Source organism: Flammeovirga yaeyamensis (assembly GCF_018736045.1).
In the GTDB taxonomy this organism is placed as follows: Bacteria; Bacteroidota; Bacteroidia; order Cytophagales; family Flammeovirgaceae; genus Flammeovirga; species Flammeovirga yaeyamensis.
The window spans coordinates 692,057-1,614,802 of sequence record NZ_CP076133.1 but is presented as its reverse complement, the minus strand read 5'-3'; the positions used below and the strand labels follow the sequence as shown (position 1 = coordinate 1,614,802).

The window sequence follows — 922,746 nt, the reverse complement described above, 5'->3', positions numbered from 1 at the left end:
TTTAAATTAGTTAAATAAATAATACTCAGAGTACTACAACTGTAACCGATTGAAAATTAAATAGAAATGAACTTGAGGAAATTCTACTCTTTTGTGGTTGCCTGCTTGTTTGCTTTTTCAGCACAAGCACAAGATTATACTAAATACGTAAACCCATTTATCGGAACGACGAATTACGGTGCAACAAATCCAGGAGCAATTGCTCCAAGAGGTATGGTGTCTGTGGTTCCATTCAATACTTCTGGAGGAGATACTAGCTTCGAAAAAGATAGCGGTTGGCTTTCTCAAGTATATGAATACACCAATACATTTTTCACCGGATTTTCTCACGTTAATTTAAGTGGTGTTGGGTGTCCGGATTTAGGAGCTGTAATTGTAATGCCTACAACAGGTGATGTAAATATTCATCCATTACAATACGGTTCTTCGCTTTCAGATCAGAAAGCACAAGCTGGATTGTACGAAGCACATATTGATAAATACAACGTAGACGCTAAGGTAACTGCTACTCAAAGAGCAGGTATTTCTAAATTTTCATTCCCTGCTGGTAAGGCAAATTTATTGTTAAACCTTGGTCAAGCGCTTTCCAACGAAAGCGGTGCGATGGTAAAAGTGGTAAACAATCAAGAGATTGAAGGAATGAGAATGGTTGGGTCGTTTTGTTATAACAATCCGAAAACGATCTATCCAGTTTACTTCGTGATGAAGGTAAATAAGAAAGCAGATAAAACAGCCGTATGGCAACAACATAAATACAACGATGGTCCTGAAGCTGCTTGGATGGAAGCATACAACGGTCAGCAAAGAATTATCGAAGATGCGTATTACCCTATTATAGGCGACTCTCTAGGAACAATATTCTCTTATGATTTTGCTGAACCAACAGAATTAGAGGTAAAAGTAGGTATCTCTTATGTGAGTATCGAAAACGCTAGAAAAAACTTGGAAGCTGAAATCTCTAATGTTCCATTTGATGAAGTGGCAAAAAGAGCAAAAGAAAGATGGAATGATGTGTTATCAACTATCGAGGTTGATGGTGGTACAGACGATGAAAAAACGGTTTTCTACACGGCATTATATCACACGATGATTCACCCTAACATTATGAGTGATATCAATGGTGAATATCCGGAAGCAAAAACAAGAAGAACAAAACATACCGATGGAGATAGATATACTGTATTCTCGTTATGGGATACTTATAGAAACCTTCATCAATTAATGACTTTAGCTTATCCTGAACAGCAGTTGAATATGGTGAATACCATGTTGGATATTTATGATGAAACAGGATGGTTACCTAAATGGGAATTAAATGGCACCGAAACATTTACTATGGTAGGTGATCCTGCAGCAATTGTTGTGGCAGATACTTATCTAAGAGGTTTGGATCAATTTGATGAAAATAAGGCATTTGAAGCCATCATGAAATCGGCTTATCCAGTAGAAGGTGGCAACCCAGTTCGTCCATGTATCGATTCTTACATCAAACATAATTATGTTCCAGTGGATGATGAATTGGAAGACAAGCTTTGGGCATCAGTATCTACCTCTCAAGAGTATTATGTAGCTGATTTTGGTATCGCACAATTCGCCAAAGCATTAGGTAAAGACGATAAATACAAAGAGTTTTCTGAAAGAGCAGACGGTTATAAAAAGCTTTTAGATCCAGATACAAAGTTCTTAAGACCAAGATATGCTGATGGTTCATGGTATGCTGATTTTGATCCAAATGCTGGAGCTAACTTCACTCACAACGTTGGGTATGCCGAAGGTAATGCTTACCAATATAATTTGATGGTAGCTCAAGACATGCCAGGTTTAATCAAGTCATTCGGTAGTAAGAAAGTGTTCATTAATCGTTTAGACGAAATCTTTGATACAGACCAATTTGATATGGCTAACGAACCGGATATGAACTATCCTTTTATTTATAACTATATCAAAGGTCAAGAACATAGAGCGACAGAAAGAGTACACGAATTAAGAAAGAAATATTTTACTACTAAACCAGATGGTATTGCAGGTAATGACGATACAGGTACTATGTCTGCATGGGTAGTATTCTCAATGATGGGTATTTACCCGGACGCTCCAGCAGTTCCTCATTATACTATCACCGTTCCAGAATTTGATGAAGTAACGATTCATTTAGATAAAAAATTCTGGGATAATGATCAATTAGTGATTAAGAAAACAGGAGGAAAAACGAACAAGATCAAATCAATTAAAGTGGATGGTAAAACACTCAAAGGGTATTTCATCTCTCACAAAGATCTTGTTGCAGCCAAAACCCTCGAAATCATCACCTACTAATCCTAGGTTATAATTAAAGGGACATGTAAGGTATTTTTTGTACGGACGTTGCACTGCAACGTCCCCAAAACCATCAGAGATAAAAATATGAAAAACATTAAATATATCGTTGGACTTTTATCCGTATTATTCATCGGATGCCAAGAAAAGCCAACACAAAAGTCAGCTGAAAAAGAAGCCATTGATTACGTTGATCCATTTATAGGAACAGGTGGCATCGTCCATACGTTCCCAGGAGCAACAACACCATTCTCTATGATTCAATTATCACCTGATGGGGATAATACTGGATGGAATTGGTGTTCAGGATATCATTATTCTGATACCAACTTGAAAGGATTTAGCCATACACACTTAAGTGGAACAGGTTGGTCTGGTTTAGGTGATATTGCCATCATGCCTACAACAGGAGAGATCAAACCTCAAGCGGGTAGCAAAGAAAATCCTGATGAAGGTTGGAGATCAAGATTTTCTCATGATGATGAAACGGCTACTCCGGGTTATTATCAAGTGAAATTAACCGACTACAATGTAAATGCAGAATTGACAACGGGTAAAAGAGTAGGTTTCCACAAATATACTTTCCCAGAATCAATGGAATCTCACATTGTATTTGATCCAACAAATAAGATTTTTGAGCAAGTATTAAATACATCCATCACGGTAGTATCACCAACTGAAATCGAAGGCTTTTGTCAGTCGAACGGATGGGGAGGTAATAGACACGTTTACTTTGTAGCTAAATTATCTAGACCTTTTGATTCTTTCAATATTTATAAAGATCAAGAAAGAACAAAAACTTCTTCAGAGGAAGGAAAGAATGTAGTTGGTTTTGCGAACTTCAAAACAGTTGAAGGTGAGCAAATCGAATTGAAAGTGGCTATTTCGGCTGTATCTGTAGAAGGTGCTAGAAAGAACTTAGCTTCAGAAGGTCAACAATCTTTTGATCAAGCTTTAGCGAATGCGAAAAACGAATGGACAGAAGTATTGGACAAGTTCGAAGTAAAAGGTGGAACTGAAGAGCAAAAGAAAATTTTCTATACTGGTGTATATCATAACTTCATTGCTCCAAACTTATCGATGGATGTTGATGGACAATATGTTGCTTTAGGTAAAACAATGAAAGCAGAAGGGTTTACCAACTATTCTTCTTTCTCTGTATGGGATACGTTTAGAGCCACAAAACCATTGATTAGTTTCTTGGCACCAAATTATTCTACTGATTTTGCTAATTCATTAATCAGTCGTTACTCAGATGCAAAAGATCATTTACCTCTTTGGGAGCTTTGTGGAGTGGATAATACATGTATGATTGGTTATCCTTCTGTACCGGTAATTTATGATGCGATTATCAAAAAAACAGGTAATATTGATGAAAAGATGGCGCTAGCCGCTATGGATGATATCGCACATACCAATAAAATCTCTAGTTCTGATGGAGACGGTGGTTTGGATGAGTATATCAAATTAGGTTATGTACCTGCTGAAATTCCAAAGAACGTATCTAAAACACTAGAATATGCTTATGAAGATTGGGTAATTGCTCAGTTGGCAAAAAAGCAAGGTGATGAAAAGAAATACAAAGAGTACATGAAACGCTCTGAAAATTATAAAAACCTTTTCAACCCAGAAAGAAATATGTTCTGGCCTAAGAAAGCCAATGGAGAATGGTTCGGTGATATTGCCATGGACGAATGGGAGCCGTTGCAAAAACACTGGATTTCTGGTAACCTTTGGGCATATGAGTATTTTGTACCTCATGCAATGAAAGATTTTATCGAGTTAAAAGGAGGGCAAGCAGCCTTCCAAAAAGATTTGGATAAACTATTCACAGAAGAATTAAACATGAAAGGTGAGGAACACGTTGACATCTCTGGTTTTGTGGGTGGATACGCTCATGGCGACGAGCCAGGTCATGCTAACCCATATTTATATAATTATGTTGGTCAACCTTGGAAGTCACAGGCAATGATTCGTCGTTTAATGGAAGAAATGTATTCTGATAAACCTGATGGAATGATCAATAACGAAGACTGTGGTCAGATGTCAGCTTGGTACATTTTCTCAGCAATGGGCTTCTATCCGGTATGTCCTGGAGACGAAAGATATGTTATTGGTTCTCCATTATTCGATGAAGTTTCTATGAAGCTAGCGAACGGGAATACTTTAAAAGTTATAGCAGAGAATCAATCTGAGAAAAATGTATATGTACAATCAGTCACCTTAAATGGTAAAGAAATAAAAGACGCATTTATTACACAATCACAAATAGAAGATGGTGGAACACTTCATTTTGTCATGGGCGATAAGCCAAACACAGAATGGGGAGCGAACCCTTCTAAACTACTTAACTAAACAACAATTTATATATATAAACCCTAGATTTTTTCTAGGGTTTTTTATTACCTATTTGAAATGATGAGAAATTTTATTGCTTTCATTTTGAGTACATTTATACTTATAAGTTGTACTCAAAAAGAGAATATCGATTATGTAAACCCTATGATCGGTACAGATGGTATTGGTCATACTTTTCCTGGGGCGACTACACCTTTTGGTATGGTTCAATTGAGTCCTAGTAACGATTTTAAAAATTGGAATTGGTGTTCAGGATATCACTACTCAGATACTGTAATTAAAGGTTTTGCACATACTCATTTTAGTGGTGCAGGCTTGGCTGGATTAGGAGATATCTTGGTCATGCCTACTGTAGGAAAACCCTCAACTTCAGCAGGAACAGAAGAACACCCGGAAAATGGATACCGCTCACGTTTTTCACATGATAAAGAAGTGGCTAAAGCAGGATATTACTCTGTAAATCTTTTGGATGATAATATTGATGTAGAATTGACAGCTACTCCAAGAGTAGGTTTTCATCAGTATACCTTTCATAAAGATGAAGAAGTCAATGTGGTGTTCGATCCTACACATCATTTGATGGAAACGATATTTGGTACTTCAGTGGAGATATTAGATGATCATAGCCTGAGAGGTTACAAAAAAGCCGATGGAGAAGCCGGTAAAAGAACTGTTTATTTTTATGCTGAATTTTCAAAACCATTCAAAGCATCTTTGCTTACCAACAATGATGCGCCTAAAAGCAATATCAAAAAGTTAGAAGACGAAAGAGCGAAAGCCGTAGTTACATTTGAAGTAAAAAGTGGTGAAAAGCTAGTTTTAAAAGTAGCCCTATCAAATGTCAGTTATGAAGGTGCTAAAAAGAACTTTGAAGCAGAAGCTGAAGACAAAACGTTTGATCAAGCACTTTTCCAAGCACAACAATTATGGAGAGAAAAATTGAATAAAATTGAAGTTGAAACACTGAGTGAAGACGATAAATTCGTATTCATGACAGGTATGTATCATTCTTTTATCTCACCCAATTTACTATCTGATGTAGATGGGAATTATGTTGTTGAAGGAAATGTATTTCACACAGATTACCCACAGTATTCTAATTATTCAACTTGGGATACCTTCCGTGCCTTGCATCCATTATTTACTATTATAGAAAAAGAAAAAACCGCCGAGTTTGTTAATTCACTAGTATCAAGAAAAACTGTTTCTGATGTAGAATTACCTATTTGGGAAGCCATCGGTCATGATAACATTTGTATGATTGGGTACAATACGGTTTCACCAATTGCGGATGCCATTCTAAAAGATATTCCAGGTATTGATGCTAATACAGCATATCAAACTATGTTATCAGCATCAAATTATCTGGGAAAGCATTCTCCAAATTACGATGTAAATGGGATGGATGATTATTTGAAATTCTATTATGTTCCTGGAGAAATTGGATCATCAGTATCAAAAACTACAGAGCAAAATTATTACGATTGGACGATTGCTCAAGTAGCCCATAAATTAGGTGATGTAGAAAACGAAAAATTATATCTAGATAGATCTAAAGGGTACAGAGCATTATTTGATAAAAATTCAGGCTATCTATTACCAAAAATGAGTGATGGTACTGTTCCTAATGTATCGACCAAAACTTGGGACGATTTGGTAAAGAATTATGTATCAGGTAATATTTGGGCATACAGTATGTATGTACCCCACGATGTAAAAGCCTACATGAGTATGTTTGGCGGACCTCAACAGTTTGCTGAAAAGATTGATTCTATTCTAGCTGATACTACTACACTAGGTGGCGCACAACATGTGGATATTTCTGGATTTGTTGGTAAATACGGTCATGGTGACGAACCCGGGCATCAAATACCTTACTTCTATGTTTATGCACAACAACCATGGAAAACTCAAAAGTTGGTGCATCAGGTAATGGATGAGTTTTACCACAATGATCCCGATGGTTTAGTGAATAATGAAGATCTAGGTCAAATGTCTGCTTGGTACCTTTTCTCATCATTAGGATTTTATCCTGTAACTCCTGGCGATTTAAATTACATTATTGGTTCTCCTAAAGTGAAATCTGCCACAGTACATTTAGAAGATGGAAAAACATTTAAAGTGAAAGTAAATAATGCTTCTAAAGAAAATGTATATATCAAATCGGTCAAACTGAATGGAAAGACATTGGAGAAAGCCTACATCACTCATAATCAAATAATGGAAGGCGGCGAATTGGTTTTTGATATGCAATCTACTCCAAATAAAGAATGGGGAATTACAGAGGAGGCTACTCCAGGAAAAAATGTAGCATCAATTCCCGAAGTGAAGCAAAGAGTGACGAATACTCCTTATTCATCAAATACTGAGAACTTCTTTGGTACCTCGTTAAATATCAAATTGTATTGTAACAATAAGGAAGCTGAGATTAGATATACTTTAGATGGGAGTGAGCCTACAGCTTCATCAAAGAAATATGTAAATGGAATTCGTATCAATAGAACATCAACTTTAAAAGCAAAAGCTTTCCAAAAAGGTTTGATTAATAGTAAAACGTTTGAACATCAATATATCAAAACATTATCTGCCCGTTTAGGTAATGGATTTCCTAAGATTAAATTGATGCACGAAACAGAAGATTATGGTGCGACTGATGGTAGTCAATTAATTGATCAGAAATTAGCATCAGATACTTTTGCTGACGGAAAATGGAATGGGTTCATTAAAAATAATCTTGAAGCTATTTTAGACCTTGGTCAAGTTACTGATGTAAAACAGTTAAAATACAATACGTTATCGAATACTTATGTATGGATTTTCCCACCAAAAGCCATTACTGTTTGGACAAGTACAGATCAAAAGAAATGGAAAAAGGTGGTAACAGAAACTTATGATATTGTAGATAATCATGAACATAAGATCATTACTAATAGTGTATCTCTAGGAAATCAAAAAGCAAGATACATTAAAGTAGAAATTCAAAACTATGGAGGAATGCCGAAGTGGCATGGAGGAGCAGGACAAACTCCTTTCTTAATGGTGGATGAAATTTATGTAAACTAATTATTTTATTGTTTTATAGCTTGAGGCCTATGGGAAACCATGGGCCTTTTTGTTTTGACTTTTTTGTGTAAAATCAAAAACAAATGATGTAAATAACTTTAAGGTGAAACAATGACATTTGTATTGTGAGATTAAGGAAAGGAAAAGGGATCTCACGAAAGTCAAATCTTTAATACTTAATACATTATGAAAAAAATCGTTTATTTATTCATTTGCTTTTTTGCAAGCTTTGGTCTTTTTGCTCAAGATGATATTCTAATTAAAAATATTGATGTTTTTGATGGAAAAAATGAAAAGCTATTAAAAGGAGTAGATGTATTAATACATGGAAATAAAGTCCACAAAATTGGAAAACATATCGATGTAGATTCTGCTCAAATCATCCAAGGAGAAGGAAAAACATTAATCCCCGGACTAATTGATGCACATTGGCATACTTCCTATGCCTATACACCTGCTGAGGTACTATTTATGAACCAAGGAGATATGCCAGAAGTGGCTATTCGAAGTATGAAAGGGGCAGAGGAAACATTGTTAAGAGGATTTACTACAGTTCGTGATCCAGGTGGGAATCCATTTGCAGTGAAGAAATTAATTGATGCAGGAGAGTATCCTGGCCATAGAATTTTACCATCAGGTCCTTTTATGAGTCAGACAACAGGTCATGCCGATCACTATTGTGTTTTGGATGAACCAAGAAAAACATCTGGAGAGATGAGTTATTGGGAGAAAAACATGATGGCTATTACCGCTGATGGTGTTCCTGAGGTCAGAAAAGTAACTCGAGAAATCTTAAAATATGGAGCAACTCAGATTAAAATTTGTACAGGCGGCGGTGTATCTTCTGAATATGATCCTTTAGAAGTGATGGAGTACTCAGTAGATGAAATCAAAGCAGTGGTTGAAGAAGCTGAAAATTACGGAACATATGTACTATCGCATGTAATGATTGATAAAGGAATCATTGCATCAGTAAATGCGGGTGTTAAGTCTATTGAACATGGTTTCTTTGCATCAGATTCTACATTACAATTAATGAAAGACAAAGGTGTTTGGTTAAGTCCACAACCATTCTTAGAAGGAGATAATTCATTTGCTGATCCTGGAAGCCAAGAGAAATGGTTACAAGTGGTAAAAGCAGTAGATAATGTATATCAAAAAGCGGCCAAAATTGGAGTAAAAGTTTCTTTTGGTACCGACATTTTATTCGATGCTGAGAATACTAAAAATCAAAGTTTATTATTAGCTAGATTAGGCAAATGGTATTCACCCTACGAAGTATTAAGAATTGCTACTTCAGGTAATGCCGAAATGTTAGAAATGGCTGGTTCACGTCACCCTTATCAAGAAGGACCGTTAGGAGTTGTTCAAGAAGGAGCCTATGCTGATATGATTATTGTTGATGGTAATCCTCTAGAAGATATTAATTTGGTGGCAGATCCAGAAAATAATTTCAAGATGATAATGAAAGATGGTGTGATTTATAAGAATACGCTTGAGGACTAAAGGTTAAAATAGAAACACGACTTATTATGTAAATAGTAAGCCGTGTTTCTATCTTTATTATTATTTATTCTACTGATATTTTATAAAAGTCAATGGTATTTGCACTAAAATCACATTAACACTTAATCTTTTTTGAGAATTTATAATACAGATTGTCAGTTATATAAATGAGTTGTACTCAATGTTTTTTGAATTTTTAGATATTGTTTAAATACAAACACTTAATTTTATATCCCTTATAAAGTGACTATTTGTAATAGAACTAAACCTAATTTTTTAATCTAAATCTAAAATCAATTGAAACATCTGACAACAATTCTTCTATTGTGTCTCATTTTTGGATGCCAAAATCTTCTAGACGATCAACTAGAAATGACCGATGGAGAAATCAAAACTAAAGAGCAAAGACCTCCTCAAGAAATAATGGATGATATCCAAGAAAACCTAAGAATAGCACAAACAGCAATGTATTCTAGTGGTCATGAAGCTTGGAGAGGTAATCTATTGACATCAGGTCAAATTTCTCAAAATATCGGAACAACTTTTTCTGCAAACCCAGGGTTTTCATATAATAGTTCATTTCATGGGGAAACTTTTTATTTAATTTTAAATCAAATTTTACCATCAATTGAAAAAGGTCTATATGAAACAGAAGGAATTGAAGAATTAGAATACATTCATTCAATTTTTAGGATAGTAAAAGTAGTCAACCTACTACGATTAACAGAGATTTATGGAGACATTCCCTATGTAAAGAATTGTAGAGATTACTATCATGATGGTCTTTATTTACTGGAGTATGACTCTCAAGAAAAAGTATTGGAATATATGGTAGAAGATTTGATTGAGTCGAGAAATAAAATTGGAATATTAGATAAGAGTACTCTAAAATATACTGATTATTATAATACTAATAGCTCGAGTCAGTTTAGATATACTAAATTAGCTAACTCACTACTTATAAAGATAGGTTTAATGTTATCAGAAGCAAACCCATCTCGTGGGGCTGAAGTATTCAAGCTAGGATATGAAAACTTTTACGGCTATATAAAATCTTGGGATGATGCACCTTATATTGAGCATTCTGATGATTATAACCCTTGGAGCGATAAGGTAAATGGTACGGGTGTAGCAATCCAAGGTAGAGTGGGTGGTTTTTCAGAAACTTTTATTTCTGATGTGGCTTTGAAATATATGCAAGGAAATTTTGATCCTAGATTGTTTAGAATTGTTGCACATTATGACCGTAGTTATGGAACCGCAGACGCAATATCAAATCCCTTTTCTTTATATCGAAATTTTGACCCATTTGCAAAAGCAGAAGATAGCGGAGATTTTAAAAAGGTACATTACAGAGGAGTTAGAATGGGTAATTCACAAGAAGTTCCTACTTTATTTCACAACGCAGAAACTAATGAAGATCAGCTAGCATTTAAATATTATTCTGTTTTTGGAGATAATTATTCAAATTATCATTTTATAGAACAAGGTCAGTTATTAACCTTAGCTGGAATTAATCCTGCAACTTTTAATGCTACAACACCAAGTTTAGTTATCGGTGCAGATGAAGTTTCTTATTTAGTTGCTGAAGCCAATGTTTTACCTGAATATGGAATTAATGATGTGGATGCTTTTAAAAATGCACTAACCCTATCTCAGACGAAATATAGGGAGATGAATTTTCCTGGTGATTTTTTCGAAATGAGTTATTCAAATTTGTATAAACATCAAACGAATAGTAATTACAACCTTGAATCTGCAAAAATAGAATATGTTGATCGCTTACTAAAAAAATATAATGAAGCAACAGATAAGAGAGATCTAATTGTCACCGAACATTGGATTTCATTAATCCCAAATGGTTATTCTTCATTTAGCTTAGTGAATAGAACAGGTGGACCTTCTTTTCTTAAATCATTTATATCAAACGATGAGAGAACGCATTCAGTAAAAATATTTGATAAAGATCCTATTATGTATTCAAGTGCTATTGGAATTGGTACAAAAGAAATTGAGTTATTTCATTCTTCAGAGGACAATTTTGAACGACCATATAGGTTTCCTTATTCATCTGACGAACTAGAAAAGAATACACAAAATGTAACAGAAGCGATTCAAAATCAAGGTGGTTATCTTCCATTAAATACTTTAATGAACTTAAAACAATATTACTCTAAAAAAGATGAATAAAACATTTAAATCAATACTATTATTAGGAATTCTTTTAGTCAGTTCATGCCAAAAAGATCTTCTAGATGAGTTATCGTGGATTGAAGGGAATATTGTTGATACAATGACATATTATGATGAAAAAGTATCAGAAAATGGTGATAAGAAAGGAACTTTACTTATTTATTATTTGCTAGAAGATAATACCTTCCAATCTGAAAAGCTTACATATGTTAAAGTCTATAATCAGGGTATACCTACTACTGATATCGTTACTAAAATAAGAAGTAAAGGAACTTATGAATTTGAAGGTGATCAAACTTACTTTTATTTTGAATTAGATCTTGTGTATAGAATGGAGAGAAATAGGGTGAATGGTGAAATGGAATTAGATTATTTCTCAGAACATAAAGTAGATTGTGTCACTAAATCTAATTATAACCAGCAGTCTAATATCAATGAAAGTGAGGTTAGAAATAGCATTATGGAAAAAGATCATCGCTATAAGTCATTTAATGAGAATACAAACCTAACCAATCATTCATATTCTGATGAACATATTATTAAAAAAACAAATATATGGTATACCTTTCAACCTAATGGTTCGTTTAATGTAACTAACGTTGATTTGATAGTTGAAAAGAATTTTTCTAATGAAATATCAATGATAAGAAAATCATCTAATGAAGAGAAAGGAAACTATTTTATTTATGATGACGAGTATTTAGTATTTTATAATATCGAAGGAATAAGTAAAAGCGAACATTTTTCAAAAGAATATAGCTTTTGTGAACCAATATATCAAAATGAACATGAATATATAAGTTCATATCATCAAGTATATGATATAAACGAGTATTTTACTTCAGAGAAAGAAAACGATCTCTCATTCGAATCATTAGGGATCAGTTGTGATTAATATAATAATATAAAAGACCTACTTATCAAAAGTAGGTCTTTTGTATTATTTAAAAGTAATTTAATTAATTAAATCATTGTTTTTTCTTATACCATTTTCTCCCATAATCTATATTAAATAAGAATTTCAATTTTAAATTGGTCATCTTCTGTAATTTATTATCTTTATTTCCTGATTCATCTACATATAAATTGTTAGTAGAGTAATACAATTCTCGTCCAGCAACTTTAAGATCACGATGGTATAAATTACTGTTCTTAATATTCACATAATCATATGCTATTGAAATTTGAAACCAATTTTTTATATCTACACCAATTTCAGGAGAAATACCAAAATTATTGGAGATCTCATTGAGGTGGTAGAAAATATCTAAAAACTTTTCAGTGTTCTTATTATAACTGTAAAAGCCAATACCTAAGGAAGTAAACAGTTGAAGCCTTCTGTCTTTACCAAAGAAATAACGGCCTCTTACCAAAGTGCTTCTAAAAAACTCACTATTCAATTCAAATCCCAATTGAAAATGAGGAGAAAAATGATAGTAGGTATGGAAGGTGAGGTAAAAATCGCCTGAATCTGATATTTTGTTATCAATGTTTATATTATTAAATGAAAAACCAATACCTGTAGTTAATAGTGGTTTTGATTTTACTTTTTGATTTTCAACATCAAATAATTGAGGTTTCTGGCCTTTTTGTTTTAAATAGTATAAGTCCTTTTCCTTATAATTAAAAGTTATCGATTTACCCGATTTATCCACTGTGATTGAGTAAGTTGAATCGGAATTGATAGAGGATTTTCCTTTAAGCTTTCTACCATCCTTTAATACAATGATGTCTTGTGCATAATTGTGATGGCTTATGAATAATAATGTAATGATAGATAGAAGAATAGATGTTTTCATGTTCATAAATAAGTTAGTTTAGTTTTTTACCAATCTGAAAATGATATGCTATCTTAAACTCATACATTGTTAAGGTAATCTCTCTATTTCCATTTAAATCATAATTATACTCCTTAGGAATGTCTTCAACTGCTATATAATGTTTAGGAAGATAAACATAAGTTAAACTAATTTGAAAATTATTGAAATTTATGCCCACCTCGGGTGATATGCCAAACTTAGTGAATGAGTAGCCAAAGTTTTCAGGACCAATATATTGATATTCTGGTTCATACTTCTGAATTCCATTCAGTACAACCGTAGGATTAAATATCCCAATACCAAACCCAAAATATATTCTCCGATCGTAATTACCCAAACTATACTTTGTTTTTATAACATGGTTAAAACTTGTTTGTTGATAAACATTTCTTTCTCTGTTAGAACCAATATTTTCTTGTAATAGCATAGTTAACTCGTAGCCTAACGACCAGTGTTTTGAGTAATTAGTGTAAAAAGTAGCATATAAATTTCTATGAAAAGACATAGTATTATGTTCCGAATTTGTTTTATAATCAAGATTCATTAATCCTGCTCCAATACCAATTGCAAACTTTTTCAAGCTAATTTGCCTCATGTTTTTATTGTAGCCTACAATATCAGTTGTACTATCTTGATATTGAATCAAATAAATATTACTCAAAGGATATTTCACCTTTTGATTTTCAGATATTCCTATAACAAATCTTTTATTTGTTTTTTGTATGGATATATCTATCTCATCACCATTTTTAAATGTAATGATGTCTTGTGCTTGACAATAAAATGTAAAACAAAGAAGGAGAAGTGTCTGAAGTTTAAAAAAATGTAGCATGATATTTTTTGCGAAAATTATAGTAGAATTAATTTTTGAGAGAAATATCTTTATATGGAGAATCGTCCATTTTTATACCTAAGAATTTTAGTAACCAATATGGGACAAACATTTTAAATAGATTTCTTTTTATCACTTTTAAGATCCCTCTTTGGTCACTTTTGATATATGAATTTAAATAAATCATACTAATACTCTGTTGGAAAACAGATTCTACATAGACAAAATAGACAAATAGGATGCCCAAGAGATAGATCGCAAATTCATTTGGACTTTTGAAATCAATATTAAAACTCATATCAAAAAATACTAACCATACAATGTTTGAAATAAATGCGATTTCAAAAAATCTTAAAGTGATACTTTTAAAACGTGAGGTGTATTTCTGTTCTTCAGGAAGTTGAGTAGAGTGTTTAATAAAATAAGCATTTCCTAGGATAGTGAATAAACCTGCATTACTAAATAAGAAAAGAAATTTAAGGTCGTCTGTAAGGAAGTAATATTTTTTTGTAATAATACCCACTACCAAACTTCCCACAAAAAACACACTATGAACAATAATATGAATTTTAAAGAAGATATTGAGTTCAAGTTTTTTTGATTTTATCAAATATATTAAAGCCAACAGTGCATTAGTAGAGAAAAAACATAAATAAACAAAGTAATGAATGTTTGTTTTAATGTGTCCAATTAGATCAATAACTGTCTGTCCTTCAAAGAACAATGTCAATAGTGCCATTAAAATAGAGTAGATAATAATTAGTTTCTTAAACATAAAAAATGGTTAGTTAATGAAGAGTATTAGTTTAAACAATGTTTAAATGTACATAAAAAAAGGAATACATTTCTGTATTCCTTTAATTTAGTTTATGTTAGAAAATTAAACCGAATCAGGTCTATCAATATCAAACCTATCTAAGTTCATCACTTTTGTCCATGCTTTAATAAAGTCTCTTACAAACTTTTCTTTTGACGTTTCACTTGCATATACTTCTGCAATTGCTCTTAACTCAGAGTTTGAGCCAAAGATTAAGTCCGCTCTCGTTGCTCTCCAAACTTCTTGAGTTGTATCTCTATTTGATCCAATAAATTCTAATTCATCATCATTTACAGCTTTCCATTCGTAGTCCATGCTTAATAGATTTACGAAAAAGTCATTTGATAATGTACCAGGTTTGTTTGTTAAAATACCTAATTTAGAATTATCAAAATTGGCATTTAAAGAACGCATACCTCCTAATAAAACGGTCATTTCTGGAGCAGTTAGCGTAAGTAGCTGTGCTTTGTCAATCAGTAATTCTTCAGTTGTAAGCGTAAATTTTTTCTTTTGGTAATTTCTAAAACCATCCGCCATAGGTTCAAGTACCGCAAAAGATTCTACATCAGTTTGTTCTTGAGTGGCATCTGTACGACCAGGAGTAAATGGAACCGTAATGTTATAACCACCTCTTTTAGCAGCTTCTTCAACAGCAGCAGTTCCACCAAGAACGATCAAATCAGCGATTGATACTTTTTTATTTCCCGAATTGAATTTCTTTTGAATTGCTTCATATTTAGCTAGTACTTTTTTCAACTGAGTAGGGTTGTTGCTTTCCCAATTTACTTGGGGAGCCAAGCGAATTCTAGCACCATTTGCGCCACCTCTACGGTCAGAACCTCTGTAAGATGAAGCAGAAGCCCATGCTGTTTCTATCAATTCATTATGAGGAATACCTGATTTTAATATCTCCGTTTTTAATTTATTGATATCAGCTTTAGAAATAACTTTATGATTTGAAATGGGTGTTGGATCTTGCCAAATAAATTCATCTTTTGGAATCTCCGGTCCAAGGTAAGTTGATTTTGGCCCCATATCTCTATGCGTTAATTTAAACCAAGCTTCTGCAAATGCTTTATCAAATGATAGGGGATCCTCCATAAATCCTTCCATCACTTTTCTGTAAGCAGGATCTTCTTTTAATGCTAAATCTGAAGTTAGCATTGTTGGACGATGTCTTTTCTTCTTATCGTAAGCATCAGGAATAATCTCTCCAACATCTTTTGCCACCCATTGATGAGCCCCCGCAGGACTTTTAGTTAATTCCCATTCGTTGGTCATCAATAAATTAATAAACGAGTGACTCCAACGTGTAGGAGTTGGTGTCCAAACTACTTCAAGACCAGAAGTAATAGCATCTTTTCCTTTACCAGATTTGTAAGAACTTTTCCAACCGAAACCTTGTTCCTCAATTTTTGCGCCTTCAGGTGCTGCTCCAACATGTTTTGCATCTCCAGCACCGTGTGTCTTACCGAAAGAGTGACCGCCTGCAATTAATGCTACCGTCTCTTTATCATTCATACCCATTCTCCCGAATGAGATTCTAATATTTTTTGCTGATGCTAATGGATCAGGGTTTCCATTTGGTCCTTCTGGATTTACATAAATCAAGCCCATTTGTACCGCAGCCAATGGATTTTCTACATCTAAATCTAATTCACCATCTTCATTAAGACGTTTTGATTCAAGCCATCCAGCTTCAGATCCCCAATAAATATCGTTCTGTGGTTCCCATACATCTTCTCTACCACCTGCAAAACCAATAGTTTTGAATCCCATTGATTCTAAAGCTACATTTCCTGTTAAGATCATTAAGTCAGCCCAAGAGATTTGATCTCCATATTTCTGTTTAATAGGCCAAAGTAAACGCCTAGCTTTATCAAGGTTACCGTTATCCGGCCAGCTGTTTTGTGGTGCAAATCGTTGAATACCCATTCTTGTACCTCCACGACCATCACCAGTTCTGTACGTACCAGCACTATGCCATGCCATACGGACAAATAGCGGACCATAGTTACCATAATCGGCCGGCCACCAATCTTGAGATGTAGTAAGTACTTTCTTTATATCTGCTTTTAAAGCAAAATAATCTAGTTTTTCAAATTCTTTTTCGTAATTAAATGCTTCACCCATTGGGTTGGTCTTCTCAGAATTTTGAGCAAGAATACCCACATTTAGTTGGTTAGGCCACCAATCTCTATTGGTTTTTGCAGTTTTAATCTGCTCTTTCTTATGGAGTTTATCAAATCCAAATGGACATCCTCCAGACGATTTTTCTTTACTTGTTGTTTCGTCGTTGCTGCTTGAACACGCTGATGCTATCACTATTAATGATAACATAGAAAGTCTGAGTAATTTTTTCATTCTATTTAAGTTTGGTTAATTATGATTTAGCTGACTGATATTTCGATGGTTTTTGATATGATTGACTAGCTAAACCGTAATACAAAAGTAGATAGAATAGAGGTGTAAGTAAAATTGATATTATTTATGAAACTATAATTATTTATTATATGATCTAAATTTTAGTGAGTTAAATGACAAAAAAGCGTATGACTTTATTACAATTGCCATACGCTTTTATTTTATTTTACTAGTATCTTATGTGTTTCAATAAAATCTGCTTGATTCACTTTTAGAATATATAATCCCTTTTGTAAATCATCTGTAGGAATTACTTGATGTTGAAGGTCTGATATATATTCCATTATAAGTTTTCCTTGTAAATCTAATAACCTAATTTGAGCCACACCGGGAGTATTAAATACTAAATTAATCTCCTTTTGGGCTGGGTTAGGGAAAACCTTAATATTCTCAGATCCATGATATTCTATAGAAGTAATATCATCTTCATCCTCAACAATATCTGCAGCTTTAGTAGAAGTATTTACAATCATCGCTACTGAAGATATATGACCTCCCTGATCGTTAAACATCACACTTATTTGATTCGATCCTGATTTCAACAAAACTTGATCAAAAGGAATTTCGAGGATACCAAAGAATCTACTACGATTCGCTTGGTCATAACCTTTAATTATATCGCCATCAATGATGACTTGTTGACCATTTACTTTAATTGTTGGCAATAAACTTTTACCAATATCTCTACCTACACCAATTCTAAGTTTACCATTCCCGGCCTCTTTCGTTACATTTTTGATGGTAAACTGTTGTTCTGTATTTGATATGATAGGTTTCAAGTAAGTTGAAGCATAGTATTTCTTTTCAAATAAAGTATTTGATAAATCAACAACATCAGTAAAATGGTAAGTCACAACAATAGTTTCACCATATTGAATAGGTAAACTTTCTGGAATTTCATTTAAAGTTTGATTTGAAAGTTCTGGTAATTGATCAACATATACTTTTAACTGTTTGATGTCAATTTTATCAATCCCAATGTTATCATTCAATTTTAAGTTGATGTTTTGAGTTTCATCGTTTAGATTATTCAAAATAACATACATTTTATTGTCATCCACAAAAGCCATTGACTGAACATCAACGTTGTCATTTTCGATTTTTACTCTTTCTCCTTTCACATCTTTCCATACTTCAAAGAAGTATTTTCTCGATGTCAATTCCCACTCTTGATCATCATTCAATGTCCATAATGCAGCTTTAGAATACTTTTCTTTAGGATTGATTTTTTGAGTAGAGAAAGGGATGGCCATTTCAATTTGTTCACCTCTTTCCATAAAACTCATGGCCATATGAATTTGAGATCTTACAGCTTGAGAATTTTCAATGGGATGATAATTCGATTGTCCATTATTCCAAGTCCAACCTTCTTGATCAGCAACTAATCTACCGTATTCAGTAATTGCTATAGGTTTTACCTTTCCAAACTTTAAGAAGCTGTAAGCCTCAATTAGGTCTAAAATTGCTTCCGAATTAGATCCTGATCTTCTACCTCCTGTATTATTTAGCCCTACACCATCGTATAAATGGATAGAGAATAAATCAATATCTTCACCGGCAATATCAATAAACTTTTTATATCTAGAATTCCACAAAGAGAAATCACCATTTTCGAATTCTGGCCATGCTGATGCATAACCTATCACTTTCATATTTTCTAATTCTGGAATATCACGTACTGCCTTTCCTAAGTGTTGATGAAATTGACAAATCTTAGTCACAATTTCATCTGTTTTTGCAGAATTATAACTTCCTGGATAATGATCTGCAGCATGAATCATGGGTTCGTTAAAAGGTTCAATATACTTAGGAACCGGATTCCATTCATCTCGATAATTTTTTGCTACAAATTCAGCTACTTCAATTGAAAAATCAGTAATGTCTACAGTAGAATAATCTACATTTTCATCGTACATTAAACTTCCAGATCTACCAGTATCAACGTGATTATTTACGCTTCTTACTCCAGAATAATTATTTCTAATATTAGGAATTACTCCATTTTTGACTAATCCTAATGGACTCCAAAATCTTCTTGAACCGATATAGTTTTCATCAATATTGTAAGTTGATTTGAATGATTTGAAGTCAACATCATTAGGTTCATTACCAAACCAAATATGTGCTTGTAAATACTTCGATCGATCAAAAGTAGATACATCACCTATAAAGCGCTGTGTATTTGGATACACGGTAATATTTGTTTGTGCTAACACTTCTATAGATAAAAGTGTAATATATAAGCCAATGAATAGTGATAAAAATCTAAATTTCATTTCAAAAGGAAAGTTGTTAGTTACAATTTTTAATTATTTATCAGCATATTACGGGCATTTGTGAAAAGTAATGTGGAATAATCTATACGAAAATAATTTTACCCCTCTTATATTCGCATTTATCTCTACTACTAATTATAATCGTGCGAAATAAATAATACGTATGGTAACAAACAATATACAGAAAGATCTTTTTGAAAGTATTCAATCAGAGAATAAAGAAAACCTATTTCAAGTATTATCTTCAATAATTGATAGGGAGGATGAAACTCCTTTTTGGGTAGAAAGTTTTCACAAAGTGCTTCTTGATTTTGAAAAAAGCACAAATCTAAAAACAGATGAGCAATATTGGCTTGATGTAAAAAGAACATTCATTGATGTTATTCCAAGATAAATATTCAATATTATTCGATAGTCATATAATTTAAAATTGTAGCATAATGCTTAATTTTGATGATCTTATCACATAACAAGTAAAATGCAAAATATTAAAGTAATCGCTTTTGATGCCGATGATACCTTATGGATTAACGAGCCTTTCTTTAGAGAGTTCGAAGAAAATTATTTTAAAGTGTTATCAAAATATCTTCCTGAAGAAGAATTAAAGAAACAACTTTTTGATTTAGTGATTCATAACATATCACTTTATGGCTATGGAACAAGAGGACTATCTCTTTCTATGATCGAAGGTGCGGTGACGTTTACCAATGGAAAAGTAACTTCTGATGAGATTTTGCAAATCATCGAATTAGGAAAAAAAATGCTTAAGAATCCTATCGAATTACTTGATGGTGTGATAGAGACTTTAGAATACCTAAAAGGAAAATACCGATTGGTAGTGGCTACTAAAGGTGATCTTTTGGAACAAGAGAGTAAGGTAAAAAAATCGAATTTAGAAAAATATTTTCACCATATTGAGATTGTATCAGAAAAAACACCCGAAGAGTATAGTAAGTTAATTAAACATTTAGATGTAGAACCGTCTGAATTTTTAATGATCGGCAACTCTTTAAAATCTGATATTGTCCCTGTGTTAGAATTAGGAGGAAATGCATATCATGTTCCTTTCCATACTACTTGGGCACACGAAATGATTGATCACGAAATTGAAACTTCAAATCAGTTTAAGGTCCTAAACAACATTGCTGATATCAAAAATATTCTTTAGACTATGAAGTCATTTTTCACTTCCATAATAAAGAAATTTCTGCTTTTATTTGTAGCAGCTTTTGAAACATTTTTCATGTTATTTTTCATGGCCTGTATGTTTGTGAGCAGTTCTTTTTATTATGTCATAAGAGTAATCACTTGGCCAGTAAGATTTTTAATGAATGTCTATCAGCGATATTTTGGTCAACCTAAAAAGTCAATTTACGAATACAAAGACCCAAAAAACACCAACAAATAATTAATGAAATCTTTTCTCTTTCTTCCTGATATTTCTGGCTTCACCGAATTCATTCAAAGTACAGAGGCAGAACATAGTCAGCATGTTATTCAAGAATTACTCACTATTCTTATTCAGTCGAATATACTCGATTTAGAGTTAGCTGAAGTAGAAGGAGATGCTTTGTTTTTTTATAAGGAAGAAGTGCCTACATTAGAAAAAATAATGGCACAAGTGGAACATATGTACACTGCATTTTATTCTCACTTGGAACTTCTTAAAAATAATAGAATTTGTCCATGTAACGCTTGCCTTACTGCTCCAAACTTGGAACTGAAAATAATAGTGCATTGTGGCGATATTCAGTTTATCAATTTACAAGGAAAAAGAAAGCCATTTGGAACGGAAGTAATACAGCTACACAGACTTTTAAAAAATTCAGTAGATAGCAATAATTATGTGTTGTTTACATCAAATATTCAGGAGGATGTTGGATTGGCCGATAATTATAAGAGTAAATTATTTCAGTTTGAATCAGGAAGTGATATTCATGATGGAGAGGAATTGAAATATGTATATTCAACTATCAATAAGGAAGAATTACAACTCAAACCTTATTCATTTGCCCATAAAGTTCAGCCTAAGGGGTCGCCAACATTTACTATCGATTTAGAATTTGATGTCCCAAAACTAAAAGTGATGGAATATGTGACCAATTACAAATACCGTCATGAATGGTCGATAGGAGTAGATGCTTATGAATTTAATGAAAATGAGGTCACTCGTGAAGGTTCAGAACATGTGTGTATTATCAATGGCAAGCATCTCAATTTTGTGACAATCACAAAAGATGCTCCTGCAGGGATTAATGTGTATGGAGAATCTACAGAAGCAGTTGGACCAGTAAAAGCGGTACAAAACTTCTATTTATTTAAAACTATCAACGACAATAGGACAAAAGTAACTATTGAAGTTTACATAACGCCTAAAAACTTTTTTAATAGTATATTCATTGCGTTAGTTTTGAAAAGAGTATTTAAAAAAACTACGCTAAAGAACTTTTTGAATTTGAAAAGGATATTAGAGCAATCATAATTATCATGATAATTACATTATTTTAATTTGTATTTCATTGTTATTTACTACTTTTCTCTTCATATTGAATTTTTATATTACTAAACTATATTCTCACTCCTCATTAATAATGACATCTTTAGTTATTTAATGTTTCTGTGAGATCCATTGAAAATTAAATACTATGCAAGCACACTCTGAAATCGTACAATCGGCGGAATTTAACCCTAAGATTAAAGCCTATATGTTTACCTATGGAGCAGTACTTCTGCTAATATCATTTATTGGTATTCCATTACTTCCTTTTTGGATTTTAGGTTTAGGACAATATATAAGTCACAGTTACTATAAGAATATCAAATGCAATCTAACTTCTAAGCATCTTGAATTTAAAAAAGGGATGATGTTCAAAGTTGAAAAAACCATTCCGCTTGAAAACATTCAAGATCTCACCTTCATAGAAAACCCATTACTAAGGATATTTGATCTTCGTATTCTAAAAATCGAAACAGCTGGACAAAGTAATCCTCAAGGGAGTGATATGAAATTGGTGGGTATTGTAAATACTCAAGATTTTAAAGATAAAGTTTTGGAACAAAGGGCTTTATTGAAAAATGAAAGTAAAGTAGAAAAAGTTACTGAAGTATCCAATGACTCTCAAGTTGTGGAGTTATTGACAGAGATAAAAGATCTTTTGAAAGAAATGAAAAATGAGAAATGAAAAGTTAAAAACGTATTTACTTCATATTTTACTATTGTTCATTATGGTTTTACCATCATGTAATCATAAAAAAGAAGAAGTTCATAATGTCATTATCGAACGCTATAGTATGAACAAATTTCAGAGTTCTGATACAAGTAGTTTGATAATAAGAGAAAAAGAAAATAGATTAGAACATTATTTTGGTCTGGAAATAATAGATGGTCAAGAATCATTCTTTAGTCAATCTTTTCAAATTGATACAAATAACATCTCAAAAATTTTTAGTTGGCAAACTCAGCTTCCTCTTGTAGATGAAAAGAATTATTTAGTAAATAATAAAAAGAAGATTGTAAGAAAGTATTATTATGACGATGAGAAAAGTATAGATGAAGAAGCATATTATTTTATAATGGATAATAGGTTAGTCTCTTATAATTCAGCTGCTTGGAACATTCAGTATTTTTATGAATATGAAGATTCTACAATAATTGGCTTATTGAAAAATGATACTACTAGCTTTTTTTGTAGAAATTGTGATGTTGATATGTCGAAACTATTAAAATAAAAGATGCTTAAAACACTAGCCTTACTACCATTTCTTTTCGTTTCAATCCAAACAATGGCGTGTAGCTGTTATTTACCTGAGAATTTTGATTTATATGAATATGATAATGCAAATGCTATTATAGAAGTAATGATTATAAACAAAATTGAAGATAAAATTATACAAGATGAATTAGAGGATGATTATACTACCTTTAAAATAAAGATTACTGATGTCTTTAAAGGTGATCTTTCTCAAGATATTAAATTCCTCGAAATAGATAAACTTGATAATTGTTATTGGGAACCAATTGAAAATGAGACTTATATATTTTATTTAAATTTTTATTCATTAAAAGACATTGCTGTTAGAATTAATAATGGATGTTTTAAACATCTGAAAAAAGATTCTACTGAAAATTTTAAATTTGAATTAAAAGCTCTTCATACATTACAAAAGAAACAGAATAGCAATTTCAGAATATATGTTGACATGAATCAAAATGATTTTTTAATAAGTGGAAAATTTAGAAATCAACAACGCTCGGGAAAATGGAAAATTTATGAACCAAATTATCAAAATATACAGGTAAGAAAAAGAAATAAAGTAATTGTGTTGAAATACAAGAAAGGTAATATCATAAAATTCGAATACATAAAACCTAAAGATGAATTTATAGCTAATGCATTTACCAATAGATGGAGACATTATTACAAAAATCAACTCAGAAAAAATATTTAAAAGTAAAAAAAAAATAATATTATAGGTCATAAGAATTTATTGTTATTTTTATAAAAAAAACACCCAACCTGTCTAGATTGGGTGTTTTATAATAAATATGTTCAAGCATTATACTTGAGCTTCTTCAAATCTTTTCTTAACGACTTCATTACCTAGGTTATCGACAAACGATAACATGTATTCCATCGATTTACCTTCTGATAACAAGCCCCATTCTTTATGAATCAACATCTCACGACGTTTACATTCAATTCTATAAGGTTGTTCTGCGATTAAAGAAATAATATCTGATGTGAAGAAAGTATCAATAAGTTCCTCATTATTGCCGTAAATATTGAAAGGCGTGAGATTAGATTTCTCCATCAAATCCATATCATATTTCGTCTTTAAGTTAGAAAAATTACTTTTATCCTGGGTATAGAAATCAGGAATACCACCTTTTGCAATATTAAAGACCAAAGCGATAGTTGCAGTAGTTGTTTCTGTAGAGAAATCATCTGCTTTAACATATGTGATATCGAATATCATGAAGCTATAATGTTCTCTTGTACCTAAGATGAAATTATTGGCTCTTCTTAATCTCGAAAGGATAGAAAATGCACTTAAGTAAGGTCGAACAAAAGAAGGGCTTAGGTTGGCCTCGAAATCAAGATTATGAGATTCAGCAAATTCCTTAATAGATTGTGCTCTTTTAGTTAATTCTTCAGGAGTATTCTCTTGTAAAGGATTAGTGACTAATCTTCTTGAAGATAGGTGATGCTGAGATTGGAAGTGATGCTTTTCAAATCCGACCTTTATTAACTCACCACCTTCTTTAGTAAACTTATTCTGAATATTGTTGATGTTATTCAAAAATGTATGGTCAATAAAGAAACAATCACTAAAATCTAATATTATTTTTTGATTCTTTGGTTGAGCATCAATAAGTGATTTGAATTTTAGATAATTGATAAAAGAGGCAATACCGTTAAATTTAATCACCAAACCATCTTTGCTTGCAGAAACCTGAGTATTCAACTGGAACATTTCATTCAGTTTAACACCCTGTACAAGTTCTATAACTATCTTTAATACTATACCAGAAGCTACACCAACAAGTAGATCCGTCCATAGAGTAACAATCAATGTAGTAAGGAACTGTAATAGTTGATCAAAACCAACATTCTTTATTTTTATAAACTCTTGTGGAGAAGCTAATTTTAAACCTGTAAATACTAGCATAGCCGCTAACGCTGCATTTGGTATAGTTTTAATAACTGCTGCAGCCAATAATACAAATAAGAAAAGGAACAAACCATGGTAGAAGTTACTCATTCTTCCTTTTGCTCCAGCATTAATATTGGCAGAACTTCTTACAATTTCAGAGATCATAGGTAAACCACCAATCATTCCGGCTATTGTATTACCAATACCTACAGCAACCAAATCTTTATTAAGGTTGGTCACTCTATCGTTAGGATCTAAAGCATCAATCGCCTTGGCACTTAGTACAGATTCTATACTACCCACCAAAGCAAACATAATGATATACTTGATAGATGTATAACTTAATAATTGAGAGAAATCTGGAAAAGTAATGCCACTAAAAAAGTTCTCAGGGAGAACTACTAAATATTGTGACGGTGAAATTTCGAAATCTAAAGATCCAAGTGTATAACTATGTTCATTTGATAAATTAAATACAAATCCTAATGGAATAGCTAATAACAATATTAATAGGGGGGCAGGTAGTTTATTTACTGTCTTATTTTTTATCAATGGATGTACAAATAATAAAGCTAAGCTTAGTACACCAATGACGGCAACTTTAGGATTTAAATTCAGAATACTATGTGGTATTTCTGCCAAAAGTCCCCAAGGTGATTTTGCTGAAGGAACCACACCTAAAATAACATGTATTTGCTTACTAATGATGATCACACCAATTGCAGCAAGCATGCCTCTAATCACTGATATGGGGAACATGTCACCCATTTTACCAAATTTTGCAAACCCCATGGCTATTTGAAGTAAGCCTGAGATAACGATAACTGCTAAAGTAAGTTTGTAACCTAAGATAGGATCATCTCCTCCCAATTCATCCACAGCTCCGATGGCAATAGCAATTAGTCCTGCTGCAGGACCTTTGATGGCTAGTGGTGCTTTAGATAAAAAAGTAACAACTAATCCTCCTATAACTGCAGTGTATATACCCGCGATGGGTGGAAACCCACTTGCTTTTGCAATTCCTAAACAAAGAGGTAGCGCAATTAGAAATACTAAAAAGCCTGAGATGAAGTTAGACTTTATGTTCTTGTTAATCATTTTCAATACTTGATGATTTAGTAACTGAAAGCAAAAATCTGAAATTAATTAACATTTATACCATAAAAACGATTAATTGATTTTATGTTAAGCATTAATATTTTTAATGTATTATTCTTGTAATTTGTTTAATTAATTTAACAATTGCTTTAACTATCGTAATATCAGTGATTTATAATAACGTACTGTTTACACTATATGTCTAAATGTAATACAAATATCACTTCAAAAAATTCAATTTATTTTTTATAATAAATATTCAAATGACATATTTATTGTCATATGATTTAATATTCATAAATTAGATCAGCAAACAAAAAGTAATAAACTAATTATCAATAGACTTCTCTATGTTTAAGAAAACCCTATTTGCCATACTCCCGAAAATGTATTGGGTTATACTACTGTTCTCGAGTTTAATATATCTTTTAGGTAAGGAAACAAGTGTCCTCTTTTATATAGGATTCAACATTGTATTATTTCAATTATCAATAAAGCTTGGCATCTTAATTCATGAAATTGGTCATTTATTATTTGCCTATATAGTAGGTGGAAGTCCAAGAAGATTAACTTTAGGTAAAGGATTCAAGATATTTGATTTTAAATGGAAGAATATAAGAATCACCTTTAATTCTAATTTCAATTCAGGGTATGCACATGCTGCTTTTAATAATACAGATAATATTAGAGTTAAGTTATGGTTTTATATCGCAGGTGGTCTTTTACTAAATCTAATAGTCGCAGGAATTCTATTTTTATTATTCAATTTCTCCACTGAATTTACGGAAGGTATTCATATTTCTTCTTTGATAGTTATTACAAATCTCCTTTTAGGAATTTCTGTATTAATACCCTATAGTTTTTATTATAAAGGACAAAAGGTTGATTCTGATGGATTGCAAATCGCAAAAATTCCATTCAAAAAAATGGAAGACCTAATTGAGTTCAGTAAAGTAAATGATTTATTAGATGCTTACGATCTAATGGAACAAAAGAAATATGAGGAAGCTGTTGTCATTTTAGAAGCAGTAAAAAGTGAATTAAATAAAGTCACTGTTATGTATACAGGTTTAAGTACTTGTTATTTAAAATTGGGAGAGACCGAAAAAGCTTTAGCAATTTTAGAAGAACTTTTACCTCATATTGAAGAGGAAAATTTAAAGAAGTTTCAGAATATTATATACAATAGTCTTGGCTGGACTTATTTGATAATGGACAAATTAGAAGAAGCCAATCACTATTCACAATTGGCTTATCAATTGGACTCGAAAACAGAGGATATAAGAGGAACTAGAGGGGCTTTATTAATCGAAAAAGGACATTATTTAAAGGGGATTAACCTCATAAAAAAGGATGTTGATTTTAATTACCCAAATAGCACTACTTTAACGAATGCTATCTATATCGCTCTAGGTTATTATCTATTAGGTAAAGATGATAAAGCATTAAAATACAGAATATTCATCCTTGAAAATTTATCATTATTAGATTTTGATGAGAAGTATTTATACGAACGAGCTAAAAATAAATGGGAAATGAAAATAATGAATTCTGAAACTGTTGAATAATCATTACATAAAGGCTTCTTATAAAACTCAAGTATAGGAAGCCTTTATTTTTAGAAATGTTCATGTATTTTATGCTTTTAATTCTTTGGATCATTGAAATAAAACATATAGATTTGCTATAGAAATAATTTGTATAACAAATATTTCATTTCCCCATAAATACGACTAGTACTAACTTAATTGACAGTTATTTTTTATCTAATGGTTAATATCGACTTATCTATTCTTTATTTTCTCTGTATTTTTGACTTATTATTATTTACTCTAGGGCTATACATAAATACTAAAATACAGTTAGAAAAAATTACCACATGGATTAGTATTCCTGTAATACTACTATTGTATGGTCTCGTAATTCCTTACATATCAATAAAACTTCAAATAGAATATCATATCTATTTTGATGGATTAGTAAGAGATGGCACTAATTTTCTTTGGCTCATGTTTAAAATCCCTTTATTTTGGGTGATTGGCTTAATGCAAATTGGGTACATTTATTATCAAAAATTTAAACCTAATGAAGATGAAATTCGAATGGAGAAAAAAAGAAAAAACTATTTATCAACCTAAAACTAAGCCCGAGATTATTGATGTTCCCGAATATCAATTCATTGTAATTAGTGGTGAAGGCAATCCCAATAGTGACTTTTTTCAAGAATGTATCGGAGCCTTATATAGTGTTGCGTATGCTATCAAAATGACCATGAAGAAATTGGACAACCCACCCTCAGATTATATAGATTGGACGGTTTATCCGCTAGAGGGGGTGTGGGATATTAATGATGAAGCAAAAAAGAATTTTAACGGACAATTAAACAAAGACGATTTAGTTTTCGACTTAATGATTCGTCAACCTGATTTCATAAGTAAAGAATTCTTTGATGAAATTTTAGAACTTACTAAAAAGAAAAAGCCAAATCCGTTACTAGAACAATTAAGGTTTGAAAAGATTACTGATGGTAAATGCATCCAATTGTTGCACATGGGTAGTTATGATGATGAACCTGCAAGTTTTGAATTGATGGAACAATACGCAGGGGAGATGAAAGTAAAAAGAAAATCAAAAATACATAGAGAAATTTATTTATCTGATTTTAGAAAAGTGCCTACAGAAAAGTTGAAGACTGTTTTGAGGTTTCAGTTAGAAGAGTAATATTTGATTATATCTCATAAATAAACTATTCAACTGAAATGAAACTTCTACAAAATTCGCTTTTACTTATTACAGTTTTACTAATTCTTTTTTTTCAATCACCGGAGGTTGTTCTTGAAGGAGTATTAGCTAAATTTTTACAGAGTTTATCAAGCGAAGAGTTATCCTTTTTCGATTTGTTATACAGTTTTATAGCTTATTTACCAACTCAGTTAGGATGGATATTAATTTCTTTGTGGGTTTACATTTATGCAAAAAAATCAAGTTACAACCCATTATATTTGGTTATTATTGTATTAACTAATTCATGGATAGGGTTAGTTTTTTTCCTTACTATTTCTATTAAAGAAAATTTCACCTTTAATAAAAGGGTTATTTTTAAGTTTTCTTTTTTCATACTAATCGCGTGGTCTTTTGTAACACTCAATCCTTTATTGTTGAATTTTTACATACATAAATCTGATTTTACACAAAGACTATTCGAAATAAACTTAACAATACACGAGCAAAGTTTTATATCCATGTCATCTCCTATTTTTAATATTTTAATCTCAATCATATTTATAATTCCAGTTTTTTATAAAACTTTAAAAAAGGATCAGTCAAATCCAATCTTTTGGTTGGTTTCAACCACTGTTTTAGGGATAATACCATGGACTATCTATAATTTATTATCCATAGTAAATAATAATCAGAAGATCACTTATACACCTGAGGAAGTTTTAGATTAAACTAAACTTGAGGTTAATAAATTTAAATTACGAATTAATACATGAACATTTATTCATATATTTCGTTTTTATTAGATTAATGAAAAAGAACTTATCACATATCGTAAAGATTTCTTTGGCTTTCAGCATGTCATTGATTGCCTTTTTGTTATTAAGCGAAAAGGAACAAGAGACTTGTTGTAAACTAAAAAAAGAAAATGATAAAGTGATTTTCTTTCAAGAAATCGCTCAGATAGCAAAACAAGGTAATCAGACACAATGTTGTTTACCAACTGAGAACAAGCCTTTGGCTGGATCTGTTCTTAGTATACATTCTTCTGTTGGGCCGTATTTCTTGACAAATTTAGAAAACGATCCTCAGGCATTTCTTAGTAATTTATTTGCAAGTAATAAGGCATATGGATTCATTACTTTAAAAGACTTTACCCTCGATATATTATCAAAAAGATATCATCAGTATATCTTTTGGCTCTGTCAGCTACGACTATAACGAATTCTTAATCATCTAAAAATGACTATTCTAAGTGAATCATTCAACATTTTTAGATCCATACTTATCACATTTATTTTATTTCCAATAGCCTTTATATCTATGTATATTGATGAATAGATTATATATATCTTGTAAATCATTATATAGAATAATATTGGGATAAAAGAGGCTACAAGTGATTTAATCGAACCTTGTATCAAGAGCAAAGGAATTCATTCCTGGGTTATTGATACGAAAAAGATTGAGTATATGATTTAGCCTCCTCAATTCATTATTTCAAAAAATTATTTGATGAAAAAAGATTTAACTAAGGGTAATGTATTTAGAAATATCATTACGCTTGCGTTACCTATCATTACCTCATCGTTTTTACAATTTGCCTACAATTTTACAGATATGATTTGGGTAGGTAAATTAGGTAGTGATGCAGTAGCAGCTGTAGGGACATCAGCCTTTTTCTTACAGTTATGCTGGGCCATTTCTTCCGTATTTATTTTAGGTACAGGAATTTCTGTTTCCCAAGAAATAGGGGCTAAAAACAATCCTTTGGCTGAAAAAATTAGTAGAGAAGCTTTTACAGGAATTGGTTTGATCGTAGCGATTATGCTAGTTCTTATTCAGATTTTCCCTGATTATTTAATTGGTTTTTTCAACTTAAACGATCCTATTGTAGAAGGATTTGCGATTTCATATTTGAGAGTTGCGGCCATAGGACTATTCTTTTCTCATGCAGTATTTCTTTTTACTTCAATAAGTAATAGCCGAGGCGATAGTAAGACACCAATGAAGGTCACTATGATAGGCGTCGTGGTAAATATTATCCTTGATCCGATTTTCATATTCGTATTCAAATTTAGTGTGATAGGTGCTGCAATCGCTACTGTTATTTCTCAAATATTATCCTTCGGGTTGTTTTATAGAAAGTCAGTTGTACATTTCTTTGGAGCATCAAAATTCAAGATATCTTTTGATGAAATTGGACGTATCACTCGATTAGGTATACCATCTTCTATTCAAAGAATTGTATTTACTGTAATCGGTATCATCATGGCAAGAATTGTGGCGCAATGGGGAAGTGATGCTATTGCTGCTCAGAAAATTGGTCTGCAAATCGAATCTATGACATTTATGATTACAGGTGGTTTAATGGGAGCATTGCTATCATTTACTGGACAGAATTATGGAGCAAAAGAATACAAAAGAGTCAATGAAGGATATCAGACGGCAATAAAAATTGCGATCACCTTTGGGATTTTAATGGGGACATTGTTTTACATTTTCCCCGAATTCTTTGTACGATGGTTTGTTACCGAAGAGGAAACAGTGGCTATTGGAGCAAGTTATTTGAGAGTCATTGGATTATCTCAGGTATTTATGACTGTAGAGATGGTGACAACAGGTATTATCAATGGATTAGGTAAGACAAAAATACCTGCTTCCATAAATATAACCATGACCGTCATCAGGGTGCCTATGGCACTTTATTTATCACAAGAACATCTTTTTGGTATCAACGGCGTTTGGATGGCAATAGCTATCAGTACCGTTTTAAGAGCAATATGCTTAAGCATCGCTTATCATACCGTTAAACGAAAAATGATCTTATCCACTTCCATTTAGACAACATTATGCATACAATACAACAAATATTAAAAGACAATAGAAACGTTCGCATCTTTGAAGGAAACTTCGGTTTAGAAAAAGAAAACGTTCGTATCACAAAAGATGGTAAAATGGCAACGACTTCCCATCCATCGATTTTTGGTAATAAATTAAATCATCCTTATATCACTACTGATTTTTCTGAAAGTCAGGTGGAGATGATTACACCGCCTTTACCATCTATTAAAGAAGCTTTAGGTTTCTTGGAAACGATTCATGATGTAGTGACAGAAAACCTCGGAGATGAGTTATTATGGCCTCAAAGTACTCCTCCGGAATTACCAGAAAATGATGACGATATCAAAGTAGCTGATTTTGGAGAAGAAGGTAAAGAAAATGAGGAATACCGTAATTTCTTGGCTTCAAAATATGGGAAGAAGAAACAGTTATTATCAGGAATTCATTACAATTTTTCATTAGAGGAAAAGAATATTGAATTCTTGTATCAACAATATGAAGGCAATATTTCTTATGATGATTTTAGAGAAGAGTTATATTTAAAATTAACTCGAAACTTTCTCCGTTACCGTTGGTATTTAATTGCATTGCTAGGAAATAGTCCAGCACTTCATAATACTTATTTGAAATGTTGCATCGATAAATTACCAAAAGCAACAAGAGATAGTCATCATTTTGATCATGCAATTTCGATGCGTTCTTCTGTTTGTGGATATAAAAACATCGAAGATTTAGTATTGGACTATAGTTCATTAAAGAACTATGAGTCAAGTATTGATAATGCCATAAAACAAGGCGTATTAAATAGTAATAAAGAGAATTATACACCAATTCGTCTCAAAGAAGTCGATGGTAAACTAAAATATGTTGAAGTAAGATTATTGGATTTAGATCCTCAAGAGAAAATTGGTATTTCTGAGGAAACAGCCAAGATAGTTCACCTCTTTTTATTGTTTTGTCTATTTAAAGAGTCTAAAGAGATTACCTCAGAAGAACAAAAAATTGCGACTGAAAATCAAGAAATCGTAGCAAGTGAGGGACTTTCTGATCATGCTAAAATTATTGTTGATGGAAAAGAGACACTTTTAAGTGAATCCATTCAAACCTTAACAGCTGAGCTATTAGATATGTTCATCACTTTTGCTCCTGATGATTATAAGTCAGCTTTTAAAACTTTGATGGATCTAAGTGAAAATAAAAAGGTTCGTCCCTCATGCGAAACATTAAAGGCAATTCAAGGTAAAGAATATATCGATTGGCATCTTGAAAAAGCTATTGAATATTCAGGTGCATCAAAAGGAACTCAATTTAAGTTTCATGGCTTAGAAGATATGGAATTATCCACTCAATTAGTGCTTCGTGAAGCTATTTTGAGAGGGATCAAATTTGATATTATGGATCGTACAGAAAACTTTATCAAATTAGAAAAAAATGGTAAAGTGGAACATGTCATGCAGGCCACAAGAACATCATTAGATAATTATGTTAGTGTCTTGATGATGGAGAATAAAGTCATGACCAAAAAAGTGATTGAAAATGTGGGCATCAGAACACCAAAAGGCGATCAGTATACTTCCGTAGACAAAGCCAAAAGTGATTTCGTTTTCTATCAGGGACAATCCATTGTCATCAAGCCTAAGTCGACTAACTTTGGTTTGGGTATCAGTATATTAAAAGACAATCAAGATAAAAAGCTATTCGATAGAGCTGTAGAAATTGCTTTTGAGCATGATAATTCTATTCTCATCGAGGAGTTTGTTACTGGTAAGGAATATCGAATTTTCATCATTAATGATGAGGTGGTTGGTATCCTTCATAGAGTTCCTGCGAATGTTAAGGGTGATGGAAAATCAACAGTAAGAGAGTTAGTCATCGAAAAGAATAAAGATCCACTACGTGGTAAAGGCTATAAGACACCTCTAGAAAAAATTGCTTTAGGTGAAGCAGAGGAAATGTTCTTAAAAACTCAAGGCTACGATTTTGATTACATTCCAAGTAAAGATCAAATAGTCTATTTAAGAGAGAATTCGAATATTTCTACAGGTGGTGATAGTATCGATTATACGGATGATATCCCAGATTCATATAAGCACATTGCCGTCGAAGCAGCGAAAGCCTTAGATGTTAAAATCACAGGTTTAGATATGATGATTGATGATATTCATGAAGAGGCAAGTGAAGATAATTATGCCATCATTGAAATGAATTTCAACCCCGCCATTCATATTCACTGCTATCCATATAAAGGAAAAAACCGAAGATTAAATGCCAAGGTTTTAGAAGCCTTAGGTTACTAAAAAGATCATTTGATAAAACCTCTGAGGATTCGTTCTTGGAGGTTTTTTGTTTTTAAAAATTAATTCTTTCATATTTGTAATACTTCAATTTTAAACTTTTTTAAGCTGGTTAATTCAACTTTTTATGAAAACTATTGTACAATTCTTCATTCTATTTTTCTTATCATTTAACTTATTAGCACAAGAAAAAAATTACATTATTCCAGAAGGTTACGAAGAGTATATTTCCCAAAAGGATTATAAATTTTTAGTGGATAAATCTGTAAAGATTATTTCTAAAAATTTCAAAGTAGAAAAGGTTAAAGAGGGTACTATTTATCTAGAAGATGGACAAGCTTATTCATTAGTTAATCTACACAACCTTATAATGAAGTGTCATCAAATGGATAAAAAAGAATGGACACCTCTTTTGAAAGCTCACTTTCAATCTATGACGACATCAATTGATGAACATAAAAATAATGATTTCACCGACTTTGTTACTGCAAAAAAATATCTCAGTATTAGAATTTATCCTAAAGAATTTGTTCAAAGCAATGGTGGAGTAGAAACTTTAATAACTAGGGAAGATTTAGAAGGCACCTACAGTGTGATTATGCTTGATTTACCATCTTCCTTTAGTCCACTTATGAAATCAGATACTGAAAATTGGAATATATCAAAGGAAGAAATTTTTAAGTATGCTCAAGAAAATGTAAACAAACAGGAAATCTTAAAAGAAACACATCCAATAGAAGTAAATAATTCCACTATCAATGTCTCATTTATTGGTAATGAAGATTATGCTGCAAGTATTGCATTAGACCTTGAAAAAAATGCTCCCGAATTTGTTGGTGAATGGGGGTGCGTATTGGCAATTCCGAATAAAGGAATCGCTTCATTATGTAAAATATCAAAGGACAATCCAGTTGATTTTGTACTATATATACAAAAGTTTAATCTTATCACAGATCAATTTTATAATGAACACCCACAACCCGTTAGTAAAGACTTCTATTGGTATTACAAGGGTAAATTTCAAAAAATTCAACTTGTTATAGAAGACAATACTATACAAGTAATCAACCCGCTTGGGTTAACTAAATTAATGGGGGAAATGTAATGATTTATACCCCCATCACAAATGCCGAAAATCACCATTAGAAGACAATTAAATAATAAAAAATAAACCATGAATAAATAATTTTCCCTACCTACCGATTAGAAATCAAAGAACTTAATTCAGAGGAAAAGTACCATTATGCGTCACTTTTATGTACCTTCAATAATTAATTATCTTACTCCATATACTTTTTCTAAAAATTGGATATAAAAAAAGAACATATCATTCTGTTGGAAGAAATAAAATCTTCTAAAACACAGTCAATTAATATCAATGAAATAAAATTTGAAAACTATCTTCAGAAAGAACGCCTATTCGAGTTAATAGAAGATCTTTTACGTTATGATCTAGTCGAAACAGAAGGTGATAATGATGTGTATTTTATCACTCCAAATGCATTTGACTTTTTAGATGATTATGGAGATTATTTTGATGATGATGTTGATTATGATGAAGATGAACCTAGAAAACTTACGGCTGAAGAATTAAATGAGAAGATCAATTTCTTTGGGAAGGATAAAACAAGATATTATGTCTTTACATGGATTGCTATTATCGGTATTATCATCGTCTTCTTTACCTATTATAAGATATCAGTTTCTACTAATGAAGACATAGAGAAGGTTTTTAAAAGTATCGATGTAGAGCAAATTAAAGAGATGATAGATAGTACATCTCATAATAATATAGATTCGACGTCGATAAATGATTAGAATAGATGATGATAAACTCTATCAATATATATTAGGGATATAAAAACATGGTAAGACTCGTCAAAAAAGAAGATATCAATAGTTTAAAGAAAGTATTAGATAGCATTGTTATTGGAAAAAATTGAATTAATTCAACTCAATTATATCCAAATACTTCGACCTAGAAACACCACCAGGATTCAACCCTGCTTCACCTTCTGGAATTTGAGCATTCAAGTTTTTAAAATAATCTACCCAAATAGGGAAGTATTCATTTGTATCCGGATCTTTATAGGTCATAGGAAATAATTTGAATACTTCTTTATTATCATTAGCTGATTTATAGGTCTCATAAACCAATTCAGAACAATAATATTTATCGTTTTGAATATCAAATACATCATCATATGATTTGCCTAAATAGTCAAAAGCAAACTTTGCTGCTTTTGGCGCTAAAGCTTTATATTCAGATTTCATTCTTCCTATTACTGTTCCTCCTTCTCCAGTGTGTTTTCCAAAAAAATCTCTCAAAGAAGTACGTTTCACGCCTGCACCAACTGCTTCAATAATAAGGAGAGAATCAGCTTCTTCGACAACAATAGCACAATGTGAAAAATCTCTTCCATTCCATCCTTCAGTCACTTTATTTATGGCTACACAAAAATCGCCACAATCGAGATCTTGGAAGACAATATCGCCTACCTTAACACCATAAGGATTATCAGTTTGTTTTTTTGTTTCATTACAACTGCCTAAGGCAAATAAAAGGAAAAATGGAAGTATGTATTTCATGCTACAAAACTACAAAAAAAGTAATAACTAATAGGTAATAGTTTTCATCTTTATCTGATCTTAAAAACCTATTACCTATTACTTATTACCTGATTATTTAATGTGGTAAACGTTCTTTAGTCAAGCCATAAACAAATGTACCAACTAATGCGAAGGCAAAAACAATCACCATGCTGTATTCACCGTAACCCATAAGGATGAAAAGGGGTGCAGTACATCCTCCAACTAAAGCCCAGCCTAAACCGAACATAATTCCTCCCAATAAATATCTCCAAATACTTTTTTGTTTATCGGCAATAATGATTTCATTACCGTCAAAATCTTTGATATTAAACCTTTTGATTACCTGTACGAGGATAGCACCAACAACTACAGCTGAACCGATAAATCCATACATGTGGAAGGATTCAAAGCGGAACATTTCCTGAATTCTAAACCATGAGATAGCTTCACCTTTAGAGAGTGCAATACCAAAGAAAATACCTAGAATTAAATATATTATTACTCTTTTTGGTTTCATTTCTTGTGTGTTTAAAGGATAAATGGAATAATTAACCAAGTCATGATTAAACCGCCAATGAAATATCCAATAACGGCAATAAGTGACGGTAACTGTAAATTTGATAATCCGCTAATTGCGTGTCCAGAAGTACACCCACCTGCGTATCTAGAACCAAAACCAATTAAAAAACCACCTATTGTAAGCATTAAAAGCCCTTTCACAGAGAAAATTGCTGATGCATTGAATAACTCTGAAGGAAGGACGTAATGGTTATCACTTGTAATACCAAGCGATTGTAAGTGATTTGCAGTAGCATCAGAAATACCAGCTAGGTGATCTCCACCTAAATATTTATAACTGATAAAACCACCGATTATACAACCAATAGCAAATACTAGGTTCCAAGATTCTCTTTTCCAATCAAAGTTGAAAAATGAGTTTTTCTTGCCTGCTCCACATGCGGAACAAATAATTCTGAAGTTCGAAGATAGTCCTAGACTTTTACCAAATAATAGTAATATAGCCATAGTCGCACCAACAATCGGCCCTGTAACATACCAAGGCCATGGTGCAATAATGTTTTCCATCATGGAAATTGTCGTTTAATGAAAGTTTAAAGATGAGTAGGGATGTTACGTCTATGTAGAGGTAACATCCCTACGGGTAATTAACAATTAGCCGTTGATTTTGTTCCAAGCGGTAAACCCACCAGCTATGTTATGAATATTTTTGAAGCCATTATGTGCTAATATTAAAGAAGCCAGATAACCTCTTAAACCTTTTGCACAAGTCACATAAATAGGCTTTTTAGTATCAATTTTATCTAAATTCTCTCTTAATGTATCAAGAGGTAAGTTTAATGCACGATCATCAATTCTACCAGCATTTTCTAGTTCCGTAGGATTACGAACATCAAGGATTGTAATGTCATCACCGCTTTCAAATGCTTCTTTAGCAACTGCAACATTTACTTCTTTGAACAATCCTTTTTGAGCATTCTGAGCAACAAACCCGGCAACAATAACAGGGTCCTTTGCTGGAGAGAATGGAGGAGCATAAGCTAAATCAAGATTTGGTAAATCTTCAATAGTTAGCTTAGCATAAATAGCAGTAGCTAATACATCAGCACGTTTATCCACTCCTTTTTGACCAAACAACTCAGCACCTAAAATCACATGAGTATCTGGAGTGTAATAAATTTCGATAAACATATCTTTACCCCCTGGATAGAAGCCTGGATGTGAATTGGCAATGATAAAAGTAGATTCATAAGCAATCCCATCACGTTCTAATACTTTTGGACCAGCACCAGTTCTAGCTATTGTATGATCAAACATCTCCATAATCGCAGTACCATAACCACCAGGGAAAGTTTCGTTACCTCCTACAGCATTAGCACCGGCTACACGACCACCTTTGTTGGAATGTGTCCCCATCGGGAACCAACCTTCTGCATTGGTGACTATATGAGGAATTGAAGCACAATCACCCGCTGCATAAATATCGGGTAAATTTGTTTCCATTCTTTCGTTTACAATCAAGGCACCATTTGGTAGATGATTGGCACCTTTCGAAGTCAACATTTCTGTGATAGGTTTTACACCAATCGACATAATCAAGAAATTTGATGAGATTGTTTTACCGTCACTTAACACTAAGCTACCATCAGTATTAATCTTTTGAATTGATTTGCCTAATTCAAGTGAAACACCATTATCTTCTAAAACTTTTTCACCCATTGTTGCAAATTTGTCATCCCATGGACCAAGAATGTGTTTTCCTAATTCTATGATGGTCACTTTTTTGCCAATTTGCATTAGGTTTTCAGCAGTTTCAAGACCGATAAGACCTGCACCAACGATAGTAATTTCATTTGCACTATTAAGTACATCTGATTTTATAATTCTATCAAAGTCTTCAATTGTTTTAGCGTGTGCCCACTCAGTGTAATCAGCTAAACCTTCAATAGGGGGAGTAATAGCAGTACCACCAGTAGCATATACCAGTTTGTCATATTTATATTCACCTTTTGGAGTGTACACCATATGATTATCAGGATCGATATTCGTTACGGGTTCTTCTAAATGAACATCTATGTTAAAACGTTGGCGTAATAGATCAGGCTTTACGACCAACAATTTATTTCTATCTTTAATTCTTCCGGAAAAGGCATACGGAATACCGCAAGTCGCATAACTTATGTTTGCAGTTTTCTCGAATAATATAATTTCAGCATTTTCGTCAGTTCTTCTTGCTTTTGCAGCTGCTGATGGTCCGGCAGATAAACCGCCAATAACGATGATTCTTTTTTTGTTATCCATTTCCAATTAAATCGCTTGTTTATTTTGATGATACAAACATAGATGAGGCGGTAAACTAAAAGTGTAACTTTTGTCACATAAACGAGAGGAAAAGGGTAGATCTTAAAGAAATTGGTTTTTGTTAACAATTGAAAGAAAGCAAAGTAAGGGATTTTAGAATTTATTAGATAAATCCATGTTTTGTTTATACTTTATTCATATTTCTGTTTTATATTTAGAAGCTATTATATTAATGCATAAATTTTACTGACTAATTGAGGCTATCTAAATCACATATACTTTTATTGATAATTCTCTTTTCTTCTTTTGTTGCTTTTGGAAGTGAGATTCCTGACTACACTCAAAAAAAATTAGAAAGTTACAAAAGCGTTTGTTCAAAATATTTGAGAACATCTTCTGATTCTACACTTATTTATGCGAATAGAATATTATCTATTAGTATAGAAATAAATAGTAAGGCTTGGGAAAGTATGGCTTATCAGTATATGGGTTCCTATCATATTCGTAAGGGACATATGGCTGTTGGTTTCGATTATTTGATGAAAGCCTTATCCATTTCCGAATCTTTAGAGGATTGGTCTGATGTTGCCAATATATCAAATAACTTAGGTGTATTTTATATTAGAGAACATGAACACGAACGTTCCATATATTATTACAATAAGGCTCTCATTGCTATGGAAACTCTAATAAGTGAGTCGGATAATATTACAAAAAGGCAAAGAAGTAATTTAATAGCAATGATATTTAATCTAGGCGAAGTTTATTCGATTATTCATGAAAATGACTCTGCAGAGAAATATCTTAATGAAGCATTCTTTGAATCAATAAAACATGGTTACAAAGAACAAGAAGAATATGTTATTGCTATTCGATCAAGAGTTTTCTTTAATCAGAATAAAGTAGAATTAGCGATCAAAGAAATTATAGAACCCATTCAATATTTTAAATTGAAAAATAACCTTGATGGGTATAATGAATATAGCTTGTGGCTTTCAGAATATTATTTACATGAAAAACAATATGGTAATGCTAAGAAAGTAGCACTTGATATTTACGGAGGTAAAACAATAGATAATACCAAATTTTGGAAAAAAGAAGCTTCAAACATGTTACATAAAATTGAAGCAGAAAAAGGAAATTGGAAAATTGCTTATAAATATAACAAAGAGTACCATCAGTTAGGCAGCGAATTAGATAATGCTGATATTCGAGAAAGGATCGAACGTATAAAGCAAAACTATTTATCTGAGAAGCGTTTGGACGAAATCAGCTCTTTGAAAGAAAAAAATACTTTATCTAATCAACTCGTACATCAACAAACAAGGTTTATCTATCTTATGGTTGCATTGTTTGTTATTATGATTGTAGGGATTTATTTCTTACTAAAGTTTTATCTTGGTCTTAAAAAAGCTTATGCGAACATTAGAGAAAAGAATAATGAAATTGAAGCACAACAAGAGGAAATTTTAGCTCAAAAAGACCACCTTCAAAATTATGTGCAACTGTTGGATAATAAGAATAAACAAGTAGAGGCAGGGATTACCTATGCGAAAAGGATTCAATCAGCTACCTTACCTGTGAAAAGTAAGATGGAATCCATCCTTGGTGATGTTACTCTTTTTTATCAGCCTTGTGGTCTAGTTTCAGGAGATTTTTATTATTGTTCTGGTAAACTATACAAGAATAACGAAAGAATTTGCATAGTTGCTACAGTTGATTGTACTGGACATGGTGTACCTGGAGCATTTATGTCATTAATCGGAAATGGTATTCTTAATGAAATTATTAAGGTGAAACATATTGTAAAACCTTCTGATATTTTAGAAGGATTACATCAGCGTTTACAAACCACTTTAAGTCAGTATGAGGAATATGGTGTTCAAGATGGTATGGATATTACCGTTGCATGCATTAATTATTCTCAGCAGAATGTAACTGTTTGTAGTGCTAAAAATTCATGGGTCTACTTTAAAGATGATCAATTAAATTACGTAAAGGGTGATAGACGTAATATTGGAGGTATGGATTTGAATACTTCTAATTTCAGAGACCATGAAATCAGTTTCGCAAATTCAAAAATTTCGTTTTATTTCTATTCTGATGGTTATCAAGATCAATTAGGAGGGGAGAAGAATAAAAAATATATGATAAAGAATTTTAGAAATTTATTATCACATATAGTTAACCTTTCTACTTGGGAACAGGAAAATATATTAAAAATCACCCATCAGAAATGGAAAGAAAAACAAGATGAACCCCAAACTGATGATATTTTAGTTTTAGGGTTCACCGTTGGAAAATAAATAAAGATCACGATTATATTTACTTTTAATTAAAAAATCATGACTTTTCTTTAAAAAAGTAAAAAATACCTATTTATGGTTATTGCAATTTTACGTTTACTTTTATTTATTTGTAATACAACAAAAATGATATAAAACTTAAGTCAAATAAGTAGTTATATAATCCTCTAGTCGTAGGAGGATTCTAAAAAATCCATGTTTTACGTGGATTTTTTTATTGTCTTAATATCAGTTAAATAGAAACATGCTTTAACAATTCAATTGTAACCTAGGCACATATGATTCGTTTTATTGTTTTAGTTCTAACAAATATATTGAATAAAAAATGTACAACCTTATTACGATTCTAGTATTATTACCCACGATTATCTTTTCCCAAAATATTGATGGTATTGAAATTGGTGTTCAAAAACAAAATGATCAATATCTAAAAATGAACGACTTAGATGTTCAAGTGATGCCTGTTGTTTCCGACGCAAATAACAAGTGCTATGGTTTGATGTACATGCCTGTAGATAAAGATTCAAAAATACCTAAAACAATTTCTTCTAGAGAAATGCATACTTTTGAAGAGTATCTGATCGAAAAATTCGATATTGAGTTTGATACCACTATTAATTATCATGATGAAGTTTTAAAATTTAGTGAAAGTGACGGTGTTGAGTACGAATTAAAATCAGAAGTAATAAATCAGGAAATTGATACCTTTTTTGTGGTATGGTTTACTGAATTAGCAAAGGATATTGAGGATCAAATCAAAGATGTTCGTTAATTTTGTAGCTCATTAAATATAATATTTATGGGAGCTATAATGAACTTCGCAATCTTCCCGATTGATAAAGGGGACCACATAGGTGAATATGTGAGTAAAGTAGTAAAACATATCAAAGATTCTGGTTTAACTTATCAGTTTAGTCCGATGGGTACTATCATTGAAGCAGAAACAGTTACAGAACTTTTAAAAGTAGTTGATGATGCTTATAAAATTATGGATCCAATATCAGACCGTATTTATTGTGTGATGAATATGGATTACAATAAAAACAAGTCTGGGTTGATAAAATCGAAAACAGAATCAGTTGAAAAAAGAATAGGAAAAGTTTAATGATAGAAAGAGTTCTCAAAAGGAACTCTTTTTTTTGAAAACAATTTTTTGTGGCACTTGTTTTTCATTTATCAACCTACAATAATAGAATGAAAAACATTTTGATCATAGGAGGAAGCTCAGGGATTGGAGCAGCTTTAGTAGAAATTATTTCCCAAAAAGAAGATCATCAACTAATTGCTACTTATAATTCGACTACACCCTCAAAATTTAATAGCACAATTTTTTATCATTACGATGTATTAGATAAGAATGCATCTTTGAATGAACTCCCCGATGTGATTCACGGTTTAGTATACTGCCCTGGATCTATTAATCTCAAACCTTTTCAAAGGATTACTGATGAAGAGTATATCAAAGATTTACAATTACATGTATTTGGAGCAGTAAAAGTAATAAGAGAAAATCTGAATGCACTAAGAAAAGGAAACGCATCGATTGTTCTTTATTCCACAATCGCAGTACAATCAGGTTTTAAATTTCATTCCTCAGTAGCCATATCTAAAGGTGCAATTGAAGGATTAACTAAATCCTTGGCAGCTGAATTTGCTCCAAAAATACGAGTGAATGCCATTGCTCCATCATTAACAGATACACCGTTAGCATCAAAGTTATTATCTGATGAAGCTAAAAAGGAAGCAAATGGGAAAAATCATCCATTGCAAAGAGTAGGTGAAGCTGTTGATATAGCAAACCTTACGGAGTTTTTATTATCAGAAAAATCAAGTTGGATGACCGGTCAGATTTTACATATCGACGGTGGTCTATCAACCCTAAAACTATAGCATTATGTTTGGACTATTTAAGAAGAAATCTCCCAAAGAAAAATTGGAAGCTAGATACAAGAAATTGTTAGAAGAAGCACACAAATTATCGCATACTAACAGAAAGGAAAGCGATTTAAAAATGTATGAAGCAGATCAATTACTAAAAGAAATAGAAAAATTATAATATGGCATTTTATCAATTTAAAAAAGATCAGCGCATAGCTGCTAGTATAGACGAGGTTTGGGATTTTATTTCATCACCTAAAAACCTTAAAGAAATAACACCAGATTACATGGGGTTTGATATCACAAATGGAGATTTACCTGATAAAATGTATGAAGGGATGATTATTACTTACAAGGTGAGTCCACTTCTAGGAATTAAAATGGATTGGATGACTGAGATTACTCATGTTAGAGATAAACAATATTTTGTCGATGAGCAACGTATTGGACCATATGATCTGTGGCATCATCAGCATATTATAAAAGAAATACATGACGGTGTCTTAATGGAAGATATTGTGACGTATGCTCCACCTTTTGGACCTTTGGGGGCAATTGCTAATGCTTTGGTAATTGAAAACAAATTGGAAGAAATTTTTAAATACAGAAGAAAAGTAATTAACAAGAAGTGGGGAGAATTACCTGATGTCCGATCAGTAGATGGGTTAGCAGGATAAATTATCAATTAAGAAAAAATAGGCATAAATACATTTTTAACGGTGTTATTTATGCCTTTTTTTAATTGGTTTTGCATCTTTTTTCTTAATTGAAATTAAAAATGTAAACGAAATTAAATGAATGTGTTTTCTATTCAAACATTGGATAAATTTGATTAACAAACAATCTGCTTACCACTGTTATTAATGAACTTTATCACAAGAAAACTACCTTATTTATTACTAACCTTATTACTGTTTAAACTTGGTTGTAAATCCATTGAGAATAAAAATGAAATTCCAACCGCGATAGTAAATTACGATAAGGTGAGTGAACAACCCCTTTCTCATAATTTGGAGAAAATTACAGGAATTGTAAGATCTTCTGATTATGGAAAAATATGGGTTCAAGAAAATACTGAAAACGATCCGTACATTTATTTGTATGATGTGACCACTGGAAAACAACTTAAAAAAGTGTTTGTTAGGGGTACTTCTTTGGCATGGGAAGATTTGGCCTATAGCGAGGAAGGTGGTGTAAATACAATACACATCGGAGATATAGGTGATCAAAATAAAGTAAGGAACAATATACAAGTTTACACTTTTAAGGAAAATTCTGTTTTAGATAATTTTGTAGCCCCAAGTATCAATGTTTATCAATTTCCAGATAAGCCGAAAGATGTGCGTGCTATGATGGTTCATCAAAAAAATAAAGAGTACTACTTTTTCACTTATTCCCAGAAAAATACTGAGATATTTAAAATATCAATGGATAAACAAGAGGGGACCTTGGAGAGAGTTGGCTGTGTGAACCTCAAATTAGTAGAATCGGTTGATTATTCTGAGAAATACAATAATATAGTATTCTTATCCAAAATGGGTGTTCATTTATTCAATTTAAATGAAAAAGATAATCTATCAGAAATTAAAAATAGGAAACCTAAATTCGAGTATCATTTCGAAAATTTTGATGGAAAAGGGGTTTGTTTTGCTAGTGACAACAGTTTGTATGTAGTCAGCAAAAATGTAAAAGAAACCAATCCAAAAGTAATTGTTTTTAATGAAGAACAATTTGCTAGTAAAGAAATATAAAAAACAACTCATCCCTTGAATATTTATCAACTAAATTGAAAGGGATGAGTTGTTATGTTTTAATTAGACCTTCGCTCTACAGGGTCTAGGTTTTGTTGAATCTTATCGTATAGCTTATCGTCTAATGGAATTTCATGCTTAAATGTATGAAAGCTAAAAGTATATCGATTAACTGTTTCTCTTACTTCTTTCTCTGTTCTCATTCCAATACTATTTCTTAAATAATTATAAGGGAAAAAGATATCTCCTGTCCTTTGTATTTCAATGATAAGCTCAATAGTTGGCTTAATTAAATCCAATGTTTTTTCGGCTTGTAAAGGATGGTTTACATAATATAAACCATATTCTACCCACGTTTCATTTTCCCTGTTTTCCACCTTAGTGATGTCTTTAATGTACTTCTGTAATTGAATAGTATCTTGGGAAGTAGTAGGTAATAGGTAATCAAATAATTCGCTGTAATATTCTGACTTTAGATTTGATTTAATGGTTTGGTAAAGTTGAACATCATGTAAACCTTCTAATCGTAGATGATGATATAAATGAACTTTCTCTCTCTCATTTAGGCTAATATCTTTTGATGTTCCTTTAAGGTATGGAGTAAAGAACGAAAACTCTGATCTTTTATGCTGAAATTGACTTAATACCTTAAAATAGAAAGTTTTCTGAGGCTTAGAATCCGCTATTTTCATCAATTGCTTAAAGTGATTTAAATGTTGAGCAGAAAGATTTAATCTCATTTCTTCATCAAGATTAAACCAATACACTTCTTTAAATTGACTGAGCAACATTTGTTGAAGAAGACTATTTTTCTCAGTACTTAAAAATTGGATTAGTGTAGAAATGTAATCCTTTGGAAAGTAAACATTCTTATTCAAAAAGTTTTCGAAAATACTACCATAAGCTATACCTCTTTCTGTTGGATTGAAGTTTTGCATGTTGCTCTCTAGAAAAGAACCAATTTCTTCATCTATTATAAAATATCCATATCCTTTTCCAGATTGATCTAATGGGAACTTATTTTTTGATAATTCAATAACGGTATCCCTCATATTTAAAAAAATCTCCCTTTGATCGATTTCAATCATTTGTGATTTATAGGGGCTGTTATAAGATATTTTTAGGGAATCCGTATTCAATCTAGAGTGAAAAATTTTGGGTTGACCTGCCTCTTTAACCCATGAATCTGCCCATTTACTTAAGTCTTTACCCGAACTAATCGAAATTTCTTGAATTAGATCATCAAAGGTAGCATTAGAATAGGCATATTTTTTAAGGTAATTTTGTAATCCTTTTTGAAGGACGTCTTCTCCAACATTTAATTCTAATTGAGCCATTACTACTGGGGCTTTAGAATAAATGATTGCACCATACAATGTTCCAGCCATATTTAAGTTCTCGAGATGCAGTTGTATAGGATGACTACCCGATGTTCTATCAACGACATAAGCACGATCTTGATGTGCTAAATAAAACTGCAGTTGATGGTCGATGTTTGGATATTCTGGAGCGACAGCCTTAGCAGCAATAAAATTAGCAAAGACTTCCTTGAGCCAAACATCATCAAACCACTTCATTGTCACTAGATTTCCAAACCACATATGAGCCACTTCATGGGCAATAAGTTTTGCTCGCCTCATTTTTTGAGAATCATCTGCATTTTCATCTAATATTAAAGACGATGCTCTATATTGAATTGCCCCCACATGTTCCATTCCTCCATACTGGAAAGGAGGAATTAAAGCAAAATCAAGTTTGTTAAAAGGAAGTGGGATACCTGTATAATTACTAATCCATTGAACAGACTTCACATGAAGATCAAATATTTTGTCTATGTTTTGAGCCATTTTATCTGCCTCTTCCATATGGAGCATGTGAAATTCAAATCCATCCTTGTTGTAAATTTCTTCTTTAAACTCACCTGCAACAAAAGAAAATAGATAAGTACTGATTTTTTTAGATTTTTTGAATTGAATCAGTTTTCTATTGTTCTGCAAGGTGGTTTTTCCATATTCGCCTGCAATAGCCTTCCAATTTTCTGGAATATCCAAACTCAATTCATACGTTGCTTTTAAATCAGGTTGATCAAAACAAGGGAATAATGTCCTGGCTCTATCAGGTACCAGTAATGTATATAAGTAATTTTCTTTTCTATTTAACGATTGATTTCCTGCGACAAATTGGAAAGATAATTTATTAGCACCTTCAGTAAGATACTCTTTAGGAACGACTAAATGTTCCTTTTCTACCGTAATATTAACTTGTTTGTTATTGATAATGATGTTTTTTACTATCGGTGTTTCTACTTTAAAATCCAATATTATTGGATTATCATTGTTCTCAAGAGAAAAAGTGATTAAAGCCGTTGCATCTATAGTTTTACTTTTGTCAGATGGCAAAATAAAATGAAGTTCATAATTCAAATTACTAATTTGTTGATAACGAAATTCTGCCAATTCTTTGGATACACCATTAACTATCATGCTCTCCATATCGATAGGCTTTTGACATGAAAAAATGCATAATGAAAGAAAAAAATAAACATACCTCATGAGGATTCTTTTAGATAAAAAATAATGAGTTGATTCTATTGATAAATATAAAGAATTGAAGTGTATTGTGTAGTAATGAATTGCTGAAAACTAAGTTTGTTAATTTAAGAATCTTCAATATTTATGGTTTTTTATTTATAAGATTTGGATGAAGGAATATTTATTATATCTAAATAATTGTATGAATATCAATATTGTAATCTAAAAAAATATTTCACTTGAACCATTACTAAATAGAGGATGTTTTTATAGAAACCAATGATAACTACTATATGAAAAAAAATATCCTTTTTTTGGAGAATAATGCTTTCATGAGAAAATTGGTCTATACAATATTTAAATTTCAGCATAAATTAACTTTATGTGAAACCATACATGAAGCAACAAAACATATTGATAAAGTAAAATATGACCTAATTATTACTGACTTAAATTTAGAAGGTGAAAACGGGATCGATTTTGTCAATGAAATAAAAAAATTAGATGATGAATTACCTGTAATTATTTTATCAGGTGAGATAGAACAAAAAATTCAATGTTACCTATTAGGGGTAGAAGATTTTATAGCAAAACCCTTTTTAATCAAGGAATTAGATCTTAGAGTAAATAATATTTTAAATCGGAGGGATTTACTCATCAATAAAGATTATAAAAATTAATAGTAAAAAGTCTAGATCATTTGATATCTTTAAAAGAAAAAATCATATGATCTGGGCCTTACTTTTTGCACTCATTTTTTCATCTTCATCCTCTACAGATTTTGCTATTCCCAATTATCAAAAAATTATTGATAAAAAGGTAGAGAATAAGAAATCAAAAAAAGCCATAAACAAAATCATTTCTGAAGGTAAATCTTATCGAAAAGAATATCAGAAAAAAGCTAAAAAACAGACTAACCTTCTTCATTTGTATTTTGTCACAAATAAATCAACCGAAGTCCAATTCGACAGTATCATTACTAATATACTCTTGCTTAAAGAAGAATATAGACTTACTAATTTGAATGTGCTTAGAAATTCTCAAGATCATATCAATATGGAAGAATGGAAACTTATTTCTGATGAGATAAAAGGAGAAATGGAAAAGTACCTTGAAGAAGAAGAAAAAAGCTTTGCGAAGAAAAAAGAAATCTTCGAAGAGTTAAAAGTTGAAATTGAAAAGTATATAGAGAGTGATCATCAATCCGTGATGCGTAAGAATAATATTAAAAAGGCAGTCGAAGAATTTTTAGAGATTTACCAAAGTAATTATGAAGCAATTAGTTCTCTTCTTATAAATGAGCAATGTATTATTTATCAATATCATTTTGATAAAAAGAACATATCAAAAACGTCTGAAGAAGTAAATAACAGATTATCAGATGTATTGTACGCCTATAAAAATTTACATTTCAAAATTGTAGATAATACTTCTATAAATGAATGGGAAAATTTACAAAAGAAGCTAGCAGTACCAAATTAATCTTTATCTGATACTTTAAAAGAATACTTACTTTGGGAGATATAACTATAGATAATTGAAACAATTACGGTGAGAATTTTAGAAGGAGTAGGATAAAAGCCTAGTAAATCCACAAATATTTTCATCAGAATATAATTAATAAATATAGCACCGAAACTGACCTGTATATATCTAAAAAATTGAACCTTTCCTTTTAAATCTGATTCTTGGAAAGTGATGTATTTCTGTAATAAAAACCCCGTTGTTAGTGTGATAGGATAAACTATAAATAAAGCCGCAATGTGGGAACTTAACGTAAATAGTATCAAATCTAAATTTTCTTGATGTAGTACAACATGAAAAACTAGATAATATAGACAGATATCTAAGACTAAATTTCCCCCGCCACAAGCTGCATATCTAAAAGTTTTTAAAGGCATTATAGATTGAAATGGCTTATAAAAAAAGTCTATAATACTTATTAGTAAGTTGCGCATAATTATATAAGTGAATCACAAATATACTTTTTTTAAGCGATATAATAATTTAAAAGAAAAGGAATAACATAATTTATAGAATTAAGATATTTTGATGAAATAGGAACATAATTTGAATAGAGTATATCACTTTTTGATAAACACTATAATTATGAAAACGTCTACTAAATTTTTAAATCAATGTGCTGTTTATTATCAATTTATTAAACAACTATTGATAACTCATGTATTCAATAAAGAAAATAAAACCTATTTAAAACATTTTCTACAAGATATAATGACTTGTTTCATCAATGTATTTAAAAATATTGCCAAAATCAATTTTTCAAAAAAGAGTTGGAGAGTTTTTATTATAGAAGAAATAATTGCTACAGGAACAGGTTGGTATGCAGGTATTTTCGCCGCCGATTTGATAAGTACTAACTATAAATTTAAAAGTGTAAACAACCTTTGGGGATTAACGGGTAGGAGAGATGGAAAGGAGATGATTTCTAAAGAAGACTATGAATTATATAATACATATTCAAGTTATATTATTGGTTTATTAATGATGGTGATTGTTCGTTACCTGATCATGCAAATACTGCATGAATTCGAAAAAGTTAGAGAAGAAAGAAAAAGCAATTATACCACGGATTAATTTTTTTTAAGAAAAAGCTCGAATTACTAGGTTATTTACAGAAATAAATAATAAATTTATATTGCCATACAAAAAAATAACTAACTCATATTTATCTAAGTCAGATGAATAATTATATTCGAAGCATAAGATTTTCTAAAGGTCTTACCCAAAAATCTTTATCACAACGATCTACATTACCCCTTTGGCACATTCAAATGATAGAAAATAATGTCATTATACCAACTGAAAACGACTTATTAAAAATATCAACTGTATTGGATGTCAACAAAGAGGAACTGATTACAAGTGAGGAATTAGATAGAAAGCAACTCTCAAAGATCTATCTATCTGTATTAAGTATGTTCATTATTCCATTTGGGAATATAATAGGACCGTCATATTTTATGTCTGTTCATTTAAACTTATCTTCTAAAGTTCGTTCAGAAGGGAATAAGTTTGTGAATTTTCAACTAATATGGTCTGTAATAACATCCTTTATTTTTATACTACTCATCATTTATAATTTTAAATATGGTGTAAATGTATATGAACCTTTATCGTTGTGGTTCTCATTAACAGTATTACTTATTTTTAACCTTGGTTATTCTAGTTTTAAATTTTTGAGTATCTATAAATAATTATCTCATTGTAATAAGATTCTTTTGTATATATCTAATTATCAAATGTGTATATTATTATTTTGCTCAAGTGTTTTTTAAATTTACTTACCTGAATTTATTAACATGAAGAACCATCTTTTAAAAACCTCAGATGATTACGGTACAGGATTGATACGTTTAATGGTCGGTATTGTTTTTACTTCTGAAGGCATTCAGAAATTTTTATTCCCTAATGAAAGAGGCACAGGAAGATTTGAAGAATTAGGATTCCCTTTTCCAGACCTTTTTGGGTACTTTATTGGAAGTATAGAAATCTTCTTTGGATTACTTTTACTTTTTGGGCTATTTACACGTATTTCATCAGTTACTACTTTATTATTAATTACTGCTGCTTTCTTTACAACAAAAGTATCTGTTTTCGATGAATTTGGCTTTTGGGCAATGATGCATGGATCTAGAACAGATCTTTGTATGTTTATGGGAAGCTTATTTTTAATCTATAAGGGTGGAGGATTTAAATCATTTGATCAATACTATTTTAAGAAATATTCAGAATAAATCTTAATAAGTATTAACGGAATGATGAATTTACAGACAATACGTGTTAAAATATCGTAAGATAATATGTAATTGATATTAAGCTAATCTATAGTAAAATGAAAAAAACATTCACATTCCTCGTTATATTGCTATTAACTATGGGTTTAGTTAACGCAAATGAAAGAAATAATGCTCATCTAAAATCGGAAGATTCAGTGACAAAAAATAACAATATTGGAAAAGAACTTACGAATCAATCTGAAATTCATCAGGAACTAAATACATATTTAAAAATCGAAGAAGAAGGTGCTATGGATTACATTTATAATCCACAGAACAATAATATTGTAATGTATTTTAAAGATGGTGTTAGATCTTTAACTTTAAAAGCAGTTAAAAGAACAAGACAATTAACTAATGTATATTACAATGTAAATGATGAGTTTACATTACATGTTGTTGTATACAATGATACTAAAAATATTGTAGATGTTAGGACAAGGAAATATTTCCCAGAATATGATAGAACTTTCTCAGTTATTACTGATGAAAAAAAATAGTATCAATAGATATTTAAAAGAAAAGCATTGAGAGATCAATGCTTTTTTTATATTCGCATAAATTTAAAATATATGCATCCTAAAAATATACATAAGACCGGTTATCAATTTGAACTTTTACAAAATGCTATACCCGAAATAACGTCTCATATCGTCATTACCAAAGGAGGAAAACAAAGTATTAATTTTCATGATCCAATAGCTGTCAAATTATTAAATAGAGCCCTTTTAAAAGCACATTATAAAATTAATCATTGGGATATTCCTGAAGGATATCTCTGTCCACCTGTACCAGGTAGGTTAGACTATTTATTAGGAATAAATGATCTATTAAATGAAACAACTAAACTCACTCCAAAAGATATCAAAGGATTAGATGTTGGTACCGGAGCCAATATGATATACCCTTTATTGGGAGTGAGTCAATTTAAATGGAAGTTCTTGGCTTCAGAAATTGATGAAAGAGCATTAGAAAACGGGGTAAAATTATTGAAAGATAACAAGATACCTATCAGTAAGATTCATCTTAAGAAACAAAATAACCCCACCAAAATATTTGATGATATCATTGGAGAACGAGACCGAATTGCATTTACAATGTGTAATCCTCCTTTCTATAAGAGCAAAGAAGAAGCTGAGTCTGCTACTACTCGAAAAAATAAAAATCTCAACCAAGAAAATTTGAAGGATAGAAACTTTGGTGGACTGAAGAATGAATTGTGGGTAAAGGGGGGAGAACTACAGTTTATAAAAAACATGATGAAGGAGAGTGTTAAATATAAAGATCAAGTAGTTTGGTTTACGACTTTAGTATCACAACAGGCTCATGTATCTGAATTAAATAAAACTATTCGGAAACTAAAAGCCAATATACGAATTGTAGATATGAACCAAGGTCAGAAGAAGAGTCGATTTATAGCATGGTCTTTCCTTCTAAAGTAATATAAAAAAGCAGGTCATATGACCTGCTTTTGTGTTTATTCTTCTTTTTGTACCATTGCTAATGGTGTTTTATATATTAATGAGATATCCTTGAATATACTTTTATTCTGTGCATATTGAACATCTAGTTTTATTCTTCTTTCTTCAGACATAAATGGTTCTTTAGACTTTGCTACTTGCCATACTCCAGTAATACCAGCAGCTCCAGCGAACCTACCAACTGAATAGTCTTTTGTAAGCTGCTCTGCTTCGTAAATTGGTAACGGACGATTGCCAACTAAAGACATATGACCTAACAATACATTGATTAACTGAGGTAATTCATCAATAGATGTCTTACGAATAATTGCACCTACTTTTGTTACTCTTGGATCGTTTTGTAATTTAAAGAAAGTGGATGTACTATTATCAAATTTGTGTTGATTCTCGCAAATTTTAAAGCCGTTATCTCCATGTAACAATTCTCCTTGAGGTATATTTTCTGGAGCAACTTCTTCCTCATCACCATAAGTATTCACTTCTTGTAAATCTTTCACCAAGTGGTCTGCATTTACCTTCATAGATCTAAATTTCAAGAATGGTATTTCATTGTAGTTTTTTCCAATCCGTCTTGAAATATAAAAAATGGGTCCTTTTGATTCTAATCTAATGGCTATAGCAACAATTAAAAATAAGGGTGATAATAAAGTAAGAAGGACAAATGACCCTATTATATCAATTGACCTTTTGGAAATAAGATAGAAGTTTTTTTTTATATCTAATTTCTTTTTGGGTATATCAACTATTTTGGTATCATCCTTACTTATCCATTTATCGTATTTACGAAGAATATTTTTTACTCTAAGTAATAATTCTTTTGGTAAGAAAGGTTTAACCACATAATCGTCAACTCCAAGTTCCAAAATCTCAAACTTTTTATCAGAAGAGTCTTCTCCTGATAAAGTGATTATAGGAAGATGAGCAAATTTTGGTTGCTTTTTAATTTGCTTTATAAAGTTTTCACCACTTTCATTAGTTAAATTCAAATCTGTTATAACTAAATGATAGTTGTTTTTTTCTAATTGATCATAAGCGTCAGCAATAGTACTGTAACAATTTACTTCATAGCTTGTAGATAGAAGAGTACTGACAAAATTCTGCATGAACTTATCATCATCTAATAGTAATATTCTTTTGGTCATACCGATTGATATTGGGTTTGAATCATGATGTTTCGCTTAGATAACAGATCATGAAAGGATTCAGTTCAGAATATTTTAATATTTTTTCACTCAAGTTCCGAGTGATAACAATTATTTACATTCAGTGGAGTTAGTAAAAATTATATGCTTTTATCGTTTCTTCCAATGAATTCTTTCTTGTGTACTGTTTTACCCACTCATAACCCAATTCTGCTTGTTGTTTTCTTTCTTTTTCATTCTCTATGTAATGGGTGATTTTTTCTATCATATCCATAACATTATACTCTACTAATGTTCCTCCTTTACCTACAATTTCTGTTAATGAACCTCCTTTCGTACTAATTACAGGAAGTTTCGCAGCCATAGCTTCTAAAGGTGTATATCCAAATCCCTCATATAAAGAGGTGAAAACAAATAAATCTGCTTCATTATAAAATTGATTTAATTTTTCATCGGGAATAAACCCACTGAATTCAATATTTTGTAACCCTAATTCTTTCGCAATTGCTGGATAATTAGTGTATTCCGGATGTGCACCTGCAATTTTTAAAAAGACATGAGGGTATTTTTTTTCAATTACTTTCATTGCATGTAAAAGTAAACCAACATTTTTTCGTCCCCCGAGGCCTCCTGTATATATTATCGTAAATTTATCTTTGTCCTTTATTACCGTATCATCATAAAAGAACTGATTGAAATTTAGAAAACCTTTACTCACATAAATTAATTCTTCAGGGTAATTCGCATATTTTATTGTATCCATCTTGGCATTATTAGAAACAACAATAATGGGAGTTCTTCTTTCTTTAAATCGATTGATAGCCCATTTGTAATACCCCGTAAACCATTTATCTGCTTCTGTTATATGTAACAATGAAACATCATGCATGGTAACTACAACAGGATTTGGAGTATACGATGCCGCTAATCCAGATAAAAACCAATGCCCATGTATTATTTGATCTTTGGGTGTGCTCTTAATTTTTTGATGTATAAAATAGGGTAAAATATAGGAGTGTAATCCTCTAAAGGATCGATATGGGATTTTTTTAATCCATTTATGTTTATGATAATCTACATCTGTATGGTTAGGTTTATATACTTTATAGAGTTTAACATTGCTTTTTAATTCCCTTAAAGATTCTCCTAACATATAACTATACCTTCCTATACCTGAATTAAAATGTTGGCAACAAGCTAAGGTGATATCACTAGGAATTTGCATTGAATTTTTCATTATATCGGGCAAGTTTTATTTTTCGTTTTTCATCAATTATTCTCAGACGTTCGTTTTCTTCGTTTTGTAATCGCTCATTTTTGTCTTTAAAATACTTTTGGATGTGTTCTATTGTGCGCATCAACATGGCAATCCATATCCACATCAGTATATTAAAGGGTAAAATACCGTTAACGTCTTGTGCTTGTTCTACTACTATAATTGATGCCAATGTTGCATAAAGAGATAGTAATAGAACTTTTAATTCTGTATTATCAAGACGCCAAAATTGGGTCTGAGTGAGGAAATAATAGATAAATGATATAAATATGGTAGAATAAACAATAAGGCCAAGCCAACCGGCTTCTACCATAACTCTTAAATGTCCAGAATCGGGAGCAAAGTTAGCCAACATTGTTCCTGGGGAAAATCGTACTCCCCAAACACCTGTACTTCCTAAACCACCACCTAAAGGATGGGCAAAAATCCAAGGATACATGGCATGTCTATTTTCTTCTCTTTCTTTGTATGATGTATCTTTCGACCCTGCGAAGGTGGATTGTATTCTTTGAATATGATAATTATCTGTTGGAGTATTGATTAGAATAATAAAAAATACAGCGAAAACAGCTCCAGCCATATAAACTTTCGTATTCCCCCAAAGTGCTACAACAATTGCAACAATTACGACAACTAATGCAATACCAGAACGGGTACCTGACCAAACTAAGGCAGGTAAACAGATAATGGTTCCAATAATAATAAAGATCTTTTTCCTCATGTTATATAATGGAAGCAGGAAAACTCCCATCACAATAATTATGGCCATCAACATACCAAAATGAGCTGGAGAAGCCAATGTACCAAAAACTCTCCATCGTCCTGAAATATATACGAGGTGCTTGGCATCGTTAGCAAACACCCATGCCATTTCGAAAGGGAAATAGCCATTAATGTTTTGAATTACTCCCCACAAGCCACTAAAGTAACAACAGCCAAACATAAAAAATATTAATGATTTCAGATCATCAATAGTCTTAAAATAGTAATAGACAATGAAGTACAATAAAGGATATAAAACGTAAGGCCTCATTACAAAGAACCAAGCCACTCTAGATGCAGCACTTGGATTAGCTACCTGTATAATGTTCCAACAGATCCATCCTGCAATTGGATACATCATAGGCACTTTAAATGTAGAAGCATAGTCTTTCATTTCTCCACATTTATAAAGATGTCCCAGAATGGTAAACATTATCGCAAAATCAAACCCTAAACCTATAGGAGCAGGGATATTCATTTTAAGAGGTATACCAATAAATATGCTTAGAAAGATATAGAAATAGATACTCATTCTAGCATAAAAGAACAATGATAATAGGAAAGGTATAGCAATACTCATTACAGCAATCGCCACACCTAAACCCCAATTCACATTATTGGCTAGGTGAGCAATACCTAATGATATAAGTAATGCGATGATTACACTGAATATTCCTATTAATGTTCCTTTACTCATCTGAATTTTTCCTTTCTGTATGAATAAAATTACCTTTTGCTTTACCTTGGAAAATGCTAAACAAACTCTTACAGTTACTCCATATTAGCATTGGGAATCTCCCCATTAATTGAAAAAATGAGGGTAGTAAACCATTCAATGATAAGAAGAAAGTTGCTCCAAGAATTAAACAACCAAATGCATACGTAAATAATAGATATTGATTGAAGAATATGATTTCGACAATAAAGAGTAAGGGAGTCAACAACATCAAGATACTTCTAGGTGGTCGAAGAATTGAGATGGTATAATCTAAGGCCTCAATGCTCAAACCGAAGAATATTTTTTTCAGCAATCTTGGTAAAAAAGCAAAAGCGGTCATGTATTGCTCTGCAAACCATCTTGATCGTTGTTGTTGTAAAACTTCTATATCATCTGTTTTCTCTTCGTAGACAATCGCGTCTGAAGCATAAATCCCATTTAATTTTTCTTTATCCAAAAGCCATTCAAGAAATAAGTTTTTGTCCATTCCTGGGTTTTTGAGACTTAATTTTTTTATTCCTTTTATAAACCAATCTATTTGAACGATAAATGCACTTCCAGTAAGTTCCGGATTCCATCCCATAGCTGATTTATAGTTTCTTAAAGATACATTGTTTAGATTTTCTGATATGAGATCATAACTAGCCACGGCATTTTGACTATTTAATGCAGATCTTTTCCCTTGAATGTAGTTGAAACCTTCTTTTCTGAATAATTCGATTTCATCAAAAAAAGTAGGGGAAACAACATTATCCTTATCTAACAATATCACGTGATTTGCTTTAAATTCTGCAATCACTTTTTCTTCAACAAATTCATCACATGTAAATTTTAACGCCTGAATGTATGTATTCCCTAAATTTGAATCGAAAGTCTTTTCCAAAGCAAAAATTTTCCTTTCATGCACTGCATTCATGATTTTTTGATCACAATGCTGAAATAAAACAACAGTCATATAGGGAACTTTAGGAGGATATTTTTCTATAGCATCTAAAGCATCAATTAATGTGTTATTGGCTTTATATGCAGGGATATAAATAATCCATCGATCATCCAATGAGATATTCTGTGGCTTTGCTTTTCTTTTATACAAAGAGCCTATGATGAGTGTAAACATTAAGTAAACACAATAGAAAAGGATAAAGCTACCAAGTATTAAGTATGTATAATGAAATAATAAACTCATCTTATTTTACTGTAGAGGTTAAAAGTCCACCAAAAATATTGCAATGCTGTTCTATCAAATAGTCCTGATTTTTAGCATCTTCTTCATCAAATGTTTCGTGTAACTCATAAACGTAAAAAACATCAGAGGTTAAGTTTAACCACTCATGCCATATTGTCGACTTATGTGTCGGGGGAGTAATAATCATAATATAATTGTATTGCTTCCTGAGTTTGACTAACAGCTTAAACCAATCATCAGGTAATAATAAATCGTAAGGAGATACTTCTTCTTGTGATAAATCTAAAATTCCACTTTCTGTAAACTGATCTCTATTTTTGAATTCCAACCTTTTAAAATCATTACCTGTTTTTGGTAAAGGAGTAAACCAATCATTATATATGATTAGTGATTTGAGATTTGTCCTATCAAACATCCTCTGAAGTTCAAGTAATGTATGTAGTGTTACGTGATTGGATCTAGCACCTACAAACGAAATAATATTTTTTCCGTTATCATCTAGATCAAGAATTAATCTCCTTAAATATTTTCTTGAATCTATGTTTTGAGAGTGAACTTGTTTTCTTTTATATTCTTGTCGCCAAACTTGTAGTTTACTGACAAATTTTGGTTTAAACCTTCTCAAATAATCAAGATGAGGTAATAAATAGATGGAAGCGATAATCGGAATTTTAGATTCCTTCTCAATTTGAAAAGGTAAATGATGTTTAGCATCAAATATGATTCTTAAAACCACAATGACAAGTATTAAAATCATACTACCCATAGAAGCTCCTACGATAATCAATCCTCTCTTTGAGCTTTTGGGCTTGATAGGGAAATTGGCATTTTCTACAACAAATAAATTATTACCCGATTCTTTCTCTAACAGTTCAGCAAAATGTTTTTTCTCTAAAAGGTTGAGATAATACTTTTCTTTTGTTTCAATTTGGCCTTCAAGTTTGACAATGTTTGCAATGATTTCAATGTTATTTCTTGATCTATTATTCAATTCATATAATTCATTTTCAAGCGTTTTTACAGATGCTTCTAGTTTTACATAGTTTATCTGATCTTGAATATATTTATTGACAATAGATTGTTTTGTCAAACTAGGATCATAAGTGGTACTGCTAATAGACTTTGATAACTGTGCATTAATTCTAATTTCTATGCGACTAATTTTCGCGTCAATTCTGTCTAAATAATCAGAAGGCAACTTTTCTAAGTTATATGCATTGTATTCTCTTTCTTGTTGTAGCTTTCTTAAAGAATCTTTTAGTTGCATAATACTCAAGTGTATTTCATCAGATTCTGATTTGAAACCGAAGTCTTTTTTATTTTCTAGTGTATTTCCTAAAAAATCAATACTCGATTTATCAGAGGCTAATTCCTTCTTCCCTTTAGATATTTCCTTTTTTAGTTCTGCACTTCTATCAATAATGAATTTCTTAGTTGCTTCAATATCAATTACATTCTGATCTCTCTGAAAGTCTCTTAATGAATCGTACAACATCAATAACTCATCATGAGCTCGATCACATGAAGCAGCAATGCTTTCTGATTTATCTTTATAGCGTTGCTTTACTTCATATCTATATTCTTTAATCCATGCTTTAGTTAAAATATCAATAATAAATTTAGCTGCATAAGGATCTTTATCTTCTACAGAAACATTAATGTATTTACTACTTCCGATTCTACTAATAGAAAACCGCTTACTTAAATCTTCAACACCCAGATTATTTTTAATCATTGTATTATTGATGACCACATCAATGGGTCTTTGCATGTTTAAAGTCTGGAAATTTTCTAATAAATATTCAGCTCTTGAAATCAGTTCTTCTTTTGTATATAAATCATTTATTAAATTGATTTTATATAGTTTATCTGTTTTAAATGAATGTATTAAAATATTTAATTGAAGGTTTTCCATCACTCTTTTGATACGAGCTATCTCTAAAAGATCTGTAAACATCAAACCTATTTCAAATAACTGCAGCGACTTTGATGTTAATGAAAGACTACCATCCGTATTTAATTCAAATTGAAGTTTAGCTTTTGATTCGTACATTTTGAAATCACTCATTGTATTAAACAGAATGACACACACAATCACTGGAATACCCATCCAAAGATGTATGTTCTTTACTGTTGTTTTTAATATGTAGATGAGATTTTGCAATGTTCTGGTATTACTCGCTAATAAGTAGTTCTATTTCGTGTTGTGCTAAAGCTGCACTAACTTCGGCCTCAATTTTTGCCACTCTTGTTTCGTGAAGACGTTGCTCTATAAGTAGGTATTCTTCTATTTTAGCTTCCCCCCTTAATAATTTATCCTTCACGATTTGTAATAGCTCTTTTTGACTTATTTCTTGTTCAGTGAAAATTTTTAATTGTTCGGTGGCTTTTAAATAGGCTGAGTAAATTTGGATATACTCTCTCTTTACAATTTTTAGCTGATTTTGATATTGCATTTCATTTTTTACCACTTCCAATTCTGCTTTTCGAATTCTATTATTAAGTGAGGTGATTGTAAACAAGTCAATAGAAAGCCCGACTCCTAAATCATTAAAGGCAGCCACTTGTGTGACAGTACCTGTATTTGAATATCGGAACGTACTTACTTGAAAACTGAATGTAGACATCCAACTTTTCCTAGCAGAAGCTAAATTTTGTTTCGCAATCCCCACTTCCATTTCTTTTGCTTTCAATAAGTAGTTGTTTTCAAGCCCTATATAAGTCAGAGAGTCGATTTGAGTGTCTTGATAAATAGGTCTATTCTGAGCTTGACAAAAAATATGGGTTATACTCAACAAAACAATTGATATAGCGAATGTTTTGATCATAAACGAGCAACGGTTTATATAAAAATACTAATAAATGTCGCTTATACAGACTCTTTATATATTTAATTTTAATAGTGATATGATATTGTTTAAATAGTACAAAAACACATATTTTCTACTGTAATGGAACTATTTTCACTATTCGAATAACTTATTTAATTATTGGGTTTAAATAAGGTGATATACAAAATTCTTCCCTAAATTTTAATTGAACTTTTTTTTAATGCTATGAAATCCATTGAGTGGTTGTCGTGTGTAGAAAGAGGATGTGGGATTGGTCAATACTCAGAATTAATCGCCCAAAAACTACTTTCTAAGGACATCAAGGTACAATTACATAGAAAAGGAAACCCTAATGAATATACATTAGCCTTTCCACATAGATCACTAAGAAACCTAAGAAATTATGTTGCTCCATTTTATCTGAAAAAACACTTAGACCATTTAGGAACGAAAAGCGATGTTTTCCATGCGGATAACATTGATGCCTTTACAGCTTTGATATATTCCAATAAAGCTAAGGGACACAAGAACTTTGTCACTATACATGATGTAATACCCATAGCTTGTGCTCATTTAAATTGGTTTCAAGACAAATATTATCGTTTCCAGTTGAAACAAAGTATCGAGAAATCAGATATCATATTTACTGTTTCACATTTCTCGAAGAAAGATATCATCAAGCACACAGGTGTAGCTGAGAAAAAAGTCAAGGTGGTTTATAATGGGATTAATCATAATGATTTATTCCCCAATAAAGAGAAAAAAGAAAACAAAATATTTACCATCAGATATATAGGTGGTTTAGGTGTTGCTCATAAAAATGCCACTGCTTTAATAGAAGTAGCGAGGATTCTTGAAAAAGAAAATATTCCCTTTTTAATGGAAATAGGATCTGGAAAAGCTGATTTAACACCTCTTCCTACTTTGGTAGAAAAGTATAATATTAAAAGCGTGAAGTTTTCAGGTTTTATTCCAGATGATGAAAAACGATCATTTTTAGCAGAAGCGGATTGTTTCCTTTTTCCATCATTATATGAAGGATTTGGATTTCCACCTTTAGAAGCTATGGCCTGTGGAACTGCAGTTGTCTCTAGTAACTGTGCTTCCTTACCAGAAGTTTTAGGAGATGCTGCTTTATTTTCAGACCCTAACCCAGAATTAATGGCTCAAAACGTCATCAAAATATATAAAAGTAAAACACTAAAAGAAGACCTAGAAAACCGAGGGATCGAACAAGCGAAGAAATTTACTTGGGAGAATACCGTAAACGAATTGTTAAACCATTATCAATCATAATATAATATGAAATTAAGAGTACCTAAAGACCGTTTCAGTTTGAATATTGACCCAAATTGGTCGGTGCTTGAAATAGGAGGAGGACACAATCCTCATCCAAGAGCAAACCTAATTGTAGATAAATACGACAACAATAATAATGGACACAGAGCCGGTGATATTGTAGTAAGAAAAGGTCAGAAATTTCTACTTGCGGATGGGGAGAATCTACCTTTTGAAGACAACGAATTTGATTATGTAATTTGTTGTCATGTTCTAGAACATGTGGACGATCCTGTCAAATTTATTAAAGAAATGACACGTGTTGCTAAAAGAGGATATTTAGAAATGCCCTCTTTAATGGGAGAATACCTTGTTCCCAAAGGCTCACACGAATGGGTATTTCTTGATATTGAAGATACTATAGTTGGAAAGAAAAAAGATGATGTAGGCCCTATAGGGCAACATTTAGACTTTGGTGATTTTTTTCTTTATTACTTATCAAGAGAAAGTATTGCCTTTAAATTATTAATGGCCACTTATCCGGATATTTTGACTGTGAGGTATGAGTGGGAAGATTCTTTACCAATAGTGATGAATCCTGAAGATGAATATCAAAATTCGTTTTTTGACGGTGCATTATCACAGGAACAAATGTTGAAATTATTTCCTCAGCGATCGTTAAAAGAAGAATTATCCTCTTTCTTTACTGCATTTTTCGCATTAAGTAGATCAATGTTTTCTAAAATATTAACTGGAAGTCGATTAAGAAAACTTGATAAAACAATTGGTTTAAATACTCAAAAAGTATCCTGATGATAGAGATTAGTGTGATTATACCCACTCATAATAGACAGGATCTTGTAGTTGAGCTAACTGAATCTATTTTGCATCAAGATTTCGATAATTCTAAATATGAGGTGATTATTGTTTGCGATGGATGTGTAGATAACACTGTGCAAATTCTAAGAGAAAAATACGAACACCTTGATCGTTGGACCATCATAGAGGTACAACAGGCAGGACCTGCAAAAGCAAGAAACTCCGGAGCTGAATTGGCAAAGGGGAAATACTTAGCTTTTACAGATGATGATTGTGTGGCTGATCCAGATTGGTTAACTACTATTTCGTCTACATTTGATAGAAGGGGGGATGTGTTAGGATTAGAAGGTTTAACCTACACTGATAAAAAAAATGTTACACCTTTAACTCATCAGATAGAAAATCTAAGTGGCAACCCTGCATTACCAACTTGTAATGCAGCATTTAGAAAAGATATATTTCAAGAGTTAAATGGTTTTGATGAATCATTTCCTTTTGCCCATAATGAAGACGCTGACTTTGCATGGAGGTTAAAAGAACGAGGTACTACTTTATTCCTAAAGGAGATGAAAATCTATCATCCACCTCGAAAAGAGAAATTATCAAAACTAAAAGGGAGGATGAGAATTCTTGAAAGTGAGTTCCCCCTTTATTACAAGAATAAAGCATTGTACAAGAAAAATAGAAATCCATCTCCATGGAGAACAATTTATGTAGAAGTATTTCTCTATCATCAAGTACACTTTTTAAAACATGTTCTTGGCTTTTTTAAACGACCAAAAGTATGTATTCAGGGTATCTCTTTGGTATTCTCCTGGTGGTTGAATTTAGTGACTTTGCTTCCATCATTTTTAAAAATGAATGATCATTATAAGAAAAGTATGTCGCCATGAAAAATTTTCCAATCGTCATGCAAGGGTTGACTCGTTTCGATGAAAAATACGGTGCAACATCACTTGCTTTGGCAAAAGAGTGGTCTAAAGATCGGTTAGTATTTTATATCGATCATCCTTTTACTTATAAAGATATCTATTCTAAAACTTTTGATTCCGAAGTGAAATTCAGAAATGCTTCATTTCAAAATGGATTACGAGTAATAAATCCTTATAGTGAATTACCCAATTTTATTAATATTACTCCAAAAATAGTTTTGCCCATTAATTTCTTGCCTAATGGGAAAATCTATGAACTACTTAAAAAAATTAATCATAAAATAATTAAAGAAACGCTTTTCAAAGTCCTTTCTTATTATGATGTGAATGACTACTATTATATTAATTCATTTAACCCCGTATACTATTTAAATTTAAAGAAGAAACCTCCATTATTAAATATCTATCACTGTGTTGATTTAATGTCTGGAGAAAGATATATAGCAAAACATGGAGTAAAGGCTGAAAATGATGTAAGTAAAAAAGCCGACAGAATTATTACGACATCAGATCAATTGAAACTTAATTTAATGAAATTGAACCCAAGTACAGAAGTGGTACATAATGGTGCTGATTTTTCTCAGTTTCAATTAGATCATTATACCGTTCCAAAAGAATATTTAAAGATTAATGGAAAGAAAGTCGTTTACGTAGGTAATTTAGGCCTAAGAATTAATTATCCGTTATTAAAGAAAATTGCTCAAAAAGATAGAAATCTGCAGTTTATTTTTATTGGTCCTATCAACGAAAGAGAATTTGCAGGTAAAGAATTAAGAGAAGAGCCTAATGTTCATTTCTTGGGTCCAAAGTTAGCTACTGAAGTTCCTCATTATCTTTATTATGCAGATATATGTATGATACCATTTGTCATTAATGAGTTAACACGTTGTATCTATCCTCTAAAGATAAATGAATACTTAAGTCTTGGGAAACCTGTATTAACTACCAATTTTACTGATTTATCAACATTTAAAGGAATGACAATTTCCTTTGAAAATGAAGACGATTTCTATGAAGGAATTAACCAATGTTCTGCTACAGAAGAAGAAATTGATCAAAGAAGACAATTTGCTTTATCCAACGATTGGACACACAGAGCGAAAGATTTCATATCTATTATTGAAGATGATGCAAAAAATAAAGCAAACGATAAAGAATAACCCAGCATTAAAAAAAATAATGCATTCCTGTATAGTTCGTAACTATAGACCGAGGTTATGGGTAAAACTTTTTTGGAATCCTTTTGTCCATAATGTTGCTTCTTCATCAGTTATTAGAAGATCTAGTAGAAGGGATGTTTTCCCTTTTAATGAATTTCAAGTGGGAAAAAAAACTATTATTGAATCTTTTGCAATCATCAACAATGCTGTTGGATCGGTTAAAATTGGAAATAACTGTGTAATTGGAATAGGAGATACAGTAATTGGTCCAGTAACAATAGAAGATAATGTGATTTTAGCCCAAAATATAGTGATGTCAGGTTTAAATCATACATATACTGATGTTACAAAACCTATTGTTGAACAAGGAGTCACCACTCATCCTATCACTATAAAAGCAAATAGTTGGATTGGTGCAAATTGCACCTTAGTAGGAGGTATTACTATTGGCAAACATTGCGTCATAGGAGGAGGCTCTGTAGTCACTAAATCAGTACCTGATTATCATATAGCTATTGGGAATCCAGCCAAACTTGTGAAGAGATATAATTTTGAAACAGAAGAATGGGAAAAGATTTAATATGGAAATACAAAAAGGCATCATATCAATCATAACTATCAATTTTTTCAATCTTGAGATCACTTTAGATATGCTACGTTCTATTGCTTCATTAAATAGAGATGACTTGGAAGTCATTGTTGTCGAATTAGGAAGTGAAAAATGTGATAAGTCTCCTTACATTGAAGTTATGAATGATGTTATCGTTATACACAATAAAGATAATATTGGATTTTCAGCGGGGAATAACCTCGGAATTGATCATGCTAAGGGAGAATTTTTGTATCTTGTAAATAACGATACAGAACTATCTAATAGTAGTATTGACCCATTAGTGATTGCTTTAAAAGATCAAAAAATAGGCATTGTCAGCCCAAAAATTAAATATTATGATCAAAAAAATATTATACAGTATGCTGGATATACCTTAGTAAATCCTTACACTGGAAGAAATGCAACTATTGGTAATTTAGAGGAAGACCATCATCAATATGATGATATTTATGAAACAGGGTACATACATGGTGCTGCCATGATGACCACCCGAGAACATTTAGAAAAAGTTGGAAAAATGCCTTTAGAGTTCTTTTTATATTATGAAGAGCTCGACTGGACCTCCTCGTTTCACAAACATAAATTAAAATCATTGTTTGTTGGGGAAGCTGAAATTCTTCATAAAGAATCAATGAGTGTAGGAAAGGACAGTCCATTAAAAGAATATTTTATTGCTAGAAACAGGATTATTTTCATGAGGAAATCATCAAATGTTGTTTCATTTTTCATATTCTTTGTTTTTTGTTTTCTTTTTTCTCTTCCTAAGCGTTTGTTTAATTTAATCATCGAACCTAATAAATACACTTTAATAAAACCACTTTTAACCGGTTATTACGACGCACTACATTATATCATTAATCCAAAAAAATTACAACCTAATAAGGGGTTAATGTTTAGATAAATTTATTATTCTTATTTCAACCCAGAACTACTAAAATGATTGACCTAATTGTATTAAAATATGTATTTTGGATAAGTCTCTTTATCATCATTTATTCTATTATTGGCTACCCAATTGTTCTTTACATTATCGTCCAAATCAAAAGATTGATAAAAGGTAAAAGGGAATTTGATGAAAAAACCTTATTAACGTCTAGAGTATCATTAGTAATTCCATGTTATAATGAAGCGAGTATCCTTCCGATGAAAATTGAGAATTCCCTTCAATTAGATTATCCAAAGGAGCTAATGGACATTGTTATTGTTGCTGATGGGAGTACGGATAATACTCCAGAAGTGGTAGAATTATATAAGAGAAAGGGACATAATATTACCCTGTTTCATAATAATATAAGAGCAGGTAAATCAGCTGCTATCAATAGAGTAATTAATGAAATTAATACTCCCATAACAATATGCACTGATGCTAATACAATTTTAAATGATCAATCTATAAAGGAAATTGTTAGGCAATTCCTTGATCCTAAAGTGGGTTGTGTTTGTGGAGAAAAGAGAGTGAAACAAGAGGAAGGAGATCTCGCATCATCAGGAGAAGGAGCTTATTGGAAATATGAATCATTTCTAAAAAAATTAGATTCAGAATTAACTTCTGTAATGGGTGGAGCGGGCGAATTAATTGCTTTTCGTACAGAATTATATCCTCAGATTCCACATAAAATGATTCTTGATGATTTCTTTATTTCAATGAAGATTTTAATGAAAGGTTTTAGAGTAGCCTACGAACCAAAAGCTTATGCATCAGAAGACTCTTCTGCAAGTGTTCGAGAAGAAATGAAAAGAAAAATTAGAATCTCAGCAGGAGGTTTTCAAATCATATTTACATTATTACCTTTATTAAACATCTTCAAATATGGGTGGGTAACATTTCAATATGTTTCCCATAGAGTATTAAGGTGGCTTTTTGTGCCATTTGCATTACCTGTTATATATATCATTTCATTGTACCTTTCACTTACAGATCATTTCTTGTATGCTATCCTTTTTGCAGGTCAGACTTTGATGTACTCTATTGCAGTTACAGTGCATTTAGTAAAGAAATATTGGACACCATCAAAATTGATGATGCTTCCTTACTACTATGCTATGATGAACTATTGTGCCATTTTAGGTTTCTGGAGATTTTTATTAGGGAACCAATCTTCTGTTTGGGAGAAAGCCATTAGAAAATAATTATTATGAAAAAGAAACAAAAAATAGTGATTCTTCTTTTGGTAACCTTAAGTTGTGTGGTCATGGGATTTGGTATAATGGCAGCTTACACATATAAAGTACTGGGTGATAATCCAAATGCATTAGAATCTTGGAATGATCAGGGTCGACCCGAAGGCACTTATGTTGTGGGTACAGCCACAACACCAATTGCAGAAACTATAGCGTTACAGACTTTAGTTATGGATACCATCGCAAGTGGAAGTACAACATTTTTACAAGAAAATAATAACAACTTTATCGTATTGGACGATGGAGATGTATATCTTACTCTATCATATGAAGATGCTGAATGGTTTAATACACTTGGATTTTATACTTATAATTACTTAAACCCACCAACAGTACCTGCTGATATAGAAAATACCAAAACCATTATTTTCCCAAAATTGGATACTGAAAACACTATCAATAATGGTTTTAGACTACATTTAGGATATTTCACAAAAGGTACAGTAATAGGATTCTTCATTGTCTCCCAAGGTTGGGATCCTTTTGCGGGTAATAAGATTGATGCAATCACATCAGGTCGTTATACTCTACATTCTAATGAAAATCTAAATGCTAATGTTGTTTCACCAGGAGGTTTACATATTAATTTCCTGCAACATTTTGTCATATTTGATTATAAGGAAACTCCTGAAAATGATTATATTCTTTGTGTGGAGGATAATATGGAAGAACCTGATTACGACTATAATGATGCTGTATTTTATGTGAGATCTAACCCAATTCCTAACATAACTACTTGGGATGGTATAATTAATACACCTATCGTTGCTAGAGATACTATTATTGGTGCATTATCAAATGTAACTTTACCTTTTAACCTACAAGATCTAATAACAGATGAAGACCCAAGCGGAGTGACTTACACTATTTTAGAAAAAACTAATAACAACTTTACTGTTGCTGAAGGTTTTCCTAATATAAATATTACAACACCAAGTCTTGTTTGGGTATCAGACACTGTTAAATACATTGCATGTGATCAGGGTTTTCCTTCAGCATGTGATACTGCAAATATTGTTATTCAATACTCAAATACTAATGTACCTCCCATAGCAGTAGATAATTATGCTATACCATTAACTCAAAATATAATTGACAATGGTGTTCCTATTACTACTTTAGGTGTAGATCCAGATAATAATTTGGATCCAAATAGTATAACCATCATTAGTAATTCGGATCTTACTTTACCGGTTACATCAGATGGTGCATCACTACAAATAAACCCATCTGATACATGGACGGGATCAGCTACAGTAGCATTTCAAATTTGTGATACTGAAGGAGCATGTGATAATGGCAGTGTTGTGATCACAAGAGCAGAAATAAATCAACAAATCGTTGCAAGAGATACTATAATAAACGTACAGCCCAATGTTGTATCAAATTTCCTGGTCACAAATTTAGTAGAAGACGACGGAGATATAGCTGATGTAACAATTAGAGTGGATTCATTATCAAACCCAAATATGTTTATCAATACTTTTAATGTACCGACCATTAAGGTAATGGGTATCTTGGGTTATATGGAATTGGATACAGTATATTACACAGCATGTGATAACGGTTCTCCTCAAACATGTGATAATGGTATTATTGTGGTAAGAACACAATCGGAAAATAATAACCCGCCAGTTGCACAAGATAATTTATTAATTCCATTGTCACCCGATATTTTATTAAATGGTATTCCAGTAACTACATTAGGAACTGATCCCGATGGTAATTTAAATATTCGATTAATAGAAGTTTTAAATACACCAGATGTAGGGTTAAACCTAGTGAATAATAATGGTATAATATCGTTAAGTCCTAACGGTGATTACCTTGGTAGTGATACAATTGAGTTTAGAATTTGTGATTCTGGTTCGCCTGCATTATGTGATGAAGGATCGTTTATTGTTCAAACATTAGAAACGCCACCAACAGCAAATCCAGATGTAATAAATACTTTCCCTAATGAAGGGGTAATCATTAACCCTTTAATAAATGATACTGAAGGTTCAGATCCAATATCACCAGCAACCTTAACAATAATACAACAACCTTTATCAGATACTGCAATAGTTCGTATTGTTGATGGAAAAGTTGAAAATATTACAGATCCTGATTTCATCGGTTCTTATCAAATAATCTATCAAATTTGCGATAATACTATTCCTGCTTTATGTGATACATCTACAATTACGGTTAATGTACAAGACCCAGCAGGACCGAATTTAATCACATCTACTAATACACCTCCGTTGGCACTAAATGATACAGTAGATGTACCATTCAACTCTACTGTAAATATTGTTGTGCTACCAAATGACAGTGATTCTGATGGAGAAATAGATAGTATAAGAACAAGTATTGTAGTGCCTCCAATTTCTGGTTCTGCATCACTAAATTATTTTAATAATACTCCAATAATAACTTATACACCTAATGATGGATTTACTGGGGTAGATGTTCTTACCTATAGAATTTATGATAAGGATAATCCTCAATTATCAGATGTGGCATTAGTCATAATTCATGTTGCAGATGAATCAGGAGTGATTACTTCAGTAAATACAGACTTTTGGATAGATACCGTAACAGTTAATCAAGGTGCAACTTATTGTATGCCTATACAAGATCGACTTGATGAAAACAGTTTGACTTGGAATCCTATCAATGCTGATCCATTAGTAAACGGTAAGGTAGAAAATTCATTAACTGCAATAGATAATAGTAATGTATGTTATACAGTACCTCAAGAGTTAATAGAAAATGATACAATTGACCATGTCTATTATACTGTTTGTAATAACGAAGGAGACTGTCGTAACGGCTTATTGGTCATTAATATAAATCAATGTGAAAATTGCGTTGATTCCGAAGAACCTAACCTCAGTTTTTATTCTGGTTTTTCACCAAATGGAGATAATATTAACGAAACATTTGTTATAGAAGGAGTGACTAATTACCAAGATACTGACCTTATTATTTACAATAGATGGGGACAGCCTGTTTATAACACAAGTCCCTATCAAAACCAATGGGAGGGAAATAATAACGATGGTCAACCCCTACCAGACGGCACTTACTATTACATATTAAAAGTAAGAGTACCTAAAGAATATAGTTATAACGGCTTTGTTGTCATAAAAAGATAATACCAATGAAAAAATATATATTTCTTGCATTTTTATGGGGCATCACTTCTTTTTGTTTCGGACAACAAATGCCCATGTTTTCCCAGTATGCTTACAATACATTAGCTATTAATCCGGCTTTTGCTGGCACTAAGGATGGTATAGATTGTATGATGCTTTTTAGAAAGCAATGGACAAATTATGAAGGAGCTCCAACTACATTAAACTTTGCTGCTCATTCTGCTGTAGCAAAAGGAAAAGTCGGTGTTGGTTTGAACTTTGTCAATGATAAAATTGGTATATCAACTAATAATACCGTACAGGGAGCATTCTCTTATCTTATGCCATTAAATGATAAAGATCTTACATTATCGTTTGGATTGTATTTATCTGTATTAAATTTTAAACACGATTGGGGTAATTTATTAATACAGAATACTAATGATCCTGTATTCAATCAGGGTAATGAAACATTATCCACCTTTAATACTGGTTTCGGGCTGTATTTATATAGTTCAAGATATTATGTCAGTTTCTCTATTCCTACCATATTAGAAACAGAAATGACGAAAACTTCAATGAATGAAAGTTTGTATAGAAGACATATGTTTTTAAAAGCTGGAGTACACTTTTTTCTATCTGAACATGTTGATTTTGTTCCATCAGTATTATTAAAAAAGGTAACCAATGCGAATTTACAAGCAGATATTACTGCCACTTTTATCTTTCAGAAAATGCTCTGGCTTGGAGCTTCTTATAGATCAGAAGATGGTATAGCATTGATGTCACAGGTAGTTTTGAAAGAGAGATTCAGAATTGGGTATGCATATGATTATCCTTTTACTGAAATCAGTAATCATACTTCTGGAACTCACGAAATTTTGTTAGGAATAAATATACCAACAAAACAAAAAGCAAATATTGTAACTAGTCCAAGATATTTTTAGTGATGAATAAAATCTATAAAAAAATATTGTTACTATTCTTGATTTTTAGTTGCTCATTTACATATGCCCAAAAAAGAAAAACTCTTTTACAGCGGGCTGAAAAGCATTATAAAAGTAAAGAATATCATTTAGCCATTGAAAATTTTGAAAAGGTTCAAGATTTGGATATAGTTTCAAAATTTAAGTTAGGTATGTGTTATCAAGAAAATGATAAATACAGAAAGGCTTTAAATATTTATCAAAGTATTTTAAATAGAAAATGGGAGGGAAGTGATTATGTATATCTCAACTATGGTCTTATGGCTAAATGCTTAGGATTATACGGTAAGGCAGGGAATGCATTTGAAAAATACTTGTTTAATCATGCAGAAGATAAAGACGTGAGAGATTTGTATTTATCCTGTCAAACTGAATATTTAACTAAGTTACAAGCCAATACTCATGTTTACTCTTTAGATAATATGTTTTTCAATTCTGAATACAAAGATTTAAACCCTTTGGTTTTCTTTGATGGTTTAATCTATTCCTCATCAAGAAACGATCATGTTAAGAGTAAAATACACCATAGGGATGGAGATCATTTCTTGGATTTGCATTATGTGGAAAAAAATGATTTAGGGGTTTATGAAGAAAGTGAAATACTTCATGCTCAAATTTTACATGATTATCATGTTGGACAGTCTATACTAGATACCTTGACGAACTATATGTACATGACAGTTAATATTACAAATCAAAGATTAGTTGATGATGATGAATTAGCTGTACATCATTTACAGATTGATAAAACTATTTATGATCCCGTAAATCACGATTTTACTAAACCAAAAGCCATCAATATAAATAGTCCAAAATATTCGATAGGACACCCTACATTAATGAATTATGGACAAACTATGATCTTTGCCTCTGATATGCCTGGAGGATATGGAGGTGTAGATTTATATAGATCTCATCTAGAAGATAATGGCGATTGGTCTGAACCTGAAAACCTTGGAAGCAAGATTAACACTTCCGGTAATGATATGTTCCCAAGTGCTTATGATGATAATACTTTATATTTTTCATCAGATAGACATATTGGATTAGGAGGTTTAGATATTTTTAAAGCCACTTTACGAAATGACTCTATAGTTTCCATAGAAAACGTTGGTGCACCAATTAATTCATCAACAGACGATTTTGGTATTACTTTTATTCCTAAGTCACAATCAAATGGTATAGAAGAAGGTTTCTTTACGTCAAACCGTTTTGGTGGGAGAGGATCCGATGATATTTACCATTTCAAAGCAAGACCATCTGACTTTATTGTTTTTGTTATTGATAGTATCACTAGAGAACCTATTGAAGGTGCGGTGGTCGAATGCTATGACAAACAGTATATGGCCATTCATCAGTTCGAGACCGACAAAACAGGTTATGTAAAGTTTAATAGTAGAGAAAAAGATGAAATGTTAAGTATTGCTGCAATGTCTCAAACTTATAGATACAAAGAAGTTTCTGTGGGTAAAGTGAAATCATCCAATAACATTATCATTATTGAACTGGCTAAAGGAAAAAATTTACAATTAGTAGGTGATGTCTTAGATGCTCACACCAAACAAAGAATACCTTCTGCAGAGGTCTTTCTTTTTGATAATGATAATACAAGAATACGATCGATAGGGAAAACAGAAGGTGGACATTACAGTATGATACTTACCTCATTACCTGATAAAAATTATCTTATTGGAAATGCAGAGGAATACGGTACGGCTAATGTGAAGATTACTAATCCCACCCCTGACCGTTACGGAATAATTTATCAAGATATATATCTTAGACCTAATTCTAAGAAAAATATAGTTGATATAGAGAATATCTATTACCCTTTTGATTCACCTCGCTTAACATCAGAAGCTAAAAAAACATTAAATGATGTTTTTGACTATTTAGATCAGAATGATCAATTAAGAGCCGAGTTACACGCACACTGTGACATTAGAGGAACAGAAGGCTATAATATGCAACTATCTCTGCGACGGGTAGAATCTGCCATGAATTACCTTGTCAGTAGAGGCATAGAAAAAAATCGTTTAGTGCTGGGGTATTTTGGGGAAGACGATACAGCAGTTGATTGTATTGAATGTACAGAATACCAACATCAAATGAACAGAAGAACCGAAATTCGGATATTGAAATAAGAATACCATTAGATTTAAAACCTACAATCAGTATTGCACTTAGATTGTAGGCTTTTTTATATCTAAAACTTTCTGAAAATGACTATTAAAAAGAACGATATCAGTTAAAAGATTACGTTTATAGGAATTATTTAGAATAATTCTAAAAAAGATCACTAAATACTTGGGTTTTATTTGTAATCATTCTAAATTAGCGTCATCGAGTTACAGTAAAACAGGATAAAATTACTGTACGTTCCATAGATTCTAATTTGTTACACAACAAATAAATCAGTAAGTGTATAAAATAATTCCGATAAACAGAGGCTCTATTCTATAGTGCCTCTGTTTTTTTATTCAAGAGGATAATCACTTGCTCCCCATTCTGTCCACGATCCATCATAGACTTTCATCTCGTTGTTTAGGATATCTGCTGCACCTAATAAATCTACACAGGCTGTAATGCCCGAACCACAGCTAAAAACAAGGGGGATATTTTCTGGTAATTCTAAATTATTGATGATTTCTTTTCTTGTTTCAAGCGATTTATAATTTCCATTTTCAAGTAGATCTTTAAAGGGAAGATTGTATGCACCAGGAATATGACCACTTCTCATTCCTTCTCTTGGCTCTTTTACGGTTCCATCAAATCGACCTTTACCTCTTGCATCAATCACTTGATATTGATTTTGACCTAACGATTCTTCAATCTTACTAGACGATATAATATTCTGATATTGTTTTATACCTTTAAAATCTCCCTTTTCAAAATCAGTAAATGGGGTGGAAGAAGTGGGTAAACCTTCTTTTATCCATTCATCAATACCGCCGTTAATAACTGCTACATCTTTATGACCCATTGTTTTAAACATCCACCAGGCTCTTGGAGCTGTGAAAATTCCCAAGTTGTCATAAATCAGAATTTTATGGTTTTTCTTAATACCTAGTTTTTGAGCATTATGATTAAACTGTTCCTCATTACAAAACATATTCGGAAGGGAAGATGTCGTATCACTGAAATCGTTTTTAATATCAAATACTCTGGCTCCATCTATATATTTACCTGGGTTATTGGGAGTCATTCCCACTTTATTACCGTCTTGACTAGCATCTAAAATAATCACATTATCATTTTTAGATAATTGATAAGCTTCTTTAACGCTTAGGATGTTTTTCATAAGTTATTAAAAAATAAAAGTTATATTGTTTAGTATTTAATATACAAGCTTTCATTTTTTCACCAAAACTTAGCGATATGAAAAAGAAAGATCTACCATTTATGCCTGAATATTATGATAGATACATTGATCTTTGTGAAGATAAAGACATAGTAGATATACTTTCAGAAACACTTGTCAATATTAATGAAGATAGTGTGGAGAAAATGCGTGCCTTAGGAACTAAGGTTTATGAAACAGGAAAGTGGACTATTCCAGACATTATTCAACATCTTATCGATACTGAACGAATATTAGCTTATAGGGCATTACGTTTTGCACGTGAAGATAAAACGGCATTAGATGGTTTCGAGGAAAATGATTATGCAGTTACAGCTCAAGGATATCAAAGAGATTTTGATGATTTGGTTGCTGAGTTTCAAGCTGTGAGAATGGGAACTATTTCAATGTTTAAAAGCTTTACAGACGAGATGCTTCAACAAGAAGGTACCGCTAGTAATGTAAAAATTAACGTACTCGCTTTAGGTTATACTATTGCAGGGCATCAACTTCATCATGCAAACGTGATTAGGGAACGTTATTTACCACTATTGGAAAAATAATTATTCACTAAGATAAAAGTCATCGTTGTCAGGTTTAGTATCTAGTTCATCAGTTTCTTGATTATCTGAAGCTTCGTTATCTAATTCTTGACTTTGTGTATCCATACTTAAAATCTGATCTGCTGTAATGTAATTCCCTTGTTTTTCCATTATAGCGTCCGTCATTAATTGATACATACCTAAGAACTCTGGAAAATCTTTTTGGAGTTCTTTTTCATGTTTAAGAATTGTTTTTTTATCTCCTCTAATGGCAGGGCCTGTTTGTCCATCTTTGGGACTATCAACTGCAAATGCTTTATCTACCGTCTCATAGATCAGGTGTTTTAAATCATTTAGTTCAAGACCTGCATTTTTTACTAATTGTGAAGATACTTCCAGTAAATGATTCGTAAAATTACAGGCAAAAACAGCTGATAAATGAAGCTTTTTTCTTTCTTCACTATTAATATGAAAAACCTTTGGTGTAATTCTCATAGCCAATGCAGCTAAATTATCCAATACACTTTGAGATGTACCGTCAATACATAAAGGTACCTTCTTAAAATCTACTTCTTTATCAAAAGAAAAAGTTTGTAATGGATAAAAAACACCTGTGAGAACATGAGCCTGTGCTAAAATTTCCATAGGTGTAGCCCCTGAAGTATGTGCCAAGATACATCGATGCTTGGGAAGTTCTATTTGTTTACATATTTCTTCAATAGCACCATCGCTAACAGCAATAATGAAAATTTCTGCTTCCGACTTTGTAAAATCTAATGAATCGGTAGGTATAGCATCGTAGAAGTTTTTTGAAAGCTTTTTAGCGTGTTTTAAATTACGACTATAAACCTCATGTATTATCGCACCTTTATCTTCTAATGCTAACCCTAGGTGGGTCGCTACTTTACCGGAACCAATTAGTGATATGTTCTTCATTAGATTATAAATTCATGACCTTTTGTTGGAACAACTACGTTAGGATATCCCAAATCCTCTATTGTTTTCTTGAATGCAAACATACTTTCTTCTTCTCCGTGATTTAAAAAGATTTGCTTTGTTTTACTTTTGTCTTGTTGCTTGACAAATTCAATCAAATCATTTTTATCTCCATGTCCACTAAAAGAGTCTGTTTGTTCAATTTTACAATGCACTTTATGTTCTTCATTTCCTAGACGTAAAGTACCTTCATTGTCTCTTAAACGAGCCCCCATGGTTCCTTCTGCAGAAAAACCTACCATTAAAATAGTGGCATATGGATTTTCCATATTGGCTTGAATATGATGTTGAATACGTCCACCTTCCATCATACCCGAAGAAGAAATTATAATGCACGGTTCATTATAATTTGAAATGGCTTTGGAATCGTTTGCCTTTAGTACATATTCCATATTTTCGAAATTAAATAAGCTATCATTTTCATCAATAAACTGTCTAGCTTCTTTATTTAAATGATTCGAAAACTGATCATATATTCTGTTACTTTGTATTCCCAACGGGCTATCAGAAAATATTTTAATAGGAGGTAATTTCCCTTCTACAAATAATTTATGAAGTTCAAAAAGAACGGCTTGTGTTCTACCAATACTAAATGCTGGAATAATTAGTCTTCCTGGAATATCAACGCATGTTTTAATGATCACATCTAAGATTTCTTGTGCGGAATCTTTAATTTGTTGATGTTCTCTATCTCCATATGTTGTTTCGCAAATAATATAGTCTGCTTGAGGAACTGGAGCAGGATCCTTTAAAAGTGGATATTCTTTTCTTCCGATATCACCAGAAAATAAAAGAGTTTTCATTTCTCCATTATCCTCTGCTTCAATGTATATATGTGCAGCACCAAGTAGGTGACCAGCTGGAATAAATGTCACCCATAAGCCAGGTTTTACATTAAACCTTCTTCCAAATTGAATAGGGACAACCTCTTGCATCGTATTCGATACATCACTTTCAGTATAAAGGTTTTCAGGAACAAAATTAAATTGTTCTAACGATTGTCCTTTAGATTTTTTCTTATTGTATGTCTTAAGTTTTCTTTGATTAATACGAGCAGAATCTTCTAATAAAATATTAGTAAGAGAAGCAGTAGGAGATGTACATAAAATCTGACCTTCATATCCCTCTTTATACAAATTAGGCAGCTTACCTGAATGATCTAAATGTGCATGGGTAAGTAATACTACATTAACTAAAGAAACATCAAATGGAAAGGCTGAATTGGGATATATAGGGTCTTCCTCGGTAAGATTACTCATATCTACACCACAATCAATCAATACCTGGTAACCATCTTCTAAAGTCAACAACGCCATACTACCGGTTACCTTTTCTGCCGCACCCCAAAACGTGAGTTTCATAAAAATACAATACAATTGATGAAAATATAACCTTAAAGTTAAATCATATTGAAAATAAAACACCTCTTTTTACGAAAAATTTACTGCATAAATTAAACTAAAAATTTTATGTATTCAGTTCCTGAAATTTCATAGGATTTGAGATCTCTAATAATTAGTTAGTTATATGTTTTATTAATTAAATAAATTCACTGTGGTATCTATAAACTTTTTTAGACACCAATTGTAAGATAGATGTTTTAGAATATAAAATGATTAATTTTTTTACATCTAGATTTATTTTTTTTCAAAAAAATGAAAGATTTATTATCAATAAATTTGATTGGGTTAAATCGAATACATAACTAATTTATAACATTTACTTATATTCTTAGGTTTCAATAGTATAAGACAAAATTTGATATGTCAAATTATATTAAATCTTTGTACTTAGATCATATATTTTGTTCAAATGAAAGCAATATGTTGTACTTTTTTTAGATGGGCAAAATATTATTTATTAATTTATAGTAAATTGAAATGAACATAAATGATATCTAAATGAGAAAAATTATTTTCATTGCCATTTCCCTTCTCATCATGTCATGTTCTGTTAAACCAATGCAAGAAGATAAATTCCCTTTAGGGGTACATAAAATATCTGGTGTTGACGAAATTAGAGTAGAGTTTACAGACATGGCCAAGTGTTATATTGAAAAATATAAAGATGGAAAAAAAGTAATGTATAAATGTGAATACGTTATTATCACCGACGGCGACAAAAATGTATATAAGGTCAATTTCCGTCAGTTAATTATGAATGGCTGTAATACTGGCAAAGTAACAAACATTATTGGAAATGATGGTTTACTATTTCATCATACCCAATTAAGTCGTGCTGATTGGCAATTAGATTGTACTCAAGCGGCTTTATCAATGATAAATAAAAAATAAGCACCTCATATCAAAAAGATAGAGGTGCTCCCATTAATCTAGACTTTTCTTAAAAATTCTTTCTCCTTCATTTTCACAAAAGATAAAAGACAATCCGAGAGTCCCTCATCGGATAATTCCTCTCTGTCAATCACCAAGTCAAATTTAATAGGAACTTGCTCAGAAATGTATGCATTGAATCTTCTTCGCTTTCTGTCTTTTTCTCTAACCCTTTCCTTAGCATACCTAAAGTCTAGCTGATTCGCATGGGCATATTTCTGGATTCTATACTCTTCCGAAGCTCTAACATTTACTTTCATCACATTAGGAACTCCAGAAGCAAAGTGAACTGCTCCTCGTCCTAGAAAAATTACATTACCTCTTTCAAAGTAAGATAAGATAACCGTTCTAAGTGCTTTTGTCAGATTCTCGTCGAGGGTGTTTCTATTAAAATCCAGCCCATACATTATTTGATCGATAATTCCTTTATATTCAATAGGTGTAAATTCGTTGATATCATTAATACCTACCTTAAGTTCTTTCGATAGGTTATGTAAAACCGTGTAATCAATTAATTTCCAAGGTCTTTTATGAATCTGGAAGCCAATTTCTTCTTTATTTAATTGGTCTATTAAAATTTCGGCAGCTTTTCTGGTTTGTGTCCCAAACTGTCTACTTATTGTTAGGATCAAACCGTTTGCTACAGGTGCTTTGACTTTCCTGATTTCTCTTTCGATTAGATAATTATAAATGTAGGCTTCCATAGTCATAGGGTTTTAGTTGATTTTTATTATTGTCAAATTAACACTTATTACCTATAATTAAAGTGATCATTATTACTGTTTTAAGGTGATATTTATTGAGTGCGATATCGAAATATTTGGAATCTATATGAAATAGGAAAAAATTATCTTTAATTAGATGCTAATTTTCAAATCAGTTTACTGATCTATTTTATTTTTAAATCATTTAAATCTGTTATCAATTAGCATAACAGGAGAGAGAGCATGGCAGAGATTTTAGCATTATCAATATTTATACTTCTTCTTTGGATTTTAAATCAATTATCAAAAAGAAAAATTAAGTTTCATTATAGAAATTTGACTGCCATATTTCTTGGGATATTAATGGGGTGGGCTCTTTATTCTTTTTTACCAAAAGAGTCCTATGCTGAGTTAAGACATTACATTAAGAGTATTTCCAATATTTACATACGATCTCTCAAATTCATGATCGTCCCTATTGTTTTTATTAGCATCACACATACGCTTATTCACCTAGATAACAATAGTAATGTTGGTCAAAAATTTGGGAGGATTATCTTATACTTTGTCATATCCGTAACATGTGCTGCCGGTATTGGTTTGTTTATGGCTAGTATGTTCAATTTTGATACTATTATAGATGTATCGAAAATATCTTCAGAGAATATTTCACAAGGTTATGCGAATAGAATAGAATCCCTCAGTGACGCTTCTTTAGGAAATGTTATTTATGGATTTACTCAAAATATACCGACTTCAATATTCGATGCATTTTCCAAAAACAACATTATAGGGACACTTATTATAGCTTTACTTATTGGTTCATCAATTAAAAGGATGAAGGTAAAGAAAGCACAAGAAATGAGTAGGGTGATTAGTGCGATTGATTCTGCAAAATTGATCGTCAATTCTATGACTATGACGATCATTAAACTTACTCCATATGGTGTTTTAGCTTTAATGACCATGGCTGTAGCAGAAAAAGGTCCTTCACTGTTTAGTGACCTAGCTAAGTTCGTTTCGGTCTCTTACTTAACAATGGCTGTAATTATTGGAATGCATTTATTAGTACAATTCCTGAATGGTGTCAATCCATTTAAACATTTCAATAATTTAATTCCTGCTTTGATAACTGGTTTCAGTACGCAATCAAGTGGAGCAACATTACCCGTTACCATTGATACTTTAGAAAATAGAAATGGTGTAGATACAGAAACGGCTAATATTGCTGCTTCATTAGGTACTACAATGGGTATGAACGCTTGTGGTGCAATGTGGCCCGTTTTCATGATTGTATTGTCGGTGGGTGTCACCAATGCAATGGGTGGACAAATGGACTTATATTCACCATCAGTATTGATAACTATGTTTATATCAGTGGTTATTTCTTCATTCGGTATTGCTGGTTTACCAGGTACAGCCTCATTTGCAGCAATTACCGCCATGACGATTATGGGTATTTCTGCAGAAGTGATGGGTATCGTATTGACCTTTGTACTCTCTGTTGATTCCTTGATTGATATGGGTAGAACAGCTACAAATATTTTTGGTGTTTCATCTGCAGCAACTTTTATTAGTAAAATTGATGGAGGAATGGACATGAAAATTTTTAATAAAGAGAATCAATAAGCTTACGTAAGTAAAGTGTGATTTTTTTAATTTAAAGATTAGAAAATTGCTTTTTTTGATGCATATGAGGACTTTTTATAGGTTTTGAAAACATTTATATGCAAAATTTAGTTGTAATGTATTTTTCTTTTATGAACTTAAAAAAATTATTGAGTGTTTAGATTAATGTAAACATTCACAAATACATGGAAAAAATTCACACAACATCAATAGCGATTTTTGATTTAACACAATTTCCTATTGTTATCATAACGTGTACAAAGGAACAACCTACAGCACAGGATATTATTGAATACAAATCGAAAAAGGAAGAAATTTTCGAAACTTTTACAACCCCATTTGTTGTAATTGGTGATATTTCTAAAGTGAAGTGGATGGATGCAGATGCTAGGATAGCTTATGGTAAAAACATGAAAGAAACTGCTGATAAATACAGTCATTTGATGATTAAAACATATGCAGTGGTACCTAATATTATTGCCAATGCTATTTTAAAAGGAGTGAATCTCATAGCAAAACCAAAATACGAACAAGTAATTTGTAAATCTTTTGAACAGGCATATTCTAAAGCATTACATGAAAAGGATCTTATCGAGAACTTGAAATCTGCATAAATTAGGAATTAATTCATGATTTAATATATAAGTATAAACATGTAAAGTTAAATACTAAACAAAATTAAGATCAGTCAAAGACTGATCTTTTTTTTTGTTCAAATTTTATTAGATAAAAAAATTAATACCATAAGATATTTTTTGGGAGAGGTGTGTTAGTCTTTTTCACGATTACTGATAATAATGCCTTATCAATTTCATATTATAGGCAATTTCTAACATTGTAATTTTTTGTAGAAAAATTCACTTTTTTGAACTAAAGATGATTAAGTAATGTTTTTTTATTGTACTAATTTATTACTTATGCAATTAATTTATAAATGTTCAGTGGCAACATTTGATATCTCAGAATTTCCTCTGGTAAAAATTGTTTGTCATAAAGAACAACCCAATCTTGAAGATGTAATTGAATACAAAAATTTAAAAAATAAAGTCTTCAAAGATTTCAATGAGCCCTTTATTGTAATCAGTGATGTGTCCAAAATAAAGTGGATGGATTCTGAAGCAAGAATAGAGTACGGCAAGAATCTTAAAGAAAGTGATGATAAATACCTTCACCTATTCAAAACAGCATATGTTGTCGTTCCGAATATTGTAGTGAATATCATGTTGAAAGGTATTAACCTTGTAGCTAAGCCAAGATTTAGACAAGTGATTTGTTCTAGCTATGATGAAGCATACAAAAAAGCAAAATCAGAATTAAAATTTATGATCGATTATCAGAAAGTATCTTAAAATAACCTTACCATTACACATCACAACCCAACTACTAATATTTTACAAGAAACCTAACTATTATGAATAAAATTTACACATGTAATGCCGCAGTAATAGATGTTACTGACTTTCCAATTGTGACAATGACATGTTTATCTGAAAACCCAACTCATCAAGATATTATTGAATTTAAAGCACTAAAAGAAAAAGTTTTTGATAAGTTTGATACACCTTTTGTAGTTATTGATGATTCAAGTAATATCAAATGGATTAGTTCCTCTGCCAGAGCAGAGTATGGACGTTTACTTAATGAACATGATAAAAGATATCAGAACTTATTGAGAGCTTATTTTATTGTAGCACCTAATAAGCTTATGAAAGTGATATTAAATACAATGAATAAGATATTTAAAAGAGAAATAAGACAATACGTTTACGATGATATTGATATGGCAAGAAGCTTTGCAGAATTAGATAGTGAAGTAATCAAATCAATATCAAATGTTTCTTGATTAAAATTAAATTCATTATCTATTTACTACCCAAACAAAAAATTGAATGTACCCTCTAGATTACCTTTGCAACAAATTAAGTGACGAAACATTTAAAATAGAATATCCATTTGATGATCATGTAATAATTACATTCAGGAAAGAAACATTGAATAAAAAAGATGTAGAACATTTTTTTAAAGTAGTTCATATCATTTTAGAAAACATTCAAAAACCTACAACTTTTATATATGATGTTTCTAAAGTAAAAATGATGCTAACAGATCTCCGTATGAGTTTTGCTAATAAAGTTAAAGTAATTTTGGACAACTATTCATATCTTGTAGCTTCTTATATAGTGATTATTAATAACCCTGTCACTAAGTTATTATTATATGGTATTAACCTTATTATTGGATCAGATACCAAACAAAAAGTAATGACAAATAGGGAGGAGGTTATCCGATATATAAAAAATAAAAGTGTCACCCAATTCATATAGGGTGACACCTGTTAATCAGATTGATCTAGCATTCCTTACATCATTTAAGGCATCTAACATCTTTTTGTTATGATGAGATACCTCTTTAGTTGATGTAGTCCTAATTAATTCCAATAATGATTGATCATTTAATGATGAAAAATGATCCACGAAATAGATATAAATGTCTTCTTGTAAATTCATGTTGATATAATTTTGAAATACTAAATAAAATTCAATTCTCCATTTAATAAATGGATAGGCTTTTTAAGAGATAGTTTACCACTTTTAAATACAGTGGATAAACCTTTAAAGTCTCTATTATGGAATTCTGTGTGCAAGGCATTTAAAAAAATACCTCGAGAACTATTCCACTGAAAGTTACCGACTTCAAGATTAAACTGTTGTATCAGTTCATCATCAGATAGCTGCCCTAAAAGGGTGGCGTCAACAAGTTCATTTTCATTGAATAATGTCATAAATGTAAATTTAGAGTGAAACAAAATTTTACAATGACATCAAGAATTTAATAAGAATAGGGGGGAATGTTTTTGTCGTTCCGACCTCATCTATTTTGCCACCGTGGTATTTACTCGGTTGGCATCCATCTAAGGATTCTTGATGATGATACAAAGTAAAAGACAAAAAATGTATAATTCAAATTTTTCTAAGAAGTTTTTTTGAATTTAAGGTGATAGAGTTGTTTTGCTCTTCTAAAATAGATCATATATAGCTTTGGTGTCCTTAACATCAATAATATAATATTGATCCTTTCGTATTTCTGGTAATAATTGTAGATAATAAAGAATCCTATTATTTCTGTAACTAATAATGGAAGTACTGTTCCTAATTCGCCAAAGAATTTGACAAAGAAGTAAGAACTAAAAATTAAAATACAGCTATTAATTACCACAACATTGGTTGAATATTGAGGTTTACCAATCGCATTAGTATAACTTCCGAAGAAAGCTCCTAATGGTGAAAACTGCGCTGACATTATCAAAATAACTAATAAATGGAAAGACTCTCCATAACCTTCTCCATGAAGAATACTTAAAAGTGGTTTAATGACTATTAGAAAAGCAATAGAGATAGGAACAATCAAAGTATATACTCTTTTGATCGTTTTTATAAATTCAAGTTTAAAATGCCTCAAGTTCCCTTGCTCAAATAGTAATACAATTTTGGGGTAAAATATGAGCTGAATCGCATTACTAAGTGATAAAATTAAGACCAAATATCGTTGAGCAACACCCAAAAGTGCTGTTACTTCCAAAGACAGAATACCAGCTGATATAAATAAAGTCATCCTAGAAGCAAGTGTACCAAATATCGCTTTTAACGTGCCCTGTTTGGCATAATGCATAATGTGTTTGAACGTTTTCTTATTAAATTTACTTATAACTATTTTGAAGGTTGGAATTGAACTTAAACCAATAAGAAAACTAACAAAATAAAGGCCACTCAAATAGATAATTAAATTACTTAATTCTACAGGGTAATTACTGAAATAGAAGAAAGCAGTGAAAAGCATTAAAAGAGTAGTGAAATTAATCATTACTGCTTTATATAATTCACCACGACTTTTATGAATATTTTCAATCCATTTTAAACAATTATTACTAATGGAATACAAAGGATAAAATAACAATAATGCGGAGACTTCAGGGAAGAAATCATAATACCCAATCGCAAAAATTACCGCTCCAATTAAAGATTCTATAAGTAATAGAGCGTATAAAACCGTTTTATAAGTAGAATGTGCTGTTTCATCTTCTTTTCCAGATGAAAATTTCACTAATGCAACATAAAGTACCCCTTCTCTAATATTGATCGACAAATTAAAGACAGCAAAAAATATGAACCAACGTCCTACATCTTCAGCCGAATAGACTTGTGTGACAAATAGGAGTAGTGAGTAATTATATAATAATTCACTAAAGGTTAATGATAATGAGGATATAAAAGGTTTTTCCTTAAAAAGGGCAATGAACCTTTTCATGAAGCAAAGTTAATGGGTTAATAAGTATTTCAATTTAATTGATTATGAATAATATATATAATTATTAGTTGCAACTTGCAACCATTAATCATATTATGTTTTTTTCTTTATAGAAATACTTAGAATAATGTTCTTGGATAGGGGAGATTTTCTAGATGGTAATTGCTTTCATAATTATAATTTCATTTATTATTTTAAAGATGAACTATAACAATTAAATTTACTCAACACATTTATCTTATATCAACTACATCTATAATGAGCTACCTCAAACTTTATCTATTATTCTTAATCACTTTCAGCTTTGGTGCAAAAGCCCAAAATAATTCAGCAATTGTAAATGATGTGCTTATATCTAAAAGTAATAATATCATTTGGATAAGTGATAATATACATTCTGATGTACGTGGTGTCTCAATGATTAATGGTAAAGAAGTAGTCTTTCTTCCACATAAGAATTATGTTGCGAAAATATATGAGACCGATAAACACCTAATTACCGTAAATGATTTTGTGCGTTTTTGGGATAAGGAAGATTATTCATTACAAGATTCTATAGCTCTAGATAATTTTTATCTAAATGCTCAAATACCCAAAGAAAATACACTAACAAATATTACACTCAGTAGTTTACAATTAGTTGACCTCAAGACTAAAAACATAAAGAATATCTCACTTCCTAATCATGAATTAACCAATGCAAAAGTAAAAATAAATTCGTCCGGGAGAATCTTTTTCATTAAACCAAATAGTGTATTAGAATTGATAAATGAAAAAGTAACGGAAATCTATAAGTCTAAAGAATTCATTAAGGGGAGTATCATAAATGATCAGGGAATACATTTATTATTATCACCTGAACTGTTTAGAACAGATATAAAAACATCCATAAAACATATCAATTTTGAGGGGAAGGAATTAAGCCATATTTATATAGATAACATTCCACACCTGAAAATTGGATTGGGTGAATTAAATTCTTATAACACGAGTGATCGTCCTTACTTTAATATATTCGGTTCGTCATACTTGCTTCAAACTACAAGTGGATTAGTAGCTTTATCAAATTCATGGAAACAGTATTTAATCTCAGGGTTTTATGATTTACCCTATTCCAATGTCAATTATAAAAACTTTAATGGACAATTTGTAAGAACAGATGGAGGTAAGGTTACTGTTTTTGACCTATGGGGAAGTATTTTATATCAAGAAAATATTGAAAGTTTATATTCCACATTCAACATAACTAATCAAGATAAAATGAGTTTACTCAACACCCTTTATTTAATAGGTGTTGATGGGGAGAGGACCAATAAACAAGAATTTACCTGGAATAATTATATACTTCCTGTCAATATCTCAAATAAGGATAACTTCCTTACTTTCCATAAAAACGGAGAAGTTAATGTTTGGAACTATTCTAATTTTAATAAAGAATATAAATGGGAAATTTCTGGAAACAAAAGACCTTTATTCGCCACATTTCAAATTGATAAAACCCACATTCTTACTCTATTTCCAGACTCTAAGAAAATTGTAGTTTATGATCTAAACGGAAAAATTATCAATCAACAAAACTATGATATTGAAGATTTTATTACTGCGATTAGCTCTACAAATGAGGGAGTTTTTATTGGGACATCGAGTGGGGATGTACATCAACTGGATGATAAATTAAAAATAATATCATCTCATAAAGATGTTTTTGGAGAAGCTGTTTCATCTATTACATTTCTAGAAAAATCAAAAGAGTTAATTCTAGGATCAAGAGGTCGTTTAATTCGTTGCCCTTTAAGTATTGGAAAAATCTCTCCAGAACAAGTTACAAAAGTACATAATGGATATATCACAGATTTAAGTACACAGCATTTTAGTGGACACGACTTTTTATTAACCAATTCTTTCTTTGATAATTCTTGCTTCTTATGGGATTTAAAAAATAAAAGCTTGGTAAAGTCTTATAAACAAGAAAAAAATATACAATATGCCCAATTAATTGATAGCTTGAATGTACCAATGACTGTCGATAGTATTGGTTTTACTTTTGATAGTAACCTTGACCTTGTTAAAAAATTAGAAAGTGATAAACCAGAAGTTTATTTACAAGCTTCGGTTACCTCCCCAATTCGTAAAATTTCATTTAGTAAGGACCAAAACTTAATCTTAGTACTTTCTCAGAATATTGTTTACATTCTTGATGTAAAAACCAGAAAGGTGATTACACAAATTGAAGTCACAGATGATAACATTAATGATGCTATTTTAGATGATAACTCTAGGGAAGTGATTATCACACAAGGCGATAATTTAAAATCCTACGACATTGCTTCAGGTAAAATAATAAGAGAAATAAAATATGATCATGTAGGTAATTTTAGTGTTCATCGTTTAAGAAAAGTTCCTGCTACTCCTTTTATCCTTGGTATAAATACACATGGGTGGACAAATCCTTTTGTCATTCATGAAAACTCTGGGAAGGTAATCACCCGTTACGGTATCCCACTAGATGGAAATCGTATATATGACATTCAGTTTTCAAAATCCGGTCAGTTTATGGCTGTATATACCAATAAAGAAGTGGTTGTCTATAAAGATTATCTTACGAATAAACCAATTAAAGTATTTAAATACGATCGTAAATCTGAGGTTTCATATACCACAATGAATATTGTCCATATAGATGAAGATCAAAATTTATTAATGTTCGTCGCAAAAGTAGAAGGGCGTACATGTACTTTGATATATGATTATATAGAACAAAAACTGATTAAAAATATTAAATACAACTACTTAGCAGATATCGTAGGAAATTCTATAGTCTATGGACATATGGATGGTATAAAACAGGTTAGTTTAGAAGATGATTCAAAATCTTTTTTTAACGCAAAAAAAGATTTTATGAGTGATTTAAGTGCAATAGCCTATAATGAAAAATATGATTTGGTAATAGGTGGAGATATTTGGGGTAACATCAAATTGTTTGATAATAAATCGAAGAATGAATTAGCTGCAATAGATCGTTTTCAAAATGACATTTATAATTTCAAGAAATACAAAAATCATTTCATCTATAATCATAAAGAAGGTCTTTTTATTATAGATAACAAAAAGTTTGAAAATAAATTAATTGAAAATGCTTCTAACTACCCGTTTTATGCAGATCTATCAGAGGATGAAACTCATATTATCTATTTAGAGTCATCTTCATCAAAAGATAAGCCATTTGTTTATGTGGAAAATTTGAAGACCGGAATTTCGACAAAGTTATTCCAACTTCCAGTCACCTCAAATAATTTAAGTGTTTTTACTCTAAGTGAAAATCATATTATCTATTCTTATAAAATAGATAATATGACTTATTTCGCATCATATGATATCGAGAACAATAGCAATGAAATCTTAATAGAAACAGAAAAGAATTTAGTACTCGATAATCAATCCACTACCAAGAATTTATATTATGTTGAAATATTGAATGATGACAACAAAAAAATACTTACTACTAAAACATATGATTATCAGTTAATCGATAAGAAAAAGAATTTATTACATACAGTTGAATATCATCTTGATGATCACAAAGACATAAATACTAGAAATTTACAAAAATACTTAAAGAATTTTCAACTCATTTCTGCTTCTGGATATCAGGTATATCAAACTGAAGATGGGATTAATATATTTGATTATAGATCTAAAAAATATCTATTGAAAGAGTTTGATCAAGTCAAAAATAAGCTCTTTAAATATCATGTTGCTTCAAATACACTCTACATAATTAGTGAAGAAAATGATGTAATAAGCTATAACTTAACTACTAAGACTTTAAATACACTTTTCACTATCAACAGTAATATAGAACAAATTGATTTAGTTGAGAATGAATTAATCATTTTAAGTTCGGATGAAAAAATTAAAGTCTATTCTACTGATGGTCAATCTATTGAATATCAAATTCAATCTTCTGGTGAAGACGGGATTAGTATAATAAATAATAATGGTTATTACATGACTAGCAAAAATGCGGTTGATAATATTGTATTTAAAAAAGGATTAAATGTCTATCCTTTTGATCAATTTGACGCATGGTTTAATCGACCTGATATAGTTTTAAAAGATATAGAAGGGACTGATAAAGAGTATATTAATCAGGCTTATTTAGCTTATAAGAAGAGGTTAAATAAATTAAGTTTAGATAATGATTTTCCAAAAATTGACGGACTTCCTAAAGTTATTATTAATAAAGAAAATATTCCTGTCACGATAAATCAGAAAGAATTTACTTTTTCTTTAGCGGCCCAAACATCTGATCAATCTAAGATTAGTAGCATTGATGTTTGGATTAATAATGTTCCTGTATTTGGGAAAAATGGTTACCGATTATCATCAAATACTTCTAAAATTGAAGAAGATATTACAGTAGCTTTAAATGACGGAATTAATAAAATTGAAGTAGGGGTGAGGACAGATTTAAATTCATCCTCTCTTAAAGAAGAATTCTTTATAACATGCGAGCAAAATACTTCTTCAAAGTTTTATGTAATTGGAATTGGTATTTCACATTATAAAGACAGTACCATGAATTTACAGTACGCTGACAAAGACGCCAAAGATATTGTGAATGATCTAAAGAAAAAGGGAAATCATATAGAAGCAATTCTTCTTACAAATGAACAGGTCACCAAAAAGAATATCCTAGCTTTAAAGGAACAGCTGCTTAAAACTAATGTAGATGATGAAATACTCCTATATTATGCAGGACATGGAATGTTAGATTACAATTATGATTACTACCTCACTACTCATGATATTAATTTTAGACAACCTAAAGAATTGGGTCTGAAGTACGATGACTTTATCAATCTACTAGATGGTATTCCTGCTAGAAAAAAATTAGTAATTATAGATGCCTGTCATTCTGGTGAGCTAGATGAAACTCCTACAAATACATTCAATACTAATAACAATGTAAAAGTTGTTTCCAGCTTTACTAGGGGATTGGTTCCTGAATTACCTATTCCGACAGCATCATCTTTTGAATTTATGCAAGATATTTTCACCGATTTAAGAAGGGATACTGGTGCTACAATTATCTCAAGTGCAGGTGGTAATGAGTTTGCATATGAAGGTGAAGGATATGACAATGGACTTTTTACTTATTTCTTAAGAAAAGCGATTTCCGAGGATCTAGCAGATAGTAACAGTGATGATAAAGTTAGTGTACAGGAACTTTTAGATTATCTAGAGCGTGAAGTGAAAGAGGCATCAAATGGACAACAGCAACCCAATGCTAGACGAATAAATAAAGAAGAAAATTTTAAGCTTTGGAATTTATTGGATCAATAGGCGATAAATCCTTATAAGTTGGATGTAAGTATATATGACCAGGACAGTATGCTTGTAGATTAATTTACAATCTCACATTATTTATATATTTATTGTTAAAGTCATAAATGAACATAATAAATAGAATCAGTAATTATTTGATAGCAACCATTTAATTATTCAGCTGCTCTAAGATGATTGTAAATCTAATTTTGAAGTTCATTTTTAACGATGAATGAACTATCTCAATGCTTAAAAATAAATAAATGAAATACTACCTAACATTATTAGTCCTGTTTATCTTTAGTTCTTGTGCTCCTGTAAATACAGTTGATGAATATTGTGATCCATTAGCTGAGAATCCACATTTTATATCTGAATGCAAAGAATATAATTGTACGAAATATTAAATGATCAAACCCAACAAATTTTTGTGTTGGGTTTTTTAATATCATTATTTTTTGATTCCAATATTGTATTATCTCTAGAATTAACATATCACGAAAAATACCAAATAGTATAATATAATTTATGTTATGTTAAATACAGAATTTTATAACTTATCTTATCTCCTTTAATATCAAATATTTACAGAAAATACCATTTTAATATTTTATCTGTTTGATTTACAGTTTTTTATCAATTTATTTTGTTATGTAACAATGTTACTTTATATTTGAAATATCAATATTAAACATGACTAATTCTTCAACTATGAAACACTTTGTATTAAAATTCATCACCACTTCCCTATTCTTTATAGCAACACAATCTTCTGTACTTTCTTCAGATGATAAAAACTTCTTGAAAGTACATACTGTTGAGGTTTCACAAATTCAAATGACTATTTTACATGGAGATGGATTCTTTTCTTTAACACGAAGATTATTCCAGGTGTTAGAAAAAAATCCGAATAATATTACCTGGGAAGATGTATTCTTATTGAAAACAATTTATCAAGAACAAACAGGTAGTGATGAGTTAGTAGTAGGAGAAAAATTTATAGTTCTAAAAAATGAGTTTCTTTAAAAGAAACTCATTTTTTTATTATATAACCCTGTATCAGGGTACTTGAATCTGTATAATACATTCATTTATATAGTATTATCACATAACATTTTGCAAAATCCCTAAAAAGGGGGATTTAAATCTCATAAAAGTTTAATAGTTTTAATCATTCCTTTACCCAACTAAATTAAAATGAGAAAACTATTATTATTGCTCTCTTTTCTATTCGTGCTATTGAATTCATATGGCCAAGATTATTCAAAGACCAATAAATTTGCTATTGGTGTAAGTGGCGGATCTAACGGATTAGGTATTGATGTTTCTAGAAATTTAAATGAACATTTTAATGGCAGTCTAAGCTTTAATTATCTCAAAATCGATAATTTTTCTCAAGTAGTTACCTATGATAGCCAAAGCTTGAAAGGTACGGCTAATGTTGATATGAGAAATATTGATTTACGTATCGAATACTTACCTTTTAAAGGAAGTGGTTTTAAAATTGTTGCTGGTTTAGCATATATGTTCAGCAATAGTGTTCAACTTATAAGTAGTTATACAGAACCTATTACTTTAGGCGTACGTACTTTAACACCTGATGATATTGGTGAGATTAGATTTGAATCGGAATGGAATCAACTTTCACCCTATCTAGGTATAGGTTTAGGTCGTGCAGTTCCAAAGAAAAGAATTGGATTTGGGCTTGATATGGGGACATACTATTTAGGAAATCCCAATATCAAATTCTATGGTACTGAATTATTCACTGATATGTCGAGTCAAGAACAAAAAATGGAATCCAATATGAAAGATTATACTTGGTTCCCTTTATTGCGATTAAGACTTTCAGTAAGGTTAAATTAATTATAATCATTACACAGTATTCAAAAAAGATATTTTTTGACGATTTGTTTTATACTACAATTACCTAAGTAAAGGCAAACACTTTTGTTTGCCTTTTTTAAAAAGTACTATCAATAATTGACATTATTTTCAAATATACCACACTTTATCAATTCACTTTCCTAATTTTGTCACGCTAACAAATTATCGACAATCTTATTCATTCAAACCAAGAAAATGAATTTATTATCCAAATGTGTAGGCTATTTAGCCTCAATTGTGACACTTATTATTATCTCTACGAACTTACTTCAAGCTCAGAATACTATCACAGGTAAAGTACTTGAAAATAGTAACAAGAATGCTATTGAATACGCAACTGTTGCGTTATACAATCAAGAGAACGAAAAACTGATCACTGGAGTAGTTACTCAAACGGAAGGTATTTTTAATATCAACAAGCTTAAAAAAGGCACTTACAAATTAACTGTGGCCTTTATGGGATTCGAAACTTTTGTGAAAGAAAACATTCAAATCGATGGTCAGCCTTTAAATCTTGGAACTATTTATCTAAAAGAAGATAATCAAATGCTTCAAGAAATTGAGATCAAAGGCGAACAGTTAACTGCAGTCACTAAAGTTGATCGACAAGTATATGATGCCACTAAATTTGAAGCAGCTGCGGGTGGTACTGCTACTGATGTTCTAAAAAATATGCCTTCTGTAAGTATTAATGCTGAAGGCGATTTATCTGTAAGAGGTACATCAGGATTTGTGGTTTTACTTAATGGTAAACCCATACAAACTAATGCCGCGACTATTTTGAATCAATTGCCTGCCAATTCTATCAAGAATGTAGAGGTAATTACTGCTCCTTCAGCTAAATACGATTCAGAAGGAAAAGCAGGAATTATCAATATTATCACTACTAAAGGTGCGACTGATAACCTTTTTGCTCAAGTAAATGTAAGAGTTGGTTTACCTAGCGTAGAACCTTATGACAATGCAAAAATGCCTCTAAGATATGGTGGTGACTTTACTATTGCTCAACAAAAAAATAAATTGAATTGGGCTATTGGAGGTTCTTATCAAAGAAATGATAAAACAGGTCGCCGTGAAGGTGATGTGTGGACTCAAATTGATGATTATCCAAAGTTCAGATTCCCTTCTGATGGAGAACGCTCTTATGTGGAAGAAAACTATTCAGCGAACTTATCATTAGGATATGATGCAACTAAAAATACCTCTCTACATTTTGCTGCTATGGGTGGTATTAGAGATAAAACAAGACTTGCAGATATTTATTATAATGATAATCGTTTTGAAGGTGACCCTACTCCTTTTCAGTATTACAACCATAACTCTAGAAATAGACAATCCGATTTCTTTGTTTCTAGTTTCGATTTTGATCACCGATTTAATAATGGTTCAAAAATCAAAGCATCAGTTTTGTATGAATATACTTTATTAGGTGGTCCAACATTTAACGACAACCAAAGAGATAATTTCTCAACTCCAGAAAATCAGAATTTCTTCTACTTAAGAGAAAGAAACACTAACGAGAATCCTTTAAATGGTTTCCGTGCTAATCTTGATTATAGTTTCAAACCATCAAAATTAGGTCAGTTCGAAGTGGGATATCAATTCAGAACATTAGATCATAAAGGTGATTTCTTATATGAAAGAGAAAATCTTACTGATGGTAAACCTACTGGTAATTGGGAAGTTGTAGACAACTATTCGTCTAACTTAAACCTAAAGAGAAATATTCACTCAGCCTATGGGCAATTGGCTGGAGAAAAGGGCGATTGGACGTATGGTGTAGGTGTTCGTACAGAGTATATGGATCGTCAAGTTGACTTCTTGGGCTATGAAAATGGTCAGTTACAACCTGAAAATCAAAGGGAAATAAAGAAATATGATTACTTCAAATTATTCCCATCAGCAAATTTACAATATAAAGTAAATGATGGATTTGCCTTAAAAACAGCCTACAGTAAAAGAGTGGAAAGAACGACTACTTTTAAAATGAATCCATTTAAAGAAAAAGAACATTCAGAAACACTAGAACAAGGTGATGCGGATCTTTTACCTGAATTTATTGATTTAGTTGAATTAGGTGCCACTCAAGAAATTGGTGACCATAGTATCTTTGCTACCGCTTACTTTAGAAATACAGAAAACTTGATTAATAGAACAAATACATTTGATAGTGATTCTGTTTTAAACCGTATCTATACTAATGTAGGGAATAGTAAAGTATTTGGTTTTGAGCTAGGGACTTCATTAAAATTAACAAAGTGGTGGGACTTTTATGCTGGAGGTAATGTTTATCATCAACATATTAAAGGTCAATTTAATTATAATGATACAGATAACGATTGGTTAATAAGTATTCCTGTGGATACAAAAGCTTGGCAGTATAGCTTTAATATTAACACAACCTTTGATATCACAAAGACATTAAGTACTAATTTCTCATTTAATTATTTATCGGAAAGAGTAACCGCCCAAGGTAGAGATTCTCGATTCTACTCTCCTAACCTTTCCATAAAAAAGACATTCTTAGACAAAAGATTGGCTGTAAATTTTCAATGGCTGAATATGGATATGGGTATGTTAAATACGAATGAGCAAAGAATTACTACAAGTGGAGATTATAATGCTCTATTGACCAACGGAACCTCTCAAAGACAACAATTTTATACTACAACAAATTATGTCTACGAAGTGGATCAATTGATCATCAATATCACTTATAACTTTAATAGTTCGAAAAATAAATCGAAGAAGGTGAAATCAGAATTTGGAGCTCAAGAGTTCTAATATAGATAAAGGCTACCTCAAAAAGGTAGCCTTTTTACCTAATCTATATTTATAACTAAAACTAATCTATTTACACATTAAAATATTCAGAGAATTGTAAAATCCCTTCAAGGATAAATTGAATTCCCATGGCAATAATGATTAACCCCATAAATGGTGTAGTAATCTGACTTGTCTTTGATGGTTTTGTATTATCACCTTTAGAAAGTAAAGCGATAATTATCCAAGAGACTATCAATACACATAAAATTGAAATAAGTGCTACACTAGGAAAATGATCTTCTGATTGAGAAATGGCTAAAGTAATCACACCTGTAATGGTTCCAGGGCTAGCAGCAAAAAGTATAAAAGGCATTAAGTTTTTTTCCTTTTCCTCTGTTGAATTTTCTGTTTTTTTATTCAACATTCTAAATCCAATACTCATTAACACTAATCCTCCAGCTACCTGAAAAGCGTTTAAACTAATACCTAAAAGGTGTAATAATTTTGATCCTAACAATGCTGAAATAGCTAATATAAAACCTATTGTGAGTATAGATTCTGTAAGATCTTTCAGTTTATGCTGATAAGATCTTCCTCTTTCGATACTTCCAAAAATTTGAGAACATATTACAGGATTAACTAATGAGAAAATGGTCAGAATTCCTTGAAAATAGATTTCCATAGTGTAGAATTTATATTTTGATTTTTTGTTTGTTGGTTGCCATAACCAATAATACAAATGTCCAAATATCCACACCCGATGAGTTACATAAAATAAAATAGTAGTTACACAAAAACATCAAAATTGACTTTAACCAAAAAGTCTTTTCATCTTATCTAAGTGTTCTTTAAATTCTCTTGCTTTCTTTTTTCTAGCTTCCTTTAGATCTTCTCTATCAAGAATATAATTTAGCTCCTCTTCAGGTGGGATGCCACAAGATAATTTTTGTTCACCATCCACTTCAATTAAACAAGAATTACATGTTCCATATTTTCTCATTGTCTTATAACAAGGATGTGTAATACTCAATTTATTCCTTTTTAATAAATCTAACAGGGTTTTATCCCTTTCATGTCGATCATATTCTTTATTGTCAACTTTAATAATCATTGAGGCTTTGATACATTCTGAATAAAAATTTTCGTGAAATTATGGATCTTTTTATAAGATTAAAATTCAATGATGTGTTTTCTAAGATCTACATCCATGGAACTTATATTAATAAATAAATGATTCGTTGAAATAGTATAAGTTCAATCCATAGAACAATATCATTATTTAGCTTATTAAATTGATTTACTATAAATTAACTATGACTTACTTATAATTAACTATTGGTGTATGCTAAAAACGATTACGTTAAACCTTACTTTTTGCTTTTTCTGTATTACTGTAAATGCTCAGAACTCTGAAGAAATAAAACCATTCAAAAATAAAGCATTGACTATTTCATGGGGATGGAATTGGTCCTCATACTCTGATTCGGATATCAGATTTAAAGGTAAAGGACACGATTTTACATTAAAAGATGTAATGGCTACACACCGCCCTACTGAATTTGATTTTAATGCTTACTTTGTTCATTTCACTACTCCTCAATATAATTTTAAAATATCGTATTTCTTTAATGAACATTGGAATGTTTCATTTGGAGTCGATCATATGAAATATGTTATGATTCAAAATCAAGACGTTTACATCAATGGTTTAATTAACGAAGGAACTCCTTATGATGATGTATATACCAATGAAGCCATTCAGCTTTCTCAAGACTTCCTCACCTTCGAACATACAGATGGTTTAAATTATCTTTATTTCGGTCTGAATAGATTTGATCAGCTCTTTAATTTCAAAAAAATTAATGGCCCCAACATTGGAGTTAATGTTACTGAAGGTTTTAGTGCTGGTATTCATTTACCCAAAACGAATTCAAAGCTTTTGGGTAAAGAAAGAAATGATACTTTTCATTTATCAGGATATGGGTTGGATGTAAATGTTGGGCTTAACCTCCTATTTTTTGATTATGTATTTATACAAGGTGATTTAAAACTTGGCTTTGTACATATGCCCGATATTCGATCAACTACAAATAAAAATGATAAAGCTGAACAACACTTTTTTTACAATCAACAAGCCATTCAGATTGGTGGTCGCTTTCCCATTTGATCTAAATCAATTAAATTGAAGCCATATTAAACATTGATAGAATAATTTTTATCAAAAATCATCTATCTACATTTTTTCGACTTACAATTAAACTTCTATTCCATGAAACTAATTCCCACAATTGTATTCTCTTTTATTTTTATCAATGCAATTTTTTCTCAAAATAAAGAGATTGATGAAGTAAAAGAGTTTCAAGCTAAACTTACAGCTGATTATAAAGACCCAGATCATTCTCCTTTAAAAGGGGAAAAGCTGAAAGAATTTCAAGGGCATGAATTTTTCCCAATTGACCTAAACTATAGAGTTATCGCCAAATTCAAGAAAGATAAAGGCAAAGTTTTTGGGATGAAAACATCCACATCAAGAATGGCACAATATAAAAAATATGGAACGCTGTCGTTTGAAATCAATGGAGAGACATTTAAACTAAATGTTTATCAGAGTGAAAGATTAAAGAAAAGCGATGAATATAAAGATTATTTGTTTTTACCATTCATGGATCAAACGAATGGTAATACGACTTATGGGGCTGGAAGATATATTGATCTAAGTATACCAAAAGGGAAAACCATTGTTGTAGATTTTAATAAAGCATATAATCCATACTGTGCATACACAGAAGGTTATTCATGCCCTATTCCTCCTCAAGATAATTTTTTAAATACTGAAATAAAGGCTGGGATTAAATCGCCAAAGAAAGCCAATTAGTTTTGAAATGAAAAAAGCAGACCTTAGAAATCTAAGATCTGCTTTTTTTGGTTACTGTCTAATAAACTTATTCTCCTACTGGAATGCTTACAGACGTAGTATCTAATTGAATATCATGTTCTACAAAAAACTCATTGATTTGTTTTTTTGGTAAATATGGAAGCGGATCTGCTTTTGGTGTACAAGAAGCAAATAAAATTGACGTTCCAACAATAATAGTTACAAGTAGCTTTTTCATAACAGTAGAAGTTTACAAAATGATAGTAAGGATTTTTGAGAGTTATACTTACAATGTAATTTTTACTTTGCTTTCATATAATTAAACGTAATTGGTGATTAAAAATTCAAGATATTAACACTTGTAAACATATGGTTGAATATATTACATACCTCTATTCTGAAAAGAAATCATTAATAATTACATGATATACTTGTTTGATTTAGTCAAAAAGGCCATTTATTGTATTATCTAAACAAAAATCTTAGCTTAAAATTCCATGTAAGATTATTAGGTAAAGTAAATTATTACAAAAAAACATTTTGATTAAAATTAAAAAGCTTCTCTACGAGTAATCCAAAATCCTTGTTGATCATAATTCCCTATGGCATAATCAAAACGGAAATTCACTTTCACACCATCAACTAATTGGAATCGAAAACCAGAACCAACACAGTATTTTACATTTTCAAAAGCAGAAGTCCCTTTACTTCCATACACATTACCCACTCCTCCATAAAGTACCATACCCAATCGCCAGAATAAATGACGTCGGTACTCTAACTGTGTCATATAATAGTTTTTGTCAATGAATCGTAGAGGATGAACGATATTCCTCATTCTTTTACTTCCTCCCAACTTATTTAAATAATAAAATGGGACATCCCCTTCTTGAGCATGAAATGCAGCAAAAAAACCTAGAATATTTTTATCAGATCGTATTTTAAAAAATTTACTATACTCAATAAAAAAATGAGAGAAATGATAATCATTCCCAAGAAATTTAGGATAGAAACTTAGTGCAACAGAAAGTAATTGTCCTTTTGATGGATAATTCACATCGTTTCTGTTATCTATTTTAAATGTAGGGCCAATTCCAAAATTAAAACCTCCATTTAAACCAATAATATTATTTTCATTTATTATCTGATCAAAATCTTCTAATTTATTGTATTGGATATCATACCTAAAACCTAAAAAATAAATATCATTCATCTCGTAAGTTGCTTCACCAAAACTTGCAAACTGACGATTAAAAAAAGAAACTGTATCTGCTGGTGTTAGTTCATTTACACCATAGTAATTAAAAGGTACATATTGATATATACCATCTATTTGAAGGTTCAAGTGCTCTTTACCATAAAAAATTAAACTTGCCTTTGTAGAAAATAAACCTTTTGAAGAAACTAAAATTGAAGGAATTAAAGTGGTAGGTCTTTTATATTTGTCATTATTGTTACTTTCACTTTTAGCAAAAGTAAATACAGGCATTGCACCTATCATAAAGCCAAATTGTTCACTATACCCCCCTAAAGGATAAGTAGTCATTGAAAAAGACTTAGAATCATAAGTGACAATATCAATTAGTTTATCGACAAAGTTTTTATCTTTTAATGAATCTTGCTGAACTTTTTCCTGAGCTAATAAATTTGCAATACAGTTTAGAAAGAGAATGGTAAACCAAAGTCTTGATTTCATGAATAGAGTTTGAAGAGTGATCAGGTTAATAACTAATTAAGTTTCTATTTGTTCTAAATATAACCATAAAATTAGTACTAATAATCATCTAGATCACTCATCAAACTAAAATATGTTTACTGAGGTATCATTTCTCCAACATTCACAACACTTATAGTACTTGGTTTTTGCGTTGTTGGATGTTGCTTTCCTTTTGTTAATTCCTCCACTTTCATTGCGATATATAAATCCAGTTCTCTTAAAGAGATAATCTGATCTCCTGAGTAATCCGCTTTTCCTTCTCCAAGTCCATCAATTATCGCTGCAGTAAATGCACCATGTTGCCACTCAGAACTTTCTAAAGAACTTTCTTTACCTGTCGAACCAGACATAATTATCACACCATTTTCGTCACTAGATAATGATCGGATAGATTCAGTATTATCAGAATGAGCAATATTCACCCCTAATTGACCACTGTTACATGCGTCCACATAAAGTAAAACTTGTGACGGTAATTGTGTCATCACATTCGCACAATCAGCCCATTTCACAGCACTTTTATCAACGTCTTTAAGATCTACATCATGAGGAATCACATAGAAATTATTTTCCCAATTCAATCCATGAGAAGCAATAAAAACAACTGCTAAATCATCAGAAGTTGCATTCTTTGACAACCATTGGAATCCGCTTAAAATGTTTTCTTTTTTCGCTTCTTCGTTTGTTAGTTCCTTGACAAAAACTTCATTAAACAATTTGCCATTGGCTTGTTTTCTATAAATATCAGATATTGCTAAAGCGTCCTTGTCAGCATAATTCAGGTTTAAAGTCTTATCGTTGTAATTGGAAATCCCAATAGATAATAAGTAAATATTTTGGGTACTTTTCTGGGTTTTAGTTATTGAACTCATTAAAGCTTCAATATCAAATCCTACATCTGATAAAGTATTCTCTGGATTAATTTTTGATATGCTTCTAGGTTTAGAAGTAATTTTAGCAAATTCATTTTCTGCAAAAATTTGAACTTTCATTTGGTCATGATGCGTCTTGAATTCTTCCTTTATCTGATAACTATACAGTCCAGAAACTTCAGAAACAGCATTTAAATCTATTGATTTCGGACGACCATCTACTAATATTTTTGCTGTTTTCAATTGTGATTTTGATGTTATCGTAGCATCTACTTTCACCAAATCTGTACCTCTTAATTGAGTATGTAAATTTGGAGAAACCCACTCAATTCTAGGCTGTTGTTTTACAAGTTCTTCAGGGTCAACTTTCTTCAAACCTAATGCATTGATTGCTTGATCGAAACTCCCCATTTCAATAATCTTTATAAGCACCTCCTTTTTATGATATCTTTTATCTGCAAAATTAACAGAGTAATAATTACTTAGTTCACCTATTCCCTTACTTTCTAACCAACCAATATATTTTTCGCCTCCTGCTGATGCATGATAATATCCTTTAGGCGACCAACACACCCATTCATTGTGTAAACTAACAAATAAGGACGCTAATAATTCTCCTGTCTCAATATTCCATAATTTAGTCGTTTGATCATCACTTGATGATATTAAGTACCGCCCATCTTTAGAAACATGAGCAGTTATAACCGAAGCACTATGACCATGAAACTCTTTTACTAATTGAGCACTCTGATTATATAATTTTAATGAGTTACCACTCGATACAATTACATTTCCTTTTGGTGTAAAACAATAAGCATTAATTGCTTTATCTCTGTTTTTATCATTTATTACTTTCGAAGACCCAATCTGCAAAGTGTACGCATTAATTTTTCTTAATGTTATACCTTGACCCTCAATCACAGGCATCTCATATTCCGATTGCTTCTCGACATTTAGTTCCATCACTAATTTCTCGAAATCAAATACCTTATTGTAAGGTTGTCTTTTCTTATGATTTACGGATAAAGCAAAACGTTTCCCTTCTGATCTTCCTATTCTTTTATTCGACATACCATCACTTTCGAATTGAAGGATATTCTTTTCTTTTTCAATATCATAAATGGATAACATTCCTTCCACACCTTTTGCATACACCACATATTTATTAGTGTTATTAGCAAATCGTGCAGCGGAGATAATTCCTTTTTCAGCAGGAATAAATTTATTCTTTAACCAATTGGATGTGTTGTATATAGTAAGGTTTCCTTTAGAATCCACTATCAAACATTCATCTTCACTTTCTGGAAGATCAATAGTCGTGATATAGCCTTTTGCACTTGGAATAACTGCTTCCTCCTCACCTTTTGGAGAATAAATAAATACTTTACCTTTTGATGTTCCTGCTATAATATGATTGGAAGAGAATTTGATTTTCGTTACAGGTTCAAACGTTTCCCATGTATTTAATAAAGTAGCCTTATCTTTTGTTGCATTTAATTGATATAACTTAATAGATCCGTCGAATGAGGCACAAACTATTTTTGTACCGTCTTTTGAAAAGTCTACTGAATAAACCAAGTCTTGGAACTCATCTATAGAAAGAGTAAAATTGGTTTTTGTTGATTTCAAATAAGGTACATACCATAATTTCACGGTTTTATCTGCACTAGCACTACATAACCATTGTCCATCAGGAGAGAAACTTAAATCCGTAATCACATTAGTGTGTCCAATAAATGAAGCCGTTTGTGATGAGTTGTTTAAATCAATAATTCTAATCTCATTATTGGGTAAATAGCCAGCTGCCGCTATCATATTCTTTTTAGGATGCATACTTAAGGTATTGTAACGTCCTTCTTTACCTTTAGCATAAGTACCCCATAGCGTTTCTTCTAATTCATTATTTCTTAAATCCCAAATACGTATGGTTTTGTCTTCAGAAACCGATACTAGTTTACTATTATCATTCGAAAAAGCTACTCCTCTTACTAGAGATGAATGACCTTGTGGGTCAATCATTAAGTGCTGACCAAAGCAATAGTTGGATAGTATAAATAATAGAAATAGTTGAATGCTAGATTTCATAGTTTATTGATAGTTTCTAAGTTGAAAAACAAATTCACCTCCCTCATGACCAACATCTTTTAGAGGTTTTCCTTCTGGCTCTTGTTCGGCATTACTCATTACAGATTCACGAACATACATAGCTAAATTACGAATTGTAATTTTCTCACTTGTATTGTTTCTTAAATAGTTTGTTAAATATTTATTAAAAGGGCTATGTCCACCTTCTTCTCCATCTGAAACTTCAGTTAATCCACCAGAAGCGAGTCCCCACCTTGAAGGTAAAGATTCTACTCGATCAGCATATTTCATTCCTCTTGTCCTCACACTAAACATAGAACCAGAGTAACACGCATCAGAAATTAGCAAGGTGTGCTTAGTTTTTAAAGCTTTGATATATTTTAAAATGGTTGTGTTAGGTAAATAAGTCGACATATCCTCTTCTGAGTGGTCCGCATCGACGGGTACCCAATAACCGTCTTGGGTGAAGTCATCATAATATCCATGACCCGAATAGTAAATCAATAATTTATCTTCATCACCTACTTTAGCAGCTAAATCTCTAACCAATTTTGATATTTCTGTTTTAGTCACTTTCTCATTGTATAACTCATAGACATTTTCAGGATCGTAATGATAATTGTTCAATAATACATTTTTGATGTTTTCAGCATCACTTACTGCATTTTTTAAAGGTGTCCAAGAAGTATAATTGTTTGCCGCAATCAGAACTAAATAGTTTTTACCTGCCTGAACAGTCTTCACCGCCATTGCAGGAGTTGTATCAACGTCTTTTTGATCAAGATTCAAAACAAATTCCTGAATTTCAGATCGGTTTCTAAGGGAATCAGAAACCATTACTCTAAATTTATTTTGAGTTGCTGTTATCGCTTTAAAGCCTCTTGATACTGCATTTGGCTTCTCATAAGTCACATTTATTTCCACATCAACGGCTCCATTAGGAGCAATATCCTTAAGCTTTACTGATCGGTCATAATTTAATCCAGTAATGGACATAGAAGCTAATAATTTCACAGTGGGTTTGTATGATGTACCCTCACCCCAATTTTCGATTCTAAGTTTAATTTTTCCTGATCCTCCCTTTGCAAGAGTCGATTGTCCATTGTCATATACAAACTGTAAATTGGACATCATTAACTCAGCTGGAAGAATTTTTGATGTCTCTTTTTTTTCTGTTTTAACAACTACTTCTTCATTAGTAGATTTCTCAATTACAGGAGATTTTACTGTAGGTACAACTGGAGCTTCATTTAGATTGCTAGAAGTATTCTCATCTTTAGAAAATGAAATAATACTTTTATCCTTTTCTCTTTCTTCTAATATTGTTTCATTGATGTGTTCTACATGATCAATTAATACCAATGTAGTTTGAAGAAATTCGAAAGCATCTGTTGATTTATTTTCATCAGAAGCGGCTCTATCGATATAAGGTTTGGCAGTTTTTAGTTTTTCTAAAGCCACCTTATTCATTTCTAAGCTTCTTGTTTCGAATTCCTCAACACTTAAATCATTTAATCTATTAATGCTTCGAACTGCCTGATTATAATAGATAGTACCTATATTGTAGTTGGTATTGATGTGTTTAGGATCAATTTTCAATGCTTTCTCATAAGTCTTTATGGCTTCATCAATCTTACCCTCATTTTGATAAATCACCCCTAATGTATAAGCAAACTCAGGGTTATCTACTTTATTCAATGAATTTTCTAACAATGATTTGGCCTCATCGATTTGATTATTTTCGAAATATATACCTAGTAAAGGACCTGCATACATCTCTGTATGATGTGGATATTTATCCAATCCAATTTTATACAGCTGTTCTAAATTACCCGTTTGATTTTGAATACGAGACTGTAGAAGAATTTCAGAGTAATCATAAAAACTAGGAGATGTGTATTTAAATACTGAAGAAAATTCCGATTTTAATTTTTCGAATATTTCTTCATTCATGGCATAAGCCGCCGTCATCGCTCCTTCTAAATAAGCAACAGAATCTGTGGGTAAAGTTTCTTTTGCTTTAACGTAATCCTTTAAGGCATTATCAAATTCATCTAACTCATACCAATCTCGGGCACTTTTCATGTGTTTTTCCCAGATCTCTTCAACTGTTTGAGCAGAAGAAAAATTAGAGATGAGAATGAGACAAACGATCGATACTATTATATTAATATTTTTCATTATTGAATATTTTTTTCTTCTACTTTTAGGTTATTTATCCTCATACTTACAAGCATGAGATCCTTATTAGTATAGTTTTTATCTCTTGAATAATCTCCTTTCACACCGATAAGATTTAATGTGTTATCATAGTCAGATAATGCAAATATCGATTCGTAAGGTTGTTCTGATTTAAGGACTGTGCCATCTTTTGCCTGACCAAAACTATCTATTTTCAGTATGGCAGTATTAAACTTACCAAACTCCATATTATTGGCCAATAAGACGTTGGTCTCATTTATATCACTTAGCTTATTGATATTTGCTACCAATAAAAATTGATTTTGTAGTGGAAGAATTTCAGTAATCATTCCTTTCATTAAGTAATTCGATGACCACAATTGTTCTCCATCAATTTTAATGTTTTGAATATTTAAGGTATCGTATTCTTGAATAGAATTTTTAGTCTTCCCTTTGTAAGCAATCAGATAACTTTTTGTTTCCTGTAAATATTCGAAAACTCTTGGGTATCGCTGACTCGAAACAGGAATTTCATTTAATTGATTGCCAGTTTTTGCATCAAAAATGACTACTTTATTATCAAGGCTTATTTCATTATCGCCCACTTTTATTCCTTCTGCAGAAAGCATTAAATGAACAACACCTCCTTTTACATTAATATTTGGAATATCTATGTTGGGAGCATCTTGATACTCTTTCTTATCAAATTCGTATTTTGAGAGCCAATTAACTTCATTCAACGTATCGATGTCAGCCACAAAAACCGCTAAACTTTTCTTGTCCTTTATAGTACCTATTACTAAAGTATGATCATCTTTATTCGGTCTTGTATGAATAGTCTTCATTCTTCTGACTATAAAATCGTTTGTTTCCTGAATAGATTCCAAACTAATTGAATCCTTTTGATAAGCTACAAACTGAGCAGAATCTGAAAGGGTTGATGAGAAGTAATTTTCTATAATAGTTTTTAATAGATCCTCTGATTTTTGCTGTGTCAATTTTATACTAGATTTTTCATTATTGACATAATTTGATAAATCATCTTGGTATTCTTGAGCAAAAAATGTTGCATGTTTTTTATAACCCATACTGTTTTGATCAGTAGGTATTTTCCTTAAACGATGAATCGCTTTTCGACATTCTGTCCAAATATCAGCTTGTGATCTAATGTATTTTAAATCCCCCTTTCTACCAGAATTCAATACTTCTGAATAAGTGATTTGGTTTAATAAATTTATCTTTTGCTCTTTGTATTCATAAATATTTACTGGAAATGCATTTGGATCGTACTTCTTGATCTTACCTATTTTTCGGACATCTAAATAGAATCGATCCTCACTCGGAACGTTTGATTTTTCCTTTTGATTAATTACATCATTCAAATAATGATCATACGCTGTTACCAAGCTTCTCATAGGCAAAATTTCAGCTTGATAAAATTGTGAGACATCATCAAACCATTTTGCATAATTCCACATTCGTATATCCTCATTTAAGAAGCTTGTTGTAGTTAAACCGTGAATTCTATAATTATCAATTCCAACTTCAATTATTTCAGTAGTATAACCTTCAATAGGATGAATTTCTAAAGCTTGCTTATATCTTTGGAAAGCTTCTAATGCCTTTAAATAATGATCTTTTATCGGTTGAATTTCCTCAAAGACATTATCATACTCTGCTAAAATGTAAAAGTCTTTTATGGTTGGATACTTTCCACACACCTCTCTAAATTGCTCATTTGCAATCAAATACTCATTGATACATTCTTTGAAATTGATATATATACTATCAACTTCTGATTTTTGTTTTGCAAGCACTTCCTTTCTTCTCGCTAGCTCACTTTGGATTTCAATTTGAGTTACCTTTTCTAAACCTTTTCCTTGATTTGCAGGAAATTGAAGAAACTCTAAATAATAGCGTTTCCATTTCTTTTTGATTTCTTTTTCTGTGAGGTTTTTCTCAAATAATTCAATATATCGAGTCGCTGAATCACATGTTGATTGAATTGCTTGATATTGTCTAAGTACATCAAATGAATTGATTCTTTGATAATAGTATTCACTTACTTGAAATAAAGGATTGACCTCTAAAGGTTGATATTTGATGATCTTCTTTAATTCTTGTAACTGTGCATCAGATATCTCAGTGTCATATTGAGGCTTTAACTCAGGGTAATACTTCTTATAATCAATATCTTCGTATTTCTTTCTTTCTAAAGTTGTGGCGATATCTTCTTCTTCTTTTTCTTTGTTTTGTGCGAATACAAAAACGTTACAAAGTAGAAGTAATAATGTAATGATATATTGAATGCTGTTTTTCATAGTTTCGTAAATTTTGGGTTAGTTATTAATTTCAAGAACCATTAATTCTACCCTTCTATTCATCGCTTTGTTTTCTTCAGTATCATTTAATACTGTGGGTTGGGACTCTCCATAACCTTTAGGAACTAATCGATTTTTAGGGATACCAAAATCCATGACATACATCGCCACATTTTTTGCTCTATGCTCAGATAATTTCATATTGTAACGATCAGAACCCACATCATCTGTATGTGCTGCTAATTCTACTACAATATTCGGATTATCCTTCATTAGTTTAACTAAACGCCTTAATTCTCTAAAACTACTTTCGATAATTTCAGATGAATTAGATTCAAATAGAATGTCTTTCAGCGGAAGCTTACTATTCGGTTTTAACTCTGTAAGGGCTACATCAAATTCTTTCTTATCAGAAGCTTTTAATTTTGATGAGAAAAATGAATATCCTCTAGGGCTTCTTACCTCGATTTCATAAGAGGCTCCATCTCTAACTTCAATCTTATATTTACCATCTTCACCCATTTCTGCCTCTACTTCTATCCTTTCATCGGTATCGGTATTTATTAGGACGATTTTGGCCATAATGCCTTCTTCAGTAGCTGCATCTGCAACGTTAAATTGCATTTCAACTTTGTTTGGCATTAGATCTATTGACTTTTCAAACTTTTGATAAAGTAACATGGTACTCAGGTCAAAAGTGAATGATTGAGTTTGAAAATTATCTTTACTCACCTGCACTTCATATAGATTTCCTATGGGCAGCTTTAATGAATAAGAAGTGAGTTTTTCATTATAAATAATTTCAATATCATCAAATGGTAAGTTTGTTTCTTTGTTATAAACTACAATATTACTTTCAATTTTTGACATTAAATCAGCATCAAATACTTCTAAGTTTAGTAATGCATGACTAAATAAGTTGATGTTCTTCTTTTCTCTTTCGTAGTGTTTCAAATCAGATAAATCTTCTTGAAAAATATAGGTTGAATACCCTTCTTTCGTCACGAGGATTTCGTAATCAATACCTTCTGTCAATACAAGTGCAAATTTTCCGTCTTCCGCCACTGGCAATTCAAATAACCTTTCTGTAGTAGATCTATCTCTTACATAAAATGTAGCTTGTACAGGCGATTGATCTTTAGAATCAATAATTTGACCCTGAATCGTTTTATTTTTATACTGTTTGAATTCCTCAGTAATTTGAATTGTATAAATATCTTCCTGCTGCATTTCACCAGGGTATTTCTTCAAAACTTTTGGATCTGGTTTGCCTCTATTCAAATAGTAAAGGGTTTCTCCTGAAGCAGAAATTGATGCAAATGTGTCTGTACCAGGCGTGTTGACGAAATGCATGTTTACAGGTTCAGACCACTCCCCGTTAAATCCTAATTTTGACATCCATAAGTCATAATCTCCTTTACCTCCGGCTCTAATTGATGAAAATATTAATGTTCTACCATCAGATAAAATTCTTGGTGCTTTTTCGCATTCCAAATTAATAGGTGCAGGAAGTGCTTCTGGTATTCCCCACTCTCCATTACTTTGTTTTTCCGACACATATATTTCGAAACATGTATTAGAATCTGATATACTATCTGCATCAAAACGCATGAAATACAAATGCGTACCATCCGCAGAAATAGAAGGGAAACTTTCATGGTATTTGGTATTGATAGGACTTCCTATATTTTTAGGTGAAGACCATTTATCGCCAATTCTTTCACTGTAATAAATATCTTCTGCACCTAAACCTTCATCGAGATTGGCGAAAAAATACAAAGTGTTACCATCATAGGAAATCACAGGTCCTCCAATTAAATCATCTTGATTTGCATAGTTATTTACGCTATCTATGCCAACAGGATCTGACCAAGTTAAGCCATTATCTTTTGTAATTGTTTCGTAAATCCCCCAATTATCACCGTCCTTTCTATTGGCTTGAAAAATCAGTATTGTTCCATCTGCATTTAAAGAAGGAGCATATTCCCTATATAATGGTGAACTTACATTATCTGGTAATTTCTGTGCCTTTATTTTCATTTGTCCAAAACCAATCATTGGAATTAGGATAAATGCAGTGAGTAAATGTAGAAATGCTTTTGAGAAAAATTCGTAGAAAAATCGCATAATCGTATTAAATAAATATCTATTCTAATTTGCTGGTAGAGTTGTGATTAACAATCGCTTTTCAGAAAAAGCCACCTCTTGTTCTAGATCTGAAAATTGCCTATTCACATTATTAATTGTTTCAATATCATCTTGTATAAAATAATAACCTTGATCTTCTGAAGTTGAAAGTGGTTTAAAATTACTTCCTGTTTTGGCAAATACTTGAAGCGTTTCTACTCCAAATGGCGGATAACATTCAAATTCTTGGCTCACTTTTACCATTTGATTCACCTGCTGAGCAGTTATTTCATAATTATCTAATAGGAGTACCTTTGTTCCATCTGCTAAATGATAAATAAACCTTACTTTACACGGTCTATTTACTTTAACATACAAGGACATAATCTCCCCCTTTTCATAAATAGGGCTTTTATTTCCTTTATTGGTAATCACATCTAAGGACAACCCTTGATTATTAGATTGATTAGAAGTAATCAGACCTTGAACCTTAAGTGCGTAATCAAGATTGTCGGGTTTAAAGGGAGTATCTCCTAATTTTTTCTTAAGTATTTTAGATTCACTTCCTCCTTGAATATTCCCACTCTCTTTATCTCTTAAAATGGAAAGTACTCGGAGAGATTCTCCTTCTTCCCAAATTGTCCCTTGCAATTCAAATTTCGTAGTAGCATTGGTGGCATCAAGCACTCTAAACTTAGATTGAGATGATAGCTTACTAGTTAATAAAGCATGTAATTTCATAGATAACTTACTTCCCATTTTGGTATCCTCGAAAGTAAAATTATCAACTCGTAGTGTTTGATTAGATAATTGAACCTGATCGTTAATTATCGATGCTATATCATTTGCTAATTCATCTACAGATGAAATATGGGTATTCAATAATTCTTTGTTTGTTTTTTCTATCTCTGTTTGATAATTAATAAACTCATTGTAATTCAAATCAATTTTGTCTCCTAAAGTGATTGATACAGCATAAAGCTCCTCTACTTCTCTAAAAATTGGAATCACCTTTCTGATTGTCTTTTTTGCTGCAATGATATTTTCGCTTGATATATAATTATCAATTTGATTCTTTAACGTCTTAATTTTTTGATTGGCTTCACTAACTCTTTTTCTATTGATTGATAGTAACTCCTTAATTTCAATATATATAAATGTATACAAAATGGCTCTTTTCTCATCATAATAATCCATCTGATGTAAACCACTTAAATTTACATTAGAAAATGAGGTACTATTTTGTTTAAAGTTTTCATAACTAGCTCCTGATGCATTCGCTATTTCTGTCTTGCTTACGCTCTCTATTTGTACTGATACGTTCTCAGCTAATTCTTTTTTTGCATCAAGTTTTAGCTGTGCCAAACGGTCTGATTTATTTTCAGAAGGGACGTTAACTGCTACTTGATAAGCTGTTAAGAACTTGTCTGTAGGATAATTGACTAATCTGTATTCTGCTTTTAACCAAACAGGGTCTCCTTTAGCAATAAGATTTAAAGGTATAAATAGAACACAAATAACAATAAGATGAAGATAGTTTCGTAAAAATTTTTGCATCAGTTCGAAGTAAGATAATTAATTAAGAGAATAGCAAGAATCAATGTAAATATAGCTATATATTTAAAATAATGTTGATATATGTTAAATAATTAAAGAAAATAATTGAAATAAATTCATTAAAAATTACAGGTCAAGTACTCTTCTAAACCACTTATTTTACCATGAATTCACATATAAGTGAATGATTTAAATTAAATCTTGGCTTTTTTCTACATTTTTAATCTATATTAGCTAGACTATATAACTCAAATGATTTCGAGATATTATCAAAATTTACTCTCTTTGAGTTTTCAAAAACTAAATTTATCTTTTTATATGAAACAAAAACTTTCATTTATTATTACTCTTTTATTTTGTTCTGTTTTACTGACAAATCAAGGTGCTTTTGCTCAAACTAAAAAACAAAAAAAGAAGACTTTAAAAGAGATGAAAGGCAGATCTATAAAGGATGCCAGAAAACAAGCAAAAGCTTTAGAAAAAGAAGGGTATCAAGTAATTCCTGGTGATCTACCAATGGAAAAGCAAATTGAAAATTCTTATGTAGCACGTTTAGCAAAAGATGAAGATGGTCATCCAAAATATTTTGTAGCCTACCAACAATCTAAAGGCGAAACATTTGCTGCTGCAAAACAAGCTGCTTATCAATTGTGCCTAACAGAACTTGCTACACAAATTGGATCTGAGATTTTAGGTAGAATTAAATCATCTGTAAGTAATTCAGAAGGAATGTCGGATGCTACATCTGCCACTCAAGTGATTGCTTCTTATCAGAATAATGTGACTGCTCGTTTAGGAAGAACGGATCAGATTGTAATGCTTAAGAAAGTAGATAAATTAACCTATATCACATTATCTATTAAATATCCTGTTGCTGAAGCAGAAAGAATCGTAAAAGAAGATTTACGTAAAAAACTGGAAACAGAAGCAAATTTAGGACAAGATGAAATCAATAGCTTATTAGATATTCGATAAAAAATATTCTCCATAAAAAAACCTCGGCAATTACTTGTCGAGGTTTTTTTTATGCATTTCAATTAACGAGAAGCAGCATACATTTCATCAATTTCTGCTTTGTAGTTTTCGTCAATTGTTTTTCTCTTCAACTTCAATGTTGGTGTCATTTCTCCTTTTTCTTGAGAGAACTCTTTTGGAAGTAAAGTGAATTTTTTCACTTTTTCGAAATTAGCCAAATCATGTTGTGCTTTTTCTATTCTTGATTCATACATTCTAATAATTTTAGAATCTTTAATCAATTCTTCCTTCGATGAGTAAGAGATATTATGCTCTTTGGCATACTCCTCTAATGACTCAAATGTAGGTACAATCAATGCCGACACAAAGTTTCTTGCATCTGCAATTGTAGCAATTTGCTCTACAAAATGATCTTTACCAATCTTACCTTCAACAAGTTGAGGTGCGATATATTTACCATTTGATGTTTTCATTAACTCTTTGATACGATCAGTAATCAATAAGTTACCTTTTTCATCAAACTCTCCTTTATCACCTGTTTTGAAGTAGCCATCTTCTGTAAATACTTTAGCAGTTTCTTCTGGTTTATTGTAATAACCTTTCATCACTACTTTAGATTTTACTAAGATTTCACCTGTAGCTTCATCAATTTTGATATCGCAACCAGGCATAGTAGTACCAATTGTATTTGTATAGAATTTTTCATTTAAATGCCATGCTGAAACTGTTGCAGTTGTTTCAGTAAGACCATATCCTAAAATAATTGGGATACCGATAGAATGGAAGAAAGTACCAATTTCTGGATCTAATTTCGCTCCACCTGCTGGCATAAAGCGAATATTACCTCCTAATAATTTTTGGAATTTACTTAGCACTAATTTAGTCGCTAAATTAAATTTCATTTTATCGAAAGTTCCTAAAGTCGTTCCTTCTTGTTTTGCATCAAACGCTTTTTTACCCATACCTACAGCCCAATGGAAAAGCTTTTGTGTGGTAGGTTTCGCTTTTGCTACTTTATCATGAATAGCAGAGAAGATTTTTTCATAGAAACGAGGTACAGCACACATTACATGTGGTTTCGCTTCAACTAAAGCTTCTTTTATTTGTTTTACATCTTCTAAGTAGCAGTTCGTACCACCGTTATAGAAAACATACATCGACCATGTTCTTTCAAAAACGTGAGAAAGTGGTAAGAAACTTAAGTTTACATCGCCTTCATTAAAATCAACTAATACTGTATGTGCATCAAATTGTGAAATGAAATTGTTGTAATCCAACATTACACCTTTTGGTTCTCCAGTAGTTCCTGATGTATAAATTAATGTAGCTAAATCATCAAAATTAGCATCGTTAATACGTTGATTAAACTCTTCTTCTACATCAGAAGATGCTGTTTCTAAGAAATCAACCCACTGAATACCAGCCTTGTGGTGGCGAAGGTGTGTTTCTTTTTTCATTGCAACTATATGAGTCAACGATTCACATCTATCGAAAACTTCAATAGCATTATCATATTGTTCCTGATCACCAACAAAAAGTACTTTAATTTGTGCATCATTAATGATGTAATCCGCTTGATGTGATGTACTAGTCGCATAAATTGATACAGCTACCCCCCTCATTTGTTGAGTAGCGAAATCTGCTACTGTCCAGAAAGGCATGTTCTGTGCATAAATACCCACTTTGTCTTGAACACCAATCCCATTTGAAATCAATGCTTTTGATACTGCATCGATTTCACTTCCGAAATCTGCCCATGAAATGCTTTCCCAAAGATTGTCGGCTACTCTAAAACGTGCCGCCTCTTTGGTATTCAATTTCTCTACCTGAGTTCTAATCTTATGTACTAAGTGTGATGTATGTGACATTAAAATTATATTAAGTTGTTTGTTCCAATGTAGTATTGAAGAATACTTTCAACCTCCTTACAACAAGTTGTAACAATTAAATGTGACAAATAATTCTTTAAATAATTTAAAATTTAATGAAAATATGTAAATAAATGAGAAATGACACAAAAAAGGGTGCTTATCACCTCCTTCTGTGTCACATATTATTCTAATCGTTATCTCATGTTTACTCTTCGTCTTCAAAATCTGATGCTGAAAAATTCATCATTCCAGATAATAAATCAGAGAACGTTGTTTTCGATAAAATTGCATGTTTACTCAACTGACTAAATTCAGCTAAACCATGCAATACAAACTCCATGTGATAGAATGTTTCTTCTTCAGTAAGGTTTTCATTCTGCTTTGTCACTAAAGCTCTTAAAGTGGGTACTTGATCAAGCAAATTTTGGTACATTTTTGTAGAAACATCATTTATGATATCTAATTTATGTCCATTGCCAAACCAGTCCAATACATATTGATATGGATTATCATCGTCTTTTCTCACTTTTTCAGGAGATGGATACATCTCTAAAAATTGTTTTCTAATAGCTTTACTAATCAAACTTTGAGCGACCTCTCCTGCTCCTTCTTGCTCACCTTCATACACCAATTCAATTTTACCGGTAATAGCGGGAATCGTACCCATCAAATCAGATACTCTAATGTAAGTACTCTCCTCTCCATTGATTAACAATCTTCTTTCTGCACTAGAATATAAATTTTCCATCGCAGAGATGGTCAAACGAGCTGAAACACCACTTTTTTCATCTACAAACTCACTTTCTCTTGCCTCAAATGCAATTTGTTCTATAAGGTTATTTGCCAATAGGTTTGAAGTAATCACTTCTTTTTGAGAAGTCTGTATTTGTGCTTCTTGCTCTGTGATTTTACGGGCAACTTCAATTTCTTTTGGATAATGAGTGATTATTTGAGATTCAATTCTATCCTTTAGAGGAGTCACAATACTACCTCTATTGGTATAATCTTCTGGGTTAGCTGTAAATACAAATTGTATATCTAATGGAAGACGTAATTTGAAACCTCTAATTTGAATATCACCTTCCTGAAGGATATTAAAAAGTGCCACTTGAATTCTCGGTTGTAAGTCGGGCAACTCATTAATCACAAAGATTGATCGATGGGATCTAGGAATTAATCCATAATGAATCACTCTTTCATCAGAATAACTTAATTTATTCGTAGCTGCTTTTATTGGGTCAATATCACCTACTAAATCCGCTACAGAAACGTCCGGTGTGGCTAATTTTTCAGTAAATCGCTCTTCTCTATTCCACCATATTATGGGTGTATCATCACCTTTCTCACTAATTTGAGCTTTCGCAAAATAGGATAATGGAGCTAAAGGATCATCATTCAATTCTGATCCTTTCACTACAGGTATTACTTCGTCTAACAAATGGATCATTAATCGAGCAATACGAGTTTTGGCCTGTCCTCTCAGACCTAATAAATTGATATTATGTTTCGACAAAATTGCTCTTTCCAATTCTGGGATAACAGTGTCTTCATATCCCCATATTTCTGGAAAAGGATTTTGTTTTTCTTTTAATTTAAGGATCAAATTATCTCTTAATTCGTCCTTTACACTTTTTGATTGATATCCGGCTGCTTTTAATTCGCCTAATGTTGTAATCTTTAATTTTTCTTCCGTAGAAAGTTTAGCGTACATATTATTTATTTTAAAGTCGTTTCTTTTTATTTCTTGAATAATCTTCGAAAATCATATCACCTAACCCTTGTAAACCACTGTAATATGCAGTTCCATTGTTTGTCTCGGTAAACTCTTTGATGAATTCTTGAAGATATGGATCTGACGCGATCATAAATGTGGTAATAGGAATCCTCAAACGTCTGCATTGAGCTGCAAGTGTAAGACATTTGTTGACAATTTTCCTATCTAAACCAAAGCTGTTTTTGTAGTAGCCTGCTCCTTCTTTAAGACATGAAGGTTTTCCATCGGTAATCATGAAAATTTGTTTATTGGCATTTTTTCTTCGTCTAAGAAGGTCCATTGCCAATTCCAAACCTGCAACGGTATTAGTATGATAAGGTCCCACTTGCAAATAGGGTAAATCTTTAATTTTTATTTGCCAAGCATCGTTACCAAAAACTATAATATCTAGAGTATCTTTCTTGTATTTTCGCTTTATCATCTCTGATAAAGCCATCGCTACCTTTTTTGCTGGAGTAATTCTATCCTCTCCATAAAGAATCATAGAATGTGATATATCAATCATCAAAACAGTAGAGGTTTGAGTTCGATGTTCTTTCTCAATCACCTCTAAATCACTTTCATGAATTGAAAAGGAATCTACTCCATGATTAATTTGGGCATTTCGTAAAGAATCAGTCATTGAGATTTGACCCAATGCATCTCCAAACTCAAAAGGTCGTTTGTCAGAGGTAAACTCATCCCCCTGTACTCCAGTAAAATTTGTTTTATGATTACCTTTTTGTCCTCTTTTCAGTTTTCCAAATATTTCCTCTAAAGCAGATTGTCTTATCTTCTGCTCACTTTTAGGCGTAATTTGGAAGTTACCTTCTTCATTATTTTCTTGGATGTAACCCTTATTTTTTAGGTCATTATAAAAATCACCCATTCCATAATCATCATTCGTAATATTGTATTTTTTATCAATATTACTCATCCATATCATGGTCTCTGAAACATTACCTCCTGTAATGTTAATGAGTTCCATGAATATTTTGAGGAGTTCGGAGAAGACATCTCCATCAGGATTTTCTGGGGGAATATAATCTGTAAAACGATAGCCGAGCATAGAAGCAATTTGAAATTTATGATATATTCAAATTAACATATTCTCGGTTAAATTGTTCTATTGAGGAGTAAAAATATTTAGTTGTTTTTTGAGTAAGTCGTTAGAATAATCGAATGATATAAAGGAAATAAATCTGATTTTTTTTCCAATTCGATTACAGGTCGCTTTAGTTTTGTGGGTATTTTTTTCTCAAAAATGCTTTCTAAGTCTTTTTGTAGGTCTGACTTATTTGAAATATTGGTGTAGTAATTAAATATCATATCAAAATTTCTAACATAAGAAGACGTACTTCCTACAAATAGAATAACAATACTAAACCCAAAGATGAACTTTAGAAATAAAGCATATTTGTGACTATGATACATAAATACCATGGAAATCAATAATAAAACTATAGCGAATATGATCAACCATTTCGATTGTACCATGTTCGAATACATTTTGTTTTTGATTTGTTCTGCCCTTACTTTTTGATCAATAATAAAACTTTGATCATTCGAATGAAAAGTTGTTAAAGGGATTTTGTGAATACTACCGTCAATTTTTTCTAAAAAAACACTGTTTTCAGATTCAGCTAAATATTTAGCTTTGAACATAGTTGAACCACTTACATTTGACCATATTCTATAGTCGTCGTATTCTGTAAGTTGATTAGTATTGTCAGTATTTGTTTGACCAGCATAAACGATAGTACTAACTAAAAAGAATAAAAGAAATAATAGTTGGTTCATTTGTATTTAATCTCAATTGATTTTGATGTTTCGCGACACCAATTTAAGTCATGCAAATTTAATAAAGTAGATAGTGAGATGAACACACAAAAATTGTACAACATTTAATTACAAAAATACAAATTGATTTATATTTTTAGTATTTATCAAAGTTGCGTAAATTTAATTTACAATTATTTAATGTTTTTATATAATTATAAGAAGACCGCCAATAATAAAAGAAAATATTGAAACGAGGTAATGATTATTAAAATGCTGAACAGCGTGTCCCGACAAGTTTAATATGCCTCTATGATTTTTTGGTAAATCGTTGGAGAAAAACTGACCCTTATCATTTAATATTTTCGATTGCTCTTTTGATTTAATGTGCCACTGTTTACGTAGCATGTTTTTAGCATTCCATTGATAAACTTTGTCATCAATAAAAATTTTAGCTTTAGTGCCCCAAAAATTGATCTTAATCTTACCTAATTCCTTGTATTCATCATTTAAGATTTTAATACTAGTATTAAGATTAATAGTGTACTTGAAGACATATTTTGAATTTCCCCAAGTTCCTATGAGTTTGTGTAACCACTTCTTTTCTATAAGATTAGAAACATAATAGTGGTCTTTGTAAATTGTTTGTGAGGTCGTATTGGTTTTGGGATGCCAAATTCTGGATCGTATCATATGTAATGTTGTTGTTCAAAACCAATGTAATAAAAAATATTATCAAATAAAAATGATATAATATACCCTTTTTGTCATACATTTTTTGATTCTAACTCTACAATTAACTCATTAATTCGCTGTGTTTGAACATCTTCGTTCCTATTATCAAATATTCTCTGAATGATATCCCGTTGTCGCGATCTATGTAAGTTTTTAAAATTTTTAGCAGCTTTATCTGATATATCTAAAAGAATGTTGTAAAGAATTTCTGGGTTGTTTACCTCTTCATTATCAAGATATAATTTGATATGCACCTCATCGCCTTGCTCTTTTTTTATCTTCTTTCTTATCTCCTTTTTAATAGGTAAAAATAAAAGACCATCACCTTTAGGCATCAGCTTTACTTTTTCTAAAGGATAGCCGTCTATACTTCCACTTACAGTCACCCAACCAAAATGAGTATTTCTATCAGAAGTAATCCCTGGAACATCTACATAGGACCACCCTCCTTTTCCTTCAAATTTCTGTATAGTTAACTTTAATTCGATCATAAAAAAAGCATGTTTGAAATATTATTCATCTCAAACATGCTTATTTATATTGAGTATATCAAATAATCTTATTCTTGATCTACTATTTGAACTCTATTTACTTCTCCTTCGATAATTACCGTAAATCGAGAATAATCAAATGACATATCTGCACAAGCTTCTTCTTCGATTTCCATTTTATCCTCCATAGTAACTTGATTTCCCTCTTTCAATTCTTGAGAAAGGACTACAGCACCCACCGTATTTTCCCAAAGTTCAATAATCGCAGAGATTATTGGTAGATTGGGAATGTCTTTCATTTTTTTGAACAACTCTTCTTCTTCATCGTCCGTTTCTGCTTCCGATAAATCCATCAAAAGTTCATAATGTTCTTCTTTTAAGAAATACTCTTGATCGAGTTCCTGCTCATTACTATTTAAAATTTGAATTTGTTCTAATGTATTCATTTTTGGTCAAATTTTAGTTTAAGACACAAGTTATTCAAAATTTTAAAAATGAAGGAATCTATGGTTGTTATCTTACTGTTAATTGTGCTTACTTCTTCAAATTACTCTTATTAAACACATGATCCGGAATAGGAACATTATTTTCCATTTCCATTACCACAAAGTCTGTCCCTTTTCCATCTTTCAGTACATCTTTGTAATTCATCTTAAATGGATAGTATCGATCGCCTACTTTTCGGATATCAGACATATTGATGGTTTTAAGCATTTGCCCACTTTTAGCAAAAAGATCTTGACGCATAGGGACTGAATGTTTTTTCTCTACCCACATTTTTATTTTCTGATAGGTAACATCCTCAGTTTTTGCCTCAAGTTCTAGAATGTAACACTCTTCACCATTCATCTCTTCTTCACCTACAATTTTTGGAGCATACATTTCAACCAATTTTCTTTCTTGCATCATGTCTTCATACGACATATCCGATCCATTCACTGACTGTCTTAACATATGACCTGAAATCTGTATGGTACGATCTGAAGAAGGTGAGTAAATCCATAGTTTATCATTTAATTTCAGCATTTTTGTTCCTTTCTCCCTTGCTGGTGATAGGTATTCAGAAAACGAATCTTCTGTACCTCGAGTAAACCCTTTAGTGACAATTTCTTTCGTCTTTCGCTTACCATAAACGATCATCTTAGTAGTGGATACCTTTGTTTTGGTGTACATATTCTGATCGATTTCATTAAGTATTTTGTTAGCATCTTGTGCTTGACTACCTATTGATAAAAAAAAAGCACACAGAATAAATATCTTTTTCATTTTAGTATTTGATTATACTCCTAATTCATTAAATAATTGTGAGGTCTGACGTTTAAAGATCCCCCTTCCGGATAAAAGTGCTCCTAATAAGGTAGCCGCGACACCCGGAATAAAACCAATCCACAATTGCTGAGGAACAACTTTCGCTCTAATCACATTGGAAACTAACATGCTTCCTTGTCCGACCATATCAGAAATGTCTATCCCAACTTCTTGTAAATAATAAGTAAGAATTACACCCAAAACAGTTCCTATTACTGAACCTATGACACCAATAATTAATGCCTCCACAAGCAAGGATTTGTATATCGCCTTTTTAGACTCTCCCATGGCAATTCGAATCCCGAACTCAGTATATCTTCTTAAACCACCTAATAAGCCTGTATTCCAAAGGACAATCGACATAGCTACCACAAATAATGTTGTAAAGAATCCTGCAATAACGCCAGCAAAATCTAAGATATAACTCATTCCTCCTTGATCTCTTAATGCCAACATCTCAGGAGCATATTCATCGGTATCAGATGACATTTTAGCATTAAAACTTTCTTTTATTTCGTTGATTTTATCATCATCATAAACATCATTGGGTAAGAAACCTAGAATCTCCTGAGCGGCATCGACCATATCTAAGATTTGTTCAGCGTCCTTTATATCAACAATAAACGTTCGATCATCCAACACTGAAGTACCAAATGAAACGGTGCCAACTAATGTGAAATTTTGAAAAGACATTGCTCCATCCATCGTCGATCCAAAATAAGTGATTTTATCTCCTAATTTCACTTTCATGCGATGGGCTAAACCATCTCCCAAAATCATTTGATAAGGTCCATTAGGCAAAGTTCCTTCCACTAAGTTCTCCCCTAATTTCATTCGTTTTTCATCCGAACTATTTGATGAAAGATCCAAGGCAATACCACCTGCCATACCTTGTGTTTTGGTTTGGCCTTCCTCGTCGGGCACATCCAAAATCCCACCGAAATTGATACGTTTCACCCAATCTACTTCAGGATAATCATTTTGTAAATCAGCGATTAAATCGTCTGCATCTAACAAGGCTAAATCAAGTGGTCTTTGAGCAATATTTTTCACGTATTCTCGACTCATCACTTTCATATGGCCAGTACTGAATCTAGCATTTTGATCGACCATATCGCCAATCATGCCTTGCATGTATCCCACAAAAAACACAGAAAGGGATACGCCAAGTGCCACAACAATCAAAGGAAGGACACTTCTACTTTTATCTCGGATTAATCCTTTAAATAAAAACTCAAACATTATTTTTTCCCTTTAAGTGCATCTACAGTATTCATTTTTGCAATTTTCCTTACAGGAAGGTAGCTGACGATAGTGGATAATAGAATTACCCAAAAGACTGAACTAAATAAAAGTCCTGATGTCAACATCGGATAGAGCTTCTCTCCAACAGTTACGCCCATTTGTCTGGATTGATCTTGATTCCCCAAATCAACCCCTTCAACACCCAACCAAGTAATTAATGGAACCGAGATCGCTGTTCCTATAATGGTAGCTATAAAAGCATACATTGTTCCTTCCAAGGTAAATAAGAACGTCACCCTCTTTTTTGTAAATCCTAGAGCGATATACGTACCAATTTCTTTCTGACGTTTAAAAACAGAAAATACCTGAGAATCAAAAATGGCAATCAAAGCTATGAACATCAAAATGATGTAAAGAAAAGCAGATGATCCCTTTTTCATATCGACCATTGCCACAAATTCTTTTAGTAGTTCTTGTTGAATTTCAAATCTCCATTGATCAGATAATTCATCCTCAAAAGTTCCTTTTACTAAATGATAGGTTACTTCATTTTGCATACCTGTCATTTCCCAAAGTGTATTGATATCTACCCAAATCTGACCACCATCCACAGTAGGCACATTGGTTTTAAATATATCTACAATTGTAATTTGCTTTGCATCAAAAGTGCCGTTTTTATCTTTCCATCTTAATAAGATTTTGTCTCCAATTTTTAAGTGATTATCTGTAGCCATCCCATCTCCAATAATTGCTGGAATATCATCTTTACTTTGTAAAAAAGAAGATGTAGGAAGCTTGACTACTTGTTGATCAGCTGGAATACCTTTAATTAAAATTGGAAGAAGTCTGCCTTGTGGATATAAATTTCCCTGTCTGATTAAAACAGGTGTCAATTGAGGTTGATCCAAAATTTGAGAATGCCCACTTTCAATACTAAAAGGATCTAACTTATCGTAATCCGTTTGAATAATTTGACCATCCGCATATTCCCAATCAATTTGATCTCGTATGCCTTGATATTCCCATCCCGTATACAAGCTATTGAAGAACAATATCAACAAAAATGCGAAGGCTAAAGTGGTAATTGTTAACCATGTTCTTAAACCTGCACTGATAATATTTCGGTAAGCCAAACGGAAATTGAGAAGAAAATTGTGTACTATTTCCATGACCTATTTCTTTTCGTCGTTAACCACTTTACCATCTTCAAGAGAAATGACTCTCTTTAAATATTTGATCACTTTACTATCATGGGAAGAAAAGATAAAAGTGATACCTAATTCTTCATTCAGTTTCTTTAGAATATCCATGACCTTATAAGCATTTGCTGAGTCCAAATTCGCCGTAGGTTCATCTGCCAATATAATTTGTGGTTTCTTGACAATAGAACGTGCAATAGCCACTCTTTGGGCTTGACCACCCGATATTTGAGATGTTTTTTTATCTGCTATATCTTCTAAACCTACCCATTTTAAAGCTTGCATGACCATTTCCTTTCTTTGTGCTTTTGGTAATTTTTGAAGCAACAATGGAAATTCTACATTTTCATAAATGCTGTAAACTGGTAAGAGATTATAGGATTGAAAAATAAATCCGATGTGTTCATTTCTTAGTAATGCCGAATCTTCATCTGAGTTATTGGCAATGTTTTTTCCATTAATTTCAATGCTTCCTTCTGAAGTATCGTCCAAGGCACCAATTAGGTTTAAAAGTGTAGTCTTACCTGATCCGCTTGGTCCGATTAAACCAGAAAATTCTCCTTTAGAAAACTGTAGATTAATATTACTCAGAGCAGTAAATTCACCATCTCCTACAAGAAATTTCTTAGTAACATTGTTCAGTTCAATTAAGTTGTTTGTCTCCATATCTTAGTGATTTATAATTGCCATAAAACGAACGCCAAACCCTGAGGTAAATTGGTTTAAATCGTTATTGACAACCGGTGATGTTATTTGAGTGGTTGGGTTATAATAGAGCATAAAATAGCCCGTCCACAAATTGAAATCGTGATTATAAGAAGCAAATGCTCCTGTCCCATTGTTGGTCCAATCCTGATAGACCATCAAAGAGACATTATCGAAAAATGATATCGGATAATTAAACGAAATGGCAGAGGTGTTTCCTCTGTAGTCTGCTTTGTTCCATTCCTCTCCATACCATAAGAATAAATGTTCAAAAACTATATTTAATCCATTTATGGTATAATCAGTTCCTAAATTCAGTAATGTCTGATTAGTGAAAATACTTATAGGGTCTTGCAATTTTGTGTAACTCCCTTCAAACCACAGCCCAACACCAACATCCCACTTTCCGTCTATCCCATATTTATTTTCTACTGTATTTATGTACTCAGGATAAACAGGGTCTTGATTATCATAAATAGCATTTCTATGATGATAAGAAAAAGCAATTTCACCTTTGGGTGTAGGTAGTTGCAATCTTCCACCATACTCAGGTTTTTTTTTATCAGAAGGTAATACATCAAAGCCTCTTCTTTCTTCATTACCATACAATACCCAAAACCATATGTTTGCATTGTTCTTGAAATAGTATTTACCCAAAGCTGAATACACCCCATTCGTTAAACCCAATGGATCTCTAGGGTCAATTTGATTAAACCATTGAAGTGGTCGCAACATGCTAGCAGATCCAAAATCTATTTTCTGCAAACCGACTCGTATTTCACTATTGGCATAGGCATACCGCACCCAAGCACGGTAGGGATTGATATAAGCATTGGTCAAGGGATCTCCCCCACCATATTGCACATCTGCATATAAGTTGGCTGATCCATATGCAGAAAATGACTGTAATGAATCGATTTTATATTCGTATTTGAGTTCTGGGATATATCGTCCTCCACTCCATAATTTCAAATCGCTATCATTAGTATAGGTCGTAAAACCTTGAAACATCCCATTAAATTCTAAAGAGGATTGTGCAAAAGTGTGAAGCGAAATCAATATCAATAGGTATGTTAGTTGCTTTTTCATCCTACTTTCTTTGTCCGTATATACCGAAAAAATAAAATTTTGTCGCCTGCTTTACAGCTTCTTCAGGAGTATCAAACATTTGAAGTAACATTGGATCACTTGCTACTTGTTGCGTTTTTTCCATCATGTACATCAAAAACTCAATACTAAAATCATCTCCGACTTCCCCGTTGGATTTTGCTTGCATCAATTGTTCTATAAATAAAGCAGTGCTTTTCTTTTGATGTTCCATTAAGAAATCAAGTATCTCATTTTTTTCATGAAACATTGACATGAGCTCCTCCATAAATGATTTACTCATTTTCTTGCTCACTTCAATTTTCATCAAAATGATCTCATTTAGAAAATCTAAAAAAGATAATTTTTTGTCTAATATCTTTTGATAATCATCCATAGAGGCCATAAAAAATTGCTTCAATACAGCCAATAGAATGTCCTCTTTGTTTTTAAACTGACGATAAAAGCTCATTTTAGATACACCTGCATCTTCGATTATATCGGTGATGTTTACCTTCTTAATTCCTTTATCTAAGAATAAAGTCGTTGCAGATTGTATGATTTTATCTTTTGCCTTCAAAATGTTACTATTTTATATTTATGATACTAATGTAGTAACATTTCGGTAGATATGTATCATTTGATAATTATTTATCAGAAATAATTATCTTCGAAGGAATAAACATTAGCAAAATCATACATTAACTATGACTGATACCAAAGACGTAACAAGCAAATACGAATTGCTAAAAAAAGAAATCTACGACATGTCTGAAAAAACTGCCAACTGGAGTGAAGGACATAAAAGCAAATCATTTTGGATATACATGGGTATTGCCTTCTCTTCCTCATGTATTACTTTTTTAGTTGCTATTGGAGACGATCTAGGAGAAGACTTACATTTCGCTGTAAAATGCTTGACACTTATTTTTAGTGCTTGTAGTGCTTTATTGGCTGCATGGGATGGCTTCTTTAACCATAAAGAATTATGGGTAAATTATAGCGAAACAAGAAATCATTTGAGAACTTTATTGTTCGAGCTTAAGATGTTGAAAGAAGAAGATAGAGATGACGATAAAGTTTTAAATAGATTTTATAGTCAATATAAAGATATAGTTCACGAAAGTAATAGCAAATGGAAAGAACTGAGGACGGATGATTAGTAAAATGGTTTTTTAACTGAATAAACCTTTTAACTTCTCAAGGCCACGGCCTATCAAGTTTCTAGCAGATTGTTCATTCATATCCATCATAGATCCAATTTCTTTATAAGAGAAATTAGAATAAAATTTTAGCATTACAGCCTCATACTGTCTTTTTGACAATGAGGCTAAATTTTTCTTAAGTAATACCGATTTTTCGGCTTTTTCCTCGGATTGTATTATTAAAGTATCGAAACTTTGGTCCTCGATTTCATAGACGTGGGTGACATCTTTATTAAAGATGCTTACTTTTTCATCAGATTTGATGTTTTTATGAATTTTCCTCCTCAGCGAACGAAATAGGTAAAATTTTACAGAAGTAGTTTCTGATAACTTATCATGGTATTTCCATATGTCTAGAAACATATCATGAATAGCATCTTCTACTTGGTCCGAATTTTTACATAGTTTGATACCATAAGCATATAGACTGTCGAAAAATAGATCATATAGTTGTTCAAAAGCTTCGTAGTCGCCTTCACGGACACGACTCCAAATATGTAGATCAATCATGTTAGTTTTCATTGGTATTTTGATCAATTTAAAGAATAATTATTAAAATTTAAAGTGATTTTCTTTTTTGTATTAAAATAATTGTCGATTCGACACCTATTTTTATTTTTTGATCTACTTTTTTAGGAACACCATCATTAAGCTGTTTAATATCAGCACCTTTTAAAGTGATGTCTATGGATGTTTTTGTTGGGTTATTGATAATATGAAGCCATTGATTTTTCGATTTTAACGTATGATGTATTAGGCCTTCTTTATCGCATTCCAAAATTTTATTTGATGCAAATTGTTGATCCATTTCTAGATCATCCCAAAGGTTTTTAAGGTTACCTTTGGAGTTTTTATTTTCCAAAGCTAAAGGTGATGGAATCCAAGTGACAGTACCTTTTCCAATTGAATTTTTAAGTCCTACTATTTTTGAATTATTCTTATAAATCTCATGTGCACTCTTGTTCTTTATTTCAGTCATAAAACCAGTAGAAACTATGTTCTCATGAATATCAAATTGTGTGTTGGATGGTAGGTGTTTAATTTCTAAAATTTCACCACCCGTAAGTAGTTGCAATTTGAAATCAGAGGTAGGTTCAAAATTTAATTGAGCATCATAAATACCAGTCAAACCATCTATCAAAACCTGTCCCCCTTTTTCAATAAAGCCCCTCAAATTTTTAATCATCTGATCTGTCATCACTACCTGATGAGATAGAATAATCAGTTGTCCGTCATAGTTATTTTTAGAAAAATCAAACTCTCTAAGTTCTTTTAAATTAGGTTGATAACCTTCATTTTGAAGAAACTTATAAAACTCAATGGAAGAAAGCATTGTGCTTCCATAATCTCTTCCTGTGGTTGGACCTTGCCACGTTTGCAACGCTTTTTCCGCCCACATGGACTCTCGATTATAAAGTATTGAAATATTACTTTCTACTACCTTTTTATCCCTGAAAAACTTTTCATTTGATTTTAAAAACTGATTGATTTTCTGTACTTCTTCCAATCGATCAGTCATTCCATTTTCATAATTTACTAACCCCCATTCTCCGGCCTCAATTCCGGATTTTCTAGAATTAAATGACCAAAATATAATTCCTTCTGCGCCTGTTCCAATACCCGTCCATAACCATAAGCTTATTTCTTCTTTAGTGGGACATAACGGGAAATAGCCACTATAAATATTTGTTCCTCCTTGTAATTCGGTAATCCAGAAATTATTTTTAATGGCTCCGGATTGAATTAATTTACAATTAGCTGAAAACGCCATCGTATAATCTTCACGAGAAAACCAACCATAATGCCAACTCGGGTGAGCCGATGCGCCCAAAGAATTTAAAAATTCACTCCATTTAGGGAAATCGTATTCTCTTACCAATTGGAAAGCCATATGATTATTGACATGCAACGCTGTTTTCTGATCAATACTTCTCACTTTTGAAGCAATCCAGTTTAAAAACCATGTATTGTAATCCGTTAGAAAAGCTTGAGGCGACATGAATTTTTCTTCAAAAGCAGTAATACTTCTTTTTGATTTCCACTCTTGATATCTTTTTTGTGTAAAATCATCTTTTGGCAAATCACCGACTCCAGGCTCATTGATCAACACCCAAGCAAAAAGTTGAGAGTGTGACTTATAATGAGCCACAACATGTTTCATATACTCCTCAATTTGTAACAACTGTTCTTCAGAAGAAGGTAATTTCACACCACCAATATCATCTACACTTGTGGACGGAAATAAAGTGGCAAATATTTTTACATTATGTTTTTGAGCACTATCGAAAGCTTTATCAAATAAAGTAAAGTCCCAATCATCTTTCTCATTTTTCAGATAAGATTCGAACATCCTTATTCTACAGACCGTCATTCCCGTACTTTCCATTAGGGCAAAAAGTTGATCGATTTCCTCATCTGACTGACCAGGTTCAATAATCATTTGGGCACCAATCATAGGCAGTCCATTATTGGACTGAGCGTTTAGAGTAAATTGAAAAAAGAGTAATAGTAAAGTAGTGTAAAGTGTATTATTCATCATGCTAAAATGGTCTACAGAGGTTGTATTCTTAATGTAAATTGATAGTTGTTCGGTGTAATTTGATAAGGGGTCAATGGTTGATATCCCCAACTGTTATCACCACCTACTCCCATTTGTTTATGGTCGATGATAATATGCGTAAGAGGGCGTTTTTTTATATCGCTAGTGTGTCGTTGCATTTTTTTATTGCCAGCATCAAAGTCTGAGGGCATTTGATGATGTGCAGTGAATATGAATTCTTCGTTAGAGGTCAATTTAAAACCTACTCCTTCTTCATTATTCACTTCCAACCATCGAACATTTGATCTTGCTCCATTTTCTTGGGGACGGATATAATCAAACCCAAGATCAGTAACATTGGAATTATATATCCCTAAAAAAGCAGCTGTTTTTCGATCTGAATAATTCTCGTAAGGTCCCCTGCCGTACCATTTTGCTTGATCAAACCCTTTATTTAAAGTCAAAGACAAACCTACTCTAGGTAACATAGGAAGATCTTTTTCTTTTATGTCAAGCTGATAATGAATATCAATTGCTCCGGTGGAATAAATACTGTAGGTAAGGCTTACGGTAGAATTTGATTGCCCAAGACTAAATACTGATTTAATTTTCACCTCTGAATGTGCATCATCTTCAGCAATTTGTTCAGATAAAACTTCACAACTAATGAGCTTTTGATGTAAGGTAGCGTCTTTCCAAAATTTTAAAGTTTTTGGTGTATTAATACCAAAATCATTATCCGTTGGTGCTCGCCAAAAAGTAGGTTGTATAGGGTTCAACAATAGATTATTACCGTTCTTTTCATAAGTGAATAATTGACCTGATTGGGTATCAAATTGTATCTTAAAACCCTGCCCTTCAATATTTAGAACAGGAATCTTATTTTCAATTTTTAAACCTCCTGTGTTTTTAGTTGCAAGTATAGATTCATAAGGTTTTTCATTTAAAATAAATTCTTCTTTTGCTACCACCGCTCCTTTTTCTAATAACGGTGTATTCCTCTTAGTTTTGGCGTAAAACTGCAATACAACTTCTTTAGAAGTATCAATTTCTAAGGGAAAATAAAATGATTTATTGGATTGAGGAGCTAGATTTCCTATTTGCACTTCTCCTTCTTTTTCAACTTTACCATCTTTAAGCAATTGATAAGTAAAATCAAATTCATCAAGAGAAGTAAAGAAAAATTCGTTGAATACATTTAGTTTTTCATTCTGATAATCGAAATGTATATTTTGATAGACCTTTTTTACTTCATAAAGAGCCGGATGAGGTGTGCGATCTGCATTGACCAAACCATTGGCACAGAAGTTTTCATCGTTATGGTATTTCTGACTTCCTAAATCACCTCCATAGGCAAAATAAGGTGTTCCATCCAAAGTATGGGTCAGCAAACCTTGATCCACCCAATCCCAAATAAAACCACCTTGTAGAATAGCATAATTTCTAATAACATCCCAATATTCTTTAAGGTTACCCGTGCTATTTCCCATGGCATGTGCATATTCGCACTGAATTAATGGACGTGTAGCATCACTTTTTGCATAGGCTTCCATAGAATCGTATTTGATATACATTGGTGCTTGTATATCTGTATTTGTATCTTTTGTGGCCCCTTCATATTGTACAGGTCGTGATGTATCCACAGATTTCAACCAAGTATAAGTTGATTTAAAATTAATTCCGTTTCCCGCTTCATTACCTAAAGACCAAGTAATGATAGAAGCATGATTCTTACTTCTATGATACATTCGTTGGGTACGGTCCATATGCGCCAATTCCCAGGATTTAGTGTATGCAGGATGTCCTTCGGTAGTAATCGGGCCTTGATTCGTCGCCCCCATCCCATGCGTTTCAATGTTCGCTTCATCTATCACATAAAATCCATATTGATCACATAAATCGTAGAACCAAATGGGTTTGGGATAATGACTACAACGTATCGCATTGATATTATTTGATTTCATCAACTTCAGGTCTTGCATCACTAATTCTTTCGTTATATGATGTCCTTTTTCGGGATCGTGATCATGATAATTCACTCCTTTCAATAAAATCGGTTGACCATTGACTAAAAACTGATTATTCTTAATTTCAACTGTCCTAAACCCTACATTTTGTTTGATACTCTGAACTTCTTTTTCTCCTTGCATCAAAGTAATGTACAAGTCATATAAACGAGGTTGTTCAGCAGACCACGCTTCTATATTTTTAGCAGTGAATTCTAGTCTTTCTTGTTGCTTTTTAAGCTTTTTGTGGGATGTATAAATTAATTTATCATCATCAAATAATTGAACTTTATAGGATAAATTTTTAGCTGATTCATTTCGTTGAAAATCAAGATTCAACTTCACATTTCCACTACTATTTTTTGAAGAATAATCAGCAATTAAATTATAATCTTTGATGTGATCTTGAGGCAATGCATACAAAAAAACATCTCTTTCTAAACCGCTTAAACGCCAAAAATCTTGATCCTCTAGATAACTACCACTGCACCAACGGTAAACTACTAGACTTAATTTGTTTGGTTTATCTTTATATAAATAGGAAGTGATATTAAATCGGGCTTCTGTTTTACTTCCTTCGTTATATCCAACAAACTGATCGTTAAGCCATATATACATGCCTCCACTAACGCCATCAAATTGAAGTATTACTTCTTTATTATTCCAATGAGTAGGAACTTCAAACTTCTTTATATAATGTCCGATTTCATTTTCATCACTTGCTATAATTGGAGGTTGCTTTGTAAAAGGATACACTATATTGGTATAAATGGGTGTTCCAAATCCTTCCAATTCCCAGTTTGCAGGTACATTTATTGTATTCCAAGAAGAAACATCTATGGTTTTCTTGTAAAAGTTGGATAGAAAAGATTGTTCGCCTCTCACATGTAGAAACTTCCACTCCCCATTTAATGATAAATAATTGTCTAATTCCAGCCATGACTTATTCTCTTTAGCATCAGAAAAAGACTCATATTTTGTAAAATAGGCTTGAGGTGTTAATCTGTTGATCTCTACTACCTTCTCATCTTGATGTGGCTCTTGACCATAGATAGTACACATTGGCCAAAGTGTAGAAAATAAGAATAAAGTAATAGTAAAGTAAAATTTCATTTCATTAAAGATTAGTAAGTAATCCTGCTTGTTCCTTTCATGTATAAAGAGGTGAAATTTAGATTTAACTCACTTTTCAATAGATTTTTTCAATAAAAAATGAAGAATGATTTTTTGATGAATTTTTAAGCATTGCAATATGAATTAAGAAGGTAGTTTGAATGATATTTTAATCAACATCAAAAAATATTTTGAAAATAAATAGAACAAACTGAGTTAATTAATTCTATAACTATCTTTTCTTCAATGATATATCTATAAATTTTTATGCGCGGCCAAGCTATATAAACATCATTCAAATTAAAAATTAAATGAAAGTATGTTTTACAGAAATGAAATAACAAAGAACTACAACTTCTTTGACCAGCTCACTATGCTCAATTTTTTAAAAATCCCTCTACTACTATTTGCACTTCTTCCACTTCAACTTTTAGGTCAGACTGACTTTCATGAAGCAGAGAACACTAACAAAGGCAATGTAAATGTAAGTAGTACCTATAGCGGGTACTCAGGTTCAGGGTATGTCACAGGTATCACTTCCGAGTGGTCTTATTTAGGTTTTGATAAAAGTAACTCAGAAACTCAAGCAGCACAGATTGTTATTCGATATGCAAATGGACATTCCGGAAACGTCACTCATTTATCTTTAAATGTTGGTTCTGGAAAAGTGGCTGATCTTGTCTTTCCTACTACCGGAGATTGGTCTACATGGGCCGATTTAGTAGTGGACTTTTCTCTTCCTGTTGGTTATCAAAACGTAAAAATCGATGCGATGACTAATGCAAGTAATTCAGTGAATATTGATTACTTGGAACTTCGTTTAGGCGATGATATTCAAGGTGGTGGCGGCACTCCTACTCCAACCCCTCCGGGAAGTTTTAATCAAATAGCACCTTCTGCGAATGCTATTGATATTGCTTTGTCTCCTAACCTTTCTTGGGGTTCATCAAGTGATGCTGACGATTATACTTTGGTAGTTTCAGCCAATAGTAACTTGTCGTCACCTATTGTCAATACAACAGTAAACGGTACGTCGTATCAGATTTCTGGATTGAATTATCAAACGCAATATTATTGGGAAGTAACAGCCAATAATGCGGATGGTAATACAGTAGCTAATAATGCTGTTTTATCATTTACAACAGTAGATGAGCCAACTTCACCAACACCTCCGGGTAGCTTTTCGTTAACGGCGCCTTCCAATGGAGCTGCTGATCAAAATACATCATTGACTTTACAATGGTCAGCTTCAAGTGATGCTACTTCTTACCAAGTTAAAGTATCTACCAACAGTAATTTAAGTGGTAGTATAGTGGATCAAACAACAAGTTCTACCTCTTTGGCAATTTCGGGTTTAGTTAACAGTACAACCTATTATTGGGGCGTAACAGCTTCTAATTCGGATGGTTCTGTAGATGCTTCTAATCAAGTATATTCATTTACGACTGAAGATGCAGTGGTCGTAAATCCTCCTCCATCAAGCGGAGAGATTTTCGAAGCAGAAAACATGAACAAAGGAAATTGTAATGTAGCAAGTTCTGAATCGGGTTATTCGGGTACAGGTTATATCAAAGACTTTGTAAGTGAGTGGTCATCTGCAAAATTTGAGCAATCATACAATGATGATACTCCAGCTGTATTGAACATCCGTTATTCCAACGGATCAGGTCAAACGATCAATAATATTGATTTAAAGGTAGGTTCGGCAAAAGTGCAAGATTTATCTTTCCCTCCAACAAATGGATGGGGCGATTGGCAAATACTAACTACTGATGCGTTTACGATTCCTGCGGGATATCAAGGAGTTGAATTGGATGGAACTTCAAATGTATCCGTCTCCGTTTATATTGATTATGTTGAATTATTGGATGGTTCATCCGTTCCTCCTTCAAGTTTCTCCTTGATTAGTCCTGCTAATAACGCTATCGATGTTTTACCTTCGGTACAATTATCATGGAATGCAGCATCAGGAGCTGATTCATATACCGTATTGGTCGATAACAATAGTGATTTTTCAAGTCCTGTTTACAACCAACAATTAACGGTCACAAACTGTCAGCCAACTGGTTTGGATTACAGCACAACCTATTATTGGAAAGTAAGTGCGACTAATTCGAATGGTACAACAGAAGGTGGTTCAAGAAGTTTCACTACCTCTGACCCACTTCCATTACCAGGAGCATTTTCACATACTTCTCCTTCGGATGATGAAGTGGATGTAGCGACAAATGTTTCATTCACTTGGGGAAGTTCATCTGATGCAAGCAGCTATGCGATAAAGGTATCTACCAACAGTAACCTTTCTAATCCTCTTGTGGATGTGTCAGGTATTACGGCCACTTCTTATTCGGCCAATCTATCTGATGCCACCACTTATTATTGGCAAGTAACGGCTACTAACCCTACAGGATCAACTTCATCGACAAAAACTCAATTTACTACTTTAGTTCCTCCTCCTCCAGGAAGCTTTAGTTTAAGTGCACCGAGTGCAAACGCTCAAGATGTAAGTCGATTCCCTCAATTTAATTGGTCAGCCGCTTCTGCAGCGACCTCCTATCATATTACTGTGGACGATAACGCTAACTTTAGCAGTCCGGTGATTGATCAATCTGGAATTACTTCGACGAGTTATTCAAGCGGTAATGCTTTGGATGCCTCAAAAGATTATTACTGGAAAGTAGTTGCAAACAACAGTGTTGGTTCAACAAATGCTTCAAATAATGGCATCAAGTTTACGACTGGAGATGTGGTGACAGGTTCCTTCTATGTTTCTACGAGCGGTAGCGATGCGAATGGTAATGGATCTGCAGGTAATCCTTGGAAAACATTGGCGTATGCTGTTTCTCAAATTCCAGCCGGACAGAATAACACCCTTCATATTGCTGCAGGTACTTATGTGGAAACTCAGCCTGTAAAAGTACCTCTTGGTGTTAACTTAGAAGGTGCGGGTGTAGATCAAGTAACGATTACTTCTGCCGGATCAGTTCCAGTAGATGCTGGAGTAGATGTTACTTCTGGTGATTGGAAATTATGGTACCATGGTAGTTTAATTCAATTGTACTCTGGTGGATATCAAGGTGGAGATGCGGTACTGTATGGTTCTCCTGATGAAATGATTCCATCATCAAATGGTAATCAATATCTAACAGGTTTTACAGTTGACGGTGCCAACAAACAAGTGAAGGCTGGTATCTGGGTTCAAAACAGAAATAACGTGACAATGCATCATGTAAAAGTTCAGAATTGTGAACAAAGAGGTGCAGTATTTACGCGTAGTGATTTATGGTGGTACGAGCCAATGCCGGAAGGAATGTGGATGCATAATTCTACGATCCACGATGTAGAGTTTATCAATAACGGTGCACAACTGGGAAGCGAAACATTGGGTAACCTTTGTCTTGCAGGTTTAGATGGTGCAGATATTTACAATATAACTATCAATGACAATGTAGGTTACGGTATCAAATTCATCATGGTGGGACACTATAGAAATGTGAAAATCCACGATTGTGACATCACAGTAAACGAACAAGATGCGGCTTGGGGTGAGAAAATCTCTATTGAGCTTTGGAACCTTGATCAAGGAAATGAGGTGTACAATATCAATTGTAACACTTGGCATTCTTATGTAAATCACGGTCAGATCACAGAATACGAACCAACAGGTGATGAAGTCAACAACCTAAAGATTCGTAATGTTGTGATGATCGATGAAGATGGTTCTTCTGGAAAAGAAGCGATCGAAGCGGCATTATCTGGTGTGGAGATCTCAGATTGTTATTTCCAAGACAAAGGTTTCGGGATTGCGATATGGAATGGTCAGGGACAAACATTAAAGAAGAACTTCTTGATTAAGAATAACATCATCAATAATGTAGCAAGACAGCCAAACTTTGGTTTTGGTAATAGTGCTGCGGTATTTATTCCAGACCCTGCTACTAACGTGATGATCTACAATAATGTATTTGATAAAATGGGTGTAGCATTGGATTTAGGTCCTGCAACTAACGTGGACATCAAAAACAATATTTTCTACATGACGGAAGGTGATGATGTGAAAGGTGGATCTGGTAGTGCTTCTCATAACTTGAAGTACCATTCAAATTCTCAAAAAGCCGCCTTTAATTCCTCTTTATCTGGTTCTAATAATGTCTCTGGAAATCCTGGATTGGTGGAATCGGGTAATCGTGTAACTACATTCTATGAGCCAGCATCAAATAGTAGTTTGGTAGTAGATGCAGGTACTGATATTGGCGATGCATTCAGCGGTTCTGCTCCAGATATTGGTCGTTGGGAATACAATTCAGTGCCAACACAAGTACCGGGTAGTTTCTCATTAAACTCACCAAGTAACAATGCAAACGATGTATCAGTTACTCCTGCTTTGACTTGGGGAGCTGCATTGTATGCACAATCGTATCAAGTAGATGTAGCTACAAATTCTAGTTTCGGTAATATTGTATATACACAATCGGGAATTACGGATAATTCTCATGTGGTTACTGCTATTTTGGATAACAATAAAGCCTATTATTGGAGAGTAAGAGCGATTAATGTTGTAGGAAATACCAATGCTTCAAACAATGGTCAGAAATTTACTACAGAAGACGTCACTCCTGCTCCTGGTGGATTTACGTTGAACTCACCTAGCGGAAATGGGGTATCAAAAACACCTCAATTCTCATGGAATGCTTCTTCGGATGCTGCTAGTTACACAGTTGTTGTTTCTACTCAAAGTAATTTCTCGAATCCAACGATTAATCAATCAGGTATTGCGACAACAAGCTTTACGCCAACGGTGCCATTAAATGATGAAACGACGTATTATTGGAAAGTCAGTGCAGTAAATGTAATGGGTACTGCTGATGCCTCAAATAATGGTTTATCGTTTACAACAGTTTCAGGTCCATTGGTAGGCGATGGTTTAGTGAACTTAGAAAAGTGGGACGGTATTGAAGGTGATGACATTGTTAACTTGACATCGCATGTGAATTACCCTAACTATCCTGATGCAGTTTCTAAAGTGAATTCTACACAAACGCCTTCTGAACAAGGTTCTGATTTTGGTCAGCGTCTTTGGGGTTATTTATTACCTACCGTAACAGGTAGCTATGAGTTCGCCGTATCAGGTGATGATGATGTGGAGTTATGGTTAAGTACTGATGCTTACAAAGCCAATAAGGTAAGAGTGGCTTATTTTGATGGTTGGACGTATGCAGGGAACTATGATAAATATCCTACTCAGAAATCGGGCGGTATTACTTTAGAAGCAGGTAAGGAATATTATTTCGAGGTGCTTCATAAGGAGAAAGATGGTGGTGACCATGCTCAAATGGCTTGGAAAAAACCAGGTGATAGCGTTTGGAGTATCGTAAGTGGTAATGTTTTATCAAGTTACTTATTATCGAATTTACCGGCTCCGGAAGCCTTTACATTAAGTGCTCCAACGAATGCATCAAACGGTGTTTCAAGAGTGCCTACATTTACTTGGACAGCTTCGAATTTAGCGACATCTTATGATTTAGTAGTGTCTACCAATTCGAACTTAAGTAATCCAATTGTAGATGCTAGAGGTTTAGAAACGAATTCTTACACTGTTCCAACTACTGATGCTTTCCCAACAAGTACAACGTATTACTGGGCCGTGACAGCAGTAAACGAAGGTGGTACATTAGAAGCTGGTAATAATACATTCAGTTTCACAACTGAAGCTCAACCTTTACCGGGAGATTTCTCTATTATTCAGCCGACTGATGGTGTAACGGGTACTTCATGGAATCCTTTCTTCACTTGGAGTAGTTCATTTGAAGCAGATAGCTATACGATCGTTGTTTCTGAAAATAGTAATCTATCTAGTCCGGTAATTAATGAGTCTGGAATAACTTCAACGGGTTATACAGACACTAATTCATTAAGTGCAACGACAAAATACTATTGGAAAGTGACTGCTGTGAATTCTTCTGGTTCTACAGATGTGACAGGCGGCGTGGCCGATTTTACCACTGGAAATCAAGATGGTTTAGTTCATGTAAAACTTTCGGGTAATGATGGAAGTGGAAACGGTACAGCGAGTAATCCATACCGTACTGTTGCTTATGCGGCTTCTCAAGTAGTCGCTGATCAAGGCAAAACCATCTTTGTTCACCCTGGTGAGTTTATAGAAACAAGTGAGATACAAATTCCGACAGGTGTCAACTTGTTAGGTTCTGGTGAAGGAGTAACTATTCTTAAAGCAGGGAACTTAGGTTCTGGCGGTGGAAAAGAGGATTATGTAGGTTCTCTTATTCAGTTGATCTCCCCTTCTTATGTGGTCGATCAATACAGTCCGGCTGTCGCTCCCGCAAACGGAAATCAAACAATCTCTGGATTTACAATTGATGGTTCTAACCGTAGTTTGAAAGCAGGTCTTTGGTTACAAGCTAGAGATAATGTGACGATACATCATGTCACTATTCAAAATACAGCACAACGTGGTGCAGTAGCTTGTTTTGGTCAGAAACAAGGACGTGAAGAACCTCCATATTACATCAAAAATTTAGTGATGCACGATATGTCGTTTATCGATGCAGCCGCTGACTTAAGTGATGAATCTTTGGGTAACTTGAACATCGCTCATACAGATGGAGCAGAGATTTATAATATTGATATTGATTGTCAGTATGGTTATGGTATCAAGTTTATCTTCGAAGGGTATTACAAAAACACCAAGATTCACGATTGTACGATCTCTGTCAACGAGGACGACCCATTATGGACAGAAGACATTGCTATTGAGCTTTGGAACTTAGGTCCAGGAAATGAAGTGTATCGTTTGGATGCCAATACTTGGTTCTCTTTTGTGAACTGGGCCAATACATTCAATAACCCAGCTTCTGCAGGTGCCCATCTTAAAGTATATGATTGTAAAATCATCGATAACGATGGCACTTCATTAAAAGAAGCGATCGAGGTAGCCTGTTCAGGAACTGAAGTGTATGGTAACTATATCGAGAATAAAGGTTGGGGTATTGCACAATGGTTACAAGCAGAAAGAAAAGTGACCATCAGAAACAATATCTTTAGAAATACGCAACCTCAAGCCGTTTGGGCAGATGCAGGTGCGATCTTTATTGTGGCGGATGAAGTTCCGAAAATGGAAGACATCAAAATTCACAACAATGTATTTGATAATCTTGTGACAGGTGGTGGTTCACCATTGAAAGTGATTTCCGTTTGGAAAGGTACTGTAGATGGATTGGATATCGCCAATAACGTCTCTACCAATATGTTAGCAGAAAATTACGATTTCTATCTGTATGGTGCTGCATCGGTAAGTAACGCTACTTACAGAAATAACATGAGAGATGTTACCCATAATGTAACAGGCATCACTTCACAATCGGGCAATTTAGTGGCTAACCCTCAGTTTAAAGCAACAGGACAACGTTGGGAAGATTATTATGCTCCAGCAACATCAAATAGTAATTTGGTAGATGCAGGTGTAGATATTGGTCATCCTTACAATGGTTCTTCTCCAGATATAGGAGCATATGAATATGGTTCATCTGGATCAAGAACGACTAACATTGGTCTTCAGGAAGAGTTAGAAGTATTACTAATTCCTAACCCTGCCAATGATTATACAGTTGTTTCTGCTCCTCAAGATGTGGTCATAGAGAACATACAATTGCTTTCATCAGAAGGTAAGGTGATGCGAGTGTTATCGCCTTCAAATGAGGATGTAAGAATCACTACAGGGAATTTACCATCTGGTTTATACTTTGTGATGTTACACACGAATGAAGGTGCTATCACTAAGAAATTAATAGTTAGATAGAAAGTTTTAAAATCAGTAATAATGTGAAACGAGTCTATAGATTATAGGCTCGTTTTTTTTATTCCTTGTTTAATTAGATTTTATGATTGATACTTTTGAAAAGTAAATCCTTGTGAATTTTCGTATTTTGATTTGAATAATTAGAAACTTACACAACTAACAAGTTAATTATGATGCTGACTCTTCACTTATGAATATTGTTGAAAGTACTAAGTAGGAAGAATGTTCGCAGTGACTCTAATGTCTAACACTACGAACAATGGGAGGTTCATTCAATGAATTTTAGGAATTAATCAATGATAAATTTACCGTCCTTAATTATAACATTTGGTTTTTTATCTAATTTAGAAATAGATAATTCTAAATTAGATAAAAAATAATTTAAAGATTCAGCAACAAATTCTAATTTTTTTTCTCTTTTATATCCTGTATTATGATCCCAGAAATATATTTTTTTATTTATTAGATTAAGTAAAAATAAATTACCTCCGTGATCATCTCCTATCGGTAAATAGATCGATGGCTTTGGGATCCTTTCTTTAAAAATTTCAATCTTATTTTCAAGGTTAAAAATACTTTTCATTGTATCTAAACCATATAGAACAAATAAATAGTATTCTTCAGTACTTTCGTTATTTTTAAATATGTTTTTCTTTAAAAATCCACCATTTGAATTTAAAAGCATATTTGTGTAAGCTTCTGGAAGATGAAAATTATATTTAGCTTCAAACTCTTTGATTCTATCTGAGGACAATACCCCAAACTCATTCTTCTTCTTAAAAATCATTCTTTTTTCTTTAAATACATTAATTATTTCTACCAGTATATTTAACAGCATCATGTATATCTATTGGTTCAAGATTTACTGCATTTGTTTATTCAATATGATTGTTTGCTTTTTTTATTCTATATCATTTTATAGATTTCTTATATTACCATATTGTATTCCAATTGGTCTCGAATATACAGATATTTCGTAATACCTATAGAATTTCCCATCACTTTAGACAGCTGTTCCAATTTTCATCTTAATCGTTATCACTTAATATTGAAAAAAATAGAATGATAACTTTAAACTATAAAACACACAAAACCACAGCAATACCAACAAAATATAAATTTTTAATATTTTTATTTCCCAAAAGTGAGTTAAGCAAAGGAAAAGCATCTTTATATATATGAAAATGCAGTTTCTTTTTTCTAATTAGATAATGAATAAGTACAAAGATTATAAAGCGGCGGACTTCCTACAAGAGGAAGGATTTGTAAGTTGGTTGAAGGAGCCCTTAGGTGAAGATAAGGACGCTCAGTTCTGGAACGATTGGGTGAGTCATCATCCTGAATATTATGATGAGATACAGAAAGCGAAAAAAATGTACCTCAAAATAGTAGAGCCGGAATTCGAAGACTTCGAAGTGGTGAGAGCGAAAGATAGAGTAAAAGATCGATTAAAATCATCGATTATTCAACATCAAGTAGGTCATACAAATGAAATGAATGAAAAAGCTTCTTTAGGAGTTTGGAAAAACGTGACAAGATATGCCGCCGCTGTCGCAGTAATTATTGGTACTATAGGATGGTTTAATTCATCCGAAATTTCGCAATTCTTTGATACTAATTTAGTAAGTATCGAAAACAATAGGAGTCATTCCACAACTGTGTTACTATCAGATGGCAGTTCAGTAGTATTATCGCCAAATAGTACGCTGAAGTACCCTAAAACCTTCGATAATGACCTTCGAAAGGTGTATTTAGAAGGTGAGGGATTTTTTGAAATTGCCAAAAATAAAAAGAAACCATTCATCGTATCTTCAGAAAATGTAACTACTCGAGTAGTAGGAACAAGTTTTAGTATCAAGGACTTTTCTGATGGTGAAAACTCTATGGTGTCAGTCGTGACAGGTAAAGTAGCCGTTTTCACAGAAGAAGCTTCGGATAAAGATATCTTATCTGGAGTGACTAAAGGAGAAATCTTAATCGAAAATCAAGCACTTCGATTGAACAATGCCTCTAAACAAGTAACGATGATGGACAATGCCGATCACATCTCATCAACATTTACTTTTGTAGATGCACCTGTGACTTACGTGGTCGATGTACTTGAAAAATTTTATGGTGTAGAAATCATCATGGATAGATCGAAATTGGGATCATGTCAGCTAAATGCGACCTTACTTGACATGTCTTTCCAAGATAAAATTAAAGTGATCTGCCAAGCCATGGGATATTCTTACAGAATGGAGAAAAATACAGTAATACTCTCTGGGCAAGGTTGTCCATAAAGTGTGAAGCTCTCCAAAAAACATGAAATTTGAACTGCATTTTCATTAAAAAAAGGTCAGTAGTGAAGTACCGACCTTTTCAATAATACAAAATCCTAATGCGACAAAGGACTGAGTATTAATAAGATGTTTAATAAAATCATTTCAAAGTTATGAAAAAAATTCCAAAACCTGATATGAAACGGTACTCATTTATCAGGCTAGCTTTTCATTGCTTGTGTTTTTTAAGCTTTATAAGCCTTTTCGGTCTCTCTAATCACTTAAATGCACAAACTGTAGCAGCTAATAAAATTACTCTTACTATTAAGAATCAAAGCCTGAAACAAGTTATTACAGATCTTAAAGAAAAAACTAATTATGATTTTATCTATGTGAGTCATTTGTTTGACAACTACAACAATATTAATTTCTCTTGTTCTGAAGCTTCAATTGAAGAGGTACTTACACAATTGTTATCCAACAAACCCATAAAGTTTGCCATTGAGAACAATAAAGTGATTTTCTCTAGAGATGATACAAAAGTGATTTCAGAAGAAGAACCAGAGCAAGAAAGTAAAAAAGTAAAGGTGTTTGGGGTCGTTACTGACGACACTGGAATGACGGTCCCTGGAGCCAACGTAATCATTAAAGGAACAACAATTGGTGCATCTACTGATTTTGAAGGTAAATTCACCATGCTTGTAGATAAATTTAATTACTTAATGATATCGGCTATTGGTTACAAAACTCAAGAGTTTAGAGTAGGCAATAGAACATCATTTAATGTTCAATTAGTAAGGGAAGTAACCGCTTTAGAAGAAGTTCTTGTTGTGGGTTATGGTACACAAAAGAAAGCAGATATTATTGGTTCTGTTTCTTCCGTAAAAGGTGATGCCTTAGAAGTAACTCAAAATCCAAGTTTTGAAGCGAGTTTACAAGGTATGGCCGCAGGTGTATCAGTACAAACTTCTGGTGGTGCTCCAGGTGCTAGAACGGTCATTAAAATTAGAGGTACAGGTTCTATTAACTCTAGTACAGATCCTTTATGGGTAATTGATGGTATGCCGGTGTATAGTAATCCATATGGTTTAGGTAGTTCCGGACAAAGCCCAATGTCTTTGATTAACCCTAATGATATTGAAAGTATAGAAGTATTAAAAGATGCTGCTGCTACATCAATTTATGGATCAAGAGGTTCGAATGGTGTTATCTTAGTGACTACCAAAAGTGGTAAAAAAGGAACAGGTTATACTTCTTTCTCTCATTCAACAGGTTTTTCTCAACTTACTCGAACGCCACAAGATTTAGGTTATTCCAATACCAACGATTGGTTTGGTATTATGGACGAAGCGTATCAGAATACTTATTCAAGGAATTTTAAAACAAGTGACCACTACCGCTTCTCTCCTTTTGCTACCACTAAAATTGATAGAGAAGATGCCGAAAAAATCAATACCGATTGGTTCAATGAACTCTTTAGACCAGGTGTGTATCACGATTACAATTTGTCAAGTTCAAGAGGTTTTGATGACCTAGCACTTTATATTTCAGCAAACTATAGAAACGATAAAGGGGTACAAAATCACAATAATTTTGAGCGCTTTGGTCTTTTATCCAACCTTGATTTTAAACCTGGTGGAGATCGTTTAAAATTCGGAGCGAAAATCAATATTGCTTATACAAATAACGAAAGAAGAGAAAGTGGTACAACAAGTGTGATCACTTATGCATTGCCTTGGTTCCCTGTTCAGGATCCTAACAATCCTACGAACTACTACAACCCCTACACGGGATCCAATCCTGTTGCCATGAATGATCCAAGAAACACATTAAACAATGTGAAGCAATACCGTGGATTGGCAGGTCTTTACTTGGATTATAAAATCCCTGGTGTGGATGGATTATCGTTCCGCTCAGAATTATCTACTGATATCTTACAGAGTAATGTGGTAGAATGGCAGAGTAAAGACATTTATTTAAATGGTGGCCAAGAACCTACTTCTAGGGCTCGTGAAGAAGCAGTCACCTACTCTAGTATTAATGTTAATGGTTTCCTTACTTATCAGAAAACATTTGAAAAACATGATTTTAATATTGTTGGTGGTTTAGAAACTCAACAAATGAGTCAGTATTCTAGAGTGTTACAAGGAGAAGGATTGACCGGTATTTATCAAGAATTAGGTAACCCTAATGTAATGACTGATATGTATGCCGGTTTAAATGGAGAACGTTACTTAATGGGTTTCTTTGGTCGTTTTAATTATAAATTCAACAATAAATATTTATTTGGTATCAGTTTAAGAAGGGATGGAACTTCTGCTTTTACAGCTGACCACCGTTGGGGTACTTTTATAGCTGCTTCTGCAGGATGGTTCTTATCCGACGAACCTTTTATGGACTTTTTAGGTGATGATGTCACTTTAAAACTAAGAGGTAGTTATGGAGAGACGGGTAACCAAAATGTTCAATCGGGATTAGATGTAATTAACTATAACGGAAACGTTTCTTACGGTGGCCAGAGTATTATGGGTGTGAATGGTACATTGCCTATCAACCTCGCCGTGAACAACCTGACTTGGGAAACCACAAGAAGTGCCGACGTTGGTTTGGACTTTGGATTCTTAGGAAATAAAATCAATGGTTCTATTGCTTACTATTCCAGATATGTAGATGGTATGTTACTTCCTGTTCCTGTACCCTGGTCAGCAGGTGTATCGTCGGATAATTTAGATTTTGGACAAGGCACTTACGATTACGATAAAAACTCCATTTTTAGTAATGTGGGTGATATGATCAACTCTGGTTTAGAATTAGAATTCTATACTGTCAATATCAAAAAAGGAAGTTTCGAGTGGAGAACTAGTTTTAATATCGCTTTGAACAAAAACGAAATTATTAGTCTAACTCCAGAATTGGATGATACTGGTAAAGGGTTAATCCACAGTAATACTCCTTCTGTATCTAGATCTAGTAGAAAAAGAAAAGAGTGGTATATTTCTGATTGGGCAGGTGTTGATCCATCAAATGGTGTCCCGATGATCTATGTCGTCGATCAAAATCATTATAATCAAACTGGGGAAACAAGAAGGGCTCAGAACTCAGCTGGTCAAGATAGTTTAACCTATGCCACTACCACTAATATGGAACAAAACAGGTTCTATCAAGAAGGTAAATCTGCAGACCCTACCTATTATGGTGGTATCACCAACTCATTCAATTTTAAAGGTTTTGACTTCAGCTTTATGTTTACGTTCTCAGGTGGTAATTATATTATGGATTATGACCGTCAGATTTCTACAGTGCCTAATGAGACCAGAATGTTATTATCCGAAGTGAGAACGGATTCTTGGAAAAAAGAAGGAGATGTAACAAAATACCCTCAATTAAGAGCAAGAGGTACTTACATTGTTGATGGAAAACCAATGACAGGATTCGATAACTCAGATGTATATCATAATAGAGAACTTTATAAAGGCGATTTTATTCGTTTAAGAAATGTTTCTCTTGGTTATAATTTCTCTGATCAGTTATGCAGTAAACTGAGAATGAAATCATTTAGAATTTATGTACAAGGTACCAACTTATGGACATTTACTGAATATCCAGGCTTTGACCCTGAAGGTGCTGAATTTGTAAAATTCTCTTCATCAATACCTCAAACTAAATCTGTTGTAATTGGACTAAATGCCAACTTCTAAAGAAGTATGAACTATGAAATATATTAGACTATTACTTATCATCATTACTCTATCTTTAAGCAGTTGCGAAAACTACTTTGATTTAGAACGACCACCACAAAATCCTTGGACCACCATTGATGAGTTCGAAAGAGTTCCTATTGGATTGTATGCCAGTGTATACAGTGGACATCATTGGAATATCCCTTACGTGAATTATGCCATTTTCAAAAATAGTATGGGCGATGACGTGAATTGGGTTAGTGACCCAAGTTGGGGCTATTGGAGAAACACAAAAGAACACAATACATGGTCAAAAAGAAACTTCAATTTGTTGTATAGAACCATAAGTTCGGCAAATAATGCTTTAGAATTTATTGCTGACAACAATGGAGACCCTTTCCCTGGAGCAAGCGATGAAAATAAAAGAAATAACTTCGACAGAATTGTCGGTGAAATTTATTTCATGAGAGGTATGGCCTATTATTATCTTCAGACTTTCTACGGTCATGCCTACTCTCCTTCTGGTAATAACAACACACCCGACTTGCCTTTGCGATTGACATATCCAAATTCATTGGAAGAAGCTAAAAGTCCAGAAACTGGTACTACACAGCAAATTTTCGACCTGATTTTAAGTGATTTCAAAAAGGCAACTGAATTGTTACCTGATAAATATTTAGAAGGGGTACATCATCAAAGTTATTCGGTAAGAGCCAATAAATTTGCTGCTAAAGCGATGTTGATGAAGGTACATTTTTCTAGAGGAGAATATACCGATGCTTTATCACTTTGTAATGAGATAATTGATCAAAATGGCGGTGAATATGATTTATCAGAAGATCCAATTGAGGCGTTTAATAAAGTAGGGCTAGAAAGAGGAAGAGAAACAATTTTCTATATTCCTTTCTATGATATCACTTTAGCTACTCCTCATCACTTTAGTGTAATTAACCACACGTACGAAAATAATTTGATGTGTAGCTGGACAGAGAATAGAATGTCGAATACACTGATCAATAAATTAAATTGGTTGAAGACCCCTAACTCTATTTTATTCAATATCGAAGCACGTAGAGATAAACGATTCCAACAGTTAATGGCGGTTCGTTATCCTGCAGATAAAGCGAGTGGAAATATGGATGTCGACTCTAGAGTTGAAATCCAAGATGTTACCACAGTTTGGCCATTTAAATATTATAAGAGTGCAGAACTATTCTTTACAAACGTACCCTTAATTCGTTTAGGAGAAATTCAGCTAACTAGAAGTATTCTACGATTTAAAAATGGTGATTTAACTGGTTCTGCAAGTGATCTAAATAAAGTAAGACAACGTTCTTGGGATGAAACAGTGGGTGGTGCATTTGTCGAAATATCTACTGGAGATTTGACAGAAGATTTGATTCATACAGAGCGAATGGTCGAAATGTTTGGTGAGCCTGATCGTGTGGATTATTTAAGATCTTTAAAAATGAATATTCCTCCTGGAGATAGAGAAGGATTTGCCACAGAACCTTACGATAGTGAAAGTTTTGTTTGGGCTATTCCTACAGAAGAAAGTATCTATAACGAGAATTTATAAAAAGTTGAATTCAATATTGATCCTCTTCGGAGGACTGTAGTACTCTAATTTTCATTTGGACAAGTGTACGGACGTTGCTCTGCAGCGTCCCTACTTCCCAAATTCATATTATTCCACTCCCATGAAAATGCTAACATACATTTTGTCTCTTTTTCTAATGATCGGTTGTAAAGAACAACTGGATACTACAGAAAAAGAACCTGAAATCATTTACTCAACATTTGATTTAGTATCTCCTGCACATCAAGTAATTGATGTTGAGGTATTGCCTTCTTTTGAGTGGGATACCGTCGGGAATGCCTCCTATTATCAATTACAAATAGCTTATGATTCTTTATTCAATGACATTGTTTTAGAACGAGAAACTACAGAACATCAGATTACTTTAGAAGAGGAATTACCCTTCGGTGCCTATTTATTCTGGAGAGTTTTAATTTTTGATGAAAATGACACTCAAGTTGGAATCTCGTTATCCAATTATCAGTTAAGAACAATATTTGGCGAAGCCTCTCCTTCTCCATCTCAAATTATATATTATGTTTCCCCAAATGGTATTGATCATCCTTTATCTGGAACAATCGATCAGCCTTTTAAATCAATTTCATATGCCGCTCATTTTATACCTGAAAATGAAAACGATACGCTTTATATTTTTAATGGAGAGTATCAGGAAGTGGAGCCGATTATGATAAAGCCTGGAATTCATTTAAAAGGGGAAAATAAAGAGAATGTGATTATCCGTTCTAGTGGTGTGAGTGTACCCGACAATATCAATACATTATCGAAAGATTACAGCAATTGGTATGAAGGAAGTTTAATTCAATTGATTTCTCCAGATCGTGAAGTTAAACGGTATTTGGGTTCCAAAGCACTTGCTCCGGTTGATGGAAATCAATCAGTGAGTCATTTAACGATTGATGGAGAAAATAAACAACTGAAAGCGGGACTTTGGGTAGAGAATCGTAATAATATTCATCTTCATGATTTAACTATCAAAAACTGTGAGATGAGAGGGGCGATAATTGCTGCAGGAAACAAAGAATGGTACAAAGAACCGGAGTATTATTTAGAAGGTATTCGAGTAAATGATTGTTCGTTTATCAATAGCAGTAAAGATTTTGATAATGGATCTTCTGGAAACTTGAATTTGGGACAGTTAAAAGGTGCTGAGATTTACAACATACAAATTGATGATGACGAAGGTTATGGTATCAAATTTATGTTTGATGGTTATTTTAGAGATTGCGAATTCTATAATATCACCACAAATTTAAGCGAAGAAGATGAGTTATGGGGTGAAGATATTGCCATAGAATTATGGAATTTAGGGCCAGGAAATAAGGTGCATGATGTCGTATCAAATACTTGGTTGTCTTTGGTAAATCACCCTAGGATATTTAATGCGAAAGCTTCATCATTAAACATTGAAGTTTATAATATTCATATATCAGATCAAAATAAAGTCAGTTCAAAAGAAGGATTGGAAATTGGAACACCCCATGTTTTGATACGAGATTGTTTGATTGAAAACAAGGGAATGGGCATTGCTTTATGGAATATGGGAAGGGAAAACATCCACATCAGAAATAATATTTTTCGAAATGATCGCTACCAATACAATTGGGCAGGTGGTTCTGGAATTTATATTGATAACAGCCAAGATTGGACATTTGATGATATCCACATTTATAATAATGTTTTTGATAAAAATGTTTATGGAATCTTGATAAAGGGTCAGAATTTAGGCGAGTTCAACATTCACAATAACTTATTTATTGAAAGCAAAACATTCGATGTTTACTCTGTTGGTGGTCAGGTGATGTTTACCCATAATTTTCTAGATGGTTCTGAATGGAAACTCTCTGATCAAATCACTGAAAGTCAAAACCTTTTTGGTGATGCCTTGATTTGGAAAACTGGAGATATGAGTAATCAATATTATGTACCGAAAGTGGGCAGTCCACTTATTGATGCGGGTAAAAATATGGATCTACCTTTTGAGGGAAGCGCTCCTGATATTGGATATTTTGAAACCTCTACAACAAACTAAACCATGAAAAAGTATTTCTTTTACCTCTTAGGAAGCTTACTCTTTTTAGCTTGTCAAGAAAAACAACAAGCAAATGATAGTAGTCCTAAAGATCTAAATTTAGTAAAAGCTGATTCTGTTCTTTCTTTAATGACTTTAGAAGAAAAATTAGGTCAATTGCAACAGCATTATGTTCCTCAAATTGATTCTTTGGTTGAGCTTGAAGTGAAAAAAGGAAATGTGGGATCTATATTAAATGGGAGAACATCATTTTACTCTGTACAAGAAAGAAATAAGCTTCAAAAAATAGCTGTAGAAAACAGTCGATTAGGCATTCCAATTTTATTTGCTCACGATGTTATTCATGGTTACGAAACAACTTTCCCAATCAATTTAGCACAATCTTGTTCTTGGAATAAAGAGCTAGTATTTAAAGCGTCACAAGTAGCAGCAAAAGAAGCGGCTCATGCTGGAATTGATTGGGCATTTGCTCCTATGGTAGATGTATCTAGAGACGCTCGATGGGGTCGAATATCAGAATGTTATGGTGAAGATCCCTACTTAAATGCACTTTTCGGAGAGGCTGTAATTTCTGGTTATCAAGGTGATTTACAGCATAAAGATCAACAAGTGATTGCCTGTTTAAAGCATTATGTAGGTTATGGAGCTGCGGAAGGTGGACGAGATTATCAGTACACAGAAATCTCAAAACAGACTTTGCATGATACTTACCTTCCTCCTTTTGAGTATGGAATTACAGCCGGAGCTTTATCGGTGATGAGTGCCTTTAATGATATTAGTGGAACTCCGGCTAGTGCAAATCCTTATACTTTAAATAAGGTTTTGAAAGATGATTACAATTTTGAAGGTGTTGTGGTAAGCGATTGGGATGCCGTCACAGAATTGATTTTACACGGTTCTGCTGAGGACTCTATTTCAGCTGCATTATTAGCCTTAAATTCTGGGGTAGATATGGAAATGAAAAGCAGAAGCTATGAACAAATTGCTCAACTAAAATTATCAGAAAATCTCCATAGAAAAATTGATCAAGCCGTCAAGCGTGTGTTGTATATCAAATTTAAATCAGGTTTGTTTGATCAGCCATATGTCGATGAACATCAAATAATAACTAAGGAAGAAAAGCAACAATTTAGAGCATTGGTAAGACAATCAGCTCGTGAAAGTATGGTGCTTTTAAAAAATTCACATCACCTACTTCCTATCAAAAAAGATAAATATAAATCCATCGCTATTTTGGGGCCTTTTGCTGAAGAAAAAGAATTGATGGGTTGGTGGAAATCTGTTGGTGATGCAAAAAATGTAATTTCTCCCTTGGAAGGTATTCAAAATGTTGGAATTAATGTAACTACTAAGCTTCAGCCACAAACGGATTTAATCATTCTATGTTTAGGAGAACAAGCTGATGAATTCGGAGAGAATAATTCTAAAATTAATATCGAATTGGCTGTAGATCAACAAAAAATTTTAGAGAAACTAAGTAAAACAGGTGTTGAAATCGTTACTGTTATTTTTAACGGAAGACCATTGGCACTTCAAAAAGAATTAGATAATTCTGACGCCCTTTTATTGGCTTGGCATCCTGGTGCAGAAGCCGGTAATGCATTGGCCGATCTATTGTTTGGAGATTATAATCCATCGGGTAGACTAACTACTACTTTCCCCAAATCTACTAATCAAATTCCGATGTATTATAATCACCGCAATAGTGGTCGCCCACAACATGACAATTATAAAACTCAACATGGTAAACCTTTGTTTCCGTTTGGATTTGGGATGAGTTACAGTGAAATAAAATACGGAAATCCCAAAAGTGTAAAAACCGAATATCAGAAAGATGATAGTATTGAAATTACATGTCAGATAGAAAATGTAAGTGATTTGTCATCCAAAGAAACGGTACAACTTTATGTTCAAGATCCTGTGGCAAGCATCACTCAACCTATTCGAAGATTAATTGATTTTAAACAAGTTGATTTGAAAGCAAAAAGTGCTGAAGAAGTCAGGTTTAGTATAAAAAAGGATCAGCTTTCTTTTTGGAATCAGAATAGTCGAAACAAGGTATTCGAACCTGGGGAATTTATCTTTCATATCGGGCCTAATTCTAGGGATACCCAATCCATATCATTGCTGATCACATCAGCGAATCCATCTCAGTAATCATCAAGGCTGTTTCAAATTAAAATTGGGATGGCCTTTTTTTAAATCTTATCATGAAAAAACTAATTAAAACTATAGCGATCTGTTGTGTTGGTGTTCCCTCTTTGGTGTACGGACAATCGGATAAAAATATTACAGAACAGACGCCTTCTAAATCTGAATACTTCTCTTGGATCAACCACACCAATGAGGGACCAACAGAAGAACAGACTGTCGCAAACTTAAAATTTTTCCAATGGCTTCACGATACCTATGGGATGAATCTAGACATCTATGCCTTTGATGCAGGTACATTAGATGGTAGAAATTACTATGGATCAATGGAGGACGAAAGGTTCAAAAAACGTTTCCCTCATGGGTTTGACTTAGTGTATTCAGAAGCGAAAAAGATGAATACTCAACTTGGAATTTGGGGAGGTCCGGATGGTTTTGGAACTACAGACAGTTCCATTTCTTCTCGAAAAAATATGATCGTGAGTTTATGCAAAGATTATGAATTTGGTCTTTTCAAATTTGATGCGGTGTGTGGAGTGCTACGAAAGGACAAACAAGATCTTTTTGCAGATATGATGAAAGAATGTCAAACCTATTCTCCTGAGCTTGTGGTTTTGAATCATCGAATTGATTTAGGAGAAAAAGGCAAGCAATATGCTACCACTTTTCTTATTGATGGTGCAGAAACGTATATCGATGTACATATGGCAAATAGCAGTACGGCTTCACATCATCGAGTAGAAACCATGAAACAAACTCCTCCAGAAAATCTAACTCGATTAGCGGAGGATCATGGCGTTTGTATATCCTCTTGTATCGATTATTGGGAAGACGATTTAGTGCTTCAAGCTTTTAATAGAAACTTGATTTTGGCTCCTCAGATTTATGGCAACCCTTGGTTAATGAAAGATGAAGAATTTCCAAAATTAGCTCAACTATTTAATCTACATCAAAAGTATAGGGAGATTATGGTGAATGCTAAATTCTTGCCAGAATCTTATGGTGAAGGAGTGGTCAGTCGAGGAAATTCATCCACAAGACTTATCACTTTAAAAAACTTATCTTGGGAAAAGAAGATAGTTGAAATCGATATCAAAGACTTAGGGCTGGAGGATAATGGACAAAATGTGAGTTTCCGTTCTTATCATCCTACTCAGAGAGAACTAGGTGATTATGACTATCAAGATAAAATACAAATTGAAGTCCTTCCTTTTAGAGCTTGTCTTATAGAAGCATCCACAGTAAAAAATGAAGAACTGATACTAACAGGCATCGATTATTTTAAACATCCTTCTGCGAGTCAGGATAGTGTCATTATTGATCTTCTAGGTTTTCAAGGTGAAGAAATGAAAATAGAAGTAAGGGGTGATTTAGCTAAATATGATAGAGCAGTTTTAGAGAATAAATCCATTTCAAAGCTATTAAAAAACAGACAACTTAAAGTGAAGTTTGAGGGTGAACCTTTTGTATATGATTATCATCGTAAGATTGGTGAGATGCAAAAAGTTGATGTACCTGAAGATGTTGTATCGCTTTATGAAGCCACTCAATTTGAAGTCGATAATAATTCATTGGAAGCTCGATCTTTGAAGCGTTCAGGAGATACTAAATTTCCAGCAGTACAAGCAGCTAGGGACGCTTTCTTTGAGCAAAAACAGTTTTTAAATAGAGAAACGTGAGACCGATATTTATTTGATAACGACCCTACTACTCTATTTTCTGTTTCAACTAAATATGATTCTTTTCATCCTTATAAAGCAGCCTTGAGATTAGATTTAGGAGAATTAACCTCCTTAGATTCACTTATAATTGATGTTCCCGATGAATACGCTTTGCAACCTTATAAAGATTATGAATGGGAATATTTTAAGGTCTCTAAAAATCTTACTCATTGGAAAAGTGCAATGTTTATGACAGGTACGCATATTAATATTTCTTTAAAGGAATTAGGCGAGATTCGTTACCTCAGTTTTCCATACACTTTTATGAGAATCCAGGATATAAAAGGATATAAAGAAGGACATCAACTAGATATGAATCAATGGAAGGCTTCTAATTTACAACCTCCTTATGTGCAATGGCATTGGGATGAATCTCAGTTATATCAAGCAGTAGCGGCATGGAAAAACGAGTTCACTTTATCAGAAATTCCAAAAGGAAGTTACCTGTGTGTGGCTATTAATGGAGAACATGGAGAAGAGATGGCATTGGCTTCATTAAAAATAGATGGAGAATATGTTGGTGCTCCTGATAGAAGTCCGTCGTACCCGAGTAACACATGGGAATATAGAGTTAAAAAAACGGATAAAAACTATACCTATTATTTCCCTTTGGATGACAACATGCTTGGAAAGAAAATAGAAGCTTTTGTATTGGCTTTCGATAAAGAAAAACTCGATTTAAAACCCGAAGTTTGGATAAGTGCTTACCCCATTCCTTTTGAGAAAAAGAGGTTGGTATTGTATAAGAAGAAAGATTTATAAAAATAAATCAAAAGTGCTACCTCCCAAAGGGAAGCAGCACTAACAGTGATGTTTAAATTAACATAATTGGTTGAAGAATCATTGATTAGCTGTCCATTTCTATCGAATATCCTTTCAACCTTGATACACTTTACTTATGTATGATAGATAACTACTTAGAGAATTTTTGCCAGGTTGATTGTCTTCGTTTTATAATGAGTAAATATTTTGTTCGCTTTCTCTTTTTGAGGTAGTGGTGCATGAAAGCCTAGATGAACTTTTGCTTTCCCTTGATGATACACCCATTGTCCATCTTCATCATAATAACTAAAGTCGTTTGCAGATAATAAAAATGAAATCCTTTTGGTTTGATGTGATTCCAGATGTACTCTTTTAAATGATTTCAGAGATGCTAAGGGCACCTTTTCATCCACACCATCTAATGTGATATACACTTGAAGTACTTCCTCTGTAGAAAAATCACATTCGTTATCCAAGATTCCTACCACATGAATTTGATCATTCCCATTCTTCTCCACTTCAATATCTTCAATATTTACTTTCCCATAATTCAAACCAAAGCCAAAAGGAAACATAGGATTTTCTTCCATGTATTTGTATGTTCTTCCAGCCATAGAATAATCATTAAAATCTGGTAATTGATCTATGGATTTCGGAAAAGTAATGGGTAGTTTCCCTGAGGGTGACGTCTCTCCAAAAATGATATTAGCCACTGCTTTTCCACCTGCTTCACCAGAGTACCAAGCATATAAAACAGCATCCGCTACATCAAGAACTTCGGTTAAATCGATTGGACTTCCTGCACAGATGACAGCTATTATTGGTTTATCATCATTCTTTAGTTTTCTAAGTAATGATAGCTGACTTTCCGGTAATTGCATTTTAGGGTTATCTCCATGTCTATCTGACGCAATCGCTTCTCCTTCTTCACCTTCCAGCATAGATGTAAATCCTAACATCACAATAGTGGCATCAGCCTCTTTGGCTTGCACACTATACCAATCAATGGGATTTTGATTTGGTGAATTTAATAAAGCACCTGGGCGATATTCTACTCTTGTTTCGGGTGAAACTACTTCTGTAACTCCTTCCACAATAGTGGTCATATTACTAGATAAACCATTATAATTCCCCACCAATGATAAGATGTTTCCTCCCATCGGACCGACCATATATAAGAAATCCAATTCCTTTTTTAAAGGCAATACATTGTTCCTATTTTGAAGTAATACAATCGATTTCTCTGCTGCTTCTAAAGCAAGATTTTGATGATGATCGATATCTAATGTTTTTATACTCAAATCGTCATAAGGATTGGTTCCAATCGGATCGAATAACCCTAATTTGAACTTGGTCAATAATAATGGGCGAAGACGTTCATCAATTAGTTTTTCATCAATTAGTCCTTGTTTTATGGCTAAAGCGATTTCTTGATAGGCTTGTCCACAATTTAAATTTACACCCGATTTAAGTGCTAAAGCGACAGATGAAGTGGTAGAATCAGTATAATGATGTCCCCACTTAAAATCTGATATTGCCCCACAATCACTTACAATATGACCTTTAAATCCCCATTCTTGTTTGAGTATTTGATCTAACAAATAAGGGCTCCCACAACAAGGTTCATCATTCGTTCTGTTGTAAGCACACATAACGGCTTCCACACCTGCATCCACACATTGTTGAAATGCTGGAAGATAAGTTTCTCTTAAATCTTGTTGTGACGATAAGGCATTAAACCCATGTCTTTCCCCCTCAGGGCCAGAATGAACGGCGAAATGCTTGGCACACGTCGCTACTTTTAATCGTGTGTGAGGTGAGTCGCCTTGCATACCTTTAATGAATGCACTTCCCATTAAGCCCGACAAATACGGATCTTCTCCATAGGTCTCCTGACCACGTCCCCAACGAGGATCTCTAAATATATTTACATTAGGACTCCAAAAAGTAAGTCCCATATATTGCTCTCCTCCTTTCCCTTTTTTTCTTCTATCATTAAAAATAGCTCGTCCTTCATCTGAGATCACTCCAGCCACATTTTTTATTAAAGCCGTATCAAAAGTGGCTGCTAATCCAATGGTTTGAGGAAAAACCGTTGCCGGAGCAGAACGTGCTACTCCATGTAACGCTTCATTCCACCAATTGTAAGCCGGTATACCTAATCTTGGAATACCTGGACTATCGTACAATAACTGAGATGATTTCTCTTCTAATGTCATCTCTTGCATGAGAAGATCCACTCTTTTTTGTATAGTCAATGATGTATCCTCCCAAACTTTATCGGGAGGTAAGTTTTTAATTGCAGTATCAGAAGATATCTTCTTTGAACTGCATCCGCACACAATGAGAAGAAGTACTAAGAGGTAACCCTTCTCCACTAAATAATTCGTTTTCATCAATTTACTTTCTTAGTATTTATATAGTTAATATTTTCTTTCCCAATCCCGATGAGTTTAAGTGAAGTCCATTGAGAAGGTATCGCTATTTCATCCTGAACCAATCCATCATCTGTAATTCTTAACCCGCCATATCCCATCATTACCGTCTGTAAGATTCCTCCTGCAGCAGTCATGAAATATGGGTTGTAAGAACCTGGAGTTTCCATAATTACTCTGAAAGGTCCCCATAGATTTGGGCGATACGCATCAAGAAATACTTCATAGGATTTTTCCGTTTTTCCAATTCTCGCATAGGATGTTGCAAAAATGGATTTAGTCATAGCTGGAGTTGATTTTTCAGGTACCCTTTTTTGATAATACTCCACATCTTTTAGTATGGACGCTTCTTCCGTAATTTCATATAATGGATAAGTCAATAAATTGGCATCTGCTTGTTTAATATTCTCCCCTTCATAAGTAGCATGTTCTTTCGTTACTCCATTTTTCATTTTAAGAATAGGAATGCCATCCGCTACAATATTCCATTGAGGATCAATATGCTTATTTAAAACTTTTGAAGCTTTTGTAGCGGCCCTCAAATTAGCTTTCACCACTCCATTTGTCCATGCGTCGTTATCGACATTTTCTGCCCACTCATCTGCTCCCACCACGTTTTTGATATGGTATTCATCACCTTCTTTTTCCACTCTGCTCAGCCAAAAATCTGCTGTTTCTTTTATGATTGGATATCCTTTCTCTTGTAACCAAGCTGTATCCTGTGTGACACAAAAGTATTCCCAAGCTGCCCTGCCAATACAACCCGATATATGATGTTCGAAAGGTCCAGATAACGCCCAAACAGGGGTCGCTTCTTCTCCCGTATGATCCGATTCCCAAGGGAATTTTGCTCCTTTATAGCCATGTAAATACGCATTTTCTCTTGCTGCCTGAAGTCGATCGTATCTATAATTGATCATGTTTTTAGCCAACTCAGGCTGTAAGACCAACAAGGCAGGAAACATCCAAACCTCGGTATCCCAGAAAACATGACCATTGTATCCTAATCCACTCAAACCCATTGGAGATAAGGAATAATTTGTTCCTTTTCGAGTGAAGGAATACAAATGATAAATCATGTTACGAATATCTTGCTGCGATTGAGGATCGCCTTCTATTTGAATATCACCTGTTGCCCACAATTCCTCCCATGCCTTTTGATGAAAATCAATTAATCTTTCTTTTCCTTGAAGTGCAGCATAGATAGTTAATCGCTCCGCTTGATTTAAGGGATCTTCTTGATGAGCTGAACTGATCAAAGTACCTACAATAGCAAATTTATATGTCTGATTCTTCTTCAACGATTTTTCGAATCTCATCAGATGCTTATTATCATCCCAAGATTCATGAATTAATTGGGGTTGGTCTTCTTCAAATAAAAAAGCATTTGATGCTGCCACTGTCAATTCACCCGATGGGCTTTTCGCTACTGAGGTGAGTAAGGGCAAACCACCTTCGGGTGTAGTAATCGTTGTATGAAGATTTTTTATTTCCTTTAAATTCTCAGGAGCCTGCATTATCGAGGCAGTATTTAATTGAAAATCTTCTTTGGCGTGGATTTCAATTTCCAACATTACATTAAACGGTAAATGTCTTAGCGATCTGTACGTTGTTACAACGCTAGCTTTATCTTCAAAATCAAATGAGGAAGTAAAAGTACCATGCTTCATATCTAATTTTTGAGACATGTTTCTTACATTCGCCGCACTAATTCTATGTCGATTGACTTCTATAAAAGCATTCATCAACTGAAAGCCTTTTAAAAAATTGCTTACTCTTCCTCTTCCATGAATATCGTATGCTCCGGCCAACACAATTTCTTTTGTTTGCAGAGGATTGGGGGATGAAACTACACCTATCATTCCATTCCCCACAGACACCCCTGCGTAGTTGGTCGGATCGATCTTTTTGGCTTCAATGACCCACGGGTCTTGTGCAAAAAGACAACTACTAATAAGTAAGCAAAAGTATATTTGAAATGTCTTCATTTTTAACTGGTGGGTCTGTTATAACATGGATTTCTTTACTTCAACCTTTTTGGTAATAAACTCTGCTTGGTTGTTATCACTGACTTTGATGTGTACCTCGAAAGTACCCAGCTGAATTTCTTTCTTCAGTTCTTTATTGATCAACTCAAAACGTTCAGCATCAATAGTTAATTTCACATCTTTCTTTTCATTAGGTTCAAGGCTCACTTTCTTAAATGATGCTAGAGATTGTAAAGGAACAGTCACATCGGCTTTTACATCTTTAAGATACACTTGCACTACCTCTTTGATTGCTTTGTTTGATTTATTCTCAATACTTAATTCGATATCAAGAGATTGACCGACATTCATTTCTTCTTTCATGGATAGTAATTGCATATCTACCTCATGATAACTCAAACCATACCCAAAAGGATAAAGAGGTGTACCTTCAAAATAACGATACGTTCTTCCCTTCATGGCGTAATCAGTAAAGTCAGGTAAGTCATCTACAGATTGATAAAAAGTGATAGGTAATCTACCGGAAGGTGACGTTTTACCTGATATTATATTTGCTAAACCAATACCCGTTTTTTCACCGGGATAAAACCCTTGAAGAATAGCATCTGCATTTTTCTTGTTCCAATTTAAAGCCAGTGCACTCCCAGAGAAATTGACATACACTATAGGTTTACCCAATGTATAGAGCTTTTGTAAAAGATCTTTCTGTAATTGTGGCAATTGTAGATGAGTACGGTCGCCATGAGCAAATCCGTCAATATCAATCTTCATTTCTTCTCCCTCTAAACGAGGCGAAATACCTCCACAGAAAACGATAACATCACTTTGTTTGGCGACCTCAATAGCTTCAGTTGTATAATCTTTAGACAATTCTACCCAATTCATTTTCACATGAGGTGTGATGGTATTTCCCCACCAAAATGGATGAATGACATAATCTGCTTCAATATCATAATACTGATCTTTAACCATGTCAATAGATGCTCCATTAATTATCTCTCCATTCATTTTAATGGTGAGATTACCACTAAAACGATAGGTGGCTGTTTTTGGAGCTTTCACTTTACCCGTCCATCTCACGGCAAAAGATTCTTCTAGCTTTCCACTAATCGGTGTTGTTTCCCAAAGAAAATCAATGGATGGATCCACTCGAGTCATAAACGCCTTATCATCTCTCTCGATATCTGAAAACTCAAGTCTTTCTTTCACAAGATTACCAATCATTTTCACGTCTTTATAGTATTCGGCTTTTAGTCCTTTCTCTATCTTTCCATTTGCATCATGATATAAAAATTCTGATGGAACTGGTTTTACATTTCCGTATAATGTAGGGACTAACGGACTACCTGCAGCGTACATCACATTCTCTTTACCGAAGACTGATTCTAATCCTTTTTTTGGAGTGATAGGAGCAATTGGCAATCCATTATAATTACCTAAAAGTATATCTTCATTATCAGCATTTGGACCAATCAAAGCTATTTTTGTTGATTTAGCCAATGGTAGAATATCATTATTTTTCAAAAGAACAAAAGACTCTTCTGCCGCTTTTGTGGCAAGAATTTGATGTTCAGGGCTACCGACAACTGACATAGGAATTTGTGCATAGGCCACTTTCTCTTTCGGATCAAACATGCCTAATTTGAATCGAGCAGTAAACAACCTTTTCACCGCTCGGTTGATGTTTGCTTCATTAATCACTCCATTCGCTACTGCTTCTTGAAGATTATCTTGAATGAACTCTATATCCATTTCACAATTTAAATCTGTACCAGAAGCCAACGCCCAACCCATGGCCTGAGAAGGTGTCTCTACAACCTCGTGATGTCCCTTTTTATAAAAATCAGTTATGGCACCACAGTCAGTTACCACATATCCTTCAAACCCAAATTCTTTACGTAAAATATCATCCAATAAGAGGTCAGATCCACAACATGGTCGATCTCTAAATCGGTTATAGGCACACATAATTGAATACACATTCGCGTCTTCGACCGCCATCTTAAAAGCAGGCAAATAGGTCTGATATAGATCTCTATCATTCACATAAAAATTATCCGAATGACGTGAGTATTCTGGTCCACTATGCACAGCATAATGTTTTGCAGTAGCAATCGATTTAAAATATTTCGGATCGTCTCCCTGTAAACCTTTGATAAAATTAACCGCCATACGACCCGTTAGATAAGGATCTTCCCCATACGTTTCCTGACCACGACCCCAACGAGGGTCTCTAAAAATATTAATGTTTGGCGACCAAAAAGTAAGGCCACTATAAATACTTCTCACACCATTATCTTCAAAATGATGATGCTTGGCACGCCCTTCGTCTGAGATGGCTGTGGAGATATCCAACATCAACTCTTCGTTAAAAGTGGAAGCCATACCAATCGCTTGAGGGAAGACTGTGGCTTTTCCTGCTCTAGCCACACCATGCAAAGCTTCGTTCCACCAATTGTATGATGGAATTCCTAAGCGATCTATGGCAGGTGCATCATTAAATAATTGAAGAATCTTCTCCTCTAAAGTGAGACGTCCCACCAAATCATCCACACGTTCTTCTATGCTTAATTCATGATTCCTGAATGGATATTCATAATTTTCGGATACAATATCAGTTTCTTGATGGGTGGTTGTAGCTGACTGACATCCCCAAAAAATTAATCCGGTCAATACAATAATGCTAAATCTTTTCATTTTCTGATGTTTTTTTATCAACTACAATTTGATCTACATATTCAAGAAGAGATTTATCTGCTTTCCCTTCATCAATTAGTTTTCTCCAAAAGGCATAGATGGCCACATTCCAACCCATGTTAGGCTTCCAAGGTTCGCCTGTTTTAGTATTCAAACATTCGTATGTGGTCGATCCAATTTTAAAGTCCAAACCAATTCTCCACTTCAACATATCTTCTGCTCCTTCGACCCCGTGTAAATAAGCATCCATAAGGAAAAGGTTATCATAGAGGAAATAAGAACCACCCCGAAAATACCTACCATCAGGCATGTTTTCTCTATTCACTTGAGAAATGTATCCTGGTATATCATACATTTCTGCAGGTAAATATTCCCCAGTTGGAGTGGCCACAATTTTAAATCCGAAGTTTGTTTTACTGTATGTTACCATTCGATCATAATGTTGTTTCACATGATCGCTCTTCAATAATTTCTTTTGATGATAAATTTGAGATAAAAGGTCTGGTACCAAAGGATCAGGACCTAAAACAGCCTTCTTTTCACTTAATGGAAAATAGCCCAATTCTTCATCAAATAGTTGTTGATAATGAATGGTGGCCTTTGCAGGGTTGGAGGATATTTCTAAATTAAGTTCTTCGGCAAGCGTAATCGCCAATGCAAAAAGTCCTTGATTATAGGTAATGATATCATCTTTTTCAAAGGCCATCACATCTCCCCAATATTGAAAATCCAATCGGCCATCTCCCTCATAATAACTATAGTATTTACTGTCTTTTGCACGTTCTTCTATGGCATCGACATAGGCCTGTACTTGATTTAGATCGACCTTATTTCCTTCTTGGATAGAACGGTAAGCCCAAATGATAGCGAATAAAGGATATTCAGCAAAGTGATTTACTTCTTTCAGTTCGCTTTTTAAACATTCGGCTGCATATTTTGAAGGAAGCATAGATGCTATCCAAAATGCATCTCTACCGTATTGCGTATTGGCATATTCTACGGCAGGGATCACCCAATAATCACTTTTTTGGGAATCGTTGGCTCTTAGGTTCATCATGGCTGTGGCCAAACCTAAACTACCGAAGAAATCGGTTTGCTTTCCACTTAAAAACTGACCCGCTCTTGTGATAATACTTTTTCTTAAATCATTTCGATCGGTCGCCTCACAAGTAAAATAAAAGCCTTCGAAATCATGAGGTTTGTTTTTACCTATTTCATGGTAATGCGATTGCACTTTACCAGGGGTGAATATTTGTGTTTTTTCAGCATTGTAATCCATATCCAATACATCCGATCGATCGGGTTGCATACCGGGCGATCGTCCATCGTCTCCTCCTTTAAGAGATAAAACTCCTTCTTCTAAATCAAACTCCTGACTAGTATAATTTTCGAAAAACGCCGGAGTATTTGATATTGCCACAGTAAATTGATTATCCACTCGATACCCCACCATTGGTACGGCTTGCATTGGAATAGTCTTCACGATCCAAGCATTGACATCGTGTGGACTTTGACGATACATTTCTGAACTATCAACAACTCCATTAAAATTGTAAGGTATAGCATCAGTAGGTAATTTGGTTTGAAGCATAAAGAACCCCTTTTGTGCAGTAGCTGATTCCGCTTTTGCTTTTATCGTATTGAAATCTGTTTCATTATTCACTTCAATAGAAAAATCAATATCACCTCTTTTCACCTTAAAATGCTGATTTTTATCTATTGACTGAGGTAGAGAAAGCACAGAGATAATTTCTCCATTTTCCTTCTGCCAATTCAGTTGCCATGAATCATCAAATTGTTCTTTTTGTTGACAGGATGTAAAAAGTATGACGATAAATAATAATCGATATATCATAGTTGTTTCTTTTTATATTGTCCCTCTTCCATAAATTTCATCAATCCCATCAATGCTCCCCAATGATAATAAGGATCGCAATCCAATTGGTCTTTAGGGTCTTGCACTCCTTTTTCTGAATGAATATTTTCGAAGACATATTTGTGGTTCATCCAAGCATCCATAAACAGTTGATAGGATTTATCGGCCATATCTTTTGATGCCTCCTGATCGTAGTTTCTTAAGCCTAAGTAGACCAAGAAATTCATTGGTCCCCAGATGGCACCTCTCCAATATTTATTGTCATAACTCTTGTCGTTTCTCGCACAAGATGGAATGATATACTCACCATAAAACTCCTCTTCATTATAGTAATGCTCTTCTAATAATCGTTTTGCCTGTTTCTTAGAAGGAATATTGGCAATCATCGGATAAAATGATGTTGGGGTAAGTCGATTGCAGAAAGTATCATCACTTAAATATTTGTTTTGATAGATGCCTTTTTCTTCGTCCCAAAGTGATTGAACTTGTTTCGTGAATTGTTTTTCTCTTTCTTTTAGTGATTTTAAGTCATCCGTCTTACCTAAAACCTCTGCAATTTTAGAGAGGTACTGACAATCCATCACATACATACTATTCAACCCTACATCGGCAATATTCAATAGAGAGTTTTCTCCCACGGTTTCTATAGCCACATCTTCGTACATAGGACTGTTATCTAGACCAGATTCCCATGCCGCATCTTGAACTCTTGCTCCTTTCCAAGAGGCTCCCCAAGTGAGGTAACCTTTGTTATTTCTATTCTTTACCCACCATTTATTCCAGCTCAATAAACCGTCATATACTTCTTCTAAAAACCATTTTTCTTGATATTTCTCATACAATAACCAGCAAACCATACTACCAACTGGCGGTTGAGAATTGTCGGCCAATTGTCCTCTTGGCTGTTGTGTAAAGGCAATGGCTCCATAACGATTGACGGCATTAGACATGGTCAAAGCGTTAGAATAGGCATATTCCTTATTCCCTAGGCCTTGAAGAAGTGCTGCAAAGTAGGTATCCCATTCGAAAAGTACGAAACCCTGCCATGCTTCATTCCAACCTCTTGAAACAGGTGAAATGACTCTATCTTTATCGGCATCATATAATGTATTCCATCCTAAAACAGATTGAGTGGCTAAATATCCCTCCGCTAAATCACCATAGGATTTTGATGATGAGAGGTAATTATTTTCTGTATTAGAAATGATGTTTTTGATTTTAGCTAACGATAATACACTACCTGTATATATTGCAAAATCACTATCTGATGAAATTGAATAATATGGTGCTTTATAAGGTCTTGCAATTTTTTGATCTGACTTAGTCGATCGAATTTCTTTTGTTGTTTGTTCAGTCTTCGCTTCAATTTGATCTTGAAGATAACTTAGATGTCCTCTCTTATTCCACAAGAAACCAGTTTCGATTTCACAAAAATAAGGAGTTGATGTTTTTATAGGTTCAACTAAAATATATATATTGTCATCTACAACGGCTGACTTTATTGATAATTTATTTCCTTTCCAATCGTCTACGTTTACATGGGTATAACTACCATCGAAAGTATGTGCAACTGGACGAATCTTTCCTTCTTTATCTACTTGGATATTGTCAAAAAAGTAATCGGGATCATAAGGTGTACCTTGTACAGAAGGTCGTAAATTAATATTGATTGAAAGTCCTGAGGGCAGCTCAACATAACTTAACATGCTGTAGTAATTCCATGTATTCCATCCCTTAGAAATCTTTGATTGAAACTCCGTAGTCCTATCCTGTGCCCATAAATTCTGAGCAATAAGTATCCAGCATAGGAAGAAAACAAATTGTTTCATTTTCCTATTAAAAAGTGGTTGATGTATTAGAAAGATGAACTAGAGCGAGTGCCCTAGTTCATTATTATTGGTTTTGGTTATTGAACTACTTTCGTAATTTTCAAATCGTCAATTGAGATACCTTCTCCCAACGATCCTTCCCAAGTACCAAACTTAAACACAAAGTAATATTCTCCGTCTTCTGCAATTGTAAACTGACCGCTGTTATTCGCTTGGTCATAAGGGTTATGTCCCCATTGCATTTGTCCGTCGTGAGCAGTAGTAGCTACACCCACTCCAATATCAGGACGAGGTCCCCATCCAGCATGTGTATAACCACCAATTGGAGCAACTTTAAATGCATCGTCTGCATCAGATTCTTTTGGTTGGTACTCTTCACCGGCAACAGGTTCTTCAGTCCAAACATACATTTCCCACCAGAATTGAGAGTTACCACCTTCAACACCACCTTGTTTTACAAGTGCTGAAATTTCGTAAGTACCTGCTTCCAAAATACCCATGTATTGGTACACCGTACCTGCAGTTCCTCCAACACCATCGTTTGCTTCTGGAGTTGAGAAATATAAAGCTCCATCTGTACCATTTGCAGGAGCGTAATCTGTATAACCAAACATTGGAGGTACTTCATCTAAATTAGCTGCAATTACAGTCCAATAGTTTGCATCACATGTTTCCATGCCACCACCTTTAATGTAGTTGCCTTCAATTGGAGTTTCTTCGTAACCATAACATTCTGGAATATCACCCACTCTAGCTAAATGCATTTTATCTAATGCAATACCTTCACCGAATGATGCTCCATCAGCATCATTACCTTTACCAAACTTGATCGCTACATAATAAGTACCATCTTCTTCAACAACAAAGTTCCCATCATCATCAGCTTGATTAGCTGCCATTAAAGTATGTGGAAGGAAACCATCCATTGCTGGGATTTCAAAAGCCCAACCAGTCCATCCACCATAGATCCAACCTGAAACTGCTGTATTATTATAACCATCACCTTCAACTGGCTCTTCGTTATGTACATAGAATTCGAACCAATAAGAATTCATTGCAGAAGTCGGATCAGCTTCGTTCTCTCCATCCAATTTTACTTGTGCGTTAAATTGGTATAAACCTTTAGTAAGCGATACTTCTTGATAAAGAATTGTACCTTCTTCTCCACCTGCTTCGTCATTATCTGGATGAATATATAAAGCTCCACCTTCACCATTTGTTGGTTTATAGTCAGTATAGCCAAACTCGAATTTAGCATGTTCTTCCGTTCCACCATCATTTTTCTGACCTGTTGTTAAAGCAGTCCAATATTGAGCGTCGCATGACTCAAATTGTCCACCAACAATAAGGTTACCAGATTCAGATCCATCATGTGTTAAACAAGGATCAACAGATGTTACAGTTACTGTTGTCGTTTCTTCAGCCATATCTGATTCATCTTCACCATAAGCTGTTAGTGTGACAGTATAATCTCCACCCGCTTCGTAAGTGTTTGAAGGATTTTTTTCTGTAGAAGTATTACCATCACCGAAGTCCCACTCATATGAAGTCGCATTTTCAGAAGTGTTAGTGAATGTAGCTTTTAAACCTTCTACTTCAGAAGTAAATGAAGCAGATACTTCAACTTTTGTGATATCTTGGTCCTCTTCACAAGACCAAAATACTAACATAAGAGCAAATAGTACGCTTACGCTTTTTAAATTAAACATCTTAGTTCTCATAATATTGAGTTACTTAATTAATAAAAAATATTACAATGTGCTTTTATTAGTGTAAAGACGACATATATTATTTTCAACTCACTTGTTTTAAAAATTTTCTAAAAAAAATGATAAAACCTTATATGACTCTTGTATTTATGTGTTGATATCAAGTAATAATTTGGACATAAAAAAAAGCTCAAATCATTATGACCTGAGCTTTAATTCCAATAATTGAATTGGCGATATATATATTAAATTCTAAGATTTCAGTGATAAATTATCCGGCAATTAAGTTAAGTACCGATAATGCTCCAATTACATACATAGTAACTGGTAATTCTTTTGCTTTTCCTCCTAAGACCATCAATAACACATAAGAGATAAAACCGAATGTGATACCCATTGAGATAGAGTAAGTCAATGGCATTAAAATGATGGTTAAGAAAGCAGGAACTGCAGTGATCATGCTATCAAATTTTACTTCTTTGATGTTCATGAACATGTACACACCTACCATTAATAATGCTGGTGCTGTTGCATATTTAGGTACGATACCTGCAACTGGTGCAAAGAATAAACAGGCGAACATCAGCAAGGCTGTAAATACAGAAGCTAAACCTGTTCTTGCTCCTGAAGCGATACCTGATGCAGATTCGATATATATTGTTGTAGTAGAAGTACCCAATACTGAACCTACCACAGTAGAGGCTGCATCTGCTTCTAATATTTTATCTAAACGTGGAACTGAACCGTCTTTCTTTGTTAAGCCTGCTTGGTTTGAACAAGCGATAATCGTAGATAACGAATCGAATAAATCAACAAACATGAAAGAGAAAATTGGTCCGATAAACGTCCATTTTAAAGCACTCATAATATCCAATTTCATGAAAATGGGTGCTATTGATGGAGGTGTATCTACAAGTGTTTTTGGTAAAATGATTTTGTAAGCATCACTTTCCCCTAAAATATTTGAAAACCAAGTGTAATTTTCTCCTAGGTAGGTAACAATAATACCTGAGATCGTAATAAATAAAATACCTATCAAAATACCTCCAGTTACTTTTCTATATTCTAAAATGACTATAATAAAGAAACCAATTAATGAGATAATTACAGCAGGATTAAATTTACCTAAAGTCACTAATGTAGCTGGACTTGCCACAATTAGCCCCATGTTTTGCATACCGATAAAAGTGATAAACAAACCAATACCGGCAGTAACACTAATCCTAAGGAATAAAGGAATGGCATTGGCAATTTTTTCCCTAACTCCCATAAAAGTTAAGATAACAAAGGCCACACCAGAAATAAATACAATACCTAAAGCGGTTTCCCAAGGCACACCTGCACCTAGTACCAAAGTATAGGTAAAGAAAGCATTCAAGCCCATTCCTGGAGCCATGGCAAATGGCATTTTACCCCAGAATGCTGCTAGTAAAGTACCAATAATTGCTGCTATTAACGTTACCGAAAATAAAGCTGGCTTATCCATACCTGCTTCTCCTAAAATATCGGGGTTAACGAATATAATATAGGCCATTGTAAGGAAAGTGGTTAAGCCACCAATAAACTCCTTACTTACCGTAGTATTGTTTTCTTTTAGTTTGAAAATCTTGTCTAGTAATTCCATTTTCTTATATATTGATAGGATATAAACCCTAAAGATACACTTCTTTTTATATTATAAATCAGCAACTTAGAAAGTTAAACGAACACAAGGCTGAGGTACGAAAGCATTAGAGTTATTCGCTGCTAAGTCTTTGTTAAAGTGCATATAGATATCACAACCGATCTCCAATTTAGAGTTTTCGTCATTTTTGAAGATAGTGTTTCTACCCACATCAAATAAGAAACGAGTTTGCGATAAGAAGTCTGTACCCATATCAGTACGACCAAATTCTACTTTGTTAGTAGCGTTAGGAATTAAATCGAAGAAACCTTGGATTCTGAAACCTGCTTTTTTCCAAACTGGCACATCAAATACACCAGTAAACTGAACAGCATCTTCACGAATGTTGTCTCTTCTCCAATATGTAGAAAGTTTTAGGAATCCTCCTTTTGGAGCCTTGAATGTCAAACCTGCACCGGCTAAAGTTGCAAAGAAACCGTTACCTATGTTTAATTGACCATCCAAAGAAACATCTGCAACAGGACCGAACGAAAAGTCTTTACCAGTAACGCCAGATAAACTTACCCAAGGAGATACCTCTGAGTATAATCTGTATTTACCAGCTGATTGATCTAAATCTTGATTGTAATAACCTGTTGTGTAAAAACCATCAGGGGCTGTCATGAAGTTAACGAAACCATATACACCACCCCACTTTGTTACTGTAGTGTGATCTAGTGTAAATAAATTCATTCCTTCATTTTTAGGATTAGCACCAGTTACATAATCTGTGTTATTCCAACCGTAAGCGTATTCAATAAAAGTACTTGAGAAATTCTGTGCCTGTAAAGTAGTAGAGAACAAACCAAGGACACACAATAGTAACAAATTAAGTTTCTTAGAAACCATGAGGATTAATAAATTAAGACGTTTTTTAATACATTCAGATACTTTCTGAATGGGTGTTTTGATGGTAATCGCCAATACATCAAAATCACGGTGCAAATATGCACAATGAAGCACCTCAATATCAATGTCTAATTTACACTTAATTAACAATCAAGTGAAATATCCTGTTAATTATTCCTAATTAATGAATACTGATTCATTCTTACGTAACATTTTACTGGCATTAACCAACATTACTTGATATAGATGAGTTTATCAGCCTCCCATTTTTTTCCAGTAATGTACATGGTATGGTCTGCTTGGTATTGCTTATCGACTAATATCCAGTCAGCTGTAGCGTCCCAACTTTTGGATGACACAATAATATCTGCTTTGTAACTTTGATCTACTGTACTCACAATGTAATCTGCTTTCCATCTTTCCGTAACAATAAACACTCTAGGTTTAGCATCTACATCTGATGCTAAAACACCATCACAATTTGTGTTAAATAATAGACCAAAAAGTAAAAGTAAATTGATAAAATATAATTTCATTTTTTTGATTGTATAAAAGGTAAAGTATGTCTGTTGTTACAATTTACTGATTTTTAATGTGTTTCTTTTATCTGTTTGGATGTATTAAAAAAATGGCTCACAGGACGTTGCAGTGCAACGTCCGTACATGGTTTGACATATCTCAGAAAGTGCTTAGTTATAATCTACAAAACCCACTTCCGCTCCTATTAAGGTAAATGATTTTGGCGCTTTTACTTTTAGAATTTCTAATTCTGGTTTCTTCATGAGTAATTCCATTCGGTACATATCCCTCAATCTACCTAATAATTTACCCATCATATTTACTCCTCTAATAGTCGCATTCTGTTCTACTTTTGCACCCCAAAATAGATCTGCGTTACGGTTGTTTTTCTCCACTTGAACAATTGGAGATTGATGTACGGCTCCATTTTTTAAAAGTACTCTAGCAAACTCTTTTCGATTGCTGCCTAACTTATGTAGCAAAACAAACCACATACAATTAATGATCTCTGTTTTTGCCTTCCAATGTTTTTCTTGATAATTATTGAATGGTAAATCTCTCATCTCCCAATCATTCATCAGCCACTCAGGGTGCCAAAAAGAACGCATTTCTTCTTTTCTATCTCCCATCAGCTTTGCTCCTTCTCCTGATGTTTGATCAATAATCATCAATTGTTTCTCAAATACTTCTTGTCCTTTAGAAATATCCAATCGTAGACACTGATATAAATGTTCTGCTGTTCTAAAATGAGGGAATTTAGGAATCTTTATGGGAAAACCTTCCGCCAAATTCCCTAATTGATTCACTTCTTTACATATAGTAAATTTCTTATTCTGATTTAATCGAAAAAAGGATTGAATATCTTGATTTCGAATAGTACCTCTTTCAGCTTCATCAAATAAATTTTCTAGTTGATAAGGAAAAAGAGTTTTCTGATCTGAAACGAAATTTTTTAAGCTATATGTAGACGTCTGACAAAGTTCCTTTACTTCATCAACTGATAAATAATGCATATTTTTTATTTTACTGTAGAAGAACGTGAGATTACTTTCGTGGGAAGTACTTTATTTACAAAGCCCAATGTTTCTTTGTCTTCCGTTTCCACTTCCATAATTAATCGTTTGGCAGCTTGCACACCAATATCAAAAGCAGGTTGTTCTACTGTAGATATTTGGGGTTCCATCAATTCTGTTATTGGATCTCCAGCAAACCCGGCTACAGCAATATCCTGAGGGACTTTCAATCCACTATCCTTAAGATGTTTTAAAACTTGAATCGCCATGTAATCACTCATGCAAAAAACAGCATCAGGTTGTTTCTTCATAGACAATAATCGATCTACTGCTTCTTTGGCATCTAAGCTTAAGTTATCACATTGATACACCACCGCTTCAGCTGAATTCAAACCATTATTCTTTAGTGCATCAATAAAACCATTATATCTTTTCTGACTAATTGACAAACTCATTGGACCTGATAGATGGGCCAAATTAGAATACCCTTGGTCGATTAGATGTTGTGTGATATCAAAAGCACCCTTATAATCGTCTACTGTAATTTGAGAAACCTCCAATTGATCTGTTCCTCTATCGAATAACACTACAGGTATATTTCTATCTAAAGCCTCTTGAAGATGTCCAAAACTATTGGTCTCTTTGGATAAAGATATTAATATTCCTGCCACTCGACTATTAACTAAAGCACGTACCTGATTAATCTCTTCTTGAAGTTCTTCGTTGGATTGACAAACCATGACGATGTACCCATTTTCCTTAGCTACTTTTTGAATACCACTTAATGCTTGAGCAAAAAAATGTTGTCTAGCGATTTCAGGAATTACTACACCTATCAAATTTGTACTTTTTGATGCTAAATTAGATGCTAGAATGTTTTTTTGATAATTTAATTTCTCTGCCATATCAAAAACAGCCTGCTTAGTTTCTTTACTCACATCAGGATGATTTCTTAATGCTCTAGAAACCGTTGATTTAGAAATGTTTAGTCGTATTGCGATATCGTGTATGGTATATACCTTAGCCATTTGCTTTGTTTGTCCGTTTAATTACTTGATAAATATACCATTTTTTTAAATGAAAAATGAAAAGCAATATTTAAATTAAAAATGAAAAGTTAAAAATGAAAAACGTGAAATGTAGGGGAAAGGTGTGAAGAGTGAAGAGCGATGAGTGAAAAGCGGCGGTAAACTATCCTACACTAGCGCGAGTCTCCAGACTCGTGCTCGCGTTATGAGGAGCGTAGATTCAGCACCTACTCTCTACTACTACCTAAAATAGCATTTTTTAATAAAAAAAACGAAACTACATAAAGAGAATAAACGTTCAAATAACCCATAAAAAGGCCCATTTCATTCAATAACTTTTACTAATAATATCGGGTAATTGTAAATATTGAATAATCATTCACTTTACCGTAACATTAGACTCCTACTACTTTTATTTAATCAATGTAAACACTCATTGTTTGAGGTCTTACATGTTAATTTTTTTATCTTATAAATTTAAATTGGGTCTTATAAAATCTTTAAAACGTTAAGTGGGATTAATTAAATTCAACAAGGCTAAATAGAAACATTAAGTTCACATTGATGTAGTTGTTTTGCACTCAGAAATCAGTTAAAAAAACAACCTAATCAATTAATTTCTAAAATGTTTAAAAAACTACTATCAATTATTGCTATGCTTGTATGTCTTACAAGCGTATCCTTAGCACAAACTGTCATTAGTGGACAAGTAATCGACGAGTCTTCTAGTGAACCTGTTATAGGAGCAAATGTATCTATCGAAGGTACAACAACTGGCGCAATAACGGATTTTGACGGTAACTTTTCCTTTCAAGCAAAAGGTAATGGCCAAAAAAATGTAATCATTTCATTTGTCGGAATGACTACCGTAAAACAAAACGTACAACTTGATGGTACTCCTATTGATTTAGGTACTGTAAAAATGGCATCTGATGCTATTGGTTTACAAGAGGTTGAAGTTTTAGCTTCTATTGCTGTAGATAGAAAAACGCCAGTGGCGGTTTCTACAGTTTCTGCGGACAAAATTGATATGAAATTGGGTAACGCAGAATTCCCGCAAGTTTTAAAATCATCTCCTGGTGTTTATGTTTCTGATGCTGGTGGTGGATACGGTGATTCACGTATTTCACTTCGTGGTTTCGATTCTGAGAACGTTGCTGTTATGATTAACGGTGTTCCAGTAAACGACATGGAGAATGGTAAAGTATATTGGTCAAACTGGGCTGGTTTGGGCGATGTTACTAAAACAATGCAAGTGCAAAGAGGTTTAGGAGCCTCTAAGTTAGCAGTACCTTCTGTTGGTGGTACTATTAACATCCTAACAAAAACTACTGACGCTGAAAAAGGTGGTAATGTATTTATGGGAATGGGTAATGACGGTTACTTAAAAACTGGAGTTACACTTTCTACTGGTCTTATGGATAATGGTTGGGCAGTATCTACTGCTTTATCTAAGACTTCAGGTAATGGTTATGTGGACGGAACACAGTTCGAGGGTTATTCTTACTTTGTAAACATTTCGAAGAAAATCAACGACAACCACACACTAGCCTTCACTACATTCGGAGCACCTCAAACGCACGGTCAGAGAAGATCTTACGTATCTGAAGAAGAGTATGATCGTTACGGTAAGCGTTACAATAAAGACTGGGGTTACAGAAATGGTCAAGAGTTCAATACTAACGAGAACTTCTACCACAAACCTCAAATGTCGTTGAACCACTACTGGACAATCAACGAAAAAACTGACTTGTCAACTTCAGCTTATGTATCAGTTGGTCGCGGTGGCGGTACTGGTATTGTATCAGAAGATAGACACTTCGAAAGTGCTTACAGAGACAATTCAACTGGTGGTATCATCGATTGGGATGCTTATGTAGCAAACAACAGAAACGAAGATGGTTCATCAAAAGGTGCCTACAGAGCAGGTTATAACAACCACTTATGGACAGGTGCTTTATCAACTTTGACTCACCAATTGAACGACAACTGGACGTTAACAGGTGGTTTAGACCTTCGTTACTACTTAGGTGAGCATTACCAACAAGTAGAAGACTTGATGGGTGGTGACTTTTATGTAGACACGCAAATGGCTTCTCAACCTCACCGTCAAACGCAAGTAGGTGATAAAGTGGGTTACCATAACGATGGTAGAGTACAATGGCAAGGTTTATTCGGTCAAGCTGAATACTCTAAAGATCAATTATCAGCATTTATTTCAGGTGCTGTATCTCACCAAGCTTACCAAAGAATTGACTACTTTAGTTATGAATCTGGTACTGAAACAACTGACTGGCAAAGCTTCTTAGGTGGTTCAGTAAAAGCTGGTGCTAACTACAACATCGATGCACACCACAATGTATTCATCAACGGTGGTTATATCTCGAGACAGCCTTTCTTTAATGCTGTATTCTTGAACTACCAAAACGATGTTAACCCAGACGCAGTAAACGAGAAAATTCTTTCTGGTGAAGTTGGATATGGTTACCGTAACAAAGGTTTCAGAGCTAACGTGAACGGTTACTACACATTATGGCAAGATAAATCGTTTGTAAAAACGGTTTGGGAAGATGGAAACCCTTACACTGCTAACCTTCTTGGTGTAAATGCATTGCACAAAGGTATCGAAATCGACATGTCGTACCGTGTGAACCATAAATTAACAATTACAGCAATGGCTTCATTAGGTGATTGGAGATGGATGAACGACTTAGAAGACGTTCAAATCTTCGATGATCAACAGAATCCTATCGATACTGTAAACGTTTATATCGCAGGTGCTGAAGTAGGTAACTCTGCTCAAACAACTGCCGCTTTAGGTGTTGAGTATGAAGTATTCCCTAAGTTGAAATTAACCGCTGACTGGAACTACTTTGGTAACTTATTCGCTGATTACGATCCTACAAGAAGAGATTCTGAGGAATTCAGTGGTAAGAGTGCTTACGAAATGCCTTCATATAACTTAGTTGACCTTGGTTTTAACTATGCCTTCCAAATGGGCGGATTTGATGGTATTTTCAATTTCAGAGTAAACAACGTCTTTGATACTGATTATGCTGTACAAGGACTTCAAGGTGGTGTTGACGAATTGGGCAACATGACAATGAGTGGTTACTATATGGGACTCGGAAGAACCTATTCAGTAGGTTTGAAAATGAGCTTCTAATTATATAGATAAATATTTAGGCTATCGGAAATTCAATTTTCCGATAGCCTATTTTTTTTAGTTAAGTTGCTTTATTTTAAGATTTTATTGTAATTTAGTTGACGTTATCCAAAAGCTAATTACAAATGAAATTCAAACTGCTGTTTACTCTCTTGCTAATTTTACCTTCTTCAATCATTTTTGCCCAAAATGATGATATACTTTGTGTATTTGAAATTGATACATTAACCAATTTACAAGTTTACACAGAAGTAGAACACCCTCCTATCTCCGATATACATATCTCACATAGAATGAAAAATGTGGGAAAAGCCATTAAGTATAATGTCGATTTTAAAAAAATGGGAGTTGAAGGACCTAAATATTATTTTGCTTTTATTGTGACTAAAAATGGTGAAGTGACAGGCGAAAGAATGTTAAAGTATAATGAAACAATAGCTAATTTAGACGAAGTCTTTGATGAAGTAACTAAAGGAAATTGGACAGCTGCACAGTGTAATGGTAAAAGTGTGAACTCCTATCACATCATTCCAATTCATATTGATATGCATTAATCTGAAGATTACTGAAACTTATTAGGTGTGTTCTTTGTTATATTATTTGTGACCTCAAAGGAAAAACATCTAGCTTGAGCTTTTCGATTATTGAAATAATGATAAATAAAACATCCACTACAAGTTAAATAAATGTTAATCGCTATGATAAATCCTATTTAACTATTGTAATTATCTAAGAAGACTCTTAATAAGTGTAATCCCAACAGTACTTCCTTTGAAATATCACGTCAATGAAGTAAAATGCATCAAAGCAACGTCAACTAAATAAACCATTACCCAGCAATGAAAAGATTAACACCATTGATTCTGTTTGTTTGTCTATCTATCTTATCGATGAGTTTTCACATCATTAAGGAAAACACAAACGATCCAGTCAAAGAAAATGAAACTAATGCCCATCCCGCATTAGAAGTGGTTGCGAAAATCAACCAAAGATTATCTGATAATAATCAGTCAGATCTAAAATGTGTATATAAGGGAGGTGACATTAGAATAGAAAGCAAAACTGAAGTGCTTTACACTATACCATTCCATACAGAAAACAAGTATGTAACAGGTTTCGATAAGCACAGACAGCTAAAATATTTATATGTCTTAAAGGACGATGGATCACAAAAAATTGTGGACTATCACAAATTCATATAATCACAAGATTAGATTATAAGGAGATAAAGTCATCTCCTTTTTTTATGCCTAAACTTTACTAAAATCTTTTTATGCTTATATTGTACTGACTTTTTAATTAAAACTTTTTAATCAATGCTGACTGAACTAGACATTAATGCTGAGTGTAGAGAACTATTGCTCCAAGGAAAAGATGAAAAATCAATTAAACAAAGAATAAAAGAGGTCAAGAAAAGTGCCTTAGCTGCTGATTCTTTGTATGTCAAAACCAGAAAAGAAATTCGTAATGAGATCAAAAAAGAAATTGATCAAAAAGTAAAGGAAGATAAAAGCCTTCAAGAGATTAAAGATGAATTAAAAAACTACCCTACTGATATCTATAATGATGCAGTTGAGTTTTTTATCAAACAACACTCCATCAAAATTAAAGGTGATGTAAGAAAAACAGCTCTGAATGGAGGGAACCTTAATTTTGTAATTAAGCAACATTCTTCTAAGTTATTTTCGAATTATGAGATTGCAGAATGGGCAATTTTCGGAATTCAAATGGAAAGAGAGAGACTTGCAAAACAAAAAAGAAATGATATCCTTGCGGGATCTGCAACTTTAGTTATTGTCTCTATTTTTGCCTTCTTCAAAATTGCATCAATGAGAGACTCAGGGAGTTTCAGATTAAAGGGAATTTGGTGGTTAATTGCGTCAGCAGGTTTTGGATTTTATAAAATCACAAACGCTCTAAATGCTAAGATCCCTGAGATTCCAGTTAATGGATTCGAAAAAAGAGAACCAATTTATCACGATTTAAAAAGATAAAATGAAGACACTATCATCGAAACGAATGAGCTTAGGAAGACCTATCTTTTTTATCTGTTTCTTATTATGTAACTATTATGCTTATCAATTTTATTTTATGGGTAAAGGGCATCCATTGGTGAGTTATTTCATACCTATTTCACTATTTCTGATATCACTTCTGCTATTAGGTATTTTATTAAAAGTAAATAATGTAAGTACTGATGGAAAAAACGTGATCATCAGTAATCCCCTTTTTGGTAAAACAATTGAGGTACCAATTGATAATGTGGATACGTTGGCTTCACAAAGAACTCAGTTTGCATTAAATGACCCTTATGAATTGGCTCAGTTAGTCAACTTATGTTATACTGATGAAAATGGTGATAAAAAAACTACTTGGTCGCTTGATAAATCGGGATATTCTAAGGATAACGATATGATTTTTAGGATCTCTCAATTGAAAAAAGGAGTTGGCTTTGAGGAAGAAAATCCAAATGCTTATTTGGGATAAGAATTAATAAGGTTCGTATGGATGAATAAAGAAACCTCCATACGGACCTTTTATATTTATATACTTCTTTTCGATTCAAAAAACTCCTTCACTTTAGGATGAAAAGTCAACCCAAACGAATAAACAGCCATTACAAACCCTATGACTGCTTTTGCTGGTATCGAAATAATAAAATCAAAAATGATGATTGCCCTAAACAGTTGCAATTTACCATTAAGTGCGGATACAATCATCCCTATTAAATTGATGATATACAACCCTGCTGTATATAAAATATAGTCAGGTTTAGCATTAGGAATATCAAGTTTTCCATTTGAAATGGCATAGTATAAACCAAAAGCAATGAATACTTTTAGTAAGAACGATACCATGATGATACGTAATGCGATCGGCTTTTTTACTTGATTTTGAAGAGTAACTGTTTCCATAATAATTAAAAGTGTTTTTGTTTTTGATATGATACAAATGTCACACTTCTACTATGGAAACAGTTGGAGTATTGGGCCAATGATTATGATTTTTGGTTCATCAAAAAACTAGATCTTGATTTCCATTAAACCCACATAATAATTCGGGTCAATTTCAAAAGATTCAACGTCAGAAGCTTCTATCATTTGCCATTTTGTTGATCCTTTTAATCTTTTTGATTTTCCATTGATCGTCACATCAATTGGCATATCAAAACCTGCTACAGTATTAATGTATCGGTAAGAAATACCTCCTTTTATAATTCTATATTCTAATGTTGGGATGGATGTATTTCTTAAATATTGATCAAATACTTTGGACAAATCGATGCCTACCTTTTCCGACATATAGTCTTCAATCTGTTTTGTATCTACTGTTTGATGATAAAACTCTTTATTCATTCCTCTCAGCAATCCTCTCCATTTTTCATCATCATTTTGTATTCTTCTGATCATGTTAATCATATTACTCCCTTTGTAATACATATCCCCTGACCCTTCTGAATTCACATCATAATCACCAATAATCGGTCGATCGTTTTGAATAGCTGATCGTGTTCCTCTAACATATTGTAACCCTGCCTCTTTTCCGTAATGGTACTCTACAAACAAACATTCTGAGTAGGCAGTAAAGCTTTCATGAATCCACATATCTGCGATATCTTTATCGGTAATGTTATTGGCAAACCATTCGTGACCTGCTTCATGAATAATGATAAAATCAAATTTTAAACCCCATCCAGTATTGCTTAGATCACTTCCTAAATAGCCATTTTGATATTTATTGCCATAAGTCACCGAACTCTGATGTTCCATACCTAAATAAGGGACTTCCACCAATTTAAAACCATCTTCATAAAATGGATAAGGACCAAACCAATGTTCAAAAGCTTCCATCATGTCCTTTGCTTGGGTAAACTGCTTTTTGGCCTTCTCTAAATTATGTTCCAAGACATAATAATTCATATCTAAAGTTCCCTTCTCCCCTTCGTAATGCTCACCAAAATGTACATAGTTACCAATGTTGATGTTCACACCATAATTATTAATTGGGTTGACGACTTTCCAATGATATGTTTTGGTTTTCTTCTTTCTATTCTTTTTTACTTTTACCAAACGACCATTTGATACATCCATTAAGTTTGCAGGCACTTCTATAGATATATCCATACCAAGATCAGGCTCATCGTACATATGATCTTTATTCGGCCACCAAACAGATGCTCCTAATCCTTGACAAGAAGTAGCAATGAAATCGTTTCCATTTTCATCCTTGGCCCAAGTGAATCCTCCATCCCAAGGTGCTTTGACTGCTTCTCTTGGAGTGCCTTCAAAGAAAATTTCAATACTATCTATATCATTATTGTTATAACTTTTAGCAAGCTCAATAAAAAAGGCATTTCCTTTTCTTCTATAATTCAATATCTCTTTGCCTTGTATCACTTTCGTGATCCTCATCGGTTCTTGTAGGTCAATCTGTAAATCTTCTTGATCATCAACTACTTTGAAAACAACGATATTACTTCCTTGAATAAACTTTTCATTGGGTTTTACTTCTACGGATAAATTATAGCGTTGAAGATCCCACCATGCACGTTGAGGTGTAATTGATCCACGTAAAGTATCTTGTTCCGTGTAATCGTGATGATGCGGTTGTAATAATTGAGCATTTGACAAAAACGGGATGAAAAGTAAAAATAAAAGTAATTGTTTGTTCATTTTCTGACTATTCGAATTAATGATAACTGAATTGATAAATTAAAAACTAAGGTAGAAAGAATATTTTTTTTATATAATTTTAATTCGGATTCTTTACCATTTTCAAAAACAACATAAAGAGCTCTTAAGTATTTTATGGCCTTTTCCATATAATTAAAGATTGATAAAAAAAGGAGTGATCGCTGAATTTTTTAAAATTTAAACTAATTTTGTCGAAACTTTTATTTAAACGATTTATTATGAAAAAGGTATTACTTTCTGTAATAGCTATTACAACAATTCTATTTTCTTCTTGTAACAACGATGATTCCCCAACATCCAACGCAAGAACTGATGTATCTCTTAAATCAGGAGGTATTTCCCCTTTATCAGGAGCGAGAACTACTGCTACTGACATCCCAGGTATTGATTCTGTAGTAGTTTCTGTAGAGTCTTTAACGGTTGAAGTGAACGATCAAACAGTTACTTTCTATAAGCAAGAAGGTGAAGGAATGATTGATTTATTACACTTCCAATCTCAAGACACAATTATGTGGACGGAAGAAACGTTGCCACTTGGCGAAGTACACGGTGCTGTGTTAGGTCTTGATAAAAAAGGTTTAAGCTATGTTATCGAAACGGATAACGACGAGCCAGTAGATTTGCATATCGCTCACAAAGCATTAGATTTTAGAGTAGAAAGTGATTCAGCAATTGCGGCGAACACAAAATATATCTTGAAATTAGATATGGACGGTAGCCTTAGATTAGTTGAAACAGGTGCTGGTAAGTACAACTTACAACAAGGTACTGCTGGTACAAATCCTGAAGGTATTATTGTAATTGAAAAAGTGAACTAGAGATAGTTTCTTATACCATATTTTTAACCTACGATATCGTGATATATACAAAAATATATCTCAGATATCTTGGAGAGACCCACGATTGAAATCGTGGGTTTTTTATTGTTTTTTTTCTCACACTAAAGTGAAAGAAAAAATAGGTTGGATTTAAATTGTTACTTTTCTTGCTGCATATCATAAATTTGTTTGAGCAAGATTTTCTTTGGTGTGAGTGGTGCAGCTTTCAACATTAGTGTTTGTGCGAAAGTTAAACCAGTAATAACATCTAACTTCCCTGCCATCATACCATTGTAACCATCCAAAGCTACTGTATGCGGTGAAGCAGTATCTTTAAAAAGATCTGTTTTATCCATACCTGAAGTACTACCAAAACCTGTTTCTGTTGCTCCAGGCATTAATGCGGTTACTGTAATATTCGTATCGTGTAACTCTTGAGCAATGGCATTACTAAAAAAGGTCACATAGGCTTTCGTTGCATAATATACGGCTTGCATTGGTCCTGGTAAGAAACTAGCTGTTGAAGAAACATTTAGAATTTTACCTTTATTTCTCTTCACCATATCATCCAAAAAGAATCGTGTAAGTGCTGTAAGCGCTGTGATATTCAGGTTGATCATGGCTAAATCTTTCTCCCACTCTCTTTCATGAAATTTTCCAAGTCCACCAAATCCAGCATTATTAATCAAAATATCTACGGCAACGTTGGCATTCTTCACTTCTTGATACACCTTCTCCACTTCAGATAAGTTCGAAAGGTCTTTTGTAATTATCATCACTTCAGTTTTATATTTTTCCTGAAGTTCATTTTTCAATTCAATCAGTTTATTCTCTGATCTTGCAACAACAATCAGATCACCTCCTTTTTCCGCATGGATTCTTGCAAATTCTTTTCCGATTCCTGATGATGCTCCTGTGATTAATGCTACGTTTTTCATGATAGTTTTTGTTTTGATGTTTCTTAAACTTACTACACAAATATCTTGATTATCAAATTAGTAAAAGAACACAAATTACTTGATGAAAAACACAAATCATTTAACTAATAAAATAACGATACATCATAAACTTCTTTCACTTTGATCATGAATTGTGAAAAAAATCAAACATATCCGTTTCGAATAAAAATAGAAATGAAGAAGTTTGGTTGTCAATTTGATTATCGACAACTTACGCCGTTTTTGTGATGAATAATTAAAAGATATATACTTTGCGAGTTGATATAGAAAATCCGAGAAATAAATGTTACAAATGTATGCGACCTGAAAGTTCATGTATTTGTAAGCATACTAACCCTATACTTACTAATACTCGTTTTGTATTTCTTATGCATCCCAAAGAACACCATAAAGAGAAAAATGGTACAGGGCATATGGCACATTTACAATTGAAAAACTCGGAAATTATTGTGGATGTAGATTTTACTGAAAATAGAAGAGTAAATGAAATTCTGAATGATGAATCGAATGCTTCTTTCTTACTCTACCCAGGAAAAGAAAATTTCAACCTGTCTATAAAAAGTCAGTCTGAAATGAATTCTTTTTTAGGAAAAACTCCTTACATTTTTATTTTGGATGGAACGTGGCCTCTTGCCCGTAAAATGCTTCGTTTAAGTACCAATCTTCAAAAGATTCCTCGAGTGAGTTTTGACAATGAAATCCAATCTAAATTCATTATCAAACAACAGCCAGAATCTTTATGCCTAAGTACCATTGAGTCCGTATATACGGTCATCAATTTATTAGTTGATAATAAATTAGAAAACTGCTCCACTTCAGACTTCCTTTTACCTTTTGAAAAAATGTTGGAATATCAAGTAGAGTGTATTCTAAAACCTGACAATTATAACTACCGTCCTCAAAAAGTCAAGAAGTTGAATAAAATGGACAAGTATAAAAAAGAGACGGAGAGAAATATCATTTTTGAACCTGTCACCAACTCAAAATAGTATTAATTTCTATCTCTAAATTGGTTAGGCGTCATTCCGGTTTTATTCTTGAATAAACGGCTGAAATAGTGTGGATAATTAAATCCGAGATTATAGGCCACTTCACTTATGGATGAATCCGTTCCTAATAAAATGTGTTTGGCTTTATCAATGACAAAATCATTGATGTGATCTTTGGCCGATCGTCCTGTTTCTTTTTTCAATAAATCGCTTAGATAGTTAGAAGACAGATTGACTTCATCGGCAAAATATTGAACGTTAGGCATACCTGTGAGTGTAAAATTACCTTCGTCATAATACTTCTTCAATAGTTTATCAACTTGGGTGACTACACTTGAATGGTGATTTTTTCTTGTATTAAACTGTCTTTCATAATACCTAGAACTGTAAGTGAGTAATAATTCTAGGTTTGAGATCATCACATTCTGACTATGATTATCGATTCTATTATTCATTTCTGCCTTAAGATTATCAATAACCAACATCAGCATTTGACGTTCCTGATCTGATAAATGAAGTGCTTCATTCGCATCGTAACTAAAAAATGAATATTGATCTATTTTATCGCCTAATTCGGTTCCAATAAATAAATCGGGATGAAAGAATAACAACCACCCATCAGTATCTCCTTTTTTAATTTCCTCTGTCGCCGAGATCACTTGATGTGGAGCCACAAAAATCAAAACCCCTTCCTCAAAATCGTAGGTATTACGGCCATATTGCATCCCACAGCTTTTATCTTTCAATGCGATATAAAAGAGATCTGAACTCCATTTCATACCTATCATTTTCTGAGTAACTTCTATATCCTTACCATCAATAATGGTCATCAAAGGGTGAGTGGGTGCAGGTAGCCCCATACATTGGTGCAACTCGTGGATTGATTTTATATGTGTGATCTGATCTTTCATCTTCATCTAAATTTTAATTCATGATACAAAGATTCTACTATTTGATCAAATCATCTTACATAAATTACAGTTAGTATAACACAAATTTCAGATGAGAGGTGTGGATACAAAAAAACTGTATCATTAGCCCTGAAATTCATTCAAGGTTAATGATACAGCCTTTTAAATATATCCGATTACTTATTGTAGTAAGCCGATACTGGAGGGATAAAATCGTTTTTACGAGAGATCTTACCTTCTAAAGCAACGCCTAGATCACCTTTAGATACACCGTAAGCTTCTTCTAATACTGCGAAATCAGCATCGTCTGCACCGATAACTACAGAGTTGTTGGTTGTAAGATCAACATAGGCAAAGAAAATTGCGTTGTAATCGTTTTTCTTATTCTCAACCATTGCTGCAGTAATTTCGTCGTGTTTCGCTTTAACCTTATCAATCAATAAGCTTTCGCAAACACCGAAACCAATCTTGATATCACCGAAAATGAAATCTTTGTAATCTAAGTTTAAGATTTCAGCGGCAGTATATTTAGAAAGGTCAGACTTGGCAATCAACATTTGTTGACCGAAATCTGCTACATCTTCGATACCTGCAATCTTAGCTAACTTAGCTGCGATTTCTTTATCGATTTCTGTTGTATGAGGAACTGTCAAAGCTAAAGTATCTGAAAGGATACCTCCCAACATTACTCCTGCCATTTCTTTTGTGATTTCTACGTTCATTTCTTCGTAGTAATCTGCAATAATTGTACAGCATGAAGCTACTGTACGCATGTCAATATGGATAGGTCCTTTTTGGAAAAAGAAGTTATCCTGAACAGCATGGTGATCAATTATAGAAAGGATGTTTGCTTCTGTTACAGAAGCTGCAGATTGAGTAGTTTGGTTATGATCTACGATCACTACATCTTTTCCTGCAAAGTTATCTTCGAAAGCAGGTGCTTTGACACCAAATTGCTCTAATACAAAAGTGGTTTCAGGGTTTAATTCTCCTTGAACGATTGGAGTACCGCCCCATAAGTTTGCTGCTGCGATTGCTGAACATGTACAATCAGTATCAGGGTTTTTATGCCCTACAAATAATGCATTACTTGGAAAAGATAGTTGAAAACTCATTGTTTCTCTTTCTTATAATTTGATTTATTTTTAAAACATGCAAAAATATATATTTTTTGTAAAAAACGAACCTTCCAGTTCTATTTATTCAATCATTAGATGTTTCTATTAAAATTATTATCAATTTGATTTTAATTTGTTCTATGACATGGTTCACTCAAAGGTGATTTCTTTTAGACCGATTTAGATAAAGTTTAAGAAAAAAATAACCACCACTCAATTAAGAATGATGGTTACATTAATACTGTCGAAACTAACTACCAAAAGGGAGTTTAAAATTAATCACTCTGCCGTATTTTTTGAATTGTCTAAGCGTTCCGTCTTTTCTTCGTGTTTTGTAAAAAGTAATTCTACTTTTTGCTTCCAAATTGTGGTTTAAACGATACTGACGAATATAATTTGCTATTCCAGAGGAACTTGTTCCAAACACATCACCTAGATCTTTATAACTCAAACAAATAGCACCATCAATCATAAAATATGGGGCATAGTGATTTACCTTCTCGTAGAGAAATCTAGTACTGTTAGTCATATACAAAAGTTAAATACATTTATACAAATGTAATGAATAACAATATACAATTAAGAAAAACCATCAATTTGATTGTATTATGAGCGATTTCATCTGTTAACTTTGAAAGATAAAAACCAACTTTTTTGGTATAGAATATAAAAAAAGACCCCCGGATTTCCGAAAGTCTTTAGTGCTGTACGAATACTAAATCTGTTCTGTATTTATCTATCAATTTTAATTTTTTAGTCTATCAAAACTTTATAACAACTTAATTAGTTTTTAGACTTTAATATTTTTTGGTTTTGTTTTTAGCTAAGTCGAGATTCAATTGGTTCTAATTTTATGTTTTAGTTTTTAGCTAAGTTTATCTCTCTCTATTCATCTATCTAAATCTTTTATCAAACATTACCCTCTAAAGTAATGGTCGATGTTAATTTCTTCTGGTTTTATTTTTTAGCTAAGTTGTTAATTACTGTCTCATTTTTAATTGGTTTAGTTTTCAGCTAAGCATATAACTCTCTATTCATCTATCTAAACTCTAAATCTTTTAATCGAGCATTGCCCTCTAAAGCAATGGTCAATGTTAATGTCTTATGGTTTTAGTATTAGCTAAGCCTCTTATTCACTGTCTTATTTTTAATGGTTTAGTTTCAGCTAAGCATATAACTCTCTATTCATCTATCTAAACTCTAAATCTTTTTCGTTTTTTGTTACATTATATCTAACGCCAATCAACATTGTACAGCTCATTATTATTACTGAAACTGCAATTTTTCAAACCCAAACAGAAAATGTAAAGATTGAAAAGACTATATAAATACTGAATCGTCTTTTATTCTTACCGAATCATTTGTTATAAACTTGATGATTATACACATTTTTGTATACATATATACTTTTATGTATATTTGAAAATGAGAATTATAAGCGAACAAACTATTAAAGATTTTGCTGAAAAACATAAAAACGATCTTTCGATTTTTAAAGTGTTTGTCAGTGACCTATGACGATTTAAGGGAAAGAATGCAAACGATCTAAAAAAAGCATTTGATAGCGTAGATAATGTCGGGAATAAAAGGTACGTATTCAATATTAAAAGAAATGAATATAGAATGGTTGCATTAATCCTTTTTGGTCAAAATATTCTTTTTGTTCGTTTTATAGGAAAACATTCTGAATATGATAAAATAAAAGATATTAAAAATATATGATGATGATGACAATAGAAGATAAAACTCAATACGAAACTGCTTTAAAGAAACTAGAAAAATTGATGATTGAAGCAGACGATTCTATAGAGAATAATACCGAAAATAATACTATCAGTAGTCTTGCTGAAGCTATTGATGTGTATGAATATAAAAATGGGATGAAAATGGAGGAACCTTCTACTTTAGACTACATTAAGTATAAGATGTCTAATAATAATATTACGATTAAAGAGTTATCTCAATTAATTGGTATAAGTCCTTCAAGAATGGGTGATTTTCTAAATGGCAAAAAGAAACTCACCATAAATATTGCTGTGGGAATCCATAATCATTTAGGAATTTCATATGATACAATTATGAGTTTGGCGAATAAATAACAATAAGTATTTTTAATTGTACTTCCTGATGCGTAATTTATAACCATTAAATATTTACATATCCTAAAAAATAACTATGACTATTCAAGAGATTGCTAATCGACTAGTTGAACTATGTCGTCAAGGAGATTTTGCTACTGCCCATGAAGAATTATACTCAGACGAGTGTGTGAGTATCGAGCCTGATGGAGCTCCTGTAAAAGAAGTAAAAGGGAAAGAAGGTTTGGCCATGAAAGGAAAGCAATTCGAAGAAATGATGGAAGTTCATGGATTTGAAGTATCCGAACCTATTGTCGCAGATGAATTCTTTTCTATTGTATTAGGAATGGATGCCACGTTTAAACCTACTGGACAAAGAAGCAATAGTTCTGAGATTGCTGTTTACGAAGTAAAAGATGGTAAAATTGTAAAAGAAGAGTTCTTCTTTAGACCACAAGGTCCAGGGATGTAATTAATCCTTAGACTAAGGAATAAACAAAAAAGGAATCAAATATATTTATCTGATTCCTTTTTTGATATTGATAAGTTTAAATTATTGCACCTTCACCCAAATCTTCAAAGAAGTCGCAGGCATTTCGATACTCTGCTTTCCTCCCTTCAACTTGTTCAACTTCTTATCAGTATCCTTTACTCCTTTAAGGATATTTACGGATTTGTTATTGGCTACTAATTTCCAATTCCCTTCAGGAAGCTCTACATTATCAAAGCTATTGGCTTTCTCATCAACGTTTAATAAAACAAATACTTTCTCATCGATGATATACCCCAACTGATCTTCGTTTTCAGGAGCGATAAATTGATAATATCCTTCTGGAACTTCAGTTCCTAAACGAAATACTTTACCGTAGTCTGATAATCTAAACTCGTTCATTCCTTGCCAGAAAGCCAACATATTTTTGTAATCGTTGGTATTTCCTGATATTGGTTGCTGACCGACAGTTTCCCATGCATATTGGTTCGCTGTTCTATGGTTATAGGTATCTCTGTAACCGTGCATATATACTTTATATCCTTTATTCGTCGTTTTCACCACTTCTTTTAAAGGAGCATCTGCTTTCGAACGCATGATCTCAGAACCACCGTTAGTAACGATTGGCCCTAAAGAAGTATACATCAAAGTGACTGCAATTTTATAATTGTCTTGATCTACACTTGTACGACCATCAAACTTTTCTCCACCATATTGATCTGATAAAGCAAAGTTATCATGGATATCAAGGTAAGTGATACCAGAATTTGGCGTTACGTCTTCTTTGTTAGAGTTCTCCAAACCTTTCATCACTCCTGCTCTTTCTGATGATTTTCCACCAGCCCAACCACGATCGGCTTTAGGGTCTGATAATTTGAATACAGGTCCTTTGAAGGCTGTTCTTGAATCATCTTGGAAGAAAGTGATTGGTGAATCTTCCTTGTACCAATCCCATGATGGATTTGCTTCAAATTCAGGATCATTTGATCCAATCCATGGCTCACCATAAACAATTTTATCTTGTCCAATCGCTTCTTTTAAAGCAATAAGTGTTTGTTGATCTACTTGTCCTGCCAAGTCAATTCTAAATCCATCAATACCAAACTCTTTAATGTAGTACTGACATTGATCGATTAACCAACGTTGTGTCATTGGACGGTTTTCGGTTTTCACTTCGTTACCATAATCACCGATATGCTCTAAATCTTTTGTTCTATAGTAATACTGCTTGTCAATACCATTAAAGTTAAAGATCCATGCGTTTCCATCCATATTTTCTGCTGTATGGTTGGGCACAATATCAATAATAACTGCGATATCTTTGTCGTGGAATGCCTGAACTAAATCTCTGAATTCGTTTCTTTCCTCACCTGATTCTTTACCAACAGTTCTATATCTAGTTTCTACAGCCATTGCGTGAGAAGTACGGTATCCCCATTGGTAATTTTCTTCGCTCACTCCTTGAGATTTCATGTACTCATCATTCTCAAAAGAAGCTTTCCAATCGTCTGTTGGATAGTGTAAGTATTCTTGAATTGGCATCAAGTGTACCACGTTAATTCCTAAGTCGACTAAATAATCGAAACCAATTTTCTGACCTTTGCTATTTTTCAAACCAGATTTATGCATTGCTGCTAATCTACCTTTAATAGATTCATCAACTGGTAACCGATCCGTAAAATCTTGAACGTGTACTTCATAAGAAATCACATCTTCCATAGCAGGAATACCATTTTTTAATGGAGTTGCAGGAACAGTTCTTCTCCACATTCTACATTTACCCCAAGTGTCATCACTTACTCTTGTGTAAGGATCTGAAACGTGTGCTTTAGTAGTTTCATAGAATAAGTTACCCGGATCATCAAAACCATGAATAGTGAAATCGTACCAAGTACCATGAAGGTCTTCATCAAAAAATGCTTCCCAAACACCATCTTGATCTTCTTTCATATCAATTACTTTTTCGGCTTTTGTATCGTCTTTTCCTTTATAAAGGTAAAGTTTCACTCCTGTGGCTCTTGGAGCAAATAAACGTACAGTGGTTTTTCCATCATCGATATTGGCACCTAACTCTTTTGTAGAGAAAGTATCTCTAAACCATCCATCAAAAGAACATAAGGCAGACAATTCTTGATCTGGCATATGTAAATAATAAACTCTCTTTTTATTTAATGGCTCAGCAGGTACAATTAATGTTGTTGTTGCTTCATTTGGTAATACACCTTTTACCTTGATAGTATCACCTTGTGCGTTTGTAATAAGATATTTTGTTGGGTCAAGTGGTCTTTCTCCCACAATTGTTGCCCAAATTAGGTTTTCGTTTTTTAGCTCTGCTTTTAAACCAGGGAGAACTGTATCCATCATAAATACTAGGTTTCCTCCTTTTTCATTAGGAGCTACCGATGCAGGTCCTAACCATTCACCTTCATTAATTCTGAACTTAAATTCCATTGTTGGACCAATCACTTTAAAATCGGTATTATCAAATGTAAGAATCCATTGACCACCCGTTTTTTTCAGATCCCATTCTTTGGTCTCCATGTCACTATCCCAACCTCTAAAAGTACCCGTCACTACAACACGATTGGGTTGTTTGTCATAAATAGTCTCATCAAAAATAAATGATACTTGATTACTAAAAATCGCATATCCTTGATTCACTTGTTGTCCTGTAAAGGATTGCGCTGCTAGTTGTATTGACAAGAAAGAAAATACAATAAATAGTATTTTTTTAAGGTTCATTTCGATATCTAATTTTAAAGTAATGATTTGCACTTTTAAAGATACCCTTAATTTTGAGAAAATAAAGGGAAGTAATGTCATTAAAAAATAGGCACGATTAGCTAAAAATTGGACATTGTTTATATATTTGTTAATGTACTTTCTATATTAATATAGGAATATGATGTTTGCAATCGGTTGATAAATGAATCAATTTATATGAATATTTTAACATCTTTAATAAATATTCCAACATCAAAAAAAGATGTTTTTTTTCCATTTTAAAGATAATTAACTTCGGAAATCACGTTTTAATAAACACTAATGATAAAATTCAGTCTACTCAAACATAAAACTATTGGTAAATCGCCCGATGAACTTGTTTTCGTTGGTGAACAAAAAACAGAAGATGTAGAAGTCAGTTTAATTGATTTCGGACCAGAACATTATCATGAGCAAAAATTAGAAACGATTGAGGATGCAAGAAAATATGTAGACTCTGAATCGATTACTTGGATTAATTTTAATGGTATACATGATGTACCACTAATTGAACAGCTAAAAGACAATAAAATTAATGCTCATATACTATCTGAAGTAATTGATACTACTGCACGTCCAAAATTCGAAGAGTATGAAAATGCCTTTTTAGTTACTATGAAGATACTTTCGTATGATAAAAAAGAGCGAAAATTAACCAACGAACATTTTAGCTTAGTACTCCATAAAAATTGTGTGCTTACTTTCAAAGAAACAGGACACCCAATATTTAAACCACTAATTCAAAGAATTCAGAAACGAAGAAAGAAGATAAGCAACAACAAAGTTGATTATCTTATTTTTAATATTCTAGATATCATTGTCGATCATTATATCTATGTTATTCAAGAAATTAGTGAAGAAATTGATGCATTTGAAAATGAAGTTTTAGGTAATCAGAAAATTGAAATATTAGATGAAATCATCTCTTATAAAAAAGTAGTCAATAACTTCAGAAAGAATATAAAACCTGTCTTAGAACTCTTTCTTCAATTGATTAAATATCAACCTCTATTTATTGAAAAGAAGAATAAAGCTTATTTCAATGAATTACTAAATAATACCAAGCAAGCCAGTGAAATAGCCGATAGTTATAGAGAGATTTTATCTGATCAATTAAATATTTACCACACCACCATTAGTTCTAAACTAAACAGTGTGATGATGACCCTTACCATCTTCTCTGTAATTTTTATTCCACTCACTTTTATTGCGGGTATATATGGTACAAACTTCGATAATATACCAGAATTGCATTATCAATATGGATATTATTCAATGTGGGCGGTAATGATATTAATTACGCTTGGGATGTTATATTACTTCAAAAGAAAAAAATGGATTGCATAAAAAATCACCCCTCAGATAATATCCAAGGGGTGACATCTAACTTAACTCTTTAATTTTTTTCTACTAAGCGCATTCTTTTAACTTGTTTATATTAACGCTGATCAAAAGATACAGTTGTCCTTTTTTTAGCCTAATATGTTATTAAATTTTAATGTGGAAACGAAACCGAATTTATTAATATCATTTATTTAAGAATATGATATGAACTAATGACTAATTTTTAATCTGTTATTGATTAATGATTTGATCAATGATAAATTAGTAAATAGATATAGATTCTTTTACAATGATGCTACTTGACAAAAAAATTACGGAAAATATAAATACGTTTAGCGATTGGAGATTATACCCCACTCTTGTTCAAAAAACAACCACGATTTACCCACCTTCGCATAATAAGATTTATAAGGTTGAAATTTATTCTGTGAAAGAGAATATGCTTTTCTACAAGTCAGTTCACAATGCAAATGCTAAAATTTCTTGTGAAGATTGGCCAGAGGGTATTTATAAAATTTTTATAACACAGGGTAAAGTCTGTTTTTCATTGAGGTTTCTAATTCACGACACTCAATCTTAAACCCTTAATGATGCACTCTATTTAACGCTCTTACGTCAAGTGATGATTCTTCTTCGGCATCTTGTAATTTTGTATGCATGGCTTGTTTTATTTTTGGCTTTGCCACCAAATTAATTCCTTCTAAAATGAATTGAATTGCCAAGCTGGGTGTTACATAATGATATTTGTAAATTAGATAAGAATATTCCTCCTCAAATTGTTTCAAAACTTTACCCAACTGTATTCTCGTTACAGCGTCCATCCACTTTAGAGAAGAAGCATCATCCACAACAACACATCTTTGATTAATGTGGGAGAATGATTCGAATAATATTTTTTTGTATTCAGCCACATCTTCAATGTTAGGCTCTTCTTTGGTTACTTTTATATATACCAACGGTAATTTTCTTGTATCTATATAAGCAACTTTTGAGGTATATAGCTTTCTCATAAATTCTTTTGTTTTTGTTATACAATACTCTCAATTACTTCCTTATCTAACTCAGCATACTCTAGTGCTGTTGTTAGATCATTACACACCATTTGTCTTATTTTTGGTTTAAATACTCTGTTGATTGTATTCAAGACAATCTTTAAAAATTTGCTTGGTAAGACAAAATAATGAGCCCTTACATTTAAGTCATAAATAGACTCTTGCTCCTTTATCAATTTGATATATTCTAATCGAGCATCAGCAGTTACCCATTCTACTTCAGATGCTTCATATATAATTACACTGGCTGTTTTTATATTATTAATAGCATTGAGTTCTTCTTGTTTAACTAATTTCACATCTTCTAATTCAATTGTTTTTTTCTTGAATTTTATAATTATCAAGGGTGATTTTGATGTATCAATAAAAATTACATCATTGAAATTTATGTCTTTCATAATACGTGTTACTTATTAAATGACTTATTTATTTTAAGCACAACTATTAGATTATTCAATAAAGGGTAAAGCGGGTAAAGATTATTGATTCTTGTCTCAGTATATTTTGTTTGATTAAGGTGGATCAGATTTATGAATAAATGACCTTGTAACTAATTAACAGTCATTTTAATAATTAGGTTCATTTTCTTTAAGATATTGACAAAATTATACCTTGTAAGATTACTGATCATCCTCGATAATATATCTTTCAATACATAAATAATTGCTCTTTTTGGTACTATTCAAGGTTATTTAAGTGATTATTAGAAGTAAATATGTTTTATATTGTTACGTTTTAGCTTATTTCTTACATAAGTAAATTTTGAGAACCATTTGAGCTTCTAAAAATTCGTTTATAAATATTAAAGAATAGTTAAGGTTAATCTCAACTTTTACTAGTTGGATATTTTTTTATAATATTGTTTAACTTTAAATTAAACTAAACTAAATCAACTAGACTATGAAACACCTATTTATCATCGCATTCATGTTTACTTCTTATTTTGTTTCTGCACAAGGATTAAATATCAGAGCAGTAAAGGCTGAACAGAACAAGGAAACAAAAAAGACAGAAAAGAAGCAGAAGAAATCTAAAAAAGTAAAAACCGATAAGGAAGAGAAAAATCCTGCGGTACGTTTTGAAGATTTGTATTAATATAATTATTCAGCATAAACAAATGCCTCAATATCATAAGTTTGAATATTGAGGCATTTTTATTTGTCCATCAGACTTAAAGTTCTTTTACCACCTATTGCAAAGTTCTTTGGTTAGATATCAGAAAGATTAATTCGAAAACAGATCCTTTAATTATACAAGAATTACAAAAGATTTTACAACATATACCCTATTGTTTTGAATTACCTTTGTATCATCAATAAAAATAAAATTATTATACAATGAGTAATCAGAAATTGACCATCGTAGCAAGAATACTAGCTAAAGAAGAATTTAGAGATGATGTAAAAGCAGAATTGCTTAAATTAATTGATGTGACCCGTGCTGAAGAAGGTTGCATCAACTATGATCTTCATCAGGATAATGAGAATCCTAATCAATTTTTATTTTTCGAGAATTGGGAGAATAGAGATTTATGGCAAGTGCATATGAACAATCCTCATTTAGCTGAATATCTGAAAGCTACAGATGGGAAGGTTGAAGAGTTTATTGTAAATGAAATGACTCATATTGCATAGAACAGATAAAGTCAATTCAAAAAAGGTATCAAAAAGCCAGTAATTTATTCATGGCTTTTTGATACCTTTTTTTCTTATTTATATTTTACTTTTTCGATATATAACGCTTCCACTTGCTCTCTAGCCCAAGGTGTTTTTCTCAAAAACTTTAAACTAGATTTTACAGAAGGGTTACTATTAAAACAGTTTATTCTGATCCTTTGTCCTAATTCTTCCCAACCATAATAATCAACAAGGAACTCTACAATTTCTTGCAATTTCACTCCATGTAAAGGATCTTTTTCTCCGTTCATTTTAATCTTTCTTTAAGTCTACATTTAAATTGTCAAAACTGACAATGTCAATAATTTCTGTCGCATTCTCATCAAATTTCACCATCACACTGTCACCTTTCTGTGTAATTGGCAATTCTCCAGAAACTAAAGACGAACCTACGAATAATTTATGAGGATGCCCCTCTAACATCATATAATAATTGGTATTACCGTTTCTAATATCGTTGGAAATACGTTCAACCAAGGCATTTATAGTTTGTGCTTCATTAAATGAACCCGTACTGATAGAATTTCCTTTACTATTCAGACTATTTTTATACGCTCTTAATGCTTCTTTGATATTGTTCCCTACGCCAACAATCGTATAATCTTCTACCGAGACCATAGCAATCATTTTTATTAGACCTGCATTGTCTTTTAAGGACATCACATAAGTTGGAATTCCTGTAATGTTGTAAGTAATTGGGAAAGAAGCTACATATCTTTTTTCTTGTACTTTACCCATAGCAGATAACCTTGCCGCTTGTTCTGTCGCACCCACTTGTTTGTACCATACCGTCTCTTTTGTTCTAGTATCGACCAATACAAAACCTACTGTTCCTTCGTCGCTACCTACAGAAGTTAAACCTGTGTACCAATAAGAGCGATCGTCCGATCCATACACTAAAGAAATTCCTCTAGTAGTTGTCAACTTATTTTCATTTGAAAAGTTGAAATATCCATGAACGAATTCACCCCAATCATCCAATTGTTTGGTGATAAATTTCTCTGGCTGAATTCTATCAATCCATTTTGGGGCATCGGTAATACCATATTCTTTGATATCACCCGTCTCAACATCTACGACAATAACACCTGTGGCATCTTCTCCTGCAAAACCTATGCTTCTATCAAATAAAGTGATGATCCAATAGGGTTTTCCCTCATCATCAATTTCGAAAGAATAGTCCGTGTAACCTTTGGTCATGTATCCATTAAAATAGATATGACGACTCAAATCAGAATTAAAAAATGCTCCCGGCTGATATTTAATTCTTACGGGTTTTCCGTTGACATCTTGTACCAATCGGACATCTCTTTCGTTGGATGCCGATACCATTACATAACCTGGCGTTCCTTCTTTATTATTGTTCCATTTAAAAAATCCAGAGTGCAATAAAGGGGCTACCCAAAACAGTTCACCTTTCACATTCTGAATACTGAATTCACCTAAAAAGGCTTGAGAACCCAAAGAAGGAATCGATCCCAATACTTTATCACCTAATCGGTTGGCAGTAAGCTGATCGACAATTCTAATTTCTTCTGTAGATATTGGAGCAACTTGTTCCGTAAAATCGTCACCCATTTTGACTTCACCAATTAAATCTCTGTAAGCACCACTTCTTAATACTGCTGTTGAAGTAATTAATGGTAATACGAAAGTGTAAAGCAATAATAGTAATACGGCTACGCTTCCTGCTATATTAAATTTTGATATTTGTTTGTTGGCCAGTTTATTTCTTGAAAAACCTGATTCAAAGATCATCAATACAATTATTATACACGTTAAGCCCATCGACCATGCATTAAAGCCATAGGCAATAGTGGGGTGCATAAAGTATAAAATGATAAAGGTAAGTAAGATTGTTGTTCCGCCTAAAAGAGTTATTTTTTTCATTTTGAATTTCGTTACACCTGAATCCATTCATCAGGATTTGATAGATAATGAAAGATACGACAATATTATTACAGCTAATAATGGTTGACTATATTTGCCAAAAAATAACTTATGGATCAGATCAATCAATATATATTATCTACTGTAGAAGCAGATCAAGTGATAAAAACGGAGGAAATCCAATCTCTTTGGAGCGGTTACGGTAGTATCAAAAGATATTATTTAGAGGGAAGTACCCTATCTAAAGTCATTGTTAAACACGTTCAGTTATCTAAAGTAAAACATCACCCTAGGGGTTGGAATACCGATTTATCGCATCAACGGAAGGTGAAATCGTATGAGGTGGAAACCAATTTCTACGAAAATTATGCACAGCTTACAGATAATGAATGTCGCTTACCCCAATGCATTGGAGTCGGTCATTTTGGAGAAGATGTGGTGATCATTATGGAAGACTTGGACGAAAGTGGTTTCCCAGCTCGTTTAGGAAGTATTTCTTTTAATGAAATGAAAGGCTGTATCCGTTGGTTGGCTTATTTCCATGCGAGATATTTAAATCATTCATCAGAGGGTCTGTGGGATATCGGCACCTATTGGCACCTTGATACCCGACCGGATGAACTGCAAGTAATGGACGACAAAGCTTTGAAAAATGCAGCATCAAAAATCGATCAAAAGCTAAATAATGCCAAGTACAAAACGCTTGTTCATGGAGATGCAAAGGTCGCCAATTTCTGTTTCTCAAACGATCACAATAAAGTAGCTGCTGTTGACTTCCAATACATTGGAGGTGGTGTTGGGATGAAAGATTTGGCCTATTTTGTGGGAAGCTGCTTGTACGAAGAAGATTGTGAAAACTATGAGTCAGACATCCTCAACTATTACTTCTCAGAATTTGAAAATGCTATCTGTCATTATCAAATAGAAGTAGATTTTGATGAGTTAAAGAAAGAATGGACAGAATTATATCCTGTTGCTTGGAGCGATTTCCATCGTTTCTTAAAAGGATGGAGTCCTGGACATTGGAAGATCAATAGTTATAGTGAGAGAATCGCCCGTCAGGTAGTTGCAAGTCTAAAGTAAAGTTTATGATTTCTATCGATTTACATCAAATAGCCAAAAAAGCGAAAGAAGCTGCTTTGAAAGCTGGGGAAATAGTTATGCATTATTTCCAAAAGGATCTTGAGGTCATGAAGAAACAAGGGGTAGAAAATCCAGCTTTCGAAGCTTTTACTATTGCCGATCGAAAATCTCAAGACGCTATTCTAGATCACCTTCAACCTTGTACAGAAAAATATGATTTTGGTATTTTAGCTGAAGAAGATTTAGATGATCAGTCACGTTTTAAAAAAGACTATTTCTGGTGTATTGATCCTTTAGATGGTACCCTGCCATTTACAGAAAAGAAAGAGGGATTTTCGGTAAGTATTGCTTTGGTGACAAAAGAGGGAGAAACTGTTATAGGTGTTATTTATAATCCGATCAATAAAGAGCTCTATCATGCCATAAAAGGTCATGGTGCTTATAAAAACAACAAAGTATTTGATGTTCAACCGAACAACTTTAATACATTGGTTTATGATCGAAGTTTCTTAAAAACCACCTATTATGACCAAGTGTTAAGTTTACTTCAACCTGAGAAAGAATATAAGTTTGGAGGAGCTTGTATGAATGCTATTTGGGTGTTAGAAAACGCTCCGGCACTTTATATAAAGCCCCCTAAAAAGAAATTAGGAAATGGAAGCATATGGGATTATGCCTCCACTTCCTTATTGTTTTCTGAATTGGGATATCAAGCTTCTTCCTTTAATGGATTGGCACTCCCTTTAAATCAGAAAAATACATTTATGAACGAATGTGGAATTCTCTATTCTACATTACCAAATACCAAAGAAATTGTGGATGGTATAGAGCTGTAAAAACCTATATACCATCAAACGTTTCAATAGGTATTTGCACATTGAAAGAATGTAAAACACCATTTTCGTCTTCAACATCTGCCGCACAGGCCAATACTTTTGGCTTTCCATCTTCTAAGTACAATTGTGGTCTTTCTAAATGTGCTACTTTCTGTGTTGCTCCATTATCCCATTTTATTTCTAAAGAACTCACCAATGGATTTTTAGAAAGCTGCCAATCAATTCCATCTTTAGAATTAAAAAGTACCAATGATCTGCCATGTTTAGTAAACGCTCCATGCATGTCTTTAACAATGGCAAAATAATGATCGTCTTGATACCAGATAAAAGGATCCTCAGCTGGAAAATCATGATTCTTTGCTTGGAAAATTGGGTTAGGATGTTTTGTAAACGGGCCCAACGGACTATCTGATGTCGCCACACAATGCACAACAGGTCCACCCCAAATTCCTTTTCTTTGCTTCCCAACTGCCTTATACACCATCAAGAATTTCCCATTTTTATCCTGAGTGATACTTGGATTGCTAACCATTAAAGCATCCATGGCATTTTCGTTTGGACTCACATCAATTAACGGAACATCTAAACGTTCCCATGGTCCATTCGGATGATCGGCTACCGCCACACCAATTCTTTGATTATTACGGTGAATAGGATTTAACTTGATTTTTCCTGGTGTTCCCATCACTTGCCCATCACCTGTATTCCCCATGTAATACAAATAATATTTTCCATTGAACTGATGAACCGTCGGATTATGTGTACAAAGTCCATCCCAATACTCTTCACTTCTTACAGGTAAAGTCACATCTTTAAATGTAAAAGGCCCTTGAGGTGAAGTGGCAATAGCATGTGCTATTTCTGAATGTGTGACCCATGCCCAACCTAAATCTTTTTTCCATCTTGAATAAAAAAGGTGATAAATACCTTCATTATCTTTTACGATAGAGCCACCCCAATGACTCCATTCTTTATCTTCGAACTTTGAATTTACCGATGCTTCTCCTAGTTTTAAACTATATTCTCCGGGTTCTTTTTTCTTTTTCAATTGTGTAAAAACAATAAAGAATAAAGAAGCCAAGACCATCTTTAAAGCCAATTTTGATATGTGATGCATAACTAAGAACGTTTGATTGAAGGTTGTTTCATCAGTTTCTTTAATTCATCTAAATGCTCTTGATAAACACCTCTAGGAGTTGATTTCTCTTTGACACAAATGGAAGCTGCTAAACCTACAATCTCGCCCATCATCCCACAAGTTTTCATCACTCTTACAGGTCCTAAACCGTCTCTACTGACACTAATATTACGACCGGCCATGAATAAATTCTCAATATTCTTACTGTACAAGGTTCTATATGGAGCCCAATAAGGGCCTTTATAATCATATCCTTTCCCTGTTGTAGCAAAAGAAATAAACTCCTCTCCTTTTAAACCTTCATCAAATTCTTTGTGGGCACTGTGAATGTCAATTCCCCAAGAACAAGGGAAGGCCCCGTCTTCAAATTCAACATTATCTCTAAAATTATCAGCCGTCAGTTTAACATCACCCATTAAACGTCTAGATTCTCTTTTACCTGAAATATAAGCTGACCAACCCAAACGATGATTTGGATACAGTTTGTCGACATTCTTTAGAGCATCCCAAGCACCGTACATGGCTCTAAAATTTAGATCTCTAATTTTTTCGACATCTGTAATTGGATCTTTATCAAAACCGCTTTCCCAGAACCAACCACCTAAATTTCCTAAAGGATCTTTCATTCCCCATTGTCCTTTAAAAGATGCACGCCCAGGAAACGGTTTATCCGTTAGATCAATTGCCCAAGGACATCGAGGGAAAGGTTGTTCTACTTTACCAATTTCACAAGAAATGGTTAAAGCCGCTTTGTCCTTGCACTCGCATTTCAGCACTTCCTCTTTATTGGCTGCATCAAGTACACTCCACATATTGGATGATCCCATAAAAGTGGATGCCGAGATTTCATAATCAGCTCCTGCTAAATAACCAACAGTAGCATCACCTGTACAATCTGCAAATAGTTTACCTTTAATTTTTTGTTGAACGCCAGAACGTGTGTGTTGTGTTATGACCGCCGTAATTTTTGATTTCTTATACTCTACATCTATGACTCTTTCTTCTATAAATAAAGTGATGTTTTCTTCTTTATTGACAACATCAGTTTTTCTTTGGTCGAAATAATTTTCTCCCATGCGGGCATTTCTTGTTCCGTATCTCCCTCTATCCAAAGGATCAGGTGATATTTCTTCGACTATTTCTCCCACATGAGGATAAGGTTTTTGCAAGGTATGTCCTTCTGGCCAAACTCTTACTTCGGAACTACCATTACCTCCCAATACTGGTCGATCTTGAATTAAGGCCACTTTTAAACCTTTTCGAGCAGCAGAGATCGCGGCACTTGTTCCTGCAAAACCTCCTCCTGAAACCACTAAATCGAAGTCGCCTCCATTTACAGGTTTATCTGGAAAACCTAAAAGTTTTCTTCGAAATTTGGTCAGTGCCTTTACATCGTCAACAGGTTTGAAATCGTGATCTTTACAAAACAAAATCGAATCGCATCTTCCTTCAAAACCAGTTAAGTCGTGAAGCTTAAGAGTTGTATTTTTTTCTACATCTACAATACCTCCATCATGCCAATGCCATTCTGCACCTTTAGTACCGAAAGTTTCTGCCACTGCTTTGTTATTGATGATAAGCTGAAATTTCCCAGGTGCACCGGGAACATTCCAAGGGGCCACCCAATCTCTTGTCCTTACCCAAACTCTGTATTTGCCTTTATCTGGAAAGTTAACTTTTGTGGTGGCATCTTTTACTGCTTGCCCTAATCCATGTGCCAAAAGGTAAGGCGATCCCATTTGATCCATAGATTGTTGGTCTACATCCCAACCTCCAAGGTCATCGAACTGTTCTGCTTCAACAAAAAGGAATTCTCCTGATATTTTCTTAAGGTCTCTAGAGTTAGCTAGAAGTTCATTGGTAGCTAATAATAGTAGTGCGGCTTTACTGCCGACATTTAAAAATTTTCGTCTGTTCATTATAATTCATTCATTTTATGAATGCATTATATATAAATCTATGCTCTGTTATAGGTAATAATTTATGGATTTGAGAGGGTTAGATTTTACAACAGACTTAAGTTAATAGGGTTAGAAATACACAACCCCTATTATAAAGAATTTATCATAGGAAAGTAAATTTCTCCAAATCAGATTTTGTCATGGGACCTGCATGTCTTTTTACTTCAGAGCCATTTTGAATTAGAACGAATTGTGGTAAACCCCGGATATTATACTTTTTGACTATATCACCGTTGAAGTCAGCGTTAACTTTCCCAACAAGTATTCCTTCTGATTCATCTGAAAATTCTTGAATTGTACTATCCATCATCACACACGGACCACACCACTCTGCCCAAAAATCAAGAATCACTGTTGGGTGATCAGAAAGCACTTGATCAATATTTTGCTTATCAATTTTTATCAGCTTATCAGTTACTGCCTTTTTAAAAAGCATATTGTACAATAATCTAAAGGGCATGGTTAAACCTGCATAAAGAGTAGATCCCATAAAGATGATTAGGGCTAAAATAAAGTGGAAAAAATTCGAAAGATTTTTTTCATTTTCGAAGTTTTGTTCTGCTTTATTTTGATAGTCGATAAGCTGTTCGAAGAAGTTCATTTGAAGATAGAAAATCAGTTATTTTTTGGTTTGTTTATACTAAAGGAAAGCTATCAAATGTTTATCTGAAATTTGATGTTTTCCCTTGATGAAGTAGCAAATATAAAGCATTAATAATCATTTGGCAGTATTAACACCATAATTGCATTTTTGATAACGAAGATCACCATATGTTAGTGACTTCATTACGAATTAATTAGAAACATCACTATTTAAGCATTGAATAATGATATCCAAAGAAACAATAACAATCTACAAAATGTCTTTTGATAGTTGGCAATTTGACTTTACATTTGATCAACGAAAAATTATAACTAAATACAATCTACCCAAGCTATGGATGTAGAAATACTATCAAGAATACAGTTCGCCTTTACTGTATCGTTTCATTACATCTACCCTCCGTTAAGTATAGGCATTGGCCTTATGCTTGTTATTTCGGAAGGTATGTTTCTAAAAACAGGCATTAAAGATTACGAAGTTCTCACACGTTTCTGGACCAAAATTTTTGCCCTCACCTTTGGTATTGGTGTGGCTACCGGAATTGTGATGGAATTTGAATTTGGCACCAACTGGGCTACTTACTCTAGGTACGTTGGTGACATATTTGGTTCGGCGTTAGCCGCTGAAGGTATATTTGCCTTTGCCTTAGAGAGTAGTTTCCTAGGTATCTTATTATTTGGTTGGAATAAAGTAAGTCCAAGAGTCCATTTTATTTCCACTTTAGGTGTCTTCTTAGGTTCTATGTTTTCTGCCATATGGATTGTGGTGGCAAACAGTTGGCAACAAACGCCAGCAGGCTATCATATTGTGGGTGAAGGATTAGAAGCAAGAGCCGAAATAACTGATTTCTGGGAAATGGTCTTTAACCCTTCAAGTGTAGAAAGAATTTTACATGTTTGGGTAGGTGCCTTTTTAGCTGGTGCATTTTTATTTATTAGTGTCCATGCTTACTACTTAGTAAGGGATCGACATCAAGAAGTCTCTAAATTGGGAATTAAAATGGGGTTGATTGCAGCCACTATATTTTCTTTTGTACAGTTATTCTTAGGCCATTTATCAGCTGATGGAGTAGCTAAAAATCAACCTGCAAAATTAGCAGCATTCGAAGGTCATTATCATACAGAAAACCCAGCAGATCTTTATTTATTTGGATGGGTGGATCAACAAAGTAAGGAAGTCTACGGAATTAAAGTTCCTGGAGGATTATCTTTTCTATTGCATCAAAATTTTGATACTAAAGTAAAGGGATTAGATGCCTTTGATGAAAATAATCAACCCACACAAGTCAATGCCATTTTTCAATTTTACCATCTGATGGTCGGAATTGGAATGCTATTGATTGGGTTATCTGTTATCGGTTCATTTTTACTTTGGAGGAAACAACTATTTGATAAAAAATGGTTGCTATGGATTTTTGTTTTTGCTGTTATCCTTCCTCAGTTGGCCAATCAATTTGGATGGTTTGCAGCAGAAATGGGACGTCAGCCTTGGGTAGTTTACGGTTTATTGAGAACATCAGATGCATTATCAAAAGCTGTAAGAGCCGAGCAAGTATTGTTCTCCTTAATCATGTTCACATTTATCTATTCTTTACTGTTTGCCTTGTTTATTTATTTATTAAATAAAAAGATCAAACATGGACCAAACGATATGGAATTAATCGACCATAGAACGCATCAAAAAGATATTAATAACTTCTACTCAAAAGATTAATCATGGAAACATTTTTAGGTTTAGATTATCCTACGTTATGGTATCTTGTTGTAGGAGCATTATTTTCAGGTTATGGTATCTTAGATGGTTTCGACTTAGGAGCTGGAGCCATGCACTTGTTTATTAAAAGTGATAAGAACAGACGAATAGCATTGAATGCAGTAGGACCTGTATGGGATGGTAACGAAGTTTGGTTAGTCATCGGTGGAGGTACTTTATTTGCTGGATTCCCCGTATTCTATGCCACACTTTTCTCGGCAATGTATATTCCGTTTATGCTCTTTATTTGGTTCATTATTTTAAGAGCCATTTCTATTGAATTTAGAAGTAAAGAAGAAATGAAGTGGTGGAGAAGTATGTGGGATGTTGCCTACACTATTTCCAGTGCCATGATCGCTTTTTTACTTGGAGTGGTTTTAGGAAATATACTTCAAGGAATTCCATTGGATGAAAACTACGAAGCTATAGATCCCAACTTAATGATGTTCCTTAACCCATATTCCATTATTGTTGGGTTAACCACATTAGCCATGATGATGATGCATGGAGCCATTTATTTGACGTTAAAAACCGAAGGGAAGTTATTCGATCATGTGGTGTACATGCTGGAAAAATGTATGATTGGATTTATCATCATGTATATCATTATGAGTTTGTTTACGTTGATCTTCCTTCCTCATTTAGCAGAAAGATTTAAAGAATATCCAGAATTGTTCGTCCTTCCTGTAATGGCCGTTTTAAGTATCGCAAACATTCCGAGATTAGCTAAAAAGAAAAAATACTTGCAAGCGTTTGTATTCTCATCGCTTACATTTAGTCTTCTTTTGATAATGGTGGCCATTCAATTATATCCGGCATTATTAATTGCAACAAACGATCCCGCAAATAGTATTACAATATACAATGCAGCAGCTTCTGAAAAAGGTTTAGAATTGATGCTGACCATTGCCGCTATTGGTACTCCTTTAGTACTTACCTATACTTTTATAGTCTATAAGGTATTCTGGGGTAAAGTAAAATTGGATGAACATTCCTATTAATAGCTAATGTTGTCTCATAAATTATCGTTGATCATCAAATTGTAATAGGTTTGAAGATATGATGTTTATGAGACAACTTTTTTATTATACATTATTTCATATTTATAAAAGAATAAATTTTTTCATCAAAATCAAAAATCTTTAACTCTTGTTCAAAATCGATGGATTGATGTTTTTCCCATTGGTTTACTATATACTTAATAGCAATCTCTAACCTATTTGGACTAACAGATGATACATAATATCCTGTTTGCCATTGAAAATGATTAATACCTAATTCTTCATTGATTCTTCTAGAAGAGATCCCTTTCAAAAGTTTTACTAGTGAAGACAAACTTTGATTGGGCTTTACCTTTATGAGAGCATGAACATGATTTTTATAACCGTTTACAAAATGTAAATCAATTTTCTTTTCATGTGCAATTTTAAAGAATAGTGGATTTAGATAATTCGTCCAAAATGGTAATGAAAAATAGTTCTCAGAGTTTTTAGTGTTCCAAACTACATGAGTCCAGATTTGATGATTTGTTCTTGACATAGTTAGTGTTGAATCGTTTAATATATATTCTAAGATAGAGTAACAAATTATTGAATACAAATATTTTTTATTCAATAGGGTGAAACCCTTCAATAGATCGTAACTCAATAAACTGAAATCCTATCGTTAGTAACCCGATAGATCCTAACCTGTAATTCGATAGATAATAGATAGCCCGTAGTAGACTAATAGCTCGTAACTCGATACCCTGTAACCAGTAGCTCGTAACCCAATGGGTTGAAACCCATCGTTAAGTATACAAGTCGAATGTAGAACTTAAATAAAGATAGCTCTCCAACTAAGATACTCCTTGGTCGAAATACTAACAGATTGATTTAAATCCATCTGTTGAAACCATCGAAGACATAATTTCATAAATGAATACTATCTGATAATATAAAGCTCGGACATATACTTTACTCAACGAGGGGTTTCAACCCCTCGAACCACACACCCACAATACTCCACCTCCAAATAATTATTAAGTTTTTTTAATTTTAACATTTATGCGAATTCAAAATATGTTTTGTAGATTTCAATTTCAATTCAAGTCAAATTAATAAACTTCCAAAATGAAAAGAATCTTTTCACTATTCTCTATGCTATTGATTAGCATTGCCTCTTTCGCACAAGGTGTTGAATTTTTTGAAGGCACATTCGCTGAAGCCAAAGCTGAAGCAAAAAAACAAAACAAGTACATCTTCTTAGATGCTTATACAACATGGTGTGGACCATGTAAAATGCTAAAAAAGAAAGTCTTTCCAGAAAAAATCGTAGGTGATGTGATGAATGAACACTTCATCAACATTGCGATTGACATGGAAAAAGGTGAAGGCATTGAATTGGCAAAAACATACCAAGTAAAAGCTTATCCTACTTTGTTATTTTTTGATGCTGACGGAAATGAAATCGATCGTTTAGTAGGTGCTTTACCGGCTGAAGAGTTTGTTGAAGCTATTAAAGAAACCCTCAAGCCAGAAAATCAATTAGTGACTTTAAAAGCGAATGTTTATGATGTTAAAACACCTTCTAAGGAGGATTTATCAAAATATCTAAACAAGGTTTATGGTGCTTATAAGACAGATGATGTAATGTTAGGTAAATTCCTTGCTTTAGTTACTGATGGGGACTTAAAAGTAAAAGAAAATACTGATCTTTTAATTAAAGCATCTTACGTATCTGGTATAGAGAGTGGGTTATTACCTTATTTCGATAAAATTGATGCTGAAGAAAAGGCTATTGAAGGGGCTAAAAATAATCTAGCATACAATACTCTAAGAAATGCTGTAAGAGCAAACGTTTCTGAAGAAGAGTTTAATACAAAAGTTGAATTAGTGAAAAAAGAAATTCCTGAATCAACTTCAATTATTGCTCAATCTGAAGCTCAATTCTACATGAAGAAAAAGGATTATGCTAAAGCGAATATGGCAGTAGATCAATTAGCGGCTAGCATGTCAGATGAGAAAAGAGTTAGTTCTGTTTTAAATTCTTTTGCTTGGAAATATTATGAAGCTAATGTTGAAGCTAAGCATATGAAAAAAGCGTTAACTTGGATCAATAGATCAGTAATGATTGATGCTAACTATGCAAATGTTGATACACAAGCACATGTTTATAAAGCACTTGGTAAAACTGAAAAAGCTATAGAGGCTGCTCAGAAATCAATTGAACTTGGTAAAGCTGCTGGTCAAGATGTTTCTAGCACTGAAGAGTTATTGAAAGAGTTATCGAAAAATAACTAAGGGTATAAAGTTTAAAATCTATAAAAAACCACTTTCTCTGAATGAGAAAGTGGTTTTTTTATTAGTGAGTCTGTATGGTAAAATCACATCAAAGCTATATCATAAAATTATCTAGCTTTAAACCCTCTACCTCCTCTTTTCTGCTGATTATTTTTTTGTTGAATTCTCTGCTGAACCATCAAAGAACTTTTCGAAAGTTTCACTTTATGTCCACTGCTTGATTTGACAACAGCAGGAGAACAAGAGAAAAATAAAGTAATCACTGCTGAAACAGCTACTACTTTTACAGTTTTATTTATAAGGTTTTTCATTTTGTTTGTAGTCTAAATTGAGAAAATTTATTCTCTATTACTTCACATCAAATTTTCTGATTTCAAACTCACCACCCTTCTGTGTAGAGTCACCACTTCTCCAAATGAAATTACCTGTATCCCCAAATGACCATTCAAAATAGTCATCACGAACAATCCAATCTCCATACTTTTGAAGCATCTCCTCTGTACTTACTGGGTTTGCTTCTCCGATACTCCACTTTCCTTTGTAAGTCGTTTTCCCCCCAACATGATAAGAGATACGCTTATCTTCTCCATCTTTAGTCAGATATACATTGACAAAAGATTTACCATGACTTGATGTAGCATCAATTTCCATGGTGTATTCTGATAGCTTCTTTTGTGTATCAATCTTTTTCCAAGCTGATATTGTTTCATTCGATTTAATAATACCTACAACAACACCATCTTTCGCCACCTTTAATGTATCATAGCCTTCAATTTGTTTCACTGGATGAACAGAAATTGGTGTTGATGGTCCAATTGGAATACCGGGAGTGATAATCACTGTATCTCTGACCACAACAGTGTCTCCTGGAATTACAATTACAGTTGTATCACCTGGTACAGGGACAAATTCTGTTTTAGGTTCAGGTGTTTTGTTATTACAAGCAACTACTATAATTGCTCCTACAATTAATAGGATTAATTTTTTCATATTTAACTATTCGCACTATTTAAAATTGTTTAATCAAAAACATAAGTGAATAGTAATAACTAAAACCCTATATAAATTATGTTTATTTATACAGAATTTACTAAACCATTCATAAATCATTCATAATAAGGAGCTTTAAAAATAATTTTCATTGATTAATCTTAAACATAAACATTTAATAAAATTTGTGTTTCTTTTTAATGCTATAATGTTTGATAATATGTAATATTACCAGTGAATTTTGATTTACGAAAACCCTTATTACAAACTTAAATGAGATTATATTTTACTATTTTATTAACGTTGCTGACACTAAATCTATTTAGTCAAACATTTACCAACCCTATCATTCAAGGCGGTTATCCCGATCCTTCTATTACCTACGATGGCGAATACTATTATATCGTCAATTCCTCTTTTGAATACTTCCCCGGATTACCTATTCATAAAAGTAAAGATTTGGTCAATTGGGAATGGGCAGGATATGGATTGCATAGAATTGACCAATGTAATGGAGCAATGAACCTTGTCGATGTTCAACAGAATGGAGGAATTCACGCCCCTACTATTCGATATCATGAAGGCACATTTTATATTATTACTACCAATGTATATCTCCCAAAAGAAAAAGGAGCCGATGCACAATTAATTAATTTTATAATTACGGCAAAAGATGCGGCCGGACCATGGTCAGAACCACATATTATTGATGGTGCTCCAGGTATTGATCCGGATATTTTTTTCGATGATGATGGTACCGTTTGGTTCACAGGAACTCATTCACCTGATAATCCAACCTACGAAGGAGAAGGTGAAATATGGACCCAACAATTGGATATTGTCAATTGGAAGTTGAAAGGAGAAAGACATTATTTATATCGTGGTGCTTGTGGAGGTGTTTGGGTAGAAGGTCCACACGTCTATAAACACGACGGCAGATACTATTTGATGGTCGCCGAAGGTGGCACAAGTTACAATCATGCTATGATGATTGCTGTGAGTGACAAAATCACAGGACCATATGTATCTAACGAACGAAACCCCATTCTTACTACTAGAAACCTATCATACGATAATTGGGTAAATAGCACAGGTCATGCAGATATTATCCAACTAGAAGATGGTCGTTGGTACATGGTCGCATTGGGTATTCGTGGAGATGTTGACCGTGCAAGTAATATGGGTAGGGAAACATTCTTAACTCCGGTTTCTTGGGAAAGAGAGCCATTCTGGTGGAAAGATCCTAAATACGATTGGCCAGTGGTTTCCCCTGAAAATGGTAGGATAATGAAAGAAGAAAAACTTCCATTTGAAGAACAACCACAATTAAGAAACGATGCTTTTGTGGATCATTTCGATAGTGAAATTTTAAATCATGAATGGAACTTTAGAAGAGTCCCTTTAGATTTTTATTCCATTGATACTCGTAATAATCAATTAGTAATGAATGCGATAAATCAAAAAATTGGATTAAGAGAACAATATGCATTTATGGGGATTCGTCAGAAAGAAAGTTTATTTGATTTTGAAGCAAAAATGCAATTCAATCCTAAAAAAGAAAAAGAGCAAGCAGGCATCATGATCAATCAGAAAGACGATAATTATATCTCTATTTTAGTAGAGAAGAACGATGGTAATTTTGAAGTTTCAGTACGCTCAAAAGAAAAAAAGAAAGAAGAAGAAATAGTAGCAAAGAAAAGATTAAGTAACTATAAAGGAGATATCATATTCAAAGTAAAATCAACTCCAACAAAATATGAATATTACTATTCTATTGATGCTGGAAAAACCTATCAGTCAATTGGGGAGACGAAAAATGATATTTTACTAAGCTATGGTTGGAACAGTGGTTATACTGGTGCTTACCTAGGTGTTTATTGTACTTCGGTCTATCCAAAATCAAAGACCAAAGCATATTTTGATTGGGTGAAATACCAAGGATATCCACAATAAAAAAAGTACCTGTTTTAGAACAAGTACTTTGGGGTAAGGGTATAGAATCATAGATCGTCACACAGTAGTATTATTTTTCTCAACATTTCAAAAGTACAAAATTACTAAGATTCATCGCATCCCCCTTTTTAGGGATTTTTCGATAAAACATAAAAAAAAACTCGGTAAATACTTACCGAGTTTAGGGATACTTTACTGTCTAGCTGATAATGTAGCATTTGTCTGAAACTGCTTGATTAGTTTCACTTTTCTTGATTTACATCTTGAAGAGTCTTTTCCGTAAGCAATAAATAAACAACAAACTAGTAAAAGTAAATACAGTACAAAAACTTTAATACTCATAATGAATCGAGATTTTGTGTTAGTTGAAATCGTCACAAAGGTCTTTATTATTACTAAAATAACTTAGCCTTTTTACTTATTTAATGATCGCTTTAACATCGATGTTTTTGTTTCTGTATTATTATAAAACTTTCTTAGGTTGTGTTAATACAAATGTTAAATTTTATTTTTCAAATACAAGAAATTCTAACGTTTAACAACCTGTACATTTAAAGATATTGTTATGGTTTTTATTTCTAATAGTTCGTAGGGGCGTTGCAGTGCAACGCCCGTACCGACTAGAATATCTACCCATTAATAGAATACTTCAAACTAATTTTTCATCCAAATTTCCAAAGTCGATCCAGGTTGAATTTGAGAAAATTGAAAGGTATTATCTTCTAACTTTTTATTATCCAACATCGCTTTAGCGACTTTCTTATTTGATTTTTTATTGTTGTGAATGTTGATTTTAAAATCACCACCATTAATTTTTATGATTGCACTATTTATCATCGGTCGACCAATCGTAAATGTAGGATCTCCAGGGGCTAACTGATAAAAACCTAGAGCATTTAAAATATACCATGCAGATAATTGTCCGACATCTTCGTTTCCACAAATTCCTTCGGGCGTAGGTGCATAATAATGATTCATGATGGAATCTAAAATCACCCTCCCTTTATCCATCTCTCCAATCTCATTATACAAATATGTAATATGATGACTAGGTTCATTACCATGTGCATATTGACCAATCAAACCCGTAATATCTGCTGAGGCGTGTTCTCCTGTAATCTCACTATCCATTGAAAATAGAGCATCTAATTTACACTCAAATACTTCTTTACCTCCCATTAATTGGATCAGGCCTTGTGGATCATGTGGAACAAACCAAGACCATTGCCATGCATTTCCTTCTGTATATGCCCCATTTTCATGCTGAGAATGTTTAGGATCAAAATTACTTCTCCAAGATCCATCTAAATTCTTAGGACGCATAAATTTGGTTTGGGGATCGAAATAATGGGCATACCTTTTTGATCGGTTGTAAAATTCATCAGCGATTGCTTTTTCACCTAACAAATCGGCCATTTGAGCTATACACCAGTCGTAATAAGCTACTTCTAAACCATAAGACACAGAACCTTTACAAATATCTGCTGGAGAATACCCAATTGAATCTATATAATATTGATCCAACGCCATTAACCTATTTTTTCTAGATTCAATATGATGTTCTATTAATTCAGGATTGTAATTCGCTGACATAAGTGATAGCGCCAATGCTCTCCTCAGTTGCTCTTTACTTCCATACCCCTTTGCAAAAGCATCAGATAATATGGCCGTGGCTGGATAGCCAATCATAGTCCCCGTAATATTTGATGCCAATGGCCACTTTGGTAAAACATTTATTTCTTCACCTTTGGTGATGATATTTTCAATAAACTCTTCTGTAAGTTCAGGATCGATGATGGTTAATAATGGATGCACCGCACGATACGTATCCCACATGGAATAAATTGTATAATTCTGATGATTAGAATGCTTTAGTTGCTTATCCATAGCCACATATTGCCCATCTACATCCTGATTAATTGAGGGGTGAATATAGGTGTGATATAAAGAAGTATAAAAGTTTTTCAATACATCAATATCATCCGTCTCAATCTGTATTTTATCAAAAATCGTATCCCAACGAGCAATTGATTTCTGCTTGTAATTTTGATAGTCAAACCCAGTAAATTCAGCATTAAAGTTCTTCTTTGCCCCTTCAGTACTTGTGGGTGATAATGCGAAGGCAATATCTAATTGGTCGATATCACCAAAATTTAATTCGAGATGCAAGTCTTCTTTCTTACCCTTTGCTTGCTCAAATTCTAAATTTTGAAGATCAAATGGAGATGAAAACTTAGCATAAAAATACACTTTGTTACTGAAGGCCCAACCTAAGGAATGGTGGTAGCCCTCAATTGTACTATCATTTATTATTTTATACTCGCTCTCAATGCTCCAACCACCTTGAAGCAAAGAAGATACTTCTAAATGAATACCTAAATTTCCCGATGTATTTTTAGTGTAATGGTGGATGCCCACTCTTTCTGTTGTCGACAAATGTGCATGAATTCCATTATCCAATGGAACCTCGTAATACCCTGCCATAGCATTTTGAGATGATTTCTTAAAACCTATAGGAAGGGATAATGTATCTATAAATGGGGTAATCAAGAAATCTCCTTGATCTCCAATACCCGTTCCACTTAGATGTCTATGACTAAATCCCAATAGTGTGCTGTCGCTGTCATGAAAACCACTGCAGGCGTCCCAGCCATATTTTCTTGTATCTGGACTTAATTGTACCATTCCATTAGGCATAGTGGCACCGGGAAAAGTATGACCGTGTTCACCCGTTCCAACGAAAACATCAACATAATCGGCTCCATTTATCCTTGATGTCGGTTGATCACAAACCCAAAGTATTATCAAAGAGAAAATTAATAAGTATTGTTTCATTTGATAATCATTTCATTTCCGTTGTACATAAAATTACCCTCCAGCTTTTTGATCTCAGAACTAGAACCTATGAAAAACTTAAATTCACCAGGTTCAAATGCTTTCTTAAAGTCTTTATTTAAGACGTAAAGATCTTTAGGATAAAGCTGGAAACTCACCTTTTTAGATTCACCTGCTTTGAGACTAATTTTTTCAAATCCCCTTAATTGCCATTCGTATTGAATTACTGATGATAACACATCATTGTAATACAACTGTACTACTTCCTTACCGTCTACTTTACTTGTGTTTTTTACCTGACAAGTAATGGTCACAGCTCCGTTATTATCTAATTGATTATCGATGGTTAAATTGCTATACTCAAAAGTAGAGTAAGACAATCCGTAACCGAAATGATACAAAGGAGGAACCACTCTACTCTCTCCTACACCATTTGGTCCAGAAGTCGCTTGTCCACCTTGAGAATACGGTTTATAAGGAAAATTTAGTTGCACCTGACCAACTGCTTTAGGCCATGTGGTTGCGAGTTTACCCGATGGGTTATTCTTTCCAAAAATGGTTTCTGCCACGACATCACCTTGGAATTCATTTAAAAATCCAGCCATTAGAATAGCATCGGCATCTTGATCTAAATCATTTATAGAAATCGGTCTTCCATTTACTGTAATTGCGACTAAAGGTTTACCAGTATCAATCATAGCATAGGCTAAATGTTGTTGTGTCGAAGGCAAGTCTAAAGAGCTACGTGATAGATTTTCACCAATCATCTTTTCATTTTCACCTACACAAAGAATAATTACATCCGCTTTCTCCGCTTTCTTTTTGGCTTCGTTTAATAACCTCAAGTCTTTTTCAGATGCTCTGTATCTTAATACTTCAGAAGATGGCCAATTATCGTCGTATAATTCTGATCCTTTACAATAATCAATAGTGATGTTTGAACCTTTAAGATAATCTTTAAAGCCATCAAGAATACTTTTGATGTTCGTATCCAATGCTCCATATCTAGAATTTGAACTACTAATTTGAGTAGCGGTTGGTCCTACAATAAGAATGCGTTTTGATTCACTTTTTGATATAGGTAAAATACCCTCATTTTTTAATAGTACAACAGCACCACTAGCTGCATTTTTAGCAATTTCTAGATGCTGTTTATTTCTTACTTTCGATCCATCTGCTTCATTCTTGTAAGGCTGATCAAATAATCCTTCCCAAAATTTGGTATACAAAACAGTTCGTACTCTTTCGTTTAAAACTTCTTGAGAAATAGCTCCTTCAGCCACCAATTCCCTTAAAGGATTTAGAAAGTTCTTAGGATGGTTAAATGTGGTTCTAATATTCAACCCAGCTTGAACAACTTGTCTTACCGATTCTTTATAATCTTTTGCTACACGGTGTTTGTTCCAAGGGTTAGCCGCCGCATCAGAATCAGAAACAATTGTGCCTTTCATTCCATACTCTTTTCTTAATAAAGAATCCATAAAAAAGGGATTAGCAATAATCGGAATACCATCATAGTCATTGTAAGAAGCCATAACACCCATCGCACCTCCTTCTTTTATTGTGCGTTCAAAAGGATATAAATGAATGTTGAACATTTCCCTCGGTGCAACATGGGGATCGGTTCTAGAATAACCATCTCTAGCTCCTTTCGGCATAGCATATACAGCAAAATGCTTTAACGTAGCTGCTACTTGATGCGATTGCATATTCTTCACAAATGGAATAGCATATTCGGTGACTAAAAAAGGATCTTCTCCTAAAGATTCTACAGCTCTGCCCCAACGCTGATCTCTTACTACATCAATCACAGGAGAATACACATTATGGTAACCCAGCCATTTCGCTTCTTTACCAACCATATCTCCTGCTTGCACAAAAAGGTCTTTGTCCCAAGTATTACCAAATGTACTTTGTGCAGGAAGAGAGGTCGCCATTTTATGATTCAAACCACGAATTCCTTCATTTGAAAACTCTACAGGAATACCCAAACGAGTTTCTTCTACAAAGAACTTTTGGATTTCATTTGTCGCCCAAACGTGCTTTTCGTAAGGCAAAATATATTTCGCGTCTTTATAAACACCGTTCGATGGCTCATCGATGTTACCCAATCCGTTAACCCAAACTTCGTTTTTCCATTCTTCTGTTGGTAGCTCATCTTTTGCCACACGACCGTATCCATAAAGCGTCACCATCTGACAAATTTTTTCTTCATCTGTCATTTGAGAAAGTAAATCTTCTATTCTTTTTTCAATAGGCTGAGTGGGGTCTTCATAAATGTCTTTCTTTCCATTTTTATTGAAATCTATCCAATCGGATTGATACATCGTTTTAATGGAATCTTCTTTTGAATATTGAATTAGGTTTAAAGTGCTATTGCTTGCTTGTATTTGATGTACAAGAAAACACATGAGCAACAAGGGAATGTATTTGTTCATGTGAAATATTTATTTAGTGGTTTTAGTTTAGTTCATTTAGGTAAGGTGCTTAGGGCGTTGCAATGCAACGCCCGTTCAGAACCTATTTAATTTCTATTGAAAATTGATAATTTTGAGGAGTAATCAAATACTTTGGTATAGGCCAGCCACCCCAAGAGTAGTCACCGCCAACACCCATCTGTAAATGATCAATTGTTATGTCTGTCAAAGGACGCTTGATGATATCAGTAGAATGCCTCTGCAATTTCTTTGGACCTTCTTGATAATCACCCAGTGTGCTATGATGTGTCGTAAATAAGAAAGGTTGATCACCATAGATTTCCAATCCTTTTGTATACTTTACATAACGCACATCTGCTCTCGCTCCATTTTCTTGTGGACGAATATAGTCGAAATCAAAATCGCTTACTTTCAATTTATAGATACCCATCATGGCCGATGTTTTCCTATCCCAATAGTTTTCATGTGGACCTTTTCCATAGAACTCAACTTCATCATAAGTTCCATCAACAGCATAGTTAATACCTACTCTTGGGATTTTCATTTCAGTGGTTACATCAAATAGTTCCATTGAAATGCGAATAAGACCATTTTCGTCCATTTCATAGATCATCTTGGCTTTAGCACAGCCAACGTCATAAGTCGATGTGATTTTTCCTTCTTTATCAATTGAACAATCCATTAGTTTTTGAAAATCGTTTGCTGTTTTCCAATCACCTAATGCTTTATAAATCTGAAAGCCCATATCGTTATCCAAAGGTGCTCTCCAAAAAGTGGGTTTAAAAGGACTTTGCAAAATGTTCTTTCCATTCTTCATCCAAGCCAATGCTTGACCAGTTGTTTTAGAAAAAATCAATTTAGAATTTTTGGCTGATAAGATAATCTCATCTCCAGTGGATTCAACTTTTGCCTTAGTATTACTTAACTGAGAAACATAGGCTTTCTCTTTAATAAGAAACTCTTCTTCACCTACCAATTCTTGCTTTTTGTTGAACACAGATACATATAAGAATTGCTCGGTGCCTTCTGTCGTCTTTGAGAAAGCTTCCAGCACTACTGCTTTCTCAGACATTGGTTTTATCGATGGCAACTTCAAAGACTTTTCTTCTACTATTTTGCCATTTTCTTTCAAAGCATATTTTAATTGATACCCCTCTGTAGATAAGAATGAATACTCATTATTGATCATCAAACGGCCACCTTCTAAAGTAAAGTTGATGTTTTGATACACCTTTTTCACTTCTAATAAAGAAGGTTTCACTTTACGATCAGCATTCACCAAACCATTGGCACAGAAGTTCTCATCGTTAGGATATCTTGATGCTCTCAAATCGCCACCATAAGCAAAAAATGCTTCCCCGTGTTCATTTTTAGTGAGGATACCTTGGTCGACCCAATCCCAAATAAAACCTCCCTGGAGAATCTTGTGAGCACGGTAAATGTCCCAATACTCTTTCAAATCGCCCACAGAATTTCCCATTGCATGAGCATATTCGCATTGAATATATGGACGCTGAAAACGTGGAGCCTTATCGAAATCCCTCACATAATCCAAGCCGGTCTGACCCGTATTATACATAGGAGCAGAAATATCTGTATTGGTAAAATAGTTGGCACTTTCCGATTGCACCGGTCGTGTTTTATCATTCGCTTTTAACCAATCGTAGGTTTTGTAAAAGTTTGGACCGTTTCCGTTTTCATTTCCTAAAGACCAAATAATTACGGATGGATGGTTTTTATCACGTTCGTACATTCTAATAGTACGCTCCATATGTTGTTTTTCCCAAAGTGGTAAATAGCCCAAAGAAACCTTTTCATCTGGGTGATAATCCTGAGAATCATTACCAAAACCGTGGGCTTCAATATTGGCTTCATCCACTACATAGAATCCTAATTCATCACACAAATCGTAGAAAAAAGAGGGCTTTGGATAATGAGAACAACGAATAGCATTGATGTTATGCGCTTTCATGATTTTAAAATCCTCCAAATAATCTTCTTTAGTCACCGCATGACCTCTTTCCATATGATGATCATGAAGGTTCACGCCTTTCACCAATAGATACTGACCATTCACTTGCAATGTATGATCTTTGACTTCTACAGTTCTAAATCCAACTTTTTTAGTGATGGCCTCATCTCCATTATAAATGACTAAATCATATAAATATGGGGTTTCTGCAGACCATTTCTTAACTGATTTGATGGTCTCTTTTATTTGAAGTTGAGTAGCTTTAACTGTAGAGATTGTTTTCTTCTTAATCACTTTTCCATTCTCTAACAACTCCCAACTTAGAGGTGTTGTATTTGGTTGAGATAAAGTGATTTCAACATTAAGATCACCATCTCTATAACGATTTTTCAAACCAGAAATGATGGTTAAATCTTGAATATGATCAGGCTTTGCTGCCCATAAATACACATCTCTTTCAATCCCTGCCAATCTCCAAAAATCTTGATCTTCCAAATAAGAACCTGATGTATATTTTAAGACTTTAAAAGTCAGAATATTCTTTTCTCCTACTTTAATGTAATCATTCAGCTTAAATTCTGCAGCTGTTTTACTCCCTTCTGAATAACCTACTTCTTTGCCATTCACATACACATAGATACCTCCAGCAACTCCTTCGAAACGTAAATAAATATCCTTTCCGTCCCAATCTTTGCTTACCGTTACCTCTCTATGATAAACAGCTGATGGGTTATATTCTGGATCAGGCATTTTACCATTTCCTTTGAATGCAAAACCCACATTTTTATAGATCGGAATACCATAACCTTGCATCTCCCAATTAGAAGGCACAGTGATGTTATCCCATGCAGAAAAATCGTAATAAGTCGAAGTCACATTGGATGGAATATCCAGTTCACTATTGAAATATTGGAATTTCCATGCTCCATTTAAATCGAGGTAATGCTCACTGCTTTCAGCTTCTTTTCCGCTCTTTAATTCATCTAAAGTTTGAATATAAAAAGAGCTTCTAGGTGCCATTGTATTTACACTCACTACTTCTGGCTTTTGATGAGGGTAATCCTGAGCAATTGCTAAAGACAAACTCACCATAAAAGCAGTGATACTAAGTAATAATTTTTTCATTTTATTTCGTTTGATTTATTGTTAGTTACTCCTCTAAAAATTATATGGTTAAAATTAAAAGAATCATCAGTTTAACAGGGTTAAAAATTACGTCATATTAAGGTACAATTTGATGATTAAACCCCACCTTACATTTCTCTTCCTGTTTTTCTAGATTTAATTTTTCGTTTTCAACTCCAAAAGGCAACTCAATCAAAAATTGATTGAGATGCCTCAATAAAGGAAATATAAATCTAATAAATTAAATCTCGGTTTCTTTAAATGTATTTTGTATTATAAATTTCTATTTTCTGCATCAATGGCTGCTTGATCTTTACCTACATTCTTACCTGCCATTTTCTCAACTTTAGAGATTTCGAAGGCAATAGCATATTGTGCTACGCCTGACTTTTTAGGCATATCGATAAGTGTAGAATTACCTTGACGAGAATATTTTACATACTTGCCTGTGGCGATATCTTTAATTTTAGCACCTTTTGCTACTAAACAACCTGGTAGCATTGCCTTATTCATGTTTTCTCCTTCCTGAAGTAAAACATAAGCATATACTTTATCACCTTCTTTTTCTTTTGCATAGCGTATATTCGCTTCAGCAAAAGGAGCAATTGCTCTAGTACCGTAAATTGCTTTTTCATTGGCATGAATCCACTCACCTAATTGCTTCACAGATTTAATTTCTTCTGCATTAAACCATCCCTCAGGAGAAGCTCCTAAGTTTAGCAATAGGTTACCGCCTTTGGATACAATATCAATAAATTTGTGGGTTAACTCTCTACCACTTTTCACGTTTGTTTCTACACTTTCTTCAAAACGATAAGAGAAACAGCAGTTCACTGTCAAGTTAGTTTCCCAAGGAATAGGATTCGATTCTGAAGGAATATGTTGTTCAGGAGTTCTATAGTTCTCCCAACGACCACCTACCCAACGGTCAACCACAAGGATACCCGGTTGGTGTTCACGACACATCGCTCCTACATCGTCCATTTTCATGTCTTGTTGTAGATTGTTTTTATCTGCCCAAGCACCATCTAACCAAAGGATGTCGATATCACCATAACCGGTCATCAATTCCTCTACCTGATTGAAGTAGAAATCTGTAAAATTCTTCCACCAATCTGGGTGTCTATCGATTTTATAGTTCACATTTCTACCTGGAGATTGGAAAGATTTAGACCAGTAGTACGGGTGATGCCAATCAGGTTTTGATAAATAGGCACCAATCATCATCCCTTTATCACGCATGGCATCAAATAATGATTTAGTAATGTCAGCATGTTCAGCATTGGCATATGGGTACTCTGGATTTGTGATTTTATAATCCGTTTGTTTTGTATCCCACATGGTAAATCCATCGTGGTGCTTTGTCGTAAAAACAAAATACTTTGCACCCATATCTTCTGCCAATTCTGCCCATTGTGTTGGGTCGAACTTCGTTGGATTAAATCGTTTTGGTAAATCGAAATAATACTTTCTATAAGCATTTAAATCTTCATGGGGAGTTAACCAATCTACATCCTCGGATACGATAGGCCAAGATTCGCAAAGTCCATCTACAGAATAGGCTCCCCAGTGCACGAAGAATCCTAATTTAAGATCTTGCCAGTCTTCTAGTTTTTGTTGAACTTTTGGGTCTTTTTCAACCACATATTCTTTCCCTTTCCATTGTGCCAAAGACCAATTGGAAAGTAAAAGTGATGCTATTAAGATTAGTGATTTTTTCACAGCTTGTATGATTTATTTAGTTCGAATTTGATTGTTTGTAATTGAGAGGATGATGGGCCGACCATAGCATTAAACTGACCGGCTTCTACTGCCCATTCTTTGTCTTGGTTCCAAAGTTTTAGATCTTCTTTTCCTAGTTCAAAAGAGTAAGTGATAGTTTCCCCTGCTTTTATTAATTTCTTATCAAATGCTTTTAGCGAAAGAGGTGGTACAGTAACAGAAGAGATCATGTCTCTCACATAAAGTTGTACCGTTTCTTTACCATCTACTTTTGATGTATTTTTCACATCAACAGAAACTGTCACCTTAAAATCTCCGTTGTTTTCATTTACTGATACTTTTGGTTCACCATATTCAAATGATGAATAACTTAGACCATAACCAAAGTTGTACAAACGCTTATCGTCTTCATCTACATATCTATAGATAGTTGTAGGCTTTTGGTTATAATATACTGGTAATTGTCCCACTGATTTTGCCACAGAAATTGGCATTTTACCCGATGGATTCACTTCACCAAATAACATATCAGCAATAGCATAACCTCCTTGCTCGCCTGCAAACCAACCTTCTACCAAAGCATTCGCATTTTTTGATACCCAATTGGTAGATAACGGACGACCATTTTGCAATACTACCACATAAGGTTTACCCACTTTGGCTACAGCCTGAATCATTTCTAATTGATTACCAGAAAGACCCAAGTGTGCTACATCTCTGTTTTCGTTAACTGTTTTGGTATTTTCTCCCACAACAATAATCGATAACTCCGCTTCTTTTGCTAAACGTACTGCATTCTGAATACCATTGTCTTTTTTTGACCATCTCAGAGAGGCTGTTGCATGCCATTGGTTATCGTAATATTCGTACTTTAGTTTATATTTTTTTCCTTTTTTGAACTCATATGGAGCTTTTTTAATAGGCGTGCTTCCTGCCCACGCGTCCAATACTAATTCATCATTTATATAAATTCTAGCTCCATCATCACTAGTCGTTCCTACCCAACCTTTCACATCAACATCAGTTTTGATATATCCTTCCCAACGCACTGAGAAGAAATCGTCTTCTACACCAGGATAAGGATTCCAAGGCCATTCAAAATCAATATTATCATGAATCATTTCCAATACCGGCTCACCTTTCAATTCCATATTGTTATAGAAAGAAGCTTTTAGTCCTTTCTTTCCGTTATCATGGAATAAATATTTAGGCTGAATAGCTGTACCTCTTTCTACAATATTGGCTGCTTTTTCATACGTAAACGTAGTGTTAGGAGAAGCCTTCTTTAATCCTTCTAGAATAGATACCCCTTCTGCTGATGCGTGAGTGTAACCACCTAGTTCTGCCTCTGCAGCTAACGGACCTAATACTGCTATTTTTTTATGCTTGTTCTTCTCTAAAGGAAGGATACCGTCATTCTCTAATAGAACGATAGATTCCGAAGCGATATCGTAAGCTACTTTTTGGTTTTCTTTACTGTGATAGTATTTGTCAATTCTATCTTGGGTGATATAAGGATTTTCGAATAGTCCCAAAACAAACTTAGTGTAAAGAATGCCTTTTACAGCTCTATCGATATACTTCTCCTCCATTTCTCCCGATTCTACTAAATCGACCAAAGTGGCTTGATACATACTATCAGGAAAATCATAGAACTGCATATCTAACCCTGCCTCAGTTGCTTTTTTAATGGCATCTCTTGGGTTTTCAGCATAGTGATGAACATTCCATAAGAAACGCATCGCCCCTAAATCAGATACTGTGAAACCTTTAAAATCCCATTCACCTCTGATCACATCAGTTAATAACCATTTGTTACCAGTACATGGTACACCGTCCAATTCAGAATAACTCGACATCAAGTTTAAAGCACCGCCTTCTTTTACGGCTTTTTCAAAAACTGGTAAAAAGTCAGTTCTCGATGTTCTTTCTCCTAACAAAACCGGAGAAGCATTTGATCCTGTTATGGGTGCCGAGTGCACTGCGAAGTGTTTTGGTCCGGCAATCATAGAAAATGGAGATGATGGATCTTGACCACCCATTCCTACTATAAGGTTATAACCCATTTCTGTTGCCAAGTGCGTATCTTCTGAATACAACTCTGCAACACGTCCCCATCTTGGTTCTCTTGCGATACCTAATGTTGGTCCTAAGGCAACATGTGCACCGTTTACTCTGGCTTCAGTACCAATAACTTTACCTACGGAGTGCATTAATTCTTTATTCCAAGAAGCACCCATTGCTAAAGGCATCGGAAATACTGTTGCACCATCAGTATGGTAGCCGTGCAACATTTCTTCCATCAACATTACAGGAATATGTAATCTTGAATTCTCTATGGTATGTCTTTGTACTACATTATATTCTTCGGCTGTCTTAGGGTAAAAATCATGAATCGAACCCAGTCCAATGGTACCAATTTGTTGTTTGATTTTTTCTTCATCCATTTTGTCGTCCGTCTTTAAATAATCCCCTCTGGTCATATTCATCTGACGAACTTTTTCCTGAAGTGTCATTTCTTTGATGAGTGCCTCCGCTCTTTCTTCTGCTGGTAGGCTACTGTCTTTCCATTTCTCATTTTGATTACAAGCCATAAAGGCAAGTACAAAAAATACAATCGTTAATTTTTTCATTTCTATTTAGAGCTTATTTTTTAGATTTAGTTCGTCGCTTAAAACGTAAATTTTACCGTTAAGATAAACATGTTTGTTAGATTCATATCTCATCACCTTTTTTTAATTTCCCCTAACTATTGAAGTGATTCATAATCAAGGCTAAAAGAATCTTAATAAACCTTACTCTCTAAATCATAAAATATTAGTACCTATTTAATCATACTTATTAATTGATATTTATGTAGTTCATTTCAATGGTTTAAAACATGGTTATGGATATTGCTATCCATAACCATATTCATTATTTCTAGTAACCTGGGTTCTGAATTAGGTTTGTATTGATCTGTACCTCACTTTGTGGAATTGGCCACTTGTGATTTCTTGGGTTCCAGATTTTACCTACTGCGTTATTAGAATTTCTATTAAAGATTTGAACAACTCTGTTGTGTCCTTCAGCAATCTTTTCTGCTTCAATGGCAATACTTGGATCTAAATCTCTTGAAGTATATCCTTCAGGGAAGTTCGTCGATGCACCCGGTGCATAGTCTCTTCTTGTTGTTTCTTCCCAGAAGTTTTTCGATGTACCATCCAAAGCATCCCATCTTAAGTAATCGAAGTAAAGTACGCTTTCGTGACAGAACTCGATTTGTCTTTCTCTACGAATTAACTCTCTAGTCGCTTCCACACTAGAAGTTGGAGCATGTACCATTCCAACACGGTCTCTGATCATGTTTACATACTGAACAGCTTCTCCTGGTCTACCTTGTTCGTTTAATGCTTCTGCCAATGAAAGGTAGATTTCAGCTAAACGAATCACGTGCATTTGGTTATTGTTATAGTAATTGATCTCGTTTTCATCATCATAACCTTTAATAAAGATTGTTCTCATGAAGTTCGAAGAGTATCTATTTCCTGAGCTCCAGAATGCACCATCCCATCCGTTAAACGGAGCGAACGTTTGTCCATAACGAGGATCTCTGTTGGCTTCTAACACTTCAAACTGACCAATATGCTCATCTACATCATCTGGATAAGTATAAATTACACCGTCTTGAATCACACGTACTTCCTCACCATAAGCTGCAGATAAGATCTCGTCTTCTTTAAATCTTGGCGTTAAAACATTATTGTCTTGGTCTACCCACTTAATCACCTGTCCTTTATCATTCCAGTAAAGATCAGTTAAACGTAATGAAGGTACCGCTAACTCCCACATTGAAGTTACTTCGAAAGTATTATGCGAGTAATCCCAAGTGTTATTTGTGAAGTTGTGTGCTACAATTGCTTCTGTATTGTTATTCGCTTTTGGAGTGAAAAGATCCCAATAATCTAAAGATGGATTTCCTGTTGTATATAAAGCGTGTTTACCAGAATCAAAGATCTTTCTTGCCATTGTCTCCACTTTAGACCATTCCTTTTGCATCATATACAAACGAACTAGGTAAGCATAAGCGGCAGTTGATTGATAAGCGTTTACTGTACTTGAGAAACCTTCTAACTCTTCTGCGGCAGTTAATAATTCTGATTCTACAAATTCGAAAATTTCCGATTGAGAAGTTTGAAGAATTGTATTCGCCTCATCTCTTGATAACGTTTTTAATGGCATTGGTACATCTCCCCAGAAACTTGCCAATTTAAAGTATTGAGCTGCTCTGATAATTCTCACTTGACCATTCATGTGCTTAATGTTATCAGACATTTCAACTTTACCAGTTTCTATAGCCTCTTGCGTTTTTTCGTAATAGTTATTACAACGACGTAAGCCTTTATAAATGTTTCCCCAAACAATACTCACATAAGAATTACCGGCATTCGCAGTTCCGAAGCAAATACCTTCCGAACCACTCATACCTCCATTTACAAGATCCAACTGATGATCTAGATTTCTATCTTGTTGAGCTACCCAGAAAATATCTGCTTGTCTACCATCACTAAATTGATAGCATCCGTTTACTGCCATTTGTAAATCTTCTTCTGACTGCCAGAAAGAATCATCTACAAGATCATCGTGTGGGAGTAGATCCAAATTAGAACATCCCGAATTTATTCCAATAAATGCGATTAACGCGATTAATATCTTTTTCATATTTGTGCTTAATTTAGAAAGTTACTTGTAGACCTGCTGATACGACTCTAACTGTAGGCATAAACGATGGTCTCACATCACCTACTTCAAATGAACCATCTTGATTCATTGGAGCTACTACTTCAGGATCGAATCCTTCATCAAAGTTTGTGAATGTCAACAAGTTTTGACCTGATAAGTAAACACGGGCTTTGCCGATTTTCAATTGATCAGTAACTTTTTGAGGTAAAGAGTAACCAATCTGTAAGTTTTTCAAACGTAAGTAAGATGCACTTTGTACCCAAAAATCATTCACCTCATGGTTTTGTGAGTTTTCATCTGGAGAGAATCTTGGATACGCTCCGTTTGGATTTAAGTCCGGGTGGTAAGCATCAGTATAGAAATCACGTAAGTTGGAATCTTTGTTTCCTGCAAATACATTGTAACCTACATAACCATCAATATCTGCTGCACCTTGCCAGAACATTGATAAATCGAAGTTCTTATAAGCAAAATCGAATGTAATACCGAACTGATATTTAGGAAGTGTGTTACCAATTGCTACCATATCCTCGTGATTGATAATACCGTCACCATTGATATCTTCATAAATCAAATCACCTAACATCACGTTTCTTGTTTGAGCGACACCGTTTTTCAAGCTTGCATCTGCTAACTTGGCATTATCAGCATCAACATGTGCTTGATCTCTGTAGATACCTTTTGTTCTATAACCGTAGATGGTACCAATCGGATCACCTTCACGGAATTGATTAGAGTACTCACTAAATCCTCCTGCTAAATCAGTTAACACGTTGGTGAAGTGAGAAATATTGGCACCAATACCATAAGTAAATCCACTTTTAGTAGTGTTGCTATAGCGAATATCAAATTCCCATCCTGTATTCTCTAATGTCGCTGCATTTTCCCAAGGGTTACCTAAACCACCAACTGCTGACATAGGAAGTGGCAATAACATATCACTTGTAATTTTCTTAAAGTAATCGAAGCTAGTACCTAACTTACCATCAAGGAAGTCAATATCAATACCTGCGTTATAAGTAACTGTTGTCTCCCATTTCAAACCAGGAACAGGCATTTCGTTCTGTGCTTTACCCATTACCAATTCGTTGTTGTAAGGATAATCTGCTGCCGAAATTACACCCATATATGGGTAGTATAAGTTAGTAACTGCTGAGTTATTAATGTTTTGATTACCCAAACTACCTACTGAACCTCTAAATTTGATATCTGAAATAAAGTTTTCTGATACATTATCCTTGAAGAAATCTTCTTCAGCGATTCTCCAACCTACAGAAACCGAAGGGAATACGCCTGCTCTATTATCCTTATGGAATCTTGATGAAACATCTCGTCTAACGTTTACTTCTAATAAGTATCTCTTATCGTAGTCGTAATTGATACGAGCAAACTGTGACTGTAATGCCCAATCATAAGCATTTGATTCAGCAATTTGTCCTGCTTGACCACCTGCAATAATTTTTCTCAATTGATTGTTTGCAAAGTTTACACGACGACCATACAATCTATCGTTTCTAAAGAATTCCTCTGCAATACCTACCAATGCACCAATGTGGTGTTTACCGAAATCAACATGGTAATTCATTACTAGATCGTTTACAACACGCATTGAGTTGTTCCAATCTTCAGCTGCTGCACTTTGTAAGTTAAGACCTACTGCGTTGTTGTGCGAGTGAACAAATTGATATCCTTGTTGGAAATGGTTTTGCTCAAAAGATCTGAAGTTCATTGAGGTACGACCAGTAATTGTTAAGTTCTTTGCAATTTCATAATCTAATGATAAGAAGGATTGCAATTGGTTTACTTTACGGATATAATCCGAAAGTTTCATGTGAGCCAATGTATTTTCGAAACGAGTATTATCTACTGGACGAGTAATGTTATAAGTACCGTCTTGATTATAAATCGGGTTCAATGGAACCATTGCTAAGGCTTGTGTTGCTCTCCATGCATCACCAGTATCTTGTTGTTCTTGGCGAGTGAAGTTCATCTGAGCAGTTGCTTTTAAACGTTTACTCAACTCCGTTGTAATATTTAAACGTGTGTTGTAACGCTTAAAGTAGTTTTCCGTTTGGTAGAAACCTTGTTGGTCCATGTACCCTACAGAGGCCAAATACTTTGTTTTCTCTGTACCACCTGTTACGTTCACATAATGCGATTGTTGAGGAGCATTATCTCTATATACTGCATCCCACCAATCGAATTGACCCATCAAATGGTCACCTCCGTTTCTTACTGTTTCGAAGTGTTGTTCTGTATAGAATTCGTTACCACCTTGTGCTGTAAAACCTCTGTTTACTGCTTCCATATACTGAAGTGAATTCATGTAATTAGGAGTGGTCGTCATAGATTGCATCGCAACATAACCATCATAAGTTACCGTTGGCTCACCCGTTTTACCTCTCTTAGTAGTTACTAATATTACACCTGCTGCTGCACGAGCACCATAAATAGAAGCAGATGCTGCATCCTTCAATACTGATATAGTTTCAATATCTGAATTCGCTAAAGTGGCAAAGTTCTCTACTGTTGATGGAATACCATCGATTACGATTAGAGGATCGTTAGAACCTGACATTGAGGTAACACCACGAACTCTAATTGTTGGTGTTGCTCCTGGACCCTGACCTGGATTTACTGTTACACCTGCTATACGTCCTTGTAAAGCGCCAATTGCATCTGGTGTAGGTACTGCACTTAGAACTTCTGAATCTACTTGTGCAACCGATCCTGTTACGTTTACTTTTTCTTGAGTTCCATAACCAACAACTATTACTTCCTCTAGTTGTTCTGCATCTGCTTCAAGAACTACATCGATGACAGATCTTGTTCCTATCGCAATTGTCTGAGATAAATATCCTACAAAACTAACAACGATATTATTTGTCCCTTCAGGAATTTCTAAATGATATTTACCGTCGAAATCGGCAATTGTACCATTTGTTGTTCCTTCTATTAGGATGTTTGCGCCAATCAAAGGTTCGTTGTTCTCATCATGAATAGTACCAGTAATGGTTCTAGACTGCGCAAAAGCGTCTATTGCACCGAATGTGAATACTGTTAGAAACAGTATTCGAATAAAAAGTAATTCACGTTTTCTCATACTTTATTTGGTTTATTGAATAGTTGATGAGACAAAAGTATATGTTACACTTAAAATAATCCATGCAAACGTTTGCACGTTTTTGCACGCATCAAACAAATAGGCACAAAAAAGCACCGTATTTCTTTGGAAATAGGTGCTTTCTAGTTTTTAATTATGCAATTATCGGCAATACAAGATTAAACCGACAAACAACTTTGCCTTAACTGAAGCTGTGTTTTGATCTTATAGATATCAAAATCTATGGCTTTATTATTTTGAAGTTGTTGTATTTCGTGAAGGATAAGTTCTACGGCTTTTTTACCAAATAATGAAGTCGGTTGGATTACTGAACTCATCTGAGGAGTGGTATATTGACAAATAGGCTCATCTGAAAAACCAATAAGACATACATCATCAGGAACTCTGATATTTTTTGACTTTAAAAATTGCAGTGCTTCAAAAGCATAGTAATCGTTAAAACAAGTAATAGCATCAAATTCTACATCAACAGATTGTAATTTCTGTATCACTTCTTCTTTAGATTGACAAGGTATTATTAATCTTTTATCAATCTCGATTTGTTTGGAACGTAATGCTTCTTTGTATCCTTGAAGCCTAAAAAAACTAGTAGATAATTCATCAGGTCCTTCCAGATGAATAATTTTTCTCCTTCCCTTATCAATTAAATAGTCGACCGCCTCAAACATGCCATTGAAATCATCTGTGACCACAAAATTGGCATCTAGTGAGTCGATAATTCGGTCAATAAATAAAATGGGAATACCTTCATCAATAATGTTGTTTAAAAATGTAGGATCTTCGTGATCGTTATTAGGAATGGCAATTATTCCATCGACATGCGCTTTGGCCATTTCCCAAAAAGCTTCTTTCTCTTCTTTTAAACTAGGTCCAAAAGAAGATACAATTAGTTTGTAACCTTTTAGTTTTAGTTCCTGCTGAAGACATTCAATAATTGATACGAAAAAAGACATTTTAAAAGAAGGGAGTAAAACACCTATAGTTTTAGTTTTCTTTTGTAATAGCCCTTTGGCAAAGGGGTTTGGATGGTATGACAAATCATTCGCTAGTTGTTTAACTCTTCGTTTTGTTTCATGAGGAATTTTAGGATGATCGTTTAGCGCTCTCGAAACCGTTGAAGTACTTAAACCTAGTTGTTTTGCCAAATCAGATAATTTAACTCGTCTGTTTGGTTTCATATTTAGTAATAATTGATAATAGAAATTGTTAAGTTGTTCTTATTTAGCCCTATATCGAATGAAAAAGTTTTCATTTTATACAGAGAGAATAGTTATTTAAAGCAATTACAATTCATTTCATTATTGACATTACTTTTAGTAGCAGCAATATAAATTGTTTTTTAACGGTTTGAAATTAGTTTATCGATATTTAAATTAGTTTACTAAATTTTGTATTGATTTTACAAATATTAAAAACTTCTTCACCTTAATAAGATGAAGAAGTTCAATAATCTAATTTCTATTTATCAAGAATACTATTTTACACCTTTGATCTAAAAGTGTACTCAAAGCTACTCATGTGATACTCATTCAACAATGCAAAGGATTGCATGATCATTTTATTTTATACTTATTTTACCAGTCCCTATTTATAAATCGAAATGAGACTATCTAAAAAGTAAGCAAGGTGATTTAGATACTTTTTTATGGTACAATACAACATACATTATTCTTAAATTAGTTCAGTAAGATTGTTATATTGACTGTTTTGTACCATTACATTTCCTTTTTTGTGCTACCAAAAAACAAGTATTTGATTAGACATTTGTAGAGTATTATTTACGAAATTGTTATCAAATGAACTTACGAAAGAAAATTAGGATTGCATTGCTATCAGCACTTTTGCCTGTAGCAGTACAAGCTCAAACTGTAAAAGGACTTACTGTTCATGAGTCGGAAGACTCTCCTACCAAACAACTAAATTTCAGAGCAAATAAATTAGACGAGGCTCCCAATATCGTCTTAGTATTATTAGATGACGTTGGATATGCTCAAATGGGACATATGGGTGGTCAGATAGAAACACCTGCTTTCGACCAGATTGCAGATAAAGGATTAACGTATTCTAGATTCCATACTACAGCTTTATGTTCTCCTACAAGAGCTGCATTGCTTACTGGTAGAAATCACCATACTGCCGAAACAGGTATTATTATGGAATTAGGTACTGGTAACTCTGGTTACACTACAGAAATTCCTGGTGAAGTGGGATCGTTCGCAAAAGTACTTCAGGAGAAAGGATACTCTACTTCTTGGTACGGCAAGAACCATAACGTACCTAACTGGGAAGCTTCATTTACAGGACCATTTAACCGCTGGCCTAATGAATTAGGTTTTGATTATTTCTATGGATTTATTGGAGGGGACACGGATCAATACCACCCTGCCTTAGTAGAAGATAGAAAAAGAATAGTTGCTCCAGAAACGAATGCAGATGGATCACCCTACCACTTAACAACTGATATGGCAGACCAGGCCATTAACTATGTTCAATCAGTGAATGCTGTGGCTCCAGATAAGCCTTTCTTTGTATATTTTGCACCTGGTGCTGCTCATGCTCCTCACCAAGCTCCAGCAGAATATGTAGAAAAATATAAAGGAAAATTCGATTCTGGATGGGATGTATATAGAGAGCAAGCCTTTAATAATATGAAATCAAAAGGTTTGATTCCTGCTGATTCTGAATTAACACCACGTCCAGAATCATTACCTGCGTGGGATAGCCTAAACGAAGAGCAAAAAATGGTGTATGCTCGTATGATGGAAGTTTTTGCTGGATTTACAGAGCATACAGACGTTCAAATCAAAAGATTATACGATGCCATTGGCGAGATGGGTAAATTAGACAATACGATCTTTATTTACATTGCTGGTGATAATGGTGGTTCTGCAGAAGGTGGCCAAGAGGGTATGCTAAATGAAATGACATTCTTTAATGGAATGCCAGAAAAATGGGAAGATAAAGTAGCGGCAGTAAAATCAAACCGTTTAGGTACTGAAGATTACTTTAACCACATGCCTGCAGCTTGGGCATGGGCGGTTAACTCTCCTTACCAATGGACAAAACAAATTGCTTCTCACTTAGGAGGCGTAAGAAATGCAATGACAATCTCATATCCTAACGGAATTGAATCAAGAGGAGAAGTAAGAAGTCAGTTTACTCATATTACTGATATCGCACCAACCATTCTTGAAGTAGCTGGTTTAGAAATGCCAAAAGAAATTGATGGATACACACAAACTCCAATTGACGGTACTTCTATGGTGTATTCATTCGATAACGAAGAAGCTCCAGAAACACATACCACTCAATATTTTGAAATCGGTGGTAATATGGGTATCTACCACGATGGATGGTGGGCAGGTGCAATGAGAAACATCCCTTGGGTGTCAGGATCTACAGCACATGTTGAAATTACTGACATGAAATGGGAACTGTATAACTTAAGTGAAGATTTCTCTCAGTCGAGAGACCTTGCTGAGGAGATGCCAGAAAAATTAGAATATATGAAATATTTATTCTTTGCTGAAGCTTCTAAAGCCAATGCCCTTCCTATTGATGATCGTAGAACAGAGCGTTTCAGAAGTTCTTACCGTCCATCTTTAACTGCAGGTCAAACTGTATTCAACTACCCAAACGGATTAAGATTGCCAGAAGGTGCAACACCTTTCCTTAAGTTCATCTCTCATACAATGGACGCACAGTTAGAAGGTTACAAAAAAGGTGATCAAGGGGTACTTATTACTCAAGGTGGTCGTTTTGGTGGTTTCGTTGTAAGAGTAGATAAAGCAGGTTATGTTTATTATGAATACAGCAATACTTCTGATGTTTATAGCATTAAAACAACTGCTAAGATTCCTGCTGGAACTAAAAATGTAACTACTAAAGTAGTTATGGACGATAAGAAGCCATATACAGCATCAACAATTAAAATCTATGCTGACGGCAAGAAAATTGGTGAAGGACGTGTTGAAAAAACCATCCCTAACTTATTCTCATTGGACGAAACTATGGATATCGGACAAGATACAGGTACTCCTGTAACAAATAATTATTCTGTAAAAGGCTCAGATTATTCTGGTCTTCTTAAAATGGTAAAAGTATCTTTTATCAATGAATATGGAAATGAGGCAAACGCAAAATAATTGTGTTTCTATCAGATAAATGAACTACGAAGTCAGGAGGTTTTCTCCTGACTTTTTTCGTGTTATAGAAGGTCTTTCTCCAAAATATTGATGATAACGTTTACTGAAGTGTGTCAAATCAGTATACCCAAAATCAAGTGCTATTTCTAATAAATCTATTTGAGTAGAAACCACCAATTTCCTTGTTTCATCTAGTCTTTGATGATTGAAAAATTTCAAGATAGGCTTCTTAAAAACCTTTTTGAATGTTCTCTGCAATTTAGACTCACTCATTCCATATTTTTTGGTAAGCTGTTGTAGGTCTGGAATCAATTTGTAATCATCTAGTATCTCGTCTCTAATCTTAAACATTAAGTTTAAATCGTCATTATGTACTCCATAGACAACATTATCAAGGCCATTATTAGAAGATTGCTTCTGAAGAATGGTCAATACTTCTATCATTTTAGAAAACAGTATTCCTCTTTTAACTACAGGATCTTGAATTTGATCATCCAATTCTGCAATTATTTTATCAAATTCTGAGGTGATTTCAGAGAAATAAAACCATGCCTCTTCTTTTTTTACTAATTGTAATAAATCTTCGTTGGTGGTATCAATAAAATTATAAATAAGATGTACAGGTATTCTGATATAATACCACCTTATTGTTTGATTCACAGGATAATCAATATAAAATTCCTGATTACTATTGTAAACATATAAAGCAGTAATGTTCTTGGAGCTTTTTTTTGATTCTGATGTAAAGTCTCCAGATTTTCCTATTCTGATACTTACATACTTATCTTTTTTATTCGTTCGATTAACTATACGAACAGGTACATTAGCTTTCATTGTTGTTGTACCACAGATTAGGCCTGGAAAATATTCGCAATAAAAGGATTTCAACATACCATATTGATTATTATCTAAATAGATATTATTGCCATCTATTACTGCCCCAAAATTCTCTTCTAAAGTTGCATAATAGGATTTAGGATTAACTTCATCCGTATCAATTATTATTATTTTCTCTTCCATTATTTATTAGGATAAAAATCCTTTACTGAATGTTATTATCATCAAATGATTGTATAGATTAATGTAAAATCATTCTGATTTTAAATGAAATAACACGAATACCATTTGTACATAACAATACAATAAAAACGGATAAAATGGATAAACTTCTATATTTTGCCCGTTTCATACAAATATTATCCTTTTTTATTCAAACAAATCATATGGTAAACTATCCACCTTTGTAAGGTATTACAAACAAAAACAGTTTACAAAATGAATTTACGAAAAAAGATAAGTATTGCTTTACTATCTGTTGCCATGCCTTTTATGGCACAAGCACAAGAAGTAAAAGGACTAACTGTTCACGAATCGAAAGATTCGGCGCCAAAACAACTTAATTTTAGAGAAAATAACCTAGAGGATGCTCCAAACATTGTCTTAATTTTATTAGATGATGTGGGATATGCTCAAATGGGTCACATGGGTGGTCAGATCGAAACTCCTGCTTTCGATGAAATTGCGGATAAAGGTCTAACGTATTCAAGATTCCATACTACTGCATTATGTTCGCCAACAAGAGCAGCCTTGCTTACTGGTAGAAATCACCATAAAGCAGAAACAGGTGCTATCATGGAATTGGGTACTGGTAATGATGGTTATACTATGGCACTCCCTCAAGAAGTGGGTTCAGTGGCTAAAGTATTACAACAAAAAGGTTATTCTACTTCTTGGTATGGTAAGAACCATAATGTCCCTGACTGGGAAGCATCATTTACAGGTCCATTCGATCGTTGGCCAAACGATTTAGGTTTTGACTATTTCTATGGTTTCTTAGGTGGTGATACGGATCAATTCCACCCTGCCTTGGTAGAAGATAGAAAGAGAATTTCTGCTCCTGAAACAAATGCAGATGGTTCGGAATATCACTTAACTACAGACATGGCGGATAAGGCGATTAACTACATTCAATCGGTGAATGCTGTTGCTCCAGACAAACCATTCTTTGTTTATTTCTCACCAGGTGCTGTACATGCTCCTCACCAAGCACCTGCTGAATATATCGAAAAATATAAAGGTCAGTTTGATGAAGGTTGGGATGTATATAGAGAAAAGGCTTTCAATAATATGAAAGCGAAAGGAATTATTCCTGCAGATACAAAGTTGACTCCACGTCCTGAATCTTTACCGGCTTGGGATAGTTTAACGGATGAGCAAAGAATGGTCTATGCTCGAATGATGGAAGTATTCGCTGGTTTTACTGAGCATACAGACGTTCAAATCAAAAGAATTTATGATGCTGTAGAAGAAATGGGTAAAATGGACAATACTATTTTTATCTACATTGCTGGTGATAATGGTGCCTCTGCTGAAGGCGGCCAAGAAGGTTTATTAAACGAAATGGCATTCTTTAATGGTATTCCTGAAAAGTGGGAAGACAAAGTTGCCGCAGTTAAAACTAACCGTTTAGGAACTGAAGACTACTTTAACCATATGCCTGCAGCTTGGGCTTGGGCAGTGAACTCGCCTTATCAATGGACAAAGCAAATTGCTTCACACTTAGGTGGTGTTAGAAATGCAATGGCTATCTCTTATCCAAATGGAATTGATGCAAGAGGTGAAGTGAGATCACAATTCTCTCATGTTACTGATATCGCACCAACAATTTTAGAAGTGGCAGGTCTAGAAATGCCAGAGGCAATAGATGGACACACTCAGGTTCCTTTAGACGGTGAATCTTTAGTGTACTCTTTTGATGATGCTGAAGCTTCAGAACTACACACTACTCAATACTTTGAGATCTTTGGCAACCTTGGTATCTATCACGATGGTTGGTGGGCAGGTGCCATAAAGACGATCCCTTGGCAAATTGCTCCTGACGAAAGAGCAATCACTGAAATGGATTGGGAACTGTATGATCTACGATCTGATTTCTCACAATCACGTAACATGGCTGAAGAAATGCCAGAGAAATTAGAATACATGAAGTATTTATTCTTTGCTGAGGCAGCAAAAGCCAATGCATTACCAATTGATGATCGTAGGGCTGAACGTTTTAGAAGTACTTTCCGTCCATCTTTAACTGCAGGTCAGACTACATTTAAATATCCAAATGGTTTAAGACTTCCAGAAGGTGCTACCCCTTTTACAAAGTTTGTATCTCACACATTAGAAGCCAAATTGGAAGGTTATAAAAAAGGTGATCAAGGGGTGCTTATCACTCAAGGAGGTCGATTTGCAGGTTTTGTACTAAGAGTGGATAAATCAGGTTATGCGTACTATGAGTACTGTAATGCGGTTGATAAAACATCCATCAAATCTTCTGTAAAAGTGCCAGCAGGAACTAAAAATATTACAGCGAAAGTGATTATGGACGAGAAAAAACCATACACTGGTTCTACAGTAACACTTTATGCTGACGGAAAGAAAATTGGTATGGGTATAGTAGAAAAAACAGTTCCTAACTTATATTCTTTAGATGAAACATTAGATGTTGGTAAAGATTCTGGTACTTCAGTAACGGATAAGTACTCTGTGAAAACATCAAAATATACGGGAATACTAAAGTCTGTTACTTTAGAATTAATTGACGAATATAAGAATAAGGTAATGAGTAAGTAATAAAGAGATCATTTATTAGTTATCAAAAAGTCAGTGGATTTTCTGCTGACTTTTTCCTTGTTACAGAAGGTTGTTCTCCATGGTATTTGGTATATCGCTTACTAAAATGTGATAGATCAGTAAATCCTAATTCAAAACTTATCTGACCTAAATCTTTTTCCGAATACATTACAAGCTTCTTGGCCTCAATTTGTCTTTGATCATTATAATATTTAAGAAGTGGCATTTTAAACACCTTTTTAAAGGTTCGTTGCAATTTAGACTCACTCATTCCATACTCTTTAGCGATTTTTTGAACATCGGGTATTCTCTTAAAATCATTCAAAATATCATCTTTAATCTTTAGCATTACATTCAAGTCCTCCGCTTGTACGCCATATACAATGTTCTTATAATTATTAGCAATGGTTTCATTTTTAAGGACCACAAAAATCTCAATCACTTTCGATAAAAGCATTCCTCTTCTAGAATGTTCATCTTCCATGCATTGATCCAAGGCTTGTAAAATTTCATCCAAAGCAGGCGAAAGAGGTGCATAGTAAAACCATGCGTTATCTTGGTTGATCAATTCCTTTAGTTTACTATCGTGTTCATCAGCAAAAAGATAATAAACCTCTACAGGGAAGCGAACAAAGTACCATCGGATATTTTGATCTTCTGGGTAATCAATAGAGAAATTCTGTTGACTGTTGTAGAGGTACATTGCATTTTTAAAAGTGGCTTTCTCTTTATTTTCAGAAGTAAAGTCACCACTTTTACCTATTCTTAAGCTAATAAATTTGTTCTTACTCTGAGTTGTATTCTGAAAAGTAAATCGTTTTTTTAAATGCAATGTAGTTACCCCACAATACATATCCGGAAGGTATTGATAAAAGATACTTTTCACCAACCCTACTTCTGGATGATCTAATGTATATTCATCATCTTTTAGGGACCCACCAAATTTTTCTTTTAGCACTTCAAAATAGCTAAAAGGGTTTATTTCGTCCCCACTTAAGATGTTATTAGAATTTGATTTTGATTTCATTTAATATGGTAACATTACTTCTGTGAAGTTATGCAATACAGACTAAGGTTTCAAAATTGTTATTATAATTCACAAAAATAAAGGCTATCTCAATACATTTTGAAATAGCCTTTTCAGTTATAAAAAAGTGGATGTTACCATAACTTTTTTGTTGTCTTCTTTGTAGTGGTTTTAAATTTTTTCATAGTGATTTAAATTTAATTAGTGATAAATTGAGTTGTGAAATTTACCAAAGAATCTTCTTTAGTTTGTTGGATTTTGATCTAAAAGTTTTCATTAGCACTCTAAATTTTACCAAACAATCTTTTTGTTTTTGGCAGCAGTTGTTTTAAACTTTTTCATAGTGATTGACTTATGGTTTTACCAAAATTTTTTATTTTTCATTTTACTTTTTGATTTGAACTTTTTCATCATTGTTAAAATTTAGATTTAAAAATTAACTCCTAAGAGGAGAAGGATTTTCCTTCTTTTTTATTCTTTAAACATTGCCTCCTGATAGGGTAATGTTTTTTCTTCTTTTTCTTCTTCAACCTCTAAAGCTTTCAAAGCTTCTTCTGCCCAATGTTCTAGAGCCGAATCCTCTATTTCTTTGGACAATTCTATTAAACATTCATAGTTCGCATATCCTTCTGGATCAAAAGTTAAAGAAGTAGTATAATAGGTAATCGCTTCTTCGTATTCATTGAGCTGTTGGGCACATTGCCCTGCCATAAAATAGGCTATTTCAGCAGTTAAAGGTGATAATCGAGCAGATTTTAAATAAGCATTTTTAGATAATGTATATTGCTCCTTTTCAGCATACAGTTGGCCTAATAACATGTGTCCAACTCCAGAATTGGGTTGGAGATCAATTAGTTTTTCTGCAAAAACAATACTTCTGTCTAAGTCATTTCGAATTAAATATTCTTTAACTCTGCTTTCAAAAATTGGAAATAAAATAGATCTTTTGAGGACTTCTTCTGTAGAATTATTACATCGAATTTTTAAGGCCAAGTTTTCACACAAATTCATTTGAACTGACATACCTTCCATGTCTTCATTCAATTGAGGAACAAAAGCATTCATTCTATGAAAACGACTATTCAACTCCAAGGATTTATTTTTACTTAGTGTGCCTTCTAGTTCAACAACAGAAATTTCATACAACTTGATATAATGTTGTAATTTTTCTAATTGATGATCCATTTTTACATAATACTGACAGACCAAATACCATAGTTTTACTTTAATTTCTGAGGGGCCTTTAATGTTTAAGGCATATTCAATTAGTTCTTTTATACTGAATGAATGTTCTTCTTCCATATTCAGCATATACTTCGCTAAAAGTATTTCATAATTAAAGTTATCATCAGTACAATTTTTATCTGAGTTCGAAAGTTCAAGAATAAGGGAATAAAAACATAGCCTTATTAATACTTTAAATAATCTAGTTTTTTCCTCTGTTTTTAATTGAGAATAAGAATCTAATTTGTCAATTAAATACTCCCACTGCGTAGTTTTTAATTCGGCTTTTAGTAATCGAGGATCATTCACTATATATTCATTCCGTTCTATGCTGACTAAAAAGTCATTTCGAAAACTTGAAGTAAGAAAAACATGTATATCCGGTAGGTCATCATTATTATTTACTAAATTTTGAAAGTCAAAATATAATGCCCAAATATGTAGCTCAGCATCTGTATGAATTTCAGATAGATTTATAAATGTCTTCGATTGTTGAAAGATTATAGAATTTGTAAGCATGAGAATAATTAGTTTCCCTTAAATAAGCGATTAATGTGATCCAAATCAATGTTTTTACATTTTATAACACTCATAACTAATTAGTTACACAAAATATTAAATAAACATTAGTAACAATTACAGAAAGAATCCCTATACCTAAAAAGGGTGATTTTTTGATGATATTACAAATAAAAAGTAGATAGACTTTGGAATTTCATTTGTAGCCGTTTTAATTGTATAGTATTTTTTTTCTCAAAGACCACTATGCTCCGATTATTTAAAGTACTATTCTTTATTTTACTAACTTCTAAAGTCTTTGCTCAACATCAACTAGTATACAAGGAAATCCAACCTTCTAAAATTTTTGTTAGCGAAATTGATGTTACAATAGATGAAGTTTCTGATCATTTAAAACCTTTTGATCCTTCTTTTGTAATTACACCAAGAGTAGGAGCAGTTTATTACATTCAATTTCTCATAGAAAATAGTTTCAATGAGGAAGAACTCCTGATTAATTTTGACAATTGGCAATATGTTGAAGGAAGAATAGTCGATCAAAAAAATATATTACTAACTGGAACTTTAATTGACTACGAAAAAAAATCCTTCCCATTCTATCAACAACAATATTTACCTCTAAAAATTCCTCCAAAAACTAAGATAAAGATTATTGTAAAATCATACATAACTGATAACAGTCTAATATTTCCAGAAAATTTTCACGTAAAAATCTCTACAAAAAAAAATATTGAAAAAAGGAGACAAGCAACTAATGTTCTTGTTGCCTTCTTTTTTGGTCTAATCCTCATAATGCTTTTGTTTAACCTTTCTCTTTCTTTCATAATTACAGAAAGGTTCTACAAATGGTATTTATTTTATTTGTTAAGCAATCTAATTGCTTTAATGGGCAATTTTGGTTTTTATGATATCATTTTTGCCGGTATCCAATTTCCTCATTTTAAAGTAACTTTAGAAGTCATTGCTTCTAGTTGTTTTGGATGGAGTATAGTCTTATTTTCAAAAAATTTTTTAAACATTCAATACACATCAAAACTATTAAATAAGCTAATTAATGTATTAATTATTTTCCTGTTTGTTCCAATCCTTGTGAATGTAGTATCTCCTGTATTTAGTAATGTTATTTCTCATCTATTAGGAATTTATACCTTTATTCTTATTCTAATATGTGGTTTATATTCTGTATACAAAAAACAACCTTCAAGTTGGATATTTTTGGTAGGCTTCGGATGTTTTCTAACTGGTTTAATTATACATTTAATTACAACTCTAAATGCAACCATTGAAAATAATTTATTCTACAAATTTAGTATTCAAATAGGTAATTCATTTGAATTATTGATCTTTAGTATAGCTATTGCCCACCGATTTAAACTGATTAAAAATCAGAATGAAGCCCAACAAGCATTGATCATAAAACAGTTGCAAGAGAATGAAGAATTGCAACAAAAAATTAATTCTGATTTAGAGCGTTTAGTAGAGGTAAGAACCCACGATCTTGAAGTGGAAAAAGAAGCATTATTTGTTGCTAATCAACAAATCACTAATTCTATTGAGTATGCTAAACAACTTCAGGAGGCTGTTTTACCCAAACCTGTTGAATTACAACAACTATTTAAAGATATCTACATTTACTATCAACCGAAGGATATAGTATCGGGCGATTTCTATTGGGCAAAATCAAATGAACGTTACACTTATTTTGCTATTTGTGACTGTACAGGACATGGAGTTCCAGGGGCATTAATGTCCATGTTAAGCTCTACTATTCTAGATCATATAGTATTAAAGAATAATCAATATCAACCTCATAAAGTATTAAATGAGTTGTCTCTCAAAATAGATCAGTCTTTAAATCATGGAGGGAAAACCTTTGATTCTCGAAATGATGGTTTAGACATTGGTTTTTGTTGTATAGATCATAGCACAAACGAATTACATTTCTCAGGTGCATTTATTTCTTTATGGATCCTCCGAGATAAAAATGTAATTGAAATTAAAGGTGATCGACATCCAATTGGCTTTAGTCATGTCAAAAAAGATTTCTTTAATGAAACTTCAATCAAACTAGAAGAAAACGATCGTTTATTCTGTTTTACTGATGGTATTATAGATCAGTTTGGAGGGAAATACAATAAAAAATATACGAAAAAGAAATTACGAAATCTTATCTGTAATCTATCAGACGCTTCTTTAGAAGTGCAATGCAAAGTAATTAAATCTGAAATTAATATTTGGAAGGGCGACAAAGAACAAACAGACGATATTTTGTTTGCTGGATTCCAATACATTTAAACTAAAATACCATGAACATAACTACTTCTCCGCGTTTAAACTTTGATGGAAACGCCACATTGAATATTGCTACAGGCAATAATAACAAATACAAATATTTAAAACTCTTCGATGAAGATGTTCACCAAGTATATACACATCCAAGAATATACATTGAAGAAGAAGAAGTAGAAGAAGAAGAAGTAGAAAATTATCACATTCAAACCGATAAGAAAGGTCAATTTGTCGAGATTAAAAGTATTAAAGTCTTAACAGAAGACTACCGCAAATGGATGTGTACTCCTTTGGGAAAATCTGATTTGGACCAAGAATATCATGATTTATATTCCTTGTTTATTGGTTCTGATATTATTCACCCTGGGTATATGAATTATTATGGTGATTTATCATTTAATTTATTGGATGCCAAAATTGTGTCGGTGACTAACGATCCTCAACAAGAATATAGTGCGATGATCGGTGAAAATATAGCATTTAAAAACACCTATCTATGCGATGTCAGCCCTGAGTTACAATTAATCACTCAGATTTTTTATAAATCCATTCAAATAGGAAATGATACATCTGATACTCCCCATAAATCCACTACTAGGTATTTGAACCTATTCAAAGTGTATAATGCTCAAGGTATTCAAGGAGGTGCAGGTACTTTTCATACCCAATTTTCTTTCAAGGACGATGTTGATAATGAATTATTGAGAGGTAAAACATTTCATTTAAGATTCACTTTTCATCAATTATTCGAAATTCAATATCCTGATTATAATAAACTGAATGGAGCTGACAATCCGGCTCAGATTAGAGTTACAGGAACAATTTTCGAAGTAAATGATGATTTAAAAACTGATTATTTCAAACGGGTTTTAACCTACAAACACAATAACACATTTAATTCTATCAATGAATTATATCAAAAACCAGGAGCAAGTAATATTCCATTTGATATATCAAACAATCAGGTAGTTATTGATCTTTTAAATTTTCTTCCTTCAAAAGGAATTCCTCATAAACCTAAAGAAGAGCCTAAAGAACCTATGTCTCTTAAGGGAGAATATAAGTTTAATGGTTTTATCAACTTAAATCTTGGGAAACTATTTATTCGATTTAAGACTGATAATGGTGAGGTTTTAGAACTTGGTACTCTTGATTATGAGAATGATTATAATCAAGAAAAAATGATTCAGTGTTCAGGTCTTTATCAATTCGATTTTCCTACTTCTATTCACCCTCAAGATGGAAAATTACAGATCTATATTGAAAAAGATTTAGTATTCGAAGAGCAAGATTTATACATCACAACAGATCAAGCAGGTAACTATACTGATTATTCAGAATTTGGAGATAAATTCTTAAATAATAGTAATTCAAAAGAATCCATTCAGTTACATGTTTATGAAAGAGGAATACCCGTACAGAAAGAAAATGCTATTGCAGGATGTGCTTTATCATTGGTAGGTGATTTTCATAGACAAGTAGAAAAAGTAACTTCTCTACAAATTGACCTATATGACAACGTTACGTTTTTCCCAAAGAAAAAAGCTGGAGTATTGGCTTATATTTTTGAACCTCACATTTCAATTGATGAAGTCCAAAACGAACAAGTTTATACCTTATTTGATTTAGTCCATAAATATCAAATTGTATTTATTAAAGTATTTAAAGAAGACCCTGAGATTACTCAACTACTTGAATCTGTTGATCAAATTACATTAGAGGATGTAAAAAGAAAAGTACTTCTTCCTAACTTCACAATTGTTCCAGCTATGCTAAAAAGGTATAACGGCATCTTTTTAAAAGATGAAACTTGGTTAAATCCATCACAAGTAAACAATTTATTAGAAAATTATATGTCCCCATCTAATTTTGCTAACTACAATTACATGCCCATCACCAGAGACCTTAGTCATCAGCAATACCAACTTTTAAAGAAATACGCAGACCAACTTTCTCAACAATCATGAAAAAACTAATTACACTAACTTTCTCTTTAATTACCTTTTTCTTGGTAAGTTTTGGGATTGTTGTTGCCTTTAAAATTCCAATTTTAGAAGATCCGACACCTTTGTTTGAATTGGATGTAGTTCAGATGAAAATAGCATCGATTACTTTATTAAGCTTAGATATTATCTTACCTATTCCAGGTAGTTTAATTATGATTGGTAATGGTAATTATTTTGGGTGGTTTGAAGGGACAATACTGTCTGTAATTGGAGGAATGATTTCCACCTTTATTGGTTTTTATTTAGGTAAACAGCCACAATTAATTCAACGTTTTTTATCTGATAAAGAAAAAAACAAAGCTTCTGAACTAATACAAAAATGGGGAATATTAATTGTGGCCGTTTCAAGGCCAATTCCTTTATTATCTGAGAGTATTTGTATTATGGCTGGTTGTTCGAATATCTCATATAGTAAAATGTTTTTCTATAGTTTTCTGGGGTATTTACCTGGTGCTTTTATTTACGCCTATTCTGGTGAGCTACTACAATACGATGATCAATTGGGGTCTATTAGTTTTATTATTGTATTGGGCATTTCGGTTATTTTTTGGGGAATTGGTAAACTATTTAAATCAAGCAAATGGGGAAAAGAAAATACGTCAATTTCTTAATTGGATTATTGTTCTGTGGTACTGTTTATGCTCAAACGCCAACCGATTCTAGTCAGGTAAACACTTCATTTAAAAGATGGAAAGTACTTCCTCTACCTACGATTGGTTATGCACCTGAAACTAAAGGCTATTTAGGAGCAGTAGCATTATTCACTTTACATTTAGGAGATACTTCTTTGAACAGGAGGTCTACTATGGATGTGGAATTTAATTATACTCAGAATAATCAGATGATCTCAGATATTAACTGGGAGTTGAATTTTGGAAAAGGAAATTGGTTAACCCAAGGAACGGTGATGTATAAAAAATTCCCTGATTTATTCTGGGGAATAGGAAATAATACTCAAGAAGAGGAAAAAGAATCTTTCGAGAGTGAAATCTTTACAGTTGATATTCAGCTTCAGAGAAAAATTTATAAAAGTATCTATTTAGGGGCTTATTTCTCTCATGTCAATGAATTTAACATGACCTCTAATGAAGAAAATGGCTTGATAAAAAATCAAGAAATTTTAGGTACAAAGGATTATCAAATTACACATTGGGGAATGGCTTTATCATCTGATAATCGCAAAAATATCTTGAACCCTCAACAGGGTCATTTTCTTCAAGTCATTGCTGCTTCAGGTCATTACTCTGAAGAAAACCTTCAGAAATCAAATGTTAGATTAAGTTTGGATTTTCGTAAATACCTACATCTTTTTCACTCTAAAAATGTGTTAGCTTTTCAGCTTAATAGTATAAATAATTTTGGAGTAAATCCATTCAATACATTGGCTAAAATAGGCTCTAACAGTTATATGAGAGGATATTATAAAGGACGTTACAGAGATAATTACATGTTGAGTGTACAGGCAGAATACCGATTTACCATCTATAAAAGATGGGGGGCTACCCTATTTGCTGGTCAGGGTGATGTTTTTGATGACTGGAATAACGTTAGCTTTGAGAAAAGTAGTTTAGGGGGAGGACTTCGTTTCCTTATAGACAGAGAGAATAATACTAATCTACGTATTGACTATGCTGTTGGTGTTGATGGAAATAATGGCTTTTATATCGGCTTTGGTGAAGCGTTTTAAAATTGTGATTAGAATAAAAAAAGAAAAAAACTAAATTAGATTCTTCTTAACTTTGTACAAACAAATTTCATTATGGATCAATTAGAAGGAAAATTACTATTTACTGTTTGTGCCATAGTATTGGCATTTCTTGTACAAGCCATCACAAAAAAATATTTAACCAAAATAACTGAAAGAAAGGGATTCTCGTTTCACAGAAAAATGTACATCAGTAACTTTTTTGGAGTGATCTATACCATATTGGTATTTATTGGGATGATCTTTATATGGGATGTTTCCCTTCAAGGTTTCTCTGTATTTGTCACTTCCTTCTTTACCTTAACTGCTGTAGCCTTTGTTGCCCAATGGTCGATGCTTTCCAACATCACAGGCTCTTTGATTTTGTTTTTTGCCTATCCATTTAAAATTGGCGATAAAATTCGTATCCAAGATGGAGGTGAAAATTCGGTAGAAGGAATTATTACTAATATCACCTTATTTAATATTCGAATTCTTACTGATGATGGTGTCGATATCTCCTATCCAAATAACTTGGCTTTACAAAAGCCAATTAAAAAAATTAATCCAAATACAAATAACAATGTACATATGGATGAAGAAGATACTTTGAGCTAATTCGTTATCATATTTATAAAAATGTATTTCGATTTATATTGATTAACATAATTTAATATACGATCACATTATCCGTTATATTATTTTACTAACTTCCCCAAATAAAGTACTGCAAACTACTTTTTTTAACAAACTATTTACTGGCTTTTAAAGCAAACACAAAAAGCCTCGAAGATTAATTTATTACGAAATGAAACTCTTTTTAAAGCAACTGATTGTTCTATTGCTATTCTTTTCTCATGCTTATGCACAGAAAACCACAGAACTTAAGACTATCGATGCGTCTAAGCTTCTCTTAGAAGGACATCAAGAAATCTATTCATTTAACAAAAAAGGTGTCGCTTCCCCTTATCGTGTAAATGATAAAAATGTGGAAATCAGTTTACCCTCTTTAAGTGAACAGGAAGAAAATCAATTACCCAAATTGTATCAAAATGATTATCTATCGAAATTTATTATTGATGCTAAAGATAGCCTTTATTTCGATGAGAAACGTAAATCATTTTTGAAACTTAAAAATCAATTTCCTGAAAATAAAGTATCTGATTTAAATTTAGAAAAACACAAAATACCTACCATAGATATTTTAGATCTAAAAGGATTAAAAACGAAATATTCGTCCCAAGGAAATTTTGTAAAGTATTCATCAATGAGACAATTGAATGAAGTAGAAATAAAAATTGATTCATTGGTTTGGTTCCATAAAATATCGGATGGTGATTCGGTACATTCGCGTTCAGATGTTTACTCATATGATGCTGAACAGAGGTTATTGAAAGAAGAAACCTATTTTTATAAAAATGGGATTTCGACCTTAAAAGAATACACCCAGCATGTTTATGATGAAAATTATCATGGCACATTTTTCTACATACACAGCAATGGGAAAGATTTCCCTGAACATGGTAGGGAATACTATTTCTTAGAGAATTTTAGTATTGAAGAAGTATATGTTTTGTATGATTACTCAAGAGATGAATTTGTTCCTCAATCAAGAGAAATTAAACAATTTACTTCCGATGAATATCTAGAAATCACCTCCATTCAAGAAGATAAGTATTCGGATTACTTACAAGATTTTATTCCATTAAGGAAAGAAGAATTTGACTACACTCCTACTTATTATCAATGGACTGAATTTGATTATAATTATGCTAGAAATAATTGGCAGTTAAAACAATCTACAAAGGTTGATTTGATTGAAATTGATGGGAAAATAGTTGAAAAACGTATCGAAAGGAATAACATTGATATATATACAAAAAATAATTCCTTTGTAATTTCTGAATACGAGTTCGATCAAAAAGGCAATAAAATAAGTATTCAATCCTTCCTTAAGATGAGCAATCATGGTCCTCTTCAGTTAATTTTTAAAGAGGAATACGAGTACAATGATCTTGATTTAATGTCAGTTAAAAGAAAATATTTAATAAATGATACTAAGGATGCAGAATTAATAAATACTTCTCGGTTTGAATACGACGATCAAAATAATCTGATCCGTATCTATAACAATAAGATAAATGATCTTAGAAATTATAAATCAGAAATTCGATATAGTGGTGACTCTACTATTACTACTGTTTTTTCTAGTACAACGGATGATTGGCAACCACAAACTCGAACAACAGAAGTGGGTGATTCTGAAATTATACAAGAACGCTACATAGTTGATGCATGGGAGAATTCATCGAAAGATAAGTTCTATTATGATGAGGTTTTAGAAGCATTTATAATGGAAGGTTACACTGGAGAAAATGATCAATGGATTAAAGTTATTAAAACTGGTAGTGGAGAAAATATTAGAGTTTCATACAGAGGTAATATTTCAACGAACGAATGGGAAGGAACCTACCTTAATCGCTGGGGATATAAGGATAAGGAAAGTTACAATTATCTATATGAGTGGGATTCTGTTACAAAAGATTGGAGGTTCACTCAAAAAAAATCAAGTAAAACGATTGAAGGATTTAGGGAATCTCTAACTTATAATTATAGAAATGGTGAAATAAGTAGTCGACATAAAAGTAAATTTAAAAACGACAAAGAAAATAAAGTACAGACTAGTATTAGTTACCTTTTTGTAAATAATGAATTTGTCCTATATCAAAAATATGTAGTAAAATATGATTTTCTTTTTAAAGATTTATTCCACGTTGTTGAAGAAACTACATTTAACGCAAATGATCAACGAACTGATTTTCTAGAAATTCCTTATAATAAAATCAACTATTTTTATGATAGTTTTGGGAATCTTATTAAGATAATCACCTTTTCAAAAGGAAATAAAATAAACGAAAAAAACTTTACTTATGATAGTTCTGGAAGGATAATATCCGATAATTATTTTAATTATAATGCTGATGAAGAAATAGCAAGTGGTCAAAAATACAACTACGAATATCATGAGGATTCAGATCAATTATTTACTTCATTAAGTATGTATACATGGAATAATAATGATTGGAAACACATCAAATCAACAAAGAAACGCTTTAATGAAAACCAACAAGAAACCTATCATTTAGATAGTATTTATAACGAGAACATTGATGATTATTACTTGGTTAAAATAGAAAGATCTTATGGAGATGATAATCAACTAATAGCTTATAAAGAATCTGAAAAACATCAAGGGATTTGGTATGATAAAGAAATTGAAAGTACAACATACGAGGACTTAAAAGTAACGCATCAACAAACTCATTATACTTTTGATCAAGTCAATCAAATTCCATCTACTGTATCAAGCAGTTCGATAAAAACGACCAATTTCTATCCAAGTGGTGAAAAGCAAAACGAAATTATCGAAAATTGGAATAGTATATCGGAACAATTTGAGGTTGCATCTCGTGTTGAATGGGTCATTCTTGATAATTCAATTGTGCAATCAAATTATAATGGGAATGATGAAGTGGAACAAACAGTGACGACTACTTATCAAACCTCAAATAAGGTATTTATCCATTCTATTTTAAAGGAAATTGGACTTGATAAAGAACTAACTACTTATGAACGATTTGGCAACGAATTGATATTCCTAATAATATTTTTTTGGAATGATGCTACTCAAGAATGGATTTCTTCTAATGGTCTCTATAAGGTGGAAGAGATCTATATGAACAATAAACTTTCTGAAAGAATTTATTATCAATTGAACGTTGATGTATGGGAAGAAACAGAAACCTATACTTATAGCTATGTTGATAATATGCTACATTCTATCATCAAAAGCTCAACTGCTTTAAAAACAAAAGAAGTTTACCAATTATTAGGAGAAAGAGATCATGAAAATATTAGATATCGTTCTAATGTGGAATTGGATGGAACAATATCATATCATTTATCTACTAAAAAACGATTTTATTATGACGACAATGGTAATGAAAATGCCAATGCTAATTTCGAATATGTTAATGATGAATGGGTGATGATGGATTCTACTGTAAATATCACTCAAAACGACAATGACAATAAATTCCTTAAAAGTCGAGGCGAATTCTATAAACGTTCTTTGGTTCATGATAAAATGGTTGGTCAAACTAGATATGATCATTCTAGTAAAGAGGATGGCAGCATAAAGGAAGAAATTTACCACTGGGATTTTGACAGCGAAGATTGGGTTAAAATATCAGATATTGATAGAAATGATAAAGTATTAATACAATATGTTTTTGATGGAGCTAAATGGACTCCAAATTATAAACATGAATATGGAGAATTTAATAGTACTGATGATTCTAAGAGTTGGTATTATACAAATGATACATGGGTAAACAATCATTTAAACCAAGTCGTGTTTGATGATAACTCCAAATCTAGAGGTTCCGAAGAATATGTTTGGTATAATGAACAATGGATTGGAACAAGTAAAAAAGGTTATTCGCGTGAATATGATGCTGATGAATACCTTTATTATCAGACAGGAGATTTGACTTGGACGCCTTATGTCCGACACAAAAATTCAGTAGATAATTACCACTTACACGAAGGAAAAGAACAACGCTTTAATACTACTATAATTCAGTATTTATTGTCTGATAATTGGAAGGATATCAAAAAATTAGGGAGAATGAATTATGATAGACTCAAGAGTCATTATTACCTAATTGATGAAAAGGGTACTTATTCTACCGAATATCTAATTGATGGTGAACATAAAATTTATTGGGATGAAGATACTCAGGAATTTTACGGGGGTAATTATGTTGAAAATGAGCTTTCATCTATTATATGGGATAGCTCACAGAATAAATGGATAGATTATGAAAATGCTTACGCAAGCTATTCTCCTTACCTCCATCACAACTTACCGGAATCGATTAATATATTAGAAAATCCTACTTGGGATGTTGAAGTAAAAACCACTGGACAAAACCTGAAAATAGAAGTTCTATCAGGTCCAGGAAAATTAGATGGATCAAAGTTAAGCTTTTCTGATTTAGGTGAATTAAGAGTGCTTCTAACTACTGATGGTGGTAGTCATTATTCTGGAAATTATGAGGAAGTAGTAGTAAACCTTACTGACGTTAACGGTATTCATTCAAATGGAACATCAAATGATATTGTGGTTTTTCCAAACCCTACCTCATCTACTCTCTCTTTTAATAAAAAAGATAATTTGATGATAAATCAAACATCAATTTATGATATTGAGGGACGTTTAGTGCTTAATAGCCATCAAGAGATAGTTGATGTAAGTGAATTAAATACAGGAGTATACATTATAAAAATTCAGACCTCCAAAGGGATTATCCATAAAAGGTTTATCAAAAAATAATTAATAGTTGATCCTATATTAAAGGGCTTTTCAGAGAACTTCTGAAAAGCCCTTTTTTTAATCTCTAGTAAATAGTATTTAGTGTTATTAGCATTTTTAAGATTCTTTATTTGTAATCAGTCTAAATAAAATAAATACATTGCGACATCATTGTAAACCTGTATTTATCAAAAAATGATTGCTAAGAGATATTTCACTATAATAACTTTCTTATTCCCCACTTTACTATTTGCACAACAAACGATTCAAGGTAAGGTTGTCGATCAAAATGGGAATAAACTTCTATCCGTAAGTGTGGGTATTCTTAATTCGAAATTAAGTGCTACAACCAACGAAAACGGAGAATATAGAATAAATAATGTGCCTAAGGGTGAACATCAATTAGTAGCCTATTTTGTGGGCTATAAGAAACAAACACTGACCGTTACTATTCAAAAAGATCAAAATATACAACAGAATTTCACTTTAGAAGAGAATACTAGAGAGCTTCAACAAGTGGAAATTATTGGTGTAGAAAACGAATCGTACAATAATGCTTATACTTTTAGTGCGACAAGGACAGGAACGATGATAAAAGACGCTCCTTTATCGATTTCTACCGTCACTAAAGAATTAATATTGGATCAGCAAGCTTATTATTTAGGTGATGTGGTTCGAAATGTATCGGGTGTAAACCAATATACGATTTATAACGATTTTACGGTACGTGGATACAGAAATCAGGATGGACAATTGGTCAACGGATTAAAAACCGCATTTAACTTCTGGACACAACCTATTATTGGTTTATATGAAAGAGTGGAGGTAATTAAAGGTCCTGCTTCTGCCCTATTTGCCAATACAAACCCTGGTGGTACCATAAACTTTGTGACCAAAAAACCACTGACTGTTCAACAAGGTTCTGCTACCGTTTCTGCCGGAAGTTTTAATACTTACAAGGCCAATGTCGATGTAACAGGTCCGTTAACCAAAAATGAAAAAGTCTTATACCGATTGAATGCGGGATACCAAACTACAGATGGTTTTAGAGATAATATGGGCGGAGAGTCATTCTATATTGCTCCGTCAGTATCTTATATTCAAAACGAAAATACCCGTTTTAATGTGGATGTGGTCTATATGCAAAACAACACAAAACTAGACAGAGGTAAACCCAATTATGAAGGCAGTACTGATTTAAATCAGACACCAATTACTTTGTCTACGTCACAACCTGGAGACTACTTGAAACTAAATAACTTGTATACTACTTTCTCTTGGAACCAAAAGATCACGGATTGGTTATCGTTTAACTCCTCTTATATGATGTTCCGTTCTACAGGCGAATTGGCCGAACATAGAACAAACGGTAAATACATTACACCAAGTGTTTTAGAAATGCGCTATGTTGAGCGTGATGAATATGAAAATGCGGACAATATCACAAACTATTTTGTATCCAAGTTCAATACTGGTAAAGTAGGACATACTGTGATGGTTGGCTTCGATTATTCAAGCAAAACCTATGATAAAAACGAAAGACAAGCAAGAGGTGAGGCAGATGGAGTACCTGATTTTGATTTAGACAATCCTCAGTACGGAAATAGTAATCCTAATGACTATTATTATGATCCCAACCGATCGATTCAAATGGGTGCTGGATCGTATACTCAAAATCATACGATGGGCTTCTATATTCAGGAACAATTGGATTACAAAAAATGGCATTTATTAATGGGGGTGCGCCAAGAATATTATAAAGATGTGCGTATTGAAAATGGTGAGAAAGTATCGAAAGATCAAAATGCATTACTGCCTCGATTTGGTCTAACTTATGAACTGACAAACACTATCAATTTATACGGAACATATACTGAAGGATTCCAACCTCAGGATTACAAAATGAATGCATCTCAGAATGGTGGACCATTTGATCCAAGAAAATCAAATATGTGGGAAACAGGTGCTAAAGGAGAGTTCTTCGATGGTAAACTATCTGCTACTGCATCGGTGTATATGATCACTGTAAACAATATCTTAGTTCAAGATCCAAACGATGTAGACAAACTGATTCAGAGAGGTGAAGAACAATCGAAAGGTTTCGAATTGGAATTGAACGGTCAGATTACACCTGCCCTATCTATCTCAACCAATTATGCATTTAACAATGCTACTATTACCGCATCGGATAATCCAGAAGAAGTAGGAAGACAAAAAGAAAATGCACCTAAGCATCAAGCAGGTTTCTGGACAAAATATGATTTCCAAAGAGGTACTTTAAGAGGTTTAGGAATTGGTTTTGGTGGACAATATGTCGGCGACCGTTTCACGAATAACCCAGAGTTAGTGCTTCCTGATTATATGCTATGGGATATGGCAGTTTATTACAACATTGGAGCATTTAGAGTCTCTGCCAATATCAAAAACTTAACCAACGAAACGTATTATGTAGGTGGTTACAATTACGATAGAGTATTCCCTGGAATGCCAAGAAACTTCACTTTAGGGTTAACTGTAAAATTCTAGGTCATGAGAAAAAAGCTTTGGGCATTACATAGTTGGATCGGGTTATATACTGGACTGTTTATTGGCATCGTCAGTATTACAGGTGCATTGGCCGTTTTCAAATTTGAAATCGATGAAATGCTTCGTCCCGATTTATTCTTTGTAACTCCCAAAGAACTTCCCAAAAACATTAATAAGGGAATTAATAAAGTACTTGATAAATACCCGGAGAATAATGGTTATCGAATAAATGTTCCTAAAAGTGAAGATAGAACATGGAAAGTGACTGTATTTTTAGACGATCCCAACTCTCCAGCTAAAATCACACAGGAAGTCTATCTTAACCCTTATACAAATACAATCATAGGTGAAAGAAATATGTATCGCTCATTCAGTTTCTTTATTAGAAACATTCATGTTCGATTATTTGAAGGACTTTATGGTCGACAATGGGTGGGATTTTTTGGCATACTGCTTACCATATCATTAATCATTAGTATTTTTCTCTATTTTGATTTCACCAAAAAACAGCGTTTTGGTCAGGTGAGGAGTAAAAATAATAGAGTAAAGTATGCCGACCTTCACAAATTTATAGGACTAGCTACCATCGTCATACAATTGATCATTGCGATAACAGGCACTTGGTTAGGTTTTCAACCTAAATTGGAGAAACCTATGTTGGGTCATCGTCCAGGTAAATTTATACCTCAAGAATTCCCTATTGATAAAACTATTGATCAGACAAAAACTATAGACTATTTGAGTGTTCTACAAGCAACAAAACAGAATTTCCCTGATATGATTCCAGATATGATTTCTCCTTCCAAAGACGGAAGTAACTCTGTGATCGTATTTGGAGACATTCCTAATATGCCTTTTGAAAGACACACCAATTTTGTTGTATTAGATAAAGACGACTATCATCTGCTTAAGAAATTTGATATTCGTGAAAGTGGTATCGGTGGACATTTATATTATATGCAAGAGGCGCTTCATTTTGGAGATTTTGGTGGGATAGTTTTAAAAGTAGTCTATTGCTTGATGGGGTTAATTTGTGGATTTTTATGTATTAGTGGTTTCTTTATTTATTTCAAAAGGACCGAAAAAAAACGCATAAAAAGATATCCTTTACTTACTACAAGTAATATCATTTGGGGTTTTACGATCACATCTCTACTATGGTTTGTGAGTATTGGAGTGAGTAGTGTTACTTTAGGAGCGATATACCCGACTACCTACTTTACTACTCCTCTTTTTTATGGGTTGATCATTGTATATTTCATCTACATACTGATTCGAAGAATAAAAAATAAATCTAAGGGCACACCATCTAATAAGGTGAAACATCAAATAAAAGTGACTCATTGATAGACTATTTGTAAAAAAAGTTCAAAATAAACATTGAACCAATATTCCTATTCATTGAGCTTTTTCACCAATAGTATCCTTCCTTCAACTATGATATTTGTAATAGATCAAAAACATAAACTCTTAATCAAATATCATTATGAAAATCTCAAAAGAAATTATTATTCAAAAAGACCGTCTTGCAGTATGGAATATTGTCGCAGAAGAATTCCATAATGCCTATGAGTGGATGTCAATTGTGCCTAGATCAGTTGAAAAACAAGGAGAAATAAAAGATGGTGCTGCAGTGCACGGTAGAGTATGCGATTTATCGAATAAAAAAGAAGACGGACCACAAGCCAACGAAATCATTACTTATTACAATAAGGATAATTTCCATTTCGAATTTGATGTGACACCCATCAATACGTCTTCCGTATTACCCATAAAAAGAAATCATGTTTCTGTTCGCTTAGAGTCCATTAATAATGATAAGACCCTTTTACATTGGGATGCCGATGCAAAAATAATAACGTTTGGAAATCTTCTTTCTCCTATATTAAAAGTCGGTCTTGGCAAATCATTTGAAGAAGTATTAGAAGAGTTAAAATATTATGCAGAAACGGGAATGCCACACCCTAGAAAAGCTGCTAAAATTGCAAAAAGTGCCTAAATATGATTATCAACAGAGAAAGTTTCGATTTACATGGTAAAGCCGTGATGGAGAAAGTAAAATTTACTCCTCCATTTAAGGCCAATACCAAAATGGAAAATGAAGCTTGTTTTTTACATATTCTAAAAGGAGAAGCTGAATTATACGTTCCTCAAGAAAAGTTATCGGTGCAATCTTCTGATAGTCTCTTTATGAAATGTGGTGCTTATATGAACTTCTGGAAGGAAAATAAAGACGAAACACAAAACGAGGCCATTCTTGTTCATCTTTATCCAGAAACTTTACAATCTATATATGCAAATCAGCTCCCTTCATTTTTATCAGAGAATAAGGGGAAGAAACATAGTACAGCTGAAAAGCTTAAGATTTCTTCGATGATTGAAAATTATATCAGTAGCCTTAATTTTTATTTTGAAAATCCTTCCATTGTCACAGACGAATTGATTCAATTAAAAGTAAAGGAATTGTTATTACTCTTAGTCAACTCTCATTTTTCAGAAAATCTGAGTCATATGTTCAGTGATTTATTTAGTCCTGTAAACTTAGATTTCAAAAATATGATTGAAACTCACCTATACGAAGACATTAGCGTACAGGATTATGCGAGTATTGCAGGGATGAGTTTATCGACATTTAAGAGGAAATTTCAAAGCATCTATGATTGTTCTCCAAAACGTTATATCAATCAGAAAAGATTAGAAAAAGCAAAAGATCTTTTGATGAATACCGACTTAAGGGTGTCAAATATAGCTTACGATTGTGGCTTCAATGATATCAGTTATTTCTCTAAAAGCTTTCATGCACAATTTAATAGTAGTCCTTCCGATTATAGAAAAAAAAACCACTAACCTTTTGATCTATATTACTAATAATCATAAAGTTAACGGTTTTTCGGTACGAGAAAAATGGGTTATTTCCCGGGTATATATTTCATCGATATTCTTTAAAATTAGAAAAAATATTAGAAAGAATTTGTTAATAAATCAACTTGAAAAATAAGCATTTCTAAAATGTGGCTTTACAGATCGTAAAGCCACATTTTTTATAAAAAATTTTTTTTGAGGTAAAAATTATTAATTATATAAATTAAATTTCTATATTTGACCAATCAGTCAATTATAACTAATTTTTATACTCAAACATGAAAAACTTTCAATCGATCGTAATGATCATTTTATTCTCTATAACAAGTGTTTTTTCACAAGAAAAAGAGATCCTAGAAAAGTACGGTATTACTGTAAACACACTTCAAGAAGGTTTAAAAGAAGGCGAACAAGCGTATACTTTTAAAGCAAAAGACCAAAACGGTGAAACATTTGATTTAAAGAAAGCACTTAAAAAAGGTCCTGTAGTTCTAAATTTCTACAGAGGTAGTTGGTGCCCGTATTGCACTAAACACCTTAAGAATGTGCAAGACTCTTTGTCGTTAATTGAAGCAACAGGTGCCACTTTTATTGCCGTTACTCCAGAACTTGCTGATGGTAATTTAGAATTGGCCAAAAAGAAAGGTTTCACTTTTGATATCGTTGAAGATTCAAAATTAGAAATAATGAACGGCTACAAAGTCACATTTGATGTGAATGAGGGCTACCAAGAAATGCTTAAAAAATATGAGCGTGACCTTACAAAGATCAATGCAATTAAAAGAGCAACTCTCCCAATTCCAGCTACTTACATTATCAGTCAGGATGGCACAATCTTAAAAAGACACTATGATCCGAACTATAAAGTAAGAATGTCTGTGAAAGAAACTTTGTCTGTTCTAGAAAATATTTAATTTTTTTTCATCAGTCACTAGGGGTTTCCATTACTTTTTACACATGTATTAGTGAACCTGAAGAGATACATAGTAGTAGTAATTAATTAGTAATGAGAAATTCGTGGAACACCTTGGTTATCATATAGCCAAGGTGTTTTTGTATTATCTCAAATGAATCAAATAGTGATTGATTCAATTATTGTATCTACTGTTCATCTTATGATTATATCGAATGAAGTATTTAATGATAAAAAATATCGTTACTGGAATTCCAATGAATATCAGAATTAAAATTACGTATGGAAAAATTAGAGTAAGATGTTCTGAAAAAGACAATGTTCTTTCATGAGTATCTACCAAGTTTCCTGAACTGTCAGTTAGACTCCATTTTTCAGTACAACTACTTAAAAAGATGGTGATTAATAGGATTAAGTTTCTCATTATTTAATTAGATTGAATTGATAAGAGGTTTAGATTTAGAATCGTACTTATTTATAGAGCTCAAATCTAATTACTTCATCTAGTTACAACAATGTTATTTGACAACGTTAGGAATAATCTGAACTGCTATCTAAACAAGTTATTATTCCATTTTTAAATTAAATCATCACTAGTTCAATTTAATTCCTAGTGAACTAAATAGAGAAAGCCCTAAATGTAATTCAAACTACATTTAGGGCTCTTCCACTTTTTTATTTTTGAGAATGATTATTTCATCACTGCTTTATCTTTTTCGAAAGTTTTTTTCTTCACTAGAAAATACATTTTGTATTCCTTCTCACCTACTTCATGCTTTTCTTGTACATCGTACTTATTCACGGTGCCATTATTTCTTAAATGGTATTGTATTACTTTACTTACCGTTTCTTGATCATGATGTGGTTCGGTAACTAGCGTATATCTAGGTATTGATTTATTTAGATCTACCTCTAAATGATATTTTACACTTCCTTTTATCAAGGAATTCGACCAATATAAATTATCGGTCACCTTTGTAAAGGTAATGGCTAAATCATCCGAATGCCATGAAGGTCTACTTTGTGCATGAATAGTGTTCAGTGTTACAAAGCTTAAGATTACAAGTAGTTGTTTGAAAATAGTTTTCATGATTTTTCTTATTTAGTCAGTTAATTGATTGAAAAGTTAAAAGTTCTTTGTCTGAAGAAATATAACGGTGATCATCAAAAAAGGTTTACATTGATCATGCTATTTAGAAATAATAAAGGACTTTTGTATTACTTATTATGATTAAATAATTACAAAAGTCCATTTCAAGTTTTATAATGCTCCAAGTTTTGGATTATGTATCAACATTTCGATGTAATAATATAATCCATTTCTAAATTGTTTGTGTGTGTAATTCACTACAAACTGACAACCACTCTCTGATCCTTTAAAAACACCATCTTTTCCTTGGGATACTCTTTTTAAATCCACATGAAAGTAATGGTTTAAAGAAGACACAAACTTTTGTACCTCAGCTTGTGTCATCAGCTTTGGTGTCCCTCCTTTTTCAGGGTTAAATGTTAGTCCATAAACGACTCCGGAATTGGTCCTCGAAGTTACTAGATTACCATAAACTCCTCCAAATGAGATCTTTGTAGAAGCGTGTTGATCCGAACTTAAAGGTTTACCAATAACATACCCTTTTAAATTAATTTGTGCAAAAGAAGTACTTGTTACGAGTAACAGTAAAAAAAATAATGATCGTTTCATTGTACATTTAGTTGAAGTTGAGTTGGGGATTTAGAGTAAATTTACTCTTTCTTTGAAGTATCAATTACTCCAATTTGTTTTATGTCTCCATTTGTGTTAATCACAGAAAGACGATAAAATTTCTTTGGTCTTCTTAAATCAAAAGTGTAACGGTGCTTATATCTAATTTTTTCATAAGCATCTACCTCGTTTACAAGTTTCCATTTTTCAGAATTTTCTGAAGATTCAATTAAGAAAAATTTCACATCGACACCTGCATATGTTTCCCATTGAAGCATACCGTTACGGTAATCGAAGTTTTCTACTTCAGAAGTTTTTTCTGGATTTTCATTTTCCGGAATATTTGAGGCTTGTGTAACAGAAGTATATACTAATAAAAGAATAAGCCCTAAATAGAATGTTAAGTGTTTCATTTTGGTAAGCGTTAATTAGAAGAAAATTTAAAAAGTCATTACTATTGATGTCGTAAGCTTTAAATGTAATGACGCAGTACATGGGTGAAAGTTGCAAAATTGATTCCAAGGTTTACTTTTTGAAATCAATTTTGATGTAATATTTTGATAAATACCTGAATAATAATACAATATAATCTTGATATTGTTTAATTGAAACACCTGATAATTTAACTTTATTTCTTTTTTAGAGGAACAATATCTGCGATCCAATTAAAGTGTTGAGCTACAATTTCTCTTTTATGCTCCTTGATATAATCCAAAAATGCTTGTGCTGTTGGAGAGAATTGTTTTTGTTTTAACCACACCAATCTCCACGTAGAAGAAAGAGGTAAATCCTTTCTAGGAATTATATGTAGTTCTTTGTTTGCCAATTCGTTTCTAATACCTATTAATGGAATAATAGAATAGCCTAAACCTGCGATTAATGCTTGTTTTACTGCTTCATTTGACTTTAACTCCATTTTCTTTTGGACTTTTCTTGTAGAAAGATAATTGTCCATAGCCGCCCTAGTAGCAGAACCTTTTTCTCTAAAAATGAAAGGCCTATCCTTTCGTAAATCGGGTGTATTACCCACTAAAAATAGATTATTTTGCAATAAGGGTTCCTCCTCTAAGTTCAAATCTGAAGGGCTAACAGATACTAAAGCAAAATCAATTTCATTGTTTCTAAGGCTTTCAATTACTAATGATTTATTCGTCACATCTAGTTCTAATTCAACAGAAGTATGATTTTGCATAAAATCTTTTAAGAAATATGGGATCACATATTTACCTGTAGAAACACATGAAACTTTTAATTTTCCGGCGATCTCAGCCCCATATTCTTTGGTTTTATATTTCAGTTTATCAGATTCAGATACGATGCTTTCTGCAATTTCGGCAATGTTGTTTCCAAAGTCAGTGATATATAACTTCCTACCAATCACCTCGGTAAGTTGATAATCAAATTGTTGTTGAAAGTTTTTAAGTTGAATAGATAATGCGGGCTGTGTCATGTGCATGTTCTCAGCAGCCTTAGTGATACTTTTTTGTTTGACCACCTCTAAAAATACCTGTAGTTGATGTAGCGTGAAGTTCATAAAAATTATTTATAGTTTGCATTAAATATATAAATAAAAATAAATGAAAAAAAATAATTTACTTTGTGTCAAGGAAAAAGAAAAACAGTTTTCTCATAACGTTCACTCAAAATTTTTGGTTTACTATAACCGGCACTTTTAACTATGAAAGAACTAAAGTTACAACTCATCGACAATGCATACAATGCAGAAGAGTCTAAAGAACTTTTGATTTCAATCTTGGATCATAAGATCCAATTTCTAAACAAGAAAATCTTCGAGCGCTTCTTGAAAGGTAATACAGGAGGAGAAGATTTAGAAGGAAGAGTTGAAGAATTAAAAGCTGAAAAACAGCAGTTAATTCAATCACTAAATCAATATAAAGATAGCGATGCTATCTTTGAAGTTGATTGTCATGTAACCGTTGCTAGAAGAGAGCTAGCAGAAGTTTAAAGAAATCTCATGTGAGTAGATTAAAAAGACTGTCATAAAACCATTTAGTTACATCTAAATGTGTTTTATGGCAGCACCAAACTAATTCAACTATACCATTATGAATGTAGATCTATTTCTAGAGAACATTACCAATCCAGCCCTATTATTCTTTCTATTGGGCATTGTCGCAGCACAAATAAAAAGCGATTTAAGTATTCCAGAAAATTCATCAAAATTTATATCACTTTATCTATTGTTTGCCATAGGCTTTAAAGGCGGTCAGGAATTATCACACAGTGAATTCACTTTTGATATCCTATCCATGGTATTCTTAGGTATCATCGTATCGGTAATCATACCTATATATAGTTTTTTTCTTTTAAAAAGAAAATTAGGAATTGATAATGCAGGAGCTATCGCCTCCGCTTATGGATCCATTAGTGCAGTAACATTTATTACTTGCGTCTCATTTCTAGAATTAAACAATATAAGTTTTGGAGGGCATATGATAGCAATAATGGCCATCATGGAAGCTCCAGCAATTATTGTTGGAGTTTTTTTAATGTCGATGTTTTCTAAAACCAGAGAAAATAAGATCAATACATGGGAAATTGTCAAGCACTCCCTCACAAATGGCAGTGTTTTATTACTTGTCGGTAGTTTGGTTATCGGCTTAATAGTAAGTGATGATCAAGCGAAAGGCATCGCCCCATTCACCACCGATATTTTCAAAGGATTTTTAGTCATCTTCCTTTTGGATATGGGAATTAGTAGCGGTAAAAAACTCTCCGCTTTTTGTAAAAATGGAATTTTCCCCTTTGCTTTTGGGATCGTTATCCCATTATTAAATGGTGTAATCGTCGCCCTTATCAGTGGATGGATCACCCAAGAAGTCGGAGATCGATTACTCATCTCCATACTTGCAGCCGGTGCCTCCTACATAGCAGTCCCTGCCGCAATGAAAATTGCAGCCCCCAATGCCAACCCCGGATTATATATCCCAATGGCCCTAGCAGTTACATTTCCTTTCAATATCACTATTGGAATGCCAATATACTATCAGATCATTTCAGGCGTATAATATTTTACTAGTCAAGATCCACTAAGGAAGTTTCAAATTGAGACTTCCTTTTTATGTTAGAAAAAATCATCTGTGCTCATATCAAATTAAAAACATTCTACTAATCAATTAGTTCTCAATAAAAAACAGAACATATGATTATAGAAACTACCCACGGAAAACACCTATCAACTGCAGCAGAAGAAAAATTGGTCGGAAAAAACCATCCACTACTCAGAGTCTTATTTTCAAGAATGAGGTCAAATCCTTATCAAATCATAGCCACCAACCTACCCATCTCTTTCGATGCTGAAATCAGGTCCCAATTAGATTTTGCCAGAGTCATTCTCAAAACAAAAGGCATCATTGTCAGAATCAAAATTAAAGTAAAAACTTACGATTGGTTTATTCCATTTTATCATTTAGCACTATATCAAACGGAAAATAATCTTACGGTACATGCGCAGGGATTCTTTTTGAGATTCTATGAGTTAAATGATGACCATTATCGGTTCTGGCAAAAAATATTAAATGAGAAAAATGAGGTATTAAATTAAAAATGAAAAGTTAAAAATGAAAAACGTAGTTAGTTATACTTTTCGCGTACACAGTATATACTTAGCTCATTTTAGTGAAGAGCATTTTTCTTTTGCTACAATGGTGCTTGTTGTGAAATGAAGGAATAAATATAAGTAACCTACTTTTCAATTGATTTTTAATAAGATACACTAATACTTTCTTTCAAAAAGAATCCGTCTTCTTCTATGATTTGATATTTTCGGATATCAAATTTTTAACTCTTAAAATACAACCCATGAACTTAAAAGAAGTAATGAATTGGCGTTACTCTACAAAGGAGTTTGACCCAACAAAAAAAATCTCTGATGAAGATTTTGAACAAATCAAAAACTTACTTCGAATGTGTGCTTCAAGTACCAATATTCAACCATGGCACTTCATTATTGCAGGCTCTGAAGAAGGTAAAAAACGAATCGCAAAAGGTACACAAGGATTCTTTGCCTTTAATGAACCAAAAGTTTTAAATGCCTCACATGTAGTTTTATTTTGCTCAAGAACAACTGCAGATGAAGACTATATGTTACATATATTGGATAAAGAAGACAAAGACGGTCGCTTCGCACAACAAGAATTTAAAGATCAAATGCATGGTGGTCGTAACGTATTTGCAGATATCCATAAATACGACCTTAAAGATCTCCAGCATTGGATGGACAAACAAGTCTACCTAAACATAGGTAACCTACTACTCGGTGCCGCAGTCATGGGAATTGACGCTGTACCAATGGAAGGCCTCGACATGAAAGCAATGGATGAAGAATTTGGACTCAGAGAAAAAGGTTTTACTTCTTTATGTCTCGTATCTCTTGGATATAGAGCTGAGGGAGATTTTAATGCGAAATTGCCGAAGTCGAGACTATCTAGTGACGAGATTTTTAAATTGATATAAACTTTTTGAAATTAAAAATGAAAAGTTAAAAATGAAAAACGTAGTTAGTTAAGCTGTAAGTGTACATAGAATTAACTAACTACGTTTTTTGTTATTGGTATTAGTAAGACTTTTAATTATGTTTGAATAATTAACGCTTAACATTCATTTTAATTATAAACACCATGAGTCTTGTTGCTGAAAAATCTTTCCAACTCTCTATTCGCATTGTCAACTCCTATAAATATCTTTCTGATCAGAAAAATGAATTTATAATGTCAAAACAATTATTGAGATCAGGTACGTCTATAGGAGCAAATATTTCAGAAGCAGAATTTGCACAAAGTAAATCAGACTTTATTCATAAACTGTCAATATCATTAAAAGAGACCAATGAAAGTATATATTGGATTCGCTTATTACATGCCACATCATATTTAACGAATATAATGTATTCGAGCCTTCTAAATGATCTCAAAGATATCAAACACATCTTGATGAAAATTATCAATACTTCAAAATCAAAAACGTAGTTAGTAAATACCGTTTACACGAACTATTTAACTAACTACGTTTTTCATTTTTAACTTTTCATTTTTAATTTATCAACTCCATCCCCCACCTAAAGCTCTATACAACCTAATCAACTCCGTAATCTTATCCAGCTTGTTATTTACTAGGATAAGTTCGGAAGCCAAAAGGTTTTGGCGAGCGGTGACTACTTCTAAGTAGTTGGCAGAACCAGAGACCAAGAGATCCTGAGAATATTGTACTGCAAGGCGGTAGGCTTCACATTCTGCTTCTTGGTTGATGATTTTTTGCTCTTGTTTATCGATGATTAAAACGGAGTTGGATACTTCTTGACCGGCAAGAAGGATTTGTTTTTCGAAATTGTGGAGTGCTATTTTTTCTTGACTCTGTGTGATTTCGTAATTTGTTTTAATCTGACGTTGATTCCAGATCGGTTGTGTGACTTGTCCTAATACATTGAAAAGGAAAGATTGAGGATTGAACCAATCTTGGACTTGAATACTTTGGAGACCACCTGATGCCGTAATTCTAAATGATGGATAGAAATTGGCTTTGGCGATATTTACATTTTCGAAAGCGGTGATAAGGTTGTACTCCGCTGCTTTTACGTCTGGGCGATTTTCTAAAAGTTGAATAGGTAAACCTACGTCTAATTGAAAATCAAATTGATCGTTGAAAATGGAATCTCTTTCTATGGATTGACCTGCTTCTCCCATTAAAAATGAGATGGCGTTTTCAGAGATTTCGATGTTCTTTTCTGCTTCAACTAAAAGTACTTTAGAATTATAAAGTAGTGCTTCTGTTTGTTTTACAGCGACTAAAGTCAATTCACCTGATTCGTATAGGGCTTGTGTTACCTCTAAACTTTCTTCTCTCGATTTGATCGTTTTTAATAAGATTTCTTTTTGCTTATCATACCCTATCAATCGGTAATAGTTATAAGCCACCTGACTTACCAAATCAGATACTATGGCTTTTTTAACTTCCTCTTGGGTGAGTAAATTCATTCTTGAGGCTTCGGTAGTGGCTTTTAGTTTACCCCAAATATCAGCTTCCCAAGAAACATCAACACCTACATTGTATTGTTGCTGATTTCCAAAAACACTACCTACAGGTGTGTTGGCTGAGTTTTGTGTATAACCTGCTCCTACATTTCCATTGATTGAAGGAAGGTTGACACTCTTACCTTGCAAAAACAACGACTTGGCAATCTCTACATTTTCGAGAGCTATACGTACGTCGTAATTATTTGATATTGATTTCTGGATATAGTTATTCAGCAGGCTGTCTTTAAAGAAGTCTGACCACTGTATTTGTCCGAAGTTTTCAGATTTATCTACATTCTCATTACTAATTCTGTAGAGATGATCGTTGTCGACTTCAACTGTTCGATTATATTCTTTACGAATTAAACAAGAAGAGAAGAGTGTGCTGATCAACACACCCATCCATATATATTTAATTTTATGCATGTTCTAATTTCTCTTTTTTACGTTTTTGATGAGATCTTTTCGGTACAATCTTCTCATGAAGACCTTGGAATACCACAAACAATACTGGGATAAAAATTAAACCTAGTAAGGTCCCCACCAACATACCTGCCATTGCACCTGTACCAATTGATTTGTTACCTGCTGCACCAACTCCTTCGGCCATTACTAATGGGGTTAAACCTAAAATGAAGGCAAAAGAGGTCATTAAGATTGGACGAATACGTTCTTTTGCTCCTTCGATGGCGGCATCGTATAAGGAGTAGCCTTCGTTCCTTCGCTGGAGGGCGAACTCAATAATCAGAATGGCATTCTTCGCAAGTAGACCTACCAACATAATCATGGCAATTTGGAAATAAATGTTGTTTTCCAAACCTCTCCAATACGTAAAACTATAAGCACCTAATACCCCAAAAGGTAAGGAGAACAATACAGCAAACGGCAATACATAACTTTCATATTGTGCCGCCAAGAACAGATAAGTAAACAAGATACTTAACATGAAAATATAAACTGATTGTCCTGATGAACTGATCTCTTCTCTCGTTAAACCAGAGTAAGCAATTTCATAATTCATCGGTAAGGTTTCGGCTGCAATTCTATCAATCTCTTTGATGGCCTCACCAGAACTGTGTCCTGGCATCACACCACCGTTCACTGATACTGCATTGTATAAGTTGAAACGTTTGATCGATTGAGGACCATAAGAACGTTTCAATTTCACAAATTCCGAAATCTGCACCATGGTACCTTCACTGTTTCTCACAAACATATTGTCCAAGCTTCCTGCATTCTTACGATCTTCAGGTTTTACTTGCATATTCACTCTCAGCTGTTTACCAAACCTTGTGAAGTCGGCGACATAATAACCACCAATAAACCCTTGCATTGACTTAAAAATATCTCCAATAAGTACTTTGGATTCTTTGGCTTTTGCTACATCAATTTCCATCTCCAACTGAGGGAAGTTCACGTTAAATGAATTAGAGGCAAAGGCAATCACATCAGATTTCATGATCTCATTTGTGAATTTTGTCGCCACTTCATCCAACCCAGATAACTGACCTGATGCTTTGTCTAGAATCTGTAATTCGAAACCATCCGAACTACCGAAACCTGGAATACTAGGAGGAACAAAGAAGATGGTTTTGGCTGTTTTAATATGTGCCGTTCTCTTCTTTAATTCTGCCAAAATTCCTTCAATACTTGTTTCTGGAGTCGTTCTTTCGTCGTATCCCTTAAGAAGTACGAAACCTAAGGCATACGAACTACCTGCACCCGAGAAGAAGTTCGATCCCGATCTCATAGATGCCGAGTGAATACCCGGAATATCTTTTATTGCCGCTAACATTTCTTCCGTCATGGAAAATGTACGGTCCAATGATGAACCAATTGGAAGTTCCATATTGATAAACACCACTCCTCTATCTTCTGAAGGCACAAAACCTGATGGTGTTTTTTCATTGAAATATAAAATCCCTGCGAACGATAAAATGATGGCTACCAATGTCAGCCATTTTACTTTTAAGAATAGCTCCAAAGTACGAGCATATTTCTTGACAGCTACATCAAAAGCTATGTTGAATACTTCGTAAAATCTATCGAAGAAAGATTTCTTTTCATGTCCATCGTGTTTTCTTAAGAACATCACACAAAGTGCAGGACTCAACGTCAAGGCATTTACTGCGGATATCAAAATCGATATAATCAGTGTTACCCCAAATTGCTCATAGAATACACCTGATGGCCCTTTAATGAAGGTAATTGGTACGAAAACGGCAGCCATTACTAATGTTACTGAGATAATCGCACCTGAGATTTCGCTCATTGCTGTACTTGTGGCTCTATGAGAATCCTCTTCTCCATTGTCCATTTTGGCATGGACGGCTTCGACGACTACAATGGCGTCATCTACCACAATACCAATGGCGAGGACTAAAGCAAATAAGGTTAATAAATTGACGGAATAGCCTAATACTCCTAAGAAAAAGAATGTACCAATAATGGCTACTGGAACTGCAATTGCAGGAATTAATGTCGATTTAAAATCTTGTAAGAAGATCCACACTACAAGGAATACAAGAATGAAAGCTTCAATTAAAGTCACTTGTACTTTTTTCATTGATGCCGTTAAGAATCTGTTTGTATCGTAGTTGATCACATATTTTACGCCATCAGGAAACGTTTTTTCCAAGCGTTTCAACTCTAAGTGAAGGTTTTCAATTACTTCCTGAGCATTTGATCCAGGCGTTTGGAACACACCAAAACTCACACTTGGGTGACCCAAAGTAATTGATTTTGTATCGTAAGAAAAGGCATCCAATTCTACTTCCGCCACATCTTTTAGACGAAGAAAACGACCATTTCCTTCAGAGCGAATAATAATGTCTTTGTATTCTTGTGGTGTCTTATAACGACCTTTATACTTGATCACAAATTCGAAAGGCGAACCAGAGTTCTGACCTAATGCTCCAGCAGCTGCTTCCAAACTTTGCTCATTAATAGCATTCTGAATATCTGCAGTTGTTAAAGAGTACGTCGACATTTTTGCTGGGTCCAACCATATTCTCATGGAGTAATCTCTTGAACCAAAAACGTTTACGGCTGCCACCCCTTTTACCCTTTGCAATTCAGGCTTCAATTGGATGTTTAAATAGTTGGTCACGAATGTTTCTCCGTAATCCTTATTTTCTGAATAAATCGCTGCGTATAATAAGGCAGAGTTTTCTTTCTTTTCTGTAATTACACCACCACGAATCACCTCTGATGGTAATTTAGAATTGGCTCTTGCTACCCTGTTTTGTACGTTTACCGCCGCCACATCGGGATCAATACCTTGTTCGAAGAAAACTGTAATCGATGCAGCTCCATCGTTTGAAGCACTAGAAGTCATGTAAGTCATGCCTTCTACACCATTAATTTGTTCCTCAATAGGTACAATCACACTTTCAAGAATAGTTTGTGCACTCGCTCCAGGGTAACTTGCTGTTACTGCAACAGTTGGAGGGGCAATATTTGGATACTGTGATACAGGTAGATCCATATAACCTAGTATACCCAGCAAAGTAATTACAATAGAAATTACAGTGGATAGTACCGGTCTATCTATAAATTTTTGTAACATGAAGTTGATTTTTTCTTATTTGAATGCCGTTTGATAAGTATCTAAAACTTCATCCACAGTGGTTAGTTTTGATTTAATTTTTTGTCCTGATCGAACAACGTTTACACCTTCAGCAAGAATTTTATCTCCCTTCTCAATACCGTGGTCGATCACTAACAAACGATCTGTTTTGATAGAAGTCGTAATTTTTTTAGTATACAAAGAATCAGTTTCTGAAACTTTATAAACGATCGTCTGACCTTGTTGCTCAAAAGTAGATTGATAAGGAATGACCAAAGCATCTTTCACTTCGTTCTTCACAATAACTCTTGCACTACTACCGTCTCTCAGAATACCTTCTTGGTTAGGGAATTTTGCTCTAAATGATACTGATCCCGTTTCCTGATTGATACTACCAGAAATCGTTACAATATTTCCTTCGTTAGCATACAAAGATCCATCGGCCAATAGCAATTGTACACTTGGCAAGTTTTTGATTTTTTCTTCCATATCTTTACCTTTTACATCTTTCGTAAAAGAAAGGAAGTCTTTCTCGTTCATCGAGAAGTAAGCATAGACATTTTGAATATCTGACACCTCTGTTAAAGAAGCAGTATTCGGTCCCACCAAAGTACCTTGTCTAAAGTTAATTGAACCTACTACACCATTCACCGGACTAGTAATTGTGGCGTAACTAATATTCGCATAGATGGTATTTAGATTACTCTTCATCTCTGCCAATTTCGCCTCTGCCGTCTTCAATTGGATTTCTGATATTACTTTCTTTTCTACCAAAGGACGAAGACGAGCCACTTCAACTTCGGCTACTTCTACTTGTGCCTTCGCAGTTTGTACTTGCTCGCTTAAAGAAGCTGTTTCTATATGAAAAAGTTTCTGTCCTTTTCGAACTTTCTGACCTTCATCTACATATACGGCATCGATATAGCCACTAATTTTTGCACGTACTTCACTACTCACCTCACCCTTTACACTTGCGGGGTAAGCCTTTTCGTAAGATACATCTCTAATTTCAGCTTGAACAACTTTATATGGATAAATAGGTTTGTTATTAGCTACTTTCTTTTCCTTAGCACACGAAAGTATAAGAAGTGAAAATAGGAGAATTAATAAATTCCTGAACATGTTAATGCTTAGTCAAAAGGGTTGTTGATAATTTAGCATTGGCAAGTTCTTATTTTATTATTAATTGTTTAAACAAATTTACAAACATTACCTATTTTTAAATTCGTTTAAATTTAAACTGTAAAGATCTAGAGACTTATATTATCAATAAAAATTAAAGATAAGCTATAATCCCATAAAAAATATTAGTTTTAGTTACATAATTTACATTTCTATTAATCTATTCTTCAATGCATATTTCACTAAATCAGCAGTAGTATATAACTCTAGTTTCCTCTGTAAATTAGACTTATGAGTTTCTACAGTTTTAACACTCACACACATAACATCAGCAATTTCTTTATGTTTTAAACCTTCTGCAATATGGGTTAATACTTCACACTCACGCTCACTTAATGGAATTTCATTTTTAGATTTCACATTTTGTATAAAACCATCAAAAACTAATTTGGATACTTTCTTACCAAAATATTTCCTACCATTAAAAACTTCATGAATTGACAAAACCAATTCATCTTTTTCGGCATCTTTAGTTATATAGGCATCAACACCTACAAGAATTGCATCTTCAACATTTGTATCATCATCAAAAGCAGTGAGCATAATGATTTTCAAATCGTTAAATTTTTTTTTAAGCTTTTTAGCAAACAAGATTCCTGATTCATTACCTAGGTTGATATCAAGCAATAAAATATCAATCTGTTGTATGGTTTCTGAAATTAAAAAATCCTTTGTTGTTTGATATAAACCTAAAATCTTAATAGCATCTTCTGCAATCATCATTGACTTTAAACCTTGAAGAATAATTTTATGATCATCAATGATAGCTATATTTATTTTCTTTTCCATAACATTAGTATTTAGGTAAGTATATATCAATTGTAGTTCCTTTAGAAAGTTGACTATGAACTTCTATTCTACCATTATTTCTACTAACAAATTCTTTAACTAATAGTAAACCTAATCCACTTCCTTTATTTGGAGAATTTCCAATCGTATTCATATTGTAATTCAATTGAAAAAGTTTTTCAACATCATTTTCTGACATTCCAATTCCATGATCTTTTATACTCACTTTTAAAAAATCAGTATGCTCATTTGTTTCAATGATTACTTCGCTATCTGATGGTGAAAATTTAATGGAATTGATAATAAGGTTTCTAAAAACAAACTCCATAGTTTGAATATCCATTTTGATCATACTATTGTTTACTTTCTCATTATTTATTTTGATTCCTCTTTGTTGAGCAAAACTATTTGAGTGTTGAATCACATTATCTAAAACTACTTTCACATCTGAATCTATTGGCTGAATTATCATTCTATCTGTTTGAGATAAAGACCATTGTAATAAGTTTTGTAATAATTCACTTAAACTATTTGCTGACAACCTAAGTTCATTCAGCTGATCTTCAATCTCTTCTTTAGAGTAATAGTTTAAGTTCGATTTCAATCCATTTGTTAACATCTTAAATGCAGACAAAGGATTTCTTAATTCATGAGCAATGATAGAAAAGAATTGATCTTTTACATGGTTAGCCTCGTCTAATGCTTGATTTTTTAAAGATAAAATACGTTCCGTTTTTCGTTTTGCATTGTATTTACTGAACAGTACAAATGCTACAATGAACGTCATAAAAATCAATAGGATCAATCCTTTTCTAACAAGATTTTGTTGTGTAATTTTTAACTCTGCAAGTTCATTTTCCTTATCCAACAAAGCTATTTTATTGTCTCTATCTTTTATTTCATAGTCTTTTTCGAGACTTGCAATTTTTTCAAGTTGACTTTCATTCAGAACGCTATCAGCATATTGTTTGTAGAGTTCACTATGTTTAAGTGCTTCTTTATAATTACCTTGATCCTTGTATATGTAATAATAATTCTGATGAATATTTTCTTTTAGACTAAATGAGTTTAGATCTTTAGAAAGCACCTCTGCCTTGATTAAATAATACTCAGCTTTTTTTAAATTTCCTGCACTCCTATAAGATGCTGATAAACTATTTAATGTAGATGCTGCATATGATTTCATATTACCTTTCTCATAAATGGGATAGGCCTTTTTATAGTATTTGATGGCTTCATGAAAATCTTTTTTTGAAAAATTGGATGACCCTAAATTATAAAAAGCGAATGCAAACCCTATTGTGTCATTAATTGACTCACTTAAACGGAGCGCTTCTTTATTATAATATATTGAACTATCATACTGCCCCATATGTCTATAGGTGTTCCCCAAGTTTAAATAACTTATACTTTGTCCGAAAACATTTTTTTGAGCCACCTGAACCTGTATTGCTTTTTGATTATAAAGAATTGATTTTTCATAATCTCCAATTCTTTTATAAATCTGAGAAATGTTATTGTACGTTCGATTTAGATTCTTAAGATCTCCTTTTTCCCTCAAGGTCAAGCTTTGGAGATAGTATTTTATCGCTTCTTCATTCCTACTCGTCTTATTCGCTATATTTCCTAGATTGTTGTATATCACACCTTGCCTGCTTGTGTCTTTTAGAGTAATTGCATAATCCAAAGCAGCCAAGTAAGTCTTCTTTGCATCGCTCATTAAGTCCATTTGTTCAAGCTCATTTCCTTTAATGACCAAGGCCCTCTGAATTAAAGCAAGATTATTATAGTCTTTCAATTCCGAAATCATATCATCCATTTCTAAAATTTTCGTACTATCATTCTCGAGAATGGATTGAGCTCCTAATTTTTCAATTCTAAATCGATAATAAGAGTCTTTATCATTCATTTTTTCTGATAGCTCAATGGCTTCATCAAGAAAAAACAAGGCATTTTTAGCTTTCTGTGGAGAAGCTGAATAGTCTGTACAATGTTCATAATAAAAAGATATTTTCTCTTTATCAGACATTTTTAGGACTTCAATTTTTAAGCTATCAAGTGGTTCTTTATTCGTAGCATTTAGAGAAAAAGAAATTGATAGAGCAGTGAGTAATAGTAATTTGTTGTATAACATTTTAGTTTGAGTCAAGTTAGTTGTAGGGGTTTTTCCTGACGCAATTTCAGTAATTTCCCCAATTGATGCAAGGAATAATCAGTGGTAATTTTGTCAAAACATAATTTCTAAATTTTTTACCATTAATTATTCTCTTATGAAATTTTTAAAACTAAATCTCTTTGCTGCTTTCAATCTATTGGCTTTTCTTTTTTTACAAAGTTGTAGCAATGAAAAAGCAATTGAAGAGCTAATCGGTGTGGTGACTGTAGATGCTGGTGAAGATCAAACGGTATTTTTAGGTGATAAAGTTACATTAAACGGATCAGCTACTGATAGTCAAAATGAAAGTATAAACTATTTATGGGAATTCACTCAAATTCCCTCAGGTGTTAGTTCAATTGAAGTAGAAAATCCAACTTCATCAACGACTTCATTTATCCCAACAGCAACTGGCACATACATTTTAAGATTAAATGCCATAAACTCAAGTGGAGCAAATGATTCTGATGAAATATCTATAGTCGTTGAAAGTGGGACGAACTCACCCGAAGAAATTGGAGGTGTTTTAAATTCGGACCGAACTTTAACTAATCGAATTGAAGACCCAACTTTACCTGATTATATAGCTTCATCTGATGTCATACTTCAAGCGAATCTTACCATAGAAGCTGGAGTAAAGATTGTCTTTGTCAGTGAATCAGGAATTGATGTAACATCATCTGCGTATCTAAAAGCAATAGGTACTGCACAAGAACCAATTATTTTAACTGGTGTAAATCAATTAGTAGGTGCATGGAAAGGGCTTAATATTCAATCAAATAACAGCAATAATATCTTAGATTATGTCGAAATAGATTATGCAGGTCAAAAAGGATTTGATGGAGCAAATCATAAAACTAATATTATGATAAACGATCAATCAAGTATCAGTATTAGTAACTCTAAACTAACTAACGGAGGTGGATATGGTCTATATTTAAGAGAAAAAACATCAAACCTTACAATATTTAGTAATAACATCATCACTTTAAATGCAACTGCTGTATCCGCTCAATTTCATCACTTTCATTTCTTTGATGAAACATCTGATTATACAGGAAATACAAATGATTATATCGAAGGTATGTGGAGTGCAACTCATAGTGATGAGGATATGACTTGGAATGCAATCAATGTTCCTTACAAGCTGGCAGAGAATATTGAAGTGATAGAATCTGATATTATAATTGCAGCAGGTACAACAATAATTGGTAGTAATGAAAGTGGTCTACAAATCTTAGCTGGAGGGTCGTTGAATGCCGTAGGAACAGCCTCTGACATAATTATTTTTAGAGGGGAGGAAAGTCTATCCGGTAAATGGAGAGGATTATCATTCCATTCAAATAGTACAAATAACGAACTCACTTATGTTGAAATATCTGATGCAGGTCAGAAAGGTTTTGATGGAGGAAATGAAAAAGCCAATATTATGGTGGATGGAGATGGTCGATTAAAAATGACACATACAAAATCATATAATAGTGCAGGATATGGCCTTTTTACAAGAACACTTACTTCTGTATTAGTTGACTTTGCTGATAATACTCTTACAGAAAATTTTGCTCCCGTTATGACACAAGTAAATCATTACCATTATTTTGATAATGGCAGTGATTACACTGGTAATACTAAAGACTATATCGATTCGTATTGGAGTGGGGATGAAACCACTATAAATGCTACTTGGCAAGCACTTAATGTTCCTTATTTATTATGTGATAATATCGAATACCTAGCTTCCGATATTAATGTAGATGCAGGAGCTGTATTCCATGGCCGTCAAGAAAGTGGAATCCAAGTACAAGAAGATGGATCTTTGAAAACAAACGGAACTTCTACAGATGAAATCATTTTTCAAGGAGATCAGGATGTAAATGGTTATTGGAGGGGACTTCGTTATTTATCCAATTCATCAAATAATGTAATTATGCATACCATTATTAAAAATGGCGGACAAAAAGGATTTGATGGAGGAAACCGAAAAGCAAATATAGAAGTAGGAACATCTGCTTCATTAACTATAGAAAACAGTTCAATTTCCAAAAGTGGAGATGCTGGAATACGTGTGCAAAACGGTGGTCAGCTTAGCTCTACTAGGAATAGTTTTAGCGGAAATACGGGCGTAGATATCGACCAGTAAATATATCCATTAATTAAGTTAAAAGGCTATCCTCAAATTGAAGATAGCCTTTTTGCTATATGGAATTTATCAAAATTATTCTATTTATTCAGGATGATTAGCTATTGATAACGTTTTCTGAAAAATAGGAATGTACTCCACCATCGGCATCAATTACCCTTAGGTAAACCGATAATTCTTCTTTTAAAAGTGGTAGTTGATTTAAATCTTGCCCCCAGACATTTTTGTAGGCGAGCACTTTTTCAACTAATTGATCAATACTGAAATATTCGGATCTGTATTCTTCCCAAACAGTACTCAGTAATTCAACCACATCTTGATTATCCTGAGGTTTAAAACCAACAGGGTTCTTAGGATCATACAATTTGATTAATGCCGCAAATGACATTAATAAATGAGATGGGACTTTACCTTCTTTCTCAATAAATGAAGTAATTGATGGTAAAACCCTTGTGTTGAACTTTGGAAAAGAGTTTAGTGCTATACTTTTTAAGTAATGCTGAATAAATGGATTTCTAAAACGATCCATTACATCTTCTTTAAACTCAACCAAACCCTCTGCTGAAGGCAATGATGGTATAACTTCAAGGGTTACAGCATCATCTACAAATTTACCTACTTGCTCATTTTCTACATTCTCTCTTACTGTTTCAATCCCAGCCAATAAACCTACCGGTACCATCAAAGTATGTGCTCCGTTTAGGATTCTCACTTTTCTAGTTCTGTAAGGTGCTTGATTATCCGTTACGATAATATTCAAACCAGCTTTTTCAAAAGGTAATACTTCCTTAATGGATTGATCACCTTCCATGACCATCAAATGGAATTGCTCTCCTTCTACTACCAACTGATCTTCAAATCCTAACTCTTCGTGAATCTCTTTGATTCGGTCTTTAGGATAACCTGGAACGATTCTATCCACTAATGTATTATAGAATGTACAAGCCGAATCTAACCAAGTTTTAAAATCATCTGATAAGCCCCAATCAGCAGCATATTTTAGAATGATTTCTTTTAGTTTGACACCGTTTTTATCAATTAATTCGCATGGAAGAATAATTAAACCTTTTGATGCATCTCCTTTGAAATGTTCAAAACGGTGGTTCAAGAAAGCTGTCAATTTTGCTGGGAAACTATCTTGAACTTTATCTTTTGCATCACCTGCTTTATAAGTGATACCTGCTTCTGTTGTATTAGAGAAAACGAATTTTAGTTCTTCCTCTTCTGCTAATTGCAAGTAAGCGTTATAATCTTCGTAAGGATTGACCACCGATTGGATACAATCCACTAACATTTTCTTATTGATTAGCTGACCTTTTTCAATACCATTTAAATACAAATGATATAAACCGTCTTGTGAAGAAAGTAGCTCGCCTAAACCTTGTGGAATAGGTTGTACTACGGCTACACCTGCGTTAAAGTCTGCTTTTACGTTCATTTCGTGGATCATCCAGTCGATGAATGCTCTCAAGAAATTACCTTCACCAAATTGAAGGACTTTTATAGGACGCTTTTCTACGTTTGCTGTTGTTCTATTTAATTGCATAGTTCTAATTGTTTTTGATGTTGATTTAGCAGTTATACAATCAAAATCGGAAGTTTTAGATCTTCTTTTTTGACTACTCTACGTTAGAATTTCATCACGTAGCTAAGGCTATGCTCTTCAATTCTGCCTTGATTAGTCAAAAAAATAATAATCCAACTTTTCCCAATTTTAAATGTTTAACTGCTTAAAGTGAAATTCCTCTTTTCCATGGAATGAAGTCGTCCTGACGCATACGCATGGCGTTTGTTTCAGCTTCACCACTTGCTACTTCTAATAAGTAGTCTAACATCTTTGCTGCCCTAGTTGGAATGCTATCTTCTCCAGTGATTACTGTACCTGTATTGAAATCGATAATGTCTTTCATTCTCTCTGCAAGTACTGTATTTGATGACACTTTAATTACTGGTGTAATTGGGTTACCTGTTGGTGTTCCCAAACCTGTACTAAATGTAATTAAAGTAGCACCTGATCCTGCCAAAGCGGTGGTTGATTCTACATCGTTACCCGGTGTACAAAGAAGGTTCAAACCTGGTTTTGTTACCTGCTCTGTATAATCCAATACTTCTACAATTGGTGATGAACCGCCTTTTTTGGCTGCACCTGCAGATTTCATGGCATCGGTAATTAAACCATCTTTGATGTTACCCGGAGATGGGTTTGCATCAAAACCTGAACCTACTGCTTCGGCTCTATGTTTATAAATCGCCATTAGATCAACAAATCTTTTGGCATCTTTTTCTGTCTGACAACGATCGGTTAAACTTTGCTCTACACCGTTTAACTCAGGGAATTCCGCTAAAATTGGTATGGCACCTAAAGCAACTAGCATATCAGAAACATAACCGATTACTGGGTTGGCTGAGATACCAGAAAATCCATCAGATCCACCACATTCTAAACCTAATCTTAATGCAGAAATTGGTGCCTCCTTACGTTCTACCTTGTTGGCTTCGACCAATCCAGCCATGGTGTATTTTACAATATCACCTACAAAAGTTGCCTCTGAAGCACTCTTTTGTTGTTCCACATAATAGACGGGTTTATCAAATTTTGGATTAACGGCTTTGATGGCCTCTTGCATAATTTCTACTTGTGCATTCTGACAACCCAAGCTTAAGAATGTCGCTCCGGCAACGTTTGGATTGTTCAAATATCCAGCTAATAGACCACAAAGTGTTTCTGCATCCTGACGGATACCTCCGCATCCACCATCGTGAAGCAAAAATTTAATACCGTCTACATTTTTGAAAACTCTTTGGTTCTTTTGTTCTTCCAAAGACAACATAAAGTCTTTAGATGAAAGGTCCTCAGCGGTTTTTCCTTCGTTTAACTGACCTAAGAGATCATCTAAATTTAATTCGTAGTCTCTGCCTTTTGCGTATCCTAGTTTTTCTTCTAGAATATCTTTCGCAGCTAAAACGTTTCTATTTTCACAAAATACTAAAGGAACGACCAACCAAACATTTTGGGTACCAATCTGTCCGTCTGTTCTATGATAACCTTTAAATGTTCTACCTTCAAAAGCAGAAACATCTGGCTTGATCCAATCTGTTTTACGATCTCCAACAGCCACATCACTTGCTGCGTGTTTTACATTTTCTGTGGTAATCGCCTCTCCTTTTTTAATGGCCTGAGTAGCTTTACCTACCAATACGCCATACATATATATCTTATCACCTACTGCAAAATCTTCTAAGGCAAACTTATGTTTTCCTTTTACTGCAGTTGATGTTGTGTAATCTTGTCCTTCGTAAGCGACCGTCTCTCCTTCCTGAAGATCTGATAATGCGACCATTACATTATCCGTCGGATGCACCATTAGTACCTTGTTCATTGTTTTTATTATTTGTAAGTCAATTTTTAATTAACTGATCGTCACTTCTAATTTATCGGTCGTTTTTACCTGACCTTCCTCTTTCGCACATTCTACTTGTTGTTCCATTTCGTAGATACGTTCCATCAATACCCACTTGCCATCTGCTGTAGCATTGGCATCTGTTTCCTGGAACTGAGAAACATATGCTTCCCATTCTGATTGTCTTGGTTTTGTTGCTAAAATCGCCATTTGAGTCTCATGGTCGAAGTCAGCTACCGTATCCATAATCATAAACAACTGAGTTCCGGCGATGTAGATTTCCATATCTAGAATCCCTACTTCTTTCATACCGTTGGTAATTTCTGGCCAAGCCTGACCTTTACCATGCACTCTTTTATAGTCTTCAATTAACTGAGGATTATCAGTTAATTGAAGTACTTTACAATATCTCTTGAATTTCATTAATTATATTTTTTGGAATCGTCTAAATCCGAATACACTGATCACTACGAAACATACTAATGGAAGAAGGAATGAGAAGTTCACTGCATTCATACCAAAAACTGTTTCCATGTCAATAATATAACCTTGTAAAGGAGGCATTAAACAGCCACCAACAATGGCCATTACTAAACCTGCAGCTCCAAACTCTCTTTCTTGAGGTACTTCTTCTAAAGTGATACCGTAGATTGTCGGGAACATCATCGACATAAAGATGGATGTGGCTACCAAAGCGTACAGTCCGATATCTCCGCCAACAAAAATTACTATTGATGTTGTGATAATAGCACCAATTGCATAGACTGCCAATAATAACGCTGTATTTACAAATCGCATTAAGTATGTGGCTAAGAATCTATTGCCAAGGAAAAGGAACATGGCAATGATATTTAAATTCTGTCCTTCAGCTTTAGAGTAACCTAGCGATTCTCCATATTTAATGATGAAGGTCCAACACATAATTTGAGCACCCACATAGAATACTTGAGTAATCACACCCTCTCTATACGTTTTGTTACTTAATAACTTGCTGATAGTTCCCCCTAATTGAATCGGAGCTGTTCTGTCCTTTTTCTTTTCTGGAATTTTTGTAATTGCTATTAATACTAGCATACATAATACTACTAAACCTAAGAATACGTAAGGATCACGAATGATCATCAAATCTTGGGTTCTAATCAATAATTGTTGTGCTTCAGGTAATGTGGGAAAGATAAGTTCGCCATCTGCATCTATTGTAGCAGATTCTAATTTTGATAGTACAAATTGAGACGCCACAAACATACCTGTTAAAGATCCGATAGGATTAAACGCTTGTGCCAAGTTTAGTCGTTGAGTTGCCGTTTTCTCTGATCCTAAAGATAAGATTAACGGATTGGCTGTAGTTTCTAAAAATGCTAGACCGAATGTTAGGATATATAGTGATCCTAAAAAGAATCCGAACATTTCGAAATTGGCTGCTGGAATAAATAATAATGCTCCAGTGGCATATAAGCCTAAACCAATTAAAATAACCGATTTATAAGAATATTTTTTGATTAAAATTGCTGCAGGAAGTGCCATGGTGAAATAACCTCCATAAAAGGCAAATTGTACCAATGATGCTTTTGCTGTTTCTAAATTCATTACTGTTTCAAAAGCAGATACCATTGGGTTGGTAATGTCGTTGGCAAACCCCCATAAGGCAAATAAACTTGTGATCAGTATGAATGGAATTAAATACTTTTTCTCAACCACTTTACCCTGCTTTTCTTCTTGTACATCGGCAGGTTGGTTGTCTACAGTAATGTCATTTGTAATAGCGTTATTCATTTCATTATATGTTGATTGTGAGATAATTCGAAGTTTTCATCTTTGAGTAAGGTCATTATTGTGCCTTAGATAGGACGTTGCAATGCAACGTCCCTACAAATGATGTCATCAAATTCGTTAGTCTAAAGTTCTAACATCGCTTTGATCACTCCTGTTTCTGGTTTTAACCAGCTATCAAAATGATCGGCGATATCAGTAAATAATATTTTGTGAGTGATCCATGGATCTGTATCAATCTGACCGTTTTCAATCATTTCAATAATCTGATCGAAATCAGCTGGCAATGAGTTTCTTGAGGCCATGATCGTTAATTCTTTCTTGTGGAAATAAGGATCGTGGAAAGAAAAATCACCAGGGAAAAGACCGACAAATACGATACGTCCTGCTGATGCAGTATACTGTAAAGTGTTGGCCATAGAGAATTTATTACCTGTTGCATCGATTACTACGGTTGGAAGGTTACCATCAAATTGCTCTCTAATACGCTTTTCTGTCACATCTGCTTCTTGGTCCACTTGTACTGTACCATCTACTTTGATGTGCTTCAAACAGAAATCCAAACGACTTTCGTTGATATCCAACATGACTGTTTTCGCGCCTGCTGCCATTGCAAACTGACAAGCACCCATTCCGATAGGACCTGCACCAATCACTAAAACTGTATCTTCAGCACCTACTTTAGCTCTGTTTACCGCATGGCATCCAATACTTAATGTCTCTACCAAAGCCAACTGATCGTAACCCAGTGATTTTGAAGCGTGAAGGTATTGTGCTGGAATCTTAAAGAATTCTCTCATACCACCGTCTTCGTGTACACCGAATACAGAAATATTTTCACCGCAGTTGGTAAAACCTCTTTGCACTGCGTGGTCTTCCGTTTTATTGAAGTAAGGTTCTACAGAACATTTGTCGCCCACTTTTACATTGCTCACGCCCTCAGCCACAGCCAATACTTCTACTCCCAACTCATGACCCAAAATTCTTGGATACGTAAAGAAAGGTTGTTTACCAGTGTAAGCGTGTAAATCGGTACCACAAATACCAATTCTGTGTACTTTTACTAAAGCCTCTCCTGCTTGTAATTCTTCTGTAGGTTGAACAGTTTCTGTTACCTCAAATTCTCCTGGTTTATTTAAAACGATTGTTTTCATTGTTGTTGTTTAGTTATAGATACAGTTGGTGATTTGATTAAATAGATCTTCTGAAAGTGATCCTTTGTTCCAGCAATCGACAGTCGATTCGATTTGAGAAATCTTTCTTGAACCGATAACCACACGAGTTGCTTCTTTCACAGACATCAGATAACGTAAAGAAAGCTCCGCTATATCCATATTGTTCTCGTCTGCAATCTTTTTGATGTTAATCGCTATATCCACATCTTTATTAGAGATCCATTCGTTGTTTGGACGCTCTTCGCATAGTTTGTCAAAACGTGCTCCCAACAAGCCCATATGCAATGCAGATGCAGCATAGTAAGCAATGTTGTTTTCTTGGAAATAAGGAATGTCTCTTTCGAAAGCTGACATGTTACAAGCATCCATTTTCATGAAGCCTGATACAACATCAAAAATTCCTGATTCGAAGAACGGATAGAAATCATCAACCGGGTTACCACCTACACCGATTTTTTTTGCCATACCTTGCGCTTTGATATACGATAATGTTTCAATAATATCATCTTGCTTATCGTAAGGCAACATATGTGGCTCATGTAAGAACAATACGTCTACATAATCTGTATTCAATTTGTTCAAACTGTTTTCCATACTACGAAGCATGGTATCACGAGTGTAATCTAGTTTAAACTCGTCTGCTTTTTCGGCGAATAATCTACCAATTTTTGTACTGATAAATGGACGTTCGCCATTCCATTGTTTTAATGCTTTTCCAACAAATTCTTCCGATCTGTTGTACGATGGTGCAGTATCTAAAGTACTGATACCATTTTCTAGTGCACTTAGTATAACTTTTACAGATTCTTCTTCTTCTACAGCACCCCAAACTCCACCAAGTCCAGAGCAACCTAAGACCAATCTAGATCCGTGAGAAAAACCATAATTATCTTTATTAGCGTCTGCTTGATAAGTAGGTTTTGTTAGTGTATTGATCATCTTATTATTCATTTATTTCATGCTACATTCAAACAGCTACTTGGTATTACCTACAAGTCATTTACTGTTCGATATGTATGCTATTTCCTAATTTTTTTATGGATGATTATCAAAAAAAGGTAGTGAATAAAATTTTCCCCCTAGATTTGACTAAATGTTCACCTCTTGGTTCTTTAAAGTGAGATTATAGAACGACATTGCATTCTCACCCATCACTTTTTTCCTATCATTTGCATCAGTAAAAAAGTCTTCTACCACTTGCATCACTTCAGAATACTCCCCTGCCAATTTGCATACCGGCCAATCCGAACCAATCATCAAACGATCTACTCCGAAAGCGTCGACCACCACTTGAATGTATTGGTGCAACTCTTCCTTTGTCCACTGTTTCCAATCGGCCTCAGTAACCATTCCAGAAAGTTTACACATCACGTTTGGATAGTGTGCAATTTTCTTTAAATCGGATGCCCAAGGTTCGAACTTTCCTTCTTTAATTTCTGGCTTCGCTATATGATCGATAACGAAAGGTTGTTCCGGAAATTTCTCTACCAATTCCTTTGCAAACGGAAGGTGTTTTGGGAAGATCAAAATGTCGTAAGTAAGGTCGAATTCTTTTAAAGCTGCAATGCCTCTTAAGAACTCTTCTCTTAACATAAACTGATCGTCTTCCTCGTCTTGCAATACGTGACGAACTCCTTTAAAATCGGAGAATTTCGAAAAGTATTGTAATCTATCTTTAATGCTGCTGTTCGATAAATTTACCCAACCCACAACACCTAAAATGAACGGATTTACACTCGCTTCTTGTAATAAAAATTGAGTCTCTTGTTCTGTCTGACTTGCCTGTACTGCCACGCACCCTTCGTATCCACTCTTCGACATTTCTTCCCACAATTGCTTTGGAAGATAATCTTGTTTTAGTACCGACATTTCATCGTTTATCCAAGCATGTTCCACTGGAGAATACTTCCATAAATGATGATGTGCATCTATCTTTTTCATTTCATTTATACTTAAAATAAGAGTATATATTTATAAGCTAATTGGATTGTTTTGTGACTTGTTATTGATCACGAAACAAATGTATATAGGGCATCAAAAAGAAGAAAGTTTAACGTTTGCACAATAGTAAAAACAAAGGTTTTAAGATTTTGCTTTTTGATGTTTTTTTTGAGAAATTACCCTCCGAAAACAGAAAGGGAAAATGAAAAAAGATAGAGTCACCATAAAAGACATTGCCAAAGCATTAAATGTATCGGTTACCACCGTATCAAGAGCCTTGAATGGAGGGGAAAGAATCTCTGAATCGACAAGGAAAAAAGTTGAAGAATTGGCGAAGAAATGGAAGTACAGACCGAACCAATTGGCAAAAAACTTACAACAAAACTCAACCAAAACAGTGGGTGTGGTGATTCCAGAATACAACCATAATTTCTTCTCAATGATGTTGCACGGTATAGAAGATCGGGCAAGGGAATTAAACTATCAGTTGATCATCAAAAGTTCTGGACGAAGTTATGAACAGGAAAAAGAAAATTGCTTCAATTTATCCGATCTTAAAGTTGATGGATTACTGATTGCCCTATCACAAGATAGAGAGGATTACTCCTATTTAAATGATATATATGATGAAGGCATTCCCATCATCTTATTGGATAGAATTTGTGAGGACATTGATACTTCTGTAGTGATTACAGACGATTTCGATGGGGCCTTTAAAGCCGTCGATTATCTGATAAAAAATGGACATCAGCATATTGTGCACTTAAAAGGTGAAGAAGGAATTTCGACTACTTTTAATCGATATATGGGGTATGTTGAGGCTCTTAAAGACAGTCAGCTTCCCTTCCATTCGGATATGGTGATTTCTACTGAGGTGCAAAACGATTGGGAAAAAGCATTAAGAAAAATGCTTAATGATGAACACCGACCTACTGCCTTATTTGCGGTGACTGATTACATTGCGTTCCAAGCCATGGAGATTTGTAAACAAGAAGGTTTAGAGATTCCTAAAGATATATCCATTATTGGGTATGCTGATGAACCCGTTTCCATCTATACTTCCCCGAAATTGACGACCGTAAAACAGCCTTCTTACGATATGGGCAAGAAGGCGATTGAGATTTTGTTTAATACTTCAGACGATTTAAAATCGGAACATATTGTATTGGAAACGGAGTTGATGGTGAGGGATAGTACCGCTACCACCTAACCTTATGTTTCTTATTTTTTATAAAATTGATATTAAAGTTTGCTCTTAATGTATAGCTAGAGTAGAACATATTGTTATCAAAAGAATAAATTGAATATCAAGTAAATAGTAATGCAAAAAAAATACGCCAGAAAACTGACGTTTTTTTTGAGGTAATTAAGTATGCTTTTTAGTCACACATCATTCTAAAATTATATTCGAGGTCAGGAGACCTCTTACGTTATTTTGGTCCGAGTGTCGCTGTCGCTTAACACTCGAACCATTAGATCAATATTATTTTGATTGCTGATTTTGTTCAGCTATATGTTTCTTATAGAGTTTCGAATATTTTTTATGTCCGATCTCCTCACCTGCTAACATTCTTGCGTAGGCTTCTGGATGATACTCTTTTACGTATTCTATAGGTTTCAATCCAGGAACTGGTTTAGGATCATAAACTGTAGAGACTGGTGTCATTTGTTTATCTAACAAATACGTTTCTTCTCTCAACTTCTTTAATATATCTTGATATTCCGGATGATTTGCCAAATTCTGAGTTTCATAAGGATCGTTTTTGAAATCGTACAATTCTTCTTTTGGTTTTGTTGGAGAGAACCACCTTTCTTGCTTTTCATTCAGTTTCCCTTCTTTGTTTAGGGTTCTCATTACATGCAATGCCGGACGGTACCACTCCAAATACCCTTGATGTGTATCGTATGGGATTTCTGGTTTATCGTTACGAATATATCTAAACTGTTCTGTGGAAATAGAGCTCATTTGTTCAGGAATTTCATCCCATAATCCCCTGTAAGAGTACACATTTTTACGGTCGAAGTGCTCATCGATAAAAGATTGCCCCGTTAAATATTCTGGAAGATCAACTCCTGCGATATCTAAGATAGTCGCCGTAATATCTGTACTTGCAATAATTTGTTGAGATTCTTGATCATGCTCATATCCTTTTGGCCATTTCACAATCAAAGGAATTCTTGATCCTGAATCAAACAAATAGCCTTTACCCTTAACATTACATCTACCGTTGTCGCCTATAACGATAATTACGGTGTTGTCGTACATTCCTTTGTCCTTCAACTCATCGATCAGCATTTGCATTTCGTTATCGGCATATTCTACCTGATCCAAGTATTTTGCCCAATCCAAACGAATGGCAGGATGGTCGGCATAATCTTCTGGCAACACTACTTCGGCAGGATCGACCGGGTGTTCCGATTGTTCTCTTACCTCATTCCACCAATCACCACGATGCGTTACCGCCAATTGTATCTGAGCAAAAAACGGTTGATCCTCTGCTGTGAAAGTATCGTATTTATCAAATAAGCCGAAGTCTTCTTCCCAGTTACCAATTGGTTTGTGTTTGAAGTTGACATCAATCTTTCTCCCTCTATTTCTTACTTTATCATGACCTAAAATAGTGGTGTAACCCTCTTGTTTCAATTGATAAGTGAAAGGCTTGAAAGGAGCTGATAAAGGTTCGTCTCGATTACTTCTATGATGGTGGGTATTCGTTAACCTTTGGTGCGCGCCCACCATCATGGCCGATCTATTGGTCGAACAAATTGATGCTGTCCCATAACAATTGTAATACAATGTACCTTCTTCTGCCAAGGCATTAAACGTTGGAGTTTTTACTGCTGGCATACCATAACACTCGAAGTCATGACTGATGTCTTCCAACATGACCCATACAATGTTTGGCTTATCAAATTTCTTTGGTTCGTTTTTATGGCAAGACGCAAAAAATAAAAGAAGTGCGCCTATGAATGTTGTTTGTAATAATCTCATCTCACTTAAATATAAATTGTGGTGCTTACAAATGTAGAGGAAACCTTTAGGCATCAAAGGTGGGTGTAAAGAAATAAAAAAACTCCCCTCTTTTTGTACACAATTATTACTTCTTTTAACACAAAAAAGGCAGAAGTCCATACTATTCACCTTGAAACATTTACTGTCCTTTTAGATTTTATGTTTGACTTCTTTCCATCATCAAATGATCTGTTCTGGTTAATATGAAGACTCAAACACACCAATTTTAGTTATTTAGAAAGGGGGTGATTTTTTAAAATCGAAATGACAACGGTACCTCATCACCCAATAAAATATAATTGTATATGCTTTTTAAATCGAGAGTATGATTTGATTTTTCAAACTAATAAGACCAACAAAAGATAATGAAGAATTACTTAAAGATTCTAATCTGTTTCCTCTTGATGTCGTCCCCTTCTTGGGCACAGTCGGATGGACAAACAGATTTTAATAAAGATTGGAAATTTTATAAAGGTGAGGTAAAAGATGGGGAATCCATCGGACTAAATGATGAAGATTGGAGAACGGTACGCATCCCACACGATTGGGCAATTGAAGGTCCGTTTTCGAATGAATATAACGCTAGATGTGGTGGTTTACCTTTCCATGGTGAAGGTTGGTACAGAAAGCATTTTACGTTAACCAATACCCAAAAAGATAAACATGTGACCATCGAATTTGAAGGGGTAATGAACAACTCCGAAGTGTGGATTAACGGACATTATTTAGGTAAAAGGCCGTTTGGTTACTTGGGGTTTGAATACGATTTAACGCCTTATCTAAAACAAGAGGAAGAAAATATTATTGCCGTAAAAGTGAAACCGGAAGATCTTTCTTCGAGATGGTATCCTGGAGCAGGTATGTACCGTAAGGTGTGGTTAAATATTAATAATGATGTTAGAGTGAATCATTGGGGCACATTTGTAAAAGCCCATAATGTTACTTCTAGAGTGGCTACTATCGATATACAGGTGGAAGTGCAAAACTTTAAGCTAAGTGATGAGATAGTGAGCATCAAGAATAAAGTGGTTGATGCAAATGGTAATACTGTGAAAGAGCTTCATCAAAAGACCATTGCTGAGGGGAAAAAGACCATTATAGCACAACAATCGTTTAACATTATTCAGCCTCTATTGTGGTCGATTGATGATCCCAATTTATATCAATTAGTTACTGAGATTATCAGTAAAGAGGGTGAGGTGATGGATACTTACCGTACACGTTTTGGTGTGAGAGACATCAAGTTTACAGCCAAAGAAGGTTTTTTCTTAAATGGTGAATTAACGAAATTCAATGGTGTTTGTTTGCACCATGACTTAGGTCCTTTGGGAGCGGCCGTTAACCGAAGAGCAACTCAAAGACAATTAGAAATTATGAAGGAAATGGGTGTGAATGCCATTCGTACTTCACATAACCCTCCGAGTAGAGAGCAATTGGAAATTTGCGACGAAATAGGACTTTTGGTCTTAGACGAAGCGTTTGATGAATGGGGAATTCAGAAAATTGAAAACGGATATCATAAAGTATTTGATGAGTGGCATGAGCGTGATTTAAGAGATATGATTCGTCGTGATCGTAACCATCCTTCGATTATTATGTGGAGTATCGGTAACGAAATCAAAGAACAAAAAGTGAAAGACGGATGGAAAGTGGCTCAGAAATTGGCCAAGATTTGTCATGAAGAAGATCCTTCTCGTCCGAATACTGCTGGTTTCAATCAGTACGAAAACTCTATTAAAAACAAACTGGCTCACCAAGTAGATATTGTTGGCTTTAACTATAAAGCTGCAAAATATGAGGAAGTGAGAAAGAACCATCCGGATTGGATTATTTACGGATCGGAAACGGAATCGATTACAAGTTCGAGAGGTGTTTACCATGCACCATTCTTAGAAAAATATAAAAAGAATACAGACCATCAGGTAACGAGTTATGATATTATTGGCCCCTCTTGGTCTTACCCTCCAGATATGGAATTCTACTATTTAGAGCAGAACCCAAGTATCCTAGGAGAGTTTATGTGGACAGGTTTCGATTACTTCGGGGAGCCAACGCCTTATGGTGGTCGCGATAATTCTACCAACGGGTATTGGAACAGCGATTGGCCGAATAAATCGTCTTTCTTTGGTCCGGTTGACCTATGTGGTTTCAAGAAAGATCGATTCTATCTTTATCAAAGTCAGTGGACAGATACACCGATGCTTCACTTGTTACCTCATTGGAATTGGAAAGGATACGAAGGAGAAGAAATCCCAGTTTTTGCCTATACTAACGCCGAAGAAGTGGAGTTGTTCTTGAACGGAAAAAGTCTAGGAAAGAAAGTAAAAGGTGTCGACAAAGGCATCGTTCCTATTCAGTTCCAATACTACGAGGGGCCATACGATTTCCCATCACCTTACCGATTAAGATGGGATGTTCCCTACCAAGAAGGAGAATTGAAAGCAGTATCCTATATCGATGGTAAAGTCGTGGGTGAAGAAATCATCAATACACACTTAAAAGCGAAAACCATCGAACTTACTGCCGACAGAATAATTATCTCTTCGGATGATGGTGAAGACTTGGTTTTCGTTACCGCCAGAGCCATCGATGCCAAAGGAAACTTCTGTGCAACATTTAATGGAGATATTCAATTTACCGTATCGGGTGATGGTACTTTTGAGGCAACAGGAAATGGAGATCCTAGTTCTCTAGTACTCCCCAATAGTAAAAAACTAAAATTCTTTAACGGCATGGCATTGGTCATCGCTAGAGCCAATGAAGGCAAAGGTGGAACAATCAATATCACCGCTAAAGGAAAAGGGCTAAAAACTAAAACCATAACGGTTAAAACAGAGGCTCAGAATAAGGAAATACAATAAATTCCAAATAGTATTAGATTTATTTATGATAAAACCTGAGTGTGGATATGCTCAGGTTTTTTGGTAATACTTTTTATATTCCGGTATAATAAATTCAACTTTTACATTGGGTAAATATTTTTTTAGTTTATCTAATTCTTCCTCACTTATATCTGTAAATCTTAGAGTTATAACTTCTAATGATTTCAACCTTTTAATTTTTCTATTAACCTTAATGACTGTACATTCATCAAGACTAAGTCTCTTAAGATTTTTCATTTTAGGAATATTCTTCAATGAAATAATGCCATAGTTTTTATAAAAGTATAAATTTTCTAATGACTTAATCTCATCTAAAACTGTTGGAATAGATTCAAACTGAGTACGATAAAAACCAATAGTATTTAACTTATCCAGTGAGATTACTTTCTCTGATAAATCTTTAAAATAGCAATCTTTTTCAACATACCCTTTTAACGGATCTATATATGGCTCTGGACTTCTAATAAATAATTTTGTTATATTTTTCATTTGAAAAACCGAATCCGGTAATTCTAACTTACAACCATAGTCTACATAACGATAGACATTATCTTGGGCATTAAGTGGTTGATAATTTAATATAACAATTATACTAATTAATAACGTCACCTTTATCATTAAATATTTTATCATTTGTTTTACCTAAAGATTGATGTTTTTTTGTTGGACTTATTTTTTTTGATCTGAAAATATTAAATATATCAGAATTATCCTTTTTTACTTTTCTTGAATCAACTTTACTTTCAATTAGTAAATATGATTTATTAATATATTCTATAGCGTGACCTTGAGTCATAATTGTTGGGACTCCATTTAATGGAATATTATTGTGACTACCATCATAACTTTGAAGTATTTCAAAATATTTTTTCATTTTTTCCTTATCACCTTTTGGAGTAAGAGTAAATTTAGTTGAATTTTTTACCTCTGACAGATAAGGTATATTAAAATTAGATTGTGATTTATTTAAATATCCCAAACCATGCAAAAATTCATGTGATGTTATAGTCTTACCATCTAATAAATCATCAATATTAAATATGAATGAATTTGACCCCGCTGCTAATTGAATGAATCTATCTGATTTTTCAATATATTGATTACCGGTTACTTTATTTACATATAAGTCTACAGGTTGAGGTTGAGTAAATGATTTTATACCTTTTGAGAATCTAACATAATTATTGATAGGGTTACCTGGATCATTATTAATTCTTTCTAAAGCTTGCTCCATAGTGCCAAATTCACTATTAATTTCAAATCTAACTGGATATTCTCCATCCTGTCCTTGATATCTGAAAAGAAGACCTTTAGAAGCTTCATTTAATACACTCATCATATTATTAGATACTGCTGTAGAAAGAGCTGCATCACCTTCACCATAAAAGAAAATATTTGAACTTACCACAATTTCGCCTTTCCCTCCATTCCCATTTTTATCAAATGAAACTATCCCAGATTTACCATCTGGATCTATTATTGAAATTGGACTATTACAAAATGATTGGTAGGTACTATAATATGGTGTAGATAATTCTAATGGATCAGGACTCAACCACCTTCCAATTATTGGATTATAAATTCTAGCCCCGAAATCATAATTTGATTTAGCTAAATCATTATCTTTTTCTTTCCCATTAAACCCATACCTATACCCATCATCACTCCAAGAACGGCCTTCCATACTTAAACCAAATGGATAATAATCAGAATACGAAAATACGTTTCCGAGGTCATCGGTGGTGGCTAATACATTGCCTAAATGATTACTGTACTCAAATTTATGGTGTGCTGTTCCGATGGAAGAAGAAGAGTGTGTGTTACTAGGTTCAAACTGTCCGATTCGGCTACTGCCATAAATTGGTATTTCTGTGATGGTATTGTTTTTAACTATAGCCATGCTGTTGCCAGAGGCGTCTTTGATGTATAGATAGATTAGTTTTTTGCTTTATAGTTGAATAAATGAGGATAATAAATTAGGATTATGATTTTAAGAGAATAAGTTTCAATTTATTATAATTCTCTTTTGACTTTTTCGATCTCTTCTATAGTTAACCCAGTCAGTAAAGAGATTTGTTCTACGGGTAATCCTAGCTTCAATGCTTTTTGAACTGTCTCTAAAGCTTTCTTTTTTACACCTTCTTTTAATCCTTCTTCTTTCCCCTCTTTTAATCCTTCTTCCTTGCCTTCTTTTCTCCCTTTAGCTACAGCTGTATCTAACGTATTTAGATAGTCCCTAAAAATTTTTAGATCTTCTTCGTACCTTAATTGATCCTCTTTATCTAGAGCAGTATATTCAGTTATTTCAAATACTTTTTTAAAAATATACTCCTTCTCTTCTTGTGGTAAAATTGTATCCAAAAGATCAATAAGAATATCTTTATTCTTCTCTCCTTCTAAGAGTTTATTGAATTCTAAGTTGGTAAAAGGTCTGATATTTTCGATGTCGACATGAGTTTAAATATAATTAATACCAAAAATAACAAGGAGATAGAGAAAACTCTACTTTTGGGAGGAAAAACTGTAATAATTACTTAAAACAGAACCTCAGAATAAGGAAATACAATAAATTCCAAATAGTATTAGATTTATTTATGATAAAACCTGTGTGTGGATATGCTCAGGTTTTTTATATGTAATTATGTTAACTGACAATTTTTGATAAAAAGATTTAGAAATTGGGCATTCTAATCTAAAAGATAATACAAAACTAAAATAAGTTTATAATATCAAATTAAACGAAAAGTGCTATTGCTTCCAAGGCTTTTTACCATATCTACCTTCAATATCAAGTGTATCTCCAAGTAATTCATGCAACCATGAAGTTGGATAATAATAGATAATTTCATTAGATATCATTTTCCCATCCATAGTTTTGTGGTATAAACTATCCTCTCCTTTAGAATGTAATAAAGAATCACCTTCAGAAATTATTTGATAACTTTTTCTATCTAGATGGAGAAAAAAATATAAATTATTCTTCGTTTTTATTTTAACCCATGACCTGTCTTTATTTATAATATAACTTACCAATTCTTTATAATCTTCATCAATTTTAAATTGATTATATAGTCTTAAATATTGATTATAGATTGGTTCTAAGAAAATTATCAACATAAAACCAATTATTATTTTTTTATTTTTCATCAGAATCAATAAGTTTTGTTGTACCTCCATTTAAAGATGCCTTACCCTCTTTACCTTTTATAAGATTTCTTCCTGCTCTATCCGGTCTAATACAATACTGCTTTTAAGCTACATTTTGAAATTCTTAAAGTTTGATTTCTCCTATTCAAACGATATTTAATGTCACTATTATTGACCAGTGATTTAAACTTACCTTTTCTAAATTTAATAGTTAAAACTAATTTTTCATTTATTGAATAAAATTTGTAAATCCCATGTAATCTCCCATCTTCATATGGAATAATTTCTTTTTTCAATCCATTATTATAAGTTGTTTTTACAACACCATTTTCGATATTATGAAACTGTTCAGTTAAACCAAAGATATATATGTCTTCAATATATAATGTATCTGATTTCCCTTCATTTATTAAATGATCAATCATTACTTCGACATCATAATAACCAGGATATGAAATAGATATTTCTTCTATTTCTTTCCTTGTTTCAAAAGAGTAAATTCCATCTAAGTTAGTATAATAGATACTTTCATTATTAACTTTCACCTCTACTCCAACTAAATTTTTTTTATCTTTAAAATCTTTAATATTGCCTATAATCACTTTACTATAAAGGCTTGTTGATGCTAGAATATAACTCAAGAAAATTAGAAAGTATGTTTTCATAATATTGTTATTAAGATGTTTCTAATGAATGTAATAGTTTAAAAGAAAGTATCATTTGTGTTGAAAAAAATAATTAGACTACGGTACTTAATTAATATCACCAAAATTTTAGATTATCTATTATTCGGATCAAATCACTTCAACATATCCAATAACATGATATTTTTTGTAATTGTCATCATACCTTAAACGTATTGCAATTTTTCTCATATTGCTTATTATAATTAAATGATAATCTGCTTTATTGTTCATATCATAAAAAACATCTCCTTTTTTAATGATAGATTTTTCAACAAAACCTTCCTCACTCATCTCTAATAATTCTTCGTATAAACTACCACCTAAATGTACTATGCCTTCTAGAGCATAGTTTGGATTATTTGGAGTATATTCTATTTTTTCAATACTATAAATACTTTTAGCAATGAGGGATATCTTTTCTTTGTCCTTTGTTTCGTTGTTACAGCTTATTAATAATGGAATTATCAATAAGAGAGTAATAATTCGATTTTTCATTATTTGAAATTGCTTGTTTTGTGATAAAACATAAAATTACCTGCTTACAGTTTTACATAACATTTTTATTCAATTTTCTTTTTTATGTTTTTCATTCAATTCAGTAATTATTTTATAATAATTTCCTGAATTAAAAAGATGACAAAAAGCTATTCCATAATCAGGAGTTTTTCTATTCTTAATATCAATATATGATAAATCAAATATTCCAAACTTCATGGGCACTCTTAATATTCATACATCTGGATATAAATGTGAGTTATAGGTATCTTTCTTGGGGTATAATACTCCTTAAATTCAATTGTATACAAAGTATCTTCTTTCTGTACAATTTTTGCAATTGGAGTCTGTACTGTATAAAAATCTCTAGAATATTCTCGCCCATAATATTCTCCAAATTTATTCTTCTCATTTATTTCATATACTTCTTGAGAAACTATCAGTATTGGAAATTTATAAAATAAATCATTATATTTATTAACTGTCTCATAAAATAAAGTATCATTATTTAGTGTCCATCTACCTAACAAAAATTTGTCATATCCCTGCTGAAAATAATTTTGATCTTTATCTAATCTTACAAACAAAGTATCTGTATCTTCGAAAGTAATGTCATAGATATATGGTACCTTACTAAATAGTCCTTCAATCTTTTCATTTTCTTTTTCAAATGGATACTGTTCTTTCAGTAAATCCATATTTTTAGTATTACTGCTGCAATTGAAGAATAAAAAACATATTAATATGTGAAGAGGTAATAGTTTCATTGTTTAGCTTTTTTACATTTCTTTTTTACGAACCCATTCATCACTCCAAGGAAGAATTGTATAATCTATTTTTGGATTATAATTAAACCAAATTGGACCTTTAACAAGTGAATAAATTAATTTCCCATATGTTGCAAATTTCAAATGCTTTTCCCATGTTGTATTTACACCTTCTATAGGTTCAACCAAAAAGGTTACTAAATAAACATTACTATTATCAATACATTTAGCTTCTGAGTCATAACAATAGGTTTTCGAATATAAAGGTCCACAATAAGCCACTTTCTTGTTTAATTTGTGGTCATTAAATGAGAAAATTGAATATAAATTATCTGGATCATTTATCTTTTGGAAATAAACAGTTTTTGATAGTTTTGAATACCCCCAATATCCATTTAATACCCTATTCTGAATACTATCTTCAATTTTAAAATAGTTCATTGTTAATGTATCTCCCAAAACCTTTTGAGAAATAATAGTATCGTGCTTTATACCTCCACATGAGAATAAGGATATTATACTAATTAGGAGGATTTTGCTAATGGTGTTTTTAGAGTTCATTTGTATTGTTATGCTTTAGTTGATCGCTCGAATGTTATGTTGACTCTTTTACAAAAAATAAATACTACTTCTTTTAAAAGACATATGTATTGCCATGTATTGACTTTGAATAGAATTTAATTCAGTTTTAGGTCTATTATTAAGTTCATTAACCTTTTTTCTTCTTGTGCTTATAAAACCAAAAACAATCTGATATTCTTCTTATATGTAATGCTTTTTTTAATCCCATCCTTCATACATTGATTTATTTCTATCTTATTAAAAGTTTCAAGGTCATATGCATTGCATATATAATATTTTTCATAATTCATTATTTTTTTCTCAATTATTAAATTTGATTTTAAATCATTATTTGTTGAATCTATTCTAGCTGAGGTATAGGTTACTAAAGAATCTTTACCATATGCTTGTAATTCTAATTCAATTAATTGAATGCTAGTATCTTTTAAAATGATATGATCAATTTGTAGTAAATCAGAACTATCATAGTTCACATTAAATAATTCCGTTGTACTATTATTTAAATATGAATAGACGATTTCATCTAACTCTATTGAGTTCTTCTTGAAAAATGTCCCAGAAAATACTCTTGCGCTATTTTGAAAAATAAATGAAAATTGTTCTTATCTGATTTAAAAGTTGGACCACTTCTTAGCTAAAAAAAGCGAAAGAAAATGGTAGAAGAAATCCTTAAAAATGCTAGATTGTCTGCTGGAGGCAGAAGATTATTTACTTCAGAACAAAAAGCTGTAATTGTAGAGTCCTGGGAAAGCTCAGGTTTATCATGTCCAGAGTTTTGTAGACGATATGGAATGATCACAAGCCAATTATATAAATGGCGTTCAGATGCCAAATCAGGAGCAATTATGGGTATTAAAAACGAAGGTGAATTACACTCTAAAACTGAATTAGAGATTTTACGAAAGGAAAACGAGGAACTGAAAAAAGCACTTGGTGAATCAACGTTGGACATTAAGATTCTAAAAAAAAAGTTAGAAATGGATCAACAAAAAAAGAAGAAGTGGAACAGTTATCCTCGGAATTCAAAGTAAGCCTAAATCGGGTAATTAGATCTCTGGGTATTTCTAAATCTTCAGTTTATTATAAGCCTGTTGAAGTTAAAAAGAAACGTAAGAGATCTTCTCAAACTTTACCAAAAAGAGTTCAAGAAGCAATTAGTGAAATTACAGGAAATAAAGCTACCTATGGTATTCTTCGAATCAAAGCAATTTTGAAAAGGGACTACAAAATTACAATAACTAAATATCTGTTACATAGATATATGAAACAGAATGACTTATTGGTCAAGAGAGGGAGAAAGCGAGGTAGTTCACGTCCACATACTGGTAAAATATCCGTAGAAAAGTCAAACAAAAGATGGGCAAGTGATATTACAAGTATTAAATGTTGGAATGGTCAAAAGATTAGATTTTCATTTATTTTAGACTGTTGCGATAGAACAATAATTTCATGGTATGCATCAAAATATATTCAAGGTTGTGATATAGAATTACTTTTTCAAAATGCTTTATATAAGCGTTTCTCAGAAAATGAGATAGAAGAAATGCAACAATCTTCTGAAGAAGAAAGGTTACAATTTTTACATGATAATGGTCCTGAATATATAGAAAAGAAATTAGTGAAGTCATCAAATGAGTGGGGAGTTCAGAACTGTAATACTCCAACATATTCACCTCAATCCAATGGTATGTGTGAATCTTTTATTGGGACATTTAAGAGAGACTACGTATATGAAAGTTGCTTAGAAAATCCTGAAAGTGTTATAGATCAAATTCAAGGATGGGTTGACGAATATAATGGATATGCACCACATTCAGCTCTGATGATGATGACACCAAATGAATATTATAAATTACAAAATGTAGCTTAAAAGCGGTCCAGTTTTAGACCGGATAGAGCAAAATAAGATAGTTACAAGTACATATATATTGATCTTCATATTTTGTTTTGGTATTAATTTCAAATATCAATTTACAAATTATTAAACTTTATATAAGCTGAAATTATTTACTAAAAAGAGTTCTACAACACTTCCAAATACCTACTACTCATCCACCCACACTTTCTACTTAGATCTCCTTTATCATCCATAATTACAAACCACCAAATTCTATCTTTGCTTTTAAAAGTTGACAATACAACTCCTCTATCTTCTTTTTTATATACATCAATAATATTATCATCTTGAATAAATGGAGCACTTCTTAAATTATAGTTATTTTGTGAAATTTTGAAATATTGTTCTTGATCATTTTTGCTTTCAGGGAAATACAATGATTCGAAATCATATTCTATGGGAGTTGAATTTGTAAAAGTCAATTCATCATTTTTCTCAATCATCCATAAAAAGTTAAGGTAAAAAGTGGTGCTCAAACAACAGCCTTCATCTAAGAAAAGAAACAAAGTTGACCCTGAAATTTTGTTCTTTTTTATTTCCAATAAATTTCCAAATGAGCTTCCAATAATTTCATAGTTTCCCCTTTTCTTATTCTCAAAAAATAAGACCTGATTTCCATCTAAATCTGGGTTAGTAATTATTGGACCATCATAAATAAAGTCTATAAGAGAATCATTATTTAGATAGATAGGATGAAATAAATCAAGGCTGCTTGAAGAATATGTTTTTAATACTTTGCTTAAGTATTCTTTTTTTGATGTTTCACTAAGTTTAAGTTCATTATACTTATATGAAAATGTATTTTCCTTAACGAAAAGGCTTATATCTTGAGAATAAATATGACTTACACTAAATAATATCAATAAGAGAGTAATAATTCGCTTTTTTATCATTTTAGATTGCTTGCTTTAAGTTTAGAAATTCAAGTTAAAATAGCTATTAAAATGATAATAGTATTTTAAAGTTATAATATACAATATACTTGAATTTTTGATTAATGTTTATTTCGAAGCAAACTCCTCATCCGTTATCACTTTAATTCCATTCTTATCTAATGCATCTGCAACCACTCCATTTCCATCAATTAAATTACCAGTGAATGTACCATCATAGATTTTCCCAAAACCACAAGACGGACTTCTAGATTGAAGAATTGCATGAGTAATATTATTTTCCTTACAAATACTTAATACTTCTTCTGCTGATTTTAAAAATTGATTTGTATAATTATTTCCCGTTTTACTTGTAACTTGAATTCCGTCCTCTGTCTGTTGAATTTCTACGGGTTCTCGTGGGGTCGGTAAACCTCCAATTACTTCTGGACAGACGTCAATGGCTTCGCCCTTTTCAATCATATCATTTAGATTGATTGTAGAGGAACAAGTGCCGTTATAGCGACATTTTACTCCAACTAGGCATGAACTGATGATGTATTTTGGTTTCATTTTCTAATAAACGAAGGTGATTTGGACTTGGATTTTAGGTTTTCAAAGTTACTAACGAGTTATTTATATATCAACTTCGGCTACTACTTTAATAATTAGGTAAAAAGTTCTTCAAATTAAAATAATGTACCCATGATTTTTTAAGAGATTGTGAAGTGGTTTAAAACAACGAGTACAAATGAGTATATAAGGAGGGTAAAGGAAATGAATTGTAGGATATTTAATAAGCAATTATGGTATCGACATTATTAGAAATAATAGAGAATACTCTCGTATAGTAAAATATTTCATCGATAATCCTGCCAAATGGAAGAAGGAAAAGTTAAATAATGAGGGTGGTAATAATGTGTAAGAGCCTTTAACCTAATAGAAAAATGGATGACTTGAAAAAAATCAAATCATCCATAATATTTATTCTCCTATCTCAAAAGTCACCTTTTTCAACTGACCCGCTGTAAACTTAAACTTACCTTTATCCTCATAATGATGTGACACCGGCATACCTTCATCACGACCGATATCAAATGTTTCGTGGCCACCGTACATTACACTTACTGTATGTCCAACTTTTACAGTCTCAACCAATTGATCATTAATATAAAGTTCTACATCTGCAGGGCCTGTAATCTTACGTTCAGTAACAGTATGTTTTAAAGTCACCTTAATATCTCCATAAGGAATTTGTGTGCCTTTTGACTCATATGTATAATAACCTAATGTCTGATAAGTAAACATCAGTTGACCATCGACGATATAAAGTGCTTGTCCACCCATATGTTCACCAAGAGCATAGATTACTCCTTCAGTAGTTTCATCCGCTGTAATATATGCGTTTACTTCAAAATCATTGGTCTTAATTTCGGGACCTGCCATTTCAGGAACTCTGTAGGTATTGGTTGTGAACTCCCAATATTTTTTTGCTCCTTTTGCAGTACTTGACTCCGGTTGAAGAAGTGTACCTAAACCTGCTCCAACAGGAAATACATTGTATTTTTCAGCCTCTACCCAAAAAAGTTTCTCTAGTTCTTTTACTTTTTCAGGATGTTGATCTGCGATATTCTTTGATTGTATTGGATCTTCGTCGATGTAATAAAGCTCCCAACCAATATTATCAGGGTCTAGATTACCAAGGTTTGCCAGTGCTTGAGCATCGAACAACCATGGTACACGATAAGGTTCTGCTGCTAAACTCCATCCATCATGATATATACCAATAAAACCGAGTGTTTCGAAATATTGTGTTTTATGATTTGTTTTAGCATCTGTATCATTCCATGCATAACGCATCGAAACACCAGGGTACTCCATGCGTTTCTGTCCATTTACATAATCAGGAGCAGGTACACCTGTTACATCAAGAATAGTAGGAACAATATCTGTTACGTTTTGAAATTGACGTCTCCACTCTCCTCTAGCATTAATTTCTTTTGGGTAGCGAATAGCAGTACTTGTCATGACACCACCAAAATGAGAGGCCATTTGCTTTGTCCATTGAAAAGGAGTTGATGAAGCATAAGACCAACCTACCGCATAGTGATTTGCTAGATTTGGACCTCCCCATTCTTCTAAACCACCCAATTTATCAAGCATTTCCAATTGCTCTTCCATAGAAAATTCGGGAAAACCATTTACAGTCAATAATTCGGAGCATGAGCCTGTAGGTGTTCCTTCGGCAGAACATCCATTGTCGGCTGTAAGATACATGACAAATGTATTATCCAACTCTCCCATTTCTTCTAAGTGTGTTATTACACGACCGATATGAAAATCTGTATACTCAAGAAAAGCTGCATTTACCTCCATCTGACGACGAAGATATACTTTTCCCTCTTCACTAAATGAATCCCAAGCAGGGATTGAAGTTGGCCAGTCAACAAGTTCAGCATCTTGAGGTACTAGACCAATCTCCTTTTGCTTTTGGAATTGCTCTAGACGTAATGTCTCGTATCCTTCTTCATAACGACCTTTGTATTTATCTCTCCAATCGTCGGGTACATGAATTGGTGCATGTACAGCTCCTGGAGCATAGTAAATAAAGAATGGATCGTCACGTAAACCTTTCCAGTTATCTAACCATTTAATGGTTTGGTCAGCCATATCTGCAGAAATATGATATTGTGATCCATCTGCATTTTCGGTGGGTGTGTCGATTGGTGTTGTACCTTGATAAAGTAATGGGAAAAATTGATTCGTTTCTCCACCCATAAAACCATAGAAAAATTCAAATCCCCACATACCCGTCGGCCAACCTTCGAATGGTCCAGCAGGTGAGGCATCCTCCAATTTAGTATTGTGCCACTTACCAAAAGCGGCTGTAGCATAACCATTATCTTTCAAGATCTTAGCTACTGAAGGTGTTGTATAGTCAATATCAGAGCTATAGCCAGGGTAACCTGTTGCTGCTTCGTTAATAACACCAGTACCAATTTGATGCATATTATACCCAGTGAGTAAAGAACCACGTGTAGGTGAACAGATTGCATTTACTGACATATGTGTGTAACGAACTCCTTCATCACCTATACGATCAAAAGCAGGGGTATTCATAGAACCTCCAAAAGAGGATGCACTAGAATATCCAGTATCATCCAACATAATGACTAATACATTAGGTGAGCCTTCGGGAGCCTTCTTTGGAGATATAAAATCAGGTTTGGAGTCTTTTAATGTTTTTTTCTGAACACCATTCCATTTCTCTAAAGGGTAAGGAATTGCATTTATTTCTTCCTTATTGATCTCCTGTCCGAAAACAGAAAAGCTAAATAAAATGGCAACCACCATTAATCTTAAATTCTTCATGATTGATTATTTATATTTTATGGGTGATAAAGTCTTCTCCTTCGTATCTATTGGTTAATACTTTATCTTTTTTCTCTCAATCACAAAACTATTTGATCTATTTATGCTATAAAGACACAAAAAAGAGTTTTTTTTGCATAAAACGATATAAATACATGGATCATTATCAATTAAATTATTCCGATACAACAAAAGAAATAATAGAGGCTACCACAAAGTTTGATGGTGGTGTATGGGATGATGCTCATTACTTCATCGATAATCACCATGGTAAAGCAACGATTTGGTTGCATGATTTATTTAATCATCAAGTAAATATTATGGTTGGAGAATTTGATCTTAATAAAGACTTCATACTCAAAGAAAAACCTCAGGAAAAAGATGTACTCACTTTTAGATTTGTACTTGATTCAGAAGTAATTCAAGAAGGATATACTTTTGGGAAAAATCATCAAGAAGGTGCTGTGTTGTATAACTCTACCCATCCATCTCAACTAATTTTAAAATCAAATTCACCCTATAAAGGGGTGACGATTAGAATAGAAAAACAGTTTATTCAGCATCTTGAAGATGATAAATGGAATTCTTTTGAGAAGTACATCAGTCAAAAAGATTATTGGCTCTTCTTCGAAAGATTGACTCCAGAAATGGAATACTGTATCAAAGAACTTTTTGATATTCAAAAGAGTGAAATAGGAAATAAAGGATTAACCTTTGCGGTATCGTTTAAGTTAGTGGCCCTTTATCTTGCTCAATTTTATAAACATCGAATTCTAAATCAAAAAGTCTCTTTATCGAAAGATTTAGTAAATATGGTATATCAAATTAAAAATAAACTATCTGATCAGCTCGATCATCCTCAAACCATAGAAGAATTGAGTAAGGAATATGGAATGAATGTCCAAAAAATTAGAAAAAGCTTTCAGCTTGTATTTGGGCATTCGCCTCATCAGTATGTTATGAAAGAGCGACTTTTCAGAGCACAGAAATTGGTACTCAACACCGATATGCCTATGTCGGAGATAGCTGCAGAATTAGGATTTTCTCATTCATCTCATTTAACACGATTATATATCAAGGAATATGGGATATCTCCACTTAAAGAAAGAAAATCAAGTCTACCAAAAATATAATTACCCCTACGTACAGGCAAACCCAAGTGTCTGTCCTCATTAAAAAGCCACATATTAAAAAAAGAACCATCCCAATTCTTGGAATGGCTCAAATGATAAATCATAAAAAAAGTTATCGCCATAGGCATCGATAGAATAGATTTCCCTTTTGAAAAAAAAGTCTATTCTAATGAATACACCACTATCGCAATTTAATATCAAACCTAAAAGTTGGTTTTTCTTATTCTTACTAATACCAATTGAGCATTCTTTATTTGCACAGAATAATCGGAAAGACCTGATGCTAAAATCGTCCCTTTACGATTTATCTTATATTGATTTCAACATCGATGTGTATCAATTTGATGCTGAACAATATTTGGTAAGTCAGACTGGAAATACTTTACTCCAGTTGAATCAAAGTAGTTTCTTAAACTTAGAATATAACATTTCAAATGCTTGGGATCATGGAATTAGTACTACTACTATGGGTGATTTTAGTGTAAGCTATTCGAAGAATCATTATTCAAAGAATTATCAAAAAGCTGGATTCCAAGGCGTAGCTACCTCCGTAAAAATGATACTCCCGACTGGTAATCTGAAATACTTAAGTGGCTTCGATAATTGGATCATAGAGCCATCAGTTTACTTTGGATGGAAATTTAAGAACAAGAAGAATTACTTTGCATCAAAGATAAGAACCAATATCCCATTTGCTCCATTACCCGAGGCTCCATTATCATTTTCCTACGGCCGATATGAAGCAATTATTGGATATGAAGATTATAATTTTTGGCTAGCAACTACTTTGGATAACAGAATCACTTTCGATCATTATCACTATACTTTATTATGCAAATTGGAGCTAGGAATAAAGCTTGATACTACCAATGGCCTATTCGCTTCCACCACCAATAGATTAATTGGAAAATTCTATTATCAAAATTACATCAACTTTGGCTATTATAAATGCCTCTAATATTATTGGATGAAATATAAAGAAATCAAAAATTGAAATAGATGCTTCTCCCCGTACGGGCAGACCCACGTGTCTGCCCTCCTTATTATAATTGAGATCGCTGCCCTCCTTTTTCCATAGATATTTCTGCCCTCCTTATTATTTCTCCCCCCCTATTATTATTCCCAATTCTCAAAAAACCATTCGGAAATCAATCACACAATCCCTACCTTCACCACTAGCTATTACTCATAAAAACAACGATTCATGAAAAAGCAACTACCTAACAGGCAATCCATTCGCCTAAAAGGATACGATTATTCTAAAGCTGGATTATACTTCATCACTATTTGTGTAAGAAACCGTTTGCATTTATTTGGCAGGGTTGAAAATCAGAAAATGATTTTGAATGATGCTGGAAAAATGGTTGAGAAATGGTATTGGAAATTGGAGGAGAAATTTGATGTGGTGAAATGTAGGGAGATGGTGGTGATGCCGAATCATTTTCATTGTATGGTGGAGATTATGGAGGGTGAAAGTGGAGATGATAATTTTAAGAAGGAGGGCGGAGATCTCAATATTAATAAGGTGGGGAGGGATTTAAATTATAAAAATCATAGCAGGGATCTTAATCATAATAAAGAGGGCAGCGATCTCAATTATTATAAGGAGGGCAGCGATCTCAATTATTATAAGGAGGGCAGACACGTGGGTCTGCCCGTACGGGATCAATATGAGAGGGATATTTTTATTGGGAGGATTGTGCAGTGGTTTAAAACTATGTCCACGAATGAGTATATAAAGGGGGTGAAGGAGAAAAATTGGAGGAGATTTAATAAGCGATTGTGGCATCGCAATTATTGGGAATATATAATAAGAAATGATGAGGAATACACTAGAATCGCAAAATATATCATCGATAATCCAGCCAAATGGGAAAAGGATAAATTAAATAATGGTGAAGGTAATACAGTATTAGAGCCAGCTGCTGATTATGCTATAGAAGATTGGATGATTTGAAAATCAATTTTTGATGAAAGAATATACATTACATAAAATCACCTTATAATGTTGAAGTCTTCAACATTATAAGGTTAGCGTCTTTCACCTTAATAAGTGAAACATTCTCACCTTATCCATAAAAATTTCAGATAATCGATTAGACTAAAATTGTTTTTGAAATACATAATATTATTTTTTTTCATAATTTCGTATTTCGAACTAAAACTTAAAAAATGAGTAGTCAACTAATTACATATACTATTCTCTTAGTATATATATTCCTATCATCATGTGCAGTAAACAAGACCACAACTGCTGAAAATGAACCGAAATCTAATCTTTTGTCTGATTATAAAATTGATGAGGATTTATTAATTCCTTATCAAAAAGATGAAAAATGGGGATTTATGAATATCCATAAACAAATTATTATCCCTGCCAATTACGATCATATAAAAGTTCCTTTTGACCATGGAGTTGCCGTATTAAAAAAATATAACGAAGAGGATGATAATTATTATTATGGTTTGATTGATCGTGAAGGAAATGAAATCCACCCTTTTAAATATTTCGATATTGAAAAATTTAATAAAAATGGGTTTGCAAAAATTATGGCTTTTGAAGAAAAATATACTTTAAGTGGTTTAACCGATAGAAAAGGAAATCTTGTATTCCCAACAAAATATGTAAACATAGTTTATGATGAAACACATGATCTTTACATTACATCAATTTTTAAAAACAAAACAGGAATTTATACCATAGCTGGTCTTATGAATATAGATCAAGAATGGATACTAGAACCTAAGTATCGTGATATTAAACCGATTAAAAACACCGATTTATTTATCGCATACAATAATGGGAAATATGGAATTATTGATATTAAGGGAAATGTACTGCTTGATATAATTCACGAGAAAATAAAATTATGCAAAAATGAAAATTACTTATTTGCTGTAAAAGAAGGAAAAAAAGCATTTTTTGACCTTCAATTAAATCAAATTACCCCTTTTAAGTACAAAGATAAAAACGATCTTAATTCATTTCATGGACAATATGCTATAGTAGAGACTTTGGATGATGATAGGACCATAATAATTAATACTAAAGGTGAGTTTGTTTATGATTTAACTAAATATAATTATATTGGTTTATCCATTCAAGATGGTGATTATTTGGTAATTTCCACAAAAGAACTTCCAAAAGAATACGAACATTATTATATCAGAGATTCTAAAGGCCTTTTAAAAATTTCCACTAAAGAATTAATCATTGACCCTTTTGATTATAAGTATGAATATCTTACAATTCATAATCAAACCCCTTTATTATATTCAGCTGCTCCACTATTTAATGAAAAAAAATCAAAATTATTTGATAGAGAATTAATTGATGAAAGTGGAAATATTTTGGTCTCTGGTAATTATAAAAAATTCAGAAAAATTTATGGTCTTCCGGATTATATTGAAATGACTCTTATAGAAAATGATATTGAAAAAGTAGAACTCTTCAACTTTCGCACTAAGAAAATTCTTATGGAATTTGAACAAAAGGAATTAGGTAGATTCTTAAATAATGGTTACAATAACCTTGAATTTTTAACTCTAATCAATTTAATTGAAAATGGAACAAAATGGAAAGATAGATTATATGGCATTGTTTCATCAGATGGTCAGATAATAATAGAACCTAAATATAAAAGTATGGATACAAACTTTTTCCCTCTGTATAATTTCTGGGAAAAAGGCCTTTTTGGTGCAAGATATGATAATGAATATTTTATGGTTGATTTGAATGGCAATGAATATAAGTTAGATGAAAATTAATATAAAAAGCGGCCAAATAAAATATTTGGCCACTTTTACATACTTCAAACTTTCTAATATTTACCAATTACATCAATTCTTAATTGAGTAGGTTTTCTTTTTTTATAGATGACCTAACATGTAGCAAATGCTACATATTGCTGGGTAGATCATTACTATAAATAAGATCTTGAATTTTTTGATCATTTTTTGTATTTGGTCATTATGGGAATAAATAGTCACACATCGCCATAGGTTTACAATTGTCTATTTAATACAAGAATAGAATTACTCTACTCTAGAAGAAATACTTTTTTGAAACGGAAGAGCAACAAAGTCACCCTCCCGTACAATCATCAATCGCCAATTCCAAAGAATTGGTTTTGCAATGAACACTTCGTTAGTATTATATAGGTTTATAAACTGAGTTTGTCCTCTCTCAGTGCTAAAAGAATTCACTAATACCGAAGTAGAACATATGTCCATCTTTACCACATGCATAATCCACATTTATATTCATGCGTTCATATGGTAATAATCTATATCTGGCTCCTACAGATACTGCAGGAAGCCACTCTGCGTTTCTAAAACTTTGAGACATTCCTGACTCATCATCGCTACCAAAAACTTTACCTATACCTACTGAACCAACAAAACCTAATTTGTGGTTTAACCAAGGTGTTTCTTTACGGTATTCTGCCTGGAAATTGACTAAGTTTCTATCCATTCTTCTACCGGCTTCGTATCCTCTTTGTAGAATTTCTGAAGCTCTACCATAGGTTGACCAGAAATCTCTGGTGCCATCTTTGGAGATAAATCGACCAAAACCTTGGAAGGCGATAACATTACTCACATGTCCAACTGTAAAGAACTGTCTATAGTCAGCAGTGAAAATATTTTGACTGTTCTCCCCTAGCATTTGATCCATTCGAACGTTCACAAACTTTCCTTTGTAAGGGTAGTTTACATTGTCTCTTGAATCATAGGTTAATGAATAACGAAGACCATGGGTATTGATAAAATCATCTCCGAAACCATTTGCTTCTAACAATCGGTCCGATTCTTCATTACGCCCTACTGTTTGACGACCTGAATAAATATATCCTAAACCTGCATACACTCTTGAGAAGATTTTTCTCTCTACCATCATGTTAAACATGGTGACATTTAATGCTACATCAGCTTGTTCCAATGGAAGATCTGCATTCGTTGGATCTGGAGATAATTTATAGATTTGGTTTGCTCGACCGAACATTCCAAAATTATTAATTCTCCAAAGGTCTTCTTTTAGATATAGGTCGTTAAAGAAGCCAGCAAAATAACTTCCGTTAGATGTATAATTACCACCTATACCTGACATTGAGGGTGGTGAAACCAAATCTCCTTTACTCGGGTAATAAGTAATTGACCCTAATAAAGTTACTCCCCACTTAGTGGCAGGATCGTAAGAAGGAAGAGGAACAATGTTAAATTTTACTCCTTTTCTTTCTTCTTCATCATCGAATTCTGGTCTATCTTGATGTTTTTTATTTACAACTTTCTCCTCTTGTTTTGTTTCTTGTGCAAATGATTTTATGCTAATGAGAGTAGAATAAAACAGCAATCCAATTAGTATCTTTTTTTTCATATCTATATTTTTTTGTTAGTCTAAGCTTAGAATTACTCCCCGTAAGTTTCCCAAGCTTTCTTTTCTACAATGATAAATTCTTTGTAATCTGAGTCCATTTCCCAAGTACCTGAGTATCCTTTAGGGACAAAGAAAAGATCTCCTGGTCGATATACTTTCTTTTCTCCATTGGTAGGGTTTAAAGTAACATCCCCTTCCAATACTAAAACCATTTGATCATATGGATAACTTTCTACTTGTAACTTCCCTGGTTTGGACATCCAAATAGCTCCTACCATTTCCTCACCTCTATAGATTACTTTTTCCCATTGTCTAAGATCACCACTTATCTGATATTCTTTGGGCCAATCTGGTAGTTTAGTTAAAGTCTTTTCATGGTACATTGTATGTGTTTCCAGCAAGCCTGTAACACTTGGAATAGTACCGCCTAATGATTCTGCAAATCTAATTTCTGTTTCCTGCTTTTGCATTGTTTTACAAGAAAAGCAGGTCAACAACATTAAGATGGGTAGTATTAATTTTTTCATATCTGTATTTACCAATGGAACTTTCAGTAGATTTTTGAGGTCCCAATTAGTTTTCATTTATTGGGTTGTGTTCACCCGGTTTGTTAGAACAAATATCTTGATTAAGTCAAACACTCTATTGTAAAAAACAATGTACTTTTGGTAAAAAAAGAAAGCGGAAAATAAGAGAAAAAAAACACGCATCGTTCATAAAACAATGCGTGAATACTCATCCAAATTTACGTTTCTTGATCTAATGATCTAACTACTATCTGTATCTAACTATCTAACTAATTAAATTCTTCAAGCTTCAGCAAAACGAACTATTAAGATCAAGTGGCAAACAACATTTGGATAAGACTACTTTCCATTCTTAATGTTTGATTTATTTTATCTTAAAATGTAGCTCCGAACAATAAGTGGAATACACTGGTATCTGGATTATATGTTCCTCCAAAAAACAAGGATGATGAATACTTTTCTGAATACTCAATATCAAACGTTTTCATCAAACTAATATTGACGAATGTGAAATTATTATCCACCGTATATTCGTTATTTCCGGCTCCTACTACTAGTTCAAAACCTTTATAATTATACCCTGCCTCAACATAGATATCATTATCTTCACTTAGATTAATGTAACCTGCTAAATGAAAATTTTTGATTCTTTGGATTGCCCCTAACTCAAATGAGTGACCAAAATGAATATCCTCTTGATCTACACCAAATGATGTCTTAGGGCTATCGAATGTTGCTGTGGAATATAAATAGTCGATCACCTGAATACTTAAACCTAACTTTTCGAAAGTATAACCAAAGCGGTATTCAAATTCATAAACCCCATTCCAAGGCAACCAAGCATAGGTACCCCATCCTCCTAAGTAAAACCCCTTATACTGTAATTCTATATCGGGTTGTATAGCAGGACTGTATCCATAATCAATACCTCTCCACACATAATGACTCACAATATCTGCACTACCAGTTAATTTTAATTTATCCTGAGCATTCACTCCTAAGGAGAAAACTAATAACACAGGTAGCAAATAAATCTTATATCTTATTAGGTAGTTCATTTTGTAAATTTGTGAGATGATTATTGTGTTTACTTTGACAAATCCAAAAGTTGTTTTATACCTTTACACTTATCATCGTAACTCATAGTATCGATTAAGAACATTACAAATGTGTAGGAAAATATCTTAGTAATGTTGTATAAAAAAACCTAGTTTTGGTAAAAAAAGAAATCGTTGATGAATAGACATAATTTAGACGGACATTATACGGATGAGGCTTTTAGAGAGTACTTTAACCTTTTTGATGAAACGGAAATTAAGGGTAATCATTACTGGGGAAAATCTGATGATGGCGTATTTAATTATTGGCTATTCGACGAATTTGATCATTACATTAGCTCTGTTCTTTATGATATTGAAATTGAGAAACCCATCGTTTTTGAGGATATTCAGAATGATGATAACGGCTATTTACTCGTATTTCTTTTGGATTCTAGCGTGAATTATAAAGATAAAAAAATTGGTAGCGGATATGTTGAAGGTGCTGCTATTTTTAATGCACATAGAAGAACCATTGTTAAATGTGATCCTGGTCAGAAAATAAAAGGAATTACAGTGCATCTATCTGAGAAACTATTACAAAATACAGGTAGAGAAAATTACGATGAGCTAAATGATTTATTAAAGAACAATAGTAATTGGGTGTTCTTTGAGCATATCACTTACGAAATGGAACAATGCATTCGTGAGCTTTTTGCCCTACAATCTGAAAGAATTGGAAAGTATGGCTTTTCATCGGCTAAAATTTTGGAGCTGATTACCCACTTTTTCACTCAATTCTATACACATAGAACAGGTCAAAAGAAATTTGATTTAACTCAAAAAGAAACTGAAGATATCTTTAACATTAAAACAATTTTAGTAAGTGACTTGATGTATCCTCCTACCATCGAATCGTTAAGTCAGGAACTTGGTGTAAGCATTCCTAAACTCAGAAAAGATTTCAAAAATGTTTTTGGATTATCACCACATCAATTTATTATAAGAGAAAGATTGCATGAAGCGAGAAGAAAGGTGATTCAAACCAAAGAGAGTATGACGGAAATATCTGACCTTTTGGGTTTTACAGATTCATCACATTTTACTAAGCTCTATAAAAAAGAATTTGGTATCACTCCTTTAACTGAAAGAAAACAAAAACATAGCTAATTGAAGAAAATCACTTTTATACAAAAATGAAGCTCTTTTATTCAAAGAGCTTTTTTAATACCTCTTTATATTTGTATCACAATCAATATAGAGGTTGATAATTTATTCTTTACCCAAAAAAAAAGAGAACAAGTTGAGAAAATGAATGTGACTAAAACCGACTATCATTACGAATAGATACGAACGCTTGCTAGTTCGGCATTCAATTAATTAAAATTGAAATGGTTATAAAGGCTGTTAGATTACTAACAGTCTTTTTCTGCTGATCACAATTTCATATTTACCTTTAAAAACTTTACAAATGGAAAAAACTAAAATTGATTTCACTATGACTGAAGGAAAATGTCAAAATTATTTTGAAGCATTCAAAGAAAATTTAGGGGGAAAAATCACAGATAATAATTATCGTTTAGATAATCATTTAGGTACAATGGATTGGACAGCCTATGATATCATGGATGGAGTTCATTTTGTTATCGCAGATACTAATTTAAAAGAACCACTTCACATAAGAAGAAAGGTAAGTAAGGTGAAAGATAGTATACATATTAATGTTGTTAAAAAGGGATATGTTTCTCATTATTTTAAAGATTTTGACCCATGTTGTTATGAAGGTAAATGAACTAATTACCAATGATACTTTAAATGGAATACACATAGATGATTATCAGCGTCTTTTAAAAATTAAAGAACGATTAGATAGTAGCGTAAGAGAAAAAATTAATTTAGAAAATTTATCCTTAGAGTTTGGTATAAGTAAATCAAAATTAAAAAGAGACTTTAAAACTGTGTTTAATAATTCTGTCTATCAATATTTTATGATATCTAAAATGAATAAAGCACATAAGATGCTACAATCAAAGCAAAAAAATATTAGTCAGATTGCCTATGAATTAGGGTATGATTATCCTTCCACTTTTTCTCAGATGTTTAAAAAAATAAAAGGATTTAGCCCTTCTGAAGTTACAACTATAATTAAAACACCTAAATAGGTTCAAAATGTGTGTAAAGGATCAAACCCTATTGATAAAGGCCCAAAATGTCTTCTAACAATTTACATCAATTGATAATTCGAGTTTTTAGATGAAGTTTTGAATGATGTTCAAGCATTTACTCAAAAATAACTAAGATATGAATGTACTGTAAATTAAATAACAATCACTGAAGGTTTATCTCTTACCTTTAAAATTTCTTCGATCAATTATATCTAAATATTTATTAAATAGTTTAGAATTTTTAAATCAAAATTAGATATCCTTCTTAGATGAACCTATCCACTGATATTTACTTTTTTGTAATTATATGGTAAATATCAGAATGCTTCCCTACACTCTATTTTACAACAATTTTGAGAAATGGTGAACCTAATTATTCATCAATTTTTTTTCTAAATGAACAAGCATAACTTTATTAGCCTTAAAAAAGCTTCTGAATTAGAAGCTTACTTCAATCAGTTCACTAAAATCGTACAAAGAGAAAACTTCTACTCCGGGTATAGTGATCATGGCACTTGTAACTATTGGTTATTTAATGAAATGGAAACTATTCTAAATACAGTACTTTTCGAATTTCACGTTTCTCAAAATACTGTAATAGAAGATGAGATCAAATCAGACAATCAATATTTAGCCTTATTCATATGGGAATCCAATGTGTATTTTAAAGGTCATTGTATCGGAGAAGGGGAAAACGTAAAAAGCATCCTATTTAAGAAAGGAGATGAAATAAAGCTTGATCTTAAAGAAAATGAGCATATAAAAGGAATTGCCTGTAGTTTTTCCGACCGTTTACTACATCATGTTTTAAAAGAAGATGCTTTATATTTTTCCAATTTATTTGATGATAAACCCTACTTGTTTCATACAATGAATCAAGAAATGGAGCACTGCATACGTGAAATCTTTTCTTTACAAATTGATATACCTGGGAAATTTGGGTTTAAATCATCTAAGATTATTGAATTGATTACTCATTTTTTGGTGAATATCAACCAAAGAAGAAAAGAGTCTAAAGAAAAGTACCTGACTATAGATGTAAGAGAGGAAATGCTTGAAGTAAAAAAAATGATCATTTCTAACCTCATGGAACCTCCTACATTAAAAGAATTAAGTAGAGAATTTGGTATTAGTATCCCTAAACTTAGAAAAACATTTCGGTCGGTATATGGACTTACACCTCATCAATTTTTAATAAGGGAACGTTTGTTTAAAACAAGAAGAAAAGTATTTACTACTTCCTTAAGTATGTCAGAAATTTCAGACTTACTAGGTTTTGCCGATTCTTCTCATTTTACAAAACTATATAAAAAGGAATTTGGCAATGCTCCTTTAAGGGAAAGGAAGATTCAACATTGTAAAATTGCATAGCTACAATTGTTAAATAATTCTTCTTTTTAGTAGTAAGTTCAACCTTTTTAGAAAAGAGTGTTTCTATATAGTTGAAGTTTCAAAAAGTAGAGCAAACACACAGTATTTTCAAGTGATTTTAATTAATATTTACAGATAATATTAAATATAAATTAACACCTAAAGTAATCGTAATGAATACTTTAGGTGTGTTTCTTTTTTTACCAAAACTACGCTCTTTTTTCCAAAAGTTTCCTTTTTCAACCCTCTACATTTGTATTATCAAATAGAACGAAAATCACGAAAAAAATGAAACTTCTTAAAAAATTACTACCTTCAAAAGCTTTGGCTTTTATTGCTTTATCTGTGTTTGGAATTACAGCTGTTAATGCTCAAGATGCTGCTGATGACATTGCAAACAAATTGCAAAACCCATTATCAAGTATTATTGCATTACCAATCCAACACAATTTGGGTATGGGAATCCCTGGTATGGACGGTACCACTTACACGATGTCATTACAACCTATCGTGGCTCAAGAATTTGAAAAATTCAGTATCGTACACCGTGGTGTAATGGGGTTGTCTTATTTACCTGCAACAACTGGATTAGAAAATAATTTAAATCCTCAATTTGGAATTACAGATTTGAACTACTCGTTCTTCTTTGCTCCTAAAAATGTAGGTAAATTAGCTTGGGGTATTGGTCCATCGATCGATATGCCTACTGCAACAAGCGACATGTTAGGGACAGGTAAATGGAGTGCAGGTGCTTCATTGGCTTTAGTATACCAAACTAACGGTTGGACATTCGATATGATCTTCCGTCAAACAGTATCTTTTGCTGGCGACCAAAATAGAAACGATGTAAACACATTCGTTGGTCAGACATTAATCGCAAAAAGTTTAGGTAAAGGTTGGATGATCAACACATTCCCTACAATTGTAGCCAACTGGAATGCTGAAAAAGGTCAGCAATGGACAGTGCCAGTAGGTGGTGGTATCAGTAAGCTTGTATTTATGGGTAAACTACCTGTAAACCTTGGTGTACAATACTACAACAACGTTGTTAAGCCGGACCACGTTGGTCAGCATGAGTTAAGGTTCATGACTACCTTCGTTTTCAAAAAGTAATTTAGTGCTAGAATACTAATCGTTCGTAATAGAACCCCTATCATATCTTAAGTGACTCCCTAGTTTTAGGGAGTCCTTTTACAAACTAACAACTTTTTAACTATGCTTATTATCTCTTTAACAATAATATTTATCCGTACACTACTTAAAGTTAGGTCTAAAAAAGTTAATCTATTTTTAAACCTAAGTTTAAAAAGATAACAACAGCGGAATTATATACTTTTGTATTTATCCAATATCAATCCTACAGTGAATTTTGTTCAAGGTAGGATTTTGTTTTTCTCTATATATACCCTCAAAATCTAGATGAATTATATACAAATATTTAAAGTATCTTAGATTTATCTTTCCTATCCTTTAATGGAGCTATAGCATACTTCTTTCGATATTCTTTAGAGAAATGGGAAGAGTCTGTAAAACCAGTTAAATCAGAGATTTCGGACATACTCATTTTTGTGTTTTTTACTAGTCTTCTCGCTTCAATTAATCTTTCATTAATAATAAATTGATGGGGGGAACTACCAAATACCTTTTTAAAATTGTTCCTCAGCTTTCCTATATTCATCCCGTATTCCTGACTCAATTCAGTAATTGGAGGGGGATCCATCAAATTATCTAATAACTGATCTTTAATTTTAAATAGTTCAACCATTAAGTCGTCATCAATTCGAAAAGCTTTCTGATTTGAACGGTGGTGTACAATCTGAATCAGTAAATAAGTGATTAACTCGATTGATTTGGACAAAGTGAGTCCATATTTACCTTCTATCCCACTTTGTAAAATGATAATGTCCTTTAGTATTCTATCCATCTCTAGACTTAAAGTTTCATGTATCATCCAGTTTTCAGAATTTCCTATGATATCAGATATTTGATCCCATCGTTCTTTCGTTAACTTCTTTATAAAGGATTTGGTAATTCTAAAAGTTACTCCTGTCATCTTTTGGTTTTTGGGTACCGTTGTATGAACACTCCTTTTTGAATTATAGACCACTACATTCGAATGATTTTCTTTTCCAATTTTAAGTTGATCATACACCACTTCTAGATTTAGGAAAAAACGAAACGTGATACTATCAAAGTCTTTTTGATCATCTAAAAAATGAAAGTCCTCCTTCAAACTCATGTTAAAAACAATAATCTGAAATTCACTTTCGAAATCATCATACCACCAAATATCAATTTCTCCTTGCTTCCCTTTTCCCCAAAAATGATTATTCACATGTTGATATTCATCAAAATGCTTTAGGTTTTTCATGATACTCTCTGAGTTGATCTCCTTTTCGAAAGAAAATAAATACTGCTTCATCATTTTGATCGTTTTATACCGAAAATCGATGTTTTTATAACAAATAATCGTAATTAAAAATACGAAGTTTGTAACATGATACGAAAGAAAAACAATTAAATTTTTAAATCATGAAACATTTTAACCTTATCAATGCGATACTCATCCTATTTTCACTCAATAGTGTTATTGCACAATCAAAAATAGATATATCAGAAAAAGAGGCTCGATTGTTATCAAAAGAAGCATTTGAATTTGGGTTTCCAGCCGTTTTTATAGAGAACCAATTTTATGTAAATAGCTATGTCACCAAACCAGAAGGTTTAAAAGCGCCAATCAATCAATTTGCACATAGTAGAGAGTTCGTTGATGCTAGTAACAGACAATATGTGGGTAATAATGTGGATGTATTGGCTTCATTAGCAAGCATAGACCTTTCGGAAGAAGCTTTAGTCATTACAATTCCTGAAATGGGTGATAGATTCTGGTTAATGCAACTTATCAATACATGGAATGAAGTCCCGGCAGTTCCAAGTTCAAGAACACATGGTGGCGAACCAAGAACGTTTTTAGTCGCTGGTCCAAAATGGGAAGGAAATGTTCCTGATAACATGGAACTCTTACGTGCAAATACGGAAACTACATTGATTGTTTTGAGATTGTACTGTAGTGGTAAAGAAGAATATAAGGAGGTAAATGCTATTCAAGATCAAATTAAAATTACTCCTTTAAATCAGTGGGGGAAAAATTATGAAGCACCATCTCATGTTGCATTAAAAGAAAATTTTGATGGGAATCGTGATGTAGATGAAATTGTCATGTCTTTAACTCCTGAAGAGTTCTTTAATGCTTTAAATAAAATTTTGGTAAATAATCCTCCCTATGAAGAAGATCAACCTTTTATGGAGAAGATCTCTAAATTAGGAATCATTCCTGGAGAAGAATTCAACTACAATAATTATAGCGAGGAAGTAAAAGAAGCAATTACCTTTGGTGTGGCTGATGCTAAACATGCTATTGCTCAAAGAGTGAAAAATCTTGGACAATTAAAGAATAATTGGATTTTAACGTATGATATGGGCCGTTTTGGTACTGACTATAATTACAGAGCTGCATGGTCGTTAATTGGTGTTGGAGGAAATTTGTTAGAAGATGCCTTTTATCCTACCACAATCATTGATGAAGACGGTGAAATGTTTGATACAAATAAGTACGCTTACAAAATCACATTTACAAAAGAAGAACTTCCTCCAGTAGCCTCTTTTTGGTCTTTAACAATGTATGATATCCAAAGCTATTTAGTCGATAATGAACTGAACAAATATACAGTCGGAGATCGAAGTAACCTTACTTACAACGAAGACGGTTCACTAACCATTTATATGCAAAAAGACAGACCAACTGAAGATAAAGTAACCAATTGGTTACCTGCTCCAATAGGGCCATTTAGAATTGCTCTTAGATTATATACTCCAAAAGAGCAAGTAGTGAATGGTAGTTGGATACCTCCAGTAGTTCAAAAAATTAAATAATTATACCTAATACATCAATCAAATAGATCATGAAAATACTTAATAGAATAATTCTTAGTTTTTTATCTTTTGTAATTTTGTTATCAGCAACTTCTTGTACTGGGAATACAAAAGATAACAATGAAGTTTCACCTGAAGAAGCAAAGCGATTAGCAAAAGAAGCCTATATTTTTGGATTACCTGCTTTATTATGGGAAAAGCAGTTCCAAAGAATCACATATACAACCGCTCCAAATGGACTAATGGCACCCATGGGACAATTTGGTCACAGTAGACAATTTGTTGATGCAAGTAACAAAATGGTGGTAGGTTTTAATGTAGATTGTTTATACTCTTTTGCTGGATTAGACCTTGAGCAGGAACCATATATTTTATCTGTACCTGAAATAAAAGATAGATATTGGATTATGCAGATATTAAATGCATGGAACGATGTTGTTGCAGGCCCTGGTGTTAGAACATATGGAGAAAAAGGTGGAAACTTTATGATTGCCGGTCCAAATTGGAAGGGTACGATCCCAGACGGTGTTGAATTAATTCGTTCGAACACAAACATCACTTGTATTGGTGGAAGGTTATACTCAAGCGGTAAAGAAGATTATCCAATGGTAAATGCTATTCAGGATGAGATTAAACTTACTCCATTATCTGCTTGGGGAAGTGATTATACACCTCCAACAGAAGTTGCTTTAACTGATATCGAATTCCCTATGGATGTAAATGAAAGTGTTCAAAAAATGTCTGCTGAAGAGTTTTTCTCTAATCTTAATCGATTATTAGTTGGTAATTTAACTTATGAAGCAGATAAAGATGTCATTCATCATTTTAAGAAAATCAATATTGAAGCGGGTCAAGATTTCAACCTGAACGAATTCAGTGATGATGTTCAAAAAGCTATAAAAGAAGGATTTCAAGAAGGACATGAAAAGCTAGAAGAGATTATTGCTCATCTTGGGGAAATCAAAAATGGTTGGACCTTAACCTATGATATGGGACGTTATGGTACGGAATACGAATTACGTGCAGGTTGGTCGTATATCGGACTTGGTGGTAACATTATTGAAGATGCTTTTTATCCAGTAACAAGGGTTGATGAAAATGGAGATGATTTAACAGGCGATAATAAATATGAGCTTACTTTTGCTCATGATGATCTTCCTCCTGCCTATGCTTTTTGGTCAGTAACCATGTACGACAAAGATCAATATTTAGTGGACAATGAATTAGATCGTTATGCATTAAGTGATATAAATGACTTAAAATACAACGAAGATGGATCTTTGACTATTTATATCCAAAATGAAAGACCTTCTGATGATAAAATGTCAAATTGGTTACCCGCACCAAAAGATGACATTAGAGTAACATTACGACTTTATTCTCCGCACGAAAAAGTAAGTGATAGAACATGGATACCTCCAACAATTAAAAAAGTAAATTAATTCTCTGAAATAAAGAGTTAGTTTCAAGAATACAAAAACACCATCAAGCACAAACTTGATGGTGTTTTTGTATATAAGATTCTCAATTTCTTAATCATGATTATCAATTGGCAACTCAATCATGTTACCAAAAGTACCGATATCAGAAATCTTATTGTTTGTTTCGATTGGTGTATATGGAATCATGTTCTTAGCACCATATACATTAATGTAAGTATTATTTCCAGTATGTACGTAAGCAAATTTTTCACTTACTGCTACTCTTACATTTTCAGAAAGATCTTCATTCACTGTTGTAGAATTGACCGGAATAAATGTTCCTAAATCATAAGCTACAAACTTCTGATCTTCTGACAATACATACAACATGCTCATCATGTAATTGATTTCAAAAGCTTTGATATTTTCAACATCTACCACTTTTTTGATCTTTCCTTCTTCTACATCAATTTTATAGATACCTTTCTCATTATCGATACCTAAGGCAATCTTGATAGTTGCAGAACCGTTATAATATTTTCTGTAGATTAACTGATCAAACTTCACATTATCTTCAGGGTAATCAAGCATTTTCTCATACATCACGATTTCTGGATTACTCCAATCACCTTCGTTTTTAAATACAAAAGTAAAGACACCTTGATCAGTAGATACTAAACCATAATTTTCATCCCAATTAACTGCATAAGTATTGGCTGAGTAAATCTCATTAAATTCTTTATATGATTTATCGATTTCTTCAGTCCCAACATTATAAAGATCCAATTGATTCTGATCGTTGATTAACAAGTAGTAATTATCGCCAAAACCAGAAGATAAATAAGGTGTATTCACACCCGCTTTTTGATGATGATTCAATTCAATTTCTTTCGCCTGTCCACCATTCAAAATATCTTCGGCTCCTAAGTTAAAGAGATTTCCACTCTCTTTTGATCTCCAAATAGCTTGAAAATCACTCCAATCTGGATTATCCAATTGTGGTGTAGAAGTTGTTACTTTTATTGCTGGCGGATACGTATGGTAGTGGTTCATGTGAAGATCAAGTCCTGTAAAAATACCATAAACCGTATTCTCACTGTAAACCATTGCGTTTGCAATCTTTGGCCCTAATTCATGAATCACTTTAGTACCTTCTTCTTCAGTAAATAACGTATCGATACGATCACTGTGTGGCTCTCTTAATTCCACAATGTTGTTATCAGTATACGTTACCACAAGTTTTAAACCTTCATATTCAATGTAAGGTGCATCTTCAGGTACTTCGACTTCATCTTCTAATAGACTATCGTCTTTTTGACATGCAAAAAAAGTACTGCTAAAAAGTAGTAGTAAAATTAAGTAGTTTTTCATTTAAGTAAATTTGGATTTAGAATTGAAATATTTCTTCAACTGTATTCTGTCGAGCATCCGATGCAATTGCTTTTACAACATACTCCCCTTCAGGTAAATCTGAAGGAATTGAAATACGGTCGCTGAAATCGATTTGATGGGTGTTTGCAGCAGTAAAGTCATAGTAATTTGATAATACTTCTTGATTATTACTATCTACTAACACTATATAAAGATCTTTTAGAATGTTATATCCTTCTAATTGAAAGGCAATACTTATTTGTTCGCCAGGAAGAATTTCTCCTGATATTTCCACGTTATTGAACACGATTAAAGGGACGATTTGTAAAGGTCCACCTTCAACCACTTTTTCTCCTGCTTCATCTGTCACAGATAGCTCAAGATAATACTCTCCTGTATCAAATTCTGCTGGAATGATTGGATGTTCATGAATATTTGGATTCAGTATCCCTCCATGATGCTCGGAATAATCATATTCCTCTGATTGATCACCATTCAATGATTCAATGGTCAGAATAACTTCTGACACTCGATAATTACCTTCAACTTGCGCTTCAAGATGTAGATCAACACCAGCATAACCTATTTGATTATCTCCATGTCCAGTGCTTCCTTTTCCATACTCAAGATGAGCTATACGTAAATTTGATGATAATTCTTCCTCTTGATTACAAGCAAAAAGACTCATAACCAAAGCAATGCTAATTAGTTGTAGTTTTTTCATTTAGCTATTTAATGCAATAATGTCGCAAATATAGGATTTGATTTATTGAGGTAAAGGAAAAGTGCAAATTAAATGTTTAACAAAGTTGAATAGTAAACAGATTTAAAATTAAGTTAACATTAAAGGGTTTGTATAATGTTACAGGCAGATATTTTAATAAAATATCTGCCTGTAACATTTATTTTGAAGAACCTTCCAACTGCTGCTGTAGTTCTTTCATCATTTTGGGCTGAATAACATCGACCAATTCACCCGTTTTATAAATATATTTCTTTATTACATTGGGTTCTTGACGGCTATCATAAATACCACTCTTATTGGCATCTATACCAAAATTGATGATTAAATCTTTTTCTCCTTCAATAAAATTATAGTTCTTCACATCTGCATTAGGAAGGGTTATTTCATTTAATTTATCGTTGGTTATCGAATAAAGATAAATCGATTTTAAATCCAATTGATCTATTACTCCGTCTTTATTTGTATCTTTTGTAGCGGCTTTAAAATTAACTATGATATCGCCATCTGCTTTAAAATAATCAACATCAATACGATTAAAATTAAGTCTGCCATTAAAAAGTTTTTTTGATGTTAGCGTTTTATTATCAAATACTATTAGATTATGATAATATCTTTCTCTATAAGATTTATAACTTTTACTGTCACTAAATTCAAATCTTTCATAAGCATCTCTTTCCTCGAATTCATACTCTGCAATATTTTCAGCCTTTTTTAAATTAATATGAGTGATAGGAATAATGTACACCTGATTTAGTATATCAGCTAATCTTGGATATTCATAAGCTACCAATTGTTTTCTTTTGTTTTCGGATTGTAGTTCTTCTACTTTCTCTTCAGCAAGAATCCCAGTAGAACCATTATCTTTTTTGGATTTAAACACTTCATTTGTAAGTATAAATGCGGCTGAAAAGAAACCAAGAAGTAAAAAACAAATAAGTATTACACCTACTACGGATAATAGAATTTGATTGAAGTTTTTTATTTTTTCGATATTCATAGTTTAGTCTTTAGTTGTAAATAGTTTTCTAATTTAAAACTATATTACAAATTAAAAAAGGGGAATTACTTCCCCGCCATTTTAGTATCCATAAACTCCACCAAAGGAAGTTTATATACAGAGTTCGAGAACCATTTATCTCCAAATTCTTTTTCGTAGCCTCCGTATACATATAAGGTGTCCTCATAAATAGTGATAGACGCATCCCTTAGATTTAGGTTTGTACGGTACTCACTCATCACTTTTGATTTTATGTTATAGATAAATATACTATCGTCGTCCAAAATGTATAACAAATTATCTACATAGGCTAGAGACGGATTTTCGATGCCATAGAGTAAATCGGCTTCACTTTCCCATTGTTCAGTAGCAATGTTATACGATTCTATTTCTTTTAGAGGTTGCCCATTAAATCCACCTACAACATATATTTTATTACCGATAAGTATACCGGTCGTCTCTTTCGGTTGTCTCATCTTTGGGAGTTCATACCAATAGCCAGTTTTGGTATCTAAAACATGTCCCTGATCTGTAAAGATTTTTTTCCCATTGTTTTTTCGATGGACAGAACCACCCATCACATATATTTTTTGATGGTGTGCTACTGCGGAAAAATTAACCGCTTGATGTGGATTGGTATAATCTATCTGTAATTCACCTGTCTTGAGGTTATAGACTTCTATGGTATTTTCTAAATACTCAAGCTTTTTACTCGTTGATAAAGACTTCCCTCCTAACAAGTATAATTTATCATTGATGTCCACTGCTTCATGATAGGCTTTCTTTCGAAATTTATCATCTATCAATTCCCAAGTGTTATTTTCGATATCATAAATTTGTAAGACATCTTGATACCCCTCCCAGCTGTAAGCTTTCGATGCATATCTTGCCACTTCTGTAATCGTCTGATAATTCTGTAGACCAGTGTTGACAAAAATAGATTCATCACCTCCTGAGATATAGATCTTTGAGCCCACTAGTACTGAGCCAAAATTATACACCCCTTTGGGTAATTTACTTACTTTAGAAAACTTCAATTCGCTCTGTAAATTTCGTTTCCTTTCAATCACCACTTCTTCTAACTCATGCACCACTTCATTTAAATACATTCTGTGGCCACTTTTAATTAATGTAAAAAGCGGAATTGATTCTGTTTGATACCCCACATGAGAGAAGCAAATAGTATCCGATAGAGAAATGTTCTTTTCAGTAAAAAGCTTAAAAACTCCTTTTTTAGAAGTGACTGTCGCTTTAATCAAGTCATTTTTTAAATAGACATTTACATTTTGGATAGGTTTATTGTTTGATGCATTATAAACTACTCCTTTTAGATTTTGAGAGAAAATTGAAGTAGAAATAAATAGTAAGATGAATATTAGTCTCATTTTTAAATAGTTTGGTAGTTTTTTATTAGGTATTCAAAAGTAGTTCATCGACCTATACAGAACAATTATTTAGATGGAAATATTCAGGTTCAACATCAAAAAAAGTATTTGATGATGGAACAAAAAAAAAGACGAAGAAAGATTCCTCGCCTTTTACTATTAAAAGTCTTTATTTCAAATTATAACTATTTTACAATATCAATTGTTTATAATTCTTGTTCTAGTTCTCCACCGATATCAGTTTCTCTGTAACCTTCACATTGAATTTTAAACGCGTGAGCATAATCTGTAGGGAATGACTTCGGCTTTTTGATCACTAAACCTTTTTCATTTCTCTCCCACTTCAATGGCTCATTACTACCAAGTAAAGTAATCTTCTCGATATCATTGTTCAAGATGCCAAACTTAGTGCTCAATGTTTCAATTTGAATATCACCTTTAGGAGTATCCATTACTAAAGCATAAAACTCATTATCGTTCTTTTTAGTAAAACGAATATCGTTTTCTGTATAAACAATTTTTTGTCTTTCGATCTTGTGTCCACCTGAAGGAATTCTAGTTGGTCCTTCACCAAAAATTGTCCAAGGTCTTGTTCCGTAAATCGCTTCTCCATTTACGTCTAACCAACCACCAATGTTGGTTAAAAGGTTAACCATTGGTTCAGGAATAGTACCGTCAGGATCTGGTGGAACGTTCAATAACATGTTACCGTTTTTCGATACAATATCAATTAAGATATCAACTAATTCATTTGTTGATACAAACTTCGCATTCGATCTGTAGAACCATGTACCTGGAGAAGTATCCGTTACCCAAGCATCTGCTTTTGGTTGGTTCGGACGACCTCTTTCGTAATCTCTAACAGCTGTAGACTCTGGGAAAGTAGTTTCTTTAAACATCACCACTACTTCTTTATCCCATTCTTTTGCTTTGTTGTAATAGTAAGCCAAGAATTTTTGTCTGTATTTCTCGTCCATGTTCTCTAACCACCAGTCGAACCAAATTACGTCTGGCTGATACACATCGATATATTCTTTTAGCTTCGCCCACCAATCTTTATGGTAAGCTTCAGTAGGAACATTACTGTCCCATCCGTGTGGTTCTGTATATAAATCGTAATCTTCTGGATCAACTCCTCCATACTCGTGAGCAGGAACATAATATTTCCAAGTAAAAGCGTGATGGAAAGAACCAATAAACTTCATTCCTCTTTTCTCTACAGACTCTTTTAACTCCGCAGAAATATCAATTCCTCCATAGTTTACAGAATTCCATCTTGTAGTTTTGGCATCCCACATCGCAAAGTTATCGTGGTGCATGGCTACAGGTCCAGCAAACTTAGCTCCTGATTTTTTGAATAACTCCGCCCATTGTTCAGCATTAAATCCTGTTGGTTTAAAGTTTTCAATTAGATATTTATAACCAAACTCTTTAGGGTCACCAAACTGCTCAACATGGTGTAAGTAATTAGAAGTTGGTTTATGAACTTCGTTTCCATTTTCGTCTTTTGGATATTCTCCTGTTTTCCAATTCGGCAGGCCTTTTTTCCCGTACATTAACATGCCGTGCCAACCTCCTAGGTATTCGTTTTTATCCATATTTACGAACGCACCAGAAACGGGGCCCCAGTGAGTGTAAATACCAAACTTTGCGTCTTTGTACCAATCAGGTTCTTTGTTTACCTGAGAAATCGATTCCCAATCTTCTTTTATTACATCATCTTGTGACAACTCCGTATTTGACGGCGGTTGTTGACAAGACATTGCAATACCTAAAAATAGAACCGGTATTGATTTAAATAACTTCATACTTTATACGTTTAATATCAGTTTAGTTCTGATGATGTCTTGTAATTCATTTGCTTAATTCGAAAGTAGATAAAACCATACTTTCGATCGGTGATTTTTTATTCAGATTAGGGGGTATAAAATTAAAAAACGTTGTTTATCGTGTAAAGAAAGCGAATTTTATCTCCAAAAAACACCCATTTCACTCATCATTTTCTGAACAAATGTAGAATAAAATTCTTTTTCTTTAGTTTCATACCTGCTATCAACATCACATAAATTGATTTATTTTTATAGCTTTGTCGATACAAACTTTAATGTTACTCTAATGAAAAAACTACTAGTACTCCCGCTAATCATCTTCCTTTTCAACTGCGAAAGTCACATCAAAAACTCTGATAAAAAGGTGGTCATAGAAGAGGGAACTCAAGTTGAGGAAATTCCTAATCAAGATGTAAAAGAAACAACAGTAACTGAAATCCATTACTCTACCGATTCTTTAATTGGCTTCTGGGTGGGTTATTTCCTAAAAGACGATGATTTTGATAGAAGCGTTAGAATGGGAGAATATGATTCTTGGAACAAGGAAAACAAAATCAATATTTCAATTGATAAAATTGATGGAGATAAAGTGATTGGACATAGTGTGGTTGCTGGTAATGATCGTCCATTTAAAGGTACCATGAAAAAAGAATCAAATGGTGTCTATGCTTTTGATGTTAAAGAACCGGGTGACCATAAATATGATGGGGCTTTTCAGTTTAAAATTCACCTAGAAAACAATCAAATGATTGGTAAATGGAGAGCTTATAAAGAGATTAATATTAGAAAGAGAACTTATAACTTAGATAAAAAAGTCTTTAAATATAACCCAAATCATCAACTCAATTGGATGACATACAAAGATTGGAATAAAACTAAAAATGTAGAAAAATCTGCAGAATATGAAGACGGGATTATAGAAACTTGGATGGAAGAGGCTATGGTTCAATCCACTCATGCTTCTCAAGAGATCAATGCATCTACTACGCTTCTGAAGAAAGAAGACGTAGAAAATCTCTCAAAAACCGACTTGATGATCATCAGAAATACGATTTATGCTCGACACGGATATTCCTATAAAAATCAGCCTTTAAGAGTGTTCTTTGATAGACAACCTTGGTACATTCCAGTACATACTGATATTCGAGCTCACCTGACGGATATCGAAAAACAGAATATCAAGCTTTTATTGAAGTATGAGAAAAATGCTTCTGAGTATTATGATACTTTTGGTCGAGGATAGTCTATGATGAAATCGATTTCCATTCCGGTTTTCAAAGTGATATACTATGCAGCATTCATTTACTTTAGCTATCTAATGCTGCTCATTACACTTCAGTATATCCCCATACAATTTGATGTCGCCTTTCTGAATCTCAAAGAGGAGGAAATTCAACTGCCCTATTATCAAATAGCCTTTTTTGGACATGTATATAGCAGCATTTTTGTACTTGTATTGGGTGGATTTCAATTTTCTAAATCCATAAGAATTAAATTTCCATCCATTCATAAACATATCGGAAAAATATATGTCTTCCTCATATTATTGGTGAGTTGTCCTTCCGGATTTATTATGGCATTACATGCTAATGGAGATACCTTTACAAAAACTTCTTTTGTTCTTCAAGCTGTTTTGTGGTTTTGGTTTACTTATAAAGCTTTTGACTATGTCCGATTAAAAAATTGGGATTTGCACCAAAAGTTTATGTTGAGGAGCTTTGCACTAACCCTTTCGGCAATTAGCCTTCGACTATTTAAATGGATTATAGTAAATACTTTAGCTACTCCTCCAATGGATACTTATAAGTTTGTAGCTTGGTTGGGGTGGGTGTTTAATATTGCAGTAATCGAACTATATTTCTATATCAAAGAATACCGAAAGGTTCAAATTAACACACTATAGAGTACTCAATTAGATATTTAAGGGTTTGACATTACTAATTTTTCATTTAACTTTAGTCAAAACTAAACCTAATTTCAAATGAAAACTTCAAAACTAATCCGACTTCTCAGCTTAAGCATTTTCCTTATTTTCTTTAATTCTTGTTATCAAGAAGTAGAAATGACTGGTGAACTAAAAGTAACCACTTCAGTAGAACCAAGAGATTTTGCCATTTTCGATAATGCTATCGTTTCTAATCCAAATGGATATAGCGAGTATGATGCACTCATCCTTGAAGAAAATGCTCAAGGAACGTATACTTATCAACTAAACCCTGGTAATTATGTTGTACAATACGCAGGTACTTATAAGTATCAGACAATACAAATACAAGTGGGAAAAACAGTTGAAATTACTTTAACGGAAGCTCCTTAAAGGATTGATTATATTGGTAAAACAACTCAAAAAGGCTAAGAAAAGAATATGAATTTTCTCTCTTAGCCTTTTTTCTATATCAATATTTATTTTGAACTATAACGAAACAAAGAATATCCCAAGGTTTTTCTCAAATACGATTTGAGCAAAAGATTGAAAAGTTAAAATAAAAAGAATAAAGCTGAATGTTGCTTTCATTAGTATTATAGATTAATAGAGTTAAAAATCACAGCATCAAGGAAATACTATTTCTTGATCAATTGATGATTATAAAAAAAATGTTTATATCTAAGATTGTCTAAAAATGAAGATAACGGGTATTTTGTAAATATCACACTTAATTAAAGTTAATAATATACCCCCTTAAAAATGGTAATTTTATCCCTCTTTATTGCTTTTTATCCTTTTAAGTTTGCAACGTAATAGATTTTAACAAAACATTATTCAAGCTCTCGGAGAAGTAAAAACAATACTTCTTTTATTATACAGCTCTCGAAAATAGAAGATAACTAATTATTTGATAATAGATTTGGCTTGTCCGTTAAAGCCAAATTCCAAAAACTTTATATTAAACTATTTATTTGATTTAGGTAGAAACATTGAAGGCACCTTTCATAGTCCTTAGGTGTCTGTCGCTTTCTACATTTTTTAGTGGTTCATCCACGTTTATTACGACAAAAATTACTAATAAAAATGTTCAACTATTTATTTAGACTTCAATCTATTTTAACGATTGTATGTTTTATGTTCTTGGCAAAGAATTCAAACGCCGCTACGCCAGAACAAACCACTTTCACATTCAAAGTACCTAGCTGCGTAGGTACAAAAAGTGCGACCGCTTGGGTCGGAAATCGTGTAGTAATTATGATAGAAGGAGAATCTCCTTCGAGTAGATCAGCTACAACCATGAATAAAGTGCTCGACATTTTAGATGCAATGGATGCTAAATTTGTTGAGTTCTCTGGCCTTTCGAACTTACCTAAACAATCAAGTTACAAAGGTCTTCCAGTGATAGAGATTGTTACTGACAACTGTGGTTATGGTGGTCTCGCCTATCATGGTACTAGAGGTATGTCGACAGGAAAAGTGTTATTTAACGAGGTGTATGATGCTGCAAATAGTGGCAGAAACGCCATTCATCAGGTTTTTCTTTATGAAACTGCCAGAAATTTTTACCTCACTCGATTCAACAATAAATTCGATTGGATTATGAACGATAACGCTTCCAATTGGGGATGGTGGACAGTTGGATTTAATAACGCTCAAGCTGTAATGATTCCTACTTCATTAAATTATGAATTACTTTATTACGGTCAGAGTCTAGCTCAATTTAGAGAAGGGATGGTAAGCAAATTTGAATATTACCTAAACAATACTCAATACAACTTTGATAATACCTGGAGAAAAGATCGATTACCATGGAGACAGCAATCTAGTGTAAACGATTTAATGACGGGGATGATCATTTATTCTTACGAAAACTTTGGTGGTGATGCCTGGATAAAAAAAGTATACCGCTACTTAGAAAGTAATGTTGTAAGTGACCGTTCAAGTAGAACTTCTTACCAAGAGTGTAGAGATAATGTTTATAAAATCTGGAGTTTGTCAGCTAATCGAAATTTAGAAGACTTCTTTGAAAGAGACATGAGATGGGTAATTAGTTCTTCTGCAAAATCATGGGTCATAAATCGTTTAGGAAATAACGGTGGCGATAATGGAGGTGAAGAAATAACAGGTATAGCTCCAAAAGAAGGTAGCGTACTTAAAAGCAACTCTGTTGAATTTAAATGGGATTTAGAAGGAGATTCCCATTGGTTATATGTAGGCACTTCGGTAGGAGAAACAGATATTCTTAATACTGGTGGAGAATTTACTGAGAAAAAATATATAGTAAATAATCTTCCAAATACAGGCACAGTTTACCTACGTCTATGGAGTAAAATCAATAATAACTGGTCTTACAATGATTACACCTATACAATGAGTGTTGATGGTAACGGAGGAGATAATGGAAGTGACAATGGAGAAGGAACTTGTGATTGGGTTCTTCAAGATGGAAATGCTCTTGATATTGGTGCTTATGAAAACGATACATATGTTGTCGGAACAGATAACTATTTATATAAATCAAATGGTTATAATGGTTTCTCTCTAGTAGATAACAGTATGAGAATCAAAAAAGTTGATGTCGGACAATCAGGATTATGGGCTATTAATACGGACAATAGAATTTATCAATACACCAATAATACTTGGGTTTATAGAAGAGGTATAGGTACCGACATTGCTGTAGGAAATAATGTTTATACTATTGGAACTGATGGTAAAGTGTACAAATATTTAGGTGATGGTTGGTCAAGTCCTTACGGTACTACACTTGGAACAGATATAGCTGCTGCTAGTGATGACCGACCTTGGATAAGAGGAACAGATGGATACGTATATCAATGGCTTGGGAGTAGATGGGATAAAAAAGGAAATCTTAAAATTAAAGATATTGCCATCAATCCTACAAAAGATGAATTTGTGTTTGTGGATACTAATAATTCTGTTCAAAAGTATGTCGGGAGTGGTACCTATGAGGTTTTATCAGGCATTGGATCTAGAATTTCTATCACTTCCGATTCTAAGTTATGGACAGTCACTTCAACAAATAAAATCTATCATTATACATGTGATTTCGCAACTATGAGTAGTTCAGCAAGATCAATTAATTCATTCGAGAATGAGGTATTAAATGATGACTTTAACCAAGTGATTTTTTATCCAAATCCTATTTCAAATCAGAAGTTAAATATTAAAGGACTTCCTTTAGATAAAGAAGTTACAATTAGTATATCAAATATTCAGGGACAAGTAATTTATAATTTATCTACTACTACTAAAGAAATAATTACGCTTTCACTGAAAGAAAGCAGAGTTCCCCATGGTATTTATATTCTTAAAATCGAAATGATTGACGATGTAATTACCACAAAAATTAAGGTGAATTAACCTTAGAATACACAGAAGTATATTATTAGGGAGGTATCGCTTTTGGCGGTGCTTCCCTTCTTTATGATTTTAACTTTTTAGCGATCAAACGTATAGAATCTCCTTCTTCAAACTCCATATATTTCTCGACTACTAAAACTTCAAAATAAGGTTCAAATAATTGAATTAAAGATTTTTCATCCTGATAGTTAACTAACATCCCCTTGAAGATTTCATCTCCTTCACCATACCACATCGAATGACAAACAACACCTCCTTCGTTCAGGACTTCAAACTGTCTATAAATAGATGATTTTATTTGATCATCCGTAAGGTGTTGAAAGACTTTGTTGGAATAAATACCATCAAATTTTTCATCAGTTTCTATGGTGGACGCATCTAAATTTAAGAATATCCCCTCTGCAAAACGTTTCTTTAGTCTTTTGAGAAATTCTCCCGAAAAATCAGACCCAATTACTTCATAATCTTTTTCTAAAATATGAAAATCAGTACCTGGTCCTGTACCTAATTCGAGTACCTTCAATCCCTTTGGTAGATGATGTTTCAAGACATCAATAAGTTCTTGTCCGTCTACCTCTGCAGCCATTTTGATGTACTCACTGACTGTTTCTTTATTTTTATAATATTCCATCTATTTCGTATCAAATGTAATATCAATTAAATCTTTAGCCATCTGTGCCGGGCTCTCTTCATCAAGGTTTCTAAGTTGAAGTTCTCCTATGAAATAATCGCCACCGTCTTCAAGAAACCCTTGCCCTTTTGGAGTAAAAACAGGAAAATTATCTGGAGTAGATACTTCGTAACGTCCATCTTTTGCTACCGTAAATGTGGTAGTTACCTGAAAATAAAATGCTTGAGTACGACTGAACATATTCTTTAAAGCATTCGATATATTTACGAGTTGTTCTTTAAGCAAATATGCTTTTAATTCTTCCTTGTTCATGGGTTAAATTTCGATGTTTTTTGTATGAAAGGCAAGGGAAATTTGGGGGATGAAAAAGGTTTTTGTATTTGATTTTAATGATGAACCAAATATAAAAGAGTGATATGCAGTGTATGTACACAACAAAATCTCTGGTAAATATAAAGTGGTTCGTAAGGACGTTGCAGTGCAACGTCCGTACAGGAGGAAATCCATAATTGTATGGAAATAGATTTCAGTAATGATTATATTTTAATCATAAAAAAAAGAGCGTACATCATACGCCCATTCATCGAATTTAAAGAAAAGGTGTTTACTCCCCTCCTTTCAACTCCTCAATCTTCTCTTCTAACTCCTTCGCTCTCTTCACAAACTTCTGTTGCTTCTTTAAAGAAGGTAAAGTCTCATTATCTAAAGATTTTAAATGCTTTTCGTATTCCTTTTCTAGTTCCTCTAGTTGTTCTTTTTTTGATTTCATGATTTTTAAAAAAGTTTATGATTCTTCGATAATGACATGAAGTTAAAAAGATATTTCATTGTCCAAACTATGATAAGGATTTAATTATGACTTGTTATTATTATCATCCTTTGAAAATAAAAAAGCTGCTCCATATTTCTATGTAACAGCTTTTTCTTATCTATTCTGAGATGACCTCAGATCATATGATTATGCCAATTTAGGGTTTTCTCCATATTGGTTGTTTCCGTATTCTCCATCTGTACAGAAAAGAACAATTAACCAAATTGGTCCAATTAGTGGGATGAAAGAAATAAAATAGAACCATCCGCTTTTACCTACATCGTGTAATCTTCTTACAATTAATGCAATTGAAGGAACGATTGATACTAAAAAGTATAACAAGTAAAAAGGACTAAATCCTACTTCTAGTACATTCATTATAAAAGCATCTAAAGCAAATAATGCAAATATTGTAATTAGATGGAACAGAAGGAAGAACCAATATTCTGATCTTCTTGCTCGACCAGAAAAATTAGCGTAGTTTTTGAAAGCTTTAATAAAATATTCCATGTGAATAAAAAATAATAGTTATTATAAAAAATTAGTTAGTCAATGTATAACTTTATACACTCCGATAACAATTTTAATATTACAAATAAAATTGCTATTCTTAAAACTAAAAGACTAATTTTATTCAATATGCTCTACAATTTTACCTACCTCACTAAAAAACACATTCTTAGATGATAGGGTTTTCTTTTCTCCGTTCACTTTTATGGTCTTTCTGAATTTAATATCAGTCGATGATGCACCTATTAGAAATTCATACTCTCCAGGTTCGATAATTAAATCCATGTTGTTATCATAGAAGCTTAACTGCTCTAAAGATACTTTAAAGTTGATTTTTGCTTTTTCACCTGTCTTTAATTCTGTTCTAGAAAATCCTTGTAAGGATAAGGCAGGACGTTTAATCGAAGGATTTTTTGGAGTGATATACAATTGTGAAATCTCAGCTCCATCCATATCACCCACATTACTTACTTCGAAAGATAAATCTATCCACTCATCTTTTGTAGTCACCGCATTATCTGATGCAAAATTTTGATAATCGAATTTTGTATAACTTAAACCATGCCCGAAAGAATACATTGGCGATTTGTTCTTGTATGCACCTCCATAATAAATTGGACACTGTTCGTTGGTTCTTGGAACTGTCACCGTCATTTTTCCCGATGGATTTACGTTACCTAATAAGATATCTGCCATGGCATTTCCGCCTTCTTCACCAGGATACCAACCTTGAATAATTGCTGCACAATCGTCTGCAATTTCGTTTAATACGTGTGGGCGACCTCCGAATATAATTAACACTACCGGCTTGCCAGTGGTAATTAGATCTTTCACAAATTGTTCTTGCTCCCCTGCCAAACGAATATCTTTTCTACTTCTACTCTCCCCACATAAATACCTGTTCTCTCCCATTGCTGCAATAATCACATCACTTTCTTGGGCGATAGACAATGCTTTTAAATAGTCGGCTCTAGTCGTAGGAATAGAAGATAATTCGACCACTTTTTTCTCCCTCTCATCACCTAAATTATTTTTCACTTTAGCAATCGAATTCTTCGATGAAGTTGTCCAATCACATCCTCTTTCAAACATCAACTGAACATCTTTATCTAATCTATTTTCCAATCCACCTTTTAAAGTGATCAACTGCGGATCGGTAGGATCGATAGGTTGTTTTTTCCAATAAAGCGATAAAGATTGATAAGTATAATCGCCTAATAAGGATTCTGCTGAAGCCGCATTTGGACCAACCAATGCAATCTTTTTCACTCCTTGATGAATAGGAAGGATACCATCATTTTTTAATAATACAATAGATTGAGTGGCCGATATATAAGCTCTTTCTCTAAATTCCTTGCTATCTAACTCTACGTTTTCATCAATGGATAATGGACCGTCTAATAATCCTAGTTTTCCTTTTAATGTAAGGATGCGTTTTACTGAGCGGTCTACCTCCTCCATTGTAATCAAACCTTCTGATAATGCTTCAGGAATTAATTTATAGCAATCGCCTGCTGGCAATTCTAAATCGACACCATTTTTTAGTGCCGTCACCAAGGCGCCTTTTTTATCTTTTGCGTAATTGTACGAAGTAAAGATTTGTTTCACGGCAAAATAATCCGAAACAATTACTCCTTTAAATCCCCACTTCTTTCTTAACGTCTCCTGAAGTAAGAACTCCGAAGCATGTGCAGGAACATCTTTATACGAATGATACCCCGGCATTAACGACTGTGTGTTTCCAATTTTCACCGCTACCTCATGAGGCATCAAGATTTCCTCTATAAACTGACGATCATCTTTGTTATTCGCACCGTAACCTGCAAAGTGTTTGGTTGTCGTCGCCACACCTTTCGATAAGTCGTTAGTCTGCATTCCATCTATAAAAGCCAATCCCATTCTTGCCGTTAAGTACTCCGACTCTCCAAAAGATTCTTCCATTCTTCCCCACTTCGCATTTCTTGCCACATCTAACATGGGCGAAAGTGCCAAAGTAGTTCCCAACGAACGCATCATTCTAGAAGTGTACCCAGTATTTGTTTTCACCAATTCGGGATTCCAAGAACAAGAAATTCCAATTTGCTGTGGCAATGTTGTTGCTCCTTTAATATTATATCCGGAAATTGCCTCCCCATGTTTTAATAATGGATCACTCGATTCTCCCATCAACGTTTTTACCTTCACTTCCAACGACATGCTATCCATTATCGCCACTACCTTCTTCTCAATTGCCGCTGATCTCTCGGCTGTAATTCCTAATGTTCTCTTCTTATTGATAGTTGAAATAGTCTGATCATTCACTTGATACTGACAACTCATCATCAAGAGGATTCCTATTGAGTAGATAATTGATTTTTTCATCATTCGTTATTTGAAGTTTGTCTTGGAGACTGATCTATTCACTTATCAAATTCAAGTTTCACATCCTATTCATCTACTTGATGTTCACCCGTATTTCAAGTGGTTTTCTGATGATCATTTCCATTTATTTCATTTCAAGGAACAAGATATTTGATGATAATTTGTCGCTTGGGAAAAAATCAAAGATCTATAGGGGGTATATTATTTTTTTAAAATCTTTCGATTCCCCCATGTTTAAACTTAAAAAATTTCCCCCACCTATTTACTATTTTTTTTTCACCGCCTAACGATAATCCCCAACTACATTGGAAACCGAATTATTACTTAACCAACTAACTTTAAATTACTTATGAATAGAACAACGTACTACTGTTCATTACGACACGCAGTAAAACTACTAATTCTATCGTGGCTGTTCACCTCAGCTACTGTCTACGCTCAAAATGTCTTTATTGAGCATCAAGTACAACGATACGTAGGAGGAGTTTCCCTTCTCGATCGTTCCAAATTCTTCAATCTCCACTCTAATAATCGTGATACAGAACTGAATCAGTTTTACAACGATTACAACGTCTCTCCTAGTCGTGGTTTTTGGGGTCCTTTTTCTTATTCCAAAGGACAAGGAAACGCCATCGGTACTTATCCTTCTGGTAAAAACGGAACGGATGAGGTAAAAGCAGTCTCTCGTTTTGTGGGTACAGAACACCCTTACAATGTCTTTAAAGATGGGTTAGATCCTATCGCTGCCGGTAATTGGGCGGCAGAGTATTATAAAGACTATGTAGATGCGAGTGGTCGACCTGAATTCTTCGAACCGATGAATGAGCCATTTGTTCATGCAAAAGATTACTATTCTGGTGGATGGAATTTAGCGGAAGAAAACCGTATCAAGCTTCAGATGGCCGAAGTGTATGCGGCTATTGGAAACAAGATCCATGCAACGCCTGCCTTAGCCAATATGAAAGTGATTGGTTATTCTGCCGCTTGGCCTTCATTAGAAATAGGCGACTTTGGCCATTGGGAGGAAAATATGAAGATGTTCATGGATGTGGCAGGTGCCGATATGGATGGTTTCTCAACTCACCTTTATGATGGGGTGAATGTAACGGGACAAGACAACCGCAGATCGGGTAGTAACTCGGAGGCTATTCTTGATTTAATTGAGACATATAGTTATACCAAATGGGGAAAAGTGAAACCTCACTCTATTACGGAGTATGGTGCCATTGCTTCTGGTTATGGGGATAATTATACCGACATCGAGAGTATTCAGACGGTAAAAGGTATCAATCAAATGCTGTTTAATCTTTTGGATAGAGAGAACAACATTGATATTTCTATTCCTTTTATTACTGATAAATCCACTTGGCATTTAACTCCAGGAAACAACTATCAACCGTATGGTGCTGCATTACTAATTCCAACCAATATTGGTCAACCGAATGTGGCAGGTTGGAAGTATTCACCAAAGATTCATTTCTATGAGCAATGGAAAAATGTAAGCGGAAGAAGAGTGCATGTATATTCGGACAATCCGGATATTCAGATCCAAGGATTCGCCAACAACAATATGTTGTATGTGGCTTTAAATAACTTGGATGATCAATCTCAAAATGTCAACTTAAACTTTTTGAGTGGATTGAGTGGATTGCAAAATGTGACTACTAAATCTTTGAAGATCTATCCCAACTCTGACCCGGTCATGAACATCAGTTCGTCTGCTTCAGCGCCGAGTAGCATCAATTTGATAGGTGGAGAGACAGTAGTGCTCGAATTACGATTTGCGAATTCTATTCCATTCAATAATGCGATTCGTGATCGTAAATATTATACGAGTAAGCATCTTCAAGCCATCAATGCTAATTCTGCCATCACTTTTAACTTTAATGGAATCACCACAGGTACAGGTCAAGCAGTTTTATTGATGGGTATTGGTAGAAAACATAACAAGTCGAAGCAACCTACGATTAAAGTGAATGGTACAACTGTAACAGTTCCAAATAATTGGAAGGGTTACGACCAAGCCAATAGAGATGATTTCTTTGGGGTGATCGAGATTCCATTTGATCATTCTTTAGTACAAACAAACAATACAGTAACTGTTACTTTCACTGATGGTGGTGGACATGTAAGTTCGATGATTTTGAAAACGAAAACATTCGATCAAGCTGTGGCTCCAACAGAATCAGTGGCTATTGTTTCTCCAACTTCAACAATTGGAAGTGATACCACTATTCCGATTACACTGAGTTATTCTGCAGGACAACAAAGAGATATTGTTGCAGAATTTTGGTCGTCTACTGGATGGTTAGGACAGGCTACTAAAACAGTTAATGCAGGAAGTGGTAGCGAAACTTTATCAATTTCAGTAGGAACTGCTCCAGCTATTGGAAGCGGTTATATTGTAAAAGCAAGTATTCGTCCTGTAGGTACAAATTGGCAACAAAATATTGCTACCGATCAGAAGAATAACATATCTGTTACCGTTCCTCAAACGGCCTATGGAGGAACACCTCATTCCATTCCAGGAAAAGTAGAAGCGGAAGATTATGATAACGGCGGACAAGGGATCGCTTTCTCAGATACAGACACCAATAACCAAGGAGGTATGTACAGAACGGATGGTGTAGATATAGAAATCTGTTCGGATACCGATGGCGGTTACAATGTCGGTTGGATGAATACCGGAGAGTGGTTAGAATATACCGTAAATGTAAACATAACTGATGATTATGATTTCTTCCCTCGAGTAGCTAGTAATAACGATGGTGGAGTATTAAAAATCTCTGTCGACGGTGTGGCTGTAACGGGTAATCTGACGGTACCAAATACAGGTGGATGGCAAGCGTATCAGACCATGCATATTAGAAATGTACCACTAACGCAAGGTCAACATGTGATAAGAGTTGATGTAGTTAACTCTGGCTTTAACCTTAATTTATGGGCCGCATGGCAATCTGCGACTTCAAATGCACGACAAATAGAAACGCAGTTAGAAGAGCAAAAAGAAGTGAGTGTCTACCCTATTCCATCAGCAAATGATAAATTGTACATCGTAGTTCCTAATAGCGAATTAACGACTATTGAGGTCTTTAACTTAGAAGGAAAGCGTTTGGTACAAGATCAATTTGAAGGTGACAAGTACACACTTCCTGTAGAGAATTTACCGGAAGGTATGTATATCATTAATATTAGTAATGCACATGTGCAAACGACTAAAAAAGTGATCATCAAATAGACAAATGGATAGATAATTTAAGGCTCGGGAATTCTCTCGGGCCTTTTTTTTGGTGACATTTTTCAGGTTCTGATATAAGTCTTGGACAAACTACAAAATCTGAAAATGAAACATCTATCAATACTTACAATATTAACATTACTGTTTTCGTCTTTAATTCCCCAAGTTTTTGCTCAGGAAGAAATGGAAACTGTAATTCTAGAGGGGGAAGTGAATAATGAAAATTATGAACATAAAAAGATCATTATTACAGGTGAGACTTTCTCTGTAAAGACCAAACTTGACTTAGACGAATGTATTGTTATTATACAATCGTCTCATTTAACAGGTACAGGTGATATTAATATCAATAATGAAGAAGGTTATAACCCAGTTATTCTAACTGCCGATCTTTTAAATATTGATATGAAAAAGTTTGAGGTAAAAAATTCTTTTACAACGATAAAGGCATCATCAGTAATTACTGCAGCCGGATCGCATGTTCGTTTCGAAAATGGATCTTTGACCAATAATAATAGTGTTTGGGAATTGGACGGTCATGTCGATTTTCAAGCACATAATGATGAGGTAACAGGTTATTTACAAGTCAACATGGAGAACGTGATCATCCACGAATTAAGCGATCAAATTCATTATAAAAAAGATGTGGATTGGGAGTTTGTTGGTGGTTGTATTTCATTGCCTGGGTCTGGAGAATTTGTTGAGGATCAAAGTACAGACGAAAGACCAGAATTTATCCCTTGTGATGAATTAACGGATCAAGTCAATTATTTTGAAGGAGACCTAGACAGACAAGGCACGACCACTCTAACATGGGGAATGTTTTCTGAAAGTGAAATAACTTCATATGAAATATATACATCAGAAGATCAAAATACATGGAGTCCTTTAACCGAACAGCAAGCTTCGGGATCAGAAGGTCCAATATCCTATGTTTATACTGATAATGATGATCGTTTTGATAGAGTTTATTTCCGTTTAGATGGTATTAACGGTCAAGGATCAGATCATTTAGATACCGTAAGTATCTATTATGGTGATGACGATCTACCTGTAGAATTGATCTATTTTGACGCGGAAGTATTAGACCAAAGTGTTTTACTGGAATGGGCTACTGCGAGTGAGCAAAACAGTGATTACTTTGAGGTGCAATATTCTCTTGATGAAGAAAATTGGCATTTATTGGATCAAGTGAAAGCCGCTGGTAATAGTTCAACAAGAATTGAATATCAATATGAAGATAAGTTGAGAAACGGCATCGTTTATTACCGTTTAAAACAAGTTGATTTCGATGGTCAGTTTGAATATTTTGGACCTTTAGAGGTTACATTAGAATCCCCCGAAGAATTTGATGTAGTCGCATACCCTGTCCCTCAATATTCTGGACAGGAAATTACCATTACACCCAATAATAACGAACCTTATCAATTATTGATATTCAATCAGATGGGGCAAAATGTATTCTTTAAAGAGGATTTACAAAACGAAACAAGATTGGCGACCACTTGGGGTAGAGGTATGTTTGTGGTGCATATTATTCAAGGTTCACAGAAAGAAATCCTGAAACTACAAATACATTAAACAGACACCGAACATTTGTTCGGTGCCTGAGCATTAGACTCAAGGTGCTAAACACCATATATTCACCTTAAGCCTCTACCAATTCAAAATTCAACACAGTATCTTCAATGATATCCATACATTTTTCGAGTTGACTTTCGGTAATAACCAATGGAGGTGCGAATCGTATTATATTTCCATGAGTGGGTTTTGCTAGAAGTCCTTTATGCATCAATTCGTGACAAATTAAAGTGGCAGTGGCACTGTCTTCGGAATCGTTGACCAACAGTGCATTCAGCAATCCTTTACCACGAACGCCTAATAATAAATCAGTTTGCTTACATAATTTTCGCATTCTCTTTCTAAAGATTTTGCCTAATCTGTAAGCATTTTCTGTTAGTTTTTCATCAATAAGTACGTCCAAAGCTTCCATCATCACAGCACAACCTAATGGGTTTCCACCGTAAGTAGATCCGTGCTGTCCAGGTTTAAAGACATCCATCACTTCAGAAGAGGTTAACACTGCTGAGACGGGATAAAAACCTCCAGAAATCGCTTTTCCTAAGATGATCATATCCGGCTTTATTTCCTCATACTCAGAGGCGAGCAATTTACCTGTTCTACCAACACCTGTCTGCACTTCATCGACCATAAACAACACATTGTAACGGTGACAAAGCTCTTGTGCTTTTCTCAAATAACCTTCATCTGGAAGATATACACCTGCTTCTCCTTGGATAGGTTCCATCCATAAACCAGCTACATTTGGGTTTTGAAGTACCTCTTCCAAAGCCTCTAAATTGTTGTAGGGTACAATCTCAAAACCTGGCATAAACGGACCAAAGTTAGTCGTAGCTACCGGATCTGTAGATGCTGAAATAATCGTAGTTGTTCGACCATGGAAGTTCTTCTCTACACCCACAATGATCGCTTCATTCTTTGGAATTCCTTTTTTCTCATAACCCCACTTTCTTGCTAATTTGATGGCTGTTTCGTTTCCTTCAGCCCCTGTGTTCATCAAAATAGCACGCTCGTAACCAAATAGATTGCATAACTTCTTTTCCGCTAATCCTAACTGATCAGAATAAAAAGCTCTTGAGGTCAAAGTCAATTTCGACGCCTGCTTGATCATCACATTCAAAATTCTAGGATGCACGTGCCCTTGATTCACCGCACTGTAAGCAGATAGAAAATCGTAATATCTTCTGCCTTCCACATCCCAAACATAAACCCCATTTCCTCTTTCGAGCACTACAGGTAGTGGAGCATAATTGTTGGCTCCATATTTTTTCTCTAGGTTGATCGCTTCTTGCGTATAAAATTTCATCATGTTATTCTATTGATTAGATGTGAGAATAAATTGACATTATGAAAAAAACTCTTCAAACCTGTTTAGCCTAGTAAATTAAAACTGTGTAGCGATTGGATTCACTAAACAGATAAGAAGAGTTATATCTTAATTAATTTTTGATGATCTTTTGCACTGATTCCTCTCCATCTTCGATGATTCTGAGGTAATACAATCCATTATTAAGATCTGAAATATCAATAGTGTTTTTAGTCACTTTTCGGAGTTCTCTCCCCAAAGCATCCACCACAACCAAAGTAATATTTGATGCCGTCGAAGGGTAGGTCAATCGCCCATTTGTTGGGTTTGGATACGCCATACTTCCTTCTACTTCTACAGTTGCACCTGCCAATCTTTGAGAGGAACTGTTAGAAATAACTACCGTATAATCTTCTACTTCACCATAGTCCAAAACATCGCAAGGATAAGGGTAGCCATCCGAAGCATATTGCATAGAAACGCGCATTCTTGTAGCTCCCGATAATGCTGTAGAAGGTACCGTAAAACTAGAACTAAACGAACGTCTTGTCTGCTTATATAGTACTTCCTCTGTATTAGCATCAAATACTCCGTCTTGGTTATAATCTATCCAAACCACCACTCTTTCTCTAGAAGATGTATTCGGATCTAAGAAGAAAGTATGACTTCCACCTTTCGTCAAATTAAAACTTACAGAAGTATAATCTCCATATCCATTGTCATTACCAGAGAAGTGATAGTTGCCATCAATTCCAACTTCATCAATAAATTCATAAGAAGTGGAATTACCATAAGACGCACAATATTGAACTCCTCCTGTAGGCGGTGGTGTTCCACCTCCACAACTTGGTGCAGAAGCACCTGTAGAAGCACCACTTCCGTTTAGATAATTAAAACTCGAATAACCATTAGTGGTATACAGATTCATCCATCCACCACCAGAAGCAGTTTCCCAATCGTTAAGACTAAAAGAGTTTCCATTTCCATTTACTGAACCTTGGATGACGTAGGCTTTCACTGCCTCACCGTTCTTATTCCAAACTAAAGGTTGACCCGCCGAAATAGTTTCAGGAGTCGAACAATTCCCCACCATAAAATAGGCTTTCGTAGGATATTGAGTTTGTCCACCATCACCAAAAACCTTGGCATTACCAGAGGCATCAATACATACAAAGGCTGCTTCATCGCAAGCAATTGCATAACGTTGTTGATCGTTCTGATCGCTAATTGTTCGTGCTAAAATACCAAAAGCACGACCGTATCTATTTTCATTTCCAGTACCATGCGTTCTGTCCAAATGCGTATCTGTAATCACATTTGTCAAGTACGGGTTTTGGAGAAAGTCATTATAAAAGAAAGAGTTATTAGTATACTGATGAAAAGGATCATTTAGAATTTCTGATGATAACACCCCCGATGTCGCCGGTGCATAATACGCACCACCCATAATCGCCATACCAGCTGATGTTCCGCCCACAGGCGCCTTTTTGTCGTTTATCAAGTAATTGATAGCATCAGCCACAGCCGTTCCTTTCCAAAGATCCATGTACTCTCTTTGGTCGCCCCCTGCAATAAATAATGCCTCAGCATCTCGAATATACTGTGCTACTGTAGCATTATTTGCTCCGTTGGCTGTTGTAATCGACAACTCTGCTGCAGAACTGATCGAACTACTAAAATTACTCCACACCCAGGAGGCTTGTCCACCTACGGCATCTGTTCTTAGAACGAGGTAATCCCCTCCTCCCGATTGGTTCACAAACCATTGTGTCGCATTCACCTCACCATCTCCTCCTACTTCCGCTCCACCTACCAGCATTGTCGCCTGCTGTGTAGTTACATTTCCGTGTCCATTCCAAGTACCACCTTCCAAAGAAAAGTTGTATCCTTGTCCTAAAGTAAGCGTTGAGATGAGAGAGAGTAAGACTACATAGATAGTCTTGTCAAGAAAGTAATTGTTAATTTTCATAATTGTAATAATTAATAGTGGAGACAATCCTTGGGGCATCGTTCTCTAGTAACATGTCCCATTGTGCCCTAGAGAACTTCGCCCCAGAACTGTCTAATTTTTCAGATAACAACTTCCTCGAATCGCATGAAGTAGACTTCATGTATTCGTAAAAATCATTAGCTTTAATCGAAAGATTTATTTTTTAACCTGAGTTTGTTGAAAAATATTACTCACAGAAAGTGATGTTTATATTTGTCTGATTTTGATATAAATTTCACCAAATCCTTTTGTAAGACAACCAGTATTACTGCAAGAATTTGTCAAAATTTCTATTCAAAATCAGATCAAACTGTGAAAATATTTTTCATCAAACTCAGGTTCACTTTTATAGTTAGTATGTATATGTGTGTGTTGTGATGAGAAATATCTTACTGATTACAATAGATTAAAATAAAGAGGTCCAATTAATAAAATGCCTGCCGCAAACATGAGTAGTAGTAATAAAGGTGCCATCCACTTTACCCAAACATTGTAAGGGATTTTTGCAATGGACAAAACACCCATGGTCACCCCACTTGTTGGTATAATCAGATTGGTTAATCCGTCTCCAAACTGAAATGCCAATACTGCAACTTGTCGTGAAATACCCAATAAATCACTTAATGGAGCCATAATCGGCATGGTTAAGGCCGCCTGACCAGAACCCGATGGAAGTACTGTATTCAGAATACTTTGGAAGACAAACATCGCTTCAGCTGCTGCAAACTTTGGTAATCCGTCCAATAAGCCCGTGATGGAAAACAATATCGTATCAATAATTTTCCCTTCTGTGGCTACAATCAAAATTCCTTTACAAGAAGCAATCACCAAAGCGGCCGTCATCATTTCCTTGGATCCTTTGATGAAGCTTTCACTCATTTTATTTGCTGGAGTGCGACAAATCAATGACGCAATAAAGCCGATGACGAAGAACAAAGCACCAATCTCAGTCATGTACCAATCGAACTTAGTCACTCCAACCACCAACACTCCAATTCCTATGAATAAAAGTGCAACAACAATGGCTTTTTTGTAATTAAAATCGATAGACTTCTCTTGAACATCAAGTGGTTTTTCTTGATTTGGAAGCAAGCTTTTCTCTTTGTTGTTCTCGATTTTTGATACGTAATACATAACATATATCATCCCTATCAAAGTAAAAACAGACCAAACAAATACTCTGTATTCCCAACCTGAGAATAGAGGTATTTCGGCAATCCCTTGTGCAATTCCGATCGTAAACGGATTACTGATCGCACCTGCAAAACCTACCCCTGCACCTACAAAAGGGATAGCAACTCCAACTATGGTATCCAATTTCATGGCCTTGGCCATTGGAATGGTAATCAGGATAAAAATCAAGACCTCCTCTGACATTCCGAAGGTCGCCCCTGCCACAGAGAAACAAACAAAGATAAACGGAATAAGGATCTTCTTATAAGATTTCTTCTTGTTACTCCAAAGAACCAATCTTTGTAAGCCGGCTTCTATAGCATTGGTTTGTGTAAGCATCCCGAATGCACCTCCTACAATAAAAATGAAGGCGATAATTTCGGCAGCACTTACAAAACCATTGATAGGTGCTGTAAAGAAAGAAGCGATACTTTGCGGTTGTGCCTCCACCTTATGATAGGTATTGGGGATGAGCAAATTTCTTCCGTCCACCATTTCTCTTTGATATTCCCCAGCAGAAATGATCCATGTTAGACCAATAAAAAAAGCGAGAATAGTAGAAGATATCACTAAAGTATCTGGTAGCTTCTTCATAATATTTTATTACTTGAAAATGGCAATATTCAATTGTTCATCATCAGATGATGTCCAACCTCTATACATCCCTTCCGAGTTGAAAGATAATTCAATATTTCCTTGATGATCGATGGCAATTACTCCACCTTCGCCTTGCATTTTGACCAACTTATCATGTACAACAATATCTGTTGCTTCTTTCAGTTTACGCTGACCAAACTCCATGTGCGCGGCAATATCACGTGCTACGGTAGCTTTCAAAAAGAACTCTCCATAACCCGTACAAGACACTGCACAACTATCGTTGCTTGCATAGGTACCCGATCCGATCACAGAACTATCACCTAAACGACCAAACCTTTTGTTGACCAATCCTCCTGTTGAAGTGGCTGCTGCTAAGTTGCCGTCCAAATCCAACGCCACGGCACCTACTGTTCCGAACTTGCGTTCACCGTCGTGATCCACCAACATTTGATTCGTTTCTCTAGCCAATAACCATTGCTTATGACGAGATTCTGTAAAGAAGTAATCGTCTTCTACTTCTTCCAAATCATAATCTCTTGCATAATCCAATGCCCCTTTTCCATGTAAATAGACAAAGTCTTCATCGTCGTGAATCTTTCTTGCCAATTGAATCGGGTTCTTGATATGGCGAATACCTGCCACTGCACCTGCTTCCAATGTTTCTCCAGACATAATCGATGCTTCCATTTCGTAAGAACCATCGTGGGCCATTACCGCCCCTTTTCCAGCATTAAACAATGGACAATCTTCTAGTGCAGTTACCGCAATTTCCACTGCTTCTAAAGCAGATCCTCCTTCTGACAAGCACTTTTTAGCTGCATAAAGTACACCTTGTAAAGCAGTGTTGATCTCTGCTTCTTTTTGAGGCGTAATTTCTGAAGGCAATAGTGTTCCAGCTCCTCCATGAATTGCGAGGGCAAATTTATTTTTCATAAATAGAGTCTTCTTATAATTTTATCTTATCGCCGCTTTTCAAAATGCTTACGCTGATTTTTCGAGCTCCGATTTTAGTATCTTTAGTATCAATCTGTTGAGGCTTCTCGATCAATATCACCTGACTTACTCCGACTACCTCAAATTCATTTTGATGTACCAGAATAGCGGTCGACTCGTCGATACCAATACCACGTAATTTTGGGTGATCAATTACGGCCGTCATCAAACGATTGTACCTGCTTCTTTGAATAAAATGTTGGTCGATAATCACTTTATTGATCATGCCCAAGCCTTTCCCATAAATCAAATTATTGCTTTCGATGGAACGGCCTGTATCGTCATAATCAGGATAATTTTTCTCATCACCTGTGATCATCACTTCACTCATCACCGCAGCTCCGGCACTTGTTCCTGCAATCATACCACCGTTCTTATAACAATCGTGAATTGCTTCGTAAATACCCGTTTTTTCGATGCGTTTCATAAATCGGTTTTGATCTCCACCTGTGATGTAGATCAAAGATGCTTTTCTGATGGAATCTAATGCTAATGAAGTCGGTGGCTGTTCAGTAGTATAAAACATGAATGATACGTTATCAAAACCTTGCTTTTTAAACTGTAATACGCCATAATAAGCTGATGTATCTGGCTCGCTACTCGACATAGAAAGCACGATACCATAGCCTTCTTTTAACTTCGCTTCCTCAGTTAATCTCTTGATCAATTCCGGTGGTCGTTTTCCTCCCCCGATGATAAAGAGCTTTCCTTGGGCGAATGTCGAGAAGGACATTAAGCCGATGATGAAAAGTGATAATATGCGCTTTTTATTCATTTTGTTACTTGGTTTATGGTGTTTTTTTAATGGTTCGCAGGGACGTTGCAGTGCAACGTCCGTACATATGTATCGTCCATTCACATACTACCTGTTTTCTAATGCAACGCCCCTGCTAATTAAACCACCTAAGTTAATTTTAAACTTATCTATTTCACCATAAATAGTGAATTAATATAAACCTAACCCTAAAGCATAAGGTCTTAATATTTTAGTATCAGAACCTTCTGGAGTTGGAGCGTTTGTAATGTCTAACAACACTTCGATTTCTGTACCATCAAGGTTTGCTGAAAAGATTTTACCATCCGTTCCATCATCATTATCACCTCTATCAGTCCAATAGATTTTCTCTGTGATTGGATCTACAATTGTACCCCAAACGAAGTTTGAAGGATAATCAACAAATTCGTTCTTAGCTTCAGAGGCAATATCATAGATTGTACCTTTTGATGTGGCATAATCAAAGTAATATAATTTACCGTCTAGGTAAGAAATGTCTCCAGCATCTACACCTTCAACGATTTCTTCTAAACCAGTACCATCAAGGTTTACTTTGTAGATACCTCCACTATAATCGTAAGCATCATTTGCGAAATAGATCACTTCGTTTTCTGCATCATAAGTAATACCCAATGGAAGACTACCTTCTAAGAAACCTGTATTTGTAGAAAACTCAACAAATGCTTTTAGGTCAGAACCATCTAATGCAGAAGTATAAATTCCGCCTTCAGCACCCCAGTATAATCTTCCGTCAATAATTTTTACACCTGCAGGTGCATACATCATATGTTCTTTATCACCTAAATCTGCTACATTTAAAAGAACTGATTTTTCACCGTTTACTAATGCATCATATTTATACATTAATTCATCACCTTGATCAACTACATAAAGGTCTTCATTGTCCAAATCGGCAACAATACCATATGGCTTAAAGTGGCTATCGCCGAATGATTGAATTGTAGGCGTTTCAGCACCATCCAATACGATCATGTGAATCATACCTGTTGCTCTATCTGTGTAATAAAGGGTTGGCAACTTACCTCCTAGCGGATCTTTGATGATGATCGTTTGAGATGAAGTATTTTCTCTACCATCCTCAGCTTTAGCTGTTAATGTTACTTCGTAAGTACCGAAATCTTCGTAGGTATATTCAGGATTTTCGTCTGTAGAAGTTGCACCTTCCATACCGAAATCCCACTCGTAAGTGGCAGCTGCAATAGATGTGTTGTTAAAAGTTACTGTTGCAGGAGCAACGCCTTCATTAGAAATTTCATAATCGAATTTAGCGACTACACTTGCCAAAGGAGGTGTTTCATCTTCTTCAGAACAAGATGTAACGAATAGAAATGACAGTGGCAATATCGCCAATAAATACCTAAAAATTAAGTTAGAGTACGTTTTCATGGTTGTAATTAATTTTTTTGAAAAAATGATAACTGTGGAGAACATCCATAGATGAGAGATATTTAATTTTAATACCCTGGATTTTGATCCTCTTGATTGATTCTTGTATTGGTCTGAATCTCCTTTAGAGGAATGGGATATAAAGTGGCATTTTTAGAAATGCCCAGTGTGGAAGTGGCTCGATCTGTTCTTACCAAATCAGTCCAACGATGACCTTCGAAACAGAATTCCCATCTTCTTTCGTCGAGAATAGTTCGAAGTGGATCGCTACCCAAACTTGTCAGAGGATCATTTGATCTTGATCTTACCTCATTAATCGCCGCTAAGATTTTATCTTGAGCAGCATTTCCTTCCAGCATATAATGTACTTCGGCTTGTATCAAATACATATCTGCTAATCTGACGATAATGATAGCATCTGCCCCATTAGCTGTGTCCTGATATTTAGCCACTCTTTTACTTGTTGCTGTTCCATCTAAAGTAGGGAAATCTTGAAAGATGAAATCCGCTCTTAAATCGTTGCCTTTATATGAATTTTGTAATGAATTAGAGAACGTCACCTCTCCTCTACCACCTAAAGAAATAGGTGATAAATAGTATGACATTCTGTTTCTATCCTGAGCAGAGAAGTTCAATTGGAAGATGACTTCTTTGTTTTCTTTGGTAATGAAAACATTCCCAAACTCAGGCTCCAATTCATAATTCCCTGTTGAAATTACTGCTGTTGCATAATCTAAAGCTTTTTGATAATGTGCATCACTATCTCCTCCATTTTGAAGTAAGTAACTTGCATAGTACAACTCCACTCTTGCCAATAAAGCATCAACCGCTGAAGGACTTACAAAGAAGTTTCCTTTTTCGATAGTCACTTTCTCCTTGGCTGTCATCAAGTCGTCTAACATCAAATTGTATACTTCTTCTACAGTGTTTCTAGGCACATTTATATCCTCTGAAACACCTTGAGTAGAAGTTGATTTATAAGGTACTCCACCATACAACTTCAACACATCAAAATGTGCTAAAGCACGAAGGAAATAAGCCTCACCAATAATGTTGTCTTTTATCGCCTCATCCATAGAGATAGGCACCGCTCTTTCGATAATATTATTAGCAGTATTGATTGCTCCATAGGCGGTTGCCCAAAGGCTTTCAATAGCAGCATTATCACTTAAGATAGAATGATTTTCGAACTGTTGATAGTCCAAAGACGTACCCGTTCTTCTTCCATCATTAGCAGATAATTCGTTCAGAATAAATAAATCTCTTCCGTAATAACTATCTGATTGAAACTCGTTATACAAGCCATTCAAGGCAGAGTTTAAGCCGTTAGCATCTTTGATGGCTTCGTTGGCATCGATCGAAGCTACCGGCTGCACATCTAGATTACTTTCACATCCGAATAGAAAGAAAACCAGGGCAATTTTTGTTATGTAAACTAATTTTTTCATGATTTCTTTTAGATTAGAAGGATACATTTAGACCTGCTGTATAAACTCTAGCATTTGGGTAAGTAAAGAAGTCAGTTCCCATTCTTACTCCATCGTCACCAGCGTAATTTACTTCTGGATCCATACCGGAATAATTGGTTAAAGTGAACAAGTTCTGACCTGAAACATAGACTCTAAGTTTATCAATAAACACCTTTTTGGTGAATGCTTTAGGTAATGTATAACCTAGAGTTACGTTCTTTAATCTCAGATAAGATCCATCTTCAACAAATCGATTCGAAGCTCGGTTATTATTATTAGGATCATTGGCTGTAGCTCTTGGAATGTCTGTCACATCACCCGGCTCTCTCCAACGATTCAGAATAGCTGTAGTTTGATTGTCCTCTCCTTTCATCGACTCCAAATACACTCGAGTACCGTTGTAAATATCGTTACCTACAGAGAAGGTCAATAGAACGTTCATATCAAAGTTTTTCCAGTTGATAGTATTGGTAAATCCACCAAAAAAGTCTGGATGAGGATTACCAATCTCTGTTCTATCCTCTGATGTAATTTCACCATCACCATTGATATCGGCAAAGACAATATCACCTGTAGAAGAATCCACGCCTAATGATTTATATCCATAGAAAATACTGATTGGACTTCCTTCTTCAATTCTGTTATTACCACGACCAATGTTATCGATTGGCTGACCATTATACAGTTTCACCACCTCATTTTTATAAGTGGAAACGTTTAATGATGCTTTCCAATTGAAATCACTTTTTCTAAAGATTTCATAGCCCAATAACACTTCTACCCCTTGGTTTCTCATCTCTCCAATATTTGATATCACAGAAGAGAATCCCGATGTTGGAGGCAAAGGTCTAGATAATAACATGTCGGTAGTTGACTTTTGATACACCTCAGTGGTCAATGTTAGGCGATCGTTCCAGAAACCTAAATCAATACCAATATTGGCTTGTTTTACTGTTTCCCACTTTAAGTTTTCGTTAGGAAGTTGGGATGGTGCAATACCCGGCTGTCCGTTATAATCAGCTCCCGAACCGTACAATGCTTGGTATCTGAAATCGCCAATTGCATCGTTACCTGTTAGACCGTAACTACCTCTCAGTTTAAAATCAGAGAAGAAATCCGAAGTACTCATAAAACCTTCTTCAATCACTCTCCATGCGACCGATGCTGAAGGGAAAGTACCGTAACGGTTGTTTGTTCCAAACTTAGAAGATCCATCTCGTCTTACTGAAAAGGCAAAGATGTATTTATTGGCATAGCTATAGTTCGCTTTAGCAAAGAAGGAATTTAACCCTCTATCCAATCCATAACTATCTGCATCGATAATCTCTGATGCCGATGTGATGTACTTGAATTCTGGTCGAGAGAAATTCTGACCACGGATATAATTACTTCTGTTGTTATAGCTTTCTGAACTAAAGCCAGCCAATACATCTAATTTGTGATTTCCAAAGGACTTCACATATTGTAAAGTGGCATTAACCGTTGTGTTAATTGAAGTATTGTTCGCACTAAAACCAAGACCATTGTAAGAGGCTCCCTGACGTGTTGTTACAGGATCATAACTGTGTTCTCTTAAATGGTAATAGTCAAATCCTACTTGAGTTCTAAAGGTTAACTCTTCTAGTAGGGCAATATCTAAATAAGCATTACCTAAACCTCTGTAAGTATATGCTTTGTTCAAAGCTTCGTTGGCAATCGCTACTGGATTAGCATAGGGTCCATCCTCATTATAGGAACCATCTTCGTTGTACACAGGATAAATCGCTGGCAACGATAACGCATTTGGAAGTGGTGCATTCAACGATTGATCGCCTTCGATACGATCATTTTCAGACATACCAAATTGTAAACTCGTCCCCAATTTCACTTTTTCTGAGAAGTGATGATCGATGTTTGCTCTTAAGTTGGTTCTATCGTACCCACTTCCTTTGATCACACCATCTTGCTTAAAGTAGCTACCCGACAAATAGAAATTAGTTTTCTCATTACCACCTTGAAGTGATAAATCGTATGACGCCATTGGTGCATCTCTAAATACTTCGTTTTGCCAATCCGTATCATAAGGGTAATTATCAATATATTCTTGTGTATATTTTTCTACTCCCAACTGATCGTTCTTATACTCAAACCATTGTTGTTTGTTCAATAGATCTAATCGTTTATACACCTGCTGAACTCCACCAAAAGCATTGAAAGAAATCTTTGTTTTACCAGAAGCACCACGTTTTGTCGTAATCAAAACAACACCATTGGCTGCTCTTGATCCATAAATTGCAGCACCCGCACCATCTTTCAATACTGTAAAAGATTCGATATCTGAAGGCGATAAATCGGATAAGGCACTAATGGTTTGTCCACTAAAACTTACTTGTGAACTGTTTTCAGTAATTACTGGAATACCATCAATAACATATAGTGGCTGATTGGCTGCATTTACAGAACCTACACCTCTTACTCTTACGGATAATGCTCCACCTGGAGTACCAGAGTTGGAGTTGATTTGCACACCTGCTGCCTGACCTGCTAATGCGGCATCTAGCGTACCCACAGGTAAATCTTTCAAAGATTCGCTATCCACTGTTTGAACAGAAGAACTCAAAAGTCTTTTACTTTCTGATGAATAACCGACAACTGTCACCTCTTCCAATTCCTCCATATCCGGAATCATGGAAACGTTTAGTGTCGTCTGATCACCAATCGTAAATTCTTGATTAATCATTCCAATATGATTAAATACCAATAATTTCCCTTTGTCCTCTTCTTTTAATAAAATGGCATATTTACCCTCAATATTGGTCACGGTACCATTTGTGGTTCCTTTAATAAAGACGGTAACACCCGGAATTGGACCTCCGTCGGCATCAGATTTAACTGTGCCACTTAGCGTGAAATCTTGTGCTTGTACTATTCCTATACTAAAGAATAGTAACACAGAAGTGATAAATAGACTAGATAGTTTCATAATAATTAAGCTTGGGTACCCCTTACTTAGTTGATTGTATTTTTAATGTTGTTTGTCCTCGAGATGAGAGATTTGTCACCCTAATAATCATGGGTGATACAGATTGAATTGGAAAATCAACAATTTCTTGATCTGTCGTAATATTTAGATGAACCATTCCCTGCAAATCAATTAGCTGAATATTTCTATTTGCTCTATGCTGAAAAAATAATTGATTGTGCTTCCACAGAATACTTGATGTATCCGAAGACGGAAGTGAACTGATGATATCATCAAAAGTAGGTTCGTAATTCTGGAAGTTTACCTCTTGAAGTGATATGGTATTATTGTACATCACATGAGTTCGGACATCCTGAAAACCCGCTATGGCTCTTTTACTATCCGCAGTGGTATAAGCATCAGAATAATTCTCCGTAATAATCGACGATTTCTCCCCTGTATAAGTCAAATTCCATTGATTATCGATGACCTCAAATTGTAATTCACTCTTATCGGTTAGACCTACACACCAATTGATATCCTGAGAGAATAATGCTTCCTGAAATACGGCAGTGGTATTCTCGTTGTAATCACTATTCGAAAAGAGATCAGTCATGATCATTGCTTTTTCCAATAAACCAAGTCCCTCTCTGTAGGAAAGCGTTCCAGTGTAAGCTGCATTGTCTTTAGAATACACGTTAGAAGCATACTTTTCTCCAACAAAAGGAATGGCCTCGTCGAAAACATGTACTTTTGTCTCACTACTTTTCATCGCATTCCATACTAAATGAAGTACCGAATTTTCTTCTTTAAAATCATCTAGTAAAGATGAATCAATCGGAAGTAAAACCACCTCTTTGGTAGCCATCAACTGTGTTCTAAAATCCTCTAAATTTGATGATGGAAAATTGCGAATGTCCAAAACCAATAGTTGATCATCGGAAGTTTTATCCACTGTTGTCTTAATTCCATCATACACCAAAAGCGTTTTTGATGTTAAACCTTCTAAAATTGAAAGGTAATTAGCACCATTATACAGTGTAACGTTACTGGATGATATATTAGAATTATACAATTTATCAATCGAATCCGTAGAGGTTTTTTCCTTCTTATTGATATCAAATTGTTGTCCATTTACACAGCTAATCAAACTTGTATTTGATAACTGTAACGGGTGGCTTTTATCAATGTTATGAGAAGAATTTAACTCGATAAATGTAACTGCTCCTGTTCCATGAACAGTACCAATTCTATTTTCATCAATACATAAAGCGGTACGATCGTCCACCCCTATTCCCAAAACATTTTGGTTGGGTTGGTGAATATTCCAATAGGCTAACATACTGACTAATCGAGGCATTCTACCACGTTCAGCAAAGTGTGTGTCGACCATTGTATTTGGTAATACATTTAGAAAATCATCTGCAAACGTAAAATAACGAGCATCCATAGACGACAAACCGTCTTCTGGATAAAGACTACCGTTATCCGCTGTATATACTATTGAAGATAAGATCGCCATTCCTGCAGAAGTACCTCCAAGTACTGCTCCCTTATCAATTTTCTCAAGTAATAGTGACTTAAAAGCCGTGTTGTTGTAAAAGTTATAATATCTGTTTTGATCACCACCTTTAAAGAAAAACCCATCATACGCCTCCAATTCGGCTATTAATTGAGTATCTTCCGCCCCAGTACGATCAATCTTAAAGTCCTTTGCTTCTTCTGCCCCGAGTGATATAAAATAATTGCTTAACCAATCACTTTCCACTTCAGCGTATGAGATAATTGCTATTTTTTTGTTCATGGACTGATCCACAAACCATTGATAAGGTTCGTCTGACCAACCACCGTTTTCTTCGCTTCCACCACCTACTAAAAGTAAGGGTGAATTTTGAGCGAACAAACATGAACTAAACAAAGAAGATACAAGGACAGCTAATAATAAATAGTAGTTCTGTCTCATGAATCAAAAATGAATGTTGATTTGAAAGAGAAAAAGAAAAAATATGTGATTATAAAAAAGAGGTATGAATCCTTAATCAGCAGTTGAAGATAGGCTGTAATCCTTGTAATCCTAGATCCTTACAAGGTAAAATGAAGGGCGATATGTTTCTTAAATTGAAAGCCATTTGTTTAATTATCTAACGCAATAAAGTAAATAAATTATAACAACGCAAGTGCTTTGTTACTTTTTATTCACATCTTGTTAAAATTCAATTTTTATTCTGCATAAAAGCAGGTTTTTGCCAAATATTCTTTTCACTAACTTTAACGAACTTAGTTACAACGATTCATCAAAAAGTCCTTTCTTTATAGTACGATCTACTTAAAACTAATTAATGTTACTCTTATGAAATACTTCATTCTAATACTATCTATCCTTCAATGTTCTATTGCTTTTGCTCAAAGTGATGAATTCAAAATTTATCAAAACGGTTTGATTTATAATGACACCACTATGCATCAATTGCAAGTAATTGTCGATTCAATTAATCTGGATTTTAATCGATGTGATTTGGATCGGGAGTATTTAAGTGTTGCTACTGCTAAAGGGATATCGTTTAATGTGGCAAAAGAGGATGTCAATGCCGCTTATGAGGATTTAAAAAATGGTATAGGGTTTCAACAATTAGTTAAGAAATACCCCAATACTAAAATTAATGAAGAACGCATATTTAGGAGGTCACATCATAAAATTTGGAGAAAGGATAAGGTAGGAACAAAGTTTACAGATATTTTAAATGACAAACGCCTTATGGGATTTGATTCAGCCTATATTGATTCACAAGTAAAAGGAGAAACACTTTTTGCTTTTGAAGAAAAATCAAAATACTCAGATGCATCATTAAAAGGCATTTATTTTATCACAGAATTTGAATCTTTATCACTCCCAAAGAAATATGCTCGTATGGTACAGTATTCTGAATGTATGATTGATACTACTGCTAGAATTCTTTTGAGTGATGCAGAAAACAATAAATACAACGAGTGGGAAAGAGGTCCTAAGATAGAGGCATTTTATCAGTTTATCGATACTGGTTTACCTGATTACCCAAAAAAAAGCAAAAAGGAAACGTATAAAGAATTTGGTATTAGGCGAAATGAATACCTTGAAGAACAAAAAATAGTAAGGGAACAAAATAGTCAGCGATCAGAGTTCCAAAAATATTTACTGGAGGCTATTAATGAAGGACTAACAGAGGGTGGTTCAACTGAAAGTTTTGAAGCATTGGTTGGTCAATACTACTCCAAAGAAACAGAGCTTCAACTAAAAAGAAGCAGAGAAGTTTGGGGACAATGTTCTATGGATTCTCGCCCAAGGGATCATGCCTTCGAGATTGCACAACTATCTGCAGAAACAATCAACTGGGAAATTTTCTTGAGAGCACATATGGATATCATGAACGATAATTTTTCAAGAATGTCGGATGGTAGTTATGCACAAGGAGCTAGAAATACCTATATCAAAGAGTTAGAGGAGCTCAATTTTAATGTTAAGGATTTGCTATTGGGCATCACTCTAAGAGTAGAAAACTGTGGACCCAAACATTATTATGGGAGTATTCGTCGATTAGGGCGTGCTTTGGCAGAGACGAAATATCAAGAAGATATTGAACAGGAAATGTTGAGTATGATTAAAGACGAGTCACTGGATACTTACAATCGTATTCTGATCTATTATTTACACCTCAATTATATCTATTATTTGGATGAAACTGTCAATAAAGATGAAAAAGTGAAGGAGTTGTATTTGGCGAAGAAGACTTTTCCTAAGAATATCAGAGATGAATTGCAGGAGTTTAATGAGTGATTTTTTAGGTGATTTCTCTAAGAAAATTGATACTCTTTTGGATGCTTTCTAGAGGTGCTTCTGCATGATCTTGCTCTACAAAACAACTTTTGATTTTCTGTCTTGAGGCTTCTTTTAATATGGATTGGAACTCAATTATCCCTTCTCCTAAAGCCACGAATTGTTCGTGTGGCATCGTCTGATCATCAAATTGTATATAATTGGTGTTCTTTAATTCCTTTAGGTGAAGGTGGCTTATTCTTCCATCAAGTTGTTGCATCATTTTTAAAGGATCCAACCCTGCCGCTTTCACCCAGAAAACGTCTAATTCAAATTTCACTAATTCGGGATCTAATCGGTCGACAAGTACTTGAAATGGAGTTATTCCTTGTTCGTCTTTGAACTCAAACGCATGGTTATGATAGGATAATGTAATATCAGCTTGCTGACACAACTCTCCCATTTTATGAAGTGCATCCACCCATTTTTTATAATCTTCTACTGATCGTTCTTCTGGGAAGAGATATCCAAAAGTGAGGTTCTTCAGTCCAAGTTTATGGGATAGTTCTACTAAGGATTCCACATCGCTTACTCCTTTTATTTTCTGAATTCCTCTGGAGTTGGCCAATTCCCAATTATTGGTGAGATAAGTCCATTGGAAAAAAGTACTTCTAATTTCTAAGTCAACATCATTTGCTTGATCTTTTATGGACATCACTTGAGGAAGATTCATTCCTTCCAACTGTTGGTAACCAAAATCAGAAATGCTTTGTAATGTTTTTGTTAAATCTCTTGAAAGCTCATTCCTTACCGTCCAAAGCTGAAGACCAATGTTGTCGATATACTTTTTTGTAAAATCATCCATAGAAAAAATAGATTGTGGAATTAATGTGGATCCGATAAAAGAGGTAAAAAGTTGTTTGATTATTTGTCGTCTTGAATACTGCATTTTTGTTAGGTTTATTGGTATTACAAAGTTAATCATCAGAATTGAGGTAAACTATTGATATTGTTGCATGAAGTAGAAAAGATGTAGCAAAATTTAATTTGTATGCTTGTGATAATGACAGATACTGAATAAATTTTAATTGATCTTTATTTTCCCTAAATTAAAATGTATTTAAAATAGTAATACCAAAAACACGGCATTTCACCAAAATCAACATTTTGATATGAACATCAAAAACTTAACAATTACTTTACTCTTTTTTATTTTTAGCACAACTATTTGCAACGGTCAAGCCGCCATACTTGTACTCATCTTCGGAGATAAAGTAGCTTCAGAAAACTTCCATTTAAGTTTAGATGTTGGGGCAAATACTTCTTTTTATCAGAATGCCCCTGGAGATGTACAGATTGGATGGAACTTTGGATTGGGTACACATACCAAGATATCTGATAAGTTTCAATTGGTAGCTGAATTTAAAATGATCAGTGATCGTAGTCGAAGAAATACTCCTAAGATATTACCTGTTCCCAATTTCGCCGATTCACTAATTTCAGAAATCAATACTTCTTGGTCGGTCAGATATTTTGATGTCCCTATCTTAGTGCGATATTCGGTATCGGATAGTTGGCATTTTGGTACTGGCCCACAATTTTCGTTTTTAAATCAGGCAACGGAAATAACAGAATTAGATCTAAAAAATGGGAATGAAGCGACCATAAATCAGGATATCAAAAACTCTTTTCGAAGTGTGAATTATAATTGGGCTTTTGAGGTGGTCAAAAGTTTTGGAAAAGTTCGGGAAGGAAAAGGTCTCGATTTAAGATTGAGATATGTCATGGGGTTATCAAATAGTTTTAGCGATAATGTCTCTTTAAGTTCTAATATTAATGTATTACAATTTATTGTGACAATTCCTTTTATTGAGGTGCCTGTCCCAAAGAGTAACTAATTCAAATATTACTTATTGCTATGAATTTCAATATTATACTAACATTATAACTTATTGTAATTAAACTCATCCAAAGATTAAATCGTATATTTGTGTATAAAAGAAAATAATTATGAAAGTTATATTAGATATTGATGATAAAAGAGTTCCTTTTTTTATGGAGCTTTTAAAGAGCTTAGACTATATAGATATCATAAAAGAGGTAGAGGATAAGGAAAAAGGTAAAGCCATTCAAAATTTAACCGAAGCATTTAATGATGTGAAGTTATATGAAGAGGGTAAGAAATCACTCAAATCAGCGAAAGATCTATTCTATAATGAATAAACCCCACAAAAAACATTGCGGGGTTTTATATTTTTCATCATTCTCTAGAAACTCAACTCTTCTAAAAACTGATTATATTTTTCTAATTCTTTTGGAACGTCTGCATTCTTTTCCATATCGTAAAAATGATGTGTATCTACCAATTCCATTCCTGTAAAAGCATTCATTCTATGGAAACCAAACATTACTCCTTCATCGACACTTTTTTGTTGGAAGAACTCATTTTCCATGGTAAAGGCTGTATGAGGAGCATTCCAACTAGTAGTCAACACATATTTTGTCCCTTGTAACATCCCTCCTGTCCCATAATTAATATCCGGATTTTTACGGCTTCTTCCATCGTGTTTATAAATACCGTTTTGATGTCCGGCTGTAAATACTTGATCAATATATTCTTTAAACCCGTTAGGTACTTGGAACCACCAAATTGGAACGTGATAAATGACAACATCGGCCCATTTAAAGTTTTCAACTTCTTTCATTGGATCATATTCGTCCCCTATTTGAGTTGTTCTAACTTCTATATCTTCCTTTGATGAATAATAATTACTGGTAAACTCTAGCAATGTTTTATTAAATCTTCCTCCTGAATGAGCGAATGGGTGTGCGGCGTTAATTATAAATATATTTTTCATGTCTTTGATTATTTTAATATGACACAAAAGTACAGCACTCTTTACTATCATAAAAATAATACATTTCATACCTTTGTATTAATATTTTAATAGATAATATTATGGTCAATTTAGAATGGTATAGAACTTTCAAAGAAGTCTATGAAAATGGAACACTAACAAAGGCTGCCAACGCACTTTATTCTTCTCAACCTGGGGTAAGTGTCCACTTAAATGCTTTAGAAGCCTATATTGGTAAAAAGCTTTTCGAACGAACTACTCGTAAAATGATTCCTACTGAGGAAGGGAAGTTTTTGTATGAATACATCATCAATTCAATTCTTAAATTGGAGAAGGCTGAACAGCATTTTCGCCGATCTTCCAAGGAACGAAAACCATCGGTACATATTGGCATGTGTTCTGAAATGTTTCAATTGGTTTTGGAAAACAAAGTGCCCGATTTAGAATTTGATTTAATTGCCAAGTTCGGAAGTCATATCGACCTCATTAAAGATTTGAGTAATGGTTTGCTGGATTTAGTCATTACACCCAAAACTCCTGATACCAAAAAGGCTTTGGTGACTTATACATCCTTTGCCAAGGAAAGAATTGTTTTAGTCGCTGGAAACAATGTCGATACCACTGAGATCGATCGACTAATTGAAGAAGGCAATTGGAAAGAATTGGATGGAGTGCTTCAATCCAAAACTTGGTACAGTGCCTCTAATGAAATGGAGCATTTTAGACGCTTTTGGTTCGAAAATTTAGGAAAAAAACCAGTATTTAAACCCAATTATATCCTTCCTAATATTAGCTCAATTATTCGATGTTTATATCAAGCAGAAGGGATGGCATTGGTACCAGATTTTCTATGCAAAAAAGATATCGTAGAAGGTAAAATCAAATTGGTTTGGGAAGGTAAAGTAGCCACAGAAAACACCTTACATTTTGCGACAAGATCAGATTTAAAATACAAAAAAGAACTGAATTATATCGAAGATATTTTCATTCATAAGTTTGAAGAAATAAGACATATGTAAAATTGGTTTGTACTCAGATTATCATCAATATAAGTACAAACCAATGGCTAAATATTAGATCACAAATTCCTTTTTTCTTCTATTTCTTTTCTTCTTCTTTTTGATATTGATATACATCCAAAATCCTAAAAGAGCAACTAAGAAATTCCCTAATGCAAAAGTGGACATAATCGTATCTCTAGCTCCTTTTCCCAGAAAATCAAATAGATGATACTTATGAAAATAGGCAAAAATAAATCCCGATAAGGCCGCTTTATCTTCGATAATAGCACCTACAAAACTTGTCTTTGTATCGATATACCAACGTGGATTTCCTTCACCAACAAATTGTACTTTTTGAACAGGCAACAACTTATTGATAAAGCCATATTCGTTTTCAAATTTATAGTAAGAAGTGATTGATTTCACCTCTGAAAGTCCACTGTACTGTTTTGCCAATTGAACCGCATACACACTATCTCCTTGCATCAACTCTTCTCCGGTATTAGCATCAAAATATCTTTTAGAAACGGCTCTCCCTTTCTTGTAATGTACTTGATAATAAGGATGGTCATTCACCTTAACCGGCTGATAGTTCAACCATCCTTTAGGAAAATCAACCTCTTTTTTCAACTCCTCTTTAGAAAAAGAAATATCACTTTTATACGACGTCTTATCTAATGCATTGTATTTTGGAAGCATGTGCATAAAGGCGCTTAAAGCAAACAACAGAAGAGTGAAGGATAAAGCGATACCTAACGATCGATGCAATCTTCTTTGCCAAGGAATTCGAGAAGTATCTTGTTTTTGATACATTTTCCTAAACTTAGTGTACACCAAAATTCCGGTCACCCCTGCCACAAAAGTAATACTGATAAATAAACCTAACACCATCAAACGGAAGGTAGTATTAAAATCTAAAAACGTCCAACTGTGTGCCCACAAGAAAAATTGTTGGAAAACACTTCGAATATGATTGGTTGCATAGGTCATCTGATCGGTATTGACATCAATAAATACCCTTAACCCATCCATTCTTTGATAGGATACTTTATATACCGGAAGTATTCTCGCAATTTTTACATATTCGTTAGAGAACTCCTTTTGCTCTTCTATAGAAGTGATTTTTGAGGCATCATCTTCTGAATATAAACCTGCTAAATAAGTGGCATAGGTAAGGTCTCCATTTTGAAGAACCTCTCCAGAAAGTAGGTTTACATAGATATTTTTGTTCTCCCTTTTTACTTGATAAAAAAGAGTAGAATCGAGAAGTACCAACCGGAAAGACTGAATGTCTTCCCAGTGGTGTAGCGTCATGATTGAATCGATCGAAAGTGCTTGATCATCCAATTCCTTCACATCTGTATTGATTGCCAAACGTTGTTTTACATTTGGTTTAAAATTCGACATCAAAGGGTGCATTACTCCGCTCAACGTCCAAGCTAAAACAGGTAATAAAGCGATTAAGCTTAACTTTCTATGCAGTTGATATAAATTCATTGGTTATTTGTTTTTGCTAATTGTATATCCGATACCAATTTGAAAAGTACGAGGTGCACCTAAGTTGTAATTTTCTCCCCAAGCAGATTTTGATACTCTTGTGGCATACAACTCGTCTGTTACATTCATGATATTTACCCAAGTATCGAATCCTTTAAACTGATACCCGAAACGTAAATTAAACAAATGGTAGCCCTCATATTTTTTGGTATTTTGATTATCCATGTAATACTCACTCACTTTTTGGAATTCCAATGCAGCTCTAAATCCTTTTAAGAATTTAGGTTTGTAGGTCAATTCCATATTTGCTACCCAATTTGGTGCATTGGCCATCGTATTCCCTGAAAGGTCTTCAGTTCCAGTATCAAACTGCTCAAAAGTATGTTCTGCATAACTTCCTCCTACTCTTAAGAAAAGCTGTGCAATTGGTTTGAAATGCAAGGCCGCTTCAACTCCTTCATGATTAGTAGATCCTGCATTTTCGTTCTCATAAGAACCGTCGTCTTGCAACACAGAAACGATTTCGTTTTCCCCATTCATGTTGTAATATGCTAATTCTAGGTAACCCAAACCTTTTGGTAATTCATACCAAGACCCTACTTCTGCATTGTTATAATATGATGGTTCTAAAGTAGGTACTTTCACTCCCCTATATAATTCTGATACTTGAGGAGGCATGAAACCAACACTATAGTTCGCATAAAATCCTAACCCGTTTAACAAGGTATAGGTCGCTCCAATTCTTGGAGTCACTGCATTAAAATAGTTGATGGAATTAGGCGCTCCTGAAAAAGCGTTCTCGTCTAAATTGTTCTTATAATCGTACTTAAAGTGATCCGAACGAACTCCAGCAGTAATAAATAAACGATCTACAGGGTTCACCTCAACTTGAGCATACAAACCCGTATTTAATAAGTTGGTTTGATAATCTGATAATACCGAATCTGTTTCAGTATAACCCACATAACGACCTGTTTCATCTCGATCAACATCAATATAATTGGCCCAGAATGCCGTTGGACTATAATCGATACTTGCCCCAATTCTAATGGTTGTTTTCAAAGAAGGAATTTTCTGATTATGTTGAATCACTCCGCCATAACTTTGGAAAGAACTCTCATTTACTTCACCTTTTGCCACTGCAGGATTTCCCCAATCATTCTTGATTCTATAACTCGGAATCTGTCCTAAAGTATTGGTTCTAAAGAAGGCTTTTGCTACAGTTTTACTATTTTCACTCCACACCTTATCTACTGTAAATGTTGACCTCCAAAGTTCGATTTCTCTTTTAGTGAAGTTATGAAGTGACGTAAAGTCTCTATCATAAAATGAGGTACTATCCAAAGAAGAACCCATATCAGAATAATACTTCATGTAAGTAGTATTTGATGTTAATTTTAAGCTTTCATTCACTTGATATTGAAGCACAGCTGAAAGAATTGTTTTATCAAAATCACTATGATCTAAATACCCATTTTCTCTTTTTGCAGAATATCCACCTACACTAACACCTAACTTTCCATCGTTAGTTGATCCTTCTACTACGGCATCAATTCTTTGATATCCATAAGAATCTCCTCTTAACTGCACCTTAGCTGTCGGGACTAAAGAAGGTGTTTTTGTAATAATATTGATTGCTCCACCAATGGCTTCAGACCCATACAAAGCGGAAGCTGGACCTCGAATCACTTCAATATTTTGAGCAACTGCCATGTTCATCTCATTCAAAGCATTGTGGTTAAAAATACCTGTTGGACGAATCGGAAGTCCATCTTCCATATACAAGAACAAACTCTTGGTCGACATCGGTTGTCGAATAGCCATCATGTGTTGTTCGCTACCAAGGTCAGCCATCACAACACCTGCCACTTTATTGATGACTTGTTCTAAGGATTGTACTTTTGATTCTTCCAACATTGTTGCTCCAATAGAAGTGATGGCCATGGGTGCTTCCTCCCTCTTTTGGGCATCTCTACTTGCAGAAACAATCACTTGATTCAATACATAATCATCTTGCTGCATTGAAATCGTTTCACCCACCTCTTTTGCTTTGATTGAAAGGGTGGTATAGCCAAGCATTTTAATAAGAATGATATCCTCATAATCTACTTCCAAAGTATAATTTCCTTTGGCATCAGTGACTGTATAATTATTGTTTTTCTGATTAACCACTACCGCACCTATCAAAGGATCTTTTGATAAATCATCTTGTACTAAACCTTTGATGACTAAATTTTGGGCATGAAGAGAAGTGATGCTCAAAATCAAAAGAAGAGCACCTAAAAATTGCGTTTTCATTGCTATTTTATTTGGACATAACGATCTACTATCACTTTTGAATACGCTTTAAAACGTACGAATTCAATAGCCCAGAAAGATGGTTATGAAATGATGTAAAAAATAAAGGGTGTAACGACCTGGAGATAAAAAACGATTATCTCAAAAAATATAAGGTCTGACTATTGGACATAGTCGTCCCTACCATAAAAATGATGTTTAAAAAGTCGTATAGGGAGTTGAATTAGACGATGGGAGGATGGAAAATCGAAGCAATAAAGTCCCCATCCACTGTTTCGTCCACTAAAAGAGGCAATTGGTGGATATTATCCATTGTACCCTTATCAGAAAACATAAAAATGGAAAGTAAAAGAGGTTCAGATACCACTTCTTTCAGAGAGTTTTCCTTTTCGCTACTACTTGTCTCTGTAGTAGCTTCTGCTAACTTAGATTTTAGCTGACATCGCCCCCCACAAACCTGTGGAAGGTCTGTTCGGTTTTTGTTCAAGCACAAAACGTTCGCATAAAAATCCTGACGCATTTTAAAGTCCATATAAACCAATGGGCCATAAATCGTCTGAAGAAATACGATCGATGCTAGAAAAAAAGTAACTGATATGTTCAGTTTGTTCATCATTAGGGTGTGCTTAAATTAAGAGCAATGCAAATATACAAAGTGAATTGAAAAGGGATAAGTAATTTAGAAAAAATCTAAAGGCATTTTTCAGATGAAATGATAAGTCGCTTAACTGTCGATAAATAAAAATGAGTCTAAGAAATTCGTACTCCTTAGACTCATTAAATGATGATGACTTTATACTATCCGATAAAATATTTACTCTTTGGTAAGTAAGAAAGAATTTTCACCAATACATTACTAGCCACCCATGTCAATATTGTTACCAATAAAATAGATATTGGAGTAGAGTAACCTAAAGGCTGAACAATGTACGTCCAAGATAATCCCACAAAGAATAAGTGAGAAAGATAGACCCCATAACTTAATCGTGATAATTCTTTTACTACACTATATACTTTTTCATTCTTTATGTTGATAGTTCTAATCAGCATAAATAAGCCGATCGTCATCAAAATAACGTTTGGTGTACAGAATCTCCAAGCCATCTCGACTAAATAAATCTCTTTGGTCTGAGAAACAAAGTGACCAAATAAAATAGCTGTAATCGCATAGCCAATCCCAAAAATGATCAAGCCTATAATTCTACTTTGCTTATGATTTAAATGCACAAACTTTCGGAAATAAAAGGCCAAGACCACAAAGCCTAAGTGACCCGAAAAATACCAAAGTGAATGGAATTCGTTCCAGAAAACTTCACCAAAGACACCATCAGGAAATGCCAATTTTAAATAATGATGGAAACTTGATAGGAACCATAATACTAAATAAAATTCTATAAAACGTTTTGAGGCACTCTTTAACCAAGGGGAAATAATTGGCAAGAATAAATAAACGCCCACAAGCATATAAATAAACCAAAGGTGTCCTGATTCTAAGTTGAAATTATGTAATAGGGTCGTCAACTTTGTTTGCATCACTGCAAAAGTATCGGCTCCAAAGAAATAAGGAACTACAGCATATAACACCGACCACACAGCAAAAGGCACAAGAATTCTAGTAAAACGTTTGGTATAAAATTCTTTTGATGATGCTTTTACAGGAACCAATAAATACCCTGAAGCCATCACAAATAAAGGAACACATGCTCGTAGAGGGCTACTCATATAAGTCACCCAAAATTCGTCTCCAGGTTTTATGGAAACATGGTCTACTGCTAAATAGAATAATTCAATGGCATGCACCATTAATACCATTGTAATTGAAATCACCCTAAGATAATCAAGAAATTCTATTCGTTGAACGGGTTTAGCTTGATCAATAGTAGGCGAAGTTTTAAGATCGTTCATTTTCATATTTTATAAGTAATGTATTCAACTTTAGAGATTGAATATGTTGTAGTATAGTAACTTTTCAATAAGTATTGAAAGCAATTGTTATGTTTTAGAATACTAATTAAATCGATTTTTAGTTACAGAAATTAACTTAATTAAATGTTTATTTAAAATTTTAACCAAATGGTTAAACAATAGTAATAACAAAGAGCCACTCCATATGGGGTGGCTCTTTTTTTTGTAAATTTTGAACTAACTATCTCCTCGATCGTGAGGGTGAAGCTGTTCGAGTCGCCGGACGAGTCGTAGTCGATCTCGAAGGCGATGTCGTTGTGGAGCGGTTATACGATTTGTTCGTATTACTACTCGATCTATTCATGTTAGAAGGTCTCGTGGTTGAACTTCTATTTGTTGTCGACGATTTCTTCATCGAACTATTTGACTTATTGTTCGTGCTTGGCCTTGTCGACTTGTTCTTGTTCACGTTCGAAGAACTTCGGTTGTTGTTCGAAGGTGATTGCTGTTTTGTATAACTACTATTTTTGTTATTTGTTTTGTTCCGGTAGTTATAACTCGGTACACTCACCTTATTATTCTGAACATTCGATTTATTACCTGATTTCTGAGAAGACGTTTTCCAATCCTTCTGTACTTGTCGACCCGTAGACGTTTTTCCTGTTCTCTTATCATTAGTACTCGGAGAAGCCGGTCTTGTCGCCTTATCTTTTGATACACTTCGATCATTCGTACTCGGCCTAGTCGATTTCTCTTGATACGTATTATAATTCGAAGAATTCGCCTTTCTATCATTTGTTGATGGCTGAGCAGGCTTCTCAGATTTATCTTTACTCACCTTGTCGTTTGTTACCGGCTTGTTTGATTTATCTGAAGTAGTCGGCTGACTCGGTTTTACAGACTTGTCCTTTGCCTTGTTATCAGCAGTAGAAGGTCGGTTAGCTTTATCCATTCCTTTATTATCTGATGTAGCCGGACGAGTAGATTTGTCCTTTGCTTTGTTATCAGAAGTAGTAGGTCGATTCGCTTTATCTTTCACCTTGTTATCTGATGTTACCGGCTTTAACTGACTCGCATTAGAAATATCTTTATGACGTTTATCAAACGACTTGTTTGGATATTGCTTCGCATAGTCCATTCTTCTCGCCTTCTTCTGCATATTCGCCGCTCTATGAGACCTTCTTACAGTGGTGTGTCTGTAGGTATGTCTATGATGAATATTGATATTCACCCTTACATTATTTCTATAATAAGGTACCGGATAAGGTCTCCAAGGTCTATAAAATGGAGGATAATAACCCCAGTAATAAGGCGATCTCCATGGGTGGTAATAAGGTCCCCAAAACCATACATAAATAGTTGGACGGTGAACATATACTGGTTCAACAATGTAATTCGAACCGTACATATACACATCTCCTACCACCTGAACTTGAGTTTCCCCTTTTTCGTCTTTCACAACATCAATAACAGCAACGTCTTGGTATTGATCCTGACCAATTACTGCTTGAATAGTGACAACGTGTGTATCTTTTTTGGAAGTATCGACTACTCTAAGGTAATCCACCTCCCCATCATTATTTAAATCTAGATTTGAGATTTGTTTCTCGGGATCGTTCAATCTATTTTCGAAGTCTTCTAGATCCTTAGATTCACCAAACACAGCCGCTACAACTTCTAAGTCTAAATTCTGACTAATTTCGTCGTCTGTAGCAGTAACTGTTGTGACATCTTGAGCATTAGCAAAACTAAAAATACTCAATAGAAACAATGTTAATCGGATTGATTTGGTATAGATCGTCTTCATAATGTAGTTTCTTTAATGATAATTTGATAATCGGTTTTAGTTAAATGTTCGCTGCAGAAATATCCTCATAGAAGAGTTTAGTTCTTATCTATTTGTCACTTTTGAACATAGTTTAAATTAGTATACGGGCGACAGTTGTTAAATCGGTTTAATTATTGAAATTAAATAGTTAAGCTTTTGTAAAAACGTATTTTTTACTATTATATTGGCATGCAAAACCTTGCTTAGTTTAATATTAACCAAAAACAAAACACGAAAAAACACTCTTCATTTCAAACTAAATAAAAAAGCACTCTACCGAAACATATCAAATGATTTTAATGAAAATAGTGACATTTTTAATAGTAAGATATTAGAAAATGAACACTCAATCATGTTTAACATTAAACATCTATCAAAATGAAAAAATCATCCTTACTCTTTTTACTTGCTTTTATTTTTATTCTTCAAAATAGCTTTGCACAAAGTCAGGAATTTGAAGATGAATTATTCGAATATAGAGCCATTGAAACGGCTGTTTGGGCAATGCCTTTTATGAATTTCAAAACCTATCGTGATGCATTACATGATAATGGTGTGGATTATAATGATGTTGCTTATAATTCTAAAATCCAGAATTGGAAGTTTCAGACCGCTACACCAAACAATACCACTCCATACATTCATTTTTATTGGAATATACAAGACGGACCTATTGTAATCGAACTTCCTAAGTCCGAAGATGGTGTAGGTGTTTTCGGGACCATCATGGATGCATGGCAAAGACCTATCGACGATGTTGGAGCAAAAGGCAGAGACAAAGGGAATGGAGGTAAATATGTCTTGATACCTGAGGGATACAATGGACCTCTTATTCCAGGAGCTTATACTTATACACAAAGAACAAACAATGGTTTTTGTGTATTAAGACCAATCATCGCAAATGCTTCAGAAGAAAATTTAGCCAAAGCAACTGCTATCACTAAGAAAATCAAAGTGTATCCACTATCTGAAGCGGCCAATCCTCCAAAGATGAATTATGTGGATGTCTATGACAAAATGTTAGAATGTACTCCAAAAATGGATGAGTCACTTTATGAGGAAATCCATGCATTCATTCAAGAAGAACCTGTAGAAGACATGAATTTAGCTTTTATGGGGATACTTAAGCAATTGGGGATTGAGAAAAACAAACCTTTCCAACCTACGGAAAAAGAAAAGAAATTATTTGCTGAAGCAGCACCAAAGGCATTAGAGTATATGATCAACCAATACCACAGGGAATTGAATCCTTGGATGTATGAAGGTAAAAAATGGAGTGTTTTAGTTCCTCCAGGTGCTTTCGAGACCGATTGGACGTATGAATACCCATCCGTTTTTGATTATAACGCAAAAGGATCTTTGTACTATGCGATTATTACAAGTATCAAAAATTATGGCTCGGCTACTTTCTACTTAGACCTTGCCGAAACGACGGATGGACAATGGTTGGATGGAAGCAGCAATTATAAATTAGTAGTCCCTGCAAATGTGCCTGTTGATAATTTCTGGGCAGTAACTACCTACGATTTAGAAACAGCATCGTATCAAAGAGAAATTGATAAAGCGACGATCGATTCTAATATGAGCAAAGTGAAGAAAAATAAAGATGGAAGTACAACTATCTATTTTGGACCAAAAGCACCAAAAGGAAAAGAAGCGAATTGGTTACCTACAGTAGAAGGAAGAAGATTCTTCTTACTATTTAGATTCTATGGTCCCCAAAAAGGAGTATTCGATGGTAGCTTTGAGTTGAATGATATTGAAAAGATCAAGTAAGGTTTATATCAGATAATTTGTAAGATTTAAAAACTATGTTTGGTATAAATCTAAATTAATAGCTGAAATTTAATTTCGTATGCTAAAAATAGATTATATTCACTATCAAACAATTAACATATACCGAAAATGTTTAACTACAAACACCTGTTATCCATCTTATTGATGGGAACTATTTTCTCAAGTTGCGAACAGTCTACAAACGATCAATCAAATGATAAAGCTGTTCAAACTCCCAAAATGAAAATGACGACTCAGATTCCATCAGGAATTGAAAGTCCGAATACAATTATAACTGAAACTCTAGGAGAATTATCGTTCTTCGATGGAGTACCTAAACCAAAAACAGCAGACAAAGTCTATGATTACCTAGATTTAGTCAACGCAGTCGATGCCTACACAAAAGGCATTCACATTGCTTCTATGGAAGCCATGAAACGTGGTATTCTAGAGTATGGTCCAGCCAACCAAACCGTCCTTATTTTTGAGGAATTAATGGATTCTAAATCTTTTTTCCTTACTGCAAATACCACTTCAGTATACATGTGTTCTTGGTTGGAACTAGGAGATGAACCTATGGTGATTGAAACTCCTCCAGATGTTTTGGGTATTATTGATGATCACTATTTTAAATATGTAGCCGACTTCGGCCGTCTTGGTCCAGATAAATCTAAGGGTGGCAAGTTCTTGATTTTACCTCCGGGTTATAAAGGTGATGTACCTAAAGGATATTTTGTAAAACAAGCAGAAACATATGGTCATTGGGTCATTTGGAGAGGATTCCAAAAAAATGGAGACCCACAACCTGCTGTACAAGCGACTAAAAAGACTTTTAAAGTATATCCATTATCTCAAAAGGATAATCAACCAAAAATGAATTTTGTGAATGTTTCTGGCAAAGAAATCAATACAATTCACAGAATGGATGAAAGAATCTATGAAGAGATTAATGCAGTAGTTCAATCTGAACCAACAGCTGCTGAAAATCCTGAACTATTAGGTACTCTTGCTGCAATAGGAATTGAAAAGGGCAAACCTTTCAATCCTGATCCAAGAATGCAAGCGATCTTAAAAGAAGCCTCAAAATTAGGTAGTGCCATTGTTAGAACACAAATGGCAAAACCTAGAAGCGAATATTTATACAAGTTTAAAGGAACACAATGGTTAAATCCATTGGCTTATAAGAGTTACTTATTCGAACATAATGGAGTTCGATTATTAGATGCAAGAAGTGCTTTCCACTTTTATGCAACGGGTATTACTCCTGCCATGTCGATGAAAATTATTGGTAAAGGGTCGCAATATGCTATTGCTTATTCAGATAAAGATGGAAATACTTTTGATGGAAGCAAAACGTATAAATTCCACATCCCTGCCAATCCTCCAATGAAAGACTTCTGGTCGTTTACCATCTACGATAATCAAACACGTTCGATGTTGCAAACCGATCAAAGATTCCCTGGCATTGACAATAATAAAAAGGGGTTGGTTCAAAATGAAGATGGTAGCTGGGACATTTACATTGGTCCAAAAGCACCAAAAGGTATGGAAAACAACTGGATACAAACTGTTCCAGGTAAAGGTTGGAATACCATCTTTAGATTATATGGTCCTTTAGAACCTTGGTTTGATGGAGAGTGGTATCCTTCGGATGCTGTTTTGGTAGAGTAGATAACTACAAACAATATATATTTACTAATAAAAAAAAATACAAGTCCTTGGCTGAAGTCAGGGGCTTGTATTTTTTACACAACAATAATGTATTGTTTATTTCTACCCAGAATTCAGTCGTGAAAGATATAATTATTTCAAACCTAGGAAAATATCAACAAAATTTTAAACTTTGAGCTTAAAGCAAAAACAACTAATATGAAAGCGCTATTACTAATACTCTTCTCTCTTTTATTCATACAAACAACATACTCTCAAGTACAACTAGAAATCTCTAACCCTCAAAAAGGTAAAGTAAAATACATTCAGGAGTTCAAGAAAGTAAAGGTAAAACTGATTGATGGAAGAGTAATAAAAGGTCCAATAAGCTTCTATTCTGAAAATGATATTTATATAAAAGATGAAATCATTCTTCTTAGTGATATTCGAAAAATCAAACGCAATCCAAGAGGTTGGATGTTTCTTCAAAATGCTCCTTTAATAGCATTTGGCGGAACGTTGTCACTTGTAGCTTTGTCTATGAATTCATATAATGGTGAAAGTACTACAGAAATGGTGAGCAACACCATCCCCTTTGCTGTTATTTTTGTTGCTGGGATAATATCCCCCAATTTTTTCAAAGGATACAATAGGAAAAAAGGGTGGAACTACAAGATTATTAGAAATTAGATAGTGATATCATGAAAAAGCAAATCATCCAAAATGTTTTGAGTTTTGGACGGAAGTAGGTCAAAAGTCTCAGATTTTTAAAGATGCAGATACATATTAAAAAGATTGGATTTAAGTAATTTGGAGAGATCACCTCTAATATAATTAATCATTTAGAGACAGATATAATTAAATACCCCAATACCCCAGACTAAAGTCTGAGGCTGGTAATATTTTTTTAAACAACACTAAAGTATTGTCTAAATCTTTCCTGACTTAAGTCGGGACAGATATAATTATTCCAAGCCTAGGGTTTCAACCCTAGGAAAAAGCAAGGTCATCAAGCAATCTGTTTGTTGTCTTTTTGAAGATGATCAAAATCACTTACCGACTGATAAATCACATCATATACCTCATTCGATAAAGCTTTGTGATCATCATTTTGTACAGGAGGCTGTACTTTGATGGTGGCAAAGCTTTTCTTTTTGCCCATTTGCTGATAAAAATGTCTAACAAAACTAATACTTCCCATCCAGGCATCATTTTGATCTTCGTACCAAAGTGTAATCGGTGTTATGGGAGCGTTTAGTTGAGAGGCAATAAGGAAACTCCCTCCTTTAAACTTTTGAGGGTAATAACTATCGCCTATCCCTCCTTCCGGGAATAATACCACACGCTTCTCATTTTCTACTCTTGCCTTGATTTCCTTCATGGTATTCAGTCGAGAGTTATGGTTACCTCTATCGACCAGAATCATATCGGCCAATTTTACCGCAGAACGCAGGCCAGGCCATTTTCCTACTGCACTCTTTGCCACAATACTTGATGGATACAAAGAAAAAAGTATAAAAATATCGACATAACTTCTATGGTTCGACATGATTATGCCTCTTGGCTGAAGCTTGCCTTGGTTAATTACTTTTACCTCGTAGTTTAGAATGTATAGGCATTTCTTCGCCCAATTTCTAAGCATTTTTTTGGTCACCTTAGCGGGATCTTCACTTCTAGCAGAATGTAATTTTCCCCAAATAATATAATAAATCGTACAGGTTGAAATACGAAAAAGTCTATAAGTTGCTCGTAAAAATTTCATGATTGTTTAATTTATAACAAACAACGCAATTTTCTTATTTTGGATTATTAATAAATGTCAAATTGACCTTAAAAAAGTATATAATCTTAATTTCAATGAATTAAACCCATCTGAATCATTTAACCACAGTAAGGGGGATCATTTATTATAAACACTCATCTCACCTCTACTTAATTCATAATGAATATTTAGAAACTCTTTTTCATCGGCATTTTTTAGTAAATTCATGTATGCATATATACGAAGGAAATGATATTTCTCCACAAACTGTTTATAAACATCTAAGTGATATTTATGGTGGAAATTGGGATGGTGAATCTATGATTATCAAGAATGATAAAATAGATTGCAAGGCCGACTATTTTAATTACCCCAATGATATCATAGTAGGCTTAATTAAACTGAAATGTACGGAAAAGCTTGCTTTTCAAAGTACAGGAAGTGATAAGGAAAACTATCTAACTATACGTATTGGATATCAAGCAAAATTTGACGAAGACAGTAGTTTGAAAGCAGCTGTAAATAAGGGAATCTTTATTTATGATGTGAATTTCTTGTACGATAATCAATTACAACCCAATGTGTGGTACGAGTGGTTCGCCGTAAAGTGTCCTATTGATTTTCTGAAAACATGGTTCATAGAGGACGTCTACTTTGAGACTTTCAAAAAAAGAGTACTTAATAGCTATATATATTTTTCTTCTATCCCAGAAATTGATACCATCGTTCGTGAACTCACTTTTTTTAATGATGATCAGAAATTAAAGAAGACCATATTCTTATCCAGGTTATTTGAAATTTTGGGCCGATTATTTACTGCTTTATCGGATCAAAAAGTTGATGAGATTGACGATATTAAACTTCACCCTGAAGATTATAAAAACATGTTGGATGTAAGAGAATATATTCTCGAAGACTTCAGTAAAAAGCCTAAATTAGAAGAAATTGCAAAGCATTTTCACTTGAGTGTATCAAAATTGAGAAGAGATTTTTCTACTGTATATTCTACCACAGTGATGAAATTTTTCGATCAACATCGTTTACTGGAAGCCTATCAACAAATTAAATATTCTGATAAAAGTATCACAGAAATAAGTATGGATTTGGGTTTTGTATCAGTGGCTCATTTTGGCACTGCTTTCAAAAAAGAATATCAGATTACTCCAAATCAGTTGAGAAATAAAGAGGTTGCCCCATAAGAATATGAGACAACCTTAAATTGTTATCAGATTACTTTAGAGTTACTTCTACTAGCTGTAGATCACCCGTATAAGTAAAGCGTCCATGATATAATTGCGATGGACTAGAACCTGTGTTCGTACCTACATCAAAAGTAGATGTTGCACTGTATTGTACTGGAACTGTGTTTGGTATATCACCTGATCCAATTTCTTTATCTCCGATCATTAATGTCACTTTCGCAGCTCCACCTCTCACGCCTGATACTTGATCATAAATTACCTTGATCTCTAAATTGCCTTCAGGTAGTTTATTCTCAGAAATGATGTTCGTGTACTTTCTATCAAAGTAATTATATGTGTAATACAATTTATTGTCCTTGATATAAAGTGAATACCCACACTCGAAGCCTCCATCAGTTACTAAAACTCCTTCGTCTGTTTTCTTATGAGTTAATTTTACATCGATATCATGCGTTCTACTTGGTGTTCTTGGGGAAGCATTATTTGTTACCCTTTCCGTTTGACCATAATAAGTAAATTTAGTTCGCTTATTATTAATCGACGGACGGTCGGGAGTGACAATTCTTTCGACAAAACGGTCATCCATAGGGTAAACATCTTTTGATGCTGCTTCCGACTCAAAAATTGCAATCAATTCTTCTAATTTCTCAGGGTATTGATCTGCCAAATCTACTGCCTGAGAGAAGTCTTCTTCTATGTTATATAACTCCCATTTAGTATCATCAAAACCTTTTGACCCTGTCAACATCCATGGTACACCATGGAAAGCACAGGCTACCCAACCATCATGATAAATAGCTCTAGAACCTTCAATTTCAAAATATTGAGTCAATCTTTGTCCTTTAGCGTGCTCTTCTTTGAATGTGTAAGCCATACTCACACCCGACATTTCTGATTGCTCAAAACCATTTACTCTTTTTGGTTGCTCAATACCTGTAATATCTAAAATTGTAGGTGTAATATCAGCTACATGGTGGAATTGAGTTCTTTTCTCTCCTGCTCCATCGATACCTTTAGGCCAAGAAATAACTAAACCGTTTCTTGTACCACCAAAGTGAGAAGGTACTCGTTTCATCCATTTAAATGGAGATGAACCTGCCCAAGCCCACGGCACTGCGTAATGAGGTTCCGTGCTTGGAGTACCCCACTCATCAATTTCTTCCAATTGATCCTCTAATGATTCACCTCCAACACCATTGTAAGCTAAGTATACATTACTAGTACCTGTCATACTTCCTTCTGCTGATGGTCCGTTATCACCTACAATGTAAATCACTACTGTGTTATCTCCCCCTGGAAGTTCATGAGCAGCCTTTAATACTTCTCCAATATAATAGTCCGTATGATCTAAGAAACCAGCATACACTTCCATTTGGCGAGCATACACTTTTTTCTCCTCATCCGTATAAGAATCCCATGCTTCCAATACATCTGGTCTGCTTGTTAATTTTGTGTTTTCTGGAATAATTCCCATTTCCTTCTGACGTTGGAATGTTTCCTCTCGCATGCTATCCCAACCATTATCGAATTTGCCTTTATATTTTTCGATAAACTCTGCTGGCGCTTGTAAAGGTGAGTGAGCTGCACCTGTCGAAAAGTATAAGAAGAACGGTTGATCCGGGTTGTTCGACTTCTGATTTTTCATCCAACGGATGGCATCATCAGCTAAATCTTCTGTTAAGTGATATCCCTCTTCTGGGCTGTAAGGCTGATCTACAGGAGTTGTATTTCTGTATAAATCTGGCTCAAACTGACTTGTTTCTCCCCCATTAAATCCATAGAAGTAATCGAAACCTAAACCTGTAGGCCAACGATCGAATGGTCCGTTGGCAGTCACCTCCCAAGTTGGCGTATTGTGCCACTTACCAAATACCGAAGTGCTGTAACCATTTCCTTGTAAGATCTGAGCGATAGAAGCCGCATCGTCTGGCCAAATACTATTGTATCCTGGGAAACCAGTCGACAATTCTGAGATGACACCAAAACCTGCTTCGTGGTGGTTTTTACCAGTTAAAAGTGCCGCACGTGTCGGGCTACACATACCTGTAGTATGGAATCTTGTATACGTTAAACCTTCATCGGCTAACTTGTCTAAATTATCCATTTCTACTGGTCCACCGAATGTAGAACTTTGTCCGAATCCAACATCATCAAGCATAATCAAAATAATGTTTGGAGCTCCTTTCGCTGCTTTTACTGGCTGAGGATAATCTGCTTTAGAATCGGCAAATGTTCTACCGATTTTACCTTTAAATTCTTGAGTTGGTCTAGGTAATTGTTCCTGTGCAAAAACATTTACCGACAACAAAGTGAGTAGACTGATCAACCCACAAATTAGTTTTGTAGTCCTTTTTTTCATATCGATTTTAGTCATTTAGTATATCACAAAGGAAAAGAAACCGATGCATAAGGGACTTCAAAAAATGCTCAACCAACATCAAAAAATGTTCAAAGTATATGAAATGGATTTAATATTAGGTGAAAATCTAATGTTGATTTCTAATTAAAGTGTAAAATGAAGATTAGTTACTAAGAATGAGATGGAATTAGCAAATGATCGACATATAATTTGTACAACTATTTTTTTAAAGCTATCAAATTATTATTTTTGACATGAGGAAAGGCGTATCAACACCTCATTTTTTAAAGATTTATATTTAATCTATTATTAAAGCAAACAACTTGTCATACCCTAAATTTGACTAATTTACTCTTAATACAATGAAAAAAAGTCTCTTATTAAGCCTTTTGAGTTTAATATTAATGAGTTCTTTTTGTATTGCAAACACTCCTTCTGGTGATGTGATATATAAAAAGAAAAATACTCATTTAACTATTGGATTTCTTAATGGTTTTATTCACATTCTAGAAAAGAACGAAGAAGAAAAACAGTTTTTTGATAACTTCGAACAAAACTCTTTAGAATCGATATTCCATTCCAAATTCGAAAAAATCACTCAATTAGAAGCCTCTTCTATTGTTCCCAATAATGGTAAGACAAAATCGGTTAAAGTAAAAAATTATTCGACAAGAGATATCCTCCAAAGAGGCATCTTTTACAATGATTATAAAGCTACTGAATTTACTTATCCGCAGCTATCGAAATCAGTTATTGGTAAAATGAAGTACACAAAACAAATTTATGATGCTCATTTTATAAAACCTTTTTATTTCCAAGATAGATATTTCGTTGAAAATGCTGAATACTCTGTTACATTCGATAAAAATGTAAAGATAAAACCTGTATTACTTGGTGTAGAAGATCATAATGTCGCTTTTTCCGAAACTAAAAAAGGGAATAAAACTACGTATACATGGACGCTTAGCAATGTTGAAGAATATAAATTTGAAAAAAATAGTCCCTCTAGATCATACAGTTCTCCTCATATTTTAATCTTGATAGAATCTTACACACATCAGGGAAAAACTCACCAAATTTCTTCGGGTGTGGATGATTTATATAGATGGTATTCAAAATTAGTCAGTCTAATTGATAAAGAAGATGAGAAATTATTACAAGATCAATTAGACAAAATTATTAGTGGTACATCTTCTAAAGAAGAGGCTAAAAAAGCGGTCTTCTATTGGGTCCAAAAAAACATAAAATATATCGCTTTTGAAGATGGTATGGAAGGGTTTATTCCAAGAAGTGCTAGCGAGGTACTCACAAAAAGATATGGAGATTGTAAAGATATGGCCAACCTGCTTTATAATTTTTATAGATTGATGGATGTCAATGCTCATCTCACTTGGATTGGGACAAGAGCTAAACCTTATACCTATGAGGAAATGCCATGTACCATGACGGATAATCACATGATTTGTAGTATTACAGAAAATGACACTACTTTATTCCTAGATGCGACCAATCCGTTTTCAGATTATGGTATGCCTACAAGCATGATCCAAGGTAAAGAAGCCCTTATTGGAAAAGGAGCTACTTACGAAATTAAGGTAGTACCAGAAATATCAGCAGAAAAAAATGTTCGAATAGATTCGGCACACATCACTTTGGATGGTACTGACTTGAAAGGAAACTACACCACTCAACTTACTGGCTATGCCAAAGAGGAATACTATGCGAGTACATTTAAATCCGAATTAAAAAATGAAACTAAAGGGTTTAGAGATTTTATTGATATTGGAAAAAACAATGTGAGTTTCTCTTCTGAAAATGTAGATGGTTTTTCTAAAGGTGAAAAAGTGGGTAGAATTAATTTTGAGTTTCAACTACCCAACTATTGTAGAAATGTAAGCAATCGATTCTACATCAATTTAAACTTACATAAGCTTAAAATTGGAGAAAAATTAGATGTAGAAAAAAGAATACACTCTTATGAAGAGGAATACAAACGTCAATTCTCTTCCATTGTCACCTTCGACATCCCTGAAGGTTATGAACTTTCTTACCTTCCAAAGGGAACATCAAAATCTTGTTCTTTTGGTAGTATAACAACTGAGTATCAAATAAAAGATCAAACTATTGTCTATTCTCGAAACTTTACTTCCGATTACCTTTTGCTATCACCATCTGACTTTGCAGAATGGAATAGCTTTGTAAAAGAAGTATCCGAAATAAACCAAGAGAATATCATTATTAAACAAACAAAAACTCAATAAAATGAAAGCCTTAAAAAGTATCTTGCTCATACTGACTGTCTTTACGCTTAACGCTGTTGGACAAAACGACCCAAAAATGTATAAAGATTACGATTGGGAAAAAGAGCCTAAATTAGCTACTATTTCAGAAGAAAATAAAGAATATGAAGCTGTTGTTTTAAAAGATCATCGCATCATACAGCATCGTATTACTAATAATCAAGCGAATACCTACAAAACCATTCATAGCTTAGTGCATGTAAACTCTGATGCTGGCATTGAAAAACACAACAGAGTGTATATTCCTATTCGATCTTCATCAGAAATTATTCAGTTAAAAGTGAGGTCAATCAACACAGATGGCAAAATCACTATGTTGAAAAAAGAGAATATTAAAGAGCTTAAGAATGTGAAGGGCATTCAAAATGTAAAAATATTTGCCATAGAAGGACTTGAAGTGGGGGGTGAAGCTGAATATATTTACACGATTAAAATGCCTATTGTTCCTTATGGGAGCGAAAAAGTGCAAAGAGAAATTCCAGTTTTAGATTGTAGTATCAAATTGTACTACCCTAAAACGTGGACAATAAAAACGAAGTCTTACAATGGTTTATCCAGTAGTATTGAAAAGAAATACGACTTACCTAGAGTAATTAAACTTAATCAAAAAAATATCCCTGCCTTTGTTAAAGAAGAGTATGCCTATGAGGATCCTTTATATATGAAGTTTAAACATAAACTGAGCAGTAATGGAAATTCTAGAACTAAATTTTTTACATGGAACTACTACATCGATGGAATGTTGAACAGTTTTAACGCTCCAAAATCAGAAAAAGTAGCGATGAAATATGTAAAAGATATTGCTGCAATGAATATTTCTGAAGAAGAAAAAATTAAAGCATTAGAAAATAAGGTAAAATCAACTATTCGAGTTGCAAAAGGTGGAGGGGAACTTTTAGAAAACCCGAAATCAGTTGTAGCCAACGGTAATGGTAACTATAGAGGAATAATCAAATTATATATGTATTGCTTTGATCAATTAGGAATTGATAATCAGTTGGTCATGGGGAGTAATCGATATGAAGGTCGTGTAGATCAAAGATATGCTTCTATGGATGATATTACAGATCTCTTTTTCTACTTCCCAAAATATGAGAAATTCTTATTACCCGATGCTTATCATATGCGCTATGGTCCTGTTCATTCTGGTTTAATGGACTCTGAGGCATTGTTTATTGATTATAGAAATGCAGAAAGAAAACTGACTAAAAACTTCAGTAAGTTTGACAACTTAGGTTTTTTAAGTGATTCTGTGAATCATATTGGAGTGAAAGCAAGCCTTGATTTTTCTGATGATCTTTCACTTCCAAATGTAAAAATGCAAAACTATTCTCAAGGGTATAGATCATTTGCCTTCCGTTCTGCTTTTTCAAATAATGAAAAGTCATCTGAGGAAAAATTTATTAAGGAAGTCATCCTTTCTGCTTATGAAAATTATGAAGTAAAAAACTGGGATATCGAAGGAAGGGATATCGAACTTTCTAGTGATCCCGAAAGTTACATCAAAATAAATGTGGAGTATACTACTCCAGAATTAGTAGAGAGAGCTGGAAATGAATATTTGATCTCCATAGGTAAGTTGATTGGTAAACAATCAGAATTATATCAGGAAAAAGAAAGAGTACATGATATCGTTATGTCTACAATTTCAAACTATCACCATGAGATCTCTCTTGATATTCCAGCAGGTTATCAGTTAGAAGGATTAGAAAGTATCAAAATTGATAATAAGATAGTGGTAGAAGGAAAAGAAGTAGCCTATTTCAAATCAGATTATACCTTAGAAGGAAATAAGTTATTTATCACTGTAGATGAAGTGTACAAAACGTATAAATTCCCTCATGAAGTCTACGATCAGTTTAGAAAATTCATCAATTCAGCCGCTAACTTTAATAAAGTTACTTTAGTGATGACCAATAAAGAAACAGACTTATAAAATTTGAGTTATATTGTATGGATGTTGTGATATACATCCATACAATATAATTTCAAACACTAAATGAACAACAAACTTATTCTCCCTCTCATTGTCATTTCTCAATTCTGCTGCACTTCCTTATGGTTTGCAGGTAATGCCGTGATGAGTGATCTCGTGGCCACTTTACAATTGAATGAAAACGCTATTGGAGCACTTACCTCTGTCGTTCAATTTGGGTTTATCATAGGCACATTGGTATTCGCTATTTTTACCATCACCGATCGTTTCTCTCCTTCTAAAGTATTTTTTATTTGTGCACTGCTTGGAAGTCTGTTCAATCTAGGAATTGTCTACCATGGTAATACCTACACTACTCTTCTTCTTTTTCGATTTCTGACCGGTTTTTTCTTAGCGGGAATATATCCTGTAGGAATGAAAATAGCTGCCGATTATTTCGAACACGGCTTAGGTAAATCATTGTCTTTTTTGGTGGGAGCATTGGTATTAGGAACTGCTTTCCCACATGCGTTAAAAGTATTTACAAGTGGTCTCCCATGGGATTATGTGATAGTATCAACATCAGTTTTAGCTTTGATTGGTGGATTAAGTATTTTCTTTTTCGTACCTGATGGGCCATTTCGGAAGTCTTCAAGTTCTTTTCAGTTCAGTGCTATATTTGATATTTTCAAAAAAGAGAAATTTCGAAGTGCCGCCTTTGGATATTTCGGTCATATGTGGGAACTCTATACGTTCTGGGCATTTGTTCCTTTGATGATCATCGCTTACAATACTATACATCAAGTGGAAGCCAACACTTCTTTGTATGCTTTCTTGGTGATAGGAATTGGTAGTATCGCTTGCATCATTGGAGGTTATATTTCTGAAAAAATTGGTGTAAAAAAAACAGCCCAATTAGTGTTACTTTTGTCTTGCACTTGCTGTTTTATATCCCCACTTCTCTTTTATCAATCTTCACAATTTCTTTTTACTGTATTCTTAATGCTGTGGGGTATGTTTGTCATTGCCGACTCTCCACTTTTCTCTACTCTAGTCGCTCAGAATGCACCGATCGAATTAAAGGGATCTGCTTTAACCATTGTAAACTGTATCGGCTTTGCTATTACCATTGTGAGTATTCAATTGATTAGTCTGATGCAAGAAATTATATCTATTGAGTATGTTTTTGTTTTGTTGAGTGTTGGGCCTTTGGTTGGGCTTTATTTTTTGAAAGAAAAATAAATATATATCATTCATTTGAATACGCCCTTGTACGGACATTGCAGTGCAACGTCCGTACGGATGATATTATAATTTCTCTAAATCATGTTTTCCGATAATTGTCATTATCTCTACAGATTCATTTATTACTCTAAAATATATACTGTCAACACCAGATACACATTTTCTATATCCTGATTTAATATAATCTACTGATTCATAAGAAAAAGGTCTTTGTGCAATCCTTTCAAATGAGTTGAAATATTTATCTGCTTGCTTCTCTCCAAATTGCTCCACTCCATAGCGATATATTCTTATTAAATCTTCTTTTGCAACATTGCTAAGCTTGTAATTAGCCATTTAAAGATGTCTTCGCTTGTGATAATATTTCTTCTTTGGAATCTTGAGTAAAACCACTTTTTTCAGCTTTCTCAATTTTAGATTTAATCCAATCAATTTGAGATTGTTGCTTTCTCGCTTGACGAATTAAATCATTTACCAACTCACTTTTACTTGAATATTCTTTACTGTCAACTTGCTCCTTTAACCATTTATCGTTTGGTTCAGTCAGTGATATACTTTGTCAATAGAACAAAATATTTTAGACAAGGATTTACAAACGTGTTTTTTTTAACGTTGAAATTTTACAGTATTCGTGTTGATTGACTATTCTTCTAAATTAAATCCACGAAGAAACTGCTTTTCCATACTCTTCAATATCATTAATTAATTTACAAGTATGATAGCCATCTGCCACTGCGTGATTAACAAAAACAGAGATGGGTAAAAGCACTTTAGCATCTTTTTCATAAAACTTACCCATTCTAATAATGGGGTAAAGAAGTGTACTTTCGCAATATGTTTCCTGACTAAAACTTTCAAAACTTAACCAAGGAATTGAAGATACTGGACAGAAGTTAACCGGTTGGGAACCTCTGGCTTTCACTTCTCTAACTTCTTTATACGTTTCAATATCATTAATTATTTCATTATAAAAACCTTGGAAGTCAGGTTTGTATTCACTCCACATATCCGAAAATGTTTTATCGTCTTCATGAAAGATTGTATAAACAGGATTAACATAATTCCAACATCCTAATTTTCCCTTCTCATTAAACCCCATTCTAAACTCATCAGATTGATTTATAATTTTGAGTATGACATACAACATTGATGGAAAAAACTTAAGTCCTCTTTCTTTTATTTCATTTTTGAAATCTGTGATATCAATGTGATGATTGATATTATACTTCGTCTTAATGTTATAATAGTAATAATCAAAATACGGTTTTCTCTTCCAGTCTTCTGAGACTGTTGTAAAAATTGGTTTCATTTTTTTCAGATTTAGTTTAGTTTTTCTCAATATACATTTTTATTAATTATTGATGTTCTTTTAAAGTAGTATTCATATATATGCCCTTTTACGGACCTTGCAGTGCAAGGTCCGTAAAAGGGAGTAAAAAATTAATGATACCTATTTTCCTAGCTTTAAAATTCTTAGAGCACCTCTAACAACAATTAAAAATACTATCCCTCCAATAATTAAATCTGGGTATTTTGATTTTGTAAATATAACAAGCACTCCTGCTATAATTACTCCTAAATTAATAATCACATCATTTGATGTGAAAACCATACTTGCTTTCATATGAGCTTCATTACTTTTTGATTTAAGTAATAAAAACAAGCATACCCCATTGGCTATTAAAGCTAAAATGGAAATACCAATCATTAAACGAAAATCTGGCATTGATTCGAAACCCAAAAACCTTCGTATGACCTCTATAATCCCCATAACTGCTAAAGTGATTTGGAAATAACCACTTAATCGAGCAACCTTCTTTTTTCTTATCACTGTTGAACCTACTGCCCAAAGACTTAATCCATAAACAAGCGAATCTGCTAACATATCAAGTGAATCAGCAACTAAGCCCATTGATTTAGAGATAACTCCAGATGTTATTTCGATGATAAAAAACACAAAATTTATAATTAAGACAGACCAAAGCAGTTTTTGTTGATTTTTAGTATCAGCGACTTTTAATTCGGATTCATCTATGTTTTCTTTATTCAAAAACTTTACTCCTAAATTCAATACTTCCAATCGTTTTATAATCTCTTTGTTATCTTCTAAATGAAAAACAATAAGATTTCGTTTTTCAAGGTCGAATTCAAGTTTTTTAATAAACTCTAAACCGTCTAATTGCATTCGGATCATATTTTCTTCCGAAGGACAATCCATTTGTGAGATATGAAAATTTGATTTTATCATTAAAGCCAACGTCTAACTTTACTCCTATATACTTTGTATTCAACCCCTAAAACGTTTTCTAAAAACTCTTCTTCAAGGCGTACCTGTGTTTGTATAACAACCATCCCTGTTATTAAAATTATAGCTGTTATTATATTCGGCATAATCAAAAAAAGGCCTAAGAAAACTACTAATACTCCGAGAAAAATGGGATTTCTAGAAATACTAAACATTCCTTTTGTAACTAAATGAACTCTATTTGTATCATCAATACCAATTCGCCATTCATTAGACATATTTCGCTGAGCAATAAAAATTAGGACGAATGCCAAGTGTATCATGAATAGACCAAACCATGAAATTAATTCAGATTCAAGGTATTCAATCGGAATGAGAAATTGCATTAAACCAGGTATCAATGCATTAATTAATAGTGTAACAAAAGAGATCGCTGAGATAATTTTATATACTTTTCCTACATAGTTTATTGTCGTATCTTCTTCTGTAAATCTGAAAGGATGAATCCCTGTTTGTTTGAAAGTTAAATAACTTGGGGCTATAAATAGTATAATAAAAAACAAACAGTAAAAAATGAATAAATATATTGCCATGATTACTTCTATTTAAATGATAACTCAAATCTATAGAAGAAACAAGTGCACTAGTATTGCAAAGTTTTACTTACACTTTGCACAAATACCTTTTACTACAAAATTTGCATTTTGAAATGAAAAATTCTTTGGTAATTCAATTTTAGGAATGGGCATTTCCCTTAAGCAATAGGTAGCCCCACATGTATTACACAAAAAATGTACATGTAGATCATCTGGCAGACATTTACAATCTTCATCACAAAGAGCATATTTTACAGCTCCAGTACCGTCATCTACACTATGAATAAGTAATTTTTCTTGAAAAGTCTTTAAAGTTCTAAATATAGTAGAGCGTTCAACATTATCAAATTGTTGTTCTATTTCATAAAGACTTAATGCTTTATTGTTTTTTAATAAAATATCATAAACTAACTGACGCATAGCCGTTGGTTTTATATTTTTTGCTAATAGCTTTTTATCTATTTCATTTTCCATATCATAAAGTTAGGATATAATGAATTTTTATCAATTGTATCAAAATGAAATGTACTTATCGATTTTCAAAGATATCCCCCCGATAACCTAAAAAATATTTCCCCTTACGTATCTCATCATCAAAAAAACACGTCAAAACCACATCACTTTATTTCCAATTATCATAATCTTTTCTTTTTTCTAAACACTGATATTGAAATTTCAAGTTCAGATAATAATTCACCCCCGTTTTACGAATTAGTTTAATCAGAGATTGAATATCATTTCGGCTATGTTTACAATAATCACTTTTTGATAAGTGCATTTTTTGAAGCTATGAAATGAAAAATCAACATTAAACCGCTATAGAAGTATGAGATTTATTACTCTTCAAATTTTAATTTTATGGTCCTTTAGTGCTATTGGACAAACAAACTTACTACCTGATGAAAGTTTTGAAAACGGATCAATTTCGGGTTCTTATGAGAGTTATTACAATTATGAAGCAAAAACTCTTTGGAGAGCCTGGCCATTCATTGGTTTCGAAGTAGATACCGAAGTGAAAAGAACGGGATCAAGATCACTTAAAATCGCCTATCGTGATTATGGAAACGGAACGCCCACATTTCGTAATGAAAATTATCCAGATTTGGATGCAGGGAAATACCAATTCTCATTTTATTATAAAACAGATGTAGAACGAACAGGTGAAACTATTACTGTTGATGTGCACGACGGAAGACAGGGTAGTTCTAGTAGTATTGGCGAGCATATCGTGACGATTACTAGTGGTGCCAAAGATGATTTTGTACAACTGCTCATTGAATTTGAGGTAGACGATAGTTACAGCACTTTCCTTCCTTACATCAGAATTCCTTATTTAGAAAATGGTGCTTATCTAAATATTGATGATGTACAATTGGTAAAGTTAGCAACGGAAGCGAAGCCCACTACTCCATCACCAAAAAATGAGGCGACAGCGATTACCTCTTTCGATGTGCAATTGCAATGGTTAAAAGGTATCACTGCTGTAAAAAGTAATGTCTATTTAGGAACCTCATCAGATGATTTAGAGCAGATTGCTACAGATATTACGGATAGTCAAATAATTATTGATGATTTAGAAAATGATACAAAGTATTTCTGGCGTGTTGACGAAATCGAAGCCAACGACAATGTAATCACTGGAGATGTATGGTGTTTCACCACCAAATCATTTTATGATGAATACATGAGTCAGGTACAATCGGGAAAAGTGAAGTCGGAAACCAAAGTAAAATGGACTCAATTTGGTCCTGGTAATGCTGGTTTCTCTAATTTCTTGAGATATCACCCTCTTCTTCCTGATTTTTGTGTGGAGTCGCCGGATATGGGAAATACCTATCAAACTGAAGATAATGGTAAGAGCTGGAAGACCATTAAAGATGTAGATGGGGAAGGGAATTTCTTCCGTTTATACGATTTACAATACTCTACCAAAACTGAAAAATATGCTGTAGCTATTGAGTCTTCTCGACTTTATTTTAGTCAAGATACCGCTCGCAGTTGGACAGAAATTAAAAAATGTCCTTGGTATTCTTTCGAGTTTGATGGCGGTAGAGACGGTCGATCTTGGTACAGAAAAGTATCAGCGGTAGCTATGGATCCAAGTAACGATTTCACTTGGTATGTTGGCGCTGGAAATTTCTGTAGAGGTCAGCAACAACTATGGAGTACGGTGAATAACCCGACGGCTGCCAATCCAAGAGGAAACGAGAATATATATGACAATATCAAATACCAAGGGAAGATTTGGAAAACGACAGACGCGGGTAATACCTGGACGGAACTAACACAAGGATTAGACGAAAAAGCACAATTCTCACGTATCATCGTTCATCCAACCAACAGTAATATTGTGTTTGCTGGTTCTCAATATGGTTTATTCAGATCAACTGATGCTGGAGCAACATGGACTAACATTGGAGAAGGTAAATTAGATAATAATACCGTTATGGATATGGATTATTATTTCGATAAAACTTCTGGTCGTTTTGTCTTATATGTAGCTGATCAGGTAAGATACCATGGCAACGGACAAACAACAAGATCGGATGGTGGTATTTTTAAATCGGACGATAATGGAGCGACTTGGCAAAATATAAATGGAAACTTAGGTCTTGATATTAATCGTCTTACTGGCGGTGTATCGGACAACTATTATCAATATATAGCGAAATGGTTTGATATCACCACAGCGGAAGCAAGAAGTAAGTATCCAACCTTACCTACTGCTGCTTTGCAATATTTCAATTCCTTAAATGTAGATCCTAGCGAAGAAAATGGTTTGTATGTTGGTTTTTATGATGCTCAAATACAAAAATCAATTATTCCTGGTCGTTTATGGAAAACAACCGATGGAGGTACTTCTTGGATCAATATTGCACGTGATTTCGGACCTGCTTGGGAAAATGATAAAGACTATTGGATAGAAAGAAACAACCCTTACAACGATAATATGGAAGAAGGGCATCAACTATCCAATCAACAATGGGGACAAAATTACCCGCTTCGATCGTTACGCTATTGTGCTGTAAATACTAGAGGTGACGTGATGTTGATTTATGCACACAACACTTTTGTAAGTACAGATAAAGGAGAAACGTTCAAGCAAGTAAACGAAACCTACACAAGCAATGGCAATATTATGGGAACGGGTGATAGTAACTTGCCTGGACAGTGTATTTTCCAAGACAGACGCTTGGGAGAAGGTATTCTTTATTTAGGTTCGGGCGAGCATCACTTATGGCGTAGTACAAACGATGGTGTAGATGGAAAACAAGCTGTTAAATACATTCCTCAAACACAGGAAAGTGTCTTTGCAATTTCTACTCACCCATGGGACGTGAACACGGTATACACTACTTCTATGCGTCAGAAACACTTGGATAGAATCTATAAATCAACCGATGGAGCCGAGACGTTTGAGGACTGGGGTAAAGCCACTGAAGCCGAAGAATGGATGTGGACAAATAACATCATTATCGATCCGATCCAACCCAATTATATGTACTTTGGGGTAACTCAAGTAGCTGGTTCTGGTGGAGGAAGCGGAAACGACGGTCCTGATAAAGACAAGGAAGGTGGTTTCCATAAATCGACTGATTCGGGGAAAATATTCACACCAAGTAACAATGGAATGCCTACTAAAATGTGGATTCAAGACTTAGCGTTTGATCCTAGAGATAGTACCTATCAGTCTATTTTTGCCGCTGCTCCATGGAATGAAGAAGTGCGTAAAAATGGTGGATTATTCCACACCTCCGACAGAGGGAATAACTGGACAGAAATAAAAGTGGCAGATTATATTGAGGGAATCAACAGCGTCACTTTCGATCATACAGGAAGACTTTACGTGACGGCAGGACGAAGAGCAGGAGATGTAAAAAGTGGCGGATTGTACTATTCTGATGATTATGGACAATCATGGACAAAAGTGTTCGAGTCTCAGTTTATCGAATTCTTTGATGTTTCCCCATTCGATCGTAATCTCTTAGTCATATCTCAAGGAGTTATTACGGCCAACCCTGGCTTCTATTTAAGTAAAGATGGTGGCGAAACGTGGATCAAAAGTAATCATACGGTTGGTCAGCCTGACAATATAAATCAAGTAGAATTTGATGTAAATGATCCTACTGTTCTTTGGGCAGCAGTTATGGGTAGCGGTTTTTATAAAGGTAAAATTGAAGGTGGTGAAGCATCAAGACAAATCATTTTAACTCCAGGTACTGCCACTCTAGAAAAGCAGGAGTCATTAGAATTGGAAGTTGAAACATTTGATATTTTAGGAGAAATCAAATATAAATCGGCTAACAACAGCATTGCTTCTGTCTCTAAAGACGGAATTGTTACGGCACATAAAAGAGGTGCGGTAAAAATTTGGGCAACATCAGAAGACGATCGTTACTCCGATTTCGTCTACCTAGTTGTTTTAGGAGATGACACAGATCCTCCATTAAGTATCGAAGACACGAAGACTTCAGATTTCCTTGTTTACCCTAACCCGGTAAGAGATATTTTATATCTAAAAGGAAATAGCATCAATGAACCAATGCTATTTAATGTTTACACCATTACAGGTACTTTGGTATCAAGTCAGACTATCCAAGGCTCAGGTAAAATTGATGTATCCAAACTGAGAAAAGGTTTATACATCTACAAAGCCAAAGGCAATACTACTGAAGCTGCCGGTAAGTTTATTAAAAGATAAGCTTTAGATCAATCATATTTTTTGATGAAACACTCTGTTGATTTTGATATTGGCAGAGTGTTTTTTTTACCTATTTCTCCCTCTCATAGTTCCTTGTGATTTTCATAATAGTTGGTGAGTATAAATACTGAATTTATAAAATGGAGTATTTATACTCTAATAAAACACTATGATGTTTGTGACATTTGTAATGTAATCAATAACGAAATTATCGATTGAGTAGCTACGATTGGTTTTGATTGCTAAGGCGGAACTGAAAAGCCGATTAAAAATAGAGTAAGAAAATTTTTAATGTTTATTATTATGGCTAGTACTGATTTAATAACTTATTTAAATTATATGTCCACATGGGACACTGAAAGTGATGACAATATTGATGAAATAATAAAGGAACAAAAACTATTTCTTCAAGTTGGTGATTTTGATTCTGATTCAGCAGTTGATTCTGAATTCTCAGAAATTGAAGGTTTGGCAATGGAAGTCAGGAATTTAACAATTGCAGAGGATGCCATAAAAATTGCAGCGGATGCAGCTGCAGTTGCTTCTATTTGGTCTTTTGGGCTAGGAATGGCTGCTTTTGCAGCACTTGAAGCATCAGCCATTATCGATCAGAAAATTATTTCAAACAAATCAAAAAAGCTTAATGAAAAGCTTCAAAGTGCAGATACAGATATATCAAAGAAAATTAATCCTAACGTAGAGAATTACGTTGCTCAATACAAACAAAATAATAATTTAATTGTATCTAAAGCTCCGAAAGGTCTAGATACAAAAGCATGTAGAGCAAATCTAATGCAATTTATGGCTAGCGTTCAAAGAAAGGCTGGTAAACTAGATGCAGCTACATTTAAGACTTATGCAGAATCTGCCAGAATTATTTATAACAGTGAAGGAATAGATAAAGTGTATGATGCTTTAGATGAATTAAATTTAAGTGGAAAAACAGAAGCCGATGTTCAAAAATTCATGAATACTTTGGTTGGGTGGACACCACCTCCAAGTGCAATTGTAGCTACTGAGTTAGTAAGAGGTATGTCTCTTCTAATTTTAAAAAACAGACTCAATGTAGCTACAAAAACTATTGAAACTACAGCTAGAGAAGCCGGTATACCTGTTGAAGAAGTAGGTGTAAGTGCATTTGAGGCAATGGACGCGGTAGGTAAATTTGCAGCAGCTGTTGTTGTTGTTATGTCAGTAGTTGATGTTGTTTTTAATATCCTGGACATTGTACATGTTGTAGAACAATGTAAAAAAATGTGTAGTGAACTTGAAAATACGATAAAACCTAAATATAAAGAATACTTTAATGGTATTAAATCTGCCTCTATTGCTTATAAAGCTGCAATTACTCCATCCACAACATCATGGAAAAAAGTCGACAATGTTGCTGAATATGGAGGAGCTTCATGGAATAATCATGTTAAAACTATAACTGGAACAACAGTAGAAGCAGCTAAACAATATGCAGAGTCTAATTCCGATATCACATTCTTTTTCTTTTGCAAAAAAGGTATGTATTTAGATAAAGACAAGAATTTTAATGCTAATACTGCTGTATTCTTTAGTGGAACTCCATGGTATGGAAGTGCACCTCAATGTGATTCTTATGAAAAGACTTCTGTCGTAAAAGCAGAACCTGTATAACAATAATTAGAGAGTATTGTTGAATAGTTAACTAACTAATAGCAAGATTTCTATATATTGAAAATCAAATAAAATACCCCGAAAATGTCTAATATAGCTATTTCGGGGTTTTAGCTTGCTTAGATTTGAGTATGACACAAAAATCTAACACAGACTAAACTAGTTTTAGAAGGCAATTTGAAATATTCAAACCTGAAGAAACTCAATCTCATAAATATTACATATTCAATAAGACTGAATAATGGATAGTTTACTATTGTATCCCTTGCGATAAATTAGAGAACCTTATACTATCGAATACATAACAAAGGTAAATTAGCACTAATATTTTTGGAATCTTATTCTGGTTTGAACGATGAAAAATTAGTAAAAAGATTAAATACAGATTGGGCTTATCAGATGTTTATTAAAACCTTTAGGAGACCACAAAGTTATCCAAGATATCACTTTCAACAGTAGAATTCACACTTACCTTTCCTCTAGAGTTGATTTGAAAGAACTCCAATTTATCTACCCTATTAAAACATTAGAAAATAGATATTGAAATTTCAAATTTATTACTAATGATACTTCTAATATTGAATGTGATAATAGACATTCTAAAGATGTAAAACTCTTGTATGAAAGTTGTTATTTTCGAAAAAATCCTATTTAAGTTTTGAAAAAAGCTTAAAATAAAACACCAAAGAGTAAATATAGAAAGCAGAAAGAAAAGTACTTAAATTATTCAAATCGTCATAGAAAAGGATATAAACTCACAAGAAAAAGAAAGTGTTCAATGCTTTATCTTTTGAATAAAGGGGTTAAATCGGCTCATGAATTTTTGGACTCAGGATATATGAAGAGAGTAATTACTAATTTTATAAATCTTAGAGCTTGTATTTTCATGCTTATATATAGGTCAACCAACGAAATTAAACTGGTGAAGTGAATTATGGATTTTAAAGTGCGTCATGTATTTCAATATTTTATTTTTATCTTTTTATTTATTCTTTTATCTGCTTTGTAAAGTATTCTATCTGATTTTTCAAACGGAATATTTAAATCTTGGCTAATCTTTTTTAAATCATTTAAATATCTCAGATACATATCAATTTGGGTTTCAATATTTTTATCACTTTCGCTATTACTTAATTTAAGTACCTCACCTTCATATATAATTCTGAAAACTCGTTGGTCAATTATCTGATAAATTTTATCATTTCTAAACCTTAAAATAGCTGAAGCCATTGCCAATTGAACACCTTTAGTCCTAAGCAATAGTTTTAGTATTTGGTTAGTTTTCTGAACATCTAATTCTGTATCAAAAGGACTGATTGAGTTAAGCAATTTGATAAGTTCACTTTCAAATTTTGCGTAACGGTTAACTTTCCATAAGACTATTTCATTAAGCTTATTTTGATCGAATTCAGAATTATCTGAATCTAAAAAGTCAGTAAGTTCTTTTTGATAAGTAAAATCATGATCGCTTTCTAGGATTTCGAAGTCTTTATGATATATTGTTTTGTGTGTCATTTTTATATTATCACTAACATTTAGTATTAGTTTCATAGCCAAATGCATTTCACTTTCTACTAAATTTGTTACTATTTCAATGTGGACTACAAGCCTTATATTTACTCTTTAACAGCCGTGAAATTTATTTATTGTTGGGTTTAGTACTTATTTCTTCCTTTTGCTTAATTCACTATACTTTACCTTTAAAAATCTATCATTCTTTGTAAATTTTGCACGAGCATAGTCACTTATGTTAAATTCAATAAGATTTCTTTCTTCCATAATTTCAACCATATCTCTATTTAAAGTCAAAATATACTGAAATTCTTCAGGATGATTTTCTGATTGCTTGTGTAGAAAATTCAAGCTTTTTTCTAATGAATCATTATCAACATTAAATAAATTATCATGAACTAGCAGCTTGGGGTGATTCTTTTTAGTACTATCACTTAATAATAGCGCTAAATCATATATAAACACTTTCATCCTATTTGTACTCCAACTGCCATCATCATTTATTCTAAAGTCAAAGGATAAGAATTCTTTTGCTTTGGCAGAATTTATTGTTTCAATTCCAAAATGAGCATTCCTATTACCCATTATATTTTCATGGATATACAAGATAGTTTCTTCAAATTCTTTAATTTCAACCTGCTTATCTGAAAGATGGTCGTCAAAATCTATGATTTTATTATCCTTTGTATTTTTTAATGACTTTTTTTCTTTTTCAGCTTTGTTGTAACGATCAATAACTGAACGTAGATTATTTAATTCTTGATTTTTTTTATTAAATATATTGATTGAGGTTTTTAAATCCTTTAATAATTCTCCATTATCCAAAAGAGATATTTTTTCGGAATACTCATCATCAAGCCTTTGAATTTTAGTATTTAAACTAATTAACTCAGATTGAAGCATCTTAAGCTTATTGTTAATAAGTGAGTTTTTAAAAGAATCAATTCGAGTTTTAAATTCCTTGACTTCTTGTAAGGATTTTTCAACCATATCACCTAAACCATCTTTAAACTGATTGAAAAGGATTGTAATCTCATTTTCACTAATATTTTCAGGTTCTGGTAAACTATTTATTTGCTTAATTTCTAACTTTAATGTTTTCTGGCGAATCCGTAATTTAGAAAGTCTTGATTCTAATTTTACCAAATCATCTTGAATACTTTCAAAGGACTCATTGGTTTTTAATTTTTCTATAGATGTATTTATTTTCGAAACTTCACCTTCAAGTTCATTAAGTCTCGCCTTAGCTTCACTAACTTTATTATAATCTGAAGTGATTAACTTTTTTGTTTCAGTAACAAATGTAGTTTTTTTTGTTAACTCATCTATTACTTTCTTTATTTCAGAATACAATTCGATATTGAGATTTAAGAAGAATAAATGCGGTTTATAATCGCTAGGTATTCTTTTAGCAGTATCAAAACACTGTATGATGTCCTTAAATTCAGAACGCTCGTCTCTAATAATGGGATTTAAAAGATTGCGAAAGCTTATACGTGTTATATGCAATGGGAATTCTCTAAAATATAAATTCCCCAAATATTCAGAGGCTATTTCAATAGATTCATTAGAAATTATTTCAACACCGTTTTTAAAAATAGTAACTACATCTGGTTTTTTTATAGATCTTGCAATAGTTAAGAAATCAGTATATATATTGATGTCTAAATAAACTACAGTATCTATATCAAGAATATGATCGGGAATTAATGTTACTCTACTATCTGATGATTTTTTTAGTAAACAAAAATTTAAAAACTCAATAGCCATGGTCTTCCCAACACCATTTGTTTTATTATTGCCTTCAGATTTCTCTCCAAGGATAATATTTAATCCTGACTCAAACTTAATTGGTTCAAAGAACTTTGGAATACTATATAATTTTTTAAATCTTATCATTTTATTATATAAATATAAGGCTCTTTAAAGTCAACAACTCCAGTTGAATAAAGGAATGACAACCCAAAAATAACTTGTCTATAATGTACAATATCATACTTCTTTAATTCTTCAGCAACTTCAAAAATTGTGAGTTTCTTTAATCTAGTTTTCCGAAACATCTTCAAAATTATAGACGCTACATACACTGAAGAGGTTTTTATATTTTCATCTTTTGATAAAAGCATAGTTACTCAACTTTAATTGAAAAAATATTACAACCAATTAATTCATCCATTAAATAATATCTTATTGCTCCTATATCAGCATGAATTCCATTCGAACTCAATTTAGCCTCAAAATAATCTGTTAATTTATCAAGTGCATCAAAAGCATTACCATTTGCCTCTTTTAAATAACGATTGCTGATATAATTCAAGAAATAAGAAATTTTTTTGGCTCTTACTCCATCTAATCCAAATGCTTTTTTTACTTCTGGAATTGTATTACAATAAATTGTAAATAGATCAGTAAACTCTTCATTAAAATCATTAGCATAATCCTTGAATCTGCTGTTTATTTTTTGTTCAGGGTCGCAGTTGTAATTTCCATCAAATTCTTTATAATTTTTATCATCACTGAGATATTCAAGTAATGACATTATAGTTTCTACTTCATTAGACTCTGTCTTTGGACGTGGTAAGTAAATTTCATTATCAAGAAATTTACTTATCTCAATGATTTTTTCTCTGCCATTATCTTTAATTATAGCAATCAAACGCTCAATATCAATTACATCTTTTTTATGATTGAACTTATACTTACCATGAAAAGTAAAATCTGTAGAATAATCCTTTGCACGTTTGGATATTAACAATACTTTTAACGAATAATCTTTGTATTCTGGATGTTCTGAATTTTCAAAAAATCCAATAATAGTTTCAGTTATTTTCTTATTATCATCTCTAGAGGTTACCTGCATTGCATGCTTATTAGTTTCATCAATCAGATCAATATATGGGCAATTCTGATTTTCGGCATTTCCATTTTTATATGAATTCCCTAAGTGATTAAATAAAGTTTGATAAAAGTCTTCGGCATAAATATGAATATCAGTCAAATTTAAAGAACCTGCTATTTCAACCCTGCTTTTTAGATAAGCAAGTCGTTTCTGAATATTGTTAATATGTTTTTGTCTTACATCCATTGTTTAATTGCAAAATTACATTTTCCAAATACCTTTTCCGAATTTATTCATCTTAATATTGCATAACTTGAGAAGCTTCTTTAGCATGACACCCAACGCCTACTATATATGTCTGTTGCCGATATCCAACAGAACACTTTTAAATTACTAGATAGCCAAAAGGTTAACTTATCTGTGATTGTTTATTTTTCAATTCACATTAAGATTTTTTTGTGGTGATAGAAGATAGCACTTCCTTTCATGTGAACTACTACACGGTAATAGCAGCATTTAGGTTGTTAACAATTCTTTTGTAAATTAATCAGGGATAAGATTTCGGATAAAAAAAATATTATTCTTTTGATCAGTCTTAAATTGATAAATTATATCCTGTGATTGCTTTAACGAATCTTTGAAAAAAGCTGTTTCTATAAATATTTCTGTAGAGTCAATATTATTAACATTTACAATTATGTCATTAATATCATACTCAGTTTTCGCTCTTGGATATTTTAATTGGAACTCTTCACTTATTTCTTTTAATTCAATTCTTGAAATTTTTTCTTTAAGATAATATCTTGCAACTGTATCTGAAAAGAAAATCGAAATTTCTTTATTACTATTTAAGCTTTCAAAAAAATCCACTATTAGTCTTTTAGAAACATCAACCTTCTTTTCTTTTTTATCAATAATTTCCACTATATCAGCTAATTGGGTTATTTTTATTTTTTTTTGCTCAATTTCCTTTTCATTAGTCTCTACTTTGTCACTAACTCTCACCAAGTTAAATGTAGTAAATGCCACTCCAATAGATAAAGCAATCAATCCAATTATACTAGAAATTCTACTAGTTTTATTGTTATTTTTAATGATGTCATTTAACTTATTTAATTCTTCTTGATCAGGATTGTTAGAATTATTATTATCCATTGAAATTAATTTTATTTTTTTGTGATATCAGTTTTTATTAAATCAATACAATCAGTCCACATTTTTAAAACACGTGAAAAAGTAAAGGTAATTAAGCCTGAAGGACCTAACATTGCTAATATATTAGATATATCTTGTCTTAAAATCATCGTATATATTAAATACCCTAACAACATTATTGATAAAATTGTAACACTTAAATAAATGTACCTCTCTGGTTTAAAGCTTTTAAGTAAAAATTCAATTGAGTCTTTTATGTTGTACCCTTTATTTTTTCCTCCCATATTATTTGAAAAATTTATTTCGTAAACAAAGAATAAACACCATAGGGTTTATCCCTCAAATTTCACAGATATAATCACTGTATACCCACTAGCTTTTAACTCACCACAATGTAGTCAACAACCTTAAATATTCAAAGCTATTTATACACTATTCTAATACAGATTACAAATAACATTGCAGATATTAAAATCACTCAAAATAAGCCAATTACATTTCAAATTATAACATCATCACCCTTCTACAGCACATTAACCATTCTTTTAGTTATCTCTTTAACCGCTCAGGATAAAACATCACCTGAATCAAATTATATTCTAGCTGACTAAAATTAAATGCTTTTCCATCTACTTTAAAATTGGCATAGGGATGCCATCTTAAATTGGTTCTAAGTACAATGGCTTCATTGGTTTTTCCGGGTACGATGTCCCATCCAAAAGTGATTCCGGGTTCGAAAGATGATACATTTGTTTCCCGTTTTGATCCATTCACGTCTTCTTTGTATTGAATGTTATCGTAAGCGATATTGAGACCAATATAAGGGGCAAATCCTGAAAAGTCGATCAAATATTTATTCAATTCTATTGCCAATGATTTCTTTTTGATGGTTTGCTTAACCCCAAACCCTTCTGTGGTATAAGTTGGGTTTCTGAATGATAAAGCGGTAAAAAAATTGAATTGATTAAAGTGATATCCTACTGCTAGATCAAAATAAGCAGAGGAACTTAATCTTTGTTGTAAATAAGGAAATTCCTGAGCATTGTATTCTGAATTAGAGAGTGAAAACGATTGGGAAGGACCTGCACCAATAAAGAAGTCGCCAAATGACTTTGCATCATAAGAAAGCTTTGAAACATTCGGATAGCTGTTCCATTTTTCTAGGTTTTTCTGGGTATTTTTTTTTGTAGCATCAAAAGCATAAAGTAAACCTAATTGAATGGAATAGGAAGGGGTGCTTATTTCGGCCATTTCAGTTTTATTTAGCGGGTATTGCCATTTATTATTTGGATAATAATTTACCGCCAATCTGAATCCAATTTTTCTATAATTGTATATCATCCCAGTATCAAAATTTAGTAGAAAATCTTTAGACAACATCGTATACTTTTCACCTGTTTGGGGGATATGTTCAAAGGCTAATGTCCCCCAGTTACAACCAAAATAAGGTCGGATTTTTCCTTGTTTCAAGGCCCAAGGATATATCCTTGCTCCGGTTGCTACTGAATTTTGGAGTTTATGTCTGACTTTATTCCCATCAAGATTTATTTGACCTATTGGGAAGGTGACGTAAAATTCTGCATGTCCCCAAAAGTGAAATCCTCCCCAAGTGATATAGGGGTTTAAGGTAGCCGAATAATCTATGGAAGTAACTTCAGCATTAATCATTTGTTTTCCGGCAAAGGAAGGGAAAAAGTTGCCACCTATTTCAAGATACATTCGGGCAAAATCCAACCTCTGCTTTTGGGGTTTCAAGTCTTGTGCTTGTAGATGTAAACCACAGAAGTACCCAATAAGAATTGCTATTATCTTCCTCATTTTATTAAAACTCAAAGCCGATGAAAAACCAAATACTATTATCCAATTGATTGCTCTTGATGATGGCATCTCCAAGTTGAGATTCTTTTATCGGATCGAAATGAAATCTGATAGGAATAGAAACTCTATAGTAAAGACCTTTTATCTTTAGAACATCTGTCTCGGTAAAACTGATAGCAGTTCCTACTATAAAAGAAGATTGTTTAAGCTGTTCACCTGAGATCGTATGTGTGTATTCATGATCATAATATCCAACAGAAGGTGCAATATAGAGGCCTTTGATAAAAACTGGAAAATCATAGAACAGTTCAAAACCAACTTGTTTTCCTTTGACGTTTTCACCATCGACAGCTTTTGCAAAATCAGATGAGAGATGTTTTTCTGTTAAATAAAGATGGGTGTAAGCGAGCCTTATGAGATGATCATTTTTAAACCTAACTCCTACTTCACCGCCCAATGACCTGAATTGGTTAAAAACAGCTTCTCCAAAATCATAGGCAATAAAAAGTTTCAGTCTTTTAGTATTTGTGGAATTCATTTTTAAATGACTCACCTCATAAGAACTATCTGTGGTAAAAAATTGTGTTCTGAATTGCTCTGCTACATCCTGTGCGTTAATCCCAATAGTGTAAAAGCTTAAAATTGCAATGAGTAATAATTTGTGTTTCATGATCTATATTTTTGAAGCAAATCTATAGATCATGAGAGAGGAGCACAATCGGGTAAATGTATGAATTAGACTGAAAAAAAGGATATCATACAAAAGTATGAGAATTGATAATCAACAAATTAACCTTTCAACGAAGCAAGTTGGATAATTCGTTTCTAGTTTTCACTCCACACTTTTTGTAAATATTACTGGCGTGGGTTTTAACTGTAGGTAAAGAAATAAAAAGCTGATCAGCTATGTTCTGATAAGTAACGCCCTTGTGAAGTAGTGTAGCAATTTCTTTTTCCCGTTCTGTAAGTGCATAATTCTTAAACTGTTGTGTGTTGGGTTCGACATCATTTTTAATCAAAGATAAACGTTGTAAATCGTCATAAATTTTACGAATGGCCAAAGCTGAAAAAGCAATGTACATCAAAAATCCAATTTGAAATTGTTGGTACTGTTCTTCAAAAGCATAATGAAAAATTAGATATATGGGCGTCAATGTTAAGAATACTAGAGCGAAAATCTTGTTCGACTTTTCTAAATGCTGAAACTGTTGAATAGGCTTTGATTGTCGTTGGATCAACATTGAAACTACAATTGAAACAATTAAAAATATGACTACAGGCCATTGTGCAAATAGCATATTCCCTAAAACTTTGGAAACGATCACAAAAACAGATAATAAGATGGATATCCCAACGTGCATTTTTAGGTATTTGACAGGTAGTGTATGTTTTTGTTGACTTAGGGTATCTAAAAAGGTGGTACATGCCACCAAAACCATACAAAGCAAAGTGGTAAATGTTGTTGTTTCTTTCTCTGGAAACATTGGTGAAATGCTTATAGAAATTAATAGTAATAATAGCGAAATAGTCAGTCCTATTGTTTCCTGATTCTCCATTTTCTTTTTGTAACACAATATTTGTAGAAACAAAGAAATGATTAATGTAGTATACGCGAGTAGAAGGATGAGATATTCAAATTGTAGCATTTTTTTATTAATAAATTTAGTAGCAATTTCTGTTAGTTTTTTTAAAATTAACTGAGTCGTAGAAATGAATATTATTATACTCTTTTGTTCCTAGAACTAATTATCATTTGGTTTCAAAAGAAAAGTTTTGCCCCAGCATATAAATATTTTTGGCGTAAATATCTCTTTAATTTACACCAAAATAATTTAATGAGTAATTATCAGTGGTTAACACATTCATTTTTTGGCTTTAGATTCTCTTTGGAGTGTATTATTAATGCCCTTACATGGACGTTGTGGTACAACGTCCGTACGGATGGATCTATAAAAATTAACTCTATATCCAACTTTCCAAATGATGTTTTTCCTTAATCATTTGAATCTCTTCATACATCAAATCATTCTTTAAAAAATAAGACCGTTTGCTATCAGTGTATTCTTTAAAATTGATTTGGTTGACATAAACCCAACTTATAAGTGACTGAAGTTTTGCTAATTTATCTTTGCTATCAATATAAAAACCAAATTGATGTATTCCTCCTGTGTTTAACTTCAACGAAAGAGTACTATAAATTTTCTCTAATCTACAGCCCCCTCTACCTGCATATAATGAGACATTATCTTTATTTTCTACGACCAATTCTGATACTATTCTTGGGAAAGCATTTAAAACATTATAGTTTCGATAATCTAGTCTTATTTCTTTAATTTCGTTTATATTGAAATGATTATTTCCAACAACAATTTCACCATTTAACCATTCAATCGCTCCTATCACTTTATGCTCTTGAAGAAACGTTTCTTGGTCAAAATAAGAATAGATGTAGACCAATAATGGAAGCACACTACAACAAAATAATGTAATAATGAATGCCTTATATTTAGGTTCTGTAAAGAAGAAACTGAGTAAAAGACTAATTGCAAAAAATAATAACGATATATATAAAAGTATTTGATTATCGTTCTTTCTTTCAAGTTTTTGAAATATGGTTTTGTTTAATTCTAAGGAGTTTATTTTAAATATTTTTCTGTTTTTTACATCAAGAAATAGCTAGTTTTGATAATGTATAACAACCTAAAATAATCACTATTTTAAAAATGACATAACACCATTAATTACAAATTCTTTTTCTCAATGTCCCTATAGTCAAAGGCAAAAAAATGAAACTTTTAAAATCAGTTTTCATTTCTGAAAATGAAGGTTGACGTTTTAATTCAGCACTTTTAAATGATCTTAATACTATAGTTATCGGTAAGAGGAATGTCAATAAAATAATGAAAAACACAATTGAAATGATTAAAAATAAGGATGATTCACTGAGGAGAGAAATCATGGGGAATGCTATACTAATACTTATCAGTAAGAAATCAATTACAAACATTATGATCATACCTGATAATTTTGATAAATAGATTAAATTATTTTTCCTATTAGTTCTTGACAATAACCAAAGATCAAAAAGCCAATAATAATATGACATCATTATTGATAAAATTATCTTACTCAAAATACCCATTTCAATAAAGAAATAGGAAAAAAACCTTAATATACTTTCTGATGATTTATCGATAAGAGATAATAAACCAATAAAGACTGAAATAAGGAAAAACATTAATGGCATAATTAACCACTCTTGTTTGTTGATGCTTTGTTTGATTGCTTTGTTCATAAATAATTGATTGGTAAAAAATAAAAAGTATTTGATGTTTATTTATTGAAAAAATCCCTCTTCAAATATACCTCAATTTTACTCTTATCATAAAACTCCTGACTATCTTTAATATCAAGAATTTCTTTTAGCGCTAAGGATTTATCTTCCCTTTGTTCGTAATACGATTTACAAATCAGATAGCCTGTCCAATATCCAGCATTTCTTGGACGCTCATCACTTTCTCTCACCCAAGACGACCATAATCCCCACAACTGTTCATCTTTCACTTTTTGAAAATCCTCCCAAATACGTTGTTCTTTTCCAGAAAAGTTAGTGTAATCACCGTCTGTTTCACCACATATTAATTCAGCAATAAATTCTGCAGCCCCCTCTCTTAAACTTTTGGAGAGTAAAGTAGTCTCTCCAGTTTTACCTTGGTTGAAATGCACCAATTCATGTGCCACTGTTACAGGAATATGATCTCTTTTCATGATAATTTTAAGCATTCCTTGATGCCATTTTTCTGTATCACTTTCTTCTGTAAGACTTAATATTTCAATCCCTATCAATAAGCCTCTTTTTGAAATTGTTCCGTTAGAACTAAATCTACCCACTACAAAATAAATATCAGGGAAAACCGCATCAGGATATATATCTTTAAATGCTTTATTATTAGCATAAATCTTCTTTTTAAGATCATCAATATTAGTGATGTCCTTCCGTATTGATTTATAAAACTCTTGATGCTTAATAATAAATCTTGAGAACTTATCTAGGTCATTAATTTTAAGCTTATAAAAGTCCTTTAAACCTTTCGTCCCCACAGAAAAGTATTTCTCCTTAAAAATCTGATTCGCATTGGCTGTATCCTTTAATACTAAGTCAAAGGCAGTATAAAAGTTCTCTATATCTGAGGTGTATAGTTTTGGTGCTGCTGGATCTGGTGATGTTTTAGAGAAAGCAGATAAAGAGATTAAAAGTAAGAGAAGTAGTGTATTAGTTTTCATGTTTTGGTGTTTTTATATTCGAATGTACAAAAAATTACATTCTTAATATTCATAACTTTTCTTATCTGATTTTATTTTTTATTTCAGCTTCAAATAATTTAGATAATTGTTTTTTGGATAATTTATAATTAGACTTAAAAGAACCTATGATAATTCCGTAACTAATTAACAAAATTGCAAAAGGTTGCCATACTGTTGAATCAAAAAAATCTTTTAACAAGTTTGATATAAAAAATGGGTAAAAACCAAAAGCAAATAACCCACACCATAATAAAGTAATAATTAATTCCATAGGGTCAGGACTTATTTTTATCTTGATCTCGGTTACCCCAAAATTTTCTTCAACAGTTCCATCTATTCTAGGTGAAGAAGAATTATTATTTTTCATCATTCTAATAATACTAAATTCGTTTCCAATAACACTCCCTTCATATATTATATTATTACGCCTGTCTGATAATTTAGACCTTCTAATACCATATTCTGGAACAGTAATTTTATTAATTCTATAAATTACTTCCTCAGGGTCTAGTTTTGTTTGGTACGTTATTTTTTCAAATGGTATGAAGTACTTTCTTAGTATCATTATGTGCTATTGTGTATTGATAAATATCTAGTTTAAAGATACATTCATGATTGGAATTTCATTTTTTATTTCATGAATTGTTCCTGAAAATGAGTATACTTGATGTAGTTGTAATGGTTCTCGAATTTCTTCCTCCTCCATTTTAATAAATACAATGGTGATGGGTGATTTAATATGTTCTTTAAGTTCATCAGGATATTTGATGTCACCTGAAAGTAACTCTATATATTTCCCATTCCATTTACCAGTAAAATCTGAGGAGTATGCACAGGGACAAATACTCATCCTTTCTATTTCATAGTAATTATTATTCGAGATGTTAAAGTCTCCTAGACACCTTTCATAAAAAAGACAACCGTTCCATCTATACTCATCACTTCTCAAATAAGTTGCTTTGAGTACAACCAAAAAAGTAAAAATAAAATAAAAGTTAAGCATTAAGATTTGTGGAGCAATTCCTTCCTTATAATATTTTTGAAACAAATATACATATAGTATCGTCCCAGATATTAAAACGAAATATCCTATTATATCCCCAAGCCCCATTCCAAAAGATATATGTTTATAGAATAATCCTAGTAAACAGATGATGATTAAAAAAGCTAGAAGAATTAGGTTTAGTAATCTTAAAAATTTCATGGTTTGGTTCTGAATAGGTTAAAATTAAATGATTTAAGATTGTCTTGGAAGTTCTTCATGAAAGATATCTATTCACACTCAATACACAATTACTTGATTCTTAATTTCAAAATGTTTTATGCAAATAGTCTTTATAAGATGATCAGCAAATTATTGATCTTTAAACTTAGAAAATTGAAGTAATAAAGCATCAAAAAATATAATCTCTTCTAATACCTTTAGCTTGATTCCTTTTAAAATAATTTTATGATATGATAATAATAGAGAATCAGATTTAAAGAAATAAATTGTAGGATAATGCTTAAAGCTTGCCATAGATTTGCATACCGAGATTTTGAATTATCTGACTTCACATACTCAGGGAAATCTTTATTTAAATAAAGGTCTACCTCATCACCTACTTCATGGTCTTCATTTCTTTTATCGGTATCAGAATAAAATGTAAAAAAATTATATGGTTGATAAAGAATGTCTTTAAAAGAATATGACACCTTAAATTTATATCCAAAAATTTCCCCACTTTCATACTCTTTTAAGGTAATAGTCCCGCGTATCTTTTCCATATTACTTTCAAAATTCTGCTTTTTTAGGTTTTTATACTTTCGGTGTATGAAAACTAATAACATCAGAATAAAATTCATCGAAGTATTAATAACTAATGAATCTAATGGCCTTAGGATGAAACAAAATAGATATAAAAGAAAAATAAATGGATACCTGTAAATAAATACCTCTAGAATATTCAGTAGACTATAATTTCTATGATCTTTTAATAAAAATGGCGTGTCAAAAGTAAAATGATAGTTTTTAAAACAGTATTTATACTTATAAGAAAAACTTGTATCGATTTTTTTGATTTCTTTTAAGGTCATGATAAGACTATGAAACTCTTTTAGTTAGTTTATTATTAAAATAGTAAAAGCAAAGTTTATTTTTGTGGAATAAAAAATTCGTATAAGCAAAAGCGGTTTTGATTGAACAAACTTGGTTTCATTGATAAAGTTTGAATGGGCGACTATACGTAAAATTAGTAATTTCCCACTATTGCTTATACAAAATATTAGGCTAATTTTTGCTTAAAAATCTATAGCCTACTGAAAATTTCAAAACTCGATTTTTTACTGACATTCCATTATCTTGGTTTGTAGAAATATTTGATAATCCTAAATCATAAGATAATCCAAGTAATATTGAATTTATTTCAACACCTGCTCCAAATGTCAAACCCATATCTAGTCTTTTAAAAGTATCTTCATCTTGATTGCTTCCCCATTTTATTTCCTCTTCCTCAGTTTGTTCATCACCTTGAAATTCTAGAGTTGCTTTAATTTTCCCACTCAAACCCATACCAACGTAAGGCCCTATAGTACCATACAATTTTACCCCACTACCAAATTCATGAGTTGCTTTTAAATTTAATGGTACATCAATATAATAAAGGTTTGCATGACCGGATAAATTTAAACCTATTAATTCATCTTCATACTTCATTCCTTTTGTTGTTAAAAGAAGTCCAGGTTCAAAAGATAAAAATTCATTCAATGGAACATCTACAGTCAATCCGAAATGAAACCCTGGGTTCATGTCATAATTATCACTATAAGTACCATCATTGTCTTTTTCATTTAGGGTTGCTAAGTTTAATCCACCCTTTATCCCGATTGTTTGAGCATTGGTTTGATAACATAAGAGAGCTACAAAAATAATAGTTAGTAATTTAGTCAATCTTTTCATTGTAAGATTTATTTGTTTATGTCTACTCTATTGGCTTTTCGACTTCCGCCATATTTATTATCGTAATATTAAATAGATATTTATTTACAACACCCCTCTCGCCTTCAACTCCAAATACTTATTAATCGTATCCACAGTCAGATTCTCAGGTGTAGTCAAGATTGTTTGAATACCATTTTGTTGTAACTGTCTAGCGATCATCTTCTTTTCTAAAATATTCTCCTCTTGAAGAGCTTTTAGATAGATTTCTTCCATGGTGGTAGATTTCTTTTTGATCTCTTCTTTGAGCTCATTGTCTTCGAAGAAAATAACGACTAATAAGTGTTTTTTGGCAAGTCTTTTAAGGTAAGGTAATTTTCGTTCTAGACTTTCTTTGTGAAGGATATTGGTAAAGAACAACAACATACTTCTATGCTTAATCTGATTCTTTAATAATACACTCACCTTGGCAAAATCTGTTTCCATAAAACTAGGACTCAGATTATACAGTTTTTCCATAACGTTCTGCATCTGACCTGAATTTCTTCTTGCTTTAAGGAAATTCTGACTCTGATAATCAAATGCTGTTAAACCAATAAGGTCTTGCTTTTTCTGAGCAATATGAAGTAATACCAAACTAGCGTTGATAGAATAATCAAGCAAGGTCATACCATTAAATGGCATTTTCATACTTCGTCCCATATCCAAAACGGTGTACACTTGCTGTGCTTTTTCATCTTGGTAATGATTCACCATTAATTGCTGAGAACGTGCTGTTGCTGTCCAGTTGATACTCCTAAAATCATCTCCAGGAACATATTCTTTTATCTGATCAAATTCTTTTTGCTGACCAACCTTTCTAACTTTTTTGATCCCCCCTTCAATATGACCTGTATGCAAGGCCATCAATTCAAACTTTTTCAGTTTTTGAAAAGATGGATATACTTTTACTGAAGTGATCTCGCAGTGTTGTTTTACTTTTCTGCGTACTAAACCAATTTTTGATTTTGCAAAAACAATCAAGTCACCAAAAAAGTATTCCCCTCTTTCTGTTGGACGAATGGTGTAGGTAAACTTATCATCTTCCCCTTCTTTTAGCCTAGTTTTGAATCTTAAGTTTCTAAGCTGAAACTCTATTGGAGCCTCATCGATTACCTCAAGAAAAAGATGTTGTGCGCTTCTGTTTTCAATATATACCTCTATGGGGTTATCCTCTCCGTTAGATAATCTTTCCGGAGTAGATCGGGTGGCATATACCTTCTTTTTAGTCGAAAATAACAGGTAAGTATCCATTATAAACAATAAAAAGAAGAGGATACCTATCAGGTTTACCACATTAAAAATGATGGGAAACAGATAGGACAATATATAGGCAAATACCAGTGCTACTCCAATAAAAAAGAAGCGATCTGAAAAGAATAATTGCTTGTAAAACTTCATAGTAATTATCTTGGAACAGCTACAGAATGCACCACTTTATCAATCAATCGGTCCATATTTTCTCCTTCCATTTCTTTTTCTGCGGTCATAATCAAACGGTGTCTTAATACAGGTTTGATGACATAAGCGATATCGTCTGGAGTAACGAAATCTCTTCCTTGCAGGCATGCCCAAGCTTTAGAAGCGTTCAATAAAGCTACCCCCGCTCTAGGTGATGCTCCCAAATAGAAATCTGCTGTAGCACGAGTAGTACGAATCAGTTTAAGAATGTAATCGATGATCTCATCTTTAACAATCACTTTCTTTGCTAGATCTCTAAACTCTTTCAGCTTAGCTGGATTCAATTTATACTCTTCGGTAATTAAATTGGTTGGTTTTTCATGTTGATGATGCATCATTAATACATCATATTCGTCTTGCTCGTCTGGATAGCCTAAATCAATCTTAAATAGAAATCTATCTAGTTGCGCTTCTGGTAATGGGTACGTTCCTTCTTGTTCAACTGGGTTTTGTGTACCAATAACTAAGAAAGGCTCGTCCATATCATATTTCTGACCATCGTAGGTGATTTGTCTCTCTTCCATTACCTCGAAAAGAGAGGCTTGAGTTTTTGCAGGCGCCCTGTTGATTTCGTCCGTAAGGATAACATTACCGAAAACAGGACCTTTTCTAAATTCAAAAGAATTGGTGGCTGCATTAAATACATTCGTACCCAATACATCCGATGGCATTAAATCTGGTGTAAACTGAATTCTAGAATAATGACCTTCGATCATATGTGCCAACGTTTTTGCCGTTAATGTTTTGGCTACACCCGGTACACCTTCCAATAAAACATGGCCGTCGGCTAATATAGCAGTAAGTAATAGGTCGATGGTCTTGTGCTGACCTTTTACTACTTTATTGATCCCTTCTCTAAGTAAATTTAATTCTTGGATTAACGTTGATGTATCAATTCTGTTTTCGAAGTTGTTGATAATATTATCTTCCATGTTTATTGTTCTTTTGAGTAAAATTCATCGATTAATTGATTGGCCCTTGTAAAGCCTGAAGCGGTCATAGGGTAATTAATTTCCCTATCAACACAGACGAAGAGTGAACGTAATTCTTCTTCGTCAATACCTGTTCTAATGGCTAAAAGTTGGATATTTTGAGTATTATCCTCTTCATTAAAATCAAGGTAATGTTTGTTTCTAATATGATTAAACAAGAATCTTTTTCTTTTGATTAAGATTTTCTTGTTGTCGTTTGCGTTTAAGTAAAGCTGACTTATCGTTTTCACAAAAGCCATACTATCGTTCTTAGGAGGTTCGATAGTAGGTATTGCTCTTTGCTCTCTTTTGGATTGGAAAATTAAATAAACAAAGATCAAAAGCAATAATGTAAAAATACTTTCTTTTAATCCTTGTTGAGCGAGAATTACTCTCAATGGAGTACTTTGCCCTTCTCTACCTAAAGTATAATATTCTGTTCTTACATATTCCCCTTCAGGTAATGCTTTCAGAATTTCGTTTACAAAAAGATAGTTTTCTTCATGAAGTAACGGAAAGTTACTAAGTACATTAGGAGTTGATAATAAAAAGAGGTTACCCTCTCCAATTTTCGCTTTTACAAATACATTTTGATCATCAGTACCTGCTAAACGTTCTACTGTCGATGAATCATCAATAGAGAGGTAATAGTGATAATCTACAGTCGAAAACTTTCCAATTACCCCATTCATTTCCATGTCTACAGAATCAATCTTAGCTTCTGCATCTTCCTGATTATCGATATATCTAAGATTAGGGATGTTGTATGTACCTTCTGCAGAAATTCGAAGTGTATCTAAAATATTATAATCAAAATGTTCAGCGGCAATAAATACATCTTTCCCTTTTTCTATTGCTTTATATAACTGATCATAATCGGTTTTATCAAGAGAAAACGAGGGTTGTATCAATAGTATTCCCTTGTCCATAAATTCAGGAGAATCTAATAATTCATAGATGGTTAATCTTGAATTTTCGACTTTCAAATTTAAATCTTCAGATTCATCTAGAAGTGTGGTTAATGCTTTCGTTCCATAAGGACTCTTAGCGTTAGATTTATAGTGTTTTGTCCAATCAGTCTGGCTCTGATCTTTAAAGGTTAATGCTAAATACAACAGTACAACAACACCTAAAAAGATATGATGTTTTTTAAGCTTTTTCATGTTGTTTTACGGCATGTTCAAAGTTTTGGTACATTCCTTCTAATTGATCGCATATGGTTTGGTTTGCTTCAAATTCTCCATACCAACAATACTGAAAATATACCCCAATGTCTTGAAAGGGTTTTGAAATAAGGTTCGATTTTAGTTGAAAGATGATATCATTATGGTGATCAACTTTTTTAAGATTTATCAAATGCTTACGATCCAAAGTATCTATGGCCATCAAGTAATATAATCGAACCACTTCATGATATTGATATTGGTTGATGGCATCCTCCAATTGTTGTTTTAAAGGAATAGTGTTTTCGCTTTTGGAATAAATATTTGTATCGTAGTTGTTGATTTTTTGTTCACTCTTAAAGACAATAACTCCTTGTTTCTTTAAAAATAGATATAATGCAAATAGCAATACCGAAATAGCGATACCCCATATTGTATAATCAATAATAGTACTTATGGTACTTCTTTCAATATCAGTATCTCTGAAAAAATCAGTTAAAATATCTACAATATACTGGATGAATTCATCCCACATATTGAAAATCTTATAGGGTGGGATATACTGGTAATCCGAATCATTTTTTAAACGATCTACTGTTTCTTTAGAAAATGCTCGTTCATTTGCTTTAAGTACTGTAGTCGTTAAAAAGAAGAGTAATATGGAATAATACTTACGCATTCGTTTGTTTTTTCGCTTGCTAAGCTTGTATAGCATCTAAAGTGGTTTTGTAGTGACGTTACAGTGCAACGTCACTACAAAATCAATATATTTTATAAAAATGACAGCTTTTTAGCTATCTAATTATCTTAGTCTAAAGCATTAAGATCCCTCATGATACTAGAAGCTTCTTTTTTCTCTTTTAATGAGAAATATTGTGTTGAAGTACCAATGTGATACGCTGATTTTACAATCGGTGAAATGATACCTACACCCATTGAGATAAGTACAGCCACTAATTTAAATGCAACATTTAAAGATCCTTCATCAGAAAATTGGAAAAATGCTCCAACACCAACTAATCCAGCAGGAATAATCGTAAATACATAGTTGATACCAAATACAATTATACCTAAAATAAAGAAATAGAAAAATGTAGCCCACCAGTTACCGCTTACCAAGTTATTACTTCTTGACATCGCTTCGGTTATTGATTTTTCTTCAAAAACAATCAAAGGTAATAGTACGGCCCAAGCTATTGCTAAAAAGAAGCCAGGAATAACAAAGAAAATCATACCGATAACAACACAGATACCGTATAATATTGATCCAAAAAATATTTTTGTTGTATATTCTTTCGCTTCATTATTAATTTCTACAGGAGAAAGATCTTTTCCATTAATATGTCCTCTAATTAAGACAAAAATATTTGCTGCTAACATAGCTGTGGCAATACTTTGTAAAATCCCACCAAACATTGCAAAAGTGGTAGATAAACCTGCTTCACCAGCAAAAAATAATTGTCCTCCAGTTGAAATTCCAGAACCAATAACAGTCAAAGGAATAATCATTGTCAAACAAGATTTAAAGATTTTTTTAAAGTTTTCTTTGAAGAAGGAAAAGGTAAAATCAATTTTGTCACCCAGGTCTCTCACCTGATTAAATTCGTATGTACGTTTCATGATAAATATTATAAATTATAAAAGTAAAGTGTTAGCTAAAAAAAGAGTTAGTTTTCTTTCATTTTCGATTGGTACACTTTGAAAGCATACCAAAAATAATAAAAAATTATGAAGGCCAAAGAGGAAAGGATAAAGAATAACCTTAATACTAAAGGCCATTCCACCTGACGAGTAACAAATCCTTCTAAAAACCCTGCAATTATAAAAATAGGGACAAGACCAATTACGATCTTTAATCCACTTTTAGCACCATCTCTAAGACTTTGACTACGTTTTTTGTGTTTAGGAAAAAGAAGAGAATTTCCTAAAACAAACCCTGCCCCTCCTGCGAATACTATGGCAGTAATCTCTAATGTACCATGGGTCCAAATACTTAAAAGTGATTCTTTAAGTACCCCATGTTCATAAAAAAAGTATTGGAAGGAACCGAGCATAATACCGTTACGGAATAATAAAAAACCTGTACCTAAACTGGTTAAAATCCCTAAGACAAAAGCATAAAAAGCCACTTGAATGTTGTTGAGTGTTATTCGGTAAAACATCTCAAAAGCACCTCCTGAGGCATATACATCCATAGGTTTGCCATTAGCGATGTTTTCTAAAGTCATATTTACATAACCATCTCCTAGAATAAGTCTCACAAATTCTTGATCGTGGTAAGCGGAAAACACTCCGATTATTGTACTCACTAAAAACACCACAAAAGCCCAGAAAATTTGCCTATGATTTTTGGCCATTTCAAATGGCACTTCATATAACCAAAAGTCTTTAAATCTCGATTTCTTTTCCTTTTTAATCACATAAATCATTTTGTGATATCTTACCGCTAAATCATTTAGATAATAGGTAGTATCACTAGAAGGATAAAAAGTCTGTGCATAAGATAGATCTTCTGTCAGAGATTTGTAATTAGAGGCTAGTATTTCGGGTGAGGCATTTGCATTAATAGTCTCAGCTTCAATCTTTTTCCATTTATCCTGATTTCTAAGAATAAATATTGGTTCTTTCATAAAAAATAAGTTTGTTACTGCAATATAAGTATCCTATCAAAAAAATCTATATTTTTGATGTAGACTAATTTATTTTTTTAATTCTTTCAACATGTCATCAATATCATTTCAAAATAGTCAGAATGTAAATTTACGACTTCAAAAAGCAAATGTGACTAGCCGAATTTTAGCTTATCTATTGGACTTAATCATTTTATTATCGGCATATCTTATTCCTTTAAGTTTATTAGCCGTAATGGATGCTGCCATAGGTATTATGATTTGGAGTGGGTTAATGGGTTTTGCATTTCTAGTCTATCAATATCTTATGGAAATATTTTTTGATGGACAATCCTTAGGAAAAAGTGCCCTAAAAATTAAGGTGGTTTCAAAAGATGGAACTCCATTAACAGTTTCTCAATTAACGCTACGTTGGTTATTTCGTTTTGTAGATATTGCTATATCTAATGGTATGGTGGCTATTCTAACTATTATTTTGGGAGAAAAAGGACAAAGAGTAGGTGATATTGTAGCAGGTACAATGGTCATCTCTGAAAAGAAAAAAGTACGTTCTTCTGACTTAGAGATCCCAACCTTCCCAGAAGATTATGTTCCGGTTTTCTCACAAGCAGCCAATCTAACTGAAAAGCATGTAAAAGTGATTAAAAACTGCTTGAAACTTGATCTCTCTTATGAACATCGAATGGTCATTAAAAAAGTAGAAACAAAAATGATTGAAGATCTTGGTCTTGAGACCGAATTGCGAGATAAAAAACTATTAAAGCAATTGTTAAACGATTATTACTTCCATACAATATCAGTACAGAATCAAAATCATTTGATATAAATATAGAAAGAGGCATCCTAAATATTAAGATGCCTCTAGTTTCTAATACTACCTAATTAATTTGCTTAATTATCCTATATAAAATACATATACATCATTTTTATTGGTTCTCTTTTTTAGTCTTAGTCGTTAAAGGTTAATACTTTAATTCAAATCCTTTCACACGAAGTTCACTTCCCACTCCTCCTTTAAAATTCGCTCCATCGAAGCTCGAAGAATACACAACAATAATGTGTGTTGGTTCGCTATCTGTTGGTGCAAAACCGTGTTCCGGCATTCTTTCGTTAGCTGTCGATGGCATCATGAAAGGGGCTAAGTCGTTGTGGTTTCCATATAATAATGGCATGTTGATGGTTTCAAAATTCATCATCGTTTCGTCCGATCTGTACCATGCAGTAGCTAATCGATATCTTTTCTCGTTATCGCCACTCCCTTCTCTTACCTGAAGCAAAACATACACATCGCATTGATCGGGGCTTCCATCGTACAACTCTGGTATATATTGAATAGTCGTTTCAAAACTTTTGGGTTGATCAGTAAACGGAATACCAAAATCAGTTTGCACATTGGTTAATCCACTACCCTGTATATCTCCTACAAACAAAGACCCTGCGGCAACTACACCTAATGCCGATGTTGTTTTTAGAGTGGTGTATTCGTATTCTTCTTCTGAAGGAGAAGGATACACTGTTCTCACTCCAGTAGGAATGATTAAATCAGCCGCTCCAACATCTCCCGTTCTCCAAGGAGTACCATCAAAATCTTCTCCTGGAATATTAAACTTTCTACTGTTGTTGGATTCATTGGCTTTTCTTCCTCCGTAGTACCATGTTTTAAAATCAGAATACATAATCTGCTCTCCAATATTTTCAATTTCTCCATCATCGTACGTTACTTCTACTCTCCATTCTATGTCATCAAAAAGGAAAGTTACTTCTGATGAAAAATCATGTACATCAAATGGGTATGGGAGAACGGGTACTTGTTCTGGTGAATAACTAAATTGTACCACATTTAAATTTTCAATATCCAAAGTATCTGATATCACCACTCGAATAATTCTATTGGACTGATCAATTTCTGATGAAACCTGTCCTTCAATTTCGAATTCATGCATGATGATATCAAAATCGTCTTCGATAACAGTCACTGTCCAATCGTAATCTTGATAAGTGGAAACGGTAAAAGTAACCGGTGAAGAAAAGTCCATTAACTCTTCTATTTTTGGATAGATAGTCGCCTCTTCCGTCATCACTAAGTCAGTGATTTTTAATTGGGTTCTATCCATTCCAAAAGGCACTCTAATTTCTACCGTTTGGTTTTCTTGTGAAATGATGGCATTTCCATTCTGTCCTTCAATTTGCAATGAGATAATTTCTCCGAAGATGTACGGATAAGGCACATCGTTTTTAATACATCCGCTTAAAGCGAGTACAGCGATAACAATAGTAATAAGTTTTTTCATGAGTTTAGATAAATAAGGTTAATCCGATGTTTAATGAGAAAATGTCTAAGTTGAAATCAGCATTACTGGTTCTTCTTGAACCCGTACTCACTTGATTTTCGATTTGTTCAGTCGATTTCATATTGAAACCAATTACGTCCATCTTTACTTCTAATGCCAAGTTGTTATTGACAAACGCCACCATTCCTGGAGAAAGACCAATATTAAATTCGTGTGTATTAGAATATAATCCTCTGATGTCGTGTGGTCCATCTTCCATATGCATACTTTTCGATTGACCGTAACCATAAGATAAACTCACTTCATTGAAAATACCGAATCGATTTCCTTTTCCTAAACTGATGTAATTTCTCATGAAGAATGTAGAGTAGACCATCTGTGCTTGTTCCGTCATTCCCTGCACGGATAAATTGATATCGTCCCCTAAATCCAATTGTAAGTTATCGATTCTCAATTCTTGTCTTTGATAAGTCACACGACCACCAATCGCTAAATTGTCTTTTAGAAAGTAACCGAAAAACGGACTTACTTTTAAGGTATAACCAGCTCCATCCCATTTGTTCAGGATTAAAAACTGATAGTTGTCGTTTACATGTTCCGAGTAATTAAACGTGGCTCCAACCATCCATTGTCCTTTTGGAATAAATGTTCTGTTGGTAATTCCTCTATCATAATGGGGTTCTTTGTCGTCGCCACCGGCAAAAACACAAGTAAGACTAAAGGCTAATAATAAGGTGAGATAGATTGATAATGTTTTCATGATTGATAGATTTATGCAGTAGCTTTTAATTTGTAATTTTTAATTTTTTTCTTTCTGGCATTTTTGAGAGACTTCCATTCTTTTCCTTTTACACAATATTGATATTCCACTTTCCGCATTCGAGAAACAGCTTGAATTAAAGGAATAGGAGCAACAACTAATACCAAAGGGGAGACCAAAACGCCCATACAAGTGGCTCCTACTGCCAGCACTTGTGAGGTTCTGGCTTTCTTGTGTTTTACAGTATGGAAATACTTAAGAACTTCTTCGTCCAACTCTTGAACTTTGGCGTATTCTTCCATAAAATCTGCCGTTTTTTCAAAAGTCCTTAACGATTCGTATCTGATGTATTCGATATCACTTTTCTCGATAAAAATCACTTGCTTGTTTCTTACAAAAGCAAACCGATCTTCAGAGCAAAATCGCTTCCCTTTTTTCCATTCCTTTTTCGATACAGAAACCATTTGATCATCCTTTAGATGAATATTAATATTATCCGCTTCTGTTGGAATAGAGATGGCAGAAGCGATTGCTTGTATAACAATAATTGACATGAGGTAATTAAATTAGAGAGAATATATTTTATTTTTGATAACCACAATATATACACGTATCGTGCTTTGTATATAACTCTGGTTCTTTCACTTCTTTTTTAAGTGGTGTATTTTGTTTTAAAACTATGTTTGTAAAGCTTTCTAAAAGATTAAGTTCTTTCACCTTAGAATCAACGGATGTAGATTCTATTCTTAACCTATAGGTTTTCCAGTTTTCTATTTGTTTATGGAAACCTTTTTGAAACTTTTCCTGTCCCAGTAGAATATTACTGTAGATGAGAATAAAACAGATTAGTAATAAATTTTTCATGATTAATAGCACAATGGTTTCCTTTAATGGAAACATAATTAGTATAAGAATTCTGTTTATAATGAAATAAACATATAGTGAATGATGGTAGATATTAAGATTTGATGAGCAATGATGAATAATAGAGTATTTTCTTGGTCATAAGTATTTCTGAATGACCTCTTATGTAAATTACTTTACATCAATTACTTTATTTCTTTTCAATACTAAATTCCTGATTTTTCATTTGATAGCGATTGAGATTCTTTGTTTTTATTACTTTGTAAAAATACTATTTAGTTTCTATTTTCGGAAACTTCGTTCATCCTCATTAACAACAAATTTAAGCTTCATTTTAAACGCTTTTTTATTAATAAGAATAGCTTTTTTACTGGCCTTAAAACCAACGATACAAATATACAATTGGTTTCCTTAATTAGAAACTATAATAATTTTCATTAACAATATCTTTTACTTAAAAAAGTCCCCACAACCTTTTTAATATAAAATCACTTAATAAAGCCTTAAAAAGGCTATTAATTAGAATAATAACATTTTATTTAATACTCTAAAAGGCTTCCATAATTGCTTATTTTCATACTATATAACAGTCTAATTAATTGTTTCTATATATAGAAACTAATAGACTATTTATTATAAGCTCTAATTCTTAATAATGAAGATTTAAATATCAAAAAAAAGCGGTTGACTTTAATAGTAAAAGTCAACCGCTCTATACAACAAGAAATAGTATTCTGCTTACTTCACCTTAAATAAGATGCTGTACAATGCTGGAATAAAGATCAAAGTGATGATGGTTCCGAACATTAATCCAACCATGATTGTTACCGCCATTGGCTCCCAAATAGCGCCGCCACCTAAGTACAATGGAATTAAACCAAGTACGGTTGTGAAAGTAGCCAAGATGATGGGTCTAAACCTTTGCAAACATGCATCAATCACTGCTTGTAGAGGAGCTTTTTTCAACTCTTTTTCCTCCACTTCTATTCGTTCGATCAAAACGATGGCATTGTTAATCACGATCCCTGCCAGAGAGATAATTCCTAAGAAAGCCATGAATCCGAAAGGCACTTGGAAGATCAATAAACCGATCACCATTCCGATCACACCTAATGGAATCGTTAATAAAATGATGGTCATTTTTCTGAAAGAGTTGAACTGCATTACTAACAGCATCACGATGATGAAAGCCGATAACGGAAGGTAAGTAAATACCGCTCCCATGTTCTCTGCACTTTCCTCGGCATCTCCTCCTAAAGAGTAAGTGTAACCTGCTCCCCAGTTTTCTTGATCTTGATCCAACCAAGGCTGAATTGTTGCCATAATGTTGTTGGCATTTCCTTCTTCAGTTAACTCACATTCTACAGTGATTGTACGTTTTAAATTCTCTCGCTTGATCTGAGTATATTGCCACACAGGAACAATCTCTGCTACCTGATTTAGCGGTACACTTTTCCCAGAATTCTGACTGTACACATTGGCCGTTTTTAAAGCTGATAACGATAGATCAGAACTTTCTATGCTTTGTAATAAAATCGGAATCGATTTCTCCTCTTCTCTAAATTCTCCCGTTCTAAATCCATCTAAGATAGTTTGAAGGGACACCGCAATATCTTGGTTGGTCATACCCGCCGCTTGTGCTTTACTTTGATCAATTTCAATCACAAACTTCTTTCCCTTTGGACCCCAATCGTCCTTCACGTTTTTCGTTCCTTCTACAGACGACAACTCTTTTCTGATATTCGCTGCGATATTTTGCAACTGATCTGGGTTATTTCCTGATACTTTAATTTCGATCGGTGCTCCACCGCTACCTGCACCCAATAAACCTACTTTTACATCTGCATCTGGGAAAGTCAAGAAACTGTACTCATCAATCTTTTTGATTAACTCGTTGTTGATCAATTGATCCGAAGTATTGATTAAGATGTGTGCATAGTTGGCATTTGGCTCATCTGGAGTATACCCTAAATCGTACGACGATGGTCCTTCACCGATAAACGATGTCCAAGAAGTGATGCCGTCTTGCTTATCTTCACCGACCATCAATTCCTCATTGAAGAACGTTTCTAACTCTCCTACTACTTTTTGAGTGGCCTCAATTCTAGAACCTTGAGGCAAATTGATGTCGATCGTGATCATGTTTCTATCGCTATCTGGGAAGAATAATACTTCTAATAATCCAAATCCTAGCAATGAAGCAATAAACATCATAGCCACACTAACGACTACCGATTTTTTGTATTTCAATGAGATCATGATCACTTTATGGTAACCTGATTTCAAGGCATCAATCATACGATCTAAGAACTTCTTTTTAGCTTCACCTTTAGGTTGCACTTTTAAGAAGTACACACATAAAAGTGAGATGATACTCAAAGAAATCAACCATGATGAGATCAACGCAATAGTGATCACTGAGAAGATCGGTCCCATAATATCACCCATAATCGACTCGGCCATGTAGAACGATAAGAATGCCGCTGATGTTGTTAAAGTCGATATCAATAATGGATAGAATAATTCCTGAACGGAGTCGATGGCTGCCTTTTTCACATCAATGCCCTCTTCCATTTTTACCATAATGGATTCCGCCACTACAATGCCGTTATCCACCATCATTCCTAATGCCATAATCAAAGCGGCTAGAGAGATTTGGTTGATGCCTAAATCAAATAATCCCATCACCATAAAAGTGGCGATTGTTACCATTGGAATTAAGCTGGCAATGACTAAACCTGTTCTCATACCTAAGAAGATCAACATCACGGCTAAAACAATCACTACCGATTGGATTAAATTCCCTTCGAAATCAGTTACTTTGTGTTCGATGTAATGATCTAAAGACGACAATCTCATCACTTCCAAACCGATCGGTAATTCCTCTTGATATTGAGCTAAAACTTGATCAACTTCCTGACCCAAATTCAAAATGTTTCTACCTTCTTTTAAAGAGATATGCAAGGATACTCCCTTCTTTCCATTGATCTTCACGATTTGCTTTTGAGGATAGATATACCCCTTTTCAATCGTTGCCACATCAGATAGTGAGATGACGTTTCCGTTGTTTCCCACCGGAATCAACATATTTCTAATGTCTTTGATATTGTTGAAGTTACCTGATGGCTCCAAGACAATTCTTTCATTCTGAAGATTGATTTCTCCACCTGTATTCAAAATGTTTGTCGAGCTAATCATTTGCTCCAAACTACTTGATGTTAACCCGTAGTTTTTCAACTTCGCATTATCAAATTTGATAAATACACGCTCTTCTTGTTCCCCGTTGATTTCTACTTTAGCAGCATCTTCCAAGCTAATCAAATCGTTTCTTAAACGATCAGCATATTTCTTTACATCTGCATAAGAAAAACCATCACTTGTAATACCTACTGCAATACCGAAAACTTCACCGATTCCATCGTCTTGCAACTGAGGGTAAACGTTAGAAGGTAAATCAGACATTTGATCCAACTTTCTTCTCAAACGATCCCATACCGGCTGAAGATCTTCTGGAGCCACGTCCATTTTCAACTCCACCGTTACTACCGAAAGTCCAGTTCTAGAATCACTTGTCACCTTCTTTAATTCAGGTAATTCTTGAGCAATTTTTTCGATTTTATCCGTCACTAATTCCTCTACTCTATCTGGGCTTGCCCCAGGAAAAGAAGCTACAATCGTTGCGACTCTTACCGTAAATGGAGGCATACTATCTCTTGATAAAGATTGGTAGAAAACCATTCCCATGATCATAACCACGGCTAAAACACTAAGAACAATACGGTTCTTTTCGATGGAGAATTTGGCGAAATTTATCATTGTATTAAAATATGTAGGTAGTAATAAGAATTAGAGAGATTAAAGTTTTACAGTTTGACCTTGAATAAGGGTCTGCAATCCGGCTGTGATAATCAGCTGACCTTGCTCGATTCCATCTGTGATTAGAATACCTTCGTCGGTTAACTCACCCACTTGAACATATTCTTTTCCAACAAGACCCAAGTCGTTTTTACGATCTTTAATGAAGTAGACAAAATTTCCTTTTTCGTCTTCACCTACCGCACTCAAAGGAAGCACGATATTATAATCTGAAGCCAAATCGCCCAAGTTGAATTTTACTTCTGCTGCCATTCCTGGGTGGATAGAATTAGTTGGATTTTGAATTCTAATTTTCACAGGGAAAGTAGCGTTTTCTTTGTTGACGATGGGTGATACTTCAATCACTTCACCTTTCAATTTTTCATCAATTGATCTGAAATTTAAGTAGGCTGTTAAACCGTTAGTAATTTCATTTATGCTGCTTTCTGATACCCCAACCACAACATTCATTTCGTTACCGGCATTCAGTACCATCACTTTCTGACCAGAACTTACTGTTTCGTTTAAATTGGCTTCCACTTCTGCTACCACCGCATCTTTTGGAGCATAGATATACCCGTTTAAGATTTGCTCTTTATCGATGGCTAACTTTCTTTCTGCCGATGTTAACTGATTGGCAGCGTTCTCGTAAGCATTCTTTACTGTTTCGTACTTACTTAAAGTGTAGTTGCCTTGTTCGTATAATTTGCGACCTCTTTCGTATTCCGATTTAGCCGTGAACATTTCTGATTTTGCTGCATTTAATGCCGCTAAAGATTGCTCGTAAGAAAGCTGGGCTTGGATGTTGTCCAATTGCATCAATAACTGACCTTTCTTAACTTTTTGTCCGACCTTCACTAATTTTTTCGTGATAATACCGTTATTTCTAAAGCTTAACTCCATTTCCTGGTCAGCAGTCGCTTTTCCACTATAAATTGTATTGTTGCTTAATGTGGTATTTTTTACTTCAGTGTATCTTACCGATCTAATGGTTTCAACAGTTTCTTGTTGTTCTTCTTGACAAGCAGTATTGAAAATAAACGCAGTAAGGAATAGAGATATCATGGTAATATTTTTCATAATTTCTTAAGATCTAGGATGATTAATTATTTGAGATGAATTGTTCTGCACGAGTGAAAAAGGCTTGATTGTTTTCTTCTGAGTTCAATAAGAAGTAGTAACCGATCGCACGTTGAATTTGAAGTGATACGATAAAGTAATTGTACTGAGCAGTTGTAAAAGCTAGCTCATTTTCTAACAAATTATTCTGTGCATCAATCAGTTGGATGACTGGAATAATACCGTTAGCGTATTCACTTTGAGAGATTTTCAAGTTCTCTTCTGCCACTACTTTATTGGCTTTAGAGATTTCGATGTTGGTCATTTCATTGATCAAAGCAATGATGTATTCATGTACCAACTTCTCGATATTTTGCTCATAGTCATTCTTCTGAACCGCTAACTGATCCATCTGAATTTTCGACTTCTGTTGTTTGATGTTTCTCGTATTTTGTTGGAAAATCGGAATCGAAACATTCAAACCAACATTGTAATTATTTAGCGGAACACTTGGGAAGCCTGCCGGCATATTTACCCCTGCTCCTTCTCTTAACAAAAACTGATTGTATTGTCCTTGTAAAGCGACAGTTGGAATAAAACGTCCATTTTTATTTAACTTATAATTACGTTCAACCGATTCTTTGTTGTACTGTAAACTAGAAAGTTCAGGTGAGTTTACAATGGCTTCTTCGATAAAGAATTCTGTAAGTAGAAAACGATCTTTGGGTTGATCTAAAAGCAACATCAAATCCTCGTATTCTTTATTGTTATTTTGAGCTCCTAAGAGTAAGCTATCTTCCAAAATTAAACGCTCCTCCATGGGTAAGTTCAGTAATTTATTCAACATCAAATGTGATTGGGCAACTGTATTTTTTGCTTCAATCATTCCTTGAGTGTTTTGGGCTAACTGACTTTGGAATCTCAATACATCTGATTTTCCTCCTACACCCAATGCTAAATTTTCTTCCGACAGTTTTAAGTTTTCCTTCGTTAACTGAAGGTTTTTAAGTTGAATGCTTTTGTTGGCTTCGTAGATCAACGTATTGTAATAAGCCATACCAACTTCCAGTACTTGATCCAACTCCAAAGCATTAAAGTCTTCTTTTTGTGCTTCTAAAGTCAACTTCGATATTTTGATGTTGGCCGATGCATCTGCCGAATAAATTGTTTGTTTTAATTGCACATTACCAATAGCGTTATACTCTGGATTTTGTCCGAAAGACAACTCTGCCATTTCTGCATTTACATAGTTACCGGCAGCATTCACACCCACTTCAGGAAGATAATTTGATTTAGATAACCTCACCTCTTGGTCTTTAATATCGATCGATTTTCTTTCCGATTCCAATCTTAAGTTCTGATGTAACATCATGCTCATCAAACTTTTTAAAGAGTAACTGTGATCGTCGTTTTTAAAATTCGACTGCATGAAATTGTATTTCACTAACTCGCTGTTCTTAAAAGTAATACCTACATATTCAGCCACTTCTAGATTGACAGTCAACCCATTTTCATAATTGATTTCTACTGGAAGGTCAGCTAAATTTTGACCCAATGTTATTGCTTCTATAGTTAAAGCAATTCTTCTAAAGATCTGATCGAAATTGATGTTTGGTTGATTTGTGGCCATCACTCCTAATTCAAGATCGCTAATACCGTAACCAGATAAAGAAGGTAACTTCAAACGGTTCGTCTCTTTGATGACATTTTCGAAATCTTCTTCCGATAATTGAGATGTGCTGTTGAAATAAACTGCATCTACATCAGTAGGAATTTCTAAAGTTTTTGTGTCTTTCTGTATTGTGATTAACGAATAATCCTTATCTGTTAAGATTTCATCCAACTTTTCCTTCACAGGGAAGGCTTCTAAAAGATAATCATCTACCACAACACCTAATTTTTGATAATCATATAACGAGGAGAATGATTCGACATCGTTAGTAATTGAAAAGGGAGTAACGAAATAAGTAAAGTTATCTACACCAGAAGTTTTCGCTTGGTTTGGAATTTCAACGAAGTCCTGATTCACAAAACCTGCTAAAATTGTTGGAACTGTAAAATCGATGTATTCTTCGTAGAACATTAATGCGTTTGTTGGTCCAAATGCAACAATTACATCACATTTTTGATCTACTAGACTATCATACTGTGACTTCGCTAAGTCTGTATTATATGTATTAAAAAGCACATTTGCGAATTCCACTTCGTATTTATGATCTAATAAAGATAGAATCTCAGATCTTAGTTTAACACCCAAAGAATCTGATTTTAACGATTTTACTTCGGCTAAAATACCAACTTTGAACCTCTCCTGTCCTAAAAGGATAGAGCTATAAAAGAGAATAAAACCAATTAGTAAGATATTTTTCATGATAGAGATTAATTTAGTTTCCTTTTCAGGAAACTTAAAGGCAATATTGTTCCGCTTCATGTCTGAGATGACAAAAAGGAGATTGAAATTAGATAGATTTAATTAATAATGGATCACTCAATTAGTAAGTGATGATAATAGCAAAGATGGCTATAACAACCATGGGCAAATAGAGTTTCACCCAGAACTTTATTTTTTCGTACATAATTCACCAAGGGAGGTTTCTTAACAAGGAAACCAACTAGATTTAGTAATTGATAGAAATGATGGTATTACTTTTTGTAATACTTTTTGTTGTTTTTCTGTAAAGCTGTAACGATTTGCTGATTAAACGCTAACGTTCTTTCAATAAGATCGTCGATTTCTTTATCACTTTCAGAAGTTCTGTACGCACTCAATTGTAGCATAAGGGATCTTTGTTCCATTAGTCCCTCTACAACAAGGTTTACATATTCTTCTGCACCTTTTGAATCCAAATAGAATAATCTTTTTCGTTTGGAGGTTGGATCCTGGATAAAATTAACTCGTCTGACTGCAATCAATATTTTCAACATTTTACTTACCGCCCCTTTTGATGAATCTAAGAATTCTGTCAACGTCTCAAAAGAAAGGTATTTTTCATCAGACAAATAAAATACACCTAATATTTTATTTGCTAGTGGTGGCAAACCGTCGAATTTATGAGCTTTCGCAAATTGATCAAGTAATTTTTTCTTACGTTCCATAGGTGGTTAATCCAGATAAGTTATTTAATGAGCTAATAAGTTTTCATAATTGGAAACAAAGATAGCAGGATAAAATAACAATCTGAACTTTTATACACATTTATTTAAATGGACTTTGTAAGATGTACTGAGATAGATGTAATTCATTATTATAGCGATTGAGATTAATAATTTTTTTTCTTGAAGTAACTTAACAATACAAAGATGAAAATTAGTTTCCATATTAAGAAACTTAAGAAAACTTCATTAACAATTTTATTTTCTGGCCTTGTATCATTTCAATTAGAGTAAAATTAATGGTTTCTACTTTTAGAAACTATACATATTTTAACGTTTAGAAATAAGCCGAGTTACACTAATTACCTTTATTAACAGCAAATTATGATCATCATAAAAGAGTGACACAAATCACGGTCTCATTTTTTATAATCAGTAAACTTTTTATGTTTCCTCATTTGGAAACTGATGATACAAATATGGATTTTAGTTTCCAATAATGGAAACATTATTGTGATGCGTTAACAAAATGAGTTTATTTTGGGTAATATTTCTATGATATTTATCGATAATTAGGGTCGATTAACTGACTTTTTACATTTTAGTTTTTATCTAAGTAATAATAATAGTATTTTTAAGTCATTGATATTCAACTCAAAAAACTAATACATGAAAAACTTAACTATTTTTCTCTTCACTATCTTCGCTCTTTCATCATGTGGAACGGGCAGTTCAAACGCCTCTAAAGAACAAATGACCGGGAACGACAAAGATGCTCACGGCTGTATTGGTTCAGCTGGCTTTACGTGGAGTGAAACCTATCAAGAATGTGTAAGAGCTTGGGAAGTGGGTACCACTTTAAAACCTTTGGACTCTAAATCAACATCAAATGCGTATGTGATTTTAAGTCAAGATCATTCTAAAGTAGAATTGTTTTTACCAGATTCTAGATCATCTGTGATGTTAGAATCTGAAGATCATGAGGTATTCGTTTCTTCAAAGTATGAATACCATGTAGATAATCATCACCTAAAGATTGATGGGAAATTGACCTATCAGTAAAAAAATAATATAATGATTTCGGCACCTTAATCGGTTTATAGATTAAGGTGCCGTTTTATATTATGTATAGTCACTCCTAATAATTAAATGGTATATTTTATAAAGAAGCTCTCCTTTTCATCACAAATGGCACTTTTACACTCTCCAATTTTTTGTTGATGATCTGAGAAGCAGCAATTTTCCCCATATCTTTAAACGAAGAGGTGATGATGGTAATTCCTCCTTCCAAAATTTCTTTTAATGGAGAATCGTTATAAGAAATCAACCCAATATCTTTTCCTAATTGCCAATTATTCGTTCGACAATCTTTGATGATATTAGCGAGATCTTCATCAATAGTTACGATATATAAAGTATTGTTTTCAATATCTCCTTCATTAAAATTTGAGCTCACTTTATAACTCAAATTAAAATGCAAACAGAATCTTACAAAACCTGACCAAATATCTTGTAGCGATCGTGAACTATCTTTTGCAATTACTAAATGCAATTGATCAAATTGTACAATAGGTTTTATATTTTGTTGAAGTGTATTGAATATATCTTCAGAAAAATCTTCGTAAACACTCGGAATTTCTTCACTTAAATTACTTTCTGCCCTACCCAATAAAAGTAACTGATTGGATGGTATTAATTTTAATACTTTTTGTACTTCCTGATCGGAGACTTTTTTGAAAATAGGAATGATCACGAAGTAGTGGTAATTGTTCTTCTGTTCTTGAATGATCTTTTCTAAATGCGATAAATTCCCGTCGTGTAAAAGGAGATTGGTTTCAATATGATCTTCTGATGTTTTTGTGAAAGATTCGTACAACTTCTTTTTTGAAACACTCATCTTATTAAAAATCAAAAGCACTTTTATTTTCCCTAATTCTGGGCTGTTCATCACAAAAGTACCTTTGCCTCTGACACTTACGATATAATGTTCTTCTTTTAAAATCTTATATGCTTTTTCAATCGTGTCTTTGGAAACATCAAGATCAACGATCAATTCATTAAAAGAAGGCATTCGATCTTCAGCCTTTAACACTCCTAAGCGAATTAGGGCCTTAAAAGTATTACTGAGTTGAATGTATTTGGGAGCATTGTGTTTACCTTCTTCTTTAAAAATCGTCGATAATTGTTCGATCATTTTATTTTCGTTAGAGTAGATCTGTTGTGTTATTTAATTCTATTACAAAATTAACGATAAAACTGATAATAATAGGTATTGAAAACATATTATCTTAACTATTCTGACGCTCATTCCCAATTGAAAAACTCTGGATTTTCTTTCTTAAGAATTTCTCCTATTTAGATTTTGTGAAATTCCATCTTGAATAGCACCACTTTTCAGGTTTTCACTTATAAAAAACTATACTTTTAATAAGAAATTCCTATAATTATCACCCATTTGAATAAATTATGTAAACGAACCTCTCATATTTTTTTAACCTTAAAAGTATAGGTATAACTTTGTAGCATCATTTTTAGTAAAAAGATATTTCATTGGAAAAAATAGCAAAATACTTAAAAGAAGATAATGAATCTGTAGAAGGTATAAAGACCCTTTTAGGTAGCATTATTACAAATTGGGCTGCTCTTCAAAAGGAGTTATTGGTTGAAACTACAGAGACAATTAATGATCAGGTGATCAACTTTATCAATAAAGTTGATGAAAAGGTAAATATGGAGGAGGCCGAAGGTATTGATGATCAGGTATATGTATCATTACAAAAGCTTTCGGATCGTATCAACAAACAATACGATGTCATTTTGAATCCTTATTTCAAAAAGAAGGGTATCACAGATGAGATGGATAAACCTTTAGAGATCAGAGATTTTACCAATCTTCTTATTCTTATTGACTCTTTATTGATGCACTATGATATTGAAGTGTATGATGAAGACAAAGATCTAAATGTCAAAGTTTTTGTTGAAGGGAAAATTGCTCAAAAACAGTTTGGTATTAAAAACTTCCTTGCAAAAACAGTAGGTAAATTCTTGGTAATTGCTAATAACAATAACATTAAGTCGTATGATGATCAGGCACTTAATAATAAATTAGTCAACTACAAGAAACAAATTTTTGCTAAAGCTATGTTCCTGATATTCAATGTGAGCTGGCTACCTAAGGAAAGAACATATAAAAACACATTGGTGTTGAATATGCTTCATTCTATGGAATTAGGAAATGAGGCGGAAGATTATGGCGATATCATGGCGGTAATTCTTTCTTACACTCAGAAAATCAAGAATTTAAATCCTGACGTTGTCAGAGAATGTACCAATTTCTACGAGTACTACTTACCAAAGTATTTGGATTGGAAAAAATTAGAAATAAAAGAAAGAACTTTCTTACCTCTTAGTCAAATTGAAGAATATAATATTCTTTTTGCTAAGAAATTAGGTTTCTACACTGTTGATATCGTACAAAGTAATGGTAATAGTGATATTATTAGAGCTGGGTACCCTCTTGTGAAGGATCATTTTGTTTGGGAAAATGTCCCAATGGGTGATAAATCGAAGAAGGTAGTTATCTATCAATAGAATGAAAGTTTTCCTACTACTCAAGTTTTGAGAAAAAAATAGGTCGTTACATTGTAACGACCTATTTTTTTGGAGTTCGCAGCTCCTTTTTATTTAGACGACTTCTAATTCATTAGAAGGAATAAATTCTGTGAAATTATATGCATACTTACTTCTAATCTCTTCTGATGATTCATCAAACAAGAAGAAGGATGCTCCTAAAACTGTTGTTTCCTTTTCTTGGATTGTTTTTACTTTTAGATCTGTTGCATTGGCTTTATGTTGATTCCAATGTGCATTTCTTGCTCCACCACCCACAACGGTAATTTGATCTATCTTGAAATTACTTACTTCTTCCAGAATATCAATTGCTTTTTTGAGTTGTTGAGATAGACTTCTCATACAAGAATTGAAAATATCACCTCTATTATTTAATAGATCAAGATTAGTAAGGTGAATCTTCTGATTTGGTTGAAGTTTCGGTACATAAAAATCTTCTTCCACTTCCGATTTTAATGCTTCCTTGATCATCACTTCATAGACCTCATCTAATGGAATATCTTTAAAGAAAGTATTTTTTACCCATTCAATATTTGCTGAAGCCATCCATTGTAAACCGATATTGTATTTTCCTTTTGCAGGATCAAATTCTACGGTTATACCGTGTTGTGCAAGATCTGCCTTTAAATTAACTTCTGATGCTTGAACCATCAAAATCTCCCAAGTACCAGAACTTAATACTGCATTTTTAAGATCTACACCTGCTCCGAATAAAGCAAATTGAGTATCATGACCTATACTTTTTACAGGAATATTTACTGGTAAACCTAACATTGCTGCGGCTTTACCATTTAGTTTCCCTACTTCCTCTCCCGCATATTTCATTGTAGGGAAAAGAGATCTATCCAATTCAAGCTTTTCTAAAATCTCAACATCAAAATCTTGGGTTTGAAGATTACAAAGCTGGGAAGTCCCTGCCATAGTATGATCAGTATAGAACTCATTGGTTAATTTATAGCCGATTAATGAAGAAATAAATAGCCAATGTTTCGCCTGATCAATGGTTTCTTTTTGATTTTCTTTATACCATATCAATTTATTGATGGTATTGAAGCTGAATGCACCTACTCCTGTTTTTATCAATAACTCTTCAGAAGAAAAGTACTTATCGATATTTTCAAGAATTGGAATTGTTCTTTGGCATTTCCAAGAGATGACAGGACTAAGCAACTCGCCAGTCTCATTCACAAAAGCTCCATCCACCCCAAACGTACTGATACCAATACTTGCTATTCTATTTGGATCAATACTTTCTACGACTTTCTTTGAACAAAAACTCAATTTGTCCATCATTTCATCGATATCCCAAATAGTATATTCCTCATTTAAAGGATCAGGTCTTGAAGTACTATTGATGGCAAACTTTGCGACTACTTCACCCTGTTTGTTTAATACAATTGTTCTGATGTTGGTTGCACCACAGTCAAGAACTAATGCCAAGTCTTTTTCCATTTTGCTTTCTTTTTAGTAAGATTCAGAAACCTCAGTCTCACTTAGATGTTCCCCACGGTTGAAACCGTGGGTTGGTTGTAGTTGGTTTTGAGCACACTAAAGTGTGGCCAAAACTAGGTAACCGATAGTCAATTACTTATATAAAGGTCCGTAGTTCGAACATGCACGGTAGTCTGCTCCTTCTGCATCCATGCCATGACCTGCCCATGAACTAGGTCTGAAAATCTTATCTGTATCTACGTTGTGCATACACACTGGAATTCTTAGCATTGAAGCCAAAGTAATTAATTCCTCTCCGTAGTGACCGAATGAGAATGCACCATGATTTGCTCCCCAATTGGCCATCACAGAATACACATCTTTAAACGCTCCTTCACCTGTTAATCTTGGAACGAACCAAGTGGTAGGCCATGTTTCGTTAGTTCTTTGGTCTAATGCTTTATGTACATGACTTGGTAAATCAACACTCCATCCTTCAGCTAACTGAAGTACTGGGCCAACCCCTTTGATGTTGTTGATTCTAGCCATAGTTACAGGCATACCACCTTTTGTCAAGAACTGAGACGAGTATCCACCACCTCTAAAGTATTCGTGAATTGCCGCAGGCCATTGCGTATTTTGAAGACACTTTTCTTTTTCTTCTTCAGTGATATCCCAGAATGGTTTCATAACAGGATTGCCGTCTGCATCAGATTGTTGACCTGTACCGTCTAAGGTAGCCGATCCAGAGTTGATTAAGTGAATAATACCGTTTTCAGCTAAACCTTCTAAACGCTCACCAGTTACTCTTTCTACTGAATCCGCTGACCAGAATGTTCTTACATCACAGAATACTTGTGCTTGATTTGTCAATAGGTAACCAAACAACATAGATACCGCATTTAAAGCGTCATTCTCTGTCGCCATCATGTATGGATTACGGATTCCGTTCCAATCAAATGATGAGTTCAAAATCGCTTCCATGAAATCGCCATTAGGCTTAAAATCGGTCCATTGTCTTTGACCTTGGAAACCAGCAGCAATGGCATTATGACCCAGTGCTTCTTCACCAAAACCAGCTTTTGCTAATTCTGGGTTACCGCACATTAAATCTTTACAGATCAATGTCATTTTTACTACTTGTTCCCAAATTTTATCTTTTTCTTGAGGAGTTCTTTGCACATCTTCAGTGTTCAAATCCACTCCCTCCACACAATTTTCTTTTGTCCAAGCTAAAGCTTTTTCATACTCAGCTTGATCAAAGATATTTTCTTCGATACGTCTAGATACTTCAGACATATCTACATATTCGTTTCTCATGCCCAAGAACTCTTGGAAAAAGTTCTCGTCTACGATGGATCCAGCTATACCCATTGACACCGAACCAATAGATAAGTACGACTTACCTTTCATTGTTGCCACGGCTAAACCTGACTTAGAAAATTTCAATAATTTCTCTTGGACATCTTGAGGGATGGACTTATCTCCTGCTTCTTGTACCTCATGAGAGTAGATACTAAATGCCGGAACTCCTTTTTGAGAATGCCCTGCCAAAGCTGCTGCTAAATATACAGCACCTGGTCTTTCCGTTCCGTTAAAACCCCAAATCGCTTTAGGAATATGAGGAGTCATGTCGATCGTCTCGCTACCATAACACCAACAAGGAGTTACCGTAATTGACAATCCAACATTTTCTTTTACAAATTTCTCAGCACAGTCTGCTGCTTCTTTTACACGTCCAATAGTAGAGTCAGCAATTACACATTCTACTGCCTCCCCTGTTGGGTATTTTAAGTTTTCTTCCAAGAACGTTTTTACCGTTCTTGCCATTTCCATCGTTTGCTCTTCAAGGCTTTCTCTTACGCCTCCTAGTCTTCCGTCAATAGTTGGTCTAATACCAATTTTAGGCAAGTTTGATTTATTCAATATCATCTCAGTGTATGGTTAATTTGTTTATTAATTTAATTCATTTATTTCGTTGCGAATCTTCTGTAACCGAAGATAGCGATCACTATAAAGCAGATGAGTGGTAAAATAAAGGAGAAGTTCACTCCCGGTAGACCAAAAATGAAGTCCTGATCAATCATTTTACCTTGTAGTGGAGGCATTAACGCCCCTCCTACAATCGCCATGACCAAACCTGCTGCACCAAACTCACTATCCTCACCCACTTTATCTAAGGCGATACCGTAGATGGTAGGGAACATAAGCGACATGAATGCAGAGGTAGCTACTAATGCATACAAACCTATATCTCCACCGACCAAAATTGTAATTGAAATGGTAGAAATACCACCGCAAGCAAAAATGGTTAATAATAAGGATGGCTTGATATATTTCATCATAAATGTTGCGACCCAACGACAACATAAGAATGTTATCATCGCCACAATATTTAAGGCCTGAGCATCTGCTTTAGAATAACCAATATTTTCAGCGTATTGGATAATAAATGTCCAACACATTATTTGTGCACCTACATAAAATACCTGTGCAATTACACCTTCTCTATACTCTTTGTTTTGGCTTAATCTAGAAAAAATTGCACCAAAATCCACTTTTTGACCAATTTTAGTATTCTGGGGTATTTTAGTCACAGCAATGATAATAAACATTAAAATGACCACTATTCCCAGCATTGCATATGGGTCACGGATCACCATTAAATCATGCAATCTAATGCCCTCTTTATCAACTGCAGATAAGGTTTCATAAATTAATGATCCATCCGCAGCTTTCTCGGCAGAATGCAGGCTCGACAAGATAAATTGTTGTGCTACAAACATCCCTGTAATAGATCCAATTGGATTGAATGATTGTGCAAAATTTAATCTTCTTGTAGCTGTTTCTTTAGAACCCAAAGACATAATCAAAGGGTTTGCTGTCGTTTCTAAAAATGCTAATCCAAAAGTGATGATATAAAGAGATACTAAGAAGAAAGCAAAAACTTGATATTGGGCTGCTGGAATAAATAATAGACAACCGACAGCATACAAGCCTAACCCTATCATAATCACTTTCTTATAAGAGTACTTTTTGATTAAGACAGCAGCCGGTAAAGCCATTGTAAAATATCCACTATAAAAAGCCATTTGTACAAAGGCCGCCTTAAAAGTTGAAATCTCCATTACCGTTTCAAAGGCCGAAACCATAGGGTTGGTAATATCATTGGCAAAACCCCACAATGCAAAAAGGCTGGAGATCAGGATGAAAGGCAATAAATACCTCTTCTCCACCACAGTATCTTTCTTTTTATCTTCTATTTCGGTCGTAACCGAATTATTATGTTCTATTGCTGGATTGTTCATGTTTCTTTTTATTGTTATCATTAAAAAAAGGGGGCAGATATTTTTTCAATACTTTGTGCTTTGTGTTTGTCGATCGTCCCAAAAAATCTCTATTAAAAAATTCATTTCACCCCCATATCTTAAATGCTGATATCACTTAGTTGTACTTTGAATAGTTGTTGACATAAGGAGTTTAAATCTGCTTCATCACCTTCAAAATGATACGTGATATGGGAATGTTTTACCGATTCGTTTATCCCCAATTCCTTAGCAGGTGATGATGATTCCAACTCATAAAAAGGACCTAACTGACCACCATCTTCCAATGGCCCATCGTTATAGACATTTACTACATCTCCTTGATAAGGCGTTTCTTGATGTTCCCAAAGTGAATTGACATACTCCTTATCTTCTCCAAAAGTGAATTGGCAAACCGTCAGAATTTTCTTCTCTGTATCGTAACTACCAATCAATGGATTTGTATTTTCAGGAGCCAAACCAATCTTCGTTCTGTGTTTCCCATCGGCTTTCAGTAAGATCATGTCGTTCTTTACTGCAATATTGTCTGATGGAATATCACCGAAATAGCTTTTATATTCCGGAGCTCCTTTGTAGGTCACCATCATTTTTGTTTGATCAGAAGGCTTCAACATTCCTAAAATCCAAATGGATAAAAGACCCGTATCTTTCGACCAAGGTTGATTTCCGATATTCTTAATTTCATTTACCGATTCTATCCCTACATAATCTAATTGTAATTGATGTAAATCGATACCTAAGTTTCCTTCTACTGTTTTCTGATCAAATACATTTACTGCTCTGTTTACTTGAATATGAAATGGAAAACCATGGTAGTTTTCTAATTTCATCTCTTTCTGAAAAGAAGCACTTGATTCGGATTGGCTAACAATATCAAACCCCTCTATATCTATTTGTTTAGGCGTTTGCCATTTATCGAAAGTGAAGTCATCTCCATTCTTAAAAAAAATAGAATACTGTCCGCCTTCTGGACCCATCCAAAAGCGGTCTTCACCTCCGTAAACATTAATTTTTTCTTCTAATTTATCTGATGCGATGGCCTCATAATTTAACCATCCATAGCTGTTCCCTTTTTCACCTGAAGAACTACTTGTCATAATTCTTCCTTGGTAAGCAGGTACAACAGCTACTCTACTTTTTCCATCATTATTCGTCAGTACAATGGTTTCTTGATGTTGCTTCAAAAAATCGATATCGTACTCAAAAGTTCCTTCTTTTATTTGATGTTTTTCATCACATCCTGTTATTAATGAAAATGCCATGATAAGTGTAAAAAAATAATATTTCATTTCATTTAGGTTAGTGTTCTGAGAAGCCCTGTAAAAATCATTTTACCAAGACATTTACTTCATAATTCTTCTCAGATGGTAAGTCAAAAGTACTTACTTCAATGGATAATTTAGGTTCCAAATCTTTCAAATAGTTACTCATTTCATCACTTTGAAAGGTTTGACCTCTTTTCTACCTTTTATGAATAAAAAGAGAAAAAAGGTCTCATTTAAATCACTTTTCTTGCATTTTCTTTACTATTTTCTTTCAAATAGTATCGTATTAGGCTTATTTCTGTATAAAAACAGTCAATGACTTCGCTCCGTGAGCTCCTTTTACCAAAGACTGTTCGATGTCTGCTGTTTTTGATGGACCTGAGATAAAAACTCCGTATCCATTTTCTTGAGGTCGCACGTAAGTATAAGCTTCGTGCATGTTCCATACTACTTTTTTGAATGGCATGACGATCACTAAATTTGTGGCGATTGCGGTAAGCGAACGATGCTGCAATTGATCGCCTTCTACCCAAATCGCTCCATTTTCTGCCACCCCCAAATCTCCTTGGATAATGGCACATTCGAGTGATGATTTTTTGACTCCCTCTGTTAAGTCAGATGGAATAGCATCGATTGCGGAATAAACTGGTCCATTTGTTCTAAACTCATCGGCAATTTGATGCAATTGTGAAATATCATCGCTCACAATTACCTGTACACCTAACGAGTGTAACATCTCAATAAAAAAAGCATGTTTGTCTTTTCCTAGGCCGTCGTAAATTGGAATGACTGGCATAGGTTTAGAGTCCAAGTTGATGTTTTCAATTGCTCCTAATATCTTTTCTCTACTGCTCATTTTTTTTACCGTTTTGTTTGTACCAATCATCAAATGTTTCGGTGGGAACTGGAAGTTCTCTATCAATACCCCAAGCGTTTAATCCGTTATAGATTAATGCTCTTGGACCTTTCAGAAAGATATTTCCCATTTTCCCTATCAAATTAAAAAGCGTAGGACTTCCCATGGCTTTTCCTGCGAACTTCATCCCAATTTGTTTGGACTTATCATAATTGGTTTCTTTCATCACCAACTGTCTCCATTTATACAATTGCGTATGGATATCAATCTTCACTGGACAAACATCACTACAAGAGCCACATAAAGTAGATGCAAACGGCAGTGAACTATGTTTCTTTAAGTCTTTTCCTGGGGAAAGGATGGCTCCGATAGGACCCGGGATAGTATAAGTATAACTGTGTCCTCCACTTCTTCGGTAAATTGGACACGTATTCATACATGCCCCACAACGAATGCAGTTTAAGGATTTTCTAAAATCTTCTCTTCCTAATTGTTCTGTTCTTCCATTATCCACCAAGACGATATGCAACTCCTTGCCATCCGCTGGCTTGTGGAAATGAGAACTGTAAGTTGTAATGGCTTGTCCGGTGGCAGACCTTGCCAATAATCTTAAGAATACGCCTAAATGCTCTACTTTTGGAATCAGTTTTTCGATACCCATACAAGCAATATGTACTGGAGCTAAATTGGCACCCATGTCTACATTTCCTTCATTGGTACAAACCACAAACCCTCCAGTTTCTGCAATGGCAAAGTTGATTCCCGTGATGGCCGCATCGGCATTTAAAAATTTCTCTCTTAAATGCTCACGTGCTGCTCCGGTTAGGTAAGTAGGATCCGAAGCCCCTTTTTCTGTGTTAAGGTGCTTATGAAAAAGCTCTCCTACTTCTTCTTTTTTCTTATGAATGGCTGGAAGTACAATATGACTTGGGTGTTCATTGGCCAATTGCACAATGCGTTCTCCCAAATCAGTATCTACTACTTCTATGCCTTTATCGTTAAGGTAAGGATTCAATCCACATTCTTCTGTCAGCATGGATTTACTCTTTACCACATTTTTCACTTCATGTTTTGACAATATGGAATGCACAATTTCGTTATGCTCCTGAGCATCTTTGGCCCAATGCACATGCACTCCATTGGCTTTCGCTTTCTCCTCGAATTGCATCAAATACCCATTTAAATTGGATAATGAATGTGCTTTAATTTGAGAAGCGATCTCTCTTAACTCTTCCCATTCTGGAATTGAATGCGCCGATTTATCCCTTTTTTCACGAACAAACCAAAGTGCCTTATCATGCCAAGTAACACGATCAGGGTTTTTATTAAATTGCTTTGCTCCCTCTTGATGTGTTTTATACTGCGTTGACATGTTCTTCCGTCTGTTTTGGTGTTTCTGATAATTGAGCAGCTAAGATTTCAGCTAAATGAATCACTTTTATATTTAGTTTCTTTCTTTGGATGATACCGTCTAAGTGCATCAAACAAGACATATCTCCGGAAGTGATATACTCTGCACCCGATTGGATGTAATCATTTATTCTGTCGTTGCCCATTCTAACTGATACATCTGGCTGGGAAACACTAAAAGTTCCGCCAAATCCACAACATTCGTCGGCTCTTTGAGGTTGAATCAAGGTAATGCCTTCTACCTGTTTTATCAATTCATCTTGCTTGGATACATCACAAGTAACTCTTTCGGAACATTGTCCCAAACGCATTCCTCTTAAACCATGACACGATTTATGTATGGCTACTTTATGTGGAAAAGAAGCTTGTAATTGATCTTCCTTGACCACATCAAATAAGAATTCCGTAAGATCTAACACCTTATGAAGAATAGGCTTCATTTCTTTATATAACTTCCCTCCGTGTTCTCGGATATGCAGAATACAACTTGCCGATGGAGCTACGATATAATCAAAGTCTTTAAACTGTTGATAAAAAACTTTTAGTGCATCCACTCCTTCGTTTTCACAGCCGGCATTGGCCATAGGCTGACCACAGCATGTTTGTCCTGATGGATAACCTACTTCACCATATTTTTGTAAAAGTTGTAAAGTTGCCTTACCCACTTCCGGGTAGAATTGATTTACATAGCAGGGTATAAATAGTCCTATTTTCATAAGATTTTCATTTCATTTAGTTAGGGAATTCGATAAAAGTATTTTGCTATTTGATCATGTGTTGTAGTAAAAAGTATTGCCTGTAACATTGAACAAGCAATACTTTTTGAAAAAATGAATTAGTTGGAAATCTTAATTCATAAAAAAATAGTGATCACACATTTGACTCAATAATTATCTTCTGTTGACGACTTTTGCTTTTTTGTAATAGTCGTTTTGAAGTAGCTCATCGTCCGACCAGTTTGCACGCTTGTCGTACATACCTAGTTTCTGACGAATGGCAATCATATCTTTTGCTTTCTCAATACCTACACAAGAAATTTCTGGAGAAACTGTTGTGGCTACCATCACTGTTTGACAAATAGCTTCTACATTTTCCATTTTCCAGTAAGCATCTTCCAAGTGACTACCCCAAACAATTACACCATGGTTTTCCATCAAAACTGCTTGGTGGTCGATAGCTGTTTCTCCGATTACCTCTGCGTTTTCTGGTGAACCTGGAGTTTCATATTTCGCTAATCCCATTTGACCTAAGAAGATATCTGCTTCAGGAATAACCCCTGTTGGAGGAACAATAGAAGCAATAGCGAAGGCTGTACCATGAGGAGGATGGGCGTGTACACATGCTTTAGCCGCTGGCATTCTTCTCATGATTGCTAAGTGAGTTAAAGCTTCTGAAGTTCTTGGTCTATGCCCTGCCTTTTGATTTCCGTCTAAGTCAATTAAACAAATATCTTTTGGCTTCATCAAACCTTTAGAGATTAAAGTAGGTGTACATAAAACAAGATTATCGCCTACACGAACAGTGATATTACCACCGTTTCCGTCTACATAACCTCTTTCCCATAGCCTTCTACCAGCCGTACAAATATCTTTTCTAAGCTTTTTAATTGCTTTCGATTTGTAGAATAATTCTACTTCAGTTCGTGTAACAGGATCAGATCCTTTCTCCCATTCGAACTCTAATTTTGGTAATTCAGGAGTGATTTTCCAATTTGAATCGGAAGTACTCTTTTTATCAATTTTTTTCGCTTTAATTGGTGATACCGCGTTCATAATTTATTTGTGATTTTATTTTTTGATCCATTGTTGTTTTGTCACATTACAAACATACTACCCACTCCAAAAGAAAGTATCCTTGAGTTTCCTGCATACCTAGCAGGAAACCGCAGGAAATTAAAAAAAAACATTAATCGTAGATTGCACACATAATCCGATTGGAACTTCAAAAAATTATAAATACACAAACACTATGTCAGATCTATCAACTATTACTGGTAATCAAGTAAAGACTTACCAACAGTTCATCGCAGGCTCTTTTTCGAGTTCAGCGGACCATATCGAGGTACTAAATCCTTGTACAGAAGAAGTCATCGCTTTAGCCCCAAGAGGTACTAAAGACGATGCAGATAGAGCAGTTGCAGCTGCAAAAGCAGCACAAACTGAATGGGGATTACGTCCATCTGTAGAAAGAGCAGAATACCTAAAAAAGATGGCACAAGTTATCCGTGAAAACAGAGTATTTTTAGCGGAAACATTATCTACCGAACAAGCAAAAGTAATGGGCTTGGCACAAGTAGAAATTGATGTAACTGCTGTTTATTTTGATTATTACGCAGGTTTGGCTCGTTCTTACGAAGGAGAAATTATCCAAAGTGATCGTCCAAACGAACAAATGATGTTACACAAATTACCTATCGGTATTGCTGTAGGTATTACGCCTTGGAACTTCCCATTCTTTGTAATGGCACGTAAGATTGCACCTTCTTTATTAACAGGTAATGCTTGTATCGTAAAGATCAGTGAGGAAACTCCTATGGTTTGTATGGAATTCGCTAGATTAATCGAAAACATCGGTTTACCTGCAGGGATTTTAAGTATCGTTACAGGTTACGGTCATGAAATCGGACAAGCTTTAACAGAAAATCCTGATGTAGGAATTATCAGCTTAACCGGTTCTGTAGTAGCAGGTCAGAAAGTAATGGAAGCTGCAGCTAAAAACATTACAAAAGTATCTTTAGAATTAGGTGGTAAGGCTCCTGCAATTGTTTGTAAAGATGCTGATTTAGATTTAGCAGTGAAAGCCATTGTAGCTTCAAGAGTAATCTTCAGCGGTCAGGTATGTAACTGTGCGGAAAGAGTATATGTAGAAGAAGAAGTATACGATGAATTCATGACTAAACTTCTCCCTGCTATGAAAGCGGTTCGCGTGGGCGATGCTCGTACGGATGATAAAGCTGACATGAGTGCTCAGATCAACTCTACTCAACTTATGAAAGTAGATCAGATGGTAAAACGTGCTGTAGAAGAAGGTGGTGAAGTATTACTTGGTGGTAGAGTATCTAACCGTTTCAACAAAGGTTACTATTATGAGCCAACAGTAATTGCCAATGTAGAGCAACATCATGAAGTGATGCAGAACGAAACATTCGGTCCTGTACTTCCAGTAATGAAAGTAGCATCATTCGATGAAGCTTTAGACTTTGCTAACGATAGCGAGTATGGTCTGACTTCTTCAATCTATACTAATGATATCAATAAAGTATTAAGAGCAACAAAAGAGCTTCGTTTCGGTGAAACGTACGTGAACCGTGAAAACTTCGAAGCAATCCAAGGTTTCCATGCTGGATTTAGAAAATCGGGTATTGGTGGTGCTGACGGAAAACATGGTCTTGAGGAGTACTTACAAACTAAAGTGATGTACATCCAACAGAACTAAAACTCACAATACAGTATAAACGAATATATTTTTAAAAGGCCAAGTTTTTCACTTGGCCTTTTTTAGTTTCTATCAAGCATGCTTGATAATGCTATTGAACTATTTATTTTTAATTTTTTCCAGTTCTTCTTCGATTCTCCTATTGATATCAATTTTAGCATTCTCAAAAATAAATATTGATGTGCCATATTCTCTTGCATAAATATTCGTTACCGAATCTTGTAATGCTGAATACTCGAAATAAGGACTTGTTTCTTTCAGTTCATTATCTCTTTCTCTTCCGTACTTTACTCGAATTAAGTTGGTGTACTTTGTATCTAGATCATACCAATTGACATAATCAGCATCAAATGAAACTGCTTTAATTCCTTTTTTAGAGTAATAATTTATCGCTCCAGCTTGACCATAATTGTCGCATAACACCAAAGTTTTATCAGGTTCTTTAATCAGATTATACGCCACATCTACTTTCTCTGCCAATTCACTCCAACCTAACATGTCCGCATAATCTTGCGGAATCTGATGATCTTTCCCATCCTCCCATCTCAACAAACCAAGTGCTTTATATTCTTCTTGATTTTGGATAATATATTCAGGCGTTTGATTAGGGAATGCGATATCATAACTGAGTATCATGACCAATAAAGGCAAAGCGATTAATATTGGCTTTATTACTTTTCCAATATTGTTTTCGAGTTTATTGATTAGATACACTGCCCCAATAGCAATATAAATTGGATATAATCCGATGGCATAATAATCTTTGGCTTTTAAATAGGTATATATGATTAATGTGAAGAGAAATGACCAAAATAAAAATCTAAATTTACCCAAATCCTTTGATGTCGATAAACCTGTAAGTGCTGCGAGAATGACAAAAATAGAACCTGTAAAAAAGAAGAGTTGATTTTTGAGAAATGATAATCTTTGTACATTCACTAATTGTGTATTGGCCAACTCTTCCATATGTTTAAAGACAGGAAAGTCATTACTGTATTGCCAAAAAAGGTTGGGTGATATTAGCACGATCGCTAATAATATCGCTCCATATACTTCTTTTCTTAGTAATAGCTTTCTAGTTTTTGTCATCAAAATGCCTGGGATAAGTCCGAGTACCAAAAAGGCAATGTTGTATTTATTAAGAAAGCCGAGAGCAAAAAATACAGCCGTCCAATACATCCACTTTGGTTTATCAGTATTTATGTATTTTATGATGAAGTAAAAAACGACAGTCCAACTTAGTACATCAAATGAATTGGGTTGAAAAAGGGTATTTAACCTTAGTAAGGCCGAAAATAAAATGCAGGATGCACCAAGTATTTTTGCATATAGATTTCCTTTCAGCTCATCAATTGTGAACCAAACTACGACCAATGTTAAGACGCCAAATAAAGCTGGAAAAAACTTCACCCAAAAAACTGTATTCCCTAAAAGTTTAATAAGAAAAGAGATCCATGATGTAAATGGCGGAATTGATGTAAATCCTAAAGCCAAATGATTCGCTTGATCTAAATGAAGAAATTCATCTCTCTGTAAATCATAACCTGAGTCTATTAGAATAGATTGTAAGAAAAATTTTAATAGAATGAATAAGAGTAATAATAGGGATTCCTTAGTTTTCATTTGTTAGTTTTTTGAAAGATTATTCAATAAAGATAGTCTATTATAAATTAAGCATTGGTATGATAAATTCCTTTATTAATTCTATTCTGTCTTTTGCTCTTGGGAAAAATGTAGAAGTGATAGATATTACTAATTCCTTCTCGGGAGATATAAAAATAATATTCCCTCCATCTCCGATAGCTGCATAGGCATTTATCGTTTCGTCTTTTATTATCCACCATAAATAACCATAAGGCAGTTCGTTAAACAAACTATGTACTTTGGTACTTTCCGCAATCCATTGAGAAGAGACGATCTGTGTTCCTTTCCATTTACCTAGATTCAAGTATAATTGACCAATTTTTGATACATCATTTAAAGTTAAAGCTAGTCCCCATCCTGCGGTATTCATCCCTTTTGGATCTACTACCCAACCGCTCACTCCTTTATTTTTCAGAAAAGCAAAGTACTCTTCTTTATTTTTTATGGGTGCATGATGAGTTGATTTAATATTGAGTGGTTGGAATAAATTTTCGTTTGCAAATTCAACGATAGACTTACCGACTGCACTAACAAGAATTCCTGATAAGACATGTAATCCAATAGTGGTGTATTTAAACTGACCAATTTTGCCCTTACCACCCAAAAAATCTAATACACTTTTCGTCCAATCGTCACTTGAATACACTTTTGTGTAGGGTTCATATTTAAATTTATAAGGTGCAGTCATTGTAATAAGATCGCGGATTGTGATCTCTTGTATAGTCGTCTCTCTCCTTTTGATCATATAATCTGGAAAAAACTCTAAGATTTTCTGATCGATACTTTTTATAAATCCTTTATCTATAGCAATACCAAGGAGTAGCGATACTATACTTTTCGTTACAGATGCTACATGCACAAGATCATGGTTTGAGTAGCCGTTAAAATAATCTTCAAAGACAACCTTATTATCTTTAACAACCTCAATACCAATAATATTACTGTATTTAGTTTGAATCAGTTTCCTTAATTCTAATGTTTCTGTGGTTCTCATTTTCATTCTAAGTTTCCACAAATCTATATTAGTTTAAAAAGTTATTCGCCATCAAGGTCAAACAATTTTAAAAGAAAAATAAATTCATTTATGATCATAAACTTCATTTCCCTTTTATGAAGTTGACTATTCGATTACCCTTGTTCTTGATTTTCTTAGTACAATGTTTAAATTTTCATCAACCCTTCAATCTTATTAATGGATTTATGTCGAATCTTCTCTTTGTATGTTAACCATCCTCCAATTGCTCCAAGTATACTCCCTATTACGATTTCTTCAAATCGAAGCACAATTAATGTATTGGTACTATGAAAAAGTGGATTTGCTACTTCATTTAATAAGATGGTAAACGGTGTAATGAACACAACTGCTAATGCATATTGTCTCACCACCAACATTTCAATAACTAATTGAAGGATAATTATTGAAATGCAAATTGTTATGGGAGAGTAATCGATAAAATGAAATAAGCACCAAGTGAATCCTATTCCCACAAATGTTCCTAAGATTCTTTGTATCATTCTTTGCCTTACGTGATGTAATGAAACTCCTTGCATTACCGCTGCACATGAAATAGGAATCCAATAAGGATTATCTAACTGTAAGTAATAACCAATCCCTAAAGATGTAGACATTAATCCACCAAAAATGATAGTTTCCCAAACATCTGCATACGGATTAGGTTTAAAAATAGGAACTATTTTATCTTGATTAGCTTTTGGATCTTTAATCGAGAGATAAAGTAAATAAAGTAATGCGAACATACAGGTTAACATAGTTCCTAAAGTCATCAATCCCACCTTTAAAGGAATAGATGCGATATCAAAGGGCTGACAAATAGACATTGCTGCTATTAATATAAAGAAAAAGCTCTTAGGTGGTGAAGTTTTATAAAATAGATTAACCCAATGAACAACCACTGTAAATAGTCCAAATGCTATGATCGAAACAACTGGATGAAAACTAAAAAAATAACCAAATGCAGATGAGGCAATAAAGCCAAATGAACAAACCAAAAGAGTTAAAATTCTATTGGTATATGATCCTGTTTCAGGAAGATAAATTATTACCAACCCACTTAAACATGCTGTTAGTCCGAATTGAAGATTCCCATAATATAAACCTAATAAAAGGGGCAATCCTATACTTATGGTGGTTAATAAAGGTTTTTGCCATTTATTATTTGATGATTTAAAGGCAAAAAGGAGTCGAAACTCCTCCAATAATTTTTCTATCATATAAAATTAAGTTGTAGTTTTTATGAATGGATTAGTTAGTATCAAATTGTATAGTGAAGAAAAACCGGTTTAGCATTGGGAGTTTACTTTCTTATAATTGGTTTATAGTCAAAAATTGAAGGCATAAATGCCTTATGATTATAAAAACTCAGTCAAACAACTCACCTCTTTTCCGTCAAAAGCAACTCCCACAAGCATGATGTCTGTTTTGTTGTTTTCTTTTAGAGTGGTTATATATTTCGAATCGTGGATTTGTTTAATCGCATCCTTTGCTAATTCAGGCAATGGTGGAGAACTAGGTCTTAATTTCTTGAACTCCAGAATCCAACCTCTTGGGTCTTTACTATCTTTAGGGTAGATCAGTAAATCTGCCCTCCCAAGTCCTGTTTCGGGATTAGATTTTACTATAAACTTGGAAGAAAGGTGAGCCATTAAACCTAAAATAAATGCATGATAAACTTTTTCGGGTAGAGACCCACTATGTTGTACATCATGAAAACTAAAAGAGTGAAGTAAATATTCTGATAAAGCTATTTCAAAATCTTTGGTATTTTGATCTAGTAAAGCAGTAAGAATTGTACTTTCACTTACCACTGTAGATTTTGATAATAACCTTTGAAGCATCTGTCTGTAAACCGTTTTCACTTCTATATTCGGTATTCTCAAACCATGATAAGCTATACCATCAATATTTTTTGAGAAAGTTGTTGTTAAATATCCATTAAATAAAAGTAACCCTAAGACTGTCTTCTCATTTCCTGCATCAAGATCTTGAAAAATAGTAGTTTCTTCAACCTCACATTCCATCACCTGACCATCTATAAAACCCGTCAGTTTTTTTTCTAAATCAGCATTCGCATTCGTCAATAATTCTTCAATCAATTCATTAGCAGAAGTATTTACCCAATAGGGTCTAAAACCTTGGTTGGGCTTATTCGCAAAGCTTAATATAGACCAAGGGTTATATATATCAGAATGTATCCCAATTTTATAACCATTGTACCAAGATTTCACATCCTCAAAAGGAACATCAATCTGACCATCCTCTAAAAGTTGTTTCACTTCCTGTTCTGTTAATCCAAATTTATCAGCATAATCATGATCAAGAACAGAATTGACTTCAAGATTATTCAAACCTGAAAATATACTTTCTTTAGCAACTCTGAGGATGCCAGTGATAATTCCTTTGTATAGATAATCATTATCCTTAAATCCACCAGATAAAAAACCACGCATGAAGGTGATCATATTATCAAAGTAACCGGCTTCCCAAGATTTAATAATGCAAGAATCGTATTCATCGATCAAAATGACGACTCTTTGATTATAAACTTTATGAAGAATGGATGATATCGTTTTTAAAAAACTGCTTAAGGTGACACTATTACAATCACTTTTTATAAGGTCATTTAAAAATTGTAAATCAAAACGTCCAAGATTATCAGAATCATACAAGAACTCATTTTCCTTTAACCAATTTAAAATAAGCTGATGAATATTTTTAATCGCATCTTCAAATGTTTTTTCTTTTACATCTTTAAATGATAGGTATAAAACAGGATACTTTCCTTGATGCTTCCATACTTCCGATTTTCTAATCTTAAGGTGATTAAAAAGTGATTTGTTTTCCTCTCCTTTTTTAATATCAAAAAATGCATGAAGCATAGACATGTTTAATGTCTTTCCAAATCTTCTTGGTCGTAGAACAGAGATAGAAATTGCACTACTTTTAATAAATTCTTCTATTAATAACGTCTTATCAATATAATGATAATTCTCTCTTATAATTTCTTTAAAATTTGATAGCCCAATTGGATATTTTTTCATGCAATTTTATTCTTTGGTTAAAGATAAGAAATAATCAATTTCGATGGTATAAGCATTTAAGTTTTGTAATACTTATAAAAGCATAAAAAAGGGTAAAACTTTCGCTTCACCCTGATATCAGAGATTTAATAAACAAATTATTCTAAAACACCACCTTCCTCACATCACTTGAGTGTTGATCGATGATCTTAATGATAAATATTCCTTTTGATGAAAACGGCAATTGAATACGCGTTCCATCCAATTCTTTTTGTAAAAGTTTTTGCCCACTTAAGTGATAAATCAAAAGTATATTTCCTTTCAAATCACTATCTGATTTTATCTCCAAAGTATTTTCATTGGATTTATATACTTTAATATTTTCTTTTTGATGATGAGAACTTGTAGGATCATCTCCCTCTTTTAAATAGAGGTAATAACTTTTTGTTGATCCATTTTGTGCCGTCACCACAATGACATGTAAAGTCCCTCCAGATTGAGGATAATTCACATTATAACTTGCGTTTTTCTCTTCTAAAGTGACTTTAAAAGTAGGTTGTTCTCTCCAACGACCATAGAGATCATAAGTAAGTTTATCTTTCTCAAATTCTTCTACTTTCTGATTATCAATGGATATTTCAAGGATATTAGCGTTGGCATATCCTCCCTCAACATCATAATTTATGATATACTCCTTAGAAAATCTTCTATCCTCTGCAGTCACTTTGATGATCGTTGGATAAATCACATCCTCTTCTGATAGAATTTCAACTGTGGCATTCGCATCATTTGCAACAGCGGTAATGTCAGGAGTTTGTGTTGTTCCCCAAGGTAAATGATGAGTAAACTGATCCAAGTTATTATCCAAATCTTCGAAGTTCACTCCATCAAATTTCAATTCTTTTAAAGAGGTATCCTTACTTCCTTTGGCCACAGCAAAAGGCTCTCCTTCCGTAAATAACAAGAGTTCTACTTCAGCAGTGGATGAATTACTAGACGATAAGGTAATTTCATTTTCACCATTGATGGCAATAAAATCACCTGAAATAGTCACTTCTACTTCTTCAATAAGATTCCAGTTTTTATCATACACTCCTGCTTTATCTCCTCCTCTATACTCAATATATGAGGTTGATGAAGTCGATAACTCCACAGATGTATTTACCCTTAATATCTGATTACCGATTTGAATACTCGGATCAACCACTACTCCTTCTCCAAACATAAACCTCATTTGGAATTGAGGTACTTGATCTTTGTAAGGATTGATTAACGTCTTCGATTCATCAAACGACATTTCTACTTTTGGCACATACATTCCATCTTCCTGCAACATATGGAACAAACCATAGGATAAATCGTCGGATATATCTGCTGGGTTCTCTCCCATCATTTTGATAGGATAAATTAGAAAATCGTCCTCGTTCTCAAAGTCTCTTAATTCAAATGCTGTATTGGATGCCAATCGATTTTTATACATCGTATGCGTTTCCAACATCGATTGTCTCTGAGCATCAGTCAAGTTTTTATTTATTGTTTTCCACTTTGGAAGCAGTGACAACATTTCGCTCGTTTTTCCATATTGTTGAAACTCTTCCAACGTAATTCCAAACATTGGATCAGGTCTTAAAACCGAGAAATTACTACCATTATAAGCCGCCTGACTACTCAACATAAATTGAGCGGCCAACATATTTGATGATGGCTTTATAACTCCTTTATCTGTTGTACTCAAACGCTCCAATCGAATCGATGTTCGCCCGATATTATGGTCTCCCACTGGAGATTGTAAAAATTTCTTTGTGCGGTTGATTTTATACTCCATATATCCAGCATTGGGAGGTGCTCCATTCGATGTTCGTACCAATACAGGATGATCTACATTTTCATACACTGTCTGTGCAAACTTCTCAAAGCCCCATCTACCGTTATATACATGAATTTCTGCACCATCAAAAAGAGTATTTGATACTTGACATTCATTGACTAACCTTGCATAATTTTTTGCTACGGTATCGAATAAATCAGAGTAATTATCGGGAACAAAAACAGTATTGTAAGGACTTACGATCCCTTTTACAATTTCCCCTTCTTCATGTGCTGACCTTAATGTTCCATTTATACTTCTATTGGATAAAGTAATTTGCCATAAGTCAGTAGTATTATCCTTTTGAATTTCACTAATCCTCATCAATTCGCTACCTATTTGCAAATACTCATATCTAAAAAATGTAGGTAATGATTCAGTAAGCTGACCAAAAATTTCTGTTTCTTGTGATAAAGTTGAAGGTGGTTTATACCATGCTTCTTTGGGCTTAAATGTTAAAATGATATCATTTTCAGAGATGGATTGATCTAGCGTTCCCTCAACCCAAGTCGCCAACTCGTCCGATAAATTTTCCTGAGCATACAAAGGATCTCTTTTCCCAATTCCTCCACTTACATAATGCAAATTGATACTCCTCCCATGTTCTCTTTGCTGTAAAGCATACGATTCTAATTCCGCTTGATTTTGAAACACACCATTCACTTCCCAATTGAGCGTATTATCGGGCCAAAACCCTCCATGCCAAACATCGGTAAAGAAGTTAATTGTGGTCACAGCAGATTGTTTGATATACGGCTCAAATAATGGTAACTCTTCTACACTTTGAGGTCGGATATACATCACACTTTGATCCGAAAACATCTCTTCCCACTCTTCTACCCATTGTTTTGCTCGATCATAATTCCACACACCACTCACTTTTGGATGAGGTATGGCTTCATTCCCCCAAGCCTGAAGAATACTTTCGTCCTCCTCTACCTCATTAGCGAAAGCGTACATGACAAAACCACCCAATAAGTTATCTCTTTTATAGCGATCCCAAACATGCTCAAAAGTTAAAGTGCTTGAGTTACCACTTTTTCTTAAGGTCGATATGTAATCAAAAGCCATCAACTTCATGGAAGGACGGGCATTTAGTTCAAATTCTAGCTTTGCTCCTGCAGGAAAATTGCCATAAAAATCAACCATATCAAAAGATATATAAGTCGGCGTAATATTGATATTGAAGCTCGCCATTAATTTTTCATCAGCAGTCGAAAATATCAGTTGATCTCCCGAACGAAATATTTTATTAAGTTCGATTCTTTCCCCACTCATCAAAATTATATACATCGATGATCGGTTCGTCGAAAGTAAAACTTCATTCCCATCCTTCAATTTTAAGGAAGTGATTTTACCATCAGGTTGAAAAGTGATCGTAAACCTTTCTGAAGAAAAGACCACATCTGAAGTTACTTCAGTTAGAGGTGATGGCTTTGTTTGATTCTCTAAACTTTGAGCAATTATTGAAAAAGACAACGTCTGAAAAAGTACAACAAATAAAAAATATTTTTTGATGTAGGATGCTAGTATTAATTCTTTCATTCCAAGTAATTATTATTATTGGATTAAAGTAACAACAATAGAATTTGATGTACTTGTTCTTTACTTTCTTTGATGTGCGTTTAAATATCAACTCCATTTTTTTCAATATTTTAAATCGCACTAACTAACTGATATAGATGATTGTAAACTCTCAGCTTCAAGGGAAAGAAAATCATCTTAAAATGTAATAAACGTGATAAGTAATAAATGTTAGGATGGATATATTTATTAGGAGATTTTTCCAGTTTAATATATTCGTCATCAATAAAATTGGTAGTCTTAAAATGTTTCGTAGGGACGTTGCAGTGCAACGTCCGTACACATTTATACTGCTTTATTAGAGAATAAGTATTAGACTAATCATCTTCATTATTAATTAATTTTTTTGAAATGAAATGTAACTACACAATCTTCTTTTATTTCATCAGTTCGTTTCTCTTTTTCCAATCTTGTGTGAAAATAATAGAGAAGGATGATTTAAAAAGACCCAACATTATCGTGGTCATTACCGATGACCAAGGGTATGGTGATATGGGGCATACAGGCAATTCGATTATTAAAACACCTGCAATCGACTCCTTTTCCAAACAAAGTATCAACCTCACTAATTATCACGTTTCGACAACATGTGCACCGACTAGATCGGCCATGATGACTGGAAGAAACCCTAACCGTGTGGGTGTTTGGCACACCATAATGGGGGCGTCTATGTTAAACGGTGATGAACAAACTTTACCAGAGGTATTGAAAGACGCAGGATACAAAACGGGAATGTTTGGTAAATGGCATTTAGGTGATAATCATCCGTTTCGACCTCATGATAAAGGTTTTGATAGGGCACTTTACCATGGTGGTGGCGGAATCGGACAAACGCCAGATTATTGGAACAATAATTACTTCGACGACACTTACTTCAGAAATGAAGAACCAGAAAAACACGAGGGCTATTGCACTGATGTTTGGTTTGAGGAAGCCATCAAATTTATTGAAAACTCTAAAGATGAACCATTCTTTACCTACATCAGTTTAAATGCACCTCACGGTCCCTATAATGTACCAAAGGAATATTACGATCTATATGCTGATGAAACTGAATTGCTAGAAAGTCAAAAACGATTTTATGGTATGATTACCAATATCGACGATAACTTTAAGACATTATTGGATAAACTAGACGAGCTAAAAATCTCAGACAATACTATTGTTTTATTTACTACGGATAATGGTACTGCCAATGGATTTAAAAAAGATCCAAAAACCAAGAAAGTATACGGTTATAATGCTGGGATGAGAGGAACAAAAGCAAGTCATTATGATGGTGGACATAGAGTTCCAATGATTATTCGTTGGCCTAACGGAGCACTTGATGGTGGAAAAACATTGTCTGAATTAACATCACATGTTGATTTACTACCCACATTAACGAGCTTGGCCAAGGTTCCTTTCACTCCTAAAAAAGAGTTGGATGGAGTGGATATCAGCCAATACCTTCAAAACGAAAACAAGCCAGAAGAACGTATGATTATAGTGGACACTCAACGCTTATCCTGGCCAAAAAAAGGAAAACAAAGCTGTGTGATGCAAGGCGATTGGCGTTTGATTGATGGTAAAGATCTCTATAACTTAAAAACAGATCCTGGTCAAGAAAATAATATAGCCGATCAACATCAAGAAAGAGTGGAGAAAATGAATGCTTTCTACACTACTTGGTGGGACAAGATGATTCAGGAAACAAAATATTCAGTCATTGATTTGGGTATCGATAAAGTAGATGTCATCACTTGTCACGATGCTCATACAGATGATGATAATTACCCGCCTTGGAATCAAAAACTTATCCGAGATGGTAAACTGATGAAACCTGCTAAATTCCTTGTAAACTTCACCAAAAAAGGAAAATATAAGATTGGTTTAAGTCGTTGGCCTGAAGAAAGTGGACTTCTACTAAATGCCGAATTAAATGATGATTATCCGAAAACAAAGTATGTGGATGCTAGAGTAAAAGGAAAGTCATTGGAGTTCGAAAAAGCGTTTATCAAAATTGGAAACAAGGTATCCGAAGCATCGGTTGACAATACTTTAACCTCCACAGACATTACTGTTGATGTTGAGGAAGGACAGACAGATTTAACAGCTTGGTTTACCACAAAAGATGGTGAAGAAACCAATGCGTTTTATTTGTATGTGTCAAAGGTTGAGGAGGAGAGTTTGATGTAACTGAAAATATTTCACAGTTCGTAGAATTTTGCCGTTAGGCGTTTCTATGAACTGTGATAGAACATAAGTTTGTAACTTATAACGACATTCTGAATTCTCTAATTATGATGATTGATACAATCTAACTACATCATTTTTTCTTTTAGTTACGTATATTTGTATAAATCAATAAGGATACAGGATTCAAAACACTTAAATATCATGACAACTCAATTTATAACCGATAATCAAGGAAATAAGCTCGCAGTAATTCTTCCCATAAATGAGTACAATAAAATATTGGAAGAACTAGAAGAATTAGAAGAAATTAAACTTTATGATGAAGCTAAAAGAAAAGATACAGGAGAACGAATTCCAATGGAGGATGCATTTAATATGATTGAAGAAAAACGTAATAAAAAATAATGAGTTATTCAATCAATTTCACCAAACAAGCTATCAAAAACCTAGGGAAAATTAAAGAACCTTATTATTCAAAACTGAAAACTGCTATTATCAACCTTTCTGAAAATCCTCGTCCTAATGCTTGTAAAAAATTGAAAGGTAGAGATGCTTACCGAATCGAAGTTGTTAATTACAGAATTATCTATGAGATAATTGATAAAGAATTAATTATTGATGTTATAGATGTTGGACATCGTAAAGATATTTATGAATAAAGAAAGTAGTTACTTTGGGTTTTGGGTGATAAGTCAAAGACTTTTACAACAACAAAATTCGTAGTGACGCATACGCTTAACACTACGAATAGAAAAGAGGTCGATTCATAAATAATATGAATCGACCTCTCTCATTTAATAAGTCATATATCTATCAATATCACTTCGAACCTTTATCCTTATCCTCCAACTCAACAGATTTGTCAATAGCCTGTTGGAATTCGTTATCGAAGCTAATTACTTTTTGCACATCGGCATCGTCTCTCTTTTCATGAGGGTAAATTCTTCTCCATTTGGTAAAATCACCCCCAATCCATTTCATGGATTTCATCGTTGGTGTATCCCCTTTCCAGCGTTCATCTGCCTTCATTTTATTATGAAGATTAAATGCTGGTGATAATGTTAATTCTGTTACCTCGTCCCAATCTTTTAAAGGTTTGCCATTATTCGTTACAAAGTCCTCTGGAGAAAGTTCTAATGTATTGATCCCTTTGTCCTTTAAAGTAACTACTGCATAATAATTCTCTTTTCTTCTGCCAGTATAATTTTGCCAGGTGTTCGTTTCAATGCCTACAGCAAGTTGATTATCCTCTGCATTTGTTTCCAATTGAATTTTAAGCTTTCCACCTTTTGGTCCCATAAAACATGGATCGAAAAGCTTACGAGTTCCAAAGAACCAATGGTGATGGTTATTTCTAAATAGCGTATACCAGTCTTGCATACCGTTAGAAAAATCGTCGATAATAGCATATCTTCTGGCTGTTGCTTTTACTTTAGCCGATTGAAGTTCATCCGGATAGGCCATTTGATATTCCGATGAAACCGTGAATAAATTGGTCTCGTCTTTTCCTGGATGGGCAGGTATCATGTGGTCTATTTTGTAAGTGATGTTGGCAAAGGCATACAACGGCTCTTTATCATCAAATACTGGGCACTCTGCATAATACTTGTTTTTCTTTTGTTTCACTTCAGCAGAATGCCAAAAACGATTTCTTGGATCTCTACTGTATCCATAGAAAATCTCCACTTTTTCAATAGGTAATCCTGATGATTGATCAGGTACTACTGTAAATACTGGGATATTATTTTTGGTCTTCAGCTTTAATTCTGAAGCTGATTTTTTAGGAAAAGTAAAAGTACCTTTCACATGAGCGTCCATCCAAAGGAAACGAGCAGCATGTGCTTCTTTGGTAAATCTATGATTTAAATGAGGTGCCAAAACCAAAATATTTTCTGTGGATTTTGGTAATAACGACATTCCTTTCACGACCAATTCTGTAGGCGAATTAAAATCGTTAGTTGAGCCTAGAAACAAAATTGGTGTTTTGATCAAGGGCCAAGATGACTGAGAAGCAATTGTTTTTTGAAATAACTCTAAATCTGTCCTCATGTGTCGTTTACTTTTAGGCAAACCCCACATATCTTGATGTAAATAACCCGATCCACCAACCGATGGAGCTGCGGCTTTAATACGAGGATCATTGGCTGTCATTACCGTTGCAAAACCGCCCATAGAATGGCCTTCTAATCCTATACGGTTTGGATCTACTTCTGCTCTTTCTTCCAAGAATGTAATAGCTCTTCTTGCACTTATTGAAATTTCTACCCAACTGCTGTTATAGGCATTCGGTTCTTTATATAATGTTTTTTCTGTTGGTGTGACCGTATTATGGAAACCTAACCCTTTATCTTTTCCTAAAAAGCCAACAGGTAAATCGTCCCAATCCGTATTCTGAAGACCATCTTCTAACGGTTTTTCACCCCAATTAATACTAATACATGCGTAACCTAATTTCACCCAAGTTTCTACACGAGATAATTCAGCTCTCTGACCACCACCATGAATATGTACAATGGCTGGAACATTTTTAGCATCTTTTGGGTAACCATAATATGCGGCCACTTTAGGTGAAGCCGATTTATTATCGCCTTCTAATTTACCAATATCATAGACCACATATTCAAATTTTCCTTTATCGTTTTCCCAAGTTTTTAAAACCTGAGCATTAATAGGTTCGGCTTTTGGATCGTAGTTTTCCCAGATACTTTGTGCAGATTGTTGTGCGTAGGAAGTGAATTGAAATCCTACAATAGTGAATAGCAATACCCAACACTTTGAAAGATACGTTTTCATGCTTTAATGTAATTTGTCGAAAGATGATCCTAAGGATGTGATCACCATAGATAAACATATAGAAGAGGATAAAAAAAGGTTGTCGCATCCGATGATGTGACAACCTTTTTCAACATCAATTAGAAGTTGATTTATATTACAGATAACGATTACTTAGAATCTGCTTTTGTAGTAAAGCGAGCATCGCCCCAGCTACCATGATCACCACCTTGGTTATCATCAGCATCTTCACAGATAAGTGTAATAGTTTTCTTACCCTTAACGTTAAAGCTCTGCTCTTCAACAGTTTGCTTTCTACTATTGATCGTTCCACTGTTGTAAACTTCCTCACCATCAATTTTAATGATCATTCTAATTTTACCACCATTAGAATCGTTAGCACCTGGCGTAACCACAAAGTTTACATAATTGTCTTTCACAGGGAAAACCATTGTTGAAGTGGAATGAACACCCAAACCTTTTCTAAATTGATTTCCACTAATGCTGATGAAACCACCGTCTACACCTTCGTTGTTCATTACTCTCCAGTAAGAATCGTTAGTCGTAGCCATTTCTTTTGTAAGATATACCAAAGACTCGTCTTCTGTATATGCACCATAGTTAGGGTTTTTCAATTTAAATTCTTTCTTACCCTCGACGAAAAATGCCTCTACCCAATCGGCGTGATCACCACCATTATCAGCACCTTCCTCAACAATTAGTTCAATTTGTTTAGCTCCCGCTACATCAATTTGTTGTAATGTTGGTGTATATTTTTTAGTCTTACTAGAAATTTGTCCAGTAGTAAATACTTCTTCTCCGTCTACTTTTATAGACATTGTAATTTTTCCATTGTGTGCGTCATCAGGACCAGGAACAACATAGAAATATTGTGCTTTTCTAGGTACATCAAATACTAATTTTGATGGAGCGTGCACGCCTAAACCTTTCTCATATTTTTCACCTTTCATAGATAATGCTTCTCCACCGACAGCTTTATCCATGTTAATTCTCCAATAAGATTTACTTCCAAATGCTTGATCATTTTTAGTAACATACACTCTATTACCTTCCATGATTTTTACTTCTTCTGCTTGTTCAGTTTGTGCTATTGCAGCAGTTGACAACATCATCATTGAAGCTGCTGCGAAAATTTTCAAATTCTTTTTCATTTCTAATAAAATTTCGATGAAGATTTGAATAGATATTTATTATTAAAAAATAAGTAGACGTAATAATAAATATCAAATTCTATACCTTATACCATCTGTGTTATTAATTATGTAAGTTTAATACAGTTTTAAGTAAAATTATCTTCTCCTGAAGAAGACTCTAAATTGTTCGAGTTGTTATCTTCAAGGAATTCGATTGAAAGAATAATTCTTATTGACAAATATGACTGAAAAATCGATGTTCAAATGACTTATATTTTACAATCTTTTGTCCAATTCTTCATTTCTTGATAATAGAACTCTAATTTTAAAAAGCACGGGCCTAACAAAGCCCATGCTTTAGATCTATGAAATTGATTATCTATAATGCTACTTGTTTCAAAGAGAAAGATTGTTTTTCGTTCCACTTTCTATTTGATAATGACACTCTCCAAAGATTGTTACCCAAGCTTTCCACCTTCTCGATCTCACAATTCTTAGAGTTGTTGGCCTGAATCCCTTTTTCTGAGTAGAAAATGATATCGCCATTTTGTGCACCATGATCGCTTAGTTCCACTTTAATACTAGACCCTTTCACGACCATGTTTTTGATTTCGTTTGCCCCCATTGAAAGGTGTAAGTTCGAACCTAATACTTGTGTCTTCCCCTCAACAAGTGGTGTAAATCTCACCATCTGAGAAGAGTTGGTCTGAAGATCTTTTGCCGTATATGTGTTCGTTGCATAACCTACTACTTCGTTTTTCCAGAAGTCGTACACGGCACATTTTGTATCTTTTGGTAAACCTGCTTCTACCAAATCGATAGATACATCGTTTCTATTTTCTTTATCCACATTGTATAGATTATATACTCCGAAGTTACCAAATGTTCTTTCTGCATGAAAACCAAACACAGTGTTATCAGCAGACTTTCCTAGTGTTAAAAGTTTTGTTTCTTCGATCACACCTGGTCGCATGATTTCGTAGTTTCTCCACACTTCTTTTACATCTTCCGCGTCGATTGGTTCAGAAATCATAGCCGTACCACCTGTTAGTGCTACAGAGTTGTGCCATGTTTGCCACATTCCTTCTTGGTGAGTATGACCTACTCTTCGCGAAGGAAGTTTTGATTCTAAGTAAGAAACATCGGCATCGTTATTCCACCATACTTTATGATAGATTTGGAATCTCAATACAGATTCTAAACAGTGATCGAAATGTGCTGGGTGAGAGTCAGGACCAACACGTGCTGCATCGATAAAACCAATTACACCTCTTGTTGGTTGACCAAGACAAGAAAGGATATACATATCGTCTCCAGCTGCTTCTCTATACAAAGTATACAGTTGTCTGAATGTTTGTAATCTCGTTAACTTTGGATCTACATAATTTTGACCAATACCGTTGAAGTCAATTTTAATATAACCAAAACCTCTCTCTCTAGCATCTTTAATGATGTTGAATAAAAATTCTTTCGATTTTGGATGCGTTGGGTTAATCCACTTTGCACCATCTGGGTGGAAAGAGTTAGGGTTCATAAACGTCTCAATACCTTTTGCATTTGTCTGTAATGCTTCAGGATTTTCTTTTGCCCAAGGATGTTCTGGGTTGATCATCAAAGGAGCGAACCACACGCCTGGAGTAGCACCAATTGCTCTAATTTCTTCAGCCACTTTTGCCATACCTGAAGGGAATTTTTCGTTTGCTGACCAATCGCCATCCATTTTTTGATAACCATCGTCGATTTGCACAATTCCTCTTCCGAATGTATTTGGATTCTCTTTAATTGTTTTCGTCACGTTCATTACGTGTGCTTCATCAATTTTAGTGGTTCTATCGTACCAGCTACACCATCCGTAAACAGGATCTCTGTCTAATTTAGCATTGTGTGTAATCGCTACCCACTTTGTCCAAATATCAATACTTGTATCTTTATCATCTTCGTATAAGAAGATCATTTCTTCACTATTTCTAACCTCACCTGGCTCTACCAATACTTCATCCATACGAACTGTATTGAACAAGTTTCCTTTTCTAATGTTCACATTACAATGTGCGTCTGCTGGTCCAACTGGGCCTACTAAAAATGACTTCCCATTTTCTGTATTGTAAGCCAAAGCCACCTCTTTATAACGCGTGTTTAACTTGTCTAAAGTCTCCGCATGCTTATGCTCCATTAATGGAGTGATTAACCATTGTTCTGGCTTAGATAAATCTACTGTTCCGGCAAAACCTCTTTCAGTATCGAATAAATCGAATACTCTAAGGTCTACATTTTTATTACTCTTGTTATGGAAGTAACCTTGAATAGTATAAGCTTTAATATCTTGAAGCTTTCTGATATGTAACTCCAATCCAAAGCCATCCTTTTCGAAATAAGCTTTTGATTGTTCTGCTTTACCAAAAGGAGTATCCACAATAGATTTTTCTACTGCTCCTTTTACAGGAGTATGACCCATACCGATTCTTCTACTCTGACCGTCTATATCATAAACAACGGTAGAAGTACGGAAGAATTTTTGCATTTCTTCTTGTGCAAAAATAGAAACTATAGGCAGCATACTAAGTAGTACGACAAAAAGTATTTTGTTTCTCTTCATTTCATTAAAATTAAAAAATAAACTTCTTTTGATTGAATCTGATACAATATTAGTGCGTTTATATCATTTCAATTTGCTCATATATTACATTTCTTACTTTTGATCTGATAGTGTCAAAAAAGAGAAAAAAGGGCTTTTCTGATACGTATTCATCGATATTTATGGCTCTAAACTTTCATCCATAGGAACAGAGTAGGTCACTTCCCATGTCTTGGTCTCTGCATTATAGTCGGTCTGCCAATAATCATTTCCAAACTTTTCTTGTTCCTTTAAATTTACCGGAGTTCCATTTTTTGTAATCACAATATTGAAGTCTCTATAATTGGAAATATTCGATATAGTGATGGGTACATACCCTAACCCATTCGTAATATCCAAGATCACTTCATCATTTTCTGCTTCTACTTTTATTGGATTTCTACGAAGTAGTTTTCCCTTTTTTAAAAAGATCAACTGAGTGTTTTTATGCGCCTCTCTATACATAGGTTCCCAAGTATTGGCTTCTTCTGATATGAAATTTTTGAAAGCCTCATTGTCTCCATAATAACTATTTGATTCGTTCGGCAGAATACATAACTCAATAGTCATATCAATTCGATCTCCTTCGTTCAATTCTTTGATGTGTAAAGGTAGATTCAATTCCATTAAAGTGACTGGCTTTTGAATTCTTTTGCTGTAATGCACAAACGTAGAAAACTGTGGCTTTACCACTTTTCCATTAATAATAATAACTGTCTCTCTTAAAATTAAACCTCTATTGGCCCACGTTCCATAATTCTGAAGATCGTAATTTACTGCATCGTGCATACTAACCCATGGGGCTGCCCCAGGGGTATTGATCTCCTGAACCACATAACCCAATTTATCTTTTCGGTTTTCAATTTCTTTTAGCAATCCATTTTCGTTACCAAAAGCAAATTTATTCTCGTAGGAGTACGCGTAGGTTTCCGATCCAAACTGAGCAATTGCCAATCGACTAAATTCTAATTTAGATTTTACATCTAATTCTATATGATAATATGCTTTTACAAAATCGTTGGTACGCATTAGATGAGTCGTTAATTTATAATCGGCTTCATCATTTGCTGTGACTCCTTTATAACTTACTTCCGTTAAGTTAGGGCAGTTACGTATGTAATCAACTTTTACCTGCTTTATGTTTTTTCTATTTCCTTTATCATCATAAAAACGCAAGAAATCTCCTCCGCCAACATTGGGTGTCCAATTGTATTCTTCAGGTTCTTTGATATTTGGTTGGGTACTTTTCACAAACAAAGGTCGAACATCTGTAATCATAGATTCTGCAATACCACCATAGGGTTCGTAACAAATGTTCTCTCCAAAAGCGCCAATGGCCGATTCTTCCCATAACTGATGACTCGCTTGGTTTTCTTTTCCCCAAGAAGTAAGGGATAATTGACTATGGGATGCGGCAGGTAAAGTTCCCCAAAAACCCGTCACTCTACTCAGTTCTAATTCCACTTTTTCGTTTGAAGGAATGGCCACAATAGTAAATCCTCTTAACCAAGGACCTTTAAACTTATGCTTATAATCGTTGTGCCAGTTTTTTGATATTTGAATGGGAATACCCGTCGGAAATCCTTGCTTATCTCTCAAAATCAAAGAGGCACCAGTAATATCTTTTACCACCCCTTTTTTCTCAAATATCACTCGCTCAAACTGTATTTCATCAGTCGGATTCTCAAAGACTACTTTGGTGCGTTCCATTCCAAATTTTGATTCCATATTTCCACTCATAGAAATGACAGTAGCTTGTCTTTGTGGATCTCTGTAGCTTTCTAATGTTTGATATGGAGCATTCTTATCATTAGCATACACCAATAACTTCCCTGTATAGTAATTCTGAATTCTTCTCTGGAACAATGCAGAAATAGACTTATTTGATAATGGAGAAGTAATCGAAACCACTCCTTTTTTATAAGAAATACTGTTATTTTCCTTGTTCGATGTTAAATCCCAAGTCACATGATTATCACTTTGAATCTTTATTTGAGAACTATTATCTGCATTTACTTCGTATTGATCTTCAGGCAACCTTAACTCAATTATTAAGGTCATCTCATCTTCTGGAAGTAAATATTCATCATAATCTAAAGTAAAAGAAAAGGCATCGTTCCATGAGGCGATTTCCAATCCAAACTTAAACAAAGGACCACCATCCTCTAGTTTAAGATCAGATATATAACGTCTTTGATAGAATTTGCCACCTTCCACCCAATCGCCAATAAAGTCTTTGGATGCCTCGTTTCTTATCACCTTATATTTCTCTCCGTTATATTCCAAATACATCGAAAGGATATCATCATCTTCCTTTCCCACTAGGTCAGATAATTGATATAACTTCTCATAAGAGGCGATACTTCTGAACCTCGTTAATTTTAATTCACTTGAATTAAATCGAAGAAAATGATGATTGGTTTGAATATAGAACTCTTCCGATTTCTCTAACACCTCTGGGAAATACATGTACGTATTCGTATGTGCAAAATCCCATAAGGAAAGTGGCAATTGCCCCCAGCCTTTGATAGATAATAATAGAAATAATAATGTAAAGTAGATGTTTCGTTTCATTTCAAATAAGAGTAGTTTACCCATTCTGTAAGTAGACGGACAGAAAAGGCGAGTAGTTATCAAAATTATTTTTTGTAAAACTACCCGCTTTTAATGATTCTCTTTAAACGATATATATCTAATCGTTGCTTTTTACTATCAATTAAACCATTTGTGTTCTTTCTTCTTTTTTCTTCTTTTTGAATTCAGCCGGCGTTAAACCATACTCCTTCTTAAACGCTTTAGTGAAGTAACTCTGACTGTTAAATCCAACGTTATACATTACCTCTCTTACGGTAATATTCTCGTCGTTACTTAATAAGTGAGACGCTTTTTCTAAACGATACATTCTTAAATATTCGTTGGCAGTGATGCCCGTTACTGCCTTAAATTTTCTATAAAATTGGATGTACGACATATTTACTTTTACCGATAGTTCCTCTACAGTAAACTCGTCGTTATCATAATCCTCTTCTAAAATCTTTTTGATGTCCTGAAGGAATTTTTCATCTTTTGTGAGTACTTTTTCTTTGTCAGCACTCATAATAATGTTCTTCTTAAGAATCTCTCTCTCCTTATCTTTCTGAGAGATGATATTGTTAATCTGTAGTTCCAATAAATACGGAGAAAACGGCTTACCAATATGTAACTGACCACCTTTTTCTAAAGCTTTCTGTCTACTACCCAAATCGCTCATTGCGGTTAAGAAAATGATAGGTACATGACTCGTCTGTACATTTTCTTTTAACTTCTCTGCCAATTCGTAACCATTCATTTTTGGCATGTTTACATCAAGAATAATCACATCAGGAGTAGCTTTTAAGGCGACTTCTAAGCCATCAATACCGTTTTCTGCGGTGTGAACTTCGTATTCTTCATGGAAAAGATTTTTAACCATTTTGAGGATCTCCACATTATCATCAACTATCAATAATTTATGTTTATCTCCTTTAATTTGTGCTTTATTTTGATCATCAGTAATCACATTTTCTACTTCTTCAATAATACCTTCTGATTTATCAAATTCTGGATGCAGAAGAGGAATACAGACCGTAAACTTGCTTCCTTTTCCTTTTTCACTATCCACTTTTATAGTACCATGATGCAGCTTAAGAAGTTGTTGTACCAAGTTTAGACCAATACCACTGCTTCCAAATAAAGTTTCCTCATTATCACCTCTATAGAATCTATCAAAGATTTTTTCGGTTTCATCTTTGTCCATTCCAAGACCTGTATCCGAAACTATCAACTGAAGTTCATCTTCTACTTTATCAATTGAGAAAGATACTTTTCCACCTTTTGGCGTATACTTAAATGCGTTAGAAAGTAAATTAAACAAAATTCTTTCCATGGTACCTTTGTCAATCCAACCATTAATCGGCACATGTTTTACATCGATGTTATAATCAATTTCTTTGTCCTTGGCATAGTCATGGAAAGCTTCTGCTGTTTTAGTCACAAAAGGAGTGACATCATGGAAAACCGGATAGATCTTCATTTCACCCTCACCTATCTTTCTGAAATCAATCAGTGAATTGGTAAGGTTCAATAAACGTTGACCGTTGGTATTGATATTCTCCACATATTCCTTTAAATCTTCTGGCAACTTCTTATCGTAAGTCAGCTTTTCTAATGGACTTAAAATTAGCGTAAGTGGTGTTCTTAGTTCATGACTGATGTTCGTAAAGAACTTCAACTTCGCCTCGTTGATTTCTTTGATATGTTCCTTGTCTTTCTTTTCTAATAAGATCGATTGCTTTAATCTAAATAAATATCTAAGATAGAAGACTACCCCTACCACAACTACTGCTAACAACAATGTATAAACAAGGTAAGCGAAAGTTGTTTTATACCATGGCTTTAAAACTGTAATCTTTAGTCTTTTGATTTCAGTGCTTTCTACTCCATCACTGTTTGAGGCTTTAAGTTCGAATGTATACTCTCCACTTGGCAATTTCACAAAATTGGCACTTTGCTGATTCTGCCCTGCCTGAATCCACTTTTTATCCACCCCTAGCATTCTGTAAGAGTATTGGATACCATTTTTAGCATTGTATTGCATGGCTCCAAACTCTAAGTTAATTTGATTCAGATCGTAAGGAATAACAATTTCATCTGTCTTATAAATAGGTTTCTGAAGTAATGTTACTCCCTCGTACTCCATCAAAGGATTAATTTCTTCATTTCTGATCTTCAATTTCAAAATCTGAGGGCGTGGTACGATTTCATCATCTTTAATATCCAATGGATTGAAAGCGGTAATCCCTCTAAGATTACCCATGAGGATAGTACCATCATCCATTTTAAAATAAGCACTTCTTCTGAAGTTATCAGCAAGCAAGCCGTCGCTTACATCGTATACTTTAATTTGTTTTGACTTAGGGTAGATTTTTGCGATTCCGCCATCTGTAGAGATCCATAAAGATTCGTCGGTACCATCTACAATACTGTAAACTACATTGTCTGGCAGACCATCTTTTTGTGAGAATAGCTCGTATTCTACCACTTTTCCGTTTTTGAATTTGCACTTATAAAGACCGTCGCCAAAGGTTCCTACCCAAAGCACATCTTTCTCGGACTTAGAACGGTGCATTACAAAAATTCTACTCATATAGAATTCTGCCTCTTCATTATCCGTTACTTTGTTTACCTCGAATGTATCAGAAAATGACAGATAGAACAATCCCTTGTTGGTACCTAAATAAAGTCCTTTATCATTATCATTTAATATTTGAATGACCATGATGTTCTTCAACAAATCTATATTCTTAATTAAGCTATTGGCCTTTGTTACTTTTTTTGTTTGTTCATCCATAAGGAAAAACTGACCATAAGCGTAAATAATTAGCGTATTATTGATCTTCTCTACAATATCAACATGATAGATAGAATGTTTAGTCTGTGGAAAAATACGATCGAAGTTACGGTGATCCTCATCTGTTACATACAATCCTGTAGATGAAGAGATGTAGACTTTATCATCAATTTTCTTGATGGAAGAAATAGATGTATTATCAAAATAGGATTCAAAATCTATCTGTTCTGCATTCTCAAGTTTAAATCTCTCATTGCTGATATTCAGACCTTTTCCATAATGCCCCACCCATAGTTTCTGATTTTTATCGATAAAAATAGAATTGATAAGGTTAGAAGAAAGGCTTTTAGGCCTGTAGTAGTTATTCGAGATATTATGGAAAGGCTTCTTCATTGGGTTTAGAATACTAATAGATCCGTGCCCTGTAGCGAACCAATATGTTCCAGAATCATCCAATAGAATATCGTTAATAATATTACTTGATATAGATGAGTTTTCTACCGTGTTGTAGTAATGATTAAATTTCTTTGTGTGTGTATCGTAAGAGAAAACACCATCTGCATGTGTAATTACCCAAACAATACCATTTTGATCGATCTTAACTTGCTTAATTGAAGCATTTTTAAAAGCAGCTTCCTCTGCCTTAATTTCTAAGGTATTGACCAATTTGATTTTTTCCCAATTCAGTTCAAATTCAAAAATCTTTTTCTTAGAGGTGATGTACAATTTATCATTCACCAAATCAACAGTACTAGACCAAAAACCATTCTGATGAAGATCAGTCGCCTTTAAAGCATACTGTTTAACATATTCTTCTCCATTATACTGAAAAACTTCTATTTCATTATAATTTAAGAGATAAAGCTTTCCATTATTTACATTTACCGAATGATAATGTACTCCAGATTTTTCGGTCTCTTTAATGACTTCCGAACTCAATTGGTAATGTTCGCCAATAGTCACCTTATGGAGTTTGTGAGTCGTTAATATCAATAATTGCTTGTCGTCTATTGATTGAATTTTTTTAATCCTCTCATCAGGAGCAATCAGTTTATTAAAATTCTTTGGAGTGATAAACTTCTCGGTGTTCAAATCGTACAATGACAACCCAGTAGAAGTCACCAACCATAAGTGCTCGTTAGCGTCTTCGAATATCGATTGAATCGAACTATTTATTAAAGTATTTTCTTCTCCCGGCTGATGGATAAATGACTTGAACTCATTTCCATTATATCGGAATAATCCATTAGGGGTGCCCAACCAAATAAATCCAGATTTATCTTGATGTATAGAAGATACTGTATTTTGATTCAGACCATGGATATCATATATCCTATCAAAACGGTTGTTTTTTAACTCTGCATTTACTGATATATTAAAGCAAAGCAGTAGTAAAAGTAGATTTAATTTATTCATTTCTTTCAGTTCGTCGTCAAAAAAATAGGTCAAAGGATGGTTAAACCCTTGATAGTACCTCAAAATTGCAGTATTTATAATTACCGTACTAGTTTGCTTATATCTTTCATTAGCTCAAATCTTACATAAGCAGCGTTTTTTTGTTAATGAAGACGTTGTGAACTGTATTAGAGATAAGGTGAAGAAAATTTACAGGGCTATTTCGCTTTTTTGATTATTCTGACGATAAGAAGAAATGATAAAAGTGCAATTATTAGAATGCTTTTTAAGTTTTGTGATATTTAAGAAATTTCCTGATACTCATCAGGTGTATAAAGCATCTTGCCATAATTCTCATATAATAACTCATTATCTAATAATTTCCCGCTTTGGAATTTAGCAATTTTCTTTCTCCAAATTTTGTTTGTTCGATAAAACTCACTCCCTTTTTTTAAAAACTGATGATCTGTTTCGTAAACGTGGTAGGCAAAATCTAATTCTTCATTTACTCTAATTTCTCCGTCTATTGTCTTTTCAGTCATCCATAAATTAATTTGAAAGGTCCACTCTGTATTATTCGTCAATTGGAAATCTAAATAATTATAGAAAATGGCAGAACCACTAGCCCAAGGCAATACTCTACCTTGGTCAGGAAATGGGTCAATACTATGATGATGCCTTTCTGATACAGTCAATGGACTATGCAATGCTAACCAATGCAATAAATTGGTACTTTGACAAATCCCTCCACCTATACCTGATTGAGCCTTTCCAAAAGATAACTCCATCCCTTCTTTAAAACCTCTTGATTTTGTTGGTCGACCTACTAAATGGTAAAAAGAGAATGTTTCCCCGGGCTTAATTATTAAACCATTTAAACAACCGATGACAATTTTCAGGTTTTCTACCTTATTGTATTGTAAAGTTAAATCTGTTTCGCCGAGTTTTCTTATCAATTTAGATTGATGTTTTTTAACCCGATAAGGTAATTTATCTACTTGTCGATTTTGAGCATAAGTTCTTCCATCAAATTGCATGGACACTAAACGAATTATTCTTCGTATCCATATCGAAATAAAATAAAAAATGGGATGTCTTTGCGATAGAAGTTTTTTGCTCATACTTTGATTGTCTGATTAATAGGTACTCAAATCCGTTAACTTAGATTGAAGCTCTAAAATCCCCTTCCTTTCACTCTCTTTTTGAGAAGAAGTCAATTTTTCTTCTAACAATAAATATTCTTTTTTATAATGAAGAAATTTCTCAGTTGTGGTAAAATCTAATAACCAAGTTTTAAAATCAGACAAATCGTTTTTCTGTTGCAATTCTGTATAAAATTCTTGGATAGCATCAAGATTAAAATGGGTGCTCGTTACATATTCAATTGGAGTATCTATGAAGATATTAAAAACCACTGGATCATTAAAAAATGTGGTTAACACCATTTTCTCTGCTTCCTTTTTCTTTTTATTTTTAAAATAGATAATTGAAGACATTATCCAAAGGGTAGGAAAACCATAATCATCCGGAAAGTTTTTTAGAAACCATCTTAAATAAGTAGCTCCGCCTTTATAATCTTGAATTTTTAAATAGAGTTCGAAAGGTGCGTATCGAAGTCCTCGTCCATCATGATATCCGCCAAAACGTCTTCTTTCATCTGAAAGTGCTTTACGGATTTTCTTAATTTTATTCTGAACTCTTTCTATTTGTTTTGGTGTCATAGGATCTTTACTTAGAAACTCATAAAATATTCTATTTCAAAACTAATAATTAAAAAATCTGATACCCAACTTGTAATCGATAAGTAAAGTTTCTATTAGAGTAAGTCGTATTAAATTCCGAGAATTCATCAGAGTATTCAGTACTAATATCTCTGTATAAACCATAATCCATTGATGCATTTACAATAAATCTTTTCTTTTGATACCCAACTCCAAAATTAAAGCCATAATCTAAATTTCTAGAGAAAGACATTTTTCCTAGGTCAAAAGGTTCTGGAATATTATTTATCACTAATTCAGATTTAGAATTATCAGATATAAGTATATTAAGGTATGGACCAAAAAGTATAAAAACAGATGAAGATTTTAAATCAAATTTATATTTAAAATTTAATGGTATCTCCAAGTGATACTCTTTAGTATTTGTATTAAATCCATAACGACTATTAAGACCAAGGTCATTAGGCAGATAAAAATATTCCTCAAAATATTCTCGTTTATAGGCAAACATTAATTTTGGGAAAAAAGAGAAATTATTTTTAATTGGGATATCCTTTGAGGCCCCGATTTGATACCCTAATTGGTATTTTGTAGGAGCAATATGATTCTCTTTTGGTTGATTCAAATCTGAAAGATTCGTTCCCGCTTCGATATAAAAACCTTGTGCGGTTGCTAGATTTGAAAAAAGAGTAACTGTAAATAATAAAAGAAGAAATTTGTAATTCATAGTTAGATTTTGATTAGTTATTCTGATTCTGCTCATTTTAAATAGTTGTAATAAGTTGCAAACTTATACGATTTATAAGTTCGTAGTGACTTTATATATTTTATTAAAGCAACTTATTAACGTCAGTGCTTTTTAATCCTAGACTCAACAATATCTTTAGATTTTCATTATGTTTATTTTTTCCAATACCAAGTGGTTCTGTTAAAATAATATTATAATACTTACTATTATAATTAAACAAGTACGTAGTTTGAATTACCTTTGTCAACTTACCTTCTTTTTCAACCGAAAATCTTTTACATTTTGTCTTATTTAGATAGATATCTTTAAGGTTCTCAGTCAATAAATTATTACTATCTAATAATACATTATTGTAAAGTGCATCTACATATTCTTCAAAAGTTTTGATTCCATAAAAACTGGATTGTACGGAATCTGTATTTTGTAGAAGTATACTCGAACCACCTCCTTCTAAAAGTGAAATATCTGCAATACCAAAAACAATTGAATTATCATTAATTTCAGTCCAATTAGAAGGGTAATCTAATGAAACACCAACGCTTTCAAAAGTTAAAGTCGTTATTTCATTATCACAACTAAAAAAATAAAATGACAGAAGTAGGATTAAATAGTTTTTCATTCTGTTTAGTTTTATATATCAAAAAATTGTTTGCTACGTTAAAACTCTACTAATATAAGTTTAAACGATAATGTATTAGTAATAAGTATACAAACTTATACTATGCTTTTGTTCGTAATGACAACTACGTCTTAATACTACGAACAGTGAAGTTAATCAACCGTCTCAAAACTTAGAACATCCATCTTATCATCATTCCGATATTTCAATTTTATTCTTGTTGAGTCTTCATCATATGATACTGAGACTTCTTCAATATTATATTTCTAGAAAGCATTATGGTCTGTTATTCTTTTCTCGAAAATGAATTCCTTTTGGTAAACTTCTAATTGAGGAGGTCCTAATACCCCAACAAAACGAGTTTGAACTTTAAGCTGATCATCTTCATAATATATTTTGTCTACAGGTATAAAAAGTTGACCTAGTATAGAAAATACGATAACAGGTCCTAAAAAGGGTATAAACGTAAATAATGATATTCCTATTGGTAAAAAGGAAAAGCCTTTAAAATACCAAAACCCCCACTTTTTCATAGCTTCTTTTTCTGCAATTAAATGAAATAAAATCCCACTTAAAAAAAAGATAAGTATGATCATTCTAGAAGTCCATTTCCCTCTTAAACCTATATTAAAATTGATGAATATTATAGCAATAATTCCAGTTAATGAAAAAGAAAAATAATGAGCTAACTTTAAATGAATAGATACCTTATGTGATAAATTCAAAGGCTTATTTGTGCTCCAATAATACAGAAATAAACTATAGAGCACTGTAAATAGCATAGTAAGAAAGATGTGCATCTTATTTATTCTTTTTCATTATCACCCGTATCACCAAATCACTTATCCAAATATTCATCGATGGAAAAATGCCCTGAGTTATTGCTACTAACTTTGCTTTAAAGCCAGGTATGATCATATAACTCTTTTTTGATAAACCTTTCAACATCATCTTACAAGCATAGTCTAGTTCAAGATTCCCTGCAAATTGCTTGAGTACCTTCGCTACTTTAGGAGATTCCAATCTTTCCTTTTCTACAAGTGGAGTGTCAATTTCTGGCGGACAAGCTACCGAAACATTTACACCTTCCGGCTTCCATTCACTTCTCAAAACACCTGCAAATCCCAATGTGGCAAACTTTGAAGCCGAATAGGCAGAGTATCCGTAATTGGTGACAATACCTGCTAAAGAGGCAATAAAAAGTAATTGTCCATTTGTCTTTTTTAAATAAGGAAAAGCCACTTCTGCTACATTACGACTCCCAAAAATATTGACGTTGATGGTTTCTTTGAAATCGTCTTCAGAAAATTGATTAAAGGCGACACTTCTACCAATGCCCGCCGAATGAATGACTACATGAGGATCTCCAACTATTGATTGTGCTTTAGAAAATCCTTCAATTACACTATCAACTGATGTCGTATCTAAAGAGATTGCTGCAACACTATTTTCATTTGTACTTTCAGATAGTTTGCTTTCTATTTCTGATAAGTTTTTTCTTCCAAACACCACCACATTAGCTCCTGACTTCAGCAATTGTTTGCTCATTTCAAGCCCAATACCACTTGTTCCACCAGTAATATAAATGTTTTTGTTCTTGTAGTATTTCATGAGAAAGAGTCTTTCAGATTAAAGAAAAGGTCAAACAATATGATGAAGGAAGAAAGAAATTGTTCGCTGTAAATGTGAAGAATATAATTTGCAAAAAAATAGTATAATGAGATAATAATGATCCCATTATACTATTTGATGGTTTAGATTGTTTCTGATTTTGGATCAGCTCCATACTCGTTATCACCATGATCTCCTTCTTGTATAGCAAGAATAAGATTGTAAATAGGAATAAGGATGTACCACCCGCTTTTGCTAACATCATGCATTCTTCTTACCGCAACACCAATTGCAGGTAATAATATCAACAATGAATAAAGGTTAGCCAATTCTGGATAGCCCAACATACCACAGATAAATCCGCAGACAAAAGAAATGATGGCATTGATTAGAACAAACATCCAATACTCTTCTCTTCTTGCACGTCCGCTAAATGTGGCATAGTTCTGTAATACTTTAAAATAATAGTGCATTTTTGGCTTTTAGTTTAAAAAATAATAGAGTTAAAAAAATTGTATTTATTATGTTGTGAATTTAACAATTTAGACCTGCTTCTCAAAGTTAATTTTTCGTTAATCACTCATAAGAACGTTAGGTGACTAACGCTGAACTTCTTTCTTTAATTCAGAAGTATATTTAGTGATTGATGTATGAGAAAATCCTTCGATAAATAGTATTCCCAAGAATAAAATAGCGACTGCATAAGATATACCTTTTAATAAAGGCATATTGATAAATAATATGATAATCAATACCGCCACTATAAATGCTGTGAAGGTAAGCTGATAGAGTAAAAAATCTTTATCCACCTTCTCCATACGTTCGTACTCAAATTGGACAAATTCTGTTACATCTTTCTCGTAAATAGCTTGTGAGCTTAATTGTGTTTTATTGCAAAAACTATAATAAGATACTCCCCCTACAATAATAAATATTCCAGAAACCAATGCTCCCCATTTCATACCGCTTGACATTGGAGTTTTAGCGACAAAAAATGTAAAGATTCCAGCCAATATCACCAAAATAGAACCTAGTATAATAAAGTTAATTCCCACCCACTTTTGTGCTGTTGTATAGGCTTCCAAAGATTGTAAAATGTTCATATCAAATTAATTATATTTCAGATTGTTTCTACTACAAATTTATGGCTATAAAGAGATGTATGCTAAATACAATTTACTGATATTCTTACACAATTCATCGTTTATCTATAGTGTTATCCAAAGAGTTGTTTTTCAATTATTGTTCATCAACTCCCATTCATCAACGATTTTTTGATTTTTAATGATAACCAACTTACCAAATTGTAAAAACACAAACTCACTTTGATGAGGGCGTAGAAAGACAAAATCATCCACTTCTAAATTTGTGTTTTTGGGAGCATTGACCATCGTTTGGTTCGTCGATACACCATAGAGTTTATTTTCTTCCAACTGTTCTGGATAAATATAGTCGGCTTTCCAATATCCACCGTAAATGAAAAAAGATTGCGCATTCTTCTTATTGATGAAAGGCATAAACTTTTTCAATTTTTCTAATCCAGGAATTGCTGTTCCTTTCATTTTTTTTAGAACAGGTGCTGCTATAAAACAGGCCGGCTGATAATTATGCAAAGTAGGTATGTCGAAGGTAGTTGGTTTAACAAAACAGGAACCTGCTGCAATATCATTTAATGGTGAAGAAGCTGAATTGTGTAGACTTGCCGTTGGGCTACCTGCTCCGTTAAAAGTGAGATGATCCTTCCATAGTTGAGGGAATTTTTCGCATACCAAAGTCTTACATTCCTCATAGAATTCGTTACTCCTTTTTAAAGAGGTTTTTTGAGATCGTATGACCGAAGGAATTTTAACCACATGCGGATCGTACCCCATAAAACCACTAAATTCTATTTTATCGGAATGCTCACTTATAAGAGTTAGCGTTTCATTCAATGCATCAAATGAGTGGAATCCTCCACGATGTAATCCAATATCGATTTCTAAATTTAAGCGAAGCGACTGACCTAATTTCTCTGCTAACTGTAAATACTGTAAAGCCCTTTCTTTGGTATCAATAAGCCATTGTATTTGAGTAAATGGATTGAAATCAGGATTGTTTTTTGAAATATATTTATAGAAATAAGCCGCTGTTTTTACAGGCATTGGTTTGCCTATCAAAATGTCTGCTTGATGATCTAACTTGCTGGCCAAATCACTTAAAAAGGGTTGATGAAAAACCATATAGCGATTGGTTTGCAACTTATTCGCTATGTAAGCAATCAAAGGATAAGAAGGTAAAGACTTCACCACTATCCGAAGGTGTGCTTCTGTCTTCAATTCTTTTTGTAATAATTGAATATTTTCATCAATACGATCAAGATCAAGCATTAAAAAAGGTATGGCTCGATTCCCTTCTTTCAATATAGAATTAAGTAATTCGAAATAGTTATTCTCTAAACCCATTATCCAATAATTTTCTTTAAATACGAATTCGTGAACATCCCGTCTGGATCTTCATTTTTTCTAACAGCATCAAATTCCATGAATTTAGGATAGAGTTCTGTCACATCTTTCTGAGTAATGGTATTTAGTTTACCCCAATGTGGACGACCGCCATAGGCTCTTAAAATTGATTCTAAAGCCTTGAAATATTCTTTGTAGCTCTTCTTATTATAAACATGACAAGCAATGTATACTGAATCACGTTGATATGCTGGACTCATAAAAATATCATCTTGTTTTACCCAGCGATTTTCGATTGGAAAATGAATAGGATACTTCCCTGAGTTCACCAACTTTATCACTTCCTTCATTACCTCTTGATAGGCTTCTGCTGGTACACTGTATTCCATTTCAGTAAATTTTACTAACCGCATGGTGGCATATACTTTATGACTATGGTTTAATTTTTCCATCGTTGGGACAGATTGAGCAATGATTTTCGAGACCAATTTATTTTGGGAGGGAAATAATCTAGCAAATTCACATAATCCCTTAAATGTATAGTTTTCTAATAATAATTCGGAGAGGTAATTCAATAGATTGTCTTTATCGGGCTCTCCGCTTTCGACAATGTTAGAAGATTTAGTCCATACTGTTTCGGTATAAGGGAACCAATAATATTCAAAGTTTCGGTTAAGCGTATTCCTCTCCTCAATACTGGATAAAATTGTATTGAGGCCTTCTTTTCTATTTTTGATGAGCAGTTTATAAGTTGGAACACATTGTAGGGTCACCTCAGTGATGATCCCTAATGCACCTAAAGAAACTTGAGCAGCTTTAAATAACTGAACATCTTTTTCAAGCGAACAGGTTTTAATTTCACCTTTTCCATTAATCAGTTTAAGTGATATAACCTGTGAGCTGATGGTTCCAAAAGAGGTTCCTGTTCCGTGAGTTCCTGTGCTAATTGTGCCTGCAATAGACTGAGAATCGATATCACCAAGATTTTCCATAGCGAGTCCTTCTTTCCAAAGAAGCTCTCCCAATAGTTTTAATTTGGTACCTCCTTTTACAGTCACTTGTTGTTTATTTTTATCAACATGTACTAGACCCTGATAATTATCTAGACTCATCAAAATCTGGTTTGTCTGACATAAAGCACTAAAAGAATGCCCTGTTCCTATTACTCGAATAGTACTTCTTTGGTTGGCTGCTTTTAAGACTAATTTTTGGATTTCAGTTTCTGTTGATGGAAAATCAACTTGTTTGGGATTAAATTCAACATTCCCTGCCCAATTTCTTTTTAGTTCTAGTGTATTTAACTGGTTTTCATTTTGATCGAGCCTAAACATTGAAAATTTGTTTTAGTGTTTATCAATTCATTTGCTCAACCAAAATACTTAACAAGTTTAAATGATCAAAGTTAAAAGTAGACTATTCTAATTTAGAATACGATAAGAAATAATTAATTCAAACAACGGGGGTGAAACAATTTTCTCCTCATTTCTTGTATCGTAATCTTAATTGACAGACAAAAACATTATATATTGATTTAGGTTAGAAATTTATTCTCCTTTTCATCATTTATTCAACACAACTTCTATTGAACTTTGGTATTAAGTCGCGAACTATTTGAATATATTTTAGCCCCTTTGGTATCTGCACAGCTTTTTCTAACAATCCTTTTGTACTTCATTGTTGTGAGAAAAAGAATTTCTGCTGATTATAGATTATACCTTCTTTTTTTGTGCTCTTTTGTTCTGTTTTTAATCGGGAGAATCTCTTGGGTATATTCCTCTGAAGTGGAAGCCATACTTGTACTTTATGCAAGAATGCTGCTTTTATTAGGTATTGGTATTCCCTCCTTACTCATAGCCACTTCGAAACAAAGTGGACTCCCTGCCACACGAACGTTGTATGTTCTGCCCTATGGAATTGGTGGAATATTAGCCGTTGCATACATCCTATTTTACGACTACGGTTCTTTAAGGTGGTTCTTTAATGAGTCAGCAGAAGAAGTTTTTAATGGTATTAATGCAGCCCATCAAATTCAGATAATTGGAGCGATAGTTCAATTAATCATTCCGTGCTCTTTATTGATCATCAAAGAGATGATAGGAAAACGACAATTGAAATTATTATTGTTCCTTTCTGGTGGACTTATATTTGGTTTGAGCTTAGTTATTGGTGTAGGAACGAAACCTCAGAATATTGGTTTGTATTATATCGCTTCTATTCCTGTGGGGATGATGTGGATTTGGGCCGTATTCCTTGATATCAAAGATATGAAAGGTAAAGTGGGCTTGCTCAAAGAAGAATTGCAGTTGGTGATTAAGTCGAATACAAGTGAGAAAACCAAAGATATACGAGTATTGCTAGAAAACTTAGAAGGTGTATCACATGGCAACTTAGATGTCTACAAAATGCGTATTCGGGAAATTTTAAATATGCTTACCGATACCACTATTGAGGCTGGCGGTGATACCGATTCTTTACTTCAAAGAAATGTAGATAAAACCAAAGCTATCCAACACAGTAAGGATGCGACCCAGGTGAAAGAGATTATTTACAATGAAGCGGTGGAACTTTCTGAAATGATATCTGATATTCCTCAACAGAAAAATGCTTTGGCCGTGAATAAAGTGGTCGACTATCTTAAAGGGAATTTCTCAGAAGATATTAGCGTAGACGAAATAGCTAGAATGGCCGGTTTGAGCAAGGCACATTTAATGAGGGAGTTTAAAAAGAACATTGGTCAGACGATCCTTCAATATCAGACAAAACTTAGAATAGAGGCTTCACAGAACTTATTAATTCATCAAACTGTAACAGAAACAGCCTATCAAGTAGGGTATAATAATCCGAACTATTTTAGTACAGTTTTTCGAAAAGTAACGGGGTTTAGTCCTATTGAATTTCAGGAAAAAAATAGAAACACTACTTTATAATTTACTGAATATCAATCAAAGCATTTATTTTAAGATGCTTTAAGCATAATTTTGAAGATCTTTAAATGAATGAAATTCTAGATTTAGGTATCAATTAAATATCTAATGAAATGAAATTACTCAATATTCTGATGAGTTTATGTTTGCTTGGCTGTTACACATCGGTTTTAGCACAACAAACAACTCCAAAAAGTTACGATTTCGTTGTCGCAGAAGATGGTGCATGGACCTGGTACAACGATGAACGTGCAGCATATAAAAACGGCAAACTATATACTTCTTATGTTAAAAGTGATGGTAAGACTGCTTTGTCTGTCAACGATATTTCAACGGGTTATGCTGTGGGCAGTGTAGTACTATTAAGCACTTGGGCACAAAAAGATGATCATAATAATGCTTCTGTTTTAATGAGGGAAGATGGGAAAATTATGGCCTTTTACAGTAAGCATATTGGTCCGAAGAAGAATTATTTTAGAACTTCTTTAGTCGAAGAACCTAAAAAACAATCGGATTGGGGTGATGAAATTATGCAACTAACTACCAATGATTCCGACCATAAAGGAGCCACTTACAATAACGCTTATCAACTAAGTGCAGAACAAGGGAAGATCTATAATTTCATGCGTACGAACAACTTTAATCCGAATGTAAAAACGTACGATAAAGATGGTCAGCCACTCCGTGATGGAAAAGATTTTATCCTATTTAAAAATGGGGATGGTAGTGTGCGACCTTATGTAAAATACACTTCTAATAATGTTGATAGAATTGATTTCTTCTTTACGGATGGTCATCCTAGAAAAGCCGACAACAACTTATATCACTGCTATTATCAAACAAATAAGGATGGAACACAAGGTAAAATATATCAGACAGATGGTAGCGTTATAACAGATTTAGCAAGTGTATTTGCAGGTAAGCCTATTGATGTTCAATCGGTTCATAAGCTTTATCATTTTGGATCTGATGGAACAAAAGCAAGACCTTGGACGCATAACATCAATTATGATAAAAAAGGGAATCCTGTGGTGAGTTACTCTAAACAAATTGATATCAATACTATTACGTATCACTATGCTAAATGGAACGGTAATTTATGGACCAACCACTTAGTTTGTGATGCAGGAAAAGGATTATACAATGGTGAAGACGATTATACTGGGATTATTACTATAAACCCCTACAATACAAATCAGATTTTTATGTCGTCGAATAAAAACCCAATGACTGGTGTAGAAGGTGAACGCTATGAAATCTACTCGGCTGTTACAAAAAATGATGGCGAAACTTGGACTTGGACGGCGATAACAGAGAACTCTGAAAAGGATAATTTAAGACCTTATGTTCCTAAAGGTATTAAGTCAAAAAAGAATCAGGTGGCCTTGTGGTTTTATGGTGAATACACGACGTATATGAACTATAAAGCAAAGATTGTGGGGGAATTTATTCATAGAAATGAACATCAAAAAGTTGGGAAGATGAATACCAAAAAGGAGGTAAAAAAAATTATCCTTAAGGTAAACGACTATTGGCAGGCAAACAATAAAGCAGAGCTACGATCTTTCTGGGATCATGCAGCATATCATACCGGAAATATGGCGGCTTATGAAATCACTAAAAAAGAAGCTTATCGTCATTATTCCATAGATTGGGCAAAACATAATGAGTGGAAAGGTGCTAAATCGGATATAAAATCGAATTGGAAATATAAGTATGGAGAAACAGATGATTTTGTATTATTCGGTGATTGGCAAATCTGTTTTCAAACGTATATCGACTTATATAACTTATCGGATGACAAGGAGGAGGCAATGGTCGCACGAGCAAAAGAGGTGATGAAATACGAAATGTCTACCTCAAGAAACGATTATTGGTGGTGGGCCGATGGCCTTTACATGGTGATGCCTGTAATGACAAAATTATATCATCTAACAGGCGACAAACAATACTTGGATAAGTTGTACGAATACTTCGCTTATTCTAAAAGTATTATGTACGACGGGGAAACAGGACTATTCTTTAGAGACGCGAGATATGTGTTCCCTAAACACAAATCGGTCAATGGTTTAAAAGACTTTTGGGCTAGAGGCGATGGCTGGGTGTTTGCTGGTTTAGCAAAGGTGCTTCAAGATGTTCCTGAAGATTGGGAACACAGAACTTACTTCGAGGGCATTTATAAAAAAATGGCGGTTGCCTTAAAACAGGCTCAGCAACAAGAAGGATATTGGACAAGAAGTATTTTAGATCCAAAGCATGCACCAGGACCGGAAACAAGTGGTACTGCTTTCTTTACCTATGGCTACTTATGCGGTATGAACAATGGAATTCTTTCGGTGGATGAATATGCTCCTGTTGTAAAGAAATCTTGGAATTATTTAAGCTCCACGGCATTAAATGAAAACGGAAAAGTTGGTTATGTACAACCTATCGGTGAACGTGCAATTCCTGGTCAGCAGGTAGACGAAAACTCAACAGCCGATTTTGGGGTTGGAGCTTATCTTTTAGCTGCATCAGAAATGTATAAATTTCTAGGAAAACACAAGGTGAACTAAGAAATACAAAACTTCAAAGCTAGAGTTAGTGATGATAGAGAAAACTTTAAATATTTATTTGTTCATTTAATACTTTCTGATTTTCGACTTGTTACTAATTTCTGGTTTTGATTTATATTTAAAAAGGCATAACAACTAAGTATTAAACTCTTTTGCTATGCCTTCATTTATTTTAAATCAAATTGATTGCTTTTTCAAGTACCTCATCCCTTTCTTCACTTATTCCTTCAATTGTTGGCTCAACATAGACATCAATTTTCACCCCAGTTCTTTGTGTTTTTTCTCCGTTTGGATAGAAAACACCAATACCAGACATTAATGCGGTAATTCCTCCAGGAAGTGGTATCTCAGAAACATCACCATCGGCTCCAGCCGTTTGACTTCCAACTGTAATTGTATTTGGTAAAGCCTGAAAAAACATGGTCATAAATTCTGATGCACTTTGCGTAGATTCGTTACATAATACGATCTTTTTCCCTTTATAATAATCAGGGTTATCCATTCCAATCTTAACGCTTTCAGAGATTTTAAAGGTACCTGGATATTTCATGTTAGGAACGGAGAACTTTGCAAATTCTACCTCTTTCTCGGATAAATGAAAACAAAGTGAATCATGATAGTCGTTCATTGGATAGTTTCTTAAATCAAAAACGATGGCTTTTGTGTTTTTAAACTTTTTGAATATACTTCCAATTTGATCCTCGCTCAAAATTTCCATATTAATGTATCCTACATCATCAGATAGAAACTTCGAGACTGTTTTTTCATTATTAAATGAAAATTCCATGGAATCTAAAGGATACAAAGCTATTCGCTTATTCAATATTTCTCCTTTTCTATCGATTTTTATATCAATTGAATCCTTATTTCTTGTAGTTAAGAATGGCTCCATTTCTCTAAATAGAGTTGCATTATTAGAGAAAGAGAAATACTTTGAAATGTAATTACTCCTTTCGGCAATTGTCTGATTTTCAACTCCTAAAATGACATCTCCAAATAAAATATCATTTTCATTACTTAATTTTTTATCGAAGAAACCTTTTACAATAGCCTTATTGTCAAATACTTTATATCGAAATGGAACATATTTTTTTCCAAAGAATTGACCTAACAAACGATTATCATAAATTACATATCCATGACTATCATTAATTTTTGACACCATCTGATTGACTGCCAATTGATAATCTAAAGCCTCTTGAGCAGATTGGAACAATGGTATTAATTCTGTTAAAACATCTCCCCAATTATCATCAGTTTGATATTTATATGGAAAATAATAATTGATGATATTCCAATAACGAGCTAAAGCTAGCAACCTAATTCCTTCAGAAGGTTGATCTTCAAATTCGTATTTCTTTTCATTCGAAAAAATGGTATTTCCAACCTCGGAAGACTGAGATATATAATAGTTTTCTCCTTGGTTTCTATTGTCTTTAATGAAATTCAATTGATTCATTACTTCCGTTGAAAAAACATTACTGTCGTTGATCCAACTCAAATCAAGGTTTACTTTGAGGCTATCAGGTAGATCATCAGCACAATTTTCACATTTCTCGATGTTACCCAAACTTTTGATCCATTGACTGTAGTAATTATTTAGTTGATCTTTAGTTTGAATGTTTTTGACGGAGTCCAGCCTTGCTATAAAAACACTATCCCAATCTTGAGTTCCTTTGGCGACCTCTGGATGATAGTATTTTAAAAATCCCCACAATTTGATGTAGGTTTGAAGACTTTGATTTTTGTTGATGCTTTGGTTACCGCATCCAATTAAAAAAAGAGTAATTAACAGGACAGAGAGCTGCGTAAGCTTCTTCATAGTATTAGTTTTTAAGTAAAGGTCTAATAATACCAGCTATGTAAATTATTAGACAAAATTTAGTAATAAAAGTCGTTTCAAATTATAAGAAAACTCTCTTATTATCAAATTCTTCTCTACTTATCTTATACTCGTTTAAGATTTATATATCCAAAAAATCAACTCAATTTTTATTAATCAATTCAATCCCTTTTTCAAGTGTTTCATCTTTTAAAATTGTTGTTTGCTTCACATAATTGGTTGGCACATATTTTTCCCTTGGTGTTCCATTCAAATGGAACAGTTTAGCTGTAGAAAGTCGATAACCGAAATTGTGATTTTTAAAGGAAAAACCGTTCATCTCTCCTGCTAGCCTTTCCATTTCAGAACCTACTATTTCTGCTCTTTCCATTCCTTCAAAACCTATAGAAAGTCCTTCTCCCATACTTCCAGTCCATCGTCCAACCAAAATCACAACTTTATTTTTGTATTGTTCCTTTCTTGGGGTGACATATTCTATCCAACTTCTTTCTACAATTGGATTTCCGTCATACTGCTCAATTTTAAAGTGTTTTTGATATGGTTTGGGCTCATTAATGAATCTTCCCATTATTCCACGAGCTACATATGAATTTCCTCCATCTACAGTATTTCTCAAATCTATTATCAGTCCCTTGGTATCCATTAGTTTGTCGAGAGCCTTATCAAAATCATTAATAAGAGCATTATTTCCCAATGAATTATTTAAAGTAATTATTCCAATATCATTTTCTGTTGTAGCTGATAGAAGTTCAGTAGTTTGTTTGGTTTTTAGTTTATCTAAATCAAACTCGACAATTTCATTACTCTCCAGTTTTAAGGTTAAAACTCTTGGTTGATTATAGCGACCTGCGACAACTTTATTGGCGATCCACTCTCTTACATTTTGCGATTGTTTGTCATTACAATGTGTTGGAAATTGATCGATTGCTTTGTCAATATCAATTCCATTTATTTTTAATAACTCTGCTCCGATTATATCCTGTTCGAGATGCTCAACAATAGGGTGCCAAACATTTGATATTAATGTTTTTTCATTTTCAATCGACACATATATTGGTGAATATAATCTAAAGGAAGAGTTTCTATTGGTGTTTAGAATTAGATGACTATCATAAAATTCGTCTAACAAATACTCAAAAAAAAGAACTGTTTGTTCTTCTGTTTTGATGTTTGGAATTTGTTTCTCGTAATATTCTCGAATGCAGTTTAAATCAACATTTTTTTCTTGCAGATAAATATAATTCTCAGAAATATCCGTTAAGATTTCGTTTAAATCTTCCTTAATTTTAGTTTGATCTATTTTATTGCTTTCTGAATTATCACAAGAAAAATTTAGTGAGATGATAAATATAAAAATTAGTTTTTTCATTTAATTGTAAGGATTGTTGGTTTTAATTTAATTGTAAAAAAATTACTATTCAGTAAGTATGGTGCTTCAGCTAATTCTTTGTATATAACTGATACTTTTGAATGTTTATATTTCTATTTCTTTAATATATTCTATGAGGTATAACTCATAATTTTCAAGGTATTCTGCAAAAGTATTGTATTCAACAAAACCTGGTATTGCAGCATTATATCTATAATATGATAATGTCCCTTCATATTCAGAAAGAAGTAACAAAGTATCTTCATAAATCCCTCCAATAATTAAACTACTATTGAGCCAATCATAATAACCTTCATCATCATTTTCTTGATAGATTTCTATTAATGAAGGGTCTGCTTCATATGTATATCTATATTCATCCAATTTTGAAAAGGAAGAATAGTCAAGACCAGTACAAAAACTTGATAAGCCATTTACTTTTAATAAAAATCCCCTTAATTCATCGGAGAATTCTATATCAAGTTCTCTTTCTGCTTTCTTGATTTGTTTGATACTTGCTGGAGTTATTTTTAATTCAGTTTTATTCTCTAATTGGTAGATTTCTTTAGAAAGAGATATAATATTGTCAATTGTGTTTGGCATGATCATAATGTTTAAAATTCTTTTTTATCAATAATAAAGTCATGATTGACTTGGACTTTTTGTCCTTCAACCGTTTCTGATAAATGTTTTATGTAATTTGTCAATTCGGCTAAATTGTAATCGTAACAAAAGCCTTCATTAATGTAAATTGATAATTCGTTTTTTCTTAACCTTAAACGTCTTAGCATATAATCATACTTTCCTTGTAATGCATGATTTTCTTCCAATTGAATATTCATTTTAATATTGGAATTCCAACATTCGCCTAAACCTATTCTGAGGTTTGTCTTAAAAAACACCCTATCTACTTTTGATATATAACACGCTACAAGTAATTTCTTTTTTAATAGAGATAATTCATTTTCATTTAGTTGTCCTTTATAATTGACTCCCTTTTTACTTAGATAAAATTTACCTTTTGGAGTTATATCTACTTTAATGTCATCCAATTCAAAATAGAATGACATCACTTTAAATTGTGGAGAATAGTTTTCCAAAGAAAAGAAATCTATATTCTTATAACTTGAAGTGAACCTCAAAGTATCTATTTTAAAAGGAAGGTAACTTCCATTATAAAGATGAAGATTTAAAGGTGTTCTCATTGCTATTATCAATGTATCTTCAGTTAAGGAAGTAATATGACCTACGTTTTCATTGTCATCATAATATTCTTGTAATGCGCTTAAAGAATCTAAAAAAATATTTGTATTGGCATTGATAAAACTTACTGATTTCGAAGAATCAAAAGAATCATAGGATAGTTTTAATATCCCACCTTCAAGATAATCGTATTTCATCTCTTCACACTCTTCATTTGTTCTACAAAAATACCAATTCTTATTCTCTATTAATTTATAGTCTATTTGTTGAGCTTTTTCACAAGAGATAAGTGTAATAGTTAATACTATGATGAGTTTAAAGTTTATTGAAAGTTTCATTGGTTATAATTATGTACATAATACCTAAACTACGAATAGAGGGTATGTTTAAATTTGCATTAAATCTCACTATTGAGGATAAATTTTGTATTTCCTATTAAATATATTAATTAGATAAAAAATTCTAAAAAGGCATACCTTGTTTCAACTTATAATTAAGACTAGGGTCAAAATCCATAATTTTTAAACCATTGGGCTCCCATTGATAATTGATATATTGACCAGGTGTCTTCATTATATCATTCCATTCACAATTGTCAAAGATAAATAAATCCCAATGATCGCTGTCCCATGTACCATATTTTTGTTCATTTGGTAACCAAAGTAAAATAAATTCAGGATCATAATATTCATTTTCTCCAGTTAAACTAACAGCAGGTATCTCATAATAAGATTGTGTTTCTGCTGATCCTTCTAAATATATATGACTTTCCTTGAGATCTTCATGTTTATGTAAACCTACAAATCCAGGTTCAACTTTAGATAAATCATATTCTAATTTTTGACCTGATTTTAAAAAATCCAATAGCTCTTTTTCTAAGTTCATTTATTATAATAGGTTTATAAATCCTTGTTGATTGGGTCCAATTGCCCCAACGTAAATACTAAACTTGTTCGTAGTTGTGTCAACCATGATTGGAGTTTTGTTAATGTTGTAATACGTTTATAATTTATTTTTTTTCTCTTCCAAAAGTAAAATATATCCGTCGTCTAAAACATTTCCTTCAACATAAGTAACATACTTATCTTTTTTATTTGAAACTTCTTCACCATCATCATTACAATCATAAACTGTTAGTGAATCTGCAAAATAAATATCTAAATTTGAAGAAATCTCCGTTACTTCTATACAACTCACACACATCCCAGCACCACAAGTACCCATCGATATTTGTTCAGAAGAAACTAATTCACCATTTAATGAAAATGTATGTAGAAACGGAAGTAATGTGTTCGCTACTCCTAAAGTAATTACTCCGACAAATTTATCATTTGAAGGTATTTTACCATAAACATAATGATATTGAGACCCTTTAATAAAATTTTCACTAATTTTCGGGTCTAACTTCACTGATGTTTCACTTTCAATAATTTGACCATGAAATTGAATGGGTAAACTAACCTCAGGAAACTGATTTATAAAAATATTAAATCCTTCGTTTTCTGCTTTATCAAAACTCGGAATTATAGAAAGTAATAAAAGAGAAACTAGTTTTAAGTTTAATGTAATACTCATAATAGAAATACTTAATTGGTTAACGTGATGACTAAACTACGACCAGCAGGTGCATCAACTGATGGATGGAGATTGACTATTGTAACCCACTGAAATAATTTTAATACTTTAAAAGTTTTGATTTTAGTATTTTTCCAATTTCAAAACAGTCTAATTCTAAACCACTAATATTTATTTCTATTATATGCATATTAGGATCTTTATATATAAAAGTTAGGTAAAAGTATGATCTTTTGGTTCTGTTACCTCTTACTATTTTCTTTGCATAAATAGTTAACAAATTTGAAAATTTTATCTTTTCATTTTCCAAATAATGAAAAATTATAAAATTCTCGTTAATAGTTATTTTCGTAGATTTATCTGAAAATTGTTTCCAATTCATAGCTAAATCAATAATTATTAAAAGAATTGAAACTAAAAAAAAGAATATAAATTCATCATTAAATAGAACAATAACTCCTGAAAACAAAGCTAAGATTAAGAGTTTTACATCTATTAGTTGACCTATAATTTTTCGATAATTCTTAATGATAATGTTAGACTCATTTTCATTTGATGAAATTAAATCGTCAACTTCTATAAGGTCTCGTGAAATATATTTTTTTTTCAATAATTGTTTCGCTTCTTCAAACTTCTGATCCTTTATAAGACTTTTTATTTCTGATGGAAGCTTTAATTCTTCTATAATTTTCTTTTGCATAAAAAAGATTAATGAAAGTAGAAAATATTATGACATAATGAAATTGCTAATTAGCGTGTAAGAGTACGTCCCCAAAACCTTGTTGTTTTTGCTGGTGGTTGAACATATTTATTTCTTGATTTTATACTTTTCTATTGTTAAATCTGTATTGTTAGGATCACTTCTACTTCTTAAGATAATTATATAAAACTCCTGAAGCCTTGTATTTATTATATGATTCTCAGTCACAAAAGATATAGGCATTCTTCCTCCGCCTCTTACATATGAATAAGTTTTCATTATGATATCTTCATTATCGTAACTTTTTTTGAATGCTTCTATTAATTTAGTTGCTTTTCTATTTGGAATATAAAATTCACTTACTACTACTTTAGGTTCAGAGTTTAATGTTTTGTTATTCACTTCCTCATCGTAAATATTAATTAGAATTGTTTTTTGAGGTTCTAAAAAATAAAAAAAGTTTATAGTAACATATATCGATGTTAATAAAATGATTACAAGAAGTATTCTCGATATTTTTTTTCTTGTCATTGATGATTTTCTATTTACGGTTCTATTGTCTTAATATTTCTACTCTTAAATAGAACTAAGATATTTTGATATTCTTTTTCAACGATTCGAAATGAATAATATACATATGATTTCTCATCTGATACGTATATGTTAATGTTTATGAGATAATCATCAATGTTCTTCATTTTCTGACTATCATAACTAGATGTTTTTATAAATTCTGCTTCTTTTATCGATTCAATAGAATAGATAGAAATATCATTAAATAAAACACTTTCTTGAATTTCTATTGAATTTTCTTTCATTCTAAAATTAGAAGGTTGACTTTTTATATTAATCATTACTAATATAAAGAATGATGGTAAAATTAATATATAGATTAAAATAAATGGTGATATCAAAAAGCTAATTCCATATGAAATTAGAACATAAATAAAAATGTATAAATATAAATTTCTAGTTGATTTTTCTACAAATGGTTTATGCCATTCATTAATCTCCATATATAATTAAGTTTAAATAATATGATCTAACGTATATGCTTAACTACAATCAACAATCGGGGCAACCGATGGATAAAGATAAGCTGATGTTCTGTATTTTTTATCTTAATCCGATTCTATTTCCGATTACTTCATCTAGCGGATACACTCTTTCTTTTGGTAAAAAACGTTTCACTTCTTTATATTTTCCAGCTTTACGGAGTAAGCTCATTTTTTTTACCAATGGAGTTAAATCTACAATTTCATTAATCCAATCACTATTATACTCTTCAATTAAAAATCTACTAATGCCAACTTGAATAGTTCTTTCTTGTAGTTTTCCTCCTTTTAATGTTCTTTCGGGGTCCCACTGTATATGAACTTTCGCTTCTCTAAATTGCTTTTCCCATTCATAACCACTACTATACACTTCTTTATCAGGATCTGTCAAAACTCCTAAAGAAAGTGCTTTTTCCCAACACTCTCTCTTAATTTTAATTGCTAGAATATATTCTTGATTTGATTTATTTCCCCAATTACTACGTTCCATTAACCAAAGAAAAGACGGTTTAATCCATGTCATGCGATTAAATGAGAAAGGCTTTTCAAATTTTTGATATTTTATAGCTGATAATGCTATGTTTTTATTGTAAGCTTGGTATACTGTAATAGTTTTAGAATCAAATTCTGCTCTTATCTCTTGATATCTCATATCTATCCTTTGTAGTCAATAAAGTGATCACTAAACTCATGGGCACTTGTATCAACCGTAATTGGAGTTTAGTTGATGTTCTAATTATTGTAGGGCGTTTTTATTCATTTTCCAATATCGAAGCTTCCCAACCAATTATAGCTTTCTTTCTTGTCGGATTCCAATGATATCCACCAATATTTCCCGATTTTTGAATTACTCTATGACATGGAATCAGGTAGGCTATCGGATTGTTTCCTATTGCAGTTCCCACAGCTCTCGATGCTTTTGGATGCTGAATTGCTTCTGCTATTTCTCCATAACTATAGAGATTTCCATAAGGAATGGATAACAATGCTTCCCAAACTTTCAATTGAAATTTTGTTCCTTTTAAATGTAATTTTATTTCATTTAAATTAGTCCAGTCGTTACGGAAAATAAACAAAGCGTCTTGTTGAAATTTATCTACTTTTTGATTGAATATTGCCTTCGGGAAAATAGCTTTTAACTCCTCGAATGCTAATACATTGTTCTCACTAAATGCCATATGGCAGATCCCTTTGTTGGTGGTTGCTACTATGATTTCGCCAAAAGGAGTTTCTGCAAAATTATAATTGATTATCAGGTTTGAACCACCGTTTTTATATTCTCCAGGAGTCATTCCCTCAATCGTTACAAACATGTCGTGAAGTCTTCCTGTTCCAGATAAACCCATTTCATAAGCAGTGTCAAATAGATTGCTTTCTTTTTTCCTTAGCAAACTCTTTGCATAATTTGAGCTGATAAATTTCAAGTATTTTTTTGGACTAATACCTACCCATTCCTTGAATAGACGCTGAAAATGAAAAGGACTTAAGTTAACATGCTCAGCTATTGCGTCTAAAGATGGCTGTCCTTTATGGTTATCATCTATAAATGCAATAGCCTCTGCAATTTTATAATATTGATATGTTTTATTGTCCAACATAGGCTGTTACTTCATCATTTAGTTCATCAACCAATTCATCGATTTCCTTTTCAGTAGTGTTATAGTTTGTAATACAAGCTCTAAAAGTAGGTATTCCATTTATAGGATAAACAGATAACCATGATTTACCTTTTGCTAAAACCTTATCTAATATTTCTTTCGGGAAATTTGGATCTGTTTCAAATTCAGATTTTGCAAAGCATACAACTGGCAAATCTGTATTATTTTTGATTTTCCAACCATTTTCTATCAGCTGATTTTTTAAATATTGCCCCATCTTTGCCTGATGGTTTATAGTTTGTTCATATCCTTGCCAACCATAGAATAGTAGTGAAAGATATACTTTTAAACCAATAAATCTTCTTGACCATTGAATAGAATGTGTAAAGGGTTCAGTAATCGTGAGTTTATCAGCTTCCTTTGGCATATATTCCGTTGTAATTCTGAACGTTTTTCCGAGAATATCATTTCTCGATGTCAAAAATATACTTGTTCCCATTGGTACCGACATCCATTTATGAGCATCAAAAGTAATAGAATCAGACTTTTCAATGCCTGTTAACTGGTGTTTCAAATCCTGACTTAAAATTGCTCCACCACCATAAGCTGCATCAACATGAAACCAAATGTTGTTCTTTTTGCAAATGGAACTTAGTTGATTCAGTTCGTCAATTGTACCTGTACCAGTAGTTCCAGCAGTTCCAATTATCATTAATGGCGAATAAATTGATGAGTCAAGTTCATTTAGTTTTTGCTGTAAAATCTCTGTGTCCAGCTTTAATTCATCTGTAACTGGTATTGATTCTACAAGACTGTACCCAATTCCAACAACTCTTGCTGCTTTTTGAATTGAGTGGTGAGCCTCTGCTGAACAAAATACAACAGGCTTTTTGTCCAAACCAAATGCTCCATCTTTAGCAAAGTTTGGGTATTTATGGTTCAAAGCACAGAGCATAGCTGTAAGATTGGCTTCAGCTCCTCCTGTAGTAAAAACACCATCTACATTTCCATCGTATCCAAATTTATTTGCAAATTCCCTAATTAATAACTCCTCTACTTCAACGGCAAAAGGGGCATGGCTCCAAGCAGCTAATTGAGGGTTATAAGTAGCTGTGATTAAGTCAGCGATAATTCCTGCATAATTAGAACGTGGATTGAACAGTCCAAAATACTTAGGATGCGGTGTATGAACTGAAAAAGTCTCAAGTCCTTTTATCACATGCTCAATTGCTTTATCTGGGCCAATGCCATTAGCTAATTCTTTAGTAAGTATAGATTCTCTGATTTCTTTTATGTTCAAATCAGGATTGGTTTTAAAATCTTTTGTTGAGCTATAATAGTTCTCTAACTTTTCAGATACTGTTTCGAGTATTTCTTTTCTCTGTTTATTGTCAAAATCAAATTGCATATTAATTCCTTTTAAATGTTTTGACAAAATTCTCAATTCTCAAAACGTAATGAAACCCGATTCTTGCGGTTTTTCGAATGTCCTACAACGGTCTGAAAATGTCGAGTGCGGGATTTCAAAGCTCCAATTTTATCAAACCGATATAAGTTTTATTAATTGATTTAATCTTTCAAATTTAGCATCACCCCGCATTACTTATATTTATTGTTGGTATGTCGTTGTTTATTTAATATAGTCCTTAAAATACTTATCTATTATCTCATGATTGAATTTGTCTTCACCTCTCCAATATTCTACAAATGCCCAATCATGTCGTCCTGTTGTCGGTCTGTCATAACTTTGTGGTAAAAGAATCTCGCAACATCCGAGAATTTCCATTAATGTATGCCTCTCGTTTTTACTTCCTTTCATCACTTCTTTCAACCTATCTCTCAGTTTACTTGGATAATCCCCTTCAATGGAAGTGTCTATGCAAGTCAAGATGTTTTTAAAGATATCAAGATCGGTCTGCGTTGGGTTAGAAATATCCTCATTCTTAAACAAATTCAAGTCGAGGTAATTATAGAGCAAGTCATGATGTCTTACTCCACTCCATTTAATACGCTCAAAATTTAAAACATTCAAATCAGAGTCTTGATATATTGAATCATTTGCAATATAAAAATCCCTTTTGTCTCCAAGCACCAAACTTGCATTAAAATAACTTGCAATTGCAGACCTCCAATCCAAACGTTTATTAGTCAAACTAGATAGAAATCCTTTAATGATTTTTTCAATCGGAATTTCTGCAATCAGGTCAACCAAAAAATCTTTTACCTCAGGAATTGAATAAGATACTTTGTCAAACATAAGTCCCTTTGATTTTGCATATTCAAAATCTTCAGAACTAGTCTCAGGTACACTTTTCCATCCATTCGATGTCCAGTAAGTTTTAAATAATATTGTTTTCGCTTTCTTATCCATCTATCATGTTAGTTCTCGGTTTTGCAATGCACGTCAACGTGATTACTAAACTCGTGAGCGGTTGTGTTAACCGTAATTTGAGTTTAGTTGATGTTGTAGATCGTATTAGTTATAATGTATTGTTTTGCCTGAGTAAACTTCTTTTATTATACCTTTCTCGTCAAATACAAAAAAGAAGAAAGTAGAACTTCCTTGCCAAGTACTTGAATCATAAGGGGTACAAAAACTTTTTAGCTCAGCAGACAATGTATTTTTAAAAATATCAGAAAAGAAAACCTGATACCCATCCTTTCTATCTGATGGCAACTCAGATAATAAAGATCTAATTTCTTTTTCTGATTTCATTGAATAATCTTCCCAAAAAATAAAGAGTGAATCTTTTATATTGTTTACCTCAGAACAAGTCCTTGTTCCAAGTCTGAGTGCTTTAATACATTCATCTGACAAGTTATACTTTTTCCTTACATAATCTTCTAAAGGAAAGCCTTTCTTATGATTATTGTACTTTTCAGCTACTTGAAGATTATTATTGAATTTCAATTTCACTTTTTTTGACTTACCATTGGCTTTCAACTTATAAACAAGCCCTTCGCATCCAATAACTAAATTTTTTATATCATCTGTTTTTATAATAGAATCATTTAGATAATTATATGCTTTAACATAAAAGTCAGAATTCTTCACTTGTCCTTTTGCCTTATTCATGTGGAATAACCCAAGCAGTATGAATAATATAATTCTAGGTTTCATGATAAATTTATTTTTATGCTCTACGAAATGGCTAAACTCAAGAGCGGTTGCGTCAACCGTGATTGGAGTTTAGTTGATTATTTTCTAATTGGAGGAGAACACATACATTCAACAACAATTTCAGTTGTTCCTTCTACTAATACCGTATCACCAAAACTATTTATTATTGGTTGAAATTTAGGTAACTCAAATTTTCTTGGGAAAAATTCATTAGGAGCATATCCACTAGGTATTATTCCAATTAATCTTAAGTTAGAAACTTCTCCATTCTTTTCAATTAAAAATGACATTTCAAAAGTAAATCTACTGTCAAAATCTTCAATTGGGGTATTACGTACATACCTACTAGGGACTTTTATATTTCTACCAACCAATTTTGACATTTTTGACATTACTCTAAGTTCTTCTGTAGGGATATTTTCAATATTAACAATTTCTCTTTTGAATCCGTTTTGATCAAAATAATAAACACTATCAGAACTTGAATCATATACTTTATATACTAAGCTATCAATATCATATACTATTGAATCTGTATGACTTTGAGAATACCCTATACTGTATATTAAACAATTAAATAAAGTGAATAAAAAGAAATATCTCATTAGTTTTTTATGTAGATAGTTTGATAATGCTTTAGTAGAGTAGAGCCTGATAGCTCTCTCTGTTTAAATAATTATAAATGTAATCATTTTGAGAAAACTATCAGAACCCCCTTCATCAAACCGTACGTGAAGTTTTCCCTCATACGGCTTACCGATAGAATTCTTCATTGAGCTTTCGCAAGTGTTTTCAAGCGAGCATACTTTTCTAAGTCTATCAGACCTTTGCTTTTGACAAAGATACGATAGGGACGCTGGCGAAGCATCTTATGCGCTTTCCGCCCTTTACTTTTGAGCCACTTGAAAAGTTTATAGTCAAGTTGTTTGATAATAATCTTAGCCGTCTCCCAAATATGGGTGACTTTGCTGATAGAAAAGTAGTTCAACCAGCCATATTTACTGAGTTCAGTTTGTAAATCAAGGGTTCAATTTTCCAATGACGTCGTATACATAATAGCTCACGAATATTGGCAAATAGTTTACTTCTTGATTTAATACTAGGACGAATGTTCGTGTATTTCTTGGTATTCCATGAAAAAACTTGGAACGAACATAACGAAATTCAAAACCCAGAAAGAATAGACTCTTCTTGTGTACATGAAGAATTGAGGTCTTATTCTTGTTGATCGTTAGACCCATCCTACGCATTATTGTAAATATATTCAAGGATTTCTCTACTGTAATAGTAGTCACCCATCAATACAAAATCATCTGCGTAGCGTACTATTCGGATGTTGGCTTTGGCAAACTTACCTCGTGGATTATTAACAATACGGTCAAAAGCATGTAAATAAATATTAGAAAGCAAACTAATCACTCCTCCTTGGGGGGTACCCATTTTGGACTGTATTCGTTTCCCATTCTTTAACTGTTTGGGAGCACAGAGCCATTGCTTAATAATTGAGTATTCCTTTATCGCTAATTCGCTCTTTTAACAACACAAACAACTTATCATGAGGGATTGTATCAAAGTATTTCGATAAATCCGCATCATAGACAAAGTGGTATCCTTCGTATAGGTTTTGTTTGATTTGTTTCACTGCGTCTTGAGCTCCTCGTTTCGGGCGAAATCCATTGAGGTATCAATAAAGTCCGCTTCCCATAAAGGTTCTATTAGCATCTTTACTGCCATTTGAGCGACTCTATCTTTTATGGTCGGGATGCCTAAAATTTTCTCTTCTTCTCTTTAGGTATTTCAACTTGACGAACGGCTTGGCAACGATACGTTTTTGTTTGGAGTTCGTATTGTAGTTCTTTCAGAAACTTCGATACTCCATACTTTTCTATGTCATCAAATGACATATTATCGACACCTCTACCATGGGAAATAGTTTTGTTTTACACGACGGTAAGATTCGACTAACACGTAGCCTAAGCTCATTTTATCACTTAGGCTATAGGCTTTAAAACCTTTATCTTGCTTGGCTCGAATGTATAGCTTTCGAAAGACACGAACTTGTTCATCTGTCTTTGTAGAAGATGGACTTTAATAGAGCGGTGTCATATATAGGTCTTTCTGTCTTTCATAAAGCGTTTCTAAAGTAGAGCCCCTTCCCTAATCCAAGGTTATGTTGTCCTTAGAGTCAGACAGTACTATGGGCTCCTCCGACTTCTGTTATTACCAGGCTGAATTTCGCTATACTTATATCAGCTTGTTTAAGGTGGCCAACCTTTGAAATAACAGATCTCCCACGTTCATAACTTTCCATCTATAACCACGCCATCCCTATGACTCCGGTAGATCATTGTATTTCATGTTACTGTTAATTCATACAATGTAACAGGGTTCGAGACCGTCAAAACTCTCCCCATCTACGCCTGCCTTTTCGAAGCTACTTTTGAGTTCACACTTCCGTATTACGGTGATCGTAAACCTTTCTACTTAGGTAGAACCTAGACCACATCTGGCACACTAACGTAATGGCTAAACTACGACCAGAGGGTGCGTCACCCGATGGATGGAGATTAGCTGTTGTTGTGTGTTCGTTATTTTAATATTTCTTTGGTTTTTAATCCTTCAACTAAACTATCACATTTACTTCTTTCCCTTCCATAAACATGAAAATATGCTTCAGGTCTATCCAACCAAACTCCTTTAACAGCGATCAAATTTTCATTTTTCCACCAAATTGAATATTGATCTGAACACTCTGAAATTATATGAAATTCACTATTCATCATATTGGTCAATTCTTCTAAGTTTTTTACCTCAAAATAGTATGGGTTAGAATCCCAATTATAAATCTCATTTCTTAGTGCATATTCTTCCAGCATTTTATCGAATGAGTCGTGTAGAATATTAGGTAGATCATCTTCATCCAAAGTGCATATTTCTCCTCTTTCAGTAATGAAAAATGTAAATTGTGCTGTCTTATGTTCTCCACAAACCTCTATCAATCGATTTCCAACTTTTTCAAGTTCTAAGGTTTCATTTTTAATAATTTGCTTTTGTGAAAACAAAGAAGCTGAAAACGATTGTCCGGGATCATCTTTTATTGTCAACTCATATCCTGAATAAAGCGTTTGATATCTCAAAAAACTATCACAATAACTGATGTTCTGACTTTCTAGATATGCTTTTGTCTGCTCTTCATCAGATGACCATTTTAAGTCCCTCGTTAAAGTGTTAAGATATTTGGAAGCTCTTCCTGAAAGATTCATTTTGTAATTCATTCAATAACACACAACGTAAATGCTAAACTACGACCAGCGGGTGTGTCACCCGATGGATGGAGGTTAGCTACTGTTGAACAAAAAACCTTTATACCTTAATTGATTTTGTAATTAATAGTTTACTAAGATGAAAAAAAAGAGACAATAGTCGAAAAAGCGAAATTTTTTTCAATGTTTGATGTATCAAAACATGACGCTAAGTGGAAAGTCTTCTTCTACTTTTAAAAACTATCGCTAGTATCTCATTGTACTTTAAAAAGATCCCACTTGAACTTTCCGATGATCAAATTAAATGATTATCTGATTCTACCATCTTCAAGCATTATGTCTATGCCTTGAGGTATGTCTTCAGATTAAGTGATAGAGACGATCGAGCTTACCTTCATTGAAAAAAATGCTACCATCCCAGATATTTTGTCTGTGGAAGAATGCAAAATCATTTTTAAAAAACACCCAAACACCTAAAACACCGTGTGTTATTTGCTTTAACCTATTCTGCAGGAACGCCCGACTTAAAGTATCTGATATTGATTTTGATCGTATGACAATTTACATACGTGACACTAAATACAGTAAAAATAGAATTGTTCCGCTCTCTAAAACTATGAAAGTTGGATTGGAAAAGTATCTAAAACATGTAAGACCGAAATTATGGCTATTTGAAGGATACGATACCAGTAAACACATGGCGACAAATTCCATCGGGTCATTATTCCGAGAAACATTAAAGAAAACGAACATCAAGAAGAGAGTTACAATACATACTTTGAGACATACCTATGCCACTCACTGCATTGAGATGGGAATGGACCCTTTCACTTTAAAAGAGCTTTTAGGACACGAGGCTTTACAAACAACAATGCTTTACCTTAACCTCGCTACAGTAAAAAAATCCAATTCATTTTCTCCATTCGATAAGATCTATGCAACCAAAAATTGAGATCGCACAGATTCTAAATCAACAGCAATTTTGGAGGGAATCCACTCAATTCTTAGCAAGGCAAAAGTATGATTTACACGCAATGACTTTATGCAGAACAGCAAAGCTTGGACGACATATCGATCATTGCGAAAAATGTAAAGAGGTTCGTGTGTCTTATAACAGTTGTAGAAATAGAAACTGCCCTAAATGTCAGGCTACATACAGAGAAAAATGGATTTTAAAAAGAGAAGAGGAAGTCCTTGATGTTCCCTATTTTCATACTGTTTTTACAGTTCCGCATCATCTTAACTTCTTGTTTCTAAAATATCCTAAGGAGATGTATGATTTACTTTTCTTAGCCGCTTGGGAAACCATTAAAACTTTTGGAAGAGTGTCTCTACAAGGGGAAATGGGAATGATAGCTGTGCTTCATACGTGGGGACAAAATCTCACTCTACATCCTCACTTGCATTGCATTATTCCTGGTGGTGCCCTATGCAACGGTAAACATTGGAAATGCTCTGACAAAACAGGTAAATACTTATTCCCTGCTAAAGGTTTAGCCAAAATGTTCCGGGCGAAACTCATTCATGGGATAAGAAAAAATGAGCTTCTGAGAACTATTCTTGAAGGATGATAGCTAGAAACTGTTTTGAAAAAGAAAGGTGGTGTATGCTAAAAGACCTTTTGGAGGAGCAAAACAAATCATACAATATCTGGGTAGATATACACATAAAACAGCTATCTCAAACCACGATTATGGACAAGGTAAAGTCACTTATGGATTATAGATATGTAAGAAAAAAGAAATACGGCATGTAGAGTTTTACAGAGATATGTCAGGCATCTTCTACCAAAAGGTTTTAGAAGAATACGTCATTTTGGGTTTTACAATGGAGCTATTAAGAAGAAGAAAGTAGCTCAAATTAGAATATCCATTGGTCAATCTAAAATTAAGGAATGGGATTGGGTTAAAATATCTACAGAAAAACTAGGGTATTGCCCTTGCTGTAAGGAAAGAAAGCCACGTTTTGCTTAGAGCTCCAAAAAAAGGAAAATCTCAGCTTCAATAAATTAAATCCAAATTTTAACTTATGAAAGTAAGCCTAGGTTTCTACACCCTTTACTTTCCAAAATCAAGTACTTTTGAGTGAAAATCTTTGCTCAGAAATACTCAGGACAACATAAGTCACAAAAAAGACCTTTCATATGCTACCCTAAGTTCCATACAGATCGATGAATAACCCACCACCTTTGTTCAACTAGGGCTTAATTTTAGGGCCAGACCAAATGCCCTAATTATTAGCCTTTGTTTGGGTTTGACTTTTGGATTAGAAACCCTACTCTTTTGAATAACTTTAATTGATTTTTCTGCCTCTGATGTTGGTTTTTTTTCTACAACCAATGTTACACCTTTAGGTTCTTTAATATATTTGTTATTTAACCGTAATATTTATTTAACAATTTAACAGCATCTTCAGGTTCAATAACCATCTGATTTGATTGTCCAATAATGGGGGCGTAAAAGCAACATAAACCATAATTGATTAAATTCGGTGATGAAATTAAACTTTACCTTTCAAGAGGAAACCATCATGGTAACTTAAAGAAATTAGACCTTGGATGAATTTACATTGTTTTCTATGACGCAGGATACAAAACGGGAAATTCCAACCTTTTGGTAAATGGGGTATTAAAACTATCACCTGTTATAACATTCTCTTTAGGTTAATTTATCTATTTCTACTTCTATGTACCTTTTTTCCATATAGATAATCATCCGTTTGAGCGGTTGACCATGTTTTTTAAAATTTGAATATACTTTTGATAAAGGTTTTTTGATTAGGGCACTTTTTACCATGGTGGTGGCGGAATCGGACATCATGACTTAGGTGATATGCAATTATTACATCTATTTGTTCATTTTGATGTTGTACATTTAAGAAAGATTTAAATAAGCTACCACCATTTGAATCTTCAGAAACAAACTCAAATTTTTTTTTGTGAATTCTATTTTTTTTAACTCATTAAACTTACTTAATATAAAATCAGATGTTTCAGAGTTAATTTTCTTAGTATAAAGTTTTAAGAACCTATACTCAATATCTTTACTTTCAGCGTTTATTGTACCTTCTTTATCAAGAAAATGAGTTAGTTCAACTAATTAAAGTATTCATTTTTATATATAGTCTGCTTAATGCATGCCAACGTGATGACTAAACGCCAGATTATTGGTTACATGTTTTTTAAACATTATAAGTCTGCTGACAACTCATCTAAAATTTTACTCATCGACGACACTTATAAGAAATTAATTCTTCTCTAAACTCTATACTATCTCTTTCTTCTTCAGAAATGAAGTATGGGATATACCAGAAAAATTAAAAACCAATTTTCTCCATTTAATTCAATAACGAGGGCTATTGCACATAAATTTCTTGTTTGGTTTGAGGAAGCCAGCGGTTGCGTCAACCGTGATTGGATTTATGTTAGCAACTTATTACTAGTAATTTGTGATATTTTTACTTTCTAAATTTATGGTAAAATTATTTTTGAATTAAAATATCTCTAATATATTAGATGAATTCCAAAAAATGTAAATATTTCTCCATTAAAAATTAACTAAACAAATGGGTAACTTAAGAGACAAACTATAATAATAAGAGTCAAAACAGACATTATTCCTAAAAACCAAAGAATTTCAAATGAAGTTATACCTTCCCTAAATCAATATTTGGATCAAAAAGGAATTGAAATGCTAAAAATAAATGGCTTGACACAAAGAAAAATAATCCAAAATACCTTAATAATAAATTGATTGTCATGTTTTTGAAATTAATTACGACTAAACTACGTATATGCGTGATTGGATGAAAAAATTTGAATATACTTTTTAATTTTTTAAACCAAAGATTTTTTTCAATTTTAAAATTTCTGTTATCTATTTCTTGATTATGATATGCTTCTAAATTTCTTAAATCAATAGGTAAAAAGTAACCAAATTCTCTATCAGATTTTTTAAGTTGATCCCAAAAGTTATTTAGTTGTTCACTTTTGCCTAAATATATTTTCTCATTTGCATGTTTTGAACCTAAAAATATATTACATCTATCATGACTTAGGTGATATGCAATTATTACATCTATTTGTTCATTTTGATGTTGTACATTTAAGAAAGATTTAAATAAGCTACCACCATTTGAATCTTCAGAAACAAACTCAAATTTATTTTTTGTGAATTCTATTTTTAACTCATTAAACTTACTTAATATAAAATCAGATGTTTCAGAGTTAATTTTCTTAGTATAAAGTTTTAAGAACCTATACTCAATATCTTTACTTTCAGCGTTTATTGTACCTTCTTTATCAAGAAAATGAGTTAGTTCACTAATTAAAGTATTCATATTTTATATAGTCTGCTTAATGCATGCCAACATTTACTAAACACCACTATGTCACATTATATTTTGCTAAACACCATGGCGTTTATCCATTAGTAAAAAAGTTTACTACCATTAAGGTAAGAAACGACTTTAAATATTCAAACTTAAAGCATTACAATTCTAATATATATTACAAATTATCTAGTGGACTTTTTATTTCACGTACAATTTTGGTACTCACATGAGTATAAATCTGTGTGGTCATTGCAGAGTTATGTCCTAAAAGAGATTGTATATATCTCAAATCTACTCCATTTTCTAATAAGTGAGTGGCAAATGTATGACGTAAAGTATGTACTGTAACCCTTTTTTGAATTTTCGATTTTAAAACTGCTCTCTTTAATATTTTAGCTATTGATGTTCTACTGTATTTATTCCCTTCTTTTTCACCTTCAAAAAGGTACTTTTTCGGTTTGTACTCTTTAAAATACGTTCTTAAAATTTGAAGGTTCTTTTCTGAAAGCAGGGTATTTCTATCTTTATTACCCTTTCCTTCCACAACTCTGATCAACATTCTTTTGGAGTCAATATCTTTTATTTCTAGATCTATTAATTCTCCAATTCTTAATCCTGCTGAATAAATAGTCATCAAAATAGCTTTATGCTTCAAGTTATTAATGTTGGAAAAAATCGACTTTATTTCTTCTATGCTTAGTACTACTGGAAGTTTATCTTTCTTTCTTGGACGTTGAACATTATAATAACAATAATCTCTTTCCAATACTTTTTCTAAATAAAACTTTACTGCATTCAATGCTTGATTCTGGTAAGAATCTGACTTCTTCTCTACTGATACTAAATGAAAAAGGAACTGCTCTAAAAGGGATTTAGACTGCTGTCCTTCCTCAATATTTCTTAAATCTTTATATCCTTTTTGCTCAAGATAATCCAAATACCTGTACAACATACTTGTATAGGTATTTGCCGTATTTATAGAATATCTAAAAAGCTCTAGTTTTTTAACCAATCCATTTAAATGTATTACCTTATGTTTCGGATATTGTTGCTGAATTTTCATATACAACAATTCATAACTCATTTCTTCACCTTGAGTCAGTGCCTCTTTATTATTACTTTGAAACACAGCTTTAGTATCTACCCATGCAATTCCTTTAAAAGTAGCAAATACAGCTTGAATACTCTTATACCCATCAGGGATATAAATACATTCTAACTCTTTATTCCATTTTACATCCGGAAGTGTTTTGATAAGTTTCTTTATTCCTTCGGTCATTGGAAAACTTACTTTAATAAATTTTTGATTGTGAATCTTTATTGGATTCAGTCGAATTGTCAGATTTACCTTTGTCATACGATTGGCTTTGATCATTAATTTTTTGACAAATTCATAAATCACACTCTAATTATCCGAGTATTAATCGTTTATACTCGTTTATATTTGGTTATTTATTAAATTGAGGTTTTATATTACGTATACTATAATTCTCTGATAAGAATTAGAATTCATTGCTTAACAAACTTAGATTCATGAAAGACAAAAAATGCCTGTATTGTCAAAAAACAATTTTGATGGGTCGGACGGATAAAAAATTCTGCTCAAACACCTGTCGATATGCATATAATAACGAAATACTTAGTCAACGCTATTTCAATAAAATTCATCACGAAAAAATCATTAACGAGAACTATAAGATCTTACGGAAATTGTGTCCTCATGGAAAAGGTACAGTAAGAAGAAGTACTGTTGAAGAAATGGGATATAACTTTAAGTTCTTCACTTCTTTTTACAGAACCAATAAGAATAAAACCTACTTTTTTTGTTACGACCTAGGGTATACACCTATTATTGATAATGGTAAAGAAAAACTTTTGATTGTCACTTGGCAAGATTATATGAATGATTATCAATTTAATCCATGGAAAGGTGTTAGTAAACAATAAAATAATCAACACATATTCTCCTTATGATTTACATCATTCTGAAATGTAATATATTCCTTTAGTTTACTTGTAAATGTCATTTTCCACCATTGTATCAAGATCAGCAAAAGCAGTAGCTCATCTTCAGGTTTGATATAAAAAATAGCCGTGTTTTACTCTTATAAAACACGGCCATTTAAAGTTAAAGTATATCATTTTTAAAAATGATTCTCTAATGATTATTGATTCCTTTCAGTTTGTATTATTTTACTTTTATCGATCCGTTGGTCCTGATATAAATCACAGATTCATTTTTAGTAGATAGTGTATGTTTAGCTCTATCCGTAGATGTAAAATAACTACCTGCATCTAAGTGTTTTAATTCTTGATTTTGAGGTAAAGTATAATCCACTCCTCCACTAATTACTACTGCATGGAAAATCGATCCTTCGCTTAATAACTCCCCTTTAAAATTCTTGGGTAATTTGATAAATAATCCTTGAAGACCGTCTTTTTCCCAAAGGAAATTTATTTTGGCTAGCTGACTTACCCAGTTCGAGCGATCACTACCTAACCATACAATATTCGATACATCAATATTAATTGGACGCTCACCATTGTCAATAGCTTGATCGGTCGGTCTCACCAAATAAGGTCCTTTATCAATTTCTACATAGGCAATATTTTCTTCCCCTTTGGCTGATGTAATGTGTGCCTCACCTTGTGGCTGTGTCCAAAAACTGCCCGGCTTCATCCACATGTTCTCCGCTTTAGGATCGTCGTTGTGAATCGTTCCTTTAATCACCACCGCTCGGTAAGTAACATTATGTATATGAGGTGGAGATGAAAATCCATCAACGAACTTGGCCAAGAAACCTGTAGGCACTTCTCCTTTTCGATCGCCAAATATAGTCCCTGCCTGTGGGCTTTTGTCTCCTCTTGCTGGGTTAAGTTTTTCCCAAACAATTTCTGAACTTAGCTTTACTTTGTTTGTTGGATTATTGATAACTACCTCTTCATCAGATTTCTGATTTTGAGTAGTGCATGAAATAAATAGTCCAATGATTAATAGTGAATTTAGTATTCTGTAGTACATTATTTAATTTGATTGATATGATTTATTTAGTATTCATTAGGAATCAATCTGTTCTTCCTTCGATTACAAAAATAGATTTATCATATCATTCTACAAGAATATAGAATGTAAATGGCAGCAATTGTTGTTCATTTGATGGTTTTAGTTAAAGATATTTTAAAAGTATAAAGGAATTTTATTATCAATTTCTACCATAATGTGATAAAGTTTCTGACCTAGAATATCTTTCTGAATTTGTTTGGATTGATATTCAAACTCATTGTACTTGTTGGTATGACCCGAGTATTTAAAACTCATTGGTCGAGTATTCACTTGATAAAGAAAAAGAAGAGTACCCATGAGAAAAGTAGTAGTTGTTAATTTTATTCTAATAGTACGTTTTGAATTTTTAATGAGATTAAAACATATATTGAATAATATCACAACGAAAATGATTAATGTTAAATCGTAGTTGTTCCACCACCATATTTTACCAAATCCCCCAATGTAATTTGGACTTGGAAAGAAAAAATTAACACCTCCCCATACACTTGCCGGTGTGGGCATGTCTTCAAATAGATGGAAAATGAAACCAAGGCAAAAAGCGAAGTATTTAAGATATTCAGTTTTAAGATGGTTCTTAATTTCAGCTATTGAAGAATAGCGTTTGATAATACTAATAATGACAATAAACAAAAGAGATAATACAATGGGCATCATCAAAGAGTGAAAAACTGCATGATGTGAATACCAAAATTTTTCACCATAAATCTCTTTACCGGTATTTTCTAGACGAAAGACTTTACCAAAAGTAGCATCAAATTTTGACCATAGGGATATGGCGTCTATATCTGGTAATGCTCCACCAAAGCCGCCTGCCAATAGAATCATTAATTTGTCCGTCCACTTCTTTTTAGAAAATGAAGCGGCTACCGTTCCTACAGCTACTCCTGTTAATGTGTGAGAGATGATATCCATAGTATGTTGAATTTCTTAACGTCTTCTTTTATGATATTTACACGCTTTTATTAGCCACTCCTCGAAGTCGAATCAATTATACTTGCACTACATACATAGATAAATAAATAGGTTTGGTATCCAATGAGGAATACGCCAATACAATTGTACAATTAGTGGTATAATTAAAAAGTCAGCTTCCGCTTTAGTAAAAATTTGCTTTAAGTACTAAAGTACACCATCACATTTTATTCAGCAATACAATATACATCTTTACTTACAAACATCAACTCTCTCTGTTTATTTTGTCCAAAATTTATTTTTCCCTTATTAGTTCATATTGATATATTCTTTAGGACTCATCCCCACTTTCTTCTTAAAATAACCTCGAGAAATATTGAGGGTATTCATTCTAATCCCAGTTTGAAGGAAGTATAATTTTAATTGATAAAGGAGCTGTGAAAAGGTTAGTAAAAACCTTTTCGAAACAGCTCCCTGTACTCTTAACCCAAGATTTATTCAATAATTATTCTTTCTGAATAGAATTGTGATGGTCCTTGTAAGGTTAAAACAAATAAACCTTTTAAGTTACCCGTATTAATGGTAATTTTGTCAGCAATAATTTGCTGTTTAAATACCACCTGACCTTGCAGTCCGAATATCATTACTTCATTCACTCCTTCCATTCCGTTCAAATTAACATTTATAGTTCCTGTTGAAGGGTTTGGATAAACGCTAATATTGGAATTTGTTTTATCAGTTATTGTTCGTGCCGAAGAAGTGTTATTTGTGCTCACTTCTTTCCAACCACTGCAAGAACTAGGAACGCAATTTCCAGTTTTAACGCCACTGCTCCATACTACTTCATATAATACACCGTTGTACATCACCTGTGCTCCTTGTGGATATGCTTTTGGTTCCCATTCGGCAACAGTTGCTTCAGTAAGTACATTTATTTCTGCTGTTGCTGTATAGTTCCCATCTAAAGTTGTTGCTGTAATAAGTACCGTTCCTTCACTAACTGCAGTTACCACACCATTGTTAACCGTTGCAACAGCTAAATTACTTGAACTCCAAGTTACAGCTTTGTTGCTTGCATTAGAAGGGAGTATATAAGCTGATAATGTTACTTCTCCATCACTATCTATAGATGCGGCATTTGTATTTAGTGTAACTCCAGTTACTGGAATGTCATCATTTTCTTCAATCAACTTAAAGTCATCCACATAATATGATCCACCGTCATCATTCCAGCTCCATACTCTGTATTGTAAGTTATCACTACCGGTAGTGAAAGTAATGGAATGAGATTGATAGCTAGTAGTGGTATATAAGCGGTTTTCGATGAAATTTCCTGTAGATTCATTGGTTAAACCCAAATAGAACGATTGACCTACTTGCCCAACTTTACCATAAGCACTTAATACATAAGTCGTATTAGCATTCAAGTTTATAATTTGAAAAATACCGCCACTTCCGTCAATATAACCGGCATTACTACCTGAACGTTGGTTGTTAGAAATAACACTAGATGAACCATTAAACGTCCATGAAACACTGCCCGACTCAAAACCTGGATTCAATAACAAATTAGTTTCAATAGGTTCTGATCTTACAGTAACATCTACTGTTGAAGAGAAATTACCATCCATTGTATTTACGGTGATAGTAGCTGTGCCTGTTCCAATTGCCATTACACGCCCCGAATTGGATATTGTTGCAACATTAGTATTACTAGAGGTCCAGCTTACTTCTTTTGTACAAGCATTTGCAGGAAGAACAGTTGCTGTAAGCTGATAACTGTCATTTACAGTTAAATCAAGAGTGCTTGACACAAGACTAACACTAGACACAGGAATATTTACAGTCACTCGGCTAGTTGCTGTAAAGCCTCCGTCTAATGTTGTAGCTGTAATGTTTGCTGTACCGCAAGCTATTGCTGTTACTACACCATAATCGTCAACTGTAGCTACCGACTCATTACTTGATGTCCAGCTTACTCGTTTGTTTGAAGCATTTTCAGGTGCAACAGTTTCATCCAAATCAACTGTTTGTCCATCATTAATCGTCACTTGGCTTGGGGTTACAGTAATTCCACTCACAGGTTCACCCCCACTATCACCTACTCCGTTATAAGCACCGATGCTAATATTTCCTGAAGCATAGTCAACAGGATTCCCATAATAATCTTGAGTTGGGTAAGGTGGTAGGTCTACAAATATACCCGTACCTGCTCCAGGAATAGCAGGGCCTGGGTTCGTAATTCCACTATATAGGGCGGGGCTGTTACTGTTTAATTTATACTTATCCGCTCCGCTTCCAATATTTGTAAACGAAGGATCCGCATTTACTTGGTTGTTGTCATAGTCTGTAAACCTTGAGTCGATATTACCAAAATATAGGTTATTATCTACCACAAAAGGAGCATCATTTGTTTTAATTACAGTATGCTTTGTACCTATGCCTCCACCGTTAATCGTATAGAAGATATTATTAAAAATGTGGGTATCTTTGGCATCAATCTCAATACACGTCTCGAAATTCCTGTCAAGCACCATTGTATTGTTGTAGATGTAATTCACCTCACAACGAACTGGTTTTTTATTCATGATATCAGGGCTAATCCAAATGGTATGATTACTGTTCCACCATGCTCCAGATACACCACCATCTTCACGCCAACCGTCGTTCACACTCACGTTAAATCGATAAACTGAATTGTTGCTTCCTCCAAGAATTTCAACAAAACCACCCTCACAATCAATCATGTAGTTGTACTGAATAAATGTGTAGTCGTTTTCGTTGTCTACGTGTGCACCGTGAGAATCTAAATAGCCTCTAGAACTAATACAAGAGTTGTATTGAACTACTGTATTAATCGAGTGCCAATTCCATACAGCACTACCTCTTCCAGGCATTCTTGGGTCAGTACTTGCTCCAGGATGGTCAAACATATTATGCTCAATCAAACAGTTGTAGGTGCGCTGTGGCAATACGGATGAGCCACCTAAGTGGTCGAATGTACAATTGCGCACAACCACATCTTGAATGCGGTTCATCTTATCAGTACCATTTCCAATTGCATTTGCACCATCGTGTTTAAAGTGTACTCCCAATCGTTGAATATCCGTAAAGTAGGAATCTTCAACCAATACATTTTGGATATTCCTCACCTTATCCAATGTGTTTTGGATATTGTAAACACGAATGGCTGAAACCTCCAGTTTATCAAAGTCTGGTTTGTAGAGAATCGGCTCAACCGCATAGACACTTTTAAACGTCATGTTTCGGAACACAAAATTCTTAAGGGATGTGTTGTCTGTAAAGTTACGAATATGGATGCCAAAAGCTTTCTTGCTGTCAACATCATAGCGGTCTACCGTCCTGTTGTTTTGAATTTCAAGTCCGTCAAATACAATGTTATCATTGTTTTCGACAAGAATAGCCTGCATATAGTCTCCGCCACCAGCTTCTCCAACTTGTCCTGTCACAATCGGTTTACTTCCAGTACCATAAGAAGTAATTATAATTGGATTACCTTCTGTACCAGATCCATTTACAATAAATTCTCCTCTGAATGTTTCATTCGATTTAAATAAAACTCTATCGCCAGGACCTAGTTGGATACTATTCATTTTCGATAAAGTTTTCCAAGGGGAATTGGCACTAGTTCCTGCGTTTGTATCGCTTCCGGATACACTGCTGAGGTAATAATCCTCGGCATAAATAGCTGAGCATAAAATACTTGCTAAAATAAGAAATAACGTTCTTTTCATTTCAGTACGTGTTAAAATTTAGTAAATAAGTAAGTATTACATTTCACTCAATATTATGAACATCGATTCTAACACATATAACTGTAAGTAAAAAGCTTATCACTCCACGTATATTTATCTATAAATCACTATTTTTGCGGCATTTACACACTTTCAATATAGAAGTTTGTATGACAAGGTTGATTTTGGATTAATATTCTGAATTCGGTTTATGAGTGTTTGGGAGAGTTATTCGACCGAATCTTAAGTGAGTACTAGATGTATGATCTTGTGATCACTTTTTTATTTGATTTCTTGAAAACTTCTTAGTTTTAAAGAATTAGGAGCTGTAAAAAAATAAGCAAATACTTTTTCACAGCTCCATGTAATTTTCTTTAAGCAGGTTATTCAATAATTATTCTTTCTGAATAGAATTGTGATAGCCCTTGTACAGTTAAAACAAATAACCCTTTTAAGTTACCAGTATTTATGGTGATTTTATCTGTAGTAACCTGTTGTTTAAACACCAACTCACCTTGTAGTCCGAATATTTTCACTTCACGCACCCCCTCCATTTCGTTCAAATTAATGTTTATAGTTCCTGTTGAAGGGTTTGGATAAACTTGAATATTTGAATTCGTTTGATTAGTTATATTTCGTGCAGAAGATGTGTTATTTGTACTAACTTCTTTCCAACCACTACAAGAACTAGGAACGCAACTTCCCGTCTTAATGCCACTGCTCCAAACTACTTCGTATAAAATACCATTGTACATCACCTGTGCTCCATGGGGGTATGCTTTAGGTTCCCATTCTGGAACGGTAGTATCAGAAAGTATGGTTAATGTGAAATCATCAATATAGTATGCTCCACCCTCATCATTCCAACTCCATATTCTATATTGTAGGTTACTGTTTCCGGTTGTGAAAGTGATAGACTGAGCTTGATAGCTAGTAGTCGTAAATAAACGGTTTTCGATGAAATTTCCAGTTGATTCATTTGTTAAGCCCAAATAAAACGATTGACCTGCTTGTCCTACTTTCCCATAGGCACTTAATTCGTAAGTCGTGTTAGCCATCAAATTTACAATCTGAACAATGCCCCCACTTCCGTTTATATAACCAGCATTACTTCCCGAACGTTGGTTGTTAGAAACAACACTAGATGAGCCATTAAACGTCCATGAAGTGCTACCAGATTCGAAACCAGGGTTCAATATCATATCAGATCCAACTGATTCTGACTGTACAGTAATATTTGCTGTTGCAGTATAATTACCATCTAAGGTATTTACTGTTATGGTAGCAGAGCCTACTCCAACTGCTGTTACAAGTCCCGAATTAGATACCGTTGCAACATTTGAATTACTAGATGTCCAGCTAACTTGTTTGTTTACTGCGTTTGCTGGTTCAACAGTTTCATCTAAATCAACTGTCTGCCCTACATTAATAGTCACTTGGCTTGGTGTTACAGAAACTCCACTCACAGATTCACCCGCACTATTTCCTGCTCCGTTATATGCACCGATACTAATATTTCCTGAAGCATAATCAACTGGGTTGCCATAATAATCCTGAGTTGGGTAAGGTGTTAGACCTGCAAATATACCTGTTCCTGCTCCAGGAATAGCCGGACCAGGATTTTTAATTCCCTTTTGCAGGGCAGGGCTGTCGCTATTCAGTTGGTATTTATCGGCTCCGGTTCCTGTATTTGTAAATGAAGGATTCGCATTTACTTGGTTGTTGTCATAACCAGAAAATCTTGAGTCAATATTACCAAAGTAAAGATTGTTGTCTACAACAAAAGGAGCATTGTTGGTTTTTATTACAGTATGTTTTGTTCCTATTCCACCACCATTGGTTGTATAAAAGATATTATTGAAAATGTGGGTGTCTTTAGCATCAATTTCAATACACGTCTCGAAATTCTTGTCAAGCACCATTGTGTTGTTATATATGTAATTCACCTCACAAAGGTCTGGTGCTTTGTTCATAATATCAGGAGTAATCCAAATAGTGTGGTTGCTGTTCCACCATGATCCAGTTACACCACCACCATCTCTCCAACCGTCGTTCACACTCACATTAAATCGGTAAACTGAATGGTTACTACCTCCTAGAATTTCTACAAAACCACCTTCACAATCAATCATATAATTGTACTGAATAAATGTGTAGTCATTTTCGTTGTCAACGTGTGCTCCATGAGAATCTAAATAACCTCTAGAGCTAATGCATGAATTGTATTGTACTACTGTATTGATGGAATGCCAATTCCACACAGCACTTCCCCTTCCTGGCATTCTTGGATCAGTACTCGCTCCCGGATGGTCAAACATGTTATGCTCAATTAAGCAATTGTAAGTTTGCTGTGGCAATACAGATGAACCTCCTAAATGGTCGAAAGTACAATTACGCACTACCACATCCTGGATTCTGTTCATCTTATCGGTACCAACTCCATCTGCATTTGCTCCATCGTGCTTAAAGTGTACACCCAATCGCTGAATATCTGTAAAGTACGAATCTTCAACTAATACATTTTGAATATTCCTCACCTTATCCTGGGTGTTTGGGAGATTGTAAACCCTGATTGCTGAAACCTCTAGGTTATCAAAATCTTCTCTGTGAAGAATCGGCTGAACAGCATAAACACTTCTTAAAGTCATATTTCGTAACACAAAATTCTTTAGAGATTTATTTGAAGTAAAGTTACGAATGTGGATGCCAAAGGCTTTTTTACTGTCTACCCCACTACGGTTTACTGTTCTGTTGTTTTGTACTTCAAGGCCATCAAATACGATATTGTCATTATTTTCGACAAGAATAGCCTGCATATAATCTCCTCCTCCGGCTGCCCCGACTTGTCCTGTAATAATCGGTTTACTACCTGTACCATAAGAAGTAATTACAATTGGGCTACCTTGAGTACCAGATCCATTTACAATAAATTCTCCTTTAAATGTTTCGTTTGCTTTAAATAAAACTCTATCTCCGGGGCTTAGTTGTACACTACTAATTTTCGATAAAGTTTTCCATGGGGAATTGGTACTTGTTCCTACGTTTGTATCACTACCAGATACACTGCTAAGATAATAGTCCTTAGCATAAATACCTGTCCATAATATACTTGCTAGTATAAGTAAAATAATTCTTTTCATTGTGTAGCTGTTAAAATTTAGTAAATCACTATTAAGTCACCTTCAATATTATGAACATCGATTCTAACACATATAACTGTAAGTAAAAAGCTTAGAACTCTACGTATACTCACACTCTACTTACTGTACTACAGGTATTTATATTTTTATAAAATAATCAATTAACTTTTCTAAAGTTCAAATGTATAATAGCTTATTTGGTCTTTTTTCTTTATATGTTGGTTGGTTGCATTGAGTAATTAGTCGATCAAAAAAGAAGGCTTCAGGTCTTCTTGTTCTTGAAATCTTCAACATACTGTGATGGAGTCATTTTTAGATGCTCTTTAAATACACGGTTAAAATGAGGCCGATTCTTAAAACCGGCAGATACAAAAGCATCAGCAATAGACATATTTTCTGTTGTTAGAAATTCAGCCGCTTTTTTTACTCTGTATGCTTTTAATACATCGTAAGGAGTTTGATTGGTCAATGCTTTTACTTTTTTAAAGAAATAGGACCTGTTGAGGTAAAGGTGTCTTGCGAAATAATCCATATCAATTTCAGGATTACTTAAATTTTTCTCCATTAAATCATAAAGTTTTTCAATAAATGCAACATCAGCACCTGAGAATTCTTCTGCTTTAAGTGTTAGAGGTATGTTAACATTGAACCGTTCCCGCAATTGTTTTCTAGTTACTAATATCGATTCAATATTCGATACCAAATATTGGATATCAAAAGGTTTGGTTATATAACTATCGGCACCTTCTCTCAAACCTTGCACTTTATCTGGTAGCTCAGCACAAGCTGTTAGTAAAATAACGGGTATATGGCTTGTTTTTATATCTGATTTTATTTTACGACACAGTTCAAAACCATTTATTTCAGGCATTAATACATCACTAACAATAAGGTCGGGCCACTCATTTTCTAACGCATCAATACATAACTGTCCGTTGTTAAAGGCTGTTACTTCGAAAGTATCTTTCAGGCTATTTGAAATAAAGTCTCTCAACTCAACGTTATCTTCCACCAAATAAACGGAAGCTTTTTGAATAGCTACATTTACTGATAGTTTTTTCTCGTTTGCATTTATCGTGATATTTTCGGTTGGTGTACTTCTTTCAACTTTTAATGTCGCTTTTTCCTCTTGATATATTTCTTCAGATACACTTTTTGTCACTATTGGTAGAACAACTGTAAATATTGTTTCCACATTTGGTACACTTTCAACTGTCACTTCCCCATTATGCATTTCAATCAAACGTTTTGAAAAGGCAAGACCAATTCCAGCTCCTTCTACATTTATTGTATTTCTTGCTTTGGATCTGTAAAATCGCTCAAATATGTGTGGGATATCTTCTTCGGTAATGCCAATGCCAGTATCTTTTATGTCTATACATAATTTAACATCGTCTATTCGATATGATATTTCAATACGGTCATTCGGTTGAGTGTATTTAAAAGCGTTATTCAACAAATTATTGAAAACCCTTTCCAATTTATCCTTATCCGCATACACAAAAATAGTATCGTCTTGATGAAGGAGGAGCAAATGCTTTTCGTGCATATTGGCCATGAATTCGAAATTTGCTATAATTTCATCAAGAAAAATATTTAGGCAAAAATGAGAATTATTTAATTTTGGATGTACAGCATCAGATTGCTGGAATTCATGCACTTGATTAATCAACTGTACTACCTTTTGGGATTGTTGCTGAATAATCCTTAGGTTTTTCAATAGCTTCGGTTGGTTGCTATACTCATTCAAAAGAAGTTCCGCAGGACCAGCAATTAATGTAATCGGTGTCTTAATCTCGTGCGATATATTCGAAAAATATTGAAGTTTAGCCTTATTTATTTCATCTACTCTTTCTTTTTCTATTTGCTTGAGTTGCATGCTATGTTGCAACCTTAATATTTTCATTCGATATTTAATTATTCCGTATATAAATACAATGGCTAAAATTATGTAAACCATACGCATTATTAGCGTATTCCACCAAGGTGGATTAATTGTAATTTCTATTTCGCGAACATCTGTCCATTCTCCATTCGAATTTGAGGCCATAGCCTCAAACACATATTTACCGGTTTGTAAAGCATTAAATTGAATGTATTTGTTGTTGCTTGTAACCTTTACCCATTCTGTATTAATGGGGTGCAAACGATATTTAAGATAATAACTATTAGGGTTAGAATAATGAGGAGAAATCAGTTCTATCGAAAAACTATTTTCATTATGATTTAATTGTAAATTCTGTGTATTGTTCAGGTTCTTCTGTAAAAGTACTCTATTATCAACAGTGTCACCAGGGGAAATGGTGGTACCAAACACCTTCAACTTACCAAAGTGCAATATAGGATGTTCCTTTGCTACCTTTTTACCAATATTTGTATTGAAATAAAAGTACCCGTAATCTGAACTCAATAAAACGATGTCATTATCAAGTATTGCAGACCCAGGTCTAAATTCATCAAAGGGTAAACCCTGTTCTTTATAAAACTTTCGAATACTTTGTTGAGAAGGATCTAGGTAGTTCAAACCAAAATTGGTTGGTATCCACAAACAGCTGTTTTTATCAATTAGAATATTTTTAATAATATTCGATGTTAATCCATCTTGTTCTGTATAGCGTTTGAATTGTAAAGTTCTTTCTCCTTCAATTGCTTTACATAGCCCACCCTGTGTACCGACCCATAAATCTTTATTTGGTGCTCTTTTTATGGTAGTAACAAAATTATCAATTAATGTGCTTTTATCATTTTCGCAAGTGTAAAACTGCTCTATTGGAAGAGAGTTTAAAGCTTTTTCTTTTTCCAGTTTAATTCGGTACAATCCGTTCTGATTGCTTCCAAGCCAGATATACGGCAAAAGGGGGTCTGGATAAATTTTAGAAACTTTTGGAAAGTTATTATCAATAAAAAACGGGTGCATTTTAAGTACTTCGCAATTTGCCAGCTTTCCTTTACCATCCAATGAAAGTTTATACACGTAATCACGGCAGTGAATCCATATATTCCCATAAAAATCTTCCACAAATTCTCTAAAATTAAATTGTTTTTGGAGGTTTTCATGCTGAATAATATCGAATTTTTTATTATTGTTCTCTAATTTGATAATTGTATTATTCGCATATCGAATCCATGTATTCTTTTTAGAATCAATAAATATATTACTGAGTTTAGCAGATGAAAAACTTGAAAAGTCGGCATATTTTTCCTCATTTTTTTTAGTTGTGGTATTTAACAGTTCTAATTCTTTCGAGTTTGGGTTGACAAATACCCGTTGACTGTCTAACACCGAAAATGTAATTATTTTGTTCGGATAAACACCCGGATTAGTTTTGAAATGGTCGTCGACATAATGAAACGGCTTATCTTCGGAGTCAAATTTATACACCCCATTTTCCCTTGTAGATACCCAACATGTATTGGTTTGGGTTGGTAGTATATGACGTACTTTGCAAAGTTCGTTTTCTAGTTCGAATTTTGAAATTGTTGTTGGCTTGGCGGCTAGTACTTTGTTTAAATTATTTACACGAATCAAGCCATTATTGAATGTCCCGAACCATAGATTATTCAGGTTATCTATGGTTGCAGAAATAAAACGATAGGATTGAAGATCTTTAGATAATAGAGTATACGAAAACGTATTGTGTTCTATTTTGTAAGATAATATTGCGAAACCTAAATGGGGTGTTACTAAGATTTTGTTCTTATCAAAGCCGAGAATCGAATTGGAGTACTGAATTTGCGGATCAATTATTCTAACAAATTTTTGAGTGTTTTTATTGAAATGAACAAGCCCTTTCATGGCACTTAATAAGAAATTAGATTCATCTAATATAATAGCATCATTAATAGACACCTCTTTGTAAAATGCTTTATCTGGAAAGTGATATTCACGAACGAATTGAAACGCTGAATCAAAAACAATAATGCCATTCTGTTCTGTAAAGCAATACATGTTTTTACTTTTCGGCTCTTCGATTAATTTACTAACAAAAAGACCTTTGGTTGGAGCAAAGTCATCGGAGGAAGATAACACTGTTGTAAATGTATCCGAGGAATATTTATAAACAGAGATTCCCATATCAGTTCCAATCCATATACGACCTTTGGAATCTTCGGTTATGCATCGGATGTTGTTGCTTATTAATGACGTATTTTTTGAAGAGTTTTTATATACCGTAAAATCATATCCATCGTACCTATTTAATCCATAAAATGTACCAACCCACAAGTATTTTTTAGAATCTTCGAACGTAAAAGTGACATCATTATAAGAAAGTCCATCTGAGGCAGTGAGCTGTTGTGTATAATTTAAAGGTGTTTGAGCAACAACCAATTCCATTGAGCAAATGAGGATACAGAGATAGAAACACTTTAACATAATAGCTTGGTATTTATTGTTTTCATGTTTTTAAAAAAGCTGTACGATTATTAAGGGATTGTGTTCGAAAATAAGTGGTTGATCTTTTTCCATTTATTGAACAAGACTCCAAATTCTCAAATTTGACATAACTATTAAACCTATCTTACCCTATTCACCCTGTTCCATTTATCAAAATCCCTTCAGGAATTATCTAGGTCCTCAATCAGTTTCTTTATTCTAGAAGCAATTGGAACATCATGAGAACCTAGATTATAAACTTGACTCTTAGTTATAAATTATTCGAGTCATTACATGTTCATCTAAACTAATTTACTTATGGACAAACAACTAACTTTCTTGAAATATGAAAGTTGTCACTTCTTAAGTTAATTATATACAGACCATTCATAAGCTTTAACTTAGAATCACTAATATGGATACTTTTCATTAAGCCAGAATAGTACTTATAAAAAACACGTTCCCCATTAATATTGTGAATTGACATAGAAACATTATTCATGGGGTTGTTGAAGTCTATGTATAAATCCTTGTGATTATAAGGGTTTGGATAGATATGTAAGCTATTATTCACTTCCTTTTCAATATTCAGAATAGCATCCCCCACATAAATAGGTACAGTTGCTATAAAATTCCCATCAGTCGTATTGATAGTTATTATTGTTTTACCATTATTAATACCCGTTACGGCTCCCCATTGATCGACATAAGCAATAGATTCATCTGCAGAGGTCCAACTAACACCTTGATTAGTCGCTGTTGTCGGGCTTATTGTTTGAATTAAATTATCAGTTTCTCCTATACCAATTTTTAATATTGATGGATTTATTTCTAGGTTGCTAACAGAGATAATGTCAGTATTTGAAGTACAGTTCTGATTTGTATTACTCCATCTTGAAACAATTAATGAATTCTCTGGAAAATTAAATGATTTTGAAGCGAGTTCATTTTCTGATGGTATATGGACTTTGTAATATCTAGGATCCTCATCCGCCACACTGCTAGCAGTATATAATATTGGAGCAATTGTAGGTCCTTCAAAGAAACGTCCTCCTGTTCCTTCAACAGGTGTATCATTCATCATATCACGCATATGACAAGGCACTGATTTAAAATTTCCATCTTTAATATGGGCTTTCAAGCCATATGTACTTGTCACATCAGTAATTCTAGAGTCTATATCAAAACTACCAATATCATCTGCATCTCTATCTACAAAAGCTCTATCAATTCTGACAGTAGCCATACAACTTGTCGCCTCTATTTTTTCTACATCAAACCATCCATTAGTTATCCCCCAAGGTTGGATCATTACTGCCGAATTTCCTTCATTACATTTGATATTGTATCCAGAGATCTCCGAAATTCTAGTAATTTCTCTTGGTGCATTGTAACCTGATGTTTCATGAGCATCAGTTTCAATTCTTAACGTTGCTCCTCCACTTAATGAAATGATGTTCTTGAAATGTAAACGATCGCCCACTCTCACTTGAACTGCCCCGTATCCATCATGGGCATTTTCAACGGTAATATCTTTCACCAATCCTAATCTTGCTCCTGCCCAAACGCCATTGTTGGCACTTACCCCACAATTTACTGTAGAATGTACTGTGCGTTTATCGATTACATGACAGCCCGCAATCATAAAATTCTCAAGGTCTTTAACATTAAAAGGCAAAACTCTCAAATCGTAGGAGATTTCTGACATATCAATAGTAAATTGTCCGCTAAGAGATCTAATACTAATATTAGAAATACTTGCACCTGCAAAACCCATAATAAAAATTGACTTGTCAGTTTTGTTTGATAAGACCGGTTTAACAATAGCATTTTCATCAAACATAAGGTGAACATCAGAAAGTAGAACTATTTCTCCTAATTCCCATGTACCTTCTGGAATCGTAATAACTCCACCACCTGATTTAGAAAGAGCATTTATATGCCCTTGCAAAGTGGGAGAATCATCTCCAGGATTATTACTTAAAGTAATTCTTTGTGCTTCTGAATATGAATCTGTGTTATCTGTAAAAAATTCGCTTTCTAATCTTTCTGAAGGTAATTTGGATGGTGCTTCTACCTGTGCAAAAGCTGTTATTGATCCAAATAATAAAGTGATAATAATAAAATAAAATTTGCTCATGGAACAAAAATAATTCTAAAAATCAATTTGAGATGATCCTTATTATTCCAAAACTAAGACATTTTTAACTAAAAAATTAAAGATTTTACTGGGTTTAATTCTATTTGAAGAAGACCTAATTATTTGATCTCTTTGATTTATCTATGTCTTATTAACCTCAAAGCCTCTTCTAATTCTTGATCTTTCATTTCCAAAAACTCATCTATATTTAGTTTAATAGGATAATCAGGCAATGTCCCACGACCAATAAAACGTTTCTCTTTGCTATTCATCACATAATTCGTGAGAGGTAGATGAATCAGAATTTCTGAATTAGGTAATTTCAATTTAGCAAAGTCACCTCCATTTCCACCATGATAATCTCCTCCAGATTCTTCCCCAATAAATGTGGCTAATTGATTATAATGAGTGGCAGCCAAAAATTCTGATGTAGTTGATGCACTTCTCCCGTTCATCAGAATGTAAACTTTTCCTTTGAAATTGTTTTTACTAGGTTGTTGAATCTTGAGGCCTTCATTCACAGAAGGTTTTGTGGCAAAACGTCCATCATTCATTTTATCGACTAACGGAAGTGTGTAATTATACCATTCTACATTTTTATCGGTATGTGTAAAAAGAAAAGTAGTATCAGATATTCCTGAACTTGAATAAAGAGAATCAAAGTATGGGGTAGGTTCTTGAATTAAATATGAAAAAAGTTTTCTGCCTAATATATCATTTCCTCCTCCATTGTATTTCACATCAATTATTAAATGCTTGACCTGATTTCTTTCAAAGCTTTCAAAAGCTTCAGGAATTATGGTGTTGAATTTATCATAATCGTCAAAATTAAAGACTTTTAGCAGTGCAATACTGTCTGATAAATAACTATATCTGATTGGCGCTTTTCTGTCCAACTTTTCGTTATCAGAATAATAATCCGTGTACTTTCTAACGGTTGGATCTTTTTGAGATAAGTACTTCTTGTAATTCTTCGTCCATTCTTTAAAAGTAACTGCCTCATAATTTTTAGTAAAAATTCCATCCCCCTCATTCGATAGCTCTACAAGAAAATTATCAGGTCGTTCCATCAAAAGATAATACCAAAATTGAAAGTCCACTCCTACTTGAAATCGACTATGTTTATTACTTAGAATATGACCATCACTTGGAAAATAAGGCAACATTTCATCATAAATGGATTGAATACTTTTTCCATTAATGCTTAGTAATTCTGCTCCAGGAGGTAGGTTTGCTTCATTTGAAAAATCAAAAATGACATAAGCTCGAACAGGATCGAATTCCCAGAAAATTCTCAGCGGAAAAAACTTCCCTTTCTTTTGCATCTTGTATATCAAATGATCTGATGGTGTAGCAATAGTATGCTGACACTTCACTGACGCAGCAATAAAGCTGATTGTTTTATAAAAATCCTGAAGTTGAACTTTGTCACCATCAAATTTCGAAGCTTCTTCAAATAACGCATCAAGTTCGCTTTTAGAGATATATTGATAAAGGCTTGAATGTATTTTCTCAAGTCCTTTTCTTAAAATAATTAAGTCTTCTTCTACCTGATTTTTGGAAAGTGTTTTATTGAAAAAATTATCAAAAGGGTGTTTTTGAGCTTGTGTGACTAAACAGTTGGCTAATAATACTAAAAAGAAGAATGTGAATTTATTCATTTTGGATAATGTTATTTTACAAATTATTAGGGTCTAATATGAACAAACTTGAATCGATCGAGAATTAGGGTTATCACTTTTTCAAATTAGACTTCACCAAACCCAAACCCTTCCAAAATTCATCAGGATAGCTAAGGTTGTTTGGCTTTCCTACCCATCCATTGACTAAATCCAATTGATACCCTTCTTCAAGCTTCTTATATTTTACCGATTGGTAAATCATAACGTCCCAATCTCCGGTATACTTTAAACTTTTCAGTGATTCAGGGTACTCACCTTCACGAATGTGATGTAACTCTATTAGTGAAATAGCTGTTTTAAAATGCTGATCTCCAAATTTTTGATTGGCTTGTTCTGTAAAGCCTTCGGGAAAACAGCTTGATAATGTCAAGATGATGGAGATGAAGATGGTCAGTTGAATTGATTTTTTCATGATTTTCTGTTTGATTAGCTATATGATTCCACTCATCTGGGAGCTTGTCACATGAAGTTTAAGTTTGCTTTAACTAAGGTAAATATAATTAGATTTCCACAAAGGAGGAATTTAGAAATCTATAAATTATCAAGCCTCATTTTCTGATGTATTATCCCTGTTTTCTTAGAAGGATATCTATTTCCAATAGGCTGAAATCCGTTTTTAATATAAAACTGAAGGGCGGTTTCTCTTGCACTTAACTCAATACAATCCATACCGAGAGATTTACATTTATCTATTAATTCGGTCAATAGAATTCTTCCCACCCCCACTTTTTGATGTTCCTTTTGAACAGCCATCTGAGAAATTATTCCAATCGAACCCTCCGTATGTATTCTTCCGGTCCCTATCACTTTCCCCAAATTGTCGAGGAGCACGAGGTGAATCCCCTCTTTTTCATAAGGGTCATTAATTAAAGCTTCAGCATTCTGCATTCCTTCAAAAAAACACTCAATACGTATTCTTTTGGCTTGGGTGTAGAGGTCGCTTTGTGGTTTGATGTATTTTAGGTTGGGGTTCATAACAATCATATTTAACTCACATCAAACCGTCTTAACGATTTCCAATATTTATCTTTAAAGATATCATATTCTATTTCTTCTGAATCCTTATATTTTTGCTGTAAACTATAAGCTACTGTAGACGGTTTTCTGAAATCATTACACGCAAAGTAAATCTCTCTCAGGTTGTCTGCAGTTTGTCTTCCGATATATAAATAGCCTTCTTTGTCTTTTAGCTCTTCTAGTAATTCTTCCTCTAAATTATTTAGCTTTTCATATGTACTATCATCAGGCATTCCATTATTTGATTCTCCATCATATTTTATTTCGATATTCAACATCCAAGGGTGAGATGCTTTTCTGTCCCAAGTAATCAAATCAGTATTTATAGTGGCGATCAGTTTTCTACCATTTTTAAGAGTAGCTTGAAGGATTGAGCACAAATCTTTATCCGAATTTGTTCTTATACCATCGTATTTTTCTATAAATTCCTTCTGTCTCCAAGTGATGTAATCTTTGAGTTTACCGATGGGAATTAAATCTTGTTCCGCATCCTTACTCTCTTGAAAATCTAAGTTGTCAATGATTTCTAGAAAATTTAATTCACCAAGATAATTATCCAAGAAGATATAAACGCCATTTATTATTGCTGATCTATTTTCACTATTTTGATCAGAATGAATAATCGTGATGTCAATTTCATCTGGAAATTCAGGGTTATTATTAGCATAAAAGCTCAACTTTTCTTCATTGAATTTTAATCCTGACATATTAATGCTAACATCTTTAATATCAAGAGTTGGTTTTAATGCCGTAAATTTCCAGTTATCAATTTTAGGAGCGGATGCTATAAGTACTTCGACAAAAACAACATTCTTAACATCACCATCAGGTGTGATAATTAGTTCTACGGTATTCTTATCAAACATTCCTGACAGGAAGAAATACCCCTCTTTTAATTCATCTAATTTGGGAGAAAGTTTATCAAAGAATCCTTTTTCAATGTTGGTATCTTGCTTTACAATCTTATAAAAGTCTTTTTCGTTTTTGATGAACCAATTCCAAAAATCAGCATTAGTATTTATCGGTTCATCTTTTTTCTTTCCGAATATTTTTTCGATGAAGTTCATTTTATGTTTTGTTGTTTAATTGAAGTTAGATCGAGTAATATTTTACTAAAATAAGGATCGACTATTGATGAACAAAACAAAAAGGCTATATCATAGTAGTATTGTCTAAGGATTTACTTTATCCTTTCTAATAAAATAAAGAATTCTAATTCCAAAAATTAAAAGGAAAATACCAAGAAAAATTACTACCGCAAATAGTTTTAAAATTAAAGCAAAATCAATTGTAAATGCTTGCAATATTAAATTTGATGTACTTTCATTTTTAATGTTGTACATTTTACTTTCCTCTATTTTTACACCTGAAGCTGAATTATAGCAATCACTATCAATGTTTTGGGATATGATAGTACCTATTTTAAATTTTTTATTCTGATCAACGATAATGTTTATTTGATTATCATCCTTTTCAATGAAATAACTTAAACTATCATCACAAGATTTATAGACAATATAAAAGTTATTATTTAAAAGAACATTTGTAGTCGATTCTCTGACTAAAGGAGTAGTAGTTAACTGATCTTTATACATTAAATATCCAATTGATACTGACAATGATATTGTCAATATGAACAATACAAAGAATATTAATCTTGATACCTTTAAGCTCATTATTTTTTATGATCTAGAATTAAAGTATGAATTCTTCAGTCTAACGTTAACGAGTTTGGTTATTATTATCAACTCTATTTGTTTGAGTAATTTTTAAGCTGTTTTACATTCATAATCTTCTTTTAATATTGCTTATCATTTATGATAAAAAATGTGTGAGCATTTTGGTAACTTAAGTTTAGCTATTGCTTTAGTTTATTTCCAAATGTTGCGATTTTACATCTACACCAAAATGCGATCCCAATATTCAACATTTAATACATTCGTCAAAATATAATGCTGCATTTTTAATTTATCTTCTCCCTCCCAATTCATTAAGAAATTAGTCAGTCTATCGATAATTTTACTTTCTAAATTTTCATTCTGATTTTCTTCTAGTCCTAATCCAATTCTATTAGAAAATACTGCTTCATAATTTATTACAAACTGTCCTATTTTTAAACTTTCTATTCTTAAAGTCTTGTCTTTTAGCGAGTCTTCAATACTTGCTTCATAATCTAAACCAGCAAGTTCCAATGCAGATAATTTTTGAAAGCTCAAGGATTTGATATCTCTGTATTTAAGTAAGGCAGTCATCACTTTCTCTGGATTACCCCCTGCCAAATGTAACGTCTCTAAATCACTTAAACTGATATTAAAATTGTTTTCTTGAACAATAGCTAAACCTTTAAAAAGTTTTTCTGATGCAGACTTCGAAGCTCTTAATTTAAATGCTTCACTTATTGTTATTTTCGCATTTAATCGTTTGGCTTGTAATTGAACTAAAATTACAGGGAGTGAAAAAATTGAGATAAAAGCTATTAAAAGTAATATAAAAAATGTCATTTGATTAGTATTGATTTTGTCTATTGTATGTGATATTAATGTTTGTGTTGTTAAAAACAAAAGCATGATTTAATTAGCGGATTACATAACAAAAAAAACTTTGAAATATGTTACTTATTGAGCGTAATACTGCTCTCATTATTATTTAAGTCGACCACTATTTCCAAAATCTGTCCAGGGAAAAATTCTATTGAATCATAGGACTGAGTAAATCCACCTATTTCAATGTTTAGTTCATATTTAGCAGGAGAGATATATTCAAAACTAAATTCTCCATTTTTGTTACAAAATTCAGAATATGTATTCTTAGTACTAGTTAATGTAATCTTAGTAGCTTCAATTGTTTTATTATTTTTAATTTTCCCACTAATTAATACATTTTGTGTTCTCATCATTCCCAATTTTTCAATTACTATAGAATTTTGATGTATTCTTCTTTTGGAAGTTGAACAACTAATAAACAAAAGGGCTGAAATAAAAACTATAAGTAAGTATTTCAATTGATGTGAGTTGATATAAATTAATCGTCTTGATAAAATCATATGTAAACTCTTTTTTTATTGTATCTAAAGTACCTCTATATCAGGATGATCTTTACAAGCGTCATTAATAGTTTTTTGGATTTTCATAATTATATCAACCGTAGAAATTTTCCTAAACCATTTTCTTATATATTCTTTTTTGGGTTCGATTGATATCAGAAATTCATTATCTGTACCATCAATATTTCCCGTTAAGATATATACTTTGAATTCATATTGATCGATTCTCAACTCATAGCAATAATCTGTAGGATATAAGTCTGCAGTTTCAATATTATTTTCTTTGAGGGCATTACTCACAAATTCACCTAGCTTCTTTCCAAATCTTCCTGGGTTAATATCTAATTCTTCATTTGGATAGGCTGAGAATAGTTTTGACTTTATCAGTATGTCTGTGTTCATTTTTTAGATTCTAGAACAATGAAATTATTAAACTTTTTAATGGTTGAACCAACTTTAATCGGAGTTTATTTGATTTAATAGGCATTTATTTAATCTGGGATATAATAACAAATCAACCCTTTTTTATTTTTTACCGCAACCAAACCTAACCCTTTTTTGTAATACCTTATATCCTTTGCACCATTTGGATAGTTCATCTCAATTTTAAGTAATTCTTTTAATGTTCCAGAAGGTGTTTTCAACTTTGCTTCTCTATTTAAAACTACTCCATTTCCTATTTTTTCTCCAACATTAGGAGCAATACCAAAATAAGGTATTTCTAACTTCTTTTTTGTGTTGTAAAAATAAACAGTATCATTTGATACCCTCATAAACAAATCTATCACCTTATTTTTTGAGAAAATTTGTGAAATTATAGTATATCTTTTCCCGCTAATATTTACAGTATCTTTTATTACTTCTTGATATTTATTATTGTACCAAGTTAGTGTTTTTTTTTGCCCAATAGACAGCGGATAATAACTATCAGAGTCAATATCTTGAGCACTTAATGCGATTGTTGTAGCTAAAAATGCTATCAAAAAAGTAAGTTTTCTCATCAGTTTGTTATAATGTTGAATTAATATTAAATGTATTACTTAAAATATGAAATTTGATTAGTAATTACCTAATTATTCTTTCTGTCCTAACACTATCTAATAATGTGACATTAATGTTTGATGATAATATCTCATACTTATAGGTTAATGAATCTTTTCTTTCTGTATAAGAGTCATCTACATTATCATAATCATTAATAACTAATTTATTTAAAGTTAATATTGATTCAGATTCCCAATTTTCAGTTGAAGATGTCTCCCAACCACCATCTCCGCCATATATACCAAATTGAGACAAACCTGTAACTTGGGATTTTAATTTGTCATAAAACACTAAATAGATGATTCGACAGCAATATTCATTTTCTTCTATGATTCTAAAATAGAATGTCTTATCATTTTCAAAATGATCTAACAATGAGTATCTATTTGATTCTGTTTCTAAAGTTCTATTTGAATTATCAATAGTGGTATATTTTATTAAACCTAAAACATCTGATGACATTTCTTTTAAAGACAATTTGAAAGGAAAAGCTTTTTTGTAATCTAAATACTTCTTTCTTATAGGTGTTGTTTGTCTAATATGAGAAATTAAAGAATCCGATTCTGAATCAAGAAATCTTGAATTATTGTAATTATTAAACGGATCTGCAATTGAGATACTTAAACTTGTAATAAGTAATATTGGTAGTAAAGGTAATAGTTGAAGTTTCATTTATTAACAAGTAGTTTGTTGATAGATTAAGATTAACATTAAATAAACACCATGGCGTTTATTAATTAATAATAATTATTTCCTCAATTTACCAATCGGCTATTAATATTCAAAGCAGATTTGAAGCAATTCTAATATAGAATACAAATAATTTGTCTCCGAGATAACTTACTCATATTGTTTCACATAAATAGAATACGTCTTGATAACCCTATACTATTTATGTATACGATAATAAAAAAGACTCAACCATTATTGAGTCTTTTTTATGATTTTGAAAAATCGAATGTATTAAAATTATATTTATCTATTATGCACTAAATCTTGAGGGACGTTGCAGAGCAACGTCCGTACATGTAATAATGTAAATTGTTTTTTTATGGATGATCTACTATTTCATCGTTTGTTTATCTGATGTATCAAAGATGACTTCAGTAGTTAAGGACATACCTTTTACATCTCTAATAATTAGATAAGCTGCTGTGGCTTCCTCTGGAATAGGGGCATTCACTTTTGTGCCTTTTATATTACCTGGTGTGGAGTTCCATCTTCTCTTTTGCCATTTGCCTTTATCAAAGGTGTAATAGGCTGTTACTTTTCTAGGTCTTACTCCTTTTACAACGGCTGAAAAATCCATTTTTGAGTGATCCCAAGTGGTTTTCTGAATATCCATTAAAGGTAAATTATGGATGATGGCATTGGCGAATCTATACGATTCTTCTACATCCCAAGCGGGTGGGTGACCGTGACCTAAACCATCTTCCACATATAAATATGTTTTTGATTTTGGTGCCTTAGCTGATGACATCATGGCTGGAATTGGGAAATGTGCATCGTTCGAGCCATTGATAAATAAGATAGGCATTGTGGCCTTTGGTAAAAAGGCTTCGGCTTCAAAGTTGGTTAACAAGTTATCTCTGTACGCTTGATTTCCATTTTTGAAATGCTGTCCCATTAATCCATCTGTACCATTCAAGAATCCACATCCGTAAATTGGAATGGCAAATTTAAAGCGATCATCAATACCAGCGATTGAACTTGTCAGCATTCCGCCCCAGCTTACACCGGTAATACCAATGTTATTGGTGTCTACTTCAGGTAAACCTCTTAAGAAAGAGTGGGCTAGGATAACTTGTGCGACAGCTTGATAATACCACTGGTCTTGTAATGCTTCGTTGTTATCATGAAAAACACCATGTCGAGATGGTCCTGAACCTTCGAAATTCTTTCTGTCTTGGTGATTTTTAGACGGTAAATGTCCTTCTAAATCCATTGAGATGGCTACATATCCTCTCTTATTCCAAATTTTTACCCAATCTTCAAAAGCTGTTCCTCCACCTCCATGTACTAACACTATTGCAGGGTAGCCATTTTCTGGTCTTTCAGTCGTTGGAATATTATAGTAGGCATACACTTTTGTGGGTTTACCTTTGTAATCGATGCTTTCGTAGAAGATACTTTTAACTCCTTTCTTGTTGACAAGATCGGTTTCTTCGTACTTCGGTGTTTTGTATAGTTCCTCTAAATCCCAAATGGACTCTTTTTGTGCTAAAGCGAAGATGGGGAGGAAGAGGAATAGGGTGAATATTTTTTCCATTTGATTTTTTTTTGTGGTTTGTGGGGTGAGAAGATACTCAGTTCATAAGGTGTTAGCCCTTGAAGCAGAATATCAACATACACTATCAGCCGGAGGGGTTGCACCCCTCCTTGGCGATGAGTAGTTGACTTAGAGATCGACTAAGGAACTACTCTCTAATTCTTCTCTTGATATATCGAGAGACTAGCGGTTTGGTCACTTATACCCTACTTCACCTTAGTAGATTCATTATTAGATAAGGTCACTTCTAAAGTAAAACCAACTTGTTGGGTCTTATTCTTTGGAAGCGTTACTTTTAAGCCTTCAGACGTATGTTCCCACTTCAGTTTTTTCTCATAACCTAACAATTTTACTTCTTTGATCTCTTCGTCGGCGAAGCTTTTAATTAAGGCTGTTTTGTCTCTTTCTAGAGCGATTGCGTAGACTTTGTTTCCTTTGGATGTGAACCAAAAATCTGATGTAGTAAAGTTGGAAGTAAATCCATGTGCGGCTCTATGGCCTGTGCCTAACATCTTCTGAGCATCCTCTCCTTCTCTACTCACTTTCCACATTTTTGTTCCATAGATGGCTTTACCATTTACGCTCATCCACTTACCAATTTCTTTCAGGTTATCCACGCTTTCTTGTGGTATAGTTCCGTCTCCTTTTGGACCGATGTTAAGCATATAATTTCCACCTCTACTGGCAATGGCTGTAATCCAATAAATCAACTCATAAGGCGATTTAAAATCTTTATCGTATTCTTTGTACCCCCATGAATTATTGAATGTACCTACTGTTTCCCAATGCTTTCCTCCCATGTCTTCAGGATTAGGAATTTTGTTATCTCCGGGAATATTGAAGTCGCCTAAATCGTGACCTACTCTATCAGTAACAATCACATTTGGATTCAATTGATACACCATTTGATAAAATTTAAAGCTTTGTTCTTTGGATAAGAAGTGGGCGAAGTCGTACCACATGAACTTCATATTCGGGAACATCTCTAATAATTCTCTTACTTGAGGATAGGCTTTATTGACTAAATATTGATCGAAGGTATTCTCACTTGGATCCCATAAGTTGGCTCCCATTGGTCTACGCTTTTTCCCTTTGAAATCGGCAGGCTCTGGCCAAACCTCATCTGTTGCGTCACAGAAGAATTTGATGTTGCAATCATGTGCATCATTCCAGTCGATATTGTGAGAATAGTACACCCCAAAGTCAATTCCTTGACGTTCACAAGCATTGTACAGCTCCTTCACCAAATTTCTTTTACTTGGTGTAGATCCCATATCAAAATCACTTACTTTGGAATCCCAAAGGGCAAAACCGTCGTGGTGTTTTGAGGTAATCACGATGTATTTCATTCCTGCTTCTTTCACTAAAGAAACATATTCGTCTGCATTAAAATTAACCGGATCAAACTGTCCCATTAGCTCTCTATATTCAACTCTAGGAATTCTTGCTCTCGCTTGAATCCAGCAGGCATCATTAGGTTCTGGACTTTCGATATCGTCCATCCTTTCTCCTTTGTACATGCCGCCTAATACCGAGTGAATCCCCCAGTGAATAAACAAGCCAAACTTATCTTCATTGAAATGAGTGATTGCATCACCCTTAGTAGCATGCATTTGTTCCCAAGTTTGTGCTTGGGCATTCATCATAAATAAAGAACAAAATATAAGTAGTATAATTTTCTTAATACATTTCATCATCACAAAAAATTGTTGTTCAAATCGTCTAATTCATTGTGGCAATATCTTGATAATAACACTTAAAGTTTGGTCTGAAACTTTCAAAAATTGGTTATTTGCTTTAAAAATGGGGATTGGTGAACAAATTGCATCACTCAGGACAAACAGAATGTAAATATGTGGATGCTTTGTAATGGAGAAATCCGTATCAAAAACTAAGGTGATAAGCCTAGTTTTCGATACGGAAAATAAAATTTATAAATAGAATATCACTTTGATAGTGTGAATGATTCTAGTGTTTTTATAACATCACTTTTTGAACATATACCTGACCGTCAATTTCTAATTGAACGATATAGATACTAGATCTCAAGTTTTTGATTTGAACTTTAGTACCATCAATTTTTTGTTGATGCACTAGCTGTCCGTTTGTATTAAAGATTCTTACAGCATTGTTTCTAAATCCATCTTTTGATGATAACGTCAACACTTGGTTAAAACCATATACTTTGATATCCGCAAATAGATCGTTAATAGAAGTTGGTGCTAGCTGCTTAAACAATACAGTATATTCTTTTACTGTAACACCATCCTCTGCAGTTACTTTAATTATTGCTTTCTCTCCAAAGACTGTTGCTTGTACCACCTCAACAGAAGCTGTTTCATCTTCTAAAGTATAAGTAACTGTTTGCAATGCTGATACCGTTACTTCGTAATCAAAAACATCTGCATTGAATCCTTCCAAGGCTACATCATCTAATAAAATGGCAGTTAAGTTGGCATTATCAGATAATACTTCTAAAGAGAAATTGATAGAATAAGTTGATGTCGTTGTTCCGTCTTGTGCAGTAATTGTAATCGTTACTTCACCTTCCAAACCTTCAAGAGTAGACACCTCATAAGTAGCATTCTCATCTGATGTTGTCACCGTAATCACTGGTAAAGTCTCTGTACTTGCAGGTAACATCACTTCGTAATTATTAGTAGCTACTTCGAATTCTTCCATGGCTACACCATCCAATAAAATTGCTGTGATAGATGCATCTGTTGAAGGATCACCCCAATTGTAATTTACTGTATATGTTAACATTGTTACACCATCTTGCGCAGTAACAACAATACTTGCTGAACCAGGCATAGCAGTGGCTTGGTTTGTTTCTACATTCGCTACATCTACAAAAGAAGTTTCTCCTGATAATTCTGGGATAGTAGTTGTTCCGTACGGATATTCTACATTGTATTCGAATACATCTGCAGAGAAATTATCAAGTGGCTGACCGTCTATGCTTAAACTAGCTAAAGTGGCATCTGTGGAAGGTGCTCCTAATAAGAATTTGACAGTATATGTATTTACCGATCCATCTTGAGCAGTTACTTCAATAGTTGCATCACCCGGCATCATTGGTACTTGTGTAATATCTATAGATGCGAACTCATCTGTTGTAGAAGATGTCACCGTAGGAATAGCTGTCGTTCCATAAGGGTAAGTTACTTCATACATTAAAGTATTCTGATCGAATTCTGCAATCGCCACATCATTTACTTTTATGTATTCTACCGTATTGATATCTGAGGCTGTTGTCCATTCGAAATGTAAAGTATATACTTTTTCATCTCCATTCTGAGCAGTTACAGTAATAACCGTCTCACCAGGAATTTCCATTGGTGCATCTATTGAATAAGTAGCCGTTTCATCAGCCACCATAGCATCGACCTCAGGAACTGTTGTTTCTCCACGTAAATAGGTAATTGTATACTCTGTTTGAGCAGGATCGAAGTTACTTATTGCAAAACCGTTTAATGAAATCTCCTTTAAATCTGCATTCATAGATGGAGCAGCTTCGTTGTAAGTGATGGTGTAAATTTCAGTTGTGTTACCATCTTTTGAAGTCACCGTCACCACTGTATTTTCGCTTAGTGAATTTGCTTGAGCAATATCAATTACTGCTTCTTTATTATTAGCAACAGCTGAAATTTGAGGTACTTCAGCACCATAAGTCACATCGATTGTAAAGTTTTTCGTTCCTTCAGATAATCCGTCCAAATACATATCATCTGACATTAATGAATACAATGAAGCATCTCCATCCGATTGTACATGTGGTCCAAAGAAGTTGGTGGCATAATAAATTGTGCTCTCGATAGTCGCGTCTGAACCACCATCTCCAATATCTTCACCAAAAGTCAACTCAAAAGTATCGTATACAGATTCTTTTACTAATGAACCGTCGGTGTTATTGGTTACGAAATCTGTAAAATCAAAAGTATATTTCACCCATCCGTCTTGTTTCACTACATCTAATCTTTCTACGATGTTACCCGCTCTACCAGGAGTGAATATTCTGAATTGCAATACATTTTGTCTGATCATTTCAGCTTGACCTTCCTGATATACATAGATAGAGAATTTCAGGTTTCTGTCTCCATAAATCGTCGCACCATCCAATAGATTCATGTACTGAATAGCTCTATGTCCTTTTTTACGATCAATCTTAGAGACTTTTGCATCAGCCACCTCAGCGGTAGGGAATGGATTATCCACTACTTCAACCACTTGGTTTACTGGGTTTACGTTGAACAATGGATTCGTTGTTGACCCATCATAGAAATAGAAAACACCATTTTCCATTTCTTTTTCTACTACTACTTTTTGTTCGTTCAGGTTCTGAGTGAAAGAAGCCAACACAAAACCATTTTCGTCCTGAACTTTACCATTATCCGCATTATAGCTCACTACAATTTCGGCATCCATGTCCAATGTTCTTTCCAATTCTAATACTAATTGTCTTTCAGTATTAGACACCATAGTCACAGCTACAGGCTGACCATTTTCTGTTACCGTAAAATCTGGAGTAGTTACTGTTGTCAACTCGCCAAAAGATACAATGTCTACTAAAACTTTATTGTTCATTGGACTTAATGATGCAGAAGCCACTAACTCATCAGAAATGATTTTAGGTCCACGAACATTGTTGATATACCCCGTCAAACCTGTACCTTTCAAATTGTCATCTGACGGAGCGATATAGAATAACACATCGGTAATGCCGTTTAAATCGTCCATCGTATACTCTGAGAGATCAAAAGTATATGTTGCCCAATTTCCGTAACAAGTAATGCTTTGGTGATTTGGTAGATTTAAATCAGGTAAACGATTCCCCTCAGCATCATATCTTCTAAAACCAATATTTACCTTTTTATTTAAATCTAACTTATTGATATCCTCTAAATAAACATCAAATGAGAATGTTTTTGATGAAGTAAAATCAAATTCGTGATTTTTTGATAATGTCCAAACAATATTTACCCATTGAGATTCACCTCTGACAAATTTACCGGCAATTTCAGACGGGTTAACAGGATCTTTAGCAGTTTCCTCTAAAGTAAATTGATATGGATTTCCTAAGTTCAATAAAGAAGGTTGACCAAATTTATAAAGTAGTGAATTAGTCTCATCTATCTTAGAATTGTTCATTACTTCTTTTCCTGCAAAAGGAGATAAAACTAATCCATCTATATCTGAAACAGTTCCACCAACAAAGCTGTAAGTCAATTTCTCGTTGATTTGAACTTCTTCATTCAATAGCAATTCAATAAAAGCAGATTGAATAGATGTTTGACGAACAGATAGTTCTGATCCTGCTTCGTTGAATACTTTGAAAGTTGGATTAAAAAATTGAGCAAACTCCGTATGATTTAAGAAGTTGATTTGAACACGACGGCCGTCCTCTAAAACTGAAGCCGTTGTATTGATCATGTCTTGTTTTACCAAAGGTCCTGTGATATGATCCAACACATAGATCATATTATTTGACTCTCCCGATTTGTCGTCGAAGTTAAAATAAACACGTACTGTAGAGAATGCTATTTCAGTGTTTACATCGTCAAAATTAAAAGTGTATTCCACCCACTCATCAAAATTTTCTACCGTAGCATAAGCTAACTTTTCTGCAGAAAGTTCTTTATCATATAAACCAATAGCAAGGGTTGTATTTGTTACTGGTTTATCGGGAGAAAACGTAAACATCTTTAATTTAATCTCCTTGGAATCCGAGAAATCAATCACTCCATCCAAATCAAAATTAAGATAAGGTCTTTGTGCATCAGAACGGATAACTGTGTATTGTTTATAACAGCTTTCGCCTGTAGGATCGCTACTTTCTGATCCTGTAACACGATTCAAGGAAGTTAATTCACCAACGTTTTTACCGTTGACATTCCAATAAGTATATTGGTTTTGTGCGTTTGCATTAAATGATAGTGCAATGCATAGCATTACAGCCATCATTTTAATAAAAGGTAATAATCGTTTCATTTCGATTCTGTTATTTTAGTTAATTGTTTTTATGGGACCTTGTAGTTCCTTTAAGTAAAAAGAGAGTTGTTTTTTGTATTCCGACATAGGGTCGGGGTTAAAAGAAATACAGATTGAATTGTATATTTTTTGCTCGGGCTGTTCCCCATTGAAATCATAAACAAGTTCTACCCATTTGTCGAACGTGCTTATCACTTCTTGTTTGACCAACTGATTATCGGCCTTTTGATCTTGACGAAAACAAAGGTCTAGTTTTACTTTTTCTACACCTTCTTTAGGCGATGGAACAAACACTTTCACCTTAAATATTTTCTCTTTAGTGATGTCTATCTGCTCTGTAAGATGAAATAAAACGGCACAACTCTTTAATTCCGTACTCTTTACCTGTAATACTTTTCCATTTTTATACTTTGGATCGGTGACTGTCAGCAAATCTGCACGGTAACCACTGTAGCGACCGTTCAGATATTTGTTGGCTAAACCAAAATCAGTGTAAACGTCATATGTTACAGGAACTTTATTCTTTACATCTTGATATTTAAAGTACTTTAGGGTATGTCCTGCTTCATCATAAATACTCCCTTTTTCAAAAGACAATTTGATATCATCATTAGGACCAATCGTCAATTCTAATTGAATCACTACTTGATCATCATCTGCTTTAACAGAGGCAATCTCCAATACTTTGTATCCATTTTTAATCACCTTAAAAACAGGCTTTTTTAGTTTAGACACAATGTTAGGCGACGTATACTTCTGAAGTAAAATCTGATTTCCTTCCATATTTGTGGTGATATTCACTTTGATATCATCCGCTGAAATACCGGGTATTTCCACATTCGTTAAATACATTTCTAAACCATCGCCTTCCCCATTCTTACTTCCAGGCTGCATAATTAGAGCTACCGATTGATAATCGATTCCATCATCAGGGTCTATGGTGAACGTATATTTCTCCCATTGATCAAATGATTTGACTGCAAACTTATGTAACACTTGATGTTCCCCCTGATCACCTTTCACTCTTACACCGAACATTAATGTATACTCATCCAATTTTTTTGATGGTGTCGGGTAATAGGCTTCAAAGCTTACCGTATTCGATTTAGAGAAATCAAATGTTAAGTAAGTATCAAACAATACGCCTCCATAGGCTATTTGATTTCGTTTTAAATGCACCACTTTTTCTTTGCCTTTGAATGATTTTAAGACATCAGAAGAAGCACCCCAAGTAGTGGGTCGATCCATTAATCCATCAGTACCAAAAACTTGTATTTGAGCTTGAACCTCAAAACCAAAAATGGATAGTAGAATTAAAATAAAGAGTGTAAGCGTTCTTTTCATTTAGATAAAATTTGATTTTAAAAAAATGATTGATCAATGGTTTTATACTTAAAAAATCTTGTACGAAAATTTGCAAGAGGTTTTATCAAAGGGTTTGTAAGGACGTTACAGTGTAACGTCCCTACATACCCAATGGAATTTCTAGTCTTGGTCTAAACCAGGTCCTTTGAATTCATCGACATAATATACTTTGCCAATTCCTTCGTCTCTTTGATCACCGTATTGGAAGATCAATTCTATTCGGCCAAAATCTTGAGGATCAAAAAGAACATCGTCGAAATTGAAAGTATATTGCACCCATTTCTCATATACCGAATTGTCTACAGGAATCACTTTATCATATCTGATGTTCTCCGCATTGTTTGTGATTCTTAGTGCAATATCATATTTCTCCAATTCGATTTCTGGTGTTTCTAATTTTACCCAAACAGAATATTCTAATTGGTAGTCTTTATGAATATTGCCATTTAAGAATAGGATCTGCTTCGATTCGTGAGCACCATTCTTCACTACTTTCAACATCTCCTTATCGTTACCATTTCGATCAGAAGTAATAGCAATGGATGTTGATGTTCTGAAATTCTGCATTTCTGTAATAATTTCAGGATTAATATTTCCATCTATGATATAATCTAATCTAGTCTTCACTTCAACATCAATATCTGATTCAAAGCCTCCATCATTCGATACAAAGTGAACATTTGCTACGCCATCACTTACTGATGTTACATTTCCTTCTTGATCAACCATAAGAATTGATTGATCTGAAGACGTCCAAGCTCCTGTTTTATCAAAAGTATCTTCTGGTCTAAATTCAGGGACTAACTTAACAGTCTGACCAATAAATTGAATTGGTCCATGAGGGTTGGTTAATGTCACTCCTTCTGCCAAAATTGGTTCTTCTACAATTACTTTGATAGGATCAGAGTGCATTTGACCGTTGGATACAAAAACATAAGTCGACCCTAATTTTTTACCCACCAATTGTCCTGTTTCAGGATGTATACCTATAACTGTCGTGTCTGCTACATGGTACGTAAAGATGGTATCATTGGCGTTTTCAGGAAGTACAGAAAAATCAAGATCGAATACTTCTGTAACAGTTTTCTCAAATTGTTCTTCTGCAAAAACAATCTCTTCTACCGCTATGGTTGGCTGAACATCAAATCGAATGGCTGTTGAGATTCTTTCTCTATCCTCAGTTCTTATAGTATGAGCCAAAACATAAGTTAAGCCTGGAACTTTTGGAGTTACTTTACCATCTCGAGTGACAGTGATTTTTTCTGGTTCATCGGCTTCATACCAAATTAATCCCATATCAGAGACATTGTACGGAGTGGTAAAAGCATACACTTGTTTTGTTTGTCCAATAACTCCTTCAACCTCCACTTCAACAGGTTCAATAAAATCTACAGAAGCCAGTTTATTACTTACGACTACATAGGAAGTATCTGAAATAGGACTTGTTGCCGATCTAGCCACAAGCATTGCCCAACCATCGTTTTGTGTATGTACGAGACCAGTTGATTCGTCGACTGTAATGGCATCATTTGGAGATTCCACTGTCCAAATCATGTCTGTTGCTTCCTCAAAATCGGGTTTATGATAGGCCATGAATTGTAGTGTATCTTGGGATTTTAAAGATACAGGAACTTCCCAAGGACTTATACTAATTCCGTTTGGTTCTTGTTTTATAGCTTCCTCTTCGGTTTGAGTACATCCAAAGAAAAAGAGCACCAATAGAATATTTACACTGATAATATTTTTCATTTTTTGTCTCATATTAGTAACCGTAATTTTGTTTCCAATTAGGGTGTAAGGTCATTTCTGGTCTTGGAATAGGCCATAAATATTCGTGCTGAGGATAAGGCAAACACACAAAGTTAATGAGAATATTTTCTCTTTCGCCGTTTCCTTTCCACTCTGGGTTGTCAGATGAATGATAATATAAATCTCTTCCATCAGCCAATTGCTTTAAGCGATTCGTTCTAATGAGATCGAATTTTCTTTTCCCTTCTCCATTAAGTTCAACTCTTCTTTCTTGCCAAATAGCATCGCGGAAAGAATCTTGATCCAAGTCGCTTGCCACTAAGGCTGTAAGTCCAGCACGAGTTCTTAATCTATTGATCTGAAAAATTGCTTCAGCAGTTGGTCCATTGATTTCGTTAGAAGCTTCTGCATAATTTAAAATAGCATCGGCAATTCTATAGAGCACTATGTTGTTATCACCATCACTATGTTGAAAACCACTTTCTCCTTTATAAATTTTAGGATCCAATAGTTTATGATACAATGGAATGCTATAAGCAGAATCACCATTAGCTTTCAGCGTTTTTATCAACATAGTATGTGTTTTGCGTTGATCTCCTTCCTCAAATGCTCTCCATAAATCAGGAGTTGGAATGTAAAGACCACGAGCTGCTCCTTCGTATTGTGGAACATTTATTCCCCAAAAATCAGTTCCACCTAAAAACATTGCATCTGTAACTACAGTTAGACCTTCACCTTGTTGTCCAGTTCCAAAACCAGACATGTTACCGAATTCAACCACTGATTCTTTAGAGAAAGGGTTTCTCCAGGGTAACCAAGCAGCATCACCTTGGTTGGTATCATCTACAGTGTAAAGATCAAATCCACCTTTATTATTTAAAGCTTTTAATGCCCATTCCTCTGCTAATTTTAAATAGGCATTATCTCCTTTTAATAAATTTCCTTGAGAAGTATATCTCCAACCTGCCATAGTCAAACATACATCAGATAATAAGACCGCCGCAGATGTTTTTGTCATTCTGCCTGCAAAAGAAGAAGGATAAAAATCTGGACAATATTCGTAACCATATTCTAAATCAGGTATAATAAGATCTTCGTAAATTTTTAATGCACTTACTCTTTCTATCTTATCATTCTCTAACTCATTCATTTGGTTAAGAGGTCGATCAACAAACGGTAAATCGCCCCACATTCTTACCAAATGATAGTAGTATAAAGCACGTTGTACTCTTATTTCACCAATTACTTCTGTCTTTTGTTCAGGGGTAATATCACCTACTTCCATGCGAGAGATAATATCAATGGCTCTATTACAATCGGCAACACCTTTCCAAAGTGGAGTCCAAACCGCAGTATAAGAAAACTGCTCATCAGAAGTTAAGTTGTGTAATACAAACGGTCTAATAATAGGATCATTCGCTCTACCGATTGGGCTCATATCATCTGTCCCTGAGTCCCATAGTAAAAAGAATCTTCCATAGATAAACCCACCATTCACCCAGTTCTCATACGGAGCTAATGCTAAGCTTACTGCTCCTTCATACGTATGAGGGAAATCTTGCTCTGTGAGGTACCCTTTAGGGTCTTCTTTTAAAAAGACTGAACAACCCGATAAGCAACTCAATAGAGTGATTAAAGCTATATAAATATATTTTTGATAATTCATTTCTTAATTAAAAGTAAGGTTCAAACCAATAGTATATGAAGTCGGCAACGGATATACACCATAATCGTGTCCCATCTTTAAAGCATTGTGACCTGTTAATGAAACATCCGGATTGTATCCACTGTAATTGGTCCATGTATACAGATCTGTTACAGCAAATGATACGTTACCGGTAATCGATTTCAAGTTGAAGCGGTACATCAAATCAATTCTTTTTAATCGAATAAATGAGGCATCTTCAATAACTATGTCACTAAAAGGAAGATTGGTTGCGCTATTATCCAACAAAGCTACATGCGTATGATTATTCGGATTTTCTGGAGTCCACCTTCTATCGTAGATTTCTTGAGTCACGTTTCCAATTCCGTTCATAAACCCAAGTCGCCACATGGTTAAGTTCGCCATACTTCTCCCGTGTTCACCCATAAAGAAGATGCTAAGAGATAAGTTTTTATATTCAAACCTATTTTCTAGTGACCAAACAAAATCTGGTTGGGCGGTGCCTATGACCATTTTATCGTTGGCATCGATTTTCCCATCTCCATTTTGGTCCACATATTTTTGTTGACCTGGATAAAGGGCTTGTCCCACCTCATTTTCTTTCCATGGAGTGTATCCTAATCTAGCATATTGATAACCTGCATTCTTTAAATCATTTCTGAATTTCACAGCGGCTTCTTCTGTAGATAACCCTCTGAATTCTCTAAAATCTTCGTATTGATAAATTCTATCTGCTTTGTATCCCCAGAATGTACCTAATTCTCTGCCTGCAATTAGTTGCTGTGTAGCATCACCACCGTTCCAAGGATTCATATAACCCGCATTTAATGTATCAGTTCTCAAAGATGTAATCCAAGTTTTTGCTCTTGTAAATACACCTCTTGTAATCCAAGTGAAATCATTTTTTTCAATATTGGTGGTTGTCAATGCTACTTCGAAACCTTTGTTTTGAAGGGAGCCAATATTCACCAATCCAGTATTAAAACCTGTGTAAGCAGGAACGTTAGTTTCTAACAAAAGATCATTTGTATTTTTCACATAATAATCAGCTGTCACCTCTATTCTGTTATTAAATGCACTTGCATCAAAACCTAAGTTTAGCTCTTTTGTCAGCTCCCACTTCAGCTGATCATTTCTAAAGAATGCTTCTCTAAATACACTGTATCTACTTTTATCATGACCTAATACAGCATTTTGATTGGAGAAAATAGAAAGTGATCGTCCTACTCTGTTGGCAGGGTTACCATTGGCACCATAACTCAATCTAAACTTTAATAGATTAAGTTGCTGTACATCTTTAAGGAATTGTTCGTTGTTCAATTTCCAAGATAAAGCTGCAGCCGGGAAAGTCGCCCATTTGTTTCCTTCAGAGAACTGTGAAGCACCATCATGTCGAACTGATGCGGTTAAGAAATAACGATTATCATAACTCATAATAGATCTCGCAGTTAAACTCAACATTGTTCTTTGTTCGTAACCACTTGAACTTGGTAATTGTAATAATCCGGCGCCCATATTATGCCAAAGCATTTCATCCGATGGAAAGTTCGATGCTTCCATTTGCATCCACTCATTTCCACTAAATCTAGCTGAAGCCATCACCATTGTTCTTGCATCAAATTTTCCCCACTTTTTATAATGGGTCATATCTGTATCTACATTCCAGTTGTTATAGGCTGAAAATCTTCTTCTTGCCCAACCTTTTGTATCATCTACAGTATTTAAAACACTAGATCTGTAAAAATTATTTTCTCTTGTACCCGAGTTAAAACCTCCTCTTGCTTGATATGTGAAGTTGTTATTGATTTTATATTGCATCGTTAAACTACTTGTCATCATATCATTTGCATTACGCATAATATTTTCTTCAGCCAATTGGGTTGGAGAGTTTCTTAACTCTAAATTATTTGAATTGTCAATGATAGAAGTACCGTCTGGGTTCATGGTTGGTTGTGCTCGGATAGCTTGCATTACTACACTACCTTGACCTTTTGCTGCATCAAATCCGGTACCTGTGTTTACTTGTCCAGATGATGATTGTGATACATATACATTCGCCCAAATTCTCACTTTTTTACTTAATTCAGCAGAAAAGTTCGTTCTAAACGACATACGGTCGAAGCCTGAGTTTTCAATGATACCATCTGAGGTATAATAGTTCGTGGATGCCATAAAGTTAAACTTCTGATTACCTCCAGACACGGAAGCATTTAAATCGAAGATAGATCCATCTTTGTATAAGATATCTTGCCAATTTGTAGAAGTTAAGGAGTCTGGATTGTAATCTTCTCTTCCTCGTCCGATCTCCTTACGCATATCAAGAAACGTTTTTGAATCTAGAACAGGAATAAATAAATTCCTATTTAACCTTTGCACACCATACTTAGAACTTACTTGGGTTTTCACCTTTCCAAGATCACCTTTCTTTGTCGTGATCAAGATAACTCCATTAGAACCCATTGCACCGTAGATCGCGGTAGAAGAAGCATCTTTTAATACTTCAATCGATGCAATGTCTGCTGGGTTAATGTCTGCAAGAGCGGATTGTCCAGCTCCTCCTTCCTGAGCAAACCCCATGTTGTCGTCTGTCATCATTGGTACACCATCGATCACATACAAAGGTTGGTTGTTACCACCAATTGAGTTAACACCACGAATACTAATCGAAGAAGATGCTCCGGGCTGACCACTATTGGTTACCACACGCACACCCGCCATACGACCTTGTAATTCGTTTTCGAAAGAGGCATTTACCGATCTCTCGACTTCTTTACCAGATACTCGACCTACAGAACCTGTCAGGTCTTCTTTACGTTGCTCACCAAAACCGATGACAACAATTTCATCCAGTTTTTGGATTTTTTCTTTGAGGTAAATTTTCACCTCTTCTTTCATTCCATCCTTAATCCTCATTTGGTAACTTTCGTAACCAATAAAAGTGACTTTAATAACATCTCCGGGTTTTACATTTTCTAATGTAAACTTACCGTCGATATCAGAAATCGAACCTCTATTTTCTTCGAGTATAACTACAGATGCACCAGGAACAGTAATCCCTTTTGTATCGTATATTATACCACGAATAGTTCTTTCTTCCTGAGCGATAGTTTCGTTTGAACAGACTATGAATAGAATAAAAAGAAGTAATTTAAAAAGTAGTTTATTCCCTTTCACCATACTTAGTATTAGTTGATAATTGCTTTTTGCTTAGTTCAAAATTAGGTAACAATTACACTTAATTACTTGTCTATTTATTTCATTTGTTAGCAAAATTAGTATTTACGTCCATTTAAACACTATTCGTGCTGTTAATAGTCTATTTCTTTCCATTGTTATTAACAAAATAGCAAATTATCGTCATTTCAATTTCTTTGACTACAAAACAAAAAAACAACACAAACTTATTTATGCTGTTTTCTATCAAATTCTTTATTAAAAAATTCTAAGTGCTTAAACCTCTTAAGTTATACACTAAAAAAAGTAAATTATTACAACTGATGCTCATATTTTACTTCCCAATGGATTTGTTTATTTTCATCAGATTGTATCACTAATTTTGATATATCCTGATCTAAATTAACAATCTTCACAACTCCTCTATTAACATTTACTCTTTTTATTTGATATCCATTATTGGCGATGAGTATTTCATAGGGATCATGCTGTATTACTTCAGAAATTCCCACCAAACTATTATTTGATGCCACCCATTGGCACATTTTCAAATCTAACATTCCTTGCATAATGTGTCTATTAGTGGATATAAATTGAGGGTGGTCGTTGTACCTAGATAAATGATACCAATCCTCATTCACTTTATAGTCATACACCTAAGGGCAATATTTATTTAAATCGAAGGCATCTAATGGTCTTGCCGATTTAGGTAAAGCATGATAAGGTAGTGTTCTAGACAAATCATGTGCAACGTGTTGGGGCATTTTATATAAAAAAACCCAAAACAACTTGTCTTGGGTTTAATAATTGAATTGCTTGACATTACTTCACGATTTTCAGAACTCCTAAGTGTCCTACTCTAATCACATAAAATCCTTTGTTTAAATGAGACACATTTAAACGTATATCTTGATCTGTTTGATTTATTATTTGTAGTGGGATAGCTTCCCCGTTAATAGAATACATCTGAATTAACTGATGATAATCTTTATCTAAAAGAATGGTCAATTCGTTAATTACTGGATTAGGATAAGCATAGAGTTCAATGTTAGGAGCATTTTCCAAATTAAATATTCTGATATCAGAATAGGTAAACTGACCATCGAAATCGACTTGTTTTAATCGATAATATGACGTTCCTCTTGATGTTGATGGATCGGTTGTAGAATACTCTAATCTATTATTTGAATTCCCTGCTCCTTCTATTTGAGTTACTATCTCCCAATTTCTTCTATCTACCGATTTTTCGATGACAAAGTAATCGTTGTTTATTTCAGTAAGCGTTGTCCAACGAATAAAAGCTTTACCTTGAACATTCCTTACTTCAAATACACCTAATTCGATAGGAAGATCGTAATCTTCGTCGACCATTACCGTGTTTTTAGCATATCCTTTCGCTTCCCCTCCTGTAAATATATTATGAGATACTGAACCAAAAACATCTAAATCATTACCCAAAGCATATCCGTTAGATACACCACCTTTAAATATATTGTAACTCGTTGAGTTCTGAGTTTCTAATATCGTTTGTGAGGCATACCCATTTCCTTCCCCTCCCATAAAAAAATTATGAGAAGTAGAATTTACCGATTGCATTAAACTGTTAGAATTATCTCCACCACCATTTCCGCCCATAAAAATATCTTGGGCACAAACATTTACTGATAATGAACTAACGAATAGCATTATCCATAACAATGCACTTATCTGTTTATATTTTTTCATAAGTGCCTATGATTAATTTTTTGGTGCAGTACGAACTCCTCTTCCTCCAACAAAATCTCTACCCGAATTAGTTGGGTAACATATAGCTGCTAAGCCTCTTGTCGACACATATGCCTGATCATTGGTATTTACATAACTTCCTCCGCGAATACCTGCACCTTCATTAGCTTCAATTAATTGTGGCCATCCATCGATGGTATAGTTACCGATATTACTTAACAATCCATTACCATGAGAACCATCAAATTTTCTTCCTTCTTCTGAAGAAACGATGACCACTGCTTCAAAAGCACTTCCAGATAAATCCATAATGCCATAGTAGGAAGCTCCCGATTGAATTCTATCAGATGTACTCGTTGCAGTGATACCAACTCTTATTGGTCCACCCACATTCCCTAATGTTTCACTAAACGCAGCATTGCCTAACGTAGCACTGTAATTTGCAGTAATTTCTTCATTAAACGCTCCAAGGTTAGCTAAAGTAAAGTCATCTGGGTTATATGTACTTTCTCCCCATGCAAATTCTCTATGTACCGGTGTTTTTGTTCCTCTACATGCTTTTTCGAATTCAAACTCTGACATTGGTCTCAAACAAGACCAATCTAAATAATTAAAGATTGCTAAGTGACTACCATGAACATATGGAAGATAGGGTGCATCTGCCACGTATTGATCCGTTACATATTGAATAGAATTTCTATTGGTTCCATATTTATTCTTGACAAAATCATTTTGTCCCGTTTGTAATGAGGTTAAAGTATTCAAGAAATCCACAAATTGTCCTTGAGTGATTTCATATTTCATACAATAAAATGATTGATATCCTTTAGGAAAATCTTCAGCAATAACTCCATCTCTAAACTCACCTGAATTCACATTGGTCACATAACAAAGATTCCCTGCCGTTTCACCAACATCTATTGCTTCCTCTGATGAAACATAATACGGGTTTGCTCTATTTGAAGTGTTATTGATGAAAGTATAAAAAGAGGAAGCTTCGTTACCACCTGTCCCTAAAGCAAAACGACCTTGAGGCACATACACCATTTCAATACCATAGACATTGATTTCGAAAGTATCGTCATCCCCTTGGTGATCCTCTCCGTACGCCCAGCTTAAAGAAACATTATAATTTACTGTTTGCTGAGATATATTAGATGCACTGTATACAAATGCACCTTTAGAATATCCGTTTCCAGTATCGTCTTCATTATCAATAGTTGCTCCAGTAGCATTGTGTCCACTTAAAGATAAAGTAGCATGTTGCCAGTAATCGGTATTTAAATTTCTGTATTTCACAAAAACCCAAACGGCATCCCAGTTGCTTTGTGCACTACTCACTCTCCATGAGTTATCCCATGATAAATCGAAATTCACCTCAACGGTTTTTGTATTTGTATTCTTATTCGAAAGTGCAACGTTTTCTATGGTAATGTTATTTGCTTCTCCGAAAAATGGACAGATCAAAAGAAGCAAGAAGAAGTAAAGTGTAGTTTTATTATTAATCATAAAATAAGTAATAATTTTTTGTTGTTGTGTGTTGATAAAACATTCAAATCAGTCACAATATCAACAAACAAACTATAAACGTATTTATTACATCTTTCAAATCTTTGCTCATTTTCAACATCTTCGTTTTTAGCTCAAAAAGGTCGATTTTAATAAAAAAATGCACTAATCGTTTAGACAATTAGTGCATTTCTTTCTTTAAGTGATAGGTTATTTTTGATCTAAAACCTCCGCATCCATTGGTATGGAGAAGGTCACTTCCCAAGTTTGAGTTATTGGATCAAAGTCTACTTGATAATAATCCTTACCATGGTTCTCTTGATTAAATTCCACGGCTTTATCATCTACTGTAAATGACACTTTAAAGTCTTTGTAATTGCTCAGATTAGAAATAGTCACCGGAACATAAGCCAAACCATTTGATAAATCTGCCAATACTTCGTTATCAACAGCTTTTATTTTTAAAGGATAGTTTCTGACCACTTCTCCCTTAGAAACATTTACGGAAACATCGTTTTTCTTGGCTTCTCTCCACATAAGTTTCCAAGTATCTTGCCCCAAGTTTAAAGCTTTTGCAAAAGCCTCGTTAGATCCATAATAACTCTTTGCTTCTTGAGGGAAAACACATAATTCCATTACTAATCGTACCTTGTCTCCTTTCTTTAATTGCTTGATATCAGAAGGCAAGTTCACTTCTACTAGCGTAACAGGTTCACCAGCTCTTGTTTTACTTGAGGAATAAGTCGAAAAACGAGGTTGTATTTCTTTTCCATCCACGGTCGCCGACCATTCTTTTAAGACAATACCTTTATTTCCTGTAACAGCATATTTATGACTTTCCATGTTTTTCGCTTCATGCATACTAAACCATGGTTGTTTTCCATCTATAATAATATCCTGATTAGTGTATTGCTTTTCTTTATGAACATTAGGAACCTCTTTGATCAAACCATCTGCATTACCCCAAGCAATTTTATTTTCTACCTGATAAGAATAGGTTTCTGAACCAAACTGAGCTAAGGCCAAACGATGAAAATCAAAGGTATCGTTTACTTCAATTTCTAAAGTATAAATTCCTCTAAAGTAATCGTCGTTTCTGATAATGCTCGCTGTTAATGAATAATCGACTTCATCTTTACTTGTTACTCCAGTATAAGTGACTTCTGTAAGGTTTGGACAATTACGTTTATAATGCGATTTAATACGTTTGATCTTTAATTTCTGACCATTTTCATCATATACTCTCATAAAATCTCCACCACCCACATTCGGTGTCCAATTGTATTTTTTTGGACCGATAGGGTTGTCATCTTCAGCTTTGATCATGAATGGTCTTACATCCGTAATTAAAGTATTGGCTTGACCACAATCGGGTTCGTAACAAACGCTTTCACCCCAAGCACCCATAGCCGTTTGATCCCATAACTGATGATTTCCTCTAAATTTCTTTCCCCAACCTGTCAATGAAAGTTGATTGTGCGATACAGCCGGTAATGTTCCCCAATACCCCGAAACTTTCGATAATTCCAATTCTACTTTTGAGTTTGGAGGAAGACAAACCACCGTATAAGAACGCATCCAAGGTCCACGGTATTTAAACTCTTTCCCATTGTGCCAGTTTTTTGAGATCTGAATTGGAATACCTGTAGGGTTTCCATCTTTGTCTCTTAACATCACACTAATTCCTGTAATGTCTCTTACACCATCTACTCTCTCGAAGATAAGGCGTTGTAATTGAGGTTGATTCGTTAAGTTTTCTAACGTTAAAGCGACTCTTTCCATTCCCTTTAAACCATCAAAAGAATCGTTTAAAGATATCTTTTTTGCTTGCTGTTGTTCCGCTTCAGTAATCACCACTTCCCTATTCGGTCGATGGAGGTCTTTAGCAATAATGTTCAGTCCTTCTTGATGCAGATTTTCGTATTTAAATCTCATCAGCAGATTCACTTCTTTATTTTTTATTGATGTAGTTGCTTGGATTTTATTTTCTGGAGTAATCATCAATTGGTCGTTCTCTCTTTTGATGATCTCCCATACTTTTCCATTTTTGGCTTTAGCATGAATCACTTCACCCTTCTTACTTAATGCTACCTGATCAGAAGGTAAGTCTAATTCTATCATTAACTGATAATCATCTGATAAAATGGTATCGTTTTCGAATACCAATCGAAAATCTAGGGCATCCGTCCATGAAGAAATTTCTACAGAAAATTTAAGATTTGGATCGTCTTCTAATTTAAGATCTGGAAAATTTCTTCTTTGAAAAAATTTACCGCTTTCAATGACTTCTCCTGCATAGTGGGCATCCTCATCTAAACGTACCACTTTATGCTTTTGTCCATTCTTGACAACATATAACGATAATATATCTAATGTTTCGTCTTGTGCTTTTTCTAAATATTTTCCATTCACTTCATTATCATCAATCAAACGAAGTTGCTCCAATTTAAAATCTTGGTAGTTGAATCTAAGGAAATGATGATTGGTTTGAATTTGAAAATGAGTATTGTTTTGTACATCATTTTCTAAAAACATATAGGTGTTTGTATTTGCATATTGCCATAATTCTTTTGGCAATTGTGCAAAGGTTGAGGTAATGACCCCAAAATAAACGATTAGGAAGGGTAATAACTTTCTCATTTCAGTTCGTTTGATCACAACGTGTGATAAAAAATTGAGATCGTCAGCTTCAAAATGAAACTGACGATTCAAATATACTCAATAATTAATTAGAAACTTTGATTCGCTTCTACAGAAATAATAGGTTCGAATGATATCGATGCAAGATTGATCCATCCTGAAGCGTCATCAGAATTTAAGGTAATAGAGATTTTCTGCTTACCCGGTTGATTGAAATTCACCACACCGATTTTTCTATCTTTAAATACTCTTATCGTTCTGTTTTCAAACTTATTTTTGATCACATTTTTATCCCCGCTATAAGTAGGTACAAAATAATACTGATCATCGTTAATTTTTAAAAGACCTTCTTGCATGTCCGCATCTTCGTTACATGCGTAATTGATTCTTACAATGTACATTCCTTTTTTTGGAACGTTCACCTCCCATTCTGCTTTCGCTCCTTTTTCAGACCATTTTTCGATCACTGGAGTAGCATGCCAATCGCCAAAGATCTCCATCCATCGAATCTTGTCTGTTGAACAAGCCGTTAAGTTGGCTTCATGAGGTAATAGTTTTGTCACCAAACCTGTATTAAATACTTTATCTGTATTTAATTTTGGTTTGTCTTCGAATTCAACAACAATCACAGAGGCTACTGGATCTGGCATTCTCAAAGGTAATTTTAATAATGTAGAACCTTCTAACATATTGATATTTACCGCTGCCTGATCGTCTAAGAAATACGCCTTTTTTGCTTTTGTAATAAATTTAGGCAAATAGATCTGATTGTCTCTTGGCCATTCTTTTACAAAAACATACATTTTGTTATCCTTTTGAGTGGCTGCAAATTGTGTTTGACCTCCCAAATACATGGCATCTGTTCCATAGATCGCTTCTTTGTATTTTGCAATCCACTTACCTGTTTCTCTAAGAATCATAGCAGAAACTTCTGGTACAGAACCATCTCCTTTTGGACCAATATTGAACAAGTAGTTACCACCTTTTGTAATTACATCGATCAAACGATGAGAGATTTCTTTTGGTGTTTTCCAGTTGAAATCCAACTTGCTATACGCCCATGTATTGTTGTGTGTATCACAAGTTTCCCAAAGACCATCCACTGGCTCAGAAGGAATCTCATTATCACCTAACGTTTCGAAGTCACCTAGACCTCTACCAATTCTACTGTTAATCAAACAGTCGGGTTGATATTTATCGACAATTGCTTTTAACTCTAACACTTGTTCGTGTTTAATTGGTCCTGGAGTATCGAAGAAAATACATCCGATATCACCATAATTAGTCACCAATTCTTTCACTTGAGGTAATGCTTTTTCTGTCATGTACTTTTGTACATCTGCTTCGTCAGGATTAAACTCCCAAGTATTACCAAAACCGTCTTTCTCGTTCCAGTCTTGCATTTGAGAATAATAGAAACCAAAACGAATCCCTTTTTTCTTACAAGCTTTAGCTAATTGCTTAATTAAATCTTTCTTGTAAGGAGTGTTTGTGATATCATAATCACTTACTTTGGAGTCGAACAAAGCAAAACCATCGTGGTGTTTTGCAGTAATGACTACATATTTCATTCCTGCATCCACCGCCAGTTGAGCGATTTCATCTGCATCAAATTTTTCAGGGTTAAACGTTTCAGCTAATTTACGATAGTCTTTGGTTTGGATACTTGCTCTACGCATAATCCATTCGTTAATACCATAATAATGTTTGCCTTCATATTCACCAGCTAGTTCCGAATATAATCCCCAATGTATAAACATCGCAAACTTTGCTTCTTTATACCATTGATGCTCTTTTTCTGTTACCTGGGTATTCGTTCCATTTTCACCCCACAGTTCATCCATCCCTTTTTCCTTTTTCTGACCGAATAAGGAAAGGGAGAACAACATACATAAACTTATTAAAAAATAATTCTTCATACTTCTAATTGACTATAAGCCTTAAAAAATAATCACATTACAATTTTAGCTTATATCTAACAGAAAACTTGGCCTAAATCTTACAATACTTGTATCGTTCTTATTTGAGATAAACAAATACGTTTTTGGATATATCAGTAAAGAATTTTGGTTTTATTTGTCATTTTTAAGCAAAGAAAAAAGAGTACCTAAATTAGGTACTCTTTAATGTACTAAGATGTTTCTAACTATGTTAATTTCTTATTAGACTATTAAAAACTCTTTTTATAATCACTTGAAGGTAGATATTTAGAATAATTTAAATATCAAAGCCTCTTTATTATCTATGATATGAATAATCATTAACCCATTGTTAGTGATGTTAAAGTCTTGACGCTTATCTTTCAGTGATTGCTTTAATATTATCCTACCACTTAGGTCAAAAGCCAATAAAGTTTTTCCATTCAATAACTCATCAGAAGTTACCGTTATAGTATTTGATGTAGATTTGAACACTTTAATATTCGTAGGGTTATCGCCAATAGATAGTGGGGCATCTTCTTTAGAGAAGGCCACCATATATACTAATTCAGTAACTCCATCTTCTGCCATTATTTCAACCAATGCTACTGCTGGTAGTGTCGTTACATCTGTAATTTTTACAACTGCTTTTTCGTCTGATGCTACTGCTTCTAATAGGGGTAATCCTTCATATTCCAAAGGTAAGGCAACTGTATATGAAAATTGATCAGAAGTAAAATTCTCTATGGAAGTTCCGTTATATTTTAGAGAACTTAAAGACGCATCATCGCTAATGGGTATATCACCTAAACTAAATTGTACCGAATAGGTCAATGTAGTTTTTGCATCTTCTGCAACAACTTTTACAGTAGCTGTTCCTGGGATTTCTGTGATATTTGTAATCGTCATCATGGCATTTTCATCAGAAAGTGCGGCTTCAATAGTTGGAACCCCTTCAAAATCATAGGGGAATTCCACTGAATAAGTATAATTAGAAGGATTAAAGTTTTCAATCTGCATACTATTGTAGCCCAATGATTTAAGTGTAGCATCCGTATTCTTACTCACTGTAAAGCTGATCTTGTACACTTTGGTTACATTGGTATCTTGTGCCGTAACAGTTATTGTCGCTTCCCCTGGAAGAGTTGTTGCATTTTGAATGTCGACAGTGGCATATTCATCTTGAGTTAATGCAATAATTTCTGGTAAATCAGAAATGTTTGACCCATAAGGCAATTCTATAGCATAATCTTCTTTATTAGGATCGAATCCATCTATTGTAGCACCATCGACGATTAAATCAGATAATAGTGCATTGGTGCTTAACGCTGTCTCGACATAATTTATCGAATATACTTTTTGAGTACCATTTTCTGCAGTTACAGTAATAGTTTGTTCCTCAGTATAATCTGCAATGGTTGATACTTCTACAGTAGATAACATACTGTTTGCTGTTCCCTCTATGGTCGGAAGTTGACCTGTTGTTCCATAAGGAAGTTCGATGGTATAACTTAATTCATCCGGATGGAAAGTCGTTAATAATTCACCATCGACATGAATTGATTTTAAGTTTGCATCATAATTATAACTTATTGACGGACCTTCGACAAGTGCTAAATAATATTCTGTTCCTGGCAAAGTACTTCCATTACCAAAATAAACGAGCACCTTCCTAAAGTCATTACCCACTTCTACGTTATTATCGTTGAGATCGAAAGTATATTCTATCCATTGATCTTGTACTTCGATATTCTGGAATGTACCTCGATCAAAACCGTCTGTCTTTTCCCATCCTGCATAGAATCCAATTCTATTTCCAGCAGGGTAGTCTTCCTGACCAGATTTCTGAAGTACTTGAATTCTGAACAACTTATCTTCACCAGCTAACCAAGAACCATCTTTAAAAATGAATTCTACTGTAGCATCTGCATTTTGGTTACGTGTCACTTTCAATACCTTCACTCCTTCACCTACAACATGATCAGGAACAGGATTCTCTACTGTGGCAGTATCTGATCTCACCAAACGCCACTGAAAATCTACGGCATGTTTATTATTGGCATCAAATATTTTACGTCCAGGTGCATTAAAACGAATTCTATAATCTCTTTGTGTATAGCCATTTTTAGCCGTTACTCTTACCACAGTTTCCTTGTAAACATTCCCTGCCTCCATAATTTCATAAGTAGCTTCAGGATCTTCTACGGCTGCAGTTATCGTAGGTACTTCCAAAGAACCATATGGTAAATCGATGGTATATCGAAGAATTGAAGGATCAAAATCGGCCAGCTTAATATTATTTACTCTTAGTTCTTTTAATCGAGTATTTGTTCCTTCAAAGCTTACTTCTGGACCATAAATATTTGATACATAATAGACAACACCTTCAATATTCTCCGAGTTAGTACCAAATGATAAGGTCATTTCAGAATAAATTCTATTATAAACTGCAGACCCATCGCTATTCAACTCACCATCAAAATCAAATACATATTCCCCCCATTGTCCATGAGTAGAAATAGGTAAAGTTTGAGAAATATGAACTCCGGTAGTGTTGTTTCTTAAAGTCAATGTCAAGTCGTTTGATGTTGGCACTGCACCTTCTTCTTGATAAAGATATAGACTTACCTCATTATTGCTACCTATTTGTATTTCACCTCCCAATGGTAAAATAATAGATGCTTCTTCCGTATTTTGTCTTGTCACTTTTGTAACCTGATCTTGATCAGGCATCCCTTCAGAAGAAGGATTAGCTATCACTTCTGTTGTGATATTATGATTTTGGGCAAGTATTCTATCTTCGGTTCCATCAAATTGGTACACTACTTGATTCGGCATCACATCTTCCTCTCCCCACTCTAATGCTACAAAAGCCACTTTAGTAATTTCTTGTCCATCTTCTGGACCCACTTCAATTAAATCAGCTACAGACCATTCTCCCATGATATCGTTGGCATCATTACTATTTCTTAAAGCAGATGCTGGAATATTGATCTCTTGAACATCAGTGTTATGCGCACCTGTTTCGAAGTTGAAAACATATTTTTCGTTTACTCTCACAAATAGCTTTTGTGGTTGAGTACCGTAATATCTGATTTTAAATGATGCACCTTGAGGTGCTTTATAAAATGGCTCTTTAAAGATATCGTTCGAAATAGGTTTATTTTCTACTGGATAGAAAGCTTCAACTCCACCTGGCACTTCGATAGCTCCACCTGCATTTTCCCAATCCGTTGGGTCTGGAGCTTCTGGCTCTAATGTCGCTTTAGCATCACCTAAATTTGATGGGATTTCAGCTTCAAAATCACCTGAAATAACGGTATTGTTATCATAATCAATTTTTGAAAAACCGAAAACATAATCATCAATATTGCTTACAGGAAGTGAGGCCGTCCAATTATTACCATCTTTAGTTGAAGGAGCTTCAATCCAAGTTCTTGTGTTGTTGTTTGGATTTTTTAATGCATACCAAACTTCTACAGCAGTTACATTTTCCGGTTGAGCTGGCGATACTGAATAGAAAGGAACTCCTTCCGCATCTAAAGTAATCGATGAAGTAGGTCTTGCTGGAAAATAATGATCTACACCTAAAACATGTTTCTCTAACCATATTTTGGCATCATCACCTAATTTATCTGTGGCATGAAATGCTTTTGGTTGAATTGCAAAGTTCCAAGGCACATCTGCTTGAAAATTATCAAACATAGTTTCTCCTCTTTCGTGGCCTCCATGATGATCGTTAGAACCGTTTAGCCATAAAGAAGCTGCCTTTATGTATGGGGCGTGCGCCTGAGGAGCAATACTTTCTAAATACATCTCTTCACCAGATGTTTTTGCTGGTTCATTATATGGATTATTATACATCCACACTTGTTTGGTTCTGTAATATTCTAAGAAACCTACACCAAAATAAGCCACCATTGCATCGATTCTCTCGTCCATTGCAAGGTTCCACATAATGGTTCCTCCATAAGAATATCCTTGTGCACCCACTCTAGTATTATCAACTCCATCTTGTGCCAATAAATAACTTAACGCTCTTCTTTGTAACACATACCATAGATAATCATCAGTTTCTGTAGGGTCAGAAATTTGTTCGCCAGAGTCCTTGTATTTCGATTTGCGATTTTCATATCCATAATCCGGATTCATATTTCCATATTCTAATCCTTCTGGATATTTAGTATAGTTTGCTCTTAGGTCTGAGGAATTATTTTCTTCTGTTTTCCCACAATAATCATGTGCTAATACTGCCCAACCATCTTCTACAAATTCCTGATTAGGTCTTGGTCTAGCCATCCAACCATGAACATCTAAAAGTGCAGGAGCATTGGTAGCATCTGCCTTCTTTTTAAACTCACAATAGACACGGATTTCTTTCCCTTTAAAGTAAGCACTAATATATGTATGCTTCTCATAGATCCCGTTGGCATCTGTGTGTTCATATATAATTTCTTCATTAAAATCTCCGGCATCCGGATCAAAATTGCCCCATAGCTCTTGTGGATTTTGAGCATAGGATAACGGTAAAAATACTGTAGTTAACAGTAGAAAAAATGTAATAAAATATTTCATACTTTTATAAGTAGGTTTCTTTTATAAGTAATTATTCGTTATCAATTAGTTGAATCAAATTCATCATTATAAAAGTATTTCTTATTGTTAAGTTTGTTTGATTGTGATATAACTTTTGTTAGAACAATTCTTACATATAGACGTTTAACGTCTAGTTTTGTGATTTAAAAGCAAATAAATGAAAAGGTGATAGAAAAGGGCAATTTATTTTTTTCAATTGTAAACAACAAAAAAACCTAGAGTAATACCCCAGGTTTTTGCAACTTTTCTTTTCTAATAAATTGCTAAGTAGTCTTGTTACTCGCTATAATACATAACTGAAATAATTCTTTTACATTACCTTTTCATTGGCATTTACTACTAACAGTTTTGCTGAATGCGCAGGCAATTGTTTGATTGAATATTTTCCCTCAACCGTTTCTAATTTTTCTTCTGTCCAGTAATCTGATAATGAACCATTTTTTACTAATTCTACATCAAAATCTTTTGGCTGATCCGACCAGTTGAAGATGTAATAGAATTGTTTGTCACCTAAATCGGTCACACCAATTTCTAACTTTGTATTTTTAAATTTTGCTCCTTTGCCTGTTGGTTGAAGCAACTTCTTTAAGTCTTTTAAGTTGTTATCTGTAAGTAACTTTGCTTTATCACCACTTAAAGCCAATCCACCAGTTGCATGTATAGATGTAAGATGGAACATCCACTCATCTTCTGATAATACAGATGGATCTTTACCGAATGGACTATCTGGAGCCTGAACGATACAATCAGGATCTACATCCCAAATCATTTCGTTTTGCCATGCTCTACTTAAATTTTCTTGTGCAAGGCTACTAAATGCTTTCCAACTTCTATTTATATCACCACTGGTACGTTGTGCTGAAACCAGACCAAAAGAAGGCCAAATTGGTGCATTACAACCCAAAATTACTGTGTTTTCATCACATGCATCTACAATAGCTTGCATTCCTCTTCTGTAAGCTTCGATACGAGTAGCGGATTTATCGTGGAACTGTCCGCCATGAATAGCTCCCCAAAAGTTTGCATCCAATTTGAAGTAATTAATTCCCCATTCTTCACGCATCGTCTTGAAGATATTCTTTAAATGTTCTTGAACTTCAGGGTGTGTACCGTCCATACAATACCAAGGTCCTTCTCTCCAACCTCCAAAAGTAACAGTGTTAGAAGTCAATGGCTTACCTTCCTCATTTTTCACAAACCACTCAGGATGTTCTTGGAAAACTCTCGATTCCTTTTGTGCAATAAAAGGAGCCACCCAAATCGCAGGCATATACCCTTTGTCTGCAATACCATCGATTGTTTTTCTCACATCACCATATTTTGGATTTGGATCTAACCAATCACCCATAAACGGTTGGTAACCATCGTCTAACTGAATGTATTTTAATTCTGGAACTTTCTTAGAGAAAATATCCAGGTTCTTTGTCATAATATCGTCTGTAATGTCCTCTCTATAACAGTACCATGAACACCATCCGATAGGCATTTTTTTGCTCTTTAATGATGGGTGATTTTTAGTAATTTCAACTGACATTCTATCGTAAAGATCGCCTTGGTTTTCCCCATCAATAAAAATAAAGTCTTCGAATGTCCAGCTTTCTCCCGGTGCAAGTGATAACCCTTCAGTATCAAACCCAACAATCAGTTGATCTTTATCGTAGGCCAACTCCCCAATAAATTTATTACATGAGGTAAAACCCAACATAAAGTTCTCCGTACCATCTACATTTATGTTTAATAAACCGTAGGCCGTCTGAAGTCCTTTTAATTGTTTAATTCTATAATGTTTCACATCAGAATGAGAACCAATATTTTGAGGTTGACCTAATGTCCCTCCGTTTTGATGCAACATTTGGAAACCTTCTCCATAGATGGGAGAATCTGAATTAATTCCATGCTTTTCAACATAAAAAAGCATTACATCTTTTGGGTGAATATCTTCTTTACTAGTATTGGTTAAAACTGTTTTACAGATATTCCCCTCCCAATTTTTCTCTAAACTATACTTATCAGAAGAGATAACTGTACCCTCTTTGTCTTCTATTATGGAAGGAGATTTTTCTAATAACTGTCTAAATTTAATTGCTTTAGCCGAATTATTGACAACAACACTTTGGTCGTTAACTTTAGAAGTATTACCACAACTTGCTATAAGCAAGGCGGTGAAGGCAATACTTAATAATTTCAAGACTTTCATACTTTCTCGATTGATGTTTGTTTATCAGAAGCACTAAAACTATAACTCACATTAATCTAATGTTTGCTATACCTTTCGACTTCTTTAAAAAATTATGATTTATGTAAATCAATAAAAGTTTCACTATTAATGATGATGCAATTTAGCTAGAGAATTAATTTTGTACGTTCCCTAATCTTTCAATTCTTTTCTCTTTTTTGATGATCAATAGACTTCAGGTACGTAATAGCCTAAAATTTAAAGAAATATACAAATTGATTTCACCTTTGGTTACTTATAAATAACTAATTCAACAAAAACGCTCCAAAATAAGTGACCAGCCTTTCGTTGTATTCGTAATCCATATTACACTCTTTGGCCAATAAAGACACATTAATACTGTAGGCTTCTAAAGAAGCTCTTTTTTTCTCGGGGTGTTTACATGCCTCATTTATTACCGCTGTACATTCTTTACATACTGTACATGGACCAGCTCTTAAGTCTAGATGTTTATCAAAGTGTTGTTCTATTTCTTTATTTATTTTATTCGCTACCTTGTCGTGGTACCTCATGCCATTCAGCATACCCTTTCTATCCAAAGAGTGTTCCAAGTCACTAATCGTTTGATACACCAATGCTTTTTTATAGCTTTTTGCCTCTGCAATCACTTCATTTACATTACCCACTAAAGGTGGACAAGCATAGTTTTTCCCGAAATGTCCACATTTATCTACTTCGCAATAAGCTCTTAGTTTTTCGTCGAATGTGATCTTATCCACAGAAACTATAGCTGCTTTGGTTGCACCGTATTGAAGACATTTGTTCAGTATTTCTTTTTCCATCAGAGTATAATTAGGTTTTATAATGACTAGTAAATATCCAACTTCTTATCAAAGTATAAAATACTCTAGATCATCATAACCTAAGAAGCCTCATTAGATTTATCACAATTTTTAAACAATGTAATATGCTAAAGAGGTATTGGGTATAAAAGAAATTACAGAGTGTTAGAGGCAAATATTTATTGGTTGATCATTCTATATTATCATCGATATTTAAATCTTCAATTTGTAAAACAACCGCCTCCTCACGAATCAATATTTCAATTGTTTTTTGACGTGCGATTTCTATGTATTTCTTCTCACCTTCAAGATAACTTACTTCCAAAGTTTCGGTTCCTTTTACTAACATTTTGAACTCACCTTTCTGATTGGTGATAATAGGGAAATCGTTATCCCCTTTAATGTTGATTTTAGCGCCTAATAAACCTACTTCATTTTTATCAATGACTGTACCTGATAGGATGTATTCGTCTTGGGCATAAGTGAGAACATTCGTACACAGCACGAGTAGTAGCATAATTATATAAACTCTCATTTTTTAAATAGTTTGGGTATGTATGGGTATAGAGAATATTTCGCAATGATATCTTTTTATTTCGTTTTTTGGGTAATTGCTTATTATAAATATACGAATAAAAGATTGATAAACCCTTATCAATCTTTTATTTAAAAATTATTTTCCTGTCGATAAGTAAGAAACCAATCACCATCAATCTTATCGAATTGCATTTCGAAAGAAAAACCACAATCCAAACAATATAAGCCATAAAAGAATTTTTCATGATTCTGAATGATAGAAACACTATCCTGAGAATTTCCTTGATGATCTTCAAGGTTCCATGTCATCTGTGGCCACTCTTTTCTTGTCCAAGTTTTTTCACCATCATAACTATTATAACTTCCTTCTAAAGGAAATTGAGTTCTAGATAGTTGAAAGCTTGGTGAGGATATAAATTTCTGATAAAACTGACCAAAAGACTTATCTGCAAAGACAAATGAAGACGATTGATTTAAATTACTATTTGTTCTTTGACCTTCTGAGTTTGTGGTGTTTTCTTTTGACTTTGAACAGCTGATGAAAGAGAATAATAAGCAAATTAATAAATACCGCATATTTTACTTTTGATCAGACGATTTACGAATAGTAAAACCAACAGGTGCTTCCAACTCTCCACCATCATACATATTTAGATAAAGTGATAAAGTATCGGTAGTTCCTTTCCAAGTTACTCTATAATGATCAAGCATTCCCATGCCCATAAAACCATTTTCACTTTCGAATGCACAGCAGCTGCCCGCTCTGTAATAACTAACTGTTTCGCCTCTTGGGCCTGCTAAAGCATCAAGGTACAATCGTTCGTTCGATGGTCCTTCTTTCACATCAACTCCTCCTACTTTAATCGGATTTTTTTCTGTTCTTCCATATGTTGGATCGGTAGAAACAGTTCTAAGATGAAAACCATTCTGCTCGACATATTGTGATTTCGTTAGTGTCTTTGAAGAGGTACATGACATCAGTAGAAAAAGTAAAGTATAGTAAGTCAGTTTTTTCATTGTCTCTTATAGAAAATCAGTTTTTAAAATTGAAGATCTCAAATTTAATAAATAGATACTGTTTTGTATATTGTTATCCCAGAAATTTAAAAAGAGTGACAAATAGATTTTGAGAGAGGAGGCTGATTCAATTTTTATTTTTTAGCATAATATTAGATATCTACATCACTTTTATGTTAGGTCTTTTTTAATCTCCCACTCGAACTTTTTTTATTTGATGATCATTTTTCAAAAACTGTTTGAAACTCATTAAATCATCAGTGGAATCAAAATCACTTTTTAATATAAGAAACAACAATTTTTTATCTTTAAATAAAATGAACCAACCTTAAAATTCTTCTACAGAATCAATTTTCTCCCATTTTATCTTTCTTGAAACTTCCTGACCTGTTACAATCAAGAAATCTTTATTTATAGTTATGGTCGATTTTTCACCATAAAGGTCATCATTATTATAATCCTTTGTCCATGAAAATGAATTATCAATGAAATATTTAATTAAATAAGAAGTGAAGAAGAGTATGATTACGAACTCAAAATTAAAAAACAAACTTCTGTAAAACTTAAGATCATTTAATGAGATGAATAGGTTTTGAAGTACGTTCCATTTATAGGTAAAAACATAAAGCAAAAAGATTATAAAAGGGATTATAATCATATATGAAGCCTGTTTTAAGCTTTTTATCACATAGCTTTTTCTAAATCCTTTATAGTCATTTAGGGAGATTTGTTGATTGAATGAGATGTTCATAATTTATCTTTCTAAAAGTTTTGATGCTTCTTCTAATTGTTTTAACTCGTTTTTTAATCTTTCTTCAGATTGCTTTTCCATTAAAAGGTGAAGTAATTCATTATCAACATTTTGCCTTTCCCCTCTGTATATATTAAATATTGAATCTTCTTCTTTTGATAAGTCCTTCTTAAGGATTTTATAAATAGAGGAATCTAATTCTTTGAGATGTTCTAAATCTTGATTTATGATCGCTATTTTAGTTTCCTCAATTTTATCATCAACACAACTAAAATGTATAATGATGAGAATTGAGATTAATAGATACCTAGGTTTCATTTTTGCTGAATGAGGTCATGTTTATAGGAGCTTTTTGATTCTTAAATCTAAGAAAAAAGATAAAAAAACACTCGTAAATTGACCTATATATTCATAAAAATACTATACAACTTTTTCTTGATTATCTCTTTTCATTTGATACACCCCCATACTAAGATATAACAAATACATAAATGTCAGTGCTCCATAGGTAAATTCAAAATTCCCTCCTATCATTGGGTCTAGGAAACCGATGAAATAACCTATTGTTGCTGAAAACCCAAGAAAAATCATTGATGCTGAAATAAATCTGTTCCACTTAATCCTATATAGTACAAAGCCAAAAATACCAGTTGATAAAAGGAGAGTAAAGAATCCTATTCCAGCAAATCCCATAGCTATTTGATGTACGCCCATAATCACAGCTTTCATACTGTCATTTTCCTTGTTTTGAACAAAATCATTTATAAAAGTAGGCAATGTAAAACCATCTATAATTAATCCTAAAGAGTAAAATAATTGACCAATAGTTAATCCTATTAGAGCAAACAAACCTATATATTTAGTAGTATCTCTTTTAATATTGAGGTTATTTTTATTAAATAAAGTGATTCCAAAAATAAATAACGGTGTTGCTAACAATGCCATTATATGCGAAACTAAATATGCATTCGTCTGAGCTATAAATATGGTATCTTCTAGTGTATGAGGTGGTATTTGATCTAAAGTAACACCTTCCGTAAATAAAATTGGAAATATTCTAAATATGTTAAGTAGACCAACAACAATAAGTACTAGACCTCCTAGTTTTGAGCTTAAATTCATAATTTTAGAGTTTACCTACTCCATTACGGAGTAGGATTAGTAAAAACTTATTTAATAATTACTCAGAAAAAGCTTCTAATTCATCTTCGTGAGTTACATAAAAATCTAAAATTGGTATTAAAGCTGAAAAAGAAAGTAGATCTGTATCTTTCAAAAGATTTATAGTTTTAGAAATCAAAGGAATAATCTCTCTAAAACGATTTAAAAGATTATCTGTCAGCTTATTCAAATTATTAGGATCATTGATATTTTCTAATTCTATTGTTATTAGCTTCTCTAACCCTGATGGTGTATTTGGAAGTTTCCCTCCAAGAACTATAATTCTTTTCAACAAAATATCTGAATGAGACTGACTTACTTTAATCAAACCTTCAATTCTGTCACCGATTAATAACTCGGTTTTTCCTCCCATCAGTTGAAGTGCATGTTTATAAGCATAAATATTTTGTTGTTCTATTGCATAGAGTTTCATCAGCTCTTTTGCAATGTTAGTGTGTCCAAACTATTTACCAGTGAATTTCCTATAAGTGCCATAATTTTAATATTTAATTTTTTGATGAAACAAATGTCGGCACTTATTTAGAAGAAGAAATGGACAATTAGCTCAAGAATATGGATAGTAGGTTTTCATATAAAGAAAAGATCATCTTTTTATTTATTCTATCACCACCACCTTTGCAGTATCATAATTATATGCCGAAAAATACCCCAATGCATTATTCGACCAATTCGATAATGGGTTTCCAGGTGCTGCAGATCCTCCACTTGGACCAGGACCTCCTCCACCAATAATATCACCAAGGGTGCTAAAGTAATCGTATGAAGGTTCATCGAAATGAATAAAAGTAAGATCTAGGGTATCTCCTACTTCGAAAGATTTTGTGAGTAATCCTAATTCAACTTCAAGGCCATCGTTTCTGGTATCGTTGTACACTCTTAAGTCACCCGGTTCATTTTGAAATTGTCCATTAAGGTCGTACATCAAACGATAGTAATTAGGAACATTGGCTGGATCTTGGTATTTCAAATACACTTTATATCCGGCTTCAATAGGGCCAAATCCTTCTTCATATACAGAATAAGCACTATCTATGGCTATCTTATCTAACATAGAAGTTGAGGCAGTATAGGTCTCACCTTCTACCATTACTTCTAAATTATAGGTTGTTCCTGCTTTAGCATTTATAGCAAAACGATACTCTCCTTCCCCTGTATTGGGGACATCTTGTGTGGTATCATCATACTTTAATTTGATGCTTGCATTACTTATCTTTTCGGAGGGTGAATTATCAAAATATGGGGCGGTTTTGGAAACTTTTACTACCATATCGTGTTCACCTTCCCAAATCACAGCTTCTATTACTATTCGAGGTTCAGCATCATTTAAATCAACATCAATTACTTTCTCACAGGCAGTAACGATGAATGCTAAAACAATTAATGTGAATACTATTTTTATCGCTTTCATGGTATTGATTCTAGAATTTAAAGTTATATGTTACCGAGGGTACCCACTTAAATAATGAGGTTTGCACCGCTTCCGTTTTTGATGGATCTTCTTCGCTTGGTCGGAAGTCGATGGTATAGGCGTTTTCCCTTCCGTAAGCATTGTATAGAGAGAAGTTCCAACTCGATTCGAATTTATCGGTCTTCTTTCTGATCCATGTTACTGCTAAATCCAATCGATGGTAATCCGGCATTCGGTAACCATTTCTTTCTGTGTAATAAGGCACTACTTTTCCATCCACTTCGTATCTTCCAGAAGGGAAAGTGATGGCATCGCCAGTGTAATAAATGAAGTTACCTGATAAAGTCACTTTTGGCGACAATTGATAAATAGCCACTAAATTGATGTCGTGAATTCGGTCCTGTCTTGCTGCAAACCACTGTCCTTGATTAATCTCGTCAAATTTTTGTTCGGAACGAGAAAGTGTATAACCTAGCCAACCGGTAAAGCGACCTTTATTCTTTTTAATCATGAACTCTGCACCATAAGCCCTGCCGACTCCATACACCAAATCGCCTTCTACATATTCGTTTAAGAATACATTTGCTCCTGTTTTATAGTCAATCACATTGTTCATATCCTTATAGTATACTTCTACTGAGGTCTCGAACATGTTGTCTTTTAGATTTCTGAAGTATCCCAATGAAATCTGTTCAGCTTCCTGAGGTTTTACGTTATTCGAACTCATAATCCAAGTATCGGTAGGTGATGATGAAGTGGAGTTCGTCAACATATGCAGGTATTGATAATTCTTATTATACCCCAATTTTACTGAGCTTACCGAGTTGATCAAATAATTGGCCGACAACCTCGGTTCCCAACCACCATAGTACTGCATCAACTCTCCATCGCTGTATTCTTTGGCACCAATCACTTCTCCCTTATCGTTAAACTCATACTCTGTTCCATTGCCTAAACCTTGGAATAAAGAGTATCGGATACCGTAATTCACACTAAATCGATCCGTAATTTTAAACTCATCTTGGATATAGATCGCCCCTTCGATTCCATATTTATCGGGAGCATTACTTGAGTTCACTCCAGAATTAGCCCCACCAGTTAAATTTCCCGGCTCTATTTTATGATGAATAGCATTTACACCAAACTTCAGTGTATGTTTCGATGAAGCAAAAAAAGTGAAATCTTGTTTGAAGTTAAAGTCTTCGATGACTGATTCTAACGCTCTTTTTTCGTCTCCGCTACCAAAAGCAAACTCATAATTGTAGTTACTATAAATCAAAGAGGTATTAGAGAATAGTTTGCTATTAAATACGTGATTCCAACGTACAGTACCTGTTCGGTTACCGTAATTGATACCCATCGTATTGTCGAAGCCAAATTTATCATCACCAAAATAACCGGAAATGAATATTCTGTCTTTCTCCGATATTTTGTAATTGGCTTTTAAGTTGAGATCGTAAAAGTAGAGGTTAGACTTACTCAGGCTCTCATCACTTGATAAGCCTAAGAATAAATCGGCGTAAGTTCTACGTCCGGAAATCATGAAAGAACCTTTGTCTTTTACGATTGGTCCTTCTACCGTAAGTCGTGAAGCGATGGTACCTATTCCACCTTGCACATTGTATCCTTTTGTGTTTCCTTCCTTCATTCTGATGTCTAAAACAGAGGAAGTTCTCCCTCCATATTCCGGCATCATTCCACCTTTATATAAACTTGCTCCTTTGATAACGTCCCCATTGAAAACAGAGAAAAAACCAAGTAAGTGAGAAGGATTGTAGACAGGTGCTTCATCAAGTAGTACCAAGTTTTGATCGAGGCCACCTCCTCTTACATAGAAACCCGAGTTACCTTCTCCAGAGGTTTTCACACCGGGTTGTGTTTGCATCACTTTTATGATATCCACTTCCCCTCCAAATGTAGGCAAGGCTTTAATTTCTTGTGCATCTAATTTTGTGACACTACCTACATTACTCGTTACATTTTGATCGTCGGGTTCTGCAGTAATTACCACTTCATCTAAGTTTTTAGCAGTAGGCTGAAGTTCTAAAGAGATCGTAATGTTTTTATTGAGTGTAATGGGTTTTTCGATTTTGTCATAACCGATATACTGATAAATAATGGTGTAATCTCCTTCGGGCAAGCTTAAAGAATAATACCCATAAGTATTGGCTGTTGCCCCAGTAGAAGCCTGTTCTTTTACCGTAACAGTAGCAAAAGGAAGGTCCTCTCCATTACTGCCATCGGTAATTTGGCCACTAATTGTAAATTTATTTTGCCCGTGTACTTGATATGAAAAAATAATCCCAAAAAGGAATACTACTAATTTATTGTGCATTGAAGTCGATAGATGATTTCCTCAAATATCTTCGTTATTCCCTTTTACTTTGATGAAAATTTAGATGAAACGGGCCAATCGAACTCCGAAACGGGCAAGAGGATTCTACTCTTGTAACCACCTTAAAAAATCGCTCGCTTTTGCTTTACTCACAACGATCTGATCGGGCACATTTTTCAACTTCATTTCTACTAATAATTTCCTTGCAAAATATTTAGAGACATGGTCAATGGCTTCTCTATTGACCAAAAACTGTCGATTGACTCTATAAAATGTATTTCCAAGATTAGATTCTAAAGTATCTAAGGACTGATCGGTTACGTACTTCTGATTGTCGAAAGTATAGATATAAGTTACGCCTGCTTCTAGATAAGAATAGGCTATTTCTGTGGTATTGATTGGAATGATCTTCTCTCCTTTGAATATCAGAATATTCTTTTTTACTGTATTTTTTGATGCCCCTCTTAATTCTGCTATTATACTCGAAAAGTCTTCTCTTATAGGTTGCTTTTGAGACATCATTCGGTTGACCTTTTCTAAGGTATTCCCTATCGTATTATTATCAAATGGCTTTAAAATGTAATCAATGCCATTCACCTTAAAGGCTTCCAAAGCATATTCATCGTAAGCGGTACAAAAAACGACGGGCACTTTGCAATTGATCTCATCAAAGATTTCAAAACTTAAACCGTCGGGCAGTTGAATATCCGAAAAGAACAGATCGGGCATTGGGTGTTCATTTAAATAGCTGATGGATTCTTCCACCGTAGTCAGCTTCGCCACCACCTCGTTATCTGTATTATAATTGATGATTAAAGACTCCAATTCTTCTGCCATCAAATATTCGTCTTCAATAATTACAATTTTCATTTTTTGATTGTGTTAAAAGTCACTTCAAATTGTTTGTCTTCTTGATGATGAACGATGCTTAATGAGTCGTTCCCCAAGAGTTCAAAACGTCTTCTCAAATTATCTAAACCAGTTCCTGTAGTTTCTTCGTTGGTCCGTTTTGGTATCACATTATTACTAAAAGCAATGTTGCCATCTTCTTTTAATCTTAATTCTAAAACCAATGGATTTCGCTTTGTAAATGCGTTATGCTTGATCGCATTTTCGGCCAATGACTGAAGTGTAACCACAGGTAAGTACTCATTATTGATTACCTCTTGAGGCAAAAGGTTGTGAAAGGTGATGGAATTCGCAAACCTCACTTTCTGCAATTCTATGTAATTCTGACAAAATTCCAATTCATCTTTAATCAGCGATATGTCTTTGGCTGTTTCCGTAATGGAAAAGCGTAGATAAGAAGAAAGTCGAACCAAGTAATCCTCGGCGGCGCCTTGTTCTCTTTTTATTAAAAGTTTTAGGGTATTGAGGGCATTGAATATAAAATGAGGATGAATTTTGTTCTTTAGTTGTTCCTGCTGAGTTACATACTGTGCTAATTCCAGTTTGGTTTTATCGAGTTCCAACTGTGCTTTTTCGTGTCGACCCGTAATTAAGCGATATAAAATGAGGATAAATGTATTGTTAGCAGTTGCAGCTACAAAAGGATAATAACTGAACATTTTAAAATCGATGGGGTTCATTTCCATCCGTCTTATTTGTGAGAATAACACCGCCACAAACATAAATGCATAAGAAAAAATGTATTTATACTTCTTGTTTATTTCCCTCCCCAATTGATTATCTGCATAGCTAAATAACCAAATATTGAGCATCCATTCTATAAATACAAAGAATGAAATACCCACTAATGCCTTTATAACATTGAATTCGTTGATATAGAAATTCTCCAATTGAACATCTTTTACCGAGGTGACAAAAAGAATCATTGGTGTTATAGTGTAAACACCAATAATTGGAGAGGTAATTAACGCCAATCGGATTAATGCTTTTTTTTGTCCGTTTTTAAAGGTTTGGTTTTGCATGGAAGTAAAGAAGAAAATATCAATTGGTATTTCAAAAAGCAAAAGTAATAAATATGAATAGTTTTTATTTTACCACAATACTTATACAATATTTATGATTTTAATAACCAATCGATTAATTTAATTCATCATTGCTAACGATTTGAAATAAGTAAACTAATTAGTTAACTTTACATGTACAGAGAAATAAAATTCTATAAAGATTATTTTATCAATTTTTATAGTAAACAAAACGATTCAGTTCAGAAAAAATATGAAAGAAATCACATCATTTGAAGAACTTCTTGAAAATAAATATGGAAAAAAAGGAGAGAAAGTAAGAGATCAATATGAAGAAGAATCCCTTTCCTTTCGTATTGGTGTTATGCTAAAGGAAGAACGTTTAAAAGCTAAGCTTACTCAAGAAGATCTAGCTATTAAATCAGGTACCAAAAAAAGCTACATTTCAAGAATTGAGAGAGGAAAAAGTGATATTCAGATTTCTACTCTTCAAAAAATTATTGAACAAGGCCTAGACAAAAAAATGGATATCTCAATTTTATAAAATCGATTCCAATCTAACCTTGTAAAGGAAGTTTTTATATCACTTCCCCACAAGGTACATCAAGATTTTAAATTTTAGTAACCAACCAAGTTTTAAATTCCTCAATGGTTTTAAAGACTTTATCGGCTCTTAGAGCTTCCAATTTTCCAACTTCAGTAGCTTCTGCCCATCCGGCTCCAACGACTGCAATTCCAACTTGTCGGCTTGCAGTAATATCACTTGGGGCATCACCAACATAGATCATCTCTTCTTTTGGAATTTCTTTAAAATAGTCGACTACTTTTTCCATACCTTCTGGCTTGCTCGGGCCAGTAGGAATACCCGTTTCTATGATTTCAAAATAGTCAGTCAATCCAAATTTATCTAAGGAAATCTCTGTACTGTATTTCCCTTTCCCTGTGACCATGGCAATTCGGATCTGTTTCTCTTGAAGCAAGTTGAGTACTTCTAGCATCCCATCGAAAGGGGATGGACAAATATCATGATGCTCTTCATAGTAGGCTAGATAATCTGCCACCCCTTTGTCGTAGTGATTTGGGGCTAAGGCCATGATAGTTCCTTCTTCTGAAGGGCCAAAAGTAGCCATAATTTCGGCATCAGAAACTTGTTGGTCAATAAGTGGTTCGATGGATTGTCTGAAAGCTTGGATACATAAAGGAACTGTATCTCCGATAGTTCCGTCTAAATCAAAAATTACTGCTTTGATCTTTCTCATTTTATTAGGTTTTAGGTCAGATTTGTTTGTCTACTAAAAATAACCAATTGAGAAAGTTATAGCAATTGTTTTGTATTAATGTATTATGAATTTCTTACTATTTTATTTAAAGTAAAAATCTAAGAATTACATCTTCTCTAATAGTTTTTTATTCCGATTTAAAAGCTGCTTGTACTCTCCAATTTTTAACTGAAGATTATAATTAAACACCAACATAACATTCTTAAAGCCAATGGTCTTTATCACTTTCTGAGGTAATTCATTTGAGCCTAAAAGATATTCATCAAATAGCATAGTATTGAATTCGTTTAGCCTCTCTATTTCATTTTTCTCATAAAATTCACTTTCCTTTTCTGAGTTATAATACTCTATGATGTCCTTCATTAAATCTTTATCATGAATTAAATAAAGATCTCCTGTGCTTAAAACGACATTGTAGTTGGTCTTTTTCAGGGTCAATGAGGAAGTTGAATTCATTACTTGATGCATCTCGAAAAACTGTTGTCCAGTCATCTTTTTATCATTCAGTAATTGGAGATAGTTTTCCATCACTTTTACTTTCTTCTCATGTCCTTTAATGAGTTGCTGAATTCGATCACCATCCGATTGAATATCCGATTTTAATTGAGAAAGTATATTCTCTGTTTTTTTGTTCTGCTGTGACCTTTCTTTCCAAGAGTTTAATTGAAAAGCAATCGTGATACTAAATATCACTATGATAACATCAGAAAGTTTGTCGATCACCCAGTCTCTCTTAAAAAATTTCATGTTGAAGTAGTCTAAAAAGTGTAAATAATATGGTGGAATAAATTTAGTATATTATCTCAATATCAATGGATAATCACCTCATTTTTTTGATAAAAACTTGATCTTCATTTCTCCAATTAAGCTGTAATCAATTTCTTTATCAACACTATTTGTCCCAAATGATAATAGTTGTGCTCTATTAGCACATCGATATTTCTTTCTAAAGTACCGTATTTTGGATCAACGAAAGGCCCATGAATTTCGTCATCGGATAATGAGGAAACCAAAGAGATAAGTGCTTCTGCGTTTTCACAAAATGTAGCTATTCTTTCCTTCCAAGTTTCTTCGTTGATGATTTGGGGTGCATCAAAACTATATTTATCCTTAATGTTTAACTGATTGGTTTTGAATGCTTCCATAATTCCAGCATTATAATAGTTTAAATGATACACCAAGTCGCAGATACTATTTAATCCGTTCACTTTTCGAGAAGCTTGCTCCAAAGTTAGATCAAGTATCTGAGATTTAACGTTGGTTCCTGTTACCCATTTTCCTTCTGTAAGTATCTCTTTTAATTTTTCTGATAGATAGTTTCCTTTACTCATTTTAAGTCTTTAGTTAAATAGTGAGAAGCATGACCTTTCGGTCGGTCATTAATTGTGGCTATATGATGATAGCCCATTTTTTCATAAAAAGGCTTTGCTTGCCAACTTGTAGTTTCAACAAATGCTTTTTCGCATCCATGTTCGACAGCAAATTTTTCGGCAGAATCAATTAGTTCTTTGCCCACTCCTTTACCTCTACATTCTTCTGAAAGCCACAATAATTCAATATGTAAAGTATTCCAAAAACAAATCGCTCGAATTCCTCCGATCACTTCTTGGTCATCATTTCTAACAAACACAAAAAACTTAACCTCTTTTTCGATAGGTTCCAGATCAGGTACTTTGTCGTTATTAAAGTTGATGATCCCTTGGCTTATTGTTTTAGCATCTTGCTAGTTTGGTTGAGTGGTTATTTCTAAGTTCATTTATTTTTATATTAAACATCAAAGAATTACCCTTGATGAAATACTTTATACAAAAACCATTTTCCTTCCACTCCCTTGAAATAGAATTTTAAATCTCCACAAGATTCTATTCCATACCAATTCATTATTCTATAATTAGTGGGTAGATATTCCATTTCTTCATTTTGAAAAAGGTGATACCCTGGAGGGTAAAATTTAAACTGATTAGTATCCCACGTTTCTTTTGTCAATTCATAATCGCTTGCCTCTACTCCGTATTCCTCATGAATTGGAATAGGATATAGAATACGCGATTTTTGAAACTCTTTATCTTCTGCAAATTTTGAGATGAACATCAAAAAGTCTTCGTTATAATAGCTATTCTTTTTTTCAAATGCACTTACTTCTGATTTTAGTGTATCATGCTCTAATTTCAGTAGAATCAATTCTCTATTTAGCTTAATAAGAGAATCTTGTAAAGAGGCTATTCGCTTTACATGAGTCGCATTTTCTTCTGAAATATCATTATAATCACAAGAAAAGAGGAATACCGTAAGAATGGAAAATAAGTATTTCATATCAAGAGCTAGTTTAGTTGATATGAAACTAAGAAAAAAAGTGATATGATGAAAATGAAATAGGTTATCCCATACTTAAATGAAACAACCTATTTCTAAACCTTTTATCAATAGAGAAGATATTAAAACATCTCTACAATTGTAATTCATCTTTATTCTTCATCATTCATCACTGAAGATATCCAATCGTAAGAGGTGGATACTCTTGTGTAGATACTAATGTCTCCATAACTACCATCTACATGACCTTCGAAGACGTTACTTGCCCCTCCACCTAATATACCAGATACTTTCCAAGCACCATCAGTATCCTTAAGGAATAAGGGACCTCCACTATCGCCTGATACTGTTGTTGCTTCGTACTCCATTGGTTCAGGATCTGAAGTGCCTTCACCTAGAATTTTTTCGTCAGCATTCACAATATCATCACCAAGCGAATTGATAGTCTTCCCTGGATTATCAAAATCAAAAGCCACTAATCCACCAGAATAAGTTACGCCATTCACAGAAGTCTCCAAACCTTCCTGAAGCCTATCCAAAACATTTTCCATAGCGTGTTTTTTTGAATCCATGGTTTTATCTTGACCCTCTAATTTTGAGTAATCTCCAAAACCGCAAATCCATACTTTATTTCCTAATGTTTCGGTTTTGTCTGTAAATAATTGTGCTGGAGTGATATCAGCAATTGCACTCGAAACTTTTACTAAACACAGGTCGTTGGCATCGCTATAATTTTGATCCCCATTTAACCATGTAGGATGAATGTAAATCGATTCTACGGTATACGTTGTATCCGGATTATTGGGATCGTTCCCTACGCGAATTGTAATGCCCGATACAGGTGCCGGATTACTTTGTTCTGACTTATCATAAAAGTTATGACCTGCGGTGAGAATCCATTCCTCGTCAATCACCACTCCGGATGCGGTGTAATCGTATTCATCCGTCCCATCTAAACTATATTTAAATTGAACTACGGTTCTGAAGTCAGGATTTTCGGGACTAACAGTAGCGGCAATACTTTCGTATTCGGATAATTCTTTATCGTGACGAATGCCAAAGGTACTTTCTACTACTGGATCAGGATCATTGGTTTCGTTGTCATCACAGGAGATGAATACAAAAAAGGATAAACCAAAAAATAATAGATGCTTAAGTTTCATAGTGTGGGTTATTATCAAATAATTAGGTGAACTATTCTATTAAAATAATTGATTCCCTACTTTTTCTGAAACTTAAATAAGTAAAGTGATATGTTTTATCCGCAATGGATAAAACATATCACTTATTCATTAATTAATCTGTCTCTAACTTTCATTAATGCAAATCCTAAAAGGTTTGGGATTTTATCGACCAACGATTGTCTTAGCAAAATCATCAATAGATAATTCTGGCTCACCTAATATTTCCCATGTCTTTTGGGAAACTTGTTCCTCTTTCAACTGCTCAACATAAGTAAGCATATGTTCCATAAATTGTTCATCTTCTTTTGTAGGCAAACCCAAGTGTGGAATGATATCCAATGGGTACTCCATCACTTTGATGTCTGAATTATAGATACCAACAAACTTTTTGGCTGCTTCAGGGAAACTTACCCCTTCTTTGCCTTGAATGGTAAATGCTTTATTGTGAGCTTCCTCATTATCAATGGCATTAAAAATATTCCCTGCCAATTGAGTGGTATTGGTAAAATATACTGGGTAAGAATGGTTACCGATGATCGCGAACTCTTGTTCCTGAATAAAGCTCGGGAAGGAATCTAGGAAAACAGAGCAATGGAAAAAAGTATAGTTTATGCCTGAATTTTTAAGGTATTCCATTGCCGGTTTTCTGATGAGATTGGTTTTGTATTCCATTCCCGTAGTTGCAAATTCTGGGTGAGAAGAATCGATGCCCACTATTTGCATAATATGCTGAATGCCTAACTCTTTGCTCACATCTATCACATTGATAATACCCTCTCGCTCTACATGAAAAGGAGCATCGACATTCCAAGTGGTGGTATTTAAATTGAGATAAACGGTTTTTGATCCAATTAAAGCTACTTTTAAACTCTCTTTATTGGCTACATCTCCATAAACCACTTCGACACTGTCTGGAAGAATTTCTTTTGCTTTTTGAATATCTCTAACTACTGCTTTGACTTGAACGCCTAAACTGTTTAATTTCTTTGTAATCGGTAAACCAAGTGTACCCGTAGCGCCAATAATTGTGATGTTTTTCATAGTGTTTTTTGTGTTAAGAACTTAATTTGATTCCAATAATTCCGATGATGATGAATGACAAAAACATAAGTTTGTAAGCATTAAAAGCATCATTGAAATAGAATAACCCCATTAAGATGGTTCCACTTGCACCAATCCCAGCCCAAACGGCATAGGCTGTTCCCGTTTCTATAGTTTGCATAGATTTGAGAAGCAATCCAAAACTTAAAGCTCCAAATACTAAAAAGCCCACCACTCCTTTCCAATTGGTAAAGCCATCCGAAAGCTTCATGGAAGTAGTAAATCCCACTTCGAATAGTCCTGAAAGTATTAAGTAAATCCAACTCATATTCTTTTTTTAAAGGTTATGACACAAAACTAGAGTTGGAAAAGGTGATTTCTTTTTACATATGTTAAAAAGTTATTTTTCTGCTCGAATTCTACTTAGGGTGACTTGTGTAATCCCTAAATACGAAGCAATGTGTCCTAGTTTGACTCTCTGAAGAATCCCAGGAAACTTATCGATAAGAGAATGATACCTCGTTTTGGCATCAGAAGTTTGCGTTAAGAATATTTGTTGTTCCATTTCCAAAAGTGCTTGTTCAGCAAGTCTTCTTCCGAAATTGGCTAAATCGATATGGGTAGTATACAATTCTAGCAATGTCGAATTACTGATTTTTAAAAGTGTGGTATTTTCTAGCAACTCAATATTTTCCAATGAGGGATGTGCATGAATAAAGTTCCCTAATGAAACCGCAATATCCCCTTCAAATCCAAACCATACAGAAACATCCTTCCCTTCTTTATTGAAATAATAACTCCTTACGGCCCCTTTTTCAATAAAATATACACTATGATCCACCTGTCCTTCTTTCAAAATCAATTCGCCTTTTTGTTTCTCAATAAGTGACATGTGAGATCGAAGAATTTCGAAATTCTCTTCTGAAAGAGCATAGCGACTAGTGAAGGTTTCTTTTATGGAGTGCATGTAGATGAAAGTTTAACAAGATTGTATTAAATGATCCGAAACTTAAGAAAAGTTATTGATAATGCTAAGATCAAGATTAAAAAAATGAGCTCCGTAATGAATGTTGTTTTTGTAGATGCATTTGAGTTGTTGTACAACAAGGATTCAATTCCTAAAATGAATAGAGAAAAAATAGATGTTGCGATAGTTAGAATAAACATACCTCCTCCTTCACCTCCACTTAGTCCCATGTAATAGATGGTCATTAATAAGGAACATGTGAGGGATAGAATTGATGCTAGTCTTAGGGGGCGGTGGTGTGTGTTCATAGATTTGAATGTTTAGATTTTACCTTATTCATATTACTTTTACTGTATCCAACTAACACTACACCAATCAACAACATTTTGTTCCTTTGTCAATTTTATAAAAAACCAATTTCCATATTCAAAATCGTTTTTATCAATCAGGATACAAACGAAATAATAATTTTTAAAATGTACCACTGGCTGAATACTTAAATTAAACTTAATTGGTCTTTCAGATCTCCACAACCTATAAATTCTAATACCTCCAATATACTTTTTCCACTTTAATTTTTTTTTCATTATAATTGGTTCAGGAACTTTCACTTCATTATTAGTAGTAAAAGGTTTAAAGTTATAATTTTTTACCATATTAAGAGCGTCCTCAAATTCTTCTTTATTTAAAGAAATTGATTCATTATTCTCGCCCCTAGGATCATATTTACAACCATAAAAATAATTTATTAATTCTTCTGCCATTTGTTGATAATTAGAATCAATTGGTATTATTTTCCCGTCATAAAATATATTATCATCGCCATTTTTTGATAGTATATTTTCAGCATAAAATTTTAAAGCAACTTCTTCATAACTTAAAGATTGTCCAAAAGAATTTATTGAAGAAAAAAAGATTAAAAATAGAAAAAGAAGTTTATTCATAATAGTAATTAAAATTTGACGTAATCAAGGGGATGAATCCCCTCGTTAAGGATATTATACCTCCAAGAAATATCAAAAATTCTAAATCATAATCGATAAAAGTATTTATTAGAATCTCCCAAATGGGTTTAAACCCATTTGGGAATTTATTACGCGAGTCTTTTTATTTTGTGATGTTTAGATAGATATCAATAGTAAGGTTGACTAGTTTACTTAACGAGGGGTTTCAACCCCTCGGGCTTGCGTTGATATCTTTAAAAAATTCATTTTCTCTGATCACGTAAAAAAGTAAGACCCAATCAAAAACAAAGTCGCCACCACAGAAAACCCAATTGTTTTCAAGCTTGTCTTACTCTCAATGTTATAACTATTTTTTACTTCCGCTTTAATTAGAATCGAAATAAATCCACCATAAAATAATAACATAACGATGTATGTAATGAGCGATGTTTGAGGAAATAAACTTTCCAAGGCTGGAATTCCGCTTGGTTCGGAGTTCCAATTCAAAAAGAGGAGTCCTAAAGTGCTTACGGCAGAATAAGTTAGATAAGAAGTCAACAAAATCCATCCTATCTTTTTTCTTAAGCCAAATAATAATGTTGCAGAAGGAAATAATATAAAAGGTAGTAAAACCTCGAGTACACTTAGATCCCAACTACCGAAGTCTCCTGATAACAAATACAGCACAAACCCCATTTCCTTAAATAGTTTTGCAATAGTAATGACTCCAAAAACTATTGTTGTCAAACGTATCAATTTTTCAGTAGAAGGAGATGATTCTTGAATTGGATGGATTGTTTCAAATACACCCATAAAAACTTCTTTCACATTTCTTCCAATAGCAGCTTTCTTTTCGAATTTTAATTTTTTCTCTTCTTTCTCTTTATCAAAAATTAATTTTGCTTCTTGTTGTTCTTGGACTGAAATATTTCTTTCATCAATTTCAGTTTCTGCAGCTTCAATAGCAATAGGCTGATATTCTGATTTGTTCTCGATTATTCTTAATAAATCTATGTTTGAAAAAGATTTATAGCGTTCCTTAAATTCGTTCATGTAATTTTAGTTATTATGTTTTAGTTTGCTTTTAGATCTAGTTTTCTAAGTAATCCTCCAATCGTTCATCAAATCTTGGGTCTTCCCCAAAAGCATTTGTTGGAGGTAAACCAAATTTAATTTTAAAATTAATATTTGGATAAGTGTACACTCTATCGCAACCAAAAGAAGAATATTTATTCCAAAACCAGAATCCATAGATTATTTCACCATCCAGTACCATTGCCATAGGAAGACCGACAAGTGAAATTTCCATTTCTTCTAATTTTTGTTTTGCCTTTTCAGTCAGAATAATTTGCTGATTGTTATAATTAAATTCTATGATATCTTTTTCCGTTAGAAGTGGTTTATCAAATAAATCTGTTACTTCTAGATCTAAACAGAAACGACAATCTGGATGTTCATCCTTTGTAAAGTCCGGTAGCGGTTTTTTCACTTGATAGATTTCAATTCCTGTATCGACGGAATGAGATTGACATGATACAAATAATATGACAAATAGGATGTTGAATATATTTCTAAGCATGGATCATAGATAAAGTACTTCCTTTTTTCGGAAGAGGTTGGATAATATTAGAAGCATAACCTACCATTTGATAGCTTTTTCATTGTTTTACAGTTTGCCAATAGATTAAAAAATTTAAATAAATATATAAAAGATAAAGGTAATCAATAGATGAAAGTTAGTTTTAAAATATACACATATTTTTTGGTATACATAATATTTTTCTTTTCTCTTTAATGAATAAACATAATAAAAGATTTTCTACATTCTAAATCCCTGTTTTTCGAGAATACTTTACTTGAATTGATTTAATTCTGTTGTTGATTAGTAAATTTAATCATCCACACTTTATGTTTATTTTAAGCAAATAGTAATCGGAATTATCACAAGACTATTTACCATTTTACCAGAGCAAACTGCAGGACTCCATTCTGTATTTTTTAATAAATCTAGCACCATTTCTTTATTAGATATCATACTCATACTTCCATATAAAACCCTTATATCTGATACCTCCGAATTTTCATTAATTATTAAACCAATAAAGATTTTTGGATCAAGTGTTATTTTCTTAATGTCACTTGAAAAGTTAATTGTCTTACCAATTGATTTATAAAAATTATTGAAACCTAACTTAGGTGTTGCACCTACTTCACAATTCTCATAAATAGTTAAACCGGTTAAAGAGTCCAACTTTGATATACAACTAGAAACTTGACCTTTAAGACTATATGAAAAATAAAAGAAAAACAAGAGTAATAGTGTTCTTATTATCATAGTTAAATGTTTCTCATGTTACAATATAAAATTAAATCTATTTTTGTTTTACAATTTTTCATTCAACTATTTATAACACAATTGCATTGTAAACATCATAGTTGATGTCACTTTTTCATTATTACAAATAGCTGGTTTCCATTTCTTACTTTCTATTATAGATTTTATCTCCTCTTTGTTTGCTAATTGATCCTCTCCTCTTATAAATCTTACACCTGTTACATCTCCATCTTCAGTAATTAAATAAAAAGCTAAGAGTTTTACTCCATCAAGTCCCATTCTTTTAGCCTCTTGAGAAACTCTTACTTTTTGAGAGATTTCTTTAAATAATGAATTTCTATTATCTATATGTCTAGCAGATACATCTACATTTGAATAATATAAAGTATTAGTGAGCGTATCCACTTTAGTTTCACAAGCTGAATTCTTATCCTGTGAAAAAACCAAAGAGGGAATTATGAATAATAGTAAGGCAATTAGTTTCATCTTAAAGAGTCTTTATCATATTAGTTGTTAGTAAATTAATGCTATGGATTAAATATACATAGCTAAAGTTAAAATGAATAACACCTAATTCCAGTTTAATGATAAATCAATTAATTCACTTCCGATATAAATAGTAAGAAAAAATCACCTGTTAAATCCATTTTTATAATACTAACGTCTAATGTTTTAGTTTAACATTTTCAAGTATAATTCTTTTTCTTTCAATTTTGAAGACTTGTTCATCCACATCAATAAAGGGTAATCCTTTTGTGTTTTCAAACTCAACGTACATATTTTGTTCGTCAATTATTTCCAATACTGTTCCTCTCATTCCTTTTGGTATTTGTTCGTTAAAATCCGATCTCAGTTTGAACTTTTTGTAGAGGTAACGTTTTTCAATTCTTTCTAATTCTGATATTTCTCTTTCCTTTCCTGTAATCAATTTTCGAACCCCGTAATAAATTGATCTAATCAATTTTCCAATTCCTTCGCTAAATAAGAGGAATAATATATAGGCAATGAACTCACCTATGGCTGCAACTATTATTTCTACTAGTTTCATTTCAACATTTTGCTTTAATTCTGCTTATATAATTGACTTGAAACTATCTACCATACCTGAATAATCCAAATAGTCAGTATGATGAATAACTGATCCATCGACAACTTGTATTACAGAAAATCCTTTAAAATTATAGGATATTTTCCCACCTTCAAGTCCAAGGTTTTCGGCAGCAGTTGTCCCGCTTATTTCTACATATAGTACAACTTGTCCGTTTGAAACAAAGCTATCTGTAATTTTCAATTTTGCATTGAGGGCTGCACTGCTTTGATAAACATCTAAGGTAGCATCAATACCATTTTTTCTAGCAACATCGTATTCAGGTGGTGCTGTAGGGTCTTCAAATAGTATATCGGGCGATGCAATTTCTCTAACTGTTTTGAAATCTAATGCATATAATGCTTGATAATATCTTTTTGCAATTTCCTCGTTATTTTCAACCTTGTTCATTTGAGTACTGTTTTTATAGTTATACAACCATAATTTACCCATCTACTTTTAACTTTCAAAGTTGATTAATGACATTTAGCATTCATAGATTGAATATATCACCCACATTATCAATTAATTGATTGAATTTATAAAAACAGAAATAGCCATGCATTAAAGAAGTAATACAAGGCTATTTTAGTAATATTCAATATCTATAGGTACAAACTCAATAGATCTTTTTTATTATGATGGATTGAAAATTAATTACGTATTATATATTTTGATCAAAGTCTTTTTAAAGAATATCATACCTATTATCAGAATAATATTAATAACTATAATTATCTCAAACATTTTAACTGATGAACATAAGTTTATACCACTTATTATAGAAACACAATCGTTCAGATTTTCTGTTTCGTATTTTAAACTTACCATTGTATTTACTAATCCAAATATTTCGATCAAAATACTAATTGATAAAAAGCCAATTAAAAAATTAAATACGCTCTTGTTCATAATAACTCTGAGATTCTTTTATTTAAATTTACTGTATGCTTTTAATCTATTCCTAAATCATAAGTTATAGAATGTTCCAGTTCTATTTCATTTATTCGAACACCCATTCTATCATAAATAATTCCACAGATTATTCTTTCTACTTCATATTTACTCGTTATTTCTTTAATGTTTATAAGCTTATTATAATTTAAAGAAATTACCCAATCAATTAATTGTTGCACGTTCCCATTTAATACTGGTTTTGAACGTTTTTTGATCTTAACACCTAAAACACTTACATGAGAGCTTAATTTTGGACTAAAGTCAAGAGAAGATAATTCGGGTAATTGAAGCCCGATATCGGTCTCTAACAATTTCCAATTTCTGTGTAAATTTTCATTAGGAAACAACTCCGATAACTTTGTCTCAGGCATAACAACAATATCACTAAGTTTCAATCTTTGAATAGATTCTTTAAACCTCTTAAATATTTTATGAGATACACATTCCTTATTTGGTTTAGTGACAATTTTATCATAAACAGAGTTTGAAAAGTCTTGTACAGTATTAATCTGCTCTGCTTCTGAAGCATTAAATCGAATACTAAATGTATCCTCAACAAAAAACAATAATTCTATAGAGTCTAATCCCATATTTAGTTTTTGGTTAAATGTTTTTTAAAGAATAATAGAGTAAAAGTTGAGGTCCATGACATTTGAAATGTTGTTTAGGTTTCAAATAGCACTTCGTTATGATTGTTCTTAGTTATTCTTGCTTTATAAAATTAGCCAAATAATCTTTAGAGCAATTGACAAGCATTTCAACTTCCTCTTCCGATGAATCAAAACCTAATAAATTATTCTTTTTCTTTATAAGATGGATCAATGTATCTGCATGGAAATAATATCTATTCTCGGCATTACTTACTAGCTCAAATGCTTCATCTTTTGTTATTTCTACAGTATCTGATAAATGCTTTATATGATTGAATATTTTTTCTACTTGATAAATAAAAAAGAGTTTTTCATTCCAATAATAATATTCAGTTTCTCTAACCCCATAAGATAAATAGATCTTCTCGTATATTTTAGAAATCAAATTATCTCTAAAATACATAGTTAACTCACCTCCTCCATCTGTCATTTGATCCATAAACTCTTCATTATTCAGAGTTATTATTTCATAATCAGTATACTCATTTACTTCATTATACTTAGACCGAATCTCTTTCATTTTTGAATCAATACTCTGACTAAAACAAAAAGAGGTCAGTGCTAAACTTGAGATAAATGTGATGATGAGATTTTTCATATTTTAATAATTTGCTTCAATTGGAAGTAGTTGGTAGATGTACATGATTTCCAACTACTCAAGTTAAGTACAACAAGAGGATTACTATGAAGTATCTCCCCTTATAATCGAGCTCTATATTTCTCCCGTTCTTGAGGTGTCAAAACCCATGCATTCTTAGGATTCTTAATTCCTGCATTTAAATATTTAGTCCAATAATCCTCTTCATACATTGCATTCCATGGAATTACCCCATGAAAGGCCTCAATGAACTTTGCAATCAATCCTATGTCAGAAAACTTAGCACCTATATACCCTTTTTCTGCAAACTTTTCATTTGGGAATGCTCTTTTCGATGTTACAATATCATAGACATCAATGAAAGCCAAACTTCCATTATTTAAGTGAGACCTTAATGTTGCATACAAAGAGATTATAGGGACTTTTCTTAAATCAATTAACTTTTTAGGGGGTTCATCTAGTAGAATTTCGAATACCACAATGTACACAACATTCTTCATCATTAGATCAACTGTCTGGATGAGACCAAACTGTCCATTGGACAAAGGAATGGCATAAACACTTCCTGGGGTCCATCTCTTAATTTTAAACTTCTTTTTCAACTGTTTACTTTTAATGCTAGATGTATGCTCTGAGTAGAGGGAGGGATAGAACATACATAGTATTATACCCTATTATTAATGTTCCGTAGAAAATCCCCATTTTTAGCTACAGATTGCTTATTAGATTCTAAATATTCAAAAATATCCTTATTTCTATTCTTGCCTTTTTTATCAAGAGGTATTTTTCCTTGTGCTATAGGAGGTGCACCAAATTGTTGTATATGCCAATATATCATTTCTCGCTCAATTAACTTACGGCTTTGATTGGATTCAAAAACAACCAATCCAATTTTCCAATTATTATGAAAGAAATGAGAAAGTATCAAATTATTACCAGAGTCCGATCCTGTTTCTTTTTTAGGAGTAATATGCTGAACAAACCTAACCCCAGTGTTTTCAGACTTTCTCATAGCTTCACCAATATATAGGATGGCACTTTGACCACTTGGGTAAGTGATAAATTCTTCAGTTAGAAAGTAGATATAATTAACAGATATACTGCATCCAAGTTTTTCACTTCTTCTCAAATCCAATAATTCTTGTCGATCCTCTATTGGGTTTATTTCAATTAGCTTTTTCATATCATTAAATAAGGTCTAATGATTTAATTATAATCATTAATAAAGAGTCTACATTAAACTTATACAACTTCTACATTGCCTTTGTTGAACAAAAGCTTCGATAGCTAACACCCACAAACTCTTACCTTTATATCTTAATTGATTTTGTAATTAATAGTTTACTAAGATGAAAAAAAAAGAGACAATAGTCGAAAAAGTGTAACGTGTTATTCCATTTTTAAAAAACATGTTTTATCAAGTGTATCTAAACATAACACCAGTGGAAAGTCTTTTAATCCTTTTCAAAAATTCATCGATACTATCGTTAGTATTTCATTGTATTTTAAATAGATCCTACTTGAACTTTCCATCTTTTAAATTAATGATTATCTGCTTCTTCTCAAAGAAAATTAAATACATGTTACACCATCTTCAAACATTATGTATATACTTTGAGGTCTGTCTTTAGATTAAGTGATAGAGACGATGGAGCCATAAAATTTCAAGTGAAAAACTTGGGTATGATCCAAAAGTGTGTCCTTGCCTTAAGTAAAGAAGTATGGTGATCATGCCACGTTTTGCATCACAAAGAGCTCCTCCAAAAAAGGGAAATCTAAATGCAGGCAGAATAAATTAACTCCATCTTTCTACATTTTTGCTTATGAAAACAAGCCTGAATAAATACACCTAATACACTCAAATTCAAGTGCTTTTTAGTGTAATTCTTTATCTTAAAATACTCAGGAGAGGGAAATTTTGAGAATAATTAAAAAATAAGCCACAAAAAAGACCCTCCATGCCATTGAAAAGTCTATTCTAAGTTTCATACAGATTTCAATGTGTAACCCACCGATTTTGTTCAACTAAGGGCTTAATTTTTGGTCTTTCAGGCCTCACTAAGCCTTAATTATTGCCTACAGTTTTATTTTAATAGTAACCACATCTCTTTGCTTTTGTGTTTTATTATAGTTGTTCTTGGTCCAAATTTATCCCAATCAAAACCCTGTCCTACCTTCATATTTGAAGAAAGGTCCACTAATACTTTTTCTTTTAATTTACTTTTATCATCTAAAGAAAACTCATTTAATAAGTTAGTGTCTATTTCCTTTATGGGTATCACTAATTCTTCTTCAATTAGAAAAAGTTCATCTTCTATAATTTGTTGAAAAAATTCAATCAATGAATTTGATTGTTTTAATAATATGGCTGGGTCATGGCAACAGAAATATACAGCTTTACATTCTTGATTTGGACTAACTTCAATGACCCAAGAATTACCTGCTCCATCATTTGAAATTTCAATTCCTCTGTTAATTAACCCACCAAAATCATTGTATCCTAGGTCTATGTCAATTTCTTGACCATTAAGCATAAAATTATTTCCATATTTTTTTATAATATCCATAATTTCATTTGGATAAACCTTATTATCATTTTTTTGGGGTTCAGAGAAAGGAATAAATTCAATTTCTGACTTAATCACTTTATATAAATAATCAATTACTTTCATTATTAAATTTTTATGTCAATTGTTGGCAACGTAAACGCTAAACTACAACCAGCGTGTGTCTCACCCGATGTATGAGGTTAGCTATTGTTGTACAGACGTTATTTATTGTATACAAATTTTAAATCCTCGTCTATTTCTGTACCACTCCACAAATAAGGCGTATCATGTCCATTGAAAAGAATTATTCCCCAAGCATCTTCCATTTTATGTAAATCTATAGTAGAAACAATAGAATCTTCTTCCATAAACATCATATATCGTTTCTCCCTAGATACACCTTTGATAAATTCAATATTATTTTTGATTAACACTTGCCTTCCTTGGTCTAGGTAATAAGAATTATCTTCCACAACTGTCATCCAACCATCCTCACCCATTTTTTCTTGTTCCGCACTTATCCACTTAGAAGAAGGAATGATACTGATTGCACATTTTTTATTAAATGTAATCGAGTTTGATTTTATAACTGAATCTGGTTTAGAAATCTCTGAATATGATAATAATTTGATATTACTATGTTTCGTTTCATCAATTTTTACCACGCCCTCAGGTTCTCCAATATTATTTTCCTCTGGAATATTGCTTGTACTTTTAACTGCTGTACCGTTGGTAATAATCTCATTTGCTTTATCAATTACTACTACTTCTTTTATTTCTGTAGTGTTTGATTCATTTACTTTACTCTTGCATGAACAAATAAAGATGACAAGAATGGAAATAGAAAAATATTTCATTTGTTGGTATGTTTTGTTTAATGTAATTTGCTTTCTAATGCTGTATATGATGGCTAAACTCGTGAGCTTTTGTGTCAACCGTGATTGGAGTTTAGTTGATGTTATTTACTTTTACAATAGTTTTCTTCTTTCTATTATCTCTTTCGCTTCTATTAATGCTTCATGTAATTTTGCTTCTAGAAGCTCTTTTGGTGGTAAAATAGTCCAATACTCCGCTACCATAATTCCATCTCTATCCATTTCAAGAAGTTCAATTTGTTCTTTACTTGTTTCAGCACATAATATTAGACCAATTGGTTCATTTTCTCCTTCTTGTTTCTCATATCTATTTAACCATTTTAGATAAAGCTCCATTTGACCTTTATATTTAGCCTTGAATTTGTCTATTTTTAATTCTATTGCTACTAGTCTTTTTAGTTTTCTGTGATAGAACAATAAGTCTAGATAATAATCATCACCATCTATAATCATTCGTTTTTGTCTTTCAACAAACGTAAAACCATTACCAAGTTCTAAGATGAAGTTTTCTATTTGTTTAAGAATTGCTTCTTCTAAATCATTTTCTAAAAAACCTTTCTTTAAATCTAGAAATTCCAATAAATATGGATCTTTAAAAATCCCCTTTGAAAGCTTATTCTTTGAAATAATTTGTGAATTTGCATTCTCCGTTCTCTCAAATGTTTTACGTGAAATTTCAGTTCTCAGACCTCTTACTCCCAAATTATTGTTCATTGAAAGATTACTGTAGAATTCTCTTTCTTGCTTCTCTTTTATTGGAATTAACACTAAAAAGTGTGACCACGATAAATGTCGTGACAGTGTAACGACTTTTTCTAATTCTGGAAACTTTTCAGCAAATTGAACCATTCTTCTTAAGTTCTTCTCCTCGTAGCTTTTACCAAATTTTAAACACAAAGATGTAGAAAGCTTAGAAATAGTTTCCTTACCATATTTAGCTCTTTTGTTCTCTAATGTTTCAAAGAGAATCTTTTTCCCTATTTGCCAAAATAATATTGTCAATGAACTATTTATATTACTGACCAATTGACTTTTGCTCGATTCAATTAAATCTGTAATATCTAAAAGAAGTGATGTATTTTCTGAATTACGTAGTTCCATATAAATACTATTGATAAAGTAGCAATATGGTAAAAATTTTTGATTTGATTATTGTAGAGGTATAATAGTAAAGTAGAGTAGAGCCTGATAGCTCTCTCAAATTTATAATTATAAATGTAATCATTTTGAAAAACTATCAGAACCCCTTCATCAAACCGTATGTGAAGTTTTCCATCTTATGGCTTACCTATAGATTTCTTTGTTTGATATTCATAGGAAGCTACTATTGATTCACACTTGCGTATTAAGGATTGGTTATTTGAGATAACCAAGCTTCAGTTATCTACCTCAAGGCGATTCTTCAAAGTGAATAGTAAATTATTTAGGAAGGATTTTCACAAACTGGAAAGTAACAAGCCTTTTTATTTTTTTCAATCTGTTGTGGGGGCTTGCTAAAACGCAACAACGTACCAATTTTCCAATAACGCTATGTTTTATTTTGGAATTCCATATTTTCTCATACTGGCACAAGAATTAAGACGTAGTACTCACTCATACCATATTTTTTTGAAGAAGTATGTAGTTTCAAACCCTAAAGTTCATTGAGCTTATTAATTAATTTCTCCTTCTCCTTACTTTCATTTGTACCAAAACGTAGAATAGGGAAATTATATTTTTCTAAGATTCTATCTTTCATTCTATCCCTTTCCTCTTGTCTTGTTCCCTGCTTATGAAATTCAAAACCATCAACTTCTATTCCAAGTACAGGTGTTTTACCAAGTTTGTTGTAAATAAGAAAATCTAAATGTGTCATTGAATTCGACACATACTTTATTTCTTGATCGTCTAATTTGGAATAATCTCTAATTAGCTGTCTGATTGGGTAATGCAAAAGCACATTATATTTCAAAAATTTCTCTTCTGCCAATACTTGTTTGATTAATCCATACATTAAGTTTTCACTATCAAACTCAGATACCTTCCCAGATTTTTCAATAATCTTTGATCGTTTATCCTCATAACCTTGGTATAGCAAATCGAAAATTGAATTTAACTCACTTTGAATAATAGAAAAGTTGTTGTATTCAATATATTTGATCAGGTCGGAGATGTTATTTTCTTTTTCCATTTCATTTCCACTAACCACTACTATTAATTGATCTATTGCTCTTGAAACGGCCACATTTAAACGATTAGGATTGTCAGTAAAATCAGAAATCTCATTATCAACGGTGGATAGTATAATCACCTCATTTTCTCTTCCTTGAAATTTATCTACAGTGTCTGCTTTTATTGACGTTTCTTTAAATGTTTTTTGTAAAGCATAGGTCTGATTACGATAAGGTGTTACAATACCTAAGTCTACATTTTCAAGATTTTGACTTGGGATAATTTCATGTTTGATAATATCAATTTGTCGTTGATTCATACGTTCTCTAGCATGATTACCTTGTGTTGTTTTATAAACAATAAGAGGTTGTCGATTAGTGGTATGTTCTGTATGAACTATTAATTGATCATCATAAAATTTCTTGTTACAGAACTCTATAATCTTCGGATTACAACGATAATGTTCTTTTAATAGAGTTTTGGGTGCTGTGGGAAGTAATTCAAGAATAGACGATAGCAAACTATGATTCGAATAACGATAAGGTTCTTTCAGTTTATAAGCATCAAAAATCCTATCTGTTTTTATTTGCGTACCTGAATTCACCACATTGGGCAACTGATTGACATCACCGACAATGACCGCTCTTTTTGCACAAGAAAGAGCAAGTGCTCCCGTCGCCAGATCAACTTGAGAAGCTTCATCTATAATTACATAGTCATAGTAAAGATTATCTGATAAACTCTGTCTTAATGAATAGGTTGTACTCATAATGACAGGGTAATCCTTGATAAATTCACCTGATTTTTGACGAAGTTCTGAGATCGTATAAGGAACTCTTTTTTGGTGATTGTATCTTTTACATAATTCTGCCTTGAATAGTTGCATTGACATATCAGTGTACTCCTTCATTTTATGGTCAAATGCAAAATCTTTCAGAGATTGTTCTAGACTACTTATCCTAACTGAAATTTCATGTATTCTTAATGGATAAAACATAGATTGGCAACTAAGAATCATTTCATCAAATGAATTCATATAAAATGCCTTATCCTTAATACCGTATTTAAACCAATACATGATTCTTCTAAAGAAGTTGATTTTTCTACGTTTTTCGCTAAGGCTTTTAAGGGTAATCCAGAACTCAAGTATTTTATTTGCTGTAATATTTTTCTTGAAGCCTACATTCTTTTCTGTATTCTCTTCGTAAGCTTCTTTGAAGTGTTCATACTCTAACCTTGTGTTTTCTAATTCTAACTTAAGTGTTGCTAACTCGTTTTTCTTGCTAAGGTTTTCAGTGAGTTGATCGGCAAGCGTTATACATTTTTCTTTTATTTCAGCTTTTTGAACGTCAGTTAAATTAAACTGAGATAATTCATTTATTTCTTTTTGAGATGCAATAAACTCCTTTTTGTTTTGGGAATTACCAAGAAGTGCAGCTATAAATTCAACACCATTCTTCTCCAATTTTTCATAAACATTTTTTGTTGCTGAGTTATTACTTGAAACAACCGCAACACTTTGTCCATTTAAAACCGCATTAGCAATAATGTTGAGAATCGTTTGAGTCTTGCCTGTTCCAGGAGGTCCTTCAATGATACTTAAATTGTTAGAAAATGCAGTATTAACTGCCTTTTGCTGACTTATATTAAAACCAAATGGAAATAGAATAGGGTTTTTATTTTTACTTAGACTATATGGTAAAGAACCATTTAACAAACTTGACAAAATGCAGTACTCGGGAATGACAGAAATACTTTTGTAACTTCTTGAAAGTATATTGCTCCCTTCATCCGTTTTAAGTCCTACTGTATCAGCAATTTCATGTAAGTAATTGAAAACGTTAAATGCCTTTTCTTCACTTACAGATGTCCTGACTATCTTTGCTCTATTTTTTCCATAATGAAATTCCCTATCGCTGTTTTTAAAGACAATAACACACTTATTACCCTGATTTGAATATTTTTCAATTCTATCCGTCTGATCTTTCCCGTCAATATAAATCAGTTCTCTTTTAAGTGACATTGTTAGATTATATTATTTGTTGTTGTCTTTTTAAAAACGTGTTCTCTCTCTTATTTATAAACACTACTCACACTGTATAAATCTTATCTGTTTTAATATCAGATAAATTTTAGAATACCACCGAGAGTTTATTTTTAAGATGGGTTGCTAATTTGGTTGTTCTTGCTATACGAAACAATGAGAATTATTATCCTTGGTCTATTGTAAAAATTAATGTGAGTTCAAAAAATATGTTTGATGATAATGAGCCTTTAAAGTTGAAGATAAGTAGTGAGAGTAGGATATATATTCTGAATTTTTAGTTTAGCAATATCCTTCCCATACCTCAATAGTGCATATTAAACAAAAGCTTCGCTAGCTAAAGCCCACAATAACTTACCTTTATACCTTAATTGATTTTGTAATTAATAGTTTACTAAGATGAAAAAAAAGAGACAATATTCGAAAAAGTGAAACGTGTTGTTCCAAGTTTAAAAACATATTTGATCAAGTGTATCAAAACATGACACCAGTGGAAAGTCTTTTTATCCTTTTCAAAAATTCATCCATACTATCGCTAGTATTTCATTGTATTTTAAAAAGATCCAACTTGAACTTTCCGACGGCCAAAGTAATGATTAACTGCTACTTATCAAAAAAACAAAACACTTTTCACACCATCTCCATACATTATATATATGCTTTGAGGTCTGTCTTTAAATTAAGTGATAGAGACGATGGAGCCATAAAATTTCAACTGAAAAACTTCGTATGATCCAAAAGTCTGCCCTTGCTGTAAGGAAAGATGTATGGTGATTATGCCACGTTTTGCTTTACAAAGAGCTCCTCCAAAAAAGAAAAATCTAAATGCAGCTAGAATAAATAAACTCCATTTTTCTCCAATTTTTAGCTTATGAAAGTAAGCTTAGGTTTCTACACTCAAAATTACTTTCTAAAATAAAGTAATTTTGAGTAAAAATCTTTGCTTAAAAATACTCAGGAGAAGACTGTTTTAAGAATGGTTGAAAAATAAATCATAAAAAAGACCTTTCATATCAATGAAAAGTCTACCCTAAATTCCATACAGACATCGGATGTGTAACCCACCGCCTTTGTTCAACTAGGGCTTAATTTTAGGTCTTTCAGACCAAACTAAGCCCTAATTATTGGGCATCGTTTTCTATTTTAAATTACTCCAAATTATTTCATCATTCTTCAAAGTGAATCTTGGCAAGAAGTTGAAAATAGAAGTAACATCAAATTCTGGTTCCATTACAATCCACCATTCTGAGTTATCTCTTTTTAAATCAATAGCTGACAAGAAATACATATTCTGTAGTTCATTTTTATCTTTCTCCCATTTCGAATCGCGAAAACATTCTTCCATATGTTCGAACAACTTGTGACTCGTGGTTTGCCATTTTTTTTCAAAGTCTTGAATCAGCTCAATTTGTTCATTAGAAGGATCATTTTGATTTTCCACTTCAATAGTTAATTCAATCGAGGCTTTTGAAATTGCCATATTGACACGTCCAAACCATTCAAATCCGTTTCGATTCTTATCGAGCTTTAGCTTGCCATATTCAGCCAAGTCAAATTGTGGTTTTTCTATTTTCCTTTTAAGCCAATTCACTTTTTTACTTGATGATGCCCAATGTATCGGGCATGGTGTCGCAGGCAGGTTGCGTCGCAACCGACCTGTGCAATATGCCCCTTGTTAGCGAGATTTACATTTTGAAAAGTCAACCTCATAATAGCCATTGGATCTAACTTTTATACCTTTTATTGTTGCAGGTTTCCAAGGTTTTAAAGTTTTCACAAATTGAATTGCTATTTCTTGACAGTGTTTATTTGTATTCCTATTAGGAAACACAAAAAAGTTAGATGTTTCTCCAAATTGATTTACTTCGAAGCCTACTATTATTTTATTTTTCCGATTAATCCACTTAAGTGAATCAATTTTATTTTGTAGAAATGTCGAATCTGGTTCACAATATGTAAGACTAGACTCAATTAGATCTAACTCTTCTGAATTTGATAGTAAGAGCTCACTATATTCGTCTGTCCATATAAATTTTTCATCTTTCCAAATTTCATTATACAGTATATGAGTATCAATTAAGTTAATCGAATTAATTTCATTACCAAGCTTTTTCAATTTTCGAATTAAATCGGTACTTCTTGATATATGTCCAGTTCTCGTACATAAGTTAGTTCTAATTTTGTATTCCCCAAGACTATTAAATCTTCCAAAAACAATATACAATGAATCAATATCAAAAGAATAACCACATGAACTACTGTAAGATTCTGAGACGACTGTCATCTCGTTTTTAAACTCCCCTTTTAAGGTTTCTAATACTTCAAAAGTCGTTCGGTTTTCATATCCATCTTCCGTTGAAACTGTTATAGCTTTTCCTATAAAGATTACTGAGGTTTCATTTATTTCTTTTTCTAAAGTTTCAGTAGAACATTCACAACCAAGTACCTTAAAATAAAACGTATTCGAAATTAAGAACAATAAAACTATTCTGTTCATACTTTTCATGATTCTCGCTAACGCGATTACTAAACTCGAGAGCGGTTGCGTCAACCGTGATTGGAGTTTAGTTGATGTTAGCCACTTTTAAAAGTTTAATAGTAAGTATATTTTCTATGCACTTGAGTGAGATTACCCTTTAATTTATTACCATCATAATATCCTTCTTTCCATGAAACAGGATTTCTTAAGTGATCAAACTCATAATCCGAAAATACCTTATGAATACCAGTATTACATTCTTTTTTTACTAGAATATTACTTTTATAAATATAGTTGAAAATTCTCTCTGTAGAATCCTTTAGAGTAAAATCTTCTTTTCCTAAGATTTTATTATTTCCATAATTGAATTTTGTTCGTGCGATCTTCTTACCATGATAATATGAATCATAAATCTCAGGTAGATTATTAATATTTCTCTTAACGATTGTATAACCATCAAATAAACTGTCTCTATCTAGGGTACCAAAATAGATTGAATTTTTATTTGGGTCTAGCCAATGTTTACAATAAGTTGTAATAACTTTTCTATTACTAAAAATTAATATTTTTTCAAGCTCATGATTTTTACTGTAATAGTAATTTGTACTGTCTGTATGCCAACTTTTTGATGAAAAGGAAATTACTCTAATATTCCCATTTAAAAATTCTATTTCATTAATATGGTAAGGTATATTATTCGAATCATTACAACTTGAAAAAATGAAGGATAAAAAAATAATCCAAAAAATATTACTTTTTCTCATTTGCTTTATGAAGTGGTTATTGTGGCTAACGGCTCGTATAAGAAACGTAAGTAGTTTCGAAGCACTTACCTGTCAATTTACACTGAGCCAAATTTGCGATTAGACACAAATTTAAAGTTTTAAAACAAACCGTCAAATCGCAGATTTGGCGGAGCTGATTAAATGAACAAATGTTCCATAAGCCACTGAACCACTTATGTTTTTTATACATTGTTGGCATGTCGTGCTTTATCATTTCACTTCTTCCAATGTTTCAATTCTAATTCCGTAATCGTAGAATCTGATGTAAACTCAATGAAAAGAGTCTTAGTCTCAACAGGGTCAATGTCCCAACCATAATCAACGAAAACTTCATATCCGATTGTATTTGAATCCAAGTTTGCAAAATTTGCTGGTCTACCCAAAAGGTCAATAACTGATTTGTACGCCATTCCCTTATTCAGCTCATTTTCCATCAAGTCTTTTATCATATTTTCTCGATGCTCATAGAATCCATCAACATTCTTGCTCCATAATTCTTTATCAAATGTTATTTCAGTCTGCTTGCATGAATAAAGTCCAATCAACAAAGCTGCAATAAAAATCAAATCTTTTATTTTCATGGCTTATAAATCTTTCCCTTTATTTCGATTCTCAAAATCCCCAATCATTTGACTTAATTCAGTCGTTTGTTCCTTATTAATCCGACCAATTTGTTCAGCTACAACAATATTATCGACAATGTTGTCATATTCGTAGATGTCTTTTATCTTTCCTCTTTTCAGAACTGTTTTAATTGTATCTTTTCTCTCAAAGTCAATCCCATTTTTATACAATTCAGTCCAAAACTTATCCACTTCCTTATCTGCCGATTCATTCCAATAAGTCAAGAAATCATTTTCTAGATATTTAATACTTGCAACTTTTTTAAACTGTGGTTCTGGGTTCAGTGCCATTTGCTTAATCTGATTGCACAAATTAATCATCGGTGTTTTGGAGTCATTATGAAATCGGTCTGATTCATTTAAAATCTTAACTGCAATATCAACCGCTTTTGCTAATCTTTCAGCTCTTTCTTGATATGTAACTCTTTTCTTGTTCATTTACAGTTCTATGGTAGTTCGGTTCTCCTGCATGCATGCCAACGTGATGACTAAACTACGTGAGCGGTTGCGTCAACCGTGATTGGAGTTTAGTTGATGTTAGGCACTTTTATCTTTAGTTCATATTCAGTTTCAAGAAGAGCAACTTCATAGCCATACCCCATGCCGTGAATGAATTCACTAGGAATTCCTTCATTTTTAAATTGCTCAACAGCTTTTTTATAATCTTCTAGAATCTTCTCCGGCTTACGAGTCAAAAACGTTGATAGGTATTTTTCAGCTATACTTTGCTTGTTTAGCATTAGAAGATATTGAACTGTAGTCATTGGATTATTTAATTCAAAATTATCCCTTTCAATTTCCTTCGCTATGATTTCTGAATCTTGGAAGTCTTCAAAAACACTAATCAAGTTTTCTTTTGTCGTTTGGGGAATTATTAAAACCGCATTTTCAAAATCATTTTTATCGGCAAGATTCCAAATAATATTTCCTTCTCCACCTTTGACTAATGAACCTATGTCTCTTCCAATCATTGTTTCATTCCAATAATTCAAAAGAGGATGGTTTTTAGAATATTTTTTTAAGTCTTTAGATTCAATGTAGAATACGGCTGATAGTTCGACATATTGTCCAGCAACGTTATCTCGATTCGATGAAAAATTTATAAACAAGATGTATTTTTTGTCAGCGCTTTCAAGTTTCAATTTGTGTTGACTAGGATAATAGGTGAATCCTATATCTTTCAATTCGTCAGCAATTAATTGGCAAGTGCGTTCAAATACTTCACGAGGTTTTTCAGCATTCTTACTATTTAAATGCCGTTTTGCTGCTCTTTCTTTTGTGCTAAAAATATGCTCTGTAAAGTCTTCTATGTTTTTAATCCACTTCATTCGATCTACTTGTGCCTAACATTGGATAAACACAATGGCGTTTATCCGTCCAAATTTTCCGGATATACACCATATGGCATATATCCATTAGTAATAAATATTCCCCAATTTACCAAACAACTTTAAATATTCAAAGTTGATAAATAATAAAACTAATATAGAATACAAATACCATAACCTACCTAAAACCAGCAAAATACACTCATATAGCCCTATTTAACCACAACAAGGCATAAATGAACATATAATCTGATATACAAAAATAAAATAATCAATTTTATTAGCCGAGTATTAAACGAGTAATACACGGCTATTCTGCTAAAATTTAAAATAATTTTTCTATACAATAAAACCCCAACAAGAATAATCTCATTGGGGTTTTAGTCTCATTTTTTTAAGTATTATATCTTAATGCCCTGAATAATATCCCGACATCTGATACAAAAACAAGAAAACTCCGGCAATGATCAAATACCAATTGACTGCTTTGTAGAAGGCGGGAAATTGTTTGTGTTTTCTTGCCAATGTGAAAAGGGCAACGATTGGAATTAATGCCAATACTTGACCCAATTCAACACCTAAGTTAAAACATAGGATTTTTGCCAATAGATCTTCGGTTCCGTTTTCGAAAGATTGCAATCTTGTGGATAAACCGAAACCGTGGATGAGTCCAAAGACCACGACCATTAAGAGGAGGTTAGGCGATTTTATTTTCAGCTTTTCGAAACCACCCAAGTTTTCGAATCCTTTGTATAGAATACTCAATGCGATGACTGCATCTATTAAATGTTCGTTGGCGGTGATGCCAGCGTAGGTAGCACCTATCAACGTGATACAATGACCAATCGTAAAAGCAGTGATAAACTTTAATATATCTTTGATGCCCGTTAAATAGAAAACAACACCTGCAAGAAACAATAAGTGATCGTAACCTGTAAGCATATGCGTTGCTCCTACGTGTATGTAGGCAAAAAGACCTCCGTTTCTAAGAATTTCCTGATCGGCACTTGTTACATCATGCGCTACACTTACAAAAGGTAGAAGTAAGAACAAAAGTGATAATGCCTTCTTAATATTTGCGTTCATACTTAGTCCTTTTTTCTGAAAAACATAAATAATATACCAATGATGATCACACTTGCCAATACGAAAATCCAAGTAGAGATTTCGTCTTCATTATCATGAGTATGTGTATGTGCTCCATGTTGGTGGGTCACCTCAAATGTTAATGTAGACCACTTCGACTGATGAGTGTACCCTTTATTCGCATCCACTTTTACCATATGAATGGTACGAAGGTAATAAATACCGTCTTCCGTAAGGTGGAGTGTCAAAACACCATTGTTATTTGTACGGAACCTTTGTCCGTTGGTATGCGAATGCTCTTCATCGTCGTGGTCGTGAGTGTGTCCATGTTCTCCATGATGATGCCCATGACTATGGGAATGTGCATTCGCTACATGGTCTGCATACACCAATTGATTGGCCAAAGGTTGACCATCCAATAACAACTGAATATCTAACGTTTCTCCTGTATGTTTGTCGTATGGATTTTCTAATGGAACAAACTCAATAGGATATCCCAAAACCGTCTTCCAATCTTCTGTTTTTGTATCACCTACCTGATAGATCGCCTTTACGTGTTTCTGATAACTTTCTTCAACATCCTCATTCAGTGTATTATTTTCTTCACGTTGATGAAGCATATCTAATACACCATCATGTTTTAGGTATCCGTTAAATGACTCCGCCGTTTGTTTCAAGATTCTGGCCTTCGTCGAAACGCCGACTATGTATGTCCCCTCCTCTCCTGCTTTAAAAGTGAATTGAGTAATGGTACTGTCCTGATCCTTCCATTGGTCATCAGCAATTGATGATCTTTTACCATGTGCTGTTATCGAAGCATCTAATAAACGGTCAGTGGCTATTGTGTTATCGCTTTTCTCGAAAGTACCATTGTATAAACTCAAAGTAGCTTCTTGATTAGGCTTTAGGAAATAGGTTTCCATTTTGATGTATAGATCATGACTACACAACAAAACAAAAGCACCGATTAATAAGAATGGTCGAGTAATTTTATTAAAAAGAATATTCGACGAGTTTGTCGTATTAAATTTCATATTTTGTTACCGAAGTTTAGTTTGTCTCGAATTGATATGATTCGTTAATTTGGCAAAAATAGGAAGTTTTATGATAGAAAGTCATCATCTTGGAAAGAAAAACTACTGCACCTCCTTTCCTTTCAAATTAACATAATACAATCCATCTAATAGAGAGCGTAATCCATTTGTCGCATGACTTTCCTGGGGGTTGACCTGAAACTTAAAATTCTTGTTTGTTTTCGATAGTTTCTCGCATATCACTTTATACGATTCTAAAGAATAGTCCCAACCATTGGTGCCTAAAGTAAGGTAAATTGATTCTGTCCTTTTCTGATCATCAATTTGTTTTTGCAAATAGTAATCATCCCATAAAAGAGCAGGACTTGCAACAATAAATTTATCAAATACTTTTTCCTTGGAGGTATAAAATGATAATGCGCCTATTCCTCCGTTGGAGTGACCAAATATCGTTTTAGCATTAAATTTCACATTGTACAGTTTTTCCAAAGCCGGAATAAGTTCCTTCTTTAAAGCTTGCTCATAATCAGAAAAATGACCTGTCTGCGCATATAAAAGGCTATCCTGCACACTCTTATTACTTTTCACGTTTGTTGGTGTATAGTATTTATATCTGCTCTCTCCTGTACTAGGTAAACCAACAATTATAGTCAGTGGCATCTTTTTCGACCACTCATAGAGCTCTGCAATATCAGATGACATCCTAAAATATTCATCTCCATCCAAAAGCATTAAAAGTGCAATAGAGTCAATCTTTGTTTGAGCATTCGTGAATTGATCAGGTACTCGAATCCAGCATTCAATAGTGTCTGATAAAATCTCAGATGGAAACTTTAACTTTTCCCCTAAAACCAAGTCAGTAGTTTTTGTTTGAGAAAAAGTCTGGTACGATAGAAGTAAAAATAGAAGAAGCTTGCATGTTCTCATTTTAGTCATTGATTTTTGAAAGTAGTAAATAATTAGTTTTGGCGAAGTTAGTATAATACATGAAACATAAAAAAGACTAGTCAACTTTAATATCAAAATGAATATACTAAAGCTAAGTAGTCTTCTTTTTATTATTAATTAAACATCCGTTTGATGTTTTAATTGCTTATTTAATTCCCAATACATTTCCATATCTTGCACCTCTAAGTTTTCCAACTCATCTTCTCCCCCTAGAAATAATAGCTTTTTAAAACCTAGGCAATCTGAACTTCTTAATATTTCACCGTATAAGTTACTTAAAGATTTAAAATCCGAATACCCACATGGTTCTTCTCTATTTTCGACCACAAACTCATTAAAGAATTCTGATATGGGCATATTATCTAAAAAGTACTTTTCTCCATCAGAAGGATCAAACATGGTAATGGTGTCATCATTTACATTTGATGCATACTGACGACCATAAAAATCGTAGGCAAATGGAATAAATGTAACCGTTTCGATTTTAAAAAAACTGACTATTTCCTTTAACCAAAATATGGAACTTCCAAAAGTATGAATTCTAAAAAAACCATTTTCAATAATGCTTCCACCATATTTTTCTAATACCTGATTAATATGCGCAAGTGGTTTAATTCCTTCTTGACCTTGTTTTGTGTATTCATGTTTATAATCGGTATCAATATGTGTAAGTTCGAAATTAGCTAAAAAGTTATTCATAGGTCAATATTCAATAAGTTTAAAATTAGCTATTCAAAACTTAGTAATATTTTCATGGAATACAAAAAATATATAGCCAATAATTTAATTAGTTTAGCTCAATAACTCCAATATACCAGATTCATTAAATAATCTTTCTCCCAATTTTAATCTCGAAATTCCTTCTTTTAATTGATAGGTAAAATCTACCTTTCCATCTTTCAAAATAGTATTGAGGTAATAGAAATTGATGTTTTTATTATTTGTTAATTCATCAACGTTAAGGTGTGTACTTACAATCAAAAAAGATTGTTCGTACAAACGGATATCTTGATAAAGTCTTTTTAATAGTTTGTACGATTCTTCGGCATTAGTTGTATTGAATAACTCATCAAAAACTCCGAAAACTTGTTGCCCTTGATTATTTTTCTCTAAATACTCCTTGATGCTTAAAACCTCATGCATAAAATGACTGGAGGCCAATCGATAATCATCTTTGGTATTAAAATGTACTCCAAAGTAATCGAAAAAAGGAATAATTGCCGCCTCAGAAGGTATGGAGAATCCTTGATTCCCTAAATATGTACAAATCGAGATTGTTTTCAGAAAAGTTGATTTCCCGCCCATGTTCGCTCCCGTTAGAATATTAAGTCCTTTATCGAAATGAATACTGTATTTTTTTGCATTAGGAATACATGGGTGGTAGCTGTTTGTCAATTGATATTGAGCCCCAATTTTTGGTATAGAAAATCCATTTTTAATCGTCATTTTAGCAATAGAAATAAAACTCTCCAACTCAAATAATTGAGATAAAAAAGGCTTAAAATCTAAAGTGCTTATATAGTCTATTCCTTTCTTTAAGTCTTTACTTTTCTTTGATGAAAAATCAAAAGTCAGCACCTGTTCTATAAAACTAAGAATAGGTCGAACATAAGACTGTAGTTCTTCAACATCAATAGTGCTTACGCGAAGAAGAAGTTTTTTTAAATGATTTAAGAATAAGTAATTGCCTACCAAACAAGGTACGATATCTGGGTGTACATTTCTTCTTTCAAAACCAAAAAAAGTCGTTTGAATAAAGACGTTCGTTTTTAGTTTTTGAGATAGATTTAAGGTTTCCGAAAAATAGATAGGATTATATTTATAGCCTGTAAGAAAGTCCTTTTGACACAATAATGTTTGTATTACTTTTTGTCTTCGCTTTATTTCATTTAAGCTGCATTTTTCAGAAAGTAATTTGGTCACATATTCTTTAGTATGACTATTAATATTGGCATTAAAAAGAGGTACTAGTTCGTTTTTGATATTCAGTTCTTCTACTATCATGGTAATTGTTATGTATGGATAGAAAAAAGACAAACTAGAATACCGTTTTGTCAAAATGTTCCGATTAAATATTGCAAAAGGGTCTGGGTAACTTTTGTAGAGACATTTTAATAATGTCTCTACAAATAAATATTATTGTGCCTGCTCGGCCATTTCCCAATCATCAGTTCTAAACGATGCTACTGGAATCATGTTCACTCCGTAAAGTTTTGCCTTGATCCAGTTCTTCCAGCAATAACGCACTGCCACCACTTCATCCACTTGATCACAAGTAACAATCACTTTTGATTTTTTATGTACTTTAGCTTGTGCTGGGTAAAATACTTTGTCCTTCCCTGCCACTTCAAAACCTGGAATATCACCTTCACAATAAAGACCTAAACCAAGTTGTTTGAAACACAGTAAAACACCTGCTTTTGTTTGTTCCATCGACTCAAAAATTGGAGCATCAGCATTTACATATTCATAATTATAGGTATGCTGTAATGCACTCATCACAAAACGATGGGCTGTTTCTTTTTTAAAAGGGGGATGAATCGACTTTTCTTGTCCCAAATCCATATTATTAATCATATACGAATTCGGAATAAGGTCTACACATTTACTTTGTGCTTCTCTTAAAAAAGCTGCATTTCTTGGTGAGTTGTAATAATCGCCTTCATCTTTACCTTGGTAAGGAGCTATTTGAGCAAAGAAAAATGGAAAGTCTCCTTGGTTCCATCTCGTTCTCCAATCTTTAACCATCGCAGGGAAAAGTGTTTGATATTCCTTTGGAAATTCTCGATTACTTTCTCCTTGATACCAAATCGCTCCTTTAATAGTGTAAGGAATAATTGGGTGAACCATGGCATTAAATAAGGCTGTTTGTGTTTTGTTTGGACGCAAGCCTTCTGTATTCTCCTTCACTTTTTGATATTGTTCCAATACATCTTTACTTATCCAAGCTTCTACAAAACTTGCCCCGAAAGAGGTCTTTATTAATCCGACGGGTACATCCAAAACCTCATTTAATTCTCTTCCAAAGAAATAGGCCAACGCACTAAAATCGGCTACCGTTTCTGGAGAGGCTTCTACCCATTTACTTGGTTTTCCCACATCCGCCAAAGGTGTTGAAGCTCCGTTTTTCTGTATTCCAAATAAACGAATCTGTGGATTTCTCGAATGAGCAATTGCCTTTACCGAACCAAAAATGGGCTGACCGGGATTCCCTTTTAAGGCCATTTCCATATTCGATTGTCCAGAACACAACCACACTTCTCCAAATAGGATATTCTCTAAATGTATATCAGATGATTTGCTTGAAAGGTGGATGCTTTGCTCCTCTTTTGATAATGTTGTCTTTATTGAGGTCTTCCAATTTCCTTCTTTATCGGCTGTGATATCAATAGATTGATCCAACCATGAGGCTTTTATTTTGATGGCTTCTTTTGGTGATGCCCAACCCCAAATCATCACTTCTGTATCTCTTTGTAAAACCATATTTGAAGAGACAATTGCAGGTAGTTTCACCTCAGCATTTGATACAAAATAAGAGAGGAGTAATACTAAAAATATATAGGATTTTTTCATTGTTTTGTTTGTTGTAGAGTGCCATACAGGAATAATGTATTTCCAATTTGGCAGAATAAACCTTTCATTTCGATATAAAGTTACGTTCTACCACAAACAAAACTGTACTTGATTGTCTATCTTTTGTGCGTTTTGGTATCAGCACATCAATTGAATTTAACTCGAAGAAGCTGTCATTGTTGGTATTATGACTACTAAAGCCAAGGAAGCAATAATTAAATCATGAATCTCTTTTATCACTTGACTTGTTTCGTTGGCAAACTTAAATTCTTTGATCAATTTTTGGATGGTTTTCTTTTTCTCCTTTGCTACCTCTTTACCGTACACCTCTTTATTTAATCCACAAGAATTGACCAAACTGATGATCATGATATCGTTCGACATAGGTTGTTGTTCGCCATGAATAATGGCATTCAGACGTTTTCTAATCAACACTTCGGGAACCTCATTTTTAGTTGGATACTTGTTGTAAGTAAACAACCAAAGTATTTTATCTTCTCTTTTTTCTAGAATTTGTAAATCAAGAAGCTTCTTTAGTGTGCTTCCTTTCAAATCACTTTCTTTATAACCCAGCTTATCAATCCAATAATTGATCTTACGAGCTTTTTTGGATTTTGAAATTAGTTTTAGGCACTCATCCAAAGCTTCATCTCCTGTTTCCTCTTGATGAATTACATTAATTCTTCCCTCTGAAATATTAATTCTTTCTTTCAAAGTAAGGTCGTATAAAGCGGCTCCGGCCAAACAATAACCAAATACGCTGTATTCATGAACGAAAGTACCTTTGTCATCATCAAGGGATAGAAGTATAAGTTGGTCTAAAGTGTTTAGGTTAATTTTTTTCATGGTGTGTTTTTCAATAGTTAAATTTTAGTTTCTTTCTTTAATATTTTGGAGATCAATTTGAAGTCATCAAAACAAACTCTTTTAGAATACGAGCAAATCCCAACTATACACCCCTCCATAAACACCTGCCACTATGCTTTTACCATCAGGAGAAAACTTGACAAATGTGGGTGTTTCGTTCTTGAGTCTTGTCGGGTAATCCTTAAACGTTTGATCTTCTAATTTCCATACCCTCACCGCACCAAATACTCCAGTGGCAATGTATTTTCCGTCGGGTGAATAACATAGAAATTCAGGTGTTTCATTTTTCACCTTTGTTTTAAGATCAATAAATTCTTCTGAACCTAAAGTGTATACTCTTACCGAACCAAAAGTCCCAAAAGCTATTTGTTTTTGATCTGGTGAAAACACCACAAACGTGGGTGTCTGATTAAACGCATTGGTCTTGTAATCTTTAAAAATTTCAGTCCCTACTTCGTATACCCGAACAGCACCATAAACGCCTGCCGCCATAAGACGCCCATCTGGAGAAAACTCCAAATAATCTATTGTTTCGTTTTTTAGTTTAGAGTAATACACTTTACTTCTTTCCTGTCCAAAAAGTGGAAGAGAGCAAAATATAAAGCTGATCAAAAAAAGAGAAATTATAGTTTTCATTAATTAGTGTATATCAGTTGATGTTATTTAATGGGCAGAAGTTACAAAAAAATATGTCTATTTATTGCTATTTCCCTCTTTGGATGAATTCTGTTACTACGTTTTTCAATCAATTCTTTATCATATTCTATACTTAAGGCAGAATTAAAATTTCATAACCTATTGGAATAGTGCTATATATAAACGGATATCAAAAAGAGATATTCTTTGAAAGATACGCACAACATTACGCACTAAGAAAGCGGTAATATTGCAGTAGACAAAGTGATAAAAGCAGAGATACTATATCATTTTTTTACCCATGGACAGTTTTATTCATACTAGGTTATTAACTATTAAAGCAAACTATTTTAAAAAATAAGTTAGTAATAGTTTATAAAAAAATCATTTCATAGAAGTAGAAAGCATAAGCAATTTTTGTTTATGCTTTTTTGGTCTACACATAAAAAAGGACGTTGCAGTGCAACGTCCGTACACAGATAAATTATATTATTTAAATGACTTCATCTCTATTATCTAGGTTAGGATAATAGGTACTATACGCCACCAACATCCCTACGACTATGGCACAAAACATGAGTAAGCCGGAAGTTCCTATACTAGGATTATCAATAATTGGATCGTTATTAAACTGATTCGATAAGCCCATAAATAATCTACTACCAGGTACGAGAATCACGATACCTTGTAATAGATATACGGATGGCGGAACGTTTTTCCATTTACTTAATAGAATACTCAAAAATGTAATCAAAAAAGCACTGATAAATGTACCGAAAATCCAGCCGATATTTTCTTGGAAAATCATAGGTCCCCAAAAAGCAATGACGGCTAAAAATAAACCAATCAGTAAATCTTTGAACTTTGTATTGAATACCACACCTAGACCTGCAGATAAAGCGGGAAGGGCAATAAAGTGCATCCATTTAGGAATCTCATTGATGTACACATCAGGCGATAAATTAAAGAAGAAAGTCCCTAAGGACATTCCTAGATAAACCCCAATAAATAACTTCAAGAAGATCATGATGGAGTTGAAAAAGAAACCGGATCCTGAATTAAACTGATTAAAAGAAATCTCTTCTAACGCAATGGATATGGTTAAACCGGGAACGTATAAAATGACCGATGCCAAACTCAGTTCGATGAGATCTAATTCTGGTACAAAATACTTACAAACGCTTCCTATAAATGCACAGATAAAAGCCGTATAAAACTCTACAGTATATTTAGAGGTATTGAATCTTCTTACCCCTTTAATGATAAGGTAACTGATAAAACCCATCAGAAAACTAAACAAAAACGTGACCCAACTGCCTCCAATTAATCCTAAAAAAGAAGGTGGAATAACCGTATAGGCCAAGGCAATACAAAACTCGTTGTAAATCTTCTTTTTTTCGATGACCTGATCTATATTCTTGGTGATGGTCTCATAATCATGACCATCCTTAAAAGCCTTACGGATTTGCTTATGCAGATCGGCCAGCTTCCCTAAATTATTACTTCCCAATGGTATGTATTGCAAGATCACCTGACGCTCTTTTGTAACAGGATCTTCTATCTGATAGTTTAGGGTGTTTGTTGTTACCTGACAGGCTACATCCACTCCAATATGCTTGGCTACATCTTGAATATACGTCTCTACTCTTAAAGACGAACAGCCAAATTTATGCAGTGCATTTCCTATTTTTACAACTAATTTATATTTCTCTTCGAAGTTTTTCAAGGGCGTAACAGAATTATATTTTGTTATTTAGTCCGCGAAAATAGTTAATTATTTTGGATCTGTACTAAAAATATCAAAAAGTAATCGTTCTTTAACTTTAAACTAAAAAAGGCGTAATCAAAGATCAATTTAATTAAATGTTACTAGGTTGCTCTCCTCCATTACTCCAACAACTTCCCCGAAAATCTTATCAGTTCATCTCTTAATTTGTAAACCGCTTTTTGATGTTCCTCTGTAGCTGAATTAGCCATCACAATTATGGCACTACCCTTACTTGGTACTAATACCGTATGACAAAAATAGGTGCCCGCACTGCCATCATGAAAGCTAATTTTTGACGTTTTGGTTTTCATGTTCCCCCAACCATAGGCATAATTCTCTAAGCCATAGTGCATTTTTTGATAACTATCTGAAGTTATGTAATTGTTTTCTCCCATTAAACCAGTTAGATGAAATTGAACTAATCGGGCATAGTTTTCAATATTCATCGAGACATCTCCAGCAGCCAGGGTATAATCTTCTAACTTATAAAAATGAGTGGGCGATAAAGAAATCAACTGCTGATTTTCCTCCCAATGTCCCCAAGGGTAATTTAGGTTTTGCTTGTTTGGAAACCCAATAAAATAGTCCAAGTCGAGTGCTTTCATATGCTTATCCACCAACTTTTCGAAGGAAAGATGAGCGGCTTTTTCTAACATTAAGGAAGTTAGAATATATCCTGCATTAGAATAGGTTCCCTTAGCTACCGATTCTTCATTTAATACAAACTCCGAAAATTGTTTTCTTTTATCTGATATGGAACCATTTAACGCTGGAAGTTTTTCATATTCCAAACCACTCGTATAAGGCTGTATTCCAGCTTGGTGAGAAAGTAAATCTCCTAATGTGATCTCTTGATATTCAGTCGAAATTTCACCTTTCAAATCCGAACAAATATCAAAAAATTTAGTGTTTAGTGATATCTCATCAGATTCTATCATTTTGAAAGCAATGAATGATGTGATGGCTTTGGTATTCGACCCCAAATGAAATTTGTCGTTGAGTCTCACCTTTTGATTTTTTTCTATCCTAACTACTCCTTCAATACCCAAATAACAGGTATCAGATTGAACAACTCCCACTGTCAAGGCTGGTATTTGATATTCTTTTTGATACTTCGAAACCAAAGAATCAATAGTTAAAGAAATATCTTGTGCCCAAAGCTGAATGGGAAAAAGAAGAAGTAAAAGAAAAAATTGGTTGGTGTTTTTAGTTGGGTGCATTATTATTTAGTTGGTATAAAAATCAATATTTAGTTCTTCTTGTGTTCCGTTTTCGGTATAAATAATATCTAAATCCACTTTATGATATGGGAACTTCTCTTTCATAATAGGTTCCACTAAACCTCTCACTTCGTTAATAGAGTTTAGATAAACATTGGGTGATGCATATACTTTTAACTGAATGTATTGATCATCCATGTTCATCTCTAATGAATCAAAATAATAGCTTAATTCATCATAAACGACTTTTTCATTCACTACTGTATCTACATAAACTTCCTTATCATTAACGATTGAACCGAGATATTCCAACCAAAGGACTAAAGGTGACATACATATTCCCATTACTAAAACTGATAGAACGTATGAAATCCCAATTTTAGGAAAATCAACTTTTGCATTTGCTTTCTTATCATAAATGTCAACATAGGTCCCTGAGATATAATCACCAATTCTTCTGTTGGGATTAATCATCACCATAATCACTTCAATAGGCCATATAATAATTGAGATATTTCGCACAAAACATTTAATTGGAGAGGCTATTTCATCGGTTTTATTATCATACACCTGAAGATTTGTAGCCAATTTCCCTAAACTTCTTCCTTTAAAAGCATCCTTACAGAAATACAAAGCATATATGAAACAATAAGGAATCATCAAGGTTTTTATAGATCCAAAAAGTTGATCAGGATCGGAATTAATACCTGGAGAAGTAAAAAATTCAGACATAACCGACATTTGAATGGGAACTGCGATCATTCCCAATAAGAAAGTCATAGAAATATGGTCTATAATCATAGATACGAATCTTTCCCCAAAGCCTACTTTTCTGTTATAATCCATCTTCGTTGGTTTTTAAGTTTTTGATTTTCAAGTTTAAAAAATAATATCATGTTAAGATAAATAGTTACTGTTTGTTCAAATTCAGCTATTTCTTTTGATATAAATTGTTTGCGATTGTAAAAGTAATTAATTCTTTTTTTCTCCTCATAAATATTAAGACACAAATCTGCCTTTAATATCAAATTGCTTTTTTAATAGAAGGATGAACACAAAGAGAAACGTCAAGAAAAATATAGATAGAAAGTATTCCATGAAATAGATCATAGTGAAATCATTTACTTTACCTGATACAATATCATTCATTTGATAAAAATGAAGGGCTTCTCTATGAAATTGAATGACATAATAGAGTAAGAATGAACACGTTGTGATGACCAAAAGAGATAATCCTTCCATAAAATAAATTCGATGATTATACATCCTACTCGAATAACACATTCTGATGATACTGTAAAGAAACAAATGCGATAAAAATTGAATGATAAACAAGAAGTTTAATGGGAAAATAATAAAGAGATCGTGCAATTGAAATTCTATTGTCTTATTGTTCAAAAACGTATTTCCAAACAATAATTGATTGATCAAAATGGTAAAAAGAAAGACGACAAACAGTCTGAGAAAAGTCTTGAAGAGTGTTTTTATTGGCATTTCAGGGAAGTCAGATAAGTTAATAATCAGCTAAGTTAATTGATTAATCAATATTTCCTAACATTCGTTTTTTTCTCTACCTTAAACCTATTAAATTGAACGTTTTAAAGATTACGACCCATTTTTTTAATATGACAGACACAAAAAATTGCATCCTAATTGTTGACGATGCTGCTGAAAATATAGACATGTTGCGCGGACTACTAGGAAATGAATACAAAATCAAAGTAGCCCTAAACGGAAAAAAAGCCTTAGAGTTGGCCAAAAAAGCTCCTCAACCCGACTTGGTTTTATTGGATATTGTAATGCCTGAAATGGATGGATATGAAGTACTTAAGACCATGAAATCCGATCCAGAGTTGGAACATCTTAGCGTGATTTTCTTAACCTCTAAAGTCGATCCTGAAGATGAGAAAAAAGGATTTGCTTTGGGTGCCATCGATTACATCACTAAGCCTTTTGATCCTGACATTGTTATTTCGAGAATTCGACCTAAAATCGAAATGTCTGTCAACCAAAAGAAGTTGAGGGAACAACTCAGTCAACTTCAAAATCAAACCATTGAATCAGGAGATACCGAAAGCGAATGGTTGGATTTGATTGCCAAAGGAGAAAGCGAAACATGTGAATTTAAATCCACATTACGCTTCAATTTATATACTAAGAAACACGAATCACGCATCGAGAACCAATGTTTAAAAAGTGTGGCTGCTTTCCTTAATGGAAATGGAGGAACGCTTTTCGTGGGTGTCAACGATGATGGTGAACCTATCGGTATGAAACCTGATGCCTTCAAAAACGAAGACAAATTGATGTTGCATTGGCATAATTTAGTAAGAGAATATATTGGTGCAGATATGGCACAATTTATTCATACTAAAGTCGTTGATTTGAAAGAAGAACAGGTATTAATTATCCAATGCGACCCTTCTTCTCGTCCGGTGTTTATGACACGCGACGGCGATGAAGCTTTTTATGTTCGTATGGGGAATTCCTCACAATCTCTAAAACCTAGTGAAATGCTGGCTTATGTTGATAGCCGCTACGGAACTGCTCGTTAATTCTATACTATGGAACAACAAATAAACAACAGAAGGGAGACCAGATTCTTCCTTTTAGCTTCTACCCTAACGATTATCGCTTTTGCATTTTTCGGTTGGGAACTGAATAAAGCTTATAAAGATTTCCAAAGAGAAAGTGATATCATATGGAAGGTCGCTCAATTGCAAAAGGACATTATCTTCTGCGATGAGGTATTGACTACTTCCACTAAAATTGCCGCTTTGACTTCTGAAAAAAAGTGGGAAGAGAAATACAAACGTTACGAAGCTGTTCTTGATAATGCCATAGTGAAAGCATTAGAAATGGACAGTAAAGGTGAATTTGAAGCCCTCTTGAAAGGAACGGAGGCTGCCAATAAAAAACTAATTGATATTGAATCTCAAGTTTTCCAACTTATTCGAGAAGGTAAGGGAGAAGAGGCAAGTAAACTTTTAAATTCAAGAGAATATCTTGATAATAAAGTGAGGTATGCCGATACAATGGAAGATTTTTCTGAAAAATTGGGAGGTCGTATCGATGATGTTTTTGAAGAAAAATCACAAAGAATCAAAATCGATTTAATCGGTGTCGCATTGTCTATTATTGCCGCTATTTTCGCATGGTACTTGGTATTTATCAATAATAGAAGATTACATTCTCGCCTTTCTGAACAAAATAAAAAGCTGAACGAGAAACTTGAAGAAGTAGAGGAACTAAATGCCAACTTAGATCAGAAAGTAGAAGATAGAACTAGAGAGTTAGGGATCTTCAGACGTTTTGCCGACTCATCGAGTAACGGTCTAGGCATGGCAGATATGAGAGATCAGACGATTGTTTATGTCAACGAGGCCCTTCAGAATTTGTTAGACGAGGATGAAATCGATGCTGTTTACAAGAAAACTGTTCAAGGTTATTACACTCCTGAATCTCAGAAGAAATTAGAGGCAGAAATGCTGCCTGCAGTAATGTCTACAGGGGCTTGGTCGGGAGAACTAGAAATGCTTACGGCCAAAAATAGAAGACTTTCTACTTACGAAAATTACTTCTTGGTTAAGAATGAAAAAGGAGAGCCTATCTACCTAGCAGACATCATTATCGACATCACTCAGAGAAGGAAAGCAGAGGAGCAATTAAAATCGGCCAAAGAAATTGCCGAGGAAGCGGCCAATGCTAAATCTATGTTCTTAGCCAATATGTCGCACGAGATTCGTACCCCTATGAACGCCATTATGGGCTTAACGAATTTAGTGTTAGACACTCCATTGGACGAACGTCAGAAAAGCTTCTTGAAAAAGATTCAGCTATCGTCTCAATCACTTTTATCTATTGTGAATGATGTACTTGACTTCTCAAAAATAGAAGCGGGTAAAGTAGATATTGAGAATGTGTATTTCAATTTACAAGATGATGTACTCGAAAACATCATGAATGTAATTGGATTTAGAGCAAAAGAAAAAGGGATTACCGTTAAGTTTGACATCTCTTCTCAGATTCCAAAATTATTGAAAGGAGATCCTCTTCGTATATCTCAAATTATCTTGAACTTGATGAACAATGCCGTAAAGTTCACGCCAAAAGGTCAAGTCACTTTAAAGATTGGATTAGACGAAACAAAAGGACATACCAAACTTCATATTGAAGTAATTGATACCGGAATTGGTTTAACTGAAGATCAGCGATCAAGATTATTCCAAGAGTTTAATCAGGCAGATACATCTACTACACGTAAATTCGGAGGAACAGGCCTAGGGTTAGCGATTTCTAAAAAATTAGCTACGCTGATGAACGGTGAAATTGGTGTAGAGTCACAAATCGATGAAGGATCTAATTTCTGGTTCACTGCCGAAGTAGAAAAGGTAGCAGAAGATTCAATTGCAGGCAAGCAACCTTATAAAGTAAGAAGCTTAATCGGTTCTACCGTGCTAGTTGTTGATGATAACGAAGAATCTTTAGTGATTCTACAGAACTACTTACACAACTTCGGTTGTAAGGTACATGTAGTGAAAAGCGGAGAAGAAGCGATTGCCAACATCACCCAATCCGACATCACATACGATTTCATTTTAATGGATTGGAAAATGCCGGGTATGGATGGTATTGAAACGACTCGTAAGATTCGTGAATTATCAAAAATTCATGCAACCACCGATATTCTTATGGTAACGGCCCACGATAAAGAAGAACTTTCGGATCAAATTGATGAAGAAAGTATTTCTGGAATTATCGTAAAACCTGTCGATGAACAAGAGTTATTAGATACCTTGTTATCCCGTTTCGGCTTTGCGGCCAATAACGAATACAAGAAATCTCAGAACTTCCCAGAACATGTAAAAGGCGCTAAGATCCTATTGGTGGAAGACAATGAAATCAACCAATTGATTGCCTCTGAACTACTCGCTAAATTCGGTGTCTATGTAGATATCGCTGAAAACGGTCAGGCAGGCATCGAGAAAGTCAACAAAGCATTTGATGATAACGAACCGTATGAAGGCGTCTTGATGGATATACAAATGCCTGTGATGGATGGTTACACAGCTACAGAAGAATTACGTAAAGATGCTCGATACACTGAGTTACCAATCATTGCTATGACCGCCAACGCGTTATCTCAAGATAAAGACCGTGCTAGAGAAGCAGGTATGACAGATCATATCGCCAAGCCAATTGACAATGCACAGTTGTTCTCTATCTTAGGAAGATGGATTGAAGCCAAAGGCAATTATAAATCCAACGATCCTAAACTGTTGGAAAAATTAAAAGAAGCAGGTAAAGATATTGATGCAAAATCAGACATACAGATCGAAGGAATTGATACCGAAATCGCCATCAAACGATGTGGTGGAAATGAAGACCTTTTCTTAAGTGTGTTGGATAAGTTCTTCAACAAGCAACAAGATACTTTAGTCCGCTTAATGGAACTATCAACTGATAAAGATTATACTGAATTAGAAAAAGAAGCCCACACGGTGAAAGGTGTTTCTGCTAACTTGGGTATGACGGAAGTATCAAAAGCTGCGGAGCGTTTGGAAAGTTCCCTTAAATATTACGAAACCTATGATGAAGTAGCGTACAACGATTTATTAGTACAGTTATCCATCATGTTAGAAAATATCAGACAGTTTAAATGGGAGGAAGAACCTCAAGAATCCACTCAAGAAACTGATACTCCTACCGAAATTGTATCCATCAATAACTTCCCTGAGGAAAAAGCTCAGCTGCTTCAATTATTAGATGAAGGAGACCCTGAGGCAGGAGAAATTATTAAATCATTACTCGAAAAAGTGACGGTAGAGGATGAGAAAAATGGGTTGAAAGTAGCTCTAGGGTTTGTGCAGGAATATGATTTTGAAGAAGCGGGTAAAGCTTTGGAGCTTTACAAGTGAAGAGTGAATAGGGAAGAGTGAAGAGCGGTCTTAACTAGAGCATAGTTCTGTCTAAAATTAAAGGATTTTTTTCATAACTAGCGCGGGTCTCCGGACTCGTGCTCGTGTTATGAGGAGCGTAAATTCAGCACCTACTACCTTCTACTTACTACCTAAAAACGAGGTCGGGAGACCTCTAACGTTTATGGGCACCGATGACGCTTCGCTTAACATCGGCGCCAGTTTTACCTGCTACCTGCTACCTAAAAAAAATGCGTTAGCCTAACATTTCACGTTTTTCACTCTTCGCTCTTCACTCTTCACTCAATCTCCCCATATCTTTCCTCCAAATCCACATACCTCCTTATCTGCCCAAGATATCCTCCCAACGTTTCCGGCGGTTTGTGCCAATTGGGATCTGGAATAAAAGGGTATACCTCAGTTTTATAGTCTTTTCCGGAAAAATAGGAGGCGTCTATCGTACAGCCTGTAAGTTCATTTAAGGGAGCTATAAAAATATATCCATCGCAGATATCTCCGAGTTTTAGGTGAGGTTGACATTCACTTAATGCACTATTATCTGTAAGGTTGGCGATGTTTCTGCTTACATCAAATCCTATCTTCCCGATGTGTTTCTTTTCGATCATTTCTATCAAACGGCCATTAGCTGGAGATACGGATTTATAATTATTTTCTTTAGTGCCTAAAAAGCCTTGATGAAACAGAATTGTGAATACTTTGTCTCCAATTTCATCATATAATCTGTGACCTAAATAGGTATCTACAAAAGGGCAGTTTTTATTTTCAATTGGTTTTGATGCATCATGTAAAAACTTGGAAAAAGCATGTGGTGTCCCTACTAGTAGTAGGGCTTTCTCCTTTTTATTAATCACCTGATCTTTTACTATTTCACATCGAAAAGAATCGATTTCACCTAAATGGAAAACTTCTTTTAATGATTCTTCTTGATCATTCATATCAAATTTATCCCAATGAAATTGATAGCTTAAATTGATAATTCTAAACTTTTTTTCTTGAGCGGTCAGGGTCTGATTAAACTCCCAAACTTTGTGATAAATTTCATGATATTCTAAAAAGGCCCAACCAACATTGTAAAAGAAGAACAGGTCTTTCGTTTTCTGGGGATCATATTCATCTGCAATAAGGAGTTCATCCAATTGTTCTTGCATTTCGTAAGCACCAAACTCCATCCCTATTTGGTATATACCGTTCCTGTATAGATGAGGAATGATATCTTGAATAAACTCTATATGTTCTTTTACTCCATGATCCTCTCCGAGCAACACAATATCATGATTCTGAAACTTCTTAATGATATAATCTTTAGGTAATAATGGGTTTCTAAAATTCTCTTTGGGCGTAGAATTACAAGAAATAAGAAGGGTGGTAATAAAGAATAAAAGTGAAAACCTCATGGTATGTTATTTATGTCGTATTACTTAAATAACGTTTTTAAGGGAAAATAATTTCATCTGACAAAATTTTTAGGAGATTATTACTCTTTGTACAGACGTTGCAGTGCAACGTCCCTACGATATATTTTATAACTGATTATTCAATTATTCTGATACCAAATCTTTCCTTTAAGATTCTTTCTGCTTCTTGATAACCTTCATCAGCTGAATACAACAAATACTTTTTTTCGTTTTCTATGTCATCTAGTTTTTGATAAGTAACAGAAATAAAATAATACGTTACCCCTTTAGGATAACCATATTTAACACTCTCTTTTAAATGACCTATAGCTTCTTGATAATCACCATAATAAAGTGACATATTGGCTCTTACAAAATAGTATTTATCAATAGAAAATTCTCTTGCCTTAATCATTTTAAAGACCTTTTCTACATTCACATCATCATTTTTTTGCATCTGAGCATCAAGAAGATAAAATAAATTCAAATACGATGAATCTCCATAGAATAAAGCTTTTTCAAAATATTCAATTCCCTTATCAAACTCTTCTAGTTTTACATAAGTCTTACCTAAACCTCTATAGGCCGTTATATTTCCTTTTTTTAATACTGCAGCTTCATTAAAATCATATATCGCTTTTTGATACTCATTTAATTTAAAATAACTTTCACCTCTTGCTTGATATGCCGTTACTGTATTGTATTTCCTTTCAATCGGATCTTTTAAATCTTGAATAGCAGCCTCATAATTTTTCATATTATGATGAACAATCCCTCTGTAATATAATGCTTCTGTATTGTTTGTATCTAATTCAATGGCTTTATCATAATTGACTATTGCAGAATCGAAATCATATATATCTTGCTGTAAACGACCTTTCAAAACATAAGCATCAGAAAAGGTGTCGTCATTTTCTATTATTTGATTGATATATTCTAATGATTTTTCATTGTTATCATTCTCGTAATAACCTAATGCAAAATTATATTTATCCTTATTTGTATTTGGTAAAAAGTAGATAATGATAAGAAGTAAAGTGCCTATTATTAAGCTTACTTTTTTATTGACTTTTATCTTAAATGAATAATAAAAATCGAATAATTTAATCTTATCAACCCAAGAAAATATATAAAGGAAAATGAATAATAATAAAGTATTTTGAAAAAAACGATGGTATTCTAGATCAAATTCAATAGGTAAATTATTTAGAAAATGGAAAACTACTATTAATATAAAATTCCTACGCTTGATATAGATAAATGACGTTATAAATGAAAACAGAAAAGTAAAAATACAGCCTCTTAAAACATAAGAAGTATCTCCTTCATCAACAAATCTAGGAATGTGTAAAAATGAAAAATATAATGAAGTGATTATAATTGCCCATTTTTGATCCCTATTTTTTAACTTAACGAGTAATTGGCTTAACACAAACCATTTAATAATAATTTCTTCAGTAAAGGAATTAAAGAATAATTGAATCATTAAACCAGTAAATTCTTTTATTGAACCGTGATAAAAAATTTGAATAATAGTAAGCTTATTTAAAAAAAGTAGTTCAAGTAATGAAATTATTATAATGGTAATTAACGTAACGAATATCGCTGTAAAAACTCTTTTATTATTCACATTCAAAAGTTGCTTCCATTTGGTTTTGGTGTTGACTTCTAAAATGGAGAATAGAATTAATAAAAATATGAAGAAAAAAGTAGTTTGAGTAAATAGAAAATGAAAGTTATACTTTACTGAAGGTGGTATAATCAAACCCCAATATGGTGAGTTACCAAAAATGACAAAAAGATAAACTAATAATAAGGTGAATATTAATTTTATGTTAGAAACAGGTTTAATCAGAAAATTAAACCATTGATGTTGTTTTCTTTCTTTCAAAAAAGAACTAGGAAATAATGACTCTGCTTTTACATGTTCACGATGAGGATAAGGAATTGGTAATGAATATCCTCTTCTGATAAGAATATCAAAAACAGCCATTATGGAGTCTTCATGATGGTATTCTTTATTATTTAATCTTCTAAATAAATTTTCGTCGGATAAATTTTTAAAAAGTTCATAATACGATGGCATAATTAGTTTAGTTAGTTGATCTAAAAATATTGCAAGACAAATTAGTTAATTTATTTCATTTCCAAACATCTGCAAACTCATAACACTAAACACAACCATCTCTTGTTATTGCCGTATCCATACAATTCGAACTTTAAATAATAACACTCTCTATTCATCTATTTTAAATAACGCTATGAAAAAAATTAAATTAGCATTACTATCTCTTGTTGTATTTTTATCATGTAACAAAGAAACTGTCGAAATAATTGAACCTATCACGACAACAAACAATCTAAAGGCTTCTTATATTTCTAATTATGTAAATGGCACTTCTGTGCTTCACTTGTATGAAGACAATACGTTTGATTACACTTCTCACACTGAAAATGTGGATACAGTTTTTCAGGACACTGAAGGGCTTAAATCGATCTATTTTACTGTCTACCAATACAGCAAAATCACATTAAGCGGAACTGTAGAATCTATGGAAGAACTTGAAGATTCAAATGTGGCTGTCACACAATTTAAGTTTAATGTAGATCACTTTAGTAAAAGAGGTTATCAAGGTACTTGGCGTCCAAAAGATGGAGTTCCTAATTCTATTCCTCGGGTCCTTTTTGAGGAAGAAGATGTGACTTCTAAATTTAATTTGATGATTCTAAGCAAGGATAAATTAGCAACTCCAAGCAAGGAATTTGAATACCAAACGAAGTTCGCTCTAGAAAAATAAAAATAGGCGAGCATCAAGTTATTAGAGAGTACTTGATGTTCGCCTTTACTTGTTTATTTTAAATCACTGATTATAAATCTATCTTTTTCCCCTTTGGGTACTTCACACTATATCTTAAAATCAATTCTTTTGTTTCTTTAGGTTGAAGGGTGACATTCCACTTCACTTCACCTGTAACTTTATCGTGTTGACCACCAGATAACTCTAGAATTTCCACCTGAATTTCTTTATTTTGAGATATAGGAATCTGATCATATATATGACAGTTCACTACTTCATCTTTGGTATTACGAATCGTGATTTTGTAGGCTTCACTCAATTTCTGTGACGATCCAAAGGTATTTTTTTCGTTGTATTTTGGAAGACGAGTTCTGTCAACGGTAATAAAATTGTCCACTCCCATCGATAATTTTAAAGTATCCGACAGTTGATCGATATTTAAGTTGGATTTCCCAACAAAGGCATTATCCAAAAATATATTGGCTCTACCATTCGCTAATTGAAGATCTTCCCAATTGGTTAACTGTGCTGTAAGATATACATGCTTTGATAGTTTAGGAATACTATTGTATTCAAAATTAGCATCAATTGTATTCTCTTTATAGATCACGGTTTTCTCAGAGAAATTTGATAATATCGTTTGCTTGTCCAATAACTCAAACTCTACAGAGGTCAGGTTCTTATTTGAAAGGGTGTTGTATTTACTTGAATATCCGCCTTTTTTTGTGGTAATGACAATTACACCATTGCTCCCTCTAGATCCATAAATCGCAGTAGAACTTGCATCTTTTAATACATCAATAGACTCTATTTCGCTAGGGTTGATGTTTGGATTTTTTTTATACGGAACACCATCTACAACATACATAGGTTGATTTTTTGATGATGTTGAATTTATACCTCGGATTGTAATATTCTTTTTATGATAAGCAGGTAAATCTACACCAAGTTCGTCTGCAGCCACTTCTTCTTCAAAAGCTGGAGTTGTTTCCACGCCGGGCACAATACCTTGTAAAGCATCTGATGAAGAAGGTAGATAATATGAAATATAGTTAGGATTCAAAGAGGGCATATCACCTGATATATGCTGTTTAGAAGTAGACAGTTTGATCTTAGTATCTTTCCAATCAATCCCTGTTGTTTGTGTAATGTTCCCTTTAAAAGTAATACTTACCTGTCCTTTTTTACCAACAGCGCGAATATCGTAAGTTGGGTACCAACTTGCTCTTCTTACTTGATAAGTCAACTTAAGTGGAACCGTTTTAACGATATCACTTTCGTAATTGACAATAATTTTTCCGCTTGGTTTCTGTAAATTTCTACCAGAAACTCTTAACTGATTTTTTGCAGCTGTAAGTTCCTTGTTTACTGTATTAATTTCTTTATCAAGCTGATAGTTCTCTTTACTTAACTTCTTTAACTGTGCACCATAAAGTTGTATATATTGTTGAAAATCAGTGGAACTTGTTGCTGAACCACTCACCTTTTTATTCTCCTTTAGGAAGGAAAGTTCTTCCTGCACAATAGTTTTCTGCAATTTTAGTTCTCCAAGCTGAGCAGTTAATTTTTCAACTTTATCTTTAAGTTCTATATTTCTTTCATTTTCATCTTGAACCTGAATATAATCTTCTTCAAAACGAACATTCAGAATAGTCAACTGATCGTTTCCTTCTATTCGAATAGATTCTTCTTTTATGTATTGAGATAAATTTTTGATTTCCAATTCATGACTTCCCTTTTTCATTTGGAAAGAAGTACCCCTCTTAATTTGGGCGGCATTGGTAAAAACGGTCACCTCTTCGATCTTAGCATCATAGATGGTTTGACCAATTAGGGTAACGGGTAATAAAGCAATTATTAGGATAAATAGAGTCTTCATTTTCTTCATATTAGAGAGAATTTGAGGTTTAATTAGTTTACAGTTTTTGAGCATCAAATACTGTCTTGATGTAAAATGTCACCACACCATACATATATTCAGCAGACAGATAATTAGACGTTTCTATTATTAATAGACACATCAAATATAGCGTTTGTCGTTCAAAAAGGCATAAAAAGAGTTAAAAGTAAATTCTCAATAGTAACGCTACGCATTCTCTTTCTATTCGTTACGAATAAAAAAATTATAGTACTCATTTTCTTACATAACTCAATAAGGGTTGGTATATTAATTGATTTACACTGTGTGTACTGTAAAAAAAACAACGATGAGAAGAATTTATTTCACAATGATCCTCTTGATAGGTATAATCGCTTGTCAGGAAGAATCATTACAAACACCAATTAACGAAGCAGAAACTATTAGTCAGGTCGGAGATGCCAAAACTTTTGATGTCGTCATGGACGAAAGAGACTTATTAGACCACGGAATTACCTCCATTAGAAATGGAAGCATTAGTTATTATATCGGTTACCAGCAAGTAAGTAGCAATAACCAAAATCCAATTCTATCACGATACGACGATGGCATTTTAACATGGTCTAGAACCGATTACGAAACTAGTGGTGACGATAGCAAAGGATATGGTTTGGTATGGGATAGCCAGAATAATTTGTACGCAGTATTTAGCTGTACAGGTACACAAGGTGAGGAATCTACCGATTTTAGACGTTTTGCCAAAGATGGATGGCTAACAAGTTATGGCCAAGGTGGAGGTAAAAAAATTGCTATCATCGCTAAAATTAATGTCAATTCTGGTGATGTAGAATATGCCACTTACTTACATGGAGAATTAAGCAATGGAAATAGCAACAGCATCAGTGTCACCTCATTAGATTTTGATGCTGAAAATAACATTATTGTTGGAGCCAATGCATGGTTTTCTCCAAGAAGAATAGATAGAGTAAAAATGGAATGTAGTGGAGATTCTCCTTTCGATTATTCGATTACTTTTACAGAGAATTTGTCGACTGCTTTATCAGCTACGGCTAGTGGCTGTCAATAGATCAGATCAGCAAGGACGAATTTAACGTCCTTGCTGATTCGTTTAATACGTTAAAGAAATCACACTTTCTTTGAACAATAATATCAATGGATTCTTTTCCTGACCAGACAAGAAAAAACCGCTTAAATATAGTAGTACAAGGTTCAATACAACCATTATCGATAAAAAAGTAAATACTCTTTTTAGGGTGCGTTGTAAAATAAAGTCTTTCATTGTAAGAGAATATAAATTTTGTTTTTCTCTTATATCAGTAGACATAAAATATCACCCCTAATAAATCTAAATAAGATAATCGTTCAGCAAAATTTGATTAGAACCACCCCTTCACCGTTAATTTAAAATTCCTCCCCGGTGCATTAATTCCTGAACTATATGTTCGATAATTTAAATCGAAAAGGTTATCCACTCCTCCTATCACTTGCAAATAGTTATTGATTCTATAGCTTGAATTTACACCAAGGGTCCACCAAGATAAACTACCATTTTTTGAATATAAATATGGCTTTCCTTGTTCTGAAGGAGCCAAATCTTCAAAAGCTATTCCACCGCTAAAATCAAACACGGCATTGGCTACCCAACGTTTCTTTTTAAACGCCAATTTAGTTTGTCCAAAAACAGGTGGAACATGTCTTAGTGAAGTGTTATTCTGAAGATCTTTTCCATAAGTGTAAGTGACGTTACCTCCTAGTTCAAAGTATTGCATAAATTGATATTTCACAAATGAACTAATCCCAGCAATATCCGCTGTTCCCGTATTCTGAAGCATGAGTACAGCATATTGCTCTCCATCGATTATCAAAGAATCTTTGCCATTGAAAGTCCCTTCCTGACGTACCATTGCATTGTGTAATCTAGAATAGAAGGTGGTCATCCCAAATTGGAGATTTCTATAGCTTTTTTGGATCGTTATATCCACAGAATATACATCGGTGGGTTTCAAGTTTGAATTGGGAACAACAAGATCATCTTTTGCTGGATTGTATACTTTTGCTACATCATCTATGTTAGGGGCTTTGAACCCTTTAGAGATTTGCGTATTTAACTGCCATCCATTATTCGAATGATAGGCCAAACCTAAACTTCCGGTTAAACTACCTACATTTTGTGATACATCTTGATAAGGTAGTTGCAAGCTTTGCGATACTGCATCTGAATAATCCGCATTTAAGAGGGTTTGACTATAACGTAACCCTGCCGTCATTGTTAAATGCTCCGTCCATCTTTTCTTTGTCGTAAAATAGGCGGCATAAGTATGCATTTCACTACCTCCACCTGCATATCTAGGAATTGCGGCCTTTTGTTCTCCCGTCTCAATGTTTGTAGTATGTGCATTAGAAGCTACAAAGTTCATGGTTCCTTCTACACCATAAAAGATCTCCCATTCGTTGTTTAATTGTTTGTTTGCATCAATATTTAAATGAAATAGATCTAATCCTACTTGATCGCTCAACTTGTCTTTATCATCAAATTTTCTCTGGTACCTACTTTCCTCAATCTTTTGGTGTCCCGCAATAATTGATAGTCCATTGGCTATTCCATCTAACTCTTTCCACTTCATTCGAAAATTATTCATCATCCATAATTGTGGACCATAATACCATTCTGCAAACTTTGGTGTGGTCAAGCCAGAAGAGGTGATCAGTTGATTATTCTGAATGTCAATAATCTCTTCCATTGTCACCCCTACTTTGCTTCCATCCTCTTGGATCACATCATTTAATTCGGTCAAACGATCATACCTAGGAATGTTTGAGGAGTTAGAAAAGGAAAAGGTATACATCATTTCGAGATGTTTATTGGGACGAAATGCCAACTTTTGAAGCGTATTCCATTGTTGATAACCTGATGGAGTTTGTGAATAAATATCCGAATTGGCCTTAACAAAATCTTGATGATCATTCTGATAAGTAGTAAACGTTTTCCATCCGAAAGTATAAGCATCGGTTGGTGCATTTTTTCCAGAACTCAAGTCATCAAACACAGTATTTGATACCGCCCCAAAGTAGGCCCATTTATTTTTAGATAGATTGATTTGAAGGTGACCACTTCTTTCTTTTGCAGCTGTATTTCCACTTAATTTAGCTTCTCCAAAAAATAGAAGCTCGTCATTTTCCGAAAATTGAGGTTGAATTGTATGAAAATCCATGACTCCTCCCAAGGCATCACTTCCATACATTACTGAAGCTGGTCCAAATAACACTTCTGCTTTCTCTATTGTATTGGGATCTATAGTGATAATACTTTGAAGATTACCATTCCTATAAATTGCGTTATTCATACGTACACCATCCACTACTAAGAGAACTTGGTTGGCTGCAAAGCCTCTAATCATAGGAGAACCACCACCTAGCTGACTTTTCTGAACGAATATTTCTCCTGATTGAGAGAGTATGTCCGCACTTGTCATTGGTTGATTTAATTCTATTGATTTTTTATCAAATTCTACGATTTGTTGAGGAACTTCCTTCTTTTCTTCTTCCCATTTATTGGCTCCAATGACTACTTCATTTAGGGCATTTACTTTTTCTTTTAATACAACAGTAGGAGTCAACTCAGTAGTTGATAAAATCAGTTTATCATAATTAATATGAGTAATAACATATTGGTTAGCATTATCATTTAAATGTACTACACCTAAAGGATTCGTTAAATAGTTTTGACCTTGATCTGTAGTGATTAAGACACCCCGAATGCCCTCACCATTTTCATTTACAAAAGTTACTTTCTGAGCGTAGGTGGATAAAACCGGGAATAGTAAAAGAGCAAAAAATAGGTTTATATAAGCTTTGAACATAATGGATAGTAGTAAAAAAAGAGGTTGACATCATTTATATGATGTATCAACCTCTTAAAGATACGTTTTTTTTTACGGGTTTAAAAAGAGTATCCAACTCCTATGTTTAATCCCGAAAGATATACCGTTTCATTCTCTCCACCATATAATGCTGATACGCCGGCTTGGAATGTTATACCTGTTCTATCGATATACATAAAATCTACAGCGGCACCGTATTCATTACTAACAGGACCCTTGAATTTTTTTGTAGTGTTTTCGTAAATATCAAATTTTCTGGCGTAAGCACCTTGAGGAGCGATATAAATTCCATAGGTATAATCAATTTTTAAAGGAAGCATTGCACCCAAATTATATTGTGTAATACCAAAACTACCTTTGTTTTGTAAACCAGCAGAAGCTACTTCTTCAGATTTATAACCTTCTGTTGTTCCATCAGTACTCTTAAAATTAGAACTGAAAGAAAAATACACATAGTGAGAATATGCACTCACTTTAAATTGTGCTTCTTCTAATACATCAGCACCAAAAGTAATACCTGTAGGTTGATTTGCATAAAAATACCTTCTAGCCTTTTGAGCTGAAGAGGTCGAAATCATCGCCATTATGAAAAGTAATGACAGTACTATTTTTTTCATCTTACAAAGTTTGCCGAAGAGATTTATTTGTTTCCTTATTATTTGCAGTTATATAATTTATCAAAACAGTCGTAAACGCTAATTCATCAAAGAAACATCACTTCGATTTTATCAATTAAAAAGTAACAGTAAGAATTCAACTTTCATTCCAAAATTAGAGTATCCGAAGGAAAAATAAGATTTGTCTTATAAAAATAGAGACTTCATTATCGTTTTTATAAAAAAGAAAGAGGTTGACCTCATCCATTGTGAGACAACCTCTTGTAAAGTAGTAAGGAAAGAAATTATTCTCCTTCCTCAGGGGATAAATATTTATAAACAAACCCTGCACTCACGGCACCTAAGATTGGAGCGGCCCAAAATAACCAAAGCTGACTTACTGCCCATCCTCCAACAAACAGTGCTTGCGAAGTAGATCTTGCGGGGTTAACTGATGTATTTGTAATAGGAATACTGATAAGGTGTATTAATGTTAGACCTAAACCTATTGCCACTCCTGCCAAATATTTAGGGGCTTGTGAATGAGTGGCTCCTAAAATGATGATCAAAAACATGAAGGTTAATACATACTCTGCAATAAAACCTGCCATCATACTAAATCCTTCCGGAGAATGTTCTCCATAACCATTGGCTGCAAAGCTTCCTATTCCATCTCCTTTACCTGATAGAATAGCATAAAGGATACCTGCACCAAATAAGGCTCCTAAAACTTGTGAGATAATGTAAGGCCCCAATTCTTTAGCTGAGAATCGACCTCCAGCCCACAAACCAAAAGATACAGCAGGGTTCAAATGACATCCTGATATATGTCCAATAGCATACGCCATAGACAATACTGTTAAACCAAATGCTAAAGAAACGCCTAGGAAACCAATGCCTACATCGGGTACTCCGGCTGCAAAAACAGCGGAACCACATCCTCCGATAACCAACCATGATGTACCGAGGAATTCAGCAATTAATTTTTTTTGCATAGTGTGTTGTATTTAATGATAATTAGTTTTTGGTACTTTAATTTATCTATTTTAATTAAGACTGCAAAATAATTGGTAATACAAAGTGTGTATATTACAATTATAATCAGTGGATTAACTCAAAAAAATCAGTCACCGTCTTTTTATTACGTAAGAAAAAAAGTAAATGTGTGTAGAGTGTTATCAAAAAAGTTGCGCTTATTGGACTTTATTAACAGACAGAATAATATTTTAACTTAATTCTAAAGGTTCTAAAATTCCCATCAATTAGCTTCACTCTATAATATATTTTCAATAAAAACAACATTATATTTTCATGAACTAGAATTGAACGAAATAAAATTTTATGATGAACAGAATATTAATTTCCTAAATGACTTTAAATCTATTTTTTTTTCACACGATTCCCTCTCACATTTGTGATGTCCTCTACGAATAAGTAGCTAAAACTTATATACTAAACTGAATTAAAGAATTATTAAACTTCTAAATAAAATATTTACCACTCTTTCTGTGGGTACACTCTTTTTGGGCTGTACATCTGACATAAGTTACCCTACGACTCCTGCTGAATATGATGATGTTCTAGTAGATTGTCTGCCTGTTCCTGCTTCAGAAAATACACTCGAAGTGCTTACTTGGAATATTGAACATTTTCCTAAGCATTTAGAGACTTCTGGAATTGTGAATGCAACAATTGCTGAAAGTGATTATGACGTTTGGGGTATTCAGGAAATTGAGAATATTGGTACTATTAAACTAATATCTCAGGTAAACCCTTCTTATTCTGTTATTGTAGATAATGATATTGCAAGAGGTGTGAATAATAACTACCACTTAGCATTTATCTATAACAACCAACGATTGGAAATCAAAGAAGAACGCGTTTTAACTACTGGCGACTTCGATAGATATTACTTCCCTCGAAATCCTCTATTTATCAAATTTCTTAATAAAGTTAATAATCAAACATTTATCCTCATCAACTTGCATCTAAAATGCTGTGGAGACGCAACAAGTAAACACAGGAGAGAAGAAGCAAGTAGAAGGCTAAAAACATTTATTGATGAAAATTATCCAAACGACAGAGTACTTGTTGTGGGTGATTATAACGGTGAGTTATACCCTACGTACTCTTCTCAGTTTAGTAATTTTATTGATGATGCCAACAATTATGCTTTCGCTGATATGGATCAAGCAAAAAGTTCGGAATGGCTCGATAAATCGTATCCTAGTTGGAGACCGAACGGAAGCCATATCGACCACATTTTGATGACAAATGAATGGTTTAATCAATTTCAAAAATCATATACAGTAACCTTAGATCAATGTTCTAATGATTACGATCCAAAAGTGAGTGATCATAGGCCAGTGATGACCGTTTTTAGGAATTGATTTCGCTAAGACTTATACAATTATGAAACAACTTTCCATCCTCTTATTATTCATTATCACTTTCCCTCTGGCTGTAAAAGCACAAACCAACAACTACAAAGTGTATGGTGTGGCTTTTTATAACATGGAAAACTTATTTGACACTTTACACGATGCTGGTAAAAATGATTACGACTTTTTACCTGAAGGTTCTTATAAATGGACCGGAAAAAGATATTGGGAGAAGCAAGAAAATATGTCGACCATCATCGCTAAACTGGGTAAAGAGGTTACCAAGCAAGCACCTGTTGTTGTTGGATTAGCTGAGATCGAAAACAGAAATGTTTTAGAAGACCTCGTTGAAATGCCAGCATTAAAAGATTTCAATTATGGTATATGCCATATTGAAGGTCCAGATAAACGTGGAGTAGATGTTGCCCTTCTATACAGAAAGGATCTAATTGATATCAAAAAGGTATCTGCAAGAGACTTAAGAATTCAGAAAACGTATGCCGGTGATAATTGGGAATTTAAATCGAGAAACCAATTGATCGTTGAAGCAGAATTAGATGGGGAACCAATTACATTCTTAGTAAACCACTGGCCATCGAGAAGAGCAGAATCGAGATATCGTGAAGAAGCAGGCAAACTAAATCGCTCGATTATGGACTCTTTAAGAAACGAACATCCTGGTATGAAATGTATTACCATGGGTGACTTAAACGATGACCCTACTAACAAATCGTTGACTAAAGGTCTTGGGGCTGTTGGAGATGCAGCCAAACTTTCTGAGAAAAACTATCTCTACAATCCATTTTACAAAATGTATAAAAAAGGCTTAGGTACATTAGCCTACAGAGACAGCTGGAACTTATTTGATCAGATTATTGTGAGCAAAGAGTTAAAAAAGAAAGACAATGGTCTTTTCTATTGGAAAGCTGAGATCTGTAACTACCCTGAGCTTAAAAATAAAGAAGGTCGATATAAAGGATATCCGTTTAGAACCTATGCAGGTGGGAACTATGCTGCGGGATATTCTGATCACTTCCCTGTAGTCATCTATTTATTGAAACAAGACAAATCCAACTCCTCTAAATAATAATGAAACGTTTTTACACACTACTTTTAATGTTCCTTTCTGTAGTTGCTTTTGCACAAGAGGGATTCATTACGGGAACTGTACTTTCTGGAGAAAGCCAAGCACCTTTGGTTGGTATCCAAGTGGAAGTAAATGGTAATAAATTTCTAACCAACGATAAAGGTATATTCTCTGTACCTACAGAATTAGCCCCTCAAGGAGCACAAATTCATATCTTATTGGATGGTTACATACAATTAGATGCTCCATTGAGTGATGGAATGATCGTTAGGCTCTATTCGGAAACTGACGAGGCATCTACCATTGCATTATCATTAACTGATTTAGACATGGAAGATGGAGATACACAATCTACTCCTGGTCTTCTTTTCTCATCGGGTGATGCGTATAGCTCTATTGCTGGTTTTGCATGGGGACCTTATTGGTTTAGACAAAGAGGTTACAATTCTAATTACATGAACATCTACTTCGATGGTATCAACATGGCTTCTCCAGAAAGAGGTTATGCTTCTTGGTCACTTTGGGGTGGTTTAAATGATGTAACTAGAAACAAGGAAGTAATTACTTCTTTACAACCTGTTGACTTCAACTTTGGTAACATAGGTGGTTCGACGAATATCATTTCTGACCCATCCAATCAAAGACCTGGTTTTAAAGGTTCTTACTCTTTAGGTAACTCAAGTTATACGAACCGTGTTATGCTTACTTATAGCACTGGTTTAATGGAAAACGGTTGGGCTATTACTGCTTCAGGTTCTAGAAGATGGGCACAAGAAGGTTTTGTAGAAGGTACTACATACGATGCTTGGGCTGGTTTCTTCAGTGCTGAAAAGAGATTTAACCCTAACCACAAAATGGTGTTTACTGCATTTGTTGCTCCATCAACTAGAGGTCAGCAAATGGCGACTGTAAAAGAAGCTTACGAATTAAAAGGTACCAACTACTACAACCCGAACTGGGGATGGCAAGATGGTAAGAAAAGAAACTCAAGAGAGAAAACAACAGTCACTCCACAGTTTATTGTAAAAGATACTTGGGAAATCAACGATAAGTTGACGTTAAAGACGTCTGTTGGTTATGCTTTGGGTAGAGAGAAAAGAACAGCTTTAAACTGGTATGATGCTCCAGATCCTCGTCCAGATTATTATAGATACATGCCTTCGTTCCAATACGATCAAGGTAATATTGCCGCAGGTGACTATGTGACTGAGCAATGGCAAAACGGAACGTTTGGTCAGGTGAACTGGGATCAGATTTACAATGTAAACAGAACGAATCCAGAGACAGTACCAGTACATTGGAACAATCCAAATGGAGAGCAATTCTCAGGAAACAGATCACATTATATCGTAGAAGGCAGACACTTAGATTACCACAGAATTGATGTAAATCCAACGTTGATCTATAACTTAGACGATTCTTGGAACTTGGTAACAGGTGTTCAATATCAATATTACCAAGGGAACAACTACAATACAGTTGACGACCTATTGGGTGGTGATTACTGGTTAGATATCGACAACTTTGCTGATAGAGACTTTGTGGAGACAGAGAAATCAATTAATAACTTAAATGACTCTACTTGGATAAGAGGTCAAGGCGATAGAATTGGTCACGATTACACCGCACATATTCAAACAGCAGTTTGGTGGGGTCAAGTGAAAAAATCGTTTACTAAAGGTTCCGTTTATTTAGGTGGTAACATCACAAGCACTTCGATGTTTAGAGATAGTGATCGTAGAAAAGGTTTATTCCCTGATACTTCATATGGAAAATCTGAAGTACTAGATTTCTTGGATTACGGTATCAAATTCGGTGGTGAGTATTTCTTAAATGGTAGAAATGTATTTACAGCCAACTCAACGTATTATACAATGGCTCCTTACTTCCAGGATTCATTCAAATCGTTAAGAACAAGAAATGAAACAGTAGATGGTTTAAGTTCTTCATCGGTATTATCAGGTGATATCAACTACTACTACAGAGGTGAAAAACTAAAAGTTAGAGCAACTGGTTTCTACACTCAAATTTCTGATTTAACGAAAGTAATTTCTTATTGGGATGATGGTGAAAATGCCTTCATGAACTACGCACTTACAGGTATGGGACAAGAACATACAGGTGTTGAATTGGGATTATCTTACAACATTACTTCTGAACTTCGTTTTAGAGCTGCTGGTACGTATGCTTCTTACTTATACAACACTAATCCTTTGGCATCGGCTACTGTCGATAACCGTGCTGAGGTATTGTTAGAGAATGAAAAAGTATATTTCAATGGTCGCCACGTTGGTGGGTCTCCTGAAATTGCAGGTACTGTTGGTTTAGAATACTGGTCTAGAAACTACTGGAATGTAGGTTTCCAAATCAATTACTTAGGAGATCGTTATGTAACACTTAACCCTGTGAGATACACAGATAGAGCAGTAGACGGTATCGCAAAAGGTTCTGAACAATACAACGAGATTCTTCATCAAGAAAAAGTAGATGATGCTTACACATTAGATGTATTTGCTGGCAAGAGCTGGAAAATCAACGACATGTTCCTTCGTCTAAACTTGAACGTGAACAACGTATTGAACAATCAGAATATCGTAACGACAGGATACCAACAATACCGTTTCGATTTCACTGATCAGAACGCGGAGAAGTTCCCGAACAGATATTATTACGCACAAGGTTTAAGAGTCTTTATGAACTTGAGCTTGAGCTTCTAATATAAACGTATTAATGAGACACCTTAAGATGTCTCATTAATACAAATCTTTTCTATTTACCATTTAAAAAAGAGCATTTCATTAAACTTCTACAACAATGAAAACGCAAACATTCAACAAATTCATTCAACTCCTTCTTATTGGAGGATTGTTATCAGCTTCATTTTTTGGCTGTAAAAAAGACAATGAGCCAGATGGCCCAGGAACTGACCCAGAGAATCCAGACGACATCGAAATCACTCATACAATCAAAGAATTGATTGACTTGTATGATGATTCTGATATGATGTTAATCTCTGAAGAAGTAATGATCAAAGGTACTGTGATTTCATCTGATGAGACAGGTAACGTATACAAGTCCATCACCATTCAAGATGAAGAAGGAACAGGTATCCAAATCAAACTAAACAAAACCAACTTATATTTAGACTATGCTCAAGGGCAAACAGTTGTTGTTAAAGCTGAAGACCTTTATCTAGGTCATTATGGTGGATTAATGCAATTGGGAGGTGAATATGAAGGTAAACTAGGAAATATTGAAGCTGACGTAATCACAAAACATATTATTGCTGGTGAACAAGGTGAGATGCCACAACCATCCATCATTGATTTAAATAACCTTCCAGATAATCTTTCCAATTTATACAATACTTGGGTTACTATCAAAGATGTACAATTTGTAGATGAAGATTCTACTTATGCAGATGTTTCTGAAGGGGCATTTTCAGCAACTAATCGTGATTTGACAAATGAGGAAGGTAAAATCATCATTCTTAGAAACTCAAAATATGCTACATGGGCAGGTGAAAAAATGCCTAACGAATCGGGTGAAATCTCGGCCATCTTAACTGTTTTTAATGGTACTAACCAATTAACTCTGAACAGCCCTGAAGACGTTAAATTTACTAATGCTCGTTTTGAAATTAAAGATGGAGATATTGCTGATGCTTTAACAGTTGCAGAAGCTCAAAAAGCTCAAGGCCAAAAATCAACATGGATTAAAGGTTATATTATTGGTACTATCAATGGTATGTCACTAGATGATTTTAATTTAGGTTTAACAGATGTTACTCATACAAACTTTGTAATTGCTGACTCAAAAGATGAGACAGACCCTCAAAACGGTATGCCGATTCAATTACCTGCAGGATTTATTAGAGATGCTATTAACGTAAAAGATCATGGTGATTTGATGGGTACGATGATTTGGTTAAAAGGTGACCTTGAACCTTATTTCTCTGCTCCTGGCTTAAAGCAAACAGATGCATACTCTTTTGATGGAGAAAAAATTGAAGAAGAAGAAACACCTGATCTTCCAGATTTTGTAGAAGGCAAAGGTTTAGATATTTTAGGTACTGAGTTAACTAACACAAGTATCGACTTCACAACATGGAATGAAGCTAGATCGTCTGCATTCTGGTATGCTGCTAATGGTAATGCTTATGTAAATGCTTACAACAAAGAAGCGGTTACTTCTTGGATGATTTCTAAAGAAAAAGTAGACTTTACTCAGTATTCTCCTGCTTACTTAAACGTAAAAGAAAAATTAAGTTTCTTTACTTCTACTGATGATGTTAAAGTAATGATTTCTGCAGATTACTCAGGTACAGGAGATCCAAAAGCTGCAACTTGGTCAGTATTAAATTCTACTAATGAAAGAGCTCAAGGTGATTTAACTTCCCAGTTCGAAGCTTCTGGTGAAGCTTACATTGCTTTTGTTTACAATGGCACAGGTGATAATGTAATGTCATGGAACATTTATACTGTCGAAGTTTCTGGAGATGAGATTACTCCTCCTGAAAAACCAGAAGCAGAAGGTGACGGTGAGAGCTTGGCTACAGCTTATAATGTTACTGCCGCTCAAGAAAACCAAGATGAAAATGATGTTTGGGTAAAAGGTAAAATTGTAGGTACTCTAAGTAATAATAACCTGAATTTAGGTTTATCAGGGGCTGTTGCGTCAAACATTGCCATTGCTGTAAATGAAGATGAAACTTTAATGGCGAATGTAGTACCTGTTCAATTACCTAATAACTCATTCATTAGAGAACAAGTTAATATTGTAGATAACCCTGATAATTTAGGAAAACAGGTTTGGATTAAAGGTAATACGATAGCTTATTTTGGTATTCCAGGTTTAAAATCACCTACATCTTTCTCATGGGATGGTTTAACTGAAGAAGAGGAAGAAGAAATTCCTGAAGAAGAAATTGAAGGTGCAGGAGACCCAATTAGTGGTTCTTCATTGACAAACACTAGCATTAATTTCACCACATTTAATGCCATTTCAAGTACTGAAATTTGGACAGCAGCAAATGGAAAGGCTTCTATCAATGCTTATCAAAAAGGTGAAGTTGAATCTTGGTTGATTTCTGAAAATACTATTGACTTCTCAACTTTTACAACTCCTCGTTTATATGTATCTGAAAAAATCACTTATTCTCAAGGTATAGAAACTGTTAAGGTTTTATACTCAACAGATTATAGTGGAGACCCTACAACTGCTTCTTGGACGGAGTTCACTGTAGATGGTGATAGAAATAATGGAGGAGAACAAAGAGTTGCATTTAATGCTGAAGGATTAAATGCAGTAACTATTGCATTCAAATATACAGCAGATGATTCTGATTATGCTACAGGATGGGATATTGAAACTGTTGAAGCGAAAGAAAAAGAAAGTGCTCCAGTTGATCCTGAGTATGGCGATAACATTATTCTAAATGGAGGGTTTGAAACTTGGACAAATAATTCTCCTGATAATTGGTCTATACCTAGTGAAACTGAAATTGAAACATCTGATGTTCAAGAAGGTAGTTCTGCTCTAAAAATAACAGCTACAGCAAGAAGAGATTTAAAACAATCATTTGATATTGAAGGCGGTGAAGAGTATAAAATCACTGTTTGGTATAAACCATTAAGTACAAAAACAAATGCCAATACTACATTCAGAATGTGGTCTTCGATTGATGATGCTGATGGAACTGAAGTAGGTACTGTACAAGGCTATTTCAAAGATGATGAGATTACTGATTGGGAAAAGTATGAAACAACTTTCACAACTGATCCAACTGCTACTACTTTCAACTTTGAAATTAGAACTTATTCTGAGGGTACTGTTATTTATGACAATATTCAAGTACAAAAAAGAACAAACTAAACCCTACATCCCCACAAAAGCTCGCAACTTTTGTGGGGAGCTATTCTGAGTCTATCATCTTGAGCGTTACAAAAAGATGACACTCAAAAAGTCCTCTTAAATAATAAACTTCTAATGAAACAGTTTTTTACAAACAGAATTTTAATTTCGCTTCTTTTTAGCGTTGTTCTTTTCGGATGTGTTGATACGAAGTATAACGATCCTGAAAATAAAGAAATTTCTCCAATCCCTGAAGGCACAGCAACCATCTCGATTGCAGAATTAAAAGCATTACACTCCGGAAGAGATAATGATACCACATCTATTCCAGATAACTCAATTATTGTTGGACAAGTGATATCTGATGACGAACCTGGCAACATTTATAAAGAGTTATACCTTCAAGATGAAACAGGGGGTATTTTAATTCGTTTGGATAAAGCTCCTCTATATACAAGTTATAAATTAGGTCAGGAAGTTGGTGTAATTTGTGATCAACTTGTTTTAGGTTCTTACGGTGGTAACGTACAATTAGGTATTCCTAGTTTATATAACGGTACTCCTGCAGCTGGTCGTGTACCAGGTCCATTAATGGATCAATATCTTTTTACAGGGACTATTGATGATTCTGTGAGAACAATTACAGCAACAATAAATGAAATACAGACTAACTTAAATAATTATATTGGTCGTAGAGTAAAAATAAACTATGTTGCTTCTACTGATAGACCTGGAACTACTTATGCAGATGCTGTAAATGAAACAACACAAAATAGATATTTCAACGACGGTACCTCATCAAGTGATATCGTGATGAGAAATAGTGGATATTCTGATTTTGCTGGAGAAGAAATTCCTGAGGGTTACGGAACAATGTATGCCATTGTAAGTACATTCAATGGATCTGCTCAATTGTATATCAACAACCCAGTGACTGATATGGTCGACTTTGGTGATGTTGAAACGCCACCAATAGAGGGTGTTGTGTTCCAAGAAAATTTTGATGATAGAGATGAAGGTGAAATCGACTTCGAAAATTGGGGTAACTCTCCTGAACAAGGAACTGTGAAATGGAAGGTAGAAGGAACTGGTAACAAATATGCAATGGCAAATGCTTATCAATCTGGTGATGCAACTTCTGAATCTTGGATGATATTACCAACAATTCCTGAAAGTAATCTCACTTTGCAATTCCGTGCTGCTGCTGGTTTCTTTGTAGAAGGACATACTGATGTTATTAGAATTAAGGTTTCTAAAAACTACAACGGAAATATATCTGGTGCTACTTGGGAAGATTTAACAGATCAAGCTACTTTACCAGTATTTGGTGATTTAGATGAGAAATGGTGGCAATGGACAGAATCTAATATCAACCTAGCTTCTTTTGGTAGTGATGTAACTATCGCTTTCGTTTATTTAGGAAGTAATACTAATTCTACAAAAGTAGAAATTGATAATATTGTTGTTACGAACAACGGAGAAAATTCAGGTTACTATGGAAGAGCCTTCAATAAATCTGGTTACGAATTAAAATCAACATTAAGCGAAATTATTTCTGAAGATTATAAAGATATTGGATACGCTGCTTTATGGACTCTTTATCAAACTTCTGATGATAAATACCAAAAGAAAGAAATTATTTGGGATATGTATTCTGATATTCCTGATCCAGAAAATCCAACTATTCCTGATGGCGTTCAACCTGGTGAATATGAATATCGAATTATTTATGATCAATGTGGTAATTCTGGAAGTGGAGAGGGTTACTGTTACAATAGAGAACACGTAGTACCACAAAGTTGGTTCGACAAAAGAGCACCAATGGTATCCGATGCCCACCATATTATTCCAACTGATGCCTACGTAAACACTATGCGTTCTAACCACCCTCATGGTATGGTCGCTAACGCTAGCTGGACTTCAGTAAATAATAGTAAGCTTGGTAGTGGTACAGCAGCATCTGGTTATACAGGAACTGTATTTGAGCCAAACGATGAGTACAAAGGCGACTTTGCTCGTATGTATTTGTATATGGCTACTAGATATGAAGATCAAATTGGAACTTGGGTAAATTATGGTCAAGCAGGAACTGTTTTAGATGGATCATCTGATAAAGTATATAAAGATTGGTTCTTAAATCTAATGATAGAATGGCACAATAATGACCCCGTTTCTTTTAAAGAATTGGACCGTAATGAGCAGATATTCTTACAACAAAAGAATAGAAACCCATTTATTGATCATCCTGAATTTGTGAACATGATTTGGAGGGACAATGCTCAATAAAATACTTATCAATCGAAAAAAGATTAAAATTATATAGAGGACTGGATTTAGAGGCTTACCCGGATTGGGTAGGTCTCTTTTTTTTAGAAATTAAAAATGAAAAGTTAAAAATGAAAAACGTGAAATGTTAAGTGGTTCGTGGGGGATATGTGCATAATATTTAGCAAGGGTTTCCTAACCCGTGCCCGAGTAATGAGGAGCGTAAATTCAGCTCCTATTAGTTGTTAGTTATTACCTATTACTTAAAACGAAGTCAATAGATTTATTAAGTTAAAAGGATGACTTTCAATCTAAGGTTGAAAAACGCATTAAAGTTCATTTTTATAATTTATTGTATATTACAGATTATAACATCAAACTTTTTATTATTCATTATGATTGGCAAATTATTGAAAAGCATTTTTGGTACGGGTGACGATACTAAAATTGAAGAGCGTCCGAAACGAACTAATTATCACAGAAATGAACCTCCTTCTACTATCATTATGCCCAGAATATCTGATGATATTACCTCATGTAAAATCGTGGAGTGGAAAATTAAAGTAGGTGATAAAATTGATGTGGGTAGTATTGTAGCTGAAGTCGATACCAATAAAGCTACCTTCGAAATCGAATCCTATGAATTCGGTACCGTCTTGCATATCACCAACAAAAAAGAAATTGATATTGATGAAATGATGTGCATAATTGGTAATCCCGATGATGATATCAGTCCACTTCTAAATGATTAACGAAATATCTTTCCATTCCATTTAGTTTTTTAGTTACTTCGCCTAAGTCCTAAGTTACTCGGTTTTTAAGTTTCTTAGTTCCTTAGTTCTTAAGTTCCTTAGTTTTACATTTATGGCAGAAAGAAGACAAGTTAGACAAGAAGAAATCACTTTAGCAAAACACTTAATCTCTCTAGGTGGACTAAACCCGGAAGAGTATCAGTTAGCTGAAATGGTGGATGATTATGAAAATGCAGTAATGGGCAGCATCAACTTTACTCCTCCTGAAAAAGCGGAGTACGGAGGTGATATCGTTCGCGTCGTTTACAAAGACAGTGATGATATCCCAGTGGTCATCACCCTAACAAAAAATGTGAATAACGAGATCTTGGATATGGACTTTTGGAAGAAGGATTTTTCGAAACTTCAGACCTACCCTACTCCAGATAAAATCGCGATTTTTGATCAAGATATGATATAAACAATTATATATTTAAAATTGCTAAAAAAAACGTTTCCCCTTCAAAAGGAAACGTTTTTTTGTATTTGTCTGTACCATAAAATTTGATTAGACAACTGTATAAACTTTGTTTTTTGATCCCTCTAGTACATATTCGATACTTTTTATCCTAAGATACATTCTTAAGATTCTGAAGCACAGTTTAAAATAAGATAGCCCATAAATTGTGATAAGTTTTTAATGAAATATTACTTGAATGAAATATCTATTACTAAGCATCTTCTCTTTGCTTATAGGTTTTGCCAAATGCAACTCGGCCTTCGCACAGAAGAAAAACAAGCCCAACCTTATTCTAATAATTACAGATGAGCATAATTTTAGAACTATTGGTGCGTACAAAGACATCATAAAGAAAAAAGGATTAGAAGAAATGGCGAACCCTTGGGGCGAAATTCCTAACTTTTCTACTCCTCATATTAATAGAATCGGAAATGAAGGTGCTGTTTTAACCAGCATGTATTCTACTACTCCATCTTGTGCTCCGTCTCGATCTTCTATGTTTACAGGTAATTATCCACAAACAACGGGGGTAACAAAAAATGGAAAAGGTATTAAAAAAGAAGCGAATACTATTGCCAAAGTATTGAATAAAGAAGGGTACTCAACAGGGTATATTGGAAAATGGCACTTGGATCATGAAGACCAAAAGCCAGGTTGGCAGCCCAACCCGGAATACCATGGTTTCACGGATTACAAATACATGTTCAATAGAGGTCATTGGAAGATTTTAGGCATGGATGGTGACACTCCTGTCGTCCCAATTGAAAGTGGTTCGAAAGGAGCAAAAGAAGCCGATGAAAAATCATATACTACCGATTGGCTAACTGATAGAACCATAGAATTTATTGATAAGAATCAGAAAGAACCTTTCATGTGTGTTCTGAGTTTACCCGATCCACATACTCCCAATGTAGTACGAAAGCCTTACAGCAAAATGTATAAAGTGGAAGATGTAAAACTTCCAGAGACTTATTCTACAACTGCATTAAGAAACGAAGATTATCCGGGTTGGGTCACAAAAAAACAACGTTTTAAAGTGGGTTACGACTCTACAAAACTTTTAAAACACATCACTCAATACCATGGTATGGTAAAATGTATTGATGATAACATGGGGAAAATTCTTCAGAAATTAGAAAACCTAAATCTTCTTGATAATACCATTGTTGTTTTCACATCAGACCATGGCGATATGTTGGGTGAACTAGGACACGAAAATAAAGGTACACCTTACGAAAGCTCTGCTAAAATTCCTTTCCTTATTCGTTATCCAAAAGAAATTAAAGAAAAAACTATCGTAGATAACGCTTTCAATACGGCCGATTGGATGGACACCTTCTTAGCATTGATGAATGTGGATAAAAAGAATTTCGATCCTAACAGTACTGAAGGTATAGATTTTAGTGATCTACTTAAAAACGGTGATCGTTCAAAGTACGACAATGTCACTTTTGTAAGAATGGACAGTTGGATTGCGGCAATTACAGATCGCTATAAATTAGTGTATGATGGACAAGGGACTAAACCTTGGTTCTTTGATTTAGAAAAAGATCCTACGGAAAGCATCAACTTCTTTGATGAAAAAGAATACAAAACAATAATATCAGAATTATCATCCAAGTTACTTGATTATGGTACCCGCACTAACGACGATTTAGTGAATGGTAAGAAAATCAATCCTCAAATTCAAAGTAACATTCAGTAACCAATTACTTAACAAAAAATCATTAGGCTTGAGATGAAAAGAAGAGATTTTTTTAAGAAAACAACGGCTGCAGGTATCGCCACAGGCATGCTCGGATTTAGCAGTACAACCGAAGCTAAATACAAAAAAGGAAAGAGCATTAGCACGGATCGAAAAAAGGACAATTGGCAGCAAATGGGAACGGGTCAAAAAGGACTTCCCAATCGTCAGAAAGAAATTTCTTATGATGTTGTCGTTGTTGGAGCAGGTATGGCAGGTATTTGTGCCGCTGTATCTTCGGCTAGAAATGGTGCAAAAACGTTACTAGTCAACGATCGCCCTGTATTGGGTGGTAATGCTTCTTCGGAAATTCGTGTGACTGTAAACGGTGTAAATCACCTAAAAAACAAGCACAAATGTGAGAGAGAAACTGGGGTGATTGAAGAAATGCTTATCGAGAATTGGTATTACAATCCTCAGGAATCTTACCCTATGTGGGATCATGTGTTGTTCGACTATGTAACAAGACAAGATAATCTTGATGTAATGTTGAATACACAAGCCTTAGATGCCTCTACAAAAGGAGATAAAATTCAGAGTATTCTTTGTTTTCAATCGACTACAGAAACTTATTACACCATAAATGCAGGTATGTTCTGCGATTGTTCTGGAGATGGCTTAATGGCGGCACAAGCTGGAGCTGAATACAGAACAGGTAGAGAAGGTAAGGCGGAGTTTAACGAGTCTTTCGCTCCCGATAAAGCCGATGGTTGGCAAATGGGTGCTTCTATCATGATGATTACCAAAGACATGGGTCGACCTGTAAAATACAACCCTCCTACTTGTGCAATCCCTTACGAAGCAGAGAAAATGCACGACCGTAAAATCAAGAACTTTAAAGAAGGTTATTGGTGGGTTGAGCTAGGAAGCGAATACGATATTATTGCCGATCAAGAAGAAAACAGAGATAAACTTATTGGGTATCTTCATGGTGTTTGGGACTATGTCAAAAACTCTGGTAAATACCCTGAGGCTGACAATATTGCTTTGGATTGGGTAGGATCAGTGCCTGGTCGCAGAGAATCGAGACGTTTTATGGGTGATCATATCCTTACTCAGGTCGACTTAGAAACGTACAGACATTTTGATGATGCCGTAGCTTATGGTGGTTGGTCGCTAGACGAACACTGCCCTGGTGGTATCGAAAATCCAAGCGAGCCTCCTTCATATTTTCACTCAAGATTTAAGCAGTTGTACGAAATACCTTTCAGAAGTTTATACTCTAAAAACATCTCCAATTTGATGTTCGCGGGTAGAAATGCTTCATGTTCTCATATTGCGTTGTCGTCTACTAGAATTCAGGCCACTTGTGCGATGATGGGACAAGCAATCGGTACTGCTGCAGCTATCTGTATGGATAAAAAATGGACGCCTAGACAATTGGGCCAAAAGGATATTAAAGGCTTACAGCAGCAACTTTTAAGAGACGATCAGTATATCCCTAATGTAAAAACAGACGATCCTAAAAACTTAGCAACATCAGCTTCTAAATGGATCGCCTCTTCTACATCAAGTGGAAATGTGGATCTCCTTAAAGATGGTATTTCTAGAGATGAAATTGGTATTCCACATCACTGGATGTCGAGTGGTAAAAATGCCGAATTACAATTAGAATGGGATAAAGCGATTGATATTTCTAAAGTGGAAATTAAGGCAGACACCAATCTTCAACGCTTTATCATGATGCATAAGAACCCTGCTAAGAATAAAAAACAAGTACTTGATGTACCTCCAGAATTGGTCAAATCATTTGATGTCGAAGCAAGAGTAAACGGTCGTTGGAAAACCGTTGCAAAAGTTGAAAACAACATCACAAGGTTAGTAAAAACGAATTTCGATAGAGTGAAAACCACATCCATTCGATTAAAACTAAAAGACACTTGGGGTGATGATAACATTAAGCTTTTTGAAGTGAGATGTTATTCATAATATGAAAAAAGGATCGGGTGTGAAGCTCGATCCTTTTTTGTTCTTTTAGTGAATTACCAAACCACCTTCCCTAATATCTGTTCTCCATATATAGGTCCAATAAACCTAGAATCAGCACTATTGTCTCTATGATCGCCAAGAATAAAATACTCGTTTTCGTTTAAAGTGATGCTTGTAAAATTTCTTTTATCACTCTTACCTTTAGTGTAGGTGATCAAATGATCTTGACCGAAAATATTTTCTTTGGCTATGATATCACCTAAACCATTCTCTTGAGGAATCTGATTATAATTTTCTCTTGGTTGAAAAGTCTGTTTTTGCTCTATATCATTAATATAAACTACATTTTCTTTTACCTCAATTTTATCACCTGGGATACCAATCAATCGTTTCACTGCTACAGAATTTTTAATAGAATCGAAATATAATATCATATCCCCTCTTTCTGCTTGACCAAATTTGTAAGCATTATGATTAACAATGGCCAACTCGTTGAGTAATAATGTAGGCGACATCGATGGCCCTGCAATGGTATAAGCACGAAGTGATAGTAGGCATAGAATAAAAAATACAACTGCTGGTAGTAGGAGGATGAATTTGAGCTTTTTCATAGAGAAATAAAGGTTGAAAGCTAAGATAATTCTAACTAGAACACATCAAAATACATTGATGCAAAGAAAATTGTAAATGAAATTAATAAAGCAACATTAATAAGAAAATAATGTTGTTGACTATTTTTCTTCACATGAAATCTTTTGAAGATTAATTCTGTATTTGACATCATCAAAAGTATAGAACTATAAATCATATGGTCCAAAATAAATGCATAATCACTTTTATGAAAGCCAATGTAAGTTGAAGTAATAATGGTAAAAAGTGGGAAGATATGAATTATCAACAAACTAAAATTTTGCCTCACGAATAAAAAAATGATGCCAAATAATAATAGAAACTGTTCTATAAACATCAATTTTAAATAACCAAAATCTGGATCATCAATAGAAAGATTGGAGTATGAACCACCAAATAACGCATCAATAAGTTCATATTGGCTATTTGTAACGCCTAATAGTTTAAATAAAAATAAGATGAACAGAAAAGGCAAATAGCTCTTTTGATATATTTTTCTTTTGAATGTAATCACTCCGATAAATTTTTAAAATTTAAAATTCCAACTCCATCTCAAATTGGTCAATTGTATTTTCCAATCCCAGTAAATTGATGAACTCCATTTTATCTGTTAAACGAGTATCTACATTGATAATTTTCACTTCCGCTTCAACTTGCCCAATAGCTTTGAATAATCGTTCCCAAGCTTCTTTTGAAGTATTGAATACATCGAATTGTGCCAATAATTTTTTCTCTGGATGAATGATGAAATAAGCATCAGCAACATTATTATGCATTACTTCATAAAGATCAAAAGAATCTCTTAGGATGGTTTCTTTCTGAAAATCCCATGAATAATATTCTTGATGAGGTAATTTACTCCAATCGTACTTGTCTGTTCGAATTTTCTTTATATCCACCTCCGACTTACTATCTGATGATAAATTAGCAGCATAACATTTGTACTCTTTTCGAATCTTGAAACCAACACCTTTGTAGGCTAACACAGCTTTATCGTTATTCGTGATTACTTCGAGAATACTTTTTTGGATGCCGTTCTTTTTTAGATCTGATAAAGCATAATCGTAAATCGATTTTACAATTCTTTGTCCTCTATATGCTGGAATTACACCTGTACCTGTATTGAATGCAGTCGGTATTCCGAACCTTTCATCTATAGCATGTATGATAAATCCTACCAGCTCTTCATCATCGAACATGCCATAAGAGAGATTGAAATCTACTCCGGCAGCTTCCCATCTTTTTTGATAGTATCCTTTGTCGGTTGGCATTTTCACAAAGTAATCATCGAATGCTTTTAAGAAGCAGTCAATCAGTTCATCAAAGAGAATTTGGTTTAGTTTTTTTACTTGCATTTTTTCAGATTCTATAAGAGAATTAAAGTTAGAAATTGAAGTAAGTAATTTTATTCCTATTTTTAATCATCTAACAACATTTATTCAAACTATTACAATGGCAAACATTTCATCGTGGAACTTCACCAAAATCTCTTTCTACTTTCTAGGCATAATGACCATCATTCAGATATTATTAGCGCTTATACTTATTGTGGAAATATTCAATACTTTAGAACAGGCAGGAGATATTAGTCCAACAATAATAGGTGGAGCAACACAAATATTTTTTTCCATCTTTAGTATTCCTGTTATTATCAATTTGATATTCTCCCTTATTGGTGTTTACCAAAAGAACAATAAAAGAATTCTTAACCTAATATGTAGTTTTTTATATCCTATTCTTATCACAATTCCATTTTCACTTTTAGTTAGTTTCGCTCCATTATTATTGAAAATGTAAAAAGGCTGAACCTAATAAAGATTCAACCTTTTATAATCTATAATTAACTACTAATTACTGACTCACATCACTCTGTTCCAAAACAAATCCCTCTTCTTGAGTTTCCTCAATCGGCTCAAAAAGGTTAACATCTCCATGTTTATTCTGGTTTGTGATATACATTCTCAGCCATATGTTATACTCCATGTCGTCCATAAAACTTTTTACGGATTTGAGGTATTTGGTTTCTATGGCATTGTTTAGACTAGAGAATTTTTTATTGTTGTAACCGTATTGAAGGAAGTTAGCATACGTCTTTTCGAATTTCGCTTTATCTAATTCTTCCCACTTTTTCATACTATTCTCGCTAACTATAAATCGATTAAGAATATCTTTTTTCTTGTAATCTGAGACTTTCTGAAGAAGGGAATTAGAACATTCGACATCCAAATTAGAATAGAGGTAAGTTATTCCATCAACGTTTTGGGGAGAAAAAGTAATCGCTTTGGTAGTGGTGTAGGATATCACCTCTCTACCATATCTTTTCAAGGCTACATTAATAGTCCCTTCTGTCATAGGAATTCTAAAAGTATTTAGTCCTTTTTCTGCTTTTCCTAATCGTTTTCCATTTAGAAATATATCTCCTGACTCATTCAAAACACTTACTACTTCTATGCTATCTCTCGTTTCCTCTGGATAATAAGCATCATCGAAACGAACTTCTACCCCTAAATTCTTATTATATTTTGAGGGATAATGTTTATATGCCGTAAGGAGTAATTCTTTTTCTATGAAGCCTCCTTTACCTAACCAAATATTTTTGTAATACTTTAATAGTAACCCATAACCGAAACCATGATGAACCTCTGGAGCAATATGAGTAGCATTATTGTAATGATTCCATGAATCGATTCGAATTAAATCTGCATCATTATCTATCGCTAATTCTAAGAGTTTTCTATACCCTTCTGTAAGGTTTAAATTCTGATTGATCAGATAAATATCAGATAGTTTAAGCGTTTTTGATAACTCACTCTTCCCTTTTACTTTTTGATCGGTCGATTTCACTATCATCTGAGAATTGAACTTATCTGGAGTGGTAGTACAGACTAAACCTTTCTTTTTTTCCTTACAAATGGATTTTAAAATATCTGCTCCTTTCTTATTTAGAATTTGATGTTTGGTAATACTGATGGCATCAAAATAATCAAGTACTTCTTTATTAAAATCCTCATGATAAGGAAGTTTGGTTTCGTAGACAAAAGAAACAGGGTGATTAATATGTTTACTCAATTCTTGATATTGATGGTAAATTTTCTCTACCAAACCTTCGGCTCTTGGTAACTCTTTGGTTTTTACATTTATGGATTCATCCAAGATACCCTCAGAAATTGTGGTGAAAATTATGATCTGATTATTTGAATTCCTCAACCACTTATCTGAAAAACTTGTTTTAGAATAAATGTTTAAAAGAGTACGCCCCAATTTAAGCATCATTTGCTCTTCTGATAGCTGTTTTGGGTTACGTCTTAAATTGATCTTTAAAGCAAAAGAAAAATCTATTTTATTCTTATCTGCTAGATTTACATATTGGATAATAGTTTGAGAAAGTCGATCCAAGTAATAAGGGTCTGCACTCATCAAAAGGGGAAACTCGAATCCATCTATCCCCATAGATTGGGCCATTTTCATATCCAATTCTAACGCTTGTTCAGTCTCCAACGGTGGCGACATCAATGGCAACAGAGGTTGGTAGGTTCTATACTTTCCGTTCAGTTCATTTTCCTTTGCTCCAAGTAAAAAATCATATTTTAAACCTTTCAAATAGCCTATATCCTTACTCATATTTAGAATAGGATTGCTAACCGCCATGACCTTTTTCTCTTTAAAATAATTTGGATTTTGCGAATACAAAGAAGCGCTCATCATCAAGATAATGAGTAAAAAAGAAGTAGTTATTTTCATTTCAAATAAAGTTTTTTGGTTCTGATAATTATGAAGTTGTTCAATCAATTCAGTACTACTTTTCTCACCTGAATACTGTTGTCTTTCATCAATAATTTGATGATGTAGATCCCTTTCTGATTGTCCTTAAAATTTAATTGTTTAACGGCTGTGTCGTAATGTTTTTTTTGAATACCCATCGCATCAAAAACATACACCGATTGAATATTTTCTCCCTGTATATTTACTATTCCTTGCGTAGGGTTAGGGTAAATGATCACCCTATTTTTCTTTTCCTCAATGTTAGTGATATCCCCTGTTTTTAGAATATTGATATCTCCTATATAAAAGTCGGATTTAGTCTCTTTATCACGATCAAAAGGAAGAAAGAAACCCATGGAAGCCTGATCAATACCATCATCAAATGTGACTTCTTTAGTGAGTGTTACCCAACGTCCGCCATCCACATCAGATATATCAAAAGGAATGGAATGCCATGGATTAGATAGCTGAAAGAAGAACTCTTTTTGAGTGTTCTTACTGGCGATAAACACATCAATACTGATCCTATATTCTCCTTCATCCAAATGATCTATCAATAAATCATCACTCTGAATTGCTGTCGAACTTAACACCTCCGAAAGTGTATCTGATAATGCCACATATTGATGTGCAAGAGCTAAATTTGATAGACAGACCAATAGTGTTGTTATGTATAATTGCACCCTTTTCATCTTATAATTCATTTTGAAGTTCCACATCTAAAAATCTGAATGTACCACAAGGTATGTCTACTTCTGTGGCCTCTTCGCTAATCGAAATTGATTGTCCAGACAATACATCTGTAATTCTCACAGGTGTTACTGAACCAAATCGAAGCACAGCTACTTTGTCGCTTGGGTTAATGTATCCTCCATCAATTAGTGTCAAACGGATGTGTTTAGGTGCCGATTGAGCGGCCACCCATGCTACTTCTCCTTCGACAGTCACGGGAATAAGTTTGGCCATTTCTTCCAATTCTTCCTTCATCAGCTCAGAATAACTCGACGCTTTATAGGCATTATTTCCATCGGCGGAAAAGAAGTATTCTCCATCAGAAATGTATTCCGTTAGAATATCTTTATACAATGGATGAAGATGATTTTTTAGATATCCCCTTGGTAATTCATTAGGAACAAAATGTTCGTTTTGGGGAGGTGTTATCATCACAATGCCATTTTGATAATTGGGCAAGAAATGAAGTCTTCTGTCTTTTACTCCTGCTGCAAAATTAGAGAAGTCCCAAGGGTTAGTTGGTGATGCCGGCCAAGAACCATTTAATCGATCAAACAGTTTGTCTGAGTTTTCGTCGTAGGTCTCGTCAAACCATGTGAGCCACTTTACCTTATTACCATCTTTAATGTAATTATCTGTGGGGTTGACAATGCTTAAATGCACTGGGGAAAAACTAACGATTTCTTCTCTTTTGGGCACGAAGATCACTCCTCTTTCTACCATTTCCCAAAGCACACTCATGTATTCTTGGTCTACAGCAAAGTTGTTTAAATATCTTGCTCCACATGAGATATTGTACACCATTTGTCGTAAGAAATGATTGGGTAACATCTGATGCGACTTCTGTCTTAATCTTAAAAAACTAGGATTATCTCGGGCACTTCTTGCTCCCCAATTATCAAATACTCCGGACGCCCACAAGCCCATTCTAGAAGCTACCGAAAGCTCCATGGTCTTATCTGTGGTTTCCTCCATAGAAGGAACAAATACCTCGGCATATTCTCCATTCAGTACTCTTTCCCAAATGGGTTTATGTACAATTCCCGACCAGAATAAATGCTTGTTTCTTAAGTATATCGTTAGGTTTTTATCTCTTCCATAGTCCGCCATCGGAAGCAACAAATCAGTTAATACAAAAGAGAACTCGTCGGTGGTGCTTTCCAATTCGGGATAGATTAAATTCATCCTTTTACCATTACTCGCATCGAGCAACTTCTTTTTGGTTTCTACACTATAATAGTACGGGTCGTTACCGTGTCCACCCCAAGAATTTATCCCTACTCCTTCACTGTAATAAGGCGTCAGCTTATCTAAGACTTCCTGTTGAGTCAGCGAATAGTTTTTACGACCATCTCTCTTGTTTTTATAAGTCTCGTTTTCCATCTCGCTTCTATCCCAATTTTCCACTTTTGGCATGTGGATGTTGGCATAAAACTGTGCACCATAAGAATTACTATTCATCGCTTCGATATAGGGTGCAGTGATGTCGTCTTTAGTATCCGACATAAAGAAAGTTTCTAAAGGAACACGCTCATAATTTGGTCGTTGAAAAGCCAATACTTGTTCTCTTACCTTACTTGTATTGTTGATCAGTTTTTTGATGTTTCCTGATGGTACAAATTCTTCAAATTCATCGGCCCACTCATCATTACTTAAGTCGATAACATGTATACAAGAACCTCCACTTTGGGCACTCGCCAAGATCAATTTATTTGATGTCCGATCCTGATAAAAGTCGTTGAACGCATAACTGTTGGCTAAGATTTCCTTTTCTCCATTCTCCCAAAAATCTTTAGAGAATAAGAAAATTCTAGACCCAAATAACGTCATGTATTTCTTTTCTCCTTTATAATCTAACACATCAGGAGCTACGATACGATAACCAAAACGATCGAACTCCTTTCCATAATCAGGGAAATAAATTTGGTTGTAAGTCTTATCAGAAAGATCATAGACCATCAATTGAGAATCTGTTACAGAGGTCGACGTTCCCATCATCACTTGTATCTTACCGTCCATGTTGACCACTTGTAAACCACCAACGGGTTTTCTCATTTCGGGATCAATAATTTCGTAAGGCTGATCAGCGAAGGGTTCAAATAAATAAATCGTACCATCTGCGGCGTTCCCATTGAAAGCACTTTGCACCAACAATTTCTCATCATTGTATTGGTCGTAAAACTTTTTGATGTGATTGTTGACATGCTTATTCCCTTGTGGGATATCTCCAGACCCCCATGCCTTATCAATAGAATAAGACGCATTTTTAATTTCTTTGATAAGATTACCTTCTTTGTCGATATATAATAGACTTAGCTCGAAACCGCCAGTAACGGCATATTTCTTTCCTTGGTAATTCACTACTGATACAGAAAACAAAGGCACTTCTGTTTTCTTGAACGTCCATAACGTTTTTCCATCTGTATCTACACAGAAAAGAGAACCGTCGGCATTGGCACAAAGGATTTCGTCGTTCCCGTTTCCAGTCATGTCCTCACACCAAATATCATTGTTCATAAAACCAGAAAGCGGGTTCTTCCAAAGGATATTTCCATTGTAATCCATTCCCATTAACTGACCATCATAGTCGCTACCAATAATGATGTTATGATCCCCTTTCTTTGCCGTTCTAACCAGCAAAATTGTACTTGCCGTTTCTATGCTGTAGATGTACTTGTACTTTGGCTTGGAGAAAGCCGTTATTTTAAGTGCATCCTTAGTGTTGGCTGGATCGGATTGAACAGCCCAAATGTTCTCCTGATCGGAGGTCCACTGTGATGTATTTCTATCAAATTGATAATCAAAAGTTGATTGTGCATGTATGCAACACGTATTTGATAGGAGTAGATAGAGAAAGAATAATGTAAAGTTTAATTTCATTCCTTAATAGTCAATTTCAAATCATTTCTTGAGATAAAGATCACTTTAAGGATAGAATTATATGTATTAACGAATACTTCTTTTGTACCTCTATGTTTATGCATAAAAAAAGGGGTAGATCAACGACCTACCCCTTTCTTATAACCTCGAATTTAGTTAAAATTAAATCTAATATCTTTAATTACTTTTGTGAGAATTTAGTTGAGTTTTTGATTCCACTGTTATTTTTAATTTTCAATGTCTTTTTCGATTTCTCATCTGCTTTAAACCCTAATCTTTCTTCGCCCTCGTAGGTATTGTTCGATACCTCTACTCTACTACAATTATCGAATTCGAACTGTGCTCTATCTGGGAATAATGGTGTTAATTCCGTTGTTTGATAGATTTTATTTCCTTTGATTAGAAGATCGGCAGCTCTATCTGCTCTCACAATTCTAGCATCGAATGTTCTAATCGTATTATTAATAAACTTGATACCGTGATCGAAATCCTCTGTTGTAGAATAGTCCTTTCCTAAACGTGGAGTAACCCACATTACTGCGTGTTCCTTACCTGAAATAGCACAGTTGGTAAATTCGTTATTTTGAATCAACACATCTTCTACCGCACCCGACTCGTACCAGTAATACGACTCACCTCTGAAGAGGATAGACGACATCATTGAAGATAATTTATTGTTCTCGATCACTGTCTTTAATGGACTTTTCAATACAATGTTTCTAGCTCTGTGATTTTGAATCACACAACCTCTCATGGTAAATACTGGGTTGTATGTTTTGTTTTCCAACAAGTCCCCTTTTTTCAATTCTGCTGGCAATTTTTCATCAAATGTGATGTTTGAAAAAGTAGAGTTAATGTATTCTACCTTCGCTACTGTATTCACCTCTTTTCTTGATGGTGATGGTGCATGGATAAACCAAATTTCATCTCCTTTTTCAGTAAACTCAAAACCTGTTTGTTGGAAGTGTGCCAATTTCACACGTACTGTATGATTATCCACTACTTCATCTACAACAACATAAGTACCGTGAACATTCGTACCGTCGTCTAACATGTTTTCGAAACGGCAATTTTCTACTAAGATATCGCCTTTTACGTTACAGAAGTGTGTTGCATCAGCAAGAGAAGAAACGACTCTGTTTGTTCCTTCTTTTAAGTACACCCCACTATTGATAATGGTTACATTCTCACATTTTTCTGCTAAATAACCCATTCCGATAGCATGATGAACCACTGTATTATCGAAGTGAAGATCTTTAGAGTTGATCATTTGGAAAGCAGGTGCGTATCTGTTCTCTCCTTTCTTACCTTTTGAGTGAAGAATTGAACCTACAGGTGCAAAGTACTTTTGTTTCTCATAGATTTTTAAATTACCGTTGCTCAAACGTTCTACTTTAGTTGGGATAGATGTTTGATCGTGAGCACCGTGAACTACATTCTTCGTTTCAGGATCAAAAGGTAATGACGATCCCAAACATGAGAAACTAAACTCATCGATTTCAGGGAAGACAATTCTTTGTCCTTTCATTTTCCAAGAGAATCCATCTGTAAATGGTTTTACGATTCTCCATCCTTCTTTTTCGTTTACTTCGATAATCTCTGCTTGGAATGAGAAAGGAATGTCCCAATCGATTTGGAAACCTTCCACTTTGACGTTTTCACAGTTATCAAAGCGGAAAGGCATCATCTGACCGTGGAAAATGAAGTCCGAACTATTTCCTTTGATCGTTAAATTTTTAAATCCATTAAAATGGAAAGCAATTCTTTTTACTCCATTTTCGTGGTTGGTGACAAAACATTCTTGTTCGTACGCCAAATCAGGTTTGAAAAGGTATTCTCCTTTTTCAAAAACTACAGTTAAGTCGTTTTTAGAAGCTTTTTCTAATGCTTGTCTAATTTCGTAAGTCCTGTCTCCCGCTTTAGGAGTGAATGTAATTACCTCACCTGCATAACCGCTAAAAGTGATAAAAAGTAATCCGATTAAGGACCAAAGTTGATTAATATTTTTCATAGGAATACTGTTTTATTTGTACTACTTCAATAACTGAAGCGTACCTTCCAATCCATTTTTTGATGTTGCTTTAATGTCGATGTTTTTGTCAAGAGAATTTACTCTAATAACAGCAGTACCGATACCTGCTTCTGCTTTGATTTCTTGGTTGTTCATCAACTCGATATCTCCAGTCAATTGAACATCCATTTTCTCGTTGAATTTCTCTACAACTGTACCGTTCGCATCCACTACTTTTAGATACACAAATACAATATCATTCTGATTTTCAGAAACCTCTACACCACTTTTATCCAATGCTACCTCGATCTTAACCGCTTTACCTGGAGTTCTCACGATGTCTTCAATCACCACTTTGCCATTAATTTTACCTACTGCTTTTAAAGTACCCGAAGTAAATTGTTTTAAGTTAAAAGTGATTGGAGGAAATTCTAAATGCTCAGAAATTTTATCTTTCGTTGGTTTCTTCGTTTCTATCAATTGATCGTTGAGATACAACGCTACCTCCTCACAATTGCTGTAGACTTTAATGTCCAAAGGAGAATCTTCTTGCCAGTAAGTAGCCAACTTCACCATCGCAGGGTATTGTTCTGATACTGGACGCTGAGATTGGTAGAAGTAATAAGCGAACTTAGGAATTCTATAAATGTCCATCAGACCCGACAATTCTAAATCTTTATGGTAACCACGAGTGTAATCGTACATTACCCAATAGCTATCCGCAAATGCAGAAGTTGTTTTGTTATCGTTAAATGCTTCTTGCACGTTGTAAGCCTGATTTAAAAGTCGTGCTTCACCAAATGCTCTTGCTTGTCTACTACTTGTTTCGTATCGCTCACTTTTCGGCATTTTATCCTGATTCAGACCAGCATTATTCGAGTAATATTCCCAATCGCCGTACTCAGAAACCGCATACGGTTTTTCTGTAATACCTGTATCCTTATGCATAATTTTATGCTGACGTGCTTGTAGGAAAATGTCCCAACCTTCGGCCATCCAACCTGCAGTGAAACATTGGTCGCCAGGATATTCTTCGTGTGCTATTGCTGATAGTTTTTCTCTAAACTCCAAAGGCATATTTTTTGTCTCATTCAGCGAAACTTCCCATGCCGTAACACAAGCATGATTTCTATCTCTTCTTACCAAATCTCTTGATGCATTGAACATCTGATTTCTAAACGCCTCTGTCTCGTTATAGTATTGCCATCCTAAAATCGCATCCAAAACTACTAGACCTAAAGAGTCACAAGCGTGCATAAAAGATGGAGAGTGCGGATAGTGTGATAACCTTACAAAATCGAAACCAGCATTCTTAATTTTAATAGCATCTCTTACCTGAGCATTGTCCGACAAAGCGTAACCAACATAAGGATACTCCTGATGTCTGTTGACTCCTCTCATGAACTGCTCCTCTCCATTCATATAGAATTTCGTTCCTTTGAACTCCATTCTACGAATACCAATAGTTGTTTCTTCTTGATCAACTAATTGATTCTTATAGTAAATCTTAGTGACTAACTTGTATAAGTTGGGTGCATCTACCGACCATAATAAAGGCTTCTTAATTTCTAAGTTGACCTCATTGGTTTGATCTTGTCCCTTAGATAATGTCAACTTACTCGCCTTCGACTTCTTGATCACTTTGTTGTTTCTTACCAACTCGTGCACCACTTTCACATCAGAAGAACGATTGTTTGCATTTCTAATGTGTGTTTTGATATTGACTACTGCTTTCTCTTTTGAAGCTTCCGGGTAAGTCACAAAGATGCCACCACCTGCTACTTTGTTTTCCAAAATAGGATGAGTGATGTGTACTTTATTTTTAGAGATCAACCATGCATTTCTATACAAGCCACCGTACATATTAAAGTCCAAACGCTTTAATGGTTTTGGGCCTGTCACCTCGTTGTCTGTATTGTCTAAACGAACAACAATAGTGTTAGGGGCATCGAATTTAGCGACCGATGTAATATCAAATACTACGGGCAAGTAACCACCTTGATGTTCCTTGATTAATTGACCATTCACCCAAACTTGCGAATAGTTCATGGCTGCTTCCAGCTCAATAATAATCTTCTTATCAGTTAATTTTTTATCTAATTGGAATTGTTTTCTATACCAAGCGATCCCCTGCCATTGATCGTTTACTGGAAGAGGTTCGATGTTCGTGGTATGCGGAAGTTTAACCGACTCCCATTTAGAGTCGTCGAAGTTTGCTTTAAGTACTTCAGTTTCATTTATAGAAACGGGGCTAATTTCTCTCTGGAATTTCCAGTTATCATTAAAGTTTACTTTGTCGGCAGCAAATGTCTGTTGCAACGTCAGCATGAAAATAAACTGAATGATAAAATTTATTTTAAAGATTCTCATAAATAATGTTTTCATTTCGATACCTCAAAATTAGAGCATAGGTGTTGTAGGGGTGTGCTTTTGCATAAAATAGATGTCTTTTTTTATAAAGTTTATTAATGCAGACATTTAGAAATCAATTGATGATGAACTGATTAAGAGATTACAAAAAAGGTTGTCCTATTTTTATAAGACAACCTTTCTATATATCAAGTACTTCCGTTAAGGTCTTGCCTCGTAAAGCGTCATACTGATATCATCCAAATAGAATGTGATCGGATCCGTATCAGATACTCCGGCTAGGTCACCTTTTTGGATCATAATCGTCAATTGCTGATTAGTAACTAAATCACCTGCAGAAATCATATCAATTGTGATATCTTCCCACTGATCTCTAGTCACCCCTGCAGTCGATACCTGAGTAACATTTGCTGTTGGCGATTGGAACCTCACTACCAATCCATCTGTAAATGGACTTCCTGTTGGAATATATATTTTAAAGCTGATGCGGATTGGATCGTTCTCCTTAAATGTATTTCCAAAGTCAAATACATTAATTTGAGTAGTTAAACGGTCTCTTGTATTATTTAAGAAATCTTTGTTAGGAGCATTAAAACTCATAGAGTAATTCCCTGTAAAAGCTTTATCTGTTGTTCTTATATAATAATTTGTTCCTTGATAGAACCATCCGTCTGCTTCTTCCGGCTTGCCATCTTTATCGATTTCAAATCCTGCACGATCAGCATCCAAGATACTTTCCTTACCATATAAGATGATCGATTCTTGAGCGAAGTCTTCTAAACTTGCACCTGCTTCAGAAATAATGGCATTGTTGGCCTGACCAGTATAAGCAACAGTAATTTGATCTGAATTGTAGATTTCATCCACCAAACGGATCTCTACTTTCTTACTGTTGATATCGCTTACAGAAACAGAAGCAATATCAAATACTGTTTCTGCTAATCCAGATGCTGAGTTGCTAACTTTTACTTCAAAGCTTTGCTTCGCTAGATCTTGATCCGCAATTGCCTGTAAGTTTTCTGATACATTAAATGTGATCAGTTTATCGTAAACACCTACCGCTGGTGTTGCATTTCTTTCTGAAGTAATAGCTCCCTCTTTAAATGTAGGACGTTGCTCAATTTCCACTTTAACTTTTAGAGGAATCACTTTAGCATCTGTACTTGCTTCAATGCCAGATGCATTGTCTTTTTCTCTATCGATTTGGAAAGTACCAACTTTAAAGTATTCATCTCCTGATGTTAAATCGTTATAAGCTACATAAGAAACAGAGTCGGTAGCAGTAGTACCATCATATAAATTCCATGTTCTAGAAACTTTAGAATAATCTACGATACCTCGGTAAGAAACATCGACTAACTTTAATTGATCTCCTTTTTCTACCACTATTTCAGCCCAAGTGCTTTCGTCTTCTGAAGGCTGATCTGTACTACCTACTTTTAAGATTAACTCATCGCCTTTGTATACTTCATAGGCTGCACGGATATCTGATACTTCGGGAGTTAATAATAATGGTAATTTTAATGTCTCCGAAGCAGCTATTTGATCAGGCTTTAATCGCTCTGATGACATAGCTCCAGCATTAGTGGACTTCGTTGACAACATCTGTAATTCAACAACTGATGAATTTTCAGCATCAGTATATACCTCATCTTCATAAAAATCGATGATTTCTGAGTTTTGAGGGAAAGTCCAAGTTCTAGTTTCTGGTCTACCTATTGTCGTCAAATCTCTGTAAATGATACTCTCTCCAACTGGAACGGTCAATGATGGCCAAGTAGAATTGTCTGAAGGGTCATAAGTGATTCCTTCTTCGTCATCACCTAAAAAGATAAGATCTTGAGTGACTCTTGCCAATACTTCTCCATCGTATTCGATTTGCATTTCTGGTTCCAATGGAGCGAATACATTTACATAGAAAGTGGTATCAATTACCCACATTCCATCATCACCTAGGTGCGCTTCTAACGTATCAGGAATTTCGTTTCCAGCTTCATCTACTCTATTCCCTTTACCAATGTACGTTACAGGGTAGTAGTAGGTATTATGAAGTCTTACACCTTGAAAACCTGATTCTGTAAACAATACATTAATACTGTGAGAAGTAGAAACTCTATCTAGATCTGGTAAAATATGGTTTCTTAAATCATCTCCTTTAAGGTATTCCGATCCGATAAAGTAATTACCACTATCTAGCACCCACTCATGAGAATTTACTCCTTGAGATAAATCAATAAATGACATAGCCTCACCGGTATTTCTTACCAAATTAGAATGAGCGAATCCACCTGCTTCTGTATACCACGATACGTCTGACCATGATGGAATTTCTTCTTCTTCTTTATTACATCCAATAACAGTGATTAGAAGTAAAAAGATAAACGATATATTTTTAGTAAACTTCATTGTTATTGTCCAAGATTAGGGTTAGATATAATTTCCTCAAGTGGTAACGGTAAATAATCGTGTAATTGAGGGATGTAGTTCATAGAAGCATCCAAACAATCGACTATTCGAATACTTGTTGTTACCTCTCCATTTACATATGGGAACAATTCTGCTCTATTCCTTTTTACTGTATTTCCTTCAGAATCTTCAAAAGTGAAGCGTTCTGTTTTATATGCATCGTCTTTTAAGAAATCGAATCTTGATGCAATGATTCCCCATCGTCTCATATCAATCCAACGGATCGAGTGACCTTCTGCTGATAATTCCAATGGTTTTTCGATGTACATCAAATGATTCCAAACGTCTTCAGATGTATATGTTTTCTCATCGTAATCGTGGGCTGTATCACCATTCGATAGACCGATTAACTGTAAGCCCCAGCGCGTACGAATAGTATTGATCAATTCAATTGCTCTTGCAGTATTTCCGGTTGCTAAATAACATTCAGCAAGGTTCAAATAAGCTTCAGACAATCTGTTCACACATACATTTTTACCAGAATAGTAAGCACCTTTTGGTAAGTTATTTTCTGATGTAATGATGTCGTGGTTGGTGTACTTTTTAAAGTAAGCGAACTCATATTTACCGAAAGTCACCGCTTCTGGCGTCATTAACGATCTGTAGTAAGGAGTATTGATATCGTTTACTAAACTAATCATTGCCGATGATCTTAAAGAAACTTGTCTTTCTACTAAAATATCATTGCCTTCTTCATCTACATCAAACACAAAGTTTCTCACATCTTTTGTGTCTTTCACTTCCGTTTTATAAGCATACGCCAACCAAGCATTTGGTGTTAAGATTCTTTGTCCACCTTGAGAACCCGGTGCAGTAAATCTTGCCCAACGGTTACTAGGTGATTGCTCGTCCCAACGGTCCATTTCTGGTTTTAAGTTATCGTCGTAGACAATTTCGAAGATAGATTCCTTGTTAAACTGACCTGCTCTTGTAAAGAAAATACTTGCGTCCTGTTCTAATTGGTAAGGGTACTCACCTGAGAAAATTAATTCTTCGTAGTATTTCTTCGCCATATCATAATCTGGATTAAATTCGTCTCCATCAATATGTGCTGGCGACTCCAATAAATACAAATTACCCAAGAACATGGCTGCAATACCTTTGTTCATTCTACCTGCTGCCAATTCTTGCTCAGCTTCATTGGCTAATCTTCCTGGAAGGTTTTCGTAAGCATACTCAAAATCCTCTAAAATGAATGCTCTTACTTCTGCTTTTGAAGAAACTGGAATATTGAAATCTTCCAATGTAACCGGTACTTTATCTCTAATGATTACTCGACCATTATTAAATGACTGATACAAGTAAAAGTGGAAAATACCTCTTAGCATTCTTGCTTGTGCCATTTGAGAAATCCAGTTTGGATCTTCATTTTGATCGGCAAGAGGACCATTTAATCCTTCGATTAATTGATTCGCTCTGAATACGCCTTTATATAAAGCATCCCATTTCTTATTGATCTCCACTTGAGAGTTGGTAAACGTTTTAAAGTACCAAGGTTCTCCTTGCTTATAAAACTGTGGTCTACCTTGTGAATGTGAAGGGTACCCTTCGTCTGTTCTCCAAGCCTCTTGTACAATATTTAAATTGTAATGATTTAATAAAGAAGAATAAGCCGCTGTTAATACCTTATCCGATTCCGTTAGATTCTTAAAATAATCTTCTACCGGCTTAGCGTTCGGGTTGGTTTCGTTCAATTGATCTGCACACCCTACAGATAAGAAGGATACTATCAAAAACCAACCTATATTTCTATATGTTCTTTTAAATAAATTCATTTCAGTGGTTTTTAGAAGTTTAATTTAAATCCAGTTAAGTACAATGCTGAGATAGGGTAGTTACCTTTATCCAAACCTCTAGAAGACACTCCATTACCTGCTGCTTCAGGATCGTAACCTGTGTAATTCGTAATCGTTAATGGGTTCTGAGCAGAGACAAATAGTCTACAATTCGCCATACCCAATTTTTTCAATACTGTTTGAGGTAGGGTATATCCAATTTGAATATTCTTTAATCTCAAATACGATCCGTCTTCTAACCATAAATCTGTATAACCTCTAAAGTTATCGTGCTCTTTTGTTGTTCCTCTATACGCTGGTACATCAGAATTAGGATTAGCTCTGTTCCAAGTATTTACTTGATCTGCATGTCTGCCTTCTGAATAAGCCATGGCCATTGAACCGTTCATTACACTGTGTCCAATTGCAGCATACCAATGCATCATAAAATCGAAGTTTTTCCAGGTAAGGTTCAGGATTAAGCCTGTTTCAAAATCAGAGAAACCTGATCCCATATACACTCTATCAGCATCTGTAATCTGACCATCACCATCGGTGTCTAAGTAGATCAAATCGCCCAATCTAGCATCTGGCTTAATCTTTTGATACTCTCTTAATTGTTCATCAGATTTAACTACTCCATCCGTTTTGTACAAGAAGAAAGCACCCGCTTCGTATCCTTGTGAAAAGGCTGTAATTTTAGAAGTAGAAGAGGCTCCAGAAATTAAACCATTGTCTGTTGTATAAATAAACTCTTCTGTATTTAAGCTTGTGATCTCGTTGATGTTCTTTGTGAATGTACCTGTAACCGTCCAATTCACTCCTCCTGTTTTCCCTTTAAATGTACCAGCTAATTCTAAACCTTTATTGACCATGTTACCAATGTTCATCGTCATTTTAGAATCCGCTCCTGTTCCTGCACCACCCGATGGAGGTAATTGAACAGGGAATAACATATCGGATTTTTGCGTATGGTATAAATCGGCATTCAAGATGAACTTGTTACCCATGAAACCTAAATCGATACCAATGTTATTTTGGATAGATGTTTCCCACTGTACGTTTCCGTTAGCAAAGCTTTGTTGTGCTGCACCAAAGTAAAGTGTTGGGAAACCACCCGAACCGAATGGGTAGTCCATTCCGTTTTGAATCGTTGCTTTATCTGTGTAAGGCAAGAAACTTTGTCCACCTACCTGACCATGAGAAGCACGGATCTTAAAGTTGTTATTTACACGTGAGAAGCTTTCCCAGAATTCTTCTTCGGCAATGTTCCATGCTGCCGATGCTGACGGGAAGAATTTCCATTTTTTCCCTTCTGCGAATTTTGAGTTACCGTTGTAGTTACCCGAAACGGAGAACATGTAACGGCTATCGTAATCGTAAGTTATACGACCTAAAGTACCGATAATATTGTAAGTATAGTTATAACCTGATGTTGCCGATGCTGCTAAAGCTGCACCATTCAGCACACGAATGGAGTTATCTACAATACCTGTTCTTTCAGCAAAGAAACTTTCTCTTGAATGTGATTCGTTCGAAACACCCAAGATACCTGAGATCTTGTGCTTACCAAATTTTTTCACATAAGACAAACGACCATCGATAGAGAAACTTGTACGACGAATAGATTCGTTGTTGATATATGAATTGGCAGGATCAGATTGTAAGATTCCGTTTTCATCATAATTTTCGATAAATGGCTTAAACCTTACTCTAAATTCATTGACCGAGTTCAAACCAATATTCGATTGGATTTTCAACCCTTCAATAATTTCGTAACCTAAACTTAAGTTGGCTTGTGCTCTTTCTCTTTTGGTCTCATCTAATTGACGCATTGCCTCTAACACGTTATTGGTTGTATTCCAACCACTCTCATCTACGATGATATCTGATGTTAAATCTAATACCGGTTTATACGGCGCATAACGGATTGTTTGCGTCAGTAAGTTACTAGATGTTCTTGCCAAGTTTTCTGACGTAATACCGATAGATGAACTAATATGCCATTTATCTTTTTTATAGTTCATACCCGCACGACCGTTAAATCTTGAGAATCCTGAATTGATCAGAGAACCTTGATCGTCGTAGTAACCTGCAGTTACATTATAAGTTAAACCTTTAGATCCACCATTTACACCTAAGTTGTAGCTCTGTGTTGGTTGATTATCTAAAATCACAACATCAGAAAGGTTGGTATCATTACTAAAGAAAGCTGGATTTCTAGGGATAGGTAAGTTAGTGGAGTTATCCCAATCGTTTGCACCTCTATTTCTTTCTTTCACTTGATCAAAGTACACTTGCTGTTGAGTGTTCATTAAATCAATTCCAGAAACAATATTTTTCACACCAAAAGAACCATCAATACTTACACTTAGTTTTCCTTCTTGTCCTTTTTTGGTGGTAATTAAAATTACACCGTTTGCACCTCTAGTACCATAAATTGCACATGATGCCAAATCTTTTAAGATGTCCATCGATTGAATTTCCGATGGTGCTAATCTTGGGTTTTCATTTTGTGGAATACCATCTACAACATATAAAGGCTCTGTTGCCCCCGCCATATCCGAAACGGTACTTACACCACGAATTTGTATTACAGCGTCCGCACCCGGCGAACCACTCGTAGATACATTTACACCAGCAATTTGACCCTGAAGTGCATTAGATACATCTCCAGTTACAAAGTTTGAGAAGGACTCATTAGAAACGTGAGCCACTGCTCCTGATACTTCTTTTTTCTTTTGTTCACCATAACCAATGGCAACTACCTCGTCTAATAATTGAACATCAGTTTTTAATACTACATCAATAACGGTTTGAGTAGAAAGCTTTACAGTTTGGGTTTCCATACCAATGAAACTGAATTCCAATGTCTCTCCTGATTCAGCCATTAATTCATAATTACCACGAAAGTCTGTAATCGTACCTTGGTTAGTACCAAGAATCCTTACGTTTACACCCGGTAATTCCATCTTATCATCTTCACTAATAACTTTACCCTTAATTTTTAGAGTTTGTCCAAAAGAGTTAAATGATAGTATAAGAAGCGAAAATAATAGTACAGATGATTTACAATATTTAATCACTTTGAAAACAGTATTCGTCTGTTCCATACGTTTTAGATAAATTAAGTGTTAATCCATTTCATAAATTTTTGCAGATTTCTCTGCGACCCCGCCTAGCTATACTTTTTCTATTTCATTCCAATAAGTTTAATTTTTAAAAAGTGTATTTGATGTCATCGCATACAAGCGAATTGAACAGTTGTTTTTGTTTTGATAAATCAAATGTATCTCACTTTCAAAAAATCAGTGTATTTGACAATATAAAGTGTGTATCTATGAGGATAAATGTGCCTAGCGGTATAAAAAATGAAGTTATTTAGTCACTTATCATTAAAAAAAATGCTTTGCTATTTACGCTTCAAAGGTAATAAAATTGATGGGCGTTTGCAGATTTAAAGCGTTAAATAAATGTATTTGATAGTTATTTGGGTGTCTGTTTTGGGGATGGGTATAAAAAATTAATGCTAAAGTTCTTCTGTGTAAACTTTAGCATTACTTCTAATATATACTCCTTTTATATCACTTAATTGTTTTATTGCTATTTGATTTTTCTTTAAAATATTCATTGAAATTATATTTTGAATATTTAGATAATGGAGCCCATTCTTTGGGTATCCATTGTTGGAGTTGTTTCTTTACCTTAGCATACTTTTTATTGTTGGAGAGGTTCGTCCATTCATCAGGATCTTTTTTCATATCATACAACTCTGAGGAACCATCTTCATATTGGACCAATCGAAAATCATTATTCCTTATTGCTATATTCCCTACACCATAAGACGAAAGTGCTGGAAACTTCCATTCCATTTTATTGTTTTCTATTAAAGGTATAAGAGAATGACCTTCGGCTAAACTGTAAGCAGGCAACTGACATAAGTCTAATAAGGTGGGGTAGATATCTAATAGTTGCACCGGCTGATCACAACGTCCTTTTTTAGAATTTAATGGTTTAAATAAAAGTATAGTACGGGTACTTCTCTCCCAAAGCGATTGCTTGGCAAACCTATTTTTTTCCCCTAAATGATAACCGTGGTCTGACCATAATACAATAATGGTATTATCAGCATAGGATGATTTTTCGAGTGCATCCAATAGTTTACCCACTTGGGCGTCCATAAAAGCGACACATGCTAGGTAAGATTGTATGATGTTTTTCCACTGTCCTTGCCTGATCATCTCTTCTGTTGTAGGCATCATTGGAGCATCATTTACCTTTTTGGCCATTTCAGAAATATCATCATTATCCTCTTTTAGGTATGGAGGCAACTCAATTTTATCTATTGGAAACTTATCCATCCATTCTTGTGGGGCATGCCATGGAACATGAGGACTTAAAAATCCAGCAGCTAAAAAGAATGGTTTTTGATGTTCTTCGTTTAGTTTATCAATTATCCATTCCGCTACTTGGTAATCAGTCATTAAGCTATCATGAGTTGGAAAAGCACCCCAATCGGTTAACGTATTCCCTATTTTATGTGGTATTTTTTTGGGATCATAATTCATACGCTCTTTAGGTTTTGGTCCAAACCAAGAAAAACGCCCTCCATATTCATCAAAAGAATTTAACTGATCTCCTCCATGGTAAATTTTTCCTGCAGCCATCGTCTTGTAGCCATATTTTTTAAAATAATCGGGCATTAAGATACTATTGGCTACTTTTTCATTTCCTTTTTGTATATCCCTATCCTTTAATTGCAAGTAATTTCCTGAAGTAAATGGTTGCAACCCTGTCATAATACTTGCCCTTGAAGGTCCGCAAATGGGTGCCTGACAATGTGCATTCGTAAATAAAACAGCCTGATCTGCTAGTCTATCGATATTTGGTGTATAGGCTTTTATTGAGGCATTCATGCAACCCACAAAATCGTTTAGATCATCTATGGCAATGAATAAAACATTGGGCTTGTCTTGGGCGAATACATTACTCCTGATTTGAAAAAACAAAAAGAAGAGTAGACTGATATAAAATTTCATAATGTCTTTTTTTACAATTCCTCTTCATAAATTGCCTTAACTATATACTCCCCTCCTGTAAGCTTAAACTTTAAAAAGTTGTCCACGTCTTTCTCAAAAGAGAGACCATGAAGTTTATTTATAAAACTCCCATCTTTCCATACTTCACGACCATTCACCAGTACTTTTTGGATCTTCTTATTACCCTTAGGAATACCAATAATGGCTTTCGTTTCTTTTGGAGAATGTAAGTCTATTTCATATTGTTGACTTGTTACATTAATCGTAAAATCAATAGTTCCCTTTACTGTCGGAATCTTTTCTGATAGCTTTTTGATGTGTAATAATGTGGGCGAAATTTCAAATTCGCTCCAAGCTACAGCCGTCGGCTGAACACCTGCGATATATTTTGATAAAATAGTGTTAGGAGCATTCCAAGCATGATTATAACTTCCTCCTTTTGGGAATTTCTCGTATAAAGTCGTCATTCCTTTTCGGTTTACCTGACTTTGATACTGCTCTTTCATTCTTTTTAATGAGGCTTCATGTCTTCCGGCAATACACATGGCTTCTTCTACAATCCATTCGAAATGAGGACTCGAAAAACGATTAGGGATCAACACATTATCTACAATTTGATTATAATATTTTGGCTTAGCGATTCCCGAAACGATAGCAATGGCGTTTGCTCTATCGTCTTTAAACTTCTTGATATCAGTACTATAAAAACCATCTTTCCAATAAGCTTTATCATAAGCAATTTCCATTGATTCAATACGTGATTGATACCACTGTATGTGTTCTTTGTTTCCTACTACATTTGCCATTTTATGGGCTTCTTTCAAAGCTAAATAGTAAAATGCCATTTGAATGGGTTCTTTATCAATCGTGTTCTCAACTCCCCAATCTAGCCAATCCCATGTGTCTGCGCTTTTTCCTCTTCTATATTCAGGCAAACCATTCTCTTGCATTGGAAATAAATCCAAGTAGCTAAAAACGTAAGGATATACTTTTTCTAAAGTTGCTTTGTCACCTGTATTCAGATAGTAAGGCCAGATTGCTCCAGATATAAATTGTAAACTTTGAGAAACTAATTCTCTTACTCTCAATGGACCCAAAGCTCCGATTACTCCATCTTCACTGAACATCATGGTCTGTAAAATTGCTTTTTTCAACAACTGACGACCAGCATTATCCATGGAATAGAAAAGGTAACTTGCCTGATCAGCTACATCACCTATCCATAATGCTCTTTCTCTATCCGGACAGTCCATAAAGTTATCACGAGCACAAACAAATAAAGTGTTGTTACCCATCTCCCAAAGACGAGTATAAAAAGGGTCGTCCACTTCAAAAGACCCTGCCATCTTTCCTACACTCATCCAACGGTATTTTAGAACATTGACTTTGATTCCTTTTGGAAAAGTATATTTGATATCATGTCCATTCATCCATGAAAAACACTCAAAAGACTGTTTTCCTTTTTTTGTTACATAGGTAGCTGTAATTTGATTTAGATGATTATCGGTAGTGATAAAAATGGTATCTCCTGCAGTTTTCGACTCAATCTCAAAATAAGGATTAATCTGTTTATTGAAAGGAAGTTTACATTTTAAGACCTTCCCATTACTTTCAAAAGGTAAATTAAGTTCTTCATGATTTTCATAATTTGCTAAGCCATGATTAATTAAATGAGGAACAATGTTGGGTTCTACATTATACCATGGAGCTATCCCTAACTTCCCTTTTTCAGTCGCCTTCTTCCATTTTTTATCATTATAATCGGGCATATACCAAGCCTTTGATGTCCAATCATTCAAAGCGTTTTGAGCATCAAATTGTACTCCATATTGAGTTAAGTTTTTACTTGGTGGTTCAATGGAGTTATCATAAGCAGTATGTTGTAATACGTTCCAAGATTTATCAGAAACAACAGTTTGATTTCCTATTTGAGAATGGAAAAGTAAACCTCCTTTTTTACTATCGATATGTGTTCCTTTATGCGTTTCCCTACCCCAATACCAAACTAAAATGGCAATGGTATTTTTTCCTTCTTTTAAATGCGATTGGATATTTACAGTTTCATACCATGAATTAGCGGGTGTAATTTTTTCCTTTCTATTCCATTCTCCTGCCTGACTTGGACCTCTCGATAACCCACCTTCAAACATGACCATTTCTCCGTTAACCCATAACCAAAATTTGCTATCAACAGAGATATGGGCTTCTATGATTTCTGGTACTTTTTCTAATTCAACCGTTTTTCTAAAACACATCCATGTATTGGAAGGACTGTCCTTTTCTTGCCATATCCATTGGGCATTTCCCCAATCAATGGGGTTTGAAAAAATAGCTGTAGACACTAATAGTAATAGGCTACTAAGAATTATTTTTTTGAGTAATAATTTCATTTTGTTAGTTCATTTAATTTCATACAATTCAATAATTGTTAAGTCTATACAGACTAATATTTGATTACTATTGAGTAAGATTGAATATTTTGAAAGCTTTATTTTGACTACCGGAATTAAGCTTTAATCCTTTGAAGGATAAACTTTGTCCCTCTCCTATATAGAGTGCTGTTTCTTGTTCTCCACTTGTAGTCGTTGTCTCCCTAACAATTCCGAAACGACCAATGAATTGAAGATATAAGTCTGAATTCGTATAGTGTACATCCGAACTCTCTGCACATATGATATAATCTACAATATGAGTTCCCTCCACTTCAGAAGTTACTTTTGCACCAATGATCGCCTCTCCATCTTTCAATGGAGTTACATTACGAATACTTGATGTTTTAGAAGCACTAGGCTCATAAATCGAAATAAACGGTCTGTCCCATGCTTCTCCCTTTTGCCTAACCACTAATACTTTTGTTTTCTTATCAAGATAAGCTTCATTAATATCACGACTAGGAGGAGCTAAAGCTGTGGTGTATTCTCGAGCAATTCCTGAAGGCAAAAACTGATGCATATACTTCTTATCCTCATTTAAATCATATCTAACGGAAATAGATTGATCAGTTGATGTAGACGACTTCGTGTCCTCGAAATAACGCCAACCCGGTGATTGCACTTGGTCACCAATATCATTTTGATACTTATCCGTTGATTTCGTTTTGAGCTTCTTTCCTTCTTCATCCAAAACCGTCATTTTATCTCCAATATTATGATAGATGTAATCATGGAATTTATTTTCTCCTAATGATTTAGATCGGAACATATCAAAATAATAGCCTGTTGTTGGACTGGTTCGGATGGTACTCAACGTACGCTCTTGTACTGCATTATTGACATTATCATCAAGATGTTGAGTAGCAAAATTGAAGTTTTGTGCAATTGGTTTTTCTAAATGAAGTGGTTCTGACGCTACATTTACAGTAGTATTTTGCCAAACATTTGCTCTACCTTTCCAAGATCCTTCATCCAATCCATGAGAAGACCCATTAACTACAACGGTATTGTTTCCTGCATATAATCTAAAGTAATGTTCGTGTAGTGGTATTCTCCTTTGTGCTACACTTGTAGGTAAACCTGCTTGAGGAGACATCACATAGCCTGCACCATAGAGTTCCATGGAAATACCAGTAGCATGAGAGTGAACATAATGGGCTCCTCCAATTACACCACACAATCCATATTCTTCATTATTTTTATCGACATAATTTCTTTGTAAAACCACTCCTGCATGTTTAATTACTACTGTTGGTTTTTGGAAATCAATTTCTCCTTCAATGACATCAGGAATATTACTACCCCATAACAAATTTGTAAATGTACCGTAATTCCCAAAGGTATTTACACTCACTTTAGGTTTATACCCTCCCTGAGCATCATATCTTTGTTTTAAAGCTACTTGTGCTTTATGTTCAAAGTCTTTCAATCCTCTTCTTTGAGCAAGGTTCAGCGTATATCGATACAATTTTTCAGTCCCATCATTTTTGCGATGTGTATCTCCATAAGAGACAAATCTTCTATCAGGATATCGGAGGTTATCAAATAAAAAATTACCTTCTAGAATATTTTTATAATCCTTATAGACATTCATTTCTGGTTTAATCCGATCTATGATATTAAGAATCATAGTGATGTTCCCCATAAAACTGTAGCTTGTTGACTCAGGCCATATGCCTTGCTCCCCAAACATGGGTAAAATCGTATTTTTAAATGAATTCTGATGGTATGTGCCTTCCTCCCAAAAGACATCAAACAGATGTTCTCTTTCTTTATCATTTTCTAAACATAATATCAGGAATAACGCTCCGGGAGCTGTTAGAACAGGGTGATTAGAAATAAATTTCCCATGTACATCCGGTCGACCATATTCTTGCAGAATGTTATCGGTCATATTCAATACCGCCTTTTGCATCACTGCATTATCATAATCTATATAGTTCTTTTGAGAAAGGGAATATACTTTTCTATTCGGCTCTTTCAGCCAATTATATATAAAATCATAAGCGATGGCAATTTGTCCATAAGAGGTTCTTGCATCATAAAATGGGTAGCCGCAAATAGAGGTATTGTGTCCTTCTCTGGTAGATAATTCGGATCCATAATGCCAAATGATGTCTGCCGCATATTGTGCATATTCATCTTTCCCTGTGAGGTAATAAATCAATGCAGCGTGGGCTGCTTGTCCTGTGAATGCCCCATGCTGATGCACCGTTTTTACTTTTAACTCTGGAATATTATCATCTTTGGCAAGAGGTGGTATTTTACTAATCCACCAACTTGGAGCAGCCTTATGTAAATCTACTTTTTTATCTACAGTGGCATAGGTTTGATCTAATAACTCTTGTGCCCAACCATATTCTCCGATCTTATTATATATTTCTTCCTTTTCGTCTTCTGTAATCCAAATGATGGGATGTTTTAAGGACTGTGCCTGACTTTTAAAAATAAAATTGATGGATAGAAGTATCAGTAAAAAAGCTCTCCTTAAAAAGTTGTTTCGGTATTTACTAGTTATATAATTCATTTGCTCATTCTATTTCTAAAGTTTTAGCTGTTTAATTGATTTAAAACCATAGACAAGTATTCTTACTGCCTATGATTTAAAATCAAAATGTAAAACGGTTTGAACAACAACCTATTTTACAAACACTTTTTTAGTATGTCCCGATACATTCACAATGTACAAGCCTGAACGTAAAGGAATAGTAAGGTGCGTTGTATTTACCACTTGATGATAAACTAAAGATCCAAAAAGGTTATAAACCACCACTTCGTTTCTTGATGACATTTCAGAAAGTTTTATAGCCCCTGTAGCACCAAAACATTTAAATGGAGCGTTATCCAAAGAAGTTGAGCTGATAATCTCGTCCTCAGGATCTGTTTCTGGGTCAGTTTCATGATCGGGATCCGGGTTTGGTTCTTCTTCTACAGGCTCAATACCTAAATCATATCCTTGTATATAAATTGGACGAGCATCTCCACTCACATTTCTTTCCATGGCATACACAAATAATTGCCCATCTTGAATCAAAATATTAGAATGAAGCATATTGATGCCATCTGTTGCCGTGTACAATTCTTCCCAATTGTTTGTGCCACCTTCCGCTTTTAAGATATAAGGTTTATTGTTTTTCATACTGATCAAATAAACCATATCTCCATCTACGGCATAAAGGTCACCCCCAGGAAAGTCAGTTGTAATCGTGAAATCATCATCACCTGCTTTTTTATAGGCGTGGACATTCTTTTTCTGATTATCAACTTCACTCTTAATACTATTTGTAATGAAATGAACGGATTCATTATCAGTTACTGTAAAGTTTACTCCAGTAGATATACGAACAGAATTTGCTCCGCCTTGAGTCACCACATCACCTGGTTCGTAGAAAAATAATTTCTCTGGACTTACCAACGGAATTGAGAATGATTCACCTTTATAGTTATACCATTCAGTCTCTCCCGATGGATCGTTTGTATATCCATAATGAAATCCATTATTGTAGACATACTTATCATCATTGTAACTCATTCGTTTTAGGAATCCCACTCTAAGTTTACCATTGATATATTTTAAATCGCCATATAAACCCCAATTGTAAAGGTTGCCTTTTGATTTTGCATTGAGTGTACTGAAGTTTGTGAATGGTCCCCAAACGCCATCGGTATATTTTGCAAACTTATACATACCGTTATTGTTCCCTCCTTCTCTAAACCAAACAAATAACTCATCGTCATCATTTAGGAAAAAGTTAGGGTAAGTGATGTCTGAATAATTATATGATGCATTTAAATACGTTTGTTTCGATCTAAATAAATCTCGATTAAAAGATCCTACTGGGGCGAGTGCTGCTCCTTCTAAAGATACTTGATAATTGAAATAAGTATCGGGGAAGTCGGCTTTACTGTAAGAGTGCATATCATACAACAAGTGAACAGTGTTATCTAACGGACAAACACCTACCGCAATGGTATTATGTGAATCGCCTATGTGTGTGTAAGTATTTCTAAAACCCACATGTGTATGTTCAAACTTCACGGTTTCTAAAGTTTGGGTAGGGATATGCAAACGAGATAACATCACATTTTTATTTTCTTCTCCTCCCATGTACCACGTCAAGAATAAAAAATCCCCATACTTCTTGATACAATCCCCATGTGGTGTTATTCGTCTACCAAAATAATACTCAAATCCAGGATTATCTACTTCCAAATTTGATTTTCTTTCTTCACCATCAAAATATAAACCGGAGTCTGTCACTTTTACTTCAAATATTCTTTCTACTTGTGCTGAAGTTTGCACAGTCATAAAAAGAAAAGAAATCAATGAGGTTATATAGTAAAATGTCGCTTTCATACTTTAGTTTGTTATTGTCATTATCATTTCTAAATCAAAAAAGTCAACTCTCTTGAAGTTTGATTTAAAACTAAAGTGAAGTCATAAAAAAATAGTCTAATAGATGGGTGATATCGTATATTCTATCATTCTATTAGACTATTTTACTGCTTTTTATATACTTATTTACTCTTTTGTAGATAGTTTTTACAGAAACTGATCTCCCCATTTTTGTCTTAATTCTATAGATAGTTTCTCTACCACTTCTGCATACTCTTTTTTCTCAGCAAGGTTATCCAATTCCAATGGATCTGTTTTGTGATCGAAAAGCATTCTTTCATAAGCCACCCCTTCAACGTCGGTCCATTCGGTATAAAATAAATCTCCTTTAATTAAGGTGACAGCATCTTTAAATTTGCACACCGCCCAATCTTTCTCACTCGTATCACCATTAAGAATTGGAACCATACTTTGTCCCACTGCTGTTTTCGGAACATTCAGACCTGCTAATTCAGCCAATGTAGGATAAACATCAATGTATTCTGTGATCGCATCTGTTCGTTGACCACTGGTTTTACCGGGTACTTTTAAAATCAGAGGTGTTCTCAAAGCCTTTTCGAAAGTGACATGTTTACACCAAAGCTTGTGATCTCCGAGATTCCATCCATGGTCACCCCAAAGAATTACAATGGTATTATCAGCTAATCCTTGATTTTCTAGTTCTTCTAGAACAAGTCCAATTTGAGCATCGATATAACTTACGCATGCATAGTAACCGTGAATCAACTCTTTTGCCATTTCATCAGAAATATCTCCCTTTTTGGGAACACTTTCGTATTGTCTAAGTTCTCCAAATTTATGAAAAGCCACTTTGGGTGTACTTTCCGGTTGGACATAACTTTCTGGTAATTTAATGGATTCCCTATCGTATAGATCCCAATACTTTTTGGGGGCTGTAAAAGGGAGATGGGGTTTTGCTACACCCATTGTCAGGAAGAAAGATTGATTTTGTTTTTTGAGTTTCTTTAAATCATTGATCACTTTAAGTGCTAATTTCCCATCCCTGTATACCGAATCTGCCACATCTGCTTTCTCAAAGGGCAAACCTCTTTTTGTTCTTTCTCTTAATTCTTGATTTTCTTTCAAAGCAAAATCCCATAATCGATCGGGGTGCCAAATTTCATCCCATGCTAATGCGTCGTCCTTTTTGTGATGATAAATCTTTCCATTAGAAATAGTAGTGTAACCATTTTGTTTGAAAAGCATAGGAAGAGATACAACATCAGGAAGATCGATATCTTTTTGCGTTCTTGCATCAAGCATTTGAGTTCTTGTAGGTCGAACACCCGTTAATAAACTCGTTCTTGATGCTCCACAAACGGGAATATTACAATAAGCTTGATCAAAGACTAAGCTTTCGCTCGCTAATTTGTCAAGGCTAGGAGAGTAGATATGTTTTGCTCCATAAAAATTCAACTCAGGCCTTAAATCATCAACAGCTATAAAGAGTATATTAGGTGGTTTGGTTTGTGTTTCAGTATTCTGTTTTTGTATCGAACAAGAAGTGATTACAACTAAGGCAATCAAGGTTAAAAAGATATATTTTTTCATTTATTTGATGGTTATAATTCAACATTTCGAATGAATAGAACATTTGACTTAGTTTTCCACTTTTAATAGTTTTATGGGACCATTATCACCAATGAGAAAAACTTTAGAATAATTTGTTCCATCTATTTTTTGGGTAGCTATTATTCTAGCATCAGGGTGTGCATTTCTGATGAAATTAGATAGTTTGAATTTCGCTCCCTTTTCTTTCATTAATACCTTCCCTCTTTGGAAGTTTTGCCCCACATCTTTACTACTCCACCAAGCTACTTCAGATGAAGTACCTTCTTTATAACCTATGAGGTATTGAAGAGATTCTTTAGAATTCATAAGTACGTCCCCTCTACCTTCCACAGGCAAATTGGTATCATTTCCAATCCATTCAGAGCCTGTCCAATAATAATTGACCAACTTTTTTGGACCTCCATGCTTTGATTGATCATATTCTCCTTCATACCAGTATACATGTGGTTGCCCTTGATTATTCATAAATGCTCGGCCAATTTGTCCCCAACGATCTCCGGTATTGACCACCATTGTTTTCTTATCGGCATATTCTTTTGTTATTGGCAATTTCAAAACCTCTCCTTTTACATTATACCACTCTTCGTTTTCAGTATTCAATTTCATGTAATAACAGTTATGACGTTCACTATCATGTGGTCTCATATTTTTACACACATGATAATTATAAGCCACCAAAATCTCATTATTACTTCCCTTATGAAAGTCTAAATACCAAGAGTCATACACATCATTACATACTTTTGTTGGTGATGTAGGCTTAGCTTTTACGATGGATTTTACTGAAGAAAACGTTTTACAATTGTCTTTAGAGACTTGATACACCCAATTACTTCGATGTGCACCATGCCTAAAGAATAAATAAATATCTCCGTTATCCATTTTGATAAACTGACTATATGTAGCAAAAGGTGTTAGATTATCTACGACCTCCCAACTTGATATGTCCATTGGCCGTTTGGTAACCACATGTATTTGTTTACCGCTATTGTAATTCCCTAATGGATTAACACCCATCTTTTTTGAACCTCCATGTCCACCAAAAACAACATGTATATATCCGGCTCCATCCACAATTAAAGAAGGCTTTCCGTGGTTATCAATTTTCCCAGCTTTCTTACCTAGTAAACTTGTTCCTGCCTTGAATGGGCCTATCCATTTTTTTGTTTTATGGTTATAAGCCGCTACAAAAGCATCTTCTTTTTCACCTTGATAGGCAACATAAGTCACTCCATTATAGTATTCGCCTGAATGCCCTGTCACCGGGTTTCCAAAAGCATTATTGGAGAAATAATCGACTTCTTGTGCTTGTGTAAAAAGGGAGATAATAAGGCATGGAAGAAATAGGATCTTCTTTAACCAATAAGTATATTTTTCATTCATGGTTTATCCGTTAATAGCTTAGTTATTCAATTCGATTATACTGATGGATAGAGGTGGAAGCTCAAGGTTTTTAGCCTCTTCATTTATCAAAACCTTAGGATCTTCGTCGATTCCAATATTAGCTACTGGACCTAACTCTTCAAATACAAGTGCTTGATGTTTATAGGATTGCACTCTCTCTTGATTATCAAATAGTACTTTGAAAAGTGCTGTTTTATAGGATAGATTGACTGCAATAATTTTTTGTTTCCCTTCCTTATCCACCATCACCGCATTTACAGCATTCATAGTCTCATTCAATTTAGTAGAGGTGATACTCGATGCAATTATATCAGCATCCATAAATACCTCATTAAAAATTTCAAGAACCGACAAATATCCTCTTTTTTGAAGTGGATAGACTGGCTTTCGTCTATCATCGACTACTACCATTGGATTGAGTGCTTTATTAAAAATAAACCAATTGGCTCTATCAAATACATTTTGATTTTCTGCCATATAAAGGTAAACGTCTGCCATTCCTAAGCAGGCTCCAGAATTCACTTCTACATCCGAATTAGCACTTACTCCCCATTCTGTCATCCAAATTGGTTTATCTCCTGCAAGGCTTCTTATCCATAGAACATCCTCCTCTAACACTTCTCTGGAAGTCAATAATGCACTATAAGCTGAATTACTTTCTCCTGGAACATCGGGATCTGCTCCCATATATTTATGTAAAGAAATAGCATCGAAATATTGTTGATCGCCAATAATGACCTTATTGTATTCCTCATGAGTCCTTCTCCAACTCAATGGAATAGAAACTCTTACTTCTGGAAAACGTTGATGCAATCCATTTGCTACAGAGGATGCCCTATTTAGATAATCGTATTCCGTTTTGGTTTGATTAGAACGCTGTGATTTCCAAAAGTGCTCATTGCCTAATTCAATATCTTTGATTTCAAAACCCAATGCTTCATCTTTTTCTGCCCTAGCCACACAACTTTCGGCATCATCAAAGTTCATGGAATAGGTCCACATCATATGAAAACCTTTTCCATAGTTAGTTAGTTTTTCTTGGTTAAGTGAAGCTATATCATTTATGTTTCCTTTAATTTTTTCAGCATAAATATCCAATGAGGCTTCATGACTTTTATTGTCCCAACTATCATTTTGATAACCATCCGTTTGCCATTGATAAAAGTTAGACCATAAACCACTTGGAAAGCGAATACTTACCGGATTAAACTTCCTGATAAAATCCTTTTCTGTTGATGATTTAAAGCCTTCAATATTATATCCTAGTAATTGGTTTTTAAATTTCTCTTTGGTTGATGTATCTACATTTAAAGTTGCAGAAACTCTTTCTTCAATACTAAACGGATAGTTTTCAGGGCGCTCTACATCAATTTCATCTTCTGGTGTTTTTTCTACTATTTCCTCCTTTTCTTTATTATCTATAACTGGAGTAACATCCTCTACCTTCATACTTTTACAACCGAGCAATAGACTGAAAAAAATGAGAATTGGTATTATACTTTTTATCATTGGAAGTGGTTTTTGATGAGCAATTGAAAATGGAGGAAGCTAGAAATAAAAAATTCACGATAGCCACTTTAAGCGTAATAACTAAAAGCGGCCAACGTGATTTTATATTCCTGTATTACCTATTTGATTAAAACTTTCTTCGTTACAAATCCATCTTTTGTTTGTAACTCAATTAAGTATAAACCTGGAGTTTGATCCGATAAATCGATGCTTACTTTATTGGTGAAAACACCTTCTTTAAGTAAAGCTCCATTTAAACTCACCACTTTATAAGTTACTTGATCTGAAGACGCAAATTCAACATTTACCACTCCATTCGAAGGGTTTGGATATACCTTCGATACCATATCAAGTTGATTTACCGAAGCAACAGTACTTGTAATAAAATTAGCAGTGATATTCATGTTTTGTCTGATAGTCATCGTTAAAGGATTTTCTGTTCCTTCATAATCACCAGACCATGATGTAAACTCGTACCCACTAGAAGCCGTAGCTGTCAAAGTAATTTCAGAACCGCTTTCGTGCACAATAAATTCAGGAGAGATATTTACTGATCCATTTTCTGCAACAACAGTTACTGTAAATTTCTTCACTTCCCAAACTGCATTTACTTCAATATTTTCAGTAACAACTGTCGTCTCGTCAAAGATGTCTCCATTACTCATTTCCCAATGTTGGAAGATTTTGTCTTGATGTACAGGAGTATCTGGCAATTTACATGTACCATCAGCATAGGTAGTTACAACTACAGTATTTTCTCCATCATTAAATGTGACATCATATAGTTGTACCGAAGTCTCATAATGTGCAGTAATATTTAATTCTCCAGTTACTGTAATAGTAATTGGATTCTCAGTTCCTGTAGCATCACCAGACCATGAACTAAACTCGTAAAGATCATCAGCAGTGGCTGTTAATGTAATCTCAGTATTCAGTTCATATCCATCTTGTTCAGGTGATATCGTTACTGTTCCTGTTTCAGAAATAATATTTACAGCATACGTTTTTGCAGTGTAAACAGCTATCACTTCCATGTTTGAAGTTACGACAGAGTTCTCATCAAAGACTTCACCATCACTTGTTGCCCAATACTGAAAAACTTTCTCTTCTTGAGTTGGATCTTCTGGTAATACTACATTTAGGTTTTCATCTGTTGTAGCAGTAGAAGTACCCACACCATCGTTAAATGTGACTGTATAAGATGCTCCTGCTTTATTTAATACAAAATAATCAAGATCATAACCATAACTTAAAGAGTGGAAACGTAACACATGTACACCTGCCTCCATATTTACGGTACCGATTTTTTCAGTCATATAAGCACTTGAACCTGTATTTGTCAACATCTTTTTCGAAATGAATTCAATACCTTCATCAAAGAATGACACCGTAAGTTGTTCATAAGCAGGGCTTCTTCTTGTTTGGTGATTTACCAATACATCATAGTCTCCTGTTTCCGGAATTTCAATAGTATATTCTAACCATTCATTTTCCTTAATATCACGCACCTTAGTTCCATCTGTAGAGATATCTACTGTTTCGTCTGATCTAAATTCTGATGCATTTACATCCGTCTTATCCCAATAAGCAATGTTTTTTCCTCCATTATCATAATGTTCAAAATCAATTCTTCCCGGTACTGCATGAGGAAGGTTTTCATCAGTGTATGGAAGTTGTTCCACATCTGTTGCTTCTATTACGGTAATGACAATTTCTTCGGAAGTTTTTCTAAACGATTCGTTATCTACTGCTACTGCTGTAATTCTGTAAGTACCCACTTCTGTTGGTGTCCAAGTAGTAGCATAAGGTTGAGTTGGATCTGATTTGATTTGCTGATCATTCACCTTGAAGTTCACTCTTTCGATACCCGGATCTGCACTGGCATTAGCAGAAATTGTTATCTCATACCCTTTATATTGAGTTGATGCTTGTTCTGGAGATGTGATTTCTACGACAATACTCTCTTGTGCAGAAACGCTTTGAATAGAACATACTCCAATAAGTAAGAGAGCGAAAGTTAAAACATAGTTTTTTACGAAGGAGTGTACTCCTGATGTTGATAATTTTTGTTTCATATTGCTTAAAGATTTCAATTGTTTATAGATAGAAAAGCGGTGTGATACACCTGAATGTTGTTTTCTATTCGTACTACTTTATGATTATTTTTTTGGTGGCTACACCGTGTTCAGTGATAATTTCTAAGAAATAAATACCTCGTTTTTTACTCGGTATTTCTAAAGTGATTTTGTTTATAAATTTGCCCTGAGTGATTAATCGACCATCAGTATCAAATACTTTATAGGCCGCTTGTTCTACCTCAGGTAATTCGATATTGATGATTCCGTTGGATGGATTAGGATAGACATTCACTCCTTTTTCAAAAAGATCAATTGATGTAACAGCGTTGTCGACTTCTTTGAAAACCACAGTGATTGTATAATCTTTCCCTGATGGAATTACTGCTGGATTTTCAGTTCCATCATGATCACCTGACCATCCTTCAAAAGTGTACCCTTCATTCGGTTCAGCTGTCAATACAATGTTTCCATTTGTATCCCAACTCACATCCACTGTTCCATGATCCCTGTTGTAGATCAGATCCAATTTATTTGCTCTAGACCAAACTGCATGCACTTCAATATCTTCCGTCACTACCGTATTTTCATCAAATACTTCCCCATCCACAGTAACCCATCGATTAAACTCATAGCCTTCACGAGTAGGGTTTTCAGGTAGATCACACGTTCCGTCTTCTTTGGAGTAAGTCGTTACTGTATTTGTACCATCATTGAAAGTCACCAAATACCCACCCCCTATTTTATTCAATTCGAAAAAATCGACATCAAAGCCAAATTGCAAAAAAGTAAAACGTAATACATGATCTCCTTTTTCTAAATAAAACGAGCCGGCTTTTTCAGTAATAAAAGGTCCGTTTCCTGTATACGTCAGTTGCTTATTGCTAATAAAAGTGATGTTCTCATCTGGAAAAGATACCGTAAGTTGTTCCACTTCAGGAGACCTTCTACTTTGATGATTCACGAGTAATTCGTATTCCCCTGGTTCCGTCACATTGATGGTATATTCTAACCATTCATCTGTTTTAATATCACGTACTTTGGTCCCATCAGAACTGATATCTACCATTTCATTTGGTCTAAATGATGAAGAATTTTGATTCACTTTATCCCAATAGGCAATATCAAATCCACCGTGATCGTAATGTTCAAATTCTATTTTACCTGGAATAGTATGGGGCTGATTATCGTCTGTATAAGCCCATTGAATCAGTTGAGGAGTGGTTATTTTGATACTATGTTCTACTGAGTTATCCTGATCATCTAATGCGACGAGCTTAAGAATATATTCTGCTTCTGTTAGATTTCTTAATGCTTCAATTAAAGAGGATAACCAAATAAAGGGAGCTTCTGATAACGTCCCGACATTTACATCATTAACAAAAAGTGTCACCTCTTTATAGCCATTACCTACCTCAGCTTCTACATCTAAATCACTTCCTAAGGGAATTTCTTGATTGTCGATAAGTTCTTTAAAAGATAAAACATACTTAGGGTCAGAAACAGTAATACCAACGCTTGGGGAAAGCACTTCTTCACCTTGTTTATCAAATGCTACAGCTTCAATTGTATAATCCCCTTGTTGTGTCGGTGTCCATTCTGTAGTATAAGGTGAGGTAGTAACGGATTTCAGTAAGGTGCCATTTGCTTTAAAATCAACCTTTTCAATGTCTGCTGTACCCGAAATCTCCGCTGATAGCGTTACTGACTGCCCTAAAATATGTGTTGTTTTATCGAGTGGATAAGTTAGACCAACGTTAAATGGCTTGATGTCTAAATCAAATACTTGCAAGTAAGTAGTACGTTGATCACCTGAGCCTCCATTTTCTTTTAGGTAATAGTATAATTTACCATCGCTTACATGAACTATTCCTTTATCAAAAGTTGGTCCTGTAGTATGTTGGTACACTTCCTGAAAATTGCTTGTGCCTCCTTGTGTTTTTACAATGTTTACTCTACCGTTTTTAAGGCCAATAACATAAATATCATTTCCTGAGGTATATAATTCGCTTCCTGCATTGTACTCTACAGTTGTAAACTCACTATCGCCTGCTTTCCTATATGTATGCAGCTTTTTAGTGACATTAAATTGTTTGTCTTTTACTTGAGATACAATATGTTCATCTCCTCTATCTGTGACCTCAAAATCGAATCCACCCACAATGTGAACCATATTTTGCTGAGTAGTTTCTACATAATCTCCTGGTTCAAAGATTAAGACTTCCTCTGCTTTCACTAAAGGAAGTGTCATTGGTTCACCTTTATAGTTTTTCCAAAGTGAAGCACCCGTTGGATCATCCGAATAAGCATAATATACGCCGTTTTGATACTGAAATTTATCAGATCCATTGCGTAATCTACGTTGAAAACCCAATCTCATTTTACCGCCTGCGAATTTCATGTTACCATAAATACTCCAATCGTGGGTCTCCCCTTTACTTTGAGCACCAAGAGCAGTGACCCCTTCAAAAAGTCCCCATTTATTTTCAGAATCGTCGTACTTAATATACATCATCGCACCATCATGAGAGGTCCCTTTACGCATACATAAAAACAACTCTCCCTCGGTATTTAAGAAGAATTTTGGATAAGTCATTTTAGAAAAGTTCGATGCATTACGAACACCACTCATGGTACAATGTCTGTAATCACCGTCAATAGGATCTTTCACAAATTTATCTAGGGTAAATTCGTCGTCGGTCAACTCTGCAACGTTTTCTTCGGAATAAGAATAACGGAAATAATCATTCACGAAATTACCGCTATTAGAGTAGGCATGCATATCGTAAGCGAGGTGTATTGTCCCGTTAATTGGACTAATACCAATAGCAATAGTGTTGTGTGTTTCTCCAATCCACCACTTTCCACTTAGTCCTGTGTGTCTGTGTGGAAACTCTATGGTTTTTATGCTTCCTGTTGAAGTATTGTAACGTGTCAACATCACATGACGGTTGTCTTTACCTCCTTGATACCAAGTCATAAATACATATTCCTTGTAGGTCTTGATGCAATCGCCATGAGGGTTGATCGAGTTCCCATAAGCATAATCATATGCTGAATTGGGATCATCATTGGTGCTATTCTGATTTTTGACACCATCAAAGTATAGTGCCTTATCAGTAATTTTCACTTCTTTTTCTAAGGTCACTTGTGCATACACACTTTGAGTGATATTAAACCATAGAACGCAAAGAGAAAGCATTAAAACACGATGTTTTAATAAAATAGTTAATCGTTCTTTCATACTGTCTGTTAAGTAATAATTCAAATTGTTCAGTGAGGAAAAACAGATCTATCACATGTTCTTTGTTAGATCAGATTTCCTTTTATATCATTCATTTCTTCGTGGACTAATCCACGAATAGTTCGTCTAAATAAGGACCACTTTTTCCAGTGGTTTCTAGTTTGATCTCGTTCGCCCCCGCTTGGAAATTGACAATGGTATTAACAAACTTCCACTCCTTTTCCCAACCGCCAGTTGGCTTAAAATCGAATGTTTTTACATACGTTCCATTCACGTATAATTTCATAGGATGCAGTTCATTTTGGTTATTGTGCATGTAGCGAAAACGTATGCTAAAATCTCCTGCCTCACCATCGTTTTCTTTAAACCAAGTAACCGATCCCTCGCCTTTATCAAATTGTACAAAACCTGTCCCTTTATAACGGTAAGCATCATTTGATACTTTGGCATTACCATTTAAAATGGCCTCTTCTGCTGCAATGTTTACTCCTCGACCAATCCACATATCTGCGGAGTGTTCATCTCCCCAAAATAGACCTTCATTTTTACCAAAATTTTCGCTCATGGAGAGTAACTCTACATTATTCGAAAGCACTACAGCTTTCACCGTAGTTCCATCTTTAACTGTAAAACCAGCTTTATATTCTTTCCCGCTTTTTAATGGATCTGATGCATCTGTAGTGTAAAGTACTTCTAAATCCATCCTATCATTTTGTCCTATAATCGATAGTTGTTCCACATCGATGAAAATACTATCTGACAAGTACAAGGCTTTATCTCCCAAAATAGAAGCGGTCACTAAAGTAGCTGAATGAGCATTATTTGATGCCTTAGCGAATAATCTATTTTTACCAAAGAATAAGCTTCTGTAATCCAATTTTGTTCGACTAGTTGGATCGATTGGATTACCATTTTCCATGGATACTTTTTGAAGATCGCCCATCAACTTATAATACACTTTATTCTCCCCGTACGGATATAAGTTTCCCTCTTTATCCAAACTCTGAGATGTAATGATATAACTATCAGAAAAGCCATCTTCTGCTTTTAGTTTGGTGATTTCCGTACTCAAAACTTCTGGAGCTCCACTAGTGCTTACTGAAGTTCTTTTAACTACTTTTCCATCTATATAAGCAACTGCTTCTAAAGTACCTTTTTGATAAGGAACCATCCATTCACATTGCATTTCGTTCCATACTGTCCCAGGCTTGTCCTTACCCAATGATGTACCATTAAAGAATAGTTCCACTTCCTCTGCATTAGAATATACCCATACTGGAATTTCAGTTCCCACCTTCATTCTAGGATGTGTCCAATGAGGTAAAATGTGAACCATTGTTTTCTCTGTCCACTGACTTTGATAGAAATAGAACAAGTCTTTTTTGAAACCTGCTACATCCAAGGCTCCTCCCATAAATAAGTTGAAAGGTAAACCTCCATGTACAAGTCCTGCTTCTCCGTAATAATCAAATCCTGTCCAACGAAAATGACCACTGATCCAAGGATTATCACGTACCTGTTCCCAACTCTTTCTAGCTGATATTCTTACTGTTGCATTATCATAAGATGAGTTGAAACGTTGTTTTCTATTTTTCCACTTTTTGGGATCCAATCCTTCATAAAAGAAAATTTCTTTATCTGTCAAGTTTGGTAATTCATACGTCCCAGGAAGCTCATTGTCTCTCCACCAAGTTTGAGTTCTGTAATACCCTCTTGTTTGCCATGTATGTGGTGCTTCTGTAGAAATAAATGGTTTTTCGAAACGTTTGTTCTCTATAAAAGTTTGGGTTTCTGATCCTCCATTTACTCCAATAATATCCATGTCTTCGCTATTGCCTGCACCCGAAGTGTACAATCTTGTCGGGTCGATATTTCTACTGAATGCTACCAATTCTGGAGCAATATCACTATGTGTTTCGTTCCCTAAACTATAGACAAAAATACTTGGATGATTACGATCTCTTTTGATCCATTCTTCGATATCTTTCTGCCACCACTCATCAAAAGCTTGTTTACCATAATCTTCAGGTGCTTTTTTGTGCCATCCATCAAAGATTTCATCCATCACTAACAAACCAATCTCATCACATATATCGTAAAACATAGGTGGCGTTGGGTTATGAGATGGACGTATAGCGTTAATGCCCATATCTTTTAGTAATTGTAGTTTCCATCGAAGCATAGGCTTTGTCCACGCTCCTCCGACGGGACCGCCTTCCCAATGTTCGCAAACCCCTTTTAGTTTTACATTATTTCCATTCAACCAGAAACCTGTACCATTATCCCATTTGATTGTACGGAAACCAAAAGTGGTATTTACTTCATCAATTACTTTTTTACCAACAACCACCTGTGTTTTTAAGACATACAAATTTGGTGATTCGGGACTCCATAATTTGGGTTCCTCCACCTCCATTTTCAATTGATAAGGTGAAGACAACTCTCCTATTTTTTTTTCAGATGAAGATATCAATTCTCCATTTTGTGTCAGAATAGATGTCTTTACCCTGGACTTCTTAGCTACTTTTCCTTGTGTAGCAATGGACACTTCAGCATTTACCATCCCTTTTTTATCGGTGATTTTCGGAGTCGTTACAAAAACTCCATTTGGTAAAATATGTGTGGAATTAACCTCAATTAAATTAACTGAAGCATAGATTCCACAAGGGTGATACCATCGAGCTGAAGGTTCCAAGCTATTATCCACACGAACCGCAATCGTATTTTGTCCTTCTTTTAAATATTTTGATATTAAATAACGAAAACTAATATACCCATAAGGTCTTGTCCCTAATCGATGACCATTTATCCAAACTTCACTGTTCATATACACCCCATCAAAATTGATATAGAAGATGTTTGATAAACTCGACTTAGTAACATTAAACGATTTTCGATACCAACCAATTCCTCCATCGTGATAACCACCACCTTGCATTTGATCTCCTCCATTTCTTACGCCCTTATTGAAAGACCAATCGTGAGGTAGATTCAATACCGTCCACTGTGTATCATCAAATTCTTTTTCGGAGAAATTAGCCTCGTCTTCATCCAATACAAATTTCCATTGTTCATCTAATCGAGTTTCGATTCTTTGTCCATGAACTTGGAACATCAGTACTGATAAAAACAGTATCATCCAATATTTTAACTGACTAAGCTTCCACATAACATTTTAGATGTTTGTTCATTCAATTACTGGGTGCAATCGCTTTTGTGAAAAGGCTGATTATCCTGCCTATCATAAAGACATTGCCAAAACAAATTTTATAGTTTACCCGATTTCAATTTGAAATTGGTTGCTTTAAACTCTGCACTAGAACTTCCAATGCGTAATTCAAAATCTCCATAACCAGGAATCTTTTTCATTTCTAATCCTGTGTATTCCAACATGTCTGGAGTGATTTTAAAAGAAACTACTTTGCTCTCTCCAGCAGCTAATTCAATCTTTTCAAATCCTTTTAATTCTTGCATAGGTCTAACTACTTGGCCAATCAAATCTTTAAGGTATAACTGAACTGTTTCTTTGCCTGCCCTATCTCCTTTGTTGGTAATGGTAATACGTGCAGTCAATTCTGAATCATCAGTCATTTCACTTGATGAAAGTGATATATCAGAATACTCAAACTGAGTGTAACTTAAACCGAAACCAAAGTCGAACAATGGGGTGTTTTCAGCAAAAAGATATCCTTTTTTATAGTTAATTTCTTTTTGGCTGTAGTGGAAAGGAATCTGACCTATTGATCTTGGAACTGTGACTGGCAATTTTCCTGACGGATTTACTTTACCAAATAACACTTCAGCGATCGCATAATTTCCTTCTTCGCTCAAGTCCCAACAATCGAGCATAGCATCTGCTTCTTTTGCAAATGTGTTTACTGATAGCGTTCTTCTATGTTTAAGTACGATAACTACTGGCTTTCCTAACTTCTTTAGTTCTACAATCAATTCATCTTGTAAGCCTACTGGATCGATGCTATCTCTATCTCCAAAAGCATGAGTAAAAAATCCTTCTTTTGATGTAAAATCATCTCCTCCAACTACGGCAACAATCACATCTGCTGACTTTGCTGTATTTATAATTTTTTCAATTCCTTCTTTTTGAATGTTCTCCTTAGTTAACTCAGGAATACCACCTCTACCATTGGTTAAATCAAATCCTTTTTCTGTTACTAAAGTGATGTTTTCACCTACAATAGAAGCAAATTGTTCTTTTACCGTTTCATCTAAAACAGGTCCAACTAAAGCCAACTTCATTGCTTTGTTCGAGTCCAATGGTAAAACACCATCGTTCTTTAATAAGATAATTGATTCACGATCTGATGCTCTTGCCAACTCCAAATTTTCAGGAGTTCTAACGTTATCGTTTACCTTTTTTACTTTAATATATGGATCCTCAAAAAGACCTAAAATGAATTTTGTACGCAATACTCTAGCTGCAGATCGATCGATGTATTGCATCAACTCAGGCTTTTCTTTTACCATTTTTGGCAATAAAGCATAAGCATCCTCCGCATAAAGGTCTACATCAACTCCTGCTAGAAGACCAAGTAAAGCCGCTTCTTCTGGTGTTTCTGCTACTTTCATAAAATAGTGTAAACGACCAATATCATTTGCGTCAGAAACCACATAGCCTTCAAAGTTCCACTGATCACGAAGTACTTCAGTTAATAACCAAGGGTTTGCATGACTTGCAATACCGTTCAAGTCACCATGAGATGCCATAATTCCTAGAGTGTTAGCTTCTTTTACAGCAGCTTCAAAAGGCGGGAAAATTTCATCAATTAAAGTGCGAGGAGAAATTTCAATGGATGCGAAATTGGTACCGCCAGCTAATTGAGCATAGCCTGCAAAGTGTTTTGTTACAGCGCCAATATGTGTTTTGCTTAACCCTTCATAATCACCTTGTAATCCATTTACAGCGTTAATAATCATTTGAGTAGTCAAATAAGTATCTTCACTGAATGCCTCACTCATACGACCAAATCTAGGGTCTCTTACAATATCTGCTTCTGGTGAATGGGTCAAGTGTAAACCTCTCATTCTTGCTTCTCTACCAACTGCATCGTACACCTTTTTGATCAACGCTCTATTAAAAGTTGATGCCATGTTGATCGGACGTCCAAAACTTGTACATCCTGCTGCATCCACTCCATTATATGATTCTGTCACAAAAAAGCCTGGTATACCCAAACGACTATTTTTGATAATGTATTTTTGTAATTGATTGTTTAACTCTGCCGCTTCCTCTGGCGTATTGTGTTCTCCTGGATTCTTAATTCCACCAATACCTAAAGTTAGTTTTTGTTGTACCACATCGGAAAGCACTAATTTACCATCTTCACTAAACTCCACTCCTTTATTGGCATGGAACATTCTCATTTGAGCCACCTTCTCCTCAAGCGTCATTCTTTTTAATAAATCTTGAACTCTGCTTTCTATGTCTGCTTTTGGTTGTTTGTATAAGGCTACCTTATTTTCTTCGTTTGTTTTAAAACTAGATATTAGTCCAACACAAAAAATTGTTATCGTTATTTTTTTAAAAAAATTCATCCTTTCAATCACTTTAAAAAGTTATCCTTTATTTCTCTTCGTTTATTTTGGATGCTTCAAATCACTGATTTTATTTATTAGTCTTACTTACTAAAAAAGGTGATCGATTATCCAATAAACTATTCAATGTCGTTCTACAAATCAATTTCATTTCGGCTAAAAATCATTGGGACTTTCGTCCACTAATGACTTTCGCTCATTACAATAATAGCTGAAAAACAGGGCTCTATTGATGTAAAATAATCCATACTAAAGGTAAAATCGTATTCTCATCAACTTATAACACAATAGTATCAGTATTCAATACTATTGTGTTGTTGATCATGAAAATTGATTAAGATTTTATGAAATCTCCCCAAAAAAAAATTAAAGAAGGGTGTCTGTTTGCTTTTTATATTTTATCAAATACTGACCTGAACCCAATATCAAATTGTTATAGTCTAAGGTGAGATTCTTTACCTGAGAGCCATCTTGTTTATAAATCAATAAGCTTTGTTTCTCTTCTTCAGAAAGTACAATTTTAGCTTTTGTATTAAAAGGAATTTTCAAGTCCATAGTTAAAATACCTCCCTTCATTTCCCATTTGTTTTCCACCTTTCCATAACGGGTTGAAACGGTCACGTCCGCATGTGTTATTGAAGTTGGAAAAGTAGGATCTACAATAAACTCTTTGTAACCTGCTTGTTCAAAAGTTGGTTTCAATCCACCAATCGATTCGAAGAAATAGGCAGAAAATCCGCTATGCATAGGGTGGTTTAATGAATTAGATAAACCAGGCATTTTTTCCCATTCGAATTGTCTTTCTGGCCAAGTAGTAAAACCGTAATTCATCACATAGGTTTGACTTGGGAAAGTAGGAACAGTTAGAATATCATAAGCTAAATCTGATTTACCATGCTTACTTAAAACAGAATAAATGTATCGGTTACCATGAATGCCTGTAGAATGATGTCCGGATTTTTCGACAACAATATTGTGTTCTAAACCATCGATTACAGCTTTGATTTTTTCTTTGGGCACCATATCAAATTGTAGGGCCATTACCGTGGCAGTCTGACTTCCGTACCAAAGATATTTATCGTTTTCCTTTAAGTATTCAAGGTTAAAAGCTTCGCCTAATTGTTGATATTCATTGGCCATCAAAGTGGCATATTGTTTATCATCTACTAGAATGGCCATCTTTTGCATAATATGCAGGATATCATAAAAATAAGCATTGGCTGATATTACTGGATCGCATTCCATTGCAGTCGGATTTCTTTTTCTATCCCAAAGTGGAGGACACCAATCTCCCATTCCATTATCAATTATGCCTATATCATTTTTAAATGAGAGGTAATAATTGGTGAGCTCTTTCATGTCCTCATAGTATTCTATTACGATGGCCGAATCCCCATAATAAAGATAATTATACCATGGTAAATAGATGCCTGCAATACCCCAATCTAATTTTGCAATAGTCGATGTACGTTTCCCTGGAGCAATCATAGTAGGTACTAAATACTCTTTTTCTTTGTGGTGACCTTTTGTTTTCTTTCTTTGCGTTCGGATATCGATCATGTACTTTTTATAGAAATAATCCATCTCATAATTGTAGAGTGCATACTCACAAAAAGCGTGTGCATCGCCTAACCAACCACATTTTTCTCTATGCGGACAGTCTTCTGGAATACCGTGAATATTATCAACGATTGTCCATTTACTAATTTCATGCATCTTGTTCAGTAAAGAATCTGAACATGAAAAACTTCCTTTTTCCTTTATATCTGTCGCAACTAATTCAGCCTTGATAGAATTTAATGAAGGCTTATTTTTTAATCCACTTATTTTTGCATAGCGAAAACCGTGGTAGGTGAATTTTGGTGACCATTGCTGATTTTTTTCGCCATTTGAAATGTAAATCAAATGCTGCTTTAAACCATTTGCTCCTCCGCCGGTACTTCCTAAATAAATATCTTTTCCATCTTGAGTTAATGCTTCTGTAAGAACAATATCAATTCGTTTTCCTTTATCCTCAGATAATTTGATGTTGACCCATCCAGCTACATTTTGCCCAAAGTCTACGATCCAATTTCCATCGGGTGCTTTAAAAATTCTTTGTGCCGCTAAATCTTTTAAAGATCTAATTGGAGGCATCAATTGCGCATTTATTTTCTTAATCTTCGGTTGCTCAATATTTACTGAAGACCATTCTTCATCATTATACTGAATTGTATTCCAATTGGTTAATTCGAATCTGGCATCATACGTTTCTCCTCCATAGATATTATCAAATACAATGGGACCTGTTGTGGCTTTCCAACTTTCATCGGAGTAAAAAGAACTTTGAGTGTTGTTATTATACTTAACATCAATAAGTAAACGAAAACAAGGTTTACCATACGATAAATCTCTTTCTGATTCTGGGTCTCTTTTCCATGAAATATTCTGACCATAGAAACCATTCCCGACAATCGTCCCTAAGGTATTTTGTCCTTCTTTTAAATTCTTGGTAATATCATAAGAAACATAATATGCTTGCTGATCATAATTTGAAGGAGCAGGATCTAATACATGATCACCTATTTTATCTCCATTGATATACAATTCATAATACCCTAAGCCACACACATATGCTCTAGCACTTTTGATCTCTTTTTCAGTATCAATTACTTTTCTGAAATAACCTGCTGCCTGACTTTTCACCATTATTGGCGATTTCATTTTACCCGTTTTATACGCTCTTGGTTGATATTCTGATGTTCTATTATCCACCACAGAAAGCCATTTCGACTCTCCCCAATCTTCTTGATTCATTAACCCCATCTCGAAAGTTCCGATAGGCGACCATTCTGAAGCTTTTCCTTTTTCATCCCAAATTTTCACCTTCCACCAATATTTTTGAAAAGCTTGCAATGGTACTCCATCGTATTTGATATAACTCGATCGATCTGTCATTTTCTTCCCTTCATTCCATACATCAGCATCATCAATATTAAGGTTTTCGGGTGAGCTTGCTACGATTATTTGATAAGCAGATTGACTTTTATTTTCGCCCAAAGCCTCTACTTCCCAGGAAAAAGTGGGTTGTGCTACATCTAAACCCAAAGGATTATTTAACTCATTACACTTTATTTCTTTAAAGGTAATTATCTGATTTTGTTCTTTGATTTTTGGGCTACACCCAAAGAAAAATAGGGCAATAAATATGAAGTAATGGTTGTTCATTAATCTAAAGTTTTAGTTATCGATAATTTTAAAAAAAGGCAGACAATAATGTCTGCCTTTTCGCAATATTGAAATAGCCTCTTTCGAATTATAGTAGAAACTAGCTATTTATCATAAATTATCCGTTCATTTGACTTAGAATGCAGTATACCTAACGTAACCGTTTATTTGATGTCCTATACCATTATTAAAAATATAGTTGTGTAAATCTACACCTCTACCTTTTGATGTACTTGGCATATTTGTAGGGGTATCTCCCGATCCCACTCTATCAATCTTAGTATTGATTCTCATTTGCTGATTGAAAAGCCTTTTATGAATTTCAATCTCACCTTCTTCACCCTCTACAAGTGTTTGATAGTAGAAGAAAAAGTCATTCTTCGGGATTGTTTCTTGACTTAACTCCTCAGACACAATATGGTATTTCAATGCCTTTGTTAAACGTTCTACTTCTATTTCTGCTATTGGAGTTGATGGTGAACCGGTCATATCCGATATCAATTGATTACTCCCAACAAATGCAGAGTTTCTTAATATAAAGAACGTTCTATTATTGCTTTCATCACTATATAGCTCAGATAATCCAGTATGGTTAATTGCTTCCAATAAATACTTAAACTCCGGATCTCCATTAGCATCATTGTAGGTAGTGTCAGCATTTATCATAGTAATCCATTCCATAGCTGTCATACCTGTTGGCTTATTACCTGCAGGTTCTGGAACGTATTTCCACTCTTTTTGTAATTGTAAATCACAACTTACCGATACTGCAACTAAACCAATAAGCAAGAATATATTCGATATTTTTTTGATTATTCCTTTCATTTCATTCAAATTTTAGTAGCCAGAATTTTGTGTAATGTTCGGATTGTCCACCATATGTTGGAACCAAATTGGGAATAATAATCTATCCGCTTCTTGTCCGTTGATAGGGTTCATCACTTCCACTACTTTGTTCGTTCTTCTTAAGTCGTGCCATCTCTTACCCTCACCAATTAATTCGAATTGACGTTCATCCAAAACTGCGTTTAATAAATCGTTTTTTGTTGGATAATCTAAGATGGATATTTGTGGTAAATCTCTATTCGAACGAATACGGTTTACTAAATCTACAGCTACTTGATAATTACCTAATTGTACTTCTGCCTCTGCTAGTAATAATAACATACCTGCATATCTATAAACTACAATATCGGTATCATCGTCTGCTGCTGGATAGTTCACAAGATTGTACTTTCCGTATCTCTTTTCACCGATTTCTTTATCACCCTCAATCATTTGAACGTAACGGAAATAGTCACCATAAATTGTTCTACCGTTATCATCTACTGCCGATGGAGTGAAATCAGGATATTTCGTTACCCATTCAATAGAATCTGTTGGAAAAGTGGCATTCCATTTTTCTTCTAGAGATTTAGAAACTGCATATGCTGGTACACCAGGCCAGAAGATTTTGTATACATCACTTTGCTTAAGATCTTGCTCCAAGTTATACACAATAGAGAAAATTAACTCAGGACCTGTTTCCATTTGATTAGAAGAAAGACCTGCTCTTTCTGGCTCATTTCTAAATAGCGCGTGGAACTCTTCTGCAGTATTTACTAAAGAAAATTCGCCCATTGCTACTAATTTATCTAAAACTTCTTTCGCTTTACCATGTTCTCCAATGTGCATATACACCTCTGCTTGTAAGCAGTAAATACTTGATTTCGAAAATGTAAAACGATCTTTTGGAGTAGTAAGTAATTCTTCCGCCTTTAACATATCTGGAATAACAATCTCATTCATGATTACATCAGCAGATGTTTTTTCACGGAAAATGTCATCATCAAGACCAGAAGGAATTGATGTATATAAAGGTACATCACCGTAGGCTCTTACCAAGTCGAAATAAGCAAAAGATCTCAATGCATATGCCTGACCTAATTGACTATTTATATCACCTGTAATATTCGGGATATTCTCAATAGCTAAATTTGCCTTTAAGATCATATTATACATTTCGCCCCAACCACCATAATTTTCGTTTTGGTCGGTAAGATCATTCCCTGTTAATTGTATCGCTTCTACTTTTTCTGCATTTGGATGTGCACCAAAGTTATCAGACCTTAATTCACCCCAAATAAAGTATTTGTATCCATAAGCATCTTGAGCAGCATCATATATTGCGGCAACACCTGATCTAGCATCATTTTCTGTTTTCCAAAACTGATTTACACCAATTTGACTATCAGGTTCCACACTTAGAAGATGATCACATCCAGTCAGTAGATACATTGGGACCAATAATGAAATCGCCCAACGAATATTTCTAAATCCTTTCATTATATATATGTCTTTAAAAAATTTTTAATCATTAAAATTGAACTTGAATACCTGCTAAATATTCTCTTGAAAGTGGATATCTTAGGTTATCTAGACCAGGTTTAAGTGCGTTACCATTTGATCCAAGTTCTGGGTTATATCCATCAAAGTTGGTCCACGTAAGTAAATTAAGACCTGATACATAGAAAGATACATTCGACATAAAGCTTACTTTATCCATTAATGTTTTTGGTAATGAATAATCGATACGTACTGAACGAAGTTTAATAAAGTCTGCTTTGCTAATCCAGAATGTGTTAGGTCCTAAGTTGTTTTTAGAAGCCGACTTAGAATATAAAGTTGGATATCTTGCTACATCACCTTGTTCATACCAAGCACCATCGATTCTTTCTGGTCCAGGAACTACTGTTGTGACTAAACGTTGGTTTCTTGTCTCATCGTATTTCTTATAAATATCGTTACCGAAATTGAAGTCGAATAAGACAGAAAGCTTAATTCCCTTGTAAGAGAACTCGTTGTATAAACCACCAAATAATTCAGGTAAACCATTACCAATTACTGAACGGTCATTATCTGCATCAATGTTAAAGTCACCATCGTGGTCTTGCCAATGAACATCACCACCTTCTAATACACGGTTTTGAACTTTCAACTGATTAATTTCTCCTGAATACTCTCTACCATTCAATTCATATCTAGTGAAATTACCTTCATCATCAAATATTGGCGTTAATTGATTACCATCGTTATCAAATGCATTCGACTCATCATAAGGGAAGACGCCCAAGGCAGTATAACCATAAATATCACCAATCGATCCACCTTCTTCAATAATGTATTCACCTTGAATAATTCTACCGTCTTTCTCAGCAAGTTTAACAATCTCGTTTACGTTTGTGGCGATATTGAAACTAGAATACCATTGGAAGTTTTCTTTGTTGATAATATTCGCACTAATGTTAAACTCTAGACCGCTGTTTTTAATCTCACCAATATTACTTCTTACACTAGAAAAACCTGTTTCTTGCGGTAATGGAACACTATAAAGAAGGTCTGATGTTAACTTCTCATAGTAATCTACATTAATATTGATTTTGTCTTCGAATAAACCTAAGTCTACCCCAACATAAGCTTGTTGTGTCGTTTCCCAAACTAGATCTGGGTTACCCAACTGACTTACACCAATACCATTTACACCATCGTAGAAATAACCTGGTTGGTATAATGTTCTACTTTCGAAGTTCGGGATTCTTTCGTTACCATTTTGAGATACACCTGCACGGAATTTCATATCTGAAAGTACTGGTTTTAATGGCTTCATAAAGAATTCATCACTAATTCTCCAACCTACAGATGCCCCTGGGAAAATACCATATTTGTTGTTTTCACCGAATCTAGAAGATCCATCTCTTCTAATAGTTGCAGCCACTAAATACTTCCCTTTAAAGTCGTAAGTAAAACGACCATATTGAGATACAATTGAGTGTTTTTCTGTCTCTGTTCTTGAATTACCAGCAGTTAATTCTGCTACGTTGTTGAACGTTCTGTTGATATCGTTATTGAATGAGTTCGATTCGAATCTTGCATACTCATCCGTCCAAGTTTGCGTTTGCATACCTACCATTGCTGATATATTATGATCCTTGAACTTCTTCTTCCAACTTAAATAGTTTTCTTGTTGTATACTAAAATCATGTTCTGTTGTTTGACTACCTGAAGCATCACGACCCATTGGTTGTACAATAGTAGGGTTAAAATCGTTGTTACGCTTAAAGTGAACATCAATACCAATAGTTGATTTAAACTTTAAAGAAGGTAAGATTTGAAATTCAGCAAAACCGAAAGCTTGTCCTCTATATTTTCTTCTTCTTCTCTCTGTAAATAATGTTTCCGCAAGAATATTTTGTTGACTTGATGTTTGAGGAATAAATGTTCCATCTGCATCTTGTACTGGCAAGTAAGGGAAGTGAGTTGAAATCTGACCAAATACAGCACCTGTATTTAAACCGTTTTGCTCAGAATAAGATCCCATGATTCTTGTACCTGCCTTTAACCAACTTGTTGCCTTAAAGTTTACATTTAATGTAGTATTATATCTTAAATAATCTGAATTATTTACAACACCATCTTGACCAATGTAACCTGTATTCCAATAGAAATTAGCTGCTTCTGTTCCTCCACTTAAAGACAATCCAAATTGTTGTCTTTGAGAAACTCTCGTGATCATATCTTGATAATCAAAATCTTGATTATAGATAGTAGATAAAGAATCTAGTGGAGTTGCATCTTTATCATTACCTTTTCTAGCGTCTGCATAAATCTTGGCTTGTCTAGTGTTAGAAACAGGTATTTTCGAGGCTAAAGTGTTCCAACCTTGTACAAAGCTTGCATTAATTTTAGTCTTACCTGCTTTACCAGATTTTGTAGTAATAATTATTACACCGTTAGCCGATTTCGAACCATAGATTGCTGCAGAAGCTCCATCTTTTAATACCTCGATAGATTCAATATCTTCTGGGTTTAAGTTATTGATGTCTTCCATTTGTTGTCCATCTACAACATATAATGGACCAGTACCACTGTTTAAAGTTGATGTACCTCTAATAGAGATTTCAGAACCTGCACCAGGACCACCATTCGATGTAATCGATACACCAGATAATCTACCCTGCATACCTTCTAAAGCAGAAGAAGGCGTCGCCTGAGTTAATTCGTCAGACTTTACAGATACAATACCACCTGTTACATCTCTACGATTTTGCTCACCATAACCAATAACGACCACTTCATCGAGTTGTTCCAAGTCTGGTTTGATGGTAAAATCGATTTTTGTTCTTCCTCCTACATTTACTGATTCAGTTACATAACCAATAAATGAGAAAGTAATTACATCGTTTGGAGAAACATTTAATTTATACTTACCATCTATTGTAGTAATTGTTCCAATATCTGTTCCTTGAATAACTACATTCACCCCTGGCATCGGGATACCATCATCACTTGATGTTACAATACCAGAAACAGTTAATTTGTCTTGTGCTAGCAATTTCATATTGCATAACATTAGTAGAGCAGACAATAACAGAAGTCTTCGTAAAATTTTATCCTTCATAGTTATACATTTTGTATTAGTTCGGTAAACTAATCTCTGAATTTTGAGATTTTTTAGATCGTCTAAATTGAAGATTGTATATAAAATAATTAGTTAGCATACTCACTCATGATGCTTCCATAAGCGTATGACTCGGCGATTCAAAAGAATGCCTAACAACGAAGTGTTATAACAATGCTGTTGTAGTTTTGATGTTCCATTTCATACTGTTTTAAATACATTAAAAAGTGAGCAATAAAAGTTCTTATTCACTTCCTTATTTTTTGTTACCGGTAATTGGGACTTCCATTGATTATCTTATTAAAATCTAAAGGTTCATCTGGTGTGTCCACGAATTGAAAAAATAAGTCCTTTTGACGATTTGAAGTACGAAAAAATCTATTGTAAAATAATCTCTAAAAGAAGTAAAATTGTCCTATAAGTAGTATTTGACTATCTATTTAGACTATTTTATTGTCAAATCGACACTTTTTAAAGGGTACGAAAACTAAATCATTTTATTTCTTATGTTGTAGTCAAATCTGTTTAAATAATTGATATATACCCCAATGTATATATATCCTAAATCAAAAAATTCATTGTAATTAACAAGATAAGAATAATCTTATTTACATTCATTAAAACAGTTGAAAACTATTAATGATGACCAGTAAAATAATGATTGAGAATTCGATAAATAGACTATTCAAAAAAGAAATAGAAAGGGCTATCACATGTTAAATGCAATAGCCCTTTCTTATAACTTTATATATAAATTTACTAGTCTTCGATACCTAAACTCTCTTTAAATTTTGCTTGGTATTCTTTTGGACTCATGTTAAAGTGTTTCTTAAATGATTTAGAAAAATAGTTGGCACTCTTAAACCCAACTTTATACCCAACTTCTGAAATATTCACTTTCCCTTGCTCAATTAAAGTTCCAGCTTTTTTCATTCTGATATTGAGAATATATTCATTTGGCGTTTGATTGGTCCAAGCCTTAAACTTCGTAAATAACAGTGATCTACTTATTCCCAACTCCTCACAAAGGAAGTTGATATTCAAGAACTGATTATCCACATTGTCTTTGATAATCTTAAAGGCATTATTCATCAACACCTCATCCACAGAGTTTACCTTTTCTTCCACTTCTACTGTGGCCCCATTATCAGCATATTTCTTTCGAAGTGACTGTTGCGTATTGATCATATTTTTACATTTTAGAATCAATTCTTTCACTTCAAAAGGTTTACTTAAGTAATCTTCTGCTCCTGATTCTAATGCATTTATTTTATAGATCAATGAGGTTCTTGCCGTTAACAGCATTACCGGAATATGGCTTGTTCTATCATCAGATTTTATCTTAGAACACATTTCAATACCGTCCATTACTGGCATCATTACATCACTAATAATTAAATCGGGTTGTAATGATAATGCCTGTTGGAAGCCTACCGCTCCATTTTCCGCGATGTGAACTTTATAATAAGTACTTAAAATGTTGTGTATAAATTTACTGATATCAGGATTGTCTTCTACCACCAAAACAGTAGCATTATTTTCTTCAGATTCTACTTCTTCATCAATTAAATCGATGGACGCATTTTTGACCTCTTCCAAGTAATCTTCTGACTCATGGTATTGAGAAATGTCCTCACTGTCTTTAAAGTCTTCAATTATTTCATCATCAGCTAGGTGTTCTCTACCTAAGTGTAATTGAATGATAAAGTGACTTCCTTTTCCTTTCTCACTTTCCACCCTAACTTCTCCTTTATGTAAATCAATTACATCTTTTACAATAGCTAAGCCGATTCCAGATCCATTTTTCTTCTTTAATCTACTTCCATCATGTGAGGCCATGTAGAATCTATCAAATATTTTATCAAGGTGTTTTGATGGAATACCAATGCCACTATCCTTAATTCCAATAGTCAACATCTCGTCTTCTACACCTACATGAATTGAAATTGATCCTTTAGGTTGAGTGTACTTAAATGCATTAGAAATAAGATTATACATTACTTTTTCTAATTGGTCTCTATCGTAATAAAGATCAATTTCTTCCTCTTTTGCATCAAAGGTATACTCAATAGAACGAAGGTTGGCTTGCTGAGAAAATGACAAATAAATTTCTTGAATGAATTTGACAATATTCCCTTTGGCTGCCTTCAACTGAACTTGGTTATTCTCCAGTTTTCTAAAGTCCATTAACTCATTAATCAGTTTAAACAACTGATCTGTATTCTGCTTAATCACAAGCAGTTGCTTATAAACATTACTTGGTCCTTTATACTCTGATATTAACTTTTCTAATGGTCCAGAAATTAATGTAAGTGGTGTCCTGAATTCGTGTGAAATATTAGTAAAGAATCTCAGTTTTTGCTGATGGATTTCTTGTTGATGTACCAACTCCTGAGATTCCATTTCTAATTTATGCTCTAAATAAATTCTCGATCTAAAGAAGTAAGTGATCAATCCAACAATACCAATAAGGACAATTGAATAGAGGATATATGCCCATGTTGTTAACCAAGGAGCACTTTTTAAATGTACTTTTAGTCGAGTAACATTATCTGATTCTACCCCATGACTGTTGTATCCTTTTACTTCAAATATGTAGTCTCCTCCTTTCTGAATAGCATATGATACATTATTGTTTGTTGTTTTTATCCAAGCATCATCCAATCCCAACATACGATAAGAGTATGCCTTGTTATCGGGGAATGTATAATTAGGCATTGAAAAGGAAATCGTAAATATATGTTGATCATAATCTAAGGTGATTTCATCAGTGAATTCAATAGATTGATCTAGTATTCCATATTCATCTCCCGTTTTTATGTCATTACCAAACAAGCTGATGCCGCTTAAAACAACATCAGGAGCATATTCGTTTTGTTTTCCTAATAAAGAAGGATGAAAAGAGGTTACGCCAGATGCACCTCCAAAATAGATTTTTCCATCAGTATCAATAAAACGAGAACCTCTATTGAACTCATTAGGTGAAACTCCATTATCACTGTTAAATATTTTTTGTTCACCTGATTTGAAATCATAGGATACAATACCTTTCTCTGTACTCATCCATAACCTGTGATCATTTTTTCCCTCAACAATGGAATACACAGAAGTAATATTTTTTAGATGAACGGGTGTTAATTTATTACCGATAATTGAGTATAAACCCGAACTAAGCGTACCTACCCATATATTTCCATCATTGGTTTCTATAATGTCATTAATGTAAGGATTCTTATTCACTCCTTCTTCCATTGCAATAAATTGGAAGTCCATCTTTCTATTTAGGTAGCTCTTTTTTGTTAACATCGAGATACCTAAACCTGTGCCAACATATAGATCTCCTTTGCTACTCAACATTAATGAACGGACATTATTATGTGCAATTTTTGGAATGGAATCGTTTGCTTTAAATTGCGTGAAGGTATTCTTTTTGATATCCAATAGATTCAATCCTCCATTAATGGTACCCACCCATAAGTTTCCATCTTCAGCTTTCTGTAATGAAATCAATTTATCTGATGAAATTGATGTTGGATTATCAATATCGTATCTGTATTCTTTATGTTGTTTCGTTTTTAAGTTTAGATGTACTAAACCCCTATCAAACGTACCTAACCAAACTTTTCCGTTGCCTTCACTCAATAAAGTTTTCACTCCACCGATCGGATGTCTGTAAGAAAGCTCATCGATTTTTGAGAAAGTTCGATTTTTAGAATCGTAAATTGTAATTCCACCACCTTCAGTACCAAAATAAATTGTATTGTTATCTCCGTTAACTATAGAGTTCACTACATTGTAACCTAATTGAGTACCATTTCTTTCATCAAATTTCTCAAAGCTCATCAGTTTATCTGACCAATAATTAACGCCTCCAAAATAAGTGGCAATCCATATTCCTCCGTTTACATCAGTAAATAAAGATCGAATATTATTTCCAGTAAGACCGTTACTGTTTTGTGGATCGTGGTTTACTTTGGCAATTAGATTGAACTCTTTATCAATAATATTCAATCCATCATAAGTTCCTACCCATAACCTATCTTGATGATCTAGAGTTAAGCAACGAATAATGTTACTCGTCAAAGATTGAGAAGTGATTTTATCAAATCGTTTAAACACTTTTGCTTCCTTTCTCAATACAAACAGTCCTTTGGAAGTTCCCGCCCAAATATTCCCTTTTCTATCTTTTAATACCGCATTTACCAAGATATTAGAAGACCTGTAGGCCATATATCTCTTAAAACTTAATACTCCATTTTTGTTACTAATTAATTTGTTTAGACCATTGTGGGTACCCACCCAGATAGTACTATCTGGAGCACGATAAATAGTGGTTATTTTGTTAGAACTTAATGTTTCTTTATTATTTTCTTTATGCTTATTGGATACCAATTTATTCTCCTTTGCAAGGTACACATCTACACCTGCCTCGGTACCTAAAAGCGATTGATTTTCATCAATATTTAGTACATCAAAAATTCTTCTAGTAAAATAAGAGTCAGGTTTATTTAGCTTCAAAGGTTCAATTGCTTCTGCACTTGGAGAATATTTCTTAAATCCTCTTCTAGAGCCAATCAATATATCTCCTTTAGAGTCAATATCAATATCAAAAATATCGTTGACTCCTTGCCATTTTAAGTCTTCCTCTTCCCTTAACATCACTTTTAAATCGACTCCATCGTATCGCATCAAGCCATTACGGGTACCAAACCAAATAAACCCCATTTCGTCTTGATCAATGGCGTTCACAGAGTTAAGAGAAAACCCTTCAGAGGTGGAAATGTGTCTGAAGTAGTTGAATTGATGTTGACCATAGACATTTTTAGAATGAAAAGTAATGCACATCAATGTTAGTAGACAGTATAAATAAAAAAATCGGTAATTAAACATTCAGTTGAATAGTTTACTGGTCACAAATAATAAATGTTAATTAAATATAATTTAAATAAGGTGAATAACCCAAAATGATGATAAGAAATATTAGAATAATGTAGTTAAAATCAGAGAATAAATCATGCAATGAGTTGAAATGCATTAGAATAATCTCATATTAGTTGAACTACATTATTTTATTTAACCGTCATTTTTTAGTGCGTTTTCAACACAATCTATCTGATTCTGCTATTTATTTTCTAGTTGAAAATATCAATTACTTTTTTGCGTGTACTTACTAAACACTAAGTATAATACTCCGCAAAGTAACCATGCTGGTAATGTGACAAAAGATAAGAAAACATCGAATTGAACCGAGATAAAGTAAAACAAGCCAAAACTAATAAGCCATGCTAAAAACACTGACATATTAAATTTTATTCCTGCCACTTCAGCATAATTTTTTGTAATACCCATCTTCTTAGCAAAAAAGTGTTCAAACACGATGATTGCTCCAAATGGCGAAAGTATAAATCCATATAAGGCCACGAAACCTAACAATTTCATTGCAAAAGCTGGGAATAAACCTGCAATTGTTGCTACTGTTCCCGCTATAATTGTTACCCAAAAAGTAGATAGTTTCGGCATTATGCCTTGGAAAGCTAATCCGGCTCTATAAATCGTAGGGTTGGCTGTTGTCCATCCTGCCAATACTACTGCAACAATACCTAATACTCCGATAGCATTATAAGCTAATGGACCTGGTGCTACTGGAGGTGCTTCTCCATTATTTAAATAACCCATGGCTTCGGGAGATTTTAAATAAACTGCATACAATAGAGCTGCTGCAATCCATGCCATATAATGCCCAACATACATACCTGCTGCAGTAGCCCAACCACTTTTAGCTGACTTTGCAAAGCGGAAAACAGAAAGGTCTGACATACCGATGTGCATTGCTCCATTTGCAAACCAAGACCAGATCACTACATGCCAAAAAGTAAATTTGGTTTGTCCTTTAAATGGTTCTCCTCCATCTCCCCAAATTGCCCAAAATTTATCCACACTATCTACGCCTAACTGATTTAATGCTACGATACCTGAAACAAAAAAGGCCAATACAATAATAGGTGACATCCAATTAGCTGCTTTAGATACCGTTTCATAACCTTTAGAAGCAATTAATGATATTACAATACCGATGACCAACACTATCGCTACCCACATTCCACTGTTCGGCATGGTATCCGTAAGTTTTGGCATCTCTAAATTAAATGGTATTCCGACCGCTGTTGCAGATACTGTGATCATTGAGCCAGCAAGAAAACAGAATAAAATTCCATTGGCTAGATTATAGCCAATCACTAATTTTCTTCCTGCAATTTTTTCTAATTGATAATATAAAGTCAACCTATTTTTCACAGCCACTTCTGAAGTTAAATATCGCCAAGAAAGTACTGCTAAAAGGTTACCTAATAGTAAACCCACTATCAAATCGAAGGCACTTACCCCTGCTGTTAGAAATAGAGGACCAATCATAAACTCAGTACCTGCTGCGTGTTCTCCGGCATACATACCGACAAAACTTTTCCATCCTTTTAATTTTGATGATGGTACAGGTTCTCTTTCAAATTCACCTCCATTATTATCTTCTAAGCCTTGTTTGATCACCTCGACTTTTTCATCCATTACATATTGACTCATACTATTCTAATTCTGTCGTTATTTATTAAAAAATCAGTTGCTTCTCCTTATACAAATAAAATAAACGTACAATTGACTATAAATGCACAATATGGGAATTATTTGCACAAAATGATATTATAAATTTTAGTCGTTTGGTAAATAAAAAAGTGTGATAGAAAAATAAGCATAAAACAACTGTTTTATGCCTATTTCAAAACTATTAAATTGATATCTTATTTTAAAAGATCAAGTAGCCACATTATCACTTGCTATTAACTACTAATATTAAATCAAAAATTTCTTTTATCTATCTACTATATTTTCTCATTTTCAAACTAGATGGACTATTCAATCCTTTTACCTCACTTACCTTTAACAACTGTCCATTTATATTATTTCTTCTAAATACAATAAGATTATTGGATTCTTTGTTCGCTACTATCAAAAAATTTCCAGTGGGATCAATCACAAAACTTCTTGGTATTTTTCCTAAAGTAGATTGATGCCCTTTAATGAGCAGTTCACCATTTTCTTGATCAATTTCAAAAATTGATAATGAATTTTCTGCTATTCGATTTGATGCGTATAAAAATCTTCCATCAGGAGAAATATGAATATCTGCTGATGCATACTCTTTATGATTCTTTTTATACGATTTGTACTTTTTGATATTTTTCAATTCACCTTCTTTGTAAGCATATTGTGAAACTTCCCCACTTAACTCGTCAATACAATAAGCCAACTTTAAATAGGGGTGAAAAACAAAGTGTCTTGGACCTGCACCTTGTTCTGTATTTACAGTAAACTTGTCGATTTCAATCAATGAATTTTCATATTTCATGACACGGATTTTATCACTCCCTAAATCGGGTGAAAATACAAACAATCCATCGGGACTAAATGTACTGGAATGTAAGTGTGCTTCATCTTGTCTTCCTTTGATTTTACTACTTCCTTCAAACTCCAAAAATTGAGAAATGGGTTGTAAGCTTCCATCTTCATTACACTCAAAAAAACTGATACTTGCATCTGTATAATTAGACACAATGACATGTTTATTGTTCTTACTTACGGTAACATGAACGGGATTTCTTGCTTTGGTGGTTTGTTTATTTAGTAAAGTAAGTTTTCCAGACAAACTATCGATCTCAAATGAAGTAACAGAACCATGTGTTTTTAATCGAGTATCTGTACAAGCATAAAGATATTTTCCATTTGGTGAAAGCGTTAAGAATGAGGAATTTACTAAACCACCTACTCTTTCTACTTCTGTTAATTTTCCCGATAAAGTATCAAATTGATAAACTAAAATACCATTCCCAATTTCACCATCAGTATAAGATCCGAGGAATAAATAAGTATTGCTTTGTTGTCCAAAGATGGTACTTACTGATATCAAAAAATAGAGTAAAACTGTATTATAAATCTTCATCATCAATGGATTACATATTAAACACTTCTTCTAATGGTTGAGATATTGGCGATAAATCTTCGTTTGTTTCCATAATATCCGACATATATTTCCACCACTTTTTTACAATCTGATAATGCCCCAATTCTTGGGAGTTCATGTCACCCACTACTTTCTGAAAGGCAAATAAAGTATCTGTCTCTTCATCCAAATAAATAAAATATTCGCAAACGCCGTATTGCTCTAAAAGATTCTTTAATTCTGGCCAAATTTTGTTGTGTCGTTCAGTGTACTCTTCCTTCATTCCAGGCTTGAGCTTCATTTTAAAAGCGAGTGTTTTTTTCATGTGTTGTTATTAGTTAAGCGTTAATCTGAAATTATAAATTTTTCGTTTTCGTTTGGTAAGTATATTCAAAGTAATAATCTCCCGATCCTAAATCACTTAAATCGTTTAATCGTATTACTTTGCCTTTTTTATTTTTAATGATAATCTCTTTATCTGAAGCATTCGGAAGGTTCACTGTTGCTGTAGTATTTACAGGTACACGAATATGATATTGCATCGTATTCTCAACAATTGTCCATTCTGATGCCGCTTTCCCATAGAAAGTATCCAACTCGGCTTTGCTACTTGTCAAACCTCCCCCTACATGTGGAGAAAATACAATATGTTTGTAACCAGGTTGATTTTCATCGATTTGAATTCCGGCAACATGACTGTACAACCATTCTCCAATAGCACCATAAGCATAATGGTTAAAACTGTTCATACCATCGATAATTGTCCCATCCGGTTTTTGCGTGTCCCAACGTTCCCAAATTGTTGTCGTACCTTGAGTGACCGGATACAACCAACTTGGGTATTCCTGTCTATTAAGTAGCATGAAAGCCAAATCGTCTCGATTTATTTTTGAAAGTGATGGGTTTAAAATAGGCGTTCCCACAAAACCCGTTGTTAAATGCTTAAACTTCTTGATGTCCTCAGCAAAATATTTTGCTGCTGCTTCTTTGAGATCTTCTGGTATCAAATCAAATGATATGGCCAAAGCATAGGCCGTTTGTGTGTTGGATACTAGTCTGCCATTAGGAGTAATGTATTCGTTGACAAATGCCCCTTTTATCAGTTTTGCTAACTCTTCAAATTCTTTTTGATCGGCTTCTTTATTTAAAACTGATGCAACTTTACTCAAAATTGAAGTGCTATGATAGAAGTAAGCTGTAGCTATAAAATCTTTTTCGGTCACGGCTCCTGCATAAGAAGGATTATTTGATTGATACGCTAACCAATCTCCCCAATGATGTTTCCTTTTTTCATTCCACAAATAATCGTCTCCGGCTCTTTGTTTCATGTACATCACCCATTTTTTCATACTCTCGTATTGGGTTTCAAGAATACGTCGATCTCCATATACTTTGTAGACCGTCCAAGGCACTATAACAGCCGCATCTCCCCACGCCGTCGATCCTCCTAATTTATTGTTCCACATATCAGGAATAATATTCGGTACTTCCCCGTCCTCTTGCTGGTCTAAAGCCAAATCTATCAGCCATTTCGTATAGAAAGGAGCCACGTTAAAATTGAAAGCACCCGTCATGCTAAACACCTGCGTATCCCCAGTCCAACCCACTCTTTCATCTCGTTGTGGACAATCTGTTGGAATATCTAAAAAGTTATCTTTTTGTGACCATCTGATATTACTTTGTAACTGATTGATCAAAGGGTTTGAACATTCAAAAGAACCTGTCGATTTCATATCAGAATGTATGACCACTCCTGTAACATCTTCCAAATTCATTTCTTGATTACCCTCAACAGAGATGTATCGGAAACCATGAAAAGTGAAATGAGGTTCGAAAATTTCCTCTCCATCACCTTTCAAAATATAAGTATCTGTTGCTTCTGCAGATCGTAAATTCGTTGTAAAAAAGTTTCCTTCTTTGTCTAAAACTTCAGCAAATTTGAGGGTCACTTTATCTCCTCTTTGACCTTTTAATTTAATTCTAGCCCAACCCACAATGTTCTGACCTAAATCAAATACCATTTCGCCTTTTGGCGTTATTATTTTTTGGATAGGAGTAATCTCCTGAATAGCTTTTACAGGAAGTCCATTAGATGCCACTAAAATAGATTTTGAATGATTCAGTACTTCAACTTTGCTCCATGCTTGATCATCAAAATTGATCTGACTCCAACCCTTCATTTCCTTTCTAGCATCGTATCGTTCACCATTATAAATATCTGAAGATGTGATCGGTCCGTAGGATGTTTTCCAATTTTTATTTGTTCCCAAAATCTCCTCCGTTCCATCAGAGTATTTGATATGAATTTGAGCTAACAACCCCAATTGATCTCCATAATACGCTTTTGTTCCTTCCCAGCCGATATTTCCTCTGTACCAACCATCACCAACAACACCTCCTATGGCGTTATTTTCTTTCAACTGCTTAGTGATATCATATACCTGATATTGGATGCGTTTCTTGTAACTCGTAAAACCAGGAGTGAACAATTCGTCCCCCACTTTTTCTCCATTGATGAAGAGTTGATACAATCCTAAAGATGTGACATATACTCTAGCGGATTGCACTTTTTTTGATACCTTAAACTCGTTTCTATAATATTGGCAAGGCAAGGAATTATCTGATTTTTCCTCTGACATGCTAATCCAATCTTGTTTCCAATCCGACGTTTTTATCAAGCCCATTTCCCAAAAAGACGGAGCGCTCCACCCTGTCGCTTTACCTTGATTATCCCAAATACGAACTTGCCAATATACCCTATCCGAAGAGTTCAGTTGCTCTCCTTTATAGACCACATTCACCGAACGTTCTGAAGTTACTTTTCCAGAGTTCCACAAAAGGTTTTTATTCTCTTTTAAATTCGATAAAGATGCTGCTGCTTTTATCTCGTAAGCAGTTTGTTTCACATTGTATTTCTCCGAATTTATTTTCCACGTCAAACGAGGTTGTTCCACATCAATACCTACCGGATCGGTACGATATTCGGTGTAGCATGCACCGATTTCCACATCTTTCGAAAAGGAATTCGATGCACACATTAAAAAAAAGATAGTATATACAGTGAATATTATCGTTTTCATCCTATAGAATTTAAAAGTCCAATCGCCGAAAAAAATACTTCTATGAGTGATAACACAACGGATCATACTTCGTGAAAATCTAAAAGTAAATTCTCCGACGACTTTATCGTTAGTTAGGAACTTTTGTAGTTTGATTTTCCATCGATAGAATTTCTTTACCAGCCAATAAGAATGCACCTGCAGCATATACATGTGATTCGTTAGCTTTAAATGGATAGGGATCTCCAGCCACTTGCTGTACATACCCCAACTGACCGTCTCGGTTAACGTTATTACATAACGCAATCCAAGCTTTTTCTACATTTGGTTGATATTTTTTATCTACTAAACCGTTGTTTACCCCCCAAGCCAAAGCGTATGTGAAGAATGCACTACCACTTGTTTCGCCTAAATCCAAATACTCTGGATCATGAAGGCTCACTCTCCACATACCATCTTCGTCTTGAAGTTTCAACAGCATAGCTGCCATTTCTTTATATTGCTTTACAAATTTGTCCCTAGTTGGATAATCTTTAGGTAAATCAGTTAATATTCTTGCTAAAGCGGATGCTACCCAGCCATTGCCTCTTGACCAGAAGATCTTCTTTCCATTATCACTTCTCTTTTCGAAAAAGCGATCATCTCTAAAGAACAACGAATCTTCTGGAGAATATAAATAATCTGATGTCTTCCACCATTGTTCATTCATATAGTCCAAATACTTTGTTTCTCCCGTTACCTTCCACATTTGAACGAATGATGGAGGAGCCATAAATAAGGCATCACACCAAGTCCACCAATGATGTTTGTAAGCACTTTTCTTAAATCGAACATCAGTTAGTTTTTTATAATTTTGAGCCAGATGAATGTCTAATGCCCACTGTGATTTATCAATCATATAAGGGTCATTATCTAAGCTATACAACCAAGCCCAGTTATCCACAACAGCCAATCGGTCTGCATGGAAAATATCGTTCATCAATTGCCAATTATAAGCCTGACCAATGTTGACTAATTCGTCTTTGTATCTTTCGCCTCCAAACTGTTCGTACATGGCTCTAACACCAACATACATTGCTCCATAGTGCCAGTTGGTAGCCGTTAGCATTCCCTTGTTATAACGAGGAGTGACCATCTGCCAATCCGCTACATCGTGCATCACTGCTTTTATCTGATCTGCAGCTAAAGGATTTGTAATTTCTGGAGTTAATTCATCAATTTTTAAAGCGGTGTATGCTCTTTTTAAGAACCATTCGTTGGTATCTTCTAAACGATTAACACCAAAGTAATCGTTTGAATTTTGCAACCATACTACATGTGATGGAACCTGTAAACCAGCTCCATTTACCGCTAATGGAAGAACATTATCTTTTGTAGAATTACTTGTTATTTGATGTACTCTCCAAGACTTGCCTTGGTTAGTCGTGTTCAATTTTTCAATCTCGAAATGTTCTCCTCTTTTTACCGATAGATACAATTCATTAGTAGATGTTTTATCAATAGAAATACCTCCTACTTGGAAGAGAGTAACTGATATTTCACCATAGGCAAAATCGCCTTTAACATCAGATACTAAACGATTGTCCCATTTCTTTCCATTCCATTGTACTCTTCCGTAAATGTATTTCTTTTCTTCTACCTCATTAGAGTAAACCATCACCGGATTTCCTTCTGTAGAAATTGCTATATCCCAAGCCCAAAGTCCTTTACCATTTTGATCTTGAAGAACAACTTCGATCTGATCTGTATTGACTTTTCCCTCTTCAATTTTTAAATAAGAAAGGTTATTTCCTGATTCATTCTTATGATTATTGATTGACATAACCATGTGGACAGAAGTAGAACCATTAGAAATAACCTTATAATTTTCCACACCTGATTGCACTAAAATCTTATTATTAAATAACTCCTCACCCTTGGCATTTACTGTAGAGTAGTAAACATCATTATTTTGATTTTGCCAACAAAGTGCTATTTGATTGTCATTTAAGTTGACTGCTTGAATATTTTTCACATCATTCTGAGCTATATCTTTAATCACCCAATCTTTAATATTTTCTGATGTTACAGATTGTGCTACAATGCTTTTTTCTTCACCTTTGAAACTTGCAAACACCAATAATTTTCCGTCTTTTTTAACTAAAATGGATGTGCTTTCAACAGGAATGTTTTCCACGTTATCAAATAGAGTACTCGAACTAATTTCTTTGGTTTGATAATCGTAAGTTCCGACATGAATATCGCCATAGTTGTCTACCCAAGTCATATATGTTCTATTGTATTTTCCTTGATGGAAAATAGCATTTGTACTCGAGCTTGTATTCCAATTATAAGAAGCATTAAATGATATAGATTGATATGCCTCAGATGAAACACCCTGTTCCTTTACAACTGCCTTTGGAAGACGTTGAGCAAGTGTGGGAGCTGTCCCTAATAATAATACTCCCATACCTGCCAACAGGGTAAAGAATAAACTATGCGTTTCTATTTTTTGACCTAGTAGTCTCATAATTGTATTTCGTAATATTTTAAAAAATTTCATTTCAATCTTTACATCACAATGCGATCGTTTACTTCTAACGTCACTGTTTTTAAATCGCTTTCTCTACTGGATGAACCCACATAGATGGTAAAAGTACCTGGCTCCACCACCTTCTTCATTTCTTGATTATAAATAGACAGATCTTCTTCGTTTAGTTTGAAAGTAACTGTCTTAGTTTCGCCTGCTTTTATCGTCACTCTTTCAAAACCTTTTAGCATTTTATTGTATCTACCCACTGATGCAAAATCATCTCTTACATACATTTGCACCACTTCCTCGCCGTCTATCTCTCCAGTATTCGTTACATCTACAGATACATAGGTTGCCCCTTGAGGGTTGATAACTACATCATCTAGTTTAGGTTGACTGTATTCGAAAGTGGTATAGCTTAACCCGTAACCAAAATGATACAATGGCGATTTATCAGAAAATTTATAATGTCCTTTACCTGTCCCCACAAAATCAGGGCGCAATAAATAGGTAGATGGTAATTGACCTACAGATCTTGGGAAAGTGACTGTTAATTTTCCTCCTGGATTATAATCTCCGAAGATAACATCAGCTAAAGCATCTCCACTTCTCATACCTAAATACCAGCTTTCTATGATAGAGGGTACATTTTCTGCCAAATAGTTTATCGCTAATGGTCTGCCGTTAATTAGGACAGCTACTACAGGTTTTCCTGTTTTGTAAATCGCTTCTACCAGTTCGTTCTGAACTCCATAAAGATCGATACTTGAACGATCTTTTCCTTCTCCACAAGTCTTTGTTGAACCTCCTACTGCCAAGATCACTACGTCTGAATTTTGAGCAGCTTTGATTGCCTTAGCGAATCCTATTTTAGAGTTACTCATCAAATTACAACCTTCCGCGTAGTTTACTTTTACATCTGATCCCACTTTATCTTTAATCCCTTCTAATAAAGAAGTATAGTAAGGTGGAATTCCTGCATATCCTCCTAAAAGTGTGTAACGCTGACCCTCTTTTACTTCTTCGTGTGCATTCGGTCCAATTACTGCAATGGACTTAATATTTTTTACATCCAACGGAAGTAGATTGTTCTCGTTCTTTAATAGCACTACCGATTTTTTGGCTAATTCAAGAGCCAATTCCTGACTTTCTTCGGTACTTACAATTGGCTTCACGACATCTGTGCTGTCTTGGTTGAATAACCCTAAACGATATTTCATTTTTAAGATTCTCGCCACACTTTGATCAACATATTTGATAAGATCCGGATTGCTGTTTAATGTATCGCTTAAAACGCTCATTATATAAGCCGAATTTTCCGGTGCTTTTCCTATCACAAGGTCCATATCAACACCTGACTTTAAACCCAATACGGCTGCTTCCGTTCTATTTTTTGCGATGAAATGCATGTGATTTAAGCGAGAGACATCGTTGTTATCAGAAACTAAGAAACCATCGAAGCCCCAGTCTTTTCTGAGTATATCATTTAACAACCAATTGTTCATATGGCAAGGTACACCATTCAAATCCTGGTGTCCTGGCATTATAGAACCTACACCAGCTTCTTTAACTGCGGCTTCAAAAGGAGGTAAGAAAACTTCATATAATCTTCTTTTAGAAATATCACTAAATCCACCATTAATACCTGTTCTATTTTCTGGGTACCCCACAAAGTGTTTTGCAGTAGCTAGAATATGATTTTCATCAAACTGTTCGTCTCCTTTTCCTTGTAAACCTTCAATAAAAGCTACTCCCATTCGAGAGACTAAATAAGGATCTTCACCATACGATTCTTCCACTCTACCATACCTTGGATCACCTGAAATAACGTCTAAGTTTGGCGAGTAACAATGGGTTAAATTTGCAGCTCTAGCTTCCTTTGCAATAGCAGTTGTCATGTCATGAATCGCTTTTGGATCCCAAGTAGAACCTAAGGCAATACTCTGAGGATAGACCGTAGCACCCGGTAACCATAAACCATGCAAACATTCACTGTATTGCATCATCGGAATACCTAATCGTTTGTTGGGAGGAGCGTCTTGAGTGAGTTCTGCAATCTTTTCCTCTAATGTCATTTGCTCCAATAAGCTATTTACTTTCGTGTCGAGTTCATCTACTTTTGTTTGTTTTACAGTAGATATACTGCAACTTAGACATATGCATGTTACAGCTATGATATAAAACTTCTTCATCGTTCTAATTTTTCGTTGTTCATCTATTTTTGATAATTGACGAACGTTTCATCTATTAGTTTTTGTCTCTGTCTAAGACTTCATTTCATCTTTTGTTCAATGTTAAGAGCTAAGTAAGTGATCATGAAGAGAACAATCGTATTAAAAGTGAGTACAATCGTCCATATCCATCTTTCAGCACTTTTAGAAAGCTTTTTTGAATAAAAACACCCCTTTAAATTGATGATGTTATTGTTAGATCTCATCAATAAAATTGAGTAAAATACTCTTCACATCATCTACTTTGCCTTCTTTTAAACCACCTGATGTTGCCCCTGTAATCCAGTATAAAACCATTCCTGCATCTGAGCAATCGTATCTTCCTTTTTGGAATTTGACAACATCATCGATTTCGGCAATTTTACCAATTACCCAAAGCCATTGAACTCTTGGATCTGAGTGATTTTTAGCCCAATCGAATTCCTCAATTGGCACTTTCAAGTAGGTATTTTGATCTGGAATGCGTACTTCCTCTACCCCAAAATCGAGTATTTGTTGCCATGTGTAAAAATCTCCGGCATCGTCGTTTGCAGGATGATGAGTAATTACTTTTACAAATTGATGTTTCTTTGGATCCGACTCGGCAAGGGCAAAACCAATAATATCGGGTTCCCCAGCTTCGATAATCCACAAAGGATCTTCTTTAGAAGAAGCATTGATGGCTTTTTTTAAATCGAAAATGGTTTGCTCAGTATTCCATTTGGCATCCAAAAATCTTAGAGATTCGAAACCTCCCCATCTACGGGCAGTTACTTCACAACTGCTTTGCATTAATGCATGTCGCTCTCGTTCAGCCGCTTCAGAGATCTTTTTCACTTTCACTAAATCACAGCTATGGGAATAATGAACCAACCTTTCTGTTAAACCTGTGGCACTTAACAATGCTAAAGAGATGGCTGTCCCACCTAAATCATCAGGATCGGGAGAATTCCCATCGGCAACTATAGCCAACCTACCTGCTGGTGGCTGAATATTTTGTGCTATGCTTACTATAAATGAAATAAGTATAGTACATATTGTTAGTGTAATTCTTTTCATATCATTTTTATAGCTAACCTAAATAAATGTACGTTAATATTGTTTTGTTGTTAGTTTTTATGGAAGTCGTAAAGATTTATCTCTACTGATTACTTCCTCTATATCTTTTCCTTTTGGAGTATACAAAGAGTCTTTCGTAAGTAGGAATTTATCAAATCGAAATCCATCCTCTCTCATACTAAATTGAATATCGTGTACACCTTCAGTTTCTATATCTAAGTAAATACCATAAGGAATACCACAATGTTCCTCTTTTGTTCTTTGCTTACTGGCCCAAGTCCACTCGTTCCTCCCTTCGCTCCATTGCATTTTCTTTCCGCTTACCGGCCACTCTCCATCCAGTCCTACATGTATTCCGTTGTCTTCACTTCCTGTACTAAATGCTCTTACCCAAACATAGTAACGACCTGTTTCATTAAATTTTACTTTATAATGTAAAATCCCAATTTGGCCTGGCGTATTCGTAAAATTCTCTCCTCTCACCACTTCATCATCATGAGTTACTCTGGTATCCGGTAAGATCTGAATGTATTTATTCTTACTTGCTGATTTGACACCTTCATCAATTAAGTCATTCGAAGAAATACTATCTGATTGGAACCATGCTCTAATTTCATTTTTTCCTTGCTTATAAAAGTGTTCTGCTTCTACTGCTACAATTCCATCCTTTTCTTCAAATATGAATTTTTTATTTCTTACAGCTTGATCTTGAATATCAATTTGTGCGGTACAAGAGGTGCCTATTAAAAATAAAAAAATGAGTAATTGGAGTTTCATGAGTGGTGTGTTTATTAATTTTTTGAATACATCACTAATCTAATTCATGCATACAATTCAAAAATCAAATAAAAGGGTAAAATCGTCCAACTAATTTTTCGCAAGACTATTTTACCTTTAAAATACACCTTTACGACCACTTTTTTATTGTTTGTCGTTTAAATTGAATTTATACATTTTAAGATGATCAGCTCTTGTCATATCAAGATAAATGAGATCTTTTTTAAAAATAAACTAGAAATGAAACGAATTTTACTTCTCAACTTATTAGTAGTAATGGGTATTTTCTCTTGTCAGAAACACAGTAATTCTTCTGTGGTGCAATCGAAGAAGAAACCCAACATTGTGTATATATTAACCGATCAGTGGAGAGCCTCGGCAACTGCCTATGGAGGAAATACTACTGTTAAAACTCCAACATTGGATCAGTTAGCCAAAAAGTCGATTAACTTTTCTAATGCCGTATCGGTTACTCCCGTTTGTACACCACATAGAGCAGCCTTGTTTACCGGAAGATACCCTACCACTACTGGCATGGTAGTGAACGATGTCTATTTGCCGGAAGAAGAACTTTGTATGGCTGAAATTTTTAAATCAGAAGGGTATTCTACGGCCTATTATGGTAAATGGCATTTAGATGGACACGGTCGTTTAAACAATGTGGCTCCAGAAAGAAGACAAGGGTTTGATTATTGGAAAGGACTGGAATGTTCTCATAATTATAACAAAATGCCTTACTACGAAAATGATGATCCGGAAATCAAATATTGGCCGAAGTATTCTCCTTTTGCTATTACGGAAGATGCCAATAAATATTTAGCAGCACATGCAAACGATGATCGACCATTTTTATTGGTATTATCCATTGCTACTCCTCATTATCCTCATGGAAGTGCACCCAAGCGTTTTATGGATATGTATCCACAAGACAGTTTAGAATTACCCAAAAATGTTTATCCACAATGGGAAAAGCGTGCTAGAAAAGAAATGCAAGGCTATTATGCACATATCTCTGCAACTGATGAAGCGATTGGGAATGTGTTAAAACAATTAGAGAATTTGGGATTGGAAGAAAATACCATTGTTGTGTTTTCATCGGATCATGGGGAAATGTTAGGTGCACATGGAGTGAAACCTTTTGTAAAACAATTGCCATGGGATGAATCGGTGAGAGTACCTTTCTTAATTAAATATCCATCTATTGGTGATCATGCAGGAAGTGTTATCAAAGCGCCCATTAACACACCTGATATTTTGCCAAGTCTATTGGGCTTATCTGATATTTCTATTCCTGAAACTATAGAGGGTGAAGATCTCTCTAATTTGATGAAATCGCCTGATCCGAATTATGATCGAGCAGCTTTAGTTATGAATGCTTGTCCTTTTGGATCGAATCATAAAGATGAAGAATACCGTGGCATCCTGACAAAGCAATATACTTATGTAAAAACACTACAGGGTCCTTCCCAATTGTTTGATAATGTATCGGATCCTCTTCAGTTAAATAATCTTATTGACCAAAAGGCAACAGCACAAGTGCAAGAACGTTTAGAAGGGCTTCTTCAAAAAGAAATGTCTAGAATTGGAGATGAGTTTAAACCTAGGGAATACTATTTAGAGAAATATAATTATAAACTCGATCCTAGAAAACATGCTATTAATTGGTGGGATTTTAGTAAAGGGAGAGGAGTTATTCAAGGGCCAAGAATAATGTAAAAAATATATTAAAAGAGGTTGTTTCATCATATTGTGAAACAACCTCTTTTCAGTTTAATTCTTCCCTAAAATTTTATCCATCACCCAACTGACATGAACAGCATCTTTAGCTGTTGAAGGATGACTAAAATCTGCTGAGAAAAGATCTTTTTTCATGTTCTCTACATGAGGTAATTGTACATGATGTGGATGTTCGATGAATAGTTCTTCTAAAGTATCTTGTTTTTTTAAAACTATTGGATTCTCATGAAAAACAGAAAAAACGATGCTTCCTTTACTTCCAAGAATCTCCACTCTGTCCTCATTCTCTTGCGTACCAAAATTCCAACACCCACTACCCATAACTCCATTTTTATGTACCCAACATGCCGTCATAGCATCGTCTGAGGTGTAAAGATTTTGTTGATTTGTACTGAAACCACTCACGTCTTTCATTTCATCAAATAGATAGACCAATAGATCAAGCCCATGACTTGCTAAATCATCAAAATGTCCGCCGGTAGCGATTTTTCTGTCTGTTCTCCAGTTGTATTCATCGGATAAATCTAAATCACTTGGAGATGCACTGAACTTCCAATGCACATGTCTCACCTCACCTATTTCATGATTCTTCAACCACTCTTTCACTTTTAAAAAGCGAGGTAAAGATCTTCTGTAATAAGCAACGAACAAAGGAGTATTGCTTTCCTTAAATTTTTGATAGATAGTTTGACATTCCTCAAAGGAGGGTGCCAAAGGTTTTTCAATACAACAGATCTTTCCTGCTTCTGCTACCTTTAAAGCAAACGTCAAATGAGCATCTGGAGGAGTGGCTATATAGACGGCATCAATTTCTGGATCTTGTATCAATTGGTCTGAATCTGAATAGAATCTATCTACTTTATGTCTTATGGCATAATCCTTTGCTTTGTCGGCATCCCTCCTCATCACAGCTTTTAATGCAAAGCCTTCAATTAATTGATATGCTGGACCACTTTTTACTTCGGTAACGTTTCCGCAACCAATAATGCCCCAACGAATAGTTTTATTCTTATCCATCATGAACTAGCTCTTCTTTTTAGATTTCTTCTTTAAAATTAGAAAATCAAACTGATCTTTCGGGTATTCTACGTACAATAAGTCCTTCATTTTACTTAATACCTTTTCATGATCATTTGAATCTACCAAGTTCTCATTTTGGATGCTATAATCTTGTTGACAAGCATATAGCTCTGAAGAATGTATTTTCTTATTTTTCAGGTCTCTCCATTCTGTATATCGCCATGCGCCATCTGTTACCGTTAGGCCCATAATCTTGTCGCCTCTAGCGTAAAGGCTGTAGGCACCTGCATCACCCTTTTTCTTGGGCCTATCTAATAATGGTAATAAAGATTTTCCATCCACATCCGTTAGATCCAAACCACAAGCAGCGGCTACTGTTGGGAAAACATCAATATTTTCAACTAGAGCATCACTTGTTAATCCTTTTTTACTCTTTTTATAAGCGGTCTCTCTACTCATTATTAGAGGCACTCGAGTATCTAATTCAAAATTGGTATGCTTACACCAATCCCCATATTCTCCAAGCTTCCAACCATGGTCGCTCATAAACACAACAATGGTGTTTTTTCTTAGATCCAATTCCTCTAAGGTGTTTAGGATTTTTCCTACTTGTGCATCGATATAACTTACACTTGCATAATATCCGTGGATTAAAGTTCTCGTGGTTTCATCATCAAGATGACCTTCTTTAGGCATACCATAATAACCTCTTAATTCTCCCCAATGTGTGGTGGCATAAGTACTCACATCTGTCGGTTGTTTTCTTAGTGGAATATCAAATGTTGACGGGTCATAAAGATCCCAATATTTTTTAGGGGCATTGAATGGTAAATGAGGTTTGCTTAAACCCACCACCATCATAAAAGGATCTTTCTTTATCTGTTTTAGGATCTTAATCGCCGAAGCGGATGCTCTTCCATCTTTATATCCTTCATCAGCAACATCTGCCGCTTCGAATGCCGGACCTTTTTTTACTCCCTCAATTTTTAAACTATCTAATAAGAGCTGATTTTCTGGTGAGGCATATGTATTTAACTCTTTGGGAATATGTAAACTCCAGTTTTGCTTATCGTCTATGATGTGATGATACACTTTGCCAATACTGATGGTTTTATAACCATTTGATTTAAAGAATTGAGGCATGGTCATCATGTCTTTCTGTACAGAACGTAAAGGGGTGAAAATGGAATAGACCCCAATTTTATCCACTCTCTTTGAGGTTAAAATACTCATTCTTGAAGGTGCACAAATACCTTGTTGAGCGTAGGCGTGATTAAATGTAATGCCCTCATTTGCTAGCTTATCTATATTTGGACTTTTTACTTTCGTATTCCCGTAGCAACCCAAGTCGGGTCGTAGATCGTCGACTAAGAAAATAAGCACATTGTTTTTTTCTTGTGCCCAACCAAGTGAGGCATAGAAAAAGAGAAAGAGAAATAGTGTTGTTGTTCGTTTCATTATTGAAGCATTTAAAATATGACTATTATTTTTTGTAAATCTCTATCGCATTTAGAATCGGTTCTCCAACGATCTTATCAAATTGTATGTCTATTGACTGATTGTTGCTGACCTTTATTTCCGTTTTTATTTCTACTTTTTTGTATTCTCCATATTGATTCATCAGGTCCAATCGATTTATCAATAATTCATCGTTTATTCTGACTGAAAAAGTTCTACTCACTTTTTCATTATCCATCTCCTCATCGTCCATTAAATCATATGGAAGATGTTTTACATGATTACCTTCTAATTCCGCAAAATGAAGAATCACTTCGTACACTCCCGGTGGCACATCCAATTTAAATTGTTCTATTCCCACCAATTGAGTTTGATAAATAGGATCGTTATAAGTGCCCTCAATAGGTTGATTTGTTCCATAAGGGTGCTGTCTTCTATTAAAGGTGCGCACAAATGATTTTCCTCCAATAGCGCCCCAACTTCCTTTGTTATACGTTTGATTTAATCCCCATGCTTGATCTATTTGATCATCATAAAAGAATCGTTTATCGCCCAAATTAATTGATAAACCATTAATAGGAAATTGCTCTAAAGATCTTGGTAAAAGGTCGATTCTTACTTCAGCATAATCTTCCTCCTCTCCCGATATTGCTTTTAATTTATTGATCCCGTTTGTAAACGGTACTTCAAAAGTCGCTATTGAATTTTCGACGTTTTTATGACCAATACTTTTACCGTTAATGTATAATTCAATATCAGATTGATTAGAAAATACTTGAACGGGTAGTGTCGCAATTCCTTTATTATTTTCATCTTCTATACATGTTCTACGTTTCCAACTTTTTGTAGATAAAGCTAAAAATGGTAATTCCAGTAAACTCGCCTGATAAAAATAATAGACATCTTTTGGTGTTCGGTTTATACCCACCAATCCTTTATTATTGATACTCTGTACCGCATCTACCCTTTGTTCAGAACTAAAATCAGCATAATTCCATACGTTTGCTCCAGCAACATAAGGAAGCTTTTTGATCACTTTTATATAATGCTGATGGTAGGCCGTTGCGTATTCTTGCGAAAAATCAAATCTGCTAGGATCAAGTGAATGTAATCTAGGATCAGCTCCTGCTCCATATTCTGTGATGATTAACGGTTTCTTAACGGTATCATGGAATTTCGTCAGTTTATCTTCCAATGCATCATAAGATCTACCGTACCAACCATCATAAATGTTCCACCCTACAATCATGGGTACCTCGGTTAAACCTGCATTTTTATAGGTATCCAAACCACTATGATTAGGAATCATTGTGTATCGATAAGGATCTTCTTCTCTCGTAATTGCTTCTAACTTTTTAGCTAATTGCAAGACGTAATCGGTATATTGTTTATAACGCTTCGGTTCTTTTTTATACTTCGGCTTTAATAGAATTTCGTTCATATACGCCCACACAATCAAGCTTGGGTGATTATAATTTTGTCGAATCATTTCTAACTGAGCACTCATACAATTTTTATCAAATTGTTCGTCTTCTGTCACAGTATTAATCACAGGAGTTTCCACAGTCGTTAGAATTCCTAAACGGTCACAAGCTTCAAGAATACTTTGATCTTGAGGGTAATGAGATATTCTAAGAAAGTTACTGCCCATCTCTTTGATCATCTGAATATCCTTGTAGTGCAGATAGTCAGGCAATGCATTCCCAATCCCTTTAAAATCTTGATGTCGATTCGTGCCTATCAATTTTAGAGGTTTCCCATTAAGGAAGAATCCCTTGTCGGTATCAAACTTAAACCATCGGAACCCTAATGGATTAGTAACTTCATCTAGTTTTGTATTGGATTTTGCATCCCAGATTTCGCATACAACAGTATATAAGTGGGGATGATCTGGACTCCAAAGAAGAGGTTGAGCAATGGTTTCAAAATCAATATCAACTACTCTATTTTCTTTATGATCTAGCTGTAATTTGCTTTTTTTCTCAAGGATTAATTGATGCTTTGGATCATAGATTTTACTCACCAACTTCAACTTCCTCTTATCAGTAGCACTATTTTTAATTCTTGCTTTAAGGTGTACCTTACCTTCTGATGCACTCACCAAAGGAGTGGTAATAAAACAGGCATTAGAAGCATCATCTTCAAAATTAAAATGCACTTTATCTTTCACCACTAGATTTACATCTCTATAAATCCCTCCGAAAAAAGTAAAATCCGCTGTTAGAGTAGGAATCATTTCATCGAAACTATTATCGGCTTTTACGACCACTTGAAAGGTGGTTTGCAATTTATTTTCATCGAATTGAATCCATTCTGAAATGGGCACCACAAAACGTGTATAGCCGCCTACATGTGTACCTGCCAACTTTGAATTGATGTACACTTCGGCAACAGTATTCACCCCTTCAAAAAATAAAAAGAGTTCTTTTGACTGATAACTAGATGGTATCTTCACCGTTTTAGTGTACCACCCTGCCCCTCGGTAATATCCTTGATGTTCATCGATCACATCTTTATCGTTCCAAGTATGAGGTAAATCTATATTTTCTGATTTATTTAACTTGGATAGAAAATCGTTGACATCACTTATTTCATCGTCTTTAATAAATTGCCAAGACGCATTAATGGTGTATTGTGTTTGTGCACTGACTAACTGATGCAAACACAAAAAAAGAAAAAGTAAGTTTAGTTTTAGGTAGCTTTTCATAATTCAGTTTTCATTTCAATAATTAAAAAAGGTTCAAGTAATTCCAATTTTAGAATACCTGAACCTTTTTCTATCTTATTTCCTTTTAGAATGAGTTCACTTTGATATAAATCTGATTTACACCAGGATTTAATCGAACCGATCCAAAAGTGGTATCCACTGTCTTACCATTTAAAGTGACAATATCTTCTGATGATAAATTCAGTTTAAAATCTCCTACCATATTTGCCGGCAGCTCAATCGTATATTTTTTCACTCGATTACTCACCTTTTGATAAGACCCTTTGATGTTGCCCCTTACCGTTGGGTATTCTATAGCACAATCTTTCAATTTACTTAACTGTGGATAGATGCTTACTTTTCCAAAACCTGCCTCCATAGGTTGAATTCCCCACATTTCTCTAGGAACAATATTCGCTGGAGCAGCTCCCCAAGCATGGTTCCAATCAGAGTTGGTTTTGTATTTCATGTCCCATGCTTCTAAGGTGATGGTCGAACCAATCTTAATCATATTGTACCAACTTCTGTCGTGAGTGGCATTCATTAATTCTAAAGCATAATCCTCTTCGCCTGCAGCATATAAAGCTTCTAATAAATATTGTGCACCATAAACGCTACAAGCCATTCCTCTAGATTTCACATGTTCTACTACCGATTGCTTTCTACTCTCAGGAACTACATCAAATGCTAATAAAAACATGTTAGCATGTAGAGAACCGTGATCGGTACCAACGCCGTCTACATAATAGCCTTTGTCAGTATCAAATAGTTGTTCGTTAATCGATTTCTTCACTCTAATGGCTCTAAATTCAAAATCAATGGCTTCATCAGGCTTGTCCATAATGCGAGCAAATTCAGCCATGATTTTCATATTGTGATAATAAAAAGCATTGACCACCGTATTGATTCTCTTGAAAACATATCCATCTCTCTCACCTTGTTGCATCCCTTTCTTTCCACCAAAATTCTTCGCTTTTGGAGGCCAATCGACAATATCTTTTAATCTTCTGGTAGTATCAGGGAAGCCTAATCTCAATAAGAATTCGGCATTATGAGCTTCCGATTTTGTACTTACAAAACCATCTTCCACTTCCAAGTCCATCAACGTTTTTACCTTTAAACGCTCATAAAAACGATGTATTAATTCTGTGTTTCCAGTGTACATATAATCTTGGTACATCATCATAGCGACATGTTGTTGCCACTCTGTCGGCCAAGTGGGTTTACTTTCGAAGAAATATTCAATTGTTTTTCTAGCCATCGCATATTCATTATCCATAGCATAATGACTCAGCTGATTTAAATAAGCATCGGCCTCATAAGGAATACGCTCTCTATCTCCATCTACGTAATACCCTGCAAAAGTGGTGGCTTTGATAGAGTATTTACATAAATCCCATACTTCGTTTAATATCTTATCTGAGCTAGAAAACGAACTGCTATTTCCATCGAAATAACCAAAGTAAGCGTGTTGTATCACATTTTCTGTAGATAATTGATCTTCTGCTCCTTCTATTTCCACATATCTAAATGGCATCAAGACAGGAAATGAATCGGGCAATGCCACGGCTAACTTATTGGTATTTCTCTCGTCCGCAAGGATAAGAACTTTATAAGACATTTGATCAGGGTTCACCTCCAAAGTCACTTCTTGATAACGGATAGTTCCTCCCGGCTTCTGATCGATTCTACCCTCTAATAATTTTTCCCCCAATCGAATCGTCAATTGATGTTTTTTTGTGGCTTTGTAATGAATACTTAAAGCGGCAAATGCATCTTTTCCAAAATCGAAGAAATAACTTCCTTTACCTAAAGATTTCTCAGCTTCCGGAGTTTTGTTTTCGATTTGAAAGATATTCGATGAAGTTTCGTTTTTCATCAAATTGCCTGTCTTGAATTCTTGAATCTCCGAATATTCTGAGATGATATTGTTCTGATCAAAAATTCTGACCTTCCAGAAGTACTGTTGGTTAGATGACAATACTGTATCAATTTCAATATTTGTTGATTGATTACTGCGTACATTTCCACTATCCCAAACATCACCAATATTCATTTCGGCTTTCTCCTTTGTAGAAGAAACCAATACTTGATACCCTTTCTGTTTACCTGCTTGTTGAGGAATCATCCACCCTAATTCTGGCTGATTGTCTAGTATTTCTGTTTGTGCAGGTTCTCTAATTAATTCTACAGTTAAACCATAAGGAACACCCGAATATTTATCGGCATAACGTTTTGCCAACTCATCATTTTTAGCTCTAAACTCTGCTAAAACCTTTTGATACTTTTTCTTGTTTGCCAGGTTTTTAGTTTCTCTTGGGTCCTTCTTGATGTAGTATAATTCCTCTATCGATTTATCGTTTACGTAACGTAGATATTTCCAATCGCTTGTACGCACCCCTTCACTTGGAGGAATGTGATCAAATTCCCAAAGGTGCTCTACTAGCACTGTATCTCGATCAAAAGATTTACCTCCATTGTTTACGAAAGACATCAAACTTTTACCTTGCCATGCTTCGGGTGCATCGGCTCCGGCGATATCTGCTAAAGTAGCTGAGATATCGATATTCAAAGCCATCTGATCTATATCATGGTGTTCTTTTCCTCTTGGATCATAGATAATAAGTGGAACTCGAATAGAGTTATCGTACATCAGCCATTTTCCTGAAATTTGTCTCTCGCCCAAGAAAAAGCCGTTGTCGCCCATCAAGATGATGACCGTATTATCGGCCAACTCTTTCTCCTCTAATTTATTTCTGATTTTTGTGATTTCCTGATCTACACCATAGATCATTCGGTAATATCCTTTTGTACTGTGTTGATATTTTTCTGGAGTATCGTCTCTCCAATACCATCTCGTTTTATTAAAACCATCTTTTACCATTTGAGGTAATGCCTCATAGTATTTATCTTCTGATAAAGCAGGAGCCGGCATATCCATATCTTGATATAGCTTACCGGGTTCTTCTTGCCAGAAATATTGCTCTGAAGCACCGTCGTGTGTATGTGGAGCACTAAAACAAAGTGATAATGAGAAAGGCTTATCTTCTGGAACATTCTCCAAGAAATCTAATCCTTTTTGTCCAGTATATCTTGTCAGGTGAACCGTATCTCCATCGATGGTTTTATAATAATATCCTCTATAATCCTTGTACTTGTAAGCACGATCATAGTCTTCGATTTCATCAAATAGTTTTTCTTTGCCTGCATATTTTACTCCGAATTTACCAAAGAAACCAGTGTAATACCCTGCATCTTTAAGTACTAAAGGATATGCATTTTCCATATACTCTTCTCTCATGTCATCCGTTTGAAAAGTATATCTATGCGAACGTTCATGTACCCCAGTAAAAATACTTGATCTACTTGCCGAACATATCGGAGTGGTGACAATGGCATTTCTAAAGTAAGTACCTTGTTCGGCTAACTTGTCCATTTCTGGAGTGGTAGCATATTTATTTCCGGCATAACCTAATGCATTCCAACGCTGATCATCTGTAAGTATAAAAATGATATTCGGTTGGTCTGATTTATTTTTATTTATGGTTTGCGCTTTTGTGTTTACTCCTAATAAAAGGGACCAAAGGCCCATTAGTAATAACCCTTTCATTCTAATGTTCATATCAAAAAAATTGAGAAGTCTGCATTTTTTTTCGTCTGATCTAAAACTGAATAATTTTTACTGAAAAAAAATCCGATTTGAATGTCAATTCGTCCAACTCACTGACAAACACCCCTTTTCCAAGAAGTTAAAGTACTTTATGATATATCAAAAAGGTATAATCTATAAAAAAACCATCGAAAAGGAGAAGCTCCTAAACGATGGCGATGTTGGTTTATACTCTATGTTTTACTACACTATGATTTTCAACTTTTAAACTACTTCTACTTTTATTTCAATTGTCTTTTGTGCTTTATCAAAAAATAAATCCAATGGAATAGCCTCCACTCCAGGGACCATATTAAAGGTTCTGTTTTTTTCTGTTGCCCTTACTTTAATCGGAACATTGGATGTGATCTTCAATAATCCACCTGACTTTTTTACCGTTAAAATATTGGGTTGAGGTTGATCGACAATCTCATCGTTTGGCGAGATAATCGGTAACACAAAAGCTGTTTTCTTTTCAATTTCTTGGTCAGTCTCAGCGATGATTCTCAAATAATCTGAGGTAAACTGATAATCGATTTTGAAATTACTTGCTGTATCTTTTACTTTTTGTCTGCTTTCGTTTTTTAACTGCACCGCCCCTTCCACGGCGACCAAATAGTCATCATTTTTTGTATTGAATGATGCTTCTAAATCGAATAGGTTGGTGTACCATACATTATTAGAAAAAGTTTCTATGCGTGGTGTTAGGGCAATATCTTTTCCTGGGGCATCTTGCTGATTTAAAGGCTCCATCTGTCTATACACTGCCAAACTTGCAGCACAGATCAATCCTAATTTGTTATGATACAATGTCGATAGAGAGGCCCCAGTAGCTTGACGAAGATCTTTTTTGTGATAATACTCTGCATCATAAGCCGTTACCGTTGCTCTCCAATTACCTCTTGATACCAACACCGTATCTAATTCTTCGAAATAATCAATCCCTTCTGATGCTGCACGCGGTAATGGTGTTTTATCATTTATATTGGGTAAATGACTCCAATTATCCAACATGTATGCTAATGATTTCGCATGGGTAAATGTATGATGCAAACATGGTTTTATTCCATGAGACACATAGTGCATTCCTCCATGTAAAAGTCCATTATCTGTACATCGATCTAACAGTTCTGTGTTTCTAATAACAGCTGTTCCAAAAGATGGATTGGAGTTCGCCAAAATGCTGTAAGCTGGCTGACAACCATCACAAGTACGGCTTCCCCAATACGTCCACTTAAACATTCTCGTTCCCCAACTATTGTCCCAACCACCATCAGGCATCATAAACTGTAGATGACTATTCAACGATTTTGTCACCAACTTCAATAATTCTTTGTCCTTGGTTTCATGAGCGTATAATGCCAAGCTGTTTAAGGTTTCTTCCACATTATACCCAAGGTCTACTCCCGGTAAACCTTTTGCACTTAACTTATGTGCTGAAGGTTTTATTTCACCATACAATAAGCCATTCGGGTTAGTAAAGTAGGTTTTTATCTCTTCCGCTAATGCTTTACTCTTACTGATATATTTTGGTTCATCCAATAAATCACCAATCAAGTAAAGTGCATATATATTTGTTCCTCCGTAGTTCACATTGGTGGCATCTACTTTCGGAAATTTCTTGATGATAAAATCAGTCGCTTTACTTAAACGCTTTGTCCATTGATCTTTTCTATCCTCATCCAATAAATCCCCATGATGTTTAAGTGTTTCTGCTAGAGCAATCGCCCCAAAAACAGTCGTTCCATTCCAAGACTTCGGATTAAGATCATTCGTCCAACTCCCATCAGGTAAACTCACATTGGCTTCCGCCCATTCAAATGCATTAATCCCTGCTTTTACATATTTTTTATCTCCTGTAGCTTTAGCCATGTAAAACATAGGATAGACTGCATCTTGTAATCTTGCATGTACCACCTCACAAGCAGGACATTCCATTAATCCATGTAATTTCGGGTCTTCAGGCTTATCAATTTGTATTGCGATCATACCATCACACCATTTCTTTAATAGATTGAATGAAAAGTCTTTAAAATCTAAATCGGTCTTATTGCTTCCGTGTCCATTGGTACACGACGTAAACAAGGACCCCAAAGGTAAACCTAAACCCACTCCTAGCATTGCGGAGTTAATTAAAAAATTTCTTCGTTTCAAGATAGTTTATATTTTATATTACACTAATAATTTCCAGTATCATTTTCACAAATCTGTAGTCCCATTAAGCTTAAGTATTCCTGACAAATAATGTTATAAACACACATCAGTTAGTCTGTAAATAGGAAGAAGTAATGCTTTAACTCAAGAAAAAGCATTACTCTACCAATGATTTCTAAGATTTAATAAGTTGTTTGTTCACACTATACATGATATCATCTGATGATTTTAAATGTTTAAAACAACTATTGAATCACCAATTTTTCTTGATAAACCTTTAGTGTTGACTTATCAATAAAATTGATCAAATAGATTCCCTTGCTAAAGGTATTCCCCTTAGAAAGTCTTAAGCTTCTCTCCGAAACATCGTCTTGATACACCCTCTGACCTAACTGATTATATATCAACACTTCAGCATTTTCAATTTGTCCAAAATCAATGGTAAAAGAAGAACTTGTTGGATTAGGGTATATCCTAATTTTCTTATCCTCCAATAAAGACTCCTCTGTTACTCCTAATGTTCTTGCATTTGAACTGGGGGAAAGTGCCCAATGTACCACCTGTAAACGAGCATCGCTTGACACGGCCATAGTGGTTAACTTATTCCCAGAACTATTGATTATGCTATTTGTTGTCGAAGAAAACTTATCTGAAAATGATTTTATTTCCTTCCACTGATTCCAATTTTTATTGTTGGATACTGTGGCATACAATCGTAATGTGGTTGACGATCTTACCATCAGATATAAAGTATTTGATGAGCGATCGCAATATAATTTTGGACGATCACCTCCAAAAGTGGCTACTGTTCTAGATGACCAATTAAACTTGCCATCACTGCCTTTAATTCCATAATAATGATGGTATCCACCATTGATTCTTAATACTGTATGTACATTTCCGTCTCCATCGACAGCACATCCATTATGGTTTATCAAGCCGGTATTTGTAGGAATGGTTGCGACTTTTAAACCTGGACTATTCAGATTCATCGGCATGGATAGATACTCTCCGTTGGAGTTTTTCCATGAGACACCATCATTACCCGAATAGGCATACATTAAATCATGATTGGTATCTGCGTTTGAAGTTTCCCTCCAAACCCATGTTAAATGAATTTTACCCGCATGGAACTGAACATCATTAAAATAGGCACATCGACTACCACTTCCATTGTGGGTGCCAATGTTTCCATCTATGATCTCAAAGGGCTTTCCCCAAGTGGCATCATTATTATATTTTACCATGTAGGTATCTCCGTTTCCACTACCGCCTTTACGGTACATGAAAAATAGATGCTGGTTTCTGCCTACAAAGAAACGAGGGTATGTAACATCTGTAATTTTTGTTTTATTCGCTTCCAAATAATTACGGACAGAACTAAATCTGCTTGCTGTAAATTCAGAATTACTGATGGTAGCTGTATTGGCCCAAGAAAGCATATATCTCAGATCTCTTTTGTGCATATCAAAAGATAAATGAATACGCTTGTCGATTGGCGAAATCACAATGTTGGGTGTATTATGACTATCCCAAACCCCATTTCGTTTTTCGTAACGGTGGTTCAGCTGAATGGTTTTCCAACCTCCATTTCCATAATTATCACTTCTTGAGATACATAAATATCTATCGGAATTATAAAACACCACATAGACAAAGTTCTCAAAGACCGCAATGGAGTTTTGTTGTGTTGCTGTTGCGATCACCGGATTTGTGGTCCAGCATTGTGTTGAAACGGTTGATGTACTGTAGCTGGCTGACTGCGAAAATGCAGTAAAAGATAGTAGAAAAATAAGTAATGTTAAACTGAGTTTTTTCATTTCAATTCGTGTTAATTCTAATTAGTAAAATAATTCATCATCATTCCTTTTCATTACCATTTGTATAATGTTCATTTAAAAATCATTAGGTTCAATTACTTAACATTCGTGCAATGAATCAACGCTTAAATAGGTATTAGGACAGATTAACCCATAGTTTGGACTTTTTTATCTATCGTATGATGTTAATAAAATAGTTTGCTTAAGAGCTGATCAGGATAAAGAGAAGAATTAGGATTATAAGCTTTGCTAGTTTTTGATAGTAAACAAAAAAATCATCATGCTATATATTCACAACATGATGATTTTTTACTGCTTTATAAGCGAATTAAAATTAATGTATTCCTACAAAGGCACGCTCAACTCAATATCAAGAAATCTGAAAAGACCACAAGGTATTTCCACTTCCATATTTTTATCTGAGTAATCGATTTCTTCCTTAGAAACCACATCCTTCACTCCTTTCACTTCAATAGAATTGAAAGTGATTTTTGCTGTGCGATCGTCGGGATTAATATACCCATTATCCACCAACGTTAATCGAATATGATTTGGTGCAGTTTGAACGGCAACCCAAGCCACATCTCCAGATACATTGACAGGAATTTGCTTGCTTCCTTCTTGAATGGCTTTTTCTACATTTTTGTAGTAAGTATCTGCTGCAAAGGTTTGCTTTCCATCTGCAGATAAATAGTCTTTACCATTGGTGATGAATTCCTTCGTGATGTTCTTATATAATGGGTGAAGATGATCCTCTAATTTTCCTCTTGGAGCATCTTTATCGGCAAACACTCCATTTTGAGGTGGGGTAATTAATACCATCCCATTTTCGAACTTCGGTAAGAAGTCTAAGCGTCTCTCTTTAGAACCTGATGCATAAGCAGAGAAATCATATGCTGTTACAGGTGCTGCAGGCCATGAACCATTCAAACGAGAGAATACCATTTTACGATTATCTTCTTTCTCTTTATCGTAGAAAGTCGTCCACTTCACGTTGTTTCCTTCATCTAAAAAGTCTTTATCCGGAGTTGTCATACTTAGGTGAACCGGGTTGAAACTTACGATCTCCGATTTCTTAGGCACATAAATCACACCTTTGTCGACCATCTCGTACAATACACTAAAGTATTTCTGATCCACATGGAAGTTATTTAAATACTGTGCTCCACTGGCTATGTTGTACACCATCATTCTTAACATGTGGTTCGGAATAGTCTGACTCGAGAACTGCCTTTGTCTGTAATAACTTGTGTTGTCTCTTGCTGCTCTTGCTCCCCAGCTATCCGTGGCTCCACTCGCCCAAATACCCATTTTCCCTGAGTAGCTCAAGTCCATTGACTTATCTGTAGTTTCCTCCATAGAAGGCACAAATATCGAAGAGTATTCCCCAGAAACCAATCCGTTCCACATTGGAAGGTAGATAATCGAATGCCAGAAAGCGTGTTTAGTCCTTACATAAATATTAGCGTTCTTTCCTTTAGCATAATCGGCCAAAGGATATAAGAAGTTGTCCATTACATAAGCAAAGTTCTGATCATAATGCTCCAATTCTGGAAAGATCATGACTGTCTTTTTATCCCCTCCTGCATCAAGAATTTTCTTTTCTGTTTCTAAGCTAATCATCATTGGGTCGTTACCATGTCCACCCCAATAACTGATGCCGTATTCGTTTTTATAGTTAGGAACTAGAATATCCAAAACATCTTGTTGTGTTAAGGCATATTTTTTTCTTCTATCACGCTTTTCAGTATACACCTTATTACCAAAGTCGGTACGGTCCCAATTCTCTACTTTCGGCATATGCTGACTCTTCAAGAAATAAGGGGATTTGTTTTGCTTCTTCAATTTGGCGATAATTTCTTCGTTGCCTTCGTTGATCTTCTCCGTCATGAAAAAGACTTCCTGACCTTGTCTTTCCCACTTCGGTTTCTTGAAAGACTGAATAGTTGATCTAAAGTCGGCAGTATTCTTTAATAACTTAGATAATTTTCCTTTAGGCTCTAAGTTTTTGTACGCTTTCTTCCATGAAGGATTATCAAGATGAAGAATATGAATACAGCTACCTCCACTTTGTGCACTTGCTAAAATGATGTTACCTGTAGAAGTATCTTTCCACATATTGTTGTAAGCATATTTCGTTTGCAATACTTCTGCAGTTTGTACATTGTACTTCGCATCTTGCAAAATGATGTTGTTCCCTACTAAGGTGAAAAACTTAGACTCTTTGCCAAGCATCACTAAGTCGGTTTGAGCAACACGGTAACCGTAGTTTTTAAGTTCCTTTCTGAAATTTTTTCTGAAAGAATGAGAAATCACTTCCTTACTTTCTAAATTCACTTCAGTAATTTGACCTTTCTCTAGCATTCCAGAAGAACCCAAAGACAACTCGTTTACACCATCATTATTGGCATCGACAACTCTAAGATCACCTACGGTACCTTTTGTTCCAAGACTGAATTTCTTGAATGGAGTGTTGGCATCTGCCTTAAATAAGTAGATAGAGCCTGTCGAATTATTTTGATTGTGCATACCGTGAACCACCAAAATCTCTTCTCCATTAGTGTATTTAGCAGGACGTAAGAAATTAGCCACATGAGAAGTTGAACTAGGAATTCTTTTGTCTTTCATTTTTGATCGCGCTTTCTCTAGAGAGTAGTCATCTGCAAAAATGGATTGGATTAGTTTTCCTTTTGGAGAAAGGTAATAGAGGTATCGGTCCATACCGCCAATCACAATATATTTACCTTCGGCACCATTCATTGCGGTCACCGATGAAAGAGGTGTGTCTTCGGCTTTGTATTTCCACAATAGATCGCCTTTATGGTTTAATACATATAGGTGTCCATCGGCATTAGCTGCTAAGATTTCGTCGTTGCCATCGTTATTAATATCGTCGCACCATAGATCGTGATTGGCATATCCTGATAATGGATGATCCCACAGCTTTTTGCCTTTTTCATCAAAAATGAGAATTCTACCTTCGTAACTATTGGCTACGATATAGTTCTTCTTTTTGAAATTGGCATTACGAACATGCGTAATTGTATAATCGGTATCTATACTAGTTATCCCCTGTTTTTGAGCCCAAGCACTCGTACTCATCAAAAACAAGGTGATGAAACCGATGAGTTTACATAAAGAGTTGAATTTCTTCATAATGATTCATTTTTTCATTTCACTTAGGCAAATGTAGCTGACCATCATTTTTAAGGGGTCTTCTTGTATCAGTACTTTGTATCTGTACGTGTGGGCACAAATTGACACCGGACAGATAACAATCCTACTTCATTGTTTATCTGATAGTTAACTATTTCACATCCTTTTACTGTACAAATCTTATTGTACATGCAGATACAAAATTCGAAATTGTACTCAAAATTACGGAATGGATTAACAAAGACATATTAAGAACGTACCGAAAGTCGTAAAACATCGAAAAAAAACATATTTGTATGTTCCTGATTCCTCAGGTTTTTTATCATTGAAATGAAAAAAATATGAAAAGTAGAATATTTAAGACATTCCTTGTCTTCGGGCTACTATCGGTAAGTCTGTTACAAGCACAAAATGAAAAACCGAATGTGCTGTTCATCATGGTCGACGACATGAACGATTGGGTGGGTGCATTCGAAGGTCATCCTCAAGCGATTACACCTAACATCGACAAAATCGCTAAAAAAGGAGTGATGTTTAAGAATGCTTATTGTGCCGCTCCACTTTGTAATCCATCAAGAACAAGTTTGCTTACAGGCTTGAGACCGTCGACCACTAAAGTATATGGTAACTCTGAACACTTTAGAGATCACGAAGGATTTGAAAATGTGGTTACTCTTCCTCAACACTTTAGTGCGAATGGATATCAGACAGTTGCTTCGGGTAAGATTTTCCATAGCCCAAGAGGAAATAAACCAAAGCCTAAACCGGGTAGTGATCCTGGATCTTTTCAAGAAGAAAAACTTTCAAAATTAGGAACTAGATTTCCAGAAGAGTCTTTAAGAAGAAGCCATGGTATTGATTTCAGTAGAAAAGATATGAAAGGTACCGCCAAGAAAAACTTCGATTGGTATCCAATTGACGACACCAAAGAAGAAACTAACGATTGGCAAAATGCAGAGTATTGTGCGAAATTTTTAGAGAAAGAACACGACAAACCGTTCTTCTTAGCCTGTGGTATTTTTAGACCTCACTTACCTTGGTACGCTCCAAAAAAATACTTCGATATGTATGATGTGGATAAGATCGAATTACCTGCTTATTTAAAAGACGACATCAAAGACACAGGTAGTTTTGGCAACAAAATGAAATTGGGTCTTCACGACGAATTAGTGTCTAAAGGTCTTTGGCAAGATGCAGTAAGAGCCTATTTGGCTAACCTCACTTTTGCAGATGACTGTGTGGGTGAATTGATCAATGCGCTAGAAAAATCGGAATACAAAGACAATACGATTATTGTGATTATGGGCGACCACGGTTGGCACTTAGGTGAAAAAGATATTTGGGGTAAAAATACTTTGTGGGAACGTTCGGCTAAAACACCTTTGGTGATTTACGATCCAAGAGAAAAAGGTGGAAAAGCATCTGAAGAAGTGGTCTCACTACTTGATATTTACCCGACTCTAGTAGAAATGTGTGGCCTACCTGCCAACGATAAAAACGAAGGAAGCAGTATTATCGAATTGGTAAAATCACCAAAGAAAAAGCTGAATAGAACAGCGGTAACTTCTAAGGATGAAGGCATGCATTCTATCCGTTCTAACCGTTTTAGATACACTATTTACAAGGATGGTTTCGAAGAGTTGTACGACCATCAAAAAGATCCTAATGAGTGGACGAATGTTGCTAGTGACAAAGCTTATCAAAAGGATTTAGAGGCAATGAGATCGGCGATGAATGAGAAGGTTAAGTTAACTATCAAGTCAAAGTAAATAACTCTTTTCAAATAAATTAGAAGGCTGAATCTATGTGATTGATTCAGCCTTTTTTTATTGTCCAGTCAAATTAATTAGGTCCATCCATTGTTTTATTAGTTTAAAAATGGTGACTTTCCCGAAGCTAATATTTTGTGTTCGTCAGGCGTTATTTCTCTTATACCTCCCATGTCTATTAAAGTACCGTCAAAGAATGTTACTATAACTTCCCATGTATCTTTACCATTAGGAATGAATATATTTACTTTCGGGTCTCCTACTTTTGCAGGTTCAAATTCATAATTAAAGTATTTTGATTTACTCAAAACTATTTCATACTTCCCTTCTATTGTTTTATCCGTTTCAGGATCAATACATAAGAAACTTAGGTGACACACACCGTTTTCATTAGTTAATATAACCATACTATTAGGGTGTAGCTTTTTTATTTCTTCTGTGTTAAAATCTATAAATGATGTTTTAGTAGAAACATAGCCCGTGTTAGTCTTAAAGTCGTCTTGTGCTTTACTACTAAATCCAATGGCTAACAATGCTAACACTATATAGACGTAAAATAGTGCATTTGGTCTGAATAGATACTTTGCTAACTTCATTTTATTGGTTACTTTATACCGTAAGTGGCAGTTAAATAATGATTTACTTTTGTAAGTATTTCAATACTCATTTTTTCCTTTTCATCACTATTAGGCATACGATAAAGTTCTTTATACTTTGCCATCATATTGATGTATACCATGTCATTCGCAAGGGCACTGCCGCCTATTTTATATGTTTTCTGATTTAAATCAATTAGTAGATTGTCATGTTGTGTTTCTAAAGAATGACATGACATTAAAACGAAAAATAATGATACTACGATTAATACTTTTTTCATGATTGATTGATTTATGTTTGTTTAAAAAAGGCAAGCTGAACGGTCGTCCTAATGCTAAATAAACTAATAATTTTTTTACAAACTCGATACATAATACTGTCCTATAAAAGTATTGTCGTATTCATCGTAAGCATAAATTTTAAGTACAGTAAAACCCGCCTTACTTAATTCACTTTTAATATTACCTAACTTTGTACTTATGTTGTCACGCATAGACATTTTTTTAAATGTTCCTATGTCGTCAATATTTCGAACTTTCTTATAAACTAACAGTGTACTACCTTTGTAATCGGCATAATTTACTACACCCGCCTGTACAACTGCCTTGCATACGTCAGACTTTGTTTGTGCATTCGATACTGTTACGAACGTTATTAGTGTAATAATTGTAATTAATATCTTTTTCATTGTGGTAATTATCTTAAGTGTCTAGGTGCACGTTGTACTTTGTCTTTATTGTTTCTAATAGGGTTAGTATGTAGTTCGCCCATACCCGCAATAAATAGAACTACTCCGCCTATTCCAACAACGGGTGCTGAAGCTATAGCTGCTCCGATAGTCGCCCCACCTAAACCTACATAAAATAACGAACGCCATACCTTTTTACGTTCTTTATAGTCATGTGCATAATCTAATGCGTCAGGTTTGCTGTTAATATCATAAGTTACTGTTTGAGTAGATTCATTACTTACAACTACTACAGGTACAGTATAGGTCGTTAGTTTTTTAGCACTTACCCCATCCCATTGGTTACCCGTTTTAGCGTTCTTTAAGTTAAACCTTTTGCCGTTTGCAATAGATTTAGTTATTACGTACACTTTCTTTGTGTTACCGTTATACCTTACGGTGTCGCCTACATTGAAAGTTTGGGCGTTAGAGACAGTTACAAATGCGATTAACGCAACGATTGATAAAAATAACTTTTTCATGTTTGATTGATATTATAACAGGTTTTTTATATTTAGTGAATTGGAGCTAACTTAAGCTATTCCTTATATATTATTAATAGGGTAATTCTGATAACAAAACTCTAAGTCTAATACAAAATAAGTTCTAATGGTTTTCGTTCGTGCAAAAAAAGTCTTTAGACTTTTTCAATGACAAATTCTTAGTGACGCTGGCGCTTAACACTAAGAATAGAAGAGAACTCGTACAAAAAAAGTCAACCTTAAAACATTAGAAATACTTGTTTTAAGGTTGACTTTTTTAATTGATTTATAAATACCTTCTACTTCGTCAACAGGTCTAATTATTCTTTTAACAACTTAATAATTGTTCCATTTATGTTTAAGAAGTAAATACCAATAGGCTGATTCTGCAGATTTACTACCCATCTTGTATCATAATAAATTGGTTCTACATTTATTACAGCACCATACTGATTGATGACGTGAATTTGATCTGTATCTCTAATATCTCCTCTAATTTTAAATTTATCTGGCGATGGGTTAGGGAAAACAAAATAGGTAGGATCATCTTGAGGTGGTAAGTTAGAAATACCTCCACTGTTGTTGCATTCGCAGTCACAACCATCGGTTACAGGAGGAATTTCTCCACAATCAGTATTTTCATCTGCTTCCGTCACAACGTCTTTCGGTTGGTTTTTAAACCCAATAGATTCAGTATTTGAAATAGCGACATCAAAATAACCTAAAGCTGTATTATTGTTACCATCTGCAGTATTTAAAATATTAGCTACTGCTGGTGCTGGGTAACTTTCCCCATCAGGATTATATTCTGTTCCTATCCATTGCTTTTCCTCACAAGGGAAATATTTAAAATGTTTTGATTTTACTTGAGCACTACAACCGTAAGTAGCTTTTACGTTTTTGACAATAGAAGTACTGGCGTAATATCCCGGAGTGATTCCTAAAGCTTCTTGGGAACTTGTAACATACCCTTTACCAATACGTACCGCAAAACCAGTATTTACTGCTTCTACACCATCAATTTCTACGTGTCCGTTCTTAATTGCATGTGGAGAAATCATTACTGCAGCATTCCCATTTTCACAATAGATGTTTTGGCCATAGATATCAAAATTTCCACCTACTTGAAGATCATTCATTTTATTCAATCCCGTTTCTAATCGAAGCGTTACACCACCTTCACCCCAAAGGTTTTTGAAAAAGGTATTTTTTAACGCTTGAGATTGAATTAATCCATATCCATAATGTGCACCAACAGTACTACAGTCTTTAATCACTCCGTTTTCTGAACTTACATATTCTCCATTGTAAGTCGAATAGCCAATAGTAATGGCTGAGAATTTTGAGTTATCATCTACGAGATGCATATCAGAAATCAAAAAGTTTTTGACGTTGACCAATTGGAACATTCTGACATTCGGGTTTCGTGCTTTGCTAACATCTACGGTGTAATAACCATCCACACCTCTCACACTTACATTTCGAGTCTCTTCATTATCTTTTCCAATACTCATAATCACATAGTTCTTGTCATTACCAGGATCGGTAGGATAAATAAGTGCTTCTGTATCTATTGTAATGTGGATGTTTGATTTGACAAGAATAGATTGAAAATAGTACTTCCCTGCCGGAATATTTATTCTTCCTCCATTCGGTAGTTCGGTGAGTTCATCAATTGCTCTTTGCAAAGCTTCACTGTCGTCTTCATCATCTTGATTATTCACCCCATAATCATCTACTAAGTTGACGGTTTTAGTTACATCATTGATTTTGTCCGTGTAAAAATCAGCTTCATCTTGTGCCCAAATGTTGGATACCACAAAAATAGAAGTGATAAAAAGTAATTGTTTAAGATTCATTTTCTTTCATTCTTTAAATAGCAATCCTCTTCCGTTCATCAGTTACATTTTGATAGAAAAGATAATGCTCATTAGTAAATTCATTTCATAATTGACCTCTTCAGATTGTGCTTGAAGTAGAAGTTTTTAAAGATGAAAATAAACCCTTTGAGTCTTGTAGCGGACTGTACAATTTATGTATCTAAGTGTATTACAGGACGATAATCTCTTTTATGCAATGGATAAAAAAGAGGATGTCTCATTTATCCATTTTCCCTCGTATCATAAGCCCCAGAATTAATTCCGGGGTTTATGATACAAGGCTCTACAGAATTTTGAGACATCCTCTTCTTTCAGTCAGTCCTTATATCAATAGTGTCCTATCCTATTGTTTGATAAATGTTTTAGCTTTACCGTTTACCAATACAACATATTTGCCTTTATGTAATTTAGATATGTTGATCTGAACTTTATTATTACCCAATTCAAGTGTTGGTAAATTCTCCATTTTTCTACCCAATAAATCAAAGACATCTACAGACTGTATGATTTTATTGGCAGTGACATTGATCTGATCAGCAGATGGATTTGGATACACTGTAATCGCAACTTGGTTAGGATCAATCGATGTTGGCGCTTCTACCTTAGCCACTGTTACATCAAAATCTTTAGTAGTTGATAAATCACCTAAAGTAATTGTAGCGGTTAGCGTTACGTTTACGTCTTCTGCTTGACCTGTCACTTCTCCATCTACAGTAATCACGTCCTCGTTAGACGATTCCCAAGTAACCAAAGTGTTATATAAAGATGACAATGGTAAATCTACATCTGAAGTCACATTATCCTCCGTATCAGCATCTGCAAGTCCGATTTCAAGTGCTTCTACAGCCGCTGCAAATTGTAATGATGCATCAGCAATTACCTTCAAATCAAATGTTTTGTCCATGCTTTTATCGTCTAATGTTACTGTAGCCGTTAAAGTCACGGTCTCATCTTCTATACTTCTCACAACTGCACCATCGTTAGCAATAACAGCCTCATTATTAGATGACCACGAGATGTTTACATCAAATAATCCTGTCGATGCAAGTGTTACATTAGACATCACATTATTGGCATCTTCGCCTTCAGCATAAACAACTTCTACCGCCATTACAGCTTCTTCCAATTTCTTAGAAGGATCGCCCAATACAATCACATCAAATTCTTTACTTTCTGATGCAGCATCATTTAATTTAGCGACTGCTGTTAACTTGATTGATTGATCGGTAGAAATTTGATTGACTGTACCATCAGTTGCCAACACATTTTCGTTAGAAGAAGTCCATTCAATACTTGTATTGAAAGCACCATCTGATGATAAAACGATATTATCTGTGATATTATCCGCATCCACATTACCGTTAAGGTCAATTACTACTAATTTTAAAGCTTCAATAACCGCTTGAGCTTCATCTTGAGCAACAGTTAATACAAACTCTTTGCTTTGCTCCTTCATTCCAATTGATGCTGTAGCAGTTAAAGTTACAGTGATGTTATCTTCATAACTTGTTGTTACTTCACCAGCATTTGTAATTGCAGCATTGTCCGAAGTCCACTCGATCACAGCATCTGCATAAGTATCGTCTGTTAAAGGTAATACCACATTTTGTGTAACGTTGTCCTTATCATCGCCTACAGCATACGTAATCGAAATAGCATCTAATACTTCTTGTACTTTACTTTCATCGTTCTTAGCTGTTGTTAAAGTAAAGGTCTTATCAACAGTCAAAGGATCAGTACTTGTCGTTTTTGTCAAGGTAGCTGTTAATGTTCCTTCCACTTCTTCAGAAGTTAAAGTTACCTCTCCAGTTTCAGTAATATTTGCATGATTAGATACCCATTCCACTTTCACATTATTGATAGTAGAAGTCACTAAAGTCACATCTTGGAAGACGTTATCGTAAGCGTTTCCTTCTTCGAAAAGTACCTCTAAAGCAGCATACGCTTGATCCAACTGTTCTTGAGGAGAGAAAGATGCTAAAGCAAAAGTAAATACCTTTTGAACGCTTACATTACCTTTGGAAATTGTAGCCGTTAATTCTACGCCTTCAATCTTTGCCAAGCTTCTATTCAATACCGCATGATTATCTTCAATCACTACAGCATCAGGGTAAGCATCTGGATTTTTCACCTCCCAAGTAATGGTCGATCCATATCCTAATTCGTCAGTCGTTTGTAATGGGAAGTTAGTACGAACATTATTCAAGTTTTCCTCATTTTGTAACTGAAGAGCAAAAGTACTGACCAAGTTATTTAACTGATATTCGTCCTCCGATACTTCTTCTAAATTGACATAATCAATGATGATATTACCTGTAGATCCTCCATATTGAATTTGAACACCTAATCCTTCCAATAACTTTTCCTCAGGATTATCTAACTGATAATAATTGACAATATGATGTTGTCCCTCACCAATTTCAGAAGTATTTACTACTCCCGTTAAAGAGGTATAAGATGCATCTCCTGCTAATTGATATCTAAAACGGTATCTAATTTTATCTGCTGGATTTGTTGATTCTACCGTAGAAGTCACTTTATAATAACTAACAACTGATGGATTTTTATATACTGGATAACCAATAGAATTAACCTGTAAGTTACCAATACTTGAACCACCACCTTCGAGTTGAATCGCTTTTGATCCATGGTAGTCCACTTGTTGGAAATTTCCTGCATTAATAGTATTCCAACCTACCGCAAGATCTTTTTCGAAGTTTGCATTACTTACAATATAGTTTCCTGATCCATCTATGATGGGAAGTAAAGTAACCTCTACTTCTTTTTGAGTAGTTGTATTTTGTAAAGTAGCTGTCGCCACAAAAGTTACCTTCGTTTCTACCTCAGGGCGTTGGATAATCACCCCTTGATCATCAATTAATGACGGATTACCTGATGCCCAAGTTAAATATATACCTTTATGAGACGATGGAAAGCTTTCGATATCAAACACAATACCATTACCATCTTGAGGATCCACACTGTTAAAAGTAAGCGCTAAATCTTCTAACTCTGCTTGCATAAAATCAGCAAGAGGAATCATCTCTAGGTTATCAAACACATACGAAAGGCCACTTAGTTTAAATTGGTCGCTATAACCATCTAATGCTTTACCAATACGTACCTCTACATTTAAATCGTTTACATCCGTACCTAGAGTATAGACATTTTGAATGTTAACATAACCTGCTTCTTTAGTTGATTTCATCCAATTTCCTTGATTAGAAGCATTAGATATCAAGAAGAAGCCTGTACTAAACCCGGTGTCATTAGTATATTTATCTGCATCAGCTGCTGTCATTTGAGTTTCATCAAACTCTAATGCAAGGTCATAGGTCACCATAAATTCTTGCGCTTCCGCTAAAGGAAAAGTAAACTGATCTGTAATATTTTGATTCAGTCCTACTGTTGCCCAACCGCCTGATGCATTCATTGTGAACCTAACCGCATTACCGTGATCAGGATTATACGTATTAGAAATGATTTCTGAAGTTCCTTTAAAATTCCAGTTTCCATTATCACCTTCGAAGTCGCCATTAGGAATAAGATTCTGGGCGAAAGACAGATGACCGATGATGAAAAATAGAATTGAAGTAATATTTCTTTTCATACAAAAAAAATAGTTTTGTTTAACGAATGACAATATTGTTTGCCGTTAATTTTTAAGATTGATTTTTACAGAAAATTAATTTCAAAACGAATGATTTCGCTTTCAACAAAACTAGTTTAATTGTATTTTACACGCCTAATGAAAACCGCTTGTCTATGCTGTTATTTATTATTACAGACATTATATTCATTAGTAGATACAAATTAGAGGCATATTTACTGCTGAAATACAACTACTCTTTGACTACTTTCAAAACATTCATATAATCATTGGTAGAAACCTGTATAAAATAGATCCCCGTTTTGTATTCTTTTAGATCCAATTCTACTTTTCTCTTCGTTTTATATTGTTGATCCATAAGCACTACCCCAATCGTATTGATCACTTTTAAATTGATTTGATCATACTGCTTCCCAAAATCAACTGTCGTTTTATAGTTTGTTGGATTAGGATAAACTGTTGGCATCACCCATCCTATTTGATCATCAATTGAGGTGACATTCATATCCATACAATCAGAAATCGTGGTACACGTCTCATTAGAAATCATTACTGCATATGTTCCCGATTCTTGTGGAGTAAAAATGGGTGAGTTATCTCCTAATATGATTTCCGGAGCATCACAATTGAACCATTGATAAGTGGCTTCCTCTTGAACCGCTTTTAATGAATTTCCATCAACGGTTACCTCACTACTTATATTCTCACAGTTGGTCTGAATCGTAATACTTGATGTTGACTCTACTCCTTTTTCAGAGGTAGCTACTAAAGTGAGGGTATACGATTTTGCCGGTTGATCTTTAAAGTAATCTACAGACCAACTATAGGGAGCCGCTGTTTTTTCTCCAACGTAATGATCATCAATAAAAAGTCTTACTCCTTTAATATTGCCATTATCAATTGAAGTAGTGGCCTCCACATCTACAGTGTTGTTTACTAAAAATTCGTCTCCATTCTGAGGAGAAACGAATCCCACACTTGGAGTTACTTTTACTTCATCTCTCACTTCTAAAAAGTATACCTGATAAGGCGAAAGCACCAACTGATTATCAATCGATTTTCCTGTCATCAAGTTGAAACAGAAAGTACCATAGTCTGATTTTTTTAAATTGATAGAGATATCAGCATCAGTATTTCCAAGGTTAATAATAGAAAGTATCTCTTTGCCCTCTGTAGTTGATATTGATCGCCAAAAACACCCTTTACCAGTACTTTCATTGGTTTCTACAATTTCCAATTTGGGAGAATTCTTTACATTAGAAACAGCTAGATCAGCCATACCAGCTAAAGAGTTATTGTAAATCGCACCGTTTAATACTTTTGAATGAGGCGCACCATATTCATTGTATTTTAATGAATTGGAATTGAGTATCACTTTTCCACCTGCATTGATATACTCTTGCAGTGCATCAATTTCTGATTCTTTTACGGATTCGGTATTATACACTACGATGACATCCCAATCATCTTTCTTGGATTTAATGATGTTTTCTGTGGCAAAACCGATAGGAATTCCTTCAAAATACAATTGTTGATAAATCTCGTGAATATCCTCTTCCATATAACCCTCTCTATTGATGGCTGAAGTTTCAGAATAGAAGATTCTTATTGGTTTTTCTTTGGATTGAAATTTAAAGATATCTTCACTAAAAGTATTTAAATCCATCATGGTAGATTGTACTTGAGCGAGCACTTTCGGCTGATGAGTCACGTCCACAATATATTCTCCACTAACAGGTCTTTGTGGATCAATCTTACCATTACTCAATCTAGACCACACCCAACTTTTTGAGGCTGAAAGTCCATGTAGGTGTCCTAACCAATAAATAGCATTGACATAATCTGGATCAACTTCTTTAAACATAAAAGAAACTGATGTTAAGAAGTGATTCTCGGAATCATAAATAAACTGATTGGGTTGCACAGATTTATAAAAATCGAAGATCATTGTGGTTGGTAACCACTCCATACCATAACGGTGGTCCCAATCATTCTCTCCCCACATCTGATCGTTCTTAGCACTCGCATCTACTCCAATGATATCAGTTAATCGAATGAGGCTTTCGTAATCCATTCCATGATCTCTCGCATTTCTCACCCACAGCCAAGGCATTAATTTGATGTGCACTTTAGCATCATCATCATATTTTCTTATTTCATTCTTCACCCATGTAAACCACTCAGTTACTCTGTACTGATTGAACGCCATCCAATCGTACCAAATACTTAAACCTTGTTTGTTGGTACTCATCGGAATTTGTACATCTACCTCATCAAAACTACCGTAGCTAGATGCCCATAATGTATTTAGGTTTTCGATAGATTGATGTTTTTCTTTTAGCCAAGTTCTGAATTTACTTTTGGTGTATTCCGATACTTCTCCAGTATTCCAAGTCCCTTCACGTGTAAAAAAACTAGGCTCATTAAATAACATATACCCTAGTTTTGAGTGTTCCTTACCACTCACTAAAGGAATAAAATATTCGAAAAGCTTCCCATATATTTCTCTTGCTCCAGGATGATCGATATCGTATGTTCCGTACTTTCGACCTCCTACATCAAAATTGTCATACTTTTCGTAAGCCCAAGCAGGAATGTTATTGTTATCAATAAATACGGCACCGATATTTTGATTATTGTTATTGGCGACCCTATCAAATGCCCAATTTTTATAGGAGAAGTCCTCGTTGATAAAACTTGGTGAAATATATTCACTCCCATAGGCACCAAAGTGTTTTTTTGTATCGTCAGAAACATCATCCGGTTTCCATACATAATCCATTAGAAAAACAGTTTTCCCATTTTGCATCAGATGATTATTGTCGAGCTGAATGTTGGAATAATTAATCTCCGTTGTCGCTTTCCTTAGTATATTTTTTGATAGTACTTGATGTATATGCGCCACCGCCTCATCCAATAATTCTAATGTTTTTTGTCTTTCGAAATCAGGTAGATCATTGGCTAATTGCTGGGCTTCCTCTTTATATAAAGGATGTTCTGCGTAGTAGTTTTTATTTTCGGAAATCGATTGTTCATCCACTTTAGCAAAATCTAAAAACAACTTTGCCGTAAAGACAATCATCTCCTCTTTTTGAGTATCAATTTCTTGTTTGTTTGCTTCAAGAATTAATGTTTCTAGGGAGTCTATTTTAGCTTCTACCAATTGTTCTAAAGACTGACCGACAGCATTAATAGAAAACACAAGAAACAATACAACAGTAAAAAAGTAAGTAATTCTATTCATCTCTTATAATAATGTATATGCAACAATATCCATAGATATCATTTAAGATTCTTCATCATATTTATCCTATACTTACCAAAACAAGAATGTCTCATTTATCCTTTTTATCTTGTATCAAAAACCCAGGAATTAATTCCTGGGCTATTGATACAAGATTCTATCGAATAATGAGACAACCTCTTCTTTGATAACTGAGAAAATTCAGTTTATATTTTTTCTAGACGAATATCGTCCACATAAAATGTTCCTTCTCCTCCATGTGTTACATTCGATGGAACCATCAAAACCATTTTACCATTAACGATGTTGGTCAGTTTAATTTTAGTTTCCACATCGATCCATTTACCTGTTTCTAATTTTCTGAATTTGATAATGGATTGAAGCCAAGCTTTGTTCGGTTCTACAAAACTAAGGTGTAAACTTTTAGGATGTTGTTCTTCCAAGAATACTTTTAGACGAATTTTGTACTCCCCTTCTTCAACATTAATTTTAAAACTATCGTCTACTTTGTGATTGTTCTTGCTTTCAATTTTCATGTTTTGCTGTTCTGGAATAGCGTCACATGTAAATTTACAGCTCACTTTTCCTGAAGCTGACTTTTCATCAGTAATACTCCAGTATTGTTTGTCTTTTGTCCACCAACCGCTCATTCTTGATTCAAAACCAAAGTTCTTTTGGTTTAAAATACTTTCCACTTCAGGATCAGCTTGTGCTTGGCAATCGTGAAAATTAAATGTTGCTACGATTAGTGTTAAGATGAAAAAAATTGATTTCATAAGATTATAATTTATCGTTTGTCTTGTGTAGTTACTTATAATTTTAAAGAGTCGTTGACTTCAACAAAGAGAACATCAAATGGCTGGAGGGTGATGTTATTCTCTAATTGCTCTCCAGTTAGAATATTTTTTACAGATGTAGACTTTTCAGCGTCCGTCAGTTTAATTTCAATTGCTCTTGCTTCCTTACCAATATTAATTAGCGTAAGCATATTGCTGTTTTTATCAGTATTTACATACCTCCAAAAAACTCCTTTTTTAGCATGATCATTTAACTCACTTACTTGAAGAGTATGCTTTGAAGTCACTTCTGCCAAAGCTTTCAACTTCATTTCATTTAAGTCCTCCACCTTAATAAGTTGACCATTGCTTTTATTCAAAGGCGAAAGCTTTTCTCCATATTCGTTCTTTAGAATACTTGCATTATCTATGATTACTGTACCACCATTATCCAAGTATTTTTGCAAAGCATCTTTTTCTGATTGTTTGATGAATGGAGTCTTTTGAACAACCACTACATCCCAGTTTTTTTGAGACTGTTTCTTTAAAATATTCTCTGTGACAAAGCCGATTGAATATCCTTCGAAAAATAGATTTTCGTAAGTAGTAAACACATCGTCCATGTGTTTTTTAAGATTTATGGCTGACGTTTCAGAATAAAAGATACGAATCGGTTTTCTTAGATTTTGGATCTCTGTAAGTGCTTGAGCATTGGCGTTTAGATCCATCATAGTTCTTGTTACCTTATCCACTACTGCAGGTTGCATGGCTAAAGATCCGGCATAACCTTTTTCAGTGTAGCTTTTTAGAGAACCGTCTTCTTTTCGAGGCCAGAACCACGCTTTACTAGAATTTAGACCCAAGATCGTCGCCATCCAATGGGTTGCATTCACATAATCGAGGTTTAAATCCAACTCTCTGAATTTTACCGTTGATAAATAATGTGTTTCAGAATTGTAGATCACCTTGTTAGGCGATATGGATTTATAAAAATCATAGCTCATACACATCTCTCTCCAAGAGTAAGCATAATGATCTACCCATTCTTCTTTTTTACCCCACATGGCAGAATAATGAGAACCCGCATCGTTACCCATTATAGAAGTTAGATCAGATAATGCTTCCATATCAATACCATGATCTCTTTTGTTTTCTGTCCAAAGGTTAGGCATCAATTTAATATGAGTGTGAGCCTCTTTATCATGAGATCTGATTTCATCTTGTAGAAAAGTAAACCATTCCGTCACTCTGTATTGATTAAAACTCATCCAATCGTACCACTTCGAAGTTCCTTGAAGTTTTGCTTCAATTGGAATACTGATCTCGACAGCATCAAAAGAAGTAAATGAGGTATTCCAACGTTTATTTAATACACTAATATCCTTGTGCTTCTCCTTTAAATAGCCTCTAAATTTCTGTAAAGTGAAATTAGAAACTGTACCCGAAGCCCATGAATCTTTAATTGTGAACCAGTGAGGCTCATTCGTTAACATCCAACCTAACTTCGCATAATTCTTTCCTTTTGTGAGTGGTGCCACTTGAGAAATTAACTGACGTTGAATTTCTTTTGCTCCTGGGTTGTCAATATCGTAACCCGTATATCTACGTCCACCTACCGTAAAATCGGTATACTTATCTATGGCCCATTTTGGTGGATTAAGATGGTTTAAAAATACCGTACCTAATGTACCGCTCTCCTTATTTTGTATCTCTTTTAGTTTGTAGTGCTTTAACGATCCATCTTCATTTAGATAACCTGTTGTTAGAAAAATTCCATCTTGTTCTCCATAAAACTCCTGAAATTCTTTACCTGTGGGTTTCCATACATAATCATATATAAAAACAGGTTCTCCATTCTGTTCAATTGTATTATTATTGATATCCAGATTAGACCAATCTATTTTTGGTGTCGCTTGTCTTTGATGTTCTCCACTTAAAACTGCCTCCAATTCTGATTGTGCATTTTTAAGCATCAAAAGAATTTGTTCTCTTTCGAATTGAGGTAAATAATGTGCATTTTCCTCAGGAGTTTTATCGTTAAGCTTTTTGACTAAGTTGAATAACTTCACATTTTTCTTGAAATTCTTTTCATCCCAATCTGCATATCTAGAAAATATCGCTGCTGTTCTGAATGTGCTTAATTCTTTGCTAACATCAATACCTTTTCTTTCTGCTTTCTTTACCAACTTGTGAAGCTGTTCTGTTTCTTTTTCTATCTGAAGCTTTAAGTCTTGGGCTTCCAATGAGTGGAAACAACTTAATAGAAGTAGTGCTATGACAGATAAATAATTCTTCATTTTCATCATGCTGCTGATTATAATTTTAGTACACACCTTGAAAAAATTCTTGATTCAAAAATGAAATTTTAATGTTCCAAGCCCGTCTTATTTTGTAAATAATATGTCTTATCATTCTTAAAAAAGATGAATTCAACACATTCATCAAAAACTATTGATGAATGTGTTAAACTGTGATATACTTCAATTCATCTTAGATCTTTTCATCTATAGATGCTTAAGGACGTTTTTCAACAGAAGTCACTCTGAAGTTGTCCACATAAAACTCTACATCTCCAGTAGCATCATTTACTGAATTGATCATTAATACAAAGTCTTGTCTACCTTGTCCAATTGTAGAAGTGGTATAGAATGCCTTACTAACCTGTACCCATTTCCCTCTTTCTATCGATGAAACATCAAAAGGTATGTTGGTCCAATTGGCTCTGTATTGCACTTTAAATGTATTCAAGTCTACGCCTTCTGGAATAAAGAAGTCCATAGTTATTTCATACCATCCTTCATCCAATTCATCCATAATGTTGATGGTTTCTGTAGATTGAATAGATATTTTTGATCCATTATAATTGGCTACTGAATACTGAAGACAAGCATTATCTCCATCTGAAGACTTCCCTTCGTATCGACTTACTGTTGATACATTCGTCCACCAACCGTAAGCACCACCATTATTGGCAATGGCTTGAGCGAAACCAGGGTTTACAAAGCCTGAAATTTTGTTTTCTTTGCCTTGCATAACCGCAAGCTTATTTTCGAAATGTTCTAAGGAAACATTGGCTAACGATTTGATCATATCACCTGAGTAGGCTACATAGATACTATCTGAATTATAGATTGGTGCATCAAATTCGATTTCCACCTGTTTTCTTGACGACTGATTCAATCTAACTTCTTTGATATTTATTCCTGATACTTCAAAACCATATTGTTTCACTAACACGTCAAAATCGGCTTTCACTAAATCAGAATCAATGTCTTGCAAGTTTTCTGATACCGTAAATGATAAAACATTAGTACCTATGCCTGTCTGTGAAATTTCACTATTGATATAAGTCGGTTCTTGAGGGAAAAGTAATTGAATGTAGAATGGAAGAGGCATTGATTTATTATCATCTTCGATTGGCATTCCTTCTCTTTTCCAAGAAACAGTTCCAGCTTCAAATGCATCTGTGGCATTGACAGTATAACCTGCTTCCACCTCCCAATCTGTTGATGTCGATGGATTGGCATTGTTTAACTCCCAAAGAATGCTAGTAGGCGATCCTTTCAATGTTTCATCTTTAAAGACTAATTTATCACCGGCTTGAACATCGATAATTGGCCAACTTGAAGGATCTCCAACCACATCACCTTCTGCAAAATTAAATACAACTGCATCGTTATAATAAATGCTATACGTTGGTGTGATATCTAGTGTAGTTACCTTTACTTTTAAAGGAATCACCACTTCTTTCGATCCATTGATTAAATAATCATGGTCTTTTCTGATGGCATTTATTGCACCTACTTTATGAGTACCATTTTCCCAATATTGATTGATGGCAATAGAATCCGTTGAATTAACCAATGATCCTGATGAAAACTTCCAAGTTCTATTGTTTGTTTGTCCTACAGTAGATACATCAATAAATTCTAATTTTTCGCCTGCTGATAAATCAACAATTGGCCATTCTGATTCTGCTGGAATTGTTGCTCCAGCTTCTAATCTGAAGATCTCCTCTCCATTATATTTTACAATAACTGATGGCTGAATCTCAGGAGTTTTCACCTTAAAAATATACGGTAACTGTACATTTAGATTGGCCATTGGTAGTTCTTCATTTGCTCTTTGAATAGAAACACTACCTGCCCCTTGATTACCCAACTTTTCAAAATGGAAAGTAGTCGTAATTTCTTCTAATGACGCACCTTCTTCAGTAATCGCATTGTTGACCAATTTCCATAATCTATAATCTGGACGGCCTATTTTTGTCGAATCAATATACGTGATTTTATCACCTGCATCGATCTCTAACGTATCCCATAAAGCTTTATCTTCACCTATTACCGTACCTTCTGTGAGTTCTGCAATCACTTCATCATTTTTTAAGATGAATACATGAGGATCAATATCTGCATACACATCGACTTGGAAAGCGGTGTCGATGACCCAAATGCCATCTTCTCTTTGAACAGCAGACAGTGTATCATAGCCTCTGTAAGTGACTTCCTCAGAAAATGTATTGTAAAGTCTTACTCTCTGAATACCGCTTTTCTTGAAAAGTACATTGGCTGTAACATCTTCGATAATGGTCCCAACTCCTTCCATGATGTACTTATCTAAAGTATCACGAGAGTTAAAATCCGGAGAAAGATAATAATTGCCAGAGTCAATTTCCCAATGATGGGTCAGTACCCCTTGAGAGGCATCCATAAAAGAAATATGTTCTCCTACGGCTACTGCATAAGGTTTTCCTGGTGCGATGGAAGTGTACCAAGTCACATCAGAAAAGTCATTACCATTTAGCTTCAGATCATCATCTTTACAGCCAAATAAACACAAGCAAGTAAAAATGCTTACAAATATATATTTAAATTGATTCATGGCTAACTATCTATCTAGGTTAGGATTTGATATGATTTCGGATAATGGCAAAGGAAAATAATTGTGCAGTTCTGGATTGAAATTAATCGATGCCATTTCAAAATCTTTGACTACAATGGAATTACTTCCACTTGGTACATCGCCAGGTTGTAAATGTGAATTTCCTCTCCAGCTAAAATTACCTTGTGGGTTGACATATCTATATCCTACCAAGTAATATCTTTCCTCGGCTCTCATTTGGTAATTTTGTTTGGTAATTCCCCATCTTCTTAAATCAATCCATCGGATCATATGACCTTCCACGGCTAACTCTAATGGTTTATCATGATACATTAATTGATGCATCAAACTGTCTGCGGTATATGTAATTCCATCATAATCATGTGATGTATCACCGTTTCCGTCACCTAATAATCTTAATCCCCATCTTTTTCTGATGGCGTTCATATATTCTAGACCTTTTTCTACATTGCTCTCTTTGATATAGCATTCTGCTAAGTTCAGATAAGCTTCTGCTAGACGATTGACTGTTACATTTTTACCAGAGTGTAATGATCCGTACGGCAATGAATTTTCGTGAGTTAAATAATCGTGGTTAGAATATTTCTTCCAATACCCGTATTCATTATCTCTAAAACCTGCTTGTTGAGGAACGTTTCCTGTCACGTAATAAGTAGTTTGCTCATCAGGAACTAAAGCGATCATTGCTGATGCTCTAAGCGGTACGTTTCTTAACTGTTTCACACCCAAAGCATCGTTGTAATAATTTCTCTCATCTTGCTCGTCCATTGCCTCATGCTCATAAGCATAGGCAATCCAAGCTGAAGGAAGAAATTCTCTCGATCCACCTAAGTTACCAGGAGCAGATCTTGCCAATCGGTTAGAAGGTCTACTTTCATCCCAGTTCCCTAAATCCGCTCTTAATTCAGCATGATAACAGATCTCGAAAATGGATTCTTTGTTCATTTCACCTTTTGTGGTGAATTGTAAATCACTATCCGTTACCAATTCATACCCATATTCGGCATTGTGAATTATCTCCTCATAGAAAGATTTTGCAGATGCATAATCTCCTTCAAATAAGTACATATTTCCCAAAAACATGGCTGCTGTACCTTTATTCACTCTACCTATACTTGCGCTTTCTGTAGAAAATGAAATAGGTAGATTTTCATAGGCATAATCAAAATCTTTTTTGATGAAGGCCAATACCTCTTCTGCAGGAGAAACAGATATCATAATTTCCTCCAACGTTTGAGGCACTTTATCGCGTATCACTACACGCCCATTGTTAAATGATTGATACAGATAAAAGTGATAAACACCTCTAAGCATTCTAGCTTGTGCCATTTGTTCCTGCCAACGAGGTTCTTCCTCCATGTGCTTCAACTGATCATTTAATCCTTCAATCAATTGGTTTGCTCTAAAGATACCTTCGTATAATGCTTGCCATTTTTTACTAATCGATGGACTAGAATCATTATACATATGATTGTACCAAATAAGTGCATCACCATTGGTTGGCGAAGGTCGGTTCCACCCTGGGTAGCCCATATCAGATCTCCATGTCTCTTCTGTAATGTTTAACACATAATGATTCATTAGAGTGGCATAGGTGGCGGTTAATACCTTATCTGACTCCGTTAGATTATTGAAATAATCTTCAATTGGTTTTTCGTTTGGGTTAGCTTCATTTAAATAATCCCTCGAACAACCTAAAAGGAATATATTGATAATTACTAATAAGCTATATTTTATATAAGCGTTAGATGTTTGCATCGTCTTGTGATATTTTTTGCTTAGAAGTTTAATTTAAATCCAGTTAAATACATGGCAGAAATTGGATAGTTTCCTTTATCCAAACCTCTTGATGAAACACCATTACCAGCCACCTCAGGATCGTAACCTGTGTATCTAGTAAAAGTGAGTGGGTTTTGTGCCGAAACAAACACTCTGATGTTTGACGCACCTGTTTTTTTCAACACACTTTTCGGTAGCGTATAGCCAAGTTGAATGTTCTTAAGACGAACGAAAGATCCATCTTCTAACCAAAGGTCTGTGTAGGCTTTAAAGTTATCGTTCTCTTTCATTCCACCTCTGTAGGCTGGGATATCAGAATGTGGGTTCGCTTCCGACCATGTCGATACCTGATTCTTATGACGACCTTCACTGTAGGCTTGTGCACTCGATCCATTCATCACTTGATGTCCAATTGCTGCATACCAGTGCATCATAAAATCAAATCCTTTCCAGTTTAATGTCACCATTAAACCTGCTTCCCAATCCGAAAATCCTGAACCAGAATATACTCTATCTGCATCTGTAATTTCACCATCGCCGTTAGTATCCACATAGATCAAATCACCCATTTGGGCATCGGGTTTAATTTTTCTAAACTCTTCCAATTGTTCGGTTGTTTTCACAATACCGTCAGTTTTGTATAAGAAAAACGCCCCTGCCTCATATCCTTCTGCAAATACAGTTACCTTAGAACTTGCCTCAGCACCAGAGATCAATCCGTTGTCACTTGTGTAGACAAATTCATCTGTATTCATGTTCGTGATCTCGTTGATGTTCTTGGTGAAAGTACCGTTAACACTCCAATTAAATTTGGTATTTCCACCTTTATAACCAAGGGCAATCTCAATACCTTTATTCACCATATTACCCATGTTCATTGTCAGTTTAGAGTTGGATCCACTACCTGTACCCACTGAAGGAGGAAGTTGAACTGGGAATAACATATCTGCTTTTTCTGTATGATAAATATCGGCGACTAAAGTGAACTTATTATCTAAAAAGCCTACGTCGATACCGAAGTTATTTTGAATAGATGTTTCCCATTGTACTTCTGTATTGGCGTATCTCACTTGTGCAGCACCAAAGTATAACGCTTGGTTTCCAGCACCTCCAAACGGATAATCTAAACCATGTTGAATGGTCACTTCGTCTGTGTATGGCAAGAAGCTTTGTCCACCTACCTGACCATGAGATGCTCTAATTTTAAAATTGTTTGTGACACCTCTCATTCCATCCCAGAATGCTTCATCAGCCACATTCCAAGCACCAGATACCGATGGGAAGAATTTCCATTTATTGTTTTTCGCAAACTTTGAATTACCGTTATAGTTACCACTCATCGAGAACATGTACTTCCCTTTGTAGTCATACATTAATCTTCCTAGTGTACCGATCACTTTGTAAGTATAGTTATAACCTGATGTTGCCGCGGCATCCAATGTTGCCCCATTCAATACTCTGATAGAGTTATCTACAACTCCATATTTTCTGGCTGTAAAACTTTCACTAGTGTAGATCTCGTTGGAAGCACCCAACATGGCAGAGAATTTATGATCCCCAAATTTTTTGGCATAAGTTAAACGACCATCGAATGAGGTTCCTGTTCTTCTTCCTGATGAGTTTTCTACAAAGCTATTGGCATTGTTTGATAATAGTTGTCCTTGTGAGTCATAAGTCGGAATAAATGGATTGAACTGAATTCTAAAATCATTAATTGAGTTAGCACCAATATTACCTCTAAAATTAAGGTTTTCAGTAAACTCATAACCAATACTAATATTCCCTTGTAAACGATCGCGATACAACTTGTCTTCTCTACGCATTGTTGTAACTACCTGATTTGCAATCGATGATTCTGGAGAGTGACCAATACCAGGTGATAAAACAGGATCATCTCTATTTGGATCTACCTCTGGCTGATACGGTTTATAACGAATCATTTGTAAAAGTAAATAAGGGTTGGCTCTTGTCGTTGTTTCTGAACTAATGGCCAAACTTGAATTAATATCCCATTTACCTTGCTTGTAACGCACACCTGCTCTTGCATTTTTTCTTGAGAAACCTGAGTTATATACAGAACCTCTATCGTCGTAAATTCCACCAGTAAGGTTATATGTTAGTCCTTTACTACCGCCACTTACACTTAGGTTGTAATTTTGTGTTGGCTGATTATCTAATAAAATGACATCTCTTAAATCCGTTTCATTATTAAACCATTCTGGTCTTTGGCCGATGGGTAAAATCATCTCTCCATCGTGGTTACCATTCATATTACGGTGTTTTACGATATCAAAATATATTTGCTCATTTGAATTCATAAGCGGTATATCAGAAGTTATATTTTTGATACCGTATGTTCCGTTAAACGATAAATTTAACTTCCCTTTATTTCCTTTCTTAGTAGTAATTAGAATAACGCCATTAGCACCTCTTGTACCGTAAATCGCACACGATGCTAAATCCTTTAAGATATCTAATGTTTCAATTTCTGATGGTGCTAAACGAGGGTTTTCATTTTGAGGAATTCCATCGACCACATACAAAGGTTCTGTTGCCCCAGCCATATCAGAAACGGTACTTACACCTCTAATCTGAATGACTGCATTTTCTCCAGGTGCACCAGTGTTCGACACACTTACACCAGCAATTTGTCCTTGAAGTGCATCACCGAAATCACCTGTAGTGAACGTTTCAATCACATCTCCTTTTACATGTGATACCGCTCCAGAAATTTCTTTCTTCTTTTGTTCGCCATATCCAATTTTCACTAGTTCATCCAAAAGTTTTACACTAGTTTCTAGGCTCACATCTACTCTTGCTTGGTCCTTAATAACCACCACTTGAGTTTCCATACCAATAAAACGGAATTCAAGTACATCTCCTCTTTCCACCATCAGTTGGTATTCTCCATCAAAATTAGTGATGGTTCCGGAGTTAGTTCCTTGAATCAAAACATTTACCCCTGGCAAAGGTAAATTGTCGTCGCTGCTGATCACCTTACCCTTTAATTGTACTGTTTGTGCTTGTATTTCATACCCTGAAATGAATAGAATAAAAAATGTCAGATATAACAGTAAAAAATTAGGCTTTTTGGTGTTTTTTGTAAAATTCATAATCATTTAATCGCCTTTTTATTTAAAAAAGTAATTCTCAATGAAGAGACATTATTGATAGATAAATGCCCATTAGTACTATTGAGTTTGCTAAAAGGATCAGTTATAAAATAGTAATAATTGTATTTTCACCCTTTAATGACTCAAAAGTAGAATTTAAGATTCCTACACCTGTCTTTTTTTGTTAATTCAATGTCTTCATTTTCAATAAATCACTTTTGTACAGTTAGTTAGCTCTGCCCTTTGTCGGTTTTAGTCTCATTGTTGTCTTTCATTTTATTTATTAAAAAATACATTTCATTTCATCAGATTTTCAGTTTAGCTACATCATCACTTTTTTATCCTTCTCTATTGCTGATGATTTTCCATATTTACCAGGAGTGAGTCCATAGGTATCTTTAAACATTTTAGTAAAGTGAGTTCGGCTTTTAAAACCTGTAAGAAGATACACTTCTGATACTGGTATTTTTTCTTGAACCAACAACTCTGCAGCTTTTTTAAGTCTAAACATACGCAATAACTCTAGAGGAGTATGGTTTGTTATTGCTTTTACTTTCTGATAAAAATGAGTTCTATTTAAGTACAATTCTTTAGCAAAGAAATTAATATCTAGTTCTTCGTTAGAATAGTTGTCCTCCATCAATTGATAGAGTTTATCTATAAAAATCTTATCGTTTTTATCGGTTGATTTTCTTTCTAACTCAATAGGTACATCAATCTTAAAACGCTCTCTCAAAAGCATTCTATTTTTGAGGAGCATTTGTATAGAAGTAATTAAGTGTTTCATATCAAAAGGTTTGGTGATGTAAGCATCTGCACCTATTTCCAAACCACTTATTTGATCTTCAATACTCGATTTTGAAGTTAATAGAATCACCGGAATATGACTCGTTCGAATATCCAACTTTAATGATTTACATAACTCTAAACCATTTAATTCCGGCATCAGAATATCCGATAGCAATAAGTCAGGCCATTCTTTTTCTAAATGATCTAAACACTTTCTGCCATTATCAAAAGCTTTAATATTAAAGTGATCACTTAAGACCGATTGTACAAATTCTCTAAGATCTAGATTATCTTCAACATAAAATATAGTTTGATCTTTGAGGTTTTCATCAATCTTTATTTCTGGAAGGACTAAATTATCAGGAAGTAATTTCTGTCTTTCTTCGTGGCTTTCTTCTTCTAATAGTTGGGTTAGTCTCACCTCGTTAAACTGACTCTCTTTGCTCACTTTTGTTGGAATAAAGACATGGAAAGTCGTCCCCTCTTTCTCATTACTAGTCACTTTAATTGATCCAAAATGCAGATCCACTAACTTTTTAGAAAACGCAAGGCCAATTCCCGATCCTATCGTCGAGGTGTTGGTTTTCGATTGATAAAATCTATCAAAAATAAATGGTACATCTTGTTCGGATATCCCTTGTCCACTATCTGTAATGTACAAATCGATTCCATTTGAATTAGACGAATACTCTATGATAATCGAATCCTTTTCCTTGGTAAACTTAAAAGCATTATTCAATAGGTTATTCAGTACGATTTCTAATTTACTATAATCTGCATTGATGAATAATTTATTCGCTTCTCCCTTTAGGTGAAACGTCTTATTCTGCTTTTTTGCCAAAGGATCAAAATCTTCTTTCACATTGGTGAGTAACTCGATAAGATCGAAAGACTGCAACTGTAATTTTAGTAAACTTTGTTCGGCCTTATTAAAATCTTGTACCTGATTGACCAACTGATACATTTTTTTAGACTGTCTACTAATTAAGTCCAAATGCTCAAATGCTTCTTTATGCGAACTGAACATTTTTAATAACACCTGTATCGGTCCAGATATTAAAGTAAGTGGAGTTCTAAATTCATGGGAGATGTTCATGAACATCTGTTGCTTGGTCTTGTTTAGTTCTTCTAGCTTGTTGTGTTCTAACTGTTCAATCTGCAACTGATGTTTTAGATTCGTAAGATGAAGCAAAAACTTTATAGTAACACCTATAATTGCTACTCCAAGTACCACATAAATAATATACGCCCAAGTTGTTTTCCAATAAGGTGGCTTAATCTCTATGGCAATACTTTTTATTTGTCCGTAGTCTTTATTCGAATTAGAAGTCGCTACCTCGAACGTATAATTTCCAGGAGGCAAACTATTAAAACTAGCTGTTTTTAGATCAGAAGTAACTTCCACCCATTCTTTTTCACTCGGTAAGAGTCTGTATTTTAGTAAGTGACTTTTAGGATTACTGTAATGCAGAGACAACATCTCAATAGAAAATACATTCTGATCATAGTTCAAAGAGAAATGATCTGTACTATTGAGGTTTTGAGTGAGAATGATATGATCATCTACTGTTTTATTGGGTTGTACTTCTTGATTATACACCTTTAGTTCTCCAAGTCTTAAATCAGGATAAGACTCATCCGAGATACTATCGGGATGAAAAATACAGAATCCATTTGCACCTCCAAATACCATCTTTCCATCATCTAACAATGCAGATGTATTTTCGAAAGGTGCAACAAAAATACCGTCTTCCTTACTAAAGTTTCTGATTACAAAGGTTTTTGTATTCAGAACGTTTAATCCTTTATTCGTGCTTATCCAAAGGTTATTATTAGCATCAGATAATATGGATTTTACCACATTATTATCTAACCCCTCTTTCTCTCTAAATGATGTAAAAGTATAAGTGGATGCATCTTGTTCTACTCGACAAACTCCACCTCTTTCAGTTCCTATCCAAAGTTCTTTATTTGGTAATCGAAGAATAGAGGTAATGTGGTTACTTGATATCGAATTCGGATTTTTCGATGAATGCACATACTGTTCTGTTGCTAACTCATCTAATGGTAAATCTTTATTCTGTATACGAATCAATCCATTCAACCGTGTGCCTACCCACACAACGTCGACTAACGGATCAACATACACATATCTCATTTCGCTGGATAAATTCTTCGTTTGCTGTTTGAATTTACTCAACTCTTGTGCATCAATTAACTTGTTATTTTTAATTTCCAATCGAAACAACCCCTCGTTGGTGGCTAACCAATAATAACCCAATCGATCTTTGGCAACAGATTTTATATTCAGTTTCCCTAAGAAAGGAAATCTACTATCTTTAATTTCCAACCATCGATCGTCCTCCTTTTTCTGAAAATAAATATGCCCAAGATTATAGTTACTCTTGATCCATTTATTCCCCTCATTATCTAAAAATAGATTACTAATATGCTTGGCATCAAAATTTTTCAATCGATTATCAATAGCACAAAATTGATTTTGAGCGATATCATAACAGTAAATTCCTCTGAAATTAACGTTAAACAATAAGGTGTTTTCATCAAATTGATTGATACTTAAAACCTGACTCTTCTTCGGAAAACGTTGCTTAGTATTATTCGGAATTTTGAAATTACTGAAATCTTGAAATCTGTTATTGATATGATAGATCCCCTCAGTAAATGATGCGATCCAATCTCCGCTTTTTTTATTGATGGCATAAACACTCACCCTATCCAACGGTAAGCTTACTTTATTTTTATACTTACTGAGCTGTACTCCTCGTTTCAATTCATGATAATCTTCAATCACATCTAAACCTGTAGAAATATGACCTAAATAAAGCTGATTATCTTCGGCACAGTAGATACTTCTAAATCTAATTTTAGTAAAATATTTATCCTCAAAGGAAAGAATCTGATCACTATCCTCGTTTACTTCATATTTGTAAATACCGGAATTCCCAGCAATAAATACATGTTTTTTATCGGGAGTGATCGTTATCCCCCTTGTATTTTTTAGACCCGCTAATTTAATTTTCCTATGTGTATCTTTTTCTAAATTGTAGATAACTAACCCGTCAATAGTTGATAAAATGATATGATGATCCAACTGCACCATGCCATAGTAATAAAAGCCATTCTTTTTCTGACTTTCAATAGTGATAAACTTCTGAAGCTCATAGGTTTCCTCATCAAAAAAGTACAAACCATTGTGTTCAGACACACAAACTATTTGATGTTGATACTTAAATATGTGGTTGATGGTAGAACCGTTAATATGTACTTCTGCAGACTCTGCTTCGTATAACGTATAGAAACTCTGGTCTTTATAATTGTATAAGGAAATACCTCGTTCTGTACCTACCCAAATGTTGTTATTTTTATCTTGGTACAACGATCGAACTCGATTATTGGTAATACTTTCTACCTTTCCTGTATTCCTAAATACCTTAAAATCATATCCATTAAAGCAATTTAGTCCGTCGAAAGTACCTAGCCACAACAAACCATTGTGATCTTCTAAAATAGACGTTACCCCATAATGAGATAATCCATCACTCATAGAGTAACTTTTTGTTTTAGAAAAGGTATTCTCTGAATATGAATGTTGGTTAAAGCATATTAAAGCAAGTAGTAAAAGAAAAAAATACTTCTTCATTAAGTTAATATTAAAACTATTCATCTCATTTATTAATACTTATTCTTGTAATTAGTTTTTGAAAAATTTTTGATAGAAAAATTTAGGAAGTATTACGCTTTTGATGAATGCACAAAATTTATGATGAACAAAATTAAGTTCTATTTCTTCTAAACAAACAAATCATCAGCTAAAGAAACTTAACAAAAATAATTACATAGAATAAGTACTGAATTTCAATAACAAAATTTCAGATGGAATGGGTGTCTGTTTTTATTCATTAATTGTATCAAATTGTCAATTCATAATTGATGAATACCTAACTAAAATTACTCATACGCATATAAAAACTAATTATTCCCCAAACTGATCCGTTAAAGTAGCACTCAATGAAGCAGGAAAAGCACCAATCAAAGTTCGCTTAAATGCTAAACTAAAATCTGTTATCCATGGACATTTATCCACCACTGTAAGTAACGTTCCAATGATAACAACTGATAAAACAAAGGTGCTGAAAATTCTAATTGCATATTCTTTTCTGAATAGCTTTAATTTCATTTTGTAGGATGAATAATAGACAAAGCAAGCAATAAACACTATGGATATACCACTTAATATCAAAGTATTTAGCCATGGTAATGCATCGCCCATTGTCCATACTTCTTCTGTGAAAGCTGTGGGGACTGCAAGGATGCTGGCTCCCACTATTATTTCTAAAAGATCATTGATTCTAAATTCAACTTTAAGTGGAATATCAATGGTTCTTAGTATTTTTCCTTGCTCATCTAAAATTTCAAATAACTCATACAGCCTTCCATTAACTCTATGAAATTTTCGATTTACTCCTTGAATATTGAGTTTCATGCTAAAGTAAATTTTAAAGATTCTTTCTATTTATCCTGTATCAAAAAGTTATTCTTAAACATTTGATCACCCTACAAAGATCCGCCTTACAGAATGGAATCACTTGATGAAAAAATTTAAGGAGTTGTGTAAAATCGTCAACTTTATTTTATGGAATGATGTTTACAGAATCAATTTCTTTGGTATCTTTAATAAGGACAAATTTTTGGAAATGGAAGATAAATATACCTTTGAGACGAGTGAACACACAGTTCACGGAAGCTATGAAAAATTTGCCAAGGATTTAAAAGGCACTTGGGATGGAGAGGAACTTAATATAGACACAGGTTGGTGCACCTATAGAGGTCATTCTTTCTGTTTTTTGGAAGAAATGTATGTGGGTATTTTTGAGCTCAATTCTAAAAAACCAATTACCGTAAAATATGAACCTGATGATGGTAAAACTTATATTAGTATTCGAATAGGTTTTACGGGGTCTTTCTTTAGTAAAGGGGACACCAAAAAATTTCATAATCTAGGCGTTTTTATCTACAATTCTTCACAACAATTTGAAATTGAACTTCCTCATGGAGCAAAATACGAATACGTTACTATTCGGTTTTCTGTAGATTTTTTCAATAAATTCACCCGTGAAAATGCCAACTCCAAAATCAAAGCTCTTTTTCAGAATAAAACGCCTTGGTTTCATTACCTTCCACTAGATGTCGAAATTGAAAACTGTGTCCGTACTATTATTGCGAATGTGGACAAAGACAAAAGAAGGGATATCTATTTTTTCAGTAAAGCATTAGATATTGTGGGCATTATACAAGAAAAATTGGAACAAGAAAGTACCCATATCAAAAAGAATATACACCCCGAAGATCTAAAAGCCATGATGCAACTAAAGGATGAATATCTTTCTAATTTTACTGAACAGCCTAATTTATCTGAGTTAAGTGATGAGTTTGGGATGAGTATTTCTAAGTTGAATCGTATTTTTAAATCAATTTTCGATCAACCTATTCTTCAATTTTACAAACAACAAAAGGTGGAAGAAGTCTATAGACAAATTATTTATACTGATAAAAGTTTGACAGAGATTTCTATGGATCTAAATTTTAGTGATAACGCCCATATGAGCAACGTTTTTAAAAAATACTACGGATATGCTCCTTCTGAACTGAAAGACAAAAAAGACACTGGAAAACTAAAATAACCTGTCTTTTAAAAAAATTAATTGATAAAGAACCCTCTTGATGAGCATTTTCATACAAGAGGGTTTACCATAAATAAAACCAAAACTAATTTATTTCTTAGTGTGCACCACAACCACAAGGTTCAAATGGCTTGTCAACACCAGTTCCACGAACATCACCTAATGCACCACAACCACCGGCATAACGAATATCCTGAAGCTGAATGACGTTGTTATCAAAATCCGTAAGGTACAACTCTTTTGTATCTCCATTTGCGTCACCACCACGGTCAGGCATACGTTGTGTGTAGTAAGTTTGTAATGGACCTGTCGCTCTCCAAGCCTGACCTAAAACATTCATTCCGAACTCACCAAGATCTTTCTCAATACGATTTACATCGAAATCTTTCACAGCAAAACAAGTATGGTCAATACGAGGTTTCACACCTTTAGCTTCTGGACCACTTAATTCATAAAGTACCAATGAAGCATTACCCGTTCCTACTCTTAATACTGGAGTTGGACCTTGATACGTATCTACTGGAAGATCAAAAATACTTTGATAGAATTTTAAAGACTCTGCACCGTTTGATACACCAAGCGTACAATGGTTTAATTCTATACTTTCTACTAATCCTTTTGTTGGTGCTTCTTCAGGAACAGCATACGTAACATCGCCTAGAAGTCCGCTACCACCTGCATATTTCTCATCTTGAATCTGTACAATAATTCCATCAGGGTCACCAATAAATAATTCTGGAGTACCTTCAGCTGCACCACCTTTATCAGTTCCTCTGTTTCTTAATGTAAATTTACCTGGATCCGGATAAATTGATTGCTCATAACCTAAAGCTGTTAAACGCTCGATAAATTCATTAGGATCAAAATTTTCTACAGAGAAACCAAAGTGAGTATAACCCGGCTTGTCCGTTGCTTCTCCTAAAATAGAGAAATACTGAGGGCCATCGCCTACTCTGAAAACAACGCTATCGCCTTGACGGGCTACGATCGGGAAACCGAAAATGCCTTGTAACCACTCCACCATTCTTTTGGGATTTGATACGCGCATTGAAGCATGATTGATTGAGATAACTGGTACTGGTTTGAAATTTTTTTCTGACATAATTTTAATTGTTTGTGTCTTTGCAGACGAATGATATATTTTGAACTTATCTATTTGTAAACTTCTGACTTTAAAGTCTTTTTGACATCTCCCTCATTGTTTACATTACAAATATCAGGGTTTAAAAAAGGAATCTCTTGAAGGAAAAAGGCAGGTAGTTGTAAGAAATCTTCAAGTTGTTTTTTTCTTTTTAATACTTGAATAATATTCTAAACTACTTCACGCTTAAAGAGCAGATTCCTACATCAATTGAATGGCCTAAAAGCAAAAAAAAAGAGGCAACATAGTATGATATGTTACCTCTTGATATAAATTATTTGTTTTCTTTATTTTAGATCAAAAATTCCTACACGATCGGATTTTGTACTACCTACCCAAATACGATTTCCCACTTCAATCGCACTTGTTCCTGCTCCTAGTACTCCGTACACAGCAGCTGGCATTACTTCGGTCAACTCAAGCGTTTCAGGATCAATACGTGTGACTTTGAAAGCCGTCATTTGGTTACCACCATAAGCGGCAGCCACTTCTTGTTGCTTGGCAAAATCCAATGGCTCATCTACTACATGGATACCTGCCAAAATCGATTTCCCATCAGCTGACCAACGTAAGTTATCTGGAATACCTCCTAAATCCATTGAGGTGACTTTAACAGGAGATTCAGTTCGATCTATTTTCACCACAGAAAAACCGGTAGAAGCGGCGACATAAATCTGTTGTCCATCTTCTGAAATCACAATGCCGTTTGGTGTTGAAATATTTTCTGATCCCTCAATGTCTTGCCATCCATTTGATTTATACCAAACGCGAGTATTACCAATTGGAGCTCCTTTTAGTGCCAATTTCATAGATTCTTCTTGAGGCATTAAAGGGTTACCTGTAGATGTTGCCACTACACCACCGTCGGGCAATAAAGCAACAGCATCTGGCCAAAAATCTTCGGCTACATCAATTCCACCAATCCATGTAAAAGTTGGAATTTCTTCTGAATAGTCAATTCTAAATACCTCTACAGCTTCTCTACTTTCACCAGATGCACTAGCATGGCTAGCTACGTACACTTCAATAGTAGTTTCTATTTGATTATGGAAGTCAAAACCATGAGGACTAAATGCACTCCAAGTTGGAGGGGTAGTTAATGGGAAACGATCTTCTTCTGCGGCTATTTTAATCGACGAAGAATCAACTCTAAACCCAGTTTCTTTTTCAGCGTCAAATAAGTGCCAATAACCTGTTGTGATTACTTTATCCCAGAAATTAGGTCCATAACATGTAATTCCACCACCAACGATCCAATTGGTTCCTGGTATCTGAATGATGTCTTCTACGTTATAAAAACCGATATTAAATTTGGCGTTCGACATGAATTGTTCAACTGTTTTCATTGTTTTGTTATTTAATTTTTGATTAATAAATTTTTTAGGAATTTCAACGATGGGTAAGATCGAAGAACTTATTTCAATCGTTTTATTTTCGTATTGAGCAAATGAGAAATTGACTCCAATTAGAACAAACAAATTGATGTGAAATAGTGTATTTTTTTTCATTGTATTTATAAATCTGTGAGCACCATCATTTTGATTGTATCACAAATATTGAGGTTGAAAAAAGGAATCTCTTGAATGAAAAATGTAAGTAGTTGTAAGAAATCTTCATTTTCAATTGAACCCTTTTCTCAGCAATGCCTACTAATGCTCGCAGTTCTTTATGTTTCTTAAATGAAGACCTATCAGCATGAAAGACATAGCATAGGAAAGTCCACTTAACCAAACAGGCTCAAAACCAATATATTTTGATATCATACTCAATGCATAAATGATATAACTTCCCCACATCAATTTATTTTGAAGCGATTGTGCACTACATTTTAATGTTGAAAAGTAAACTGCTATACCACTAATAACGATCATAGATAAATCAATCATTCCCCAAATATCTAATTGATGAATATGGTGGATATGATCGTGATGATGATGTGCTGAATGGGATAAGAAAGAACTTCCAATCATCACTCCTGAGGTGATAATACAATGGATCAAACAAACAAATGATCCTGTAATTCCTATCTGATCGGTGTACCTGATAAATTCTCTTTTTAAAGCGTACATAGTGCCAATATTTTATGATTAAAGATGATTTTTTTGATGTTCTAATTACTGAACAATACAAAAGTCTTGATTTCTAAATGAAAAGAATTGAAAGGAATCGTCAGGTGCTTGCAAGAAAACGGCAATATTATTTTTATCTCTATTTGATTGATTCTTATATCAATAAATGGGGTTGTGTAGGAAAATTCAATAAAAAACCCCACCTAAACAATAGGAGGGGTTTCATCACTAAAACTGTCGTTGAGTAAATCAACTTATTATTTATCTTAATTTGTAATTTTTAGTTCCTTTAGAATGATCACCTCTAATCTTAGTGAACGCTTCCATCATTTCAGCTACTTTATCCTTATGATCTTTCGCTAAGTTGTTTTGCTGTGAAGGATCTTCTTTCAAGTTGTATAACTGAATTTCTGGATCGTTACCAATTTCAATCGATACTTTCTTTAACTCAGCTGGACCTTTGTAAGATGGAATCAATAACCAATCACCTCTTCTGTAAGCAGTTCTTGATGTTGCTTCCAATACTAAGTCAATACGACCTTCTTTTGATTCACCCAATAAGGCATCCATTACGTTCTCACTATCGTCTGTTTTGATATCGCTACCAATTAAAGAAGCAATAGAAGTAAGTAAGTCCATCTGACAAACGATTGCGTCTGATTTCATTGGCGTAATTTTACCTTTCCAGTACGTTAAGAATGGTACACGAGCACCCGCTTCGAATAAACTGTATTTACCACCACGAAGTACACCTGCTGGTTTATGATCACCTAATTTCTCTACAGCATCGTCATAATAACCGTCGTTCAATACAGGACCGTTATCTGATGAGAAGATCACTAAAGTGTTTTCTAATACACCTTGCTCTTCTAATGTTTTCATGATCTCACCAATACACCAATCGGCTTCGATAATTGCATCACCTCTTGGACCCATACCCGACTTACCTTCGAATCTTGGGTGTGGCGTTCTTGGAACGTGAGGTTGTTGCATTGCATAGTATAAGAAGAATGGTTCGTCTTTATGCTTTTTGATATAGTCCTTAGCTTTCACTAAGAAGTGATCTGCCATTTCGTAATCGTCCCATTTTGCAGACTCGCCACCTTTCATGTAACCGATTCTTGGAATACCGTTTACTACTGAGTTATTGTGACCGTGGTGCCATTTCATTTTTACTAACTCTGGGTTAGTGATTGCTGTTGGCTCACCTTCGAAGTTCTCTTTATAACTTACTTGAATAGGATCGTTTGGATCTAAACCAACTACGTTACCGTTATCAATATATACGGTTGGAACACGGTCTTGAGTCGCTGCCATAATGTAGCTCTCGTCAAAACCAACTTGATTAGGACCTAAATTAATCGTTTTGTTCCAATCCATGTTACCATCACCTAAACCAAGGTGCCACTTACCTACTACACCTGTAGCGTAACCTTCTTTCTGAAGCATTTTTGGAAGTGTCATGGCCTCTGGACTAATAATTAGAGGAGCAGAACCAGGAAGAATTCTCGCTTTAGCGTTTCTCCAAGGGTACGTACCTGTAATTAAACCAAATCTACTTGGAGTACAAGTTGCAGATGTCGCATAACCATTCGAAAACTGCACTCCATTGTTGGCAAGGAAGTCCATGTTTGGTGTTTTCAAATTAGTAGCGGCACCATATGCGCCCATATCTCCGTATCCTAAATCGTCTAGATATATTAAAAGGATATTTGGCTTTTTGGCTACTTCCGACGAGCCTTCTTGTTTTGATGAATTACACCCGATCAATCCGATAAAGGCTGCAATTAAAAGTACTAACTTATTTGATTTCATAATTAAAAAAAGTTGTGTCAGTTAAAAATAGGGAGACCGCACGTATGCAGCCCCCCCATATTAGCTAGGTTATCTTTACTGAAATGTCACTTCTGACATTTTTTTGTCTGTTTCCATCAATTTCGGCGCTTTACCCTTAAAATCGTTGTTTTTGAAGGTAATATTCTTCGATGATTTTAAAATGAAGGCCGGAGAATCTTTGTGTAACCTTGGGAAAGTATTCGTCGGTAAAATGGTATTTCCTTCGAAAACTAAACCATCTGTATTCGATACTTCCAACACTGTATTGTCGAACATCTTAAATGTATTCCCTTTAATGTTGATATTTTTAAAGGCAATATTTTCGTTATTTTCATCTGTATGAAGACGAATACAACCTCTATCTGCACCACCATGATTACAGTCTTCGAATGTATTTCCTTCGATATAAAGATTGGCTTGACTTCCCGACTCATACCATTTCGAAGATTCTACAGGCACAAGGATCGCTTCCATCTGAGTGTGGAAATAATTATCTCTTACCACAGTTTTCTTTGGTGTAGATAGCAAAACACCTCTTGCTCTGTTCCCTCTGAAAGTATTTTTCTCGATCAACACCTCTGGGTAAGCTGTTAAGTTTTCGATATAATCGCCCGCTACAATTCCTTTTGGTAATTTCTCTTTGAAAGTCAAAATTTGGTAGCGTTGATTGATCACTTTGATGTTTTCTAAAGTCACCTCTTTGTATGGAGTGAATGAATCATCCAATCTCACTAAACCAATCTTATCGCCAGCACGACCAATATGGTAACCTTCTTGTTGATGATGTCCCATACGAATGCCCAATTGGTTATCAGATAATTGCTCTACAACTTCTTGATACGCCCCGTGGATGTTTATGGCATCGTCTAACTGATTTTCTAAATAACAGTTCGTAATTTCAATCTTACCTCTACAGCCAACAAAGTGAGTTGCATCTGCTGTTGTAGACACCACACGATCACCCGAAGGAGTAATCTTCAATTTATTTAATGTTAGATTCTCAGAGTTCTCCACAATTACGCCCATACCACCTGCATGGTGAATGACCACATTATCAATCTTAAAATCCTTAGATGCTTTTACGCTTACTGCCGGTGCAACACGGTTTAATCCTTGCTGACCTTTAGTCGTTAGAATCGATCCAATTGGAGGCAGTTCTTTTTTATGGTTGAAGAATCTTACCACGCCAGGTTCCACCTCTTCCATTCTGATTCTGTTTTCAACGCCATTCTTTCTTAAAGTCAAATCTGCTTTATCAACCTTATATTTGTACTTCACCTTATCGGTGTTGTGCCTCACTTTCGTTTTTTGAACTGTTGAAATTGGCGTAGAAGCGATACAGTTATACGAAATCGCTTTTCTTTCTTTATCATAAATGATCGTCTGACCTAAATCGTGCTCATAGTATTCCTTAATGAAATTGATTTCCCCATTTCTCAATTCATAAGGGTATTCATCAAAGAATTTCACATCGAACGTATGGTTCTTTTCATCGTGCTTTACTACTTCTCCTTCACTATGGAAAGCCATGGCCCAATCGACTGTCACATTTTTAATTTCCACATTTTGAGATTCCATCACATGGAAAGGAAGCATTGTACCGTGGAAAATAAATGTTGATCCTTGTCCATCAATCGTGAACCCATCATAATTGATAATTGGAAATGCTGTTCTTACAAACACATCTCTGTGGTTCGACAAATACACAAATTGGTTTAGTCCTTTATCTGGATAGAAGTGATATACTCCTTTCTCAAAAACAATTTCTTTAGCTGCTTTATTCTCTAATAGTTGGTTCAATACATAAGGGGTTGCATCATCGGCAATCTCCTTCGTATGCTTTATTTTGATGGTATCATCCTTACTCACTGCTACAGCAGATATGATCAGCGGAATGAGTAGAGAACATACAATAATTAATTTCTTCATCTTTATATATTTATTGGAATTACTTAAAAAAATAGTCACACACCCATCTAGTGTTTTCAGTAATAATTCTTGAACAATACAAAGTTGATATTTTCTACTTTTTTATGAGTATTCTGAAGTACATGTAGTGTGTCGCAGCATACAACTTTAGTGTAATTACAGGTCTACTAGTACTGTAATGGACGTTTTTTGATAAAAACAGACAAAAAAAGAAGGATGTCCCATCAATCCATTTTTCTCGTATCAAAAACCCAGAAATTAATTTCTGGACTATTGATAGGAGGGTTCATAGAATTATAAGACATCCTCTATTTTAAGTATTTCTATGGTGATAGATTAAACAGTTTCCTCTTCCACTACCGCCTCTTTTCCATATTTACCCGGCGTAATTCCGTAATGTTCTTTAAACATTCTACTGAAGTGCGTTCTACTCTTAAAGCCAGTTCGCATGTATACTTCTGATACGGTCAGCTTCTCTTTTACCAAGAATTCTGCGGCTTTTTTCAAGCGATACAACTTCAATAATTCGTAAGGTGTATGGTTGGTAATCGACTTTACTTTTTGATAAAAATGCGTACGATTTAGATGCAACTCTTTGATGAAAATGTTGATATCCAATTCCTCATCGTCCAAGTATTTCTCCATCAAGCCGTAGAGTTTTTCCATGAAAACTCTATCGCTCTTATTGTTGTTTTTCTTCTCTACATCGACAGGGAAATCGATACTGAATCGCTCCCTCAATTGCTTTCTATTTTTGAGAAGCATTTGCGTCGTGGCTATTAAGTGTTTCATATCAAATGGCTTGCTGATGTAGGCATCTGCCCCACTCTCCAAACCAAGTACCTGATCATCCACCGAAGAACGTGAGGTAAGTAACACTACTGGAATATGGCTCGTTCGAATATCCGTCTTTATCATTTTACATAATTCCAAACCGTTCATCTCTGGCATTAGAATATCACTGATAATTAAATCTGGCCACTCCGATTCTACCGCTTCCATACATTGCTTACCGTGTTCGAAAGAAGTGATGTTGAAGTAATCGGATAGAGAAGTACTTACAAATTCTCTAAGATCTCTGTTGTCCTCCACATAGTAGATGTTCAACTCTTTTAGAGATTCATCTATTAGGCTTTCTGGCAATTCAATTCCCTTAGGAAGAATTCTTTGTTTCTCCTCGTCGGTTTCTTTCTGAAGAACCTCTTGAAGACGATTCTCGTTGAATGTATCCTTTAGGTTCACTTCCACAGGTAGTAACACATTGAAAGTCGTTCCTACATTTTTCTCACTTTCTGCATTAATTTCACCGTAGTGTAATTCGACAATCCTCTTCGAGAAAGCCAAACCAATACCTGAACCCACTGTAGAAGTATTTGTATCTTCTGATTGATAATAGCGTTCAAAAATATGAGGGAGATCTTTTTCTGAGATACCAAACCCGTTGTCAGATACCGCAAAGAAAAGTTTCTCGTCTTTCACTCCATAAGTTAAAGTGATTTCGTCTCCTTCTTTTGTAAACTTAAAGGCATTGTTCAATAAGTTGTTCAATACAATTTCCAACTTTTGTCGATCGGCCATAGTAAATAACTGATGTGCCTCTCCAACCACCGTTAGTTTTTTGTTGGTATGTTCAGCCAACTGATCAAATCCTTTCTTGATCTCGTTAATTAATTCTGTGAAATCGAAAGAAGTCATCTTCAGTTTTAATAAACTTTGTTCTGCCTTTTGGAAATCTTGTACCTGATTGACCAATTGGAACATTTTCTTCGATTGTCTTTCAATTAACGTTAAATGCTTATTGGCATCGTTGTTCGATTCGAACATATTGATCAGAATCTGCAACGGACCAGAAATTAAGGTCAATGGTGTTCTAAACTCATGAGCAATGTTCATGAACAACCTTGTCCTTGTTTTATCTAATTCTTCTACCCTTTCCTTTTCGATATGTTGTAATTCTAAATCGTGTTTTAGGTTGTTCATTCTAAGCATAAATCGCATAATAACGACAACTACAACAATCAAGGTCACTACATAAAGTAGATACGCCCAAACCGTTCTCCAAATCGGTGGATGAATCACTATTTCTATTTCTCTGACTGCAGACCACTCTTTTTTAGAGTTCGATACGGCTACCTGAAAGGTATAATCTCCCGGAGGTAAACCATTATAATTCGCAAACTTCAATTCTGAAGGCACTGTTACCCACTCTGTTTCCTGAGGTAACATTCTGTATTTTATTAAATGACCTTTACTCTTGGTGTAGTGCAGTGAAATCAGTTCTAAAGAGAAGACGTTTTCATCATAATCCAGCTCAATTTTCTTTGTCTTATCTAATGACTTCGTTAGAATCACTTTCTCATCTAGCGTATCTAATGGAGCAATTTTCTGATTAAACACCTTAAAATCACCAAACATAAAATTAGGCATTGGTACACTATCGACCACCGCTTCAGGATAGAAATAAAGTAATCCATTACCTCCTGCAAATACCAATTTACCATCGTCCATCACAACAGACGAAGGCTCGAATGGAGAGATTCTCACACCGTCGTTAACCGTGAAGTTTCTGAAACTTCTGCTTTTCAGATCAAAAGCGTTCAGACCTTTGTTAGTGGTAATCCATAGCTTGCCATTTTTATCACCTTGTATGGTTTTAACGACATTATTATCTAGACCATTAGAAATATCAAACCTTTTAAAAGTAGAGGCCAATTGTGAATTTTCCACCAAGCAAATACCTCCACCTTCAGTACCAATCCACAATTCTCCATTATCTAACCTTTGGATACATGAAACGAAGTTACTCGACACTGAATATTTATTACTTTCATCGTGAATAAACTGTGCCTTTTTCATTTTTGCCAAAGGCTTGTCCGGTTGATTGTTGATACGGATTAGTCCATCGTATTTCGTTCCGATCCATATAAAGTTATACTTAGGATCTTCATAAATATATCGTAGTTCATCAATTTTCTTTGATGTTAGCCTAGGCAGTTCATTAATAAATTCGGATTGCAATACTTTACCATTATGCGATAATTTTAATCGGTAAAGCCCATCGGAAGTCGCAAACCAATGATACCCGTGTTTATCCAATAATAAATCTTTGATCTTCGTATTGGCAAACGACTGATTATCTTCTGCTCTAATTAAACGCCATTTTTTTCCGCCTTTAGGCATGTAGTAATGAATACCCTGTTTAGAGAATTTCTTCACAAACTGACCACCTTCTCTATCAATATAAATCGAAGCATTCGACTGCCCTTTTAGGTATTTAAATTGTTCGGGTAATGGCTCAATAATATTTTTTTCTGTATTAAAATTGATAATCCCTCTAAAGTGAACATTGATGATAATATTTGTTGAGTCGTATTTCTGAATATGCAATACATGGTTTGACCACTTAGGTGATCCATCGCCGATACGTAATCTGTTTTGCTCAAACACATTTTGGTAAAATGGTATTTGATACAAGCCCTTACGAAGTGAGCCTACCCATTTATTTCCTTCCTCATCGATAAACATCGTATTTACTCGATAGGTATTTAAAGTAGTTAGTGGCTCTTTTTCTTTTAATAGTCGCTTGAGGGAATATTTGTCTAACCCTATTTCTTTATGGGCCAACCAAATATTCTGATCTTTATCAATATCTATATAATGGTACTTATTTTCTCGAAGAAGTTTTGCTTGTGAGATATACTGATTGTTCTTATTTTTTTTGATGACATTCACGCCCTTACTTCCTATGGCTATATATGTACGGTCGTCGTATTTGGCAATGTCCATGTAACGGTCCTTATCTGCACCGTTCACTTTTTCTATGGATTGATTTCTTAGATTATAAACGATGACAGCATTAGTAGAAGCAATTAAAAGTTTATCATCGGGTAAAATGATGGTTTTGTAGGATAATTCGTTCCTCAGCAAATCGATTGTTTGCTCTAGTTTTTTTGTCTTTTTATCGAAAATCAAAAGGCCTGATCTTTCTGTAGTACATAAGATCTTATCACCATAGTTTTGAAACTGTCGTACCACAGGACCTGCTTTCACACCTCTTGGTGTTAAATTCATATGAAGGTTGATAAACTTCTGAGTAGCATAATCATATAGACTGATACCATGGTCGGTACCCACCCAAATGTTATCCTCATCGTCCTGAAAAAGGGAACGAACACGATTACTGTTCAGTCCATTTTCATCTCTGAATGTTTTAAACTCGAAGCCATCAAATGTATTTAAACCATCAAAGGTACCCACCCAAAGTAACCCATTATGATCTTCGATCACAGAGGTAACTCCATAGTGAGATAATCCCTCCGGCATAGAGTACGATTTGTATAAAGTATTATTTAAAGCCGGTTGAGCAAACGATGTAAAGCTTAATAATGTGAGTACTACTAAATTAAAATACAGTTTCATTTCTTTCATTTCGATAGTTAAAATTTAATACGCTCAATATTTAAAAATGTAGTCTAGTGTACCTCAAAAGTACCTTTTTTTAATATTTTAATGACAATTCGGAATACTAAAAAAAGATAATGAGGTTAAAGTTTAGGCAAAAGCGATTTTCTGTGTGAACCTAAAAGGATGTCTATTAATGCAAGATGTTAAACTCACTTTAAGTTATCGACATCCTCTTTCAGTTATTTAGTCACACAAAGTTACATTAAAGATTTAGTCCAGTTCCTTGAAGACTGTAGTCCTTATCCCAGAATACTTTCCAAGGATCTTGGGTGTCTTGTTGGAACTGTTTCATTTTCTTTTTCATGGTTTCCAATACTTCCTGATGTGCTTTGCTATCTACCAAATTATGAATTTCATCTGGATCTTTTTCCAAATCGTACAACTCAAATTCCGCATGATGCAAATAGTCTTCTACCGTTCTTTTACCAAAATATTTACCGTTCGAACGATACACTTGTTGCCAAGTAGAAGATACCCAAAGATCAGATGCAAAAGGATATTCCAACCCAGAAGCAATATTAAAAATCAGTTTATAATTTTGATGACGTACCACTCTCATTGGATAGTACATCGTGATTTCGTGGAAAGTGTGGGAAGCATAAATCTCATCTCTTACAGCAACATCATCACCACTTAAAACGCCTTCGAAAGATTGACCGTGGAATTGTTCTTTAGGATAGTTGACCCCTGCCCAATCTAAAATTGTTGGCGTTAAATCTACCCAAGAAATAAATTCGTTTTTCACTTTATCTTGTTCCTTCAATAATGGGTTCTTGATGATACACGGCAGGTTCATGCCTGGCTCGTACAAAGTTGTCTTAGCGCCAGGGAATGCAATACCGTTATCAGATATATAGATAACGATAGTGTTGTCTAATTTACCTGAGGATTTAAGGTGTTCCATCATTTTACCAAAACCCGTATCAATTCTAGAAACACTTTGATAGTATTGGGCTAATTCTTCTCTCGATTCTTTTGTATCTGGCAAGAAACTCGGCACCAATACTTCTTCTGGTGTATAGGTAATTTCTTCTACACCTTGGTAACCTGTTTTGCTATTACCAAAGCTATTGGGATCGTCCCAATTAGGGCCCGTCGACTCTCCTCTATGAGGATCTCCAGTACAGAAGTATAGGAAGAATGGCTCGTTTTTATCAAATACTTTTTTGACGTTATTGGCCATTTCTACTGTATTTCTTTGATTACCTGGAATCACTTCCTGAAAGTGAAATACTTTCTCTGGTGCCAAATGATATTTCCCTATTCTAGCCGTATAATATCCGTTTTCCTCTAAAATAATAGGAAGGGAAGTTTCCGTTTCATACGTACTAAAGTGATGATAATCGTGAGTATGACCATATGAACCTGTAGCGTGACCGAACTTACCTGTTAAGATGACCGATCTACTTGCAGCACAACTAGCACTTGTACAAAAGGCGTTATTAAAGATGGTTCCGTCTTCGGCCAACTGATCTAAGTTGGGTGTTTTTATCACGGGATTTCCATAGCAACCTAGGGCATCTTTACCGTGATCGTCGGAGACAAATAGAATAATATTGGGTCTATCGTCGGCCTCTTTTAACTGTGCTGTTGACCTGGATGACTGACAAGAAGTCAATCCAAAAATCAATGATAAAAAGAAAAAGATGCTATGCTGTAAGTTCAATTTCATTCTCGTAATCATTTCGATTATCATACTGATGGTTTTGTTTAAAAAATTACTGATTGCAATTTGATTAAAAGCCATATTAAATCTGTATTTAAGCATTATTAAAGTGTGCCTGAGCGTATAATCACCTGTTTATAAGCAGTAAACACAGATACACTTGTTTTTTTTAAACCCCTGTAATTCCATCATTATCAAAAAGTAACACCCTATTTTTAATAGTGAATATTTCCCCCTTATTTTGAAGATTTGTCCTGCTTTATGTCCTTTTTTTGGTGGTAGAAAAAAGTAGTGAACGGTTAAGCACAAGAAGAAAACCAGCAACGACAGATCTTTATTTTCAATCAATTTAATTAGTGTTGCCTTCTTGTAGACGGCAAAAAACAACATGTTTCGAAATCAAATAATAGAAAATGAAGTGTTTTAAAACTTATATGTTTGCGATCACGATATTGATGCTTGGTGGATGTGCTTCATCCAACAAAAGCAAAAGTGATAGCAGTGCGAAGAAGAAACCTAATATTATTTATATTCTTGCTGACGATTTGGGTTATGGAGATTTAAGTAGTTATGGTCAACAAAAATTTACCACACCTAATATTGATGCATTAGCAGAAGGTGGTGTCAAATTTACCCAACACTATTGTGGGTCTGCCGTTTGTGCACCATCAAGGTCGACTTTAATGACAGGGCAGCATACTGGTCACACACCTATCCGTGGTAATAAAGAATTGAAAGGACAGGAAGGACAAACTCCTCTTCCGGCATCGGCTTATACAATTGCAGAGTTAATGAAAGATGCTGGTTATAAAACAGGTGCTTTTGGTAAATGGGGATTAGGTTTTATCGGCAGTGAAGGCGATGCGATTAACCAAGGATTTGATGAATTTTATGGTTACAATTGTCAGCGTGTAGCACATAGATATTTCCCTGAGTATTTATGGGAAAACGATAAAAAAGACTTTTTACCAGGTAACGATTGGACCAATAAAGTAACTTATGCTCCTGATGTGATTCAGGAAAAAACATTGGATTTTATAGAAGACAATAAGGACAAACCTTTCTTTGTGTATGTTCCTTATACTTTACCTCATGCAGAGTTAATTGCTCCCGCAGATTCGGTAATCGAGAAGTTTAGAGGTAGATACCCTGAAACGCCTCACGACGAATCGAAGCGTTATACTTCTGATTATGGTCCGAACATCAAAAAAGAGATGTATTGCCCACAAGAAACACCACATGCAGCATTTGCTTCTATGATTTATACTTTGGATATCTATGTAGGTCAGATTGTAGATAAAGTAGAAGAATTGGGTATTGCAGACAATACAATCATCATGTTCGCCTCTGATAATGGCCCGCATCAAGAAGGTGGTGCCGATCCTGCTTTCTTTAATAGTGGTGGCAACCTTAGAGGTGTAAAAAGAGATTTATATGAAGGTGGTGTAAGAACTCCTTTCATTGTGAAATGGCCTAATCAAATTGAAGCCGGTATTACATCAGATCATATTTCTGCCTTCTGGGATGTATTACCAACCTTAGCCGACATTGTGGGTATGGAAGTAAGTGCACCTACAGATGGTATCTCATTTTTACCTTCCCTTCTTGGTCAAGAACAAAAAGAAGAACACCCTTATATGTATTGGGAACTTCCTGTTAGAGGTGGTAGACAAGCTGTTCGTTTGAAAGAATGGAAAGGGGTGAAATACAACATCACGAAAGGAAATGCAAAATTAGAGCTGTATAACTTGGAGAGCGATCCTGAAGAGATGGAAGATGTGAGTGATCAACATCCTGAAGTGGTGAAAGAAATTGAAGAGATCATGAAAAACGCTAGAGTGGATAACGAGACTTTCCCGTTGTTCTCTGAGGCGAAGAAGAACTCTTAGGTGGTGTTTACATCCTAAGGTTCATGATCATTTGAAGACTTTGTTTCTACCCTTACATATTCGAGGCGTTGAAACCCCTCGTTGAGGAAGGTGGATGAACCCTACTTTTGTATCACAAAGGGTTATACAATTAGGGTGATTCTGAGACGGTTTTGGTGATGGGTTGAAACCCATCACTTGGATCGTTCATCTTCCTCCCCATTATTTCTAATAATCTCAATTCATCTTAAATGAAAAAACTAATTACATTCGTTCTCTGTGTGTTTGCATCACTTACTCTTAGTGCACAAGAAACATATATTATCCTTTTAGGAGGTCAATCCAACATGGCCGGAAGGGGACAGTTTGATGAACTCAGCGAGGCTGACAAACAAAGAGTAGACAAAGCGGCTGAAATGATTTCTATCGTTTTTAATGGACGACCTGAGGTCCCTTTATCTTATCAATCAGCCTCAAAAAGACAAAGTAATTACGGGCCAGAATTGTTTTTTGGCGTCACTTTACATGAACGATTTCCTGATAAAAAATTCGTGTTTGTCAAAGAGTCTTTAGGAGGGACATCTCTTTTAGGTGCTTGGAACCCGAATTGGACGGAGGAGACTGCAAAGCTATCAGAACGTGATGAAAAACGTCAGAAAGTGAAACTATATGAGCAGCATACAAAAGCGATCACAACCACTTTAGCGGCACACCCTAAGGCAAAGATTATTGGTATGCTTTGGATGCAAGGCGAAAAAGATACACGTTTAGAGGTTTCTGCTACAACTTACGGTGAAAACCTACAAAAATTAGTCAACGCCTATAGAACCGATTTTAAAGTGAAAGATATGCCGTTCTTCTTCGGACAAATCAATTGTCCACCAAGAGGAAACTATCTTGATGGTGTGGAGATTGTTCGACAACAAATGTCAGCATCAGCAGATAAGTCAAAAGGATTATATATGATTCCAACTTCTATGGACGAATCTTGGAGCGATTATCCAAAACGAAATGACAATGTGCATTATACCACTGAAGGTCAAAAAAGATTAGGGACTGCATTTGCGGAAGCATTCTGTGGGGAGGTGATGTAAGAATTTGTGAAGAGGGGGTAGCTCCTCTTTTTTATTCATTATTTCACAAGAATATAAAATTAGTCAATGCCAAGTTCAATTAAGTAAAGATACCCTCTCTCCCTATTGTATAGATAAAATTTGTAATAGTAATTATCTTTGTCGTACATATATGAATAATAATTGTCTTCAGAACTTATTAAACTTGTAATTTCATTCTCAATGGATTTATTATCAACTGAACTGATAAATGAATTGATTAAATCCCTTTCTCCTATTGATACTGGACATTCTTTCCATTTATGATTTGCATAATCCATTGATGGGAAATATCTAAAAAAATCATTATTAATTTTCACTTCATTATATGATTCTATTTTATATTTTTCTACGGAGAATGTTTCTCCATTACTAGAAAAAAGAAAGTTATTGGAATACTCCTCACTTACTGTAGAATCTATATTGAGGTAATATTTAATTTTTTGAGATAAATAATATTCTCTTGAAAAGCTTATCATCTCAAACTTCCATAAAATTGATGCAATAATTACTATCGGTATACTTGATAAAAGTATACTTTGGAAATACAATTTATTATGAATTGATACCAGAATAAAATGACACCAGAACAAAAATATTATTAAGGTAATGAAAATTAAAAATATTGTGATAATTAATAACATGAGTAATCGATAGTAAAAATTCTAGAGGTCAACTAATATGAGTATAATTTTTTAAATCTATTTAGTATCAAAACTCAAAAAACGAGACTCTTTAGAAACAATACATGTATCCAGCAACTCCTCATTTTTAAGGAGTTCCTGATGTTCTTTCGGTTCTACTTCCCATTTGAATATTGTATCCGAAACTTGAGCGCAAACTCCATTTGATTGAATGAGTTCTTTTATTGCTTTATTTGTTATTTGACTTTGGTTTAGATAGTTAATAAAATATAGTTTTTTGATATATCCATTCATGATTTCTATTTGATGATTCTTCCAAAGAAGGTCAATCTTATCAATATCAATTGAGGTAGAAAAAAGTCCTTTTTTCATTTTTTTCTCACCATGATATTTATTGGTTGGGAATTCATGAATATAGCCATAATCAAATGAAAAACTTTGTATCAATTCTTCAGCAAGATTTTCGATTTCTTCTTTCGTAATTAAACTTTGATTTATTTGAAAGGAAATATCAATCAATGATTTTTCTGGTCTTTTTGAGTCATTTTCATAGTTCAGTATTGAATTACTAACAGTGAAATAAGTTTTTGTTTTATTAGAATTGAAATCCACATAACATTGGACAATTTCTTTAGACTTTTGATATTGAGATTTAAATCCTCTAATAGTTTTCGACCCACTATTTGAATAATTTAAACTAAAATGATTCGCTTTTTCCTTTGTCAGTTTTTCCAATAATTCTACTGACTGAAGAACTAAATCTTGAGTATCAAACTGAGAAGCTGATGTTTGATCAGTTATTTTGAATAACTCAAGAAAGTAATGTTTGCGAAGATTGTTTTTAAAAATATTCATGAATAGAATTTAGTCAATTTTTAGTATTGTTTATATAATCTCTCAAAACATCCATTTTGATATCAAAAACTAAGTTTCTCATACCTTTTTTGGAGATTAATTCAATTGGAATATTATTACTATGTCTAAGCCATAATGTATCATTTGGTTCTAATACTATATTCTCAAAATATCCAATTGTACTAATAGGGATTAGGGTAGTAGATTTTGGTAACAGTTTAAACTTTAATTTTCTATCCAAACTATCATATTCATACTGTAATTTTTGAGCGTAAAGTGAGTGGTCTTTTATCTCCTTTAAACTCAATAATTCATCACTTACAATGAAATTTTTATGTTCCATTCTAAACGAATAATTTAATTGTACATTTAAAGTATCGCTTTCATAATTTCTGATGTACAGATTTTCTCCATAATCACAACTCGATAATAAAATGCTAAATAAAATATAGAAAATGTATGTTGAAGTTGTTTTCATGTATTGTTTAAATAGATATTTAGAGTTGTATTATTCAATATTTTACCCTTCCCCATTAATTGACAAATCAAATAACACACCTGTTTTCAGATTAAATTTAATTTGCCAATAATGATCTCCTCCATCATTAACTACTACTATAGTTTCTTTCCATTCTTTATGATGAAAACTATTTTCAGACCAAAAACAATTTATATACAATATCTTATTACCCTGTTCATCGATGTATCCAAAATATTGACGTCTGTATTTAAGTAAATATTCAAGATAAAACTTTTCCTCCAAGTAAGCTTCTGCCTTTTTAACCTCATCAATTGTTGGTGTAAACCTCTGGTTGGTGGTATTTAAAAAGGTATAAGACTCTTCTATGTAATTGCTTGGGAAAATCACACAATTAGTATTTCCCTTTTTGTAGTGTTTTATATGGTTATTTGTTTGAGTTTCTTGACCAAATGCTGTGGATGATAGCAAATAGATAAAGGATGCTATTGTTGTAATAATTAGTTTCATTTCAATTTTTGATTACTATTAACTCTTTGATAACCTTTTTTCTAATTCTTCTATAGTTGGAAGTTTAGTTTGTAAATCTTTAGGTATTGCTTCCGTAAGTTTATATTCACTTATCCCCATTGGCTTATTTATATCTCTTAAGGCATACTCTGCCTCAATTTTATCTTTTTTCTTACAGAGTAGAATTCCAATAGTTTGATTATCTTCTTTTCTTTTTAATTGACTATCAACAGCGGATAAATAAAAATTTAATTTCCCTGCATATTCAGGTTTAAACTTTCCTGCTTTTAATTCAATTACTATATAACTTCTTAATTCAAGATGATAAAATAGGAGATCAATAAAATAGTCATTATCACTAACTTCTAATTTATATTGACGACCTACAAAAGCAAAACCTTTTCCTAATTCCAATAAGAATTTTGTAATGTTTTTCACTAGTTCATCTTCTATAGCCTTTTCATAAGCATGATCTTGTAAACCTAAAAAGTCAAAATTATAAGGGTCTTTCAAAGTTTCTTGAGCTAATTTAGATTGATCCTCGGGTAATGTATTTTGAAAATTGTTTGATGATAAACCGATTTTATCATGGAAATTCTCTTCTATTTTATATTCTAAATAGTCTCTATCCCAACCGTTTTTTAAAACTTGTTGACAATAAAATTCTGCATGATCTAAGTCTTTAACTTTTGATATTATCAATCTATTATGACCCCATGGTATTTGTGCCACATGGTGTGGCACAAATTCATATTTTACTGAATAAAACTTATACCATTGTCTGATTGCATAAATATTTCTTCTAGAAAAACCTTTAACATCCGGAAATTCACCTCTTAATTCTTTGGCTATTTGTTCAATAAAATTACTACCCCAATTGGAAGATTCTTGTTTTTCGACAACCTCTTGTCCAATTAACCAATAAAGCTCTATTAGCTGATTATTTAATGATTGTACTAGTTTGTTTCTTGCCTTGCGAATTTTAGATTTTAAACCAATTATCCAATCAATATATTCAGGTTTTTCTAATTCATTTTTCATAAGACAAAAGTAATGATTTTCTTTATACAAGGTGTGATGTTTTATAAGCTTGTAATAGTTAATTTGAATTACATATTTCAATTATTTTGGGAATAAATATAAGTAGCCCTATTATTAATGCAGCTATTGCACATATTAAAACTCCTGCAGCTGCCAAATCTTTTATTCTTTTAATCTCCTCTCGTTTTTCTTTAGTTAAGTAATCAGCAATATTTTCAATTGCAGAATTAAATATTTCACTAGAAATAACTAGACCAATAGCAAAAATAACTGCAATCCATTCGAGTATTGTAATTTTTAGAAGTATGCCTAAAATCACAACACAAACTGTGGCAAGTACATGTATTCGGGCATTATGTTCTTCCTTAATCAAAATTTTCAAACCATTAAAAGCATACGTAAAACTTTTTAATCGTTTACTTATTTTAAATTTTTCTTCTTTCATAAACGTGTGATTTTCAACTTTAAATTACACAGTAGCATCCAAAGAAAATACTACTGCATAAGAACAATTTCTAAGGCAAATTAAACTTCCTCCTAGTACCCATTTCGAATAGATTGAAATTAAAAAATTGCAAAAGAGGTAACCAAAATCCATCCTTTCCAACCCTGTAACTCATCTTAGGTTTTTTAGAATAAATAATACGATTTACTGTTTTGGCTACTGCTATAGGATCTGGAGCATTCTCAATTGAATTATCAAAGGTTTGGAGCGCATTTGTTCTACTTTTATCGTAATCTCGAATAGATTCAGGAGCCAAAGTAAAGCTATTATGAAGGTTTGATTTGAAAAATCCAGGTTCTACAGTGGATACATCAATTCCAAACTCTTTCACTTCATGTCGTAATGATTTTGCCACTCCCTCTAATGCATGCTTAGAGGCCGAATAAAAGCTTTGATAGGGTACTCCGATTAAACCACCCCATGAGGTAATGAAAATAATTTTTCCACTACCCTGCTTTCTCATAATCGGTAATATTTTACGTGTTACAGAGATTGCTCCCCAGAAGTTCGTTTCTACCTGTTTTCTTGCTAGATCCTCAGTTGTTTCTTCGAAACAGCCATTTACCGCTATTCCAGCATTATTGATTAGTACATCTACACTAAAGTTTTGTTCCTCCAACTTATCAGTTAGTTTTTCAATTGATTCTTTAGATGTTATATCCAACTCGATTAGCTGAATATCAATGTCATTGGATTTGGAAGGGTTTCTTGAAGTTCCGATCACATGGTGACCATTCTGTTTCAGATGTTTTGCGATACAATACCCGATCCAGAGTTCCCGCCTGTTATTAGAATGTTCATTTTCATAATTATTTCTGATATCATCGACTTTACCAAAGGTGATAAAAGGCAATGCAAACAGTATATTGATAGTTAGTTTTTATTTCTAAAAAGTCAGATTTTAGTTCTTATTCTAAATTTACTTAATTAAAATAATCGAGCAATTATTTTATTAAGTATTAATCATACACATCGTGTTTTTCAAGTGGAAAAACTTCCCATTCGAAATGGTTTCATAGTTCTTTTTCCAAACTTAAAGAATACATTAATTTAATAATCACCACCAGCATCAAATGAGTCACCACCAAAAACATCAAAAGAAGTAGAAGTAGAATCATAATTACTTGATTCTAAATACATACCTGATTCAAAAGAACTTGAAATTGTATCTGATATATCCATGTCCATCAATAGAGATATCGACATCATATCGAAGGCTGTTTCAAAAGCAAAATTATATTCTGACACTTCTTTCATAGGTGATGTAATATGTAAATTAGAGAAATTGACATCCATTTTTTCTATCAAATCAGAATTAAAATTATCAAGTAAAAAAATATTAGACCCTATCTCTTTTAGAATTTCTAATAATTCATTTTTTGAGAAATCTCTAGATAATAATCTTCTATTATAAGTATCTAATTTAGTCTTAAATTGACTTCTTAACTTTTTACCTTTTGAGTTTAAGAAAAACAAGTTGAAATCTTTTAAACTCAATAGCTGATGAAAAATTCCGAATTTCTTAAATTCATTATTCAGTTGTATTGCTTTATAGCCTTGACCATTTCCACATGATGGCAATACTTCTTTTATTAATTTCCTTAATTGTATTCTTTTATTTTTTTCTTCAAAAGTTCTCAGAAAAATATCTTGATGAGGTCTCTTGATATATTGATTATACTTTTTACCTCTAGAAATGTAGATATATAAGCTTTCTCTTTGGCTTCTTGGGTGAGGATATTTCCATTCCTCCTCGATCATTAATATATCTTTAAACAGTAAATCAAATAAAGCGAATTTTAATAAATCCGAATTTTTTGATTTCCTCGGATAAAGTATCATGTGAGTTTGTGCAGGAGTGAATTTTTGGAAGTCCATTTTATTGATAGTTCTATTAAAAAGTAATTTCTTAAATTCTATTTATTTCTTCAAATGCTTTCTTTTCAAGCTCAAAGTGTTTTCTGAATTCGTTAAGCATATTTTCATATTCTTCTAATTTGAATTCTAGAGGTTTAACTTTATCGAACCAACCTACTTTTGAACCAATTTTTTCAACTTCAACAGCTTCGGTGTTATCTATTCCCATCTTATTCCATTTGATAGTTTTCCCTGTATTTTCAATTTCAACATCAATTAGAGTACAAGAAAAGTCTAGGTCATCGGGGCACATTAAAATTGGACAAACAGTTATTTTTCCTACTTTAGGGAAAATTCTATTCCAAACAACCTCACGTTCTTCCTCTGCTTCTAAAGCAAATAAAAGTGTTGGAACTGTACCTTGATACATATTCCCAGGATAAAGCTCTTCTAGCTTTTCGTCTAACCAATATCCATCTATCTGATAATTTAAAAAGTCATCATAATTCTCATAATCACTTTTATCTAATTTGCCTTTTATTGAATTCATTATAGTTTGTTTTATTGTATCAAATAAAATTTTAATAAGAGCTTCTCCTTTTAATCCATCATTAGTTTGCTTAATGGCTTAAGCGTATCTATATCTGGTATCTCAGACACATCTTCCACACCATCAATTGACCAAAATTCTAATTCTGTAGGTTGATTTTTGTTTCCTAAAACTGATACACCAATAAGGTTCCCTTTGTTACTAATACCAAAATAGTCAATTAAAATTTCACCATAAATTATTTCTGTTTGTCCACTAAATCCTAGTTGTATTGTTGGACAAAGATCATCACCACATCCACATCTTCCAATGACTACTAATTCTGGTAGAGTTTTCAAAAAGTGTTTAGCCTCTAATTTAAATAAGTGTTCAAGTAAGTTGTATTCTTTGGCTTTTAATTTTCTATTTATCGGTTTTGAATACTTCATCATACTTTAGTAATTCATATACTTTAAAATCATGTTCTGGGTAATCTCCTAAATAATTCAATATCTCAATACATTCAATAATTCCATTTTCTATATGTATGGTTGTTCCGGCTAAAATATTTAACTCCGAATTTTTAATAAATAAACCATCAAATGAATGAGAATAATCTTTAAAACGTATCTCTAATTGTTTTCCCGTTAATCTAAATTGATCAATCTCTTTATCAGAGTCAAAAGAAATAAAAAGACCTACACCTGTATGTTCTGTAGTTCCTTCATTTAGAAACGGAATCTGTTTGGAAAATAGATCATTAAATTCATCATTTTCTTTTAAAGATGAAATTAATATATCATTGTATAATTTTGATTTTAGCATGTTAGTAAATAATTATAGCTTACTCCACTTTTAATATGCTTATATATTATCACTCTATTCATCTCTCCAAGCCAAATAAACTTCTTTTTATGTGACTTCTACAAGTTATTTAAGACTTACGAAAAAAATAAACTGGAAATTGATATATCACCCAGCTTTTATATATGAAAATGATTTATTCCTTGATAGTTTTTATCCTATAATATTTCCGTAGTAAAAACAATTGTATGGGTATTATTCCAACCCACATAAGGTTTATAATCATATCAAAAGTAGTTGTATTATCTACATAATATTTTGACCCAATGAGACCAAGTTTATATGTTAAAAGACTTATTACGTTAATACCACTTACATTTGAGTCCCCAAAATCATGTCTAAATAAAAGCATAATTAAAGTTGAAAAGTAAGTAATGATAATAAGTATCCTAATGCCAGTAAAGTCCTCAATCCAAATTAATTTTAACTGAAGTAAGAATGTTAACCCAAAGAAAATTCCAAATATTAAAAGCAACCAACCATCTATTTGACAAGTAATTATAAAACTTATTATCAATAGAATAGAAAAAAATATTTTGATGAATTTCATATTGATTCATTTTTTGATCTTGATATATTGAAAATGATTCTTTCTACAAGTAAGCTGAACAACTCCACCCAATCTACTCAACAACACCAAAAATTCAAAGAAATTCTAATACCGCATACAAATAACATCTCTACATAGAAAAACCCCGCAACTTACTCAAGCTGTGGGGTTTTATATTTAAGTGAAGTACCTTTGTATGTACCTGGTTTAAGGATTGTCTAATGTTTTTTTGATTAAATGGCTTTCATTTCGTCTAGACAGAAGCCATTTACTTTTAAAGCGGTTAAACGAATCGTATTGGCACCAATACCTAATTGTACTTTCACCTCAAATTCTTTCCACTCTTTACGGTATTTATCACACGATGGTAAAGCAATGACCTGTTTCCTACCGTTCACGTTTAACGTTAACGTATGCTCTTGAATATCTCTCTTAGCTGCAGAGTATCTTAGTCTTAAGGTATATTCTCCTTCACTACCATCGTTCTCTTGATAGAACTCTACATATCCACCTTCGTTTTTTCCATAATCAATAAAGCCTTTACCGTTAAAGTTTTCACCTTCGGTAGAGATAGTTACACCATCAAAAGTGGCGTCTTCTGCTTGATCACCTCCAGGGTTTGTTGCTGTCATTACTGTTTTCCATTCAAAACCTTCATCATCAGCAAATTTTTCATGCATTCTCATGATTTCTTTGTTTTCTAAAACAACAATTGCTTTAACTGTTGTTCCTAATTCAATTAAGAATGGTGCTGTATATTTTGAAGATGCTGTTGTTGGTCTTGAACCGTCAATAGTATAATAAATGTCGATCTTTCCTTTAGAAGATTTACCTCTTAGTGAGATTTTTTTAACATCGATATGTACTTGTTTTGAAGTGATCAACCTTTTCTCTCCCAAGATTGCTCCAACATATAAATCAATAGCTCCATCAGCATCTGTACTTTCAATATATGCTCTAGTCAGACCATAAAAGGCAATTCTATCTTTGGCTTCAAAATGTTTTTCCACATCAACCGGACTTCCGTTATCCAATGCCTTGATTTTACCTGAACCTTCAACGTGATAAAAACTTCTATTTTCACCATAAGGATAAAATTCACCTTTAGCATCTTCCGAGGCTATACGTACTTGAACAATGTCTTCTTTTTGGTTCTTCATCCCTTCACCATCAACTGTTAATTTCAATTGAGAAGGAGCATCTGCTGATCTTATTACTTGATTAACAATTGCTTTTCTGTCTTTATAACCAATTGCCTTCAGTTCGCCTTCTTGGAAACCTACTAGCCATTCACATTGCATTTTATCCCATGATTTTCCAGGGCTTTGTTTTCCTAAAGATTGACCATTTAAGAACAATTCCACTTCATCACAATTAGAATAGACCCAAACTGGAATTTCTGTTCCTTTCTCTAAAGTAGGGTGTGTCCAGTGAGGTAAAATGTGAATCATTGGTTTAGAAGTCCATTGAGATTGGTATAAATAGAACAAATCTTTCTCGAAATTGGCTAAATCAATAGCTCCAACGATAGATGCTTTGAAAGGCCAACCACCATGTACAAAACCTGCTTCTCCAAGATAATCATGACCTGTCCATCTAAAAGAACCTGCATAATTAGGAATGTCTCTTAATTGCTCAATATTTTGTCTTGAATTAAGACGAACTATTGCGTTATCATAACTTGAAGTAAATATTTGTTTGTAACTTTTTTTGTTAGCAGATTTTGTCCAATCATACGTAAATACCTCTTCTTCTGTTAAATCGGGATATTCGTAAGGTTGATGACGAACGCATGGATAACCATCTCTATACCATGTTTTTGTTCTATAGAAACCTCTTACTTGCCAAGTGTGTGTATTTTCTGTACCCACAAACACTCTATCGTTTGATAAATGATCGAAGAAACCTTTGCGTTCACTATGACCATTTACACCAAATACATCCATATGATTAGAACCAGAGTGACCCGAAGTAACTGGGCGTGTATTGTCTAGTTCATGACATCTTTCTACCAACGCTTTCGCGGCTTCTTCTCCTTTTGTTTCGTTACCTACTGAATAGATAATTATTGATGGATGGTTTCTATCTCTTTTGATCCAATCTGTTAAATCACGATCCCACCATTCTTTAAAGAAATGAGCCCCGTAATCGTTTGCCGCTTTTTTGTGCCAACCGTCAAAAATTTCGTCCATTACAATCATTCCCATCTCATCACACATTGCATAGAATTGAGGTGTTTGAGGGTTATGAGCAGTACGGATAGCATTCACACCCATATCTTTCAATTGTTGGATTCTAAATCTTAGAATTTTATCAGGAACTGCAGCCCCTAAAGCACCTGCTTCTTGGTGATTACAAATCCCTTGCATTTTAGTTTCTACTCCGTTAATAAATAACCCTTCCCCGGGCTTCCATTCTACATCACGAACACCAAAATTTGTTATATATTCTTCATCGATTTTTTTCGAAGAAATTTTAGTGATTGCTTTATATAAGTATGGAGAAACAGTTGACCATAAGTGTGGATTAGCGATCTTTAATTTTTGTGTTATTTCTTGATGTTTTCCTGAACCGATAGTTAATTTTGATTCGGCCACTGCCACTTCATTACCATTGGCATCCACAATAGATGTAATCAATTCACCTTTTTGCGTTTTATCAAAATCGTTTTGAATCTCAGTAGTAATAGTTACTTCGTCCTTTTTTGTTCTTACAAAAATACCCGACATAGGCACATGAAGTTTTGACTTTACATCAATCCATGTGTTTGCATAAATACCTGAACCTGTGTACCACCTTGCAGAAGGTTGAGCATCGTTATCTACACGAACAGCAAAAGTAATTTCGTTATTTGTATCTACTTCTTTAGAAATATCATATTGGAAAGTGATCCACCCAAAAGGTCTATTTCCTAATTTTTTTCCATTAGCCCAAACCGTAGAGTTCATAAACACTCCGTCAAAAGTGATATTTACTGATTTACCTTTCCACTCTTCAGGCACTTGAATTGTTTTTCTGTACCAACCAATACCGGCAGGTAAATAACCACATTTATCACCCATCGGGTGGTTTTCATTATAGTCGCCTTCAATACTCCAATCATGAGGCAAGTTTAATTTCCTCCAATCATTATCATTAAAATTGGTTTTATCGGCTCCGGTTTGATCGCCTAATTTAAATTTCCAATGCTCATTAAAATTTATTCTCTCTTGAGCTTGGATTGAAAGGGACGTTAGTAAAAATATTCCCCAAATTAATAGTAAATGCTTCATTTCATTTCATGTTAGATGACAATACAAATATCTGTTTGCCATCTTTGAAAAATGACCCTCTGTGTATATTATGTGTTCTTACCAAGATAACCGGCTGATATAAAGTCATTTATACACAAGAGAATAAAGACACATTTTATTCAATAAATAATCACCTGAGTTCGATGAAAAATATTTCTCGTCGAACTCAGATGAATAGGTTAAAAATTGAAATAGAGCGTTGATAGGCATAAAAAAAATCAGGTTAGTTCATTTTAAAAATAAACTAACCTGATTCGTATTCTATGCTAAATATATAAAGGCTTACTTCCCTTCGTTACAGTCTTTCACTGCATCTTTCTCATACATAATATCGTTCTTTTGGTGAGGGTAACCGATTGATTTCACATTAGTGATTTCGATGTTCCAATACCCTTTTGCAGCACCGCCTTTTCCTTCGGCTGTGTTTACTACCGTTGCACATGATGGTGCTTTGTAGCTTTCGCCGTCAGGGTTCTTACCGTCGATTAATTTACGATCTTCACAAGGCATATATCTAAAGTGCTTAGACTTTACTTGCGCTGTCGTACCGTAAGTACTTTTCACGTTCGTGATTTTAGAAGTACCTGCATATGTACCTGGCTTAAGGTTGTCTACTTTTTGTTTTTTAGACACATAACCTTTACCTACTCTTACTGCAAAACCACAGTTGACTGCTTCTACATTTTCCGCTTCCACGTGTCCGTTTTGGATAGAGTGAGGAGATACCATTAAAGCAGCATTACCGTTTTGGCAATAGATGTTTTTCGCTACAATATTGAAGTTACCACCTACTTGAAGGTCGTTCATTTTCTTCAAACCTGTTTCTAAACGAAGTGTTACACCACCATCACCCCAAATGTTTTCGTAGTATACATTTTTAGCTGCTTGTGATTGAATCAATCCATAACCGTAGTGTGCTTTCTCGATACGACAGTTTTTGATGACACCATTTTCTGGCATCACATATTCTCCTTTGTACTTGACATAACCCAAAGTAATTCCATTGAATTTAGTATTGTCATCCAAGATGTTCATGCCTTCAATCAGGAAGTTTTCAGAGTTCGCCAATTGGAACATTCTTACGTTTTTGTTCTGAGAAACACTCAAATCAACAGTGTACATGTCTTTGTTCGATCTTACACTTACGTTGGTTGCTCTGTGCTTTTCATCGCCAAACGACATGATCACAAAGTTCTTGTTATTACCAGGGTAAGTAGCATAAATTGTCGCTTTCGAATCGATGATAATATGAACATTCGATTTAAGAACTACATTTTTGAAATAATATTTACCTGCAGGAATGTTGATCACACCACCTTTACTTGAAGCAGTTAAATCGTCAATCGCTTTTTGCAGTTTCTCACTATCGTCCTGATCGTCTTTATTGTTGACCTTATAGTCTTTTACCAAATCAACTTTTTTCTTAGCGTCTTTGATTTTGTCAGTGTAAAAATCACTTTCTTTTTGGGCGAATGATTGAAATCCCAAAAGGAAACAGAAAAGAATAAAATAATTTTTCATCTCATTAATTAATTATAAATCCCAAATCGCTGAGGATGGGACGAAGTTGAAAGTGTATGGACTCTCAACGTTCGTCCAAATATCAGCATTAAATATTTTAAAAGTTTGAATTCTTAGATTTAAATGGCCTTCATTTCGTCTAAACAGAAACCATTAACATTTAGAGCGGTTAAACGAATAGTGTTGGCTCCCATACCTAATTGTACTTTCACCTCAAATTCTCTCCACTCCTTACGGTAGTTATCGAATGATGGTAAAGCAATGACCTGCTTCTCTCCATTCACGTCTAACGTTAACGTATGCTCTTTAATATCTCTCTTAGCAGCAGAGTATCTTAGTTTTAAAGTATACTCCCCTTCGCTACCGTCGTTTTCTTGATAGAACTCCACATAACCACCTTCGTTTCTTCCGTAATCGATAAAACCTTTGCCGTTAAAATTGGCTCCTTCGTTAGAAATTGTTACTCCATCGAAAGCGGCGTCTTCCGCTTGGTCTCCGCCAGGATTGGCTGCTGCCATCACTGTTTTCCATTCGAAACCAGCATCAGCTGCAAACTCCTCTTGCATTCTCAAAAGTTTTTTATTGTCTAGTAATACCAATGCTTTTACCGTCGTTCCTAATTCAATATCAAAGGCTTGTTTGTATTCTTTAGATGATGTTGTTGGCGTCGATCCATCAGTAGTATAATAGATACTGATTTTTCCATTGGATGCTTTTCCTCTCAGCGTAATTTGCTCCACATCGATGTTCACTTGGTTTGAGGTGATCAATCGTTTTTCGCCTAGAATCGATCCCACATACAAATTGATATCGCCATCTGCATCTGTCGACTCCACATACGCTCTAGTTAATCCGTAAAACGCAATTCTATCTGTCGCCTCATAATGCTTTTCTACATCAATCGGGCTACCGTTATCTAAAGCTTTAATTCTACCAGCACCGACTACATTAAAGAAGCTTCTATTTTCTCCATAAGGATAGAACTCTCCTTTTTTATCAGTTGATGCTATACGAACTTGAACAATGTCTTCCAAAGTATTAGCCATACCTTCTCCATCCACAGATAATTTGATTTTGGCAGGAGCATCAGCAGTTCTAATCACTTCATTCAAAATCGCTTTTCCATCTTTATAACCAACAGCTTTCAGTTCACCTTCTTGATAACCTACTAACCACTCGCATTGCATCTTATCCCACGATTTTCCTGGTTTTTGTTTACCTAATGATGCACCGTTTAAGAACAACTCGACTTCATCACAATTGGAATATACCCATACTGGAATTTCAATTCCTTTCTCTAATGTAGGATGTGTCCAGTGTGGTAAAATGTGGATCATTGGTTTGTTTGTCCATTGCGACTGATACAGGTAGAATAAATCCTTTTCGAAGTTCGCCATGTCGATTGCTCCACCCATAAATGCTTTGAAAGGCCATCCACCGTGAACAAAACCTGCTTCACCAATGTAATCGTGACCCGTCCATCTAAACGAACCTGCATAATTTGGAATGTCTCTAAGTTGCTCAATGTTTTGTCTAGATGTTAGACGAACCATTGCGTTATCGTAACTCGAATTAAAGATTTGTTTATAGCTACTTTTGTTCGCGGAAGTCGTCCAATCGTATGTAAATACTTCTTCATCTGTTAAATCCGGGTACTCATACGGTTGGTGACGAACACATGGATAACCATCTCTGTACCATGTTTTTGTTCTGTAATAACCTCTTACTTGCCAAGTATGTGTATTCTCAGTACCTACAAATACTCTGTCATTCGATAAATGATCGAAGAAACCTTTACGTTCACTATGGCCATTCACACCAAAAATATCCATATGATCCGAACCTGAGTGACCAGAAGTAACAGGTCTTGTATTGTCCAATTCATGACATCTTTCTACTAACGCTTTGGCTGCTTCCTCCCCTTTTGTCTCATTACCTACCGAGTAAATAATGATCGATGGGTGATTACGATCTCTTTTGATCCAATCCGTTAGATCTCTATTCCACCACTCCTCGAAGAAGTGAGCACCATAATCGTTGGGTGCTTTTTTGTGCCATCCATCAAAAATTTCGTCCATCACAAGCATTCCCATCTCATCACACATATCGTAGAACTGAGGTGTCTGAGGATTGTGAGAAGTACGAATAGCATTCACACCCATATCCTTCAATTGCTGAATTCTGAATCTTAAAATTTTATCGGGAACCGCTGCACCCAAAGCTCCTGCATCTTGGTGATTACACACCCCTTGCATTTTTGTTTCTACACCGTTGATAAATAGTCCTTCACCAGGTTTCCATTCTACATCGCGAACACCAAAGTTAGTCGAGTAATTTTCTTTCGTTTTTTTGGATGCTATTTTAGTTATTGCTTTGTATAAGTAAGGGGAATTGATAGACCACAAATGTGGATTCTTTATTTTCACCTTTTGCGTTATTTCTTGATGTCCGTTCCCATCAATCGTAAATTTAGAATCAGCTACAGCTACTTCTTTACCATTGGCATCGACAATAGAGGTCACTAGATTTCCTTTTTGTGTTTTAGCGAAATCGTTTTGAATCTCTGTTGTGATCGTCACTTCATCTTGTTCCGTTTTGATAAAGATACCCGACATTGGTACATGAAGTTTGGATTTTACATCAATCCATGTGTTCGCATAAATACCCGATCCTGTATACCATCTTGCAGACGGTTGTAAATCGTTATCCACTCGAACTGCAAAAGTGATTTCATTATTTTCGTCTACCTCTTTAGAGATATCATATTCAAAAGTAATCCACCCGAAAGGACGGTTACCTAATTTTCTTCCATTCGCCCAAACCGTAGAGTTCATAAATACGCCATCGAAAGTGATGTGTACCGACTGACCTTTCCATTCTTTTGGTACTTGAATCGTTTTTCTATACCAACCAATACCGGCAGGAAGGTAACCACACTTATCACCCATCGGATGATTTTCGTTGTATTCTCCTTCGATACTCCAATCGTGAGGCAGGTTTAAATTTCTCCAATCTTTATCATTATAGTTGGTTTTGTCTGCGCCAGTTTGATCGTCTAATTTAAATTTCCATTGCTCATTGAAGTTAATTCTTTGCTGAGCAAAAAGTGATAGGGATGAAAAAAGTATCCCAATAATAAGTAAGTACTTCATTTGAATTTCATTTTGAATGACTATACAAAGATGTCTTGATGATTGATTTAAAGTGATCCTGTGTGTATAAATTGTGTCTCCACAAAGACAAACATCAAGAAACTAAGCTGTTAGCTACATAATATCCGCTTTTTTGGAGTGTGTATTTTTATGTATTGAACCCAAAACAGACACAATACGAATTCCTCTACCTCTTCTTACGAAGTTTTGGTGGGTATAAAAAAAGAGGCTGACTCAAAAAACATGAGACAACCTCTTTACAATCTTTATCGAAAAGTATGTTTATTTGCTAGCTTCTAGCTTCTTTTTTTCTTTCTTCTTGCTCTTTGGTAGAAGGTATAAGTAAGAGTTATCATCAGTTACTTCTTTCCAACCTGCATATACCTCTTCTTCCCACTCTTGCAATTCTTTCTTCATTTTATCCACACGTGCTGCCTCAGCTTCTGCGTTGATCAAATCATTCTTTTCAGAGATATCTTCTACTACATTAAATAGTTCGAATTTTCCTGAGTGATATTTCTTCAACTTCCAATCGCCGTTCATAATCGCAGCATATTGGTCTTCGTAAGAACGCATGAAGTACAAGTTTCTTTCCTCCATTTCTTTACCTTGAAGCAATGGCATGATACTCTTACCTTGGATATTATCATCTGTGTATTTTTTACCTGATGCTACCTCCATTACTGTAGGGAAGATATCAATAGTTTGAATTGGCGTGTTACATTCCGATCCAGCTTCTACTTTATTCGGGTACTTGATAAACATTGGCACTCTTGCACCACCTTCACCCAAAGTATTCTGTCTCTTTCCGCCTGATAACGGAAGGTTCTCGAAATAACCACCTTGATCCGAAGTTAAGATGACCATGGTGTTATCATCCATATTTAAACGCTTCAATGTAGCCATAATCTTACCTACTGAAATATCCATACATTCTACCATTGCATGGTACTCTGCATATTTTTTTGTCATCCCTTGGTCCAAGTATTTTTGTACCAATTCTTTCTTACCAATATGAGGTCCGTGTACAGTATAATACCAAACCGAAAGCATGAAAGGTTGATCTTTATCGTAGTTCTCTAAGAAGTGAATTGTCGTGTCCGTCATCACATCTGTTAGATAAACTCCTTCTTGATCATCAAATTCTGTATAAGCGTTATTGTCTTTAAAGAACTTTGGATAATAGCTTTTCGGATGACCGAAGTTACTTACGCCAATTTGCTCATCGAATCCTTGGTGAATCGGGTGATAAGGCTCGTGACCTAAGTGCCATTTACCAATAAAAGCACTATAGTAACCAAAGTCTTTGATTCTTTCTGCATAGGTTACTTCTTCCAATGGAAGCCAGTTTTTAGAACCTCTTCTTACTGGGTCAATTTCCCATTTATGGAATTCGTGAGTGTTCGATCCGTCCGCATGTTCGTGTGGAATATGACGCGGCATTTGTAATCGAGCCGCCTCTTTACCTGTCACCATAGATGCTCTACTTGGGCTACATGTTGGAGTTGGAATATACGCTCTTGTAAATTCCATACTTTCCGTTTTTAGCTGACTAATATTAGGCGTTTTAAACGTCTCGTTTCTATGTTCTAAATCAGACCAACCGTAATCGTCTACAAATAGTAAAACTATATTCGGTTGCTTTTCCTTTGACTCCTGTGTTTTCTGTACAGTTGTACAACTCATTGCTCCTAAAAAAAATAGGAAAAGTAAACTATGTTTTATCATTTTCATTCCTTTTAAATGTTGTACACAAAGGTCTATTATGCTTCTTTTTTATTTGTCTATTTACATCTAAAAAATGTACCTATTCGTCAATATGTGGCTTTTCTTTATCAAAAAGTAACTTTTTACCGCCATCCTTTCAGGTTTTATAAAAATTTAGGACAAAAAAAATACCTCCGAGTAAGAGGTATTTTTTCAACTTTATAATACAAGTCACACATCAATTGATTCTAACTATAATATAATATTCTATTTTGACTGTACTGATTTTGATTTCTCTTTAGCTAAGTGCTTTTTGTATAATTTTGAATATTTTTTGTAGCCAATTTCTTCTCCATCAAGCATTCTTTGATACTCTTTTGGATAATGTTCTTTCACAAAATTCACAGGAGCCAAACCAGGAACAATTTTAGGATCGTAAACTTTAGATACTGGCGACATTTGTTGGTCCATTTCCAATGTTTCTTGACGCATTTGCTTTAAGACGTCCTTGTATTCTGGATTGTTCGCTAAATTATGTGTCTCGAAAGGATCATTAATAAAATCGTACAACTCTTCTTGAGGTTTTGTTGGCTCAAACCAACGTTGCTGTATCTCGTTTAGTTTTCCTTCTTCACTTAAAGATCGCATTACATGTACTGCCGGTCTGTACCATTCCAAATACCCTTGATGTGCATCGTAAGGAATTTCTGGTTTATCGTTTCTGATATATCTAAAGCGTTCTCCCGTAATTGAGCTTACTTGCTCAGGAATTTCATCCCATAAACCTCTGTATGAATACACGTTTTTACGATCAAAATTTTCATCAATAAACGATTGTCCTGTTAAGTAGTCTGGAAGTTCAACACCTGCGATATCTAAAATTGTAGCGGTAATATCTGTACTTGCAATAATCTGCTGAGATTCTTTATCATGCTCATAACCTTCTGGCCACTTGATGATTAAAGGAATTCTTGACCCAGGATCGTGCAAATAACCTTTACCTTTAATATTACAACGACCATTATCGCCAATCACAATAATGACAGTGTTATCGTAAACTCCTTTTGCTTTTAGCTCCTCGATCAACATTTTCATCTCGTTATCAGCGTACTCGACCTGATCTAAATATTTGGCCCAGTCCAAACGAATGGCAGGATGATCGGCATATTCCGGCGGTAGTTGTACCTCTGCAGGATTTACAGGATGTTCCGATTGTTCTCTCACTTCTGTCCACCAATCGCCTCTATGCGTTACGGCTAACTGAATCTGTGCAAAAAACGGTTGATCTTCTGCAGTGAACTCGTCGAACTTATCAAAAAGTCCGTAGTCTTCTTCCCATTTCCCGATAGGTTTGTGCTTGAAATTCACATCAATCTTACGGCCTTTTTTCATTACATTTTTATGGCCTAAGACGTTAGTATATCCTTGTTGTTTTAATAAATAAGTGAATGGTTGGAAAGGCGATGCTAGTGGTTCTTCTCTATTGCTTCTGTGGTGATGCGTATTGGTCAATCGCTGATGGGCACCGACCATCATAGCAGATCGGTTGGTCGAACAAATTGATGCTGTCCCATAACAATTATAATACAACGTTCCTTCTTCTGCTAAGGCATTAAAAGTAGGTGTTTTTACGGCAGGCATTCCATAACATTCAAAGTCATGACTAATGTCCTCCAACATCACCCAAACGATATTTGGTTTCTCTAGTTTGTTTTCTTTTTCCTTATGACTACAAGAAGTAATACATAATAAGGATAGTCCTAAAATGACGGTTTGTAATATTCTCATTCCACTCGTATTGTTTGTCATTTTGTAAAAGTCCTATTAAAAAAATGGATGGCTGTATGTATGGGTAAATAATTTGTTCAGAGACACATTATCAAATCATTAAAACATTATAGATATTGCTTATTGGCTCTTTCGTATCGTTTCAAGACTTTATTCTGAGGTTTCGTAAGTACATTTCCTTTCAGATACCAGTATATTGATCGGCTTATCACCACATCTGGAATGCTCAATTTGTCCAGCAATTTTTCGGTGATATCTTCTGTATATATTTCTTGTGTGGTGAGGTAATCGATGAATGCATTCACCTCATTGAAATCATCAAATTTTACTTTATCTATTATTTCTTCATGATATGTTTCTGTATCAAAAAGATTATTTAAAATCAGTAATCGATTTTGTTGCTTATTGGTGGCGTCGAGTAATGCTATTTTTTGATCGTAATTGATCTGTTTTAAAATCAATTTTAATTCATCGGCAAAAACCTTATCTGTATGATCTAAGAAATAGAGGAAGTAATCTGATATATCAAAGGCTCTCTGATTAAAAATATCCAACAATAAATGGTTTGTCCTATCAGTAGGTTGTTGGATCACCGCTCTAATATCCTCTTCAGAGAATTGATGAACAGTTCTGTTTCTCAGTTCATTTTTAATTTTTTCATTATTCACCCAATGCCATAATGTAAAACAAGAAAGTGTCGCTCCCACCACCACATCTTTATCGGTAATAAATTCTCTTGTAGCACCAGAATATCCATCTAAATCGTCTTCTTTTACTTGTAAATCTTCATACGTCAAACCTCCTAACTTCGAAAAAGGATCTCGTAGAATTTCATTCAACTTTCGATAATCGGCCGCATCAAAATCCATCGCTTTACCATCAACATATTTTTCAAGCTGTTGGTCTTTGGGAATGATTAATTTCTTAAAATCACTATACATATCCCATTCTAAAGTCACTGTAATGATCTTACATTGGTTAGTGTAACAAATCACAGAAGCCACATTCGTTGAATATTGATGCTGATCATTTTCAACAATTCCAATCACTTGATTCCCCTCTTTGATACCAGGATGTTTCACTTCTAATTCGAATGTGGGAACTTCTAAGTCGGAAGGAAGCTGTAAGAAAAATAATAGTATTAGTATAAAAAGTTTCATGTTGAATAACTAAGACGTAATAATCAACTTCAAGTAATAAAAAATCATTGGTGGAGATGTATCTGTGAATATATAAAATTATTGTATGAGTTTTTTAACCTATCTATTTTTCTATTTGATATAAAACCTAATGAATAAAGTAGATAATAAAGTGCTATTTTTGAAAGATAACACAAAGGCATTTTCAGTTTGACTAACCTAAAAATGAGTTTAACAAAATTACAAAAATCGGCCATCAATGCGGTGTCAGAATACACCAAAATACATCAAGATAAATACCTTGAGATAAGAGATATGATATTATATCAATCGGGTATCGATCAAAAAGTATATGACGAATATTGTGATAAACTCAAGAGATTTTCCCGTATTGGTATACATTTTCATCCTGACAGATACACTTCTGACCAAGCACTCATCATTGAAGGAATGATTGCTTCAGGGAAATATAAGAATCAATACGAAACTCAAGTTTCTTCAGGTAGTGTGACTGCATTTAAGGGTGGTGCAAGAGAGGAATGGGAGGATCATATCTTTAAGGGATCTTATCAAAATACACCTTTTACAGAACGGCCAAAATATGGAGCATTGCATTTCAACTTGGCAAAAGACGGCCCCTCTCCAAGATTTGGTTCTTGTTATTTTCTACTGAAACCTGAAATTAAAAATAGAGCTACTTTTTCTTATGGAGACACTTATGAATCGCCAAAAGAGTTAGGCACTATCCATGAGTTTGAATTCATCAATACCGCTTTATTAAAAGACCTATCCATTCGAGGCACTGCTTTAGGAGTATCCCACAATAAGGTGAGAGACTTTTTTTCACAAACGAACAAACAATTACCGCAAGCATTCCATTTCAATCCGCCTTCTAAGAATCTAGACTTTTACATAGAGGCACAAATACATGGTGATCTAAATTTAAAAGAAGATGTTGATGCTCTTATTGCTGACGATTCATTTTTTGGAACATCAATAGGTAACCACTTAGAAACACTATCCAAAAAATTTGATATCGATTTAATTTGGCACAAAGGCCCCGAACTTCGTGTGGAGGATTTTCCTTCGGATTTTAGAGGTCCAGAAGTTCCTGCTTTTGCTAAGAAAATTGGGAGGGATGGGAAAGTTAATGCGTTTGTTTTGGGTGAAGCTGGGAAGCAGATGAATAAAACTCATAAGAACTTACAGATGTTGAAGTATTTGTGGCATTGTTTGGTGAGGTTTGGGTATTAAAAAAACGCCCTCCACAATGCAGAAGACGTTTATAAAATAAATTAACTATATTTTTAACCTTGTTATTTGTCCAATAAGTCATAAATCAGGTTAACGTATTTCTTTAATGATCTGAAGTACCTCTTTTACCTGAGAGGTAATTTGATCTAAATTATATTGTCCATCATCGCCTTTTTTGAACAACTGTGAGCCTATACCTACACAGTGTACTCCGGCTTTGATCCATGTTTCTAAGTTTTCTCTTTCTGGTTTCACACCACCTGTTGGCATAATGCTCGACCAAGGTTGAGGACCCTTTACTGCTTTCACGAAATCTGGACCACCTACTTGTGCGCCTGGGAAGATTTTTACTACCTCTGCTCCTAATTCTTCTGCATATGAAATCTCTGTTAGAGATCCACAGCCTGGTGACCAAGATACTTTTCTACGGTTACATACTTTGGCCATATCTGCATTAAGAATTGGAGATACGATAAAGTCAGCACCAATTTGTAAGTACAATGCTGTCGTACCTGCATCATAAATACTACCAATTCCCATCGCCATTTCTGGCATATCTGTATTTCTGAATTTCACTAATTCAGCAAATACTTCATGAGCGAAGTCTCCTCTGTTTGTAAACTCGAATACACGAGCACCGCCATCGTAACAAGCTTTCAACACTTTTTTACACACTTCTACATCTTGATGATAGAAAACAGGTACCATTCCTACTTCTTTCATCTTTAAGGCTACTTCTATTCTAGAAAATTTCATGATTATCTTTGTATTTTTCCTGTTCCGTTAGTTTTTATAAAAGTCTGTACTTCGTCTACTGTACAGATATTTTGATCCCCTTCTACAGTGTGCTTAATTGCTGATGCTGCCACTGCAAAATCAATTGTTTCTTGAGGACCACCTAGGTTTCTTAAACCATAAATAAGTGCAGCCATAAATGAATCGCCACCACCTACTCTATCAATAATATGAGTGATATCATATTGAGTAGAACGATATACTTTTTCTCCATCATAAAGTGCTCCACTCCATGTATTATGCGATGCTGAAACAACACCTCTAGAAGTAAATACCACTACTTTACAGTTAGGGTATTCCTTCATGATTTTATCACCTTCAATTTTAAAAAGCTCATCATCAATAGGCCCTGCCAATACATCCACGTCTGGGTGAGTTCCCGACATTACGTGATTGTATTGCATCAATTCTGGCATTACTTCATCGGCTTCTTTTCCCCACTTCCATAGGTTGCCTCTAAAGTTATAATCCATAGAAATGGTTAAACCTTTTGCCTGAGCAAATTCCAATGCTTCTTTTAACGCTTCTGTTGCTCCCTCAGATACGGCTGGCGTAATTCCAGACCAATGGAACCAATCGGCATCTTTCAGGATTTCATCCCAATCGAACATTCCTTTTTTCATGGTTGCCGTAGAAGAATAATTTCTATCGTACACCACCTTTGAAGCTCTACCGACTGCACCATTTTCGTAATAGTATAAGCCCATTCGGTCGCCACCAAAAAGGATATCGTCTGTGTCTACTTTAAAGCTATTTAAATGACGAATCGCACTGGTTACCATATCGTTTTCTGGCACACGAGTAACATAAGAAACATTATCTCCAAACTGTGCTAAGGATACAGCTACGTTTGCTTCTGCTCCACCAAAATCTATATTTAATGATTTAGTTTGCGTTAGTCTCTGGTATCCAGGAGAGGACAATCTAATTAAAAGCTCTCCAAAACTGACGATCTTTTTCATGTTCCAAATAATAAAAAAATTTATAATCATCTATATCCCATCACTCAATCAGAAATTGGATAATGGGATATAGCTTAAAATTACCTTTTCTATGGCAGATAATACATAGACAAAATCACTATAATAGGGTCAAAAACTTTTTTTACCCTCTTTCTGGACAATACCACCCCGATAGCTTTTATTTTTTGCCTAGTTCACTAGCAATTTCTTAGTGACCACCACACCATCAAAGTTAAATTGTACCAAATGCATTCCTCTTTTCAATACATTTGATGGTATTTTAAATTCACTTTCTGGCTGATTTATTTCAAATACATTGTTTCCAATAATATCAAATACTCTAATATAAGTAGCTGCTTTTGGAGTAAGTACATTTACCTCCTGACCATTTGACGGATTCGGATACATTTTAATTAATGATACTTCCTCTGGAAGAATTCCCGTTGGAGGATCAATGCCATCAAAAGATCTTTCGATAGGTCTACTAAAATTATACACCCTCAAAGAGACACTACTGATGTGACCCGCTGCATCAGAAAATTCAACACTTACATTATTGCTTGATTCGATCAATTCATAAGGTACAGGAACTTCTAAAACTCCGAAGAATCTATCCTTGTCTTTCTGATCGTCTCCTCTATAATTATTAGGCACATCCACTTCTGTTCCGTTCACCTTAATCTTAGGGAAAAGCGACTTCCCATGATCTCTACCTATACCAATTCTCAATACGGCTTCACCTTCCTCTTCTACTGTTACATTCGGAATCGAAAACTCTAAAGGCGTCCCTCCAGCAATCTCTTGGTAATAAGTAGTGGCAAAGTATTTCGACTCTGTCGATGATTGATCAATGGTTACTTCATTTTGGAAAGTATAAGCAAGAATCAAAGTACCTTCACTTCCTAAAGAAAATGATTCTGGCACCTCATTAAAGACATTATTTGTGATCTGTGGAATATCGTCAATGGCAAACAAATGTCGAACTTCTACTGAAGTGATCGGATTCGTATCTGATCCAATGATATTAGGTCGTATAATTTCATCATTTTGATTCAAGTTATTGATGATCAAATACAACACATTGCCATCTAAGTAGGCATCCGTCTGTATGTCCAAATTATTTGATAAATGATCGACTCTTGTTCCTTGAACATCTTTCCATAGATCGTAGTATTTAATTACTTCTCCGTACACCCAATGTTTGCCAGTTGATCCTTCCAACTCATCATTCTGACGAAGTAAACGGTGTAAATAAGGGTAACCTTCGGAATCTCTACCCCATTCTGCTTTCAATACCCAGAAAGGAATCACTTTATTAATCGCTTGAGGACGATCTAAAAACGTCATAGTCTGAGATGACATTGAACGCATCAGATACCAATCTCTTTCTGGAGTCCAAGGTTGTTTAAAGAAGTCGTGCGCTTGTCCGCCATATTCTGAGATCATCACAGGCTTCACTTCATCAAACTTATTCCAAGAGGCATGTTCCATCATGTCCATCGTTGCCTCCAAGTTACTTCCTTTACGAAGCATTTCTTTTCCACCATTAATAGAAGCAAAATCATAGATGTGAATCGACCAGAAATCCATTTCCTCTCCACACATATCCATAAATGTATTCCAACGGTCTTCCCAACGTTTAAAGTTTTGCTCTTCAAAATTAGGGAAAGCAGTGGTGTATCCACCGATTTCAACTTTATCGCCATTTACTTTACGAATCTCTCTTGCCACAGTGTTATGGAACTCGAATATCTTTTTGATATCTGTGCTTCCATAATCCACCAAGTGCCACACCGGTTCGTTGATCACCTCAAAATACTTAGGTGTTTCCTCTTCGTTTTGGTCTTTATAAAACTCTTTGATGTAATGAGCGATATACTCACCTGTCGCAGTTCCTAAAGGCTCCTCTTCTGTATCTGTTTGAGATAACGCCCAACCTAAATTGGTTTTCTGACCGTCAGGCCAAAATGGATGTAGTTGTGCACCTAAAACCCACGACTTATTTTTGTGAGCATAGTCGCTGTAGGTACTATATTTATTTCTGTAGCTTACGGCTTCTTGTGCCAAAAAGGTAGTATCGGCAAAACCTGGGCGATTAGGATCTTGTTTAGCCACACCTCTTAATATCCATGAGATATGTCCGGTATCTCTACCTAAAAATACGTTCTTATTATTTAATAAGTCATTTCTGATGTCCGTAGGATCTGAGGCTGCATTGTCCCAATCCCCTTCACGCATGCCAGCGTGAATAGTCACATACTTATCTCTGTCAAATTCAGAGAAACCCTCAATCGAGTGTTTTACATCTATATTTACATCAATGATGTTTTGTGCAAATAAATGTGCTGGTATTAAACTGATGAATAGTAAAAAAAATCTTTTCATTTGGTAGTCTCTTTTTTATTAGTTGTTATTGAATAGTCAAATCTGATTTATATTATTCATTTCGATTACAAAAATAACTACACGTAATAAATAAGCACATTTCTTTTACTCGATAATTACTGAACAAAGGTAGATATGTATCAAATACCCCTCTTTTATTCATTGATTACCCTCCTTTTTATTTAAATACCTATATATTAACCATTTACAAATTTGATGTTGAGTAGAAAGTCAAAAAAAAGGTAATGTTTTCTCTTTATTAAGATCTGACATTACCTTTAAAACTCTCTATTTACTGGTTCATTTCACTCTGATGCCCCTGCACCACCTTCACCGTAGATATAAACCCTTCACCCTTTTCAAAAGAAAGAGATAGCACATTTTTTTCCTTCAAAAGTGCTTTAGGCAAAGCTATTTTGTGTACCCCAAAGAAGTTTTGCTGTTGCGGTCTTTTAATCTTAGGTTCCAATGCATTCTCAAAAGTAAGTTCTTTAAAATCTTGTGTTCGACCCATCTGGTTTCTACTGACCGAAATTTTTTGACCATTTAATTTCACGATAGGTAAAAAGTCTTCTGCGATAGGTCTAGCAATACCCAAATGAAGATCGACAAAAACCAATTCGTCTGGGTTTACATCAAATTGATATTCTTTTTCTTGTTGCCCGATTTTTTGAATGGTTTCCGGATGGTATTGCTCAGTCAACTTAATAGTGGATGAAAATTCATCAGTATCATCATTTAGCTCCAAAATCAAAATGGCGGTTTCATCAGAGCTCAAGGTAATTTTTGATATATCACTTATAGGCTGCTGAGATAAAATTGGTCCATTCCCTTCGCTATAAATTCTTCTTAATTCAGCTTTTTGATGTTTAAATCCTGTTCCTGCTAAGTCAACATCGATCGTTTTATCTTCTAGATTATCCAAACAGATAAAAACTTTGTTGCCTTCTCTAAATCCTACTGTCTGAACATCGGCATGGTCCGATTGAATAAATACATACTCTCCTTTTACATCTTTCCAGAACTGATAAAACTTAATCAATTCCGTTTTCTGATATTCATTATTTTTCTTGTGGAAAAGTACCCAAGGGTATGGATGCTCATTATCGTACCAATCGGCTCTACCACATATAAAAGGAACGGATTTTACAATTCGATGAGGTCGATTCATAAATTGCATCATTTTAGAGTTCACTCCATGAATCACATACCAATCTCTTTCTTTGTAATAAGCTTGTACAATGTTGGTCCCTTTTTTAAAACCAGAACCATATTCTGAAATCACTAATGGCTTAATAGTACCTGTAACTTGTAATGACTTAGCTTCAATCATATCAAGTATGGCCTCTGCATTGGCACCCGCTCGGTAACTTGCTTTATCGTCATAATACGTTGAGTAAAGGTGAACCGATAGAAAGTCCATATCATTTCCTGCAACCTCAATGAATTTACCCATTCGCTCCTTCCAAATCTGAAAGTCGTTTAACTCATAGGCTGGCCAAGCATGTCCGGGACCACCCACCTTTGCTTGAGGGTACTTTTGATGAATCGCTTTTGCTGTATATTTAAACATATCGATAATTGTATCTACCGAAGTATGCATATCTCTATCGTGTACAAAGGGTTCATTCAATATTTCGATATACCCTTTTCTGTACGTTGACTCTCTTAATCTTTGTTGAAAATATTCTTCAATAGCAGGAATTCCTACCAATTGTTCCTTCTTCTTCTCCAATACAAATTCACCTACAGGGAAATAAGATCCAGGGTGAGAAGTGACAATGATTTCATCTTCGAACTTTCTTGGAGTTGAATTGGCAGCTATTTCCTTCATCTCAGCTTTTAAAGCTTTTTCTGAAAACGTTCCAGGGTGTTTATGGTTGGTTCCACTCAATTTATTTGATGGTGTCCCTAAGCCAAATGATCGACCATCGGATACGCCTAACTCTTCGTACAACTCCTTTCTAAATTGCTGAGGGATATGCTCATAAGTAGTGTGAACATTGATAAAGTTTTTACGCTCAAACTTTGTTACCCCATCATAAGACATTTTTGTCGATGGATCGAAGGTTACTTTTGCTTTATCCTGTGCCGTAAGCACAAAAGAATACATCAATGATAAAATTAGTATAGTTGTTCTCATTGTTATGTCTTGTTTAAAAAGGTTTTTATGTTTTCTAATTGATTGAAGAATGTTAATCCTCTGTTTGTATTTCTTAGAATTAAAAAAAAGCTGCAACTCAAATTAGAATTACAGCTTTTTCATCAGATAGCTTAAATTATAATGGATTGTTTGTTTTATCGAACGCAATTTCGAAGACAAATGCATGCTCACATGGCTTTTCTGAAGGTAACATCACCTCTAGATAATCCTCATTTTGCGACCATTTTAAATCCTCTTCCACACCCAATAACTTGATATCTTTAATAGAAGCAGTTAAATATTCAGATCCTTTTTGAAGATGAGGAATTTTTACTTTTCCGTTTCTAGCCCAATCCATAGAAATGGCATAAAGCTTTCCATTTTTCGTTGTGAATCTGAAATCGTCTGCTGTAAGATCTTTGTTTTTACCTTCTGTATGGTGACCTGTAGCAACTTGCGTTGGGCCATCTCCATATATCTTCCAAGGTCTTGAACCATAGATAGCCTCTCCGTTTACTTTTAACCATTGACCAATTTCTAATAAAATTGCTTTTTGATCATCTGGAATAGTACCATCTGCTTTTGGACCTACGTTAAGTAATAGACAACCATTTTTACTTACAATATCCACTAAGTCGTCGATGATTGTATTGGCATCTTTTGTTTCCCAGTTGCTTACATAACCCCATGAGTTTTTACCAATTGAAGTATCCGTTTGCCATACTTTTGGATTAATATCCGACATTTTACCTCTTTCGATATCCAATACATGTGTTCCTTCTGGGAAAGTTACTTTCTTAAAGTTCTTCGTTTGCAATACTACATCCTTTTTCCACTCGATACCTTTATTATAGTAGTAAGCGGCTAATTTTGGATGGTATGGCATAAATTCTTCTCTATCAATGTAGAAGTCGAACCATAAAATGTCTGGTTGGTAAGCATCAATAATGTCTACTGTTCTATCCCACCAGTGCGATAAAAATTCTTGTGATGCTGGTGCATAATGATCATGCGGCTTACTATACAAATCGCTGTATTCAGGATCCATCGTATCAAATCCTTTTTTGTAAGTAAAGTAATTCCAGTTAAAAGCATAATGCGATGATGCTCCAATTTTAATGTCTTGCTTTCTAGCTTCAGCAGTTAGTTCACCCAAAATATCTTTTTGAGGACCCATATCTACAGAGTTCCATCGTGTATGTTTCGATTTATACATGGCAAAACCATCGTGGTGTTCAGCTACAGGTACAATATACTTCGCTCCTGCATCTTGAAAAAGTTGTACCCATTCTTGAGCATCAAAGTTTTCGCCTTTAAACATTGGGATAAAATCTTTATAACCGAATTTATCCAATGTCCCGAAATGAGATTCATGGTATTTATTAATGGCTGTTGCTCCGATCTTTTGGGCTTCACCATCTGGAGTCCACTCCACACTGTCCATATACATTAACCTTGGATACCACTCCGATCCATAAGCGGGAACTGAGTAAGCACCCCAGTGGATAAAGATTCCTAATTTAGCATCCTGAAACCAAGTTGGTACTTCGTATTGTTGAAGAGATTCCCAGTCAGCTGTAAAAACTTCTTTATTCGATTGCTTATTATCCCTTTGTACGGAACAACCAACTATAAAGAAAGCTGCGATAATAATTAATACATTTTTCATACTCTATATAATTTGATACGCCTATAAATAATAAGTAGTCACAGACATCTTTTTTCATTCAATTTCTATTGTGTTGTTAAGAAATCTTAGATATGTCTCAAATTTATTAGCTGAGTAATTAGTACTTGGAAATTAACTAAACGAATAGAGGGGTTAGAATTTCAAATTGGTCATTTATCGTAGTTTAAAGCATAATTTTTTTAACAACAGAAATAAAAGAGCAAAGAATCCTTAGTTTTTTGATATCACTTCTGTTTCCGTATTTCAACAGAAATAATAAATGTTAGAAAATATCGATAACACCGCGTACTATTATTATGCAATATTGTGTGAATGCGAACTTTTTGATTAAATTGCTCTTATTAAGTGTAAATTTTTAAGCAAATGAAGGGGGTATTTTCATTCTTCCCCCCAAAAAATTGAATTACAGACTTCTTATCAATACTTTTCAATACCATTCTATTACTTGAGTATGGATCTTTTTGATTTGATTTATTATTATATAAGTGAGAAATAAATGAATTTACTAACATCGAAGATGTCTAAGAGTCTTGTCTACCTCTTATTCATTACATTAACAACTAGTCTCTGGAATACAGCTTACGCAACCTTCCAGGATATAGTCTTTGATCATTTTACAACAAAACAAGGGTTATCACAAAACGATATCAATTGTATTTACCAAGATCAGTCTGGCCTGATTTGGATAGGTACCAACGATGGTTTTTCTAGTTTTGATGGTTATGAGTTTAAAAATTTCAGAATGGATACTCATGATCTACCCTCCAACCTTATCAATACAATTACCGAAGATAAGCATGGTAACTTGTGGATAGGTTCTGCTGATGCTGGATTATTTAGGTATCATCAAGACAAAGAAAAGTTTACTTTCTTTGCGAACACCAAGGGCAATTCTAAACTCCTTACCAGCAATAATGTTGTTAAACTTGTCACGGACCGACATGGTAATATATGGTTTGGTAACTTGAGAGGGCTAAACTGTATTAAACATGAATTTACCGACAAAGAAGCTATTTCGGTCAATAAATTCTATCATAATCCACACAACAACGAAAGCATTCTTTCTAATCACATAACGAGTCTATATGTTGACCATAGAAGCAACTTATGGGTAGGAAGTAAAAAAGGCCTTCAGATTTTTGTTACTCCTTCGGATACTCAAAAGTTTGGAGTGTTCAAAAGTTTTAAAAAATCACATGATAACGGTGTTCAAGCTATTGTTGAAGGAAAAAATGGATTAATGGTCTCTTATTTTGATGGTATTTATCATTTAACTATCGATAATAACGATTCGGGAAGTTATTCTTTTAGCAAAGTATCTGATATCAAATCAGAAAGTTTAACCAAAGACGATGATGGTATTTTCTGGGCTGGAACAGGTGCCGGCTTGTATCAATTGAAATGGAATGTTATCGGAAAACAGCTTCAAGTAGATAATCACTTTAATAGTGACAATACAGAAAGTTTTGGAGCGAACATCATTAACTGTTTATATAAAGATAACTTAGGGGTTGTTTGGATCGGCACCAACGGTAGTGGTATCAATAAATACAACCCTAGAAGAAAGAAGTTCAAGCATTTAAAGAAAGGAGACGAAGAATACAATCTTACATATAATAAGGTTAGGGGCTGTTTCGAAGACAAAAACGGTAGATTACTTGTTGGTACTGAAGGTGGTGGACTAAACATTGTCGACAACGGCAAAGTGACTGAAATAGGTGTCGGTCTCAATAAAAAAGGTCAAAATATAGTATATGCGGTCGATCGTTGGAAAGACAAAATTGTACTTGGCGTGGGTTACCCATTAAAGACATTGGCTATTGAAGAAGATCGATTAGATCAGTTAGAAAACCATCTTGAAGAATGTGTTTTCCACCCTAAAGAAAACAGTAATGCCACTTTTGCTCTCAAGAGTGATGGCGATTCCATTTTATGGTTGGCTACTTATGGTGGCGGATTGGTAAGAGGTGTAGAAGAAAATGGAAAAATGAAATGGTCGTACCCACAAATTATCGATAGAGACGATGAGGTGATCGACATTATCAGAAGTTTAACTATTGATAAAAGAGGTAGTCTTTGGATCGGAACCAATAAAGGTTTAATCATTTTAGATAAAGAAGAAAAGCTAAAGGATTATCCTAAGTTTACGATTCTTCAATCGAAGAAAAACGATCCTAAGAGTCTTAATTATAATTATGTCATTCCTGTTTTCGAAGCATCAAATGGAGAGATTTGGGCCGGAACCATGGGTGGCGGCATCAATATTATATCAGAAAAGAATATCATCAACAAAGATTATAGCTTTGATAAGTTGACCTCAAAAAATGGTCTTCCAAGTAATGTAATCAAATCGATGTTGGAAGATGATTATGGTAACCTTTGGGTGGCGACCAATAAAGGTCTTAGTAAAATCAATCTTAAAACTAGAGAAATCAAAAACTTTGATGTTTCAGATGGCTTACAAGATGATGAGTTTGGTGAATTAGCGGCACTAAAAATGAATAATGGTGAATTATTATTCGGTGGTGTTAATGGTATTAATATGTTTAAGCCTTATGAAATCATTGACGATAACACTATTGCCAATGTTATTTTCACCAACCTAAAGGTATTAAATAAAGACATTCAATTAGGAGAAGAGTTCCACGGTCATAAGATTTTAAGTACTTCTTTACAGACTACGAAGAATATACAGCTGACGTACGATCAGAACAGTTTTACTTTCCGTTTTGCCTCTTTGCATTATGGTTCTTCTGCAAATAACAAGTATAAATATCAATTACTCGGGTTCGACGATAATTGGATTGAAACGGATGCTCAGCACCGCGAAGCGAAATACACTAACCTTTCTCCTGGTGAATATGTACTTCAGGTAAAAGCTTCTAATGGTGATAACATTTGGAATCCGAAGCCTATTGAAATGCATATTGAGATCCTTCCACCTTGGTGGTTAAGCTGGTGGGCGAAAACATTATATGTTTTACTATTCTTCTGTTCTGTAGGTTTCTTCTCTAGATATTCTTTGATTACAGCACGTAAGAAGAGTCAGTTGGAACTAGAAAAATTCGAAAGGGAGAAACTAGAAGACTTAAGTCAGTTAAAACTGCAATTCTTCACTAATATCTCTCATGAGTTGCGTACGCCACTTACTTTAATCCACACTCCTATCGAGCAGTTGATTAAAAAAGGTGCAGCACTTTCGGCTTCTGATCGCGAAAAGAGTTATCAGATGATCTTTAAGAATGTACAGCATCTAATGCGTTTGGTCAATCAACTACTTGATTTCAGAAAAGTAGAACAAGGACAAATGAAGCTTCAATTGTCAAAAGGGAATTGGTCTTCATTTATAGATCAGGTGTATCATTCGTTTAAAGAGTTTGCTGAACATGAAAATCTTAATTTCAAAATAGAATTCACCTCAGAAGATATTCACGGCTATATGGATATAGATAAGTTGGAAAAAATTATGTACAACTTACTATCGAATGCCTTTAAGTTTACTTACAAAGGGGAAATATCACTTTCTGTTTCTCAAGAAGGTGATAAAGTAAAAATTAAGTTGAAAGATACAGGTATTGGTATTTCAGAAGAAAAACTAGATTACTTATTCAATCGTTTCTATCAGGTTTCCAACCTAAAGAAAGCAAAGAATAGAGGTACAGGTATCGGTTTAGCATTTACGAAAAGTTTGGTCGATTTACACCACGGTGAGATTCGTGTGGAAAGCGAATTGAATGTAGGCACTACTTTCTTCTTAGAATTCCCACTAAATAGAGAAAGCTATGAAGGAGAAACCTTCAACGAAACAGAAGCAGAAATTTTAGAGGCTCAAGAAATCCAATTACAGCAAGAAGAAGATGAGTTGGAAGTGAGCAGCAAATCTAAAATTTTAGTAGTGGATGATAATTACTCTATCCGTGAATTGTTAAAAGGACTACTTGAAGAAGAATACGAAGTCTATTTGGCTGAAGATGGTGAAAAAGGACTTCAATTGGCAAAAGACGTGATGCCGAATTTGATTTTGTCAGACATTATGATGCCTATAAAGGATGGTTATGAACTCACTAAAAATATTCGTGACGATAATCAGTTATGTCACATTCCTATTATTTTGTTGACAGCAAAAAATTCTGAATCAAGTAAATTGAAGGGTTACGAATATGGAGTGGATGCTTATGTGACTAAGCCATTCAACTCGGATACTTTGTTAGCCAGAATGCATTCATTGATTGAAAATAGAAAAAATCAGCAAAAGAAATTCAGAACAAAAGTGGATGTGGCTCCTAGTGAGATTACACATACTTCTATAGATGAGCGTTTCCTTAAGAAATTGGTAGCTATCGTAGAAGAAAACATTTCTGATTCTGAATTTACTGTAGATAGATTGGCTTCAGAATATGGAGCAACGCCAATTCGATTAAATCAGAAACTAAAGGCCCTAACAGGTCAAACAGCCAAAGGCTTTATTCGTAATATTCGCTTGAAACGTGCCGCTCAAATGTTGAAATTAGGGGGCTGCAGTGTAAGTGATGTGACTTATGAAGTTGGTTTTAACGACCTGAAGTACTTTAGAAACTGCTTTAAAAAGGAATTCGGCATTCCTCCTTCTGCTTATTTAAAGGAAGCATCGGAGTCTCAAGTCAATCAGAATCTATTGGAAGAGATTGAAAATCAATAAATCAGCTCTTTCATTACTGTCCACAAAAATCTACTTGTCCACAACAAGAAAAAAATTATAAACTCAGCGGGGGGAAAATTTCATTCCTCCCGGAATTTTTTTCGCAAATATATTATTTAACACACTATCATATGAAAACTACTTACTTTTTTTCTGTCCAAAAAAATTTCAAAAATCTCTTAGAATCTACTATTAGACAAAACTAAGCTACATTTTTAGGGGGCATTTTTAATATTTTATAACAATCTATATCATCTGATTTAAGCTTATTTTTTACCCCCTCTATTGTAATAGTTTTTTCTACACTTAAAAAAAGATTCCGCTCTAGTTTTGAATCATCAGAAATGAACAAATGAATTAATTTTTTAAAACTTAGTATGTAGAGACTATGAGTTTTTATTTTACCAAAACAAAGCAACTAAGTCGTATGGGGATCATGACCCTCATACTGCTTCTCTCATCTATGAACGTGTTCGCACAATCTTTTCTAGTAAAAGGTTCTGTTGCAGATGAGGAACAGCTACCAATTATTGGAGCATACGTTCTTATTAAAGGAACAAGTACTGGTACCGTTACTGACTTAAACGGTAAGTTTACAATTGAAGTACCCAACAAAAATGCAGTACTACAAATAACATCTGTTGGTTATGTATCTCAAGATATTGCAATAGGTGATAGAACTAAATTCGATATCGTTTTAGGTTATGACACTGAAGCTTTAGAAGAAGTAGTCGTAATTGGTTACGGTGAGCAAACGAAAAGAGAAGTGACTGGTGCGATTACTCAAGTGAAATCTGAAGATCTTGATCGTCTAGCTACTTCCGATATTGGTACTGCATTACAAGGTCAAATGGCCGGTGTATCAGTAAGAGCAGCATCAGGTGCTCCTGGTTCGAATTCAACAATTACTATTCGTGGTGTCACCTCATTCCAAGATGGTGGTTCAGAGCCATTATATGTAGTAGATGGTGTGACTTATACTTCTAACCCTAACATCTCTCCACAAGAAATCGAATCTTTAGAGGTACTTAAGGATGGTGCTTCTGCAGCGATTTATGGTTCAAGAGCATCTGCTGGTGTAATCTTAATCACAACAAAGAGAGGTAAGGCAGGTTCTATGAAAGTAAACTTAGATTCTTACTATGGTGTACAGAAGATTACTTCTGGTATTGATGTAGCAGGTACAAACGATCACCTTTATATCAATAGATTGACAAACTTGTTTAAAGAGTCTGGTAAGTTTAACCCACTAGATCAAAACAAGCAAGGTCTTTACTACGATACAGATTGGATGCAAGAACTTCAAAATGATATGGCTCCAATCCAAAACCACAGTTTAAGAATCTCTGGTGGTTCTGATGCATTAACTTACAACATCACTGGTACTTTATTCGACCAACAAGGTGTTTTAATTGGTTCTGACTATGCTCGTCAAACAGTAAGAGCAAATACTACTTACAAAAAAGGTAAACTTCAGTTCCAAGTAAACATGGGTCTGAATAATAGTTTAGCCAACAACGAACCATGGGCGTTACAGTACGATGCGATTAAACAAGCTCCATTCTTGCCAGGTATTAACCCAGGTCAAACAGATGTAGTTGTTCCAGGTGCTAACCCAGAAAACATGGGTAGATTCGTAGGTAAGTTAAACCAAACAAACCAAACAGCTAATAGCGGTTACAATGGTAACATTCGTGTTAACTATGAGTTATTCAATGGTTTTAAATTAAACGCAAACATTGGTGGTTCAGTAGCTAACGATAACAGAAAATTCTTTGCTCCTACTTGGAGTGTATACGATACTGATGGAGAGTATTTATTGAATGCTTCTAACCCTATTGCAGATCTTAAGTACACTGATTACAAATACGAAAGAACAATCCAAGAATATACTGCTACCTATAACAGAAAGTTTGGTAAACATAAAGTTGGATTCGTAGGTGGTGTTACTTTTGAAACATCAAAAGGTCATAGACGTTATATCCACGCTAGAGACTTCCCTAGTAATGATACACAATCTATTGGTGCTGCAAACGAAATTACTGCTGCAGACCAAAGCTACTCTGAAAATAAAAACATTGGTATGCTTGCTCGTGTGCAGTATGCTTATGACAACCGTTACTTATTGAGTGCTTCAGTTAGACGTGATGGTTCATCAAGATTCCATGAGTCAAATAGATGGGGTATCTTCCCTTCAGTTTCTGCAGGTTGGAACATCTCTGAAGAAAAATTCTGGGAGCCAATCAAAACTACTGTTTCTAACTTCAAAATTAGATACGGTTACGGTGAAACTGGTTCAGATAAAGCAGGACAAGGTCTTCAGAACTTAATGGCCGATCTTCCTTACCAATCTATCGTAATTCCTCAAGTAGATTATGTATTAGGTAGAGAAGGAAGCGACAATTTAATGTTCGGTTCAATTGCTCCAACATTCGTTGATAAGTCAATCCGTTGGGAAACAAACATCTCTCAAAACATTGGTGTAGATATGGAATTCTTAGAAGGTCGTATCACTTTATCAACTGATTACTATAAAAACGACAAGCAAGACATGTTGTTAGCGGTACAAATTCCTCCTTCGACAGGTGCAATTGCTGCAAACAATTACGATAGAGTTTGGCAAAACGTTGGTAACCTTTCTAACGAAGGTATTGAGATCGCTTTAGGTTACAATAACAATATTGGTGATGTGAAATTTACTGTTAACGGTACTTTCACTAAAAACATCAACATAGTTCAATCGCTTGCACCATCAATTGAATCAATCTCAGGTGGTGAGCCAATGCTAATTAGAAACTCGGAGCCTACTACATTCTTAAGACCAGGTTACACAGCAGGTTCATTCTTCTTAATTCCTACTGAAGGTACTATTAAGACTCCTGAAGAGTTAAGTGCTTATCAAGAATTAATTCCTTCTGCTCAGTTAGGTGACTTGAAATATGTAGATGTAAACGGTGATGGTGTAATTGATCAAGATGACCGTGTATATCAAGGTAGTGGTACTCCTCAATGGGAAGCTGGTTTGAACTTAAATGTTGCTTACAAAGGATTTGATTTAGGTCTTCAGTTATTCGGTTCTTATGGTGCTAAAGTATACAACGGTTCAAGAGCTTACGCTTACTTAACTAAGAGAAGTGCAGAATTAGTTAATGCATGGTCTCCATATAACCCAACATCGGAAATTCCAATGCCAAGAGATGAGATCGAGCACTATAACACTCGTACATTCTCAGATTACTTCTTAGAAGATGGTTCATACTTAAGAATTCAAAATATCTCTTTAGGTTATACTTTACCTAAGAGTGTATTAAACAAAATGAAAATGAGCAATTTAAGATTCTACGTAAGTGCTCAGAATCCGTTCACTTTCACGAAATACAAAGGTTTTGACCCAGAGGTAGGTTCACAAAGTATCTTCCTTAGAGGTGTTGACAGAGGTAACTATCCTATCTCAGCAGTTTACAGAGGTGGTTTATCACTTGAATTCTAAACTTACTCACAATCATGAAATTAATATCAAAAATATTCGTTGGACTTGCTTTGTCAGCTACATTATCAAGCTGTACAGACTATTTCGATGTAAAGAATCCAAATACGATTACAGAAGATTCCTTCTGGAAAACTAAAGAAGATGCATTCAAAGGCTTAATGGCCACATATAGTGCACTACAAGGACATGGTGTTACTGGTGGTACATCAGCAGTAAATACTCCTGTAAGATCTGATACTGGCCGTCCTAACAACTGGAATGCCGGAGCTCAGGCACTTCAAAAGCTTTCTTTTAACGACAACACTTCTGTAGTAAAAGAAAAGTGGGCAGGTCTTTATACGGGTATTCTTCGTGCTAACCAAGTATTGGAGAATATTGTAGACATCGACATGTTAGAAGAAGAGAAAGAATTGTATTTAGCAGAAGCACACTTTATTCGTGGTATTTGCTATTACTGGTTGTTCAATACTTATAACCAAGGTAATATTATTCTTCACGAAACAGTTCCTACTTCTAAAGAAGATTTCGCGAAACCACTTTCAGATCGTGAAGAGATCTTGGCTTTAATCTTATCAGATTTAAAGCATGCACAAGAAAAACTTCCTGAGTCTTGGGACGACAAAAACTTAGGTCGTGCTACTTGGGGTGCAGCTACAAGTTTCTTAGGTCATGTTTATATCAACGAAAAAGATTATAATTCAGCGAAAGCAGAATACAAAAAGATCGTTGATCGTGCTGACTTGTATCAATTAACTCCAGAGATTTCTTGGAACTTTGATGCAGAGCACGAATTCAACTCAGAGTCTATCTTTGAGGTAGTATTCTCAGCAACACAAAAGCAAGGTTCTGGTGCAGCAGGTAACTTAGATGGTCCTACTGGTTCTGAAGGTACTACAAGAGCAAGAACAATGGCGCCAGGTGGTGCAGGTGGATGGAGAGTTGTAATGCCATCGTACTGGATGACAATGCAATTAAAAGAAGATCCTATGGATCCTGCAGATAGTCGTAACGAAGGTAGATTGTACTCTTTAAGATGTGAAGCTTCTATCGCTTTAGCTGATGATGAAACTATTTACTATCAAAAAGAAGTTGAAAAAGCAGGTTTCAATAACGGTGAAGCATCTTATTTAAGAAAATTCCAAAACCACCAAAACGAAAATGATGGTATTGGTGATAACTACAGCTCAGGTATTAACGAAAGAATTGTTCGTTTAGCAGATATTTATTTATTGTATGCTGAGTGTATTCTTAAATTAGAAGGTGATGCAGCAGTAAATGAAGCAGTTACTTTGATTAACAAAATCAGAGCTAGATCAGGCGTACTTCAGTTAGAACCATTAAACTACGATGCTAACTCTTTAATGGAGCACATCATGTGGGATGAAAGACCAAAAGAACTAATGTTTGAAGGTCATGATATCCGTTGGGTCGATTTAAGACGTTGGGGTAAAGTAAAAGAGCAATATACAAGATTATCTAAATTGGAATTTGTTCTTGAAGCCGGTGTGTTACGTTATGCAACAGCAGACGACGCTGAAGCCGCAATTTTACAAGAATATGGAGAGGGTGCAGCAGCTTACACGCCACTAGCACATGATTACTTCCCTATTCCAGTAGACGAAGCACTAACTAACCCTAACATCAAATAACAATTAAATTAATTAGAACATGAAACTTCTAAAAAATATATGCGTAGGAGCGATGGCGTTTGCAGCTGCTCTCACATCCTGCCAAAAAGACGATGTAGTTCCTCACGGGGACTTCCAAGACGTAGCCATTTTCTCCTCATACCAAGGACAAATCACGGTAGAGGTAAACAACCAAATTGCTATTGCAGATGGTTCAAAAGGCTATTCTTCTAGAAAATGGTCTATTCCTGCACCAAATTATTTCATCAACAACAACGATTCTGTTTTGGATGAAGAAACAGCTTATGTAAAGTTCATGGAAGTGGGTGATGTACCTTTAAAAATTGAATGGCAATTCCCTGACTCTACAGGTATTCGTGATCACGATTCATTGTTTATCGTGAACGTTTTAGATACCATTACTACTAAAATAGCAGTAACCAAAGTAGAAGGTAACTATTCAGTAAAAGACGGTAAGTACGTTATTGAAGCGGGTTCTATTGTAACAATGACAGACACTAGTTCGGGATCTCCTGATACTTTTGAATGGTTATTGGAAGGCGAGGACGAATCGCTTGTCACTAAAACTGTTGAAGTTCAATACAAGAAATTGGGTAAATTCGATGTAGGATTAGTTTCTTCGAGAGCAGAACCTTTTGGACGTCCTGATTCATTAGTAATGGTTGACTTTATCGAAGTTATTCCATCAACTTTACCAGTTCTAATGACTGAAGCTAATGAAACTAACCTTCCTGGTGTTGTACAATTACAATTCTCTAGAGAAATGAATGTGGTGGATGAAACTCAAATTCCAGCATTCAGTGTTAAAGTGAACGGTACTGATGATGCAGTGATTAAATCAATCCAATTAAACCCTGCTGATGCTAGTATTATTGAGTTACATTTAGAGCAAGATCTATTAAACTCTCAAACAGCAACAGTATCTTACGATGCTAGTGTAGGTACAGTAGAATCTTCTGACTTCGTGAAATTAGACACGTTTACAGATGAAAACGTAAATATTTTCTTAGTAAACTTACTAACAGTAAATACAAGCTTTGAAGACGGTACAATCGCTCCATTTGGTGATCCATACAACATCAAAGGAAACACTTACCTATCAAACACTAGTTCTGATGCTCAAGAGGGTTCTAACTCGTTGATGGTAAAAATGGATGCGGGTACGAATTCACAAATTGGTCAAAACGAAGGATTCTTCAAGATTGAAAAAGGTAAGACTTATGCCTTAGAATTCTGGGTGAAAGTAGTATCAAACCCAGCTGGAAATAACTTTGAAATGACTTGGAGAATGCAACCTGCTGCAGGTTGGTCTGATGGATACAAACAATGGTTAGGCCGTTGTTGTACAGATGCCTTGAAACCTGAAAATGAAGGTACATGGCAGAAGATAACAATCCTTACAGATAAACAAGCTCCTGAGGATTGGGAAGAAGCTAAACTTCACTTCCAACCAGGTTGTGGTGATGCAGGAGAAGTCGAAATGTTATTCGATAATTTCAAATTCTATGAATATGAAGTTCCTCCAGTAAACTAAATATTAGTACTCTAATAGAAGCAGAATACCTATAAAATGGTATTCTGCTTCTTTTCATATACAGCCTAAACGTATTGAAAGGCAATTTTGATAATTTAGGCCTATGAAGCAAAGTAGTGGTTGTAGACATGGGAAGAATAAAATCACCCCCTGTTTTAGCAAAAATTTTCGCCACTCTAACCCTATTATGACTACTATATTTGAATTAATGAATTATTACTAATCAACATTCGGTATGAAATTATTTTTTATCAATTTTACAAAGGTATTGGCGTTAGCTACAATCCTTGTGACTACCAAAGTTGAAGCACAGACGGCAGTGACTATTGACTTTGAAACTCAACGTTATTTAAATGATGTATCCGAGCTGGATAGAACGAAGTACTTCAATATCCACATGGCTCCTGGTAAAGACTACGAAGATCAAGACATGGAAGACCTGAAAGAATGGGGCGTAACTTTAGGCCGTTCTTTTTGGGGTGCTTTTGGTAGATACAACGACTATATTTCTCAGAACGGTTTACCGTCTGATAATAAAATTATGGTCGATGGTGCCAATAGTATCAACTCACTTAAGAATTCATCACATTTTAAATATGTGACGAAACAAATGGTGGTAACGGACCACCCATCAGCTATGATTCGTATGGAAATGGATACGGATGAAGCAGGCAAGTTTGCTGCAAAGTATTTCAAATACAATTACGAAGACGATTTCCGTCCTGATTATTACGAGCCGGTAAACGAACCTTTCGTACATGCAGATGAGTTTACAGAAAATGGAAAATATACTGAAGCAGCAGTTCGCAGAAAAACAGCGGAATACTTTAGAGATATAGGTAAAGCATTCAAAGAAGAAGGACTAGATACAAAAGTAGTCGGTTACTCTTCGGCTTGGCCTTCTTTAGAACTTTGGGATTTTGAACATTGGAACTCGAGAATGAAGATGTTCATGGATGTTGCCGGTGAACATATGGACGGTTTTTCTACTCACCTTTATGACGGTATCAACGTAAAAGGTGGCGACACAGAAAGATCAGGTAGTAATTCTATCGCCATTCTTGATTTGATTGAAACATACAGTAACATCAAATGGGGTAAAGTAAAGCCGCACGCGATCACAGAATATGGTGGAATTCCAGTAACAGAAAACAACATCTACTCTGACATCATCAGTATTCAGACGATTCGTTCCACTAACCACTTGATGTTCGAACTAATGGACAGAGAAGACCGTATGTTGATCTCTATCCCTTTCAACACTGGTAAATCTCCTTGGTTCTACGAAGCAAACGACTGGGAACCTTACGGTGCTAACCTTTGGAGACCTGACAAAGAATCAATTGTTAACAACAAACCAACTAGATATTTCTATACGGCTAAAAGATTCTTCTACGACCTTTGGAAAGGTGTGGATGGTACTAGAGTTAGAATTAATACAAACGATCAAGATTTATTGGTACAAGCGTTTGTTGATGGTAATAAAGCCTATGTTTGTTTGAACAGTTTAAGAAGAGAAAATCAAACTGTAGCTTTAAACTTTGTTTCTGGATTGGGTAATGTATCCAAAGTCAATAAAAGAAGCTTAAAGATCTACAAAGAGGAATCTCCTATTTATTCTGATGAAGATATCACAAATCCACAAAGTGTAACACTTGAACCACATGAAACTGTGGTATTGACATATGATTTAGAAAGACCAGTGATCTTCTCTAAAAAATCAGTTAGAAAAGAGTACTACTCAGAAGATCATATGAAGACGATTGCTGCCAACGAAAAGCTTACTTTCTCATTTAAAAATGTAGAACTAGATGCAGCAAATGGCGAGGCACGTTTAAGAATGTCAATCGGTAGAAAACACGATAAAACAAAACGTCCATCAGTTAAAGTAAACGGAGTAACTGTTAGTGCTTTGAATAATTGGAAAGGATACGATCAAGCAGACAGAGAAGACTTCTTTGGTTCTATTGAGATTCCTGTTCCTCATTCATTACTTAAACAAGATAATACAGTAGAAATTACGTTCCCTGATGATGAAGGTACAGTAAGTTCGGTAGTCTTGAAAGTGATCAATATTTACAACCAAACACAACGTGTTCCATTTAGAAGTGATATTGACCTTCCTTCAACTATTGAGGCAGAAGATTTTGATATCGGTGGTTTATCAATTGGTTACCACTCATTAAATGATGTAAACGAGTATGGAAAATATAGAATTAATGAGGGTGTAAATATTAAAGACGGTGCCACTAACTACGATATCGTGTTAAACGAATCAGAATGGACTTCTTATACTGTAAATGTAGACGAATCGGCGGTGTATAAATTAGCTGTAGACGGTGCATCAGACAGTGATGTTTCTGAAGTGGTGATGACCATTAATAATGAATCTGTTTCTGCACCTTTAAGCTTTAACGCTGATATGAACACGGCAGAGGCAACTGTAGAAATGCCTTCAGGCAACTACCCTATTCATTTGATATCGCAAACAGGCACCGCAACAATCGATAAATTAGCTTTCACTTTAGAAAGCATTTTAACGGATGAAATTGCCTTTGTTTCTGGTGATAATGAAGTGGAATCTGGAACAACTAACACTTACAAAGTATCCTACAACGCATCGAAAGACCGTGATATCGTATTAGAACTTTGGGGTGACGCTTTCTTATTGGGAAGTGCTCGTGTAGAAGTTGCAGAAGGAACAAGCGAAATTGATATTGACTTATCGATCATTGCAGAGCCTGTAAATTATCAAGAACTAGAATTAGTTGCTCGATTAGTGAAGAGAGGTAGTTTAAGTACTTTAAATATTGCTGAAGATACTTTTGATGAGTTAAACTATAACCCTATCCTATCATCGGATGACAACCTTAGATTAGAAGAGCAAATTACACTTTTCCCAAATCCACTGAATGGACACCAAGAAATCAATTTGAGAGCATCAAGTAGAATTCAAAAGGTGGAAATCATCGATTTGAATGGTAAAGTTGTTGATACTTTCTCTTTCGACTTAAGTGCTAATCAAGTGAAGTTAGACCTAGAAGGCAATTATCAAAATGGTATTTACTTGGTAAAAATCATTTCAGAAAATGGAACAACAACAAAACGAATTCTGATACGCTAAAGCAAAAACAATGAAAAGAAATGAATTAATTATCTGTGGTATTTTCCTATTGGGGCTTATTGCGCCCCAATGGGGTAATGCCCAGAGCACTCAACAGCTTCAAGAAGCTCGAGTGAAACAAGATATTAACCAACAGTGGTCCTTCCACCGAGGTGAACTCAACGAAAAAGAAGTAAGCGATCCAGGCTTCGACGATAGCCAATGGGAAAAAGTAAATGTCCCTCATGTAATGAAGCTTTCTTCTAACGAGTTGGATAACTCTTCTGATACTTCTTCACAGCTCACTTTCCAAAGATACATTGGCTATTATAGAAAGGAGTTAAAGGTAGAAGCAACAAAAGAACAAAAGGTATTTCTAGAGTTCGAAGGAGCACACCAAAACACTAAACTTTGGGTAAATGGAGAGTTTGTAGGTCAAGATATGGTGAGTGGCTTCACTCCTTTTAGCTTTGATGTAACAGACTATGTAAAGAAAGACGGAAGTGCTAACTCTATCGTGCTAAGCGTAGACAACCGTCCAAACCCAGTTATTCCTCCTGATGGCGACCGTAGAGACTATATTCTTTACAGTGGTTTGTATCGTGATGTATATTTAGTAGTGAAGAATCCTGTACACATTACTTTCGATTGGGAAGATAAATATGCGGGTGTATTCATCACTACACCGACCATCTCGAAAAGCAATGCAACGATCAACATCAGATCGACAGTGAAGAACACACAGTCTACTCCATCTAAAACTACTGTTGTTCAAAGAGTAGTTGATAAAGAGGGTTATGTAGTTACTAAAGCAACAGAAACCTATCAGATTGCGCCAAAAGCATCTCACACATTCCAACAAACTACAGGTATTACAGAGAATTTAAGACGTTGGTCTATCGATGATCCTTATTTATACAAAGTGCAAACTTTAGTGTATCAAGACGATCAATTGATGGATGTTGTCGAGAATCCTCTTGGAATTAGACAATTTGATTTCATCCATGGTGAAGGCTTCTTATTAAACGGTGAGAATATTGAATTGGTCGGTGTAAACAAGCACCAACAATACCCTTATGTAGGTGATGCTGTTGCCAACAGTTTGCATAGAAAAGATGCTGAACAGTTTAAAGAAACAGGTTATAACGTGGTTCGTTTGGCACACTATCCTCACGACAATGCATTTATCGAAGCATGTGATGAACTAGGTATCTTGTTGATTGAAGAAGCACCTTCTTGGATTCACTTCGTAGAAGGAGAATGGTTCGACAACCTAGAGGAAGCGACTAGAATTATGATCAGAAACCACAGAAATCACCCATCGATCTTGATGTGGAGTGGAGGTTTAAACCATAGAGGTCCAGTAGAACGTTTACACTATGCTTGTAAAGAAGAAGATCCTACACGTATGACAGGTTCTAACGGTGCCCCTTGGACAGGTCCTGTGCACTCTGGAGTTTGTGATATCTATACACCAATGGATTACCAAAACATGCCTGTAACTGAGAATGATTTCTCTTTCTTATGTGAGCACGGTAGTTCTGATGATGCATTAACCAACCAATTCGAAGTATCGAAATCTAAAGCATCTGCCAACCGTTTTGGGGTAGCACTTTGGACAGCACACGATTACTTCTCTTTCCAAAAAGATTGGGGTATGCAAGTAAGAAGACCTTATTCTATCTTCAGAGTACCTAACCCTGTGAACTTCTGGTATAAATCGGAAATGACAGATGTTCCAATGGTGTACATTGCGGATGAAAGAGCAAGTAAAAACAACAACATTGTAGTTTTCAGTAACTGTGATGAAGTAGAGTTATACAACGACGGTAAATTAATCGCAAGACAAAAACCTGATGATGACCCTAACAGGGCTTTCTGTAATTCTCCATCTTATACATTTAGATTAGTGGGTGAATATGGCGATTTATCAGCCAAAGGTTTCATCAGAGGTCAACAAGTGGCTGATTATACTTTGAACAAATACGGAAAAGCATATCAACTAAAACTAGAATTGGAAGATCAGAATGCTGATATCCTTGCAAGTGGCGGTGATATGAGAATGGTGAGAGCCTATATCGTAGATAAAGACGGCAACAAAGTTGTAGGTGATAACGAAACAATGGTATCCTTCAAAATCGAAGGTGAAGGTGTTTTAATCGGTGGTAAAGAGATTGGCGCCAACCCAAATAAATCGTATTGGGGTACAGCATCAATTATCTTGAACTCTACTTTGAATGCAGGTAAATTTAAAATTACAGCAAAAGCGAAAGGGTTAAAATCGGCAACATTGGAAGGTGAAACATTCCCTTACTCAACAGATATGAGAAAGAAGGAAATTTCTGATGTTAACGACTTCCCAATTGTTAAAGTCGACCTAGGTGGTAAAGATCAATTGTTACAATTCGATTGGAACCGTTGGGACGAAAACAAAAGCTTTACTTTAAAAGATTATGAAAATGCAGAGGTAAGTGTTGCTGCTAAAAATGGCGACTTAAAATGGAATACTGCATTTGGTCTTTTAGGTAACCTACCTTACTTAGCGATGGACGGTGTGACTGCAAAAGCAGACGATCAAATCGAGTTAACGTTCAACAACCTTCCTAAAGGAAAGTATGAGTTAACTACTTACCATCACTCGATTAAAGTATTGGCAAGAGTAAAAGGAAATGCCATTCTAGAGAAGAAATTAAACACTTACCAGATAAGTGTAAAAGACAATAAAGGTAATCGTATGCCTATTCCAGCAATAGAGCCTACAAGTGGTGTTAAACTTGGAAACTTGTATCCAGCAAAAGCTACTTATTACATCTACTCAGACGGCCAATCGGCTGTTAAAGTAATTGTTCAAAACTACGCGCAGGATGTTCCTGTGGTTCTCAATGGATTCGAAATTAAGCAACGAGTTTCAGAAGAAAAACTAAAACAAACACTATAGTTTTCTTCTATTTTTAATTGAGACGAAATAAGACGACCGACGACAAAAACCCTCATAGAGTAACCTTCTATGAGGGTTTTTAATTTCTCCCCCCTTAATCAAACAAATAAACTACCGATGAACCTGTTTAAATAATATAAATTTGAAATATCATCTTCTGAAGTAGCTATATTGTCTACCTAAGCAAATGAATAACTAAACAGCGTTTTTGAAATGAAAAGAATTACAACTTATTTTTTAGGGTTCCTATTCCTAACAACAACAACTCAGCTAAAGGCTCAAGAAGAAGAATTTATTTGGCTTGATCCGTATAGAGATACAGATGAAAGAATCGAAGCACTTTTAGGTGCTATGACTCTAGAGGAAAAAGCGTCTCAATTAATCGACGTTAGTGAGGGTATTCCTCGTTTACATATTCCTACTTATAATTGGTGGAACGAAGCGTTACATGGTGTTGCAAGAAATGGTAGAGCCACTGTGTTCCCTCAGGCAATCGGTATGGCTGCCACTTTCGACAAAGATTTATTGCAAAATATTGGTACTGCTATTGGTGCTGAGGCAAGAGCAAAATTCTTAGTCGCTCAAGAAATGGATAACAGAAGTAGATATGCTGGTCTTACTTTCTGGTCACCAAACGTAAACATCTTTAGAGACCCTCGTTGGGGTCGTGGTCAGGAAACTTATGGAGAGGATCCATATTTATCTGGTCAGATGGGTTTACACTTTGTAAAAGGTTTACAAGGAGATCACGATAAGTATTTACAAGCTGCTGCTTGTGCTAAGCACTATGCGGTTCACTCTGGTCCAGAAGAAGACCGTCACGTTTTTGATGCAGTTCCTTCGATGAAAGATTTCAGAGAAACATATTTACCTGCTTTCAAAACATTGGTAGTAGATGGAGATGTTGAAGCAGTGATGGGTGCGTATAACAGAGTATTTGGTGAGCCAGCTTGTGGTTCTGAGTTACTTTTAGACGATATTTTAAGAAAAGAATGGGGATTTGATGGTCATGTAGTATCTGATTGTGGTGCTATTTTAGACTTCTATGCCCACCATAAAGTGTATAAAGACGGAGCAGAGGCAACAGCTGCTGCCATCAAAGCAGGAACTGATTTAAACTGTGGTAAAGTATACAAAGAAAGTGTTGTTGCGGCTATAGATCAAGGTCTTATTACTGAGAAAGAAGTTGATGAACGCTTAACTAACTTACTAAGAACTAGAATCAAATTGGGTTTATTAGATCCAAAAGAAATCAACCCTTTTAATAATGTAAGTTCAGATACTGTAGGGTGTCATACACACAGACGTTTAGCATACGAAGCGGCTTTAAAATCAGCTGTACTACTTAAAAATGATAATAACGCACTTCCTTTAAAGAAAGATATTAGAACACTTTATGTGGTAGGACCTAACGCTAACAACTCGGAAGTGTTATTGGGTAACTACTTCGGTATGAGTGGTACAATGACGAACATCTTAGAGGGTATTGTAAGTAAAGTGAGCTTGGGAACAAGTATCAACTACAAGCAAGGTATTTTATTGGATCGTCCAAATGTAAACCCTATCGATTGGTCAACTGGCGAGGCCGCTTCTGCTGATGCTTGTATTGCGGTTGTTGGTATCTCAGGATTGATCGAAGGTGAAGAAGGTGAAGCCATTGCATCGGATGCTAAAGGTGATAGAAACAACATCAAACTTCCTCAAAATCAAATCGACTACTTGAAGAAGATCAAATCGAAATCAAAAAATCCTTTGATTGTGATTATTACTGGCGGTAGCCCGATGAACTTGATGGACATTGTTGATGTAGCAGATGCTATTCTATTTGCTTGGTATCCTGGTCAAGAAGGTGGTGAAGCTATTGCAGATATCGTTTTCGGTAACGAATCACCTTCAGGTAAATTACCATTAACGTTCCCTAAATCGTTAGACCAACTTCCGGCATACGACGATTACACTATGGAAGGTAGAACGTACCGCTACATGGATGTGGATCCTTTATACCCATTCGGTTACGGTCTTACTTATACGCAATTCGACTATAGCGATATCAAATTCAACAAAGATAAAATTAAGTCGAAAGAAGATTTAGTAGCTACTGTAACAGTAACCAACAAAGGTACTGTTGAAGCTGAAGAAGTAGTACAATTGTACTTATCAGATTATGAGGTAAAATTCGGTGCTCCAAACCACTCTTTAAAGGACTTCCAAAGAGTTCGTTTAGCTCCGGGACAATCAAAAGAAATATCATTCACTATTCCTCAAGATAAGAGAATCATCTTTGATGACGAAGGTAAGGAAGTGAATCCAAGAGGTAAACTTACGGTTTCTATTGGCAGTGCTTCGCCAATGCCTAGAAGTAAAGAACTTGGCGCTACACTAAGCGCAAAGAGTGTGACTATAAATAAATAATAACGAGAAGATTTAGAAATGGGAAGCACCCTTATTTACTTCCCATTTCTCTTTTTATTATCCGACTATTACGATGAGATTATCTTACTTTTTTTCTATTGGACTGCTTCTAATCCTAGGCAGTTGTGCAAAAAATCAAACAGCATCAAATGATACTCCTCCTAACGTGATCTTAATTATTACAGACGATCAGGGTTATGGGGATATTGGTGCTCATGGCAATAAAATGATTGATACTCCACATATGGATCAACTGCATAGTGAGAGTGTCCGATTAACCAATTTCCATGTGAGCCCTACTTGTGCTCCATCAAGATCTTCGATTATGACGGGTAGATATGCCAATCGTGTAGGTGTTTGGCACACTGTGATGGGAAGATCGATTTTATATGAAGATGAAAAAACAATGGCGGATATTTTCGCTCAAAATGGCTATAAAACGGCAATGTTTGGTAAGTGGCATTTAGGTGATAATTACCCTTACAATCCAAGATTTAGAGGTTTCCAAGAAGTGCTTACTCACGGTGGCGGTGGTGTTGGACAAACGCCTGACTTCTGGAACAACGATTACTTTGACGATACGTACATCCATAACGGTGTAGAAAAGCAAATGCCTGGCCACTGTACTGAAGTGTGGTTTAACTCGGCAATGAACTTTATCGAAAAGAACAAAGACAATCCTTTCTTCTGCTACATTTCGACCAATGCTCCTCACGGTCCATTGAACGTAGAACAACACTATGTAACACCTTACTTAGACAAAGGCTTAAACAAGACATTATCAAAATTCTATGGTTTAATTACTCAAGTAGATGATAACCTTGGAATACTAAGAAACAAACTAGAAGAATGGGGAATTGCAGATAACACTATCCTTATTTTCATGACCGACAACGGTACTGCATTTGGTGCGGGCAAACAAGGATTCACTGCCGATATGAGAGGACACAAAGGTTCTGAATACGAAGGTGGACACAGAGTACCCTGTTTTATTTATTGGAAAGACGGGAACATCCAAAAGGGATACGATATGAACGACTTAACAGCACATATCGATTTACTTCCGACGCTGATGAACTTGTGTAACATCAAAAACACCGATAATATTGATTTTGATGGGATGGATATCACGAAGTCTTTAACATCAAAAAGTGAGTTGCCTAATAGAACTTTGATTGGGGATTCTCAACGTTTGGAATATCCTGTGAAGTGGAGAAAATCATACACTATGAAAGGCAATTGGAGATTAGTGAACGGAACAGAGTTATATGATTTATCTACAGATCCTGCTCAAAAGAAAGATATCGCAGATCAGCATCCAGCATTGGTAAAAGAATTACGTCAGGCTTACGAAGACAATTGGGCAGATCAGGAGAAATCATTCGGTCAGTTCCCTTATATCTTATTGGGGGCTAAGGAATCGAAATCTGCTTTCTTAACGGCTCACGATTGGCATGTAGAAGAAGAAGCTCAAATTCCTTGGAATCAGAAATTGATTCGTAAAGGTGTAGAAGGAAACGGTGAGTGGAGAGTGGACTTTACAACTACCGGTAAGTACGAATTTATTTTGAAGCGTTACCCTGAAGAAGCACACTTAATGAACAATGAAGTGGCTCCTGAGTACAAATCGAAAATGGAAGGTTACTACCTGCCAAAAGGAAAAGTATTTGATGTTCATAAAGCAGGTTTAAGAATCGGTGATCAGACATGGTCGGAGGACATCAAGAAGAAAGGGAACGAGGTAAGCTTTACAGTTGAAGTACCAAAAGGGGAAACAACTTTGGAAGCTTTCTTTATCACGAAAGAAAATAAAAAACAAGGAGCGTATTACTTGTATGTCAATAAACTGACAAATACCGAAAGCTAAATAATGAATACAATGAATCGATTACTTATAATTTTTGGTTGCTTACTTGCCTGTGTGTCAACATCAAATGCTCAGAAGAAGAGTAAGGAACAACGACCAAATATCATTTTCATATTAACGGACGATCAGCCTTACGATTACTTAAGTGTAACGGGAAATAAAGTAGTGAAAACGCCTCATATCGATCGTTTAGCGAATGAAGGAACGTTGTTTACCAATGCACACATCACCAGTCCTATTTGTATGCCAAGTAGAGTGTCTATGTTGATGTCGCAATACGAAAGAAAGCATGGTGTCAACTTTAATTCGGCTACTGCACTTTCGGAAGAAGCTTGGCAAAACTCCTACCCTATGGTGATGAGAAAAGCAGGTTACTTTACGGCTTACATTGGTAAGAACCACACTCCTCTTGGAAAAAATGGCTACAAGTCGATGGTCATGGAGAACTCCTTCGATTACTTCTATGGAGGACACAGACACTTGGGTTTCTATCCTAAAGACCGCCATAAAATCTTTAGAGGCGCCGAAAATGATACTCAAATCGAGATTGTAGAAGAAGCTGCTTTTGATGTTTTGGATAACAATGAGTTCAGAATTAAAGAAGCGTTTAAGGTGATGGAAGGTCGTCCTACAGATCAGCCTTTCTTGATCAACTTGTGTTTCAACTTACCTCATGGAGCGAGTACATCAACAATGCAACAAAGAGAAGGTGATGATGAAATTTACAAAAGCTTCTTGAGAGATCAGGAGATTCCTTTACCGGAGAATTATATCGCTAAAAAGGACATCAAAGCGCCTAAGCTTCCTGCAGATTTATTGAGAGTGGAAGACAGACAAACGATTTATGATCATGTGGATACGCCGGAGTTAACTAAGGAAAGATTAATTCGTCAGTATCAAGCAATGACAGGTATTGATCGCTTGGTAGGTCACCTTCAGGATAAATTAAAAGAACTGAAATTAGATAAAAATACGATCATTATCTTCTCCTCTGACCATGGTTTATTGATGGGACAGTATGGTCTTGGTGGTAAGGCATTATTGTATGAGTACTGTACAAAAGTATCGACGATTGTGTACGATCCAAGAATTCCTAAGAAGAAAAGAGTACATAGAAACGATGCTTTGGTGCAAAGTATTGATATCGCTCCTACTATGTTAGCCAATGCTGGAATTGATATTCCGGAGGTGTATCAAGGTAGAGATGTGACTCCTTTGTTAATCAACGAAGAAGCAGAGTTTAGATCGTATGTATTCACCGAAAACCTTTGGTCGACTCACTTTGGTAATCCTAGATGTGAGGCTGTACAAAATCAAGAATGGAAGTACATCAGATACTATAAAAACGAGACGTTCTCTGCCTCTAAACGCATCAAATATGCGAAGGCTTTGGGAATCAACGTAAATAGTGTTTTGTACGGTATGAACGATAAGGAAATTCCTGTTTACAGAAGCTTTGCAGAAAGCTCTTTAGAAGGAGAAGCTCCTGTGTATGAGGAATTATATCATCTTTCGGAAGATCCAAATGAGCTAAACAATTTAGCGAGTGATGATCAATACAAAGACAAATTAGAAGAATTAAGAAAAGCTTGGGATACAGAAATTAAGGCAGCAAGAGGAACAGGCCAACCACTTGTAGAACGCTTTACTACTGAATCCGCTCAAGAATATAAGGACAAACATCCTGCGTTAATCCACGATTAAGCAAAAGAAATTGAAATGAATACATTTAAAGCATTAGGGGTCGGTCTATTATGTACCGTCATGTCTTGCTCACAGCAGGTGCCCCAACAAGATTTAGAAAGTTTAGAGCCGGTGAGCTTTAACGATAATTGGCGATTCTCTAAAGGAGAATTACCAAATGCTAAAAATACTGAGTTTAGCGATAAAGATTGGAGAACATTAGAATTACCACACGATTGGGCGGTAGAAGGACCTTTCGATAAAAAATACAATGCCCGTAGTGGAGGACTTCCTTTCCACGGTCAGGCTTGGTATAGAAAAGAATTCTTTGTTCCTAAAAAGCTAGAAAATAAAAAGGCTTTTATCTACTTCGAAGGCGTAATGAACCAAGCAGAGGTGTTCGTGAACGGTAAAAAAGTAGGTGAACGTCCTTACGGTTATATTGGTTTCGAATTGGACATGACTGAGGCGATCCAATTTGGTCAGAACAACACGATAGCAGTAAAATGTAATCCAGAAGAATTAAGTGCGCGTTGGTATCCTGGAGCAGGTATTTATAGAGATGTTTGGGTAGAATATAAGAACCCTGTTCATATTGCTCATGATGGTACATTTATTACTACTCCAGAAATTACTGAAGCTGCAGCCAAGGTAAATATTGGAGTAGATTTGACGAACAGCTTGGATAAAAAATCGAATGTTACTTTAGAAACTATTATTGTTGATGCGAAAGGAAACACTATCGATAAATCTTCTAAGAAAGTAGCACTTGATGCTAACACCCAACAAACTGCACAACTTGAGTTGAACATCCAAAAGCCTCAATTGTGGACAATGGAAGATCCGCATTTGTATAAGGCGATCACTTTTGTGAAAGATGGAGAAACTGAGTTAGATAAAATTACTTCTAGATTTGGTGTAAGAACAATCGAATTCTATGCAGATAAAGGTTTCTTACTAAATGGTAAGCAGGTGAAATTCCAAGGAGTTTGTCTACATCATGATCAAGGTCCTTTGGGCTCTGCAGTGAATAAAAGAGCGAAAGAGAGACAATTACAGATTATGAAAGATATGGGTGTGAATGCGATTAGAACATCTCACAACCCTCCATCAGAAATACTTCTAGATCTTTGCGACGAAATGGGACTTTTAGTCATAGACGAAGCATTTGATGAGTGGAAGATCGGTAAGGTAGAAAACGGATACAATAAGCATTACGAAGAATATAGTGAACGTGATCTAAGAGATTTTATCAGAAGAGATCGTAATCACCCGTCGATTGTGATGTGGAGTATTGGTAATGAGATTTTAGAGCAAACAAGAAAAGACGGTTGGAAAGAAACAAGACGTTTAGCGAAGATTGTAAAATCGGAAGATACTTCTCGTCCTGTGACAGCTGGGTTTAACTATCACCCATTGGCTATTGTGAATAAACTAGCACATGAGATCGATATTGTGGGCTTCAACTACTTCCCAATGCGTTATGAAAACATCTTGAAAGAGCATCCTGAATGGATCGTTTACGGTTCGGAAACTTCTTCTTGTACAAGTTCTAGAGGACATTACGATTTACCTCGTGAACCAAAGGTCGCTGAGGGATCTTTACAAGTGACAAGTTACGATTTGGTGGGTCCTCCTTGGGCGTATCCTCCAGATTTAGAATTTGAGATGTTGGAAAAATCACCTCGTATTTTGGGTGAGTTTATGTGGACAGGTTTTGATTACCTTGGAGAACCTACTCCTTTTGGTGGTCGTGATAATAAGACGAATGGTTTATGGAACAGTGATTGGCCGGTACACTCGTCGTTCTTCGGAGCAGTCGATTTATGTGGCTTCCCTAAAGATAGATTCTACCTGTACCAAAGTCAGTGGACAAAAGAACCAATGGTACACGTTTTACCTCACTGGAATTGGGAAGGAAAAGAAGGAGAAATTATCCCAGTACAAGCATTTACAAATGCAGAAGAAGTGGAGCTTTTCGTGAATGGAAAGTCAATGGGTAAAAAAGTGAAAGGAAAAGATTTAACGGCGTTACCAATGACACATAGAGACTGGAAAGAAAAAGGCCCTATGATGTCGAAGTACCGTTTAAGCTGGGATGTTCCTTATCAACCTGGTGAAATCAAGGTAATTGCTTTCAATAATGGTAAAAAAGTGGCTGAAAAGGTCATAAAAACGGGGGGAAAACCGCATCATATTGTTTTAGAAGCAGATAGGTCGTTAATTGCATCTGATGGCAAAGATCTTTCTTATATCACTGCTAAAGTTGTCGATAAAGAGGGGAATTTCTGCTACACTGCATCAAATAATCTACAATTTGAAATAGTAGGAGACGGCACAATCGCAGGCGTAGGTAACGGTAATTCTTCATCTGTAACGAACTTGAAAGGTGATAAAATGGAAGTCTTTAATGGTTTAGCTTTAGCTATTGTGCAAAGTAAAAGAGGTGGGGTAACTCCTATTACTTTAAAAGCAACATCAAAAGGTTTACAAGAAGCCACTGTAGAAATTAAATTTCAACCATCACTTTGAAATAAAAGATGAAATTGAACAGATTATTATTTTTGGTTCCCTTGATTTTTTCAGCTTGGGGATGTCAAAAAACAACAACAACAGAAACGACAGCCACTCAAAAACCCAATATCATCTTTGTATATATGGATGACTTGGGGTATGGCGACATCAGTGCGAATGGTGCGACAGAATTAAAAACACCTCACATGGATGAATTGGCAAACGGTGGAGTAAACTTCTCCAACGGTTATGCTTCTTCTGCTACATGTACTCCTTCGAGATATGCGGCCTTTACAGGTGAATATCCTTGGAGAAAAAATGCACAAATCCTTCCTGGTTCAGCACCAATGCTAATTAGTACTGAACAAATGACTCTTCCGAAAATGTTACAATCGGCAGGTTATGAAACAGGTATTATTGGTAAGTGGCACCTTGGTTTAGGTACGCACGACAAAAACTGGAACGAGCATATCTCTCCAGGGCCAAACGAAGTCGGCTTTGACCACTCTTACATCATGGCAGCCACTCAAGACCGTGTACCAACGGTATATATCGAGAATGGCGACGTGGTTGGTTTGGACAAAAACGATCCTATCGAAATCGACTACAACAAGAACTTCGATGGCGAACCTACAGCATTGACTAATCCTGAGATGTTGACTATGAAGTGGCACCACGGTCATAACAACTCTATCGTGAACGGTATTCCTAGAATCGGTTTCATGAAAGGTGGTAAATCGGCACTTTGGAGCGATGTAGACATGGCAGATCATTTCTTAGGTAAAGTAAAAGAATTTATCTCGGAGAAATCGAAAGGTGATAAACCATTCTTCCTTGCTTACACAATGCAACAACCACACGTTCCAAGAACGCCACATCCTCGTTTTGTAGGATCATCGGGAATGGGACCAAGAGGTGATGTAATTATGGAAGCAGATTGGTGTATTGGTGAGTTATTAAGATCGATCCGCAAAGCGGGTATCGAAGAAAATACTTTAATTATCTTCTCATCTGATAATGGTCCTGTATTAAACGACGGTTATTATGACGATGCAGTAGAATTAATCGGTAAGCACGATCCTAAAGGTGGTTTACGTGGTGGTAAATACTCATTATTTGATGCAGGTACACACGTTCCATTCATCACTTACTGGAAAGGAAAAATTCAACCTTCAAAATCAAATGCTTTAGTTTGTCAGATGGACATGATCAACTCTTTAGCCGCTTTAGTAGGTAGCGATATCAAAACTTCAGATGCTGAGAACGTTCTTCCTGCTTTACTTGGCGAAAGCAAAGTGGGTAGAGAAAGCTTGATTTTGGAAGCAAATACAAAAACATCATTTAGAAAAGGTGACTTTGTTCTTATCCCAGCCTATAAAGGCAACAAATTGAATAAACAAGTGAATATTGAGCTTGGGAATTCAGAAAACATACAGCTATACAATTTGAAAGAAGATCCTGCACAAACGAAAAACATTGCAAAGGAAAATCCAGAATTAACTCAAAAGTTAATGAAGGAATTTACTGCAATGCGTGGTGCTAATTTCTCTTCTTCGAAAGAATTAGAATTACAGTAATTCTTGACTAGGATTACTATTAAAGACTAACAAAAGGAACTGCTGAGAGGTGGTTCCTTTTTTTGTATAAAAAGCTTATTTCATGTAAATGGTCATAATCTATCGATATTATATGCTTGTTACATCTTTATCCAATTTTAAAAAAAACACAAAGTCATTACTTAAAAGTGTAAAGTCAAACTTTGAGGAACTTATCATTACAACAAAAGAAGCCAATTATGTAGTGATTGAACAAAATGAATACAATGCTCTAATGGAAACTCTTTATTTAATGAAAGATAAAGAAATGATGGAGGCTTTAAATTCAAAAGATGATAAATCAACAAAATACGATTCTATAGGTGACGCATTCGAAGACTTGGGAAGTTAATTCTAATACTAAGAAGTTGATATTTCATTTCAAAAAAATTTGATTTTTTTCTTCATGACCCTCAATATCGATTGAGTAATTCATAACATTAAAAACTCCTTGAGATCCAATAGATGGATAATTCTTAAATGGATCTTTTTTACCAAAACAAAAAGAAGGGATAAAGCCTTCTAAAGGGTCATCATTAATATTTACATATACACCTAGGTTGGTATGTCTAATTACACTTCCAAAAACTTTAGAACCTTTTGGGTACTTTCTTTTTGTGAGATCCCAATCTATTCTAGGCATTTTATTAACTTTTATGCTTAACCATAATTCCCATTTATTCTCAAAAGAATTATTATTATAACCTGTAACTTTAAAAGGCATTTCAAAACCTATTTCAGGATAAAAGCTAGGAGTAGTGTCATTTATTATATTATGATTCCCCTTGTCATTATTTAAATGAAATTTATCGTAGTATTCCATACCAAAATCAATAATTGGAATAAAACCCTGTAGATCTTCATCTTTCACATCTATAAAAACTCCAAAAACTGTATGTTTTATAATTTCTCCTCTAACTATTCCTCCTATTGGATACTTCCTTTTTATTCTTTCCCATTTATTATTCATAAAGCTATTAATTAATACCCATCTTTATGATTTTTTCTATTGACATCTAAATATCTCCCACTTTTTTTATCTTTATATGTGTTTTCAAATCTTCCAGATTCAATGTATTTATATCTTTCTTCTGAACAACCTGTTAGAAAAATGATTAAAAATAAATAGATAAACTTTCCCATATTATTCCTCATTACAATAATTCCAAGCTTCTATCAGCTCATGGTTCTTAAAGTAAGTACTTCTTCCTAAATCAAAGTAGCTTTCACAATAATCTGCTACTACCCATTCTTGATTTTTATTCTCTAATAAAAACAAGATCTTCACTTCACCTTGGTTTTTAGTATCGACATAATATTGAACAATGGCTACTTTTTCCTCATTGCTGATCATTTTGGTCGAAGCCAACCATTGAACATCAGCGTTTTCTCCATATTCATGGATGAATTGCTTATTAGTTACAATAAAGGAAGAGACTAATTCATAAGAATTAGTATTGTCATTAGACTTGATCAAAGAGATTCCTTCAAAGAGAATAAAAATAAAGGAGATAATAAATAGATACTTTAAGTACTTCATTATTTTCGTTTTTTAATTACTGAAACAAAGTAAAAGGCTTTTTAATATCATAACCCATTTCCACGACTTCTTCATAAGACCAACTGCCCCAATTTTGTGGAGGTTTTATGGAGTCATTTGCAGAGATTACACCAACACTAATACCAGGATTATGTATAGAAAATTCTACAATAATTTTTTTGGGTATCCTTTTCTTTGAATATACTTCGACTTTGTAAATCTCTTTTCCCACCTTATATTTATAAAATCTTGGATTATTTTTAGGTTTTAAATAATAAGGCACAATATATCCTACAGTATATCTGTAAGTAGTAATAAAATAGAAATTAATAAACACTGCTATAACAATTATATTTACAACAATCCCTATCATGTTTTTTGTCCGTTTGCTTAGTTTTACTTTCATTATTGGTTTTGGTGATTAGTTCTGTTATTTGTTTTAATTAAGTTCTAAAATTAGAAATTTTGCTTGCCTTAAAAACTGTTTTTTTATTTTAATTGCACTAAATCAAAAAATTCATCTTCTCTGTAGTAAACCTCATCATTATGTTTAAAGCCAATACTCCAACTATAAAAAGAACAACAAGTAGTTATTGAAGGGTAAAGGCCTTTAAATTTTTCCTAATATTTATACTCTGGACCGAAAAAAATAAAAGTAAAAATCCATGAAATAAACGCAATCAGCATTTGTAAATAAAGTATTCTGTATTTTCTTCTATATTTATTAAATACTTTTAAATCCTCATTAATGACAAATTTTTTATTATCATTAATGGAGTAATAATATAAAAATAGAATAAAATATAACATTATTACTGACTCACATATAACAATAACAATTTTGAGTGTTTCTTGAAAATTATCATCATACAAAACAATAAAAAATGATGCTCCAATTGATCCTATTATAGTATGCAAATAATAAAGAAGATCTATTATTATAGTATAAAAATAAACTGTTCTATCTTTATTACTAAAAGATAAATTGTAATAATGAATGCTATACATTTCATCGAAATATTTCTTTAACATAGTCTATTGTGATTTTATAAGTTTGCTTATTATTCTTGGTTATATAAACTCCGTCACACAACTCACTTCTTTACCATCAAAAGCCACTCCTACTAACATCACCTCTGTTTTATCATGTTCTTTTAAGGTAGTAATATATTGAGATGTGTGAATTTGTTGCATGGCCTCTTTGGCCAATTCGTTTAACGCTGGAGAGCTTTTCTTAAGCTTTTTAAATTCTAGAACCCAACCTCTTTTATCATTATTATCTTTAGGATAAATGAGTAGGTCTGCTCTTCCTAAGCCTGTTTCTGGATTAGATTTCACGATAAATTTATTCGATAAATGAGCCATGAGTCCTAAAATAAAAGCGTGATATACTTTTTCTGGAAGTGAACCTCTATGTTGAATATCATTAAAGCTAAATGAAGTCAACATGTATTTTGATAAGGCATCTTCAAACTCCAAAGCATCTTGTTCTAATAATGCTGCTAAAATAGAACTTTCACTTACTTCAGTAGAACGACTTAACAATCTTTCCAGCATTTGTTTATAAACCACACTTACTTCTTTATTGGGTATTTTTAGTCCATGAGAAATAGTGATATCTTCTTGCTTTGTATATGCTTTTGTGAGGTAACCATTGAACAATAATAATCCCAATACTGTTTTTTCTTTTCCAGCATCTAAGTCTTTGAAAATTGTAGTCTCTTCGATCTCACATTCCATTACCTGTCCATCGATAAAGCCTGTTAACTTTTTCTCTAAATCAGCATTTGCATTGGTTAGTAATTCTTCAATTAATTCGTTTGCGGAAGTGTTCACCCAATAAGGTCTGAAACCTTGAGTAGGTTTGTAAGCAAAATTTATAATCGACCAAGGATTGTATATATCATTACATTCTCCAAATGAATAGCCATTGTACCAAGACTTGACCTCTTCGAACGAAATGCTTATCCCACTATCAGATAGTAGTTTTTGAACCTCTCCTTCAGTTAATCCAAATTTGTCAGCAAAATTGAAATCTAGGATGGAATTCACTTCCAAGTTATTTAGTCCTGAGAAAATACTTTCTTTAGCTACCCTCAGAATTCCGGTAATGATCCCTTTGAATAAATAATCATTATCCTTAAATCCACCTGACAAAAATCCACGCATGAAAGAAATCATTTCTTCATAATAACCCGCTTCCCAAGATTTAATGATACATGAGTCGTATTCATCAATTAAGATGATGACTTTTTGATTATATACTTTATATAAAATTTTAGAAACTGATTTAAAAAAGCCTTCTAAGGCTACCTGTTTCCAATTCTCTTTTCTTAGAGCATTAAGAATATTTCTCTCCGTTTGAGATAATTTATCTGAAAGAAGTATCTCTTCATTATCTTCTAACCATTCAATACAAAGCCTATTGATATTCTCTAAAGCTTTATCGTAAGAATTCTCTTTTACATCTTTTAAAGAAAGATAAATCACCGGATATTCCCCTTGATGTTTCCAAGCTGCAGACTGTCTAATTTTTAGGTTATCAAAAAGGGCCTTGTTTTCTTCTGCTTTATTAATATCAAAAAATGCATGAAGCATCGACATATTTAATGTCTTTCCAAATCTCCTAGGGCGTGGTATTAAAAGTGAAGTGGCGTTACTATCAATTACCTCTTCGATCAATAAAGATTTATCTACAAAGTAGTAATCATCTTGAATCACCATTTTAAAATTTGATATGCCAATAGGGAATTTCTTCATGTTTAAATCTCTTTTTTGTAAAGATATAAAATTATGTAGGAATTGATTATGCAGACTTATTTGAATACCTTCATTGTTGAATAAAAAGCAAACTATACTTACAAATGAAAAAACAATTCATATATCATGATATAGATTCTATAATCAAACCTTTGTTTGTCTCTTTTCTTGCTCCGTTTTTGTTCGGAATCATTCTTTCACAATTCATTGAAAATTTAGTATATAATGTTTTGGGAGGTTTAGGACTTTTCTTTATCATCTTTCCTATTGCACTATACATCATTACAAAAAAGAAAAATAAAGAACATCTAAAGTTAAATGTTGATGGCTTTTTCTTTAAAGAAAAGAAACACTATGATATCAAAGATATTGATTATTTTGATTGGGATTATACTGTAAATACAGGAATGAGTCGTGCTAGAAAATACGTGATTGTCTATACAAAAAGAGATTTCAAGAAGATATATGATGCTTCTTGCACAGGGATACACCTCAATGACTTTGCTATTCAAGCCAATAGATACATAATAGAGGAAGTCCAAGCTTCAAAGGGCTAAAAAACACTTTTCCCCCCTATCGATCCATAATTTTTTCCCTACTACATTACCGTTACCATCAATTTAAAGTGACTGATTAAATATCCCCCCTACTTTATTCGTTATTTCTCGCCATCTTATTAGTGTAATTTTTACAACTTTGATAAATGAATTAATAACTACGCATTGTTTTATTAGACGTACAGACCAACCACGCTTACTCTTATTAAACAATTCTATCTATCAACTTGATGAAAAAAATGAAATTACTTTACAGACTACAATTACTTCTATTGGGACTGTGCCTACTTTTTTTCGGCTCAGTCAATGCACAAACTTTTTCAGGGGGAACTGGTACAGCAGGTGATCCTTATCAAATTGCTACCGTTCAAGATTTATTAGACCTTTCTGGAGCTACCGAGATGTGGGGTGCTCATTACCAACTTACGGCCGACATCGATATGGATGCACAGACATTCACTCCAATCGGTTGGAAAGATGCTGGTACAGATCACACATTTAAAGGTTCGTTCGATGGTAACTATCATATCATCCAAAACCTAAACATCACACCACATGCTGACCAAGCAAAATTAGGTGTTGGTTTTATTGGGTTTATGCAAGGTGGAACCATCAAAAACTTAGGTTTGGTAAACGTAACAGCCGATATGAGACCGGAAGGTATTGAGAGAGTCGGTGGTATTGTGGGGCATTCTGAATGGAATGCAACCATCGAAGGCTGTTTTGTTGTTAACGGTAATTTTACTGCTACCGGAAATGTGGGTAGTATCGTAGGTTACTTGGTTGCTAACAAGGTAAACAACTGCTTTGCTGATGCCACTATTAATGCCAATTGGGGATTGAATGGAGGTCTCGTTGGAAACGTTAAAGATTTAGCAGATAATGGAATCATCACAAATTCTGTTTTCTATGGAACTGTTCTTAGAGGTTACCCTGCTATCGTTCCAGAAGCCGATTTCCCGCAAGATGGAAGAGTATTTGATATTGCTGGATTGTACAGTATATCAACAACTGGACAAGAAAATACGCACCCTGCTGTGACAGTTTTGAGTCCAAACGCAATGGCTATTCAGTCTAACTTCCCAGAATTAGACTTTACTGATACAGGAGCTTGGGAGATGAGATCAGGTTCTTACCCTGTACTTAAAGGTTTCCCTGCAACTGCATATGATGACCTTCCATCACTTCTTGCAGTTCCATTAAAAGTAACCACCGATGGATCTACAGCCCTTGCAGGAGCAAAAGTAATGATCAACGGAAACGAATATACTACGGCTGCAGACGGTACAATTGATGCCGTTTTGGTTGCTGGAACCTATGAATATACCATCTCTGCAGATGGCTATATTTCTCAAACAGATAATCTAGAAATGTCAGAAGGTGGACCAGAAAAGGTCATCACTTTAATTGCTGAAGGTGTATCCACTTATGATGCAACACTGACTATCAGAAACAATAAAGGCAATGTAGTAGAAGGTGCAGAAGTGCAACTTACAGATGCAAGTACTTTTGATAAGACGTTAACTACAGACGCAAACGGACAGGTCACTTTCGAAACTTTGGTCGCTGGAACATATAATTATTCTATTACTAAAGAATTGTATATCGACAAAACTGGAAGTCTTGAAATTGTAGATCAAAATATTTCTCAAGAAATTGAATTCACTATCGATAATAAGGCGCCAGTCGCTATGGTTGGTGATGATCAAATTGTCTCTACAGGAGATGTAGTTTACCTTGATGCCACAGGTAGTTACGATCCTAACGGAGATGAAATGTCTTTTGAATGGGTTGAACCATCAGGCATCACTCTTTCAGATGTATCTGATCCTGCACCGTCCTTCACCGCTCCAAATGTTGATGGAGAAGAAGATTTTGTTTTCAAATTAACGGTAAGTGATGGAGCATTGGAATCAGAAGAAGTATCGGTGACGATTACTGTAAAAAATGAAATTGTAAACGGTACAGAGTTATTGACAAACGGAAGTTTCGAAGACGGTTTATCTACGGGTTGGGTAGGTCTAGACGCTTATGCTACTTCTACAGATGTTGATCAAGAAGCAAGTGGTACGACAAGTTTAAAGATGGAAACATCGGCTAAAATTGATGGTGTCATTACAAGTGAAGATGCTTATTTCCCGTTAGTCATTGGCAAAAAATACAAATTCTCTGGTCGTGTTAAAGTAGAGTCGATGAATGTTACTGTATTAAACTTCCGTTTAATGCCAGGAGGTCAGGGGAACTGGTTCGATCAAGCAAAATTCTCGATGACAAAACCATCTATAGATTGGGGCGATATTCAACCCATTATGAATGAGTGGATGGAGTTTGAGAAGGTGATCACCATTCCAGAAGGTTTTGGTAGTGCAAATTTAGGTGAGACAATTTTATCTCAATTGCATATCCAAAGTTCAGATGATCCGGTCACAGAAGTCATCTTGTTAGATGATCTAAGTTTGGTAGAATACGATATCGACTTTGTATTATCAGCAGGTGATGATCAAACGGCTCAAGCAAGTGAAACTGTAAGTCTATTAGCTTCACATAACTCAGGTGATGATTTCACTTTTGAATGGACAGCCCCTGATGGTATCACTTTATCATCTACTGATCAATTAGGTACATCTTTCCAGGTGCCCGATGTCATTGAAGAAACAAAAGAATATACTTTCACATTTACAGCCACAAAAGGTAGTTTATCAGTATCAGATGAGGTAAAAGTAACAGTCACTCCAGAAGTAACAGCCAATGCGGGTGTGAATCAAACAGTCACTGCCGGCGATGAAGTGACTTTAGATGGTTCACAATCTGTACCGTCATCAGCCACTTTCACTTGGTCAGGTCCTGGAAACATTCAACTATCTGATGTAAACGCGAAGCAACCAACGTTTACCGCTCCTTCTGTTCAAATCAATACAGACTTCACTTTCACATTAAATATTGAATACAACAACGTCACTTCTTCAGATCAAGTAACCATTACCGTTCAACCTGATGGTGAGTTTGTTCAACCAATTGCAAATGCGGGTCAAGATCAAACAGTAGATGCAGGTGATGCGGTTTCTTTGGATGCGTCCAACTCACAAATTCAAGGTGGTACTTTCGAGTGGATTGTTCCTGCTGGAATCACTTTAGATGATCCATCAAGTTTAAATCCAAGTTTCACTGCTCCAGAGGTGGAAGTGATGACAAAATATACTTTCGGTTTGAAGGTTACAGCACAAGATGTTGTAGTAGTAGATAATGTGGTGGTGACTGTTCTTCCAATTGAATCGGATATAGAAGATCCGACATCAATTCAAGATCAAAAGAAAGTGGTCTTACGCTACTTCCCTAACCCTACTAGTGGAGTGGTTACATTAGAATTGAATGAAAGAACTGAGGTAAATATTCTTTCTTCAATGGGACAAGTATTAAAATCAAATGTATTGGGTTCAGGAGTGCAAAAAGTAGATCTTACTCCTTACCATACAGGTATGTATATCATACAATTGAAGAATAGCTCAGCTACTACTAGCTTAAAAATATTAAGACAGTAATCGCAAAAACTAACTTCAAACACACTTATATTTCAAATCAATATTATATACCGGAGTGGAGGATTCTACTTCGGTATTTTTTAATTTTAGATCATGAACAAACTTATTTTTATTCTCCCTTTAATTATTGGTTTAATTGCTATCTCATTAAAGGCACAAGAACTTGACAAGTTACAATGGTCATCTGTCGATCAACATCAAGTAGTTGGTGGTAGACATGAGACCACCTTTACACTCCATAATGACAAATTCTATTTGATCGGTGGTCGAGAATCAAAAGCTGTGGAGGTCTTCGATCCATCCAACAATACTTGGAAAAAGTTAGGCGAAGCTCCTTTCTTTATGCATCATTTTCAAGGTGTATCTTATCAAGATAAAATTTATTTTGTGGGTGCCATGAAAGGTAACTACCCAACTGAAACACCATTAGAGCATATTTGGACCTATCAACCAGAAAAAAACGAATGGAAGAAAGAAGGTATCATTCCTAAAGAAGTCAGAAGAGGTGGAGGAGGTGCCGTGCTATATCAAGAAAAGATTTATTTAGCTTGCGGTATCACTAACGGTCACACTTCCGGCTGTTCCAACCGATTCGATGTCTACGATCTAAAGTCAAAAACATGGACTCAATTAACTTCCGCTCCTCATTTAAGAGATCACTTTAATGCTATAGTGGCCAACGACAAACTCTATTTAATAGGTGGAAGAAACAGTAGTGTGCACCATAAAAACAACTTCACGGCCTTCTTTAAATACACCAATCCTTTTGTTGATGTTTATGATTTCAAAACACAAAAATGGATCACTTTGGAAGACAAACTTCCTTACCCAAGTGCTGCAGGAGGTATCGTTAAACTAAACCACTACTTGATATACATGGGTGGAGAAAATGCCCTACCAAAAGCATCCAATAAAACCCAAGTATTTGATATTACTACAGAGCAATGGTCTCAGTTACCAAATATGTTAGAAGGAAGACATGGAACAAATGCAATTCTTTACAATGAAGAGGTGTATGTTTTTGGAGGGAGTCCTGTGAGAGGAGGTGGGAGAGTGAATACGATGGAGAGGTTAGGGAGTAGGTAGCAGGTAGCAATTTAGTTTTGGAGAGGAAAACCTAAAAAATAGGCTACTTTTTTATCGATTTCCATCATGACATGTTTTGGTATTGCTCTATGTGTTTTTTTATCCGCTAAAGCCTAATCTAAACGGTCTTTTGATAATGTTGTGATTCGAGTAATCATAGCACTTGAATTATAAGTAAGGTTTCCTAAACCTCTCAGGATTCTTTTTCAATAATATTGGAAACTTTATCAAAATCTTTAGAAAACTTTTGATCAAAAGCTTTAATCGCTGCTGCTTCTTTGGCTATTACATATTCTATCTTGACTTCCCTTAGTTCATTTAACTTGTTAATTGTCAACTCTCTTACAAATTTGCTTGGATCAACACCCGTAGATTTTATTTGGTCCAAATATTCATCTGAAATGCTTATGGTAATTGTTTTTGACATAATCAAAGTGTTTAATTAAATGTACACATTTTATCTTACGATGTAAAATCACTATTGTTTACTACCAAAACTACATCACACAAAATACTTATGATTATCTTGCGACCATGAATTCAAACTTCGAGAACGAATACTTTGGTATTGGTATACAAAACGGGAAAACTCCAGAAAATTTAGGAGTGTTGTGGAGATCGGCTCAAAACTTTGGTGCAAGCTTTATTTTTACCATAGGTAACCGCTATGCGAAACAAGCAAGTGATACCCACAATGCCGTTAAATCCATCCCCTACTACCACTACGACACCTTCGATGACTTCGTGAATAATATCCCTGTCGGAACAAGGATTGTCGGTGTAGAGCTTTCTGACAAGTCAGAAGACCTCGAAACATTTAAACACCCAAGAAGATGCGTCTACTTACTCGGAGCAGAAGATCATGGACTTTCTAAACAAGCCATGGAAAAAAGTCATTTATTGGTAAAATTCAATTCTCCCAAAAGCTTGAATGTGGCTGTTGCAGGAAGTATTGTGATGTATGATCGAAGCCTGGGGAAAGAGAGGATATAGAAATTAGGAGTTAGGAATTAGGAGGTAGGAGTTGCTGAATTGACGGAAGTCATAACTAAGAACTAAGGAAGTAAGAAACTAAGGGGGGTACTTTATTTTTTGGTGGTTGAGTATCAATAGCCAAATAATTTATTACTGGGGATATGTTGTTTGAAGTAAGAGGTAAGAGGTAAAAAGTAAGGGATGGTTTTGTGTGAATTGATTGGTTGTGAATTAAGACTAAGTATTTTCCATCATACAAAAAAGAAAATTAAAACTCTCCTTTCCGAGGTCGGGAGACCTCTAACGTTTTCAAGGCACAAATGACGCTGTCGCTTAACATTTGAGCCAGAGGGACGAACCACCCACATCTACCCTCAACATCTCACGTTTTTCATTTTTAACTTTTCATTTTTAATTGAATAAGAGACAAAATCTTCTCACAATCTTTCTCAAGAATATTCCTCCCAATATGTATCGTTTTTGTTTTTGATCGAAGACTAACTCCATTGTCATAAAAACCATAAATTGTTCTGTAATAAGAATCTACACCTTTTCTTGAAGGTATAGAAATAGATCTAAAAGCACTTCTAATTCGATTACTGAAAAAAGGTCTAATCTGAGGATGAACAATTACTTTGCATTGAATTTCGTCTATATCTAAAACTACATTTGCTATAGGTAAACCGAAGAGTGTTCTTTTGTATTCTAATATATTTTTTGTGATTTTAATTTCTTCATCACCATTTAATAGCCATATTTCGTGGATAATGAATAATGAAATGATAGATAACATTATTAGTCTAATTACAACAAAACCTTGAAGACCAACTATAGCACCGCTCCACATCATTAGAAATAAGGCTATAAATACTAAAGTAAAACCAATGTTATTTCTTTCGGATGCTATAGATATCTTAATAGATTGTTTGCTTTCTTTTATTGAGATTCCCATTTCTAAATGATGTAGTTTTTTTAAGAAACGCTTTAAGTTCAAAACATCAAATTACATATTTTACATCATACAAAAAATAAAATTAAAACTCACCAATCCGAGGTCGGGAGACCTCTAACGTTTTCAAGGCACAAATGTCGCTATCGCTTAACATTTGCGCCAGGAGGTGTATTACACAAACAACCTACACGTCGACCCTCAACATTTCACGTTTTTCATTTTTAACTTTTCATTTTTAATTTCCCATAAAAAAGCCCTCAGGTCACCCCAAGAGCTTCTCTGCAAAAACCAATGTTTTTACCTCCCTTTTTTTTACATCACTTGTCCTGATAGTTCAATTTTGAAAGCGAAAGCATGTGCTCCAACTTTCTCTGGTAATTGAATTTTCAGACCTTCTTCTTCAAGAGAGTAATTAAGTTTGGCATCGCTGCCCAATAGCTGAATTGATTTGATTTCTTTGTCTAGGATATTTTGAGATTTACCCAAGCTTTTCACTAATAAGTGATCTTCTTTTGGCCAATCCAATGCAATTGCATACAAGTTGTTTCCTTTTGTAGTGAAACGAATATCTTCTGCAACAGCCTCTTTGTTTTTGTGTTCGCTTAAGTGACCTTCCTTAATTTCTTGAGGACCTTCACCGTAGATTTTAAACGGACGAGTATCATAAATTGCTTCTCCGTTGATGGCAAACCATTGCCCCATTTCTTTTAAACGAATGACTACTTCCTGAGGAATTTCACCATTGGCTTTTGGAGGGATGTTCAATAATACCGCCCCATTTTTTGATACTACATCAACTAAAAAGTCCACCAAACGATTGGTCGATTTGTATTTCGGATCGTTGATATGACACCAAGCTTTCCAATCGATGGAATCGTCAGTTAACCAAACGAAAGGTTGTTTGTCTTTCATTCTAGAACGCTCTAAATCCAATACCGCAGTACCTTCTTCAAGGTCGTGGAATTTGTATGTACAAACCACTTCTTTTCCCCACTCTTGAGCTTTATTGTAGTAATGAGCTAGGAATTCTTTTCTGTAATCCTCACCGATAATGTCCATACGGTTATCGAACCAAATAATATCCGGCTCGTATTTATCCATAATCTCATCCAAACGAGCTAACCACTCTTTGTTGAACTTCTCATCTGGAAGCGGATCACTTTTGGTTTCGGCCATATTAAATGTTCCTTTCGGAGTCCAAGGGCCATATAATCCCTCGTATTGAGGATCACCTGCATCTGTATTTTTATCCCATGTAGTGTACCAAGCGTACATCCAATGTCTGTGGTAAGTGGCAATAAACTTCATATCTTGACCTTTTACCGCCTTTGCCATTTCACCAACGATATCTTTTTTAGGACCCATTTGTACAGCATCCCAATCTGTTAATTCAGAATCCCACATGGCAAAACCATCGGCATGTTCTGCTACTGGACCTGCAAACTGAGCACCCGCTTCTTTAAATAATTTCGCCCATTCTTCAGCATCAAAATGTTCTCCTGTAAACTGAGGAATGAAATCTTTATAACCAAATTCACTTAATGGGCCATACGTTTCTTCGTGGTATTTACGCACCGGATGTCCATCATTATACATATAATGCGAATACCATTCTGTCTCGTGTGCAGGCACCGAGTAAGGGCCCCAGTGGAAATAAATACCGAATTTTGTATTCTTCCACCACTCCGGCACCTCATATTGAGATAGCGATTCCCAATCGGCCTCGTATTTAATTTCACTTTGCTGTTGTACAGCTTCTTTAGGTGAACATGCAGCTAGTAGCCCTGCCAATGCTCCCATGATTAAATATTTCTTTTTCATTGAATATATTTCTGTTGGATTGAAACCTAATTTGGAGGGAAAGTTCGATGAGAAATAAAGGAATAAATATTTCTCATCGAACTGGGAGGAATTAGTTAAACTTAATGTCAGCTAGGTTACATAAGAAGCCATCAGTGCCTTTAAACACCACAAATAACTTATCTGTAGAGTTAATGGAAGCAGCTACTTCTGATGTCAAAGATGACCATTCCTGCCATCCACCTGTCGATTTGATATCGAATCTTGCTAGCATCTCTCCGTTCACACTGTTCTTTCTTAATTCGATAGAACCACCATCATTTACCGATGCCATATTGATCGTCACTTGTTTTGGTTGACGGTCAAATATCAAGTTGTTGTACATCACGTAATCGCCATTTTCTATGTAGCCGATATTCTGACCACCAAGACGACAAGGCTCTAGGTTTACACCTTCTTGGTCTGAGAAATTTGAGGCTTTAAATCCGCCAAACGCATTGTACATTTTCTTTGCTTTATCAGAAGTGAAAGCAATTACATCACCTTCTTGAACAGATGTAATATCTTCTGATAATTCACCATTGATATAGCATTTGCCTTTCACTAAAGCATGTTTCGATAACTGAGGAGTTTCTGCCTTAAACTCTTTCAAAGTATAAAGTTTATATGCTTCGATATTCAATCTTTGATGCATCTCGTTGAATAACTTTATATCCGGAGTTTTACCTACCAATACTTCATCCTTCTTCATGAACTGTACCCAATCCAAAGCCAAGCCTTCTGTATTTCCTCTAAAGATGAAGTTCAAATCCTGCATACCTTTGGTTTTGAAAAGTACATCCGTTTTTACCAATCTCCACTCACCTTCTTTCATTTTAGGAAGCTTGAATGTGGCCATTTTTTTATTGCCTACAAATAGATCTACCTCTGCTTCATTAATAGCACTTGCGAACAATGCTACTTGAGTAAACTTCTCTTTTTCAAAATCGATGTCTTTAATGGCTAACTTAGTGTGCTCAGAAATTCTTTTCACGACCCAATTAGGTTGTTCTGCTCCAGTTTTCTCCACTTTAGCGTTTTCCATTACACTATACTTATCCACTTGAATGGCGTCTTTGGCAAACATCTTACTGATACCTCTGTATGTCGCTTTAATCTCAGGAATGTTTCCTTCTTCATCAAAATAAACTCTATCGGCACAAATTGATCTTCTATGTTTGTTACCCGATAAATCCATGTGATGATAGAACAAGAACCACTCACCTTTATATTCTACAAATGAGTGATGGTTGGTCCAACATCCATCTTTCCAACGTTCTAATACTTTTCCTTTATAAGTAAAAGGTCCTTTTGGACTATCGCCTACAGCATAGGCAATTTCTTCTGATCCACCCGGTGCATGTGGGAAAGTGAAATAATACTTTCCTTTACGCTTAAACATAAATGGACCTTCTTTATATTTTGGAGGTAAACCTTGTACTACTTGAGGTTTCGTTTTAATGGTTTTCATATCTTGGTTTAACTCCACCCAAAATAGCTTTTCACCGCCACCATAGTAAAGATAAATTCTGCCATCATCATCGATAAATGCATTGGGATCGATACCTTCGATACCTTCAATGTAATGGGTTTCTGGAGTGTAAGGACCTGTTGGCGTATCTGCTACCGCTACACCAATTCTTCTAAATTTACTTTTGTCCTTTGGCATTGCAGGGAAGTAGAAATAATATTTCCCATCTTTTTCAATACAATCAGGAGCCCACATTCCGTAACTGTCTTCCTCTACCCAAGGCACAGTGTTATGTGATAGAATTTCGCCATGGTCAGTCCAATTCGTTAAATCCACCGTAGAGTACACATGATAATCAGGCATACAGAAACCGTTATTCCCTTTGATCTGTGAACAAGTGGTATCGGATGATGGAAACACAAATAACGTATCGTTAATGACTCTTGCAGTTGGATCTGCAGAAAAACGATGTGTAATAAATGGGTTTTGTGCTTGGGCTAATGCGCCCCAACATAACCCAATAAGCAATGTTAATTTTCGTAGATTAATGTTCATAATTAATATTCATTTCAGTCAAAAAAGTATTTTTAGAAGGACGTTGCCCTGCAACGTCCGAACAAAAACTCATCAAGATTAGAATCTTTTATGTGATAGATTAAAGTTTTCGAACCAAAGCCACCCAATCGTCATCGAAAGTTGGAGAGCTACCCAAGGCCACTTTTTGCCCTCCAGTAATCACTTTCACCTTCGCTTTTATCAAATCGCCACCTGTTCTTGGATTGTACCATCTTACAGAATATTTCCCTTCTTGATCCGATAAATCAAGTACAGGATTTCCGCCCTCTTTCAAATAGACACAATACGTATCACCTTCTTTAGCAAATACATAACTATCTTTACTATCCACCAAATTGTTTTTGGCTTTCATCTCTGTAAATGGTAAGTACTCTTGGAAAAAAGAAGTCGCTACATAGGTCATGTGCCAAATACGATCTCTCGATCTCCAATCCTCACAGTTTAAATCGTTATGAGGGAATTTGTATCCGAAGTAATGCTCAATACCAGCACCACCTGCCATCAAATTGGCCCAAATCACATCCTTTCTAACAGTATCTTGTTGTGCAGGGTAATCGTCAGGCAATACACCATGACTCGCAGGTCCAATCTCGTCTAACCAAATCACCCACTTTTTACCTTCTTTAGCAGATGCTTTTCTCCACTTCTTAGTTACTTTATAAGTATCCTCTAAATGATGCACTTGGAAAGAAATACCATCCAAGGATTTATTTCCTAATAGAGGAGTTACTGTATTTTCGTGATCTTTAAGAGACGGTAATGTATGAATCACCACCGGGTTTCCATAAGGATCTAAGTTCTTCATATACGTGATCATAGTATTTCGCATTTTTGCCGTCTGACCTACAGGCGACCAATTCGTGATACCGTTCTCTTCACCCATGTTCCAAATTATACCTGGATGATGTGCAAAACGAGCTACTAATTCTCTGTAATACAATTTTCTTTGAATACCTGTGTAACCGATATCCAATAGATTTTCGTTTTCAGTTTCTTGAGTAATTACATGTTTTACCAAACCCACTTGATCCATATGAGTAAATACTTTTTCCCACTGGTCTAGCTTACTCACGTTAAAACGATAACGTTCAAAACTTTCCGTCCAAGGCCAAACATTATTACCATCACCTTGTACATTCATTGTAAGGAAGTAAACTGTATTTATTCCTGTTGAAGCCATGTAATTCATTGCTCCAATTAGTGCTTTTCCTTTTCCATCTTTCCAAGTCACATCTCCTTCCTTCCAATCTTGAATATGGTTTTCGAATTTGTGTTTCTTTGATGTTTGATCAAATTCATGATACCCTAAAAGATCTTCTGGAGAATTTACACCACCTTTGATAAAATATTCCTTGTTGCCTTCAAATTGAAGGTAATGTGTATCTGTAGGTAGTAAACGACCTTTGGCTCTTAAATCTCTACCCGATTTATCCGTCTGATCTACATTAAAAGATCCTTTTGTTCCATCAAAAGATACTTTTTCAGCTTTAGATATATCATCAGCCACTGCTATATTTTTTCCTTTCACGAAAGAGGCGGTGTAAGACCACTCTCCTATCTTGTTGGGAGTAAATCTCACTTTCCATTTGTTCCCTGCATCTGCACTTGTTTCTCCAGCATTTCCATCGGCAGCATAAAACCCAGGAATTACAAACTGAACATCTCCATTTGTAAAGGTGACGTCCAATCGGTAATCCAAAAACGGATTAACAGGATCTAATTCTGATGTTTTAGGCCCATCGAAAGTAATACTTACTTTATGACCTACTTTTTGTTCTCCAGAAATAGTTTGTGCATTCGATAAAATGCCTGTTGTTAGTAATAAAATGATTAATAAATTGGTTCTCATTGCTATTGTTGTTTGCTTTCCCATACTCTAAAATACTTCACACGGAACTCTTCATTCAAACGATTATCGTCTGGCAATGCTCCAAACCATTTGTTTGATTCGTTATTGAAGTTTACTTCAAGTGGTTGATGCCAATGTGTGTTCTCTGCTTCTCTAAATAATACTCCATCAATATAAAAACGGATGTATTCTTTTGTCCACTCCAAACCCCAAACATGATAATCTTTCTGCAATTCCACAGGTATGTAATATTTCTTCGTTCTTGAGAAATGTTCTGTTACGTTTCCTTGATCTTCAGGTGCTCTAAATACGTGAATATTTGAATTTAAATCGTGTCTATTGTATTCAACTCCAGGGTCATTTTCACAAATATCGATCTCAGTCCACCAATCTTGGCTTACGTTTGTCATCCAAAAACCCGATACCCAAGGAGCATCCATTAATTGCATTTCTGCTTCAAAATAACCATATAAAAACTTGTTCTTACTTTTAATAAAGCCAGAGGTATGTGTATATCCTTCTGGTAATTCTTCCTCTCCATGCTTATTGATTCTAAACACTGCTTCACCATTTTCTATGGCCACATTACTTCCATGGAAATACGTTGGCTGACGTCCCTTCCACTTCGGATTGTTTGGATACCATCTTTTTTCATTGACTGCTTTTCCATCGAACTCATCAGAGAATTTCTTCAACAATTTCCATTGCCCATCGTTGTTCTGATCTGAAAGTGGGAATTTATTGTTTACTCTTTCAACAGCATTTTCTATCGCTACTGTATCCACATAATTTTTTGGTGGTATCGTTAAATTTTGAGCATTTACTGATATCACTCCTAAAAAACAAAGACCGAAGAAGGTCAATAAAAATTGGTTTGTTTGCATGTTTATAAGATTAAATTCATTTCGAAGCTAAGGTAATTATTGATTATTGAGGATAAAGTAAAAAAATTATCGTTGAAGGGGGGTGAATTTTAAATGGCATTATTTTAGACTCTATATCCATAAATACTTGATAAAACTACTATGAAAAATTTTCAACATTTAAGAAAAGTACTTATGGGAAGTGCGATCCTATGTACTCTATTTACAAGCTGTAGCGAAGACGAATTAGCCAATCTTAAAGACTCTGATGCAGTATTTCAAGAACAAGAAGGGATGATTGTAGTTGAAGTAGAAACAACTCCTGCAGAAGAAGGGTGGACAGAAAACACGGCAACGGCTGGATTTACCGGCACTTCATATTACCAAAATTCTGGTGATGCTCAGATGAATAATCCGGGTGAATCTATTCTGGAATATAGTGTTCAGATAAACACTCCAGGCACCTACCGTTTCATTTGGCACAACAAAGTAAATGAAGGTGATAATACCACAGAAGCCAACGACAGTTGGTTAAGAATTCTTGGTGCACATGATTTTTTTGGGAAGAAAAATGCCACAGTAAAATATCCTAAGGGAGGGACGATGGTACAGTCAGATAAGATCGTAAACGGAAGTTCCAAAGATGGCTGGATGAAGGTCTTTTGTTCAGGAACCTTAGATTGGAGTTGGGCCACCAGAACAAGTGATCATGAAGGGTTAAATATTTATGCTACTTTTAACGAAGCGGGAACGTATACTGTACAGATCTCTAGAAGATCGACAGGGCATGCGATTGATCGATTTGTTTTGTATAATGAAGAAATCGTTTCTAAGGAAGAGGCGGAGGATCTATCAAATGCTGAGTCTAGATAACGACACTATTTAATATTTAAAGAGGCTGTCTCAAAATTCAATAAAACCTCGTATCATAATACGAGGAAAAGTGGATAAATGAGACATCCTCTTTGTATATCAATTATTTCCAGACTTTTTTATAGACACGCATCACATTACCTCCGTAGATTTTTTTGATCTGCTCATCCGTATAACCTCTTTTCCATAACTCGTCCGTTACTGCTGGTAAAATTTTAGCCAATTCTCCACAGCCATCAGCTCCTTTGTTAAATGCATTGACCATATATCCATCGTCATCATAAGAGGCTGCGTTTTGTTTTACAAAACCCATTAGAATATCTAAAGTAAACATATCATCAGTTGCAATTCCTACATGATCTTCTCCTATTAATTTCACATAATAATCGATCATATCGGCACAGTGTACTGGAGAAATATCGTCAGGCCAAACACCATCCATCATCCATTCTGTAAATGTTGGGCTAACAACACCTCCAGACTTAGCAGCTAATTTTGCTTGTTCGTCTGTAATGTTTCTGCAGCAACCTCTTTCCGTGGCATCCGGTAAGTTTTTGTACAAACCTTCTGGTAGAGAATGAGTATATACAAAAGGAACACCAGGATACTTCTCTAACATGTAATTCGAAATATCTACTGCCGTATTACGTCCCGTATGACTTAAATCGACAATAATACCTTGCTTAACCATCTCGTCCAATACTTTCTTTCCCCAATCGGTTAAGCCTCCATCTTTTCCTTTATAATAACGCATTACACCATCGCCTGTACGATAAGCACCATTATATACCAATTGCATACTCGAAACACCCATTCCTCTTAAAGCAGCAATTTTAGTAAGATCGCCATTTAAAATAGAAGTTGTTTGAGAATTAAAGATCATGGCATATTTTCCTTCTTTATGTGCTCTATGAATATCCTCTACATGATGCACAAATACAAACTTATCTGGTGTCTGCAACATGGTTGATCTCCAAACATTGTACTCTTTGATCCAATCTTCCCAGGTAAAATAAGTGGCTGCCAAAGTAGCTGAAGCACCTGTAATCCCTGTTTCCATTGCTCTATCAATGTAGTCATGCAGATGTTCTGGTTTGTTCCAACCCACACCATAAGGTGATGCATAAAAATCAAGTGAAATGGTTTCTTTCACAAACTTTTTAGCCTTATCAGATGCTTTCCAAGTTTTTGCTCGATCACTCAAAGGGGAAGATGAAGTAAATAAAACAAATAGTCCACATAATAGTGGTAAGAGAGTGTATTTTTTCATAACAGTTCAGTTTATAATGTTATAAGGTCATCCTACCTCTAAATCCAAAATAGAAAAGGTTATCTTCAGATGGATTAAAAGTAGGATTTCTGATGTATTGAGCACTTGGAGTAATCTCGAAGTGCGCCGATAAATTAAATCGATAAAATATTTCTGCGGTGTATTGGTCTTTTACATCGGGAATATTCGGTTCGTTCCAACTAATTGATATCCCTAACATATCATAGTTTCTAAAACGAAGTCCATGTCCAATTTGAACATCTTTTTTGTAGAAGGTATTTTCTCCAACTCCATTAGAGAAACCAAATCGGAAATAAGGAGCAAAACGTTCGTTGAAGAACCAATGAGATGAGAAGGCCATTCCTTGTCCCTGACCAATAAAATTGTCACTCAAATTAGTATAACTAGCAGAATTCCATGCGGTAAGAGAGATTTTCTTAAAGTAACGTTCTGCGAAAGTTGGTACATAGCCCACTTCTAAAAGGTAATTGTACTTTCCTTGATCAAAGTATCTACCCACATCAAAAAAGTCACCGTCTTCAAATTGATCCCCGTAAACATCGACCATTCCAAACATCACATATAATTGCTCTGTAGGTCGAATAGAAACAACTCCTCCTAAACCCTGATTACCCCAATTCATGGTTCCGGAAACGGAAGATCCAAAACCCATAAAGTGTTGCCAAGGAATAATCAATCCATGAAAATTAAAATAGTTGGTAATGTCTACTTTACCTACCACAAAAGCCAAACGATTATCGAAGAAGTTCTGTTGCCAATTAAATTCTAAAATTCTGAAGGAATACCTTCTGTACCCTGCAGCAGGCAAACCATAATAACCCGATTCGCCAATACCATGAAACATAGGTGATGTAGCATCTTTCCCATTATAGTTATGACGGGAGTTCATCTTAATATATAACGTACCTGTATTTTTTCCTTTCTTACGATTCGCTAAGGTCCATCCCAATTGTAAATCCAATATTCCACCTGCTGCATTTGGATTGTTATCAGACGTTATTGTTTCTGAAGACCTCAAATATACTCCGGTATAATTGATCCCGAATTTTATACCATGGTCTTTATTGATTTTGTCTTTCCAAGCATACCAATCCTTCATCACTCGGATAGGGTAACGGTATTCAAAAGTATATTTATTATTGTTTTCTTCTAACTGTCGCCCAACAGATTTAGGACCACCCATAGGGTCATTGTTTTCATATCCCTCCTTTGTATTTGTTTTGTCAGTTTGACTAAAAACACATATCGGGAGTAATAGTAAATAGGAAATTATTAGAATTTGTCTCATTAGATTGTAGAAAGATGTAGAAGTTTGGCTTTACACAATCAATTTAAAAGTTATTTACCAAAACTGAAAATTATCTATAGTTTATTGCAATACAAATTAATCATGCTCTCAAAATAACTTAAAAGATTGTTTATCAAAGGTTCTCCCTTGAATCTTATGGTATTTTTGATTAACATTGTTAGGTAGCAAAACTAAATCTACACTTTTAACTATTTACCCTCAAATAGGTAAAGCAAACAACAATCTATCATGTATCAACTGACTAATAAATATGGCATATTGTTATGTCTTATTTTCCTTCAATTTATATTTACTTCAAACAGTTATTCCCAAACATATCATGGTAATGAAATGCTTGTCAATGGTGATTTTGAGCTCCCTTTGAGTGTCGGTTGGTTTGGTGTAGACGACTATGAAAAAAGCAAAGAGGTAGATTCGAATTCTACTGGCAAAAATAGTTTACGAATACAAACTTCTACCGGGATAGCAGCTGTTATTACTCAACAAAATAGTTTCTTTCCTATTACTATTGGAGATCAATATATTTTAAGCGGTCGATTGAAAGCGAGCAATATGTCCTCTTCTCTTAATATACATCTCATTCCTGCAGGAAATTCTGTAACAGCATCGGATAATAGGGTTGAAATAAAGAAGCCTGGTGAAGTTGACGGAGATGTACAAGGACAAGCTGATCAGTGGATCTATTTTGAAAAAGTCTTTACGATAGATCATCAATATATTGAAAATGGAAATGATGGTGATGCAGTATTAAGTCAGCTTCACATCAACTCTGCATCTGGAAATGGAGAATTTGATATTTACTTAGACGATTTTTCTTTAAAACAATATGATATTACACCTAAAGTAAATGCAGGGAATGATGTCGCCACGCAGGCAGGAAATGTGGTGAGATTATCTGGTAATATGAATACGGATGCTCCTTTTGAATTTACTTGGACGGCACCTGATGGCATTCAATTATCAAATACGAACCAGTTATCGACAAGTTTTACTGTTCCGGAAGATACTCCTTTGGAAACTGAATATACGTTTACTTTAACTGCTACAGATATGTTGACAAGTGTTTCTGATCAAGTGGATGTAATTATTATTCCTGATGTGATAGCTTCTGCAGGAGAAGATCAAACTGTGGAATCAGATAGTGTGGTGACTTTAGATGCATCGAAGTCATTACCATTAAATTCAACCTTTACTTGGTTTACTCCTTTGGAAATTCAATTGGATGATTACACTGCGGTTCAACCTACGTTTGTTGCTCCTGAAGTGGAAAGTGATACCACTTTTATCATCACTCTTACAAGTAATTACAAAGGAGTGACATCAAATGATACGGTGGAAGTAACTGTGCAACCTAAACCTCCATTGTTAGCCATTGCACATGCGGGAAGCAGACAAATTGTGAATGCCGGAGATACCGTGATGTTGGATGCTTCATTATCAGAATTACATAAAGAAGGGTATTTAAAATGGAATGCTCCAGTTGATATCATATTATCAGATCCTAGTCATATGCAACCTACTTTTGTTGCTCCTCAGGTACCTACCACAACGAATTATAGCATTGGTTTGCAGGTTTTCTATGAGGATCAGATCGTGACGGATCATGTAATCATTACTATACATCCTGTGGAAGTAGAGGTTGAAATACCAACTTCTTTGGACCAGATTGATAAAATTATTCGAAAGTGCTATCCCAACCCAACAAATCAATATGTATATATTGAAAGTATAGATCAATCTCTATTATCAATTTATTCTTTGACGGGAGAAAAGTATAAAGAGATGAAATTAACTGAGGGGAAACATCAAATTGATCTTAGTGATCTGAGGAATGGGGTGTATATCTTTAAGTTTAATTCTGATCGCTCTGCCGGACAGGTGAAAGTAATAAAGAAATAAGGACTTTTTACTTGATAAAAAACGGAGGCTATTTCATAAATGCAAATGAAATAGCCTCCGTTTTTGTATCTAATTATGATTACAAAGGTCTTACAATATACTCTCTAATCTCTACTTTTCCATTCTCTGAGATGACCAATTTCCAGCTTTCTTCCACTTTCATTTTCAATTGTTCTCCAGATGTAGTGTCCGCTTCTAAATCGATGCTTAACTGAACATCAAATAGTTCTTGCTCTTTGGTGACCTCTATTTTTTCAATGGTGTGTGTATTGTTAGGTTTGATGATTTTTCTTGTTTCAGCATACCAATCACTAAATCCTTTTTGACCTTCAAATCGCCCTTCTGGAAAAGTAAATACCGATTGATCTGTTATAAAAGGATGGAAGAATTTATCTTCTGACATGATATCAAAATTAGAGAACCACTCCTTTACAAATCCTTTGATAATACCCTCTGCATTTTTTTCTTTTAGACCATTGATGGTATCAATAACTCTTTGTGCCTGTTGGGCTGCACGTTCCTCTACAACCTCAATAGAGTTGTATACGCCTGGAATGTAAACCATACCATGACCATAAATCGGTTTTAAGAAATTCATCTGAGCCAAATACGCTGTTTGCTCCATTGGTTTTGTGAAATCCTCAATTTTAAAATGATTGTAACCTGTGGCTGAATACGATTCTTCTGGCCCTCCAACGGTAAAGCTTAGCAAGAAATTCTTCCCTTTTAATTTATCTCCCTTTGATCCGTAAGCAAAGTTATACGAGAACACCTGATCGAACCATACTTTTAAAATACCCGGCATGTTGTACCAATAGAATGGGTATTGGAAAATAACATTATCTGCTGCTAATAACTTTTGTTGTTCTGCCTCAACATCAATTTTATAATCTGGATATAAAGAATGGATATCGCTTACCTCAACGTTATCAATATTTTCTTTTATATCGTTTAAAATCTTATTGTTTGCTATTGATTTTTCTACTTCTGGGTGGGCTAAAATGACTAATGTTTTCATGTTTCTTTTTACTTTTAGTTGTACATACAAGTTAAATATTTTTATAAAAGGGATTTTGATATCCCTTTCCACTACTTTATTCTCCTAATTTTCTGTTGGCGATGGCCATATCTGCTATCATTTTCTCAGCGACTTCCTTACCTAGAACATCACAGTAGTTTTTATGTAAATCAGACAACGCTTTAAGGATAGGATCATGTAATGCTTTTCCTGAATCGGTTGGATATACATGCATGCTTCTCCCCTCCTGCACTCTCTCAGCATAATTTTGAGCGATCAGTTTTTCTAAAAAACGAGTCATGGTCGATGCTTTCACATTCATTCTTGCACTTAACTCATTTTGTGTTAAACCCGGCTCTTCAATTAAAATCATCATCAAGTGTCCGTATGATGGAGCTAAACCTGTTGGACGGAAAGCATTATCTGCCATCGTATTGATGTATCTCGTCAACGAGTTGGCTGTAAAGTACATACAGCATTCCTGATAATTATTTTTTTCTTCCATAACCTTAATATTTGATACAAAGGTAAAATAATTAGTTGTACATACAAATATATTTTTAACGTATTTAGATCTATTAATGAATTGATTTTACTAGAAACTTAAAATCTAATTGATAATACGAAGATAAATATCGATTTATCCGAAATATTATTGTAATTTAATTGCTACAAAATCAATTAACTATTTCATAAAATATAAGCTCCTATTATGAAGAAAGCTTTCTTAATCTTTCTGTCGCTGTTATTTAGTGTCTCTTTACTAGCAGACGACAAACCCATCAAAAAATCTAAAAAACCTAATATCGTTATTCTTTGGGGAGATGATATTGGACAATTCAACCTCTCGTTTTGGAACAGAGGACAAATGGGCTATCAAACTCCTAATATCGACCGAATTGCCGACGAGGGCATTGCGTTCACCGATTATTACGGTGAGCAATCGTGTACAGCGGGTCGTTCCTCTTTCTTAACAGGTCAGTCGCCTATCCGATCGGGATTATCTAAAGTAGGTTTACCAGGTGCAAATGCGGGTTTTAGACCTGCTCACCCTTCTATTGCATGGCTTTTAAAGAAAGAAGGATATAATACCGCTCAATTTGGTAAAAATCACTTTGGCGATAGAGATGAAATGTTACCTACAGAACATGGATTTGATGAATTCTTTGGTAACCTCTACCACTTAAATGCAGAAGAAGAACCGGAACATCCTGATTATCCTCAAGACCCTGGTTTCAAAGAACGTTTTGGACCAAGAGGTGTTATCCACTCTTATGCCGATGGTCGTGTGGAAGATACAGGACCCTTGACAAAGAAAAGAATGGAAACAGTCGATAGAGAAATTACACAGCGTGCCATCGACTGGTTGGGCGAAAAATCGAAAGAAGATGCGCCTTTCTTCTTGTGGTATAACACTGTAGGAATGCACTTCCCTACATATAGAGCCGACGATATTAAAGGTCTTTCAGGACAGGGAGGCGATTCTTTCTATGCGGATGTAATGGTCGATCACGATAGAAATATCGGTAAGATCTTAGCGAAATTAGAAGAACTTGGTTTGATGGAGAATACCATCATTATGTATTCTACTGATAATGGTCCTCACTACAATGAATGGCCTGATGGTGCAGTAACTCCTTACAGATCTGAAAAAAATACCAACTGGGAAGGAGCGTATAGAGTGCCTTGTCATGTAATGTGGAAAGGAAAGATAAAAGAAGGACAAATCTTAAACGGTATTGTTTCTCATCAGGATTGGTTGCCTACGATTATGGCATTAGTGGGTGTAGAAGATATTAAAGGAAAGTTAGAGGCAGGAATTGATTATGCTGGTCGTAGTGTAAAAACCACTATCGATGGCTATAACATGATGCCGTACTTCTTGGGTGAAGTAAAAGAAAGTCCGAGAAGGAATTTTATCTATACTTCCGATGATGGCGACATCACTTGTGTTCGAATGGACGATTGGAAAGTGGTCTTTATGGAACAGCGTGCTCACACCATGCAAGTTTGGGCAGAACCTTTTGTGTCTTTACGACTTCCAAAGATCTTTAACATCAGAAGAGATCCATACGAAAGAGCGGATACCGATTCCAACTCTTATTGGGCTTGGTTAGCGAAACGTGCTCCTTATATCTATAAAGCAGGTGCGGTGGCTGGAGAGTTTATACAATCTTTATACAAGTATCCTCAAATTGAGAAGATCGATTCTTTCTCTATCGATGGTGCTATGGAAGATTATAAACGATGGAATGAGGAAAGACAAAATTCTAAAAACTGATAAATTCCTGCTATTTAAAACATAAATAGTAACTTTGGGCGCTGTTTGTATTTGTAGCAAACAGTGCCTTTTTATTTATAGTAGAACCTTATGCAATCAGAGCAGTTTTTATATCTTATTAAGTACAATTCTAATGAGACACAATTATGTCGTTTAGAAACGAAACTTCTTTTCAATCAAGAGTTGGAGGGAAACCACTTTTTCTCGGATATAGAATTTGAACCTGATCATAGTGCTTTTATCAAAAAGCGAGTGGAAATACTAATTGCCTCTTCCGATTATGATGAGCTCCTTTTATTAATTAAGTCAAAAAAAATCCATGTAGAAGGATTTAAATTGGAATACATCAAATTAAAAGGAGATGATATTGAATATCGTCCTCGTTTGGATAAGCTGAGAGATATTGGTTACATCATTTCTGGTGAGCCAGATTATTATCACCCAACAATCACTTATGCTTTGTTTTATCAGAGTGGCGTCTATTATTTCGGAAAATCTGTACGTGATGACGCTGAGTGGCAACAACACAATAATAAGCCTTGTTCCTTCAGTAATTCCTTAAGTATGAACACCGCTAAAACGTTGGTGAACATTGCTTCTTTTGGTGATAAATCAAAAAGACTAATCGATACCTGTTGTGGTGTTGGCACCGTGATGTTGGAAGGTTGTTATGGTGGATATACTATTGAAGGATGTGATATCAATATAAAATCCTATCATCATACTCTAAAAAATTTAGACCACTATGGTTATAAAGCAGAGGTGTATCATTCTGATATCAAAGATTTAGACCAACAATATGATGCCGCTATAATTGATCTTCCTTATAATTTATATTCGGCTTCTACGGATGAAATCATGGAGAATATCATCGCATCTGCTTCAAAAATTGCCAAACGTTTAGTCATCGTTTCTATTGCCGACATCAAAGAAGTAATTGATAAATACGGTTTAAAGTTGGTCGATTTTAGTACGGTGGATAAAGTAGGTAAAGTGAAGTTTACGAGGAATGTGTGGGTGTGTGAAAAGTAATAAAAAAGGGTCCACAATGGAACCCTCAACCTTATGGTCTTTTAATACCTAATTTCTTCATTCTTGCTTCTAAAGTCGTACGATTAATATCCAATATTCTCGCAGCACCTTTATCACCACTAATACGCCAATTGGTCATTTTCAATACCTTTAGAATATGTTTCTTTTCGTTTTCAGATAAAGTTAAAATACCATCATCTTCTATTGTCTTACTGTCTTTAAGCCCTTTAATATCCAATCTTTTACCATTAGATATAATTACGGCTCTTTCAATAACATTTTGTAGTTCTCTCACATTTCCAGGCCAATTGTAGGTTGTCAATTTTTTCATAGCACCAACAGAAATGTTATCTATGTTTTTGCTAAACTGATTATTAAATCTTTTCAAAAAATGATTGACTAACAAAGGAATATCATCTTTCCTTGCATTTAATGGAGGGACATGAATTGGAAAGACATTTACCCTATAATAAAGATCTTCTCTAAACTTTTTATCTTTTACCGCTTTCTCCAAATTGACGTTGGTTGCTGCAATAATTCTAACATCAATCTTTATCGTTTCTGTTCCACCAATTCTTTCGATTTCACCTTCCTGTAAAACCCTCAATAATTTAACCTGAAGATCTAATGATATCTCACCAAATTCATCCAAGAAAAGTGTACCTCCATCTGCCATTTCGAACCTACCGGCTTTTCTAGAAATTGCTCCTGTAAAAGCCCCTTTTTCGTGTCCGAATAATTCACTCTCAATTAAGTTGGCAGGTAGGGCTGTACAGTTCACTTTAATCAAAGGCTTATTCTTTCTATCGCTATGATTGTGAATTGCTCTTGCAATAAGTTCTTTTCCTGTGCCTGACTCCCCTAAAACTAAAACTGTCGCATTGGTATTGGCCACCTGATCAATTTTAGTAAAAACATTTTCTTTGAAGACCTTACTTGTACTAATTAGTTCCTCAAATTTATTATTTAGATTGATTTCGTTCTGAAGATATTCGTTTTCTTCTTCCAACTTGCTCTTTAACTCTTCCACCTCTTGAAGAGCCATTTTTAGATCATCATTCGTTTGTTTTAACGCTCTTTCCGTCTCCTTTCTATGTGTTATATCTTTAAAAGTCACCACTGCCCCAATCAATTTATCATTGTTATCGTAGAGTGGAGTACTCACATATTCAACAGGGAATGATGAACCGTCTTTACGCCAAAAAACCTCATCGTCACTATGGTGTACTTTCCCATCTTTAAATGACGCATAAATATTACACGTGTGTCTTGGGTAATGAGAACCGTCCGGTTTTGTATGATGGATTAAATCGTGTTGAGAGACATCAATCATCTCCTCAAGAGAGTAGCCTACCAATTTTACTGCCGCCTCGTTAGCAAAAGTAGTCCTTCCCATAGTATCTAATCCATAAATACCTTCACCTGCTGACTGAAGAATGGACTCATGATGCTTCTGAAGTTTTTGTAATTGTTCTAATAATGCCTTTTTTTCTAAAGAAGAATCTTCTGATACATTATCATTGCCCGTTTTTACATTGATTTCATCAATCACCTTAAGTGCTTCATCTAGTTGTTGTCTTAATTGAACAATCTCAGTGATGTCGTGGCATGTTATAAAACAAATAATACCCGTTCCTATACTTACCCCGGTAAAACTCATTTCAACATCAAGATATTCGTTCTTTTTGTTGATGATAGTGGTTTCATGGCTGATCGTATTGTTTGTTTTAAGGTCACTCCATATCCTTTTCCAATCTCTTTTGGATAGATTTTCATCAATATCTAAAATGGAAACTTTCCCTAATTCTTCATTCTTATAACCACATATTTCCAGGAAAGAATCATTGCATTTATCAATATACCCGTCTTCATTAACCCAAAAAATGATATCCATAGCAGAATTTAATGCTACTTCTGACCATTTTTGATCCCAAACTACTTTTTGAGGCATTTTAAATTATAGTAATTGTAATAAGTGAATAAATTCAAATATAACAACATATCATCATATTTACTTAAAACAATTCGCATAATAAGTCACTTTCCATAAAAAGAAGGGTGATATGGAAAGTGACTTATTTATTTTATCATTATAAATAGATGAAAATTCAATTGGAAAAGGAATACTTTTTTGATTTTAATTAGTTCCAAGCCAACTGTTTACGTTCACCCCAATATTCTTCTGGAGTGGAAGAAAAACTTTTTAAACGATCCAATTCTTCTTTTTCTAGCTGAAAACTTTCGGCTAAAAGGTTTTCTTTAATATGTTTCTTTTCTGAAGCTCCGCTTAATACTTTGAATGGAGTTAATGTATCAATTACAAAACGTAGAGCAATAGCATCTATTCCAACATTATATTTTGCTGCTAACTTAGTAAGTTCTTGATATAGTTTTTGATATTCAGGAAAGTGTTCGTTAGGAAATACTCGACCATTCGCTAAAGCCTCTTTAACGATAATTCTTTTGCTACCCAACTTTTCTTTTAACTCTAAAATACTTTGATCTAGAATGTTATATGTTACTTGGAAAGCATCAAATAGTTGGCTTCCATTACGTTCGATCTCTAAAGCACTTTCTATAATTTGTTTTTGATTAGAACCGCTAGAAGTCAACCCAATCTTTAATCCTTTTTCTTGTTTCAGCTTCCCTAAATAATCAAATACTTCAGTGTTTTCTAGTACCCCTGATTCGAAAGTAGCTGAATGTATTTGGTAGGTAGATAATGCAGGAAGTAGTTTTTGTGTGTATTTCCATTGCTCCTTCAATTTATTTAAACTATGATCTTTTACCTCATGAGAAATTGCATTGGGATCAAAGTTCGCTGTATAAGTGTACCCCCATTTTGAAGCGATTTCAACATCATTATATCCTTTAGAGTATAACCATTCCATCACTAATTGTTCTGCCAATCCGTAACCTGGAGCGGTATCAAAGTAACGTACTCCATTTTTATATGCTTCTTCAAGAACATGGTAACCGTTATTCTTAAACTCAGCTAACGAAACTTCTTTAGTGTTTTCTTGTCTAACATTAATATATTGAGGGCGTCCAATCGCAGCCGTTCCTAAACCGATAAAATTGATTTTTTTCATTTTCTTTTTGTAGTAAGAGAGTTGTTGTATTTATTAAGCAATTTGTAATTGAGGATGAAAATTTAGCAGCTTTTCATCCCAATGGTAAGATTTGAACTTTATGCCAAATCCACTTATATCTATATTGAGTTTTTCTTCTATAATTTTTTTGACTCCTTTTATTCCTCCAAAATCTCCAAGGAACCATAAAAACAATCTTGTTACATTTACTCTCTTGTTTTTATTATCAAAGTTTGTTTCTTGTTCCAAGAATGAGATCATCGCCATTTCCAATTGAGTATCAATTTCTATGGGATCGTAAAACTATATTGGTGGACAACTTTTTGCTCCACAATTCAATGCAAAATGAATACGATAATCTAATTTTTCTACTGCCAACTCTTTAATTACTTTATCAGCAAAAAGAAGAGGAACGTAACCTAACCCATATTTGAAATTTAGTTTTCTAAGGATTCCATGTTCTATATCATCTAAGCTGAATTTATGATTAGCAATTTCAATTATTCGTTTTGAGAAAATCATAAGTTTTTCATGCTTATAATCTTCAATGTGAATTTGATAATAAGCATTGTAAATATTAATCCAGAAGGCTTTACGTCTTCTATCATTATACAACTGTAACTTCAGTTCTTCTAACTCTATATTTTTAAGAACAGATTCAACAATAAATGTTGGTTTCTTTTTTCTAACTGCTTCTAACAGTTCTTCCGATAACTTTATAGCATCAATTTTGTGAGAAACTTGCATTTTGATTGATTAAATAGTGAGAGAATTAAATATGATAATAGTGGTTTGTTAATTGAAATGATTGTTGACTAATTAAGTTTGAAACACTTTTATAATCTTAGCTTAATCAAACATGTATTTTATGTCTGATGAATAACTAGGATAAGCAAATACAATGGCTTTCAACTCTTCAACAGTTAATCCTTGATTAATCGCCATAGTAATCACATTCACTTGTTCTTCTGCTCCTGGTCCTAATAAATGAGCACCTAAAATTTTATTGGTTTTCTTATCCACAATTGTTTTAAAGGCAGAATATTTTTCGTTAACTCTAACAGAAGAATACCATTGGTGAGTCTTTTTAAACTTTACCTTTACCTCATCTTTTCTTTGTTCTACATCTTTCTCCGTTAAACCAACTTTAGCTATAGGTGGTAAAGTGTAGACAACACTTGGAATAGCTGGATAGGTGGTTTTATACTTATCCTCCTTTGCAATTAAGTTTTTAGCTACAATTTTAGCCTCAATACCTGCTACCGGAGTTAAATTTGGTTTAGAGGTATCTGCAGCATCCCCTGCCGAAAATACTTTTGGATTTGAAATACTTCTTTGAAACTCATTTACTACCACACCTTTTCTTGTTGTGGCAACATTAATGGCTTCTAAATTAAGATCTTGGATATTGGCACCTCTTCCTGCACCATGAATAATTAAATCACAAACCACATGACTTAATCCATTAGGTGAATTATATGTAATTGTGTATTCATGTTCCTTCTTTTCTATTTTTTGGATAACACTATTCAATTGAATGTCGATACCCATTTCTCTACTTTTCTCCACTTGCATATCCACTAAATCAGCATCAAACTGATTCAACACTTTTTCTCCTCTTTGTAGTATAGTCACCTGATCGGCCCCCCCTCTTTTAGAAATTTGTGCAAACTCAAAAGAAATAAAACCTCCACCAATAAAAACTATTCGTTCCGGTGTGTTATTTAGGTCTAGAAAATCAGTACTTGTTTTCACATGTTCCTCGCCTTCGATCCCTAATTGAATTGGAGAGGCTCCAGTAGCGATATGGAAATATTCGCTTTCCAATACATCATCTCCCACTTGTAAACTTCCATCATCGTTAAACCTGGCTTTACCGTGAAATTCTTCAATACCTAATCTTTTTAGAGAGTTTTCTACTCTTTCAGGCATGGGTTCTATAAATGAATTTTTAAATTCACTCATTTTTTTCCAATTCACAGTAGGTTCTATTGTAGTTAAGCCTTTGTCTGACATTCTTTCGATGGCATCAATACCTTCGGTTACAGCCAAGAACATTTTCTTTGGATCACAACCACGTAACATACAAGTACCACCATATTTTAATTCTTCTACAATACCCACTTTCCAACCTTCTGCAGCACATGATCTAGCTACACTTGTTCCTGCTGAACCAGCACCAATAACGATTAAATCAAATTTGTTTTTCATTTTCAAGAGTTCAATTAATTATAGAGAGGAGAGAGCTATTTTATAAATAGCTCTTTTTATGAGTGAATTATACGCCGAATTCTGCTTCAAAAGCTTTCACAAAATCATTTTTCTGTAAAGCCCCTTTTTGCATTTTTGGTGTGCCTTCTTTCGGGATAAATAATAAAGATGGGATACTTCGAATACCAAACATTGCAGATAATTCCTGCTCCACCTCGGTATTTACTTTATAGATATCTACTTTACCATCATATTCTTCGGCCAACTCATCTACTGTTGGCGCTATCATTTTACAAGGGCCACACCACTCTGCATAAAAGTCGATTAATACTGGCTTATCCCCTTTAAAGTTCCACTCTTCGTTATTTGTGTAATCAAATATTTTATCTTTAAACTCTTCGATATTTAAATGTTTTGCTGACATAATTTTCTATTTTTTTATTGTTGTAATTTTTATTATTTGTGTTCTATTTGATTTCTACGCCTTTCCAGAAAGCAACATGATCTTTTATTTCACTTGCCATTTCGCTTGGTCGTTTATACGTCCAAGCTGCATTTGAATTCGTTTCACCATTCACATTTAAGGAATAATATGATGCAACGCCCTTCCAAGGACATGTAGATTTTGAATCTGTAGCTGTAAAATATTCTTTCTTGATTGATGAAGGTGGAAAATATTGGTTTCCTTCTACTTCAACTGTCTGATTACTTTCGGCGATAACTACACCATTCCAAATAGCTTTCATGATTATATTATTTATGAATTGAGAGATTATTTTTATTTTATTTTGATTGAAATACTATGACTAATAGTAGAGAGTAAGTAATGAATTATTTTATTTCATTCTCTTCATGACGTAAAAGACAAACTGGACATGTAAGACTATCTTTTTCTCTTACCAACTGAATACCGTCAAGATTGTTAACCATAAACTCTTTAATGAATGAGTAGTTTTCTTTATGGTTATTGATATTGATTTGTTTATCCTTTCTTAATTCTCTTACCTGATTATCGTACTCTTGTTTTCCCCAACAGTTCGGGCAAAACCCTTCTGGCACTTGGCCTTCAGTTTCCAATTTAGGCTTACTAAAGAAATTGATTAATGAATTAATAAGACCTTTGTTTTCTGCGATATTTTCCATGATGAATAGTATTATAATAATGAGAGAATATTAAATTTTTCTTTTAGTGATTGAGAGAAGTAAATCATAGCAATCTTTAAATTCATTCTGAGTAATTATTGTTTTTGATGATTATCAGAATGTTTGGTTATTCTAATTCAATACGGATGCCGTAAACATATAAGATGTTGGTTACCAGTGTTTTACAAAGGTTTTTTAGTGTTTTTGATGTTTTAAGTGAATAAAAAACTGAATATATTTTGTAGAATTGATAATATATTGGCAAAAATCAATTTATTGATACTAATCCTGGATTCTGATTTCAGAAAAAAATGAAATAAAAATTATTTTTTTCTTGAAATACCATAAAAAGGTTACTTTTTTTTATCTAAATCAAATATTTATTGATTTTATAGATGCCCCCAAATAGTATGAGGGCAAATATTATAGTATTCTTTTGAACTTAAAGTCAATTAAAACCTTCTGTCACCATTTCAAGATCACTAGGTTTCCATGTTTTGTCCATCCAAGGTTCTAACGGACCATAAAGTCTTAAGATAGTACTGAAACTTTGTCCAGGAACAATTTGTACCCAATTACCTTCCATTCCTTTTGGAGGGTTAGCAGAGAAGTAAAAAATGATGAAAACATATACAGTAAAATATAAAGATCAAGTTATCGCTCAAAGCAATGATATTATAGAAGATTGTGGTACTATTTATTTTCCACTATCTTCAATCAATTATAAATTCCTTGAAAAATCTACTTTTAGAAGCTCATGCTTATTTAAGAATACTGCCATTTATTATCACGTAAAAGTTGGAAAGGAAATACTTGAAAATGCTGCGTGGACTTATCCTGATCCAGATCCTGAAAAGGAAGAAATTAAAGACTTAATTGCCTTTGTTGATGAGTTATTGAAATAGTATGTAGGTGTAAAAATGATATGATAATCATTTTAAATAAGAAAAGACACTTATGTGAGAATGACTTGAAGCCCCTTGGCAATGAAATATATCGCAAGTGCACTATAGAAATAATAATGAAGGTTCCGTTTTGTTCTCTTACATAATGATTTCATTTATAGATTATTTTAAAGGTGAAAAAAAATAACTATTAAATACCTCTGGTTCGAAATACATTCAAACCAGAGGTATTTTATTATACGAATTTTGTTCGATAATGATCTATTTTAACCAATAATATCCCAATAAGTAATTATTGATTAATGCCATGTGGATAATTATATATGAAGCGAGCATTGACATGATGAGATTTTAATAAACAGAAAAAGAGGCCACCGAAGTGACCTCTTAGAAACTCTGATATACGCATCATTATTAAACTACAAAAACATATATTTCATATCAGAGGATTAGTTTGGGTTTACAATAACAATAGTTTGACTGTCCACCACTATCATATAATGTTTTATTTGTCCTATTCATAACAATAATTTCATCTATTTTAAAATGTAATACTTTAATTAATAATATAATTTTTTAATTCTTTTCTTGATAAACAAAACCCTTATAAGATTGATAATACTTTTCTGATGTATCTTTATTTGTATTATCATTTGATCTATATTTATTATTGAAGTACAAAATGATTACCATAAATAGGGTTGCGTAAACCAATCGTAATAAGCTATATAAAATACATTTCATGATCAGATTATTTAATGGAGAGAATCGTATACTTTTTATTATTCACATCAATCGATGATCCTACAGTTTTACCAATCATTTTTTTATAAATCGGTGCTTCTGTAGAAATTCCCATTATCTGACGACCAAATTCATTAAACTGATCTGTTGTAATACCTACATACAGGAAAAGGTCTTCTAATTCGATCAATGCCCCTTTTTGAACTTGAGCTGATTTCTCCAAAGGAATAGATTTTAACTCCTCCAGATCCCGCATCACTTTGATTATTCTTTTGGAAGTTTCTTCCTTCTGAACTAATGTTTGATATCTATGCGATTCGTCATCCGCATCATTTGCATCTTGTATAGTTGTACCTTCGTTTTCAGAAGCCAACTCTTTTTCTAAAATCCTAACTTTTTGTTTTAGGTAACTTTCAATACACTTGTTGATGATAAACTTAAGCATGAGAATTAATTTTTATTGAGAGAGAAATATGTAACGATTTTTATAATGATTATTTAGTTTTAGAATCCATGTTTTCTAAAGTCTTTTTTAACTCTTCAGTAGAGTAAACATGACTAGAAATCATTCTAAAATTGGTTTGTGCTGCCGCATTTCCATCAAAACCTGGTACTTGTGCAGATGCGGTAGCATCACCTACAACAGCTACTTCAAAACCGTTTTCAATTAGCTCTCTCATATGAGATTCCACACATAAGTTACCCGACATTCCACAAAGAATAACTTTATCGATTTTCTGTTTTCTTAATTGTAATGCTAAATCATTTTGCTCAGGTCCAAAAATCTTGTGTGGAGAAGCTACTGTAACGTAATCTTGTTCGATATACTTTTTATATCTCTCCAACCAATCGGCTCCAGAACCTTCAAAACCTTCCACTATTAATTGATCTTCACGGTCAAACATATGAATAGCATGCATCAATTTTTCTAATGCTCCTTCAAATTGCCAATGATGATCATGTTTGTAATAATAATGTGGTGAAACAAACACAGGCAAACCATGTTCTTTGGCTAAAATAAATAAGGTTTCTAAATTTTCTACTGTATTATTTTCTGTGACACTATTGCCTACCACGTCCCAAGTAACACCTTCAGGACTTAAGAAATCGTGCTGAGGATCTGTCATAACTATTGCTGTACGATCGTCAATTACAAACCCCGGATCTGGTAACTGAGCAAAAGTATTTGAAATAACTAAAATTGATAATGATAGATAAATAAATAAAGATTTCATGAGAATTAATTGATTAGATAAATATTTGATTGAATTTGATTTTATGATTTTGACTAACGGTTAATTATAAACGCTAATCTATATGACTATTAAAGTCAGATGAGGAATTACTAAAGTGACTTTCTGATATTCATGATCGATTTCTGTTAGCAGAAAATCATTCAACTTTTCACTTAATAGACTTAATTCGAAATTTCCTATTTCCTTTAATTGATCTATTATTGGTCGAACTGAAGTAATTAATTCATCAGAAGATAGATTTTGACTATTACATATATTAAAGAAGTAATACTCCCCTTTCTGTTCTGAAATAATAAATGCATCATAATTATGGCCTCTTTCAAGAAGGACAATACCGATTACATCAGTAGAATAGTCTAAATGTTTTTTAGTATTACCAGAAACAATGAGATTGTTTTTTTGTTCTTTTGGTAATCTAAGTTGAATAGCATTAGATGAAGTTAGATTGATGATTTGCATAATAAATTATTTTATGATCAAACACATCATCAATTTTACAACAGCTACGCCAAAACATTTTAAATAATTGATTATCAATATTTTACATAACAAAACAACTTACTAGACATCAATTATATTTGCTAAAATATTGTAATATTGCCAATATTTTAGCAAAAAAATTCTCTAATAATGTTATTTGATCATCTTCCTTAAATCCTTCGGCAACATCCCATATTTATTCTTTACACTCAAGGTAAAATGAGATGCATTTTTGTATCTCAACATAATCGCAATTTGATTGATGGGATAATCAGAATTTTGTAATAAATCTTTAGCCTTCTTTAATCGTTCTTCTTTAATAATCTGATAAGGGCTTTGATTAAACACCTTCTTAAAATCTTTTTGAATACTGCTTTCTGATATAAAAAACTGTTCTGATAAATATTGAAGTGAAAGGTTCTCTTCTAAGTTTTTCAAGATAAACTTCTTAATATCAAATACTCTTTTGTACTGTAACTTTTCATATCCAACTAAAGTATTCTTTTCATCCTGACTTATCAATAAATAAAACTCAGCCAAGAATTGAAATCCTAATGCTTTCATCATTAACACCTTCCAATCTCGATCCCCCTTTAAAGAAAATATGTTTTCGATAAGTTGAACCATTTTATAAGTACAAAAATGATAAAAGGTAAATTCTTCATGAGAGTTCAATAAGCGGTGAATTAGTTGTAACTGATCATTCTTTAGGTTGCCCATTACTGATTTATGAATCCTGATAGTTAGAAAATGGATTTCCTCATTTTTAGGTATATCCACATAGGTATCTGATTTAGTATTTGACCAAGCTAGTTCATAAGTCTTGTTGTTATTATTGAGTAAGGTTTGTTTTCTCTCTTTATGGTAAGTCGAAAAATTAGAAATAGTTAAGGGGATAATCTCATTGTTCTCATGCCCTTTTCTAATGATATTGATACTTTCATTGTATTTACATTGTATAATAGTTAAGTCTATACCCGGTTGCAAGCTAAATATCTCTGCATACATATATATATCATCATTCTTTTTCTCTATTTGATGATTATTGGGAGTAACATCAAACAATCTTCCTAGTTGCTCAATTACACTCTCAGCCCTACCTGCATCAAAAACAACTTTCATATTTCCGGTTTTTCATTATTTATCTGATCAAATATATCATTTTTAAGTAAATAAATGTCGTTAAGTAGGATATGTTTCACAAATAAAATTAGAAAATGAAAAAAATATTTTACTACCTAATGGCTTTCACTTTAGGCTTTTCGACGCTGACAATGGCACAACAAAAAGATAATTTCTTGGCCACTCAACCTGTTTACTTAGATAATGGATATTTGGATAATGAATCTGTTGAAGATCTTAGAAAAACACAAATGTATGTAAAAGCAGTATCGGCTTATGAATTTGCTTTACCTATTGTTGGATTGGAACAGTGGCGTAAGAACTTCTTAAAAGAGGCCGAATATGGTGACTTCTTATTATACGATAATTTGGATCAAAAAATCTCTATTATCACTGCCAATAAAACGACTCCATATACTGTAAGTTTTGTCGATTTAAGAACATCGGCATATTACATCGAAATCCCTGCCGGACGAATTGGTGGTTTATTATTGGATAATTATCAAAGACCACAAGCGGATTTAGGTATTTTGGGTCCTGACAAAGGTAAAGGAGGTAAATATTTGGTTGTTGGTCCAGAAGATAATGTTCCAGAAAACCACGATGCGGATTATGTGATTAAATCGACAACGAATGTGATCTTTTTTGGGACACGTATTATTGGAGCAAAGGATGCTGAGGAAGTAGATAAATTAAGAAAACAGCATTTTGTTTATAAAATTACAGATTCAAAAGAGGGGCAGAAATGGATTGATGCTACAGCAACTCCAGAATGGAGAGGTAGACAATCGAGAGATTTAGAATATTGGGAGGATCTTTACAATGCTTTAGTGATGGAGACTGTAGAAGGTGTTAATCGTTTAATATGGACTCAATTAAGAGATTTAGGCATTACTAAAAGTGGTGGATTTCATCCTAATAAAGAAGAGCAAGAGATTTTAATTATGGCTACTCAAAAAGGTGAAGCAATTGCGATGGTACAAACTTTCTCTAAGAAATCATATAAATCGAAGCATTGGGAGGACAGAAACTGGAGATATATCCTCAACCAAAGTCGTTTGGACTTAATGCACGAGGATTATTATGAAGCTAAAGAAATTGCATCTTTTACCTATGAAGCCATTACAACATCAAAAGGTATGGTATTACCAACAGTTGGACAAGGTTCAAAATACTTAGGTGTGTATGTGGATGGTGACGAAGAATGGTTAGACGGTAGCAATACTTACGAAATCATCATTCCTAAAGATGTTCCTGCTGCCGATTTCTGGTCAATTGCAGTATACAATAACGACACAAGATGTTTGATCGAAAACGAAAGTAAGAAATCGATTGTTAACAATAAAAGAGAAATTAAAGTAGAAAAAGACGGAAGCGTAAAAGTTTTTATCGGTCCTGAATGTCCTAAAGGATATGAAGCCAACTGGGTAGAATCGAACAAAGGAGAAGGGTTCTTCATGTATTTCAGATTGTATGGACCACTAGAAAGTTACTACGATAAAACATGGAAAATGTCTGATGTGAATCGTGTGAAATAAAAATTAGTTATTCTATAGAAAGGGATTAAACTGAAATGTATCAGTTTAGTCCTTTTTTAATACACATTTTTTTCACATTTACCACTTTTTAAGCACAGATCAACAAGTAGTTAATAATAAAATAAGTAGATTTGTAACATATGAATGAGTTCTACACTCACGTGACCACTATCTCAATTAATTTAAACTACTAAAACTAAATTGAAATCATTTCTAACTACCATTGTTATATCCTTACTGGGCTTCAACGTTTTTTGTCAAAATTTGGATCAACTGCATAGAGAACTTTCACTAAGTGTTGACTCTGAAAAGCGTTTGGTTATTTTAAAAAAACTAGCTGAGGAATATATGAATCATGACCTTGATGTGGCATTAGACTACATCAATGAAGGAATCGTATTGTGCGAAGAGGAATCCAATACCTTAATAAAAGCAGAATTTCACCATTTATTAGGTAACGTCTATTTATCAAAAGGTTTCTTGATTAATTCAAGAGAGAACTATCATATTGCACAGCAAATATTTAAGCATAACAACGCTCAGAATAGGTTGGTGAAAACGAGAATTAATCTAGCCATCTTATATCAGAAGGAACAAGAATTTGATAAAGCAGAGGCACTTAACTTTAAGATAATAAAGGAGCTTGAAGAAAATGATGAAATCGGGTATAAATACCTACCCACCATCTACCTTAATTTGGGCAGCATCTATGATAATAAACAAGATCCAGAAAATGCCCTTCAGTCTTATTATACTTGTCTGAAATATTGCAAAGATTCTACTTTTAATAAAATAAGAGGAAGAGCACTACATAATATTGGAAATCAATACATTAAAATTGGTCGTTTGAAAGATGCTCGATATTCTATTGAGGAAGCTCTAAAACTTAAAAAAGAAATTGATGATCAGAATGGTATTGTAACCTCACTAAACATTCTAGGTAATATTTATCGTTTAGATCAAAACTTTAAGGAAGCCTTACCAAGGTATCTTGAAGCTTTGGAAATTGCGGAGGATTTAAAATCTCCTCTTCTTTTGCGCTATACATATAACAATTTAGCGGTATTACATGAAGAAAAAGGAGATCACAAAACTGCGCTACAATACTTTAAAGAGTATAAAAATCAATCTGATTTTATATTGAAAGAAGATTTTGAGAATCATCTCGAACAATACCAAAAGGAAACGCAGCTTCAGCAAGAAAGTATAGAACTTCAAAATGAGAAAGAACTACAACAGGGAGCTATCATAGTACTTTCTATTCTTTTAATTCTTGTTTTCCTTATTGCTTTCTTAATTCTAAGATTTTTACGCCTAAAGCTTCAGCACGAGAAAGTACTGGTACAACAGATGCGTTCTGAAATGGAATTAACACAATCAGAACAAGAAACGATCAAGCTAAAGAATGAAAAATTACAAAATGATATTTCGTTTAGAGACCGAGAATTAACAACCAATATCATGCATTTAATGCAAAAATATGAGTTAATCAATGGCGTATCTGAAGAGCTCATGAAGCTGTATGATGTTGTAAACAATGATGCTAAAAAAGTCCTTCGTTCGATTGTCTTTAACCTTCAAAGTAACAATCAGACTGATGTATGGAAAGAGCTAGAAATTCGTTTCGAACAAGTCAACCAAGAGTTTTACGATAAACTCAACGAGCATTATCCTAAGCTTTCTTCTAACGAGAAAAAACTGTGTGCTTATTTATACCTGAACCTCTCTACGAAAGACATTTCTAGTATCACTCATCAAAGTACCAAGTCGATTGAGGTGGCCCGATTTAGACTAAGAAAGAAACTAAACTTAACGAATACAGAAACGGATTATCAAACGTTTTTTAGAGAGATGTTAGAGAAATAATCTACCTAGCGCAAGAATTTAGCGAAGCGGTTCTTGTGCTTGATAAACGTAAGAGGTCTCCCGACCTCGTGTACTGTTGATATAATTACACGAGGTCGGGAGACCTCTTACGTTTTTAGGCACAAATGACGTTAGCACTTAACATTTGCGCCAGCTACTATAGAAACAACCTCATCATATCATATACAAAAACCATAATTGATAGTACAAATGCCATGACAAGTACAAAATTCCCCCAATAGTAGATAATTGATATATGATTTATTTTTTCCTTTTTACGTACATTTTTTACTGAATGAAATAACCCTTTAAAGGGTAAAAAGATTAAGCCAAGTGCAATAAATGGTAGCAAGAAGAATAAAAAATACAATTGAAGAGCTTCAATAATTTTCATTAAAGCAATCCCATATATTGAGAGTCCAATATATAATCGATAACATTTGATGGACTTTGCCAAATCTTTAGGAAGTGTTCTAGTGTCTGTAAATAGTTCGCTAATCATAAGAGATGTCAGTTTAATAAATTGATTGTTTCAAATTTAAAAAAAATATTGATGGGCTGAAACTAAAAAAAAGTACCTCAACATGAAGTACTTTTTAAACTACTGGTAAATAATGAATTATAACTATATGTTATTCTACCAATGAATTCAACTGCGTTTTTGAAGGTCCTAAATACGATTTTTTCAAACCTCCAAAATCCATTACCGCTTTATCAAGGACTACCCCAGGATCGAGGTAATAGATTTTTAAAGTATGTTTTCCGGGTTGATCGATGTAATGAGAAGAAGTATGAATCGACGAGTTTCGCCTTACATTATTTCTCCATCGGTCGCTATCAATATCTGCCCCTACATAGATCGTTTTAGGCGATTCATCGTCTACCGAAATGGCAAATCGATGCAACAAAAAACTATTAATAGGATAGGTGGGTAACACATAAGTAGAGATATCAAATCGACCCGAATTGAAAGAATAAAACTCGTACTCCACATGTGCATAGGTATCGTTCCTTGCCCAATGCCCTGCCGTTTTCGCATGCTGATTTTCTATGGCCAAAGATGCCCCCGTACTGCCTAATCCTTTATTGATGACCCACTGCACATCGTCTTTATCCAATTTCTGATGATAGCCTTCTAACGGAATAGACAAGTACCCATTCTTCTCCACATACACTCCATCCAAACTATCTGATGTCACACCGGCATCAAATGCTCTGAGATATATTGTTTCTTCCTTTTGATCACTTTTTATTTTCACAAAACCATCATTGCTTCCCTTTAATTGTTCCCAATCAATAGACACCTCAATACGGTCCTCTTCCTTAGTCATTCCTGAAGTTTTGCTTAACTGTATCCACTCCTCACTACCTTCTGCCGTCCATTCTAAAGCTTCCTTGCCTTTATTAAATACATCAATAAAATAAGCTTCCTGATAATGTGATGTGAACACCGGAAGTGTCAAAGGTTGATGTATTCCATTCACTTTTTGATGTTCCTCTACGATCACTCCCCACCCTGCTTTTTGAGGTAGTTCGATCTCTTTGCAAGGGGGCATTTTAGCAAAAGTAGCACCGGGTGATTGAATTGCTGATATCACTCCTTTCCACTTACCATTCAACAGATTTCCATATTCCTCCGTCAGTATGCTTGTACTATCGTGATAGGCTATTACTTCTTGATGTAAACGATTTGTTCCCGCATGACCCAATCGGGCATATTCTCTATTTTTTTGAGCCAACAACAATTTATGATTCATAAAATGAGCTCCACGAACAGGGTAATAGACCAGCTCAAAAAACGCCGCTTGCTGTACTGTTGGAATCTTGTTTCTTAACTGATTTGCCCGCTCACTTAATTTTTTAAACTCAGACAATCGAGTTTCTGCTTCCCTGTAAGTAGTAAAGCTCATATCGGTATCTTCGATTCTTTCTCTCCATCGCGAACTCGAAAACTCTTCTCCCCAACCCATAAATTCTGGCTTTCGAGTGAAATTGATTTGATAATAGTCGTACATCAGATCGGCAGCAGTTTTCCCTAAATCCTCTCCAAAAATTTCTTGATACCATTGATACATATGATCAAAAACACGATCTCTTTGGATCGATTCCACATCCCAAGCTAAATCGAGGAAAAACTGTGTATTGTATTCTGTTGGTTTGATATCCCCCACATTCACCATCCAAACGCGATCGGCTTTATAATCGTACGCCTTTTTCATTTCCTGATAAATCAATGCTGGATTCGTCGTACTTAACCAAGTGTATTCGTGCGGATTTCCTAAATAAGCAATATGATAATACACTCCGCTACCACCCGATCGTTGCTGTTCCAAAGGATCACTCAATCGGCGGATATAGCCATAATTATCGTCCACCCACATTAAAGTGATGTCATCCGGTACTTTTAAGCCGTTATTATAGAGATGAAGTACCTCAGCATAAGGCACGAAGATCTGAGGAATCACTTCGGCCGATTTACCTACGTGTTGCTTCAAAATATCTCTTTGATCTTGAATGGCTTCCTCTACTAATTCAATCTGTCTTTCAACAGAAAAATTGCCCTTCATGGCATGATCATGAATTCCTCGAATACCAATCGTATAAAGGTTCTCGTACATTGCGTTCTCAGAAACTCTCTGATCCAACACCTTGCAAATTCCTGCTCTATTGGTGGCATAATTCCATTCGCCCATCGTTTTATCGTCCCACTCGGTGGCATTATTAAACAAGACCGGTTCGCAGTGAGACGAGCCCATTACAATTCCGTATCGATCGGCAACTTCTTTGTTTTCTTTATACTTGTTGAAGGCACCCGAACGTTCGTGCATTGCCGGCCACAAGTAGTTGGCTTTTAGTCTCAATAATAACTCACACACTTTGGTGTAAGTCTTTGGTCCGATATCACCTAGTTCTTTTTCGAAGTTGTGGACACTCCAAGGAAGCAATCCCCAATCTTCGTCGTTAATAAAGATCCCTCGGTATTTTACATCAGGAGATTTACTTTTTAATATATTTCCACTAACGTAAAGAGTGGACTTTTTCTCTACGGGAACATCAGCCCACCAATACCAAGGCGATACTCCCATTTGTTTTGACAACTCAAAAACACCATAAGCAGTACCTCTTCGATCACTTCCGAAGATCACCAATGCTTTCTTCTTCTTGTTCCACGGATTCGGAATTACCTGATAACTGTATCTCTCCCAAGCGTTGCTCATACCCAATGTATCGATCGAATTTTGAGAGACTAAATCTGATATCAATTCACTTTGATCCAAGGAACCAATAATGATTACATCTTCTTTAGATTTTCCTGAGGTCAATAACTTTGGCAATCGTCCACTGACTAACTTTATATCTTCAGAAAAATGTTTCGCCGTCGTTTCGACTACTTGATGATCGTTTTTATCAAATAGTATATTGGGAACTTTACCTTTTACGATGAATGGAAAATCTCCAGGTTGATGTTGGGTAGAAACCACATTTTGTGCTTGAACTATCCCAATCATCATCATCAAAAAGAAACTATAAATTAGTGCTTTCATATCCATAGTATTTGATGATTAATCTAAGGCTTTAAACGCTATCGCTTGTCCACCGCCCGCTGCCAATTGAATACTCAATTTATCTTTAGCGGTCACATTTATTTTAGTCACTTCCACCGGATAAGGATTGCTTTCCCAATGTGCATCTTTACCGTCTGCATAAATCGTTGCTTGGTAGGTTTTGTCAGGATGAAGGAAATCTAAATCGATAGAAAATGTTCTAGGATTCTCGTCGGTGATACTACCTAAGTACCAATTTTCTGTTCCTCTTTCTTTTCTAGCGATGGTGAAGTAATCGCCGATTTTAGCATTCAACACTTTACTTTCCGACCAATTTGTTGGCACATCTTTGATAAATTGAAATGCCTCCATGTTCTTTTCGTAGTTTCTTGGAAGATCTGCTGCCATAGGAATTGGAGAATACATTGTTACAAAATAAGCAACTTGTTTCATGACCGTACTTCTTACTCTGATCTCAAATTTTGCCCATTCTCTTTGAGGTAATTTCACCTCAAAAATACCCAAAGTATAATCCATTGGTCCACCTAAAAGTCGGGTGAAAGGAAGCACTACACCATGTTCAGGAGAATTCCCCTCACTCCATGCGTTGTATTCCTGACCTCTTGCGCCTTCTCTTGCCATAATGTTCGGGTAGGTACGCTGTTCCCCTGTGTATTTGATGGGCTCATGATGAATTATTCTAATTTTATTCTTGGCCGCCGTCTGAATCATTTTTCGATAATGACGCACCATATATTGTCCATGATGATGTTGTGCATAGCTATTGGGAACTGTTGTATTGAAGTTTACATCACCTGTATATCCCACTTTTATAGCATCAATTCCTCTGTTTCGAGCTTCCGCATATAAACGATCCATCTCCGGTTCATAATGATCGATATCTGAAATCGTTTCATGATAGGCCATCATTCGAACACCTTTCTCCTTACCGTAACGTAATACTTCTTCGAAATCGAAGTCGTCTGCAGGAGTTTCCCAATCGAATATTCCATAACCTGTCCAGTTATCGCCCATATTATCCCATCCTTTGATCCAGCCTTCGATAAGCACATCCTCAAAACCATGTTTAGCAGCAAAGTCGATGTGGTATTTGGCATTTTCTGTCGTTGCTCCATGCGGACGAGTCGGTGGTAAAGGTTTTCCAAATTGTACCTTCTCTGCCCAAGAAGTGCGACCTGTATGTAACTCCCACCAAATACCAATGTATTTAGACGTCTTGATCCAATCGGTATCTTCGATAGCACAAGGCGGATTGAGGTTCATAATCATTCTCGATTCCACCAAATCTCCTGCATTGTGTCCGATCTGAACCGTACGCCAAGGTGTTTTCATTGGTGCAGCAGTTCTTACCAAATCACCATTTCTCCAAGGAGTAAGGTTCGCTTTTAATGTTTCATTTTCTAAAGTATTCAGTAGCGTCATTCCTGCATAGTCGACCAATTCAGCCTCATGAATACTCACCACTAAATCGTCATTCACTTCAACCGTCAAAGGAGTATTACACATATTTGCTCTCTCCTCTTTTCCGACCCTACGTTCGAATTTTAGAGAATCGCCTATTTCCGAAATAGACGAAGAATAATACACTTTTTCGTAGTTATCGTAATCGGCAAAATTCCACCACGCCTTATAATCTCCTGCAAAATTAAACTCTGTCAACTCGTCCATGATAACGAAATCGAGGAGGTTCTTTTGTTCGGGAAATTCGTAACGGAAAGCCACTCCATCATCAAATGCTCTGGCAATAATGTTGACTAGAATATTCGATTTTCTCTGACGGAATTCTAAAGTGATTTCATTATAAATATCGTCGATCATTTCCTCTTCACCCCAAACGGTTTTCCATTGTGAAGCATGAGAAGTTGTTTCTGATTTCAGCAATTGAAATCCCTGTTTGAGTGATCTTGATTTAAGCTCAAATCCTAAAGCAGACAAATCAATAATCTTCTGTTCCCCCGAACTAATCTGATAAAAAATCTGACCATTTTTGTTCAATTCAAAAGCAATTTGATGTTCCCCATTGGGTGAGGAAACAGTTGTAGTCTTCTTAGATTGACAGCCAAAAAATAGACAAAGTAATGCTAGTGAAGTTATTCTCTTCATTGGTTCTTTATAATAAGTAATAATTCGAACCAAAGGTCTTGATAAGGACTTTTTTTACCAAAAAACGGGGTCATTCAAAAATTATACAATCGTATTTTATTTTGTCACACCTACTAATGCAATGCTTATTATATATTGATCTTGAAGGCGGCACACAACTATTTTTATAAGTATTGAAAATGAGTGATTTACGAAAACACATAGGGGTAATTATTTTTCTGATTTTGCAAATTTACACCTCGTCCTATGGACAAGAAGATAGCACTTATCAGTATAGACAATTATACAAGGAGGTGATCAATAGTGATTCTTCTAAGGTGAAGGAGTTGCAAAGTTGTTATCAGTATTTTTCTCAACAAGCAGATACTTCATGGATGATCAAAACACTGGCGGGGCTCTCTGATCACAATGCTAGAAAAGGAAATTATAGCGATAGTTTCGCTCATATTTGGAATGCACTTGATCTTGCGGAACAATATCAAAATTACACCTTACTTTTTGAAGTCAACAAACATTTAGGAAGACTATACAATGTATTTGATAAGAACAAAGAGGCCTTCTTTCATGAAACAAAGACATTGGAATATGCGAAGCTTGCTGTAGAGAAAGAGGGACTCACTCCAAAGAGTATTGTCTCGGCTTATTATCACTTTGTACATTATTACCGGAAGAATTCCGACTTTGACAAAGCGTTGGTCTATCTTGATACTTGTTATGCTTTAGCAGAGAAACTTCAGTACACCGATGACCAGAAAATCTACCTCCGTTCAGAAAAGGGAAACATCTTATTGCATCAGGGAAAATACGATGAAGCGATGTCCATTTTATTACAATCTGAAAAAGATTTTGAGCGTATCAATCCGTTTTACATCACGATTATATCCTACTATTTAGGCAATGCTTATATCAAACAAGAGGAGTGGAAATTGGCCGAAAAATACTTTAGAAAGGCACTAAAAAATATTGAAGATCGGAACGCTCATTTCGATACAAAAGCGGAATGCCTCAGTAATTTGGCATTGAGTTTAAACAAGCAACATAGATACAAGGAAGCTTACGATGTTTTAAGAGCCTCCAAAAAGGTAAACGATGAAATCTTTAGTACAAAGAGTTATCAAAATGCAGGTTTATTGGGTATACGAAATCGATATTTAGAGGAATTGAAGGAAAGGGATCATATCATTTTAGAAAGAGATAATGAATTGATACATCAGAAAGCAGAAAATTTGCAATACAGAATAATCGTCGTTATGGCTATCGCTGTCTTCATCATTTTATTATTGATGGTTTACTTAAGACAAAAGCAACGTCAGTTTGATAGTCAGAAAGAAAAGCAACAGCTAAAAGCCAAACATCAGGAGGAAAGAAATAAAGAATTGATAGAGGTAAAAAATAAAGAACTCACTTCCTTCACTCTACAATTAATTGATAAAGATGTGATGCTGAACGATATGATGCAGGCCATCCAAGAACATGCTTCTGATAATAAACCCCTCCTCAAATCGGTGAAGATGAATACCAAACACCGCATACAGCTTTGGGATGAATTCGATAAGCGCTTCACGGGAGTCAATAAAGATTTCTACAACAACTTAAAAGACAGCTTCCCAGCCCTCACTCCAACAGAATTAAAACATTGTGCCCTGATTAAACTTAATTTCTCGGCGAAGGAAATGGCACAACTACTCAATATTTCTATCAATGGGGTGAACACTTCTAGGTATCGTATTCGTAAGAAATTGGGTCTGGAGAGAGAAGAGAATTTGGCGAGGGTGATTGATGGGTATTAGGGAGAATATTATTCTTGATTAAAGACGTAAAAGCTCTCATGAACTTTGGTGTGGTGTATCAATCAAAGTATTCATATACCAAAATAATACTTTCATCTTCAATTGTTAGATCTAAAATTTTTTCAAGCATTTCTACTTCAAAGTTTAAATTTTCATCAACTAAATGTTTATTCTTTTGTAATTGTCATTTTAATTCTGTTGCCATCTTAGGGGTCAGTTGGTAAATAAAAGTCATCATACCATCAACATCAAAATCCATATAACCATGATACAAATTGGTGTACTCATTTTGACAGCTGGATGGATTTTTAAAGTACATCTCAAATTGAAGTTCTGTAAATATCTTTTCTAAAAGACCTTGAGAAAATTCAATTGAAGGTTCGCAGTACCAACTTTCTTGAAAATAAGAGGCATAATAGTGTCGACCATATTCAACAATGGACCAAAATAAAGTTGAATCTTTGGGTTTTGAAATAACCCAACCTTATTGTTGGGCATTATACTTTATATCTTTATAACTAGCCAAAAAAGATTCTCTCTCACTATTATGTGAAATACTATAAAAGTGATTTAAAAAAGAAGTATAATCATTGTCACTACGATCTAATGCATCCTGCATTTTTGATAATTCTGAAAGTCCATTACCTTTTATTACTTCTTTTATATGATGTAAATAATCAGTATTAAACCTATCTCTATCAAAGATAATTATAGAAGATCTAGAACTAGGTTTCAATTTTGTTTGTGCCATACCTCTAAAAAATTGAAGACAATTAATAATGGAAATCAAATAAAATACTTTGTGCATGATAATATTTATTTTTATTAATTCTTTTATTTTTTGTCCATGACATTGCCTACTTTTTCCATCATTAGATTTAAATAATCTCATAAAAATATAAATTTATTCTCAATCTAAATATTTCAGATTCAATTACCTTCATTATTTAGCTAATAAAAGTACACGAGATCGGGAGGCCTCTAACGTTTTCAAATCATACGAAACGCTGCATTTAATTCTGTTACCAATGATTTAACTTATTATTATGTGGATATCCATAGAACAAGACTTCTGAAATACATGTATCATCGTATTTATCACCCGAATAGGTGTCTAATATTTTGATTTTCACTTTTAGAGTTGAATTAGACTTTTCCATCATTTCTTCATAAGAATTATAAACAATTCCGATATCACCTAAATCATAAATGATTTGAATATTATTATGGAATTCTTCAAAAAAACATTGAGGCTCTAAGTGAATTATCGTTGTATCATTTTCAATGTTTTTCTTCTCCAAATCTTCAACTTTAATACTCAACTCAAGAGATTTAATTCGGTTGTTTTGATTGTAAACGGTTCCATTTTTATAATACCCATTTAAGATTCCTATACCATGAATGAACACTTTTTCTTTGAATTCAAATTCTATCCATTCTCCTTTACCAAAGCCATCCACTCCTTCTACCCACGCAGTATTCTCATCTAAATCAATTAAGTTTTCTTTAGGGTATCCCTTAAGTGATGATGACACATTAATTTTCTTTATAATGCTATTCGGTAAATGATTAGCTTTTTCATCAATTTCCGTATTTGTTGGGCTTGTTCTATAGTCAATATCCAAAGCTTGGTTAGATGGGTTGTAATTTTCTGCATACCAGCTAATATGATTATTGTAGGTAATATAATCTTGTATACCTCTTATATTTATTTGATCAAAACATAAATAATCAGGTTTTTTAATAGTTACTGATAAGGTATCTATACTGCCATCACCAAAGAAACCACATGGCGATAAGTCATATAAAAATCTTTTATTGGTTGTAAAAGAAAAATTTGTATCGATAAATTTCCCCCAATAATTATAATGTGGACTAATTGAATAATTTACCTCCAATAGAGAGGTTTGTTGCTCATCAAATGATAATTCTGTGATATACCAATCTCTTTTTATGTTATGGCCTTCATCGATAAATGGTCCTTTTATTTTAGATTTATCTGCTTCTTCCTCTACTATATATTCTACTTCTTTATCATTGAATTTATAACTAAAATTAGATATTGTATTACAATAACTAATGTATGTGTACTTATCTTCTTTTATATAATCAACTGGAAATCCATATTTAATAACATCTGTTCCTCCAAGGTTTTTTAATCTGTAGATGACTTTAACATGAACCTCATCTTTAGTTAATTCAATATTCAGGTCTTCACTTAAAATCTTAATATCCTTTTTTGTGATGAGTTTAATACTACCTGATTTTTGAGTGAAACATCCCTCTATTGGGCCGCCATTTCCAATTGCACAAAAAGGTATGATAAACAGCAGTAATTGTATAATATGGAAGAAACAATTTTTCTTTTTCTTTATAAGGTTTGCTGAATATTTCCAGATGAATAAGTTTTGCATAGTTTAGTTTTATTGTCTGCTTAGATAGAAGTGATAAATATAGTATTGCAATTTAATATTCTAAGTAATCTTTTTAATTTATTAGTAGTAAATGTTCAGTGATAATAACTTTTATAGCTATCAATGTAAGAAAAAGAAAACTTGCTTTTTTTACTTGTACTAAACAAAAACTATTTAATATAAAAGTCGATTCCTTCTGCTGGATTGTAATAAAAGTAACCTTCCCTAACGTGAGTGTAATACACTAGTTCAAATACTTCTTTAGTTTTTTGTTGATCCTCTTCATTTAATGTTTGATATAGGTGAGTACTTTCAATTTTCCATTTTTTTAAATATTCATTTCCTGTTTTACGGATATTGATTGATGGATGAATAGTAGCCAATAATAAATCTCTCAATATTTCTAATCCTTTATACCTACTCATTAATTTAAGCATCGAAAGTTGCATTACTTCATCTTCTGATTCTTTAAATACTACCCTTGCTTTTAGTAAAGCTTCTTTGTTTTTATTCTCTGAAAAGAAATCAATTATTTGGTTTCTTAAACCAATAAATTTGGTATCTAAATGTAATATCGCAAACTCTATACCTTCTTCCGGAATTAAACTAGAATACACAAAAAATGCTGTTTTTTTAATTTTAATGACTTCACTGTTCAAATATGGTTTTATGATATGAACATAGTCATTAGCATTAATATCTAATAGTCCCAGCAATGACCCCACTATATCTTTCTGGTCACCTAAATTTTTGATATATATTTCTTTAAAGTCAATACCTTCATTTCTTAAGTAATATCTGGAATATTGTCTAATACTACCCGAAGTATCTGCTATAAAATCAATGAGTATTTCTTTATAATTCTCTTTATTTATAAACTGAGAAATAGTTTCAAGCCTTACTCTGTAAGAACTGTCATGTAAATAATTTTGAATTTGTTCTTCCGAAAAGTCTCCAAAATACTTTAATGCAAGTATCCTAATCAAATAGTTTTTATCATTGATAAATATCTCCAACTCCTTGCTGGATATCTCGTACTCCAACATTTTCTTAGCCAAGAAAGCTCTACTTTTTTCATCGAGATTTTTGTAAAATGAAATGGTAAATTGCCTTTGTTCAACTAATAAAAAAGAAATAACTGTATCTCTTATTTCAGTTAAATCCACTCTTTCTACTTTCATTATCCAATCGAACAATACGATGTTTTTTAGAAAAACATCTGTATAGTCAGTATTTAGGAATTGTATTAAACAGTTTTTAGCTTGACTTCTAACATTGCTTACCCAATCTCCTAATCGGTATATAATAAAGGGTAAAACCGATTCTTCTTTGATTTCTGTTAATTCTAAAACTGCTAGCTCTCTTACATATCCGTTCCAATTAAATGAAGCTATTTTTAATACTAATAGAAAATCATCCTTAGATAAAACAGATTTAAATGTCATGATATCTTCTATAGAAATCTCAGAAAATTTAAACGCATTGTAATACCTATTAAGTCCATCTAATTCATTAAATAATTCTGAGATTAATCCTATAATATTAGAATAATCCTTATTGAGATTTTCTTTTAATTGAATGATCAGATTTCCCATTTTCGAGTAATACCCCTGATTTTGGAATGCTTGTATTTCCATTTTCTTAGGTAAAACAACCTCTTTCTTCTTCTTTTTAAAGAAAGATGACCAATTCCAGCTAAATAAGTTTTTCATAGTTTAGTTTGCATAGATAGAGGTGATAAATATAGTATTGCAATTTAATGTTCTTTGTTAGTTTATCAATTCATTAATAACACTTTATAGATAATAGTACACGAGGTCAGGAGACCTCTAACGTTTTGAAAGCACAAGAAACGCTTCGCTTAATTCTTGCGCTATTTGGATTTAGTTGTTTTCAACATTCTTGCTGTCTTCAATTAACTGTACAAGTTCTTTAAGTTGGTCTAAACTAAATCCTTCAATATATTCAGAAACCCGAAAACTAGATCTGCCTCTTTGGTAGATAATCAATTGTTTTCTAGATTCAGTAAATAGATAATCAATATAATTTAGATCCGAAACAAAGTATTCATTTTTAAAAACAAACCTATCATAAAGTATAGTTATTGTATTGAATTTTTTGGACACAATAATCTCCTTGATATAATTTATTCTGATAAAAGAAATTAATATTAAAGGTAAAATCCACTTTAAATAAGACAGTATTTCTCCTAAATAAAAGAGTTCAAGAGTTTCTTCACTTAGAAGAGTTGGAAAATATTTAATGACAAAAAATGAACATAAAGAAATCACAATGGGTATTAGAATGCTTTTTATAATAGAAGCCTTTTTCGACGCCTTAAATACGAAATTCGTGTTATTGTTTTTATCTTGAAAAGTAGGATTTCCTACTATTTCATTTCGCTTATTTTTTTTATAGTTCTCTTTATCCTTTTCTGTGTTAACATTTTCTTGTTTTTTCTTTTTTGATTCTTCACGTAAAAATTCTTTAACGGATGTCTTGAATTCATCTGTTATAAAAATAAAATCATCATCGTTAATTTCTGTATCCACACTGTGTTCTTGTATTGGATCATCATCATTCTCTAATGATAACATAAAAGCATTAAAACTATTATTTAGAAAATAAATAGAATCAAAGTAAGGTCCCTCATGAAACCAATAAACTACTTCGCCATAGTTTTTTTTGTTTAAATTCAATAAGATAAGATCACCTTGTTCTCCACTACAAATTGGCAAATAACCCTCGGGTATTTGATCCTCATAAACAGAATAAGTACTTAATATTGACTCCTCTTCTTTATTATTTGTTGATAGAAAAAAATTAATGCTGACGAATCCACTATCCGAAATAGGTTGATTCTTATGAATAGGTGCAACCACACTTTTATTAAAATAAAATGGCCCAACTTCCTTGATGAAATTGTAATACTCTGATGGAATTTTATAATTCACCCCATTTAAATCAATATTATCTTGCTCATTCAATAATTTGCTTTCTTTGGTAATTCCTCCAAGCTTTTCTAGTACACTGAGACCTTCCATTGTTATGATTTTTAAGAATTAGTTTTTGTTTGTATAGATAGAAGTGATAAATATAGTATTGCAATTTAATATTCTAAGTCAGTTTATCAATTCATTTATAACACTTTATAGTTAATAATACACGAGATCGGGAGATCTCTAACGTTTTGAAAGAACAAGAAATGCTTCGCTTAATTCTTGCGCTAGTGGTTAGAAACTCCCGATCTATATTTAAACCTTACTTAGCAACCGCCTCAATATTTTCCCTTTTATAGGTTCTGTATTTATCGTAATAGTACATTTTTACAGTGTGTAATTCTGGGTGATGATACTCTACCGTTAGTTGGTTGGATAGAGATGGGTCTTTTACATATCTTCTTATTATTTCTGAGTTTGTTTGTGCTCCATAAATACCAAAATATACGGATGGATAAATTTCATTTCCATCGGCATCAAAAAACTCCGTTCCTGCATCATAGCTATTTACATTTTCTAATGGTAATATAATCTTTTGAACTCCTTGTTCAATAAACTGTAATGATTCAGCTTGAGTTTTACCTTTTTCATACACCTTTAACTTTGATGAATAGGGAACATTAAATTCAGCATCCAAAGTGACTTTTTTAACTTTTTGCTGATGTGTATTATCAAATAAATTTTCTGGAAAAAACACACCCAATGCTTGTAAAGGTGTTAATTCCGCTGAAACTTCTCTGTTTCTCGATAATGCAACTCCTATATCGGTTTTTAAATTAAAAGTAGTCGAAACTAAAGGGTACTCAAATCTGTAGCCTTCGTATAAGATTTCTATGGAATTGTTGAATACTTCATCTCGATAAAACGATAAGTTATTCACCATTTTGTCTAAGTAGTCGTTGATCTCCTCATCAGTGTAATCCTTTATTTCTTCGAATTTATCGTCTTCTTTTAATGTTTCTCCTCCAAATTTTTCGTTTAGCAGAGTAACATTCTCTAGATTAATTAAGTCATAAATTAAACGATGAAGCATATGGTATCGATCATTATTTCCATTACCATCATGACGTTCGACCTCAAGAATTAGAAAACCATCTTTTTTATCACTGTAAGTAGCTGTCTGATAAAAATTGTACATTCCTTCTGGAGCAATTTCAGTTTTTGCGGTAACACTTACTTCCAACTCCTTAAAGTTCACATCATAGATCAACTGCTTTTTCTTCTTTTCAAAAGGTTGATAGGTGAACTCTCCAACAAGTGTTACTTCTTCATCCTGAAGGTCAAACATTTCTTCAAAAGGTACAGTCACTTCCTTTTTACTTTTGAGTACTTTTTTAAAATTAGGATGGATGGACTCTGCATTAAAAAGTACCGGATGAAGACTCACCAAAGGGTTCTGAAGCTGAAGTTTTTCAAAAAATCCCCTAGAATTATATTCCAATTCCTCATATTTCTTTGATCCTTGATCAATGCCTTTGATTCCAATCAGTCTTAGGTCTTTATTGACTTGTAATTTCTTCCCTTTTAGATACTCTAGTCCTCTTACAAAATAGGACTTCTCGTTAAAACTCATATCAAGACTTTGAGTGTATATCTCATCCTTTTGATGTGTTCTTACTTCCTTCAATTCAATCTGTAAATCGCCATCCTGATTTAGGAATTCTACTTCCGTTTCCAACTCTAAAATCGACAATTTATTATCAGATTTGTATTCGATTAATCGGAAGGTGTAATGAAGTGTCTTATTTAGAGGTAGTTTGTTTTTGCCAAATAAGAAAATTGGGCACAACAATAGCATCCCTATTAGGGATAGCTTTTTGGTTAGTTTTTTCATTTAAGGTTTTAGTTTATTTAAAAAAATTGAGGAATACTTCCTCCTATATAAAAAGAAAAATTGGAGAGGTTACCCCCTCCAACTGTTTATTTATTTTTGTAATATTCTGGAAAATAATCCATTAAAAATCAAATGTCTCTGGATCTGGTCCAACTCTTTGATCTTCGTTCATTGCCGTAATTTTTGCCATATCATCTGCGGATAATTCGAAATCGAAAATTTCGTAATTGGCTTTAATTCTAGAAGGTGTCACCGACTTAGGTAATGCGTTCACACCTCTCTGTAAGTGCCATCTTAACATCACTTGAGCAGTCGATTTACCATACTGTGCTCCAATCGCTTTTAATGTTTCGTCTTCGAATAATTTCGCTTGCATTAATGGTCCCCAAGCCTGTACAACAATGTCTCTTTCGTTACAATTCGCCAATAATTCGTTTTGCTGTAACTTCGGATGACACTCGATTTGGTTCACAGCAGGAACAACTCCAGAAGGCGCTAAATCCTCCAAGTGATGAGGGTTGAAGTTCGATACACCAATTGACTTAATTAATCCTTGCTTTTGCAATTCGATCATCTGATCCCAAGCTTTTACATAGCCTTTTGCTGGCCAGTGGATCAAGTATAAATCAACATAATCTAACTGTAATTTTTTCAAACTCAACTTCAATGCTTCTTCTGCATTTCCATTTCTAATATCCTCATTCCATAATTTAGTCGTTACGAAGATTTCTTCTCTTGGCACACCTGATTCAGCGATCGCTTCACCTACTCCTTCTTCGTTTTCATAAATCATTGCGGTATCAATATGACGGTACCCTGCCTCTAATGCCGCCAATACAGCTGCTTTTACTTCCTCATTTTTTGATAGGTAAGTACCAAACCCCAAGCTAGGGATTTCAAGTCCGTTATTTAGTTTCATCTTCTATTTTATTTATAATGATGGGTTGATAAATTTCACACAATTTAGCAACAATATTTGTTTAAACATTATCGTTTTTCTATTCTTACGACAGATTAAAAATCATTAAGAATTCGTATCATTTCAATCGTATGATACGTCGACTTTCCAATACTACCTTTTAACTCTTCTGTGATCGGTGTATCATTCTCTGTCACATAAAAATACTCTCCTCCGTTTTGTTTATCGAAGAAAGTAGTAAAGAAATAGTCCTCTAATAATTCTTGTTGCTGATCGTATTTCCCTCCATAAAGTGATAACGCAATAATGGCCTCTGCATGTTGCCACCATGTTTTTCGGGTATCAAGCACCTCGTTTGTATTCGGATCCACCTCAGAATAAAAACCATTAATAATATTTCCATCATCAAATAGATAGTGCTTATCTAAAGTGATATCTAAAATCTTTCTCCCCAACGATTGGTACTTCTGTTTCTTCTCCTTGGATAGGAAATCAAATTTAGAGGTCCTCAACAGCAAAGCTGATAGTTGAAAATTATGTCCTGGAGTAACTGTAAAATCATATTTACCTTCTGATTTTTTTTTAACAGACCAATCGTCGTTAAACTTCACATTTACCCACTGTGTCTCCTTGTTCCAAGCAATGTTATACAACATCTCCACGTTTTCCGCTATTTGATGTTCATACAAATGCTTGTTTTCTTTGTCAGCTTCCCAAAGGTTGATCATGTAAGCCGTAAGTGGATACATTAAAGATTGCAAGCTTTTGGAATTTGTTACTCCTCCTTCTCCAATTTTAAAATCTCCCCAAAGTCCTTTGGCTTCCTCATCTTTAAATCGGCCAATAAAACCATTGTGCAATTGATGGATCGTCGGTAATAAAGTCGCATCTTTTGTTTGTCGGTATAACTCTGACAAACCACAAAGACCATAAGCTTGTTGCCAAACATCCAAATGTGTTGGTGATTCTAACTTCTTATTTTCTATAAAAGAATATGAAAATGCCCCTTGATCATCCTTTCCAATCAAATACTCTTTCTGGAAATTGGCCACTTTTTTTGCCTTCATCAAATAGTCTGATTTACTCTGAGAGGCATAAGATAATCCATAAATCAAACGACTACTTGCTACAGTATATATTTTATCCGACATCGCTTTCCCTTCATTATCAATTTCTGATAAATAGGTAGACTTTGATTCGTCCCAAGCATTCTTTTCAAAGAAGGAAATGAGTTCCAACATTTGATCGTTTAGTCTGAAGTAGTTGGATCCTTCCTGTGGTTGTTGCTGACAATTAAATAATAAAATGGTAAGTAATAATAATGGACCGTATTTGAATGACTTCATCGTTTAGTTCTTCGTAGTTTAGATTAATGTATTCGCAGGAATAATTTTTCCACAAATATAAAAGAGTATCTCAATAAAGATACCCTTTTATACCAAATCAATTTACTATTGAATGGTGGTTTTCATGGTTTGTTGAAGGTGTTTCAACCGAATATTCTTAGGATCAATTTGTTCACCGTTTAAGGATGAAATCATCACCTTTACAGTCTGTCCACCAAGTATATCAAAATAGTTATCAGATAATATTACTCCATCTTGATTCACCTCAAAAAATAGATTTTTGATTAGTTGATCACTTCCAAAAGTAGCTATCAAATGCTTTCCTTCTTGTTTAAAATCGACCTTTACATTGGCCTCAGGAAGTTTCAGCTCTTTTTGTAAAACAAAATAATGCAAATCTTTATCAATCACTTGATCACCTTCTTTTAATTGGGAAACAAAGACTACTTTTTCCTTTGGATAATCACCTAAGATCTTATAGGTTTTCTCTGTAAAAACCTCTTCCGTAATATTTGAAACCACCTTTTTCACATTTTTAGATTGCTCCCATAAAACATTTCCTTGGAAATCTAGAAGTGCAACCTCTAAGGTTAAATTTTTATTGATATCCACATCGGAAGCCACTTTTAATTCTACTTTTTTTGCATCATGATTTACAATAAGCGATGTATTCTTATTCGCCTCTTTGGCAAAATATTGTAAGGCTTTCCATTCCCCATAGTAATCCATCGAAGACCAAGAAGCCACCGGCCAACAGTCATTAATTTGCCAATAAAGTGATCCCATACAGAAAGGCATTTTTTCTCTATGTGCTTGGATGGCAGAATAGATACTTTCCGCTTGAAGTAACTGTCCGACATACAAGAAATCTTCAAAATCTGTGGGTACTTGATAATGGTCTTGCATGTATTTCTTGATTCTCAAATTACCTATACCGCTTCTTTGATGAGAAGCCATTACTTCCGATTCGATATCATAGTCAGAAGGAATAGTATATTTCTTTACGGATTTAAACTCCGGAAAAGATTGGAAACCATATTCACTCATAAAGCGACCAATGTATTTTCTAAAGTCAGAAAAGGGATGTTCTCCGTGCCATACACCCCAATAATGCATATCTCCAGAAGTGTGTTCATAAGTGGCTAAATTCTGATTTCCACCTGTTGGAGAAGAGGCCCAATAGAACTGCTGATCTGTATTTTCTTCTACCACCTCGGGCAAGATATTATGGAAGATTTTTTCGTAATTGGCCCAAATCTCTTTTTGCTGTTCTTTTGTATATTGCTGTTTCCAACCCCAGCCTGCTTCTGGATTATGAGGTGCCCAAGCCATCTCCATCTCGTTATTTCCACACCATAAAGCAATCGATGCATGATTTCTCAATCGTTTTACGTTATCAATCGCCTCTTCTTTTACATTATCTAAAAATGGCTGATCTCCAGGATACATCGAGCAAGCAAACATGAAATCTTGCCATACCAAAATGCCCATTTCATCACACAGATCATAGAAAATATCATTTTCGTATATTCCTCCGCCCCACACTCTCAACATATTCATATTGGCATCTAAAGCCGATTGAATAATATGTTTGTAGGTAGCATCTGATACTCGTGGCAAGAATAAGTCGTTTGGAATATAATTGGCTCCTTTAGCAAAAACAGGTCGGCCATTTACTTCGAAATAAAAGCTCTTTCCCTCACCTTCTTTATCTGCTTTCTGTACTACTTTTATGGTTCTTACCCCGACTTTTTGATGGTAAATATCAAGTAATTTATTCTGTTGATATACCTCTAATTCGACATCATATAGGTAAGGTATTCCCAAGTTAGCAGGCCACCATAATTCTGGATTATTAATTTCAAATTCCACCAATTTATCTGAAGAAGTAGTCGGGATAACTTTTTCACCATTCACCTTTACAACATACTTCAGATCACTTACATTATTGCTCCATTCTGGAACTAAAGTAATCGTTGCCTGCTCTTTTGTTACTTTTTGTTCTACCAATACATGATTGATTTTGGCAGTATCCCAAAACTTTAACTCGACATCCCTCCAAATGCCAGAAGTCACCAATCTCGGTCCCCAATCCCATCCATAATGATACCCCGCCTTTCGGGTAAAAATCGACACTTTATTATCTCCGACCTCTCCAATTTCCGACTGATCATTCACTGCGGGTAAAGGGTACCCATGCTTTTTTAGGGCTTCCAAACCCACTTCAATTGGAGAATCAAAATGTACGATTAAAGTATTATTTCCTTCCTTTAATATCTCTTTAACATCAAATTCCCATGTCCTGAACATGTTGTCCGGTTTCCCTAATTCTACATCATTTAAAACGACTGTACAATAAGTATCCAATCCCAAAAAACTTAACTGAATATGGTCCCTATCTAATTGATGTTTCTCTAAAGAAAATTCCTTTTTATAGGTCCAACTTTTCTTATCGATCCATTGAACATCTCTTTCGTTTAGTCGGTAATAAGGATCTTCAATAATTGATTGATTTAGTAAGTCGGTATGCACTGTCCCAGGAACTTTAGCATCATACCATTGGTTTTGGTCCGTTTGTGTAAAACTCCACTTTCCATTTAATAAGATCGTATTCACACTTGAAGTTTGTCCGTTGCTATTAATCATTTTACAGGATGATAAAATTGTAATTAAAAAAATGACGATTAATTGGTTGTTGTCTCTCATATTCATTCCTTTTATTTCGATATATCAGCAAGGTAAAAAGCGACTAATTACAAAAGAGGGAAGATTTTATTTTTGATAGTTATGGATTTATCACCTACTAAAATATCCTCAAAAAAATAGAGGTAATTATCTTACACACTGCAAGATAATTACCTCTTGATATGGAATTAATATTTTGATTAAAAGGGCTTTATAAACCAATTATTAAATCACAAACTAGCGCAAGAATTTAGCGTAGCGGTTCTTGTGCTTTAAAAACTTTAGAGGTCTCCTGACCTCGTATACTATTTGTAAAGTAACACGAGGTCGGGAGACCTCTTAAGTTTTTGGGCACAAATGACGTTAGCACTTAACATTTGCGCCAGTTAGTTTGCTTAAAACCCGACAAATTGATTATCATTGTAATACATTCAAAATTAACTAACGATTCATGAGTAAAAAATACAAGTTCTTAGATCAATCACAATGTTATTTTGTGACCCTCTCTGTTGTCAAATGGATAGATATTTTCACAAGAAAAGAGTATATCGATATAGTAATTGATAGTTTGAAGTTTTGCCAACAAAACAAAGGTTTAGTAATTCATGCCTATGTTATTATGACCAATCATATTCATTTAGTGATCTCAAGTAAAGAAATGGAAGTGGAGCTTGAATACATTTTGAGAGACATCAAGAAATATACTTCAGCAAATATTCTTAAAGCCATAAAGGACAATCCATTTGAAAGTAGAAAAAATTGGATATTATGGTTATTTGAGACAGAAGCAAGTCATAAAAAGCAGAAATATCAATTTTGGCAACACGGAAATCATCCTATTGAGTTAAGTAATAGTTCACTATTAAATCAGAAAATTGAATACATTCACCAAAATCCTGTTAGAAATGGAATAGTGAATGAACCCGATGAATATCTTCTCAGTAGTGCTCGACATTATTCAGGCAAAAAATTCAAGATACTCGATGTTGAACTAATCTAGCGCAAGAATTTAGCGTAGCGGTTCTTGTGTTTAAAAAACTTCAGAGGTCTCCCGACCTCGTGTACTATTATTAAAAAAACACGAGGTCGGGAGACCTCTAACGTTTATATGCACAAATGACGTTAGCACTTAACATTTGCGCCAGATGGTAAAACAATAAACTTTTTAATCGTATTTTATTCCCGTATATTTGTAATTCACAATGTATTATAAAGGCGGCAAGCTTACCCGGTTTAAATATTTTCTTATGAAAGTTTTATTAGACATAAAAGACAATAAAGCTGCATTTATTATGGAGCTTCTAAATAATTTCAACTACGTTAAAACAGAAACTTTAACTCCTCAAAAGGCTGAAGTTTTAAAAAGCGTAAAACAAGCCGTAGATGAAATGAAACTTGTAAAAGAGGGTAAATTAAAAGCAACTTCTGCTAAAGATTTACTTGATGAATTATAACGTTTCAGTAATTCCTAATTTCAAAAAGGAATTAAAAAAGTTAGCAAAGAAATACCCATCAATTAAAAACGATTTTGCTAAACTTATTGAGGAATTAGAAGTGAACCCAAAACTTGGAACCTCCTTAGGTAACAATTGCTATAAGATTAGAATGGCAATTACATCTAAAGGAAAGGGTAAATCGGGAGGATCCAGAATTATTACCTACGTGCAAGTTTCAGAAACTTCAGTATACTTACTATCCATTTATGATAAATCAAGCAAAACCAATATCACCGATAAGGAATTAAGCGAATTACTTGAATTTATACCAAAGTAAATTTCAGTCATTTAAATTTAATTTGCAGTTAATTAAACCACTAGCGCAAGAATTTAGCGTAGCGGTTCTTGTGCTTAAAAAACTTCAGAGGTCTCCCGACCTCGTGTACTATTATTAAAAAAAACACGAGGTCGGGAGACCTCTAACGTTTCTAGACACAAATGACGCTGGCGCTTAACATTTGCTCCAATGGTGAAAAACCTCCTACTATTGAATATTAGGATCAAATGGAGGTACAGGAGTTGCCACATCCTCTACATTCCTCACAGAAGCAGTCCTCCCCCCAGATTTCTCAAAAGTATTCACCACTATCAAATCGACTTGATAGCGAATCGGTTCTCCTTCCTTTTGCACTTCCTTCAAACCCAAATAACATTGGTGAGTATCACCATAATTGAAATCGTTTTCTGGAATGATAAAGAGTTTAACGATTCCTAGTTCAGATGGATTATTGGCAAAACGTTCTTCAATCCACTGATCACGAATGTCATCGTTATTCCAATTACTAATTCGTTCGTGGGCTACATCCCAAGGAATTGAGTTGGCATTCTCAGCAGTGGTACTAAAAAAGGATAACTCTTCTTTCTCGGATCCTAGAATAGATTGAGTTAGAAATGAAGAATTACCCACGGTATCACTTTCTGCTGTAACTATGGTAAAACTCAGACTTTCTGTTTCAGGATTGTAACCTAAATAAACATGGACTTTAGATGAAAAAGCCTCCTTTGTGAAATGGAAAGTATTTGAGTTACTGCTAAAGATCTTTATTACTTGATCTTTATCTAATCGTGCTTTATCCCAATTGGATATCAAAGCATTATCGATAGTTTCTTCACTTTTTACCATCACACTTTCTGAAGATGATATTGTACAAGAATAAAGAATACCTACAGAACATAAGGTGCTGATGAGGTAAGTAAATTTTTGTTGGATTTTCATAAATAATTAGTCTTTGTAACAAATAAAATTGCTGTGGTAAATATATGTGACCCACTAGCGCAAGAATTTAGCGTAGCGGTTCTTGTGCTTGAAAAACGTAAGAGGTCTCCCGACCTCGTGTACTTTTTGAATAATAAAACGAGGTCGGGAGACCTCTTACGTTTTTAGGCACAAATGACGCTGACGCTTAACATTTGCGCCAGTGGTAGATTTATTTATTATTCTGCTGAAGGAGGAAATGGCGGTACAGGAGTTGCCATATCCTCCACATTCCTCTCCGAAGCAGTCCTCCCCCCAGATCTCTCAAACGTATTCACCACTATTAAATCTACTTGATAACGAATAGGTTCTCCATCCTTTTGCACCTCCTTCAAACCCAAATAACATTGGTGAGTATCACCATAATTGAAATCGTTTTCTGGTATGATAAAGAGTTTAACAATACCTAGTTCTGATGGATTATTCACAAAGCGTTCTTCAATCCATTGATTACGAATATTGTCATTATTCCAATTGCTGATTCGTTCGTGGGCCACATCCCAAGGAATAGAGTTGGCATTCTCAGCAGTCGTACTAAAAAAGGATAACTCTTCTTTCTCTGATCCTAGGATGGATTGAGCCAAAAACGAAGTATTACCCACCGTATCACTTTCTGCTGTAACGATGGTAAAACTCAGACTTTCTGTTTCAGGATTGTACCCCAAATACGCATGTACTTTAGATGAAAAAGCCTCCTTCGTGAAATGGAAAGTATTTGAGCTACTGCTAAAGATCTTTGTTACTTGATCTTTATCTAATCTTGCTTTATCCCAATTGGACAATAAAGAATTATCGATAGCTTCTTCACCTTTAACCATCTCATTTTCTGAAGATGATGTTGTACATGAATAAAGAATACCTACGGAACATAAGATACCGATGAGGTAAGAGATTTTTTGTTTGATTTTCATAAATAATTAGTCTTTGTAACAAATAAAATTGCTGTGGTAAAAAATATATGTGAACCACTAGCGCAAGAATTTAGCGTAGCGGTTCTTGTGTTAAAAAAACTTCAGAGGTCTCCCGACCTCGTTTTATTATACAAAAAGTACACGAGGTCAGGAGACCTCTAACGTTTATAGACACTAATGACGCTGACGCTTAACATTTGCGCCAGTGTGGGTTTATTAATTATTCTCCTCCATGTTGAAAAGGAGGTATAGGGTAAGAAATATCTTCAATATTCCTCTCCGAAGCAGTCCTCCCCCCAGATCTCTCAAATGTATTCACCACTATCAAATCTACTTGATAACGAATTGGTTCTCCTTCCTTTTGCACTTCCTTCAAACCCAAATAACATTGGTGAGTATCACCATAATTGAAATCGTTTTCCGGAATGATAAAGAGTTTAACGATACCTAGTTCTGATGGATTATTCGTAAAGCGTTCTTCAATCCATTGATTACGAATGTCATCGTTATTCCAATTACTAATTCGTTCGTGGGCTACATCCCAAGGAATAGAGTTGGCATTCTCAGCGGTGGTACTAAAAAAGGATAACTCTTCTTTCTCTGATCCTAGGATAGATTGAGCCAAAAATGAAGTATTGCCCACCGTATCACTTTCTGCTGTTACAATGGTAAAACTCAGACTTTCTGTTTCAGGGTTGTAACCCAAATACGCATGTACTTTAGATGAAAAAGCCTCCTTCGTGAAATGGAAAGTATTTGAGTTACTGCTAAAGATCTTTATTACCTGATCTTTATCTAATCTTGCTTTATCCCAATTGGATAATAAAGCATTATCAATAGTTTCTTCACTTTTAACCATCTCATTTTCTGAAGATGATGTTGTACATGAATAAAGAATACCTACGGAACATAAGATACCGATGAGGTAAGGAAATTTTTGTTTGATTTTCATAAATAATTAGTCTTTGTAACAAATAAAATTGCTGTGATAAAAAATATATGTGAACCACTAGCGCAAGAATTTAGCGTAGCGGTTCTTGTGCTTGAAAAACTTCAGAGGTCTCCCGACCTCGTTTTATTATTCAAAAAGTACACGAGGTCGGGAGACCTCTTACGTTTTTAGGCACAAATGACGCTGACGCTTAACATTTGCGCCAGTGTTGGTTTATTAATTATTCTCCTCCATGTTGAAAAGGAGGTATAGGGTAAGTAATATCTTCAATATTCCTCTCCGAAGCAGTCCTCCCCCCAGATCTCTCAAATGTATTCACCACTATCAAATCTACTTGATAACGAATCGGTTCTCCTTCCTTTTGTACTTCCTTCAAGCCTAAATAACATTGGTGAGTATCTCCATAGTTAAAATCATTTTCTGGAATGATAAAGAGTTTAACGATACCTAGTTCAGATGGATTATTCGCAAAACGTTCTTCAATCCACTGATTACGAATATTGTCGTTATTCCAATTGCTAATTCGTTCGTGGGCTACATCCCAAGGAATAGAGTTCGCATTCTCAGCGGTGGTATTAAAAAAGGATAACTCTTCTTTCGTCGATCCTAGAATGGATTGAGTTAGAAATGAAGAATTACCCACGGTATCACTTTTTGCTGTGACTATTGTAAAACTCAGATTTTCTGTTTCAGGATTGTAACCTAAATACGCATGGACTTTTGATGAAAAAGCTTCCTTCGTGAAATGGAAAGTATTTGAGTTACTGCTAAAGATCTTTATTACTTGATCTTTATCTAATCGTGCTTTTTCCCAATGAGATAACAAAGAATTGTCGATAACTTCTTCACTTTTAACCATCTCATTTTCTGAAGATGATGTTGTACATGAATAAAGAATACCTACGGAACATAAGATGCCGATGAGGTAAGAGAATTGTTGTTTGATTTTCATAAATAATTAGTCTTTGTAACAAATAAAATTGCTGTGATAAAAAATATATGTGACCCACTAGCGCAAGAATTTAGCGTAGCGGTTCTTGTGCTTGAAAAACGTCAGAGGTCTCCCGACCTCGTTTTTATATTCAAAAAGTACACGAGGTCGGGAGACCTCTCAAGTTTTTAGACACAAATGACGTTAGCCCTTAACATTTGCACCAGTGGAGATTAATCCAACGCTTTTAAAGAGATGAATAAATCTTCTGCCTTTACAATGTTATGCTGAATAGCATAGATAACTAAACCGGCAATATTTTTAGTTTCTGTTTTTAAGAAGAGATTATTCTTATGGCCCTCAACTGTTCTTTTGGTAATGAACAGCTCATCTCCAATTTCTTTAGCCGTTTTTTGGTAGCAAATAAGTTTGAGTACATCTATCTCTCTATTGGACAGCACCACATCGTTAGACAGATTAGGTACAGGCGTTTTAGAAGATACTTGTTCTCGGATGATGTTTAATTGATCTTGTTCAAAATAGAAGCCTCTTTCATTTACTTCTTTAATGATTTGTAATAGTTTTTTTGGAGATACCCCTTTTGGAATAAAAGCCGCAGCCCCGGTCTTTAGCATAAAACCCATTAAGGACTTATTGTAATGAGAAGACATGATAATCGTTTTTATGGATGGGTAATCTTTCTTTAAAATGGACAAGATATCGACTCCACTTTTTCCTTCCATTTTGAGGTCCAATATTAAGATTTGGGGGATCTTATTTTCCTCGGAAAGTTGAGCCAGAAAGTCGTCTCCATTTGTATGGTTTGATAAAACTTCTATTTCTTCTTGTTCTTCAAAAAAATTAGTCAGTAAAGAAACAATTAAAGCTTCATCATCAAGCATTGAAATTGAAATAGCGTTCATTTATTCATTGGTTTTAAACACAAATATTGATTTAGTCCCTTTGTTTATTTCAGATGTTAAACGGTAAAAACCATTTAAATAACTAACTCTTGTCTCTATATTTTTAAGGCCTAATCCAGTTTTATTTTTATTGATATCAAACCCTTTTCCATTGTCAATTACTTTTAAGCAGGTAAATAAATTGGATTGTCTAAAGTGAATTTCAACTTCAGATGCATCCGCATATTTTACAATATTTGTGATGATTTCTTGTAAAATTCGGATAAACTGAACTTTAAATTCTTCATCAAAAGTATCTACTGTTCTTACATCAAAGATTGGAACTATTTTTAATTGATTTTGTAAAGGAGTAATTGCATTTTCTATTAATGTTGAAAGCGCACTAAATGATAGAAGAGGTGGACTTAAATCATGAGAAATCCGTCGAGCAGTTTGAATACTTTCAGACAATAACTCTATGGTTTCCTCACTCTTTTCCGGTCTCAACTCTTCCATCATCTTTATGGCGGTCAACTTACCAATGACATCATCATGTAAGTCGGCTGCAATGCGTTTTCTTTCTTTCTCCTGAGTATTTATAGATACTTCTAATAGATTTTTCTGATGCTCTAATTTTATTCTCGATTCCTCTAATTTAGAAGAAATGACCTTTTTATAATATACTCTTATCAATAAGACTATAAAAGAAAATAGCACCAAGAAAAAGACTATCGAAAAGATGATCCATCTGATAATTGTTTCTGGGTTTTGCCATTCTGCCATATAAAATATGTTATTGAAATATAAAAAAACAAAGTCATTATAAATCTTAAAAACCAAAAATTATGTGCAATTGATAGATCATAATTAATCAAAAAATTAAAAGGTAATAAAAGAATAAATTCAAAAGAAAAGAAAAGTGTTATAATAATATCCTTACAATTATTCTTTATCAAATTTTCATTTATAGTATTTTTAAAAATTCTAATAAGACAATAAATTATTATTAATAACGAAACTATATTCTTTGAATAACAATAATAAAATGAGATTATAAATGGATTTGACAAATACATTTCATAACATGAATATGAAACACCAATTAATAAGCCAAAATAAATAATCGTTTTATTAATGTAGAATGAGTAGAATAATGAAAAAATAATAATTTCTAGAATACTTAAGATGTTAAAAAAAATCAGATTATTTAAAAATAATAAATGACCATTTATTCTTGATAAAAAATCAATACAAAGACTCATAATTAAATAAATAATAAACAATTTGTACTGATTGTTTATCTTTTTACCCATTGGTAATACTATTAATATACTAATTATGAGAATTGTAGGTGTTAAATACGATATGTATATAAAGTATTCGATATTTTAAATGTTCAGATTTTCTAATAAACCAAAATTATTTTGTTGCAATTGACCATGAGGCTTATAAGGTGGTATTGGATAAGTAACATCCTCCAAATCAGCACTTGCCGCACTTACACTAAAACTCACAATCTCATCCGATGTAGTATTTACAATGATCAAATCTGGGCGATATTGTTTTTTACCCTTTACCATTACCTTTTTTAATGATAGGAAACATTGGTGTTCTTCACCATATTCAAAATCAATTGTATTGATTGCAAATGCTTGGAAAACTTGAGTGGAATCGTTGGGAGAAAAACATTCATCGATCCATTTGTTTCTCTTGTTATCATTTCTCCAACGGTTGATTCTCTTATTCGCTAATTTCCATGAAATAGAGTCTTTATTATTCTCGCTGACTTCTTCAAAGCTTGCTAGGGTATCTTTTTGTGCACTTAATGGTGCAAATGTCAAACAACTTGTATTCCCCACAGTATCACTATTCGCTGTCAAAACAGTAAAACTTAATGCGTTTGTAGCGGCATCATAACCAATATAGGCATGAATAATACTGTCTGCTTTGGGCATGTTATTCATCGTCTTTGTGAATGTAAAACTATTGCCATGGTTTTGGAATAGAGATACTACACTGTCTTTGTTTGTACGAACCTCACTCCACTGCACGATAAGGTCTTTATTGATGCTACAAGAAGAGGTTTCATCGTTAAAGGAAGAGACTGCTCCTTTTTGAACTTCTTCTGATTTAGAAGATGTCTGTGTGGTACATGATGTGAAAAAAGAAATGCCAATTAGTAGGCTTAAAAAGTAATTAGTAGCTGTGATTTTCATTTTAATTTGTTCTTGTCACTATAGTTTTTTTACGATAGCCCAACGAGATTCTAAAAATTATCGTATTGCGTTTTACATTAAAGAAGAGAATAGCGTCGTATTAATTATTTGTCGTAGCTTTTTTAGTTAGAAAAAACTCTTTATTTAGTAAAAAAATTTCGTGATCTGTTACAATTGAGTTTAATTTTCTTACGCAAGAAAAAGAATACATAAATCAAAAACAAATTTTCGACAAGATTCTTTAATTCCCTAATTATCAATCCAATTCAGGCATAGGTAATTTTACCCCTTTTCTAAAATCACGTATTTATATCCTGCTACAATACAAACAAAAACCTGAAATTTGAGACATCAAAAAAACAAAAATATCATTCTCAATGAGTGATCAAATATCATCTTCAGTACTAAACACTACTATAATGAACTAATTACAGTAAAACTTTCTATATACTATGCAAACTAAGCTTGTCTTGGTAAAAAATGTTTCCATATATGCTTATTCCGATAATTTAGAATTAAAGCGTATAGAAATTATCTCAAAGTTATCTGGTGTATATACAATAAAAACTATCGGATTAAACTCCTTTTTCGAATTGAATTTAACACATCAACAAGATGAAGAACTAATGGTAAAATTACATCATCAATATTATGCTCTTGGAGAAACTGAAGAAGGGAATAGTTTTATAACACCTCGGATGTTTTGTGTTGGTACAACCCCTTCTATTATTCTTGGCCGACCTCTAGGTGATGATGATCTGGGATTAAAAACGAAACAGAATAAAATGGAGACCTTTTATGATAAAAGCACAAAATTTAAGACCGTAGGGATTTTGACCAATATCAATGTAAGTGAGCGGTTTAGTCCACCTAACATTGGACAACGATTGCTTATTAAAGAGGGAGTGGGTAGAGTCATCGCTACACACAAAGATCCTCTGTCTAGTTCTTCTATTATCATTATTGATGAAGGTGAAATATATGATCCCATTTTAAAAGGGCCTAGAGATATTATTATTTCTGGGATTAAAGAAAATGGCGACCGTTTTATTCAATTAGGACATCAATGTATTACTGATGCCTTACCACATATTTTTATCAAAAAAGTAGAAGCAGACTAAAAATCATTTGCATCTTTACCCAACTAATATATAACCCCAATAAGTTCCTTTTGGATATTTATTGGGGTTTCTTTACAATAGTACATAAGGTCAAGAGACCTCTAAAGTTTATAGGCAAAAATGACCTTATCATTTAACATTTGCCCCAGTTACTCCACTTTCACTCCTTTCCAAAAAGCCACATATCCCTTAATTTGTTTTGCAGCCTCTTTAGGTTCTTTATAATACCAAGCCGCATCATCGTTTACTTGTCCGTTTACTTCAACATTGAAATAAGAAGCCAATCCTTTCCATGGGCAAGTGGTTTGATAATTGGAGTCGGTGAAAAATTCTTTTTTGATGGAATTGGGTGGGAAATATTGATTTCCTTCCACCTCTATGGTTTCATTGCTTTCGGCCAAAACTACGCCGTTCCAAGTTGCTGTTTTCATGTTTATGGGTTTTTAATGGATACTAGTAGAATAAGAAGTACTATCTAATTGTTTTCATTTAATATATATAAATTACCAAACTAGCGCAAGAATTTAGCGTAGCGGTTCTTGTGCTTTAAGAACGTAAGAGGTCTCCCGACCTCGTGTAATTATAACAATAGCACACGAGGTCGGGAGACCTCTAAAGTTTATTGGCACAAATGACGCAGTCGCTTAACATTTGCGCCAGTAATAAAAAAACCACTGCCGGGAAAATCCTGGCAGTGGTAACCTTAATCCAATTCTAGTATAAGTAGCTTATTATTTTATCAACCTACTAAATACCTTTGCTTGGCCATCAACAATTAGAGTGTAGATGTAAACGCCAGATTGTAATTTATCTGTGTTATAATCTACTTTTTGATGTCCTACAGGAAGAGTACCAAGTGATAAATGATCCACTTTTCTTCCTTCAGTACTAAAGATTGCGATTTCAACCTCAGATTGTTGAGGAAGGTTGAAACTCAAAATAGTATTGCTTTGTACTGGGTTAGGGTAGTTGAATAGCTCGTAAAGCTGTCCAACTTGATCCGTTACAACATTGGTTACATCATCACCTCCGGCAGTAACTACTACTGGAATGATTTGAATAGCCGTTGCATCTTCAGGATCGGTAGCCAATACTGCTACTTCTGTAATTCCTTCTTTGATTGCCGAAATAATAAACTCTGCATTCGCGTGGCCCGTTAGTACCACTCCGTCATTATTGTCTGCAATACCAAAAGTTAAAACGTCACCATCAGGATCAGAGAATACTTCAGAGTCTTCTAGGTAGAATACTTCACCTACCGACAAGCGTAATGTATCGAATTCTACACCTTCAGGAGCACGGTTAACATTCGCTACTTCTACAGATAACTCAGTTGTAGAAGTCATACCATGTTCATCTTCTGCAATTACATTGAAACTATGAGTTCCCGCATGATCATAACTTGGAGTAATCGTTAAGTTTAAATCCGCATCATCTATTTCAAATGTTCCAAGATCATTTAGGTCCTCTACAGCTAATGTAAAAGCGTGCCCTTCCATGTCGGTAAACGATAATGTTACCGTGGCCGTATCTCCTTCGTTCATCTTGATTAAAGAAGGTGTTTCTATTGCTTGTGGCGCATGGTTGATATTCATTTTTGCCATGAAGCTAGTAGCATCTTCTGAAACCGATGGATCGTTTGTATTTATATTCACTTTAGCTAAGAGATCGTTTCTTCCTCTGTTGTAAGCTGCATTAAATGTTGCAGTAATCGTTGCCGACTCTCCCATTTCTACTGTTCCTTCAGTTTGATCTAAAGAGAACCAAGTACCAGAAACTTCATTCTTACCAAAACCTCTTACCATGAATGCTAGGAGATCGAATCTTGAATCGGTAGATAAATCTACTAATCCCGATTCTGTAGGAATATAGAATGTATTAGGAATTGGCTGATCAATAGATTTCATTCCTTGAGGATAATTTGAGAACTGATCATAAGTAAATGTGATAAAAATGTTCTCTCCAGGGAAGAATGTAATTACTTCAGAAAGCTCAAATAATTGGAATTCACCAGTATCGTCACTTGCTTCAGATTCAGTAGTGAATGTTTCTTTATGCAGAGAAACCATATTATCTATTGTACCTGAGAAGATTTCCACAACAACATCTGCATTGGCTGCTCCAGTTGGAACGTACCAAGTAGCAACATGTGATAAGTCAATTCCATTTTCAGGTGCATCAAATCTTGTTACTGATGTTAGTGACTGACCGCCACCATAGCCTAATGAAGTCTGTTTTGTACCATCTATATCTCCATAGTACAATGCTTGAGCAAATTCTGAGTGATCAATTGAGTTTCCTACTGAAGCGAATGATGCAATTTCTGGCATTACTAACAATGAGTTTGCTGCAAAAGCACTCATATTATTCATTGTGTTCTCACCTTCATAATTGTATTCAATCTCAAATTGATATTCTAAAGCTGAACTACCATTCTCGTTAGAGATTTCAAAAGTTTGCGTTTCAGTATGCTCTAAATTCATCGCCATAACCGATAAAGTATCAGCTACATCACTTTCGAATACTGGAGGTTCGAATAGGTTTGCTTTGATTGTAAGATCGTGCTCAACACCATTCAAAGTATAAGTAATTGTTTGCTCAAATGCTCCTGGAGCTTGAGGTTTTAAAATTACTTTTGCATTATATTCTTCTTGTGGATCTAAAGCTGGTAATACAAAATGATATTCACCTTCAACAACTTCAATATCTCCGAAACAACCTCCCCAAGGATCTGGAGCTCCATTACAGATTTCTTTCCATTTGAATAAGAACTCTAAATTCAACCATTGATAAGCTGTTTCAATCACCTCAGTTTCAGCATTCACAGCCTCAGTCTGCAATTGGAAATCTGCTAAAGCAATACCTGTAAACCCTTCTTTTTCGAAAGTAAGAGTACCTGTACCAACATTTTTAATAGTGAATTCAGGTTGTAACCACATATTAGATGTGTATAAAACATCTCCAAGGTCAAGTACTTCATTCTCCCAAACAAATTCTGGAGTACCTACAACTTCTAATGTTACAGGAATCGCAATATTTTCTTTTCCTGGAGTATGGTTAAGGAAAGTAAGATCAGTCTGGTAGTTACCACCATTTAAATCTGCTGCATCAACAACATAATCTAAGACTTTATCTTCTCCTGCTTCTACGTTAATCACTTCTGAAGGAATGTACTCTAAAACCAAGTTATTCTTCACTAAATGCTTACCGTAACTTGATAAAACACCTTCTGTACCGTCTTCGTTTTCAAGACCTATCACCAATCCATTGTTCCAAGTATCAACAAGATCCTGATTATACGTTTTGTATTGCATTTTGATTCTACCATCGTGATATAAAATCACTTGAGCATCAATCATACTATTCGTTCCTTCACCAAATGAGTGAACCCATCTATGGTAAGTGAAAATTGCTTTATCTTCATCTTCATAGAAGTAGATACCTTTAGCAGGGTTTTCATCAAAGTAGTCGAAACCTGTGATACCCCACATTACTGCAATAAAGTTGTTGAAGTGGTCTTCCTTAGGAATAAACTCATTGATAATTGGAGTTAAGAAACCGTCAGGACGAGTAAATGTGATTACACCAGGGTAACCCATATACGCTTTTTCATATGTTTTACCATAGAAAGAAACTGGTTGCTTGAAAGTAATTTCACCAGCCATAATCGACTCATCAAACTCTAACTTTTCACCGTCTTTAGAAACAATGTCAATCCAATTAAATACTGGTGCATTAGGATCTGAAATACCTTGTAAGAAGTTATCGTTGTCCTTGTAGAAGTAATCGAATGATGGAATTTCTGTAGAAGCTACAGCCATTTCTTCTTCTTTAGGGTACAACCATGCATTACTATGTACTAACATTCTTAAAGTGGTATCACCATCTACGTTAGATACAGTTACTTGCATCTCATCTTGTTCTCCAGACATTAACATGAAATCTGAAGTAGTATAATCCAATGCAATTGCAGGAGATTTCACGATGTTTGCTGTAACATTAAAGATATATTCTCCACCCATCTCATCAGTGAAAGTCAATACATCGTTTACTTGACCTAACTCATTAGTTGTTAAATCTAATCTTACAATTGTACCCAAACGAGCAGGTAACTCAAAATTAGATTTATCGACAGCTAAAGATGTTCCATCTTGGAATACAGCAGAAACAATATCAATATTCTTATTTCCTTCGTTTAAGAAATTAATCATTCTAAACTGATTGTCGCCTTGATATAACGTACCAAAATCAATTTCGTTATCCGATGTTTTTACAATAGCGTCTCCTCCATCTGTAATTTCTACGTTAACAGAGAAATGAGCAATTGAATTGAATGGATCGTTATTCTCAACTGCAATATTTTGAGTATTCACACCTTCAACCAATTCATCAGTTGTAACGTCAAAAGTAATTTCAACCGATTCACCTACACCAACAAAACCACTTGTTTGCGAAAGATTTTTAATAATCTGTGGACCAGGGTAAGTGATATCAATCCATACATTTGTCCATTGACTTTTAAATAATAATTCAGGTTGACCTGTATAATCTTGGAAGTAGATACCATCTTCTTTGTCAGGGCTTTCCATACCCAACATAGGGAAGACAGATTGTGCATTCGAATAACTAATATCCAAGTATCTCATTTCTGCATGACCATCGTGAAAGATCGCTAATTGGAATGTTAGAGGGTCACCCGATTCTCCAATTTGAGTTTTTGAGTATACTTCTTTGTATTCGAAAATCACATGATCATCAAAAACTTTGTATAAAAGTTTAGTCGAAGCTTTTAAGTTGAAGTAATCATACCATGGGGCGAAATAACCATTTGATGTGAAACTAGAACCTAAAAATTTACCCCAAGAACCGTTCACAGGATCTTTAGTATCCAAAGCAACCATACCAACATGCGACATGTATAAAGTATCTACCAATTCATTGTAGAATGGGAACTTGAATGTTAAAGGTACTGTCACAAAATCCAAGAAACCATTGTCCTTAAAGTGATGAGTTACATCTACTGTTCCTTCTTGACCATCTAATTCATCCCAACGGAAATCATCCGTTCTAACATCCCATGAGTAACCAAACTCGTGACCTGTAATACTATTCTTAGAGTATTTTGGAATATTAAATTCTAATGGATAATTACCTGTGTTTTCAATAACAACTGAGCTTGACTTCTCTTCTCCGATTGTCATTAAATGTGTTTGATTCGCTGGCGTAATATTGATTTCAGATGGAGATTCTCCATTACCAAATAAATTGATTTTACGCTCTTGACCGTGACCATCAGTAATCGTTAATACCTCATTTGTATTACCTGTAATCGATGGAGTATATCTAATAATAAGGTCTTCTGTTGTTCTAGAGTTTACTAAATAAGGTCTTTCTAAAATTTCAAAATCAGTACCATCTAAACCGTCATAAGAAATATAGCCTTTGAATGGACCATAACCATAGTTTTCCATTTTGATAACTAAATCCTTTTCTCTTCCTAGTTGAACAGAACCGAAGTTAGCAATACCTGGCACAGATAAATCAGGTAAGTGACCTGTTACATTTACTTGTGTCTTGATTCTCGCATCTTGTTGATTTGGATCATTAGATTTGATCAAGATGTTAGAATTTACATAACCATTTTTAATCTCAGTGATATCTGCAGTAAATGTTACTTTTTGAGTACCTACACCATTGATAGATCCTTCGTATGGTGAAAGAGAAATAAAGTCACCTTGATATTCCTTCCCTGTTTTAGCACCTTGAGTAAATGAATAACCTGATTCTCCTAATGCCATTTCGATTGGTAAGAATGATTTACCACCATCAAATGACATCCATTGATAATTCATGGCATTTTCATGACCATTGCTTTCGCTAATACCAATTGGATAAAGGTTGCCAGCAGGTACTTTAACTACTAACCATAAAACCTCACCTGTAGGGAAAAAGATGGACTCGTTATTATCAATGTATACTACATGAGAACCTTGATAAGTATTTTCGATTTCTGTACTATATACTAACTCTGCTTGACTTAATTGTGGTCCTTTATAAACTTCATAAGTTGCATGACCTTCTGTAAGATCATTTAAATAAACATCTAGTTCTGTAAGGTTAAATCCATTTGGATCTTCTACAACAAATGCTGATGCAGTGATGTTGGATAAAGAAAGATCTGGATGACCTACAACATACCTAGCAATAAAGCCATTAGTATAGCTTAAATATTCAGTAGTAAATTCGTGTAATGGTTCTCTATCCTCATTTCTTATTTCTTCCATTGGTACTACTCTATTCAAGCTTAATGGTTGTACTGAGCTTTGAGTAGATACACCTGTTGAAATAGCAGACCAAGTTTTAATATAGAAGTTCTCTTGACGAGTTTCTAATGACCATTCTAAGTAAGCATCATTAGTATTGCCAATCTCAAATTCAGCAGTTAATTCTGAAACTTCAGTGATGTCACCTGTTAAATCAATAGCATGAGACCATGAATTTGGGGCCTCAGGGTATGTCATTTCAGGGCCTTGGTTTGTAGAAACAGACATGATCTCAGACATTACTGATGGGTTAGCCCAGTGATCAAATGCTTTGATACCTAATTGATAATCTGTTTCTGTTTTAAGTCCTTCAATTCTATAAATCACCTCAGATCCAACATCTCCTGAAGAGAATGTTGTATATTGTGTTGCAGTCGCCTCATTAAATGTTCCTTCTGAAAGGTAGATGATATATTTACTTGCTTTTTCATCATCAGCATCTGCTGGAACTGTCCATGACAATTCGATAAAATCGTTAGATTTTGCAAGCACCTCAATTCCTGTTACAGCATCTGGACCAACGCCTTCGTTTTCTCTAATAGCAATAGATGCATCTATTAAACCTCTACCCAATACAGGTGCATAATTTGGTTCAGTATCTTCTAAACTTACTCCTGCATTTAATAGGTGTGACTTTAAAACATCTTGAGAAAATTCTGGACCTCCCAATTTACTCGTAACCAAACCTGCTATACCTGCTACATGAGGACAAGCCATTGATGTACCTTGCATGTAACCGTATTCGTTTTGCGGCAAAGTAGATAATACTCCTAAGCTTAAAGTTTCGATTGTTTCTCCACCTGGAGCAGAGATATCTACCCAATCGCCATAGTTAGAGTAATGCGCTTTTTTTCTGTCTGCACCTGTAGAACCTACAGCAATTACTGGTTCGTATCTTGCTGGATAATATGGCTGTGATACATTATCGTTACCTGATGCAAAAATTACTACACCACCTTTCATTGGAGATCCTTCAAAATCACCTGCTTCAGCGATAAAGTAATCGATGGCATCTAAAACTGATTGCTCATAATAATCTGGGTTTAAGTAACCCCAAGAGTTTTGTGAAATTACAGCTCCATTGTTGGCTGCATAAACGTAAGAGTTCTCGATGTTACCGCCACCGTTTTCACTTAGAATCTGACAAACCATTAGACGAACACCGTCGTTGTTTCCAGATCCACCAGCAACACCTGCAACACCAATACCGTTGTTGTTAGTGGCTGCTACTGTACCTGCTACGTGAGTACCGTGATCCATTGGAGTAATTGCAGAAGTGTTTCCAGCGAAGTTGTAACCGTGTAAGTCATTTGCATAACCGTTACCATCGTTATCCACTCCTTCAGCACCATCAACTTCACCTTGGTTTACCCAAAGGTTGTTGATTAAGTCTTCGTGAGTAATATCTACACCGGCATCATGAATAGAGATAACAACATTAGGAGTACCTGTTACTTCTTCCCATGCTTTATCTAAGTTGATTGATGCATCAGGACGAATCGTTTCATTGTCACTAGTATTAAAGTAGTGCCATTGTTTATCCAATAATGGATCGTTCATACCTGATTGAGTGGCTTGAATTTTAGCAATTTCAGTTTTTGATAAAACCTTTGCTTCACCTTCTCCACCAATAATTCTTTTTTCTAGAATAGGCTCCGAAAGGTCTACTTCAGCTACATTGTTCAACGCTGCGATGACGTTTTGAACATCTGTGCTAGCATCGTAAGTTAATTCATACCATAAGTGAAGGCCATGTTTTCTAAGCTTGTGCTCGTACTTAGAATCTTCAGGGAAGAGTCTTTTTAAATCGTGTCCCTGGAATTGTTGTGCGACTGCGTCGAAAGAAGCAATACCCAAACGGGCAGTACTTTTTGAAGTAGGAGTGGCAGTTTGTAGTTGAGCTGTTGCACTTTCAGTAAATTTCACACGGATGACTCCTTGTGCTTCACCTCTGGCGTTGTAGCTTCTGATCTCATTCTGAGCTAGTGTGCTAAAAAATACACCAACCCATAATAAGAAGAACAGTGAAAGTTTTCTCATTACTTTGAGTTAAGTTTAATAAATGAATTGGTTAATGAAGACAGTCTCTTTGAAAGTTTCTTTAAGGTGTCGATTTCCTTTTTTCTTTCTTCAATAAGCCGTAAAAGTTCCTCCTTTTGTGGAGTGTCAGATGATTTCTTTGAAGACATAGAATTCAATTGAATTGATCTACATTTCTTATATCACAATTTTAGGAAGTAATGAGAACACTACTTCTTAATACGACACCAACAAATCCTTTTTGGCAACACAACAATTCTCTTTATTATACCACTACATCACCACTACAAGTATTTATAAAATACTGAATATCAGATTCTAACCCTTGTAGTGGTCACTCATTTTTTAACTAATTCTATTAATAAAAAATCTTGAAATTTATCGTACATGAACAAACGCAGCCCAAAAATACGGATGATCGTACTCCTTTTTCAACTCATTTTTCGCTTTTTCTACTGCCTCTCCTATATCAGATAGCTCGATATAGTACTTATAAAAGTGCGTCATAAATTTCTGTGTGGCTGCATCATCCACTATCCATAAAGAGATAATTTGATGTTCGATCCCTGCCAATTTTATCGCTCGTTGAAAACCATAAACCCCTTCACTTCTTGTACTCTGACCAATACCCGATTGACAAGCAGAAACGATGGCCAACTTTGTGGCGCGTAAATCATAATTTGATAATTCACTTGCCATAAGGATACCGTTTTCTTTTCCTTCATAACTCTTTCCTGTTTCCCAGAAATAGTTGGCACCCGAGAACACAATACCTGCTCTATTCATCGGATCTGGATCGGAACAAATTTCTGCTGTTCCTTTATATGAACCCTCGGCAATTTTCTCTTTGGGAATATAGGGTGTAAAATAAGCATGAGTAGCCAAATGCAAAATATCTGTAGGCTGTTTACAAAAGGCTTTGAATTGATCTTCTGTTGCTTCATTACCTGTATACATATTTACCTCTAGTTTGGAAGTTTGTAACTCGGTATTAATCAAGTTGGCCTCCTCAAATGTTCCGGGTAAATAAGTAAACACTCCTCCTACCTTCTGTACGGCAATTTCTTCTTTTTGCGCTTTCTTACTTGATTTAGTATTCAATTCCAATCCTCTTTCCCCACTCTCACCAGTTATCTCATTAAACGCGTTTTTATTGTAATTCATCCCTCCGAAAATAGTTGCTTTTCTAGGCGATAATATCGATTTCTGAGCAATCTGAGATGTTTTACTTAATCGCTTTAACTTATACTCTTCTCCAAACCTTTTTTCTTTATTTTCTGATTTGATGGCATCCAATGATAAACCATGTAAAATCCCGGCAGGTGAATAATAGATCGTTTTTACATCACTTAAATATGGACGAAGAGGGTCCACCACCAATTTTGCTATCTGATATGAATTTCGATTATAGATGTAGTCAATCAGCCATTGTTCTTTCTGACGGTCTTCTGGAGGGAGTAAAGCCCTTAGATCGCTTTCATCAAATAAAGGAACAAATTCAGGTGACTTCATATTCGATCTTAACACCAAAGCAGCGTATTTATTTGGTGCATAGTAGACAAATTCTATGGCCACTTCTTTAGGTTTTAAGGCCTTCTTCACCATCTTAAAATCTACATCATTTTCTTCTAGCTGACTAAAGACTTCTTTACGAGTTTTGATTGAAAGCTCTTTCTGAAGTCCAAATGCGATATCTTTTAAACTATCGATATCTACATTTTCATCTTTAAACAGAATCTCTTTTCTTACACTCATCCAATGTTCGAACAAGTTTTTAAGGTCCTTATCTTTACTATCTGTAGCATATTTTCTAATGGCAATTACCGAAGATAAACCGATTTCTTTTGAGAGTAATGTATAATTATAGGCTAATTGCTTTGAAGCTGTTGTCGGGTATTTCTCGGCCAAGGTATAGATAATATCTCCGGTATCTTCAGAGATTTTCACCACCTGTTTCTTATCCATCTTAGACGGATTCAGCATGATATTTTTTATCAGATACTCGAAATGATTGTATTCTTCAATTAGTTTATTGAAATCGATTTTATCCTTTTGACCTGCTTCCACTAGAGTACCTATATAATTGATGTAATAGTAGAACTTAAAAATACGCACATACAACAGTGATGTCGTATTATTAGGATCTAACTCGGGTAATATTTTAAATTCTTCAATTGATCTCTCATACGCCATCAAACCATATTTTAAAGCATTTTGGGTATCCTTTTGAAGGCTGTATACTTTCGACAAAGTAAAATAGGTTGAGGATGAAATATCTATGTTATTCTCTTTACTCAATTTGATTAATAACAAAGAGGCTTCCTTGGCACTTTCATAGTTCTCCATCTCCTGTAACACAGAAATTTTGGTTCCCAAAGTGCCTAAATAAAGTGGATTTGAAACATCGTTCTTTTGAAGAAATTCATCAGCCAATTGCAAGGCTTCCTCGTTCATCCCCAACATTTGATAATTATAAATTAGCATCGCTTCATTAGGAAACAGATTTAATTCTTTTTGCTTCAATTGAACCGCTAACATGTTTTCGTAATCTTCCTGCATCATGTACAAGCTACTCAGATTCAATAAAAAAGCACCATAATGATAGGAAGACGTATCGTTGTTTTTTTCAATTTCTTCAATCGCCCCTTTCACCAGCTTTGTTGCGATATAATATTGGTTGGTATTATACATCTTACCTACCAACATTAAGATGGTATTATTATCTAATGTTCCTGCAGCCAAATGTTCTTGAATGATACGATCGAAATTATTGGACTGAGACTTACAATTTCCCCAAAACAGAATTACATCATCATAAAAGTCTTCTTTTTCCTTTTTCACATCTTCCGAGGCACTAGCATATAATGCTTCCAAGCGTTCTATAAAAGGTGTTCTGTAAAAAAAGTTGTCTGCTAATTTCTGTAATGGATTGATCGTAACACTCACTTGATTTTGTAACCAATGATAATTTCTTACCATTTTATATATTTCCTGCAGTTCTTCAAAACTTTCCTTTTTATCCATTTTTACTGTAAACAAGTAGTGTTCTAAATCAGGTAGATGGTTTATTAAAAATTTATCCAATTCTGGTTGGGTTTTAAACCTATTGAAACCAGATAAGATCTCGGCATCTACTGCTCGTATATAGAAGTTTTTATTTTTTAGTGTAGGTACCACTTGCTTCACCCAAACCGTTTTCCAATCGTCACTTTCTTTCGTCAGTTTTAAACGAAGTGCTTTCATTTCTTCCCTTTCTTTTATCATTTCAGGAAGCATTTCTCTAAGTTCTTTCGTCTTGTACTCTTTGTCTTGAGCCACAACGGAAGTGACAATAAACGTGATTAGGAGGAGTAATCGTTTAGCGATCATATTAGTTATTTGAGTTAAAAAAATATTGACATACGAAAATCTCCAATTTTACTTTATTATTAAAGCAAAATTGGAGATTATTTCTTATTGATTATGTGATAGATCACTTTTTATCAAATAATAAGGTAAGCCTATCAAACTTTCGGTTCGAATTGAGGATCTTGATGCACTGATTCTTTCTCTTTATCAATGGCTATTTGATACCCTTTCAACAAGAAGTAACAAACAATCAAGCCTATAATCATCCCCGACCAAGTGAGGTTGTATCCGAAGAAATCGATGGTCTGCATCCCTAAGTTATGCCCGACTAAATGGGCAATCGAAAAACTCATTGCATACAAGGCCATATAATCTCCTTGGTTTTTACCCGAAGACCTTTTCATGGCCTCTGTATTTGATAATGGGAACATCAACATTTCTCCTACTGTCAACAACATCATGCCGATGAAAAGAAGAACGATGTTCATTCCAACTATCAAAAAGATATAACTTAGAAGTACCAAGAAAATCGAAAAATACATGATTTTCATTTTCGAATACTTCTTTTGTTTTTCGATCCAGTGCATTAGTGGCATTTCCAAAATACAAATCACAAAACCATTACTGGAGATAATCAAACCAATAGTCGCTTCATTCAACTCGTGTACCTCTTTATAGAATAAAGGAACGGTACTGAAATATTGGATGAAGATCAATCCAAATAAGGTAAGTGATAACACGAAAATTAAGAAAGATTTGTCGTGATACGGCGACATACTCTTCTTCTCTGCTTTCGTCTTTTTGGCGACTTCCTTTACTACTTTCGGCATGCTTAGGGAGAAAGCGAAAACGATCATCGCAAAGATGCAGCTTAAACCATCCACCCAGAATAAGGACTGATAACCAAGCGTGGCGATGAGTAAACCTCCGGTAGCTGGTCCAAAAGCAAAACCTAAGTTAATGGCTAGACGCACCAAAGTAATTGATTTGGTTCTGGTCTCCTCTGTGCTGTATTTATGTACGGCCACAAAAATAGGTGGACGTAACATATCAGCCACTAACGTTACTAAGAAAAAGCCGATGGCGATTTCGATAAATCCATCCAATTCCTTTAGTAAAATCAGCCCGATACCCGAAGCCAATAAACTAAAGATAATTACTGGATAATACCCAAAGCGATCGGTGGTCTTTCCACCGAGCCACGTACCGATAATGGAACCCATGCCAAATGCCGACATGACCCATCCGATTTCCGTGAGGGTGAATCCTTTACTTTCCGATAAGTAAATAGATAAAAAAGGAATAACCATTGCCCCTATCCTGTTGATAAGGGATACTAAAGATAAGATCCATACTTCCTTCTGTATGCCCTTATAGATGGCCAAAAAGCTATTTTTGGCCTGAGTAATCGATGTTCTCATAGAGCGATTGGAAGTGATGAAAAATGATGAGCTATGGACTATAGCTCAATAGTTAATTTAAATTGGTAGTACAAAGCACGACAACATTTTGGGAAATAAAAAGAGAAGGTGGTTTTTATGTTAGCTGAATGGGTTAATTATAAATAGTCTAAACAAAAAAGGCTCAACAAATTAGGGTATTTGCTGAGCCTTATACTTTTATGATGTTTTAAAAATGATTATTCGTAATCAAAAGTTACTTCATAATATTCATTTTCATCATGATCAAATATATCGTTTACTCCACTGGCAAATGTTGGATAACCATCTTCATCATAAGTGTACTCAATGGTTAAAGTACCAATAGCTTCGCCCTCTTCGTTTGTGTATTCAATTTTAGTCACATTATTCAAAGGAAATAATTTTCTAGCCATGATTAATTCTGTAGACTGAAAATTCATACCCATGTTCAACTCTACTTTATCCAATACATCAATTACTCCCGCAGAAGCAAAAGTATAGTAGAATAAGTTAGGTTTATCATCATAAGAAACATTGGCAAAACGAAGAATTTTGACCATTTGATTTAATTCATAATCATATTCGTCCTCATAAAAACCTATTACTTTAGGATTACCATTCTCATCATAAGTCTCCACATAACCTGTTTCAAAAGCATCATGTGGGGATTCAAATAACTCCTCTACGTTAAGAACATCTCCGCCTGCTGAAAAGCTATCTAAATCATCACCTTCATATTCTACATTCAAGTCATCATCTACCCCTGTGATCGATTTTAGTTTTCCATCAGAGTAGTTAAAGTTCATGACTTCATATTCATAACTTACACCAGTAGAAGATAACTCTTCCAAAGTCATTTTCTTGATAGTCTTTTCAACTACATCACCATTGATTTCATCAAATTCCTCCGATAGCGTTTCTGAGTCACATGAAAATAAACACACTGATGCTAGAGCAATAGTCGAAAGAGATTTAAAAAGTCTCATATTTAATTGATTAAAAAGTAAAAAATTTGCTTGTATGGTCGTAATACAATTTTAAAATAAATGAAAGAAAAGTTAAAAAGCAACACTACGGTTATTTAACAATCCACTGTTAGTTAAATAATTGAATAAAGGATGAAAATATTCTTTTTATGATTTCTTAAACTTATCCCACAATACATTAGTAACACCCTCAAATCGAAACTTTAAGACCATGTATTTTGTTAATTGATAAATCAATGAATGAATATTCGTTTATAATATTTAAATTTGTACAAACTTTCAATGTACATGAAACCACTCATCAAATTTCTTTCGTACACCGCACCTAATGTGGTAGTAAAATTAGCCTATGATAAAATCATGAATCCTCAGGTATTAAAACTGAGACCTCATGAATTAGAGATCATCGACCAAGCTGAAAAAGGTACAATCGACTATAAAGGCATGGAAGTCAAAACCTATAAATGGGGAAATGGCGAAGATAAATTATTGATGGTTCATGGCTGGGAAGGTCAAGCAGGCAACTTTTCTGATTTAATAAAAAGAATGGAAAAGGAGAACTTCACTCTCTATTCTTTTGATGCGATATCACATGGTTTTTCTCCGAAGGGACAAACAACCATGTTCGAATTTGCCGATTTGGTGCAAATCATGTTGGATAAATTCAGAATCAATAAAATCATCAGTCACTCTTTCGGTAGTGTGGGCACGACCTATTGTCTTTCTCAACATCAATTTGAAATCGATAAATACGTAATGATGACTACTCCTGACCGTTTCATGGAAAGAGTAGACGATATTTCTGAAATGGTAGGAATGAACGATAAAGTAAAATATCGTTTAGTCGACCGCCTAGAACAACAGTTTAAGGTAAAAGCTGACGAACAAAATGTAAGCGATTATGTGCCGAGAATGAATGTTAAAAAAGGAATGATTTTTCAGGATGTGAACGACAAGATTGTTCGCTTAGCACAATCGGAATCTGTCGCTAAAGCATGGGGAGATAAATGTGAATTGGTGAAAATTGAAGGGACTGGCCACTTTAGAATATTAAGAACGGATTCTGTGTTGGATCAAGTGGTTGATTTTTTGAGGGATTAGATTTCTAATGTAATGGGTTCTAGGGGACGTTGCGGTGCAACGTCCGTACTATATTAATTCATATAAATACCTATGCGATACTTAAATAATTGACCAACTTTAATTAACCGTATTTAATTATACATCAATATATATCCATTTAAAGATGTAGCAATTAGTAACCAAACTAAATAAGGTAATACAAATATGGTTTTCCATTTTAACTTTTCGATATGACCAAAGAAATAATAACCGATCAACAAAGTTAAAGAGGTAATTAATAACAATCCTAAGGCTACTTGATGTGCATAAAAGAAGGCTGGATTCCAAGATACGTTTAAAATCCACTGAAAAGCATATAATGTAATCAGCCACTTCTTGCTAGGTAATTGTTTCCACAGAAAAGCCATAAAAATGGAGTAGCAAACCATAATTGTTGTCCATGCTGCTCCAAATACCCATCCAGGAGGTGTCCAAGGTGCTTTATTTAATTCCGCGTACCATTCGGAAGGCACCCCTGCACCTGTAAAGAAACCACCAATTGCTAAGGCGGAGAAGTTTAAAATTAGGAAAATAACGACTCTTAAAAGCATAGGAATAATAGTTTATTTTTTAATGATGATCAGATGAAAAATTATTTGTTCGGACGCTTCACTGAAACGATACTACTAACCATCTTTTAAAGATAGAAAACTTAGATTGGATGTAATTGTTTTTCTTATCTTCGTGATCTAAATTTATCTCCCCAACAACTCCTCCTGCATATAATACACCTGCAGCTGCTGAAATATTGGTTGTAAAACAGAAAGATACACTTCGTCATCATCCAAAGGCAAATAATGTTCTGCGGCTTTTGCCTTCCCTGCCCCACTTAATACATAACTATACTTCACTTTATGAGTAATTAGTTCATCCATAGAAGAGATCGTATGGTCTTTCGACTGACAATGAAACTCCACAGGAACGCTCCTTAATAACTCATGAATTTCTCTATTTTGTTTATTCAAATCATAAAGCATCAAAAGGGCCAATTGTTCATAAATATTTCCTTTTCCCAATTGCCAAAATTTATTAGTGATTTGATTTTCTTTACTATCATTGATGGCAAAATCAAATGATGGATGGATGCTTAATTCCTGATAGATCCGATCAATGTCTAAGTTTGAATGGGGAAACGACTTTTTGATATTCTTTTGGGTGATACTTCCCAACGTCATACTATCATGTTGATTCGCGGTTAATAATATCAATGGTAAAAAATAACGTTCTTTGTTGGCTCCCATTTTCAATTTCATTCTTTGATAAATCCCTTTAACAATACTTGCCCCCATAAGTTGATTGGATACTATTAGCTCCGCTCCAAATCGATTACCTTTAATTTTTCGGATACCACCCGATCGTAGTTTTTCGTCTTCCTCCCATTCCAAAAGTAATAACCTCTCTTCATCAGTCTCACTATTCTTTATTTCATTCATCCTTTTAATATGTCGGATAGACAAAGCTTCTCCATTGGGTCCGGGGGCCTCATTATCTCCAAAAACACCTTCCCAATGGTTACTTGTTCCCCATAGTGGCTTTGGGTTTTCCTGACCATGACATCGAAAACATTCTCCTGGAGATCGACGAACAGCAATGGGATTTTGCTCAAAATCTAACTGAAATAATACCCAATTCCCTGTGGTGTTATTCAGTTCCATCCCATCCACTTTTTGATAGGTAGGGTCATCTTTTTTAGAACTTATATTAAAGAGCAAATGCCCATCTTCCCCAAATAGTACTATTCTTGGAAACTCTAGATTGGATTCTCCTAAAGCTTTTGTGTGCTCTACTAATGAAAAATTCCTTCTATATACTTCCGGAAAGGCTAGCATTAACTCTTCGACAGAATTTACTTTCTTTTCCTTCACCCATTGTTCGATATCAGATAATTGAACTGTAGTGGAATCTAAATATTGTTCTTCTTCTAAAACACATGATGATGAAAATTTAGTAGTAGTTGAGGGAAGTTGACACCCCATCAATAAAAAAGTGATAAAGTAGATGTGATATTTTTTCATGACCATAAGGTAGAAGAATCACGGAATAAAATCGTCTCAGAAAAGTATCTTGAAAAAGATGACGTACTTATTTACTCCTCATCACAAAACAGTATTTGATATTGAATAAATGAAGTAATAATCACATGAAGTTTTTGTAGTCCAACTACTTCAAAATCATTTTTTGAAGTACATCAATCATCCATTTTGTAATAATATTGAGGTGATAAAAAAGGATTGCAGTAGCGTAATTTTCGGTAAAGAAAAGTGAGCCTTTCTACATTTGGGCATCTCAAACTTAAATAATGTATGATATGAAATTTATTAAATTAAGTCTACTACTACTAGCTACTATTCTATTTTCTTGTCAATACGACAGACAAGAGCAAGAGGTCAATCAAGAAGCTTCCAACTTTAGAGTAAACTGTCCATCTTCCCATCCTTATGTGGCATGTGACCAATGTTGGGAGAACGAAGCTCAGGCTTTAAGTGCCGGTTGTACTTCAACAGGAACATCAGAAGATACTTCAGGTAGTCAAGATCAGACGGCATCACCTAACTGTCCTGCTTCACATCCTTATGAAGCTTGTGGTCAGTGTTTTGAAGATGCTGTACAAGCATTTAGTGCTGGATGTACGGAATCTGGCGGAGATACCGGTTCGGGATCAAACGAGGGAAGTGGCAACTTTAATCCTAACAATACGACTTGTGTCACACCAGTTGGAAATGGCAACGACGGATGTTTAAACTCAGACGGCTATTTTGTAAGTCGCGATGGTGTGGTTTCTGATCCTGAAAATGCACGATTAGCGATCTTAGATATTGAAATCAATTTAGGCATTGATATCGATGATGAATTTATTGATAAATGTGGTTACCAAGGAACAGTACCTTCTATTAATCCATCGATTTCTGCAGCAGATGCTAAGATTTATTTTAAGGCGTTAATCGGTGAGCAAAAAGCACAATGGTTAATCGAGGATTTAGATACTAACCAAGATGGTATTTTAACTAGAAACGAGGCCTCTCAAGCAAAAGGATCTGATCCTAGACAAGTGTTACGTACTGGTTTTGGACAAGAAAATGGTTTGGCTACAGACGACATCCTGGCTTATATCGGTTTGTATTTAGGCGATGGTGCTATCGACAAATATGCGGGCGATTTATTACCTGAAGTTCAAGATAACTTGGCGACTTTTACAAGAACTTGGCAGCCAGATGTAATGAACTCAAATGGTCGTTACAGAAACTAATATATATCAGTTGAAAATACTGAGACAATGATTTATTGAGTATATAGTATTGACCCACAGTGTATGCTGTGGGTTATTTTTTTCAATGAGTTTCTTTATTAAAGAAGGAATTTGATATTAATTGCTTTTTCTTCTATTGGACTTAAATTTTCCTTTAAAACCACCTTTTTTATTTGATGTAGTGGTTTTAGGTTTACCCGTATTTCTATTTCTCGAAGGCTTCTTTTTCTCACCTTCCTTTTTAGCATTCCCAGCAGCTTTACGCTTTTTATTAGCAAAAAACTCTTGTTTTCTTTTCTGCTTTTCCTTTTCCATCGCCTTTTTCTGAGTGGCGTTCATCGGTTTGTCCGTTTGAGGATAAGGATGTTCCTCTACCACAGTAAGGGTTTGCTTCGTTAGTTTTTCTACATCTTTGATGTACTTATTATCTTCCGCTTCACTTAGTGAAATCGAAATACCTTTCTCACCTGCTCTACCGCAACGGCCGATTCGGTGTACATAAGTTTCCGACTCATTCGGAATATCATAATTGATAACGTATTGTAGTTTATCTATATCGATTCCTCTAGCTGCAATATCCGTTGCGACCAACACATTAATGCTTCCATCTTTAAAAGCAGCTAACGCCTTTTGTCTTTGGTTCTGAGATTTATTTCCGTGGATAGCAGCACACTTTGTCCCCTTTTTTGTCAACTTCCTAACGATACCGTCTGCACCATATTTAGTTCTTGTAAACACCAATACCTGTTGTATTTTCTTCTCTTTGATGAGGTGATGCAACAAGTCGATTTTCTCTTTCTTATTGGTATAATACACAAACTGTTGAATGGTCTCTGCTGTTGAAGATACAGGAGTTACCGTCACACTTTTAGGGTTGATAAGAATCTGTTTCGATAAGGAAACAATATTCTTAGGCATTGTCGCTGAGAAGAATAAGGATTGTCTCTTTTTAGGTAAAAGTTTTAAAACTTTCTTGATGTCGTGAATGAAACCCATATCCAACATACGATCGGCCTCATCCAAGACAAAGTATTTGATATCCGATAAGTTGATAAAACCTTGCCCAATCAAATCTAACAATCGTCCAGGAGTTGCAATTAAAACATCCACTCCTTTTCTTAATGCACGTACTTGTCGTTCTTGATTAACCCCACCAAAAATGACTGTATTTTGTACATCCGTATATTTCCCATAAGTAGAGAAACTTTCTTCTATCTGAATGGCCAATTCTCTTGTTGGAGTCAACACCAATGCCGTAATCTTGTTGGATGATTTCGACTTTTTATCCTGCTGCATTAATTGTAAAATCGGAATCGCAAAGGCTGCTGTTTTTCCAGTTCCTGTTTGTGCACAACCCAATACATCTTCTCTTTTTAATACAAAAGGAATAGCTTTCGCCTGAATCGGTGTCGGTTTAATGTACTTTTCTTCGTTTAATGCTTTGAGGATAGAAGGATTTAACTTCAGCTCTTTGAATGTCATAATCAATGGTTTACAAAATAAAAAAGCAAAACCATTGTTTACGCTATGGCAGGCTTTATGAGATGAAGTGCAAAGGTAGTGTTTATAGTTGAGAGTATTGTGATTGGTTCAAGCTTGTTAGTAATGAGTGGAGGTTATAATTGATACTTCAGGACTGATAATGATAAAATTATATCTTTTTTTTGATTTCAAAAATGATTTTATTATGTTTGAGTTTAAACTAATATCACTATAAACATTGAAACCAACTAGACTATTTATTTCCTTTGCTATATTATTTTCTTCCCTCTTGTTCGCTGATAATCATCAGAGTTTAAATAAGAATGAAGAAAACCTATTAGAGAAAATTGATGAGCTTAGTCAAACTGATTTGATGAAGGCTTTATCGATGACAGACGTAGCAATATCAGAATATCCTCCCAAAGAACATTCTTTGATTTTGGGAAATTTATACCACAGAAAAGGCAATTTAAATATGCTTCAGGGAAGGTATGCCCAAGCAAGAGATGCCTATTACTCTGCGGATCAGAATTTCTCTGCCATCAATTACTCACTTGGCAGAACAAAGGCACTAATTAACATTGCTACTTTGTACCAAATGGAAAAGGAGTATCAAAAAGCTTCTAGTGCTTATAAAGAAGCCTTAAAACAGGCTTACCTTTTACCAAATAAGGACGCCGATTATCTCATTCCAAATATCTTACTCAATCAAGCCAACTTATTTGATGAAGAAGGGAAACGTATGGATGCGGTACATCAATTTAAAGAAGTGGTCACCCTTTGTAAAACCGATAATATGCTTTCTTTGAAAGGGAAGGCCTACCATAATTTAGGAAATCAATATTTAAAAATTGATGTAACCGATTCTGCCAATCATTTCTTTAAACAGGCGTATGCGATCAAAAAATTAACAGGTGATCGAAGAGGTGAAATCAATTCTCTCCTGGCCTTTGCTCAAGTTCAACTCATCACCAATCAATTTGATGCAGCTGAAAAGTACTATCTGGAGGCTGAACAAATTGCTATTTCCTTAAAGGCTTATCAAGATTTAGTGAATGTGTACAACAATCTTTTTCAACTATATCAAGCAAAAGGGGATTTTGAAAATGCTTTGAAATATCATGTTTTATTTAAGGAACAATCCGATGAACTGATTCAGACTGCACATGAGCAAACAGTAAATTTCATTGAAAAGAATCATCAACTGGAGTTGGATCAGCAGGATTTGCAAACGGAAAAAGAAGATCAACAAGAATTGATTTTTGGCTTGACAACTGCATTTATCTTATTTGTCATCATATCCGTACTAATTTTCAGAATGCAAAGATTAAAGGCGATCAATGCGAAACAAAGCGAAGATCAATTGATGATGGAAAAAGAGTTATTGGAATCGGAACAATTGAGGGTGGAAGAACAGTATCATTCCCTACAAAATGATATCTCTTTTAAGGACAAAGAATTGACCACCAATGTCATGCACTTAATGCAAAAAAATGAGCTCATCAATAATGTATCAGAGGAATTGATGACGCTGGATGATCCTCAAATGGATAGTGCGACAAGAAAGAAAATCCGATCTATTGTCTACAATCTACAGACCTCGGGCTCTGGTGAGATTTGGAAAGAATTGGAGGTCCGCTTCGAACAAGTACATCATCAGTTTTTTGATCAGCTTCAAAAGGAACATCCTAACCTCACCCCTAATGAGAAAAAACTTTGTGCTTTCTTAAAACTGAACTTAAGTACGAAAGATATATCAAACATCACTCACCAAAGCGTGAAATCGATTCAAATTGCACGTTACCGTTTAAGAAAGAAATTGGGATTGATCAATACTGATATCGATTTCCAAACTTTCTTGAGTAAATACGATGGCGGGAATTTGACTTTGGAAGAGGTGAGGGAGATATCGCTTACCTAGGGTTGAAACCCTAGGGTGGTAATAATTGGTTTAGTGAACACTGAAGTGTTCACTAAATAGATGCAAGACTGAATTTACGTAATGGTTACTCGCCAAAATCAGAAAAGACTTTAGTCTTGATGATATAATTATTACCAGCCCTGGACTTCAGTCCAGGATATAAATAGATGCAAGACGGAATTTACGTAATGGTTACTCGTCTAAATCAGAAAGGACTTTAGTCTTGATAATTACTCGTCCATATCATAATGACTGAATGTAAAAAAACGCCTCTCCAGAATCATCACAAACCATAATTCTATTTCCTTCATCACTAATCAAGCTTCCTCCATGTTCTAGAACTCTTTGAAGAGATACTTTTAGGTTTTTCACTCCAAAGGAACACACCCAATACTCATATTTGCCCTTAACATCGTTAGCTATTTCGAACAAATCAGCAATATGACTATTTTGTGTATCCAATATCTTGTAAGTCCCTTTACCGTTTGAAGCAAATTTCCAATTAAAAATTCCTTCATAAAATGGGATAATTTTGGTGGCATCAGATGCATGAAGCTCATTCCAAATGAGTGTATTTGATATCCCTTTTGTTCGGGTATTCATCAAATAGTCTCCTTGGTAGACAGTAAACCCTGCCCCTAAGGGATCTCGGATTAATGCTACTTTCCCGAAATGATCTAACTCTTGTTCTAATTCAATTATCCCTCCTAAATTTCGAGCTTGTTCAACAGTCTTTTTCACATCATTTACTTGGATATACGACATCCAAAAATGAGGCATTTTCAACTGTTTAAATTGATTTGGTGTTTCGTACAAACCAATAATGGCTTCATCACCTAAATAGGCAGTTTGATAATCGTATTCATTATAGAATTCCCAACCAAAAACGGAAGAATAAAACTTCATGGATACTTTAGGTTGATAAGTAGATAAATCGGCAAATATAAAATGATTGGGTTTCATAGGTTTTGAGTTTAATTTATAGTATTTGTGATGTTATTTACCTCTAGATTTGACTCTCCTACTAAATCAAGTTCCTGACTAACACTGTAATAATCTCCTTTACTCGGCACCATATCTTGATTATTATCCACAACAAAAGTGATGTAACATTTTCCTTCATGTAAATAGGTCAAAGTAAACTCTTGATCACGATAATCGATCTCGGGAAATAACAATACTTCATCCATCGCCTCTTGCTCGATATATCCATAAGCTGACTTAAAGGAAGTATCCTCATTCGTTAAAGGCACTCTTGATAAATACACTTGTATATTTTTGCCTTTACTTAAATCCTCCCTAGAAAATTTAAGATGTAGGGAAGCTATATTTTTGATATCTTTTATCTGAATTGGATCCCCTGACATTTCTCCCAAAAGTGCATAATTATAATCGTCATTGGCCATTATATAACTAGCAGATGTAACTACGGGATATTCAGGTCCCCAATCCTGTAAAGGCATTCCTTGAGGAAAACTTTTCACCACTTCTTTACTTGGGAATTGATACTTTTTAGCTGCATTTTGAGCGAGATCTTGATGTAGTTTTCGTCCATCAAATTCTATGTGCTTGCTTGGTGTTTTCATTCCCATTTTACTGGTATAGGTCAGCATTTTCATCTGATCATTTTTGAATGATATCTTCACCCACATAATCTGTTTTCCACCATAAGCATCTACAAATAAGTACTCATCGTTGTCAGCTTCTGTCATCACAAAGTAACTAGTACGATAGATACCACCGAGAATACCTCCGTTACGGAGCATAATCGTTTTCGTCCCCTTAAAATCGGCTACAAAAAAAGTATTGAACAAATTCCCCATACTTCCTCCTTCAAATAATCCATGAATTTGAGAACTATTGATCGCTCTAAAATCGAAGGCAAACCAAGGTATATCTCTTCCTAATAAATGAATTTTGCCTACCCAATGTCCTTGCATTTTTTCTAAAAACTCAAATCCATTTTTATCGATATCAATGGGTTGTAAATTCGGAGCTTCAAACGTTACAGCAGTAGTATCTTCCTCCTCTTTTTTTTCCTTTTTTGATGATCTGAGAAAACCATTTTCCGCCCATTTCTGTATAGCCTTTCTTTCCTTTTTAGAAATCAAACCCGTAGTGGGCATCGGAAAATTCTTGTTGTTGATAAGGTTTAATAGATCTTTTGTTTTAATGGCATCAACGACATTTTCGTAAGTGGTTAGATCAAGATCACCCGTGGGTCGTTTTCCTGAATGACAAGTGACACAGTGATTTTGAATAATTCTTTTTATTGTTCCATTGTAAGATACCTCACCGATCTCTAATACAGGATCAACTGAAGACATCTCCACACTTTTACAAGCAGCAATAATAATAAATAGCAATGATGCTAAAGAGAGAATAATTTTGTTTCGATTCATAGTTTTGATTTATGTTCAACTACAAATGTCAGGTAATCTGATAAGGGTTCTTTTGATCTAGATCAAAATCTTATTTTCCAGCACGAATACGGCTCAACGTCTCTTGTGATATCCCTAAAAAAGAAGCAATATGCCCTAACTTAATTCGCTGTTCGATCTTTGGAAAATACACTTCCATTAAATCGTATTTTTCTTTTGCTGATAAAAAAGACCAACTCTTAGAAAACTGATCTAAGATGGCCAAAATCTCTTCGGACAGTAATCGTGCAAAATTACCAAAAGCTGGAAATTCTTGTATCAGCTTCTGATAATCCTCATAACTAATACGATATAACGTACAATCTTCTAAACATTCGATGTTCTCAAAACTTGGTTGTTGTGCATAAAAGCTATACCAAGATGTGATAAACATATCTTCTACATAAAACCAAGAACTCACTTGTCGACCATCGTGATAATAATAGTTATGCAATGCTCCTTTCTCCACATAATACAAATACCTCGCCCTCTGATTAGCCTCTAAAAGTAGATCAGACTTTTGATGTTCTTGTAATGTAAATAATTCTTGAGTCCGATTTTCTAGTTCAGGTGTGATTGGTGTTTTCTGGGAGATCTTTTGGAGGAGGTGGTGCATTGGGGTAGGGATTGATTTTTATATTACTCTGAAAGCTTTTTGTAAAGAAACGTTTCTTTTAACCTTTTATCCAATTTTTCAGCTATTTCGTTTTTATCCATCTCACAAACTATACACTCATCTTCTGAAAATTCCATTTCAATATTTAAATAATAGTGTAATGTTTCCTCCATAAAGTACTTACTATATTTTTTCCCAAATAAGGTCACATTATAATCGAAATAATCCGAATTTTCTGGTCTGATTTGCTTTAGAAATTGTTCCTCAATTTCCCTTTTGGAAAATACTTTCTTAATTACTGTAACATACTTATCAATAGTTCTTTCAATTTGTTCAAAATCAATATTTGATACATCTCCATAACAATTATCTTCACTATATAATAGATAGTATATCACATCATCTTTCTTTAATTCATAACACTTTTCATATTCTTCCAAATCGTAATAAATATCATATTTTAAATTACTTAATGAATCTCGTGGATAAGAAAAACATGAGTATTTCATTGGCGATGTATTTTCCACTTGATTATGAAGATCTATTAATTCTAAAGCTTCGGTGTATCGTTTTTCAGAATAGCTGTGATGTGCTAGATAATTATACGCTTCTTTTAAACAGTCATTCTTATCATTAGGACTTACTATTTGAACATACTTTTCCCCATTCTTCTTATGATTAATATAAAATCTCCGCTCATAGTTGATCAAACTAAAGTTATTGTAACTGTCTACAATTTTTCTATTTATTTGATATCGTTCATCCGGTAAATCAAATCGATATGTTAGTTCACTCAATCTCCCGTAAACGAATGGTATATAATCTGATTTTGGAAAGTCATTTATAAACTCTTCAAAGTTATCTTTGATATCATAAAAAGTCATTGATCCCATTCCAGAAGTATCAAATAAAAAGTAATTATATACACTGTCAATTTGATGGAACTTTAGGCTATCAAGTTGAATAGATTGGCTATGTAACTGGAAGCTGCAAAATAGTAAGAGTAATATGGTTTTGAGTTGTCTCATGAAAGGTTTAGTTTTTATATTTAAGAGACAAATGGGGATCGTAATGTGTCACAGATGGAAGGTTTTGTCTAGGTATTTAAGGGGCTTATGGCATACGTCCTTTCAGGGGAAGAGGGAGATCGCTAGTTCTGTTTCATTGGCTTTAATGATTAATAATTGCATAATAATAAAAGGATAAGAGGATTGGGTTTTGCTCAATTCTCTTATCCTTTCTTTTTGGACTTTAAGTCCTTTCGCAATAGCTCACGATTTTAATCCATTTTCCTCACTCAATATTTTATTGCTAATATAAAAGTGAGCTAGTTATTCTTAGTAGGAAAGGTGAATTTTACTAGTATTTACCAACTTGTTTGTCAGGATTAAAATTGCTAACTATGTGTTTTTTCAATTTAATAATACAAAAAAGACTAACCAGAATGAAAACCAATTTTTTAGTATCTTTTATTTTTTTTCTTTTTCTAGGAGTGTTTTCTAACACTGTCTCTGCTCAGAGTATTAATACTAATAGAACGAAATTCCATGACTTATTTTGCGAATCTTTTGAAATGCTTATTTTTGACAGGGAAGAAATCAGAGATGATTTTTCATTTGGTATAGGTGAGGAACTTGTCATTAACGTTAATAATTTAGATGGTTTTTCTTTAAACCAGGGAATGCATCACCTTGCGTACAAACTGACTTATACACAAACATTGGATGAAGGACTAAAGTCAGTTCATGAATTCAGTGAGCTTGATTTCAAATTCCCTCCTCAAGGGGATGACTTTACTATTTTTGCAGCTATGGTCTTTGACCATCGATTTAAAGAAGGAAAAGACTATACGGCTAAGATTCACTTTTTTGATAAAAATCAGCCTTCAAAGTATTTTGATATTCATTTTAAGTTCAAAATCGATGCAAAATATAATTTACCTAAGCTAGAGACTACTTCTTGTTCATTGGGTATGGATTATCTTGCTACTTATTTTTCTACTGAAGGAAAGCTGCCAGCCAATACGAATGTTTTTCAGTATGATAAGGAAGGTCCTTTTGATATAAAGTATTATGTGGAAACTATTAGTAATAAAACTCCAGAACTTAATGCTACAGCAAACATTTACTTGGTTTATTATGGGAATGGGGCTAATCAGTATAGTAGGAATTTTACAACTTTTCCAATTGGTAGAGGAATTCAACTTAACAATTTTCAAAGCAATATGAGTGCATCATATAAAATAGGAAATACAAGTTTCAGAGCCATAGGAAAAGGAGCTTATGCTATTCTCACGGTTGTTAATCAACCTTCGTTAGATAAAAAATTAATGCTTATTGATAATTTCTATGTAACTGATGAAGAATGGATTTGCAATAACATTCAGTTTAAGGATAATAAAAGAAAGCATGTCAATTTAAGAGAAAATGCCGAACCGACACTCTTTGGTAGAAGACATGACTATGAATTTCTAAGATATTTGCAATTTTACTTTGCTACTTTGATTGAAGATACTGATTATATCACTAATGAGAAAGTAAGTCTTCATTACACAATTAATGAAAAAGGAGATGTAACTGATATAGAAGTCAAAAATTGTTCTACACCTTGGATAGCGAAACAGCTTCAAAAAATTGCTTATGGGTGCCCTAAGTTTACACCAAAAATGGTAGATGGTGTCCCACAAGCAAGTAGTCATGAATTAGTCGTTCCGGTTAGTATGGATTATGAGTAGTTTGTGTGATGATATGAAAATTCAATGATTAAATTTTTATTGCTTCATTAGAACTCTTGATTTTTCTCATTTTCGTGAATAATGATTTATAAAGCTTAAGGGGAGATATGCACATGCAAAGAATCGCTTGTTCTTTTAAATTATCCCTTAGAAGATTAATAATTGCATAATAATAAAAGGATAAGAGGATTGGGTTTTGCTCAATTCTCTTATCCTTTTTTTTGAGTTTCAAGTCCTTTCGCGTTTGCTCACGATTTTAATTCATTTTCCTCATCGAAAATCATTTCCTAACCGACGAGTGAGATCTCTTTGTTAAAGTTGGTAATAAACACGATTTTGTTGACTTGAGCCAAACCTTAGGAAAAAGATGATACTATCTATTAAGCAAACTAAAAACCCCAAAAAAGCCATATTGACATTTTCGGGGTCTTTTCTATATAATAACAAACGATAGAAGTCTTGTAGTCGGTGAGTTATATTTTAACAAAACTTCCAAATAATCTCCATCCCAGGGCATGTTAAATCAGATTCTCAACATCTCCACATCATCATAAGCATAACACTCACCTTTAGGTGCTTTAGTCACCTTCCAATGAATTTTATCTTCTGATACTTTAATGATTTTCGCTTCTCCCCAAGTATTAGAATAGCCTGATCTAAATTTAAAAGTGACTTCTTTGTTCTTTAACAACTCTTGATTGTTGAACTCAAATGAATAATCGTCTCCAAAAAAACAATCGATTCTACCTTGACTGGTATAACAATATTGTCCTAAAATCTTATTATCCTTTTTAATTAATGAAACTTGGAAAGAATTGTTATCCAAAGGCTTAAAAGAAGATTTGTTTTGAGCAGAAGAAGCAGACCAATATGTTTTAACCTTGTTTTCATTTTTAAATTGACCAACAAAGTCCAATGCATTTTCATCACATGGAAATATAAAATCAGATAAGTTCTTTTGTAAAGTAAACTTATCATCTTCTATTGAAAACATTTTACGATGAAGAACAATTTCTGTAGGTATATTATTCGCCTTTTTATACTCATAATCGATCGTCATATATTGATCCTCACTAAGAATTACACCTTCTCGGTAAATGATATTTTGGTCATCATAATTTGAGAATATAGCTAAAGTGTCCTTATCTAAAATTTCACCTTGACTATTAGACAACACGAGCATGTAATAGAAATCTACACTTTGTTTTCCAGTTTTATCCAAAGGCATTTCACCAAACCCTATTAATTCGACTACTCTATCTTTAGAGAAAGGTGTATACCCTTGATAAACTATTGTATTTTGTGAGTAATTACTTGAGGTATAACTTTCTTCATCAAAAGAGTTAAATCTCAAACCTAACTTTTTAATAAGAGATTTTCTTTTATTAAAGTCTTCCGATTTTGTCAAAGAGTATGTTTTTGAAGGAGCATTACTAATAAATCCTTTCCCAAACTCTCCCATTCTAAATGGTACCTCTAACTTGATTGTTGGGTCTCCTTGTATAAACCCAGTATAATTATCACTTTCTATTTTCGATAGCTTTTCCTCACAAGAAGAAAAGAAAAAAGTGGTGATAAGTGATAAGATGATTAGTTTTAATTTCATTTTTAAGTCAAATTAAATTAGCTGTATACTTATCATTAAGAAACAATTTTATTTACAACCTGTTTCTTTAAAATTTACCTTAGGATGGATAAATTCCGTATTTTCTAAAGAATAAACATAGCTATTTTCTTTACAGCCATCCTTTTCAAGAATAAGAATATTATTTTTTTCTATATGACTAGATACATGATAATAATCCTCTGGAAAAAAAATTGATAAGGAAACAATAGAAGTTATTGTATTGTTTGGATCTAATGAACATCCAAAAATTGAATTCCCATCTGACATGACATATTTTGTTTCATCTATTTTACCTAGAACATAAATAGAATCATTTTTCAAAAAATAATTATAAGGTAGTGTATCAGAAGATACTTTGAAAAAAGAAGATGAAATTATTTTACCTTCACCTATAAGCCCCAAAAAGGCTTCATCGTTTCCTTTTTGTTTATCCCAAACATTAAATACTTGGTCATCTTGAAATTGTCTTAGATTTTCGAGTTTATTTGCCTGATTTGTACAACTCATAAATACTATAGTAAGTATTATCTGAAGGCTAATTGTTTTTATTTGGTTCATATCAATTTTCTTGCATTGTTAGCTTTAATTTATTCTATCAAAAGTGCCCTTAGAAGAAATTTTATACTTAAATGATTCTACTTTATTAGGTACTAATTCACCATTTTTTCTAACCTTATATGTCTTTTTAATCAAAAACTGATTATCAATAAATTCAAGAGAAATCTCCTCTTTATAATAATTTGATACACCAATAATATTAAGGAAACTAGTTATTTGACCTTGTTGATTTAATACTAGTATCACCCAACCACTAGGATATTCAGTTAAAATCTCACTTTCGTCTTTTACACCAAAGCTTACTATTACTCCTAAGTAATCATCTGAAACTTTGAATATATAATGTAAGCTCATTGGATCTTTGAACTTATTGAATAATTCCTCAGATACATTATTTAACGATAGATTATTAATCAGATCATATGCTTCATAGAATTTAAGTAGATTGTCTCCTTTAAAGACCTCTTTATTTAGTTTTTCTAAATATGGAACCTTTTCGAATACTTCATTAAGGTCCTTGTTATCAAAAAACTTATCATCTTTTATCTTTCCACACCCAGAGACCGATATTACTATTAGTATAAAGAAAATTATTTGATGGTAGCTCATAAAAAATGATTCTAATTTATATTAAACTTTCAACATCTCCACATCATCAAAAGCATAATAAACCCCTTTAGGTGCTTTAGTCACTTTCCAATGAATTTTATCTTCTGATATTTTAATAATTTTCGCCTCTCCCCAAGTATTAGAATAGCCAGATCTAAATTTAAATTTGACCTCATTGTTTTTTTGAAACTCTTGATTGTTGAACTCAAATGAAAAGTTATCTCCATCAATACAGTCTATTCTACTTTGGCTAAAATAACAATACTGCCCTAGTACTTTATCGTTTAAAGTAACAAGACTTATTTCAAAAGAATTATCTCCTTTGGGTTTCCATGAAGTTATTGATTTTGTGATACCTTGTGCTGTTAAATCAATTTCATTTGGATGATTATGAATTCCTACAATATCTATTTTCCCTTGCCAATAGTCATAAATTAAAATATCATGTTCTGAATATCTACATTCTATTAAATCCAGTTCCCCATCTGAAGATTTAGTTAAGAATTGTATTAAATCATCAAAAACATAATTAGCTGAAATCCAATCTCTATTTAATAGTATTTCATCTATATCTGTTCTACCTTTACATAAATCAAAACCAACAACTCTAATATTATTATTGAGCTTTTGATAAGCCAAGACCTTCTTTTCTTTTTTAAAGTAAAAAACTGAATCAAAAGTATTCAAATATACCATACTCCCATTCAATTGAAGAGTATTAGATTCTAGGTCAATGCTATATTTTTCACATGTGATCTGATTTTTAGAACCAAACCCACAGGATACCATTAAAAATAAGAGTAATAGTTGAGTTATATTTTTCATTAGTTTTTTGAATGTGAATAGTTTGTTACTAGCTAAATTTTATATACTGACCTAACGAAACAATACTAATGATGTACATTTAAATAATACATTATTGATTAAGTTAAAGGCAGTTGGCATAGTTAATTTTAAGATTAAAAAAAATCGCTAACTAAAAAGTAATTCAAATAAAAAACGTCACAAGATAATGAAATTTCATTATCAAACTATCATTAATTGAATGATTTTTTGATTGTTACATTTAATGTTTCACCTAAAATACCTCTACCTCCTCTTGCATAAAATATAAATCGATTTCTGGTACTAAATGATATGGATATTCCTCTCTATGCAGACGCAAGCCTTCTTTGTCTAAAGGTCTCAACCTCTCCTTTTGAAGAATTTCACTTCCTTTCTTTAAGTATTTGATTAGTTTTTTACGACTTGGGTTCCACATAGTCGCACCAATTTTCACTGACAACATTCCATCTTTCCACCAATACTGATGTGGATAAAAACCAAAGTTTGATACTTTATGTCTATCAACAAATTGATTGTAAATATCATCTTTAAATTCATCACTTCCTTTAATAGGTTGAAAATAGAAATTGATCACAAACGCTTTGTGGACTCTTGGTTTTACAACAGTTGACCAATCATAATAGATATCTACAATATATCCATTATAGGTACCTGTTAAACCAACATATCGCTCTTTCTTTTCTACGCTAAAACCATCATTAATTAACCCTAAAAAACCGTTGCTGTTTATGACAGTATAATGTCTTTTTTCTCCTAAGTAATCTCCAACATAGCCGAAAATAAAAGATAGAGTTCCTAATATTAAGGTAAGAATACCGCTTATTAAGGCATTAGTAGTTTGAATGAATAATAGCAATCCTATTATTGCTGCTATACCAAAACTAACATAGAAATTGGTCTTAAATGATGATGACATTGTTTTTAGCTGGTTATTTACTGAAAAAATAAGGATAAAATTAAGGGGGATTTCTGACGGTTCCAAACAGCGGAATAATTATCCTAGGGTTGAAACCCTAGGGTAGTAATAATTGGTTTAGTGAACACTGAAGTGTTCACTAAATTTACTGCAAGACGGAATTTACATAACGGTTACTCGTCAAAATCTGAAAAGACTTTAGTCT

At 34.0% G+C, this 922,746-nt stretch carries 677 protein-coding genes, 2 pseudogenes and 1 riboswitch; of the genes and pseudogenes, 204 read left to right on the top strand and 475 right to left on the bottom strand.

From position 1 onward, the window contains the following. The first annotated feature begins 66 nt into the window (after positions 1–66). The 6 genes from KMW28_RS26245 to KMW28_RS26220 all read left to right on the top strand — a co-directional run bounded on the left by KMW28_RS26245 (position 67) and on the right by KMW28_RS26220 (position 12,331). Complete coding sequence (locus KMW28_RS26245; RefSeq protein WP_169663861.1) at positions 67–2,316, top strand: GH92 family glycosyl hydrolase; 2,250 nt, start codon at positions 67–69, stop codon at positions 2,314–2,316. Between the two features lie 87 nt (positions 2,317–2,403). After that, complete coding sequence (locus tag KMW28_RS26240) at positions 2,404–4,671, top strand: GH92 family glycosyl hydrolase (RefSeq protein WP_169663860.1); 2,268 nt, start codon at positions 2,404–2,406, stop codon at positions 4,669–4,671. 60 nt (positions 4,672–4,731) lie between these two features. Beyond that, positions 4,732–7,737 carry a GH92 family glycosyl hydrolase gene (locus KMW28_RS26235; RefSeq protein ID WP_169663859.1) on the top strand — a complete coding sequence of 1,002 codons (3,006 nt, stop codon included), beginning with the start codon at positions 4,732–4,734 and terminating at the stop codon, positions 7,735–7,737. A gap of 186 nt (positions 7,738–7,923) precedes the next feature. Beyond that, on the top strand, positions 7,924–9,243 hold the full coding sequence (locus KMW28_RS26230; RefSeq protein ID WP_169663858.1) for a metal-dependent hydrolase family protein: 1,320 nt from the start codon (positions 7,924–7,926) through the stop codon (positions 9,241–9,243). A gap of 297 nt (positions 9,244–9,540) precedes the next feature. After that, positions 9,541–11,433: a SusD/RagB family nutrient-binding outer membrane lipoprotein gene (locus KMW28_RS26225; protein ID WP_169663857.1), complete on the top strand. Its 1,893-nt coding sequence runs from the start codon at positions 9,541–9,543 to the stop codon at positions 11,431–11,433. Continuing rightward, complete coding sequence (locus KMW28_RS26220; RefSeq protein WP_169663856.1) at positions 11,426–12,331, top strand: hypothetical protein; 906 nt, start codon at positions 11,426–11,428, stop codon at positions 12,329–12,331. The genes KMW28_RS26225 and KMW28_RS26220 overlap by 8 nt, the downstream gene beginning before the upstream one ends. Before the next feature lie 73 nt (positions 12,332–12,404). On the opposite strand, the gene KMW28_RS26215 is transcribed toward KMW28_RS26220, so the two are convergent. From KMW28_RS26215 to KMW28_RS26195, 5 genes are all read right to left on the bottom strand, one after another. Then, positions 12,405–13,235: a hypothetical protein gene (locus KMW28_RS26215; protein WP_169663855.1), complete on the bottom strand. Its 831-nt coding sequence runs from the start codon at positions 13,233–13,235 to the stop codon at positions 12,405–12,407. 13 nt (positions 13,236–13,248) lie between these two features. Next, positions 13,249–14,088, bottom strand: a complete 840-nt coding sequence (locus KMW28_RS26210) for a hypothetical protein (protein WP_169663854.1) — start codon at positions 14,086–14,088, stop codon at positions 13,249–13,251. Positions 14,089–14,116: 28 nt separating this feature from the next. Beyond that, complete coding sequence (locus tag KMW28_RS26205) at positions 14,117–14,863, bottom strand: hypothetical protein (protein WP_169663853.1); 747 nt, start codon at positions 14,861–14,863, stop codon at positions 14,117–14,119. Between the two features lie 105 nt (positions 14,864–14,968). Next, positions 14,969–17,269 (bottom strand): catalase/peroxidase HPI, encoded by a 2,301-nt coding sequence (gene katG / locus KMW28_RS26200; RefSeq protein WP_169663852.1) that lies wholly within the window; start codon positions 17,267–17,269, stop codon positions 14,969–14,971. A 221-nt stretch (positions 17,270–17,490) separates the two neighbouring features. Next, on the bottom strand, positions 17,491–19,605 hold the full coding sequence (locus KMW28_RS26195) for a T9SS type A sorting domain-containing protein (protein WP_169663851.1): 2,115 nt from the start codon (positions 19,603–19,605) through the stop codon (positions 17,491–17,493). A gap of 163 nt (positions 19,606–19,768) precedes the next feature. Between KMW28_RS26195 and KMW28_RS26190 the strand changes: the two genes are divergently transcribed. The 6 genes from KMW28_RS26190 to KMW28_RS26165 all read left to right on the top strand — a co-directional run bounded on the left by KMW28_RS26190 (position 19,769) and on the right by KMW28_RS26165 (position 24,054). Beyond that, positions 19,769–19,999, top strand: a complete 231-nt coding sequence (locus KMW28_RS26190; RefSeq protein WP_169663850.1) for a hypothetical protein — start codon at positions 19,769–19,771, stop codon at positions 19,997–19,999. Positions 20,000–20,083: 84 nt separating this feature from the next. Next, positions 20,084–20,773, top strand: a complete 690-nt coding sequence (locus KMW28_RS26185; protein ID WP_169663849.1) for an HAD family hydrolase — start codon at positions 20,084–20,086, stop codon at positions 20,771–20,773. A gap of 243 nt (positions 20,774–21,016) precedes the next feature. Beyond that, positions 21,017–22,087 carry a DUF2652 domain-containing protein gene (locus KMW28_RS26180; RefSeq protein ID WP_169663848.1) on the top strand — a complete coding sequence of 357 codons (1,071 nt, stop codon included), beginning with the start codon at positions 21,017–21,019 and terminating at the stop codon, positions 22,085–22,087. A gap of 163 nt (positions 22,088–22,250) precedes the next feature. Beyond that, the gene (locus KMW28_RS26175) at positions 22,251–22,787 is read left to right on the top strand and encodes a PH domain-containing protein (protein ID WP_169663847.1); all 537 of its coding nucleotides are present in this window, start codon (positions 22,251–22,253) and stop codon (positions 22,785–22,787) included. Continuing rightward, a complete protein-coding gene (locus KMW28_RS26170; protein WP_169663846.1) occupies positions 22,777–23,334 on the top strand; it encodes a hypothetical protein in 558 nt (185 codons plus the stop codon). Before KMW28_RS26175 ends, KMW28_RS26170 begins: the two co-directional genes overlap by 11 nt. A 3-nt stretch (positions 23,335–23,337) precedes the next feature. Then, a complete protein-coding gene (locus KMW28_RS26165; protein WP_169663845.1) occupies positions 23,338–24,054 on the top strand; it encodes a hypothetical protein in 717 nt (238 codons plus the stop codon). 108 nt (positions 24,055–24,162) lie between these two features. Here the strand turns inward: KMW28_RS26165 and KMW28_RS26160 are convergent, their stop codons facing one another. Beyond that, positions 24,163–26,358: a SulP family inorganic anion transporter gene (locus KMW28_RS26160; protein ID WP_169663844.1), complete on the bottom strand. Its 2,196-nt coding sequence runs from the start codon at positions 26,356–26,358 to the stop codon at positions 24,163–24,165. Positions 26,359–26,708: 350 nt separating this feature from the next. Here KMW28_RS26160 and KMW28_RS26155 point away from each other — a divergent pair, with 350 nt between their 5' ends. The 8 genes from KMW28_RS26155 to KMW28_RS26120 all read left to right on the top strand — a co-directional run bounded on the left by KMW28_RS26155 (position 26,709) and on the right by KMW28_RS26120 (position 36,035). Next, entirely contained in the window at positions 26,709–27,926 is a 1,218-nt protein-coding gene (locus KMW28_RS26155) for a site-2 protease family protein (RefSeq protein ID WP_169663843.1), read from the top strand. A gap of 523 nt (positions 27,927–28,449) precedes the next feature. Beyond that, complete coding sequence (locus KMW28_RS26150) at positions 28,450–29,079, top strand: GyrI-like domain-containing protein (RefSeq protein WP_169663842.1); 630 nt, start codon at positions 28,450–28,452, stop codon at positions 29,077–29,079. Positions 29,080–29,117: 38 nt separating this feature from the next. Beyond that, positions 29,118–29,810 carry a hypothetical protein gene (locus KMW28_RS26145; RefSeq protein ID WP_169663841.1) on the top strand — a complete coding sequence of 231 codons (693 nt, stop codon included), beginning with the start codon at positions 29,118–29,120 and terminating at the stop codon, positions 29,808–29,810. 79 nt (positions 29,811–29,889) lie between these two features. Beyond that, the gene (locus tag KMW28_RS26140) at positions 29,890–30,300 is read left to right on the top strand and encodes a hypothetical protein (protein ID WP_169663840.1); all 411 of its coding nucleotides are present in this window, start codon (positions 29,890–29,892) and stop codon (positions 30,298–30,300) included. A gap of 294 nt (positions 30,301–30,594) precedes the next feature. Continuing rightward, positions 30,595–31,923 (top strand): MATE family efflux transporter, encoded by a 1,329-nt coding sequence (locus KMW28_RS26135; protein ID WP_169663839.1) that lies wholly within the window; start codon positions 30,595–30,597, stop codon positions 31,921–31,923. Between the two features lie 8 nt (positions 31,924–31,931). Beyond that, entirely contained in the window at positions 31,932–34,220 is a 2,289-nt protein-coding gene (gshAB, locus tag KMW28_RS26130) for a bifunctional glutamate--cysteine ligase GshA/glutathione synthetase GshB (protein ID WP_169663838.1), read from the top strand. Between the two features lie 124 nt (positions 34,221–34,344). Beyond that, entirely contained in the window at positions 34,345–35,322 is a 978-nt protein-coding gene (locus tag KMW28_RS26125; protein ID WP_169663837.1) for a hypothetical protein, read from the top strand. A 200-nt stretch (positions 35,323–35,522) separates the two neighbouring features. Continuing rightward, complete coding sequence (locus KMW28_RS26120; RefSeq protein ID WP_169663836.1) at positions 35,523–36,035, top strand: hypothetical protein; 513 nt, start codon at positions 35,523–35,525, stop codon at positions 36,033–36,035. Between the two features lie 126 nt (positions 36,036–36,161). On the opposite strand, the gene KMW28_RS26115 is transcribed toward KMW28_RS26120, so the two are convergent. The 4 genes from KMW28_RS26115 to KMW28_RS26100 form a co-directional block, all read right to left on the bottom strand. Further along, entirely contained in the window at positions 36,162–36,806 is a 645-nt protein-coding gene (locus KMW28_RS26115; RefSeq protein WP_169663835.1) for a YiiX/YebB-like N1pC/P60 family cysteine hydrolase, read from the bottom strand. Between the two features lie 97 nt (positions 36,807–36,903). Beyond that, positions 36,904–37,326 (bottom strand): YeeE/YedE thiosulfate transporter family protein, encoded by a 423-nt coding sequence (locus KMW28_RS26110; protein WP_066215095.1) that lies wholly within the window; start codon positions 37,324–37,326, stop codon positions 36,904–36,906. Between the two features lie 11 nt (positions 37,327–37,337). Beyond that, positions 37,338–37,898, bottom strand: coding sequence for a YeeE/YedE family protein (locus KMW28_RS26105; protein ID WP_205958167.1), 561 nt, complete (start codon positions 37,896–37,898; stop codon positions 37,338–37,340). 84 nt (positions 37,899–37,982) lie between these two features. After that, on the bottom strand, positions 37,983–39,629 hold the full coding sequence (locus KMW28_RS26100) for an FAD-dependent oxidoreductase (protein WP_169663834.1): 1,647 nt from the start codon (positions 39,627–39,629) through the stop codon (positions 37,983–37,985). A 284-nt stretch (positions 39,630–39,913) separates the two neighbouring features. On the opposite strand from KMW28_RS26100, the gene KMW28_RS26095 reads away from it, so the two are divergent. The 7 genes from KMW28_RS26095 to KMW28_RS26065 all read left to right on the top strand — a co-directional run bounded on the left by KMW28_RS26095 (position 39,914) and on the right by KMW28_RS26065 (position 45,564). After that, a complete protein-coding gene (locus KMW28_RS26095) occupies positions 39,914–41,935 on the top strand; it encodes a SpoIIE family protein phosphatase (RefSeq protein ID WP_169663833.1) in 2,022 nt (673 codons plus the stop codon). A gap of 325 nt (positions 41,936–42,260) precedes the next feature. Continuing rightward, positions 42,261–42,707 carry a hypothetical protein gene (locus KMW28_RS26090; RefSeq protein WP_169663832.1) on the top strand — a complete coding sequence of 149 codons (447 nt, stop codon included), beginning with the start codon at positions 42,261–42,263 and terminating at the stop codon, positions 42,705–42,707. A 39-nt stretch (positions 42,708–42,746) separates the two neighbouring features. After that, a complete protein-coding gene (locus KMW28_RS26085) occupies positions 42,747–43,040 on the top strand; it encodes a thiamine-binding protein (protein ID WP_205958166.1) in 294 nt (97 codons plus the stop codon). Positions 43,041–43,129: 89 nt separating this feature from the next. Beyond that, positions 43,130–43,825: an SDR family NAD(P)-dependent oxidoreductase gene (locus tag KMW28_RS26080; protein WP_169663831.1), complete on the top strand. Its 696-nt coding sequence runs from the start codon at positions 43,130–43,132 to the stop codon at positions 43,823–43,825. A gap of 4 nt (positions 43,826–43,829) precedes the next feature. Then, complete coding sequence (locus KMW28_RS26075) at positions 43,830–43,991, top strand: Lacal_2735 family protein (protein ID WP_158297888.1); 162 nt, start codon at positions 43,830–43,832, stop codon at positions 43,989–43,991. A 1-nt stretch (position 43,992) separates the two neighbouring features. Continuing rightward, entirely contained in the window at positions 43,993–44,490 is a 498-nt protein-coding gene (locus KMW28_RS26070) for an SRPBCC family protein (RefSeq protein ID WP_169663830.1), read from the top strand. Positions 44,491–44,676: 186 nt separating this feature from the next. Then, positions 44,677–45,564 carry a hypothetical protein gene (locus KMW28_RS26065; RefSeq protein WP_169663829.1) on the top strand — a complete coding sequence of 296 codons (888 nt, stop codon included), beginning with the start codon at positions 44,677–44,679 and terminating at the stop codon, positions 45,562–45,564. A 59-nt stretch (positions 45,565–45,623) separates the two neighbouring features. Here the strand turns inward: KMW28_RS26065 and KMW28_RS26060 are convergent, their stop codons facing one another. Further along, complete coding sequence (locus KMW28_RS26060) at positions 45,624–48,056, bottom strand: M1 family metallopeptidase (RefSeq protein ID WP_169663828.1); 2,433 nt, start codon at positions 48,054–48,056, stop codon at positions 45,624–45,626. A 332-nt stretch (positions 48,057–48,388) separates the two neighbouring features. Here KMW28_RS26060 and KMW28_RS26055 point away from each other — a divergent pair, with 332 nt between their 5' ends. Together KMW28_RS26055 and KMW28_RS26050 are read left to right on the top strand one after the other, a co-directional pair. Then, positions 48,389–48,775 carry a response regulator gene (locus KMW28_RS26055; RefSeq protein WP_066215078.1) on the top strand — a complete coding sequence of 129 codons (387 nt, stop codon included), beginning with the start codon at positions 48,389–48,391 and terminating at the stop codon, positions 48,773–48,775. Between the two features lie 46 nt (positions 48,776–48,821). Then, positions 48,822–49,577, top strand: a complete 756-nt coding sequence (locus tag KMW28_RS26050; RefSeq protein WP_169663827.1) for a hypothetical protein — start codon at positions 48,822–48,824, stop codon at positions 49,575–49,577. On the opposite strand, the gene KMW28_RS26045 is transcribed toward KMW28_RS26050, so the two are convergent. Next, positions 49,574–50,053, bottom strand: coding sequence for a GtrA family protein (locus tag KMW28_RS26045; protein WP_169663826.1), 480 nt, complete (start codon positions 50,051–50,053; stop codon positions 49,574–49,576). The two genes, KMW28_RS26050 and KMW28_RS26045, sit on opposite strands and share 4 nt — an antisense overlap. A 151-nt stretch (positions 50,054–50,204) precedes the next feature. Here KMW28_RS26045 and KMW28_RS26040 point away from each other — a divergent pair, with 151 nt between their 5' ends. The 5 genes from KMW28_RS26040 (at position 50,205) to rlmF (ending at position 53,337) form a co-directional block, all read left to right on the top strand. Then, a complete protein-coding gene (locus KMW28_RS26040) occupies positions 50,205–50,693 on the top strand; it encodes a hypothetical protein (protein ID WP_169663825.1) in 489 nt (162 codons plus the stop codon). Between the two features lie 104 nt (positions 50,694–50,797). Next, positions 50,798–51,313, top strand: a complete 516-nt coding sequence (locus KMW28_RS26035) for a DUF4870 domain-containing protein (protein WP_066215070.1) — start codon at positions 50,798–50,800, stop codon at positions 51,311–51,313. Positions 51,314–51,418: 105 nt separating this feature from the next. Next, positions 51,419–51,853, top strand: a complete 435-nt coding sequence (locus KMW28_RS26030; RefSeq protein ID WP_183363938.1) for a DoxX family protein — start codon at positions 51,419–51,421, stop codon at positions 51,851–51,853. 98 nt (positions 51,854–51,951) lie between these two features. Further along, positions 51,952–52,395, top strand: coding sequence for a hypothetical protein (locus KMW28_RS26025; RefSeq protein WP_158297885.1), 444 nt, complete (start codon positions 51,952–51,954; stop codon positions 52,393–52,395). Between the two features lie 72 nt (positions 52,396–52,467). Then, a complete protein-coding gene (rlmF, locus tag KMW28_RS26020) occupies positions 52,468–53,337 on the top strand; it encodes a 23S rRNA (adenine(1618)-N(6))-methyltransferase RlmF (RefSeq protein WP_169663824.1) in 870 nt (289 codons plus the stop codon). A 35-nt stretch (positions 53,338–53,372) separates the two neighbouring features. Here the strand turns inward: rlmF and KMW28_RS28670 are convergent, their stop codons facing one another. The 6 genes from KMW28_RS28670 to KMW28_RS25990 all read right to left on the bottom strand — a co-directional run bounded on the left by KMW28_RS28670 (position 53,373) and on the right by KMW28_RS25990 (position 61,288). Beyond that, positions 53,373–54,518, bottom strand: coding sequence for a sugar transferase (locus KMW28_RS28670; protein WP_169663823.1), 1,146 nt, complete (start codon positions 54,516–54,518; stop codon positions 53,373–53,375). Positions 54,519–54,648: 130 nt separating this feature from the next. Then, on the bottom strand, positions 54,649–55,755 hold the full coding sequence (locus KMW28_RS26010) for a glycosyltransferase family 4 protein (RefSeq protein ID WP_205958165.1): 1,107 nt from the start codon (positions 55,753–55,755) through the stop codon (positions 54,649–54,651). After that, entirely contained in the window at positions 55,730–57,253 is a 1,524-nt protein-coding gene (locus tag KMW28_RS26005) for an O-antigen ligase family protein (RefSeq protein WP_169663822.1), read from the bottom strand. Before KMW28_RS26005 ends, KMW28_RS26010 begins: the two co-directional genes overlap by 26 nt. Beyond that, on the bottom strand, positions 57,246–58,460 hold the full coding sequence (locus tag KMW28_RS26000) for a glycosyltransferase (protein ID WP_169663821.1): 1,215 nt from the start codon (positions 58,458–58,460) through the stop codon (positions 57,246–57,248). The genes KMW28_RS26005 and KMW28_RS26000 overlap by 8 nt, the downstream gene beginning before the upstream one ends. Position 58,461: 1 nt before the next feature. Further along, entirely contained in the window at positions 58,462–60,624 is a 2,163-nt protein-coding gene (locus KMW28_RS25995) for a GumC family protein (RefSeq protein WP_215585909.1), read from the bottom strand. Positions 60,625–60,634: 10 nt separating this feature from the next. Continuing rightward, positions 60,635–61,288 (bottom strand): TolC family protein, encoded by a 654-nt coding sequence (locus KMW28_RS25990; protein WP_066215053.1) that lies wholly within the window; start codon positions 61,286–61,288, stop codon positions 60,635–60,637. A gap of 228 nt (positions 61,289–61,516) precedes the next feature. Here KMW28_RS25990 and KMW28_RS25985 point away from each other — a divergent pair, with 228 nt between their 5' ends. From KMW28_RS25985 to KMW28_RS25940, 10 genes are all read left to right on the top strand, one after another. Further along, the gene (locus KMW28_RS25985) at positions 61,517–62,587 is read left to right on the top strand and encodes a glycosyltransferase family 4 protein (protein WP_169663819.1); all 1,071 of its coding nucleotides are present in this window, start codon (positions 61,517–61,519) and stop codon (positions 62,585–62,587) included. A 6-nt stretch (positions 62,588–62,593) separates the two neighbouring features. Beyond that, positions 62,594–63,382 (top strand): class I SAM-dependent methyltransferase, encoded by a 789-nt coding sequence (locus KMW28_RS25980; protein WP_169663818.1) that lies wholly within the window; start codon positions 62,594–62,596, stop codon positions 63,380–63,382. Then, positions 63,382–64,281, top strand: coding sequence for a glycosyltransferase (locus KMW28_RS25975; protein WP_066215046.1), 900 nt, complete (start codon positions 63,382–63,384; stop codon positions 64,279–64,281). Before KMW28_RS25980 ends, KMW28_RS25975 begins: the two co-directional genes overlap by 1 nt. Beyond that, on the top strand, positions 64,278–65,480 hold the full coding sequence (locus tag KMW28_RS25970; protein WP_169663817.1) for a glycosyltransferase: 1,203 nt from the start codon (positions 64,278–64,280) through the stop codon (positions 65,478–65,480). Before KMW28_RS25975 ends, KMW28_RS25970 begins: the two co-directional genes overlap by 4 nt. Before the next feature lie 160 nt (positions 65,481–65,640). Further along, positions 65,641–66,060, top strand: a complete 420-nt coding sequence (locus tag KMW28_RS25965; RefSeq protein ID WP_244994564.1) for an acyltransferase — start codon at positions 65,641–65,643, stop codon at positions 66,058–66,060. Position 66,061: 1 nt separating this feature from the next. Continuing rightward, complete coding sequence (locus KMW28_RS25960; protein ID WP_066215040.1) at positions 66,062–66,994, top strand: glycosyltransferase family 2 protein; 933 nt, start codon at positions 66,062–66,064, stop codon at positions 66,992–66,994. Positions 66,995–67,029: 35 nt separating this feature from the next. Continuing rightward, the gene (locus KMW28_RS25955; RefSeq protein WP_066215037.1) at positions 67,030–68,223 is read left to right on the top strand and encodes a glycosyltransferase family 2 protein; all 1,194 of its coding nucleotides are present in this window, start codon (positions 67,030–67,032) and stop codon (positions 68,221–68,223) included. Between the two features lie 5 nt (positions 68,224–68,228). Continuing rightward, the gene (locus KMW28_RS25950; protein WP_169663816.1) at positions 68,229–71,417 is read left to right on the top strand and encodes an Ig-like domain-containing protein; all 3,189 of its coding nucleotides are present in this window, start codon (positions 68,229–68,231) and stop codon (positions 71,415–71,417) included. A 5-nt stretch (positions 71,418–71,422) separates the two neighbouring features. Then, positions 71,423–72,343: a PorP/SprF family type IX secretion system membrane protein gene (locus KMW28_RS25945; RefSeq protein WP_169663815.1), complete on the top strand. Its 921-nt coding sequence runs from the start codon at positions 71,423–71,425 to the stop codon at positions 72,341–72,343. Positions 72,344–72,534: 191 nt separating this feature from the next. After that, entirely contained in the window at positions 72,535–74,526 is a 1,992-nt protein-coding gene (locus tag KMW28_RS25940) for an OmpA family protein (protein WP_169663814.1), read from the top strand. Between the two features lie 332 nt (positions 74,527–74,858). On the opposite strand, the gene KMW28_RS25935 is transcribed toward KMW28_RS25940, so the two are convergent. After that, positions 74,859–75,683, bottom strand: a complete 825-nt coding sequence (locus KMW28_RS25935; RefSeq protein ID WP_169663813.1) for a sulfurtransferase — start codon at positions 75,681–75,683, stop codon at positions 74,859–74,861. A gap of 77 nt (positions 75,684–75,760) precedes the next feature. On the opposite strand from KMW28_RS25935, the gene KMW28_RS25930 reads away from it, so the two are divergent. After that, entirely contained in the window at positions 75,761–76,285 is a 525-nt protein-coding gene (locus KMW28_RS25930) for a DinB family protein (RefSeq protein ID WP_169663812.1), read from the top strand. Here the strand turns inward: KMW28_RS25930 and KMW28_RS25925 are convergent, their stop codons facing one another. Then, on the bottom strand, positions 76,286–77,200 hold the full coding sequence (locus tag KMW28_RS25925; RefSeq protein WP_169663811.1) for a Rossmann-like and DUF2520 domain-containing protein: 915 nt from the start codon (positions 77,198–77,200) through the stop codon (positions 76,286–76,288). It abuts the gene before it with no gap. After that, a complete protein-coding gene (locus KMW28_RS25920) occupies positions 77,200–78,621 on the bottom strand; it encodes an MBL fold metallo-hydrolase RNA specificity domain-containing protein (protein ID WP_169663810.1) in 1,422 nt (473 codons plus the stop codon). The genes KMW28_RS25925 and KMW28_RS25920 overlap by 1 nt, the downstream gene beginning before the upstream one ends. A gap of 540 nt (positions 78,622–79,161) precedes the next feature. On the opposite strand from KMW28_RS25920, the gene KMW28_RS25915 reads away from it, so the two are divergent. Then, positions 79,162–79,554 carry a hypothetical protein gene (locus tag KMW28_RS25915; RefSeq protein ID WP_169663809.1) on the top strand — a complete coding sequence of 131 codons (393 nt, stop codon included), beginning with the start codon at positions 79,162–79,164 and terminating at the stop codon, positions 79,552–79,554. Positions 79,555–79,592: 38 nt separating this feature from the next. On the opposite strand, the gene KMW28_RS25910 is transcribed toward KMW28_RS25915, so the two are convergent. After that, positions 79,593–80,297, bottom strand: coding sequence for a cytidylate kinase-like family protein (locus KMW28_RS25910; RefSeq protein ID WP_066215018.1), 705 nt, complete (start codon positions 80,295–80,297; stop codon positions 79,593–79,595). A 243-nt stretch (positions 80,298–80,540) separates the two neighbouring features. Between KMW28_RS25910 and KMW28_RS25905 the strand changes: the two genes are divergently transcribed. The 5 genes from KMW28_RS25905 (at position 80,541) to KMW28_RS25885 (ending at position 84,250) form a co-directional block, all read left to right on the top strand. Then, a complete protein-coding gene (locus tag KMW28_RS25905) occupies positions 80,541–81,926 on the top strand; it encodes a cation:dicarboxylate symporter family transporter (RefSeq protein ID WP_169663808.1) in 1,386 nt (461 codons plus the stop codon). A 185-nt stretch (positions 81,927–82,111) separates the two neighbouring features. Continuing rightward, positions 82,112–82,540: a hypothetical protein gene (locus tag KMW28_RS25900; protein WP_169663807.1), complete on the top strand. Its 429-nt coding sequence runs from the start codon at positions 82,112–82,114 to the stop codon at positions 82,538–82,540. Positions 82,541–82,843: 303 nt separating this feature from the next. Next, a complete protein-coding gene (locus tag KMW28_RS25895) occupies positions 82,844–83,275 on the top strand; it encodes a hypothetical protein (protein WP_169663806.1) in 432 nt (143 codons plus the stop codon). 62 nt (positions 83,276–83,337) lie between these two features. Next, positions 83,338–83,769 carry a hypothetical protein gene (locus tag KMW28_RS25890; RefSeq protein ID WP_169663805.1) on the top strand — a complete coding sequence of 144 codons (432 nt, stop codon included), beginning with the start codon at positions 83,338–83,340 and terminating at the stop codon, positions 83,767–83,769. Between the two features lie 46 nt (positions 83,770–83,815). Next, positions 83,816–84,250 carry a hypothetical protein gene (locus tag KMW28_RS25885; protein WP_169663804.1) on the top strand — a complete coding sequence of 145 codons (435 nt, stop codon included), beginning with the start codon at positions 83,816–83,818 and terminating at the stop codon, positions 84,248–84,250. 15 nt (positions 84,251–84,265) lie between these two features. On the opposite strand, the gene KMW28_RS25880 is transcribed toward KMW28_RS25885, so the two are convergent. The 3 genes from KMW28_RS25880 to KMW28_RS25870 form a co-directional block, all read right to left on the bottom strand. Then, the gene (locus tag KMW28_RS25880) at positions 84,266–84,433 is read right to left on the bottom strand and encodes a hypothetical protein (protein ID WP_158297882.1); all 168 of its coding nucleotides are present in this window, start codon (positions 84,431–84,433) and stop codon (positions 84,266–84,268) included. Positions 84,434–84,453: 20 nt separating this feature from the next. Further along, a complete protein-coding gene (locus KMW28_RS25875; RefSeq protein WP_169663803.1) occupies positions 84,454–84,708 on the bottom strand; it encodes a hypothetical protein in 255 nt (84 codons plus the stop codon). A 58-nt stretch (positions 84,709–84,766) separates the two neighbouring features. Continuing rightward, positions 84,767–84,859, bottom strand: a riboswitch (SAM-I-IV-variant riboswitch). A gap of 37 nt (positions 84,860–84,896) precedes the next feature. Continuing rightward, complete coding sequence (locus tag KMW28_RS25870) at positions 84,897–86,231, bottom strand: lipopolysaccharide biosynthesis protein (RefSeq protein WP_169663802.1); 1,335 nt, start codon at positions 86,229–86,231, stop codon at positions 84,897–84,899. A gap of 258 nt (positions 86,232–86,489) precedes the next feature. Here KMW28_RS25870 and KMW28_RS25865 point away from each other — a divergent pair, with 258 nt between their 5' ends. From KMW28_RS25865 to KMW28_RS25850, 4 genes are all read left to right on the top strand, one after another. Beyond that, positions 86,490–91,577, top strand: coding sequence for a caspase family protein (locus tag KMW28_RS25865; RefSeq protein ID WP_169663801.1), 5,088 nt, complete (start codon positions 86,490–86,492; stop codon positions 91,575–91,577). A gap of 693 nt (positions 91,578–92,270) precedes the next feature. Next, positions 92,271–92,585, top strand: a complete 315-nt coding sequence (locus KMW28_RS25860) for a hypothetical protein (RefSeq protein ID WP_158297881.1) — start codon at positions 92,271–92,273, stop codon at positions 92,583–92,585. A 171-nt stretch (positions 92,586–92,756) separates the two neighbouring features. Continuing rightward, entirely contained in the window at positions 92,757–93,425 is a 669-nt protein-coding gene (locus tag KMW28_RS25855; RefSeq protein WP_169663800.1) for a hypothetical protein, read from the top strand. A gap of 216 nt (positions 93,426–93,641) precedes the next feature. Continuing rightward, positions 93,642–96,230, top strand: a complete 2,589-nt coding sequence (locus KMW28_RS25850) for a TonB-dependent receptor domain-containing protein (protein WP_169663799.1) — start codon at positions 93,642–93,644, stop codon at positions 96,228–96,230. A 70-nt stretch (positions 96,231–96,300) separates the two neighbouring features. Here KMW28_RS25850 and KMW28_RS25845 read toward each other — a convergent pair whose 3' ends face one another. Continuing rightward, on the bottom strand, positions 96,301–96,894 hold the full coding sequence (locus tag KMW28_RS25845) for a MarC family protein (protein ID WP_169663798.1): 594 nt from the start codon (positions 96,892–96,894) through the stop codon (positions 96,301–96,303). A 129-nt stretch (positions 96,895–97,023) separates the two neighbouring features. Further along, a complete protein-coding gene (locus KMW28_RS25840) occupies positions 97,024–97,323 on the bottom strand; it encodes a 2Fe-2S iron-sulfur cluster-binding protein (RefSeq protein ID WP_066214990.1) in 300 nt (99 codons plus the stop codon). A 231-nt stretch (positions 97,324–97,554) separates the two neighbouring features. Between KMW28_RS25840 and KMW28_RS25835 the strand changes: the two genes are divergently transcribed. Together KMW28_RS25835 and KMW28_RS25830 are read left to right on the top strand one after the other, a co-directional pair. Then, on the top strand, positions 97,555–98,379 hold the full coding sequence (locus KMW28_RS25835) for a hypothetical protein (RefSeq protein ID WP_169663797.1): 825 nt from the start codon (positions 97,555–97,557) through the stop codon (positions 98,377–98,379). 102 nt (positions 98,380–98,481) lie between these two features. Continuing rightward, positions 98,482–99,087 (top strand): DUF1684 domain-containing protein, encoded by a 606-nt coding sequence (locus KMW28_RS25830; protein WP_183363940.1) that lies wholly within the window; start codon positions 98,482–98,484, stop codon positions 99,085–99,087. A gap of 67 nt (positions 99,088–99,154) precedes the next feature. Here KMW28_RS25830 and KMW28_RS25825 read toward each other — a convergent pair whose 3' ends face one another. From KMW28_RS25825 to KMW28_RS25795, 7 genes are all read right to left on the bottom strand, one after another. Next, a complete protein-coding gene (locus KMW28_RS25825; protein WP_169663796.1) occupies positions 99,155–99,325 on the bottom strand; it encodes a hypothetical protein in 171 nt (56 codons plus the stop codon). Between the two features lie 312 nt (positions 99,326–99,637). Then, the gene (locus KMW28_RS25820) at positions 99,638–100,783 is read right to left on the bottom strand and encodes a BamA/TamA family outer membrane protein (protein WP_169663795.1); all 1,146 of its coding nucleotides are present in this window, start codon (positions 100,781–100,783) and stop codon (positions 99,638–99,640) included. Positions 100,784–100,899: 116 nt separating this feature from the next. Then, positions 100,900–103,761 carry a caspase family protein gene (locus KMW28_RS25815; RefSeq protein WP_169663794.1) on the bottom strand — a complete coding sequence of 954 codons (2,862 nt, stop codon included), beginning with the start codon at positions 103,759–103,761 and terminating at the stop codon, positions 100,900–100,902. A gap of 3 nt (positions 103,762–103,764) precedes the next feature. Next, positions 103,765–105,942 carry a caspase family protein gene (locus KMW28_RS25810; protein ID WP_169663793.1) on the bottom strand — a complete coding sequence of 726 codons (2,178 nt, stop codon included), beginning with the start codon at positions 105,940–105,942 and terminating at the stop codon, positions 103,765–103,767. After that, positions 105,942–108,263, bottom strand: a complete 2,322-nt coding sequence (locus KMW28_RS25805) for a hypothetical protein (protein ID WP_169663792.1) — start codon at positions 108,261–108,263, stop codon at positions 105,942–105,944. Before KMW28_RS25805 ends, KMW28_RS25810 begins: the two co-directional genes overlap by 1 nt. A gap of 18 nt (positions 108,264–108,281) precedes the next feature. After that, the gene (locus KMW28_RS25800) at positions 108,282–110,390 is read right to left on the bottom strand and encodes an OmpA family protein (RefSeq protein ID WP_169663791.1); all 2,109 of its coding nucleotides are present in this window, start codon (positions 110,388–110,390) and stop codon (positions 108,282–108,284) included. A 24-nt stretch (positions 110,391–110,414) separates the two neighbouring features. Further along, on the bottom strand, positions 110,415–111,947 hold the full coding sequence (locus KMW28_RS25795) for a hypothetical protein (RefSeq protein ID WP_169663790.1): 1,533 nt from the start codon (positions 111,945–111,947) through the stop codon (positions 110,415–110,417). Positions 111,948–112,265: 318 nt separating this feature from the next. Between KMW28_RS25795 and KMW28_RS25790 the strand changes: the two genes are divergently transcribed. Then, positions 112,266–112,922 carry a hypothetical protein gene (locus KMW28_RS25790; protein WP_169663789.1) on the top strand — a complete coding sequence of 219 codons (657 nt, stop codon included), beginning with the start codon at positions 112,266–112,268 and terminating at the stop codon, positions 112,920–112,922. A 62-nt stretch (positions 112,923–112,984) separates the two neighbouring features. Here the strand turns inward: KMW28_RS25790 and KMW28_RS25785 are convergent, their stop codons facing one another. From KMW28_RS25785 to KMW28_RS25725, 13 genes are all read right to left on the bottom strand, one after another. Next, positions 112,985–114,790: an AMP-dependent synthetase/ligase gene (locus KMW28_RS25785; RefSeq protein WP_169663788.1), complete on the bottom strand. Its 1,806-nt coding sequence runs from the start codon at positions 114,788–114,790 to the stop codon at positions 112,985–112,987. A 208-nt stretch (positions 114,791–114,998) separates the two neighbouring features. Continuing rightward, positions 114,999–116,504 (bottom strand): P-loop NTPase family protein, encoded by a 1,506-nt coding sequence (locus tag KMW28_RS25780; RefSeq protein WP_169663787.1) that lies wholly within the window; start codon positions 116,502–116,504, stop codon positions 114,999–115,001. A gap of 10 nt (positions 116,505–116,514) precedes the next feature. Continuing rightward, positions 116,515–117,615 (bottom strand): vWA domain-containing protein, encoded by a 1,101-nt coding sequence (locus tag KMW28_RS25775; protein WP_169663786.1) that lies wholly within the window; start codon positions 117,613–117,615, stop codon positions 116,515–116,517. 77 nt (positions 117,616–117,692) lie between these two features. After that, a complete protein-coding gene (locus KMW28_RS25770) occupies positions 117,693–118,346 on the bottom strand; it encodes a hypothetical protein (protein WP_169663785.1) in 654 nt (217 codons plus the stop codon). A 186-nt stretch (positions 118,347–118,532) separates the two neighbouring features. Beyond that, positions 118,533–119,018 carry a hypothetical protein gene (locus tag KMW28_RS25765; RefSeq protein ID WP_066214959.1) on the bottom strand — a complete coding sequence of 162 codons (486 nt, stop codon included), beginning with the start codon at positions 119,016–119,018 and terminating at the stop codon, positions 118,533–118,535. A 74-nt stretch (positions 119,019–119,092) separates the two neighbouring features. After that, complete coding sequence (locus KMW28_RS25760; RefSeq protein ID WP_169663784.1) at positions 119,093–119,551, bottom strand: YdeI/OmpD-associated family protein; 459 nt, start codon at positions 119,549–119,551, stop codon at positions 119,093–119,095. A 68-nt stretch (positions 119,552–119,619) separates the two neighbouring features. Continuing rightward, entirely contained in the window at positions 119,620–119,997 is a 378-nt protein-coding gene (locus tag KMW28_RS25755; protein WP_169663783.1) for a hypothetical protein, read from the bottom strand. An 88-nt stretch (positions 119,998–120,085) separates the two neighbouring features. After that, a complete protein-coding gene (locus KMW28_RS25750; protein WP_169663782.1) occupies positions 120,086–120,817 on the bottom strand; it encodes an outer membrane lipoprotein-sorting protein in 732 nt (243 codons plus the stop codon). A gap of 12 nt (positions 120,818–120,829) precedes the next feature. Then, the gene (locus KMW28_RS25745) at positions 120,830–122,101 is read right to left on the bottom strand and encodes an ABC transporter permease (RefSeq protein WP_169663781.1); all 1,272 of its coding nucleotides are present in this window, start codon (positions 122,099–122,101) and stop codon (positions 120,830–120,832) included. Further along, on the bottom strand, positions 122,101–123,273 hold the full coding sequence (locus KMW28_RS25740; RefSeq protein ID WP_169663780.1) for an ABC transporter permease: 1,173 nt from the start codon (positions 123,271–123,273) through the stop codon (positions 122,101–122,103). The genes KMW28_RS25745 and KMW28_RS25740 overlap by 1 nt, the downstream gene beginning before the upstream one ends. Before the next feature lie 3 nt (positions 123,274–123,276). Next, a complete protein-coding gene (locus tag KMW28_RS25735) occupies positions 123,277–123,969 on the bottom strand; it encodes an ABC transporter ATP-binding protein (RefSeq protein ID WP_169663779.1) in 693 nt (230 codons plus the stop codon). 3 nt (positions 123,970–123,972) lie between these two features. Further along, entirely contained in the window at positions 123,973–125,097 is a 1,125-nt protein-coding gene (locus KMW28_RS25730) for a hypothetical protein (RefSeq protein WP_205958164.1), read from the bottom strand. Between the two features lies 1 nt (position 125,098). Then, positions 125,099–125,674 (bottom strand): TetR/AcrR family transcriptional regulator, encoded by a 576-nt coding sequence (locus KMW28_RS25725; RefSeq protein ID WP_169663778.1) that lies wholly within the window; start codon positions 125,672–125,674, stop codon positions 125,099–125,101. 127 nt (positions 125,675–125,801) lie between these two features. On the opposite strand from KMW28_RS25725, the gene KMW28_RS25720 reads away from it, so the two are divergent. Then, complete coding sequence (locus KMW28_RS25720) at positions 125,802–126,257, top strand: DUF4231 domain-containing protein (protein ID WP_169663777.1); 456 nt, start codon at positions 125,802–125,804, stop codon at positions 126,255–126,257. A 12-nt stretch (positions 126,258–126,269) separates the two neighbouring features. On the opposite strand, the gene KMW28_RS25715 is transcribed toward KMW28_RS25720, so the two are convergent. Genes KMW28_RS25715 through KMW28_RS25705 form a run of 3 tightly spaced genes read right to left on the bottom strand, consistent with a single transcriptional unit; the run spans position 126,270 to position 131,957 of the window. After that, positions 126,270–126,821, bottom strand: coding sequence for an RNA polymerase sigma factor (locus KMW28_RS25715; protein ID WP_169663776.1), 552 nt, complete (start codon positions 126,819–126,821; stop codon positions 126,270–126,272). Positions 126,822–126,858: 37 nt separating this feature from the next. Continuing rightward, on the bottom strand, positions 126,859–128,838 hold the full coding sequence (locus tag KMW28_RS25710; protein ID WP_169663775.1) for a beta-galactosidase: 1,980 nt from the start codon (positions 128,836–128,838) through the stop codon (positions 126,859–126,861). An 11-nt stretch (positions 128,839–128,849) separates the two neighbouring features. Then, on the bottom strand, positions 128,850–131,957 hold the full coding sequence (locus tag KMW28_RS25705) for a glycoside hydrolase family 2 TIM barrel-domain containing protein (protein ID WP_169663774.1): 3,108 nt from the start codon (positions 131,955–131,957) through the stop codon (positions 128,850–128,852). Positions 131,958–132,330: 373 nt separating this feature from the next. Between KMW28_RS25705 and KMW28_RS25700 the strand changes: the two genes are divergently transcribed. Next, positions 132,331–139,773, top strand: coding sequence for a fibronectin type III domain-containing protein (locus KMW28_RS25700; protein WP_169663773.1), 7,443 nt, complete (start codon positions 132,331–132,333; stop codon positions 139,771–139,773). A gap of 289 nt (positions 139,774–140,062) precedes the next feature. On the opposite strand, the gene KMW28_RS25695 is transcribed toward KMW28_RS25700, so the two are convergent. Next, positions 140,063–140,614, bottom strand: coding sequence for an SMI1/KNR4 family protein (locus KMW28_RS25695; protein ID WP_169663772.1), 552 nt, complete (start codon positions 140,612–140,614; stop codon positions 140,063–140,065). 370 nt (positions 140,615–140,984) lie between these two features. On the opposite strand from KMW28_RS25695, the gene KMW28_RS25690 reads away from it, so the two are divergent. From KMW28_RS25690 to KMW28_RS25660, 7 genes are all read left to right on the top strand, one after another. Then, positions 140,985–142,055 carry a FecR family protein gene (locus KMW28_RS25690; protein WP_169663771.1) on the top strand — a complete coding sequence of 357 codons (1,071 nt, stop codon included), beginning with the start codon at positions 140,985–140,987 and terminating at the stop codon, positions 142,053–142,055. Between the two features lie 152 nt (positions 142,056–142,207). Continuing rightward, positions 142,208–145,732, top strand: coding sequence for a SusC/RagA family TonB-linked outer membrane protein (locus KMW28_RS25685; RefSeq protein WP_169663770.1), 3,525 nt, complete (start codon positions 142,208–142,210; stop codon positions 145,730–145,732). Between the two features lie 13 nt (positions 145,733–145,745). After that, positions 145,746–147,293: a RagB/SusD family nutrient uptake outer membrane protein gene (locus KMW28_RS25680; RefSeq protein WP_169663769.1), complete on the top strand. Its 1,548-nt coding sequence runs from the start codon at positions 145,746–145,748 to the stop codon at positions 147,291–147,293. Between the two features lie 121 nt (positions 147,294–147,414). Beyond that, positions 147,415–149,343, top strand: coding sequence for a right-handed parallel beta-helix repeat-containing protein (locus KMW28_RS25675; RefSeq protein ID WP_215585907.1), 1,929 nt, complete (start codon positions 147,415–147,417; stop codon positions 149,341–149,343). 3 nt (positions 149,344–149,346) lie between these two features. Then, positions 149,347–151,500: a glycoside hydrolase family 3 N-terminal domain-containing protein gene (locus tag KMW28_RS25670; protein WP_169663767.1), complete on the top strand. Its 2,154-nt coding sequence runs from the start codon at positions 149,347–149,349 to the stop codon at positions 151,498–151,500. A gap of 53 nt (positions 151,501–151,553) precedes the next feature. Beyond that, positions 151,554–153,173, top strand: coding sequence for a hypothetical protein (locus KMW28_RS25665; protein ID WP_169663766.1), 1,620 nt, complete (start codon positions 151,554–151,556; stop codon positions 153,171–153,173). An 84-nt stretch (positions 153,174–153,257) separates the two neighbouring features. Then, a complete protein-coding gene (locus tag KMW28_RS25660; RefSeq protein ID WP_169663765.1) occupies positions 153,258–153,977 on the top strand; it encodes a hypothetical protein in 720 nt (239 codons plus the stop codon). Positions 153,978–154,132: 155 nt separating this feature from the next. Here the strand turns inward: KMW28_RS25660 and KMW28_RS25655 are convergent, their stop codons facing one another. From KMW28_RS25655 to KMW28_RS25605, 11 genes are all read right to left on the bottom strand, one after another. Then, on the bottom strand, positions 154,133–156,373 hold the full coding sequence (locus tag KMW28_RS25655) for a glycoside hydrolase family 3 N-terminal domain-containing protein (protein WP_205958163.1): 2,241 nt from the start codon (positions 156,371–156,373) through the stop codon (positions 154,133–154,135). Beyond that, positions 156,373–158,400 (bottom strand): glycoside hydrolase family 65 protein, encoded by a 2,028-nt coding sequence (locus KMW28_RS25650; protein ID WP_169663764.1) that lies wholly within the window; start codon positions 158,398–158,400, stop codon positions 156,373–156,375. The genes KMW28_RS25655 and KMW28_RS25650 overlap by 1 nt, the downstream gene beginning before the upstream one ends. Before the next feature lie 18 nt (positions 158,401–158,418). Further along, on the bottom strand, positions 158,419–161,097 hold the full coding sequence (locus KMW28_RS25645; protein ID WP_169663763.1) for a beta-glucosidase: 2,679 nt from the start codon (positions 161,095–161,097) through the stop codon (positions 158,419–158,421). Beyond that, on the bottom strand, positions 161,084–162,952 hold the full coding sequence (locus tag KMW28_RS25640; RefSeq protein ID WP_169663762.1) for a hypothetical protein: 1,869 nt from the start codon (positions 162,950–162,952) through the stop codon (positions 161,084–161,086). The genes KMW28_RS25645 and KMW28_RS25640 overlap by 14 nt, the downstream gene beginning before the upstream one ends. Further along, positions 162,949–164,802 (bottom strand): MGH1-like glycoside hydrolase domain-containing protein, encoded by a 1,854-nt coding sequence (locus tag KMW28_RS25635; RefSeq protein WP_169663761.1) that lies wholly within the window; start codon positions 164,800–164,802, stop codon positions 162,949–162,951. The genes KMW28_RS25640 and KMW28_RS25635 overlap by 4 nt, the downstream gene beginning before the upstream one ends. 77 nt (positions 164,803–164,879) lie before the next feature. Continuing rightward, the gene (locus KMW28_RS28625; protein ID WP_169663760.1) at positions 164,880–166,523 is read right to left on the bottom strand and encodes a PKD domain-containing protein; all 1,644 of its coding nucleotides are present in this window, start codon (positions 166,521–166,523) and stop codon (positions 164,880–164,882) included. A 259-nt stretch (positions 166,524–166,782) separates the two neighbouring features. Further along, positions 166,783–168,135: an NCS2 family permease gene (locus KMW28_RS25625; protein WP_169663759.1), complete on the bottom strand. Its 1,353-nt coding sequence runs from the start codon at positions 168,133–168,135 to the stop codon at positions 166,783–166,785. A gap of 66 nt (positions 168,136–168,201) precedes the next feature. Beyond that, positions 168,202–169,137, bottom strand: coding sequence for a hypothetical protein (locus KMW28_RS25620; RefSeq protein WP_169663758.1), 936 nt, complete (start codon positions 169,135–169,137; stop codon positions 168,202–168,204). Positions 169,138–169,256: 119 nt separating this feature from the next. Then, positions 169,257–169,559, bottom strand: a complete 303-nt coding sequence (locus tag KMW28_RS25615; RefSeq protein WP_169663757.1) for a DUF6150 family protein — start codon at positions 169,557–169,559, stop codon at positions 169,257–169,259. Between the two features lie 153 nt (positions 169,560–169,712). Further along, positions 169,713–170,555 (bottom strand): NADAR family protein, encoded by an 843-nt coding sequence (locus KMW28_RS25610; protein ID WP_169663756.1) that lies wholly within the window; start codon positions 170,553–170,555, stop codon positions 169,713–169,715. Positions 170,556–170,560: 5 nt separating this feature from the next. Beyond that, the gene (locus tag KMW28_RS25605; RefSeq protein ID WP_169663755.1) at positions 170,561–171,583 is read right to left on the bottom strand and encodes a LacI family DNA-binding transcriptional regulator; all 1,023 of its coding nucleotides are present in this window, start codon (positions 171,581–171,583) and stop codon (positions 170,561–170,563) included. 625 nt (positions 171,584–172,208) lie between these two features. On the opposite strand from KMW28_RS25605, the gene KMW28_RS25600 reads away from it, so the two are divergent. The 5 genes from KMW28_RS25600 to KMW28_RS25580 all read left to right on the top strand — a co-directional run bounded on the left by KMW28_RS25600 (position 172,209) and on the right by KMW28_RS25580 (position 177,236). Beyond that, positions 172,209–174,749, top strand: coding sequence for a TonB-dependent receptor (locus KMW28_RS25600; protein ID WP_066214900.1), 2,541 nt, complete (start codon positions 172,209–172,211; stop codon positions 174,747–174,749). A gap of 125 nt (positions 174,750–174,874) precedes the next feature. Then, positions 174,875–175,303: a hypothetical protein gene (locus KMW28_RS25595; RefSeq protein WP_169663754.1), complete on the top strand. Its 429-nt coding sequence runs from the start codon at positions 174,875–174,877 to the stop codon at positions 175,301–175,303. Positions 175,304–175,588: 285 nt separating this feature from the next. After that, positions 175,589–175,951, top strand: a complete 363-nt coding sequence (locus tag KMW28_RS25590; protein ID WP_169663753.1) for a hypothetical protein — start codon at positions 175,589–175,591, stop codon at positions 175,949–175,951. Between the two features lie 114 nt (positions 175,952–176,065). Then, positions 176,066–176,743, top strand: a complete 678-nt coding sequence (locus tag KMW28_RS25585) for a hypothetical protein (RefSeq protein WP_169663752.1) — start codon at positions 176,066–176,068, stop codon at positions 176,741–176,743. A gap of 1 nt (position 176,744) precedes the next feature. Beyond that, positions 176,745–177,236: a hypothetical protein gene (locus tag KMW28_RS25580; protein ID WP_169663751.1), complete on the top strand. Its 492-nt coding sequence runs from the start codon at positions 176,745–176,747 to the stop codon at positions 177,234–177,236. 56 nt (positions 177,237–177,292) lie between these two features. Here the strand turns inward: KMW28_RS25580 and KMW28_RS25575 are convergent, their stop codons facing one another. Further along, positions 177,293–177,664, bottom strand: coding sequence for a hypothetical protein (locus KMW28_RS25575; RefSeq protein WP_169663750.1), 372 nt, complete (start codon positions 177,662–177,664; stop codon positions 177,293–177,295). Between the two features lie 108 nt (positions 177,665–177,772). Continuing rightward, the gene (locus KMW28_RS25570; protein ID WP_169663749.1) at positions 177,773–179,422 is read right to left on the bottom strand and encodes a M1 family metallopeptidase; all 1,650 of its coding nucleotides are present in this window, start codon (positions 179,420–179,422) and stop codon (positions 177,773–177,775) included. Between the two features lie 239 nt (positions 179,423–179,661). Between KMW28_RS25570 and KMW28_RS25565 the strand changes: the two genes are divergently transcribed. Beyond that, positions 179,662–180,261, top strand: coding sequence for a DUF4382 domain-containing protein (locus KMW28_RS25565; protein WP_169663748.1), 600 nt, complete (start codon positions 179,662–179,664; stop codon positions 180,259–180,261). 158 nt (positions 180,262–180,419) lie between these two features. On the opposite strand, the gene KMW28_RS25560 is transcribed toward KMW28_RS25565, so the two are convergent. Then, positions 180,420–181,199, bottom strand: a complete 780-nt coding sequence (locus KMW28_RS25560) for an SDR family NAD(P)-dependent oxidoreductase (RefSeq protein WP_169663747.1) — start codon at positions 181,197–181,199, stop codon at positions 180,420–180,422. Between the two features lie 317 nt (positions 181,200–181,516). On the opposite strand from KMW28_RS25560, the gene KMW28_RS25555 reads away from it, so the two are divergent. Beyond that, entirely contained in the window at positions 181,517–182,209 is a 693-nt protein-coding gene (locus tag KMW28_RS25555) for a tRNA-uridine aminocarboxypropyltransferase (RefSeq protein ID WP_205958162.1), read from the top strand. Positions 182,210–182,211: 2 nt separating this feature from the next. Here the strand turns inward: KMW28_RS25555 and KMW28_RS25550 are convergent, their stop codons facing one another. The 3 genes from KMW28_RS25550 to KMW28_RS25540 all read right to left on the bottom strand — a co-directional run bounded on the left by KMW28_RS25550 (position 182,212) and on the right by KMW28_RS25540 (position 184,767). Next, complete coding sequence (locus KMW28_RS25550) at positions 182,212–183,120, bottom strand: helix-turn-helix domain-containing protein (protein ID WP_066216757.1); 909 nt, start codon at positions 183,118–183,120, stop codon at positions 182,212–182,214. A 176-nt stretch (positions 183,121–183,296) separates the two neighbouring features. Continuing rightward, positions 183,297–184,235 carry a manganese-dependent inorganic pyrophosphatase gene (locus KMW28_RS25545; protein WP_169663745.1) on the bottom strand — a complete coding sequence of 313 codons (939 nt, stop codon included), beginning with the start codon at positions 184,233–184,235 and terminating at the stop codon, positions 183,297–183,299. A 253-nt stretch (positions 184,236–184,488) separates the two neighbouring features. Further along, complete coding sequence (locus KMW28_RS25540; RefSeq protein ID WP_169663744.1) at positions 184,489–184,767, bottom strand: hypothetical protein; 279 nt, start codon at positions 184,765–184,767, stop codon at positions 184,489–184,491. A 1,061-nt stretch (positions 184,768–185,828) separates the two neighbouring features. Between KMW28_RS25540 and KMW28_RS25535 the strand changes: the two are divergent. The 3 genes and pseudogenes from KMW28_RS25535 to KMW28_RS25525 form a co-directional block, all read left to right on the top strand. Continuing rightward, positions 185,829–185,960, top strand: a pseudogene (locus tag KMW28_RS25535) (type II toxin-antitoxin system HigB family toxin); the annotation flags it as partial. A gap of 2 nt (positions 185,961–185,962) precedes the next feature. Further along, a complete protein-coding gene (locus tag KMW28_RS25530) occupies positions 185,963–186,337 on the top strand; it encodes a helix-turn-helix domain-containing protein (RefSeq protein WP_158297875.1) in 375 nt (124 codons plus the stop codon). A 76-nt stretch (positions 186,338–186,413) separates the two neighbouring features. After that, a complete protein-coding gene (locus KMW28_RS25525; protein ID WP_169663743.1) occupies positions 186,414–186,788 on the top strand; it encodes a nuclear transport factor 2 family protein in 375 nt (124 codons plus the stop codon). A gap of 81 nt (positions 186,789–186,869) precedes the next feature. Here the strand turns inward: KMW28_RS25525 and KMW28_RS25520 are convergent, their stop codons facing one another. Then, complete coding sequence (locus tag KMW28_RS25520; RefSeq protein ID WP_169663910.1) at positions 186,870–189,548, bottom strand: alpha-amylase family glycosyl hydrolase; 2,679 nt, start codon at positions 189,546–189,548, stop codon at positions 186,870–186,872. 303 nt (positions 189,549–189,851) lie between these two features. On the opposite strand from KMW28_RS25520, the gene corA reads away from it, so the two are divergent. Continuing rightward, on the top strand, positions 189,852–190,916 hold the full coding sequence (gene corA, locus KMW28_RS25515; protein WP_169663742.1) for a magnesium/cobalt transporter CorA: 1,065 nt from the start codon (positions 189,852–189,854) through the stop codon (positions 190,914–190,916). Between the two features lie 581 nt (positions 190,917–191,497). On the opposite strand, the gene KMW28_RS25510 is transcribed toward corA, so the two are convergent. Further along, complete coding sequence (locus KMW28_RS25510) at positions 191,498–191,923, bottom strand: hypothetical protein (RefSeq protein ID WP_169663741.1); 426 nt, start codon at positions 191,921–191,923, stop codon at positions 191,498–191,500. 17 nt (positions 191,924–191,940) lie between these two features. Further along, entirely contained in the window at positions 191,941–192,363 is a 423-nt protein-coding gene (locus tag KMW28_RS25505) for a hypothetical protein (protein ID WP_169663740.1), read from the bottom strand. A 502-nt stretch (positions 192,364–192,865) separates the two neighbouring features. Here KMW28_RS25505 and KMW28_RS25500 point away from each other — a divergent pair. Together KMW28_RS25500 and KMW28_RS25495 are read left to right on the top strand one after the other, a co-directional pair. Then, entirely contained in the window at positions 192,866–193,060 is a 195-nt protein-coding gene (locus KMW28_RS25500; protein ID WP_169663739.1) for a hypothetical protein, read from the top strand. A gap of 242 nt (positions 193,061–193,302) precedes the next feature. Beyond that, the gene (locus KMW28_RS25495) at positions 193,303–193,599 is read left to right on the top strand and encodes a putative quinol monooxygenase (RefSeq protein WP_169663738.1); all 297 of its coding nucleotides are present in this window, start codon (positions 193,303–193,305) and stop codon (positions 193,597–193,599) included. Positions 193,600–193,673: 74 nt separating this feature from the next. Here the strand turns inward: KMW28_RS25495 and KMW28_RS25490 are convergent, their stop codons facing one another. Both KMW28_RS25490 and KMW28_RS25485 read right to left on the bottom strand, forming a co-directional pair. Further along, positions 193,674–193,892 (bottom strand): VF530 family protein, encoded by a 219-nt coding sequence (locus KMW28_RS25490; RefSeq protein WP_066214852.1) that lies wholly within the window; start codon positions 193,890–193,892, stop codon positions 193,674–193,676. Between the two features lies 1 nt (position 193,893). Next, positions 193,894–195,531 (bottom strand): hypothetical protein, encoded by a 1,638-nt coding sequence (locus tag KMW28_RS25485; RefSeq protein ID WP_169663737.1) that lies wholly within the window; start codon positions 195,529–195,531, stop codon positions 193,894–193,896. A 111-nt stretch (positions 195,532–195,642) separates the two neighbouring features. On the opposite strand from KMW28_RS25485, the gene KMW28_RS25480 reads away from it, so the two are divergent. Continuing rightward, entirely contained in the window at positions 195,643–196,614 is a 972-nt protein-coding gene (locus tag KMW28_RS25480; protein WP_169663736.1) for an oxidoreductase family protein, read from the top strand. A 5-nt stretch (positions 196,615–196,619) separates the two neighbouring features. Then, the gene (locus KMW28_RS25475; RefSeq protein WP_169663735.1) at positions 196,620–197,450 is read left to right on the top strand and encodes a 3'(2'),5'-bisphosphate nucleotidase CysQ family protein; all 831 of its coding nucleotides are present in this window, start codon (positions 196,620–196,622) and stop codon (positions 197,448–197,450) included. Positions 197,451–197,454: 4 nt separating this feature from the next. Here the strand turns inward: KMW28_RS25475 and KMW28_RS25470 are convergent, their stop codons facing one another. From KMW28_RS25470 to KMW28_RS25460, 3 genes are all read right to left on the bottom strand, one after another. Then, positions 197,455–198,567 carry a glycoside hydrolase family protein gene (locus KMW28_RS25470; protein WP_169663734.1) on the bottom strand — a complete coding sequence of 371 codons (1,113 nt, stop codon included), beginning with the start codon at positions 198,565–198,567 and terminating at the stop codon, positions 197,455–197,457. 2 nt (positions 198,568–198,569) lie between these two features. Then, entirely contained in the window at positions 198,570–200,507 is a 1,938-nt protein-coding gene (locus tag KMW28_RS25465; RefSeq protein WP_169663733.1) for an FAD-dependent oxidoreductase, read from the bottom strand. A 145-nt stretch (positions 200,508–200,652) separates the two neighbouring features. After that, positions 200,653–201,150: a thioredoxin family protein gene (locus KMW28_RS25460; RefSeq protein ID WP_169663732.1), complete on the bottom strand. Its 498-nt coding sequence runs from the start codon at positions 201,148–201,150 to the stop codon at positions 200,653–200,655. A 336-nt stretch (positions 201,151–201,486) separates the two neighbouring features. Between KMW28_RS25460 and KMW28_RS25455 the strand changes: the two genes are divergently transcribed. After that, on the top strand, positions 201,487–202,866 hold the full coding sequence (locus KMW28_RS25455; protein ID WP_169663731.1) for a cytochrome ubiquinol oxidase subunit I: 1,380 nt from the start codon (positions 201,487–201,489) through the stop codon (positions 202,864–202,866). Between the two features lie 2 nt (positions 202,867–202,868). After that, the gene (gene cydB / locus KMW28_RS25450) at positions 202,869–203,906 is read left to right on the top strand and encodes a cytochrome d ubiquinol oxidase subunit II (protein ID WP_169663730.1); all 1,038 of its coding nucleotides are present in this window, start codon (positions 202,869–202,871) and stop codon (positions 203,904–203,906) included. Positions 203,907–203,997: 91 nt separating this feature from the next. On the opposite strand, the gene tnpA (KMW28_RS25445) is transcribed toward cydB, so the two are convergent. Then, positions 203,998–204,444: an IS200/IS605 family transposase gene (gene tnpA, locus KMW28_RS25445; RefSeq protein WP_169663729.1), complete on the bottom strand. Its 447-nt coding sequence runs from the start codon at positions 204,442–204,444 to the stop codon at positions 203,998–204,000. Between the two features lie 572 nt (positions 204,445–205,016). Between tnpA (KMW28_RS25445) and KMW28_RS25440 the strand changes: the two genes are divergently transcribed. Then, positions 205,017–206,186 carry a thioredoxin family protein gene (locus tag KMW28_RS25440; protein WP_169663728.1) on the top strand — a complete coding sequence of 390 codons (1,170 nt, stop codon included), beginning with the start codon at positions 205,017–205,019 and terminating at the stop codon, positions 206,184–206,186. A 107-nt stretch (positions 206,187–206,293) separates the two neighbouring features. Here KMW28_RS25440 and KMW28_RS25435 read toward each other — a convergent pair whose 3' ends face one another. Both KMW28_RS25435 and KMW28_RS25430 read right to left on the bottom strand, forming a co-directional pair. Then, positions 206,294–206,497: a hypothetical protein gene (locus tag KMW28_RS25435; protein ID WP_169663727.1), complete on the bottom strand. Its 204-nt coding sequence runs from the start codon at positions 206,495–206,497 to the stop codon at positions 206,294–206,296. A gap of 37 nt (positions 206,498–206,534) precedes the next feature. Beyond that, positions 206,535–207,176 carry a hypothetical protein gene (locus KMW28_RS25430; protein WP_169663726.1) on the bottom strand — a complete coding sequence of 214 codons (642 nt, stop codon included), beginning with the start codon at positions 207,174–207,176 and terminating at the stop codon, positions 206,535–206,537. A 273-nt stretch (positions 207,177–207,449) separates the two neighbouring features. On the opposite strand from KMW28_RS25430, the gene KMW28_RS25425 reads away from it, so the two are divergent. Beyond that, positions 207,450–209,129, top strand: a complete 1,680-nt coding sequence (locus tag KMW28_RS25425; protein WP_169663725.1) for a glycoside hydrolase family 43 protein — start codon at positions 207,450–207,452, stop codon at positions 209,127–209,129. A 654-nt stretch (positions 209,130–209,783) separates the two neighbouring features. Here the strand turns inward: KMW28_RS25425 and KMW28_RS25420 are convergent. The 8 genes from KMW28_RS25420 to KMW28_RS25385 all read right to left on the bottom strand — a co-directional run bounded on the left by KMW28_RS25420 (position 209,784) and on the right by KMW28_RS25385 (position 228,245). Next, a complete protein-coding gene (locus tag KMW28_RS25420; RefSeq protein ID WP_169663724.1) occupies positions 209,784–211,964 on the bottom strand; it encodes a GH92 family glycosyl hydrolase in 2,181 nt (726 codons plus the stop codon). After that, on the bottom strand, positions 211,961–214,402 hold the full coding sequence (locus KMW28_RS25415; RefSeq protein ID WP_169663723.1) for a glycoside hydrolase family 3 N-terminal domain-containing protein: 2,442 nt from the start codon (positions 214,400–214,402) through the stop codon (positions 211,961–211,963). Before KMW28_RS25415 ends, KMW28_RS25420 begins: the two co-directional genes overlap by 4 nt. Positions 214,403–214,484: 82 nt before the next feature. Beyond that, positions 214,485–217,499, bottom strand: a complete 3,015-nt coding sequence (locus KMW28_RS25410) for a glycoside hydrolase family 2 TIM barrel-domain containing protein (RefSeq protein WP_169663722.1) — start codon at positions 217,497–217,499, stop codon at positions 214,485–214,487. 273 nt (positions 217,500–217,772) lie between these two features. Further along, positions 217,773–219,221, bottom strand: a complete 1,449-nt coding sequence (locus tag KMW28_RS25405; protein ID WP_169663721.1) for an alpha-L-fucosidase — start codon at positions 219,219–219,221, stop codon at positions 217,773–217,775. Next, the gene (locus KMW28_RS25400; protein WP_169663720.1) at positions 219,218–221,854 is read right to left on the bottom strand and encodes a glycoside hydrolase family 3 N-terminal domain-containing protein; all 2,637 of its coding nucleotides are present in this window, start codon (positions 221,852–221,854) and stop codon (positions 219,218–219,220) included. Before KMW28_RS25400 ends, KMW28_RS25405 begins: the two co-directional genes overlap by 4 nt. A gap of 289 nt (positions 221,855–222,143) precedes the next feature. Then, positions 222,144–223,922, bottom strand: a complete 1,779-nt coding sequence (locus KMW28_RS25395) for a RagB/SusD family nutrient uptake outer membrane protein (RefSeq protein WP_169663719.1) — start codon at positions 223,920–223,922, stop codon at positions 222,144–222,146. Positions 223,923–223,935: 13 nt separating this feature from the next. Continuing rightward, positions 223,936–227,046 carry a SusC/RagA family TonB-linked outer membrane protein gene (locus KMW28_RS25390; RefSeq protein WP_169663718.1) on the bottom strand — a complete coding sequence of 1,037 codons (3,111 nt, stop codon included), beginning with the start codon at positions 227,044–227,046 and terminating at the stop codon, positions 223,936–223,938. A 179-nt stretch (positions 227,047–227,225) separates the two neighbouring features. Continuing rightward, positions 227,226–228,245 (bottom strand): LacI family DNA-binding transcriptional regulator, encoded by a 1,020-nt coding sequence (locus KMW28_RS25385; protein WP_169663717.1) that lies wholly within the window; start codon positions 228,243–228,245, stop codon positions 227,226–227,228. A gap of 618 nt (positions 228,246–228,863) precedes the next feature. On the opposite strand from KMW28_RS25385, the gene KMW28_RS25380 reads away from it, so the two are divergent. Further along, entirely contained in the window at positions 228,864–231,212 is a 2,349-nt protein-coding gene (locus tag KMW28_RS25380; protein WP_169663716.1) for an arylsulfatase, read from the top strand. 24 nt (positions 231,213–231,236) lie between these two features. Here the strand turns inward: KMW28_RS25380 and KMW28_RS25375 are convergent, their stop codons facing one another. After that, entirely contained in the window at positions 231,237–232,232 is a 996-nt protein-coding gene (locus KMW28_RS25375; RefSeq protein WP_169663715.1) for a helix-turn-helix domain-containing protein, read from the bottom strand. Positions 232,233–232,487: 255 nt separating this feature from the next. On the opposite strand from KMW28_RS25375, the gene KMW28_RS25370 reads away from it, so the two are divergent. Then, positions 232,488–234,833 (top strand): arylsulfatase, encoded by a 2,346-nt coding sequence (locus tag KMW28_RS25370; RefSeq protein ID WP_169663714.1) that lies wholly within the window; start codon positions 232,488–232,490, stop codon positions 234,831–234,833. Between the two features lie 22 nt (positions 234,834–234,855). Here the strand turns inward: KMW28_RS25370 and KMW28_RS25365 are convergent, their stop codons facing one another. Then, positions 234,856–235,860 carry a helix-turn-helix domain-containing protein gene (locus KMW28_RS25365; protein ID WP_169663713.1) on the bottom strand — a complete coding sequence of 335 codons (1,005 nt, stop codon included), beginning with the start codon at positions 235,858–235,860 and terminating at the stop codon, positions 234,856–234,858. A gap of 471 nt (positions 235,861–236,331) precedes the next feature. Further along, positions 236,332–237,603: a tetratricopeptide repeat protein gene (locus KMW28_RS25360; RefSeq protein WP_169663712.1), complete on the bottom strand. Its 1,272-nt coding sequence runs from the start codon at positions 237,601–237,603 to the stop codon at positions 236,332–236,334. A 246-nt stretch (positions 237,604–237,849) separates the two neighbouring features. On the opposite strand from KMW28_RS25360, the gene KMW28_RS25355 reads away from it, so the two are divergent. From KMW28_RS25355 to KMW28_RS25305, 11 genes are all read left to right on the top strand, one after another. Beyond that, positions 237,850–239,898 (top strand): 7TM diverse intracellular signaling domain-containing protein, encoded by a 2,049-nt coding sequence (locus KMW28_RS25355; RefSeq protein ID WP_169663711.1) that lies wholly within the window; start codon positions 237,850–237,852, stop codon positions 239,896–239,898. Positions 239,899–239,909: 11 nt separating this feature from the next. Beyond that, positions 239,910–241,859, top strand: coding sequence for a hypothetical protein (locus tag KMW28_RS25350; RefSeq protein WP_169663710.1), 1,950 nt, complete (start codon positions 239,910–239,912; stop codon positions 241,857–241,859). Then, positions 241,856–242,509 (top strand): TVP38/TMEM64 family protein, encoded by a 654-nt coding sequence (locus KMW28_RS25345; protein WP_169663709.1) that lies wholly within the window; start codon positions 241,856–241,858, stop codon positions 242,507–242,509. The genes KMW28_RS25350 and KMW28_RS25345 overlap by 4 nt, the downstream gene beginning before the upstream one ends. Further along, a complete protein-coding gene (locus KMW28_RS25340; protein WP_169663708.1) occupies positions 242,479–243,585 on the top strand; it encodes a BamA/TamA family outer membrane protein in 1,107 nt (368 codons plus the stop codon). The genes KMW28_RS25345 and KMW28_RS25340 overlap by 31 nt, the downstream gene beginning before the upstream one ends. Before the next feature lie 72 nt (positions 243,586–243,657). Beyond that, a complete protein-coding gene (locus KMW28_RS25335) occupies positions 243,658–244,200 on the top strand; it encodes a mechanosensitive ion channel family protein (protein ID WP_169663707.1) in 543 nt (180 codons plus the stop codon). 190 nt (positions 244,201–244,390) lie between these two features. Continuing rightward, positions 244,391–248,980 (top strand): T9SS type A sorting domain-containing protein, encoded by a 4,590-nt coding sequence (locus KMW28_RS25330; RefSeq protein ID WP_169663706.1) that lies wholly within the window; start codon positions 244,391–244,393, stop codon positions 248,978–248,980. 174 nt (positions 248,981–249,154) lie between these two features. Beyond that, positions 249,155–251,485: a TonB-dependent receptor gene (locus KMW28_RS25325; protein ID WP_169663705.1), complete on the top strand. Its 2,331-nt coding sequence runs from the start codon at positions 249,155–249,157 to the stop codon at positions 251,483–251,485. Positions 251,486–251,488: 3 nt separating this feature from the next. Then, entirely contained in the window at positions 251,489–252,832 is a 1,344-nt protein-coding gene (locus KMW28_RS25320; RefSeq protein ID WP_169663704.1) for a PepSY-associated TM helix domain-containing protein, read from the top strand. A gap of 139 nt (positions 252,833–252,971) precedes the next feature. Then, on the top strand, positions 252,972–253,484 hold the full coding sequence (locus KMW28_RS25315; RefSeq protein WP_169663703.1) for an SRPBCC family protein: 513 nt from the start codon (positions 252,972–252,974) through the stop codon (positions 253,482–253,484). Positions 253,485–253,486: 2 nt separating this feature from the next. Beyond that, on the top strand, positions 253,487–254,332 hold the full coding sequence (locus KMW28_RS25310) for a helix-turn-helix domain-containing protein (RefSeq protein WP_169663702.1): 846 nt from the start codon (positions 253,487–253,489) through the stop codon (positions 254,330–254,332). Between the two features lie 293 nt (positions 254,333–254,625). Then, positions 254,626–255,261 carry a peroxiredoxin-like family protein gene (locus KMW28_RS25305; RefSeq protein WP_169663701.1) on the top strand — a complete coding sequence of 212 codons (636 nt, stop codon included), beginning with the start codon at positions 254,626–254,628 and terminating at the stop codon, positions 255,259–255,261. 690 nt (positions 255,262–255,951) lie between these two features. Here KMW28_RS25305 and KMW28_RS25300 read toward each other — a convergent pair. The 4 genes from KMW28_RS25300 to KMW28_RS25285 all read right to left on the bottom strand — a co-directional run bounded on the left by KMW28_RS25300 (position 255,952) and on the right by KMW28_RS25285 (position 258,493). Then, positions 255,952–256,350 carry a hypothetical protein gene (locus KMW28_RS25300; RefSeq protein ID WP_169663700.1) on the bottom strand — a complete coding sequence of 133 codons (399 nt, stop codon included), beginning with the start codon at positions 256,348–256,350 and terminating at the stop codon, positions 255,952–255,954. Positions 256,351–256,521: 171 nt separating this feature from the next. Next, entirely contained in the window at positions 256,522–256,959 is a 438-nt protein-coding gene (locus tag KMW28_RS25295) for a hypothetical protein (RefSeq protein WP_169663699.1), read from the bottom strand. Between the two features lie 41 nt (positions 256,960–257,000). Beyond that, positions 257,001–257,372: a hypothetical protein gene (locus tag KMW28_RS25290; RefSeq protein WP_169663698.1), complete on the bottom strand. Its 372-nt coding sequence runs from the start codon at positions 257,370–257,372 to the stop codon at positions 257,001–257,003. 215 nt (positions 257,373–257,587) lie between these two features. Continuing rightward, on the bottom strand, positions 257,588–258,493 hold the full coding sequence (locus KMW28_RS25285; RefSeq protein ID WP_169663697.1) for a LysR substrate-binding domain-containing protein: 906 nt from the start codon (positions 258,491–258,493) through the stop codon (positions 257,588–257,590). 144 nt (positions 258,494–258,637) lie between these two features. Between KMW28_RS25285 and KMW28_RS25280 the strand changes: the two genes are divergently transcribed. The 5 genes from KMW28_RS25280 to KMW28_RS25260 all read left to right on the top strand — a co-directional run bounded on the left by KMW28_RS25280 (position 258,638) and on the right by KMW28_RS25260 (position 261,947). Further along, positions 258,638–258,925 carry a hypothetical protein gene (locus tag KMW28_RS25280; protein WP_169663696.1) on the top strand — a complete coding sequence of 96 codons (288 nt, stop codon included), beginning with the start codon at positions 258,638–258,640 and terminating at the stop codon, positions 258,923–258,925. 100 nt (positions 258,926–259,025) lie between these two features. Then, entirely contained in the window at positions 259,026–259,988 is a 963-nt protein-coding gene (locus KMW28_RS25275) for a sodium-dependent bicarbonate transport family permease (protein WP_169663695.1), read from the top strand. 134 nt (positions 259,989–260,122) lie between these two features. Further along, the gene (locus KMW28_RS25270) at positions 260,123–260,524 is read left to right on the top strand and encodes a hypothetical protein (RefSeq protein ID WP_169663694.1); all 402 of its coding nucleotides are present in this window, start codon (positions 260,123–260,125) and stop codon (positions 260,522–260,524) included. A 257-nt stretch (positions 260,525–260,781) separates the two neighbouring features. Further along, on the top strand, positions 260,782–261,435 hold the full coding sequence (gene nfsB, locus KMW28_RS25265; RefSeq protein WP_169663693.1) for an oxygen-insensitive NAD(P)H nitroreductase: 654 nt from the start codon (positions 260,782–260,784) through the stop codon (positions 261,433–261,435). Positions 261,436–261,599: 164 nt separating this feature from the next. Next, the gene (locus KMW28_RS25260) at positions 261,600–261,947 is read left to right on the top strand and encodes a four helix bundle protein (protein ID WP_169663692.1); all 348 of its coding nucleotides are present in this window, start codon (positions 261,600–261,602) and stop codon (positions 261,945–261,947) included. Positions 261,948–262,019: 72 nt separating this feature from the next. Here the strand turns inward: KMW28_RS25260 and KMW28_RS25255 are convergent, their stop codons facing one another. From KMW28_RS25255 to KMW28_RS25235, 5 genes are all read right to left on the bottom strand, one after another. Continuing rightward, positions 262,020–263,417: a TolC family protein gene (locus KMW28_RS25255; RefSeq protein ID WP_169663691.1), complete on the bottom strand. Its 1,398-nt coding sequence runs from the start codon at positions 263,415–263,417 to the stop codon at positions 262,020–262,022. Beyond that, on the bottom strand, positions 263,410–266,559 hold the full coding sequence (locus tag KMW28_RS25250; RefSeq protein WP_169663690.1) for an efflux RND transporter permease subunit: 3,150 nt from the start codon (positions 266,557–266,559) through the stop codon (positions 263,410–263,412). Before KMW28_RS25250 ends, KMW28_RS25255 begins: the two co-directional genes overlap by 8 nt. A 15-nt stretch (positions 266,560–266,574) precedes the next feature. Next, a complete protein-coding gene (locus tag KMW28_RS25245; protein ID WP_169663689.1) occupies positions 266,575–267,681 on the bottom strand; it encodes an efflux RND transporter periplasmic adaptor subunit in 1,107 nt (368 codons plus the stop codon). 204 nt (positions 267,682–267,885) lie between these two features. Beyond that, positions 267,886–268,530 carry a response regulator gene (locus KMW28_RS25240; protein WP_169663688.1) on the bottom strand — a complete coding sequence of 215 codons (645 nt, stop codon included), beginning with the start codon at positions 268,528–268,530 and terminating at the stop codon, positions 267,886–267,888. 4 nt (positions 268,531–268,534) lie between these two features. Beyond that, complete coding sequence (locus tag KMW28_RS25235; RefSeq protein WP_169663687.1) at positions 268,535–270,664, bottom strand: ATP-binding protein; 2,130 nt, start codon at positions 270,662–270,664, stop codon at positions 268,535–268,537. 136 nt (positions 270,665–270,800) lie between these two features. On the opposite strand from KMW28_RS25235, the gene KMW28_RS25230 reads away from it, so the two are divergent. Continuing rightward, a complete protein-coding gene (locus KMW28_RS25230) occupies positions 270,801–272,825 on the top strand; it encodes a PKD domain-containing protein (RefSeq protein WP_169663686.1) in 2,025 nt (674 codons plus the stop codon). Between the two features lie 97 nt (positions 272,826–272,922). On the opposite strand, the gene KMW28_RS25225 is transcribed toward KMW28_RS25230, so the two are convergent. The 7 genes from KMW28_RS25225 to KMW28_RS25195 all read right to left on the bottom strand — a co-directional run bounded on the left by KMW28_RS25225 (position 272,923) and on the right by KMW28_RS25195 (position 281,112). Further along, positions 272,923–274,371, bottom strand: coding sequence for a tagaturonate reductase (locus KMW28_RS25225; protein WP_169663685.1), 1,449 nt, complete (start codon positions 274,369–274,371; stop codon positions 272,923–272,925). Between the two features lie 184 nt (positions 274,372–274,555). Beyond that, positions 274,556–276,205 carry a UxaA family hydrolase gene (locus tag KMW28_RS25220; RefSeq protein ID WP_169663684.1) on the bottom strand — a complete coding sequence of 550 codons (1,650 nt, stop codon included), beginning with the start codon at positions 276,203–276,205 and terminating at the stop codon, positions 274,556–274,558. A 30-nt stretch (positions 276,206–276,235) separates the two neighbouring features. Then, entirely contained in the window at positions 276,236–276,649 is a 414-nt protein-coding gene (locus tag KMW28_RS25215; protein ID WP_169663683.1) for an L-rhamnose mutarotase, read from the bottom strand. 3 nt (positions 276,650–276,652) lie between these two features. Then, positions 276,653–277,999, bottom strand: a complete 1,347-nt coding sequence (gene fucP, locus KMW28_RS25210) for an L-fucose:H+ symporter permease (protein WP_169663682.1) — start codon at positions 277,997–277,999, stop codon at positions 276,653–276,655. A 122-nt stretch (positions 278,000–278,121) separates the two neighbouring features. Further along, positions 278,122–279,150, bottom strand: a complete 1,029-nt coding sequence (locus tag KMW28_RS25205; protein WP_169663681.1) for a zinc-binding alcohol dehydrogenase family protein — start codon at positions 279,148–279,150, stop codon at positions 278,122–278,124. A gap of 9 nt (positions 279,151–279,159) precedes the next feature. Continuing rightward, positions 279,160–280,110, bottom strand: coding sequence for an aldo/keto reductase (locus KMW28_RS25200; protein WP_169663680.1), 951 nt, complete (start codon positions 280,108–280,110; stop codon positions 279,160–279,162). Between the two features lie 150 nt (positions 280,111–280,260). Next, entirely contained in the window at positions 280,261–281,112 is an 852-nt protein-coding gene (locus KMW28_RS25195) for an amidohydrolase family protein (RefSeq protein WP_169663679.1), read from the bottom strand. A 202-nt stretch (positions 281,113–281,314) separates the two neighbouring features. Between KMW28_RS25195 and KMW28_RS25190 the strand changes: the two genes are divergently transcribed. Further along, positions 281,315–282,322: a LacI family DNA-binding transcriptional regulator gene (locus KMW28_RS25190; protein ID WP_169663678.1), complete on the top strand. Its 1,008-nt coding sequence runs from the start codon at positions 281,315–281,317 to the stop codon at positions 282,320–282,322. 273 nt (positions 282,323–282,595) lie between these two features. Here the strand turns inward: KMW28_RS25190 and KMW28_RS25185 are convergent, their stop codons facing one another. Beyond that, complete coding sequence (locus KMW28_RS25185; protein WP_169663677.1) at positions 282,596–284,104, bottom strand: sulfatase family protein; 1,509 nt, start codon at positions 284,102–284,104, stop codon at positions 282,596–282,598. Positions 284,105–284,490: 386 nt separating this feature from the next. Here KMW28_RS25185 and KMW28_RS25180 point away from each other — a divergent pair, with 386 nt between their 5' ends. Further along, the gene (locus tag KMW28_RS25180; RefSeq protein ID WP_169663676.1) at positions 284,491–286,986 is read left to right on the top strand and encodes a glycoside hydrolase family 2 TIM barrel-domain containing protein; all 2,496 of its coding nucleotides are present in this window, start codon (positions 284,491–284,493) and stop codon (positions 286,984–286,986) included. Between the two features lie 51 nt (positions 286,987–287,037). Here the strand turns inward: KMW28_RS25180 and KMW28_RS25175 are convergent, their stop codons facing one another. The 9 genes from KMW28_RS25175 to KMW28_RS25135 form a co-directional block, all read right to left on the bottom strand. Continuing rightward, positions 287,038–287,640, bottom strand: coding sequence for a leucine-rich repeat domain-containing protein (locus KMW28_RS25175; protein ID WP_169663675.1), 603 nt, complete (start codon positions 287,638–287,640; stop codon positions 287,038–287,040). Beyond that, positions 287,600–288,907: an RHS repeat domain-containing protein gene (locus KMW28_RS25170; RefSeq protein ID WP_169663674.1), complete on the bottom strand. Its 1,308-nt coding sequence runs from the start codon at positions 288,905–288,907 to the stop codon at positions 287,600–287,602. The genes KMW28_RS25175 and KMW28_RS25170 overlap by 41 nt, the downstream gene beginning before the upstream one ends. A gap of 113 nt (positions 288,908–289,020) precedes the next feature. Beyond that, positions 289,021–289,368, bottom strand: a complete 348-nt coding sequence (locus tag KMW28_RS25165) for a hypothetical protein (protein ID WP_169663673.1) — start codon at positions 289,366–289,368, stop codon at positions 289,021–289,023. A 387-nt stretch (positions 289,369–289,755) separates the two neighbouring features. Then, the gene (locus tag KMW28_RS25160; protein ID WP_169663672.1) at positions 289,756–290,154 is read right to left on the bottom strand and encodes a hypothetical protein; all 399 of its coding nucleotides are present in this window, start codon (positions 290,152–290,154) and stop codon (positions 289,756–289,758) included. 86 nt (positions 290,155–290,240) lie between these two features. Further along, positions 290,241–290,819, bottom strand: a complete 579-nt coding sequence (locus KMW28_RS25155) for a toxin-antitoxin system YwqK family antitoxin (RefSeq protein WP_169663671.1) — start codon at positions 290,817–290,819, stop codon at positions 290,241–290,243. Between the two features lie 129 nt (positions 290,820–290,948). After that, positions 290,949–291,335: a hypothetical protein gene (locus tag KMW28_RS25150; protein WP_169663670.1), complete on the bottom strand. Its 387-nt coding sequence runs from the start codon at positions 291,333–291,335 to the stop codon at positions 290,949–290,951. A gap of 227 nt (positions 291,336–291,562) precedes the next feature. Continuing rightward, on the bottom strand, positions 291,563–292,033 hold the full coding sequence (locus tag KMW28_RS25145; protein ID WP_169663669.1) for a hypothetical protein: 471 nt from the start codon (positions 292,031–292,033) through the stop codon (positions 291,563–291,565). 81 nt (positions 292,034–292,114) lie between these two features. Beyond that, positions 292,115–292,663: a hypothetical protein gene (locus KMW28_RS25140; RefSeq protein WP_215585905.1), complete on the bottom strand. Its 549-nt coding sequence runs from the start codon at positions 292,661–292,663 to the stop codon at positions 292,115–292,117. Between the two features lie 170 nt (positions 292,664–292,833). After that, a complete protein-coding gene (locus KMW28_RS25135) occupies positions 292,834–293,157 on the bottom strand; it encodes a hypothetical protein (protein WP_169663667.1) in 324 nt (107 codons plus the stop codon). Positions 293,158–293,337: 180 nt separating this feature from the next. Here KMW28_RS25135 and tnpA (KMW28_RS25130) point away from each other — a divergent pair, with 180 nt between their 5' ends. Continuing rightward, entirely contained in the window at positions 293,338–293,715 is a 378-nt protein-coding gene (tnpA, locus tag KMW28_RS25130) for an IS66 family insertion sequence element accessory protein TnpA (RefSeq protein WP_066214727.1), read from the top strand. Beyond that, positions 293,685–294,554, top strand: a complete 870-nt coding sequence (locus tag KMW28_RS25125; RefSeq protein ID WP_169663666.1) for an IS3 family transposase — start codon at positions 293,685–293,687, stop codon at positions 294,552–294,554. Before tnpA (KMW28_RS25130) ends, KMW28_RS25125 begins: the two co-directional genes overlap by 31 nt. A 152-nt stretch (positions 294,555–294,706) precedes the next feature. Here KMW28_RS25125 and KMW28_RS25120 read toward each other — a convergent pair whose 3' ends face one another. The 3 genes from KMW28_RS25120 to KMW28_RS25110 all read right to left on the bottom strand — a co-directional run bounded on the left by KMW28_RS25120 (position 294,707) and on the right by KMW28_RS25110 (position 298,825). After that, entirely contained in the window at positions 294,707–295,474 is a 768-nt protein-coding gene (locus KMW28_RS25120; RefSeq protein ID WP_169663665.1) for a hypothetical protein, read from the bottom strand. 108 nt (positions 295,475–295,582) lie between these two features. Further along, positions 295,583–296,026: a DUF523 domain-containing protein gene (locus KMW28_RS25115; RefSeq protein WP_169663664.1), complete on the bottom strand. Its 444-nt coding sequence runs from the start codon at positions 296,024–296,026 to the stop codon at positions 295,583–295,585. Between the two features lie 411 nt (positions 296,027–296,437). After that, a complete protein-coding gene (locus KMW28_RS25110; protein ID WP_169663663.1) occupies positions 296,438–298,825 on the bottom strand; it encodes an arylsulfatase in 2,388 nt (795 codons plus the stop codon). A 155-nt stretch (positions 298,826–298,980) separates the two neighbouring features. Between KMW28_RS25110 and KMW28_RS25105 the strand changes: the two genes are divergently transcribed. From KMW28_RS25105 to KMW28_RS25090, 4 genes are all read left to right on the top strand, one after another. Continuing rightward, the gene (locus tag KMW28_RS25105; RefSeq protein ID WP_169663662.1) at positions 298,981–299,958 is read left to right on the top strand and encodes a helix-turn-helix domain-containing protein; all 978 of its coding nucleotides are present in this window, start codon (positions 298,981–298,983) and stop codon (positions 299,956–299,958) included. Between the two features lie 169 nt (positions 299,959–300,127). Then, entirely contained in the window at positions 300,128–300,916 is a 789-nt protein-coding gene (locus KMW28_RS25100; RefSeq protein ID WP_169663661.1) for a hypothetical protein, read from the top strand. Between the two features lie 246 nt (positions 300,917–301,162). After that, complete coding sequence (locus KMW28_RS25095) at positions 301,163–301,915, top strand: transposase (protein ID WP_169663660.1); 753 nt, start codon at positions 301,163–301,165, stop codon at positions 301,913–301,915. A gap of 215 nt (positions 301,916–302,130) precedes the next feature. Beyond that, positions 302,131–303,726, top strand: coding sequence for a WG repeat-containing protein (locus KMW28_RS25090; protein WP_169663659.1), 1,596 nt, complete (start codon positions 302,131–302,133; stop codon positions 303,724–303,726). 424 nt (positions 303,727–304,150) lie between these two features. Here KMW28_RS25090 and KMW28_RS25085 read toward each other — a convergent pair whose 3' ends face one another. The 3 genes from KMW28_RS25085 to KMW28_RS25075 all read right to left on the bottom strand — a co-directional run bounded on the left by KMW28_RS25085 (position 304,151) and on the right by KMW28_RS25075 (position 306,917). Continuing rightward, a complete protein-coding gene (locus KMW28_RS25085) occupies positions 304,151–305,332 on the bottom strand; it encodes a BamA/TamA family outer membrane protein (RefSeq protein WP_169663658.1) in 1,182 nt (393 codons plus the stop codon). A gap of 32 nt (positions 305,333–305,364) precedes the next feature. Further along, the gene (locus tag KMW28_RS25080; protein WP_169663657.1) at positions 305,365–305,916 is read right to left on the bottom strand and encodes a cupin domain-containing protein; all 552 of its coding nucleotides are present in this window, start codon (positions 305,914–305,916) and stop codon (positions 305,365–305,367) included. 317 nt (positions 305,917–306,233) lie between these two features. After that, positions 306,234–306,917 carry a TorF family putative porin gene (locus KMW28_RS25075; RefSeq protein ID WP_169663656.1) on the bottom strand — a complete coding sequence of 228 codons (684 nt, stop codon included), beginning with the start codon at positions 306,915–306,917 and terminating at the stop codon, positions 306,234–306,236. A gap of 177 nt (positions 306,918–307,094) precedes the next feature. Between KMW28_RS25075 and KMW28_RS25070 the strand changes: the two genes are divergently transcribed. The 5 genes from KMW28_RS25070 to KMW28_RS25050 all read left to right on the top strand — a co-directional run bounded on the left by KMW28_RS25070 (position 307,095) and on the right by KMW28_RS25050 (position 311,545). After that, a complete protein-coding gene (locus tag KMW28_RS25070; RefSeq protein ID WP_169663655.1) occupies positions 307,095–308,066 on the top strand; it encodes an AraC family transcriptional regulator in 972 nt (323 codons plus the stop codon). A gap of 301 nt (positions 308,067–308,367) precedes the next feature. Beyond that, a complete protein-coding gene (locus KMW28_RS25065) occupies positions 308,368–308,688 on the top strand; it encodes a hypothetical protein (protein WP_169663654.1) in 321 nt (106 codons plus the stop codon). Beyond that, the gene (locus KMW28_RS25060) at positions 308,675–309,058 is read left to right on the top strand and encodes a helix-turn-helix domain-containing protein (RefSeq protein WP_169663653.1); all 384 of its coding nucleotides are present in this window, start codon (positions 308,675–308,677) and stop codon (positions 309,056–309,058) included. Before KMW28_RS25065 ends, KMW28_RS25060 begins: the two co-directional genes overlap by 14 nt. A 399-nt stretch (positions 309,059–309,457) precedes the next feature. Continuing rightward, positions 309,458–310,432 carry a helix-turn-helix domain-containing protein gene (locus tag KMW28_RS25055; protein ID WP_169663652.1) on the top strand — a complete coding sequence of 325 codons (975 nt, stop codon included), beginning with the start codon at positions 309,458–309,460 and terminating at the stop codon, positions 310,430–310,432. 288 nt (positions 310,433–310,720) lie between these two features. After that, complete coding sequence (locus KMW28_RS25050) at positions 310,721–311,545, top strand: hypothetical protein (protein WP_169663651.1); 825 nt, start codon at positions 310,721–310,723, stop codon at positions 311,543–311,545. Between the two features lie 325 nt (positions 311,546–311,870). On the opposite strand, the gene KMW28_RS25045 is transcribed toward KMW28_RS25050, so the two are convergent. Next, entirely contained in the window at positions 311,871–312,857 is a 987-nt protein-coding gene (locus KMW28_RS25045; protein WP_169663650.1) for a helix-turn-helix domain-containing protein, read from the bottom strand. Positions 312,858–312,964: 107 nt separating this feature from the next. Here KMW28_RS25045 and KMW28_RS25040 point away from each other — a divergent pair, with 107 nt between their 5' ends. Beyond that, the gene (locus tag KMW28_RS25040) at positions 312,965–314,365 is read left to right on the top strand and encodes a DUF1254 domain-containing protein (protein WP_169663649.1); all 1,401 of its coding nucleotides are present in this window, start codon (positions 312,965–312,967) and stop codon (positions 314,363–314,365) included. 29 nt (positions 314,366–314,394) lie between these two features. After that, positions 314,395–315,807, top strand: coding sequence for a DUF1254 domain-containing protein (locus tag KMW28_RS25035; protein ID WP_169663648.1), 1,413 nt, complete (start codon positions 314,395–314,397; stop codon positions 315,805–315,807). 90 nt (positions 315,808–315,897) lie between these two features. On the opposite strand, the gene KMW28_RS25030 is transcribed toward KMW28_RS25035, so the two are convergent. The 5 genes from KMW28_RS25030 to KMW28_RS25010 all read right to left on the bottom strand — a co-directional run bounded on the left by KMW28_RS25030 (position 315,898) and on the right by KMW28_RS25010 (position 322,092). Next, positions 315,898–317,157 carry a hypothetical protein gene (locus KMW28_RS25030; RefSeq protein ID WP_169663647.1) on the bottom strand — a complete coding sequence of 420 codons (1,260 nt, stop codon included), beginning with the start codon at positions 317,155–317,157 and terminating at the stop codon, positions 315,898–315,900. 16 nt (positions 317,158–317,173) lie between these two features. Beyond that, the gene (locus tag KMW28_RS25025; protein WP_169663646.1) at positions 317,174–317,881 is read right to left on the bottom strand and encodes a DUF4625 domain-containing protein; all 708 of its coding nucleotides are present in this window, start codon (positions 317,879–317,881) and stop codon (positions 317,174–317,176) included. Between the two features lie 178 nt (positions 317,882–318,059). Continuing rightward, on the bottom strand, positions 318,060–318,899 hold the full coding sequence (locus KMW28_RS25020) for a hypothetical protein (protein ID WP_169663645.1): 840 nt from the start codon (positions 318,897–318,899) through the stop codon (positions 318,060–318,062). 65 nt (positions 318,900–318,964) lie between these two features. Further along, complete coding sequence (locus KMW28_RS25015; RefSeq protein WP_169663644.1) at positions 318,965–320,284, bottom strand: Kelch repeat-containing protein; 1,320 nt, start codon at positions 320,282–320,284, stop codon at positions 318,965–318,967. 206 nt (positions 320,285–320,490) lie between these two features. Next, positions 320,491–322,092 (bottom strand): alpha-L-fucosidase, encoded by a 1,602-nt coding sequence (locus KMW28_RS25010; protein ID WP_205958161.1) that lies wholly within the window; start codon positions 322,090–322,092, stop codon positions 320,491–320,493. 307 nt (positions 322,093–322,399) lie between these two features. On the opposite strand from KMW28_RS25010, the gene KMW28_RS25005 reads away from it, so the two are divergent. From KMW28_RS25005 to KMW28_RS24990, 4 genes are all read left to right on the top strand, one after another. Continuing rightward, positions 322,400–323,356 (top strand): YARHG domain-containing protein, encoded by a 957-nt coding sequence (locus KMW28_RS25005; RefSeq protein ID WP_169663643.1) that lies wholly within the window; start codon positions 322,400–322,402, stop codon positions 323,354–323,356. A 3-nt stretch (positions 323,357–323,359) separates the two neighbouring features. Further along, positions 323,360–324,016, top strand: coding sequence for a DUF2306 domain-containing protein (locus tag KMW28_RS25000; RefSeq protein ID WP_205958160.1), 657 nt, complete (start codon positions 323,360–323,362; stop codon positions 324,014–324,016). A 78-nt stretch (positions 324,017–324,094) separates the two neighbouring features. Next, a complete protein-coding gene (locus KMW28_RS24995) occupies positions 324,095–324,430 on the top strand; it encodes a hypothetical protein (RefSeq protein ID WP_169663642.1) in 336 nt (111 codons plus the stop codon). A 693-nt stretch (positions 324,431–325,123) separates the two neighbouring features. Continuing rightward, a complete protein-coding gene (locus KMW28_RS24990; protein ID WP_169663641.1) occupies positions 325,124–327,424 on the top strand; it encodes a T9SS type A sorting domain-containing protein in 2,301 nt (766 codons plus the stop codon). Positions 327,425–327,485: 61 nt separating this feature from the next. Here the strand turns inward: KMW28_RS24990 and KMW28_RS24985 are convergent, their stop codons facing one another. The 5 genes from KMW28_RS24985 to KMW28_RS24965 all read right to left on the bottom strand — a co-directional run bounded on the left by KMW28_RS24985 (position 327,486) and on the right by KMW28_RS24965 (position 331,740). Continuing rightward, positions 327,486–328,055, bottom strand: coding sequence for a class I SAM-dependent methyltransferase (locus KMW28_RS24985; protein WP_169663640.1), 570 nt, complete (start codon positions 328,053–328,055; stop codon positions 327,486–327,488). Then, a complete protein-coding gene (locus KMW28_RS24980) occupies positions 328,056–328,367 on the bottom strand; it encodes a hypothetical protein (RefSeq protein ID WP_169663639.1) in 312 nt (103 codons plus the stop codon). A 292-nt stretch (positions 328,368–328,659) separates the two neighbouring features. Beyond that, complete coding sequence (locus KMW28_RS24975; protein WP_169663638.1) at positions 328,660–328,824, bottom strand: hypothetical protein; 165 nt, start codon at positions 328,822–328,824, stop codon at positions 328,660–328,662. A 189-nt stretch (positions 328,825–329,013) separates the two neighbouring features. Then, the gene (locus KMW28_RS24970) at positions 329,014–329,376 is read right to left on the bottom strand and encodes a DUF805 domain-containing protein (RefSeq protein ID WP_169663637.1); all 363 of its coding nucleotides are present in this window, start codon (positions 329,374–329,376) and stop codon (positions 329,014–329,016) included. Positions 329,377–329,496: 120 nt separating this feature from the next. Next, entirely contained in the window at positions 329,497–331,740 is a 2,244-nt protein-coding gene (locus KMW28_RS24965; RefSeq protein ID WP_169663636.1) for a glycoside hydrolase family 3 N-terminal domain-containing protein, read from the bottom strand. A gap of 346 nt (positions 331,741–332,086) precedes the next feature. Between KMW28_RS24965 and KMW28_RS24960 the strand changes: the two genes are divergently transcribed. Further along, positions 332,087–334,975, top strand: a complete 2,889-nt coding sequence (locus KMW28_RS24960; protein ID WP_169663635.1) for a carbohydrate-binding protein — start codon at positions 332,087–332,089, stop codon at positions 334,973–334,975. Between the two features lie 105 nt (positions 334,976–335,080). Further along, the gene (locus tag KMW28_RS24955; protein WP_169663634.1) at positions 335,081–336,556 is read left to right on the top strand and encodes a T9SS type A sorting domain-containing protein; all 1,476 of its coding nucleotides are present in this window, start codon (positions 335,081–335,083) and stop codon (positions 336,554–336,556) included. A gap of 67 nt (positions 336,557–336,623) precedes the next feature. Here KMW28_RS24955 and rocD read toward each other — a convergent pair whose 3' ends face one another. The 10 genes from rocD to KMW28_RS24905 form a co-directional block, all read right to left on the bottom strand. Continuing rightward, complete coding sequence (gene rocD, locus KMW28_RS24950; protein WP_169663633.1) at positions 336,624–337,865, bottom strand: ornithine--oxo-acid transaminase; 1,242 nt, start codon at positions 337,863–337,865, stop codon at positions 336,624–336,626. A gap of 130 nt (positions 337,866–337,995) precedes the next feature. Beyond that, positions 337,996–339,831 (bottom strand): GEVED domain-containing protein, encoded by a 1,836-nt coding sequence (locus tag KMW28_RS24945; protein ID WP_169663632.1) that lies wholly within the window; start codon positions 339,829–339,831, stop codon positions 337,996–337,998. Beyond that, positions 339,821–339,973 carry a hypothetical protein gene (locus KMW28_RS24940; RefSeq protein ID WP_158297862.1) on the bottom strand — a complete coding sequence of 51 codons (153 nt, stop codon included), beginning with the start codon at positions 339,971–339,973 and terminating at the stop codon, positions 339,821–339,823. Before KMW28_RS24940 ends, KMW28_RS24945 begins: the two co-directional genes overlap by 11 nt. A gap of 275 nt (positions 339,974–340,248) precedes the next feature. Next, the gene (locus tag KMW28_RS24935; protein WP_169663631.1) at positions 340,249–341,619 is read right to left on the bottom strand and encodes a YfcC family protein; all 1,371 of its coding nucleotides are present in this window, start codon (positions 341,617–341,619) and stop codon (positions 340,249–340,251) included. A 9-nt stretch (positions 341,620–341,628) separates the two neighbouring features. Further along, complete coding sequence (locus KMW28_RS24930) at positions 341,629–342,558, bottom strand: isoaspartyl peptidase/L-asparaginase family protein (protein ID WP_169663630.1); 930 nt, start codon at positions 342,556–342,558, stop codon at positions 341,629–341,631. Positions 342,559–342,571: 13 nt separating this feature from the next. Further along, positions 342,572–343,393, bottom strand: a complete 822-nt coding sequence (locus KMW28_RS24925; protein ID WP_169663629.1) for a cyanophycinase — start codon at positions 343,391–343,393, stop codon at positions 342,572–342,574. 171 nt (positions 343,394–343,564) lie between these two features. Further along, a complete protein-coding gene (locus KMW28_RS24920) occupies positions 343,565–344,800 on the bottom strand; it encodes a PKD domain-containing protein (protein WP_205958159.1) in 1,236 nt (411 codons plus the stop codon). Positions 344,801–344,868: 68 nt separating this feature from the next. Further along, positions 344,869–346,248: a RagB/SusD family nutrient uptake outer membrane protein gene (locus KMW28_RS24915; RefSeq protein ID WP_169663627.1), complete on the bottom strand. Its 1,380-nt coding sequence runs from the start codon at positions 346,246–346,248 to the stop codon at positions 344,869–344,871. Positions 346,249–346,261: 13 nt separating this feature from the next. Continuing rightward, a complete protein-coding gene (locus tag KMW28_RS24910; protein ID WP_169663626.1) occupies positions 346,262–349,231 on the bottom strand; it encodes a SusC/RagA family TonB-linked outer membrane protein in 2,970 nt (989 codons plus the stop codon). 22 nt (positions 349,232–349,253) lie between these two features. Further along, complete coding sequence (locus KMW28_RS24905; protein ID WP_169663625.1) at positions 349,254–351,173, bottom strand: cyanophycinase; 1,920 nt, start codon at positions 351,171–351,173, stop codon at positions 349,254–349,256. A 387-nt stretch (positions 351,174–351,560) separates the two neighbouring features. Here KMW28_RS24905 and KMW28_RS24900 point away from each other — a divergent pair, with 387 nt between their 5' ends. Continuing rightward, positions 351,561–353,021 carry a hypothetical protein gene (locus KMW28_RS24900; RefSeq protein WP_169663624.1) on the top strand — a complete coding sequence of 487 codons (1,461 nt, stop codon included), beginning with the start codon at positions 351,561–351,563 and terminating at the stop codon, positions 353,019–353,021. A gap of 4 nt (positions 353,022–353,025) precedes the next feature. Here the strand turns inward: KMW28_RS24900 and KMW28_RS24895 are convergent, their stop codons facing one another. Beyond that, a complete protein-coding gene (locus KMW28_RS24895; protein WP_169663623.1) occupies positions 353,026–353,949 on the bottom strand; it encodes a sugar phosphate isomerase/epimerase family protein in 924 nt (307 codons plus the stop codon). Between the two features lie 223 nt (positions 353,950–354,172). On the opposite strand from KMW28_RS24895, the gene KMW28_RS24890 reads away from it, so the two are divergent. Further along, entirely contained in the window at positions 354,173–354,898 is a 726-nt protein-coding gene (locus KMW28_RS24890; RefSeq protein WP_169663622.1) for an outer membrane beta-barrel protein, read from the top strand. Positions 354,899–355,010: 112 nt separating this feature from the next. Further along, positions 355,011–355,223 (top strand): hypothetical protein, encoded by a 213-nt coding sequence (locus KMW28_RS24885; protein WP_169663621.1) that lies wholly within the window; start codon positions 355,011–355,013, stop codon positions 355,221–355,223. A gap of 44 nt (positions 355,224–355,267) precedes the next feature. Here KMW28_RS24885 and KMW28_RS24880 read toward each other — a convergent pair whose 3' ends face one another. Continuing rightward, the gene (locus KMW28_RS24880) at positions 355,268–355,858 is read right to left on the bottom strand and encodes an NAD(P)H-dependent oxidoreductase (RefSeq protein WP_169663620.1); all 591 of its coding nucleotides are present in this window, start codon (positions 355,856–355,858) and stop codon (positions 355,268–355,270) included. A gap of 101 nt (positions 355,859–355,959) precedes the next feature. Between KMW28_RS24880 and KMW28_RS24875 the strand changes: the two genes are divergently transcribed. Next, positions 355,960–356,877, top strand: a complete 918-nt coding sequence (locus tag KMW28_RS24875; protein ID WP_169663619.1) for a LysR family transcriptional regulator — start codon at positions 355,960–355,962, stop codon at positions 356,875–356,877. Positions 356,878–356,931: 54 nt separating this feature from the next. Here the strand turns inward: KMW28_RS24875 and KMW28_RS24870 are convergent, their stop codons facing one another. From KMW28_RS24870 to KMW28_RS24850, 5 genes are all read right to left on the bottom strand, one after another. Continuing rightward, positions 356,932–358,356 carry a PepSY domain-containing protein gene (locus tag KMW28_RS24870; RefSeq protein ID WP_169663618.1) on the bottom strand — a complete coding sequence of 475 codons (1,425 nt, stop codon included), beginning with the start codon at positions 358,354–358,356 and terminating at the stop codon, positions 356,932–356,934. A gap of 3 nt (positions 358,357–358,359) precedes the next feature. Beyond that, positions 358,360–360,654, bottom strand: a complete 2,295-nt coding sequence (locus KMW28_RS24865; RefSeq protein WP_169663617.1) for a TonB-dependent receptor — start codon at positions 360,652–360,654, stop codon at positions 358,360–358,362. 223 nt (positions 360,655–360,877) lie between these two features. Beyond that, a complete protein-coding gene (locus tag KMW28_RS24860) occupies positions 360,878–361,270 on the bottom strand; it encodes a hypothetical protein (protein ID WP_169663616.1) in 393 nt (130 codons plus the stop codon). A gap of 182 nt (positions 361,271–361,452) precedes the next feature. Then, complete coding sequence (locus KMW28_RS24855) at positions 361,453–362,559, bottom strand: acyltransferase (protein ID WP_169663615.1); 1,107 nt, start codon at positions 362,557–362,559, stop codon at positions 361,453–361,455. Between the two features lie 241 nt (positions 362,560–362,800). Then, positions 362,801–364,366 (bottom strand): hypothetical protein, encoded by a 1,566-nt coding sequence (locus KMW28_RS24850; protein ID WP_169663614.1) that lies wholly within the window; start codon positions 364,364–364,366, stop codon positions 362,801–362,803. Between the two features lie 399 nt (positions 364,367–364,765). Here KMW28_RS24850 and KMW28_RS24845 point away from each other — a divergent pair, with 399 nt between their 5' ends. The 3 genes from KMW28_RS24845 (at position 364,766) to KMW28_RS24835 (ending at position 368,503) form a co-directional block, all read left to right on the top strand. Further along, positions 364,766–366,163, top strand: coding sequence for a DUF1214 domain-containing protein (locus KMW28_RS24845; protein WP_169663613.1), 1,398 nt, complete (start codon positions 364,766–364,768; stop codon positions 366,161–366,163). Positions 366,164–366,292: 129 nt separating this feature from the next. Then, positions 366,293–367,834 carry a DUF1254 domain-containing protein gene (locus KMW28_RS24840; RefSeq protein ID WP_205958158.1) on the top strand — a complete coding sequence of 514 codons (1,542 nt, stop codon included), beginning with the start codon at positions 366,293–366,295 and terminating at the stop codon, positions 367,832–367,834. 198 nt (positions 367,835–368,032) lie between these two features. Next, complete coding sequence (locus KMW28_RS24835; protein WP_169663612.1) at positions 368,033–368,503, top strand: hypothetical protein; 471 nt, start codon at positions 368,033–368,035, stop codon at positions 368,501–368,503. 319 nt (positions 368,504–368,822) lie between these two features. On the opposite strand, the gene KMW28_RS24830 is transcribed toward KMW28_RS24835, so the two are convergent. Then, a complete protein-coding gene (locus KMW28_RS24830; RefSeq protein WP_169663611.1) occupies positions 368,823–369,575 on the bottom strand; it encodes a lysophospholipid acyltransferase family protein in 753 nt (250 codons plus the stop codon). Positions 369,576–369,805: 230 nt separating this feature from the next. Between KMW28_RS24830 and KMW28_RS24825 the strand changes: the two genes are divergently transcribed. Beyond that, complete coding sequence (locus KMW28_RS24825) at positions 369,806–370,774, top strand: helix-turn-helix domain-containing protein (RefSeq protein WP_169663610.1); 969 nt, start codon at positions 369,806–369,808, stop codon at positions 370,772–370,774. 31 nt (positions 370,775–370,805) lie between these two features. Here the strand turns inward: KMW28_RS24825 and KMW28_RS24820 are convergent, their stop codons facing one another. Further along, positions 370,806–373,136, bottom strand: a complete 2,331-nt coding sequence (locus KMW28_RS24820) for an arylsulfatase (protein WP_169663609.1) — start codon at positions 373,134–373,136, stop codon at positions 370,806–370,808. A gap of 362 nt (positions 373,137–373,498) precedes the next feature. Here KMW28_RS24820 and KMW28_RS24815 point away from each other — a divergent pair, with 362 nt between their 5' ends. The 3 genes from KMW28_RS24815 (at position 373,499) to KMW28_RS24805 (ending at position 378,593) form a co-directional block, all read left to right on the top strand. Beyond that, positions 373,499–375,397, top strand: a complete 1,899-nt coding sequence (locus KMW28_RS24815; protein WP_169663608.1) for a transglutaminase-like domain-containing protein — start codon at positions 373,499–373,501, stop codon at positions 375,395–375,397. A 1-nt stretch (position 375,398) separates the two neighbouring features. Further along, on the top strand, positions 375,399–377,372 hold the full coding sequence (locus tag KMW28_RS24810; RefSeq protein ID WP_169663607.1) for a DUF3857 domain-containing protein: 1,974 nt from the start codon (positions 375,399–375,401) through the stop codon (positions 377,370–377,372). 63 nt (positions 377,373–377,435) lie between these two features. Further along, a complete protein-coding gene (locus KMW28_RS24805) occupies positions 377,436–378,593 on the top strand; it encodes an MFS transporter (RefSeq protein ID WP_169663606.1) in 1,158 nt (385 codons plus the stop codon). 66 nt (positions 378,594–378,659) lie between these two features. Here KMW28_RS24805 and KMW28_RS24800 read toward each other — a convergent pair whose 3' ends face one another. The 6 genes from KMW28_RS24800 to KMW28_RS24775 all read right to left on the bottom strand — a co-directional run bounded on the left by KMW28_RS24800 (position 378,660) and on the right by KMW28_RS24775 (position 381,911). After that, complete coding sequence (locus KMW28_RS24800) at positions 378,660–378,932, bottom strand: type II toxin-antitoxin system RelE/ParE family toxin (RefSeq protein WP_169663605.1); 273 nt, start codon at positions 378,930–378,932, stop codon at positions 378,660–378,662. Continuing rightward, positions 378,925–379,143: a ribbon-helix-helix domain-containing protein gene (locus KMW28_RS24795; RefSeq protein WP_205958170.1), complete on the bottom strand. Its 219-nt coding sequence runs from the start codon at positions 379,141–379,143 to the stop codon at positions 378,925–378,927. Before KMW28_RS24795 ends, KMW28_RS24800 begins: the two co-directional genes overlap by 8 nt. A 108-nt stretch (positions 379,144–379,251) precedes the next feature. After that, entirely contained in the window at positions 379,252–379,905 is a 654-nt protein-coding gene (locus tag KMW28_RS24790; RefSeq protein ID WP_169663604.1) for a CatA-like O-acetyltransferase, read from the bottom strand. A 141-nt stretch (positions 379,906–380,046) separates the two neighbouring features. Continuing rightward, positions 380,047–380,844: a cation transporter gene (locus KMW28_RS24785; RefSeq protein WP_169663603.1), complete on the bottom strand. Its 798-nt coding sequence runs from the start codon at positions 380,842–380,844 to the stop codon at positions 380,047–380,049. After that, positions 380,844–381,434, bottom strand: coding sequence for a methyltransferase family protein (locus KMW28_RS24780; protein ID WP_169663602.1), 591 nt, complete (start codon positions 381,432–381,434; stop codon positions 380,844–380,846). Before KMW28_RS24780 ends, KMW28_RS24785 begins: the two co-directional genes overlap by 1 nt. A 66-nt stretch (positions 381,435–381,500) precedes the next feature. Continuing rightward, positions 381,501–381,911 carry a Fur family transcriptional regulator gene (locus KMW28_RS24775; RefSeq protein WP_169663601.1) on the bottom strand — a complete coding sequence of 137 codons (411 nt, stop codon included), beginning with the start codon at positions 381,909–381,911 and terminating at the stop codon, positions 381,501–381,503. Positions 381,912–382,263: 352 nt separating this feature from the next. On the opposite strand from KMW28_RS24775, the gene KMW28_RS24770 reads away from it, so the two are divergent. Together KMW28_RS24770 and KMW28_RS24765 are read left to right on the top strand one after the other, a co-directional pair. Continuing rightward, entirely contained in the window at positions 382,264–386,139 is a 3,876-nt protein-coding gene (locus KMW28_RS24770; RefSeq protein ID WP_169663600.1) for a VPS10 domain-containing protein, read from the top strand. 339 nt (positions 386,140–386,478) lie between these two features. Next, on the top strand, positions 386,479–387,783 hold the full coding sequence (locus KMW28_RS24765; protein WP_169663599.1) for a hypothetical protein: 1,305 nt from the start codon (positions 386,479–386,481) through the stop codon (positions 387,781–387,783). A gap of 960 nt (positions 387,784–388,743) precedes the next feature. Here the strand turns inward: KMW28_RS24765 and KMW28_RS24760 are convergent. From KMW28_RS24760 to KMW28_RS24655, 22 genes are all read right to left on the bottom strand, one after another. After that, positions 388,744–389,334, bottom strand: a complete 591-nt coding sequence (locus KMW28_RS24760; RefSeq protein ID WP_169663598.1) for a hypothetical protein — start codon at positions 389,332–389,334, stop codon at positions 388,744–388,746. Positions 389,335–389,445: 111 nt separating this feature from the next. After that, positions 389,446–391,194 carry a DUF2326 domain-containing protein gene (locus KMW28_RS24755; RefSeq protein ID WP_169663597.1) on the bottom strand — a complete coding sequence of 583 codons (1,749 nt, stop codon included), beginning with the start codon at positions 391,192–391,194 and terminating at the stop codon, positions 389,446–389,448. Continuing rightward, positions 391,191–391,421, bottom strand: a complete 231-nt coding sequence (locus tag KMW28_RS24750; RefSeq protein WP_215585902.1) for a hypothetical protein — start codon at positions 391,419–391,421, stop codon at positions 391,191–391,193. The genes KMW28_RS24755 and KMW28_RS24750 overlap by 4 nt, the downstream gene beginning before the upstream one ends. A gap of 2 nt (positions 391,422–391,423) precedes the next feature. Beyond that, the gene (locus KMW28_RS24745; RefSeq protein WP_169663596.1) at positions 391,424–392,380 is read right to left on the bottom strand and encodes an SMEK domain-containing protein; all 957 of its coding nucleotides are present in this window, start codon (positions 392,378–392,380) and stop codon (positions 391,424–391,426) included. Between the two features lie 297 nt (positions 392,381–392,677). Further along, positions 392,678–393,289: a hypothetical protein gene (locus KMW28_RS24740; protein WP_169663595.1), complete on the bottom strand. Its 612-nt coding sequence runs from the start codon at positions 393,287–393,289 to the stop codon at positions 392,678–392,680. 11 nt (positions 393,290–393,300) lie between these two features. Continuing rightward, complete coding sequence (locus tag KMW28_RS24735) at positions 393,301–393,573, bottom strand: hypothetical protein (RefSeq protein ID WP_169663594.1); 273 nt, start codon at positions 393,571–393,573, stop codon at positions 393,301–393,303. Positions 393,574–393,838: 265 nt separating this feature from the next. Continuing rightward, complete coding sequence (locus KMW28_RS24730) at positions 393,839–395,107, bottom strand: hypothetical protein (RefSeq protein WP_169663593.1); 1,269 nt, start codon at positions 395,105–395,107, stop codon at positions 393,839–393,841. 4 nt (positions 395,108–395,111) lie between these two features. Further along, complete coding sequence (locus KMW28_RS24725) at positions 395,112–395,777, bottom strand: hypothetical protein (protein ID WP_169663592.1); 666 nt, start codon at positions 395,775–395,777, stop codon at positions 395,112–395,114. 127 nt (positions 395,778–395,904) lie between these two features. Continuing rightward, a complete protein-coding gene (locus KMW28_RS24720) occupies positions 395,905–396,663 on the bottom strand; it encodes a response regulator transcription factor (RefSeq protein WP_240972677.1) in 759 nt (252 codons plus the stop codon). Between the two features lie 406 nt (positions 396,664–397,069). Further along, positions 397,070–397,510: a hypothetical protein gene (locus KMW28_RS24715; protein ID WP_183363942.1), complete on the bottom strand. Its 441-nt coding sequence runs from the start codon at positions 397,508–397,510 to the stop codon at positions 397,070–397,072. 334 nt (positions 397,511–397,844) lie between these two features. After that, positions 397,845–398,402, bottom strand: a complete 558-nt coding sequence (locus tag KMW28_RS24710) for a hypothetical protein (protein ID WP_169663590.1) — start codon at positions 398,400–398,402, stop codon at positions 397,845–397,847. A 38-nt stretch (positions 398,403–398,440) separates the two neighbouring features. Beyond that, positions 398,441–399,391, bottom strand: coding sequence for a gliding motility protein GldB-related protein (locus tag KMW28_RS24705; RefSeq protein WP_169663589.1), 951 nt, complete (start codon positions 399,389–399,391; stop codon positions 398,441–398,443). 61 nt (positions 399,392–399,452) lie between these two features. Beyond that, on the bottom strand, positions 399,453–399,977 hold the full coding sequence (locus tag KMW28_RS24700; RefSeq protein WP_169663588.1) for a hypothetical protein: 525 nt from the start codon (positions 399,975–399,977) through the stop codon (positions 399,453–399,455). A 27-nt stretch (positions 399,978–400,004) separates the two neighbouring features. Further along, positions 400,005–400,616 carry a hypothetical protein gene (locus KMW28_RS24695; RefSeq protein ID WP_169663587.1) on the bottom strand — a complete coding sequence of 204 codons (612 nt, stop codon included), beginning with the start codon at positions 400,614–400,616 and terminating at the stop codon, positions 400,005–400,007. 233 nt (positions 400,617–400,849) lie between these two features. Beyond that, positions 400,850–401,179 (bottom strand): hypothetical protein, encoded by a 330-nt coding sequence (locus tag KMW28_RS24690; RefSeq protein WP_169663586.1) that lies wholly within the window; start codon positions 401,177–401,179, stop codon positions 400,850–400,852. Between the two features lie 502 nt (positions 401,180–401,681). Continuing rightward, complete coding sequence (locus KMW28_RS24685) at positions 401,682–402,350, bottom strand: porin family protein (protein WP_169663585.1); 669 nt, start codon at positions 402,348–402,350, stop codon at positions 401,682–401,684. 84 nt (positions 402,351–402,434) lie between these two features. Then, the gene (locus KMW28_RS24680; RefSeq protein ID WP_169663584.1) at positions 402,435–403,769 is read right to left on the bottom strand and encodes a DUF58 domain-containing protein; all 1,335 of its coding nucleotides are present in this window, start codon (positions 403,767–403,769) and stop codon (positions 402,435–402,437) included. A gap of 5 nt (positions 403,770–403,774) precedes the next feature. Beyond that, positions 403,775–404,761 (bottom strand): AAA family ATPase, encoded by a 987-nt coding sequence (locus KMW28_RS24675; RefSeq protein ID WP_169663583.1) that lies wholly within the window; start codon positions 404,759–404,761, stop codon positions 403,775–403,777. A gap of 2 nt (positions 404,762–404,763) precedes the next feature. Beyond that, positions 404,764–405,963 carry a DUF4350 domain-containing protein gene (locus KMW28_RS24670; protein ID WP_169663582.1) on the bottom strand — a complete coding sequence of 400 codons (1,200 nt, stop codon included), beginning with the start codon at positions 405,961–405,963 and terminating at the stop codon, positions 404,764–404,766. Beyond that, positions 405,950–406,642, bottom strand: a complete 693-nt coding sequence (locus KMW28_RS24665; RefSeq protein ID WP_169663581.1) for a hypothetical protein — start codon at positions 406,640–406,642, stop codon at positions 405,950–405,952. The genes KMW28_RS24670 and KMW28_RS24665 overlap by 14 nt, the downstream gene beginning before the upstream one ends. Positions 406,643–406,770: 128 nt before the next feature. Further along, positions 406,771–407,583, bottom strand: a complete 813-nt coding sequence (locus tag KMW28_RS24660) for a glycerophosphoryl diester phosphodiesterase membrane domain-containing protein (protein WP_169663580.1) — start codon at positions 407,581–407,583, stop codon at positions 406,771–406,773. A 47-nt stretch (positions 407,584–407,630) separates the two neighbouring features. Continuing rightward, the gene (locus tag KMW28_RS24655; RefSeq protein ID WP_169663579.1) at positions 407,631–408,593 is read right to left on the bottom strand and encodes a stage II sporulation protein M; all 963 of its coding nucleotides are present in this window, start codon (positions 408,591–408,593) and stop codon (positions 407,631–407,633) included. A gap of 91 nt (positions 408,594–408,684) precedes the next feature. Here KMW28_RS24655 and KMW28_RS24650 point away from each other — a divergent pair, with 91 nt between their 5' ends. Further along, positions 408,685–409,419 (top strand): RDD family protein, encoded by a 735-nt coding sequence (locus tag KMW28_RS24650; RefSeq protein WP_169663578.1) that lies wholly within the window; start codon positions 408,685–408,687, stop codon positions 409,417–409,419. Between the two features lie 136 nt (positions 409,420–409,555). On the opposite strand, the gene KMW28_RS24645 is transcribed toward KMW28_RS24650, so the two are convergent. From KMW28_RS24645 to KMW28_RS24610, 8 genes are all read right to left on the bottom strand, one after another. Continuing rightward, on the bottom strand, positions 409,556–410,884 hold the full coding sequence (locus KMW28_RS24645) for a PCMD domain-containing protein (protein WP_169663577.1): 1,329 nt from the start codon (positions 410,882–410,884) through the stop codon (positions 409,556–409,558). Positions 410,885–410,888: 4 nt separating this feature from the next. Beyond that, positions 410,889–411,644, bottom strand: coding sequence for a hypothetical protein (locus KMW28_RS24640; protein ID WP_169663576.1), 756 nt, complete (start codon positions 411,642–411,644; stop codon positions 410,889–410,891). 11 nt (positions 411,645–411,655) lie between these two features. Next, positions 411,656–412,198, bottom strand: a complete 543-nt coding sequence (locus KMW28_RS24635; protein WP_169663575.1) for a hypothetical protein — start codon at positions 412,196–412,198, stop codon at positions 411,656–411,658. Positions 412,199–412,226: 28 nt separating this feature from the next. Next, complete coding sequence (locus tag KMW28_RS24630; protein WP_169663574.1) at positions 412,227–412,508, bottom strand: hypothetical protein; 282 nt, start codon at positions 412,506–412,508, stop codon at positions 412,227–412,229. A gap of 738 nt (positions 412,509–413,246) precedes the next feature. Next, positions 413,247–416,324, bottom strand: a complete 3,078-nt coding sequence (locus KMW28_RS24625; protein ID WP_205958157.1) for an efflux RND transporter permease subunit — start codon at positions 416,322–416,324, stop codon at positions 413,247–413,249. Positions 416,325–416,363: 39 nt separating this feature from the next. Beyond that, a complete protein-coding gene (locus tag KMW28_RS24620) occupies positions 416,364–417,443 on the bottom strand; it encodes an efflux RND transporter periplasmic adaptor subunit (protein ID WP_169663573.1) in 1,080 nt (359 codons plus the stop codon). 22 nt (positions 417,444–417,465) lie between these two features. Next, complete coding sequence (locus KMW28_RS24615) at positions 417,466–419,793, bottom strand: TolC family protein (RefSeq protein ID WP_169663572.1); 2,328 nt, start codon at positions 419,791–419,793, stop codon at positions 417,466–417,468. A gap of 272 nt (positions 419,794–420,065) precedes the next feature. After that, entirely contained in the window at positions 420,066–420,518 is a 453-nt protein-coding gene (locus KMW28_RS24610) for a helix-turn-helix domain-containing protein (RefSeq protein WP_169663571.1), read from the bottom strand. A gap of 666 nt (positions 420,519–421,184) precedes the next feature. Here KMW28_RS24610 and KMW28_RS24605 point away from each other — a divergent pair. Continuing rightward, positions 421,185–421,577 (top strand): hypothetical protein, encoded by a 393-nt coding sequence (locus tag KMW28_RS24605; protein WP_169663570.1) that lies wholly within the window; start codon positions 421,185–421,187, stop codon positions 421,575–421,577. Positions 421,578–421,674: 97 nt separating this feature from the next. Here KMW28_RS24605 and KMW28_RS24600 read toward each other — a convergent pair whose 3' ends face one another. Next, a complete protein-coding gene (locus KMW28_RS24600; RefSeq protein WP_066214558.1) occupies positions 421,675–422,709 on the bottom strand; it encodes a GntR family transcriptional regulator in 1,035 nt (344 codons plus the stop codon). A 356-nt stretch (positions 422,710–423,065) separates the two neighbouring features. Here KMW28_RS24600 and KMW28_RS24595 point away from each other — a divergent pair, with 356 nt between their 5' ends. After that, a complete protein-coding gene (locus tag KMW28_RS24595; RefSeq protein WP_169663569.1) occupies positions 423,066–424,106 on the top strand; it encodes a hypothetical protein in 1,041 nt (346 codons plus the stop codon). Positions 424,107–424,199: 93 nt separating this feature from the next. Here KMW28_RS24595 and fucK read toward each other — a convergent pair whose 3' ends face one another. The 8 genes from fucK to KMW28_RS24555 all read right to left on the bottom strand — a co-directional run bounded on the left by fucK (position 424,200) and on the right by KMW28_RS24555 (position 434,205). Continuing rightward, complete coding sequence (gene fucK / locus KMW28_RS24590; RefSeq protein ID WP_169663568.1) at positions 424,200–425,597, bottom strand: L-fuculokinase; 1,398 nt, start codon at positions 425,595–425,597, stop codon at positions 424,200–424,202. A gap of 132 nt (positions 425,598–425,729) precedes the next feature. Then, positions 425,730–427,508, bottom strand: a complete 1,779-nt coding sequence (locus tag KMW28_RS24585; RefSeq protein WP_169663567.1) for an L-fucose isomerase — start codon at positions 427,506–427,508, stop codon at positions 425,730–425,732. A 38-nt stretch (positions 427,509–427,546) separates the two neighbouring features. Then, positions 427,547–428,884 carry an L-fucose:H+ symporter permease gene (gene fucP, locus KMW28_RS24580; protein WP_169663566.1) on the bottom strand — a complete coding sequence of 446 codons (1,338 nt, stop codon included), beginning with the start codon at positions 428,882–428,884 and terminating at the stop codon, positions 427,547–427,549. Positions 428,885–429,003: 119 nt separating this feature from the next. Beyond that, on the bottom strand, positions 429,004–430,191 hold the full coding sequence (locus tag KMW28_RS24575) for a DUF6786 family protein (protein WP_169663565.1): 1,188 nt from the start codon (positions 430,189–430,191) through the stop codon (positions 429,004–429,006). A gap of 268 nt (positions 430,192–430,459) precedes the next feature. Beyond that, a complete protein-coding gene (locus KMW28_RS24570; RefSeq protein ID WP_169663564.1) occupies positions 430,460–431,023 on the bottom strand; it encodes a LutC/YkgG family protein in 564 nt (187 codons plus the stop codon). Next, positions 431,013–432,395 carry a lactate utilization protein B gene (locus tag KMW28_RS24565; protein ID WP_169663563.1) on the bottom strand — a complete coding sequence of 461 codons (1,383 nt, stop codon included), beginning with the start codon at positions 432,393–432,395 and terminating at the stop codon, positions 431,013–431,015. Before KMW28_RS24565 ends, KMW28_RS24570 begins: the two co-directional genes overlap by 11 nt. Beyond that, the gene (locus tag KMW28_RS24560) at positions 432,379–433,149 is read right to left on the bottom strand and encodes a (Fe-S)-binding protein (protein ID WP_169663562.1); all 771 of its coding nucleotides are present in this window, start codon (positions 433,147–433,149) and stop codon (positions 432,379–432,381) included. Before KMW28_RS24560 ends, KMW28_RS24565 begins: the two co-directional genes overlap by 17 nt. Positions 433,150–433,323: 174 nt before the next feature. Next, positions 433,324–434,205 carry a class II aldolase/adducin family protein gene (locus KMW28_RS24555; RefSeq protein WP_169663561.1) on the bottom strand — a complete coding sequence of 294 codons (882 nt, stop codon included), beginning with the start codon at positions 434,203–434,205 and terminating at the stop codon, positions 433,324–433,326. A 196-nt stretch (positions 434,206–434,401) separates the two neighbouring features. Here KMW28_RS24555 and aldA point away from each other — a divergent pair, with 196 nt between their 5' ends. Next, entirely contained in the window at positions 434,402–435,868 is a 1,467-nt protein-coding gene (gene aldA, locus KMW28_RS24550) for an aldehyde dehydrogenase (protein WP_169663560.1), read from the top strand. Between the two features lie 99 nt (positions 435,869–435,967). Here aldA and KMW28_RS24545 read toward each other — a convergent pair whose 3' ends face one another. The 5 genes from KMW28_RS24545 to KMW28_RS24525 form a co-directional block, all read right to left on the bottom strand. Then, positions 435,968–437,491, bottom strand: coding sequence for an ArnT family glycosyltransferase (locus KMW28_RS24545; RefSeq protein ID WP_169663559.1), 1,524 nt, complete (start codon positions 437,489–437,491; stop codon positions 435,968–435,970). Positions 437,492–437,531: 40 nt separating this feature from the next. Continuing rightward, positions 437,532–438,506 (bottom strand): serine hydrolase domain-containing protein, encoded by a 975-nt coding sequence (locus tag KMW28_RS24540; RefSeq protein WP_169663558.1) that lies wholly within the window; start codon positions 438,504–438,506, stop codon positions 437,532–437,534. Between the two features lie 167 nt (positions 438,507–438,673). Further along, positions 438,674–439,744, bottom strand: a complete 1,071-nt coding sequence (locus KMW28_RS24535) for an FUSC family protein (protein ID WP_169663557.1) — start codon at positions 439,742–439,744, stop codon at positions 438,674–438,676. A 138-nt stretch (positions 439,745–439,882) separates the two neighbouring features. Further along, on the bottom strand, positions 439,883–441,571 hold the full coding sequence (locus KMW28_RS24530; RefSeq protein WP_169663556.1) for an AAA family ATPase: 1,689 nt from the start codon (positions 441,569–441,571) through the stop codon (positions 439,883–439,885). Between the two features lie 142 nt (positions 441,572–441,713). After that, positions 441,714–444,962 (bottom strand): hypothetical protein, encoded by a 3,249-nt coding sequence (locus tag KMW28_RS24525; RefSeq protein ID WP_169663555.1) that lies wholly within the window; start codon positions 444,960–444,962, stop codon positions 441,714–441,716. A 390-nt stretch (positions 444,963–445,352) separates the two neighbouring features. Between KMW28_RS24525 and KMW28_RS24520 the strand changes: the two genes are divergently transcribed. From KMW28_RS24520 to KMW28_RS24510, 3 genes are all read left to right on the top strand, one after another. Next, entirely contained in the window at positions 445,353–447,179 is a 1,827-nt protein-coding gene (locus KMW28_RS24520; protein ID WP_169663554.1) for an arylsulfatase, read from the top strand. 201 nt (positions 447,180–447,380) lie between these two features. Then, positions 447,381–447,584, top strand: coding sequence for a hypothetical protein (locus KMW28_RS24515; RefSeq protein WP_169663553.1), 204 nt, complete (start codon positions 447,381–447,383; stop codon positions 447,582–447,584). Then, the gene (locus KMW28_RS24510; RefSeq protein WP_169663552.1) at positions 447,584–447,838 is read left to right on the top strand and encodes a type II toxin-antitoxin system RelE family toxin; all 255 of its coding nucleotides are present in this window, start codon (positions 447,584–447,586) and stop codon (positions 447,836–447,838) included. Before KMW28_RS24515 ends, KMW28_RS24510 begins: the two co-directional genes overlap by 1 nt. A 160-nt stretch (positions 447,839–447,998) precedes the next feature. Here KMW28_RS24510 and KMW28_RS24505 read toward each other — a convergent pair whose 3' ends face one another. The 15 genes from KMW28_RS24505 to KMW28_RS24435 form a co-directional block, all read right to left on the bottom strand. Then, on the bottom strand, positions 447,999–449,972 hold the full coding sequence (locus KMW28_RS24505) for an alpha/beta hydrolase family protein (protein ID WP_169663551.1): 1,974 nt from the start codon (positions 449,970–449,972) through the stop codon (positions 447,999–448,001). Between the two features lie 149 nt (positions 449,973–450,121). After that, a complete protein-coding gene (locus tag KMW28_RS24500; protein WP_169663550.1) occupies positions 450,122–451,123 on the bottom strand; it encodes an NPCBM/NEW2 domain-containing protein in 1,002 nt (333 codons plus the stop codon). A 361-nt stretch (positions 451,124–451,484) separates the two neighbouring features. Continuing rightward, positions 451,485–453,701 carry a glycoside hydrolase family 36 protein gene (locus KMW28_RS24495; RefSeq protein ID WP_169663549.1) on the bottom strand — a complete coding sequence of 739 codons (2,217 nt, stop codon included), beginning with the start codon at positions 453,699–453,701 and terminating at the stop codon, positions 451,485–451,487. A 159-nt stretch (positions 453,702–453,860) separates the two neighbouring features. After that, complete coding sequence (locus KMW28_RS24490) at positions 453,861–456,293, bottom strand: hypothetical protein (protein ID WP_169663548.1); 2,433 nt, start codon at positions 456,291–456,293, stop codon at positions 453,861–453,863. A 142-nt stretch (positions 456,294–456,435) separates the two neighbouring features. Beyond that, a complete protein-coding gene (locus tag KMW28_RS24485) occupies positions 456,436–460,503 on the bottom strand; it encodes a hybrid sensor histidine kinase/response regulator transcription factor (RefSeq protein WP_169663547.1) in 4,068 nt (1,355 codons plus the stop codon). Positions 460,504–460,784: 281 nt separating this feature from the next. Beyond that, on the bottom strand, positions 460,785–461,603 hold the full coding sequence (locus KMW28_RS24480; protein WP_183363943.1) for a VanW family protein: 819 nt from the start codon (positions 461,601–461,603) through the stop codon (positions 460,785–460,787). Positions 461,604–461,618: 15 nt separating this feature from the next. Then, a complete protein-coding gene (locus KMW28_RS24475) occupies positions 461,619–462,203 on the bottom strand; it encodes a hypothetical protein (protein WP_169663546.1) in 585 nt (194 codons plus the stop codon). A 49-nt stretch (positions 462,204–462,252) separates the two neighbouring features. After that, positions 462,253–462,930 carry an outer membrane beta-barrel protein gene (locus tag KMW28_RS24470; RefSeq protein ID WP_169663545.1) on the bottom strand — a complete coding sequence of 226 codons (678 nt, stop codon included), beginning with the start codon at positions 462,928–462,930 and terminating at the stop codon, positions 462,253–462,255. A 103-nt stretch (positions 462,931–463,033) separates the two neighbouring features. After that, positions 463,034–463,570: a hypothetical protein gene (locus KMW28_RS24465; protein ID WP_169663544.1), complete on the bottom strand. Its 537-nt coding sequence runs from the start codon at positions 463,568–463,570 to the stop codon at positions 463,034–463,036. Between the two features lie 266 nt (positions 463,571–463,836). Beyond that, positions 463,837–464,295 (bottom strand): hypothetical protein, encoded by a 459-nt coding sequence (locus KMW28_RS24460; RefSeq protein ID WP_169663543.1) that lies wholly within the window; start codon positions 464,293–464,295, stop codon positions 463,837–463,839. A gap of 76 nt (positions 464,296–464,371) precedes the next feature. Beyond that, positions 464,372–465,181, bottom strand: a complete 810-nt coding sequence (locus KMW28_RS24455; protein ID WP_169663542.1) for an SDR family NAD(P)-dependent oxidoreductase — start codon at positions 465,179–465,181, stop codon at positions 464,372–464,374. A gap of 143 nt (positions 465,182–465,324) precedes the next feature. Then, positions 465,325–465,654, bottom strand: coding sequence for a DUF805 domain-containing protein (locus tag KMW28_RS24450; RefSeq protein ID WP_169663541.1), 330 nt, complete (start codon positions 465,652–465,654; stop codon positions 465,325–465,327). Between the two features lie 126 nt (positions 465,655–465,780). After that, positions 465,781–466,284 (bottom strand): hypothetical protein, encoded by a 504-nt coding sequence (locus tag KMW28_RS24445; protein ID WP_169663540.1) that lies wholly within the window; start codon positions 466,282–466,284, stop codon positions 465,781–465,783. A gap of 132 nt (positions 466,285–466,416) precedes the next feature. Then, entirely contained in the window at positions 466,417–467,622 is a 1,206-nt protein-coding gene (locus KMW28_RS24440; protein WP_169663539.1) for an alanine racemase, read from the bottom strand. After that, positions 467,622–468,953: a D-arabinono-1,4-lactone oxidase gene (locus KMW28_RS24435; protein ID WP_169663538.1), complete on the bottom strand. Its 1,332-nt coding sequence runs from the start codon at positions 468,951–468,953 to the stop codon at positions 467,622–467,624. The genes KMW28_RS24440 and KMW28_RS24435 overlap by 1 nt, the downstream gene beginning before the upstream one ends. A 450-nt stretch (positions 468,954–469,403) precedes the next feature. On the opposite strand from KMW28_RS24435, the gene KMW28_RS24430 reads away from it, so the two are divergent. Continuing rightward, positions 469,404–470,549 (top strand): AraC family transcriptional regulator, encoded by a 1,146-nt coding sequence (locus KMW28_RS24430; RefSeq protein WP_169663537.1) that lies wholly within the window; start codon positions 469,404–469,406, stop codon positions 470,547–470,549. A gap of 110 nt (positions 470,550–470,659) precedes the next feature. Beyond that, positions 470,660–473,101, top strand: coding sequence for a glycoside hydrolase family 88 protein (locus KMW28_RS24425; RefSeq protein WP_169663536.1), 2,442 nt, complete (start codon positions 470,660–470,662; stop codon positions 473,099–473,101). A gap of 172 nt (positions 473,102–473,273) precedes the next feature. Here KMW28_RS24425 and KMW28_RS24420 read toward each other — a convergent pair whose 3' ends face one another. From KMW28_RS24420 to KMW28_RS24340, 17 genes are all read right to left on the bottom strand, one after another. Then, positions 473,274–474,923 (bottom strand): S41 family peptidase, encoded by a 1,650-nt coding sequence (locus KMW28_RS24420; RefSeq protein ID WP_169663535.1) that lies wholly within the window; start codon positions 474,921–474,923, stop codon positions 473,274–473,276. A gap of 163 nt (positions 474,924–475,086) precedes the next feature. Continuing rightward, complete coding sequence (locus KMW28_RS24415; RefSeq protein ID WP_169663534.1) at positions 475,087–476,313, bottom strand: S41 family peptidase; 1,227 nt, start codon at positions 476,311–476,313, stop codon at positions 475,087–475,089. Between the two features lie 105 nt (positions 476,314–476,418). Continuing rightward, positions 476,419–476,916 (bottom strand): SMI1/KNR4 family protein, encoded by a 498-nt coding sequence (locus KMW28_RS24410; RefSeq protein WP_169663533.1) that lies wholly within the window; start codon positions 476,914–476,916, stop codon positions 476,419–476,421. 11 nt (positions 476,917–476,927) lie between these two features. Then, a complete protein-coding gene (locus tag KMW28_RS24405) occupies positions 476,928–477,854 on the bottom strand; it encodes a hypothetical protein (protein ID WP_169663532.1) in 927 nt (308 codons plus the stop codon). A 124-nt stretch (positions 477,855–477,978) separates the two neighbouring features. Continuing rightward, the gene (locus tag KMW28_RS24400) at positions 477,979–478,401 is read right to left on the bottom strand and encodes a hypothetical protein (protein WP_169663531.1); all 423 of its coding nucleotides are present in this window, start codon (positions 478,399–478,401) and stop codon (positions 477,979–477,981) included. A gap of 117 nt (positions 478,402–478,518) precedes the next feature. Beyond that, positions 478,519–479,091, bottom strand: coding sequence for a hypothetical protein (locus KMW28_RS24395; protein ID WP_169663530.1), 573 nt, complete (start codon positions 479,089–479,091; stop codon positions 478,519–478,521). A gap of 100 nt (positions 479,092–479,191) precedes the next feature. Then, positions 479,192–479,791: a hypothetical protein gene (locus tag KMW28_RS24390; protein ID WP_169663529.1), complete on the bottom strand. Its 600-nt coding sequence runs from the start codon at positions 479,789–479,791 to the stop codon at positions 479,192–479,194. 108 nt (positions 479,792–479,899) lie between these two features. Then, entirely contained in the window at positions 479,900–480,322 is a 423-nt protein-coding gene (locus KMW28_RS24385) for a hypothetical protein (RefSeq protein WP_169663528.1), read from the bottom strand. 14 nt (positions 480,323–480,336) lie between these two features. Continuing rightward, entirely contained in the window at positions 480,337–480,807 is a 471-nt protein-coding gene (locus tag KMW28_RS24380) for a hypothetical protein (RefSeq protein WP_169663527.1), read from the bottom strand. A gap of 100 nt (positions 480,808–480,907) precedes the next feature. Then, positions 480,908–481,498 carry a DUF4291 domain-containing protein gene (locus KMW28_RS24375; protein WP_169663526.1) on the bottom strand — a complete coding sequence of 197 codons (591 nt, stop codon included), beginning with the start codon at positions 481,496–481,498 and terminating at the stop codon, positions 480,908–480,910. 100 nt (positions 481,499–481,598) lie between these two features. Continuing rightward, positions 481,599–482,444 carry a bifunctional helix-turn-helix domain-containing protein/methylated-DNA--[protein]-cysteine S-methyltransferase gene (locus KMW28_RS24370; RefSeq protein ID WP_169663525.1) on the bottom strand — a complete coding sequence of 282 codons (846 nt, stop codon included), beginning with the start codon at positions 482,442–482,444 and terminating at the stop codon, positions 481,599–481,601. Continuing rightward, positions 482,431–483,852: a pyridoxal phosphate-dependent decarboxylase family protein gene (locus tag KMW28_RS24365; RefSeq protein ID WP_169663524.1), complete on the bottom strand. Its 1,422-nt coding sequence runs from the start codon at positions 483,850–483,852 to the stop codon at positions 482,431–482,433. The genes KMW28_RS24370 and KMW28_RS24365 overlap by 14 nt, the downstream gene beginning before the upstream one ends. A 222-nt stretch (positions 483,853–484,074) precedes the next feature. Continuing rightward, complete coding sequence (locus tag KMW28_RS24360; protein ID WP_169663523.1) at positions 484,075–484,815, bottom strand: hypothetical protein; 741 nt, start codon at positions 484,813–484,815, stop codon at positions 484,075–484,077. A gap of 105 nt (positions 484,816–484,920) precedes the next feature. Next, positions 484,921–485,565 (bottom strand): hypothetical protein, encoded by a 645-nt coding sequence (locus KMW28_RS24355; RefSeq protein WP_169663522.1) that lies wholly within the window; start codon positions 485,563–485,565, stop codon positions 484,921–484,923. Positions 485,566–485,642: 77 nt separating this feature from the next. Further along, positions 485,643–486,170: a hypothetical protein gene (locus KMW28_RS24350; RefSeq protein WP_169663521.1), complete on the bottom strand. Its 528-nt coding sequence runs from the start codon at positions 486,168–486,170 to the stop codon at positions 485,643–485,645. A 637-nt stretch (positions 486,171–486,807) separates the two neighbouring features. Further along, positions 486,808–487,065 carry an RNA-dependent RNA polymerase family protein gene (locus tag KMW28_RS28540; RefSeq protein WP_394369918.1) on the bottom strand — a complete coding sequence of 86 codons (258 nt, stop codon included), beginning with the start codon at positions 487,063–487,065 and terminating at the stop codon, positions 486,808–486,810. A gap of 1,088 nt (positions 487,066–488,153) precedes the next feature. Continuing rightward, on the bottom strand, positions 488,154–488,828 hold the full coding sequence (locus KMW28_RS24340; protein WP_169667348.1) for a hypothetical protein: 675 nt from the start codon (positions 488,826–488,828) through the stop codon (positions 488,154–488,156). A 406-nt stretch (positions 488,829–489,234) separates the two neighbouring features. On the opposite strand from KMW28_RS24340, the gene KMW28_RS24335 reads away from it, so the two are divergent. Together KMW28_RS24335 and KMW28_RS28750 are read left to right on the top strand one after the other, a co-directional pair. Next, entirely contained in the window at positions 489,235–489,780 is a 546-nt protein-coding gene (locus KMW28_RS24335) for a tyrosine-type recombinase/integrase (protein ID WP_262899389.1), read from the top strand. Continuing rightward, positions 489,764–490,801, top strand: a pseudogene (locus tag KMW28_RS28750) (IS91 family transposase). Before KMW28_RS24335 ends, KMW28_RS28750 begins: the two are co-directional and overlap by 17 nt. A 1,672-nt stretch (positions 490,802–492,473) precedes the next feature. Here KMW28_RS28750 and KMW28_RS24315 read toward each other — a convergent pair. Next, the gene (locus KMW28_RS24315; protein ID WP_215585893.1) at positions 492,474–493,166 is read right to left on the bottom strand and encodes a hypothetical protein; all 693 of its coding nucleotides are present in this window, start codon (positions 493,164–493,166) and stop codon (positions 492,474–492,476) included. A gap of 169 nt (positions 493,167–493,335) precedes the next feature. Continuing rightward, a complete protein-coding gene (locus KMW28_RS24310) occupies positions 493,336–494,517 on the bottom strand; it encodes a tyrosine-type recombinase/integrase (RefSeq protein ID WP_244994590.1) in 1,182 nt (393 codons plus the stop codon). A gap of 176 nt (positions 494,518–494,693) precedes the next feature. Here KMW28_RS24310 and KMW28_RS24305 point away from each other — a divergent pair, with 176 nt between their 5' ends. Then, a complete protein-coding gene (locus KMW28_RS24305; protein ID WP_169661803.1) occupies positions 494,694–495,107 on the top strand; it encodes a hypothetical protein in 414 nt (137 codons plus the stop codon). Between the two features lie 241 nt (positions 495,108–495,348). Here KMW28_RS24305 and KMW28_RS24300 read toward each other — a convergent pair whose 3' ends face one another. The 42 genes from KMW28_RS24300 to KMW28_RS24095 all read right to left on the bottom strand — a co-directional run bounded on the left by KMW28_RS24300 (position 495,349) and on the right by KMW28_RS24095 (position 558,117). Then, positions 495,349–496,182, bottom strand: a complete 834-nt coding sequence (locus tag KMW28_RS24300) for a DUF4437 domain-containing protein (RefSeq protein WP_169661804.1) — start codon at positions 496,180–496,182, stop codon at positions 495,349–495,351. Between the two features lie 156 nt (positions 496,183–496,338). Beyond that, a complete protein-coding gene (locus KMW28_RS24295) occupies positions 496,339–497,139 on the bottom strand; it encodes a metal-dependent hydrolase (RefSeq protein ID WP_169661805.1) in 801 nt (266 codons plus the stop codon). A 494-nt stretch (positions 497,140–497,633) separates the two neighbouring features. Beyond that, complete coding sequence (locus KMW28_RS24290) at positions 497,634–500,894, bottom strand: Ig-like domain-containing protein (protein WP_169661806.1); 3,261 nt, start codon at positions 500,892–500,894, stop codon at positions 497,634–497,636. A 383-nt stretch (positions 500,895–501,277) separates the two neighbouring features. Continuing rightward, positions 501,278–504,034 carry an Ig-like domain-containing protein gene (locus KMW28_RS24285; RefSeq protein WP_169661807.1) on the bottom strand — a complete coding sequence of 919 codons (2,757 nt, stop codon included), beginning with the start codon at positions 504,032–504,034 and terminating at the stop codon, positions 501,278–501,280. 262 nt (positions 504,035–504,296) lie between these two features. Further along, positions 504,297–508,409, bottom strand: a complete 4,113-nt coding sequence (locus tag KMW28_RS24280) for a hybrid sensor histidine kinase/response regulator transcription factor (protein WP_183363884.1) — start codon at positions 508,407–508,409, stop codon at positions 504,297–504,299. A gap of 316 nt (positions 508,410–508,725) precedes the next feature. Next, on the bottom strand, positions 508,726–510,549 hold the full coding sequence (locus KMW28_RS24275; protein ID WP_169661809.1) for an Ig-like domain-containing protein: 1,824 nt from the start codon (positions 510,547–510,549) through the stop codon (positions 508,726–508,728). Between the two features lie 137 nt (positions 510,550–510,686). Then, a complete protein-coding gene (locus KMW28_RS24270) occupies positions 510,687–512,210 on the bottom strand; it encodes a S41 family peptidase (RefSeq protein ID WP_169661810.1) in 1,524 nt (507 codons plus the stop codon). Between the two features lie 73 nt (positions 512,211–512,283). Then, complete coding sequence (locus tag KMW28_RS24265; protein ID WP_169661811.1) at positions 512,284–512,643, bottom strand: hypothetical protein; 360 nt, start codon at positions 512,641–512,643, stop codon at positions 512,284–512,286. A 119-nt stretch (positions 512,644–512,762) separates the two neighbouring features. Next, positions 512,763–513,206 carry a GNAT family N-acetyltransferase gene (locus KMW28_RS24260; RefSeq protein ID WP_169661812.1) on the bottom strand — a complete coding sequence of 148 codons (444 nt, stop codon included), beginning with the start codon at positions 513,204–513,206 and terminating at the stop codon, positions 512,763–512,765. A gap of 11 nt (positions 513,207–513,217) precedes the next feature. Continuing rightward, on the bottom strand, positions 513,218–514,315 hold the full coding sequence (locus tag KMW28_RS24255) for a DUF695 domain-containing protein (protein WP_169661813.1): 1,098 nt from the start codon (positions 514,313–514,315) through the stop codon (positions 513,218–513,220). Positions 514,316–514,420: 105 nt separating this feature from the next. After that, a complete protein-coding gene (locus KMW28_RS24250; protein WP_215585976.1) occupies positions 514,421–514,924 on the bottom strand; it encodes a hypothetical protein in 504 nt (167 codons plus the stop codon). 222 nt (positions 514,925–515,146) lie between these two features. Beyond that, positions 515,147–515,749, bottom strand: a complete 603-nt coding sequence (locus KMW28_RS24245) for a flotillin-like FloA family protein (protein ID WP_215585975.1) — start codon at positions 515,747–515,749, stop codon at positions 515,147–515,149. A gap of 110 nt (positions 515,750–515,859) precedes the next feature. After that, positions 515,860–516,249: a carboxypeptidase-like regulatory domain-containing protein gene (locus tag KMW28_RS24240; RefSeq protein WP_169661816.1), complete on the bottom strand. Its 390-nt coding sequence runs from the start codon at positions 516,247–516,249 to the stop codon at positions 515,860–515,862. 66 nt (positions 516,250–516,315) lie between these two features. Next, entirely contained in the window at positions 516,316–516,693 is a 378-nt protein-coding gene (locus tag KMW28_RS24235; protein ID WP_169661817.1) for a hypothetical protein, read from the bottom strand. An 89-nt stretch (positions 516,694–516,782) separates the two neighbouring features. Then, complete coding sequence (locus tag KMW28_RS24230) at positions 516,783–517,292, bottom strand: hypothetical protein (RefSeq protein ID WP_169661818.1); 510 nt, start codon at positions 517,290–517,292, stop codon at positions 516,783–516,785. Between the two features lie 64 nt (positions 517,293–517,356). Next, entirely contained in the window at positions 517,357–518,007 is a 651-nt protein-coding gene (locus KMW28_RS24225; protein WP_169661819.1) for a hypothetical protein, read from the bottom strand. Positions 518,008–518,398: 391 nt separating this feature from the next. Continuing rightward, positions 518,399–519,604: an alpha/beta hydrolase family protein gene (locus tag KMW28_RS24220; protein WP_169661820.1), complete on the bottom strand. Its 1,206-nt coding sequence runs from the start codon at positions 519,602–519,604 to the stop codon at positions 518,399–518,401. A gap of 206 nt (positions 519,605–519,810) precedes the next feature. Further along, the gene (locus KMW28_RS24215; protein ID WP_169661821.1) at positions 519,811–521,250 is read right to left on the bottom strand and encodes an alpha-L-fucosidase; all 1,440 of its coding nucleotides are present in this window, start codon (positions 521,248–521,250) and stop codon (positions 519,811–519,813) included. Positions 521,251–521,581: 331 nt separating this feature from the next. Further along, positions 521,582–525,595: a T9SS type A sorting domain-containing protein gene (locus tag KMW28_RS24210; protein WP_169661822.1), complete on the bottom strand. Its 4,014-nt coding sequence runs from the start codon at positions 525,593–525,595 to the stop codon at positions 521,582–521,584. A gap of 15 nt (positions 525,596–525,610) precedes the next feature. Then, entirely contained in the window at positions 525,611–526,939 is a 1,329-nt protein-coding gene (locus KMW28_RS24205; RefSeq protein WP_169661823.1) for a hypothetical protein, read from the bottom strand. A 141-nt stretch (positions 526,940–527,080) separates the two neighbouring features. Next, the gene (locus KMW28_RS24200; protein WP_169661824.1) at positions 527,081–528,709 is read right to left on the bottom strand and encodes an Ig-like domain-containing protein; all 1,629 of its coding nucleotides are present in this window, start codon (positions 528,707–528,709) and stop codon (positions 527,081–527,083) included. Between the two features lie 13 nt (positions 528,710–528,722). Further along, positions 528,723–530,375 carry a RagB/SusD family nutrient uptake outer membrane protein gene (locus KMW28_RS24195; RefSeq protein WP_169661825.1) on the bottom strand — a complete coding sequence of 551 codons (1,653 nt, stop codon included), beginning with the start codon at positions 530,373–530,375 and terminating at the stop codon, positions 528,723–528,725. 3 nt (positions 530,376–530,378) lie between these two features. Continuing rightward, entirely contained in the window at positions 530,379–533,552 is a 3,174-nt protein-coding gene (locus tag KMW28_RS24190) for a SusC/RagA family TonB-linked outer membrane protein (protein ID WP_169661826.1), read from the bottom strand. Between the two features lie 311 nt (positions 533,553–533,863). Continuing rightward, a complete protein-coding gene (locus tag KMW28_RS24185; RefSeq protein ID WP_215585973.1) occupies positions 533,864–534,118 on the bottom strand; it encodes a hypothetical protein in 255 nt (84 codons plus the stop codon). Between the two features lie 253 nt (positions 534,119–534,371). Then, positions 534,372–535,274: a T9SS type A sorting domain-containing protein gene (locus KMW28_RS24180; protein WP_169661828.1), complete on the bottom strand. Its 903-nt coding sequence runs from the start codon at positions 535,272–535,274 to the stop codon at positions 534,372–534,374. A 12-nt stretch (positions 535,275–535,286) separates the two neighbouring features. Beyond that, positions 535,287–536,783, bottom strand: coding sequence for an SUMF1/EgtB/PvdO family nonheme iron enzyme (locus KMW28_RS24175; protein ID WP_169661829.1), 1,497 nt, complete (start codon positions 536,781–536,783; stop codon positions 535,287–535,289). A gap of 210 nt (positions 536,784–536,993) precedes the next feature. Beyond that, a complete protein-coding gene (locus KMW28_RS24170) occupies positions 536,994–539,423 on the bottom strand; it encodes a hypothetical protein (protein ID WP_169661830.1) in 2,430 nt (809 codons plus the stop codon). A gap of 89 nt (positions 539,424–539,512) precedes the next feature. Continuing rightward, entirely contained in the window at positions 539,513–541,342 is a 1,830-nt protein-coding gene (locus tag KMW28_RS24165; RefSeq protein WP_169661831.1) for an alpha-L-fucosidase, read from the bottom strand. Positions 541,343–541,630: 288 nt separating this feature from the next. Next, entirely contained in the window at positions 541,631–545,917 is a 4,287-nt protein-coding gene (locus KMW28_RS24160) for a prolyl oligopeptidase family serine peptidase (protein WP_169661832.1), read from the bottom strand. A gap of 331 nt (positions 545,918–546,248) precedes the next feature. After that, complete coding sequence (locus KMW28_RS24155) at positions 546,249–548,135, bottom strand: glycoside hydrolase family 36 protein (RefSeq protein ID WP_169661833.1); 1,887 nt, start codon at positions 548,133–548,135, stop codon at positions 546,249–546,251. 284 nt (positions 548,136–548,419) lie between these two features. After that, on the bottom strand, positions 548,420–548,956 hold the full coding sequence (locus KMW28_RS24150; RefSeq protein ID WP_169661834.1) for a DUF2284 domain-containing protein: 537 nt from the start codon (positions 548,954–548,956) through the stop codon (positions 548,420–548,422). A 190-nt stretch (positions 548,957–549,146) separates the two neighbouring features. Next, on the bottom strand, positions 549,147–549,491 hold the full coding sequence (locus tag KMW28_RS24145; protein ID WP_169661835.1) for a carboxypeptidase-like regulatory domain-containing protein: 345 nt from the start codon (positions 549,489–549,491) through the stop codon (positions 549,147–549,149). Positions 549,492–549,622: 131 nt separating this feature from the next. Continuing rightward, complete coding sequence (locus KMW28_RS24140) at positions 549,623–550,069, bottom strand: hypothetical protein (RefSeq protein WP_169661836.1); 447 nt, start codon at positions 550,067–550,069, stop codon at positions 549,623–549,625. Positions 550,070–550,072: 3 nt separating this feature from the next. Beyond that, entirely contained in the window at positions 550,073–550,510 is a 438-nt protein-coding gene (locus KMW28_RS24135) for a 2-dehydro-3-deoxyphosphooctonate aldolase (protein ID WP_169661837.1), read from the bottom strand. A gap of 328 nt (positions 550,511–550,838) precedes the next feature. Then, a complete protein-coding gene (locus tag KMW28_RS24130) occupies positions 550,839–551,261 on the bottom strand; it encodes a hypothetical protein (RefSeq protein WP_169661838.1) in 423 nt (140 codons plus the stop codon). Positions 551,262–551,264: 3 nt separating this feature from the next. Then, a complete protein-coding gene (locus tag KMW28_RS24125; RefSeq protein WP_169661839.1) occupies positions 551,265–551,579 on the bottom strand; it encodes a hypothetical protein in 315 nt (104 codons plus the stop codon). Between the two features lie 102 nt (positions 551,580–551,681). Continuing rightward, on the bottom strand, positions 551,682–552,383 hold the full coding sequence (locus KMW28_RS24120) for a hypothetical protein (protein ID WP_169661840.1): 702 nt from the start codon (positions 552,381–552,383) through the stop codon (positions 551,682–551,684). 58 nt (positions 552,384–552,441) lie between these two features. Beyond that, on the bottom strand, positions 552,442–552,855 hold the full coding sequence (locus KMW28_RS24115) for a hypothetical protein (RefSeq protein WP_169661841.1): 414 nt from the start codon (positions 552,853–552,855) through the stop codon (positions 552,442–552,444). A 183-nt stretch (positions 552,856–553,038) separates the two neighbouring features. Then, positions 553,039–553,851 carry a DUF4249 domain-containing protein gene (locus KMW28_RS24110; protein ID WP_169661842.1) on the bottom strand — a complete coding sequence of 271 codons (813 nt, stop codon included), beginning with the start codon at positions 553,849–553,851 and terminating at the stop codon, positions 553,039–553,041. A gap of 10 nt (positions 553,852–553,861) precedes the next feature. Then, on the bottom strand, positions 553,862–556,186 hold the full coding sequence (locus KMW28_RS24105; protein ID WP_169661843.1) for a TonB-dependent receptor: 2,325 nt from the start codon (positions 556,184–556,186) through the stop codon (positions 553,862–553,864). 105 nt (positions 556,187–556,291) lie between these two features. After that, entirely contained in the window at positions 556,292–557,056 is a 765-nt protein-coding gene (locus tag KMW28_RS24100) for a LytR/AlgR family response regulator transcription factor (protein WP_169661844.1), read from the bottom strand. Next, positions 557,053–558,117, bottom strand: coding sequence for a sensor histidine kinase (locus KMW28_RS24095; protein WP_169661845.1), 1,065 nt, complete (start codon positions 558,115–558,117; stop codon positions 557,053–557,055). Before KMW28_RS24095 ends, KMW28_RS24100 begins: the two co-directional genes overlap by 4 nt. A 253-nt stretch (positions 558,118–558,370) precedes the next feature. On the opposite strand from KMW28_RS24095, the gene KMW28_RS24090 reads away from it, so the two are divergent. Next, the gene (locus tag KMW28_RS24090) at positions 558,371–558,661 is read left to right on the top strand and encodes a helix-turn-helix domain-containing protein (RefSeq protein WP_169661846.1); all 291 of its coding nucleotides are present in this window, start codon (positions 558,371–558,373) and stop codon (positions 558,659–558,661) included. 67 nt (positions 558,662–558,728) lie between these two features. On the opposite strand, the gene KMW28_RS24085 is transcribed toward KMW28_RS24090, so the two are convergent. The 41 genes from KMW28_RS24085 to KMW28_RS23885 all read right to left on the bottom strand — a co-directional run bounded on the left by KMW28_RS24085 (position 558,729) and on the right by KMW28_RS23885 (position 596,285). Beyond that, entirely contained in the window at positions 558,729–559,376 is a 648-nt protein-coding gene (locus KMW28_RS24085; RefSeq protein ID WP_169661847.1) for an HAD family hydrolase, read from the bottom strand. Between the two features lie 126 nt (positions 559,377–559,502). After that, positions 559,503–560,144 (bottom strand): hypothetical protein, encoded by a 642-nt coding sequence (locus KMW28_RS24080; protein ID WP_169661848.1) that lies wholly within the window; start codon positions 560,142–560,144, stop codon positions 559,503–559,505. 116 nt (positions 560,145–560,260) lie between these two features. Next, complete coding sequence (locus tag KMW28_RS24075) at positions 560,261–560,728, bottom strand: DinB family protein (protein WP_169661849.1); 468 nt, start codon at positions 560,726–560,728, stop codon at positions 560,261–560,263. Further along, the gene (locus KMW28_RS24070; protein ID WP_244994594.1) at positions 560,725–561,051 is read right to left on the bottom strand and encodes a GNAT family N-acetyltransferase; all 327 of its coding nucleotides are present in this window, start codon (positions 561,049–561,051) and stop codon (positions 560,725–560,727) included. Before KMW28_RS24070 ends, KMW28_RS24075 begins: the two co-directional genes overlap by 4 nt. Positions 561,052–561,179: 128 nt before the next feature. Further along, positions 561,180–561,710 carry a hypothetical protein gene (locus KMW28_RS24065; RefSeq protein ID WP_169661850.1) on the bottom strand — a complete coding sequence of 177 codons (531 nt, stop codon included), beginning with the start codon at positions 561,708–561,710 and terminating at the stop codon, positions 561,180–561,182. A gap of 152 nt (positions 561,711–561,862) precedes the next feature. After that, positions 561,863–562,873: a S1 family peptidase gene (locus tag KMW28_RS24060; RefSeq protein ID WP_169661851.1), complete on the bottom strand. Its 1,011-nt coding sequence runs from the start codon at positions 562,871–562,873 to the stop codon at positions 561,863–561,865. 183 nt (positions 562,874–563,056) lie between these two features. Beyond that, positions 563,057–563,935, bottom strand: a complete 879-nt coding sequence (locus KMW28_RS24055; RefSeq protein WP_169661852.1) for an SDR family oxidoreductase — start codon at positions 563,933–563,935, stop codon at positions 563,057–563,059. A gap of 13 nt (positions 563,936–563,948) precedes the next feature. Continuing rightward, positions 563,949–564,263: a DMT family transporter gene (locus tag KMW28_RS24050; protein WP_169661853.1), complete on the bottom strand. Its 315-nt coding sequence runs from the start codon at positions 564,261–564,263 to the stop codon at positions 563,949–563,951. A gap of 72 nt (positions 564,264–564,335) precedes the next feature. Continuing rightward, positions 564,336–564,902 (bottom strand): Crp/Fnr family transcriptional regulator, encoded by a 567-nt coding sequence (locus KMW28_RS24045; protein ID WP_169661854.1) that lies wholly within the window; start codon positions 564,900–564,902, stop codon positions 564,336–564,338. Positions 564,903–565,249: 347 nt separating this feature from the next. Continuing rightward, positions 565,250–565,846 (bottom strand): hypothetical protein, encoded by a 597-nt coding sequence (locus KMW28_RS24040; protein WP_169661855.1) that lies wholly within the window; start codon positions 565,844–565,846, stop codon positions 565,250–565,252. Positions 565,847–566,122: 276 nt separating this feature from the next. Next, positions 566,123–566,899, bottom strand: a complete 777-nt coding sequence (locus KMW28_RS24035; RefSeq protein WP_169661856.1) for a hypothetical protein — start codon at positions 566,897–566,899, stop codon at positions 566,123–566,125. A gap of 37 nt (positions 566,900–566,936) precedes the next feature. Then, positions 566,937–567,425, bottom strand: coding sequence for a hypothetical protein (locus tag KMW28_RS24030; RefSeq protein WP_215585971.1), 489 nt, complete (start codon positions 567,423–567,425; stop codon positions 566,937–566,939). Positions 567,426–567,758: 333 nt separating this feature from the next. Then, complete coding sequence (locus tag KMW28_RS24025) at positions 567,759–568,181, bottom strand: hypothetical protein (protein WP_169661858.1); 423 nt, start codon at positions 568,179–568,181, stop codon at positions 567,759–567,761. Between the two features lie 66 nt (positions 568,182–568,247). Beyond that, complete coding sequence (locus KMW28_RS24020) at positions 568,248–568,667, bottom strand: energy transducer TonB (RefSeq protein ID WP_169661859.1); 420 nt, start codon at positions 568,665–568,667, stop codon at positions 568,248–568,250. A 178-nt stretch (positions 568,668–568,845) separates the two neighbouring features. Next, positions 568,846–569,229 (bottom strand): hypothetical protein, encoded by a 384-nt coding sequence (locus tag KMW28_RS24015; RefSeq protein ID WP_169661860.1) that lies wholly within the window; start codon positions 569,227–569,229, stop codon positions 568,846–568,848. Between the two features lie 24 nt (positions 569,230–569,253). Next, entirely contained in the window at positions 569,254–569,679 is a 426-nt protein-coding gene (locus tag KMW28_RS24010) for a nuclear transport factor 2 family protein (RefSeq protein ID WP_169661861.1), read from the bottom strand. A 542-nt stretch (positions 569,680–570,221) separates the two neighbouring features. Continuing rightward, positions 570,222–570,815, bottom strand: coding sequence for an acyl carrier protein (locus tag KMW28_RS24005; protein ID WP_169661862.1), 594 nt, complete (start codon positions 570,813–570,815; stop codon positions 570,222–570,224). Between the two features lie 112 nt (positions 570,816–570,927). Continuing rightward, on the bottom strand, positions 570,928–571,473 hold the full coding sequence (locus KMW28_RS24000) for a hypothetical protein (protein WP_169661863.1): 546 nt from the start codon (positions 571,471–571,473) through the stop codon (positions 570,928–570,930). A gap of 101 nt (positions 571,474–571,574) precedes the next feature. Beyond that, a complete protein-coding gene (locus KMW28_RS23995; RefSeq protein WP_169661864.1) occupies positions 571,575–572,075 on the bottom strand; it encodes a hypothetical protein in 501 nt (166 codons plus the stop codon). 62 nt (positions 572,076–572,137) lie between these two features. Then, positions 572,138–572,656: an HNH endonuclease signature motif containing protein gene (locus KMW28_RS23990; RefSeq protein WP_169661865.1), complete on the bottom strand. Its 519-nt coding sequence runs from the start codon at positions 572,654–572,656 to the stop codon at positions 572,138–572,140. A gap of 901 nt (positions 572,657–573,557) precedes the next feature. After that, positions 573,558–574,145 (bottom strand): SMI1/KNR4 family protein, encoded by a 588-nt coding sequence (locus tag KMW28_RS23985; RefSeq protein ID WP_169661866.1) that lies wholly within the window; start codon positions 574,143–574,145, stop codon positions 573,558–573,560. Between the two features lie 98 nt (positions 574,146–574,243). Beyond that, positions 574,244–574,879: a hypothetical protein gene (locus tag KMW28_RS23980; RefSeq protein ID WP_169661867.1), complete on the bottom strand. Its 636-nt coding sequence runs from the start codon at positions 574,877–574,879 to the stop codon at positions 574,244–574,246. 111 nt (positions 574,880–574,990) lie between these two features. Beyond that, positions 574,991–575,998 carry a PDDEXK nuclease domain-containing protein gene (locus KMW28_RS23975; RefSeq protein ID WP_169661868.1) on the bottom strand — a complete coding sequence of 336 codons (1,008 nt, stop codon included), beginning with the start codon at positions 575,996–575,998 and terminating at the stop codon, positions 574,991–574,993. Positions 575,999–576,530: 532 nt separating this feature from the next. Continuing rightward, entirely contained in the window at positions 576,531–579,071 is a 2,541-nt protein-coding gene (locus KMW28_RS23970; RefSeq protein WP_169661869.1) for an AAA domain-containing protein, read from the bottom strand. Between the two features lie 1,159 nt (positions 579,072–580,230). Beyond that, entirely contained in the window at positions 580,231–580,683 is a 453-nt protein-coding gene (locus KMW28_RS23965) for a hypothetical protein (RefSeq protein WP_169661870.1), read from the bottom strand. Between the two features lie 84 nt (positions 580,684–580,767). Further along, on the bottom strand, positions 580,768–581,589 hold the full coding sequence (locus tag KMW28_RS23960; protein ID WP_169661871.1) for a hypothetical protein: 822 nt from the start codon (positions 581,587–581,589) through the stop codon (positions 580,768–580,770). A gap of 95 nt (positions 581,590–581,684) precedes the next feature. Beyond that, a complete protein-coding gene (locus tag KMW28_RS23955; protein WP_169661872.1) occupies positions 581,685–582,335 on the bottom strand; it encodes a hypothetical protein in 651 nt (216 codons plus the stop codon). A 236-nt stretch (positions 582,336–582,571) separates the two neighbouring features. Then, entirely contained in the window at positions 582,572–582,937 is a 366-nt protein-coding gene (locus tag KMW28_RS23950; protein ID WP_169661873.1) for a hypothetical protein, read from the bottom strand. 3 nt (positions 582,938–582,940) lie between these two features. After that, positions 582,941–583,417, bottom strand: coding sequence for a hypothetical protein (locus tag KMW28_RS23945; protein ID WP_169661874.1), 477 nt, complete (start codon positions 583,415–583,417; stop codon positions 582,941–582,943). An 89-nt stretch (positions 583,418–583,506) separates the two neighbouring features. After that, positions 583,507–584,307 carry a hypothetical protein gene (locus KMW28_RS23940; protein ID WP_169661875.1) on the bottom strand — a complete coding sequence of 267 codons (801 nt, stop codon included), beginning with the start codon at positions 584,305–584,307 and terminating at the stop codon, positions 583,507–583,509. A 408-nt stretch (positions 584,308–584,715) separates the two neighbouring features. Continuing rightward, positions 584,716–585,393 carry a HupE/UreJ family protein gene (locus KMW28_RS23935; protein ID WP_169661876.1) on the bottom strand — a complete coding sequence of 226 codons (678 nt, stop codon included), beginning with the start codon at positions 585,391–585,393 and terminating at the stop codon, positions 584,716–584,718. A 2-nt stretch (positions 585,394–585,395) separates the two neighbouring features. Beyond that, positions 585,396–586,427 carry a DUF4198 domain-containing protein gene (locus KMW28_RS23930; RefSeq protein WP_169661877.1) on the bottom strand — a complete coding sequence of 344 codons (1,032 nt, stop codon included), beginning with the start codon at positions 586,425–586,427 and terminating at the stop codon, positions 585,396–585,398. Positions 586,428–586,529: 102 nt separating this feature from the next. Then, positions 586,530–587,354 carry an alpha/beta hydrolase gene (locus KMW28_RS23925; protein ID WP_169661878.1) on the bottom strand — a complete coding sequence of 275 codons (825 nt, stop codon included), beginning with the start codon at positions 587,352–587,354 and terminating at the stop codon, positions 586,530–586,532. Between the two features lie 138 nt (positions 587,355–587,492). Then, entirely contained in the window at positions 587,493–588,074 is a 582-nt protein-coding gene (locus KMW28_RS23920) for a T6SS immunity protein Tdi1 domain-containing protein (protein ID WP_169661879.1), read from the bottom strand. A gap of 93 nt (positions 588,075–588,167) precedes the next feature. Beyond that, a complete protein-coding gene (locus KMW28_RS23915) occupies positions 588,168–589,379 on the bottom strand; it encodes a MutS-related protein (protein ID WP_169661880.1) in 1,212 nt (403 codons plus the stop codon). Positions 589,380–589,511: 132 nt separating this feature from the next. Then, the gene (locus tag KMW28_RS23910; protein WP_169661881.1) at positions 589,512–590,948 is read right to left on the bottom strand and encodes a sialate O-acetylesterase; all 1,437 of its coding nucleotides are present in this window, start codon (positions 590,946–590,948) and stop codon (positions 589,512–589,514) included. Positions 590,949–591,104: 156 nt separating this feature from the next. Further along, on the bottom strand, positions 591,105–591,794 hold the full coding sequence (locus tag KMW28_RS23905) for a GOLPH3/VPS74 family protein (RefSeq protein WP_169661882.1): 690 nt from the start codon (positions 591,792–591,794) through the stop codon (positions 591,105–591,107). An 81-nt stretch (positions 591,795–591,875) separates the two neighbouring features. Then, positions 591,876–592,451 (bottom strand): WD40 repeat domain-containing protein, encoded by a 576-nt coding sequence (locus tag KMW28_RS23900; RefSeq protein ID WP_169661883.1) that lies wholly within the window; start codon positions 592,449–592,451, stop codon positions 591,876–591,878. Positions 592,452–592,944: 493 nt separating this feature from the next. Next, on the bottom strand, positions 592,945–594,177 hold the full coding sequence (locus tag KMW28_RS23895; protein ID WP_169661884.1) for a threonine/serine exporter family protein: 1,233 nt from the start codon (positions 594,175–594,177) through the stop codon (positions 592,945–592,947). 161 nt (positions 594,178–594,338) lie between these two features. Further along, positions 594,339–595,439, bottom strand: coding sequence for a serine hydrolase domain-containing protein (locus KMW28_RS23890; protein ID WP_169661885.1), 1,101 nt, complete (start codon positions 595,437–595,439; stop codon positions 594,339–594,341). 6 nt (positions 595,440–595,445) lie between these two features. After that, entirely contained in the window at positions 595,446–596,285 is an 840-nt protein-coding gene (locus tag KMW28_RS23885; protein WP_169661886.1) for an RDD family protein, read from the bottom strand. 779 nt (positions 596,286–597,064) lie between these two features. On the opposite strand from KMW28_RS23885, the gene KMW28_RS23880 reads away from it, so the two are divergent. Beyond that, complete coding sequence (locus KMW28_RS23880) at positions 597,065–597,994, top strand: response regulator (protein ID WP_169661887.1); 930 nt, start codon at positions 597,065–597,067, stop codon at positions 597,992–597,994. 9 nt (positions 597,995–598,003) lie between these two features. Beyond that, positions 598,004–601,357, top strand: a complete 3,354-nt coding sequence (locus tag KMW28_RS23875; RefSeq protein WP_169661888.1) for a hybrid sensor histidine kinase/response regulator — start codon at positions 598,004–598,006, stop codon at positions 601,355–601,357. Between the two features lie 299 nt (positions 601,358–601,656). Here the strand turns inward: KMW28_RS23875 and KMW28_RS23870 are convergent, their stop codons facing one another. Together KMW28_RS23870 and KMW28_RS23865 are read right to left on the bottom strand one after the other, a co-directional pair. Continuing rightward, positions 601,657–602,772, bottom strand: coding sequence for a ChaN family lipoprotein (locus KMW28_RS23870; RefSeq protein WP_169661889.1), 1,116 nt, complete (start codon positions 602,770–602,772; stop codon positions 601,657–601,659). 136 nt (positions 602,773–602,908) lie between these two features. Beyond that, positions 602,909–604,402, bottom strand: a complete 1,494-nt coding sequence (locus tag KMW28_RS23865; protein ID WP_169661890.1) for a CPBP family glutamic-type intramembrane protease — start codon at positions 604,400–604,402, stop codon at positions 602,909–602,911. 631 nt (positions 604,403–605,033) lie between these two features. Between KMW28_RS23865 and KMW28_RS23860 the strand changes: the two genes are divergently transcribed. After that, positions 605,034–605,570 (top strand): hypothetical protein, encoded by a 537-nt coding sequence (locus tag KMW28_RS23860; RefSeq protein ID WP_169661891.1) that lies wholly within the window; start codon positions 605,034–605,036, stop codon positions 605,568–605,570. A gap of 70 nt (positions 605,571–605,640) precedes the next feature. On the opposite strand, the gene KMW28_RS23855 is transcribed toward KMW28_RS23860, so the two are convergent. Further along, a complete protein-coding gene (locus KMW28_RS23855; protein ID WP_169661892.1) occupies positions 605,641–607,449 on the bottom strand; it encodes a mucoidy inhibitor MuiA family protein in 1,809 nt (602 codons plus the stop codon). Between the two features lie 328 nt (positions 607,450–607,777). Between KMW28_RS23855 and KMW28_RS23850 the strand changes: the two genes are divergently transcribed. Next, positions 607,778–608,515 (top strand): hypothetical protein, encoded by a 738-nt coding sequence (locus KMW28_RS23850; protein WP_169661893.1) that lies wholly within the window; start codon positions 607,778–607,780, stop codon positions 608,513–608,515. 42 nt (positions 608,516–608,557) lie between these two features. Here KMW28_RS23850 and KMW28_RS23845 read toward each other — a convergent pair whose 3' ends face one another. The 4 genes from KMW28_RS23845 to aqpZ all read right to left on the bottom strand — a co-directional run bounded on the left by KMW28_RS23845 (position 608,558) and on the right by aqpZ (position 612,921). Next, on the bottom strand, positions 608,558–608,728 hold the full coding sequence (locus KMW28_RS23845; protein WP_158297835.1) for a hypothetical protein: 171 nt from the start codon (positions 608,726–608,728) through the stop codon (positions 608,558–608,560). Positions 608,729–608,825: 97 nt separating this feature from the next. Beyond that, positions 608,826–611,309 (bottom strand): TonB-dependent receptor, encoded by a 2,484-nt coding sequence (locus KMW28_RS23840; protein ID WP_169661894.1) that lies wholly within the window; start codon positions 611,307–611,309, stop codon positions 608,826–608,828. Between the two features lie 80 nt (positions 611,310–611,389). Continuing rightward, positions 611,390–611,947 carry a hypothetical protein gene (locus KMW28_RS23835; protein ID WP_169661895.1) on the bottom strand — a complete coding sequence of 186 codons (558 nt, stop codon included), beginning with the start codon at positions 611,945–611,947 and terminating at the stop codon, positions 611,390–611,392. Between the two features lie 284 nt (positions 611,948–612,231). Beyond that, positions 612,232–612,921 carry an aquaporin Z gene (gene aqpZ, locus KMW28_RS23830; protein ID WP_066214215.1) on the bottom strand — a complete coding sequence of 230 codons (690 nt, stop codon included), beginning with the start codon at positions 612,919–612,921 and terminating at the stop codon, positions 612,232–612,234. A gap of 513 nt (positions 612,922–613,434) precedes the next feature. On the opposite strand from aqpZ, the gene KMW28_RS23825 reads away from it, so the two are divergent. The 9 genes from KMW28_RS23825 to KMW28_RS23785 all read left to right on the top strand — a co-directional run bounded on the left by KMW28_RS23825 (position 613,435) and on the right by KMW28_RS23785 (position 628,436). After that, positions 613,435–614,316: an endonuclease/exonuclease/phosphatase family protein gene (locus KMW28_RS23825; RefSeq protein WP_169661896.1), complete on the top strand. Its 882-nt coding sequence runs from the start codon at positions 613,435–613,437 to the stop codon at positions 614,314–614,316. A gap of 22 nt (positions 614,317–614,338) precedes the next feature. Continuing rightward, positions 614,339–615,394, top strand: a complete 1,056-nt coding sequence (locus KMW28_RS23820; RefSeq protein ID WP_066214206.1) for an endonuclease/exonuclease/phosphatase family protein — start codon at positions 614,339–614,341, stop codon at positions 615,392–615,394. 2 nt (positions 615,395–615,396) lie between these two features. After that, positions 615,397–618,111, top strand: a complete 2,715-nt coding sequence (locus tag KMW28_RS23815; protein ID WP_169661897.1) for a TonB-dependent receptor — start codon at positions 615,397–615,399, stop codon at positions 618,109–618,111. Positions 618,112–618,208: 97 nt separating this feature from the next. Further along, the gene (locus tag KMW28_RS23810) at positions 618,209–621,268 is read left to right on the top strand and encodes a DUF6359 domain-containing protein (RefSeq protein ID WP_169661898.1); all 3,060 of its coding nucleotides are present in this window, start codon (positions 618,209–618,211) and stop codon (positions 621,266–621,268) included. A gap of 114 nt (positions 621,269–621,382) precedes the next feature. After that, positions 621,383–623,533, top strand: a complete 2,151-nt coding sequence (locus tag KMW28_RS23805; protein WP_169661899.1) for an endonuclease — start codon at positions 621,383–621,385, stop codon at positions 623,531–623,533. A gap of 374 nt (positions 623,534–623,907) precedes the next feature. Next, positions 623,908–624,264, top strand: a complete 357-nt coding sequence (locus KMW28_RS23800) for a biotin/lipoyl-containing protein (RefSeq protein ID WP_169661900.1) — start codon at positions 623,908–623,910, stop codon at positions 624,262–624,264. A 112-nt stretch (positions 624,265–624,376) separates the two neighbouring features. Then, on the top strand, positions 624,377–624,724 hold the full coding sequence (locus KMW28_RS23795; protein ID WP_066214191.1) for a DUF6984 family protein: 348 nt from the start codon (positions 624,377–624,379) through the stop codon (positions 624,722–624,724). A gap of 235 nt (positions 624,725–624,959) precedes the next feature. Beyond that, on the top strand, positions 624,960–626,468 hold the full coding sequence (locus tag KMW28_RS23790) for a sulfatase family protein (protein WP_169661901.1): 1,509 nt from the start codon (positions 624,960–624,962) through the stop codon (positions 626,466–626,468). A 33-nt stretch (positions 626,469–626,501) separates the two neighbouring features. Next, positions 626,502–628,436 (top strand): FAD-dependent oxidoreductase, encoded by a 1,935-nt coding sequence (locus KMW28_RS23785; RefSeq protein WP_169661902.1) that lies wholly within the window; start codon positions 626,502–626,504, stop codon positions 628,434–628,436. Positions 628,437–628,489: 53 nt separating this feature from the next. On the opposite strand, the gene lepB is transcribed toward KMW28_RS23785, so the two are convergent. Both lepB and KMW28_RS23775 read right to left on the bottom strand, forming a co-directional pair. Beyond that, complete coding sequence (gene lepB / locus KMW28_RS23780) at positions 628,490–629,047, bottom strand: signal peptidase I (RefSeq protein ID WP_169661903.1); 558 nt, start codon at positions 629,045–629,047, stop codon at positions 628,490–628,492. 552 nt (positions 629,048–629,599) lie between these two features. Next, positions 629,600–630,421, bottom strand: a complete 822-nt coding sequence (locus KMW28_RS23775; protein WP_169661904.1) for a GNAT family N-acetyltransferase — start codon at positions 630,419–630,421, stop codon at positions 629,600–629,602. 97 nt (positions 630,422–630,518) lie between these two features. Here KMW28_RS23775 and KMW28_RS23770 point away from each other — a divergent pair, with 97 nt between their 5' ends. Beyond that, entirely contained in the window at positions 630,519–630,863 is a 345-nt protein-coding gene (locus KMW28_RS23770; RefSeq protein WP_169661905.1) for a hypothetical protein, read from the top strand. A 54-nt stretch (positions 630,864–630,917) separates the two neighbouring features. On the opposite strand, the gene KMW28_RS23765 is transcribed toward KMW28_RS23770, so the two are convergent. The 32 genes from KMW28_RS23765 to KMW28_RS23610 form a co-directional block, all read right to left on the bottom strand. Beyond that, a complete protein-coding gene (locus tag KMW28_RS23765; RefSeq protein ID WP_169661906.1) occupies positions 630,918–632,807 on the bottom strand; it encodes a hypothetical protein in 1,890 nt (629 codons plus the stop codon). Positions 632,808–632,851: 44 nt separating this feature from the next. Next, positions 632,852–633,520, bottom strand: coding sequence for a T9SS type A sorting domain-containing protein (locus KMW28_RS23760; protein ID WP_169661907.1), 669 nt, complete (start codon positions 633,518–633,520; stop codon positions 632,852–632,854). A gap of 1 nt (position 633,521) precedes the next feature. Then, complete coding sequence (locus KMW28_RS23755) at positions 633,522–636,440, bottom strand: Kelch repeat-containing protein (protein WP_169661908.1); 2,919 nt, start codon at positions 636,438–636,440, stop codon at positions 633,522–633,524. 181 nt (positions 636,441–636,621) lie between these two features. Next, positions 636,622–638,451, bottom strand: a complete 1,830-nt coding sequence (locus tag KMW28_RS23750) for an alpha-1,3-galactosidase-related protein (RefSeq protein WP_169661909.1) — start codon at positions 638,449–638,451, stop codon at positions 636,622–636,624. Positions 638,452–638,472: 21 nt separating this feature from the next. After that, complete coding sequence (locus tag KMW28_RS23745; RefSeq protein ID WP_205958097.1) at positions 638,473–640,836, bottom strand: glycoside hydrolase family 2 TIM barrel-domain containing protein; 2,364 nt, start codon at positions 640,834–640,836, stop codon at positions 638,473–638,475. 186 nt (positions 640,837–641,022) lie between these two features. Beyond that, positions 641,023–643,227 carry a hypothetical protein gene (locus KMW28_RS23740; RefSeq protein WP_169661910.1) on the bottom strand — a complete coding sequence of 735 codons (2,205 nt, stop codon included), beginning with the start codon at positions 643,225–643,227 and terminating at the stop codon, positions 641,023–641,025. Between the two features lie 2 nt (positions 643,228–643,229). Beyond that, a complete protein-coding gene (locus KMW28_RS23735; RefSeq protein ID WP_169661911.1) occupies positions 643,230–645,062 on the bottom strand; it encodes a RagB/SusD family nutrient uptake outer membrane protein in 1,833 nt (610 codons plus the stop codon). An 11-nt stretch (positions 645,063–645,073) separates the two neighbouring features. After that, the gene (locus KMW28_RS23730; RefSeq protein ID WP_169661912.1) at positions 645,074–648,175 is read right to left on the bottom strand and encodes a SusC/RagA family TonB-linked outer membrane protein; all 3,102 of its coding nucleotides are present in this window, start codon (positions 648,173–648,175) and stop codon (positions 645,074–645,076) included. Positions 648,176–648,646: 471 nt separating this feature from the next. Then, entirely contained in the window at positions 648,647–650,101 is a 1,455-nt protein-coding gene (locus KMW28_RS23725) for a sulfatase (protein ID WP_169661913.1), read from the bottom strand. An 11-nt stretch (positions 650,102–650,112) separates the two neighbouring features. Further along, positions 650,113–652,491, bottom strand: a complete 2,379-nt coding sequence (locus tag KMW28_RS23720; RefSeq protein ID WP_169661914.1) for an alpha-L-rhamnosidase-related protein — start codon at positions 652,489–652,491, stop codon at positions 650,113–650,115. Positions 652,492–652,558: 67 nt separating this feature from the next. Beyond that, positions 652,559–655,060, bottom strand: a complete 2,502-nt coding sequence (locus tag KMW28_RS23715) for a hypothetical protein (RefSeq protein ID WP_169661915.1) — start codon at positions 655,058–655,060, stop codon at positions 652,559–652,561. Positions 655,061–655,171: 111 nt separating this feature from the next. Continuing rightward, on the bottom strand, positions 655,172–656,890 hold the full coding sequence (locus KMW28_RS23710) for a BNR-4 repeat-containing protein (protein ID WP_169661916.1): 1,719 nt from the start codon (positions 656,888–656,890) through the stop codon (positions 655,172–655,174). 186 nt (positions 656,891–657,076) lie between these two features. Continuing rightward, on the bottom strand, positions 657,077–658,480 hold the full coding sequence (locus KMW28_RS23705; protein ID WP_169661917.1) for a sulfatase: 1,404 nt from the start codon (positions 658,478–658,480) through the stop codon (positions 657,077–657,079). 48 nt (positions 658,481–658,528) lie between these two features. After that, entirely contained in the window at positions 658,529–659,884 is a 1,356-nt protein-coding gene (locus tag KMW28_RS23700; RefSeq protein WP_169661918.1) for a BNR-4 repeat-containing protein, read from the bottom strand. Between the two features lie 18 nt (positions 659,885–659,902). After that, complete coding sequence (locus KMW28_RS23695) at positions 659,903–661,354, bottom strand: hypothetical protein (RefSeq protein WP_169661919.1); 1,452 nt, start codon at positions 661,352–661,354, stop codon at positions 659,903–659,905. A 179-nt stretch (positions 661,355–661,533) separates the two neighbouring features. Next, complete coding sequence (locus KMW28_RS23690; protein ID WP_169661920.1) at positions 661,534–663,489, bottom strand: InlB B-repeat-containing protein; 1,956 nt, start codon at positions 663,487–663,489, stop codon at positions 661,534–661,536. Positions 663,490–663,562: 73 nt separating this feature from the next. Then, complete coding sequence (locus KMW28_RS23685) at positions 663,563–666,733, bottom strand: BNR-4 repeat-containing protein (RefSeq protein WP_169661921.1); 3,171 nt, start codon at positions 666,731–666,733, stop codon at positions 663,563–663,565. A 106-nt stretch (positions 666,734–666,839) separates the two neighbouring features. Next, on the bottom strand, positions 666,840–669,902 hold the full coding sequence (locus tag KMW28_RS23680) for a glycoside hydrolase family 2 TIM barrel-domain containing protein (RefSeq protein WP_169661922.1): 3,063 nt from the start codon (positions 669,900–669,902) through the stop codon (positions 666,840–666,842). A 98-nt stretch (positions 669,903–670,000) separates the two neighbouring features. Continuing rightward, positions 670,001–672,286, bottom strand: coding sequence for a glycoside hydrolase family 3 N-terminal domain-containing protein (locus tag KMW28_RS23675; protein ID WP_169661923.1), 2,286 nt, complete (start codon positions 672,284–672,286; stop codon positions 670,001–670,003). A 366-nt stretch (positions 672,287–672,652) separates the two neighbouring features. Continuing rightward, entirely contained in the window at positions 672,653–675,493 is a 2,841-nt protein-coding gene (locus KMW28_RS23670) for a family 78 glycoside hydrolase catalytic domain (protein WP_169661924.1), read from the bottom strand. A gap of 135 nt (positions 675,494–675,628) precedes the next feature. Then, positions 675,629–676,318, bottom strand: a complete 690-nt coding sequence (locus KMW28_RS23665; RefSeq protein ID WP_169661925.1) for a fasciclin domain-containing protein — start codon at positions 676,316–676,318, stop codon at positions 675,629–675,631. A 12-nt stretch (positions 676,319–676,330) separates the two neighbouring features. Beyond that, positions 676,331–677,818: a RagB/SusD family nutrient uptake outer membrane protein gene (locus tag KMW28_RS23660; RefSeq protein ID WP_169661926.1), complete on the bottom strand. Its 1,488-nt coding sequence runs from the start codon at positions 677,816–677,818 to the stop codon at positions 676,331–676,333. 31 nt (positions 677,819–677,849) lie between these two features. Next, positions 677,850–680,870, bottom strand: a complete 3,021-nt coding sequence (locus tag KMW28_RS23655) for a SusC/RagA family TonB-linked outer membrane protein (protein WP_169661927.1) — start codon at positions 680,868–680,870, stop codon at positions 677,850–677,852. Positions 680,871–681,689: 819 nt separating this feature from the next. Next, positions 681,690–685,775 (bottom strand): two-component regulator propeller domain-containing protein, encoded by a 4,086-nt coding sequence (locus tag KMW28_RS23650; RefSeq protein ID WP_169661928.1) that lies wholly within the window; start codon positions 685,773–685,775, stop codon positions 681,690–681,692. Between the two features lie 300 nt (positions 685,776–686,075). Further along, on the bottom strand, positions 686,076–687,506 hold the full coding sequence (locus tag KMW28_RS23645; protein WP_169661929.1) for a purine-cytosine permease family protein: 1,431 nt from the start codon (positions 687,504–687,506) through the stop codon (positions 686,076–686,078). 289 nt (positions 687,507–687,795) lie between these two features. Beyond that, positions 687,796–688,923: a lactonase family protein gene (locus tag KMW28_RS23640; protein ID WP_169661930.1), complete on the bottom strand. Its 1,128-nt coding sequence runs from the start codon at positions 688,921–688,923 to the stop codon at positions 687,796–687,798. Between the two features lie 7 nt (positions 688,924–688,930). Beyond that, on the bottom strand, positions 688,931–689,245 hold the full coding sequence (gene rhaM, locus KMW28_RS23635) for an L-rhamnose mutarotase (protein WP_169661931.1): 315 nt from the start codon (positions 689,243–689,245) through the stop codon (positions 688,931–688,933). Between the two features lie 31 nt (positions 689,246–689,276). Next, on the bottom strand, positions 689,277–692,000 hold the full coding sequence (locus KMW28_RS23630) for an alpha-L-rhamnosidase (RefSeq protein WP_205958098.1): 2,724 nt from the start codon (positions 691,998–692,000) through the stop codon (positions 689,277–689,279). 109 nt (positions 692,001–692,109) lie between these two features. Further along, entirely contained in the window at positions 692,110–694,488 is a 2,379-nt protein-coding gene (locus KMW28_RS23625) for a glycoside hydrolase family 88 protein (RefSeq protein ID WP_169661932.1), read from the bottom strand. Positions 694,489–694,529: 41 nt separating this feature from the next. Next, positions 694,530–696,683, bottom strand: a complete 2,154-nt coding sequence (locus KMW28_RS23620) for a beta-xylosidase (RefSeq protein ID WP_169661933.1) — start codon at positions 696,681–696,683, stop codon at positions 694,530–694,532. Between the two features lie 234 nt (positions 696,684–696,917). Further along, positions 696,918–697,760 (bottom strand): hypothetical protein, encoded by an 843-nt coding sequence (locus KMW28_RS23615; RefSeq protein ID WP_169661934.1) that lies wholly within the window; start codon positions 697,758–697,760, stop codon positions 696,918–696,920. A 57-nt stretch (positions 697,761–697,817) separates the two neighbouring features. After that, a complete protein-coding gene (locus tag KMW28_RS23610; protein ID WP_169661935.1) occupies positions 697,818–698,537 on the bottom strand; it encodes a hypothetical protein in 720 nt (239 codons plus the stop codon). Between the two features lie 240 nt (positions 698,538–698,777). Between KMW28_RS23610 and KMW28_RS23605 the strand changes: the two genes are divergently transcribed. After that, entirely contained in the window at positions 698,778–700,253 is a 1,476-nt protein-coding gene (locus KMW28_RS23605) for a sulfatase family protein (protein ID WP_169661936.1), read from the top strand. Positions 700,254–700,307: 54 nt separating this feature from the next. On the opposite strand, the gene KMW28_RS23600 is transcribed toward KMW28_RS23605, so the two are convergent. From KMW28_RS23600 to KMW28_RS23570, 7 genes are all read right to left on the bottom strand, one after another. After that, positions 700,308–701,294: a Gfo/Idh/MocA family protein gene (locus tag KMW28_RS23600; RefSeq protein WP_205958099.1), complete on the bottom strand. Its 987-nt coding sequence runs from the start codon at positions 701,292–701,294 to the stop codon at positions 700,308–700,310. A gap of 3 nt (positions 701,295–701,297) precedes the next feature. Then, positions 701,298–702,752 (bottom strand): sulfatase, encoded by a 1,455-nt coding sequence (locus KMW28_RS23595; protein ID WP_169661937.1) that lies wholly within the window; start codon positions 702,750–702,752, stop codon positions 701,298–701,300. A gap of 25 nt (positions 702,753–702,777) precedes the next feature. Further along, the gene (locus tag KMW28_RS23590; RefSeq protein WP_169661938.1) at positions 702,778–705,459 is read right to left on the bottom strand and encodes a glycoside hydrolase family 2 TIM barrel-domain containing protein; all 2,682 of its coding nucleotides are present in this window, start codon (positions 705,457–705,459) and stop codon (positions 702,778–702,780) included. A gap of 85 nt (positions 705,460–705,544) precedes the next feature. Beyond that, the gene (locus KMW28_RS23585) at positions 705,545–709,081 is read right to left on the bottom strand and encodes a family 78 glycoside hydrolase catalytic domain (RefSeq protein WP_244994587.1); all 3,537 of its coding nucleotides are present in this window, start codon (positions 709,079–709,081) and stop codon (positions 705,545–705,547) included. 252 nt (positions 709,082–709,333) lie between these two features. Next, positions 709,334–711,262, bottom strand: a complete 1,929-nt coding sequence (locus tag KMW28_RS23580) for a glycoside hydrolase family protein (RefSeq protein WP_169661940.1) — start codon at positions 711,260–711,262, stop codon at positions 709,334–709,336. 245 nt (positions 711,263–711,507) lie between these two features. Next, on the bottom strand, positions 711,508–713,082 hold the full coding sequence (locus tag KMW28_RS23575; RefSeq protein ID WP_169661941.1) for a BNR-4 repeat-containing protein: 1,575 nt from the start codon (positions 713,080–713,082) through the stop codon (positions 711,508–711,510). A 345-nt stretch (positions 713,083–713,427) separates the two neighbouring features. Continuing rightward, the gene (locus KMW28_RS23570) at positions 713,428–716,238 is read right to left on the bottom strand and encodes a PQQ-like beta-propeller repeat protein (RefSeq protein ID WP_169661942.1); all 2,811 of its coding nucleotides are present in this window, start codon (positions 716,236–716,238) and stop codon (positions 713,428–713,430) included. A gap of 341 nt (positions 716,239–716,579) precedes the next feature. Here KMW28_RS23570 and KMW28_RS23565 point away from each other — a divergent pair, with 341 nt between their 5' ends. Beyond that, complete coding sequence (locus KMW28_RS23565; RefSeq protein WP_169661943.1) at positions 716,580–718,007, top strand: sulfatase; 1,428 nt, start codon at positions 716,580–716,582, stop codon at positions 718,005–718,007. A 98-nt stretch (positions 718,008–718,105) separates the two neighbouring features. Here KMW28_RS23565 and KMW28_RS23560 read toward each other — a convergent pair whose 3' ends face one another. From KMW28_RS23560 to KMW28_RS23495, 14 genes are all read right to left on the bottom strand, one after another. After that, positions 718,106–718,603: a hypothetical protein gene (locus KMW28_RS23560; protein WP_169661944.1), complete on the bottom strand. Its 498-nt coding sequence runs from the start codon at positions 718,601–718,603 to the stop codon at positions 718,106–718,108. Between the two features lie 8 nt (positions 718,604–718,611). Next, positions 718,612–718,884: a hypothetical protein gene (locus KMW28_RS23555; protein WP_169661945.1), complete on the bottom strand. Its 273-nt coding sequence runs from the start codon at positions 718,882–718,884 to the stop codon at positions 718,612–718,614. A gap of 75 nt (positions 718,885–718,959) precedes the next feature. Then, the gene (locus KMW28_RS23550; protein ID WP_215585969.1) at positions 718,960–719,292 is read right to left on the bottom strand and encodes a hypothetical protein; all 333 of its coding nucleotides are present in this window, start codon (positions 719,290–719,292) and stop codon (positions 718,960–718,962) included. 8 nt (positions 719,293–719,300) lie between these two features. Beyond that, positions 719,301–719,813 carry a hypothetical protein gene (locus KMW28_RS23545; protein WP_169661947.1) on the bottom strand — a complete coding sequence of 171 codons (513 nt, stop codon included), beginning with the start codon at positions 719,811–719,813 and terminating at the stop codon, positions 719,301–719,303. Between the two features lie 320 nt (positions 719,814–720,133). Then, the gene (locus KMW28_RS23540) at positions 720,134–721,672 is read right to left on the bottom strand and encodes a T9SS type A sorting domain-containing protein (protein WP_169661948.1); all 1,539 of its coding nucleotides are present in this window, start codon (positions 721,670–721,672) and stop codon (positions 720,134–720,136) included. A 364-nt stretch (positions 721,673–722,036) separates the two neighbouring features. Further along, positions 722,037–725,303 (bottom strand): T9SS type A sorting domain-containing protein, encoded by a 3,267-nt coding sequence (locus KMW28_RS23535; protein WP_169661949.1) that lies wholly within the window; start codon positions 725,301–725,303, stop codon positions 722,037–722,039. 232 nt (positions 725,304–725,535) lie between these two features. Next, positions 725,536–728,547 carry an Ig-like domain-containing protein gene (locus KMW28_RS23530; protein WP_169661950.1) on the bottom strand — a complete coding sequence of 1,004 codons (3,012 nt, stop codon included), beginning with the start codon at positions 728,545–728,547 and terminating at the stop codon, positions 725,536–725,538. Positions 728,548–728,753: 206 nt separating this feature from the next. Further along, positions 728,754–729,323: a hypothetical protein gene (locus KMW28_RS23525; RefSeq protein WP_066214132.1), complete on the bottom strand. Its 570-nt coding sequence runs from the start codon at positions 729,321–729,323 to the stop codon at positions 728,754–728,756. 35 nt (positions 729,324–729,358) lie between these two features. Then, complete coding sequence (locus tag KMW28_RS23520) at positions 729,359–731,620, bottom strand: beta-galactosidase (RefSeq protein ID WP_169661951.1); 2,262 nt, start codon at positions 731,618–731,620, stop codon at positions 729,359–729,361. A gap of 217 nt (positions 731,621–731,837) precedes the next feature. Next, positions 731,838–734,204, bottom strand: coding sequence for a hypothetical protein (locus KMW28_RS23515; RefSeq protein WP_169661952.1), 2,367 nt, complete (start codon positions 734,202–734,204; stop codon positions 731,838–731,840). A 6-nt stretch (positions 734,205–734,210) separates the two neighbouring features. Further along, complete coding sequence (locus KMW28_RS23510; protein WP_169661953.1) at positions 734,211–735,983, bottom strand: RagB/SusD family nutrient uptake outer membrane protein; 1,773 nt, start codon at positions 735,981–735,983, stop codon at positions 734,211–734,213. 20 nt (positions 735,984–736,003) lie between these two features. Further along, entirely contained in the window at positions 736,004–739,117 is a 3,114-nt protein-coding gene (locus KMW28_RS23505) for a SusC/RagA family TonB-linked outer membrane protein (protein ID WP_169661954.1), read from the bottom strand. A 322-nt stretch (positions 739,118–739,439) separates the two neighbouring features. Continuing rightward, entirely contained in the window at positions 739,440–743,471 is a 4,032-nt protein-coding gene (locus KMW28_RS23500) for a hybrid sensor histidine kinase/response regulator transcription factor (protein ID WP_169661955.1), read from the bottom strand. A 429-nt stretch (positions 743,472–743,900) separates the two neighbouring features. Then, complete coding sequence (locus tag KMW28_RS23495; RefSeq protein WP_169661956.1) at positions 743,901–744,410, bottom strand: DUF2391 family protein; 510 nt, start codon at positions 744,408–744,410, stop codon at positions 743,901–743,903. A 106-nt stretch (positions 744,411–744,516) separates the two neighbouring features. Between KMW28_RS23495 and KMW28_RS23490 the strand changes: the two genes are divergently transcribed. Continuing rightward, a complete protein-coding gene (locus KMW28_RS23490; RefSeq protein ID WP_169661957.1) occupies positions 744,517–745,608 on the top strand; it encodes a helix-turn-helix domain-containing protein in 1,092 nt (363 codons plus the stop codon). Positions 745,609–745,705: 97 nt separating this feature from the next. On the opposite strand, the gene KMW28_RS23485 is transcribed toward KMW28_RS23490, so the two are convergent. The 7 genes from KMW28_RS23485 to KMW28_RS23455 form a co-directional block, all read right to left on the bottom strand. Beyond that, positions 745,706–746,710, bottom strand: a complete 1,005-nt coding sequence (locus tag KMW28_RS23485) for a VOC family protein (RefSeq protein WP_169661958.1) — start codon at positions 746,708–746,710, stop codon at positions 745,706–745,708. 326 nt (positions 746,711–747,036) lie between these two features. Then, positions 747,037–748,257, bottom strand: coding sequence for a hypothetical protein (locus tag KMW28_RS23480; RefSeq protein WP_169661959.1), 1,221 nt, complete (start codon positions 748,255–748,257; stop codon positions 747,037–747,039). 141 nt (positions 748,258–748,398) lie between these two features. Next, positions 748,399–748,818, bottom strand: coding sequence for a MerC domain-containing protein (locus KMW28_RS23475; protein WP_169661960.1), 420 nt, complete (start codon positions 748,816–748,818; stop codon positions 748,399–748,401). A 261-nt stretch (positions 748,819–749,079) separates the two neighbouring features. Further along, positions 749,080–750,633, bottom strand: coding sequence for a sulfatase family protein (locus KMW28_RS23470; RefSeq protein WP_169661961.1), 1,554 nt, complete (start codon positions 750,631–750,633; stop codon positions 749,080–749,082). Between the two features lie 75 nt (positions 750,634–750,708). Continuing rightward, on the bottom strand, positions 750,709–752,583 hold the full coding sequence (locus tag KMW28_RS23465; RefSeq protein WP_169661962.1) for a right-handed parallel beta-helix repeat-containing protein: 1,875 nt from the start codon (positions 752,581–752,583) through the stop codon (positions 750,709–750,711). 336 nt (positions 752,584–752,919) lie between these two features. Continuing rightward, positions 752,920–757,011 (bottom strand): hybrid sensor histidine kinase/response regulator transcription factor, encoded by a 4,092-nt coding sequence (locus KMW28_RS23460; RefSeq protein ID WP_169661963.1) that lies wholly within the window; start codon positions 757,009–757,011, stop codon positions 752,920–752,922. A gap of 238 nt (positions 757,012–757,249) precedes the next feature. Further along, entirely contained in the window at positions 757,250–758,794 is a 1,545-nt protein-coding gene (locus tag KMW28_RS23455; protein WP_244994585.1) for a sulfatase family protein, read from the bottom strand. Positions 758,795–759,126: 332 nt separating this feature from the next. On the opposite strand from KMW28_RS23455, the gene KMW28_RS23450 reads away from it, so the two are divergent. Next, a complete protein-coding gene (locus KMW28_RS23450; protein WP_169661965.1) occupies positions 759,127–760,602 on the top strand; it encodes an arylsulfatase in 1,476 nt (491 codons plus the stop codon). Positions 760,603–760,832: 230 nt separating this feature from the next. Beyond that, positions 760,833–761,675 (top strand): sialate O-acetylesterase, encoded by an 843-nt coding sequence (locus tag KMW28_RS23445; protein ID WP_169661966.1) that lies wholly within the window; start codon positions 760,833–760,835, stop codon positions 761,673–761,675. Between the two features lie 59 nt (positions 761,676–761,734). Here KMW28_RS23445 and KMW28_RS23440 read toward each other — a convergent pair whose 3' ends face one another. From KMW28_RS23440 to KMW28_RS23360, 17 genes are all read right to left on the bottom strand, one after another. Further along, positions 761,735–762,172, bottom strand: a complete 438-nt coding sequence (locus KMW28_RS23440; RefSeq protein WP_169661967.1) for a hypothetical protein — start codon at positions 762,170–762,172, stop codon at positions 761,735–761,737. A 222-nt stretch (positions 762,173–762,394) separates the two neighbouring features. Further along, a complete protein-coding gene (locus KMW28_RS23435; RefSeq protein WP_169661968.1) occupies positions 762,395–763,192 on the bottom strand; it encodes a hypothetical protein in 798 nt (265 codons plus the stop codon). 13 nt (positions 763,193–763,205) lie between these two features. Then, entirely contained in the window at positions 763,206–763,670 is a 465-nt protein-coding gene (locus tag KMW28_RS23430) for a hypothetical protein (RefSeq protein ID WP_169661969.1), read from the bottom strand. Between the two features lie 42 nt (positions 763,671–763,712). Beyond that, positions 763,713–764,180, bottom strand: coding sequence for a hypothetical protein (locus tag KMW28_RS23425; RefSeq protein ID WP_169661970.1), 468 nt, complete (start codon positions 764,178–764,180; stop codon positions 763,713–763,715). An 18-nt stretch (positions 764,181–764,198) separates the two neighbouring features. Beyond that, a complete protein-coding gene (locus KMW28_RS23420; RefSeq protein ID WP_169661971.1) occupies positions 764,199–765,221 on the bottom strand; it encodes a PDDEXK nuclease domain-containing protein in 1,023 nt (340 codons plus the stop codon). A 58-nt stretch (positions 765,222–765,279) separates the two neighbouring features. Next, on the bottom strand, positions 765,280–765,666 hold the full coding sequence (locus tag KMW28_RS23415; RefSeq protein ID WP_169661972.1) for a diacylglycerol kinase family protein: 387 nt from the start codon (positions 765,664–765,666) through the stop codon (positions 765,280–765,282). 70 nt (positions 765,667–765,736) lie between these two features. Further along, positions 765,737–766,579, bottom strand: a complete 843-nt coding sequence (locus tag KMW28_RS23410) for an SDR family oxidoreductase (RefSeq protein WP_169661973.1) — start codon at positions 766,577–766,579, stop codon at positions 765,737–765,739. 197 nt (positions 766,580–766,776) lie between these two features. Then, positions 766,777–767,604 carry a hypothetical protein gene (locus tag KMW28_RS23405; protein WP_169661974.1) on the bottom strand — a complete coding sequence of 276 codons (828 nt, stop codon included), beginning with the start codon at positions 767,602–767,604 and terminating at the stop codon, positions 766,777–766,779. 31 nt (positions 767,605–767,635) lie between these two features. After that, complete coding sequence (locus tag KMW28_RS23400; RefSeq protein ID WP_169661975.1) at positions 767,636–768,133, bottom strand: hypothetical protein; 498 nt, start codon at positions 768,131–768,133, stop codon at positions 767,636–767,638. Between the two features lie 50 nt (positions 768,134–768,183). After that, entirely contained in the window at positions 768,184–768,564 is a 381-nt protein-coding gene (locus tag KMW28_RS23395; RefSeq protein WP_169661976.1) for a hypothetical protein, read from the bottom strand. Next, complete coding sequence (locus KMW28_RS23390; protein WP_169661977.1) at positions 768,536–768,937, bottom strand: hypothetical protein; 402 nt, start codon at positions 768,935–768,937, stop codon at positions 768,536–768,538. The genes KMW28_RS23395 and KMW28_RS23390 overlap by 29 nt, the downstream gene beginning before the upstream one ends. Before the next feature lie 822 nt (positions 768,938–769,759). Further along, the gene (locus tag KMW28_RS23385) at positions 769,760–772,798 is read right to left on the bottom strand and encodes a glycoside hydrolase family 2 TIM barrel-domain containing protein (protein ID WP_169661978.1); all 3,039 of its coding nucleotides are present in this window, start codon (positions 772,796–772,798) and stop codon (positions 769,760–769,762) included. 303 nt (positions 772,799–773,101) lie between these two features. After that, positions 773,102–774,340, bottom strand: coding sequence for a glycosyl hydrolase family 28-related protein (locus KMW28_RS23380; protein ID WP_084006045.1), 1,239 nt, complete (start codon positions 774,338–774,340; stop codon positions 773,102–773,104). A gap of 119 nt (positions 774,341–774,459) precedes the next feature. Next, complete coding sequence (locus KMW28_RS23375) at positions 774,460–777,492, bottom strand: glycoside hydrolase family 2 TIM barrel-domain containing protein (protein ID WP_169661979.1); 3,033 nt, start codon at positions 777,490–777,492, stop codon at positions 774,460–774,462. Positions 777,493–777,774: 282 nt separating this feature from the next. Further along, entirely contained in the window at positions 777,775–779,220 is a 1,446-nt protein-coding gene (locus KMW28_RS23370; RefSeq protein WP_244994583.1) for a sulfatase, read from the bottom strand. A gap of 246 nt (positions 779,221–779,466) precedes the next feature. Further along, positions 779,467–781,008: a sulfatase family protein gene (locus KMW28_RS23365; RefSeq protein ID WP_169661980.1), complete on the bottom strand. Its 1,542-nt coding sequence runs from the start codon at positions 781,006–781,008 to the stop codon at positions 779,467–779,469. A gap of 86 nt (positions 781,009–781,094) precedes the next feature. Further along, complete coding sequence (locus tag KMW28_RS23360; RefSeq protein ID WP_169661981.1) at positions 781,095–782,147, bottom strand: hypothetical protein; 1,053 nt, start codon at positions 782,145–782,147, stop codon at positions 781,095–781,097. 204 nt (positions 782,148–782,351) lie between these two features. Here KMW28_RS23360 and KMW28_RS23355 point away from each other — a divergent pair, with 204 nt between their 5' ends. After that, complete coding sequence (locus KMW28_RS23355) at positions 782,352–783,380, top strand: DUF3626 domain-containing protein (RefSeq protein ID WP_169661982.1); 1,029 nt, start codon at positions 782,352–782,354, stop codon at positions 783,378–783,380. A gap of 90 nt (positions 783,381–783,470) precedes the next feature. On the opposite strand, the gene KMW28_RS23350 is transcribed toward KMW28_RS23355, so the two are convergent. The 5 genes from KMW28_RS23350 to KMW28_RS23330 all read right to left on the bottom strand — a co-directional run bounded on the left by KMW28_RS23350 (position 783,471) and on the right by KMW28_RS23330 (position 791,334). After that, positions 783,471–784,136: a bifunctional 4-hydroxy-2-oxoglutarate aldolase/2-dehydro-3-deoxy-phosphogluconate aldolase gene (locus tag KMW28_RS23350; protein WP_205958100.1), complete on the bottom strand. Its 666-nt coding sequence runs from the start codon at positions 784,134–784,136 to the stop codon at positions 783,471–783,473. A 2-nt stretch (positions 784,137–784,138) separates the two neighbouring features. Next, entirely contained in the window at positions 784,139–785,137 is a 999-nt protein-coding gene (locus KMW28_RS23345; protein ID WP_169661983.1) for a sugar kinase, read from the bottom strand. Positions 785,138–785,326: 189 nt separating this feature from the next. After that, positions 785,327–787,522, bottom strand: coding sequence for a T9SS type A sorting domain-containing protein (locus tag KMW28_RS23340; RefSeq protein ID WP_169661984.1), 2,196 nt, complete (start codon positions 787,520–787,522; stop codon positions 785,327–785,329). A 292-nt stretch (positions 787,523–787,814) separates the two neighbouring features. After that, positions 787,815–789,665 (bottom strand): GH39 family glycosyl hydrolase, encoded by a 1,851-nt coding sequence (locus KMW28_RS23335; RefSeq protein ID WP_169661985.1) that lies wholly within the window; start codon positions 789,663–789,665, stop codon positions 787,815–787,817. A 136-nt stretch (positions 789,666–789,801) separates the two neighbouring features. Next, on the bottom strand, positions 789,802–791,334 hold the full coding sequence (locus tag KMW28_RS23330) for an alpha-L-fucosidase (protein ID WP_169661986.1): 1,533 nt from the start codon (positions 791,332–791,334) through the stop codon (positions 789,802–789,804). A gap of 538 nt (positions 791,335–791,872) precedes the next feature. Between KMW28_RS23330 and KMW28_RS23325 the strand changes: the two genes are divergently transcribed. From KMW28_RS23325 to KMW28_RS23270, 12 genes are all read left to right on the top strand, one after another. Next, on the top strand, positions 791,873–796,033 hold the full coding sequence (locus KMW28_RS23325) for a hybrid sensor histidine kinase/response regulator transcription factor (RefSeq protein ID WP_215585967.1): 4,161 nt from the start codon (positions 791,873–791,875) through the stop codon (positions 796,031–796,033). A gap of 388 nt (positions 796,034–796,421) precedes the next feature. Further along, positions 796,422–799,523 carry a SusC/RagA family TonB-linked outer membrane protein gene (locus tag KMW28_RS23320; protein ID WP_066214030.1) on the top strand — a complete coding sequence of 1,034 codons (3,102 nt, stop codon included), beginning with the start codon at positions 796,422–796,424 and terminating at the stop codon, positions 799,521–799,523. 14 nt (positions 799,524–799,537) lie between these two features. After that, positions 799,538–801,172 (top strand): RagB/SusD family nutrient uptake outer membrane protein, encoded by a 1,635-nt coding sequence (locus KMW28_RS23315; protein WP_169661989.1) that lies wholly within the window; start codon positions 799,538–799,540, stop codon positions 801,170–801,172. Between the two features lie 19 nt (positions 801,173–801,191). Then, positions 801,192–802,706 (top strand): carbohydrate binding domain-containing protein, encoded by a 1,515-nt coding sequence (locus KMW28_RS23310; RefSeq protein WP_169661990.1) that lies wholly within the window; start codon positions 801,192–801,194, stop codon positions 802,704–802,706. A gap of 235 nt (positions 802,707–802,941) precedes the next feature. After that, complete coding sequence (locus tag KMW28_RS23305; RefSeq protein ID WP_169661991.1) at positions 802,942–805,830, top strand: T9SS type A sorting domain-containing protein; 2,889 nt, start codon at positions 802,942–802,944, stop codon at positions 805,828–805,830. Between the two features lie 10 nt (positions 805,831–805,840). Beyond that, positions 805,841–808,747 (top strand): glycoside hydrolase family 2 protein, encoded by a 2,907-nt coding sequence (locus KMW28_RS23300; RefSeq protein ID WP_169661992.1) that lies wholly within the window; start codon positions 805,841–805,843, stop codon positions 808,745–808,747. 213 nt (positions 808,748–808,960) lie between these two features. Further along, positions 808,961–811,159: a glycoside hydrolase family 3 C-terminal domain-containing protein gene (locus tag KMW28_RS23295; protein ID WP_169661993.1), complete on the top strand. Its 2,199-nt coding sequence runs from the start codon at positions 808,961–808,963 to the stop codon at positions 811,157–811,159. A gap of 73 nt (positions 811,160–811,232) precedes the next feature. Next, complete coding sequence (locus KMW28_RS23290) at positions 811,233–813,026, top strand: arylsulfatase (RefSeq protein WP_169661994.1); 1,794 nt, start codon at positions 811,233–811,235, stop codon at positions 813,024–813,026. Between the two features lie 12 nt (positions 813,027–813,038). Continuing rightward, positions 813,039–814,730, top strand: a complete 1,692-nt coding sequence (locus KMW28_RS23285; protein ID WP_240972478.1) for a sulfatase-like hydrolase/transferase — start codon at positions 813,039–813,041, stop codon at positions 814,728–814,730. Positions 814,731–814,745: 15 nt separating this feature from the next. Next, the gene (locus tag KMW28_RS23280; protein WP_205958101.1) at positions 814,746–817,241 is read left to right on the top strand and encodes a glycoside hydrolase family 2 TIM barrel-domain containing protein; all 2,496 of its coding nucleotides are present in this window, start codon (positions 814,746–814,748) and stop codon (positions 817,239–817,241) included. Between the two features lie 8 nt (positions 817,242–817,249). After that, on the top strand, positions 817,250–818,800 hold the full coding sequence (locus tag KMW28_RS23275) for a sulfatase family protein (protein ID WP_169661996.1): 1,551 nt from the start codon (positions 817,250–817,252) through the stop codon (positions 818,798–818,800). A gap of 112 nt (positions 818,801–818,912) precedes the next feature. Continuing rightward, positions 818,913–819,170 carry a type II toxin-antitoxin system Phd/YefM family antitoxin gene (locus KMW28_RS23270; protein ID WP_169661997.1) on the top strand — a complete coding sequence of 86 codons (258 nt, stop codon included), beginning with the start codon at positions 818,913–818,915 and terminating at the stop codon, positions 819,168–819,170. 24 nt (positions 819,171–819,194) lie between these two features. Here the strand turns inward: KMW28_RS23270 and KMW28_RS23265 are convergent, their stop codons facing one another. From KMW28_RS23265 to KMW28_RS23240, 6 genes are all read right to left on the bottom strand, one after another. Further along, the gene (locus KMW28_RS23265) at positions 819,195–819,788 is read right to left on the bottom strand and encodes a hypothetical protein (RefSeq protein WP_169661998.1); all 594 of its coding nucleotides are present in this window, start codon (positions 819,786–819,788) and stop codon (positions 819,195–819,197) included. 11 nt (positions 819,789–819,799) lie between these two features. Then, positions 819,800–819,961, bottom strand: a complete 162-nt coding sequence (locus tag KMW28_RS23260; protein ID WP_215585965.1) for a hypothetical protein — start codon at positions 819,959–819,961, stop codon at positions 819,800–819,802. Between the two features lies 1 nt (position 819,962). Then, positions 819,963–820,358 carry a hypothetical protein gene (locus KMW28_RS23255; protein WP_169661999.1) on the bottom strand — a complete coding sequence of 132 codons (396 nt, stop codon included), beginning with the start codon at positions 820,356–820,358 and terminating at the stop codon, positions 819,963–819,965. Between the two features lie 16 nt (positions 820,359–820,374). Next, positions 820,375–820,764 (bottom strand): hypothetical protein, encoded by a 390-nt coding sequence (locus KMW28_RS23250; protein ID WP_169662000.1) that lies wholly within the window; start codon positions 820,762–820,764, stop codon positions 820,375–820,377. 215 nt (positions 820,765–820,979) lie between these two features. Then, positions 820,980–821,390, bottom strand: coding sequence for a hypothetical protein (locus KMW28_RS23245; RefSeq protein ID WP_215585964.1), 411 nt, complete (start codon positions 821,388–821,390; stop codon positions 820,980–820,982). A 39-nt stretch (positions 821,391–821,429) separates the two neighbouring features. Then, the gene (locus KMW28_RS23240) at positions 821,430–823,118 is read right to left on the bottom strand and encodes an AAA family ATPase (RefSeq protein ID WP_169662001.1); all 1,689 of its coding nucleotides are present in this window, start codon (positions 823,116–823,118) and stop codon (positions 821,430–821,432) included. Positions 823,119–823,222: 104 nt separating this feature from the next. Here KMW28_RS23240 and KMW28_RS23235 point away from each other — a divergent pair, with 104 nt between their 5' ends. From KMW28_RS23235 to KMW28_RS23225, 3 genes are all read left to right on the top strand, one after another. After that, the gene (locus KMW28_RS23235; RefSeq protein WP_169662002.1) at positions 823,223–823,675 is read left to right on the top strand and encodes a hypothetical protein; all 453 of its coding nucleotides are present in this window, start codon (positions 823,223–823,225) and stop codon (positions 823,673–823,675) included. Positions 823,676–823,914: 239 nt separating this feature from the next. Beyond that, positions 823,915–827,214: a PKD domain-containing protein gene (locus KMW28_RS23230; protein ID WP_169662003.1), complete on the top strand. Its 3,300-nt coding sequence runs from the start codon at positions 823,915–823,917 to the stop codon at positions 827,212–827,214. A 93-nt stretch (positions 827,215–827,307) separates the two neighbouring features. Continuing rightward, complete coding sequence (locus tag KMW28_RS23225; RefSeq protein ID WP_169662004.1) at positions 827,308–828,300, top strand: Kelch repeat-containing protein; 993 nt, start codon at positions 827,308–827,310, stop codon at positions 828,298–828,300. Between the two features lie 193 nt (positions 828,301–828,493). Here KMW28_RS23225 and KMW28_RS23220 read toward each other — a convergent pair whose 3' ends face one another. Beyond that, positions 828,494–828,727, bottom strand: a complete 234-nt coding sequence (locus KMW28_RS23220) for a hypothetical protein (RefSeq protein WP_169662005.1) — start codon at positions 828,725–828,727, stop codon at positions 828,494–828,496. 107 nt (positions 828,728–828,834) lie between these two features. Between KMW28_RS23220 and KMW28_RS23215 the strand changes: the two genes are divergently transcribed. Beyond that, on the top strand, positions 828,835–829,293 hold the full coding sequence (locus KMW28_RS23215; RefSeq protein ID WP_169662006.1) for an RNA methyltransferase: 459 nt from the start codon (positions 828,835–828,837) through the stop codon (positions 829,291–829,293). Between the two features lie 379 nt (positions 829,294–829,672). On the opposite strand, the gene KMW28_RS23210 is transcribed toward KMW28_RS23215, so the two are convergent. The 5 genes from KMW28_RS23210 to KMW28_RS23190 form a co-directional block, all read right to left on the bottom strand. Continuing rightward, positions 829,673–830,227 carry a hypothetical protein gene (locus KMW28_RS23210; protein WP_169662007.1) on the bottom strand — a complete coding sequence of 185 codons (555 nt, stop codon included), beginning with the start codon at positions 830,225–830,227 and terminating at the stop codon, positions 829,673–829,675. Between the two features lie 312 nt (positions 830,228–830,539). Beyond that, positions 830,540–832,048 (bottom strand): alpha-L-fucosidase, encoded by a 1,509-nt coding sequence (locus tag KMW28_RS23205; protein WP_240972480.1) that lies wholly within the window; start codon positions 832,046–832,048, stop codon positions 830,540–830,542. Between the two features lie 91 nt (positions 832,049–832,139). Next, entirely contained in the window at positions 832,140–834,092 is a 1,953-nt protein-coding gene (locus KMW28_RS23200; RefSeq protein WP_169662008.1) for a family 43 glycosylhydrolase, read from the bottom strand. A 100-nt stretch (positions 834,093–834,192) separates the two neighbouring features. After that, a complete protein-coding gene (locus KMW28_RS23195) occupies positions 834,193–835,962 on the bottom strand; it encodes a DUF5060 domain-containing protein (RefSeq protein ID WP_183363886.1) in 1,770 nt (589 codons plus the stop codon). Positions 835,963–835,964: 2 nt separating this feature from the next. Next, positions 835,965–836,846 (bottom strand): family 16 glycosylhydrolase, encoded by an 882-nt coding sequence (locus KMW28_RS23190; RefSeq protein ID WP_169662010.1) that lies wholly within the window; start codon positions 836,844–836,846, stop codon positions 835,965–835,967. A gap of 141 nt (positions 836,847–836,987) precedes the next feature. Here KMW28_RS23190 and KMW28_RS23185 point away from each other — a divergent pair, with 141 nt between their 5' ends. Further along, positions 836,988–837,698: a hypothetical protein gene (locus KMW28_RS23185; RefSeq protein ID WP_169662011.1), complete on the top strand. Its 711-nt coding sequence runs from the start codon at positions 836,988–836,990 to the stop codon at positions 837,696–837,698. Positions 837,699–837,801: 103 nt separating this feature from the next. Here the strand turns inward: KMW28_RS23185 and KMW28_RS23180 are convergent, their stop codons facing one another. Continuing rightward, on the bottom strand, positions 837,802–838,968 hold the full coding sequence (locus KMW28_RS23180) for a dipeptidase (protein WP_169662012.1): 1,167 nt from the start codon (positions 838,966–838,968) through the stop codon (positions 837,802–837,804). A gap of 19 nt (positions 838,969–838,987) precedes the next feature. Beyond that, entirely contained in the window at positions 838,988–840,277 is a 1,290-nt protein-coding gene (locus KMW28_RS23175) for a carbohydrate porin (protein ID WP_169662013.1), read from the bottom strand. 249 nt (positions 840,278–840,526) lie between these two features. Here KMW28_RS23175 and KMW28_RS23170 point away from each other — a divergent pair, with 249 nt between their 5' ends. After that, positions 840,527–842,197, top strand: a complete 1,671-nt coding sequence (locus KMW28_RS23170) for a T9SS type A sorting domain-containing protein (protein ID WP_169662014.1) — start codon at positions 840,527–840,529, stop codon at positions 842,195–842,197. Positions 842,198–842,276: 79 nt separating this feature from the next. Here the strand turns inward: KMW28_RS23170 and KMW28_RS23165 are convergent, their stop codons facing one another. Together KMW28_RS23165 and KMW28_RS23160 are read right to left on the bottom strand one after the other, a co-directional pair. Continuing rightward, complete coding sequence (locus KMW28_RS23165) at positions 842,277–843,215, bottom strand: NAD(P)H-dependent oxidoreductase (protein WP_169662015.1); 939 nt, start codon at positions 843,213–843,215, stop codon at positions 842,277–842,279. A gap of 76 nt (positions 843,216–843,291) precedes the next feature. Further along, positions 843,292–843,720 (bottom strand): MarR family winged helix-turn-helix transcriptional regulator, encoded by a 429-nt coding sequence (locus tag KMW28_RS23160; RefSeq protein WP_169662016.1) that lies wholly within the window; start codon positions 843,718–843,720, stop codon positions 843,292–843,294. Positions 843,721–843,927: 207 nt separating this feature from the next. On the opposite strand from KMW28_RS23160, the gene KMW28_RS23155 reads away from it, so the two are divergent. Both KMW28_RS23155 and KMW28_RS23150 read left to right on the top strand, forming a co-directional pair. Then, on the top strand, positions 843,928–845,496 hold the full coding sequence (locus KMW28_RS23155) for an arylsulfatase (RefSeq protein ID WP_084006040.1): 1,569 nt from the start codon (positions 843,928–843,930) through the stop codon (positions 845,494–845,496). 90 nt (positions 845,497–845,586) lie between these two features. Further along, on the top strand, positions 845,587–846,528 hold the full coding sequence (locus tag KMW28_RS23150) for a TRM11 family SAM-dependent methyltransferase (RefSeq protein ID WP_169662017.1): 942 nt from the start codon (positions 845,587–845,589) through the stop codon (positions 846,526–846,528). Between the two features lie 31 nt (positions 846,529–846,559). Here KMW28_RS23150 and KMW28_RS23145 read toward each other — a convergent pair whose 3' ends face one another. From KMW28_RS23145 to KMW28_RS23105, 9 genes are all read right to left on the bottom strand, one after another. Beyond that, the gene (locus KMW28_RS23145) at positions 846,560–848,479 is read right to left on the bottom strand and encodes a sigma 54-interacting transcriptional regulator (RefSeq protein ID WP_205958102.1); all 1,920 of its coding nucleotides are present in this window, start codon (positions 848,477–848,479) and stop codon (positions 846,560–846,562) included. Positions 848,480–848,669: 190 nt separating this feature from the next. Continuing rightward, positions 848,670–849,620, bottom strand: coding sequence for an aldo/keto reductase (locus KMW28_RS23140; RefSeq protein ID WP_169662018.1), 951 nt, complete (start codon positions 849,618–849,620; stop codon positions 848,670–848,672). A 33-nt stretch (positions 849,621–849,653) separates the two neighbouring features. Further along, positions 849,654–849,887 carry a hypothetical protein gene (locus KMW28_RS23135; RefSeq protein WP_215585961.1) on the bottom strand — a complete coding sequence of 78 codons (234 nt, stop codon included), beginning with the start codon at positions 849,885–849,887 and terminating at the stop codon, positions 849,654–849,656. Between the two features lie 36 nt (positions 849,888–849,923). After that, complete coding sequence (locus KMW28_RS23130) at positions 849,924–850,367, bottom strand: DUF547 domain-containing protein (RefSeq protein ID WP_169662020.1); 444 nt, start codon at positions 850,365–850,367, stop codon at positions 849,924–849,926. A gap of 102 nt (positions 850,368–850,469) precedes the next feature. Then, a complete protein-coding gene (locus KMW28_RS23125; RefSeq protein WP_169662021.1) occupies positions 850,470–851,831 on the bottom strand; it encodes a dihydrolipoyl dehydrogenase family protein in 1,362 nt (453 codons plus the stop codon). Between the two features lie 67 nt (positions 851,832–851,898). Continuing rightward, positions 851,899–852,255, bottom strand: coding sequence for a thioredoxin (gene trxA, locus KMW28_RS23120; protein WP_169662022.1), 357 nt, complete (start codon positions 852,253–852,255; stop codon positions 851,899–851,901). 43 nt (positions 852,256–852,298) lie between these two features. Continuing rightward, positions 852,299–852,577, bottom strand: a complete 279-nt coding sequence (locus KMW28_RS23115) for a DUF427 domain-containing protein (RefSeq protein WP_169662023.1) — start codon at positions 852,575–852,577, stop codon at positions 852,299–852,301. 85 nt (positions 852,578–852,662) lie between these two features. Continuing rightward, positions 852,663–852,974 carry a hypothetical protein gene (locus KMW28_RS23110; RefSeq protein WP_183363887.1) on the bottom strand — a complete coding sequence of 104 codons (312 nt, stop codon included), beginning with the start codon at positions 852,972–852,974 and terminating at the stop codon, positions 852,663–852,665. Between the two features lie 448 nt (positions 852,975–853,422). After that, on the bottom strand, positions 853,423–853,560 hold the full coding sequence (locus KMW28_RS23105; protein WP_169662024.1) for a hypothetical protein: 138 nt from the start codon (positions 853,558–853,560) through the stop codon (positions 853,423–853,425). Between the two features lie 31 nt (positions 853,561–853,591). On the opposite strand from KMW28_RS23105, the gene KMW28_RS23100 reads away from it, so the two are divergent. Beyond that, positions 853,592–853,879: a DUF427 domain-containing protein gene (locus tag KMW28_RS23100; protein ID WP_169662025.1), complete on the top strand. Its 288-nt coding sequence runs from the start codon at positions 853,592–853,594 to the stop codon at positions 853,877–853,879. Between the two features lie 751 nt (positions 853,880–854,630). Here KMW28_RS23100 and KMW28_RS23095 read toward each other — a convergent pair. The 4 genes from KMW28_RS23095 to KMW28_RS23080 all read right to left on the bottom strand — a co-directional run bounded on the left by KMW28_RS23095 (position 854,631) and on the right by KMW28_RS23080 (position 857,481). Further along, positions 854,631–855,068 (bottom strand): hypothetical protein, encoded by a 438-nt coding sequence (locus KMW28_RS23095; protein ID WP_169662026.1) that lies wholly within the window; start codon positions 855,066–855,068, stop codon positions 854,631–854,633. Between the two features lie 49 nt (positions 855,069–855,117). Continuing rightward, the gene (locus KMW28_RS23090) at positions 855,118–855,858 is read right to left on the bottom strand and encodes a cysteine hydrolase (protein WP_169662027.1); all 741 of its coding nucleotides are present in this window, start codon (positions 855,856–855,858) and stop codon (positions 855,118–855,120) included. Between the two features lie 78 nt (positions 855,859–855,936). Beyond that, a complete protein-coding gene (locus KMW28_RS23085) occupies positions 855,937–856,338 on the bottom strand; it encodes a hypothetical protein (protein ID WP_169662028.1) in 402 nt (133 codons plus the stop codon). A 174-nt stretch (positions 856,339–856,512) separates the two neighbouring features. Then, positions 856,513–857,481 (bottom strand): helix-turn-helix transcriptional regulator, encoded by a 969-nt coding sequence (locus KMW28_RS23080; RefSeq protein WP_169662029.1) that lies wholly within the window; start codon positions 857,479–857,481, stop codon positions 856,513–856,515. Positions 857,482–857,576: 95 nt separating this feature from the next. Between KMW28_RS23080 and KMW28_RS23075 the strand changes: the two genes are divergently transcribed. Both KMW28_RS23075 and KMW28_RS23070 read left to right on the top strand, forming a co-directional pair. After that, positions 857,577–859,019 (top strand): DUF1214 domain-containing protein, encoded by a 1,443-nt coding sequence (locus KMW28_RS23075; RefSeq protein ID WP_169662030.1) that lies wholly within the window; start codon positions 857,577–857,579, stop codon positions 859,017–859,019. Between the two features lie 201 nt (positions 859,020–859,220). After that, positions 859,221–860,885, top strand: a complete 1,665-nt coding sequence (locus KMW28_RS23070; protein ID WP_215585959.1) for a tetratricopeptide repeat protein — start codon at positions 859,221–859,223, stop codon at positions 860,883–860,885. Between the two features lie 157 nt (positions 860,886–861,042). On the opposite strand, the gene KMW28_RS23065 is transcribed toward KMW28_RS23070, so the two are convergent. From KMW28_RS23065 to KMW28_RS23055, 3 genes are all read right to left on the bottom strand, one after another. Further along, positions 861,043–861,387 (bottom strand): hypothetical protein, encoded by a 345-nt coding sequence (locus KMW28_RS23065; protein ID WP_215585957.1) that lies wholly within the window; start codon positions 861,385–861,387, stop codon positions 861,043–861,045. Between the two features lie 130 nt (positions 861,388–861,517). After that, a complete protein-coding gene (locus KMW28_RS23060) occupies positions 861,518–864,430 on the bottom strand; it encodes a glycosyl hydrolase 115 family protein (RefSeq protein ID WP_169662032.1) in 2,913 nt (970 codons plus the stop codon). A gap of 18 nt (positions 864,431–864,448) precedes the next feature. Continuing rightward, positions 864,449–866,554 (bottom strand): glycoside hydrolase family 97 protein, encoded by a 2,106-nt coding sequence (locus KMW28_RS23055; protein ID WP_169662033.1) that lies wholly within the window; start codon positions 866,552–866,554, stop codon positions 864,449–864,451. A gap of 224 nt (positions 866,555–866,778) precedes the next feature. Here KMW28_RS23055 and KMW28_RS23050 point away from each other — a divergent pair, with 224 nt between their 5' ends. Next, complete coding sequence (locus KMW28_RS23050; RefSeq protein WP_215585955.1) at positions 866,779–868,344, top strand: tetratricopeptide repeat protein; 1,566 nt, start codon at positions 866,779–866,781, stop codon at positions 868,342–868,344. A 184-nt stretch (positions 868,345–868,528) separates the two neighbouring features. Here the strand turns inward: KMW28_RS23050 and KMW28_RS28610 are convergent, their stop codons facing one another. The 9 genes from KMW28_RS28610 to KMW28_RS23010 all read right to left on the bottom strand — a co-directional run bounded on the left by KMW28_RS28610 (position 868,529) and on the right by KMW28_RS23010 (position 880,502). Next, positions 868,529–868,663, bottom strand: a complete 135-nt coding sequence (locus KMW28_RS28610; RefSeq protein ID WP_262899391.1) for a hypothetical protein — start codon at positions 868,661–868,663, stop codon at positions 868,529–868,531. Positions 868,664–868,828: 165 nt separating this feature from the next. Continuing rightward, positions 868,829–869,236, bottom strand: a complete 408-nt coding sequence (locus KMW28_RS23045; protein WP_169662035.1) for a hypothetical protein — start codon at positions 869,234–869,236, stop codon at positions 868,829–868,831. Between the two features lie 130 nt (positions 869,237–869,366). After that, positions 869,367–870,758: a discoidin domain-containing protein gene (locus tag KMW28_RS23040; RefSeq protein ID WP_169662036.1), complete on the bottom strand. Its 1,392-nt coding sequence runs from the start codon at positions 870,756–870,758 to the stop codon at positions 869,367–869,369. 170 nt (positions 870,759–870,928) lie between these two features. Next, a complete protein-coding gene (locus tag KMW28_RS23035; RefSeq protein ID WP_169662037.1) occupies positions 870,929–872,470 on the bottom strand; it encodes a hypothetical protein in 1,542 nt (513 codons plus the stop codon). A 171-nt stretch (positions 872,471–872,641) separates the two neighbouring features. Further along, the gene (locus KMW28_RS23030) at positions 872,642–873,745 is read right to left on the bottom strand and encodes an SMI1/KNR4 family protein (RefSeq protein WP_169662038.1); all 1,104 of its coding nucleotides are present in this window, start codon (positions 873,743–873,745) and stop codon (positions 872,642–872,644) included. 274 nt (positions 873,746–874,019) lie between these two features. Further along, entirely contained in the window at positions 874,020–875,591 is a 1,572-nt protein-coding gene (locus KMW28_RS23025) for a hypothetical protein (RefSeq protein ID WP_169662039.1), read from the bottom strand. A 121-nt stretch (positions 875,592–875,712) separates the two neighbouring features. Then, positions 875,713–876,510 carry an aldo/keto reductase gene (locus KMW28_RS23020; RefSeq protein ID WP_169662040.1) on the bottom strand — a complete coding sequence of 266 codons (798 nt, stop codon included), beginning with the start codon at positions 876,508–876,510 and terminating at the stop codon, positions 875,713–875,715. Between the two features lie 95 nt (positions 876,511–876,605). Continuing rightward, on the bottom strand, positions 876,606–877,856 hold the full coding sequence (locus KMW28_RS23015; RefSeq protein WP_169662041.1) for an AGE family epimerase/isomerase: 1,251 nt from the start codon (positions 877,854–877,856) through the stop codon (positions 876,606–876,608). A 105-nt stretch (positions 877,857–877,961) separates the two neighbouring features. Next, entirely contained in the window at positions 877,962–880,502 is a 2,541-nt protein-coding gene (locus KMW28_RS23010; protein WP_169662042.1) for a glycoside hydrolase family 2 protein, read from the bottom strand. A gap of 490 nt (positions 880,503–880,992) precedes the next feature. Here KMW28_RS23010 and KMW28_RS23005 point away from each other — a divergent pair, with 490 nt between their 5' ends. From KMW28_RS23005 to KMW28_RS22995, 3 genes are all read left to right on the top strand, one after another. Next, positions 880,993–881,541: an REP-associated tyrosine transposase gene (locus tag KMW28_RS23005; protein ID WP_169662043.1), complete on the top strand. Its 549-nt coding sequence runs from the start codon at positions 880,993–880,995 to the stop codon at positions 881,539–881,541. A 247-nt stretch (positions 881,542–881,788) separates the two neighbouring features. After that, on the top strand, positions 881,789–881,995 hold the full coding sequence (locus KMW28_RS23000; protein WP_066213901.1) for a hypothetical protein: 207 nt from the start codon (positions 881,789–881,791) through the stop codon (positions 881,993–881,995). After that, positions 881,985–882,314 (top strand): type II toxin-antitoxin system RelE/ParE family toxin, encoded by a 330-nt coding sequence (locus KMW28_RS22995; protein ID WP_169662044.1) that lies wholly within the window; start codon positions 881,985–881,987, stop codon positions 882,312–882,314. The genes KMW28_RS23000 and KMW28_RS22995 overlap by 11 nt, the downstream gene beginning before the upstream one ends. A gap of 207 nt (positions 882,315–882,521) precedes the next feature. On the opposite strand, the gene KMW28_RS22990 is transcribed toward KMW28_RS22995, so the two are convergent. The 7 genes from KMW28_RS22990 to KMW28_RS22960 form a co-directional block, all read right to left on the bottom strand. Further along, positions 882,522–883,253: a hypothetical protein gene (locus KMW28_RS22990; protein ID WP_169662045.1), complete on the bottom strand. Its 732-nt coding sequence runs from the start codon at positions 883,251–883,253 to the stop codon at positions 882,522–882,524. 218 nt (positions 883,254–883,471) lie between these two features. Further along, positions 883,472–884,203, bottom strand: coding sequence for a hypothetical protein (locus KMW28_RS22985; RefSeq protein ID WP_169662046.1), 732 nt, complete (start codon positions 884,201–884,203; stop codon positions 883,472–883,474). 220 nt (positions 884,204–884,423) lie between these two features. Then, positions 884,424–885,155, bottom strand: coding sequence for a hypothetical protein (locus KMW28_RS22980; protein WP_183363889.1), 732 nt, complete (start codon positions 885,153–885,155; stop codon positions 884,424–884,426). 220 nt (positions 885,156–885,375) lie between these two features. Beyond that, positions 885,376–886,107, bottom strand: coding sequence for a hypothetical protein (locus tag KMW28_RS22975; RefSeq protein WP_169662048.1), 732 nt, complete (start codon positions 886,105–886,107; stop codon positions 885,376–885,378). A gap of 212 nt (positions 886,108–886,319) precedes the next feature. Beyond that, entirely contained in the window at positions 886,320–887,009 is a 690-nt protein-coding gene (locus KMW28_RS22970; protein WP_169662049.1) for a response regulator transcription factor, read from the bottom strand. Then, complete coding sequence (locus KMW28_RS22965; RefSeq protein ID WP_169662050.1) at positions 887,010–887,771, bottom strand: sensor histidine kinase; 762 nt, start codon at positions 887,769–887,771, stop codon at positions 887,010–887,012. Positions 887,772–888,376: 605 nt separating this feature from the next. Further along, positions 888,377–889,204, bottom strand: a complete 828-nt coding sequence (locus KMW28_RS22960) for a hypothetical protein (RefSeq protein WP_169662051.1) — start codon at positions 889,202–889,204, stop codon at positions 888,377–888,379. 452 nt (positions 889,205–889,656) lie between these two features. Between KMW28_RS22960 and KMW28_RS22955 the strand changes: the two genes are divergently transcribed. After that, a complete protein-coding gene (locus KMW28_RS22955) occupies positions 889,657–890,325 on the top strand; it encodes a hypothetical protein (RefSeq protein WP_169662052.1) in 669 nt (222 codons plus the stop codon). A gap of 149 nt (positions 890,326–890,474) precedes the next feature. Here the strand turns inward: KMW28_RS22955 and KMW28_RS22950 are convergent, their stop codons facing one another. The 5 genes from KMW28_RS22950 to KMW28_RS22930 form a co-directional block, all read right to left on the bottom strand. Continuing rightward, on the bottom strand, positions 890,475–890,756 hold the full coding sequence (locus KMW28_RS22950; protein ID WP_066213868.1) for a DUF427 domain-containing protein: 282 nt from the start codon (positions 890,754–890,756) through the stop codon (positions 890,475–890,477). A 300-nt stretch (positions 890,757–891,056) separates the two neighbouring features. Next, on the bottom strand, positions 891,057–898,688 hold the full coding sequence (locus KMW28_RS22945; protein ID WP_169662053.1) for a S8 family serine peptidase: 7,632 nt from the start codon (positions 898,686–898,688) through the stop codon (positions 891,057–891,059). Between the two features lie 378 nt (positions 898,689–899,066). After that, a complete protein-coding gene (locus KMW28_RS22940) occupies positions 899,067–902,057 on the bottom strand; it encodes a CHAT domain-containing protein (RefSeq protein WP_169662054.1) in 2,991 nt (996 codons plus the stop codon). A gap of 134 nt (positions 902,058–902,191) precedes the next feature. Further along, positions 902,192–903,457, bottom strand: a complete 1,266-nt coding sequence (locus KMW28_RS22935) for an MDR family MFS transporter (RefSeq protein ID WP_169662055.1) — start codon at positions 903,455–903,457, stop codon at positions 902,192–902,194. A 218-nt stretch (positions 903,458–903,675) separates the two neighbouring features. Further along, positions 903,676–904,443 (bottom strand): hypothetical protein, encoded by a 768-nt coding sequence (locus KMW28_RS22930; RefSeq protein WP_169662056.1) that lies wholly within the window; start codon positions 904,441–904,443, stop codon positions 903,676–903,678. A gap of 288 nt (positions 904,444–904,731) precedes the next feature. On the opposite strand from KMW28_RS22930, the gene KMW28_RS22925 reads away from it, so the two are divergent. After that, the gene (locus KMW28_RS22925; RefSeq protein ID WP_169662057.1) at positions 904,732–905,544 is read left to right on the top strand and encodes an alpha/beta fold hydrolase; all 813 of its coding nucleotides are present in this window, start codon (positions 904,732–904,734) and stop codon (positions 905,542–905,544) included. A 113-nt stretch (positions 905,545–905,657) separates the two neighbouring features. Here KMW28_RS22925 and KMW28_RS22920 read toward each other — a convergent pair whose 3' ends face one another. Next, positions 905,658–906,116 (bottom strand): TspO/MBR family protein, encoded by a 459-nt coding sequence (locus KMW28_RS22920; protein ID WP_169662058.1) that lies wholly within the window; start codon positions 906,114–906,116, stop codon positions 905,658–905,660. Between the two features lie 144 nt (positions 906,117–906,260). Beyond that, entirely contained in the window at positions 906,261–907,580 is a 1,320-nt protein-coding gene (locus KMW28_RS22915; RefSeq protein WP_169662059.1) for a hypothetical protein, read from the bottom strand. A gap of 293 nt (positions 907,581–907,873) precedes the next feature. Here KMW28_RS22915 and KMW28_RS22910 point away from each other — a divergent pair, with 293 nt between their 5' ends. Further along, complete coding sequence (locus KMW28_RS22910; protein WP_169662060.1) at positions 907,874–908,812, top strand: hypothetical protein; 939 nt, start codon at positions 907,874–907,876, stop codon at positions 908,810–908,812. 117 nt (positions 908,813–908,929) lie between these two features. Here KMW28_RS22910 and KMW28_RS22905 read toward each other — a convergent pair whose 3' ends face one another. Next, positions 908,930–910,294: a DEAD/DEAH box helicase gene (locus tag KMW28_RS22905; protein WP_169662061.1), complete on the bottom strand. Its 1,365-nt coding sequence runs from the start codon at positions 910,292–910,294 to the stop codon at positions 908,930–908,932. 238 nt (positions 910,295–910,532) lie between these two features. Here KMW28_RS22905 and KMW28_RS22900 point away from each other — a divergent pair, with 238 nt between their 5' ends. Then, positions 910,533–912,215, top strand: coding sequence for a tetratricopeptide repeat protein (locus KMW28_RS22900; protein WP_169662062.1), 1,683 nt, complete (start codon positions 910,533–910,535; stop codon positions 912,213–912,215). A 243-nt stretch (positions 912,216–912,458) separates the two neighbouring features. Here KMW28_RS22900 and KMW28_RS22895 read toward each other — a convergent pair whose 3' ends face one another. The 4 genes from KMW28_RS22895 to KMW28_RS22880 form a co-directional block, all read right to left on the bottom strand. Beyond that, positions 912,459–913,178 carry a VOC family protein gene (locus KMW28_RS22895; RefSeq protein ID WP_169662063.1) on the bottom strand — a complete coding sequence of 240 codons (720 nt, stop codon included), beginning with the start codon at positions 913,176–913,178 and terminating at the stop codon, positions 912,459–912,461. A gap of 11 nt (positions 913,179–913,189) precedes the next feature. Beyond that, complete coding sequence (locus tag KMW28_RS22890; protein ID WP_169662064.1) at positions 913,190–914,617, bottom strand: hypothetical protein; 1,428 nt, start codon at positions 914,615–914,617, stop codon at positions 913,190–913,192. A 70-nt stretch (positions 914,618–914,687) separates the two neighbouring features. After that, on the bottom strand, positions 914,688–915,251 hold the full coding sequence (locus tag KMW28_RS22885) for a Crp/Fnr family transcriptional regulator (RefSeq protein ID WP_169662065.1): 564 nt from the start codon (positions 915,249–915,251) through the stop codon (positions 914,688–914,690). 23 nt (positions 915,252–915,274) lie between these two features. Next, positions 915,275–916,279 carry a hypothetical protein gene (locus tag KMW28_RS22880; protein ID WP_169662066.1) on the bottom strand — a complete coding sequence of 335 codons (1,005 nt, stop codon included), beginning with the start codon at positions 916,277–916,279 and terminating at the stop codon, positions 915,275–915,277. A 416-nt stretch (positions 916,280–916,695) separates the two neighbouring features. Here KMW28_RS22880 and KMW28_RS22875 point away from each other — a divergent pair, with 416 nt between their 5' ends. Continuing rightward, positions 916,696–917,985 (top strand): hypothetical protein, encoded by a 1,290-nt coding sequence (locus KMW28_RS22875; RefSeq protein ID WP_169662067.1) that lies wholly within the window; start codon positions 916,696–916,698, stop codon positions 917,983–917,985. A gap of 523 nt (positions 917,986–918,508) precedes the next feature. Here the strand turns inward: KMW28_RS22875 and KMW28_RS22870 are convergent. From KMW28_RS22870 to KMW28_RS22850, 5 genes are all read right to left on the bottom strand, one after another. After that, positions 918,509–919,591 (bottom strand): hypothetical protein, encoded by a 1,083-nt coding sequence (locus KMW28_RS22870; protein ID WP_169662068.1) that lies wholly within the window; start codon positions 919,589–919,591, stop codon positions 918,509–918,511. Positions 919,592–919,639: 48 nt separating this feature from the next. Continuing rightward, positions 919,640–920,170 carry a hypothetical protein gene (locus KMW28_RS22865; protein ID WP_169662069.1) on the bottom strand — a complete coding sequence of 177 codons (531 nt, stop codon included), beginning with the start codon at positions 920,168–920,170 and terminating at the stop codon, positions 919,640–919,642. Positions 920,171–920,194: 24 nt separating this feature from the next. Further along, positions 920,195–920,779, bottom strand: a complete 585-nt coding sequence (locus tag KMW28_RS22860) for a hypothetical protein (RefSeq protein ID WP_169662070.1) — start codon at positions 920,777–920,779, stop codon at positions 920,195–920,197. 21 nt (positions 920,780–920,800) lie between these two features. Further along, entirely contained in the window at positions 920,801–921,604 is an 804-nt protein-coding gene (locus KMW28_RS22855) for a hypothetical protein (protein ID WP_169662071.1), read from the bottom strand. A gap of 253 nt (positions 921,605–921,857) precedes the next feature. Then, positions 921,858–922,541, bottom strand: a complete 684-nt coding sequence (locus KMW28_RS22850; RefSeq protein WP_169662072.1) for a hypothetical protein — start codon at positions 922,539–922,541, stop codon at positions 921,858–921,860. Positions 922,542–922,746 lie beyond the last annotated feature (205 nt).

What these genes read in the sequence shown, in the direction of transcription:
- KMW28_RS26245 (WP_169663861.1), top strand. Translation starts at nt 67, where the DNA reads ATGAACTTGAGGAAATTCTACTCTTTTGTGGTTGCCTGCTTGTTTGCT.
- KMW28_RS26240 (WP_169663860.1), top strand. Translation starts at nt 2,404, where the DNA reads ATGAAAAACATTAAATATATCGTTGGACTTTTATCCGTATTATTCATC.
- KMW28_RS26235 (WP_169663859.1), top strand. Translation starts at nt 4,732, where the DNA reads ATGATGAGAAATTTTATTGCTTTCATTTTGAGTACATTTATACTTATA.
- KMW28_RS26230 (WP_169663858.1), top strand. Translation starts at nt 7,924, where the DNA reads ATGAAAAAAATCGTTTATTTATTCATTTGCTTTTTTGCAAGCTTTGGT.
- KMW28_RS26220 (WP_169663856.1), top strand. Translation starts at nt 11,426, where the DNA reads ATGAATAAAACATTTAAATCAATACTATTATTAGGAATTCTTTTAGTC.
- KMW28_RS26215 (WP_169663855.1), bottom strand. Translation starts at nt 13,235, where the DNA reads ATGAAAACATCTATTCTTCTATCTATCATTACATTATTATTCATAAGC.
- KMW28_RS26210 (WP_169663854.1), bottom strand. Translation starts at nt 14,088, where the DNA reads ATGCTACATTTTTTTAAACTTCAGACACTTCTCCTTCTTTGTTTTACA.
- KMW28_RS26205 (WP_169663853.1), bottom strand. Translation starts at nt 14,863, where the DNA reads ATGTTTAAGAAACTAATTATTATCTACTCTATTTTAATGGCACTATTG.
- katG (WP_169663852.1), bottom strand. Translation starts at nt 17,269, where the DNA reads ATGAAAAAATTACTCAGACTTTCTATGTTATCATTAATAGTGATAGCA.
- KMW28_RS26195 (WP_169663851.1), bottom strand. Translation starts at nt 19,605, where the DNA reads ATGAAATTTAGATTTTTATCACTATTCATTGGCTTATATATTACACTT.
- KMW28_RS26190 (WP_169663850.1), top strand. Translation starts at nt 19,769, where the DNA reads ATGGTAACAAACAATATACAGAAAGATCTTTTTGAAAGTATTCAATCA.
- KMW28_RS26185 (WP_169663849.1), top strand. Translation starts at nt 20,084, where the DNA reads ATGCAAAATATTAAAGTAATCGCTTTTGATGCCGATGATACCTTATGG.
- KMW28_RS26180 (WP_169663848.1), top strand. Translation starts at nt 21,017, where the DNA reads ATGAAATCTTTTCTCTTTCTTCCTGATATTTCTGGCTTCACCGAATTC.
- KMW28_RS26175 (WP_169663847.1), top strand. Translation starts at nt 22,251, where the DNA reads ATGCAAGCACACTCTGAAATCGTACAATCGGCGGAATTTAACCCTAAG.
- KMW28_RS26170 (WP_169663846.1), top strand. Translation starts at nt 22,777, where the DNA reads ATGAGAAATGAAAAGTTAAAAACGTATTTACTTCATATTTTACTATTG.
- KMW28_RS26165 (WP_169663845.1), top strand. Translation starts at nt 23,338, where the DNA reads ATGCTTAAAACACTAGCCTTACTACCATTTCTTTTCGTTTCAATCCAA.
- KMW28_RS26160 (WP_169663844.1), bottom strand. Translation starts at nt 26,358, where the DNA reads ATGATTAACAAGAACATAAAGTCTAACTTCATCTCAGGCTTTTTAGTA.
- KMW28_RS26155 (WP_169663843.1), top strand. Translation starts at nt 26,709, where the DNA reads ATGTTTAAGAAAACCCTATTTGCCATACTCCCGAAAATGTATTGGGTT.
- KMW28_RS26150 (WP_169663842.1), top strand. Translation starts at nt 28,450, where the DNA reads ATGAAATTCGAATGGAGAAAAAAAGAAAAAACTATTTATCAACCTAAA.
- KMW28_RS26145 (WP_169663841.1), top strand. Translation starts at nt 29,118, where the DNA reads ATGAAACTTCTACAAAATTCGCTTTTACTTATTACAGTTTTACTAATT.
- KMW28_RS26140 (WP_169663840.1), top strand. Translation starts at nt 29,890, where the DNA reads ATGAAAAAGAACTTATCACATATCGTAAAGATTTCTTTGGCTTTCAGC.
- KMW28_RS26135 (WP_169663839.1), top strand. Translation starts at nt 30,595, where the DNA reads ATGAAAAAAGATTTAACTAAGGGTAATGTATTTAGAAATATCATTACG.
- gshAB (WP_169663838.1), top strand. Translation starts at nt 31,932, where the DNA reads ATGCATACAATACAACAAATATTAAAAGACAATAGAAACGTTCGCATC.
- KMW28_RS26125 (WP_169663837.1), top strand. Translation starts at nt 34,345, where the DNA reads ATGAAAACTATTGTACAATTCTTCATTCTATTTTTCTTATCATTTAAC.
- KMW28_RS26115 (WP_169663835.1), bottom strand. Translation starts at nt 36,806, where the DNA reads ATGAAATACATACTTCCATTTTTCCTTTTATTTGCCTTAGGCAGTTGT.
- KMW28_RS26110 (WP_066215095.1), bottom strand. Translation starts at nt 37,326, where the DNA reads ATGAAACCAAAAAGAGTAATAATATATTTAATTCTAGGTATTTTCTTT.
- KMW28_RS26105 (WP_205958167.1), bottom strand. Translation starts at nt 37,898, where the DNA reads ATGATGGAAAACATTATTGCACCATGGCCTTGGTATGTTACAGGGCCG.
- KMW28_RS26100 (WP_169663834.1), bottom strand. Translation starts at nt 39,629, where the DNA reads ATGGATAACAAAAAAAGAATCATCGTTATTGGCGGTTTATCTGCCGGA.
- KMW28_RS26090 (WP_169663832.1), top strand. Translation starts at nt 42,261, where the DNA reads ATGTACAACCTTATTACGATTCTAGTATTATTACCCACGATTATCTTT.
- KMW28_RS26085 (WP_205958166.1), top strand. Translation starts at nt 42,747, where the DNA reads ATGAACTTCGCAATCTTCCCGATTGATAAAGGGGACCACATAGGTGAA.
- KMW28_RS26080 (WP_169663831.1), top strand. Translation starts at nt 43,130, where the DNA reads ATGAAAAACATTTTGATCATAGGAGGAAGCTCAGGGATTGGAGCAGCT.
- KMW28_RS26075 (WP_158297888.1), top strand. Translation starts at nt 43,830, where the DNA reads ATGTTTGGACTATTTAAGAAGAAATCTCCCAAAGAAAAATTGGAAGCT.
- KMW28_RS26070 (WP_169663830.1), top strand. Translation starts at nt 43,993, where the DNA reads ATGGCATTTTATCAATTTAAAAAAGATCAGCGCATAGCTGCTAGTATA.
- KMW28_RS26065 (WP_169663829.1), top strand. Translation starts at nt 44,677, where the DNA reads ATGAACTTTATCACAAGAAAACTACCTTATTTATTACTAACCTTATTA.
- KMW28_RS26060 (WP_169663828.1), bottom strand. Translation starts at nt 48,056, where the DNA reads ATGGAGAGCATGATAGTTAATGGTGTATCCAAAGAATTGGCAGAATTT.
- KMW28_RS26055 (WP_066215078.1), top strand. Translation starts at nt 48,389, where the DNA reads ATGAAAAAAAATATCCTTTTTTTGGAGAATAATGCTTTCATGAGAAAA.
- KMW28_RS26050 (WP_169663827.1), top strand. Translation starts at nt 48,822, where the DNA reads ATGATCTGGGCCTTACTTTTTGCACTCATTTTTTCATCTTCATCCTCT.
- KMW28_RS26045 (WP_169663826.1), bottom strand. Translation starts at nt 50,053, where the DNA reads ATGCGCAACTTACTAATAAGTATTATAGACTTTTTTTATAAGCCATTT.
- KMW28_RS26040 (WP_169663825.1), top strand. Translation starts at nt 50,205, where the DNA reads ATGAAAACGTCTACTAAATTTTTAAATCAATGTGCTGTTTATTATCAA.
- KMW28_RS26035 (WP_066215070.1), top strand. Translation starts at nt 50,798, where the DNA reads ATGAATAATTATATTCGAAGCATAAGATTTTCTAAAGGTCTTACCCAA.
- KMW28_RS26030 (WP_183363938.1), top strand. Translation starts at nt 51,419, where the DNA reads ATGAAGAACCATCTTTTAAAAACCTCAGATGATTACGGTACAGGATTG.
- KMW28_RS26025 (WP_158297885.1), top strand. Translation starts at nt 51,952, where the DNA reads ATGAAAAAAACATTCACATTCCTCGTTATATTGCTATTAACTATGGGT.
- rlmF (WP_169663824.1), top strand. Translation starts at nt 52,468, where the DNA reads ATGCATCCTAAAAATATACATAAGACCGGTTATCAATTTGAACTTTTA.
- KMW28_RS28670 (WP_169663823.1), bottom strand. Translation starts at nt 54,518, where the DNA reads ATGACCAAAAGAATATTACTATTAGATGATGATAAGTTCATGCAGAAT.
- KMW28_RS26010 (WP_205958165.1), bottom strand. Translation starts at nt 55,755, where the DNA reads ATGAAAAATTCAATGCAAATTCCTAGTGATATCACCTTAGCTTGTTGC.
- KMW28_RS26005 (WP_169663822.1), bottom strand. Translation starts at nt 57,253, where the DNA reads ATGAGTAAAGGAACATTAATAGGAATATTCAGTGTAATCATCGCATTA.
- KMW28_RS26000 (WP_169663821.1), bottom strand. Translation starts at nt 58,460, where the DNA reads ATGAGTTTATTATTTCATTATACATACTTAATACTTGGTAGCTTTATC.
- KMW28_RS25990 (WP_066215053.1), bottom strand. Translation starts at nt 61,288, where the DNA reads ATGATCAAAACATTCGCTATATCAATTGTTTTGTTGAGTATAACCCAT.
- KMW28_RS25985 (WP_169663819.1), top strand. Translation starts at nt 61,517, where the DNA reads ATGAAATCCATTGAGTGGTTGTCGTGTGTAGAAAGAGGATGTGGGATT.
- KMW28_RS25980 (WP_169663818.1), top strand. Translation starts at nt 62,594, where the DNA reads ATGAAATTAAGAGTACCTAAAGACCGTTTCAGTTTGAATATTGACCCA.
- KMW28_RS25975 (WP_066215046.1), top strand. Translation starts at nt 63,382, where the DNA reads ATGATAGAGATTAGTGTGATTATACCCACTCATAATAGACAGGATCTT.
- KMW28_RS25970 (WP_169663817.1), top strand. Translation starts at nt 64,278, where the DNA reads ATGAAAAATTTTCCAATCGTCATGCAAGGGTTGACTCGTTTCGATGAA.
- KMW28_RS25960 (WP_066215040.1), top strand. Translation starts at nt 66,062, where the DNA reads ATGGAAATACAAAAAGGCATCATATCAATCATAACTATCAATTTTTTC.
- KMW28_RS25955 (WP_066215037.1), top strand. Translation starts at nt 67,030, where the DNA reads ATGATTGACCTAATTGTATTAAAATATGTATTTTGGATAAGTCTCTTT.
- KMW28_RS25950 (WP_169663816.1), top strand. Translation starts at nt 68,229, where the DNA reads ATGAAAAAGAAACAAAAAATAGTGATTCTTCTTTTGGTAACCTTAAGT.
- KMW28_RS25945 (WP_169663815.1), top strand. Translation starts at nt 71,423, where the DNA reads ATGAAAAAATATATATTTCTTGCATTTTTATGGGGCATCACTTCTTTT.
- KMW28_RS25940 (WP_169663814.1), top strand. Translation starts at nt 72,535, where the DNA reads ATGTGTTATCAAGAAAATGATAAATACAGAAAGGCTTTAAATATTTAT.
- KMW28_RS25935 (WP_169663813.1), bottom strand. Translation starts at nt 75,683, where the DNA reads ATGAAAAACATCCTAAGCGTTAAAGAAGCTTATCAATTATCTAAAAAT.
- KMW28_RS25930 (WP_169663812.1), top strand. Translation starts at nt 75,761, where the DNA reads ATGAAAAAGAAAGATCTACCATTTATGCCTGAATATTATGATAGATAC.
- KMW28_RS25925 (WP_169663811.1), bottom strand. Translation starts at nt 77,200, where the DNA reads ATGAAGAACATATCACTAATTGGTTCCGGTAAAGTAGCGACCCACCTA.
- KMW28_RS25920 (WP_169663810.1), bottom strand. Translation starts at nt 78,621, where the DNA reads ATGAAACTCACGTTTTGGGGTGCGGCAGAAAAGGTAACCGGTAGTATG.
- KMW28_RS25915 (WP_169663809.1), top strand. Translation starts at nt 79,162, where the DNA reads ATGAGAAAAATTATTTTCATTGCCATTTCCCTTCTCATCATGTCATGT.
- KMW28_RS25910 (WP_066215018.1), bottom strand. Translation starts at nt 80,297, where the DNA reads ATGGAAGCCTACATTTATAATTATCTAATCGAAAGAGAAATCAGGAAA.
- KMW28_RS25905 (WP_169663808.1), top strand. Translation starts at nt 80,541, where the DNA reads ATGGCAGAGATTTTAGCATTATCAATATTTATACTTCTTCTTTGGATT.
- KMW28_RS25900 (WP_169663807.1), top strand. Translation starts at nt 82,112, where the DNA reads ATGGAAAAAATTCACACAACATCAATAGCGATTTTTGATTTAACACAA.
- KMW28_RS25895 (WP_169663806.1), top strand. Translation starts at nt 82,844, where the DNA reads ATGCAATTAATTTATAAATGTTCAGTGGCAACATTTGATATCTCAGAA.
- KMW28_RS25890 (WP_169663805.1), top strand. Translation starts at nt 83,338, where the DNA reads ATGAATAAAATTTACACATGTAATGCCGCAGTAATAGATGTTACTGAC.
- KMW28_RS25885 (WP_169663804.1), top strand. Translation starts at nt 83,816, where the DNA reads ATGTACCCTCTAGATTACCTTTGCAACAAATTAAGTGACGAAACATTT.
- KMW28_RS25880 (WP_158297882.1), bottom strand. Translation starts at nt 84,433, where the DNA reads ATGAATTTACAAGAAGACATTTATATCTATTTCGTGGATCATTTTTCA.
- KMW28_RS25875 (WP_169663803.1), bottom strand. Translation starts at nt 84,708, where the DNA reads ATGACATTATTCAATGAAAATGAACTTGTTGACGCCACCCTTTTAGGG.
- KMW28_RS25870 (WP_169663802.1), bottom strand. Translation starts at nt 86,231, where the DNA reads ATGAAAAGGTTCATTGCCCTTTTTAAGGAAAAACCTTTTATATCCTCA.
- KMW28_RS25865 (WP_169663801.1), top strand. Translation starts at nt 86,490, where the DNA reads ATGAGCTACCTCAAACTTTATCTATTATTCTTAATCACTTTCAGCTTT.
- KMW28_RS25860 (WP_158297881.1), top strand. Translation starts at nt 92,271, where the DNA reads ATGAAACACTTTGTATTAAAATTCATCACCACTTCCCTATTCTTTATA.
- KMW28_RS25855 (WP_169663800.1), top strand. Translation starts at nt 92,757, where the DNA reads ATGAGAAAACTATTATTATTGCTCTCTTTTCTATTCGTGCTATTGAAT.
- KMW28_RS25850 (WP_169663799.1), top strand. Translation starts at nt 93,642, where the DNA reads ATGAATTTATTATCCAAATGTGTAGGCTATTTAGCCTCAATTGTGACA.
- KMW28_RS25845 (WP_169663798.1), bottom strand. Translation starts at nt 96,894, where the DNA reads ATGGAAATCTATTTTCAAGGAATTCTGACCATTTTCTCATTAGTTAAT.
- KMW28_RS25840 (WP_066214990.1), bottom strand. Translation starts at nt 97,323, where the DNA reads ATGATTATTAAAGTTGACAATAAAGAATATGATCGACATGAAAGGGAT.
- KMW28_RS25835 (WP_169663797.1), top strand. Translation starts at nt 97,555, where the DNA reads ATGCTAAAAACGATTACGTTAAACCTTACTTTTTGCTTTTTCTGTATT.
- KMW28_RS25830 (WP_183363940.1), top strand. Translation starts at nt 98,482, where the DNA reads ATGAAACTAATTCCCACAATTGTATTCTCTTTTATTTTTATCAATGCA.
- KMW28_RS25825 (WP_169663796.1), bottom strand. Translation starts at nt 99,325, where the DNA reads ATGAAAAAGCTACTTGTAACTATTATTGTTGGAACGTCAATTTTATTT.
- KMW28_RS25820 (WP_169663795.1), bottom strand. Translation starts at nt 100,783, where the DNA reads ATGAAATCAAGACTTTGGTTTACCATTCTCTTTCTAAACTGTATTGCA.
- KMW28_RS25815 (WP_169663794.1), bottom strand. Translation starts at nt 103,761, where the DNA reads ATGAAATCTAGCATTCAACTATTTCTATTATTTATACTATCCAACTAT.
- KMW28_RS25810 (WP_169663793.1), bottom strand. Translation starts at nt 105,942, where the DNA reads ATGAAAAATATTAATATAATAGTATCGATCGTTTGTCTCATTCTCATC.
- KMW28_RS25805 (WP_169663792.1), bottom strand. Translation starts at nt 108,263, where the DNA reads ATGAAAAACAGCATTCAATATATCATTACATTATTACTTCTACTTTGT.
- KMW28_RS25800 (WP_169663791.1), bottom strand. Translation starts at nt 110,390, where the DNA reads ATGCGATTTTTCTACGAATTTTTCTCAAAAGCATTTCTACATTTACTC.
- KMW28_RS25795 (WP_169663790.1), bottom strand. Translation starts at nt 111,947, where the DNA reads ATGCAAAAATTTTTACGAAACTATCTTCATCTTATTGTTATTTGTGTT.
- KMW28_RS25790 (WP_169663789.1), top strand. Translation starts at nt 112,266, where the DNA reads ATGAAACAAAAACTTTCATTTATTATTACTCTTTTATTTTGTTCTGTT.
- KMW28_RS25785 (WP_169663788.1), bottom strand. Translation starts at nt 114,790, where the DNA reads ATGTCACATACATCACACTTAGTACATAAGATTAGAACTCAGGTAGAG.
- KMW28_RS25780 (WP_169663787.1), bottom strand. Translation starts at nt 116,504, where the DNA reads ATGTACGCTAAACTTTCTACGGAAGAAAAATTAAAGATTACAACATTA.
- KMW28_RS25775 (WP_169663786.1), bottom strand. Translation starts at nt 117,615, where the DNA reads ATGCTCGGCTATCGTTTTACAGATTATATTCCCCCAGAAAATCCTGAT.
- KMW28_RS25770 (WP_169663785.1), bottom strand. Translation starts at nt 118,346, where the DNA reads ATGAACCAACTATTATTTCTTTTATTCTTTTTAGTTAGTACTATCGTT.
- KMW28_RS25765 (WP_066214959.1), bottom strand. Translation starts at nt 119,018, where the DNA reads ATGATACGATCCAGAATTTGGCATCCCAAAACCAATACGACCTCACAA.
- KMW28_RS25760 (WP_169663784.1), bottom strand. Translation starts at nt 119,551, where the DNA reads ATGATCGAATTAAAGTTAACTATACAGAAATTTGAAGGAAAAGGAGGG.
- KMW28_RS25755 (WP_169663783.1), bottom strand. Translation starts at nt 119,997, where the DNA reads ATGAATACATTAGAACAAATTCAAATTTTAAATAGTAATGAGCAGGAA.
- KMW28_RS25750 (WP_169663782.1), bottom strand. Translation starts at nt 120,817, where the DNA reads ATGAAAAAGATATTTATTCTGTGTGCTTTTTTTTTATCAATAGGTAGT.
- KMW28_RS25745 (WP_169663781.1), bottom strand. Translation starts at nt 122,101, where the DNA reads ATGTTTGAGTTTTTATTTAAAGGATTAATCCGAGATAAAAGTAGAAGT.
- KMW28_RS25740 (WP_169663780.1), bottom strand. Translation starts at nt 123,273, where the DNA reads ATGGAAATAGTACACAATTTTCTTCTCAATTTCCGTTTGGCTTACCGA.
- KMW28_RS25735 (WP_169663779.1), bottom strand. Translation starts at nt 123,969, where the DNA reads ATGGAGACAAACAACTTAATTGAACTGAACAATGTTACTAAGAAATTT.
- KMW28_RS25730 (WP_205958164.1), bottom strand. Translation starts at nt 125,097, where the DNA reads ATGAAAAAGCAACTAACATACCTATTGATATTGATTTCGCTTCACACT.
- KMW28_RS25720 (WP_169663777.1), top strand. Translation starts at nt 125,802, where the DNA reads ATGACTGATACCAAAGACGTAACAAGCAAATACGAATTGCTAAAAAAA.
- KMW28_RS25715 (WP_169663776.1), bottom strand. Translation starts at nt 126,821, where the DNA reads ATGAAAACTAACATGATTGATCTACATATTTGGAGTCGTGTCCGTGAA.
- KMW28_RS25710 (WP_169663775.1), bottom strand. Translation starts at nt 128,838, where the DNA reads ATGATGAATAATACACTTTACACTACTTTACTATTACTCTTTTTTCAA.
- KMW28_RS25705 (WP_169663774.1), bottom strand. Translation starts at nt 131,957, where the DNA reads ATGAAATTTTACTTTACTATTACTTTATTCTTATTTTCTACACTTTGG.
- KMW28_RS25700 (WP_169663773.1), top strand. Translation starts at nt 132,331, where the DNA reads ATGCTCAATTTTTTAAAAATCCCTCTACTACTATTTGCACTTCTTCCA.
- KMW28_RS25695 (WP_169663772.1), bottom strand. Translation starts at nt 140,614, where the DNA reads ATGATGCTGTTAAATATACTGGTAGAAATAATTAATGTATTTAAAGAA.
- KMW28_RS25690 (WP_169663771.1), top strand. Translation starts at nt 140,985, where the DNA reads ATGAATAAGTACAAAGATTATAAAGCGGCGGACTTCCTACAAGAGGAA.
- KMW28_RS25685 (WP_169663770.1), top strand. Translation starts at nt 142,208, where the DNA reads ATGAAAAAAATTCCAAAACCTGATATGAAACGGTACTCATTTATCAGG.
- KMW28_RS25680 (WP_169663769.1), top strand. Translation starts at nt 145,746, where the DNA reads ATGAAATATATTAGACTATTACTTATCATCATTACTCTATCTTTAAGC.
- KMW28_RS25675 (WP_215585907.1), top strand. Translation starts at nt 147,415, where the DNA reads ATGAAAATGCTAACATACATTTTGTCTCTTTTTCTAATGATCGGTTGT.
- KMW28_RS25670 (WP_169663767.1), top strand. Translation starts at nt 149,347, where the DNA reads ATGAAAAAGTATTTCTTTTACCTCTTAGGAAGCTTACTCTTTTTAGCT.
- KMW28_RS25665 (WP_169663766.1), top strand. Translation starts at nt 151,554, where the DNA reads ATGAAAAAACTAATTAAAACTATAGCGATCTGTTGTGTTGGTGTTCCC.
- KMW28_RS25655 (WP_205958163.1), bottom strand. Translation starts at nt 156,373, where the DNA reads ATGAAAACGAATTATTTAGTGGAGAAGGGTTACCTCTTAGTACTTCTT.
- KMW28_RS25650 (WP_169663764.1), bottom strand. Translation starts at nt 158,400, where the DNA reads ATGAAGACATTTCAAATATACTTTTGCTTACTTATTAGTAGTTGTCTT.
- KMW28_RS25645 (WP_169663763.1), bottom strand. Translation starts at nt 161,097, where the DNA reads ATGAAAAGATTTAGCATTATTGTATTGACCGGATTAATTTTTTGGGGA.
- KMW28_RS25640 (WP_169663762.1), bottom strand. Translation starts at nt 162,952, where the DNA reads ATGATATATCGATTATTATTTATCGTCATACTTTTTACATCCTGTCAA.
- KMW28_RS25635 (WP_169663761.1), bottom strand. Translation starts at nt 164,802, where the DNA reads ATGAAACAATTTGTTTTCTTCCTATGCTGGATACTTATTGCTCAGAAT.
- KMW28_RS28625 (WP_169663760.1), bottom strand. Translation starts at nt 166,523, where the DNA reads ATGAGAACTAAGATGTTTAATTTAAAAAGCGTAAGCGTACTATTTGCT.
- KMW28_RS25625 (WP_169663759.1), bottom strand. Translation starts at nt 168,135, where the DNA reads ATGGAATTACTAGACAAGATTTTCAAACTAAAAGAAAACAATACTACG.
- KMW28_RS25615 (WP_169663757.1), bottom strand. Translation starts at nt 169,559, where the DNA reads ATGAAATTATATTTTATCAATTTACTTTTACTTTTTGGTCTATTATTT.
- KMW28_RS25610 (WP_169663756.1), bottom strand. Translation starts at nt 170,555, where the DNA reads ATGCATTATTTATCAGTTGATGAAGTAAAGGAACTTTGTCAGACGTCT.
- KMW28_RS25605 (WP_169663755.1), bottom strand. Translation starts at nt 171,583, where the DNA reads ATGGCTAAGGTATATACCATACACGATATCGCAATACGACTAAACATT.
- KMW28_RS25600 (WP_066214900.1), top strand. Translation starts at nt 172,209, where the DNA reads ATGTTTAAAAAACTACTATCAATTATTGCTATGCTTGTATGTCTTACA.
- KMW28_RS25595 (WP_169663754.1), top strand. Translation starts at nt 174,875, where the DNA reads ATGAAATTCAAACTGCTGTTTACTCTCTTGCTAATTTTACCTTCTTCA.
- KMW28_RS25590 (WP_169663753.1), top strand. Translation starts at nt 175,589, where the DNA reads ATGAAAAGATTAACACCATTGATTCTGTTTGTTTGTCTATCTATCTTA.
- KMW28_RS25585 (WP_169663752.1), top strand. Translation starts at nt 176,066, where the DNA reads ATGCTGACTGAACTAGACATTAATGCTGAGTGTAGAGAACTATTGCTC.
- KMW28_RS25580 (WP_169663751.1), top strand. Translation starts at nt 176,745, where the DNA reads ATGAAGACACTATCATCGAAACGAATGAGCTTAGGAAGACCTATCTTT.
- KMW28_RS25575 (WP_169663750.1), bottom strand. Translation starts at nt 177,664, where the DNA reads ATGGAAACAGTTACTCTTCAAAATCAAGTAAAAAAGCCGATCGCATTA.
- KMW28_RS25570 (WP_169663749.1), bottom strand. Translation starts at nt 179,422, where the DNA reads ATGAACAAACAATTACTTTTATTTTTACTTTTCATCCCGTTTTTGTCA.
- KMW28_RS25565 (WP_169663748.1), top strand. Translation starts at nt 179,662, where the DNA reads ATGAAAAAGGTATTACTTTCTGTAATAGCTATTACAACAATTCTATTT.
- KMW28_RS25560 (WP_169663747.1), bottom strand. Translation starts at nt 181,199, where the DNA reads ATGAAAAACGTAGCATTAATCACAGGAGCATCATCAGGAATCGGAAAA.
- KMW28_RS25555 (WP_205958162.1), top strand. Translation starts at nt 181,517, where the DNA reads ATGCGACCTGAAAGTTCATGTATTTGTAAGCATACTAACCCTATACTT.
- KMW28_RS25550 (WP_066216757.1), bottom strand. Translation starts at nt 183,120, where the DNA reads ATGAAAGATCAGATCACACATATAAAATCAATCCACGAGTTGCACCAA.
- KMW28_RS25545 (WP_169663745.1), bottom strand. Translation starts at nt 184,235, where the DNA reads ATGAGTTTTCAACTATCTTTTCCAAGTAATGCATTATTTGTAGGGCAT.
- KMW28_RS25540 (WP_169663744.1), bottom strand. Translation starts at nt 184,767, where the DNA reads ATGACTAACAGTACTAGATTTCTCTACGAGAAGGTAAATCACTATGCC.
- KMW28_RS25530 (WP_158297875.1), top strand. Translation starts at nt 185,963, where the DNA reads ATGATGACAATAGAAGATAAAACTCAATACGAAACTGCTTTAAAGAAA.
- KMW28_RS25525 (WP_169663743.1), top strand. Translation starts at nt 186,414, where the DNA reads ATGACTATTCAAGAGATTGCTAATCGACTAGTTGAACTATGTCGTCAA.
- KMW28_RS25520 (WP_169663910.1), bottom strand. Translation starts at nt 189,548, where the DNA reads ATGAACCTTAAAAAAATACTATTTATTGTATTTTCTTTCTTGTCAATA.
- corA (WP_169663742.1), top strand. Translation starts at nt 189,852, where the DNA reads ATGATAAAATTCAGTCTACTCAAACATAAAACTATTGGTAAATCGCCC.
- KMW28_RS25510 (WP_169663741.1), bottom strand. Translation starts at nt 191,923, where the DNA reads ATGAGAAAGCTATATACCTCAAAAGTTGCTTATATAGATACAAGAAAA.
- KMW28_RS25505 (WP_169663740.1), bottom strand. Translation starts at nt 192,363, where the DNA reads ATGAAAGACATAAATTTCAATGATGTAATTTTTATTGATACATCAAAA.
- KMW28_RS25500 (WP_169663739.1), top strand. Translation starts at nt 192,866, where the DNA reads ATGAAACACCTATTTATCATCGCATTCATGTTTACTTCTTATTTTGTT.
- KMW28_RS25495 (WP_169663738.1), top strand. Translation starts at nt 193,303, where the DNA reads ATGAGTAATCAGAAATTGACCATCGTAGCAAGAATACTAGCTAAAGAA.
- KMW28_RS25490 (WP_066214852.1), bottom strand. Translation starts at nt 193,892, where the DNA reads ATGAACGGAGAAAAAGATCCTTTACATGGAGTGAAATTGCAAGAAATT.
- KMW28_RS25485 (WP_169663737.1), bottom strand. Translation starts at nt 195,531, where the DNA reads ATGAAAAAAATAACTCTTTTAGGCGGAACAACAATCTTACTTACCTTT.
- KMW28_RS25480 (WP_169663736.1), top strand. Translation starts at nt 195,643, where the DNA reads ATGGATCAGATCAATCAATATATATTATCTACTGTAGAAGCAGATCAA.
- KMW28_RS25475 (WP_169663735.1), top strand. Translation starts at nt 196,620, where the DNA reads ATGATTTCTATCGATTTACATCAAATAGCCAAAAAAGCGAAAGAAGCT.
- KMW28_RS25470 (WP_169663734.1), bottom strand. Translation starts at nt 198,567, where the DNA reads ATGCATCACATATCAAAATTGGCTTTAAAGATGGTCTTGGCTTCTTTA.
- KMW28_RS25465 (WP_169663733.1), bottom strand. Translation starts at nt 200,507, where the DNA reads ATGAACAGACGAAAATTTTTAAATGTCGGCAGTAAAGCCGCACTACTA.
- KMW28_RS25460 (WP_169663732.1), bottom strand. Translation starts at nt 201,150, where the DNA reads ATGAACTTCTTCGAACAGCTTATCGACTATCAAAATAAAGCAGAACAA.
- KMW28_RS25455 (WP_169663731.1), top strand. Translation starts at nt 201,487, where the DNA reads ATGGATGTAGAAATACTATCAAGAATACAGTTCGCCTTTACTGTATCG.
- cydB (WP_169663730.1), top strand. Translation starts at nt 202,869, where the DNA reads ATGGAAACATTTTTAGGTTTAGATTATCCTACGTTATGGTATCTTGTT.
- tnpA (WP_169663729.1), bottom strand. Translation starts at nt 204,444, where the DNA reads ATGTCAAGAACAAATCATCAAATCTGGACTCATGTAGTTTGGAACACT.
- KMW28_RS25440 (WP_169663728.1), top strand. Translation starts at nt 205,017, where the DNA reads ATGAAAAGAATCTTTTCACTATTCTCTATGCTATTGATTAGCATTGCC.
- KMW28_RS25435 (WP_169663727.1), bottom strand. Translation starts at nt 206,497, where the DNA reads ATGAAAAACCTTATAAATAAAACTGTAAAAGTAGTAGCTGTTTCAGCA.
- KMW28_RS25430 (WP_169663726.1), bottom strand. Translation starts at nt 207,176, where the DNA reads ATGAAAAAATTAATCCTATTAATTGTAGGAGCAATTATAGTAGTTGCT.
- KMW28_RS25425 (WP_169663725.1), top strand. Translation starts at nt 207,450, where the DNA reads ATGAGATTATATTTTACTATTTTATTAACGTTGCTGACACTAAATCTA.
- KMW28_RS25420 (WP_169663724.1), bottom strand. Translation starts at nt 211,964, where the DNA reads ATGAAACAATACTTATTAATTTTCTCTTTGATAATACTTTGGGTTTGT.
- KMW28_RS25415 (WP_169663723.1), bottom strand. Translation starts at nt 214,402, where the DNA reads ATGAACAAATACATTCCCTTGTTGCTCATGTGTTTTCTTGTACATCAA.
- KMW28_RS25410 (WP_169663722.1), bottom strand. Translation starts at nt 217,499, where the DNA reads ATGAAAAAATTATTACTTAGTATCACTGCTTTTATGGTGAGTTTGTCT.
- KMW28_RS25400 (WP_169663720.1), bottom strand. Translation starts at nt 221,854, where the DNA reads ATGAAAAAATTAACGATTGTATTTTTTGTACTTGCCTTTATGGCTTGT.
- KMW28_RS25395 (WP_169663719.1), bottom strand. Translation starts at nt 223,922, where the DNA reads ATGAAAAAGATATTAATCGCGTTAATCGCATTTATTGGAATAAATTCG.
- KMW28_RS25390 (WP_169663718.1), bottom strand. Translation starts at nt 227,046, where the DNA reads ATGAGAAAACGTGAATTACTTTTTATTCGAATACTGTTTCTAACAGTA.
- KMW28_RS25385 (WP_169663717.1), bottom strand. Translation starts at nt 228,245, where the DNA reads ATGAAACCAAACAGACGAGTTAAATTATCTGATTTGGCAAAACAACTA.
- KMW28_RS25380 (WP_169663716.1), top strand. Translation starts at nt 228,864, where the DNA reads ATGAACTTACGAAAGAAAATTAGGATTGCATTGCTATCAGCACTTTTG.
- KMW28_RS25375 (WP_169663715.1), bottom strand. Translation starts at nt 232,232, where the DNA reads ATGGAAGAGAAAATAATAATAATTGATACGGATGAAGTTAATCCTAAA.
- KMW28_RS25370 (WP_169663714.1), top strand. Translation starts at nt 232,488, where the DNA reads ATGAATTTACGAAAAAAGATAAGTATTGCTTTACTATCTGTTGCCATG.
- KMW28_RS25365 (WP_169663713.1), bottom strand. Translation starts at nt 235,860, where the DNA reads ATGAAATCAAAATCAAATTCTAATAACATCTTAAGTGGGGACGAAATA.
- KMW28_RS25360 (WP_169663712.1), bottom strand. Translation starts at nt 237,603, where the DNA reads ATGCTTACAAATTCTATAATCTTTCAACAATCGAAGACATTTATAAAT.
- KMW28_RS25355 (WP_169663711.1), top strand. Translation starts at nt 237,850, where the DNA reads ATGCTCCGATTATTTAAAGTACTATTCTTTATTTTACTAACTTCTAAA.
- KMW28_RS25350 (WP_169663710.1), top strand. Translation starts at nt 239,910, where the DNA reads ATGAACATAACTACTTCTCCGCGTTTAAACTTTGATGGAAACGCCACA.
- KMW28_RS25345 (WP_169663709.1), top strand. Translation starts at nt 241,856, where the DNA reads ATGAAAAAACTAATTACACTAACTTTCTCTTTAATTACCTTTTTCTTG.
- KMW28_RS25340 (WP_169663708.1), top strand. Translation starts at nt 242,479, where the DNA reads ATGGGGAAAAGAAAATACGTCAATTTCTTAATTGGATTATTGTTCTGT.
- KMW28_RS25335 (WP_169663707.1), top strand. Translation starts at nt 243,658, where the DNA reads ATGGATCAATTAGAAGGAAAATTACTATTTACTGTTTGTGCCATAGTA.
- KMW28_RS25330 (WP_169663706.1), top strand. Translation starts at nt 244,391, where the DNA reads ATGAAACTCTTTTTAAAGCAACTGATTGTTCTATTGCTATTCTTTTCT.
- KMW28_RS25325 (WP_169663705.1), top strand. Translation starts at nt 249,155, where the DNA reads ATGATTGCTAAGAGATATTTCACTATAATAACTTTCTTATTCCCCACT.
- KMW28_RS25320 (WP_169663704.1), top strand. Translation starts at nt 251,489, where the DNA reads ATGAGAAAAAAGCTTTGGGCATTACATAGTTGGATCGGGTTATATACT.
- KMW28_RS25315 (WP_169663703.1), top strand. Translation starts at nt 252,972, where the DNA reads ATGAAAATCTCAAAAGAAATTATTATTCAAAAAGACCGTCTTGCAGTA.
- KMW28_RS25310 (WP_169663702.1), top strand. Translation starts at nt 253,487, where the DNA reads ATGATTATCAACAGAGAAAGTTTCGATTTACATGGTAAAGCCGTGATG.
- KMW28_RS25305 (WP_169663701.1), top strand. Translation starts at nt 254,626, where the DNA reads ATGAAAAACTTTCAATCGATCGTAATGATCATTTTATTCTCTATAACA.
- KMW28_RS25300 (WP_169663700.1), bottom strand. Translation starts at nt 256,350, where the DNA reads ATGAAAACTATTTTCAAACAACTACTTGTAATCTTAAGCTTTGTAACA.
- KMW28_RS25295 (WP_169663699.1), bottom strand. Translation starts at nt 256,959, where the DNA reads ATGAAACGATCATTATTTTTTTTACTGTTACTCGTAACAAGTACTTCT.
- KMW28_RS25290 (WP_169663698.1), bottom strand. Translation starts at nt 257,372, where the DNA reads ATGAAACACTTAACATTCTATTTAGGGCTTATTCTTTTATTAGTATAT.
- KMW28_RS25285 (WP_169663697.1), bottom strand. Translation starts at nt 258,493, where the DNA reads ATGAACTTCACGCTACATCAACTACAGGTATTTTTAGAGGTGGTCAAA.
- KMW28_RS25280 (WP_169663696.1), top strand. Translation starts at nt 258,638, where the DNA reads ATGAAAGAACTAAAGTTACAACTCATCGACAATGCATACAATGCAGAA.
- KMW28_RS25275 (WP_169663695.1), top strand. Translation starts at nt 259,026, where the DNA reads ATGAATGTAGATCTATTTCTAGAGAACATTACCAATCCAGCCCTATTA.
- KMW28_RS25270 (WP_169663694.1), top strand. Translation starts at nt 260,123, where the DNA reads ATGATTATAGAAACTACCCACGGAAAACACCTATCAACTGCAGCAGAA.
- nfsB (WP_169663693.1), top strand. Translation starts at nt 260,782, where the DNA reads ATGAACTTAAAAGAAGTAATGAATTGGCGTTACTCTACAAAGGAGTTT.
- KMW28_RS25260 (WP_169663692.1), top strand. Translation starts at nt 261,600, where the DNA reads ATGAGTCTTGTTGCTGAAAAATCTTTCCAACTCTCTATTCGCATTGTC.
- KMW28_RS25255 (WP_169663691.1), bottom strand. Translation starts at nt 263,417, where the DNA reads ATGCATAAAATTAAATATATATGGATGGGTGTGTTGATCAGCACACTC.
- KMW28_RS25250 (WP_169663690.1), bottom strand. Translation starts at nt 266,559, where the DNA reads ATGTTACAAAAATTTATAGATAGACCGGTACTATCCACTGTAATTTCT.
- KMW28_RS25245 (WP_169663689.1), bottom strand. Translation starts at nt 267,681, where the DNA reads ATGTTCAGGAATTTATTAATTCTCCTATTTTCACTTCTTATACTTTCG.
- KMW28_RS25240 (WP_169663688.1), bottom strand. Translation starts at nt 268,530, where the DNA reads ATGGAAAAGAAAATAAATATAGCTATCATTGATGATCATAAAATTATT.
- KMW28_RS25235 (WP_169663687.1), bottom strand. Translation starts at nt 270,664, where the DNA reads ATGTTATACAACAAATTACTATTACTCACTGCTCTATCAATTTCTTTT.
- KMW28_RS25230 (WP_169663686.1), top strand. Translation starts at nt 270,801, where the DNA reads ATGAAATTTTTAAAACTAAATCTCTTTGCTGCTTTCAATCTATTGGCT.
- KMW28_RS25225 (WP_169663685.1), bottom strand. Translation starts at nt 274,371, where the DNA reads ATGCAATTAAATAGAACAACAGCAAACGTAGAAAAGCGTCCTATAAAA.
- KMW28_RS25220 (WP_169663684.1), bottom strand. Translation starts at nt 276,205, where the DNA reads ATGAACAAGGTACTAATGGTGCATCCGACGGATAATGTAATGGTCGCA.
- KMW28_RS25215 (WP_169663683.1), bottom strand. Translation starts at nt 276,649, where the DNA reads ATGAAATTCAAGAGATATTGTAAAGTACTTCAATTAACTGATAATCCT.
- fucP (WP_169663682.1), bottom strand. Translation starts at nt 277,999, where the DNA reads ATGAATAACGCTATTACAAATGACATTACTGTAGACAACCAACCTGCC.
- KMW28_RS25205 (WP_169663681.1), bottom strand. Translation starts at nt 279,150, where the DNA reads ATGAAAACAATCGTTTTAAATAAACCAGGAGAATTTGAGGTAACAGAA.
- KMW28_RS25200 (WP_169663680.1), bottom strand. Translation starts at nt 280,110, where the DNA reads ATGATCAATACACTAACAAAACCTACTTATCAAGCAGACGCTAATAAA.
- KMW28_RS25195 (WP_169663679.1), bottom strand. Translation starts at nt 281,112, where the DNA reads ATGAAAAAGATAGATGCACATCATCATTTATGGAAGTATTCTCCAGTG.
- KMW28_RS25190 (WP_169663678.1), top strand. Translation starts at nt 281,315, where the DNA reads ATGAAAAAAGATAGAGTCACCATAAAAGACATTGCCAAAGCATTAAAT.
- KMW28_RS25185 (WP_169663677.1), bottom strand. Translation starts at nt 284,104, where the DNA reads ATGAGATTATTACAAACAACATTCATAGGCGCACTTCTTTTATTTTTT.
- KMW28_RS25180 (WP_169663676.1), top strand. Translation starts at nt 284,491, where the DNA reads ATGAAGAATTACTTAAAGATTCTAATCTGTTTCCTCTTGATGTCGTCC.
- KMW28_RS25175 (WP_169663675.1), bottom strand. Translation starts at nt 287,640, where the DNA reads ATGATAAAATATTTAATGATAAAGGTGACGTTATTAATTAGTATAATT.
- KMW28_RS25170 (WP_169663674.1), bottom strand. Translation starts at nt 288,907, where the DNA reads ATGGCTATAGTTAAAAACAATACCATCACAGAAATACCAATTTATGGC.
- KMW28_RS25160 (WP_169663672.1), bottom strand. Translation starts at nt 290,154, where the DNA reads ATGAAAAATAAAAAAATAATAATTGGTTTTATGTTGATAATTTTCTTA.
- KMW28_RS25155 (WP_169663671.1), bottom strand. Translation starts at nt 290,819, where the DNA reads ATGAAAACATACTTTCTAATTTTCTTGAGTTATATTCTAGCATCAACA.
- KMW28_RS25150 (WP_169663670.1), bottom strand. Translation starts at nt 291,335, where the DNA reads ATGAAAAATCGAATTATTACTCTCTTATTGATAATTCCATTATTAATA.
- KMW28_RS25145 (WP_169663669.1), bottom strand. Translation starts at nt 292,033, where the DNA reads ATGGATTTACTGAAAGAACAGTATCCATTTGAAAAAGAAAATGAAAAG.
- KMW28_RS25140 (WP_215585905.1), bottom strand. Translation starts at nt 292,663, where the DNA reads ATGAACTCTAAAAACACCATTAGCAAAATCCTCCTAATTAGTATAATA.
- tnpA (WP_066214727.1), top strand. Translation starts at nt 293,338, where the DNA reads ATGGTAGAAGAAATCCTTAAAAATGCTAGATTGTCTGCTGGAGGCAGA.
- KMW28_RS25120 (WP_169663665.1), bottom strand. Translation starts at nt 295,474, where the DNA reads ATGATAAAAAAGCGAATTATTACTCTCTTATTGATATTATTTAGTGTA.
- KMW28_RS25115 (WP_169663664.1), bottom strand. Translation starts at nt 296,026, where the DNA reads ATGAAACCAAAATACATCATCAGTTCATGCCTAGTTGGAGTAAAATGT.
- KMW28_RS25110 (WP_169663663.1), bottom strand. Translation starts at nt 298,825, where the DNA reads ATGAAGAATTTAAGATTAATGGTGGTTGCCATTTTATTTAGCTTTTCT.
- KMW28_RS25105 (WP_169663662.1), top strand. Translation starts at nt 298,981, where the DNA reads ATGGATCATTATCAATTAAATTATTCCGATACAACAAAAGAAATAATA.
- KMW28_RS25100 (WP_169663661.1), top strand. Translation starts at nt 300,128, where the DNA reads ATGAATACACCACTATCGCAATTTAATATCAAACCTAAAAGTTGGTTT.
- KMW28_RS25095 (WP_169663660.1), top strand. Translation starts at nt 301,163, where the DNA reads ATGAAAAAGCAACTACCTAACAGGCAATCCATTCGCCTAAAAGGATAC.
- KMW28_RS25090 (WP_169663659.1), top strand. Translation starts at nt 302,131, where the DNA reads ATGAGTAGTCAACTAATTACATATACTATTCTCTTAGTATATATATTC.
- KMW28_RS25085 (WP_169663658.1), bottom strand. Translation starts at nt 305,332, where the DNA reads ATGAAAAAAAAGATACTAATTGGATTGCTGTTTTATTCTACTCTCATT.
- KMW28_RS25080 (WP_169663657.1), bottom strand. Translation starts at nt 305,916, where the DNA reads ATGAAAACTAATTGGGACCTCAAAAATCTACTGAAAGTTCCATTGGTA.
- KMW28_RS25075 (WP_169663656.1), bottom strand. Translation starts at nt 306,917, where the DNA reads ATGAACTACCTAATAAGATATAAGATTTATTTGCTACCTGTGTTATTA.
- KMW28_RS25070 (WP_169663655.1), top strand. Translation starts at nt 307,095, where the DNA reads ATGAATAGACATAATTTAGACGGACATTATACGGATGAGGCTTTTAGA.
- KMW28_RS25065 (WP_169663654.1), top strand. Translation starts at nt 308,368, where the DNA reads ATGGAAAAAACTAAAATTGATTTCACTATGACTGAAGGAAAATGTCAA.
- KMW28_RS25060 (WP_169663653.1), top strand. Translation starts at nt 308,675, where the DNA reads ATGAAGGTAAATGAACTAATTACCAATGATACTTTAAATGGAATACAC.
- KMW28_RS25055 (WP_169663652.1), top strand. Translation starts at nt 309,458, where the DNA reads ATGAACAAGCATAACTTTATTAGCCTTAAAAAAGCTTCTGAATTAGAA.
- KMW28_RS25050 (WP_169663651.1), top strand. Translation starts at nt 310,721, where the DNA reads ATGAAACTTCTTAAAAAATTACTACCTTCAAAAGCTTTGGCTTTTATT.
- KMW28_RS25045 (WP_169663650.1), bottom strand. Translation starts at nt 312,857, where the DNA reads ATGATGAAGCAGTATTTATTTTCTTTCGAAAAGGAGATCAACTCAGAG.
- KMW28_RS25040 (WP_169663649.1), top strand. Translation starts at nt 312,965, where the DNA reads ATGAAACATTTTAACCTTATCAATGCGATACTCATCCTATTTTCACTC.
- KMW28_RS25035 (WP_169663648.1), top strand. Translation starts at nt 314,395, where the DNA reads ATGAAAATACTTAATAGAATAATTCTTAGTTTTTTATCTTTTGTAATT.
- KMW28_RS25030 (WP_169663647.1), bottom strand. Translation starts at nt 317,157, where the DNA reads ATGAAAAACTACTTAATTTTACTACTACTTTTTAGCAGTACTTTTTTT.
- KMW28_RS25025 (WP_169663646.1), bottom strand. Translation starts at nt 317,881, where the DNA reads ATGAAAAAACTACAACTAATTAGCATTGCTTTGGTTATGAGTCTTTTT.
- KMW28_RS25020 (WP_169663645.1), bottom strand. Translation starts at nt 318,899, where the DNA reads ATGAATATCGAAAAAATAAAAAACTTCAATCAAATTCTATTATCCGTA.
- KMW28_RS25015 (WP_169663644.1), bottom strand. Translation starts at nt 320,284, where the DNA reads ATGAGACTAATATTCATCTTACTATTTATTTCTACTTCAATTTTCTCT.
- KMW28_RS25010 (WP_205958161.1), bottom strand. Translation starts at nt 322,092, where the DNA reads ATGAAGTTATTTAAATCAATACCGGTTCTATTTTTAGGTATTGCAATG.
- KMW28_RS25005 (WP_169663643.1), top strand. Translation starts at nt 322,400, where the DNA reads ATGAAAAAACTACTAGTACTCCCGCTAATCATCTTCCTTTTCAACTGC.
- KMW28_RS25000 (WP_205958160.1), top strand. Translation starts at nt 323,360, where the DNA reads ATGATGAAATCGATTTCCATTCCGGTTTTCAAAGTGATATACTATGCA.
- KMW28_RS24995 (WP_169663642.1), top strand. Translation starts at nt 324,095, where the DNA reads ATGAAAACTTCAAAACTAATCCGACTTCTCAGCTTAAGCATTTTCCTT.
- KMW28_RS24990 (WP_169663641.1), top strand. Translation starts at nt 325,124, where the DNA reads ATGTTCAACTATTTATTTAGACTTCAATCTATTTTAACGATTGTATGT.
- KMW28_RS24985 (WP_169663640.1), bottom strand. Translation starts at nt 328,055, where the DNA reads ATGGAATATTATAAAAATAAAGAAACAGTCAGTGAGTACATCAAAATG.
- KMW28_RS24980 (WP_169663639.1), bottom strand. Translation starts at nt 328,367, where the DNA reads ATGAACAAGGAAGAATTAAAAGCATATTTGCTTAAAGAACAACTCGTA.
- KMW28_RS24975 (WP_169663638.1), bottom strand. Translation starts at nt 328,824, where the DNA reads ATGAAATCAAAAAAAGAACAACTAGAGGAACTAGAAAAGGAATACGAA.
- KMW28_RS24970 (WP_169663637.1), bottom strand. Translation starts at nt 329,376, where the DNA reads ATGGAATATTTTATTAAAGCTTTCAAAAACTACGCTAATTTTTCTGGT.
- KMW28_RS24965 (WP_169663636.1), bottom strand. Translation starts at nt 331,740, where the DNA reads ATGATGAAAAAATCAATTATCTACTCAATAGGAATCCTCTTGATGATG.
- KMW28_RS24960 (WP_169663635.1), top strand. Translation starts at nt 332,087, where the DNA reads ATGAATAGAACAACGTACTACTGTTCATTACGACACGCAGTAAAACTA.
- KMW28_RS24955 (WP_169663634.1), top strand. Translation starts at nt 335,081, where the DNA reads ATGAAACATCTATCAATACTTACAATATTAACATTACTGTTTTCGTCT.
- rocD (WP_169663633.1), bottom strand. Translation starts at nt 337,865, where the DNA reads ATGATGAAATTTTATACGCAAGAAGCGATCAACCTAGAGAAAAAATAT.
- KMW28_RS24945 (WP_169663632.1), bottom strand. Translation starts at nt 339,831, where the DNA reads ATGAAAATTAACAATTACTTTCTTGACAAGACTATCTATGTAGTCTTA.
- KMW28_RS24940 (WP_158297862.1), bottom strand. Translation starts at nt 339,973, where the DNA reads ATGAAGTCTACTTCATGCGATTCGAGGAAGTTGTTATCTGAAAAATTA.
- KMW28_RS24935 (WP_169663631.1), bottom strand. Translation starts at nt 341,619, where the DNA reads ATGAAGAAGCTACCAGATACTTTAGTGATATCTTCTACTATTCTCGCT.
- KMW28_RS24930 (WP_169663630.1), bottom strand. Translation starts at nt 342,558, where the DNA reads ATGAAAAATAAATTTGCCCTCGCAATTCATGGAGGAGCTGGAACACTA.
- KMW28_RS24925 (WP_169663629.1), bottom strand. Translation starts at nt 343,393, where the DNA reads ATGAATAAAAAGCGCATATTATCACTTTTCATCATCGGCTTAATGTCC.
- KMW28_RS24920 (WP_205958159.1), bottom strand. Translation starts at nt 344,800, where the DNA reads ATGAAAACGTACTCTAACTTAATTTTTAGGTATTTATTGGCGATATTG.
- KMW28_RS24915 (WP_169663627.1), bottom strand. Translation starts at nt 346,248, where the DNA reads ATGAAAAAATTAGTTTACATAACAAAAATTGCCCTGGTTTTCTTTCTA.
- KMW28_RS24910 (WP_169663626.1), bottom strand. Translation starts at nt 349,231, where the DNA reads ATGAAACTATCTAGTCTATTTATCACTTCTGTGTTACTATTCTTTAGT.
- KMW28_RS24905 (WP_169663625.1), bottom strand. Translation starts at nt 351,173, where the DNA reads ATGAGACAGAACTACTATTTATTATTAGCTGTCCTTGTATCTTCTTTG.
- KMW28_RS24900 (WP_169663624.1), top strand. Translation starts at nt 351,561, where the DNA reads ATGAAATACTTCATTCTAATACTATCTATCCTTCAATGTTCTATTGCT.
- KMW28_RS24895 (WP_169663623.1), bottom strand. Translation starts at nt 353,949, where the DNA reads ATGCAGTATTCAAGACGACAAATAATCAAACAACTTTTTACCTCTTTT.
- KMW28_RS24890 (WP_169663622.1), top strand. Translation starts at nt 354,173, where the DNA reads ATGAACATCAAAAACTTAACAATTACTTTACTCTTTTTTATTTTTAGC.
- KMW28_RS24885 (WP_169663621.1), top strand. Translation starts at nt 355,011, where the DNA reads ATGAAAGTTATATTAGATATTGATGATAAAAGAGTTCCTTTTTTTATG.
- KMW28_RS24880 (WP_169663620.1), bottom strand. Translation starts at nt 355,858, where the DNA reads ATGAAAAATATATTTATAATTAACGCCGCACACCCATTCGCTCATTCA.
- KMW28_RS24875 (WP_169663619.1), top strand. Translation starts at nt 355,960, where the DNA reads ATGGTCAATTTAGAATGGTATAGAACTTTCAAAGAAGTCTATGAAAAT.
- KMW28_RS24870 (WP_169663618.1), bottom strand. Translation starts at nt 358,356, where the DNA reads ATGAATTTATATCAACTGCATAGAAAGTTAAGCTTAATCGCTTTATTA.
- KMW28_RS24865 (WP_169663617.1), bottom strand. Translation starts at nt 360,654, where the DNA reads ATGAAAACGCAATTTTTAGGTGCTCTTCTTTTGATTTTGAGCATCACT.
- KMW28_RS24860 (WP_169663616.1), bottom strand. Translation starts at nt 361,270, where the DNA reads ATGATGAACAAACTGAACATATCAGTTACTTTTTTTCTAGCATCGATC.
- KMW28_RS24855 (WP_169663615.1), bottom strand. Translation starts at nt 362,559, where the DNA reads ATGAACGATCTTAAAACTTCGCCTACTATTGATCAAGCTAAACCCGTT.
- KMW28_RS24850 (WP_169663614.1), bottom strand. Translation starts at nt 364,366, where the DNA reads ATGAAGACGATCTATACCAAATCAATCCGATTAACATTGTTTCTATTG.
- KMW28_RS24845 (WP_169663613.1), top strand. Translation starts at nt 364,766, where the DNA reads ATGAAAAAATCATCCTTACTCTTTTTACTTGCTTTTATTTTTATTCTT.
- KMW28_RS24840 (WP_205958158.1), top strand. Translation starts at nt 366,293, where the DNA reads ATGTTTAACTACAAACACCTGTTATCCATCTTATTGATGGGAACTATT.
- KMW28_RS24835 (WP_169663612.1), top strand. Translation starts at nt 368,033, where the DNA reads ATGAAAGCGCTATTACTAATACTCTTCTCTCTTTTATTCATACAAACA.
- KMW28_RS24830 (WP_169663611.1), bottom strand. Translation starts at nt 369,575, where the DNA reads ATGAAATTTTTACGAGCAACTTATAGACTTTTTCGTATTTCAACCTGT.
- KMW28_RS24825 (WP_169663610.1), top strand. Translation starts at nt 369,806, where the DNA reads ATGCATATATACGAAGGAAATGATATTTCTCCACAAACTGTTTATAAA.
- KMW28_RS24820 (WP_169663609.1), bottom strand. Translation starts at nt 373,136, where the DNA reads ATGAAAAAAAGGACTACAAAACTAATTTGTGGGTTGATCAGTCTACTC.
- KMW28_RS24815 (WP_169663608.1), top strand. Translation starts at nt 373,499, where the DNA reads ATGAAAAAAAGTCTCTTATTAAGCCTTTTGAGTTTAATATTAATGAGT.
- KMW28_RS24810 (WP_169663607.1), top strand. Translation starts at nt 375,399, where the DNA reads ATGAAAGCCTTAAAAAGTATCTTGCTCATACTGACTGTCTTTACGCTT.
- KMW28_RS24805 (WP_169663606.1), top strand. Translation starts at nt 377,436, where the DNA reads ATGAACAACAAACTTATTCTCCCTCTCATTGTCATTTCTCAATTCTGC.
- KMW28_RS24800 (WP_169663605.1), bottom strand. Translation starts at nt 378,932, where the DNA reads ATGGCTAATTACAAGCTTAGCAATGTTGCAAAAGAAGATTTAATAAGA.
- KMW28_RS24790 (WP_169663604.1), bottom strand. Translation starts at nt 379,905, where the DNA reads ATGAAACCAATTTTTACAACAGTCTCAGAAGACTGGAAGAGAAAACCG.
- KMW28_RS24785 (WP_169663603.1), bottom strand. Translation starts at nt 380,844, where the DNA reads ATGATAAAATCAAATTTTCATATCTCACAAATGGATTGTCCTTCGGAA.
- KMW28_RS24780 (WP_169663602.1), bottom strand. Translation starts at nt 381,434, where the DNA reads ATGGCAATATATTTATTCATTTTTTACTGTTTGTTTTTTATTATACTA.
- KMW28_RS24775 (WP_169663601.1), bottom strand. Translation starts at nt 381,911, where the DNA reads ATGGAAAATGAAATAGATAAAAAGCTATTAGCAAAAAATATAAAACCA.
- KMW28_RS24770 (WP_169663600.1), top strand. Translation starts at nt 382,264, where the DNA reads ATGAGATTTATTACTCTTCAAATTTTAATTTTATGGTCCTTTAGTGCT.
- KMW28_RS24765 (WP_169663599.1), top strand. Translation starts at nt 386,479, where the DNA reads ATGTCCACATGGGACACTGAAAGTGATGACAATATTGATGAAATAATA.
- KMW28_RS24760 (WP_169663598.1), bottom strand. Translation starts at nt 389,334, where the DNA reads ATGAAACTAATACTAAATGTTAGTGATAATATAAAAATGACACACAAA.
- KMW28_RS24755 (WP_169663597.1), bottom strand. Translation starts at nt 391,194, where the DNA reads ATGATAAGATTTAAAAAATTATATAGTATTCCAAAGTTCTTTGAACCA.
- KMW28_RS24750 (WP_215585902.1), bottom strand. Translation starts at nt 391,421, where the DNA reads ATGCTTTTATCAAAAGATGAAAATATAAAAACCTCTTCAGTGTATGTA.
- KMW28_RS24745 (WP_169663596.1), bottom strand. Translation starts at nt 392,380, where the DNA reads ATGGATGTAAGACAAAAACATATTAACAATATTCAGAAACGACTTGCT.
- KMW28_RS24740 (WP_169663595.1), bottom strand. Translation starts at nt 393,289, where the DNA reads ATGGATAATAATAATTCTAACAATCCTGATCAAGAAGAATTAAATAAG.
- KMW28_RS24735 (WP_169663594.1), bottom strand. Translation starts at nt 393,573, where the DNA reads ATGGGAGGAAAAAATAAAGGGTACAACATAAAAGACTCAATTGAATTT.
- KMW28_RS24730 (WP_169663593.1), bottom strand. Translation starts at nt 395,107, where the DNA reads ATGAGGAAGATAATAGCAATTCTTATTGGGTACTTCTGTGGTTTACAT.
- KMW28_RS24725 (WP_169663592.1), bottom strand. Translation starts at nt 395,777, where the DNA reads ATGAAACACAAATTATTACTCATTGCAATTTTAAGCTTTTACACTATT.
- KMW28_RS24720 (WP_240972677.1), bottom strand. Translation starts at nt 396,663, where the DNA reads ATGGAGAATCAGGAAACAATAGGACTGACTATTTCGCTATTATTACTA.
- KMW28_RS24710 (WP_169663590.1), bottom strand. Translation starts at nt 398,402, where the DNA reads ATGAACAAAGCAATCAAACAAAGCATCAACAAACAAGAGTGGTTAATT.
- KMW28_RS24705 (WP_169663589.1), bottom strand. Translation starts at nt 399,391, where the DNA reads ATGAAAACTAATACACTACTTCTCTTACTTTTAATCTCTTTATCTGCT.
- KMW28_RS24700 (WP_169663588.1), bottom strand. Translation starts at nt 399,977, where the DNA reads ATGATACTAAGAAAGTACTTCATACCATTTGAAAAAATAACGTACCAA.
- KMW28_RS24695 (WP_169663587.1), bottom strand. Translation starts at nt 400,616, where the DNA reads ATGAAATTTTTAAGATTACTAAACCTAATTCTTCTAGCTTTTTTAATC.
- KMW28_RS24690 (WP_169663586.1), bottom strand. Translation starts at nt 401,179, where the DNA reads ATGGAAAAGATACGCGGGACTATTACCTTAAAAGAGTATGAAAGTGGG.
- KMW28_RS24685 (WP_169663585.1), bottom strand. Translation starts at nt 402,350, where the DNA reads ATGAAAAGATTGACTAAATTACTAACTATTATTTTTGTAGCTCTCTTA.
- KMW28_RS24680 (WP_169663584.1), bottom strand. Translation starts at nt 403,769, where the DNA reads ATGAAGTTTTACAAGCAATTATTCTTTTCAGATCGCTTCTTTTTTATT.
- KMW28_RS24675 (WP_169663583.1), bottom strand. Translation starts at nt 404,761, where the DNA reads ATGGAAGATAATATTATCAACAACTTCGAAAACAGAATTGATACATCA.
- KMW28_RS24670 (WP_169663582.1), bottom strand. Translation starts at nt 405,963, where the DNA reads ATGAAAAAGCTTAAAAAACATCATATCTTTTTAGGTGTTGTTGTACTG.
- KMW28_RS24665 (WP_169663581.1), bottom strand. Translation starts at nt 406,642, where the DNA reads ATGCGTAAGTATTATTCCATATTACTCTTCTTTTTAACGACTACAGTA.
- KMW28_RS24660 (WP_169663580.1), bottom strand. Translation starts at nt 407,583, where the DNA reads ATGAAACGTACATACGAATTTAATCAGGTGAGAGACCTGGGTGACAAA.
- KMW28_RS24655 (WP_169663579.1), bottom strand. Translation starts at nt 408,593, where the DNA reads ATGAAAGAACCAATATTTATTCTTAGAAATCAGGATAAATGGAAAAAG.
- KMW28_RS24650 (WP_169663578.1), top strand. Translation starts at nt 408,685, where the DNA reads ATGTCATCAATATCATTTCAAAATAGTCAGAATGTAAATTTACGACTT.
- KMW28_RS24645 (WP_169663577.1), bottom strand. Translation starts at nt 410,884, where the DNA reads ATGAAAAAACTTATTACTATTGTTATCGCTGTACTCGCTTTAAGCGGA.
- KMW28_RS24640 (WP_169663576.1), bottom strand. Translation starts at nt 411,644, where the DNA reads ATGAAAACATTATCAATCTATCTCACCTTATTATTAGCCTTTAGTCTT.
- KMW28_RS24635 (WP_169663575.1), bottom strand. Translation starts at nt 412,198, where the DNA reads ATGTCAATTATTGTTATACAAGCAATCGCTTCTGCCATCTCTATTCCA.
- KMW28_RS24630 (WP_169663574.1), bottom strand. Translation starts at nt 412,508, where the DNA reads ATGAAAAATTTATTACTAATCTGTTTTATTCTCATCTACAGTAATATT.
- KMW28_RS24625 (WP_205958157.1), bottom strand. Translation starts at nt 416,324, where the DNA reads ATGATAAATTTCGCCAAATTCTCCATCGAAAAGAACCGTATTGTTCTT.
- KMW28_RS24620 (WP_169663573.1), bottom strand. Translation starts at nt 417,443, where the DNA reads ATGAAAAATATTACCATGATATCTCTATTCCTTACTGCGTTTATTTTC.
- KMW28_RS24615 (WP_169663572.1), bottom strand. Translation starts at nt 419,793, where the DNA reads ATGAAAAATATCTTACTAATTGGTTTTATTCTCTTTTATAGCTCTATC.
- KMW28_RS24610 (WP_169663571.1), bottom strand. Translation starts at nt 420,518, where the DNA reads ATGGAACGTAAGAAAAAATTACTTGATCAATTTGCGAAAGCTCATAAA.
- KMW28_RS24605 (WP_169663570.1), top strand. Translation starts at nt 421,185, where the DNA reads ATGAAAAACTTAACTATTTTTCTCTTCACTATCTTCGCTCTTTCATCA.
- KMW28_RS24600 (WP_066214558.1), bottom strand. Translation starts at nt 422,709, where the DNA reads ATGATCGAACAATTATCGACGATTTTTAAAGAAGAAGGTAAACACAAT.
- fucK (WP_169663568.1), bottom strand. Translation starts at nt 425,597, where the DNA reads ATGGAAAAAGACTTGGCATTAGTTCTTGACTGTGGTGCAACCAACATC.
- KMW28_RS24585 (WP_169663567.1), bottom strand. Translation starts at nt 427,508, where the DNA reads ATGATATTGAATAAATCAAACTTGCCTAAAATTGGTATTAGACCAACT.
- fucP (WP_169663566.1), bottom strand. Translation starts at nt 428,884, where the DNA reads ATGAACAATCCAGCAATAGAACATAATAATTCGGTTACGACCGAAATA.
- KMW28_RS24575 (WP_169663565.1), bottom strand. Translation starts at nt 430,191, where the DNA reads ATGAAATATTATTTTTTTACACTTATCATGGCATTTTCATTAATAACA.
- KMW28_RS24570 (WP_169663564.1), bottom strand. Translation starts at nt 431,023, where the DNA reads ATGAGCAGTAGAGAAAAGATATTAGGAGCAATTGAAAACATCAACTTG.
- KMW28_RS24565 (WP_169663563.1), bottom strand. Translation starts at nt 432,395, where the DNA reads ATGTCAACGCAGTATAAAACACATCAAGAGGGAGCAAAGCAATTTAAT.
- KMW28_RS24560 (WP_169663562.1), bottom strand. Translation starts at nt 433,149, where the DNA reads ATGAAAATAGGACTATTTATACCCTGCTATGTAAATCAATTCTACCCG.
- KMW28_RS24555 (WP_169663561.1), bottom strand. Translation starts at nt 434,205, where the DNA reads ATGAACGCGGTATCACCAATTAAAGCGAAAAAAATTGATAAAAAGAGT.
- aldA (WP_169663560.1), top strand. Translation starts at nt 434,402, where the DNA reads ATGTCAGATCTATCAACTATTACTGGTAATCAAGTAAAGACTTACCAA.
- KMW28_RS24545 (WP_169663559.1), bottom strand. Translation starts at nt 437,491, where the DNA reads ATGAAAACTAAGGAATCCCTATTATTACTCTTATTCATTCTATTAAAA.
- KMW28_RS24540 (WP_169663558.1), bottom strand. Translation starts at nt 438,506, where the DNA reads ATGAGAACCACAGAAACATTAGAATTAAGGAAACTGATTCAAACTAAA.
- KMW28_RS24535 (WP_169663557.1), bottom strand. Translation starts at nt 439,744, where the DNA reads ATGATAGAAAAATTATTGGAGGAGTTTCGACTCCTTTTTGCCTTTAAA.
- KMW28_RS24530 (WP_169663556.1), bottom strand. Translation starts at nt 441,571, where the DNA reads ATGAAAAAATATCCAATTGGGCTATCAAATTTTAAAGAAATTATAAGA.
- KMW28_RS24525 (WP_169663555.1), bottom strand. Translation starts at nt 444,962, where the DNA reads ATGAAAGAATTAATACTAGCATCCTACATCAAAAAATATTTTTTATTT.
- KMW28_RS24520 (WP_169663554.1), top strand. Translation starts at nt 445,353, where the DNA reads ATGAAATGTAACTACACAATCTTCTTTTATTTCATCAGTTCGTTTCTC.
- KMW28_RS24515 (WP_169663553.1), top strand. Translation starts at nt 447,381, where the DNA reads ATGACAACTCAATTTATAACCGATAATCAAGGAAATAAGCTCGCAGTA.
- KMW28_RS24510 (WP_169663552.1), top strand. Translation starts at nt 447,584, where the DNA reads ATGAGTTATTCAATCAATTTCACCAAACAAGCTATCAAAAACCTAGGG.
- KMW28_RS24505 (WP_169663551.1), bottom strand. Translation starts at nt 449,972, where the DNA reads ATGAAAACGTATCTTTCAAAGTGTTGGGTATTGCTATTCACTATTGTA.
- KMW28_RS24500 (WP_169663550.1), bottom strand. Translation starts at nt 451,123, where the DNA reads ATGAAAAAGAATTTGAAAATTTTCGCAGCAGCTTCAATGATGATGTTG.
- KMW28_RS24495 (WP_169663549.1), bottom strand. Translation starts at nt 453,701, where the DNA reads ATGAAGAGAAACAAAATACTTTTTGTCGTACTACTTAGTATGCTGCCT.
- KMW28_RS24490 (WP_169663548.1), bottom strand. Translation starts at nt 456,293, where the DNA reads ATGAAACGAAACATCTACTTTACATTATTATTTCTATTATTATCTATC.
- KMW28_RS24485 (WP_169663547.1), bottom strand. Translation starts at nt 460,503, where the DNA reads ATGAATAAATTAAATCTACTTTTACTACTGCTTTGCTTTAATATATCA.
- KMW28_RS24480 (WP_183363943.1), bottom strand. Translation starts at nt 461,603, where the DNA reads ATGAGCAAAAAACTTCTATCGCAAAGACATCCCATTTTTTATTTTATT.
- KMW28_RS24475 (WP_169663546.1), bottom strand. Translation starts at nt 462,203, where the DNA reads ATGACACCAAAACAAATAGAAAGAGTTCAGAATAAAATTAAGAAAATC.
- KMW28_RS24470 (WP_169663545.1), bottom strand. Translation starts at nt 462,930, where the DNA reads ATGAATTACAAATTTCTTCTTTTATTATTTACAGTTACTCTTTTTTCA.
- KMW28_RS24465 (WP_169663544.1), bottom strand. Translation starts at nt 463,570, where the DNA reads ATGAAAAACTATTTAATCCTACTTCTGTCATTTTATTTTTTTAGTTGT.
- KMW28_RS24455 (WP_169663542.1), bottom strand. Translation starts at nt 465,181, where the DNA reads ATGAAATACTACAAGAACAAAAACATTTATATTACTGGTGGAACAAGT.
- KMW28_RS24450 (WP_169663541.1), bottom strand. Translation starts at nt 465,654, where the DNA reads ATGCACTATTATTTTAAAGTATTACAGAACTATGCCACATTTAGCGGA.
- KMW28_RS24445 (WP_169663540.1), bottom strand. Translation starts at nt 466,284, where the DNA reads ATGAACATTTTACAATCTTTGGAAGCCTATACAACAGCACAAAAGTGG.
- KMW28_RS24440 (WP_169663539.1), bottom strand. Translation starts at nt 467,622, where the DNA reads ATGGGTTTAGAGAATAACTATTTCGAATTACTTAATTCTATATTGAAA.
- KMW28_RS24435 (WP_169663538.1), bottom strand. Translation starts at nt 468,953, where the DNA reads ATGTTTAGGCTCGATCAAAATGAAAACCAGTTAAATACACTAGAACTA.
- KMW28_RS24425 (WP_169663536.1), top strand. Translation starts at nt 470,660, where the DNA reads ATGAAATTACTCAATATTCTGATGAGTTTATGTTTGCTTGGCTGTTAC.
- KMW28_RS24420 (WP_169663535.1), bottom strand. Translation starts at nt 474,923, where the DNA reads ATGAAGAAGCTTACGCAGCTCTCTGTCCTGTTAATTACTCTTTTTTTA.
- KMW28_RS24415 (WP_169663534.1), bottom strand. Translation starts at nt 476,313, where the DNA reads ATGAAAAAACTAATTTTTATATTTATCATCTCACTAAATTTTTCTTGT.
- KMW28_RS24410 (WP_169663533.1), bottom strand. Translation starts at nt 476,916, where the DNA reads ATGCCAAACACAATTGACAATATTATATCTCTTTCTAAAGAAATCTAC.
- KMW28_RS24405 (WP_169663532.1), bottom strand. Translation starts at nt 477,854, where the DNA reads ATGAAACTTTCAATAAACTTTAAACTCATCATAGTATTAACTATTACA.
- KMW28_RS24400 (WP_169663531.1), bottom strand. Translation starts at nt 478,401, where the DNA reads ATGAACTTAGAAAAAGAGCTATTGGATTTTTTAAAATCAGGTCAAAAA.
- KMW28_RS24395 (WP_169663530.1), bottom strand. Translation starts at nt 479,091, where the DNA reads ATGAGTATTACATTAAACTTAAAACTAGTTTCTCTTTTATTACTTTCT.
- KMW28_RS24390 (WP_169663529.1), bottom strand. Translation starts at nt 479,791, where the DNA reads ATGCAAAAGAAAATTATAGAAGAATTAAAGCTTCCATCAGAAATAAAA.
- KMW28_RS24385 (WP_169663528.1), bottom strand. Translation starts at nt 480,322, where the DNA reads ATGACAAGAAAAAAAATATCGAGAATACTTCTTGTAATCATTTTATTA.
- KMW28_RS24380 (WP_169663527.1), bottom strand. Translation starts at nt 480,807, where the DNA reads ATGGAGATTAATGAATGGCATAAACCATTTGTAGAAAAATCAACTAGA.
- KMW28_RS24375 (WP_169663526.1), bottom strand. Translation starts at nt 481,498, where the DNA reads ATGAGATATCAAGAGATAAGAGCAGAATTTGATTCTAAAACTATTACA.
- KMW28_RS24370 (WP_169663525.1), bottom strand. Translation starts at nt 482,444, where the DNA reads ATGTTGGACAATAAAACATATCAATATTATAAAATTGCAGAGGCTATT.
- KMW28_RS24365 (WP_169663524.1), bottom strand. Translation starts at nt 483,852, where the DNA reads ATGCAATTTGATTTTGACAATAAACAGAGAAAAGAAATACTCGAAACA.
- KMW28_RS24360 (WP_169663523.1), bottom strand. Translation starts at nt 484,815, where the DNA reads ATGGATAAGAAAGCGAAAACAATATTATTTAAAACTTACTGGACATCG.
- KMW28_RS24355 (WP_169663522.1), bottom strand. Translation starts at nt 485,565, where the DNA reads ATGAAACCTAGAATTATATTATTCATACTGCTTGGGTTATTCCACATG.
- KMW28_RS24350 (WP_169663521.1), bottom strand. Translation starts at nt 486,170, where the DNA reads ATGAGATATTTCTTTTTATTCACTTTATTTAATTGTTTAATATACAGT.
- KMW28_RS24340 (WP_169667348.1), bottom strand. Translation starts at nt 488,828, where the DNA reads ATGAATCTTTCAGGAAGAGCTTCCAAATATCTTAACACTTTAACGAGG.
- KMW28_RS24335 (WP_262899389.1), top strand. Translation starts at nt 489,235, where the DNA reads ATGCTACCATCCCAGATATTTTGTCTGTGGAAGAATGCAAAATCATTT.
- KMW28_RS24315 (WP_215585893.1), bottom strand. Translation starts at nt 493,166, where the DNA reads ATGAATACTTTAATTAGTGAACTAACTCATTTTCTTGATAAAGAAGGT.
- KMW28_RS24310 (WP_244994590.1), bottom strand. Translation starts at nt 494,517, where the DNA reads ATGACAAAGGTAAATCTGACAATTCGACTGAATCCAATAAAGATTCAC.
- KMW28_RS24305 (WP_169661803.1), top strand. Translation starts at nt 494,694, where the DNA reads ATGAAAGACAAAAAATGCCTGTATTGTCAAAAAACAATTTTGATGGGT.
- KMW28_RS24300 (WP_169661804.1), bottom strand. Translation starts at nt 496,182, where the DNA reads ATGTACTACAGAATACTAAATTCACTATTAATCATTGGACTATTTATT.
- KMW28_RS24295 (WP_169661805.1), bottom strand. Translation starts at nt 497,139, where the DNA reads ATGGATATCATCTCTCACACATTAACAGGAGTAGCTGTAGGAACGGTA.
- KMW28_RS24290 (WP_169661806.1), bottom strand. Translation starts at nt 500,894, where the DNA reads ATGAAAAGAACGTTATTTCTTATTTTAGCAAGTATTTTATGCTCAGCT.
- KMW28_RS24285 (WP_169661807.1), bottom strand. Translation starts at nt 504,034, where the DNA reads ATGAAAAGAATTATTTTACTTATACTAGCAAGTATATTATGGACAGGT.
- KMW28_RS24280 (WP_183363884.1), bottom strand. Translation starts at nt 508,409, where the DNA reads ATGTTAAAGTGTTTCTATCTCTGTATCCTCATTTGCTCAATGGAATTG.
- KMW28_RS24275 (WP_169661809.1), bottom strand. Translation starts at nt 510,549, where the DNA reads ATGAGCAAATTTTATTTTATTATTATCACTTTATTATTTGGATCAATA.
- KMW28_RS24270 (WP_169661810.1), bottom strand. Translation starts at nt 512,210, where the DNA reads ATGAATAAATTCACATTCTTCTTTTTAGTATTATTAGCCAACTGTTTA.
- KMW28_RS24265 (WP_169661811.1), bottom strand. Translation starts at nt 512,643, where the DNA reads ATGAAAAAATCAATTCAACTGACCATCTTCATCTCCATCATCTTGACA.
- KMW28_RS24260 (WP_169661812.1), bottom strand. Translation starts at nt 513,206, where the DNA reads ATGAACCCCAACCTAAAATACATCAAACCACAAAGCGACCTCTACACC.
- KMW28_RS24255 (WP_169661813.1), bottom strand. Translation starts at nt 514,315, where the DNA reads ATGAACTTCATCGAAAAAATATTCGGAAAGAAAAAAGATGAACCGATA.
- KMW28_RS24250 (WP_215585976.1), bottom strand. Translation starts at nt 514,924, where the DNA reads ATGAGCTTAAAGGTATCAAGATTAATATTCTTTGTATTGTTCATATTG.
- KMW28_RS24245 (WP_215585975.1), bottom strand. Translation starts at nt 515,749, where the DNA reads ATGACATTTTTTATATTACTTTTAATAGCTTTTATCTCAATTTTTTCA.
- KMW28_RS24235 (WP_169661817.1), bottom strand. Translation starts at nt 516,693, where the DNA reads ATGAACACAGACATACTGATAAAGTCAAAACTATTCTCAGCCTATCCA.
- KMW28_RS24230 (WP_169661818.1), bottom strand. Translation starts at nt 517,292, where the DNA reads ATGAGAAAACTTACTTTTTTGATAGCATTTTTAGCTACAACAATCGCA.
- KMW28_RS24225 (WP_169661819.1), bottom strand. Translation starts at nt 518,007, where the DNA reads ATGAAACTTCAACTATTACCTTTACTACCAATATTACTTATTACAAGT.
- KMW28_RS24220 (WP_169661820.1), bottom strand. Translation starts at nt 519,604, where the DNA reads ATGGAAAAAATATTCACCCTATTCCTCTTCCTCCCCATCTTCGCTTTA.
- KMW28_RS24215 (WP_169661821.1), bottom strand. Translation starts at nt 521,250, where the DNA reads ATGATGAATGCCCAAGCACAAACTTGGGAACAAATGCATGCTACTAAG.
- KMW28_RS24210 (WP_169661822.1), bottom strand. Translation starts at nt 525,595, where the DNA reads ATGAAACGATTATTACCTTTTATTAAAATGATGGCTGTAATGCTATGC.
- KMW28_RS24205 (WP_169661823.1), bottom strand. Translation starts at nt 526,939, where the DNA reads ATGAAAAGAACGCTTACACTCTTTATTTTAATTCTACTATCCATTTTT.
- KMW28_RS24200 (WP_169661824.1), bottom strand. Translation starts at nt 528,709, where the DNA reads ATGAAAAATATTATCAGTGTAAATATTCTATTGGTGCTCTTTTTCTTT.
- KMW28_RS24195 (WP_169661825.1), bottom strand. Translation starts at nt 530,375, where the DNA reads ATGAATTATCAAAAATATATTTATATAGCTTTAATCACTCTATTGAGT.
- KMW28_RS24190 (WP_169661826.1), bottom strand. Translation starts at nt 533,552, where the DNA reads ATGGTGAAAGGGAATAAACTACTTTTTAAATTACTTCTTTTTATTCTA.
- KMW28_RS24185 (WP_215585973.1), bottom strand. Translation starts at nt 534,118, where the DNA reads ATGCAAGGAATGTTAGATTTGAAAATGTGCCAATGGGTGGCATCAAAT.
- KMW28_RS24180 (WP_169661828.1), bottom strand. Translation starts at nt 535,274, where the DNA reads ATGAAAAAATATAAACAGATAAGTGCATTGTTATGGATAATGCTATTC.
- KMW28_RS24175 (WP_169661829.1), bottom strand. Translation starts at nt 536,783, where the DNA reads ATGATTAATAATAAAACTACACTTTACTTCTTCTTGCTTCTTTTGATC.
- KMW28_RS24170 (WP_169661830.1), bottom strand. Translation starts at nt 539,423, where the DNA reads ATGAGAAAGTTATTACCCTTCCTAATCGTTTATTTTGGGGTCATTACC.
- KMW28_RS24165 (WP_169661831.1), bottom strand. Translation starts at nt 541,342, where the DNA reads ATGAAGAATTATTTTTTAATAAGTTTATGTATGTTGTTCTCCCTTTCC.
- KMW28_RS24160 (WP_169661832.1), bottom strand. Translation starts at nt 545,917, where the DNA reads ATGAAATATTTTATTACATTTTTTCTACTGTTAACTACAGTATTTTTA.
- KMW28_RS24155 (WP_169661833.1), bottom strand. Translation starts at nt 548,135, where the DNA reads ATGAAAGTCTTGAAATTATTAAGTATTGCCTTCACCGCCTTGCTTATA.
- KMW28_RS24150 (WP_169661834.1), bottom strand. Translation starts at nt 548,956, where the DNA reads ATGGAAAAAGAAATACTGAACAAATGTCTTCAATACGGTGCAACCAAA.
- KMW28_RS24145 (WP_169661835.1), bottom strand. Translation starts at nt 549,491, where the DNA reads ATGAGAGTTTATATAATTATGCTACTACTCGTGCTGTGTACGAATGTT.
- KMW28_RS24140 (WP_169661836.1), bottom strand. Translation starts at nt 550,069, where the DNA reads ATGCGGTATTTATTAATTTGCTTATTATTCTCTTTCATCAGCTGTTCA.
- KMW28_RS24135 (WP_169661837.1), bottom strand. Translation starts at nt 550,510, where the DNA reads ATGAAAAAACTGACTTACTATACTTTACTTTTTCTACTGATGTCATGT.
- KMW28_RS24130 (WP_169661838.1), bottom strand. Translation starts at nt 551,261, where the DNA reads ATGAACATCTCATTCAATCAACAAATCTCCCTAAATGACTATAAAGGA.
- KMW28_RS24125 (WP_169661839.1), bottom strand. Translation starts at nt 551,579, where the DNA reads ATGAAACCTAGGTATCTATTAATCTCAATTCTCATCATTATACATTTT.
- KMW28_RS24120 (WP_169661840.1), bottom strand. Translation starts at nt 552,383, where the DNA reads ATGAATTTAAGCTCAAAACTAGGAGGTCTAGTACTTATTGTTGTTGGT.
- KMW28_RS24115 (WP_169661841.1), bottom strand. Translation starts at nt 552,855, where the DNA reads ATGAAACTCTATGCAATAGAACAACAAAATATTTATGCTTATAAACAT.
- KMW28_RS24110 (WP_169661842.1), bottom strand. Translation starts at nt 553,851, where the DNA reads ATGAAAGCGATAAAAATAGTATTCACATTAATTGTTTTAGCATTCATC.
- KMW28_RS24105 (WP_169661843.1), bottom strand. Translation starts at nt 556,186, where the DNA reads ATGCACAATAAATTAGTAGTATTCCTTTTTGGGATTATTTTTTCATAT.
- KMW28_RS24100 (WP_169661844.1), bottom strand. Translation starts at nt 557,056, where the DNA reads ATGAAAATTGTAATTATTGAAGACGAATATTTGATGGCAGAAGAATTG.
- KMW28_RS24095 (WP_169661845.1), bottom strand. Translation starts at nt 558,117, where the DNA reads ATGCAAAACCAAACCTTTAAAAACGGACAAAAAAAAGCATTAATCCGA.
- KMW28_RS24090 (WP_169661846.1), top strand. Translation starts at nt 558,371, where the DNA reads ATGAAAGAAATCACATCATTTGAAGAACTTCTTGAAAATAAATATGGA.
- KMW28_RS24085 (WP_169661847.1), bottom strand. Translation starts at nt 559,376, where the DNA reads ATGAGAAAGATCAAAGCAGTAATTTTTGATTTAGACGGAACTATCGGA.
- KMW28_RS24080 (WP_169661848.1), bottom strand. Translation starts at nt 560,144, where the DNA reads ATGAAATTTTTTAAGAGAGACTGGGTGATCGACAAACTTTCTGATGTT.
- KMW28_RS24075 (WP_169661849.1), bottom strand. Translation starts at nt 560,728, where the DNA reads ATGAGTAAAGGAAACTATCTATCAGAAAAATTAAAAGAGATACTTACA.
- KMW28_RS24065 (WP_169661850.1), bottom strand. Translation starts at nt 561,710, where the DNA reads ATGAAATACTTATTTTCCATTCTTACGGTATTCCTCTTTTCTTGTGAT.
- KMW28_RS24060 (WP_169661851.1), bottom strand. Translation starts at nt 562,873, where the DNA reads ATGAAACTTAAGCATCTATTATTTTTTGGTTTATCCTTTTTTGTATTC.
- KMW28_RS24055 (WP_169661852.1), bottom strand. Translation starts at nt 563,935, where the DNA reads ATGAAAAACATCACAATTATTGGCGCTACGGGTACACTTGGTTTACCG.
- KMW28_RS24050 (WP_169661853.1), bottom strand. Translation starts at nt 564,263, where the DNA reads ATGAGTTGGATTTACTTAATACTTTCAGGACTATTCGAAGTGGGATTT.
- KMW28_RS24045 (WP_169661854.1), bottom strand. Translation starts at nt 564,902, where the DNA reads ATGCACTCCATAAAAGAAACCTTCACTAGTCGCTATGCTCTTTCAGAA.
- KMW28_RS24040 (WP_169661855.1), bottom strand. Translation starts at nt 565,846, where the DNA reads ATGAATAAACTTCTTTTTCTATTTTTAATCTTTTTTTCTTCAATAAAT.
- KMW28_RS24035 (WP_169661856.1), bottom strand. Translation starts at nt 566,899, where the DNA reads ATGAACGAATTTAAGGAACGCTATAAATCTTTTTCAAACATAGATTTA.
- KMW28_RS24030 (WP_215585971.1), bottom strand. Translation starts at nt 567,425, where the DNA reads ATGCTTAGAAATATATTCAACATCCTATTTGTCATATTATTTGTATCA.
- KMW28_RS24025 (WP_169661858.1), bottom strand. Translation starts at nt 568,181, where the DNA reads ATGATAATAAGAACACTATTACTCTTGTTTTTCTTTTATTTTTCATAT.
- KMW28_RS24020 (WP_169661859.1), bottom strand. Translation starts at nt 568,667, where the DNA reads ATGAAACTAATTGCCTTACTATTATTCATAATTCCCTCTTTGGTTTTT.
- KMW28_RS24015 (WP_169661860.1), bottom strand. Translation starts at nt 569,229, where the DNA reads ATGAAACTAGTAGAAATAATAGTTGCAGCCATAGGTGAGTTCATTGCC.
- KMW28_RS24010 (WP_169661861.1), bottom strand. Translation starts at nt 569,679, where the DNA reads ATGAACAAGGTTGAAAATAACGAGGAAATTGCAAAAAGATATTATCAA.
- KMW28_RS24005 (WP_169661862.1), bottom strand. Translation starts at nt 570,815, where the DNA reads ATGGGATTAGACTCTATAGAATTATTGTTTTTTGTTGAGGATACATTT.
- KMW28_RS24000 (WP_169661863.1), bottom strand. Translation starts at nt 571,473, where the DNA reads ATGAAAAATCTCATCATCACATTTATCTCAAGTTTAGCACTGACCTCT.
- KMW28_RS23990 (WP_169661865.1), bottom strand. Translation starts at nt 572,656, where the DNA reads ATGAAAAAGCTAATTGAAATAAACCCAATAGAGGATCGACAAGAATTA.
- KMW28_RS23985 (WP_169661866.1), bottom strand. Translation starts at nt 574,145, where the DNA reads ATGAAAGTAATTGATTATTTATATAAAGTGATTAAGTCAGAAATTGAA.
- KMW28_RS23980 (WP_169661867.1), bottom strand. Translation starts at nt 574,879, where the DNA reads ATGAAATATTTTTCTATTTCCATTCTTGTCATCTTTATTTGTTCATGC.
- KMW28_RS23975 (WP_169661868.1), bottom strand. Translation starts at nt 575,998, where the DNA reads ATGGAACTACGTAATTCAGAAAATACATCACTTCTTTTAGATATTACA.
- KMW28_RS23970 (WP_169661869.1), bottom strand. Translation starts at nt 579,071, where the DNA reads ATGTCACTTAAAAGAGAACTGATTTATATTGACGGGAAAGATCAGACG.
- KMW28_RS23960 (WP_169661871.1), bottom strand. Translation starts at nt 581,589, where the DNA reads ATGAACAGAATAGTTTTATTGTTCTTAATTTCGAATACGTTTTATTTT.
- KMW28_RS23955 (WP_169661872.1), bottom strand. Translation starts at nt 582,335, where the DNA reads ATGAGAAAAAGTAATATTTTTTGGATTATTTTTTTATCCTTCATTTTT.
- KMW28_RS23950 (WP_169661873.1), bottom strand. Translation starts at nt 582,937, where the DNA reads ATGAAAATAAAAGATTTGATTTTTATTGCAGCTTTGTTGATTGGACTT.
- KMW28_RS23945 (WP_169661874.1), bottom strand. Translation starts at nt 583,417, where the DNA reads ATGAACAAGAAAAGAGTTACATATCAAGAAAGAGCTGAAAGATTAGCA.
- KMW28_RS23940 (WP_169661875.1), bottom strand. Translation starts at nt 584,307, where the DNA reads ATGAAGTGGATTAAAAACATAGAAGACTTTACAGAGCATATTTTTAGC.
- KMW28_RS23935 (WP_169661876.1), bottom strand. Translation starts at nt 585,393, where the DNA reads ATGAACGCAAATATTAAGAAGGCATTATCACTTTTGTTCTTACTTCTA.
- KMW28_RS23930 (WP_169661877.1), bottom strand. Translation starts at nt 586,427, where the DNA reads ATGAAATTTAATACGACAAACTCGTCGAATATTCTTTTTAATAAAATT.
- KMW28_RS23925 (WP_169661878.1), bottom strand. Translation starts at nt 587,354, where the DNA reads ATGAGAACATGCAAGCTTCTTCTATTTTTACTTCTATCGTACCAGACT.
- KMW28_RS23920 (WP_169661879.1), bottom strand. Translation starts at nt 588,074, where the DNA reads ATGAATAACTTTTTAGCTAATTTCGAACTTACACATATTGATACCGAT.
- KMW28_RS23915 (WP_169661880.1), bottom strand. Translation starts at nt 589,379, where the DNA reads ATGATAGTAGAAGAACTGAATATCAAAAACGAACTAGTACCTCTTTTT.
- KMW28_RS23910 (WP_169661881.1), bottom strand. Translation starts at nt 590,948, where the DNA reads ATGAAAAAATCCTATATATTTTTAGTATTACTCCTCTCTTATTTTGTA.
- KMW28_RS23905 (WP_169661882.1), bottom strand. Translation starts at nt 591,794, where the DNA reads ATGAAAAAAATTAACCTAAACACTTTAGACCAACTTATACTTCTATCC.
- KMW28_RS23900 (WP_169661883.1), bottom strand. Translation starts at nt 592,451, where the DNA reads ATGAAAACTATAATTTCTCTTTTTTTGATCAGCTTTATATTTTGCTCT.
- KMW28_RS23890 (WP_169661885.1), bottom strand. Translation starts at nt 595,439, where the DNA reads ATGCACCCAACTAAAAACACCAACCAATTTTTTCTTTTACTTCTTCTT.
- KMW28_RS23885 (WP_169661886.1), bottom strand. Translation starts at nt 596,285, where the DNA reads ATGGATTATAACAGAAAAGTAGGCTTTGGGGAAAGATTCGTATCTATG.
- KMW28_RS23880 (WP_169661887.1), top strand. Translation starts at nt 597,065, where the DNA reads ATGACAGACACAAAAAATTGCATCCTAATTGTTGACGATGCTGCTGAA.
- KMW28_RS23875 (WP_169661888.1), top strand. Translation starts at nt 598,004, where the DNA reads ATGGAACAACAAATAAACAACAGAAGGGAGACCAGATTCTTCCTTTTA.
- KMW28_RS23870 (WP_169661889.1), bottom strand. Translation starts at nt 602,772, where the DNA reads ATGAGGTTTTCACTTTTATTCTTTATTACCACCCTTCTTATTTCTTGT.
- KMW28_RS23860 (WP_169661891.1), top strand. Translation starts at nt 605,034, where the DNA reads ATGAAAAAAATTAAATTAGCATTACTATCTCTTGTTGTATTTTTATCA.
- KMW28_RS23855 (WP_169661892.1), bottom strand. Translation starts at nt 607,449, where the DNA reads ATGAAGACTCTATTTATCCTAATAATTGCTTTATTACCCGTTACCCTA.
- KMW28_RS23850 (WP_169661893.1), top strand. Translation starts at nt 607,778, where the DNA reads ATGAGAAGAATTTATTTCACAATGATCCTCTTGATAGGTATAATCGCT.
- KMW28_RS23845 (WP_158297835.1), bottom strand. Translation starts at nt 608,728, where the DNA reads ATGAAAGACTTTATTTTACAACGCACCCTAAAAAGAGTATTTACTTTT.
- KMW28_RS23840 (WP_169661894.1), bottom strand. Translation starts at nt 611,309, where the DNA reads ATGTTCAAAGCTTATATAAACCTATTTTTTGCTCTTTTACTATTCCCG.
- KMW28_RS23835 (WP_169661895.1), bottom strand. Translation starts at nt 611,947, where the DNA reads ATGAAAAAAATAGTACTGTCATTACTTTTCATAATGGCGATGATTTCG.
- aqpZ (WP_066214215.1), bottom strand. Translation starts at nt 612,921, where the DNA reads ATGCAAAAAAAATTAATTGCTGAATTCCTCGGTACATCATGGTTGGTT.
- KMW28_RS23820 (WP_066214206.1), top strand. Translation starts at nt 614,339, where the DNA reads ATGAAACAACTTTCCATCCTCTTATTATTCATTATCACTTTCCCTCTG.
- KMW28_RS23815 (WP_169661897.1), top strand. Translation starts at nt 615,397, where the DNA reads ATGAAACGTTTTTACACACTACTTTTAATGTTCCTTTCTGTAGTTGCT.
- KMW28_RS23810 (WP_169661898.1), top strand. Translation starts at nt 618,209, where the DNA reads ATGAAAACGCAAACATTCAACAAATTCATTCAACTCCTTCTTATTGGA.
- KMW28_RS23805 (WP_169661899.1), top strand. Translation starts at nt 621,383, where the DNA reads ATGAAACAGTTTTTTACAAACAGAATTTTAATTTCGCTTCTTTTTAGC.
- KMW28_RS23800 (WP_169661900.1), top strand. Translation starts at nt 623,908, where the DNA reads ATGATTGGCAAATTATTGAAAAGCATTTTTGGTACGGGTGACGATACT.
- KMW28_RS23795 (WP_066214191.1), top strand. Translation starts at nt 624,377, where the DNA reads ATGGCAGAAAGAAGACAAGTTAGACAAGAAGAAATCACTTTAGCAAAA.
- KMW28_RS23790 (WP_169661901.1), top strand. Translation starts at nt 624,960, where the DNA reads ATGAAATATCTATTACTAAGCATCTTCTCTTTGCTTATAGGTTTTGCC.
- KMW28_RS23785 (WP_169661902.1), top strand. Translation starts at nt 626,502, where the DNA reads ATGAAAAGAAGAGATTTTTTTAAGAAAACAACGGCTGCAGGTATCGCC.
- lepB (WP_169661903.1), bottom strand. Translation starts at nt 629,047, where the DNA reads ATGAAAAAGCTCAAATTCATCCTCCTACTACCAGCAGTTGTATTTTTT.
- KMW28_RS23775 (WP_169661904.1), bottom strand. Translation starts at nt 630,421, where the DNA reads ATGCAAGTAAAAAAACTAAACCAAATTCTCTTTGATGAACTGATTGAC.
- KMW28_RS23770 (WP_169661905.1), top strand. Translation starts at nt 630,519, where the DNA reads ATGGCAAACATTTCATCGTGGAACTTCACCAAAATCTCTTTCTACTTT.
- KMW28_RS23765 (WP_169661906.1), bottom strand. Translation starts at nt 632,807, where the DNA reads ATGAAAATAACTACTTCTTTTTTACTCATTATCTTGATGATGAGCGCT.
- KMW28_RS23760 (WP_169661907.1), bottom strand. Translation starts at nt 633,520, where the DNA reads ATGAAAAGGGTGCAATTATACATAACAACACTATTGGTCTGTCTATCA.
- KMW28_RS23755 (WP_169661908.1), bottom strand. Translation starts at nt 636,440, where the DNA reads ATGAAATTAAACTTTACATTATTCTTTCTCTATCTACTCCTATCAAAT.
- KMW28_RS23750 (WP_169661909.1), bottom strand. Translation starts at nt 638,451, where the DNA reads ATGAAAAATATTAATCAACTTTGGTCCTTAATCGGATTACTTTTTATC.
- KMW28_RS23745 (WP_205958097.1), bottom strand. Translation starts at nt 640,836, where the DNA reads ATGAAAACATTATTTATGAGAATCTTTAAAATAAATTTTATCATTCAG.
- KMW28_RS23740 (WP_169661910.1), bottom strand. Translation starts at nt 643,227, where the DNA reads ATGAAGTTTACTAAAAATATATCGTTTATCTTTTTACTTCTAATCACT.
- KMW28_RS23735 (WP_169661911.1), bottom strand. Translation starts at nt 645,062, where the DNA reads ATGAATTTATTTAAAAGAACATATAGAAATATAGGTTGGTTTTTGATA.
- KMW28_RS23730 (WP_169661912.1), bottom strand. Translation starts at nt 648,175, where the DNA reads ATGGAACAGACGAATACTGTTTTCAAAGTGATTAAATATTGTAAATCA.
- KMW28_RS23725 (WP_169661913.1), bottom strand. Translation starts at nt 650,101, where the DNA reads ATGAAATTTTATATCAGTCTACTCTTCTTTTTGTTTTTTCAAATCAGG.
- KMW28_RS23720 (WP_169661914.1), bottom strand. Translation starts at nt 652,491, where the DNA reads ATGAAATTATTACTCAAAAAAATAATTCTTAGTAGCCTATTACTATTA.
- KMW28_RS23715 (WP_169661915.1), bottom strand. Translation starts at nt 655,060, where the DNA reads ATGAATTATATAACTAGTAAATACCGAAACAACTTTTTAAGGAGAGCT.
- KMW28_RS23710 (WP_169661916.1), bottom strand. Translation starts at nt 656,890, where the DNA reads ATGAAAGCGACATTTTACTATATAACCTCATTGATTTCTTTTCTTTTT.
- KMW28_RS23705 (WP_169661917.1), bottom strand. Translation starts at nt 658,480, where the DNA reads ATGAAAAAATATATCTTTTTAACCTTGATTGCCTTAGTTGTAATCACT.
- KMW28_RS23700 (WP_169661918.1), bottom strand. Translation starts at nt 659,884, where the DNA reads ATGAATGAAAAATATACTTATTGGTTAAAGAAGATCCTATTTCTTCCA.
- KMW28_RS23695 (WP_169661919.1), bottom strand. Translation starts at nt 661,354, where the DNA reads ATGAAGGTAGAGGATGTTACTCCAGTTATAGATAATAAAGAAAAGGAG.
- KMW28_RS23690 (WP_169661920.1), bottom strand. Translation starts at nt 663,489, where the DNA reads ATGAAACAAAAATTATCAACATCAGGAGTACACTCCTTCGTAAAAAAC.
- KMW28_RS23685 (WP_169661921.1), bottom strand. Translation starts at nt 666,733, where the DNA reads ATGAAAGAACGATTAACTATTTTATTAAAACATCGTGTTTTAATGCTT.
- KMW28_RS23680 (WP_169661922.1), bottom strand. Translation starts at nt 669,902, where the DNA reads ATGTGGAAGCTTAGTCAGTTAAAATATTGGATGATACTGTTTTTATCA.
- KMW28_RS23675 (WP_169661923.1), bottom strand. Translation starts at nt 672,286, where the DNA reads ATGAATTTTTTTAAAAAAATAACGATAACAATTTTTTGTGTTGGACTA.
- KMW28_RS23670 (WP_169661924.1), bottom strand. Translation starts at nt 675,493, where the DNA reads ATGAACAACCATTACTTCATATTTATTGCCCTATTTTTCTTTGGGTGT.
- KMW28_RS23665 (WP_169661925.1), bottom strand. Translation starts at nt 676,318, where the DNA reads ATGAAAGGAATAATCAAAAAAATATCGAATATATTCTTGCTTATTGGT.
- KMW28_RS23660 (WP_169661926.1), bottom strand. Translation starts at nt 677,818, where the DNA reads ATGAAAGGATTTAGAAATATTCGTTGGGCGATTTCATTATTGGTCCCA.
- KMW28_RS23655 (WP_169661927.1), bottom strand. Translation starts at nt 680,870, where the DNA reads ATGAAATTGCTAGCACAAGACAAATTAACTGTTTCTGGTATTGTAACA.
- KMW28_RS23650 (WP_169661928.1), bottom strand. Translation starts at nt 685,775, where the DNA reads ATGTGCATTACTTTTCATTCTAAAAATGTCTATGGTCAACATCAATTC.
- KMW28_RS23645 (WP_169661929.1), bottom strand. Translation starts at nt 687,506, where the DNA reads ATGAGTCAATATGTAATGGATGAAAAAGTCGAGGTGATCAAACAAGGC.
- KMW28_RS23640 (WP_169661930.1), bottom strand. Translation starts at nt 688,923, where the DNA reads ATGATGAAGATTTATAATACAGTTTTACTCTATTTTTTGATATCAGTA.
- rhaM (WP_169661931.1), bottom strand. Translation starts at nt 689,245, where the DNA reads ATGAAAAAAACACTCGCTTTTAAAATGAAGCTCAAGCCTGGAATGAAG.
- KMW28_RS23630 (WP_205958098.1), bottom strand. Translation starts at nt 692,000, where the DNA reads ATGAAAACGATAATATTCACTGTATATACTATCTTTTTTTTAATGTGT.
- KMW28_RS23625 (WP_169661932.1), bottom strand. Translation starts at nt 694,488, where the DNA reads ATGAGACTACTAGGTCAAAAAATAGAAACGCATAGTTTATTCTTTACC.
- KMW28_RS23620 (WP_169661933.1), bottom strand. Translation starts at nt 696,683, where the DNA reads ATGAAGAAGTTTTATATCATAGCTGTAACATGCATATGTCTAAGTTGC.
- KMW28_RS23615 (WP_169661934.1), bottom strand. Translation starts at nt 697,760, where the DNA reads ATGAAAAGAATTACACTAACAATATGTACTATACTTATTTCATTTATA.
- KMW28_RS23610 (WP_169661935.1), bottom strand. Translation starts at nt 698,537, where the DNA reads ATGAAACTCCAATTACTCATTTTTTTATTTTTAATAGGCACCTCTTGT.
- KMW28_RS23605 (WP_169661936.1), top strand. Translation starts at nt 698,778, where the DNA reads ATGAAACGAATTTTACTTCTCAACTTATTAGTAGTAATGGGTATTTTC.
- KMW28_RS23600 (WP_205958099.1), bottom strand. Translation starts at nt 701,294, where the DNA reads ATGATGGATAAGAATAAAACTATTCGTTGGGGCATTATTGGTTGCGGA.
- KMW28_RS23595 (WP_169661937.1), bottom strand. Translation starts at nt 702,752, where the DNA reads ATGAAACGAACAACAACACTATTTCTCTTTCTCTTTTTCTATGCCTCA.
- KMW28_RS23590 (WP_169661938.1), bottom strand. Translation starts at nt 705,459, where the DNA reads ATGAAAAGCTACCTAAAACTAAACTTACTTTTTCTTTTTTTGTGTTTG.
- KMW28_RS23585 (WP_244994587.1), bottom strand. Translation starts at nt 709,081, where the DNA reads ATGAACATTAGAATGAAAGGGTTATTACTAATGGGCCTTTGGTCCCTT.
- KMW28_RS23575 (WP_169661941.1), bottom strand. Translation starts at nt 713,082, where the DNA reads ATGAAAAAACTCAGTTTAACATTACTTATTTTTCTACTATCTTTTACT.
- KMW28_RS23570 (WP_169661942.1), bottom strand. Translation starts at nt 716,238, where the DNA reads ATGAAGAAATTCAACTCTTTATGTAAACTCATCGGTTTCATCACCTTG.
- KMW28_RS23565 (WP_169661943.1), top strand. Translation starts at nt 716,580, where the DNA reads ATGAAAAGTAGAATATTTAAGACATTCCTTGTCTTCGGGCTACTATCG.
- KMW28_RS23560 (WP_169661944.1), bottom strand. Translation starts at nt 718,603, where the DNA reads ATGAAGTTAGCAAAGTATCTATTCAGACCAAATGCACTATTTTACGTC.
- KMW28_RS23555 (WP_169661945.1), bottom strand. Translation starts at nt 718,884, where the DNA reads ATGAAAAAAGTATTAATCGTAGTATCATTATTTTTCGTTTTAATGTCA.
- KMW28_RS23550 (WP_215585969.1), bottom strand. Translation starts at nt 719,292, where the DNA reads ATGAAAAAGATATTAATTACAATTATTACACTAATAACGTTCGTAACA.
- KMW28_RS23545 (WP_169661947.1), bottom strand. Translation starts at nt 719,813, where the DNA reads ATGAAAAAGTTATTTTTATCAATCGTTGCGTTAATCGCATTTGTAACT.
- KMW28_RS23540 (WP_169661948.1), bottom strand. Translation starts at nt 721,672, where the DNA reads ATGAATCTTAAACAATTACTTTTTATCACTTCTATTTTTGTGGTATCC.
- KMW28_RS23535 (WP_169661949.1), bottom strand. Translation starts at nt 725,303, where the DNA reads ATGAAAAGAAATATTACTTCAATTCTATTTTTCATCATCGGTCATCTG.
- KMW28_RS23530 (WP_169661950.1), bottom strand. Translation starts at nt 728,547, where the DNA reads ATGAATAGAATTACTTACTTTTTTACTGTTGTATTGTTTCTTGTGTTT.
- KMW28_RS23525 (WP_066214132.1), bottom strand. Translation starts at nt 729,323, where the DNA reads ATGAAATCAATTTTTTTCATCTTAACACTAATCGTAGCAACATTTAAT.
- KMW28_RS23520 (WP_169661951.1), bottom strand. Translation starts at nt 731,620, where the DNA reads ATGAAGAATTATTTATCTGTCATAGCACTACTTCTATTAAGTTGTTTC.
- KMW28_RS23515 (WP_169661952.1), bottom strand. Translation starts at nt 734,204, where the DNA reads ATGAATCAATTTAAATATATATTTGTAAGCATTTTTACTTGCTTGTGT.
- KMW28_RS23510 (WP_169661953.1), bottom strand. Translation starts at nt 735,983, where the DNA reads ATGCAAACATCTAACGCTTATATAAAATATAGCTTATTAGTAATTATC.
- KMW28_RS23505 (WP_169661954.1), bottom strand. Translation starts at nt 739,117, where the DNA reads ATGAATTTTACAAAAAACACCAAAAAGCCTAATTTTTTACTGTTATAT.
- KMW28_RS23500 (WP_169661955.1), bottom strand. Translation starts at nt 743,471, where the DNA reads ATGAGTGATGGATTATCTCATTATGGGGTAACGTCTATTTTAGAAGAT.
- KMW28_RS23495 (WP_169661956.1), bottom strand. Translation starts at nt 744,410, where the DNA reads ATGAAACTCAATATTCAAGGAGTAAATCGAAAATTTCATAGAGTTAAT.
- KMW28_RS23490 (WP_169661957.1), top strand. Translation starts at nt 744,517, where the DNA reads ATGAAAAAATTTAAGGAGTTGTGTAAAATCGTCAACTTTATTTTATGG.
- KMW28_RS23485 (WP_169661958.1), bottom strand. Translation starts at nt 746,710, where the DNA reads ATGTCAGAAAAAAATTTCAAACCAGTACCAGTTATCTCAATCAATCAT.
- KMW28_RS23480 (WP_169661959.1), bottom strand. Translation starts at nt 748,257, where the DNA reads ATGAAAAAAAATACACTATTTCACATCAATTTGTTTGTTCTAATTGGA.
- KMW28_RS23475 (WP_169661960.1), bottom strand. Translation starts at nt 748,818, where the DNA reads ATGTACGCTTTAAAAAGAGAATTTATCAGGTACACCGATCAGATAGGA.
- KMW28_RS23470 (WP_169661961.1), bottom strand. Translation starts at nt 750,633, where the DNA reads ATGAAATCAAATAAGTTAGTACTTTTAATTGCAGCCTTTATCGGATTG.
- KMW28_RS23465 (WP_169661962.1), bottom strand. Translation starts at nt 752,583, where the DNA reads ATGAAGAAATTAATTATTGTATGTTCTCTACTCATTCCGCTGATCATA.
- KMW28_RS23460 (WP_169661963.1), bottom strand. Translation starts at nt 757,011, where the DNA reads ATGAAAGAAATGAAACTGTATTTTAATTTAGTAGTACTCACATTATTA.
- KMW28_RS23455 (WP_244994585.1), bottom strand. Translation starts at nt 758,794, where the DNA reads ATGGCTTTTAATCAAATTGCAATCAGTAATTTTTTAAACAAAACCATC.
- KMW28_RS23450 (WP_169661965.1), top strand. Translation starts at nt 759,127, where the DNA reads ATGAAGTGTTTTAAAACTTATATGTTTGCGATCACGATATTGATGCTT.
- KMW28_RS23445 (WP_169661966.1), top strand. Translation starts at nt 760,833, where the DNA reads ATGAAAAAACTAATTACATTCGTTCTCTGTGTGTTTGCATCACTTACT.
- KMW28_RS23440 (WP_169661967.1), bottom strand. Translation starts at nt 762,172, where the DNA reads ATGATAAGCTTTTCAAGAGAATATTATTTATCTCAAAAAATTAAATAT.
- KMW28_RS23435 (WP_169661968.1), bottom strand. Translation starts at nt 763,192, where the DNA reads ATGAATATTTTTAAAAACAATCTTCGCAAACATTACTTTCTTGAGTTA.
- KMW28_RS23430 (WP_169661969.1), bottom strand. Translation starts at nt 763,670, where the DNA reads ATGAAAACAACTTCAACATACATTTTCTATATTTTATTTAGCATTTTA.
- KMW28_RS23425 (WP_169661970.1), bottom strand. Translation starts at nt 764,180, where the DNA reads ATGAAACTAATTATTACAACAATAGCATCCTTTATCTATTTGCTATCA.
- KMW28_RS23420 (WP_169661971.1), bottom strand. Translation starts at nt 765,221, where the DNA reads ATGAAAAATGAATTAGAAAAACCTGAATATATTGATTGGATAATTGGT.
- KMW28_RS23415 (WP_169661972.1), bottom strand. Translation starts at nt 765,666, where the DNA reads ATGAAAGAAGAAAAATTTAAAATAAGTAAACGATTAAAAAGTTTTACG.
- KMW28_RS23405 (WP_169661974.1), bottom strand. Translation starts at nt 767,604, where the DNA reads ATGGACTTCCAAAAATTCACTCCTGCACAAACTCACATGATACTTTAT.
- KMW28_RS23400 (WP_169661975.1), bottom strand. Translation starts at nt 768,133, where the DNA reads ATGAATTCAATAAAAGGCAAATTAGATAAAAGTGATTATGAGAATTAT.
- KMW28_RS23395 (WP_169661976.1), bottom strand. Translation starts at nt 768,564, where the DNA reads ATGATGAAGTATTCAAAACCGATAAATAGAAAATTAAAAGCCAAAGAA.
- KMW28_RS23390 (WP_169661977.1), bottom strand. Translation starts at nt 768,937, where the DNA reads ATGCTAAAATCAAAATTATACAATGATATATTAATTTCATCTTTAAAA.
- KMW28_RS23385 (WP_169661978.1), bottom strand. Translation starts at nt 772,798, where the DNA reads ATGAAGCATTTACTATTAATTTGGGGAATATTTTTACTAACGTCCCTT.
- KMW28_RS23380 (WP_084006045.1), bottom strand. Translation starts at nt 774,340, where the DNA reads ATGAAAAATTATTTTATTCTTTTCTGTTTCCTTTTGGGATTTCAATCA.
- KMW28_RS23375 (WP_169661979.1), bottom strand. Translation starts at nt 777,492, where the DNA reads ATGAAGTACTTACTTATTATTGGGATACTTTTTTCATCCCTATCACTT.
- KMW28_RS23370 (WP_244994583.1), bottom strand. Translation starts at nt 779,220, where the DNA reads ATGATAAAACATAGTTTACTTTTCCTATTTTTTTTAGGAGCAATGAGT.
- KMW28_RS23365 (WP_169661980.1), bottom strand. Translation starts at nt 781,008, where the DNA reads ATGACAAACAATACGAGTGGAATGAGAATATTACAAACCGTCATTTTA.
- KMW28_RS23360 (WP_169661981.1), bottom strand. Translation starts at nt 782,147, where the DNA reads ATGAAACTTTTTATACTAATACTATTATTTTTCTTACAGCTTCCTTCC.
- KMW28_RS23355 (WP_169661982.1), top strand. Translation starts at nt 782,352, where the DNA reads ATGAGTTTAACAAAATTACAAAAATCGGCCATCAATGCGGTGTCAGAA.
- KMW28_RS23350 (WP_205958100.1), bottom strand. Translation starts at nt 784,136, where the DNA reads ATGAAATTTTCTAGAATAGAAGTAGCCTTAAAGATGAAAGAAGTAGGA.
- KMW28_RS23345 (WP_169661983.1), bottom strand. Translation starts at nt 785,137, where the DNA reads ATGAAAAAGATCGTCAGTTTTGGAGAGCTTTTAATTAGATTGTCCTCT.
- KMW28_RS23340 (WP_169661984.1), bottom strand. Translation starts at nt 787,522, where the DNA reads ATGAAAAGATTTTTTTTACTATTCATCAGTTTAATACCAGCACATTTA.
- KMW28_RS23335 (WP_169661985.1), bottom strand. Translation starts at nt 789,665, where the DNA reads ATGAGAACAACTATACTAATTTTATCATTGATGTATTCTTTTGTGCTT.
- KMW28_RS23330 (WP_169661986.1), bottom strand. Translation starts at nt 791,334, where the DNA reads ATGAAAAATGTATTAATTATTATCGCAGCTTTCTTTATAGTTGGTTGT.
- KMW28_RS23325 (WP_215585967.1), top strand. Translation starts at nt 791,873, where the DNA reads ATGTCTAAGAGTCTTGTCTACCTCTTATTCATTACATTAACAACTAGT.
- KMW28_RS23320 (WP_066214030.1), top strand. Translation starts at nt 796,422, where the DNA reads ATGAGTTTTTATTTTACCAAAACAAAGCAACTAAGTCGTATGGGGATC.
- KMW28_RS23315 (WP_169661989.1), top strand. Translation starts at nt 799,538, where the DNA reads ATGAAATTAATATCAAAAATATTCGTTGGACTTGCTTTGTCAGCTACA.
- KMW28_RS23310 (WP_169661990.1), top strand. Translation starts at nt 801,192, where the DNA reads ATGAAACTTCTAAAAAATATATGCGTAGGAGCGATGGCGTTTGCAGCT.
- KMW28_RS23305 (WP_169661991.1), top strand. Translation starts at nt 802,942, where the DNA reads ATGAAATTATTTTTTATCAATTTTACAAAGGTATTGGCGTTAGCTACA.
- KMW28_RS23300 (WP_169661992.1), top strand. Translation starts at nt 805,841, where the DNA reads ATGAAAAGAAATGAATTAATTATCTGTGGTATTTTCCTATTGGGGCTT.
- KMW28_RS23295 (WP_169661993.1), top strand. Translation starts at nt 808,961, where the DNA reads ATGAAAAGAATTACAACTTATTTTTTAGGGTTCCTATTCCTAACAACA.
- KMW28_RS23290 (WP_169661994.1), top strand. Translation starts at nt 811,233, where the DNA reads ATGAGATTATCTTACTTTTTTTCTATTGGACTGCTTCTAATCCTAGGC.
- KMW28_RS23285 (WP_240972478.1), top strand. Translation starts at nt 813,039, where the DNA reads ATGAATCGATTACTTATAATTTTTGGTTGCTTACTTGCCTGTGTGTCA.
- KMW28_RS23280 (WP_205958101.1), top strand. Translation starts at nt 814,746, where the DNA reads ATGAATACATTTAAAGCATTAGGGGTCGGTCTATTATGTACCGTCATG.
- KMW28_RS23275 (WP_169661996.1), top strand. Translation starts at nt 817,250, where the DNA reads ATGAAATTGAACAGATTATTATTTTTGGTTCCCTTGATTTTTTCAGCT.
- KMW28_RS23270 (WP_169661997.1), top strand. Translation starts at nt 818,913, where the DNA reads ATGCTTGTTACATCTTTATCCAATTTTAAAAAAAACACAAAGTCATTA.
- KMW28_RS23265 (WP_169661998.1), bottom strand. Translation starts at nt 819,788, where the DNA reads ATGAATAATAAATGGGAAAGAATAAAAAGGAAGTATCCAATAGGAGGA.
- KMW28_RS23260 (WP_215585965.1), bottom strand. Translation starts at nt 819,961, where the DNA reads ATGGGAAAGTTTATCTATTTATTTTTAATCATTTTTCTAACAGGTTGT.
- KMW28_RS23255 (WP_169661999.1), bottom strand. Translation starts at nt 820,358, where the DNA reads ATGAAGTACTTAAAGTATCTATTTATTATCTCCTTTATTTTTATTCTC.
- KMW28_RS23250 (WP_169662000.1), bottom strand. Translation starts at nt 820,764, where the DNA reads ATGAAAGTAAAACTAAGCAAACGGACAAAAAACATGATAGGGATTGTT.
- KMW28_RS23245 (WP_215585964.1), bottom strand. Translation starts at nt 821,390, where the DNA reads ATGTTAAAGAAATATTTCGATGAAATGTATAGCATTCATTATTACAAT.
- KMW28_RS23240 (WP_169662001.1), bottom strand. Translation starts at nt 823,118, where the DNA reads ATGAAGAAATTCCCTATTGGCATATCAAATTTTAAAATGGTGATTCAA.
- KMW28_RS23235 (WP_169662002.1), top strand. Translation starts at nt 823,223, where the DNA reads ATGAAAAAACAATTCATATATCATGATATAGATTCTATAATCAAACCT.
- KMW28_RS23230 (WP_169662003.1), top strand. Translation starts at nt 823,915, where the DNA reads ATGAAATTACTTTACAGACTACAATTACTTCTATTGGGACTGTGCCTA.
- KMW28_RS23225 (WP_169662004.1), top strand. Translation starts at nt 827,308, where the DNA reads ATGAACAAACTTATTTTTATTCTCCCTTTAATTATTGGTTTAATTGCT.
- KMW28_RS23220 (WP_169662005.1), bottom strand. Translation starts at nt 828,727, where the DNA reads ATGTCAAAAACAATTACCATAAGCATTTCAGATGAATATTTGGACCAA.
- KMW28_RS23215 (WP_169662006.1), top strand. Translation starts at nt 828,835, where the DNA reads ATGAATTCAAACTTCGAGAACGAATACTTTGGTATTGGTATACAAAAC.
- KMW28_RS23210 (WP_169662007.1), bottom strand. Translation starts at nt 830,227, where the DNA reads ATGGGAATCTCAATAAAAGAAAGCAAACAATCTATTAAGATATCTATA.
- KMW28_RS23205 (WP_240972480.1), bottom strand. Translation starts at nt 832,048, where the DNA reads ATGAAAAAGAAATATTTAATCATGGGAGCATTGGCAGGGCTACTAGCT.
- KMW28_RS23200 (WP_169662008.1), bottom strand. Translation starts at nt 834,092, where the DNA reads ATGAACATTAATCTACGAAAATTAACATTGCTTATTGGGTTATGTTGG.
- KMW28_RS23195 (WP_183363886.1), bottom strand. Translation starts at nt 835,962, where the DNA reads ATGAGAACCAATTTATTAATCATTTTATTACTAACAACAGGCATTTTA.
- KMW28_RS23190 (WP_169662010.1), bottom strand. Translation starts at nt 836,846, where the DNA reads ATGCAAACAAACCAATTTTTATTGACCTTCTTCGGTCTTTGTTTTTTA.
- KMW28_RS23185 (WP_169662011.1), top strand. Translation starts at nt 836,988, where the DNA reads ATGAAAAATTTTCAACATTTAAGAAAAGTACTTATGGGAAGTGCGATC.
- KMW28_RS23180 (WP_169662012.1), bottom strand. Translation starts at nt 838,968, where the DNA reads ATGAAAAAATACACTCTCTTACCACTATTATGTGGACTATTTGTTTTA.
- KMW28_RS23175 (WP_169662013.1), bottom strand. Translation starts at nt 840,277, where the DNA reads ATGAGACAAATTCTAATAATTTCCTATTTACTATTACTCCCGATATGT.
- KMW28_RS23170 (WP_169662014.1), top strand. Translation starts at nt 840,527, where the DNA reads ATGTATCAACTGACTAATAAATATGGCATATTGTTATGTCTTATTTTC.
- KMW28_RS23165 (WP_169662015.1), bottom strand. Translation starts at nt 843,215, where the DNA reads ATGAAAACATTAGTCATTTTAGCCCACCCAGAAGTAGAAAAATCAATA.
- KMW28_RS23160 (WP_169662016.1), bottom strand. Translation starts at nt 843,720, where the DNA reads ATGGAAGAAAAAAATAATTATCAGGAATGCTGTATGTACTTTACAGCC.
- KMW28_RS23155 (WP_084006040.1), top strand. Translation starts at nt 843,928, where the DNA reads ATGAAGAAAGCTTTCTTAATCTTTCTGTCGCTGTTATTTAGTGTCTCT.
- KMW28_RS23150 (WP_169662017.1), top strand. Translation starts at nt 845,587, where the DNA reads ATGCAATCAGAGCAGTTTTTATATCTTATTAAGTACAATTCTAATGAG.
- KMW28_RS23145 (WP_205958102.1), bottom strand. Translation starts at nt 848,479, where the DNA reads ATGCCTCAAAAAGTAGTTTGGGATCAAAAATGGTCAGAAGTAGCATTA.
- KMW28_RS23140 (WP_169662018.1), bottom strand. Translation starts at nt 849,620, where the DNA reads ATGAAAAAAATCAATTTTATCGGTTTAGGAACGGCTGCGATTGGACGC.
- KMW28_RS23135 (WP_215585961.1), bottom strand. Translation starts at nt 849,887, where the DNA reads ATGGCGATGATCTCATTCTTGGAACAAGAAACAAACTTTGATAATAAA.
- KMW28_RS23130 (WP_169662020.1), bottom strand. Translation starts at nt 850,367, where the DNA reads ATGCAAGTTTCTCACAAAATTGATGCTATAAAGTTATCGGAAGAACTG.
- KMW28_RS23125 (WP_169662021.1), bottom strand. Translation starts at nt 851,831, where the DNA reads ATGAAAAACAAATTTGATTTAATCGTTATTGGTGCTGGTTCAGCAGGA.
- trxA (WP_169662022.1), bottom strand. Translation starts at nt 852,255, where the DNA reads ATGTCAGCAAAACATTTAAATATCGAAGAGTTTAAAGATAAAATATTT.
- KMW28_RS23115 (WP_169662023.1), bottom strand. Translation starts at nt 852,577, where the DNA reads ATGAAAGCTATTTGGAATGGTGTAGTTATCGCCGAAAGTAATCAGACA.
- KMW28_RS23110 (WP_183363887.1), bottom strand. Translation starts at nt 852,974, where the DNA reads ATGGAAAATATCGCAGAAAACAAAGGTCTTATTAATTCATTAATCAAT.
- KMW28_RS23105 (WP_169662024.1), bottom strand. Translation starts at nt 853,560, where the DNA reads ATGGAAGGTAATTGGGTACAAATTGTTCCTGGACAAAGTTTCAGTACT.
- KMW28_RS23100 (WP_169662025.1), top strand. Translation starts at nt 853,592, where the DNA reads ATGATGAAAACATATACAGTAAAATATAAAGATCAAGTTATCGCTCAA.
- KMW28_RS23095 (WP_169662026.1), bottom strand. Translation starts at nt 855,068, where the DNA reads ATGCTTAAGTTTATCATCAACAAGTGTATTGAAAGTTACCTAAAACAA.
- KMW28_RS23090 (WP_169662027.1), bottom strand. Translation starts at nt 855,858, where the DNA reads ATGAAATCTTTATTTATTTATCTATCATTATCAATTTTAGTTATTTCA.
- KMW28_RS23085 (WP_169662028.1), bottom strand. Translation starts at nt 856,338, where the DNA reads ATGCAAATCATCAATCTAACTTCATCTAATGCTATTCAACTTAGATTA.
- KMW28_RS23080 (WP_169662029.1), bottom strand. Translation starts at nt 857,481, where the DNA reads ATGAAAGTTGTTTTTGATGCAGGTAGGGCTGAGAGTGTAATTGAGCAA.
- KMW28_RS23075 (WP_169662030.1), top strand. Translation starts at nt 857,577, where the DNA reads ATGAAAAAAATATTTTACTACCTAATGGCTTTCACTTTAGGCTTTTCG.
- KMW28_RS23065 (WP_215585957.1), bottom strand. Translation starts at nt 861,387, where the DNA reads ATGATTAGCGAACTATTTACAGACACTAGAACACTTCCTAAAGATTTG.
- KMW28_RS23060 (WP_169662032.1), bottom strand. Translation starts at nt 864,430, where the DNA reads ATGAAAGCACTAATTTATAGTTTCTTTTTGATGATGATGATTGGGATA.
- KMW28_RS23055 (WP_169662033.1), bottom strand. Translation starts at nt 866,554, where the DNA reads ATGAAGAGAATAACTTCACTAGCATTACTTTGTCTATTTTTTGGCTGT.
- KMW28_RS28610 (WP_262899391.1), bottom strand. Translation starts at nt 868,663, where the DNA reads ATGTACTTTAAAAATCCATCCAGCTGTCAAAATGAGTACACCAATTTG.
- KMW28_RS23045 (WP_169662035.1), bottom strand. Translation starts at nt 869,236, where the DNA reads ATGAGATTATTTAAATCTAATGATGGAAAAAGTAGGCAATGTCATGGA.
- KMW28_RS23040 (WP_169662036.1), bottom strand. Translation starts at nt 870,758, where the DNA reads ATGCAAAACTTATTCATCTGGAAATATTCAGCAAACCTTATAAAGAAA.
- KMW28_RS23035 (WP_169662037.1), bottom strand. Translation starts at nt 872,470, where the DNA reads ATGAAAAACTTATTTAGCTGGAATTGGTCATCTTTCTTTAAAAAGAAG.
- KMW28_RS23025 (WP_169662039.1), bottom strand. Translation starts at nt 875,591, where the DNA reads ATGAAAAAACTAACCAAAAAGCTATCCCTAATAGGGATGCTATTGTTG.
- KMW28_RS23020 (WP_169662040.1), bottom strand. Translation starts at nt 876,510, where the DNA reads ATGAAACTAAATAACGGACTTGAAATCCCTAGCTTGGGGTTTGGTACT.
- KMW28_RS23015 (WP_169662041.1), bottom strand. Translation starts at nt 877,856, where the DNA reads ATGAAGTCATTCAAATACGGTCCATTATTATTACTTACCATTTTATTA.
- KMW28_RS23010 (WP_169662042.1), bottom strand. Translation starts at nt 880,502, where the DNA reads ATGATTAATAGCAACGGACAAACTTCAAGTGTGAATACGATCTTATTA.
- KMW28_RS23005 (WP_169662043.1), top strand. Translation starts at nt 880,993, where the DNA reads ATGAGTAAAAAATACAAGTTCTTAGATCAATCACAATGTTATTTTGTG.
- KMW28_RS23000 (WP_066213901.1), top strand. Translation starts at nt 881,789, where the DNA reads ATGAAAGTTTTATTAGACATAAAAGACAATAAAGCTGCATTTATTATG.
- KMW28_RS22995 (WP_169662044.1), top strand. Translation starts at nt 881,985, where the DNA reads ATGAATTATAACGTTTCAGTAATTCCTAATTTCAAAAAGGAATTAAAA.
- KMW28_RS22990 (WP_169662045.1), bottom strand. Translation starts at nt 883,253, where the DNA reads ATGAAAATCCAACAAAAATTTACTTACCTCATCAGCACCTTATGTTCT.
- KMW28_RS22985 (WP_169662046.1), bottom strand. Translation starts at nt 884,203, where the DNA reads ATGAAAATCAAACAAAAAATCTCTTACCTCATCGGTATCTTATGTTCC.
- KMW28_RS22980 (WP_183363889.1), bottom strand. Translation starts at nt 885,155, where the DNA reads ATGAAAATCAAACAAAAATTTCCTTACCTCATCGGTATCTTATGTTCC.
- KMW28_RS22975 (WP_169662048.1), bottom strand. Translation starts at nt 886,107, where the DNA reads ATGAAAATCAAACAACAATTCTCTTACCTCATCGGCATCTTATGTTCC.
- KMW28_RS22970 (WP_169662049.1), bottom strand. Translation starts at nt 887,009, where the DNA reads ATGAACGCTATTTCAATTTCAATGCTTGATGATGAAGCTTTAATTGTT.
- KMW28_RS22965 (WP_169662050.1), bottom strand. Translation starts at nt 887,771, where the DNA reads ATGGCAGAATGGCAAAACCCAGAAACAATTATCAGATGGATCATCTTT.
- KMW28_RS22960 (WP_169662051.1), bottom strand. Translation starts at nt 889,204, where the DNA reads ATGAAAATCACAGCTACTAATTACTTTTTAAGCCTACTAATTGGCATT.
- KMW28_RS22955 (WP_169662052.1), top strand. Translation starts at nt 889,657, where the DNA reads ATGCAAACTAAGCTTGTCTTGGTAAAAAATGTTTCCATATATGCTTAT.
- KMW28_RS22950 (WP_066213868.1), bottom strand. Translation starts at nt 890,756, where the DNA reads ATGAAAACAGCAACTTGGAACGGCGTAGTTTTGGCCGAAAGCAATGAA.
- KMW28_RS22945 (WP_169662053.1), bottom strand. Translation starts at nt 898,688, where the DNA reads ATGAGAAAACTTTCACTGTTCTTCTTATTATGGGTTGGTGTATTTTTT.
- KMW28_RS22940 (WP_169662054.1), bottom strand. Translation starts at nt 902,057, where the DNA reads ATGATCGCTAAACGATTACTCCTCCTAATCACGTTTATTGTCACTTCC.
- KMW28_RS22935 (WP_169662055.1), bottom strand. Translation starts at nt 903,457, where the DNA reads ATGAGAACATCGATTACTCAGGCCAAAAATAGCTTTTTGGCCATCTAT.
- KMW28_RS22930 (WP_169662056.1), bottom strand. Translation starts at nt 904,443, where the DNA reads ATGAGACTTTTTAAATCTCTTTCGACTATTGCTCTAGCATCAGTGTGT.
- KMW28_RS22925 (WP_169662057.1), top strand. Translation starts at nt 904,732, where the DNA reads ATGAAACCACTCATCAAATTTCTTTCGTACACCGCACCTAATGTGGTA.
- KMW28_RS22920 (WP_169662058.1), bottom strand. Translation starts at nt 906,116, where the DNA reads ATGCTTTTAAGAGTCGTTATTTTCCTAATTTTAAACTTCTCCGCCTTA.
- KMW28_RS22915 (WP_169662059.1), bottom strand. Translation starts at nt 907,580, where the DNA reads ATGAAAAAATATCACATCTACTTTATCACTTTTTTATTGATGGGGTGT.
- KMW28_RS22910 (WP_169662060.1), top strand. Translation starts at nt 907,874, where the DNA reads ATGAAATTTATTAAATTAAGTCTACTACTACTAGCTACTATTCTATTT.
- KMW28_RS22905 (WP_169662061.1), bottom strand. Translation starts at nt 910,294, where the DNA reads ATGACATTCAAAGAGCTGAAGTTAAATCCTTCTATCCTCAAAGCATTA.
- KMW28_RS22895 (WP_169662063.1), bottom strand. Translation starts at nt 913,178, where the DNA reads ATGAAACCCAATCATTTTATATTTGCCGATTTATCTACTTATCAACCT.
- KMW28_RS22890 (WP_169662064.1), bottom strand. Translation starts at nt 914,617, where the DNA reads ATGAATCGAAACAAAATTATTCTCTCTTTAGCATCATTGCTATTTATT.
- KMW28_RS22885 (WP_169662065.1), bottom strand. Translation starts at nt 915,251, where the DNA reads ATGCACCACCTCCTCCAAAAGATCTCCCAGAAAACACCAATCACACCT.
- KMW28_RS22880 (WP_169662066.1), bottom strand. Translation starts at nt 916,279, where the DNA reads ATGAGACAACTCAAAACCATATTACTCTTACTATTTTGCAGCTTCCAG.
- KMW28_RS22875 (WP_169662067.1), top strand. Translation starts at nt 916,696, where the DNA reads ATGAAAACCAATTTTTTAGTATCTTTTATTTTTTTTCTTTTTCTAGGA.
- KMW28_RS22870 (WP_169662068.1), bottom strand. Translation starts at nt 919,591, where the DNA reads ATGAAATTAAAACTAATCATCTTATCACTTATCACCACTTTTTTCTTT.
- KMW28_RS22865 (WP_169662069.1), bottom strand. Translation starts at nt 920,170, where the DNA reads ATGAACCAAATAAAAACAATTAGCCTTCAGATAATACTTACTATAGTA.
- KMW28_RS22860 (WP_169662070.1), bottom strand. Translation starts at nt 920,779, where the DNA reads ATGAGCTACCATCAAATAATTTTCTTTATACTAATAGTAATATCGGTC.
- KMW28_RS22855 (WP_169662071.1), bottom strand. Translation starts at nt 921,604, where the DNA reads ATGAAAAATATAACTCAACTATTACTCTTATTTTTAATGGTATCCTGT.
- KMW28_RS22850 (WP_169662072.1), bottom strand. Translation starts at nt 922,541, where the DNA reads ATGTCATCATCATTTAAGACCAATTTCTATGTTAGTTTTGGTATAGCA.